This window comes from Pedobacter sp. AC464 (genome assembly GCF_979253075.1).
The window spans coordinates 1,556,701-2,477,997 of sequence record NZ_CEEDBV010000001.1; the positions used below are offsets into that span (position 1 = coordinate 1,556,701).

The 921,297-nt window shown below is 40.2% G+C and carries 793 protein-coding genes, 8 tRNA genes, 2 pseudogenes and 1 riboswitch (1 of these 804 only partly in view); of the genes and pseudogenes, 346 read left to right on the forward strand and 457 right to left on the reverse strand.

Features of this window, described 5'->3' with window-relative positions; genetic code table 11:
• The 4 genes in view from AC0IWT_RS06715 to AC0IWT_RS06730 are tightly spaced (at most 13 nt apart) and all read right to left on the reverse strand, a layout consistent with a single transcriptional unit that may run on beyond the window.
• Positions 1-441, reverse strand: the 5' portion of a protein-coding gene (locus AC0IWT_RS06715) for a glycosyltransferase family 2 protein (protein ID WP_471796532.1). The gene continues 321 nt to the left of window position 1, outside the view; the window shows 441 of its 762 coding nt (coding positions 1-441); its start codon is at positions 439-441; its stop codon lies beyond the left edge, outside the window.
• A 13-nt stretch (positions 442-454) separates the two neighbouring features.
• Positions 455-1,990 carry a lipopolysaccharide biosynthesis protein gene (locus AC0IWT_RS06720; protein ID WP_471796533.1) on the reverse strand — a complete coding sequence of 512 codons (1,536 nt, stop codon included), beginning with the start codon at positions 1,988-1,990 and terminating at the stop codon, positions 455-457.
• A gap of 10 nt (positions 1,991-2,000) precedes the next feature.
• The gene (locus AC0IWT_RS06725; RefSeq protein WP_471796534.1) at positions 2,001-4,313 is read right to left on the reverse strand and encodes a GumC family protein; all 2,313 of its coding nucleotides are present in this window, start codon (positions 4,311-4,313) and stop codon (positions 2,001-2,003) included.
• 3 nt (positions 4,314-4,316) lie between these two features.
• The gene (locus AC0IWT_RS06730; RefSeq protein WP_471796535.1) at positions 4,317-5,051 is read right to left on the reverse strand and encodes a polysaccharide biosynthesis/export family protein; all 735 of its coding nucleotides are present in this window, start codon (positions 5,049-5,051) and stop codon (positions 4,317-4,319) included.
• 276 nt (positions 5,052-5,327) lie between these two features.
• Between AC0IWT_RS06730 and AC0IWT_RS06735 the strand changes: the two genes are divergently transcribed.
• Together AC0IWT_RS06735 and AC0IWT_RS06740 are read left to right on the forward strand one after the other, a co-directional pair.
• Positions 5,328-6,893, forward strand: coding sequence for a glycosyl hydrolase family 28-related protein (locus AC0IWT_RS06735; protein ID WP_471796536.1), 1,566 nt, complete (start codon positions 5,328-5,330; stop codon positions 6,891-6,893).
• Positions 6,894-7,038: 145 nt separating this feature from the next.
• Positions 7,039-7,503 carry an OmpA family protein gene (locus tag AC0IWT_RS06740; protein ID WP_471796537.1) on the forward strand — a complete coding sequence of 155 codons (465 nt, stop codon included), beginning with the start codon at positions 7,039-7,041 and terminating at the stop codon, positions 7,501-7,503.
• Between the two features lie 81 nt (positions 7,504-7,584).
• Here the strand turns inward: AC0IWT_RS06740 and AC0IWT_RS06745 are convergent, their stop codons facing one another.
• Both AC0IWT_RS06745 and AC0IWT_RS06750 read right to left on the reverse strand, forming a co-directional pair.
• The gene (locus AC0IWT_RS06745; RefSeq protein WP_471796538.1) at positions 7,585-8,472 is read right to left on the reverse strand and encodes a beta-1,6-N-acetylglucosaminyltransferase; all 888 of its coding nucleotides are present in this window, start codon (positions 8,470-8,472) and stop codon (positions 7,585-7,587) included.
• Between the two features lie 179 nt (positions 8,473-8,651).
• The gene (locus AC0IWT_RS06750; protein WP_471796539.1) at positions 8,652-10,652 is read right to left on the reverse strand and encodes a PAS domain S-box protein; all 2,001 of its coding nucleotides are present in this window, start codon (positions 10,650-10,652) and stop codon (positions 8,652-8,654) included.
• A 257-nt stretch (positions 10,653-10,909) separates the two neighbouring features.
• Here AC0IWT_RS06750 and AC0IWT_RS06755 point away from each other — a divergent pair, with 257 nt between their 5' ends.
• Positions 10,910-11,053 carry a hypothetical protein gene (locus AC0IWT_RS06755; protein ID WP_471796540.1) on the forward strand — a complete coding sequence of 48 codons (144 nt, stop codon included), beginning with the start codon at positions 10,910-10,912 and terminating at the stop codon, positions 11,051-11,053.
• 48 nt (positions 11,054-11,101) lie between these two features.
• Here AC0IWT_RS06755 and AC0IWT_RS06760 read toward each other — a convergent pair whose 3' ends face one another.
• The 3 genes from AC0IWT_RS06760 to glgX all read right to left on the reverse strand — a co-directional run bounded on the left by AC0IWT_RS06760 (position 11,102) and on the right by glgX (position 15,265).
• A complete protein-coding gene (locus tag AC0IWT_RS06760) occupies positions 11,102-12,808 on the reverse strand; it encodes an alpha-amylase family protein (RefSeq protein WP_471796541.1) in 1,707 nt (568 codons plus the stop codon).
• 8 nt (positions 12,809-12,816) lie between these two features.
• Entirely contained in the window at positions 12,817-13,062 is a 246-nt protein-coding gene (locus tag AC0IWT_RS06765; protein WP_471796542.1) for a hypothetical protein, read from the reverse strand.
• A gap of 88 nt (positions 13,063-13,150) precedes the next feature.
• Positions 13,151-15,265, reverse strand: a complete 2,115-nt coding sequence (gene glgX, locus AC0IWT_RS06770; RefSeq protein ID WP_471796543.1) for a glycogen debranching protein GlgX — start codon at positions 15,263-15,265, stop codon at positions 13,151-13,153.
• A gap of 255 nt (positions 15,266-15,520) precedes the next feature.
• Between glgX and AC0IWT_RS06775 the strand changes: the two genes are divergently transcribed.
• Positions 15,521-15,949 carry a response regulator gene (locus tag AC0IWT_RS06775; protein WP_471796544.1) on the forward strand — a complete coding sequence of 143 codons (429 nt, stop codon included), beginning with the start codon at positions 15,521-15,523 and terminating at the stop codon, positions 15,947-15,949.
• 49 nt (positions 15,950-15,998) lie between these two features.
• Here AC0IWT_RS06775 and AC0IWT_RS06780 read toward each other — a convergent pair whose 3' ends face one another.
• A complete protein-coding gene (locus AC0IWT_RS06780; protein WP_471796545.1) occupies positions 15,999-16,253 on the reverse strand; it encodes a hypothetical protein in 255 nt (84 codons plus the stop codon).
• 113 nt (positions 16,254-16,366) lie between these two features.
• Positions 16,367-16,573, reverse strand: a complete 207-nt coding sequence (locus tag AC0IWT_RS06785) for a hypothetical protein (protein WP_471796546.1) — start codon at positions 16,571-16,573, stop codon at positions 16,367-16,369.
• Between the two features lie 148 nt (positions 16,574-16,721).
• On the opposite strand from AC0IWT_RS06785, the gene AC0IWT_RS06790 reads away from it, so the two are divergent.
• From AC0IWT_RS06790 to AC0IWT_RS06800, 3 genes are all read left to right on the forward strand, one after another.
• On the forward strand, positions 16,722-16,931 hold the full coding sequence (locus tag AC0IWT_RS06790) for a hypothetical protein (RefSeq protein WP_471796547.1): 210 nt from the start codon (positions 16,722-16,724) through the stop codon (positions 16,929-16,931).
• A 52-nt stretch (positions 16,932-16,983) separates the two neighbouring features.
• Positions 16,984-17,190, forward strand: a complete 207-nt coding sequence (locus AC0IWT_RS06795) for a hypothetical protein (RefSeq protein WP_471796548.1) — start codon at positions 16,984-16,986, stop codon at positions 17,188-17,190.
• A gap of 226 nt (positions 17,191-17,416) precedes the next feature.
• The gene (locus AC0IWT_RS06800; RefSeq protein ID WP_471796549.1) at positions 17,417-17,911 is read left to right on the forward strand and encodes a DUF421 domain-containing protein; all 495 of its coding nucleotides are present in this window, start codon (positions 17,417-17,419) and stop codon (positions 17,909-17,911) included.
• Positions 17,912-17,933: 22 nt separating this feature from the next.
• On the opposite strand, the gene AC0IWT_RS06805 is transcribed toward AC0IWT_RS06800, so the two are convergent.
• Positions 17,934-18,311 carry a response regulator gene (locus AC0IWT_RS06805; protein WP_471796550.1) on the reverse strand — a complete coding sequence of 126 codons (378 nt, stop codon included), beginning with the start codon at positions 18,309-18,311 and terminating at the stop codon, positions 17,934-17,936.
• Positions 18,312-18,533: 222 nt separating this feature from the next.
• Between AC0IWT_RS06805 and AC0IWT_RS06810 the strand changes: the two genes are divergently transcribed.
• Positions 18,534-19,379: a cyanophycinase gene (locus tag AC0IWT_RS06810; protein ID WP_471796551.1), complete on the forward strand. Its 846-nt coding sequence runs from the start codon at positions 18,534-18,536 to the stop codon at positions 19,377-19,379.
• Between the two features lie 67 nt (positions 19,380-19,446).
• Here AC0IWT_RS06810 and AC0IWT_RS06815 read toward each other — a convergent pair whose 3' ends face one another.
• On the reverse strand, positions 19,447-19,716 hold the full coding sequence (locus AC0IWT_RS06815; RefSeq protein ID WP_056871037.1) for a hypothetical protein: 270 nt from the start codon (positions 19,714-19,716) through the stop codon (positions 19,447-19,449).
• A gap of 256 nt (positions 19,717-19,972) precedes the next feature.
• On the opposite strand from AC0IWT_RS06815, the gene AC0IWT_RS06820 reads away from it, so the two are divergent.
• The 5 genes from AC0IWT_RS06820 to AC0IWT_RS06840 all read left to right on the forward strand — a co-directional run bounded on the left by AC0IWT_RS06820 (position 19,973) and on the right by AC0IWT_RS06840 (position 25,736).
• Positions 19,973-20,476 carry a (2Fe-2S)-binding protein gene (locus AC0IWT_RS06820; RefSeq protein WP_471796552.1) on the forward strand — a complete coding sequence of 168 codons (504 nt, stop codon included), beginning with the start codon at positions 19,973-19,975 and terminating at the stop codon, positions 20,474-20,476.
• Entirely contained in the window at positions 20,463-21,482 is a 1,020-nt protein-coding gene (locus AC0IWT_RS06825) for an FAD binding domain-containing protein (protein ID WP_471796553.1), read from the forward strand. Before AC0IWT_RS06820 ends, AC0IWT_RS06825 begins: the two co-directional genes overlap by 14 nt.
• A 17-nt stretch (positions 21,483-21,499) precedes the next feature.
• Positions 21,500-23,737, forward strand: a complete 2,238-nt coding sequence (locus tag AC0IWT_RS06830; RefSeq protein ID WP_471796554.1) for a xanthine dehydrogenase family protein molybdopterin-binding subunit — start codon at positions 21,500-21,502, stop codon at positions 23,735-23,737.
• Between the two features lie 95 nt (positions 23,738-23,832).
• Positions 23,833-24,657, forward strand: a complete 825-nt coding sequence (locus tag AC0IWT_RS06835) for an MOSC domain-containing protein (RefSeq protein WP_471796555.1) — start codon at positions 23,833-23,835, stop codon at positions 24,655-24,657.
• Positions 24,658-24,722: 65 nt separating this feature from the next.
• Positions 24,723-25,736: an FAD:protein FMN transferase gene (locus AC0IWT_RS06840; protein ID WP_471796556.1), complete on the forward strand. Its 1,014-nt coding sequence runs from the start codon at positions 24,723-24,725 to the stop codon at positions 25,734-25,736.
• Here AC0IWT_RS06840 and AC0IWT_RS06845 read toward each other — a convergent pair whose 3' ends face one another.
• From AC0IWT_RS06845 to AC0IWT_RS06855, 3 genes are read right to left on the reverse strand one after another with little or no spacing between them, the layout of a single operon-like run.
• Positions 25,737-27,923, reverse strand: coding sequence for a PepSY domain-containing protein (locus AC0IWT_RS06845; RefSeq protein WP_471796557.1), 2,187 nt, complete (start codon positions 27,921-27,923; stop codon positions 25,737-25,739).
• 14 nt (positions 27,924-27,937) lie between these two features.
• Entirely contained in the window at positions 27,938-28,423 is a 486-nt protein-coding gene (locus AC0IWT_RS06850) for a DUF2271 domain-containing protein (RefSeq protein WP_471796558.1), read from the reverse strand.
• A 1-nt stretch (position 28,424) separates the two neighbouring features.
• On the reverse strand, positions 28,425-29,930 hold the full coding sequence (locus AC0IWT_RS06855) for an ankyrin repeat domain-containing protein (RefSeq protein WP_471796559.1): 1,506 nt from the start codon (positions 29,928-29,930) through the stop codon (positions 28,425-28,427).
• Positions 29,931-30,243: 313 nt separating this feature from the next.
• Here AC0IWT_RS06855 and AC0IWT_RS06860 point away from each other — a divergent pair, with 313 nt between their 5' ends.
• The 4 genes from AC0IWT_RS06860 to AC0IWT_RS06875 all read left to right on the forward strand — a co-directional run bounded on the left by AC0IWT_RS06860 (position 30,244) and on the right by AC0IWT_RS06875 (position 34,743).
• Complete coding sequence (locus AC0IWT_RS06860; protein ID WP_471796560.1) at positions 30,244-31,320, forward strand: fatty acid desaturase family protein; 1,077 nt, start codon at positions 30,244-30,246, stop codon at positions 31,318-31,320.
• Positions 31,321-31,516: 196 nt separating this feature from the next.
• Positions 31,517-31,684 carry a hypothetical protein gene (locus AC0IWT_RS06865; protein ID WP_157274903.1) on the forward strand — a complete coding sequence of 56 codons (168 nt, stop codon included), beginning with the start codon at positions 31,517-31,519 and terminating at the stop codon, positions 31,682-31,684.
• A 106-nt stretch (positions 31,685-31,790) separates the two neighbouring features.
• Complete coding sequence (locus tag AC0IWT_RS06870; RefSeq protein WP_471796561.1) at positions 31,791-32,564, forward strand: HAD-IIA family hydrolase; 774 nt, start codon at positions 31,791-31,793, stop codon at positions 32,562-32,564.
• A gap of 46 nt (positions 32,565-32,610) precedes the next feature.
• Positions 32,611-34,743 carry an AAA family ATPase gene (locus AC0IWT_RS06875; protein ID WP_471796562.1) on the forward strand — a complete coding sequence of 711 codons (2,133 nt, stop codon included), beginning with the start codon at positions 32,611-32,613 and terminating at the stop codon, positions 34,741-34,743.
• Positions 34,744-34,803: 60 nt separating this feature from the next.
• Here AC0IWT_RS06875 and AC0IWT_RS06880 read toward each other — a convergent pair whose 3' ends face one another.
• A complete protein-coding gene (locus tag AC0IWT_RS06880; RefSeq protein ID WP_471796563.1) occupies positions 34,804-36,237 on the reverse strand; it encodes a SusD/RagB family nutrient-binding outer membrane lipoprotein in 1,434 nt (477 codons plus the stop codon).
• A gap of 11 nt (positions 36,238-36,248) precedes the next feature.
• Positions 36,249-39,416, reverse strand: coding sequence for a SusC/RagA family TonB-linked outer membrane protein (locus tag AC0IWT_RS06885; RefSeq protein ID WP_471796564.1), 3,168 nt, complete (start codon positions 39,414-39,416; stop codon positions 36,249-36,251).
• A 320-nt stretch (positions 39,417-39,736) separates the two neighbouring features.
• Positions 39,737-39,844, reverse strand: a riboswitch (SAM riboswitch).
• 137 nt (positions 39,845-39,981) lie between these two features.
• On the opposite strand from AC0IWT_RS06885, the gene AC0IWT_RS06890 reads away from it, so the two are divergent.
• Positions 39,982-41,259 carry a peroxiredoxin family protein gene (locus AC0IWT_RS06890; RefSeq protein ID WP_471796565.1) on the forward strand — a complete coding sequence of 426 codons (1,278 nt, stop codon included), beginning with the start codon at positions 39,982-39,984 and terminating at the stop codon, positions 41,257-41,259.
• Positions 41,260-41,437: 178 nt separating this feature from the next.
• Here AC0IWT_RS06890 and AC0IWT_RS06895 read toward each other — a convergent pair whose 3' ends face one another.
• From AC0IWT_RS06895 to rhaT, 5 genes are all read right to left on the reverse strand, one after another.
• Positions 41,438-42,583: an alpha-hydroxy acid oxidase gene (locus AC0IWT_RS06895; RefSeq protein ID WP_471796566.1), complete on the reverse strand. Its 1,146-nt coding sequence runs from the start codon at positions 42,581-42,583 to the stop codon at positions 41,438-41,440.
• 11 nt (positions 42,584-42,594) lie between these two features.
• Positions 42,595-43,980, reverse strand: coding sequence for an FGGY-family carbohydrate kinase (locus AC0IWT_RS06900; protein WP_471796567.1), 1,386 nt, complete (start codon positions 43,978-43,980; stop codon positions 42,595-42,597).
• A 14-nt stretch (positions 43,981-43,994) separates the two neighbouring features.
• The gene (locus AC0IWT_RS06905; protein ID WP_471796568.1) at positions 43,995-45,278 is read right to left on the reverse strand and encodes a sugar isomerase; all 1,284 of its coding nucleotides are present in this window, start codon (positions 45,276-45,278) and stop codon (positions 43,995-43,997) included.
• Positions 45,279-45,426: 148 nt separating this feature from the next.
• Complete coding sequence (locus AC0IWT_RS06910; protein ID WP_471796569.1) at positions 45,427-47,547, reverse strand: bifunctional aldolase/short-chain dehydrogenase; 2,121 nt, start codon at positions 47,545-47,547, stop codon at positions 45,427-45,429.
• An 18-nt stretch (positions 47,548-47,565) separates the two neighbouring features.
• Positions 47,566-48,657, reverse strand: a complete 1,092-nt coding sequence (gene rhaT / locus AC0IWT_RS06915; protein ID WP_471796570.1) for an L-rhamnose/proton symporter RhaT — start codon at positions 48,655-48,657, stop codon at positions 47,566-47,568.
• Positions 48,658-48,773: 116 nt separating this feature from the next.
• Here rhaT and AC0IWT_RS06920 point away from each other — a divergent pair, with 116 nt between their 5' ends.
• From AC0IWT_RS06920 to AC0IWT_RS06940, 5 genes are all read left to right on the forward strand, one after another.
• Positions 48,774-49,805, forward strand: a complete 1,032-nt coding sequence (locus AC0IWT_RS06920) for a GntR family transcriptional regulator (protein ID WP_471796571.1) — start codon at positions 48,774-48,776, stop codon at positions 49,803-49,805.
• A 178-nt stretch (positions 49,806-49,983) separates the two neighbouring features.
• A complete protein-coding gene (locus AC0IWT_RS06925; protein ID WP_471796572.1) occupies positions 49,984-51,684 on the forward strand; it encodes a ribulokinase in 1,701 nt (566 codons plus the stop codon).
• Entirely contained in the window at positions 51,681-52,382 is a 702-nt protein-coding gene (locus AC0IWT_RS06930; RefSeq protein ID WP_471796573.1) for an L-ribulose-5-phosphate 4-epimerase, read from the forward strand. Before AC0IWT_RS06925 ends, AC0IWT_RS06930 begins: the two co-directional genes overlap by 4 nt.
• 159 nt (positions 52,383-52,541) lie before the next feature.
• Positions 52,542-54,032: an L-arabinose isomerase gene (gene araA / locus AC0IWT_RS06935; RefSeq protein WP_471796574.1), complete on the forward strand. Its 1,491-nt coding sequence runs from the start codon at positions 52,542-52,544 to the stop codon at positions 54,030-54,032.
• Positions 54,033-54,052: 20 nt separating this feature from the next.
• Positions 54,053-55,753: a sodium:solute symporter family transporter gene (locus AC0IWT_RS06940; protein ID WP_056871061.1), complete on the forward strand. Its 1,701-nt coding sequence runs from the start codon at positions 54,053-54,055 to the stop codon at positions 55,751-55,753.
• 103 nt (positions 55,754-55,856) lie between these two features.
• On the opposite strand, the gene AC0IWT_RS06945 is transcribed toward AC0IWT_RS06940, so the two are convergent.
• The 17 genes from AC0IWT_RS06945 to AC0IWT_RS07025 all read right to left on the reverse strand — a co-directional run bounded on the left by AC0IWT_RS06945 (position 55,857) and on the right by AC0IWT_RS07025 (position 85,118).
• A complete protein-coding gene (locus AC0IWT_RS06945) occupies positions 55,857-56,879 on the reverse strand; it encodes a zinc-binding alcohol dehydrogenase family protein (RefSeq protein ID WP_471796575.1) in 1,023 nt (340 codons plus the stop codon).
• Positions 56,880-57,001: 122 nt separating this feature from the next.
• A complete protein-coding gene (locus AC0IWT_RS06950) occupies positions 57,002-57,790 on the reverse strand; it encodes an L-fucose dehydrogenase (RefSeq protein WP_471796576.1) in 789 nt (262 codons plus the stop codon).
• Positions 57,791-57,858: 68 nt separating this feature from the next.
• The gene (locus AC0IWT_RS06955) at positions 57,859-60,246 is read right to left on the reverse strand and encodes a DUF5703 domain-containing protein (protein WP_471796577.1); all 2,388 of its coding nucleotides are present in this window, start codon (positions 60,244-60,246) and stop codon (positions 57,859-57,861) included.
• 7 nt (positions 60,247-60,253) lie between these two features.
• Positions 60,254-61,681 carry a sialate O-acetylesterase gene (locus AC0IWT_RS06960; protein WP_471796578.1) on the reverse strand — a complete coding sequence of 476 codons (1,428 nt, stop codon included), beginning with the start codon at positions 61,679-61,681 and terminating at the stop codon, positions 60,254-60,256.
• Between the two features lie 88 nt (positions 61,682-61,769).
• Complete coding sequence (locus AC0IWT_RS06965) at positions 61,770-63,791, reverse strand: aceric acid hydrolase (RefSeq protein WP_471796579.1); 2,022 nt, start codon at positions 63,789-63,791, stop codon at positions 61,770-61,772.
• Between the two features lie 50 nt (positions 63,792-63,841).
• Positions 63,842-67,267 carry a glycosyl hydrolase gene (locus AC0IWT_RS06970; protein WP_471796580.1) on the reverse strand — a complete coding sequence of 1,142 codons (3,426 nt, stop codon included), beginning with the start codon at positions 67,265-67,267 and terminating at the stop codon, positions 63,842-63,844.
• Between the two features lie 93 nt (positions 67,268-67,360).
• Positions 67,361-68,653 (reverse strand): L-fucose:H+ symporter permease, encoded by a 1,293-nt coding sequence (gene fucP, locus AC0IWT_RS06975; protein ID WP_471796581.1) that lies wholly within the window; start codon positions 68,651-68,653, stop codon positions 67,361-67,363.
• A 162-nt stretch (positions 68,654-68,815) separates the two neighbouring features.
• Complete coding sequence (locus tag AC0IWT_RS06980; protein WP_471796582.1) at positions 68,816-69,265, reverse strand: MaoC/PaaZ C-terminal domain-containing protein; 450 nt, start codon at positions 69,263-69,265, stop codon at positions 68,816-68,818.
• Positions 69,266-69,357: 92 nt separating this feature from the next.
• Positions 69,358-70,425 (reverse strand): Gfo/Idh/MocA family protein, encoded by a 1,068-nt coding sequence (locus AC0IWT_RS06985; RefSeq protein ID WP_471796583.1) that lies wholly within the window; start codon positions 70,423-70,425, stop codon positions 69,358-69,360.
• Complete coding sequence (locus AC0IWT_RS06990; protein ID WP_471796584.1) at positions 70,422-71,660, reverse strand: extracellular solute-binding protein; 1,239 nt, start codon at positions 71,658-71,660, stop codon at positions 70,422-70,424. The genes AC0IWT_RS06985 and AC0IWT_RS06990 overlap by 4 nt, the downstream gene beginning before the upstream one ends.
• Positions 71,653-72,816, reverse strand: a complete 1,164-nt coding sequence (locus AC0IWT_RS06995; RefSeq protein WP_471796585.1) for a CaiB/BaiF CoA transferase family protein — start codon at positions 72,814-72,816, stop codon at positions 71,653-71,655. The genes AC0IWT_RS06990 and AC0IWT_RS06995 overlap by 8 nt, the downstream gene beginning before the upstream one ends.
• Before the next feature lie 128 nt (positions 72,817-72,944).
• Positions 72,945-74,096 (reverse strand): CaiB/BaiF CoA transferase family protein, encoded by a 1,152-nt coding sequence (locus AC0IWT_RS07000; protein ID WP_471796586.1) that lies wholly within the window; start codon positions 74,094-74,096, stop codon positions 72,945-72,947.
• Positions 74,093-75,253, reverse strand: coding sequence for an ABC transporter substrate-binding protein (locus AC0IWT_RS07005; RefSeq protein WP_471796587.1), 1,161 nt, complete (start codon positions 75,251-75,253; stop codon positions 74,093-74,095). The genes AC0IWT_RS07000 and AC0IWT_RS07005 overlap by 4 nt, the downstream gene beginning before the upstream one ends.
• Before the next feature lie 66 nt (positions 75,254-75,319).
• Positions 75,320-78,727, reverse strand: a complete 3,408-nt coding sequence (locus AC0IWT_RS07010; RefSeq protein WP_471796588.1) for a glycoside hydrolase family 2 TIM barrel-domain containing protein — start codon at positions 78,725-78,727, stop codon at positions 75,320-75,322.
• A 32-nt stretch (positions 78,728-78,759) separates the two neighbouring features.
• Positions 78,760-81,219, reverse strand: coding sequence for a beta-galactosidase GalB (gene galB, locus AC0IWT_RS07015; RefSeq protein WP_471796589.1), 2,460 nt, complete (start codon positions 81,217-81,219; stop codon positions 78,760-78,762).
• 40 nt (positions 81,220-81,259) lie between these two features.
• Positions 81,260-82,366 carry a glycoside hydrolase family protein gene (locus tag AC0IWT_RS07020; RefSeq protein WP_471796590.1) on the reverse strand — a complete coding sequence of 369 codons (1,107 nt, stop codon included), beginning with the start codon at positions 82,364-82,366 and terminating at the stop codon, positions 81,260-81,262.
• Positions 82,353-85,118: a family 78 glycoside hydrolase catalytic domain gene (locus AC0IWT_RS07025; RefSeq protein WP_471796591.1), complete on the reverse strand. Its 2,766-nt coding sequence runs from the start codon at positions 85,116-85,118 to the stop codon at positions 82,353-82,355. Before AC0IWT_RS07025 ends, AC0IWT_RS07020 begins: the two co-directional genes overlap by 14 nt.
• Positions 85,119-85,390: 272 nt before the next feature.
• On the opposite strand from AC0IWT_RS07025, the gene AC0IWT_RS07030 reads away from it, so the two are divergent.
• Positions 85,391-86,164, forward strand: coding sequence for an IclR family transcriptional regulator (locus AC0IWT_RS07030; RefSeq protein ID WP_471796592.1), 774 nt, complete (start codon positions 85,391-85,393; stop codon positions 86,162-86,164).
• 113 nt (positions 86,165-86,277) lie between these two features.
• On the opposite strand, the gene AC0IWT_RS07035 is transcribed toward AC0IWT_RS07030, so the two are convergent.
• The 21 genes from AC0IWT_RS07035 to AC0IWT_RS07135 all read right to left on the reverse strand — a co-directional run bounded on the left by AC0IWT_RS07035 (position 86,278) and on the right by AC0IWT_RS07135 (position 125,193).
• Positions 86,278-88,443, reverse strand: a complete 2,166-nt coding sequence (locus AC0IWT_RS07035; RefSeq protein ID WP_471796593.1) for an alpha-L-rhamnosidase-related protein — start codon at positions 88,441-88,443, stop codon at positions 86,278-86,280.
• Between the two features lie 92 nt (positions 88,444-88,535).
• Positions 88,536-90,125 carry a sodium:solute symporter family transporter gene (locus AC0IWT_RS07040; RefSeq protein WP_471796594.1) on the reverse strand — a complete coding sequence of 530 codons (1,590 nt, stop codon included), beginning with the start codon at positions 90,123-90,125 and terminating at the stop codon, positions 88,536-88,538.
• Positions 90,126-90,286: 161 nt separating this feature from the next.
• Positions 90,287-91,372: a Gfo/Idh/MocA family protein gene (locus tag AC0IWT_RS07045; protein ID WP_056871076.1), complete on the reverse strand. Its 1,086-nt coding sequence runs from the start codon at positions 91,370-91,372 to the stop codon at positions 90,287-90,289.
• 128 nt (positions 91,373-91,500) lie between these two features.
• Positions 91,501-94,095 (reverse strand): L-rhamnose mutarotase, encoded by a 2,595-nt coding sequence (locus tag AC0IWT_RS07050; RefSeq protein ID WP_471796595.1) that lies wholly within the window; start codon positions 94,093-94,095, stop codon positions 91,501-91,503.
• A 9-nt stretch (positions 94,096-94,104) separates the two neighbouring features.
• On the reverse strand, positions 94,105-95,031 hold the full coding sequence (locus AC0IWT_RS07055) for a sugar phosphate isomerase/epimerase family protein (protein WP_471796596.1): 927 nt from the start codon (positions 95,029-95,031) through the stop codon (positions 94,105-94,107).
• Positions 95,032-95,034: 3 nt separating this feature from the next.
• Positions 95,035-96,621 (reverse strand): acetylxylan esterase, encoded by a 1,587-nt coding sequence (locus AC0IWT_RS07060; protein ID WP_471796597.1) that lies wholly within the window; start codon positions 96,619-96,621, stop codon positions 95,035-95,037.
• Entirely contained in the window at positions 96,618-97,754 is a 1,137-nt protein-coding gene (locus AC0IWT_RS07065) for a sialidase family protein (RefSeq protein WP_471796598.1), read from the reverse strand. The genes AC0IWT_RS07060 and AC0IWT_RS07065 overlap by 4 nt, the downstream gene beginning before the upstream one ends.
• A gap of 85 nt (positions 97,755-97,839) precedes the next feature.
• Entirely contained in the window at positions 97,840-98,502 is a 663-nt protein-coding gene (locus AC0IWT_RS07070; protein ID WP_471796599.1) for a DUF3826 domain-containing protein, read from the reverse strand.
• Between the two features lie 153 nt (positions 98,503-98,655).
• Positions 98,656-101,397 (reverse strand): alpha-L-rhamnosidase, encoded by a 2,742-nt coding sequence (locus tag AC0IWT_RS07075; RefSeq protein ID WP_471796600.1) that lies wholly within the window; start codon positions 101,395-101,397, stop codon positions 98,656-98,658.
• Between the two features lie 200 nt (positions 101,398-101,597).
• Positions 101,598-104,372, reverse strand: coding sequence for a glycoside hydrolase family 2 protein (locus AC0IWT_RS07080; protein ID WP_471796601.1), 2,775 nt, complete (start codon positions 104,370-104,372; stop codon positions 101,598-101,600).
• A complete protein-coding gene (locus AC0IWT_RS07085) occupies positions 104,372-105,970 on the reverse strand; it encodes a sialate O-acetylesterase (protein ID WP_471796602.1) in 1,599 nt (532 codons plus the stop codon). Before AC0IWT_RS07085 ends, AC0IWT_RS07080 begins: the two co-directional genes overlap by 1 nt.
• Before the next feature lies 1 nt (position 105,971).
• Positions 105,972-107,801 carry a six-hairpin glycosidase gene (locus tag AC0IWT_RS07090; RefSeq protein ID WP_471796603.1) on the reverse strand — a complete coding sequence of 610 codons (1,830 nt, stop codon included), beginning with the start codon at positions 107,799-107,801 and terminating at the stop codon, positions 105,972-105,974.
• A gap of 210 nt (positions 107,802-108,011) precedes the next feature.
• Positions 108,012-108,938 (reverse strand): glycoside hydrolase family 43 protein, encoded by a 927-nt coding sequence (locus AC0IWT_RS07095; RefSeq protein ID WP_471796604.1) that lies wholly within the window; start codon positions 108,936-108,938, stop codon positions 108,012-108,014.
• A 55-nt stretch (positions 108,939-108,993) separates the two neighbouring features.
• Complete coding sequence (locus AC0IWT_RS07100) at positions 108,994-110,394, reverse strand: glycoside hydrolase family 140 protein (protein WP_471796605.1); 1,401 nt, start codon at positions 110,392-110,394, stop codon at positions 108,994-108,996.
• A gap of 1 nt (position 110,395) precedes the next feature.
• Positions 110,396-113,548, reverse strand: coding sequence for a DUF6298 domain-containing protein (locus AC0IWT_RS07105; protein WP_471796606.1), 3,153 nt, complete (start codon positions 113,546-113,548; stop codon positions 110,396-110,398).
• Positions 113,549-113,635: 87 nt separating this feature from the next.
• Entirely contained in the window at positions 113,636-115,276 is a 1,641-nt protein-coding gene (locus tag AC0IWT_RS07110) for a polysaccharide lyase (protein WP_471796607.1), read from the reverse strand.
• 1 nt (position 115,277) lies between these two features.
• The gene (locus AC0IWT_RS07115; RefSeq protein WP_471796608.1) at positions 115,278-116,933 is read right to left on the reverse strand and encodes a pectate lyase family protein; all 1,656 of its coding nucleotides are present in this window, start codon (positions 116,931-116,933) and stop codon (positions 115,278-115,280) included.
• Between the two features lie 386 nt (positions 116,934-117,319).
• Positions 117,320-119,164, reverse strand: coding sequence for a RagB/SusD family nutrient uptake outer membrane protein (locus AC0IWT_RS07120; RefSeq protein WP_056871089.1), 1,845 nt, complete (start codon positions 119,162-119,164; stop codon positions 117,320-117,322).
• Positions 119,165-119,175: 11 nt separating this feature from the next.
• A complete protein-coding gene (locus tag AC0IWT_RS07125) occupies positions 119,176-122,454 on the reverse strand; it encodes a SusC/RagA family TonB-linked outer membrane protein (RefSeq protein WP_471796609.1) in 3,279 nt (1,092 codons plus the stop codon).
• A 423-nt stretch (positions 122,455-122,877) separates the two neighbouring features.
• Entirely contained in the window at positions 122,878-123,549 is a 672-nt protein-coding gene (locus AC0IWT_RS07130) for a DUF3826 domain-containing protein (protein ID WP_471796610.1), read from the reverse strand.
• A gap of 15 nt (positions 123,550-123,564) precedes the next feature.
• Positions 123,565-125,193, reverse strand: coding sequence for a fucose isomerase (locus tag AC0IWT_RS07135; RefSeq protein ID WP_471796611.1), 1,629 nt, complete (start codon positions 125,191-125,193; stop codon positions 123,565-123,567).
• A 223-nt stretch (positions 125,194-125,416) separates the two neighbouring features.
• Here AC0IWT_RS07135 and AC0IWT_RS07140 point away from each other — a divergent pair, with 223 nt between their 5' ends.
• The gene (locus tag AC0IWT_RS07140) at positions 125,417-126,286 is read left to right on the forward strand and encodes an AraC family transcriptional regulator (RefSeq protein ID WP_471796612.1); all 870 of its coding nucleotides are present in this window, start codon (positions 125,417-125,419) and stop codon (positions 126,284-126,286) included.
• A 50-nt stretch (positions 126,287-126,336) separates the two neighbouring features.
• On the opposite strand, the gene AC0IWT_RS07145 is transcribed toward AC0IWT_RS07140, so the two are convergent.
• The 7 genes from AC0IWT_RS07145 to AC0IWT_RS07175 form a co-directional block, all read right to left on the reverse strand.
• Positions 126,337-127,269, reverse strand: coding sequence for a dihydrodipicolinate synthase family protein (locus AC0IWT_RS07145; RefSeq protein ID WP_471796613.1), 933 nt, complete (start codon positions 127,267-127,269; stop codon positions 126,337-126,339).
• A 31-nt stretch (positions 127,270-127,300) separates the two neighbouring features.
• Positions 127,301-128,869 (reverse strand): sodium:solute symporter family protein, encoded by a 1,569-nt coding sequence (locus AC0IWT_RS07150; RefSeq protein WP_471796614.1) that lies wholly within the window; start codon positions 128,867-128,869, stop codon positions 127,301-127,303.
• Positions 128,870-128,967: 98 nt separating this feature from the next.
• Positions 128,968-132,450 carry a malectin domain-containing carbohydrate-binding protein gene (locus tag AC0IWT_RS07155; protein ID WP_471796615.1) on the reverse strand — a complete coding sequence of 1,161 codons (3,483 nt, stop codon included), beginning with the start codon at positions 132,448-132,450 and terminating at the stop codon, positions 128,968-128,970.
• Positions 132,447-135,278, reverse strand: a complete 2,832-nt coding sequence (locus AC0IWT_RS07160; protein ID WP_471796616.1) for a glycoside hydrolase family 95 protein — start codon at positions 135,276-135,278, stop codon at positions 132,447-132,449. Before AC0IWT_RS07160 ends, AC0IWT_RS07155 begins: the two co-directional genes overlap by 4 nt.
• 18 nt (positions 135,279-135,296) lie before the next feature.
• Complete coding sequence (locus tag AC0IWT_RS07165) at positions 135,297-136,883, reverse strand: glycoside hydrolase family 28 protein (protein ID WP_471796617.1); 1,587 nt, start codon at positions 136,881-136,883, stop codon at positions 135,297-135,299.
• Between the two features lie 23 nt (positions 136,884-136,906).
• Positions 136,907-138,460: an MGH1-like glycoside hydrolase domain-containing protein gene (locus AC0IWT_RS07170; RefSeq protein WP_471796618.1), complete on the reverse strand. Its 1,554-nt coding sequence runs from the start codon at positions 138,458-138,460 to the stop codon at positions 136,907-136,909.
• The gene (locus AC0IWT_RS07175) at positions 138,457-141,210 is read right to left on the reverse strand and encodes an alpha-d-galacturonidase (RefSeq protein WP_471796619.1); all 2,754 of its coding nucleotides are present in this window, start codon (positions 141,208-141,210) and stop codon (positions 138,457-138,459) included. The genes AC0IWT_RS07170 and AC0IWT_RS07175 overlap by 4 nt, the downstream gene beginning before the upstream one ends.
• 335 nt (positions 141,211-141,545) lie before the next feature.
• Here AC0IWT_RS07175 and AC0IWT_RS07180 point away from each other — a divergent pair, with 335 nt between their 5' ends.
• The 4 genes from AC0IWT_RS07180 to AC0IWT_RS07195 are packed head-to-tail and all read left to right on the forward strand — an operon-like array spanning position 141,546 to position 144,352.
• The gene (locus AC0IWT_RS07180; RefSeq protein ID WP_471796620.1) at positions 141,546-142,310 is read left to right on the forward strand and encodes an SDR family NAD(P)-dependent oxidoreductase; all 765 of its coding nucleotides are present in this window, start codon (positions 141,546-141,548) and stop codon (positions 142,308-142,310) included.
• A 25-nt stretch (positions 142,311-142,335) separates the two neighbouring features.
• On the forward strand, positions 142,336-143,190 hold the full coding sequence (locus AC0IWT_RS07185; RefSeq protein ID WP_471796621.1) for a fumarylacetoacetate hydrolase family protein: 855 nt from the start codon (positions 142,336-142,338) through the stop codon (positions 143,188-143,190).
• Between the two features lie 2 nt (positions 143,191-143,192).
• On the forward strand, positions 143,193-143,525 hold the full coding sequence (locus tag AC0IWT_RS07190) for an L-rhamnose mutarotase (protein WP_471796622.1): 333 nt from the start codon (positions 143,193-143,195) through the stop codon (positions 143,523-143,525).
• Between the two features lie 5 nt (positions 143,526-143,530).
• Positions 143,531-144,352 carry an amidohydrolase family protein gene (locus AC0IWT_RS07195; RefSeq protein ID WP_471796623.1) on the forward strand — a complete coding sequence of 274 codons (822 nt, stop codon included), beginning with the start codon at positions 143,531-143,533 and terminating at the stop codon, positions 144,350-144,352.
• 4 nt (positions 144,353-144,356) lie between these two features.
• On the opposite strand, the gene AC0IWT_RS07200 is transcribed toward AC0IWT_RS07195, so the two are convergent.
• Positions 144,357-145,508 carry an aldose epimerase family protein gene (locus tag AC0IWT_RS07200; protein ID WP_471796624.1) on the reverse strand — a complete coding sequence of 384 codons (1,152 nt, stop codon included), beginning with the start codon at positions 145,506-145,508 and terminating at the stop codon, positions 144,357-144,359.
• A gap of 119 nt (positions 145,509-145,627) precedes the next feature.
• Between AC0IWT_RS07200 and AC0IWT_RS07205 the strand changes: the two genes are divergently transcribed.
• On the forward strand, positions 145,628-146,299 hold the full coding sequence (locus AC0IWT_RS07205) for an HAD family hydrolase (protein ID WP_471796625.1): 672 nt from the start codon (positions 145,628-145,630) through the stop codon (positions 146,297-146,299).
• Between the two features lie 2 nt (positions 146,300-146,301).
• Positions 146,302-147,000 (forward strand): NUDIX hydrolase, encoded by a 699-nt coding sequence (locus AC0IWT_RS07210; RefSeq protein WP_056871107.1) that lies wholly within the window; start codon positions 146,302-146,304, stop codon positions 146,998-147,000.
• Here the strand turns inward: AC0IWT_RS07210 and AC0IWT_RS07215 are convergent.
• Positions 146,997-147,776 (reverse strand): helix-turn-helix domain-containing protein, encoded by a 780-nt coding sequence (locus AC0IWT_RS07215; RefSeq protein ID WP_471796626.1) that lies wholly within the window; start codon positions 147,774-147,776, stop codon positions 146,997-146,999. The genes AC0IWT_RS07210 and AC0IWT_RS07215 overlap by 4 nt on opposite strands.
• A 325-nt stretch (positions 147,777-148,101) precedes the next feature.
• On the opposite strand from AC0IWT_RS07215, the gene AC0IWT_RS07220 reads away from it, so the two are divergent.
• Positions 148,102-148,467, forward strand: coding sequence for a hypothetical protein (locus AC0IWT_RS07220; RefSeq protein WP_471796627.1), 366 nt, complete (start codon positions 148,102-148,104; stop codon positions 148,465-148,467).
• 51 nt (positions 148,468-148,518) lie between these two features.
• Positions 148,519-149,790 (forward strand): Hsp70 family protein, encoded by a 1,272-nt coding sequence (locus tag AC0IWT_RS07225; protein WP_471796628.1) that lies wholly within the window; start codon positions 148,519-148,521, stop codon positions 149,788-149,790.
• A gap of 287 nt (positions 149,791-150,077) precedes the next feature.
• Here AC0IWT_RS07225 and AC0IWT_RS07230 read toward each other — a convergent pair whose 3' ends face one another.
• From AC0IWT_RS07230 to AC0IWT_RS07265, 8 genes are all read right to left on the reverse strand, one after another.
• Positions 150,078-151,280 (reverse strand): GAF domain-containing sensor histidine kinase, encoded by a 1,203-nt coding sequence (locus AC0IWT_RS07230; RefSeq protein WP_471796629.1) that lies wholly within the window; start codon positions 151,278-151,280, stop codon positions 150,078-150,080.
• Between the two features lie 128 nt (positions 151,281-151,408).
• On the reverse strand, positions 151,409-152,668 hold the full coding sequence (locus AC0IWT_RS07235; protein WP_471796630.1) for a sensor histidine kinase: 1,260 nt from the start codon (positions 152,666-152,668) through the stop codon (positions 151,409-151,411).
• Complete coding sequence (locus AC0IWT_RS07240) at positions 152,652-154,025, reverse strand: sigma-54-dependent transcriptional regulator (RefSeq protein ID WP_471796631.1); 1,374 nt, start codon at positions 154,023-154,025, stop codon at positions 152,652-152,654. Before AC0IWT_RS07240 ends, AC0IWT_RS07235 begins: the two co-directional genes overlap by 17 nt.
• Before the next feature lie 18 nt (positions 154,026-154,043).
• Positions 154,044-155,225 carry an ABC transporter permease gene (locus AC0IWT_RS07245; RefSeq protein ID WP_471796632.1) on the reverse strand — a complete coding sequence of 394 codons (1,182 nt, stop codon included), beginning with the start codon at positions 155,223-155,225 and terminating at the stop codon, positions 154,044-154,046.
• Positions 155,226-155,246: 21 nt separating this feature from the next.
• Complete coding sequence (locus tag AC0IWT_RS07250) at positions 155,247-156,482, reverse strand: ABC transporter permease (RefSeq protein ID WP_471796633.1); 1,236 nt, start codon at positions 156,480-156,482, stop codon at positions 155,247-155,249.
• 9 nt (positions 156,483-156,491) lie between these two features.
• Complete coding sequence (locus tag AC0IWT_RS07255; RefSeq protein ID WP_056871115.1) at positions 156,492-157,157, reverse strand: ABC transporter ATP-binding protein; 666 nt, start codon at positions 157,155-157,157, stop codon at positions 156,492-156,494.
• 26 nt (positions 157,158-157,183) lie between these two features.
• Entirely contained in the window at positions 157,184-158,641 is a 1,458-nt protein-coding gene (locus AC0IWT_RS07260; protein WP_471796634.1) for a TolC family protein, read from the reverse strand.
• Between the two features lie 4 nt (positions 158,642-158,645).
• Positions 158,646-159,893: an efflux RND transporter periplasmic adaptor subunit gene (locus AC0IWT_RS07265; RefSeq protein WP_471796635.1), complete on the reverse strand. Its 1,248-nt coding sequence runs from the start codon at positions 159,891-159,893 to the stop codon at positions 158,646-158,648.
• A 185-nt stretch (positions 159,894-160,078) separates the two neighbouring features.
• Between AC0IWT_RS07265 and AC0IWT_RS07270 the strand changes: the two genes are divergently transcribed.
• Entirely contained in the window at positions 160,079-160,261 is a 183-nt protein-coding gene (locus AC0IWT_RS07270) for a hypothetical protein (protein ID WP_056871118.1), read from the forward strand.
• A 225-nt stretch (positions 160,262-160,486) separates the two neighbouring features.
• On the opposite strand, the gene AC0IWT_RS07275 is transcribed toward AC0IWT_RS07270, so the two are convergent.
• Positions 160,487-161,251 (reverse strand): LuxR C-terminal-related transcriptional regulator, encoded by a 765-nt coding sequence (locus AC0IWT_RS07275; protein WP_056871119.1) that lies wholly within the window; start codon positions 161,249-161,251, stop codon positions 160,487-160,489.
• A gap of 131 nt (positions 161,252-161,382) precedes the next feature.
• Between AC0IWT_RS07275 and AC0IWT_RS07280 the strand changes: the two genes are divergently transcribed.
• The 7 genes from AC0IWT_RS07280 to AC0IWT_RS07310 all read left to right on the forward strand — a co-directional run bounded on the left by AC0IWT_RS07280 (position 161,383) and on the right by AC0IWT_RS07310 (position 170,494).
• Positions 161,383-162,594 (forward strand): hypothetical protein, encoded by a 1,212-nt coding sequence (locus AC0IWT_RS07280; protein ID WP_471796636.1) that lies wholly within the window; start codon positions 161,383-161,385, stop codon positions 162,592-162,594.
• Positions 162,595-162,596: 2 nt separating this feature from the next.
• The gene (locus AC0IWT_RS07285) at positions 162,597-162,887 is read left to right on the forward strand and encodes a hypothetical protein (protein ID WP_056871121.1); all 291 of its coding nucleotides are present in this window, start codon (positions 162,597-162,599) and stop codon (positions 162,885-162,887) included.
• Between the two features lie 9 nt (positions 162,888-162,896).
• Positions 162,897-164,045, forward strand: a complete 1,149-nt coding sequence (locus AC0IWT_RS07290) for a hypothetical protein (protein ID WP_471796637.1) — start codon at positions 162,897-162,899, stop codon at positions 164,043-164,045.
• An 11-nt stretch (positions 164,046-164,056) separates the two neighbouring features.
• Complete coding sequence (locus tag AC0IWT_RS07295; RefSeq protein ID WP_471796638.1) at positions 164,057-165,367, forward strand: patatin-like phospholipase family protein; 1,311 nt, start codon at positions 164,057-164,059, stop codon at positions 165,365-165,367.
• A gap of 11 nt (positions 165,368-165,378) precedes the next feature.
• The gene (locus AC0IWT_RS07300) at positions 165,379-169,401 is read left to right on the forward strand and encodes a PDC sensor domain-containing protein (protein WP_471796639.1); all 4,023 of its coding nucleotides are present in this window, start codon (positions 165,379-165,381) and stop codon (positions 169,399-169,401) included.
• Positions 169,402-169,530: 129 nt separating this feature from the next.
• Positions 169,531-170,166, forward strand: coding sequence for an HAD family hydrolase (locus AC0IWT_RS07305; protein ID WP_471796640.1), 636 nt, complete (start codon positions 169,531-169,533; stop codon positions 170,164-170,166).
• Between the two features lie 7 nt (positions 170,167-170,173).
• On the forward strand, positions 170,174-170,494 hold the full coding sequence (locus AC0IWT_RS07310; protein WP_056871126.1) for an Mpo1-like protein: 321 nt from the start codon (positions 170,174-170,176) through the stop codon (positions 170,492-170,494).
• A 529-nt stretch (positions 170,495-171,023) separates the two neighbouring features.
• Here AC0IWT_RS07310 and AC0IWT_RS07315 read toward each other — a convergent pair.
• Entirely contained in the window at positions 171,024-172,211 is a 1,188-nt protein-coding gene (locus AC0IWT_RS07315; protein WP_471796641.1) for a proline dehydrogenase family protein, read from the reverse strand.
• Between the two features lie 92 nt (positions 172,212-172,303).
• Here AC0IWT_RS07315 and AC0IWT_RS07320 point away from each other — a divergent pair, with 92 nt between their 5' ends.
• The 9 genes from AC0IWT_RS07320 to AC0IWT_RS07360 all read left to right on the forward strand — a co-directional run bounded on the left by AC0IWT_RS07320 (position 172,304) and on the right by AC0IWT_RS07360 (position 181,202).
• Positions 172,304-172,510 (forward strand): RNA-binding S4 domain-containing protein, encoded by a 207-nt coding sequence (locus tag AC0IWT_RS07320; RefSeq protein WP_056871128.1) that lies wholly within the window; start codon positions 172,304-172,306, stop codon positions 172,508-172,510.
• Positions 172,510-173,568, forward strand: a complete 1,059-nt coding sequence (aroB, locus tag AC0IWT_RS07325; RefSeq protein ID WP_471796642.1) for a 3-dehydroquinate synthase — start codon at positions 172,510-172,512, stop codon at positions 173,566-173,568. The genes AC0IWT_RS07320 and aroB overlap by 1 nt, the downstream gene beginning before the upstream one ends.
• A gap of 1 nt (position 173,569) precedes the next feature.
• Positions 173,570-174,523: a sterol desaturase family protein gene (locus tag AC0IWT_RS07330; protein ID WP_056871130.1), complete on the forward strand. Its 954-nt coding sequence runs from the start codon at positions 173,570-173,572 to the stop codon at positions 174,521-174,523.
• A 369-nt stretch (positions 174,524-174,892) separates the two neighbouring features.
• A complete protein-coding gene (locus AC0IWT_RS07335; RefSeq protein ID WP_056871131.1) occupies positions 174,893-175,726 on the forward strand; it encodes a prephenate dehydratase in 834 nt (277 codons plus the stop codon).
• Between the two features lie 100 nt (positions 175,727-175,826).
• On the forward strand, positions 175,827-176,966 hold the full coding sequence (locus tag AC0IWT_RS07340) for a chorismate mutase (protein ID WP_471796643.1): 1,140 nt from the start codon (positions 175,827-175,829) through the stop codon (positions 176,964-176,966).
• Positions 176,967-177,224: 258 nt separating this feature from the next.
• On the forward strand, positions 177,225-178,493 hold the full coding sequence (aroA, locus tag AC0IWT_RS07345; protein WP_471796644.1) for a 3-phosphoshikimate 1-carboxyvinyltransferase: 1,269 nt from the start codon (positions 177,225-177,227) through the stop codon (positions 178,491-178,493).
• Positions 178,494-178,560: 67 nt separating this feature from the next.
• Complete coding sequence (aroC, locus tag AC0IWT_RS07350; RefSeq protein ID WP_471796645.1) at positions 178,561-179,658, forward strand: chorismate synthase; 1,098 nt, start codon at positions 178,561-178,563, stop codon at positions 179,656-179,658.
• A 98-nt stretch (positions 179,659-179,756) separates the two neighbouring features.
• A complete protein-coding gene (locus AC0IWT_RS07355) occupies positions 179,757-180,365 on the forward strand; it encodes a DUF1684 domain-containing protein (RefSeq protein WP_471796646.1) in 609 nt (202 codons plus the stop codon).
• Positions 180,366-180,455: 90 nt separating this feature from the next.
• Entirely contained in the window at positions 180,456-181,202 is a 747-nt protein-coding gene (locus tag AC0IWT_RS07360) for a LytR/AlgR family response regulator transcription factor (RefSeq protein WP_471796647.1), read from the forward strand.
• Between the two features lies 1 nt (position 181,203).
• Here AC0IWT_RS07360 and AC0IWT_RS07365 read toward each other — a convergent pair whose 3' ends face one another.
• Positions 181,204-183,414 carry a tetratricopeptide repeat-containing sensor histidine kinase gene (locus AC0IWT_RS07365; RefSeq protein ID WP_471796648.1) on the reverse strand — a complete coding sequence of 737 codons (2,211 nt, stop codon included), beginning with the start codon at positions 183,412-183,414 and terminating at the stop codon, positions 181,204-181,206.
• 362 nt (positions 183,415-183,776) lie between these two features.
• Positions 183,777-186,197, reverse strand: a complete 2,421-nt coding sequence (locus AC0IWT_RS07370) for a thiamine pyrophosphate-dependent enzyme (RefSeq protein ID WP_471796649.1) — start codon at positions 186,195-186,197, stop codon at positions 183,777-183,779.
• Positions 186,198-186,368: 171 nt separating this feature from the next.
• On the opposite strand from AC0IWT_RS07370, the gene AC0IWT_RS07375 reads away from it, so the two are divergent.
• The 3 genes from AC0IWT_RS07375 (at position 186,369) to AC0IWT_RS07385 (ending at position 188,806) form a co-directional block, all read left to right on the forward strand.
• Positions 186,369-186,767: a DUF1573 domain-containing protein gene (locus AC0IWT_RS07375; RefSeq protein ID WP_056871139.1), complete on the forward strand. Its 399-nt coding sequence runs from the start codon at positions 186,369-186,371 to the stop codon at positions 186,765-186,767.
• 61 nt (positions 186,768-186,828) lie between these two features.
• Complete coding sequence (locus tag AC0IWT_RS07380; protein WP_471796650.1) at positions 186,829-188,025, forward strand: pyridoxal phosphate-dependent aminotransferase; 1,197 nt, start codon at positions 186,829-186,831, stop codon at positions 188,023-188,025.
• 184 nt (positions 188,026-188,209) lie between these two features.
• A complete protein-coding gene (locus AC0IWT_RS07385; protein WP_471796651.1) occupies positions 188,210-188,806 on the forward strand; it encodes a dihydrofolate reductase family protein in 597 nt (198 codons plus the stop codon).
• Between the two features lie 99 nt (positions 188,807-188,905).
• Here AC0IWT_RS07385 and AC0IWT_RS07390 read toward each other — a convergent pair whose 3' ends face one another.
• Positions 188,906-189,700 carry an SDR family NAD(P)-dependent oxidoreductase gene (locus AC0IWT_RS07390; protein ID WP_471796652.1) on the reverse strand — a complete coding sequence of 265 codons (795 nt, stop codon included), beginning with the start codon at positions 189,698-189,700 and terminating at the stop codon, positions 188,906-188,908.
• Positions 189,701-189,931: 231 nt separating this feature from the next.
• On the opposite strand from AC0IWT_RS07390, the gene AC0IWT_RS07395 reads away from it, so the two are divergent.
• The gene (locus AC0IWT_RS07395) at positions 189,932-190,513 is read left to right on the forward strand and encodes a Crp/Fnr family transcriptional regulator (protein ID WP_471796653.1); all 582 of its coding nucleotides are present in this window, start codon (positions 189,932-189,934) and stop codon (positions 190,511-190,513) included.
• A 225-nt stretch (positions 190,514-190,738) separates the two neighbouring features.
• Complete coding sequence (locus tag AC0IWT_RS07400; protein WP_471796654.1) at positions 190,739-191,104, forward strand: helix-turn-helix domain-containing protein; 366 nt, start codon at positions 190,739-190,741, stop codon at positions 191,102-191,104.
• Between the two features lie 107 nt (positions 191,105-191,211).
• Here the strand turns inward: AC0IWT_RS07400 and AC0IWT_RS07405 are convergent, their stop codons facing one another.
• Positions 191,212-192,543: a DUF389 domain-containing protein gene (locus AC0IWT_RS07405; protein ID WP_471796655.1), complete on the reverse strand. Its 1,332-nt coding sequence runs from the start codon at positions 192,541-192,543 to the stop codon at positions 191,212-191,214.
• Positions 192,530-193,882 carry a Na+/H+ antiporter NhaA gene (nhaA, locus tag AC0IWT_RS07410; RefSeq protein WP_471796656.1) on the reverse strand — a complete coding sequence of 451 codons (1,353 nt, stop codon included), beginning with the start codon at positions 193,880-193,882 and terminating at the stop codon, positions 192,530-192,532. Before nhaA ends, AC0IWT_RS07405 begins: the two co-directional genes overlap by 14 nt.
• A 259-nt stretch (positions 193,883-194,141) precedes the next feature.
• Here nhaA and AC0IWT_RS07415 point away from each other — a divergent pair, with 259 nt between their 5' ends.
• Positions 194,142-194,342, forward strand: a complete 201-nt coding sequence (locus tag AC0IWT_RS07415) for a hypothetical protein (protein ID WP_471796657.1) — start codon at positions 194,142-194,144, stop codon at positions 194,340-194,342.
• A gap of 163 nt (positions 194,343-194,505) precedes the next feature.
• Here the strand turns inward: AC0IWT_RS07415 and AC0IWT_RS07420 are convergent, their stop codons facing one another.
• Positions 194,506-195,207, reverse strand: a complete 702-nt coding sequence (locus tag AC0IWT_RS07420) for a DUF6597 domain-containing transcriptional factor (RefSeq protein ID WP_471796658.1) — start codon at positions 195,205-195,207, stop codon at positions 194,506-194,508.
• 299 nt (positions 195,208-195,506) lie between these two features.
• Between AC0IWT_RS07420 and AC0IWT_RS07425 the strand changes: the two genes are divergently transcribed.
• Both AC0IWT_RS07425 and AC0IWT_RS07430 read left to right on the forward strand, forming a co-directional pair.
• Complete coding sequence (locus AC0IWT_RS07425; protein ID WP_471796659.1) at positions 195,507-195,980, forward strand: hypothetical protein; 474 nt, start codon at positions 195,507-195,509, stop codon at positions 195,978-195,980.
• Positions 195,911-196,930, forward strand: a complete 1,020-nt coding sequence (locus AC0IWT_RS07430) for a S41 family peptidase (RefSeq protein ID WP_471796660.1) — start codon at positions 195,911-195,913, stop codon at positions 196,928-196,930. The genes AC0IWT_RS07425 and AC0IWT_RS07430 overlap by 70 nt, the downstream gene beginning before the upstream one ends.
• 229 nt (positions 196,931-197,159) lie before the next feature.
• On the opposite strand, the gene AC0IWT_RS07435 is transcribed toward AC0IWT_RS07430, so the two are convergent.
• Positions 197,160-197,239, reverse strand: a tRNA-Leu gene (locus AC0IWT_RS07435).
• An 89-nt stretch (positions 197,240-197,328) separates the two neighbouring features.
• On the reverse strand, positions 197,329-197,619 hold the full coding sequence (locus AC0IWT_RS07440; protein ID WP_471796661.1) for a DUF3817 domain-containing protein: 291 nt from the start codon (positions 197,617-197,619) through the stop codon (positions 197,329-197,331).
• Positions 197,620-197,886: 267 nt separating this feature from the next.
• Here AC0IWT_RS07440 and AC0IWT_RS07445 point away from each other — a divergent pair, with 267 nt between their 5' ends.
• From AC0IWT_RS07445 to AC0IWT_RS07455, 3 genes are all read left to right on the forward strand, one after another.
• Positions 197,887-199,371, forward strand: coding sequence for an alpha-amylase (locus AC0IWT_RS07445; protein WP_471796662.1), 1,485 nt, complete (start codon positions 197,887-197,889; stop codon positions 199,369-199,371).
• 86 nt (positions 199,372-199,457) lie between these two features.
• Positions 199,458-200,255, forward strand: coding sequence for an alpha/beta fold hydrolase (locus tag AC0IWT_RS07450; protein ID WP_056871150.1), 798 nt, complete (start codon positions 199,458-199,460; stop codon positions 200,253-200,255).
• A 19-nt stretch (positions 200,256-200,274) separates the two neighbouring features.
• Positions 200,275-201,726 carry an ATP-binding protein gene (locus AC0IWT_RS07455; protein WP_471796663.1) on the forward strand — a complete coding sequence of 484 codons (1,452 nt, stop codon included), beginning with the start codon at positions 200,275-200,277 and terminating at the stop codon, positions 201,724-201,726.
• 913 nt (positions 201,727-202,639) lie between these two features.
• Here AC0IWT_RS07455 and AC0IWT_RS07460 read toward each other — a convergent pair.
• Both AC0IWT_RS07460 and AC0IWT_RS07465 read right to left on the reverse strand, forming a co-directional pair.
• Complete coding sequence (locus AC0IWT_RS07460) at positions 202,640-203,812, reverse strand: redoxin family protein (RefSeq protein ID WP_471796664.1); 1,173 nt, start codon at positions 203,810-203,812, stop codon at positions 202,640-202,642.
• 271 nt (positions 203,813-204,083) lie between these two features.
• Positions 204,084-204,308, reverse strand: coding sequence for a hypothetical protein (locus tag AC0IWT_RS07465; RefSeq protein ID WP_471796665.1), 225 nt, complete (start codon positions 204,306-204,308; stop codon positions 204,084-204,086).
• 144 nt (positions 204,309-204,452) lie between these two features.
• On the opposite strand from AC0IWT_RS07465, the gene AC0IWT_RS07470 reads away from it, so the two are divergent.
• The gene (locus tag AC0IWT_RS07470) at positions 204,453-205,985 is read left to right on the forward strand and encodes an ATP-binding protein (RefSeq protein WP_471796666.1); all 1,533 of its coding nucleotides are present in this window, start codon (positions 204,453-204,455) and stop codon (positions 205,983-205,985) included.
• Positions 205,986-206,044: 59 nt separating this feature from the next.
• Here the strand turns inward: AC0IWT_RS07470 and AC0IWT_RS07475 are convergent, their stop codons facing one another.
• Entirely contained in the window at positions 206,045-207,103 is a 1,059-nt protein-coding gene (locus AC0IWT_RS07475) for a hypothetical protein (protein WP_471796667.1), read from the reverse strand.
• 256 nt (positions 207,104-207,359) lie between these two features.
• Between AC0IWT_RS07475 and AC0IWT_RS07480 the strand changes: the two genes are divergently transcribed.
• The 3 genes from AC0IWT_RS07480 (at position 207,360) to AC0IWT_RS07490 (ending at position 210,853) form a co-directional block, all read left to right on the forward strand.
• A complete protein-coding gene (locus AC0IWT_RS07480; protein ID WP_471796668.1) occupies positions 207,360-209,336 on the forward strand; it encodes a PAS domain-containing sensor histidine kinase in 1,977 nt (658 codons plus the stop codon).
• A gap of 204 nt (positions 209,337-209,540) precedes the next feature.
• The gene (locus tag AC0IWT_RS07485) at positions 209,541-209,810 is read left to right on the forward strand and encodes a DUF3072 domain-containing protein (protein ID WP_471796669.1); all 270 of its coding nucleotides are present in this window, start codon (positions 209,541-209,543) and stop codon (positions 209,808-209,810) included.
• Positions 209,811-209,932: 122 nt separating this feature from the next.
• Positions 209,933-210,853: a peptidase associated/transthyretin-like domain-containing protein gene (locus tag AC0IWT_RS07490; protein WP_471796670.1), complete on the forward strand. Its 921-nt coding sequence runs from the start codon at positions 209,933-209,935 to the stop codon at positions 210,851-210,853.
• A gap of 79 nt (positions 210,854-210,932) precedes the next feature.
• On the opposite strand, the gene AC0IWT_RS07495 is transcribed toward AC0IWT_RS07490, so the two are convergent.
• The 6 genes from AC0IWT_RS07495 to AC0IWT_RS07520 all read right to left on the reverse strand — a co-directional run bounded on the left by AC0IWT_RS07495 (position 210,933) and on the right by AC0IWT_RS07520 (position 215,093).
• Positions 210,933-211,568: an MgtC/SapB family protein gene (locus tag AC0IWT_RS07495; protein WP_471796671.1), complete on the reverse strand. Its 636-nt coding sequence runs from the start codon at positions 211,566-211,568 to the stop codon at positions 210,933-210,935.
• A gap of 49 nt (positions 211,569-211,617) precedes the next feature.
• Positions 211,618-211,827 (reverse strand): hypothetical protein, encoded by a 210-nt coding sequence (locus AC0IWT_RS07500; RefSeq protein WP_471796672.1) that lies wholly within the window; start codon positions 211,825-211,827, stop codon positions 211,618-211,620.
• Between the two features lie 167 nt (positions 211,828-211,994).
• Positions 211,995-212,957 carry a TIGR03885 family FMN-dependent LLM class oxidoreductase gene (locus AC0IWT_RS07505; RefSeq protein ID WP_471796673.1) on the reverse strand — a complete coding sequence of 321 codons (963 nt, stop codon included), beginning with the start codon at positions 212,955-212,957 and terminating at the stop codon, positions 211,995-211,997.
• Positions 212,958-213,001: 44 nt separating this feature from the next.
• Positions 213,002-213,829, reverse strand: a complete 828-nt coding sequence (locus AC0IWT_RS07510) for an MBL fold metallo-hydrolase (RefSeq protein WP_471796674.1) — start codon at positions 213,827-213,829, stop codon at positions 213,002-213,004.
• A 20-nt stretch (positions 213,830-213,849) separates the two neighbouring features.
• On the reverse strand, positions 213,850-214,104 hold the full coding sequence (locus AC0IWT_RS07515; protein WP_471796675.1) for a hypothetical protein: 255 nt from the start codon (positions 214,102-214,104) through the stop codon (positions 213,850-213,852).
• A gap of 275 nt (positions 214,105-214,379) precedes the next feature.
• The gene (locus tag AC0IWT_RS07520; RefSeq protein WP_471796676.1) at positions 214,380-215,093 is read right to left on the reverse strand and encodes a DUF3891 family protein; all 714 of its coding nucleotides are present in this window, start codon (positions 215,091-215,093) and stop codon (positions 214,380-214,382) included.
• A 191-nt stretch (positions 215,094-215,284) separates the two neighbouring features.
• On the opposite strand from AC0IWT_RS07520, the gene AC0IWT_RS07525 reads away from it, so the two are divergent.
• Positions 215,285-215,473, forward strand: coding sequence for a DUF3606 domain-containing protein (locus AC0IWT_RS07525; protein ID WP_056871164.1), 189 nt, complete (start codon positions 215,285-215,287; stop codon positions 215,471-215,473).
• Between the two features lie 275 nt (positions 215,474-215,748).
• Here AC0IWT_RS07525 and AC0IWT_RS07530 read toward each other — a convergent pair whose 3' ends face one another.
• The 15 genes from AC0IWT_RS07530 to AC0IWT_RS07600 form a co-directional block, all read right to left on the reverse strand.
• The gene (locus AC0IWT_RS07530) at positions 215,749-216,288 is read right to left on the reverse strand and encodes an iron-sulfur cluster co-chaperone HscB C-terminal domain-containing protein (RefSeq protein WP_471796677.1); all 540 of its coding nucleotides are present in this window, start codon (positions 216,286-216,288) and stop codon (positions 215,749-215,751) included.
• Between the two features lie 71 nt (positions 216,289-216,359).
• The gene (gene rseP / locus AC0IWT_RS07535) at positions 216,360-217,676 is read right to left on the reverse strand and encodes an RIP metalloprotease RseP (protein ID WP_056871166.1); all 1,317 of its coding nucleotides are present in this window, start codon (positions 217,674-217,676) and stop codon (positions 216,360-216,362) included.
• Between the two features lie 28 nt (positions 217,677-217,704).
• The gene (locus AC0IWT_RS07540) at positions 217,705-218,865 is read right to left on the reverse strand and encodes a 1-deoxy-D-xylulose-5-phosphate reductoisomerase (protein ID WP_471797209.1); all 1,161 of its coding nucleotides are present in this window, start codon (positions 218,863-218,865) and stop codon (positions 217,705-217,707) included.
• A gap of 285 nt (positions 218,866-219,150) precedes the next feature.
• Positions 219,151-220,650 (reverse strand): GH3 auxin-responsive promoter family protein, encoded by a 1,500-nt coding sequence (locus AC0IWT_RS07545; protein WP_471796678.1) that lies wholly within the window; start codon positions 220,648-220,650, stop codon positions 219,151-219,153.
• 114 nt (positions 220,651-220,764) lie between these two features.
• The gene (locus AC0IWT_RS07550; RefSeq protein WP_471796679.1) at positions 220,765-221,553 is read right to left on the reverse strand and encodes a hypothetical protein; all 789 of its coding nucleotides are present in this window, start codon (positions 221,551-221,553) and stop codon (positions 220,765-220,767) included.
• Positions 221,550-222,518 (reverse strand): glycosyltransferase family 2 protein, encoded by a 969-nt coding sequence (locus AC0IWT_RS07555; RefSeq protein ID WP_471796680.1) that lies wholly within the window; start codon positions 222,516-222,518, stop codon positions 221,550-221,552. The genes AC0IWT_RS07550 and AC0IWT_RS07555 overlap by 4 nt, the downstream gene beginning before the upstream one ends.
• Before the next feature lie 75 nt (positions 222,519-222,593).
• Positions 222,594-223,544 (reverse strand): glycosyltransferase family 2 protein, encoded by a 951-nt coding sequence (locus tag AC0IWT_RS07560; protein ID WP_056871171.1) that lies wholly within the window; start codon positions 223,542-223,544, stop codon positions 222,594-222,596.
• A gap of 118 nt (positions 223,545-223,662) precedes the next feature.
• Positions 223,663-224,235 (reverse strand): DUF4199 domain-containing protein, encoded by a 573-nt coding sequence (locus AC0IWT_RS07565; RefSeq protein ID WP_471796681.1) that lies wholly within the window; start codon positions 224,233-224,235, stop codon positions 223,663-223,665.
• Between the two features lie 15 nt (positions 224,236-224,250).
• The gene (locus tag AC0IWT_RS07570) at positions 224,251-224,919 is read right to left on the reverse strand and encodes a hypothetical protein (RefSeq protein WP_056871173.1); all 669 of its coding nucleotides are present in this window, start codon (positions 224,917-224,919) and stop codon (positions 224,251-224,253) included.
• A 40-nt stretch (positions 224,920-224,959) separates the two neighbouring features.
• Entirely contained in the window at positions 224,960-226,234 is a 1,275-nt protein-coding gene (locus tag AC0IWT_RS07575) for a dihydroorotase (RefSeq protein WP_471796682.1), read from the reverse strand.
• The gene (locus AC0IWT_RS07580; RefSeq protein ID WP_471796683.1) at positions 226,231-228,267 is read right to left on the reverse strand and encodes a vWA domain-containing protein; all 2,037 of its coding nucleotides are present in this window, start codon (positions 228,265-228,267) and stop codon (positions 226,231-226,233) included. The genes AC0IWT_RS07575 and AC0IWT_RS07580 overlap by 4 nt, the downstream gene beginning before the upstream one ends.
• A 54-nt stretch (positions 228,268-228,321) precedes the next feature.
• A complete protein-coding gene (locus AC0IWT_RS07585) occupies positions 228,322-229,152 on the reverse strand; it encodes a TlpA family protein disulfide reductase (RefSeq protein ID WP_471796684.1) in 831 nt (276 codons plus the stop codon).
• A 70-nt stretch (positions 229,153-229,222) separates the two neighbouring features.
• Complete coding sequence (locus AC0IWT_RS07590; RefSeq protein WP_471796685.1) at positions 229,223-229,624, reverse strand: hypothetical protein; 402 nt, start codon at positions 229,622-229,624, stop codon at positions 229,223-229,225.
• A gap of 18 nt (positions 229,625-229,642) precedes the next feature.
• Complete coding sequence (locus tag AC0IWT_RS07595; RefSeq protein ID WP_471796686.1) at positions 229,643-231,193, reverse strand: L,D-transpeptidase family protein; 1,551 nt, start codon at positions 231,191-231,193, stop codon at positions 229,643-229,645.
• A 78-nt stretch (positions 231,194-231,271) separates the two neighbouring features.
• Positions 231,272-232,834: a L,D-transpeptidase family protein gene (locus AC0IWT_RS07600; protein ID WP_471796687.1), complete on the reverse strand. Its 1,563-nt coding sequence runs from the start codon at positions 232,832-232,834 to the stop codon at positions 231,272-231,274.
• Between the two features lie 275 nt (positions 232,835-233,109).
• Here AC0IWT_RS07600 and hisG point away from each other — a divergent pair, with 275 nt between their 5' ends.
• The 10 genes from hisG (at position 233,110) to AC0IWT_RS07650 (ending at position 242,049) form a co-directional block, all read left to right on the forward strand.
• Complete coding sequence (hisG, locus tag AC0IWT_RS07605) at positions 233,110-233,961, forward strand: ATP phosphoribosyltransferase (protein WP_056871180.1); 852 nt, start codon at positions 233,110-233,112, stop codon at positions 233,959-233,961.
• A gap of 59 nt (positions 233,962-234,020) precedes the next feature.
• Positions 234,021-235,307 carry a histidinol dehydrogenase gene (hisD, locus tag AC0IWT_RS07610; RefSeq protein WP_471796688.1) on the forward strand — a complete coding sequence of 429 codons (1,287 nt, stop codon included), beginning with the start codon at positions 234,021-234,023 and terminating at the stop codon, positions 235,305-235,307.
• Between the two features lie 96 nt (positions 235,308-235,403).
• Positions 235,404-236,444 (forward strand): histidinol-phosphate transaminase, encoded by a 1,041-nt coding sequence (gene hisC, locus AC0IWT_RS07615; protein WP_471796689.1) that lies wholly within the window; start codon positions 235,404-235,406, stop codon positions 236,442-236,444.
• Between the two features lie 3 nt (positions 236,445-236,447).
• Entirely contained in the window at positions 236,448-237,581 is a 1,134-nt protein-coding gene (hisB, locus tag AC0IWT_RS07620) for a bifunctional histidinol-phosphatase/imidazoleglycerol-phosphate dehydratase HisB (RefSeq protein ID WP_471796690.1), read from the forward strand.
• Positions 237,582-237,683: 102 nt separating this feature from the next.
• On the forward strand, positions 237,684-238,274 hold the full coding sequence (gene hisH, locus AC0IWT_RS07625; RefSeq protein WP_471796691.1) for an imidazole glycerol phosphate synthase subunit HisH: 591 nt from the start codon (positions 237,684-237,686) through the stop codon (positions 238,272-238,274).
• Positions 238,275-238,317: 43 nt separating this feature from the next.
• The gene (gene hisA, locus AC0IWT_RS07630) at positions 238,318-239,067 is read left to right on the forward strand and encodes a 1-(5-phosphoribosyl)-5-[(5-phosphoribosylamino)methylideneamino]imidazole-4-carboxamide isomerase (protein ID WP_471796692.1); all 750 of its coding nucleotides are present in this window, start codon (positions 238,318-238,320) and stop codon (positions 239,065-239,067) included.
• A 94-nt stretch (positions 239,068-239,161) separates the two neighbouring features.
• Positions 239,162-239,917, forward strand: a complete 756-nt coding sequence (hisF, locus tag AC0IWT_RS07635; RefSeq protein ID WP_471796693.1) for an imidazole glycerol phosphate synthase subunit HisF — start codon at positions 239,162-239,164, stop codon at positions 239,915-239,917.
• Positions 239,918-240,025: 108 nt separating this feature from the next.
• Positions 240,026-240,613, forward strand: coding sequence for a bifunctional phosphoribosyl-AMP cyclohydrolase/phosphoribosyl-ATP diphosphatase HisIE (hisIE, locus tag AC0IWT_RS07640; RefSeq protein ID WP_056871187.1), 588 nt, complete (start codon positions 240,026-240,028; stop codon positions 240,611-240,613).
• Positions 240,614-240,649: 36 nt separating this feature from the next.
• Positions 240,650-241,144 (forward strand): hypothetical protein, encoded by a 495-nt coding sequence (locus AC0IWT_RS07645; RefSeq protein WP_471796694.1) that lies wholly within the window; start codon positions 240,650-240,652, stop codon positions 241,142-241,144.
• A 5-nt stretch (positions 241,145-241,149) separates the two neighbouring features.
• Positions 241,150-242,049 (forward strand): WD40 repeat domain-containing protein, encoded by a 900-nt coding sequence (locus AC0IWT_RS07650; protein WP_471796695.1) that lies wholly within the window; start codon positions 241,150-241,152, stop codon positions 242,047-242,049.
• Positions 242,050-242,051: 2 nt separating this feature from the next.
• Here the strand turns inward: AC0IWT_RS07650 and AC0IWT_RS07655 are convergent, their stop codons facing one another.
• Together AC0IWT_RS07655 and AC0IWT_RS07660 are read right to left on the reverse strand one after the other, a co-directional pair.
• On the reverse strand, positions 242,052-242,774 hold the full coding sequence (locus AC0IWT_RS07655; protein WP_471796696.1) for a carboxypeptidase-like regulatory domain-containing protein: 723 nt from the start codon (positions 242,772-242,774) through the stop codon (positions 242,052-242,054).
• A gap of 35 nt (positions 242,775-242,809) precedes the next feature.
• Entirely contained in the window at positions 242,810-243,619 is an 810-nt protein-coding gene (locus AC0IWT_RS07660) for a C40 family peptidase (RefSeq protein WP_471796697.1), read from the reverse strand.
• 81 nt (positions 243,620-243,700) lie between these two features.
• On the opposite strand from AC0IWT_RS07660, the gene AC0IWT_RS07665 reads away from it, so the two are divergent.
• Together AC0IWT_RS07665 and AC0IWT_RS07670 are read left to right on the forward strand one after the other, a co-directional pair.
• Positions 243,701-244,153, forward strand: a complete 453-nt coding sequence (locus AC0IWT_RS07665; protein WP_056871191.1) for a universal stress protein — start codon at positions 243,701-243,703, stop codon at positions 244,151-244,153.
• An 8-nt stretch (positions 244,154-244,161) separates the two neighbouring features.
• Positions 244,162-245,421: a serine hydrolase domain-containing protein gene (locus AC0IWT_RS07670; protein ID WP_471796698.1), complete on the forward strand. Its 1,260-nt coding sequence runs from the start codon at positions 244,162-244,164 to the stop codon at positions 245,419-245,421.
• 58 nt (positions 245,422-245,479) lie between these two features.
• Here the strand turns inward: AC0IWT_RS07670 and AC0IWT_RS07675 are convergent, their stop codons facing one another.
• Positions 245,480-245,830 carry a 4Fe-4S dicluster domain-containing protein gene (locus tag AC0IWT_RS07675; protein ID WP_056871193.1) on the reverse strand — a complete coding sequence of 117 codons (351 nt, stop codon included), beginning with the start codon at positions 245,828-245,830 and terminating at the stop codon, positions 245,480-245,482.
• Between the two features lie 79 nt (positions 245,831-245,909).
• Here AC0IWT_RS07675 and AC0IWT_RS07680 point away from each other — a divergent pair, with 79 nt between their 5' ends.
• From AC0IWT_RS07680 to dnaJ, 6 genes are all read left to right on the forward strand, one after another.
• Positions 245,910-246,929, forward strand: coding sequence for an acyl-CoA reductase (locus AC0IWT_RS07680; protein ID WP_471796699.1), 1,020 nt, complete (start codon positions 245,910-245,912; stop codon positions 246,927-246,929).
• Positions 246,930-246,990: 61 nt separating this feature from the next.
• Positions 246,991-248,901 (forward strand): T9SS type B sorting domain-containing protein, encoded by a 1,911-nt coding sequence (locus tag AC0IWT_RS07685; protein ID WP_471796700.1) that lies wholly within the window; start codon positions 246,991-246,993, stop codon positions 248,899-248,901.
• A gap of 46 nt (positions 248,902-248,947) precedes the next feature.
• A complete protein-coding gene (locus AC0IWT_RS07690; RefSeq protein ID WP_056871196.1) occupies positions 248,948-249,151 on the forward strand; it encodes a hypothetical protein in 204 nt (67 codons plus the stop codon).
• Position 249,152: 1 nt separating this feature from the next.
• On the forward strand, positions 249,153-249,836 hold the full coding sequence (locus AC0IWT_RS07695) for a cell division ATP-binding protein FtsE (RefSeq protein WP_056871197.1): 684 nt from the start codon (positions 249,153-249,155) through the stop codon (positions 249,834-249,836).
• A 206-nt stretch (positions 249,837-250,042) separates the two neighbouring features.
• On the forward strand, positions 250,043-250,624 hold the full coding sequence (locus AC0IWT_RS07700) for a nucleotide exchange factor GrpE (RefSeq protein ID WP_056871198.1): 582 nt from the start codon (positions 250,043-250,045) through the stop codon (positions 250,622-250,624).
• A gap of 87 nt (positions 250,625-250,711) precedes the next feature.
• Entirely contained in the window at positions 250,712-251,878 is a 1,167-nt protein-coding gene (gene dnaJ / locus AC0IWT_RS07705; RefSeq protein ID WP_056871199.1) for a molecular chaperone DnaJ, read from the forward strand.
• 70 nt (positions 251,879-251,948) lie between these two features.
• Here the strand turns inward: dnaJ and AC0IWT_RS07710 are convergent, their stop codons facing one another.
• A complete protein-coding gene (locus AC0IWT_RS07710) occupies positions 251,949-252,794 on the reverse strand; it encodes a DUF6882 domain-containing protein (protein WP_471796701.1) in 846 nt (281 codons plus the stop codon).
• A 433-nt stretch (positions 252,795-253,227) separates the two neighbouring features.
• Here AC0IWT_RS07710 and AC0IWT_RS07715 point away from each other — a divergent pair, with 433 nt between their 5' ends.
• From AC0IWT_RS07715 to AC0IWT_RS07735, 5 genes are all read left to right on the forward strand, one after another.
• Positions 253,228-253,971 carry a DUF72 domain-containing protein gene (locus tag AC0IWT_RS07715; protein ID WP_471796702.1) on the forward strand — a complete coding sequence of 248 codons (744 nt, stop codon included), beginning with the start codon at positions 253,228-253,230 and terminating at the stop codon, positions 253,969-253,971.
• Positions 253,972-254,157: 186 nt separating this feature from the next.
• Positions 254,158-255,054 carry an ABC transporter ATP-binding protein gene (locus tag AC0IWT_RS07720; protein ID WP_471796703.1) on the forward strand — a complete coding sequence of 299 codons (897 nt, stop codon included), beginning with the start codon at positions 254,158-254,160 and terminating at the stop codon, positions 255,052-255,054.
• A 3-nt stretch (positions 255,055-255,057) separates the two neighbouring features.
• Positions 255,058-256,398, forward strand: a complete 1,341-nt coding sequence (locus tag AC0IWT_RS07725) for an ABC transporter permease (RefSeq protein WP_471796704.1) — start codon at positions 255,058-255,060, stop codon at positions 256,396-256,398.
• Positions 256,399-256,513: 115 nt separating this feature from the next.
• The gene (locus AC0IWT_RS07730; protein ID WP_056871204.1) at positions 256,514-257,230 is read left to right on the forward strand and encodes an SDR family NAD(P)-dependent oxidoreductase; all 717 of its coding nucleotides are present in this window, start codon (positions 256,514-256,516) and stop codon (positions 257,228-257,230) included.
• A 2-nt stretch (positions 257,231-257,232) separates the two neighbouring features.
• Positions 257,233-258,147: a Ppx/GppA phosphatase family protein gene (locus tag AC0IWT_RS07735; RefSeq protein ID WP_471796705.1), complete on the forward strand. Its 915-nt coding sequence runs from the start codon at positions 257,233-257,235 to the stop codon at positions 258,145-258,147.
• On the opposite strand, the gene AC0IWT_RS07740 is transcribed toward AC0IWT_RS07735, so the two are convergent.
• The 9 genes from AC0IWT_RS07740 to AC0IWT_RS07780 all read right to left on the reverse strand — a co-directional run bounded on the left by AC0IWT_RS07740 (position 258,142) and on the right by AC0IWT_RS07780 (position 265,089).
• Positions 258,142-258,810, reverse strand: a complete 669-nt coding sequence (locus AC0IWT_RS07740; protein ID WP_471796706.1) for a carboxypeptidase-like regulatory domain-containing protein — start codon at positions 258,808-258,810, stop codon at positions 258,142-258,144. The two genes, AC0IWT_RS07735 and AC0IWT_RS07740, sit on opposite strands and share 6 nt — an antisense overlap.
• Positions 258,811-258,877: 67 nt before the next feature.
• Entirely contained in the window at positions 258,878-259,441 is a 564-nt protein-coding gene (locus tag AC0IWT_RS07745) for a Maf family protein (protein ID WP_471796707.1), read from the reverse strand.
• 74 nt (positions 259,442-259,515) lie between these two features.
• Positions 259,516-259,902 carry a hypothetical protein gene (locus tag AC0IWT_RS07750; protein WP_471796708.1) on the reverse strand — a complete coding sequence of 129 codons (387 nt, stop codon included), beginning with the start codon at positions 259,900-259,902 and terminating at the stop codon, positions 259,516-259,518.
• A gap of 212 nt (positions 259,903-260,114) precedes the next feature.
• Positions 260,115-260,642 carry a KdsC family phosphatase gene (locus AC0IWT_RS07755; RefSeq protein WP_471796709.1) on the reverse strand — a complete coding sequence of 176 codons (528 nt, stop codon included), beginning with the start codon at positions 260,640-260,642 and terminating at the stop codon, positions 260,115-260,117.
• 70 nt (positions 260,643-260,712) lie between these two features.
• A complete protein-coding gene (gene iscX, locus AC0IWT_RS07760; protein WP_047797582.1) occupies positions 260,713-260,958 on the reverse strand; it encodes a Fe-S cluster assembly protein IscX in 246 nt (81 codons plus the stop codon).
• Between the two features lie 85 nt (positions 260,959-261,043).
• Positions 261,044-261,376 (reverse strand): 2Fe-2S iron-sulfur cluster-binding protein, encoded by a 333-nt coding sequence (locus tag AC0IWT_RS07765; RefSeq protein ID WP_471796710.1) that lies wholly within the window; start codon positions 261,374-261,376, stop codon positions 261,044-261,046.
• Between the two features lie 40 nt (positions 261,377-261,416).
• A complete protein-coding gene (locus AC0IWT_RS07770; RefSeq protein WP_471796711.1) occupies positions 261,417-262,181 on the reverse strand; it encodes a Rossmann-like and DUF2520 domain-containing protein in 765 nt (254 codons plus the stop codon).
• Positions 262,182-262,184: 3 nt separating this feature from the next.
• Positions 262,185-264,650, reverse strand: coding sequence for a heme lyase CcmF/NrfE family subunit (locus AC0IWT_RS07775; protein WP_471796712.1), 2,466 nt, complete (start codon positions 264,648-264,650; stop codon positions 262,185-262,187).
• Positions 264,651-264,654: 4 nt separating this feature from the next.
• A complete protein-coding gene (locus AC0IWT_RS07780) occupies positions 264,655-265,089 on the reverse strand; it encodes a cytochrome c maturation protein CcmE domain-containing protein (protein ID WP_056871212.1) in 435 nt (144 codons plus the stop codon).
• Positions 265,090-265,433: 344 nt separating this feature from the next.
• Between AC0IWT_RS07780 and AC0IWT_RS07785 the strand changes: the two genes are divergently transcribed.
• The 3 genes from AC0IWT_RS07785 (at position 265,434) to AC0IWT_RS07795 (ending at position 269,599) form a co-directional block, all read left to right on the forward strand.
• Complete coding sequence (locus AC0IWT_RS07785) at positions 265,434-266,114, forward strand: hypothetical protein (protein WP_471796713.1); 681 nt, start codon at positions 265,434-265,436, stop codon at positions 266,112-266,114.
• A 2-nt stretch (positions 266,115-266,116) separates the two neighbouring features.
• Positions 266,117-268,165, forward strand: a complete 2,049-nt coding sequence (locus AC0IWT_RS07790; RefSeq protein ID WP_471796714.1) for a hypothetical protein — start codon at positions 266,117-266,119, stop codon at positions 268,163-268,165.
• An 87-nt stretch (positions 268,166-268,252) separates the two neighbouring features.
• On the forward strand, positions 268,253-269,599 hold the full coding sequence (locus tag AC0IWT_RS07795; protein WP_471796715.1) for a hypothetical protein: 1,347 nt from the start codon (positions 268,253-268,255) through the stop codon (positions 269,597-269,599).
• A gap of 359 nt (positions 269,600-269,958) precedes the next feature.
• Here AC0IWT_RS07795 and AC0IWT_RS07800 read toward each other — a convergent pair whose 3' ends face one another.
• From AC0IWT_RS07800 to AC0IWT_RS07815, 4 genes are all read right to left on the reverse strand, one after another.
• Positions 269,959-271,380: a Glu/Leu/Phe/Val family dehydrogenase gene (locus tag AC0IWT_RS07800; RefSeq protein WP_056871216.1), complete on the reverse strand. Its 1,422-nt coding sequence runs from the start codon at positions 271,378-271,380 to the stop codon at positions 269,959-269,961.
• 132 nt (positions 271,381-271,512) lie between these two features.
• Positions 271,513-271,731: a CcmD family protein gene (locus AC0IWT_RS07805; protein WP_056871217.1), complete on the reverse strand. Its 219-nt coding sequence runs from the start codon at positions 271,729-271,731 to the stop codon at positions 271,513-271,515.
• 69 nt (positions 271,732-271,800) lie between these two features.
• On the reverse strand, positions 271,801-272,463 hold the full coding sequence (gene ccsA, locus AC0IWT_RS07810; protein WP_056871218.1) for a cytochrome c biogenesis protein CcsA: 663 nt from the start codon (positions 272,461-272,463) through the stop codon (positions 271,801-271,803).
• A gap of 132 nt (positions 272,464-272,595) precedes the next feature.
• Positions 272,596-273,267, reverse strand: coding sequence for a heme exporter protein CcmB (locus tag AC0IWT_RS07815; protein WP_056871219.1), 672 nt, complete (start codon positions 273,265-273,267; stop codon positions 272,596-272,598).
• Positions 273,268-273,829: 562 nt separating this feature from the next.
• Between AC0IWT_RS07815 and AC0IWT_RS07820 the strand changes: the two genes are divergently transcribed.
• From AC0IWT_RS07820 to AC0IWT_RS07830, 3 genes are all read left to right on the forward strand, one after another.
• Entirely contained in the window at positions 273,830-274,324 is a 495-nt protein-coding gene (locus tag AC0IWT_RS07820; protein ID WP_471796716.1) for a methylated-DNA--[protein]-cysteine S-methyltransferase, read from the forward strand.
• Between the two features lies 1 nt (position 274,325).
• Positions 274,326-274,715, forward strand: coding sequence for a cupin domain-containing protein (locus AC0IWT_RS07825; protein ID WP_471796717.1), 390 nt, complete (start codon positions 274,326-274,328; stop codon positions 274,713-274,715).
• 207 nt (positions 274,716-274,922) lie between these two features.
• Entirely contained in the window at positions 274,923-275,378 is a 456-nt protein-coding gene (locus tag AC0IWT_RS07830; RefSeq protein WP_471796718.1) for a lipocalin family protein, read from the forward strand.
• Here the strand turns inward: AC0IWT_RS07830 and AC0IWT_RS07835 are convergent.
• The 4 genes from AC0IWT_RS07835 to AC0IWT_RS07850 form a co-directional block, all read right to left on the reverse strand.
• A complete protein-coding gene (locus AC0IWT_RS07835; protein WP_056871222.1) occupies positions 275,368-275,781 on the reverse strand; it encodes a hypothetical protein in 414 nt (137 codons plus the stop codon). The two genes, AC0IWT_RS07830 and AC0IWT_RS07835, sit on opposite strands and share 11 nt — an antisense overlap.
• 64 nt (positions 275,782-275,845) lie before the next feature.
• Entirely contained in the window at positions 275,846-276,181 is a 336-nt protein-coding gene (gene gldC, locus AC0IWT_RS07840; RefSeq protein ID WP_056871223.1) for a gliding motility protein GldC, read from the reverse strand.
• A gap of 96 nt (positions 276,182-276,277) precedes the next feature.
• Positions 276,278-276,550 (reverse strand): hypothetical protein, encoded by a 273-nt coding sequence (locus tag AC0IWT_RS07845; protein ID WP_471796719.1) that lies wholly within the window; start codon positions 276,548-276,550, stop codon positions 276,278-276,280.
• Positions 276,550-277,896, reverse strand: a complete 1,347-nt coding sequence (locus tag AC0IWT_RS07850; protein ID WP_471796720.1) for a DEAD/DEAH box helicase — start codon at positions 277,894-277,896, stop codon at positions 276,550-276,552. Before AC0IWT_RS07850 ends, AC0IWT_RS07845 begins: the two co-directional genes overlap by 1 nt.
• 332 nt (positions 277,897-278,228) lie before the next feature.
• On the opposite strand from AC0IWT_RS07850, the gene AC0IWT_RS07855 reads away from it, so the two are divergent.
• Both AC0IWT_RS07855 and AC0IWT_RS07860 read left to right on the forward strand, forming a co-directional pair.
• Positions 278,229-279,563, forward strand: a complete 1,335-nt coding sequence (locus tag AC0IWT_RS07855) for a dihydroorotase (RefSeq protein WP_471796721.1) — start codon at positions 278,229-278,231, stop codon at positions 279,561-279,563.
• Positions 279,564-279,635: 72 nt separating this feature from the next.
• Positions 279,636-280,784: a DUF3810 domain-containing protein gene (locus AC0IWT_RS07860; protein WP_471796722.1), complete on the forward strand. Its 1,149-nt coding sequence runs from the start codon at positions 279,636-279,638 to the stop codon at positions 280,782-280,784.
• A 24-nt stretch (positions 280,785-280,808) separates the two neighbouring features.
• Here AC0IWT_RS07860 and AC0IWT_RS07865 read toward each other — a convergent pair whose 3' ends face one another.
• Positions 280,809-281,390: a MiaE family protein gene (locus AC0IWT_RS07865; protein ID WP_471796723.1), complete on the reverse strand. Its 582-nt coding sequence runs from the start codon at positions 281,388-281,390 to the stop codon at positions 280,809-280,811.
• 139 nt (positions 281,391-281,529) lie between these two features.
• Here AC0IWT_RS07865 and AC0IWT_RS07870 point away from each other — a divergent pair, with 139 nt between their 5' ends.
• From AC0IWT_RS07870 to AC0IWT_RS07880, 3 genes are all read left to right on the forward strand, one after another.
• Complete coding sequence (locus AC0IWT_RS07870; protein WP_471796724.1) at positions 281,530-282,753, forward strand: glycosyltransferase; 1,224 nt, start codon at positions 281,530-281,532, stop codon at positions 282,751-282,753.
• 135 nt (positions 282,754-282,888) lie between these two features.
• Positions 282,889-284,745, forward strand: a complete 1,857-nt coding sequence (gene dnaK / locus AC0IWT_RS07875; RefSeq protein ID WP_471796725.1) for a molecular chaperone DnaK — start codon at positions 282,889-282,891, stop codon at positions 284,743-284,745.
• A 151-nt stretch (positions 284,746-284,896) separates the two neighbouring features.
• Positions 284,897-285,928 (forward strand): Atu2307/SP_0267 family LLM class monooxygenase, encoded by a 1,032-nt coding sequence (locus tag AC0IWT_RS07880; protein WP_471796726.1) that lies wholly within the window; start codon positions 284,897-284,899, stop codon positions 285,926-285,928.
• Here the strand turns inward: AC0IWT_RS07880 and AC0IWT_RS07885 are convergent, their stop codons facing one another.
• Positions 285,929-286,369, reverse strand: a complete 441-nt coding sequence (locus AC0IWT_RS07885; protein ID WP_471796727.1) for a DUF4395 domain-containing protein — start codon at positions 286,367-286,369, stop codon at positions 285,929-285,931.
• Between the two features lie 111 nt (positions 286,370-286,480).
• Between AC0IWT_RS07885 and AC0IWT_RS07890 the strand changes: the two genes are divergently transcribed.
• From AC0IWT_RS07890 to AC0IWT_RS07905, 4 genes are all read left to right on the forward strand, one after another.
• A complete protein-coding gene (locus AC0IWT_RS07890) occupies positions 286,481-286,732 on the forward strand; it encodes a hypothetical protein (protein WP_471796728.1) in 252 nt (83 codons plus the stop codon).
• A 180-nt stretch (positions 286,733-286,912) separates the two neighbouring features.
• Positions 286,913-287,365: a DUF1569 domain-containing protein gene (locus tag AC0IWT_RS07895; protein WP_056871233.1), complete on the forward strand. Its 453-nt coding sequence runs from the start codon at positions 286,913-286,915 to the stop codon at positions 287,363-287,365.
• Between the two features lie 6 nt (positions 287,366-287,371).
• On the forward strand, positions 287,372-287,734 hold the full coding sequence (locus tag AC0IWT_RS07900) for a hypothetical protein (protein WP_471796729.1): 363 nt from the start codon (positions 287,372-287,374) through the stop codon (positions 287,732-287,734).
• Positions 287,735-287,749: 15 nt separating this feature from the next.
• Positions 287,750-288,706, forward strand: coding sequence for a zinc dependent phospholipase C family protein (locus AC0IWT_RS07905; protein ID WP_471796730.1), 957 nt, complete (start codon positions 287,750-287,752; stop codon positions 288,704-288,706).
• A 75-nt stretch (positions 288,707-288,781) separates the two neighbouring features.
• Here AC0IWT_RS07905 and AC0IWT_RS07910 read toward each other — a convergent pair whose 3' ends face one another.
• The 8 genes from AC0IWT_RS07910 to AC0IWT_RS07945 all read right to left on the reverse strand — a co-directional run bounded on the left by AC0IWT_RS07910 (position 288,782) and on the right by AC0IWT_RS07945 (position 296,465).
• Positions 288,782-289,462: a DedA family protein gene (locus AC0IWT_RS07910; protein ID WP_056871235.1), complete on the reverse strand. Its 681-nt coding sequence runs from the start codon at positions 289,460-289,462 to the stop codon at positions 288,782-288,784.
• 74 nt (positions 289,463-289,536) lie between these two features.
• Positions 289,537-290,214: a DUF4397 domain-containing protein gene (locus AC0IWT_RS07915; RefSeq protein ID WP_471796731.1), complete on the reverse strand. Its 678-nt coding sequence runs from the start codon at positions 290,212-290,214 to the stop codon at positions 289,537-289,539.
• 68 nt (positions 290,215-290,282) lie between these two features.
• A complete protein-coding gene (locus AC0IWT_RS07920; RefSeq protein WP_471796732.1) occupies positions 290,283-290,963 on the reverse strand; it encodes a DUF4397 domain-containing protein in 681 nt (226 codons plus the stop codon).
• Between the two features lie 82 nt (positions 290,964-291,045).
• Complete coding sequence (gene dnaN / locus AC0IWT_RS07925) at positions 291,046-292,170, reverse strand: DNA polymerase III subunit beta (protein WP_056871238.1); 1,125 nt, start codon at positions 292,168-292,170, stop codon at positions 291,046-291,048.
• 33 nt (positions 292,171-292,203) lie between these two features.
• Positions 292,204-293,886, reverse strand: a complete 1,683-nt coding sequence (gene gldG / locus AC0IWT_RS07930) for a gliding motility-associated ABC transporter substrate-binding protein GldG (RefSeq protein WP_471796733.1) — start codon at positions 293,884-293,886, stop codon at positions 292,204-292,206.
• On the reverse strand, positions 293,883-294,605 hold the full coding sequence (gldF, locus tag AC0IWT_RS07935) for a gliding motility-associated ABC transporter permease subunit GldF (RefSeq protein WP_471796734.1): 723 nt from the start codon (positions 294,603-294,605) through the stop codon (positions 293,883-293,885). Before gldF ends, gldG begins: the two co-directional genes overlap by 4 nt.
• 175 nt (positions 294,606-294,780) lie before the next feature.
• The gene (locus AC0IWT_RS07940) at positions 294,781-295,488 is read right to left on the reverse strand and encodes an ATP-binding cassette domain-containing protein (protein WP_471796735.1); all 708 of its coding nucleotides are present in this window, start codon (positions 295,486-295,488) and stop codon (positions 294,781-294,783) included.
• A 56-nt stretch (positions 295,489-295,544) separates the two neighbouring features.
• Positions 295,545-296,465: a glycerophosphodiester phosphodiesterase family protein gene (locus tag AC0IWT_RS07945; RefSeq protein WP_471796736.1), complete on the reverse strand. Its 921-nt coding sequence runs from the start codon at positions 296,463-296,465 to the stop codon at positions 295,545-295,547.
• Positions 296,466-296,798: 333 nt separating this feature from the next.
• Here AC0IWT_RS07945 and AC0IWT_RS07950 point away from each other — a divergent pair, with 333 nt between their 5' ends.
• The 5 genes from AC0IWT_RS07950 to AC0IWT_RS07970 all read left to right on the forward strand — a co-directional run bounded on the left by AC0IWT_RS07950 (position 296,799) and on the right by AC0IWT_RS07970 (position 301,864).
• Positions 296,799-298,442, forward strand: coding sequence for a glycine--tRNA ligase (locus AC0IWT_RS07950; protein WP_471796737.1), 1,644 nt, complete (start codon positions 296,799-296,801; stop codon positions 298,440-298,442).
• 221 nt (positions 298,443-298,663) lie between these two features.
• Positions 298,664-299,539: a DUF6252 domain-containing protein gene (locus tag AC0IWT_RS07955; protein WP_471796738.1), complete on the forward strand. Its 876-nt coding sequence runs from the start codon at positions 298,664-298,666 to the stop codon at positions 299,537-299,539.
• A gap of 169 nt (positions 299,540-299,708) precedes the next feature.
• Positions 299,709-300,548 (forward strand): ThuA domain-containing protein, encoded by an 840-nt coding sequence (locus tag AC0IWT_RS07960; protein WP_471796739.1) that lies wholly within the window; start codon positions 299,709-299,711, stop codon positions 300,546-300,548.
• A 57-nt stretch (positions 300,549-300,605) separates the two neighbouring features.
• Positions 300,606-301,013, forward strand: coding sequence for a helix-turn-helix transcriptional regulator (locus tag AC0IWT_RS07965; protein WP_471796740.1), 408 nt, complete (start codon positions 300,606-300,608; stop codon positions 301,011-301,013).
• 86 nt (positions 301,014-301,099) lie between these two features.
• A complete protein-coding gene (locus AC0IWT_RS07970) occupies positions 301,100-301,864 on the forward strand; it encodes an SDR family NAD(P)-dependent oxidoreductase (RefSeq protein WP_471796741.1) in 765 nt (254 codons plus the stop codon).
• 59 nt (positions 301,865-301,923) lie between these two features.
• Here AC0IWT_RS07970 and AC0IWT_RS07975 read toward each other — a convergent pair whose 3' ends face one another.
• Positions 301,924-303,120, reverse strand: coding sequence for a C40 family peptidase (locus AC0IWT_RS07975; protein ID WP_471796742.1), 1,197 nt, complete (start codon positions 303,118-303,120; stop codon positions 301,924-301,926).
• 138 nt (positions 303,121-303,258) lie between these two features.
• Between AC0IWT_RS07975 and AC0IWT_RS07980 the strand changes: the two genes are divergently transcribed.
• The 6 genes from AC0IWT_RS07980 (at position 303,259) to AC0IWT_RS08005 (ending at position 308,764) form a co-directional block, all read left to right on the forward strand.
• On the forward strand, positions 303,259-303,945 hold the full coding sequence (locus tag AC0IWT_RS07980) for a CAP domain-containing protein (protein ID WP_471796743.1): 687 nt from the start codon (positions 303,259-303,261) through the stop codon (positions 303,943-303,945).
• A 224-nt stretch (positions 303,946-304,169) separates the two neighbouring features.
• Complete coding sequence (locus AC0IWT_RS07985; protein WP_056871249.1) at positions 304,170-304,682, forward strand: GtrA family protein; 513 nt, start codon at positions 304,170-304,172, stop codon at positions 304,680-304,682.
• 438 nt (positions 304,683-305,120) lie between these two features.
• Positions 305,121-306,899, forward strand: coding sequence for an aromatic amino acid hydroxylase (locus tag AC0IWT_RS07990; RefSeq protein ID WP_471796744.1), 1,779 nt, complete (start codon positions 305,121-305,123; stop codon positions 306,897-306,899).
• 25 nt (positions 306,900-306,924) lie between these two features.
• A complete protein-coding gene (locus AC0IWT_RS07995; RefSeq protein WP_471796745.1) occupies positions 306,925-307,626 on the forward strand; it encodes an SDR family oxidoreductase in 702 nt (233 codons plus the stop codon).
• A gap of 109 nt (positions 307,627-307,735) precedes the next feature.
• Positions 307,736-308,110 (forward strand): magnetosome magnetite crystal formation protein family, encoded by a 375-nt coding sequence (locus AC0IWT_RS08000; RefSeq protein WP_056871252.1) that lies wholly within the window; start codon positions 307,736-307,738, stop codon positions 308,108-308,110.
• Between the two features lie 105 nt (positions 308,111-308,215).
• Positions 308,216-308,764, forward strand: a complete 549-nt coding sequence (locus AC0IWT_RS08005) for a C40 family peptidase (protein WP_471796746.1) — start codon at positions 308,216-308,218, stop codon at positions 308,762-308,764.
• A 2-nt stretch (positions 308,765-308,766) separates the two neighbouring features.
• On the opposite strand, the gene AC0IWT_RS08010 is transcribed toward AC0IWT_RS08005, so the two are convergent.
• The 4 genes from AC0IWT_RS08010 to AC0IWT_RS08025 form a co-directional block, all read right to left on the reverse strand.
• A complete protein-coding gene (locus AC0IWT_RS08010) occupies positions 308,767-309,369 on the reverse strand; it encodes a YdeI/OmpD-associated family protein (protein ID WP_471796747.1) in 603 nt (200 codons plus the stop codon).
• Between the two features lie 23 nt (positions 309,370-309,392).
• Positions 309,393-310,280 carry a flavin reductase family protein gene (locus AC0IWT_RS08015; RefSeq protein ID WP_471796748.1) on the reverse strand — a complete coding sequence of 296 codons (888 nt, stop codon included), beginning with the start codon at positions 310,278-310,280 and terminating at the stop codon, positions 309,393-309,395.
• A 1-nt stretch (position 310,281) separates the two neighbouring features.
• The gene (locus tag AC0IWT_RS08020) at positions 310,282-311,277 is read right to left on the reverse strand and encodes a fumarylacetoacetate hydrolase family protein (protein ID WP_471796749.1); all 996 of its coding nucleotides are present in this window, start codon (positions 311,275-311,277) and stop codon (positions 310,282-310,284) included.
• Positions 311,278-311,342: 65 nt separating this feature from the next.
• Positions 311,343-311,798 (reverse strand): hypothetical protein, encoded by a 456-nt coding sequence (locus AC0IWT_RS08025; RefSeq protein ID WP_471796750.1) that lies wholly within the window; start codon positions 311,796-311,798, stop codon positions 311,343-311,345.
• Between the two features lie 271 nt (positions 311,799-312,069).
• On the opposite strand from AC0IWT_RS08025, the gene AC0IWT_RS08030 reads away from it, so the two are divergent.
• Positions 312,070-313,236 carry a homogentisate 1,2-dioxygenase gene (locus tag AC0IWT_RS08030; protein WP_471796751.1) on the forward strand — a complete coding sequence of 389 codons (1,167 nt, stop codon included), beginning with the start codon at positions 312,070-312,072 and terminating at the stop codon, positions 313,234-313,236.
• Positions 313,237-313,325: 89 nt separating this feature from the next.
• Complete coding sequence (gene hppD / locus AC0IWT_RS08035; protein ID WP_471796752.1) at positions 313,326-314,456, forward strand: 4-hydroxyphenylpyruvate dioxygenase; 1,131 nt, start codon at positions 313,326-313,328, stop codon at positions 314,454-314,456.
• Between the two features lie 137 nt (positions 314,457-314,593).
• Here hppD and AC0IWT_RS08040 read toward each other — a convergent pair whose 3' ends face one another.
• The 8 genes from AC0IWT_RS08040 to AC0IWT_RS08075 all read right to left on the reverse strand — a co-directional run bounded on the left by AC0IWT_RS08040 (position 314,594) and on the right by AC0IWT_RS08075 (position 326,033).
• The gene (locus AC0IWT_RS08040) at positions 314,594-316,330 is read right to left on the reverse strand and encodes a thiamine pyrophosphate-dependent enzyme (protein WP_471796753.1); all 1,737 of its coding nucleotides are present in this window, start codon (positions 316,328-316,330) and stop codon (positions 314,594-314,596) included.
• A gap of 329 nt (positions 316,331-316,659) precedes the next feature.
• On the reverse strand, positions 316,660-317,178 hold the full coding sequence (locus AC0IWT_RS08045) for a DsbA family protein (RefSeq protein ID WP_471796754.1): 519 nt from the start codon (positions 317,176-317,178) through the stop codon (positions 316,660-316,662).
• Between the two features lie 2 nt (positions 317,179-317,180).
• Complete coding sequence (locus AC0IWT_RS08050) at positions 317,181-317,642, reverse strand: redoxin domain-containing protein (RefSeq protein WP_471796755.1); 462 nt, start codon at positions 317,640-317,642, stop codon at positions 317,181-317,183.
• A gap of 75 nt (positions 317,643-317,717) precedes the next feature.
• Positions 317,718-318,635 (reverse strand): DUF58 domain-containing protein, encoded by a 918-nt coding sequence (locus tag AC0IWT_RS08055; protein ID WP_471796756.1) that lies wholly within the window; start codon positions 318,633-318,635, stop codon positions 317,718-317,720.
• A 261-nt stretch (positions 318,636-318,896) separates the two neighbouring features.
• Positions 318,897-320,105, reverse strand: a complete 1,209-nt coding sequence (locus tag AC0IWT_RS08060; protein ID WP_471796757.1) for a PQQ-dependent sugar dehydrogenase — start codon at positions 320,103-320,105, stop codon at positions 318,897-318,899.
• Between the two features lie 116 nt (positions 320,106-320,221).
• Positions 320,222-320,542: a thioredoxin gene (gene trxA, locus AC0IWT_RS08065; RefSeq protein WP_056871761.1), complete on the reverse strand. Its 321-nt coding sequence runs from the start codon at positions 320,540-320,542 to the stop codon at positions 320,222-320,224.
• Between the two features lie 176 nt (positions 320,543-320,718).
• Positions 320,719-325,152, reverse strand: coding sequence for a DNA polymerase III subunit alpha (dnaE, locus tag AC0IWT_RS08070; protein WP_471796758.1), 4,434 nt, complete (start codon positions 325,150-325,152; stop codon positions 320,719-320,721).
• A 428-nt stretch (positions 325,153-325,580) separates the two neighbouring features.
• Positions 325,581-326,033: a lipocalin family protein gene (locus AC0IWT_RS08075; RefSeq protein WP_471796759.1), complete on the reverse strand. Its 453-nt coding sequence runs from the start codon at positions 326,031-326,033 to the stop codon at positions 325,581-325,583.
• A gap of 276 nt (positions 326,034-326,309) precedes the next feature.
• Here AC0IWT_RS08075 and mdh point away from each other — a divergent pair, with 276 nt between their 5' ends.
• The 8 genes from mdh to AC0IWT_RS08115 all read left to right on the forward strand — a co-directional run bounded on the left by mdh (position 326,310) and on the right by AC0IWT_RS08115 (position 332,561).
• Complete coding sequence (mdh, locus tag AC0IWT_RS08080; RefSeq protein ID WP_471796760.1) at positions 326,310-327,248, forward strand: malate dehydrogenase; 939 nt, start codon at positions 326,310-326,312, stop codon at positions 327,246-327,248.
• Complete coding sequence (locus AC0IWT_RS08085) at positions 327,249-327,674, forward strand: aspartyl protease family protein (RefSeq protein ID WP_471796761.1); 426 nt, start codon at positions 327,249-327,251, stop codon at positions 327,672-327,674.
• An 84-nt stretch (positions 327,675-327,758) separates the two neighbouring features.
• Positions 327,759-328,154, forward strand: coding sequence for a group III truncated hemoglobin (locus tag AC0IWT_RS08090; RefSeq protein ID WP_056871269.1), 396 nt, complete (start codon positions 327,759-327,761; stop codon positions 328,152-328,154).
• A gap of 58 nt (positions 328,155-328,212) precedes the next feature.
• Positions 328,213-328,752, forward strand: a complete 540-nt coding sequence (locus tag AC0IWT_RS08095; RefSeq protein ID WP_471796762.1) for an SRPBCC family protein — start codon at positions 328,213-328,215, stop codon at positions 328,750-328,752.
• Between the two features lie 151 nt (positions 328,753-328,903).
• Positions 328,904-329,581: a response regulator transcription factor gene (locus AC0IWT_RS08100; RefSeq protein WP_471796763.1), complete on the forward strand. Its 678-nt coding sequence runs from the start codon at positions 328,904-328,906 to the stop codon at positions 329,579-329,581.
• Entirely contained in the window at positions 329,581-330,933 is a 1,353-nt protein-coding gene (locus tag AC0IWT_RS08105) for a sensor histidine kinase (protein ID WP_056871272.1), read from the forward strand. Before AC0IWT_RS08100 ends, AC0IWT_RS08105 begins: the two co-directional genes overlap by 1 nt.
• Before the next feature lie 180 nt (positions 330,934-331,113).
• The gene (locus AC0IWT_RS08110) at positions 331,114-331,608 is read left to right on the forward strand and encodes a hypothetical protein (protein ID WP_471796764.1); all 495 of its coding nucleotides are present in this window, start codon (positions 331,114-331,116) and stop codon (positions 331,606-331,608) included.
• A 26-nt stretch (positions 331,609-331,634) separates the two neighbouring features.
• Complete coding sequence (locus AC0IWT_RS08115) at positions 331,635-332,561, forward strand: bestrophin family protein (protein ID WP_056871274.1); 927 nt, start codon at positions 331,635-331,637, stop codon at positions 332,559-332,561.
• A 313-nt stretch (positions 332,562-332,874) separates the two neighbouring features.
• On the opposite strand, the gene gyrB is transcribed toward AC0IWT_RS08115, so the two are convergent.
• Positions 332,875-334,833, reverse strand: a complete 1,959-nt coding sequence (gene gyrB, locus AC0IWT_RS08120) for a DNA topoisomerase (ATP-hydrolyzing) subunit B (RefSeq protein ID WP_056871276.1) — start codon at positions 334,831-334,833, stop codon at positions 332,875-332,877.
• 506 nt (positions 334,834-335,339) lie between these two features.
• On the opposite strand from gyrB, the gene AC0IWT_RS08125 reads away from it, so the two are divergent.
• From AC0IWT_RS08125 to AC0IWT_RS08135, 3 genes are all read left to right on the forward strand, one after another.
• Positions 335,340-335,936 carry an OmpH/Skp family outer membrane protein gene (locus AC0IWT_RS08125; protein WP_056871277.1) on the forward strand — a complete coding sequence of 199 codons (597 nt, stop codon included), beginning with the start codon at positions 335,340-335,342 and terminating at the stop codon, positions 335,934-335,936.
• 68 nt (positions 335,937-336,004) lie between these two features.
• Entirely contained in the window at positions 336,005-336,487 is a 483-nt protein-coding gene (locus AC0IWT_RS08130) for a nucleoside deaminase (RefSeq protein WP_471796765.1), read from the forward strand.
• 54 nt (positions 336,488-336,541) lie between these two features.
• The gene (locus tag AC0IWT_RS08135; RefSeq protein ID WP_471796766.1) at positions 336,542-337,294 is read left to right on the forward strand and encodes an EcsC family protein; all 753 of its coding nucleotides are present in this window, start codon (positions 336,542-336,544) and stop codon (positions 337,292-337,294) included.
• Position 337,295: 1 nt separating this feature from the next.
• On the opposite strand, the gene AC0IWT_RS08140 is transcribed toward AC0IWT_RS08135, so the two are convergent.
• Complete coding sequence (locus AC0IWT_RS08140; protein ID WP_471796767.1) at positions 337,296-337,700, reverse strand: RNA-binding S4 domain-containing protein; 405 nt, start codon at positions 337,698-337,700, stop codon at positions 337,296-337,298.
• Between the two features lie 191 nt (positions 337,701-337,891).
• Between AC0IWT_RS08140 and AC0IWT_RS08145 the strand changes: the two genes are divergently transcribed.
• Both AC0IWT_RS08145 and AC0IWT_RS08150 read left to right on the forward strand, forming a co-directional pair.
• The gene (locus AC0IWT_RS08145) at positions 337,892-338,710 is read left to right on the forward strand and encodes a 2,3,4,5-tetrahydropyridine-2,6-dicarboxylate N-succinyltransferase (RefSeq protein ID WP_471796768.1); all 819 of its coding nucleotides are present in this window, start codon (positions 337,892-337,894) and stop codon (positions 338,708-338,710) included.
• A gap of 77 nt (positions 338,711-338,787) precedes the next feature.
• On the forward strand, positions 338,788-339,903 hold the full coding sequence (locus AC0IWT_RS08150) for a glycosyltransferase family 4 protein (RefSeq protein ID WP_471796769.1): 1,116 nt from the start codon (positions 338,788-338,790) through the stop codon (positions 339,901-339,903).
• Positions 339,904-339,906: 3 nt separating this feature from the next.
• On the opposite strand, the gene AC0IWT_RS08155 is transcribed toward AC0IWT_RS08150, so the two are convergent.
• Entirely contained in the window at positions 339,907-340,464 is a 558-nt protein-coding gene (locus tag AC0IWT_RS08155) for a DUF4136 domain-containing protein (RefSeq protein ID WP_471796770.1), read from the reverse strand.
• Between the two features lie 203 nt (positions 340,465-340,667).
• On the opposite strand from AC0IWT_RS08155, the gene AC0IWT_RS08160 reads away from it, so the two are divergent.
• The 4 genes from AC0IWT_RS08160 to miaA all read left to right on the forward strand — a co-directional run bounded on the left by AC0IWT_RS08160 (position 340,668) and on the right by miaA (position 344,487).
• Positions 340,668-341,234: an L-threonylcarbamoyladenylate synthase gene (locus tag AC0IWT_RS08160; RefSeq protein WP_471796771.1), complete on the forward strand. Its 567-nt coding sequence runs from the start codon at positions 340,668-340,670 to the stop codon at positions 341,232-341,234.
• Between the two features lie 104 nt (positions 341,235-341,338).
• On the forward strand, positions 341,339-342,745 hold the full coding sequence (locus tag AC0IWT_RS08165) for a CCA tRNA nucleotidyltransferase (protein ID WP_471796772.1): 1,407 nt from the start codon (positions 341,339-341,341) through the stop codon (positions 342,743-342,745).
• A 99-nt stretch (positions 342,746-342,844) separates the two neighbouring features.
• Positions 342,845-343,495: an IS1096 element passenger TnpR family protein gene (locus tag AC0IWT_RS08170; RefSeq protein ID WP_471796773.1), complete on the forward strand. Its 651-nt coding sequence runs from the start codon at positions 342,845-342,847 to the stop codon at positions 343,493-343,495.
• 71 nt (positions 343,496-343,566) lie between these two features.
• Positions 343,567-344,487 carry a tRNA (adenosine(37)-N6)-dimethylallyltransferase MiaA gene (gene miaA, locus AC0IWT_RS08175; protein ID WP_471796774.1) on the forward strand — a complete coding sequence of 307 codons (921 nt, stop codon included), beginning with the start codon at positions 343,567-343,569 and terminating at the stop codon, positions 344,485-344,487.
• A gap of 49 nt (positions 344,488-344,536) precedes the next feature.
• Here the strand turns inward: miaA and AC0IWT_RS08180 are convergent, their stop codons facing one another.
• The 21 genes from AC0IWT_RS08180 to rpsU form a co-directional block, all read right to left on the reverse strand.
• Positions 344,537-345,826 carry a G-D-S-L family lipolytic protein gene (locus tag AC0IWT_RS08180; RefSeq protein WP_471796775.1) on the reverse strand — a complete coding sequence of 430 codons (1,290 nt, stop codon included), beginning with the start codon at positions 345,824-345,826 and terminating at the stop codon, positions 344,537-344,539.
• Between the two features lie 11 nt (positions 345,827-345,837).
• Positions 345,838-347,061: an OmpP1/FadL family transporter gene (locus AC0IWT_RS08185; protein WP_471796776.1), complete on the reverse strand. Its 1,224-nt coding sequence runs from the start codon at positions 347,059-347,061 to the stop codon at positions 345,838-345,840.
• A gap of 77 nt (positions 347,062-347,138) precedes the next feature.
• The gene (locus tag AC0IWT_RS08190; protein WP_056871288.1) at positions 347,139-347,450 is read right to left on the reverse strand and encodes a DUF3467 domain-containing protein; all 312 of its coding nucleotides are present in this window, start codon (positions 347,448-347,450) and stop codon (positions 347,139-347,141) included.
• A gap of 197 nt (positions 347,451-347,647) precedes the next feature.
• A complete protein-coding gene (gene rpoC, locus AC0IWT_RS08195) occupies positions 347,648-351,934 on the reverse strand; it encodes a DNA-directed RNA polymerase subunit beta' (RefSeq protein ID WP_056871289.1) in 4,287 nt (1,428 codons plus the stop codon).
• Positions 351,935-352,028: 94 nt separating this feature from the next.
• A complete protein-coding gene (rpoB, locus tag AC0IWT_RS08200; RefSeq protein WP_056871290.1) occupies positions 352,029-355,832 on the reverse strand; it encodes a DNA-directed RNA polymerase subunit beta in 3,804 nt (1,267 codons plus the stop codon).
• 158 nt (positions 355,833-355,990) lie between these two features.
• The gene (gene rplL / locus AC0IWT_RS08205) at positions 355,991-356,368 is read right to left on the reverse strand and encodes a 50S ribosomal protein L7/L12 (protein ID WP_025143257.1); all 378 of its coding nucleotides are present in this window, start codon (positions 356,366-356,368) and stop codon (positions 355,991-355,993) included.
• A gap of 64 nt (positions 356,369-356,432) precedes the next feature.
• Positions 356,433-356,954, reverse strand: a complete 522-nt coding sequence (gene rplJ / locus AC0IWT_RS08210) for a 50S ribosomal protein L10 (protein WP_471796777.1) — start codon at positions 356,952-356,954, stop codon at positions 356,433-356,435.
• Between the two features lie 2 nt (positions 356,955-356,956).
• A complete protein-coding gene (gene rplA, locus AC0IWT_RS08215) occupies positions 356,957-357,655 on the reverse strand; it encodes a 50S ribosomal protein L1 (RefSeq protein ID WP_056092810.1) in 699 nt (232 codons plus the stop codon).
• Between the two features lie 19 nt (positions 357,656-357,674).
• A complete protein-coding gene (rplK, locus tag AC0IWT_RS08220; protein WP_010601094.1) occupies positions 357,675-358,118 on the reverse strand; it encodes a 50S ribosomal protein L11 in 444 nt (147 codons plus the stop codon).
• A 267-nt stretch (positions 358,119-358,385) separates the two neighbouring features.
• Positions 358,386-358,928, reverse strand: a complete 543-nt coding sequence (gene nusG / locus AC0IWT_RS08225; protein WP_056092813.1) for a transcription termination/antitermination protein NusG — start codon at positions 358,926-358,928, stop codon at positions 358,386-358,388.
• A gap of 7 nt (positions 358,929-358,935) precedes the next feature.
• Entirely contained in the window at positions 358,936-359,133 is a 198-nt protein-coding gene (secE, locus tag AC0IWT_RS08230) for a preprotein translocase subunit SecE (RefSeq protein ID WP_056092816.1), read from the reverse strand.
• Positions 359,134-359,220: 87 nt separating this feature from the next.
• Positions 359,221-359,294: transfer RNA gene (locus tag AC0IWT_RS08235), tRNA-Trp, on the reverse strand.
• 84 nt (positions 359,295-359,378) lie between these two features.
• The gene (gene tuf, locus AC0IWT_RS08240) at positions 359,379-360,566 is read right to left on the reverse strand and encodes an elongation factor Tu (protein WP_056871292.1); all 1,188 of its coding nucleotides are present in this window, start codon (positions 360,564-360,566) and stop codon (positions 359,379-359,381) included.
• Between the two features lie 127 nt (positions 360,567-360,693).
• Positions 360,694-360,765, reverse strand: a tRNA-Thr gene (locus AC0IWT_RS08245).
• Positions 360,766-360,851: 86 nt separating this feature from the next.
• Positions 360,852-360,924: transfer RNA gene (locus AC0IWT_RS08250), tRNA-Gly, on the reverse strand.
• 84 nt (positions 360,925-361,008) lie between these two features.
• Positions 361,009-361,091 (reverse strand) — tRNA-Tyr (locus tag AC0IWT_RS08255).
• Positions 361,092-361,128: 37 nt separating this feature from the next.
• Positions 361,129-361,201, reverse strand: a tRNA-Thr gene (locus tag AC0IWT_RS08260).
• A gap of 366 nt (positions 361,202-361,567) precedes the next feature.
• Positions 361,568-361,798 (reverse strand): hypothetical protein, encoded by a 231-nt coding sequence (locus AC0IWT_RS08265; protein WP_471796778.1) that lies wholly within the window; start codon positions 361,796-361,798, stop codon positions 361,568-361,570.
• Between the two features lie 117 nt (positions 361,799-361,915).
• A complete protein-coding gene (hpf, locus tag AC0IWT_RS08270) occupies positions 361,916-362,263 on the reverse strand; it encodes a ribosome hibernation-promoting factor, HPF/YfiA family (RefSeq protein WP_471796779.1) in 348 nt (115 codons plus the stop codon).
• A gap of 14 nt (positions 362,264-362,277) precedes the next feature.
• Positions 362,278-363,162: a tyrosine-type recombinase/integrase gene (locus tag AC0IWT_RS08275; RefSeq protein ID WP_471796780.1), complete on the reverse strand. Its 885-nt coding sequence runs from the start codon at positions 363,160-363,162 to the stop codon at positions 362,278-362,280.
• A gap of 141 nt (positions 363,163-363,303) precedes the next feature.
• On the reverse strand, positions 363,304-363,498 hold the full coding sequence (gene rpsU, locus AC0IWT_RS08280) for a 30S ribosomal protein S21 (protein WP_056871296.1): 195 nt from the start codon (positions 363,496-363,498) through the stop codon (positions 363,304-363,306).
• Positions 363,499-363,834: 336 nt separating this feature from the next.
• Between rpsU and AC0IWT_RS08285 the strand changes: the two genes are divergently transcribed.
• A complete protein-coding gene (locus tag AC0IWT_RS08285; RefSeq protein WP_471796781.1) occupies positions 363,835-364,221 on the forward strand; it encodes a hypothetical protein in 387 nt (128 codons plus the stop codon).
• Between the two features lie 13 nt (positions 364,222-364,234).
• Here the strand turns inward: AC0IWT_RS08285 and AC0IWT_RS08290 are convergent, their stop codons facing one another.
• The 3 genes from AC0IWT_RS08290 to AC0IWT_RS08300 form a co-directional block, all read right to left on the reverse strand.
• Entirely contained in the window at positions 364,235-364,411 is a 177-nt protein-coding gene (locus tag AC0IWT_RS08290; protein ID WP_471796782.1) for a DUF6496 domain-containing protein, read from the reverse strand.
• Between the two features lie 131 nt (positions 364,412-364,542).
• Entirely contained in the window at positions 364,543-365,694 is a 1,152-nt protein-coding gene (locus tag AC0IWT_RS08295) for an acyl-CoA dehydrogenase family protein (protein WP_056871764.1), read from the reverse strand.
• 207 nt (positions 365,695-365,901) lie between these two features.
• Positions 365,902-366,801 (reverse strand): ComEA family DNA-binding protein, encoded by a 900-nt coding sequence (locus AC0IWT_RS08300; RefSeq protein WP_471796783.1) that lies wholly within the window; start codon positions 366,799-366,801, stop codon positions 365,902-365,904.
• 96 nt (positions 366,802-366,897) lie between these two features.
• On the opposite strand from AC0IWT_RS08300, the gene AC0IWT_RS08305 reads away from it, so the two are divergent.
• The 4 genes from AC0IWT_RS08305 (at position 366,898) to AC0IWT_RS08320 (ending at position 371,150) form a co-directional block, all read left to right on the forward strand.
• On the forward strand, positions 366,898-368,649 hold the full coding sequence (locus AC0IWT_RS08305) for a lysophospholipid acyltransferase family protein (RefSeq protein ID WP_471796784.1): 1,752 nt from the start codon (positions 366,898-366,900) through the stop codon (positions 368,647-368,649).
• A gap of 416 nt (positions 368,650-369,065) precedes the next feature.
• Positions 369,066-370,274 (forward strand): hypothetical protein, encoded by a 1,209-nt coding sequence (locus AC0IWT_RS08310; protein WP_471796785.1) that lies wholly within the window; start codon positions 369,066-369,068, stop codon positions 370,272-370,274.
• Positions 370,275-370,374: 100 nt separating this feature from the next.
• Positions 370,375-370,650 carry a hypothetical protein gene (locus tag AC0IWT_RS08315; protein WP_471796786.1) on the forward strand — a complete coding sequence of 92 codons (276 nt, stop codon included), beginning with the start codon at positions 370,375-370,377 and terminating at the stop codon, positions 370,648-370,650.
• A gap of 188 nt (positions 370,651-370,838) precedes the next feature.
• On the forward strand, positions 370,839-371,150 hold the full coding sequence (locus tag AC0IWT_RS08320) for a hypothetical protein (RefSeq protein ID WP_471796787.1): 312 nt from the start codon (positions 370,839-370,841) through the stop codon (positions 371,148-371,150).
• A gap of 64 nt (positions 371,151-371,214) precedes the next feature.
• On the opposite strand, the gene AC0IWT_RS08325 is transcribed toward AC0IWT_RS08320, so the two are convergent.
• The 14 genes from AC0IWT_RS08325 to rpsT form a co-directional block, all read right to left on the reverse strand.
• Positions 371,215-372,669 carry a hypothetical protein gene (locus tag AC0IWT_RS08325; RefSeq protein WP_471796788.1) on the reverse strand — a complete coding sequence of 485 codons (1,455 nt, stop codon included), beginning with the start codon at positions 372,667-372,669 and terminating at the stop codon, positions 371,215-371,217.
• An 82-nt stretch (positions 372,670-372,751) separates the two neighbouring features.
• A complete protein-coding gene (locus tag AC0IWT_RS08330; RefSeq protein ID WP_471796789.1) occupies positions 372,752-375,547 on the reverse strand; it encodes a TonB-dependent receptor in 2,796 nt (931 codons plus the stop codon).
• A gap of 111 nt (positions 375,548-375,658) precedes the next feature.
• Positions 375,659-376,174: an Mpo1 family 2-hydroxy fatty acid dioxygenase gene (locus AC0IWT_RS08335; protein ID WP_056871303.1), complete on the reverse strand. Its 516-nt coding sequence runs from the start codon at positions 376,172-376,174 to the stop codon at positions 375,659-375,661.
• Between the two features lie 218 nt (positions 376,175-376,392).
• Positions 376,393-377,964, reverse strand: a complete 1,572-nt coding sequence (gene rny / locus AC0IWT_RS08340; RefSeq protein WP_471796790.1) for a ribonuclease Y — start codon at positions 377,962-377,964, stop codon at positions 376,393-376,395.
• Positions 377,965-378,276: 312 nt separating this feature from the next.
• Positions 378,277-378,567 carry a cell division protein ZapA gene (locus AC0IWT_RS08345; protein ID WP_056871305.1) on the reverse strand — a complete coding sequence of 97 codons (291 nt, stop codon included), beginning with the start codon at positions 378,565-378,567 and terminating at the stop codon, positions 378,277-378,279.
• A 32-nt stretch (positions 378,568-378,599) separates the two neighbouring features.
• Positions 378,600-378,890 carry a hypothetical protein gene (locus AC0IWT_RS08350; protein WP_056871306.1) on the reverse strand — a complete coding sequence of 97 codons (291 nt, stop codon included), beginning with the start codon at positions 378,888-378,890 and terminating at the stop codon, positions 378,600-378,602.
• A gap of 31 nt (positions 378,891-378,921) precedes the next feature.
• Positions 378,922-381,321, reverse strand: coding sequence for a phenylalanine--tRNA ligase subunit beta (pheT, locus tag AC0IWT_RS08355; protein ID WP_471796791.1), 2,400 nt, complete (start codon positions 381,319-381,321; stop codon positions 378,922-378,924).
• Positions 381,322-381,666: 345 nt separating this feature from the next.
• On the reverse strand, positions 381,667-381,861 hold the full coding sequence (locus AC0IWT_RS08360) for a hypothetical protein (protein ID WP_056871308.1): 195 nt from the start codon (positions 381,859-381,861) through the stop codon (positions 381,667-381,669).
• A 6-nt stretch (positions 381,862-381,867) separates the two neighbouring features.
• The gene (locus AC0IWT_RS08365; RefSeq protein WP_157274911.1) at positions 381,868-382,056 is read right to left on the reverse strand and encodes a hypothetical protein; all 189 of its coding nucleotides are present in this window, start codon (positions 382,054-382,056) and stop codon (positions 381,868-381,870) included.
• Positions 382,056-383,450 (reverse strand): radical SAM protein, encoded by a 1,395-nt coding sequence (locus AC0IWT_RS08370; RefSeq protein WP_471796792.1) that lies wholly within the window; start codon positions 383,448-383,450, stop codon positions 382,056-382,058. The genes AC0IWT_RS08365 and AC0IWT_RS08370 overlap by 1 nt, the downstream gene beginning before the upstream one ends.
• Positions 383,443-384,216, reverse strand: coding sequence for a prolipoprotein diacylglyceryl transferase (locus AC0IWT_RS08375; protein WP_471796793.1), 774 nt, complete (start codon positions 384,214-384,216; stop codon positions 383,443-383,445). The genes AC0IWT_RS08370 and AC0IWT_RS08375 overlap by 8 nt, the downstream gene beginning before the upstream one ends.
• A gap of 3 nt (positions 384,217-384,219) precedes the next feature.
• The gene (locus AC0IWT_RS08380; RefSeq protein WP_471796794.1) at positions 384,220-385,059 is read right to left on the reverse strand and encodes an endonuclease/exonuclease/phosphatase family protein; all 840 of its coding nucleotides are present in this window, start codon (positions 385,057-385,059) and stop codon (positions 384,220-384,222) included.
• 65 nt (positions 385,060-385,124) lie between these two features.
• Positions 385,125-385,823 carry a RadC family protein gene (radC, locus tag AC0IWT_RS08385; protein WP_471796795.1) on the reverse strand — a complete coding sequence of 233 codons (699 nt, stop codon included), beginning with the start codon at positions 385,821-385,823 and terminating at the stop codon, positions 385,125-385,127.
• A 69-nt stretch (positions 385,824-385,892) separates the two neighbouring features.
• Entirely contained in the window at positions 385,893-386,147 is a 255-nt protein-coding gene (gene rpsT, locus AC0IWT_RS08390) for a 30S ribosomal protein S20 (RefSeq protein WP_056871313.1), read from the reverse strand.
• 237 nt (positions 386,148-386,384) lie between these two features.
• On the opposite strand from rpsT, the gene purN reads away from it, so the two are divergent.
• On the forward strand, positions 386,385-386,963 hold the full coding sequence (purN, locus tag AC0IWT_RS08395; protein WP_056871314.1) for a phosphoribosylglycinamide formyltransferase: 579 nt from the start codon (positions 386,385-386,387) through the stop codon (positions 386,961-386,963).
• A 182-nt stretch (positions 386,964-387,145) separates the two neighbouring features.
• Here the strand turns inward: purN and AC0IWT_RS08400 are convergent, their stop codons facing one another.
• From AC0IWT_RS08400 to AC0IWT_RS08420, 5 genes are all read right to left on the reverse strand, one after another.
• Entirely contained in the window at positions 387,146-388,072 is a 927-nt protein-coding gene (locus tag AC0IWT_RS08400) for an SDR family NAD(P)-dependent oxidoreductase (RefSeq protein ID WP_471796796.1), read from the reverse strand.
• 527 nt (positions 388,073-388,599) lie between these two features.
• Positions 388,600-388,869: a hypothetical protein gene (locus AC0IWT_RS08405; protein ID WP_471796797.1), complete on the reverse strand. Its 270-nt coding sequence runs from the start codon at positions 388,867-388,869 to the stop codon at positions 388,600-388,602.
• A 292-nt stretch (positions 388,870-389,161) separates the two neighbouring features.
• On the reverse strand, positions 389,162-389,683 hold the full coding sequence (locus AC0IWT_RS08410) for a GNAT family N-acetyltransferase (protein ID WP_471796798.1): 522 nt from the start codon (positions 389,681-389,683) through the stop codon (positions 389,162-389,164).
• Between the two features lie 120 nt (positions 389,684-389,803).
• On the reverse strand, positions 389,804-390,298 hold the full coding sequence (locus tag AC0IWT_RS08415) for a hypothetical protein (protein WP_471796799.1): 495 nt from the start codon (positions 390,296-390,298) through the stop codon (positions 389,804-389,806).
• 43 nt (positions 390,299-390,341) lie between these two features.
• Positions 390,342-391,196: a chromate resistance protein ChrB domain-containing protein gene (locus AC0IWT_RS08420; protein WP_471796800.1), complete on the reverse strand. Its 855-nt coding sequence runs from the start codon at positions 391,194-391,196 to the stop codon at positions 390,342-390,344.
• Between the two features lie 418 nt (positions 391,197-391,614).
• Here AC0IWT_RS08420 and purH point away from each other — a divergent pair, with 418 nt between their 5' ends.
• The 6 genes from purH to rodA all read left to right on the forward strand — a co-directional run bounded on the left by purH (position 391,615) and on the right by rodA (position 399,044).
• Complete coding sequence (gene purH / locus AC0IWT_RS08425; protein WP_471796801.1) at positions 391,615-393,141, forward strand: bifunctional phosphoribosylaminoimidazolecarboxamide formyltransferase/IMP cyclohydrolase; 1,527 nt, start codon at positions 391,615-391,617, stop codon at positions 393,139-393,141.
• Positions 393,142-393,317: 176 nt separating this feature from the next.
• Positions 393,318-394,340 carry a rod shape-determining protein gene (locus AC0IWT_RS08430; RefSeq protein ID WP_056092903.1) on the forward strand — a complete coding sequence of 341 codons (1,023 nt, stop codon included), beginning with the start codon at positions 393,318-393,320 and terminating at the stop codon, positions 394,338-394,340.
• 90 nt (positions 394,341-394,430) lie between these two features.
• On the forward strand, positions 394,431-395,270 hold the full coding sequence (gene mreC, locus AC0IWT_RS08435; RefSeq protein ID WP_471796802.1) for a rod shape-determining protein MreC: 840 nt from the start codon (positions 394,431-394,433) through the stop codon (positions 395,268-395,270).
• Positions 395,267-395,782: a hypothetical protein gene (locus AC0IWT_RS08440; RefSeq protein ID WP_056871321.1), complete on the forward strand. Its 516-nt coding sequence runs from the start codon at positions 395,267-395,269 to the stop codon at positions 395,780-395,782. The genes mreC and AC0IWT_RS08440 overlap by 4 nt, the downstream gene beginning before the upstream one ends.
• Positions 395,782-397,782, forward strand: coding sequence for a penicillin-binding protein 2 (gene mrdA / locus AC0IWT_RS08445; RefSeq protein ID WP_471796803.1), 2,001 nt, complete (start codon positions 395,782-395,784; stop codon positions 397,780-397,782). The genes AC0IWT_RS08440 and mrdA overlap by 1 nt, the downstream gene beginning before the upstream one ends.
• A complete protein-coding gene (rodA, locus tag AC0IWT_RS08450; protein ID WP_471797210.1) occupies positions 397,782-399,044 on the forward strand; it encodes a rod shape-determining protein RodA in 1,263 nt (420 codons plus the stop codon). The genes mrdA and rodA overlap by 1 nt, the downstream gene beginning before the upstream one ends.
• On the opposite strand, the gene AC0IWT_RS08455 is transcribed toward rodA, so the two are convergent.
• The 3 genes from AC0IWT_RS08455 to AC0IWT_RS08465 all read right to left on the reverse strand — a co-directional run bounded on the left by AC0IWT_RS08455 (position 399,041) and on the right by AC0IWT_RS08465 (position 401,541).
• Positions 399,041-399,835, reverse strand: coding sequence for an SDR family NAD(P)-dependent oxidoreductase (locus AC0IWT_RS08455; protein WP_471796804.1), 795 nt, complete (start codon positions 399,833-399,835; stop codon positions 399,041-399,043). The two genes, rodA and AC0IWT_RS08455, sit on opposite strands and share 4 nt — an antisense overlap.
• Before the next feature lie 7 nt (positions 399,836-399,842).
• The gene (locus tag AC0IWT_RS08460; RefSeq protein ID WP_471796805.1) at positions 399,843-401,000 is read right to left on the reverse strand and encodes a hypothetical protein; all 1,158 of its coding nucleotides are present in this window, start codon (positions 400,998-401,000) and stop codon (positions 399,843-399,845) included.
• 310 nt (positions 401,001-401,310) lie between these two features.
• Entirely contained in the window at positions 401,311-401,541 is a 231-nt protein-coding gene (locus AC0IWT_RS08465) for a PLDc N-terminal domain-containing protein (protein ID WP_471796806.1), read from the reverse strand.
• Between the two features lie 310 nt (positions 401,542-401,851).
• On the opposite strand from AC0IWT_RS08465, the gene AC0IWT_RS08470 reads away from it, so the two are divergent.
• Positions 401,852-402,433, forward strand: coding sequence for a thymidine kinase (locus AC0IWT_RS08470; protein WP_056871327.1), 582 nt, complete (start codon positions 401,852-401,854; stop codon positions 402,431-402,433).
• A 160-nt stretch (positions 402,434-402,593) separates the two neighbouring features.
• Entirely contained in the window at positions 402,594-403,385 is a 792-nt protein-coding gene (locus AC0IWT_RS08475) for an NAD(P)-binding domain-containing protein (RefSeq protein ID WP_471796807.1), read from the forward strand.
• 26 nt (positions 403,386-403,411) lie between these two features.
• On the opposite strand, the gene AC0IWT_RS08480 is transcribed toward AC0IWT_RS08475, so the two are convergent.
• The 6 genes from AC0IWT_RS08480 to AC0IWT_RS08505 form a co-directional block, all read right to left on the reverse strand.
• A complete protein-coding gene (locus tag AC0IWT_RS08480; protein WP_471796808.1) occupies positions 403,412-406,789 on the reverse strand; it encodes a DEAD/DEAH box helicase in 3,378 nt (1,125 codons plus the stop codon).
• Positions 406,790-406,825: 36 nt separating this feature from the next.
• Positions 406,826-407,686, reverse strand: coding sequence for an alpha/beta hydrolase (locus AC0IWT_RS08485; RefSeq protein ID WP_471796809.1), 861 nt, complete (start codon positions 407,684-407,686; stop codon positions 406,826-406,828).
• A 19-nt stretch (positions 407,687-407,705) separates the two neighbouring features.
• Positions 407,706-408,170, reverse strand: coding sequence for a pyrophosphohydrolase domain-containing protein (locus AC0IWT_RS08490; RefSeq protein WP_471796810.1), 465 nt, complete (start codon positions 408,168-408,170; stop codon positions 407,706-407,708).
• Positions 408,171-408,278: 108 nt separating this feature from the next.
• Positions 408,279-408,992, reverse strand: a complete 714-nt coding sequence (locus AC0IWT_RS08495) for a LytR/AlgR family response regulator transcription factor (RefSeq protein ID WP_056871332.1) — start codon at positions 408,990-408,992, stop codon at positions 408,279-408,281.
• Positions 408,989-409,987 carry a sensor histidine kinase gene (locus AC0IWT_RS08500; protein ID WP_471796811.1) on the reverse strand — a complete coding sequence of 333 codons (999 nt, stop codon included), beginning with the start codon at positions 409,985-409,987 and terminating at the stop codon, positions 408,989-408,991. The genes AC0IWT_RS08495 and AC0IWT_RS08500 overlap by 4 nt, the downstream gene beginning before the upstream one ends.
• Before the next feature lie 102 nt (positions 409,988-410,089).
• Positions 410,090-410,572 carry a GNAT family N-acetyltransferase gene (locus AC0IWT_RS08505; protein ID WP_471796812.1) on the reverse strand — a complete coding sequence of 161 codons (483 nt, stop codon included), beginning with the start codon at positions 410,570-410,572 and terminating at the stop codon, positions 410,090-410,092.
• A gap of 84 nt (positions 410,573-410,656) precedes the next feature.
• On the opposite strand from AC0IWT_RS08505, the gene AC0IWT_RS08510 reads away from it, so the two are divergent.
• The 3 genes from AC0IWT_RS08510 (at position 410,657) to AC0IWT_RS08520 (ending at position 412,317) form a co-directional block, all read left to right on the forward strand.
• Positions 410,657-411,298: a DUF47 domain-containing protein gene (locus AC0IWT_RS08510; RefSeq protein ID WP_471796813.1), complete on the forward strand. Its 642-nt coding sequence runs from the start codon at positions 410,657-410,659 to the stop codon at positions 411,296-411,298.
• A 77-nt stretch (positions 411,299-411,375) separates the two neighbouring features.
• Entirely contained in the window at positions 411,376-411,651 is a 276-nt protein-coding gene (locus tag AC0IWT_RS08515; protein ID WP_471796814.1) for a hypothetical protein, read from the forward strand.
• Between the two features lie 66 nt (positions 411,652-411,717).
• The gene (locus AC0IWT_RS08520; RefSeq protein WP_056871337.1) at positions 411,718-412,317 is read left to right on the forward strand and encodes a hypothetical protein; all 600 of its coding nucleotides are present in this window, start codon (positions 411,718-411,720) and stop codon (positions 412,315-412,317) included.
• Positions 412,318-412,357: 40 nt separating this feature from the next.
• Here AC0IWT_RS08520 and AC0IWT_RS08525 read toward each other — a convergent pair whose 3' ends face one another.
• A complete protein-coding gene (locus AC0IWT_RS08525; RefSeq protein WP_471796815.1) occupies positions 412,358-413,953 on the reverse strand; it encodes a S41 family peptidase in 1,596 nt (531 codons plus the stop codon).
• A gap of 646 nt (positions 413,954-414,599) precedes the next feature.
• Here AC0IWT_RS08525 and AC0IWT_RS08530 point away from each other — a divergent pair.
• Entirely contained in the window at positions 414,600-415,022 is a 423-nt protein-coding gene (locus AC0IWT_RS08530; RefSeq protein WP_056871339.1) for an SRPBCC domain-containing protein, read from the forward strand.
• 52 nt (positions 415,023-415,074) lie between these two features.
• Here the strand turns inward: AC0IWT_RS08530 and AC0IWT_RS08535 are convergent.
• Both AC0IWT_RS08535 and AC0IWT_RS08540 read right to left on the reverse strand, forming a co-directional pair.
• Positions 415,075-415,147 (reverse strand) — tRNA-Phe (locus AC0IWT_RS08535).
• A 114-nt stretch (positions 415,148-415,261) separates the two neighbouring features.
• Positions 415,262-415,334, reverse strand: a tRNA-Phe gene (locus AC0IWT_RS08540).
• A 229-nt stretch (positions 415,335-415,563) separates the two neighbouring features.
• Here AC0IWT_RS08540 and AC0IWT_RS08545 point away from each other — a divergent pair.
• The gene (locus AC0IWT_RS08545) at positions 415,564-416,859 is read left to right on the forward strand and encodes a 4Fe-4S dicluster domain-containing protein (protein ID WP_056871340.1); all 1,296 of its coding nucleotides are present in this window, start codon (positions 415,564-415,566) and stop codon (positions 416,857-416,859) included.
• A gap of 43 nt (positions 416,860-416,902) precedes the next feature.
• Positions 416,903-417,691 carry a (Fe-S)-binding protein gene (locus tag AC0IWT_RS08550; RefSeq protein WP_471796816.1) on the forward strand — a complete coding sequence of 263 codons (789 nt, stop codon included), beginning with the start codon at positions 416,903-416,905 and terminating at the stop codon, positions 417,689-417,691.
• A 2-nt stretch (positions 417,692-417,693) separates the two neighbouring features.
• Here AC0IWT_RS08550 and AC0IWT_RS08555 read toward each other — a convergent pair whose 3' ends face one another.
• Positions 417,694-418,158 (reverse strand): hypothetical protein, encoded by a 465-nt coding sequence (locus tag AC0IWT_RS08555; protein ID WP_471796817.1) that lies wholly within the window; start codon positions 418,156-418,158, stop codon positions 417,694-417,696.
• A gap of 51 nt (positions 418,159-418,209) precedes the next feature.
• On the opposite strand from AC0IWT_RS08555, the gene AC0IWT_RS08560 reads away from it, so the two are divergent.
• Together AC0IWT_RS08560 and AC0IWT_RS08565 are read left to right on the forward strand one after the other, a co-directional pair.
• Positions 418,210-418,689 carry an ABC transporter ATPase gene (locus tag AC0IWT_RS08560; protein ID WP_471796818.1) on the forward strand — a complete coding sequence of 160 codons (480 nt, stop codon included), beginning with the start codon at positions 418,210-418,212 and terminating at the stop codon, positions 418,687-418,689.
• A gap of 96 nt (positions 418,690-418,785) precedes the next feature.
• Positions 418,786-421,203 carry an AsmA family protein gene (locus tag AC0IWT_RS08565; protein ID WP_471796819.1) on the forward strand — a complete coding sequence of 806 codons (2,418 nt, stop codon included), beginning with the start codon at positions 418,786-418,788 and terminating at the stop codon, positions 421,201-421,203.
• Positions 421,204-421,280: 77 nt separating this feature from the next.
• On the opposite strand, the gene mtgA is transcribed toward AC0IWT_RS08565, so the two are convergent.
• On the reverse strand, positions 421,281-422,009 hold the full coding sequence (gene mtgA, locus AC0IWT_RS08570; RefSeq protein WP_471796820.1) for a monofunctional biosynthetic peptidoglycan transglycosylase: 729 nt from the start codon (positions 422,007-422,009) through the stop codon (positions 421,281-421,283).
• 125 nt (positions 422,010-422,134) lie between these two features.
• On the opposite strand from mtgA, the gene AC0IWT_RS08575 reads away from it, so the two are divergent.
• Complete coding sequence (locus AC0IWT_RS08575; protein ID WP_471796821.1) at positions 422,135-422,839, forward strand: SDR family oxidoreductase; 705 nt, start codon at positions 422,135-422,137, stop codon at positions 422,837-422,839.
• 125 nt (positions 422,840-422,964) lie between these two features.
• Here AC0IWT_RS08575 and rplI read toward each other — a convergent pair whose 3' ends face one another.
• From rplI to AC0IWT_RS08595, 4 genes are all read right to left on the reverse strand, one after another.
• Positions 422,965-423,408 carry a 50S ribosomal protein L9 gene (rplI, locus tag AC0IWT_RS08580; RefSeq protein WP_056871347.1) on the reverse strand — a complete coding sequence of 148 codons (444 nt, stop codon included), beginning with the start codon at positions 423,406-423,408 and terminating at the stop codon, positions 422,965-422,967.
• Between the two features lie 11 nt (positions 423,409-423,419).
• Complete coding sequence (gene rpsR / locus AC0IWT_RS08585; RefSeq protein ID WP_056093004.1) at positions 423,420-423,683, reverse strand: 30S ribosomal protein S18; 264 nt, start codon at positions 423,681-423,683, stop codon at positions 423,420-423,422.
• Positions 423,683-424,039, reverse strand: coding sequence for a 30S ribosomal protein S6 (gene rpsF / locus AC0IWT_RS08590; RefSeq protein ID WP_056871348.1), 357 nt, complete (start codon positions 424,037-424,039; stop codon positions 423,683-423,685). The genes rpsR and rpsF overlap by 1 nt, the downstream gene beginning before the upstream one ends.
• Positions 424,040-424,253: 214 nt before the next feature.
• A complete protein-coding gene (locus AC0IWT_RS08595; RefSeq protein ID WP_471796822.1) occupies positions 424,254-424,847 on the reverse strand; it encodes a hypothetical protein in 594 nt (197 codons plus the stop codon).
• A gap of 171 nt (positions 424,848-425,018) precedes the next feature.
• On the opposite strand from AC0IWT_RS08595, the gene AC0IWT_RS08600 reads away from it, so the two are divergent.
• The 3 genes from AC0IWT_RS08600 to AC0IWT_RS08610 all read left to right on the forward strand — a co-directional run bounded on the left by AC0IWT_RS08600 (position 425,019) and on the right by AC0IWT_RS08610 (position 428,049).
• Positions 425,019-425,891 (forward strand): AraC family transcriptional regulator, encoded by an 873-nt coding sequence (locus AC0IWT_RS08600; RefSeq protein WP_056871350.1) that lies wholly within the window; start codon positions 425,019-425,021, stop codon positions 425,889-425,891.
• Between the two features lie 84 nt (positions 425,892-425,975).
• Complete coding sequence (locus AC0IWT_RS08605) at positions 425,976-426,107, forward strand: hypothetical protein (RefSeq protein WP_255352798.1); 132 nt, start codon at positions 425,976-425,978, stop codon at positions 426,105-426,107.
• Between the two features lie 109 nt (positions 426,108-426,216).
• A complete protein-coding gene (locus AC0IWT_RS08610) occupies positions 426,217-428,049 on the forward strand; it encodes a DNA polymerase III subunit gamma/tau (protein ID WP_471796823.1) in 1,833 nt (610 codons plus the stop codon).
• 68 nt (positions 428,050-428,117) lie between these two features.
• Here AC0IWT_RS08610 and AC0IWT_RS08615 read toward each other — a convergent pair whose 3' ends face one another.
• Positions 428,118-428,525, reverse strand: coding sequence for a hypothetical protein (locus AC0IWT_RS08615; protein ID WP_471796824.1), 408 nt, complete (start codon positions 428,523-428,525; stop codon positions 428,118-428,120).
• A 238-nt stretch (positions 428,526-428,763) separates the two neighbouring features.
• Between AC0IWT_RS08615 and AC0IWT_RS08620 the strand changes: the two genes are divergently transcribed.
• From AC0IWT_RS08620 to AC0IWT_RS08630, 3 genes are all read left to right on the forward strand, one after another.
• Complete coding sequence (locus tag AC0IWT_RS08620) at positions 428,764-429,333, forward strand: Crp/Fnr family transcriptional regulator (RefSeq protein ID WP_471796825.1); 570 nt, start codon at positions 428,764-428,766, stop codon at positions 429,331-429,333.
• Positions 429,334-429,451: 118 nt separating this feature from the next.
• Complete coding sequence (locus AC0IWT_RS08625) at positions 429,452-430,132, forward strand: type 1 glutamine amidotransferase domain-containing protein (RefSeq protein WP_471796826.1); 681 nt, start codon at positions 429,452-429,454, stop codon at positions 430,130-430,132.
• 16 nt (positions 430,133-430,148) lie between these two features.
• Positions 430,149-430,454, forward strand: a complete 306-nt coding sequence (locus AC0IWT_RS08630; protein WP_471796827.1) for a putative quinol monooxygenase — start codon at positions 430,149-430,151, stop codon at positions 430,452-430,454.
• A 79-nt stretch (positions 430,455-430,533) separates the two neighbouring features.
• On the opposite strand, the gene AC0IWT_RS08635 is transcribed toward AC0IWT_RS08630, so the two are convergent.
• Positions 430,534-432,753, reverse strand: coding sequence for an NADP-dependent isocitrate dehydrogenase (locus AC0IWT_RS08635; protein ID WP_471796828.1), 2,220 nt, complete (start codon positions 432,751-432,753; stop codon positions 430,534-430,536).
• A 362-nt stretch (positions 432,754-433,115) separates the two neighbouring features.
• Between AC0IWT_RS08635 and AC0IWT_RS08640 the strand changes: the two genes are divergently transcribed.
• The 11 genes from AC0IWT_RS08640 to AC0IWT_RS08690 all read left to right on the forward strand — a co-directional run bounded on the left by AC0IWT_RS08640 (position 433,116) and on the right by AC0IWT_RS08690 (position 442,586).
• Positions 433,116-433,703: a hypothetical protein gene (locus tag AC0IWT_RS08640; protein WP_471796829.1), complete on the forward strand. Its 588-nt coding sequence runs from the start codon at positions 433,116-433,118 to the stop codon at positions 433,701-433,703.
• 83 nt (positions 433,704-433,786) lie between these two features.
• On the forward strand, positions 433,787-435,118 hold the full coding sequence (locus AC0IWT_RS08645; protein WP_471796830.1) for a PQQ-dependent sugar dehydrogenase: 1,332 nt from the start codon (positions 433,787-433,789) through the stop codon (positions 435,116-435,118).
• Positions 435,119-435,208: 90 nt separating this feature from the next.
• Positions 435,209-437,257, forward strand: a complete 2,049-nt coding sequence (locus AC0IWT_RS08650) for a TonB-dependent receptor (protein WP_471796831.1) — start codon at positions 435,209-435,211, stop codon at positions 437,255-437,257.
• 528 nt (positions 437,258-437,785) lie between these two features.
• Positions 437,786-438,355, forward strand: coding sequence for a YdcF family protein (locus AC0IWT_RS08655; RefSeq protein WP_471796832.1), 570 nt, complete (start codon positions 437,786-437,788; stop codon positions 438,353-438,355).
• Between the two features lie 450 nt (positions 438,356-438,805).
• Complete coding sequence (locus tag AC0IWT_RS08660; RefSeq protein WP_471796833.1) at positions 438,806-439,132, forward strand: ArsR/SmtB family transcription factor; 327 nt, start codon at positions 438,806-438,808, stop codon at positions 439,130-439,132.
• Positions 439,122-439,619, forward strand: coding sequence for an SRPBCC family protein (locus tag AC0IWT_RS08665; protein WP_471796834.1), 498 nt, complete (start codon positions 439,122-439,124; stop codon positions 439,617-439,619). The genes AC0IWT_RS08660 and AC0IWT_RS08665 overlap by 11 nt, the downstream gene beginning before the upstream one ends.
• Positions 439,620-439,674: 55 nt before the next feature.
• Entirely contained in the window at positions 439,675-440,106 is a 432-nt protein-coding gene (locus tag AC0IWT_RS08670) for a VOC family protein (protein ID WP_056871360.1), read from the forward strand.
• Between the two features lie 125 nt (positions 440,107-440,231).
• The gene (locus tag AC0IWT_RS08675) at positions 440,232-440,759 is read left to right on the forward strand and encodes a GNAT family N-acetyltransferase (RefSeq protein WP_471796835.1); all 528 of its coding nucleotides are present in this window, start codon (positions 440,232-440,234) and stop codon (positions 440,757-440,759) included.
• 211 nt (positions 440,760-440,970) lie between these two features.
• Positions 440,971-441,399, forward strand: a complete 429-nt coding sequence (arr, locus tag AC0IWT_RS08680) for an NAD(+)--rifampin ADP-ribosyltransferase (protein WP_471796836.1) — start codon at positions 440,971-440,973, stop codon at positions 441,397-441,399.
• A 45-nt stretch (positions 441,400-441,444) separates the two neighbouring features.
• A complete protein-coding gene (locus tag AC0IWT_RS08685) occupies positions 441,445-441,999 on the forward strand; it encodes a DUF4256 domain-containing protein (RefSeq protein ID WP_471796837.1) in 555 nt (184 codons plus the stop codon).
• An 8-nt stretch (positions 442,000-442,007) separates the two neighbouring features.
• The gene (locus tag AC0IWT_RS08690; RefSeq protein WP_471796838.1) at positions 442,008-442,586 is read left to right on the forward strand and encodes a YdeI/OmpD-associated family protein; all 579 of its coding nucleotides are present in this window, start codon (positions 442,008-442,010) and stop codon (positions 442,584-442,586) included.
• A gap of 12 nt (positions 442,587-442,598) precedes the next feature.
• Here AC0IWT_RS08690 and AC0IWT_RS08695 read toward each other — a convergent pair whose 3' ends face one another.
• On the reverse strand, positions 442,599-442,847 hold the full coding sequence (locus tag AC0IWT_RS08695; protein WP_471796839.1) for a hypothetical protein: 249 nt from the start codon (positions 442,845-442,847) through the stop codon (positions 442,599-442,601).
• Positions 442,848-443,048: 201 nt separating this feature from the next.
• On the opposite strand from AC0IWT_RS08695, the gene AC0IWT_RS08700 reads away from it, so the two are divergent.
• On the forward strand, positions 443,049-443,771 hold the full coding sequence (locus AC0IWT_RS08700) for an SDR family oxidoreductase (protein ID WP_471796840.1): 723 nt from the start codon (positions 443,049-443,051) through the stop codon (positions 443,769-443,771).
• A gap of 29 nt (positions 443,772-443,800) precedes the next feature.
• Entirely contained in the window at positions 443,801-443,995 is a 195-nt protein-coding gene (locus AC0IWT_RS08705; protein ID WP_471796841.1) for a KOW motif-containing protein, read from the forward strand.
• 43 nt (positions 443,996-444,038) lie between these two features.
• Here AC0IWT_RS08705 and AC0IWT_RS08710 read toward each other — a convergent pair whose 3' ends face one another.
• Both AC0IWT_RS08710 and AC0IWT_RS08715 read right to left on the reverse strand, forming a co-directional pair.
• On the reverse strand, positions 444,039-444,488 hold the full coding sequence (locus AC0IWT_RS08710; RefSeq protein ID WP_471796842.1) for a ferritin-like domain-containing protein: 450 nt from the start codon (positions 444,486-444,488) through the stop codon (positions 444,039-444,041).
• Positions 444,489-444,566: 78 nt separating this feature from the next.
• A complete protein-coding gene (locus AC0IWT_RS08715; protein WP_471796843.1) occupies positions 444,567-445,172 on the reverse strand; it encodes a hypothetical protein in 606 nt (201 codons plus the stop codon).
• Positions 445,173-445,424: 252 nt separating this feature from the next.
• Between AC0IWT_RS08715 and AC0IWT_RS08720 the strand changes: the two genes are divergently transcribed.
• From AC0IWT_RS08720 to AC0IWT_RS08730, 3 genes are all read left to right on the forward strand, one after another.
• Entirely contained in the window at positions 445,425-446,021 is a 597-nt protein-coding gene (locus AC0IWT_RS08720) for a YciE/YciF ferroxidase family protein (RefSeq protein ID WP_056871771.1), read from the forward strand.
• A gap of 266 nt (positions 446,022-446,287) precedes the next feature.
• Positions 446,288-446,839 (forward strand): RNA polymerase sigma factor, encoded by a 552-nt coding sequence (locus AC0IWT_RS08725; protein ID WP_056871369.1) that lies wholly within the window; start codon positions 446,288-446,290, stop codon positions 446,837-446,839.
• Between the two features lie 280 nt (positions 446,840-447,119).
• Positions 447,120-447,695, forward strand: a complete 576-nt coding sequence (locus AC0IWT_RS08730; RefSeq protein WP_471796844.1) for a hypothetical protein — start codon at positions 447,120-447,122, stop codon at positions 447,693-447,695.
• A 591-nt stretch (positions 447,696-448,286) separates the two neighbouring features.
• On the opposite strand, the gene AC0IWT_RS08735 is transcribed toward AC0IWT_RS08730, so the two are convergent.
• The gene (locus AC0IWT_RS08735; RefSeq protein WP_471796845.1) at positions 448,287-448,490 is read right to left on the reverse strand and encodes a hypothetical protein; all 204 of its coding nucleotides are present in this window, start codon (positions 448,488-448,490) and stop codon (positions 448,287-448,289) included.
• Positions 448,491-448,970: 480 nt separating this feature from the next.
• Here AC0IWT_RS08735 and AC0IWT_RS08740 point away from each other — a divergent pair, with 480 nt between their 5' ends.
• The 4 genes from AC0IWT_RS08740 to AC0IWT_RS08755 all read left to right on the forward strand — a co-directional run bounded on the left by AC0IWT_RS08740 (position 448,971) and on the right by AC0IWT_RS08755 (position 452,805).
• Positions 448,971-450,071, forward strand: coding sequence for a Fic family protein (locus AC0IWT_RS08740; protein ID WP_471796846.1), 1,101 nt, complete (start codon positions 448,971-448,973; stop codon positions 450,069-450,071).
• A 308-nt stretch (positions 450,072-450,379) separates the two neighbouring features.
• Entirely contained in the window at positions 450,380-451,276 is an 897-nt protein-coding gene (locus AC0IWT_RS08745) for an NmrA family NAD(P)-binding protein (RefSeq protein ID WP_471796847.1), read from the forward strand.
• Between the two features lie 14 nt (positions 451,277-451,290).
• Positions 451,291-452,208 carry a helix-turn-helix domain-containing protein gene (locus AC0IWT_RS08750; protein ID WP_471796848.1) on the forward strand — a complete coding sequence of 306 codons (918 nt, stop codon included), beginning with the start codon at positions 451,291-451,293 and terminating at the stop codon, positions 452,206-452,208.
• Between the two features lie 42 nt (positions 452,209-452,250).
• Positions 452,251-452,805 (forward strand): DNA-3-methyladenine glycosylase I, encoded by a 555-nt coding sequence (locus AC0IWT_RS08755; RefSeq protein ID WP_471796849.1) that lies wholly within the window; start codon positions 452,251-452,253, stop codon positions 452,803-452,805.
• Positions 452,806-452,870: 65 nt separating this feature from the next.
• Here the strand turns inward: AC0IWT_RS08755 and AC0IWT_RS08760 are convergent, their stop codons facing one another.
• Positions 452,871-453,953 (reverse strand): sensor histidine kinase, encoded by a 1,083-nt coding sequence (locus tag AC0IWT_RS08760; RefSeq protein WP_471796850.1) that lies wholly within the window; start codon positions 453,951-453,953, stop codon positions 452,871-452,873.
• A 456-nt stretch (positions 453,954-454,409) separates the two neighbouring features.
• On the opposite strand from AC0IWT_RS08760, the gene AC0IWT_RS08765 reads away from it, so the two are divergent.
• The 4 genes from AC0IWT_RS08765 to AC0IWT_RS08780 all read left to right on the forward strand — a co-directional run bounded on the left by AC0IWT_RS08765 (position 454,410) and on the right by AC0IWT_RS08780 (position 456,500).
• Positions 454,410-454,697: a hypothetical protein gene (locus AC0IWT_RS08765; RefSeq protein WP_471796851.1), complete on the forward strand. Its 288-nt coding sequence runs from the start codon at positions 454,410-454,412 to the stop codon at positions 454,695-454,697.
• Between the two features lie 125 nt (positions 454,698-454,822).
• On the forward strand, positions 454,823-455,674 hold the full coding sequence (locus AC0IWT_RS08770) for a methylated-DNA--[protein]-cysteine S-methyltransferase (RefSeq protein WP_471796852.1): 852 nt from the start codon (positions 454,823-454,825) through the stop codon (positions 455,672-455,674).
• Positions 455,668-455,916: an Ada metal-binding domain-containing protein gene (locus tag AC0IWT_RS08775; protein ID WP_471796853.1), complete on the forward strand. Its 249-nt coding sequence runs from the start codon at positions 455,668-455,670 to the stop codon at positions 455,914-455,916. Before AC0IWT_RS08770 ends, AC0IWT_RS08775 begins: the two co-directional genes overlap by 7 nt.
• The gene (locus tag AC0IWT_RS08780; protein ID WP_471796854.1) at positions 455,892-456,500 is read left to right on the forward strand and encodes an alpha-ketoglutarate-dependent dioxygenase AlkB family protein; all 609 of its coding nucleotides are present in this window, start codon (positions 455,892-455,894) and stop codon (positions 456,498-456,500) included. The genes AC0IWT_RS08775 and AC0IWT_RS08780 overlap by 25 nt, the downstream gene beginning before the upstream one ends.
• Here AC0IWT_RS08780 and AC0IWT_RS08785 read toward each other — a convergent pair whose 3' ends face one another.
• On the reverse strand, positions 456,501-457,286 hold the full coding sequence (locus AC0IWT_RS08785; protein WP_471796855.1) for a hypothetical protein: 786 nt from the start codon (positions 457,284-457,286) through the stop codon (positions 456,501-456,503).
• A 153-nt stretch (positions 457,287-457,439) separates the two neighbouring features.
• On the opposite strand from AC0IWT_RS08785, the gene AC0IWT_RS08790 reads away from it, so the two are divergent.
• From AC0IWT_RS08790 to AC0IWT_RS08810, 5 genes are all read left to right on the forward strand, one after another.
• A complete protein-coding gene (locus AC0IWT_RS08790) occupies positions 457,440-457,919 on the forward strand; it encodes a response regulator transcription factor (RefSeq protein WP_471796856.1) in 480 nt (159 codons plus the stop codon).
• Positions 457,920-458,032: 113 nt separating this feature from the next.
• On the forward strand, positions 458,033-458,572 hold the full coding sequence (locus tag AC0IWT_RS08795; RefSeq protein WP_471796857.1) for a DUF4199 domain-containing protein: 540 nt from the start codon (positions 458,033-458,035) through the stop codon (positions 458,570-458,572).
• A gap of 75 nt (positions 458,573-458,647) precedes the next feature.
• Positions 458,648-458,860 (forward strand): alkylphosphonate utilization protein, encoded by a 213-nt coding sequence (locus AC0IWT_RS08800; protein WP_056871385.1) that lies wholly within the window; start codon positions 458,648-458,650, stop codon positions 458,858-458,860.
• A 46-nt stretch (positions 458,861-458,906) separates the two neighbouring features.
• Positions 458,907-459,314 carry an META domain-containing protein gene (locus tag AC0IWT_RS08805; protein ID WP_471796858.1) on the forward strand — a complete coding sequence of 136 codons (408 nt, stop codon included), beginning with the start codon at positions 458,907-458,909 and terminating at the stop codon, positions 459,312-459,314.
• Positions 459,315-459,375: 61 nt separating this feature from the next.
• Positions 459,376-460,320 carry a YihY/virulence factor BrkB family protein gene (locus AC0IWT_RS08810; RefSeq protein ID WP_471796859.1) on the forward strand — a complete coding sequence of 315 codons (945 nt, stop codon included), beginning with the start codon at positions 459,376-459,378 and terminating at the stop codon, positions 460,318-460,320.
• 33 nt (positions 460,321-460,353) lie between these two features.
• On the opposite strand, the gene AC0IWT_RS08815 is transcribed toward AC0IWT_RS08810, so the two are convergent.
• From AC0IWT_RS08815 to AC0IWT_RS08825, 3 genes are all read right to left on the reverse strand, one after another.
• A complete protein-coding gene (locus AC0IWT_RS08815; RefSeq protein WP_471796860.1) occupies positions 460,354-460,629 on the reverse strand; it encodes a hypothetical protein in 276 nt (91 codons plus the stop codon).
• Between the two features lie 71 nt (positions 460,630-460,700).
• Positions 460,701-461,291 carry a porin family protein gene (locus AC0IWT_RS08820; RefSeq protein ID WP_471796861.1) on the reverse strand — a complete coding sequence of 197 codons (591 nt, stop codon included), beginning with the start codon at positions 461,289-461,291 and terminating at the stop codon, positions 460,701-460,703.
• Positions 461,292-461,306: 15 nt separating this feature from the next.
• Positions 461,307-461,603, reverse strand: a complete 297-nt coding sequence (locus tag AC0IWT_RS08825) for a hypothetical protein (RefSeq protein ID WP_056871774.1) — start codon at positions 461,601-461,603, stop codon at positions 461,307-461,309.
• Between the two features lie 131 nt (positions 461,604-461,734).
• On the opposite strand from AC0IWT_RS08825, the gene AC0IWT_RS08830 reads away from it, so the two are divergent.
• Complete coding sequence (locus AC0IWT_RS08830; RefSeq protein WP_471796862.1) at positions 461,735-462,886, forward strand: tetratricopeptide repeat protein; 1,152 nt, start codon at positions 461,735-461,737, stop codon at positions 462,884-462,886.
• Here the strand turns inward: AC0IWT_RS08830 and AC0IWT_RS08835 are convergent.
• The 4 genes from AC0IWT_RS08835 to AC0IWT_RS08850 all read right to left on the reverse strand — a co-directional run bounded on the left by AC0IWT_RS08835 (position 462,883) and on the right by AC0IWT_RS08850 (position 466,633).
• Positions 462,883-463,344, reverse strand: coding sequence for a DUF4268 domain-containing protein (locus AC0IWT_RS08835; protein ID WP_471796863.1), 462 nt, complete (start codon positions 463,342-463,344; stop codon positions 462,883-462,885). The genes AC0IWT_RS08830 and AC0IWT_RS08835 overlap by 4 nt on opposite strands.
• Positions 463,345-463,502: 158 nt before the next feature.
• On the reverse strand, positions 463,503-464,090 hold the full coding sequence (locus AC0IWT_RS08840) for a riboflavin synthase (RefSeq protein WP_471796864.1): 588 nt from the start codon (positions 464,088-464,090) through the stop codon (positions 463,503-463,505).
• 9 nt (positions 464,091-464,099) lie between these two features.
• Complete coding sequence (accC, locus tag AC0IWT_RS08845) at positions 464,100-465,593, reverse strand: acetyl-CoA carboxylase biotin carboxylase subunit (RefSeq protein ID WP_471796865.1); 1,494 nt, start codon at positions 465,591-465,593, stop codon at positions 464,100-464,102.
• 17 nt (positions 465,594-465,610) lie between these two features.
• Complete coding sequence (locus AC0IWT_RS08850) at positions 465,611-466,633, reverse strand: threonine aldolase family protein (RefSeq protein ID WP_471796866.1); 1,023 nt, start codon at positions 466,631-466,633, stop codon at positions 465,611-465,613.
• A gap of 218 nt (positions 466,634-466,851) precedes the next feature.
• On the opposite strand from AC0IWT_RS08850, the gene AC0IWT_RS08855 reads away from it, so the two are divergent.
• Positions 466,852-467,712, forward strand: coding sequence for an N-acetylglucosamine kinase (locus AC0IWT_RS08855; protein WP_056871396.1), 861 nt, complete (start codon positions 466,852-466,854; stop codon positions 467,710-467,712).
• A 144-nt stretch (positions 467,713-467,856) separates the two neighbouring features.
• Here the strand turns inward: AC0IWT_RS08855 and AC0IWT_RS08860 are convergent, their stop codons facing one another.
• Positions 467,857-468,750 carry a hypothetical protein gene (locus AC0IWT_RS08860; RefSeq protein WP_471796867.1) on the reverse strand — a complete coding sequence of 298 codons (894 nt, stop codon included), beginning with the start codon at positions 468,748-468,750 and terminating at the stop codon, positions 467,857-467,859.
• 163 nt (positions 468,751-468,913) lie between these two features.
• On the opposite strand from AC0IWT_RS08860, the gene AC0IWT_RS08865 reads away from it, so the two are divergent.
• Positions 468,914-469,093 carry a hypothetical protein gene (locus AC0IWT_RS08865; protein WP_056871775.1) on the forward strand — a complete coding sequence of 60 codons (180 nt, stop codon included), beginning with the start codon at positions 468,914-468,916 and terminating at the stop codon, positions 469,091-469,093.
• Between the two features lie 99 nt (positions 469,094-469,192).
• Here AC0IWT_RS08865 and AC0IWT_RS08870 read toward each other — a convergent pair whose 3' ends face one another.
• Positions 469,193-469,882, reverse strand: a complete 690-nt coding sequence (locus AC0IWT_RS08870) for an NUDIX hydrolase (protein ID WP_056871398.1) — start codon at positions 469,880-469,882, stop codon at positions 469,193-469,195.
• A gap of 110 nt (positions 469,883-469,992) precedes the next feature.
• On the opposite strand from AC0IWT_RS08870, the gene pfkA reads away from it, so the two are divergent.
• From pfkA to gap (AC0IWT_RS08885), 3 genes are read left to right on the forward strand one after another with little or no spacing between them, the layout of a single operon-like run.
• Positions 469,993-470,979, forward strand: a complete 987-nt coding sequence (pfkA, locus tag AC0IWT_RS08875) for a 6-phosphofructokinase (RefSeq protein ID WP_056871399.1) — start codon at positions 469,993-469,995, stop codon at positions 470,977-470,979.
• Between the two features lie 6 nt (positions 470,980-470,985).
• Entirely contained in the window at positions 470,986-471,828 is an 843-nt protein-coding gene (locus AC0IWT_RS08880) for a hypothetical protein (protein WP_471796868.1), read from the forward strand.
• A gap of 7 nt (positions 471,829-471,835) precedes the next feature.
• Positions 471,836-472,834, forward strand: a complete 999-nt coding sequence (gene gap / locus AC0IWT_RS08885; protein ID WP_029280245.1) for a type I glyceraldehyde-3-phosphate dehydrogenase — start codon at positions 471,836-471,838, stop codon at positions 472,832-472,834.
• Positions 472,835-473,490: 656 nt separating this feature from the next.
• On the opposite strand, the gene AC0IWT_RS08890 is transcribed toward gap (AC0IWT_RS08885), so the two are convergent.
• Together AC0IWT_RS08890 and AC0IWT_RS08895 are read right to left on the reverse strand one after the other, a co-directional pair.
• Positions 473,491-474,348: a PRC-barrel domain-containing protein gene (locus tag AC0IWT_RS08890; protein ID WP_471796869.1), complete on the reverse strand. Its 858-nt coding sequence runs from the start codon at positions 474,346-474,348 to the stop codon at positions 473,491-473,493.
• A 229-nt stretch (positions 474,349-474,577) separates the two neighbouring features.
• Positions 474,578-474,925: a response regulator transcription factor gene (locus tag AC0IWT_RS08895; RefSeq protein WP_471796870.1), complete on the reverse strand. Its 348-nt coding sequence runs from the start codon at positions 474,923-474,925 to the stop codon at positions 474,578-474,580.
• Positions 474,926-475,062: 137 nt separating this feature from the next.
• On the opposite strand from AC0IWT_RS08895, the gene AC0IWT_RS08900 reads away from it, so the two are divergent.
• Both AC0IWT_RS08900 and AC0IWT_RS08905 read left to right on the forward strand, forming a co-directional pair.
• Entirely contained in the window at positions 475,063-476,286 is a 1,224-nt protein-coding gene (locus AC0IWT_RS08900; protein WP_471796871.1) for a GAF domain-containing sensor histidine kinase, read from the forward strand.
• Between the two features lie 163 nt (positions 476,287-476,449).
• The gene (locus AC0IWT_RS08905; protein WP_471796872.1) at positions 476,450-477,502 is read left to right on the forward strand and encodes a sensor histidine kinase; all 1,053 of its coding nucleotides are present in this window, start codon (positions 476,450-476,452) and stop codon (positions 477,500-477,502) included.
• Positions 477,503-477,541: 39 nt separating this feature from the next.
• Here AC0IWT_RS08905 and AC0IWT_RS08910 read toward each other — a convergent pair whose 3' ends face one another.
• The 3 genes from AC0IWT_RS08910 to AC0IWT_RS08920 all read right to left on the reverse strand — a co-directional run bounded on the left by AC0IWT_RS08910 (position 477,542) and on the right by AC0IWT_RS08920 (position 479,471).
• Positions 477,542-478,048 (reverse strand): sensor histidine kinase, encoded by a 507-nt coding sequence (locus AC0IWT_RS08910; RefSeq protein WP_471796873.1) that lies wholly within the window; start codon positions 478,046-478,048, stop codon positions 477,542-477,544.
• A gap of 63 nt (positions 478,049-478,111) precedes the next feature.
• The gene (locus tag AC0IWT_RS08915; protein WP_471796874.1) at positions 478,112-478,972 is read right to left on the reverse strand and encodes a PAS domain-containing protein; all 861 of its coding nucleotides are present in this window, start codon (positions 478,970-478,972) and stop codon (positions 478,112-478,114) included.
• 166 nt (positions 478,973-479,138) lie between these two features.
• The gene (locus AC0IWT_RS08920; protein ID WP_471796875.1) at positions 479,139-479,471 is read right to left on the reverse strand and encodes an RNA polymerase sigma factor; all 333 of its coding nucleotides are present in this window, start codon (positions 479,469-479,471) and stop codon (positions 479,139-479,141) included.
• 224 nt (positions 479,472-479,695) lie between these two features.
• On the opposite strand from AC0IWT_RS08920, the gene AC0IWT_RS08925 reads away from it, so the two are divergent.
• The 3 genes from AC0IWT_RS08925 (at position 479,696) to AC0IWT_RS08935 (ending at position 482,532) form a co-directional block, all read left to right on the forward strand.
• A complete protein-coding gene (locus AC0IWT_RS08925; protein ID WP_471796876.1) occupies positions 479,696-479,989 on the forward strand; it encodes a hypothetical protein in 294 nt (97 codons plus the stop codon).
• Positions 479,990-480,031: 42 nt separating this feature from the next.
• The gene (locus tag AC0IWT_RS08930) at positions 480,032-482,218 is read left to right on the forward strand and encodes a TonB-dependent receptor (RefSeq protein WP_471796877.1); all 2,187 of its coding nucleotides are present in this window, start codon (positions 480,032-480,034) and stop codon (positions 482,216-482,218) included.
• 62 nt (positions 482,219-482,280) lie between these two features.
• Positions 482,281-482,532: a hypothetical protein gene (locus AC0IWT_RS08935; protein ID WP_471796878.1), complete on the forward strand. Its 252-nt coding sequence runs from the start codon at positions 482,281-482,283 to the stop codon at positions 482,530-482,532.
• A 125-nt stretch (positions 482,533-482,657) separates the two neighbouring features.
• Here AC0IWT_RS08935 and AC0IWT_RS08940 read toward each other — a convergent pair whose 3' ends face one another.
• From AC0IWT_RS08940 to AC0IWT_RS08955, 4 genes are all read right to left on the reverse strand, one after another.
• Positions 482,658-482,837, reverse strand: a complete 180-nt coding sequence (locus AC0IWT_RS08940; RefSeq protein ID WP_471796879.1) for a hypothetical protein — start codon at positions 482,835-482,837, stop codon at positions 482,658-482,660.
• Between the two features lie 164 nt (positions 482,838-483,001).
• Complete coding sequence (gene glgB / locus AC0IWT_RS08945) at positions 483,002-484,984, reverse strand: 1,4-alpha-glucan branching protein GlgB (protein ID WP_471796880.1); 1,983 nt, start codon at positions 484,982-484,984, stop codon at positions 483,002-483,004.
• A gap of 64 nt (positions 484,985-485,048) precedes the next feature.
• Positions 485,049-487,511 carry a glycoside hydrolase family 31 protein gene (locus AC0IWT_RS08950; protein ID WP_471796881.1) on the reverse strand — a complete coding sequence of 821 codons (2,463 nt, stop codon included), beginning with the start codon at positions 487,509-487,511 and terminating at the stop codon, positions 485,049-485,051.
• A gap of 153 nt (positions 487,512-487,664) precedes the next feature.
• Positions 487,665-490,550 (reverse strand): TonB-dependent receptor domain-containing protein, encoded by a 2,886-nt coding sequence (locus tag AC0IWT_RS08955; RefSeq protein WP_471796882.1) that lies wholly within the window; start codon positions 490,548-490,550, stop codon positions 487,665-487,667.
• Positions 490,551-490,742: 192 nt separating this feature from the next.
• Here AC0IWT_RS08955 and AC0IWT_RS08960 point away from each other — a divergent pair, with 192 nt between their 5' ends.
• The 3 genes from AC0IWT_RS08960 to AC0IWT_RS08970 are packed head-to-tail and all read left to right on the forward strand — an operon-like array spanning position 490,743 to position 494,541.
• On the forward strand, positions 490,743-493,172 hold the full coding sequence (locus AC0IWT_RS08960) for a penicillin acylase family protein (protein ID WP_471796883.1): 2,430 nt from the start codon (positions 490,743-490,745) through the stop codon (positions 493,170-493,172).
• A 6-nt stretch (positions 493,173-493,178) separates the two neighbouring features.
• A complete protein-coding gene (locus AC0IWT_RS08965; RefSeq protein ID WP_056871414.1) occupies positions 493,179-493,538 on the forward strand; it encodes a hypothetical protein in 360 nt (119 codons plus the stop codon).
• Positions 493,539-493,557: 19 nt separating this feature from the next.
• Positions 493,558-494,541, forward strand: a complete 984-nt coding sequence (locus tag AC0IWT_RS08970) for a LuxE/PaaK family acyltransferase (RefSeq protein WP_471796884.1) — start codon at positions 493,558-493,560, stop codon at positions 494,539-494,541.
• Between the two features lie 29 nt (positions 494,542-494,570).
• Here AC0IWT_RS08970 and AC0IWT_RS08975 read toward each other — a convergent pair whose 3' ends face one another.
• Positions 494,571-496,184 (reverse strand): DUF6377 domain-containing protein, encoded by a 1,614-nt coding sequence (locus AC0IWT_RS08975; RefSeq protein WP_471796885.1) that lies wholly within the window; start codon positions 496,182-496,184, stop codon positions 494,571-494,573.
• Between the two features lie 680 nt (positions 496,185-496,864).
• Between AC0IWT_RS08975 and AC0IWT_RS08980 the strand changes: the two genes are divergently transcribed.
• Both AC0IWT_RS08980 and AC0IWT_RS08985 read left to right on the forward strand, forming a co-directional pair.
• Positions 496,865-499,804 carry a SusC/RagA family TonB-linked outer membrane protein gene (locus AC0IWT_RS08980; RefSeq protein WP_471796886.1) on the forward strand — a complete coding sequence of 980 codons (2,940 nt, stop codon included), beginning with the start codon at positions 496,865-496,867 and terminating at the stop codon, positions 499,802-499,804.
• 10 nt (positions 499,805-499,814) lie between these two features.
• Complete coding sequence (locus AC0IWT_RS08985) at positions 499,815-501,548, forward strand: RagB/SusD family nutrient uptake outer membrane protein (protein ID WP_056871777.1); 1,734 nt, start codon at positions 499,815-499,817, stop codon at positions 501,546-501,548.
• 111 nt (positions 501,549-501,659) lie between these two features.
• Here the strand turns inward: AC0IWT_RS08985 and tyrS are convergent, their stop codons facing one another.
• On the reverse strand, positions 501,660-502,946 hold the full coding sequence (tyrS, locus tag AC0IWT_RS08990; RefSeq protein WP_471796887.1) for a tyrosine--tRNA ligase: 1,287 nt from the start codon (positions 502,944-502,946) through the stop codon (positions 501,660-501,662).
• A gap of 154 nt (positions 502,947-503,100) precedes the next feature.
• On the opposite strand from tyrS, the gene AC0IWT_RS08995 reads away from it, so the two are divergent.
• Positions 503,101-503,775, forward strand: a complete 675-nt coding sequence (locus AC0IWT_RS08995; RefSeq protein WP_471796888.1) for an ACP phosphodiesterase — start codon at positions 503,101-503,103, stop codon at positions 503,773-503,775.
• A gap of 9 nt (positions 503,776-503,784) precedes the next feature.
• On the opposite strand, the gene AC0IWT_RS09000 is transcribed toward AC0IWT_RS08995, so the two are convergent.
• Entirely contained in the window at positions 503,785-504,162 is a 378-nt protein-coding gene (locus AC0IWT_RS09000) for a hypothetical protein (protein WP_056871420.1), read from the reverse strand.
• Between the two features lie 149 nt (positions 504,163-504,311).
• Here AC0IWT_RS09000 and ligA point away from each other — a divergent pair, with 149 nt between their 5' ends.
• The gene (ligA, locus tag AC0IWT_RS09005; protein WP_471796889.1) at positions 504,312-506,324 is read left to right on the forward strand and encodes an NAD-dependent DNA ligase LigA; all 2,013 of its coding nucleotides are present in this window, start codon (positions 504,312-504,314) and stop codon (positions 506,322-506,324) included.
• 84 nt (positions 506,325-506,408) lie between these two features.
• On the forward strand, positions 506,409-507,296 hold the full coding sequence (gene dapA, locus AC0IWT_RS09010; protein WP_471796890.1) for a 4-hydroxy-tetrahydrodipicolinate synthase: 888 nt from the start codon (positions 506,409-506,411) through the stop codon (positions 507,294-507,296).
• Between the two features lie 162 nt (positions 507,297-507,458).
• Here the strand turns inward: dapA and AC0IWT_RS09015 are convergent, their stop codons facing one another.
• The 6 genes from AC0IWT_RS09015 to AC0IWT_RS09040 all read right to left on the reverse strand — a co-directional run bounded on the left by AC0IWT_RS09015 (position 507,459) and on the right by AC0IWT_RS09040 (position 514,624).
• Entirely contained in the window at positions 507,459-508,505 is a 1,047-nt protein-coding gene (locus tag AC0IWT_RS09015) for a LacI family DNA-binding transcriptional regulator (protein ID WP_471796891.1), read from the reverse strand.
• A 65-nt stretch (positions 508,506-508,570) separates the two neighbouring features.
• The gene (gene uxuA / locus AC0IWT_RS09020) at positions 508,571-509,746 is read right to left on the reverse strand and encodes a mannonate dehydratase (RefSeq protein ID WP_471796892.1); all 1,176 of its coding nucleotides are present in this window, start codon (positions 509,744-509,746) and stop codon (positions 508,571-508,573) included.
• Between the two features lie 32 nt (positions 509,747-509,778).
• Positions 509,779-510,144, reverse strand: a complete 366-nt coding sequence (locus AC0IWT_RS09025; RefSeq protein WP_471796893.1) for a hypothetical protein — start codon at positions 510,142-510,144, stop codon at positions 509,779-509,781.
• Between the two features lie 271 nt (positions 510,145-510,415).
• A complete protein-coding gene (locus AC0IWT_RS09030; protein WP_471796894.1) occupies positions 510,416-511,834 on the reverse strand; it encodes a glycoside hydrolase family 28 protein in 1,419 nt (472 codons plus the stop codon).
• A gap of 33 nt (positions 511,835-511,867) precedes the next feature.
• Positions 511,868-513,496 (reverse strand): sodium/sugar symporter, encoded by a 1,629-nt coding sequence (locus tag AC0IWT_RS09035; RefSeq protein ID WP_471796895.1) that lies wholly within the window; start codon positions 513,494-513,496, stop codon positions 511,868-511,870.
• A gap of 117 nt (positions 513,497-513,613) precedes the next feature.
• A complete protein-coding gene (locus AC0IWT_RS09040; protein WP_471796896.1) occupies positions 513,614-514,624 on the reverse strand; it encodes a LacI family DNA-binding transcriptional regulator in 1,011 nt (336 codons plus the stop codon).
• Positions 514,625-515,035: 411 nt separating this feature from the next.
• Between AC0IWT_RS09040 and AC0IWT_RS09045 the strand changes: the two genes are divergently transcribed.
• The 12 genes from AC0IWT_RS09045 to AC0IWT_RS09100 all read left to right on the forward strand — a co-directional run bounded on the left by AC0IWT_RS09045 (position 515,036) and on the right by AC0IWT_RS09100 (position 531,673).
• The gene (locus tag AC0IWT_RS09045) at positions 515,036-515,923 is read left to right on the forward strand and encodes an inositol oxygenase family protein (RefSeq protein ID WP_056871429.1); all 888 of its coding nucleotides are present in this window, start codon (positions 515,036-515,038) and stop codon (positions 515,921-515,923) included.
• 53 nt (positions 515,924-515,976) lie between these two features.
• Positions 515,977-519,015 carry a SusC/RagA family TonB-linked outer membrane protein gene (locus AC0IWT_RS09050; RefSeq protein ID WP_056871430.1) on the forward strand — a complete coding sequence of 1,013 codons (3,039 nt, stop codon included), beginning with the start codon at positions 515,977-515,979 and terminating at the stop codon, positions 519,013-519,015.
• Positions 519,016-519,033: 18 nt separating this feature from the next.
• On the forward strand, positions 519,034-520,704 hold the full coding sequence (locus tag AC0IWT_RS09055; protein ID WP_471796897.1) for a RagB/SusD family nutrient uptake outer membrane protein: 1,671 nt from the start codon (positions 519,034-519,036) through the stop codon (positions 520,702-520,704).
• A gap of 155 nt (positions 520,705-520,859) precedes the next feature.
• Positions 520,860-521,837 carry a metallophosphoesterase gene (locus AC0IWT_RS09060; protein WP_471796898.1) on the forward strand — a complete coding sequence of 326 codons (978 nt, stop codon included), beginning with the start codon at positions 520,860-520,862 and terminating at the stop codon, positions 521,835-521,837.
• A 32-nt stretch (positions 521,838-521,869) separates the two neighbouring features.
• The gene (locus AC0IWT_RS09065) at positions 521,870-523,117 is read left to right on the forward strand and encodes an acyltransferase family protein (protein WP_471796899.1); all 1,248 of its coding nucleotides are present in this window, start codon (positions 521,870-521,872) and stop codon (positions 523,115-523,117) included.
• A 1-nt stretch (position 523,118) separates the two neighbouring features.
• A complete protein-coding gene (locus AC0IWT_RS09070; RefSeq protein WP_471796900.1) occupies positions 523,119-525,332 on the forward strand; it encodes an alpha-N-acetylglucosaminidase in 2,214 nt (737 codons plus the stop codon).
• Between the two features lies 1 nt (position 525,333).
• A complete protein-coding gene (locus tag AC0IWT_RS09075; RefSeq protein ID WP_471796901.1) occupies positions 525,334-526,863 on the forward strand; it encodes a glycoside hydrolase family 28 protein in 1,530 nt (509 codons plus the stop codon).
• Between the two features lie 35 nt (positions 526,864-526,898).
• Positions 526,899-529,187: a GH92 family glycosyl hydrolase gene (locus AC0IWT_RS09080; protein WP_471796902.1), complete on the forward strand. Its 2,289-nt coding sequence runs from the start codon at positions 526,899-526,901 to the stop codon at positions 529,185-529,187.
• Positions 529,188-529,362: 175 nt separating this feature from the next.
• Positions 529,363-529,944 (forward strand): Crp/Fnr family transcriptional regulator, encoded by a 582-nt coding sequence (locus tag AC0IWT_RS09085; protein WP_471796903.1) that lies wholly within the window; start codon positions 529,363-529,365, stop codon positions 529,942-529,944.
• A gap of 73 nt (positions 529,945-530,017) precedes the next feature.
• Complete coding sequence (locus AC0IWT_RS09090) at positions 530,018-530,788, forward strand: hypothetical protein (protein ID WP_471796904.1); 771 nt, start codon at positions 530,018-530,020, stop codon at positions 530,786-530,788.
• A gap of 289 nt (positions 530,789-531,077) precedes the next feature.
• Positions 531,078-531,389 (forward strand): hypothetical protein, encoded by a 312-nt coding sequence (locus AC0IWT_RS09095; protein ID WP_471796905.1) that lies wholly within the window; start codon positions 531,078-531,080, stop codon positions 531,387-531,389.
• The gene (locus tag AC0IWT_RS09100) at positions 531,386-531,673 is read left to right on the forward strand and encodes a hypothetical protein (RefSeq protein ID WP_056871439.1); all 288 of its coding nucleotides are present in this window, start codon (positions 531,386-531,388) and stop codon (positions 531,671-531,673) included. Before AC0IWT_RS09095 ends, AC0IWT_RS09100 begins: the two co-directional genes overlap by 4 nt.
• 54 nt (positions 531,674-531,727) lie before the next feature.
• Here AC0IWT_RS09100 and AC0IWT_RS09105 read toward each other — a convergent pair whose 3' ends face one another.
• From AC0IWT_RS09105 to mraZ, 15 genes are all read right to left on the reverse strand, one after another.
• Positions 531,728-531,904 carry a hypothetical protein gene (locus AC0IWT_RS09105; protein WP_056871440.1) on the reverse strand — a complete coding sequence of 59 codons (177 nt, stop codon included), beginning with the start codon at positions 531,902-531,904 and terminating at the stop codon, positions 531,728-531,730.
• Positions 531,905-532,160: 256 nt separating this feature from the next.
• Positions 532,161-533,402, reverse strand: a complete 1,242-nt coding sequence (locus AC0IWT_RS09110) for an aminotransferase class I/II-fold pyridoxal phosphate-dependent enzyme (RefSeq protein WP_056871441.1) — start codon at positions 533,400-533,402, stop codon at positions 532,161-532,163.
• A 166-nt stretch (positions 533,403-533,568) separates the two neighbouring features.
• Positions 533,569-535,188, reverse strand: a complete 1,620-nt coding sequence (ftsZ, locus tag AC0IWT_RS09115; protein WP_471796906.1) for a cell division protein FtsZ — start codon at positions 535,186-535,188, stop codon at positions 533,569-533,571.
• 129 nt (positions 535,189-535,317) lie between these two features.
• Positions 535,318-536,676, reverse strand: a complete 1,359-nt coding sequence (gene ftsA, locus AC0IWT_RS09120) for a cell division protein FtsA (RefSeq protein ID WP_056871442.1) — start codon at positions 536,674-536,676, stop codon at positions 535,318-535,320.
• A gap of 44 nt (positions 536,677-536,720) precedes the next feature.
• Positions 536,721-537,902, reverse strand: a complete 1,182-nt coding sequence (locus tag AC0IWT_RS09125) for a cell division protein FtsQ/DivIB (protein ID WP_471796907.1) — start codon at positions 537,900-537,902, stop codon at positions 536,721-536,723.
• Positions 537,895-539,250 (reverse strand): UDP-N-acetylmuramate--L-alanine ligase, encoded by a 1,356-nt coding sequence (gene murC, locus AC0IWT_RS09130; protein WP_471796908.1) that lies wholly within the window; start codon positions 539,248-539,250, stop codon positions 537,895-537,897. The genes AC0IWT_RS09125 and murC overlap by 8 nt, the downstream gene beginning before the upstream one ends.
• Positions 539,251-539,479: 229 nt before the next feature.
• The gene (gene murG / locus AC0IWT_RS09135) at positions 539,480-540,586 is read right to left on the reverse strand and encodes an undecaprenyldiphospho-muramoylpentapeptide beta-N-acetylglucosaminyltransferase (RefSeq protein WP_471796909.1); all 1,107 of its coding nucleotides are present in this window, start codon (positions 540,584-540,586) and stop codon (positions 539,480-539,482) included.
• Positions 540,587-540,707: 121 nt separating this feature from the next.
• Positions 540,708-541,901, reverse strand: coding sequence for an FtsW/RodA/SpoVE family cell cycle protein (locus AC0IWT_RS09140; protein ID WP_056871446.1), 1,194 nt, complete (start codon positions 541,899-541,901; stop codon positions 540,708-540,710).
• A 14-nt stretch (positions 541,902-541,915) separates the two neighbouring features.
• Positions 541,916-543,304, reverse strand: a complete 1,389-nt coding sequence (gene murD / locus AC0IWT_RS09145; RefSeq protein ID WP_471796910.1) for a UDP-N-acetylmuramoyl-L-alanine--D-glutamate ligase — start codon at positions 543,302-543,304, stop codon at positions 541,916-541,918.
• A gap of 87 nt (positions 543,305-543,391) precedes the next feature.
• Positions 543,392-544,639 (reverse strand): phospho-N-acetylmuramoyl-pentapeptide-transferase, encoded by a 1,248-nt coding sequence (gene mraY / locus AC0IWT_RS09150; RefSeq protein WP_471796911.1) that lies wholly within the window; start codon positions 544,637-544,639, stop codon positions 543,392-543,394.
• Complete coding sequence (locus tag AC0IWT_RS09155; protein WP_471796912.1) at positions 544,639-546,096, reverse strand: UDP-N-acetylmuramoyl-L-alanyl-D-glutamate--2,6-diaminopimelate ligase; 1,458 nt, start codon at positions 546,094-546,096, stop codon at positions 544,639-544,641. The genes mraY and AC0IWT_RS09155 overlap by 1 nt, the downstream gene beginning before the upstream one ends.
• A gap of 15 nt (positions 546,097-546,111) precedes the next feature.
• Positions 546,112-548,208 (reverse strand): penicillin-binding protein, encoded by a 2,097-nt coding sequence (locus AC0IWT_RS09160; protein ID WP_056871450.1) that lies wholly within the window; start codon positions 548,206-548,208, stop codon positions 546,112-546,114.
• Complete coding sequence (locus AC0IWT_RS09165; RefSeq protein ID WP_056871451.1) at positions 548,198-548,614, reverse strand: FtsL-like putative cell division protein; 417 nt, start codon at positions 548,612-548,614, stop codon at positions 548,198-548,200. The genes AC0IWT_RS09160 and AC0IWT_RS09165 overlap by 11 nt, the downstream gene beginning before the upstream one ends.
• Positions 548,611-549,516 (reverse strand): 16S rRNA (cytosine(1402)-N(4))-methyltransferase RsmH, encoded by a 906-nt coding sequence (rsmH, locus tag AC0IWT_RS09170; protein WP_471797211.1) that lies wholly within the window; start codon positions 549,514-549,516, stop codon positions 548,611-548,613. The genes AC0IWT_RS09165 and rsmH overlap by 4 nt, the downstream gene beginning before the upstream one ends.
• Complete coding sequence (gene mraZ / locus AC0IWT_RS09175) at positions 549,506-549,973, reverse strand: division/cell wall cluster transcriptional repressor MraZ (protein ID WP_471796913.1); 468 nt, start codon at positions 549,971-549,973, stop codon at positions 549,506-549,508. Before mraZ ends, rsmH begins: the two co-directional genes overlap by 11 nt.
• A gap of 435 nt (positions 549,974-550,408) precedes the next feature.
• Here mraZ and AC0IWT_RS09180 point away from each other — a divergent pair, with 435 nt between their 5' ends.
• Both AC0IWT_RS09180 and AC0IWT_RS09185 read left to right on the forward strand, forming a co-directional pair.
• Complete coding sequence (locus tag AC0IWT_RS09180) at positions 550,409-550,987, forward strand: cupin domain-containing protein (protein ID WP_471796914.1); 579 nt, start codon at positions 550,409-550,411, stop codon at positions 550,985-550,987.
• Between the two features lie 144 nt (positions 550,988-551,131).
• Positions 551,132-551,527, forward strand: coding sequence for a DoxX family protein (locus AC0IWT_RS09185; RefSeq protein ID WP_471796915.1), 396 nt, complete (start codon positions 551,132-551,134; stop codon positions 551,525-551,527).
• Between the two features lie 6 nt (positions 551,528-551,533).
• Here the strand turns inward: AC0IWT_RS09185 and AC0IWT_RS09190 are convergent, their stop codons facing one another.
• Positions 551,534-553,093 carry a hypothetical protein gene (locus tag AC0IWT_RS09190; protein ID WP_471796916.1) on the reverse strand — a complete coding sequence of 520 codons (1,560 nt, stop codon included), beginning with the start codon at positions 553,091-553,093 and terminating at the stop codon, positions 551,534-551,536.
• Positions 553,094-553,303: 210 nt separating this feature from the next.
• Here AC0IWT_RS09190 and AC0IWT_RS09195 point away from each other — a divergent pair, with 210 nt between their 5' ends.
• Entirely contained in the window at positions 553,304-555,139 is a 1,836-nt protein-coding gene (locus AC0IWT_RS09195; protein WP_471796917.1) for an ABC transporter ATP-binding protein, read from the forward strand.
• A gap of 122 nt (positions 555,140-555,261) precedes the next feature.
• On the opposite strand, the gene AC0IWT_RS09200 is transcribed toward AC0IWT_RS09195, so the two are convergent.
• From AC0IWT_RS09200 to AC0IWT_RS09235, 8 genes are all read right to left on the reverse strand, one after another.
• Positions 555,262-555,540 (reverse strand): DUF427 domain-containing protein, encoded by a 279-nt coding sequence (locus AC0IWT_RS09200; RefSeq protein WP_471796918.1) that lies wholly within the window; start codon positions 555,538-555,540, stop codon positions 555,262-555,264.
• Positions 555,541-555,921: 381 nt separating this feature from the next.
• Positions 555,922-557,115 (reverse strand): phosphoglycerate kinase, encoded by a 1,194-nt coding sequence (locus AC0IWT_RS09205; protein WP_471796919.1) that lies wholly within the window; start codon positions 557,113-557,115, stop codon positions 555,922-555,924.
• A 1-nt stretch (position 557,116) separates the two neighbouring features.
• Entirely contained in the window at positions 557,117-557,557 is a 441-nt protein-coding gene (locus AC0IWT_RS09210; RefSeq protein ID WP_471796920.1) for a GNAT family N-acetyltransferase, read from the reverse strand.
• A 104-nt stretch (positions 557,558-557,661) separates the two neighbouring features.
• Positions 557,662-558,675, reverse strand: a complete 1,014-nt coding sequence (gene gap / locus AC0IWT_RS09215) for a type I glyceraldehyde-3-phosphate dehydrogenase (RefSeq protein WP_471796921.1) — start codon at positions 558,673-558,675, stop codon at positions 557,662-557,664.
• Between the two features lie 74 nt (positions 558,676-558,749).
• The gene (locus AC0IWT_RS09220) at positions 558,750-559,859 is read right to left on the reverse strand and encodes an MraY family glycosyltransferase (RefSeq protein ID WP_471796922.1); all 1,110 of its coding nucleotides are present in this window, start codon (positions 559,857-559,859) and stop codon (positions 558,750-558,752) included.
• 292 nt (positions 559,860-560,151) lie between these two features.
• Positions 560,152-560,895, reverse strand: coding sequence for a glycosyltransferase family 2 protein (locus AC0IWT_RS09225; protein WP_471796923.1), 744 nt, complete (start codon positions 560,893-560,895; stop codon positions 560,152-560,154).
• 527 nt (positions 560,896-561,422) lie between these two features.
• Entirely contained in the window at positions 561,423-561,914 is a 492-nt protein-coding gene (locus AC0IWT_RS09230; RefSeq protein ID WP_471796924.1) for a hypothetical protein, read from the reverse strand.
• A 1,078-nt stretch (positions 561,915-562,992) separates the two neighbouring features.
• Entirely contained in the window at positions 562,993-563,364 is a 372-nt protein-coding gene (locus AC0IWT_RS09235) for a hypothetical protein (RefSeq protein ID WP_471796925.1), read from the reverse strand.
• Positions 563,365-564,564: 1,200 nt separating this feature from the next.
• On the opposite strand from AC0IWT_RS09235, the gene AC0IWT_RS09240 reads away from it, so the two are divergent.
• The 32 genes and pseudogenes from AC0IWT_RS09240 (at position 564,565) to AC0IWT_RS09395 (ending at position 600,028) form a co-directional block, all read left to right on the forward strand.
• On the forward strand, positions 564,565-565,392 hold the full coding sequence (locus AC0IWT_RS09240; protein WP_471796926.1) for a polysaccharide biosynthesis/export family protein: 828 nt from the start codon (positions 564,565-564,567) through the stop codon (positions 565,390-565,392).
• Positions 565,393-565,660: 268 nt separating this feature from the next.
• On the forward strand, positions 565,661-568,060 hold the full coding sequence (locus AC0IWT_RS09245; protein ID WP_471796927.1) for a GumC family protein: 2,400 nt from the start codon (positions 565,661-565,663) through the stop codon (positions 568,058-568,060).
• Positions 568,061-568,160: 100 nt separating this feature from the next.
• On the forward strand, positions 568,161-568,664 hold the full coding sequence (locus AC0IWT_RS09250; protein ID WP_471796928.1) for a UpxY family transcription antiterminator: 504 nt from the start codon (positions 568,161-568,163) through the stop codon (positions 568,662-568,664).
• A gap of 230 nt (positions 568,665-568,894) precedes the next feature.
• Positions 568,895-570,682: an asparagine synthase (glutamine-hydrolyzing) gene (gene asnB / locus AC0IWT_RS09255; RefSeq protein ID WP_471796929.1), complete on the forward strand. Its 1,788-nt coding sequence runs from the start codon at positions 568,895-568,897 to the stop codon at positions 570,680-570,682.
• Positions 570,682-571,803 (forward strand): glycosyltransferase family 4 protein, encoded by a 1,122-nt coding sequence (locus tag AC0IWT_RS09260; protein ID WP_471796930.1) that lies wholly within the window; start codon positions 570,682-570,684, stop codon positions 571,801-571,803. Before asnB ends, AC0IWT_RS09260 begins: the two co-directional genes overlap by 1 nt.
• Positions 571,804-571,809: 6 nt before the next feature.
• Positions 571,810-572,667, forward strand: a complete 858-nt coding sequence (locus AC0IWT_RS09265; RefSeq protein WP_471796931.1) for an ABC transporter permease — start codon at positions 571,810-571,812, stop codon at positions 572,665-572,667.
• Positions 572,668-573,109: 442 nt separating this feature from the next.
• On the forward strand, positions 573,110-574,396 hold the full coding sequence (locus AC0IWT_RS09270; RefSeq protein WP_471796932.1) for an ABC transporter ATP-binding protein: 1,287 nt from the start codon (positions 573,110-573,112) through the stop codon (positions 574,394-574,396).
• Between the two features lie 2 nt (positions 574,397-574,398).
• Entirely contained in the window at positions 574,399-575,067 is a 669-nt protein-coding gene (locus AC0IWT_RS09275) for a class I SAM-dependent methyltransferase (protein WP_471796933.1), read from the forward strand.
• Between the two features lie 2 nt (positions 575,068-575,069).
• On the forward strand, positions 575,070-575,789 hold the full coding sequence (locus AC0IWT_RS09280) for an FkbM family methyltransferase (RefSeq protein ID WP_471796934.1): 720 nt from the start codon (positions 575,070-575,072) through the stop codon (positions 575,787-575,789).
• A gap of 78 nt (positions 575,790-575,867) precedes the next feature.
• Positions 575,868-576,695, forward strand: coding sequence for a glycosyltransferase family 2 protein (locus tag AC0IWT_RS09285; RefSeq protein WP_471796935.1), 828 nt, complete (start codon positions 575,868-575,870; stop codon positions 576,693-576,695).
• A gap of 35 nt (positions 576,696-576,730) precedes the next feature.
• Positions 576,731-577,735: a glycosyltransferase gene (locus AC0IWT_RS09290; RefSeq protein ID WP_471796936.1), complete on the forward strand. Its 1,005-nt coding sequence runs from the start codon at positions 576,731-576,733 to the stop codon at positions 577,733-577,735.
• Positions 577,736-577,800: 65 nt separating this feature from the next.
• Positions 577,801-578,580, forward strand: coding sequence for a glycosyltransferase family 2 protein (locus AC0IWT_RS09295; protein WP_471796937.1), 780 nt, complete (start codon positions 577,801-577,803; stop codon positions 578,578-578,580).
• A 35-nt stretch (positions 578,581-578,615) separates the two neighbouring features.
• On the forward strand, positions 578,616-579,458 hold the full coding sequence (locus AC0IWT_RS09300) for an alpha-1,2-fucosyltransferase (protein ID WP_471796938.1): 843 nt from the start codon (positions 578,616-578,618) through the stop codon (positions 579,456-579,458).
• A 1-nt stretch (position 579,459) separates the two neighbouring features.
• Positions 579,460-580,122 carry a glycosyltransferase family 25 protein gene (locus tag AC0IWT_RS09305; protein ID WP_471796939.1) on the forward strand — a complete coding sequence of 221 codons (663 nt, stop codon included), beginning with the start codon at positions 579,460-579,462 and terminating at the stop codon, positions 580,120-580,122.
• Entirely contained in the window at positions 580,119-581,432 is a 1,314-nt protein-coding gene (locus tag AC0IWT_RS09310; RefSeq protein ID WP_471796940.1) for a glycosyltransferase family 4 protein, read from the forward strand. The genes AC0IWT_RS09305 and AC0IWT_RS09310 overlap by 4 nt, the downstream gene beginning before the upstream one ends.
• A complete protein-coding gene (locus tag AC0IWT_RS09315) occupies positions 581,429-582,358 on the forward strand; it encodes a glycosyltransferase family 2 protein (protein WP_471796941.1) in 930 nt (309 codons plus the stop codon). Before AC0IWT_RS09310 ends, AC0IWT_RS09315 begins: the two co-directional genes overlap by 4 nt.
• Positions 582,351-583,322, forward strand: coding sequence for a glycosyltransferase family 2 protein (locus AC0IWT_RS09320; RefSeq protein WP_471796942.1), 972 nt, complete (start codon positions 582,351-582,353; stop codon positions 583,320-583,322). The genes AC0IWT_RS09315 and AC0IWT_RS09320 overlap by 8 nt, the downstream gene beginning before the upstream one ends.
• 11 nt (positions 583,323-583,333) lie before the next feature.
• A complete protein-coding gene (locus AC0IWT_RS09325; protein ID WP_471797212.1) occupies positions 583,334-584,266 on the forward strand; it encodes a glycosyltransferase family 2 protein in 933 nt (310 codons plus the stop codon).
• On the forward strand, positions 584,256-585,278 hold the full coding sequence (locus AC0IWT_RS09330) for a glycosyltransferase (RefSeq protein WP_471796943.1): 1,023 nt from the start codon (positions 584,256-584,258) through the stop codon (positions 585,276-585,278). The genes AC0IWT_RS09325 and AC0IWT_RS09330 overlap by 11 nt, the downstream gene beginning before the upstream one ends.
• Position 585,279: 1 nt before the next feature.
• Positions 585,280-585,993 carry an FkbM family methyltransferase gene (locus AC0IWT_RS09335; RefSeq protein WP_471796944.1) on the forward strand — a complete coding sequence of 238 codons (714 nt, stop codon included), beginning with the start codon at positions 585,280-585,282 and terminating at the stop codon, positions 585,991-585,993.
• Between the two features lie 50 nt (positions 585,994-586,043).
• Positions 586,044-587,204, forward strand: coding sequence for a glycosyltransferase family protein (locus AC0IWT_RS09340; RefSeq protein ID WP_471796945.1), 1,161 nt, complete (start codon positions 586,044-586,046; stop codon positions 587,202-587,204).
• Positions 587,201-588,484 (forward strand): glycosyltransferase family protein, encoded by a 1,284-nt coding sequence (locus tag AC0IWT_RS09345; protein ID WP_471796946.1) that lies wholly within the window; start codon positions 587,201-587,203, stop codon positions 588,482-588,484. The genes AC0IWT_RS09340 and AC0IWT_RS09345 overlap by 4 nt, the downstream gene beginning before the upstream one ends.
• Positions 588,485-588,596: 112 nt before the next feature.
• Complete coding sequence (locus AC0IWT_RS09350; RefSeq protein WP_471796947.1) at positions 588,597-589,763, forward strand: glycosyltransferase family 4 protein; 1,167 nt, start codon at positions 588,597-588,599, stop codon at positions 589,761-589,763.
• Positions 589,756-590,856, forward strand: a complete 1,101-nt coding sequence (locus AC0IWT_RS09355) for a glycosyltransferase family 4 protein (protein ID WP_471796948.1) — start codon at positions 589,756-589,758, stop codon at positions 590,854-590,856. Before AC0IWT_RS09350 ends, AC0IWT_RS09355 begins: the two co-directional genes overlap by 8 nt.
• A gap of 147 nt (positions 590,857-591,003) precedes the next feature.
• On the forward strand, positions 591,004-592,272 hold the full coding sequence (locus tag AC0IWT_RS09360) for a hypothetical protein (RefSeq protein WP_471796949.1): 1,269 nt from the start codon (positions 591,004-591,006) through the stop codon (positions 592,270-592,272).
• Positions 592,273-593,487: an XrtY-associated glycosyltransferase XYAG1 gene (locus AC0IWT_RS09365; protein ID WP_471796950.1), complete on the forward strand. Its 1,215-nt coding sequence runs from the start codon at positions 592,273-592,275 to the stop codon at positions 593,485-593,487.
• A 109-nt stretch (positions 593,488-593,596) separates the two neighbouring features.
• Positions 593,597-594,424, forward strand: a pseudogene (locus tag AC0IWT_RS09370) (glycosyltransferase family 2 protein); the annotation flags it as partial.
• Between the two features lie 204 nt (positions 594,425-594,628).
• A complete protein-coding gene (xrtY, locus tag AC0IWT_RS09375) occupies positions 594,629-595,258 on the forward strand; it encodes an exosortase Y (RefSeq protein ID WP_471796951.1) in 630 nt (209 codons plus the stop codon).
• Positions 595,259-595,279: 21 nt separating this feature from the next.
• Entirely contained in the window at positions 595,280-597,004 is a 1,725-nt protein-coding gene (locus tag AC0IWT_RS09380) for a carbamoyltransferase family protein (protein WP_471796952.1), read from the forward strand.
• Between the two features lie 548 nt (positions 597,005-597,552).
• The gene (locus AC0IWT_RS09385; RefSeq protein ID WP_471796953.1) at positions 597,553-598,638 is read left to right on the forward strand and encodes a helix-turn-helix domain-containing protein; all 1,086 of its coding nucleotides are present in this window, start codon (positions 597,553-597,555) and stop codon (positions 598,636-598,638) included.
• Between the two features lie 165 nt (positions 598,639-598,803).
• Positions 598,804-599,427: a Crp/Fnr family transcriptional regulator gene (locus tag AC0IWT_RS09390; RefSeq protein ID WP_471796954.1), complete on the forward strand. Its 624-nt coding sequence runs from the start codon at positions 598,804-598,806 to the stop codon at positions 599,425-599,427.
• A gap of 136 nt (positions 599,428-599,563) precedes the next feature.
• On the forward strand, positions 599,564-600,028 hold the full coding sequence (locus AC0IWT_RS09395; RefSeq protein WP_471796955.1) for a DoxX family protein: 465 nt from the start codon (positions 599,564-599,566) through the stop codon (positions 600,026-600,028).
• Between the two features lie 278 nt (positions 600,029-600,306).
• Here the strand turns inward: AC0IWT_RS09395 and AC0IWT_RS09400 are convergent, their stop codons facing one another.
• The 28 genes from AC0IWT_RS09400 to AC0IWT_RS09535 all read right to left on the reverse strand — a co-directional run bounded on the left by AC0IWT_RS09400 (position 600,307) and on the right by AC0IWT_RS09535 (position 624,622).
• Positions 600,307-601,152: a hypothetical protein gene (locus AC0IWT_RS09400; protein ID WP_471796956.1), complete on the reverse strand. Its 846-nt coding sequence runs from the start codon at positions 601,150-601,152 to the stop codon at positions 600,307-600,309.
• A gap of 72 nt (positions 601,153-601,224) precedes the next feature.
• Positions 601,225-601,767, reverse strand: a complete 543-nt coding sequence (locus AC0IWT_RS09405) for a hypothetical protein (RefSeq protein WP_471796957.1) — start codon at positions 601,765-601,767, stop codon at positions 601,225-601,227.
• Positions 601,764-602,567: a DUF4099 domain-containing protein gene (locus AC0IWT_RS09410; protein WP_471796958.1), complete on the reverse strand. Its 804-nt coding sequence runs from the start codon at positions 602,565-602,567 to the stop codon at positions 601,764-601,766. Before AC0IWT_RS09410 ends, AC0IWT_RS09405 begins: the two co-directional genes overlap by 4 nt.
• 3 nt (positions 602,568-602,570) lie before the next feature.
• A complete protein-coding gene (locus AC0IWT_RS09415) occupies positions 602,571-603,791 on the reverse strand; it encodes an ArdC family protein (RefSeq protein WP_471796959.1) in 1,221 nt (406 codons plus the stop codon).
• Positions 603,792-603,948: 157 nt separating this feature from the next.
• Positions 603,949-604,452 carry a M23 family metallopeptidase gene (locus tag AC0IWT_RS09420; protein WP_471796960.1) on the reverse strand — a complete coding sequence of 168 codons (504 nt, stop codon included), beginning with the start codon at positions 604,450-604,452 and terminating at the stop codon, positions 603,949-603,951.
• Positions 604,449-604,865, reverse strand: a complete 417-nt coding sequence (locus AC0IWT_RS09425; RefSeq protein WP_471796961.1) for a hypothetical protein — start codon at positions 604,863-604,865, stop codon at positions 604,449-604,451. Before AC0IWT_RS09425 ends, AC0IWT_RS09420 begins: the two co-directional genes overlap by 4 nt.
• A 132-nt stretch (positions 604,866-604,997) precedes the next feature.
• Positions 604,998-606,974: a type IV secretory system conjugative DNA transfer family protein gene (locus AC0IWT_RS09430; protein ID WP_471796962.1), complete on the reverse strand. Its 1,977-nt coding sequence runs from the start codon at positions 606,972-606,974 to the stop codon at positions 604,998-605,000.
• A 198-nt stretch (positions 606,975-607,172) separates the two neighbouring features.
• On the reverse strand, positions 607,173-608,009 hold the full coding sequence (locus tag AC0IWT_RS09435) for a DUF4138 domain-containing protein (RefSeq protein ID WP_471796963.1): 837 nt from the start codon (positions 608,007-608,009) through the stop codon (positions 607,173-607,175).
• 12 nt (positions 608,010-608,021) lie between these two features.
• The gene (gene traM / locus AC0IWT_RS09440; protein ID WP_471796964.1) at positions 608,022-609,215 is read right to left on the reverse strand and encodes a conjugative transposon protein TraM; all 1,194 of its coding nucleotides are present in this window, start codon (positions 609,213-609,215) and stop codon (positions 608,022-608,024) included.
• A complete protein-coding gene (locus AC0IWT_RS09445; protein WP_471796965.1) occupies positions 609,212-609,604 on the reverse strand; it encodes a hypothetical protein in 393 nt (130 codons plus the stop codon). The genes traM and AC0IWT_RS09445 overlap by 4 nt, the downstream gene beginning before the upstream one ends.
• Positions 609,601-610,224: a conjugative transposon protein TraK gene (gene traK / locus AC0IWT_RS09450; RefSeq protein ID WP_471796966.1), complete on the reverse strand. Its 624-nt coding sequence runs from the start codon at positions 610,222-610,224 to the stop codon at positions 609,601-609,603. The genes AC0IWT_RS09445 and traK overlap by 4 nt, the downstream gene beginning before the upstream one ends.
• Before the next feature lie 5 nt (positions 610,225-610,229).
• Entirely contained in the window at positions 610,230-611,369 is a 1,140-nt protein-coding gene (locus AC0IWT_RS09455; protein ID WP_471796967.1) for a plasmid transfer protein, read from the reverse strand.
• Positions 611,366-612,142 carry a hypothetical protein gene (locus tag AC0IWT_RS09460; protein ID WP_471796968.1) on the reverse strand — a complete coding sequence of 259 codons (777 nt, stop codon included), beginning with the start codon at positions 612,140-612,142 and terminating at the stop codon, positions 611,366-611,368. Before AC0IWT_RS09460 ends, AC0IWT_RS09455 begins: the two co-directional genes overlap by 4 nt.
• 4 nt (positions 612,143-612,146) lie before the next feature.
• Positions 612,147-612,812, reverse strand: coding sequence for a hypothetical protein (locus AC0IWT_RS09465; RefSeq protein ID WP_471796969.1), 666 nt, complete (start codon positions 612,810-612,812; stop codon positions 612,147-612,149).
• Complete coding sequence (locus tag AC0IWT_RS09470; RefSeq protein ID WP_471796970.1) at positions 612,809-613,462, reverse strand: hypothetical protein; 654 nt, start codon at positions 613,460-613,462, stop codon at positions 612,809-612,811. The genes AC0IWT_RS09465 and AC0IWT_RS09470 overlap by 4 nt, the downstream gene beginning before the upstream one ends.
• Positions 613,459-614,121, reverse strand: coding sequence for a hypothetical protein (locus AC0IWT_RS09475; RefSeq protein WP_471796971.1), 663 nt, complete (start codon positions 614,119-614,121; stop codon positions 613,459-613,461). The genes AC0IWT_RS09470 and AC0IWT_RS09475 overlap by 4 nt, the downstream gene beginning before the upstream one ends.
• A gap of 15 nt (positions 614,122-614,136) precedes the next feature.
• Positions 614,137-614,811, reverse strand: coding sequence for a TraG/VirB4 family ATPase (locus AC0IWT_RS09480; protein WP_471796972.1), 675 nt, complete (start codon positions 614,809-614,811; stop codon positions 614,137-614,139).
• Positions 614,812-614,885: 74 nt separating this feature from the next.
• The gene (locus AC0IWT_RS09485) at positions 614,886-616,694 is read right to left on the reverse strand and encodes a reverse transcriptase/maturase family protein (protein WP_471796973.1); all 1,809 of its coding nucleotides are present in this window, start codon (positions 616,692-616,694) and stop codon (positions 614,886-614,888) included.
• A gap of 551 nt (positions 616,695-617,245) precedes the next feature.
• Entirely contained in the window at positions 617,246-619,078 is a 1,833-nt protein-coding gene (locus AC0IWT_RS09490; protein WP_471796974.1) for a TraG/VirB4 family ATPase, read from the reverse strand.
• Positions 619,059-619,352 carry a hypothetical protein gene (locus AC0IWT_RS09495; RefSeq protein WP_471796975.1) on the reverse strand — a complete coding sequence of 98 codons (294 nt, stop codon included), beginning with the start codon at positions 619,350-619,352 and terminating at the stop codon, positions 619,059-619,061. The genes AC0IWT_RS09490 and AC0IWT_RS09495 overlap by 20 nt, the downstream gene beginning before the upstream one ends.
• A gap of 2 nt (positions 619,353-619,354) precedes the next feature.
• On the reverse strand, positions 619,355-619,669 hold the full coding sequence (locus AC0IWT_RS09500; RefSeq protein ID WP_471796976.1) for a DUF4134 domain-containing protein: 315 nt from the start codon (positions 619,667-619,669) through the stop codon (positions 619,355-619,357).
• A gap of 27 nt (positions 619,670-619,696) precedes the next feature.
• Positions 619,697-619,993, reverse strand: coding sequence for a DUF4134 family protein (locus AC0IWT_RS09505; RefSeq protein ID WP_471796977.1), 297 nt, complete (start codon positions 619,991-619,993; stop codon positions 619,697-619,699).
• 12 nt (positions 619,994-620,005) lie between these two features.
• Positions 620,006-620,245: a hypothetical protein gene (locus AC0IWT_RS09510; protein WP_471796978.1), complete on the reverse strand. Its 240-nt coding sequence runs from the start codon at positions 620,243-620,245 to the stop codon at positions 620,006-620,008.
• Positions 620,246-620,382: 137 nt separating this feature from the next.
• Entirely contained in the window at positions 620,383-621,069 is a 687-nt protein-coding gene (locus tag AC0IWT_RS09515) for a ParA family protein (protein ID WP_471796979.1), read from the reverse strand.
• Positions 621,026-622,114 carry a relaxase/mobilization nuclease domain-containing protein gene (locus AC0IWT_RS09520; protein WP_471796980.1) on the reverse strand — a complete coding sequence of 363 codons (1,089 nt, stop codon included), beginning with the start codon at positions 622,112-622,114 and terminating at the stop codon, positions 621,026-621,028. Before AC0IWT_RS09520 ends, AC0IWT_RS09515 begins: the two co-directional genes overlap by 44 nt.
• A 4-nt stretch (positions 622,115-622,118) precedes the next feature.
• Complete coding sequence (locus tag AC0IWT_RS09525) at positions 622,119-622,484, reverse strand: hypothetical protein (protein ID WP_471796981.1); 366 nt, start codon at positions 622,482-622,484, stop codon at positions 622,119-622,121.
• Positions 622,485-622,522: 38 nt separating this feature from the next.
• Positions 622,523-623,614 (reverse strand): toprim domain-containing protein, encoded by a 1,092-nt coding sequence (locus AC0IWT_RS09530; RefSeq protein WP_471796982.1) that lies wholly within the window; start codon positions 623,612-623,614, stop codon positions 622,523-622,525.
• Positions 623,615-624,139: 525 nt separating this feature from the next.
• Complete coding sequence (locus AC0IWT_RS09535) at positions 624,140-624,622, reverse strand: DUF4385 domain-containing protein (protein ID WP_471796983.1); 483 nt, start codon at positions 624,620-624,622, stop codon at positions 624,140-624,142.
• Positions 624,623-625,139: 517 nt separating this feature from the next.
• On the opposite strand from AC0IWT_RS09535, the gene AC0IWT_RS09540 reads away from it, so the two are divergent.
• Positions 625,140-625,709 (forward strand): GDSL-type esterase/lipase family protein, encoded by a 570-nt coding sequence (locus tag AC0IWT_RS09540; protein ID WP_471796984.1) that lies wholly within the window; start codon positions 625,140-625,142, stop codon positions 625,707-625,709.
• 1,342 nt (positions 625,710-627,051) lie between these two features.
• Here the strand turns inward: AC0IWT_RS09540 and AC0IWT_RS09545 are convergent.
• The gene (locus tag AC0IWT_RS09545; protein WP_471796985.1) at positions 627,052-627,261 is read right to left on the reverse strand and encodes a hypothetical protein; all 210 of its coding nucleotides are present in this window, start codon (positions 627,259-627,261) and stop codon (positions 627,052-627,054) included.
• A 367-nt stretch (positions 627,262-627,628) separates the two neighbouring features.
• Positions 627,629-627,988, reverse strand: a complete 360-nt coding sequence (locus AC0IWT_RS09550; protein WP_471796986.1) for a hypothetical protein — start codon at positions 627,986-627,988, stop codon at positions 627,629-627,631.
• A gap of 738 nt (positions 627,989-628,726) precedes the next feature.
• Here AC0IWT_RS09550 and AC0IWT_RS09555 point away from each other — a divergent pair.
• The 3 genes from AC0IWT_RS09555 to AC0IWT_RS09565 all read left to right on the forward strand — a co-directional run bounded on the left by AC0IWT_RS09555 (position 628,727) and on the right by AC0IWT_RS09565 (position 630,160).
• Complete coding sequence (locus AC0IWT_RS09555) at positions 628,727-628,915, forward strand: hypothetical protein (RefSeq protein WP_056871514.1); 189 nt, start codon at positions 628,727-628,729, stop codon at positions 628,913-628,915.
• 58 nt (positions 628,916-628,973) lie between these two features.
• Positions 628,974-629,183 (forward strand): hypothetical protein, encoded by a 210-nt coding sequence (locus tag AC0IWT_RS09560; protein WP_471796987.1) that lies wholly within the window; start codon positions 628,974-628,976, stop codon positions 629,181-629,183.
• 275 nt (positions 629,184-629,458) lie between these two features.
• The gene (locus tag AC0IWT_RS09565; RefSeq protein ID WP_471796988.1) at positions 629,459-630,160 is read left to right on the forward strand and encodes a DUF2490 domain-containing protein; all 702 of its coding nucleotides are present in this window, start codon (positions 629,459-629,461) and stop codon (positions 630,158-630,160) included.
• Between the two features lie 127 nt (positions 630,161-630,287).
• Here the strand turns inward: AC0IWT_RS09565 and AC0IWT_RS09570 are convergent, their stop codons facing one another.
• A complete protein-coding gene (locus tag AC0IWT_RS09570; RefSeq protein WP_471797213.1) occupies positions 630,288-630,797 on the reverse strand; it encodes a flavodoxin family protein in 510 nt (169 codons plus the stop codon).
• A gap of 119 nt (positions 630,798-630,916) precedes the next feature.
• On the reverse strand, positions 630,917-631,240 hold the full coding sequence (locus AC0IWT_RS09575) for a DUF3140 domain-containing protein (protein ID WP_471796989.1): 324 nt from the start codon (positions 631,238-631,240) through the stop codon (positions 630,917-630,919).
• Positions 631,241-631,519: 279 nt separating this feature from the next.
• On the opposite strand from AC0IWT_RS09575, the gene AC0IWT_RS09580 reads away from it, so the two are divergent.
• The 3 genes from AC0IWT_RS09580 (at position 631,520) to AC0IWT_RS09590 (ending at position 636,412) form a co-directional block, all read left to right on the forward strand.
• The gene (locus tag AC0IWT_RS09580; protein WP_471796990.1) at positions 631,520-632,719 is read left to right on the forward strand and encodes a PQQ-dependent sugar dehydrogenase; all 1,200 of its coding nucleotides are present in this window, start codon (positions 631,520-631,522) and stop codon (positions 632,717-632,719) included.
• On the forward strand, positions 632,716-633,462 hold the full coding sequence (locus AC0IWT_RS09585) for a gluconolaconase (RefSeq protein ID WP_471796991.1): 747 nt from the start codon (positions 632,716-632,718) through the stop codon (positions 633,460-633,462). The genes AC0IWT_RS09580 and AC0IWT_RS09585 overlap by 4 nt, the downstream gene beginning before the upstream one ends.
• A gap of 571 nt (positions 633,463-634,033) precedes the next feature.
• On the forward strand, positions 634,034-636,412 hold the full coding sequence (locus tag AC0IWT_RS09590) for a hybrid sensor histidine kinase/response regulator (protein WP_471796992.1): 2,379 nt from the start codon (positions 634,034-634,036) through the stop codon (positions 636,410-636,412).
• Between the two features lie 549 nt (positions 636,413-636,961).
• Here AC0IWT_RS09590 and AC0IWT_RS09595 read toward each other — a convergent pair.
• A complete protein-coding gene (locus AC0IWT_RS09595) occupies positions 636,962-637,090 on the reverse strand; it encodes a hypothetical protein (protein WP_471796993.1) in 129 nt (42 codons plus the stop codon).
• A 13-nt stretch (positions 637,091-637,103) separates the two neighbouring features.
• Complete coding sequence (locus AC0IWT_RS09600; RefSeq protein WP_471796994.1) at positions 637,104-638,144, reverse strand: hypothetical protein; 1,041 nt, start codon at positions 638,142-638,144, stop codon at positions 637,104-637,106.
• A gap of 290 nt (positions 638,145-638,434) precedes the next feature.
• On the opposite strand from AC0IWT_RS09600, the gene AC0IWT_RS09605 reads away from it, so the two are divergent.
• Positions 638,435-638,902 (forward strand): Lrp/AsnC family transcriptional regulator, encoded by a 468-nt coding sequence (locus AC0IWT_RS09605; protein WP_471796995.1) that lies wholly within the window; start codon positions 638,435-638,437, stop codon positions 638,900-638,902.
• Positions 638,903-639,105: 203 nt separating this feature from the next.
• Here AC0IWT_RS09605 and AC0IWT_RS09610 read toward each other — a convergent pair whose 3' ends face one another.
• Positions 639,106-640,032 carry a hypothetical protein gene (locus AC0IWT_RS09610; RefSeq protein WP_471796996.1) on the reverse strand — a complete coding sequence of 309 codons (927 nt, stop codon included), beginning with the start codon at positions 640,030-640,032 and terminating at the stop codon, positions 639,106-639,108.
• A gap of 125 nt (positions 640,033-640,157) precedes the next feature.
• The gene (locus tag AC0IWT_RS09615; protein WP_471796997.1) at positions 640,158-641,453 is read right to left on the reverse strand and encodes a vanadium-dependent haloperoxidase; all 1,296 of its coding nucleotides are present in this window, start codon (positions 641,451-641,453) and stop codon (positions 640,158-640,160) included.
• A 380-nt stretch (positions 641,454-641,833) separates the two neighbouring features.
• Between AC0IWT_RS09615 and AC0IWT_RS09620 the strand changes: the two genes are divergently transcribed.
• Positions 641,834-642,754, forward strand: a complete 921-nt coding sequence (locus AC0IWT_RS09620) for a sensor histidine kinase (RefSeq protein WP_471796998.1) — start codon at positions 641,834-641,836, stop codon at positions 642,752-642,754.
• Complete coding sequence (locus AC0IWT_RS09625; protein ID WP_471796999.1) at positions 642,751-643,443, forward strand: LytR/AlgR family response regulator transcription factor; 693 nt, start codon at positions 642,751-642,753, stop codon at positions 643,441-643,443. The genes AC0IWT_RS09620 and AC0IWT_RS09625 overlap by 4 nt, the downstream gene beginning before the upstream one ends.
• A 1,123-nt stretch (positions 643,444-644,566) precedes the next feature.
• Here AC0IWT_RS09625 and AC0IWT_RS09630 read toward each other — a convergent pair.
• The 16 genes from AC0IWT_RS09630 to AC0IWT_RS09705 form a co-directional block, all read right to left on the reverse strand.
• Complete coding sequence (locus tag AC0IWT_RS09630) at positions 644,567-645,643, reverse strand: phytase (protein WP_471797000.1); 1,077 nt, start codon at positions 645,641-645,643, stop codon at positions 644,567-644,569.
• Position 645,644: 1 nt separating this feature from the next.
• Entirely contained in the window at positions 645,645-646,907 is a 1,263-nt protein-coding gene (locus AC0IWT_RS09635; protein WP_471797001.1) for a right-handed parallel beta-helix repeat-containing protein, read from the reverse strand.
• A gap of 22 nt (positions 646,908-646,929) precedes the next feature.
• Positions 646,930-649,707: a TonB-dependent receptor gene (locus AC0IWT_RS09640; RefSeq protein WP_471797002.1), complete on the reverse strand. Its 2,778-nt coding sequence runs from the start codon at positions 649,705-649,707 to the stop codon at positions 646,930-646,932.
• 1,306 nt (positions 649,708-651,013) lie between these two features.
• The gene (locus AC0IWT_RS09645) at positions 651,014-652,225 is read right to left on the reverse strand and encodes a DUF3570 domain-containing protein (RefSeq protein WP_471797003.1); all 1,212 of its coding nucleotides are present in this window, start codon (positions 652,223-652,225) and stop codon (positions 651,014-651,016) included.
• A gap of 12 nt (positions 652,226-652,237) precedes the next feature.
• On the reverse strand, positions 652,238-652,468 hold the full coding sequence (locus AC0IWT_RS09650) for a DUF4266 domain-containing protein (protein ID WP_471797004.1): 231 nt from the start codon (positions 652,466-652,468) through the stop codon (positions 652,238-652,240).
• 2 nt (positions 652,469-652,470) lie between these two features.
• Positions 652,471-653,403, reverse strand: a complete 933-nt coding sequence (locus AC0IWT_RS09655) for an FAD:protein FMN transferase (protein ID WP_471797005.1) — start codon at positions 653,401-653,403, stop codon at positions 652,471-652,473.
• Positions 653,404-653,409: 6 nt separating this feature from the next.
• Complete coding sequence (locus tag AC0IWT_RS09660; RefSeq protein WP_471797006.1) at positions 653,410-653,838, reverse strand: thioredoxin family protein; 429 nt, start codon at positions 653,836-653,838, stop codon at positions 653,410-653,412.
• 5 nt (positions 653,839-653,843) lie between these two features.
• The gene (locus tag AC0IWT_RS09665) at positions 653,844-654,269 is read right to left on the reverse strand and encodes a QcrA and Rieske domain-containing protein (protein WP_471797007.1); all 426 of its coding nucleotides are present in this window, start codon (positions 654,267-654,269) and stop codon (positions 653,844-653,846) included.
• A gap of 290 nt (positions 654,270-654,559) precedes the next feature.
• Entirely contained in the window at positions 654,560-655,252 is a 693-nt protein-coding gene (locus AC0IWT_RS09670; RefSeq protein ID WP_471797008.1) for a VIT1/CCC1 transporter family protein, read from the reverse strand.
• Between the two features lie 5 nt (positions 655,253-655,257).
• Positions 655,258-655,464 (reverse strand): hypothetical protein, encoded by a 207-nt coding sequence (locus tag AC0IWT_RS09675; protein WP_471797009.1) that lies wholly within the window; start codon positions 655,462-655,464, stop codon positions 655,258-655,260.
• Between the two features lie 270 nt (positions 655,465-655,734).
• Positions 655,735-656,412, reverse strand: a complete 678-nt coding sequence (locus AC0IWT_RS09680; protein WP_471797010.1) for a cytochrome b/b6 domain-containing protein — start codon at positions 656,410-656,412, stop codon at positions 655,735-655,737.
• A 5-nt stretch (positions 656,413-656,417) separates the two neighbouring features.
• Positions 656,418-657,674, reverse strand: coding sequence for a sensor histidine kinase (locus AC0IWT_RS09685; protein WP_471797011.1), 1,257 nt, complete (start codon positions 657,672-657,674; stop codon positions 656,418-656,420).
• Positions 657,671-658,348 (reverse strand): response regulator transcription factor, encoded by a 678-nt coding sequence (locus AC0IWT_RS09690; protein WP_471797012.1) that lies wholly within the window; start codon positions 658,346-658,348, stop codon positions 657,671-657,673. Before AC0IWT_RS09690 ends, AC0IWT_RS09685 begins: the two co-directional genes overlap by 4 nt.
• Positions 658,349-658,416: 68 nt before the next feature.
• Positions 658,417-659,007 (reverse strand): HD domain-containing protein, encoded by a 591-nt coding sequence (locus AC0IWT_RS09695; protein WP_471797013.1) that lies wholly within the window; start codon positions 659,005-659,007, stop codon positions 658,417-658,419.
• 462 nt (positions 659,008-659,469) lie between these two features.
• Entirely contained in the window at positions 659,470-660,006 is a 537-nt protein-coding gene (locus tag AC0IWT_RS09700; protein ID WP_471797014.1) for a DUF892 family protein, read from the reverse strand.
• Between the two features lie 2 nt (positions 660,007-660,008).
• Positions 660,009-660,368 carry a response regulator transcription factor gene (locus tag AC0IWT_RS09705; protein WP_471797015.1) on the reverse strand — a complete coding sequence of 120 codons (360 nt, stop codon included), beginning with the start codon at positions 660,366-660,368 and terminating at the stop codon, positions 660,009-660,011.
• Between the two features lie 529 nt (positions 660,369-660,897).
• Here AC0IWT_RS09705 and AC0IWT_RS09710 point away from each other — a divergent pair.
• The 3 genes from AC0IWT_RS09710 (at position 660,898) to AC0IWT_RS09720 (ending at position 664,547) form a co-directional block, all read left to right on the forward strand.
• Positions 660,898-661,773, forward strand: coding sequence for an alpha/beta hydrolase family protein (locus AC0IWT_RS09710; RefSeq protein ID WP_471797016.1), 876 nt, complete (start codon positions 660,898-660,900; stop codon positions 661,771-661,773).
• 282 nt (positions 661,774-662,055) lie between these two features.
• Positions 662,056-662,868 carry a helix-turn-helix domain-containing protein gene (locus AC0IWT_RS09715; protein ID WP_471797017.1) on the forward strand — a complete coding sequence of 271 codons (813 nt, stop codon included), beginning with the start codon at positions 662,056-662,058 and terminating at the stop codon, positions 662,866-662,868.
• A 116-nt stretch (positions 662,869-662,984) separates the two neighbouring features.
• Complete coding sequence (locus tag AC0IWT_RS09720; RefSeq protein WP_471797018.1) at positions 662,985-664,547, forward strand: serine hydrolase; 1,563 nt, start codon at positions 662,985-662,987, stop codon at positions 664,545-664,547.
• Between the two features lie 583 nt (positions 664,548-665,130).
• Here the strand turns inward: AC0IWT_RS09720 and AC0IWT_RS09725 are convergent.
• Positions 665,131-666,198, reverse strand: a complete 1,068-nt coding sequence (locus tag AC0IWT_RS09725; RefSeq protein ID WP_471797019.1) for an SDR family oxidoreductase — start codon at positions 666,196-666,198, stop codon at positions 665,131-665,133.
• Positions 666,199-666,326: 128 nt separating this feature from the next.
• On the opposite strand from AC0IWT_RS09725, the gene AC0IWT_RS09730 reads away from it, so the two are divergent.
• Positions 666,327-666,914, forward strand: coding sequence for a Crp/Fnr family transcriptional regulator (locus tag AC0IWT_RS09730; RefSeq protein ID WP_471797020.1), 588 nt, complete (start codon positions 666,327-666,329; stop codon positions 666,912-666,914).
• 266 nt (positions 666,915-667,180) lie between these two features.
• Here the strand turns inward: AC0IWT_RS09730 and AC0IWT_RS09735 are convergent, their stop codons facing one another.
• The 4 genes from AC0IWT_RS09735 to AC0IWT_RS09750 all read right to left on the reverse strand — a co-directional run bounded on the left by AC0IWT_RS09735 (position 667,181) and on the right by AC0IWT_RS09750 (position 670,099).
• On the reverse strand, positions 667,181-667,609 hold the full coding sequence (locus AC0IWT_RS09735; protein ID WP_471797021.1) for an EamA family transporter: 429 nt from the start codon (positions 667,607-667,609) through the stop codon (positions 667,181-667,183).
• Between the two features lie 406 nt (positions 667,610-668,015).
• Entirely contained in the window at positions 668,016-668,879 is an 864-nt protein-coding gene (locus AC0IWT_RS09740; protein WP_471797022.1) for an SDR family oxidoreductase, read from the reverse strand.
• A 77-nt stretch (positions 668,880-668,956) separates the two neighbouring features.
• Positions 668,957-669,526 (reverse strand): Crp/Fnr family transcriptional regulator, encoded by a 570-nt coding sequence (locus AC0IWT_RS09745; protein WP_471797023.1) that lies wholly within the window; start codon positions 669,524-669,526, stop codon positions 668,957-668,959.
• 297 nt (positions 669,527-669,823) lie between these two features.
• Positions 669,824-670,099 (reverse strand): MerR family transcriptional regulator, encoded by a 276-nt coding sequence (locus tag AC0IWT_RS09750; protein WP_471797024.1) that lies wholly within the window; start codon positions 670,097-670,099, stop codon positions 669,824-669,826.
• A gap of 295 nt (positions 670,100-670,394) precedes the next feature.
• Between AC0IWT_RS09750 and AC0IWT_RS09755 the strand changes: the two genes are divergently transcribed.
• The 4 genes from AC0IWT_RS09755 (at position 670,395) to AC0IWT_RS09770 (ending at position 673,281) form a co-directional block, all read left to right on the forward strand.
• Positions 670,395-671,513 (forward strand): hypothetical protein, encoded by a 1,119-nt coding sequence (locus AC0IWT_RS09755; protein WP_471797025.1) that lies wholly within the window; start codon positions 670,395-670,397, stop codon positions 671,511-671,513.
• Between the two features lie 11 nt (positions 671,514-671,524).
• Positions 671,525-672,229 (forward strand): cyclic nucleotide-binding domain-containing protein, encoded by a 705-nt coding sequence (locus AC0IWT_RS09760; protein WP_471797026.1) that lies wholly within the window; start codon positions 671,525-671,527, stop codon positions 672,227-672,229.
• 109 nt (positions 672,230-672,338) lie between these two features.
• Entirely contained in the window at positions 672,339-672,776 is a 438-nt protein-coding gene (locus AC0IWT_RS09765; RefSeq protein ID WP_471797027.1) for a MauE/DoxX family redox-associated membrane protein, read from the forward strand.
• Between the two features lie 118 nt (positions 672,777-672,894).
• Entirely contained in the window at positions 672,895-673,281 is a 387-nt protein-coding gene (locus AC0IWT_RS09770) for a hypothetical protein (protein ID WP_471797028.1), read from the forward strand.
• 53 nt (positions 673,282-673,334) lie between these two features.
• Here AC0IWT_RS09770 and AC0IWT_RS09775 read toward each other — a convergent pair whose 3' ends face one another.
• The 3 genes from AC0IWT_RS09775 to AC0IWT_RS09785 are packed head-to-tail and all read right to left on the reverse strand — an operon-like array spanning position 673,335 to position 678,509.
• Positions 673,335-674,696: a RagB/SusD family nutrient uptake outer membrane protein gene (locus tag AC0IWT_RS09775; protein ID WP_471797029.1), complete on the reverse strand. Its 1,362-nt coding sequence runs from the start codon at positions 674,694-674,696 to the stop codon at positions 673,335-673,337.
• Positions 674,697-674,707: 11 nt separating this feature from the next.
• Positions 674,708-677,941, reverse strand: a complete 3,234-nt coding sequence (locus AC0IWT_RS09780) for a SusC/RagA family TonB-linked outer membrane protein (protein ID WP_471797030.1) — start codon at positions 677,939-677,941, stop codon at positions 674,708-674,710.
• On the reverse strand, positions 677,934-678,509 hold the full coding sequence (locus AC0IWT_RS09785; protein ID WP_471797031.1) for a TlpA family protein disulfide reductase: 576 nt from the start codon (positions 678,507-678,509) through the stop codon (positions 677,934-677,936). The genes AC0IWT_RS09780 and AC0IWT_RS09785 overlap by 8 nt, the downstream gene beginning before the upstream one ends.
• 640 nt (positions 678,510-679,149) lie before the next feature.
• On the opposite strand from AC0IWT_RS09785, the gene AC0IWT_RS09790 reads away from it, so the two are divergent.
• The 3 genes from AC0IWT_RS09790 to AC0IWT_RS09800 all read left to right on the forward strand — a co-directional run bounded on the left by AC0IWT_RS09790 (position 679,150) and on the right by AC0IWT_RS09800 (position 681,612).
• Complete coding sequence (locus AC0IWT_RS09790; protein WP_471797032.1) at positions 679,150-679,476, forward strand: hypothetical protein; 327 nt, start codon at positions 679,150-679,152, stop codon at positions 679,474-679,476.
• Between the two features lie 89 nt (positions 679,477-679,565).
• The gene (locus AC0IWT_RS09795; protein ID WP_471797033.1) at positions 679,566-680,297 is read left to right on the forward strand and encodes a LytR/AlgR family response regulator transcription factor; all 732 of its coding nucleotides are present in this window, start codon (positions 679,566-679,568) and stop codon (positions 680,295-680,297) included.
• A 235-nt stretch (positions 680,298-680,532) separates the two neighbouring features.
• The gene (locus tag AC0IWT_RS09800; RefSeq protein ID WP_471797034.1) at positions 680,533-681,612 is read left to right on the forward strand and encodes a sensor histidine kinase; all 1,080 of its coding nucleotides are present in this window, start codon (positions 680,533-680,535) and stop codon (positions 681,610-681,612) included.
• A 557-nt stretch (positions 681,613-682,169) separates the two neighbouring features.
• On the opposite strand, the gene AC0IWT_RS09805 is transcribed toward AC0IWT_RS09800, so the two are convergent.
• The 7 genes from AC0IWT_RS09805 to AC0IWT_RS09835 all read right to left on the reverse strand — a co-directional run bounded on the left by AC0IWT_RS09805 (position 682,170) and on the right by AC0IWT_RS09835 (position 692,090).
• On the reverse strand, positions 682,170-685,157 hold the full coding sequence (locus AC0IWT_RS09805) for a type I restriction endonuclease subunit R (RefSeq protein ID WP_471797035.1): 2,988 nt from the start codon (positions 685,155-685,157) through the stop codon (positions 682,170-682,172).
• A 262-nt stretch (positions 685,158-685,419) separates the two neighbouring features.
• Positions 685,420-686,730, reverse strand: coding sequence for a restriction endonuclease subunit S (locus tag AC0IWT_RS09810; protein WP_471797036.1), 1,311 nt, complete (start codon positions 686,728-686,730; stop codon positions 685,420-685,422).
• Entirely contained in the window at positions 686,727-688,508 is a 1,782-nt protein-coding gene (locus AC0IWT_RS09815) for a class I SAM-dependent DNA methyltransferase (protein ID WP_471797037.1), read from the reverse strand. The genes AC0IWT_RS09810 and AC0IWT_RS09815 overlap by 4 nt, the downstream gene beginning before the upstream one ends.
• Positions 688,509-688,589: 81 nt before the next feature.
• The gene (locus AC0IWT_RS09820) at positions 688,590-689,621 is read right to left on the reverse strand and encodes a hypothetical protein (RefSeq protein WP_471797038.1); all 1,032 of its coding nucleotides are present in this window, start codon (positions 689,619-689,621) and stop codon (positions 688,590-688,592) included.
• Positions 689,618-691,177 carry an AAA family ATPase gene (locus tag AC0IWT_RS09825; protein ID WP_471797039.1) on the reverse strand — a complete coding sequence of 520 codons (1,560 nt, stop codon included), beginning with the start codon at positions 691,175-691,177 and terminating at the stop codon, positions 689,618-689,620. The genes AC0IWT_RS09820 and AC0IWT_RS09825 overlap by 4 nt, the downstream gene beginning before the upstream one ends.
• 242 nt (positions 691,178-691,419) lie before the next feature.
• Positions 691,420-691,626 carry a hypothetical protein gene (locus AC0IWT_RS09830; RefSeq protein ID WP_471797040.1) on the reverse strand — a complete coding sequence of 69 codons (207 nt, stop codon included), beginning with the start codon at positions 691,624-691,626 and terminating at the stop codon, positions 691,420-691,422.
• Positions 691,623-692,090, reverse strand: coding sequence for a hypothetical protein (locus AC0IWT_RS09835; RefSeq protein ID WP_471797041.1), 468 nt, complete (start codon positions 692,088-692,090; stop codon positions 691,623-691,625). The genes AC0IWT_RS09830 and AC0IWT_RS09835 overlap by 4 nt, the downstream gene beginning before the upstream one ends.
• Positions 692,091-693,711: 1,621 nt before the next feature.
• Between AC0IWT_RS09835 and AC0IWT_RS09840 the strand changes: the two genes are divergently transcribed.
• The 5 genes from AC0IWT_RS09840 to AC0IWT_RS09860 all read left to right on the forward strand — a co-directional run bounded on the left by AC0IWT_RS09840 (position 693,712) and on the right by AC0IWT_RS09860 (position 696,692).
• Positions 693,712-693,945 (forward strand): helix-turn-helix domain-containing protein, encoded by a 234-nt coding sequence (locus AC0IWT_RS09840; RefSeq protein ID WP_471797042.1) that lies wholly within the window; start codon positions 693,712-693,714, stop codon positions 693,943-693,945.
• Positions 693,946-694,134: 189 nt separating this feature from the next.
• Complete coding sequence (locus tag AC0IWT_RS09845; RefSeq protein ID WP_471797043.1) at positions 694,135-694,344, forward strand: hypothetical protein; 210 nt, start codon at positions 694,135-694,137, stop codon at positions 694,342-694,344.
• Positions 694,345-694,932: 588 nt separating this feature from the next.
• Positions 694,933-695,142, forward strand: a complete 210-nt coding sequence (locus AC0IWT_RS09850; RefSeq protein WP_471797044.1) for a hypothetical protein — start codon at positions 694,933-694,935, stop codon at positions 695,140-695,142.
• Between the two features lie 110 nt (positions 695,143-695,252).
• On the forward strand, positions 695,253-695,996 hold the full coding sequence (locus AC0IWT_RS09855; RefSeq protein WP_471797045.1) for a hypothetical protein: 744 nt from the start codon (positions 695,253-695,255) through the stop codon (positions 695,994-695,996).
• A 126-nt stretch (positions 695,997-696,122) separates the two neighbouring features.
• Entirely contained in the window at positions 696,123-696,692 is a 570-nt protein-coding gene (locus AC0IWT_RS09860) for a hypothetical protein (RefSeq protein WP_471797046.1), read from the forward strand.
• A gap of 6 nt (positions 696,693-696,698) precedes the next feature.
• On the opposite strand, the gene istB is transcribed toward AC0IWT_RS09860, so the two are convergent.
• The 8 genes from istB to AC0IWT_RS09900 all read right to left on the reverse strand — a co-directional run bounded on the left by istB (position 696,699) and on the right by AC0IWT_RS09900 (position 707,687).
• Positions 696,699-697,436, reverse strand: coding sequence for an IS21-like element helper ATPase IstB (gene istB / locus AC0IWT_RS09865; protein WP_231427997.1), 738 nt, complete (start codon positions 697,434-697,436; stop codon positions 696,699-696,701).
• Positions 697,437-697,509: 73 nt separating this feature from the next.
• Positions 697,510-699,054, reverse strand: coding sequence for an IS21 family transposase (gene istA, locus AC0IWT_RS09870; RefSeq protein WP_471797047.1), 1,545 nt, complete (start codon positions 699,052-699,054; stop codon positions 697,510-697,512).
• 701 nt (positions 699,055-699,755) lie between these two features.
• On the reverse strand, positions 699,756-700,862 hold the full coding sequence (locus AC0IWT_RS09875) for a radical SAM family protein (protein ID WP_471797048.1): 1,107 nt from the start codon (positions 700,860-700,862) through the stop codon (positions 699,756-699,758).
• A gap of 155 nt (positions 700,863-701,017) precedes the next feature.
• Positions 701,018-702,157: a hypothetical protein gene (locus AC0IWT_RS09880; RefSeq protein WP_471797049.1), complete on the reverse strand. Its 1,140-nt coding sequence runs from the start codon at positions 702,155-702,157 to the stop codon at positions 701,018-701,020.
• A gap of 195 nt (positions 702,158-702,352) precedes the next feature.
• A complete protein-coding gene (locus AC0IWT_RS09885) occupies positions 702,353-704,818 on the reverse strand; it encodes an HD domain-containing protein (RefSeq protein ID WP_471797050.1) in 2,466 nt (821 codons plus the stop codon).
• Positions 704,815-706,041 (reverse strand): hypothetical protein, encoded by a 1,227-nt coding sequence (locus AC0IWT_RS09890; protein ID WP_471797051.1) that lies wholly within the window; start codon positions 706,039-706,041, stop codon positions 704,815-704,817. The genes AC0IWT_RS09885 and AC0IWT_RS09890 overlap by 4 nt, the downstream gene beginning before the upstream one ends.
• A complete protein-coding gene (locus tag AC0IWT_RS09895) occupies positions 706,025-707,080 on the reverse strand; it encodes a thiamine-phosphate kinase (RefSeq protein WP_471797052.1) in 1,056 nt (351 codons plus the stop codon). Before AC0IWT_RS09895 ends, AC0IWT_RS09890 begins: the two co-directional genes overlap by 17 nt.
• Entirely contained in the window at positions 707,070-707,687 is a 618-nt protein-coding gene (locus AC0IWT_RS09900; RefSeq protein ID WP_471797053.1) for an HIT family protein, read from the reverse strand. Before AC0IWT_RS09900 ends, AC0IWT_RS09895 begins: the two co-directional genes overlap by 11 nt.
• An 835-nt stretch (positions 707,688-708,522) precedes the next feature.
• Here AC0IWT_RS09900 and AC0IWT_RS09905 point away from each other — a divergent pair.
• The 5 genes from AC0IWT_RS09905 to AC0IWT_RS09925 all read left to right on the forward strand — a co-directional run bounded on the left by AC0IWT_RS09905 (position 708,523) and on the right by AC0IWT_RS09925 (position 712,951).
• A complete protein-coding gene (locus AC0IWT_RS09905; RefSeq protein WP_471797054.1) occupies positions 708,523-708,702 on the forward strand; it encodes a tyrosine-type recombinase/integrase in 180 nt (59 codons plus the stop codon).
• A gap of 283 nt (positions 708,703-708,985) precedes the next feature.
• Positions 708,986-709,276 carry a helix-turn-helix domain-containing protein gene (locus AC0IWT_RS09910; protein WP_056871599.1) on the forward strand — a complete coding sequence of 97 codons (291 nt, stop codon included), beginning with the start codon at positions 708,986-708,988 and terminating at the stop codon, positions 709,274-709,276.
• A complete protein-coding gene (locus AC0IWT_RS09915) occupies positions 709,276-710,535 on the forward strand; it encodes a type II toxin-antitoxin system HipA family toxin (protein WP_471797055.1) in 1,260 nt (419 codons plus the stop codon). The genes AC0IWT_RS09910 and AC0IWT_RS09915 overlap by 1 nt, the downstream gene beginning before the upstream one ends.
• 103 nt (positions 710,536-710,638) lie before the next feature.
• Positions 710,639-711,223, forward strand: a complete 585-nt coding sequence (locus AC0IWT_RS09920; RefSeq protein ID WP_471797056.1) for a metallophosphoesterase — start codon at positions 710,639-710,641, stop codon at positions 711,221-711,223.
• A gap of 171 nt (positions 711,224-711,394) precedes the next feature.
• Positions 711,395-712,951, forward strand: a complete 1,557-nt coding sequence (locus tag AC0IWT_RS09925; protein ID WP_471797057.1) for a Fic family protein — start codon at positions 711,395-711,397, stop codon at positions 712,949-712,951.
• A gap of 259 nt (positions 712,952-713,210) precedes the next feature.
• Here the strand turns inward: AC0IWT_RS09925 and AC0IWT_RS09930 are convergent, their stop codons facing one another.
• The 4 genes from AC0IWT_RS09930 to AC0IWT_RS09945 all read right to left on the reverse strand — a co-directional run bounded on the left by AC0IWT_RS09930 (position 713,211) and on the right by AC0IWT_RS09945 (position 717,742).
• Positions 713,211-714,782: a carboxylesterase/lipase family protein gene (locus AC0IWT_RS09930; RefSeq protein ID WP_471797058.1), complete on the reverse strand. Its 1,572-nt coding sequence runs from the start codon at positions 714,780-714,782 to the stop codon at positions 713,211-713,213.
• A 2-nt stretch (positions 714,783-714,784) separates the two neighbouring features.
• Complete coding sequence (locus AC0IWT_RS09935; protein WP_471797059.1) at positions 714,785-716,194, reverse strand: glycoside hydrolase family 30 protein; 1,410 nt, start codon at positions 716,192-716,194, stop codon at positions 714,785-714,787.
• Positions 716,195-716,243: 49 nt separating this feature from the next.
• Complete coding sequence (locus AC0IWT_RS09940; protein ID WP_471797060.1) at positions 716,244-716,426, reverse strand: hypothetical protein; 183 nt, start codon at positions 716,424-716,426, stop codon at positions 716,244-716,246.
• Positions 716,427-716,548: 122 nt separating this feature from the next.
• The gene (locus tag AC0IWT_RS09945; RefSeq protein WP_471797061.1) at positions 716,549-717,742 is read right to left on the reverse strand and encodes an AGE family epimerase/isomerase; all 1,194 of its coding nucleotides are present in this window, start codon (positions 717,740-717,742) and stop codon (positions 716,549-716,551) included.
• Between the two features lie 301 nt (positions 717,743-718,043).
• On the opposite strand from AC0IWT_RS09945, the gene AC0IWT_RS09950 reads away from it, so the two are divergent.
• The gene (locus AC0IWT_RS09950; protein WP_471797062.1) at positions 718,044-718,919 is read left to right on the forward strand and encodes an AraC family transcriptional regulator; all 876 of its coding nucleotides are present in this window, start codon (positions 718,044-718,046) and stop codon (positions 718,917-718,919) included.
• A gap of 1 nt (position 718,920) precedes the next feature.
• Here AC0IWT_RS09950 and AC0IWT_RS09955 read toward each other — a convergent pair whose 3' ends face one another.
• From AC0IWT_RS09955 to AC0IWT_RS10015, 13 genes are all read right to left on the reverse strand, one after another.
• Complete coding sequence (locus tag AC0IWT_RS09955) at positions 718,921-720,066, reverse strand: esterase (protein ID WP_471797063.1); 1,146 nt, start codon at positions 720,064-720,066, stop codon at positions 718,921-718,923.
• A 10-nt stretch (positions 720,067-720,076) separates the two neighbouring features.
• Positions 720,077-721,108, reverse strand: a complete 1,032-nt coding sequence (locus tag AC0IWT_RS09960) for a glycoside hydrolase family 26 protein (RefSeq protein WP_471797064.1) — start codon at positions 721,106-721,108, stop codon at positions 720,077-720,079.
• A 2-nt stretch (positions 721,109-721,110) separates the two neighbouring features.
• On the reverse strand, positions 721,111-722,799 hold the full coding sequence (locus AC0IWT_RS09965) for a DUF5060 domain-containing protein (RefSeq protein ID WP_471797065.1): 1,689 nt from the start codon (positions 722,797-722,799) through the stop codon (positions 721,111-721,113).
• Positions 722,800-722,948: 149 nt separating this feature from the next.
• Positions 722,949-726,365 (reverse strand): ThuA domain-containing protein, encoded by a 3,417-nt coding sequence (locus AC0IWT_RS09970; protein ID WP_471797066.1) that lies wholly within the window; start codon positions 726,363-726,365, stop codon positions 722,949-722,951.
• 27 nt (positions 726,366-726,392) lie between these two features.
• On the reverse strand, positions 726,393-727,100 hold the full coding sequence (locus AC0IWT_RS09975) for a ThuA domain-containing protein (protein WP_471797067.1): 708 nt from the start codon (positions 727,098-727,100) through the stop codon (positions 726,393-726,395).
• A 200-nt stretch (positions 727,101-727,300) separates the two neighbouring features.
• A complete protein-coding gene (locus AC0IWT_RS09980; protein ID WP_471797068.1) occupies positions 727,301-728,860 on the reverse strand; it encodes an FG-GAP repeat domain-containing protein in 1,560 nt (519 codons plus the stop codon).
• A gap of 26 nt (positions 728,861-728,886) precedes the next feature.
• Positions 728,887-729,447, reverse strand: coding sequence for a DUF1735 domain-containing protein (locus AC0IWT_RS09985; protein WP_471797069.1), 561 nt, complete (start codon positions 729,445-729,447; stop codon positions 728,887-728,889).
• Between the two features lie 11 nt (positions 729,448-729,458).
• The gene (locus tag AC0IWT_RS09990) at positions 729,459-731,165 is read right to left on the reverse strand and encodes a RagB/SusD family nutrient uptake outer membrane protein (protein WP_471797070.1); all 1,707 of its coding nucleotides are present in this window, start codon (positions 731,163-731,165) and stop codon (positions 729,459-729,461) included.
• 15 nt (positions 731,166-731,180) lie between these two features.
• Positions 731,181-734,039, reverse strand: a complete 2,859-nt coding sequence (locus AC0IWT_RS09995; RefSeq protein WP_471797071.1) for a SusC/RagA family TonB-linked outer membrane protein — start codon at positions 734,037-734,039, stop codon at positions 731,181-731,183.
• A gap of 31 nt (positions 734,040-734,070) precedes the next feature.
• Entirely contained in the window at positions 734,071-735,870 is a 1,800-nt protein-coding gene (locus AC0IWT_RS10000) for a RagB/SusD family nutrient uptake outer membrane protein (protein ID WP_471797072.1), read from the reverse strand.
• A gap of 18 nt (positions 735,871-735,888) precedes the next feature.
• Entirely contained in the window at positions 735,889-739,167 is a 3,279-nt protein-coding gene (locus AC0IWT_RS10005) for a SusC/RagA family TonB-linked outer membrane protein (RefSeq protein WP_471797073.1), read from the reverse strand.
• A 489-nt stretch (positions 739,168-739,656) separates the two neighbouring features.
• Positions 739,657-740,838, reverse strand: a complete 1,182-nt coding sequence (locus AC0IWT_RS10010; protein ID WP_471797074.1) for a glycoside hydrolase family 130 protein — start codon at positions 740,836-740,838, stop codon at positions 739,657-739,659.
• Between the two features lie 20 nt (positions 740,839-740,858).
• Complete coding sequence (locus AC0IWT_RS10015; RefSeq protein WP_471797075.1) at positions 740,859-742,685, reverse strand: sodium:solute symporter family protein; 1,827 nt, start codon at positions 742,683-742,685, stop codon at positions 740,859-740,861.
• 1,011 nt (positions 742,686-743,696) lie between these two features.
• On the opposite strand from AC0IWT_RS10015, the gene AC0IWT_RS10020 reads away from it, so the two are divergent.
• The gene (locus tag AC0IWT_RS10020; RefSeq protein WP_471797076.1) at positions 743,697-744,377 is read left to right on the forward strand and encodes a type 1 glutamine amidotransferase domain-containing protein; all 681 of its coding nucleotides are present in this window, start codon (positions 743,697-743,699) and stop codon (positions 744,375-744,377) included.
• A 353-nt stretch (positions 744,378-744,730) separates the two neighbouring features.
• On the forward strand, positions 744,731-745,741 hold the full coding sequence (locus AC0IWT_RS10025) for a zinc-binding alcohol dehydrogenase family protein (RefSeq protein WP_471797077.1): 1,011 nt from the start codon (positions 744,731-744,733) through the stop codon (positions 745,739-745,741).
• 143 nt (positions 745,742-745,884) lie between these two features.
• Here AC0IWT_RS10025 and AC0IWT_RS10030 read toward each other — a convergent pair whose 3' ends face one another.
• The 3 genes from AC0IWT_RS10030 to AC0IWT_RS10040 all read right to left on the reverse strand — a co-directional run bounded on the left by AC0IWT_RS10030 (position 745,885) and on the right by AC0IWT_RS10040 (position 749,019).
• Positions 745,885-746,853 (reverse strand): NAD(P)H-quinone oxidoreductase, encoded by a 969-nt coding sequence (locus AC0IWT_RS10030; RefSeq protein ID WP_471797078.1) that lies wholly within the window; start codon positions 746,851-746,853, stop codon positions 745,885-745,887.
• Positions 746,854-747,216: 363 nt separating this feature from the next.
• Entirely contained in the window at positions 747,217-748,047 is an 831-nt protein-coding gene (locus AC0IWT_RS10035; RefSeq protein ID WP_471797079.1) for a helix-turn-helix domain-containing protein, read from the reverse strand.
• Entirely contained in the window at positions 748,048-749,019 is a 972-nt protein-coding gene (locus tag AC0IWT_RS10040; RefSeq protein ID WP_471797080.1) for an aldo/keto reductase, read from the reverse strand.
• Between the two features lie 655 nt (positions 749,020-749,674).
• Here AC0IWT_RS10040 and uvrA point away from each other — a divergent pair.
• The 5 genes from uvrA to AC0IWT_RS10065 all read left to right on the forward strand — a co-directional run bounded on the left by uvrA (position 749,675) and on the right by AC0IWT_RS10065 (position 757,848).
• The gene (gene uvrA, locus AC0IWT_RS10045) at positions 749,675-752,179 is read left to right on the forward strand and encodes an excinuclease ABC subunit UvrA (RefSeq protein ID WP_471797081.1); all 2,505 of its coding nucleotides are present in this window, start codon (positions 749,675-749,677) and stop codon (positions 752,177-752,179) included.
• A 999-nt stretch (positions 752,180-753,178) separates the two neighbouring features.
• Positions 753,179-754,240, forward strand: coding sequence for an oxygenase MpaB family protein (locus AC0IWT_RS10050; protein ID WP_471797082.1), 1,062 nt, complete (start codon positions 753,179-753,181; stop codon positions 754,238-754,240).
• 1,108 nt (positions 754,241-755,348) lie between these two features.
• A complete protein-coding gene (locus AC0IWT_RS10055) occupies positions 755,349-755,918 on the forward strand; it encodes a Crp/Fnr family transcriptional regulator (RefSeq protein WP_471797083.1) in 570 nt (189 codons plus the stop codon).
• 75 nt (positions 755,919-755,993) lie between these two features.
• Positions 755,994-756,923, forward strand: a complete 930-nt coding sequence (locus AC0IWT_RS10060; RefSeq protein WP_471797084.1) for an alpha/beta fold hydrolase — start codon at positions 755,994-755,996, stop codon at positions 756,921-756,923.
• Between the two features lie 19 nt (positions 756,924-756,942).
• Positions 756,943-757,848, forward strand: a complete 906-nt coding sequence (locus AC0IWT_RS10065) for an NmrA family NAD(P)-binding protein (protein WP_471797085.1) — start codon at positions 756,943-756,945, stop codon at positions 757,846-757,848.
• Between the two features lie 296 nt (positions 757,849-758,144).
• On the opposite strand, the gene AC0IWT_RS10070 is transcribed toward AC0IWT_RS10065, so the two are convergent.
• Positions 758,145-759,167 (reverse strand): LLM class flavin-dependent oxidoreductase, encoded by a 1,023-nt coding sequence (locus tag AC0IWT_RS10070; RefSeq protein WP_471797086.1) that lies wholly within the window; start codon positions 759,165-759,167, stop codon positions 758,145-758,147.
• Between the two features lie 118 nt (positions 759,168-759,285).
• Between AC0IWT_RS10070 and AC0IWT_RS10075 the strand changes: the two genes are divergently transcribed.
• Positions 759,286-759,831, forward strand: a complete 546-nt coding sequence (locus tag AC0IWT_RS10075) for a tetratricopeptide repeat protein (protein WP_471797087.1) — start codon at positions 759,286-759,288, stop codon at positions 759,829-759,831.
• Positions 759,832-760,195: 364 nt separating this feature from the next.
• Here the strand turns inward: AC0IWT_RS10075 and AC0IWT_RS10080 are convergent, their stop codons facing one another.
• The 12 genes and pseudogenes from AC0IWT_RS10080 to AC0IWT_RS10135 form a co-directional block, all read right to left on the reverse strand.
• Complete coding sequence (locus AC0IWT_RS10080; RefSeq protein ID WP_471797088.1) at positions 760,196-760,591, reverse strand: response regulator; 396 nt, start codon at positions 760,589-760,591, stop codon at positions 760,196-760,198.
• On the reverse strand, positions 760,588-764,001 hold the full coding sequence (locus tag AC0IWT_RS10085) for a PAS domain S-box protein (protein WP_471797089.1): 3,414 nt from the start codon (positions 763,999-764,001) through the stop codon (positions 760,588-760,590). Before AC0IWT_RS10085 ends, AC0IWT_RS10080 begins: the two co-directional genes overlap by 4 nt.
• Before the next feature lie 822 nt (positions 764,002-764,823).
• Positions 764,824-765,639 (reverse strand): 6-bladed beta-propeller, encoded by an 816-nt coding sequence (locus tag AC0IWT_RS10090; protein ID WP_471797090.1) that lies wholly within the window; start codon positions 765,637-765,639, stop codon positions 764,824-764,826.
• Between the two features lie 2 nt (positions 765,640-765,641).
• A pseudogene (locus AC0IWT_RS10095) lies at positions 765,642-766,867 on the reverse strand (MFS transporter).
• Positions 766,868-766,886: 19 nt separating this feature from the next.
• The gene (locus tag AC0IWT_RS10100) at positions 766,887-768,008 is read right to left on the reverse strand and encodes a galactose oxidase (RefSeq protein WP_471797091.1); all 1,122 of its coding nucleotides are present in this window, start codon (positions 768,006-768,008) and stop codon (positions 766,887-766,889) included.
• A 38-nt stretch (positions 768,009-768,046) separates the two neighbouring features.
• Positions 768,047-768,958 (reverse strand): dihydrodipicolinate synthase family protein, encoded by a 912-nt coding sequence (locus tag AC0IWT_RS10105; protein ID WP_471797092.1) that lies wholly within the window; start codon positions 768,956-768,958, stop codon positions 768,047-768,049.
• A 21-nt stretch (positions 768,959-768,979) separates the two neighbouring features.
• Positions 768,980-769,906, reverse strand: coding sequence for a dihydrodipicolinate synthase family protein (locus tag AC0IWT_RS10110; protein WP_471797093.1), 927 nt, complete (start codon positions 769,904-769,906; stop codon positions 768,980-768,982).
• Positions 769,907-769,916: 10 nt separating this feature from the next.
• Positions 769,917-770,696 (reverse strand): phytanoyl-CoA dioxygenase family protein, encoded by a 780-nt coding sequence (locus AC0IWT_RS10115; protein WP_471797094.1) that lies wholly within the window; start codon positions 770,694-770,696, stop codon positions 769,917-769,919.
• 10 nt (positions 770,697-770,706) lie between these two features.
• Positions 770,707-772,158, reverse strand: a complete 1,452-nt coding sequence (locus AC0IWT_RS10120; RefSeq protein WP_471797095.1) for a RagB/SusD family nutrient uptake outer membrane protein — start codon at positions 772,156-772,158, stop codon at positions 770,707-770,709.
• A 10-nt stretch (positions 772,159-772,168) separates the two neighbouring features.
• Positions 772,169-775,513 carry a SusC/RagA family TonB-linked outer membrane protein gene (locus AC0IWT_RS10125; RefSeq protein ID WP_471797096.1) on the reverse strand — a complete coding sequence of 1,115 codons (3,345 nt, stop codon included), beginning with the start codon at positions 775,511-775,513 and terminating at the stop codon, positions 772,169-772,171.
• Positions 775,514-775,577: 64 nt separating this feature from the next.
• Complete coding sequence (locus tag AC0IWT_RS10130; protein WP_471797097.1) at positions 775,578-776,744, reverse strand: sialidase family protein; 1,167 nt, start codon at positions 776,742-776,744, stop codon at positions 775,578-775,580.
• A 91-nt stretch (positions 776,745-776,835) separates the two neighbouring features.
• Positions 776,836-777,540, reverse strand: coding sequence for a FadR/GntR family transcriptional regulator (locus AC0IWT_RS10135; RefSeq protein ID WP_056871626.1), 705 nt, complete (start codon positions 777,538-777,540; stop codon positions 776,836-776,838).
• Positions 777,541-777,694: 154 nt separating this feature from the next.
• On the opposite strand from AC0IWT_RS10135, the gene AC0IWT_RS10140 reads away from it, so the two are divergent.
• Positions 777,695-778,612, forward strand: a complete 918-nt coding sequence (locus AC0IWT_RS10140; protein ID WP_471797098.1) for an alpha/beta hydrolase — start codon at positions 777,695-777,697, stop codon at positions 778,610-778,612.
• Positions 778,613-779,407: 795 nt separating this feature from the next.
• On the opposite strand, the gene AC0IWT_RS10145 is transcribed toward AC0IWT_RS10140, so the two are convergent.
• The 9 genes from AC0IWT_RS10145 to AC0IWT_RS10185 are packed head-to-tail and all read right to left on the reverse strand — an operon-like array spanning position 779,408 to position 794,346.
• Positions 779,408-780,268 carry an ROK family protein gene (locus tag AC0IWT_RS10145; protein ID WP_471797099.1) on the reverse strand — a complete coding sequence of 287 codons (861 nt, stop codon included), beginning with the start codon at positions 780,266-780,268 and terminating at the stop codon, positions 779,408-779,410.
• Positions 780,269-780,272: 4 nt separating this feature from the next.
• Entirely contained in the window at positions 780,273-781,451 is a 1,179-nt protein-coding gene (locus tag AC0IWT_RS10150; RefSeq protein ID WP_471797100.1) for a glycoside hydrolase family 76 protein, read from the reverse strand.
• 25 nt (positions 781,452-781,476) lie between these two features.
• On the reverse strand, positions 781,477-783,834 hold the full coding sequence (locus tag AC0IWT_RS10155; RefSeq protein WP_471797101.1) for a GH92 family glycosyl hydrolase: 2,358 nt from the start codon (positions 783,832-783,834) through the stop codon (positions 781,477-781,479).
• 15 nt (positions 783,835-783,849) lie between these two features.
• On the reverse strand, positions 783,850-785,055 hold the full coding sequence (locus AC0IWT_RS10160; RefSeq protein WP_056871638.1) for a glycoside hydrolase family 76 protein: 1,206 nt from the start codon (positions 785,053-785,055) through the stop codon (positions 783,850-783,852).
• 48 nt (positions 785,056-785,103) lie between these two features.
• Positions 785,104-786,231, reverse strand: a complete 1,128-nt coding sequence (locus AC0IWT_RS10165) for a SusE domain-containing protein (protein ID WP_471797102.1) — start codon at positions 786,229-786,231, stop codon at positions 785,104-785,106.
• Positions 786,232-786,244: 13 nt separating this feature from the next.
• A complete protein-coding gene (locus AC0IWT_RS10170) occupies positions 786,245-787,867 on the reverse strand; it encodes a RagB/SusD family nutrient uptake outer membrane protein (protein ID WP_471797103.1) in 1,623 nt (540 codons plus the stop codon).
• Positions 787,868-787,889: 22 nt separating this feature from the next.
• The gene (locus AC0IWT_RS10175; RefSeq protein ID WP_471797104.1) at positions 787,890-791,042 is read right to left on the reverse strand and encodes a SusC/RagA family TonB-linked outer membrane protein; all 3,153 of its coding nucleotides are present in this window, start codon (positions 791,040-791,042) and stop codon (positions 787,890-787,892) included.
• A 55-nt stretch (positions 791,043-791,097) separates the two neighbouring features.
• On the reverse strand, positions 791,098-792,519 hold the full coding sequence (locus AC0IWT_RS10180; RefSeq protein ID WP_471797105.1) for a sugar porter family MFS transporter: 1,422 nt from the start codon (positions 792,517-792,519) through the stop codon (positions 791,098-791,100).
• Positions 792,520-792,525: 6 nt separating this feature from the next.
• The gene (locus AC0IWT_RS10185) at positions 792,526-794,346 is read right to left on the reverse strand and encodes a class I mannose-6-phosphate isomerase (RefSeq protein WP_471797106.1); all 1,821 of its coding nucleotides are present in this window, start codon (positions 794,344-794,346) and stop codon (positions 792,526-792,528) included.
• 381 nt (positions 794,347-794,727) lie between these two features.
• Here AC0IWT_RS10185 and AC0IWT_RS10190 point away from each other — a divergent pair, with 381 nt between their 5' ends.
• Positions 794,728-795,462 carry a GntR family transcriptional regulator gene (locus AC0IWT_RS10190; protein WP_471797107.1) on the forward strand — a complete coding sequence of 245 codons (735 nt, stop codon included), beginning with the start codon at positions 794,728-794,730 and terminating at the stop codon, positions 795,460-795,462.
• A gap of 164 nt (positions 795,463-795,626) precedes the next feature.
• Here the strand turns inward: AC0IWT_RS10190 and AC0IWT_RS10195 are convergent, their stop codons facing one another.
• The 15 genes from AC0IWT_RS10195 to AC0IWT_RS10265 form a co-directional block, all read right to left on the reverse strand.
• The gene (locus AC0IWT_RS10195; protein ID WP_471797108.1) at positions 795,627-795,899 is read right to left on the reverse strand and encodes a UBP-type zinc finger domain-containing protein; all 273 of its coding nucleotides are present in this window, start codon (positions 795,897-795,899) and stop codon (positions 795,627-795,629) included.
• Positions 795,900-795,903: 4 nt separating this feature from the next.
• On the reverse strand, positions 795,904-797,148 hold the full coding sequence (locus AC0IWT_RS10200; protein WP_471797109.1) for an FAD-dependent oxidoreductase: 1,245 nt from the start codon (positions 797,146-797,148) through the stop codon (positions 795,904-795,906).
• 98 nt (positions 797,149-797,246) lie between these two features.
• Positions 797,247-798,068 carry an alpha/beta fold hydrolase gene (locus AC0IWT_RS10205; RefSeq protein WP_471797110.1) on the reverse strand — a complete coding sequence of 274 codons (822 nt, stop codon included), beginning with the start codon at positions 798,066-798,068 and terminating at the stop codon, positions 797,247-797,249.
• Positions 798,069-798,340: 272 nt separating this feature from the next.
• A complete protein-coding gene (locus AC0IWT_RS10210; protein WP_471797111.1) occupies positions 798,341-798,892 on the reverse strand; it encodes a hypothetical protein in 552 nt (183 codons plus the stop codon).
• A gap of 20 nt (positions 798,893-798,912) precedes the next feature.
• On the reverse strand, positions 798,913-799,971 hold the full coding sequence (locus tag AC0IWT_RS10215) for an NADH:flavin oxidoreductase/NADH oxidase (RefSeq protein WP_471797112.1): 1,059 nt from the start codon (positions 799,969-799,971) through the stop codon (positions 798,913-798,915).
• Positions 799,972-799,982: 11 nt separating this feature from the next.
• The gene (locus tag AC0IWT_RS10220) at positions 799,983-802,187 is read right to left on the reverse strand and encodes a response regulator (RefSeq protein WP_471797113.1); all 2,205 of its coding nucleotides are present in this window, start codon (positions 802,185-802,187) and stop codon (positions 799,983-799,985) included.
• A gap of 78 nt (positions 802,188-802,265) precedes the next feature.
• Positions 802,266-802,961 carry a LytR/AlgR family response regulator transcription factor gene (locus AC0IWT_RS10225; RefSeq protein WP_471797114.1) on the reverse strand — a complete coding sequence of 232 codons (696 nt, stop codon included), beginning with the start codon at positions 802,959-802,961 and terminating at the stop codon, positions 802,266-802,268.
• A gap of 67 nt (positions 802,962-803,028) precedes the next feature.
• Positions 803,029-803,502, reverse strand: a complete 474-nt coding sequence (locus tag AC0IWT_RS10230) for a Dps family protein (protein WP_056871649.1) — start codon at positions 803,500-803,502, stop codon at positions 803,029-803,031.
• Positions 803,503-803,639: 137 nt separating this feature from the next.
• Positions 803,640-804,185 carry a 4'-phosphopantetheinyl transferase family protein gene (locus AC0IWT_RS10235; RefSeq protein ID WP_471797115.1) on the reverse strand — a complete coding sequence of 182 codons (546 nt, stop codon included), beginning with the start codon at positions 804,183-804,185 and terminating at the stop codon, positions 803,640-803,642.
• Positions 804,175-804,435, reverse strand: a complete 261-nt coding sequence (locus tag AC0IWT_RS10240) for an acyl carrier protein (RefSeq protein ID WP_056871651.1) — start codon at positions 804,433-804,435, stop codon at positions 804,175-804,177. Before AC0IWT_RS10240 ends, AC0IWT_RS10235 begins: the two co-directional genes overlap by 11 nt.
• Positions 804,428-805,708 (reverse strand): beta-ketoacyl-[acyl-carrier-protein] synthase family protein, encoded by a 1,281-nt coding sequence (locus AC0IWT_RS10245; protein WP_471797116.1) that lies wholly within the window; start codon positions 805,706-805,708, stop codon positions 804,428-804,430. The genes AC0IWT_RS10240 and AC0IWT_RS10245 overlap by 8 nt, the downstream gene beginning before the upstream one ends.
• A complete protein-coding gene (locus tag AC0IWT_RS10250; protein WP_471797117.1) occupies positions 805,701-806,147 on the reverse strand; it encodes a 3-hydroxyacyl-ACP dehydratase FabZ family protein in 447 nt (148 codons plus the stop codon). Before AC0IWT_RS10250 ends, AC0IWT_RS10245 begins: the two co-directional genes overlap by 8 nt.
• Position 806,148: 1 nt before the next feature.
• Complete coding sequence (locus AC0IWT_RS10255; RefSeq protein WP_471797118.1) at positions 806,149-807,201, reverse strand: type III polyketide synthase; 1,053 nt, start codon at positions 807,199-807,201, stop codon at positions 806,149-806,151.
• Complete coding sequence (locus AC0IWT_RS10260) at positions 807,198-807,908, reverse strand: methyltransferase domain-containing protein (RefSeq protein ID WP_471797119.1); 711 nt, start codon at positions 807,906-807,908, stop codon at positions 807,198-807,200. Before AC0IWT_RS10260 ends, AC0IWT_RS10255 begins: the two co-directional genes overlap by 4 nt.
• Positions 807,909-809,042 carry an NAD(P)/FAD-dependent oxidoreductase gene (locus AC0IWT_RS10265; protein WP_471797120.1) on the reverse strand — a complete coding sequence of 378 codons (1,134 nt, stop codon included), beginning with the start codon at positions 809,040-809,042 and terminating at the stop codon, positions 807,909-807,911.
• Positions 809,043-809,227: 185 nt separating this feature from the next.
• On the opposite strand from AC0IWT_RS10265, the gene folE reads away from it, so the two are divergent.
• The 4 genes from folE to AC0IWT_RS10285 all read left to right on the forward strand — a co-directional run bounded on the left by folE (position 809,228) and on the right by AC0IWT_RS10285 (position 812,167).
• Positions 809,228-809,872 (forward strand): GTP cyclohydrolase I FolE, encoded by a 645-nt coding sequence (folE, locus tag AC0IWT_RS10270; protein WP_471797121.1) that lies wholly within the window; start codon positions 809,228-809,230, stop codon positions 809,870-809,872.
• Positions 809,869-810,588 (forward strand): SDR family NAD(P)-dependent oxidoreductase, encoded by a 720-nt coding sequence (locus AC0IWT_RS10275; protein WP_471797122.1) that lies wholly within the window; start codon positions 809,869-809,871, stop codon positions 810,586-810,588. Before folE ends, AC0IWT_RS10275 begins: the two co-directional genes overlap by 4 nt.
• A gap of 10 nt (positions 810,589-810,598) precedes the next feature.
• A complete protein-coding gene (locus AC0IWT_RS10280; protein ID WP_471797123.1) occupies positions 810,599-811,201 on the forward strand; it encodes a MarR family winged helix-turn-helix transcriptional regulator in 603 nt (200 codons plus the stop codon).
• Positions 811,202-811,330: 129 nt separating this feature from the next.
• Entirely contained in the window at positions 811,331-812,167 is an 837-nt protein-coding gene (locus tag AC0IWT_RS10285) for a phytoene/squalene synthase family protein (RefSeq protein WP_471797124.1), read from the forward strand.
• 94 nt (positions 812,168-812,261) lie between these two features.
• Here AC0IWT_RS10285 and AC0IWT_RS10290 read toward each other — a convergent pair whose 3' ends face one another.
• From AC0IWT_RS10290 to AC0IWT_RS10300, 3 genes are all read right to left on the reverse strand, one after another.
• A complete protein-coding gene (locus AC0IWT_RS10290) occupies positions 812,262-813,584 on the reverse strand; it encodes an outer membrane beta-barrel family protein (protein WP_471797125.1) in 1,323 nt (440 codons plus the stop codon).
• Positions 813,585-813,602: 18 nt separating this feature from the next.
• A complete protein-coding gene (locus tag AC0IWT_RS10295; protein WP_471797126.1) occupies positions 813,603-814,430 on the reverse strand; it encodes a hypothetical protein in 828 nt (275 codons plus the stop codon).
• A 93-nt stretch (positions 814,431-814,523) separates the two neighbouring features.
• Positions 814,524-815,735: a helix-turn-helix domain-containing protein gene (locus AC0IWT_RS10300; RefSeq protein ID WP_471797127.1), complete on the reverse strand. Its 1,212-nt coding sequence runs from the start codon at positions 815,733-815,735 to the stop codon at positions 814,524-814,526.
• A gap of 459 nt (positions 815,736-816,194) precedes the next feature.
• Here AC0IWT_RS10300 and AC0IWT_RS10305 point away from each other — a divergent pair, with 459 nt between their 5' ends.
• From AC0IWT_RS10305 to AC0IWT_RS10320, 4 genes are all read left to right on the forward strand, one after another.
• Positions 816,195-816,581 carry a hypothetical protein gene (locus AC0IWT_RS10305; RefSeq protein WP_471797128.1) on the forward strand — a complete coding sequence of 129 codons (387 nt, stop codon included), beginning with the start codon at positions 816,195-816,197 and terminating at the stop codon, positions 816,579-816,581.
• Positions 816,582-816,695: 114 nt separating this feature from the next.
• Entirely contained in the window at positions 816,696-816,998 is a 303-nt protein-coding gene (locus AC0IWT_RS10310) for a hypothetical protein (RefSeq protein ID WP_471797129.1), read from the forward strand.
• 53 nt (positions 816,999-817,051) lie between these two features.
• Positions 817,052-818,629, forward strand: coding sequence for an ArnT family glycosyltransferase (locus tag AC0IWT_RS10315; RefSeq protein WP_471797130.1), 1,578 nt, complete (start codon positions 817,052-817,054; stop codon positions 818,627-818,629).
• 33 nt (positions 818,630-818,662) lie between these two features.
• Positions 818,663-819,298 (forward strand): alpha-ketoglutarate-dependent dioxygenase AlkB, encoded by a 636-nt coding sequence (locus tag AC0IWT_RS10320; RefSeq protein ID WP_471797131.1) that lies wholly within the window; start codon positions 818,663-818,665, stop codon positions 819,296-819,298.
• A 24-nt stretch (positions 819,299-819,322) separates the two neighbouring features.
• On the opposite strand, the gene AC0IWT_RS10325 is transcribed toward AC0IWT_RS10320, so the two are convergent.
• Complete coding sequence (locus tag AC0IWT_RS10325; protein WP_471797132.1) at positions 819,323-820,723, reverse strand: alpha-L-fucosidase; 1,401 nt, start codon at positions 820,721-820,723, stop codon at positions 819,323-819,325.
• A gap of 186 nt (positions 820,724-820,909) precedes the next feature.
• On the opposite strand from AC0IWT_RS10325, the gene AC0IWT_RS10330 reads away from it, so the two are divergent.
• The 4 genes from AC0IWT_RS10330 (at position 820,910) to AC0IWT_RS10345 (ending at position 825,216) form a co-directional block, all read left to right on the forward strand.
• Positions 820,910-822,358, forward strand: a complete 1,449-nt coding sequence (locus AC0IWT_RS10330) for a sensor histidine kinase (RefSeq protein ID WP_471797133.1) — start codon at positions 820,910-820,912, stop codon at positions 822,356-822,358.
• 2 nt (positions 822,359-822,360) lie between these two features.
• Positions 822,361-823,065 (forward strand): response regulator transcription factor, encoded by a 705-nt coding sequence (locus AC0IWT_RS10335; protein ID WP_471797134.1) that lies wholly within the window; start codon positions 822,361-822,363, stop codon positions 823,063-823,065.
• A 355-nt stretch (positions 823,066-823,420) separates the two neighbouring features.
• Positions 823,421-824,665 (forward strand): arsenic transporter, encoded by a 1,245-nt coding sequence (locus AC0IWT_RS10340; RefSeq protein WP_471797135.1) that lies wholly within the window; start codon positions 823,421-823,423, stop codon positions 824,663-824,665.
• A gap of 170 nt (positions 824,666-824,835) precedes the next feature.
• Complete coding sequence (locus tag AC0IWT_RS10345; RefSeq protein ID WP_471797136.1) at positions 824,836-825,216, forward strand: LytR/AlgR family response regulator transcription factor; 381 nt, start codon at positions 824,836-824,838, stop codon at positions 825,214-825,216.
• A gap of 136 nt (positions 825,217-825,352) precedes the next feature.
• Here the strand turns inward: AC0IWT_RS10345 and AC0IWT_RS10350 are convergent, their stop codons facing one another.
• Complete coding sequence (locus AC0IWT_RS10350; protein ID WP_471797137.1) at positions 825,353-826,231, reverse strand: manganese catalase family protein; 879 nt, start codon at positions 826,229-826,231, stop codon at positions 825,353-825,355.
• A 315-nt stretch (positions 826,232-826,546) separates the two neighbouring features.
• On the opposite strand from AC0IWT_RS10350, the gene AC0IWT_RS10355 reads away from it, so the two are divergent.
• On the forward strand, positions 826,547-828,031 hold the full coding sequence (locus AC0IWT_RS10355; RefSeq protein ID WP_471797138.1) for a gluconokinase: 1,485 nt from the start codon (positions 826,547-826,549) through the stop codon (positions 828,029-828,031).
• Between the two features lie 3 nt (positions 828,032-828,034).
• Positions 828,035-829,321 carry a gluconate:H+ symporter gene (locus tag AC0IWT_RS10360; RefSeq protein WP_471797139.1) on the forward strand — a complete coding sequence of 429 codons (1,287 nt, stop codon included), beginning with the start codon at positions 828,035-828,037 and terminating at the stop codon, positions 829,319-829,321.
• Positions 829,322-829,607: 286 nt separating this feature from the next.
• Here the strand turns inward: AC0IWT_RS10360 and AC0IWT_RS10365 are convergent, their stop codons facing one another.
• Positions 829,608-830,810, reverse strand: a complete 1,203-nt coding sequence (locus tag AC0IWT_RS10365) for a GAF domain-containing sensor histidine kinase (protein WP_056871674.1) — start codon at positions 830,808-830,810, stop codon at positions 829,608-829,610.
• 583 nt (positions 830,811-831,393) lie between these two features.
• Here AC0IWT_RS10365 and AC0IWT_RS10370 point away from each other — a divergent pair.
• Positions 831,394-832,608: a glycosyltransferase family 87 protein gene (locus AC0IWT_RS10370; protein WP_471797140.1), complete on the forward strand. Its 1,215-nt coding sequence runs from the start codon at positions 831,394-831,396 to the stop codon at positions 832,606-832,608.
• Here AC0IWT_RS10370 and AC0IWT_RS10375 read toward each other — a convergent pair.
• Positions 832,605-833,150: an HD domain-containing protein gene (locus AC0IWT_RS10375; RefSeq protein WP_471797141.1), complete on the reverse strand. Its 546-nt coding sequence runs from the start codon at positions 833,148-833,150 to the stop codon at positions 832,605-832,607. The two genes, AC0IWT_RS10370 and AC0IWT_RS10375, sit on opposite strands and share 4 nt — an antisense overlap.
• Before the next feature lie 9 nt (positions 833,151-833,159).
• A complete protein-coding gene (locus AC0IWT_RS10380) occupies positions 833,160-833,840 on the reverse strand; it encodes an arylesterase (RefSeq protein WP_471797142.1) in 681 nt (226 codons plus the stop codon).
• A gap of 102 nt (positions 833,841-833,942) precedes the next feature.
• On the opposite strand from AC0IWT_RS10380, the gene AC0IWT_RS10385 reads away from it, so the two are divergent.
• From AC0IWT_RS10385 to AC0IWT_RS10395, 3 genes are all read left to right on the forward strand, one after another.
• The gene (locus tag AC0IWT_RS10385) at positions 833,943-834,635 is read left to right on the forward strand and encodes an ABC transporter ATP-binding protein (RefSeq protein ID WP_471797143.1); all 693 of its coding nucleotides are present in this window, start codon (positions 833,943-833,945) and stop codon (positions 834,633-834,635) included.
• A complete protein-coding gene (locus tag AC0IWT_RS10390) occupies positions 834,625-837,171 on the forward strand; it encodes an ABC transporter permease (protein ID WP_471797144.1) in 2,547 nt (848 codons plus the stop codon). The genes AC0IWT_RS10385 and AC0IWT_RS10390 overlap by 11 nt, the downstream gene beginning before the upstream one ends.
• Before the next feature lie 144 nt (positions 837,172-837,315).
• A complete protein-coding gene (locus AC0IWT_RS10395) occupies positions 837,316-838,227 on the forward strand; it encodes a DNA adenine methylase (RefSeq protein WP_471797145.1) in 912 nt (303 codons plus the stop codon).
• Between the two features lie 56 nt (positions 838,228-838,283).
• On the opposite strand, the gene AC0IWT_RS10400 is transcribed toward AC0IWT_RS10395, so the two are convergent.
• The 12 genes from AC0IWT_RS10400 to AC0IWT_RS10455 all read right to left on the reverse strand — a co-directional run bounded on the left by AC0IWT_RS10400 (position 838,284) and on the right by AC0IWT_RS10455 (position 852,855).
• Positions 838,284-838,421, reverse strand: a complete 138-nt coding sequence (locus tag AC0IWT_RS10400) for a DUF7004 family protein (RefSeq protein ID WP_471797146.1) — start codon at positions 838,419-838,421, stop codon at positions 838,284-838,286.
• A gap of 167 nt (positions 838,422-838,588) precedes the next feature.
• Entirely contained in the window at positions 838,589-841,042 is a 2,454-nt protein-coding gene (locus AC0IWT_RS10405; RefSeq protein WP_471797147.1) for an outer membrane beta-barrel protein, read from the reverse strand.
• 21 nt (positions 841,043-841,063) lie between these two features.
• On the reverse strand, positions 841,064-842,836 hold the full coding sequence (locus AC0IWT_RS10410) for a M56 family metallopeptidase (RefSeq protein ID WP_471797148.1): 1,773 nt from the start codon (positions 842,834-842,836) through the stop codon (positions 841,064-841,066).
• 26 nt (positions 842,837-842,862) lie between these two features.
• Positions 842,863-843,255: a BlaI/MecI/CopY family transcriptional regulator gene (locus AC0IWT_RS10415; protein WP_471797149.1), complete on the reverse strand. Its 393-nt coding sequence runs from the start codon at positions 843,253-843,255 to the stop codon at positions 842,863-842,865.
• Positions 843,256-843,380: 125 nt separating this feature from the next.
• Positions 843,381-843,782, reverse strand: a complete 402-nt coding sequence (locus AC0IWT_RS10420; protein ID WP_056871683.1) for a GlcG/HbpS family heme-binding protein — start codon at positions 843,780-843,782, stop codon at positions 843,381-843,383.
• A 60-nt stretch (positions 843,783-843,842) separates the two neighbouring features.
• Positions 843,843-844,694 (reverse strand): NAD(P)-dependent oxidoreductase, encoded by an 852-nt coding sequence (locus tag AC0IWT_RS10425; protein WP_471797214.1) that lies wholly within the window; start codon positions 844,692-844,694, stop codon positions 843,843-843,845.
• A 189-nt stretch (positions 844,695-844,883) separates the two neighbouring features.
• Positions 844,884-845,342 (reverse strand): NUDIX hydrolase, encoded by a 459-nt coding sequence (locus AC0IWT_RS10430; RefSeq protein ID WP_471797150.1) that lies wholly within the window; start codon positions 845,340-845,342, stop codon positions 844,884-844,886.
• A gap of 286 nt (positions 845,343-845,628) precedes the next feature.
• Positions 845,629-845,820, reverse strand: coding sequence for a hypothetical protein (locus tag AC0IWT_RS10435; RefSeq protein WP_056871686.1), 192 nt, complete (start codon positions 845,818-845,820; stop codon positions 845,629-845,631).
• 93 nt (positions 845,821-845,913) lie between these two features.
• Positions 845,914-847,992 carry a GH92 family glycosyl hydrolase gene (locus AC0IWT_RS10440; RefSeq protein WP_471797151.1) on the reverse strand — a complete coding sequence of 693 codons (2,079 nt, stop codon included), beginning with the start codon at positions 847,990-847,992 and terminating at the stop codon, positions 845,914-845,916.
• A 157-nt stretch (positions 847,993-848,149) separates the two neighbouring features.
• On the reverse strand, positions 848,150-848,668 hold the full coding sequence (locus AC0IWT_RS10445; RefSeq protein WP_056871687.1) for a DUF2911 domain-containing protein: 519 nt from the start codon (positions 848,666-848,668) through the stop codon (positions 848,150-848,152).
• Between the two features lie 28 nt (positions 848,669-848,696).
• Complete coding sequence (locus AC0IWT_RS10450; RefSeq protein WP_471797152.1) at positions 848,697-850,388, reverse strand: sodium:solute symporter family protein; 1,692 nt, start codon at positions 850,386-850,388, stop codon at positions 848,697-848,699.
• A 100-nt stretch (positions 850,389-850,488) separates the two neighbouring features.
• Positions 850,489-852,855: a PIG-L family deacetylase gene (locus tag AC0IWT_RS10455; RefSeq protein WP_471797153.1), complete on the reverse strand. Its 2,367-nt coding sequence runs from the start codon at positions 852,853-852,855 to the stop codon at positions 850,489-850,491.
• 396 nt (positions 852,856-853,251) lie between these two features.
• On the opposite strand from AC0IWT_RS10455, the gene AC0IWT_RS10460 reads away from it, so the two are divergent.
• From AC0IWT_RS10460 to AC0IWT_RS10505, 10 genes are all read left to right on the forward strand, one after another.
• Positions 853,252-854,589 carry a sigma-54-dependent transcriptional regulator gene (locus AC0IWT_RS10460; protein ID WP_471797154.1) on the forward strand — a complete coding sequence of 446 codons (1,338 nt, stop codon included), beginning with the start codon at positions 853,252-853,254 and terminating at the stop codon, positions 854,587-854,589.
• 79 nt (positions 854,590-854,668) lie between these two features.
• Complete coding sequence (locus AC0IWT_RS10465) at positions 854,669-856,246, forward strand: M1 family metallopeptidase (protein WP_471797155.1); 1,578 nt, start codon at positions 854,669-854,671, stop codon at positions 856,244-856,246.
• A gap of 316 nt (positions 856,247-856,562) precedes the next feature.
• Entirely contained in the window at positions 856,563-856,640 is a 78-nt protein-coding gene (locus AC0IWT_RS10470; protein WP_082468366.1) for a potassium-transporting ATPase subunit F, read from the forward strand.
• A 34-nt stretch (positions 856,641-856,674) separates the two neighbouring features.
• Positions 856,675-858,393, forward strand: a complete 1,719-nt coding sequence (kdpA, locus tag AC0IWT_RS10475; protein ID WP_471797156.1) for a potassium-transporting ATPase subunit KdpA — start codon at positions 856,675-856,677, stop codon at positions 858,391-858,393.
• 76 nt (positions 858,394-858,469) lie between these two features.
• Positions 858,470-860,494, forward strand: coding sequence for a potassium-transporting ATPase subunit KdpB (gene kdpB, locus AC0IWT_RS10480; protein ID WP_471797157.1), 2,025 nt, complete (start codon positions 858,470-858,472; stop codon positions 860,492-860,494).
• Between the two features lie 114 nt (positions 860,495-860,608).
• Positions 860,609-861,169: a K(+)-transporting ATPase subunit C gene (locus AC0IWT_RS10485; protein ID WP_056871693.1), complete on the forward strand. Its 561-nt coding sequence runs from the start codon at positions 860,609-860,611 to the stop codon at positions 861,167-861,169.
• Between the two features lie 181 nt (positions 861,170-861,350).
• The gene (locus tag AC0IWT_RS10490; RefSeq protein WP_471797158.1) at positions 861,351-862,421 is read left to right on the forward strand and encodes a porin; all 1,071 of its coding nucleotides are present in this window, start codon (positions 861,351-861,353) and stop codon (positions 862,419-862,421) included.
• A gap of 127 nt (positions 862,422-862,548) precedes the next feature.
• Entirely contained in the window at positions 862,549-863,673 is a 1,125-nt protein-coding gene (locus AC0IWT_RS10495) for a sensor protein KdpD (RefSeq protein ID WP_471797159.1), read from the forward strand.
• A 114-nt stretch (positions 863,674-863,787) separates the two neighbouring features.
• A complete protein-coding gene (locus AC0IWT_RS10500) occupies positions 863,788-865,527 on the forward strand; it encodes a HAMP domain-containing sensor histidine kinase (RefSeq protein WP_471797160.1) in 1,740 nt (579 codons plus the stop codon).
• Positions 865,528-865,621: 94 nt separating this feature from the next.
• Positions 865,622-867,274 carry an ATP-binding protein gene (locus tag AC0IWT_RS10505; RefSeq protein WP_471797161.1) on the forward strand — a complete coding sequence of 551 codons (1,653 nt, stop codon included), beginning with the start codon at positions 865,622-865,624 and terminating at the stop codon, positions 867,272-867,274.
• Here AC0IWT_RS10505 and AC0IWT_RS10510 read toward each other — a convergent pair.
• The 4 genes from AC0IWT_RS10510 to AC0IWT_RS10525 form a co-directional block, all read right to left on the reverse strand.
• Positions 867,271-867,747 (reverse strand): acyl-CoA thioesterase, encoded by a 477-nt coding sequence (locus AC0IWT_RS10510; protein WP_056871697.1) that lies wholly within the window; start codon positions 867,745-867,747, stop codon positions 867,271-867,273. The genes AC0IWT_RS10505 and AC0IWT_RS10510 overlap by 4 nt on opposite strands.
• 139 nt (positions 867,748-867,886) lie before the next feature.
• Positions 867,887-868,348: a GNAT family N-acetyltransferase gene (locus tag AC0IWT_RS10515; RefSeq protein ID WP_471797162.1), complete on the reverse strand. Its 462-nt coding sequence runs from the start codon at positions 868,346-868,348 to the stop codon at positions 867,887-867,889.
• Between the two features lie 273 nt (positions 868,349-868,621).
• Positions 868,622-869,089 (reverse strand): hypothetical protein, encoded by a 468-nt coding sequence (locus AC0IWT_RS10520; protein ID WP_471797163.1) that lies wholly within the window; start codon positions 869,087-869,089, stop codon positions 868,622-868,624.
• Between the two features lie 4 nt (positions 869,090-869,093).
• Positions 869,094-870,020 carry a cytochrome P460 family protein gene (locus tag AC0IWT_RS10525; RefSeq protein ID WP_471797164.1) on the reverse strand — a complete coding sequence of 309 codons (927 nt, stop codon included), beginning with the start codon at positions 870,018-870,020 and terminating at the stop codon, positions 869,094-869,096.
• Between the two features lie 184 nt (positions 870,021-870,204).
• On the opposite strand from AC0IWT_RS10525, the gene AC0IWT_RS10530 reads away from it, so the two are divergent.
• Positions 870,205-871,302, forward strand: coding sequence for a LytTR family transcriptional regulator DNA-binding domain-containing protein (locus AC0IWT_RS10530; protein ID WP_471797165.1), 1,098 nt, complete (start codon positions 870,205-870,207; stop codon positions 871,300-871,302).
• 28 nt (positions 871,303-871,330) lie between these two features.
• Here AC0IWT_RS10530 and AC0IWT_RS10535 read toward each other — a convergent pair whose 3' ends face one another.
• The 6 genes from AC0IWT_RS10535 to AC0IWT_RS10560 all read right to left on the reverse strand — a co-directional run bounded on the left by AC0IWT_RS10535 (position 871,331) and on the right by AC0IWT_RS10560 (position 876,876).
• Entirely contained in the window at positions 871,331-871,930 is a 600-nt protein-coding gene (locus AC0IWT_RS10535) for a hypothetical protein (protein ID WP_056871702.1), read from the reverse strand.
• Positions 871,927-874,080 carry a xanthine dehydrogenase family protein molybdopterin-binding subunit gene (locus AC0IWT_RS10540; RefSeq protein ID WP_471797166.1) on the reverse strand — a complete coding sequence of 718 codons (2,154 nt, stop codon included), beginning with the start codon at positions 874,078-874,080 and terminating at the stop codon, positions 871,927-871,929. The genes AC0IWT_RS10535 and AC0IWT_RS10540 overlap by 4 nt, the downstream gene beginning before the upstream one ends.
• Positions 874,077-874,553 carry a (2Fe-2S)-binding protein gene (locus tag AC0IWT_RS10545; protein WP_471797167.1) on the reverse strand — a complete coding sequence of 159 codons (477 nt, stop codon included), beginning with the start codon at positions 874,551-874,553 and terminating at the stop codon, positions 874,077-874,079. Before AC0IWT_RS10545 ends, AC0IWT_RS10540 begins: the two co-directional genes overlap by 4 nt.
• Before the next feature lie 178 nt (positions 874,554-874,731).
• On the reverse strand, positions 874,732-875,781 hold the full coding sequence (locus AC0IWT_RS10550; protein WP_471797168.1) for a carboxymuconolactone decarboxylase family protein: 1,050 nt from the start codon (positions 875,779-875,781) through the stop codon (positions 874,732-874,734).
• Complete coding sequence (locus AC0IWT_RS10555; protein ID WP_471797169.1) at positions 875,778-876,281, reverse strand: cupin domain-containing protein; 504 nt, start codon at positions 876,279-876,281, stop codon at positions 875,778-875,780. The genes AC0IWT_RS10550 and AC0IWT_RS10555 overlap by 4 nt, the downstream gene beginning before the upstream one ends.
• Before the next feature lie 28 nt (positions 876,282-876,309).
• Positions 876,310-876,876, reverse strand: coding sequence for a DapH/DapD/GlmU-related protein (locus AC0IWT_RS10560; protein ID WP_471797170.1), 567 nt, complete (start codon positions 876,874-876,876; stop codon positions 876,310-876,312).
• Between the two features lie 103 nt (positions 876,877-876,979).
• Between AC0IWT_RS10560 and AC0IWT_RS10565 the strand changes: the two genes are divergently transcribed.
• The 4 genes from AC0IWT_RS10565 to AC0IWT_RS10580 all read left to right on the forward strand — a co-directional run bounded on the left by AC0IWT_RS10565 (position 876,980) and on the right by AC0IWT_RS10580 (position 882,135).
• The gene (locus AC0IWT_RS10565) at positions 876,980-877,807 is read left to right on the forward strand and encodes a helix-turn-helix domain-containing protein (RefSeq protein ID WP_471797171.1); all 828 of its coding nucleotides are present in this window, start codon (positions 876,980-876,982) and stop codon (positions 877,805-877,807) included.
• A 374-nt stretch (positions 877,808-878,181) separates the two neighbouring features.
• Positions 878,182-879,684 (forward strand): peroxidase family protein, encoded by a 1,503-nt coding sequence (locus AC0IWT_RS10570; protein ID WP_471797172.1) that lies wholly within the window; start codon positions 878,182-878,184, stop codon positions 879,682-879,684.
• A gap of 98 nt (positions 879,685-879,782) precedes the next feature.
• Entirely contained in the window at positions 879,783-880,265 is a 483-nt protein-coding gene (locus AC0IWT_RS10575) for an SgcJ/EcaC family oxidoreductase (protein ID WP_471797173.1), read from the forward strand.
• Positions 880,266-880,905: 640 nt separating this feature from the next.
• On the forward strand, positions 880,906-882,135 hold the full coding sequence (locus tag AC0IWT_RS10580; protein WP_471797174.1) for a cation:proton antiporter: 1,230 nt from the start codon (positions 880,906-880,908) through the stop codon (positions 882,133-882,135).
• A gap of 64 nt (positions 882,136-882,199) precedes the next feature.
• Here the strand turns inward: AC0IWT_RS10580 and AC0IWT_RS10585 are convergent, their stop codons facing one another.
• Positions 882,200-886,495 (reverse strand): PAS domain S-box protein, encoded by a 4,296-nt coding sequence (locus tag AC0IWT_RS10585; RefSeq protein ID WP_471797175.1) that lies wholly within the window; start codon positions 886,493-886,495, stop codon positions 882,200-882,202.
• Between the two features lie 1,144 nt (positions 886,496-887,639).
• Positions 887,640-887,888 carry a hypothetical protein gene (locus tag AC0IWT_RS10590; RefSeq protein ID WP_082491595.1) on the reverse strand — a complete coding sequence of 83 codons (249 nt, stop codon included), beginning with the start codon at positions 887,886-887,888 and terminating at the stop codon, positions 887,640-887,642.
• A gap of 290 nt (positions 887,889-888,178) precedes the next feature.
• Here AC0IWT_RS10590 and AC0IWT_RS10595 point away from each other — a divergent pair, with 290 nt between their 5' ends.
• From AC0IWT_RS10595 to AC0IWT_RS10610, 4 genes are all read left to right on the forward strand, one after another.
• The gene (locus AC0IWT_RS10595; protein WP_056871717.1) at positions 888,179-888,625 is read left to right on the forward strand and encodes a LexA family protein; all 447 of its coding nucleotides are present in this window, start codon (positions 888,179-888,181) and stop codon (positions 888,623-888,625) included.
• Positions 888,626-888,674: 49 nt separating this feature from the next.
• On the forward strand, positions 888,675-889,847 hold the full coding sequence (locus AC0IWT_RS10600) for a Y-family DNA polymerase (protein ID WP_471797176.1): 1,173 nt from the start codon (positions 888,675-888,677) through the stop codon (positions 889,845-889,847).
• A 144-nt stretch (positions 889,848-889,991) separates the two neighbouring features.
• Positions 889,992-890,696 (forward strand): SOS response-associated peptidase, encoded by a 705-nt coding sequence (locus AC0IWT_RS10605; protein ID WP_471797177.1) that lies wholly within the window; start codon positions 889,992-889,994, stop codon positions 890,694-890,696.
• Positions 890,697-890,886: 190 nt separating this feature from the next.
• The gene (locus AC0IWT_RS10610; protein WP_471797178.1) at positions 890,887-891,087 is read left to right on the forward strand and encodes a hypothetical protein; all 201 of its coding nucleotides are present in this window, start codon (positions 890,887-890,889) and stop codon (positions 891,085-891,087) included.
• Positions 891,088-891,099: 12 nt separating this feature from the next.
• Here the strand turns inward: AC0IWT_RS10610 and AC0IWT_RS10615 are convergent, their stop codons facing one another.
• From AC0IWT_RS10615 to AC0IWT_RS10650, 8 genes are all read right to left on the reverse strand, one after another.
• Positions 891,100-892,119 carry a cellulase family glycosylhydrolase gene (locus AC0IWT_RS10615; RefSeq protein ID WP_471797179.1) on the reverse strand — a complete coding sequence of 340 codons (1,020 nt, stop codon included), beginning with the start codon at positions 892,117-892,119 and terminating at the stop codon, positions 891,100-891,102.
• Positions 892,120-892,146: 27 nt separating this feature from the next.
• A complete protein-coding gene (locus tag AC0IWT_RS10620; protein WP_471797180.1) occupies positions 892,147-893,988 on the reverse strand; it encodes a glycoside hydrolase family 35 protein in 1,842 nt (613 codons plus the stop codon).
• Between the two features lie 105 nt (positions 893,989-894,093).
• The gene (locus AC0IWT_RS10625) at positions 894,094-895,611 is read right to left on the reverse strand and encodes a glycoside hydrolase (protein WP_471797181.1); all 1,518 of its coding nucleotides are present in this window, start codon (positions 895,609-895,611) and stop codon (positions 894,094-894,096) included.
• Positions 895,612-895,673: 62 nt separating this feature from the next.
• Positions 895,674-897,365, reverse strand: coding sequence for a RagB/SusD family nutrient uptake outer membrane protein (locus tag AC0IWT_RS10630; RefSeq protein WP_471797182.1), 1,692 nt, complete (start codon positions 897,363-897,365; stop codon positions 895,674-895,676).
• 4 nt (positions 897,366-897,369) lie between these two features.
• Positions 897,370-900,552: a SusC/RagA family TonB-linked outer membrane protein gene (locus tag AC0IWT_RS10635; RefSeq protein ID WP_471797183.1), complete on the reverse strand. Its 3,183-nt coding sequence runs from the start codon at positions 900,550-900,552 to the stop codon at positions 897,370-897,372.
• Between the two features lie 292 nt (positions 900,553-900,844).
• Positions 900,845-904,945, reverse strand: a complete 4,101-nt coding sequence (locus tag AC0IWT_RS10640; RefSeq protein ID WP_471797184.1) for a hybrid sensor histidine kinase/response regulator — start codon at positions 904,943-904,945, stop codon at positions 900,845-900,847.
• A 182-nt stretch (positions 904,946-905,127) separates the two neighbouring features.
• Positions 905,128-905,733 carry a sensor histidine kinase gene (locus tag AC0IWT_RS10645; RefSeq protein ID WP_471797185.1) on the reverse strand — a complete coding sequence of 202 codons (606 nt, stop codon included), beginning with the start codon at positions 905,731-905,733 and terminating at the stop codon, positions 905,128-905,130.
• A gap of 56 nt (positions 905,734-905,789) precedes the next feature.
• Positions 905,790-906,194 (reverse strand): PAS domain S-box protein, encoded by a 405-nt coding sequence (locus AC0IWT_RS10650; RefSeq protein WP_471797186.1) that lies wholly within the window; start codon positions 906,192-906,194, stop codon positions 905,790-905,792.
• A gap of 590 nt (positions 906,195-906,784) precedes the next feature.
• Between AC0IWT_RS10650 and AC0IWT_RS10655 the strand changes: the two genes are divergently transcribed.
• The 4 genes from AC0IWT_RS10655 (at position 906,785) to AC0IWT_RS10670 (ending at position 909,136) form a co-directional block, all read left to right on the forward strand.
• Positions 906,785-906,979 (forward strand): hypothetical protein, encoded by a 195-nt coding sequence (locus AC0IWT_RS10655; protein ID WP_056871727.1) that lies wholly within the window; start codon positions 906,785-906,787, stop codon positions 906,977-906,979.
• A 122-nt stretch (positions 906,980-907,101) separates the two neighbouring features.
• Positions 907,102-907,482 (forward strand): hypothetical protein, encoded by a 381-nt coding sequence (locus AC0IWT_RS10660; protein WP_056871728.1) that lies wholly within the window; start codon positions 907,102-907,104, stop codon positions 907,480-907,482.
• A gap of 24 nt (positions 907,483-907,506) precedes the next feature.
• Positions 907,507-908,649 carry a zinc-dependent alcohol dehydrogenase gene (locus AC0IWT_RS10665; RefSeq protein ID WP_471797187.1) on the forward strand — a complete coding sequence of 381 codons (1,143 nt, stop codon included), beginning with the start codon at positions 907,507-907,509 and terminating at the stop codon, positions 908,647-908,649.
• A gap of 4 nt (positions 908,650-908,653) precedes the next feature.
• Positions 908,654-909,136, forward strand: coding sequence for a hypothetical protein (locus AC0IWT_RS10670; protein WP_056871730.1), 483 nt, complete (start codon positions 908,654-908,656; stop codon positions 909,134-909,136).
• A gap of 61 nt (positions 909,137-909,197) precedes the next feature.
• Here AC0IWT_RS10670 and AC0IWT_RS10675 read toward each other — a convergent pair whose 3' ends face one another.
• Complete coding sequence (locus tag AC0IWT_RS10675; protein WP_056871731.1) at positions 909,198-909,638, reverse strand: Hsp20/alpha crystallin family protein; 441 nt, start codon at positions 909,636-909,638, stop codon at positions 909,198-909,200.
• A gap of 344 nt (positions 909,639-909,982) precedes the next feature.
• Between AC0IWT_RS10675 and AC0IWT_RS10680 the strand changes: the two genes are divergently transcribed.
• Together AC0IWT_RS10680 and AC0IWT_RS10685 are read left to right on the forward strand one after the other, a co-directional pair.
• The gene (locus AC0IWT_RS10680; protein ID WP_471797188.1) at positions 909,983-910,786 is read left to right on the forward strand and encodes an SDR family NAD(P)-dependent oxidoreductase; all 804 of its coding nucleotides are present in this window, start codon (positions 909,983-909,985) and stop codon (positions 910,784-910,786) included.
• A gap of 231 nt (positions 910,787-911,017) precedes the next feature.
• Positions 911,018-911,674: a Gfo/Idh/MocA family protein gene (locus AC0IWT_RS10685; protein ID WP_471797189.1), complete on the forward strand. Its 657-nt coding sequence runs from the start codon at positions 911,018-911,020 to the stop codon at positions 911,672-911,674.
• Here the strand turns inward: AC0IWT_RS10685 and AC0IWT_RS10690 are convergent.
• The 4 genes from AC0IWT_RS10690 to AC0IWT_RS10705 all read right to left on the reverse strand — a co-directional run bounded on the left by AC0IWT_RS10690 (position 911,642) and on the right by AC0IWT_RS10705 (position 915,839).
• A complete protein-coding gene (locus tag AC0IWT_RS10690) occupies positions 911,642-911,863 on the reverse strand; it encodes a hypothetical protein (RefSeq protein WP_471797190.1) in 222 nt (73 codons plus the stop codon). The two genes, AC0IWT_RS10685 and AC0IWT_RS10690, sit on opposite strands and share 33 nt — an antisense overlap.
• A gap of 138 nt (positions 911,864-912,001) precedes the next feature.
• On the reverse strand, positions 912,002-913,015 hold the full coding sequence (locus AC0IWT_RS10695; RefSeq protein WP_471797191.1) for a LacI family DNA-binding transcriptional regulator: 1,014 nt from the start codon (positions 913,013-913,015) through the stop codon (positions 912,002-912,004).
• Between the two features lie 6 nt (positions 913,016-913,021).
• Positions 913,022-914,353, reverse strand: coding sequence for a xylose isomerase (gene xylA, locus AC0IWT_RS10700; protein WP_471797192.1), 1,332 nt, complete (start codon positions 914,351-914,353; stop codon positions 913,022-913,024).
• Positions 914,354-914,363: 10 nt separating this feature from the next.
• Positions 914,364-915,839 (reverse strand): xylulokinase, encoded by a 1,476-nt coding sequence (locus AC0IWT_RS10705; RefSeq protein ID WP_471797193.1) that lies wholly within the window; start codon positions 915,837-915,839, stop codon positions 914,364-914,366.
• A 128-nt stretch (positions 915,840-915,967) separates the two neighbouring features.
• On the opposite strand from AC0IWT_RS10705, the gene AC0IWT_RS10710 reads away from it, so the two are divergent.
• The 3 genes from AC0IWT_RS10710 to AC0IWT_RS10720 are packed head-to-tail and all read left to right on the forward strand — an operon-like array spanning position 915,968 to position 918,860.
• Entirely contained in the window at positions 915,968-917,152 is a 1,185-nt protein-coding gene (locus AC0IWT_RS10710; RefSeq protein ID WP_471797194.1) for a glycosyltransferase family 87 protein, read from the forward strand.
• Positions 917,149-918,081: a glycosyltransferase family 2 protein gene (locus tag AC0IWT_RS10715; RefSeq protein WP_471797195.1), complete on the forward strand. Its 933-nt coding sequence runs from the start codon at positions 917,149-917,151 to the stop codon at positions 918,079-918,081. The genes AC0IWT_RS10710 and AC0IWT_RS10715 overlap by 4 nt, the downstream gene beginning before the upstream one ends.
• Positions 918,081-918,860: a polysaccharide deacetylase family protein gene (locus tag AC0IWT_RS10720; RefSeq protein ID WP_471797196.1), complete on the forward strand. Its 780-nt coding sequence runs from the start codon at positions 918,081-918,083 to the stop codon at positions 918,858-918,860. The genes AC0IWT_RS10715 and AC0IWT_RS10720 overlap by 1 nt, the downstream gene beginning before the upstream one ends.
• A 26-nt stretch (positions 918,861-918,886) precedes the next feature.
• On the opposite strand, the gene AC0IWT_RS10725 is transcribed toward AC0IWT_RS10720, so the two are convergent.
• On the reverse strand, positions 918,887-920,659 hold the full coding sequence (locus tag AC0IWT_RS10725) for a S8 family peptidase (RefSeq protein ID WP_471797197.1): 1,773 nt from the start codon (positions 920,657-920,659) through the stop codon (positions 918,887-918,889).
• Positions 920,660-921,297: the final 638 nt, after the last annotated feature.

Below are 921,297 nucleotides of genomic sequence, written 5' to 3' on the forward strand. Positions count from 1 at the left end.
AGCGTTTTCTCTCCACATTAACCTATCGTGCCCGGCCGAATAGTTTAAGCGATACAAGGACCCTGCAAAATGGGTACGATTCATAAAATGAAAACGCCGGAAAGCATATTTATTGAAAACTCTGCTCTCCATCAATTTGTCAAAATCTGCCCGGGTTAGTTGTGGCTCAAAAATTTCATCAATGTCAATCCACAGGCACCAGTCTGGCTTTCTCAGTCGCACCCGCTCATAAAGCAGGTTTTTATCCCGGCCTTCATTGTAACCTTCTGTTCGCACGATATCAACCACTTTCGGGTGCCTCTTTAAAAGGTCAAAGGTTCCATCGGTAGAGCCATTATCCAGAACCACAATTTCGTCGGCTATCTTTTCCATGCAGCTTAGCCATTCTTCTGCGAAAAAAATACCGTCTTTAACGCGGAGCATGATAACAAATTTTGCCATATTAAAAGGTTTGTTAAAGTACCTGCTTCCTAAACCGTTTTAAATAAAATCCTCTAAACACGTTTTGCAGCAAACTTTTAAGGTTTTTATCTACAGCTAAGAGCAGCAAAAAAAATAATATTAAGAAAGCCAGTCCATTTAACAGTAAACTGGTAATTTGCATTGATAAAGGAATGAGGTAACTAACACCTCTCGAAAGCGCCAAACTTAGGGCGCCACCTACCGGAATGATGATTAACCATTTCCTTAAGATGGAAAACGCGAATATTTTATCGAGGTAACCAATCTTGTGCAGCCGAAAACTGAAAAGCACAAAATCGATTACGATACTTACGGCAACCATGGCCACAAGTAAGCCTACCAGGCCAAAATGTTTACCTGCAAAATAGAAAAGTACGCCCGAAATAACTCCTTTTAATATGGTTATAAAGCTGTTCGTTTTTATATCGCCTAAGGCGTATGCCATGTTCGCCATAAAATAACCTATCAGGGTAAAAAAGAAAGAAGCAACAAGTAAGTAAATAACTGTGTTTCCGGCATACTTGCCTGCGCCGGTCCATACGGTGATTAAATTTTTGTAATTGCCTACAAAACAGAATGCTGCAAAAATTACCGCATAGGCATAATAACTAAACTGGTTGTAGATTAAAGATTTAATTTCCCAGACGTTGCCTTTACCGTTTGCATGCGAAATGAGCGGCATTAGAGCCACCGAATGCCTGCCCAAAAGCGATTGTGACATCTGAATGGGCCTTTTGTTGATTTCGAAGATCGTAATCATCCATGGGGCGATAAACCTTGCCAAAACAATCATATCCAGGCTTGCAGAAAAGCCTCCTATTATTCTCGAAAGTGATGTAAAGGAGAATATCCGGATGAACTTTTTAAGATGTGAAATTTGATAGATAATTTCGAGGCCTTCGCGTTGAAGCTGCCTTCTAAGTGCAGAAAAATTATAAATGTTTATATAAACAGCCCTGACAAGGTTTGCAGATGCAATCGAAATTACGCCGTAACCAAGGTATAAAAGGATGATATTGGTAATTAGAAACACAAAGTTTGCAGACAGAGCGCTAATTGCGACGGGAGCAGAATTTTGAAGTCCCTGGTTAATTCCTGAAAGGCTAAACGACACCAGAGACATTCCGGTCGCGATTATCGACAACAATAATGCAGTTTGCAGTCCCTCGTATTTCGAAACATCTTTATTAATGATTGTACCAATCAGGAAGAAAAATATGATGCCTGCTATTATCGCAACTACCAGAATAATTAAAGCCGTTATAATTCCTGAACCAATGGTAAGGTTAATTTCATGCACATCATTCTGACCCCTCAACTGGGCAATTTTCTGTTGCAAAACATCTCCAACCCCAGGGTCAGCTAAAGTCATCCAGGCGAGAATATTGCCCGTAGCCAGCCATAAGCCCAATGTAGATGCATCTATTTTGTGAAGGTAAAGGGGTAATAAAATTAAGGCGTTAAATATATTTGTGATCACATATCCATACTGAAAAATAAAATTCCACTTTAGTATGTTTCTATTCATAAGTTAGCTTCTATTCAATCAATTTTTGATCATAAGTTCCACCATAAACCATTCCGGAGCCATAACCATAACCGTAATTATTTTTACCAAAACCCCTTTGGGCAACCGCATTAAAAACAATTGCCGGATTAGGGAGATTATTCAGCTTAATGTTTTCATCTATCCGCTCTACAAAAACCTTCGGCGTGTAGGCATGCCTTACTACAAACAGGGTTGCATCACAAATGGGCGCTAAAACATAGGCATCAGAAACCGGCCCAACAGGCGGAACATCTACAATTATAAAATCGAATAGTTTATCTAAATAGTTCAAAAGCGTTGCTGCCCGACCATTCAAAATGAGTTCTGCAGGGTCTGCTGGCAACTTACCAGTAAGTAGAAGGGATAGATTTTCATCTACCAGCGAAGGTTGGATGATGTCGCTTTCTGAAACTTTGCCTTCCAGATACTCAGAGATTCCGATGCTTTGCCGAATATTAAATTTGTGGTGCAGCGTAGGATGGTTCAAATCAAAATCCAGTAAGGCTACCTTTTTGCCTGTCATGGCCAGGGTAACGGCCAGGTTAGATGCCACAAAACTCTTACCTTCCCCGGCAATTGCAGAAGTAACCATAACACGTTTGTTTTTCTTTCCGATACCAAGAAAATGAAGTGTTGTACGCAGGCTTCTAAACTGCTCGGCAATTAATGTACGCTGCTGAGAACCGATAACAATATGATTTTTTGTTTGATTGGTGCTGATTTCGGCAATAACAGGCAGTGCTGTGAGTGATTTTATTTCACTTTGGAACATTACATTTCTTCGCATACCCTCTTTAACGGATACGAAAGCAATGCCTAAAATACCCGCACCAAAAACCGCAGCAAGCAGAACCATTTTTCTTTTCGGGCTCACCGGAAACTCAGATGATTCCGCACTGCTGATAATTTTATTATCTGTTCCATTGGTTATGTAAGAAAGTGCCGTTTCTTCTTTTTTCTGCAACAGAAAAGTATAAATTCCACTTTTTATCTGTTGCTGGCGATTAATATCAACCAGATTACGTTCGGTTTCTGGCATGGCTTGCAAAACAGAAGAATAGTTGCTCGTTGTACTGGCAAGGTTATTACGGCTTGCAGAAAGACTGCTACGCTGGTTCTTTAAATTTTGTAGTATTTGCGGTTTAATTTTGTTTATCTGATCTACATAGGAAACAACCATAGGGTTATTTTCGCCGGTTGTTTTGCGTAAACTTTCGGCAGTTAACTGTAGCTCATAAATATCTTTAACCATTTGAGAGAGCCCAGGGTCGTTAATTCCGGCTGTTGATGGAACAATGCCCCCGCTAAGGTCTTTAGATTTTACATAGCTTTCTATTTGATTAAGTACCGATAGCTGCATGTTTATTTCGCCAACTTTCTGGTCGTTCACGCTAACATTTTCGAGGTACAATCGTCCCTGCGTTCCAACATCAACTGCTCCCCTTTCCGATCGGTAATTTTGAAGTTTACTTTCGATATCGAGTAACTCCTTTTCTACAGACATCAGGCGTTTGTTTATAAACTCCTGCGTATTCGCAGCGAGCAAATTATGTTGCTCAATGGCAGAGGCGCTGTATACATGCAAAATATCATTCAAAATATCCTCGGCTCTTCGCGGGTCTTGATCCAGTAACGAAATGTTGAGTATTGTAGAGAGTTTGTTGGCTTCTGTAACCTTTATGTTTTGCATAATTGAGGCAACAACTTTTTTTGGTGATGTTAAAGCGAAGCTAAAACTGCCTTCATTGTCAGCATTGTAACTTGGGTTTAACCTGAACATAATTGTGCCATAGGGCATGTTCAACCATCGGTCGAAAGGATATATTTTACCGTCGATAACGACCTTCCCTCCTTCTATTTTAAATGTTGTCTTTTTTATTGGTGTTAAAGTATTTGGATTTTGAACAATCACTTTTAACGGCGCATTTTTATACATCACCGTGCTCGATAAACCATCTTTAATGTAAACAGAAGAATAAAGTCCGAGGTCTTCTACAACCTTGTAGATCACCGGGTTTGATACGATAACTTCCCTTTCATTATCCACAGTTTGCTTCGAACTTAAGTTTGTCGACATTGGTTCATCAGCTTTAACTTCGGTGTCGCCTTTGCGTTCGTTAATTAAAATTCTGGCATTTGCTTCATAAACGGGTGGCGTCATCTTCACATAAATGAGTGCAGCAATTACAGACAGGATAAACAACCCTAAAAACAAGGGCCAATACGGTAATAATTTGAAAACTATATGCCCTCTAGATGCTCCAGCACTATTCGGTTCCGCGGGTTTTCTTATAATATTCATAACTTATTTTGCAATACGGTCTATAATAATTGCCCCGAAAGACAATGCACTCAGTAAAATCGGAATCAAGGTTGAGCTTCGGGTTGAGCTGGCTACTTTTGCTTTGTTAGCTTCCACGTAAACGATATCGTTCGATTTCAAGTAGTAATAATCTGATGTAAAAATCTCGCTCGTGTTCAGGTTGATGCGCTTAATTTTTTTTACGCCATCTTCTTCCCTGATAACCATCACATTGTCTTTTTTGCCATAAATGGTTATGTCTCCAGCCAAACCTAAAGCCTCCAGCAGCGATATTCTTTCGCTTGGAACATTCACCACTGAAGGCCTGCCCACTTCTCCTAATACCGAAACCTTAAAGTTTAGTTGCCTAACAATTACAATTGGATCTACAAGCAGCTTTTTGTTTAGTAATTCTGAAGTGATTTTTTCCCGGATTTCGTTCGTTGTTAGTCCAGTAATTTTTAACGTTCCCAACACCGGAAACTGAATGTTGCCTTCATCACTTACCAAGTACCCCGGCGACTGCAGATTTGCACCCGTAACGCTGCTCGAACTTACATATGAATTATTTGGCTTGTTGAATATTTCTGTCGCAGCCGGATTTAGACTGGTAACAGCAATACTTAAAATATCATTAGGCTGGATAACGTTTTTTGAAGAAAGGTTACTGGCCTTTAAAACCGCGTCTTGTTGATTGTTAAAATAGACCGTGTTTTTAGAAGTTGAACAAGAACTCAAAATTAAAAAAGACAGAAATAATAAAATGATAGTGCAAGAGTTTATGCGCAGGGAATTTTGCTGGTATTTTAACATATAATATTTTTAATTAATTTATAATCAAATAGTTAACTATTTTTTTATTACTTTTGTTATACAGTTCATCTGTCGCATAGTTTACAATTACCGACCTTATACGTTTTTTTTAACGTCTTAGTTTTAATACAAGGACTTAAAAAATTGCTTTTTTAATATTTAGCGATTTAGCGCAAAAAATCGCTTTTCAATTTTATTTCTATGAAAAAAATTTGGATGGTTGCAGCGTTTTTAATAATCTATATCTCCTGTACAAAATCTGTATTGCTTACTGATGTACAAGGCACTGATGGAAATGGCGAAGCGCTAAACCTTAACTTTTCTTCTTATAACTTAAAAGGCGATGGCGTTACTGACGATACCGGGGCTTTACAAAAACTGATGAATGACTCCCCGAACGTTTACCTCAAATCCGGCACCTATATCATCAACAGCACAATTAATTTAAAAGCAAATACAAAATTATTTGGCCAGCCTGGAACCGTTATAAAAGCCGGCAAAAATATGACAGGCACACTCCTAACAAACGGACGATATATTTTTGCTGAAAAGTCTGATTACGCTGTAATTGAAAACATCACATTTAGCCAATCCGACACACCCTTTGCTTTTGGCGAGTGGAATAATTCGTGTATTTTTTTATTGAATACGAGCAATTTCAGGGTAGCGAAGTGCCTGTTTGATTTCCATCTGGCGTACAATTCCTTGGGCATGGAAGCCGTCTGGATATCCGGAAGTGGTTCAAAGAATAACATTATCCTGAAGAACCAGGTGCGTACGCTTGGCGTTCGATACGCAGAAAATGGCGCAGATTCTACAAGTGTTGAAGCCAATGTTTTTACTAACGCTTACGCCAATGCGCTCTCCGCAACGGGTAATAATGAAATGGATAAAATTTTAGGATGCAAGGTCATCGACAATCAAATCACAAACGCAGGGCGGATGGGCATAGAAGACTGGGGAAATACGCAGGGAAGCGTAATTCAGGGAAATCATATTTCCGGTACCGGAAAAGATGCAAAACAAGCGGTTGACGGAATCGCACTCTCGGCTGTTGGCGTTCAACCTGCTGTACTGAAAAACACCATTGATAATGGAGAAGTTTACGGGATTGAAGTTCGGGGAAATTATGGTGCAACAGTTAACGGCAACAATATATCATCTAACACAAAGGTTACAGGCATCATCCTGAATTATACATTTCCCGCCCCCGCTCCAAATTTAAATGCTTGTGTAGTTTCAGGAAATAAAATTTCAGGCGGGAAACTTGGCTTACACATTTTTGGCGATTATGAATCGAATGCCAAAATCAGTGGTAATAGTTTTTTAAATGTGTTGGTTAAAGGTATTAGTATCGAATCTGGAGCGAAGGATTATAAGATAATAATTGATAAGAATAGATTTGAATTCTCTACCCCAAATACGGAAGACCGCTCTGCGATTTTTACATACACAAAATATCCTCCATCAACTGCCAACCAGATTGTTACCATGTCCGCTGACACGATTAATTTTACGCCACCATCTGCAAGTGGAAAAGGTGTCGACTTTGGCATAATCGTTAGAACAGACCACACCACAATTGAGAACCTTCAATTGCAGGCAAACGGGAATAGAAATGCCAGCGGCGTACCGGTAAATGCAATTACCGCTCTTGGCGCCAAGCCTGTTGATGTAACCATGTTTAACAATATCGTTATGGGCGGCCTGGTAGATTTAAATGGCTTTGTTTTCCCTAAACTTAATGGCAATAAGTTTAGCAATTAAATTTTCAAATATGATACCCATGAATTAAAACATATCGAGCCTCATTAAAACTTAAAAAAAAACAAAATCTATGCGTGAGAACCAGTTAAAACTCAAAAATACTTAAATAAGAATTCTCTATTTTTTAACCAATAAATCCAATCCTATGAAAACTAAAATGATGTCCATCCTACTACTAATGTTTTTTTACATTTCAGTAGAAGCTGTGCCGACCTTAAAAACCGGAAAAAAGGCAAAGCCAAAATCTGCAAAGGTTAACCTTGCTACGATCGCTAATTTAACAAAGAATTTAGAATATGCGTTCGATAAACCTGCCGTAAGAGATGCCTATTATAAGCAACTCGATCAGCTGGCAAAGGCTGTTATTGATGATAACTATGCCGTTTCGTTAAAGGGACATGCTGATGCGATAGGTGCATATAAATACAACTGGGTTCTATCCGACCAGCGGGCAATAAATGTAAAAAACTACCTGATAAGCAAAGGCGTTAAGGAAGATCGCATTGTAACCACTCCTTTTGGAAGCACGGTGCCGATTGCCACGAATAAAACATCAGAGGGGCGACAAAAAAACCGTAGAGTAGAAATTGCGCTCAAGAAAATTTCTTAAAAATAACTTTCCCTTCAGCATCAAAGGGACCAATTTTTCCTTTGATGCTGTACCATGCTAAAATCGAGTACTTTTGCGGTTTCATTTCTGAAGGATACGCTCATCAATGAGGTTTAGAATTTCATCATCAAGTTTTTCATCGAATTTCCTTGCAAATAATGCATCCGTTTTTAATATCGCTCCAAAATCAGATTTCGTGATTGTTTTTGGGTGGGCAACCTGGTTACTCTCCCAAATGATAAAATGTTTCTCGACATTTTCTACGCTATTCAACAATTTTTTATCAGTTGCATTGCCGATTAGCATGTGTACAAATAACTCATCAGCAACGAAAGTATTTTTGTGGAATTCTAAGTACTCCGGATGGTTTTTAACGAAGTTTAAAATATAGTCCAGAAAATACATATCTAAAATAAACCAGGTTGAACCTGTAAAGGGTTTCATACCCAAAGGAATTTTCCTCCGCAGCCATGGTATTCCGGAGGCTAAAAAATTGACTGTTCTGGAGCAGAAAAGCTCGTACCACTTATCTCCAAAGTAATACTTATCTACTCGGTAAAGGCCACCACGGTCGCTCCCGGGCCATTTTTGGTAATTTGGAATAGCAAAAAAATCTATGAAAACAGAATAATTGGAATGCTGGAAAAAGTGATCAATTTCTTCATTACTTTTAATAGGGTAATCCTGACCGCTCAGTAAACAGATTCTATCGAACGGCAATTGAGAAGTTTTAATTGCATGAAAGCCGGCTAAAAGTGGTTTAATAATTCCGGTTTTTCCCCATCTCGAGTCGAAACGTTCGATGTATACAACCTTTTCGCCAAACTTATCAAGGCATTTGAAAGCATTTGAATCGGCTTTTTTATCTAGATGAATAAAAAAATAAGAAAAATTATCGTTTAGCCTTTCAATTAACCGACAAAGCTGAGCCGGAAGCTTATGGGCCATTATGATATAGGCTTTTTTCATATAAGCAGACGTTTTTAGGAATTAGTTACAGACGATTAGGCCCAAATCCTAAAAATAAGCTTAGTAAATGACCGGGTTGTTTCGAGAACATAGCCCAATTGTAAAAAGTTTAAAAAATTTAAGACTAATTAATTACCCAAGGAGATTGGATGCCGGAAATTAATGGCTTGCCTTTCGAATTAGTTGCCGATTGGTAAATTAAAACTGAAAACGGAGCCTTTTCCTACTTCACTTTCAGCCCAGATTGCGCCCTTGTGCATTTTGATAATTTCAGAAGAGACATAAAGACCTATTCCAAAGCCTGAAATAAGATTATTGTTTTCAACCCTATAAAACCGTTCAAAGATTTTGCTTAGGTCATCAGCCTTTATGCCAATACCTTCATCCCAAACACTAAATTTTACTTCATTTGGGAGGGCGACACAAGATACCTGGATAAGGGAACCGGGTTTAGAATATTTTACCGCATTCCCTATCAGATTTACTAAAACCTGGCCAATCTTTAACCTGTCTGCGCTAACAAACTGACTTTTAACGGAAGCGAAGATAAACTTATGCGTTGTGTAAAGCATTTTCGTTTCCTCCTTTACCTCTTCTATAAGCTCAGCGACATCAAAGGGCGTCGTTTCGATGATTATTTTAGCCGATTCAAGTCGTGAAAAATCAAGAAACCCGTTAATCATATCTGTCATGCGCTTTGTTTGCTGTACAGATTTCGAGATGGCTCTTTGACTTACATCATCAGGATTTTCTTTTGCCCGTATTTCCAAAAGTTGCAGGTACGCTGAAAGAGACGTTAAGGGAGTTTTAAGTTCATGACTCACCATGCCCATAAAATCGTTTTTCCTGATTTCCTCCATCTTTTGGTCAGTAATGTCCATAATTACACCGGTAAATCCTGACACTTCCCCATTCGGTTCCGCAATGCGGTTACCAATGGCCCGCAACCACCGCAATTTATTGTCGTGCAGCCCAATAACAGGATATGTAACGTCGAAATCTCCTAGGCTATAGATAGCATGCTCTAACTTTCCGGCAATCAAATCCCTGTATTCATCAGTAATTTGAGCCAAAGCTTTTTCTAAAGTCAGGTCATCATCCGGCAGGTAGCCAAAAAGTTCTTTCAACCTGGAATCTGTAACAAATTGCAATGTTTTGGGATGAATATACCAGGTACCGAAATTTGCTGCTTCTATTGCCTGGCGAAGCGCCAACTTCCCTTCTTCGATGGTTTGTTGAGCGGAGATTAAATTGGCGTTTGCTTTAGCGAGGTCTTCATTAATCGCGAGAATCTCTTCGTTTGACGCACTCAACTCCTCATTTACTGCAGCGAACTCTTCGTTTATGGCCTGTAAACGTTCCGCACTTTGTTTCAGTTTTTGCTCCCATTGGTCGCGTTCTGTAACGTCTCTTGTCGTTCCGGAAACGGCAACTACTTTACCTTCCTCATCAAAAACAGGATTCAAAATATAATCGTACAATCTTCGTCCTAAGGTTGCATGCTGGAAAGCCACTTCTCCACGGATAGATTTTCCTGTGGTTTTAATCGTGTCAATTTCCTGCTGATGCATTTCTGCATGCCATGGTTCGTAGCCGTTTTCGAGAAGTCCTTTCCCAACGGCCTCATCCCAGGTTTTGCCCCACATTTGTAAAAGCGCCTGATTTGCATAAGTGAATCGGTAATTCAAATCGAAAACATACATTAAATCGGGCGTGCCGGAAATTATGGTTTCATATGTTCGCTTTTGTTGTTCGAGAATTTCTCGCGAATTTTTGAGAGACTGTTCGGCCAGCTTTCTTTCGGTAATGTCTGAAGCAACACCGAACCACTCTTTTATTTCACCCTTATCATTTAATATGGGTACAGCTCTGGAGAATGTCCAGCCAACAGTTCGGTCGGCCTTTAGAACCCTGTGCTCAAGCTCTAGAACGCATTTATTCTTTATGGCTTCGGCGATTGCGTTGTCAACTTTTTCGATGTCCTCAGGGTATACATTTCGTTTTTTCCAATCCGCAGTTGGTTCAGTTACATCGGACAAAAATCCACGGCCATCCAGCTCGTACATGATGCTCCAATCGGGATTGAAACTGTAGACGACGCCAGATATAGCAGTTGACAACGCCTTAAAACGACGTTCAAATGCATCAGGTGAATTCATGTTATGTGTAAACTTATCCATAGGCGAATTTTGAATACTATTTTTTGAAACGGAAAACTCCCTGATTTGTTTGAAATTCGTTGTAATTCAACACCGGTATCGCTTTTAATCCCGTTAGACGAAATAATTAAACCTAACCGAGAAGCCCTTAATCATACCCAAAAGAAATACTTACGGCAAAAAACACAGATGGTTGCTTTTGGCCTGTATCTATAAGACGATTTTTAAAACCGGGATGCGTAAAACTTTGTTTTCAAAGAAATTTAATCCAAAAAATCATGACAGATCCAAAAGAGAAAAAAGAAGAACAGCAAGTGCAGGGCGACAACGAAAATGTTCAAGGTGATGACCAGTCGAATTGGAATGAAAACCAACGGGTTGATGAGGAAGGAAATGAACTGGACCCGGAAGATATTAAATAACAGTATTTGCACATTCCCGCAATTCCCGTTAAAATTAATAAGACCTGATTACTCTTTCAATTTAAGCCATAAGGCGCCATAAGGCTCTAAATTTAGATGCTCTGTGTTTAAGGTTGCGTTAGTTGGGCCGAATAAATTAATTGCCTGCTTTTGGAGATTCAAGGCGAACTGTTGCTTTTTTGCCGTAAAGTTATGTATAGCTATAAGTCCATTTTGGTAAGAAATAGCCAATATTGCGTTGTTCCGGCAATCGAGAATCTGCCAGTTTGCAGTTCCAATCTCCGGGCATTTTTTTCTAATTGAAATCAGCTTCTTAATGTGGTTTAACAGTGAAGACTTTTCACCTTCTTCTGTTTCCACGTTGATAGTTTTATAGCTATAATTACCCATTGAAATTACCGGCCTGAAAGTGTGTTTCGAAGTACTGAAACCAGCATTTGGCGAAGTGTTCCATTGCATCGGTGTCCTAACCGAAAGGCGCTCAGGTAAAGTTAAGTCATCTCCCATCCCGATTTCCTCACCGGAACGTATTACCGGCGTACCCGGAAGCGAATATAGCAAGCTATAGGCCATTTTCAACTTTGCAGGGTTACTGAGCATTGGTGCAAGCCTACGCCTTATGCCCCTATCGTAAAGTTGCATGTTGTTCTCGGGACCGAGTTTGCTGTACACCTTATTGCGTTGCATTTTATTAAGCCTGCCAAGATCTATCTCATCGTGGTTTCTCAGGAAAAATGCCCATTGAGAATCAGCGGGCTTTTCTTTGGTATCCATTAATGCCTTCGCAAAATGCGCAGGATTTTCATCCGCCAGTGCATAAAAAAGATACTGATTTGCGTAAAAATTAAACATCATTGATAAACGCTGTCCTTTCGCCCCGAAATAGTCTTCGTTTTCTGTCGGTTCTACATTTGCTTCTCCAAGTAACAAGGCATCTGGGTCGATTGATTTTACGGCATTAACCAACGAATCGAGCACACCGAACATGTGCTGAGGATTTTCAGCGCCGGATTCTGGCACGTCAATTATAAAGGGTACAGCATCAAGCCGAAAACCTTTAATGCCCTTTGCACTCCAAAACTGTAGTATTTTAACGGCCTCCCGCTGCACTTCCTTATTTTGGTAGTTTAAGTCGGGCTGAAAATTGTAAAAGCGGTGGAAATAATATTTTTTAGCAATTTCATCATAGGTCCACGTTTCAGTTTGCACCCCTTCAAAAGCCATTCCTTTATCAAAATCTTTCGGTTTTTTTGAACTCCAGCTATACCTTGAGCGGAATTTACCGGTACTATCAGAGCGGGAAGCTTTAAACCAGGGATGCGCTATGGAGGTATGGTTCAACACCATGTCCATCACAATTTTAATTTTGTGAGATTTTGCAGCCGCCATAAAACGTTCAAAATCTGCCATGGAGCCAAATCGCTTATCAATGCTGTAATAATCACTAACATCATAACCGTCATCCATGTCTGGCGATGGTTGAAAGGGAGAAAGCCAGATTACATCGACGCCGAGGGAAGCTAGGTATGGCAGCCTGGAAATTAAACCATTGAAATCGCCCGTGCCATCTGCGTCGCTATCCTGGTAACTGTCTACATCAAGGTTGTAAATGATGCTGTTGCTGTACCATTTCGGAACAATTTCGACGGGTTCTCTAGTATCATCTTGTTTGCAAGCGTTTAAGCTAACGGTTAAAGCTGTAGTAAAATAGAAAATGAGGGGCCTTATCCAGCTTTTAAGTTTCGATTGTGGCATAGCAGAACTTAGTTAGTTGCTGAGTCAACTTTTTTCTTTGGATACTTTTTAATCGCTTTAGGTTTGACCGTCTTAGCTTTTAAGCTATCGGGTTTTGGCCATTTATTTGCTTTTTTACTATACTTATTTGCTTTTGGCACACTTTTCTGAAGCAAAGTATCGTTCGTAGTGCGCTGGTTGGTACCGGTTGGCACCTGGCCAAAAGCAACGAATGTTAATGCTGAAAACAGTAACGTTAAAAAATGCATTTTCATAATTTCCAAGATTGTAATGTTCTCCAATTATCCCTTTTAAAAAAACCCTTCAATTTTTAGAAAGTTTATAAAATGTTAATCGAGGTGTTTAATCTGCACGAAAAACTACGGCGCTTCTTTCTTCAACCATAAATTCTTCGCCCGCCAATACAACCTTTGAAGCCGGCACTGCTGTTGAACTTTGCATAATAATTGCCCACTTGGCAGGGTATAAATTATTCGGCAATTTGAAGCTGAAACGCTGATGGCCCGGATTTACAATGATAAAGAAGTGGCTGTCCATAATGTCTGCGCCTTCTGCAGTTTTTCCCTGTATGCCAGCACCATGAAGAAAAATCCCGAGACAGGAGTCATCGTCCGAGGTCCAATCCTCTGGCGTCATTTCTTCGCCATCAGACTTAAACCAGCCAATATCCAGCAATCCATCTTCATCAATTTTATCGCCAACAATCCATTCTTTCCTGCTCAGGCTCGGGTGATTTTTCCGTAAAGCAATAAGCCCTGCGGTAAATTCGATAAGCGATTTGTCGGCGGTTTCCCAGTTAATCCATGAAATTTCATTATCCTGGCAGTAAGCATTATTATTGCCCTGTTGAGTTTTTCCCAGTTCATCGCCTGCAACAAGCATCGGAATGCCCTGCGAAAGCAACAGGGTCATCAACAGGTTCTTCTTCTGTTTTAAACGCAGACTTTTAATGCCTTCATCAGCTGTTTCGCCTTCTACACCACAATTCCACGAATGATTTTCTGATTCGCCATCATTATTATCTTCCCCATTTGCAAGGTTGTGTCTTTCATTGTAGCTCACCAAATCGTGAAGCGTAAAACCATCATGGGCAGTTATAAAATTAATGCTGGCCGTTGGCCTGCGGTAATCTTTCATGTATAAATCAGGACTACCCAAAAAACGTTGCGCAAATTCTCCAAGTGTATGTTTTTCGCCTTTCCAAAATCTCCGCATCAAATCGCGGTATTTACCGTTCCATTCTGCCCATCCCGGAGGAAACTTACCAACCTGATAACCACCTTCGCCCAAATCCCAGGGTTCAGCAATTAATTTTACCTGCGAAATAATAGGATCCTGATGGATAATATCGAAAAAAGCACTTAACCTGTCCACATCATGTAAACCTCGGGCCAGCGTAGATGCGAGGTCGAAACGAAATCCGTCTACATGCATTTCTTCTACCCAATACCGCAGACTATCCATGATAAAACGAAGCACATTTGGCATTCTCGTATTTAGCGAATTACCGGTTCCGGTATAATCAGTATAATAACGCATGTTACTGTCTTCCAAACGATAATAAGTTTGATTATCAATTCCCTTAAACGATAAAGTGGGCCCTTTTTGGTTGCCTTCGGCGGTATGGTTGTATACAACATCCAGTATAACCTCTATACCATGAGCATGCAAGGCTTTCACCATTTCCTTAAATTCGTTTACCTGCTCGCCGTTAGTGCCGCTCGCTGAGTATTTGGCATCAGGAGCAAAAAAACCGATGGTATTGTAGCCCCAATAATTATCCAGTCCGCGGTCAATCAGATGTCCATCAGAAATAAACTGATGTATCGGCATGAGTTCAACTGCGGTGATTCCTAAAGCTTTGAGGTACTCCAAACTTGCCGGATGGGCGATACCAGCATATGTTCCTCTAAGCGGTTCCGGAATTAGCGGATTTAACTTACTGAAGCCTTTTACATGAAGTTCGTAAATTACAGTTTCATGGTAAGGAATATCTAAAAACTTATCTTTCTCCCAATTAAAAGCGGTATCTATCACTACCGATTTGGGCATAAACGGAGCGCTATCTGCTTCTGAAAAAGTCAAATCTGCCTCCTCGGCGTTAAGCGAATAACCAAATACTGCTTCATTCCAGATTAGCGCTCCAGAGATGGCTTTTGCATAAGGATCAATCAGCAGTTTATTACGATTGAACCGTGCGCCATTTTCGGGTTCATAAGGACCATTAACCCGATAGCCGTATTTTTGTCCGGGGTTAATTCCTTCGAGATAAGTATGAAAAATATCATGTTCGCGTTCGAGCAGTTCTACAACATAAACTTCATTTCCAAAATCATCGAAGAGGCAAAGATTTACGCCTTGAGCATTTTTCGCAAAGACTGAAAAATTTGTTCCTGTTCCATCCCATGTTGCGCCCAGTGGATACGGGCGCCCGGGCAGTTGAATGTAAGTCTGCATCTGGCTAGTATCGTTTATGTTTTAGTGTGAGCAAAGAAAACATAAGGCCGGTACACAAGGTTTTCTGCAGTGAAGAGTTCAGGTAAAAACACACCTTAAAACGTATTTTTACGTTTTTAAACGTAAAAAACCGAAGCCGAACTGAGAATTTACAGCCTGAAAACCAGGCAGGTTTTCTACCTCAACCATCACTTCTTTATCTTTAAACAAATTGATACCTTAAGCTGTTTTTAGTGAAACCAAAGCCAAATAGACATGAATCGGAAAAGAATTATTGTAGTAGAAGACGACCTTGTTTTGCTGGAAACCATTCAAGATGTACTAAACAGCAACGGCTATGAATGCCTTGGATTGTACGAAACCGAGAATATATTTGCTAGGATGGAGCAGTTTAAGCCAGATTTATTTTTTGTAGATTACATGTTGCCTGATTGGAATGGCGGCGAACTATGCGGAGCAATACGTGGAATAGATGTTTTTGAACATACACCAATTATAATTATGTCGGCTTATGCCAAAATCATCTCGCCAATGAAAGAGTACGGCTGTAATGCCGTTTTAGAGAAACCCTTCAATGTAAAAGATTTACTGTATATCGTTAAATCAATGCTGGATACCCCTGTAATTAATAGTGGCTTACTGCCGAAAATAAAAACCTTAGTTAAAGGAAAATCATCAAAGTAGCGGAAAAAATGTTCCGTCGATGCCCAGCTAAAAATCGACCCGCAGAAAGCTAAGGTGTAGCTTTACCTTTGTGTTCCCAATGATCTTTTAGTACGTGGCCATCCTTATCAACAACGAGTCGTCTTGCATACCGCTCGCCCCGTATCTTTCCATTTTCATCTTTTACACCCATAAACAATAAAATAGCGTTACCTTCCGAATCTGCTTTCACCGCCAAATCATACCTGGCAAATTTCAGTTCAGTAAGGGCTTCCGGTTCATATTTCTTCCGCAAAATCTTAAGTACAGGTTCGTTCAATTTCATACTTCTATTTTATACTTTTTTTACAGTGCGTGGTTATGCAACAAACGGTGATACTTATCGAAAATATCAGAACCGTTTGTAAAGTTAATTGAGTTCAATTTGGAGACTTGCCGCTATTTCGGCGTGTTTGTACTAACCGAATCATTAGTTTTCGATGTTGTATCACTACTTGGAGACACATCCGTATTATCTCGTTTTGTCTTTACGGTATCACTAAGTTCCGGATTCACTTCTGATTCGGTGTGCTTTTCAGGGTCGTTTACACAAGCCATTGTAAAAACGATTCCAAGTGCACAAAGGCAGATTGCTAACTTTTTCATATCTCATTTTCTTTTGAAAACACAGCCTAAATGCCAAAAGTTTATAAATTCTTAATAATCGAATCGTGAGCCGCAAGCAGTTTCTGCTTCAAAATTTTAAACCTTTCTTAAAACAGAAATGTTTTTTAGGTTAACAAACTCAAGGATTATGAAAAAGATGATTTTTATAGTATTTGCCTTCGCATTCACAAGCCTCTGTTCATGCTCGTCAGAAAGTGGGCAGAAAGCGGATAAAGATTCTGCCAGGAAAGACACAACAACATTGGATTCTTTTGGAGGTGATGGCACAGCGAAGAGCAAGATAGGCACCACAACTGATAGCACCGTTATGGGGACGCCACCCGAAAAACAAAATTGACATGCACATTAGTCCCTCAATTTAGGCCGTTAACCTTTAAAAAAAATGTATTATGAACCAAGATGAACAAGCAGAAAAACTGCCAGGTGGTGAGTCGAAAACACCAGTTAGACCACCTTCAGAAAATATTATTGAAGGTGCGGGAAATGATGATCAACTAAAGAAAATGCAGCAAAATGCGAAAGAAAACCCGGTAAATGAGGATGCAGAAGTCGGGACATCGCCAGCCGCTTATCCCGGACCAAAAAAAGGTGACTAATTTAGAAGGTTCTTACCTGTTTTAGTATTTTGAAGCTTGGTGTTGTATCCTTTGCTTAGGTCAAGGTCTTTTTGTTGCTTCCTGTAACGAGCATTATTTGCCGGGTTTGATACCAGGCATCAGCTATCCGGAGGAAGGTTAAGCTGAATCATTTTTAAATTTCCGGCAGAAATTAATGCTCCTGCAAAAAGCAAACAAAGAGCAGTTTTTTTAGGAAAAGATTAAAATGAATTTACAGAACTTAATCGGTTTAGGTAAGGACCTAACCATTTTACAGATGACTTTGCGTGCCGTGTTGGCATTTATAATCGCATATACTTTAATACGAATTTCGGGAAGGCGGTCATTTGGACTTCACGGCCCTATGGATAACATAATCGTGATATTATTGGGAGCCATTTTAAGTCGCGGTGTGGTGGGCGCCTCCCCATTTTTACATGTAATCGTTGCAAGCATCGCAATTGTTTCTCTACACAGGGGCGTAGGAAGGCTCATGAGCATCTACCCAAAGTTTGGTGATTTTGCCGAAGGACAGAAATTTACACTGTTCGAGCATGGAAAATTTATCCACACGAATATGAAACGGGCCTTAATAGGCGAAGAGGAAATTATGCACGCAATCAGAAAAAATCTTCTAACAGAAAGTACAGACCAGGTTAAGAAAATTTATATGGAACGAAATGGCGAGATTAGCATTGTGAAAAAACATACTGACAGTTAACCCGCCATTAACTGTCGGCACCCTAAAAATATTGCTGAAAACCAATTTCTTTCTCAATGTATTTCCTTACAATCTTATAAAGCACGCTGAGGTCGAAGGGCTTTTTAATGTAGTCATCGAAGCCCTTTTCTTTGTACTCAAAGTTTATCCGGGCGTTACAGCTTAAAGCCAGCACCGGCAACCAAGGAAACGCCGTTTTAATAAGCCTGCAAGCCTCAGCAGAATCTGTGCCGTTTAAACGATAATCCAGTAAGACAACCTGCGGACGAAATTCCTGGATCACGGCCAGTAAATCATCGTAAAATAATCTTCCATGCACATCAAAGTTTTCTGTTTGTAGCGCAATTGTTAAAACATCCAAAATTGATGGATCCGTTTCTTGAAGAAGGATTTTTTGCATGGCCCTATTCTGTTGCTGTTAAATTTAAAGGAAAACATCTACCATAAATTGCATCACAAGCATAATAAGGTAGTTCTCTTTTCGATTTAGTATTTATACGCAGGGCAGAGCGTAAATTTTTGAATACAAACCAACGTCAGTAGCAAAAAAATAATCCTTTACACAAACACAAAACAAGTTTCGATTTATAAGGGTTTTTCATCTAGAACTAGCCAAAACTGCATGAAAACGAAAAAAAACGATTGCCCTGTACCTAGCGGAAAATTATTCATTATTGGTGGTGCCGAAAATAAATCGGAAATCCAGGAGGAAGTGGATACAAACAAAACGGTGTTAGGCGAATTCATTTCTATTTGTAAAAAATCGCCGGTTATCGAAGTGATAACCACGGCAGGAACGGAAGACGTTGAGGATACTTTTTCTACATACGCCCGCTGCTTTACAGACCTCGGTGCAAAGAGCGTTAATCAAATTCACCACGACTCGCGGCCGGCCGATGATGCTGAACTTTTGCAAAGGATTGATGCAGCCGATGCCATTTTTTTTTCTGGTGGAGACCAGTTAAAACTGACAGCTACATACGGCGGCACAGCCTTTATAACAACGATAAAAGAAAGGTATATCCACAACCAGCTCGTAATTGGCGGTACAAGCGCCGGGGCCATGGCCATGTCTACACCAATGATTTTCGAAGGGAGCGGACAACGGGAAATGATTGCTGCCGCGGTTAAGATTACGACTGGTTTTGAATTTTTAAAAGACGTTTGTATTGATACCCATTTTGTTCATCGGGGCAGATTTGTTAGAATGGCTCAGGTTATCGCTACCAACCCAGCTTCAATAGGCATTGGGATAGAAGAAGATACGGCCGTTTTGATAACTGAAGGTTTAAACGCCAGAATTATCGGCTCTGGCGTTGTACTTGTAATCGATGGCGAGAACAGTTATGGAAGCAACATTGTTAAATACAATGCCGATAAAAAAATTACCATCAGGAACCTGAATGTTTCTGTTCTTTCGGATGGTGAAGAATTTGTAATTCCCTGCAGAAACCCTCCGCATATTTAAAGGCTAAAAAGGCTCAAACTATTTAGTTCCGCTACCGAAAGCTAGCGGAACTTGGTGAAAAGTATAATTACTCGTCGTCGCTCTGAACAGAATTCGGCATGTTACCTGCATGTCCTGGATTGCCTTTTTCTGGATCTGCCCGTGCTTCTTCAGAACCGAAATCGCCTTCGCCAACCTCGCGACTTAAAAATCCCGCTTCACTTTTAACTTTATTCATTTCGCTGTTATCATTACTGCGGTGGCGTGGAACTTGATTGTCTGGCATATTTGAACGATCGGCAGAGTTTTCTGCTTCTTTATCGCCCAGGTTTTGATTTTTATCTTCTTGATTTGTCATCTCTGTTGATTTTTCTTAAAAGTGAAACACATAAAACGAATTTAAGTTTCTCGAAACCAGCAAAAGCTTTTGTCCAAGCCGACTATTGAGTTGACATTGCTGCCGGAGGCAAAGACCGCTAAAACAAATAAAATTAGATTGTCAAAGCCTGAATTTCGGTGGATGTCAGGGTTTTTCATGATTAGACAAACTTATATGCCTGGTTTAATGTTAGCACATAAGCATTTAACCAACAAATCACTTTAAACCAGCACAGATGCAACAGCCACAACAAAAATCAATTGGCAAAAAGGAGGTCACTTTAACCATAAATGGCAGGAAAGAGAATCTCAGCATATTGCCTTGGGTAAGCCTTTTAGACCTTCTTCGCGACCATTTGGATTTAACAGGGACAAAAAAAGGTTGCGACCATGGCCAGTGCGGAGCCTGTACGGTTCTATGTGGTGGTAAGCGGATTTTAAGTTGCCTGACGCTGGCTGTAACGAAAAATGGGTCGGAAATCACCAGTATAGAGGGTATCGCAGACGAGGAATTGCACCCAATACAGCAAGCCTTTATAGACCACGATGCATTTCAATGCGGCTACTGTACCCCAGGGCAAATTTGTAGTGCAATCGGCATGCTACAAGAAGGAAAAGCGAATTCCAGAGCAGAAGTGCAGGAGTTGATGAGCGGAAACCTTTGTCGCTGCGGTGCAAACATTGGAATTATTGATGCAATTATGCAGGTAAAAGACGGAGGCAGTTATGAACAACTTTGAGTATAAAAAAGCTCAAAACGTGGCGGAATCAATCAATTTGGTAGCCGGTCGCGAAAACACCAAATTTCTTGCCGGTGGCACAAATCTTGTAGATTTGTGGAAGTATAACATTACCAATCCCGATGAACTTGTGGATGTAAATCATCTCGATGAGTTACTTCAAATTCAAACGCTGCCAAACGGGGCGCTCAGACTTGGGGCTTCAGTTAAAAACGCAGAAACGGCATATCACCCCGAAGTCGAAAATCGATATCCACTTCTTTCCAAAGCCATACTCGCGGGTGCATCTCCGCAAATAAGAAATATGGCTTCAAATGGCGGCAACCTTTTACAGCGAACCCGATGCTATTATTTTTATGATGCAGAGGTGCCATGTAATAAGAGAATTCCAGGCTCTGGCTGTCCGGCGAAGGATGGTTACAACAGAATCCATGCGATTTTAGGAACTAGTGAACATTGCATCGCTGTATTTCCATCTGATATGTGTGTTGCACTGGCTGCGCTGGATGCGGCTGTAAACGTTGCAGGACCTGCAGGAACGCGGGCAATTGCGTTTGCAGATTTCCACCGGCTTCCTGGCGACCGGCCTGATCTGGACAATACTTTAACGCCCGATGAACTGATTACCTCGATTGATTTACCCGACAATAACTTTGCAACTCATTATTCCTACTTAAAGCTTCGCGACAGACATTCTTATGCCTTTGCCTTAGTTTCAGTAGCAACAGCTTTGCAACTCGATGGTGATACAATTGTGGATGCCAGAATTGCACTCGGTGGCGTTGCACACAAGCCCTGGCGAAGCGTTGCCGCAGAAAATTTTCTTAAAGGAAAAGGAGCAACTGCGGAAAACTTTGGAAAGGCGGCAGACCTTATTCTGGAGGGCGCCAAAGGATTCGGAAACAACGACTTTAAGATAAAACTTGCTAAAAAAGCGATACAGCGAAACTGTATAATGGCACTAAATCCTGATTCGCAAGAGCCTGGAGCACAGCCATCTGCTTAAACTAAAGAAAACAGGAAATGGAAGCAGAAAAAATAGTAGGCAAATCTATAAACCGGTTAGAAGGAAAACTGAAGGTAACCGGTACGGCAAAGTATGCTGCAGAGTATAAAGTAGCAGATCTACTGTATGGATATGTGGTAAGCAGTCCAATAACTAAGGGGAAGATCTTAAAAATAGATACCACAAAAGTTATGGCTATACCTGGCGTTGTAGAGGTGTTATCGCATGAGAACCGAACCAAATTAGCCTGGTTTGACTTGCAGTTTGCCGACATGGACGCCCCACCGGGAACCGTGTTTAAACCATTGCATGACGAAAACATTTTGTATAACGGGCAGCCCATCGCCCTTATCGTTGCCGAAACTTTTGAAACCGCCAGATATGCATCAACACAAATTCTGTTCGAGTTTGAAGAGCAGGGGTTCCAAACCTGTATCAATGAAAACATCGATAAAGCAAGGCCAGCGAAGAAAGGAATTGCGACCTTACTAAAACCGCCTCCCCCGCCTCCTACAGGCGATTTCGAAACTGCTTTTGGTATTGCAAGTGCTAAAGTAGTGACGGAATATAAACATGGAACCGAACACCATAACCCGATAGAATTATTTGCCACGACAACAATTTATGAAGGCGATGGTAAACTAACAATTTACGACAAAACGCAGGGAACAATTAACAACCAGTTGTTTATCGCGGACGCTTTTGGCCTTAAATATAAAAATGTAAGGGTTATAGCACCATTTGTTGGTGGTGCGTTTGGCTCTGGATTACGACCTCAATATCAGCTTTTCCTTTGCGTGATGGCCTCTCTCCTGCTAAAAAGAAATGTGAGGGTTGTTTTGGAAAGGAAGCAGATGTTTGCTTTTAGTCACAGGCCGCCAGCAATACAGAACCTTCGCTTCGCGTCAGATATAAATGGCAAATTAACCGGTCTTAGTCATAAAGTTTTTGCAGAAACATCAAATTTTGAAGACTACACCGAGCCAACAGCATCCTGGAGCCACCGCCTCTACCCTGCTCCAAATACCTTATTCGAACAAAATGTTATCCCTTTGGATGTTTATACGCCAATTGATATGCGGGCGCCGGGCGGAAGTACTGCGCTGCATGCAATTGAATGTACTATGGATGAACTTGCTTATCAGCTAAAAATCGACCCGCTCGATTTGCGGCTGATAAATTATTCTGATATAGACCCTTCTAACAAAAAGCCATTTACAAGTAAGGCGTTACGGGAATGCTATCTTGAGGCTGCTGAAAAATTTGGCTGGGGAAAACGTTCTCCAGAAACCCGGAGCATGGTTCGGGGCAATAAACTCGTTGGTTACGGTATGGCTACAGGTATTTGGGATTCTTTGCAGTTCCCCTCGCGTGTGGAAGCCATGATAACTGCAGATGGAAAACTTGTTCTAAACAATGCAACCACAGATATCGGTACCGGAACGCTTACAGTAATGACCCAGATTGCAGCGGATGAATTAGGACTTGCAATTGAAAATGTTGATTTCCGATATGGCGACAGCAAAAAGCCATTCTCTATGTTTCAAGGAGGATCGTCAATTACATCATCCACCGGCGTTGCAATTGTTGTTGCAGCAAAAGCATTGCGGAAAAAATTACTAAAAAAAGCAGCCCAAATGGCTGGTTCGGCATTTAAAGGAATTGCTGATGATGAAGTTATTTTTAGTGGCGGCTCAATTTTTCTTAAAAATGACCCGGGTAAGTCGGTTAGCCTAAAGGAAATAATCTCATTTAACAAAAATATGCCCGTTAAAACGACAAATATGGGCAAACCGCATTTTTTAAGGCTTAAAAAATACAGTTTGGCATGCCACAGTGCTTGCTTTGTTGAAGTTGAGGTTGATAAAGATTTAGGTGTTGTTACTGTAACACGAGCCGTTACGGCCGTTGCAGCTGGCAAAATCATTAATCCAAAAACCGCCAGAAGCCAGATTTTAGGTTCTATGGTTTGGGGACTAAGTAAAGCCCTCCATGAGGAAACAATTATGGATGCAAACCTGGGCAAGTACATGAATTCAAATTTGGGCGAATACCACCTTCCGGTACATGCAGACATTGGGCAATTTGATGTAATCTTCGTAGATGAAAAAGATGATCTAATTAACGAACTCGGTACTAAAGGCGTTGGTGAAATCGGACTGGTTAGCATGCCTGCAGCGATTTCTAATGCAATTTTTCATGCCACCGGGAAACGCATTTATAAATTGCCTATACATTTTGACGAACTGATTTGACCCTTAATGTAAAAGTTGACCTTTTGCCTTAAGCTTGCAGCCAAAACTTTGAAAATAGCAGCAAATGTTTTTACGTTGTTTGTTATCTTTAGAGCATGAATCAATTTTACCTTTCGGCCATTTACGTTTACCCGATTAAATCGCTGGGTGGAATAAACCTGCAAGCCTCAGCTATCGAAGAAAAAGGACTCAGGTACGATAGAAGATGGTTATTAATTGATGAACAAGGCATGTTTATCACCCAAAGAAAATATCCATCGTTAGCGCTCTTGCAAGTCGATATTCTCGGCGAAGAAATTATTGTATTCAACAAAACGGCGCCCGAAAACAGCATCTCTTTCGCTGCTAATCAACCTAGCGGACCGGTTATTCCGGTTACGATTTGGGATGACTTAACGGAAGGTATTGAAGTGGATAAGAATGTTAGCGAATGGTTTTCAAACTATATGGAAATGCCGCTCAGACTTGTTTATATGCCGGAACAGGCTAAAAGAAAAGTTGACCCCAGATATGCAAAAAAAGCTGAAATAGTAAGCTTTGCAGACGGCTATCCTTGTTTATTAATCGGTGAACAGTCGCTTGATTATTTAAATTCAAAGTTGGAAAAACCCGTTTTAATGGACAGATTTCGCCCTAATCTGGTATTTAAAGGAGGCAAAGCACACGATGAAGACAGTTTTGAAGACTTTGAAATTGGACAGGTTAGGTTCTCTGCAGTAAAACCTTGCGCCAGGTGTGTTTTGATAACAGTAGATCAACAAACTGCAGTTAAAGGTCAGGAACCACTAAAAACCCTTTCAAAATACCGGTTGCAAAATAATAAAGTCATGTTCGGACAAAATCTTATCCACCATGGAACAGGCGAGATTAAAGTCGGTATGGAACTGAAGTTAAAATCGTCGAAACGCCAGGCTGGATAAAGCGCAAAAATCAATCAACATCACAATCCTGCCTGGATAATATCTAATCTATTAAAACATGCCAAATGGCTTACCATAAATACCTTTTCTTTTATATTATAGTCTTTTTCACGCTAAGTACACAGGGGCAGGTGCTAAGAAAAAGAACTACGATTTTAATGGGTGGGCGGTTCGACATCAGCATTGTTGCAGATAGCAGGGAAAGTGCCGAACAAAACATCGATACTGTAATTGCTGAAATTTCAAGAATTGAAAGCCTGATTTCTGACTGGAAACCAAATTCTCAGGTATCAATGATAAATGACCATGCAGGTATTAAGCCGGTAAAGGTTGATAAAGAACTGCTCATGCTAACCCAACGGGCTATTGCGCTTTCCAAAATCACGAACGGCGCATTCGACATCAGCTTTGCTGCGATGGATAAAATCTGGAAGTTTGACGGCTCCATGAAAGAAATGCCATCGGCAGAAACCATCAAAAAATCCGTTGCGAAAGTTGGCTATAAAAACATACTTATAGATACAGCAAACTCTACTGTGTTTTTAAAATTGCCAGGAATGAAGATTGGCTTTGGAGCTTTAGGAGAAGGTTATGCGGCCGACAGATGCAGGGAACTGATGCTTTCGAAGGGCATTAAAGCGGGAATTGTAAATGCCTCTGGCGATATGAGTACCTGGGGGAAAAATGCAAATGGCAAAAATTGGGAAATTGGAATTACTAATCCGATGAAAGAAGACACCATTTTTGCCGTTGTACCTATGAAACAGAATGCAATCGTAACTTCAGGAAGTTACAGAAAGTTTGTAGAATTTAACGGTAAGCGCTATGCGCACATTATTAATCCGGCTACCGGTTACCCCACCACAGGATTAATAAGTGTTACCATTATGGGACCGAGTGCTGAAGTTGCAAACGGTTTGAGCACCTCGATAATGGTTTTGGGGCCTGTAAATGGAAAAAAGCTGATCGAAAATTTCCCTGCTTACAGTTACTTAATGATTACTGACAAAGGCGAGTTTCTGGTTTCAGAAAACAAATCGGCCCTTTCAAAAATTAAGTTGCCCAAACAGGTAAAGTAGTTAATAGCAATCCATCAAAATCTGATTTCTGGATTGATAAAACGACAACGGATGAGGTGTTTTTTCCGAGCAAATGGTGGCCAGAACAGACAAGACATCTTTCTGCATTGAAAGCGAGCCGCAAATCATTATCACAGACGAATCGATTAATTTTTCCGCAAATAGCGCTGCGTCAAGTGCAATTAAATCGCTAACGTATTGTTTAACCCCAAATCTGGAATATGCAATATCCAGCTTTTGTAACTTCGATTCGCTCAGCTTTTGATCGAGGAATTTCGCAAATGGTTTTGAAGAAGATGTATTTTTGAAGCCGCAATACAAATGGCAGGAAATTTTATTTAAATTTTCATCAATCATACCCAGAAAAGGTGCAATCCCGGTTCCATTAGAAATCATAACCACAGCAGGCGCCTGAGCCGGAAAATGGAAATGCCAGTTCCGCACAATTCTGGCATTAAGCTTATCATTTTCTGCCAGTGAGTGAAGAAATCCGGAACCGAGGCCATTTTCATGAAGCTTAACGCTTAAGGTTACATTTTTATCGATTACACCAATGGAGTAAAGTCTTTCACGATGATCATTTGCAGGATAAATGGCAAGTAAATCGCCTGATTTTGCCTTCAGTTTGCCGCTGCTCTGAATCTCAAGAAGAAAAGTATCGTCATATTTCGCAGTTGATTTTACCGTAAAAGATTTCAGCTTTTTCATCTTTTCCTTTCCCGCTGCTGCAAAATTTTCGAAAGAAATATCAGCTTTTTGCGACCATGATTCCTGCCACAATGTTAAATCGCCGGGAGACCGGTCGTTGACGGTATGAATGTCTATCAAGGGCGTGGCCCAGCTTTTTGTAGAAAGTTTATTATGAACATCGAAAGCAAACTTGCAAAAATCAGGGTATGATTTGGAGCCAAAGCCAAGTACCGAAAAGTTGATTGGTCTCTCCTGCGCCCGCTCATCAATCAATTTAAAAAAATTCGTCGCATTTGCCGGTGGCTCGCCCAATCCGTAAGTAGATGTAAAAATTAATAAATGTTCTGCCTTTGGGTAAAGGTTATAGTCGTTCATCGATGCTATGTAGGCTTTTATCCCGGCCTTGAACAAATGTTTCAAAACAGCAGAGGCATATTTATCTGTTGTTCCGTTCTCGGAACCTACTAACAAAATGTGCGAACTCTCTTCCTTAGAAAATTTGTTACCACTCCTGCTCGTAATCCGTTTTAAAGTTATCGCGAAGCCCGAATAAATAAAAAACACAATACTAAGAGAAGCAATCCCTAAAATAACGGCCCAAATAATACTCGCCCGCCCGGTGTGAATATCCATACTCATATTGTTTGCCAGTACGGAAAACGGGTATTTCTGCTCTGCGATTACGACACCTGTAACCTGATTTACGGCAAGTTCCCTATCTTTTAAAGTTAAGGTGTAATAATCTTCAACATCGTCAGAAAACGGAAATTCCACTTTGTCTACATCAGACAATTTGGTATCCCTGAAAAGCGCTACATCCTTGATTGGCACTTGTTTACCGGGCTTAATGGTGTCGAAATCTACCTCCACATTCGTTTTTACCTGTTTGATAACACCTAAAGTAGTTAACGACAGGTAGGTTCCGCTGAGTGCTATTAAAAGAATAAATACTAAAGACAGGCGTCCAAAAACAGTGTGGTAATATTGCGATGAACTATCATTCGGTATTTTTGCAAAAAAACGTCGTATTCCGCGCTGGCGCTTTATGGTGAGCATTATGCCTGAAGCCGCAATCAGGATGAGCAAAAAAGCCGTTAAGCCGATAAAAATCCGGCCAAGCTCATGCAAAAAAAGAGACCTATGTAAACTGGTTACCCATTGGAAAAACTCACTCTTCCTGGTTGGCTTACCAATAATCTTTCCTGTTGATGGCTCAACATATGCTTTAACATCTTTCCCTTCCTTATCCGTTCCTTCTATCAAAACAAAGCGATTGCTTTCAACAGAAATTTTTGTGATACCGGGATAATTTTCTCGGAGAACTGGAAGCGTCTGAGCCAGATTAACCTCATTGAGATTCTTCGCTGCAAATGGTTTGAGTCGATTTACAACTGGTTCCGCAGATAATATTGCGCCTGTAAGGGAGGCAAGCAGGAGAAAAAGAAAAGAAGATACAGCCAGAGCAAGATGACTGTACCTCCAAAAATGATTTGTCATCAGCCTAAATAAAATTAATTAGGGCTAAAACGAACGTATCTAATATAGCCTGTACCGTCAGTTTTTGCCGTCAACGCTTCAGTTGTCAGCGGAATTTCAAGATCTTTCACATTGTATTTCTGGTCTTCCACAGCACTTTCAAAACGAAGCTTATAGCCGGCATTAATTTTCGATTTATCAATATCGATGACTGAAACACCTCTGTCTCCGCCGGTTAACGAAGCGCCGGTTATTGCACTAATGTTTGCTCGTTTTTTGGAGTTGAATTTATGCCACTCTTTCAAACTGTTGTACCACTTTTTATCAGAACCTAAAACATAAAGCGTTTTTTCGTATTGGCCTTTTGCATCGATTAAAGAAATTACAATATATGCGCCTTCACCCATGTAATTCGTCATTTGAATCATGCATTTATACTTTGCCGTTTGAGCACCAGCCTGATTCGGTTTTATAAATGCTATTGCTAATACAAGCAAAGAAATTTTTAAGAAATTAGTCATATTATTTTAAGAAACTGAGTGATACATTGTCTTTTTTAAGTGATTCATTTTCACTTGCAAGGTCGAAGGCACTTTCATCAAAGCTAGTTTTCGGGTCTTTTTTAGCCCCAATTGATAGCAAATATTTTAGCATTGAATCATCTTTAGAAATCATTGCTGCTTTATGCAGAGGCGTTATCCCCTCCTTATTTTTAGCATTCACATCGATTGACAAATCGTGAAAACGCTTTACAAGTGCAAGATCTCCTTTAGCTACAGCCAGGTGGTATAAAGTGTTTCCGTTTTGTTGTGGTGTTGTAATGTTGAAGCCCTTTGCTTGTAAAAGCGCTAGCTTCTGCGCAAAATCCTGAGCCCGGGATGGCATGCCAGCGGGGGCGGGACGACCAGTTTCAGGACTATAACCCTGAATCAGATAATAAGCCAGATTATTTCCTTCCTTATCTACTGCCTTAAGATTAGCACCTTTTGCGATAAGTAGGTTGACAATAGCAGCAGAATTACTGTTAACAGCCATTGCGAGTGCTGTTATACCTTTGGCGTTCGCCTGATTTATATTTTTTACTTTAGGTAATATTATTGCTAAGGCGGTGGTATCTCTGTTAGACATCGCAGCATTCATCAACACGGTATTGCCTTCTGCATCAGCTTGATTTACATCAACTCCGGCAGCAATAAAATGTTCAATTAAGGCATTTTGGCCCGCCCTTCTAGCAAGCGCATGCAGAACATTCTTACCATCTTTTGTTAGCGTAGTAGGCTTTATTTTTAAGCTTTCTAGATATTCAAAAACTTCAATTGGCGCTGCACCCCTGCGAGAACCTTCGCTGGCCATCAAAATGGCTCCGTTATCAACAGGAACGCCCTTTGCAATTAGTGCTTTTAGTACATCAACATTGCCGGCTCTTGCGGCGTAGCCAAAAGCATTGTGGCCTTCAGCGTCGGTGCTTTTTAAATCCAAACCTTTGGAAACAAAATAGTCTGTGAGTTTCAAATCCTTATCATTACCAATTCCTAACAACAATAAATTGGCGCCAGCACCATTTTTTTCAGCCTTTATGTTCGCACCTTTTGCTGCGAATAAGTCGTATATTTTTGTATTCTGTTGGCCGGCAGATGCCGCAAAACTCAGTGGCGTAGCGCCATGGCTATCTACAAAATTTAAAGCAGAACCTTTAGAAATTAAATAACCCGTTATCTCGTCATTTCCCCGATAGGCAGCCCAATGCAAATAAATACGGCCGTCATGTGTAGGCTTATCTATGTTATTTCCTGGTTGGGTTAGTAAGTATTTTATCGTTTCATTTGGCGCATCGGCATTTATGGCCATAACCACAGGGTCGAAACTAGATTGATTAAACTGAGCAGGATTTGCACCTTTTTCAACCTCGGCTTTTACCGCCTCTACTGTTGGTTTAGTTTGCCAAAATGATGATTCAAGCAGAACGTTTTTTTGAGCATACACAGAAACCGAGCATAAGAGCGCTATAGATAACAAGATTTTTTTCATTTTTCTGTTTTTGTAATGAGAATGTTTATTCCCCGGATTTGTCGAGTTTCCAAAATTAACAAGAATTAGTCTAAATAAGAACTAATGTCGAATTATTTTTGAAGAATTTTTCAGCTTCGAACATTTCGTTTAGGATTTGGGTTACCAATATCTATCTCCACATAAAAATAAATATTGTGTCAATCCAATAAACGGCATTTTTCGTACCTATATTAGCAGCGTACAAACTGCAGGGATTTCCCTTCAAATAATGAGTTACATAGCTGCTTAAATGAAATAGTGGTGAAACAAATTTGTTTAACCCGATATTTCAATGAAGTTAAAAGCAAAATTTCCCTGCGCAGCAGCGGGTCCGTTTTATTCTGAACTACGAAAAAGAGTAGGCAATCATTTAAAAGAGAACAAGATTTCGCCTAATGCAAATTTAAGCATGTGGGTAAAAACAGCTGTTTTTCTTGTAGCCTACCTTTCCCTTTATCTTATTATTCTTTTAGCACCACTCAGCTTAATCTGGCTGGTTGTTTTAACTATTTTATTGGGCATGACGGCGGCTTTTGTCGGCTTTAACGTATGTCACGATGCAATACATGGTTCTTTTTCTAAATCGAAAAAGGTTAATAGATCGTTGAGCTTTATTTTCAATTTCCTCGGTGCAAACCCATACGTTTGGAATATCACGCATAACGTGGTGCACCACACTTACACCAACATCGCGGGGCACGATGAAGACATAGAGGTTGCTCCAGGCTTAATTAGAATATCCGAATCGGATGAGTTGAAAGGATTTCACCGCTATCAACAATGGTATGCTTTCCCACTTTACGGTATCGCATCCTTATCCTGGGTACTTAGAAAAGATTACAAAAAGTTTTTTCAAGCTTCAGTTGGGGCACACGTTAGCAAGCACCCGACCGTGGAGTATTTCAATCTTTTCTTTTATAAAGCACTTTACTACTTTCTGTTTTTGGCGTTGCCTATATTGGTTACCGACCTTACCTGGATTCAGGTTATTATCGGCTTCATAATTTTACATCTTGCGCAGGGCTTCACAATGGGGCTTGTTTTTCAACTCGCTCACGTAGTGGAAGGTACCGACTTCCCTATACCAGACGTAAATGGAAATATGCAGGAAGCCTGGGCCGAGCATCAAATGAGTACCACTGCTAATTTTGCAACGGATTGCAAGTTCGCCGCATTTTTTCTTGGAGGATTAAACAGGCAAATCGAACACCATCTTTTTCCTAAAATCTGCCATATTCATTATGGCTGGATTTCAAAAATTGTTAAAACGACTGCATTAGAATATGGAATTACTTATAATGAAAACAGAACGTTCTCACTGGCATTACGTTCGCATTTCCATATGCTTAAAAAGATGGGCAGAAGTTAATCTCTAAAACATCACAACTACTCACACGTATTTTATCATAATAATCATACAATGATGTAATAAGTTATCATTATTGAAAAAAAACGCAGATTATTTTAGAAAAAGGTAAAATTTTCACGAAAACACGCAGGTATTTGCATCACTGACTGATTAATAGTATATTTACGGTATACAGAAACCACTAAATCAGCAAGTTATGAAGAATTTTTTCTATCTCTTCCTGACGGTTTTGATTTCTACAGTTATAATACTTATAGGTTCAGACTATTATGAACCTGAATTAATTTACAGCACTGTAATTTTAGTTTGGGTATTTTATTTGTGGTACCAATCTTACGCCGTTAAAAGAAAATACAGCGACTAATTCTTCTTTCCCAAAAGAAGACAACTTATCCTTTCCTATTATTAAATGTACAAATAACGATTATTTAAATCTTATATTTGGGTTTACCGTTATTTAGCTTTTTTTTATGAAACAGGGACTATTAATTGACATGGATGGGGTAATTTATAGTGGGGAGGAATTAATTTTAGGGGCAGATAAATTTATCAATAATCTTTTAAAAAACGATATTCCTTTTGCGTTTATGACGAATAACAGTCAGCGGACAAGCCTGGAAGTTCGGCGAAAGTTAAAGAGTTTAGGTATAAAAGTTGAAGACAAGCACGTTTACACGAGCGCTATGGCTACCGGAAAATTTCTGAGCGACCAGAGTCCGGGTGGCACGGCTTACGTATTAGGAGAAGGCGGCTTGCTTAGTAGCCTGCACGAAAACGGAATAACACTTGTAAACACCGACCCCGAGTTTGTTGTGCTTGGCGAAGGCCGAAATTTCACACTGGAAATGGTTCAACGTGCGGTAGATATGATTTTAGCAGGTGCAAAATTTATCACAACCAACCGCGACCCTTCCCCTAAAAAACCGGGATGGAACAATCTCGGCATTGCCGCCACAACGGCGATGATTGAAGAGGCGACCGGTAGAAGAGCATTTGTAACTGGAAAACCAAGCCCGGTGATGATGCGCTCTGCCCGCAAGTTTTTAGGTTTGGAAACATCTGAAACCACTGTAATTGGCGATACCATGGAAACTGATATTCAGGGTGGCGTGCAAATGGGATACAAAACTATTTTAGTGCTCTCCGGCATCTCGACAAAGGACAGACTGAGCCATTACGCATTTAAGCCCGATTTAATTGCAAGCTCCGTAGATGAGATTGAATTTCCATTAAGCTGGCGGTAAAGAAGATACTAACATTTTTAGTATCATTTCAAAAATCATTGTATTTTTGGCGGGTAATCCACTAAAAGGTTTATCCTATTCTAAAAAATACAAATTGGCCCACGAACATCAGCTCATTCTCGATTTCTTAAAATCTACCAACCAATCAATTTTTCTTACCGGGAAAGCTGGAACTGGTAAAACAACATTACTCAAACACATAAAAGAAACAACAACAAAAAACTACGCCGTGGTTGCGCCAACAGCTGTGGCCGCGATAAATGCAGGCGGCGTAACGCTCCACTCCTTTTTTCAGATTCCATTTGGCCCAATTATCCCGAACAATTCTGCAGAGCCGATAAAATACGCTTCAGAAAAAATAAAATTGCTTAAGTGCCTTGAATTATTAATTATCGATGAAATTAGTATGGTGAGGGCAGATGTGCTGGATTTTATTGATATAGCACTAAGAAATGTCAAATCATCACAGCTGCCTTTCGGTGGCGTACAAGTATTGATGATTGGCGATTTATATCAACTATCTCCAGTTGCACACGATGCCTGGCATATTTTAAAAGCCCATTACACCAGTCCTTACTTCTTCGATAGCCATGTTATCCAGGCAAACAGGCTTACAACATTTCAGCTCGATAAAGTCTACAGACAATCGGACCCGACTTTTCTCGAAATTTTAAACGGAATCAGAGAAAATAATCTCCCGGAAAACTTATTAAAGGAGCTGAACAAGCGATATGAAGTAAGTTTGGAACATATTAAAACTGAGGAGTACATTACGCTAACCACTCATAATAAGTTGGTTACAGAGATTAATCAGCAATATTTAGAGAAGCTGGATGCCGAACTCCATCAGTTTAGCGCTAAAATTACTGGCGAATTTCCGAAAGATGCTTACCCGGTGGATGAAGTTCTGGAGTTAAAAGTTGGCGCCAGAGTTATGTTTGTTAAGAATGATTCGTCTGGGAAAAAACTTTACTACAATGGCAAATCAGCGCTAATTACCGAGATAACAACCGATGGCATTAAGGTGAAATTTAATGATGAAAATAGCCCGCTAAATGTTGAACGTGAAGAATGGCAAAACATTAGATACAACTTAAACGCCGCTGACAATAAAATTCAGGAGGTAAATACTGGTTCTTTTTCACAATATCCTTTTAAGCTGGCCTGGGCAATAACGGTTCATAAAAGCCAGGGATTAACTTTCGATAAGGCGATTGTTGATGTTAGCTCGTCATTTACGCATGGGCAGGCTTACGTAGCATTGAGCCGTTGCCGAAGTCTGGAAGGCTTGATTTTAAAATCGCCCATCAGCCTAAATAACGTAATTACTGATGAGCGGGTAATTAAATTTACCAGATCGGCCGTTATTTCCAAGCCAGATGCATTAGCACTGGAAAACGCGACAAAGAATTATGAGTGGACTTTGATTCATGATTTGCTTGATTTTACTGCAATCGAAAAAAACTGGTTGGCGTTAAAAAAATCAAGCTTTGGAAACAACCCAGGTAATGCTGCTTTCCAAGAAATCATTAGCAGGTTGGAATCAGTTATCGAACGTGAAATAATTAGTGTTGCCGGGAAATTTATTAAAAAAGAGTTTGCTAACCTATCAAAACTGAGAGCGGTAAAAGATGAAGCTGAATTTATGGAGAGATTAATCAAGGCTTCAAACTATTTTATTCCGAGGCTGGAACTGACATTGACAGAGGCAGATAAATTTAATGAGCTTAATATTTATATTGATGAAAAGGCGGAAAAAATACTGAGCAGAATAAGTGATTTGATAAATGATTTATCCCTGAAATTAACTTTATTTAAGTTGCGATGGGAAGATTTTGACACCTCTGAATTTACAAAAGCCTACCATAAAGCGGGCAGCAGATATGAGCCTGTTCAAACCGGACGAAAACCAAAAATCGTTATCGAACCCAAAGAAATCGCAAATTTGCAGTTGTTTAACAACCTGCTAAAGATAAGAAAAACCATTAGCGAGCAGAGAAATGTTCCCGAACACAACGTTCTTTCTGAACAGGCCATTTTATTAATCGCAGCGAAATTACCTAAAACAACCGATCAGCTTGCTGCAATAAAAGGCGTTGGTATTGGAAATGCAGTTGAAATTGGCAGCGAAATTCTAAAATCAGTTAATGGTTACCTTGGAACGAGCGAACTTTTTTAAAACAAAAAACCTTTGAACAAAATGCTCAAAGGTTTGTAATTATTAGGAAATCAATATGTTTTAGAAAGCATCAAACCACAGCTTTGTTGTTAATAAATCTGCACCCTGACTGGCAACAGCATTTTTATAACTCGTACCGTTTAAAGATTGTTCGGTACCTGGATAAATAAACCTTACTGGGATTTGTCCGTTTAACACTGTATTTGCAGAGGCGTTTAACTGCGGGTAATCTAACCGCCGGCGCTCAGCCCATGCTTCTAAACCCTGACCAAAAAGCGCTATCCACTTCTGTTCGCCAATAGATTTTTTATAGTTAGCAACATCATATTGCACCGACGGTTGCGAAGTATAAGCTGCCGCGGCTACATCAGAAATATTATATTGTTTTAACGATGCTTTGATGGCTTGCTGATACAAATCTGCCGGGTTTTCCGTTGTAAATCCTCTTGCCGCTGCCTCTGCCCTATCAAAAAGTAATTCCGAATAGCTAAAAATTACAGCAGGCGCTTGTGGGGTTAAGAAGTATGCTCCAGGTTTTGATGTCTTCGCGAAACCTAAGATACTTGCTTCGGAGTTTGTTAAGCCATTCGGCACGCCGACATATTGTTCGGGCGTGGCCGTTTGAGTTTTACTCGCATAAACGGGAAGCCTTGGATCGCTAAGTGCAAATAATTTATCTACAATTGTTTTACTTATGCGATAATCATCTCTGGTTTCAAACAATGCACTAACTGGATTTTGTTGTGGCGAAGTTAAATAATTCAATTGTGCGTTGTCTGTATTATCACTGATAAACAAATCCCCGTCTGCCTTAATTTCATCTAAAACCGATTTTGCTTTTGCGGGCTCCTTGTCGGCAATCCTCAACGCAATGCGAAGTCGTAATGAGTTAGCAAATTTTTTCCACCTGGTGATATTTCCATTGTAGATAACATCGCCGCCAACAGCTTTTCCTGCAGGATCTAAAACATTTTTTGCGTTTTTTAAATCGTCCAGCAAACCGAAGTACACATCTTTTTGCTTATCATATGCGGGCGTTATAAACTGGCTTATTTTTCCGGCTTGCGAGTATGGTACATCCCCGTAAGCATCTGTTAATAACAAAAACACCCACGAACGCAAAACAAGCGCAACACCTTTATAATTAGGGTTTGCCTGTGCATCGCCCAACTCGATTATTTTGTTAAAAGCAGTAATGCTTTGCGAATAACCGGTAGACCAAAGCGAAGTAAAACTGCTGTTTGAAAATATAAAGCGATCTTCTTCCGTATATTGAATTTTAGACCAATGCTGAACAAACAGCAGGCTCGAATTCATGGTATTTGCCGTGCTCCAGTAAGCATCTGCGGTATTTTTTATTGCGCCAGTTAAGAGATAATCGGGCTGGGCATTTTCAGTTGCATTTGGGTTGATATTCACTTCATCCAACTCCTTACTACAAGATGAAATGGCAAAAGCGAAAATCGCCAATATATAAATTCTATAGTTTTTCATTTTCTTAAGAGTTAAAATTTAATGTTTAGGTTTAGTCCGTAACTGCGTGTGGTTGGGTTAGAAAGGCTTTCCAAGCCTTGGCCATTACCTGTGTTAAACGCTACTTCAGGGTCTATATCCTCAACATTTTTATGGATAATCCAAAGGTTTCGGCCGACAAGTGATACCGAAACGCCTTGCAGATTTAAAGGCTTTAACCATTTTGTTGGCAGGTTGTAACTCAGTTTTACCTCACGAAGTTTTACATAAGACGCATCGAAAATATTGGCTTCATCTATCGTTCTGAACGATTTATAATATTGTTGTGCAGGCAGTATTTTTTCATTTTTCTTACCATCAGCGCTCACGCCATCAAAAATAATACCGTCGTCGTAAACGGTTACGCCCGCCGGCGCAGTTCCCGTAAGCCGAACGGTTCCATTTGCTTTAACATTGCCAGGGTAATAATAGGAAATGCCACCATATTCTGCGGCCCTTCCAGGCAAGGTAGAGGCCAAAACGCCCGTATATGTTCCGGTAGCATATGTTCCGTTGTAAATTGATCCTCCAAAACTGGCATCAACCAAAACACCTAAGCTGAAAGCCTTGTAGCTAAAAGTATTGTAAATCCCACCAATCCAGTCGGGCGTATATTTTCCCAAAACCCTTTTGGTTGGATCGGCTTGTGGTGCTCCGGTTGCGTTTACAACGATATTTCCATTCGCATCTCTTAAAAAAGCATTTCCGTAAAGTGTTCCATAGGGTTGGCCAACAGCCGCGATAACCTGTGCCGAGTTAGAGGCAATTACATAATTCTGCAACAATCCGGCTGCATCCAACTCAACAACTTTACTCCGGTTTGCGGCATAATTTACATCGATATCCCATGTAAATTGCTTTTTAACGGGTGTTAGCCCCAACTGAACCTCAATCCCTTTGTTGTTAATTTTACCTGCATTTAAAAGTTTAGAACGAAACCCGGTTGCAGGACTAACATCAACACTTAAAATCTGGTCATAGCTATTTGTGTTGTATAAACTCAAATCTAAGCGTACTCTTTTCTTGAAAAACACCGCTTCGGCGCCTAGTTCGGTTGAGGTTGTTGTTTCGGGTTTGAGGTCTGGATTTAAATCCGTCGCAGAAGTTGTAAGTTGAGGACTTGAACCAAACGGTGCGCCAAAAACGTAGGTATTTACCGAGCGGTAAGGGTCGGCATCTTTACCAACCTTAGACCAGCCACCGCGAATTTTCGCATAATCTAAAAATGCGCCCTTAATATCGAAAGCCTCCGTAAGCACCAAACTTCCGTTAAAAGAAGGATAAAAGTAAGAACGGTTTTGAGCGGCCAATGTAGACGACCAATCGTTACGGGCGGTTATGTTGGCGAAAAGGTAGTTTCTAAATCCAACCTGTGCTGAGGCGTAAACGCTGTATGACTTTAGTTTGCTATAATTATTCGACGAAATTAACGGATCGCGGGAGTTGCTGAGCGAATACAAACCTGCAACAGCCAATCTTGGTGCGCTCTGGTCGTTTTGCTCTATGTATCGCGAGCGAATGTTACTTCCCAGCAAGCCTTCCAGAGAAAAATCAGAATTTAACTGCTTGTTTAAATTTAATGTGGCGTCGGTATTGTTCTCGTTTACGGTAAAACCATTTTCTGTATAGGAACCAAATGGCGTTCCGTTTGTACCATAAGCAACTCTAATTTTGCGTCTGTCGTTATAATAATCGGTACCTGAACGAAAATTAAATTCCAGTCCGTCGATAATTTTATAGTTTAAACCAAGACTCCCAATTAATCGGTTTCTGGCTTGCGAAACCGTATTTTCATATGCAACCCAATACGGATTGCTGTAGTAACTATTGTTCCAGTTAAAAGTATTACCATTTTCATCAAGGTAATTTTTTAGTTGATTGATGTCTACCTGGCGGCCAAACCAGGTAAACTGCAACATAGTACTCGTAGATCTGGAGCCGCCGGTTCCCGGAAGGTTATCGGCAGAAAGTTTGCTGTAATTGGCATTTGCCGTAATACTTAATTTTGGTGTTAACTTTAAGGTTGTATTTAAGGAGAAGTTGTTTTTCCCCTGACCGGAATTTGGAATTACACCAACCTGTTTAAGGTTATTATACGAAAGGCGATAATCGAATTTTTCGGAAGCATCAGCTATCGCGATGCCATTATTTAGTGCATAGCCGGTTTCAAAAAAATCTCTAACGTTATCAGGATGCGCCTCGAATGGCACTGCAACGCCTTTAGAAAAAAACTGGGGAATTAACTGTCCGTTAAGTTTTGGCCCCCAACTTTCGTCAACGCCGTCATTTACGCCTCCGCCCTTTCCATCAACATAACTAAACTTACCTTCAGAGCCCTGGCCAAATGCATTTTGATAATTTGGCAATGTTGCAATTGTTTCAATTACAGCGTTTGAGTTAAGTGTAATTCCGATTCCCTTTTTCGATTTTCCGGTTTTCGTCTTTATCAAGATAACACCTGCAGCGGCCCTTGAGCCATAAAGTGCTGCAGCATTAGGTCCTTTTAACACACTTATCGACTCGATGTTGTCGGCGTTTATATCCGAAATCGCATTTGCATAATCTCTGGCACCGCCTGAATTTAGCTGGGAATTATCAACCGGAACACCATCAACAACGAACAGTGGCTGGTTATTCCCCGAAATTGAGGTTTCACCACGAATGACTACTCTTGAGGAACCCATATCGCCCTGACTGTTTGTTACCCGCACACCAGCAACTTTTCCTGCGAGGGCGTTAACTAAATTTGATTCTTTTGCTTCTGCTAAATCCTGGCCTTTCAATTCCTGAACGGCATAACCTAATGATTTTTTTTGCCTGGAAATACCAAGCGCAGTTACCACAACTTCATCAAGTGCATTCTCACTGGCTTGAAGTGTTATGGAGAGTTGACCAGCATTCTTATTTACCTGTACCTCTTGGGTTTGGAAGCCAATGTAGGAGAAAACTAAAGTATTTTTATCGGCTGCGCTGATGGAGAAATTTCCCTTCACATCAGTAGCAACCACCGCCTTGGTTTCTTTAACCAAAACAGATACACCAGGAATACTTTCACCATCGGCCGACCTAACCGTTCCGGTTACATTTAAATTTTGAGCCAGAAGCTTTTGTGATAAAAAGAGCAGCAGTATTGTAATAGGGAGTTTAAATTTTTTAAACATAAAAGTTAATTAATGATTGATTAAAAAGAGTAAAAATTGGGCAAAGCAATTCCACGATGGTTAAAAACCTCCTTTTTTTTATGTTTAAAACATAAGATTTGGATGCCTCTTAGAAGCCTGAAAACACTTAAATATTTACAGGCATACACATTCGGAAAAACCGGCAGTGCATAAAATAACGTGAATGGTTAAGATTTTTTTCGTTTGTTTTTTCCATGTGATTGATTTTTTGTGAAAACAACTTATCAAAAAAGCTTCTCGAAAGAAAGCACTTCGTAAATCAGATCGCTCCACATAAATCGTAGAAAAAGCATTATACTGACTTAACTACCCGGCTAAATTGCCGGATGGAATTAGCACCATTTCTATTTTACCAGACGGTTGCTAAGGCTTCAAAGGGCCATTCCCTCCACCTTTCTTGATAAGTAATTTTAAAATAACTTCGGCAAAGATATAACTAATTATATTTACTCTATAGTTTTTATAGATTTTTTTATAAATATTTTTTCTTTGAAAAATACATGGGTATATTTGTCGACCGATTTAGTAGATTAAGTTGTCCCAAATGAAAAAAAAGATATTATATATTGCTTTAGCAATTGCCACAGTAAATTTCTCAGCCGTGTATGCTCAAACAAGTTTGGCATCTAGCGAAACAAAAACCAATAGAAAAAATAGTAAACAACCAGCAGCCTTTGCCGCAGAAGGTAACTGGCGGGGCGTGTTTAAAATAAAAGAAGGTCTTGAAATACCTTTCAATTTTGAAATTACGGAGCAAGCCGGTGTAAAAAAAATGTATTTCCGCAATGCCGAAGAGCGTTTTGAAGGCGGAACTGTAGTACAAAACGGAGATTCCATTTTTGTTAAGTTGGATCAGTTTGATAACGAGCTTGCTTTAGGTATAGAAAACAACAAGCTGAGTGGAATTTTGAGAAAACAAAACGGTTCTGCCCGGGCTACACAGGTTTTTGCAGAAAAGAAAAACTACCGCTTCGATACAAATGGAAAGGCCGCAGCAGCAGATTTTTCGGGCAGTTACGACGTTGTTTTTAAATCTCCGGATGGAAAAGAAGAAAAAACCGTTGGTCTGTTTAAGCAAACCGGAAATAAGCTAACCGGAACATTTTTAAGAATAACCGGCGATTCTCGCTATCTGGAAGGTGTTGTAGAAGGAAATGATTTTCAGTTATCAAGTTTTATTGGCTCCTCGCCTTCTTATTACAAAGGAACATTTAATCAAAACGGAACGCTAAACGGTGAGATTTTAGGTTTGAGAGGTTCACAGCCTTTTACAGGAATCAAAAATAAGGATGCAGCGCTTCCGGATGCTTACAAACTTACCTACCTAAAAGATGGTTATAAAACGCTCGATTTTTCTTTGCCAGATGTGAATGGAAAGAAAATTTCCTTAAAAGACGAGAAATACAAAAACAAGGTTGTTGTACTAACCATTACAGGCAGCTGGTGCCCGAATTGTATCGACGAAGCTGGTTTTATTGCACCATGGTATAAAGAAAATAAGAAGCGTGGCGTTGAGGTAATTGCTTTACACTATGAAAGACAGACTGATACCGACTATGTAAAAAAGGCACTTACCAATTTCAGAAACAGGTTTGGCATCGAGTATGATCAGGTTATTGCTGGCAAGGCCGATAAGCAGGCCGTGGCAGAATCATTACCAGCGCTGAATTCTTTCTTATCTTTCCCTACAACAATTATTATTGACAAAGCCGGAAATGTTGCGCAAATACATACCGGTTATAACGGACCAGCAACGGGAAAATATTACGATGAGTTTGTTAAAGAGTTTAACGAGGAAATAAATAGCCTGTTGGCAAAATAAAAATAGTGTTTACAAAGCAAAGGCATTTCAAATTGAAATGCCTTTGCTTTGTATTTATAACTTAAACTATCCTCGTGAAATTGATGTTAACCTTTGCTTTGCAAGCCCTGCCTCGCCATTTTAATGATTTCTCGGCTTGCTCTAAAAATGACGGTTCAAGTTTAATCCAATTAAATTTTTAGGCAAGATGGTGATGTAAATCCTCGATTTTTTCACAGCCAACCTGGTCCATTACCTGCTTCAGTTGCGTTTTTAAAATGCCAATGGTGTGGCTGCCACCATCGTGTCCTAAAGCGCCAACGCCGTACATAAAGGTACGGCCAAGAAACGTAAAATCGGCACCTGCTGCAATCGTTCGGGCAACATCCGGACCAGAACGAATTCCGCTATCCATCATTACTGTTAATTTATCTCTAAATTTAGGTGCTATCTGTGTAAGTGGTTTAATCGCCGATTGACCAGCATCGAGTTGTCTGCCTCCATGATTGGAAACAATAATTCCATCTAGTCCTAACTGTACAGCCATCTGCGCATCTTCCTCTGTGGCCACGCCTTTTAAAACTAATTTACCTTTCCATTTATCTCGAATCGTAGAAATTCTTTCTGCATTTAACCTGCCCGAAAAAGTTTTGTTCATATAAAGCCCCAGCTGTTTCATATTCAAACCTTTTGGCATATATGGCTTCATTGTTTCGAAAGCGGGTTGTCCGTGAAAGAGCGTTCGTAAAGCCCACTCAGGTCGGCCACAGATTTGCAGCATATTTCTAAGCGACATTTTCGGCGGCATAGCCAATCCGTTTCGGATGTCGCGGGGCCGAAAACCAAAACTTGGAACATCGCAAAGAATAACAAGTACCTTACAACCCGAAGCTTCTGCCCTATCAATAATATCGTCTTTAATTACATTTTCTGCAGGATGATACAACTGATACCAGGCATTTCCTTGTGTAATTTCCATAATGCGCTCGATAGAGGACGTGCTAACCGTGCTTAAGATGAATGGAATGTTGTGTTCAAAAGCAGCTTTTGCTAAAATTTCTGGTGCATTAGGCCAAATTAGTCCTTGCAAACCAACCGGCGCAATACCGAATGGCGCATCGTAAGTATGCCCGAAAAGGTTAGTTTTTAAAGAGGTTTCTTTAAAGTTTCTGATGTAAAACGGCAGTAATTCCAAAGCCCTGATTTCATCAGTATTGCGAAATAAGTTAACATCCTCGTTGCAACCGCCATCGAGGTATTCGAAAGCAAATCTTGGAATTTTAGATTTAGCTTTGTTTCTCAAATCATCAATCGATGGATAATTAGCATTATATTTCCAGCTCATTTGTGTTTATTTTAGAATTGCATACTGCGTTGTATCGCAGAATAATATTTTAATTGAATAATATCGCTTGGGGGCGGGTTTTTATTCCAGGAATCGTGAATAGATAAGGCCGTTCCGATTGCTGTTGCCTGAGAAACTGAAGAAGCATAAACCTCGATGTCAGGAATTGACGTGGCGAGAAGGTGCATATAAATTGCATTTTTACCAAAACCACCATCCACAAAAATTCTTTTAACGCCTTGATTAAGAACAAGTTTTAAGGAGTATATCTGCTGCTTCACCAAATCGAAAATTAACTGATGATAAGCTTCCTCGGCAGTTTGAAATGTATTGAGATCTCTTTCTACAAAAGCCGATTGCTCTGAAAATTCTGTCTGCGGAGTCTGATTTTCAGGGATTTTGTTTGCCAGCCGCAATATCATCCCCGGATTAAACTGCAAATGTTTAAACAAATAAGCAGCTCGGTCAAAGTGTTCGGCGATGCGTTTTAATTGTATTTCGTGTTCATAACCGGCAAAAATTCTCGATGCTTTTACCGCTTTTCCTTTAAAATGCATGTAACAAAGGCAATCCTGTTTCAGTTCTTTTTCAGTTAAAACTTGCTGATTGAAGGGGTTTAAACTTATGCACCAGGTTCCGGTAGAAAGCAAAATAAACGGGACGGAAAAATTTGCCAGATATGGTATCAAAGCTGCCGAACTATCGTGCAAACCAACTCCAACCTGAAAATCGCGGTCCGCATATTTCGCATCCATGACCGCATCGGCAGGCGTATAAATTCCAAATTTTGCTGTCAATCCTTCATCCTCAACCCATTTGTGATACTCGTTTTTACCAAAATCCCAAAGCTGGGTATGGCAACCAATGCTGGTGATATCTGCTACTGCTTTTCCGGTGATGAGAAAGCTTAAATATTGCGGCAAGTGCAAAGCAAACTTAACCTTCGCAAAAATTTCGGGTTTTTCTTTCTTAAGGCGATACAATTGCATTCCCGAATTTAAACTGCCTAAAATCGGAGAAGCAGTTTCTAACGAAATCTTCGCTTCGCCTCCATATTTGGAATAAAACTCGGTTTTTAAGTCTTCAGGATAAGCTTTTAGATAGTTATAAAGTGGTGTTAAAGGCATGCCATCTTCATCAAGATAAACGAAACTGGCGCCGTAGGTTGAAAAACTTATGGCTTTTACCTCATATTCCTTCAACTGCATAACCTGATTTAAAGAATCGAAAACAGATGAACGGAGACTTTCAAGATTTTCGCAAGCTTCGCCATCTTCATCTTTAGTTTCTACAAAACGAGCCGAACGCTCATACACGATGTTATAATTTTCATCGATCAGAAACAGTTTTTTGTTTGTTTTTCCTACATCAAATATCGCAGCTACGGCTTTTGGCATTTTTTCCTCCCTAATTATAAACCAGTTGCAACTGTATCCAAGCCACGGGCTTTAACCAAATTGTGGCGAACATCAAGCTCGCGATATAAATTAATCGGCGATAAGGCGGCATTCGCTCTTAACCTTGCCTCGGCAATCAATGGGCGCAAATCGCTACGAAATGTATTCTGTAAAATTTCCTGAGCTTTGGCAACATCATTATTCTCCTGCGCAGCATTTAGTGCTTTTCTATCAACCAACAATGCCTGGGCATAAGCAATCATAATTGCTTCTACAGATTGCAACAAATCTTCCAATGGATCTTTAACATTGTGTGAAGCGTCTATCATCCAGCCCAAATCTTTCGCATGGTTCATTCCTTTCGCGTCCATGCCTTCAACCAATTCATTAAAAATCAGGAAAAGTTGGTAAGGTTTAATGCTTCCTGCCGTTAGGTCATCATCTCCATATTTAGAATCATTGAAGTGGAAACCACCAAGCTTGCCTTCCATTAAAAGCAACGCCACAATTTGTTCAATATTTGCATTTGGTAAGTGGTGACCTAAATCTACCAAAGTGAAGGCCTTTTTTCCAAGTTTAGATGCGTAGAGGAGCGATTGCCCCCAATCCCCTACCGTGGTTGAATAAAAATTAGGTTCGAAAGCCTTATATTCTACAAACATTTTCCAATCTTCTGGCAATGCCGAATAAATTTCCTGCAAACTCTCCAAGGTGTTTTCAAAAGCCTTACGAAAATTGAGTTGACCCGGAAAGCATGAACCATCAGCGAGCCAAACCGTTAATGCATCAGAACCTAAAGCAATGCCCTGTTTAATTACTTCAACATTGTGCTCTATGGCTTGCCTTCTTATTTCTTTATTTACGTTCTGTAGTGAACCGAATTTGTAACTGTGTGTGCTTCCCGACTGGTCTTGAAAAGTGTTCGAGTTCATGGCATCGAATTTTAGGCCGTAGCCTGATGCCAGTTTTCTCAGAGACTCCGCATTTTGCGGAATATCCCAGGGAATGTGTAAGGAGATTGCGCCACTTCCGCCATTTAAGGCATGAAGCAATCCAACATCTTCAATTTTTTCTTCAATGGTTCTGGGCTCACCGCCTGTTATTGCAAAACGCCCAAAGCGGGTTCCTCCGGTGCCCAAAGCCCAACTTGGGATGGCAATCTGAAAATCGACAAGTTTTTGAATAACATTTTCTAAATCAACGTGAGACCATTCTTCTTTCAAAAAACTAAGCTTACGCTGATGAGAAGTTAGATGGGCGTCGTTATGTTGCTCTATTTGATGCTGCTCGATATTCATGAATGTATTTGGTTTAGCAGCCTGTAAAAACAGGCTGAGGTTAGGTAATATATATTTTTTTCGTGAAAAAGACACTTAGCTTTTAAAGTTATTTCGGCCCGCAATGAGCTACGGGCCTTCGCGAAACAACTTACTAAAACTATCTTAATTAACGTACAAATGCCATGGCTACGCCGCCATCAACGTTTAAAACATTGCCGGTAGATTTTTGCAGCAAGCCACCAACAAAGGCAAAACATGCGTTGGCTATATCATCAGGCAGAATAATTTGATTTAATAGCGTTCGTTTTGCATAATAGGCCGGTAACTCGGCAACCGTAACACCGTACGCTTTAGCACGACCTTCGGCCCAGCCGCCAGCCCAAATGTTGCTATCGCTAATTACAGCATCCGGGTTTACCACATTAACACGGATATTATCTGCGCCTAATTCTGCAGCATTTAATCTGCTTAGATGCAGCTGCGCTGCTTTTGCACTGCCATAACCTGCGTTATTTGGCCCGCTAACCAGCGCATTTTTACTAACAATATTAATGATATCGCCGCCAATACCTTGCTTTTGCATTGTACTTGTTGCAGCCTGCGTTATAAAAAACTGACCCTTAACCAAAACATCATACAACAAATCCCAATCTTGTTCGGTATGGTCGCCAATTGTTTTCGAAATTGATAAACCTGCGTTGTTAACTACAATATCAATACCCCCGAAAGCCAAAGCAGCAGCACCAAAAGCAGCATTAATATCTTGCTGACTGGTTACATTCAACACTACGGTGCTGTAAGAGTCTTTGCCGAATTGGGCATCGAATTCATGTGCAGCAGCGTCTAAACGTTCTGCATTCATATCATTCAAAATGACAACGCCACCTTCGGCAACAAATTTTTTGGCAATTGCTTTACCAATTCCACCTGCACTACCTGTAATTAAGGCGATTTTTCCTGTTAATGGCTTTGGTTTAGGCATGCGCTGAAGTTTTGCTTCCTCTAACAACCAGTATTCTATGTTAAATGCTTCCTGATGCGGTAACGATGTATACTCAGAAATTGCCTCTGCACCTTTCATAACGTTAATTGCATTAATGTAGAATTCTGCAGCAACTCTGGCCGTTTGTTTATCTTTAGAAAAGGTAAACATGCCGATACCAGGATATAGAATTACAACCGGATTGGTATCACGTATTGCAGGACTGTTAGTGTGTTTGCAAGTTTCGTAGTAATCGGTATACATTGCCCGGTAAGCTTCAAAAGCAGGCGTTAAAGTTTCTTTCAGGGTTTGCGTATCCGACAAATCCGCATCTGCTGCTAAATTCAAAACCAGCGGACTTATTTTAGTACGCAAAAAATGGTCAGGACAACTCGTACCCATTGGCGCTAAACGATTCAAATCGTTTGAGTTGATGAACTCCAAAACCCGTACATCATCAGTAAAATGACCAATCATGTGCTGTTTTGAAGAACATAGACCACGAAGCACCGGCGCCAGGGTTGCAGCTTGCATGCTCCGCTTTGCAGCGTCAGCGCTTTCAATGCTTTGTCCGCCAAAAACCGGCCCTTTTTTTCCGTAGTTCTGCGCAAGATAATCCGAGCAGATTTCGATAACTTCTAATGTATTGATGTAACTTTCGTAGGCAGTATTTCCCCAGGTGAACAAACCGTGAGAACCAAGCATTATTCCGCGGATACCAGGATTTTCATCGAGACATTTTTTCAGGGTTAAACCCAATTCAAAGCCCGGCTTTTTCCAATCGACCCAACCAATCGTTCCGCCGAAAAGTTCTTCGGTTATTCTTTTACCATCCTTTGCGGCTGCAATAGCTATCGCTGCATCAGGATGCAGGTGATCGATATGTGCAAAAGGCAAAAACCCATGTAGCGGCGTATCAATTGACGGTGCTTTGGAACTTAAATCAAAAATGCAGTGATTAAAAAGTTCAACCATTTCATCTTCGTAGGCCAATCCGCGGTAAATATTTTTCAGGCTCCGTAATCTATCCACGTAAAGGGCTGCAAGACCACTTTTTTTCAATGTTCCCAAATCGCCACCAGAACCTTTCACCCACATTACCTCAGTTTTTGAACCAGTTAGCGGGTCGTTTTCCAGCAACTTACATGATGTGTTTCCACCACCATAATTGGTTAAACGTAAATCTGCACCAAGCAAATTTGAGCGGTAAATTAATAATGCAACTTCATCTCCGGCTAACTTTGCAGCCTCTTCTTCATCCCATAAGTAGCTTACGTACTTATAATTTGTTTCTTTAACAGACATCTATACTAATGTTTAATTTTATTTTATTGAATTACCGTAGCCAACAATTAATACCGATACGATGATGGTTAAAATACCGACCAAAACGGTAGTGAGCGTTTTCTTTGATACCCCTTTCCACTCTTTCAAAACCAGTCCCCAAACATTTGCGATAAGAATTATAAAAGCCATATGCAGTATCCACGAACTTGCACCATTTCCCATTTTGCTTTCGCCCATACCGTAAAAAAAGAACTGCAAAAACCAGGTTGTGCCGGCGAGTGCCGAAAAAATGTAGTTTTTAAGCAAGGGTGTGGTCGATTTGGTGTAATCGCCAAAAGTTTTGTTCCGGGCATTTAAAACCATACACCAGAGAAAGTTTGTGGTTAAGCCACCCCAAAGAACAACTACGTAGGTTACATTATTCTGAAAAAGAAAGTTTCCTGTTTCCGAGGGATTCGCGGCCTTCCAAATTGCGTTTGCAGCATCTGCCATTGGTTTACCTGCTTCGATACCGAAATTAAAGCAAGCGCTTAACACCCCTGATACAATACCTACAAATAAGCCCAAACCAAATCTAAACTCAGTTTTTACCTCCATACCATGAGGGTCGGTAACACTGCCTTTTAGCTCTCTTTCTTTCATCATTCCCGCCTTACCACAAATCACAATGCCTATAACACAAACTAATAGCCCAAGCAAAACCATTCTACCCCAACCTGTTTCGATGAACATGCTGAAAGTGTCTTTGCCCGCCTGAGGAAAAAAATCGAAATAAATAGATGGCAAGATAGAGCCAAGTACCATGCAAAGGCCTAAAATAATGCTGCTGCCTAATGAAACGCCAAGGTAGCGAACGCCCAAACCATAAGTTAACCCGCCGATACCCCACAAAATACCAAAGAAATAGGTGAGCATTAAAATACTTCCGCTGGTACTCGATATAATAGCTGTAAAATTTGGAATTGTTAGGAATGCAGCCAGTGGAGGAACAATTAACCATGAGAAAATGCCACCAACAATCCAATAGCTTTCCCAGGCCCAGCCCTTAACTTTCTTATAAGGAATGTAAAAACTTCCGGAAGCAAAGCCGCCGATAAAATGAAAGATTACCCCTAAAATCGCTTGCATAACATGGTTTTATATTTGGTTTTCGAATGTATAAATTGAAATAATCTTAACTGTTATGTACTGTCATGCTATTACGAAATGCCTTTTGCTATATTTGAAAAAATAAATTAGGAATTTTGAAATCTGAAGATTTAATTAGCCATATCATCATCGATGAATATTCTGCTACGCCAAAATACAAGCAGCTGGTAAACACGATTTTGTACGCTATTGAAACCGGAAAGATTGAAAACGGAGGCATGCTTCCCTCTATAAACGAATTAAGTTTCGTACTGGAAATTTCCAGGGATACTGCAGAAAAGGGTTACCGGCGCTTGAGAAAATTAGGGGTTATCGAATCCATACCTGGTAAGGGCTATTTTGTAATTAGTACTGATTTTTCCAGGAAGCTTAAAATCTGCCTCTTGTTTAACAAACTTAGTACACACAAAAAAATTATTTACGATGCTTTTACGAAGGCAATTGGCGAACAAGCAGCGATAGATCTTTATGTTTATAACAATGATTTTTCGCTTTTCAAAAATTTACTCCAGGCCAAAAAAGATGGTTACACGCACTATGTAATCATTCCGCATTTTAACGAAGGCGATGAAAAAGCAGCCGATTTAATTAACGAAATTCCAAGAGAGCAGCTTGTAATTCTGGACAAACTGCTGCCCGGCCTTACCGGCCAATACTCAGCTGTTTATGAAAACTTCTCTCAAGACATTTACAACGCACTCGAACAGGCTTCAAAGCCGCTTTCTAAATACAACACCCTTAAAATTATTTTCCCGAAGAACAGCTACTTTCCAAAAGAAATTTTAGATGGTTTTAACAAATTTTGCCAGCAATATGCTTTCAATAATAAGGTTGTAGATAATATACTTGTTGAAGAAATAAGCAAAGGCGAGGTTTACATCAGTTTAATGGAAGATGATTTAGTAACATTGATTGAACGTTTACTGGCACAGGGAATAGTTGTTGGGAAAGACGTGGGTGTAATTTCTTACAATGAAACGCCATTAAAACGAATCATTTTAAATGGCATTACCACAATATCGACCGATTTTGCAATGCTTGGCACCGAAACAGCAAATTGTATTTTGAATAATATCCGCGAAAAAATCCATGTTCCTTTCTATTTGAATCTACGCAAATCGTTATAGAATTCCCGAAATCCGCAAATCAAATCCATAGAAAATAGCATATAAATCGAAATTTCAGAGCCGGAATTTAATCTTGCTGCAAGTTGAACTAGAAATGTTGAAATTTATAACCGTCTAAAACACGATAAAATTTTTAATTGTAAATAAATAAACGTTAATTAGACATTTATTTATTGTTATGAGCACAGCAAACTATGTAATCGGCGTGGATTACGGGACAGATTCTGTCCGTTCCGTTTTGGTTGATACCGAGAACGGAAAAGAAATCTCCTCTTCTGTTTTCCTTTATCCAAGATGGCAAAAAAGCCTTTATTGCAAACCATCCCTCAATCAATTCAGACAGCATCCTTTAGATTATATCGAAGGATTAACCCATACAATTAAAGAATGTATTGCAAAAGCAGGTGGCGAATCTGTTACCTCGTTTGTAAAAGGAATCTCCATCGATACAACGGGTTCTAGTCCGGTTGCGGTTGATGCAAGCGGCACACCTTTGGCATTAAAACCAGAATTTGCGGAAAACCCAAATGCAATGTTCGTGCTATGGAAAGACCACACCTCTGTAAAAGAAGCCGCCGAAATTAACAGTCACGCTACAAAATTCCCAGTTAACTATTTAAAATATGTGGGCGGAATATATTCGTCGGAATGGTTTTGGGCTAAACTGCTGCACATTTTACGGGTTGATACACAGGTTAGAAAAGATACTGTTTCGTGGGTTGAGCATTGCGACTGGATTCCATTTTTGTTGAGTGGAAAAAACGATGTAAAAGAAATGAAACGCAGCCGTTGCGCTGCCGGCCATAAAGCACTTTGGGCCGAAGAATTTGATGGTCTTCCTCCTGAAGAATTTTTTGCAAGTCTGGATCCCCTGTTGAAGGGTTACCGGGAAAAACTCTTCAAAGATACCTACACCTCTGATGTTGCTGCCGGAAATTTGAGTGCCGAATGGGCCGGAAAGTTAGGTTTAAGTACTGATGTTGTAATTGGCGTTGGCGCATTCGATGCACATATGGGCGCCGTTGGCGGACAAATTGAACCCTATTACCTGAGTAAAGTAATGGGTACAAGTACCTGCGACATCCTCGTGGCACCAAATAAAGATATGGAGGGTAAACTGGTAAGCGGAATCTGCGGACAGGTTAACGGTTCAGTTATTCCGGGTATGGCTGGTTTAGAAGCCGGACAATCTGCGTTTGGAGACGTTTATGCCTGGTTTAAAAATTTAATAAGCTGGCCGATTAATAATTTGTTGTCAGAATCAACTTTAATTGATGCTGAAACGGCACAGGCTTTAAAAGAAGAACTCGAGCACAAAATTATAGCAAATTTAAGTAAGCAAGCTGCCGAATTACCTGTAGATGATTATCCTGAACTAGCCTTGGATTGGTTGAACGGCAGAAGAACACCAGATGCAAACCAGGAATTAAAAGGTGCAATAACCGGCCTGAGTTTGGGTACAGATGCACCACGATTTTTCAGGGCCTTAGCTGCAGCAACCTGTTTCGGTGCAAAAAGTATTGTAGATAGATTTAAAGAACAAGGCGTACCGGTTAAAGGAATTATTGGAATTGGTGGTGTGGCAAAAAAGTCGGCATATATTATGCAAATGATGGCTGATGTTTTGGAAATGCCGATTCGTATACACCGCTTCGAACATACATGTGCGTTAGGCGCAGCAATGTTCGCAGCAGTTGCGGCCGGTATCTATCCTGATATTGAAAGTGCGATGCATGCAATGGGAACCGGATTTGAGAAGGAATACCAGCCGGAAACTAAAAACAGAAAGATCTACCGTCAGCATTATCAGCAATATTTAGGCTTGGGTAGATACATTGAAAAATACAATAAAAAAGACGTTAAACCATACATATCATGAGCAACTATCAAGATATAAAGGAGCAGGCTTACGCGGCAAACATGCAATTACCGAAGCTTGGCCTCATTCTTTTTACCTTCGGAAATGTTAGCGCTGCCGATAGAGAAAAAGGTGTTTTTGCGATAAAACCAAGTGGCGTACCATACGAAAATCTGTCGCCGGAAAAAATGGTTATTGTTGATTTTGAAGGCAATACCGTTGAAGGTGATTTGCGCCCATCTTCTGACACAAAAACGCATGCTGTGCTGTACAAACATTGGGAAGATATTGGGGGCATTGTACACACACATTCTACTTACGGTACTGCCTGGGCGCAAGCGCAAAGGGCAATTCCAATTTTTGGAACCACACATGGCGACCATTTAACGGTAGACATTCCATGCGCCCCGCCGATGGATGATGCAATGATTAAAGGAAATTATGAGTATGAAACAGGTTTCCAGATTATGAATCATTTTGAAAGTTTGGGTTTAAGCCACAAAGAAGTAGAAATGATTTTGGTTGGCAACCACGCCCCTTTTACCTGGGGAAAAACCGCCGAAAAAGCCGTTTACAACAGCGCAGTTTTGGAAGCAGTTGCCCAAATGGCAATATTAACCGAACAAATTAATGCCAACGCACCGAGACTAAAAGACTCGCTGATAAAGAAACATTACGAGCGTAAACATGGTGCCGATGCCTATTACGGCCAAAAATAGTATGCAGGCTTTAGGTTAATTAAACCTGATTGAAGTGTGCATGAAGGCTAATTTTTCATTAGCCGAATAAAACGAAAAGCAGGACTTTCGTAACCGATGGAAACCTGAAACTGCTTTTCAAATAAATAAAAATTAAAGTTAATTTCTAACCACAATAAAATGATTGATTTAAAAAAACTAGAGGTTTGGTTCATCACAGGAACGCAGGATTTGTACGGAGAAGAAACCTTAAAACAAGTGGCAATCCACGCCGAAAAAGTAGCAAAATCGCTAAATGACAATTCAAAAATATCCGTTTCAGTTGTTTTTAAGCCGATTGTTAAAAATACAGATGAAATTTTTGAGACCTTACAAAGCGCAAATACAAGCGAAAACTGTATCGGTATTGTAACATGGATGCACACTTTCTCGCCTGCTAAAATGTGGATTAGAGGTTTAAATGTTTTGCAAAAACCGCTATTGCATTTACACACACAATTTAACCGTGATATTCCATGGGATTCGATTGACATGGATTTTATGAACTTAAACCAAAGCGCACATGGCGACAGAGAATTTGGTTTTATGGTTACCAGGATGCGTAAAGACAGAAAAGTGGTTGTTGGCCACTGGGAAGATGAAGAAGTTGCGACCCAAATTGATACCTGGTGCCGTGCTGCTGCAGGCTGGCACGACTGGCAAGGCGCTAAATTTGTTCGTTTTGGCGATAATATGCGTTATGTTGCGGTAACTGATGGTGATAAAGTGGAAGCGGAAATGAAATTCGGTTTCTCGGTTAATACCTATGGAATAGGCGATTTAGTCGCAGTTATCAACGCTGTTGATGAAAATGCAATACAAAATTTATTGAAGGAATATGAAGAAACCTATCAAATTGCTGATGATTTAAAAGCCGGCGGTGCCAGACATGCTTCCGTTTATGAGGCTGCAAAAATTGAATTAGGCTTAAGAAAATTTTTGGAAGATGGCAACTTTAAAGGTTTCTCAGACACGTTTGAAGACTTGCACGGCATGATTCAGCTACCTGGAATTGCGGCGCAACGCTTAATGGCCGATGGTTACGGTTTCGCTGGCGAAGGCGACTGGAAAACTGCGGCTTTAGTGCGGGCATGCAAAGTTATGGGTTCGGGATTAGCTGGCGGAAATGCCTTCATGGAAGATTACACCTATCATTTCGACCCGGCAAATGCTATGGTTTTAGGCTCACACATGCTTGAGGTTGACGCTTCACTTGCGAGTGGCAAAGCGAGCTTAGAAGTTCATCCATTAGGTATTGGTGGCAAAGAAGACCCTGCCCGTTTAGTGTTTAATGTTGCCGGCGGCGATGCCTTAAATGCATCGTTAATTGATATGGGAAATCGTTTTCGCTTATTGGTTAATGAAGTTAAAGCAGTTGAGGCTGAACACGATTTACCAAATCTACCTGTTGCAAGAGTACTTTGGAAACCTTTACCAGACATGAAAACAGGATGTGCAGCATGGATTTACGCAGGTGGCGCACACCATACTGCCTACAGCCAAAATTTAACTACTGAACACCTTGCGGATTTTGCAAATATTGCCGGTATCGAGTATATTAACATCGGCGCTGAAACTAAAATAAACCAGTTCAGAAACGAGCTTCAGTGGAACGAAATGTTTTACAAATAAAAACCAAATAAAACCAAATTATGAACAGATTTTCGACGGTCGATTACACCGTTTTTATCTTCTACTTTATTCTGATTTCCGCATACGGGTATTGGATTTACAGCAGCAAGAAAAATAAAGCTACATCAGGAAGTCACGACTTCTTTCTTGCCGAGGGTTCTCTAACCTGGTGGGCAATTGGCGCTTCGCTTATTGCATCAAACATTTCTGCTGAACAGTTTATCGGTATGAGTGGTCAGGGTTTTCAGGTTGGTATGGCCGTTGCCGCATATGAGTGGGTAGCTGCTATTGCGCTGATTATTGTAGCAGTCTGGTTTATTCCGGTTTACCTCAAAAACAAAATCTTTACCATGCCTCAGTTTTTACAAACGAGGTACAATGAAACGGTAAGCTTAATAATGGCCATATTCTGGTTGTTTTTATACATTTTTGTCAACCTGACTTCAATTTTATACCTGGGTTCAATCGCCATTAGCAGTATGATAGACCCGATGTACTTCAAATACATCGTTATCGGGTTGGCAGCCTTTTCATTAATCATTACCCTGGGCGGCATGAAAGTAATCGGTTTTACTGATGTTATTCAGGTTATTGTACTTATAGCCGGCGGTTTGGTTACCACTTACATAGCGCTAACCATGGTGAGTGACCATTTTGGCCTTGGAAAAGATGCAATTGCCGGTTTCAAAATGTTGATGAAAGATTCGCCAGACCATTTTAAAATGATTTTGGCAAAGCCTGATGCGAATTCATCTCAGGAATATGTTAATAAGTACCTTGCTTTACCGGGCATTGCGATGTACTTTGCCGGCCAATGGATTGTGAACTTAAATTACTGGGGATGCAACCAGTACATTACACAAAGAGCGCTGGGTGCCGATTTAAAAACCGCAAGAACAGGAATATTATTTGCAGGATTTTTAAAATTAGGTATGCCGATAATTGTAATGTTGCCTGGAATTGCAGCTTATGTTTTACATAGAAACGGTGCTTTGCAGCACGAGATGGCTCCAAACGGAAAAGTTATTGCAGACAATGCATACTCTGCCGTTTTAACTTTTTTACCTAACGGATTAAAAGGCTTATCGCTAGCTGCTTTAACGGCAGCCATTGTAGCGTCTTTAGCTGGTAAGGCAAATAGTATTTCGACCATATGGACTTTGGATATTTATAAAAAATACATCAACAAAGATGCAAATGAAAAGAAATTAGTTGTCGTTGGAAGATTAAGTATCGTAGTTGCAATCGTAATGTCGGTGGTATTAACTTGGGATGATTTATTAGGAATTGGAGGCGAAGGTGGTTTCACTTTTATACAGAAATACACCGGCTTTATTAGTCCGGGGGTTTTTGCCATGTTCCTTTTAGGTATGTTTTGGAAACGCACCACAGGCACTGCGGCAATTGCAGGCTTGGTAACCGGGTTTTTGCTTTCAGTGGTTTTTAATAATTACGCGCCAACCTGGTTCGGACATGAAAATTTCTTATACACTGCTTACCTCAACAAAGATGGTGTTTATGAAATTCCATTCTTGATTTGCATGGGATTATCCTTTTTATTTACCATGATAGTGATGGTTGGATTAAGCTTGTTAGGACCGAAAGTAAACCCTAAAGCATTCGAATTAGATAAATCGATGTTTAAAGTTGCGCCATCTACACTGGTACTTATTGTAGTAACCTTACTTTTAATTACCCTTATTTACGTAAAATTCTGGTAAATAACTTATCATAAAACAAAAGGGCAATTATCTGGAGTGATAATTGCCCTTTTTTGTAATATGTGAAATCGAAAAATTCCTTAAGCGCTTAAAGCCATTGCCGCTATTCGTTGTCCATTGTTATCATCGCTTTAATAACGCCATTTTTCGGGTTTAACCAGCTTTGAAACTCATCTTTAACCGCATCAAACTTTACCTTATGGGTAATGTAGTTTGTTGGATTTACCAAACCTGCTTTCATCGATTTAATAACGTGGGAAAAGTCCTCAATTGTTGCGTTTCTGCTGCTCATCAACGTAGATTCTCTTTTATGAAATTCGGGATGATTAAAGATTAGATCTCCCTTTTGCAAGCCGATTAAAACGAACCTGGCCCCATGAGCCATGTAGTTAATGGCATTATTAATTGCTTTCTGATTTCCTGTGGCGTCAATCACAACTGTCGGCATATCGCCATTGGTAATGTCGCTCAATTGTTGAACAACATCAGTATCGAGTGCATTTACTACATGCGAAACTTTCAACTTATCCTTACAAAAAGCCAGTCGGTCTGCATTTATATCTAAAGCAATAACATTTGCGCCTGCAATCCTGGCGAATTCCATGGTACCTAAACCAATTGGCCCGGCGCCGATTACTAAAACGAATTCACCGGGCTGAACATCAGCTCTGCGCACACCATGTGCGCCAATTGCCAGAGGTTCTACAAGAGCCAATTCATCATAAGTCAATCCTGCTCCATGTAAAAGCGTTCTGGATGGAACCTGCAAATATTCACGCATGCCACCATCTACGTGTACGCCACAAACCTGCATTTTAACGCAGCAATTTCGTTTGTTCATGCGGCAGGCAATACATTCTCCACAATTAAAATAAGGAATAAAAGTGACTGCCTCTCCTATCGCAAAACCTTCAGCGCCATCTGCTTCGATCAGTTCGCCTGATAATTCGTGACCCAAAACACGCGGATAATTGAAAAAGGGTTGCGTCCCCTCGAAGGCATGCAAATCGGTGCCACAGATGCCAATTCTTTTGATTTTTATGATTGAATGGTCCTTTTTTAATTCGGGCTTTTCTGTTTCCGAATATTCGAAAGTACCTGGTGTTGTGCAAGTAAGGGTTTTCATCAGGTATTGAGTGAATTTTGAATGATTAATTTTTGAATGAGAGAATTTTGAATGAGTGAACGGTGGTGATCAATTTAATAATAGCTCCATCATTCACTCACTTTAGAATATGATAATATTTTCTAGGCGTTTGCCAAAGCCCGGTCCAAATGTACGTAACCACCATCAACGTGTATAATTTGCCCCGTAGTGTGGCTTGATTTGCCAGACATCAAAAAGGCCGTCATGTTGGCAATTTCTTCCGCGGTTGTCATTCTGTTCTCCAGAGGGATTTTCGCCGTAATCTCGTCAAGCTTGGCTTGTGCATCAGGTAAAGTTTCAATCCAGGTTTCATAAGCCGGCGTCCAGCACTCGGCAACCACCACGGCATTTACACGAATTCCGTATTTCAGCAATTCAACTGCCCATTCACGTGTTAAGGCATTTCGCCCGCCATTTGCGGCAGCATAAGCGGATGTGTTGCCCTGCCCGGTTTCTGCTGTTTTTGAGGTTATGTTAACGATTGCTCCTTTGCTTTTAATCAGTTCGGGCAAAGCGTGATGAGCCATTAAATAATAATGAACTACGTTTTTATGAAGAGAGGCCATGAAATCTTCATAATTCCCGCTCTCTAAGCCTACACCATCATTAACACCCGCGTTATTTACAAGCCCGTCAATCCGGCCAAATTTTGCAACAATTTCAGCTACAACTTTCTCGCAATCCGCAGGGTTTGAAAGCTCGGCTACAAACTGGGCAGCTTTCCCACCGTTTTGCTCAATTGCTGCAACCACTTTTTCGTTATCTTCTGCCTTTCTGCCAACTATAACCGCAACTGCATGCTCCCTTGCAAAAACTTCTGCAATGCTTCTGCCTATACCTTTGGCTGCGCCGGTGATGATGATTACCTTCTCTTTTAACTGTAAGTCCATATTTTCTTATTTATAAAATATTGAAACCAAATTGTGAATATTATTTCTGTTCACAATTATCTTCGATTTCAATCATTCTTTCCTTCAATCATTTTATTAATGATGTCTGCTCTTCTTGATAGTGGCAGTACATTCAAATATACCAATTTTCCATTTTTTAAAGTGCCTTCAATCGTGGTTTTATAAGGTGCAAAAAGCTTAAAATGAACATCCCAATCTTTGGGCCAGGCCGGAAACAGATAAATCTTTTTCCCATCCGTTTGCATCAGCATTTCCTGCAACCCAATCATACCCGATCCGCCCCAATTATGGTCTGGTGCCCAGTCGAAACCAGGGCCCCAAAATGCAGGAAATCTTCTGCCGGAATCCTTTAGTTTAGCAGTGGTTAACTTCGCAGCCTCTTCTGTTAAGCCTAACCTTGCCGCAAAAATATTATCCTGTTTCCAGCCAACGTAACTACGGAATTTCAAAGCGTCTGTATCATATCTGAACGTATTTATTGCCGTTTCTAAATCAGGCTTTCCGATTCCGAAAATCCCCCAAGGGTAAACCGGATACAATTGCGGAGTTTCGGTATTGTTAATACGTTCAAACAGTTTTGCTGGGGCGATTGTGGTGTGGCCATTAAACGTTCTGAAACTGATGGGTGGAATGGTTTTAAGCATTTCGCCCCAATCTGCTTTTTGTTTTGCCGATAGTCCGGGATGTGCAACCAGCCGCTCCAAAACAGTTTTTAACGCGGCGATGGTAGATGTCGAATTGTAGGCCATTTTGTAGGTTTCGGCTCCAGAACCCGGGTAAAGAACCAAATGACCATCAGCGTTTAAAGCCTTGGCGCCACGTTCTTTGGCCAGATGAGTATAATGCTCTTTGAAAAAAGTCAACGCACTCTCAATCATCGGTAAATATTTTTCGATGTTTGCATCGTTATAACGTTCTGTTTCGAAAATCATCATACAAAATTCCAGTACGGTATCCCATTGGTATTCTAACCAGGCATTGTATTCCATACCCTTATCAAAACCAACAGGGCGTTTCCAGCCATACTCGGCAGGATTTGGCAGGCCGAAATTTTCAAGTTGTTCTGTAAAACTTGCTCCTTTGTGCCCCCAGGCTTTTTCTGTCCTAATTTCTGCATTTTTCAACAGATTTAAATAGAAATCAAACTGCGGTTTCATCAACTCAAAATCGCCACTTTTAAGCATTGGCCAATACACCAGTCGTTGGTTTTGCGCCGTGTGTGTTCCGCCACCCCAGTTTCTGAAATCAGGTGTATATTTTAAGGTTGAATCGGTCAGCTCAGGATCGAACGTAAACAGGCCGCCATTAAATTTGGTTGGATATTTACCAAATGCATTGCAACCTAACATGTATCGAAATAATTGGTAATTTTTAGAAGATTGGTTGGCAGCCGAATCTTCGGAAGTCATATAAATAAAACTTTTCGACCAATAGTTATTCCACCATTTAATGCTCGGCTTTTGGTCGGCTTTAACCGCTATTGCATTTAAGCTTTGTGCCCATTCCTGAATTGATGTTGTTTTTGAAGTACTTAGTTTAACCGTTATGTGGGCTGATTTACTTGGTTTCCTGCTTCTCAATACCCAGGCCTTAAAAGGCGTGCTAAGATATTTCCCTGCATAATTACCAGCCGGAATCATATTCTCGCCTTGCATGAGGCCACCAAAAATCAAATTTTTGAGTGGGTTGTATAATTCTGATTTCCTGTTTTCCAGCCCTTGCTGCTTTACTGCCACGTCGAAAACTGTTTCGCTCTTGTTTTGATGGTAGAACTGCACGGCGTCACCATTAAATGCTATTTCATCTTTTAAAGTTTTCACAACACCTTGCGGAGCCCATTTATAGGAGTTTTGATTATTTTCCTTTCCTTTGGTAACCTTATCTTCAAAGCGCCAGCTTTCATAAATTGCTTCGGTAATAACAGGCCGATTCGATCTCACATCTACATAAATCACCGGTTTAAAAACATCAACCCAAACTTTTATTTGTCCGTTTAAATTGCCATTGGTAGCAGAAATCGTGGCGTAGCCATCTTTTACAATCAGTTCCTGTTTAAAGTTTTTTCCTTCAAACGGGTTCGGACTGAATTTGAGTTTAACCCGGCCAAGCTTAAGCAGCGTATTATTTTCATCAAACGTTCCACTTCGAGCCAAATACAAATAAACCTCTCCTTTTTCTACCCAAAGGTTTAACCCAACATCGCCCCCACCTACTGGCATCGACTCTGCTGAATTTTTACTTTGAGAAGTCCAGACCAGGCTTTCCTGGGCTTGTGAACTTGAAAACAACGACAAAAATCCAACAACAAGTGTTCCATGGCGTGCAACTTTACGCATGCTCAAAAAAAGCCACAATATTTTTGCGGATACACGATGAGGATTTAAGTTTCCAGCCAACGTTAATTTTGGGTATGATATCTTTCCCGTCAAAATCATGCTCATTTTAATAATCCCAATCATCTGTTCTAAATGAAGAAACAGGCAATCCATCATTACCAAACAAATCTCCAGTTACAAAATCTCTAAATGCGTAGCGTACTGCAACAGGATTTTTCACTTGCGCAGCCGTAACGGTTACACTACTGCCTGTTACTACTGCTTTCGCAGGATAAAATTTCTTGTCTGCTCCGGCCATTTCAAAAAGCGTTAAATCTTTACCAAAGGCAGTTAAACCATTCGGCACATTCTGAAACTTAATTACAGCTTTATCTTTATCAATCATTAGCGACTCGTAAGTCGGACTAAACGCACCAAAACCCTTTAAACCATAGGTTTGAGCTAAAGCCATGTACGCTAATCTTTCTCCACCCTGTTTTTTATTGGCCGGATGGATTGATTTTTCTTCGCCAATATCCATTAAAACTGCCATCCCAGAATTGGGGATTTTTGCAAGCGACTTTCGTTGTGCATCTCTCAAAAAAGCGGAATTATACTTTTCACCTGCCTGCTTGGGCGGCAACTGCGCATAATTGTAAGGTGCAATCTGTGCATAGTAAAAAGGAAATTCTCCCGTTTCCCAGTTTTTACGCCAGGAAGAAACCATTGCCGGAAATAAATTTTCGTACTGGCCCGGCCGCTCGTAGTTAGATTCGCCCTGATACCAGATAACACCTTTTATCCCGTAACCAATAACAGGGTACAGCATTCCGTTGTAAAGGGTTGTGGGCGTTCTGCTTACTTCTTTGATGGTGTCGCCCTTTAAAGGTATCTTAACATCAGGAAATGCCTTCAATTCCTCTGGCGACATCCAGGCTTCGATGGTAGAACCACCATAACTATCGTTTATTAAACCTATCGGGACATTTAACATTTCATTCAGTAATGAACCGAAAAAATATGCAGTTGCGCTGAAATTGGAAACTGTTTCTGGATTTGCCAATTTCCATGGTGATGGCTTGCTGTTCTCCTGCCGTTCTGTTATTGAAGAACGAGGCACCGTGTAAAGCCTTATATTTTTATTTCCTGATTTCAAAATCCTTTCATTAGATCCGATAACGGGCTGACTTTTAAATCCTTTCATCGGCATCTCCATGTTCGATTGCCCGCTACAAAACCAGACCTCGCCAATCAAAATGTCTGTTAAAACCAGCTTTTCGCCGTCGCTAAATTCGATTTGATAAGGTCCGCCCGCTATTGGCGTGGCAACTTTTACTTTCCACTTTCCATCATTATCGGCCGTAACCGAATAGTTTTCATTATTCCACGAAGTATTTATTTTTACTTTGGTTAAGGCTTTGGCCCAACCCCAAATGGCCACCTTGCTTTGTTGTTGTAAAACCATATGGTCGGTAAAAATAGATGCCGGTTTAACCATTGCCGACGTGATGATGCTAAAAGTAAGGTTTAAAAGTATCGTGAATCTTAGTTTCATATTGCTCTAATTTAACAGCTAAACTGTTTTGCTTTCCACTATTCGGCTAAAGGTTGTACTTTGTAATTCCATAATGTTTACTTAAACATTACCTGCTTACAGGCAACCAAACCGACATTTCCGAGTGGCCACGGTTTCCCCATGCAAAATAAGGAACCAATCTTATCTCTGTTTCTGTATTTTTAACGTCAATTGGTCGATACAATACACTTTTCCAACTATTTGGCTCTACAATTTTGGCATTGCCCACAAGGCTCATCATTTCAGCACCGCTGATATTTACCGGCTTCGCCACAAATTGTGTATTTGCAGGCACTAAGGCATTGAAGATATTTTTGCCAGGTAAATCGGTAGATTCCAGGCAGTAAACAATCGGTCCGCGTTTTACAGCAACCTGGTTCCGGTTTTCTTCAACCAACGGATTTGCCTCTATCAAAGTCGGCTCCATGGGAAGGTTTAATTCCACCACATCGCCCTTTTTCCAAATCCGGTTTATTTCTGCATAAGTACCCGAAACCAGTTTAAAATTTTCGGCTTTTCCATTAATGGTAAGTTTTGCATCATGTGTCCACGATGGAATTCTCAGAAATAAAGAATAATTTTTAGCGACCGTTTCTTTCAAGCTAATTTTAATTTTCCCATCCCACGGGTAGTTGGTTTCCTGAGACAAAGCCACCTTTGTTCCGTCGGATAAGCTGGTATTCAGATTATTGCCGCCATAAAGATTAAACCACAAGCCCCTATCCGAAACACTATAAGCATAGTCACTCACTTCGGCAATTGTTCTAACCACATTTGGCGGACAACAATTGGACAGGGCAATATACGGCACCCTGTCTTTAGACCACCTTTGTTTAAAGGGTAAATCATCAGATTGAGCTAATGGATTTGTGTACAAGAAGTTTTTCCCATCTAAACTTATACCCGATAATACGCTATTGTGCAGCGCCAGCTCCATTACATCTGCGTATTTTGCATCGCCTGTAATCTGCAGCATTCGCCAGTTCCAGAGCACGTTACCAATGTTTGCGCAGGTTTCATTGTGTGCAGTAAAATTTGGCAACTGGTACGCTCGGCCAAAAGCCTGATGAATTTTCTGCACATCGGCGGGATTATAAGATGTACCATCTGGCGAAGTTCCATCATACAACGAACCGCAGCCACCCGTAATGTACATTTTGTGCTGATTTACATCATCCCACATCAAATTTAAGGTTGCCAGCAATGAGTCTTTTCCAGTTTCGGCATATAAATCGGCCACACCGGCGTAAAGGTAATTTGCCCGTACCGCATGCCCCATGGCCTTGGTTTGTTTCAAAAACGGAATTCTATCTTGGTTATCATCCGTTCCATCCTCAATTTTACCCTTAATGGCGATTAAATGTTTAGCAAGTTCCAAATAGCGAGGATCTTTCGTGGTGCGATACATTTCTACAACACCCATGTAGTGCGATGGGCAAATTGCATTTCTGGCCAAAGTGGGTGATGCAGATTTATAAAAATTGTAAAGATAATCCGTCGCTTTTTTAGAGATGTTGAGCAAGGTCGTTTTTCCTGTGGCGCGATAATGGATGCAACCTGCCGTCATTAAATGGCCAATGTTATACGATTCGAAACTCAATCTATCCTGAAATTGGTTTTTAGAACCCGTTTTACGCTGTTCAATCATGGCTTTAGTGTAGATGTAGCCATCTTCACGCTGCGATTTCCCGATTACAACTATGGCTTTATCCATCATTTCGTTGAGTTTTGGGTTTTTAGTCGATGCGTACAAACTTGCCATCGCCTCCAGCGTTTTATAGTAATCGCCATCATGGAAAGAAGGCCCCGAATGCGAGCCGGTATCTAAGCCCGCAGCAATTTCAAAGTTTTTAAAGGCGTGACTGATTTTAGGGTCGTTGTAAATTGCCCACATATTCGGCACCATGGTTTCTGTGGCAACCTTAAACCTATCGGCCCAAAAACCTTTAGTCCAGGTAACATCAGCCATATTTATGCTGTGCAACTTGGCGTAAGGCGAATTTGAGTTATAAACCAGGGCCTTATCTTGGGCATTTCCCTTTAGAGACGATAAAGCTAAAAGTATGATGAATACAAATTTGTTAATCATATTGCTTATTATGTAATTTTCCCTGCCTTTGTTTAGTGTCACCATTAGTATCATTTCTCTTCTGTTTGAATCAGCACCGGCCCCAATAACCCCGCAGAATTTAATGGTTTTCCTTCCAGACGGAAAGGTGCCGTCGTTTTAGTGAAGCGCTTGTTTTCGGGCAATTTACTATCGCCGATAAGGCGGTTTGCCCAGGTATTTGTAACTTCGATTTCAACTGTATTCTCCCCAACTTTAATTGCTTTGCTAATATCCAAACGATGTGGTGCAGTCCAAACCGTGCCACAGTCTACACCATTAATTTTCACTTTGGCGATGCTTGAGAAGGCACCCAGGTCGACCCAGATTTTTGCACCTAAGTTTCCAGCGAAGCTGAATTTTTTCGAATATACTGCAGTGCCCGAATAGTATTTTACGGAACTGTCGGCATGCTTTGTCCAGTCTGTTAATTCGTTGAATATTACCGGGTTTACTGGTCCGGCGAAAGCAGTATCGAACTGCGCTTTCCATGATTTAGAAATATCCTGAATTGTTTTAAAACTCGACCAGTTTAGTCCTTCGTTTAACTCAGTTTGTTTCGTGGGCGCTTCAAAAATCACGAAAAGGGATTGATTTGGCGCTAACTTCAGGCTAAGCACTGTACTTTTTATATTCTTACCTGGCAAACCGGACGTGTTGGTAATTGCCCAGTTTTTAAGCGGAATTGTTTGGTTAAGTACTGCATCATATAAAACGGGTATTTTTCCACTCATCCGGAAAGCGCATGTTAATTCCCGCTCTTTGTTTAACTGATTAGCTATAAAGTAAATTTCTTTTGTTGATGTTTGGCGATGGTTAAACGCAATGTTTTTGGCGTAGCTGTTGTCCTTTTCAGTAACTGATATGTCTTTTGGAAGATTTAACGATGAAAAATCCTCATCAGCAAAAGGACCTTTTACAACATTTCCCAAGCGCAGTTTTTTCACAAAAACGGCATTAACATCATAGTATTGAGAAAATTTTCCACCCCAGATTTCATTTACCGTCTTATCAAATTCGGTTTTCGCTACCTGTTTTAAGCCGTTTTGATACAAAGGCTTATCCGAAACCAGAACCGTTGCGCCTGCTTTTATCAAATCAGCAATTTTTTTTACGGTTTCATAACTTATGTACTTGTAATTCGGGTTCATTTTCATCACCCCCGGAATAACCAGAAGTTTGTATTTCGCCCCGCTTTCGAAAACCACTTCGCCGTTTTTAACCGTCGCTGTTCGCAAAACATCGGGATTAAAGCTATCGTAGGCATAACCACGTAAAGGGTTAACCCAATTTTCAGGGTCGGCCATGTTTGCAGAATGCGTTACGCCTGCAGGCAACTGCCTTAATGGTTCACAAACATTTGCCAGGCGTTTGTTTTCTGCCTCTACTACGTCTGAGCCGAAAATACCCGGCAAAGTCTCGACTAATCTGTCTGGTAAAACCGACCGGCGTGGCAATTCCTCACCCGTAAAAACTGCAATATCAACAACCGGCTTTCCGGTTTGAAGTAAACTTTGCGTGCGCTCTGCGTAGTCTATCCATGCTTTTGCAGGCTTCCACCAGGTTTGGTCTCGCTGAAAATATAAGCCTACACCATCTAAAGTCATACCCGGTTTTCTATCCATCCAGGGGTTATGCGTAAAAACGTGGTAGCTCAGTTTGTTCACTCCGAGGGCGTAATTCCTGTCCTGTAAGGTTTTCATGCTTGCCGGACTCTCATTCCAGTCCATACGCACTGTGGTAAAAGCCTCTGCCTGAACAATATTTTTGCCGTAGATATGAGCACCCGAAATCGCATCTAACATATCGTTGGGCTTATCATGTGTAGGGCTATTCAGCCAAAATTCTCCCATTGGTACATCTACCGCCTTATAATGCAGTAGGCCATCACTTAACATCGTTGGGGCAATGCTTTCTGCAGTAAAAGTTACACCCTGCTCCTTCGCTAATTTTGCTAAAGTGTTATAAAACTGATCTACAACCAGCTCAGAAATCGTCTTTCTAACATCATAAAGAAAGTTTTCAGATGTTGTGGTGTTTTCTACCGGCAAACCAGTCATTATTGGCAAATAAGGTGTTAAATCATAACCTCTTCGCTTAAAAAATGCTGCTTTAAAAAGTGGCGACCAATTTTGGCTGCCACATTCCCAGCTATCTACATGGAAAACACTTAGCACTTCCCCGGCAATATCGGCCCCGCCGTGTTTTATTGCTTCTCCATACCAATTATCAAATTGCAATTTAACCGCTGCCGGATTAAATTTATCGCACTCCAAACCCATTCCACCGCCCGCAGTTGCATTAGTGTGCCCTGTTGAGGTGTGGCCTATCCTTAAAATTGTCCATTCGCCTTTTGGAGCTTTCCAGTTTAAGCTTCCATCGCTGTTTAATTTATCTGTTAAATTGATAATATTCTTTAATGGAACACAAATCCCTTCTGCAATTTCGGCGTCGGTAGCTCGCTTACTTATTCTCCAGACGGAGCCATTTTTCCCCTCAAACTGGTTAATCGAAGCAGCCGAACTTAGCTCAAGATTAAGTAACTTTAAGGCAGGTTTCCACTTTGCAGCATCTAAATCTTCGGCGCCTGGTTCGGAACCTTTTTTATCATAAACAAACCTGAAAAACCTTGCGGTAACCGGCTTAATTGAATGGGTAACATCCTCATCGGTATCTTGCCAGCCGTGGCGTGGCGGTTCCAGTCTCCCCACCTGGCGAAAAACTTTTCCATCATCACTTATTTCTATTAACAAACGTTGCGCCTGATAATTGTTGCCACTAACTTTTACCTTTATTGTTCTGCAAGTAAAAGGCTTTTCAAATTCATATTGAATGTAGCAAGGCTCGTTTGAGCTGAAGTTTTTCTTATTTTCTGGCAGAATTAAGCCACCTGCATCAGCACCGTTACTTGCCGTAATTTTAGGGATGATTGTTCGTGTTGAGATGTTTTCGCCAATTGGCGATGGGTAGGCATAAACTGCGATATCTTTATAATAGTTTACATTATTTTCAGGTTTTGGCAGCATGATTTTTGTTGCCGAACCCTTTACCACAAGTTTAGACCACACCAGCTTTTGCATGGACAACTCGGGCGTAATCCATGGTCCGCCGGCTAAGGCAAAGCCATCGCTTACGTGCATGCCTAACTTCAAATCCAAACGTTTTGCTTCGCCCATGGCAAACTCCACAAGCTTCCACCATTCGGGCGTAAGCTGAACTGCTGGAGGATTGTAAACAGGCGTTTTATCCGGGCCCTGGATACTCATTAAATAAGCGCCGGCAATTCCGTTGGCCTTCATCGCCTCCAAATCGGCGGTAATGCCAGGCTTGGATACCGCTCCTTTTACCCAATACCAGAATACCCAGGGCCTGGCATTTTCATTTTGTTGCGCATTAAGCTTAAAGCAGATTGCAAAAAGCAGAAAAAACAAGAAGACTTTGCAATACTTTAATATCATTATTTTAGTCTTTGCGCATTTGAATGGACGCTTGGTAAATCTGAGGAGCAGTTTTTTTAGTGATTTCTGGCACTCTTACAACAAGCTTTACATTTATTTATGAGCGATTTTGTAACCTTTAAGGCCAAAAAACAGAACGATTACGAAACATACCAGTGGAATGCTATAGCCGATTTGTATGTTATCGCCATACATATCGATTAAAGTTCCCATGCCAAACGGTAAAATTGCGCCACCCACAATCGACATTATTAGCCACGAAGAGCCCGGCTTTGTATCGTCTCCAATGCCATCAATTCCCAAGGCAAAAATAGTTGGAAACATAATCGACATAAAAAACCCGATTGCGCCCAGGGCATATACAACGTAAGAACCTTGGCCTAAAATGGCGACTAAACACAAGATAATGGATATTATCGCGTATATAGCTAACAATTTATTTGATGATATAAACTGTAAAAGTGCTGTACCTGCAAAACGCCCTGCGGTAAACAAAAAGCCATAAACCACCAGGTATGATGCAGCTGTCTTTTCGTCGAAACCGCCGCCTTGCTGTGCCATTCTGATAAAGAAACTTGTTACACAAACCTGTGCGCCCACGTAAAAAAACTGTGCTACAACCGCCCAACGCAAATGCTTATGGCGCAAAGCGCCAAAAAAGCTACCCTTGGCTTCTCCATCAATGCTTTTTGTTTTTATTTCGGGCAGATGGATAAAGTAAAATATCACTGCGATTACCAAGAGCACAATTCCAAGTGTGATGTATGGCGTTTTAACCGATGCGGCTTCTTCGAGAAAGTAGTTATTTCTATTAATTTCGGTCATTGCCGCCAATTCATCTTTAGTGTGCGACTTACCGGAAAGGATGAACAGACCACCAATAAGTGGCGCAACCATTGCGGCCAGACCATTAAATGAGGCAGCTAAATTTAATCTGCTCGTTGCCTTCGCTGGGTCGCCGAGAACTGCTGCGTACGGATTTGCCGAAGTTTCGAGCATGGTTAAACCGCAGCCAATTATAAATAATGCAATTAAAAACGTGATATAAGATAAATTATTTGCCGCTGGAACGAACAAAAAAGCACCAAAAGCAAATGCCAGTAAACCTGAAATCATGGTTGCCTTGTAGCCCCATTTTTTTAAAATCATGCCGGCAGGTATTGCCATTAAAAAGTAGGCAAAGAAAACCGATGTATCAATCAAAGTCGATTGTCTGTTGTTCAAATTACATGCTTTTTTTAAATGCGGAATCAGTATTGAGTCAAGGTTGTGCGCCATACCCCACAGAAAAAATAAACTAACCACCAGGATGAATGGTAGTAAATATTTCTTTCCTGATGAGGGGTCGCCCTCGGTTACGATTTCTGGCTGTGTGTTGTGGTTCATTATATTTGGTTTTTAAGGTTAGTTTATTGGGTCAATCGTTAGTAGCTCATTGGTTCATTGGTTCATTTGTTCACTGGTTCACCGTTCATTTGTTCACTGTTCACTGTTCATTGGTTCATTGGTTCACTGGTTTATTGGTGATGAATAGTTGTTTAACAATTCTTAAATCACTGTCTTTCTCTTTACAACCAAGAGGTGATCGCAAACCAAAACTACTGCGCCGTTTTGGTTTATAATTTCCACATGCTCTGTTACAGTGCCGTATTCTGGTTTTTTGCCATCTGCTTTTTCAGAGATTGTTACCTCCGAATGGATGGTATCCCCGATAAAAACAGGCTTAACAAAACGCAGTTTATCGTAGCCTTTACTCATTGCTTCCGGGTTAATTTCAGATGCCGTTAAGCCAATCCCAATGCTAAAAATCATTGTTCCATGAGCGATTCTTTGTTTAAAAGGCTGTGTTGCACACCACTCTGCATCCATGTGATGCGGAAAAAAATCACCGGTATGGCCGGCGTGTACCACAAAGTCTGTTTCAGTTATCGTGCGACCTAAAGTTACACGTTTATCCTCGAGCTGGTAATCTTCAAAAAATGTTGATTTGAAATACATTCTAATACTTTATTTTAATTTTTTTACCCCGATTAAAATCATGGATTATTTTGTCAAAAAAAACTGACATCAGCCGGCGGTTCAATCACTTCTTATTCTATTTTTATCCCTCCGATATCGCTCGATTTGTATGCGCCTTCCACAACGGCCATTGTTTGAATCACGTCTTCAACACTGGTGTGCAGAACAGTTGTAGATCCTTCATTATACCGCATTAAGTTCGCCATTGTGCCAATAAATGCCTCTGGAAACCAGGAGCCTTCTAATTTAACCGTTTGCCATTCCGGAGCTTTTCCTTCCTCCAGAATACAATACTCGAAAACGTCGGCCACGCCATGTGGATAATCCATCAACAAGCCAATTTTAGCCACAATTGCACCGTTTGTTCCTTCCCATTTTATGTAGCTTTCCTGGTGCGTTGCACCAAAATCATGATCATGGTTTGTGTTAATTACCGCATGTAAGGTATCACCATAATCCAGTAAAATGGTAGTACGCGATGAAGATAATTTTTTGGCGGGATGTTTTAGCGTTTTTGCCAAAACACTTTGAGGATTTCCTAAAAAAGACCGGATTAAATCGACGTAATGAATACTATGATATTGAATTTCCAATCGAGGGTGAACAATTACGTGAGGAAAAATTTCCCAGGGCGTTTTTATCGTTACCCGTACTTCCATATCGTACAATTCACCAATTAAGCCCTTATCAATCAAATATTTCGCAGCACTTACGAATGGAGCGAAACGCAATTGAAAGTTTACCGCCGCCTTCAAGTTTTTCTTCCTGCACAGCTCCAGAATTTCATTTGCCTGTGCAAAGTCATCACCCATGGGCTTTTGAATTAAAACTGCGCTTCCATTTGGCAATTGTTTCAACGTGCTAATGTATTGCTCTGGCATGATGGTTAAATCATAAACTGCATTTTCGGGCGCACACTTAACCGCTTCTGCAACAGAGTCGTACACATTTGGAATACTGAAAGCATCTGCAAGTTTTTGCGCCCGCTCTTTGGTTCTGTTTACAACGCCATGAACCTCAAAACCTGCAATTTTATAGGCAGGCAAATGTGCATCAGCAACAATTCCACCTGCGCCAATGATGATGATGGGTTGTTTGGTGAGCGGCAACTCAGGTTTATATTTTATGTCGATACTCATTTGTCAATGCTGTTTATTTCGTTCTGCGCCAACTGGATAAGCTCTTTAGAAGACTTATCCGTATTTATCGCCTGCAAAACCATTTGGTCAATTATGGCGGCAATTTCATTCCACTTTTCTTTTTGAGGAAGCGTGTAGGCAACTTCGTGCAATTCCTCTAATTTATGGTAAAATGGGATTATTCTATTTATTTCAGGGTCTTTCCATGTAGATAATCTGCAGCCGATGCCCCCTTCCAGCGTGAGTTGCTTATCTTGTTCTTCTGCCAGGGCAAAGCGGAGAAAATCGTAAGCCAGCGTTTTATTTTTACTTCCTTTTGCGATGGTGTAAAGCCAGTAAACATTTAAGGAAGCAGAACTTTTGCCGGTATCAGCAGGCAGTAATGCTACATCAATTTTACCTTTTACTTTAGATGCCTCATCTACTTCGCACATTGCCGCAAAGCCAAACCAGTTTATCATCATTGCTGCCTCGCCCTGGGAAAAGGCGATACCAGCCGCAACGGATTCAAATTGAGAAGATTTGGGATGAACTGCGGTTTTATCGTTAACGATTTTGCGGTAGAAATCCAGGCCGCTTACTGCAGCCCGACTATCAATTTTAATGAATCCATTATCATCTACCAAAGTACCGCCCCGGCTCCACAATTGCAAACAAAAATCAAAAACAGTGTTGTGCCCATCAGGATAGCAGGCGAAAATACTACCATATAAATTATCTTCAGGGCGAGTGAAAAACTGCGCAACCTGATGAAAATCTTCCCAGGTTTTTGGCACTTCTAACGCTTTGCCAAATTGAGTTAAAAAGTTAGCTTGCTCGGTTTCATCCTCAAATAAATCTTTTCGGTAAATAAAGCATTCAGGACCATCGTGAAAAGGCAAGCCGACAACCTCCCATCCGAAACGTTGTAGTCCCAATAGAGATTTACTCCAACACGAAGGAAAATCTGCCGGTCTGTTTCTGTTAATGTAAGGATTTAATACCTCGAAATCCTGATTAGAATAACCTTCTAAAACCCAGTCGGTACTGATGTGGGCAATGTCAAAGTTGCCGTTCGCTAAGCCTTTTTCGGCTATGGTTCGACTGTAAAGCTCATGCAAATCCATCACAACCAGTTCCAACTTCAAACTGCAGCCCGAAAATGCGCAATATTTGTCCCATGTTTTCCGCATTGCGGATTCGAAAGGGGCAAATTTACGAACGGCAATTGTGAAAGTTTCTGTTTGGTTAGGCATTTGCAATTGTATTCTGTGTAATAAACTCTTTAATGATCTTTTCGTTATCCTGCCCCAGTTTTGGCGAACCTTTTGGCGAAATTAATAACTCACCATCAATTCGAATCGGGCATCTTGTTGTCTCATATTTATAGCCATCAATCATTTCAACCTCCTGTATCATTTGCAAAATCTTAAATCCGTCGTGCTCCATAAGCGCATTCCAGTTTAGTACATCTGCACACCAAATGTCTGCCGGTTCCAAAATTGAAAGCCATTTTTCCGTTGATGAGTGCAGCAGGTGTTCGGCCAGAATCGCTTTAATTTCGTTCCGTTTATCAAAGGCCTCGCTAATTTCAACGTAATCTTCCAGTTTATCGCAACCTAAAAGCGCACCCAGTTGAGGAATAGAACCCATCGCCAGCGCTAAATATCCGTTTTCTGTTTGATAAATACCGTAAGGAGCGCCCAAATATGCGTTTGCATTGTTTTTTTCTGAACGTTCGGGCAAACAACCGCCGTCGTTCAAGAAGGTGGTAATGGTTTCAAACTGGAAATCGTAGGCCGATTCCATCATGCTAACTTGCACAAAACCGCCCTCATTTTTAATCGCTTTGCGGTACAAACAGGCCAAAACTCCCTGTGCAAGGTGAGCGCCGGCAAGCATATCAACAATAGATAAACCCATTGCAACCGGGCCGCTATCGGCATTTCCAGTTAAGGATGTGAGACCGGTTGCTGCCTGTAAAAGTAAATCCTGCCCAGGCTTATTTTTCCATTCTGTTTCGGTTCCATAGCCCGATATTTCGCCATAAATAATGGTTGGGTTCAAAGCGCTTACCGAAGGGTAATCGAACCCTAAACGCTCCATTACGCCCGGCCGGAAATTGTGTATCATCACATCGGCTTTTTTAAGCAGCTCCCGAACCATTTCACAGTCTTCGTTATTCTTTAAATCAACTTCAAAACTCTCCTTGTTTCTGTTTATGGCATGAAAAACCGAAGATTCACCGTTCATAATCAAATTTGAAGTGTAAAGTGTACGGCAAATATCTCCAATCCCTGAACGTTCAATTTTAATTACACGTGCACCCATATCGGCCAGGCGCAAACTTGCCGAAGGCCCCGAAAGAAACTGACTGAAATCGACAACTAAATAATCTTCAAGCGGTCTCATATTTTTTTATTTTGATACAAATCGTCGTTTAAGTCTGAAGCGGCAGTCATCTCAACCATCGAAAAGAAGATTTCAAGTGGTTCAGAGATTGCTGTTTCGCTTCGCTTCAGTCGAACTAACGATTATTTCTAATTTAATTCAAATTCATTATTAATATCTGCTGTATTAAAGCCAAGTTTTGGAGCCGCTTTTGGTGCAAAAAGTTTTTCGTTATCTAAACGAATTGGACTAACGGTAGTCTTAATTTGCAGATTGTTATCCAAAGCCAGTTTTTGCTCTATAGCTAATGCTTTGTAGCTACTTAAAGCACTTGCCGTTCGGTAATTTAACACTTCAGTACACCAAATGCCCTCATCCTCCAGCAAACTAACCCAACTTTTAGTATTATCTTTCTTAAAAGTTTCTGCCAAACGTACTATCAGTTTGTCTCTATTTTCAAAGGCAGAACCGGCCTCAACATACAGATCAGAAATATCGCAATTTATAATGGCGCAAATATTCGGCAGATTGCCCATCGCCAACGCGATATGCCCGTCGCTCGTTTCGTACATGCCATAGGGGGCACTTAAATACGCATGCGCACTGCCTTTTGCACCGCTTCTGTCGGGGAGTTTTCCGCCATCATTTAAATAGGTTGTGATGACCTCAAATTGAACATCCAAAACCGATTCCAGCAAGCTAACTTCCACCAGAACGCTTTTTTTGGTTTTTTCTTTTTTAATTAGCGCAGCCAAAATGCCCTGTACCAAATGGTTGCCGCACATAATATCAGACACAGAAAGACCAAATGGCACTGGTCCGTCGACATCTACACCTGATAAGAATGTTAATCCTGAAACAGCCTGAACTAATAAATCCTGGCCAGGCTTGTTCTTCCAAGGCCCTTCATTTCCATAACCGGTAACTACACCGTAAACGATTTTTGGATTGATATCCTTAACGTTTTCATAATCCAAGCCGATTTTTTCCATCACACCTGGCCGAAAATTATGCGTCATCACATCAGCTTTGCTGATTAACTTCTTTAGCCTGTCTAAATCGTCAGGGTTTTTCAAATCTGCCGCGTAACTTTCCTTGTTGCGGTTAATGGTATGAAAAAGCAAACTATCTTCGTCAATAAAAAGATTCTTGATGGATAACTGGCGACAAGCATCGCCAGTTTTTGGGCGCTCAATTTTAATTACCCGAGCACCTAAATCTGCCAGTTTTAAACCAGCTGATGGTCCGGCCAGAAACTGGCAGAACTCTAAAACTAAAAGCCCTTCTAGCGGTTTGTTCATGATAAAACTAGCGTTTTGGATTTTTGATATAACTCGTTCATGCTTGACAACACTTTGCTTTCGTTGCCGCCGTCCATTAAATAATTTCGAACAACATCGCCGGCGTGATCCTGAAAATACATTGAACCATGATAACGCGGACGAAGGAATGCCCGTTGTAATGCGGGTAAAGTATTTAAAAAATAGTTTTGGCTTTGTCTGTTCACCTCCTCATTTTTCCATGCGGTTAAATGCCCCGGCTGACCGCCATTTTCGAAAAACACTGTTGATTGACAAACGGGAGCACCAACAAATTCAACATACTTAGCCGCAACGTCAAGTTTCTCACATTTGGAAGAAATGGCTAAGCCGGTTCCGCCGAGTGTGCTTCTTAAATTGGTTTGTCCATCTATGGAAATCATATCGTGAAAATGCAATGCTTTACGTGCATAGCCATTTCTGGAGTAATTGGAATACCCATAAGCAAAGGGACAATAAGCAATCTCATCGGTTAAAGTCATGGCTTCGTAAACCTGAATTGGGTTTCGGTTGAAGTTGGCTCTGTCAATTTTCGAAGCCAGTTCGCGGTACATTTGCAGTGCCCTGATGCCTGTTTCCTTCGATACAACTTCATCATCGCTTTGACAGGGATCTTCGCCGAGTGAACAACAAAGGGTATAAAAATTCATTAAAACATCGATTGGAATTCCTGCAAAAGCAACCAGGCCTTGGTTTGCAATATCCAATAAATCTTCAAATGATTTAGGCAGCGCCAATCCTTTTTCCTGCAGCAAATCCGGTCTGGAAGATGCTACAGGCGTTGCTGCATCTATCGGCAGTGCCCATAAGTGTTCATCGTAGAAATAGCTTTCGTACGAATGACCAACTGAATTGCGCTCCTGGTCTGCCAGATAATCGCTGGGTAAATAAAAATCCAAAGGCACAATGGATTTCGTTTTCGCTGCGAATCCTGCCCAGGGATGATCTATAACAAGCAGGTCGAACTGCTCTGCCAATTTCTGAATAGAAAAATCGGCAAATTGCTGCAAGCTTCTCTTCTCCCAGGTGATGTTAACATTTGGGTACAACTCAGAAAATCGCTGTGCCGTTGCCACCATGGGCAAGAGCCCGCGACTGTGGTTCCATGTTATACCCCGTAAATTGATTATATTCTCCACTTAATTTCCTGATTTTAATTTTTGTTCTTTCCCGTGTTCGTTCTTTTAAATGAAATCATTCAGTGACTAAAATTTCATCTGTTTTACTTTTTTGCCTAAATCTTGCATCTTGCCGGCAAAAGGCTTTAGATAAAAGCTATAATTATAATTTTTTGATGGAATCTGGTACTGCGGTAATGGTGCTGCAACATCACTCCAACTGTCGTTTCCACCAACGCCCATTTGTATTAAATCCACGTTCACAATTAAATAGCTGGCATCTTTTAACTTGTTTGTGTGTTTCGCCGCCTGAACATTTTCATCGGTGTAAGGACTGGCGCTCATGCTTAGCAAACTATCTGCTATGAACACCAAACCTTCGTTTTTTGCCGGGTTTGAGAAATACATCCAACGTACGTCTGTACGATTTCCGTTTTCCTGAGGAACAGCATAATGTTCCATAAAACCTGCAATCGATTCGTTGTAAATTGCTGCGTCGGCACCGTAATTTTTATCGATATAATTCTCAATCGGGCCTCTGCCATACCACGAAATGTTGTCGTACTTACGTAGGATACCCAATTGCATACCTACTTTTGGGATGTTCGGCAAACCGGGCTTAACCGTCAGAGCATAATCAACTTTAATGGTTCCGTTTGAAGAAATTTTATAAGTCACTTTTACCCTTGCGCTATCGTTGATTAAGCTGTAATCGCTTACCAATTTAAAATAAGTGCCATCACTTCCGCTAAATTTGCCTGCAGAAGCTGATAAAAATTTTAAGTCGTTTTGATACCACTGCTTTAGTTTTTTGTTCGATTTCCATCCACGTTTATCATTATCCGTTAGCGGGCGGGTAAAGTGTGGCAATAAAGGCGCAAGTAACTGCTCCTCACCCTTCCATTTATATGATGCTAATGCACCATTCTTTTTGCTGATTTCTATCCGGAAATTTTGACCTGAAAACACATCAAACTCAGCATTGCTCGAATAGTTTGGTGCTGTGATTTTCTCGCTGCTTTTAGACTGGGCTAAGCCGGTTAAGGCAAATTGATTAGACGCAACTTCAAAACCTTTTTTCGCCCAAAGCTCATCGTTACGTAAAGTGAAATGGATATCAGCTAAGTACTCTGAACCTGCCTCCATTTTAGGCAAATAACCGGCTATATTTAATAACGTATCTTTTCCTGCTGCCAGATTTAATGCAGGTAAAACCTTCTGACTTAACAAAGCGCCATCCTTGCGAACAAACAGCTTAACGGCATAGGTATTTAAATTTTTAACCGCATGGCGATTCGAAATCTTTAAGATTTTTTTTGAATTATCAGCCAACTCCGTTTGTGCGCCCTGATAAACCCGTTTGCATTCAAACATCGCTCCCTTGGGTTTACCATCAGAATTTACAACACCTTTTATTGTAAAATTATCAAAATACTTTTCGCCGAAATCGCCTCCATATGCATAGAACTGCCTCCCTAAACTGTCAGTTTGTAATATTCCCTGATCTTTAAATTCCCAGATTGCGCCACCAATAATGCGAGGGGTAGAACGGAAAACGTCCCAAAAATCTTTCATATTGCCTACCGAATTACCCATTGCATGTGCATATTCCACAAAGAAAATCGGCCGGTTATCGCCGTTTTTTTGTTCTGCAAGCATTTTAGGCGTATAAATGCCTGGATACATCCTGCTTACAATATCTACATAAGGTTGGTCTTGCGGATTTTGCAGGCGATGTGAGTGATCGTTAGGCTTTAGATAATTTGGATTTGAGGGGTCTATGTATCCATCTAAACGTGGATTACCCATTGCAGGCTCATAATGAACCGGTCTGGTTAGGTCGAAGTCATGAATCCAGGCAGACATTGCAGCATGGTTTGGTCCGCTACCAGATTCATTTCCTAAACTCCAGATAATAATGCTCGGATGATTTTTATCCCGCATCACCATTCGGCTGCTTCGTTCCAGATAAGCAGAAGTCCAGGTTGGGTCGTTACTTAATTTGCCACCCAAACCATGCGTTTCAAGGTTCGCTTCATCAATAACAAAAATTCCGTATTCGTCGCACAAATCGTACAAATATGGATCCATTGGGTAATGGCTGGTGCGAATACAATTGAAATTGAACCGCTTAATGGTTTGAACATCTTCTAAAATATCTTCACGACTTAAAGCCTTGCCTTTAGTTGGATGATGGTCAGGACGATTGATTCCGTACAAATAGGTTTCTTTTCCGTTAATTAATAACTTGCCATTCGCTTTAGAAAATTCAATACTTCTGAAGCCAACCTTACAACGCTTAACTTCTAGGATTTTACCTAAACTATCTTCCAGGGAAATGGTTAGCGTGTAAAGATTCGGTATTTCGTCGCTCCATTTCGCCGGATTTTTAATCTTGCTTTCGAGCAAACCAAACTTTACGTTATCCAAACGAGGCCAGATTTCATTAACAATACTTTCAGCACTTCTTTCCATAGGCTTATCTAAAACTGCAAGGCCATTTTTATCGAAAAGTGAAGCCCTAACGATGTAACCTTTAGCTTCTTTGCCAGTCAGGTTTTCAATTCTCGGGCGAATGCTTAAGGTTGCATCTTTATAATCTTTGTCTAATTTAGTTTGAACAAAGAAATCAGCTATTCTTAACTTAGGTTCGGCTAAAAGCATTACTTCCCGGTGGATGCCACTCAATCGCCAATGATCCTGGTCTTCCAGAAAACTTCCATCTGTCCAGCGCATAACCTGAACGGATAAAATATTTTCTCCGGATTGTAAATATGGGGTGATGTTGAACTCAGAAGAAAGAAAACTATCTTCGGCATAGCCTAAAAACTGACCGTTAAGCCAAACTTTGTAACCAGAACTTACCCCACCAAAGTGTAAGGTAATGTTCATGTTTTTCCAGTTATCGGGTATGGCAAAAGTTCGCTGATAACTTCCAACGCCATTATAATCCAAAGGAGGATTTGGCGGATTTACAGGACGAAAGGGATAAACGGCACTTTTGTAAATCGGTTTATCGTAACCTTTCATCTCCCAATTGGAAGGGACTTCAATTTTTTTCCAGCCGCTTACGCGAGATTTATAAAAGTCTTTGGGCGCATCACCTGGTTTAAGTGCAAAATAAAAGTCCCAATCGCCGTTTAGCGAAATCATTCGGGTAGATTTATCACGATCGCCCTTTTTTGCATCTTCGATATTAGCAAAGGAATACGCAGTAGCACGCGAGGCATCGCGGTTTATACCGCTTACAAGTTGGTCTTCCCAAGGTTCTTTACTGTAAATCTGCGGTGCCTTTTGCACCGCTGTTGGTGTTTTATCAACCAGCTGAGCCGAGGTTTTTAAGGATAGAAAAATCAACACTGCGAACCCTAACCAACCGGTAAGAATATTGAAGTGAACACCCCAGGCTTTAACAATTGATGGTAAGTGCTTTTCAAATTTTAGGAAAACTTTTTTGCAGACATTACCTAGCCCCATCCGAGAATCCTTTAACATCAAACGATAATTATTTTGCATTTTTCCCTCCATCATTTGCCCGTATAAATTGTAATTGATGCGGAGGAAAGCCCAGCAGAGGTTGCTGTCAGTTTAATTGTTCCCTTCTTTTCAGTTGATTGAATAATCGCCAGACACAAACCGTGAAATGCTTTACGATAATTGGCTTTAAATGGCTCAAGACTCGCCTGAAAACCATTATCGACGCCAGCAATGAATCCATTTCCAGCAACCTTGAAGTTAACGAGGTTATCGGCGTTTGGCACAACATTTCCCTGCAAATCTAAAATCCGAACAGTTATAAACGATAAATCATTGCCATCTGCTTTGATGTTTTTTCTATCGGCAATGAGTTCAATTTTGGCGGGAGCGCCTGCGGTTTTAACTTCTCGAACGAGGACTTCTTTCCCATTTTTTCTGGAAACGGCTTTAAGCGTACCTGGCTCATATTTTACATTCCAAAGCACGTGCAGATCATCATTTTCTTTCGATTTTTTACCTAGTGATTTTCCATTAAGGTAAAGTTCAACTTCATCAGCATTATTGTAATATGCCCAAACCTCTACCGATTTTCCAGCTTCCCAATTCCAATGTGGTAATAGATGAAGAACAGGTTTTGTGCTCCATTCACTTTGGTACATATAATAAGAATCCTTCGGAAAACCCGCTAAATCTACAATACCGAAATATGAGCTTCGGGCCGGCCAGGGATAAGGCAAAGGCTCTCCCAGATAGTCGAAACCGGTCCAAACAAATAAACCTGACACGTGGTCATATTTTTTCGCGGCTTTCCAGGTTTCTTCATGTGTGGAACCCCAATATGCCGAAACGTTATCGTAAGAAGATGCAGACCATTCTTTGTTTCCTTCGGTAAATTTTGTTTTGCCATCTTTTGGCCACCGACGAATGGAATCCGCCGTATCGTAAAAGCCTCTCGTTGCTAAGGCAGAAGTAGTTTCAGTTGCTAAAAATTTAACGCCGGGATAATTTTTAGGAAAGTCTTTATAAAGTTTGTGGTTATAGTTTAAACCATAAATATCCAAAGCATCTGCCTGAAAAATGTAGTTCTTCTTCGCATCTGTTTCAGTTAGTGCGGAAATAACCGGCCGCGTTTTATCCAGTTTTTTCACGATAGCCACCAACTCTTTCGTAATGGCTATACCAGTGCTATCAAATTGTTCTCGAATTTCGTTACCTATGCTCCAAAGAATGATTGAGGGATGATTGCGGTCGCGTTTTACCATGTCTTCCAAATCTTTGGTGTGCCACTCCTTAAAGTCTAAATGGTAATCATTTTTGGTTTTTTTCTTCAACCACATATCAAAGGCTTCATCCATTACAAGCAGGCCCATTTTATCGCATAAATCTAGAAGCTCTGGCGCAGGTGGGTTGTGAGCCGTCCGTACTGCATTTACACCCATCCGTTTCATAATTTCGAGTTGCCTTTCTATCGCCCTCGTGTTTACGGCTGCACCCAGCGCACCCAAATCGTGGTGCAAACAAACACCTAAAATTTTCATTGCTTTGCCATTAAGCGAAAATCCTTTTTCAGCATCAAAATTGAATGACCGAATTCCGAATTTGGTTTCGTAAGCATCCACCAGTTTTCCGTTTTGAAGAATTTGACTAACCAATTTATATTGATAAGGCTGCTCCACAGACCAGAGAACCGGCTTTTTGATGTCTAGCTTTGCTTCTTTAGTAATTCCTGAAGTATCAATTTCAACGGTTTCTGAATTGCTTTTACTTACCAGTTTTCCATCTGCGGCGTAAATTGAATTTATAATTACCGCAGTTTGTTTTTTAAAGCTTTTGTTTTGAAGTTGAATTTGTACTTCAACCTTACCTGTACTACTGGCAGTTACAAAGGTTCCCCAATTTGCAACTGCGAGTTTTGCCGTAGAGGTAAGCCAAACATTCCGGTAAATTCCGGAGCCAGAATACCAGCGGGAATCTGGTTGCGCAGAATTATCGACTTTTACCGCAATGTAATTCTTTCCCGCCTTTAGAAATTTGCTTATCTCGTAAGAAAAAGAAGAATAACCATACGGACGCTTGCCCAGATATTTTCCATTTATCCAAACTTCGCTGTTTTTGTAAACGCCATCAAATTCTATGGTAATTAGTCTGTTCTGAAAATCAGCAGGCGCTGCAAACTCTTTTCTGTACCATCCAATTCCGGTAGGCAACCCGCCACCTTCAGGCTTTGCCGGGTTCTTTTCATCGAACTTGCCTTCAATACTCCAATCGTGCGGTAGCGTTAACTTTCGCCAATTTAAGTCGTTGTATGCCGGAGCTTTTGCGCCGGGCTCATCTCCAGAGTAGAATTTCCAATTTTTATTGAAGCTGATCCTCGTACGGGAACCGGAAGTTTTTGTTGGTAAAGAGACAATCGCAGGGCGTGAAGTAATTTTACCGAACATTGTTGAACTTTTGCCTGCATTCAAAATGCCTCGCCCTTCCGAATTACCGGCTATTGAGAAAGTCATCATCAAACAAAATAAAATCTTAAAATTGCTCAGCATTTTCATCCTAATTCCCGCTAATAAATTTCACTGTACTTTTCCCTAAATCTTTCGATGTTGCCAAAGCAATTCCACGTTGGTCTTGCTTGTTAACGGCACAATAAAAATGGTAAACTACGCCTTTGTACTTTAACACAAAAGACTTATGTGCATATAATTCATCATATTTTTCTGATGATTCGATTAAGTTATTACCAGTCCAATCCGTCCAGTTTGTTAAGTCTGTAGAAACTGCAAAGCGATTAAAGGCTCCTTTTCTATCCTGCCAAAAAGCGCCGAAGTAAAACATTACATAATATTCTCCCATTTGTTGAATAACTGCGTCGCCAGTAATGCCTACAGGATGGTGCACAACAGGATTTTCGTTGAAACGCTGCCAGTGAACCATATCTTCAGAAACGGCCATGCCAATCCGCTCATACCACCGCGTTTTTTTATTGTTCGCCAGCGAATCGCCAACAGCATTGTAATACATCACAAACCGATGCCCGGTTAGCCTCTTTTTATCTTCAATCACAGTGCTTTTAAAAAGCTTATTTCTATTCTCCCACCATCGTACATCAACATCTGCTGAAGTTAAAACTGGTTTATCTAACCGATTCCAGGCTTGCAGAACAGCAGGATGTTTTGTAGCGTAAGCCATTCCAATGGAAAGCGGTTCTACCTCGTAACCTTTTTCTTTGCCCCCGAAATAAGACATCCAATATTTATCATCAAAGCGATTTACGCCATAATTTCCACCCCATTTAATATCCAACAGCGCATTGTAACCTGCTTTTTGGTTATCATCCCACAAACCCGAATCGCCGAACGACAACAATTTCCCCTGATTTTCCCATGTCAGTAAATCCTTGCTTTTCGCCAGCCAGGTTTCATAACCTCTCCCGCTGAAAATCAGGTAGGTCATGTACCAGAACTTGCCTTTTTTAAAAATCGTCGGGCAGTCCATTTTATGGTCTTTATCTTGCGGAACCATAACCAAACCGTATTTATAAGGGGTTTTTACCTCCTGATAAATCTGCTCCATTTTTTCTGCAGGTACAGGATTGGCATTTTGCGCACTTACTTTAAAGGCGCAACAGATAAGAAATAAAGCGATTTTAAAGTTCTTCATCTGTACATTTAAATTTGTAATAACCAGAACCTACCGTGATTTTTGCCTTACCATTTTCGAATTTCAACCCACCCATCTTTGGATTTGCCTCATCAATTATCGTCTGTTTGTTTTTCCCGGGAAAATAAATATCTGCCATGGTGTTAACAGGAATTATGACTTCAATTGTAAATTCTTTTTCGGTTTTGTGCCATGCGGTAGAAATTTTGCCATACGGCGAATCGAAACTCACATTTGCTGAGGTTAAATTACCAACTACTTCGGGCTCAATTTTAATGTGTTTAAAGGCTATCGAATTTTCTGCCTGACGGATGCCACCGATAGCGCTATACAACCATTCCATCAAATGCCCGAGCATAAAATGATTATTTGAAACTGTTGTCAAAGCCGCCCACGATTCCGTTAAAGCAGTGGCACCTTTAGCAATCTGCATCCCGTATCCAGGCACATCCGAACGATTGTTCATATCAAAAATGACATCTGATTTTCCTGCATCTTCCAAAACCCGAAGAACATAGCGATAACCAATATCGCCAGCCGTTAAACTATTTTTTCTATCTCTGATGTCCTTTACCAGATTATCGATGACTTCATTTTTATCTTTCTCCGCTACCAGACCCATATAAACAGCCATGGCATTTGCCGCCTGCGAACCTGTTGCATATTGTTTGGTGCTTACATTGAAGAATTGTCTGTTGAAAGATTTTCTAACTTCAGCAGCTACTTTTGAATAATTTAACTCATCTGCTTTTTTAGCCAAAAGCGTAGCCATTTTTTCCAATATTTTTAAATCGTAGTAATAAATTGCCGTTCCGGTTACGCCCATCGGCGTTAACTGCGAAACACCCGGTGGTTTAGGCCCTAAATCGTACCAATCGCCCAAACCCTGACTTAAAATGTGGTTGTTAGCTTTCGTGGCCAGATAAGTTACGTAGCGCTGCATCATTGGATAATAGTCTGCTATGGCTTGCTTATCGCCATACCATTGATACAAGTACCAAGGCAATAAAATCCCACTACTTCCCCATTCGGGCGAATCGCGAAACATATCTCCACCCCACTCAAATTTCACATACTCTGGGGCAATTTCCGGGATTAAACCATTTGGCAATTGCGAATTTTTCATGTCTTGCAATGCCTTTTTAAACAATGGCGCAGCATCGTAATTATAGCCAACCGAGTTGCCCATTAAATGCAACTGCTCTAACCAGCCAAGTTTTTCGCGATGCGGACAATCGGTAAAAACGCTAACCATATTGCTTTTTACAGACCAATTTATCAGGTTAAAAGTTTGATTAAATAACTGGTTAGCCGATTCGAATTTGCCCACCTGAGCAGCAGCATTTCGAACGTGCAGAGCGTTTAAACCTTCAACAACCGCCTTATTTTTTAAATTTTCTTTTCCTGCCGGAACAGCACCTTTAACTTGCAGATAACGAAAGCCGGTATAGAAAAAACTCGGTCGCCAGGTTTCTAAACCATCTCCTTTTAAAACGTAAGTAAAATAAGATGGCCCGCCAATGTTCTTTTGAGTTACGGAACCATCTACATTCAATAACTCAGCCGGTGTAATCCGCACCGTGTCACCCCTTTTGCCACGAACCCTCAACTCAATAATTGCAGAGGCGTTTTGGCCCATATCGTAAACCCACTCATTACTGCTTGTAGCCGTAATATTTCGTGGAGAAAATTTATCGAAAACCTTTAAGGGCTCTTCCTTTTGTGCACTAAGTTTTGGTCCACCAACAAGCAAAGCAACCTTCCATCGACTATCATCAAAATTGCTCGTATTCCAACCTTTTTGTTCTAAGTTAGCGTTGTAATCTTCGCCACCATAAATACTCGAAAATGTAACTGGTGATGGGGCAGTTTTCCAGGTTTGATTGCTGACAACATTTTCCGAAGTTCCGTCTGCATACTCGATTAAAATGCGGCAAATCATTTTCGGATAACCGTAAGCCACTTTCAACTTTCTGTACCTTTCTTTAACCGGCGGAATGTAATAGAAACCATTCCCAAGCATCACTCCAACAGTATTTTTGTTTCTTTTTAGCTGCGAGGTTATATTGTAAGCAACGTAAAGGGCTTCTTTGTCGTATTTTGTCCAGCCTGGAGCCAGAAAATCATTGCCAACCTTTTCGCCGTTTAAACTCATTTCAAAATGACCCAAACCAGATATAAATGCGGTAGCATTTTTGATCTGTTTATGAACAGAAAAAACTTTACGAAAAACCGGTAAGGTATTGCTACCTAGAATTTTATCTTTTTTACCATCAACAGGCAAAACATTAACGTTCGAATCTGCGAGCTTCTCGTACGCAATCCATTCTGCGCCTTTCCAATCTGCCGGGTTTAACAAACCCATTTGCCAGAAACCAGTTTTACTCCAGGCCGATTCATGACCAGAATTGTCCCATACCCGAACTTTCCAATAGTAAGTTTTCGTTGATATAAGTCTGATTCCTTTATATTTTATCTGGATAGATTGGTCGGAATTTACTTTTTTCGAATCCCAGGCATCACCAATGTTTTTTTTTAGATTTTCTGCACTACTTGAAACTAAAACGCGGTAGGCAACTTGCATCACATTGTGGTTTGATGACTGCATTTTCCAACCTAAAACAGGCGAAGTAAAATCTATGCCGATTGGATTGGAACGATAGCCGCAACTTAAACGAGCAACCTCAATATCCTGCGCAAAAAGCGAAGAACTGAATAAGAACAGCCAGAAAAAGGTTAAAACTTTGCTCATTAAATAATCTACATCTGTAAGATGTTTTATTTAGATTTATAATTGGTTATCAACGATAAAAGCATTAGAAGGATTTGTGTTTATCCTTTCCATTAAGCTTAAAATTAAACTCAGCATCAGCTTTCGCCGTTAATTCAAATATAAATATTTTTTTTAAATATGAAAACATTTAATACATTAGATTCACATACGGCTTTATGAATTGTAAATCGGAAAGCATTTTGTATGTTTGAGATTGTAAAAAATACGCCGCGACCAAATTTTAAACCTGTATGAACGAAAAGGAATCGAAATATCAAGCGCCTGCCCTGGATAAAGGGCTTGATATATTGGAATATTTATCAGCACAATCAATTCCTTTGTCTCAAACGGAAATCGCCGTTGGCATTGAGAAAACGCCAAACGAAATTTATCGCATGTTAATGAGTTTGGAGAGTCGCGGTTACATTTTGCGTGATGAGGTATCTGGGAAATACCGACTTTCGTTAAAGCTTTTTTACCTATCGCACAGGCACTCGCCAATGGATGAGTTACGTAAAGCCGCCCAGTTCCCGTTGGAAGAGTTGGCAAACACCATCAGGCAATCTTGCCATTTGAGCATTTTGTATATGAATCAGGTTATGGTAATTATACATGCGAAGAGTCCGGGGCCAATTGCGTTATCTATCGAAGAAGGGAACCTATTTCCGTTGCCTTTAACGGCCTCAGGAAAGGTTTTACTGGCATATATGCCCGAAGCCGAGCGTAACGTGACGTTAAAGAACAATAACATTTTTAAAAAATACCAAAAAACCCAGCAGGAAGATTTTCTGGCTTCTCTGGAAGAAATAGAAAAATCGGGCGCATACGTTAAGAATAGTGATTCCGTTTCCGGTGTTACCGACATCTCTGTTCCAATAGGGATTGGTGGCAATAATGGAATTATCGCTTGTTTAACCATTTCGATGTTGAATGCTTTAAATGCTGATAAAGCCATTGAGAATGATGTTATTTTAGCCGAAGCTAATAAATGCGTGAAAAAGATTGAGCAGAGGATTGGCGTGTAAAATTTTTTAATGTCGTCTTTGCGAGGCATGAAGAAGTCTTAAAACTTTAGGTTTGAAGAAATAGCGATCGCTTTCGGATTGCTTCGTGCCTCGCAATGACGGAAGGCAGTCATTTATTCCAAATATGCCACGCTATAATCTCTTCCTTTCTCAATCGTAACTTCGTAAACACCTTTCGAAATTTCTTTGACATCGGTACCTTTTACCACAGGTTTGGTTTTGCTTGCAATTCTCAATTTTCCCGTTCCGGATGGGGAATAAACTTTAATTTCTTTTTTACTGCAATAAATGGAAATCTCACCGTTTGGCGTGGGCACTTTACCTTCCATCCAGGCTAAACCACCCAAATTTGGCGTTATGGTATAGGTTTCATAACCCGGCGAACTCGGTTCAACACCCAAATAATATTTTCCGAGCAGATAAATTGGACTGGCGCCCCAGGCATGGCAAAGGCTTTTTCCAAACGGCCGGCCGTACATGGCTAAATGTTCGGTTCCTTTCTTATCCGGGTTGTATTCTTCCCAAAAAGAGGTAGCGCCAAGCTTCAACATCCCACCCCAATAGTTTTTCATTTCGTTTAGCACATAAGCTTGTTCACCCATAGCGCATAAGGCCTCTAACTCGTAAAAACGCATGTAAGGTGTGGTAATTTTGGCTATTTGATTGTTCAACAGCACATTCTTCTTTACCGCCAATTTTTGCTCAGGCGTAAAATAATCGAAAAAAATCCCAAACATATTCGCATAACGGGTAACATTTTCAGTTTGCTTATCATCTATTCTACTGTGCACCAATGCACTTTTACGCTGATTCCAATAGCTTTCGAAAATCTTATTTTTCAATTCTTTAGCACGCTCATTATATTTAACGGCACCTTGAGCATCATTTGCGAGGCTGGCACAAAGAGCCATCGTTTCTAAACTTCTGGCGTAAAGCAACTGCTCAAAACTTACTTCTCCATCTTTGCTCAGTTTATCAGCCCAATCGATGAAAATCCAGTCGCCGGGCATCCACTCCAGTAAGCCATTTTTATTTCTTCTTCCGTCGATGTAGGTCATAAGCGATTGCATTCTTGGATAGATATCCTGCACAAATTTTTTATCTCCGGTAAACTTGTAGTAATCATAAATACCTAAAAACCAATAAAATGAATAATCCATAATGGTATTGATGTGGGCTGTAACCGGGTCTTTTCCGCGTTGTGCGAGCAACGTTCGTTTTACTGTCGCCGCATCAAAAAACGAATAGTAATTCATTAAATAACTTTGATAAGCATCGCCGCTCCAAACCCAACGGTCGCGTTTAATGCCATCAATAAAAAATTCCCGCGTGTTTAAGTGGAAGGTGTATTTGGAAACATCGTATATTTTGTTGAGCTCGGCATCTGATGACTTAAAACTTCCGCGTTCTGTAACTGGCGCATATTCGTAAAGCATTGAAATAGAATCTGCAGAAATGCCATTTCCAGGTTGGAAGTTTACATAACGAAATGCCTTCGATAGCGGCATAACCGAGTCCTTTTTTTCAGCTAAATCTACATCAAGGTTATCCAAAGTTTCACATTTATCTGTTGATAAAGCCTCTTCTTTCGATTCTCCATAATACAGGCTTAGCCTTCCATTGCCTTTTAAACCGTGAACTTTTACGAAACCGAAAGTTTCTTTGCCAAAATCTGCAACGTAACCATTGCCGGCTTTTTCCCTGCTTACTGCAGATTGCGCAACAACAGGAAGTTTAAACTGCGAAGGCAATTTAGTTGGGTCGCTTAGATTCCATGAACCAGCAGAAACGAAGGTTGTTCCGGATTTATCAGAAGTTTTACCGCTGGCATCTATCCATTCCTTGTCTTCAAAAGTCGTTAACCACGTTTCGTCTGAAACGATGCTTTTTCCCTGAACAAATATCGCCGGAACGTGTGCTTGATTGTAAACTTTGAGGCTCAGCTTATGTTTTCCGGCTGGAACCTGTACGCTTTTTGGAAACCCTGAAATTGCCTGTCCGTCGATTTTTACGTTGTAAGTTCCTTCTACAAAGAGCTTTACCTCTTCGGCTTGCGTCAGGTTAAACTCTTTATGAAAATCGACAAGAACATAGTGGCTATCCATTTTCCAGAAAACCGGAAAGAAAGAACCCCGCTCCGTTCTCCGGTTTTGCATAACATTGCTCATATAAATATCGAAATCGCCGGGATACCAAATCCATGATGCTTTCTGAGCAAAACATGGGAGCATTATGCAGCCTAAAAGGAAGGGTAAAAGAGCTTTTTTAAGATTTTTCATATCGATCAATTTAACCTTGAGCAGAAATGGAAGCAGCAAAAAACAGGATAAATTCTGCAGCCACCTTTTCATTTCTAGGTGGTGTTTTCTTGTTAATGTCTGTTAAAGAAAATATATAGTGCAAGCATAACTGCAGCAAGCGCAATCCAGGAAATCCACACGTTCTTGTCTGGTTTTTCAATATTGGATTGATGTTCTTCGTTAATCGTGTAAATGCTTGGACTTTTATCTAACAAAGAAATGAGCATTGCGATGATGAGCAAGCCTGCAAAAATGAAGAACGAAAGCATTAAATAGTGTGGCCAGAACAGGTATTTATCTGGTGGCAAAATCCACAAATAGGTTACACCGGTACCTAAACTCATGATTGAACCAATTGAAAGCGTAAAATTGACTGCTTTCCTTGTAGTTCTTTTCCAAAAAACAGTGAGTAAGAATACGACAGAAAGTGGTGGTGCAATGAAGCCTAAAACAGATTGAAAGACATCAAATAAATTTAGGCCTTTAATGTTATCGATTGCCAGTACCACAACTACTGCAAAAATACAGCCGGCAACAACCGCCCATCTCCCAACCTTGATTATTTCTTTACTACCTGCCTGCGGATTGATTTTCTTCACGTAAATATCCATCGTAAAAACGGTGCTCAGGGAATTTAGAGATGAACCGATTGTTCCCACTAGAACAGCAATTAAAACGACGATGACTAAACCGTTCATTCCCGGCGGAAACAAATTAGTAACCATCGTCATATAGGCTTCATTGGGGTCTTTTAGACCCGGAAACAAAACATAACATAAAATGCCGGTACCAATAAATAGCGGTAATGAAAGAATTTTGAGCCAGCCTATAAAACTGACGCCCAACTGCCCCTGCTTTAAATTTTTAGCCCCCAAAACGGATTGAACCATTGATTGATCGGTGCAGAAAAAGGCAACAGCCGCAACAGGATAACCTAATAAAATGGCATACCACGGGTATTTTGGGTCGCTTGCAGGTTGAATCAAGTTCCAAAAGCGGTGCGGTGTTTTTGCATAAAGGGCAGAGATGCCACCAACTTTATTTAAACCCAATAGCATTAATGAGAGGGAAACCGCAATGAGCAAAATCATCTGGAAAACGTTTACCTTCGCAATGGCTTTTAAGCCCCCGAAAAATGTAAACAAGCCTGCAAATGCGACCAGAACGGTTACGGATTGCCACATCGGTATTCCTAAAATCTGGCGAACCAAGAACCCTCCGGCAAACAGTCCCAATGATAACCAGGAGATTAAAATTTTTACCAAAGCGTACCACGCCAAGATATTTTGAGTTGAATCGCCGTAGCGGTTGCCCATAAATTCGGGCATGGTACTCACCTTCGCGGCCAGGTATTTTGGTGCGAACACAATCGCCAGCAAGAACAGGAAAATAAATGCGTACCAATCGAAATTTACGGCAACAATGCCCGTGGTGTAACCAATACTCGCAAACGCAAGCAACATAGAAGGCCCAACATTGGTGCCCCACATATTAAAACCTATACTCGACCAGTTTAGTGATTTATTAGCGAGAAACAAGGTTTCACCCTCTGTGTTGCGCTTCGAGAAACTTGCCCGGTAGCCAATTACCATCAAAATTACGAGGTAAGCTACAACTATGAAGTAATCTAAATTTGTTAAACGTTCTACAATGTTTCCCATTGATTATTTGGTTAGTATTTCGTGGTGTGGCAGGATTTCCTTTTGACGATAAAAGATTGCGATTGCCCGCTTAAAATTTATTTTACCCTTTTTATGGTTCCCATTGCTCGCACATAGCGCCAACTTTCGTGTTGCCGTGCGTTAAGGGGTTATCACAAAAACTATAATCCGATAGATTCCCGCGTAATGTTATTGGCTTTCAAAATATCATCAATCTTTACAGGCAAACCAATTTCCATCGATTTATCCATAGCCTGCAATAGTGCAACTGTACCAATGCCTTCCTTTAAATCCGGGTAAGCGGTAAATTTGTTGTTAATGCTGTCTGCGAAATAATCCAGATAGTTCTGATATTCTCCGGCATGATGACTTTGTCCTTCAAAACGGAAATAATGCTTTAAAGTAGAATCTCCCCAGGTAATAATTTTTTCCTCGCCCGTTTTCGTAGTAACTGAATACCTCAGTTCGTGGTAATCGGCCTGGCTGGCACCCTCTGTGCCGCGAAGAATGCAACTCATACCACTGTCTCTGCTTGCGGGTTGTGTAGGACCCGTATAAGCGCCGCTCACCCTGGCTATACGGCCATCTTTTGCTTTGAAAATAAAGTGCATGGTATCTACATTTTTTATCCCTGCCTTTAAACCATTGCTGCTTAACATGCCGTAGCCCATTACTTCTTCAATATCGGGCATATACCAGCGGATGAAATCCACAGGATGGCTCAAACCACCATAAAGCCACTTAAATGATTCTTTTAACGACCAGCCTTTCTCCAAAAACCAACGGTGGTCTGCATGGTAATGGCTTTCAATCGTAATTAGATCGCCAATTAAGCCTTTATCAAAATCCTTTTTCTGCCGCATAGCAGGTTCAAAAAATCTTGAACTCTGGCCTACAAAAATTTTCTTTCTGGATTTTTTTGCCAATTCCAGTAACTCGTTCGCATGTGCTAAATCATCGATAAAAGGTTTAGTACAAACAACATGCTTTCCATGCTGAAGAGCCAACTTAATATGTTCGAAATGCAAATGATCTGGCGTGTAAATCGCTATCATATCGATTTTGTCGCTGGTTAACATATCCTCGTAGTTTGTCGTCCAGTTTTCGAAATCGAACTCCAGGGCACGTGCTTCGCAAAGCTTTTTATTGGCATCGCAAATTTGGATGAGCTTAAACTTTTTGCTTCCTAAGGATGCAGAAATTGTACTTCTGCCCTCTCCTAAACCTAAAATCCCTAATCTTAACATGGTAATATTTTTTCTAAGCGTTATTATATTTTGTAGTAATTGTTATTGTCCTTACAACTGCATAATGAAACCTTGCCGCATTGCACTTCATAATTTTCTTTTGGCCTCTCTATAGCTATCTAGTAAGTTCATTCAACAGGTTTAAAAAACACCCAAACCTCATCGGGTTTCGTGCCTTCAATTCCCTGCTGATATTTTTTCATTATCGAATTCCATTCGTCTACTCTAGGATTATTCAAAGTCGTTTTGGGGTTTAAATCATCTAGTTTTTTACCTTTTGGGATGCTAATGACTAGCATGAGCTGCCTATCTTTTTTAAAAATTGCCAAACGCTGAAATTCTGCATTACAAAATCCTTTAGAAACCTCGGGCCATTTTTCGAACTGCGTTTTATGGTAACTCAAATATTCATTCTGCATCTTTTCATCATCTAACAAATTGGCAGATAGAATGATATTATCCCACTCGGCAACCGGCTTGTCGCCACAGTTTTTTTCTCGGTTGAAATCATAAAACAAATTATCATATAGCTTAATTTCAACAGCATTTAGCCGCTTCAAAGTCTGTTGTAAACTTTCTACTTTTAAGCTAGAAGTGTAAATAACCAAACGATTATTCCACTTGTAAATAGAACTGAAGTGCAAGTTATTTTCTTTCGCAAAGCCTTCTAAAGCCCTATTTGGCGGTAAATCATCATTTTTGAAAATTAATTCAAACACCACCGGCTTCTCTTCAGCCTGGTTAATGCTTCGATTTGAATAGGTCGATTTTTCCTTCAAAAGGTATTGAAAAGCTGGCTTCAAACCTGCATTCTGTTTTACAGTCTGGGCCACTGCCGGACCGTTTTGCATCCACAAATTATCTGGTCCGTTGGCGTTTTGAAGGTATTTCTCTGTTGGCGTCCAATTGTTTTTTATCGTAAAATACGAAGACCCTTCATCGGTATACAGGTAAAACCAATGGTCGGGAAGATGTGCAAACGGCGCTTTATAAATGCTATCAATCACATTTTCGGTGATATACGAATCAGGTTGGGCAGATAACGTGTAAATTCCCGCAACATCGTACATATGTTTTCCGTAATGATGAATTTTATTGGCGGAAATGGTATTATCCTTCATCGCGTTCTGGCTTTTAGTCCAGCCCCAACCCATGCTGATTCCTGAATAGGAAACGTTATTGATTTCGTTATGCACAATTTTTATGCCCCGAACATAGCCAGCGCCAATACCAACTGCGCCCCAATCCTCGTTCGTAACGTCGGTAATCAAATTGTTTTCAATACCATCGCCAGTCGATATTTCCCGCTTATCCGACGGGTTGTAAGGGAGGTGAACTTCGGTCGCCTCATCAGAAAAAGTGCCAATTAAAATTGCGGAGCCACCAATATCTTTAAACAAATTTCCACGGATTAAACTATTGGAAGTGCCTTTTTTATAATCCAAACCTGTTGATGCAAGGTGAACAAAGCGGCAAGACTGGAAAGACGTGTTGCTCGCATAAGTAACCTCAACAGCCGAAGCCGGACGGCCAACCCATGCCTGATTTTCCAGATTCGGTTTATCTGGTGTGCCTGGTTTTTGAAGCTTGTATGCATCGAGCATGAACATACCTGCCTGATGTGGCACGTGACCTTCTTTCGACGGCCTCAGCCACGTAGAATACGCAAAGGAAATGCCTTTAACGTTAATGAATGACACCGGATTATCAGCTGTTCCTTCAATTTTAAACAGCGTTTCAAGGGCAGGAACAACGACATCAGCGTTTAACATATTCTCTGATGCTTTCGGCCAGTAATAAAGTTTATGACTGTTAAAATCAGCGTACCATTCGCCGGGCTCATCTAAAAACTGTATAGCATTGGATAAATAAAAGGCAGAGTTACCTGTTTTCTCAGAAATCCAGGGCGCTGGCCAGGGGTGTTCAGATTGAATTCTGCTTTCGGGTTGCATAAACGAAAGTTCGGATTTGTTACCAGTCACTTTGGCCGATTGAACACGGAGGTTCGCAATTGCCCACCACTGGTGAATGAGCATCTCCATACCTTGAATATCCTTAAAATTTAAACCCTTCCCAACTGGAATTATGCAGGTTTGCTTTTCCTTATTCCAGGATAAAATCCTTCCCATTGAATCACCATTATAGTTTTTTGCACGCGAAGCTTTAATTCCGTTCACCCAAAGTTGGCGAAAATGTAAGTCATTTCCGCCAAAGTTCGGAATGTTTGCCACCCATATTTTCCCTTTAGCCGCTGCAGGAAGGTTTTTAAGAATTCCATTAAATTTTTTCCAGCCGCCAACTTTTGTACCACCGCTTAAAACGACCTTACCATTAGCAATAATCTCTGTTGGATGCGCTTTCGTTCCCGAGTCTTCAGCACGAAGCACGATGGGCTCGTGGAGTTGATAAATGCCTTTATTTATGACGATGTTAACGCCATCTTTTATCGAAGGATCGTTTAAACGCCTTAACTCCCTTGCTTTTCTGATTGCCAGATGTAATGTTGCCAATGGCTTTTCTTTGGTTCCCGAATTTTTATCAGAGCCATTTGCAGCAACGTAAATATCTACTGCGTTTGCTTTAAGAGCTAAACAACTGAGCAACAGAATAACGATAAGAACTATAAAACACCTCAATTCTCCCGACTTTAGTCGTGAGGACACCGAAGAAGTCAACAGCTTGTTCACGCTGTTTTCGCTTTGCAAATTATTCGCTATCGCCATTCCCATAATTTAATACGATTGCCTGGTGTTACCAGATGAGGAATTATCGACTTGAAAAACAGACTTAAGATAGTTTGTATTAGCCCCAAAATTATATTTCACGTTGGTGGGTTGCTGTGCATCTCTGCTTCTTTCTACAACCAGCCAGCCTTTCCAGTTCATTGCATCGAGTGTTTCTTTAACTTTATTCAAATCAATTTTAGGGTCGTTTTGCAACCAAACTCCATCTTCATTCGTTGCGTGAATCTGGATAATATTTTTTCGGCCTAAAATCCTGAGTTCCCGATGTAAGTCTCTGCCATTTTTAATGGCGTTAGAAAAGTTAAAATAGCTTTTAACAGCGCCGGATCCAACATCTTTCAACAATTGTAATTCGCCGGCGGCATCTAAAGAAGTTTCGATACCAATAACAACACCGGCTCTTGATGCCATCTTCCCAGCCACTTTTAACCGCTCAATTATTGGTTCCCGAAGCTGTGGATTTTGCACTAAATCTCCCTGAACGCCCAGCGGAAGAAAGACAACCTTAACATTCATAGCTTCTGCAGTGTCCAAACAATCCTGAATCATCTTTTTATAAGTTGGGCGTTTAGCAAAAGATTGTGCATAGAAACCGGTCATAGCAAGGGAGCAAATTTCCAAATTCAACGCTTTCGCTTTGTTAAGGTATTCACGCCTAATTTCAGGGTCGGCAAGTTTGTTATCAAAGGTTAGTCTATCCCCTAAACCGCCCATATCAATCTCGATACCATCTGCGCCAAGCTCACGAGCTAAAGGCAAAGCGCTGATTTTCTGGCGCTTCAAAATCATCAAATCGATTACAGCGACCTTATATCTATTCCTTTGCTCAGCTGCTAAAAGCAGTTGATTGGGAAATATAAGCGCTCCCGAAAGCAAAGCGATATTGGCTAGAAAAGTTCTCCTTTTGTACTCCATTGGCTATAACTTTTTTGACATTGATGGAAATAGCTTTTCCAAATTTTCAAAGCCCATCACTGCATTTTTTGGCAACCTTTCTCCTTTTTCACCAAAAACATACATTGCGCTTTCCCGTTCTATGGTCACTTTACTTTCGTCATATTTTCCTGATTTATTCTTAACCGCATTTCCATTCAGCTTAAAGTTTTTAATTAAAAAATCGTACAATGCAATTCGTTTATTAATGCCAAAATCGTGTTTCTCTTCTGGCAGGTGTACGTTTTCTACCTTGTTGGCAAGGCCATAAAAACCATACATTTTCTGGAGATAAGGAAAATCATGTGCAGGCGTGTGTGCAGTCCAATCGCCTCCGTCCGAAACCAATAATTGTGGCCGTGGTGCAGCCATGGCTGCTAATTCGACGTTATCTGTTCCGCCGCCGCATTGGTGAATCGGCATCCCGCTTTCGCAGGGGCAGCCGCCATAAAAGTATGATGACATGGCAACAACCGGCGCACTGAGTTTTATTCTATCGTCTATGGCAGTCATTAAAATCGAATGGCTTCCGGCGCCAGAACCGCCACTGATTCCAACCCTGCTTGTATCCGTTTCCTTTAAAGCGGAGAAATAATCCAAAATCCTAATTCCGCCAAGGGTTTGAACCGTTTGCGCTAAACTCCGGCGATGGTCTTCATATTTAAACTGTAGCATCGATTCGCCCCAGGCAAATAAATCATAGCTGAACGCCATTGCACCCATTCTTGCAATTGTTGCACAGCGGATCTGACAATCGGGCCGGTAACGTTGCTTTTCCCAATGCCCGTCTGGACTTAAAACAAGTGGGATTTTGCCTTTTACATTCAATGGTTTGTATAGTGAACCGTTTATCCAAACGCCAGGCAAAATTTCTAAAGCTATATTTTCGACGGAATAACCATCAAAAATTCTTTTCGCCGTAACAATTGGTTTTGAATTTATTTTAGCAGGCAAAGGCGATAACATTAGCGCCTTGTACAGTTCAGGTTTAATTTCGGCTTTGCGCTTCTCCCAGCTCGCTTTATCGTGGTATTTTGTTGCTAAGTTGTCCAGATAAGCCCATCCATCCTCAACTTCCCATCGGTAATATTCGTACTCTTTTAGCTTGTAAACGCCGGGTTTTTCTTTGTTTACTTTTATATCCAAAGGAGTAAGTACGTTGGCAAGCGTTTCATCAACATCTGCTCGAAAACGCCAGTCGGCATAGTTTACCCATTTATCTTTTACCTGAGGATCTGAATACTTAATCTGAATTTTGAAACGGGTTTGAATATCTTTCAGCACATCAACAAGCGGTTTTTTGTAGAGGTTATCAGTGTTTTGGGTTTGCGCTACGAGATTTGTGAAAAAAGCGAGTAAAACTATCAGCAAAGTAAATTTTCTGGAATTTCTTCGCAGTGCAGCGTCCAAAAGAGTGTAGGATGATGTCGAAAAAAACTGTCTGAGCACAAAATTTTTAAATGTTGCAGCTATTTGAAGCGGCAGCAAAAAAACCTTTGAAACCATTTCAAATAGTTTATCCGTTACAGTCGAAACGACCATCTTAATCAATGAAAACGTATCTAATCTCATGGCTCTTCGCTTTTTGTTTCGGTGATTACAGGCGCTTTATAACCTTTTAACTGCGGCCAAACACCATTTTTTATTTTCTTCAATTTTAGCTTGGAGGGATCTACAACCACGTGTTTAATTTTTTCCCTTCGCCACGTATAAATGAAATGAAGCATTCCATCAGCAGTTTGGATTACGGCCGGATAAGAATATTGACTAATCGGAGAGTCTTCTAATATTATTGCTGCATACCAGTTTTTTCCATCTCTCGAAACAGAAACGTTTAAAGGTGTTCTCGCACCTTTGGCTAAATCGCCTGGTGGCAATACATGGTTGTAAACCAAAACATGTCGCCCGTCTTTCATGGTTACAGCATCGGTGCCGGAGTTATTGTTTGGCAATGACGTTTTAGTTAAAGCCGACCAGGTTTCACCATTATCTTCAGACCATGATTCTACAACTGCTCTGTTCGCTGTTCTGGCTAAAATTTGAAGCTTTCCATTTCCATGCTGCAAAATGCTTGGCTGAATGGCCTTAATCCCGTTTTCTGGGAGCGGCCCAACCATACGCCATGTTTTACCGTTATCTTTTGTAACCTCAAAATGAATTTTCCAACCGTCGCCTTCTTTACTTGAGGGCGCAAACAGATTTCCATTACTAAGCAAAACAGGCTTATTTTTAACCGGACCGATGTAGCCGTCGGGTAGTTTTGTAGCCTCAGACCAGCTTATTCCGCCATCCTTTGAGGTTTTCATCATGCCCCACCATTCAGATGGTTTAGGACCAATTTTGTAGAAAAGCAATAAGTCTCCGCCTGGAACCTGATAAAGCACAGGATTCCATGTCGGTAATCTTTTTCCAGCTGGCTGAATTCCGTCTGCTACTGAAACCGGGGATAACCATTTGCCATTTACAAGCCGACTAATGTAAATTTCTACATCAGGATTGCGTTCTTTTGTGCCTCCGAAAAAAGACGCCACTAGGCCCGTGGGCGTTTCCGCAATTGTTGCAGAATGACACGATGGAAAAGGTGCCTTATCGTACAAGAACTCTTGCGTTACAACGCCATTTTGCCACTTTTCTACCTGCGCATTAGCGTTGATGGCAAATGCAAACACAACGATAAATGTGACGTATATTTTTAGTTTAAACATAATATCTTATTAATCAACTGTCTAATAAATCCGCTTCGAAAATTCCCCGGTTTCACTTGCTCGAAATGGCCAAAAAAGGCTACTGTTACTGCTTAGCTGCTTTTTCTTCTTTAATTTTTTTAGTGTACGCACTATAAAGCGCTCTCCAATTGCGGCCATTGTTATTCAACATTTGTTCTGATTTAGTTTTGTAAATCTCGAAAATAGCCGAAATCTGTTTCATGTTTTTGAAATCGATTGCTTGTTCCCTGGCAATTTTTAAAAAGCCTAAAATCTTCATTTCTTCATCAGCAGTTAAATCAGGAACGATTGATTTGTAACCTTTCATCGTAAACTCAACTTTACCAATGGTGTATTTATCTAAAATTATTTCAACCTGTTCCGGAGATAAATTCTGTTTCAAGGCATCCATCAAAGCTGCGTGAACATTTGAGGGAATGGCAGAATCGGCAATGATTTGCTTATCCAAATCATTTAGTTTGCTACCCGTAACGGGATTTATTCCATCAGGAACTGTAGATGCCGGATGACTGTTATGCCAATCCCTTACAGCGGTTAAGTGAACCGCAATACTATTTTCCACCACTGCTTTCTTCGCCGCATCTGTCAGATTTAATGCAGAAACCCATTCTTTTGCCTTATTTCGAATCTCTTCAGAAACTCCGACATCCTTAGTCTGGCTGAACACATTTACTGTGGTTAGCATTAAAAAGAGAAGCATCAGTGGCGTTAAAAATATTCTCATCATTGTATTTTAATTATCGTTAGCTAAATTTTAATTTGCTTCGTTTTGTGGAGGATAATTATTTCCTCATTCAGATTGAAGCCGGGTATCTTTTAAACAGGTTAAAAAGATGTTCAGTTTGGTTTTGCGTCCATCGCAATAACAACCGTTTTCAAACTACTTTGCTTCCACAATGAACGAGTAATCTCCCGAACCAAGCTCAAAAATCGCCCTGTCATCTTCCATTTTTATAAATTTTATGTCCTTAGTTGACTTTAGTTTCTCTGAAATCTCATTTTTGTTATGTGCGGGAACGTAAGCTAAAGCCTTTGTATTTGGCGGAATCGTGACCTTCCAGTTAAACGATTTTCCAGTTTTACTGTAGGCGCTTTTGATTAAACCATAAACCGAATTGTAGCTGGCATTTACTGAATTTAAACCGTTTATCATTTCAGGCTTCATTATAATTTGTTTAAAGGCACCATATTCGGACTTTATTCCGGCCAGATTTTCGTAATACCAGATTAGCAAATCGCCAAGCATCATGACGTGATTTTGCGAATTCATTTTTGGGTCGGCAGTGTTTCCATTCCATAATTCCCAAATTGTGGTGGCACCGTTTTCAACCATATAGCCCCAACTTGGGTAAGATTTTTTTGTGGCGATGGAATAAGCCAAATCAGGCCTGCCGTAATCGTTTAAGCAACGCATTAACCATTGGATACCTACCAGTCCATTACTTAGATGGCCCCCGTTTGTTACCTCGACCGTATAAGTAATGTTCTTAAAAACTTTTTCAACTTTTTCCTTTGGAACCAAACCAAAATAGAGCGGAATAATATTGTCTGTTAATGCATTGGAGGCATAATAAGCTTTTTCGTCGTTATAATATTTTTGGTTGAAAGCATCTTTGATTTTATCGCCCAGCAACTCATAGCTTTTAACATCTTCCACATTACCAATTGCATTGGCAAACTGCATCATCAACTGCGTAAAATGATAATAATAAGCCGTTGAAATTAATTCTGAAGGATACTTTTTATCGGCACTTTTTCCTCTTCCAATTTCAATTGTTAGGGGTGGCATGCACCAATCGCCGTAGCTATCTTTGGTTAAAATATAATCTTTCATATAGCGGTCTTGCATGTAAGCTAACCACTTTTTCATCGCCGGATAATTATCCCGAACGGCATTAACATCGCCGGTTTGCTTGTAAACCATTTCCGTTACCAAAAGCATGGCACCGGGCCAGGTCATATTGTCGCTGTAATATCGCCAGAAAGCTGGCGCAACATCGGGGATGGCACCATCTTCCTTCTGTGAATTTCTGATGTCTTGCAACCACTTGGTGTAGAACCTGCCATTGTCAAAAACGAAACTTTCGCCATAAGCAACCGCACCTCTATCACCCAGCCATGGCATGCGCTCGTTGCGTTGCGGACAGTCGACCGGGATGCCTTTATAACTTCCGGCAATTCCCCACCACGCATTTTTGAAAATCTGATTGGTTAATTCATCCGATGTTTCAAACGTTCCAACGGTTTTAACATTATCATAAATCATTTTTCCAACAAAATCATTTAGTGATGGCTGGTAAGCGTAGCCGGAAAGTTCCACATATCTAAAGCCACGGTAAGCAAAAGTAGGCTCCCACGTTTCAGTTTCAGCACCCTTCAAGGTGTACAAATCGGTACATTTTGCATTACGAAGGTTGGCGGTAAAAAGTTCGCCATTGGTTTGCAACGATTCGGCAAAGCGCATCTTAATTTGCTTCCCTTTTACACCCCTCACTTTAATTTGCAACCAGCCTACCATATTCTGCCCCATATCCAGGATGTATCTACCGCCTGACAGCTTGCTAACCGAGACTGGTTTCAAAGTCTTCATCACCCGCATATTTTCGTTCATTTGGGCCTCTATTACACCTGTAGGTTCCTGAACAAATTCGGCTTTTGCCCATTTGCTGTCATCAAATCCACTTTTATTCCAATCAGTAAATTCTTTATTTGCATCATATTCTTCGCCATCATATTCATTGTTGGCTCTGATTGGTCCGTCGGTTGTGCCCTTCCAACTATCATCTGTATCAATGTTGGTGCTTGTTCCATCCGTGTAAACAATGTTTACGTTCAGCAGCATTTTTGGAAAACCAAAGGTTTTAATTTTATAAGGCTTTTCATTTTGGCGCATGGCGAAAAACCGACCATTACCTAAAATTGTACCAATCGCGTTTTTCCCATTTTGGATGTAGCTGGTAACATCATAAGTATTGTACTTTACATTTTTTGTGAAATCCGTTGGCGATGGCGACAATACATCCTCCCCCACTTTTTTACCGTTGATAAAAAGCTCATATAAACCTAAGCCGATAATGGATGCTGTAGCGGATTTAACCGCTCTCGTAGTTTGAAATTCCTTTCTGAAATAACGTGCCGAAAGCCGGGAATCGGTTTTGATGTTATCCCAGGGGAAAGCCCTGTCGAACCCAATCCAACCCTTAGGCCAGTCTTTATAATACAGTAAACCCATCGAAAAATAGTTTACTTTACACCATTCGCTCTCGCCGGCAGTTGTCCATACTTTAACTTTCCAATAAGCCTTCAATCTACTCTTAAGCGCCTTACCATTGTAATTAACATAAATAGATTCTGCAGAACTTACCTTTTTCGAGTCCCACAAATCACCTTCACCAGCATTTAGCTTTTCAGCAGATGATGAAACCAATACCTGATAGGCCGTTTGCATAACATTGCGTTCGCCTGAGCTGATTTGCCAGCCAAAACGCGGTTTTTGAACATCAATTCCTAAAGGATTTTCAAGCATTTCGCAGGTGGTATTTTGCAAGGAAACCTGCGCCGCCAACTTGGTAAATGTTAGCAGCCAAATGCTGATTATCAATATGTAGATTTTTATGTTCATTTCGTTTCGCAGTGATTAACCGGTTAAGTGAAACACTTTTTTTTTAATTTCTTATCTTTCAATTATTGTCGCTGACTTCCAGGGGCAACTATTAATTTAACTTCCTTTGCCCACCCACTCATAAATTTCTGAGTGATTTGATTGAAGTTTTCTCCGTTATCGTTTAAATATTTACCGCTCTCCCATTATCCTTGGCAGTTTCATTTAATTGAAAAATCAAAATACAAAGTCATGTTTAATGCCCTGCTTGGGTCTTTATCAAAATCGTAATAAATATTTTTCATACCCATCGGGCCGGTTGTTTCTGGTTTCTGGGTTTTAGTTCCAATTGCTGAAATTGCATTCATGAAGGAAATATCGCCGTTAGGGAAAGTTGGGCTGATGTTATCATACTCTGTATCTTTTGATTTCCTGGGAGTAAACAACCTCATGAAAACATCCTCCCTGTCCGTTACTACTTTGAACGATTGATTTTTACCCGTAAACTCACACCAGTACATGTTAGCGTAATAGCCTTTAAACTCGGGATATTGCCATGCAGGTTCGCCGGTAGCGGAGTCGTTGTAATCCTTTTTCCAAATCCCGAATTCTGTGCCTTTCATTCTATTTTTCCAAACGCGATATGGGCCGTTGCCTTTGTAGTTAACACTTTTGATATCCTTTTCGGGGTAGGAGAAATTCAATCCCACGAAAGTGGTAAAGTATTCTGATGGAAAATACCGAACTTCCATTTTCAGCCAGCCCGAGGGATAAACAGTCCAGGTTAACGTGTTCCAGCTTTCTTTCTTATCAAATTTGGACGCTATAACCAGATTTTCGCCATCCATCTTAGCGCTAAAATTTTTGAAATTATTAACACCTTCCTGCAAAATGGGCCCGTTTGTAAATGGAATTATGCCACTGGCATTTTTGGCTTGTTGCAGTAAACCGGTTGTTTTATTAAAGGTTAAACCAATTCCATTTGCAGAAACCCTGAAACTTTGAGCGTCTTCGTTTAAAACCACTTTTGAACTCCCCGTTGTTGATACGATTTTTTGTGCATCGGTAGCAGGCAAAGTAATTGGAAAACTCCAGGTAAATAATTCTTTGCCATAAACATCTTTTATGGTGAGGTAAAAGGCGTCAAAAGTTCGCCAGTCGGCAGGAAGAGTGATTTGTAATTTCCCCTTTTCGAACGGCTTAATATTTGGTGCACTTGCCTTCCCGGCCTTAAATTCACCATCTCTTTGCGCCCCGAGCTTTTTTAGTTTCCATTCGAAAGAGCATTGATTGACGTTTGTAAAGGCGTAACGGTTTTCCAGCAAAAAGGATCCGTCAAACCCTGCAGTCATTTCGCGATGCTCTACAAAAACAGGGCTCCAAACTTCCTTAATTGTGAAGAAACTGCCTTCCTTCTCATGGTATGGGCCAACTATGCCATCAGGACCATGGTTTCCATCGGTATCAAGTTCGCGGTTTTTATCAGTACGAACTACCGCCTGGTCGGCAAAATCCCACAAGAAACCACCTGCAGAAAGCGGGTTATTCCACATTGCATTCCAATAATCTTCTATGCCCGCACCATGACCACCATCCCACATGCCATGCAAAAATTCGGTCGGCATTAAAATGTTGTGACCATGGTCGTAACTACCAATCCCATAATTATATTCGCGATAGTGGGTGGTTTCGAAACCATTAAAAACTTCCCAGGGATGAATAACCGGCCGTTTCTGAATGTCTTCTTCAACAAAAAGGTGGTCGAGTTCACGGTTGTGGCCACCTTCATTTCCATTTGCCCAGAAAATAATTGATGGATGGTTCTCATCATTCACCATCATCTCCCTCATCAATTTTGTACCTGTTGGCGTATCGTAGGTTCCGTGCCAGCCCGCCAACTCGTCCATAACATATAAACCGAGCGAATCGCAGACATCTAAAAAGTGCCCGTCAGGCGGATAGTGCGACATACGAACGGCATTCATGTTCATTTCTTTCATAAGTTCAACATCGGCAATGCTGATTTTTTTACTGGTTGTTCTGCCTGATGAAGGATAAAAAGAGTGTCGGTTTACGCCTTTGAATTTTATTTTTACGCCATTAACATAAACCCCGTCGCGTTCCTTAACCTCTATTGTCCTAAACCCAATTTGCTTTGTAAGCCGATGAACTTCCTTACCGTTTTTTATTAAGGTAAAAGTTGCGGCATAAAGATTCGGAAATTCTGACGACCATAGTTTAGGATCCGAAAATTGATGGTTCAACATTATTTTTTGCGAACCTTTTTTGATTGAGGTTGTAAATTTGCTTCCAAATCGTTTTTCATCTTTTGTAGACAGTTCCACTTCCACCTTATCAGCATCTCCGGTAAAAACCAATTGCGCATTAAAACTACCGTCGGCTTTGGCATCAATCTGAAACCGGTTAACATGCGTTTGGGGCTCGGCTTCTAAATAAACCGGCCTGAAAATGCCTCCAAAAATCCAGAAATCGGCTTTGCGCTCTGCTTCATTAACCGATTGATTAGCAGAATGCTTTGAAACCGTAACTTCGAGCAAATTATCGCTGCCCGTTTTTACGATTTTAGAAATATCGTATTTAAAAACGTAAAACGAACCCTGGTGAATTGCACCCGCCGATTTTCCGTTTATTTTAACTTCAGTATCCGTCATCGAACCCTCGAAAACAATATTTATTTTCTTGTCTTTCCAATTTGCCGGAACCACGAACCTGAACCTGTAAAGCCCTTGTTCTTTACCTTTATTTTCTTCTTTATTAAAACCATAATTGTACTTTCCAAAGCCCTGCAATTCCCAGTTTGACGGTACCGGAATGGTTGTCCATTTACCCGAATTTGCGCCCGCTGTGCAGAAAAAATCCCAATTAATGGTGTTGTCGTTTCCAGTTCCTGACAGGTACATTTTTTCCGTAAGCTGTGCATTTGCAGCGCCAAACATCATTATCGAAAAAAAAAGAAGTATCAATCTGGCTTTCATTAGTTCACTTTAAACTTGGCGGTTAGGGGATTATCAGTTCTGAAAGGTAGCGCAGGCAGGCCATTGCTGTAGAAGTTTCCTGCCGGGCTTTCTGTCCAGTTATAACGCACGGCAGCCGGGGCAGAAATTTCCTTTGAATAAACGATAACCCTATCATTCTGAACAAAAGCCTCTGCATTTACAAATTTGCCATCGTGACCGGCAATCGTAAAACCCGTTAATGAAGACGACTTAGCTGAGTTCAGGTAATCGAATTCGAGCAGCGCTTTACCGTTTTTATAAGAAACTGCTTTGTAAATCGGGCCCGAAAAATTTATCTTTTGCTGATAAGTTTTCCCAAGGGCCATCAAAGCTAACCTTCTGCCTACTTCCCATTTGTAAGTTGGGTGCAAGTCTGCGCCGTTGTCATTTAAATCTGATGTTGAAATCATGCCGGTAAATGGTATGCGTAAAACCTGCTGTTGCGCTTCCCAAAAACTGGGTTCTGTATCTGGTGTAAGTACAACTTTATCGCTTTTTTGCTTACTGTAATCGTAAGGCGCTATTTGAACATAGTAGAAAGGCAATTGCTGTTCGCCCCAGGCTTTTCGCCAAAGGTTTATCAAGGTTTTAACTTTATAGGCGTAGCTAAGCGTTTCATTCAAAAAGCAGTTGGTTTCGCCCTGGTACCACAAAAAACCCCGGACTTTGAATTTTGAAAGCGGTTCGATCATGGGCACATAAAACTTACCTGGGTCGTTACTTACTTTTTGGTTATTAAAATATTTTTCCTGGTTGAAAGCTTCCTGAGCAATCCAAGGCTCAATTGCGCTTCCGGAAACGGAAGAAGAAATGATTCCAACTGGGACACCTAATCTTTTTTGAAGTTCTTTTCCGAAGAAATAACCAACAGCGGAAAAGGCCCGCAGCGCTGAATCTTCGGCAACAGCCCAACTTTTATGAATAGAATCTGGCTTTGCCAATTGTTTTCGGTTCACCAGAAAAATTCTAATCTGGCTATTGTTTGCTTGCTCCACCTCATCCGCGGGAAAACCTAATTGTTCATTTTTCGGCTTAGGAATTTTCGCAAGTTTACGCATTTGATATTCCATGTTGGATTGACCTGAACATAACCAAACTTCGCCCACCAAAATATTGTCTAATTTGATTTTATTGGTGCCTGAAATTGTCATCGACTGCGGTTTCGCCGATATTTTTAGTGGATTTAGAACAACCGACCAGTTTCCATCTTTATCAGCTTTTGTTTGTTTTGTCTGACCGGCAAACTCCACTTTTACATTTTCGTCAGGAGATGCAAAACCCCAGATATTGATTGGTTTATCGCTCTGCAAAACCATGTTGGAAGATAAGATTTGGGGCAAAAGTATTTTAGCATTTACAGAAAGTGAAACCAGCAAAAATAACACCAGCAAAAGAGCTTTGCCTGCGTTTGGCGAAGACACCGAACTTATGCAAAATGACGACTTATTTTCCGCCACTTCCATGTGGGTATTACGAAAACCAGAAATGCTTTTAAATAGCTTTAAAGATTGCTCAATTGCGGGAGAAACCGCAGTTTTCTGAGTTGAAAAATATATTTTTCCAGAAAAATCAATCATCCTAAAATCCCTCCGTTCTTAAATATTTAATGGAATATACCGCCTCTTTTTTCTCGTATTCTCCTGCGTTTTTTAGGTCGTAGGTTTGGTCTGCAGCAGTATCAACATCAGGAAAGCGGCGAACATCGCCAGTGCGAAAAACGATTCGGGAAACATCAGCTACCGGCTGAAACGCTAAGCTGGTTAGTACATCTTTCCCATTTACGCTAACTGTGTAAAAGCGGGTGTGCGCATCTAATTTCAGTTTAACGTTGTAAACTTTTCCGGCTTCATATTTCATAAAATTTTTGTAGCGGGCGCCCGCTTTTGCGCTTAAAGTTCCGGTGGTATCAAAAGTTAAACGTACGGTTGCCATTCCTTTTGCATCCTGCAGCTCAATCTCGAGCAAACCAAAGTCATTTTGTTTTGGGCTAACCGAAAATGATGTGATTACTTTTTTCGAGGCAGGAAATAACCTTTCCGCTTTGGCAAAATCGAATGGATCTTTGTCTTTTAAAACCAGCGCACCATTTTCGACACTTACCGGCGCCCAAAGCGGACTATAAATGTTCCACATTGCTAACGCTTTGCCCTTTGGCAATTTTTCAAAGTCATCATTTACATGCTGTGTCGCGATGTCGGTAACAGGCACCGGAACCGAAGAAACCCAGATATCTTCTTTATTCATGCTATAAGTTACCCATAATTTACCATCGGCAGGTTTTCCATTTCCTTCTTCAATGCCCCGAACATATTGCGGACCATAAGATTTGTAATTTCCGCCATAGCGCATTGGTGTAATTTCTCCATTAATCAGCAGCAAATTTGTGTAGTCCAAGCCATTTTTGCTTGTCGATATTGCCAGTGGCCACCTGTATTCTGAAGGATTGTAAACTGTTGCAAATCTCCCGTCACTTGTTTTTTGTCCCCAGATTTTTGCATTACTATTTACAAAACCCGGAGCACGAACTGCACTTTCTGGCCAGCTTTTTCCATTGTCGGTACTGATAGCCGTTAGCGCATTTTTCCACAAGCCAACAACTCTTCCATCGGGTAAATGATAATAACTAAACGCTTTATATTGCTTCTGCAAGGTAATCAGAGGGTCCTTTCTGTCAGCTTCCTCATTCCATTGCTGTGTCATTAACTTATTGGAAAGCAATTCGTTACAAGCCTGAATAAAGTTTGCGTTTTTGCTTTTAGTGAAGTAAGGATATCTGGCGTTCTTTTCTGAGTAGCCTGGATTGTAATGAATAAAATAGATTGGGCCGTACTTTCCATCAGCCTGAATTTCGCGAACCGCTCTTCCAATACCATGACCATCATTCGGGTCGTCTTTTGCATCAAAACTGATGGCATAAAAGCCTAAAACCAGGAAAACATTTTTGCTGGACACGTAAAAGCCCATTCTTTGATGCATTACGGCATCTAAATCTTTGGCAACATCTGTTCTGCCCTCTTTGGTTGTCCCATCAGGAATTCTATAGACCGGAAAAACAACATCAGGCTTAGTCCAGCTATAACCATCTTTTGAGGATTGAACTAATGTTTGTCCCGGCGGAATACTTTCACCAACCTTGTCGCTTAGATATTCTATGTAAAATTTACCATTCCAGTAGGCTAACATCGGAGCGTGGTTGTATGTCCAGCCAAAATTTTCTGCCAGCTCCGGATGCTCCCTGTTTGCCCTAAACGTTTGAATGCTGTGAACGCCCATTACCGGCGAAAGTTGCCCGTGATGATAATCTGCATTAACCAACGTTTTACCCGTGTAACGCACCGTATCTTGCGCATGCAATTTTGTAATTGCAAACGTTAGTAGTGTCAAAGCAAGTATTTTAAATGTTTTCATTTTTATTCTTATGCGTTTCGTCATTGCGAGGTACGAAGCAATCCTACAAATAAGGGTTTCCTTTCTTTCGCTTTAAGATTGCTTCTTACCTCGAAATGACGACACTTCTTTTCTATTCTATTAATCACCTTGCAACTAAGCCTTAGTACCCCGTCTTCGTTATATGTAATCCGGCTTAAAAAGAGATTGCTCCTTGCCTCGCAGTGAGGTTTACTTTTTCAATCTCTCAATCACTTTTCTTTTTACTTTTATAATCGTACCATGTTTATGTCCTTGTGGCACAGAAACTTCTGCCGTTACATCGTTAAATGTCTTAAAATCTGATGTTTTGTAAGCCGAATAAATCTTTTGTCCGTAAGCATCGAAATAAATAAGCCAGTCGTTTTTAACTTTTACAACAGTTGGGCCTTCGGTTAACTTCGGACTAAAAGTTTCTGAAACATTTTCATAAGGCCCTAAAACCTCTTTCGAGAAAGCCACTTTTAAATTTCGGTTTGGGCGGGTGTTATCCTTCAATACCAGTATATAATCTTTCGCAGCTCTTTTCACAATTACGGCATCTATAACACTAAAGTCAGGGTCAAAGAATAACTTTGGTGCAGAAAAGGTTACAAAATCTTTCGTGGTGATGCTGTACATTCTATGGTTATTATCTTCATCTTCAATTCCTTTTGCAAAGCGAAAAGGCACGGTCGATGCCCAAATAATCACATATTCGTGCTTTTCATCATCATAGAAAATCTCGGGTGCCCAAACATTTACAGTTTTGGGTTCGGTTTCCATAACGGGAAGAAATTTCTGAGTCGTCCAGTTAATTAAATCTTTAGAACTTGCATAACCGAAACCTCTATCGCCTTTCCAGCTGCAGGTCCAAACTAAGTGAAAAGTTCCATCGGGTCCTTGAACAATTGAAGGGTCGCGTAAGACTTTCTGGGTACCAATTTCAGGTTTCAAAAACGTTTTATTCAAATCCGTCCAATGGTAAGCATCGTAGCTGTACAAAAACCGTAATCCTTCAGTTGCAGGTTCATGGAAAGAGGTAAATAAATAAGCTTGTTTAGCGCAAGAAGTTAATCCACACAAAGCCATGCCAAAAATGGCTAACCGAAATGACGATATAAATTTTGCTTTAAACATCTGTTTATAGAGAGATTACTTTGTGACCCCACCTTATGCCGGCGGTTTAACTATTTTATATTTTATCTAGTATCAAAACCCAGTCGTTGCCATTTGCAGGCGTTCCCGGTGGATTAAATTCTTTGATCCCCTTATTTTCAAACTCGCCAATTGGCGTTATTTTTCCGGTGCGTGGATCGAACCAGGATGCTTTAACATCATCGCCATCTATTTTACCCATTTGAACACTAAAATTTCGCCCTCTATAGCTGTAGAGCATGGCAAATTCTTCGCCACGCGTTGCCAGAATGCGCTCGTACTTTTCGCCGTTTTTTCCAGAAACCAAAGTCTGATCAGGTACGCGGTCGAAATACGAGCGAGACAACATCAAATCTTTAATGTATTTCATTTGCCTGGCGCCGGGTGCATTTATTGCTGTAATCCATTGTTCTTTCGGACCGTAAGCTGGTTTTAAATCAGTCTTTTTGTACATCTGCATCACCGAATTGTGTCCGTACGTATAACCGAATGCACCTGCAAAAACCGACCAGTAACCGTATCTTCTCACATCAGCGGCTGTCCAACGGGGCTCAAGTGTATCATGTAAGCCTTGCGGAATATCCTCATAAGATGGTTCTCCATCAATTGTTGGCTTAGTAGGTTTTAACTGGTAATCGGCCTCAATATATTTCCAGTTGTCTTCGCCATAATGCAGTTTCTCATTTTTAGAAGTATCCTGGTCGTAGCGGCGGTGACCAGATTGAACCATATCAAAATCGCACCAAGCTGCTTTTTGAAACCATTGCGAAGAAGCTGTCCTCCCCCTCGGGTGAAAAGTGATGAGGTGATTAGGGTCGTTCGCTCTTAAAGTTTCACCAATCGTGTTCCAAACGTCCATACCTTCACTTCCCTTTATATCGCCACCATTTAACCAGATTATATTCCATTTATCTTTATATCGCTTTGCTAAAAATTCGGCATAAGCTTTTGCCTGGGTTTTGTTAACTTTCTTTTCTTTAACATTTGTGCCCCAAACCGGCACCATTGCCATGTAAAGACCTTTTTCAGCGGCCTTATCAACAATATAATCTACATGATCCCAATAATCGTAAGCTAAAGAATCTTTCGGATTATTGCCCGGCGTAATCATCGGTTTTGAAACATCAGCATGAACAACTGAAGAATCAAGATAAACATTTCTCGATGGCACCTCATGCAGAAGCATCACCTGAATTACATTGAAACCTTTCTGTTTACGGTCATCGAGATAGGTATTTGCCTCTTCCCTGCTCAACCTTCCAAAAAGCAACCAGCCAGTATCGCCCAGCCAGAAAAACGGATTGCCATCGCCGGTTGTTAAATATCTTCCATTTCCCGAAACCAAAAGGCTTTTGTCTCCAAAATGAGCTTTTTTCTTACAGCTGATAACGATAAGCGAAATGAAAACGAGAAAGTATAGCTGAGATTTAATGTTCATGTTAAATTTTATTTATGAGTACTACTTCAACGCCAGATGTTACCTTATTAAATTTAACAATAGCTCCACCATTTATTTTTTCTTCTTTGATGGCTTTTCCGGTCTTAGCATCTAAAACCTTAACGCTGAATTTAGCGGCCGATTTACCTAAATCGAGGTTGATGGCAGTATTAGATGAATTGTATAAAATATAAGCCTTCCCAGGATTTTCCAATCCATATTGTTTAGCATTTTTACCAGCCGGAAGAAAGGGTTGCATGGTTGATGCGAGCGTTAAAACTGATGCATCAAGTTCATTAACATTTGAAAGCGAGCCACCTGCCATCAAAATTGCCCAGCCAAAACTGTCAAAGCTATCTGCGGAGTAAATCACTGCTTTCGCCGGAAACCTATTTTTATATTCGGAAACTGCGTGATAGACCTCTTCGAAAGATGTTTTCTTAGGTTTCAATAAGCGGGCATGCTGTCTTGGTGCCAAATTTAATCCGCCCTGAGGAGCATAGGCTGTTCCGTCGGCCTGGTAATGCCAATATCTAATGTCAATCAAATCGACCACGCCGGCACGATTCGGGTCGGCCAAAATTGCATCTTGAACATCTTTTGTAACGCTCAAGCCAATGATCGGGTGTTTGCCTGTTTCCTTTTCCCAGTCTTTAATTGTGTCAATCCAGAATTGCACGAAATGCAGCGGACCAGTAAATTCGGCTCCAATTAATTGTATAACGCCGGTATTTCCATCAAAATTCTCCAGGCATTGCCTAATGTAAGCTCTATGTATTGCGCTGCGATGCTCGTTGGTTACATCATAATATTGCTCGGCCATGAAAATCCGCTTATCTCCTGCATAAGGCACAGGTTCGGGAAAACCGGTATTGTTAATGTTGTTTGCAGTGCGCCATGGAAAATCTGCATAGTGTGCTCCTGCTTCGATAATGTTGTGCTGAAAGTAGTTTTCGTGGATTAAAACCAACCCTTTTTGGTCGGCGAGATTAGCAAAAGTTTTTAACCTGTTCCAATACCAGAGGTTGTACTTTGTAATGTCATATTTGCTTAAACCGTCCCAGGCTTTATCCTGGCCGCTGCGAGCGTACGGTAATTCGTAAAAAGGAGCCCAAACCTCGCCGTCCATACGCCGGATACGCTCATGATCATCTCTTCTTCTATCGTACCAAAGGCCATAATTATGGTCTAAAACCTTTACCGAACCATTTTTCATCGAATCGGTAATCGCTTCCAAATCATCTGTTAAGCCATTACCTTCCCGGCCAGGAACAAAACGTGTGACATGAAATTTAGTGTTTTTTAAACCGTAAGGACGGGAACTTCCATTCCACCACGGAACTTCCTGCCGGTTGCCCACAACAAGCTGGCCGCCACGAACCAACCAACCACCTTTAATGGCCATTGCCGGTGCAAGCGTTGGTTCATTGATGCGATCGATACCGATTTTATCAATACTTTTTACCTGGTTCGCCTCCGTTGGGATTTTGTTCCTTTCTGCAGACGAATCGATATATTCAGAAACCGTCAATGCAGGCTTGTAAGCCAGTTTAGTTAGTTTAAGTGCAACATCTACCGGCGGACTACTCGACGCCTCGGTTTCAACCGGTAGCACAAAAGCCCTTGAATCTATTTGATTACCCAGTCTGTCTTTCAACTGCGCATAATACAAACTCCTGGGTTGAATTTGCTCGTTAGACATGTCCCAATACCCGTTCCCGGCAAACTGAGCCCAGGTACCAAAGGCCCAATTTTGTGCCGTTGGCGGCGAAAAGTTATCTACCCTGGAGGCACTACACTGCCAAAAGACGCTATTTGCAGCGCTCCAGCCCGCACCTTGTCCATCCTGCCCGCGATTAAGGAAACTTAAAGCCTGCCCGTCGACATTCACGATATCAAACAAAACGCCCGATGCCCAGCTATCAATTGTACCGCTAAAGCTAAATGGTAAATAAGACTGGCATTGGAGAAAAACATTTGGCCCGGGCGCACAGAAACCAACCGCAAAATCATGGTAAGCATATTCAGAATATAATCTTTGGAAAAGCGTTTGCTGCCCAGTGGTTAAAAATGTATAGCGACGCTCGCCACCAATTTCTGATACCGGTGCAAGTGATTTACAATCTTCAACAGTAATTCTTTTCGCGGTTTCAAGAACGTTTACAGCCGAGCCGGCAAAATGTTCAAAAACAACCTGACGAACCCAGGCGTCTTCCACATTCTCCAAACAAATAGCTGTCCAGCGGTGATATTCATCTTTAACATTGTCCTTATGGAAATCAGACTCAAGCTTTAAATTTTCTACGCCAGATTGGGCTATTCTTCCCTCCCATTGATATTTAGCAACAGTTGCGCCACCGAATTTTGAATCCAAAGCTGTTGTTATTGGCGCATCAAAAGTTATTGTTGAGCCATTTATTGCAAGAATTTTTCTATCCCAGTGGATATCTCTCGTGCCCGGCTTCCATCCTAAAGCGCTCTCGCCACCTCCGAATTCAACTGTTTTCAAAGTTTCAATCCACTCTTTAGTTGATGGCCGGTTAATGGTGATTCTATCGCCCACTTTGAAGCCACTGCTATTATTCAGCGTTACTTTGTTGGAGTTAACCGGCACGTAATTATCTGTGATGGCTACCGGTTTTTCTTCAACTTTATTGTTTTTACCCAGAATTCTGATTACGCCGATTCTATCCAGCCCCGTGGCAAAAAGTCTTGTGCCGTTTTCGCCGAAACCACTTCCACGAAGTATAACTCCGGATGTACTTAATTTTAATGTCCCCGCTATTTCGTAAGTGCCTTTTTCGAGTAATACAGCTCCGCGGAATCCATCTTTACCAGCCGCTAATTTCGAAACGTAATTTATTGCAGATTGTATCCTTAAAGTAGCATCGCCTTTAGAAACCGGCACAACAACTTTAATTGCCACATTTGGAATAGCTTTTTCACCAGCCATGTAACCTGCATAAGAAAAATCAGGAATCCGGTTTCCTAACTCATCTGCGGTATAAGCCATTTTGCCATCTTTGCCTTTAAAAATAGGCTTTGGTGGCTCAACAGGCTTGGTTTTTTGCGCAAAAGAAAAGCTTATCGCCAAAAAAAGCAAACCAAATACTGGCAATACTTTAAATCTTAATATGTGGTTAGTTTTTGGCATTTTACTTTATTATCACGCTGAGGCGCGAAAGTACCTCAACAGCTTATTATTTCAATGATTAAAAGCGGCTTATTAGTAAGCGTTTCGTTAGTTTCCCAAAGGCCTAACTTTATTCACATCTACTAAGCTATTCAAATAAACTTCGATATTAGAATAACCGGATTTTGAAATTTTGCCTGAATCTTTTGCATCCTTCGGATTTAATCCGTTTTTAGCTTCCCAGGCATCGGGAATACCGTCATTATCACTATCTAAATAAGGTTTGCCTTTATATTCGGGGTAACCGCCAACCTGCTCAATATCAGAGATAATTCCCTGTTTGTAAGAATCTGCCGGTAACCGGCGCTTTACATAGCTTTGTTTTGCAGGCAGTTTTCCATCTTCAACATGCTCTATTTTACCGGTAGCAACCTGTTTTACAATACGTTGATCAACTGCATCGCGAACCGGCAACGATGCACCTGCATTGGCTAAAACATATTCGTATGCTTTTTTTGTATCGATAATGGAAATCTTTGCCATTGGCAGCGGTTTATCCGTGCGGATAGAATCTAACAACTTTTGCAGGTTGCGTTTGCTCTCTGGCTGGACGCCACCATCCCAATTATTTTGCGTTACTTTCTCATTACCTTCGACAACGTTTCCCGTTACATAAGCTTTACCAAATTCGTTGGTAAACCTTTTGTCTCTACCAGATTCTGGTTTAAGAATGCGGTAAGAAATTGGCGCTCCGGCTGGTGTAACTGGCCCTGGCTTGTAATAATTATTAATAAAACTGTAAAACGAGGCATTGTCACCGCCATCGGCACTCCTGTTCCACCAGTTAAAAATTACGTTATTGGCAAAGCCGAAATCTCCATACATCCCCACAGAAGGATTGCGGGAGATATTCGAGGCCCAAAGGTTTCGCATAAAAGTTGAATTTAGCCCCCCGATAGTGCTTCCAAATGCGTGGTTGTAAGTATCTAATGCCTCAGAAAAAATTGAATTTTGAATGGTTACATTCACGGTTGGCAATTTTTCGGGTTTTGAACCATCTTTTGGGTCGTAAACGTGGCGATAAATCGACATATTTTCGTCTAATCCCCAACTTGCGGAAACGTGGTCGATAATGATATTTCCTACCGGATTGCCACCAATTGCATCATCGCGACGAGTTACATCGGCTGCTCCCCGGCGGAAGCGCATGTATCTAATCACAACATCGTGTGTGTTAATCCAAACCGATTCGCCGGCGACACAAATGCCATCGCCCGGGGCACTCTGGCCAGCAATGGTAACATAAGGCGCACGAATAATCAGCGGCGTTTTAAGTTTGATGATCCCCGAAACGTTGAAAACAATAATACGTGCTCCACCTTGTTCACAAGCCTCACGGAGTGTTCCCTTACCAGCATCTTCCAGACTGGTTACAACAAAGACTTTACCGCCGCGGCCGCCAAAAGAATAGGCACCACCACCCTCGGCACCCGGAAAGGCAACCATTTTTGATTGTGGTAAATCACCCGGTTTTGCCGCCCATGGAATGTAAGGTTTGCCATGTTTTGCTTCTTCATCAACTATCGGCTTCACCTTCAAAAACTGAAGTTCAGATTTCTCCTCGATACTTTTTAAAAGAGAATCGGCTTTCTTTTCCATCGCTTCCGGAATTACCGGATATTGGCCAAAAGCAGAATCGGCAAAACCAACAACAGCTGCTAAAATTGCCAGGTAAGCATATTTATTCATCTCAGTTAGGCTTTACTATTGAAACCGGAACTACGCTATTTAGGTAAACTTCGATGTTTGAGTAACCACTTTTAGTAATTTTCATCGCATCAGATGCATCTTTCGGGTTCAACCCGTTCTTTAATTCGTAAGCATCAGGCATGCCATCATCGTCGGCATCTTTGTAGGGTGTTCCCTTATAAACCGGATAGCCGCCAACCTGCGAAACTTCGGTAATGATGCCAAGTTTATATGAATCGCCCGGCAATCTTCGATGTTCAAATTGAAAAGCAGATGGTTTTGCATCAGGATGCACCTCGATTTTCCCGGTTCTTACCTGTTTAATCACCCGGGTATCAACCGGATCTCTTTTCGGTAAAGTAGCACCTGCATTTGCCAACACATAATCTTTAGCAGCAAGCGTCGGAATTATGGTTAATTTTGGCATTGGAAAAGGTTTTTTCGCTTTCATCGCGGCAAAATATGGCGATGCCTGTTCGAAAGACATTAAATTTCCCTTTTTATCTTCTACCTGAACACCACCATCCCAATTATTTTTAGTTACTTTTTCATTGCCATCAATAATGTTTCCATTAACATAGGCTCTGCCAAAAACCACATAAGGCAATTTACTTCGGCCAGATTCAGGCTTTAAGATGCGATAAGAAATTGCATCTTTTAAATCGGTAACAGGCCCTGGTTTATAGAAATTGTTTATGATGTTATATTGCGCTGTGTAATCGCCACCATCGGTAGAACGGTTATTCCAGTTAAATACTACGTTATTGGCGAAGTTGAAAATTCCGTTCCAGCCAATCGACGGGTTCCGGGCGCCATTATCTGCCCAAAGGTTACGAACGAAAGCGCAATTTTCTCCACCTAAAGTAGAGCCAAAAGCATGGTTCCAGTAATCTAAGGCTTCAGCAAAAATTGAATTTTGAATGGTAATGTTAACAGTACCTAATTTCTCTTCCGTTTTACCGGTGCTGTCGTTATACATGTGGCGATACATCGACATGTTTTCATCCAGGCCCCAGCTTGCCGAAACATGGTCAATCATAATGTTTCCAACCGGGTTCCCGCCAATGGCATCGTCGCGGCGGCCTACGAAAGTTTCACCTCTTCTAAACCGCATGAAACGAACAATAACATCGTGCGTGTTCAACCAAACCGATTCACCTGCAACGCAAACGCCATCGCCTGGCGCTGTCTGCCCGGCAATAGTAATGTAAGGTGCACGAATAATTAGCGGCGTTTTTAGTTTGATAATCCCCGCAACGTTGAAAACGACTATCCTGGCCCCACCCTGCTCGCAAGCATCGCGTAACGAACCCGGACCGCTGTCGTTTAAGTTTTTTACAACAATAACTCTTCCACCGTGACCGCCAAAGCTGTAAGCACCGCCGCCTTCAGCACCCGGAAATGCTAATAATTCTGATTGCGGTAAATCGTTTGGCCGCCCGGCCCATGGAATATAAGGTTTACCTTCTGCTGCTTCTCTGGCGATAATGGGCTTGGCTTTTTCCCAGGCAATATCCGATTGATGATAAGCTTCCTTCATCATAGAATCTGATGATTTTTTTACATCAGCCGGAATATTTGGATATTGGGCAAAAGAAGAATGTGCGGAGAGCATTAATGCTGTTGAAACCAACAGATTTAAAAATTTTCTTTTCATTTGTGTTTCGCTCGCTTTAAGAAACAAAAGAGATGAAGCATTGGTTGAGGTTTTGAAAGTGATGAATCAAAATCCTAAAAATCAAGGCTCATTCTTATTGATATCTTCGTTTATAAATTTTGGTTAGAAAGTATATTTATTTCAAATTTGCAATCAAATTATAGCTGTTTCCTGTATAATTTTCGCCACGTTTTGTAGGATATTACCAACCCGCAAAAATATTAACAAGTATGTTAACCAATTACTTCAGCCACGTTACAAGATAGAAATAAAATTCATATATAAATGTAACATTCTTAAATAAAAAAAGGAAGCAATAAATTGCTTCCTTTAAACCAAATATATAAATGAGCGCAGCGATATTTAAGTATCAACCTGCGTTAACCTTACTGTAGCGGATCGAATGGCCCACCCCAGGTATTCGTTTGTTGCAAATTAATATTGTTGCTAATTGCTGCCGTAGGGATACCATAAAAATAGTTTCCTGCCTGAAAGTTTATGTTTTGTGTATCAAGTTGTTTCAAACTTACCGTAAAACTCGAAGCGTAAAGTGCATCTAAAGACGTTGCTGCAGAAGCTTCTCTTGTTAAAGCAATGTAATCAGTTGATGTACTTGTGTTTTTAAGCTGTACAACAAGTGCATTTCTCCTTGTACCATTCAGTGTCGATTCAAGTAATTTTCTTCTTCTTAAGTCGAAGAACCTTTTACCCTCAAAAGCAAGTTCAATCTGTCTTTCTCTCATAATTGCGCTAACTAAGTCTGTTTTGCTCATCCCTGCAGCTAAGCCATACAAACCATCAGTTCCTGCTTCTAAACCTGCTCTTTTTCTAATCGCGATTAAGTTTGCGTAACCTTCATCAGCCTGTCCGGTTTTATTAATCTCTGCAGCACATTCTGCTAAATTTAATAAAACTTCAGCATAGCGAATCTCAATCCAATCGGTACCTACAAAAGTTGTCGGCGAAACCCGGGTTTCATCAACACCTTTACGTAAATAGAAACCAGTATTGCTTGCTGTAGATTCTGTAGACTTATTGGTTGTTCCCGCAGAATTAGTGAAGTAAAAGTAAGTCCACAAACGCGACGAACCGAGAACACTGCCCCACGTACCGCCATTGTAGGCAACAGTTTGATAAAAGCGTGGGTCTCTGTTTTTATAGAAAGTTGTTAAAGCATAAGGATATTTTGTTGAGGCTCCTGTACCTGTAGCCGGCTTACCATCAGCCATCGGAAAAGCTAAACTCATTTCGTAACTCGGTGTGTAAGATCCGCCACCTGATACCGACCTTGGTCTGGCGCCATTGTCATAAGTATTGCTATTTGCCGCAGCATCAGCAGTTGCTGTATTGTATTCTGTAACTAAAACAGCCTCAGGATTTTTTGGAATTCCACCTTCATTTGCTCCATCAAGAGTCCACATGGTATAATCCCACTTAGAATAAAGTCCGTAGCCATTCGCTGATAAAAGCGTTACTGCAGTTTTGTTTGCATCGTAAGCATCTTGCCACCTGGCAACATCGTTATTAGGGTTAAATTCCGGACTTGCATAGGTTAACAACACACGACCCTTAAAAGCCGCCGCAGCACCAGATGTAATTCTTCCATAATCTGCCGCTTTTGGCCATCTGCCCGGAAGATATTTAACGCAGGAATCTAAATCCCGCTTAATCTGGGCAAAAACTTCGCTTGTTTTACTCCGTGGAACCAAGGCTGCTTTTTTTGCATCCTCGCCAACGGCATCAAGCGGAACTAAAATTAAGGGAACGCCTCCATATAATTTTGCCAGCTCGAAATAACGGTAAGCTCTCCAAAAATAAGCCTGTGCTGCAAACCTTCTTTTTACGGCAATGTCTAATGTACCGGCATTTATGTCTCTAATAAAAGTGTTAATTGTGCGTATTTTACCGTAGGCGTTAGACGTTGTGTTTGTTGTGCCGATATCGGTTACGCTTTCGATTGTTGCCGTACCCAAAACGAACACATTACTTCCCTGACTTTCTTCGGTTAAATTATAGGTGCCGGCTGAGTGTATTGAACCTCCAGTTGTGCCAAACCAGCCCGGCTGATTTTGACTATACAAATAATCGACATTTAATTTTGCAGTTGTTGAATCGTTAAAAACCTGATCTGCAGTAAAAGTACTTATGTCTTGCTGTTCAAGAACTTTTTTACAGTTGCTTAGTCCTAAAACTACTAAACAAGCTGCTGATATGGTGAATATTTTTTTCATGTTGATAAATATTAAAAGCCTACGTTAATACCGAACGACCAGGTTTTGAGTGTTGGATAGCTGTATAATGAAGTTGCTAAATCTCTGTAACCATCAGGAAAAGGGTTTATAAACTGAATTGGATTAGTTGCAACCGCATAAACTCTTGCGCTCGACATGCCAATTTTGTTCGCAAATCTTGTTGGGATTGAATAGCTCAAATTTAAGCTGCTCACGTTGAAACTTGTTGCGCTAACCAGCCAGAAATCAGAATTTGCTTCGAAATTGGTTCTAAAAAATGGATTTGGATATGCTGCAGTTGTATTTGTTGGAGTCCAGTGGTCAACCCAGTAAACCGCTCTGTTATCGTAAATAGATGCGCCTGTTGAGGAACTTGATTGATTGGCAGGTTTAAGGCCATCAATGGATGTCCAACCGCCCCACGACATGCCCATAATTACATTTAAGTTTAAACCTTTGTAACCAACACTGAAGTTTAAGCCGAGGCTGTTGTGGTTGTTTTGTCGTGCTTTAACATACGACTGATCTTTTAAATCTGTTGAAATAACCCCGTCGCCATTAACGTCTTCGTAGTTTATCATTCCCGGTTGAAGCGGCTGGCCTAATATTTTAACGTTAGCTGCACCGCCGGCTGCTGCAGCACGTTGTGCTATAATTGCATCAGCATCTGCTTGTGTTCTGATAAGGCCTAAAGATTTGTAACCGAAAACACCCAAATCGGTAGAACGACCGGTAACATCTTGTATTGTACCAACAATGCTTGCAGATTGATCAACTTTTAATGCTTTATTGTCCATCCACGAATAAAAAGGACTAAAACTATAGGTTATGTCTTTACCAATGTTGTCTCTCCACGCAAGTGAGAATTCGTAACCAAATGTATTTACATTATTAAAGTTTTCTGTTGGCGTTGTAGCACCAATTGTTGCAGGAACAGATGAATTTAATGCAGTTAAAATGTTTCTTCCATAGTTATAAAAGTAATCTGCAGAAACAGACAGACGATTTTTGAGGAAAGCCATATCTACACCGTAGTCGGTTTTAAGTTCCTTGTTCCATCTAACATCTGCATTAGGAATGGCCAGATTCGGTTTAATTGCAATACTTCTATCGCCTTCGCCAAATACGGCACCGCCACCGCTTCCGGTACCTAAATTATAGTTTGCCTGATATTGGTAGGCTTTTGTATTATCTACACCCGATAAACCAACCGAAACACGAACTTTTAACTGGTCTATCCATTTAAAGTTATCAGCGATGAATGATTCTTTCGATAACACCCATCCAGCTGAAGCTGCCGGAAAATATCCCCAGTTGTTTCCGGGAGCAAATCTGGAGCTACCATCAGCACGGAAAACCAACTGCGCTAAATATTTACCATCATAATCATAATTAACACGGGAAATAAAGGCCTGGAAACCTGCAAGTCCTAACTGACCAGTCTGCGTTGAACTGCTCACACCCGTAGTAAATGTTTGGTAAGGTAATGCGCCAACCACTACACCTGTACTTTCTGCAGCAACGCCTTCACTATATTGCTCGCGTTGTTCGAATAGGGCAATTGCCGAAATGTTATGTTTACCAAAGGTACGCTGATAGTTTAATCCTCCATCAAATTGGTAAGAATCGGCAAAAGTTGGATTTAAACGAACCTTATCTCCGTTAAGAACATTAAAAGTTCCCAAAAGCGCACCCCCAGGAATGTGATTGTTTGCACCTAAACCTGCGTATTTATAATAAACGAATGTTGTACCAAACTGCTTGTTGTTGGCACTATTTAAATTCTTGTTAAAAGTAGCTGTAGCCGTTAAGCCTTTAACGCCAGGAATTTCGTAAGTAACTTTTCCTAAAATATTGGTTGATGTACTTGTTCCGCCTGTGTAGTTATTGGAATTCTGAATCTGGAAAAAGTTAATGTTATCGTTACCACCGGTGTTGCTGCCACCGATTACTACCGGATTTCCATTTATAAAATACTCCTGCCATGGCTGCACATTTTGCAGTGAAGCGGCATCGTTATCTAAACTTTCTGATGTACTTGTAAGTTTGTACCAATAACTACGTGAATAACCAACATTAGTATTTAGAGATAGTGAAGTTACCAAACCTTTAGCAGGTTTAGCTTCAACAGTTGCCCTTAAACCATATTTATAAGAGTTAATGCCTTTGAAATTGGAATTTTGATTTACATAATCGCCGCCGATAAAATAAGTTACTTTATCAGAACCACCGCTAATATTAAGTGCAGTACGCCATACATAAGCATCTTTAAAGGCATCGTCAAAATAATTGTGACTGTTGTTGGCAAAATACGCAAGCTCATCCGGAGTATACCAGTTAGCATTTCTCGTTGTAGCAACCACGCCGGTAGTTCCGTTAACCAGATAACCGTCGGCATTGTAGTAATTTGGAACTGGAACCCCAGGAACCGTTTGAATATAAGCTGATGCCTGGGTATAATCGTTTAGAAAAGAACCTAATTGCGATGAATTCATCAATTTAGGCATAGTAGTGGCGGTTGATACACCAAGTGAAGTGCTTAAAGTAAATTTTGGAGCACCAATTCTTCCTTTTTTGGTACGAACCATAACAACACCGTTTGCACCTTGAACACCGAAAATTGCCGCTTCAGCATCTTTCAAAATCGCTACACTCTCTACCTCGTTTATGTCCAGCTGGTCGAAATCGGATTGAGTTCTGATGATATCATCTATAACAAAAATTGGGTTTGTTCCCTGTCCGCCGTCTTTTGCATAGGCAACCGGGTTACGAACTGTAATCGTTGTACCCTGACCCGGACGTTGAGCGCCGCCAGAAACACTTAAACCAACTACCGTACCGCGTAAAGCTGAAGTAATATTAAGCGCCGGAATGTCTTCTACCTTTTTTAAATCAGGAGTAGAAACGGCGCCCGTTAAAGATGTTTTTTTCTGCGTACCGTAACCCACAATTACAACAGCATCGCCATCCAAATCTTTAATATCTGAAACTAACTTTACATTTATAGTTGTCTGATTACCCACCGATACCTGCTGTCTGGCGTAGCCGATGTACGAAAACACCAACACATCAGAATTAGATTTAACCTGAATGGTATAAACGCCATCAGCGTTTGTGCTCACATTACTTGGCACACCTTTTAAGCTAACATTTACCCCCGGAATACCTGTTCCATCAGATTGATCGACTACTTTACCGGTAATCTTTCGATCCTGAGCAAATAGAATTGTACTCGCCACCAGCGTTAGCAGCAAGGACAAAGAAAGTTTGCGTAAAAATTTTAAGTTCATATTTATAATTTGGTTAGTTTTTAATTCCCTTCTCTTTGAAGAATTACCTTTTTATCACTGATTGAAAATTGGTTATAGCGTTGATGAAAATATGTTAAAATGGTGCGTGTTGAAGATGAACGTCAAAAGCCAAAATCACGCAAGAATTTACACGGAAGTTCTGATTAAGATAGCCCACTACTGAATTTTATTAAGTTTATAATTTGGTTAGAAAGTATAAGAATACTTTTTTAGTTACAATCAAAAGGAAAAACGTTAACCCGAAAACCGTTTAATTACAGGCGCTTAAAGCCAAAAATAATAAACGTTAAAGTAACATTTTTAATTTCAATACAATATAGAAATTAATTCATATATAAATGAAATATTCTTAAATAAAAAATGTTAAAAAAATTTTCCGGTTAAAATTCTTTCAGATTATCATTAATTCTTTTGTTCTTTTTCTTTGCGTCTTTTCTCCCACTCTATTCCTTCTTTTTTTAAATCGTAACCAGCGGCTGATAAATAGTTATTAATCCGGCCCTTGTATTTACCAAACCAGGCATGCTTTTTATCTGATGATTCTGCATCTATCGCATGTTCTCTTGCTTCGGTTAACCAAACTAAAATTTGCTTCTTTTGCGCATCTGTTAAGGTTAAGATTTCTTCCTGGTAAGCTTTGTAAGTAATTGGTAATACGTTATAAGTCATTCCGTTTTTTACCAGATCTACCTGCTCAGCAGTTAAGTTTGAAGAAAGCTTGGCAATGTATTTTTTATGCAGCTTAGCCAGCTGTGCTTCTGTTTTACGATTTTGCTCAGCAATAGCCGTATCTCTAACGGCCTTATTATCTTTATTCTTCTCTTTGATTTCTTTATACTTAGCATCTCGGGCAATGTAGATGTCGTTGAGGTTGCTGTATTGATCGCGAATGATATTGCTTACTTTTTCAGTTTTAGTGGCATCGTTTAAAGTAAGGGTTGCTGCAATTTTAGCTGCCCGCTCGGTAATGGTTTTTAAATATTTTGCCTTTTCATCATCAGATGACGCATTTTGTGCAAAACTACCGGCAACATTTGAGAGCATTAAAAACAAAACCAGGATTGATAATTTCATTACTTTATATTTTAGTTAATTATTATTGATAAGCTGCACATCTCCACAAAAATGAACTTTTAAACCCAGTTCATTTAATGCCGCAGCCTTAATTCTACAGGCTTGATGTGCAGTTGCTTCATTATTTGCATAAACAACCTGTATATGATTCGCCTTGTGCCTTGCCATTAGCTGATCTCTGCTAACGCCTTTCAAAACCGCATGCATTATTGGCCATTCGGGCGTTGTATTGTTCCAACGCCTTTCCGTTTCTGCTGGTGGCAAAGAAACAACTTCACCAACACCTAAATCACATTGTAACTCATTATTTGCAATGTAAACGCGACTCCAAACGATGAAACCAGGCTTACTTATTCCTTTTAAGGTTCCGCCGCCCAGGCGAAAATACATTGGCGGCTGCCGTTCACTACTGGCGCCTTCATATCCGCCGATGAAATGTTCGGCAGGTGCTGCGCCAGAGATTAAGAAAAGCCACACAAAATCGTTTATGCCTTCACCCAGATAATGCTCACCCCAGCGAATATCGTGTAAGGTATTTTCGCCACTCATGCCTAATTCTTTCCACAACTGATAGGTTAGCAAGGCATCCAATCCAGCACATTCATCAACCTCGTTAAAATGTGGAAGTGCTTGTTTTGTATAGAGTTCTTTGCCACTTTTGGAGAATACCGGCGGTCGGTCTTGATTATTTAACAAGCCTTCTACCAAATCGCTTGCAACAGTTAAATCCTTTAAGCCCTGCTGATACTGGATTCCGATTGTGTCGCAGCTAAAATCGTCGGCAATACGCATGGCCGCAATGTACATTTTACATTGCCACAAGGTTTGCGTTTTTGTTAGGTCAGTTTCCTCATTTGTTCCCCAGTTAAAAGTCATGCCTTTTGCCAGTAACCAATCTAAAACAGCTGCTGCTTCCTGGTCACTAACATCAAGCATTGCGGCATAAAGCGCCGACTGACTTAACCTTTCTTTAAAAAAACCAGTTTTGTGGAGCAATTCATCAGGTATAATGGCATTGTACATCCCCATGCAGCCCTCATCAAAAACGCCCATTATCACTTTACGTTCTTTCAAAGCAGCTGCGAATGTTCTACCCGTTTTTTCATCGGCCAGTGGAATTTTCGTTTGACTAAAACTAATTACATGATTCTCTTTGTGAGTAATTTTTCCGGTCGATAACCATTCTTGTAAACCACTGGTAAAAAATTCATCGGTAAAGTTCTCGCTCCAAAGTGTGCTGTAATTAACATCTGCTTTTGTTAAACAACCGTTCAAGTTTAGCATGCCAACCAATCCGGGCCATTGCCCGCTCCAGTTTGCAACAGTTAATATTGGCCCCAAATGTGATGTTAAGCCTGCAAATACATGATGAGAATATTGCCAAACGCTTTCCGCAACGATTAAGGGTTGTTTTGGATTTATATTTCGGAAAATATCCATTCCCATCCGTTGCGAATCTATAAAACCATGCTTTTTCTCGGGGATATAATCGTGAGCACGCTTAACTGTCCAACCGAACTTCTCAATTGCAGCAGTTAATTTTCTTTCCATTTCAACCTGTGCAGGCCAGCAGTTCTGGTTTGCAGAAAGTCTTAAATCTCCGCTGGAAACCAATAAAATTTCGCCTTGTTTAGTGAGGTCCATGATTCATTAATAAACAAATTATTTTTATATAAATAAAATGTCGGTTTATATTTTGGTTAATACCCAGCGGGCTTTATACAAAATTCAACAATCATAATTGGTATTTAATGAAACTTTTTATCAAATTAATATAGGATATTATCATAGCATAAGCTAACTTTAATGTTTTAAGCTTATGATGTGCAAACATTAATCAGGCAGCCCTAACCAATATCCCTAAATCATGAAACCTCATTTTCATAAAGTCCCGGTAACACTTCAAAGTTCATTCAGCATCCGTCATGATGTAAAACCTGATTTTGGAAACATCTGGCATTACCACCCGGAGTTAGAACTGCACTACGTTATAAAAGGTGAAGGCGTTCGTTTTATTGGCGATAATATCAGCAATTTTGTGCCCGATGAAATGGTGTTACTTGGCGAAAACCTGCCCCATACCTGGCGTTGTAAAGATGAATACTTTCAGGGAAATCCTGACTTGAAAACCGAGGCCATGGTGATACACTTTTTGCCGGATTGCCTCGGAAAATATTTGGTTAATTTACCTGAAGCTTACCTGATACCGAAATTGTTCGAAAAGGCAAAAAGCGGACTAATTATTAAGGGAGCTGCAAAAGAAAAGCTTATTGATTTGATGAAAGCTGCAATTGACGCCACTAATCTCGATCGCATCATTATTCTTTTATCGATTTTAAAAACCCTCGCAGAAACGGATGAATACGAAACGATTGTAACCAGCAAAAACACTTTCTATCAATCAAACGAATCGGAAACTTTAAGAATAAATAAAATTTGCACCTACACGTTAAGCAATTATAAAAAAGACATAACGCTTGATGAAGTGGCTTCGTTAAGCAATTTGAGTGTTACCTCCTTTTGCAGGTATTTTAAACTGATGACTAAGAAAACTTATTATGATTTTTTAATTGAAATCAGGGTGAGCCATGCTTGCCGGTTTTTGATTGAAAATAAATTGCCTACCGAAATGATATGCTTTGATTGTGGATTTAACAATGTATCAAACTTTTACAGGCATTTTAAAAAGGTGACAGGTATGACTCCGTTAGATTATAAAAGGAAGTATTTAAACTAGCATTTAAATCGATGCTCCGGGCTGCGCCGTTTGTCGTTTAATCCAATAAATTAAATATAAACCTGAATATTGAGTTCGCTTCTCAAAGCTGTATAATCATCAAATAATTTTTCTACCGCCTTCATTACACCCGGACTAAAGTTCCCGACCGCTCTTCTTGTAAATGTGGATATGTCCAATCCCCGTTTTTGAAGGAAATACTTTGATACGATTGGATAAACATTGTGCATAACGTCCATATTATCAATTAAAAACTGTTGCACAATCTTAACTTCTTCTGCTAAGGAAGAATCGTTGTAATGATCGCAAAGCCAAACAATTAATTCGGGGAAATAATTGCCCTGAATGCAGGATAACCCCGCCGAACCGGCTTCTAAAGATTCTACTGCATGAACGATATAAGCATCGTACAATCCAAATTTGTGGCCTTGCGTAAGCGCTAATTTTTCTTTAATCTGCGCTAAATCAAGGCAGGTATCTTTGTGATAGATCACCCGGCCAGTATCTACAAAATTACTTAACTGCTGAGGTTTTAATACACGTTTGTAAGGTACAGGACACTCATAAAAGCCTATTGGAATGTTGTCTGTCTGGTTAAGCAAATCAAAAACGTTTTCGTCAAATACCTCGTCTGAATCATTTTCATCAGCGAGCAGACCTGTTATCGCAATTACGGCTTCAACACCCAAATCACTAACTTCTTTTACAAAATCTGCCTGCCTTGCAATTGCACCGCCAAAAGTGCCCGTTGCAACAACCGGCACGGCGCCATCAACAACTTTTAAAACATGCTTAATGGCTTGAATTCGTTCTCGATCTGTTAATTCGAACATTTCGCTTGAAAGACAATTAGCAAATAAACCTGAAGAGCCTGCCTGCAAATAAATCTCTGTAAGCTGCGTAAGTGCTGTGAAATCGATATTTCCGTTATCGAGAAAAGGTGTTAGCATTACCGGGATGAACCCTTTTTGTGAGTTTTCCATTATTTCTGAATTGAAAGTTTTTTTTTTGATTTTAACTGGTGGTCGTCGCTTTTCTATTCTTAATTTTTGTGAGCAAAACGCCCGTTAAAAAGATTGTTAACGTGCCAACCACGATAATCATGTTTTTATGCAGTGGATTTCTAAATGCTTCATATTGCGGTGGCAACAGTGATGAAAGCGTCATCCAGATAATAACTGCAATGCCAATCATCGTGGCAATTATGGCTTCATGGTTTTTAGTTTTGCGACTAACGATTCCAAGGAGAAACAGACCTAACATCCCCGCAGCGAAAATGCCTGATAGCTCCCACCAAACGTCGAGAATGCTTTTAACGCCAATCATGGCAATGCCAGCAATCATCCCCAGCAAGCCAAAACCGACGGTTGCGATGTGCAAAAGTGAAAGATTTTGCCTGTCGTTGATGCCAGGTTTGATGTAGCGCTTGTAAATATCAACTGAAAAAACTGTGGCTGAGGCATTCATCCCAGAGCTGATTGTACTCATTGCCGCCGATAAAATGGCCGAAACAATTAAACCCACCAATCCGGCCGGAATTTTTGTTACCATAAAATGAGGCATAATTTTGTCGCCGTAATCGGCCGGTTTTAAACCACTTTCTAACTTCAGAATCTCTGCCGCCGAAGCCGAAATTGGTAACCTTTCTACCGCAACCTGATGTTTTAGGCTTTGCACTAAAGCCGGATTAACATCGTAATAAGCATATAAGCAAGATCCTATAACAAAAAACAGTAAAGAAGCCGGAATGTATAACCAAACGCATAACCAAATCGACTTTGATGCCGCTTTACTTGAATATGCTGTATGGTAACGCTGGATATAATTTTGGTCCATACCGAAGTTGTTCAGGTTAATAAAAAAACCATAGAGCAGAACAACCCAAAATGAGGACCCGACAAAATCGAGCTTAAAGCTTCCAAGGCTAAATTTATCGTGAGCACGACCAATTTCCAATATTTTCGATGAGCCGCCCGGCATATTTGTAATGATGAGGTATAGAATAAGTAACGCACCAAATGTTTTAACCACCGCCTGCACAACCTCCGTCCATATTACGGCTTCTATCCCACCTAAAACCGTGTAAAATATGATGCAAATTCCCATTACAATCATAATCACCTGCATTGAATAGCCAGTTAGGGCCTGTAAACTTAAAGCGATACCAAAGAAAATAGACCCCATTCTCGCCAGCTGCGTTAGCAAAAAGCAGACAACCGCATAAACCCTTGCCCAGGCTCCGAAACGGTGTTCTAAATGCGTGTACGCAGATATTTCGCCAGTGTTTCGGTAAAAAGGCACAAAATATTTTGATGCAATCCATGCGGCGAGTGGCATAGAAATGCTAAATACGAAGGCATTCCAATTACCTCCAAAGGCTTTGCCCGGAACACCTAGAAATGTATTGCTGCTTAAAAACGTTGCGTAGATTGATAAACCAATTGCCCATCCCGGGATACGGCCGGAAGCTTTCGTAAATTGCTCGGAGTTTTTGTTTTTTCGTGAGAAATAAATCCCAACCAAAATCATCCCGACAAGATAAATGAAGATTATAGCAAGATCGAAAATAGGTAGACCCTTCATTATCAGTTGGCTCGTTTACTAATTTGGTTTAAACAAATATCCATTTCTAACTATTTCTATTAATATAAGATTTTGACTACATATTGTATCATCTTATCTTATTGAACATCAAGCGCATCAATAAATAAGTCCTTATTTTCCGTAGCAATAACCCTTAGCTTGTAGCTTCCGGCATTTATCATGCTCCCTGTGTTGGTATTGTAATAATTCCACTTCCCTTCTTTTGTAGGCACAAATTCAGCAACCTCGGTTTTCATAATTACGCCGTCAGCCGATAAAAAATCAAGTTTTACTTTCAAGGGCTTATCATTTGGGTTGTGGTATTTAATGGTGAGCGAGTACGTATCAGCTACACCAACCGTAATGGGAAATTCCAAAACACCATCAACCCGTGATTTAAAAGCAACTCTTTGTTTGCCAAGAAAATCGACTTTTTTAAGGCCGGTACCTTTCAAAAGAGCATCGGTAGCTTTATAACTCGTTACGGTTTTCAAATCATAAGCGGGTTCTAAATTGCTGGGCGGCACAAGCGCAACCGTTGCAACCCCGCGACCGACGTTAACTTCTGCACCTTTTGGAAACCGCTTTCTATAAACCTGAAAATTTTGCCCTTTGCTGTTCGTTATATTAGTTTTAGTATCTTCATAGCCAGCCAAATTCTTTAACGCACCGTCTTTCGAACCGATAAACACATCAGCATCCTGATTCATTTTAAAGTTGAAGCCGCTATGATTTTCTGATAGTTTCAACCATTCAGCACCAAAAAGATTTGGCGGCAGGTTGGTGATATCAATCGCTTTATCCGAAAACTGTTTGTCGCCAATGTCTAGCCAGCTGCTTAACTCGAATTGCTTGGCGAGAGGCGCAGCAACCAGAGCACTACTTTTGGCGCTGACCTTTATGTTTTTATTTAAACTTGCAATAGCAATAGCAGAAATAAGTGCCTGCCCTGCTTTAACCTGTGGAAAAGAAACGACTAACTTCCCACCCTTAACGAAAACTTTAACCGTCTTTTTTAAGAGCGAATTGGTTCCGGTTTCTTTCCAAATGTCTAAATCTTTAATCACGGTTTTATTATTGATTGCAACATCAAACAGGCGCATTTTTTCCGCATTAATTCCGCCACCAATACCAAGCCAGGGCTCAATGAAATAAAGCTCAACTAAATAATCTCCATCCTGAGGAACATCGAATTGAAAACTGAGCTGGTTTCTACCGTACCTGAAGGTTTGAAATAGTTTCCAGTCTGCAGTTCCCTTTACGGGAGAAAATGTTCTCCTCTGACTTGCAAAAAAAGCAGGTATTCCCGGAAAGGCCGCGGTCCACGATGATGAGCCATAATTATTGTTTGGGGTTATTTGCTGGTCTTTTAGCCAAACGCTACCAAATTCATCTTTATATTCCGGTCCGCCGCAATTTAACCGGTACAAATAGTTGTAATTTTCTATTGGTTTAGAGATTTTCGCATCCTCGATAAGCTTGTAAAAATTAGGCGATTTGGGCAAACTGTTTAAAACGATATAATTTTTAGCGACTGGTTTTCCATCAACATAACCAACCGCATAAAGCACATTATAGTTCAAAGCAACGTTATTCCATTGAAAATGTGTTCCGATTTTTCCGCGGGTTTTTCTTCCTAACGATTCATTGTTCACATCATTAAACAACTCAACCTCATCGCAATTTGAATAGACAACTACACTATCTTTTATGCCAGGCTCCGACCATCGGTTTGGCCAGGTTTGCGAAACAATGTACACCATTGGTTCGGTTAGTTTTGGTGCATAATTCGCCCTGAACATATAATAAACGTCGGTCGGTTCTTCCCAGGGGGTAAACATACCCTTGTAATTTACCGGACCAATTCTGTCTAAATCCCGCAGGCCTTCCCCACCCTGAACGCGACCAGGATTATCATGCGAGCTGTATAACCAGAAAAAATGCCCGGCAGTTTCGTCTTTAACAGAATCTGCCAGTCTAACTTTTTTCTCCATCAAATCCGTCATTACGTTTTCTGTATAGCCCTTTTCGCCGGGATTTAATTTGTGTAAATCGATGGTTCTCCAGGCGCCGTATTCGCCAACCAAAACCTGTCGCTTCAAATCTTCACCATAGGTAAGCGGGTCGCCGCCATAAGTACCTGTCCAGTTTTGCGGTACATCCCAATCAGTTCCTTTACCACCGTTGCAAGTAGTTACTTTTCTTTGTGAAGATGCTGTCGGATCTAACTTTCTGATAAGTTCAGTACATTCTGCGGCAAAATCTTCTGGCAGTGTGCTTTCATTCTCCAAACCCCATAAAACAACCGCCGGACTGTTTCTACGTTCTTTAACCCAATCTGTAAGCAAGGCTTTAAAGTTCTTTCTGAATTCTGGCGTGTCGTACCAGATGTGCGCTGCCATCTGTGTCCAACATAAAATCCCGAGCTTATCCCAGTAATCAGAATACAACAAATTATGGGGCTGGTGGGCATCGCGAAAGGCGTTGAAACCAGCTGATTTTATCTGCATAACCCTCGAACGGATTTGTTCATCGCCGAAGGCATGGCTTTGGCCAAGCAGGTGTTCATATTCGGCAATTCCGTTTATAAAAACGGGCTTGCCGTTTAACAGAAATACTTTTTGACTGGCATTTTTCCCTATTGGCCAACTTATCCAACGTATGCCATAAGGCGTATTAACCTCATCAATTATTTTACCATTTTCAACCAATGTTGTCTTCAATACATAGAGATATGGATGCGCTAACGACCAAAGTTTGGGATTTAAAATTTCATCAGTTCTCCCTGAAATGGTAATTGCGCTGCCTACGGCGAGGTTTTTAGTATGCTTTACAATTTTTACCACTTTGCCATTGCTATCCAATAGCTGATTCAGAATGGTAACAGATTTTTGCTTTGAACCATAGTTTTTTATGGAGGTTTCGATATTTAATGTAGCGGCTTTTTCAGAAATTTTATCGTCATTCCAAATGTGCACACCAAAGGGCTGAATCCTTACTTCATTAGTTACAACAAGGTGAACGGGCCTAAAAATCCCCATGGGTTGCGAACCTTCAGAAAAACCCCTTTCTGTTGAACAGCCACCATCTACCCAGGGTAAATCCTGAATATTTGCCGGATGATCGGCCCTGACTGCCAAAACATTATCCTGGTTATTTAACCTGATTGCAGCGGTTACATCTAGCGTGAATGTTGTGCGCCCTCCGGCGTGATCGCCTACATTTTTACCATTGAGCCAAACCGTGGCGTAAGAGCCAACGCCTTCAAAATACAGGAAAAATCTTTTGCCTTTTTTAGTTTCGCTGCTTTTAAATATTTTACGATACCAGGCGTAACCGTGCTTATTCCCATGAAGTTTTCTTTGATAACCCTCATACTGATCCCAATTGTGCGGGATATTTACATCTTTCCAATTGCTTGTTTTATAACTAAAGGCTTCAAATCCATTATAGGCATCAATATTTTTTTCATCAGCAATGGTTTCCCAACCGGGGTTTAACGAAATATCTTTTCTAACAGGAAGCTGGGCATGTGCCTGGATGGTTAGCAGAAAAAAAATTAGTAGGAAAAATCTTATCATAGCCGTCTCAAATCTCCGTTAAGTTTATAGCTTTCACCAGCTTTAGTATCGAAACTAATGGTCTGGTTTTTATACCTAACCTCGCAAGGCCCGCCCGCATCCGATTTTATCGTTAATGCATTTAGCTTGCCATTGTCCCATGCAAAATCGAGCTCGAAGCCGCCTCTGGCTCGCAAGCCTTTAACTGTTCCAAATGGTAACGCATCAGGCAAAGCTGGCAAGATATCAAGATAGCCTTCGTGACTTTGAACCAGCATTTCGGCAATTCCGGCAGCGCCACCAAAATTTCCATCAATTTGGAATGGCGGATGCGCGTCAAAAAGATTTACATATGAACCAGCGCCACCGCCAGCAGGTTTCAGTAACATTCTCACCAGTTTCATGGCGTGGTTGCCATCTTTAAACCTCGCCCAGAAATTAATTTTCCATGCAAGGCTCCATCCGGTGGCATCATCGCCACGGTAAATTAACGACTGCCTTGCAGCTTCCATCGTTTTTCTATCCTTACTCCAGGTAATATCATCGCCGGGAAATACGCCCCACAAATGTGAAACATGCCTGTGTTTATTTGTCGTATCATCTTTATCCTCAAGCCATTCCTGCAATTGCCCGAATTTACCGATCTGGTTTGGTGCAATTTGTGCAACTTTTTCTTCGAGCAGTTTTCTGAATTTTTCATCATCACCCAAAGTTTTCGATGCCTCTATGCAGGCCTTGAAAAGGGTTCTTATAATCTGATGATCCATTGTTGGACCGGCGACCAGCCCGCCATTTTCTGGCGAATTGGAAGGGGTACTAATGAGCCAGCCCGTTTTCGGGTCTTTCACCAGAAGATCTGTAAAAAAAAGCGCCGCAGCTTTCATTAGGGGATATGCCTCTTTCTCTAAGAATTTTTTATCGTGCGAAAACAAATAATGTTCCCACAAATGCATACTCAGCCAACCTGCTCCGGAAACCCAGATACCATGATTGGAAGCGTTAATTGGCGCAGTTCCATTCCATATATCCGTATTGTGATGCAAAACCCAGCCATTAGCACTGTAATACGCCTTTGCAGTTTCTTTCCCGGCAAGAGCCAAGCCTTCAATCTTTCGAAACAGCGGCTCATTTAAAGCAGATAAGTTTAGTATTTCTGTTGGCCAGTAATTCATTTCCAGATTGATGTTGGTGGTGTACTTACTGCCCCAAGGCGGCGTCAGTAAATCATTCCAGATTCCCTGGAGATTTGCAGGCTGTGTTCCTGGTCTGGAACTTGAAATGAGTAAATACCTTCCGTATTGCATGTACAAGCCAGAAAATGAAGGGTCAGTTGAGTTCGAGAATTTCTCTAGTCTTTCATCTGTAGGCAAAGTTTCGTTTACCGACGACCCAAAACTAATACTGAATTTATTAAAATAGGATTGGTACTCTTTAACGTGTTCAGCTTTTATATAATCGTAGTTACTTTTACTTATCTGTAACTGGCGAAGCGAATTTTTAGCTTCCGGATTTCCTGTTACATTTCTGGCATCAATAAAATTGGTTGCTGCCGTAAGGTAAAAAGTTACTTCATCGGCGTTACTGATTACAATTTTATTGTTAATTATCTTTACTGCGCCTTTCTTAACATTAACTGTTAACCAGCTTTCGCCCTTCAGCGCTCCGTTTTTAACCTGAACTTTAAGTGCTAAACCATTGCGACCAATAGTTTTAACCTCAGCCTTTCGGTGGGCGCTTGATAACGATGCACTAAGGTTTAAAGCACCCTTTTTGTTTGCAGTCAAATGTATCACAACAGCCTGATCCGGTGCGCTAGCAAAGTATTCCCGTTTAAAAGTTATTCCGTTTGTTTTGTAAGTTGTTGTGGCAATTGCTGTTTTTAAGTCGAGCGAACGTTTGTAATTTGATACATTAGATTTGTTGTGCTTAAAAGTCAAATTTAAATCTCCAAACGGCTGATAACTTGCCTGGTATTGCGGAACTTCAGGCGGGTTTTCGTCCTGGATTTTATAGCGCCATTTTTTGACCAACGAAATACCATCTTCGATGCCGGAACCTTGTGGATAAATACCAATATGCCTCGAGGTATCTTTAAAACCGGCTATCCCACCTTTATCGTAATAGTTTAAAACCTGGATAGCTATCGTATTCGAACCGACTTTTAACAATTTAGCGGGAACAGCATATTTCCTTGGCTCGAGGTTATCGGTATTTCCGACAAGTACGCCGTTGATGTAGGTAAAATCCTGGTCGCGTATTCGGTTTAAGTCGAGTACCAAATCTTTTCCAAGCCATTCTTTGGGCATATTAAAAGTGGTTCTAAACCACACAGCGCCATCAACATTGGGTAAGCCTACCAGCTCCCAACCTTCATAAGAGGGAACCTGAATCGTGTTCCAGCTTTTATCATCATAATTTTCTGATGCCGGGTTTGCTTGCATTCCAGCACCCGCATGCATGCTTTTAACCCAGCTGGCCCGGTCTCCTGTTTCACTTTGAAGGCCCATAAACTGCGCCTGGGCTAAATCTTCTGCCTCTTTCTGTTTCCCCTCAAAAAGTAATTTTCTGATTTCGGGCAGGTAGGCAGCGGCACCTTTTTTATTGTATGCTCTTGGTTTCCCTGTCCAAAGGGTTTCCTCGTTAAATTGAATTCGATCATTTTCTACACCGCCAAAAACCATCGCCCCCATCCGTCCATTTCCTAAAGGCAATGCGTCTGTCCATTTTTCTGCGGGCTTTTTATACCAAAGTGTTGTATTGTTTTGAGCAAAAGCGCAAAGCGAAGTAAGAACGATAGCAAATAATATCGCTATTTTTCTAATTAAATATTTTAGGTTTTTGATAATCATACCGACATAATTAAGCTTCTATTGGCCTTTGTCACCAGAAATTACCGTAAAAGCGTCATTCACATCTTTCTCTTTCAAAACGCCGGTTTTTGCATTCTTAAAATTGTTGTTGCCGATGGAAATGTTTTTCGTTCTATCTCCGCTAAGCCTCAAATACGTGTCCGTACCGGCAACCGGAAAGGCATTATAAATAAAAGCTTCACTAACATTTTTTAAATCGATAACAGGCGTTTTTGCGACTGGCGAATAGGTTTTAACATTGTCTATGGTTAAATATTTTACGTTCGTCATCGCAACTGCAGCACCAATTTCGGTATTAACCTGAACGTTATGAAATTCAATTTTATTCGAATTAGTAATGTTGAATCCTGTTTTAGCATCCATGTTAATATCCGTGAAGCTTACATTTTCGATAGGCATTTCTTCCAATCCGTTTAAGTAAGCAGCCTGATTAACCTGCCCGGTAATATTGCTGAAATGGATATTTTTAAACTTTGGCGTACGCTCTGAAACCGGCTCAGGATTGGTTTTAGCGTACTGCATATCTAAAACAATTGCCTGCTGGCCAATATTTTTCATAATGATATTGCTAACCCGGATTTCTTCAACAACACCGCCTCTACCTCTCGCAGTTTTTATCCTGATTCCGCGATCAGTTCCATCAAAAACACAATTGGAGATGGCAATCTTGCGAACATCGCCAGACATTTCGCTGCCAATAACCACGCCGCCATGTCCGGATAACATCGTACAATTCGTTATCGTGTAATTTTCTGCCGGAACAGCCATCTTCCGGCCTGGCGCATCTTTACCTGATTTTATGGTGATGCAGTCATCGCCTACGCTAATATGGCAATCTGAAATATGGACATTTTTGCATGACTCGGGGTTAATTCCATCGGTATTTGGCGAATGCGGGTTATTAATGGTAACGGCATGAATTTTTACGTTTTCGCAAAATTCAGGATTGATGGTCCAGAATGGCGAGTTTTTTATTGTGATGCCATCAATAATTATATTTTTACAGAACATAGGTTGTATAAACGGCGGGCGCAGAAAACCACGTTTCATCTGCTTAGCATCGTCAGGGAGAATAATGTCTTTATTCAACTCATCAAATGTTTTTTGCCATTTAGTACGTAGCTGGCCTTCCTTGTAACCTTCAACAAAATCCCACCATTTTTTTCCATGTCCATCAATTAAACCGCGGCCGGTTATCGAAATATTCTCAGCCTTATATGCGTAAAACAGCGGCGAAAATGAAGTTACATCAACGCCTTCATACCTGCTTTTAACCATGGGCAAATAGTCATCGAAATTATCGCTGAAATGAAGTTCGGCACCGGCATCGATAAAAATTGTAATGTTACTTTTTAAATGGATTGAACCTGTTAAGTACTTTCCGGCAGGAAAATAAACCGTACCACCGCCAGCTTTCGAAGCGGCATTAATGGCATCTTTAATCGCAGTTGTAGCCAATTTGCTGCTATCGTTTTTTGCACCATACTTTAAAACGTTGTAAAAAGATTGGCCATGAGTTTCAGAAGCCAAAATAATGGCTAAAATAAAAATCAGCGACTTCAAAAATGCGGTGGAATATTTCATGTAAGCTTCTGTTTACCTAATTTTCAACTCAATTTAATTTTAACCGGCTTTAAGTTTTTGCTTTTGTAGAGCACCTCGCCGTCGGCATAAATAAAAAACCCTTTTCCGTTGTAGTATTTGCTGCCATTTTTATCCCAGATAAGCGTAATTGTTTTGCCATGATAGGATACATTTTCTAATTTAAACCAATCCCATTTTCCCTGCGGGATGAGTGGATAAACTTCCAGAACATTATCCATTCGTGGTTTGAGGCCAATTAAATCACTGATAATCAAATCGCAGAAAGTAGAATGATTATAAAAGCTACTTCTTGGATTATCGCCCTTTAACCATTCTCCATTTTTCTCATCCTGGTATTCACCAATGTAAGGCTTGCCGTTTTTCTGATGTGATAAGGCATATTTATGCAATTCATCATAGAAAACATCATCAGTCATTTTTCCATGATTTTTATAATTTACAAGGAGGTTTGATAGACCTTTAAGCGTTTGCGAACTGGCAAAAGGCCACAATGCACCATCCCATTCACAGCTGTGCCCTGTTCCACGGGTCCTGAAAGTCGGATTTCTGCGTTCTGCAGTAGTTAAACCCCATGGAGCATTAAATCCAGCGGTATCAAGCAATTGATTCCAGGCTGTAACATAAACGCTTTTATCATCCGGCAGGTTAAAATCCCAGGGCGTAAAACCAATCGCTTCCCTAACGTTAGCTATGCCTTTTTTTGCTAGTTTCGTTTCAAAAAACGAGGAAGACTGATTCCACAAACTATCCTGAACCAGTTTTTTCAGCTGTGCGGCTTTTTGCGCATACTTTACCTGCAGAGCTTGTTCTTTTAGTAAACCGGCTATAGTAGCGAGGGCTTTAGCATTTCCATACATATAACTATTAATGGTTGGTCTCCTGTTTTCATCTTTTCTAGAACCGCTGATTGATTCTTCCATTCCATCCTTTACATCGTGTTGCCAGAACAAGCCACTTTTAAGCTGCCTTTCCTTTTCCCATTTTTGATAATCTACATCGAGTGCCGGCAAAATGTTTTGCAAGAAACCAGCATCAGGTTTTACCATATAGTTGGCTAAAACAGCATCGTCTACCCAACTGCTAAACTGATGAAAACGTTGTTTCGTTTCCCCAACATCGGCCTTGTAGAGCCAAAAATTAATGTACTCTTTAAGGTATTCGTTATTTTTTAACCATCGGCCTTCGTAAATATGGTGACCTAAAGCGCAGCTAATCGAATTGTATTTTCCTGCATGTTTTACAGGTTCGATAAACTCCGTAAAGATGAAACCTTCGGGCGTTTTAACCAGGTGCTTACGATACGACCACCACCGGTAATAATAGTTCTTTTCAATTATTTCATCCGGGCATTCAAGTAATGGAACATTCTCCGCTAACCAATCGTACGACTGCACATTTGGAATAAAATTTTTGACAGCCTCGGTATCTATCGAGTTAAAATAATCAACATAGGTTTTTAATTTCGCTTTTAGCGGAACCGGTTTTTGCTGTGCGAAGCCTGCAGCACCAACAAATAAACAAACTGCGACTATAAAATTTTTCTTATTCACCATCATTCAAATAACCAATCAATATCTTTCCCACGTCCATCCAATCCTGCATTAAAAATTCTCAATTCTTGTTTATCATCAATAAATCCCAACACTAAACAAGCGCCCTTACCTAAGGTTAAAGTGTGGGTGCCTGCGGCGAATGAGTATGCGTGCACATTTACAGGCGCAAAACCATTTACAACCATTGCATTCGAAATTTTAATTTCCGACTGACCATAGTTATTAGCACTCGCATCTATTTCCAGCTGTGGTGGAAGCAATGTTTTATTGTCTTTCTGGTTAAAATAACCAACCAGGAGTTTTACCGACGTTTTTGTACTGAATTGAATTTCTGTTCCTTTTTTTATCTGGTTTTCTCTTGAAAACTTTAGTCCTTTTAAACCAACTAACTGCGCCGCAACTTCCTTAATATAAACGGAAGTATCTGCGAAAACCTGTACATTGTTATCAATAGAATAGGTGTCAATTGCTGGAGATAACAATTTCACCTCAGCATTTTTATATGGGACAATCGCTAAAACGGAAGTTGTTTTCACCGCCTTTAAAGAGTCGATGCTATGTTTAAAGTGGTTAAGCTCACTGGTAAACACCGGCATCATTTCTTTCCAATGGATGAAAGTTTTATCTACACCACGCATCGGGATTTTGCGCTGTTTCGTTTGCATGCTGTTTGCGTACAGGTACTCGTTTTCAGTTAACTTGCTAAGCGTACTATAATATTTTAAACTGTTTTCCAGAAAGGGCAAGGCTTTTTCCAAATCAGCAACATCATTAGAATATTTAAATCTCAAAACCCAAAGCGCAGCTTTCACTTTTTCGGCGTAAGAATTTGCCAGCGCATCATAACAATACATGTCGTTTTTCAGCCTCCTGAATTCGGCAGTATCCTTTTTTACAAATGCCGAAGCTTCGTTAATTGATGCCACTGCATTTTTACCATGCAATACAACTTCCCTTGCAATTTGCACGGGCGTTTCGCCAATGTGCCCTTGTTTTTTCCACTCTTTTTCGGCGTAATCGATTATCATTTCTCCTTCAGGCGCTTCAGATTCATACATCAAGGTGAATAAACCGTAGCGGAAAGGATTGATTAACTGAGTCATCAGCATTCCCAAAGTTAGGGTTTGCCTGTTTCCATCAGTTATTCCGTACCTGCGCAAAAGTTTTGGGGCAATCTCTCCCGACGCTTCATATGCAGTTAAGATTGATTTGCCGGCACTAAGATTTGTGCCGTATTTTTTTGCAAGTTCATTTCCCCAATAGGTAATTTCTCCTGCTCTATCACGCTGGCTATTCCAAGAGTAACGAGCCCATTCCTTATACCATATCCAGTCGCGGTCAATTTGTAGTTCTCTGGTTTTTGTCTTATCGGCCGTATAAGGCCAATCCCAATAGCTGGCCTGCGGATACAAGTGCAAGCCTTTAGCACCGTAAATTTTGTTCATCGCCTGCACAGATTTCTGAATAAAATCTGCTGAACCATACCTAAACGGCTCTAAATTGGCCAAAATGTGGACATTTGAAATATTTACACTTCCTATCGAAGCCAGTTTTCTATTCAGCTCTGCCCATGCGCCCCTTGGTGCGTAAGTGGTTAGTGCTTCACCGTTAAATTTATTTTCTGTGTAAAGGTTTTTGTAAAGCGGTAAGGCAGCTTTCATCACCGCAGGAGCATCCGTATCGTGCGCACGTAAAACAATTGGGGGTTCGTTCTTGATGCCAGCAGCTCTTAAACCATCTTTAACACCAGGAATTATCGTTTTTGTAAACCAATCTATATCATCTTTTCCTACACCCTCCATTGCTTCACCCAGCGCTACCATTAAGCCAACATTCGGGTACTTTTCTACAAAGGCGGCGATGGATTTCCGGGTATAATCAGCAATGATTGGGATAATTGGTCGGTTGCGATCCTGTGTTTTAAGTCCGTGTTTATCTGCAAATGGTTTTGGAATGATGATGTTATAAAACATCTGGATCACCCAAATTCCCCTTTTATCAGCCTCGGCAGTTAAAAACCTGAAGATTTCTTCGTTTTTCTTAAACGTTGCATCATCGACCTCAACTGCGTAGGGATACTCTTTTAGTTTAATAAGTGATGAAAAAGGATGGCCATTCCACAAATAAAGTGAGTTATAACGGTTCTCGACCATCATATCCAGATACTTTATCCAAAGTTGCTTATCGTAAAGCCAGGGAAAACTTTCGGGTGTGTAGGGATATTCATAAACATCATGACCGGGCAGATAATCTGTTTTTTGCAACCCAATGCATGTTCCCCGCATTACCATTTCCGGGTGATCAGTCAATTCGATTTTCTCCGGGATTTTGCCGTTTCCCCTAATTCTTTCTACCAACTCCAGGCAGCCATATAGTGTTCCCGATGCATCAAAACCAATTACAAAAAGTTTATCATCCGCATAGGAAATTAGAAAACCTTCCTTCCCGGCATTTTGAATACGTTTTTTAAATGCTTCAGGTATGCTTTTTGAAATTGCACGATCCTGGAATTGACCAATAATTATGGAACCTTTTTTAGAGGCAAGCGCCGAATTCGCATTGATTTTCTTTAGCGAAGTTTGGTAGCCAAATTTTTTTAATTCCGCTAAAACCTTCTCTACACCGAAGCCAACACGCAAATTGTTGGTAGCAGAAACTAGTATTGATTTTTCCTTTTCAATATGGCTTGTTGTTGCAAAAGATACCAGTGGAAACAGTAAAATAAAGAAGATTGAAATCAGATGGTTTCTCATTCGATCGGTGCTAAAGACAAACCTTTTTGAAAGGTTTTAAGACTACATTTGGTTAAAATATTATTTAAATATAAAAATATTATTCAAATATAAGTAATATCGCAGATTGGTTTTGTAAAATTCCTGCAAGGTAGAATCGGTTATCAGCCAGTTCGGGTTGATGCAGCATCAGCCAGAATTCGCCGAAAAGTTAAGGTTTTTTTGAACCAACAATCGTTTTATTTGCACCCGGAGCTTTGAATAAGCAGCTGAATGAATATATTTAGCCACATTTATTTATCTGCTTACTCCTATTGTTTAAGAATAATATTTAATTTAAACCATTATTATAAAATATGTTTTCACTAAAAAATAAACGAGCAGTAGTTACAGGAGGCGGAAGCGGGATTGGAAAAGCAATTGCAACCATTCTTGCGAGGCAAGGTGCCGAAGTACATGTAATTGAGTTAGGAGCCGAACAGGCCGAAACTACTTTAACGGAAATTGAAAGTTTAGGTGGTAAAGCGATCAGTTATGCCTGTGATGTGGCCGACCATGATGCGGTTAAACAGGTTTTTGAAAAAATAGGCAATATTGATATACTGGTTAACAATGCTGGGATTGCGCATATTGGCAAGGCAGACACCACGGAAGAATCAGATTTTGATCGTGTAATGCGTGTAAATGTCAAAGGTGTTTATAACTGTCTGTATGCGGCCATCCCGAAATTTCGGTTATCAGGTGGCGGTGTTATCATCAACATGGCTTCAATTGCATCGTTAATTGGTTTACCAGATCGCTTTGTTTACAGTGCTGCCAAAGGGGCCGTGAAAGCGATGACAATGAGTGTTGCAAAAGACTACATTGGTGAAAACATCAGGTGTAACTCCATATCGCCAGCCAGGGTACATACCCCTTTTGTTGATGGATTTCTCCAAAAAAACTATCCTGACAACATTCCGGAAATGTTTGAAAAGCTTTCTAAAACTCAGCCAATAGGCAGGATGGCAAAACCCGAAGAAGTTGGCGCACTCGCTCTGTATCTGTGTAGCGATGAAGCTTCATTTATAACAGGCTGCGACTACCCTATTGATGGCGGTTTTACTACTTTAAACAACTAATACAAGAAAAAATAAATAAGTAAAAATGAAATTAATACGATTTGGTGAAGTAGGTTTTGAAAAACCAGGTGTAATCATAGAAGATAAATACTACGATGTTTCATCGCTGGTTGGAGATTATAACGAAGAGTTTTTTGCCGGTGATGCGCTTGAAAAATTAGCTTCAGAGATTAAGACAGCGAGTTTGCCTGGAATAGATAAAAGTGTTCGTTTGGGTGCTGCACTTGCACGCCCCTCCAAAATAATTTGCGTTGGCCTAAATTACAAAGACCACGCTGCCGAAACCAATGCGCCTATCCCTTCAGAACCGATTTTGTTTTTTAAAGCAACTTCGGCGATAGTTGGCCCAAATGATGATTTAATTATTCCAAAGAACAGTTCAAAAACGGATTGGGAAGTGGAACTTGCCATCGTAATCGGGAAAAAGGCGAGCTATGTAAGTGAAGGAAATGCGCTACAACATGTTGCAGGTTATGTTTTACACAACGATTATAGCGAGCGTGAGTTTCAGCTGGAAAGAAACGGGCAATGGGTTAAAGGAAAAAGCTGCGATACTTTTGCGCCAATCGGGCCATTTATTGCAACGCCCGATGAGCTTAATGATGTGCACAACCTTCGGCTGTGGTTAACCGTTAATGGGAAAACTTTGCAGGATGGCAATACATCGAACTTAATTTTTAACGTGCCTTTTATGATATCCTACATCAGCCAGTTTATGACGCTTTTACCTGGAGATGTTATTACTACCGGCACACCTGCGGGCGTTGGTTTAGGACAAAAGCCAGAGCCATGGTATTTAAAAGAAGGCGATGTTGTGGAACTGGGCATTGACGGTTTAGGAAGTAGTAAACAGGTGGTTAAAGCCTACAGCGAAAAATAAAAATGGAAAGACATTGCTTTACGCTCGATTTAATTGATGATAAAGAACTAATTCAGGCTTATAAAGAATACCACCGAACCGTTTGGCCGGAAATTAAAAACAGCATTACCTCGGCTGGCGTAAAAGAATTGGAAATTTATCTATTCGGTACTCGTTTATTTATGATAATGGACGTAGACAGTTCGTTTTCTTTCGAGGCGAAAGCAAAGTCGGACCTGGAAAATGAAAAAGTTCAGGAATGGGAAAAGCTAATGTGGAACTATCAAAAAGCATTACCTGGAGCCAAGCCTGGCGAGAAATGGATGCTTATGGAAAATATTTTTAAGCTAGATTGAAAGGTATGATAGATACGCATGTACATTTTTGGAACTTTGACCCGGTAAAAGATTCCTGGATTACGGAAGAAATGAGTGTGATCAGGAAAGATTTTAAGCCCGAAAATTTAACCGAAACCTATCGCGAACTGCAAATTAACGGGTGCGTGGCTGTTCAAGCCAGTCAGTCTGAATCCGAAAATGATTTCCTGTTAACACTAGCCGATAAGAATGAAATTATAAAAGGAATTGTTGGCTGGGTTGATTTAAAAAGTAAAGACTTAGAAGAACGTTTAGAATATTGGTCAGCTTTTAAGAAAATTAAAGGTTGGAGACATGTTTTACAAGCTGAAAATTCAGACTTTATCCTATCTGACGATTTTGCCCGGGGAATAAAAGCCTTAAAAAAATACAATTATACTTACGATCTGTTGTGTTACCATAATCAACTTCCCGACATAATTAAACTTGTTGACAAGGAAGCTGACCAACCATACGTTTTAGATCATTGCGGTAAACCCGATGTTAAAAGGCAGGATTTAGAAGTTTGGAGTGAGCATATAAAGCTTTTAGCGCAAAACCCAAATGTTTATTGCAAACTTTCTGCATTGCTGGTAGAAGCAGATTGGAAAAACTGGAAGGAAATAGAAATTTTTAATTGTTTCGATGTAATATTTGAACATTTCGGAACCAATCGTGTGATGTACGGAAGCGATTGGCCTGTCGTATTATTAAGCAGGCCTTATGCCGATTGGTACAACTTAGTATTAAAATATGCTTCTAAATTCAGTATTCAGGAACGCGAAAACCTGTTCCTGAATACTGCTTCTTCGTTCTACAGCTTATAAAAAACTATTTCAAGAATTTGTAAGTAGTGCTGGTTTTATAGGTTTCGCCAGGTTTTAGCTCCGTTGAGGCAAAATTTGTGTGGTTTGGGGCATCAGGAAAATGCTGGGTTTCCAAACAAAAAGCAGACCGGTGAGGATAAGATTTACTACCTTTTCCGTCTTTGTCTGCACCGGTTAAAAAGTTTCCGCTGTAAAACTGCAAGCCCGGCTCTGTGGTATAAACCTCCATCGAAATACCGGTTACATTACTTTTTACGATAGCTATCGCTTTCTTGTAGTCATGTTTATTCAATGCAAAATTGTGGTCGTATCCTTTGCCAAAAACAAGTTGCCCATCTTTCTGCTCAATATCTTTTCCAATCGTTTTCGCCTTGTTAAAATCAAACGCGGTGCCGGCTACCGGCTGCAATTTGCCGGTCGGAATCAAGGTAGAATCAACCGGAGTGTAAGCATTTGCATCTATAAACAACTCGTGATCCAAAATCGTTGGGTTTCCTTCACCATTTAAATTGAAGTAAGCATGATTTGTTAAATTCACAATTGTCGTTTTATCAGTTGTTGCAGAATAGTCTATTTTTAATTCATTATCATCTGTTAATGTATAGGTTACGGTAACATCCAATTTCCCGGGGTAGCCTGCTTCACCGTCTTTTGAAGAATACTTTAACTCCAGTTTAGTTGTATCTATTTGTTTAGCATCCCAAACTTTTGAGAAAAAACCATCCGTTCCACCGTGTAATGTATTCACGCCATCATTTAGCTGCAGCTGATAATCTTTTCCTTCCAAACTAAACTTTCCCTTTGCAATTCGGTTTCCGTAACGCCCGATTAACGCTCCAAAAAACGGCTCGCCTTTTTTTCGGTACGAACCAATACTATCATAGCCCAATACCACATCGGTTAACTTATTATTCTTATCCGGCACTAAAAGGGAAACAATTCTTCCCCCATAATTTGTAATAGAAACAGAGGCGCCTTGTTTGTTTTTTAGCGTATACAGGGAAACCGCTTTGCCATCAATGGTAGCACTATAACTGGTCGAATCTGTTTTCGCTGCATTGGATGATTGTTTTTCGGGCTTCGGATTACAAGAAAAAATTAAAGTTGAAACGCATAAAGTCGCAATGGAAACTGCAGATAGAATATTCTTTTTCATAAAGATTATAATTTGGTTAAGGCTAAAGTAATAAAATAATTAACGTTATTATAACGATTATATTTAATATTGTTCAACGTTTTAACAACAAAAAATATAATCTACTTTAGCACTTTACTATGCAAGTTTTAGATTTTAAGCCCAAAGCCTTTATATTCGATTTAAACGGAACCATGATTAATGATATGGACTACCATACGTTGGCCTGGCATTCCATCATCAATGAAGAGCTTGGCGAAAATTATTCATTTGAGTTTGTGAAGAAAGAAATGTATGGTAAAAACCATGAAGTTTTAGAACGCATCTTCGGAAAAAACAGATTCACGACTGAGGAAATAAACAGCCTCTCAAAAGATAAGGAAAAGCGCTATCAGGAGGCGTATTTCCCTAAGCTTGCTTTAATAGACGGACTTGACGGGTTTTTGAAAAATGCCGAAGAAAGCGGCATTTCAATGGCAATAGGCTCTGCAGCAATAGGATTTAATATAGATTTTGTACTTGATGGTTTAAACATCCGTAACCATTTCAATGTAATTGTTAGTGCTGATGATGTGCTGGTAAGCAAGCCAGACCCTGAAACTTTCTTAAAAGCAGCAGCTGCATTAAACGTAAATCCTGCTGACTGTTTAGTTTTTGAAGATGCGCCAAAAGGTGTTGAATCTGCGCTAAATGCAGGCATGAAATGCATCGTATTAAAAACCACACATGATGTCGGCGAATTCGATGCATACCCAAATATTTTGGAATTTATTGATAACTTCAACGATCCGATTTTGAAAACGCTTTTATAAAAATGGCAAAATACATAAATGAAAACCCTGTTCTTGTAGCTGTAGACTGTATTATATTTGGTTATGATGGAGAACACCTTAAACTTTTAGTTATTAAACGGGCTATTGAACCTGTTAAAGATAAATGGAGTTTAATGGGCGGATTTATTGGAAAAGATGAAGATTTAGACGGTGCGGCCAAACGAATTTTATTAGAACTCACGGGCTTGCACGATGTTTACCTCGAACAATTTCATGCTTATGGCTCGCCTGATAGGGACCCGATAGAGCGGACAATTTCGGTTGTTTATTTTGCTTTGATAGACATAAATAAATACAGCAAACAAATAAACGACCAATACCATGCAGAGTGGTTCAAGCTTAAAGAAGTGCCCGAATTAATCTTCGATCATAACATTATGGTTAAAGCTGCAATGGACAAAATACGATATCAGGCGGCACTACATCCGATTTTATTCGAATTGTTGCCGAAAAAATTTACTATTCCACAGCTTCAGAATCTTTATGAACAGGTTTATGATTCGCCGATTGACAACCGCAATTTTATCAGGAAAATTACCGCCAGCGGTTTGTTAATTAAGCAGACTGAAAAAGACAAATCGAGTTCGAGAAGAGGTGCATTTTACTTTAAATTAGACAAGCAAAAGCATAAAGCCCAGTTTCAATCTTTTCTAAGTTTCATATCGAAGCCAAAGCTTTAATAATTAATTTTTCTAAATTCCAGCGCTGATATTCCTTTTACTTTCTTGAAATTGCTTACAAAAGAATTTGCCTGCTCAAATCCGAGGATTTCTGCTATCATAGACATTGAATAATCCGTATGAATCAGCAATTCTTCGGCCTCCCGCATAAGTCTGGCGTACAAAAGTTCAGGGAGATTTTTTGAAAACGCCTTTTTTAAGAAGGCATTAAGTTTTCTCGAACTCATGCCCATGCCCGCAGCATAAAACTCGGTAGCCCTTTCGGTTTTAAAATACTGCTCCAATATTGCCCTAAAGCGGAGCACTTGTTGCAGTTCATCAACGTTTAAATCCATCAGTTCGGCGTTTAAAACGGCCGAAAAGCCGAGCACAAGTGATAGATATTGCGCAAGGTAAGAAACATCGCGTTTAGCTAAAATTTCTCTTTTGAGCTGTTCAAGTAAGGTAAAAGCTTTTTGCGCCTGTATTTTCGTTAAGTCTTTAAAAGATAAAGTCATGAACAGGTTTCGGGACTGTGCATCGCGATGCTGCAACAAAAATTCTGAATACAATAAACTACTAAAACTGAGCCAATAAGCTGAAATAATTTCTCCTTCAAGCCGAATTATGCCTTCTTCCGGAATGAAAAACACCCGACCCGGCGAGAGTACATAATCTCCCGAGTTCATACACAGTAATCCGGTGGCATCTTTTATAATCAATACCCTAATCGGAAAGTCTGCATTCAGTGCCTTATCTCTTTTAAACCTGCCCTTGATATCTTCCAGTTGTATCATTTTATATCAAAGTCTCTTATTTTAGTTAGACAATATAACACCCTACTGCTGTTACATCACAAAATAGACAATTTACACTAACTTTCGAAATATCGAGTCTAACCCAAAACCAACGCGTTCGAATAATTCCGCTCAACCTACTTCGTGCAAAAGATTTCGGTTACGTTGCTGTAACGTTTATAATCAATTAGATTTCAACTCTTTCAGGGAATAAAAAATGTCTTCAAATATATTTTTAAGCAAATTTGTAATATTAATAATACGGTTTTAAGAAAAAAATGCTAAATCTAAAACCATTGTGCAATGCAAATGTTACTTAGCTACCATGAGAAATTGTATAGCAATTATTACTTTATTTCTTTGCATTACGTCATGCAAAAAAGAAATTCCTGAGCCTGATGTTGTTAAAATGGATGTTTATTCGACAAAGATTAAGCATGCTAATTATAATGAGCCAGACATGCTGAACTGGTATATTAAAGCGGCAACAAAAGGGGGTTATTTCTATATGTCGACCACCAAAGATGTAACTAATTTTCGCGATTATGATTTCAGCTATTCTACGCAGTTGCCAAAAGAATTAGCTGGAAAAACGCCATATAAAGGTGTGGTCGTTTGGATAAATCAGCTAAACGGAGATCTGTTATTTGATATTACCGGCAAAACAGTCGCTCCCTCAGGCATGGACTAATTTCTTTTTTTCCTAATTTCGCAGCCCAAATTAATATCTAATACAGCTGCAATGCCTAAATTTTTATATGGAATCGATTTTGGAACTACTAACTCTGCTTTGTCTATTTTTGATGAGGACAAAAAGGAAATTGTTTCAACCATCTCCATCCCATCACTAATATACTTTAATCATATTTCAAAATCATCAAATGGTGATAATTATGTAATTGGCGAGCAAGCCATTAGCGAATATTTGGAAGATGGCATGCGGGGAAGATTTATAAAGTCGATTAAGCAAATCCTTTCTCGAACTACTTTTACCGAAACAAGGATACAAAACAAACGTTACTCGGCAGCGGATTTAGTAGCCTTAATTTTAAAAGATTTAAAGCAGAAAGCCGACAAAATAACCGGCTTTAATTGCACGAAGGCGATAATTGGCCGACCTGTTTTTTTTGATGATGACGACAGCCAAAAAGATACGCTTGCGCAAACCCGTTTAAAAAAAGCTGCCGAAAGCGCCGGCTTCACCGATATCAGGTTTCAGTTTGAGCCAATTGGAGCGGCATTTGCCTACGAAAAACTTATCACTAAGAAAGAAAAGGTTCTGGTTGCCGATTTAGGCGGTGGAACAACAGACTTTACCTTCCTAACATTAGACCCGGCAAAAGTGGGCAGTAATGATAGAAAAAGTGATATGATTACTTCCGGAGGTATTTATATTGGTGGAGACAGTTTGGACTCGGCCTTTATGTGGGAAAAAGGCACACCATATTTCGGTAAAAACACGCAGTATGAAGCTACCCGCGGTCAGATTCTCAATGTTCCGAAATCACTTTTCGCCAACATTTGCTCCTGGGATAAAATGAACTTTTTTAACGGGCAGAAAATACAGAAAGACATTGATGACTATTATTACTTTTCTGGCAATGATAGAAAATTTAAAAATCTAATTACCTTGATTGAACATAATTTGGGTTACTCCGTTTTTCAGGCAATTGAAAAAACAAAAATCGAACTTTCGAGCAACCACTTAAGTGATTTTAAATACTCGAAGCTCGGGATTGAAATTGATGAAGAAATTTCTATTGATGAGTATAATCGTGTAGTTGCAAAAGATATTCAGCGAATTGATGACTACCTGGACAAGTTTTTACTCACCCACAACATCAATCCAACCGAAATTGATTGCCTGTTTATGACTGGCGGGACATCGATGGTAAAGGCAATTAAGCACTTGTTTAAAAACAAATTTCCACACATCCCGGTAAACTCCGGCGATAATTTTAACAGCGTAGCAAACGGCCTGGCTTACAGCGGCTATCTGTTCGCAGAACCATAAAAGTTGCGTGCAGTAATTTAATCAAAAAACAAATCAGCGATTACTTGGATAACCCAGAATCAGCCCTTCTTGCCGCCGCCAAAAATTACACAGAAAACGCTAAAACCACCTGCGATGAAAACAACGCCAAGTACAAAATTAAGTGTATCGCCCATTCTGTAAGATATAGGTAATAAATGACATTACGCAGACTTTAGAAAAATTTTCGTATTCTGAATAGGAATAAAAAAGCTAACCCGTCATTAGGCTTTAATTTCAGTTGCTCAACGGCCTCATCAAGCAATGCTTTAGCAATTTTTTAGCGGAATTTGTAGTGTAAACCTCGTTTCAACAGCATCAGAATGTACATCAATTTTGCCTCCATGAGCTTTGGCAATCTCAGAAGAAATAAAAAGCCCTAAACCAAGTCCTTTTTTATTCGATTTCACATCGCCCCTTGAGAAAGGCTGGAAGAGATTTTGAATCGCTTCGCTCGAAATTTGAGGCCCTTTATTCGTGATGGACAAATTGAATTCATTGGCTGGAGCATTTCCCTTCACAACCACCGCTTCCTGCGGGTCGCCATAACTTAAAGCGTTTCCGAGCAAATTAGAAAACAGTTGTGCAATACGTTTTCCATCACAGTTTACCGCTTGTGGCAAATCGAAATTTACGTCGATAACCCGTTCGGGGTAATTAGCCTCCATTTCGGAAATTACCTCGTTTAGTATTGGCTCTAAAGCTTCATTTTCATCACGATAAAGCTTAATTCCATCGCCCAGTCTTCCGCTTGCGAAATCGAGCATATTCTCAATCAGGCCATTAATCCTTACTGACGAATTTTGAATGATATCTGAAATCTTTAAAATTCGCTCATCAGCAGTTAACCGTTTTAACAATTGTGAGCTATTTAATATTGCATTAAGAGGATTTCTTAAATCGTGACCCAAGACCGCAATAAAATGCTCCCTCAATTCAGCAATTAAGCGCTCCTCCGACAAATTTTTATTACTTGAAGCAACCTGTTCGAGCGCATCCAAATGAAAAGAAATTAGTTCGGCGAACAAATTAAACATGGCTATAATCTCCGGAGAGTTTAATACATGCGGCTTTGGGTCGATAGCACAAAGGGTACCAAAAAATTCGCCCGTTTTGAGCATAATTGGAATGGAAATATAACTCTGAAAACCATATTTTAATGGAGTATGATGGCTCCGAAAATTGGGGTCTTTGGCAACATCATCTATAATTACCGGCTTATGGTGCTGCCGGATCTCGTTACAGATTGTGCTTTCCAGTTCGAGTTCACTTCCTGCTTTAAGTCCGAAATCGATTTCATCGAGGAGCGCACAGGCCACCCATTTCTCGTCAGTTACCCTGGCAACCGCCGCAAAACCCATTCCTGTAGTTTTACAGATAACCTGAAGTATATTCGGAACGGCAGATATATTGTTTACAGCTTCTATATCTGCTTTAAGATCTATTGTAAGTGGAGATGATTTTTTTTTCAAGTTTTAATCCTCAGTTTGTTCAAATATATTAAATGGGAAGTTTTAATATGGTTTCAAACCGTAAAGATATTGTTATATTTTTTGTATTGAAAGTAAAAACGGGCTTGTTCAATCTTTAAAATGTAAAACTAGAGCTGTATTGCAAAAACAGTCAAATTACCTTGGGTTTTCAAAGAAAAATCGAAACCATGATTCAACAAAATTTCCCTTACCAGCGTTAGGCCAATTCCTTGGCCATCTTTCTTGGTACTAAAGAACGGACTAAAGAGTTGGCCGGCGTTTTCTTCGGAGATTCCTTTTCCATTGTCACTTATCGATAACCTGCGTTTTTTTTCGTCAATCGCAACTTTGATAATTCCATTAGTTTCAACCGCCTCAATTGAATTTTTTATGATGTTTATGACTGCCTGTTCCAGCTGTTGGGTATCAGCGAAAATGAAATAAGGCTCGTCAGGCAACGCTAATTCAAAGCTTACCTGCTTCTCACTTGCCGCAAAATACATTAACTCGGTTACAGATTTTAATAAATCAACGAGGTTGATTTTCTTTCTGTTCGCTTCCGGAAGCTTAACTAAATCTGCAAAATTCCGCATAAAAACATTTAAATTCTGATTGCGCTCAACAGCAACTTTCATGGCATTATTGAGCATTTCCGTATTATTTTTTGCCCATATTTCCTTTTGAGCCAGTGCGGTGGTTATTATTGAATTTACGGGCCCAACTGTATTATTAACTTCGTGCGCCATCATTCTGATAACTTTACTATAAACACTTTTCTCCGCAGCAAAAATTTCAGCGGTTACTTCCTCCAACATCACAAAAATCCGCTCAAAACCCCTGTCGATGAATCTGGATTTTTGAATTTTATACGTATGTAAACCGTCGATACGCAACATTTTCGACGTTCCTGTTTTCATTTGCTCAATTTGATTGCTCAACAAATCGGGTGTGGCATTTAAAATTTCGTTTGCCTTTGGATTAATTTGTTTTACGCGGCCATCGAAATCGAGTATCAGTATTCCTGTTGGTGAGGTTTGAATAAGCTTTTCGAGAAAAAAATGTTGCGCTTCCTGCTTCGTTCTTTCGGATCTCAACTCGTCGATCATTTTGTTGTAAACATCCACCAATTCATCTACCTCGTGTTTTCCGGTTGCTAAAAATTTAACATTAAAATCTTTATCCTTTATTGCCGAAATGCCTTGCTTTAAATAGGATAGCGGACTTATCAATTGCCTGTAAAGGCTTATCGAAATTAAAACAGATATAATGATAAAAACCTCTGCCAGCATAAATATAAGCTTATCCTTTTCGAAAATAAGATAGCTCATCACCAGGCAAATGAAGTGAAGAATAACGATAAAAAGAATATACTTAGTCTTCAGTTTCATTAAATGGAATTTGATGTTTTTCCAGACGGCGATAAAGCGAGTTTCTTGTTATGCCGAGTGATGCCGCAGCTTTAGTAATTCTGTTTTTGTGAAAATTCATGGCTTGTTTCACCATCTCAGCTTCCATTTCATCTAAAGTCATGGTTCCAACGCCCGGAAGTTTCACCTTTTGGTTTTTTAGAGGCGATAAGTTCAACTGCGACTGGAAGTCTTCAATGCCAAGTTCATTTTTGTTACTGATCAACACGGTGCGCTCCACTAGATTTTTGAGCTGACGAATATTGCCTGGCAGCGGTAATTGTTGCAACCAACGCATTGCTGACTGCGAAACGGACAATTCCGGCCGGCTGTAAATTTCCTTCATATTACCGATAAAGAAATTCACCAGCAACGGAATATCCGCCGAACGTTCGCGAAGAGCCGGTAAATGAATTGTTATTAAATTTATCCGATACAGCAAATCTTCCCTGAAAAGACCGGAATTTACCATATCATTCAGATTTTTATTCGTGGCGCAAACCACTCTTGTATCTACAGTTTTGGTTCGGCTGCTGCCCAAAACCTCGTAGGTTCTGTCTTGCAAAACGCGTAAAAGTTTTACCTGACTCGAGGCCTCCAGATCGCCAATTTCATCCAGAAAAATAGTGCCTTTGTTGGCCATCTCAAAACGGCCCGTCCTATCGAAACGGGCATCGGTAAAAGCCCCGCGAACATGGCCAAACATTTCACTTTCAAACAGCGAAGAGGAAATGCCACCCAAGTTGACCTTAACAAACGGTTTAGCCGAGCGAATGCTGTTTTCGTGGATAGCTTCGGCAATGAGCTCTTTACCGGTACCACTTTCGCCGGTAATTAAAACTGACGCATTTGTTGAAGCGACACGGCCTATTGTTTCCAAAATACCCAGCAAAGTTTCATCGTTACCTATAATCTGCCTAAAGTTATACTTTTTATCAAGCTCCTTTCTGTTACGTGAACGCGGCTTTTTATCATTTAGCTCAAGTAAGGTTTGAACAGACTGCAAAACGTATTCGTTATTCCAGGGTTTGTTTATAAAATCGTTGGCGCCAAGTTTCATACCTTCTACAGCGAGTTCGATACTTGCCCAGCCTGTTATTAAAATGATTGGCACGGTCGCATTTACAGACCTGATTTTTTTCAACAAACTCATACCCTCTTTGCCAGATGTATCAATTGAGAAGTTGAGATCCAAAATAACAAGCTCAGGCCTTTGTGTTTCAAAAACCTCAAAAGCCTGAATTGCATTATCTGCTACAACAACCTGATTTTCTTTACTTTGCAAAAGAAGTGAGAGTGATGTTCTTACCGCTAAATCATCATCAACAATTAAAATCATATTCAAAGTTAAGATAAGTTATTCTTCATGCAATGCAACGGCGGGATGAATGCCCGCAGCTTGTTTGCCCGGATATAGCGAGCAGATAAAAACAAGTGCATAAATAAACAGCACGGAAATTAAAATTGAAATTAAATAAACGCTTGCCGGAACGTTAAAAACATTTAACAGTGGAAACTGAACAGCGAAAAAACACCCTACAACGAGCGACAAAGTTGCCAGGATTAATGCCTCCATGACAAGCTGATAAGAAACAGCGCTTCCACTTGCACCAATAGCCCGGCGCAGGCCGATTTCGCCCCGGCGCTTATTTATATTGTACCATAACACGCCAAACAGCCCGAGTGCTACATTGATAATTAAGAAGCTGGCAATAATTATAAAAATAACCATTGGTATTATTGTTATTTCATTCTTTGCATCTCGCATTTCATCAATGTGCTGAATTTCTACCGCATTATTTAGCGATGTAGCCATAAATTTATACAGCTTGCTTTCAAAAGTTGCATCTGCGCTTTCCCCAACCTTAATCAGAATGTTATGGTTATTTGCCAAATAGCCGGTGTCAAGCTGGCTGAAGATAGCACTTCCGGCCGGCCAAAAATCACCGTTTGTTTTAATATCCCGCACCACGCCAATCACTTTCATTTTGTTCTTATCCTCATAATCCCCTACTAACTTACCAATTGCCGGTTCGTTCCCAAACATTAACTTTTTTAGGGTTTCGTTAATGATTATTTTTTGATTTGTACCTACCGCATCTTCAGGCGAAAACCAGCGGCCTTCAAGCAAAGAAACGTTCCAGACTTTTTTATAACCTTCGCCAACAACATAATTGTTCACGAAATCAAACTTTTTTCCGTTTTGATGCACTCCGGTACTCATATTACTACTCGAGTATGGGAAGTTGGCACTCGCAAACGTAACTGCTTCTACCTCAGGCATCGCTTGCAACGATTTGTATAGATTGTCATAAAAAATTGCAAGCGAATCGCGGTTTTTTGGTAGTTCGCCGTTATCGTAACTGATGGACCAAACCCTCTTATAATCGAAACCAAGTGGTTTGCTATAGTTTTGATAGTAGTAAGTAAGAAAAGAAAAAACAGCAAATATAACCAGGAAAGACACCAGGATTTCGGAAAGGAAAAGGAAATTCTGTTTCCTTTTATTCCATATTAATTTAAATAAATGTTTGTACATGATAATTGCTTCTAAGATGATTTATTGAGCTTTTAATGCCTTTACTACATTCAATTTAGACATTCGCCAGGCAGGGTAAACGCCTGAAACCAGGCCGAAAAGCAAGCAAGCAATGAGGCTGTAAAAAAGCACTGTGAAATTAATGCTGAGGTGCATATTTGAGATTAAATTTGCGCCGTTTATAAGGTAAATTATAATGGCAGAAAGCACTACACCTATAATGCCACCTAAAAAAGTAAGAATTAAATTTTCGACCATAAATTGGTAAACAAGTGTTTTAGACGATGCGCCAAAAGCCTTTCTTACGCCAATTTCAGATGACCGCTCCATAATTCTTGTAATTTTTATATTCACCAGGTTTATTGTTGGCAGCAGCAAAAACAAGAGCACAAGTAAACCCAATATCGAAACCACCCTTGTTGAACCATTATTTGTCCCATCGCCAAATACTCTTCTGGTCATACTGGCAAAAAAGGGATCTGCATTGCTGTAAATGTGATCGAAATCTTTAGGTACCGGAACTTTCTTCATCATTTGATTGTATTCCTTCTGCATCTTCGGAACATCGGCTTTATTTTTAGCCAGCAAAACCGCGTTGAAAGACCCCATCAAGTCGGTGTTATTTTTTATTTCTTTAGCCAGCGTGTAAGGCAAATACATGTCGCCACTAAAATTATACAGCGTTTTGGAAACATTTGCAACCACACCAATTACCCGGTAATTAATATTATCTGCTGAGATATATTTCCCGATAACATTTTTTTCATCACCAAAGTAGGCCTTCTTAATTTCCTCAGAAATGACGGCAACTAAAGCAGAATTATCGATGTCTTTTTGCGAAAATGGCTTGCCTTCCAGAAACTTGTATTCGAGTACATTCCAGTAATCGGCGTTGGTGTACTTATATTCTATCACAATTTTTTTATTGTTCACGTAAGCATTGGAGGCCTTCGCTCCCGATGAAATGCCCATCATTTCTACATTTTTTAATTTTGAAACATAATGTTCGAAGAAATAATAGGAAACGTCACTTCTGTTCATCCAACCCTGTTTTTCATTTTTGTACTCCATCGTGGCAACGTAAAGTGACCGATCTCTTTTGTAATCGGGATAGTCGGGGCTCAAAATTTTATCTACAAAGGCCGTTGCGACCATTAATATTGTTAAGGTAAAGCTTATCCCAAACAGGCTGATGAAAGTGAAGAACTTTCTTCGTTTTAACACAGCCAAGGCGATTTTGAAGTAATTTTTTAGCATAGCTGAAATTTATTGAACTTGAGAACCATCAAAAAGGCGAACCAACCGATGTGTTTTATGCGCCATACTTTCATCGTGCGTAACCATTACGATTGTTGTGCCTTCATTTTTATTTAGATTGATAAGGATTTCCATAATCTCGTTTCCCATCGCACTATCCAGGTTTCCGGTAGGCTCATCGGCTAAAATAATTTGAGGATTGCCCACAATTGCCCGTGCAATTGCAACCCGCTGCCTCTGCCCGCCAGAAAGTTGCGTAGGAAAGTGCTTTAAACGATTACTTAAACCAACTTTTTCCAAGGCTTCTGTTGCCAATCTTTTTCGCTCCTTTGCTGATGATGTGCGGTACAACAGAGGTAACTCAACATTATCCAAAACCTGCAAGTCGTTAATTAAATGATAACTTTGAAATATAAAACCGAGTTTGTGGTTTCTGAACTTTGCCAGTTTCTCATCAGAAAAGCTGCTAATATCCTGACTATCGATTTTTATATTTCCCTTTGAAGGCTCATCCAGCAAGCCCATGATGTTGAGCAGCGTGCTTTTGCCGCAGCCAGACGGGCCCATTATCGACAAAAACTCGCCTTTGGCAATGTCCAGACTAATCCCATTTATCGCCAGCGTTTCTACCGTATCTGTTCGGTAAACTTTTTCAATATTTTGTAAGCGTATCATATTGTATAATTAGTGATTAAGATTTATTAATAAGTTATTTTGCTGTTTTTTTCGAAATCATAGAGTGATAGGTACCTTAACTGGTAGTAAGCGCCCCAAAAATCGCGAAGCGAAGAAACATAATCTCGCTTCGCAGTATCGTTTTCCTGGAAGGCGATGCTTAAATCGGTGATGCTTAAATTGCCCAGCACATAACGCTCACTTGCAATTTTGTATTTTTCGGCAGCAATTTTCTCAGCGGCATCCGTTAGTTTAATCTGCTCTTTCATCATATTAAAAAGCGTTACCTGCGTTACTATTTGCTGCTTAAAAGTTTGCTTATCCTGTTCTACAGCATAAGCTATAAATTGCTCATTCGCCTGGGCGGTTTTAGTTCTTGATTTGGAACGCCCCCAATCCATAACCGGAATTGATAACTGTAACTCAACTGATTGCTGGTTTTTTGGGTTGCGGTAAACATCAAAAGCCGTTAAGCCAGCGTTAGAATAGCCAAGATTGGCTCTCAAAGTTGCCTTCAAACCGTTTTCGCCTCTTGCTTTGGCAACATCTCTTTTGGCTTCGGCAAGCCGGCGAATAAAACCAATTGCATCAGAACGGTTTTCAAAAGCTTCCGACAGCACTTTCTCAGTTGCAACCGTCATCTTGGCAACCACCTGAGGCATATTTAACTTTATCCTATCATCGCCTTCCATACCCGTATAACTGCGGAGGTTTAAGGTAGCAATTTCAACATCACGCTTAGCAGTACCCACGGCTTTTTGAGCGTTTAACACTTCCAGTTGCAACTGCAAAATTTCATTTTTAGAAATTTTGCCTAATTCAAATTTAGTATCGGCAATTGTCAGTATTCGTTTAGTATTGGCATAATTTAAATCGGCAATATCAAGATTTACCTGCGCCAATAATAAATCGAAAAAAAATTCGCTTACCGTAATGGATATCTTTTCCTGAGTTTCGATAAAGGTTTGCTTGCTTTCATTGTATTTTAAAGGCTCGATTTTTTTATCCCATTTCAAACTGTTAAACTGCAAAAGTGGCTGTGTGTAACCGATGCCGTATGGTATGCCGTTATAGAGCACATTATTTCGGTCAAAATCGTCGAATCTTTGCAGTTGGGTTGTACCATAAATTGTTCCACCGGTTGCAGCAATACTCTGGCTAAAATTTAACGTAAGCGAAGAATTATCGTAATGTACGGGTTGAAAAAGGATTGTTCCATTTGGCTGCTGAACCTGGGTATAAGTTTTTGTATAGCCCGGCAAAACGCCTTCGAGTGCTAATTGCGGTTGATAGTTCGATTTAAAGGTTCTCCACTCCCAATATTTGGTTTCCTTAACGGTTAATGCCTGTTTTGCGGCAATAGAATTTGCCTTTGCCATTTCAACAACCTGTGGCAAACTCAGTTTCAACGTGTCGGTTTTTGGCAGGGCAAAGGTTGCTAAACCATGCAAAATCATTAAAACGCTAAATAAAAATTTCTTCATCGCCTTAATTATTTATAGTTACTTTTTTCGAATTTTTATAATCGCCCATATCCGATGTAATTATTTCGTCGCCGGTTTTCAGGCCACTTATAATTTCTACATAATCGAAATTGCTTAATCCGGTTTTAACAGTGCGCCGCTCTGCAACACCATTTTTTAATACGAAAACTTCCTGTAAATTCGAACCATTAAATGCCGGTCCATTAGCAACTTTGAGCACCCCATTACGGGTATCGGTTACTAAAAACACATCGACTTTCTGATTTGGTCTTAACTCTTTACTGTCCTTTTGGTTTAGTTGAATATCGAAGGAAACGATTGCATTAGCCACCGCCGGCGAAATGTTAACGATAGAACCCCTTAATTGTATTTCGCCGATTCTGATAATTGCCGGCATGTTGTTATGAATCTTATCCAATAAATTATCAGACATGCTTCCGGCAACCTTAAAGCCACTTAGATCTGCAATACGGACTAAAGCATCGCCCTCATGTACGCTGGCGCCAATGTTTTTATTTACCCACGTGATAACGCCCGGTCTGGTGGCCATAACATCGGCTAAATCGAGTTTACGTTTCAAAGCATCAAGGTCTTTCTTTTGAATTGCAAGCGCAATTTCAGCTTCCCTGATTTCGATTTTCATGGTTTGTTGTTTACTTTTTATTTCATTTTCGAGTTGAAGTTTTTCCAAATCAGCAACCTTTAAATCAAGTTCGGCCCGTTCAACATCTTCTTTCGTGCCACCTCCGGCTTTTAGTAAGCGCTTCGCGGCAGATACGGCATCTTTGAGATTGCTGATTCGCAGCTGTTTGATGCTGTTATTCGATTTAATATCAAAAAAACTTTTCTCCAGGTCCAATCTCAGTTTGCGAATTTCGTTTTCTTTAGATTCCATCTGAAATTGCAGTTTTCCATAATCGGTTTGGCTAAGCGATTTATCGAGCATCAAAATCGATTGGCCAGCCTTAACCTTATTTCCAGCATCCATTAAAACTTTTTTTACAGATGCATTTATAGGACTCGTTAAAACCTCTTCGAATTCGGGCAGCACTTCTCCGGTTGCATTAATCGTATTTTCAATTATTCCAGTTTCAACTTTTGCCGTTGTAATGTCTGAAGCGGTTAAAGCAGGCTTAAAATAAAACCGTACAAACCAAACAGCTGCTACAATCACAACTAAAACAATGAAGATTATAACATATGCATTCTTCCTCTTTTTTGATAAAACCTCTTCTTCAATAAGTTTGTCCATTAAGCTTTTTTTTGAACAAGCTTTTACAAGCCGAATGCCAATATTAACAAACTAATATTCAATAGTTTACAAAATAGTAGAATTTGAAAAATGCCCGATATCGAACGCTTTGTTTGTTATCGAACGTTTAACTCAAAAAGGAAAATCAATTAGAAATTACTTCAACAGAACATTACCTTTACAATATGAAAAGATTGAACAGTGAAACCCCAAACGACGAGTTACAGGATGTTAAAAAGGGCGACCTGGTTACCGATACTTTTAGCAAAACCGGGCTGGTAGAAAGCATAAACGTTACAGACGACGGTTTGTACAGAATTTATGAATTCAATCTGGTAACGGGGCGAACCATCACCGTAAAGAAATAAAAAAGAGGGGTTAAAAACCCCTCTCTCAAAATTGCCTTGAAATCTATCATTAGTGGTAATGATATATTTCTTGCAATCAAAGTAATGTAACACCATAGTTTAGTATGCGCCTGGTTTTCAGATAAATCTGTAATTGCAGACACCTTATGAATTACATTGATTACGCAAAAACAATTATTATTCCAGTTTTTGCGTAGGTCTTGAAATATTCTTAATTGCGATTGTTTACAACCTGGCAATTTTGTTTATTGCCGCAGCCATATTTCCGCCACCTGTTTTTGCTATGATATGCTTTCTGTGACTTTTAACCGTTTCGATGCACAAATATAGTTTCCCGGCAATTTCTTTGCTCGTAAAACCCTGTTTTGCCAACTCTAAAACTTCCTTTTCCCGTTTTGATAATGTTTGGCTAAGCTCCGAAAATTCCGTTTCATGGCAAAGCACGTATGTTCCTCCGGGTGAAAGTTTGTGAACGGTTAAATTAATGGCGTTGTTAAACTTAAAACCAGTTATATCAGTGCAGTTTATATATTCTAAAGTAGGTTTGCCATCGTTTGTAAAACTCACGAAACTGCTTTGCCTTAGCATGGTAACATAGTTATTATCATATGTTCTCATCCTGATGTTGTAGCTAAACCTTAATTTGCCACGCTGTTCGGCTGGGGTGCTGTAATAGAAATTAAAAATGGCTTTATGAATTTCCCGCAAAAGTTCCAAATCGGCCGGATGGACAACACTTAGCGCAAAATTTAAACCGCGGTTTAGAAACATTGCAGCATCATAACCTAATATTTTCTTTATCGATGGACTTATCGATTGATATTGCATAAAGGTCCAATTGAAAACAGCCTGATAACCTGTAGCACTTTCTGCAAATTTATAAGATTCGGAAACCGGGTTTGGAACTACGGGTGTAAACTGCTGTAATTTTGTTGAATAGCCGGCAAGTCGGTACAATTCGCCGGTTGAGAGAATATTCAATAGATTCATAACTGTAGTTTATAGGGCATGTAAAACTAGTAAAATTTTTCAGCACTTAATAACCTGAAAATCACTCTTTTGAGGGATTATTATCAACAGTAATATTTTTGATATTGCAGATTAAATTAATCTCCGAAAAAATGATTAACAACGTAGCTTTTGACGTGGTTATCGGGCTGGTATTTATTTACCTTCTTTATAGTTTGTTGGCTACAGTTATTGCTGAAATTGTTGCTACCAAACTCGGCTTACGGGCAAGAAACCTAAAAGAAGCGGTTAATAGAATGCTTACGGATGAAGATGCGTATTATCTAAAAGGGAAATGGTACGACTTTCTGGGGAAATGGCTGCTCGAAAAACTGGCCAGATTAACCGATTCTTTAAGGCTGATGAAAAATCCGAAAAACCCAATCATCACTAGGTTTTACAATAATCCCGAAATTAAATACCTCGGCAGCTCCGGTCTGTTTAAATATCCCTCATCATTTAAAGCAGTTAGTTTTTCCAAAACCTTGCTCTATATGTTAAATGGTAATACGCCATTGTTTGCAAATAATATTGATGCCACACTCAGAAATGAAGCCCAGAAGGTTTTAGGCAGGGAAACTGCAGAATATGTTTTAAACATTTGGGAAGATTCAGAGCATAATATTGTTAAATTCAAAATGCAGCTTGAGGCCTGGTTTGACAGAAGTATGGAACAGGCAACAGAATGGTATAAAAGAAAAATTCGGATTGTATTGCTCATCATCGGGTTTATGATGGCCTGGCTATTTAACGCAGATACAATTTCCATTACCCATAAACTTTCGAAAGATAAAAATGCAAGGGAGCAAATGGTGTTGCTTACTGCTTCTTTTTTAAAATCTAATCCGCCAAAGCCGGAAGACATTTCTCAATCATTAACCGATAAAGAGGCCCGCGAATACCAGCAAAACCTCGATTCTTTAATGTCGGTTAAGGCTACCATTGAGGCTGATATTGAATCGACGAAAACACTTTTAGGTTACGGAAGCTGGCCACCTGATTCGGTTGAGGTTCTAAAAACTGGAAATCAAAGCAAATTCAGGCCACAAATTGATGCTTCCCTCCTGTCTGTTAACCAGAAAATACAATCGCAACTTAAAAACTATGTGTTTTTTAGCACTAACGATAAATGGAACTACTTTTTTGGAATTTTCAGCAGGCATTTCTGGGGCTTCCTCATTACGGCAATTGCAATCTCTTTGGGTGCGCCATTCTGGTTCGATTTGCTAAATAAACTGATGAGCTTGAGAACATCAAATAAAGAACAAACGCAAAGCACAAATACCAATGCAAACAATACCGTAAAACCATCAGAAAGCAGATAGATATGGTTACACTTAAAGTTACAATTAATGGCGGCATTGCACCTTTACCGGTTAAAATTTATGTAGATAACCTCGCCAGCACAAATGATTTTCGCTTCACCAGAGATGAATCTTTCGAAGAGCCATTAAACCTGCAACCGGGAAAATATTCGATTATGGTTGGCGGTAAAAATCCTGAAAATGGAAATACTGATGTTTCCTTAACGGGCGAATTTATTGATGGGCCTGAACCTCAATCGAGTTTTAACCGCTCAACGCCTGTATTTTCAGTACTTTTTTTTATCGAAGTTTAAATTGATGTTATGAAAAAGGCGCTGCTTTTCGGCTTACTAATCTTATTTAATTTGAACTTGTTTGCGCAAACGGTGAAAGACAGTTTGCAAACGGCCGTTTACAGCTTGAAAAAAGAGAAATTAAGTTATTTAATCAAGTCTGCAGAAAACTTAAAATCAGGAAATTATAAAGATGTTTTTTATAGTTTTTTCCAATTAGCGGCTAAAGATTTAACAGGCCAGAACAAGGCATTCGGTTTCAACAGTACGCTTTTTGCCATAAAGTTAAAGCTAGACTCATCTTTAAACCATGATTACAATTTAAGGAAGCAAAATTTTGCACGCAATTTCCAGTTTAATGTGAAGCTCAATTTAGATACCGCTTTAAAGTTTAAAGGCTTTACCGGCGGCATCACCTATGCAATTGTAAACCAACGCGACCATCAACTTGCCAATTTTACCGGGAGCTATCTCGGGAAGGTATTATACCCTTTGCTAGATACTATACAAAAACAGTCGGCAGCTTACACGACAATGATTGTAAATCAAAATTTACCCCGCGAGAAACGTTCAGCGCTATTGTCTCAAATGCAACAAGGAATCGATTCTTTGCTGGCAAATTATACGGTCAGTTACTTGCCTGACGCATTTTTTAAAGGCCTTAAATACCCTTCCGCACTCATTGCTTCTCTAAAAAAAATCGATCAAATTTCTGATTCGCTTTACAAGGAACTGGATAAAAAATGGCTGTGGACTGTAAGCGGAAATGCATCAACCGGTAAAACCGGCCGATTTAACCGGGCGGGTATTGAAACCATTCTCCTGAAAGGCAAAAAACCAGAATTGGATATCAGAGCAGGCGTTTATTACGCAGACACGCTTGTGCAAAGAAGAATTTCGAGGTTTGTAAGCAGTGTTTCTGCCGGCTTCAATTTTCCGCTGTTGATTGTAAAAAAAGCAAGTACTATCGAATTTAAACCTTGCCTCGAGTACAGCCGGATTCTAAGAAATGCACTTCCCAACGAAGATAAGTACCGGATTTTAGCAAACGCAGATTTAAGATTCAGGATTACCGAAGGGCTTTGGCTTCCATTAACGATAAAATATGATTTACAGCACAATAACCTGTTGGGTTTCTTAAACGTATCAATAAATCTGAAAGGGATTAATAGTAATTAAACAAAAAGATTATGGCATATAAAATTCTTTCTTTAGATGGTGGCGGCTCCTGGGCTGTTATTCAGGCAAGGGTACTTCTGGATATTTATGGCGATTTGAACGGGCATGAACTATTAAAAAAATTCGACCTCGCCATTGCAAATTCGGGTGGCAGCCTTGTTTTAGCCACACTTTGTAATAACATGAAACTAAGTGAAATTATCTCCGTTTTTGAAGATGAGGCGAAGCGAAAGCAGGTATTTTCTAAGCTTTCCTTTTGGGAAAAGTTACGTTGGAGAAATATTGCCAGTTTAACAAACGTGCTCGGCCCAAAATACAGCATGGAGCGCAAAATGTCGGGCTTGCAAAACGTTTTAAAGCCGTATAACAGCTTAATGACCCAGGGCAAAACCACAAAGCCTACGCTGGAGATAGCGCTAAACGAACTTCCGAAAATTATCGGCAAACCAGAATTGCAGTTAATAATCGTTGGCTTCGATTATTTTAGGCAAAGGGCTACCTTTTTTCGTTCAAATGCCAGCAGCAAAACCGATATTTTTAGTGGTGGCAAATACTATCAGGTTAGCCTGGGGCACGCCATCCACTCCTCTAGTAATGCTCCTGTTAATTATTTCGATGCCCCTGCCGAAATTACAATAAACCAAATGAACGGAAACGATATCCGTAAAACGAAAATGTGGGATGGAGCAGTTTCGGGCTTCAACAATCCTGTGTTAGCTGGCCTGATTGAAGCCATAACAAACAATTCTATCCCGATGAGCGATTACAAAATTCTCTCTCTCGGCACCGGAACCGGCGGGCAGGCCATGATTGCAGACTACCAGACTTCATCTAACACAGAAATTAAAGCAATTTTTGACAGGAATGAAGATAATAATCTGGCATTTACAGACTACGACTTAACTTTTGTTTCAGACATAAAAAAAATGTCGACAAGTATTCTCGGAGATCCGCCTGATTCTGCAACTTTTATCGCTTATTCAATTTTAGATCCTGCACTCACAAATAAGGCATGTTTAGTGCGGATTAACCCCTGTATAAAGCCCGTTCTAAACCCAAAAAGCCTTGTATTTGAAGCGCCCGACGTTTATAAAAGTGAACCGAACGGCCAGGAGCTTTTCATTAAATTAATGGATTTAGATATGGATGCTGTTGCAAATGAGGAAGTTGCGCTTATTACCCAGCTTTGCAGCAAATTTATAACGCAAAACAGCGTTTGCCTTCCCAATCAATTAATAAGAGGCGATGGTAATGGCATCCATCTTGGCGATGATAATTACCAAAAGGCCAAAGCCAGGTGGCTAAGCTGCAACCCGATTTAAAGAAAATAAAGATGTCGAAACTTTTCACTTTTAGCCGAAATCAGGGTGTGGTTATGGTTACCCTACTTTTTGTTCTGTTGCTCGGCGGGATTTATTTTTTCATGTACATCCCAAACAACCAGAGAAATCTTGAAGAGCAGCGTTTCAGGTGTTTACAAAACGTTGAATTAAACATCCACGCTAAAATTGATAATTCGGTAGCCTTACTAAATAACTTACTCATAACATGGCAAAAAAACGACTCTCAATACAATCAAAAACGGTTAGCGCAATACATAAAAAATTATCCTCAGCAAAATTTTACCTTACTACCCATTAAAGCTGTAGAAAAAACGGCTGGTAACGACCTTGGAGACAGCACCTGCAATATCGACCTCAATAAGCAGGAACTGATCATTTATCTGAAAAAAAACGGAAATCAAATTGGTCTTAAGTATAGCATCAGTCAATTTATAGATCCGCTGTTGCCACGCGATATCTATAATGAATATATTTTGCTAAAGTCGAGTAAAATCGTTTATCAAACTTTTCCCAGTGGGATAACTAATATTACCACTGATTCTTTGAAAACTGATAAGAGTGCATTTGCCGGCGGACAAGTGAAAAACATTGAACTAAGTGGTACACAATACAAACTTTTTTCGCAACAGCTGAGTTTAAATGCCGATTCTGTTTTGACCATTACAGGATTGCTGAAAGACCAAAATTATCAACATGAGAAAAGCAAGCTGCAGGAAAACGTAGTATTGCTTTTATTAATACTTGCAATAGCAACCATACTCGCATTACCATGGATTAAGTTGTACCAAATGGGGAATAAAGACAGACTTACCGTTACTGACGGTTTGTTCTCCTTTGCAGTTTCAATGCTGCTTATGTCGATACTTTTCTTTGCCTTTTTTAAGTACAACGTTTTATTGCGACCAGGAGAAAATCTGTCTCGAAAAATTGGCAATAACCTGGCAAAGCAACTGGAAACTAGCTTTAAAACCGAAACGAATGCAGCTTACAAACTGTTAACCAGATTAGATCAAATTAGAACCAATAACAAAAATGCTTCGGCCTTTATAAATTTTAGTGATAAAAATATAAACTACAAATACCGGGATTCCGGGGAATTAAACTCAACAACAATCTTTGCCAATAAGATCGATTCGATCACAAAAGGGATCAACATCAATCAGGTTTTTTGGCTCAAAAATAACGGCTCCGAAACTAATAATTGGTCGGCAGCAGCCAATATTGCCCCGCCCGGAAACTTTGCAAACCGCAGTTACTTTACAAATCTTCAAAATAAAAGCGCATATTTTCTGCCACCGCCAAACAAACAGCCTTACTATTTAGATCAGGTAATATCGTGGACAACCGGTCAGTTTACCTCCGTTATTTCAAAACCTTCAGTTAATAAAGGCACTCCGGTGGCCGCAATGTCTTTCAACTTTAAGTGCTTAAATAAATCAATACTTCCTTCGGGGTTTCTCTTCGCAATTATAAACAGCGATGGAAAAGTATTGTATCATTCAAATGCATCAAAAAACTTAAATGAGAATTTGTTAAATGAGTTTTCAGAGAAAGAAAGACTGAAAACAGCCATTTTAACACACGGGAATGGATTTTTCTATACCCAATATTTGGGCAAAGAATATTACGCCACCGTAAAATCAATCGATAATTTACCTTTTCAAATCATTGTTCTCGAAGATAAGGATTACAAAAACATTAGAGATATAAATGTATTCAGCTTTAGCTTCGTGATGCTGTTTGGCTTCTTTTTGTTACTCATTTTGCAAATTCTTGTCGTTTTTGGCTTCTCTCAGAAAACAACATTCTTTAAAAAACATTATTTTGATATTTCATGGATTGGCCCGAACAAAAACTTTGCGCATCAATACAATCTTGCAATCGTTTATAATGTTATTAATATAGTTCTGCTTATAATTTTTTACCAGTTCACCAGTTTTCTTCAATTTTTGTTTATCCTTTTTATTTCGTCAACCTCCGTAACCTTATTTTTAAATTATAAGTATTCAAAAAGTTATTTTAAAACAACAACAGAAAAGTTTAAGCTTAAAAGGAATTCCAATATAGCGCTTATTATTGTGCTAATACTGATAAACCTGGCCGCCATAATTATCATAGAGCCAATCAAGTTTTTTGCTTTTGAGGCTATTTTATTACTCACCGTTGTGGTTTTCCTTAAGGTTTCTGAACAGACATTTAAGTGGGGAAATCACCTTTCGTCATTTTTTACTAAAAACTGGAACTTCAGCAATAGTTATTCGCTAATGATTTTCACCAGGCTCATCATAACAAGTGGTTTGCCCGTAATGCTCTTCTTTACCGCATCTTATAATTACGAACTTAAGATGACTACGCGTTACCGCCATTTGCAATTTGCGAAAGAATTGCTTGATAAGTACCCCGCACTTGACAAGAAAATGAAATATAACGATGTTTATATAGACAGCGTTTGGATTAGAAGTTTTAAGGAAACGAAGAACATGCCGGTAATAAAGGTGTCGAATGAGGAGAAACATACGGCAACTTTGTTTAAATACCTTACCAATTACACAACCAAGCAATTACCCGATATCGACCAAAACAACCCAGATAGTTCCGAAAATTTCATGTTCTTTTCACCGCTTTTCGAACCTGGAAAAACAGAAAGCTATCATAAACTGCCTACCGGGAAATACATCCAGCTTCGCTCTTTGAGGATACAATATATTGCCCCAACAACATATAAAAGCAACAAATGGTATTTAGGTATTATTTATTGGGTGCTGTTTTTTTCTGCATTACTGGCTTTCGGGGTCGTTCTCCATGGCATCTTCAGGAAACTTTTTGCATTAAATCTTCCGCTTACCAAAGGTTGGCAGGAAATTGATGAGCTCCTGTTAACCAATAATGAGCTTAACTCACTACTTTTTGTAATTGGCTCGCCAGGCTCCGGAAAACTATTGAAATTTAAAAAACTCATCGAAGCGAAAAGAATAACCGGGAAAGACGATGCGGTGCTTATTCTTGATGAAGCGAACAAAGCAAAAAGTAATGTTTTTATTGCCGATTTGATTTTAATACCTGAAAATGCCGACGAAGCAAAAAGTGACCCACATTGGCTGGAGATGCAAGATTTGGCGCTGAATAAAGATTATGCGCTGGTTATTGTTAATCATTTTGAGTACGACATAAAGAACCCCGCAACAAATGCCGCAAAGCTCAATTTTATGGAAGCCTTGTTGCAGCGAAATAAAAGTAAAATTGTAATCGTTTCAACGGTGCATCCGGTTAATTTTTTAGATTCTTTAAATCAGCAGGAGCTGTTTAGAGAAGAGGATAACCGCCATCCCGAACACGATTTAGAACGGTGGCATGTGCTGCTTGGGCATTTTAGAATTGTTATCGAAAAATTAGAAACCGGACCGGTAAAAGTTGATGCAGATGCGCCTCTGTGGAAAAAAATACTGATGATGGAAACGCAGAGTGGACATTTTTTGGAAAAAATGCAAAAACCTGTTGTTAGTAGGATGGAAAATCTGGCCGAAGAAGAATCGTTGCAGATAGATGGAGATGCTCTGGCATTTAAAATACAAATCACATCACATTATTTCTACATGTATTTATGGCAATCTTTAACCAAAGAAGAGAAATTTTTACTCTATGATTTAGCTGAAGATGGCCTGGTAAATCCTTACGACGATTATAACCTTACCTTACTGATCAGCAAAGGTATCATCACCAAAGATGATGGTGTTCTTCGGCTTTTTAATAAAGGCTTCCGGAATTTTATACTTACAGCTATTGGCAATTCTGAAGCGATAAAAATCAGAAACCAGATAAAAGATAATGGTAACTGGAAAAACCTGAAAACACCACTTATGATTTTGATTGTCGCCATTTTAGCCTTTCTATTTACCTCTCAGCAAGAAGCATATTCGACTGTAATTAAATATTTAACCATTTTCTCGGTCGGCGTGCCGGCAATACTTAAGTTTTTTTCCATGTTTACTGCAGAAAAAGCCGAAAAAAGCTAAACCAGATTTCTAGCTTTTTGCAGCTTTAAAACTAATAGCGTTTGCAAAACCTTCTATGAGCTTTTTTATTGTTGTGCAGAAATATAAAAAAACCAATTTATTGAGGATATTTGCCTCAAAATATAGCAGATGCAAAACATTAAAAACATCATTTTCGATTACGGCAACGTAATTTTCGATATTGATTTTAGAATAGCTCAGGATTCATTTAAAAAATTAGGCATTACCGATATTGAAAATTTCTTTGCACACAAAGCACATAATCAGCTGTTTGATGATTTCGAAACCGGGGCCATTTCGCCTGCCGAATTTAGAGCCGGGATTAGGGATGCGGCCAAAAAACCTGAACTTACAGACGCTGAGATTGATGAGGCGTGGAACAGCTTATTAATTGGAACAATTCAGGAAAACCATGATTTACTCTTGAAGGTTAAAGAAAAATACCGCACATTTCTTTTGAGTAACAATAACGAAATTCACTATGATTGGATTATTAATTACCTGAAAACAACATTTAAAATTAACAACTACGATGACTATTTTGAGAAAGCCTATTTTTCTCAGCAAATGAAGTTACGTAAACCCAACACTAATATTTTTGAACAGGTTTTGAAGGAAAATAACCTCAATCCTGCCGAAACTTTATTTATTGATGATAGTCCGCAGCATATTGCAGGTGCTGAAAAAGTTGGCCTTAACACGCTGTTAATGACCGAAAAGCCAGCAAATCTTGAAACTGTGTTAAAAGCAAATGGAATTTTATAATTAAATTATGGCAGAAAAAAAATTTAAATCGCTGCAGGAATTTTACCCCTTTTATTTAAGCGAACACACCAACACTACTTCGAGAATTTTGCACTTTATTGGAACTGGTTTGGTTGCCCTGGCTTTTGTTACCGGCTTTTTATTTCACGATTGGCGTTTTTTCTTAGCGATGCCTGTTTTAGGTTATGGCTTTGCCTGGGTTGGCCATTTCTTTTTTGAGAAAAATAAACCTGCCACTTTTCAATATCCTGGTTATAGCCTTGCCAGCGATTTTCTTCTATTCTACGATTTACTAACCGGGAAACAAGCCTTTGTGGTAAGAAAGTAATGTTGCCGTGGTGTTGTGGGTAATGCTTTTTTATACCAGTTTTGTCCCAGAACCAGAGAAGGCATGGAAAACACTTTTTACACCAAGTTTTGTGAATCTTCTTGGGTTAGGATGGTTCGTTAGTCGGGATTTGCTATGCCGTTTTTATATAATTTGCCACAGAAACACAGAAAGCACGGAAAACATGTTCCACAATAGGTTGATTAAATCTTCTTTGGTTACGGTGCTTCGGTAGTCGGAATTTGCTATGCCCCTCTTTTATAAATTTTGCCACAGAAACACAGAAGGCACGGAAAACATCTTCCACAATAGGTTGATCAAATCCTCTTTGGTTACGGTTCTTCGTTGGTCTGGATTTGCAATGTCAACTTTAGCACCGAACCGCGTGTTTAAACCCGATTGCAGCGATATCCGCCAGTTTTTCACTGGCGATTTAGCGTAAAGCGGGACTGTATGATCCGAAGTGTTATGGAGCGCTCATTTCCAAAAAACTCAATCAATTAAACAACAAGCAACCCTGAAAAGCAAGTTAAAGCTTTCTTCGTTTCAGTTCCCTTTCAATTAAGCCAAGCTCTCTCCCGGTTTGCCCGGCAACTGATGTGTTTTCTTGTGCTCGCCTGAACAAATAGGGCATAACCGCCTTAATCGGGCCATAGGGAACATATTTTGCCACATTATAGCCTGCATCTGCAAGGTTAAAACTTAAATTATCGCTCATCCCTAAAAGCTGCGCAAAATACACGTGAGGATGATTGTGAGGTATTTTTTTCTCGTCTAAAAGATAAGTTAACAAGCGGCTGCTATCTTCATTATGGGTTCCGCAAACGATCGCGATTTCCTCGATATGGTCAACACAGTAGCGCAGCGATTCGTTATAATCCCGATCCGATGATGCTTTATCGGGCTGAATTGGCGATGGATAGCCCATTTCAGCAGCACGTTTACGTTCCTTTTCCATGTAAGCACCACGAACCATTTTTACCCCCAAAATGAAGCCGGCGGCTTTAGCAATTAAATGGTCTGCTTTCATATCGGCCAGTTTATCATGGCGATACATTTGATAGGTATTGTAAACGATAATGCGCTCTTTGTTAAACTTTCGCATCATATCCAAAGCCAAATCGTCAATCGTATCCTGAATCCAGGTTTCTTCGGCATCAATCATTACCGGAACGCCTTTATCAAACGCCGTTCGGCATATCATCTCACAACGCAACCTTACCTTTTCAAACTCCGCCTGCTCTGCCGGACTCAACGTTTTTTTCGCATCTAACCGTTCCAGTAACCCAAAACGGCCAATCCCTGTAATTTTAAAAACGGTAATCGGTATGTTCAAATCTCCGTCAGCACGAAGTATGGTGCGGATAATTTCCTGGCAAGTGTTATCAAATACAATCTCCTTGTCCTCGCCTTCAACCGAATAATCCAAAATGGTTCCAACACCGCCTTTTGCAAGTTGTGCAATTGCCTTATCGCACTCGGCAATGGTTTCGCCACCACAAAACTGCTGGAAGATAGTAGCTTTAATAGCGCCTTGAACCGGCAAGCCAATGTTTAGAAAAAAATTCGTTATCGGCGGACCAACCTTTGTTAAAAAGTTGCTGCCGATCATTTTAAACAGCCAAAACGCCTTCTTTAATTCAGCATTTGTTTTTTGACGAAAAGCAACTTCGGTGTTATCGAAATTAGGTTGTTTAGCAGGTAATGAATCAATCATTTGATGTTTAATAAGTCAGATGGATGCAAAATTATAAAAACCATCCATTCTACGAACGTAAAACCTCTAAATAATCGTATTTTTGCAGCAAAATGATACAATTCAAATTAGAAGGCGAATTTATACCGCTGATCCAATTGTTAAAAGCCACTGGGCTGGTGGGTACCGGTGGAGATGCGCAGGCTGTTGTAATGGATGGCCTGGTTAAATGCAACGGAGAAGTAGAATTCCGCAAACGCTATAAAGTTAGAGTGGGCGATATCATCACGTTTGAACAAGATAAAATCGAAGTAATATAATGCAGACTTTAACCAGTGCAGGCCATTCGCTTTATTTCGAAAGCAACTTAGAAGCCTTAAAATCCCTTTTAGAAAGCAATAAATACAGCAAGGTTTTTATCCTTGCTGATGAGCACACCAGCGAAATCTGCTTACCAGTTCTTCAATCTATGTTGGATGACTATGCTGACTTTGATTTAATAGAAACATCGGCCGGCGAGGAAAATAAAAACATCGATTTTTGTATTGGCATCTGGAAAACGCTTTTAGACTTTGAGGCCGACAGAAAAAGTTTAATCATAAATTTAGGTGGTGGCGTAATTACAGATATGGGCGGCTTTATTGCCTCTACATATAAACGCGGCATAGATTTCGTCAATGTACCTACAACGCTCCTTTCGCAGGTAGATGCTTCTGTAGGTGGCAAAACTGGCATCGATATAGACAATGTTAAGAATATGGTTGGCACTTTTACCTTGCCCCAAATGGTTTTTATCGAAACCAGATTTCTGGAAAGCCTGCCCGAACGCGAACTTCTTTCAGGCTTTGCCGAAATGATTAAGCACGGCTTAATTTATGACAAAGATTATTACGAAAAGTTAAAAAGCACTCATTATTTAATGCCTTCGGCAGAAGATATTTTCCGTTCTGTGGAGATTAAGAATGAGGTTGTAACCATAGATCCACACGAAAAAAATCTACGTAAAATTTTAAATTTTGGCCATACCATTGGCCACGCTATTGAAAGTTACGCGCTGGCAAATGATGAGAAACCGTTAACCCATGGCGAAGCAATTGCGATTGGTTTTATTTGCGAAGCAACTATATCAGTTAAGTATTGCGGTTTAACAAAAGATGAGCATAAAGATATTTGCGATTACCTGATATCGATATATCCAAAATATGAGATTAAAAGGGAAAGCTTCGATGCGCTTTTGGAGTTAATGAAAAGCGATAAAAAGAATGAAGACGGAAATATTCTGTTTTCGCTGCTGGAAAATATAGGAAAATGCACGTTTAATTGCCGTGTTAGCTCTGTTGATATATTACGCAGTTTAGATTATTATAACAGTTTGTAAAATGAAATTTACCGGAAGTGATATTTCTGTAGGCGGCTTGTTTGGCTTCGTAATCGTTTTAACCTTGGTTGAAATGTATTTTAGCTATGCGCATGATAAAAAATTGTATACCAAACGCGATACCTGGACCAACATTTATTTAATGATAGCAGCCGTTATTATTAATCTGGGCATGAAAACTGCTACATTTTTCTTGCTCGAATATTGTTACCAGTTCCGTTTATTCCAAATTGCCAATGTTTGGATTTACTGGCTGGTGTTAATTCTGGCTCAGGATTTTCTCTATTGGTTTTTACATACTGTTGGGCACTACGTGCGCTTCTTTTGGGCCATGCATGTAACGCATCACTCATCCGAACACTTTAATTTAACCACAGGTTTTCGCTCTACCGTTTTCGAACCATTATATCGTGTATTTTTCTATTTGCCGTTGGCATTTATGGGTTTTACAGCAATGGATATCCTTTTTGCATACCTTGTTACACAAATTTATGGCAACCTTGTACATACGCAGTATAAAATTAATTTTCCGAAATGGTACGAGTATATTTTCGTAACGCCATCGCACCATCGTGTTCATCATGCCAGTAATGTACGCTATCTGGATAAAAATATGGGCATGGTTTTAATTCTCTGGGATAGATGGTTTGGTACTTTTCAAGCAGAATTGCCGGAAGACAAAATTAAATATGGCTTAACAACCCAACCGAAAGATACCGGCCCGGTGAATATTATTTTTCATGAATTTATTTCGCTCCGTGCCGATGTTAAGAAGGCTCCAACTTTTATGGATAAGGTTAAATACATCATCAACCCGCCCGGATGGAGCCATGATGGCAGTACTAAAATTGCAAAAATAATGCAGCAGGAGCTCCAGGAAACTGAAGCGATGGAAAAACTTAATAAGGCTAAAGATTTTATTGAAAAGCCACGAACCCTGAGTTCAACAGGATAACATTTAAACGGTCTGTATTTATGGGCCGTTTTTGTTTAAGGGGATTTTGGAATTGAAAAACAATCTAAAGATTATCGACAGCCTTTAACAATCGGCAAATCCTTATTTCATACCCATTATTAAAACGGCCTAAAAGGCACAAAATTAAATTTTCTTAAAAATAATTTAATTTTAGTATTGACAAATTAAATTTTGTTATTACATTTGGCTCATTCAAAAGCAAAAATGAAATTATTCAACACATATTACTTTGGTTACTTTTACTATTTTAGTAAGAGCCGGGGCTAATATGCAAAATGATAGATAACAATATTAAAATGTATAAGAAAGTCCCGGCAAACAGCCGGGACTTTTTTGTTTTACGCAAAAATGGAAACGACAAAACGAGTAGCGATTCAAGGCATCAAAGCATCTTTTCATGAGGAAGCGGCCTACAAATTCTTTGGTAAAAGCATCGAAACTGTAGAGTGCAACTCATTTAAAGAAACCTGCGATAAACTAGAGAAAAATGAGGCCGACTTCGTTGTCATGGCTATCGAAAACTCTATTGCCGGCAGTCTGTTGCCTAACTACACCTTAATCCGAGATTACGGCTTCTCGGTAGTTGGCGAAGTTTACCTTCCAATTCAATTGCATTTGATGGCCTTACCGGGCGTAAAATTTGATGACATCAAAATCGTGACCTCCCATCCTATCGCCATCCGCCAGTGCATAGATTTCTTTTACGATTATCCACATATTAAAATTGTGGAAAGCAATGATACCGCTGCCTGTGCCAAACGTATTCAGGAAGAGAAACTAACAGACACAATGGCGATTGCAAATAGCCTGGCTGCAGAACTTTACGGATTAAATATTTTGGAGCGTCGGGTAGAATCAAATAAAAAAAACTACACCCGTTTTCTCATCCTGAAAAAGGACAAAACAGACGAGGGCAAAAAGATTAATAAAGCATCAATCTGTTTTCAGGTTGGCCACAAAGCGGGTTCTTTGGCAACAGTGTTGAACATTTTTGCCGAACAGGATGTAAGCTTAACAAAAATACAATCTATGCCGGTGCTGGGAAAAAGAAACGAATACTATTTTTACGTTGATTTGGAATGGCCAAGCACCGAAAAGTACGATAAAGCCGTTAGAAAAGCACTTAAATACACGTCGAATTTCAACATTCTCGGAGAGTACCAGAAAAACGATAAAGTTTAAACTCATTAACGACTAGCATATAACAACGTTAACTTAACAAATCGCCAATCAAGGCAAAAAATTAAATAATCGAATTAAAATATATCACAAGCCATAAATCATGAAACTTAATTTAAACATTCAACCTTTAAACACCTGGTTAAACGTAAACAACGAACCATTAATTATCTCAGGACCGTGCAGTGCAGAAACTGAAGAACAATTAATAACCACAGCGCATTTGTTGGCTGCAACCGGTAAAGTGTCAGTGCTAAGAGCTGGAATCTGGAAACCCCGCACTCGTCCGGGAGAGTTTGAGGGCATCGGAAGCATTGGTTTAGAGTGGTTAAAACGTGCTAAAGCGGAAACTGGTTTACCTACAGCTGTTGAGGTTGCAAATGCGAAACATGTTGAAGAGGCTTTAGCTGCTGGCGTTGACATTCTTTGGATTGGTGCCCGTTCTACGGTAAATCCATTCACGGTACAGGAAATTGCCGATGCTTTGAAAGGACATGATGTTCCAGTTCTAATAAAAAACCCCGTAAATCCCGATTTACAATTGTGGATTGGTGCAATTGAACGTATAAACGGTGCAGGAATCACCAAAATTGGTGCAATCCACCGTGGTTTCTCGTCGTTCGAGAAAAGCTCTTTCCGCAACGAACCAATGTGGGAACTTGCTATTCAATTGAAAACATTATGCCCTGAACTGCCAATAATTAACGACCCAAGTCACATTTGCGGTAACCGTGAATTAATTCCATACATTTCTCAAAAAGCATTGGATTTAGACATGCAGGGATTGATGATCGAATCGCACGTTGATCCGTCAGTAGCGTGGACCGATGCTAAACAACAGGTTACGCCTGCTGCTTTATCTGAACTGGTAGACCGCCTAACTGTTCGCGAACCTGAAGCACCGAATGAAGCTTTTGCTGATAAACTAGCTGATTTACGTAAATCGATAGATAAAATTGACGACATTCTGCTTCAAAAATTAGGTGAGCGTATGGCAATAGTTGAAAAAATCGGCGAGTTTAAACGCGACAATCAGGTAACGATTTTACAGGTAAACCGTTGGGATGCCATCATTAAAAAAGGTCACGCATTTGCCAAGGCATTGAAGCTAGATTTAAACTTTACCGAAAAATTCCTGGAATTGATGCACGGCGAATCTATTCGTAAACAAACTGAAATTATGAACGCTGGCAAAGTTGAAAAAGGCATTGCTGCTGAGCAACACACAGAAGTAAAAGCTTAGTGCAGCTAATGGCTAAGCGGTTAAAAGGTGCGCAATCGAAAGCCTGACCTGAAGACCAAAACATTAGATACCACGTTATTCAAGGTATAGTAAGCAATTGTTTTAAAATTGTTGTTTATAAATGACGAACTAAATATAATGGTGTTGCATTCAAGCATGCGCATTCAAAGCCTGTCGAAGGACTTATTAGTAGCACTTCGACAAGCTTTGCATGACAGCGCTCCAGCAACAGCTCATTAAGAATAAAACCAGAATAAAATGTCTAAAAATGCCTTAGTTTCTTTTAAAGGAACCAAGAATATTAAAACGGAAATCCAGTTAACAGGCTCAAAAAGCGAGTGCAACAGAGCGTTAATTATCAGTGCATTAAGCAGTAAGGTGGTACAGGTTAAAAATTTGTCGAACGCTGCTGATACGGTTACACTAAATGCTATTTTAAATAATCTTGAAGAAGAACTGGAAGTAGAGATTCAGGAATCAAAAACGGTAGATGTTGGTCCTGCAGGAACCGCCATGCGCTTTCTTTCTGCATACCTTTCTGCAAAAAATGGGAATTTCCTGTTAACCGGCACCGAGCGAATGAAAAAACGCCCGATTGGTATTTTGGCTCAAGCCTTGCAAACCATCGGTGCAGATATTTCCTATGCAGAGCAAGATGGATTTCCTCCGTTAAATATTATCGGCCCATTAAATCAAAAAACCGCTCAGGTAAAAATCAAAGGTGATATAAGTAGCCAGTACATTTCTGCATTGCTGATGATTGCACCTGTTTTGCCACAAGGTTTAACTTTAGAAATCGAAGGAGAACTTACTTCAAAGCCGTATGTAGATATGACTTTAGATATGTTGGCAGAAGTTGGTATTGCACATTCGTGGATCGAAAATTCGATTACAATAGAACCACAGCCCTTTCAACCGGCAACTTTAACAGTCGAGCCTGATTGGAGTGCAGCGTCTTACTGGTATAGCATTGCAGCGTTGGCCGATTCGGCCGAAATTAGTTTGCCTGCTTTGAAGGAAAAAAGTTTGCAGGGTGATAGTCAAATTCAGAAAATCATGAAAATTTTCGGGATTGCGACTGCTAAAAATGAAAATGGCATCTTAATCACTAATTTAGGATTAGCATTAGAAACCAACCAGGTTTTGGACTTGAAAACATGCCCTGATTTGGCACAGACAATTATCGTTGTGGCCGGCGCACTAGGTAAGAATATGTCGTTTACTGGCCTGGAAACATTAAAAATTAAAGAAACCGACCGCATTGCGGCTTTGCAAAATGAACTGGCAAAGATTGGGGTTACTTTAACTGAAAACAATTTGGTTTATACCTTAAATACCGACGAACTGCATTTTCCTGAAAAAATTACCGTTGCCACCTATGAAGACCACCGCATGGCTATGGCTTTTGCGCCACTTGCATTACTAATTAATGAGGTAGAAATTGAAGAAATGCAGGTCGTAGAAAAATCTTATCCCTATTTTTGGGAAGATTTGAAAAAAGCAGGATTCTCCGTAGAAACTATTTAACATTAGATATTTAGATTGTGAGTTAACACAGTCTATCTTCAAAAAATCAACCATTTATAAATTAAATATGGCAGGCAATTCATTTGGTCATCTATTCCGCATCACCACATTTGGCGAATCTCATGGCGTGGCCATTGGCGTAATTATCGACGGGTGTCCGGCGCAGTTGGATATAGATTTAGATTTTATTCAATCAGAACTGGATAAACGCAAGCCAGGGCAATCGAAAATTACCACACAAAGGAAAGAAAGTGACACTGCTCAAATTTTGTCGGGTGTTTTCGATGGAAAAAGCACAGGGACACCAATCGCTTTGCTTATTCCTAATGAAGATCAACGTTCTAAAGATTATGGCCATAATGTAGATGTGTACCGGCCAAGCCATGCAGATTATGTTTATGATGCAAAATATGGCATCCGCGACCATCGGGGTGGCGGGCGTTCATCGGCACGAGAAACGGCTGCAAGGGTAGCCGCAGGTGCAATTGCCAAGTTATTTCTGAAACAACAAGGCATAGAGATTTTCGCTCACGTTACCTCCGTTGGTAACATTGATGCGCCGAACCTGGAAAGCAACGACTTATCGGCCTTACTGGCCATTAGAGAGGAAAATATTGTTCGCTGCGCAGACCCTGCAACAGCACATGAAATGATTGAATTTATCGATTCGGTTAGAAAAGAAGGCGACACAGTAGGTGGTAAAATCGGCTGCATAGTTAAGGGTTGCCCGGCTGGATTGGGCGAACCTGTTTTCGATAAATTACATGCTGATTTGGGAAAAGCGATGCTTAGTATTAATGCCGTACATGGTTTTGAGTATGGCTCAGGCTTTGCGGGGAGCGAATTACGAGGATCGGAACATAATGATATTCCTCAACCAAAAGCAGCAGACTCAAAAGTTTTCAAAACAACTACCAATTACGCCGGCGGCATATTAGGCGGAATTTCCAACGGCATGGATATTACATTCAAAGTGGCGTTTAAACCGGTTGCAACCATCATGCACAATCAGCAAACTATAAATGCTGCTGGTGAGGCGTCAGAAATAAAAGGCAAAGGTCGCCATGACCCCTGCGTAGTACCGAGAGCAGTTGTAATTGTTGAAGCCATGGCTGCATTAGTATTGGCAGACCAGTTTTTAAGGAATAAAGTGAGTGTGGTTTAGCAAAAAAACTCATTTTAAGATGCGATGAACTCTTTCTTACAACATAAATTATTTCACACCTCATAATTACGGAACTTTATTTATCAAGATAGCAAATCATGAAAATCCTCTCTATCCTCCTGATATTCCTAAGTGTAAACACTTTTGCTCAATCGTTTTCCGAGCAAATTGCAAAGCATCGCGAAAGCTACAAACAGGATTTTGTTAAGGACAATTACGCTCCCTTGAAGGAAAATGACTTGCAAAACCTTCATTTTTACGATGCCGACAGTACCTTTCGAATTTTGGCAGATGTCGAAATTTTAAAAAACCAAAAGGTGTTTAAAATGCCCACCTATGACGGAACAAGCAAAGAATTTTATAGATATGCGAAAATTAATTTCAGCTTAAACGGAAAAACGGTTACGATGACTTTATACAAGAGCATGGCCTTAGCTGGCAATCCGGCGTATAAGGATTTACTGTTTTTGCCTTTTACCGACGAAACAAACAATAAAGAAACCTATGGTGGCGGTAGGTATATAGATTTGAGTTCGAAAGCGATTGCAAACAACAAAATCGAAATCGACTTTAACAAAGCTTATAACCCGTATTGTGCTTATAGCGATGGCTACCGTTGCCCTGTTCCGCCTGAAGAGAACGACTTGCAATTAGAAATTAAGGCCGGCGAAATGAATTACACGGGCGAAAAGAAACATAAAAAGTGATTTCTCGTCCATTGGCGGATTAAAATCTTATATTTAGGTAAAACAAATGTTACAAAATGCTTGTTTAAGAAATCTAAATTGACCCTTGCTATGTATAGTTGTTTGATAATTGACGATAATGAAATAGAGCGTGACGCTATCGAATTGCATTTAAGAAAAATACCGAATCTGAATATTGTTGCCATTTGTAAGAACGGAATTGAGGCTGCAACTATCCTATCCAAACAAGATGTAAATATCGTTTTCTCGGACATAGACATGCCTGAACTCTCAGGCACGGAGCTTTATAAATCCCTAAAAAACAAGCCCTTATTTATATTCATTACCTCTCATAGCCATTATGCGGCAGAGAGTTTTGATTTAGATGCCATCGATTTTGTAGTAAAACCCGCCACATTTGAACGGCTGTTGAAAGCGACAAACAAAGCGATTGAGTATATTGAGCTTAGAAAAAATGCTTCCCAAATAAGTGATGACCTCACCAAATCGGTTGAAAATAACGACGATTATTTCTTTTTCAGAGAAACTAAAGGCATCACCAAATTAAATTACAAAGATGTTATTTACATCGAGAGCATGGGCGATTTTTCTAAAATCTACACCAGCGACGAAAAGCATGTTATACTGGTTGGACTAAAAAATCTGGAAAAGCAACTACCTGATTTTTTTGCGAGAGTGCATAAACAATACATCATAAATGTTAACCACATCTCAACAATAACATCGCACGAAGTTCATTTAACGCAAAACTTTACCGTGCCAATAAGCGCAATGAACAGGCAGGAACTTTTAGACAAGGTGATTGACAAAAAAACTTTATCGAGATTTAAAAAATAAATCAGGCTTTTTTAAGGCAGAGCGTAAATTTACTGCCGCTATTTTTTACAGAGTCAACTGCTATTTTGCTCTCCATCAATCCCATAAATGTTCTGCATAACAGTAAGCCTAGCCCGGTACCTTTTTCGCGATTTGTTCCCGGCGTACTCACTCCAGCCCCCTGGTATTCTGATTTATTGAAATGGCTTACCTGTTCCTCGCTCATACCAATGCCCGTATCGCAAATTGCAATCTGCAGTTCTTCGCCCACAATTTTTGATTCCAACATTATCTTTCCGTGTTCGGGCGTAAATTTTATGGCGTTGCTAATCAAATTCCTCACAACAAGGCCAAGCATATTTGCGTCCGCTTTACACTCCGCATCTTCGCAAATGCTATTTTGGATTTCTATCCGCTTCAATTCTGCAGTGCTTTTAAATGAATCAACAATTTCATCACTTAAATTTCGGGTGTTCAATGTTTCCAGGTAGGGATTAAAACCCTGCATCTGGCTGGCTGCCCAGTTCAGCAAATTTTCCATCATGGATGACGTGTAAGCCAGACTATTTTTAAGTAGAGCAGCATAACGATTCAACTTATCCTGCTCAATATTTCCTTCCTCCAGTAGCTGAATAAAAGACAGTAAGGAGTTTACCGGTGTACGCATATCATGACTAACAACACTAAAGATCCTGTCTTTTACCTTACTCAACTGCTCAAGCTCGCGCTTCTGCTTGTTTATTATTTTGTTTAGTCGCGTTGTTTTTCTTTGGTTAAAATATATCAAGCCGGCTGTAAATAAAACGAGTGCAAAAGCCACTGATAAGAATATTTTAACTTTGCCATCATATTTAATCTGCTGATTTTGTTCTGATATTTGTCGGTTTTTAATCAATGCCTCATTTTTCGATAAGAGCTCAGACCTTTCAAAACTATTACTTTGTGCCCGTTTTTCGTTTTCTAAATCTTTCTGTTCCTGAAGAAATTTTAAACGCTGAAGCATTTTCTCCTTGTCACTCAAATCGAGCTGTTGCTGTCGCAGAATTAACTTTTGATGTTGCTGCTTCGCTAATAAAACCTGTTGTTGCAAAACAGCGTCTGTAAACTGTTGCTTTAATTGATAATCTTTTTCTTTAATACCGAAATCGAGCTGCATTTGCCGGCGGGTTATCTCTTTCTCCTTTTCCGCATTAAATATTTCTTCTTTCACGATAACGTATTGCTTATAAAAAGCCAGCGATTCGTCGTATTTTTTAAATTTATCATAGGCTTCACTCAACGCTAAATTCGTGTCTCTTTCCAGATCTAATAACTTATTTTGCTGAGCAATATTTAATGCCTGTGTAAGTAGCTTTACTGCATTCACATAATCGCGTTGGTGCATGTAAAAATCACCTAAAGCTTTCAGGCTGTGCGCATAATCCTTTTTAGAATTCGATTTTTTACTAACTTCTATCGAGCCCTGGTAGGATTTAAAGGCCAAATCCTTCTGACCTAGTTTTTCATAAACCCAACCCAAATTAACCCTGTTTGAGCTAATGATATCATCATTTTCCTCATCTTTTTCTGCAAGTTTTAATGCTTTCTTAAAATTTTCGAGGGCCACAGTAAGTTTTTGTTCGGGTAAAATATCCATTGAAAGCAGCTCTCCCTGGCTTGCTGCGAAATAAGCCAAGCCAATTGCTTCATAAGCGACAGCCTGGCCTCTTTCATCATTATTTTTAATAAAAAAAGTCAAAGCTATTTTGGCATATTCCAAAGCTTTTTTATGCTGACCCAAATCCTGAAAAATGGATGAAATGTTAATGTAGCAACTCGATAAATTAGCCTCGCTGTTTGTTTTTTGATAAATCGCAACCGCTTTTTGATTCATTTCCAGCGCCTTAGCGTAATCTGGTATGGCAACATACATGGCGCCTAAACTCATGTAAATGCCCGCTGCCCTTGTCTGATTATTTACAGATAAATATTCTTTAAGCGATTTTAAATAATTTTCTTCGGCTTTTTGGTAGTTTGATAAGCCATGATAATATAAGCCAAGCCTGTTGTAAATTAAACCGGCAAAATTTTTCGAATTTAATTTATTTGATAGCTGAATACCTTTAAGTGCAAAATCCTCTACCTTCTCAGGATTATTCATTCGACTATATTGTCGCATGATGTCGAGATAAAGTGAAATTCTAACAGAATCCTGTTTTGGATAATTTTGGTTTAGTTTTAATAAACTATCCAATCTGTGGATTTGCTGCGAACTCTGGCCGAAGGAAAGGTTTCCAAAAAACATCAAAGTCAGCAGAATTAGATTTCTACAACGCCTTATTTTGATATGATTGAAGCACATGAAAACCATTAGCTAGACTACAACTGAGAATAAAAAATTCATACTGAAAAAAATCAGCGTGTAAGCACTGGTAATGAGAAGAATGGCAAATAAAATAACGGGACTGATTGATTTCTTAAACAGGGCGTAATATAACTTTTTTATTTGATTATGATAATGAAAAGCGTTTTTTACATAACGTGAAAGCAGATCGTACCTCTTTTGTATTTATTTACTACAAAAGAGGTACCTGCTGATAAAAGAGATCGTTCCGATTAAAATATACCAGGAAATTTTGCCGGGTTTGAATCGTGCATCATCTGATAAACCGCTTCAACGACATCATCAACTGAGGGCTTACTAAAATAATCTCCATCAGACCCAAACGGTGGCCGGTGGGCCTTTGCCGTTAATGTTTGTGGCTTGCCATCAAGGTGGAAATAGCCTTCTTGTTGCTCTAAAATTTGCTGCAAAATATAGGCAGATGCTCCGCCTGGTACATCTTCGTCAACAATGAGCAGTTTATTGGTTTTCCTTAAGGAAGATGCACAAACGTTTTGCTTATCGAAAGGCAAAAGTGTTTGTGGATCGATAATTTCTATTGAAATTCCTAGCAAAAGGAGTTCTTCTGCAGCTTCCTGCACGATTCTCAACGATGAACCGTAAGATACGACCGTTATGTCTGTTCCTTCTTCCAGCACTTCTGCCTGGCCAAGAGGTACAGTGAATTCGCCAACATTATTTGGAAGTTTTTCTTTTAAACGATAACCATTTAAACATTCGATAACAACAGCGGGTTCATCGGCTCTAAAAAGCGTATTGTACATACCCGCGGCTTGCGTCATGTTACGCGGAACACATAAATGCAAACCTCTTAACGAACCTAAAAGCATGCTTATCGGAGAACCTGAATGCCAGATTCCTTCCAAACGATGCCCTCTCGTTCTTACGATTACCGGTGCTTTCTGAATCCCTTTTGTTCGGTAAGAAAGTGTTGCCAGGTCATCGCTTAACACATTTAGCGCAAATATTAAATAATCAAGGTATTGGATTTCAGCAATTGGTTTTAAGCCACGCATGGCCAGGCCTATGCCCTGCCCCATAATGGTCATCTCCCGTATGCCGGTATCTGTAACCCTTAATTCACCATATTTAGTTTGCAAACCTGCAAAACCCTGGTTAACGTCGCCAATATTTCCTAAATCTTCGCCAAAAGCAACCAACCGTTGGTCTCGCGAAAAATTTTCGTCAAAACAGGCGTTCAAAACCTCACGTCCGTCAACCATTTTTGAAAGGTCATCGTAAATGGCAGGTACCACGGCAGTTTTCTCCGGACCATCATTTCCACCGGTATGTAATTTTGAATTGTAGCGTTTGTAATTCTTTTCATCCTGATTTCTATACCAGGCAACAAGAGCATCTCGCTCTGCTGTGGGTCTCCCTGCTGATAAACGGATTGCTTTTCTCGCAGCAACGAAAATTTCCCTGCGTTGAGCATCAGCTGTTGAAGCAAGTTGAGAAGAAAGTTTGGCCACTTCAGGCTGATGCTGAGCCATTGCAGCAATAAAATCTACAACGCTCTTCTGCTCAGGTTTCATGCTGTCCAAAAACTCGTTCCAGGCTTCCTTCTGCGCATTTCGAACAAAAACCTTCGCGTTTTTCTCAAGCTCGGCAAGCTCGTCGTCCGTTACAATTGCAGATTCAAGCATCCACTCACGCATTTTTGCAATGCAATCATGCTCAACTTCCCAGGCCAGTCTATCTTTCGATTTGTATCTTTCATGAGAACCCGAGGTACTATGCCCTTGGGGTTGAGTAAGTTCGGTAACATGAATTAATACCGGTACGTGTTCTTCTCGGCAAACGTTAATTGCTTTTTCGTAAACCTCACACAATGCAGGATAATCCCAACCTTTAACTTTATAAATTTCGTATCCAAGGTTTTTTTCATCCCTTTGGAAACCTTTTAATACCTCCGAAATATCTTCTTTTGTTGTCTGGTATTTTGCCGGAACAGAGATTCCATACGCATCATCCCAAATGGAAACCGCCATAGGAATTTGAAGCACGCCAGCAGCGTTTATTGCTTCAAAGAAAACACCTTCAGATGTAGAAGCATTTCCAATGGTACCAAAGGCAACTTCATTTCCATTTACAGAAAAATGTTTTAGATAATCGAGTTCTTTATTATTTCTGAATAATTTCGATGCATAAGCCAAACCAACCAAACGAGCCATTTGGCCACCAGTTGGTGAGATATCAGAAGAAACGTTTTTAATTTGTGTTAAGTCATTCCAGCTTCCATCTTCGTTAATGGACTTTGTAGCGAAGTGACAATTCATTTGCCTGCCACCGGAAAACGGATCGGCTCCCTCACTCGGATTAGCGTATAATTGTGCAAAAAATTCCTTTATGGTAGAAATGCCTGCGGCAAATGCAAAAGTTTGATCACGATAATAGCCGGAACGCCAATCGCCGTTTTTAAAGGCTTTCGCCATAGCAATTTGAGGAACTTCCTTTCCATCGCCAAATATGCCGAATTTTGCCTTTCCTGTAAGCACTTCTCTGCGTCCTAGAATGCTGGCCTGCCTGCTCTCAAAAGCAATTTTATAATCATTTTTAACGATGGATTTAAAGTCGTTAAAACTTAGTTCAGAACCATCAATAGAATTGGTAATCAATTTTCCATTCTGCATCGTAATCAAATATTGGTTGCAGCAAATATATACAAAATTAAAAGTTTGCCTTTAACCTCTACTGTAAAATTATATATGGATCAGCAAAATATATTTGGAATAGTTTTTGTTTTGTTAGATAAATATTAAATTTGTTTAGTAAAAACAAAAAAACTATTTCAACACATAAACATGAAAAAGATCTTAGTATTAATTGCCTTTGTAGCTGGCTTCGGTTTGATGGCAAATGCGCAAACGGCTGCAAAACCAGCTGAATTTAAATTTGAGGCAGAAACCCACGATTTTGGAAAAATTACGGTTAATAAGCCTGTAACTTATGAGTTTAAATACACAAATGTTGGCGAAGAGCCATTAATTATTACAAAAGCAGAAGCAAGCTGTGGCTGCACAACACCAAAGTACACAACAGTTCCATTAAAGAAAGGTGAAACAGGTACAATTTCTGTAACATTTAGTGCTGCTGGTGCACCACAACCTTTTACCAAAACGGTTACGGTAACGTCGAATGCTAAAACACCTGTAAAAGTACTTTATATTAAAGGTGAAACTGTTGCGGCAGCGTCCAAGTAATTTTTTAAACGATAATTTTAAAAAGTCCCGGTTTTAACCGGGACTTTTTTATTTTTGTGCCATGCCAAAAATTTCACAAAAAGGCTTGCAGATGCCTGCATCGCCAATCAGAAAGTTAACACCATTTGCAGACAAAGCGAAAAAAAACGGTAAGAAGGTTTTTCATTTAAATATCGGCCAGCCGGATATTGAAACGCCAGAAGGAATGTTAAACGCGATTAAGAACATCGATTTTAATGTTTGGGCTTATACGCCGTCAGAAGGTACTTTGGCTTATCGCGAAAAACTGACAGAGTATTACAACAAATTGGGTTACAACATTGCTCCTGAAAACATTCTGGTAACTGTTGGTGGATCTGAAGCCATTACAATAGCAATGCAAACCTGTGTTAATGAAGGTGATGAAATTATCATTCCAGAACCATTTTACGCCAATTATAATGGCTTCGCATGCATGAGCAATGTGGTTGTAAAGCCCATTTTATCCTATATAGAAAACGGTTTTGCACTGCCACCTATCGCGGAATTTGAGAAGCTGATTACCGAAAAAACAAAGGCGATAATTATCTGTAATCCTAATAATCCTACCGGATATCTGTACTCCAGAGAAGAGTTGGAAGCGCTCAAATCGCTATGTATTAAGTACGACCTTTTCTTGTTTTCGGACGAGGCATATCGTGAGTTTTGTTATGATGGCAGGGCATTTATATCGCCAATGCACCTGGCCGGCCTTGATGAAAATGTCGTAATTATGGATACAGTTTCTAAACGTTATAGCGCATGTGGCGCACGTTTAGGATGTTTAATCACAAAAAACAAGGACGTTATTGCATCAGGATTGAAATTTGCGCAGGCAAGGCTAAGCCCGGGTATGGTTGAGCAGATTGCAGGAGCTGCAGCTGTTGACACGCCGGACAGTTATTTTGAAAAGGTAAACACTGAATATACTTTGAGAAGAGATACTTTAGTTGGCCGGTTAAACAATATAGATGGTGTTTTTTGTCCAAACCCTGGAGGCGCATTCTATGTAGTGGCAAAATTCCCTATCGACGATGCAGATAAGTTTTGCCAGTGGATTTTAGAAGAGTTTGATTACAATAACCAAACGGTTATGATGGCACCCGCAACAGGATTTTATTCTACGCCAGGCTCTGGCAAAAATGAAGTACGGATGGCTTATGTTTTAAATACTGATGATTTAAATACCGCAATGGATTGTTTGGAAGTTGCCTTACAGCAATATCCTGGAAGGATTTAAGAAATTGCAACACGAATCAAAGCCCTCAGAAAAGAAATCTTGAGGGCTTTTTTTTGATCCATAAAACAATGCGTTTTTTGACTGCATGTCTTCTTTTGCCTTGTGAAATGTCGCATATGCACCTCGCCTGTTTAAATTTAATGGCGCAACTTTAATCATTAATCAAGTTATTCAAATTCTAAAAATGAGAAAGATAACCGTTCTATCCTTTATTACACTGGATGGCGTGATGCAAAGTCCGGGTAGCCCTGAAGAAGACATGGGTGATGATTTCGCCCTTGGTGGTTGGGTAGCTCCCTATGGTGATGAAGAATCGGGCCAGTTTATGCAGAAACAATTGAAGCCAGCTGAACTGCTCCTAGGCCGCAAGACTTTTGAAATCTGGGAGAAATACTGGCCAAATCATGCAGAATACTGGCCTGGAATAAATGAAGTAACTAAATACGTTTTTACCAACACGGTTAATAGCACGGAATGGTCGAACGTTGCATTGATAAACGACATTGAAAGCATAAAAAAAATCAAAGCATCACAAGGCGGAGACATTAATGTTTGGGGCAGTAGCAAACTTGTTCAACTCTTGCTTCATCATGGGCTGGTCGATGAGTTTTGGTTAAACATACATCCCATCATTTTGGGTAAAGGTAAAAAGCTGTTTAATGGCCAAGCAGTTCCCGCTGCTTTCGAAATAGTGGAAAGTAAAGTCACTTCCAAAGGCCTTATCATGGTAAACTATAAAAAAACTGGCGATGTTAAAACTGGCAATGCCGGGCCTTCATAAAAGATGTGCAATTAGAATTACTCTTTATTGTAAAAAATAAAGCCTTGCATTTTCGATGCAAGGCTTTAAGCAATTTTTTCTGAAAATATTGAGGTCAGTTTAGATTGCTGATTTTATTACGCCACCATCAGCACGAAGTGTGGCACCGTTCGTGGCTGAAGAAAGCGGACTTGCAACATAAGTAACGAGGTTTGCGATTTCAGCAGGCTCAATAAAACGTTTAAGTATTGATGTACCACGCATGCTTGTAAAAAATACTTTCTCCATCTCTTCATCGCTTAAACCCTGTTGCTCGGCTGTTGCCTTCATAAAACCAGATATCGCCTCAGTTGATGTTGGCCCGGGTAAAATGGTGTTCACCGTAACTGCTGTGCCTACCGTCATTTCGGCCAAACCACGAGACAGGCCAATTTGCGCAATTTTCGAAACACCATATTGTATCATCTCGACTGGTATCTGTATGGCCGATTCACTTGAGATGAAGATTATCCGTCCCCAGTCTGCTTTTAGCATATTATCCAAATATGCACGGGACAGGCGGACTCCACTCATTACATTCATTTCATAAATGCTTAACCATTCCTCGTCTGAGATGTCTTTGAAACCTTTAGGCTGGGCAGCGCCCGCATTATTTACAAGAATATTTACATCGGGAAATTGCAGAACAAGCTTTTCAATCTGCCGAGGCTGCGCCAGGTCTGCTACTATTCCAAAAACCTTGGAGTTACCGGTTTCTGCCTTGATCTGGGCTACCGCTGAATTTACACGTTCAGGTGTTCTTCCGTTTACAATAACCTTGGCACCTTCTGTTGCCAGCGACTTCGCGGTCGCAAATCCTATCCCTGTTGTAGACCCTGTAACAAGGGCAATTTTATTATTTAATTTAAGATCCATAATTGATGTTTTTGTATTGTTTAATTTTTCAAGTTTTCTACGTAAACAAAGTTCTGCATATCACCATCGTTCTCCGAGGACATTTGACGCGATTTTTATGTGATAAATGTCACAGATTTTTTGCTACTCAAAGCCGGCGCATGCTATGATTGGTACAAGAAACAAGTGGCAAGAACTGCTTAAACCATTCTGATTTGCGGTTTTTTTAATAGTTTTGTTTAATACAAAGTTATGTTAGAAGTCTTTGCCTCTTATTTAAAGGAAAATACAATTCTCAACCAAGAGGAACTGGAAGAAATATTTTCTGTAGTTGTTAGCCGGAAATTACGCAAGAGGCAATACCTCTTACAAGAAGGTGAGGTTTGTGGGTTCAATTGCTTTGTTGCAAAGGGTTGCCTGCGAAATTACCGCATTGGCGAAGACGGAAATGAACACATATTACGATTCGCAGTTGCAAACTGGTGGCTCAGCGATCAGGAAAGCTATAATAATGATACGCCTTCAAAAAACAATATCGATGCACTTGAGGATAGCGATGTGCTAATCATTAAAAAAGACAAATTCGAACAACTGCTCCAGAATATTCCCAATTTCAAAGACTTCATTTTCAACCTTAAAGCCAGGAGTTTCGATGCCAGTCAGAACAGAATTATGAGCAACATCAGCGACACAGTTGAAAAAAGATATGCCATGTTTATTGAAAACTATCCCGATATTTTTAATCGCGTACCGTTGCACATGATTGCCTCCTATCTGGGCGTATCGCGGGAAACTTTGAGCCGGGTAAGAAATCATTACGCAAAAACCCGTTGATGTGAATCTGAACATGTCTACTTTCTAACACATAAGTCTTTAACTGGGAGATATCAAAGTACGCCGACAGCTTAATTTCAACCATTTTTGCTACCACGACTGCAAAACGTTTGTTTTGAATAGCCTCCTTGCGAGAAGATATTTAGACTAATTATCATTACCACAAAAACGTTTGCCTTCATAATCCTTTGCGTAATTTTGATTACTAATCATCTTAAGAAAAAAATGAGCGTAAACATAGGTTTAATGATCTGGAAGGAAATGAAACATAAAAATATTTCTGTTTCGGAGATTGCCGCAGCGCTGGAAATCAGTAAAACAAAAGTTCAGGAATTACTGAATACCGCGACGATTGACATATTAACGTTGGTGCGCATTAGTGAATTCTTAGATTATAATTTCTTCAGTTATTACGAAAGCGGCAAAGCGTTCTCAAAAATCGAACTACATGAAAAAAAGCGGCTGGCAGCGGAGGTTAACCGATTAAAGGCTTTACTCATCGAAAAAACCAAAGCTTTAGAACTTCAGGAAAGACTAAACAAGGTTCAACTAAATACGATTTCCTTATTGGAAAGAGGACAGTTTAGTTAAGCGATAAATCAAACAGGCATTTCAAAAGTTACTTTCAATCCGGCTAGTTTCTAGTAGAAACAGAGCGCAGACCTTTTTTTGACGTGACTTTGATAGTCAAAATATACCTACTGTAATGCTATTGTAAGCTTATTTGAGTTAAGCCTCGCCTTCAGCCATTTCTCAAGCTTCTTTCTATCCGAAACAGACATTTCTGCAGTTAAGATCGCTGTAAACTGGAGTACAGTATCCGCCTTAAGCGTATCAGTATTGGTGAAAATTGCGTTTGTTAGGCTGTAGCTCCTAATGGTTGGAAAGAGGCTTTTTACCTCTTCACGAATTTCCGGTACTGAAGACGTTTCGTCAATTTCATTTATGTTTTTCGTTTTGATTGAATCCCTGTTGAAAACATCTTCCATTATACTTGCCTTAATTTGGGAAAAATCTACGTTAGCGCCTGCATCTAATCCCTGCCTGATGGTAAGCTTTACGCCCTGGAGCTTGTAAAGCGTCAGGTTAGTCCGAATGCTATCCATTTTAGATTTGGGCAGCACAGCGCCAATTAACAGCAAATCAATTTCCCTGGATTTACGGGAGTACTTGAAACTTTTATTTACGACCTGTGTATTTCGAAAATCGAATTCCTCGCGAACGAAACGCTGTGCGCTATTTTCAAAAATGCTTTTTTGTACAATGCCATAGGCAAGGTAAATGCTTGGCAAAATGGTTATCAACACGGTAATGAGGATGTATCTCGACACCTTTTTTTCGGTAGTCCTATCTTCAAAATGTTTTTTGTTGAACTTTAAAAATCGTACGATAAGGTAAGTTGAGATGCAAATGAAAAGGCTGTTGATGAAGAACAAATAAATTGCACCCGCAAAAAAAAGAAGATTTCCTGAGGCTAATCCAAATCCAGCAGTGCAAAGCGGTGGCATAAGTGCTGTAGCGATGGCAACCCCAGGAATTACGTTTGTTTTCTCTTTTCGGGTAACGGCAATTGCGCCGGCCAGACCGCCCAAAAAAGCAATAAAAACATCCCAGATTGATGGTGTAGTGCGGGCTAAAAGCTCACTTTGTGCATCGTGTAATGGCGTAATATAAAAATAAAGCGTAGAGGTCGCAATACTAATCAAAGCTGCAATCAGCAGATTTCTTCCACCTTGCCTTACTAAACTTAAATCATTTGTGCCAATACCCAAACCGATGCCAATGATTGGACCCATAAGTGGAGAGATAAGCATTGCCCCGATAATTACCGCAGTCGAATTTACGTTCAAACCAATAGAGGCAATGAATATCGCAAAGATGAGTGTCCACAGGCTTGGCCCAACAAAAATGGTATTGGCTTTAATAGCAGCAACTACTTCCTCCTCATTTGCCTTATCGAGGTGCAGGTTAAATCTGCGCTGAAAAAAAAGCCTGATGTATGCTGCCAGTCCCGATTTATGCTCCTCCATCAATTTCGTTAAATTTCGTTTTACCCTGCCGCGTTCTCCGGAGCACAACTGTTCCCAACACGCCCGCTAAAACAGAAGCGATTAATATTCCGTATTTGGCTTGTTCACCATACTGCGGGTTTGAAAAGGCCAATCCACTTATAAAAAGCGACATGGTGAAGCCTATACCCGCGAGCAATGCTACGCCTGTCATGTGCGTCCAGTTACTATATTCTGGTAATCGGGCTATCCCTAATTTCACCATTAAAAAACAGAAGAGGAGTATGCCGATAAACTTTCCGAAAACCAGGCCTGCTGCCACCCCTATCGAAACAGGATTTAATACCGCCGAGAAAAAATCGGCCCCAATCAGAATACCTGAATTCGCCAGTGCAAATAGCGGCATAATTAAAAAAGCGACATACGGGTGCAATGCATGCTCAATCTTCTGTAAGGGCGTTTCGGCGGCCAGACTTAAATTTTTAACCTGCTGAATTGTTCGGTGCTGATCAGGCGTTGTAAGTGTGCTGTTACTGGGAATCTCCCGGTCAAAATCATCTGTAAGTTTGCGTAAAACTTTCGAATAAACCTGCTCATCAATGCGGGTTCGGGCTGGAATGGTAAATGCAACCAGCACCCCCGCAAGTGTAGCGTGGACACCTGATAACAGAAAGCCTATCCACACGCCAATCCCTAATATCAGGTAAAATATGCTGTTTCTAATGCCTATAGCGTTTCCAATAATAAGTATGAGCAAAAAAATCCCGGCAATGCCAAGCGCCATGAAGTTTACCTGGCCGGTATAGAAAAAAGCAATAACCAACACCGCTCCCAAGTCGTCGGCTACGGCGAGTGCAGAAAGGAAAACTTTTATACTTCCCGGAATGTGTTTGCCCGCCATAGAAAGCAGGGCAAGTGCAAAGGCAATATCGGTTGCCATTGGAATGCCCCATCCATGCTCCGCCCCCGTTCCTCTGTTTATTAAAAAGTAGATTCCTGCCGGAACGAGCATGCCGCCAAGTGCGGCGGTCATCGGTAGAAGAGCCTTGGAAACGGTAGATAATTCCCCTTCCATAAATTCCCGTTTAAGCTCAAGGCCAATTACAAAGAAGAACAGCGCCATGAGTCCGTCATTTATCCAGATGTGTAGTGGCTTATCCAACAAATGCTCACCAAGACCTATTTTGAAAGGCGTTTCCCATAAATGATGATAAGATTCCCCTAAACTAGAATTGGCCCACAATATGGCTACAAGCACGCTAATTAGCAGTACAATTCCACTGGTATATTCCAAATGAACAAAACGACTAACCGGCGCAATAATTTTTTCTATTGGTGTTTTCGGTAAATTTTTTATCATGTTGAATGTTTCAGAATTTCGTTAACTGGACCTAGAGATTTGGCAAGTTAACAATTCAAATATATAGCTTCAATTAAAGTTATATACCAAGGATAAAAGAAATTGCTGCCAGAATTGTTTTTAAAACCTGCGAAAAGGCGGCAAATCATAAAAACTTAGTTACCTGTATGGAAATGGATTTAGTTTGTAAAAATTAAAAATCCGGTTCGTAATTTTGTATCTTAGGATACGTATATTATTGGCTCTTAAATCTTTAACCTTGAAATTAGTTAAACTTTTATTGCTATCTGCTATAATTTCTCTTGGCAGCACAAGCATTCTTTTGGCACAGGCCGATAAGCGCATCCAGCGCCTCGCAACCCTCGCCAAAATCTGGGGTGAAGTTAAATTCGTACACCCTTATATTGCATACCGAAATATCGATTGGGATAGGGCATTAATAAAAATCAGTTACTTCTAAAGAGGATTATATAAATACCGCAGTGAATTTCAAGGTTTTATGACCCAGACAAGCAGGCGCTGTTCGAGCAATATATTTTGGTAAAATGCATTAGGCAGCATGCCAGAACGTATTTTAAAATCTTTGATAAAATGCGCTTGGTCATAGAACATCGCCTCATAGGTCAGCTCGTCAAGTTTATGCACTTTTGCTCCAACAATAATTTAAGCACATTCCTGAACCGTACCGTCTGAGCAAAATCTTTCGGGCTTTGCCCTACGGCTGCCTTAAAAGACCGATAATGTGTAGATTCATTTATTTTTTGGTAGCGAGACAGTTCGTAAATAGAAATATTCCCTTTAGTTTTGTAGATATAATCCAGTGCAGATTTTGTTCTAGAATCGCTATCGGTCGTCACTAGCTTTTTTATCAAAAAAGCCTCTACCAAATAGGCTCTCCCATGTGGGTCATTGCGCTCAAAAATTTCTTCAAGCATAAAAGTTTGATTTCCGAAAATAAACTCAAAAACTTCTGATTCGTTAAGCAGCTCGCCATACGGCACTTTAGTAAATGCTCTTAATCCTGCCGGATGAAATAAAATACAGATCTGATCAAGCGCATTATTGACATCTACTTTAAAAGGTTGCTCGTGAAAACCAAATAAGCGGCTCGAAAATGCATTTTGACTGGCAGCTATGGCGCAGTGATTTTCGTTTTTATTCCGTTTATATTCAATCTTATTATTCTTATATATGGTTAGGCAAAGGTTAGTGTTGGGAAAAGTTTGGTAGGAAAACTGCTCCTGAGAATTATGATTGAAAAAAATAAAATATTGAATGTAAGCCTTCAATACCGGATGTTGAACAGGAACAATGGTTGTATTCATTTATGGGTCTTAACTACTTATCAAATTTAGCTTATTCATTCAGGTTTATTAAAGAGACGCGAGAAATATCAATATGTTGCAATAGATAACTAATCGAATGTTTTTTTTTGAAAACTCAAACCGCTGAACACATTTAAAAAACAATTTTAATCAGCTCAGGCCTTCCATCCGACATCCAATTAATAAAATCTCTATCAAATGACGTGACATGGGCCTGCCATAGAAAATACCTGCACGAATTTTACAATTGTTAATCTTTGGCAATGTCTTTCTTTGTTGTACATAATTTTATAATAGATATGAAAATTAGAATAATTCTTACAATATCAATAATTGCACTTACCAATATAGCCTATGCACAAAGTGTCTGCGAATGTAGCGAAGCCTTGGGTCGGTTAATTAAAAAAATTGAAAACGAATATCCAGGATTTGAAGAAAAGACCAAGGACAAAATACTATATGATAGTTTCAAGCAACAACTCAGGGGACAAGCTACTTACACAGATAAGACAAAATGCTTTGATCTTTTAAAAAAGTATACCTCTTTCTTTAGAGATGGCCATATCTGGATATACCCCGCAACTTCAATAAATACAAAAGGTGCAGGCAGCACAGATTTGTTTAATATCGATATTGAAAAATTTCGGATGGGGCTAAAAACCAACCGTGTTCCACTGGAAGGAGTTTGGAAGAACAAGTTTGAATGGACGGAGGGGCAGGTTATGAAATCGGAATTACTAAAAATAGTGATGGTGTACAGGTGGGTTTTGTAATCAGTTCTACGTCTACTTTTTGGAAGCCTAATGAGACAAAATTCAGGTTATATCCCAATGGAGAGTATGAGTACTACACCTTTGATAAGACGTTGAAGGCCGGAAGTTATGAGATTTACAACAACAGCATTATCTACTTTAAAGAGGCAAGAGCTACTTTTATAGAAGAATTACCTCAATCAGCTTTGACACCGGAACAAATAAAAAGAAAAGTAGGCGAATTTTATGGGTTTGGGCTCAAAAAACTTAGCGATAAAACAACGCTGATCACACTTCCCTCTTTTGATTACCCTTTCGTTGACATAATCAAAGATATGGTAGCGAACAATCGCTCCCTAATAGAAGGGAGTAAAAATCTGATCATCGATATTAGAGGAAATTCAGGAGGAACAGATAATGCCTATGAAATGCTTTTTCCCTACATCATGACTAATCCAATTAGGAATATGGGGGTTGAATATTTGGCAACTCAAACTTTGGTAAATGGTCTTGAAAGTTATATCAAAACAGTACACGAAAACAAAGAAAAGCAAGGAGAAATAGACACGGTTAGGCGGTGGATTGGACTTTATAAAAATAATATGGGCAAGTTTGTAAATCTTAACGATAGTGTATTTTCTGTACAAAAGGCCGATCCCGCTAAAAGAAGTCCTGACCACGTAGTTATTTTGATTGATAAAAGGGTCGGGAGCGCTGCCGAGAGTTTTGTTATGAAGGCTAAACAAAGTAAAAAAGTGAAAATATTGGGAACCGTGACTTCAGGAGGACTGGACTATGCGGCAGCCCGTATGTTCGATTTTGGCTGCCCTGAATATCTATTACAGTTACCTACCTACCGGTCGTTACGATTGCCTGATTATCCGATTGACAATATCGGTATGCAACCAGATATTTACTTGGATAAGAGTATCAAAGACTGGATAAAATTTGCATTAGACTACTTAGAATAATTAGGTAAAGGCGTTTGCATCATTGTCTAAAAAATTCTTTGATTTCGCGTTATCGACACAAATGTCCTTATTAACCTGAATTAATTGCTTCAACGCTTGGCGGACAGCAATCTTAAGCGCTCATGACTGAGTTTATCGAATTTAATAAATATGCATGAAAAACGGTGGGCGAGCTAAAAAACAAAGCCCTGTGAGTGTTTAACTTACAGGGCTTATAGTTGTTTTACTGTACCCGGAGCCGGAGTCGAACCGGCACGGTTTCCCACAGGTGTTTGAGACCAGCGCGTCTACCAATTCCGCCATCCGGGCATGTATTGGACGGGGTTGCAAATGTATGTAACGAAAGGCTAAATCACAAAAATATTTTAAATTAGATTTTAAGCCTTTGGATATCAATTTTATAGCGGCCGCTCGTCTTTCAGTTTTCGATCGACTACAAAAGGCATAAACGGTAATAATGAAGCGAGAAAAATCAATAGAGCCTTTCCAAAGCTCCACTTTTGTTCCATCCAGCTCAACACCAGGCATGCGGCGTACAAAACAAATAAAAGGCCGTGCGCCCAGCCAGTATATTTTACCGCAAGTGGCATGTCGACAAAGTATTTTAATGGCATGGCTACAAATAATAAAAGCAGGTAAGAAATGCCTTCGGCTACGGCAACCTTGCGAAAAATAGAAAGAGAACTCATGTATCTGATTGTTTTGCTTCGAAAATAAGGGATACGCACTGGCAATTAAAAACTAAATAATGTTTTTACAATCTGGTGTCGGAATGTACATTGATTGAACCTATGTTCTACCAGAAAATAAACTGCAGCAAACAACAACCATGTCCAATGGGTCAGCCAAAGCTAAACGCGTAGTTTCAGGGAAAAACTAACTAAGCGGTAGAAGGCAAAACAATATGTTAGCTTATGTAGTTGTATGGCTGAACAATCAAAATCCGAAATTACAGAATGGAAAATTTTACAATGTTGCAGTATTTTCAATGGTACTACCCTGCAGACGGAAGCTTGTGGAAAAAGATGGAAAAGGAAGCTGAGGAACTGAAAGCTTTTGGCATCGATACCCTTTGGCTCCCTCCTGCGCATAAAGGTATGGATGGTAAAAATTCACCTGGTTACGACATCTATGACCATTACGACTTGGGTGAGTTTGACCAAAAAGGCAGCGTTGGCACTAAATACGGAACAAAACAGGAATTGCTACGTGCAGTTAAAGCCGGGCAGGCGGCGGGTTTACAGGTTTACATGGATATTGTACTTAACCACCTTGGCGGCGGCGATGAAGCTGAACCGGTGATGGTTAGGAAAGTCAATCCTGATAACCGCAACGAATTCATTTCAGAACCTTATGAAATAGAAGCTTTTACAAAATTTACTCACCCGGGAAGAAATAAAAAATATTCTGCATTCGAATGGGATTTTCAATGTTTTACCGGGGTAGATTTTGATAATTCGACCGGTGAAACGGCCATTTTTAGCATTCAAAATCAGTACGGTGAAGGCTGGCAGGAAGTTCTTGATACTGAAAATGGAAATTATGATTATTTGATGCTCTCAGATATCGACTTTCGCAATCCGCAAGTAGTAGAAGAGCTTAAAAAATGGGGCGAATGGTTTCATGAAACTGTTGCCTTTGATGGCCTTCGGCTAGATGCGATTAAACATATGCCGGTTGGTTTCTATAACCAATGGTTAGATCATATGCGCTCGGTTACCAACAAAGAGCTTTTTACGGTGGGAGAATATTGGGCGCCAGGAAAAGTAAATGACATGCTTCAGTATATCGATGCCACTGAAGGCAGGATGTCGTTATTCGATGCCTGCCTCCAAGCAAATTTCTCCACAGCATCTAAACAAGGTGCAGATTATAACCTTTCGACCATTTTCGAAGAAACACTGGTGCAGGCGAGGCCAGAGCTTGCCGTAACACTGGTGGAGAACCATGATACCCAGCCGCTTCAGTCGCTTGAACAAACTGTAGATTTTTGGTTCCGGCACCTCGCCTATGCACTGATTCTGCTTAGATCTACGGGCTATCCATGTATTTTTTACCCAGATTTATATGGTGCAAAATATTGTGATGAAGGTAGTGATGGTGAAAAACATGAAATTACACTTGAACCCGTACCCGAAATACAGACTATGCTTGGCTTGAGGAAAAATAACGTTTATGGCGAGCAAACTGATTATTTTGACCATCCCAATTGTATTGGCTGGACGGTAAGTGGCGCTGAGGAAAAACCAGGCTCGGGTATTGCTGTTGTGATGTCTAACGGCGAAGCGGGTTTTAAAGATATGTTTATGGGGCAAGCCTTTGCTGGCAAAACTTTTAGAGACCGCCTGGGTACGGTTAGTGAGGAAGTAGTAATTAATGAGGAAGGCTGGGGTACTTTCCATTGCCAGGGTGGTGGCGTATCGGCATATACGGCTGATTAGAGCAGTGAACTTGAAGGGCCGGCGGGAACCATAGGTTTGATAAAGAATGAATTTATATTAACTTTACCCAATATTAGTTAATGCCCATGTTACACCCTACGCTCGCCCGAAACAACGTTAACATTATTGGAAACGGACAGCAAGTAATACTATTTGCTCATGGATTTGGTTGCGATCAAACTGCATGGCAATTTGTGATCGATGCCTTTACTGATGATTTTAAAGTTGTATTGTTTGATTATACCGGATCTGGTAAATCGGACATCAGCAAATACAGCACCACCAAATACGGCGTTATTGATGGCTATGTACAGGATGTACTCGATATTTGTGAAGCTTTAAATCTTAAAGACGTCATTTTTGTAGGCCATTCCGTAAGTTGTATGATTGGCCTTTTAGCGGCGATTAAAGCGCCCGAATACTTTTCTAAGCTTGTATTTGTTGGGCCTTCGGCCAGGTATTTGAACGAAGGTGACTATGTTGGTGGGTTTGAGCGGGAAGACCTTGAGAAGTTATTTGAACTTATGGAAGGCAACTACCTCGGCTGGTCAAGCATGATGGCACCAAATATTATGGGTAATGCAGAAAGGCCGGAACTTGGTGGATTTTTAACTTCAAGTTTTTGCGCAACTGACCCTGATGTAGCAAAAGATTTTGCAAAGGTTACTTTCTTCTCCGATAACCGGGCCGACCTTGGCAACCTCACGGTAGAAAGTTTGACTTTACAATGCGCCGAAGATATTATCGCCCCCGATGCAGTTGGCAAGTTTATTAACGAGCACACGCCAAAAAATCAGATTGTTTTCTTAAATGCAACAGGCCATTGTCCACACATTAGTGAGCCGGAAGAAACAATTCAGGCCATTAAAGCGTTCGTTAATTAAAAACAAATAAAGCGAAGCCATGAGCGGAACGAAAGATACAGTGGAAGCGCTCATCGATGCCGACGAGTTATACCATAGTGCGCCATGTGGTTATTGCTCACTCTCGCCAAAGGGTGAAATTTTAAAGGTTAACAGAACTTTGCTTACCTGGCTCAAATCAGACGAAAAACTGGTTGGCAATAAATTTACCATGCTGCTACCAAAAGGTGGACAAATGCACTTTGAAATGTTTTTCCTGCCGATGGTAAGTATGGAAGGGCGTGTAAAGGAACTCAGCTATGAACTTATTTGCAACGACGGCAGCTCGATACCCATTCTATTGGCTGCGAATACCATCATTGGGGAAAATGGTAAAATAAAAGCCATTAATGTCGCAATTACCGATAGCAGCGAGCGTAGACTATATGAAAAGGAACTGCTAAAAGCGAAGAATTTTGCCGAACGCGAACAAAAACGCCTGGAATTTATGGCTGATTTGGCACATGAAATGATTTGGACGGCAAATTCTACCGGACGCATTAATTATTTCAATGCCCGGTTCTGCGAATACTTTAATTGTGGCAAACAGGAAACCAGAACTTCTTTCTTTTTAGCAAAGGTACATCCGGAAGAACTTCGCGGCCTGCTTGGCGGTTGGAGAAAAAGCCAGGCGTCTGGTAGTGAATTTAACCAACTCATCAGGTTGCGCAACCAGGACAGTAATTATGAATGGCATCAGCTAAAAGCGTCGCGTTTTGTATTTGGCGATGACGATCAAACCAGCTGGTTTGGCTCCTGTTTAAATGTAAATGAACACATTGGTGCGCTGAAAAAGAAGGATGAGTTTATCAATATTGCCAGTCACGAACTGAGAACGCCAATTACAAGCTTAAAGGCAATTCTACAGCTGCTGCAAAGAATGAAAACGGAAGGTTCTGAACGCATGGCGGGCCTTATCGATAAAGCCAATCACAATGTTGGCCGGGTAACAGAAATGATCGACGATTTACTAAATGCCAGTCAACTGAACGAGGGACAACTCAAACTCAATAAAAAATCATTTAACTTAAGTGAAATGATTGGAAGTTGTGTGCACCACATTCGCATTGAAGATAATTATAAGATTACGACAATTGGAGATGCTACTGTTTCTGTTTTGGCAGATGAAGGCCGCATTGAGCAGGTGCTCAGCAACTTTATAACAAACGCAATTAAGTATGCACCAGAAAGTTATCATATAAAAATTAAAATAACGCCTCGATCGGGCTTTGTACAGGTAGCGGTGACTGACGAAGGTCCTGGGATACCGGCTGAAAAACTCCCTTATCTGTTCGACCGTTACTATCAGGTAAATACGAGCGGCGGCCGTTATTCGGGACTTGGCCTAGGCTTGTTTATCTGTGCAGAAATTGTAAGGCAGCATGGCGGCGACATCGGCGCAGAAAGTGTTGTTGGCAAAGGCAGTACTTTTTGGTTTACGCTGCCCGTGTAGCACCTTACTAGAAAACGTTTTTAAAAGGCATCGGATTAAAGCAAGATCGATTACACATTTCATTTTTAGGAAAAAGCGACGCAGGAGTAAAAACCGTTTACATAGCGAATGATGTTTTTGTTTAGATGTTAATAACTTTTCTTCGAATTCATTCGTTTTTAACGAGGTTTTACGATACCTTAATGTTTTAATTACACTAACCAAATAATTAAAGCTATGAGCACATTCCTAATCATCGTATCCGTATTCTATTTAACCTCTTTTGGGTTTATCATTTCGAGCTTATCATCAGCCAAGCAAATTCCAAATGACCAAGACAACACCTACTAAATCTGGATTAAGCTCTCACTTTTCCTCTTTGTAAATTCCTTTACCTTAACGTCTTTTTCGAATATTTCGATTCTTAAACACGAAAAATTGCAATCAGCAAGCATCAGCCGTAAATTATTAGATCTGTAAATTTCCTATTCATCCAAATTTTTAAGTCAATTGTCGCTTAACGATCTCTCTGTGTGAGGTGCCGAGCCGCTTGCTAAAACCTAATTTTTAATTCTGAAGGTGGATACAAAGAGGGAAAGAAATTAATCTCGTGGCTAATTGATACCTGTTTCAATGAGTGCCGGCAACATTTCCAACCGCTAAAGTCTACAAAAAAAGGGCAAACAAAATATGTTTACCCTTTACCTATACCAAAAATAATCTATTGCTTGTGACGCTCTCACCTATCACATAACAAAGGTAATACGTTGTGATGCAACATTGATTGTTCGGATTGTTCATTTTCAAGAATTCAGATATCCATTCTTTATTCAGCTTTTACAGGAATATTCCAAAATGAAAAGTTGATCCGACGGAAAAAGTTCAAAGATTAACATAATGAATAATCTTGTTGCCCTTTTTGCAACGGATCTCACTATCCCCTGCTAAGCAACTTTTCTATATATTCTCTTATTGTCGGGATATCATATTCATCTGGCATAACTATTTTGTTCTCAGCATCAAGTAAAAATACCAATGGAATAGCATAGATATTATATGTTGAGTTGATTAGTTTACCATCACCAGGAAGGTTTGAAAGATTTGTCCAGGGCATGGATTCTTCCTTCATCGCCTGGCGCCATGAAACGATATCATGGTCAGTAGAAATGCTAACCATATTAATGCCTTTTGGTGTATAACTTTTATAAATCTTTTTTAATTCCGGAATCTCGCGACGGCATGGCCCGCACCAACTTGCCCAAAATATTATTAAAGTTCCTCTTTTACCTTTAACATTATCGAGCGTTGTTCTTTTTCCGTCGCTGTTAACGTAATTAAAAGCTGGAAATTTTGCGCCAGTCACCAAACTTTTGCTCCTCTGCGTGAAATTTACCAGCGATTTGCCTTTAGGGGTGGCTAGCAATGTTTTATCAAATTTACCGGTAATTTCTGCCAGTTCTGATGGCGTAAGCAGGCTTGCGTTCTGATACACATTTATGAGGATCATCCAACTCGTAGGATGCTGTTCCGTTAGCTTGTTGAGCAATTGTTTAAATGACCTTACACTATCATTTTTTGCACTTAAGGCTGCCGACAAGCCTTTATTATCACCTTTCTTTTTTGCTGCATCTATCAGTTGGTTTATCTTAGCGGTATTTGGTTGCAAAAGCCCATAACGCATGTTCATATCCGTTTCATTCGATCCTGTTATCGTCAAACCTGATGCATCTTTCATATCTCCATAAATCTTGATCCGGGCGTTTTCGAGAATAAAATTTCCATGCTTTCTCATACTTTGAGCTTTATTGTGAAAGCTAAAATCCATACGTTTCCCGCTCAACGTGTCTACATAATAAATTCCAGATGACCAGGATGGTTCTGCAAGTACGCTATCACGTTTAAATATCCCCTTGCCATCTATAATTGAAGTGGAATCAATAACAGGCCAATAGAGATTCTGAGCGGGAGTGCGCTTCATTGTTGTCAGGAAGATCTTTTTTGCATTAACATGCGATACGTTTACTTCTATTTCGTAGCCCGTTAAACTTTGAGCAACAGACATTTGCCAGGCGAATACCATGGCAATTACGGAAAGTAACGTTTTCATAGGAGCGATTTAGTTAACACAATTTAAGAATTATATCCTGTGCTAAATAAATTTATCGATAATAATTTCTGGTCGTACAAAATTTTAAAAATACCGAAGTTAAACGGCCACGGCGGATTTTGAGGCTTGGCTGAAACCATTTTGTACACCTAACTGAGATACCCATTTACAATTACAAGCCCGAAGAAACGCTCCGAAGAAAATTTTAGTAATTTCATCAAGCTGATTCTGCAGAACATACTATAATCCACCGGCATTCACCTTCTTAGTCTTAAACATTATTCATCATGAAGTTAGCAATCCTGGCAAAAATGAGGTCGTGTATGCTCGAACCATCCACCCGGTAAAACTCATCGGCACGTTTTTGAATATATCCTCTAAAAGATTGATTAATCATAATTCGGTATAAAGTGTTGTCGCCCTTTACTCCGCTGATGATTATTACCTCACTACCGATTTTTAATTCTACCTGCTCAGTTGCTGCCTTGATTTCCATATACAAAAATTGCTAACTTATTTAGCAAAACCAAAAAGAATTGTTAACATTTTTCCTTCGAGAAGAAATTTCTATTATCATTTATCCATCAAAGATTTTTAAGGCTTAGAAGCTTTCTTCGGTCGATTTTTGTAAATTTGATGCATGAGGCCTGACCACGACCGTTCTTTTGATGAGCATAACAAGAAAGACACCGAGCAATCTAAAGAAATATCACATCCAGAAGCGGCACAACCATCGGCAACTTTGTTGCTTAACGCAATTTCTCAACAGGTTTGGACAGCGAACAGCGCTGGTAAGTTAGACTATGTAAATGAGGTAATTTGTCAGGATTTTGGCCATAAAAGTGAAACCATTCTAGATTATGGATGGAAAGCCTTTGTTCATCCTGAAGACATGAACTACAGTACAAGCCTTTGGAACGCCTCAGTGGATAGCGGACAGGAATACAGCAACGAATTCCGGTTGCTTTTTGCAGACGGTAATTATTATTGGCATCTCGCCACTGCAAAAATAGTGTCACAAAGCGGAAAATCGAATATTTGGGTAGGCACGAATACGAATATCCACAATCAAAAAACAAATGAGGCTCGAAAAGATGAGTTTATTTCTATAGCCAGCCATGAACTTAAAACGCCACTCACTACCATAAAAGGCTTTCATCAGCTCTTGCTCAGAATTGCTGATGAAGGCAAAATAAAAGATTACCTTGAGCGCTCCGCCGGACAGCTTTTGCGTTTAGAAAAACTAATTGGCGACCTCCTAGATGTAAGCAAAATAAACGCCGGAAAAATGGTTTTGAACCTTGAACCGTTCAATTTTTCTGATATGCTAAAAAATGCTATCGCAGAGATGGCACAAATTTTTCCCAGTCACAAGCTACTGCTGCAGAATGATTGCAATACGGTTATCAATGGCGATCAGTACAGGCTTGAGCAGGTGATTAACAACTTCATTTCTAATGCCGTGAAATATTCCCCTTCATCGGATAAGGTAGAAATCACTTGCACGGTAGTTGAAGAAAGCCTGGTGGTTTCGGTAACGGATTATGGAATCGGGATTGAGGAAAGCCATTTGAAGCGGCTATTTGAACGTTATTACCGTGCCGATAATTCGGCAACCCGCTTTGATGGACTTGGACTTGGCTTGTACATTTCTGCTGACATTATTAAAAGGCATGGTGGTAGTTTCTGGATTGAAAGCAGCCTTGGCAATGGTTCAGTCTTTTCTTTTAAACTACCAATAAATGAAGGAATTCGTTTCGAGGCAGACATTAAAACTGACAATTATTATCAGGACCGCTACATCACAATTTCATGCCCGGTTGATAGTGATATTATGCATGTAAACTGGACTGGCTATCAGGACATGCACTCTGTTAAACATGGTGGCTTGCTTATGATTGAATACTTAAGAAATAATCGTTGCAGCAAAGTTTTTAATGATAATCGCCTGGTTCCCGGTACCTGGTCAGAAGCTTCGGATTGGGCAGCAAAAGTTTGGCTGCCATTAATGGAGCTCGCCGGACTGAAGTTTTTTTCGTGGGTATTATCTGAAAGTGCATTCAGCCAGCTTTCGGCGCAAAAGAGTGTCGAAAATGAAGATAAACAGGCAGAAATTTCCTTTTTTGAAAACGCAGAAGAAGCCATGACCTGGCTTGTAAACAGCAGTTTGTAACCAGGGATTCGTTTTGAGTAGATAATTTCTCATCGACTCGTTGCAAAGGCTATATTCAATTACTTTTTTACTACAATAATTTTACGGATGAGTGCAGCCTGGGAACCATTGGTAATTGCTACGGCGTTGCCATTTTTCCAGTATTGAGCTACAGCATCACTTCCTTTGTTGCCGTCGCGATATCCCGCAACGTAAATGTCATCACCTAAAACAGCAATTGAATGGCTAAACGCACTTTCAGGCCCGTTGGATAAATTGACAGGCGAACCATTTTTCCAATATTTTGCAACTATTGCATTGGTACCAGCAGTGGTACCCGAACCCCCAATATATACATCTGAGCCACTAATCGTGATAGAGTTGCCCCTGACATCTGCTGCGCTTTCATTAATAAGTATAGGATTTCCAAGATTTTTACTGTAGCGGGTTTGCGATTGACCGGAGGTGTTATAACTTTCAGACCATACAAGGTATAAATCACTTCCCGATACTGTTAATGCCTGGTCGGCGGCTGCCCGGGTGCGGTCGGACAGGTTAAACAATTGTCCGTTTTTCCAGTAGCAGGTAATTGTTGATGGCCAATCAAGATTTCTGTACTCGCCTACTACGTAAACATCGTTGCCAATAACCGCAATACTGGCCGCAACAGCGTTCTGGTTATCAGGGGTCAAAATTACCGGAACGCCGTTTTTCCAATACTTTGCCTGATAGGTTGATTTCCCGGCCGCTATTTCCTGCCCGGCGACGTACACATCGCTTCCCTGCACAAAAACATCATTCGCAAAGGCATCTTGCGTACCATCGGTAAATGATGTTGCCTTACCATTTTTCCAATATTTTGCTACATATTTTCCGGAAGCGTTAACCTCATAACCCACGATATGGATATCATTACCAACTAAGACCATCGCATTTGCATCAGATGAACCTGTTCCGCTTCCAAGCGAAACAGCAGTACCATTCTTCCAATATTTCGCCACGTTGCCCTCACGGCCTGCGGCATAAACATCAAAAGGCGACGTTGAAGGCGGATTGGAGTCATCTGGTCTTGTTTTCTTACAAGCTGAAAACGCGGTAACAATAGTTAAAAACAGCAAAATGCCAAGTAGCTTCTTCATATTTTTTAGGGTAATTCATAGTTGAACAGCTATTGTTGAAATTAGTTTGAGATGGAGCATTATTTCTAAACGAACGACTTATTTAAGTAACTGGAAAGATTTTAGTAGAATCGTTTTTCGTTTTGCGTCCACCGTTTCTCCCAAAGAATAATGATGGGCGTTGGAAGTAATGATTATGATGGGAATTCGTTCAATTAACGCTAAAAATTTATCTTTGCGCTAAGCCGAATACCAAATTTCTATCTCTGAACTCGTAATGAATATTGACGAAAACACATCCCTGGAGAATTTCAGCACCGAACACATCATTCAGGCACTTACACACTCTCCCGAGCCCACAGCCATTTACACGAATAAAAATATGATTATCCGTTTTGCAAACGAAGGCATGCTGGAAGTTTGGGGGAAGGATGGCTCATCTATTGGAAAACCTTTGATGGAAGCGCTCCCGGAGTTAGACGGACAACCTTTTCTGAGCCTGCTTCAGCAAGTATGGGAATCAGGCGAAAGTTATACGGTTGAAGACGCAAGGGTTGAAGTTATTAAAAATGGTATCGCTGTTATTGACTATTATGACTATCAATATAAGGCGCTGCTGGATAACAACGGCCACACCTGGTGCATTCTTAATACGGCACGAAAAGTTTCTTCGAGGCGGGAATATCTGCAAAGAATTCAACAAAAAGAGGAAAAAGAGCAGGCCCTGCTAGAAGAAATGGCAGCCACCATGGAAGAACTCAGTTCTACCAATGATGAATTAAATAGTTCATTGAAATTGCTGGCAGAGAGCCGGGAACATGTTAGAACAATTATAGAGCAAGCGCCTGTTGGCATCGCCGTGTTAGAAGGACCTGATCATATTATTGAAATTGCCAATCCTGCTATCTTAAAAATCTGGGGACGTACGCTAGGCGAGGTTGAAGGCTTGCCACATGAAACTGCCCGCCCGGAACTTGAAGGCCAGCCTGTAAACAATTGGCTGACAGAGGTTTTTCAAACTGGTAAAAGAAGAATTAATAATGAGTTTTCAGTTAAACTTCTGGCAGAGAATGGTACAAGAGACGCGATCGTTAACTCCATATATCAACCTGTTTTTTCAAATTCAGGCGAGGTAACGGGCGTATTGGTGATACTTGAAGAGATTACAAGCCAGGTTCTGGAGCGACGGTCGAACGAAAAAGATCAGCACATGCTGTCTATGGCTATTCTTGCCGGAGAGCTTGCAACTTTCTATTACGAGCCCGCAACAAATCTTTTCTCCGGAAATACCCTTTTAAAAACCTGGTTTGGTTTATCAGAAAATGACAATCTCGATCTTAGCATCGCCCTCGCATCTATTTTCGAAGAAGATAGGCAGCGTGTTGCAGACGCGATTGCCCAATCTTTGAGCAAAAATTCTGACGGAAACTACTTTATCGAATATCGAATTTTTCATCCTCAAGACCCTAAAGGGAGACTTGTACAAGCGATGGGAAAGGTTTTTTATAAGCAAAATGGTGAGCCCGCAAGCTTGAACGGCACTTTAAGAGACATTACCGAACAAAAGAAGGATGAGCAAAGAAAGGATGATTTTATGGGCATGGTGAGCCATGAACTAAAGACTCCCCTAACCTCTTTAAATGCCTACCTGCAACTAACGCAGAGAAATGTGATCCTTTCTGGCGACAAAGTACAACACAGTATTGTTGAAAAATCGATTAGACAGGTGCAAAATATGACCGCTATGATTAATGGATTTTTAAATATTTCAAGGCTTGATTCCGGACGGATGGTCCTCTCGAAATCCGTCTTCAATCTTCAGAAGTTATTTGCAGATTTGGAAGAGGAAGTACTTTCAACTGTCCACACCCATAAAATCATTTTCGAACAAGGTGAAGAGGTGGAACTTAGCGCCGACCGGGAAAAGCTTTCACAAGTTGTACACAACCTAATCGGTAATGCCGTAAAATACTCCAAAATGAACACGACCATTACTGTCGCTTTTGCGGAGCTTGAGCCTGAGAAAGTTAGAATTTCGGTAAAGGATGAAGGGATGGGCATTGATCAGGAAGATCGGGACCAAATCTTTGAGCGATATTACCGGATAAAAAACCCGAAGATGGGTTCCATTGCAGGCTTCGGCATTGGCCTTTACCTCTGTAAAGAAATTATAGATTTACACCAGGGTTCAATAAACGTTGACAGCGAAATCGGAGTTGGATCTACTTTTATCGTTGAATTACCAAGGATGTAGAAAAAAGCAAAAGCCTATGTAATTATACTGTTGCTAAGCACCTATATTTTGGAAATTCTTGTAGGTCACCACAAAGTCTTGGTTAAAATCGCTATATCATCATGGAATCACATCGCGACAGCAACTAAAGAATTTACCAACTCTTTGGCGGAATAAACCAAACATTGGCAAATTTCTATTGTTGAAACTATAAATAACAAAATCATGATTAACAACAACGAAAATAACGAGCCAACGAACCAAAACGGTACACCATCAAGCGACAACGGCATTAAAGGAGATAATACCATTAAAAATCCTGATGATTGGACTACAGGTGATGAACCGATGACGGGTGCTCAAGGTTCTTATTTAAAAACCCTTTCTGATGAAGCTGGAGAGCAGTATGATGAAAATCTAACAAAATCGGAAGCTTCGAAAAGGATTGATGAGTTGCAGCACAAAACGGGTAGAGGCTTGGAGAACAATAAATAATTGCATCGCTACGGTCTGATGCTTTAATTAAGCTGAGCATCGCCCGGCACTGAATGACTTGATTGTAATTGATTTCGCAGTATGGAATTAACGATTTCCATGCATCATTACTGAAAAACAGCATGAAAGAAATTCAATTGACACTAACCACCCCGTGCCTGGCCCATTGGAATGAGATGACCGAGACAAACGCCGCAAGGTTTTGCGACCGCTGTGAAAAAACTGTGTATGACCTTAGCGATAAATCAGACTCTGAATTGCTTGCTTTTTTTAAAGACAAGCAAAAGAATGTTTGTGTAAGGTTAATAGCGAGTCAGCTTAACCGGCCGTTAGCCAGGCCCGTTAAAAACCCGGGTTTGCAATGGTTGTTCACTTTTGCTCTACTTGGAACAGCAATTGGACCAAGCCATGCGCAAACTCTAAAACCGGTTGTTCATGATGCTAACAAGTCAACAGAACCTTTATCGCCTAACGATTCGACAATAGTGTTGGTTTCCCCCAACAATTTATTCAGCGGGACAGTGATAGATAGTGCAACCAGCAAACCAATTGCTGGTGTTAAATTACGGCAGGTTGGCTTTCAGAATGTACTGGCGGTAACAGATTTAGCAGGAAGGTTTGAGCTGAATGCAATCAATGTGAATTCAAAGGTCGCTTATGGTTTTGAATTGAACGGAGTACTTGTGGCCAGCCATTTTTTACAAGATAAAATGACAGTTAAGATTGCTAGGCCAAAAACAATTTGGCTCGGAGGAGTTGTGGCCGGAAGCTCACCTAAGAAACCAATCTATATTGTTTACTCTGGAAACAAAAACTGCGAACTTAATGCATCGACATTTGCATCGTTATCGCCAGATTGGGTTGAAAAGATAGATGTTATGGAAGCTTCAAAAGCGATTGCCACCTATGGAAAAAAAGCGACCAACGGCGTTGTGCTAATCGGCATAAAAAAGGCTTTTGCAAACCGTTTCCATTTTTCTAAAGAAAAACAAGTCCTGCAACAATTGTCTGTTAAAGATGCATCCTCAAACCCGGAACCATAATTAATCAACGTAGTAGGTTTTCGGTTCCTGAAGAACATGACGGCTAACCATAAGCCTTAACTTCCGTATAAAGCTACAATTAAACGAAACTCAAAACTTCATCCATATCCAACAGCATTAAGTTCATCCGCTCGGTTGCATGTTTTCTCCCTGTAATAATGTAGACAAGTGATAGCTTACCATGTTCTTTCGTCATTTCCATCCTTTGAAAAGAAACTTCCGCACTGCTCATTTTATCTTCTAATTCCTCCAGCAATGCCAGTTCACTGCTTTTTAGGGTAATGGTTATTAACTTTTGCTTCCTAATTTTTGAAATGAGGGTTTCGACTCTGCTAACCATTAGCAGCACAAAAAGCGTAATTACGGTAAGCGAAACGGCAAGCGCATGTAAACCTATTCCAGCAGTCATGCCGATTGCAGCTGCAGTCCATATAACTGCGGCGGTTGTTAACCCACGAACTGAAATTTTATCCTGAAAAATTACGCCCGCACCTATGAAGCCAATTCCTGTAATAATATTGGCAGAAATCCTATCATCGGTATCAGCGCCATGCCCGGATATGATGGTGAATATCGTTGAGCCAAGGCAAATTAATATGATGGTTCGAAAACCGGCCGATTTACTTCTATATTCCCTTTCGAAACCAATTGCGCCACCGCATATAATAGATACGAGCATCGCGAAGAGGTCTTTCCATTCTACAGCAAAATCCATCGTTAATTATGTTAAAAAAATACTAATTGGTCAGCCGAGCTAATGTCGACTAAATGCCGCGTGTCAATGGTGTTTCATCAGGAAAATCTGGATGCTCGTGTCTTTCATCAACAGCATCTTGCTTAAGATCTGGTTTGTCTGCAACCAGGCTTCCTTTTCCTGCAATTCCCCGATAGTCTGCCCCTTCGGGAAGTTCCGTTTCCCGAGGCAAACTGCTATTACCTTCAATAGTCGATTTCTTTTCTCTTAAAATACTCATAATAAAATCAACTTAACTTATTTAATCACGTTAGTTTATTTTAAAACGCATTGCAAAAAGAAAAGGTTTATGAACTTCTACGGCATTTATTGCGGCTTTTACGCAATGACTTTTTATTCTCTTGCAACTCAATGGAGGTTGTAAAATACCATCAAACCGAGCAAACCTTATTTATTTCCTTTTAACATTGGCAACACACCATTGCCAAAATCTTCAATAAAATCTCGCTGATTTCTGTTTACATTGTGAAGTATAATCCTATCGAAACCCATGCCCAGGTAATCCTCTATCCATTTGCGGTGTTGGTTAAGGTCATCAGATATTAGCACATGTTCATCCATTTGCGACTGGCTAACCAATTCTGCCGCAGCATCAAAGTGGGCAACAGTAGGGAGTTCGCCCAAAACGCTTCCCTGAAAAATATTTCCACGCCACTGGTGGTAGGCGCCCAAGATTGCTTCTTCTTTGTTTCTGGCGTACGATAGCTGTACTTTAAGGTATATTGGTTTTTTTTCGCCACCGTTAGATTTAAAGGCTTGAACAAGTTCCTTAAGTTCTCTTTTGGGCTTGTGGGTAGTCACCAGTCCGTCTGCCCATGATGCCGCCCATTTCGCCGTCTCCGAACCGACAGCGGCACAAAATAGGTTCGGAATTTTTTCGGGCAGTGTATAAAGCCTGGCATTTTCTATTGATATAATCCCCGTCCGCGAAACAGTAACACCCCTTAATAATTCGCTTATTATTTCGTAGCATTCTAATAACCTTGCATTTCTGACTGACTTTTCGGGCCATTTTTCACCCGTTATGCTTTCGTTGAGCGCTTCCCCGCTACCCAAGGCAACCACTAAACGACCGCCAAACATTTCATTTAATGTAGCGATGGCCTGAGCCACAATGGCGGGGTGGTAGCGCTGACCCGGCGCACAAACCATACTGTACGGAACGGAAGTTGCAAGCATTGCTGCCCCAAGCCACGCAAATGCAAACCCACTCTGGCCCTGCCGCTCGCTCCATGGATGAAAGTGATCTGATGAAGATATAGCTTCGAAGCCAGCTTTTTCAGCAAGAATAACGTAATCTAACAATTCACTAGGTTTGAATTGCTCATGAGATGCGTGATATGCAATCATGCCTGGTTTTCTATATTATATAAATTTTAGCTTGATAATTAATGTTAGACAAAACGTCCATGCTCAGGAATAGCAATGGTATCAAAATCGTCTGCAAGTTTTTTTAATCCCAGCCTAAGCGACGCCCCTTTCATGGATTGCCCATGACCTGCTATTACAACAGCCGGGCGAAGATCCCGAAGTTTCTTTACAGTTTCCCATGCGGCCTGCCAATCAGTTGTAAGGTATCTTGGCGGTCCGTGGACTTCCCGTTTTTGTACGAGCACTTTATAAAAAGAATCCTGTCTCACGGTTACAAAAGCATCTCCAGCAATTAAAATTCTGTCTTTTTCACGAAAAAAGGCTACTTGCCCGGGAGCATGCCCCGGAGTATGTATCCAACGCCAATCCGAAAGTTCGGGTAAGCTCCCATCTGGCGGGTATGCAGTTATATGCCCGGTTATGTCAATTGGCTCGTTTGGGTAAAGCGCCGAAAGCTTCGCCAGGATACCACCCTCAACTGTGCTATCCGGTTCCGGATAGGCTTGCTTGCCTGTTAGAAAGGGCAGTTCCAATTCGTGGGCGTAAACAGGTACCGGCCCTTGCTCCAAAATCTTAACGATACCACCAACATGGTCGAAATGCCCATGGGTTAAAAAAATTGCCTTCGGCGGCTTTCCCTTCCCAAACCTATTTTCTGCCGCCTCAATAATTTCTTCGCCACATTTGGGCATGCCACAATCAATCAAAAACCAATCTCCGTCTGGCTTGCCCAGCATAATTACATTTACGATTTGATTGGTGTAATAATAAACATCTTCCGCAATGCCTTTTCCGTTTCCGCTTGAAAATGAAGTCATTGGGATCATGTGATTGTCGCTGCTTTGTTTCATGATATTGGCAAGCCTATTATTTAAGGTTGAGGATTTTCCTGATCGTGACCCTGTGTTTTCACAATTTTGTTATATACTCCAAGAAGCAGAAATGGCGCCGCCCATTGGCCAACAAAAAGTGCATTATGCCGATGCCCCAAACATTTTAGCGTTAAAGAAACACCCATAGAGGCTAGAGCAGCCCATAAAAAAGTATCCGATGGTAGTTTCGATGTTTGTTCTTCAATTGCGGTAGCAACTTTGCCTTCGCTGTGCGATTTACTTTGCGATTCCATAAACTTAATTTTAATGAGGTTCTGTATAATTAAATTGATTATAATTCGAGCGCCCATTCTTAATACAAGAAGTTTTTGAGAAATGTTCAAGCTTTTTTCACAACAGGTATTTCACTTCGAAAGGCAGTATTTATAGCAAAAGCAACACCACGAAAGGGTTGAAACGACAAATGTTTTGTCAGTTTCCAACGAGGATATCGATAATTTGTCTACCTGTAAATTTACATCCATCAAATGATAAAACCGCGGGATACCGATGTAGAGGACATCTAAATTTACTTTTCGGCAAGGGTGAAACGGACGTTTTCAATGTCGGAATTTTTGAGGAGCGTCCGGAACTCTTCATCATTTTTGAACTGCAACTGTTCTATTTTTCTTCTTTCAAAGCCAATCTCAAACTTGCCTACCGCGAATGGCCAGGGTTCGACTATAATGGATTCTTTACTTTGAAATAAGCTATAGGGCGTACCGTCCGGCCCGCAACTTATTTCTATCCTTCTCCCTTCGGGTGGAATTTGTGACTGACAAATGAGAAGCGAAAAAGCATCGCAAAACTCGAGAAGTTCGTAGGCCATGTCGAGTTCTTTTTTTTCTACCCCGGCATCTGATAGCCAGAGTTTTTCCGTTTTTTTTAAATTTGAAATAAATTCTTTTGCCAGGGGATCATCGCCATGCGTGAACCTGATATGCCGGTTAATTAACAGCGCAATAAAACGGCTTTTCGTAAGGGCCATATCCAGCAAGCGTGTGGAAGCATCCAAATCGAAACTAGTTTCTTTAAAATTAATTGGCGCTCCATTTTCATCGATAAGCGGATTGCGTTCAAATTCATTGAAAACATCATCATGTTCTGCGGTGGCAATCAGGGTTTCAATCCACCTGTCTGGCTGATTTGAAAGCTTCCATCTGGCACAAATTTGGCCCGCAAGCAAACCATGGGAACGCTGGGTAATAATTTGCCAGCCAATTTCTGTATATGCTGTAATCATAGTTGTAACTAAATGTTTGATTACAACATTGTACTGAAAGATAAGTTCGGAGGGATAAACAAATAGTTTTAAAGCCTGTATCCATAGAATTTTTGCTTCCAAGGGACTGGAACCTTGGCTAAAAAAAGAGTTTTCAAACAAGCATCCCTGGGAAAAACCAAACCAATAGTAAAAAAGCGTGTTAATAAAGCATGGATGATAAATCAAAACAAGATGGTCGTGATGATGCTAAAGTAGATTTGAACGACCCAAACGAGGTTGCTTATGCTGCTCAGGAAGCAGGCGTATCTTCAGTAGAATATAAAAAGTACGCAACTGAATCCGGAAGCAGTTCACGGGCGGCAATTGCTGCGCATATTAAAAAAATAAAAGCCTCATAAAAAAAGGTTGTGTATTAAGCCAATCGCTTAATATACAACCTTCTAGCATTTAAAAACAATCTATTTCCCCGCCCGGTAATATACCTCAGCAATCGTTTTTTGTAAACTCTACACAATTTCCCCCCGTTTTACCTGCATATCGAAATTTAATTTCTTGTGTAGTTATCAGGAATCTTTTTAAAAAACGCCGATTGTTTGAACCATCTTTCAAGCACCAAAAATGCACATTCAATTATGCGCTCAAATCAAGTGTTTTTCTGCCTTGGGTGCTAAGGCTACTCCTTGGGTAGCTTCTCTCTAATTCTTGAAATGTACTTCTGCCGGTAGAAAATATCTTTTATAGACGATAATAATGCCTCAGCAGCTTCAGGATTTTCATCAAACTGTTTCGTAAGCGCATCCAGTTCATCATTGAGTTGCTGTTCAATTGCATTAACGTCGGCATTTACCTGATGTAGTTTTTCTGCGTCGGGCTCGAACTGTAAATCCATCAGAGCTTCATTAACATCCATCATGTCCATCAAAAAAGATTGAGGCAACTGATAGCCTTCATCTGTTTCAACAATGCCTTTAAGTTCCAAAACATATTTCAATCGCTTTTGAGGGCTACTTAAAACTTGATAAGCTTTATTATTTAAGGTTGATAAATGTAAAACTTCCTGTTGCTTCTCTTCACTCTCATTTGCGAAAAAATCAGGATGAAACTTTTTGCTGAAGGCATAAAATTTAGATTTTACACCATTTAAATCTGCATGAAACCGTACCGGCAGTTCATAAAATTCAAAATAGTTTGGAATGTTTTTTTGCTCCGACATTGCGTATAAATTAAAAAGCCGCAGCCATTAGAATTTAAACTAATAACTGCGGCAATGCTATAAAATTAGTTTTACTTGCCAAATATTTTTAAGATGTCATTACCAAAGGCAAACACCATCAAACTTATTAAGATTACAAAACCTGCAATTTGCGCTTTCTCTAGCACTTTTTCGCTAACAGGTTTACGTTGCACCATTTCAATAAGCAGAAAAACTACATGGCCTCCATCTAAACCCGGAATAGGCAATAAATTCATAAAGGCAAGTGCCATTGAAATTAAGCCTGTTAAAGTCCAGAATTTAAGCCAGTCAAAGGTGCTACCATAAACTTTTGCAATACCAATCGGGCTGCTGATGTTACGGGCACTAACTTTACCGGTAATCATTTTACCTATGCCTTTTGCATTGTCGGCAAAAGTGCTCCATGCCATATTAGCGCCAACAGGAAGTGCCGCAAAGAAGCCGTAATTAATTGTTTTACGTTTTATTTCATCGAAATCCGGGAAATAACCAATCGCACCTGCGGTATCAACCTGTACGTTTATTTGCAAAGGCTTGCCATTTCTGTCGATCGATAAAGCAACCATTTTACCCTTTTTCTTCATTACTAAAGGCTTCGCTTCATCCTGATAAGTTACAGGTACTCCGTCTACGGCTTTGATTTTATCACCAGGCTTAACCCCGGCTTTAATTGCACCGTAACCAGCCATTAAACTGTCTGCTGTTGCAGTGTATCTAGGCTCAACAAAAAGGCTTTTACCATCAGCTACCTTATTCAGGAAATCATCAGGAACTTTAATCTCAATGGTTTTATCACCACGGATAACCGTTAATGTTGTGTTACCCATAAGCACTTTTGAGCTTTTCAGTTCTTCAAACCGGATAACCTTATTACCGTTAATGGCCAAAATCTTATCACCATTTCTCAGTCCGATATCAGCTGCTACTTTTCCAACCTGAATACCATGTACAACCGCACTGTTTGGGGTGAAGGTTTCACCATATTTAAAAGTAAGCACCCAAAAAATAACAATACCAACAATAACGTTAACGATGATACCACCAAGCATCACAATTAAGCGCTGCCAGGCTGGTTTCGAGCGAAACTCCCAAGGTTGTGCAGGTTGTGCGAGTTGCTCAGTATCCATGCTCTCATCTATCATCCCGGCAATTTTAACATAACCGCCCAAAGGCAACCATCCAACTCCGTATTCAACATCCCCTTTTTTGAAACTGAACAGTTTGAAACCCCATGCATCAAAAAACAGATAAAACTTTTCTACTTTAATTCCAAATGCCCTGGCCGCAAGAAAATGCCCTAGTTCGTGTAAAATAACTAATAAAGACAATCCAAGCAGCAGCTGCCCCGCCATAATCAATCCATTCATATGCTCTTACAATATTTTATGTTAGATGTTAAAATATACTTTTTGTTACTAATTCGGCCGCTAAGATACGGCTATGTTTGTCAGTTTCTAAATAATCGGCCAATTGTGGTGTTTCTATGAAATTGATATCTGACATACAGCGTTCAATAACATCACTCATTTGAAGGAACCCAATCTTATCTTTTAAAAATGCCTCTACAACAACTTCGTTCGCCGCGTTTAGAATACATGGCATGTTTCCACCTTTTTCTATTGATGTGAATGCAAGGTCCAGATTTCTAAACGTTTCCCGGTCTGCCTGCTGGAAGCTAAAGTTTGGGTAATCCAGAAAATTAAAACGCTTAAAATCATTTTTTAGCCTGTCGGGATAATTTAACGCATACTGAATTGGCAATTTCATATCCGGAACACCCATTTGCGCTTTCATCGAACCATCTCTAAACTGAACTATAGAATGAATGATTGATTGCGGATGGACAATAACGTCAATCTGGTCTACTTCTAGGTTGAACAGCCATTTCGCTTCGATAACTTCCAAACCTTTGTTCATAAGCGAGGCAGAATCTATGGTGATTTTTGCGCCCATTACCCAATTGGGATGCTTTAAAGCCTGTTCTTTCTTAACCGTAGCTAAGAAATCCCCGTTTTTGCCTAAAAAAGGTCCGCCCGATGCAGTAAGGTAAATCTTTTCAATTTCATTATTTTCCTCACCAACCAGGCACTGAAAAATTGCAGAATGTTCTGAATCAACCGGAAGGATTTTTACTTGATGCTGTATTGCCAGTTCGGTAATGTATTTGCCTGCTACAACCAAAGTTTCTTTATTTGCAAGCGCTATATTTTTGCCCGCTCTTATTGCCTCTATTGTTGGCTTTAACCCAACAGAACCCATTAGCGCCGTTAGCACAACATCGCTTTGAGGGTAAGCTGCTACTTCGGATAATGCAGCCTCGCCAGCCAAAACCTGAATGTTAAAAGGTGCTAAAGCATCTTTCACATACAAATATTGGCTTTCGTCACAAATTACTACGGTTTCAGGTTTAAACGCTTTCGCCTGCTGGATAAGTAATTCCGAATTTTTTAACGCAGATAATACCGAAACTTTAAAAATTGCCGGATGGTCACGAATAACCTCGAGTGCCTGGGTGCCTATGCTCCCTGTGGAGCCTAGTATGGTTATGTTTCTAATGGAATGTGTTGTTGATGTATTGCTCAATTGTTGTTCTTCCTCTCGTATTTGAAGGTTTCTTATTTTCACTATGCAAATGTTTTTTTTCTTTTGCTAAGAAATGTTGAGTCTACGTGTTTTTGAAGGTTAAAAATCAATGAAATTTTTAACTTTTCGTTTGTATATTTTATTAGTTGTGAATTTCTTTAGGCAAAACTTTCAGTTTCGAAGAAGTCATTTGCTTTCCATCTTTATGAAACTCAGTTCTGAACCTCTAGATAAACACTGTTTATTGAGGTCAAACACTTAAACAATAAACTTCTCCAACCCATCAGCAAGTTTCCTGTCATTGCTTAATCTTGGAACTTTATTTTGCCCGCCCAGTTTCCCTTCACTTTTCATATAATTAACAAAGGCATCCTTTTGCAACGTACGTATTATTAACGGTCGAAGGATGTTTCCTTCAATGAGGTCAAAATAGTAAATATTTTTCTTTTGCAGCGCTTCATCTACCTTTCTGCTAAATGCAGGTAAATCTAAAGGCGGGGCAGAAAATTCTACAAACCATTCATGGTAAGGCAGTTCACCCGGCTTCGGGTTAACCTGAGGCGCAACTGTAAATTCGGTAATTTTTACACCTTCAGCATTTGCAACCGAAAGCAGTGCATGTTCTACCTCTTCGCCAATAACATGTTCGCCAAATGCAGAAATAAAATGTTTAATCCTACCTGTAACCACAATTCGATATGGATTTTTGGACACAAATTTAACCGTATCACCAATGCTGTAACCCCACAAACCAGCATTCGTATTAAGTATTAGTGCGTAGTTTTTGTCAAGTTCAATTTCTCCTAATGATAATCTGGCCGGATTTTCGTCATGATACTCATCTGCAGGAATAAATTCGTAAAATATACCAGCATCGGCAAGCAGCAGTAAGCCATTGTCTTTTTGCGAATCCTGATAAGCAATAAAACCTTCGGAGGCGGGGTATGTTTCTATCGAATCAATTCGCTTACCAATACTTTGTTCAATTTTAGCCCGGTAAGGCTCGAAATTAACGCCACCGTATATAAACAGGCTAAAGTTTTTAAAAATTTCTCCAATTTTTTTGCCCCCGCTCTGGTCGGTTAGTTTATCAAAATACATTTGTACCCAAGGCGGAATGCCAGAAATCAGGGTCATATCTTCCTTAATTGTTTCCCCAACAATAGCATCTACTTTCTGCTCCCAGTCTTCAATAATATTGGTTTCGTACGAAGGAAGTCGATTTTTTTGAAGGTACCTTGGCACATGGTGAGCAACAATACCTGATAAACGACCTACATTAATGCCATTTTTTTGGTTCAGTACCGGACTCCCCTGCAAAAAGATCATTTTCCCGTTAACGAAAGCAGTTTTCCCAGTTTCGTTGATGTACGTTAAAATCGCATTTCTGGCAGCTTTTATATGCTCAGGCATAGATTCTTTAGACAAAGGGATATATTTTACTCCCGATGTTGTACCTGACGTTTTTGCAAAATATAACGGTTTACCTTTCCAAAGCACATCGGCTTCCCCGGCAACGGTGCGGTCTATATAGGGTTTTAAACCCTCGTAATCCTGAATTGGTACATAATTTTTAAAATCCGAATAGCTTTTTATCGCCGAGAAATGATGATCTCTTCCAAAAGCAGTTTGCTTTGCATCATTAACAAGCTTTAAAAGAATTTTTTGCTGGGCGTCCACGGCATTTGTTTTCCACTTGTTGATTTGCCAAACCACAAATGCTGCAAACGGTTTGCTCAGCGCTGATTTAATTCCCATACACCTTAAACCCTTAAAGGGGCTTCTCCTTTCTGATATTGGTATTTAGCTGGCAAATTTTAATAGGCATAATTTTTTAGTTGGGATTTCAATTGCGCATTACATTGTTCCAGGCTAAACGATATTATGCAAAATATCAGGATGCTCGTCGCCCTTATATTCGCCCGAAATTTTGCGGTAGGCAACGGTTAAAGCAACACTCGATAACGGGACAATTATAAAAGAACTTAAAATATTAACAACAAAAGCAACAAGCGGCCATTGCAAATAGTTTAGCAACAAATAAATTAAATATCCGCCACCTAACACAACCAATAACAACAATATTTTGGTAAAGTTCCCTTTGGTTGTGGCCAGACTCAACTTAATCGAATCGAAAGGCGTAGAATTTTTGTCGATTATAAAGAATGGGAAAAATGATATTCTTAACCAGGTAATGAAGATTGCAATTACACCGACAGAAATGGCCACGTTTTTTACGATTGTAACATCGAGACCGGTGTAAATAAAAGGAAAGGCTATGAGTATGACCACCAGGTAAACACCAAAAATACAGCCCACAAAATATAATGTAGCAACGAGAAAGCGAATAATCTGCTGCCTGGTTGGTAGTGTATCCACAATTTTAACATCGTTTTGTTCATCATCCATTAAATGGAAAATGTATTTAAATAACGAAAGATTGATTGTAAAATAAAGCATTATAAATACGAAGACCATCGCGATGCTTAAAATCTTACTCACATCTTTAATAAAAAATGCCATCAAACTTGATGCGCTCGCAGTAATAAACATTAAAAAACACAGGGTTGCAATGGAAAAATAATGTTTCCTGGTGATGTTCCATGCTTTTTGAATAACATCATTAACCGCGAAAGTACTTTCTTTTAGATAGTTTATCATTGTTGTTTAAATACCACTCTTTTAAATAGATCTTGAATAAATCCTAAGCCATAAGCAAATAATTGGATAAATGAAGATATAATGCTCAAAAATGCAACTTTTAGTGATTTATTTACAGCCCACGAATGAAAAAATATCAACAAAAAGAACATTAACAAGATAAAATTACCAACAATTCCTAAAGGACGATAAAAAATATCGCAGAGGATGGTGGTAATGAAACCAACAGTAAACACCGCAGGAAAGAAATGAACAAGCTTTAGTTCTTTTGGAAAATGCTTATAAATATTGATTCTGGCCCGGCCAAAAAAATGAAGCTGCTTGTAAAACTGGCTAAAACTTGTTCTCCGTTTGTGGTAAACTTTTGCTTCTGGTATAAGTCCAATTTTAAAGCCGCTTTCATGAATACGAATACTGTATTCGATATCCTCTCCGAGTCGGGTTAAAATAAAGCCACCAACTTTTTCCCAAACCTGACGGGAAACGCCCATGTTAAAGCTTCGTGGGTGAAATTGGCCAACATGTTTTTTATTGCCGCGAATGCCTCCCGTTGTAAAGGGCGAAGTCATTGCATAACTTATGGCCTTTTGTACGGGTGTGAAGCTGTCATGTGCGGCATCCGGACCACCATAGGCGTCCAAATCATGCTCGTAAAGATAATTTTTAACAATTTCCAGATAGTCATGAGGAATTAAGCAATCTGAATCAAAAATTACAAAATAATCTCCCTTTGCACGCTCAAAGCCAAAATTTCTGGTAAACCCTTGTCCTTCGTTTTCTTTATAGAAATAGCTTACATCTAATTTGTTTGCATAACTTTCTACAATCGATTTAGCATCGTCTTTTGAACCGTCTTCAATAACCAAAACTTCAAACTGTAAATAAGTTTGCTTGGTTAGCGTGTACAGCAATTCGTTAATTTCCTGCGGACGATTGTAAAGTGGAATTATGACGGAGAAAAACATTTTCGAAAAAGATAAGCAGTAGAATGTAATTGGCTTTGTTTCTTGGCGGATAAGCCTAATTGTGAAACTTTTGCCTTACACCCTCTTTTCAATTAAATATTGATTTCTTTCTGGGGCGTTTCGGGTAACCAATTCGGCCACAAAGCCCGTTAAAAACATTTGCGAACCCACAACAATTGCAACCAAGGCAATATAAAACAATGGCTGGTCGGTAATTTCCCTTTTGTAAGGAATATGTGCAGCTATGTGGTAAAGCTTTATGCCAATCATCCACAAAGCCATAATTGTTCCTATTAAAAAACTCAGTACGCCGAGTGAGCCAAAAAAGTGCATTGGGCGTTTACCGAATTTACCTACAAAGAATATCGAAAGCAAATCTAAAAAGCCATTAATAAACCTGCTGAAACCAAACTTTGTGGTGCCGTATTTCCGGGCTCTGTGCTCTACAACTTGCTCTTCAATTTTCTTAAAGCCTGCCCATTTCGCAATTACGGGAATGTAGCGGTGCATTTCTCCGTAAACTTCTATGGTTTTAATTACATCGCTCCGGTACGCCTTTAAACCGCAGTTAAAATCGTTCAGTTCAATTCCACTCATTTTACGGGTGGCTGCATTAAATAATTTTGTGGGTATGGTTTTCGTAATTGGATCGTAGCGTTTCTTCTTCCAGCCTGAGATTAAATCGAGTTTTTCTTCCTTAATGCGTCGGTACAATTCAGGTATTTCGTCAGGACTATCTTGCAAATCAGCGTCCATTGTTATGATAACATCACCTCTGGTGGCCTCAAAACCAACGTTAAGTGCAGCAGATTTACCATAATTTCTCCTAAACTTAATGCCTTTTATTGCATCGTTTTGCAACTTCAATTCCTCTATAACTTCCCAGGAGCGGTCTGTACTACCATCGTCGACCAAAATTATTTCGTAGCTGAAATTTTTTTCGTCCATTACTTTTGCAATCCAGGCTGTTAACTCCGGAAGCGATTCATCTTCGTTATATAAAGGTATTACTACTGATATATCCATTTTCAAAATTTAAACCGCAAAGGTTTGAAAGCCTAGGAAGTTTGTTCAAAACAAAACGTGCAAATTTCATCAAATAAAATGATAAAAGTTGCACGTTGTAAATTTTTATAACGCTGGTTTAACCTTCTTGTTCTGGTAAGGAATTAAAAGTTACCGGTTCTTTTTTCTTCAAGATTGCCGCAAGAATCAATGCAAGTACACCATACATTGCTATTGATACGCCGAAGCTTGTGAATGAATTTTTAAACGTTGGCGTAAGTTTTTCTTGCATGTTGCCTGCTTTGGCCATTGCTTCATCTATTTGTTCAGACGCCATACCAAATTTCTCCATCATACTTCTTTGTGATTCTTCAATAGCTGCAGCTGCTCTGGCTGGTAAATCAGGATCAATTAACGTCATTAAAACCACATTATACAAAACTGATGTTATTGCGAGAATAAGGGCAATTATCAGGAATGATTTAAAAGCTTCGCCAAAGGTCCAGTATCCTCCAACTTCTTTTCGAATGCTTATTCCCGAGAAAACAAGCAGGGCTATAAAAACAATCAATATGATAAACGGTAAGGCGAAATTGGTGTAAAGCATTACCGGGTTTATGAAATACAGCGTAAATGAAATTACAAGTGATACGGCTGCAAGTATAAAACCATATTTTAATGATAATTTGGTAATTAATGTACTCTTGTCCATGTTGTTTGTTTAAGTTTAGTTATTAATAGTTGTTATCAATATATAAGTAGCAGAATCGAAAGATTTGTTACGGCTAAACTGAATTAATTCTTTCATAGTCTCCGCACTTCCTTCCGTATCAAGGAAAAAGGCCATAAACGGCACGAATAAATCTTTCATTTCATCACTAACATTTAAGGTCTCCGCAGTTTTACAAATTTCTTCTACACTACTTTCCGCAAGCTGTTGATTGCTGATTAACTCCTCATAAATTTCAAATTCATCCTGAAACTCATCATCCTCAACCAACAAAAATTCCTTTAAAAAATCACCTAGTTCAGGGTCTAAATCCTCATCGTGGCATTCCTTTATGTATAAAAGAAGGTTTAAAAGTTCAGTTCCCCTATCGATGGTTTCTTCCTCAATATTCGCCCATTCATCACTTTCTAAATAATCATCTTCGAGTTTTTGAACGTCGCTGCTGAAAAAATTCACCATCAATAAATCGAAGAAAATCTCTCTAAGCGCTTCAAATTTTGGATTAGAATCAAAAACTGCATCAAAAGCAGTTGCTTTGTCTAAAAAATTAACATCAAGTTCAAAAGCAGCAATTAATTCCGTTTGGAAGTTACCGGCTTCAATGCCTTCTGTTTCGGCGTATTTAGTTGTTGCAGCGTTAAGCGCCTTTTTTACTCTATTATCCATATTATGTAGTTTCTTGTATCAACGGTTTAGGACAAAAATTTCAGCTTACCGGCCTAAGTTCGCTTGCTCTGTATTGGTTATTGTTAAAAACTAAAGTTACTTTTCCGGTCAATTCTCTTCCTATTAACGGACTGTTCGCTGATTTAGAAAAGTTGCTGGCCGCATTATAAACCCATTTTTCATTTGGATCGTAAACCGTAAAGTTTGCTTCCTGTCCTTCTTCTATCACCGGAACAGTTAAATTTAACAATTTGCGAGGATTTATAGCTAGTTTTTCGGCAATAAGACTGGTGTCTAAACCGGCTTTTAGTAATAATGGCAGCACAGTTTGCAAAGCGATAATTCCGTAATGTGCAATTTCAAATTCCACATTTTTAAACTCAACTTCCTCAGGGCGATGTTGCGAAATAATCGCGTCAATAGTACCATCTTTTAAGCCGGCAATTAAGGCCTTTACGTCATTTTTGCTGCGCAAAGGCGGCTTCACTTTATAGTTGCTGTCAAAATCTACCAGCAAATCTTCCGTAAAAACAAGGTGATGTGCAGTAACATCACATGTAATTTGAACCCCGTCTTTTTTCGCCTTGCGGATTAAGGCGACAGCACCCGCTGTAGATATATTGCTGATGTGAATTTTTGTTTCGTTATAAGTAGCGAGAAAAATATCTCGGGCGATGTGCATTTCTTCTGCCAAGGCCGGCAAGCCCTTCATGCCCAGTAGCACCGAATTTTTACTTTCGTTAATCTGCGATTTCCCGGCAATTGATTTATTTTCCGGATAAACCATTATCAAAGCATCAAGACCTTTTGCGTATTGCAAGGCACGGCTCATAAAACTATCATCCTGAATTGCTTTATCGCCGTCAGAAAAAGCCACGGCCCCAGCGCTCTGCATATCGAAAAGTTCTGCAAGTTCCTTAGCTTCAAGGTTCTGGCTTAAGGCGCCAACCGGATAAACATCAACCAAATTATTTTTTGCCCTGTTAATGATGTATTCTACCTGAGACTTTGACTGCACAACAGGGCTTGTTTGCGGCAGCAAAGCTAAACCGGTAAAGCCTCCAGCTGTTGCAGCAGCCGTTAGCGTTTGTATATCTTCTTTGGTTTCATAGCCAGGATCGCCTGCGGCGCAGTTTAAATCGAAAAAGCCGGGTGTCAGTAATGCGCCTTTAGCGTCAAAAACGTGCTCATCTTTTTCAGCAGATAAATTCCCGATGGCTTGGATTTTTCCATCAACTACCCTAACATCGCACACTTTTGTGTTAAACTTACTTTGCGGGTCGGTAATGGTTGCACGTTTTACTAGGAGATTCATTTTGTTTTCTTGGTTTTATTAAAAAATCGGATGAGCAAAATTTCTGCTGCAATAAAAATCAGCGACAAAATTAGACAAAGTTTCCATAAAGTCTGTCCGATTTTATTGCTGCCAGAAATGAGCTTTACAGCGTCTTTATCAGTATCGTAAATTTTTAGGTTATTCTTCCCTGCCAGTTTGCTAAGTTCCGAACTTTTCAAATAGTGCATATCAGATTCTGACCTGCTAATATTAAAACTGTAAACGGCAATTAAAGAGTCTGCAAGATTTAAATTGTAGAACCCAGGCGCTTTAATCTGGTCTGCAACATAAATAATTGTTTTGCCATCAACCTGTCTGATTTCCGGAATCGCCTCGAAATTTTTTGCGGTTAACTTTAACGTTTGGTTTTTGCCTAAACTGATTTTTTTGCCAATTAATGCGTTATCAGTACCAATGTTATAATACAGCGCAGTTTCATTTTCGGCAGACAATGCTAATCGGTACATTAGCGGAACAAAAACAGGATGCCTCGCAAGATTACCATCGGCAGCATTTAAGCCGGTTGCCGCTAAATAAACCGCACCATCATCAACGCCATATTTTGCGAAATAAAGTCGCCCACCGGTAAAAGACAGTAAGCTTTCTTTATTCGTTGAGTTACGCTCGACAAAGGAAAAGTACCGGTTAGCAATGGGTAAATCAAGATTTTTAGGAATTTCTTCGAAAACCGTCTTAAAAATTGGATTTTGCAAATCTATCTTATCAACCCGGGTTTCCGTAGTATTTAAACTTTGAATAGCCGGCAGCGAAAGACCATTTAAAAAGCTGTTGTAAGTTCGAATATCTGCATCCAAATTTGGGAAGATAACCGCCGACCCACCGCCTTTCAGGTAAGCTTTTAATTGCTGTGCCAAACCACTCGAAGGATTTCTCAGCCCGTTTAATACAATTAAACCGTAATTGGAAAAACCACTGTAATTGATGTTGCTCTCTAAGTTTTCTGTAAGCCTGAAATATTTATCTGCGCCGAAAAGTGCCTTAATGTAATTCCCGGCGTCAGGGCCGTTAATGCTTAAAACAGGCAGGCTCGAATCAACTTTAAAACTGAAGGAAAGTGTATCATCAAAAGTAACGGGAAAATCTTTAATACTTAAAAGTCCTTTTTGCCATCCTGCGGTTAGTCCAGAAAAATTAAGGGTATCACGATTTGTTTTACCCGCAGCAATACTTACAGAACTTAACGCCTTTTGCTGATTGTTAATGGTCAGCTTTAGCGGAATATTAACGGCATCTTCTTCAGAATAATTTTTTAACTGAACAACAAGGCGCTCATTTGCACCAGGTTGATGATTTGGTGAAAGTGACCAAACACTATCTACAGCAACATTTGGTAGCGCAGTTGCATTTAATTTTAAAAACGAATATTGAATATCCTTATTGGTTTTGAGGTTATTTCCATCGGAAATATTTTGCTGAAAATCAGAAATAATGAAACTGTATTTATTTGCCGAACCTGACAAAATATTCTCTTGACGGTTTAAAATCTGTTGAAGATTTCTGTTCGAAGCCGAAATTTTCACATCATCCAGTGCTTTCAAAAATTCGTCCTGGTTTAAAAGCCGCTGATGTTTACCTTCGAAATCATTGGTAAGCAACTGGAATTTATCATTTAAACCATAAGCCTTTATGAGTTCTTTCGCACGTCTTTTAGCTTCGTCCAATAAGTTGCCATCTTTATTAACGGCTTCCATACTGTAAGAATTATCCACATAGATGCTTACTATGTTACTTAAGCGCTGGTTCTTCTCTCCCAAAGGAAGATACGGCTGCGCAAAAGCGAGAACCAAAAACACGATTGCTAAAATTCTCGAAATGAGGATAAGTAAATTTTTTAGCTTTTCCCTTGATGAGTTTTGCTGTTCTACCTCTTTTAAAAGCTGAACATTTGAGAAATAAATCTTTTTAAATTTTCGAAAATTAAATAAATGAATAATAACCGGAATTGCAACCGATAATAGTGCGAAAAGAAAGCCCGGATAAAGGAAATTCATTAAAAACCAAAGATAGAAAAATTAAATAAAGTGGCGAATTTCAATTGTAACAACTTATTGAACTGCCATCGTTTCCAGCACTTCGGAAACTTCCTTTTCGGTATCAACAATTTTAGTTAAAATTCCATTTTTATCAATCAGGAAGTGAGTTGGATAAGCAATAACATTTAATTTTCCACTCATATATTTATCTTGATCCGGAACAACCGCATAATCAAATTTCGTTTTAACCAAAAAACCCTGGAGCGGCTTTTTCTTATCACTCGCCAGACTTATAAACAAAATATCTTTACGGTTTTTATAGCGTTCTACCATTCTATTCAGTTCAGGCATTTCCTGTACACAGGTAGCACAGCCAATAAACCAGCATTTAAACAAAACAATTTTTCCTTTCGTATTCGCAGAGGTATACCTAACGCCATTTACATCAACAAAATCGAAATCAGGAACGGGTTTAGCTTCCATGTTGAAGTAGCCAAGCTGGGTTTTAGCGTAATCAGCAATAATTGCGCTAGTCTCTTCTTTGATGGTTGCAGGAATTTCTACAAGCTTATAACTGCCCGTTGCATTTCTCGACTTTAACAAAAAGGGCAAAAACCTTCCGGTGCTGAGTTGTTGCAGAAAGGCTTTTTTTGTTATGGGTGAAGCATTTTCATCAAAAGCCAGAAAATCACGATACAATTTAACATAACGGGTATGGTATTCCCAATATTGGTCAAAGTTGGTCGTTATTGCTGTCAGTGCAAATACTGGCGCTCCCGGTATGGACTTATCCTGCTGCGCTGGTAAAGCTTTAGTAGTTACTGGATTATCTCGTTTTGAACTTTGTGAACAAGACGCAAGAAAAAAAACAAATAGAATAAAGATGCTGGCAAGATTTCTCATAATTAGGGAAGGTTAATTAGGAGACAATTTAAAAAAAAATTAACCAACAAACTAAATTAATAGTTAATTTTTAGATAAATCCAGGAAACTCAATATTTACAATTTTCCATACGCCATTTTGCAAGGCGAAATAGAGTTTGAAAGGGCCGCTAACTATTTTCGATTGTTTCTGAACGACTGCCCGGTACCCTGCAACACCCTCAACAAAACCCATTCCTTTGCCATCATTAAGCAATTCAAAATTTACATCAATAATGTCATACCGGCCACCAACATACTCATCAAATTTCCCAAAAATGCCTTTTAATCTACCAACAATAGCCTCTTTTCCGATGATTTTGTTTCCCGGAAGGATAAAAAAATCATTCAACTCGGCGGTGATAGACTTTGACTGCTTAAACCACGCATTGATAAATCTAAGGGCACTGTTTACGATATCAGCTTGATGATTGAATGAAATATTATCCTCCATGGCACAAATCTACATCTTCTATCTAAATTTCTTCATCGCCAACCAAAGTTTCTCGTCCATGCCATAAACATCAGGCCGGTATTGAATTTTATTATTTTGAGACCATGCCGTAAAATAGGTGATTAATATAGGGGTTTCTGCCTTCGGAACGAACTGGAAAGTTGACCGCTCTTCCTCTTTATTGGTCGCTATTAATTTTGTTTTTTTGCCTGTTGCCACTAAAGCTTTTAACGGTTTCAAATTCAATTCACTCCTAATCGAATCATATTTTAAGCTATCCTCTACCAAAAGCCGAGCGAGTTCGAGTGGTTTTTCCAATCGGATACATCCGTGACTAATTGCCCTGTTGGTTAGCTTAAATCCCTGCTTAAAGTTCGTATCGTGCAAATAAACACTGCTGCTATTTGGAAAAATAAACTTCAAACGCCCTAAAGAATTATTAGTTCCCGGTTGCTGAACAAATAAAAAAGGAATTTTATCCCGGTTATATTTGTACCACTTAATCGTTGCCGGGTTTTCTATTCGCTTGTTGTTACGAAAAACCGCTATGTTTTTGCGCATTAAATATCTCGAACTACGGCGGGCCATTGGGTAAATTTCCTCCTGTACAATACTTTCGGGAATGTTCCAAACCGGATTGGTGTAAAGCTTTTTTATCTGGCTAAAAAGTAACGGCGTTTCTTTATTCTGAGGCCTGTCGTCTAAATCGCCGGTTCTCGCAAAAATTTTTTGTTGTTCATCATAATTTAAATCTCTTTTTTCGCCCACACAAACTTTCATCGATATCAAGGTATCGCTGCCACACAAATAAAATAACCTAAAATCGGGAATATTCACTTGAATAAACTTCTCTCCTGCAGATGGCATTACCCAACGTAAACGCTCCATATTAACCAGGAGGATTTTTTTAAGAGAATCATTCCTGCTAATTAAATATGCGTGTTGTAAACTTTTATATTGCGGTGATTTATGTTGCAAAACCCTTAACGTATCCAAAATGGCCGGCGCCTTCAGTAGGCATGCATTAAATGTACTATCAGGTTGCTTAACCGCAATATAATACCGGGTAAAGATGTCTTTTGGATTAACAGCCCCGAATTTTAAATACCTGGTGTACCGGGTGAAGGCATCCGAAGCCAAAATGTCTAACCTGGCAAGCAGCTCATAATTTTCACTAACATTTTTATAATCGTTTGCTTTAAGCCTGGCTGTTAATGCAGTAATTTCCTCAAAATGAAATACCTTAGGATTAAAGCCATGCGCAGTACTTGTGGCTAAATATTTGATGAGTGAATCTAGACTCTTATCTTCAAAACAACTGGCAATAAACCTTGGTTGGTTATTAACCTCTTGATAATAATTATTGAGTTTGCTTACGTTGATGTACTTTTCTGAAAGAAGTTTAAACTCCTTTTTAAACACAAGGTCATACGCAGTCGTATCGAAATCATTGTAAATCGAACTACCTAAGCTTATGGCCAATTGCTGACCGATTTCTGGCTTTTTGTTGAAATTTAGAAAAAAAATAACAGCTAATAAAGGAATAAAAAACGAGGTAAAAGTTTTCAAAATTGCTCGGGTTAAAATAAATTTGTTTCAACTCGGGATGTTTTTAAGCTATTTTATAGGGTGATTACTTTACGCGTTTTATCTAAATTTTTTCATTGCAGACCACAATTTTTCGTCCATGTCGTAAACATCAGGGCGGTATTCAATTTTATCATTTTGAGACCAGGCCGTAAAATAGGTAATTAACAACGGAACGGCCTTTTTTGGCCCAAACCAAGCTGGTTTCAATTGGAAAGATTTCAAGGTATCCGCTTTTTTAGCCATTCGCTTGCGATACCAGTTCATGTGCGTGGTATCAACCGGCAATAAATCTACTTCTACCCTCAACTTGTCATATGCGTAATTATCGTCGAGTAATTTCTCCGCAAATTCAAGGGGCTTTTCTACGCGTACGCAACCATGACTAATTGCCCGGTTACTTAAGCCAAAGCCACTTTTATTATTGGTATCGTGTAGATAAATACTTGAGCTGTTATCAAAGATAAATTTAAACTTACCTAAAGCGTTTCCGTCGCCAGAACCTTGTTTAAATTTAAAAGGCAACTTATCCCGCGAATATCGGTTCCAGTTTATGGTATCCGGCTCGCCGATGAGCTTATCTTTGTAGTAAACTTTGATGTTACTATTCGAAAGATAGTATCGGTCCTTCCTGGCCATCCAATAGATTTCACTTTGCGCAATGCTAACCGGGATATTCCATATTGGATTGGCCTGAATTGAATTTATCTTACTAAACAATAAAGGGGTTTCGTGGTTCTTCGGTTTATCGTCTAAATTGCCCGATTTCGCAAAGGCCTTCATCTTCTCTTCATAACCATTTTCACGTTTACCGCCCACGCAAACTTTCATTGAAATTACCGTATCCTGCTTATCAAACCAGGTCAGTTTAAAATCTGCAATATTTACCTGCACATAATTATCACCCGTTTCGGGCATCTGCCATCTGAAACGTTCCATATTTAACAGCAAAATTCGTTTTTCATCTGCAGAATTAGCATTAAGGTAAGCGGTTTGAAGTGCCTTATACTGGGGCGATTTTGGCTGAATATTTTTCAAGGTATCAATCAAACTTTCTGAAGCCAGCATTTTGCTCATTCGTAAACTATCCGGCCGTTTTACTTTGATGTAATATCTGGAAAAAATGTTGCGGGGATTTACCACGCCATACCGCAAAAAATTTGTATAATTTAAATAAGCATTTGCACTCAGAATTTCAAGCCTGGCAATTACAGGATAGCTTTCATCAACAGTCTTAAATTTATTTGCTCCAAGTTCATTTATCAAACTTTGCAGCTCATCAATATTAAAAAGCTTAGGGTTTAAGCCGTGGACTGTACTATTCTTTAAATAATTGGTTAAGGAATCCAATTCGCCATTGACATAGAATTTTGTAACTAATCGTGGCTCGTCATTGTTGTGTTCGTAAAAAGCCTTAATCGTTTTTGGGTTGATAAAATTTTGAGAAAGATCGCCCATCGTTTTAACGAAAACACTATCGTAGGCTGCCGTATCAAAGTCTTTGTAAATTTTATTGTTGAAATGTTCAGCCAGAATTTTGCCGATTTCTGGAGGAGATTTGAACCAGTTACAGGCAGAAACAGAAAGAACTAAAGGAATAATCAGAAAGCGGAAGTTTTTCAACACGTAATTAATTTAATACAAAATAAGGTTATCGGAAATAAAAACAGCATAAAGGCAAATTAAGTGCCATTATTTTTTGTTTTACGGATTCAAACACTATATTTGCCAGCGCTTATCAGCTAAAGTATTGATACTGGCATAAATAATTTATGAATTTAATTTTGAACCATCACTTACATTTACACCATCGCCGATAGGCGATATGATATGTTTGTTTTGTACTTCAAAACTTTTTTTCCGTAAAATTATTTCTTGTTCATTCTATATTCAATACTTTGAAAACACTAAAAATTGCTATCCAGAAATCGGGTAGGTTAAACGAAAAATCCGTAGAAATATTAAAAAATTGTGGTCTTTCTTTCGAAAACTATAAGAGCTCGCTGATATCAACTGTTCAAAATTTTCCTTTGGAAATCCTTTTTCTTCGAGACGATGATATCCCGGAGTATGTTCAGGATGGTATTGCCGATTTGGGTATTGTTGGGGAAAATGTAATCACCGAAACTAAAGCTGGGGTAGAATATCTACAGCGTTTGGGCTTTGGAAAATGCACATTAAAAATCGCTGTTCAAACCGGTAGCGATATTCAAAAACTTGAAGACTTAAATGGTAAAGCAATCGCAACCTCTTACCCTGTTATTCTAGAAAAATTCTTAACCGAAAAAGGAATAAAATCTGACATCAGAACCATCTCCGGCTCGGTAGAAATTGGCCCGGGTTTGGGTTTAAGTGATGCCATTTTTGACATCGTTTCTACGGGTGGAACTTTGAAAAGTAACGGACTAAAACCTTTCGCTGATGTGATGAAATCGGAAGCCGTTTTAATCGGAAATAAATCGATTGTAAACAACCCGGAAGTTGCAGAATTACTTCAGCGTATTCGTTCAGTTTTAAGTGCAAAATCTAACAAATATGTTGTGCTCAATGTATCAAAAGATAACCTTCAAAAAGTTGTTGATTTGTTGCCTGGTGTTAAAAGTCCGACGGTTGTTCCTTTGTTCGAACCTAACTGGGTTGCTGTACATTCTGTAATCGCCGAAGAAGATTTTTGGGATAAAATAAACAGCCTTAAAGCTGCAGGTGCAGAAGGTATTTTGGTGATGCCAATTGAAAAAATAATCACCTAAAAAAGCATAAAAAGCTAAAAAAAGACATTAACTATTAGTTAATTTAAAATTATAACACATTGAAAGTCTATAACTATAAAGATTTATCTGAATCAAATATTGAGCAACTGTGTTCGCGACAAATTGAAGACGATAAATTAGTTGAAGAACGGGTTTCGGACATCATTAAAACGGTTAGAAATGATGGCGATAAGGCGCTGATCAATTTCTCAAAACAGTTTGATAAAGTCACCCTTGAAAAGCTTTATTTAGATGCAGAAGAATTGGAAATGATCGCATCATCCATTCCACCCGATGCTAAAAAAGCTATAGAAACTGCTTACCAAAATATTAAAGTCTTTCATCAATCTCAATTGAAATCGGAAGAGAAAATTGAAACGATGCCAGGTGTGGTTTGCTGGCGGGAATCAAGAGCAATTGAGAAGGTTGGACTCTATATTCCGGGTGGTACGGCTGTTTTACCAAGCACTTTTTTAATGTTAGCTACGCCTGCAATTATCGCCGGATGCAAGGAGATTGTAGTTTGCTCGCCACCGCAAAGTGATGCTAAAACGAACTGTTATCTCGCCTACTGCGCTGTGCTTTTAGGTATCGACAAAATCTACCTAATCGGGGGTGCACAAGCAATTGCTGCAATGGCATTTGGAACGGAAACCGTTCCGAAGGTTGATAAGATTTTCGGCCCGGGAAACCGTTATGTAACAACTGCTAAAACCATGGTGCAAAATAAGGTGGCCATCGACATGCCTGCGGGTCCATCCGAGGTTTTGGTAATCGCTGATGAGACTGCCAATCCGTCATTCGTGGCTTCAGACTTACTTGCGCAAGCAGAACATGGCATTGATAGTCAGTCGATTTTGGTTGCTACATCTATGGATGTTATAGATAAAACACTTTTAGAAATTGATAATCAATTGACTGCGCTCCCGAGAAAAGAAATTGCCGCAAAAGCAATTGCAAATTCTTACGCAGTTTTAGTCGACAATTCTACTGAGGCAATGCATTTTTCAAATGAATATGCTCCTGAGCACTTAATTCTCGCTACGGATAAATTTGAAAGCCTTATTTCATTAATAATCAACGCAGGCTCAGTATTTCTTGGCAACCTTACGCCAGAAAGTGCCGGAGATTACGCCTCTGGAACTAACCATACATTACCTACAAGTGGCTTTGCAAAAGCTTATTCGGGCGTTTCTACTGATGCATTTCTTAAGAAAATAACCTTTCAACACTTAACAGTCAATGGTTTAAAGAATATTGGAAACACTGTAGAAATACTTGCTGCCGCGGAAGGTTTAGAGGCGCACAAAAACGCAATCACTTTGAGATTAAATAACATAGAGTAAAAGCATAAGGTTCGGCCCAATTGATGTGACAAAGCCACCAAATATTATGGTTTAATCATGTTGACTTGTTCTTTCAACCTTCATAAAGCATAAAAAATGGACATTAACGATTTAGTTAGAGAAAATATAAAAAATCTTAAACCCTACTCCACCGCCAGGGACGAATTTAAAGGGCATGCATCTGTATTTCTAGATGCAAACGAAAACAGTTATGGTTCTCCCCTACCTGCAAATTACAACCGCTATCCGGATCCGTTGCAATTGGATTTGAAAGATGCTATCAGCAAAATTAAAGGCGTTCCTATCGAAAATACATTTTTAGGTAACGGCAGTGATGAGGCTATAGATTTGCTTTTCCGTGCATTTTGTAATCCGGGAAAAGACAATGTAATTGTACTACCGCCAACCTATGGAATGTACGAGGTTTCGGCTAATATAAACGATGTTGAAATTCGGAAAGTTAGCCTGCTTCCAAACTTCCAGTTAGACATGGAAACGATAGCAGAAACAATCGATGAAAACACCAAATTAATTTTCATTTGTTCGCCAAATAATCCGACAGGAAATTCGATAAATCGTGAAGATATCGAAACCATTTTAGCCAACTTTAAAGGCATCGTTGTGGTGGATGAAGCATACATAAATTACGCCCGTCAGAAGACGTTTATTCAGGAGTTAACGGAGTATGCAAACCTGGTTATTTTACAAACTTTTTCGAAAGCCTGGGGACTCGCCGCCCTCCGTTTGGGGATGGCATTTTCTTCACGAAAAGTCATCGATGTTCTAAACAAAATTAAACCGCCTTACAACATCAATCAGGCTACTCAGGATTTGGCTTTTGAAGCCTTAAAAAACATCGAACAAGTTAACGCATGGATTAAACAATCTGTTGCCGAAAGAGAGCGACTTTCTGTCGATCTGCAAACGCTCGGTATCGTTTCGAAAGTATATCCCTCAGATGCAAATTTTATATTGTCAGAAGTTACCGACGCAGCTAAAATTTATGATACTTTAGTAAACGAAGGGATCATCGTTCGCGACCGCTCAAAAGTTACCTTATGCGAAGGCTGTTTGCGAATTACAGTTGGCACGAAAGAAGAAAATGATAAACTATTAACCATTCTGAAAAACTTTTAGAAGATGAAGAAAGTATTGTTTATAGATAGAGACGGAACGTTGAATATTGAGCCGGCCGATGAGCAGGTTGACAGTTTTGCGAAACTGAAATTTTATCCCCGCTCCCTGTATTATCTGTCAAAGATTGCAGCCGAAATGGATTACGAATTAGTTATGGTTACGAATCAGGACGGATTGGGAACAGCTTCAAATCCCGAAGAAAATTTCTGGCCGATTCATAATTTTATGCTGGATACTTACTCCGGCGAAGGCGTAAACTTTAGCGAGATTATTATTGACAGAACTTTCGCTAAAGATAATGCGCCAACGAGAAAACCGGGCACCGCCTTGTTAACAAAATACCTTAGCGGTGACTACGATTTGCAAAATTCTTACGTAATCGGCGACAGGCTGAACGACGTTGTGCTGGCAAAGAATTTAGGTGCAAAAGCCATTTTTCTCCGTCAGAATGATGCTCTTGGTTCTACTGAGGCACTAGATAAACACGAAACCCTACTTGATGTTATTATTCTGGAAACGCAGAAATGGGAAGACATTTATAATTTACTGAAGGCAGGAAGCAGAAAAATCAGCCATGTCCGTAAAACGAATGAAACCGATATCACCATCAATTTAGACCTCGATGGAACCGGAAAAGCAAAAATTGAAACCGGTTTAAATTTCTTCGACCACATGCTGGACCAGATTTCCAGGCACGGAAGCGTAGATTTGGAAATAATTGCCAAAGGCGATTTACACATTGACGAACACCACACCATTGAAGACACCGGAATTGCCCTTGGCGAGGCTTTTGCCAAAGGTTTGGGCAACAAACTGGGCATTGAGCGTTACGGCTTTTGCTTACCGATGGATGATTGTTTGGCGCAGGTTGCAATAGATTTTGGTGGACGCAACTGGATTGTTTGGGACGCGGAATTTAAACGTGAAAAAGTTGGCGATATGCCTACCGAAATGTTTTATCATTTCTTTAAATCATTCAGCGATGCCGCGAAATGTAACCTGAACGTTAAAGCCGAAGGTGATAACGAACATCATAAAATTGAAGCAATATTTAAAGCCTTTGCAAAGGCGATAAAAATGGCAATTAAACGCGATGCTGAAAAAATGGTGTTGCCGAGCACCAAGGGCTTGTTATAAGTGAATAAAATTCAAATAATAGAAATAAAAAGAAGAAACATACGAACAATTATGAAGATTGATAGTCTTTAATTTTTGTTCTTAACCTTCAATTCAAAAAATATGATTGGAATAGTAAATTACGGTGCCGGCAATATCTTCTCGTTAACTGCAGCTTTGGAGCGTTTGGCACTTAATTATGGCATGGTTAATACCGAAGCTGACCTGGCCGCGTATAGCCACATCATTATTCCGGGTGTAGGTCATGCAGGTGCAGCAATGGAAAAATTAAAGCATACAGGATTGATTCCAGCCATAAAAGCATTAAACAAACCAGTTTTGGGTATCTGCGTAGGTATGCAATTAATTACCGAACATTCAGAAGAAGGCGACGCACCGCTACTGGACATTGTACCTTTAAAAACAAGGAAATTTGATAAGTTGCTGAACATCAAGATTCCACATATGGGTTGGAATGCCGTTAACCACAAAAACAATTCATTATTTGAAGGTGTTGAAGAGAATGCACAATTTTATTTTGTTCATTCGTACTTTATTGAATATAACCCTACTTTTGACATCGCCTCTGCCAATTACGGACTAAAATTTTCGGCAGCAGTACAAAAGGACAATTTTTATGGCGTTCAGTTCCATCCCGAAAAATCGGGCAAAGCTGGCGAGCAGATATTAAAAAATTTTTCAAACCTTAGTTGAGCTTCTGAACTTAAGTAACAACTTTTAACTTATAACTCAAGAAATGTACATAATTCCTGCTATTGATATTTTGGATGGAAAAGTAGTTCGCCTCCGTGAAGGCGATTACAACCAGAAAACTGAATATGATGTATCTATCGCTGAAATGATAGAAAAATACCGTTCGAATGGAACAGATTTTATCCACATTATCGATTTAAATGGCGCTAAGGGTGATTTTAGCAACCAGAAATCACTGTTTGAAATCATTAAAAAAACGGAAATGAAAGTTCAGTACGGCGGCGGAATCCGTACGATTGAACAGGTTACAAATTTGCTCGATGCAGGAATTCATCGCGTAATTGTGGGCACACAAGCCATTACCAACCCAGATTTTTTACAACAATTAAGCGAGGCTTTTGCAAAGAAAGACAACTACGCTAACCGAATTGTTATCGCCATCGATGTTTTGGATGAAGTGATAAAATATTCGGGTTGGATGGAAAGTTCGCCTATAAAGCTAATGGATTATGTTGATAAATGTTTGGCACTTGGTTTCTTCCGTTTCTTATGTACAGATATTAGCAAAGACGGCAAATTAGGCGGTGCCGCTATTGATTTATACAAAAAATTACTTGAGCATTCTCCAATGATTAAGTTAATCGCATCGGGTGGTGTAAGTTCGATGGAAGATATTCACGAATTGGCTAAATACCCTATCAGAAGCGTTGTAGTTGGTAAAGCTATTTACGAAGATCGAATTACCGTCGAAGAAATTAAGGAGTGGAATCTGAAAGCGCTGACTTCGATATAAAGCGAAAACATTAGTCAAATCCTCATTGCGAGGCACAAAGTAAATTATTTCGATAGCAAAATTGCTTTATGTATCACGGTGAAAAGCCAAACAAATGCTGAGTAAAAGAATAATTCCCTGTTTAGACGTTAAAGACGGTCGCACGGTAAAAGGTGTAAATTTTGTTGATTTGCGGGATGCCGGCGACCCGGTGGAATTGGCTGCGCAATATGCAGAGCAAGGTGCCGATGAACTCGTTTTCCTTGACATTACCGCCACACACGAACGCCGAAAAACGATGATAGAAATGGTTAAATCGGTTGCCAGGCAGCTAAATATCCCATTTACAATCGGAGGTGGTATTACAGAAATTGCAGACGCTGAAGCGCTTTTAAATGCAGGAGCAGATAAAATCAGCATCAATTCTGCCGCAGTACGAAACCCGCAATTGATTGAAGAACTAGCGAAAGCGTTTGGAGTTCAGTTTGTGGTTTTGGCAGTAGATACCAAACATATTGATGGCAAAAATATGGTGCACTTAAATGGCGGCAGGTTAATTACACAGTTGGAAACCGAAGTCTGGATTAAACAAGCTGAAAATTTAGGGGCAGGAGAAATTTTGCTAACTTCTATGGACCATGATGGCACAAAGGCCGGTTTTGATTGTGGTTTACTCGGCATCGTTAATCAAATGATAAATATCCCGATGATTGCATCGGGCGGTGCAGGCAGTATGGAACACTTTACGGAGGTTTTTCAAAAAGCGAACGTAGACGCAGCGCTTGCAGCATCGGTATTTCATTATGGCGAAATCTTAATACCCGATTTAAAACAAGAATTAAAAAGGAATAAAATTCCTGTGAGGATATAATAAACTCGTCATTGCGAGGCACGCAGCAATGTTACTAATTAAGCAGGTACTAAAACCTACCACTTTAAGATTGCTTCATTCCTCGCAAGGACGGAACTAGAAAATACAATGAATATAGATTTTAGTAAGAGTGATGGTTTGGTCCCGGTAGTGATACAAGATGAGCAAACTTTAGAGGTTTTAATGCTTGGTTACATGAATGCAGAGGCTCTGGAGAAAACGCAATCCGAAGGTAAGGTTACGTTCTTTTCCCGCTCTAAAAATCGCCTTTGGACGAAAGGTGAGACGAGCAATAACTTTCTCTACGTAAAAGAAATTTTTGTTGATTGTGATAATGATACCATTTTAATTAAGGCTCATGCGGTTGGTCCTACTTGCCATACGGGCAGTCGTAGTTGTTTCAAAACTGATTTTAATCAGAATTTCATTTTTGAACTGGAGAACATCATTGCAGACAGATATGAGAATCCTGTTGAGGGTTCCTACATCAATAAAATGCGAGGCAAAGGGTTAAATAAAATTGCCCAAAAAGTTGGCGAAGAAGGTGTAGAAACAGTTATTGCAGCATTAGCAGAATCAGAAGAAGAACTAATAGGCGAAGCCTCGGATTTAATATTTCACTTATTATTTTTGTTAAAAGAAAAAGGCTTATCGATTCAGGATATCGCAAAAAATTTAGAGAAAAGACATAAGTAAGATAGACTATTGAACACCGAAATAACCTTTGACCACTTGAATATCTATGTTAGGACTAAGATTCCGACGAATAGATATTTAAAAGTATTTTTAGTAATTGTTAATCTAAGTGCAGCAATTGGTTTATTTTATTTCGTCTTCTTTTTGCAAAAAGATAAGCCAAATCCATTACCATTGTTATTACCCATAGCTTACGGATGTACAATTGGCAAATATTTTCTTTGGAACACCTTTGGAGAAGAATTTTATATTATTAGCACAACTCATATAACTTACCAGCATCATTATGGTATTTGGAAAACCACACAAAAAACTTTAAAGTATGACTTCATCTCAACGGATAGTATCAATCAAAATGAATTGACCTTGATTTTCATCAGTTATAACAATGAAAAGTTGCAAGAAGAGATCTTTAGAACATCATTACCAATCTCGGCTGTTGATTCAGAAAGAATCTTCAATCGTTTAAACCAAATCAAAATCGATGAATTTGGTGATGAAGTGAATTTTCCGAAAATATTTGCAAATTGACATTCATGCTTAAACACTTAAAAACCCTTTCCGGCCATCAGAACCCTGTGTACGCTTTAGCAAACTCATCTAATGATGAAACTTTTTTTAGCGCCGGAAACGATAAAGGTGTTGTAGAGTGGTCGTTGGAGACTATGGCTTTTGTGAAAGTCAAAATGCCTGTTCAAAGCTCTGTTTACTACCTGCATTATTATAACAATCAATTATTTGTTGGCGAACGTAGCGGTGCTTTTAGTGTCTATGATTTTCACGAAAGCAAAATAATTGCGAGAATCAACGCTCATATCAAACCAATTTTCAACATTCAAACAGTTAAAAGTAAAAATGAACTTTTAACCACCGGTGAAGATGGCACCGTTGCAGTTTGGTCGTTAAATGATTTTGCTGAAATTTACCGATTTCAAGTCGCCGCTGATACAGTGCGGACGATTGCAATCGCTCCTGATGAAACCGAAATCGCTTTCGCATGCAAAGACCATCTGATAAAAATTTACAACCTAAGCGATTACAGCAGAAAAAAAAATCTGGAAAGCCATTCGCTACCAGTTACTTCGGTAGCTTATCATCCGACTGGAAAATATTTGATTTCGGGAAGCAGGGATGCGCAACTCAAAATCTGGAGTCTGCCCGCATATGAATTGGTTCAAAATATTCCGGCGCATCTGTTCACCGTTTATGATATCGCTTTTCACCCCACGCTCCCCTACTTTGCTACGAGTAGTCAGGATAAGAGCATTAAACTTTGGGATGCAGAAAACTTTAAACTTTACAAAATTTTAAGTTTGGAAAAGGCCGGGGTTGGCCATACACACTCCATAAACAAATTAATGTGGAGCAGTAATGGCAAATATTTGATAACAACGGGCGATGACCGGCAAGTAATGGTTTGGGAGATGGAGCTATAAATTTAGCCATTCAAAAACTTAGAGATTTTTTCAAACATAGTTGGTTGCTTTATAATACCGAGCCCTCCCAGGATGTAGTTACCCGCCTTTAATCGAATCAAAATTTTATCCTTCTTAAACAGGTTTATTTTTACATTCTGACTTTCATAGCCAATATAGCTTAAATCTAGCACAACACTCTTTTTAAACTTATTGCGGTCTACAACAATTTCGAATTTACCTTCATTATCTGTAACAACTCCAGTCGGCAAACCGTTTACCTTTATACTTGCACCGATAATTGGCGTATTTTCATCCTTAACGATTACAGTTCCTTTTATTGTTACCGAAGCGGTCTCGGCCCTTTCTAGAACCAAACTTTTAACAGATTTATTCCTGTAATCGCCCTGCGAGACAGGATAGGATTTCACTTTGATTGCCTGGGTTGGTTTAGGAAAACTTAATAATGCAATTAAAGATGCCGCAACCAGGCCTGGTTTAAATCCTGCCATCGAAAAATTTGATTTGGAATCTATAACACGGTTAAGTTGCGCTGGCCGAAATCTACCACAGCTTTTACCTTGATCTTTGGCAAGCCAGTTTTTTAATTCGAAATCCGAAAACTGTGTAAAATCAACAACCGACTTTTGACAAGAAGTACAAAACCTGCCATCTTTATGTTCTTGCATACCTGCCCATTGTTGTGTACAAGGAGCATCAATTGTTATTTTAAAAGAAGTTGCCATAGAAGTTATTTTATAACATGATGCAACTTCGGTGTTTATTCCACAAAACGTTTGATAATTCTGAGTTTGTGGGTATATCGGCCTAGCTCCTTGTTAAAAATTCCCTGATCATCAATTGGGTCTATTCTTACTTTTCCCGAAGAATGGATAATTTCATTGCTGTTTAGCATAATGCCTACATGCGTAATCTTTCCTTCTGCATTGTCGAAAAAAGCGACGTCGCCAGCCTTACATTCTGCTAAGAAGCCCACTAATTCTCCTTGCTCTGCCTGTTGAGATGCATCCCGCCTCAACTTGATGTTCATTAATTTAAAAACTGTTTGTGTAAAGCCAGAGCAGTCTATGCCGAAAACATTTCTGCCACCCCAAAGGTATGGTACGTTCTGAAAAAACTTCGCCGTTGCGATAACATCGTTTTCGAAATTTGCCTTTTCGCTGTTGTAAGGTTCAAAAGCAACTTCAAATTTTTCGTCGCCTGCAAAGCAAAAGCCATCTTTATAAAAAGGCAGGTTGCTTCCGGCACTCAAATGATGTAAGCTCCCATCAGCCGCTTTCAAAACATTATCAAAATTCAAAGGAACAAGTATTTTACAATCATGCATTTTAGCAAAATCATTTTCACTGATGGCGGCCAGTTGTTTGAAATCGACCCAGCCCTGGTAGCCGTCGAACCCGTTTTGAACAAGCCACCAGCGCTCTTCCTTCTGAATAATCTCGACATGTTCGCCAAACAATAATTGAGAAACGATTTCTGATTTGTCAGAACCTTCAGCCCTCAAAGGCGCAACAGCCACCCGGCAAATACCATATTTACTATCCATTTTCTGCAATACTAATTCTGCCATAAAACTAATAAATTACATTGGCCAACTAACATTTTGCCGCTAAATTTGTTAATTTTATGATAACCTTTAAACTTGCTCACCATGAATTTCAAGAAAATATTAATAGCCGTTGATAACAGTACATGTTCAGAGAAGGCAGCAAAGGCAGGATACGATATCGCTGAAAAATTTGACGCCGAAGTTGCACTGGTAAACATTATCGAGCCGATTCCGGCAAATGTAAACCCCGATTTAACATTGGCTCCGGTTTTTTTAGAAACCTACGACAATAGTGAAGAAAATAGCCACATTCTTTTAAAAGAGATGGAAACGAAATTTTCAAACGGGGTCAAAACTTCATATTTAAGTGTTGTTGATACCGCAGCGCATGGCATTATTCAACAATCAGACGAATGGGGCTCTGACCTGATCGTTATCGGAACCTATGGCCGATCTGGCCTGTACCATTTTTTAATGGGAAGTGTTGCTGAACATGTTGCCAGAAAATCTGCATGCCCGGTTTTAATCATTCCCAACAAAAGCGAAATTGATTAATCTTCCGGATGAAAAAACGAATTGCCGCTAACATTTGGTTCCTTTTATTGATTGTAAGTCCTGTTTTCGCCCAGCAAAAAGCGAATGAGGCTTCGTTTTCTGAATCTCAACGCGTTAAACTCGACAACTTATTGAATGATTACATCTCTAAAGGATGGATTAAAGCTGTTACTGCAAGCATTTTAGTTGATGGAAAGCCAGTTTATAATAAAGCTTTTGGCAACAATTTAAACCGTCCAGCCAGAACGGACGACATATTAAGAATTGCTTCCCAAACCAAAGCAGTTACCTGCACGGCGGCCATGATTTTGTTCGACGAGGGAAAATTTGGGCTTGACGATCCAATATCAAAGTACATTCCAGCTTTCAAAAACCCAAGGGTGCTTGATAAATTTAATCCAACTGATTCCAGTTACACAACCAAACCCGCGACTCACGAAATTACAGTTAGAGAACTGATGACCCATACGTCAGGTTTAGGATATGCGCAGATTGGCTCGCCCGAAATGAATGCAATATATGCCAAAGCAGGTATTGAAGCAGGCTTCGTTATCCACAAGAAGCTGCTGGAAACCGAAATAAACAAATTGGCTAAGCTTCCCCTGGCTGGCCAACCAGGCGAAAGATGGCAATATAGCTTAAGTATTGATGTTTTAGGACGATTAGTCGAAGTAGCCTCCGGTTTGGATTTAAATACTTTTTTTAAAGAAAGGATCTTTAAGCCTTTGGCCATGAACGACACTTATTTTGCGCTGCCTAAAGAGAAGCAATCACGGCTGGCGACCGTTTACACGGAAGACCCAAAAAATAATAGAGTAAAGCCTTGGGTAGATGGTGTTTTTCCGGGTGCAACAGTAAATTACCCGATTAATAATAACGGCTATTATGCCGGCGGTGCAGGGCTGGTTTCAACATCAAAAGATTATGGAACTTTTTTACAAATGCTTTTAAACAAGGGTATTTACGGCGGGAGAAGAATTCTTTCAGAAAAAAGCGTAGCGTTAATGACAAGCAGGCAAATTGGAAATATACCTTTTACAGATAATACTTTTGGTTTGGGTTTTGAAGTTGTTACCGAAAAGGGAAGCAAACTCAGCGGCCAAAGCGTTGGTTCATTCGGTTGGGGCGGCTTCTTTGGATCCACTTATTGGGTAGATCCAAAAAAGAAGATTGTTGCACAAATTTATGTACAGCAATGGCCTTTCTCTCATGGTGAAATTGCAGGTCGGTTCAAAGCAATCATTTACAACCAAACTGCCAAAAATTAGCAAAAAAAAATCCCGGTAAAACCGGGATTATAATTTTATAATACTTTGGATATCAATGTTAATTCTCCTGGTGCAACCAAGCTTTTTTAGCAAGTAGTTCCTCTTCTGTTTCGCGAATATCTTCGTCATCTACGCAACAATCTACAGGGCAAACTGCTGCACACTGAGGCTCGTCATGAAATCCCTTGCATTCTGTGCACTTATCCGATACGATATAATAAACCTCATCAGAAACCGCTTCCTGAGCCGAATCTGCTTCAATTTGTTGATTACCAAAATCTATAACGCCTTCTAAATTTGTACCATCAGAAAAACGCCATGCAGTACCGGCATCATAAATTGCATTATTAGGGCATTCTGGTTCGCACGCCCCACAATTTATACACTCATCTGTTATTTTAATTGCCATGTCTTCGTCTAATTCTTTTGCTTAGTTTACCTTTGCAGCTGCAAATATAAGATATAATCAATTAATAATAATTCTAAATATGTCAGTTTTAACTCAGGAAAAAATAATTATCGCCTTCAAAAACCTAGGTAAATTTCTTGCCAGTTCAACTGATTCTTTAGAAAGTGTAATGTATTCGGCACAAAATGCCAATGCATGGTTTACCATAGAAAATGTTAAAAAATCTATAGCGTCGTTTGCAGAAATGTTAAATCCGGCAGATGTTGACGCGTGGTTTAAGGCTATAGAGCTCAGTGCTTCGCCAAAAAAAGTCGGATTAATACTGGCAGGTAACATTCCTATGGTTGGTTTGCACGATGTACTAAGCGTTCTTGCTACAGGGAATATAGCCCTGATAAAACTGTCATCTTCGGATGATAAACTAATAAAAGCAATTCTCGGACAACTCATTTTGATTGAACCCGGCTTTTCTGAAAAAATTGAGTATGTAGAGCGTTTAAAAGATTTTGATGCGGTAATTGCAACAGGCAGTAACAATTCATCCCGGTATTTTGATTATTATTTTGGCAAAGTGCCTAATATCATCAGAAAAAACCGCAACAGTGTTGCCGTGTTAACAGGGTCAGAATCTTTTGAGGATATACAAAACCTGGGTGCAGATGTTTTTGATTATTTCGGATTGGGTTGTAGAAACGTTTCAAAAATTTATTTCCCGAAAGGTTACGATATTGCAAATTTCTATGAGGGAATTGAACACTTTCAACCAATAATAAATCACTTCAAGTACAACAATAATTACGATTACAATAAATCAATTTACCTGGTAAATGCCGCCAAGCACTTTGATAATGGTTTTTTATTGCTCAAAGAGGATGAAAGTTTAACATCGCCACTTGCAGTTCTCTTTTATGAAGAATACGAAAGCCTGGCGAATGTTGAAGAAAAACTAACTGAAAAAGCAGTGCAAATTCAATGCATAATCACCAAGGCCCCATTAGCTGTAAAAACTTTTAATTTCGGCGAAAGCCAACATCCAAAACTTTGGGATTACGCAGATAATGTTGATACAATAGCATTTCTAAATGGGCTGAGAAGTTAGGTTCCGCATATTCGGCATTTCGGTTTTTTATTAAGATATTGCAGGAAATTGTTTCATCCCAATGCGCCTTCAAATCAGATTTTCCTTATTTCTGTTATTAATTTTCACGTTTAAAAATTTATCGGCACAGCAGGCCTGCGCCGGCGCACTTGGAGATCCGGTAATTAATATCGATTTCGGTTCAGGAACTTCTAATTTCAGCTCGCCGCTTAGCAGCATCAACACCAATTACAGGTTTTTAGCCGGAACGCCCAACGATGGGGAATACACCATTGCAAAAAGTACGAACGGAATGCACAGTGGCGTAGGTTGGCATCAAATTCCCAACCATACTCCCGGAGATTCTAACGGCTATATGATGGTAGTTAACGCTTCTAACAACCCCGGAATCTTCTATCAGGCAGCTATCCCAAATCTCTGTCCTGGAACAACCTACGAGTTTGCAGCCTGGATTATAAATTTGCTAAATTACTCAGGGATAAAGCCGAACATTACCTTTTCCATTGAAACAACTGCGGGTGTAGTACTGCAAAGTTATAACACAGGCGACATTCCTGATGGTCCATCGCCAAACTGGGTGCAGTACGCAACAACATTTAAAACCACCGCTCAAACAGATTTGATATTAAAAATAACCAACAACGGGCCAGGCGGAAACGGCAATGACATTGCTTTAGATGACATTACCTTCAGGGCATGCGGACCAACGATAACGCCATCCATAAACAGTGGCTCTGCCAATATATCGGTTTGTGAGGGCGTTACAGACAGCTATAATTTAAATGCAGAGGTATCTGCAGGCTATGCAGATCCGGTATTTCAATGGCAGGTAAATTCGGGTACAACGTGGACAGATTTACCCGGAGAAACTTCGAAGCAAACCACAGTAAATCTGGTAAATGCAAGTAAAGGAATTTATCAGTATCGTCTGGTCGCTGCTGAGCGGCAGAATATTGCCTCGGTGAATTGCAGAGTTGCTTCTGCACCTTTGGTAATCAATGTTAACGCGAAGCCAAATACCATTGCAAGTACCAACGGCCCCGTTTGTATAGGTGCAAACATTCAGCTTTCAGCTACTGAAGGCGCAACCTTTAGCTGGTCTGGTCCAAATAATTTCACATCAACAGATAAATCGCCTTTAATTAACAATGCGCAATTAAATATGGCTGGCGTTTACACCGTAACCGCTACACTAAACGGTTGTACAAGTACTTCCACAACTACCTTACAGGTTCTCGAGCCGATAGATGCGGCTACGAGCTTGACTAAAGCCTTCACTTGCCAGAATAATCCGATTCAATTAATGGCGAGCGGAGGAACAACTTACCGCTGGCTCCCGGTTGATGGGCTTTCAGACCCAAATATTGCGAATCCGATTGCATCACCAAAGGAAACAACCATTTATACCGTAACGGTTTCAAATGGCGGCTGTTCTGCTACGGCCACTGTTGAAGTTAACATCATTAAAAATGCAGTTGCAGATGCAGGTGCCGATTTGAAAATTTTGACTGGTCAGCCTGTAACGTTGGGCGGAAAAGTTTCCGGCGATAATGTTACCTATTTCTGGACCCCAGCTGATTATCTTGACAACCCTACCAAGCTGAATCCTGTTGCCACGCCGCCGTTCGATATCACCTACACGCTTCATGCGGAATCAAATTCGGGTTGTCTTAGCACATCTGACGATGTTTTTGTTAAAGTATACCCAAAAATTGTTATCCCAAATTCCTTTACGCCGAATGGCGACGGGATAAATGATACCTGGACAATTCCGGCAGCCGAGGCTTTTCCTAACGCAAAAGTTAGAATTGTAAACAGAACCGGAAGTCTCCTCTACCAAAGTAATGGCGTTTATAAACCCTGGGATGGAAAATTTGAAGGCAAAGATCTTCCCGTTGGAACTTATTACTACACCATTTATTTTAACGAAGATTTCGACATGTTCTCCGGCTGGATTTTCTTAACGCGATAATCTTTTGCCTTTCAGCTTTCAGCTTAAATAGCTATTTTTGGACACAATGTACATTATTAAGGTAAAAGGCATCGCCAAAATTCCCGATTACGTTCAGCTAAGGGATGATAAGTTTACTTTGCTTGCTTATTTTAGGGTTGATAGACCTGACAAATCTTTAGATAAACTGGGACTTGGCGACAAATTAGACTATATAATGCAAATGGTAAAGGATTTGCCTTTTGGGCAGATTGCTAAATTAGATATATAAAATGGCAGAAAACGCAGTAATTCATTTAAACAGTGTTGATGTGTTTCAACAGAAACACCTGGTACTCTCAAGCGTAAATTTACATATAGAAAAGGGCGAATTTGTTTTTCTTATCGGACAAACAGGTTCAGGAAAAAGTAGCTTACTAAAAATATTATACGGCGATTTACACATTGGTAGCGGTAATGGAAATATTGCCGGTTTCGATTTAAAAGATTTAAAAGAAAGCCAGGTTCCGTTTTTACGTCGAAAGCTAGGTGTAGTTTTTCAGGATTTTCAATTGCTTACCGACCGTACAATCGAAAAAAACCTGGAGTTTGTTTTAAAAGCAACCGGATGGAAAGATGCAAATCTGATTAACGAACGGATAAAAGACGTACTTGATAAAGTTGGTTTACGCTCTAAAATAAAGAAAATGCCGCACGAAATTTCTGGTGGCGAACAGCAACGTATCGTAATTGCCAGGGCACTCCTTAACGACCCCGAAATTATACTCGCCGATGAGCCAACCGGCAATCTCGATCCTGAAACCTCGGAAGAAATTGTTACCCTTTTAAAACAGATTAGCCAAAACGGCACTGCGGTTTTAATGGCTACGCATGATTACCACATCATCAGAACATTTCCTTCGCGTATTATTAAATGCGAAAGTGGTGTTGTGCATGAAGATGCACAAATAGTGTAACGGATTGAGCGTTTTACAAACCGTCGGATTTGCATAATAACCAAATCTGGATACCTGCTTCCCTCTGCCAAAATTGTGAATTGGAATACGCAATTCAACGTCCCCTGTCAATCTGTTCAGATAATTATTAATAACTCTGCCAGCTTGGCTGATTTACGTTTGTGGCAAAATAGTTGAGATTAGGACAAAAAAATCAGCATAATATTATGTTTAATAAGAAGAAAAATAACGATACAGAAGAAAATATAATGAATACTGAAAATTCATCAGAAAATACTGCACCTGAAAATGTAGAAAATGCTGATAACCAACAAGCTGCTGAGCAGGTTGAAGAACAAACCGCCGAGGAAAAATTACAAGGTGAAGTTCAGCAACTTAATGATAAATATTTACGCCTTTATGCCGAGTTTGACAATTACAAGCGCCGTACGCAAAAGGAACGCGTAGAGTTGTTACAAACTGCCGGAAAAGATGTTATTGTTTCGCTTTTACCTGTGTTGGATGATTTTGACAGAGCGTTAAAAGCGATGGAAACTGCTGCCGATGTAACGCCGGTTAAAGAAGGAATTTTATTGGTTAGCACCAAATTGAAAAACACGCTTGCCCAAAAAGGGCTGAAGGATGTGGAAAGTATTAATAAAGAGTTTAATACAGATTTTCACGAAGCAATTACCAATATCCCTGCACCTAGTGATGATTTGAAAGGTAAAGTTATTGATGAAGTGGAGAAAGGTTATACTTTAAACGATAATGTTATTCGCTTTGCCAAAGTGGTAGTAGGGGCATAAAATTAGGAATGATAAAATGAGTGGATGATGGAATGGTAAAACATTCGACATTTCGTTCATTCAAAATTCAATCATTTTAAAAAGAAGATGAGTAAAAGAGACTATTATGATGTGTTAGGCGTAACCAAAAGCGCCCCTGCCGAGGAGATAAAGAAGGCTTATCGTAAGATGGCTATTAAATATCACCCCGACAAAAATCCGGGTGATAAAGCCGCCGAAGATATGTTTAAGGAAGCTGCTGAAGCTTACGAAGTGCTGAGTAACCCGGAGAAAAAGCAACGTTATGATCAGTTTGGTCATGCCGGCGTTGGTAGCAGTGCCTCCGGAGGATACGGAGGTGGCAACATGAATATGGATGATATCTTCAGTAATTTTGGAGATATATTTGGCGGTCATAACCCATTCGAAAGCTTTTTTGGTGGCGGCGGTGGCGGTGGCCAGCAACGTGGTGGCCGCAGGGTTGCTAAAGGTTCCAACCTTCGCATTAAGGTTAAGTTAACGCTTGAGGAAATCGCCCATGGCGCAGAGAAAAAAATAAAAGTTAACAAGCTTGTTTCCTGCAAAACGTGTGATGGAACTGGCGCTAAAGATAAATCATCAGTAAGTACGTGTGGTACTTGCGGTGGCAGCGGACAAGTTCGTAGGGTAACAAACACCATTTTGGGGCAAATGCAAACTGCTTCTACCTGCCCTACCTGTAACGGCAGCGGCCAGCAAATTACAGCAAAATGTAATGTTTGCCATGGAGACGGAGTTGTACGCGGAGAAGAGACGATAACAATTAATATCCCTGCTGGTGTAAGTGAAGGCATGCAACTGAGCATGAGCGGAAAAGGAAATGCAGCACCAAACGGTGGCGTACCTGGCGATTTAATTATTCTTATTGAAGAAACGGCACATGAGACTTTAAAAAGAGAAGGCAATAATATTGTTTATGATTTACACTTAAGCTTTGCTGATGCAGCTTTAGGAATTAGCATTGAAGTGCCAACAATCGATGGTAAAGCTAAAATCAAAATCGACCCTGGTACTCAAAGCGGGAAACTTCTTCGTTTAAAAGGTAAAGGCTTACCTGAGGTTAACTCCTATAATAGAGGTGATGAAATTATTCACATAAACGTTTGGACACCGAAGGCTTTGAGCAGCGAGGAACGCAGCATTTTAGAAAAACTACGCGATTCAGCAAATTTTAAACCACAGCCAGGCAAAAATGAAAAAAGCTTTTTCGATAGAATGAAAGAGTACTTTGAATAGGTAAAAAGATAACAAAATAAAAAAACCGATGCGAAAGCCTCGGTTTTTTTATTTTCCGATATTTACATTATCAACCATTTAATCTGGTTAACGAATCATTTTTATCAAATTCTGCCGTAATTTTATTTAAGCCTTTAATACCGATAACACTATATTTATTTACAGTTGTTTGGTAGCCTTTTTCTTCTAAATAGAATTTCAAAGCAAGTTTATGGTTAATATCGAAATCAGAAATCAACTGCTTAAAAACATCTACGATCCGGCCAGTTTCATTTTTATCGGCTTCTTTGATGATGATATCATTTAGCGTGAAAACCATTGCCCCTTTGCCATAATCTGCTATGTAGTAACCGCTTGCTTTCATAATGCCCGACGCGGCCAACCCAATTAAATGCAAATCGATGTTTGACATTTCGAAATGTTCAGTTTTCAAAAAGTCAATGTCGTTAACTTGCCCATAGTTTTTGAGCTTAAAGGCATGGCCAAGAGCATCGCCTGCCATTTGGGCCTGTTTATTTGCCCAGGCCCATTCCCAGCTTTCAGCTGAACGTGAATACGAACCGAGAATTTGAAAGGGTATCACCAGTTCCTCGCCAAAATTAATTTCACAGCTAATCATATCAATACTCCAGCTATTGTCGCCGATTAACTCGGCCACATCCAACTGTTTATCGAAGGCAATGCCCCCAAATCTCTCTATAAGTTGCTGTTTCGATTTACAGAATTTAGGATATTTCATGGAAACAACCGTAGCCGGCTTAACTTCTTCCGAGCGGCTAAAAAGCTTCTTGAAAAAATTCATCTTCTCGGGAATTACTTCTTTTACCAAAGCATTGTAGCCTACACGAATACCATTGGACGAAGAATAAGATTCGGCCAGACTGCTATGTTCCGTATTTTTTACTTGTTGCAGCATAATTAATATTATTTAGGCTGTTAGATTTTTTAAACTGCCGGGCATTTAGCTTGGCTGCTCAAAATTTAAACCATTTCTATCTATCTAAATAGAATTGAAGGTAGATTTAATATAGGCATTAACAAAGTTAATTTTGTAAAAAGCTGACAAACAGGCTTTTAGCAGAGATTACATTTAGTTTAAGTTTCTATGAATCAGTTAGTTAACATATGTTGACAATTTTTTTTATTACATGAAACGTCTTATACAAAAAGCCGTATTTGGCGACCAATAGTAAGGTTTGCCAAAATTCAGGCTATTTAAATTGCTCTACCGATTCCTTTTCTCGGTTTCATCGGCGGTTAAGCCAAGGCTTTTCAGTTTGTGACGTTCGTTTAGAATGTCGTTCTTATTGCTAAAACGAACATTAATAAAGGGTTTTTGTTATAAAGTAATGAAATGGAGAATTGGATGTTCTGGGTTTTACTATCGGGAGTGGAAAGAAGAATTCTATCCGGCTGGCTTGGCGCAGAAAAATTGGTTTGCCTATTATTGTGAGCATTTTAACACGATTGAGATAAACTCAACTTTCTACAAAATGCCAACGCAAAAATCGTTCGCTAAATGGTATAACGAAAGTCCTAAAGATTTTCTATTTACCATAAAAGGCCCAAGGTTGATAACACACTACAAGCAATTTAAAGAATGTGAGACGTTACTTGCTGATTTCTACCTGGCAATTAACGAAGGTTTGAAAGAAAAATTAGGCTGTGTGCTTTTCCAGTTTCCACCAAAGTTTGCCTTTTCCGAAGAGCGGTATAATCTTTTGCTCGAAAATCTTGATCCGCAGTTCAAGAATGTGCTTGAGTTCAGAAACATTTCCTGGTTAGACGATGAAATTTTAGCACGATTTACTGCTGATAATATAACAATTAGTGGACAAAATTATCCTTCGCCCCTACCCAATACAGTTATAAAAACTTCAAATACGTTATATTATCGTTTTCACGGCAACCCTGTGTTGTACAAATCTGAATACGAATTAGGCATTATAGAAGACTTTGCTAAGCAATTAACCAATAAGGCACAAGATGTTTTTGTATATTTTAATAACACCTGGGGCGTTGGCGCCATTCGTAATGCTAAACAATTGCAACAATTGGTAAGCACTGGAAATGGAGCTGCCATAGTGAAATAAACCTGATTGAGCGGAAATACTTTTTGCAGCACCAACAATAATTTCCAGCTTACCATAACAAAAAGATTGCAGTGAAAGCAGGACTGAATTAACCGAAGCGCTGGGGTTTGGCTTTTCAAAAAACATTTAACATTTGTAACCTTTTTTGCTTTTTTACGACTAACAGTTATAACTAGAACATTAACTATGCTTAGCGTAAGAAATATTGTAAAACAATACGCAAATCATTTGGCGCTCAACGATGTGAGTCTGGAAGTAGAAAAAGGCAAAATTTTCGGACTCCTCGGCCCAAACGGTGCCGGAAAAACCTCCCTGATTAGAATTATTACTCAAATTACCGCCCCGGATAGTGGCGAGGTAATTTTTAATGGAAAGAAATTAAATTCTGACCATATAAACCAAATCGGTTACCTGCCCGAAGAGCGTGGTCTGTACAAAAAAATGGAGATTGGCGAACAGGTACTTTACCTTTCTAAACTGAAAGGATTAAGCACCGCAGAAGCCACCAAACGTATTAAATTCTGGTTTGATAAGCTGGAAATGGGTAGCTGGTGGAATAAAAAAGTGGAAGATTTGAGCAAAGGGATGCAACAGAAAGTTCAGTTTGTTGCAACTGTACTCCACAATCCGGAATTGATTATACTCGACGAACCTTTCTCTGGCTTCGACCCGGTTAATGCCGATTTAATTAAAAATGAAATTCTTGAGCTGAATGCGCAGGGTACTACTTTCATTTTTTCGACACACCGAATGGAGAGCGTTGAAGAGCTTTGCGATAACATTGCATTGATTGATAAATCGAAGAAAATTTTAGATGGCGCTGTTGATGACATTAAAGCCGGATACCGAAATAATACCTACAAGATTGAATACAAGGGCGACGCAGATTTTAGTGACTCGGCGATTTTTGATGTAATTGAGCTAACGCAAACCAAGAACGGTAAATGCCTGAAATTTAAGTTAAAAGGAAATTTTGTGGTTAACGATGTACTGAATATGATGATTTCGAAGGTGCAAATTAATCATTTAGAGGAAGTTATACCAAGTATGAACGATATTTTTATTGAACGTGTTAGAAAATAGGTTATGAACAAAATTTTACTGATTATTCGCCGGGAATATTTATCGAGGGTTAGAAAAAAATCGTTTATTATAATGACTTTTTTAACACCACTGATTATTGCAGGTTTTTATGGCTTGATAATTTACTTTTCTATCAAAGGAATTAATGATAAAACGGATAAGGTTGCAGTTGTAAACGAAAATAAAACATTAAAAGAAAACCTCGTTTCCAATAAAAATGTAACGTTCGAATATGTAAACGACTCTTTTGAGCATTTGAAGAAAAATCTGACAAAAAGCCGTTACGATTACATTTTATACCTGCCCGATTTTGACATTGAGCATCCAAAAGGTATAGAATTAATCGGTACCAAACAAGCCGGCCTTACACTGGACGGTAGGATATCGGATTCGATAGAAGACCTAATCCGAGATTACAAGCTTAAAAAATCTGGCATTTCGCAAACCGATTTAGACAACCTTAAAAGTAAGGTAACCATTAATACCAAAAAGATTGGCGATAAAGGCGAAGAAGAAAATAGTAGTGCCGGCGCCAGTACAATTATTGCTTTTGTTGCGGGTGTGCTGATGTTTATGTTCATTATGCTTTACGGGGTGCAGGTAATGAGAGGGGTTATTGAAGAAAAAACAAGCAGAATTATAGAGATAATGATTTCTTCTGTAAAGCCTTTTCAATTAATGATGGGTAAAATTATCGGTATCGCCATGGTTGGCTTAACCCAGTTTTTATTGTGGATTGTGCTCACTTTTTCGATATCGGCCCTGGCGGTTACCGTATTTGTGAGCAAGGATGATGCAAAGAAAATGATTGCATCAAGTTCAACCGTAGCAGCTTCAAATCCCGGAGCACAACAAATTCAGGCAGCCGCCATTAGCGACGGGCCGCTTGGCAACGTGCAAAAAAGTATTCAGAACCTCGATTTAGGGAAAATTATATCGGTGTTTATTTTCTATTTTTTAGGAGGCTATCTTTTTTACAGCGCTCTGTACGCAGCTATCGGCTCTGCGGTAGACAGTGAAACGGAAACACAGCAATTTATGATGCCAGTGATGATGCCTCTGTTGCTTGGATACGCACTTTCGCTGAGTGTGGTTACAAATGATCCATATGGAAAAGTGGCTTTCTGGCTTTCGATGATTCCTTTTACCTCGCCGATTGCAATGGTTGTAAGGCTGCCCTATGGCGTACCAGGTTGGGAACTAGCCTTATCAATGATTATTTTAGTTATCGGTTTTGTTGGAACAGTATGGTTTGCTGCGAGGATTTATCGTGTGGGCATTTTAATGTATGGTAAAAAGGCAAGCTTTAAAGAAATGGTTAAATGGTTTTGGCACAAAGGCTAGAACAACAAAATGGAATATAAATAAATTAATATATTGATATATAACCAGTTACAAATATACGTTTTTTCTGATTTAAGGTCGATTTTATTACCTTTGCCAAACCTATTCAACACAATTGAAAAAAGCAATCATCATTGGTGCCACCTCAGGCATCGGCAGGGAGTTGGCAGTTCGAATGTCGGCCGCCAACTATAAAATTGGTGTAACTGGCAAGCGCCAAACATTGATTAATGAGTTGGAAAACTTAAATTCTGAACGCATTTTTGGCTCTTGTTTCGATGTAAATGATGACGTGAATTTAATTGAAAACCTAACAGAATTAATTGAGCGATTAGGTGGTTTTGATATTTTAGTTTACAGTGCCGGTTACGGTGAGATAAATGAAGACCTCGATTCACAAATTGAACAAGATACCATAAATACCAATGTACGTTCTTTCACAAATGTATTAACCTGGACTTTCGCTTATTTTCAAAAGCAAGGTTACGGGCAGATTGCTGCGATTACATCAGTAGCCGGCTTGCGTGGAAACGACAAATCGCCGGCGTACAGTGCCTCTAAAGCCTATCAAATTAACTATTTGGAAAGCTTGTCGCGAAAATCGTCGAAGTTTAAACTCGGCATAAATATTTTAGATATCAGGCCAGGTTACGTTGACACTTCAATGGCCAAGGGCGACAATTTATTTTGGGTTACACCGGTAAGAAAGGCAGCTAAACAAATTATTGAAGGCATAGAGCGCAAAGCGGATGTAATTTATGTTAGTAAAAGATGGCGTTTGTTTGGATGGACATCCAAAATTTTACCACGATATTTGATTAAAAAAATTTAATTATGCGTTTCGCTATTATCGATTTAGGCACAAACACGTTCCACCTTCTTATTGCGGAAGCAAACAATAAAAGTTTCGAAATTTTATACAAAACAAATAAGCCTGTAAAGTTGGGAGAAGGCAGGATAAATGATAACATCATCATTCCTTCCGCTTTTGAACGGGGCATCTCGGCACTTAAAGAATTTCGTGAAACGATTGATGGTTACCATGTGGATAAAGTGAGGGCTACCGCAACTTCAGCAGTTAGAAGCGCAAACAACGGCGGGGATTTTGTATCTGCGGTTAGGAAAGAAACAAATATCGAAATCGAAATAATTACCGGTGATGAAGAAGCAACGGCAATTTACGAAGGTGTAAAACTTAGTGGCGCAATTAATGATTTAGCCTTGATTATGGATATCGGTGGTGGAAGCGTAGAATTTATACTATGCGACACCGAGAAATTAATCTGGAAAAAAAGTTATAACATCGGCGCTGCACGCTTAATGCAAAAATATTTTAAATCTGACCCCATTTCCGCTGATGACAGTAATGCAATTATCCATCATGTTCAAAATGAACTCGCGGATTTATTTGAAATCTGCGAAAAATATAAACCCAGACTTTTAATCGGTTCTGCTGGTGCTTTTGAAACTTTCGCACAATTAATCATCAACAGGAAAAAGCTACCGGTTGATATTGCCAGCGAGAAAACATTCGAATTTGACTTCGATGAGTATATAGAAACTACCTTAAAACTAATTAATGCGACACACGAAGAGCGGGCGGCAATGCCTGGTATGATTCCCCTTCGCGTAGACATGAGCGTGATCGCAGCCCTTATCACCAATTATGTGATGGGCAGGTTACAGATAAATAGGTTAACGTTATCAACTTTCGATTTAAAAATGGGGATTTTGGCTGGATTACTATAAAAACCTTGTGCCTTTCTTAGTAAAACTTATCCGCCCAACTATCATTGGGTCCATACCTTTTAAAGTTAAATCGGCCTGCTTTTCAATCGATAAATTTACTTTCATGGAAGCTGAAAAACGCACGCTTTCTACAGAAAGCATTGCATCCTTCAACTCGGTTTTTGCATCTAAAGTGATCTGATAGCGTCCATTTTTATCTGTTAAAGCGAAATACCTGGTGTTGTTTAAAACAACTCTGATGCCGGAAAGTGGTTTTTTCGCGGCATCATATACATATCCATAAATTTTGCGCACACTTGCCGGCTTGGTGTCTGCTATCTTTTTGTATGCGGATATTTCGTTCGGGCAATTTGATGCAGACGCCATTACTTCGTGCGTGAAGAAACTTGCGGTAATAGCCAAAACGCCAATGTACTTGAGCCAATTTCTGTTTTTTGGGGCAACAACGAGATGATAATTTAATTGATTAAGCTGGCTTGGTGAAAGCCTACCACAAATTTGTGATGAGGTAGCGGCAAGTGTTTTAATAATTTCTGCATTGGTGTGTCCCGTAAAATCCGTAACATGTTTATTGCAGGAAATACAGAACCTACGCTCGCCATCGCTTTGCATAGCTTCCCAGTTTTCTGAACAAGGTTCTTCGATTTGTATGTCAGTTATCATGGCCTTCATCTGTTTACATTTAATTAGATGATGATGAAGTAACCTTATTTCCATACCTGGATGCAAATTAAATGAGCGCCAATAAGGCTCGATATAATTTTTCGGTTGGCAGTCCCATCACATTTGTGTACGAGCCGTTAATTTTTTCTACCACCACAAGTCCCCACCAATCTTGAATGCCGTAACTGCCTGCCTTATCGTAGGGTTTGTAATTATCAATATAAAAATCAATTTCCTGGCTCGAAACCGCTTTGCAGGTCACTTCGGTTACGTCATAAAATGATTGCACCTCACCATTTTTAACTATCGAAACGCCGGTGTAAACCTTGTGTTTAGCGCCTGATAATTTTTTCAGCATCTCCTGCGCATGAGCTCTGTTTTCAGGTTTTCCTAATATTTCGCCATTAAGGGCAACGATTGTATCAGCTGTAATAACCAGTTCATCACCGGCATTGAAGGCAATGGCTTTCTTTTCAGAAATATAAACTGCAATCTCTTCTGGCGCCAGGCCTTCAGGGTAACTTTCATCAACATCTTTCAATTCAACTTTAAAATTTAACCCCATTAGCTTAAGAAGTTCCTGTCGGCGGGGCGATTTTGAAGCGAGTATAATCGGCGTGTTTAGGATCATTTTATTAATTTTTCGCTAAAATAACAAAAGCGGCATAAAGCCGCTTTTGTTATTAGAATTATTTACGATAAGGACTATTTACCACCGCCATTCTGACGTGCTTCCATCGCTTTTTTACGCTCTTCTAAATAAGTCTTAAAAGTCGTTTTTTGCTCATCGGTTAAAACACCTTCGATTTTGGTATTTGTTTCACCCATCATCTTCATCATTTTCTCCCTCATACCAGATGCGTCACCACTTGCAGCTTCTCTCGCTTTAGCCATTTCTCCATTCTGAGCAGTGTAGATAGCTAAAACTTTCGTTTTCTGATCTTCGGTAAGTTTCAGCTTCTCAGCCAACTGGTCCGTATTTCTTTTTGCTCTTTCCTCTGGCGTACCACCCATACGGCCACCACCTTGCTGTGCATTTGCATAAGTTATTACGGAGAATAACAATGCACAAATCATCATTAATTTTTTCATGTTTTTGTGTTTTTTTGTTTCGAGTGCAAGGCTTTCGCCTGTCATTCATTTTTTGGTTGATTTTTAAGTTATTTGAATACCAAAATCACAAAAAGTTTAATTACATTTTTGTAACTAAACCGTTGCATTTAAAAAAGTACACAGCAGATAACTTACAGCCTAAAATTAGAACTAAACAGAAAAACTAGAATCTGGAAGTGTGAGGCCTAAGCCTATTTACCGGAATCGGAGGCGTTTGGATTTGCATCGAACCACTTTCCTTGCACTTTCATAACTTTTTCAATGATGTCTCGAACGGCAGCTTTACCACCATTATAAGGAGATATGAATGCAGAGATGGCTTTAATTTCTTCTACAGCATCAGCAGGGCAAGTTGGTAAGCCAACGAGTTTCATTACTTTCAAATCGGGTATGTCATCACCCATGTAAAGCACTTCGGCTGCTGTAATATTTTTATCAGCAATGAATTTCCTGAAAATTTCGACTTTATCTCCAGCGGCTAAAAAAACGTCGGTTATGCCTAAATTTAAAAAGCGTTTGGCCATCGCAACACCATCACCGCCAGAAATAATGCAAAGATTATAGCCTTTTTTAACGGCCAGTTGCATGGCGTAACCATCTTTAATATTAAAAGTTCGCAGAGATTGCCCGTTATCGGTAACCTGTACTGAACCATCGGTTAACACGCCATCAACATCAAAAATAAAGGTCGAAATGTCTTTTAGTTTTTGTAGAAACATTTTTATTGAAAATGGAAATGGCTAATACGTTTGTGAGCACACGAAGTTAATATGGAGTGATAACGGGAACTTAATCCTGATTGTCTCTCCACTCGTAAACCCAGGCCGATTGAATTTGCTCTAAATGGCCCTCATTACTTTCTTCGCGGGTACCTTTAAAGTTGGGCAAGGTGAGTACCCATTCTAACAAGTCGGTAAAACGGATGCGGTAAATTTTAGTTTCGCCAAACTCATCACCAAATTTTTCATATAAAGACATTGCAATGTCTTCATAGTCATTCCAATAAAAGGGTAAGGCAAATTTATCGTTATTCATGTATGTGTAGTTTGGTTATTTTTTTTAATGGATTAATCTGTTACCTGCTGATTTTTAATCGGGATAACAACGCTGATTTTTTAAATTAGTGGCCCATAAAGCCAGACTGGTCTGGGATGGTTACTTCAATATCGCCGTTAATAACCACACATTGGCATCCTAATCTGGAAGTGATTCTTGGTCGCACTGCTCTATCAATAAAATCCTCCTCTTTATCAGAGATTTCTTCGATGTTATCCATACCTTTTGTTACATAAACATGGCAGGTACTGCAACCGCAAACCCCACCGCAATTGTGTTGCAAATCGATTCCGTTGTCAAGGCACACATCCAATACAGACTCACCGGCAGCAATAGGTAACTCTAGCGCTTCGTGGTCTGCTTCTTCAAAATTTATTTTAAGTTTAAAAATGCTCATAATTATTTTGCAAAAGTAATAAGCAAAAGCGGCAATTATACTATTTATGTACTAATTTAATGCTATCACTTAATGTTTGATAAATTTCCTGCAATTCAGGCAGGTCTGCCAGCATTGTTAAATGCTTATTTATAGTGCCTTCGTCTTGCCGTATTGCCGGTCCGGTTTGCACATTCTCAGGTAAATCAGCCATTACTTTATCAGCCGTTTCGGCAATTAAAGGCCTAATGATGTCGAAATGCAAACCGTTTGCATTTAAAATCTGGCTGGCCAAAGCATACATATGATTGGTAAAATTACAGGCAAAAACTGCTGCCAAATGCAACACTTTACGTTTTTCACCATCCAGTTGGTAAACTTTATTGCTCAACCTGGTTGCTAGCAGTTGCAATAATTCAAGTTGGCTGGCTTCATTTGCTTCCAAACAAAGCGGTATAGTTTTAAAGTCGACGCTTTTCGTTTTGGAGAAGGTTTGCAAGGGGTAAAATACGCCGGCATGCTTAACTTCCGTGGATAACACTTTAATATCAGTTGTACCCGAGGTATGCACAACGAGGCCATTAACATCGGCAAGCTTTCTGGCAACTTCCACTATCGCATCATCTTTTACAGAGATGATATACAAATCTGCGCCGCTATCTATTTGAGCGAGGTTATTAATGTATGCTGAATCAACCCTATCGGCCAAAGCCTTTGCGTTTATCAAATTCGGACTGAAAACCTGCACTATATTTTCGCCAATCGCTTTCAAAGCCAAGGCTAAATGTGTGGCAACATTTCCCGAACCTAATAAAACTATATTCATGCTTTATGCAGTTTTAGCCTCTTTCCGACGTCTGAAAATCGACAGCAAGAAGCCTATAACCATAATAATTGTACCCGCCCAATACAAGTTAATGTAAGGAAATTCTATTGCCTTAAACACTACCCAGTCTTTAGCCTGTTGCGGTTTTTCGAAAATCTGCAACTCTACTTTCTTCTCATCCGGAAGCACTTTGGAAAAGCGGAACTTCAAATCAAGTTCATCAACCTTCCTCGCGAAATCAAAAGTGTTGTTGCCTTTAATTAAAAATATTGGCTCGGTGTCGTAGATTTTCCCCGCAGCATTAATTTCCAATGGCAATCCAACGGCAAAATCACCTTTTGCTAAAGCTAAATCCTTCGCCTTTGGCTGGTTATTTAACGCTTTTACAGTAATAATCCCGCTCGATGTGTGGATGGTATCTCCTGCAGCAACTTTTACAATGCGTGGTGCTTTGTAATTTTCATCATCAGAATGCCCTTCATGGTCATCATGCGAGGTCTTCTTAATTGCCGCACTCGTTATGTGCGTATACACATCGTAAGTTAAATAATGCTTGGTATCAGGCGAGGCTATTAAGCCCATTTTTTCATTATCCTGAACATGCGGATGCAGATTGAAATCTTCTTTCAGCTTGCCCTCATCATTATAAACCTTAAAATTAAGCGTATAAATAGTATTTGGTAACTGCGTGGTGTCGCTCACATAAGTTACAGTATACTTACCCATTCTTTTGGGTTCGTTCTTATACAACATAATGTTTTCACCAGGTTTTTCCGTTTTTTCAAAATCCTTAACCGGAATAAAATTATTCGCATTTATAGATATCGGCTTATTTGTAGCGGCCGAAATTAAGGCACCTAAAATAAGAAAGGCAAAACCGATGTGTGCAATTGCAGAGCCAGCTAATTTTGCCTTCCCGCCAAATGCTGTGTATAAAATTGTTGCATTAGAAAGTATCGCAAATAAACAACTGAACGTAATTAGAATGTACATCGTGTTTGTGTAAATTCCTGTTACGTAAACCAAACCAGCGGTTAAAACCGCGGCAAATAAAATTGCAGAAACCAAACTGCTGTAGAATTTGCGTGGGTCGGTTCTTTTGTATTTTAAATATTGAGAAAACCCTGAGATTAGCGTAATTAAAACTGCAAATGGTGCCTGCCATTGATTGTAATATTTTACAGCATCAATCGGGGGCGAAAATTTTGTACCGAAAGCCTTGTTGAATACCGGAACAGAGGTAGAAAAAATAACCTGAATACAGGCAATCGTTACTACAAGCGCACCAATAAACATCCAAAATTCCCGCGAATAGGTTTCTTCATCCTTTGTGGTAATAGGAAGTTCTTTCCACCTTTTAACAATCAAAAACACTGCTAAAACAGCGAACACAACATTATAAAGAATCAGGTGGCCGAACATGCCCATATCTGTGAATGAGTGCACAGATGTGTCACCTAAAATACCACTCCGGGTTAAAAAAGATGCATAAAGCACCAACAAAAAGCTTAAGAAAACCAGTGCAATTGCTGTAAAATAAGCATGACCAGTGTTTTTATAAGCGATCATAACGTGTACTGCACCAATTAGCGTTAACCATGGTATCAGTGATGCATTTTCAACGGGGTCCCACGCCCAGAAACCACCGAAGTTAAGTGCTTCATAAGCCCAGAAAGAACCCATGATAATCCCGGTTCCCAAAACCATAACGGCAAAAAGCGTCCACGGCATTGCAGGTTTAATCCATTCTTTATAGCGTTTTTGCCAAAGGGCCGCAATTCCGTAAGCGAAAGGAACAACCATACTCGCAAAACCTAAAAATAGCGTTGGCGGGTGGATAACCATCCAATAGTTTTGCAACAGCGGGTTTAAACCCCTTCCATCGGTTATAAATTTTAAATAATTAGCAAAGTTTTCAGGGTTGGCAAAAACGACCGGAGCCATTGATTTTAAATCAAGCGACTCTCTGAGCAAAATGAATGGCGAACTACCAATACGCTCACCAAAAATTTCTACACCAAGCATCATCGAGGTTAAAAACACTTGCGAGAATGCAACAACCGTCATTACCGGGCGCTCCCAGGTTTTGGCTTTCCAAATTAATAATGCACCTAAAAATGATTGCCAAAAAGCCCAAAGCCAAAAACTTCCTTCCTGCCCTTCCCAAAAAGCAGAAACAATATAATAAATAGGCAACTCTTTCGAAGAGTGCCAGTAAACGTAACTATACTCGTTGTAATGACCAAGAATGAGGTAAAAAAGAGTTGCACCAATACCAATGATACTCATCCAGTTGACCAGAAATCCAATTCTACCAAGGTTTCTCCAGGAATTATCTTCTAAATTTTTATCGCGACTGGCATAAAAATATGCGATAGTGGAAAGTAAAGATGCACTAAACGCCAGCACAATAAAAAACTGTCCGATTTTGCCCGGCAACAGGTTTTCGCCTATAAATTGAATATCCATTAAATTAGTTATATTTTTTCTCGCCGTACTTACCTACTTCATCAACCTTACCGTCTTTATTAATTTCAACAAGGTTATCGTTGTATTTAGACGGGCATTTCATTAAAATTTTCGAGGCATAAAATTTATCCTTGTCCATCCGGCCTATAAGAACCAGCTTCTCCGATTTTTCAAAATCCTGGGGTTTCGTACCATTGTAAACCACTTCGCGGATTTCGCCTTTTTCATCTTTCATGTGGAAAGAGAAATGATTGGCATCTTTCGCGGCATCATAGTATGTGCCTTGAGATTTATCCCAGTAACCCATTACGTGTTCTTCCTTTTGAGAAGCAGTTGCCTCCCTAAAATTTGAGTAAGTATCTGTATTCGCATTTAAACTGAATAAGATTCCAACCGAAATAGCAATGGTAATTAGACCAATTATTGCACTTTTTTTCATTGTATATGTTATTGTAAAAGCTGGCAACAAAGATAGAAAAATAGCCATAGCGAACGTTCTTTTACATTTTTCTTGTCTTTATATTGACAATTAGCTGATGGAATCCAGGATTTCTGCAAACCTTGAAAAATAATTTTTTTGGCGTTTTAACACGCTGTCCGCTTTATCTTTTTGGCAGAAAAAGCCAAAAAGGATGCCGCTTCCATCGTTAACGCACCCATCGCATAAAAAACATCAGTTGCACACACAAATCGATTCAAAGTTCAGGCATTATCATTAAGTTTGAGCCATTCAGGTAATTTATCATTTATAACAGGTGCCGTAAACCAAAATCACTAATATTTATGAACCTTAAACAGTTCTACAAACTCGTTCTATTTGCCTTTTTGATTCCTTTGTTTAGTTCCTGCTTCGAGGTTATTGAAGAAATTTCTATGCGAAACGATGGAACCGGAGATGTTGTACTTACCATTAATTTAAGCCAAAGCAGAACTAAAGTTGCATCAGTAATGCTTTTAGATAGCGTGCAGGGCTATAAAGTACCCAGCAAACAGAAGATTAAACAAGAACTGAGCGAGGCAGTTGCCTACCTCAAAAAATCTGAAGGAATATCAAATGTTAAAAGCAGCAGCGATTTCAATAATTATATTGCTACGATAAGCTTTACTTTTAAAGATGTTTCAAACATAAATAACATCACTAAAAACATTTTAGCCCGCCAAAAAATAAAAGCTACAAATACTTCGTCTTACAGCTTTAATAAAACCGGCAAAACATTTATAAGGAAATATCAACCGGTAGCCACTGCAAAAGCCGAATTTAATAAATTAAAGACTAAAGATAAAGCTGTTTTTAACGGCGCAACCTACACCAGTATTTACCGCTTCGAATCGCCGGTTACAAGTACCAGTAACCCGGCATCAAACGTGTCTAAATCTAAAAAAGCCGTGATGCTAAAAAGTAGCATAATGGATTTAATAAATGGAAAAACAAATGTTTCCAACCAAATACAACTATCTAAATAAAAATGAAAAAAGTTCTACTTGCCGCCGCCCTCCTATTATTAACCAAGCTAAATTACGCTCAGGATTTAGTGAAGAAAATTCCGGCTAATGCCTTTACAGTTGCCACAATTAAAGGCGACAATGTATTTAAACTGATGTTTCTGAAAGACTTTAACGAGTCGTTTGTAGGAAAAAAACTACTCACAGAAACGTCTAAATCACTTGATAAAACGTTTTCAAGTATTGAAGATTTTGGGATTAATCTCGAAAAAAACATGTACTACTTTAATCAGTTAACGGATAGTATTAGCTACAACTGTTTTCTTATTCCGCTCAAAGACGCTACAAAATTTGAAAACCTGATAAACGATAAAGATAAAAAGATAAAAAAAGATGGCGATGTAAGAACCATGATCCTGCCCGACAGTACAAGCATTATTAAGTGGAACAACAGCATGATGTATTTTGTTACCGGCAGCATAAAAAGTTCGTTTTTCGCTGATTCCGCAAAATCTGCACGATATGGTATAAAAGATATTCGTTATCAGAATAGCTATGATGATTTAACAGACAGCGCAATGGTTACCGTCGATTCAACTTATGCAACAACAGCCGAGCCTGTACTTGTTGAGGCTACCGATGTTCCGCCGCCCATCATTCAGAAAGAACAAGCTCAAAAAAAGGCAGCAATAAAACAATCTTCCAAGAAGAAAACGACTAAGGTTAGAAAGAAAGTCAAAAATTCGAAAGGTAAAAAAGGTGTTTCAAAGACCGTTAAAGCACCCAAGGTTAAAGTAATTGACGAACCGATAGTGCAGGAAATTCCGGTTGATAGTGCGATGATGGCCTCACAGAATCCATATGGCGACGAGCAGTACGATGAGTATCAAAAAGAGAGAGCTGAACAAGATGCCAAGAAAAAACAGCTTGCTTTTGTATGGATGACGGCTCAGGCAGATAAAATTTTTAATTCCAGTTACGAATCGATTGAGAGCAATAAGTCTTATTCGGCCAGTTTGGATAATAAGGCAATTGCCGAGCTTTGGGTTGCGAGCTTACAGGATGTGTACAATTCGGTTGCGCCCGAGTTTGGCACGTACGGAAAAACCGGTTTAATGCAGGGTTACGGTAGTTTAAGCGCCAAGCTTTTTATGGATGATAAGAGCTTCAGGATTTCGACAGGTTTAACGTTGGCGAAAGACCAGGCAGATGCTTACAAAAAAATTATGGACAGGAAGATGAACAAAAAATTCCTGAAATATGTAAATAGCGAAAAAGCAATTGGCTTTATGGGTTATTCTATCGATACAAAAGCCTATCTGGAGGAATTCCCTAAGTTAATGAAACAGACTTACGGAGCTTTTCTAGGTCGGAATATGGAGGAAGAAATTGAGTTAGGAACTGACTTATTTTCACTTTTATTAGATGAGGAGGCTGTAAGTGAAGTTGTAAAAGGCGATGCATTGTTTGTAATTAACGGTTTAAATACAAAAGATGTAACCTACACCACTTACGAATATGACGACGATTACAATCAAAAAGAAGTAACTAAAACAAAAAAAGAAACCTTGCCAGATTTCTTGTTCATGTTTTCATCAGAAGATAACCGCCTGATGAACAAGCTGATTAAATATGGTATGCATAAAAATTATGTATCTCTAAAGAATAACATCTATAAAATTGAAGAGAAGAAAAGTCCGGTTGATATTTACTTTATGATAAAAGATGGAATCGTATTTTTCGGCAATTCCATCGCCGAAATGGAAAGCATTAATGATAACACTTTTAAACCGGCAATAACAAAAGCACATAAAACCTTATTAGCCAAAAACAATTTTAGCTTCTTATTTAACGCCAACAATTTGGTGGGCAAAGTTCCTACAGAAGAAATTGGTGGGGAAGAAACGGCTAAGAAATTCAACGAAACGTTGGGTAAAATGGGGAATGTTTACATGAAATCAAACCCGATAAAAGGCAATGTTGTTTCAGCTGATATAAGTGCAGAAATACCAAACGGCCATGAAAATGCCTTAAAATATTTGTTTTCTTTAATTGAGAATGCATCGAAATAACACCCGCCACCAAAACCGCAGAATAAGTGCTGAGTTTTTCGGTGTTACCTCGTGTTTCTTGTGGCAAAATCAACTTAAAATAGTCTCATGAAGAAACTTTTAAAAATAACAGTAGTGATAATTTTATCACTGCTTATTTTTTTTCTGGGCACATTCAAGTACAGGCAGTATAAAGCCAATGGAGTTTCCATCCCTAAAAACGCTACTTCTTTGGTAAAGCTTAACGTTGATGAGATTTACAAAAGTATTGCGGCTAACTTAATTTCAAACCCTGGCTATTATTTCAAATCGGACACAAATAAAAGCACTAAACCGAAGTTTGAAGATTTTGACCATGGATTAAAAATTCCTGCAAGTATTTATTTGTATACCCTTAAAAATCAACCAAAAACGGCTTTTTTTTCGAGGTTTGAAATTAAGGAGCTAGATCATTTTGAACATTTTCTATTGAGTACCCTTAAATTGCAAGTAGTTAAAAGCGGAAAAAACGGAAATTATTCAAAATCAAAAACAGGAAATGTTGCAGTTTATTATAATACAAAATATGCAGCGATTGCAATTTCCACTGAGGTAATTAATTTCGAGCCGATATTAAACAAGAACTTAAATCAAAAAGATTTTATTGAAGTTGGCAAGAGCAATTTCGATTTGGTTAAGAACTCAACCGAACATGTTGCTTTTGCAGATGGCGAGCACTTTGGCACCTTGAATTTTGGTAAGGGAACAATAAACTTTACTGACGAGTTTGTTTCTAAAAGTATAATTCCTGCCGCAAAACCAGTCTACAGAAAGTTTAACAACGAAAGTGCTATTAGTTTTTGGGTAAATGCAGATTTTACAACAACAGCTAAGCAAACTTTAAAGCTTAAAAACACTAGCTTGGAACGAGATAGCATCGCCAAATATTACCAAAGATATCTCGATTTCGAATGGGTAAACACCACTCAACAAATCGACTCGATAATTACTTATGACTACAATGATGATTTTGAGAAGGTTGAGAAAGTAACACTGCAAAAAAGAGATGTACCGAATTTGGTTTTAAATATTTCAGCAGATGCCATTGGTTTAAAGAAATATTTGAGTAGCAGGAGTATCATCAATTTAGATAGCGGTATCGTTAACAAATCGGTATTTCCGCTATATAACGTATTTGTTGGCGAAGATAATGAACGACTGGTTTTAAGCACAAGCAAGGGTAATAAAGTTGGAGCTTCTACTGAATCATCAAATGATTTTTTCGCTTTGAAGGTTAATTTTTTAAAACTGAATAAGCAAATAAATCAACCTCTGTTAACTCGTTATACAAAGAATTTAGCATTGCTGGAGGTTAAAGGAAACAAACAAGAAAATGGCAAAATTAAAGTTGATGGCAAATTAGTATTCGTTAATAAGGATATCAATTCGCTGTATCAATTATTGAAAGGGTTTTGATATCAATCCTCATTTCACCTGGAAAGAAATCCCGAACATTCGTGAGAAAATCTCAATCTTAATTTTTTAAAAGCTTTCTCCACTTCTTTCTGAAGGATGACTTGTTGCGCAACCTTCCCGGACATACTTTTGTATCTAAACCCGATTAATGTGGAAATACTTTTGTTGCAAGGTCTTCATCAGGCTCACACTGACATTCGCAAAAGATTGGAACGAAAGCGGGACCAACCCTACCCTAAAAACATTAAACCGCACATTTCCAAAATAAAAAACCCTTGCAAATTTACATCTGCAAGGTTTTTTTTAAATATATCGAGGGAATGAGCCTTAGACCTTCCTCCTGTCTGTACTCTTTCTTATTAAGGCCAAACGCCCAAATTCATGTAAGAAACCGCAATTTTATCGATTGAATTGACAAAAGCTGCAGTTCTTAAAGTTTTTGTTGCAGGCTTGTTCACCAAAGTCTCGCGGATTTCGTGGTAAGAATGGATCATGGTATCTTCCAAACCAGAGTTTACCAATTCGATTTCCGATGCGCCTTTAACAATCATTAAACGATGCTCAGGAAGTATCGTTTTGCCCGTTAAGTTTTCTAAAGTATTAATTAGGTTGGCGTTTGAATTAGCTGCGTAACGGTTTTCCATACGGCCAAAAGCCACATGAGAAAGGTTTTTTAACCACTCGAAGTAAGAAACGGTAACACCACCTGCGTTGCAATACATATCTGGAATGATGATACCACCCATTTCTGTAAAAATTGCCTCTGCTTCCGGAGTCGTTGGTCCGTTTGCGCCTTCGGCAATAATTTTCGCCTTAACGTTGCGAATGTTATGCTCTGTAAACTGATTTTCCAATGCCGCAGGTACAAGAATGTCGCAATCTTGCTCCAAACCGTCCATCGAATTTTTAAAATCGGTTGCACCAGGAAAACCTAAAATTGAACCGGTGTTTTTACGGTGTGCAAAAACTTCATCGACATTTAAGCCATTAGGATTGTAGATTGCACCTTCGAATTCGCACAAACCAACAATTGTAGCGCCAAATTCGGCTAAAAATTTAGCTGAATGGTAGCCCACATTTCCCAAACCCTGAACAATAACTCTTTTATCGCCCAAACCAGCTTTAAAACCGATTTTAGCCATATCTTCAGCAACATCCACACATTCGCGAACTGCATAAGCCACACCACGACCCGTAGCTTCCTTCCGCCCACGGATACCGTGTAAAGCAATTGGCTTTCCGGTTACGCAACCTAAAGCATCCAGTTGACCCGGATTCATAGTCATGTAAGTATCTGCTATCCAACTCATTTCGCGTTCTCCAGAACCATAATCTGGTGCAGGAACGTCTATACCGGGACCGATAAAATTTTTCTTAATTAATTCTGTAGTGTAGCGACGGGTGATGGTTTCTAGCTCGGCAACACTGTATTGTTTAGTATTTATTTTGATACCCCCTTTGGCGCCGCCGAAAGGAACGTTCACAATAGCACATTTGTATGTCATTAAGGCTGCAAGCGCCATAACTTCATCTTCATTAACCATTTCGCTGTAGCGGATACCGCCTTTTGTTGGGCTCATGTGATGCGAGTGTTCAACACGCCAGGCATCAATTACTTCAAAACCGTTTCCACGACGAATTGGGAATTGGAAACGATAAACACTATTACACGCTTTAATCTGGTTCAATAAACCTTCAGGATGATTGGTGAATTGAGCCGCACTGTCAAAGTTCTTGCATACATCAGCAAAAAACTTGTTCTCGTCTGCTAGATTAGCCATTTTTTATTTTTATGAATTAAGTATGCCGCAAAATTGCCTAAAAAAAACGCATATATCCAAATGAAAAAACACTTAGTGTAAACCCGACACCAATCTTATCAAGCGCAAAAAATAGCTTTAAATTGTTTAAACTTAGTTTTTAGGTAAGTTTTCTCTTTCGATTTTTTTTAATCTTTTATCGATTGAGAACAGGTAAGCCAGCAAACCAACAAGAATGATAACAATACAGGTTACAACTACGTAAATTTTACCATCGCTGCGCAATTTATCTGCCATTTCTACACCATTATCCTGGGCAAATAACTGGACAGTAAAAAGCGTAAATATTAGGGAAAACAATATCTTTTTCATTTGTGTTTTGGAATTTTGGTAATGAATGTTCAGCAATTATTTTTTTGTTCTCTTATTTTAGTTATCAAGCTAATTCATTTGCTGTTTATTTTCCAGCGAACGAAGTCTGAAACGAATTGTGTACACCCAGTAGCCAATTAGTATCCAGCCGAGGCAAGCAGGATAAAAAACCATGCGCATACGGCTATCTAAGTCATAACTGTTAAAACCGGGGTTACCACCGTTTCCCGGGTGTAGGGAATCTTTTAACCGCGGTAAAACGAAAAGTAAAACAACCATCATTGGGAAAGCAAAAATGTTGTAGATGGCAGAAATTTTAGCTCTTTTTTGCTCCTCATCTATCGCATTGCGAAGAATTAAATAAGCAAAATACAGAAGGACGGAGATGGCTGCAAAATTTTGTTTTGGGTCAAAACTCCAAAACTGGCCCCAGGTATATTTGGCCCAAATGGCGCCGGTTACCAAACCCAAAAGGCCGAAAATAATTCCTGCATTTACGCTTTCAACAGCTTTGATATCATCTACTTCGCTTTTGGAGCTTAAAGATTTTATGCTGTAAAAAACAGAGATTGAAAACAACACAATCATTGCAAACCACATTGGTACATGAAAGTAAAGGTTCCTGATTGATTCATTTAAAATAGGCAAACGAGGTACGCCAAGTAATAAGCCGGCAATAGCGGTGTAAATAACCAATACAGAACCCAAAATTTTCCACCAAGTTTTATTCATACATCTATAATTTTTAATGAGTGACTACTGAATGATTGACACTACAATCCCTCAATTCACTATTTCTGATTCAACATTTTTTAAAAGAGATAACTTTCAACCAGTCCTTCATTTTCTAATTGCTTATCAACTTTAATCACGCCAAAGATAAGGAAATAACAATAACGAGGTTGCTACCGTAAGCACATTCACAACCAAAAGCATCGCGATTTCATCATAACTATTTTCCCATGGCAAGCCATCAACAGCGTTTTTCGCAAGCTTTATAAGCAATATTAGTACAGGAATAATGATTGGAAAACTTAAGATCGCCATGAGCATGCCCCCATTTCCAGCTTTGCTTGCTATTGCCGAAACCATTGTAAAAACCGTTGAAAAGCTGATGCTTCCGAGTACCACAGCTACGTAATAGAGGAGTAAATCAGGTGGTGTGTAATCATTAAATACTAGCATATAGAAGCCCAAAGCCACGGTAGTAAGCACCAGCATCAGCATCGTGTTATAAATTGTTTTTGATATAAGTACTGCACCAGGGCTAGCTAACAAATAGCTGTACAGTTGCTGTCCTCTACTCTCCTGAAGAAAACTTTTCGAGACCCCATTGATTGATGCAAAGAGCATAATAATCCAAAAAAGCGCATTCCAGATCAATCTCTCTTTCTCGCTGAGAATTACAAAAGATAAATAGCAAGTAAAAATAGTTGAAACGACATAGAGCAACACACCGTTGATGGTATATTTTGAGCGCCACTCCAATAGTACTTCTTTGTGGATTAAATATTTAACCTCTTTGGCCAATTGCATAAACGCAAAGATACTTTTATTGATAAATATTATAAGTTAAAATTGTTGGATTGTTGTAATAATGTTAAGCGTTAACATAGAGAAATTAGCCACAGAAACCCAGAAGACTCAGAGTGCAGAAGATTTAACTAACAAAAAAAATACGCCGCCATATTCGGTGAATTCTGTGCTTCTGTGGCAAAGATTAATGCACCAATTTTAACTTAAATAAAATAGTTAGCCACAGAAACACAGAAGACTCAGAGCGAAGATGATTTCACTAACAAAAAAATATGCCGCCATATTCGGTGAATTCTGTGCTTCTGTGGCAAAAATTAATGCACCAACTTTAACTTAAATAAAATAATTAGCCACAGAAACACAGAAGACGCAGAGCGAAGATGATTTCACTAACAAAACAATATGCCGCCATGTTCGGTGAATTCTGTGCTTCTGTGGCAAAAATTAATGCACCAATTTTAACTTAAATAGAATAATTAGCCACAGAAACACAGAAGACTCAGAGCAATGATGATTTAACTTGTCAAAAAAAATTCCGGTACATTCGTAAATCTTTGCTTCTGTGGCAGAAAAAAAAATGGAATACGCATCGTTCATAAATTCTCCAATTGGAAAAATAACCATCCTTGCAGATGATGATTTCGTGCATGCGGTCACTTTTGCTAAACAAAACATCGAAGGATTAGTAGAAAACAGTCTAACGAAAAAGGTAGCTAAACAATTGGCGGACTACTTCAACGGCAACTTAAAAACCTTCGACTTCCCGATTAAACAAAAAGGAACTGCGTTTCAACAAGGCGTTTGGCAAAATTTACTCACTATCCCATATGGCATAACGCTATCTTACGCTAAATTTTCTGCGCACCATCCATTAGCCATCAGAGCAATTGCAGCGGCCAATGGAAAAAATAACGTGGCCATAGCCATTCCTTGTCACCGGGTTATTGGTAGCAATGGAAAACTTGTTGGTTATGCTGGCGGTTTGTGGCGCAAGCAATGGTTATTGCAGCATGAAAGAGAAGTTTCTCAAAAAGGACAAACGGAAATAAAATTTTAACATGAATACTACTTCAGAAAAAGCCGATACCCCAACCTACTTAAAAGCGATCCGCTTAATAAATGTCGACGGTAACAGATGTGATTTTGAGGTTGGACGAATTCCTGCCAGACAACACATCAACGCAAATTATTTTTTCGCACAAACAGATGTTTCGTTGCACAATACCCCGCACCCTGCACCCAGGAAGCAGTATGTAATTACAACAAAAGGAAGGTTAAAATTTAGAGTTACAAGCGGTAAAACCTTCATCATAGAGCCCGGAATAATTTTGATTGCAAATGATACTCAAGGCGAAGGCCACACCTGGGAAATTATTGACGGCAATGAATGGGAAAGAATTTATATCCCATTGGAAGATGAAATTAATGACCATTTTATAGCAGACTAAGTCATTTCTGCAAAATATGGAAACAAGCATCTTCCAAGTACGACAACTTGCCGAAAGCAAAAACCTTTGAAAGAAACAATTTTTCGGAATATCATTAGCGAGTTTTTTAAAAACCAATTCAATTGATAATGCGTAAATAACCTCAAACCTATTGTTGTTATGAAAACGATTTATGCAGTCCTGTTGATTATGCTAAGCTATCTTCCAATGGAAAAGAATACTCCTGTGGCTAAGCTTGACCTTAAAAAATACTCAGGAACATGGTATTCGTTATATTCAATTCCAACAATTTTCGATAAGGGAAGTAGGGAAACTACGACAAAATACACGCTTAATAAAGAGGGATATTATAACGTAATTACAACTTACAAAAAGCCTGGAGACGAAAAAGTCTACTCCAGAAGCTCTAAAATTTTTCCTTCAGATGAAGGAAGAAGTGGGGAACTACAGGCGCAATTTGTTTGGCCAATAAAAGTAGATTATTGGATTATTGAGCTTGCTGACGACTATTCTTATGTTGTAGTGGGGCACCCAGATCGGAAGTTCTTATTCATCATGAGTCGCAATCAAACAATGGCGAAGAAAACACATGATGAGATTGTTGCCCGTTGCAGGGAAAAAGGATATGAAGTAAGTAAACTAACTGCCCAATTTAAGGGGTAATGGTTTGACTAGTGATCTTTCCGCTCCGGCTTGTGCTAAATAGCATAAAAATAACACCAACCAAAAGCACAATCCATCCCCATTGGAAATGAACCACCTTTCCTATTAATTTATTTGCGAAACCATATTTAGTGTAATTATTCGCAGTAAAATAAACTGCAATCACTGCTAAAACATACCAGATAGCCATTACAAAGCTCATGAAACGGAATGCACCTGCTTTTCTGATAAATAAGAACAGAACTGCGACTCCAAGAATAGCAAACGTAATGAAGAACAATCGTGCATCAGATTGATACAAATTCCAATTACCCTTGATAGGCACTTTCAAGATTGGGCAGAAACTCGCAACAACGCATAACAAAATACCCAACCAGGCCCTGAATTTATTTAGAATTAACATCTTATTTTATATTTTTTCTGAAGGTAGCAACTAAAAAACCTTACTAATGATTTAATAAAAACAATTATTGTCCCTCAACAATACCCATCTTTTCAGCAAAATGTGCACAATAGTCCCGTAAATCTTCTACGATCAAGGTCTCGTTCGTAGCTTTCAGAAAGCTATCGCCCATGGTCTGCAAAGTTTCATAGAAAAAACGTTTCATTTCGTCAACAGGCATATCTTTGGTCCAAAGGTCTATCTTCAACGTATTTTTGTAATTATGATCCCAAACCGATAAAAACATGGCTTTGGCGGGCACCTTATCAGCATTGCCAGAATCGGTACTTTCCCAAAGGATATTATCTGGATTATTGCCCTCGTCTAACTCAACTGTTAACTTTATTTCTGCTGTTTTCATTTCTTTTAAATTGAATACCACGATAAGACTTTACAGATTTATCGATTATTTTAAGGATGCAAAGATGCTGATTTTAGTAAATAATCTCTTCACCACTTAGGTCATTTTTTGTAATATTACCATCAAGATTAAGGTAATCAGGATAAAAACGGACTCGACAATCCAGATTCTTTTCAAATCTTTTAACGTAAAACGGAAAATCAAATCGGTAATAAAAGTAACCAGAATTAAGCACCCTAAAATAACAAGGTAGAAACCGCTTAAATCTATTTGCCTTGGTGCATTATTTTTCGGCGCTAAAATGTTTAAAACCGCAAGTCCCAAACCTGCAGCGCCAATAATATTCAAAGGCGTAATCCTTAATTTCATTACTTTTTCTTATCGAAACGCTTACCTTTCTTAAAACTTTTAACTTCCTTCCCTGCCTTCGCTTTTGCCTTTTCCCTCGCTTTTTTCTCAATTGCTGCAGCATGCTTTTTCTCGTGGAAAGCACCTTTAAAATCGGGATCTTCCTTGCGTTTCTGCATATCAATTTCCTTGGCAATATACTGGCGTTCCTCGTACGGCGTTTCATCTATATAAACACCCTCCGGTATTTCGGCCACAGGAATATACTGACGAATTAACTTCTCAATTTTACGGATATAATATTTTTCGGCATCCGTGGCAAAAGTAATCGCGTCACCTTTGGCAAAAGCCCTGCCTGTACGGCCAATTCTGTGCACATAATCTTCAATAATAATCGGCACATCGAAGTTAATTACGTGACTTACATCGCTCACATCGATTCCTCTGCTCGCTACATCTGTTGCAACCAATACACGAATATTGCCCTCCTTAAAGCTATTAATAGAGTTAATTCTGGTATTCTGACCTTTATTCGCGTGTATCACACGAACATTTTCTGCACCATATCTGCGTTCAATAAAGCTGAAAATATTATCGGAAACTGTTTTTGTTTTACAAAAAATTATCAGACGGCTAAACGCCTCATCATTTTTTAAAAGATGCTGTAACAGGTTAATTTTTGTCTTAAAATTCGGCACGTAATACAGCGTTTGCGTTACGTTTGCAGCTGGTGTAGCCTGCGCCGAGGCTTCAATAACAAGTGGATTATTTAAAAAATCACCAGCAATTTTCTGTACCAAATCGCTCATCGTTGCAGAAAAAAGTAAATTTTGGCGCTTGCGTGGCACAATTTCCAGAATCCGATGTATAGAGCCAATAAAGCCCATGTCCATCATCTTATCCGCTTCATCTAAAACCAAAAACTTCAAGCTTTGAGTATTAATATCCCCAGCCAGGTACAAATCAAGAAATCTTCCGGGCGTTGCAATCAAAATATCAACGCCCTTGGCAATCTGTTCTTTCTGGGTTTTTGGTCCGATGCCGCCAAAAATTACAAGCGAACGCAAATCCGTGTAAGTAGAAAACAACTTTACCTGTTCCGCTATCTGCATGGCGAGCTCCCGTGTGGGCGACAAAATTAAAGCCCGCGGATTTTCACCCTGGGCGTACTTCAACTGCATTAAAATTGGCAAAACAAAGGCCGCAGTTTTTCCTGTTCCCGTTTCGGCAATGCCGAAAATATCTTGTCCTGATAACACAGGCGCAATTGCTTTCTCCTGTATCGGCGTGGCAACGGTATAACCTGCATCGGCAACTGCATTTAAAATTTGCCTGTTTAATTTAAATTCTTCGAACGATTTTGCCATAGCGCACAAAGATAGGTTTTTTAAGCCGAAAGGCTAAAAGCTTAACAACCAAAGCTCAAGACTAAAAACTGATTGCTGTTGATCAACTTATATCAGCTTATCTTCTTTCGAAAAGCAATTTAGGTAATTCTTCGGTTGGGGCAGCCCTGCTATCGTTCCAATCTTTTGTCTTTGTCAGTTTCGCTCGCCGCAGCACTGCTGCAAAAAGTATTTCCACTCTATCAGGTTTATTTAACTCAAAACAGTGTTAAAAACTCAATTTCTATCCTCCATCCGTCCAAACATGATACTCGATAGCCGCTACTTAATACTAAATTACTACCTTTGAAACCATGAATTCTTACCTGATAAAAGCCGCCACAATTGTAAACGAAGGACAAAAATTTGTTGCAGATGTGTTAATTAAAAATGGATTTATTGAGAAAATCGGTCAAAACATTTCTGCTGAAGATGCAACGGAAATTAATGCTGAGGGCCAATATCTTTTACCTGGAATGATTGATGACCAGGTTCATTTTCGCGAGCCTGGTTTAACTCATAAGGCAGATATTTTTACCGAAAGTATGGCTGCTGTTGCCGGTGGGATTACCTCGTTCATGGAAATGCCAAACACGGTTCCTAATACATTAACTCAGGCTTTACTGGCCGATAAATATGCTATTGCTGCAGAAACATCGTTGGCTAATTATTCATTTTACATGGGTGCCAGCAATGATAATATTGAGGAAGTTTTAAAAACCGACCCGAAAAATGTCTGCGGCATAAAGGTTTTTATGGGTTCATCCACAGGAAACATGTTGGTAGACAATGAGAAAACCCTGGAAAATATTTTTAGTAAAGCACCAATTCTCGTTGCTACACATTGCGAAGATGAAGCCACAATTCGCCATAACCTTGCAGAATTTAAGGCAAAATACGGCGATGACTTAACCATAGAAATGCATCCGCTTATTCGCAGTGCAGAAGCATGTTACAAATCTTCGTCGCTTGCAGTCGAACTGGCTAAAGCCTACCAAACCCGACTTCATATTTTACATATTTCGACAGCCAAAGAGATTGAACTGTTCGATAACAGCATTCCATTAGCCGATAAAAAAATTACGGCAGAAGCTTGCGTCCATCACCTGTGGTTTAATGATAAAGACTATGCTACAAAAGGCAACTTTATTAAATGGAATCCTGCTGTGAAGACCGAACACGATCAAAATGGCATTCTTCAAGGCATTTTGAATGATAATATTGATGTTATCGCCACAGACCATGCCCCACATACTTTGGAAGAAAAGAACCAACCCTATGCGCAAGCACCATCAGGCGGACCATTGGTGCAACATGCTTTGCCCGCTTTACTGGAAATGCACTTACAAGGCAAAATATCCTTAGAAAAAATTGTAGAAAAAACTGCTCATAACCTCGCCATCTGCTTCGATATTGAAAAACGTGGTTTCATCCGTGAGGGCTTTTGGGCCGATTTAGTTTTGGTTGATTTGAAAGACTCCTGGAAAGTAACCAAACTTAATAACTTTTATAAATGTGGCTGGAGCCCTTTTGATGGATATACCTTTCAGGCGAGCGTTACACATACTTTTGTGTCGGGCAACCTGGCCTACCAAAAAGGCAGGTTCACTACCGACCAGATTGGAAAGCGGCTAACTTTTGCCAGATAGTTTTTTATATTTGTTTATTAATCAAAATCACACGATACATACTCACTTGTTTACAAAACCCATGATGATGACATGCTCACACTTATGGAAATCCAATCTTTAAAAGGCCATAATTGTTTGTTTAAGCATTCGGTGTACAAAAGAATTTCGGTTTCAATCAGTTTAACCATCCTGATTTTCGTTTTCGGCCTGTTTCCTAAACTGGTTTTAACGTATTATTCAACCGGTATTTACCCTTATATTTCTTCTTCACTTAGATTTGTTTCCTCAATTTTCCCTTTTGCCATTGGCGATCTTGTTTATCTATTGCTTATCGGCTTTGTTATTTATAAAGTTGTCAGGTTTTTTAGAAAGAGAAAAACCTTAAATAGAAAACACCGCGTTATAGTTCCGCTGCAAGTTTTAAACTTTTTTTTAGTGCTCTACATTCTTTTCAAAATTGCCTGGGGTCTAAATTACAGTCGGCCAAGTGTAAGCGAAGAACTGGGCATTGGAGATGAAAAATATAGTGTAAAAGAATTGGTTCTGCTGGGCGATTATTTTGTGGAAAAAACGAATAGTTTAAAATCAAAGCAAAGCAAAATCCCGGCGTATTCCATTAACGATTTAGAGCGAAACTCTTCGAAAGCGTACGATTTATTAAAAAACAAAAATTCATTGTTTCGTTATAAAAACCCTTGCCTAAAGCCTGTTTCAAGCAATTGGCTAACCAGTAAAGCGGGCATAGAGGGCTATTATGCGCCTTTAACCGGCGAAGCAAATATGAATATGGCTTTACCAGATTTTGTTAAGCCTTACGTTTCCTGCCACGAAATCGCCCATCAACTAGGGATATCTTACGAAGATGAAGCGAATCTTTTAGGCTATTTAACTGCAAGTAATATGCCCGATGTTAATTATCAATACTCGGCTAATTATGAGATGTTAAGGTATATTTTGTTTGAAATTAGAATGAAATCACCGCAGGATTACAAACTACTTTATGAGAAGATAGAACCCAAGGTTTTGGCTGATTTTAAAACCGAAAAGGAATTCTGGAGAAAATATAATGGTGATATGTTCGGTTATATGGATGCCGCTTTTGACAGTTTTTTAAAACTAAATAATCAGCCGAAAGGCATCGACAGCTATCAGGATATTGTAATTTGGTTACGGAATATTCATAAGAAAGAATTGAAAAAAGTTGAGCGGGAACGCGTAAACTCGGCTTACAGCAGATAAACTTAACCTTTAAACCAATAAATTTTAACCGTGTATTGCCTCTTTTTTGCCAAAACTTTGAATTAACTCACCTTCAAATTCCAGCCATTCTTTCCAGCGCTTATCAACATCTACGTCGACACTATATTTGCGGGCAAAATTTAAAAATGTCGTATAATGACCTGCTTCAGAAACCATAAGTTCATGATAGAATTTAGCCAGCTTTTCATCTTTAATGTTTAAAGATAATACACGAAACCGTTCACAGCTTCTGGCTTCAATCATTGCGGCAAATAAAAGTCTGTCGATAAAGGCCTGATTTCTGCTACCGTCTTTTTTACTAAACTTTACCAACCGGCCCACATAATCATCTTTCCTTTCCCGACTCAAAGTGTAGCCACGTTCTTTAATAATTTCAATTACCATTTGAAAATGCTGCATTTCTTCGATAGCAATTGCAGTCAATTCATCTACCAAATCCTGGTGTTCAGAATTTTGAGTGATTAAGGTAATGGCATTCGATGCTGCTTTTTGTTCGCACCATGCATGGTCAGATAAGATTTCGGCTAGGTTCGATTCTGCAATATTTGCCCAGCGTGGGTCTGTTAACAATTTTAATCCTAACATTCGGGTCTTTGTGATTGAGCTGCAAAATTAAGAATATTTAACATATGGTGCGTGTTTCAGAAAGATTTACGCGATGAACTTAGAACTTTTCCGTTTGATATACGGGAGACAAAAAAAACGACTTACTTTGCAGTTAAATATGAGTGCAAAAAAGATATTGATTATTGGATTAGTATGGCCTGAACCGACTTCATCAGCAGCCGGGACGAGGATGATCCAATTGGTTGATTTGTTTTTGCGCAAAGGTTTCAACATTACGTTCGCATCTGCGGCTTCTAAAAGTGATTTCAGTTATGATTTTTCTGAAACTGAAGTTATTGAACAGCAAATAAAACTAAATGATGAAAGTTTCAATTTATTATTGAAAACGCTGAATCCCGAAATCGTCCTTTTCGATCGATTTATGGTAGAAGAACAGTATGGCTGGCGGGTGCAGCAGGAATGTCCGGAGGCACTTAGAATTTTAGACACAGAAGATTTACATTTTCTCCGGAGCGCACGGCAGCAAAGTGATAAAACACAAAGTCCGGTAGATTTATTTTCTGATACTGCTAAAAGGGAGCTGGCGGCAATTCTGAGATGTGATCTATCTTTGATAATTTCTGAAGTGGAAATCAAAATTCTGGAAGAAACCTTCAATATCGAACCTGCTCTGCTATACTATCTTCCGTTTTTAGAAAATGCAATTCGTTCCGAAAACATAAGTAATTGGCTTCCATTTGAGGCCAGGGCCGATTTTATCTTTATTGGTAACTTCCTGCACGAACCTAACTGGAATTCAGTTCAAGTTTTAAAAACGAAAATCTGGCCACTGTTAAGGAAAAAATTGCCTGGCGTGAATATGAATATTTACGGGGCTTATGCATCGCAAAAAGTGTTGCAACTGGAAAACAGGCAGGAAAGATTTTTTGTAAAAGGAAGAGCAATCAATGCACAGGAAACGATTTCGAAACATAAGGTTTTACTCGCCCCCATTCAGTTTGGCGCCGGCGTAAAAGGTAAGTTTATCGATGCAATGCAAGTTGGTACGCCCTCTGTAACAACTCTGGTTGGTGCCGAAGCAATGAAAGGTAATCTGGAGTGGAACGGGTTTGTTGAAGATGATTTCGTGGTTTTTGTTGATAAAGCGGTCATGTTGTATCAGGATAAATCAGCCTGGCATAACGCACAAAAAAATGGAATTCGTATTATCAATGAACGCTACCCTTCCTCGAATTTCGCCGATAAATTTGTTGCTGATATTGAAAAATTAGATTTAAAATCCCATCGCCGTAAAAATTTTATGGGTCAGATCCTGAACCACCATACTTTACAAAGCACCCGGTATATGTCGCTATGGATTGAGGAAAAGAACAAAAAATAGTCGGCTGTTAAAAATTCTTACAGGCCTCAGCATATTGTTCAATCAATTCCCTGAGCCGCAATCTTACCGCTTTAATTTACAACATTAAAACATTTCAGCCCTGAAACATTGCAACAATCTCCGTAAATTCGCCACATGGCAAAAATATCAATTAACCTTGCTACAGGTTCGTTTCAAAAGGAAGAAATTATAGTAGGAATAGATTTAGGCACAACAAATAGTTTGGTTGCCTTTATCAATCCTGATAAAAACCCGCAGGTAATTAATGATGCCGGTAAAGGACTTTTAGTGCCGTCTATAGTTTATTTCAACAACCAAAACGAAGCAATTGTAGGCAATGAGGCAAAAGAATATTTAACCACAGACCCTGCAAACACAATTTTTTCCGTAAAACGCTTACTTGGCCGTTCGTATAAAGATGTTGCGGAACATAAAGATATTTTCTCTTATAAAATTATCGATGATGATAGCGATGCTTTGGTGAAAATCCAGGCTGGCGACCGGTTTTATACCCCAATAGAATTATCAGCCGAAATTTTGAAAGAGCTTAAGGCCAGGGCCGAGCATGCTTTAAAAACACCAGTTAACCGTGCGGTGATTACGGTTCCTGCCTATTTCAACGATAGCCAGCGCCAGGCAACACGTGATGCCGGGAAACTTGCAGGCCTTGATGTGATGCGCATTGTAAATGAACCTACCGCCGCCAGTTTGGCTTACGGTATCGGTTTAGATCCAACTGAGCAAAAAACCATTGCAGTTTACGATTTAGGTGGCGGAACCTTCGATGTGTCGATTCTGCAGATACAGAATGGAATTTTCGAGGTTTTGGCCACAAATGGGAACACTTATTTAGGTGGAGATGATTTTGACCGTGCCATTTTAAACCATTGGATAGAAAAAAACAATCTTGATTTCGCCAGGGTTGCTACCGATAACATTCTAATGCAAACCTTGCGTTTGCAAGCAGAAGCTGCGAAGAAAGCTTTATCGACCCAGAATTTATACAATGAAAAGGTTGGTGATATTTGGTGTACATTAGATAAACAGACGTTCGAGCAACTCATCTCAACAAAAGTTGAGGAGACGATTTCGGCATGTAAAAACGCTTTGAAAGATGCTGACTTGAGCTCAGAAAATATTGACGAAGTAATATTAGTTGGTGGCTCAACCCGTACCCCTTTTGTAAAGCAAGCTGTAGAAAATTTCTTCGGCAAAAAGCCGCAAGATAATATTAATCCTGATGAGGTTGTTGCGCTTGGTGCCGCCATTCAGGCCGATGTTTTGGCCGGAAACCGTTCGGATATCCTGCTGCTTGATGTTACGCCACTTTCATTGGGTATTGAAACCATGGGTGGTTTAATGGATGTAATTATTGCAAGAAACAGCAAAGTTCCGACCAAGGCTGGCCGCCAATACACCACTTCTGTTGATGGGCAGGTAAATATGAAAATTTCGGTTTATCAGGGTGAACGTGATTTAGTGCAGGAAAACCGTAAGCTTGCCGAGTTTGATTTAAAAGGAATTCCAGCGATGCCGGCCGGTTTGCCAAAAGTAGATATTAACTTTTTGCTAAATGCTGATGGCATTTTGACGGTTCAGGCTATTGAACTTAGATCTGGAGTAAAACAGGAGATTGAAGTAACACCAAGCTACGGTTTGAGTGATGATACCGTTGAGAAAATGCTTTTAGATAGTATTGAGTTTGCACAGAGTGATGTGCAGCAGCGTATGTTGATTGAGGCCCGGAGTGAAGGTGAACAGTTACTTTATACCGCAGAAAGATTTATAGAAAAGCATGCTGAACACCTAACAAAGGACGAAATTTCTGAAACGAAAGTTCATATCGAAGCATTGAAAACTGCCCTTGCCACCCAGGAAAAAGATATTATCCTGAAAAAGGCGGATGAACTTAACGAGTTTACCCGGCCATTTGCCGAACGTGTTATGGATGCTGCGATATCTACCGCAATGAAAGGTAAAAAAATAGAATAGGTAAATCAGTTAATTCTTTCTAAAAAATAAACGGACTGTATTTACAACTGTTGCATTGCGGGTGGTTTGCATGCCCTTTGATTTTTTCTTATCATACATCAAAATTTCTTTACCGCTAAGCTGTTACCTTTGAAACATAAATTTTAGCAATATGGAATTAGGTATCGGCATGTTCGGAGATTTGCAAATTAATGCAAAAGGAGAAATTCAGTCTGCGCAACAGAGACTTCAGGAGATTATAGAAGAAATTAAATTGATGGATGAAGTAGGATTAGATTTCTACGGCATTGGCGAACACCACCGTCCTGACTATGCCGTTTCGAGTCCTGAAATTATTTTAGCCGCTGCTGCAACAGTTACTAAAAACATCAAGTTGAGTAGTGCTGTTTCGGTTCTAAGTTCGTCAGACCCGATAAAACTATATCAAAATTTCGCAACTGTCGACTTGATTTCGAACGGAAGAGCGGAATTGATGGCTGGTCGTGGAAGTTTCATCGAATCTTTCCCATTATTTGGTTACAATCTTGAAGATTACGATGAACTTTATGAAGAGAAATTAGAATTGCTGTTGAAAATCAATAAGGAAGCAAAGATAACCTGGAAAGGGAAATTCCGGCCTGAATTGGTTAATCAAGAGGTTTTGCCAAGAGCAGTTAACGATAATTTAAAAATATGGGTAGCTGTTGGCGGTACACCCGAATCTGTTGAAAGAGCAGGACGATTAGGTTTGGCTGTAATGTTTGCCATCATCGGCGGTCAGCCTGTGCAATTCAAACCACTTTTCGATTATTACAAAAAAGTTTATCAGGCTTACGGCCACGATATGAATAAATTCGAAGTTGGCGTACACATGCACTCGCTGTTTGGCGAAAACAGTCAGGAGGTTTCTGACTATTATTTCCCATTATATTCTGCCCAAATGAACCGTATTGGCAAAACCCGTGGTTGGGCACCGTTTCAGCGAAACCAGTTTGAGGCCGGCAGAAACAGCAATGGCGCACTAATTATTGGTGACGCGAAGGAATCGGTTGATAAAATCTTGGCAATGGAAGAAACCTTTGGCCTTACTCGTTTTTCCGCTCACATGGATGTTGGCGGGCCGTCACATGCAGCAATGATGAAATCGATAGAAATTTTTGGAAACGAAATTGCGCCTGCTGTTAGAAAAGCATTGCATAAATAGTTACGCTTTTTTACGTTTAAATACTTGTAGAAAAGTATAAACGTAACATCCTACGCAGACGCCAAATAGGCTTTCGAGTAATGCAAACATGACCATTATGGAAATAAGAATTAAGGTCGCATTAGCAAAGCTAAAAAGAAATGTTGCGGTAATCAGCAGGCAAAATACAAAGCCCATGGTTGCCGCAAATTTTTTAGGTGCCAAATCCGTCATCGTTGGCTTTAAATTCAAAGCTTTCGAAATATTCAGGGCAATCAATTTCAGTAAACTAAATTTTCCGTTTCCAAAGGCCCTCGCAGCAAAATCCACAGCTAATAAGCTTATTGCCCAATAATTTGAAAACGCAATACAGCAGATCGCGATCATAGCAACCATGAAGGCTACAATCCTAACAACATTTTCGTTAACTCTTTCAGCAGATATCGGGCAGGATAATTCCATATTTTTTTGCTTAAAGGTAAAGAATTATCATTATCAATAAAATATTTTCCTTAACCTTGCATATTCCAGCCCTATATTTAACAATGTAAATTACACAACACCAAATATAGCATGGATAACTCCGAACAGCTAAACCTGCTTTTAGTTAAGCTGACAAATTTACAACTGAGACAACAAGGTTTCGAAGCAGAAATTTTCGCTTCAAAGCAGCCGGTTGAAGGACTGCAACATGGAACAGGCTGCATCGCTGAACGACAGAATCCCTTTCCTGTTAAAATTGGAGTAAAAACGAAAAATTCCCCACCAATAGTTTATCGAAGGGAATCTAATCTGCAAGATTGGTATCCTCATATTAACATTTGATGTATGTATCGGGAGCGAAATATGCAATAGATAATGATGCGATCACACCGCTCAAGCGAATAAATTTAAGTTATACGCTTGGCGCACCGCGAAGAACGCTCGCAATCAAACTCAAACAAAAACATCGAAACTTCAAAGCTTTTTCAAGATATCAAAATATAAAAAACAATAAATACAAACATGAAAAACATTTTTCAAGCCGCAGTAACTAGCGAAGTAATCGAAAGAATTAACAAATTAAATCCTTCAACGCCACAGCAATGGGGTAAAATGAACGTTTCGCAAATGCTGGCACATTGCAGTGTCAGCTATGAAATGGTTTACGAAAACAAGCATCCAAAGCCCAACGCTTTAATGAAATTAATGCTGAAAGCTTTCGTAAAAAATGTCGTGGTTAGTGAAAAACCGTATAAACGGAACAGTCATACTGCTCCTTCTTTTATAATTACCGATGAAAAGGAATTTGAGAAAGAAAAAAATCGCTTAATTTTATACCTACAACAAACGCAAGAGTTGGGCGAAAGTCATTTCGACGGAAAAGAATCGCTTTCGTTCGGAAAACTTACTAAAGGTGAATGGAACAATATGTTTTATAAACATTTAGATCATCATTTAAATCAGTTTGGTGTTTAAGTAATTATGATTAGAAAAATTTTAGCGGTTATAGTTGGTTATGCAATTTTTGTGATAACATCGCTCTTATTGTTCAAAATTTCTGGGCAAAAGCCACATGCTGATGCCACGAACTTTTTCATTATTTGTAGCGCAATTTATGGTGCACTTTTTTCGATTATAGCAGGTTACGCCACAAATCTAATTTCAAAAAGCAGCACCCTTAATGTAAATTATATACTTGCTCTACTCATTGCAGGCTTTGCAAGTTTCTCGCTCTTCAAATCTGAGGGAAATCACTGGACTCAAATTCTGGCGATAGTGATTTTCGCCCCAATTTCGATTTTAGGGGGAATGTTAGCTAAAGGTACAAGGTTCAAAAAGCCCTAAAGACTATCTTCAATTATGAAACGATTAACGATACTGATTGCGTTAATCATCCCTTTATTTTTTTGTACATCGTGGGGTTTCTTTGCACACCAGAGGATAAATAACCTGGCTATTTTTACTTTGCCTTCGGGCATGATAGGTTTTTACAAAAAGGGCATCAAATACATTACAGAACATGCTGTAGACCCAGATAAGCGGCGTTATGCTGACACATTGGAGGCGCCCCGGCATTACCTCGACGTCGAAAATTATGAAAGCGATATTGACAGCATCCCAAAGAAATATAATGATGCTTTAGCAAAGTATGGATTGAAGCATTTGAATGCCAATGGTATTGTTCCATGGCAAATTCAACGAACCTATTATAATTTAGTAAAAGCTTTTAAAACGAGAGATTCCATTAAGATTTTGAAGTACGCTGCTGACTTAGGGCATTATATTGGTGATGCGCATGTGCCTTTGCATACAACAAATAATCACAACGGACAACTCACAAATCAGGCTGGCATCCATGCATTTTGGGAAAGCAGGCTGCCCGAACTATTTTCTACAAACTATAATTTCATCGTGGGCAAAGCGCAATACATAGAAAATCCTTTAGAGGAGAGCTGGAAAATTGTGAAACATACACACAGTTTGGTTGATAGCGTATTAACTTTTGAGGCACAGTTAGCTGCATCGTTTCCGTCTGACAAGAAATATAGTTTTAGCGAGCGAAACAACACGGTATTAAAACAATATTCTACAGCATATTCAAAAGCTTACCACGATAAGATGAATCATATGGTAGAAAAGCAAATGCGTTCTGCGATTCTGGAGATTGGCTCCTTTTGGTATTCGGCCTGGGTAGATGCTGGTCAGCCTGAGTTAAAAGACCTTGTTAAAATAGATTTAGAACCTGAGGAAAAGCAGATGCAGGAAAATGTAGAAAAGAAATACCGTAACGGAATTCCGATAGGAAGAGAATTATAAAATCTCTATTCTACTACCAACATAAGCGATTTTATATAATCGAAAACGCTATGCTACCTTTTAAAAAAATTTTTGCTATTTTGAATCTTCCCCTTCAATAATCTCTTCTATTTTTTTAGGCTGCATTCTGCTTTTAACGGCAGCCCAAATTGCGGGAACAAAGGTTACAACGGCAATTGTTAAAATAACAATCTCAAAGTTATTTTTGATGATTGGAATTTGTCCTAATAAATAGCCGCCTACAAGCAATGCGAAAATCCAGGTAACACCCCCAATAATGTTGTAATAAGTAAAGCGGCCGAACGGCATTTTTGCAATTCCAGCTACAAATGGTGCGATGGTTCTGAAAATAGGAAGAAATCTGCTTAACATTATTGCCTTACCACCATGCTTTTCGAAAAACTCATGAGACTGGTGATAATACTTAAGCTTTAAAATTTTATTTTCCTCCTTAAAAACGCCGGAACCCAAAACGGTACCGAGTTTATAATTTAAGGTGTTGCCGGCAATCGCTGCAACAATTAAAATCAGCAGCATTAGCCATATATTTAAACCTGTGTTTCCGCCTGCTATTAATGCACCTGCTGCAAAAAGTAAAGAATCTCCTGGTAAAAATGGTGTAACTACGAAGCCGGTTTCAGCAAAAATAATTAGGAATAAAATAAGGTAGGTCCAAGTCTGGTAATCGCGAATGATTTCTGCTAAGTGAACATCTATATGGGCAATAAAATCCCAGAGTTGTTGTAATAATTCCAAAGTTTCTGATTTTAGGCAAAAGTAGGAATATCAAATTGATTAAAAGAGTATTCCAGAGTTATTAATAAAATTAATTAGTTATTGGTGATTAAGCGTTCGCGAAGTTTGCCTGTGCCAACACCTTTAGTCACGCCGTCTATTAGAATAGTGTATGTTTTTCCTTTGGAAAAAATGGTCGGAACAATAACATCAACCACATTAGCAGAATCTACCAAATTGAACGACATTTTAGAGGTTGAATCGGCTTTGAGCGAAATGTAACCCGTTTTTTCACCGAAGCCTAAAGTGGTTGTCATTGCTGGCGTTTTTATATTTACCTTGGAGCGCAGCGTGTAGCCGAGATTGATAAAAAGAACCCGTGCGCTATCTCCGTTAGGTGTTAAATCATCCTCATATATTTTTAGCAGCGAATCCTGTGAAGAGGTTTTATAATAATAAACAGAATAATTTCTACCCACCCTCAGTTTTTCGCTGATAGAATCACTTACATTTTGAGTGCCGGTATTTTTAGCCAGAATAGTGTAAAGCTTATCTGCTGCCGTTACTGCGTAAGCGCTGTTTGTACCGTAGCCCACAGAATTGGATACCAATACATTATTCAGATAAAAATCCTGCGAAGGGCCGTCTACTACGTTTATAAGGCGGACTTTAGTATCTAAATCGGTATTATCGCTTTTCACGCAAGCGGTAATCAAACAAATTGCTCCGCACAAAAAAAGAAGTTGAAAAAGCAGGGATGGTTTGTCGCTCATGTCGATTCGGTAAAAATGAACTGTAAAGATAGCCTTAGTATTCTAAATATTTAATGAAAATACAAACTCTAATTATCTACAATTAAATGTGCCTCTAAAGTAGAAGCGGTTAAGCCGCTAAACCAAATAGAATAAATTTTACCAGGTATTAGCTCGGTTGCCGCAATTGTTTTGATGCTTCCGGAGCCTACTACATTGTACCTGATTGCTGCACCAGCCTCGAGGTTAAAGTAGTTCGATGCTTCTTTGAAAAGTAAAGCGTTTACAAATGGCGAACCCGCCTGTATACTCACATTTATCCCGGTGTTAAAAAAAGGCGTTAAGTTGATAACTCTAAATTTCGCAGTAGCGATGTCTGCATTGCTTAAATTATCTTCATAGTTAAGTATTTCCCTGTTTCCGTTTCTATCTGCAACTAAAAATGTACTATAGGTTATTGATGGGGTAAAGTTTAAACTTGCATCGGTGTTCAAGTTATTGGTATCAATATAACTTAAAGTCCTGTTTCCCGAAGGAATTTTAACGTATTCACTTGTTTCGCCAAAGGCTAAAGAATTGGTTGTCATTTTTTGCTTATCAACAAAAACATCTTGTTTAACATCTGTTTGCACAGCGTTTACTACTTTGATTTTAGCTTGCCCATTAACGATAACATCCGGATTTTTTTTGCTACAGGATGCAAAGAATGTGATAAAAAGAACAAGCACGCCTGAGAAGCGTAGTGAGACACGTTTTGTAAAGATTTTCATAGGTAGTTGTATTTGGTATTAACAAAAATGGCTTGGTCAAAAACCAAGCCATTTCCTATGAATAAACTAAAATTTTAGTCGATTAATAACTATTATTTAGCATTACCGGCATTACCAGCATTAATACATCTTCATTATCATCATTTGTTTGAGGAATAAGCAGCCCTGCCCTGTTCGGTGTAGAAAGTTCAAGCGTTACTTCATCGCCACTAAGGTTGCTGAGCATTTCGATTAAAAACCGGGCGTTAAAGCCTATTTCCAGGTCTTCACCATCATATTGGCAACTTAAACGTTCGTGAGCTTCGTTGGCAAAATCCAAATCTTCAGAAGAAATATTCAATTCACTTCCATTAATTTTTAAACGAACCTGATGGGTCGTTTTATTTGCAAAAATTACCACTCTGCGAAGTGTGTTTAAAAACAAGCTTCTGTCGATAACTAACTTATTTGGATTATTTTGCGGAATAACTGCCTCATAATCAGGATAACGCTCGTCTATTAAACGACACACTAAGTTTATGTTTTCAAATTTAAAGAAAGCACTTGTGGCGTTATAGTCAACAGAGACGTTAATATCGTTTGATGGCAGTGCCGCTTTTAGAAGTGTTAATGCTTTTTTAGGCAAAATAAATGATGTTGCTTTATCTGCCTTGCTATCCATACGACGGTAACGAACCAACTTATGGGCGTCAGTAGCTACGAATGTAATGTGTTGCGGAGATAACTGGCAGAAAACACCAGTCATAGCCGGCCGTAATTCATCATTACTAACTGCAAAAATGGTCTTTGTTATTGCTTCAGTTAAAACTGATGCGGGAAGATTTACCGATGAAGCATTTTCTACAACTGGAATTTTCGGGAAATCGTCGCCATTTTCGCCGCTCAGTTTATATTTACCGTCACCAGCACTAATTTCGATAGCGAAAGTAGCATCATCAATATTGAAAGCAATCGGCTGATCTGGTAAAGTTTTTAGCGTATCAAGCAGAATTTTTGATGGAACAGCTACTTTGCCTTCTTCTTTTGATTCTACAGCCAAAGCCGTTGTCATACTTGTTTGTAAATCAGTGGCTGATATAGTTAAATTACCATCTTTGATTTCGAACAGAAAATTTTCTAATATAGGTAAAACAGTACTGCTGCTAGATGCACCATTAACTGTTTGCAGGTGTTTTAATAAAGTTGATGTGGATACAATAAATCTCATGATATCAATTAGTCTTCTTCAAAAATATAAAAATTATTTAGCGTACTTGTACTTGCGGTAATAATGTTGAAAAATTGCAAAGAATATTAACAATAGCATGGGCGCAACAATATTTACAATCTGCCACTTGGTTTTCTCGATTTTAACTTTTGCCCGGTCTAACAGCCTTATTTTAACGTCTTTATTACGCAAAGCGATTAAGTTATCATCATCAGTAAAATAATCGGCAATGTTTAGCAGTAAAGCTTTGTTACCATAGGTACGCTGTGTATAGCGGTCAAAACCTAAAGGCAAGGGCGAATTGTCTTTTGCCACCACCTGATTCTTAAAAATATCGCCATCTCCTATCACAACCATTTTGGCGGGTTTGCCTACCGCAGCATTGGTATACGGCGTAGAAATACCCGCCGGAAGCGGTCGGCCGGAAAAAACTGAAGAAAAATTTCCCTCTAATAAAACACCAGCACTTTGTAACGGATTACGAAATGTTTCCGGATCCGGCTGTTCTGCAAGCATTTGAAGCGAAAATAATTTAGGCACATTAAATACCTTATTAAAATTAGAAGTGGTTAAAATGTTTGTCTTCTTTATACCTTTGGCGCCAATGGTATCAACCGTACTGGCGAATTCTGCTTTGATGCCATCTAAATTTTTAACCACGCTAGCATCCGTATCGGGCAGCAAAATCGGGTAGTAAACCCAGGGAACAAGCTGTAATTGAGGCTGGCCACCAACTACGCCGGTAGAAACCGGAATCTCCGCAGCATTCTTATCCGCAATGATGTTATAATTTATTCTGGCTCCGTAAATAAACAACATATCATCAAGGTTTAAAGCCTTATTGAACACCATCTGACTGCCTTTACCTCTCAAACTGTCGAGCTCTGCTGAAATCTGGTCGATGCTCCACAGCACCCGTCCGCCGTTCATCACAAAATAATTTAACTTGTATTTCTCCGTTTCCGAAAACTCCGTTTGGGGTTTTACCACAATCATCATTTTCAGTTTATCTAATCCGGCCTTATCAATTGTATTCAAATCCACGCGACCAACCTCATAACTATTCGCAAGCGTGTGCATTGCATCATATAGCTGTAAATCAGATGGTTCGCCATTAGATTCAGTAAAACCAATCCTCGGATTATTTCCGGTAAGCACCTTTTTAATGCTTGAGGTAAAGATATACTCAAGATTTTCGATAGAGCGGTTTATATTATCTTCGTAACTGCCCCCGGCATCAAGGTTTTGCAATAGTTTAACAGGCATCTGCTTTCCATCACTTTCTATCATTGCCATCGGGAAAACGAGTTTTTGGGTTAAGCCACTTTCTGTTTTTACGCTCAAATTTGTAGCTTCTATTCCTTGTTGATAAAGATTGTTAATTACCGTATCCTGGTCTGCAGCGCTTAAGCCTGTTAAGGGGTCAACAAAAACAATTTTCAAATTGGCTTTGGAATAGGCTTTATAATCAGCCAATAAATCCTTTACCGAAGTCTGCAAGCGCTTAAAAGCGGCGGGCAACTTTCCATCCAGAAAAACAGTTACAATAATTGGCTTCTTCGTATCGAGCAGTAGCTTTTTTGTTTTATCATTGAGGGTAAATCTTTTATCAGAAGTAAAATCGAAGCGGTGGAAAAAATAATGACCGCCAACGTTTAGTAAAACCAATGCAAGTAACACAACAAAAAGGTTAAGCCATTTCTTTTTCATCATCATTTCCTCCCGGTGGCCAGTTTTGTGAATAATAAAAACAGAACAGAAAAACTGATAAAATAAATTAAATCGCGAGTATCTAAAACGCCGCGACTTATCGATTGGTAATGCTGATTAATACCTAACGAGGATATGGTTGTCTCGAAACTCTGCATCGAAAAGATTTCACTTGTATAGTCAAATCCTAAAAATGCAAAGGCACATAAAGCTGCAGCAATTGCGAATGCGATAATTTGATTTTTAGTTAATGAGGAGGCAAAAATACCCATTGCGGTAAAAGCCGAGCCTAATAGAAACAAACCAATATAAGAGCCAATTACTGAACCTGAATCAATATTCCCTTCCGGCAAACCAAGTTTTGAAATCGAATAATAATATATCAATGTTGGTATTAGGGCGAGTAAAACTAAAATAACACAGGCTAAATACTTTGCCCAAATGATTTGCCATTGGCTAATTGGCTTGGTGACTAACAGTTCGTATGTACCTTCCTTTTGTTCTTCGGCAAAAGAACGCATGGTAATTGCCGGAATCAAAAACATAAATAAATAGGGCACAAGACTAAAAAAACCGCCAAGGTCGGCATAACCATAATCTAGAACAGAAGTATCAGGAAAAAACCAGAGCAAAAGACCGGAAACAGCAAGAAAGATACCGATGGTAATATAGGCAACCATCGAACTTAAAAAACTTAACAATTCGCGTTTAAATACTGCGTACATACAATTTTAAATGCCGAAGATATGAAATATTGAAGCAAAAAAGCCAATTTCTTCTTCGTAAAAAAGCGCTGGTTACGAAATGGGAAATGCTTTACTGGTCAGCGAATCTGATGTTTAGGAAAACGCTTCTTAAAGAAAAAGACTTATCAATAAATTGATTACATCAACCTCGATTTTAAGCAGTTAAGGTTCTAAAAATTTCTTCTAAAGAATGTTGGCTATGATTTTGTTTAATGTTTGCAAGCGTGTCATTTGCCACAATTTTGCCCTTGTTTATGATGATGATGTCATCGCAAATTGCCTCTACTTCCTGCATGATGTGGGTAGAAATTACGACCGTTTTGTTTTTGCCAAGTTCTTTAATAAGTGCTCTTATATCCACCAGCTGATTCGGATCTAACCCTGAAGTTGGCTCATCTAAAATCAAAACCGCAGGGTTGTGGATAATCGCTTGCGCCAAGCCTACCCGCTGCCGGTAACCCTTAGATAGCATTCCTATTTTTTTGTGCTGCTCGGGCGTTAAACCGACCATTTTTATTACCTCATCAACTCTTGCAGGCAAATTTTTTAATTGATACGTTTGGCCAATAAAGCGGAGAAACTCCTTTACGTACATTTCTGTGTAAAGCGGTGTATTTTCGGGCAAATAACCCATCTGTTTTTTGGCTTCGATTGCGCTCGTTAAAATGTTTTTACCCGAAATTTCAGCATCTCCAGATGTTGGTTCCAAATATCCGGTAAGCATACGCATTGTAGTGGATTTCCCTGCGCCATTTGGACCAAGAAAACCCAATATACGCCCTGGTTTTGCCTCAAAACTTATCGAATCTACGGCCTTTTGCTTATCGTAATGCTTAGAAAGATTTCTTACTGAAATACTCATATAAAATTTTTTAACCAAAAGATTTGCCTAATATCAGGCACAAATTCCAGCTGTGGTTAATTAACGAATGATGACGTAAGCTTCTTATTATACCGAAACTTATCAAGCTCTTCGGCTGCCTGTGGAAGGTTATCACCCGACAAAATATCCGCTCCATTGTTTACCAGGTGATAATAAATATTTCTTGCAGGGCTGGCAATTGCACTTTTATCAATATTGCCCATTGTTCCGAGGATTGTAGTTATTCCTTTTTCATGCAGAAAATCATACAAGCTTTTTTCAGGTGCGCTTACACCCACAAATGCTACAATTCTATCGTTTGGTATACCTAAATTGTTCAACCGTTTTAGCTCCGCCTTTTTCTGCACAGAGGCTGAAATCATTAAATCGGGCGCCAGCTGATGTACTTCCTGAGCCTGGTTTGCTGTATACGTAATAATGATTGAATTGCTTTCTACCTTATATTGACGAACTTTTTCAATTACCCTGGCATATGAAACACCTTTTTTCAAATCGATGGTAAGCAAAGCCTTTCCTTTGCTCCAGGTCAACACGCTGTCTAAAGTCGGGATTTTAAAGTTTGTTTCCTTACCATCATTGTCTTTCAGGTAAAATGCTCTTAGTTCTTCGTAGGTGTAATCGCCTATATTGCCTTTCCCGGTCGAAGTTCTATCCAACTTATCATCATGCATGATGACCATAACCGAATCTTTACTGTAAGCAATATCAAATTCGATAATAACCGGGTTATAAGTGGTTGCGTTTTCGAAGGTTTCGATACAATTTTCTGGAAAGCCAGCCATTGGCCCGCCTCGGTGAGCGCTGATTAAAGGAAAACGATTTTCTGGCGACCACTTTAAAAACTTATAGAGTTCTGCAGTTTTATTAAACTTAATATAGTGATGAACTTTTTCTTCCTGCTTGCATGATGCAAAAAAGATTATCACCGACAGAAAAAGCAAATGGTAAAATTTCATGTTTCAAAAATAGAAAAAAATGGAAGATGTAAGTTGCAAAACAGAATTCTTGTTTACCGCAACAAGGTATAGTTGAATTTATAGATTTTACTTCGATTGCTCCACTGCAACAAACAGGCATTCGGAAAGCGTCAACTGTTCAATATTATGATTGCCAGGCGAGGCCGAGTAGACATACAGACATTTGCATTCAGCATAAAGATTTCTGAAAAGCATAGTTTAAAGTGCGGTAAAGCATTAGGTTGGATATTTCAAATCCTTAAGGTTGCCGGTTAAAAACCTTAAAGCCTAAACCTTTAAAGCCCCCGCCTTTTTATTATCTTTGCCACCATTATGGCTCAAAAGAATAACGACGAACAATTTAAAAATGTAATATCACACGCTAAAGAATACGGCTTCGTATTTCAGAGCAGCGAAATATATGATGGCTTAAGTGCCGTTTACGACTATGGCCAATTGGGTGCCGAGTTGAAAAACAACATTAAAACCTATTGGTGGAAAGCCATGGTACAGATGCATGAAAATATTGTGGGCATCGATTCCGCAATTTTCATGCACCCGAAAGTTTGGAAAGCCAGCGGACATGTTGATGGTTTCAACGACCCGATGATTGACAACAAAGACTCGAAAAAACGTTACCGTGCCGACCAGTTGTTAGAGAATAAAATTGATGAATTATATGCTGAACTGGCAAATTTCTCACCAGAAAACAAAGTAAAATTTGAGAATTTTCAACAAGAAATACTTGGTTTAAGTGACGAAGGGCAGGCAAGCTGGATTCCAAGTTTTAAAGATGGGACCGGCATTTTAGAGAATTCTGAATACCCTTTTATTGATGAGCCCAGCTGGAGATTTGTTAAAAAAGGCTTAGCGCTTGAGGTTGAAATGAATTTAGCATTGAAATCAGAAAATTTAGCGCAACTAAAAGATTTAATTGTTGATTACAAAGTAATCTGCCCAATTTCTAAAACTTCAAACTGGACCGATGTTCGCCAGTTTAACCTGATGTTTAGCACGCAATTTGGTGCAATGGCCGAGGGAAGTGATGAGGTTTATCTTCGTCCGGAGACTGCACAAGGTATTTTTGTAAACTTCTTAAATGTTCAAAAATCTGGAAGAATGAAAATTCCTTTCGGCATTGCACAAATTGGAAAAGCCTTTAGAAATGAAGTGATTGCCCGCCAGTTTATTATGCGTATGCGTGAGTTCGAGCAAATGGAAATGCAATTTTTCGTTCGGCCCGGCGAAGATAAAAAGTGGTTCGAATACTGGAAAGAGGCTCGTTTAAAATGGCATAAAGCATTGGGAACTGCGCCAGAAAAATACCGTTACCACGACCATGTAAAACTGGCGCATTATGCAAACGCGGCAACCGATATAGAATTTGAATTTCCTTTTGGATTTAAAGAAGTTGAAGGTATACACAGCAGAACCGATTTCGATTTAACGCAGCACCAGGAATTTTCTGGCAAAAAAATGCAGTATTTCGATAACGACCTTAACGAAGATGGAAAACCTTACGGTAATTACGTTCCTTATGTGATTGAAACTTCTATTGGTTTGGATCGGATGTTTTTATTAACCATGATTAATGCCTTTGAAGAACAAGATCTAAGTACGGAAGACAAACAGGATAGCAGAACGTTGCTACGCCTCCATCCTGCTTTGGCACCATATAAAGTAGCCGTTTTTCCGCTAACCAAAAAAGATGGCTTACCAGAAAAGGCCCGCCAGATAATGGATGAGCTAAAATTTGATTTTAACTGCATTTATGAGGAGAAAGATGCTATTGGAAAACGTTACCGCCGCCAGGATGCTGTTGGTACGCCATTTTGCATCACTGTAGACCACCAAAGTTTAGAGGACAACACCGTTACAATTCGCCATCGCGACAGCATGGACCAGGAACGGGTTGCAATTGCCGATTTAGCTGGCATCGTTGGAAAAGCAGTAAGCTGGAAAACGCTACTGGCCTAAAAACACAAACTGAACTTAACTCGGTAGGTTTAAATTATATTTTAACCGCAGGTTTTTAAAAGCCTGCGGTTTTTTTATCTGACGATTAGACCCTGCATTCATCGAACCCTCGCTGAAAAAGGATTTACTTAAAAAATTAAGGCTTGGCCAAAAAATCTAATTGAAGCTTATTTAAATTATTTTATCTTAGCAAGTAAATTAAACCATAAAAAATTACGCTCGTGAAGGTATTCCATAAATTTTGTCTGCTGGCATTAACATGCATTTTATTCAGTACATCTTGTAAAAAATCCATCGATTACCACCCAGAATGGGATACATCATCAATGAGTGGCAAAATAGATGGCGTATTACTGAATTGTCCAATTGCATCAGCGCAAACCTATAATCTTGGCGCCAATACAACACTTCAGATTATTGGAAATAAAGGCCAAAGCGGGTTCAGCTTAGTCATAAATGATTTTAAAGGCGTTGGCACCTATAAAATAGCCGATGGAAATGCCGCAGTTTATCTCCTGGCCGGCCTGCCGCAAACCGACTCTTATATGGCTACCACAATAGGTACAATTACCATTACAAGTTATGCCGAACAGAAAATGATAACCGGAACTTTTGAGTTTAAGGGACAAAATTTAGCAGGCACGGAAACCAAAACCATTACGGAGGGACAATTTAAAATTAGTTTAGTACCAGTAAAACTACCTGAAACCAATAGCAGCACAAACAATTTAAATGTAAAAGTTGATGGTGTTGCAATAGGCTTCACCGGAGAAGCAATTTCTGTAAATGTTCCCATAATTGGAAACAGCCTGTCTATTTTAGCTGTAAATGGCGAAAAACGAATTGTACTGGGGATTCTTGGATACAAAGGAGTTGGAACATATGTACTGCCAGTTGACGGCATTGGCGCTTATATGAAAGATCAAACACCATCTGGTTCATTCTCATCAGAAAACGGAACAGTAAAAATTACGAGCGAAACCAATGGCAGGCTAAAGGGAACCTTTGAATTTAAAGCGCCAAATGAAGATAGCACCATAAAAACAGTTGTAACCGTTACGGAAGGAACTTTCGATTTGCCACTTAGAAAAGGTTAGGCGTATTTTGCGTAAAAAAGGTTCGGCGTAAATGTAGTTAGCACTCTGGCTTTCAGTTAATAATATCAATCGATTGAAAACGCTTTGAGAACACAAAAGCGTAGATTGTTGCCTGAATTAAAAAGCTGTAAGGTTGCTTTTGTTAATTTTAATTATAAAAACTTAACAAATGACTGGAAAATTTTTGCCACTACTGATTTTATCATTTCTCACGCTTTCTATAGCTGCGCAAACTAAAACACCAAAGTTTAGTGTAATTGCATTTTATACAGGCAAGAACGACCTGGCGCATGTCAGTTTTGTAAATGAAGCCAATAAACGACTGCCTGAAATGGCCAGGCAAAATAATTTTAGTTATGATTCTACATCGAACTGGGCTAACTTAAACGAGAAATTTCTTTCCAGGTACCAGGTTGTATTGTTTCTGGATACAAGGCCGGAAAAAAAAGAACAACGCGAGGCTTTCCAGAAATACATGGAAAATGGTGGTGGTTGGATGGGCTTTCATTTTTCCGCTTTCGCACTGGAAAAATCTGCTTACAATATGGATTGGGATTGGTACCACAATACGTTTTTAGGTTCTGGTGGCTACGGCAGCAATACCTGGAGACCAACATCTGCCACACTGAAAGTCGAGAAAAAAAATCATCCGGTAACTAAAAACCTGCCCAATACTTTCAAGTCCCAACCAAATGAATGGTACCGCTGGCAAAACGATTTGAGAGAAAATAAAAACATTACCATTTTACTTGCCATAGATTCAACAAGTTTTCCGTTAGGAACCGGCCCCAAAGCGCATGAAATTTGGCATAGTGGTTATTATCCTGTTGTTTGGAGCAATAAAAACTACAAAATGGTGTACGTAAATATGGGGCACAACGATATGGATTACGAGCATAAATACGATAATACAAACAAATCACTTTCTTTTACCTTTGATAATGAAACTCAGAATAAGATGATTTTAAACAGCTTGATTTGGTTGGGTACAGGTAAAAAAGTAAAGTAATGCCTTATTTTGCACACTTACGGTTTATATTTGGCTAAGCAAGTAATAAAACAATAAATGAAAATCCCTCAGAAATTTTTTGCCCGCCGACATGAAATTGCCGCTGACTATTTAAAGGAACTCGATAAACATTTAGATGATATTGTGGCTGGCAGGGCAACGGAAATGTTTGAGGTTAGGGATTTTGCAGATTTAATACATGTGCATCCAACGCACCTCAGCAATACTATTAAAGCCGCAACCGGGCATTCTCCCTGCTTCTTTTTTGAAGAACGTTTAATGGAAATATCGAAATCGATGCTACAAAATGTAAGTATGCCAATTGCTGAAATTGCAAGAATTTTAACTTACGATCCATCAAATTTTACCAAGTTTTTTAAACATTTCGCTGGCCAAACCCCAAAACAATATCGTGAGCATTATTTTCTATCGCTAGCCGAAAAAAAGGAAACCTTCACCATATAAAACTTAAACACTCACCATTTTAACTTAAGCTGTCACCATTTTTACCACCACTTTCCATTTAACTTTGTTTATCAAATTAAAAGAAAATGGAAACAAAAAATAAGGTTGTACTCGTAACCGGCGGCAGCCGTGGATTAGGCAAAAATGCTGCTATTCATTTAGCAAAAAAAGGGCTGGATGTAATTCTTACTTATCAGTCGAAAAAAGAGGATGCAGAGGAAACGGTTGAAGAGCTAAAAACTATCGGTGTAAATGCGGCAGCACTGCAACTAAATGTTGGAGATGTAAAAACCTTCGATGCGTTTTTTGCAGAAGTGAAGTCTTTACTCCAGACAACTTTCCAGTCAGAAAAAATCGATTACCTGGTTAATAATGCTGGTATTGGAATCCATGCGCCATTTGCAGAAACGACCGAAGAACAGTTCGACAGCCTGGTAAATATCCAGTTTAAAGGCGTATTCTTTCTAACTCAAAAAGCGCTTGCATTGTTAAATGATGGCGGTGGTATCGTTAACGTTTCAACAGGCCTCGCTCGTTTCGCTTTGCCTGGCTACGCCGCCTATGCATCAATGAAAGGCGCAATGGAAACGCTTACAAAGTACCAGGCTAAAGAATTAGGTGCAAGAGGAATTAACGTAAATATTGTTGCTCCAGGCGCAATAGAGACTGATTTTGGCGGTGGCGTTGTTCGCGATAACGAAGAGATGAATAAAGGAATTGCTTCTCAAACAGCGCTTGGCAGAGTAGGTTTACCAGATGATATAGGTCCTGTTGTTGCATTTTTATGCACCGAAGAAGCTAAATGGATTAATGCACAACGCATCGAGGCATCTGGCGGAATGTTCTTGTAATTTAATAAATCGAGTTTGTCGGTAAATGAAGGTTTACCGACAAACTATTTTCCTTTCAGCTACTTCCCATACCACTCATGTTCGGCAACTCTGGTAATTTCGGGCTTCCCAATCTCGGTTAAAAACCGCCTTGCACTTACCAGTGTTTTGCTCTGATGTTCGTCATAATTTGCAGTTTCTGGAACCAGGCTACTCACCTTAACCATGCCTGCAGACTGGATAAATTCTCCTTTGCCCATATATATTGCGGTATGCGTAACCCTTCCACCGGTAATCCCACGTCTTTTCGCTGCTGAGAAAAACAACAAATCGCCAGGTTGCAAATTTTTCAGACATTTTTCAACGCTGATTGAATCAGCGTCCAGAACATCAATTCCTGTCCCTACTAAAGCTTGCTGAGACGCATCTCTGGGAATGATAACCCCATTCAGGAAATAACTCGTTTTGGTAAAACCACTGCAATCTACCCCTTTTATTGATGTACCTCCCCACAAATAAGGCACGCCAATTAACGTCTTGGCCGTCTCCAAAATCGCATCAGCACTTGGGTTGGCTCTTTTCTCCCATTCAGAGAATAGCTTCGCTTCGGTCTTTTTAATATAACCAATTCGCTTATCCGGAAAACCAACTTTATAATAACCTCTTTCTTCGGCTAGTACCTGTAAAATATTTCCTTTAACCAGGTCAGAAACCCGGGTCGAATTTACATCGGCTTTGCTAAACGCATGGCCGAAATCAAAAGTATAAATTATTCGTTTTGAGTTTTTCCAGGATTCAAAAGCGTCGGCATTCATTAGGCTTACCGCAGTTGCATCGGTGTAAGAAAGATAACCATCTGGCGTTTCAACCAAATAATAGCCACCTTGTTTTTTTAAAACCCGAACTGGTGTTCCTAAAATCATTTGCGTAAGCATTTCAGCAGAATTTTGAGGCGCAGAGCGGTTATTACAAACCGATAAATTCGCCAAACCGTAAGTCATACCGCCTAAACTTTGTGACGGCAGCAATGCATTTACTTTGGTAAAGCCTTTAATCCCTGGCACCCGTTTATCTATTGCTGTTAAAGCACTTTCCGAACTGCTTTCCACAAAAATTGTGTCGCCTTTGGTTTGAACATTGAAGTAAACCGAGCGCTTATCTGGCGCAAATTCTTTTTTTACCTCAATCGATATCTGCCTAAAAGCCGCCGTATCAATCTGGGCTTTCAGCGAAACTGAAAGAAATAAAGGGCAACACAACAAAAATATTTTCTTCATGATTGGTTAAAATTACAAATTTTAACATTTTGCCATCTGCAAAAAGCTGTAACTAATTGCTTACCGAGGCAACAATGTTAAATTTCGAAAACAAAGAAATAAATCTGTTTTACAAACGTTATCCATCAAAAGCCAGGCATGAGTAGAACCTTTTATTTTGTGACGCTGTTAATTATTCTTGGCGGCAAGGCCTCTGCGCAAACCTGGACAGATGCCGAATTTAAAAGAGCAAACACAGCTGCATTTTCCGATTACCTAAGCAACGAGGAAAAGAATATCGTGCTGTACATGAACCTGATACGTATTGACGGAGAGAAGTTCTATTACACATTTCTGCAGGATTACATAAATAACTACAACGAGAAAGTTAGAAGGTATAGAAACTACAACGAGCTCAAAATTGCCAAAAACAACAGTTATTACCTTTCGTTACTTAAACAGGTACGGGTAAAAAACCTACCAATGTTCTACCCTGACGAAAGACTTACTGAATTAAGCAGAAGCCACGCCACAGACTTAAACAAAAATAATTTAGATAGCCATGAAAGCAGCAACGGAGACAAGTTTAACAAAAGGCTGGCAAAATATTTTCCTAATAAACCAATGAGTGAAAACATAGGCTTTGGCTACTCGAACAGCCTGGATATTGTTTGTCACTTGCTTTTAGATTGTGGTGTTCCTTCGCTAGGTCACCGTTTCAATATACTCGATCAGAAATACAAATTAAACACAATCGGCATAAGCATTCAACCGCATCCATCTTATAGCTGGTGTGCGGTAATAGATTTTGTGGCGCAACCTACCTTTTACACCAGCAACCCATAAAATACGTGAAAAAGTAAATTTTGCGGATAACATTCAGGTATATTAAATCTGCTTTTGATTAAAACAGAATAAAATCGCCCAACTGGTAGCAGAAAAAACACCACACAAACCTTGCAGACTTTTTTAGTTACAATTTCGAAAGAAGTTTGCTAAAAAAATTACCTTTGCCCCATAACTATTTAAGCAGAAGCTTCCCACTTCTTTTTGATTACATTTGATTAAGCATGCGCAAAGCAATTTTAGCATTAATAGATTTCTTTCATCCACCTTTTAAAGGCTTTATTTCTCAACATAATTTCAGGTACCTGGCCACCGGAGGTGGAACCTTACTTCTTGGTATTTTAAGTTACTATTTTGCTTACTTTTTTATCTTCAAAAGTCAAGAGGTAAACTTCGGCATTATTGTACTGCAGCGGGAAACAGCATCGCTATTGGTTGATTACAGCATTGCCATACCCACAAGTTTTTTGCTAAACAAATATGTAATATTTACCCATAGCGAATTAAAAGGCCGCGTACAGTTTTTCCGTTTTTTGAACCTTCAGTTTATAAATATACTGGCCAACTATGTTCTCCTTAAATTTTTGCTCGAGCTTTTAAGAGATTATCCAACCTTAGCCATGCTATCGAGAATTGCAGTTTCGGTTTTAATGGCCCTTTTTAGCTACCTATATCAACATTATTTTACATTCAGTGTAAAAAAAATCGGAAGCAAAAAATCAGGTCCCAAGCTTTAATTTTTTTTAGAAAAGCACTGCCTGCATCGTTTTGGGTAATACAGTCCCGCCCCCGTTTCAAGTCCGCAGCTCGTACCTCGCTTTGCGGGCTTTACACTTTGGTCGGGTTTAAGTGGCAAGGGTTTAGCAACTACTATCGTTTTTTATAGCAGTTGCCAAAAACCGCTGTTGCGTGTAAAAACTGCGTAGCTAAACGGGATGGCAGCGATATCCTTTTTCAGCTACTTCGTTCGCTAAAGCAGCACAAGTCCGAAAAAGATTTAGCGAACAGCCCGACGAAACAATTAGTTGAAATGCTGCCTTAGCTTTGCCAAAAAACCTGATTTTTAGGCCGGCGAAACTTTATTTACCTGTTGCTGTTAATTTAAGCAACGGCTTTCTTGCTTAGGTTGCCGCAAGCAGTTAACTTAGGCACCAACTAACTTAGTATAATACTTAATGAGCGATTTTAATGATTTTAACAATGCCCAGGTAGCCAAATTACCTAAGCATTTAAAGCAATTCATTGTTGCGCAAAACTATGAGAAATACACACCTATAGACCAGGCTGTTTGGCGATATGTGATGCGCCAAAATTACAGCTATCTTAAAAATGTTGCTTATTACCCATACATAAAAGGCTTACAACGAGCAGGATTAAGTATAGAATACATTCCGGATTTGCAAACCATGAATGATAACCTCGGCAAGATTGGCTGGGGCGCTGTAACAGTAGATGGTTTTATTCCGCCCGCTGCATTTATGGAATACCAGGCTTACCGGGTTTTGGTTATTGCCGCAGATATTCGCCAGATAAACCATATAGAATACACACCGGCTCCGGATATTATCCACGAAAGTGCCGGCCATGCCCCTATTATTGCCGATACGGATTACAATAATTATCTAAGCTATTTTGGTTCTATCGGTGCCAAAGCTATGTTTTCGGAAAAAGATTTTGAGCTTTATGAGGCAATAAGAAAACTTTCCATTTTAAAAGAAGCCGTGGCTACTGATGAAAGGGCAATTGCAAAGGCGGAAAAAGAGTTACGCTACATTAGCGAAAACATGGGCGAACCGTCGGAGATGGCCTTGCTGGGCCGTTTGCACTGGTGGACTGTTGAATACGGCCTGATTGGAACTTTGGAAAACCCAAAAATTTATGGCGCTGGTTTACTTTCGTCTATCGGCGAAAGCGCTTCCTGTATGCAAGCCGACGTTAAAAAACTTTGGTATAATATGGAAACCATAAATTATCCGTACGACATTACCAAAACCCAACCTCAACTGTTTGTTACAGCAACTTTCCAAAATCTTATTGATGTGTTGGAGCAGTTTGCCGACACCATGGCTTTTAGAAAGGGAGGAACAGAGAGCATTATGAAAGCAATTGCCTGCAAAAACGTTGCTACAGCCGTTTACAGTTCAGGCTTGCAGGTAAGCGGGGTTTTTACCGACATTGGCATAAGTGCAAATGATGAGGTTACATTTATTAAAACTACTGGACCAACGGCTTTGTCATTCGCTGGCAAACAACTTTTAGGGCACGATAAGCACTACCATGCAGATGGCTTCTCTTCACCTGTAGGAAAGTTAAAAGATGCAAAAAAACTGCTCGAGGACTATACCGAAGCCGAACTTTTGGCTACAGGAAAAGATGCCGGCGGCAAAACAAAACTAACCTTTGAAAACGGGATTATTGTTGAGGGCCTCATTGCAGGCATTCTGCAAGAACATTCGAAGATAATTTTAATAACCTTTACCGATTGCTCTGTTACCGAAAACAATGGTAATATTCTATTTAAACCGGAATGGGGCAACTATGACATGGCTGTAGGTGAAAAAATAGTTTCAGTATTTAATGGCGCAGCAGATAAAGATGCATACGAAGAAATAACATTAATAAGTGGCCAGAAAACAAATCGGGTAACTTATGATGAAAAGACGATTAAACTGCACAATTTATACAAACAAGTTAGGGCAATCCGGGAAAAAGGTGAAGGTATGGAGCAGCTTGAACACATATTTGGGCAATTAAAAGCTATTCATCGAAACGATTGGCTTTGTGCTCTGGAAATTCTGGAACTCGTTTACCACAAAAAAATTTATCATCAGCTCGAAAAAGAAATTACGGTTTACCTTGAAATAAAAGCGGGGAAAGAAGCGGAGCACACTAAGTTGATAAATGATGGTTTGCATGTGATTAAAAATCCCGTTAGCCAGTTAATTACCGAATAGTTAAGATTGCAAAAACATAAACATAATGAACATTATAATTACCGGCGCAAGTAGCGGGATAGGATTTGAAACCGCATTAGAATTTAGTTTACAAAAAGAAAATAAAATTGTTGCCATTGCCAGAAGTGCAGAAAAGTTGCGGAAGCTCTTAGAAATCGCGAAGGGAATTAATCCGGATTGTAACCTTTTACCAGTAGAGTTCGACATTGTAAATGACGATTATGCCGCCCTTATTCCTTTTTTAAAAGAAAGATTAGGCACCGTTGATATTCTGATAAACAACGCCGGAGCGTTGATAAATAAGCCATTCGTTGAAACTACGGAAATTGATTTAGGTGCAATGTTGCAAAGCAACGTTGTTGCCCATTTTAAGATGATACAAAATACGCTCGCACTCCTGCAACCTGGAAGCCACATTGTTAACATTGGCAGTATGGGCGGATTTCAAGGTAGCGTAAAATTCCCAGGCTTAGCAGCGTATTCTGCAAGTAAAGCTGCGTTACATGCCTTAACAGAATGTTTGGCTTTCGAATTAGCTGAAACGGGTATTAAAATAAATTGCCTTGCGCTAGGCTCTGCTCAAACTGAAATGCTGGAAGCCGCTTTTCCGGGTTATCAAAGTCCGGTAATGGCTTTCGAAATGGGCAAATATGTTGCTGACTTCGCCAGGACTGCCCATAAATTTTTTAACGGAAAAATTCTGCCAGTAGCTGTTACAACGCCATAACGGAGCAACCGAATAGCAAGCAAAAAAATTGTCTGATTGTTATTTCGAGTATTTTATCATACTTCCCATATATTTTATTAATTTAAATTAAATAAACTAAATCTAACATATGGAAACAAACAACAATTTCACAACAACAGACAGCGGTAAAACTGCTGGCATCATCAGCTACTTTACAATTATTGGTTGGTTGATAGCCTATTTTGCAATGCATAAGGATAACAGAACCGAATTGGGAAGCTACCAATTGAGGCAAACACTTCTATTCGCAATTGTTTCGATAGCGGTGGGCTGGATACTTGCCTTATTAATTGGAACGTTAATGGTTGCAACAGGAATAGCTGCATTAATCTATATAATTTACCTGTTTAGAATCGCTTTGTTTATCATCTGGATAATTGGTTTAATAGGCGCAATTAACGGCGAGAAGAAACCGATTCCTTTCATCGGTGAAAGAGCACAAACAATGTTCCCCGGCATTTAATTTTTCAACAAAAATGGCCTTAGCTTAGCTGAGGCCATCTTGTTTCAACTGATTTTCAACACTTTAAATGGGTTAAAAAAATTTTTCTATCTTTGGCCCCAACATATGAAGAAAATATTAATACCAATTTTGTTTTTCATTTTGTCTGCGACAGCAGTAAAAGCCCAAACAACACTACCTGTTCAATACCAGGAATTAGTTAAAAAACTTGCCGCAAGTTTGCCTAAAACTTCCGAAGAGCCAGTTAAAGAACCGAAACCTACAAACTCTACAAGTCTTATCGATTTTGCTAAAAGCATGCTGGGTATACCCTATCGTTATGCAACCAGCAACCCCAAAATTGGTTTTGATTGCTCTGGTTTTGTGAGCTACGTTTTCAGCAATTTTGGCTTTAAAGTTCCGCGTTCTTCAAGAGAGTTTAGCGCTGCAGGTAAAGAAACTACCATCGAAAACGCGAAAGTGGGTGATGTTTTAATCTTTACAGGAAGTAACTCGAAGGTGAGACGAATTGGCCATGTTGGCATTGTTTATTCGATTGATGATTCAGGAATTAAATTTATCCACGCTTCCTCTGGCAAATCTCACGGGGTAACCATTACGGCGTTTAATGGCCATTATAAAAATCGTTTCATGAAAATTGTAAGCATCTTATAAGCTTACTTCTTGTATTTCCACATTCTTGTTTTCCCGTCTGCAATCCACTCTAATGCAGTTTCGAGCCGCTTCTGTCTGGTTGTATCCGTTTTAGCCTCCAGCAACCACTGCACGTATTCTTTTTTATTGGAGTTGCTAAAATTTTGAAAGGTTGCCAATGCCTTTGGCTCTCGCTGCAGGGCATCAATAAAATATTTGGGTACATCAAGTTCCTTTGGCGCCGATTTAGGCTTTGGTGGCAGACTGATGCCATCTTCATTTAGCTGTATCGCCTGCTGGATGTATGCTATTAAAATCTCGTCTTCTGGTAAATCCTTAAAAGATTTTATTTGCCCCAGCCAACCCATCGCTTCCGAACGGTCTTTAAATATTTTATAGTCATCATTCATTAGTGATGCTTTCCAAAAGCCAAATGCACAATGATTTTTAAATGCGGCCATGTGGCAAACGGTTCCCTTGAAATCGAAAAAAGGCATACTCCATTTGATTTTTTCCTCAATTCTGGGATCCGCACGGTGCACTAAATTCCTTAAATGTTCCAAGATAGGAATTGCAAACTCAGCAGAATTTGCGATGTATTGATCTACCCCTACAATTGTATGCATAACAGATTATTGTTTTCGTAAATTTACAGTAATACAATTTTTAGTGCAAGTTCTACCTCTCCCTGTTTTAAAGCGCCTTTTGCAAGTTCATGTAATTCTCTTTCCCTGTTTGTTGCATCACCTATTGTAGCGTCTAAAATCTCTTTCACATCAGCTAACTGACTTACTGCGTCAATGTCATCTTCTGTAGGAAGCATTTCTACATTGCCCAGCATCCCTAAGTCATTTCCGGTTAACACTTTGGAAAACCGTACCGACCTGGGCAAATTATCTACTCCAATACCCAGTTTAGATAAAGGCTTTGCAACTTTAAAAAGATTGTCTTTTGTTACCCTGCAATACCAGTCGCCACCTAAACGTGCGACTAAATCAATTTTTTGCTGATCAATTTTTCCGCTTTCATCAAGAATATCTTCCTTGATGTGGATTAGCTTTACTTCTGCCAAAATTAAATTACCGGCACCATTGGTATCGCCTAATGAAATCACTTCATTTATTAAACACTCCATCTGTACAGGTGCCTCTGCAACTCTTGGCGGTGAAACCATATCCGACTTAAGCATTGTAAAGCCCGCCTTTTCAAACTCATTTACACCCTTAGCATATTCAGTACTGGCTAAGCTCATTTGCTGTACCATATCGTAATTAACAATGTTAATTACACATTCCTTTACCTGAAGAACATTTTCAAGTGTATGTTTAGTAGTATTATCGCGAACACGCCTTGCGGGAGAAAAAACGCAAATTGGCGGCTTGGTACTAAACATGTTAAAGAAACTAAACGGACTCAGATTTATATTTCCTTCCGCATCAATTGTAGAGGCAAAGCAAATTGGCCTCGGCGCAATGGCGTATTGCAAATAATCCTGAAGTTGAACTGCTGATAAATCTTCGGCTTTTAGCGTTGTCATTTTACTTTTTCAAAGCTAAAATAGAAAAGTCTGTTTCGGCCTTTGTTATGGTATTGGTTAGCGCACCTAAGCCTGTTATTTCCATTTCTACCACATCCCCCGGTTGCAGCCACTGCGTTTTGTAATTTGGGTCGTTTAATAAACCGGTTCCATTTAACTCCAAAAAGCAACCTGTACCAACCGTACCAGAACCTATCACGTCGCCGGGAAGGATGTCTACTCCGTAGGCACAGCGTTCTATAATTTCGGCAAAAGTCCAATCCATATCCGCAGCATTTCCTTTGGAAACTTCAATACCATTAACCCGGCAAGTCATTTTTAAATCGTAAGCATTACCTGTATGCCCGTTTTTTGGTGCAACTTTGTATTGTTCGAGTTCATCTGGTGTAACTAGCCACGGACCAATTACTGTAGAAAAATCTTTTCCTTTAGCTGGCCCCAGGTTTAAAAGCATTTCTTCCATTTGCAATGTTCTGGCGCTCATATCGTTCATAACCATGTAACCGGCAATGTATTCATCAGCGTTTGCGGCCTTTACGTTTCTCCCCTTTTTTCCAATAACAATTGCAAGCTCGAGTTCGAAATCCAGCTTTTCAAAATGATCGGGCATACACTCAATTTCACCTGTTCCCTGTATGGCATTATGGTTGGTGAAATAAAAAATCGGGTATTCATCAAATTGAGGAATCATATCTACTTTCCTGTTTCTACGAGCCGCAGCTACATGTTGCCTGAAGGCATAACCATCTCTGCAGCTTGTTGGGTGCGGAACCGGAGCAAGGATTTCATAAAAAATCTCTTCTTTAGCCTCAAGCGCTCCGTTTTTGATTTCGTTGTCTACTTTTTTAGCCCGTTCCATCAACACCTCTCCGCCCTGAAGAAATTCGTTCATTGTATCAGGAAGCAACTTATCACAACTGTTTAAATTATAAATATGGCCGTTTATGAAAACGCCAAGATGCTCTCGGTCTTCAGTTTTATAGGATACTAATTTCATATAATTTGGTTAAAATACCGGGTAAAGCTAGTGATTTAGGGCAGCAATTAAAAAGCAAATATCGATTATTTGAGGACCGTAAATTTTTGTAAGTCTGCCTTTATGGAAGGGAAATCTTTTGCCTGAAGCTCTTTGTAAAATCTTTTATTTGCAAAAAGCTCACCCACAACCAGGCCAGCGCAAACACTCAATGGCACGCCAATAATTATGATTACGGCCGTTTCTAGCGCATTTGGATTATCAATTGCGAGGGCGGCGGTGGCAGCAGCCGCAGCAATGGCAACAGGAGCAACAATCGCACGTCTGTGAATAAAAAGCCTATCGATATCGGCTGCATCTATCCCAACGGTGTCTGCATTTTTTTTAATTACTATAAGCCTTGTATCTTCTGCGGCGTAAAAAAATCCACGATGTCGTTTTCCACTATGTTCGATAACTTTAACTTTATATTTCCACTTTTTTTGTGCAGAAACTGTGCATGAAATCAAAATGCAAATCAAGAGACTTAAAACAAATTTCATAATAAAGCTTTTGGGGTTGCTTTAAATATAAACAAATTTTAAGTTCAAAATAAAATCATTACTTTAGCAACATCAAAACATGATTTTAAAAGCATTACATATAACCCTTGTAAACGATGCAATTGCTGCACGCCGTTACAAAATGCTATCGAAATTAATCATGGCCCAATATTCTCTTTAATCTTTTCTGCATTCTTTACTTAGTTGAAACGCATTAGCTTTTCGATTGTTTATTCTGAAGATTTTTCTTTCTAACCATAAAATAATTATTATGCCTGTTTATCATAAATTGGGGCAAATTCCTGCAAAGCGGCACACGGTTTTCCGTAAGCCCGATGGTAATTTATATGCAGAAGAACTGGTATCAACCGAGGGGTTTTCCAGCCTTTACTCGCTTGTTTACCATTGTCATCCCCCAACAATTGTAAAGCATTTGGGCGAACCTTACAGTGTAGAGCCAAAAATTGCCCGTGAGAAGCACCTAAAACATACAAGTTTAATTGGCTTTAAAATAAAGCCCGAGGACGATTATCTAAAAAGCCGTAAACCTGTTTTGGTAAACAGTGATTTGCATATCGTGCTAGCGGCGCCGAGAAAATCTATGACAGATTATTTCTACAAAAACAGCCAGGCTGATGAAATGATTTTTGTACACGAAGGCTCTGGCAAGCTAAAAACCGGCTTCGGCGAGATTAGATTTGCGTATGGCGATTACCTGATTATTCCAAGAGGGACGATTTATCAGCTCGAATTTGATACAGAAGAGAACCGTTTATTCATTGTAGAAAGTTTTAGTCCGCTAAGACCCCCAAAAAGATATTTAAATCAGTTTGGGCAATTGATGGAACATTCGCCTTATTGCGAAAGGGATTTACGGTTGCCCGAAAACCTGCAAACGCATGATGAATATGGAGATTTTAAGGTTTTAATTAAAAAACAAGGTTTGATCTATCCATACACTTATGGTACACATCCTTTTGATTATGTGGGCTGGGATGGTTATCATTATCCTTATGCATTCTCTATACACGATTTTGAACCAATAACTGGTCGCCTGCACCAGCCGCCACCAGTACACCAAACCTTCGAAGGGCATAATTTCGTTGTCTGTTCATTCGTTCCCCGCAAGTATGATTACCATCCTGATTCGATTCCTGCTCCGTATAACCACAGCAATGTAGACAGCGATGAGGTTCTTTATTATGTAGATGGCGATTTTATGAGTAGGAAAGGTGTAGTTAAAGGGCAAATCACTTTACATCCCGGTGGTATTCCACACGGCCCACATCCCGGTACGGTAGAAAAATCAATTGGAAAGGAAAAAACCGATGAACTTGCAGTAATGATCGACCCTTTTAAACCATTAATGCTTACGCAGGATGCTTTAGATATTGAAGATGAAAACTACCACAAAAGCTGGCAAATAAATGTAGAATAATGCAGGTTCGCTGCAATTGCGCAGTAAATCACTTTTGAAAACGAACGAAACATCTTTATACACGATATTAATTACCTGATACAACAAAAATGGAAACACTAACATTTGCAGAAAAAATATCCAAGGCACAGGATTTCTTGCCAATTAACGGAACGGACTATATTGAATTTTATGTGGGCAATGCAAAACAAGCTGCTCACTACTATAAAACAGCCTTTGGCTTTCAGAGCTTGGCCTATGCCGGGCCGGAAACTGGTTTGCGAGACAGGGCATCATATGTACTTCAACAAGGCAAAATCAGATTGATTCTTACAACGGCGCTAAAATCAGACCATCCGATTTCTGAGCATGTTAAAAAACATGGCGACGGTGTTAAAGTTTTGGCGCTTTGGGTTGATGATGCTTATAATGCCTTTGAGGAAACGACAAAACGTGGTGCAAAGCCATACATGGAACCGAAAACGTTAACGGACGAGAACGGCGAAGTGAAAATGAGTGGAATATACACTTATGGTGAAACCGTACACATGTTTATCGAGAGAAAAAATTACAATGGCACCTTCATGCCAGGTTTCAGGGATTGGGAAAGTGATTACAAACCGGCCGACGCAGGGCTTTTGTATATTGACCATTGCGTAGGAAATGTTGGCTGGAACAGAATGAATGAAGCCGTTAAGTGGTATGAAGAAGTGATGGGATTTGTAAATATTCTATCTTTCGATGATAAACAAATTAACACGGAATATTCTGCATTGATGAGTAAGGTAATGAGCAACGGAAATGGATTCTCAAAATTTCCCATTAATGAACCTGCCGAAGGTAAAAAGAAATCGCAGATTGAAGAGTACCTGGAATATTATGAAGGGGAAGGCGTGCAGCATATTGCCGTTGCAACAAAGGATATTGTCAAAACCGTAAAAGAATTAAAATCACGGGGTGTCGAATTTTTAAGTGCCCCACCCGAAGCGTATTATGATATGATGCCACAACGTGTTGGACAAATTGATGAGGAAATAAAAATTCTTGAAGGCCTTGGAATTCTTGTAGACTGCGATGAAGAAGGCTATCTGCTTCAGATTTTTACGAAACCGATTGAAGACAGGCCAACGTTGTTTTTCGAAATCATTCAGCGTAAAGGGGCCCAAAGTTTCGGTGCCGGAAATTTTAAAGCCTTATTCGAATCTTTAGAACGTGAGCAAGAACTGAGAGGGAATTTGTAGCTAGATTATTTATTCCTTTTAAAAAAAATCGTCATTGCCAGGTGTGACTCAACTATCTCAGTTAGCATTCTTATAAAACAAAAATGCTTGAAGATAATTGCAAACCTCGCAATGACGAATAATATTGCAGATAAATTTTATAACACCTCTCCCAAATGTTTGTAGTTTGACTTGATCGTATCGAATACTTCCGACATTTTACCACCCAACATTAACTTTGCCATCGATTCTGTCATCCCTTTAACCTGCGCCCATTCAATTTTAGGCGGCATTGCCAGGGCATTAGGATTCGTTAAGATGTTTAACAAAACTGGTCCTTCGGTAACAAATGCATTGGCAATTGCGTTTTCAACTTCTTCAGGTTTGGAAACGGTAATCCCCGTGAAACCCATGGCCTGCGCAACCAAACCAAAGTCGGGGTTAACCATATCCGTTTCGCTGTCTGGCAAACCATCAACCTCCATCTCCAACTTAACCATACCTAAAGCACGGTTATTGAAAACGATAAGTTTTATCGGCAGATTATACTGTTTTATCGTGGCTAAATCGCCTAATAACATCGATAATCCACCGTCGCCGCATAAAGCAATTACCTGCCTTTCGGGATGTGCTAATGCCGCACCAATAGCCATTGGCATTGCATTTGCCATAGAACCATGGTTAAATGAACCGAGCATATTCCGTTCGCCGGTGCCATCAATAAATCTTGCTCCCCAAACACAGCACATCCCGGTATCTACCGTAAAAATTGCGTCGCTTTTGGCTAAACGATTAATGGTAGCAGCAACAAATTCTGGCTGAATTCTGTTTTCTTCACCTTTATCATTAACATACACCTGCTGGTGTTCCTTTACCTTACTGTAAAACTCGAGCTGAGCTTTGAGGAAGCCATCATCTTTCCTCTCTTCAATAAATGGCAATAAAGCCTTGATGGAATCGGCAATATTGCCACACAAGCCTTGTGTAAGTTTCGCCCTTCTGCCTAAGCGTTCCGGACTTTCATCTATCTGTACTATTTTATTTTTTACAGGCATGAAATTTACGTAGGGAAAATCGGTGCCTAAAAGCAAAACCACATCAGCTTCATGCATGGCATGGTAACCAGATGGCTGGCCGAGCAGGCCCGTCATGCCAACTTCATATGGATTGTTATATTGAATACTCATTTTACCACGAAATGAAAACCCTACAGGCGCCTTCAATTTCGCCGCAAGCTGAATCACCTCATCATGAGCTTGTGCCGCCCCAATACCACAGTAAAGCATTATTTTTTTCTCCGAATTTAAAAGTTGGGCTAATTCGGAGAGTTCCGCATCAGCTGGCCTTATAATTGGTGCGTTTCTAAAGAGCTGCATCGAAGTTATGCTTTCAACTGCATCGAGTTCGGCAACGTCGCCCGGCAAACCAAAAACGGCAACTCCTTTCTTATGTACCGCATGCTGAATTGCCGTTTGCAGCATACGTGGTGCTTGTGCTGCCGTTGTTGCTACCTGATTATAGTAACTACAATCATCAAATAACTTAATCGTGTTGGTTTCCTGAAAAAATTCGGTTCCAAACTCTGTAGTTGGTATGGTGGATGCTATTGCGATTACGGGTACGTGAGAGCGATGCGCATCGTATAAGCCGTTTATTAAATGTACGTGCCCTGGTCCGCAGCTGCCTGCGCAACATGCAATGCCATCAAGCTCGGCTTCGGCAGCGGCCGCAAAGGCACCTGCTTCTTCGTTTCGTACATGTATCCATTTTATTTTACCATTCCGTCTTACCGCGTCGTTAAAATAATTCAGGCTATCACCTGTAACGGCGTAAATTCTTTTTACCCCGGCTTCTACAAGCATTTCTACCAGTTGTTCTGCAACATTTTTACTCATGGAAAAACTTTTAAATTAATATTTAATCGGCATGATTAAATGATACTGTAGTAATAAAGGATTGTGCAATATTGTTTCATAATGCGGGCTAAATAATTAGCCCAGGCAATATTTCCGCTTCCAAAGTGCCAAAGAAAAATCATGCACTAAAATAAAATACGAATGGCAGGTTTCTTCACTAAAACTTCATAATTGAAGTGCACCTTTGAACTAACAAAACACAAGAAGCGATTTCCGTTTTGTTAAATTCTAAAAACTCATAATTAGTTTTTTAGTTTTCCGGTTACCCTTATCTGATACCTCATGTATTGCAAAATACATGAGGTTTTTTATTCTGCGCTTTCTTTAAGCATTTGATACAAATCCATTACGCCGCCATCAAACTTTGTTCCGTCTACGTAAAATGATGGTGTTCCGTTTACGCCGCTTCTAACACCGCTTTCAAAATCGCTGTCTACTTTCTGCTTTATTTCTTCCGATTGCGAATCTTTTTCAAATTTCTCTAAATCTAAGCCAATTGTTTCTGCCAACTCAGTAAAAATATCTTCGGCAAGCCGATGCTGATTGTCGTAAAGGGCATCGTGCATTTCCCAGAATTTACCCTGTACTGCCGCGGCTTCGGCAGCTAAGGCTGCCGGAAAGGCAAACGGATGAGCTTCCTGAAGGGGGAAATTCCGGAATGCAAAACTTATCTGATCGCCAAAAGTTTCCTGAATTTCTTTAACAATTGGATATGCATCGCCACAATAAGGGCATTCATAATCGCCAAACTCAACAATCTCGACGGTTGCTGATTCCGAGCCCTGGATGTGATCTTTATCTGATAAGGATGGTTTTAATGTGCTCATGTTTATTTGTTTTTAATTTCTTCTAATGCATCTAAAATTCCATCGGCACCCGGATTTACGGCCGTTGGTGATAGATAGCTCCAGGCAATTTCACCTTCTTTATCAATTACAAACAAGGCACGTTTACTTTCACCGGTTTCTTCGTCATAAACACCGTAGGCTTTTGACACCTCGCCTTTCGGTTCAAAATCGGCAAGTAAAGGAAAGTGCAATTTCCTATCTCCAGAAAAGGCAAGATGACACCATACGCTATCGACAGAAATGCCGAGAATTTGTGCATCGTATTTACTAAAGTATTTAAGCATTTCGTTATAAAGAGCCATCTGGTCGCTGCAAACCGGGCTCCAATCTGCCGGATAGAAGGCTAAAATTACATTCTTACCTTTAAAGTCTTTCAATTTTATTTTTTGGTCGGGAGTCGCATTCAATTCAAAATTTGGTGCTTTAGAGCCTTTTTCTAACATCGTTTGAAGTTTAAAAATTTATACAACTATTTTAACGTTTCTAATTAGCAGTTGTTTGTATGGCAACCTAAAATACTAACCTAACTTCTGTCTTTTAATTAAATAAGACTGCAGTATAGGATAAAACCCTTCATTTATGTCGGCATCAATTAGGTCTATTTTGTATTGGGCGCATCTCAATGCCGTTTGTTGGCGATAGTCTGCAACTGCAGCTGTATAATTTTCTTTCACCTGGCTGGTATGCACTTTTATCATTTCACCTGTTTCCATATCAATAAACTGGTAAGGACGGTTTTCAAAATCAAAATCTACTTCTTTTGATTTATCAACAACATTAAAAACGACCACTTCATGTTTATTGAATTTCAAATGTTGCAAAGCGTCAAAAAATTCATCGGTTTTAGCTTTGGTTGTTTGGGTATTAAATAAATCGCTAAAAATTACAACCAGCGATCTTTTATGAATCAGATCTGCAACCTGATGTAAAGCTTCACTTAAATTTGTTTGTGCATTTACTTTAGGTTTGTCGAGTAAATCTTCGAGCTGCATAAACAGATATTTCTGATGGACAGTTGTTGATTTGGCGGGCGAATTAAGCAAGAGCTCGTCGGTAAATAAACTTAGTCCGAAAGCATCACGCTGTTTTTTCAACAAATACATCAATGATGCAACAGCCTGGATTGAAAAGGTAAGTTTGTTGTTTTTTGGTTCGGGGAAGTACATCGAAGAGGAGACATCGATAACAAACTGACAGCGCAAATTGGTTTCTTCTTCAAACCTTTTGCTATACAATTTATCGGTTTTGGCATATAACTTCCAATCAATATTCTTCACATTGTCACCATTGTTATATTGACGATGTTCTGCAAATTCTACTGAAAAACCATGAAACGGACTTTTATGCAAACCAGTGATAAAACCCTCTACAACCTGCTGGGCAAGCAATTCCAGGTTACCGTAACTTGTTTCATTTTCGTATTTCACTGCTTGCATATCGTAAAGCTAAAAATTTATCCACTCAATCTTTATCATTAAGAGACTTTTTTCTAATTTACGGAAGCAACTGAATACTAATGAATAAAAAAAACAATTTTTTAACAGATTGGATAACTTTTACCAAATCTGAGATTAGGAATTAAATATTTCGGCGCTTTATTACGGTTCACCGAAGTTAACCCCGAGAAAAACAAGTCTGTTCTCGAAGGAAACAATTAGTTAAAAAGCCGAATTCAATATTGAATTCGGCTTTTTAAATTATTTCTTAGCTATTTTATACAATTTTCCATTATCGGTAACAGTGTAAAGTGCTCCGTCTTTTTCTACCATGTCCCGGAAACGCTCACCCATTCCTTCGAGCAACCGCTCTTCGCCAACAACTTTATTATCTTTAATTACCAAACGAATAATGTGTGAACCACCTAAGCCTCCAACAAATAAGTTACCTTTCCATTCGGCAATGGCCGAACCATTGTAAAAAGCGATACAACCTGGTGAAATACTCGGATTCCAGAAATAAACCGGCTGCTCCATCCCCTCTTTTTGTTGGATACCATCGCCAACTTTTTGTCCGCTATACTCCGTACCATAGGTAATTACCGGCCAGCCATAATTCTTCCCCGGTTTAATGATGTTAACCTCATCGCCACCTTTAGGGCCAAATTCAGCTTCCCACAAATCACCTGTTTGCGGATTTATCGCCAAACCATCGGGGTTACGCAAACCCAAGGCGTAAATTTCTGATCTTGCATCTGCTTTACCCGCAAATGGTCCGTTAGGAACAGGTTTGCCATCTTTTGTTAAATGGAGAATTTTCCCTAATGATGAATTTAAGTATTGCGCCTGCATTCTGATATCACTTCCCGAACGCTCACCGGTACTTACAAAAAGGTTCCCATTTTTATCAAAAACAATTCTGGAGCCATATTGTAATTTACCAGTATAAGATGGTGTTGCCCTGTAAATTACAGTTTGATTTTCTAATGCGGTTTCACTTGCCGATAATTTGCCTTTAGCAATGGCCAGCAGGACACCTTTATCCTGAGGTTCTGAATATGCATAATAAACCATTCTATTTTTTGCAAAATCAGGATCTAAGGTAACATCAAGCAATCCGCCTTGTCCGGATGGATCTACTTTCGGCAGGCCAGCTATCGTTTTACTGAGTTTACCATCGGCGGTAAGTATAACCATTGTACCACGTTTTTGGGTAATTAGAAATCCGCCATTTGGCAGCACAGAAATTGCCCAGGGGTTTTCAAGTTTATCATTTAAAACGGAAACGTCAATTGCTGTTTTCGATTTTACGCCTGCAATCCGGGTTTGACCTTCAAATGCAGGTTTATAATCAGCCGAAGGCTTATTTGTTTCAACAGGGCTTTGAGCAGAAACAGGGTTGGCAAAGGCTAAACTCATTGATAATCCTGCCAGTGCAACACCTAATGTTTTGTTATTTAATAGGTTCATAAAGATGATTGAGTTTTTCAATAAAGGAACAAAAATATTCTTGCATAAAAAAACCCGGAACAAACAAATGAATCCGGGTTTTAAATATGTTACAAGCCTCTCGGCTATATTTTAAATTAAGCTAATTGCTTATTTAATTTTTCTGCTAAGATAGATTTAGGCACAGCTCCAACCTGTTTGTCAACAACCTGTCCATCTTTAAAATACAGTAAAGCAGGGATGTTACGAATACCAAATTGCATCGAAATTTGAGGGTTATTATCTACGTTAACTTTACCAACGATAGCCTTACCATCATATTCTTTCGCAATCTCTTCTACTACAGGACCAACCATGCGACAAGGGCCACACCATTCTGCCCAAAAATCTACTAATACGGGTTTATCTGATTTTAATACAAGCTCCTCGAAGTTTGCATCTGTGATTTCTAATGCCATAATTATTTTTTTTATGTTCAAATATATGTATTCAATTGTAATGCCAGCTATGGTATCTTGCCAATTTGACATTGCCTTTATAAAGCTTAAATTTTAAGTCCCCATTAGTTAGCACTAAACATTCAGCTTTAAAAAATAGCTAATCTATTTACAAAGCTGCTAAATGATGGTTTAACCTAGTTCAGTTTGTAATTTACAACATTCAATCCTGTTAATTGTTCTAAGAACTTGTTGCTCGGATTAATTTTTAAATTTTTAGAAGGCAAGTCTAACATAATTTGTTTTTCGCTATCGAAAACAGCAAAGTTAAGTTGGCAGTTTTGCTGCTCGGTATTTGCCTTATTGTCTGCTAAAATTTCCTCAATCTGACGCATCAATTCATCGTTAACCCTTTCGATAGGCACCTGAATGGTAAGGCTCTTCGCAAGTTTGTCCCTCAATTCCGACATTAGGTTTATTGAAGTGATTTTGAACTCCCAGTCACCGGCTTTACCAAAGCGCTCGCCTACTCTTCCGCGGATTTGCAGGAAATAACCTTCCGTTAAAAATGATTTAAATTTAAGGAAGTCTTCTCCAAATAAGGCCATTTCGCAGGCGTCATCGTAATCTTCAAAAACGAATGTTCCAAAAGGTTTTCCGTTTTTTGTTATGCGTTGCGATGCAGTAACCACCAATCCGCCGACACAAAGTTCGCGGTTTTGCAACTTAGTAAATTCAGCAAGGATTTCTTCATTGGTATCGCCCATTCTAACTTTGTTGATGATGCTCAGTTGCCTAACGCCGTGTGTGCAGAACTTGTCGAGCTCCAGTTTATAGTTATCAAGCGGGTGACCGGAAAGAAAAATACCAATCGCGTCTTTCTCGTATTTGAGTCTGTCCATTAACGCCCACTCCGGTGAAACTGGCAAGGTAGGTTCCAGAATCATATCCGCTTTCGAACCGCCAAATAATGATGCCTGAGAAGTACTCTCGTTGTTCTGGAAATCGTTTGCGTATTTTATTATTTTCTCGATACCATTCATCTTATCATTTGGGCCGATGTAAAAATACTGAGCTCTATGGCCTCCAAACGCATCGAAAGCGCCGCTGTAAACGAAACTCTCGTAAGCCTTTTTATTTACTATCCTGGTGTTGGAGCGCTTTGCAAAATCATAAACAGAAGCGTAAGGGCCTTTCTCCAAACGTTCTTCGATAATACTCTCCACCGCTTTTTCGCCAACGCCCTTAACAGCCGACATACCAAACCTGACTTCGCCTCTGGCGTTTACGGAGAATTTTAGATCAGATTCGTTAACATCAGGACCTAAAACCACAACACCCATCTGGCGGCACTCTTCCATAAAGAATGCGACCTGCTTAATATCACTCATATTATTTGATAGTACTGCTGCCATATATTCTGCAGGGTAATGCGCTTTCAGGTATGCGGTTTGATAAGCTATCCAGGCATAACAGGTAGAGTGCGATTTATTAAAAGCGTAAGATGCGAACGCCTCCCAATCTTTCCAGATTTTTTCTAAAGTATCCGCAGCGTGTCCTTTCTCTGAAGCCTGTTTAACAAACTTAGGCTTCATTTTATCAAGAACATCTTTCTGTTTTTTACCCATTGCCTTACGCAAAACATCGGCCTCACCTTTGGTAAAACCGGCCAGCTTTTGTGATAGAAGCATTACCTGCTCCTGGTAAACCGTAATCCCGTAGGTTTCTTTTAGATATTCTTCACAGGCATCTAAATCGTATTTTATTTCCTCTTCGCCATTTTTACGCCTAACAAAACTTGGGATATATTCCATCGGTCCGGGGCGGTACAATGCATTCATGGCAATCAAATCGTCGAAAACAGTCGGCTTCAATTCTTTCATGTATTTCTGCATACCCGGACTTTCATACTGAAAAATGCCAATGGTTTCACCACGCTGGAAAAGTTCGTAAGTTAAAACATCATCAATCGGGAAGTTATCCGGATCGAGCAGAATATTATGTCTTTTCTTTACCAGCTTAACGGTATCTTTAATCAGGGTTAGGGTTTTTAATCCCAGGAAATCCATTTTTAATAAGCCGGCACTTTCTACTACAGAGTTATCGAACTGGGTAACATATAAATCAGAATCTTTGGCAGTTGCCACAGGAACAAAGTTGGTAATATCGCTTGGCGTAATAATTACACCACAGGCGTGGATACCAGTATTTCTTAGTGAACCTTCTAAAACCTGCGCCTGCTGAATGGTTTCTGCGCTTAAATCTTTCTGCCCACCCATGGCTTTCAGCTCCTGAACACGCTCATATTCATCCGGCCTCAAAGCATCTTTTAAACTCTTTTCATCGAGATTAAAAATTTTGGCAAGCTTCATGTTTGGGATTAGCTTGGCAATTTTATCGGCTTCAAAAAGTGGCAAATCCAATACCCTTGCCGTATCGCGGATAGATGATTTCGCAGCCATTGTTCCATAGGTAATAATTTGCGCTACCTGGCTGGAGCCATACTTATTAATTACATACTCCATAACCCTGCCCCGGCCTTCATCATCAAAGTCGATATCGATATCGGGCATTGAAACCCGATCAGGATTTAAAAAACGCTCGAAAAGGAGATCGTATTTTATCGGGTCGATGTTCGTTATCCACAGGCAATAAGCAACCACAGAACCTGCGGCCGAGCCACGACCCGGACCAACGGAAACATCTCTTCTACGGGCTTCAGCAATAAAATCCTGAACAATTAAGAAATAACCAGGATAACCCGTTTTTTCAATGGTAGCCAACTCAAAATCCAGCCTTTCAATTACGTCAGTGGTGAGTTCGCCATAACGTTTCTTAGCACCCTCATAAGTAAGGTGGCGGAGAAATTTATTTTCCCCTCTTTTACCGCCATCCGTTTCATCTTCGGTAACCAGAAATTCTTCCGGAATATCAAATTTCGGAAGTAAAACCTCACGGGCAAGTTTGTAGCTTTCAATTTTATCTACAACTTCCTGAATGTTTAAAATCGCTTCAGGCAAATCGGCAAAAAGTGCTTTCATTTCATCAGGCGATTTGAAATAATACTCCTGATTTGGCAATCCATACCGATAACCACGACCCCTACCAATTGGCGTTGCCTGTTTCTCACCATCTTTTACACAAAGTAAAATATCGTGTGCATTTGCATCTTTTTTATTGATGTAATAAGTATTATTTGTGGCAATCAGCTTAACGTCGTGCTTTTTGGCAAGCGCAATCAGGGACGTGTTAACGCGGTCTTCATCTTCCTGATTGTGGCGCATAACTTCAACATAAAAGTCGGCACCAAACTGCGCTTTCCACCAAAGTAAAGCTTCCTCAGCCTGATTTTCGCCCATGTTTAAGAGCTTGTTCGAGATTTCGCCGGAAAGGTTTCCTGATAAAACAATTATATCCTCTTTATATTGCTCAATTACTTGTCTGTCTATCCTTGGAACGTAATAAAAGCCCTTCGTATAAGCTATTGAAGACATTTTTGCAAGGTTGTGGTAACCTTTCTTATTCTTCGCAAGTAATACCATCTGGTAGCCATTATCTTTAGTTGTTCTGTCCAGATGATTATCACAAACAAAAAATTCAACTCCAACTATCGGGGTCATTACAACCTCGGTTGGCCTTTCACCGGCTTCAATTGCGGCTGCATTTTTAGCTTCAGCGGCTTTGTTATGATTTAAAACTGCGTTTACAAAATGAAAGGCGCCCATCATATTCGCATGATCAGTCATGGCTACTGCCGGCATTTTTTGCGCAGCCGCAGCTTTTACTAAATCGGCTATGCTAATTGTACTCTGCAGAACCGAAAACTGTGTGTGATTATGAAGGTGGACAAAGGTTGCGGCAGCCAACTCTTGTTTATTTTCTGCCAGCTCCTGCCTCGATACGCCGCCGCCTTCGGCTTTTTGAAGGCGCTTACGAATTTCATCGGAAGCCGATTTCAAGTTAACATGCGGAATGCCAAAGCTTGGTATAGATGCAGGATTTACTTCCCGGAAACGAGGAAAGTATTCGGCATCAACAAGAAGCTCTTCTTTTTTGAAGACCTCTTTTTTTATAAGTTCCAAAAAACAACGCGTGGTGGCCTCAACATCGGCCGTTGCGTTATGCGCTTCGTTAAAAGGAACGCCAAAGAGGTACGCGTGTAACTCAGTTAGCGTTGGCAACTTAAACTTCCCGCCCCTGCCACCCGGAAGCTTCAGCAACTCTGCCGTTACTTCCGTACAGGTATCCAGAACAGGCATTTCTGCCATCCTGTTCGCGATACCAAAACGGTGAAATTCGCAACCCATGATGTTTACATCGAAACCAACATTCTGGCCAACTATGAATTTTGACTTCGATAAGGCAATGTTGAATTTTTCTAAAACTTCGGCAAGTGATATCCCCTGTTCATCAGCCAATTCAGTAGAGATTCCGTGGATTCGCTCAGCATCATACGGTATGTTAAACCCCTCAGGCTTAACTAAGTAATCCTGATGTTCAACCATCCTTCCCATCTCATCGTGTAGCTGCCATGCAATTTGAATACAACGTGGCCAATTATCGGTATCGGTAATTGGAGCGTTGTAATTACGTGGCAAGCCCGTAGTTTCAGTATCAAAAATTAAGTACATATGTTGCTTTAAAGAATTAGCCGCTGCAGAATATTAACGGTTTTTCAAAAATAGCGAATTAGACGATTGATGTTGTCAGTATTTTATCAACAAAAATCCAGGATTTTGTGCTGGCTAAACGATGCTTTATAGTGTAATTTGTCATGCTTGTTTAAAAATCAGTAGAGTGGAAATCAGTAGAAAACATCGCCCTAGACACTTCTTACAATACTGACCGGAATGGCAACTATCATCAGCAAATTATACCTGATGTCCATCTGCCAAAAAACGGCAATTTCGATGATTTAATTTCCAACAAAAACATTCAGGAAACCATAAAATTCTTCAACAATTAAATTATTGCCAAGTCATGTTGATTGTAATTTACAACCTCGATTACCTGTGCCGTCAACTTAAATTCAGACCGCAAAATCGAATTGTCAGCTTATTTAAAAATGTTCCTGACTAACCAGCTCGCTCACATTATAACCCTTCTCACGGCATCTTTCTATAATATGAACCAATAAATCTGCCTCCATTTTCGGTTGTCGGGCCATAATAAAAAGATATTTCTCGTCGGGATGACCGACAACAACATAACTATAATCTTCAGCCAATTCTATAATCCAGTAACCAATTTTAAACGGCCATAAAAACTGCGCTTTCATGTCGCCATCTGGCTTACCTTCGTCGAAAAATAATTTCGAGGTAATGGATTGTTCTTCCGGCTTCCCTTCTTTGTGATACGTAGTGTAAACATCAAAGTGATCACCCTCCTGCAAAGTATAAGTTTCTGTTGTTTGTCGCCAGTTCTTATCCATCAAAGTCGGAATTGAGTATAACGAATACCATTTTCCTTCAAAAGAACGGTAGTCTACATTTGATAACGGTTTGTTTTCCATATTAATTTCTTTTAAATCAAACCAAAAATGCCTTATAAGGTTTTACCACAGCCAATTCTATTCCTATTTGGCGTACAATAGCCCCATATTTTTATTGAGGTAAATTTTTGTCGATTGACGAATTATCCAGGCTTCAAAAATCAAATTTGGCTGGCAATTTGTACCACAGTACGAACCCTTTCAAATACTTGATAAAGTTTTGAAAAGGATTTTTAAACCTTATATTTATTTATACCTTCGATTGGTAATTAACAGCAAACCATAAATTTAAAATATATGAAAGTAACGGTTGTAGGAGCAGGCGCTGTAGGCGCAACTTGTGCAGATAACATTGCACGCAAGGAACTAGCCAACGAGCTTGTATTATTAGACATTAAAGAAGGTTTTGCCGAAGGTAAAGCCATAGATATGATGCAAACTGCGACTCTTTTAGGATTTGATACCAAAATTACAGGCGTAACTAATGATTACAGCAAAACTGCCGGTTCTGATGTAGTCGTGATTACCTCGGGCTTGCCCCGTAAACCAGGGATGACCCGTGAAGAACTTATCGGCATAAATGCCGGCATTGTTAAAGGTGTTGCTGAAAATATACTTAAATATTCTCCTGAAACCATCATAATTGTAATAAGCAACCCGATGGACACAATGACCTATCTGGCGCTAAAATCTTTAGCATTACCTAAAAACCGAATTATTGGTATGGGTGGCACTTTGGATAGTTCGCGCTTCAAATTTTACCTTTCTCAGGCACTAAATTGCAACCCAGGCGATTTGCAAGGCTTTGTGATTGGCGGACATGGCGATACAACCATGATTCCATTAACCAGACTTGCTACTTACCAAAGTTTACCGGTAAGCAATTTACTAGATAAAGCTACGCTTGATAAAGTTGCAGCTGATACCATGGTGGGCGGTGCAACGTTAACCGGCCTAATCGGCACATCTGCCTGGTATGCCCCGGGCGCAGCCGGCGCTGCATTAGTTGAAGCCATTTTGCGTGATGAAAAGAAATTGTTTACTTGTTGCGTTTCTTTGGAAGGTGAATATGGCCAAAGCGATATCTGTTTAGGCGTACCGGTAATAATCGGAAGAAATGGCTGGGAGAAAATTATCGATTTTAAATTAACTGAGGATGAACAGGCGGCATTCAACAAAAGTGCCGATGCAGTTAGAAACATGAACAGCGTTTTATCAGACATGAACCTGGTTTAAATGAAGTCGATTTCCATCCCTTTAAAACTTATAAATTTACAAGACGACGGTTTCCACCTTTTGGTGGAAATTGTTGTTTTTAAAGAAAAACATTTCGCCGTTTTAGATACCGGTGCATCACGAAGCGTTTTCGACAAAGGGCTTATTGAAAAACATCTTTCAGAAACGCTTCATGTTTCTGATGAGATAAATGCAGCAACTTTGTTCACAACCACCACAACCATTCAGGCTACAATTCCATCACTGAAGATTGGCTCCTTGAAGATAAAGGATTACGAAACCGTTGCCTTTGATTTACAATCCGTAAGTGAAACGTATCAACAATTTGGCCACCCGCCAATCGCAAGCATTATTGGCGGCGATATTTTGATTAAATATAAAGCGGTAATTAATTATGATAAACTAAGGCTGAAGCTAGTGAAATAGCGTTGTGCCATGTATTTTCATTTTTTAAGTTCCTTTTTTGATGCAAATACCCGAAATTTAACCTCACTAAGAACCGGCTATTAGATGAAGAAAGACATACAGACACGCGAAGATTTAATTTTGTTGGTTGATACCTTCTACCAGAAAATACAGGAAAACAAAAGGATTGGTCCAATTTTTACCGACATCGCAAAAGTTGACTGGACTCACCACTTGCCTAAAATGTACGACTTTTGGGAAAGCGTACTGTTTGGCAACGCCACATACAAAGGTAATCCTATGCTAACACATTTCGAACTTCGTGATAAAGCGACGCTGAAAACTGACGAATTCGACATCTGGAAAAATATTTTCTTCGAAACCGTTGATGATTTATTTAAAGGAGACAACGCCGAAAGCATAAAGGAAAAGGCAAAGTCCATAGCCGATTTGATGAATTTTAAGTTAAACCCGCCTAAACCGAGAATAAATATTATTTAACATCAATTTTGATTTATAAGGTTTCTTTTTAAATTTAATTAACCAAACTAATCAAATTATGAAAGTATTAAAAGTTTTATTCGGAATTATTGTCGTCCTGGCTATAATTATTATCGTGGGCGGCTTATTCCTTCCGAAGACCTATTCGGTAAACAGATCTGTAGTTATCAATGCGCCAGACAGCGTCATCTACAAAAACGTAGCCAATTTTAAGGAATTCTACAAATGGAATCCCTGGGCAAAAATGGAACCGACAGCGAAAACAACCTTTTCGGGAACACCTCAGCAGCGAGGCCATATCTACGAATGGAAAGGAAAAGAAATGGGCGCTGGCGAAATGAAAATTTTAAAGGTTGAACCCAATAAGCAGGTTGATATCGATTTATTTTTCAGGGAACCTTTTGAAAGTCATGCCGACACGAAATTTGATATTGCGCCAGATGGAAGTGGCAATAAGGTAACCTGGACTATGAGTGGCGACCAAAATTTAATAAGCAAATGGATGTGTGTTTTTATGGGTGGGATGGATAAAATGATAGGAAAAGACTTTGAAAGTGGCCTGGCAAGCCTTAAAGAAAAATCAGAAAAAGGCAATTAGTACCTTTTAAAAAAGCTCCTCAAAATTTGAGGAGCTTTTTTGCGTGCCGGGTCCAAAAACAATTATCCCGCTAATTACGTTAAACCAACACCCTATTTTAAATTAAAAATTACATTTTGATTTTAACGTTTTATTAGATATTTGCCACAAGATGAATTTATTACTGGTAGAAGATGAACCAAGTGTTGTTTCAGTGGTTTCGAGGGGCTTAACCGATGAAGGTTTTACAGTTAGTATTGCTCCAGATGGTTCCATTGGAAAGCAAATGGCATTAGAAAACCAATTTGATTTAATAATTCTGGACATTATGTTGCCGGGAATTAATGGCCTGGAACTCTGCAAAATCATAAAAGAACAAAAACCAACTACGCCCATTATAATGCTTACGGCGCTAGGCTCTACCGAAAATGTAGTTAATGGCCTAGATAATGGTGCCGATGATTACCTGATAAAGCCATTTAAATTTGCCGAACTTTTTGCCAGGATAAGAACGCTGCTGCGGAGATATAGCGGAACGGTATCGCTCGACCAGATAATTTCCATTGCAGATTTACAAATTAACCTGAGCGCCAAAACCGTGAAAAGAAATCAGGAAGATATTATGCTTACTGCTACCGAGTACAGGCTGCTGGAGTATATGGCAAAAAACAAATCGAAAATATTGTCGCGTATTGATATTTTAGAAAGCGTGTGGGACATCGATTTCAACCTTGGCACCAACGTAGTTGATGTTTACGTGAATTATTTAAGAAAGAAAATTGATAAAAACTCAGATCAGAAACTCATTCATACAGCTGTTGGTTTAGGCTACGTTTTGAAGGAAAGATAATGGAGATAGCAAAAAAAATAACCCTATTGTTCGCAATTTTATCTGCTGTTATAATTTCATTGCTGAGTGGATTTGTTTGGTATTTTTCTAACGAATTTGCTTTCGAAGATTTTTACAAACGCCTGGAAGCAAGGGTTAACATTGCCGCTCAATTAAAACTTTACGAAGATGACAACAACAGCGTTTATGCGAAAATGCGTAATCAATATCTGGAGCGTTTACCTTCAGAAAGAGAATACATCATCGAAGCGGGCAAACCCGAAATAAAAGCCGATATCGTTTTACCGAAAAGTTTCTACAACCGGATTAATTCAGGCTTAATGGCCAGGTACCGCGTCGACAATCATTTCTACGCCGGTAAATTCTTTAAAAATAAAAAAAGTGGCTACATCGTGGTGGTCTCCGCTAACGACCCATTTGGGTTCCGCGAATTGAAAGACTTACAGAAAATTCTGATAATCGGCTTCTTCCTTTCTGTAATTTTATCATTTGTGGTTGGCTGGAAATTTTCCAACTACATGTTGATGCCTCTTAGAAATATAATAAAAAGTGTTAAGCGGATTAAAGCAGAAAACCTTCATTTAAGGCTGGATGTTAAAAAAGGCAGTGATGAAATGTCTCAACTGGCAGAAACATTTAACAACATGCTTAACCGGCTTGAAACTGCTTTCGAAACACAAAATAATTTCATCAGCAATGCTTCTCATGAGCTAAGAACGCCACTTACAATTATAAGCGGCGAGGTAGAACTGGCAATGAAAGCTAAAGATGACTCGGAAAAACAGCACAAAGCTTTATCAAAAATTCAGGACGAAGCAGAAAGACTGGAACATATTTTAACAAGTCTTTTAGGTTTGGCACAATCCGGCTTCAACGGAAAAAATCAACCCCGAGAAAAAGTTAGGATGGATGAACTGCTTTGGGAAATTAAAGATTCTGTAAATCAGGTTCACCCTAACAGCAGGATAGAAATCAACTTCCTTAATTTGCCGGAAGATGAAGAACAGTTAACCCTGCAAGTAAATAAAAACTTAATTAAGCTCGCAATTACCAACATTGTAAGCAATGCCTGCAAATATTCAAACTATAAGCCGGTAAATATTATTTTGGAAAGCAAATCGAATATACTCTCTATCGCCGTTGTCGACCAGGGAATTGGTATTCCGGAATCAGACGTGCAACACATTTTTGAGCCTTTCTACCGTGCATCAAACACCAACCAATTTAAAGGTTATGGCGTTGGCTTACCACTATCTTTGAACATCATCCGCTTGCATCGTGGTAGTATTGCCATCAAATCTCAGGAAGGAATTGGTACGGAAATTAAGGTTATTTTACCAATTATGGGTTAGATGCGTATTGGTTCGGTCGTTATTGGAACTCCTTTTTTATCGCTCATCAACTTAAAAGCTCAATCACAACCAAAATATTTGAAATTCTAATCTCGTTTTAATCTCATTCTTATTTCGCTGTAATAACACCGGCTTAAACTTGTATAAATAATTAATCGATTCATTTAAACAAGATGTGCCATGAGAACAGTATTAATTCCAACCGACTTTAATTTGAATAGCCTAGCCATACTCGAAGCATTGGTAAAGCAAAAGGCAGAAAAGATGAACATAATTTTTGTACATGCCTTCAAGTTATCCGATTCTATTACAGATATGCTCATGCTTAGCCGCCGCAGCCGTGATTACGAAAATGTGAGCGATGATTTTTACAATACCATCAATCAGTTTAAAACTAAATACCCGGCACAAATAAATTGCATCGGTATCGAATACTTTTATGGAAGTACAGTTGCTGCATTCAAAAATTTTCTCGAAGCGTTTGATGTTGATTACATCGCATACCTCAAAAATTACAATTTCAAACCAATTAACAAATACAGCATCGACCCGAAATTTTTAACAGAACGCTCTGGCTGCGAGGTGCTTTTTTTAAATGCTTTAACGGTTCATAATTCTGAAAACTTAATCGAAACCAAGATTCAGGAAGTTCAGTTACAAGAGTCGAATGCCTAATTTTTCAAACTAAAAAAATTTATATCATGCTGTTACGAAATAATATTCCGCTCACCTATATATTTGGGAAAATAAAGAAAGAACTGCTTTTTGTTATCGCCTATTCGGTGGGCATTGTAGTGCTTTATCAAAATTTTCATGTTACCCGTATTTCCATTCCGGTAGCAGTACCGGCATTATTGGGTACAATAATTTCTCTTCTGTTAGCATTTCGTTCTAACCAGGCGTACGATAGATGGTGGGAAGCAAGAACACTGTGGGGCGCAATTGTTAACGACTCCAGATCTATTGCCCGCCAGATATTGTCGTTCGTAGAAAACCCTTACGGGCAGGAAGAAATCGAAACTTTTAAAGAACGTTTCATTAAACGCCAAATTGCATGGTGCTATGCCTTAAGCCAGTCGCTGAGGGGCTTTAACCCAAGAAAAGGCCTGGAAGAATATTTAACGCAGGAGGAATTTGCGTTTATCAAAAAACGTAAAAATGTTACTGCCAGCTTGCTCGAGTTGCATGGAATGGATTTAAAAAGAGCCTTACAGGAAGGTTGGATAAACAAATATCAGCAGATAGAAATCGACCGGATTATTTGCGGGTTATGTAACCACATGGGCGGATCTGAACGAATTAAAAATACCGTTTTTCCGGTTACGTATAGCAAATACATCAGTATGTCTATCCATTTATTTATCGTTTTGTTGCCTTTTGGCCTAATAGAATACTTTGGCTACATGGAGATTCCTTTGGTTGTTGCAATTGCTGCTTTCTTTTTATTGGTCGAAAAAATGGCCGTTCACCTTCAGGATCCTTTTGAAAATAAGCCAACGGATACGCCGACAACTACAATTTGTAGAACAATTGAAAGAGATTTGTGCCAGATGTTGGATGATAATAAAATTTACGAGGACAAACCTCAAACCGAATTAGCGCCTGTGGGCTCTTATTACATTCTATAGTTTCTATAGATTTTTAGTTGTAGTCCTTCTTTGGACTGGTTAGTTAATGTATCGGGGCGCATGCTGGATGGGATGTGCGTTGATGGCAAATTTGATGATTGACTTACAATTATCGATTTCAAATAAACCTCTGCAAGTTTTACTTGACAGAGGTTTTTTCTTAGGGCACCGTTGTGATGTGTTTTAGAATCGGCAACCAAGTTGAATCTTAGATTTTGATTGCAAACTACTTTAAACAAAAAAACCTCTGCGAGTTTATAACTCTACAGAGGTTTCTATTTTTAATTTGCTTTCGCTTGGTCTTTAAGCTTAATTAGGCATCAATTTTTGCATACTTAGCATTACGCTCAATAAACTCTCTACGAGGAGCAACTTCATCGCCCATTAACATAGAAAAAGTATGGTCGCACTCTGCTGCGCTTTCAATTGTAGCTTGCAATAACGTACGCGTAGCAGGATTTAATGTTGTATCCCAAAGTTGCTCAGCATTCATTTCACCCAAACCTTTATAACGTTGAATGTGTACGCTGTCTTCTTTACCGGCACCTTTTAAACGCTGTACCGCAGCATCGCGTTGTACATCATTCCAGCAATATTCAAACTCTTTACCTTTTTTAACCTGATACAGTGGTGGCGATGCGATATAAACATAACCAGCCTCGATTAGAGCACGCATATAACGGTAAAAGAAAGTTAAAATTAATGTCGTAATGTGAGACCCATCGATATCCGCATCCGTCATGATTACGATTTTGTGGTAACGAAGTTTTGTTAAGTTTAACGCTTTATCATCTTCCGGTGTACCAATGCTTACGCCAATCGCCGTAAACATATTCTTTATCTCATCGTTCTCGTAAATTTTGTGCTCCATCGCTTTCTCCACATTCAAAATTTTACCTTTTAAAGGTAAAATAGCCTGAATATTTCTATCACGACCTTGTTTGGCAGTTCCACCTGCCGAGTCACCCTCTACCAGATAAATTTCGCATTTTTCAGGATCACTGTCAGAGCAATCGGCAAGTTTACCTGGCAAACCAGAACCACCCATCACACTTTTACGCTGAACCATTTCACGAGCCTTACGTGCTGCTGCACGTGCCGTAGCCGCTAAAATAACTTTGTTAATAATCAGCTTCGCTTCTTTCGGATTTTCTTCCAAATAAGCACCTAAAGCTTCGCCAACAGCCACATCAACCGCACCCATTACCTCACTGTTACCCAATTTGGTTTTAGTTTGCCCTTCAAATTGCGGCTCCTGCACTTTAACTGATACAACTGCTGTTAAACCTTCTCTAAAGTCATCACCGGTAATTTCCATTTTCAGGTTTTTCAACAAACCAGATTTATCGGCGTAGCTTTTTAACGTACGCGTTAAACCCCTGCGGAAACCTGCGATATGCGTACCACCCTCGTGTGTGTTAATGTTGTTTACGTAAGAGTGCACATTTTCCGAGTAGCTATCATTGTACTGGAAAGCCAATTCAACCGGAATACCGTTTTTAATACCTTCAATATAAACAGGCTCTGGTAAAAACGATGCTCTGGTTCCATCCAAGAATTTAACAAACTCTCTTAAACCACCTTCCGAACGGAAAACTTCCGATAAAAACGAACCGTCTTCCAACACTTCGCGTTCATCAGTTAAGGTTAATGTAATTCCTTTATTTAAAAATGCCAGTTCGCGTAAACGGCCGGCTAAAGTATCGTATTTATATTCAGTAGTTTGGGTAAATATTGTAGCATCCGGACTAAAAGTTACAATCGTACCACGTTTATCGGTAACGCCCGTTTCCTTTACATCATACAGTGGCTTACCAATATTGTACTCCTGCATCCAGATTTTACCTTCGCGGTGTACCTCGGCTGTTAAATGTGTAGATAGTGCGTTAACGCAACTTACCCCAACACCGTGCAAACCACCAGAAACCTTATAGGTATCTTTATCAAATTTACCACCCGCGTGCAAAACCGTCATTACGATTTCGAGCGCCGATTTATTTTCTTTTGTGTTAATACCGGTTGGAATACCACGGCCGTTATCTTCTACCCTGATGGAGTTACCTTCTAAAATCCTAACGTCGATTGTATCTGCATGACCGGCCAAAGCCTCATCAATTGAGTTATCTACAACCTCGTAAACCAAATGGTGTAAACCTTTTACACCGGTATCACCTATATACATCGAAGGGCGCTTACGCACCGCTTCCAAACCTTCTAAAACCTGTATATTATCTGCCGAATAATTTGACTTTAAATCTTGTTCTTCGCTCATATTTTAATTAAAAACTATAAGTATCAAAAATACGGAAATTTTGGCACATACGCTAATATGTGGATAAGTTTTGGCCTGTTAATAGATTGGGAAATAGATGCCTTTTAAGCCATTTCAATAAGGTTTTGAAAAGCAAATTCGGCCTTCCAACCTCCGTCAGCCCCGCTTTACATTACAAGGCCCGAAGAAGAATCGGGCGCTTTTCATTTCAATAGGGTTTAATTAGCCAGCTTTATCGGTGTTGGGTCAGTTCTGCGCCGTGCAACCGTGAAAGTCTAGGCTAAAATGTGCCACCTAAACCCGATTAAAGCGAACACGAAGTAAAGCGGCAAGCGGGACTAACCTTAACCTGAAACAGCGGATTTGCTTTCCACGTGATAATATTAAGTTGCAGAAACCCGTTAAACGAAAAGATAAGCATTTATTATAGAAAACCTTAAGCCTATAAAGTATTTATTGCATACTTAATTATCATTTTTATCTTTGCTAAAATTTATTAAACAATAATGGAAAGAAGAACCTTTAAAACCTTTGGTTTATTTGCAACGGCTGCATTAATTACAGCTTTTTCTGCATGCCAAAACAAAGAAACTAAAACAACTGAAGCTAAAAAAACAGATAGTACTGCGGCTGTTTCTGCAGATGAGAAAATTGTATTTGTAAATTCAGATTCGTTATTAACCAAATACGATTATTACAAAGACCTAAAAGTTAAATTTGAAGGTAAATCGAAAAGTGCGCAGGCAGATATGCAGGCAAAAACACAGGCTTTTCAAAGAGAAGTTGCCCAATACCAACAAACTGCAGGCTCTTTAGCTGCTGATGTTCGTAAATCTACTGAAGAGCGTTTAGGCCGCAAGCAGCAAGAATTGCAAACCTACCAACAAAATGCTGGTGGCGCTTTACAAAACGAGCAGGCTGTAGAAAATGAAAAATTATACGATAAAGTTGCTGCTTACTTAAAAGGTTATGCTAAAGGTAAAGGCTATAAAATGGTGTTGACCTACTCAAAAGGCAACAGCGCAATTTTATTTGCTGATGAAAGTTTAGATGTAACTTCTGAAGTGATTAAAGGCTTAAATGCTGATTACGCTAAAAAATAGTTTTAAATTAAAAACTTCAAGGAATGCCCCGAACAATCGGGGCATTTTTTTTGTCTGAACATTTAGATATGGAAAATAAAGAACAACACGAAGCATTTATGCGGATGGCGGTCGAGCTATCGGTAAAAAATGTTAGCGAATGCGTTGGCGGTCCCTTTGGAGCAGTAATTGTTAAAGATGGCAAGCTTGTGGCAAAATCTGCAAATCAGGTAACCACCACTAACGACCCTACTGCACATGCCGAAGTTTCGGCAATCAGGCTGGCCTGCACGGCATTAAACACCTTTGATTTGAGCGGTTGCGTTATTTATACAAGTTGCGAGCCTTGCCCTATGTGCCTTGGCGCCATTTACTGGTCGCGTATTGAAACTATTTATTATGCCAACACAAAGGCAGATGCGGCAGATATAGGCTTTGATGATAAATTTATTTACGAGGAACTGGACAAACCTATGGAACACCGAACATTGCCAGTGGTACAAATGTTAAGAGATGAAGCGATGGAAGCGTTCAAACTATGGGAAACCTCTCCTTTAAGAATAGATTATTAAAGGCAAGTTTGAAACAATTGCTTTATTAAATACGTCTAACTCGAAATAATCAGCATGACTTACGAGCAAAAAATAAAAAGTGAACTGGAATTTTGGAAGTTTAAAACTTTACAAAAACCATCGCTTTTGAGTAAGGTTACCGATAACGTTCAGCGAAAAATTAATAGCTATATTCCTGATAAGGTTCACAATGCCATAACAACCGCCATTAAGCAGATGGTTAAGGCTGTGCTTTTTGGTTCTACATTTACAACATCAAAGCCGGTTACCGATTTTACCTTAATGCACCGTGAAGCACTGATTAAGCAGAAAATCGAAAATTACAAGAAAACAGGTGCAGCCGAAGGTGGTGTAACCGGCGCCGGCGGCTTTCTTATGAGCCTTGCCGATTTCCCTTTGTTGCTCGGAATAAAGATGAAAATGCTTTTCGATATTGCTGCAGTTTACGGTTATGATGTTAAAGATTACCGGGAACGCCTCTTTATCCTACACATTTTTCAACTTGCGTTTTCGAGTAAGGAGGAAAGCAAAAATATTTTTTTAAAGATGGAAGACTGGGATAGCAAAGCGCATAAATTGCCAACAAATATTGATGAGTTTGATTGGTTAACTTTTCAACAGCAATACAGAGATTATATCGATTTAGCGAAGCTTGCCCAAATGCTGCCTTTTGTGGGTGCTGCTGTTGGCGCCATTGCAAATTATAAATTGATAGACAGATTAGGTAAAACAGCAATGATGAGCTACAGAATGCGGTATTTCAACATCCAATTAATCGAAAATTCTGAAGACTTACAGCTTCGTTAACTTACTCATCATCTTCCTGAAACAAGCCGCCTATCAAATCATCCGTTTCTCTCCTGTCTTTTTTCGTCGGCCGGCCTGTTCCCCTATCTCTTTTTAAATTAGGAGAATGGAACATAGATTTAAAAGCATGTGTTTCTTCAACAGGCGTTAAATCTTTGTATTTAGTTAAGGCTATTGGCGAATCTGTTCTGTTATAAGAGAAGTCTACAACCTCAATAATTTTCTTTTCAATACCTTTTGATACCTGGTAAACATCGCCAATTTTAACAATCGCTGATGGCTTTACATTTTGTCCTTTAAACTTTACCCTTCCTGCTTTGCATGCCTCGGTTGCCAAACTCCGGGTTTTAAACAGCCTGATTGCCCACAAATATTTATCAATTCTCAGTTTTTCTACCTCTGCCATAACGTTTCAAAAATAAGTTAAATTGATGAAATGTTAAATTCTTAGCGGTTTAATTGTCCAAATATTGACATTAATAGATCATAGTAACTTCTACAGGCAATTGAGCAATGCAGCAAATCAACAATATTTATAAACTGAAACCCCAAGTTATAGATAAATTTCTTTTATTTTGCGTAAAATTTAAAAACATCATGTATTCAGATTTAAAGAAATTAATTGAAGCCGCTTGGGAAGACAGAACCCTTTTAAAATACAGCAACTATTGCGAAGCTATTGAAACCGTTATCCAGGGATTGGATAAAGGTGAAATTCGCGTTGCTGAACCAGTTTTAAATTCCTGGGGCATTAATGAATGGGTAAAGAAAGCTGTTATTTTGTATTTCCCGATTCGTGAGATGAAAGAAATTAAGAGCGGTCCTTTTGTTTACCATGACAAGATGGAGTTAAAAACCGACTATAAAGCAACTGGCGTACGTGTTGTACCAATGGCAAGTGCCCGTTACGGTGCATACTTGGCTAAAGGCGTAATCATGATGCCATCGTATGTAAACATTGGCGCCTATGTAGATGAAGGTACAATGGTAGATACCTGGGCTACAGTTGGTTCTTGCGCACAAATCGGAAAACGTGTTCATTTAAGTGGCGGCGTTGGTATTGGTGGCGTTTTAGAACCTGTTCAGGCAGCTCCTGTAATTATCGAAGACGATGTGTTTTTAGGTTCCAGAGCAATTGTTGTTGAGGGTGTGAAGGTAGAAAGAGAAGCCGTTCTGGGTGCAAATGTTGTTTTAACAGCATCAACCAAAATTATTGATGTTACCGGGCCAACGCCTGTAGAGTATAAAGGAATTGTGCCGGCCCGCTCGGTGGTAATTCCAGGTAGTTACACCAAAAAGTTCCCTGCCGGAGAATACCAGGTTCCATGTGCTTTAATTATTGGCAAACGTAAAGAAAGTACAGATAAGAAAACTTCACTTAACGATGCGTTGAGAGAAAACAATGTAGCCGTATAAAATGGATTGAGGTGTAAGGTTTAGGGTGTAAGGCATCATCCAAAGCCTTAAACCTTCTGCCTTACACCTTTCAATTTATGAAAATTGGTTTCGATGGAAAACGTGCTGCAAATAACCTGACAGGTTTAGGTAATTACAGCCGATCGTTAATTGAGGCACTCGCCAGGCAATTTCCGCAAAACGAATATTTCGTTTATACACCTAAAGTAAAAACAGGGCAACAGATTGATGGCTTCCTCGCAGACGAAAACATCAAACTGAAACTGCCAAAAAATGGTACTTTCCTTTGGAGAAGCCTAAACATTTTAAAAGACCTGGTAAATGATGAAATTCAAATTTACCATGGCTTAAGCCACGAAATTCCTTTTGCAATTGAACACACCAGGATTAAATCCGTCGTTACCATGCACGACCTGATTTTTCTGCGCTTTCCAAAATACTATCAACTTATCGACAGAAAATTATACGAATGGAAAAGTAAATCTGCGTGTAAGCGAGCCGATAAGATAATCGCCATCAGTGAAAAAACAAAAGCCGACATTATCGAATTTTATGGAATTAATCCTGATAAGATTGAGGTTATCTATCAAAGCTGCGATGATATTTTTAAAAAGCCTTATGATGAATCAACGCTAAAACGGGTCAGTTTAAAAAATAAGCTCCCGGAGAAATTTATACTCAGTGTTGGAACGATTGAAGAGCGCAAAAATCTTTTGCTGACCATTCAGGCCTTGAATAATGTTAGCGAAGACTATAAACTCGTTGTTATTGGCAAAAAGACGGCTTATTTCCAAACGGTTGAAAGGGTAATTAAAAAACTTGGTTTAACAAGCAGGGTCATTTTTCTTCAAAATATCCCGTTTACTGATTTACCCGCTATTTATCAATTGGCTACATTATTTGTTTATCCTTCATTTTACGAGGGCTTCGGCATTCCAATAATCGAGGCACTTTATTCGGGTCTGCCTACAATTGCGGCAACGGGTTCGTGCCTTGAAGAAGCAGGTGGGCCAGATAGTATTTACGTACACCCTACTGATGTAAACGCCTTATCGGCGGCCATAAAACAGGTAATCGAATCGTCGTCTCAGCAACAGCTGATGAAAAGAAAAGGGCTGGAATTTGTTCAAAAATTCAACAGCCCTTTAGTAACGGAGCAATTAATAAATTGCTACAAAAGTATTTTAACCTAAATGTTATTTGGCAGCAATCGCGTTTGGCGGATATTGCGCTAAAATTTCTTTCACGCCGGTGTATAAACGCTGTTCTCTTTTGCTAAAGTTATCGAGGTTAAAGCCAGCACCCTGACCATGCCAGAACAATATCTTTTTAGCAGGGTCTAAGAAATCGATGATAATTGTGCCTTCAATGTATTGGTTTACATAGTTAGAGCCCCATCCGCCCCAACCACCACGCCAGCCCCAGCCGCCGCCCCCACCCCAGCCACCGTAGTACGCCGGACCATAGAAGTCGGTTTTTTCTCTGGCTACAACAACAAGGTTAACCAACAAATCTGGTCGGTTAGATTTTGTGAAACCTTTAGCATTCATTTCAGCTTCAACAGCAGCCATCAATCTTCTTTTATCAAGATTGTTTAGCTTAACTCTGGCAATGCCTTTATCGTAAAAATTGTAAGTTTTGTAAGCGTTCAAATCGACGTTCTTGTCATAATCTGAAGCGGTCCGAAGCGAAGAGCACCCGGCTAATGTGATTACAACGGCAATCAGCATTAATAATTTTTGGAAAATTTTCATTTGTTAATTTGTGTTTATATTTTTTAAAATAACCTGTACTAAAAATACCTAAATATTGAGGCAAAAACAAAAACAACATATTATTTTTACATTAGAATTGTTTATTGTAAAACGCTGATTAAAAGCCATTGTTTTAGCCTAAATGTTAAATATTATCGCATTTTGAACATTTAACATATTGCATAAAAAATTACCTTTGCAGCATGCTTAAAGAAGAAATAAATAAGGCTTTAGAAATTTTAAAATCGGGCGGTGTTATACTTTACCCCACAGATACAATTTGGGGTTTGGGCTGTGATGCCAGCAACCCGGAAGCGGTTGACAAAATACTGAAAATTAAAAATCGACCGGCCGAAAAAAGTTTGATAGTTCTTCTTGATGTTGACAGCAAAATACAAAGTTACGTTACTGAAGTGCCGGAGATAGCTTACGATTTAATCGAATATGCCGAGAACCCGATTACCATTATTTTTTCTGGCGCAAAAAATTTAGCTCAAAATGTAATTAATGAAGATGGAAGTGTGGGGATAAGAATTGTAAAACACGATTTTTGCACACCTTTAATACAGCGCTTCCGCAAGCCAATAGTTTCTACATCAGCGAATTTAAGTGGTGAGCCATCACCAAAAAACTTCGATGATATTAGCGCCGAAATCATTGATGGCGTTGATTACGTAGTGGATTTTGAACAGGAAAGCAGAACTTCAAAAAAACCATCCACAATTATGAAACTTTCTCCAGGAGGCCAGTTTGAGTTTATTCGTAAGTAATTTTATTACTTTTGTAAAAATTAAATAGCCGGCAACCTGATGTCTATTCAGGTTCTTTATAAAAAAGTTTCTGAACTAACATTCAGCATGGCGGCTCCAGACTTATGCAACAACATTTACAAAATCCAATTTTTAGAACACTATCGGAAATTGCCGATAAAAACCAAATCCAGGCATATGTTATTGGAGGTTTCGTTCGCGATTTGTTTTTGAACCGACCATCTAAAGATATAGATGTTGTGGTAGTTGGCAGCGGGATAGCATATGCAGAGAGCGTTGGCAGCAAGTTGAATACTAAAGTTGCCATTTTTAAAAACTTTGGAACGGCCAACATCAAAGTAAATGATTTGGAAATAGAATTCGTTGGCGCAAGAAAGGAGTCCTATCGCTCCGATTCAAGAAAACCAATCGTAGAAGATGGCACACTTGAAGATGACCAGCTTCGCCGCGATTTTACAATAAATGCACTGGCGATAAACCTAAATGCAGAACATTTTGGCGAACTTTTAGATCCGTTTGAAGGGCTGCGTGACTTAGAAAATAGACTCATTCGTACACCATTAGATCCGGAAATTACCTTTTCAGATGATCCCCTACGGATGATGAGGGCCGTAAGATTTGCATCGCAGTTAAATTTCGTAATTGATGAAGCTGCAATTAGTGCCATAAAAACGCAAAAGGACCGCATTAACATCGTTTCAAAAGAACGTATAACAGACGAACTTAATAAAATCATTTTATCCCCTAAGCCGTCTGTAGGATTTAAGTTATTGTTCGATACTGGATTACTACATATTATTTTCCCGCAGATGGCGCAGCTTTTCGGCGTGGACATAATTAAAGGAAAAGGGCATAAAGACAATTTTTACCACACCCTGGAGGTTTTGGATAACATTTGTGCTGACACTGAAGACTTATGGCTGAGGTGGGCAGCAATACTGCACGACATTGCCAAGCCGGCGACAAAACGTTTTGAGGAAGGCCACGGCTGGACTTTCCACGGCCATGAAGATAAAGGCGCCAGAATGGTCCCGAAAATTTTTAATCAGTTAAAATTGCCGCTGAATGAAAAAATGAAATTCGTTCAAAAGCTGGTGCAACTTCACCTAAGGCCAATCGTTTTAGCCCAGGATACAGTTACAGATTCTGCTGTTCGGCGATTGCTTTTTGATGCAGGTGAAGAAATTGAAAGTTTGATGCTGCTTTGCAATGCAGATGTTACAACAAAAAATGAATACAAAAAAACCAGGTACAGGAATAATTTTGAACTGGTTAAACAAAAGCTAAAAGACGTAGAAGAACGCGACAAATTACGAAACTGGCAGCCTCCTATTACCGGCAACGATATTATGGAAACCTTCGCCCTTGATGCCGGTAAAGAAGTTGGAATAATCAAAAGCGCAATTCGCGAAGCCATTTTGGAAGGTGAGATAACAAACGACTACAACGAAGCGTTTAATTTTATGCTCAACCTGGCGAAACAAATGGGATTAAATCCTGTTAATAGATAATTTAATTGCCAAAAACAATCAACCAAACAACTTTTTGTCGTAAATGTTGTTTTGTGATAAAACAAATTAACTTTAATTTTACAGCTCCAAATAACAATAATGGCTATTTATAAATTTAAAATTACTTTTGAAGATTTTGATGATGTTGTGCGAGAGATCGACATTAAATCTAACCAGACATTTGAAGATTTGCACAAGGCAATTCACAAATCGACGGGATATAATGCCGAAAAATCTTCATCATTTTATGTAAGTACCGATAATTGGTTAAAAGGTGATGAAATTGCTTATTTACCAAATGAACGTAAAAAAGATAGAGTTGTGCTAATGGAGAACTCAAAACTCAGCGGCTTTATCGAAGACCCTCATCAAAAATTTTATTATACCTACAATTTCGATCGGCCTTACGATTTCCATATAGAACTCGTTAAAATCATTTTAGAAGCCGACCCACATATTGAATATCCGTTTTTAGCAAAAAGCGCCGGCGAAGCGCCGAAAATTATGGAACAAAACGGGCCGCAATCTGTCGACCCACGTGGGGCCGCGGCATCTGCCAGCGAATTTGATTTCCTTAATGAAATGAATTTTGTTCCTGAAGATACTGATGAACTTGAAGCAATGGGTGAAATGGGTATCAATGCAGAGGAAAGCGATGAAGAAGAGGATTCGGAAGAGAATGATGAGTTTGGCGATGAGTTTTCGGACAGCGAAAGCTACGAAGATGATACGCACAAAGATGATTATTAATTAGTTATACAAGTTTTTAAATATCAAACTGTCGGACAAACCATCCGGCAGTTTTTTTATACCTTAACCTCATGGTAAAAAGCAATATCAAAACCTTAATCGTTATCGTTGGCCCAACAGCCATCGGCAAAACGGCTTTGGCCATTGATATCGCAAAACATTATAAAACTGAAATCGTATCTGCAGATTCGAGGCAGTTTTTTAGGGAAATGGAAATTGGCACAGCTAAGCCAAATGCTGTTGAACTCGCTGCTGCTAAACATCATTTTATTAACTCCCATTCCGTTACACAACTTTTTAGCACAGGAGATTTCGAAGTAGAAGCTTTGAAGGTTATCGAAAACATTTTCGAAAAGCATGATCAGGCGGTAATGGTTGGTGGAAGCGGTTTGTACATTAATGCTGTAGTTAATGGCCTAGACGAAATGCCGGAAATTGACTTTAAAATTAGAGCAGCGTTAAATAAACAATTTCAAGATGAAGGCCTGGAAATAATCCAAAATCAGCTTAAACAGCATGACCCGGAGTATTACGAAAAAGTTGATCAGAATAATCCGCAAAGAATGATTAGAGGACTTGAAGTTTTTCTCTCAACGGGGAAAAAGCTGTCCTCAATGTTGTCTTCAACGAAAAAACAAAGACCATTTAACATCATAAAAATTGGCTTAAATACCGACCGGGCCAAACTTTATCAAAGCATTAACCTTCGGGTAGATAAAATGATGGAAAATGGCCTGCTTGAAGAAGTGAAATCATTAATTAATTATCGAAGAGATAATGCTTTAAATACGGTTGGTTATAGCGAATTATTCGATTATCTGGATGAGCAAGTTCCGCTAGATGTTGCGGTTGCTTCCATTAAACAGAACACCCGGCGTTTTGCCAAGAGGCAGTTAACCTGGTTTAGAAGAGATGAGGATATCAAGTGGTTTGAGCCGGGTAAACTTGAATCGGTAATTAACATGATAGACCAAGAACTCAAAAAGCCATAAAAAAAGGCTCCGGATAAAATCCGGAGCCTATTTGTTTTACTGAACAATCTTATTTATCTGGGAACTTAACACCTCTATACTGTGTAATGTCGACAGTAGGAATATTAGAGCCATACTTGCCGTTAATTGCATCAATAAATACATTTGCAATTACAGCATTTCCACGTGGCGTTAGGTGAACACCATCCAAAGAAAAAGCACCACCGGTTATAAAGCCGGAATTAATTCCAACACCTTGCAAAACAATGCCTGTTTTCACTTGATTTAGATAAGTATAGGTGTCTGCTATGGCAAGGCCTTTGCTATCCGCAAGAGATTTGATGGTGCTGTTGTAGCTAAGTACATAATCTTTCACTTTAACGATTTCGTCTTTATCTAAAACCCAGTTGTTGGCAATCGGATTTAAAGGATGTAAGCCGTAAGGAAGTCCCGAAGCATTTGGAACACCAAATAAACCAGAAGATTGGAAAGGTAAACGAATCAAATCATCAGCAGTTGCAGCCCTTACCGCACCGGTTCCGGTTTGAATGTAAATTGCTGCCGCTGCAGGGTTAATCGCTTTCGCTGCATTAAGCAAGGCTGCAATGGTTACCGTATTAAAATATGGAATTGCGGTAACGTCAGGAATTGTAGCAACTACGCCTTTTTGTCCGCCAGCTGTTAATGAATTTACTAAGTTTGAATATAAAAGTGCGAATGTCGATTTATCAGTCAACACGTTTGTCGCATCGGTAGTTACTCCACCATTTGTTGCGTAACCTAAAGCGTCATTATTACCTAGCCACAAAGAAAAGAAAGTATGATTTCTTCCCTGAATAAACTGGAAATAACTCGCCGTTCCAACTTGTGCATCAGTTAGCAAGCGCTCAAGGTAAGGATTTGCAGCACCAAAAGGAGCAGCAAAAGCTAAATCAACACGCATACCAGGGATACCAAGGTTTTGTACCTCGCCAGTGTATTTTGCCAAATGCCCGGCCGCATCACGGTAAGCGAGGTTACTAGTTACGTTTGTTAAAGTTGGCGTTCCATTTACAAGTGCTGATAAATTTAAGTAGCCAGAACCATTTGCCTGTGCATCGGTAAAAAATGGAGAAGTAAAGCTACCACCTCCAACAGTGGCCATTTGAGCAGCCACAAGATTAGGGTAAGCAACTTTTTGGCCTTCAAGGTAAAGCCCGCCATCGGCAAAGCCAGATGTTAGAGAATTGCCCACAGCAATGTATTTGCTAAAATTTGCCTGACCGGCAGATGTACCAACTGCGGTATCTATATCGGGTTTACAAGCCGCTGCAAAAAGAATTACGGCCGCAAAAAAACTATTGTATATATATTTCTTCATTTGAAATTCTCCTACCATTTATAAGTTAATGAAATACCCGGCGCATAAACCAAAGTCTTAAATGTACCATCTAATCCAGTTTCAATATTTCTCTGTTTACGCGATTTAACATCTTCAAAAAATAATGATGCATTAACTTCAAATTTAGAAGTGAAAGCGTAACCTGCACCGGCACTTAAAATATAACGGTCAGCATCTGGTGCTTCCGGAGTTACATAACCATCCTGAACCGGACTGAATGCATAGCCAACACCGGCCCGTAGGGCAAGTTTATCAGAAGCCTGGTGGTTTATACCCAGTTTAAATGAAGAACCATCACGATAGTTTCTGGCTGATTTTGTATCTGCAAGTGCTGAGGTATTGGTTGCATAATCGAAAGATAAATCCTGATAGATGTGCCACTGCACCCAACTTGCATCGAATGCGAGCAACGTGCTTTTCGATAATGGAATTCCAATACCTAAACTAGTTGTAGCGGGTAAAGGCAGTTCTGCATTAAATGTATTTCCTGCCGGGAAAGAAGTTCTCAAAGATTCAGGCACATCAAATTGCGCAGAACCTCCATCTAACTTCGTTACCACTTTCGATTTATGTACAATTGCAAAAGTAACATTACTTAAAGTTTTGATATATATACCCGCATTCCAGCCATAACCTTTACCTGTACCGTCAAGCGTTACCTTGCCCGAGCGGCCATCAGGATAATTTACCGGAAGTGCCCGCTGAAGGTTTACGTCGCCGTGGTTGTAAACAAAACCGGCACCGATACCAATCTGATCAGTAATTTTTACACTCAAAGTAGGTTGAACATAAATTGCTTTCAGGTTTAACGAAGTTAGGGCGTATTTACCAGACCAGTTATCACCCCAATCTACCAAACCCCCAAATGGCGTGTAAACCCCTAAACCAAGTTTCCAACGGTTTGACTTCGGACCCCAAACTGCGTAGAATTCGAAAGGTGGCGCTATTTTATTCTTTACATCTTCGGTAACGTTTGAGCCCGTTCGCTGAAAAGCCGACTTAAACAAAAGTGGGTTAACGCCCGCAGAAATGGAATTTTTCTCCAGGAAACTAACTGCACCTGGGTTGTAAAATACGGAAGCTTCATCTAAAGCAAGTGCAGAACCCGCACCAGCCATGCCAATTTGTTTCTGGCCTTGTAAATTAACCTGGAAACCCTGCCCCAAAACCCACAGCGGGGCAGAAAGTAATACGCTCAATAAAATTTTTCTCATTTATATATGGTTATATGACAAATATATATTATGCTAACATAGCAATCAAGTATTTGTTTATTTTGTTTTAAAGAAATTTATGCCTGGGCTGTAGGGCCTCCAAAACCCATCGTAAAAGGCGGTTCTTCCTGCGTTTTGATGCGGCCGTTAACGTGTTCGAATTTTTGGATATTATCTTCCAGTGCGGTTAGCAAACGTTTTGCATGTTCAGGCGTAAGGATAATTCTCGACTTTACCTTCGCTTTTGGCAAGCCCGGCATCACCCTGATAAAATCGAGCACAAACTCCGTGTTAGAATGGGTAATTATCGCCAGGTTCGAAAAAATACCTTCAGCAATCTCTTCAGATAGCTCTATGTTCAACTGGTTTTCGTTTTGTTGTTCTTCCATAAGTCAAAAATAAAAAAATCCGCTGCTAAACGGCGGATTTAAAGAAAAGATTAAATAAAATAAGGAAATTTATTGAATCAGATTCATAATATTAATTAAGAAATTTATAATCGCCGGAAATATCGAACGCCACAAATCCACTTTAAACAAAAAAGTCCTCCATTTTAATGGAGGACTTTTCTTAAAATATTGAAATATTATGCTTCTACTTCTTCTTGTTTCGAAGCTAATAATTTGTCGTATTCTTCCTGAGAACCAACGATGATTCTCTCGTAACCACGAACACCAGTTCCAGAAGGAATTAAGTGACCTACAATTACGTTTTCTTTCAAGCCCAACATGTTATCGCGTTTACCTGCAATTGCTGCCTCATTTAATACTTTCGTAGTTTCCTGGAATGAAGCCGCAGAAATGAACGATTTAGTACCTAATGATGCACGTGTAATACCCTGAAGGATAGAACTCGCAGTTGCGGGTCTTGCATCTCTAACCTGGATTTGTTTCAAATCCTTACGTTTCAGCTGAGAATTTTCATCTCTTAATCTACGTAATGAAACAATTTGACCTGGTTTAAGATCTGTCGAATCGCCTGCATCTTCAACAACTTTCTTGTCGTACATTGCATCGTTTTCTTCAGCAAAATCCCAACGGTCAACAGCGTTATTTTCTAAGAAAATAGTATCGCCCGGATCCTCGATGTGAACTTTCTGCATCATCTGGTGAACAATTACCTCAAAGTGCTTATCGTTAATTTTCACACCTTGCAAACGATATACCTCTTGAATACCATTTACCAGGTATTCCTGAACTGCTGCAGGGCCTTTAATTGATAAGATATCTGCAGGAGAAATTGAACCATCTGATAACGGCATACCAGCTTTCACAAAGTCATTATCCTGAACAAGGATGTGTTTAGACAATGGAACAAGGTATTTTTTAACTTCACCATCTTTAGATTCGATTGTAATCTCACGGTTACCACGTTTAACGCCACCCAAAGTTACGACACCATCAATTTCGGTTACTACAGCCGGGTTAGATGGGTTACGAGCTTCGAATAATTCCGTTACACGAGGCAAACCACCGGTAATATCACGGGTTTTACCAGTTGCACGAGGAATTTTAGCGATAATCTGACCAGTTTGGATAGCTTCGCCTTCATCAACAGAAACGTGAGCACCTACCGGGATGTTATAACCTTTAATGAATTCGCCTTTTTTATCAACGATTTGAACCGAAGGATTTTTTGTTTTATCACGTGTATCGATAATAACTTTTTCACGGTGACCAGTTTGCTCATCTGACTCTTCACGGAAGGTAACACCTTCAATAATTGCATCAAATTGTGCTTTACCGGCAAATTCTGAAAGAATAACCGCGTTATATGGATCCCACGAACAAATTTTATCTCCTTTTGATAATTTATCGCCTTCTTTAACAAATAAGAATGCACCGTAAGGAATGTTGTTGGTTACAATAATACGACCCGTTCCTGGCTCAACAATTTTGAATTCACCTGAACGACCTAATACAACCTGAACTGTTCCATCTTCTGTTTGTGTATCAACAGTACGGATGTTTTCAAATTCGATAACACCATCAAATTTAGCTACGATGTTTGATTCTGCAGCGATGTTTGATGCAGTACCACCCACGTGGAAAGTACGAAGTGTTAACTGTGTACCCGGCTCACCGATTGATTGTGCTGCAATTACACCAACTGCCTCACCTCTCTGAACGCGTTTGCCTGATGCTAAGTTACGTCCGTAACATAGTGCACAAACACCACGTTTGGCTTCGCAGGTTAATACCGAACGAATTTCGATACCTTCTAAAGGAGATTCTTCAATCGCTTTAGCTACATCTTCGTTAATATCTTCGCCCGCACCTATCAATAACGTGTTATCCAATGGATTGTACACATCATGTAACGAGGTACGACCTAAAATCCTGTCGTATAATGGCTCAACAATATCTTCCTGATCTTTCAATGCTGTTGTGTACATACCTCTTAAGGTACCACAATCGTTATCATTTACAATCATATCCTGTGCAACATCATGTAAACGACGAGTTAAGTAACCCGCATCCGCCGTTTTCAAAGCCGTATCTGCCAAACCTTTACGAGCACCGTGAGTAGAGATAAAGTACTCTAATACGGATAAGCCTTCTTTAAAGTTTGATAAAATAGGGTTTTCGATAATATCACCACCTGAACCTGATTTCTGAGGTTTTGCCATCAAACCACGCATTCCGCAAAGCTGACGAATCTGCTCTTTTGAACCACGTGCACCTGAATCAAGCATCATGTAAACCGAGTTAAAGCCTTGGTTATCTGACGATAACTGAGTCATGACGAAAGTAGTTAACCTGTTGTTGATACGGGTCCAGATATCGATAATTTGGTTGTAACGCTCGTTGTTGGTAATGAAACCCATGTTATAGTTGTTTCTCACCTCTTCAACCTCAGCAGCTGCTTGCTCAAGCAATGTATGTTTCTCTACAGGAATATTTACATCTTGTAAGTTGAACGATAAACCGCCCTGGAAAGCCATACGGAAACCTAATTCTTTGATATCATCTAAGAATTGAGAAGCACGGGCCATACCAGTCATTTTAACTACTTCACCGATAATATCTCTTAACGATTTTTTAGTTAACAATTCATTGATGTAACCAACTTCTTCCGGTACCATCTGGTTGAATAAAACTCTACCAACAGTTGTTTCTGTTAACTTATTAACGATAGAGCCATCAGATTGCTTAACATTTACCCTTACTTTGATAAACGCATGCAAGTCTAATTCTTTCTCATTATAAGCAATGATAACTTCTTCGGGAGAATAGAAATTCGAATCCTGTCCTTTTACAACTCTGGTTTCATCAGTTCTACGGCCTTTAGTAATGTAGTAAAGACCCAAAACCATATCCTGAGATGGTACTGTAATTGGTGTACCATTTGCAGGGTTCAAGATGTTGTGTGCTGCCAACATTAATACCTGGGCTTCCAAAATTGCCGCATTACCTAGTGGTAAATGCACAGCCATCTGGTCACCATCAAAATCGGCGTTAAATGCAGTACAAACTAAAGGGTGTAACTGGATAGCTTTTCCTTCAATTAATTTTGGCTGGAAAGCCTGAATACCAAGTCTGTGTAACGTAGGTGCACGGTTTAGTAAAACCGGGTGTCCTTTTAGTACATTTTCCAGGATATCCCAAACTAAAGGATCTTTTCTATCTACAATTTTCTTTGCAGATTTAACTGTTTTTACAACACCACGTTCAATCATCTTGCGGATAATGAATGGTTTGTAAAGCTCAGCAGCCATATCTTTAGGAATACCGCACTCGTGTAATTTAAGGCTAGGGCCTACAACAATTACCGAACGTGCTGAGTAATCCACACGTTTACCTAATAAGTTTTGACGGAAACGACCTTGTTTACCTTTCAGGATATCTGAAAGTGATTTCAAAGCACGGTTACCTTCAGTTTTAACCGCGTTAACTTTACGTGAGTTATCAAATAACGAATCTACAGCTTCCTGAAGCATACGTTTCTCGTTACGTAAAATTACCTCTGGTGCTTTAATCTCGATCAAACGTTTTAAACGGTTGTTACGGATAATTACACGACGGTATAAATCATTTAAATCGGAAGTTGCGAAACGACCACCTTCTAATGGAACTAAAGGACGTAATTCTGGTGGAATAACCGGAACAATTTTAACAATCATCCACTCAGGACGATTCTCAATACGTGTATTAGCGCCACGGAAAGCTTCAACAACCTGAAGGCGTTTTAAAGCCTCATTTTTACGCTGCTGAGATGTTTCGTTAGCTGCCTGGTGACGTAAGTCGTAAGATAAAGTATCTAAGTCAATACGTTTTAACAAATCTTCTAATGCTTCAGCACCCATTTTGGCGATGAATTTATTAGGATCTTTGTCGTCTAAGTATTGGTTTTCTTTAGGTAATTTATCCAAGATATCTAAATATTCTTCTTCGGTAAGGAAGTCCATATAATTGATACCTTCTTCGGCCATTAAGCCTGATTGGATAACTACGTAACGCTCGTAATAAATGATTAAATCTAATTTCTTAGTAGGTAAACCTAATAAATAACCGATTTTGTTTGGTAATGAACGGAAATACCAGATGTGCGCAACAGGAACCACCAAAGCAATGTGTCCCATACGCTCACGACGTACTTTCTTTTCTGTTACTTCAACACCACAACGATCACAAACAATACCTTTATAACGGATACGTTTGTATTTACCGCAATGACATTCGTAGTCTTTTACCGGACCAAAAATACGCTCGCAAAACAAACCATCACGTTCAGGTTTGTAAGTACGGTAGTTAATAGTTTCCGGTTTCAACACCTCACCGCTCGAACGTTCCAAAATAATTTCCGGAGACGATAAGCTAATCGTGATTGATGTGAAATTGCTTTTTAATTTATTATCCTTTTTGTAAGACATACTCTTTTTATAAGGTTAAAGGCGGAGGGCGGAAAGGTAGAGGGCTTGGGGCGTCTAAACCCTTAACCTTCTACCTCTATACCTTCTACCTTAGTTAATCTAACGTAATATCTAAACCTAAACCGCGTAACTCATGCACCAATACGTTAAACGATTCTGGCACACCTGGTGTTGGTAGGTTTTCACCTTTAACAATGGCTTCGTAAGTTTTGGCTCTTCCGATAACATCATCCGATTTAACGGTTAATATCTCCTGAAGAATATTAGCAGCACCGAATGCTTCTAATGCCCAAACCTCCATCTCACCAAAACGCTGACCACCGAACTGGGCTTTACCACCCAATGGTTGTTGTGTAATTAATGAGTATGGTCCGATTGAACGGGCGTGCATTTTATCATCAACCATGTGACCTAGTTTCAACATATAGATAATACCTACTGTTGTAGTCTGATCGAAACGCTCACCAGTTAAACCATTATATAGGTAAGTTTTTCCTGAGGCAGGAACACCCGCCTTAGCAATCCACTCTTCAACCTCATCGTGCGTAGCGCCATCAAAAATAGGTGTAGCGAACTTAACACCCAGTTCTTTACCGGCCCATGCCAATACGGTTTCGTAAATCTGGCCTAAGTTCATACGTGAAGGTACACCCAGTGGGTTCAACACAATATCAACAGGGCTACCATCAGCTAAGAAAGGCATATCTTCATCACGTACAATACGTGCAACAATACCTTTGTTACCGTGGCGACCAGCCATTTTATCACCTACTTTTAATTTACGTTTTTTAGCAACATAAACTTTTGCCATCTGTACAATTCCCGATGGAAGCTCATCACCTACACTAATTGCGAATTTATCGCGTTTGTAAGCGCCAAGTTCTTCATTAACACGGATACCGTAGTTGTGAAGCAACATTTTAATCATCTCGTTCTTGTCATCATCAGTAGTCCATTTGTTAGGGCTGATGTGATTGTAATCAAGATCTGCTAAAATTTTCTGAGTGAATTTAGCACCCTTAGCAACTAACAATTCTTTGTAAATGTTAAATACACCCTGAGATGTTTTTCCATTTACAATGGTGAATAATTTATCTACTAATTCTGCTTTTAACTTCTCAGTGATGTTGTTATACCCTTTGTCTAATTTCTCAATTGCCGATTTTTCTTCAGCTTTTGTAGTTTTCTTAGCACGGCTGAATAACTTAGTATCAATTACTACACCCTGGATTGAAGGAGGAGTTTTTAAAGACGCATCTTTAACATCACCTGCTTTATCACCAAAGATTGCACGTAGTAATTTTTCTTCAGGTGATGGGTCAGACTCACCTTTAGGGGTAATCTTACCAATTAAAATATCACCTTCTTTTACATCAGCACCGATACGGATAATACCGTTTTCATCAAGGTCTTTAGTAGCCTCTTCAGAAACGTTCGGGATATCTGGTGTTAATTCCTCTTCTCCACGTTTAGTATCACGTACTTCTAATTCAAACTCTTCGATATGCAATGAAGTGAAAACGTCATCACGAACAATACGTTCGTTAATTACAATCGCATCCTCAAAGTTAAAACCTTGCCAAGGCATGAATGCCACTTTCAGGTTTCTACCTAATGCCAACTCGCCATTTTCAGTTGCATAACCTTCGCAAAGAACTTGTCCTTTAGTAACTTTCTGACCTTTCTTAACAATTGGTTTTAAGTTAATACAAGTATTCTGGTTGGTTTTTTTGAACTTAATTAAACGGTAAGTTTTGCTATCACCTTCAAATGAAACCAAACGATCATCTTCGTTACGTTCATATTTAATGGTAATTTCATTCGCATCTACATATTCTACAACACCATTACCTTCTGCATTGATAAGTGTTCTTGAGTCGCGTGCAACGCGGCCTTCCAAACCTGTACCAACAATCGGAGCTTCCGGACGTAACAATGGTACGGCCTGGCGTTGCATGTTCGATCCCATCAATGCCCTGTTCGCATCATCATGTTCTAAGAACGGAATCAACGACGCAGCGATTGAAGTAATCTGGTTAGGCGCAACATCCATCAAGTCTAATTTCTCAGGCTCAATAATCGGGAAGTCACCCTCATAACGTGCTTTTACGCGTGGTGTTATAAAGTTACCTTTATCATCATATTCTGCATTTGCCTGAGCGATGGTTTTTCCATCTTCATCCTCTGCAGATAAATAAATAACATCAGAATCAACAACTACTTTACCATCTTCAACACGTTTGTATGGTGTTTCGATAAAACCTAAATTATTGATTTTTGCATGCACACAAAGTGATGAAATCAAACCAATGTTCGGTCCCTCTGGCGTTTCAATTGTACACAAACGACCATAGTGCGTATAGTGAACGTCACGTACCTCGAAACCAGCACGCTCACGTGATAAACCACCTGGGCCTAAGGCTGATAAACGACGTTTATGTGTAATCTCGGCTAATGGATTGGTTTGATCCATAAACTGAGACAACTGATTTGTACCAAAGAAAGAGTTGATAACTGACGATAACGTACGGGCGTTAATTAAGTCAGTTGGTGTAAACACCTCGTTATCGCGAATGTTCATACGCTCACGGATGGTTCTTGCCATACGGGCTAAACCCACACCGAATTGTGCATACAACTGCTCACCTACCGTACGTACACGACGGTTTGATAAGTGGTCAATATCATCCACCTCTTCTTTAGAGTTTATTAATTTAATTAAGTATTTAACAATGGCGATAATATCCGCTTTTGTTAAAACTTTAACATCATCCGGTGTATTCATTTTCAATTTACGGTTGATGCGGTAACGACCAACATCTCCTAAATCGTAACGTTTATCTGAGAAGAATAAACGATCAATGATACCACGTGCAGTTTCCTCATCAGGTGGTTCTGCGTTACGCAAAGCACGATAGATGTTTTCAACAGCCTCTTTTTCAGAGTTTGATGTATCTTTTTGTAATGTATTATAAATAATGGTATAATCGGCCTGGCTAGCACCATCTTCTTTAGAAAGAATGATGGTTTTAACACCTGCTTCGATTACCATATCAATGTGTTCGTCTTCTAAAACGGTTTCTCTTTCAAGAATCACTTCATTACGGTCGATAGAAACTACCTCACCTGTATCTTCATCTACAAAATCTTCAACCCATTTCTTTAAAACTCTTGCTGCAAGTTTACGACCGATATATTTCTTTAAACCTGATTTACTAACTTTTACCTCGTCAGCAAGATCAAAAAGTTCTAAGATGTCTTTATCAGAATCGTAACCAATAGCACGTAATAAAGTGGTAACCGGGAATTTTTTCTTACGATCGATGTAAGCATACATTACGTTGTTAACGTCTGTAGCAAACTCGATCCATGAACCTTTGAAAGGGATAACACGTGCTGAATACAATTTGGTTCCGTTTGTGTGACGGCTTTGGCCGAAAAACACGCCTGGAGAACGGTGTAATTGCGAAACGATAACACGTTCTGCACCGTTGATAACAAATGTACCTTTTGGTGTCATATACGGGATTGTACCTAAATACACATCCTGAATAATGGTTTCAAAATCTTCATGTTCAACATCGTTACAAGAAAGCTTTAGCTTCGCTTTTAATGGAACATTGTAGGTTAATCCACGCTCAATACATTCGTGTATATCGTAACGTGGCGGATCAACAAAATAATCAAGAAACTCTAAAACGAAGATGTTTCTTGAATCTGTTATTGGAAAGTTTTCAGCAAACACTTTAAACAAACCTTCGCTAGAGCGATCGTCTGATGTGGTATCTATCTGGAAAAATTCTCTGAATGATTGCAATTGCACATCCAGAAAATCCGGATAGTCTATAATGTGCTTACTAGTTGCAAAATTTACTCTTTGTTCGACTGTCTTTGCCAATGGACTAAAAGATTTTAGTTTAAGAATAAACTATTTGTTTGGTTTCGGGTTTGAAACATCCTCATTAACCAAGCAAAATGAGGTGTTTATAAACAGGTAAAGACACCGACATTTTCAGTCGGTGTCTGATACATTTTTAGCTTAGCTAAATTAAGTTATTACTTAATTTCAACTACTGCTCCAGCTTCTTCTAATTGTTTTTTAAGAGCTTCTGCTTCGTCTTTAGCAACACCAGTTTTTAATTCTTTTGGTGCTCCGTCTACTAAGTCTTTAGCTTCTTTCAAACCTAAACCAGTTAAGTCTTTAACAAGTTTTACAACTGCTAATTTCTGACCACCAGCTTCTTTTAAGATTACATCAAAAGATGTTTTTTCTGCAGCAGCAGCAGGTGCATCACCACCAGCAGCAGGACCAGCAACTACAGCAGCAGCTGCAGGCTCAATACCATACTCATCTTTTAAGATTTGAGCTAATTCATTAACTTCTTTTACTGTTAAGTTTACCAATTGCTCAGCAAACGCTTTTAAATCTGCCATTTTATTAAGATTTTAAAAATTTACGTGTAATAATTTTGTTTAATTTTCGAACTTAAGGTGTTCGTTAACCTTCTCTTTCTTGTAGAGTTTTAACAATTCCTGCAATTTTGCCACCGCTTGATTTAAGGGCAGAAACAACATTTTTAGCTGGTGATTGTAATAATCCAATAATATCGCCAATAAGCTCTTCTCTCGATTTTAAGCTTACTAAGTTATTCAATTGGTCATCGCCAACGTATACTGATGAATCTATGTATGCCGCTTTAAGCAAAGGTTTATCAGAAGTTTTTCTCAAAGTTTTAATCAACTTAGCCGGAGCGTTTGCTGTTTTTGAGAATAATAATGATGATGAACCTTTAAGGGCTTTGTATATCTCAGAAGCATCGCCGTCCAAACCTTCAATCGCTTTGCGGATTAAAGTGTTTTTAGCAACCTTCATTACGATATCACTTTCAAAACATTTGCGACGGATGTTATTAATCTGCTCAACAGAAAGGCTCGAAGTATCAGCAATGTAAAAATTGCCAAACTCCTGCATTTGTCCTTGTAGTTCTAAAACTACTTCGTTTTTTTCTTCTCTGTTCATGATTAGATCCCCGCTACTGATTTTGTTTCAATTGCAATTCCAGGACTCATTGTAGAAGACACGTGAATGCTCTTAAAATAAGTTCCTTTAGCAGCAGATGGTTTTAATTTAGAAATTACAGAGATGATCTCTAATGCATTTTCATAAATTTTATCTGCCGGGAATGATACTTTCCCAATTGAAGCGTGTATAATACCGCTTTTGTCTACTTTAAAATCAATCTTACCTGCTTTAACCTCTGTTACAGCTTTACCAACTTCGTTAGTTACTGTACCAGATTTTGGGTTTGGCATTAAGTTCCTTGGACCTAAAACACGGCCTAATTTACCTACTTTCGCCATACAAGCTGGTGTAGTGATAATAATGTCTACATCGGTCCAACCACCTTCAATTTTAGCCACATATTCGTCTAAACCTACGAAATCTGCGCCGGCTGCTTTTGCTTCTTCTTCCTTATCAGGAGTTACTAAAGCTAAAACACGTACAGTTTTACCTGTTCCGTGTGGTAAAGTAGCAATACCACGTACCATTTGATTGGCTTTACGTGGATCTACACCTAATGATACATCAATATCAACTGATGCATCGAATTTAGTGGTAGTGATTTCTTTTACCAAAGCAGCAGCAGCCTGTAAAGTATAAGCTTTACCAGCTTCTATTTTAGCATGTGCCTTTTTTTGATTTTTAGTTAATTTCGCCACTGTTGTAAACTGTTTTTAATTAATTATTCCAGGGTGCGTCACCAGAAACGGTGATTCCCATACTGCGTGCTGTACCGGCAACCATACTCATTGCAGATTCGATTGTAAATGCATTTAAATCAGGCATCTTATCTTCAGCAATAACTTTAATCTGGTCCCAGGTCACCGATCCAACTTTTTTACGGTTAGGCTCAGCAGAACCACTCTGTAATTTAGTAGCATCTTTTAACTGGATGGCTACAGGAGGGGTTTTGATGATGAAATCGAATGACTTATCAGCATAAACAGTAATTACAACCGGCAATACTTTACCTGCTTTATCTTGGGTACGAGCGTTGTACTGTTTGCAAAACTCCATAATGTTAACACCTTTAGCACCTAATGCAGGTCCTACTGGTGGCGATGGATTTGCCGCTCCGCCTTTGATCTGTAATTTGATCATTGCACTGACTTCTTTTGCCATTTTGTGTTTTTATTTATTTAAAACTCAATGTTAATAGTGGAAGCATGTAACATTTAATTTCCTGGCGGCTTTATATAAAACCAAAAGGACTGCAAAGATATGAATAATCTTGCAGATAGACAATAGATTAAGAGAAATTTTTTATAATTTGTGAAGTCGTGAAATAAAGCAAGCCCTCTAATTAAAAAAACCTCCAGAAATTAATCTGAAGGTTTTATATTTTTAAACCGTAATTTGAAATTCTAAAGTCTAAAATCGTAAATCAGATTACTCCTTTTCTACTTGCATATAGTTAAGTTCTAATGGCGTTTTGCGACCGAAAATCTTAACCATAACTTTTAATTTTTTCTTCTCTTCGTTTACTTCTTCGATAACACCGGTGAAACCATTGAAAGGTCCATCCATAACTTTAATGTTTTCGCCAACGTAGAAAGGTACATTCATCATCTCTCCCTGCTCACTCATTTCATCAACCTTACCTAAAATACGGTTAACTTCTGCCTGGCGCATCGGGATTGGATTACCGGCTTTATCACCTAAAAATCCAATTACACTATTAATGCCCTTAATGATGTGTTCTAGTTCGCCGTCTAAAGTTGCTTCAATTAAAACATAACCAGGATAAAAGTTACGCTCTTTTGCAATTTTTTTACCGTCTTTCATCTGGTAATATTTCTCCATAGGTATTAACACCTGAGGAACCAAATGAGAGAAACCTAAACGACTTATCTCAGCATCAATATACTGTTTTACCTTTTTTTCTTTACCGCTTACCGCTCTTACAACATACCACTTTAAAAGATCGCTCATTAGTATATTAATTAGAAAGTGATTTGTAAAAAGTATCTAACACGAATACAGAACCTTTATCCATTGCGAAAATGATTAATGCAATGATTAAAGAGGCTACTAAAACAAGAACCGCCGAATTTTGAAGCTCGCCCCAGGTTGGCCATGTAACCTTCTGGGTCATTTCATCATACGATTCTTTTATAAACTGAACTACTTTAGCCATATCTATTTAAATGATTAAATGATTGGGTTAGTGAATGAACGAATGCTAACATTCTATCCTTGTAACATTCATTAAACAACCATTATTTGGCACGGGAACAAGGATTCGAACCCTGATCAAAGGTTTTGGAGACCTCTATTCTACCGTTGAACTATTCCCGTAATTTAAAAGCAAAGTACTTAAGTATTTCTCAAGCACCTTGCTTTCAATTATTTTCCTTAAGCCCCCGTAGGGGTTTGGGGTTACTATTTTAAAATTTCAGTTACCTGACCAGCACCTACTGTTCTACCACCTTCACGGATAGCGAAACGTAGACCTTTTTCCATTGCGATTGCGTTAATCAATTTAACTGTAATTGTAACGTTATCACCTGGCATTACCATCTCAGTACCTTCAGCTAATGAAATCTCACCAGTTACGTCTGTTGTACGGAAATAGAATTGAGGACGGTATTTGTTGAAGAATGGAGTGTGACGACCACCTTCTGCTTTTGATAATACATAGATCTCAGCTTTGAAATCTGTGTGAGGCGTTACTGAACCTGGTTTACAGATTACCATACCACGACGGATATCAGTTTTCTCAATACCACGTAATAATAAACCAACGTTATCACCAGCTTCACCGTAATCTAAAATTTTACGGAACATCTCAACACCAGTTACTGTAGATTTTAAGTTCTCAGCACCCATACCTAAGATTTCAACCGGATCACCTGAGTTGATTACACCACGCTCAATACGACCAGTAGCAACTGTACCACGACCAGTAATTGAGAATACATCTTCTACAGGCATTAAGAAAGGAAGTTCAGTTAAACGTGGAGGAATTGGAATGTAGTTATCTACAGCTTCCATTAGTTCCATAATTTTTCCAACCCATTTCGGATCGCCGTTTAATCCACCTAAAGCAGAACCTTGGATTACTGGAATGTCATCACCTGGGAATTCATAGAATGATAATAATTCACGAACTTCCATTTCAACTAATTCTAATAACTCAGGATCATCAACCATATCCACTTTGTTCATGAATACAACTAATGAAGGAACACCTACCTGGCGAGCCAATAAGATGTGCTCACGAGTTTGTGGCATTGGACCATCTGTAGCAGCAACAACGATAATTGCACCGTCCATTTGAGCAGCACCAGTTACCATGTTTTTCACGTAATCCGCGTGACCTGGACAGTCAACGTGTGCGTAGTGACGGTTAGCTGTTGAATACTCAACGTGAGCTGTATTGATTGTAATACCTCTTTCTTTTTCCTCTGGAGCAGAGTCAATAGATTCGAATGAACGTGCCTCAGATAAACCTGCATCAGCTAAACATTTTGTAATAGCTGCTGTTAAAGTTGTTTTACCGTGATCGACGTGACCGATTGTACCGATGTTTAAGTGCGGTTTACTGCGGTCAAATTTTTCTTTTGCCATTTTATTTATAACTAATTAGTAGGTTAACTTTTTATTATTTTTTATTTATTGTTTTATTGCAATGCAACACAAAAAACCTTGTCTACTCTGTTTTAATTAACAGATTTAACAAAGCTTCTTTTACCTGAGCCAACTATGGGAATTGAACCCATGACCTCTTCCTTACCAAGGAAGTGCTCTACCGCTGAGCTAAGTCGGCTTTTTATTCAGCTCATTAGTTCAATAGCCTGCCAGTTCGTTAGGTTACAAATGAACCAGTGAACTATTTACTAATGAACTTCCAAGAGCGGAAGACGAGGTTCGAACTCGCGACCTATAGCTTGGAAGGCTATCGCTCTACCAACTGAGCTACTTCCGCTTGCTAATTTACGGTTTTAGATTTATGAATTACGATTGATGGTCTCAATCTAAAATCGTCAATCTAAAATCTACAATCAACTTGTGGGGAGAGAAGGATTCGAACCTTCGAAATCTTGCGATAACAGAGTTACAGTCTGTCCCATTTGGCCGCTCTGGAATCTCCCCAACTTTATCCTAAAATGCGAACACCTTAAAATAACAGAGCCTCCTATCGGAATCGAACCAATGACCTACTGATTACAAGTCAGTTGCTCTACCAGCTGAGCTAAGGAGGCTTTTATTTTTATTGCACCGTTTAAAAAAATGGTTTTCTAAACAAATGAATGCGTATTTTATAAAATATTATACTTTCACAGAACAATCCATTTCGTTATTTGAGGTAACCCCCTTTCCGAATTGGAATGCAAATCTACACATTTATATTTCTATTCAAAATAAATTTAAAAAAAAATTAGCGGGCCTTTAAACCCGCTAATTGCTTATCTAAAATTAGAAAAAATATTTGCTTAGTAATCAGATGTTTCAGCAAGAGTTGACAGTGTTTTCTGCTGAATTTTTTTTTACATTATTTGTTAGTACCTGGCAATTGGATTTTTCAAAAATAAAACCGTGCCTTCAAAATGTCCAAAAAAAAGAAATTGTTACGGTAAATATTGATAGGTGAAAATTGATAACGCTATTAAAAATATACCGCCCACCAAAAGGTACACCCTTTTATTCTTTTGCAAAAACAACGAAATCAATCCTAACAAAATAGCTGTCGACAGCATCAAAATACTTACCCCGTAACTTAGTTTCCAGATGCTGGTTGCCAGGAGATAAATTACAAATGGTAAAATGCCAATGCTTTTCAATGCTAAATTCTTATTCATAGGTAACGTTCCGGTTGAATTGGTGATAATTTAATCTTCTATTACAAATCATGTAAATCCGTCCAAACAAAAAACGGCATAAATTACTTTATGCCGTTTTTATAATGGTATGGTTAATTAGTAATCAGATATTTCACTATCAATTAAAACAGTTTTCTGTTCACTAATTTTTTTTCTTGTTTTTTCTTTATGCTTGGTAATCTGCTTTCTTAATGATTCGATTGCCAAATCCGTGGCTTCCTCAAATGATTTACATTGTTCTTTAGCGAATAACGTTCCACCCGGTACAATCAGCTTTATCTCACTGATTTTATTGGCTTCATCTTCTACGTTCTCTAACTTTAAATACACTTCACCACTAATTATCTGGTCAAAAAACTGATCGAGCTTATTGGCCTTCTTCTGTATAAAGTCTAACAACTTACTGTCTGCACTGAAGTGGATTGATTGAACTCCGATTTTCATTTTTCCTCCTTTTTTTACGCCTTTGGATGGGCTTGTTTATAAATTGTTTTTAATCTTTCGATTGAATTGTGTGTGTAAACCTGTGTAGCGGCTAAGCTGGCATGACCTAACAACTCCTTAATTGCATTTAAATCTGCACCGGCATTGAGCAAACTGGTTGCATAACTATGGCGAAGTACATGCGGACTCTTTTTATCATGAGTTGACACGTATTTTAGGTAAGAACTTACAATGCGGTATATTAACTTAGGGTAAGCAGCCGCACCATTATTGGTAACGACTAAGTTTGGCAAATTGTTATCAAAACTTTGCAACTTTTTTAATTCGATGTAACTATCTAATTGATTTACAAGTTGTTTGTTTATGGGAATAATGCGCTCTTTATTACGTTTACCCAAAACTTTAATCGTATTTGAGAAAACATCGAAATCTGTTTCCTTTAGGTTAATTAACTCGGCCAGCCGCATGCCCGTACCAAAAAGCAATTCGATTACAAGATGATTTCTTTTTGAATAAAAATCATCGTTAAAAAAGGTTTCAGAATCCAGCAGGTGATCAAGCTTTTGACTTTCTACAAAAACCGGCAAGCGTTTAGGAATTTTCGGCGCTTTAATTAAAACCATCGGGTTTTGTTCGGCTCTACCTTCACGTATCAGAAACTTATAAAAGCTGCGCAGAGAAGATATTTTTCGGTTGATGCTGTTTTCTGATGATTTTTCTTCCATCAAATCAACCATAAAACTCCGCACGTGGGTATGCTTAATGTCTAAAAAATTTAAACCATAAGTATCGGCAATGTACTTTTCAAACTGAACCAAATCAGCCTTGTAGGAGGTTATGGTATGCTGAGAATAGCGTTTCTCGTGAAGTAAATATGTTAAAAAACCGTTCAGCAACATTTATTATAAATTAGTAGCCCACTAAGATTGAAGTTACTAATTGTTTTAATATTAAGAAATTATAAACAGAAAATTTTACACAAAAAAAATGCCTTCAGAAAACACTGAAGGCACTTAATATTAATGTATATATCTTTGAAACTATACGGTTGTATCCTGGTTCATATTCTGAATGTAAACAGCATGTTTAATTTCAGTACGACGAGCTACAGATTTTTTCTCGTATGCCTGACGGCTACGCAGTTCTCTCAATACACCAGTTTTTTCGAATTTCTTCTTGAAACGTTTAAGGGCTTTATCTAATGATTCGCCGTCTTTAATGTTGATAATAATCATAACGCTGAAATACCTCCTCTCGTGGTTTTTAAATTTTCCTTATTGTAAGGGATGCAAATGTAAGCAAATTATTGAAACTCAGAAACGTTTTTGCGAAAAAAAACATTAACGAATCTCATACACATAAACTTAATTGCTGCTGTAAAATGCCTGGAAAATTATTGCCTCCTGTTTTTTTTAAATCCTGTTGTAGAAACCCTTTTTTAAAACTTGAAAAAATCAGGTGTTTCTTCTAAAAACATTTTTTAAATCATTACACGGCAAGTGAAAACATATTATTGTTTAACTGAATTAATTATTTTCTTTTTATACATTTAGATCTTAAATAAACAACAAATGACTACAGGAAAAAAAGTTATTTCAATCATTGCAGTAATTGCAATTCTTCTACTGGCTGGCTTAGCTTATTATCGTTATTTCTTCGTTTTTGGCGAAGGTGTTAAAGCTGGAGAACTTAACTATGTTGTTAAAAAAGGCTACATGTTTAAAACATACGAAGGTAAACTAATTCAAAGCGGCATAAAATCAAGGCAGACAGGAACCTTACAAAATAACGAATTTGAGTTTTCTATTGGCAGTAAAGCAATTGCCGAAAAAATGATGGCCAATAGTGGTAACTTTTATGAATTGCATTACAAAGAATACAAAAATACTTTACCCTGGAGAGGCTTCTCGGTTTATGTTGTAGACAGCATTCTTTCTGTAAAAGATTTACCCCAGTAATTAAGTCTTTAAATTAGCTTTTCTTTTTAGGAACCTTTGCACCTTCTTTTCTGGCTTCTGATAAGCCTATTGCCACCGCTTGTTTTTTAGATGTTACTTTTTTGCCAGAACCACTTTTGAGCTTGCCTTCTTTCATTTCGTGCATGGTTTGCTCTACCTTTTCACCAGCTTTTTCTGAGTACTTTGCCATATTTTTTAGTTTTTCATTGAAAACAACTTGTAAAATATTTTAGTTTGAAAAAAACAGACAAAAAAAATCCGGAGGTTGTTACCTTCCGGATTACTCATAAATATATTTGGTTGTCAATATTTTGATTAAGCTTAGCCTAAAATTTCTCTGGCAATTACAATTTTCTGAATTTCTGAAGTCCCCTCGCCTATTGTACATAATTTACTGTCGCGGTAAAACTTTTCTACAGGAAAATCTTTAGTGTAGCCGTAACCACCAAAAATCTGCACTGCTTCGGTTGATACCTTTACGGCAACTTCCGACGAAAAATATTTAGCCATTGCCGATTCCTTTGTCATTGGCAGGTGTCTGTTTTTTAAATCAGCCGCCTGGCGAATCAAAAGTTCCGATGCTTCAATCTCTGTCGCCATATCTGCAAGTTTAAAACTAATGGCCTGAAAACTCGAAATTGGTTGCCCAAATTGCTGGCGTTGTTTCGAATAAGAAACCGCAGCATCAAAAGCACCTTTCGCAATGCCTAAACCTAATGCAGCAATTGAAATTCTTCCGCCATCTAAAACTTTCATGGCCTGCTTAAAACCCTCGCCAACATTTCCAAGCAAATTTGCCTTTGGAACGCGGCAGTTATCAAAAATCATCTCTGTGGTTTCAGATGCCCGCATTCCTAATTTATTCTCTTTCTTACCGGCAGAAAATCCTGGCGTACCACGTTCAACCACAATTGCCGAAATTCCTTTCGAGCTTCCCTGCTCGCCCGTACGTACCATTACAACGGCAACATCGCCGCTTTTTCCATGGGTTATCCAGTTCTTCGAACCATTAATTATATAGTCATCACCATCTTCAACAGCTGTTGTCATCATCCGCAGTGCGTCAGAACCAGTATTGGCCTCAGTTAAACCCCAGGCGCCAATCCACTCGGCAGTTGCTAATTTTGGCAACCACTTTTTCTTCTGCTCATCGTTACCAAAAGCCAAAATATGGCCGGTACAAAGCGAGTTGTGGGCGGCCACCGATAAGCCGATAGAACCACAAACTCTGGCAACTTCTACAATTACATCTACATATTCCTGGTAGCCCAAACCTGAGCCACCGTACTCTTCGGGCACTAAAACGCCCATCAACCCCATCTCCCCCAATTGCTTAAATAAATCTACCGGAAAGAATTGTGCCTCATCCCATTCCATTATATTCGGGCGGATGTGTTTCTCGGCAAAATCCCGAACCATCGCCTTTACATTTACCTGTGTTTCAGTTTCTGAAAAATTATAGCTTACGCTCATTAATTTATATTTTATGGTTAGTGGCGGCAATGATAAACAATTATTTTTTAGTTATTTCCTATTTAAAATTCGCACAAATGCAGAACGAAATGGTATTGGGTTCAATTACCCGATCTGCCAATTTTAACACATAAAAAAACTGGTTTTTTTCTTGTAAATAATTTAAATTATTTTTCTATCTCAACCGAACGATAAAGCGTTTAGCAACTAAAAAGTAATGTAAGGCGTAATTTTATCGATAATCTGAGGCGTAAGAATAGCCACTTTTCTCAAATCACTCAATCCAGCATAGTTGCCATGCTGTTTGCGGTATTGAATAATTGCATTAATTTGTTTGTAAGATAGATAAGGTGATGACTTTAATGCACTAAAGTCAGCGGTATTGATATTAAGTGTCTTAACTGACGATGCATTTATCGTTATCTGGTCTTTTATTTCTGCATACTTTACCGAATCTAAGCCATAAACTTCCAGAAGTTGTTCCTTTTTGTAGAAACCACCTAAACGCTCCCGATATTTTAAAATCCTGGTTGCGAAAGCCGGCCCAATGCCTCTTATCTGGTCCAAACCGGCAGAATCGGCTTGGTTAAGCTCAACGATAACAAGCGCCTTTTTAACATACTCTTTTTTCTCGTATTGAAAATCTTTTCCTGCAAATGATGGCTCTTTATTTTCTATTTCTACATATGGCAAAAGCTTCTTATACATCGCGGGCGAAATGGTATACATCTTTTGCAAATCTTCTGCTTTGTAAAACTTACCGCCTTTGTTTCTGTAATTTACGATAGACTGCGCTTGCTTTGTCGATAAACCAAGTGTTTGCCACTCTTCCGAACTGATTTTATTGGGATCGAATTTAAATAACCTTGAGCTGGTCTTAATTCCTGCATTTTCGATTCTATCGCGGGTGTAGTACGAACTTTCCTCGTCGGTAATTGTTATTTTTTTAATTGCTGCCGATAAAGCCGGCTCATCTTCATCAACAGGCTTATAATAATTGTACGCTAAGGGAGAAATTTTTAAAAGGAGAATAATTACAGTTAAAAACACTAAGCCATTGAATTCGCCTTTGCTGAAACCAAAATGTTTGTTAAGCCAAATTCTCATAATATGATATGACGTGTGTATTATAAATATAAATCTTATTTTTGGGATTGCAAAACACCTTACTGTTACGCAATATCAACAAGCTAAAATTTTTTTATGAAGATTATTACTACCTCAGAGTTTGCGAAGGCGACGAAGATAGATAAGTTAGGCGTTCCCGGTTTGGCAGGTTTGATGATGGAAATCATGAAACTGAACGATATTAACGACGTTTTCTCTCAGAACCAGCACTTTAAAGGCTTAGAATTCGTTGATAAAATACTGGAAACCATTGGTGTTTCAATTGATTTTGATGAAGATGAACTAAACAGTATCCCTAGAACCGGACCATTTATTGCGATTGCAAATCATCCATACGGAGGCGTAGAAGGCTTGGCGCTCGTTAAACTTTTGTGCACGGTTCGCCCGGATGCGAAGGTTATGGTTAACTTCATTTTGAAAAAGATTCCAAACTTAGATGAATTTTTCGTGGCGGTTAACCCCTTCGAAAACGTACAGCATTCATCAAGCATTAGTGGCTTAAAAACAACTTTCGATCTTTTAAGGAACGGTACGCCGATAGGAATTTTTCCCGCTGGTGAAGTTTCGACGTTTAAACTGGATGCACAACAGGTTACCGATAGAATGTGGCACCCGGTTGTAGGCAAATTAATAGCGAAAGCAAAGGTACCGGTGGTACCCATCTACTTTCACGGCAATAATGGTGTTTTCTTCAACATTTTAAGTTTCATCCATCCAACGCTTAGAACGGCAAAGTTACCATCCGAGTTTCTGAACAAGCATGGCCGCACCATTCGTGTGAGGATAGGAAAAGCTATCGGACTTGATGAAATTTCTCACATGAACAAAACCAATAAGTTAATGGACTTTTTAAGAGCCCGTACTTATGCATTAGGTGTTGGTTTAGACACAGAAAAGAAACTTTTTAATCCACTCAAACTCTTTAAGATTAAAAAGAAACCGGTAGAGGTTATCGAAGAAACATCGAGGGTTTTGATAAAAGAGGAAGTGACAACGCTGGACGATTTTAAAGTGTGGACGGAAAAGAACTATGAGGTTTATATCGTGCCAACGCTAAAAATTCCAAACATTTTAAGAGAAATTGGCCGTTTGCGTGAAATTACTTTTAGAGAGGTTGGTGAGGGTACAAATAAAAAAATAGACTTAGATAATTACGATATTTATTATAACCACCTTTTTATCTGGGATAAAGAACTTGAAAATATTGTTGGCGCTTATCGCATTGGCAAAGGCGACGAAATTTTGGAAAGTATGGGTCGCAGAGGTTTTTATCTTTCAGAGCTATTTAAAATGAAAGACCAGTTTTACCCTATGTTACGGCAAGGTATCGAGTTGGGCCGCTCCTGGATAAGGAAAGAGTACCAGGGTAAACCGCTTCCACTTTTCTTGCTTTGGAAAGGGATTTTAAAATACCTTATCGATAATCCTCAATACCGCTACATGTTTGGTCCGGTGAGTATTAGCAATAGTTTTTCTAAATTTAGTAAGGCACTTATTGTCGATTACATCACCAAAAACCATTTCGATTATGAGATGGCCAAATATGTAAAACCAAGAAACAAATTTAAGGCAGATTTATTGCCGATTTCGACCGATACTTTGGTTGATAGCAGCGATTCTTTTAAAGACTTAGATAGCATAATTGGCGACATCGAAAACTCACACATCAAAGTTCCTGTGCTTTTGCGCCAGTATATGAACCTGAACGCAAAAATCATTTCATTTAACATCGACCCAAAATTTTCTGATTGCTTAGATGGCTTTCTGGTTGTAGATACACATAACATCCCGCCAGAGATGATAGAAAAATTAGGCAAGAACCTTTAGATTATAAAATAGAAAAACCCGGATATCCATCCGGGTTTTTTCTTATCAACTAACCTAAACTTTTTTATAAATACTAACCAAGTAATTTATAATGCAAATATGAGGTTACATCATTAGCTAAATATTAAGGGAATGTTATAAAATCGAAAGTCCCGGAAAGAAATTAGATCCATAACTACTGCCCAAAAAAGGAAATGCAGGCCTATCAACTCCTGCAAATCCATTCACTCATTCGTTCGGTTATATTTACGGTAAAAGTTGCGGTATGGTTTCTTTCGATTGATACTAAGCGCTGACCCATAACATTTTAGAATTTCAGATTACCTGCGTGTTAACCGATTTAACTTTTTTAACATAAAGAAATTGTTGTTTTAATATTAATTTTAAGTAAATTTAATATTACCAAATATTTCAAGTTGAAAAGCAGCACCAATAAATTTTCTTTAATTTTAGTGTTAAGCATTTGCTTCGTACTGGTTTTTTGTGAAACGAAGGCTGCTAACTACTCCGTCGACTTTTACAACGGAACGTTTAATTTTTCTGCAGATTCATCAATTATTGTCGCTACACCCTTAAACGCAACTTCTGAAACGGTAAATAGTTTTTACAACACCATCAACGCCGGAAACTATGCCGGTTTAACTACCGCTTTAACAGCTTATAGAGAAAAGTATAAACTGAACGACTGGATCTATTACCAGCTTATTCGAAAAACTGCTGAATTGTTAAGTCCGAAGTTGAAAAATTATAGCCAATACACCTTATACAAATGGTTTCTGTTAAACAAGTGTGGCTATGATGCCCGTTTAGCAGTTGGAAATGGGCAAATTATATTTTATGTAAAAAACAGTGAAGACATCAGTGACATTCCGTTTTTTATGGTAGATGATAATAAATATATGTGCCTTAATTACCATGATTATGGCAAACTTTTTCAACAATCGGGTGCGTATAAACCGGTGAGCATTGCAATACCAGAGGGCGTAAATTCATTTTCATATAAAGTTACCCGAATGCCCGATTTTAAGCCGGAAACCTATTCTGAAAAGGATGTAGATTTCAGCTACAAGCATCAAACCTATCATTTCAAGTTAAAAGTTAACGATGCAGTTCGGGCAATTTTTGCGAATTATCCTGGGGTAGATTTCGAATCATATTTTAACATTCCACTCAGTCGGGAAACTTACAGTTCCTTAATTCCGATATTGAAGAACAATGTAAAAAAGCTGGATCAAAAAAAGGGTGTAGACTATTTAATGCGTTTCACCAGATATGCTTTTTTGTATGAGAATGACCAGGATAACTTCGGAAGGGAAAAACGTTTATCGCCAGAGCAAACATTATTAACTAAATATAGCGATTGCGATGACAGGGCCGCATTATTTTTCTACCTGGTAAAAGAGATTTATAACCTGCCAATGGTGGCACTTTTATATCCAACACACCTAAGTATGGCAGTTCAATTTGATAAACCGGTTAAAGGAGATTACTTAATTTATCAGGGCAAAAAGTATGTTTTCTGCGAACCTACGCCACAATTGCAGGATTTGAAGGTTGGGGAAACAGCCACAAAACTAAAGGATGTTGAGTATAAAATCGTCTACAATTATAACCCGTCGAAATAAATTTAATATTAAATTAATGTTAAGCTAACGTTATAAAATCAACAACAAGCCCGCATTGGTATTTTTTAGGCTATTTTTATCGTTCAAAAAAAACATTCCTATGCAGCCTGTAATTTATACCGTTTTGAAAGAGTACTTCACAGAAATACATACTCACCCAATAAAGGCCCGGATTATGTCGCCAGTAAACAAGGAAGAAGTTTTTGTATTTCAAACAAGCTTATTTTATAAAAATTATAACAGCAGCGACCCATACGAACCATCAGCGTCGTTTACGTCTTTCGCGACTGCAGAACGGCATTTGCTTCAGTACCTTGAAGAATTTCAAAGCGCTTTAGATATGGGTGGAAGCATTGCAAAGGGCTCCGGCATATAAATGATCTATTGATTTAAGTTCTTGGCCGTCTAAAAACACGCTTGATTTGTCCTAGAAGCATTTTTTATCGGATTATACAGTTTTCTAGAAAATTAGCTGTTTGTTAAGGCTTTAAATTACACTTAACATAATCATAATATTAACTTAACATCACGATATTTTATCTTTGAGGAAATCCTGATTGTTAAATGAAAAAGAATAAATCTAAGTCGAAAAATCACTCGGCGAGTAAAAAACTGCGTAAAGAATTAGAATTGAGGCTGACAACTGCAATTAGCGAAATTGTTAATCAATTTGGAAAAGCAAAAAAACCTGAAAAAGTTATTGAGAAATTTGCGAAACAACTTTCCAAAAAAATCAGTATCGCCCCGGCAGAAGATTCAATAGCTTCATTTATTAAAGAAGAGCAGGTTGCTCCACTCGTAATTAAAGAAAAAGCAGTAAAACCGGTAGCCGTTAAAGTATCCGCGTCGAAAGCGAAAAAAGAAGTTTCAGAGTAAAATAAAACAAAAAGCCGGAGCATAATTAAATGCTCCGGCTTTATTATTTTACAAAGTTTTTATTTTATTTAACTGCTCCTGGCGTAGTATACGCTAAGCTTTGAGCATCCACTTCTGCCCAACCCGAAGCCCAGTTTTCAGCACCAAATGCACCTTTATAAGCTACCGGAGTAAAGAAAGAACCAGAAACTTTAGCATTTGTAAAAGCAGCTCCTGTTGCAGCAGGCGATCCATTTAACAGAGTGAAATTAGCCGTACCCAATGTAGCACCAGCACCGAAATCACTATAGTATAAATATGGGTTTGTGTATATCGCTGATGCAAAAGAGGTTTGAGCGAAAATGTTGTCAACACGTAATTTAGCTTCGATTGCTACGGCCGCCGCTGCATTGCTAACACTAACTTCAGTGCCTTTTGTACCATAAATCAGGTTATTTGCGATAACCATATTTCCACTTGTAAAGTTTGCTGATGTAGAATTAGCCGTTACAACCTTAGTATCATCAATGTATAAGCCAATTGGGAAACCAGCAATAACCGAATTTAAGATACTGATTGAAGAGTTACGACGAATTTGCGCACCATGGAAAAAGTTTGCGTTGAATGCACCACCAGCAGCCTTAATCGGACCAAGTACGGTTACGTTAGAGAAAACAGCAGACGTTTTTGGCGTTTGATCAGTTCCTGTTCCATTGTTATCAGATTCAAAACCGTTAGATTGAGATTGATCCGCAACAGTAGAAACACGCTGCGCTAAAGCAAACTGAACATTACCTGCATAACCGAAATCTGTATCGAAATCGTCATCCCATGTTCCGATAGCCAATAAGTGTTTCGCGTTAACTGTACCACCAAACCATTCGAAAGCATCATCGCCAGAGCGGTAAACCTGGATATAATCAAGTGTAGTACCGTTACCAACGCCACCCATTGTTAAACCATTAATCTCGTTATCAACTGAATAGGCAATACCAGCATATTCAATACGAACGTATTTCATCGTTCCTGAGTTATCTGCTGCATCAGTACCACCATAGTAAATGTACAATTTCTCGTCTTTTCCTGTTGGCTGAACTAATCCACCTTCAATTTTAACGTCAGTACCTTGGTTAACCGGTGCTTTACCCAATAAGATAACGCCACCCCAATCACCCTGGCTACGAGCGCCTGAGGCCAAAGCCGAAGTGAAAACAATCGGTTTGTCTACCGTACCCGTTGCATTAATTTTCGCACCGCGGGTTACAATTAAAGTACCTTTTGTTGCCTTGTCGCCTTTTATAATTGTGCCTGGCTCAATTGTTAAAGTTGCGCCGTTGCTTACAAAAACAAATCCTTTTAATAAATAAATCTTGCTTGCAGACCATGTGGTGTTAGCCGAAATCTCGCCGGTTACTTCAACCACACCAGTTGCCGTACCACCTGGAGTTTCTGTAGAAGGACCTTCCACAATTACATTTTTTTTACACGACGTTGAAAATAAAACTACCGATAAAGCGAGTAGTATAAATTGGTTTTTCATTTTTTTTGCTTTAATATTTTTTACAAATAGAAATTTTTAATTTTTATTCAGGATTAATATCCTGTTACCATATTGTTAATCACTAAAAAGTATAGTTAAAAGAGAGTGATATGTTAGTGCCAGACTTGTATGATGAGAAGGTTTCATCTCCGCCGTTGCCAACGCTGCCGTTGTATTTTTTATCACCATTGTAATCAAAGTAAATTATGCTTCTTTGGTTAAGGATATCTCCGGCGTTTAGTTTAAACTCGCCTTTCGATTTCAACACTTTGTAACTTACCTGAAGGTCGATTACATCTCTCGGATTTTCCCAGGTGCTTGGAAAGTTGATACCACTTGCCTGTACAATTCTTCTACCTATTTTATTGTAAAGGATATTGAAATTAAGCTTGTTATCTAAAGCACTGTGCTGTAAACCAGCATTGATAACATATGGCGACTGGCCAACCATTGGGCGGGTTTTATCGATATAGTTTTGATCTGTAGGGTTAGTAACCTTTGATTTTATTAGCGACAGGTTAACATAAGCAATTGTATTCTTGAACAAATTACTTTCGCCAATAAAGTTTAAGTTCTTCCTGCCTTCAAACTCTAAACCATAAGTATAAGCTTTAGGGGTATTGAAAAACGAAACATCAGGCGTTGATAAAACATCGTAACGGTATGATTCGATTGCGTTTGTGAAATGCTTGTAGAATGCTGAAACAGAGAATAACTGACCTGCTTCCGGATAAATCTCATACCTGATGTCGGCATTATCGATTAATGAGCGTTTCAGGTTTGGGTTACCTGTTATGTTACCCAATAATTCGTAATCGTAGTAAGATGAAAGTGATAATTCCCTAAATTCTGGTCTTGCTAAAGTACGGTAATATGATGCACGCAGGTTTGCTTTTTTAGTTAAACTATAGGTTAAGTTAACGGAAGGCAAAACGTCAACCTGCGAATCATCAACATATGTTTTGCTAATGCTCATCACTTTTACGTTGTAACTTTCTACCCTCGCACCATACACCGCTCTGAAATTTTCTCCAAATTTCTGATCCAACATTAGGTATCCGTAATTCGTAAACGAGTTTGCTTTATAACTATCCAGTTCGCCACCAACCTCTGCAAGTCTGTAAGCACCAGAATCAAACAACGACTGAGAAAAAATCTGATCAACAGGTAAGCTTCTGATTTGTGTTTGCAAGGCGGGGTTATTGGTAATCAATTCTGCACCGATAAAGCGGGCAGTAAAATTACGGTCGCGGTATTGCGAACCTAAGCCAACTTTGAAAGTACTCGAAGCATCAAACAATTTAAATGGAGTACTGTAATTAACATCGCCGGCATAAATGTTTTCATTTAAATCTGAAAACAACCTCGTATTGTCTTTTCCTAACGAAGTAATGTTAGCTTGGTACAAAACACTTGGATCATTCTGAGCCGCTAATGGTTTTGTATAATTAATTTTTAACTGATTGGGCTGGTTGTTGCTAATGTTGCTGTAAGATGCAGTCCATTTGAACTTATTATTTCCTTCCCCAATCTGATGATCTCCTTCTAAAGTTGTTTTAAAAAGCGACTTCTGCATAATATCGAAAGCATAAAAACGGTTTAATGAATTACCATCCTTTATACCCGTTCTTTCTGCATAGGTATCATCATAGTTTCTGTTATAAATATTCTTAAAGCTAATTTTGTTCTTTCCGAACGAATAGGCAAAGTTCGCCAAACCACCTAAGTTTGTAGAAAACTTATATTGATTATCGAGATAGTTATACACGTAGAAATTACGTTCAACATCCTGGTTTATGGTTTGTGCGTTTCTGTAAGTTGCAGATATTAACGCACCGAAGGTATTACCACTTTCGAAATGCTTTACACGCCCCAAACTTAGCTGGTAATTTTGCGTTGGCAGGGCCGACCTGTTTTTAACACTCAAATCATTCGGTAAGGATTTTAATGCGGCAATGCTTTTAGAGTTTGTTAAGGTTCCTTTAGCTACCTGCTCGCTGCTCGGAAAGTTTTCCGCAAGTTGTTTCGAGCCATCCTCAAAACCCAAATAATTCTGGGCATTTTTCTTGGTTGCTAAAAAATCTTTAAAAGTAGATTGGCTATTGTATCCGTAGCCAACTCCAAGAGAAAGAAAGTTCTGATCGGGAATATCTTTGGTCACAATCTGAACGGCTCCACCTGCAAAATCCGCCGGAAGATCAGGCGTTGCAGTTTTGCTGATGGTAATTTTGTCAACAAGATTAGAAGGTACAATATCGAAAGAGAATGCTTTTTTGTTTGCTTCTGTACTTGGCAAAGTCGAATTATCAAGCGTGGCAGTGTTGTAGCGGTCACTCAATCCACGAACAATTACGAATTTATTGTCTTGAATGGTTGCTCCACTAACACGTTTTAACACATCAGAAGTATTTCTATCTGGCGACTTTTTAATCTGCTCGCTCGAAATACCGTCAGAAATTAACGCACTGTTTTTTTGTTGTGCATATAATGTGTTGATAGACTCTTGTTTAAAACTGGCTTTTACAACAACTTCGCCAAGATTTTGCCCGCTGGCCTCGCTAAGGGTTACGCTAAGGTTGGTAACCGCAGGAGCTTTAACTTCGATGTCTGAGATTTCTTTGGTTTGATAACCGATGTAAGAAAATTCCAGAACATATTTGCCATTGGCCATGGCCTGAAGCGTGTATTTTCCATCAACATCTGTCGAAACACCTTTTGTAGTACCTTTAATTTTTACGGTAACACCGATTAATGTTTCACCTGTTTTATTGTCTGATACAACGCCGGAAATTTTACCGGTTTGGGCGTAAGCAGCTGCGCTTAAAAAGAAAACCAGCATTGCTAATGCTGTGCTTTTAAAAAGTTTGAGTAAGTTCAATTTGCCTGTATTTAATTTTAGGCAAAGCTATTACCACAATGTTAGCTGTATGTTAGATGTTAATTAAGCTTTGTTTAGCTAAAGGTTAATTTAATGTTACCGGCTTTTGATTTAGTATTTAATACCCGCCTTTTTGCAGATGAAGTGCAATAACCATATCGGTCCAATTAACAAAAACTTAATATCGTCTAAAAATGATGGTTTTTTCCCCTCAATTTTATGCCCGATAAACTGGCCAATCCAGGAAACCACAAAGATGATAAGACAAATTACCCAAACCGCGGGACCACCCGTTTTTTGCCACTGCTCCAGCGATACAATGCCCCAACTCATTATAACGATGAGCAGTAACATCATGTAAGAGAGCACAGGCGACAAACGGTAGTAGTAATACACAGAGAAAGCAATTAAAAAAGATGCCCAGTTTACAAAGCCGTTATACTTCCCTAAAAAAGCGATATGTGGAAACGGGATTGACCAAACCAGGCCCAGCAAGCTGAAAATAATCAGCGGCACACAAATCCAATGGATAACTTCGTTCGTTTCATTATTATGGCTTTCCTGATATTTATCGAAATAAACATCTACAGGCCGTTTAATTTCAACTTTGTGGGTTTGCTTGCTCATTATGTAAAAATAAAAAAAATACTGATGTGTTCGACTAATTTTTAACCACAGGAAAGCGGCAGGTAATTTCGGTTTTTAAAGATGAGCTAAATAGAAAGAGGCGTTGGTGTTTCTAAGCTGCCGAAAAACAGAAAATAAAAAAAGCGACGACCTCAGTCATCGCTTCTATCTATATACTCTTTGAACTGCTGTAACCGTTCAGTTTACTACATCAGCAATTACTTAGCAAATGCAACAGAACGCGTTTCGCGTATTACCGTAACTTTAATCTGACCAGGGTAAGTCATTTCCGTTTGAATGCGTGTCGAAATATCCGCAGCAAGCAACTCTGCCTGGGCATCGGTAATTCTTTCACTTTCCACAATTACCCTCAGCTCTCTTCCTGCCTGTATTGCGAAGGTTTTTTCTACGCCCGGATATGATAGGGCAAGTTCTTCTAAATCTTTGAGACGCTTAATGTAGCTTTCTACAACCTCTCTACGCGCACCCGGACGAGCGCCCGAAATCGCATCGCAGGCCTGTACAATTGGCGAAATCATCGAGGTCATTTCGATTTCATCGTGGTGGGCACCAATTGCATTACAAATTTCAGGATGTTCCTTATATTTTTCTGCAAGTTGCATACCTAAAATCGCGTGTGGCAATTCAGGGTTATCATCAGGCACCTTACCTATATCGTGTAACAAACCTGCCCGTTTAGCCATCTTCGCGTTTAAGCCAAGTTCTGCAGCCATTGTAGCACAGAAATTTGCAACCTCACGAGAGTGGTGTAAAAGATTTTGTCCGTAAGATGAACGGTAACGCATACGGCCAACCATTCTGATTAACTCCGGATGCAAACCGTGGATACCTAAATCAATCACGGTACGCTCACCAATTTCTACAATCTCGTCTTCAATTTGTTTCTTGGTTTTGGCTACAATTTCCTCAATACGGGCCGGGTGGATTCGGCCATCGGTTACCAAACGGTGTAAAGCTAAACGGGCAATTTCCCTTCTTACCGGGTCAAAACCTGATAATATGATCGCTTCCGGAGTATCATCAACAATAATTTCGATACCTGTTGCCGCCTCAAGTGCACGAATATTACGGCCTTCTCTACCGATAACACGGCCTTTAATTTCATCACTTTCAATATGAAAAATCGAAACCGAGTTTTCGATTGCAGCTTCGGTTGCTGTACGCTGAATGGTTTGGATAACCACTTTCTTCGCTTCCTTGCTGGCTGTCAGCTTTGCCTCATCAACAATGTCTTTAACTTGCATCATCGCCTGGGTGCGGGCTTCTTGTTTCAGGTTTTCTACCAATTGCTCTTTGGCTTCTTCTGCAGAAAGCCCGGCAATGGTTTCCAACTGCTTTAAGTGCTGGTGCTTTAAAACCTCAACCTCTTCCTGCTTTTTAACAGCAAGATCCGTTTGCTTTTCTAAATGAATTTTTTGTTTATCAAGTTCCGCTTCCTTTTTGTTGAAGTTTTCCATACGCTGATTAACAGATTGTTCTTTCTGTTTTATGGTATTCTCGCGTTGGTTGATGGTATTATTTTTAGCATTTACCTCTTGCTCATGCTCGGCTTTAAGTTGCAGAAACTTTTCCTTTGCTTCTAAAAGTTTATTCTTTTTTAAGATTTCCGCGTTGTTTTCTGCGTCTTTTAAAATCTTTTTAACCTTGTTTTGTGCAGCAACTTCCTGCTGTTTAAGCAAGTTGCGCAGTAGGAACCTGCCTACTACTATGCCGATACCTAAGCCTGCTATAAGGGCAAATATGTATCCTAGAATCTCCGTTATTTCCATTTTGTTTTTTAAGTAAAAAAAAACCGCAACTAATTTTTTTAAAGTCTCATCATTTTAAACCTCAACTAAGCATAATTGGGATTTAAGCCATTTTCAGGTGCCATAGCAGATGAAATACGCCCTCTTAACCCCATAGATATTGAAGTGTTAAGTTTTATAAAATTGAAACTCAAAAAACTAGCCGCGGCTATGCTTTTATGCTAATTATAAGTTAACGCCATGCTTTTATATTACCCTCCGGTTTTATTTCAGCACCTCAATTATCAGATTCAGGCCGGAGCCAGAACGACGAACACTTAAAAAGAACGAACCTTATTTTGAAAAGAAATCACCTAATAAAACATCTAATTCCTCGACTTTGTCAGCAACTGCAGTATCCTGGTTTTGCACCTTATTTTCTGTTCTCAGCACAGCTGTTGCATAATGCAATACTGCCATAGAAAGAAGATCCTGCTTATCTCTGACCGCATAATTGTCTTGATAATCTTTTATGCGCTCATTGATCATTTTTGCTGCCCGCCTCACAATTTCTTCCTCCTCAACATTAACCTTTAAAGGATAAATACGGTCGGAAATAGTTATCTTAATCGAGATTTCTCCCATTGTTAGCTTAGTTTCTGATTATGTCTCACTGCTTATTTTTTAAGCAATGCGATACTTTTATCAATCTCCCGCACAAAATCGTTAATTTTTTGTTTAATATCAAGCGACTTCTCGCTCGTGCCTTCAATACTCTTTGCAAGTTTGGTAACCCGAAGTTTTTCTTCCAGTTCGCCATGCTTACCTTTAAAAGTATCAAGCGCCACTTTTAACGATTGATTTTCAAGCTTTAATAAATCATTTTCTTCCTGCAAAGCATTACACAACTCGATTATCCGCGTTGTTTTTAGTATTACCTTATCTAATTGATCTGCAACAGAAGCCATGAATTTATTTCTAAAAATACGAATTTAAATTTTATTTCCTAATTTCTGCACCCGCTTGTTGCGTAAAATTGGCAATTAACTTTTGTACCGTATTTTCAATTTGCTTATCAGTAAGCGTTTGCTCTTCATCCTGCAAAATAAAATTTAATGCATATGATTTTTTTCCTTCCGGAAGTTTGTCGCCTTCGTAAACATCAAAAACACCAACTTCTTTTATCAGTTTTTTGTCGGTTTTGAAAGCAATTCCTTTCAGAGCGTCAAAGGTTACGTCCTTATCAACCAGCATTGATAAATCTCTTCTCACCTGTGGATATTTAGAAACATCTTTATTAACGATTTTATTCTTTTTAACAATATCCAGCAAGCCTGCCCAATCAAAGTCGGCATAAAAAACCTCCGCATGCACATCACCTTGTTTTCTGTCGGCCTTGGTGGCGGCACCAAAACTTACCAAAGTTTTATCACCGCGGAAATACCGGATTCCGTACGCGAAATTTTCATCCTGCAAAACATCTGTCTGGTAAGTTGTAATTCCTAAGCGGGAAATAACGGCATCAACGGCAGCCTTTAAATTGTAAAAGGTAGCCGATTTTGTATGCTGATTCCACTGTTCGCTCTGCGTTGCACCCGATACCAATAACAATAACCTTGGCCGCTCAATGTACTGCTCATTTATAAGGTGATAAGTTTTACCGTATTCATAAAATTTAACGTCGGCATTTTTACGGTTTTGATTGTAAGCAACACTTTCCAGCGCAGGCATTAGCATGCTTTGTCGCATTACATTTAAATCGCTGCTCAGCGGATTTAAAATAAATACAGCTTCATCTAAGTTTTTAGAGTAAGCAGATTTTGTTAACGAATTACACCAAATCTCAGCAAAGCCATTGGCGGTTAGCATGTCTGCAATTACGTTTTGTGTATTTTCTTTATCCGGCCTCGAGCTGTTCGAAAGCGATGCATTTATCTTCGTCGGAATCGCGATGTTATTGTATCCGTAAATACGTAAAACCTCTTCGGTAATGTCGCACTCGCGGGTAACATCCACTTTAAAAGAAGGCACCCTTAAGGCAAGTGTATCATCAGATGTATTGGTGGCAGAAATTCCTAAAGCCGTTATAATGTGCTTAATTTCTACCGGGGGGATGTTTGCACCGATTAACTTATTGATGTTGGTAAAGCTTACTTCAAACTCAAATGGTTTAATGTGCGTAGGATAAACATCAGAAACTGGTGATGAGATTTCGCCGCCGGCTAGTTCTTTAATTAAAATGGCCGCATATTTTAAGGCTGTAACCGTAATTTCCGGATCGGTTCCCCGCTCGAAACGAAAGGAAGCATCCGTTTTTAACCCGTGCCGCTTAGCTGTTTTACGAACAGATACCGAATTGAAGTAGGCGCTTTCCAGAAAAACGTTTATAGTATTTGCATCAACTCCGGAAGTTTTACCGCCAAATACTCCTGCAATACACATTGGCGTTTCAGCATTACAAATCATGAGGTCATCTGCACTCAACTTTCGTTCTACATCATCCAGAGTAACAAAGGGGGTGCCTTCAGCTACCTTTTTTACCAACACCTTGCCGCCTGTAATTTTATCTGCATCAAAAGCATGTAAAGGCTGACCAAGGCCATGCAAAACATAATTTGTTACATCAACCACGTTATTAATGGGACGCAGGCCTATAACCTTTAATTTATCTTTAAGCCAATCTGGCGAATCACCAACACGAACACCTGAAATGGTTAGGCTACTGTAACGTGGACAAGCATCGAGGTCTTCTACTTCAACCGGAATAATCAAATTTTCATTATCAACATTAAAGGCAGACAAATCCGGCATTTCAAATTCGCTTCTAAAGTAAGCAGCCAAATCGCGGGCAACCCCTAAATGCGAGGCCGCATCGGCTCTGTTTGGCGTTAAGCCGATTTCGAAAACGAAATCGTCTGCGAGTTGGAAATAATCTTTCGCGAGGATTCCAACCTGGGTGTCGGCTGGCAAAATCATAATTCCATCATGCGATTTGCCCAATCCAATTTCATCCTCGGCACAAATCATTCCCTGAGAAACTTCTCCCCTTATCTTCGATTCTTTGATTTTAAAAGGTTCGCCTTCTAAAGGATAAACGGTTGTGCCAACGGTGGCGACCACAACTTTCTGGCCTGCGGCTACGTTGGGCGCACCACAAACAATTTGCAGGTTTTCAACGCCGCCAACACTTACTGTGGTTACACGCAAACGATCGGCATTAGGGTGCTGAATGCAGGTTAAAACTTCGCCAATAACCAAACCCTCCAGCCCACCGATAACGGCCTGTACCTTATCTACACTTTCCACTTCTAAACCAACGTTGGTTAGAATTAAAGAAAGTTCCTGAGGTGTTTTATCTATCTGAACGAATTGTTTTAGCCAGTTGTATGATATTTTCATCTATAAGTATCGGTAACGCGTATCAGCGACCAAAGCAATATCGGGCGATACACAGTTTTATAAAACGCAAAGATATTATTTAAAGCCCAAAGCAGAAAGCTAATCGAGAAATCTTGATGTAATAAAATCAGCCGCAGGGTTAAGCTGCAACCCCCTCCTCATCCCGGTAAATTGCCTGTTCAAAAACACACTAGAAACAAATCTGCCGAAAACTTTTTAATCCACGGGAAGAAATTGAGCCAGTTACCAAAAAAGAGCACTATCCAACCCTTCGAAAAAGCTATCGAAATGATGAAATCAGTTTGAGAATTCTTCGGGAAAATTTAGCATCAGCTATCAATATTACTAATGATTAATGGTTAAATTCGACAGAATTACAGCGCAGGCACCTGCACCAATCACCAGCATAATTACCGACACAATAAGTAAACGCAAAGCCGGTTTAAGCGGCAGTCCCTTCGCCGATTTTATGATAAGCTGGATCATACCAACCACAAAAAGTACCACAACGATAAGCCAGTAGAAAATAAAGCCTTCCATAGGTTGCTAACCGTTTGCCAGAATTACAGCACAGGCGCCTAAACCAATAACAACCATAATTACTGATGCAATGAGGAGTTTCAAACCTGGTTTTACCGAACCATTATTTGTGGAGGCAACAATGATCATTATTAGCCCCACTACAAATAGAATTACTGTGGCAAATCCGTATAATATAAGGAGTAAAATTAACATTATTTCATATTTAGTTCAGCCCTTATGGCATGTATTTTATTATCACGATAGAAAATATTCATGGTTTCAAAAGGCACAATTTTATATTTTTCGCTAACAATGTGCACGCATGATTTCTTAACCGCACGCACATCAAAATCTAACGGATCCATAAAGTTCATGATAATGATACGAAAAAGATTGTCATAACTCAGGTTATCAGACTTTACCCTCGGCAAACAACACATTAATTCGCCGAAAGTATCTTCAGCACAATCCACCGAAACGCCGGTGCTAAAAAGATTAAGCATGTGTTCCTTCAATTGCTCATCATGCTCAAAAACAATTGTATTTTTAGAGTTGTTCAATAAATCTTCCGGATTAATAAGGTGCGTCATCGGAATCACTTCATCACCAATTTTTAAAGCGTAGGCCATGCAGAGCGCATCAGGATTGCAGGGAACTGGAATTAAATCCTGTGGCGTAAAAGTTGGATATTGCTCGTAAATTTTCCGACGAACCTCAGTTAGCGTAATTCTTCCTGACTGATCGTTGTAATCGTCATTTCTGCCGGCAACCTGCGTTGGCTGAAAAGTAACACCACGAACACATTTCTGTTTTAAAGCATAATCAATAATGTCGCCAATTTCACCATCATTTAAACCCTTTTGCAAGGTAACCACCAGCGTTGTTGATACATTAAACTGATTAAGATTAGCGATTGCTTTCTTGCGCACTTCAGTTAAATCTTCGCCCCTCAAACGCGTCAGCACGCCTGCATCAAAACTATCAAACTGCAGGTAAATTTCGAAATCGGGCATGTAAGAGGCCAGTTTCTCTACAAAATTTATGTCTTTAGCAATGCGAATTCCATTGGTGTTAACCATTAAGTGTTTAATGGGTTTAGTTTTGGCCAGGTCCAGAATCGCAAAAAAGTCGGGGTGTACTGTGGGTTCCCCACCCGATAACTGAACCACATCCGGTTCGCCTTCATTTGCAACAACCACATCCATCATGCGGTTAATTTCTTCGAGCGTACGGTGCCGGCCATAATTTGGAGATGACATGGCATAACATGTTGGGCAGGCAAGGTTACAGCGGTCTGTTACTTCGATTACCGTTAAGCAAGAGTGCTGCTCGTGATCGGTGCATAATCCGCAATCGTAAGGACAGCCATAATGTACTTTAGTATTAAACTTAAGCGGCATTTCCGACTGCTTATTGTAGTTTCTAATCTGCTTGTAATACTCTACATCGTCAGCAATCATTACCTTGCTGTCTCCGTGCACTTTACAGTTTTTAAGCATAAAAACCTTTGCATCCTGAAAAACAATCTTTGCATCGCAAAGCATCAGGCATTCCGGACAAAGGCTTTTCGTGTAATCGTAGTAGATGTAATCTCTTGTATTAGCCATAAGCGCTCGGTTGTACGGTAAAAACAGACTTAAATATTCTTATTATGAACCGGTAATAATAAATAAATATAAACAATGCCGACCAATGTATGCTGCTTAAATTTAAAAACAGCGGCTCGTATGGTTTTAGAAATTCGATAAGAAACCGAAAAAGAAAATACAATACCATCAATAGCTTAAATCTATCGCCGTTTATGAGCATTTTATTTTTAAGCGACCTGAACAGTATTAACAAAGCAGTTAAAAACAACATTTCATAAAGCATAATTGGATGTCTGCTAACCCCGTCGCCTAAATCCATACCCAGAAAAAAATTGGTGGGTAAGCCATAGGTGGGTTCGTCGATTCCCATAGAAAAACAGCCTATTCTGCCGATAAGTAATGCAATAATAATGGGTGTAACGTACAAATCGCCAGAGGCGATGTTTACACCGATTATTTTCTTAATAAGCTCTACGCCAAAAAGGCCGCCGAGCAAACCACCAATAATGGTTTTACTTTGGTAAAGCGTTAAAAAAGTTAGCTGATTTAACTGTCCGGGTGTTTCGAGAATGGCAATAAGCCTGGAACCGATTAGGGCGCCAAGCATAGCACCGAGCATAATCCAGAGCCGGTGTTCATCCGAAATTAGGTCGGCAATGCCTTTCTTTAAGTAGTAGTAAACCCGAACGCCCACAATAAAAGCAAGTGTTTCAAAAATGTAGTGATAGTGATAATATTCACCAAGAAATTGAAACTTAAATGGAAATAAGTGGTCTGTGTTCAATAGCTATTTAAAGAAAAGCCTTACAAATACGGGCAAGTGGTCAGAAAAATATTTTTTGTCTTTACTATCGCTAAGTACAGCAAACTTTTGAACATTAAAGCCATTATTTACAAAAATATAATCGATACGGTTTTTTAACTCGCTGTTAAAATCAAAAGAATTGAACGTTCCGGCCGGCCCGTAAGGTTGCTCAACTGATATCTCTTTCGCATCCTGGAGGAATGATTTTATCGTAGCAATAGCTTCAGTTTCTGGCGTTACATTTAAATCACCTGTATAAACTACAGGTAACTTTGGCGCAATTTCCTGTATTTTTTGTTTTATCAGCTTTGCCGATTCGATTCTTGCTTTTACACCAACATGATCGTAATGGGTGTTAAATACGATAAATTCCTGCTTATTAAGTTTATCATATAGTTTAACCCAGCTACAAATCCTTGGCAGTACAGCATCCCATCCTTTTGATGGAACCTCTGGTGTTTCAGAAAGCCAGAATGTTCCGCCATCCCTTTTTGTAAACCTGGTTTTATCAAAGTAAATGGCCGAAAATTCGCCTTTACGTTTACCATCATCGCGGCCAACACCTACAAAATCGAAATTGGTGTTTTCGCTAAGCGCATCAAACTGCTCTGCAAGCGCTTCCTGCACGCAAAGAATGTCGGCATCGTGAAATTTAACCAAAGCCTTAACATTATCTTTTCGGTTTGGCCAGGCGTTTACACCGTCGCCAGGATTGTTATAGCGAATATTATAGGTTATTATATTAACTGGCACTTGCTTTTTTTGAGCAAAAATGGCAAGACTAAACAACAAAGAAATGGCAAAAGTGATACATGTTTTCATGCCGCAAATTACAAAATTGTTCTTTTGCTAAATTGATTTAGTGTTAAATTTAAATTGTTTTTCGATTAAACGAGCCCCTCGTCTTTGTAACTGTAGTAGCCATTATCAGTAAAGATTAGGTGGTCTACAACGAACAACCCAAGCATTATTCCAGATGCAACCATATCTCGGGTAAGCTTGTTGTCGCTATCGCTCGGCTTTAAATTTCCTGAAGGATGGTTGTGGGCCAAAACGATGCTCGCGGCGTTATTTTCGAGTGCTACTTTAAAAATAATTTTAGGGTCGGCGATGGTTCCGGCCTGCCCACCTTTGCTAATGAGGTATTTACCTATAATTTTATTTGATCTGTTCAGCAAAAGAATCCAGAATTCTTCATGATTGAGCTGGGCAAAAGATGCCTGCATGTAGCGAAATACATCAATTGACGCCGTAACCTGAGTTACCTCGTCCTGGGCAGTTTCTTTTCGCCTTAACCCAAGTTCTACCGCCGCCACAATGGAAACTGCTTTTGCCTCGCCTATTCCTTTAAATTTCGAAAGCTCAGCAATGGAGGCTTTTCCAAGTTTGGTGAGGTTGTTTTCGTAGAAGTTTAAAATCCGCTTGCTTAAATCTACAGCGGTTTCATTTTTATTGCCCGAACCGATTAAGATTGCAATGAGTTCGGCATCGGTTAAATGCCTTCGTCCGTTCAATAAGAGTTTCTCCCTCGGTCTGTCTTCCTCAGCCCAGGTTTTAATGCCTATTCTTTGCTGGTAATCTGCCATATTTTTGATAAAAAAAAGGCATCCCAACTTTGGTTGGGATGCCTTTTACTAATATCGTAAAAAATTAGCTTATTTTAAACCGTTAACGAATTTCGTTAATTTTGATTTGTTGTTAGCCGCTTTATTTTTGTGAATAACATTTTTCTTAGCTAAACGATCTAGCATAGAAATTACTTTAGGCAATAAATCTGAAGCAGTTTTTTTATCTTCTGCTGCACGTAGTCTTTTAATAAAAGTACGTGTAGTTTTTGCCTGATATCTGTTACGTAAACGTTTTGTAGCGTTTGCTCTAATTCTTTTTAATGAAGATTTATGATTTGCCATTTTAATTTAGCCTTTATTTTTTCTTAATCGTTTCCTGTAATTCGGGTTGCAAATATAGGATTAATGTTTTTAAATTACAAAACACTTTTACTTTTTTTAGCGATTTTTTTAAACCTTTTATTTACAGCGCAAAAATACGTCAATTTAATCGTTAACGCAATAGAATTAAAACCATAAAAAATATCATATTAAAAAATACCTGCCTAAAAATGCTATTTTTGGGGAAAACGAATTTGAGTGAAAAAACGAATAGCCATCTTTGCTTCGGGTTCGGGCTCTAATGCCCAAAAACTAATGGAGCATTTTAAACGAAGTACCGATATAGAAATCTCTTTAGTATTAACCAATAATGCTGATGCCTACGTTTTGCAAAGGGCTGATAACTTCGAAATTCCGAGTCACATTTTCGACAAAAACGAATTTTACAAAACAGACGAAGTTATCGATTTACTCAAGAACCTGGATATTGATTTTATTGTATTGGCGGGCTTTTTATGGCTAATTCCAAAAAATTTAATCGAAGCCTATCCCGGCCGGATTGTAAATATACACCCTGCTATTTTACCAAAATTTGGCGGCAAAGGTATGTATGGCGATAATGTACACAATGCAGTACTTGCCGCTGGCGAAGCCGAAGGTGGCATCACCATTCATTATGTTGATGAACATTATGATGAAGGCGAATACATTTACCAGGCGAAATATAAAATTGATAAAAATGATAACCTGGAAATGGTAAAATTTAAGGGCCAGCAACTCGAACACCTTCATTATCCGCGGATTGTAGAAAGCCTGCTCAAGAAAATTAAAAAATAAGGCAAGGGAGGCATCCCTACTCATTTTTGTCCTGAACCTGAAGAAGTTGTTCCTTAACGCCAGTATCCGCCCTGGTGCACCTTTTCCTAATCAAAACCGGTATGGCTTCCCTGATGAAATGATTTGCACGAGGAAGCGCATTGCTCCTGCAATATGCACGATTCGGAATGCGAACATATTGCTTAGCGTTTAAGTTTCTGCTGTTTTTCCCTTTTCATCCGTTCTCGAACCCCATCGTCAACGCCTGTACCTTCCTTCATTGGTTTGAAAACCGAGCCGGATGTGGTATCTGCAGGAGGCGCCATTCTGATTTGATAGCGGTGAGATATATTTGCAGAAATCCGCTCTGTAAGTCCTGGAAAAAGCCAGTGTGAAAATTTAGCGCCTTTGGATTTCCAACCAACGCCAATTTCCTTTCGCGGTCTTACCGAGGCGCGGACAACCGCATTTACAACTTTAGATGGTGGATCCATTGCGGCCATCCTAGGCGTACCTCCACTATAGTTAGCGGCGTGGCGCCAAAATGGCGTGTCTACAGCCCATGGCTCAATCGTAACCACCTTGATATTTTTGTAACCTGCCAGCCTCAACTCCTGTTTGATGGTTTTGGAGAGATTTAAAACACCTGCTTTCGTAGCCGAATAGGATGCATGGTAGGCAAGTGGGTTTACACTTTCTATGGAACCCATGTTAATCAGGGTTCCAAAACCCTGGCTTTTAAAAAGCGTAATCGCAGCGTGACTTGAATAAATAAATCCCGTCAGGTTGATTTCGACAATCCTTGCCTGATCTGCCACTGGAATCTCCCAAAAGCGCCCAATGGCACCCACACCGGCCATATTGATCCATACATCGACATGGCCAAGTTCATTCAGAGCCAGCTTCTGCAACCTCGCAACATCTTCCGGCTTGCTAATGTCCATTGCCAGCGTGATGGCCGTTCCGCCGTTAGAGCGAACTACCCTGGCCACTTCTTCGAGCGCCTCAGCTCTTCTTGCAGCAAGAATAACTTTGGCGCCATAACGCCCAACCTCCTCTGCAACCCCCCTTCCAAATCCACTCGAGGCCCCTACGATTACGTAAGTCTTTTGAGCTACTTTTTTTTGCATGTTGATGCTCGGCGTAGATGTACCACATCCGCTAAGCATCAAACTGAACACAAGTGTCAAAACACAATTTAAAATAAAGATTTGCCGCAGAGATAAGTTTGTTGTAAACATGCTGTGAAGTAATTTATTATTCTTGAACCATCCCAGCCGTTCTTTTTTTCGCTCTAAACTCCCCGCTTATTAAATCGGTTTGGAGTTTTTATCAACCGGACAGATATAGGTTAAAAACCCTACACATTGCCCAAAAGTTACTTCTGTAAATACTGTTTCTTTAAAAGCGATGTACCTGTTTTCTGTCTTAAGAGCAGGGTTCAAGCAAGAAAATTATCTCCAATGCGATAGGGCAAGCTCAATGCGTACAGGCCTCATCCGCCTGCCGGCACCTTCTCCAGAGAGAAGGGTTCGAGCAAGAAAGTTATCCCCCATGCGAAAGGCAACATGCGAACCGGCAAAGAGGAGACAAGAAATTTGCCGAATTATAGCAGTAGCCCAAACTAACTTCATTTTCAAGACACAGCCCTGAACAATTAGCCATAAATACTTAGCAAAATCAGCCAGGTAAAAAAGCCAACGGGTGCCAGAACCCCAGCGCTTATTAAAAAAGATTTTACAAACTCTTTCTTACCCAGCACTAAAAAAACAATTGCCGCAATCAGGTTTAACACCACATGTAGAAAGATACAAACGCCCATTCCTACGGCTATACTGAAGCCCCTATCGGCTACAGTACTGGTGCGTACGATGAGCAAAGCATAAGCAGCAAATGCCAATAAATTTATCCCGATGATTTTCAACATTATCTAAGTTTTTATCGTTCATTACTAGCTCCACTTGAAGCACTTACCTATTCCTAAGCATCGAACCGATGAAAATGTTTTTAATCCCAGACTTTTTATTTCAGCTGCGCAATACAAAGACTTATGTCAATGCAAATGCTTTCAGAATTAACTATAACTCAAATTTCTATTTATTGTCAATTAGCTAAAGCGTAAATTGACAGTTACTAAGGCGCTCAGTGCACTTAACCTCATTGAAGAAATCTCCCTAAACACCTTCGAGATAACGAAGGCGATGCTGAGCATGATACCTTTACAAATCGATCACTTTTTCCATTTCTATAAGCCGAATGGTTTCCACTTTGGGCTTTCCGAACCTTTCCGGAATTTCCTCGAAGGCGATTGAATGGCCTGTAGGTACATAACCATGACGGCTGTACCAATTAATCAGCTCAAGGCGGCTACTGATAACCGAGATGACTATCCTGGAGCAATTATTTGCACGGGCGTATTGCTCTGCCTCCGCCAGAAGTAACTTGCCATAACCAAGCCCTTGTAAAATTGGTGAAATCGCAAACATACCAAGGTAAAGGTCAGCAGATTTTACCTCAAGGCAAACCGTTCCCAAAATCTTCGCATCCTCGTCGCTGATTTTTAAAATTGCCACTTCGGGCTTAACCAACATTTGCATCAAAGCCTGTTCATCTATACGGATGCCATCAAGAATTTCAGCCTCGGTTGTCCACCCCTTTTTCGATTCTTCGCCGCGATAGGCAGCGTTTACCAGTTTTTCGAGTTCTTTGGCATCTTCAGGCCGGGCAATCGTTATTTTCATCTTCGTATTTGTGCAGCGAAAATAAACAATAGATTTTGCTTTACTATGGCCACCGATTAATCAACAGAAAGAAAAATACAGCCGAAGTTGTTGCTGCCAGCGCAACTGAATGTATAAAACCTAAAAGGCCAGGCCGACCTGAAATGCGATTGTTGCAGAAGAGGGCTTATCGTTTCCAAACCTGACAGGTACCGGAAGAACCACGAAGATTTTGCTGGTTTTATTATTGATGATCACTTTGTTTATTCCTGGTGTAAAGCCATATCGGCCAGAGGTTTCAAATGCCAGGCGCCCAACGAAAGTAAATCCGCTTCCGAGCGACAAAAGTACACCCGGGTGGATAAGCAAGTTCGACATTTTGCTCGACCCGTTTTCCGCCCTAACATAGGGAACTACCTCAAAAGAGAACCCAATTTTTTTACTTTTCCAAAGATTAAGCCCAACGGGAACGCCCACAACATAGTGCCCGTCGAAGTTAAAGGTGGTACTTTCGGAAGTAAAGGTGACAATGGGATGCACCACACCCACATAACCGGTAATTTTTGGATAACTTTCCTGAGCGAAAGTAGATAGTTTGATGCTGATAAGCATTAATAAGACAATGTATTTCTTCATGGCCTAAAAATAACTTCGCGTTATAAGTCAAAATAGAACTGAATTAACTATTTGTATACTCTTTACTTTTTTTAGCTCTTTTTCTATAAACGGAAGGATTTTCACCGGTTTGTTTCTTAAATATTCTGTTAAAATGGCTCTGATCAGAAAAGCCTGTTAGGTAAGCAATCTCGGTGAGCGAATATGAAGTGGTTTCCAGGAGTTTAATGGCTTTGTCTATGCGCATCTTTCGGATGTAATCCCTAAAAGACATGTTGTCAAAATACTTGGAAAACGTCCTAGAAAGATATGCCGGATTAATATCCAATTCGTTTGAAGCCCGCCTTAAACTTATAGACATGTTGGTATCCATCTGGTCTTGTATCATTTCTTTCAACTCCATCGTCCATCCGGGCGCCTTTTTCTTACCCGTTTTGAGGTATTTATGGTAAACATCGAGCAATAACTGTTCTCCAGGTGCATCGCAATGTTTCTGATTAAACATGTGTTTTGCCCAATGGTAGAGGCCATGATAAATTTTCATGCCGATTTCCAGCAGTTCATAGTCATCTTTAATTTGTTGCGATAAACCCATAAAAATTGCCGAAAGGCCTGCCGCCTGCGGCGCAAAATCCATTCGATCGGTGTCGGCACCCCGAACAATTGCCGCAATGCGGTCGAGGGCTTCATCCTTAAGTTTATGTTTTTTCAAAAAATAATCAAATGTGCACTCATCGTCATAATGGCTGTACTCTACGCCCGGCAGGTCAAAAGGTATCGCATCCAGTTCATTTGCCTTTACAATCACTTGCTCAAATGGAACATAAATAATCTCAGCATCTGGGTCAATAAAGCGTTTGATTAGCCAGGGACAAGCTATACGGTCAATTTTTGGGTGTTCTCTGGTAATCCATTTCATTATATTTGGTTAGTTTGGTTAGCTAAAGGTAACAATCTTCTTCAACCTTCCACCTTGCGCAACTTTTCTGAATAATGGAACACTATTGATTTTTGCAGTAAGCAATATAACTCATCTGGCCATTTCCAATCCCCAGTTTTATTTCACTAATCAATTGTTTTTCTGCCTTTGCAAGCTCACCAGAACTTCAGTTTGGCTAACTTTTATTAAAAAAAGCTAAGCAACCTTGATTGGGTGCCGGCGGCAAATAACTACCGGAAGTATTAAGCGATAAAAGCAATAACGAGTCTGTTATAAAATTTAATATGCCTTTAAGGCCCACTATGCAGGCTAGCTTAGTCAATCGTTTTTTTAGCTGTTAACATGCCAAAAAAACCACCGTGTTTTACTACCTTTGCGGCTCAAAATTTACAGTAGCATGAGTCAGCCGATTAAAATTAAAAACGCTTTAATTTCAGTATATTATAAAGATGGTTTAGCGCCGTTAGTAAAATTATTAGCCGCTCAGGGCGTGCAGTTATTTTCTACGGGTGGAACAGAACAATTTATAAAAGATTTGAATTTGCCCGTAACCGCTGTTGAGGATTTGACAGGTTATCCATCAATTTTAGGTGGCCGTGTTAAAACTTTGCACCCAAAGGTTTTCGGTGGAATTTTAAATCGTAGGGCGTTGGCGGGCGATCAGGAACAGATTGCAGAATATAAAATTCCTGAGATTGACCTGGTAATTGTTGATTTATATCCTTTCGAAGAAACAGTTAAAGCGGGTGGAACGCCTGAGGAAATCATCGAGAAAATTGATATCGGCGGCATTTCGTTAATCCGTGCTGCAGCCAAAAACTTTAACGATGTGGTTATCATCGCATCAAAAAATGATTATCCTACGCTACAAGCTCAACTGGAAGAACAAAACGGGGAAACTACTTTAGCGCAGCGTAAAACCTATGCTAAAATGGCTTTCCACACTTCTTCTCACTACGATACCGCGATTTTCAATTATTTTAATGCCGAAGAACCGCTTGATGTTTTCAAGCAGAGTGTTACCGAAGCAAAGACTTTGCGTTATGGTGAAAACCCACACCAGGGTGGTGTTTTTTATGGCGATTTGGATGCAATGTTTACCAAACTGAACGGCAAAGAACTTTCTTACAACAATTTAGTTGATGTAGACGCCGCAGTTGCGTTAATAGACGAATTTGATGAGCCTACTTTTGCCATTTTGAAACATACAAATGCCTGTGGTATCGCTTCGCGAAGTACTGTAAAACAGGCATGGGTTGATGCGCTGGCCTGCGATCCGGTTTCTGCTTTTGGTGGCGTTTTAATTACCAATGTTGAAGTTGATTTAGAAACTGCTCAGGAAATTAACAACCTGTTTTTTGAAGTGCTAATTGCACCAGCTTACCAGCCGGAAGCAGTAGAGTTGTTCAGTAAAAAGAAAAACCGCGTAATTTTGCAACGCAATGAGGTTGAATTAGCCAAAAGACAATTTAAAACTTTATTAAACGGCGTAATTGAGCAGGATAAAGATTTAGTAATCGAAGGACCGGAGCAAATGACAACAGTTACGGAGAAAGCGCCAACGGATGAAGAATTAAAAGACTTGCATTTCGCTAACAAAATCGTAAAACATACAAAATCAAATACCATCGTCTTGGTTAAGGATAATGTACTAATTGCGAGTGGTGTTGGCCAGACTTCACGCGTTGATGCCTTGAGACAGGCAATTGAAAAAGCCGTCTCTTTCGGTTTCAGCGTTAAAGGAAGTTCGATGGCATCGGATGCCTTCTTCCCTTTTCCCGACTGCGTGGAGATAGCAGCGGAAGCAGGAATTACGGCAGTTTTACAACCAGGAGGATCAATTAAAGATGCAGATTCGGTTGCGAAAGCTAACGAAAAAGGAATTGCAATGGTTACCACCGGCGTTAGGCATTTTAAACACTAGTTTTTTAAGCTGCAAGCTGAAACACCAAAGCATAAAGCCTATTCAGCCGTTATGGTCTGCGGGCTTTTAGCATTTATCTTTCTTAATAAAGAAAGTTGAACTTAAAACAATAAAAAACCTATTTTTACATTAGGTTTAATATAGATTTAACAAATTAAAGAAAATATAACTCATACATGGGATTATTCAATTGGTTTACGCAGGAAGTTGCCATCGATTTAGGCACTGCGAATACCCTAATTATACATAACGACAAAGTGGTTGTAGATGAGCCATCTATTGTTGCATTCGATCGTACTACTAATAAAGTGATCGCAATTGGTCGCCAGGCCATGCAAATGGAAGGTAAAACCCATGATAATATTAAAACCGTTCGCCCATTGAAGGATGGGGTGATTGCCGATTTTAACGCTGCTGAAGCGATGATAAAAGGCATGATCCGAATGCTTAATGGCGGTAAAGGCTGGATGTTTCCATCACTACGAATGGTTATTTGCATTCCTTCCGGGATTACTGAAGTGGAGAAACGTGCCGTACGCGATTCGGCGGAAATTGCAGGTGCAAAAGAGGTTTACTTAATTCACGAACCAATGGCTGCCGCGGTTGGTATTGGGATTGACGTGGAGGAACCGATGGGTAATATGATTATTGATATCGGTGGTGGTACCACAGAAATTGCTGTTATTGCATTGTCTGGTATTGTTTGCGATCAATCTATCCGCGTTGCGGGAGATAATTTCGACTCGGATATTGTAAACTACATTCGCCGCCAGCACAACATTATGATTGGCGACAGAACTGCGGAGAAAATTAAAATTGAGGTTGGTGCAGCGCTACCCGAATTGCAGGATGCTCCGGCAGATTTCGCCGTGCAGGGCCGTGATTTAATGACGGGTGTTCCTAAACAAATCACCGTTTCTTATACTGAAATTGCGCACTGTCTGGATAAATCTATCTCTAAAATTGAAGAAGCGATTTTAAAAGCTTTAGAGATTACACCACCAGAACTTTCTGCAGATATTTACCAAACCGGTATTTATTTAACAGGCGGCGGTGCGCTGCTTAGGGGTTTGGATAAACGTGTTGCAGCAAAAACAAAACTACCTGTTCATGTTGCTGAAGACCCACTGCGTGCAGTTGTTCGCGGTACTGGCATCGCCCTTAAAAACATCGGAACTTATAAATTTTTAATGCAATAAATCACGTTGTGCGTTTTAGGTTAAAAGTTTTAAGTCGTGTATACTTAGAGCATAAAACTTACAACGTAATACTTAAAATTTACAACTGGAATGCGTAACCTTTGGATTTTCATAAGCAGATACAACGCATTTTTCTTATTTATTATCTTTTTTTTGATCGGAATTTATTTAACGGTCAAAAATAATGCTTATCAGCGAAGCGTAACTCTCAATTCTACAAATGAGGTAGTTGGTACAGCCTATGAGCGTTTTAACGTTTTTAAAAGGTATTTGAACTTAGGGAAAGTGAATGATAGTCTGGCCGCCGAGAATGCCAAGCTTAAAACAACACTCCTGGCTTTAACAACAGTAGATTCTGCTAAGGATGTTAAAGTTATTGACACGACAACCAATCAGCAATACACCTACATTGCGGCCAAAGTGGTTAAGAACTCGGTAACCTTGCGAAATAATGTCATGACGGTGAATAAAGGAACGCTTGACGGACTGGAAACCGGAATGGCCGTTATTTCACCGCAGCGAGGCGTAGTTGGTTTTATACGTGATGTTTCTGCTCACCTTGCAACGATTCAGTCGTTATTGCATAAAGACACAAAAATTAGTGTAAATATTAAAAGAAACAACGCCCTTGGCTCTTTGGTGTGGGGCGATAATAATTTCGATATCCGTAAGGCTTTTATTAAAGAAGTTCCAAATCATATTAAAATGAATGTTGGTGATACGGTGGTAACTTCTGGTTTAGGCAAATTTCCCGCAGGAATTTTAGTGGGTAGGCTTAGCAGAACAAACATCGCAACGAATGATAATTTTTTGTCGGCCGAATTAAATTTATTCAATGATTTTTCAACTTTGCAGTATGTTTACGTGATTAAAAACAAACTTGCTAAAGAACAGGAACTTTTAGAAAACCCGGTTAAGCCAAAAGAATGAGCAGTAGATTAATAATAATAAATATCATAAGATGGTTTATCCTGCTTTTTGTTCAAATCTTTTTGCTCAAAAACATGGGCTTTTATGATTTATCTACACCTTTCATTTACGTGCTGTTCCTGCTTTTGCTTCCATTCGGTATTCCGAACATCCTCCTTTATTTATTGGCCTTTGGAACGGGTTTAACACTCGATGCCTTTTACGATACCATGGGCGTACATGCAACAGCGTGCGTGGTTTTGGCTTTTGTTCGCATCTCTTTCATATCTATAAGTTTGAATAAAGACGCCATTGACGACCCTGAACCTGCTTTAAGCTACATGGGATTCCAATGGTTTGCACTATATTCTTTTCTTTGCATCAGTACCCATCATCTTGTTTTGTTCTTTTTAGAAACCTTTAGATTAACAGAAATTGGCTATACCTTAATGAGATGTGGCATAAGTTGTATCTTTACGCTTGGATTAATCTTATTGGTTGAGTTTATTTTCTATAAAAGGACGTCCCGCTAATGGAGCAATTATTTAATCGGAAATACATCATTCAAGGCTTGTTTATTGTGGTGGCCATTATTTTGCTGGCCAAGCTGTTTTACATACAGATTGTGAGCGATAAAGCCTTTGTTGCTGCCGAAAGTAATGTGTTGAAGAAAAAATTCAAATACCCTGCCCGCGGTGCAATTCTGGATAGAAACATGAGGGTTATTGTGCAGAATGAGCCCGTGTACGATTTGATGGTTATACCAAACGAGGTAAAATCTTTTGATACGGTGGCGCTTGCGAATGCGCTCGAAATCTCGATAGAAGAGGTTCGCAAAAGTATGCGAAAGGCAAAGCTCAAGTCGAACTACCAGGCCACCCCATTTGCAAAACAAATTTCTGTACAGAGTTATGCTCGTTTGCAGGAAATTATGTACCGCTTTCCGGGTTTTTCAACTCAGGACAGAACCATACGTCATTACCCAGACAGCGTTGGCGGCCAGTTATTTGGCTATGTTAAAGAGGTTAGTCAGGATGATATTGAAAAATCTGAAGGTTATTACCGGTCTGGCGATTACATTGGAAAGAGTGGCTTAGAGCGTTCTTACGAAGAAATTTTACGTGGCGAAAAAGGTGTGGTCAACACCGTTTATGATGCCAGAAATACACCTCAGGGCAGTTATGCCAATGGAAAATATGATGTAAATGCAGTTTCCGGGGAGCGTTTGATTTCCGGCATCGACATTCAGGTGCAAAAACTTGGTGAAGAGTTGATGAAAAACAAGGTCGGCGCAATTGTAGCAATTGAGCCATCAACCGGAGAGATTCTGGCCTTTGTGAGTAGCCCGGGTTACGACCCGAATTTACTTGTAGGCAGAAGTCAGGGCAATAACTACATGGATTTAATTGGGAACCCGTACAAACCTTCCATCGTTCGCCCGATACAGGGAAAGTATCCTCCCGGCTCATCGTTTAAACCTATTGACGCATTACTCGCCTTGCAGGAAGGTGTAATTGATGTGAACACAACCTTCAACTGCCCGGGATATTATATGGCAGGTAACCACAAGGTGAAGTGTGAACACGTTGACGGAAATATAAGCATGCGACGAGGCATTGCACGAAGCTGCAATACTTATTTTTGCCACGTTTTTCAAAAACTTATCACAAAGAATGGCATGAAAAATCAACGTCAAACCTATCAGGATTGGCGGGACAAGATTGCGAAATTTGGTTTCGGTCAAAAACTCGACATTGATTTACCATTCGAAAAGCAAGGCTACTTTTACAACGCCGACCATTACGACAAAATTTACGGTAAGCGATGGGGTTACACAACTGTAATTTCGCAGGCCATTGGCCAGGGTGAAATAACGGCAACTCCTTTACAAATTGCAAACGCAATGGCAATAATTGCCAACCGTGGCTATTACATAAAACCCCATCTGATAAAAGCGATGGGCGATAAAATTAAAAAAGAGTACAAAGAAAAAAATTACGTTGGTGTAGATGAAAAATATTTCGAGCCGGTAATTGATGGCATGCAGGATTGTGTAAACAGCGCCTGGGGAACAGCAACATTATCAAGAATACCGGATTTACTGATGTGTGGCAAAACCGGAACGGTGCAAAATCCACACGGAAAAAACCACTCCGTATTTATTGGTTTTGCACCAAGGGATAACCCAAAAATTGCGATTGCCGTTATTGTAGAAAATGCTGGTTTCGGAAGTACTTATGCGGCACCAATAGCCAGTTACCTGGTAGAGAAATACATTAAAGGTAGCGTTACCGGCGCAAGGGCAAATCAGGTAGAGTGGATGAAAAGCCAGAATCTATTGCCTTTGCTTATCGACAAAAGTAAAAAACTGAAACTGACAAAAGCGGATAGTCTGATAATTAAGAAAACAGATTCTATGAAACGTTTAAACGACAGTTTAAGGCTGAAGGCAGCTACTGCCAAAAGGCCCATCTCTGCGCAGCTAATGCAAAAGCCAGCAACAACCGCACAAAAAGAACAGAATAAAAAATGATGCAACAACAGGGTAACAGGTTTTTCTTTAATGTTGACTGGATAACGGTTCTGATTTATATTGCATTGTGCGCAATCGGTTTTACCAATATCTACGCTTCAATTCCACATCCTGATAACGCAGCAGGCTTTGATTTCTCCAGCAGCTACGGAAAACAGTTAATCTATATCGTTTCGGGGTTGGTTTTAGGCTTATCAATTTTACTGTTCGATGGAAGGCTTTTCAATGTATTTGCGCCTTTTATCTACGGCGGAACTTTGCTGCTGCTCATCGCGGTGCTGTTTATCGGGCGGAATGTTGGTGGCAACCAGGCCTGGATCCCAATCGGTTCATTCAGGTTGCAGCCATCTGAGTTTGCAAAGTTTGGCACAGCACTACTTTTGGCGAGGTATGTAAGCACATTTAACCCAAAGTTTCGGGATTTGAAAACCATCTTAATTGCCGGAATCATTGTCGCTGCCCCACTTTTGCTCATCATGATGCAGCCAGATACGGGCTCGGCTTTGGTATTCCTCGCCTTTATGTTCCCCCTTTACCGCGAAGGCTTATCGGGCTATTTCCTTTTGATATTTTTAGGGATGATTGTTTTGTTTGTGGCCGATTTTCTTGTACCCACAACGATATTAATCCTTATTCTTGTTGCAATTTGCGGCTTATTTATCTACGCCAACAAGCGTAAACAGAAACTAATTATTACAACCGTTTTCGTAACGTTAGTTGCAATCGGGTATTTGTTTCTGGTTAAGGTAGCTTACGAAAAAGTACTCCAGCCACATCAACGGAACCGCATCGAATTAATGCTTGGTTTAAAAACAGACAACAAAGGTGCCGGCTATAATGTAATTCAATCTCAAATTGCAATCGGCTCCGGACAAGCAACCGGAAGGGGTTTTTTGCAGGGAACACAAACAAAATACGGCTATGTTCCGGAGCAAAGTACCGATTTTATTTTCTCTACCGTGGGTGAAGAATGGGGCTTCATGGGTTGCTCAATACTTATCGGTTTGTACAGTTTTTTACTGCTCAGATTGATAAATCTCGCAGAACGTCAGCGTTCGACTTTCTCCCGGGTATATGGCTATAGTGTTGCCTGTATCCTATTCTTCCACATATTTATAAATATTGGAATGACGATTGGCATTATTCCGGTGATTGGTATTCCTCTCCCGTTAATCAGTTACGGCGGTTCCTCTTTGTGGAGTTTTACCATCCTGATTTTTATCTTTTTAAAACTGGATTCGAACCGGATGGGCTTTATTTAAAGAATGGAGCGGATTAAACCACCCTCAACTCTAATGGATGCGCCATTTGTACCGGATGCCAAAGGGCTTACATAATACGTTACGGTATTTGCAATTTCCTCAACATCTAAAAATCTCTTTATAAGCGATGTTGGGCGCATATCTTTAAAAAAGTCCGTTTCTACTTCTGCCACCGTCAAATTTCCTGATTTCGCTAAGTCTTCGATAAAACCACCCACCCCTTTCGACTTTGTCGGGCCGGGCAAAATCGCATTAACGGTTACTCCTGTGCCTTTCGTTAATTCTGCCAACCCCCTGCTCACGGCAAGCTGTGCTGTTTTAGTCATGCCATAATGAATCATTTCATCAGGAATAAAAACAGCAGATTCGCTTGAAATAAAAATGATTCGACCCCAGTTTTTAGCAAGCATTTTTGAAAATACCGAGCGTGACAGGCGGATACCACTCATCACATTCACCTCAAAAAACCTGAACCAGTCTTCATCAGAAATTTCATCAAATGCAATAGGCTCAAAAATCCCGGCATTGTTAATCAGGATATCAATCTCAGGTAACTGCTCAATTAGTGAATTTACTTCCTCCACCTTCGAAAAGTCTGCTGCAATCCCTGAAACGTTTTCGCTGCCCGAAATTTTAGCCAATGCTCTAAGAGCCGCATCAACACGCTCTGCGCTCCTCCCGTTTATAATAACTTTGACACCTTCTTTTAGTAAACTTTCGGCTATCGCATAGCCAATACCTGCAGTAGAACCGCTAATAAAGGCTGTTTTGTTTTTGAGCTGTAAATCCATATTTTTTTTAGCGGGAGAATCTTCTGTTTAATAATTCGTAAAACTGATCTACTGTAGATTGCTTAGATCCCCAGTTATTTTTAACCGCATAATTATTCTGTAAGAAAGTGTCTGCAGATTCAAAATTTGGCATTTTATTCACAATATCGAGTGCTTCTGAATAAGCCAGATTGTATCCGTTGAATAAATCTTTAATAAAAAGTAGCTTCTCATTCAGGTTAATTGCCTGTTTTAAATCCGCAATTGGCGCCTTAACTGGCTCATCTTGTGCACTATTCGTTTTTGCCAGCAAATCATTTAACGAAGGAGCCGGTTTCGAAGATATAGGTTCACTTGCAGGTTTTACAGGAATGGCGTGAGGTGTAAAAACCGGCCGCTCAGTTTCCACAGGTGGCGAAATGATGTCATCATCAAGGTCGACATTTTTTAAAGCTTCAATTGGTTCAGATTGGTGCGGCGCAAATGATGAGTCTGCCTCGGTGTGGTTTACAGGATGCTCCTGCTCATGTGGTATTAAGAATGGCTCCGGACCAATTTCATCTTCGTCGACTGCTAAAGGTGCCTCTTCAATCGGCTCCTGCTCTTTTTCCAGGATGCGTTTCTTCTGCGCCAACACCTCTTCTTCTGCCTTGCTTAATGGTCTATCGAAGATTTCATCTACTGATTTTTCTTCATAATCGAACTTATCATCGTTGCTGTGATTACCCAACACAAATTCAAAACTCTTTGATTCCTGATCAGGCTTAAAAAAATCTTTTTCTAATTCTCCCGTTTTCTCCTGCTGAATGAACTTGTTTTCGAATATTTCTTCTTCCGGAAGTACATCAACACGTTCTTCTTCTTCCTCGGCTGTCGCAATTTCTTCAAGTTTTCCGTCGTCTTCAGCTTCCTTTTCCTGCTGATAGAGTTGCTCGGGCAGTATAATCGTATTTTGTTCTTCGAGCAATAAACCTGCGTCAGTTTCCACCGGTTTTTTTGCTTCCGTTAATGTGTTAAGTTTCTTAACTACTTTAACATGGTCTGCGAGGAAATCGGCATTAGCCAGAAAGAGTTCGAGCTCTAACTCATTTAATTCTTCAGGATTTTGAGCCAGAAAATGGTATTGCTCGTTAAGCTCTGTCAAAATTGCACCTATCTTTCGGAAAATATCTTGTTGGTTCATCATAAATTATAAAACGATTTTTTAGGTGATTTATGTTGGTAACTATGTATCCAAAAATAACACTTAATTATGGTATTCAATTTCAATGATCAAATGATAAAAATTTCACCATATTATCAAAGGTAATTTATCTTTTAAAATACACTATCGTTGTTACCGATAGGTGTAACGCTTGTCGTTCCGCTAAAATAATTATCATAATAACATAAATACAGCGATTATGTTAGAGATTTATTTTCAAATTTTTTCTGAGCCTGCGCCAAACTGTTTTCCTATCAAAGCAAAATAAAACAGCTTGGAGAGATAACGAACATCAAATTTCCCGCGATTTTGGTTTGGTAAAAAATCGGGTGAAAACCAAGTATATAATTGGGCCAAGCAATGGAAGAAATATAACCAGCAAAATCCACATGGTTTTGTTATACCTCAAGGGCAGATTGGTAAACATATCGACTATCGCCCAGACTGGGACAATTATGCCTAAAAATAACAAAAACAACTCTTCAATTCCCATAATGAATTTTAAATTACCGCTCAACGCCATGTAAACAAATGTAGTTGTATGAAAAGAGATTTATTCTACACGGGAAGTTAATGAAAATTTTAGGTTCTTTATAGTATAAGCCGCTGCATTTTGGCGATGGTTTTTCTTAATGCTCAGCTCATATTTTACTATCTTTGGCTGACACTTTGAATTTAAAAAGAGCATAGATTTGCATATATCTAAAGTTAAATGCTTGTCACTCTTTGTCATTCGAAATAATTGAAGTTACAACCGGGCCACTTCAGTAAATTAATATGATATTTGTTCGGTTTAAAAATTATCATACGACAGAGAAAGTAAAGGATTGAGCATGTTATTCAGCGAACAAAATTTTAGGAGAAGAGGTGAATTTTCAGGAAGTATAGAAGTTGTATGTGGCTCTATGTTTTCTGGAAAAACAGAGGAACTTATTCGCAGGTTAAAAAGAGCTCAGATTGCAAAGTTAAATGTTGAGATTTTTAAACCCCGCACGGATACCCGTTACCATGAAAGTGCTGTAGTGTCACACGATTTAAATTCCATAAATTCTACACCGGTGGATAACGCATCGGCCATACTTTTATTGGGCGCAAATACACAGGTTGTTGGCATTGATGAAGCTCAGTTTTTTGATAACGAACTGCCAGAAGTATGCAATAAACTTGCAATGAAAGGTATCAGGGTGATTGTAGCAGGGTTGGATATGGATTTTACCGGTAAGCCTTTTGGACCAATGCCGGCATTAATGGCCATTGCAGAACATGTAACCAAGGTTAATGCGGTTTGCGTTTGCTGTGGTAACCCTGCTTTATTTAGTTACCGAACCGTTGCTGATGAATCGACTGTACTTTTGGGAGAGAAAGAAAGCTATGAGCCGCGGTGCAGGGCGTGCTACAATATCGATAAAGGTTAAATCCGTTGACAAATCCATTGGTTCAATAGTCATTAGGTCGCTGGTTAAGGTGCTTTGCTGATTCGCAGTCGCTATTTGAAGATTCACTGTAATTGCTCATTTTAAGTATTTTTGCTATCGGTTGCGAAACCTTTAAGCTTATCCGCTAACGCATAAAATCATGAAAAAAAAAATTTCTATTCTCGGTTGTGGTTGGTTCGGTTTTGCACTTGCCAAAAAATTAATCGAAAATGGCTATAATGTTAAAGGGTCGACAACAACGCCGGAAAAAATTCCTTTGTTGGCAGAAGCTAAAGTAAAACCATTTCTTATAAATTTTACCGGGGAGGAAATTGTTGGCAACGACAATTTCTTTGATGCTGATGTACTCTTTATCTGCATACCGCCTAAAAGAAATTCAGCCGAGCTGGAAAGCTATCCTTTCAAAATCAAATCGATTTTAGAAAGTGCTGAAAATAGAAGTGCAAACATTGTGTTAATTAGCTCGACAAGTGTGTATGGCGACGAGAATAAAACCGTGAACGAAAATACAGCAACCAGGCCTGATACTGCTTCTGGCGGTGTAATAGCGGATGCGGAAGAAGTTTTTAAAATAAAATACCCTCAAAATTATACCATTATCCGCTTTGCGGGATTAATCGGCCCGGAGCGCAATCCTGGTCGCTTTTTTGCCGGCAAAACCAATGTGCCTAACGGCTTGGCGCCAATAAACCTCATTCATCAAACGGACGCTGTAGGCATAGCGATTTCTATTTTAGACAAGCAGGCTTTTGGGAGAATTTACAATGCTTGTGCACCAACACATCCATCGAAGCAGGAATTTTATACCAAAGCAGCACTCGATAGTGGCTTGCAGAGCCCGGAATTTGTTGCTGAAAAAGCGAGCTGGAAGATAGTAGAGAGTATAAATGTTCCGGAGTTTTTGGGTTATGCCTTTGAAATTAAGCTTTAAGTGCCGATTTCCTCCGCGAAAAATAATTAACTCAACAAGCCCAATAATTCCTGCCTGCTTAGGTTTTTAAACAAGCCGTTTTCGTTCTGAATTAAATCTTTAACCAGATCTTTTTTCACTGCCTGCAGTTTCATAATTTTTTCCTCAATCGTATCCGGGCAAATCAGGCGAACGGCCATTACATTTTTATGCTGGCCAATGCGATACGCCCGGTCAATGGCCTGGTTTTCTACCGCAGGGTTCCACCAAGGGTCAACGAGGTAAACGTAATCGGCTTCGGTTAAATTTAAACCCGTTCCACCGGCCTTTAAACTGATTAGAAAAACCGGAACGTCGGTATTCTGGAATGATTGCACGACTTCCTGCCGCTTTTTAGTCTGCCCGGTTAAATATTCATACTTAATGCCTTTAAGCTCAAGCGCTTTTTTAATTAAATCGAGCATGGTTACAAATTGCGAGAAAACTAAAATTTTATGATTTGCGGCCTTAACCTGAAGCTGTTCTATAAGCACATCAATCTTTGATGATGCCTGTAAATAGGACTTCCCATCGGCAAGCAGGGCTGCAGAGTTGCAAATCTGCCTTAGTCGGGTTATACTTTTTAAAACATGCATAGAACTTTTAGGCAACTCATCTTCAGTTTTCCCTAAAATATAATCCTGAATTTCCTTTTTATTTGCCTCATAAACTTCACGTTGCTCCGCTCCCATTTCACAATAAAGGATTACCTCAGTTTTATCGGGTAGTTCTTTGGCAACCTCTTCTTTAGTTCTTCTTAAAATAAAAGGCCGAATCTTTTTCTGCAATTCAGCCGCCCGTTTGCTGTCTTTAAACTGATCAATCGGCGTAGAGTATAAATCTGCAAACTGTTGTTTACTACCAAACAAACCCGGACAAGCGAATGAAAGTTGTCCATACAAGTCGAACGTATTATTTTCTACGGGCGTTCCCGTAATCGCCACTTTATTTCTGGATTGCAACATGCGCACCGTTTTATACCGCTGCGATTCGGGGTTCTTTATGTTCTGCGATTCATCCAGAAAAATATAATTGAAGCGATAATCTTTCAGAAAGCGAATATCGGAAAGTAGTGTGCCGTAAGATGTGAGAACAATTTCATAATTGTCAAAATCATTCGAATTTTTTGTCCTGTCGGTTCCGTAAATGGTTTTCACCTTAACAGATGGCGCAAATTTTTCAACTTCCGTTTTCCAGTTAAAAATTAACGATGCCGGCACAACAATTAGATTTGTATTCCGTACGACTTTTTTTCGTTGCGTTAAAATAAAGGCAATTATCTGAATGGTTTTACCCAATCCCATATCATCGGCCAGGATGGAACCAAAGTTAAAATCATCCAGAAAATTCAGGCGGTTTAAACCGTCTTTTTGGTATTCACGCAGTGTAGCATTAAGTTCTTGGGGTATTTCAATATCAGTGGCTAAATCTGCTCCATCAAACTTCTGTTTAAAACTGCTGAGCTCATTTTTAACATGGCCTTCAAGCAAAGCATCTTCATACAAATCATTTATTACTGCAAACTTTATTTTTCGGGTAAGCAAAGTGTCCTCAACAATTTCACCTGCGCTGAAATAACCCGTAAACTTTCTAATCCATTCTTCAGGCAAGATGCCCTGGGATCCATCATCAAGCGTAACAAATTTGCTTTTATTTCTAATCGATTTGTGCAGGTGCTTCAGCGCCACATTTTGCGCACCAAACTTCAGCTTTACTTTGGTTTCAAACCAGTCTGTTCCGCTTAAAACTTCGATATTAATTGCAGCTTTGTAGGCATTAAGCTTGTTGTTTTTGAGCTGGTTGAAACCTAAAATATGAATTTCTTTGCTTCGCCATGCCTCAAAAGCATCTAAAAACCAAAGTTCTTCCAAAAATCTTTTTCGATGGAGGTAATACGAATCGTTCGTTTCCTGATCGTAAAAGAAAGGATGTTGCCTTAATATTTCAGCAATAAATTGCAACTCGGCCTCTTCATCACGCTTCACGGTAAAAAGATTACCGAACTTATCCTGCGATTGAATTGTCTTTTTAGAAAGCACTGGAATTTCCAGGTTACCATAACGCATAACCGGAGTAATCAGAATAAAATCTTCAGATTCTGACAGGTAAACCAGTTTTTCCAATTCCAGATCGAAGCCCTTTTCCTCAATTTGACCCTGCGTTGCCGGTTTAAGGAAGGAATAATCCACCTTTATATTGTTTTCTAACTGAATAAGTATGTTTTTTTGAAACTCCGGATATTTGCTTTTGTGAATAACAAGGCGATTGCTTTGCTTTACAAAAAAACCTATCACCTTAATCAAATCTGCATTAGCTAAAAGGTAAAGCTGGTTTTTCAGTTGCACAAAATAGTTATACCTGATAACGAGATTATCGAGGGAATAGGCATTTCCATTTATCTGTAAACGGCCGTTAATTTCGAAAAAATCGTCTTTTTGATTCACAGATAAATGTAAATCACCATCAAGTAGCTGCAAGTCGACAGGTAGAATTGATGAAGGCTGAATGTTGGAATGCAGTTTATTATCATGTAGGAAAACGGGCATTTTCCGGGGGTTTTTAACTACCGATTTTAATGCCTCAATTTCAGCGGCAACATTTTCCGTTGTATAGTTATTTTGAAACCTCGCAATTCCGCTATAAAACTTCAGCTCAGCACTGTCTTCTGTTTTGAAGAGATAATCTGCAGGATTAACCACTTTCATCGGGTTTTTAACTTTCCCGGTTTTAGTAAGTGCAGCCTCGAACAACTCGATATTGAGCTGCCCGTAATAGCGGTGGTTACCTAGCACGAGCAGAAGTGGCGTGCCTTCAGCATTTGAGATCGAGACAGTTGTTTTAGCCGGCAGTAAGGCAGACTGAAGCTGTTGCCGGGCTTCCGTATTAAAGGCCTGCAAGGCGGCTAGTTTCGGTGCGATGGTAAGCACATGATGTTCTAATTTAAGGGCAAAAAGCTCTTCCAGATTTTTTTCGTTTTCCAAACCGTAATCCGCAGCTATTTTGGTTAGTTTTTGTCGCCTTAAGTTAGCGTCAAAGAAAATCTGTAATTCCTGACGCTGCAAAATGTTATATAAAATCTGCGCCTGATGCTCACAAAGCTTATTTTTAAGGGCATCGCAGCGACACGATAATTTAACGGCGTTTTCAGTTTGCTGAACCTGAACCAGGGGAAAGGTTTGCGACGCTGAGGGGTGCGTGAAGGCGGCAAAATTTATCTCAATTTGCGTGGGATGGAGTTTAAAGAAGTCTTTGGTATCAGTGTGAATTTGATTGCTTAAATGCCTTAAAATAAAAATATTGCTCAGATCCTTCAGATTAAAATCCTTCAAAAGGTAATCGAAAGGATTGCCCGTTTGAGAAGCTAAGTTCGATTTTTCTCCATCCATCAGTACAATATAACAAGAAATTAGATAAAGGATTTTTTAAAGTGATGAATTAATGAGCGCTACAATGTCGGCGATAACATCTGTCGATTTAAGAATTTTATAATGGCCGGCGCCTGGGTAAGCTTTCGATTTTATACCTTCATTTTCGGCTAAAAACCCGGCTAAAAAAGGATATGGAGAAATGTGGTCTTCCTCGTCGTAGGCTAAGAAGTGATTAAAATCAGCTTCGAGTGTGTATAAACTGGTAAGATTGAAATGCTCCGCATTAACCGGAAATTCCTCACTAAAGTTTTTAAAGAAATGCGCTTGCGCCAACCTGCCGATATTTACCGAATCCATGCTTTGCTCAAAATTCTCCTTCAGCCTTATTAAAGGTGCAATACTGATTAACAGATTAGGTTTCAATGGTATTTCCTGAATTGCAATTACGTTTGCCATACCTCCAAGCGAATGGCCAACAAGGATATCCGGTGTGGCATAGTTTTCTGCAATTGATTTTATTGCATCTGCATAAAGCATCAGGTTAGAATATTCTGAAATAGAGCTACCATTTCCCGGCGCATCAAAAGCGATAATTTCCAGGCTGTCAATCTTCCGGAGTTCTACAATCAGTTCGTAAAAATCTGCCGCTTTCGAGGCCCAGCCATGCGTAAGCACTACTTTTGTTGCCCCTTTTCCCCAGCTAAAGCAATTAAATTCGAGTTCTTGTCGCGTAAAATAAGCATCGAAAACCTTTAAGCTAAACCTTGTTGATTCGGCCAAAAGCGTTTCCTGATGCAAACGCAAAGGCATTTTAGGTGAGTAAAATATAAATTCGCGTATTAATTTTTCAGCATCGCGGTGCTGATTTTCTGCTGAGATTTTAAGCTCATTAACAATTCCCTTAAGTCTCTTCAAAATTTTCTGATGTTTTAAATTAAAGTAAACTTTTTAAATCCGCTGGCGAATAATTGACCGATTTAAGGGTCTTATCGTCGCCTTTTCTGAAAACCAAAAACAATCCATCAACTTCTTTATGGTAAGCTTCAGTACCATCTTTATCAAGGTAAAACCGAATCGTTTGTTCTGCTTCAGCAACGGTTTTGCAAGCCTTACTCATGTTCGAACGATGCACTTCATCAAACAGGGTTTTAAACTTAGCGCCTAAACCAAACTCGTGAATGGCACCAGCCAAAACATACTGCAAATCGCAAAGCGCATCGGCCACTTCCACTAAATCATCGTTTTCTACAGCATCCTGCAACTCTTTCAACTCTTCTGCCAGTAACGAAATACGAAGATTAGCCCGCTGTTTAGATGGAATAACCGGCGCATCCAAAATTGGATGTTTAAAAGTGGTGTGAAACGCTGCAACCTGGGTTAGCGCATTGGGCTCTTGCATAAATTTGTTTGATTTAAATTCTCAGCAAACTTAAAAAAATCGGGCTAAAATTTACCGACAATTTATGAACATCCTACCCTTTCATTTTCGCCCTATCGCCTGCGTAATTTAGCGTCTTTCCCGCACGATTTTAAAAAAATCTTCCTTGTAGGTATCACCAATGGGAATGGATTGGTCGGCAATGAAAAGTGCATTCCCATCTATCGTTTTAATTTTTTCGAGGGAAATAATGTACGATTTATGAACCCGGTAAAACGGCGGATGTGGTAATTGCGTTTCCAGCTCCCGCAAAGACTGATAGGTAATAATCCGCTGAGTGGCCGTGTAAACAGAAACATAGTTCTTCAGGCCTTCAATGTATAAAATTTCATTATAATTAACCTTGATGAACTTGTTTTTGGTATCTCCTTTTATAAAAATAAAATCGCTTACAGAAGTTGATAAAGGTGCGGCCTCGATTGGTGTTGGCGAAATAATCTGACGGGCTTTTTGGGCAGCCTGATAAAACCTTTCATACGAAATCGGCTTTAGCAGGTAATCTACAACGTTTAGGTCAAAACCATCCAGCGCATATTCGGGATAAGCTGTGGTTAAAATAACTTTACATTTATCGCCACAAATTTTCAGAAACTGAATTCCGGTTAATTCAGGCATTTGGATGTCGAGAAACACCAAATCTATTTTCCCCTCCTGCACCATGCCCAAGGCTTCAAAGGCATTCGTGGTGGTTGCAACCAGTTCTAAAAAAGGTGTTTTATTAATGAATGCGGCGATAATATCCGAAGCGTAAGCCTCATCATCAACAGCTAAACAGCGAATCATAAATTTAAAATTAAGGTTGTTTTATAAGTATTTCCGTTGTTCGAAACCAGTAAATCGTGCTTATCAGGGTAAATTAAATCGAGCCGCCTGTGTACGTTAACCAAACCCACACCACTCGAATGATCCTTTTGTGCGTGGCTTATTTTGTTGCTCACTTCGAAGCTCAGTCTTTTATTTTGAACCTTCAACCGAATACGAACCGGTTGGGCCTGGTCGTTTAGTACGCCATGCTTAAATGCGTTTTCAACAAAAGGAATCAATACCAGCGCAGCGATTTTTTGCTGACTTACCCCTAGCGAAGTAAAATCAACATGAAAGTTTGGTTCGAAACGCATTTTGAAAAGTTCGATATAACTCTCTAAATAAGCGACTTCCTTGTCGAGGTTTACCATTCCATCCGGACTTTCGTTCAGCGTATAACGCATTAAATCAGACAAGCGAAGTACCGCAGTCGCAAGTTTATCAGAAACCGGAATGGCAAGTGAATATACGTAGTTTAAAGTGTTGTATAAAAAATGGGGGTTTATCTGCGATTTCAAAAATGCCAGTTCTGACTTTACAACTTCAGCTTTTAGTTTCTGGTTGGCTTTTTCTGTTTTAAAATTTTGCTGAACGCTGTATATCGCTGCAGGTATTACCAGAAAAGAAATGCTGTAATAAATATTATCCGATATGTACTTTGAAACCTTCGTATCATCAGAGTAATTTTTCATTCCAAACCATTCGAAATACAGCACCTGCTCAATCAGGTACCTCGAAGCGATGAAAAAGGCGATCGTAAGTAAAAGTGAGCCAATCAGGTACAAGATTTTATCACGTTTTAAAAAAAAGGGATATATAAGCAGATAACAGATGTAAAATTCTAGAATCTGAATAAAGTTCATCGAAATATCAAATGCAGATTGCCTTAAGGTAACGCCCTTAATAAGTACCTCGCCGTAGAGATAAGCCAATACGAGCACCCAGCAGACGATGTGGATTAGTATTGTTTTCATTTGTTTCATGCTGTAAAACTCTGCAAAGCTTTAAAATCCATCTAATTTGTTATCTCAACTACCTTAAAAATTATCCCAATGGGATTTCAGCATACCAGGCAGCTATAAAACCAACAGCATCCAAACGTTGCAGGCGAAGTGACCCGAATTTCCAAGTGGTGCATTCAGCTTTTTGAAACCGATTTTTTCGTACATACTAACTGCCGTTTCAAGTTCTGGAAAAGACTCGAGATATATTTCGTTATAACCAAAGTGCTGGGCAGATTCTATGCTTTTTTGCATCAGCGCTTTACCAACGCCTTTGCCACGAGCGGCGGCAGATACATAAAATTTAACCAGTTCTACACATCCTTCAGGCAAGCCATCGGTTGGGAAAATCCCACAACCGCCCAATAAAATGCCATTTTCCTCTGCCAGCCAGTAAACAGAACCTTCGCGTTTAAACACTTCCGATAAATGGTCTGTTGTTGGATCAGTGTACACCGTTCCAGGTTTATCTATTTTAAATTCCCTGAAAATTACCCTGATTAAATCTGCTAATTCCTTGTTGTCTCTTTCTTCTATTTTACGAAAACTTATACCCATATTCTTTTTAATTCGAGATCATAATAAACGCTTGATGTTCTGTTAATATACCAAAGGTACATTTACTAATATTTTAAAGGAAACATGAATCAGATATTTAGTTTATTTATACCGAAAGATAAAACTTTCCAGCCGCTCTTTGAACAAAGTGCAGAAAACCTGGTTAAAATTTCAGAAAGCTTCATCACATTTATACGCTCGTCGGAACCGGCCGAAAAGGTAAAAATCGCTAAAGAAATAAAATCGCTTGAACTTACCGGCGACCAGGCCACGGATACCATTTACGCCGAACTAAACAAAAGTTTTATTGTTCCTTTTGATAAACAGGATGTACATGCACTTGCAACTTCGATTGATGACATTGCGGATGACATTTTAGGAACGACTTTAAACATGGAACTTTATCAGCTTGATACCTCAAATGTTGCAATGTTGAAACTTGCAGAAATTATAGCTAAAATGTGCAGTCAGCTTTGTACAGCGATAAAAGAATTAAAGCATTTTAAAAATAAACAGTTAATTATAAACGTTTGCGTCGAGGTAGGCCAAATGGAAAGCAAAGCCGACCGACTTTACGAACAGGCAATTTCATTGCTTTTCGACAAAGAAATAGATGCAATATCGCTCATCAGGCAGTCGGAAATACTGGCACAACTGGAAAAGACAACTGACAAATGTGATGATTTGGCAAATGTTATTGAAACCATATTTCTTAAAAACGCTTAATTAGAATGCTGAAATGCTTTTCGCAAAAATTCAGCAAACAAAAAGCTTAGTTATGGTTTTATTATTAAAAGACCATTATGGAAAATAAAGATATTAAACCGCAGATTTCGAATTCGAACCCAGACCCAAAGCCAACTGAAGATGCTCAGTCTTTGGTTGAAACAATAATTCCATCAACAGAAGACAGCGCAAGTACAACCACAAAGGAACAGGCTGCTGATAAAAACAGTTCTGCCGATGCTGCTGAGGATAAAAGTGATGCAAAAGCTGAAGCAGATACGCCGGGCAGTGACGAAAAGCCAGAACAGGACGCTGGTGACGACGCCGATGAAATTGAAACCGTAGCGCCATAACGATTAGGCGGTTTGTAAAAAAGCCCGCAACTGAAATAGTTTTCATATTTTGGCGTTATGATACACATGAAAAAGACACTAATGTTTTGCTTGTTAACCATTTCTATATTTGGTTGCGGCATCAACAAGCAGGCGCAGCAAATTAAGGCGCTGGAAGCCTGTACGTATAAAATAAAAAACGTTAACCAGATTACTTTAGCGGGTTCTGATTTAGGGCGACTTATAAATCAGCAGGATTTTAACCTGGCAAGTTTACCCGGAGTAGCATTAGGTTTGTTAAGAAAGGACATTCCGTTGCGGGCCAACCTTAATTTAGAAATAACCAATCCATCGGCAGACCTCGCTGCAATTAATCAGTTCGAATACAAAATACTGGTAAACAATACCGATTTAGCTGAAGGTATCGTAAACCAGGCAGTTAGCATCCCCCAAGGTCAAACCGTAACCGTTCCTGTGCAGATGGGCAGCAATATTTATGGCCTGATATCGAATGGAAATGTGCTCAACGATATTATTAAAGCCGCTCAGAAAGGTTCTAAAAGCGATGAAAAGCTGGGTTTGCTCACCATTAAAATTAAACCAACAATAATGATTGGCAATACGCCGGTGAAATATCCAGGATACATCACCATCAACAAAGACATTAGCAGTAAAATATTGTTATAAACAATAAGGCCCCGATTATAAATCGGGGCCTTATTGTTTTTTAGAACTTTCTGTGGGGTTCGTAAATCATCCCTTTAAAACTATTCTGATCCAGCTGGTCTGCAACCAGCTTAATTTCTGAAACTGATAATCTGGCGGGCATGGTTGTAGATTGCGCATTTAAGCTGCCAGTTTTAGCCGGCGAGGTTACGAAACTTCCTGTTCTCGCATAGAGTAATGCATAAGCCAAAAGTGTTTCACTTTCATCGCCCCAACCCTTAGTTAAATCTTCGAAAGCCTCTTTATCAACTGTTAAGCCCGAGTAGTAACCGCCTGTTCCAGCCTGATTTTTCGTTTCAAACTCAGGAATGTACATATCCACCTTATCAATCTTTATTGGGAAAAACCCTACAGGCTTGCCGTAGGTAGTTGTGCCGATTAACTTTACATCCATCACAGGCTTTAAACTGTTAACCGTTAACTCACTTGCCGAGGCGGTAGAACTTGTAACAATAAAATAGACCCGGTTTAAATTTAGGGAGCCTGATTTTGCAAATTTTTCAACGTTATCTGATGAGTTTGCCGAGTAATCTAAATCTGCATAAGTTGCGTACTTACCGTTTACACCGCTTGTATAGGTTTGAACTTTTCCCGCATCATCCAACAAAGGCTGATTGGCCAAGATAGAAGCTTTACGCTGTGCAGTGGTTAAGTTTTGCAGATAAGTATTGTAATAGGTAGAAAACATGGTATTCCCGTTTTGCGCCATCGGAGTAAGAATGTTGATTATCTGTGTCGCGGTGCTTACAAAACCTCCGCCGTTATACCTTAAATCAACCACAACTTCTGTAACACCCTGGCTCGCAAAGCCGTTAAATTCTGAGCTTATTGCTGCCGAAGCATTGTTTGTAAAACTATTGAAAACAATATAACCCACTTTTTTCGTACCTGCAGTATACACGTTTGTATACAGTATTGGATTTACTGTATAAGTTGCTCGGGTTACGGTAGCCGATTTTGTGGCGCCGGTTAAATCAATAAAAGTTAAGGTTACAGAAGCATTGGTGCCGAAAAGGGCATCATTTAAAAAAGAAATATTACTCGTTGTATAGGTTAAGCTCGTCCGCCCGTTTACTGCTGTTATTTTGCAACCCCTGGTTAACCCCTGCTGGCTTGCCGGCGAATTCGGGTAAACATATTTAACTCTTAAATCGGTTGTAGTATTGTACATAACTGAAAAACCATAATCATTTTCAGTGCCATTCACATCTGCTTTCAGCGATGCTTTTTTGCCTGCTGTGCCATAATCGAAAAAAGAATATTTTGGCGTGGTAGAGGTTGCACTCACATACTCATAGGGCTTACCGGTTGCGGGGTCGGTCGAGAATTGGGTAATCGCAAACAATTCAGTCTCATTAGAACTGTAAGAGCGTGGTTTAAAGTTTTCGTATGTTGGCAACGAGGTATTCCAATAATAAAGTTCTTTAGAATACAGAAATATCGAATCCTTTGTCAGTTCATCCCTCGTTCCTGTTACCGAAGGTGTTGTTGGTGGAACAACTACATCAGGGACAGGCGAACTTTTTTTACACGATGTGAATATCGAAAGGCACACCATCGAAATGAGGCAGATTGAGTTAACAATATTTTTTTTCATAGGAATTACAAGAAAGGTGTTCTGTATTATATATACGTCAAATTAGCACTAAAAGTTCGCCCGAAGCAAATTTTTACGATATACATAAACTAATGTAACAACAAATATCGAATTTGAGTTAAGGTTATAGGTAAACCAAAGAAAAATGACGGTATACAAAAAAGCCTTTCATTGCTGAAAGGCTTTTGCTGCAACTTGGGATGTTGTTACAGAGGGATTCAGTCCTTCTACCAACTGAAATGTTTTAATAGGCGTATATTTTGATGTTAATTTTTTTTACTTGCTTCCTTTATAAAAGAGCTGATCTGTTTTGCTCAATCTTTGGATTTGTATCTTTTCAAAATATGAACTGATAATACCATAAACCCTCGGCTGATTACTGAAATAAAAATAGCCAAATTAAGGTAGCGCAGTTGATAAAGTAGATGAAAAGCTCCATAAAGTCGAAGTAGCAGGCAATCTCGAAGATTTAGATACCGCCACCACTTACAAAAGAAGAAGATAATGGCTTTAAAGGCTTAATCAAACGTTTGTTTAAATAATTAAAATTTTACACCCTTGCCCCAAAACCCGAAAGTTGTCGCCTTTGCCCCTCCAATTTCTTTATGTTTTTAAGGATATTTGATTGGGAAACACAGAAATTATTATGGAAAAGCTAAAATTTAAAAAAGAAATTAACGCTTCTGCTGAAAAAGTTTGGGAGGTTCTTTTGGGCGTAAGTACCTATCCCCTATGGACCGCAGTATTTGCAGCGGGTTCGACAGTTGAAACGGATTGGAAAAAAGGTAGTAAAGCCTACTTTTCTGATGGAAAAGGGCATGGAATGGTTTCGAGGATTGAAGAAAACATCCCGAACCAGTTTATTTCGATTAAGCATCTTGGCGAATTTAAAGATGGAAAAGAAGACCTGAATAAAGATTGGGGCGAAGCATTTGAAAACTACACTTTGGAAACCGTGGAGGGTAAGACACTGCTCACAATTGATCTCCAAATCAGCAAAGACTGGGTTGATTATATGGAAAAAACCTGGCCCGCGGCGCTTGAAAAAGTTGCAGAACTTGCAGAGTAGTAAGCTGATATCAAAAAAAAAGCCTTTCATTTCTGAAAGGCTTTTTAGGAAGTGGTGCCACCTGGATTCGAACCAGGGACACAAGGATTTTCAGTCCTTTGCTCTACCGACTGAGCTATGGCACCTCCTGTTAAGGATTGCAAATGTAATATTCTTTTTTTCAAATACAAGAATGGATTTAAAAATCATTCGTTGTAGTTAAACCAAAAAGCCTTTCAAAATTGAAAGGCTTTTGGAAGTGGTGCCACCTGGATTCGAACCAGGGACACAAGGATTTTCAGTCCTTTGCTCTACCGACTGAGCTATGGCACCTCCCGTTTGGGATTGCAAATGTAGTGTTCTTTTTTCAAAAGCAAAATTTTTTTTAAAAAAAGCGTTTCAGTACCTCATTATCAATTAATTAAATTTTGCTGCATTTTTTAAAGCGAAGCCTTGAATCTTTAGAATCGATACAAACTATATTTTTTAGTCATTTTTTTATGCATGCATAGTAATTTATTTAAATTAAATACCTTAATTTAGCGCTACAATCCTAAACTACATGGTAAGTCAAATTCTTTTTCTCCTACTTACGTTAGCGGCTGTGGGGCTGTTTACGGTTAACTTTCGGAAAATTATCCGTAATATCCGGTTGGGTAAAGACATAGATCGAAGCGACCAGCCTCAAAAACGGCTAATGACGATGTTACGTGTTGCTTTTGGTCAGTCGAAGATGGTTGTACGCCCGATACCGGCTTTTTTACACTTTTTTGTTTACGTGGGCTTTGTTATCATTAACATTGAGGTGCTGGAGATTATGATCGACGGACTCTTCGGCACACACCGGATTTTTCACGGTTTAGGTGGTTTATATAACTTTCTAATCGGCTCGTTTGAAATTCTTGCGTTAACCGTATGGCTTTCTTGCGTAATATTTTTAATCAGGAGACATGTTTTAAAGCTTAAACGCTTTAGGGGCGTGGAAATGACGAGCTGGCCTAAATCAGATGCAAATTACATCCTGATTACGGAAATCTTACTGATGACTGCCTTCTTACTGATGAATGCTGCCGATGCGAAACTTCAAACTTTAGGCGCCAGTCATTATGTGAGTGCGGGTTCTTTCCCTGTTAGTCAGTTTTTTATGGGGATATTGCCGAATTCAGAAAGCGCTTTAATAACGCTGGAGCGAGCTTGCTGGTGGTTCCACATTGTAGGGATACTGGCATTTTTAAACTATCTTCCTTATTCTAAGCATTTCCACATCTTGTTTGCTTTTCCAAATACTTATTTTTCGAATCTTAAACCAAAGGGAGCGTTCACAAACATGGCATCTGTAACGAATGAGGTAAAGGCAATGCTTGATCCCTCATTTGTTCCGGCAGAAACGGAGCCAGGGAAATTCGGTGCAAAAGACGTAACCGATTTAAACTGGGTTAACCTGATGAATGCTTATACCTGCACAGAATGCGGGCGTTGCACATCGGTTTGTCCGGCAAATATTACTGGGAAATTGTTATCACCGAGAAAAATTATGATGGATACCCGCGACCGGGTTACGGAAGTTGGGAAAAATATTGATAAACACGGACAGGATTATCAGGATGGAAAATCCTTGCTGGATGATTACATTAGCAGAGAAGAAATATGGGCCTGCACAAGCTGTAACGCATGCGTTGAAGCTTGTCCGGTAAATATAGACCCACTGCAGATTATTATGGAATTACGCCAGTTTGCTGTTATGGAAGAATCTCAGGCCCCTGCAAGCATAAACGCGATGATGGGTAATATCGAAAATAACCAGGCGCCCTGGAAATATTCTCCTGCCGACCGTTTAAACTGGGCGGAGGGAAACTAAGTGATTGCCTTTAATTATTTATAAAAATACTTGATACAAGGATATGGAATTTAAAGTGCCAACAATGGCTGAGTTAATGGCCGCTGGCGAAGAACCCGAGATTTTATTTTGGGTAGGTTGCGCCGGTAGTTACGATGAAAGAGCACAGAAAATAACCCGCGATATTTGCAAAATTTTACATCACGTGGGCATAAAATATGCTGTTTTAGGAACAGAAGAAAGTTGTACCGGCGACCCTGCTAAAAGGGCTGGCAACGAATTTCTTTTCCAGATGCAAGCGATGACAAATATTGAGGTATTAAACGCCTACAATATTAAAAAAATAGTTACCGGCTGTCCGCACTGTTTCAATACGATAAAAAACGAATACCCCGGTTTGGGCGGAACCTACGAAGTTATTCACCACACGCAGTTAATACAGGATTTAATAAACGAAGGAAAGCTAAAAGCAGAAGGCGGCGAGAGTTTTAAAGGCCGCAAAATCACCTACCATGACCCTTGCTATTTAGGCAGGGCAAATGGAATATATGAAGCACCCAGAAAAGCGTTGGAGGTGCTGGATGCCGAACTGGTAGAGATGAAACGCTGCAAAAGCAACGGCTTATGTTGTGGCGCCGGCGGTGCACAAATGTTTAAAGAACCGGAAAAAGGCAATAAAGACATCAACGTTGAACGCATTGACGAAGCGCTGCAGACAAACCCGCAGGTTATTGCCGCTGGCTGTCCGTTTTGTATGACGATGCTAAGCGATGGCATTAAATTAAAAGATAAAGAGCAGGAAGTTAAAGTGCTGGATATTGCAGAAATTACAGCAAGAGCAAATGGTTTGTAAGTCTAGGGATTTGTAATTTTTGTTAAATTATCCCTGATTCGGTTTAAGTCCTCAGCCTCTATATTTTTGAGTGGGATAATGATACAGGTTGACATAGAATCTACATCCCCGCTTTTGTCATTATAGGTTTGAACGATAACATCATCACTTCTGGTTCTTAAAACGAGCTGACCGGAAGTGGTTGTTCCGTAATAATCCAAATCTTTAAATTTTGCCAGCTTAAAGGCGAAATATTCTATTTTTCCGTTATTAAAAAAACGTTTATAACGGCAAAAACCATTGTTGGTAACATTCAGTTCGTACCTTTTTACAAGGTTGATTTCCTGACTGGCATCATAATGTGCTGTTAAACTTTTTTGAAGATAAATGACATATTCCTCAAGAGAATCTTTAGCTGAAAAAGCGCTTAAAACCAGGCACAAAGCAGGAATGAGCAGCAATTTCAAGCAGAATGTAAACTTTTTCATGGGGATGGCATTTTGATGATTCCAAGTTAATTAAAATGATAAATTTGTAGTATGATTTTTTCTCCACAATCACGGGTTTGGATATACCAAAGCAATAGAAAATTCACTTCTGCTGAAGAGGCTGAAATTTTAGCAAAACTGGAAGCCTTTACAGGCCAATGGAAGGCGCATGGAAACGAACTAATGGCAAAAGCGGAAATCAGATATGGTTATTTTATTATTTTAACAGTTGATGAAAGCCAGGCAAATGTTACGGGTTGCTCAATTGATAGTTCAGTAAGGATTATTAAAGATGTTGAACAAACCTACAATGTTGACTTATTTAACCGATTTAACATTGCTTACAAAATTGATAATGAAGTTCATGTTCAGGGCAAGGAAGATTTCGAAACACTTGTAAACATAAAGAACATTACGCCTGAAACTATTGTGTTTAATAACATGGTTCAAACCTTAAATGAGTTGGAAACGAAATGGGAAGTACCTCTAAAAAACAGCTGGCACTCAACCGTTTTTGCACACTTATTATAGAAAATACAACGTACCCTTTTTAGCTCTGAATAATTACCACCGGCAAAACAAAATTGCTTAGAAAAAAACTTTATATTACCAGATATAAACGACTCTATGGCACGCTGGTTGAAAATATCTTTAAAAGTAATTGTTACGCTTTTCGTTCTGGTTATCCTAACCTGGCTGGCTGGTGCATTTTACATCAGCCGAAATAAAAAAGAAATCCTAGGTTCTATCCTTTCGCAGCTAAATAAAAATTTAAATGGCGAAATCACGGCAAAAAGTATGGAGCCGACCCTGCTTAAAGGCTTTCCAGGGGTTTCTGTTTCGTTGAAAGATGTATTACTGCGAGACAGTTTATGGTCGAGACATAAACATGATCTGCTTAAAGCGGAAGACATTGATGTATCATTGAATGTTTTATCACTGATCTTTGGCTCCGTTAACATTAACCAGATTACGCTAAACAACGCCTCTATTTATCTTTATACAGATTCAACAGGTTATAGCAATACCAGTATTTTTAAAAGTAAAGAAAAGGTCGAAAAAAAACCTGACGCAAAAAGTTCTTCAGACTTTGCAGTTAAGAAAATCGATTTTAATAAAGTAAACCTGATTGTAGATAACCAAAAGCGATTTAAACTTTTCAATTTCAATATCGACCAGATTCAGGGGCGTTTAAAATATCCCGATAGCGGCTGGACAGGAAGGATAAAGCTCAAAACCATGGTTAACAGCTTCGCCTTCAACACAAAAAAAGGCAGTTTCTTAAAAGATAAATTGCTCGAAGGAACCCTTTCTGCGCATTACAGCAAAGCAGAGGATGCGGTAATTTTAGACCCAGAGGTATTAAATATTGGAGAACATCCTTTTAAAATTGGTGCGAAGATCGACCTGGCAAAAGCTGGTTTCAACATTAGTATCGCTGTAGATCAGATTCTATTTAAAGAGGTGGCTTTGCTCCTATCGCCCAACATTTCTTCGAAACTTTTAAAGTTTGGCATTGAGAAACCGGTCGACATCAGGGGAAATATAATTGATGATGGCTCGGGCAAATACGGCGATCCACTGATTAAAGTTGGCATAAAAGTTAGAGATAACGTGGTTAGCATCCCGGCGGGAAAATTAACAGAGGCAAATTTCGATGGTTCTTTTACCAATCAGGATACGGTTGGCGGGGTAATTGGTGATGATAACTCATCTATAAAATTTCACAGACTTACCGCGAAATATTTCAATGCACCACTAAAAATCGACACATTTACCGTAAATAACTTATCGAGGCCAATAGCAACGGGTTTGGTAACGTCTCAGTTTCCACTGTCAAACCTGAATAATTCCTTAGGTACAAACGATTTCGAATTTAAAAACGGTACGGCCAACCTTCGTTTGTATTGTAAGGCAGATATTGATAATTTTCTTTTTACCAAGCCTGTCGTTTCCGGTAAGATTCAGATTGCTGATGCTGATATACTCTATATACCACGCTCGCTCCATTTGGTGAAAAGTGCATTGAATATTAATTTCAACCAGAATGATTTATCGATACAGAACGGACATTTTCAACTTGGTAAAAGCGAACTAAATGTAGATTGTAGCATTGCAAACTTCGCGAATCTGTACTACACCGATCCAGATAAAATTCTGGTTAATTTGAAAATGAATAGTCCTCAGCTTTACTTAAATGAATTCCTTCCATTTTTAGGACCGCGAACGGCTAAGAAAAAATCAAAATCCACTAATTCTATGAAGACTGCTTCAAAAGAACTCAGCAATGTTCTGGAGGTGTCTAAAATGAACATTCGCCTAACCGTAGGTAAGGCAATCTACGATAAATTTACCGCCAAAAACCTCGATGCAGATATCTCGCTTCGTGGAGAAGGGATTTACCTGAATAAAATCAGCGTGGCCCATGCGGGAGGTTTATTATCGCTTAATGGAAACATAATACAGGAAGCGGCATCGAACATTTTTAAAATTAACTCGAAGATTAGCCATGTAAGCGTTTCCGATTTTTTCTATTCGTTCGATAACTTCGGTCAGAAAAGCATCACCAGTAAAAATTTAAAAGGCTATTTATCATCGCTGGTAAATATTTCTGGAAGGATAGCCCATAATGGTAAAATCATGCCACGTTCGATAAACGGCAAAGTAGTTTTCAACCTGAATAAAGCTGCCCTAACAAACTTTGAACCATTAGAAAAAGTTGGGAAACTGGCTTTTGCAAACCGGAATCTCTCTGACATCAGGATAAATAACCTCGATGGCATCCTAAACATCAGGGGCGATAAGATTGAAATTAGTCCGATGCAAATAAATTCGAGCGTTTTAAACCTAAATGTTAAAGGTATTTATGGCATTACCACAGGAACGAATATTGAAATGGATATTCCCCTGCGAAATCCCAAAGGGGATGAAAACCTGGATAGAACTCAGAAGAGAGCGGCCCGGATGCGTGGCATTGTGCTACACCTTAAAGCCTTTGACGAAAATGGCGAGTTAAAAGTTAGGTGGAATAAGGAACATGATTAGTTTTAAAACCGGAATGCAAGCCTTGTTACAAGTAGATTAACAAATACAGCTTTTTGGACCAGGCAGCTTCTAACCTGTTAAAAATCCAGAGGACCAAGTCTTCTCATATTTTTTAAGATAAGGTACTGCCTGTGCCGGATATACGGGGTTGCATTTTTCGGCGTCCACCTCCTTGGATTTGGAAAACAGGAAGCAATTAATGCCGCCTGATTGCGGGTAAGCCTGGTGCACGATTTACCATAATATGCCTGTGCGGCAGCTTCTGCACCATAAATTCCATCGCCCATTTCAATTACATTCAGGTAAACTTCGAGAATCCGTTCTTTGCTCCAGAACATTTCAATAAGCAAGGTAAAATAGGCCTCAAAGCCTTTACGGATCCAGGAACGCCCGGGCCACAAAAAAACATTCTTCGCCGTTTGCTGAGAAATAGTACTCCCCCCTTTGACTTTTTTTCCTTTTGCATTGCTTGCAAAGGCTTTTTCAATTGATTTAAAATCGAAGCCAATATGTTGTAAAAACAATTGATCTTCTGCCGATACAGCGGCCCGTTTCATATTGTCGGAAATGTTTTCAAATTTAACCCAGGTTTTTTCGGTTTTAAAAGGCTTCCCATCCGCTTTGCGTTCAATGTTACGCAAAACCATAAGTAAAGTAATTGGTGGGTTTATAAATCGTAATGCAATTACCCAAAAAATAGATACCAACAAAAAGTATATAAACACCTTGGTAGCGATATCGGTTATCTTTTTAATTAATGGGTTTTTCGCCTTTGCTTTAGCGCCCGGATTTCGTTTTTTCGCCATTTGGCAAAGTTAATAAAAACTTAAGCGCTTATTAATTGCAAATATCGATTATAAGAATCACCGGCTTATTTCATTTCTTATTAAACATATTTGCCTTTCGAACGTTAAAACAAAAAGCATAAATTATGAGCGTAAAAGTAGCCCTTGTAACAGGAGGAAGTAAAGGAATTGGTTTCGGTATTGCCGAAGCACTATTAAAAAACGGTTATAAAGTTGCCATTACGAGCAGAACGATAGATTCTGCAAATGAAGCGGCGGCCACTTTGGTAGAACACGGCGACGTTTTAGCCATCGAAGCCGATGTTAAAAATTTCGCTTCGCAGCAGGCAGCAGTAAATTTGATTATTGAAAAGTGGGGACAACTGGATGTACTGATTGCAAATGCGGGTGTTGGCTATTTTGCCCCTATTGATGAACTGGAAATTGACCACTGGAACGAGATCATCGATACCAATTTAACTGGCGTATTTTATGGAATTAAGGCATCTGTTGAAGCAATTAAGAAGACTCAGGGAACAATAATCACCATATCTAGCTTAGCCGGAACGAACTTCTTTGCTGGCGGCTCGGCATATAATGCGAGTAAATTTGGTTTAACAGGCTTTTCGCAATCCGTAATGCTCGATTTGAGAAAGTATGGTGTAAAGGTTAGTACCATTATGCCAGGTTCGGTAGCCAGTCATTTTAATGATCATAATCCGGATGCTGAAGCAGATGCATGGAAAATACAGCCCGAAGATATGGGTAAACTGGTTGTGGATTTGCTTGCAATGCCCGCGAGAACCTTGCCAAGTAAAGTTGAAATCAGGCCGACAACACCGAAAGGATAAGTTTGTAGCTGGTTATTTTGTTACCTGGTGATGGTGGAATTATTTTCTGCCCTTCATCAATGGTAATCATAAAAAAAGTCCTTTCAGAAACTGAAAGGACTTTTTTATGATTCTTTAAAGAATGCTTATTCAGCAATTACTTCAAAAGGAACCTGAACTTTAACTTCTTTGTGTAAGTTTAAGTTAGCGATGTATTCGCCAACAAATTTAGGCTCAGTTTCGAAAGTAATACGACGGCGGTCAACATCAAAGCCTTGTGCTTTTAATGCTTCAGCAATTTGGATAGTATTAACTGCACCAAATATTTTTCCGCTTTCGCCAGCTTTAGCACCGATAGAAAGTTTAACATCAGTTAAACGCTCAGCGATACCTTCAGCATCTTTCTTAATTTTATCTTGTTTAAAAGCAGCTTGCTTTAAATTTTCAGCTAAAACTTTCTTTGCAGAAGATGTAGCTAAAGATGCAAATCCTTGCGGAATTAAATAGTTACGACCATAACCTGGTTTTACCGTAACGATATCGTCTTTCTCGCCTAATGATTTAATATCTTGTTTTAAAATAATTTCCATATCAAATCCTCCTATTTTAATTGGTCAGCAACGAATGGTAACAAACCGATGTGACGGGCACGTTTAACGGCTTGAGCCACTTTACGTTGAAATTTTAACGAAGTACCAGTTAAACGGCGTGGTAATAACTTACCTTGATCGTTAATGAATTTTAACAAAAAGTTTGCGTCTTTGTAATCAATGTATTTAATACCATTTTTTCTGAAACGGCAATATTTTTTACGGTTATCCTCTACTTTAGGGGCAGTAACGTATTGTATTTGTTCTCTTGCCATTACGCTGCAACCTCCTTAGTTTTTTTGTTGAACGCACCGCTGCGTTTTTTAGCGTTATAAGCAACTGCATGTTTATCTAACCTGATGGTTAAAAAACGAAGCACACGCTCATCACGTTTTAATTGTAATTCTAATTTAGCAATCAAGTCGCCCGGAGCACTATACTCGGTTAAATTGAAAAATCCGTTAGATTTTTTAGCGATCGGATACGCTAATTTTCTCAAACCCCAATTGTCTTCATGGACAATTTCGGCACCGCCATCAGTAAGAACAGCTTTGAATTTGGCTAAAGCCTCTTTCGCAACTTCTTCTGATAACAACGGGGTTAGAACGATAACAGTTTCGTACTGATTCATTGTTATATAATTTAATTTTTTTTTAATCCCGAGGCATATTACGGGGTTGCAAAAGTAATAATACTTTTCTTTAAATCAAAGCTTTAATTAGAAAAAACAAGCAGGGTAATCTGCTTAAAATCAAACAGATTGATGGTTGCACGTCACCGGCAAAAAACACCATAAAAAAGGCCGTCTTTTCAGACAGCCAAATTAACTTTAATATTTAACGAAATTAGCGAATTGCGATAGTTTTGGAAACTTCCTGATTTTTAGATTTAACAACGAAAGTTAATTCTTTACCGAAAGTTTTAGCGGTGTTGAATTTTTTCACAAGCTTAGCTTTATCCGTAAAAGTTTCGTTATACAGTTCTTCATTGTATTCATTTAGAATCTGAACTTCTACCGGACCAATGTCGGCATTATCCAAAGAAAGCGTTAAAATCGATTTCTCCTGAACAAACACAGGTTTAAGCAACTGAGTGATTTTTGGTGCCGAAACTACAGCTTTGTTGTTAGCAATTACGATCGTGTAACTCGCAAGTTTAGCACCAGATTCTACGTTAAGTAAATATTCTCCGTTTGGCAGTGCGCTTAAATCATAACTCTTTGAAGCAGCACCTGAAGAGTGAATGTTCTCTTCAAACAAAACCTGATTATTTAATTCTCTGATAGAAAGGTTAACATCTGAAGCTTCGTCGATGCTGAAACGGATTGTTTTTGCCTCGTCAGTTTTCACATTCAGTGTATAAATACCGTCGTTTGCGTATGTTGCTGAAGCCGTGAACATTGTTGCTGCAAGAAGGCTGATTTTTAGTAAATTTTTCATAATCAATAATTTTTATGGGTTTGTAATTATTTGATGATGCTAAGATACTCGTGTTTTAAAGGCTAAGGCGATTGAATATTCTCCAATTAGTATGCTATATTAACCTTAAAATACCTAATGTGATACTAAATAAACAATTAAGCATAATTTAATGGTTAGATTTGGATATAAATGAAGAAAATAAGACCAAGTTTTGAAGTTGTTGAACCCTCATTTGGCAGCTCTTTTTATTACTCGAAATATATAGAGAATGAAAACAACAAAGCCCACCTTTGGCATTACCACCCTGAAATTGAAATGGTATTTGTTAATGGCGGCGCTGGCAAGCGGCAAATCGGCAGCCATGTGTCCTATTATACGGATGGCGATTTAATTTTGATTGGAAGTAATTTGCCACACTGTGGCTTTACCGACACAAGCACTGGCAATAAAACCGAGGTTGTTGTGCAAATGAAACCGAACTTTTTAGGCACGGAGTTTTTAACGCTTAAAGAAACGAAAGGTATTGCAAATTTATTTGAAAAAGCAAAATACGGAATTGCCTTCGGGAAGGACACCATGAAACTCGTTGGACCGGCATTGGAAAAGATGCATAATGCCTGGCCGCTTGAAAAACTACTGGCCTTGCTTGGCGTACTGCGGGAGCTGGAGCAGGCTTCTGATTACAAACTTTTGAATGCACAAAATTTCTCTCTGGAGTTGCAGGTTCAGGATAATGATCGGATTAACATGATTTTCAACTATGTTAAAGACCATTTTTTGGAGGAAATTAGTTTAGAGTACGTTGCAGATATGGCCAGCATGACCGTTCCATCGTTTTGCCGCTACTTTAAAAAGATAACAAAAAAGACGTTTACCAAATTTGTGAATGAGTATCGCATTGTTCACGCATCGAAACTTTTAGCAGAAAAGCCAACAACGATTTCAAACATCTGCTTCGAAAGTGGTTTCAATAACTTTAGTCACTTTAATAAATTGTTCAAAGAATTTACCGGAAAGAGCGCTTCACAATATAGGAATGAATTAAAAGCGGTAATTAAATAAGGATTAGTGGAAAACAACCCATTTTAAATTTGAAAAAACTTTAAGTAAATCAGCTTGGTTATCATTTGTAGTAAATTATTTATTATGAAAAACCTAAGTAAATTCGACTGGCTCATAATCTTCCTGTTAATTGCAGTATTCATAACAGGTATTTTCGTTTATCAGCTCCGTAACGAACCGCTGAAAAACGGAACTCTTAATGGATACCCGATGTAAACCGGGATTTAGACCGCAAAAAACGGTTCGTTAAGTTTAGTCTGGCCAACTTTTCAACATTCAAATTTTCGACATTTTAACTCCGTAAAATTTTCCTATTTTCGTGCCGATGGAAAATTTTATTGTTTCTGCCCGTAAATATCGCCCCGCAACGTTCGAAACCGTTGTTGGTCAGCAACATATTACCGGAACATTAAAAAATGCCATCAAAAATAATCAGCTTGCGCAGGCCTTCTTGTTCTGCGGACCACGGGGCGTTGGTAAAACGACCTGTGCACGTATCCTTGCGAAAACCATAAATTGTACCAATCCTACGGCCGACATGGAGGCCTGCGGAACCTGCGAGAACTGCGTATCGTTTCAAACCGGCCATTCATTTAACATTCACGAACTGGATGCGGCATCAAATAATTCTGTTGATGATATCCGTAGCCTGATTGAGCAAGTTAGAATACCACCACAAGCGGGAAAATACAAAATATACATCATTGATGAGGTTCACATGTTATCTCAAAGTGCATTCAATGCCTTTTTGAAAACACTTGAAGAACCTCCTTCTTATGCTATTTTTATTTTAGCAACCACAGAAAAACATAAAATCCTGCCAACAATCTTATCGCGTTGTCAGATTTTTGATTTCAATCGCATTCAGGTTGAAGACATTTCGAGCCATTTGGCAACGATAGCACAACGTGAAAACATTGCTTTTGAAACCGACGGATTGCACATTATTGCACAAAAGGCTGATGGTGGCTTAAGGGATGCCTTATCCATGTTCGACCAGATTGCGAGTTATGCAAATAAGAACATTACTTATAAAGCGGTAATCGATAACCTTAATATTTTAGATTACGATTATTTTTTTAAACTTACTTCTTATTTAACCTCGGCGGAAGTGAGCAACACATTACTGTTATTTGATGAAATTTTAAATAACGGTTTTGATGGCAATAACTTTATCAACGGACTCGCAACGCATTTTCGTAACCTGCTGGTTGGTAAAGATGCCGCAACGATTAAGCTTCTGGAGGTTAGCGAAAACATCAAACAAAAGTATCTTGAACAATGTCGCCAAACGGAACTGTCGTTTTTACTTACGGCTTTAAATTTGGCTAACAGTTGCGATTTAAACTATAAAAATTCTAAAAACCAGCGATTGCAGGTAGAGCTGGCACTGATAAAAATGTGCCATATCCGGTCAGTCGTCCAGCTGGCGCAGCAACCTATAACTACGAATAACACAGCAACTGACCAAGATCAGGATAAAAAAAAAACTGATGTAAGTAAGGTTGAAGGTGCCAAATTAACGGTTGAAGGTAGTCAACAGCCTTCTTCGGCTTCGCCACAACAGGTATCTCCACCTGCCCCCGCCGCCAATGCTAAACCGTTTGCTACAAACGAAAAACCTGCTGATACGCCCAGACTTGCAACCACACCATCTGCAACGTCGATAAGCATAAATATCCCGAAAGCGAATCCGGCAAGCACCCTTATTCCATCGCTAAATGATTTGGAGCGTGTTGCCAGTGGCGAAGAAGATTCAGGCCCAAAAAAAGTTACCGGTGAGGCAAGAGAAAACTTTACCTATGAAAGATTGCTGGAAGTTTGGAATAACTACATCCAGATTTTAAAAGCCGCCGATAAAATTAACCTGTTTACCATTTTAAATAATTTTGCACCCACGCTACTCAATCCGGAGGTTATCCAAATCTCTGTAGAAAGTAAAACGCAGGAACAGTTTGTGCAGAAAGAATCTGTAGAGTTGCTAAACTATTTACGAAATGAGTTAAAGAATTTCGGAATTGAGGTTACATACAAACAAATGGAGCGGAAAATTGAAAACCGGCTTTACGGCAACCGGGAGAAATATGATTATCTGGTGAATAAAAATCCGAAACTGGATGAGCTTAGGCGCCGCTTCAATTTAGATGTAAATCCATAATTCTACTCATAAAAAAAAAGCAGGAACTTCTCCCTGCTTCTATATCATTAACAAACTAAAACGATCGGTTATTTCAACGGCTCGTCATTAATTGGATAGCCTTCCTCGTCCAAATCGTCGCGGTTGTCTTCTGGTGTGCGGGCTAAAATTTCATCCTCAGCACTTAACTTCACACTTTCGCCATTATCGACATGCATGCCTAGCTCCTCTAAATTATCGTCCGCAATTTCTTCATTTCTCGCATATTCATCACCAACGTATGGATTTGCTTCATCGTAAGTCGAGTCATCATCAACAGCACCGGCCGATACAGTTTCGTAGCCCATTGGATGGTCGTAATCCTCGTCCTTGCCTTTTACATCAAATTCATAGCTTTGCTTATGCTCATCAAAAGATAAATTTTCTTTATTGATTTCGCTGTTTTCTGTTGTGCTGTGTATTTTATCTCGTGAGCCTTTATTTTCGTTCGTATTCATTTTTTTATCTCCTTTTTTATTTAGAGATATAACAAGCATAGGCCAGTATGGTTTTTTATCGAGGTAATAAATCCACCAATTATTATAAAATTTAAAGTTGCCTTGGCTGATTTGTCAGTTGATTAACCAGAAAGATGAAATTAAACAAACATATCGTGTTATAAGCCTTGAAGATGTGTTTGTCCAATTAAGAAATAAGCAAGTTACCATTGAAAATTTTTAAATTTAGGCCGGCAATATGGAGAAACTCAAAGCACACATTAAGGACATCACAAACATCAGCGATGAAGATTTTGAGCACATCAAAACTTTTTTTACGTTGAAAAAGGTAAAAAAGCATCAACATCTGATTCAGGAAGATGAGCAGGTAAAATTTGAGTTTTTAATTCTCAGTGGCATTTTCAGGGCTTTTTACCTTGACGCTTCCGGGAAAGAACATATTATTCAGTTTGCTACAGAAAACTGGTGGCTCTCTGACTATGTTGCATATTTTAAACAATTGCCTGCTAGCACAAACGTGATTTGCATGGAGGCTGGCGAGGTGTTGTGCCTTACGCTTGAAGGACGTGAAAAATTGTCGGAAAACCTTCATGGTATGGAACATTTTTTTAGGGTGAAACTCACTAATGCATACGTGGCACAGCAGAAAAGGATTGTAGCCTTGTTATCCAGCAACCCGCAAAAACGGTTTGAAGAATTCGCGAAGCTTTACCCCGATTTGATGCAGCGAATTCCCAAAAAATACATAGCCGAATACCTTGGCGTTAGTCGCGAAACACTTAGTCGACTCTACTCAGCCAATAAATAAAAATTGTAAGTGTGATTTCAGTCACACTTTTTTTGTGACTTGCCTCCTTTAGCCGAGGCCTGTTGATGTGCTAGTTTTGAATCAGAAAACAAAAACACTGATCATAAACATTAAAGTCATGAAAAAGAACATTTTAATTATTGTATCAAATGCGCACGAAATAGGCGCTAGCAAAAGAAGAACCGGCATTTTCTTACCAGAAGTTGCGCACCCATATGCTGAATTTGAAAAGGCAGGTTACACTATCGACTTTGCGAGTTTAACTGGCGAAACACCTTACCTGGATGCCGTGAACCTCGCAAACGACCCGGCAAACCTTGCATTTTTAACAGGTGAAGGTTGGGCAGCTATGCAAAAAGCAACGAAACTTTCGGAAGTGAATGCAGATGTGTACGACGCTGTTTTTATTCCCGGCGGATTAGCACCAATGGTTGATATGGCAGAACATCCCTTGCTTAAAAAAGTACTTGCAGAAACTTACGAGCGCAATGCGGTTTTGGGTGCGGTTTGCCACGGTCCGGTTTCATTGTTAAATGTTAAGCTTAACGACGGCTCTTACCTTGTAAACGGCAAAAACGTAACCGGCTTTACTAATGAAGAAGAAGAAAATTATGCAAAAGCAGATGTCCCTTTTTTATTGGAAACAGCGCTGACTGCCCAGGGCGCAATCGTTCACGCGGCGACGCCATGGTCTGAAAATAGTATTGCCGATGGAAACCTGGTAACCGGTCAAAATCCTGCCTCAGCTAAGGCTGTAGCAGAAAAAATGATTGGAATATTAGAACTGGTTGAGGCTTAATCTTATCAAAAAGGAAATGAAAAATCAAAATCCAATCCATGTATTTGCCACATGGAAAGTTAAAGAAGGAAGTGTAGAATCGGTATTAGCGTTACTGGAAACTGTATCATCCGAGAGTGTTAAGGAACCTGGAAACCTGTTTTACACCATCCATCAAAGCATTGCCGATACAAACACCATCGTTTTGTTTGAAGGTTATGAAAACGAAGCAGCAATAGATGAACATCGGGATTCTGCACATTATAAAGATTTAGTTGTCGGGAAAATTCTTCCTTTGCTGGATAGCAGAGCCGTTGTTCTCACAAAGCCTATCGGAGTTTAATTAAAAACAAAGAATGGTTTAAATAAAAAATCCCTTCCAAAACAGATTCGGAAGGGATTTTTAGCTATTCGTATTTTACTTATAAAGAAGCCAGTGTATGATTTAAAGTTGCACTTGGTCGCATGGCTTTACTTGCCAAATCATCATTTGGGTTATAGTAACCGCCAATTTCCTGAGGCTTGCCTTGTGCACCAATTAACTCTTCATTAATTTTGATTTCGTTTTCTGTTAAAGCTTTTGCTAAAGGTGCAAATCTAGCCTGCAGTTCAGCATCTTTTGTTTGTGCAGCTAATGCTTCTGCCCAATATAAAGCCAGGTAAAAGTGAGAACCACGGTTATCAATTGTACCTAATTTTCTGCCGGGAGATTTATCAGTAGCAAGGAATTTCGCATTCGCCTCATCCAGTGCATCAGCTAAAGTTTGTGCTTTTGCATTGTTTTGAGTTTGCGATAAATGCTCTAAAGATGCCTGAAGCGCTAAAAATTCGCCTAACGAATCCCAACGCAGGTAACCTTCTTCGATAAACTGCTCAATGTGTTTCGGAGCAGAACCACCAGCACCGGTTTCGAATAAACCACCACCATTCATTAAAGGAACAATAGAAAGCATTTTAGCTGATGTTCCCAGTTCTAAAATCGGAAACAAATCTGTAAGGTAATCACGCAAAACGTTGCCCGTTACAGAAATGGTATCTTCACCTTTACGAATGCGTTCTAAAGTAAATTTAGTGGCTTCGATTGGCGCAAGAATGCGAATGTCTAATCCTGTCGTATCGTGATCTTTCAGGTAAGTATTTACTTTGGCAATGATTTCCCTATCGTGGGCTCTTTTTTCATCTAACCAGAAAACCGCAGGCGTTTCTGATAAACGGGCTCTGTTTACAGCGAGTTTAACCCAATCCTGAATTGGCGCATCTTTAGTTTGGCACATGCGGAAGATATCGCCTTTCTCCACTTTTTGGTCGAAGAAAAGTTTACCAGCTGCGTCCGTTACACGGATTGTTCCGCTGGCTGTAGCCTGAAAAGTTTTATCGTGCGAACCATATTCTTCCGCCTTCTGAGCCATTAAACCAACATTTGGAACCGATCCCATGGTCGTTACATCAAAAGCACCGTGTGTTTTACAATCTTCGATTGTTGCTGTGTAAACACCGGCGTAACAACGATCGGGAATTAATGCGATGGTATCCTGAGGTTTACCTTCTTTGTTCCACATCTGGCCAGAGGTACGAATCATTGCCGGCATGGAGGCATCTACAATAACATCAGATGGCACATGTAAATTTGTTATGCCTTTATCAGAGTTTACCATGGCCAGTGCCGGTCCATTTGCAATCGCTCCGGCTAGGGCTGCTTCAACCTCTGCCTGTTTAGGGTTGCCTGCAATTTTTGCATAAACGTCACCCAAACCATTACTCGTATCAACATTTAATTCTTTAAACAGATCAGCATATTTCGTAAAAACATCTGCAAAATATACCTCTACAATTGCCCCGAAAATAAGCGGGTCTGATACTTTCATCATCGTCGCCTTTAAATGCGCAGATAATAAAACGCCTGCTGCTTTCGCTTCCTCAATTTCTTTGGCAACAAAAGTTTTCAATGCCGATAGACTCAGTGCAGAACTGTCGATCACCTCACCTGCCTTTAAAGGTGCAAGGGCTTTCAATTCTTTTACGGTGCCATCTGCAGCAACAAACTCTATTTTAAACTGCGTTGCATCTGCAATGGTTACAGATTTTTCCGAGCCATAGAAATCACCTTCGCTCATGCTTGCTACTTTAGTTTTAGAATCTGCAGACCATTTGCCCATAGAATGAGGGTTGGTTTTAGCATAATTCTTAACTGCTTTAGGCGCTCTTCTATCTGAGTTACCTTCTCGTAAAACTGGGTTTACGGCCGAGCCCAAAACCTTCGCATATTTAGCTCTAATCGCTTTTTCTTCCTCGCTTTGCGCATTATCCGGATAGTTTGGAATTGCAAAGCCCTGAGATTGTAATTCAGTAATTGCATCAACCAATTGTGGAATAGACGCTGAAATATTTGGCAATTTTATAATGTTTGCTTCCGGCGTTGTTGCTAAACTACCAAGCTCTGCCAGAGCATCTCCAATTTTTTGGTCCTCATTTAAATACTCGGGAAAGTTTGCCAAAATTCTTCCCGCTAAGGAGATGTCTCTGGTTTCTACATCAATACCTGCTGACGCGGTAAAAGCCTGCACAATAGGTAACAACGAATAGGTAGCCAGCATTGGCGCTTCATCTGTTTTGGTATAGATGATTTTTGATGTATTTGACATAATATATTTGATTTTTACTAATTATTTGATGAAACAATGGAATTTTATCTAGAAATCCCCTTTTTTAAAATCGCCTAAAGATAAAAGAATCGATTGAATTAAGGAACATTGCATTGTTATTTATCCTGCAAAATCCGTTCATTTCAGACCTGAACTCATACTATTAATTTAATTTTCCATTTTTTGTACATTTAACAAATCTACTTTAAAACATGCTCCGAAAATGAAGAATTTCATCCTTGCTTTAATTTTTTTGCTCCTAATTTCACAACATACCTTCGCTTAAAAAGGCTGACTTATCAGTAACTGTAAATTCCGGTTCGTTTAGTTATAGCGGTCCGGGGGCAGCTGCCACAAGTTCTTTGAATACAAATACTGTAAGCGGTCAAGAATTTAATTACACTAATAATCCCTACGGACCAGGATTTACATTGAGTTATGGAATTTCTTTGAATTCAAAATATATTTTCAACAGCAGCTTACTTGCCGGTTTTGATCTAGGCTTTGAAAGATTAAGCGCTAAAACAAAAATCATTCGTGTTTCTAATGTGAATCCAGCTGGTTTTGCCGCAGATTTGTCTGCTTCCGGGCAAACATTTTTAAATGCAAATGCGCTGAATCTGCATCCAAACGTTGGCTACAGATTTGGAAAAGGAAAAACAACTGTAGATTTAACCGGCGGTTTAGACTTGGCTTTAATATTAAATATCTATGAAAAAGGTGATGCTTTAGCTGCTAACGACAAAGAATATTTTTCTGATAAAGACCGTAAAACGATAGGCACGGATATAAGAGCGCGTTTACAGTTAGCCGTCAATCTTAAAAAATTTGGCATATACTCCGGTTATTCGTTTGGATTAGCGAACTTTAAACGAGATCTTATCGGCGGGCTAAATGAGGCTGTTCATGCCAGAATGATAAGATTTGGGATTACTTACAGGCTACTTTAACAAGTTCAAATCCGTCAAAACATACTTTCCTGTTTGCTGTTGTAATGGAGTAACAATCAATTCTATTGCTCAATAATTACTGTATGAAAAAAGACATTATATATGTGACCTTGATTTCATCGGCGGTATTTGCCGGTTGTCAATCTAAATCGAAGTCAGCAAATGGTTCAGATAGCCTTGCTAATGACACCACCGTAAAAACCTATACTGCAGATTTGGCACTTCCTGCGCCGGATGAAAAGGCTGCGAAAAATAAGTTTAGCAAGGTAATTGGCTGGCCCGAAAATAAAATGCCGGTAGCACCTGAAGGTTTCACGGTAACCAGATTTGCTTCGGGCATTAAAAGCCCACGAAATACATACATAGCCCCGAACGGTGATGTTTTAGTTGCCTTGAGCAATTCGGAAAGAAGCGCAGCAGAATCAGTTGCGGGCGCAGTTACCGGCAAATCAAAATCTGAGGTTCCGGGGAAAAGTTCCAACACAATATTATTGTACCGCGATGCTGATAAAGATGGAAAAGCAGAAACGGTGACAACGTTTCTAAACGGATTGAACCAACCTTATGGCATGCTAATTATAGGCGACAAATTTTATGTTGCCAATACCGATGGACTTTTACAATACCCATATAAGAGCGGCGACACTAAAATTACCGGAAATGGTAAGAAAATTTTGAGTTTGCCTGCAGGTGGCTATAATAACCACTGGACAAGAAATTTGCTGACTAACGCTGACAGAACGAAAATATACATTACCGTTGGCTCTGGCAGTAACGTTGGTGAAAACGGAATGGAAAATGAGAAACGGCGTGCAAATATTCTTGAGGTCAATCCTGACGGAACCGGCGAAAGAATTTACGCAAGTGGCTTGCGCAATCCGGTTGGCATTGATTGGGCACCTGGCACCAATATGCTTTGGACAGCAGTTAACGAACGGGACGGATTAGGCGATGAACTTGTTCCGGATTATATTACAAGCGTGAAGCAAGGGGCTTTTTACGGATGGCCGTTCTCCTATTATGGTCAGAATGAAGATCCCCGCATGAAAGGTAAAAACCCTGACCTTGTAAAAAAGGCAATTGTTCCCGACGTTCCAGTCGGCTCGCATACCGCTTCTTTAGGATTAGCATTTTATAAAGGCAACAAATTTCCTTCAAAATATCAGGGTGGTGCATTTATTGGTCAGCACGGCTCCTGGAACCGTTCTGCCTTATCAGGATATAAGGTCGCCTTCGTGCCTTTTAAAAATGGCAAACCAATTGGTAAACCAGAAGATTTTTTAACAGGATTTATCGCGGATGTTGATAAAGGCGATGTTTATGGCCGCCCGGTTGGCGTGACCTTAACGCCTGACGGCGCACTGCTCGTGGCCGATGATGTGAGTGGAATTATATGGAAAGTAGCAACGAAATAGTACAATTCTAAAAAGGTATTTGCAGGTTATTTGTAATTTTGTCAAGTAGTCTGCAAATTCATTTTTGTAACCATTTTTAAGATAATCTGATTGAAATTAACTGCTTCCATAATTTGCGTGTGTATTGCATTGACCGCCAAAGCCCAAAATACCGTTACCGATTCTGTTAAAAAACTGAATGATGTTGTTATCAAGGGTTATTATAATTCACAGCCTATCATCCGGTCAGTATCTGCAGTAAGTTTAATTGATAGCAATTTAATTAAAAACCAGCCTAATACTGCTTTAGTAAGCGCGTTTAATTCGGTTGCAGGGGTGCGGATGGAAGAGCGCTCGCCAGGGAGTAATCGTTTATCGCTCCGCGGAAGCTTACTGAGGTCGCCTTTTGGCATTCGAAACATAAAGATTTACCTAGATGATTTCCCATTAACAGATGCGGGGGGGAATACTTATTTAAATCTTTTAGATGCGAGCGCTCTGGGTGCGGTAGAAATTTATAAAGGACCTGATGCCAGCATTTTCGGCGCAAACACAGGAGGCGCTGTTTTAGTAAGTACGCCTGAAATAAATAACAAAATTGAAGCGTCGCTGAGTGGTGGGTCTTACGGTTTGTTGCATCAAACGGCAAGCGTACAGCACCGTTTCAAGAATTACAATTTCAGCTTTATTCAGGGTTATCAAAAAAGTGAAGGGTATCGGGAGAACAGTGCCTTGGACAGAAAGTATTTTCAAACCACGCAGGAATGGAACTATAATCCATCGGGATTTCTAAAAGCTTTCGTGTTTTATAGCGACTTGTTTTACAAAACGCCAGGCGGTCTGACCGCAGCGCAAATGGAACAAAACCCAAAACAGGCGCGACCAGCCACGCCAACGATACCTGGCGCTGTCGCGCAGCAGGCTGCTATATACAACAAAACGGCGTTCGCGGGCCTTTCCAATACTTACCAAATCGACAAAAACTTCAGGCACGTAGTTGCGCTGTTTACTTCATACACTGATTTTAAAAATCCATTTATAACCAATTACGAGAAGCGATACGAGCGCACTCTAGGTTTAAGGACATTTCTAGAATTCGCCCAAAATACCAGCACTTTCAGATGGAATGCACAAGGCGGCTTAGAAAGCTCAGACACCAGAACGCAGGTTAAAAACTTCGGAAACAATGCCGGCGAGCCTGCGGCCATTACGGCAAATGATGACCTAACCGCAAAGCAAAACTTTGCTTTTTTACGATTCAACTTCGACATACAGAGTAAGTTACTCATTGAAGTGGCATCTAGCATAAACTTTTTTAACTACAATTACGAGCGTTTTTTGCCGATGCTCGTGGCAAAACAAAAGCGAACGTTTGCAGAACAACTGATGCCGAAGTTTGCGGTTTCTTATTTACTGAAGCCTGAACTATCAATCCGACTTTCGGCCAGTAAAGGCTATTCGCCCCCTACCCTTGCCGAAGTTCGTTCGTCAGATAATACGATAAATAACAACCTTGAGGCAGAAAAAGGCTGGAATTATGAAGCCGGATTACGTTTCAAAACGATGAATAATCGATTCTATGCGAATGCAAATTTATACCACTATGCCCTGGATGAGGCCATTGTCAGACGGCTAAATGCTGATGGCTCAGAATATTTCATTAATGCGGGTGGTACAAAACAAAAAGGAATTGAGTTGGAAACGAGCTTTTGGCTAATCCAAAACGGTGACGACCTTTTAAAAAACCTACAATTTCGCAGCAATTATACTTATAACCACTATCGATTCGAGAATTTTAGCAGCGGTAATGATAATTTTTCCGGCAATAAATTAACCGGTGTGCCCGAAAATGTATTGGTGAGCAGTTTGGAAATGGCATTTAAAAATCATTACTACCTATTCGTCCAGCATAATTACACAGACCGAATTCCCCTGAATGACGCAAATACAGCATTCGCTAGAAAATATAACCTTATTGAGGTAAAAGCCGGGAAAAGAAATATAAAAATCGCAAGCGCTCAAATGGAGATTTTTGCTGGAATAAACAACTTACTTAATGAAAATTACAGTTTGGGAAATGACCTGAATGCAGCAAATAACCGGTTCTTTAATCCGGCTGCGACGAGAAATTTTTATATAGGATTTTCGGCAAAACTTTAAATGGTTTTTTGGGATAGATGCATTTCATAAAACATTTACATTGATTACCGGATGATAACGGAACTGACAATAAAATGATGACCTTAGAAATGTAATGCTAAACAACCACTAAAAAAGGCGATGGACAATCACGGCAACAAATTGCCTTTGAGTAAAAATTTTTAACAGCTATTTTTTTTTGAAAATCCAGGAAATATAAATTTTATTGACGCTGCATCTGTTACATATGGAAAATATCCTTCACGATGAAATAATTAAAACGCTAGATTTAGCCAGATTTGAATGTCTTGTAAACCCGTAGAACGAATTAAGCACCTTATGATCTTAAAAAAGTAAAGGAGCAATGTGACAGATATTTTCGTCGTTGCAGGTTCTGGTTGACAATTTAGCAAGACCGCTAGTACGAATTTACCTCCACCGACCAAAACTGCAAATTCAGCACCAGTTCTAAATTAAAAAATACGAAAAGGAGCTTTTTATTTTGATTACCTTCCCCAACGCGAAGCCCCACTACTTTAGCTAACTTTCATGATAACCCTCAAACCAACAGTCAAAATATTTATTTTAATCCTACTATTATGGATAGGTGGACATTTGACTTTCATAACTGTTGACGGCTTGAGAGACAAAAAAATGCGAGCCGACCTCGCTGTCGTTCTGGGCAGCAAGGTAAATGAAGATGGAACGCTTTCGGTAAGACTTGAAAAACGTATGGAATGTGTCGTGAACGTCTATCGTTCCGGCCGCGCAAAAAAAATACTAGTAAGTGGTGGACTTGGAAAAGAGGGGTTTTATGAGGGCGATAAAATGAAAGCGTATCTAATAAAAAAAAACGTGCCTGACAGCGTTATCTTCGTGGACAATTTCGGCAATAACACACTCGCAACGGTTAAAAACACAATTAAATTGACAGACAGTTTGCACTTTAAAAGTATTCTTGTTATTTCACAGTATTTCCATCTGACAAGAACCAAAATGCTGTTCAGAAAAGCAAATTTTCCAAACGTGAGCAGTATAAGTCCACGATATTTTGAATTCAGAGATTTCTACTCATCCTTCAGAGAGTTCGTTGCTTATTACACAGAATATCTTGGTTAAGTAGGTAAATTTCTTTGCTACCAACATAAGGGTTAAGGAGCGCAGATTTAGGGTGCGCATGGTACAATCAGAAAATCAAAACATCCGGAAAGCAAAGCGAAGGTTTTATACAAACTTACAGCCAAAGGAATTGATTTGTTGCCCATTATGATTGAAATAAATTTGTCGGCAGAGAAGTATTTTTACACTTCCTGAAGAACGGAAAGCGTTACGAAAAGATGTCAAAATAAATAAAGAGCTATTCATAAAAAACGCAATCAGCGATTTAAAAAAGTTTCCAGCTGATTCGTAAACCCCATTATAACGCCAAGAAAACGTTCTTTGCTGCCTCTTACTTGCGCATTTACTACTACAGAAAAATAAAAGGCAAAATATCACCTTAAAAATTTGCGAAACCGAATAGTTGCATATATATTTGTGCAACCGAATAGTTTCGTAAATTCATTTTCGATGAGAAGAGATATTTTCCAGGCCATAGCCGACCCAACCAGAAGAGCAATTATAACCTTAATTGCCTTACAGGCAATGACACCTAACGCGATAGCCGAAAATTTCAACACAACCCGCCAGGCAGTTTCCAAGCATCTTCGCATTTTAAGCGAATGCCAGCTGGTAAAGCAGGAACAGCAAGGCAGGGAAATTTATTATTCGCTTGAAATTGAGAAAGTGCAGGAAATAGATAAATGGATAAATGAGCTGAGAAAGATTTGGGAAACGAGATTTAACCAACTAGATGATGTCTTATCAATACTAAAGAAACAAAACAATGAAAAATAAGCTATTATTTGATTTTACTGTCGACAAGAAAACGAAAACAGTCGTTATAAATCGCGAATTTGATGCTGAATTGGATTTGGTGTGGGATGCCTTCACTAAGGCCGACTTGCTCGACCAATGGGTGGCACCAAAGCCCTGGAAAGCTAAAACGAAATATATGAATTTCGAAGTCGGTGGGAAAAGGTTTTATGCAATGGTTAGTCCGGAAGGCCACGAGCGTTGGTCGATTCAGGAGTACACTTCTATAACGCCCAAAACCAATTTTAAAATGCTCAATGCCTTCGCAGATGAAAATGAGCGGCCAGAACTGCCTGGTTCTGAGTGGAACTACAATTTTGCGGAGCAGGATGGCATTACCAGCTTAAATCTTACCATTTATAATGAATCTCTGGAGCGTTTAGAGCGAATGATTGACATGGGCTTTAAAGAAGGCTTCACTGCTTCTGTCGAAAATCTGGAAAAATTACTTAGTGTCTCCGCTAAGTAATAGTACGCAATACTTGATAAAAAACAACCAATTTTAACCAAATAAAAACAGAATCATGGCACTTATTAATCCACACATTAACTTTAATGGCAATGCCGAAGAAGCATTTAATTTCTACAAAGCAGCTTTCGGTGGCGATTTCACAAGAATTATTCGCCTGAAAGACTTGGCTACAAATGACTTTCCGGTAGCGGAAAACGATGCCAACAAAATTATGCACATCGCCCTGTCAATTGGCGCAAACACACTAATGGGAAACGATGTCCCAGAGGCAATGGGCCGCGTGGACGAAAATGAAAACAGGTCGAAAATATCGGTCAGCGCAGAGAGCCGCGAAGAGGCAGAGCAACTTTACAAAGCACTCTCAGCAGGCGGAAATATTGAAATGCCACTGGCTGATAGTCCGTGGGGGTCTTATTTTGCGATGTTTAGAGATAAATTCGGCATTGAATGGATGATTGACTTTGCAAGTGAAAGCCAGGCTTAGAGGCTGAAAGTTTTTTTTGCTTGTGTAAATTTCGTTAAAAATTTAAGCAGACTTTATTTTACTTTAGTTTTATAACTGGCCTATTTTGAGCAGTTATAAACTTACATAAATGCACACATAGAGAGATGGAAAATATCCAAATTGTAAAAATTGCTTCGGAGGATGTTGAAGCGCTGCAAAGCATTGGAAAACAAACGTTTTCAGAAACTTTTTCGGGAACGAATGCAGCGGAAGATATGAACGCCTACCTTGAATCTGGCTTTGCTCAGGAAAAGTTAAGCGCTGAGCTGGATAATCAAAATTCGGAATTTTATTTTGCGACACTGGAAAATGAAACCATTGGCTATCTTAAAATTAATTACGGCAACTCCCAAACAGAGCTGAAACTCGAGAATGCAGTGGAGATTGAAAGAATTTATGTTCTTAAATCTTTTCATGGAAAAAATGTTGGTCAACTTTTATACAATAAGGCCATTGAAATTGCGAAGCGTAGAAATGCAGATTACGTTTGGTTGGGTGTATGGGAAGAAAATCCAAGAGCAATAAGCTTTTACAAGAAAAATGGTTTTGTCGCCTTCGATAAACATATTTTTAGGTTGGGAAATGATGAACAAACCGATATCATGATGAAACTTTCATTAAAAAACCAGTAGCGAATAATTGTCGTTATAAATAGGTAATTCGAAGACTAAAGCCTTATGCAAGAAACATCGAAGACGCCATTGCAACACTAAACCAAAAGGAAACAAAGGGAATTACCGGTTCAATTTAACGCGATGGATATCGAAACAGGCGTTTAAAAAGAGTTAGCTTTTAGTTGCCCTTTTATTAAATTTATGGTTTAAAAGCTTTAATAACAATAATATGGAATCAAAAACTGCAAATGATGCTGAGCGCCAAACGCGGATATTCTACCACGGAACCAAAGCAGATTTAAAGATTGGTGATGCCATTGTGCCGGGATTTAATTCAAATTATGGTACAAATAAAAATGCCAAATATGTTTACCTTACAGAAACGATTGATGCGGCCACATGGGGGGCAGAACTGGCTTCTGGCACTGCAACCGGTCGAATTTACATTGTTGAACCAACTGGTTTTATCGAGGATGACCCAAACTTAACAGATAAGAAATTTCCAGGAAACCCAACAAAATCATACCGCAGCAAACACGCAATTAGGGTTGTTGGCGAATTGCTTAAATGGGAAGGACACTCGCCTGAACAGCTAAAACAAATGAAGGAGCATTTAGAAAAGCTAAAAGCATCAGGCATTGAAGCGATAGAGGATTAGACATTGATGTGAAGTTGTAAGCGCAAACTTTAATAAAGGTAACGAATGAAAAAATTAACAGCAGAGCAGCAGGAAAATTTGACTAATATTTTGAAGTTAAGATTTGAGCAAAACATGAACCGCCATGAGGATGTGTCATGGCCTGACGTGGAAACAAAGCTTAAAAATAACACCGATAAGTTATGGTCTCTTAATGAAATGGAAATTACCGGAGGAGAACCCGACATTTTAGATTACGACGCCGCGACAAATGAATTTGTCTTTTTTGATTGTGCTGCGGAAAGCCCCAAAAACCGGCGAAGCTTTTGCTACGATGGCAAAGCGCTTGAATCAAGAAAGGAAAATAAGCCGAAAAATAACGTAATTGATGTGGCAGGCGAAATGGGCATAGAACTGCTGGACGAAAAAAATTATCGTTACCTGCAAGAATTTGGAGCTTTTGATACAAAAACCTCTAGCTGGATTTTGAGCCCGCCAAATATTAGGGCTTTGGGCGGTGCACTTTTTGGCGACAGACGCTATAACCAGGTATTCATTTACCACAATGGTGCAGAATCTTACTACGCCGCCAGAGGATTTCGTGGGTTATTGAGGGTGTAAATAATATTATGAAAACTGCTGTTGAAACTTTCTATCCAAAAAATTCTGCCGAATGGAGGACATGGCTGCAAAATAACCACTCATCAAAAGATGCAATATGGCTGCTTCAGTATAAAAAGAAGTTGGCTAAACCCAGTATATCCTGGAGCGAAGCTGTTGACGAAGCGCTTTGTTTTGGTTGGATAGACTCGGTTAGAAAAACCCTCGACGAGGAAACCTTTGTTCAGTTTTTTAGTAAAAGAAAACCTGGGGGCACCTGGTCTAAAATCAATAAAGAAAAAATAAAACTACTTACGGCCGGCGGAAAAATGACTGAAGCCGGATTGCAAAGTATAAAATTGGCGCAGGAAAATGGCTCGTGGTCAATTCTAAATGAGGTTGATAGCCTAAGCATCCCCCCCGATTTATTCAGCGCTTTTAATGAAGAAAATGGCGATAAGGAATACTTTGTGAGTCTCAGCAACTCCACTAAAAAAGCGATTTTGCAATGGCTTGTTTTAGCAAAAAAACCAGAAACGAGGCAAAAAAGAATTGATGAGATTGTAGCGTTTGCGGCAATGAAAATGAAACCAAGACATTTGCGTTAACCTTACCGGATGCTATGCACTCGGCTTAATAAAGTCGCCAACTTTAGTAACCATATCGTCGATGATGTTGTACTTAATGTTGAGCCAGTTTTTTTCTGTTGGTAAATTATTAATGAGTAAAGCAGTTCTGGTGGTTTGCAATTGAGGGAAACTCCTCAGCACATTAAAAATTTCTTCAAAATTTTCTGGCTCATAAGCGGTTAGCATTTCTGCCCTATGTATTAAATTTTGCAACGATTTAAGATAGGATTGATTTTTCATGTCGTAAGGTTTGTACAAATTTAGCTTAGATTTAGCCCAACTGAAACCGTAAAAACACCCTTTTTACCCGAATAAATGTCAATATTTAGTGTATTTAGTTGTAGGAATATAATCATCTGCATTCATTGCGCTAAAATACTTAACTACTCACCATCAACTTCATTTTTTGAGCATTAAATTTGCAGGATTAAAACTAGAAACATGAAAATAGCAGGCAATAAAATTTTAATAACCGGAGGCGCGACCGGAATTGGCTTAGGTTTGACAGAAAGATTCTTAAAAGAAAACAATACCGTAATCATTTGCGGCCGGAGAGCGTCTGCGCTAGAAGAAGTGCGCAATACTTTTCCATCGGTTATGACCAGAGTTTGCGATTTGGCCAATGCAGAAGAACGCCTGGACCTTTTCAGCTGGATTGAAGAGCATCATCCCGATGTAAATGTTTTAGTGAACAATGCGGGAATTCAAAATTGGGTAGATGTACGTGATAACGACCTCTATGATAAAGCAAAGAACGAGGTGGAAATTAACGTTTTGGCTCCGATACATTTAACCAACCTGTTTTTAAGACTGAAAAGTCTGGACACGATAATGAATGTAAGCTCCGGGCTGGCTTTTGCGCCGCTATCAAGAGTGCCTGTTTATTGCGCAACCAAGGCTTTTCTACGGTCATTTACACTTTCACTCAGACATCAGTTAAAAAATGAAAATGTAGAGGTTATTGAAATAATACCACCTGCGTTAAATACCGAGTTGGGCGGAACTGGTCTGCACAATGAATATCCGCCGGTAAGTGATTTTATTGAATCTATATTTAACCAGTTACTTGAGGGAAAAAATGAACTTACATTTGGAACCAGCGAGCCGAGGGCAAAAGCAAATAACGACGCCATTTCGGCTTATTTCAAAATGATGAATCCTTAAGAAAGCAATGCTAAAAATTAAGAGGAACTATGGCAATTAAAGATGGCGACCAATGCATAGTTATTGGCGGTACCCACAAAGGTAAAACTGGTAAGATAAGTGATGTGGATATTAGCAAAACCGGACACGAAACGATTAAGGTAACGCAGGAAAACGGCGTCAGGTTTAAAACACTCAGCCGTAACGTAGAAGTGGCTAATCAGGCTAACCCAAAAGATAACTAAGAACAAAAAAATAAGTCTCGGTTTTTAACCGAGACTTATCTGTTTATGCGCTTGCTTTAAGAGATTTAATCTCCGTAAGTGAATTTTGTATTCCATCTCTTTGTTTATTTAACAAATCAAGATGGTCTGCATGTGTTTTTGGGTCGTTAAGCACCGCGTCGTATTTTTCAACTGCGGCAGCCTCGCCAGTTTCAATAGCACCAAGAATTGCTTGATCTTCTTTGCTGCTCAAAGCTTCTTTAATGTCGATCCATGTTCTGTGGATAGCACCAAGGATGCCACCTTCACTGTTATCTGACTCTCCGCCATGGCTTGCTAAATGCGCTTTAAGTTCCAATTCGTATGCTTTACGCTCTGCAGCATATTTTAAAAATATTGCTTTCAACTCTAAATTTTCAGTTGTTTCGCTTGCAGATTGGTAGCCTTCTTTTCCGTCGTTAACGATAGAGATTAGTCCTTTTAAATCTGAGATGATTTCATTATTATTTTCCATAATTTCAATAGGTTTAAAACACAAACGAATCGCATCAGCTAATTGTTTTGAATTTTATACAACCTACGTTGATGAAAACTAATCGGCCAATAAACCTTTAACAAGGCTTTTCCATTGCGGATAAGAAAATCCTGCTTTAGCCGCCATGCCAACAACGAAATTCCTGGCCTTATCATATGCATTTCCCTCGTCGGTATTCGGCTCCTCATTTCTGCCATGTTCTTCTGCATAAACAACCAAGCCCTTCTTGCGAACAATAAAGGTAGAACTTGCACCATCTTTCAAAAAGTGCGCCGTATTATCTTTTTCAGTGAGCGGATTTTGTGTGGGGTGAACGGTCATCGATAATATTTGTTCTCCGTTCTCGCCGGACGACTTAATTGAAGTGATTTTAACCCAATCGTAACCATCACCCGCTTTCGTGCCCGGCCCGGGTATGTCTATACGAATAAAATCGCCGATTTCTGCCTGCCGATCTAATATTGCTCCGTTTGCGTCAGTAAGTTTAAAGCCTGAAATGCCTGCGTAGGCCTCCCATTCATTTACATTTCTTAAACGAATCGCCGCCCGGTTAAATAAAAGCTCAGCCTCCTCTTCGGTTGTGGCGGTTCTTTCATCCACAGCATCCATTTTACTGCCAGTTACCTGTGCTGGCACATGACCCGATTGATTATCTTCTTCCATAAAATTTTGTATTTAGTTTAACCTCTGATTACTTATTGGAATTACCTGCCGGATTTTAACACTTCTATAACCCGCCGAAATTTAAGAAGTTTAAACAATCATCGCCAATGCCGATTGTAGGCTAGAAAACCGTATTGTATGGGTCTTGTACTGTATTTACCGCAAAAAAATGAGTATAAATTCGGCAGGCGTTTACTAAACATTTTGAAGAAGTTCTTGGTTGTGTATAAACATTCTATAAAAAACATAATTATGGCAACTACAACAAAAAGCAAAACGACAAGTTCGGCCAAAACAACTGGCTCAACTAAAGCAGCGCCAAAAAAATCTTCAAAATCTGCTTCAGGAAAAATGGAGGATTCTGAATTTCACGAATTCTTTATAGATGAACTTAAAGATATTTATTGGGCTGAGAAACATTTGGTAAAAGCATTACCTAAAATGCAAAAAGCAGCCACCAGCCCAGAGCTTGCAGCAGCTTTCGAGAAACATACCCAGGAAACCCAAACACACATCGATACACTTGAGCAGGTATTTGCACTTCTTGATGAAAAAGCATCTGCGAAAAAATGTGATGCAATGGAAGGACTTTTAGAAGAAGCTAATGGTATTATCGAAGATACAGATTCGGGCACAATGGTACGCGATGCAGGTTTAATTCTTGCTGCTCAAAAAGTGGAGCATTACGAAATTGCAACCTATGGAACATTGAAGGTTTTCGCAGAAAACATGGGCCATACAGATGTTGCTGAATTGCTTGGACAAACACTTGAAAACGAAAAAGCGACTGACGTTGCATTAACAGAGTGTTCAGTGAACTTCGTTAACCAGGCCGCTGCACAAGAATAAAAATAAATACGAAGAGCTCTGTTTACAGGGCTCTTTGCATTTAACCAGCGTTTTTCCGCTTTTAAAGGCAATCTCGCAGTTTGACGTGTAGCTTGCAAGGCAACTGTAATCAAAAAATACAATTAGTTCTTAATTCATTTAATAAGCAATTTAAAAATTTCGGGCGTTAATGTTGCTGCGAAAAATATTGGAGCTGCAGTGTAATACTATAATACCAAACTGCATGCGAATCTGATAAATTATGAACAGTATCATCCTTACTCAATATGACTGAATCAGAATTCAACAAATCCCTAAACGACCACTCGGTGGCACTATTAAATCATGCCATACGATTTACCAAAGATGAAAGTGACGCAGCAGACCTGGTGCAGGATACGTTAATTAAGGCAATTCGTTTTAGAGAATCATACCGCGACGGCACAAATTTAAAAGGCTGGCTCTACACAATTTTAAGAAATACTTTTCTCAACACTTTTCGCAAAGAAAAATACAAGCGAGACCACGTTTGCCAAACGGATGAAATTACTTCTAGTCAGCTATCAAACTCGGCAACCGCGAACCTTGCAGAGGGCAGCTTTGTAATTAAAGACATTGGCAAGGCATTGGATATGCTTCCAGACATTTACAGAGTGCCATTTGTTAGATATTTTGAAGGATACAAGTATCAGGAAATCGCTGATGCAACGGGTTTGCCATTAGGAACGGTTAAAACCAGAATACATATGGCCCGGGAGATGCTCAAAAAAATTCTGAAAATTTATAAGTTAAACGATGGGGAAAAGAGTAAAGACTTTCAGTCACCATTTTTGAGCTAGCGAAATACACGAATGGTTAGATCAATTTTCATTCGTTAACCGTATAAGTGGGTTTAAAAAAACTTTTGCGGCCTTTAGCTCGTTTATTAGTAAGAAATAGAAAGGGTTGCAAAGCAGCCAGAAATTTCGCCAGTATTGCCTGATGGACTTTAAAAGTCGGTTTTACAAACTGAACACGAAGCTGATAATAGTGTTTTAGCTTGATTGCTGTCTAATCAGTATTCAGTAAGGCTTTCAGGCAAAATATATAAAACTACATACAGAAATTGATTTTAGCTTAATGAATGGTTTTTTATCAAAGCGGGACATTAAAACCGCAGAAATTTTTATCGGTGCAACATTAGTCGTTACGCTGTCCTGGATAATTTTCAAAAGGCTCCGCAAGCCCAAAACAGTTTTATATCCGGGAGAAATCGGGATTGACTTGGAGCGCTACAAGTTTAGTTTAACATCAAAACAAGGCGATGCTTCGCTTAAGCTTGAGCGTGTTGGCGGTTCATTCGCGGTACGTCTTCAAGGCAAATATCTTGGTCGTGTATTTAAACGTGGCAATGATTGGGTTGCAAAAGGTAAAGCGCTAAAGCCTTATTTAAGCGTCATCGCACAACACTTACCAAATCCGGGCAGCAGAAATTCTTTTAACGATATTTTAGCAGGTGTTTATCCCGAAATTAAAACTGCAAGCTGGAAAACTCCCGAAACATTAGAAGTAGTTTTAAATCAAGATACAGATATCGAGATCTTCACAACTTTTTTAAAGGATGAGTTGCCAAACCTTGTCGAATTTGATGAATATTTAGAGCTTTTGGTGAAAAAGGATGGCGATGGTTATTTCATCAGCATACCCGTTAATTAGTAATTTATTCTGTACACGCTCCGTTCGGAGATCGGTGACAGCTACCATAGTGGACAAATCAAATTTCTGTCTGTTTGCCTCTTTTTTTTGCCCTCAAAACTGCCTTCCAAGTACCTAGAACGCCTACAGCCTCATTCATTCGAACAGTTCGATGTTGTGCTCCGTCAAAAGTGAGTTTCGGGGATAGATCGAACTGATTAATAGCCTTTTTCCTTCAGAATCTGCCTCTATATATGTTTCATGAAGTTTTTGAGCAACCCAGTCGCTTTTCCGATTAACTCAACGATATTCTCTTTTCCCCTGGATAAATCGATGAGTCTATTTTCAAGAATAAGGATATTTCTTTCACAGTCTGATTTTATTTTCCTGTACTCGAAATCAAGAATTACATCATTTAGCATTTTGTCTCTAACTTAGAAAGTCTATTGTTAAACTCCTCCAACTGGTTTTTTACATTTGACAATTCACTATTATCTTCACTTGAAAAAGCTTGTTAAACCTGTTTCAAAATCATAACATACGCCTCATGCAACATTGGATCTATAGTATATTTCTTAATCCTCCGCAAAAAGCCTATTGACTTTTTCCGCGTTATATCTCACCCACATTCCGAAAAGCAATGGTAATAGTGATAGTCTTGCTGTAACCTTTTGAAGCACTACCTGAGAGCATGTAGCCACAATTTGGGCATATCAGAAAGCCACGTAAGGGAAGCGCATCTGGAGAAGATATAGTCGTCTTTTTTGGTTTGTTTCTACCGTTCAAAACATCCATAGCTGGAGATTTCGGCTCCATTGACCAGGTATTTTCGTAGCGGGTTGACCAGCCTAAGAAACACATGACTCATTTGTAGAATATTAATTATCAATTTGTTGAACTGGTCAGTTTAGACCGAAAGAGACTAACCTTAAATTCCGAAATCAATTGATCACCCCTAGCGAAATCTCCATATTTACAATAAATCACGAATTACCTGTATCATCTGATAACACCTGTATTTTATATTTATCTTGTTTTACTAGAAGGGGTATATATTGGAAATACCATTCCAATTGACCCATTTCCGCCAAACTCTAACACAAACACCACCAATAATTTACACTAGATTCATTTCTGGTGGAATGGGGTCAATCTATTTTGGTTTATCCACTTAATAATAAAAAATCCTAAACCTGCGGAGATTAATCTACTTAATCTCCGCATTTCATCGTTAGATCGTATTTGATTATGCGGAGAAAACATGTTATATTTACCGCATATAGCGCGGAGAATAGAATGTACATACATCAATATAAGGGGTGGCCTAACTTTACTTGGAATGATCGGGAACTCTCGAAATTACTTACGTCGGTACGGCATAAGCAGGGTCGGTTATTAGGCAAAATGGAGGGGCTCGGTTTCAGCTTAAAAAAAGAAGCTACCTTACAAACACTTACTCTAGATGTTCTGAAGTCGAGTGAGATTGAAGGGGAAATACTTAACCCAGACCAAGTACGTTCATCTATTGCAAGACGCTTAGGAATGGAAGTCGCCGGACTTGTTCCCTCAGACAGAAATGTCGATGGTGTAGTTGAAATGATGTTGGACGCGACCCAACGCCATAACTTAGACTTAAGTGACGAGCGATTGTTTGGATGGCATGCAGCACTCTTCCCAACAGGCAGAAGTGGTATGTATAAAATTGTAGTAGGTAGTTGGAGGAATAATTCCAAAGATGATCCTATGCAGGTAATTTCCGGTGCTATGGGAAGGGAAACAGTGCACTATCAGGCACCCGACGCCGAACTACTAGAGCAAGAAATGAAGCATTTTCTAACTTGGTTCAATTCTTTAAGTGATATTGATCCAGTTTTAAAAGCAGGAATAGCTCATTTATGGTTTGTGACAATCCACCCATTTGATGATGGAAATGGCCGTATTGCAAGGACTATTACAGATATGCAACTTGGCAGGGCAGATGAAAGCACACAACGATTCTACAGCATGTCTGCTCAAATAAGAGTTGAAAGAAACACTTATTATAGCATGCTTGAGAAAACTCAAAAAGGTAATCTTGATATTACTGAATGGTTAAAATGGTTTCTTGTCTGCTATGATCGAGCATTATCCAACACGGACCAGACATTAGCCAAGGTGATGCAAAAGGCGAAATATTGGGAAAATACTGCAACGGCAAACATTAATGATCGACAGAGGCTTATGCTTAACAAGCTATTAGATGGCTTTGAAGGAAAACTTAATTCCTCAAAATGGGCAAAAATTACAAAATGTTCTCAAGATACTGCTGGAAGAGATATTTCTACATTAGTGGAAAAAGGGCTTTTATTAAAAGAAGCTGCTGGTGGAAGAAGCACAAGTTATATTCTAAATGTTTAATGTGCAAGGAAACCATATTGACTATACAGTTAACATTTTAAATAACTAGCAACTTTTGCTAATTCCTGGAAATCGGACAGGAAAAAGTTCAAAATCTGTCCAGTAAGGCCTCCCAAATTTTTGAGTAAATCGTTAAAAGCGGTTACTTAACTTCAAATGATGCCTTCATCGCCATAAAGATTATACCAACCAACTTTGGAAGTCACAAAAGCACGTATAGTGTTCTAGAATTTGGCTACAAAGACAGTAGATTTGGCTTCAAAATGTATTTTCATAATTCACAACTTTGAATAATTAATCAAAGGAATATGAAAGTTATTATAACAGGTTCGTTAGGGAATATAAGTAAACCATTAACGAGCGATTTAGTTGCAAATGGCAATGAGGTAATTGTGATCAGCAGTAACCCGGCAAGGAAGCAAGAAATTGAAGACCTTGGCGCTACCCCCGCAATTGGTGATTTGCATGATGTTGAGTTTCTAAAAAATACTTTTGCCGGTGCCGATGCAGTGTATACAATGGTTCCCCCAGGAAATTATTTCGACCAAAATTTAGATCTTCTTGCCTATTATACCGGTTTAGGAAAAAATTATGCCACAGCCATCGAAGCAGCCGGTGTTAAAAAAGTGGTTAATTTAAGTACCATCGGAGGAAATTTAGCCGAAGGCAATGGAATCTTAAAAGGCGCTCATCAGGTAGAAGAGATTTTGAATGCCTTGCCGGAGGAGATTTCCATTACGCACATGCGCCCTAACTCGTTTTACTATAATCTTCTCAGTTATATCCCAATGATAAAATCGCAAGGAATAATAGCCGCAAATTACGGTGGAAAAGAGGTAATTCCCTGGGTCTCTCCTATCGATATCGCCAGTGCTGTTGCCGAAGAATTAACCTCAACCTCAACTGGTCGAAAAGCACGTTCTGTAGCCAGCGAAGATTTGTCTGGCGATGAGACGGCAAAAATTTTGGGTGAAGCCATTGGGAAACCAGATTTACAATGGATCTTAGTGTCTGACGAAGATACACTCAATGCCTTGATTTCGATTGGCATGAACCCGGAAATTGCTGCAGGCTTGGTAGAAATGTACGGCGCACTCCATAGTGGTTTATTAGCAGAAGACTATTATAAGAATAAGCCTGCTGAAATGGGCAAAGTTAAAATGAAAGATTACGCAAAAGAATTTGCAGCAGCCTTCAATCAATAACATTATATTTGAATATGGCAGGCGTTCAGTTTCATAAATTTAAAACCATTAGCGAACTTCACAATTTCCGAGGTCTACCAAAACCGGAACATCCGCTGATTAGTGTAATCAATCTGGCCGACATCAAAAAAATGCCTCAGGGCAAAAATAATCTTGTATTTGATTTTTACTCCATTGCCCTGAAAAGAAATTTTAATGCAAAAATCAGCTATGGGCAACAGGAATACGATTTTGATGAGGGCATTATGTTTTTCATTTCACCAGGCCAGATTTTCAGCATCGAAGTAGAAAAACAAGCAGCAATAAATCATTCGGGATGGATGTTACTCGTTCATCCTGATTTTTTGTGGAACACGCCTTTAGCTAAGCTTTTTAAACAAAGTGAATTTTTTCATTACACAGTTCATGAAGCACTTTTTCTTTCTGACAAAGAGGAAAATACCATTGCTGCCATTATGCAGAACATTCAGCACGAATACCATTCCAACATTGATAGGTTTAGCCAGAATGTGATGCTTGCACAACTGGAATTGCTCCTTACCTATTCCGACAGGTATTACCACCGCCAGTTTTTAACCAGGAAAATTACCAACCATTCGGTACTTAACAAACTGGAAGCTATTTTAGCGGGCTACTTTGAAAACGATGCTTTAGAAAATAAAGGCTTGCCATCGGTACAATTTATAGCCGATGCGCTGAACATGTCGCCTAATTACCTCAGTAGCCTGTTAAAAGTATTAACTGGTCAGAGTACGCAGCAACACATTCATGAGAAATTGATAAACATGGCTAAAGAAAAACTATCCGTTACAGATTTATCGGTTAGCGAAATTGCCTATCAACTAGGGTTTGAACATCCGCAATCGTTCAGCAAATTATTTAAAACGAAAACCAATTTTTCTCCACTGGCCTTTAGGGCTTCTTTTAATTAAAAAAGTTTCGCGTACTTTAATGCTTCATTTATAGAAACAAATATGTCTTATTGCAGTGCCATCGACCACATGCAGCCTGAAGAACGAAAGGCTTTGCACAAAAACTACCATGATAATCATTATGGCTTTCCGATTCATGATGATAATGAGCTTTTTGGGCGGTTGGTTATGGAAATTAATCAAGCCGGACTAAGTTGGGAAACCATTTTAAAAAAGGAGAAATCTTTCAGGATAGCATATGATAATTTTAACATCCAAAAGGTGGCTGCTTATGGCGAAACCGATCGGGAAAGGTTATTAAATGACCCCGGCATTATCAGAAACCGTTTAAAAGTTAATGCTGCAATAGAAAACGCCAGGACCATTTTAACACTGCAAAAAGACTTCGGTTCTTTTGAGCGCTGGCTCGAGTTTCAGCATCCAAAAACTAAGGAAGAATGGATAAAGATATTTAAGAAGACATTTAAATTTACAGGTGGAGAAATTGTTAACGAATTTTTAATGAGCATTGGTTATTTGCCGGGTTGCCACGACGAAAACTGCCCGATAAATAAGCAAATTGAGAAACATAAGCCAATGTGGCTAATGGCGAAATAAGTTGCAAAAGCATTCCAGCCAGCACAGATTTTAACAAAAACCTAAAATTATTTATCTGGCGGCATTTATAGGGATTTCTTTTTAAGTAAAATTCTGAATGTTGTACCCGAGCCAAACTCGCTGTCTACGAAAATCTGGCCACCAGACCGATTTATTATTTCCTTGATCAGATAGAGACCTAACCCGTTTCCCTCGGTTAGATTTTCGACACGCTGGTACTTGGTAAAAATTTTATCGAGGTTTTTATCCTCAATTCCGATTCCATTATCCTCAACTGAAAGGCCAATATGGTCGTTTTCAATATATGTTTTAATAGAGATCTTGGGCTTGCGATCAGGGCTTTTATATTTAATAGCATTGTTAACAAGATTGTAAACAATGCTTCTTAGCTTCCGCCGGACGTACGTAATTTCAGAAATACCAATTTTTATACTGATTTGTGCCCCGCTTTCCAAAATTTGTGGAGCCAGGGTAAGTCGTATGTCCTCAAATATGTGCTCAAAATTCAGCAACTCTTCTACGGCCTGGTATTTATGCTCCTTAATCCTCGTATCGGTAAGTTCATAGATAATATCTCTCATTTTAACCAGACTTTTCTCGGCATTTTGCAGCAACACCGGAAATCTATCCATGCCTTTCTCGGGCAAGAGTTTCAGCAATTCCAGCGTTAGGCCTAAACCTGTGAGCGGCGTCTTTATGTCGTGAGAGATGGTATCTAAAAGTAACTCATGTTCAGCGATCAGCTTTTCCTGCTCTTTTAAGTCTTTAATTCTAGCCGTAATTTCTACGAAAGTGATGATAACGCCATTAGTCTTCCCATCATTTCTGGTAATGTAAGGCAGAATGTTCATCTGATACCAGCGAAAATCTACCGTCTGAATTTCTTTTTCGAGAATATCACCGGTTTCAATAACGGCATTTATATTTTCCATTATCGACGGAAAACGAAGGTTTTCCTTTATCTCACTTATTGGCCTCCCAATGTCACCCGCTGTCAGATTGAACTGTTTCATTGCGGGAGGCGTAAACTTCCGAAGATTGAGGTTCCCATCAACAAAAAGTTGTGGAATTATCGTGTTGCGGAAATAGTTCTCGAGTTCTTCGTTTAAACTTGTTAATTCTGAGATTTGCTTAGTGTGTTCTTTCATTACCAAAATATAGCTTAATTATTTCACTATGTGTACAATAAAATCCATGATTCAATAACATCATGGATAAATGCACAGTAAGTGAGTTAGACTAGCATGCAATACTGGTGATGATTTGTGGTTTTGAGTGCAGTTTAATCGATAGAAGAACAGATTCGGGTATCAATTGTTTTCAGAAGGCCGGAAATGGCCACTATAAATTATTGCTAAACAGTAAAAACATAAACCTCGTTCACAAAATAAGAAATGTTTTAAGCCCTTTAGAACGTACTTTATAAAATTCAGGCATTTCTTAATTACTATTTTAAAATCGCTTTATATTTTTGCTATTGCTAAATGAAAACACAAGATTTTGTTAAGTTTAAGGTTAACAACCCTTTTTGATTTTAGTCGACTTATGACCATACAATTCATTCATTTTCCAAGTATTTGAAGCATTAACCAGAGAAAAAATTAATGAAAACTTTAACAGAATTTAAAGAAACACTAAAAAATGATACTCCTTATGATGACTTTTCTATTCACTTGCGAGCGCTTTGGTTCGATGGCAAGGGCGATTGGCAAAAAGCACATGAGGAAGTTGACCAATTAAATGATGTGGGCTCTGCACATATTCATGCCTATCTCCACCGCAAGGAAGGCGATATATGGAATGCTGATTATTGGTATCGCAGGGCACAGCAAACCCGACCCGAAATATCTTTAGACGAAGAATGGGCACATCTGGTTCTTAACTTTCTATAAATTAATGGAAATTTTGATGGCTCAAGTTTGGCAGACAAAGATGGAGTTTGGCGATATTCAGCAAGTTTCGGGTGGTAAGCAGCGTATACTAAAAGTACTTTTGTATATTAATCATTCAAAATATTATGAAAGCACAGGATGAGCTCAATTTCAATAGAATTGCCGAAGCCATAAAATACATTCGGGCTAATTTTAAAAGTCAGCCAAGTTTGGAAGAAATTGCCGAAAAGGTAAATCTTAGTCCGTTTCATTTCCAAAAACTCTTTAGCGAATGGGCGGGCACAAGTCCAAAACGTTTTTTGCAATATGTAAGTATTGGCCACGCAAAACAGTTACTTAAAAACAATCATAGCTTATTCAACACCGCCCTGGAGACAGGTTTGTCTGGTTCAAGCCGTCTGCACGATTTATTCATTAATATTGAAGGGATGACCCCCGGCGAATACAAAAATGGTGGCAAAAACCTAAGCATAAATTACAGTTTTGCCCAAAGTCCATTCGGGAACATCCTTGTGGCATCCACATCGAAAGGAATTTGTCATATATCTTTTTATGAAGATGAAAATATGGCGCTGCAAACGCTGCAAAACAAATTTCCGGAAGCCATTTACACGCAGCTAGCAGATTTAGAACAGCAAAATGCGTTGTTCATCTTTAACCATGACTGGACCAAACTCCGGCAAATAAAATTGCATTTAAAAGGAACTGATTTTCAAATAAAAGTTTGGGAAAGTTTACTGAAAATACCAATGGGACAACTATCAACCTATGGGGCAATTGCGAAGAATTTAGCAAACCCGAATGCTGCAAGAGCGGTGGGGACAGCCATCGGCGACAACCCGGTTGCATTTTTAATTCCGTGTCACCGGGTAATTCAGTCTAGTGGTGCATTGGGCGGCTACCATTGGGGTGCCGATAGAAAAACAGCCATAATCGGTTGGGAAGCAACAAAATCGAACCCGCAGCCGGCATGGTAAAACACACGGAAATATCATCAGGGGTGCTGAAAAAGCAGGTAAAAAATAAAAAAATTTGTTTCGCAGGGAATAGTCGCTTAAAAATTTACGGCAATTTGAATTGTAAATCCGGAAAGCGAATGAAAATGGAAAACCGGGTGTTCTTCGCAACAGAAAGTGACGCTATTGCACATGGATTCCGGCCTTGCGGAAATTGTTTAAAACAGAAGTATAAAAGATGGATTTGTTTAGCAAAGCGATAAATGAAGACACCAATCTGCTGCCACATGGCGGAACGGTTAAATATTATGGAAAATTGTTTTCTGAAACAGAAGCAAACCGTTATTTCGAAGTGCTTTTGAATACTATTGAATGGAAGAATGACGAAGCTTTTATTATGGGCAAACATATAATTACCAAAAGAAAAGTAGCCTGGTACGGAGATGAAAATTACTCATATACCTACTCAAGGTCGTCGAAAACGGCTCTTCCGTGGACAGCTGAGCTGCTGGAATTAAAGAGCATAGCAGAGCAAAAAACAGGCACAATGTTTAACTCATGCCTTTTAAATTTATACCACAATGGTGATGAAGGCATGGCTTACCACAGTGACGATGAAAAAGCATTGGCCAAAAATTCTGCAATTGCATCAATGAGTTTCGGAGCGGAGAGAAAATTTCTTTTCAAGCACAAGCAAACCAAAGAAACGATTGGCACCTTTTTAGAGCATGGCAGCTTATTAATCATGGCTGATGAAACCCAAACCAATTGGTTGCATCGACTTCCGCCCACTAAAAAGGTAAGCCGTCCACGAATAAACCTAACGTTTAGAACAATGCTTGGCTAACTACTTTCTAAATTCGCTAATATCAACAATTTTATTGTCGTCATTTTTTTCTAAAAACAAACTTCCTTTAGCATTCTCTTTAAAATGATAATTCTGTTGAACATTCGTTGCCACGGTTGCTGGGTCTAATATTGAGGCAGGCGCCGTAAGGTTCACGGTTTCGCCCGTAATGTAATTTACCTGGTATAGAGACTTCGCAGTTGCGAAAATAAGCGTCTTCCTATCGCCCGAACTAAATAAAAATTGTCCCTGAATTCGCTCCGCTTCGTTCTGTCTCTTTAAAGGATAAACCTTACCATTTATAAGTGTAATGATGTAATCGTTATTTACTAAAATGGTGCTAAGGCTTAATTCCTTCAAACCGACAGTTATTTTTCGATCGTTTGCACCGTTTGATGGCCTATCCAACTTGATAACTTCGGGTTTTTCGTTTTTAAGCGAAACAATGTAAAATGGCGAAACCAAACCCGAGCTATCTGCTACCTGGATAAGTGCGGCCGTTTTCTGACTGTTTAAAAACTTTGGCTGGTAAAATTTAGTAGCTAAAGGTCTTGGATCGTCCTGAATTAGAATTGCGGTATCTCTAAATTTTACAACAAACAAGTCGCCTTCCTTTCTACCCGAATCAACTTTAGCAATTTTTAATGCATCACCTTTATCTTTTGGAAAATCATTGAAACTTTCTCCGGCTGCTAACGCTCTTGGCTTATACGTTTTATCAATTTTTTCCTGCTTGCATGAAAATAATGCTACCGATAAGAAAAGTGCTATTAAAGATGTTCTCATAAATGGGTTTTGTTTTTTTATTTGCTAATTTATCATCTTTATTTACCTTTTTATAATTGAAATAAATTTATCTCATTAAAGAAAACATAATAGCGGTTGGGGCCAGTAATTTAATAACTACGATTTTTGCTATTTTTGACCTGGGAAAACTTAATGCTACTTAAATCAAACTTTGTAACTAAAAACAAAAATGTAATCCTTTACGGTATTTCATTGGCCGTGTTATTGTTTTTGTTGAAATGGTTGGAACTCCGGTTTATAATAATGAGCCATGCTTTCGAAATATATGCAGGAATAATTGCCTTAGTTTTTACTGGCCTTGGCATCTGGCTGGCTTTAAGGCTCACCAAACCCAAAATTAAAACTGTCGTTGTCGAAAAGGAAATCTATTTGGAAAAACCTGAAAACTTCACCGTTAATCAGCACGACCTGGCGAAACTCAATTTAAGTAAACGCGAACTGGAAGTTTTAAATCTAATGGCAACCGGTTTAAGTAACCAGGAAATAGCCGCTCAGTTATTTGTTTCAGTAAATACGGTGAAGACGCATAGTTCAAAACTGTTCGAAAAAATGGAAGTTAAACGCAGAACACAGGCTGTGGAAATGGCTAAGCGCCTTAATATAATCAAGTAAAAAATCACCCTAAAGCATGTAAATCAGACCTTTTTTAAAAATCACCCGAAAGTATGAACGATGAATAAAATGTTTCCTGGAAATTGCTCCTCGAAACTTAAAAAAAAATTAAAATGAAAAAAATTATTATCGTATTCGGGTTAATTGCAGGTGTTGTGGTTTCCGCTTTAATGTTGTTCTCAATCACTAACTGCTACAAGAACGCAAATTTTGAAGGCAGCATGATTATCGGTTATGCGTCCATGCTGCTCGCGTTTTCCTTTATATTTGTCGCGGTAAAAAGCTATCGCGATAAACATAATAATGGCGTAATATCTTTCGGGAAAGCATTTCAGATTGGCGCATACATCAGCTTGATAGCATCGACTTTGTATGTTGCGGTGTGGTTAATCGACTACTATTTATTTGTGCCTGATTTTATGGATAAATATACCGCCCATGCCCTTGCAGAAGCTAAAAAAGCAGGAGCAACCGCAACAGAAATGGCTGTAAAAGTTAAAGAAATGAATGATTATAAGGAAATGTACAAGAGTCCGGTTTTAATCATTCTCTTTACTTACATGGAAATCCTGCCTGTCGGCTTAATTGTTTCTGTTATTTGTGCTTTAATTTTTAAAAGGACGAAAGCTGAACCACGCTTAATGGCAGAATAACTCTATTTCAGAGATTGGAAGCCGCTTAAAGTAATCTATTGATTAATAATTCTAACTTCGCCGAAAATTTTAATCATGGATACTAAAGACAGCAACGGAAACATCCTAAACGAGGGAGATTCGGTTACCACAATCAAAACCCTAAAAGTTAAAGGAATGGCTTCGGATATTAAACAAGGAACGGCGGTGAAAAATATTCGCTTAACTGATGATCCTAAAGCCATAGAAGGAAAAGTAAACGGTACCATTCTGGTGTTGAAAACTGAATTTTTGAAGAAGAAAAACTAGATATTTATTGGATTGGTTTTTGTAGCAATCTGCGAAATCAAAACCTATGAAAAAATTATTAATATTTTGTTTCCTGATATGCCTCTTAAGCTCTTGTCTGGAAAAGCTTGACCCTGCAAAATTGAAAAATACAACCTGGGAACTGACTGAACTAACCGGCAAAACGCTCCCTGAAACTGCTAAAGCAACGTTAAATTTCGGCGATAGTTTAAATGTAACCGGGAAATCTTTCTGCAACAACTACGGCGGGAAAGCGGAGATGAGTGACGGAAAAGTGTCGCTAAAGAATATATACGGTACAAAAATGATGTGTCAGGAAACAGCCTCAGAAGAAAATGCTTTCCTAACTGCATTAAATGAAACGGATAATGCCAAATTGGTTGATGGTCAGTTAAAACTATTTAAAGGTGAACAAACGCTACTGGTTTTTAAAAAAGTGAATTCAACAAATTAACATTTACGAAGGCTTCTACAGAACCAATTTTTTGTTATTTTCGGCCTTTTAAGCAAGAACAATGTATCTAAAATTAACGCGGGATTTAAAGTTTTTTTTCTCAACTCTGAGAAAAGCGTTCAATTTATTTCAAAAAAACGACCCATTGCGACTTGCAGGTGCAACCGCTTTTTTTACCAATTTTGCCTTGCCTCCTATTCTCATCATCTTAATCAGGCTGTTCGGCATATTTACCGATAGACGGTTGTTGGTTACGCACCTCTTTGAGCGCTTGAATAACATACTCGATGATGAAAGTATTGCCCAGATAAGGCTAACGTTAAGAAATATCCGCGGTATAAATCAGGAATGGTACATTACGCTTTTCAGCTTTGTCTTCTTTTTATTTGTTGCTACAACCCTGTTCAACGTTATTAAAAATTCTCTTGAACAAATCTGGAATATTGGTTTACAAGATAAAAAGGGTATTGTGGACACACTAAAGTCGAGGGCAATTTCGGTTACGATTATTTTGTTGGCGGGAATCCTGTTTTTTATAGGGCTTCTGGCAGATAGTATTCAGGCAATAATTGGCTCTTACCTGAAAACGAATTCGCCTTCATTTGAGTTGGTAGCAACTTCTATCATCAATCAGTTGGTGTTTGTAATTATTGTTACCGCGTGGTTTACCATTCTCTTCAGGTTTTTAACAAATGGCAGGCCAACCTGGCGGGCAGCAATTTCTGGCGGACTGCTAACCGGGTGTTTATTTACGGCCGGAAAATTTATTCTGCGAATCCTTTTGCCACTCAGCAACATCAGTAACATTTACGGTTCTGCGGGTTCCATCATCGTGATTATGCTTTTTGTTTTCTACTCCTCACTTATTTTCTATTTTGGCGCATCATTTATTAAAGCTTTAAGTGTTGGCAGAGATACACCAATCATCCCCAAAAATGGCGCATTTGCATATGAGCTAACCGCTATCGACGGCGAATTAGATGCGCATAAAAAAGAGGACAACTGAAAAATCAATTATCCTCTTTTTTGGTAGAATCACTTAATGCACTGCAGGTATTTTTTCGTAGTCCTGCATCTCAAATACTGCAAGTTTGTTTAAGAGATTGTAATGTAAGGTTCCGAATAAGTAAACGAGTCCGTCATTGTTCTTTCCTTCTATCCAAACAGATTCTTTAATCACCTCCGTATTTTTTACAGGTTTGTCGTTAAAAAGTGTTTCCTCATCTTTGATAATTAAATCATTCACATCAATTCTGAATTGATTTAACAAGGCAACAAAGTTTTGCCCTTTAAGTAATAATTCTTTTAAGTTCATAGGGTAAATATTAGGTTAGTTGTATTTTAAAAGCATTATTATTCAAAAGTCCAGCTAAAAGAATTCTACTTTTATAGAATTCTATAGCCTAAGCCGATTGTAAAGAGGTTTAATTTAGTTGGCGGATAGCCGTCTTTATTTAACTTGGACAGGCCAAGCTCATACCTTGCGTCGATGCTAAGTTTCTTAATGTCTAAACCAGCTCCGAATTGCCAGGAAACTGCCTGATCCTTAAAATTACCAGAAAAAACATTACCAGTTGCCTGACCTAAGCTTTGCTTGTCATCTAAAATAAGGGAGAACATAGGGCCGGTGTTAACACGCAAGCCAACGCCTACAGCGCCAAACTTAGTTCCAACTAACAGTGGCACATCTAAACTTGTAAACCTTACCTGATTTACCTGCCCGGTTGCATCACTTACCAAATTGGTTTTCTTACCCGAAATGTATAACTCAGGCTGGAAAAATACACCCGCTCCGCCTACTCTCGCCCACAACCCGCCATAAAATCCTGTCCTGTTATCACTACTGAAAGTATTTTCAGTATCAAATTTTGAAAAGTTAGCACCAGCTTTTACGCCAAGCTGGAATGAAGGTAAAACTTGTGCACTTGCACAAAAGCCCGCAAACAAGCAGGCGATTGAAAGATAGAGAGATTTCATGATCGTGTTTATTAATTAGCTTGTTGCGTTGTTTATTGCTTCCTGCTCTTTAAGCGCATCTACATTGTTCTTATCACCAAAATTCTGAGTCTTATCAGCAAAATAATCTAAAATACCTGAAATCGTATCTAAGTTATCGGCAAGATTCTGATGAATATCCGGCAAATCGTTTTCTAATCTTTTATCGCTTAATTCGATATTATCTACTTCGATTTTCGCTATTTTTTGGATAAGTGCCTGTTGCGAATTTTGTAAATCTTCCAATTCACGCACAATCTTTTCCATTAATTCAAACTTCTTTAAAGTATTCATAGCTTCTTGTTTTAATATTATGTTATAAACAATAAACCGCGACAGGCCGTTTTTGTTTTCAGAAGGAAAATTTTTAACGAGGATTTGCAATTACCAAAAACAACTAATAGATTAGTTGAAAACTAAATCATATGAAAAGGTGGCTTGTTAGTCTTGTAATCATGTTATGTGGTAATGCCGTATTCAGCCAAACGGCTAATTTGGTTGATAAAGAAAAGCTTTTCGATTTTTACCAGACACAGCGGTACGCTGATGCTGCAAATTACTTAAGAACGGTTTATGGGGAAGACATAACTGATGCCAGAACGCTGTCGCAAATTGGCTATTGCTACCTGATGAGTGGCAATAACGTAGATGCGGAGAAATTTTACCTCAAGGCTTATAGCGTGCAACCGCAGAGTTTACCGATATTGTTTAGCCTGGCTAGCATAAATTCAAGGCGGGGAAATATTGACAAAGCGAAATTGTACTACGGAGAAATTGTAAAGATAGATAGCAATAATTTTAGTGTCTATAAATCGCTGGCTAATCTGTTTGCCTCTAATAAGGATTCACTTAAACTTTTATACCTTGTCAAAGCGAACAAAATCAACCCTTTGGAAGGCGATGTTGCTAATGATTTGGCCGATGTTTATGCCGGTTTACAAGAGCGGGAAAAAGCCTATAAGGTTTTAAATGTAGCCATTGCTGCTGATACGGGTAACATCATTTTAAAAAAAGCACTTTTACCGATAGCTAATTTTTTAAAAAAATATAATGAAGTTATTGCTTCTGGCGAGAAGATTTTGAGTGTTGATAACGATGCTTATGTAATTAAAGACGTTGCCAAGGCCTACTATTTTACCAAAAACTATACAAAAGCAATAAGCTTATTTAAGCTGTTGGAAGTAATGGGCTTACAAAATGAGGCTACGCTATATTATACCTCGCTGGGCTATAGAGCACTCAAAAATTATTCAGCCGCCGCTATCTATACAAAAAGAACAATTGATGAAGCAATTTCTCCAAACACCGCCGATTATTACGCTTTGCTGGGTCTAATTTATCAGGAAACAGACAAACTGGTGCAGGCAAACTCCGCTTATAAAAGAGGCCTGGAGTTTAAAGAAACGCCTGCCATCTACTATCGTTTGGGTATTTTATACGATACCAAGTATAAGCAGCTTAAACAGGCAGAAAAATATTACAAGCTTTACCTTGCAAGCAAGCTTAATGCAGAAGCAGATAAAGATGAAATTGCTTACGTAAAAGCCAGAATGGAGCAGTTGAAAAACCCTGATTAGCTTAAATTTTGAAAAACGGGTTTTACATTGTCCCAAAATTCATCAAGTGCAATCAGTCTGGGCTTAAAAAAAGAAATCAGCTCGGGCCAGTCTTGCTTGTTGTAAATATTAACGTTTTCCAGTGTGGTTGATATCCGACTAACCGTTTTGCCGTATTCGTCTGTCGCATCCTGCATCCAGTGCCACTGCTCGCCCATGGAACTTGCAAACAGCGTTTTGAATTCTTCAAATTGGTTGAAAAACAATTCCCGTATGCCTTCATCAGTGTGGCTAAGCTGAATGGAGATGATGGCTTTTTTGGTATCAACATCCATTTTAATGAAAACGTGTTTAACGCCGGTTTTGTAATTTATCCAATTTACAGGATAGCCATCAGCAGCAGGAACCGGTTTCATATATTGCCCAAAACTTATCCAAAACTGTTGCCGTAACTTTGCCGCCTCTTCCTTACTATACATACTAGCTTCTGCTTGCTTTCTACAGCAAAATTAAAGTTTAATTCGGTTTTAAAAGGGATTGTTTCGCTCGCGATCAAGTATTTGCCGGCCTCAACTATTAGCAATGTTTGAATGAAATGAAGCTTTAGGCGCTTGCGGTTAAAGATAATTTCACAATGTTATTTATTGCCCATTAGTTTGGCGACATACTTTCCAATAATATCGAACTCTAGATTTACAACATCGCCAGGCATAACTTCCTGCAGGTTTGTGTGTTCAAAGGTGTATGGAATGATAAATACTGAAAACTCATCAGCAGCTGAATTTACAACTGTTAAGCTAATTCCGTTTACGCAGGCCGAACCTTTTTCTACCGTAACATTTCCGAGGGAAGCATCATATTTAAAACGAAATTCCCAGCTTCCGTCCAGTTCTTCTCGTTTTATGCAGGTTGCGGTCTGGTCAACATGCCCTTGAACGATGTGTCCATCCAGTCTGGCGTTCATTTGCATGCAACGTTCGAGATTTACCTTGCTGCCGGTTTTTAAATTACCCAAACTCGTTTTGCTCAGTGTTTCATCAATAGCCGTTACTGTATGGGTATCCTCTCCAAGAGCCACAACAGTAAGGCAAACGCCGTTATGCGCCACACTTTGGTCGATTTTTAACTCTTTACTAATCGCTGAAGCAATAGTAAAGTGAATATTTGATTGTGCGGTTTTAATGGCTGTCACCTCGCCAAGGGTTTCGATTATTCCGGTAAACATTTCAAGCTATTAATAATTCATTCTGTTTTTTCGCCAATTGGAGGTAACTCCCGACAAATCTTTTTGCGCAACATCAATTTCCGGTTTTTGAAACAATTTCGATGCGATTACCGCAGCAATTAAGGCTTCATCGTCATTTTCAGCCTTCAAACTTCCGGCGTTAAAATATTTACCTACGAAATGAGTATCAAACCTCCCGGTTTTAAAAGCTTCGTGTTGCATCACAAATTTACCAAATCCAAGGGTGGTTTCTATCCCCGTAATCTCATATTCTTCAATTGCCCTAACCATTCTCTGTATTGCCTCTTCCCTATCTTTACCAAAGGTGATGAGCTTCGCGATCATTGGGTCGTAATAAATCGGGATTTCCATTCCCTGTTCAAAACCATCATCCACTCTTACGCCGTTACCTTTGGGCGTTTTATAGGTTTGAAGTCTACCAATATCCGGAAGAAAATTATTATTTGGGTCTTCAGCATAAACCCTAAGTTCTATCGCATGGCCACTTATCTTCAGGTCTTCCTGCGAAAATCCAATTGGTTCGCCGGCAGCAATTTTTATTTGTTCCTTTACAAGGTCAATTCCGGTAATTAATTCTGTAACAGGGTATTCAACCTGTAGCCGGGTATTCATTTCCAGAAAAAAGAAATCCAGGTTTTCATCGAGTATAAATTCAACGGTTCCGGCACCGGTATAATTCACAGAACGGGCTACATCGACTGCGCATTTGCCCATTTTCTGTCTTATTTTTTCCGTCATAACTGCTGATGGAGCTTCTTCAACAACTTTTTGATGGCGTCGCTGCACAGAACATTCGCGTTCAAACAAGTGCACAATATTACCATGTGTATCGCCTAAAACCTGTATTTCGATGTGCCTCGGCGAGGTTACATAACGCTCGATAAATACTGCGCCATCGCCAAACGCAGAAGTAGCTTCTGAAACAGCCAGTTGCATTTGTTCTTCAAAATCTGCAGCCTGCTCTACAATACGCATCCCCTTTCCACCACCGCCGGCAGCCGCTTTTATTAAAATCGGAAATCCTACTTCAATTGCACGCTGCTTTGCCTCATTCACATCTTGAATCGCTTCTTCGGTTCCGGGAACCATTGGGATGTTGTATTTCAGCGCCGCCGCCTTTGCAGAGAGCTTGTTACCCATTGTTTCCATTGCTTCCGGCGATGGCCCGATTAGAATCAACCCGGCATCAGCCACCATTTTTGCAAAAACTGCATTTTCAGAAAGAAAACCGTAGCCAGGATGGATGGCTTCTGCTCCGGTTTCCTTACATGCACTTATAATTTTTTCCCCAACCAGATAACTTTGGTTAGAGGGCGGCGGACCAACGCATACGGCCTCATCAGCATATCTGACGTGTAAAGCGTCCCTATCTGCTTCTGAAAATATGGCAACGGTTTTAATTCCCATTTCTTTTGCCGAACGCATGATACGTAAAGCAATTTCTCCGCGGTTTGCGATTAAAATCTTCGAGATTTGTGGCATTTGGTTAGGCTGGTAAATTACAAATGTACTATTATTTCGATTGCCCTATCAATCATCGAACTGCTTAAGTCGAGGTGTGTAACCAATCTTATTGTACTTGAGCTTGTGGTGTTACAAAGCAGCCCCTTTTCCTGAAATCGGCTTACAACTTTGTTTGCCGTTCCGGCTGCAACTTCGAAAATTACAATGTTGGTTTCAACAGGCATAACTGATTTTACATAGCTTGTACCACTTAATGCTGCCGCCAAATCTCTCGCATGTTTGTGATCATCCTTCAATCTTTCTACATGATTATCCAAAGCATAAATTCCCGCAGCGGCAAGAAAGCCGGCCTGCCGCATTCCACCACCAAAAGCCTTCCTTATTTTTCTTGCTTTGTGGATGGTTGCTTTACTGGCCAGCAAAACAGAGCCAACCGGAGCGCCCAAGCCTTTCGATAAGCAAACCGAAATACCGTCGAAATATTGGCCATAATCGTGGGCGCTATCTCCTGTAGCGGTTAATGCATTAAAAATACGGGCGCCATCCAAATGAAGATTTAAGCCTTTTATGTTACACAGGTGATGAATGGGAGCAATATCTGATAGCTTGTAGCAACTCCCACCGCCTTTATTTACAGTATTTTCTAGTACAACCAAACTGGAATTAGGATAATGAATATTGTCTTCATTGATTTCGGGTTCGATAAGATCCGGAGTTAAAATCCCTCTTTCGCCATGCAACAACCTTACCGATGCCGCAGAGTGAAAGGCAATGCCTCCGATTTCATACCTGTAAACATGTGCCGTCTGGTCGCAGATAACCTCATCCATCGGCTGTGTAAAGCACTTTATCGCAATCTGGTTGGTCATCGTGCCTGATGGGCAAAATAAACCCGCTTCCATATTAAATAATCCTGCAAGTTTGGTTTCCAGCTGGTGGACTGTTTCATCCTCTCCAAAAACATCGTCGCCAACCTTTGCACTCATCATCGCTTCGAGCATACCCGGAGTCGGCTTGGTTACAGTATCACTTCTGAAATCTAAAAGTTCGTTATTCATCGTATAAAAATTGTAAAAAATAGCTTAGGTTAAAAAATAAGACCAATGCCTTATATGGTATAATTTTAAGGTTTTAGCATGATTAAACAGCTTATATAGTGTATTTTTTACACACTTATATTTTAACAACAACAAATTGTTAAAAAATTATTAAAAAAAAAGATACAAAATATAAGAGTTTTTATACTTTTATCGTGCTAAAACCAAAAATAAATAAAATGATAGTAATTGCAGACGGTGGATCAACCAAAACAAATTGGTGCCTGATCAACGAGGCCGGCAGAAAAATTTACTTTAATACCGAAGGTTACAATCCATATTTCTCAAAAGGGGAATATATTGTACAATCTTTAAATGAAACTCTTCCGGACCACCTAGAAAAAGAGAAATTAACGGCTGTATACTATTACGGGGCGGGTTGTTCTACGCCAGCAAATAAAAAAATTGTTGCCGATGCCATGAAACAGGTTTTTGTGAACGCAGAAATTTTTGTTGGTCATGATTTACTTGCCTCATGCAGAGCACTTTTAGGTAACGAGCCCGGATTTGCCGGTATTTTAGGCACCGGCACTAACTCATGCCTTTACGATGGAACCGATATTACCATGAACATTGACTCATTAGGCTATTTCCTGGGCGATGAAGGTAGCGGTTCTTACATCGGGAAGCGCATTTTAGGCGATTACATGAAAGGTTATATGCCAAAAGGTTTAAGAGAAGCTTTTTACGACAATTACGCTTTAACAAACGAAGATATTTTCGATAACATTTATAACAAACCATTACCGAACCGTTTCTGCGCAAGTTTCAGTAAATTTTTATACGATTTTAAAGATAGTTACGAGGATTATACTTACAAAACCATCGACTATGCTTTCACTGCTTTTTTTGAAGCTTTGGTAATTCATTACCCAAATTACAAAGACCACAAGTTAAACTGCGTTGGTTCTGTTGGCTACAGTTTCCGCGATATTTTGAGTATCGTTGCCGACCGCTATGAAATGGGCGTTGGTAAAATTATCCGCTCGCCAATAGATGATTTAGTGCATTACCACCTGGAGTTGGCTCCAAAAAGCTAATCAAATCAGCTTTTATTAACTAAGCTGAAGTTCATAATATCTAAAAAAAAACCGACTGGAAATTTCAGTCGGTTTTTTTTATTGGTAGAAACTACGCAATGCTGTTACCAAAATTTTTAATTGCGGGCATCAACTAACCTGCCTTTAATAAGTTTTCAATTTACGTGAAAGCGTTAATAATTTTACATTAAGCAATTGCACTTCTGTACTCAGCTGATTAAGCAAAACCTGCCTGGTGTTGAGCTCGCTTTCTGTAAAAACGCCACCGTTATCAAAAAGAAGCATGCGAAGATGGTCGCTAAGTTTCTGCTCGAATTCAAAATTTAGCCACCTTTTTTTAAGCCTCCCTATAACGGATGCCTTTTGTCCGCCCGAAACCTCATCAGGTTCATTAAGCATTAACCAGACAAATTTAGGATACACTTTTGAGCTATCGGGAACATACCAGATATCCGAAAGCAGATTTTTTTGAAAAGACAACTGTATTTTTTTTCGGTTATTGGTTAACGCTGCAATGCCCAAACCTGCAGACAGACCCGACCCTGCGATTACGACTGCATTTTGCGGCTGCTGTGCCTTAATTATTAAAGGCGCAACGCCCGTTACTGCACCAGCAATTATAGCCCCAACAGTAAATCTGTTCACTCTCTTTTTCCCAAGATCGTCCAGATAATCAGCAACCCTTCCAGTCCGCTCAGATTCGCAACGCAATGCTGCAGAGATACCGTTAAGCACATTTCCTGCGTAGGTAATTCTGTTCTCAATTTCAACATCGAGTGCCCGGATGCGCAATGAACCTTTATCTTTATTGCTGTTGGTTAAATCATACCGCTCTTTGATCTGGCGCAAAATACCCGTTGTATTTGCGAGCCGTAATTCTTCACTAGTCAAATTGCCAGATAGCATTTTAAAAACAATCCTTAACGAATCAGAATCGTTATACGAAGCTGGCAGCCCCTGCGCATAATCGGCTACGCAATAATCAGCACTTAATACTTTCGGCGTTTTTTTTCCTGAGAGGGAAATCTTACATGCCATAAAATTGACGCAGAAGGCTAAAATTAGCAGGATGAAAACAACATGCTTTTTACTATTGGGTTGACACAACATTTCAATATCGGATTGAATTATTTCTGGACTAAAATACTTGTAATTTGCTTACAAAAACGATAACTTGACGAATATTTTAAATCCCAATCAAATGAGTATAGACCCGAACAAAGAAGAACTTTCTGACGATAAGGAAGATGCTTTAACCAGCGAAGAAGACGCCCTAAATCAAAGCACGGTAATTAGCGGCGAGGATGCTGCAGCACATGATGCCGATTTATTAGATCAGGCAGATAAAGCTTCCAGATCATCATTCGAACTGGATATTTAATAGAATACAAAAGGTGTATCCTGAATGCCTAACGCTGCGCTGAAGCAGATAACCGCATTTATGATACACCTTTTTAGTTTGGCCACCGCTTTACTATCGCTAAAAGGAAATTTCTTTTCCGAAGAGTTTGGCGTATTTTCTTTTATCGAACCGGTATAAGGTTGCAGCTCTGTATGATACACCTTTTTGCTTCTCATCTAGTTCTTTTAGAACACCAAAACTGACAATCTTCTTTCTAAAGTTTCGTTTGTCAAGTTTTTTACCAAGCACAAGTTCATAAACATGCTGTAACTGGGTTAAAGTAAATTTCTCAGGCAGCAATTCGAATGCAATTGGCTGGTGTTTAATTCTCCGCTTTATTTTTTCTAAACCCTTATCGTAAATCTTCTGGTGGTCGAAAGCTAGTTTTGGAAGTGCGGTAATTGGCAACCAATTCGCCTGTTTTGCATAAGTACTAACCGGGCGCAAATCTTTATCTCCGCCTAAACGGATAAGGGCGTAATAAGCCAAAGTGATAACACGTCCTTGCGGGTGCCTTCCCGGGTCGCCAAAGGCATAATATTGCTCCATATAAATGCCACGCAAACCCGTTAATTCGTACAGGATTCGGGCAGCAGACTGGTCAAGGCTCTCATCTGCGCCAACGATGTTACCCGGTAATGCCCACCAGTCTTTAAATGGCTCTTCATTCCGTTCAATGAGTAAGATTTTTAATTCCTTACCATCAAATCCAAACAGCACACAGTCGATGGAGAAAACGGAATCTAAATGAGGTAAAATTTGTTCCAAGGTAAAATTTAGTTAATTTAAGCGTTAAAGGTATGACTTTCAATATTAAGTAAAAAAAATAAAATAAATTACTTAGTGTAGAAAATACACACTATATTCGTACTACGAAGATGAAACCAAATATTAAAAATATAGCTGTACTTACTTCCGGGGGCGATGCACCAGGAATGAATGCTGCCATTAGAGCAGTGGTTCGTACAGGAATTTACCATGGCATCAACATGTTTGGTGTTATGCAAGGATACCAGGGTTTAATCGCCAATACTATAAAACCAATGGACGCCCGTTCTGTAAGTAATATTTTACATCTGGGTGGAACAATACTAAAAACTGCCCGTTGTTTAGAATTTAAAACGGATGAAGGGCAGGAAATTGCCTACCAAAATTTAAAAGCAAATGATATCGACGGCCTAGTTGTTATTGGAGGCGATGGAACTTTCACAGGAGCGAAACGCTTTGGTGAAAAATTTGGCGTAAAAGTAATTGGTATACCAGGCACGATAGATAATGATTTAAGCGGTTCTGATTTTACTTTAGGTTACGATACCGCAATAAATACAGTAATTGAAGCAATTGATAAAATAAGAGATACTGCAGATGCACACGACAGGTTATTTTTTATAGAGGTGATGGGCCGTGATTCTGGCTGTATAGCCTTAAGAAGCTCGATAGCCAGTGGCGCAGAAGCAGTATTGTTACCGGAAATTGAAACCAGTGTTGATGAATTGATTGAAAAGCTTGCCTTAGGTGCTGCTACAAAAAAATCATCGAGTATTGTTATTGTTGCAGAAGGACACAAACAAGGTGGCGCCTATGATATTGCAAAACGGGTTAAGGAAACTTTTGACCATTATGATACTAAAGTTACCATTCTGGGGCATTTGCAAAGGGGCGGCAGTCCGAGCAGTTTCGATAGAATACTAGGCAGCAGGTTGGGCTTTGCAGCAGTGAATGCGCTGATTTCGGGCGAGAGTGCGCAAATGGTAGGTTTAAGAGGCAATGAAATTAAACTTACAAGTATTGAGGAAGCACTGTCTAACCACACGTTTAAGCTTGAAGATGACCTGATGGAGATGACGGAAGTTTTATCGATTTAATTTAAAATGATAGCAGTAGTATATAGCGGTTCGAGAACGGCCTTTTGGAAACTTACACAAAATGGAGTGGTTGTAGCACACTGCAATACAACTGGCCTGAATCCATGTTTTGTAGATTCGAAAACTATTCTTCAAATTTTAAATAAAAAAGTAGTTTTGGTAAACAATGCGGAAAGCATTAAAAAGATTTACTTTTTTGCCGCCGGAGCATCATCTGCAGAAAGAAAAGAAGAACTGGCAAAAACGCTGTCGTCATTTTTTAGATATAGTAAAATAATCGTCGAAAATGATTTATTTGGTGCTTCAAAAGCAGCCTGCTATGATAAAACCGGAATTGTTGCTATGTTAGGCAGCGGCTCTAATTGCGCATATTTTGATGGTAAAAAACCGCTTACGAACAACTTTGGGCTAGGTTATATATTGGGCGACGAGGGTTCGGCAAATTACCTGGGCAAAATATTGCTGAAAAGTTATTTAAATCACCGTTTGCCGGCAGAGCTCGAGGCTAAATTTAACAGAACTTATAACCTGGACAGGCCGCAGATATTTGAAAGAATTTATAATAAGCCACAAGCCAACATTTTTTTGAGTTCTTTTTTTGAATTCTTCGTACAAAATAATAAACACGGTTATATTATCAGAATGATAGACGAAGGGTTTGAGAAGCATTTTAGGACTTGTGTTCTGCCAATGGTTGAAAAATATCCGGAAGAGCAATTACATTTTGTTGGAACGGTTGCAGCAGAATTTCAGGACAGGTTGATACATACGGCAGATAAATACGATTTGACAATAAAAAGCATAATAAAAGAACCAATACTTAATTTATTAAAACATTACATTAATTAACAAAACAATGAGCAAAATTGGAATAAACGGCTTTGGCCGTATCGGCAGACTGGTTTTCAGAGCTGCTTTGAAAAGAGGATTAGATATTGTAGCAATAAACGATTTAATTGAGCCGGATTACATGGCTTATATGTTAAAATACGATACTACCCATGGCAAATTTGATGGTACAATTGAAGTTGTTGATGGAAATTTAGTAGTTAACGGTAAAACCATTCGCGTTACAGCAGAACGCAATCCAGCTGATTTGAAATGGGATGCTGTTGGTGTTGAAGTAGTAATTGAATCTACAGGTTTATTTTTAACCCGTGCTGATGCTGAGAAACACATTGCGGCAGGTGCCAAAAAAGTAGTTTTCTCTGCTCCTGCTAAAGATGGCGATATCCCTACTTATGTTATGGGTGTAAATCATCATAAATTAACTGCAGATCAAACTATCGTATCTAATGCATCATGTACCACAAATTGCCTGGCGCCAATTGCTAAAGTATTAAACGATAACTTTGGTATTGTAGAAGGTTTAATGAGTACAATCCACGCTGTAACTGCAACACAAAAAACAGTTGATGGCCCATCTGCGAAAGACTGGAGAGGCGGCCGCGGAGGTTTCTCGAATATTATTCCTTCATCTACGGGTGCTGCAAAAGCAGTAGGAATGGTTCTTCCTGAATTGAAAGGTAAATTAACAGGGATGTCTTTCCGTGTGCCTGTTGCAGATGTATCAGTTGTTGATTTAACTGCTCGTTTAGAAAAACCAGCAACTTATGAGCAAATTAAAGCAGCAATGAAAGCAGCTTCTGAAGGTGAATTGAAAGGTGTTCTAGCTTATACTGAGGATGAAGTCGTGTCTTCAGACTTTATTGGAGATGACCATGCTTCTATCTTTGATGCTAAAGCCGGTATCTCATTAAACGACAACTTTGTTAAAGTTGTTTCATGGTACGATAACGAATGGGGTTACTCTTCAGCATTAGCTAAATTTGTAGAATATTACGCTAGCTTGTAATCGCCTGCTAACATCATAAGCAAAAAAGACTCTTAATGGAGTCTTTTTTGCTTATATATCTTTTTTACATATGAATAGATTATTTATTTAACATAAATTTAACTTAATCTGTAAAACATTATTTATTATAAACCGTTTATTAACGATATCAAGTAAAAAAGATAGTTAGCTGGTCAAAATATTACGACTTTTGAAGAAATAAGTGAAATTTTGGGCAGATTATACCAATAGTTGATAAGATTTAACAATTGCTGTGAATAAATCTATGGTATATTTGCAACACAATCATTTTAATTCATCAAATCTTCATTAAAAAGAATTGTGAATAAAAAATGACAAAAAAAATACCTAAAAAAATGTTAGTGTATTTTTTACACTAAGAAAAATTTTACTATATTTGTAGAGTAATAAACGGAAGATGTTTATTCATATAGAAAAGATAAATCATTCTCTTGGCAAAATTAGTTTTGATAAAGAGAATTAAAGACAAAGCCTGGCTCATAACAGGTTTATATTTGGTTAGAAAAAAAGGAGACGCTTGGATAAGGTCTCCTTTTCTTATTTTATAGCTTCTAATTTTGAACAGCCAATACCCAAAATAATTCAATTTAGAATAAAGCTTAAGCATATATTATCAAAACAACCTAATTGGTCGCTTAGGCATTGTGGGACGTAATTGCTTCGCCAATTACCTCGACAAACCTACTATCTAATTCATCCATGGTTGCCCACTGAACACCTCTCTCTCCTGATTCGGCGTAAATTACCCCAACTTTTTCACCGTGTTCCAGAATCCTGTAAGTACCATTGTCTTGCGGCTCAATATTAAAAATTCTTCCATCAGCAGTAACTTCAAAAGCACTACCGGTTTCCGTTCCACCTGCTTGTTCGTGTAACTGATGGGCTACATTATCATTAGCATACGAGCTGGTAATGTTTGTGTGCGAGTTATCGATAAGGTCATGAATTGTCGCTCTTTCTTCCTCACGGTCTGCAGGCGCTATTGTAGGTTCGGTTTCAGCTGGTTTATGGGAAAATTCCTGAAAAATAATGTTTCCCCTATCAAAATGATGATGCTGATAAAAGTCTGGATGCTCAAGTTCTACGATTTCTTCTTCTATCCTTAACGCAGCGGGGCTGCCAATAGCAGATCTTATTTGCATTTCAGTATCCCTTGTTACCTCGCCAATAATATACCTCGGCATTAACTGATATTGCTCAATGCTCATCACAGGTATTACAACGGCTTTTCTGTCGTCGGCAAGATTCGCATAACCTATAGGTATTAAAATAGCCTTTTCATCCGGGCCAGCAATCGACTCATCTAAATCAACGATAATGTAACGTATCGCATTTTGCGAAGGATCAAACAAGAGATCCCTTACCTTACCAACAGTACTATCGCTTTCATCCAGAACTGGCCAGGAAGTAATATTGGCCTGGCCGTCACTAATTTTGTAATCGGTATTTGACAACTCTTCCAGGTTGACATATTCAATTTTTCCTTCGTTCATATCTTTCAAATTTTAAAACTGTTATTCAGTCCATAATTTAACACCATCAATTCTAAATGGTTTGAAGTTTAAAAAAGAGAAAGATTGGGCGTCTGTAATAACTTAAATAATAGACGGATACAAAAGACACCGCGGAACGGGCATGAAATGCGACTACTCTTAGTAAGCGATTGATAGATATAAACCAGAAAATTTAATTATTGGCCGCAGTTTAGTGAAGAATAATAATTTAAGCTAATTTCGAGGCAACAAGCGCCGTAAGTTCTGCCACGTTAAATGGTTTCGCCATATAACCATCGGGCTTACACTTCAATTGGAGAAATGTGTTTATGCCATGTGTAGATGATATCATGATGATTGGAATTTTTTTTATCATCTCATCATCCTTAATTTCACGGCAAATGTCTCTTCCATCAAAATCCCCAAGCATAATATCTAACAAAATTATATCAGGCTGATGAAGATATACTTTTTGAATAATTGCATGGCCGCTATCAGCAACTACTACTTCGTAATCTTCGAGCTCAAATATCAGTTGCAGGGCCTCTAATATTTCCGGACTATCGTCAACTATCATTATTTTAAACATTTTCCGGAACCTGGCTTTAGCAATAAGAATTTATACATCTATATAAGTATAAATACGTCCTTTTGTTTTAAATTTCTGAAACAGAAGCACAACTTTTCTGTTAATATGCAATTATAAGTTTGAATATGACCTCAGATAACGTCCCACTTAATCTAATACCACACAACGATTCAGAGCGACTGGAGAAATTGTTGAGGTATGACATACTTTATTCACCCGCCGAAAAGGCATTCGATACCATAGCGCTCCTGGCTAAAGAAGTATTCGATACTTCGAGTGCATTTGTAAACTTTGTAGATGAGCAACAGGTGTTTCTGAAAGCCAACATTAGCGCTATCGAAACAAATAAGATTAAAAGACAGGACAGCCTTTGCTCAATTACAATATTAAATAAAGCAATCACCGTTTTTACCGACACGCATAGCTACCCTGCCCTACTTGCCAGTCCGTATGTATCAGCCAGGAATGGGATTAGATTTTATGCGGGTGCACCCATTGTAACGCATGAAGGATACCAAATTGGAACCGTTTGCGTAATTGACGAAAAACCGAGATCGACAGTTTCAGAAAAACAGCTTAACATGTTGAAAATGCTTGCTGACTTGACACTCGAAAAACTCGAATCGCGGCTTGCACACCGGATAAATGTGAATGCGTACGACGACAGGATGCACCGCTTAGTGCATGATCTTAAAAATCCGATAACTTCAATTCTGGCCTACTCGCAAATTCTAGCCTCACGTTCTTTACCATTTGAAACTCAATCTGCGCTAGGGAGTAAAATTGAGAGGTCATCAAGAGCTATTGAGCAAAGTTTAAATAATATTTTAGAGGAAGCTAGCAACGATAATGGTGTAATCGATTTAAAACTTGAAATAATTACCTTCGAGGAGTTAGCAAAGTTCATTAAATCTACTTTTGAAAGTGCCTTGGCAAACAAATCTCAAACACTAGAAATTGATTGCGATGCCAGGCAAACTTTTAAAATTGATAGACGGAGAATTGAAGATGCGTTGACCAACCTGATGAGCAATGCCATTAAGTATTCGCACGTCGGCTCTGTGATTTACATTAATTGCTTCGCTTCCGGAGCAGATATTGTTATAGAATTCAAAGATAACGGCGTAGGTTTATCCGAAGATGATTTGAGTAAACTGTTTATAAAATTTGCGAAACTCTCTTCTATACCAACCGGCAATGAACGCTCTAATGGGCTGGGCCTTTCCATCGTAAAAATGTTAATTGAACTGCATAAAGGCAAAGTTTGGGCTACCAGCGAAGGCAAAAATAAAGGTTCTTCCTTTTTTATCTCACTTCCGGCTTCAAAACCAATCGGAATGCTTTCCTAGCCTTCTTATCCATAGTTTAAAGATTTTTTTTTGAACAATCTTTCAATAAAACTTGTTATTGTTTAAATATTGTGGTTGTATCTTAAAAACCAACTTCAGTCAATTCCTGACGATACCTGTTTTGGCATTTATCGACTGAATGGCAATAAACTCTATTAATCATATGGTTAGAATTCATCAAAACTCATCTCCTTTTTTTGAACTAGAAAACATCAATTTCAGTTTTGATATAAATACCGGAGCGCTGTTGCATATTGATGAAACGCTATCTCATTTGCTGAAGGAGACAGGCAAGTCCGACACTGGTAAACTCATTAGTTTAGTCCATCAGGAGGATGTTGAAATAGTAACACAAGCTTACAACCGTTTAAAGGAGGGAAAATCAATTGGCATCGTCAAATTCAGAATACTGAAAAACTCAAAAGAAGAGTGGATTTCGGTTATGCCTTTCCTTTATCGAAGTGAAACTGATTTAATATTATTTGCGAGCATTTGCATCATCACCGATGAGGTAGAAAACTACCAAACGGCTATGAAATTTGCCAATAAGAAGAATTCTATTTTACAAATGCTATCGCATGATTTACGGGGACCGCTTGAGATTGCAAAATCTATGGCTTTTGCACTTGGCCAGGACGCTCTGGAACCAAAAAGTCTTAAAAAGACCAAAGCAATTTCTGATATTCTGTCGCAAACCATCGCCTTGATTGAAAATCTTGTTGGTGAAGAATTTTTAGAAACTGTAGACACCCCGCTTGTAAAACGCAGGGTAAATTTAGTGGAAAAACTTGCGCAGTATATTGAACAATGCAAGCAGTTTCAAGACCTAAATGAACGGTCGTTTACGCTACATGTTGAGCAGGAAGAAATTTGGGCAAATATAGACGAGGCGAAATTTATGCAGATAGTAAATAACCTGATTACCAATGCATTAAAATTTACACATGCAAACGGGAAAATTTCTATTCATATTAATGAAACGGACCACGAAATTATTTTAACATTTAAGGATGACGGAATTGGAATTCCGGAAGCAATGTTACCTAATATCTTCGACCGGTATACCGTGGCAAAACGACCAGGACTTAACGGTGAACCAACAACCGGATTAGGACTTTTTATAGTGAGGGAAATTGTAGGTTGGCATAAAGGTAGTATCTATTGCGAAAGCAAAGAAAATCTTGGCACAACATTCATCATAACCTTCGCGAAATAATTTTAAACACAAATGAAGGAGAATTAACGAAAGCCGCCACTAACCATTATTTAAGTTGAGTCGTGTATTTATCGGCAGCACAATAGATACTTCACTCCCGATGGCGCTGGAATTAAAAGTAAACTTACCGTTAAGCAGCGCTACCATGTTCTCAATGAAACTCAGATCACTACCGTCTGAAAATCCACTTCGATAAATGATTCCGGTTCCATCATGAGTTAGCGACAGGGTTAAATGGCCGGAATTCTCATATAATGATAAGGCAGCATGAGTTGCATGGCTATCCAGAGCAATATTTAGTGCAAGTTCCTGGCAGGTTCTGCATAAAAAAATAGACAAATATGGGTCTAGCAGCATTGCATTTGCAGCAATCTGGAAAGACCAGTTTAGAGCGCCGTTTTCTCTTGTACAAATATCTTTTAAGGCAACTTCGAGACCAAAATCCTGAAGGAGTTGGGGCGTGAGTTTACGTGAAAGGTCTCTACTATCTTTAATCGCATTGTTTAGCAACTCATCAAGGTATTTTTTCTTTTCTTCGAACTTCACCGTTGATTCGATTGCTAAAGACCGGGTAAGTTGACTCAGGGCCAGCTTAACAGCATAAAGCAGCTAGCCAATACCATTATGAAAACGTTCCGCAATCACATAACGCTCATGCTCCTGGGTGTTTAAAATTGCTTTCAGGATTTCAGACCTCTGACCATCTTCGATTTCTTCAATTGCCCGCTGGGCTTCAAGAAGTGAGGTAATATCCACATTAACACCAATCATGGTTGCTGAGCCATTAGCTTTAACCACGCTAGCCTTGATGTGCATTGTTTTATTAACGCCGTTAATCTTGAAGTTAAGTACCTCATCAAAGGGCGTGGCTGCCAGCCGAATGAGCGAGGCAATGGTATTGGCTGTTTCCAAACTGTCGGCTTCGGCAAATGCCGCATAAATTTCCGGGTGGATAACTGCTCCCTTTTCTATTTGGAAAAGACTGTACATCCCGTCCGACCAGCTAAAGGTAGAACTTTCAGCATCGAACGACCAGCTGCCGGCTTTAGCGACCCGCTCGGCTTGTTGTAGTAACATTAAGTTGGTACGAAGTGCAAGTTCATCAGCTTTTCGCTTGGTGACGTCGCCGGCCGTGCCAAACCAGTGGATGATATCGCCCTCTTTATCGATAAACGGTACCGCCCTCGAATGGGTCCAGGCAACGCTGCCATCAATACTATTAACCTGATGTTCTAAATCAAAAACAGTTTTATTCTTTATGGCCTCCGCAATTGCAGTTTTCATCCGTAGTTGTTCGTGCTGGGGAATATATTTGGACAACCAATCTTTAGTTGGCTCGGCAGTATCTGAAATGAAGTCTTTACCATCAAGCCTTTTCATTTCAGACCAATCCGCACTCATCTCATAAACAATATCGACGCTTGCCCTGATAAATAGCCCCAGCCTATCTTCTATAGAAATTTCTGACATACACCAATTCTATCTATCTATCATCCAAACTAACAAATTCAAATTTATAATGCAAATCACGCAACGTTTGCTTTTATACAATCCATTGCGCAACAAAAAGTTTGCAAATTAATGTTAAATAGTAACGGAAGGATAATTTATCTGAAAAATCATGGTATTCCTTTGCTTAGATGATCTTGGGCTCGATTGCCAGCTTGACTGTCTCCTGAGTGGCAATGCGATTGAGCCAGGTGTAAATTTTCAATTTTGATTCATCGTAATCAGAAACACTTTCCCATGCTTTCAAGAACGTCCTTTCCAAAACCTCAGCAGATTTAGCATCATCATTTAAAGCCCTGTTAATTGCTCCATAAATCAGCGGAGCGTAAACTGCATAAAGCGTTTTAAAAACTTGTTTGTCTTTAGCTTTAAGTTTGCTTACCGATATCTGATTTGCAGAAAGCCAAACCCTCATAGGGCTATTTTCGGGGGTTTGGTTAGTGGTAATTAACATCTGCATATTAAAATTGTGCGGTAAACAGATTAGCAACAGGGCCAAGCTCATAATGTTTAGCTATGTTATTGAAAAACAAACAACTCCAGGGAATAATAGCCAAAACACAGGGCTATCGCAGCTCATAAACGCTATTAAACACTGAAGTTTTAAATTTTTTATACCATAGATTTGTACATTTGCCTCAAATGAAGTTTAGCCTCTGTTTTTTTAGTTTACTTGTTCTATTAATGTCATTCGTAAAGTGCGATGACATCAGCGAAGAAACAGGCTTAAATGAGCAGGCTTCGTTGTTAACTATTAAAAAACACAGCCCTTGCGCTGAAGCAGATAGCTGCTCTCCGCTTTGCGTTTGTGGTTGTTGCGGGCAAAACTTTGTTTTTCTTTTAAAATCTTCTGTTCCAAACTCTTTTAGATTAGAAAGCGCAGTTCAAAATGAAGCAGAATACTTCAACTCTCTTGTTTCGGGGTTTTCAAATACCATCTGGCAACCGCCAAAAATGAATGTCTACCGCTTCGGATAATAAAAGTTAATCCAGTATTTCATTCAATTAAAAATAATTTTAATGCAAAAAATATTTTTATTGTTGTGCATATTTTTTTGTGCAACAAGCGCTTACGCACAAAGCGATTTCAAAATTTTAATTAAATCGGCAGTCCAAAAATCACCTGTAGAAGGTGCAACAGTAAGCATTCCTGCTCATAAAATAACCAGTATATCAAACGAAAGCGGATTTGCCCTACTAAGCAATGTGCCGGCAGGAAAGCAAACCATAAAAATTAATCATGTCGGGTTTCAGCAAAAACAGGTGCTTGTTAATTTTCCTACAGATCAGGCTAATCCTTTAGAGATTTTTTTGGATCCAACGGAGGAAGAACTTGAAGAAGTTATCATTTCGTCGACCAGGACGAGCAGATCCATTCAAAACACCCCAACACGGGTAGAAACGATTGAATTGGAAGAAATTGACGAAAAAAGTAACATGCGCCCTGCTAATGTTTCCATGATTTTGCATGAGAGCACCGGCATTTCGGTTCAACAAACCTCTGCTACCAGCGGCAATGCAAGTATTAGAATACAAGGGTTGGATGGGCGTTACACCCAGCTTTTAAAAGACGGTTATGCAAGCTTTGGTAATTTCGCGAATGGATTAAGCATTCTAGAGATTCCACCATTAGATTTGGCTCAGGTAGAGATCATTAAAGGCCCTGCATCTACACTTTATGGAGCAGGCGCAATCGCCGGTGTTGTAAATTTTATTTCCAGAACCCCAAGAGCGCAAGGCGATTACAATTTTATTGTAAATCAATCTAACGTTGCCCAAACAAATATTGGGGGTTTTGCAATGAAACGCAACGAAAAAATTGGCTACAGTTTACTCGCCTTAACTAACTTTCAAAAGCCTTATGATGTAGATAAAGATGACTTTACAGAATTGGCAAAATCAAGGGATTTCACCATTCACCCAAAAATATTTATTTATCCGGATGAGAAGACAACGCTCGTTATTGGAAACGCATTTACACAAAGCCAAAGAACTGGTGGCGACATTTTTCTGATTAAAGACGGCGCTGATGTAAACCACACTTACTTCGAGACCAACAAAACCACCAGAAACACCTCAACTGTCGATTTAAGTTTGAAATCGGGTGAGCAGGATTTGTTTCGTATTAAATCGAGCTTTAATTATTTTAAAAGGAGTATCGATGTGCCGAACTATAGTTTCAAGGGCACAAATTACAACGTTTACACAGATATTAATTACCTGAAAACGTTGAAAAAACAAAGCTTGATATTCGGAGCCAGTCTTGTTTATGATAATTTCAGGGAGGATGATGTTAGTAATGAATCCAAAGATTTTAACACAAAAACCGCCGGCATTTACTTTCAACAAACCTGGGACGCTTCTGAAAAGCTGAAGCTGGAAAGTGGTATCAGAGCAGATTTAACACATTATTACAATCGTTTGTACAACAAAACAGATTTTTTCGTTCTGCCACGAGTTTCTGCTTTGTATAAATTTAACGATAACTGGAGTTCGAGAATTGGTGGCGGATTAGGTTACAAAACACCAACGCTTTTTACTGAACAAACGGAAACTTTTCAGTATCAGCGACTATTGCCATTAAACAATGTTTCCTCTGAAAAGAGTTATGGCGGCACGGCAGATGTTAACTATAAAACAAGTATTGGCGATGACTGGCTAATAAGCCTGAATCAAATGCTTTTCTATACGAGAATCAGCAATTCAACCATACTTTTACAGGATGCAGAGGCCCGTTTCTACTTTGCGAACACCACTTCGCCGGTGAACAGTATTGGCATGGAGAGCAATGCAAAAATTATATTTAAGGAATATTTTAAGTTATTCGCGGGTTATACATACACCAATGCTAAAGCAAAATACCTGCCGGTTATAGAAGATATTCGCCTCCTACCCAAAAACCGGTTAAACCTGGCGCTTTTGTATGAGAAAGAGCGAAACTTCAAATTTGGCCTTGAGGGCTATTTTACCGACAGGCAATATCTGTACAACAATTTCCAAACCCCTTCTTACTGGGAATTTGGGTTTATGGCAGAAAAGGTTTTTGGCAAAATATCGATTTTTATAAATGCTGAAAACTTTACAGATACCAGGCAAAGTAAATACAAAAGTGTTGTTAATGGCGAACATACAAATCCAACTTTCGATGATATTTGGACACACACGGAAGGCAGAACTTTTAACGGAGGTATAAAACTGAAATTGTAAAAACCGAAAACCTAATTCCATTTTATCCTGTTATAAATGAAGTTTACCTAAATCACTTAGCTATGGAAAATAACAATTTAATGCCAGACAATACATCAACAGAGGAAGAAATCCCAAATATTGAGCAATTTCAAGTGGAGCGTTCAGGCCCGCAGGATAACTTTCAACCAGAATCAGAAGGTATTAATCCTGATCCTGATGATGAAGATGAAGTGACAGAGGACGCCGAGTACTCGGAAGACGAGGTTGAATATGCTGACGGAGAAGGAACGTTGTTAAATGAGGAATTTAGCGAGGACGAAGATGACCAGTAACCATCAGTCGGCATTTTAAGGCACAGATTCTAAACAAAAAAAAGGTAGCAATTAGCTGCCTTTTTTTTGTTTCCTGCATTTTAATTTCTGAAGCAGGCTGATGGGAAAACACGACCAAATGGCCATTAAGTGTTACCACCCGCATTTCCTGCTAGGTCCCCGCCTACGTTCTCTTCATCATCAATTTCGCCAGTCAATCCGCGTTGCACTTCGTTGTCATCAACATTTTTTTGCTCATTCGGACTTTCGGTAGCCTGACCTTTATTATCTTCTTGTTCCTGCTCGTTTTTTGGATCTGTATTCATAATTACAAGTTTTTATTAATACAACATAGAGAAGTGATTGAAGGTTTTTGTTTTTTCACCCATTGAGTGGTAGCTATCTGTTTTCCTTGCAACGCATACCTTAAGTCAGCGCATTAAAAAAAAATCCCGATCATTTGCGGGATTTTTTTTTTGAAAAACTTTATTTACTTGCTTTTAAAAATAACAACTGCCAGTGGCGGTAAAGTTATTGTGATGGAATATTTCTGATTGTTATACGGCTCCAAACCGGGAATTATTTCTCCCCGATTATTAATTCCGCTTCCATAATAAACAATATCATCTGAGTTAAAAAGCTCTTTCCATTTAGTTTTGAACGGAACACCTATTTTGTAACTCTCCCTAACAACCGGCGTAAAATTCAGGGCTATAATTAATGTGTCTTTCGGCTTTGGGCCTTTACGCATATACACAAACACTGATTCATCACTATTATCAGCATCAATCCATTCAAAACCTTCATAGCTAAAATTGAAATGATAGAGAGCAGGTTCCTTCTTATATAAAAAGTTTAATGCCTTAACGGTTTCCTGCATGCCCTTATGGGGAGGATATTGAAGTAAATGCCAATCCAGTGATTGCGTAAAATTCCACTCATTTGTATCCCCAAATTCGTTACCCATAAACAACAACTTTGCGCCCGGGTGCGTATACATATAGCCGTAGAGCGCCCGCAGGTTTGCAAATTTCTGCCATTCATCGCCGGGCATTTTATACAACATCGGCGATTTTCCATGCACCACCTCATCATGCGAAAAAGGCAGCATGAAATTTTCGGTAAAGGCATAGGTCATACTAAAACTGAGCTGATTTTGATAGTGCTTTCTACCCAGTGGGTCTACCTTAAAATATTTAAGGGTATCGTTCATCCAACCCATCATCCATTTCATACCGAAACCTAAACCCCCTGCATGAACCGGATGCGTAACGCCCGGATAGGTGCTGCTTTCTTCTGCAATGGTGTGTACACCATCGAAATTACCATAAACAGCAACGTTTAAATCCTGCAGAAACTGGATGGCGCCTAAATTTTCGCTACCACCGTGCTCGTTGGTTGCGGCATCGCCATCTTCCCGCGAGAAATTAAAATAAAGCATTGAAGCCACCGCATCAACCCTTAGGCCATCGGCATGATATTTATCCAGCCAGAAAAGTGCGTTACTAATCAAAAATGAACGCACTTCATTCCGGTCATAGTTAAAAATATAAGATTTCCAATCGGGATGAAAACCCTTGCGCATATCGGCGTGTTCGTACAAATGTGTGCCATCGAATTCATATAAACCATGCCTGTCGCCCGGAAAATGTGATGGAACCCAATCCAGAATGACTGCAATTTTGGCTTTGTGGAGTTCATCGATAAGGTACATCAAGTCCTGAGGACTGCCATATCTTGAACTCGCTCCAAAATAACCTGTAATCTGATAACCCCAACTCGGGAAAAACGGAAACTCCATCACCGGCATCAGTTCTACGTGTGTAAAGCCCATTTCGACAACATAAGGCACTAATGCATTTGCCACTTCCCTGCAATTTAGTACCCGTTCGGGGTTGCCCGGGTCGCGTTGCCACGAACCTAAATGTAACTCGTAAACAGAAATTGGCTGATCCAGGGCATTGATTTTTGGCCGTTTGGATAACCAACCCTTATCTTTCCAGCTGTAGTCAGTATCCCAAACAATACTTGCAGTTTGAGGCGGATGTTCCCACCTAACTGCGTAAGGGTCTCCCTTTAAGTGTTCAGATTTATCAAAGCCTTTTACAACATACTTGTAAACATCACCTTTCTGTAAGCCGGGAATAAATCCTTCCCAGATACCAGATTTATCCCATCTTTTATTTAAAGGATGATGGTTTCGATTCCAATCGTTAAAATCGCCAACCACACCAACACTGGTTGCATTTGGCGCCCAAACAGAGAAACATACGCCCGGGGTTTTCTCGAGTGTGATAAGGTGAGCGCCCATTTTCTCGTATAAACGAAAATGTTTGCCCACAAGAAATAAATCGATATCATAATCGGTGTACAAACTATGCGGCCATACCGCCAAAGTCTTATCGATTATTACTGCTGCTTGCACCGGTTTTTTCGCCGGAGATTTTGCAGGTACTTTTTTTACTGCTGACATCGTAAATTTCAGTTAGATGTTTGAAAACCCCGAAAAGAGTTTGAAAGTTTTCGGGGTTAAAGTATTACAGACTAAGAATCTGTATATCAGAAAAATTCTTATTGCATTTAAAATGTAGCGAACCTTTTTCATCGGTATAAAACTCGGAAACTTCCCGGCCATCAACAACAATCTTTTTAACCTGAAAATTAACGCCGAAAATGTTGCAAGCGTAAAATTCGTAGTTTGGTGTATAAAGGCCTTCCGTTACCTGACCGATTTTCAACGTCGAGGCATCACCTTTCACGGTAAATTTTTTCTCCAGGTAAATATCTTGCTCGTAAGCGAATGTATCGCCATGGTCTTCGTACATGAACGAGTTAACTTCGTAATCGCTGTAATAAATGTTCAGCATTACCTCTGTTATCGCCTTTTCATCTACATACTGCATAACCGGATACTCCGGAATTACCGAACCTGCTCTCACAAACATTGGCATGCTGTCGATTTTAGCTTCTATGAGATGTTCGCTCTCACCAGATAAAACTTCGTTTGTCCAGAAATTATACCAGGTTCCTTTTGGAAGATAGACTTTTCTCGAAACTGCTCCCTGTTCTAAAACCGGGCAGATTAGTAATTTATCGCCATAGCAAAATTCATCCTGACGGAAACTGTTGCTGATGTTTTCCTGCTCAAGCATAACCAATGGCCGCAAAATTGGAAAACCGTAACGGTGATGTTCCCAAAAAACAGAATATAAATAAGGCATCAGGCGGTACCTTAACTCGATAAATTTACGGTTAATATTCTCAAAGAATTCGCCGAAACTCCATGGCTCCCGCTCTGCGGTATCTCCTGCTGAATGCGCCCGCATAAATGGCGAAAAAGTACCCAACTGAATCCATCTGGTAAACAATTCGCCATCAGGTTCGCCACTAAAGCCTCCAATATCAGTGCCACAGAAAGGAACTCCGGAAACTGACAATCGCTGGCATTGGATGTTGCCCATTTTTAAATGTTCCCAACTTGCGAGGTTATCGCCTGTCCACACACTTGCGTAACGTTGCATACCCGAATAACCGGCTCTGGTAATTGTAAACGGCCTTTTATTGCGCATCAGTTTCTTTAAGCCCTCGTAAGTAGATCGCACCATTTGCATCCCATAAACATTGTGTGCTTTGCGGTGCGAACCGCGGAAACCATCATAATTATGGCGTACATCGTTTGGAAATGTACCCGAACCAAAAACAGCCGGCTCGTTCATATCATTCCAAAAGCCTGCAACGCCCATATCTACCAGTTCTTTGTATAAGTTGCCCCACCAGGTTCGAACTTTTGGGTTTGTAAAATCAGGAAACTGGCAACGTCCTGGCCACACATGCCCTTCCATATAATAGTCATCACTCCGGCGACAAAAAAACCGCTTCTCTTTACCTTCTTTGAAAACCCAATAATCGTCGTCAACCTTAATCCCCGGGTCAATCATCACCACGGTTTTAAAACCATCGTCAGAAAGCTCTTTTATCATCCTTCTCGGATCTGGAAAATACTTTTTATTCCAGGTAAAGCATCGGTAACCGTCCATGTAATCGATATCCAGGTAAATGGCATCGCATGGAATACTCCGCTCACGGAATTGTTTCGCTATTTCCTTAACTTTTGATTCCGGATAATAACTCCAACGGCATTGCTGATAGCCCAAAGTCCATTTTGGTGGCATTGGGTGTGTGCCGGTTAAACTCGCATAACGTTTAACAACATCCATCATGTGCGGGCCGTGGATGTAATAATATTGCAATTCGCCACCATCAGACCAGAAACTGGTTTTGCTTACATCTTCTGCACCAAAATCAAAATACGATTTGAATGTGTTATCAAAGAAAATTCCGTAGGCAGATTGGTTATGCAGGCCAATGTAAAATGGTATGGTTCGATATAATGGGTCCTGGTTCCATCCAAAAGAATAGGCATCGGTGTTCCAGTTTTGAAACCTGCGCCCGCGTAAGTTGAAATTGCCCGACTTATCGCCAAGGCCAAAGAAATTCTCTTCGGGATGGCATTTTTTTGTAGCGAAGATGTAATAGCCACCAAAATCGGTATTTTCTTCCCAATGCATAGAATTCGCCTCATCAACCATTACCGTACCTGTAATGTTATCAGAAAAAGAAATATGGAAGTTCGATTTGTCGATTTTACAGGTTACAGCATGGGTAGAAACGGTGTAGCTATCTTCATGTTCCTGCATTTTAAACACCGAAACCTTCTGATCAACCTCCGGTACTGCGTATGAAAAGTCATCAAGAAAAACACCGTGCGGTGCCAGGCGAACGCGAATAATATCATCGCTAACAACCCGAATCTCAACTCTGGCATCGCCATCTGAGAAGTAAAACCTGTTGCCTTCTTTTTTAACTTTTGTTACTGCACCAAGATATTGTTTAACAATTGGTTTAACAGATATATCTACAGGATTATTTAAATGTTGTATCTCCTGCTCTTTCTCAATCAGCTCACTAGCCGGGCTCGGCTTATCGTTTTGCTCTTCCATCCTAATAATTTCAAAATTTAGTTCGATTTTCTAAAACAAGCTCGTTAAGAAAGCACTATAATACAAATATTTTATAAAAGGAATGACACTATTTCATAAAAAAGCCCCCATTACTTTTCAACGTAATGAGGGCCTTATGTTAATTTTTTATCCTTATGGATTAAAAGTAAATGCTAAATAATAAATAGCACCAGCCTCTGGATTACCATATGAAGTGAAATAATATTTATTTAAAATGTTTGAACCTCCCAGCTTAATGGTAGATAGAACCGATGGAATTCTTAAACTAACCTGAGCATCAACTGTGCTGTAGGATGGTACCTGGCCCGCAGCGAAAGTAGAATTCCAGTAAAATTCATCTTGCCAGCGGTAAGAAATATTAAAACCAAAGTTTTTAATCACCTCTTTATTCCCCAAACCAAGGTTGTACCTAACTTTCGGAGTATTAAAATCGTTAATGTAGTTAGCCGGCAAATCGCCAATCTGGTTGTATGAAACATTTCCGCTAAGGTTGTACTTGCCAATTAAATAATCTAAACCTAAAGCAGCACCATAAGAACTTACCGTTCCTTCTGCGTTTACAGGAACACCATATTTTACAAAGCTTCCATTAACATTTTGGTAAACATTAACTGCGGTTATAAAATCTTTGTATTGATTATAGTATCCATAAGCATCAATTAGCAACTTCGGACCAAGCAAACCTTTGTAACCAACTTCGTAAGATCTAACACTTTCCGGACGAACGCCGCGTGGATCAAAAGTATATTTTTGTAACAGTGCCGGGCTTGGTGTACCGCCAATTACTGAGCCCAGATAAGACCTGTAACTGCTTTCCGTATAACCTTTGGTAGCCTCAACGTTTAGTCCGTATTTAGTCAGGAACTCAGGTAAGCCGCCAATTAGACGCTGTACCCCGCCGCCTACAGATAAATCTATATATTGATTTTGCGTAGTTGGGTTGCGGTAACCTGTTTGGAAGGAAAGACGGATGTTATTGTTTTTCGCAACAGTGAATACACCAGTAATCCTCGGTGTAAACCGCCCTTCGAAGTTGGTGCTTTTATCGTACCGGCCGGCAACTGTTAACTTAAAAATCTCTCCAAATTTCTTACCCGCCTGCGCAAAAGCGCCGTATTCATTAATGTCAATTTTTCTATTTAAATCATCAAAGATTGTTCCGCCAGATCTTAGCTGATATTTTCTTGAAGAAGCACCAACCTGGAATTCAATCACATTATTAAATGCATTGGTAAAGTTATACATGCCTTCATAATGATACAGGTTCGTTTTATCGTCGAATTTAGCGCCATAAACACCTTTGCTTGGGTCTGTAGAACTAATGGTTGCATTCATAATCTGGTCTTTTGCTACGGCAAAGGCAGACGAGCCCGGAAGTGCCCGGTTTGCATCCGCAGCGGACCTGGCGGCGGCTTGTGCCGCTACATCACTAGCGCCCTGTGCCCTCGCGGCCGAGTAAGCAATGGTATAGGTTGGAAACCAGGCTGCAGCAGTCGGACTTGTTTTCTCATTTATATAACTACCTAAGATTGAGGAAATATAGGAATCACCTGAACGCTCCTGCGTAGTGTAAGCCCTTACAAAGAAATCCTGTCCTTTTAACTCAAGTTTAAATTGACCAATGCTAAAATTGCGGAGCGAATAACGATCAGAACCGGTATAAACCGATGTTCCCGTACCCCAGTTTGCCTGCGCAATGGCCTGAATTGTAGGCGTAAAATTATAATAAAGTGCACCTGAAGTTTTTAGCGACTTCGTATCATAATCCACTAAATCTGCTTCGTTATATCCTGTTCGGGAAACCGTTTGGCTAGGCGTTGTGTTTTTATTTAAACTGTACATTACCCCTAAAAATGGCAATGCAGGACGCAAAGCAGCGTAAGTTGCGTTTGTACTAACCAGGTTAACAATTTGCGGATAGGTTAATCCGGAACCAATAAAACTGTTAAAAGCACCAAATCCGGCAGGTGAAGACGCCTGAAAGGCGGCTTGTACAGACCTTGCTGCGCCCAGGAGATTAGAATTTACCTCATCGCCATAAACGTTTACGCCATCATAACCAGGATCTGAATTTCTATCCCCTGGCTTTACACTATTTGCAACCCTATCGAAGTTGGAATAGTTGTTGCCGAACCAGTCTTTAGCCTGTACAAATGAGAATGCCGCTTTAACGCCAAATTTATTATTCCATGATTTTGCAACCCTAACATCCAACTGGTTAAAAGGCTGTACGCTGCTGTTATTGTCATTTACATGGTTAACCCCTGTTTTGTATTGAAAACTTGCACCTGGGTATTTGAAAGGGTCTTTTGATGTCATCAGGAGCGTACCGTTAATACCGCCTGCGCCGTAGAGTGCAGAAGCTGCGCCGGGAAGTAATTCAACGTTGTCGATATCCAGTTCGGTAATGCCAACGATATTGCCCACCGAAAAGTTTAAACCGGGAGCCTGGTTATCCATGCCATCAATAAACTGATTAAAACGTGTGTTTCCGTTTGAATTGAAACCCCTGGTATTTATAGATTTAAAAGTTAAACTCTGCATGCTCGTTTCAACACCTTTCATGTTGTTGAGCGCATCATAAAAAGAAGGAGCAGCTATTTCTTTAATGGATGCAGCACTCATCCGCTCAATGGAAACCGGCGATTCTAAAATCCGCTCAGGTGTTCTTGATGCAGAAACAACCACATCGCCACCAAGTAAGGCAGCGGCCTCCATTTCTACATTTATGCCTGTAGCTGAACCAGTTACTTGTTGTTCTACGCTCGCATAACCAACATAACTACTCATTAATGTGAAGGGCAATTTTGCAGAGGTTGTAAAGCTGAATGCGCCGTTAGCATTTGTTGCCGTACCACCGGATTGACCTTTTACCGTAACAGTTACGCCAATTAATGGCTGCTTTGTTTGCTTATCTTTTACCGTACCACTCACGGTTATGTTCTGAGCCTGCACGGCAAAACAAGTTGCGCAAACAAGCATAAATACATAGAAGATCTGTGTAAAGATTTTGCTCATAAATAAGTAAATAAATTTGGTTAGTGTGTTTTTTAGTTAGTTAAACTTAAATGCTTTTTTTGAATTAAACAAATTATGTTAGCATAATAATCCAAATCATTTAATAATTTTGATTGAGGTTTTTTTGTTGTAATTTGCATAACATCCTCCAAAAGTTAATATATGCAAGTTGTCTTTTTTAGCTAACCATCTATGAATAAAATTAAGGCTCTTTTCTGTGTCATTGTCCCTATAGCATTAGCTTTTCTATTAAATACAAAAATTGGCAGTACGCCTCCCCTGTTAAAATTCCTCAATCCTTTTATGGGCTTTTGGCAAAATGCTGAAAACAACCATTTTATTTTTAATCATAAAGCAAAAATTAAAGGTGCTTTTGAGGAAATTGAAATTGTATTTGATGACCGGATGATTCCTCATATTTTTGCTAAAAATGATCACGATTTATATCTTGCGCAAGGTTACGTTACCGCCATGCACAGGTTGTGGCAAATGGATTTTCAAACCCGTTTTGCCGCTGGAAGAATTAGTGAGGTTGTGGGCGAAAAAGCAATAGAAGTAGACCGTTACCAGCGTAGAATGGGTATGGTTTATGGCGCAGAACGTTCATTAAAAGGGATGATGGCTGATCCAAAAGCCAGGGAGATGATACTTGCTTATACGGATGGAATTAACGCCTACATTAAAACGTTATCTCATGCAAATTATCCAATAGAATATAAAATTCTCGATTTTAAACCTGAAAATTGGTCGCCAATAAAATGTGCGCTTCTTTTAAAGCAAATGTCGGCTGTACTGGCCATGGGTTCTGATGAATTTTACATGACCAACATTTTGAAGAAATTTGGTCCTGAAGTTACCAAAAGCCTTTTCCCCGATTATCCTTTTCGTGAAGATCCGATCATTCCAGTTGGAACAAAATGGAATTTTTCGCCACTATCAACGCCGAAAACGCCAGCTTCTTTTACCCAAGCACAAACGGGCGAAGTAAAAACCAAAGAGAAAGTTGAAGGCATAGGAAGCAATAACTGGGCGCTATCTGGCAGTAAAACGGCATCCGGCTTTCCAATTTTAGCCAATGACCCGCACCTTGATTTAACGCTTCCCTCTATTTGGTATCAAATTCAGCTCCACGCACCAGGCGTAAATACCTATGGCGTTTCCCTCCCTGGCGCACCTGGCGTTATAATCGGTTTTAATGGCAAAATTGCCTGGGGCGTAACCAACGTTGCCGCAGATGTTCTGGACTTTTATCAAATAAAGTTTAAGGATGATTCGCACAAAGAATATTGGTATAAAAACGCCTGGAAACCGACAAAAACGCGGCTTGAAACAATTAAAATCCGTGGCGGAAAGGATGAAATTGATACGGTATTTTATACCCACCACGGGCCAGTGGTTTATTTCCAGAAACCAAAATACAGCAGGGCAAATAATGTTCCTGTTGGTGATGCTTTAAGGTGGATTGCGCACGATGAATCTAACGAATTAATGACTTTTTATTACCTAAACCGAGGTAAAAATTACGACGATTACCGAAAAGCATTGACTTTTTATACTGCTCCGGCACAAAATTTTGTTTTTGCAAGCGTTGATAATGATATCGCAATTACACCAAATGGAAAGTTTCCTTTAAAATGGAAAGACCAGGGAAAATTTATACTGGATGGAACCGATCCGGCTTATGATTGGCAAGGCTGGATCCCTGCAGACCAAAATCCTACGGTAAAGAATCCGCCACGCGGTTTTGTAAGTTCAGCCAATCAATCATCAACAGATACCACTTATCCATATTACATAAATTGGGAGTTTGCCCCATATGAGCGGGGAAAACGCATTAACGATAGGCTTGGAGCAATGAATAAAGCAACCTCCGACAGCATTCGCCTGATGCAAACCGATAACTATAGCATAATGGCTCAGAATCTTTTGCCGGCTTTGATGCCTCTTGTTGATAATGAGAAGTTAAATGCGACACAAAAGGAAGCTTTTAACTATGTTTCTAAATGGGATAAAAGATATGATGCAGACGAAATTGCCGCCAGTGTTTTTGAAATATGGACAAAACGCTTAAGTTTTGACATCTGGAATGATGAGTTCGAAGTGGATGGCATCCCGATGCGTTATCCATCGAGAGACCGTACAGTTGAAATGATTTTAAAAGAGCCAAATGCACCATGGTTTGATAATATAAAAACACCAGCCAAAGAAACCTTTAGTGATTTGGTTAATGAAGCGTTTAAATATAGTTGCGATAGTTTAGAACGCAGGTTCGGGCCGATTAATAAAGATTGGAACTGGGCAAACGTAAAGCAAACTAACGTGCCTCACCTTGCAAAGATACCAGGTTTTGGCTCAAAAGTTCTTTTAATTGGGGGCGCAAAGAGCACAATAAATGCAATTAGCGAGAGTAACGGTCCATCCTGGCGAATGGTTATCGAACTTGGGAAAATACCAAAGGGTCATGGGGTTTATCCGGGTGGCCAATCTGGTAATCCAGGCAGTAAATTTTATGATAACATGGTTGATACCTGGGCGAACGGCAAACTTTACGATTTGTTTTATATGCAATCGCCTGATGATAAATCCGGAAAAGTAATCTCTCGTTTAAAAATTTCTAAATAGCTAAAAATGGTCTTCATCGTTATACTAATAATTTGTTTCCTGCTACAGATGGTAGCGCCTTGGTGGGTTATTATCGTCATCTCATTCGCAACTTGTGGCATCATCGGCAAAACCGGAAAAATTGCTTTCTGGCAATCTTTTTTTGCTATATTTTTGCTTTGGATTGGCTACTCGCTATTTAAAAGTTTACCCAACGATAATATTCTGGCTGCAAGGGTTGCCATTATGACGGGCGTTAAAATCTGGTGGATACTTTTGCTGGTAACCGGTTTACTCAGCGGATTGGCTGCAGGAATAAGTGGCTATTGCGGCTATCAATTCCGAATGGCCATGCTCGTAAAAAAAACTGACGAAAAAATAGCATAAGGCTTCGTACTTTTGCCAGGTGATTTTTACTGCAGAAAACATTTTTTCAATCGACAATAAAAAAGAATTTGAAGCGCTGGCTTTGAGTATTTTTAAACACCAGGCCAACAATTGCCTGGTTTACAATCAATATATCCATCATTTGGGTATTCTGGCCAACGATATCGAAAACATTTCTGAGATTCCTTTTTTGCCGATAAGTTTCTTCAAAACCCATTCTGTTTTAAGCAGCGCTGCGCCAGTATCGGTTACCTTTAGCAGTTCTGGAACCACCGGGATGGTGCAGAGCAGCCACCATGTTACTGATGTAAAACTTTACGAGCAAAGCTACCTCCAGGCTTTTGAACAGTTTTATGGCGATATTGAAGAATTCTGCTTCCTGGCACTGCTCCCATCCTATCAGCAACGTGCAGGTTCGTCGTTGATTTATATGGTTAACGATTTAATTGAGAAGAGTAAACATCCACAAAGTGGTTATTTTTTATACAACCACCAAGAGCTTTTCGAAACCCTGAACGAATTAAAATCGAAAGGCCAAAAAACCGTTTTAATTGGCGTTACCTATGCCTTGCTTGATTTCATCGAAAGCTACAAGCTGGAATTTCCAGGTTTGATTGTTATGGAAACCGGCGGTATGAAGGGTAAACGCAGGGAAATGGTTCGCGAAGAATTACACGAACAACTTACACAAGGTTTTGGAATTACTGCCATTCACAGCGAGTACGGCATGACCGAACTTTTATCTCAGGCTTACTCTTTGGGCGATGGCATTTTCAATTGCCCAAACTGGATGCAGGTTATGATAAGAGATACAAATGATCCTTTAACGTGGATAGAAGATGGAAAAACCGGCGGCATTAACGTAATCGATTTAGCCAATGTTAATTCCTGTTCATTTATTGCTACCCAGGATTTAGGTAGAATAAACCCCGATAAAAGTTTTGAAGTTTTAGGCCGGTTTGACAATGCAGACATCAGAGGCTGTAACTTACTTGTCCAATAAAATTTTAAAAAAGAAAACGACAAAGCAACTCAAATCGCCTTCACGGCCATAATTCTGGTATCAAACTCGTCGCCGGGTACGAGTGCCTTTGCTTTGATACGCATTTTATAAACATAAATGGTGTTAACAGAATACTCTAAAATTGTTGCAATTGCCTGAACGTCGTTTATACCAAGTCTCATCAACGCAAATATTCTCAGGTCGGTGTTTAAAAGCTCAGGTGCTTTCGGCCAAATCTGATCTTCAGGATTTAGTAAGGAGTTAAAAACTTCGACAAAATTCGGAAAGATGCTAATGAACACACTATCAAACGTAGTGAATAAAATTTCGCGTTCTTTCTTGATATCAATATCATGCAAAGCAGGGAGCACTTCGTTGAACCTTTTTGCGAGAATTTTTCGCTCAACATTTTTCTTTAAACGATCGAGTTTTAAAATGTAACCGGAAATTACATCGAAGAAATAGCCTATGTACTTTTCATTTACAGTAGCATATTCCCTTAGTTTATCATTGATGAATAAAAGTTGCTCATTAATAACCTTTAACTCATTATTTTTCTCTTCGATAATCCGCTCTTTTACCCTGAGTTTTTTCAGCTGAATAAAAATTACAAACGAAACCAATAGAACGATAACGGTAACCAGCGCTGTAGCTAAAAAATAGAACATTAGTTTATTGTTAGCTCTTTGGGCAACCATATTTACCTGGGCAGCGATATCCGGCAGTATCGATTCAATTTTAAGCTTCCTTAGCCTATTACCGTAGAAGCCGGCATCATCCCTTGAGTTTTTTATAAAAATATAAGCGTTATCTAAGTCGCCATGTTTAAATAAATCTTCTGCAAGTAAAAGTGTTGCCAGTGTTTCCCTTGTAGAAGATTTGATATCCCAAATGGCAGATTCTGCTAAGAGCGATACGCGTTGATCATCTTGTTTTTCATTTTGATAAAAAGCAGCAAGGGCAGTTAATAACCTTGCCCTTTGGTGTGCGGTTAACTTGAATTTTTTCAGGATTTGGAGAAAAACCAAAGGCGATTTGTTCACATCGCCGGCCACCACCTGCCTGTTGCCCGATGTGAAAAGTAGCTCGAAAGAGTTTGGCGCACATTGCGCAATTGCAGAATCTAAAAATTCTACCGCCTTTTGATTATATGGACGGGTAAAGTTGGGGTCATCATTATAAATGGCCAGGTTAGAATATGCGCCAGACTTTAAACAATAATAATCGTATTTATATTTTTTATCCAGCACATCAGAGTTGATTTCTTTCAGGTAATCAAAAGTTTCTTTAAACATACCTGCATGTAATAACAGCGATGCAAGCTTAACCTTGCTTTCATTAACCTTCTTTTTGTCGCTAATTCTGCCTGCTTCGAACAAGAGTTTTTTACCGTAATAATAGGCCGAATCAAATTTGTAATATTCGTATTCATCAAAAAGTTGCAGCAAAGTATTAAACTGGCTACTTTTTTTCTCTTGTAAGGCGAGCTTAATCAACTCAATTCTGTGAAGCTTTTTTTTATCATAAACATCCTTGTTCTGAATCTCACGCTTCAACTCTGCTAAAAGGCTATCTTTTCTGGAACTTGAATACAGATTTAAGGAAATAAAAAACAGAAAACAGTAAAGAAGCAAACATTTCATTTCTGGTAGATAGGTAGAACCAAAAATAATATTATTTACACATCAAAAAATGTTGATTACCATTTTTAGGATAAAATGTTACACGCAGAAATTCAGTTTGGTAGATAATTACTCATAAAAAGAAAACTTCAACACCATCCTGGAAACAAAAAATCCCGGCACCTGGATTACTTGATATAGTCAGGCTAGGAAAAGCCTGTTAAAAGCTTCAATCTTAAGTGCTATTCGAGGATTTGGTTGCGAAATGATTTATATTTTACGAAGTACATCCATTTACAATACGTTGATTTTTAAGTATTTAAATTTATAAAACGCATTTTTTTATTATACATTTCTTTCTCATGCATTAAAGCAATGCTTTTACAGCAAAAGCAATGATAAATTAGATGATTCGATATCCAAAGGCCATCAGGCTAATCGTAAAACATTTAACCAAATAGAAAAACCATTGATAAAATTATCATCGGCGTCAATTTAGTAAAACCTTTTAGTCGCTTAATTTATCAATAAATCTGAATCATTATGAGCAGAAGAAAACCACCTTAACAGGCCAGTTCGCATTAAAGGATTTTCTTTTTCAATGCGGCTCCCTAAAACTAATTCAACGAACAAGAACTACTTAAAATATTTATATGTACAGGAATTTTTTACTATTACTGGGCTTTTGCTCACTTCTTTGTATGGCAACTTTTTCTGCAAAAGCGCAAACCAAAGTTATCTCCGGAACCGTAACCGATGTGGCAGATGGCTCACCATTATCAGGTGTTACGGTAGCAGATAATGCCAAATCATCGAGTACATCCACCAATGCACAGGGAAAATACACCTTGTCTATCCCGGCAAACGCAAAAACAATTACGTTTTCTTACATCGGCTATCAGCCAAAAACATTGCCTGTAACAAACGCCAACACCATTAACGTTGTTATGAGTTCAAGCTCAAATACCCTGCAAGATGTTGTTGTGGTTAGTGTAGGCTACGGAACAATAGACAAGCGTGAGGTTTCGAGTGCAATTACGCACATTTCTTCTAAAGATTTACTGCCTGTTGCGGCAAATAACCCATTAATGTCCTTACAGGGAAAAGTTGCAGGTTTGAACATTACAAATACCGCAATGGCCGACCCGAATTCGAGTCCGAGCATACAACTTAGGGGCGTATCATCAAGGAGCGCTGGTTTAGGCCCGCTTTATGTAATTAACGGTGTTCCTGGCGGGAATATCGACAACATCAATCAGAATGATATTGAAAGTATCGATGTTCTGAAAGGCGGTGCTGCCTCTGCAATTTATGGTACCAGAGGAAGCAACGGTGTAATTATCATCACAACAAAGAAAGGTAGTTCGCAATCTCAAATGTTCTATGATGGTTATGCCAGTTTTGATTACATCACAAATGCACTGCAAAATTTAACAACAGATGAATTTATTGCCAATAGAGTGGCAAACAAGCAAGGCCAGGATTACAAAGGCAGAACCGATTGGCTCGATGCCGTTACCAATTCGCCGGCGTTTGCGCAAAAACATACAGTTCAATTTTCTGGCGGCTCGGCTAAAACAAACTATTTCGCATCTGGCGATTACCGCGATGCAGATGGAATAGATTTACGTGCACACAAAACCGAATATGGTGCCAGATTATCGATAAACCACGCGACAGATAACAACATGTTTGTAGCAACGCTGACAGCAGCACCACGGTTTATGCGTAGCAACAACTCTGACCAGGGAAACTTTAACAACGCACTGACACTTAACCCAACTTATCCGATTTTTAATAACGCCGGCAAATACAACTACATCAACACCGGATTCTTTTCTAATAACCCGGTGGAAAACGCAAATGTGTTAAAATCCGAAGCTGAAATTAAAGAGTTGGACATTAACGGCTCGTTGAAAATGAACATTCTCTCGAATTTAAGTACTACCGTAACCATTTCCGAGATTAGCCGTTCAGCGAAAAACCTGTATTTCCAACCGTCAACATTATCCTCAGTTGTACAGGCCAATAAAATTACCCAAACCAACTTTGCCTCGCAGGAGCAACAGGAAAATGACCAGAAAAACATTGAATGGACTGGCAATTACTCAGCAGCTGTAGGCAAAAACCACGTTAAGCTTTTGGGTGGCTATTCGTATTCCCTTTACAATTACAAGCGGTTTTATGCCCAGAATTACGATTTGCCTTTTGATACCTATCTGTGGAATAACCTGGGTTCTGGCTTGTACAATGGTGGCGCCGCCGGTCAAGGGCAATCTGCCGTTGCCTCAACACAAAATGGCTCTACATTAATTTCCTTTTTTGGGCGGGTAAACTATGATTTCGACAACAAATATATTTTAACAGCCAGCTTGAGGCGTGAAGGTTCTTCAAAGTTTGGAGCCAACAATAAATGGGGAAATTTTCCTGCAGTTTCTGCCGCATGGCGGATTTCTGATGAGGAATTCTTTAAAAAATCTGTGCCTTGGATTAGCGACTTAAAACTTCGTGCAGATTATGGCATTACCGGTAATCAGGATTTTGGAAATTACCTTTCGTTATTATTGTACGGTGGCGCCGGATACTTCCCGTATAATGGACAATATTATCAGGTGTACGGACCATCATCAAATGTAAATCCAGACTTAAGCTGGGAAAAATCTGAAAATTTTAACGTCGGTGTAGACTTTTCATTATTTAATAACCGCCTTAGTGGCTCGTTAGATTACTATATTAGAACCAATAAAGATTTACTAGGTTCTTATACGGTTCCGGTTCCTCCAAATACACAATCAACGACGTTTACCAACGTTGGAACAATGAAAAATTATGGCCTTGAACTGGCCCTGACCGGCGAGATTGTGAAAGCGACCGACTTCAGCTATAGCGCAAACCTTACCTTCGCTTACAACCGCAATAAATTTATTTCCTTTTCAAATGAAATCTACAAAGGTGGTACTTTCCAGGATGTGGCCGGACTTCCGGCTCCGGGTTCACCAGGAAACATCCAGCGGATTCAGGAAGGCCACAGTATCGGGGAATTTTATACGCTTCGCTCTGCAGGCGTGAACGATGCAGGCGCACTTCTTGTTTACAAAGCAGACGGCTCAATTGTTCAGGCAAATTTAGCCTCGAATGATGATAAACAATTTGTAGGCAATGGCTTACCAAAGTTTACCGGGTCACTTGGCAACAATTTCAGGTATAAACGTTTTGATTTAGGGATTTTTATCCGAGGTACTTTTGGCTTCAAAATCTTCAACACAAGTGCGTTTTATATTGGCACACCCTCAAGTCAGAGCGATGCAAACGTGCTAAAATCGGCTTACGACAGCTCAAGCAAATATTCCCTTCTTAAGAGCAATGCAACAACTTCCATCGCTTCTGATTATTTTCTTGAAAACGGCTCTTTCTTAAAAATTGATAATGTATCACTTGGCTACAGACAACCGTTAACAACAAAATATTTAAAATCTGTTCGGGTTTATGCTGCAGGTAGGAATCTTCACACCTTTACCAAATTTACAGGTGGCGACCCAGAATCCGTTCAGGTAAATGGGCTTACTCCCGGTGTGAATACATCACTTAATTACTATCCTTCAACGCTACAGCTCATCTTTGGTTTACAGGCAACTTTTTAAAGCAGAAAAAATGAAAAAGAATTATAAATTAATTACCGGCAGTGTCCTGTGCTTTTTACTGGCAGTTACAGGATGTACAAAATTAGACGAACATGTTTACGATCAGGTTGATGCGGCGAACTTCCTAACCAGACGGGATGATGTAATCCGGGATTTTCTTCGTCCGTTTGAACATGCTTACTGGAGCATCCAGGGTAATGATGTTTACGCCGTTGGCGAAGATTGTACAGATGAAATTGGCACTTACAACCGTCAGGGCGACTGGCAGGATGGTGGCTATTATCAGCGCATGCACTACCACACCTGGACTGCCCAGGATGGCTTTGCAAATGGCGGATGGCGAAATTTCTACCAGGGTATCGTGCTGGCAACAAACTCATTACAGGATATGGAGGGCATAACAGACCCAGCCAAACTGAGCATAACACCTGATGAACTGACTGATTTTAAAGCAGAACTGAGAACCTTGAGGGCCTGGTTCTACCTGCGTGCCTTCGATTTTTACCGGAACATCGAAATTGTAACAGACGTAAAAAACTCTACACAAGGTGGAACGCAGGCAACGCCTCAGGAAACTTTTAATTATATCGAATCTGAGCTTAAGGCTGCAATTCCGCTTTTACCAACACGGGAGCAGCTTGGCGCAAATGGAATTGGAAGATGGACAAAAGCAGCCGCCGCAACTCTATTATCCCGCCTTTACCTAAACGCAAAAGTGTATATCGGTACAGATAAATACACAGAATGCGAAACCGTTTGTCGTGATATTATTGCCGGCAAGTACGGCAGTTATACCTTGGATAACCGATGGGACGCACCTTTCGACTATACCAATAAAACGCTGAACTCAGAGGTTATTTATGGTTTCCCAGGAACCTTAGCCAGAACACACTGGCAATACGATAGTGGTATGTTTTTCTGGGGAATGACTTACGATGCTGCCCCGCTTTATTGTGGTTTCACAGATTTTGGACAGTCGAACCCACGCTTTGCTTTACAGCCTGGCCGCGATGTAGACAGCGTGGAGTATACCCACACCCTGGGCAAACCGTTTGTTAAATTCCAGAAATATCCTGATGATCTGCGCTTGAAAAAGTACAAAAATCTTGGCGACAGCAAACGTGAAGGTATGTTTTTATATGGCTACCTACCCTACTCGAAAGTGGTAAACGGTGTTACCAGAACCGATACCGTAAGGGGAAATAAAGGTCCGTATGCTTTGTTTATCAGAGACCAGGTTGGCCTCTTCCTCGGAGCAAAACCTGGAGTTAAAATTGCCGATAAAGAATCTAACATGAATCACGCAGATCATAATTCTGGCGTATTCCTGGTAAAATACCCGGTTTACCCAACTTCCGATCCGAACAGAATCACATCTGCCTATGCAGAAATCAGGTTATCTGAAGTTTACTATACCCTTGCAGAGTGCAGATACCGTGCAGGTGATAAAGCCGCAGCTGCCACCCTCCTCAATCAGGTAAGGCAACGGAATTATCCGGCAGCCTCACCGAGCTTGTATAATGCTACGGGCAGCCAGCTTACAGACCAGGAAATGCTTGATGAATGGGGCAGAGAATTTATTGGGGAAAACCGCCGCAGAACAGATTTGATCCGCTGGGGTGTATTTAATACCGGCATTTGGTGGGACAAAAAACCTGATGCAGATAAACACACGGAAATATTTCCAATTGGACGGGATATTCTAAGTGCTAATCCTAAGCTCAAACAAAATCCCGGATACTAGTTATATCGCTCTCAAAAATAAATTAAGTTAAATTTGGATTAGTTGGGTGTCTCCGGTAAAACGGAGGCACCTTTTTTATGAATGCGATTTTAAGAACTACCGCTTTTACCGTTACTCAGCAATTAATAAAAAGTAATTTTTCTTGCCTTTCTGGACAACAATAAACTGCTCGTTAATTAAATGTGCTGTGGTAAATAGTTGGTTTGCATCTAAAACCTTTTCTTTATTTACTGAAACGCCACCACCCTGGATTAATTTTTTGGTTTCACCCTTTGATGCAAATACAGCGGTTTTTTCAGCAAGTAGTGTGGCAGCATCTAAACCCGCCTGCAACTCCGATTTGAGAACTTTGTACTGAGGAATCCCTTCAAACATTTCCAGAACCTGATTTGGCGACAAACTTTGCAAAAACTCGAGCGAGCCGTTGCCGAACAAAAATTCAGAGGTTTTAATCGCGGTTTCCAATGCTTCAGGCGAATGCGTTTTAACCGTTATATCTTCAGCTAAAGCTTTTTGTAAAATTCTTAAGTGCGGTGCGGCATCATGCTGAATTTCTAAATCTTCGATTTCGGCCTTCGTTTTTAACGTAAAAATCCGAATCCATTTTTTAACATCATCATCAGATGCGTTTAACCAAAACTGGTAAAATTTATAAGGAGAAGTTTTTTCGGGATCTAACCAAATGGCGCCGCTTTCGGTTTTACCAAATTTAGTTCCATCTGCCTTTTTTATCAATTGCGTGGTCATTGCAAATGCAGTTCCACTATCTTTTCTTCTAATTAATTCTGTACCGGTTACAATATTGCCCCACTGGTCCGAGCCACCCATTTGTACCACGCAGTTGTGGTGCTTCCATAGATAGTAAAAATCATAGCCTTGCACCAATTGGTAACAAAATTCTGTAAATGACATGCCTGTATCGCCTTCAAGACGTTTTTTAACACTGTCTTTTGCCATCATATAATTTACGGTAATGTGTTTGCCAACATCACGGATAAAGTCTAAAAAGTTCATATTTTTAAACCAATCTGCATTGTTAACCATTACAGCGCCATTCCCAGCATCCTCAAACTTTAAAAACTTTGCAAGTTGTCGTTTCATGCCGGCTAAATTATGCTCAACCATTTCCGGTGTTTGCAGGTTGCGCTCATCAGATTTCCCCGATGGATCGCCAACCATGCCTGTTGCGCCACCAACTAATGCAAAAGGCTTGTGCCCGGCATTTTGAAAGTGGATCAGTGTCATAATCTGCGTTAAATGGCCTACGTGTAGAGAATCTGCCGTTGGGTCAAAACCGATATAACCCGATGTCATACCCTCTTTTAACTTTTCTTCAGTATTAGGCATAATATCGTGTAACATGCCTCTCCAACGTAACTCTTCAACAAAATTTGTCATGGTATAAAATTATTGCGCAAAGATAGTTTTTTGAAAGTAAAGCCGAAAGCGAAATCCGGAAGGTGATTTATAGATTCGAAAATTGATTTGTTATCTTCAGGTTAAGATAGCAGCTAATTTAAACTTCGCCACTGATAAAAGTTATCTTTACATCATGAACTTTCTTTCGCATTTTTATTTCGACAGGTTTAATAGCAATGCCAATGTGGTAATGGGCGTTGTGCTGCCCGATTTAGTTAAGAATGCGTCAAAGGAAGCCAATTTGTATCCGCAAAAAAATGAGTTTTTATTCTTTGGAAATCCGGACGAAGAAGCCTTACTGGCGGGATGGAAAAGACATCTGGCCGTCGATTTATTGTTCCACTCATCTGAATTCTTCCTGGAAAAAACAACTGAATTGAAACACTTGATTATCCCGGTTGTGGAAAATACCGCCGTACGCCCTTCATTCCTGGCGCACATCGGTCTCGAACTCCTGTTAGATCACCTGCTTATCGAACACAATCTGGTACAGGTAAATCAGTTTTACGATAATTTAAGCAACGTTAAAAAAGATTCGCTGAGCGATTTCCTGGAACATTGCAAACTCAAAAATCCTGAGGTTTTTTTTAAATTTCTTGAACAGTTTATCAGCAGCAAATACTTGCTAAGTTACCAAAAACTGGAAAACATCAGCTATGCGTTAAACCGGATTTGTATGCGCTTGTGGCCGCAAACCCTTAATGACCATCAACTGAACCAGCTTACTTACCAGCTGGCAGTTTTTAAAGAAATTTTGGATAAAGATTTTATAACCATATTTGAGTACATAGAAAACAGGCTGGTTTAAACACTGAACCTAGCCGCCCACTTTAATCGATGCAACTGGCCGTTTCCGCTGCATATTTGAAGCAACGAGCACGGTACCCAAAGCTAAAGACAGAAAAACACCTTCTACAATTAGCCCTGTACGTTTTCTTTTTACACCCCGCATAATATTGTAGAGCGCTATTACGCCCAAACTACCTAATTCTATAGCTCTTTGCGACTTAAAAGGCACGCTTCCCTTACGGGTGAAAGCGGCGGTTACCAAGCTATCTACCATGCTCAGATTTCTGGAAACCGACTTTTTTATTTTCCCTTTTCCATAGTGGATGCCAATGGCATTGCCGGCAAACTTTAAGCCTTCAAGTAATAAATCGTTTTTGATGTTTTTCTTAGTAGTCGTATTTTCCATATCTCTTTCCTCTATAAATTCAACACCACTTCCACTAATAAGGTTTTGAGTATTTCAAAGTTTCCACCCAAGCAAAATCTAATTTGGCAAAAGCGAGATAAAGGCGATTAACTGTGGCAAAAAACAACAATTTTCTATAAGTTTGTTGCATGTCGTTATTTACTGCAAAAGAAGAAATGGATGCCCTTGTGGCAGAGTTAAACCAACATAATTACAATTACTATGTTCTGGCAATGCCAACCATTGGTGATTTTGAATTTGATAAAAAACTTAAGCATCTGGCAGAATTAGAGCATGCCAACCCGGAATATGCAGACCCGAATTCACCTACGCAAAGGGTTGGTGGCGACATTACCAAAAACTTCGTAACTGTTCCACACAAATACCCAATGTTATCGCTCGGGAACACTTACAATGAGCAGGACCTCCGCGATTTTGATGAACGAATCAGAAAGGCGATCGGAGACAATTTTCAATACGTTTGCGAGCTTAAATTCGATGGCTTATCCATAAGCTTAACCTATGAAAATGGAAAACTACTTCGGGCCGTTACCCGTGGCGATGGCACCAAGGGCGATGATGTAACCAACAATGTAAAAACAATCCACACCATTCCTCACCAAATAAGAAGCGATAAAGCGCCTGCACAATTCGAAATTCGTGGCGAAATTTTTATGCACAAAGCTGCCTTCCTCAAACTTAATGCTTATCGTGAAGAACTTGGCGAGATTCCTTATGCAAACCCCCGAAACTTTGCTTCTGGCACAATAAAAATGCAGGATAGCGGCGAGGTTGCAAAAAGACCCCTCGATGGGTTTATTTATTTCCTCTACACAGATAAGAATGAATTTAAAACCCACTGGGAAAGTTTAAATGCAGTTAAAGATTGGGGTTTCCACGTCTGCGAACATAACCGGCTGGTAGACAGTATTGATGATGTTTTAGCTTTTATCCACCACTGGGAAAACGAGCGCTTTAAGCTAAGTTACGACATTGATGGCATTGTTATTAAAGTTAACAATTACAGCCAGCAACAGGAACTGGGCTTTACCGCAAAATCGCCACGTTGGGCAATTTCTTACAAATATAAAGCTGCAGAGGTAGAAACTACACTCGAAAAGGTAACCTACCAGGTTGGCCGAACTGGCGCGGTAACCCCGGTTGCAAACCTGAAACCTGTTTTGCTTGCCGGAACAACCGTAAAAAGAGCGACTTTGCATAACGCAAACGAAATTGAACGGCTGGATTTGCACGAGGGTGATACCGTATTTGTGGAAAAAGGCGGTGAAATCATTCCCAAAATAATAAAAGTTAACCTAGATAAGCGTTTACCAGATGCTAAAAAGGTTCATTACCTTCATAACTGCCCTGAATGTGGAACTGAATTAATCAGAAAAGAAGGCGAGGCAGTTCATTATTGTCCGAACGATGAAGGTTGTCCGCCACAGATTGTTGGAAAAATTCAACACTTTATTAGCCGTAAGGCAATGAACATCGACGGATTGGGAGATGAAACTATCGAAACCTTTTTTAAAAGAGGACTCGTTAACCATATAAGTGATTTATACACACTTTATCAGAAGTCGGACCAGCTAAAGTCCATTGACCGCTTCGGTGAACGCTCAATAGAAAATATGCTTGCCGGTATCGAAAAATCGAAGGAAATGCCTTTCGAAAAAGTGCTCTTCGGCTTAGGCATTCGTTATGTTGGCGAAACTGTTGCCAAAAAATTAGCCGCGGGGGCAAAAAATGTAGATAACCTGGCTAAGGCAAATGTAGAAGAACTCATCGCTATTGATGAAATTGGACAACGCATTGCTGAAAGCATTGTTGAGTATTTTGCAAAAGCGGAGCATATATCGCAAATAGAATTATTAAAAGAGGCCGGATTACAGTTCGAAATTGAAGAAAAAGTAATAACGCTCGACAGTGATATGCTAATTGGAAAAACATTCGTAATTTCGGGCGTTTTTGAAAACTATAGCCGGGACGAATTGAAAGATTTAATCGAAGCTAACGGCGGAAAAATTTTAAGTGGCATATCGGGCAAGCTAAATTACCTGGTTGCCGGAGAAAATATGGGGCCTTCAAAACTGGAAAAAGCAAACAAATTAAACATCCCAATCATCAGCGATGCGGAGCTATTGGGAATGATAAAGTAAGAAAGAATGTAATTGACTTATTGGATGATATGACGAGGAAATGCGCCATCGCTCCATAATTCACATTCAATAATTAAAAAAGTAATGAACAAATTTCAGGGTACTGGTGTGGCTTTAGTTACGCCTTTTAACACAGATGGAACAGTTGATTATAATGGTTTAGAGAACCTTATTAATCACCTGGTAAACGGAGGGATAGATTACCTCGTTTCTTTAGGTACAACCGGCGAAACAGCCACCATGACTAAAGACGAGAAGAAGAAGGTGTGGGCTTTTACTGCTGAAATTAACAACAACAGATTACCATTGGTTGCCGGAATTGGTGGCAACAATACATATGCAGTGGCCGAGGAAATAAAAACATTCAATTCTACTGGCTACAGTGCAATATTATCCGTTAGCCCTTATTACAACAAACCAACTCAGGAAGGAATTTATCAGCATTACAAGCACCTTGCAGAGGTTTCTCCGCTTGATTTGATTTTATATAACGTGCCCGGAAGAACGATGAGTAACATGACTCCGGAAACAACGTGCAGATTGGCACACGATTTTAACAATATCATTGCAACAAAAGAGGCATCAGGTAACTTCGACCAGTTTAACCAGATAATGCGTGATAAACCGGAAGATTTTCTTTTAATATCCGGAGATGATCCAATTACTTTACCAATGATTGCGTTAGGTGCTTCGGGCATTATTTCGGTAATTGCAAATGCTTTGCCGAAGCAATTTTCTGATATGGTAAACCTTTGTTTAAAAGGCGATTTTAGATCAGCGGTTCCGGCACATTTAAGCCTGATAGAATTTACAAAGTTAGCCTTTGCAGAAGGCAACCCCGCTGGGATTAAGGCTGCTTTAAAAAACCTTAATGTGTGTGGTGATACGGTTAGATTGCCATTAGTTAAAGCATCGTCAGCACTTGAAGCGGCAATTGTAAAAGAAATAGAGAAAATAAGTGTAGTTGCTTAACATTGTTTAAACAAAAAACAGGTTGTTTTGCCATCAATAGCAATTAAAACAACCTGTTTTTTCTATGCAATCACCAGTTCTTCTGCGAAAGCCGCATAAAATGCTACAGTTTTCATTTCTCGCTGCCAGGCAAACAAAATGGCGCAGTAGCTTAACCGGTTATTAACTTACAAGCTTTACTTTCTTAGCTAACTTGGCAGCTGTTGATGCTCTTTTAATAAGGCTGGCCGGCAGTTTGATTACAGAAGATTCCTGCAATCCATCGGTTTTTTTCGCGTCGAGCCTTTTCAACATCAGCTGAAAAATCTGCCCTGCTATTGCTTTAATGGGTTGCTCGATGGATGTTATTGAAGGGCTAATAAATTCCAGCAGTTCAAAATCATCGAATGAAATAAGTGCCTTTGCAGTAAGCAGCGTTTTATCTTTAGTTTTAAATAACTGAAGCGCACTCATGGTAAGGTAATTGGCAGCAAATAACACCGCATCAGTATCCTTATTTTCGAGTAAAAAGCTTTTTATCTTACCAACGGTCGTTTTTTGGTCGGTATAAACGATCTGAAGAATATTCTCTTTGAGTCCAAATCTCTTAATTGTGTTCCGGTAGCCGTCTAAACGGTCGAGCATTTGTTGCTGAGCGGTTTCTATCGTGATGAACGCAATGTTTTTGAACCCATTATCAACAAGATGCGCCGTAGCATCTGCGGTAGCTTTTGCATTGTCTGTTAGTACAAAATCTGCATTTATCTCGGGCAAAAATCTGTCAAAAAATACCATCGGCACCTTACTGTCGAGCAGCGCCGTCACTTCGTTTTCCAGGCCTTCCGGTAAGGCGATAATGTAACCATCAACCTGGCGCTCGCTAAAAATCTTCAACATATCGCGGGCTCGTTCTTTATCGTTTCCTATGCTGCCAAAAATTATTTTATAGCCATGTTCTGAAGCTTTTTCATCGATATGCCTTGCAATTTCCGAGAAAAAAGGTTTCGAGATGTCATCTACCAGGAAGCCGACAATTTTGGATTTTCCTGTACGCAATCCCCTCGCAAGGGAGTTTGGCTTATAGGCCATTTCTGCTACGATTTTTTCAATCTTCGAAATTACCGACTCGCTAATATGTTTTTCCTTCGCTTTACCATTTATCACGAACGATACCGTTGTTACTGAGGTGCCGCTAATCCTAGCGATGTCTTTAATTGAAACTTTCTGCATTGAAAAATATCTTAAAACCTTTTATCTTTTGTTTATTAAAAAATAGGGTGTTTATTCTGTTAAAGTTAATAATTTCCGGTAACACCGAGTTCGAGGCCGCGAAGTTCTGCTAAACCCCTCAGGCGTCCTATCGCTGAGTAGCCCGGGTTGCTCTGTTTCGCCAAATCATCCAGCATCTGGTGACCATGGTCGGGGCGGAAAGGTATCGGTTTTTCCCTCAAGGCATTTTCTTCAGATAAAGCTTTCATGATTTCGTACATATTTACATCGCCACCCAAATGGTCGGCTTCATAAAAACTGCCATCTTCATCTTTGGTTACATTACGCAAATGTGCAAAATAAACCCGTGCTTTCACTGCGTTGAAAATTTCTAGCGCATTATTCTCTACACCTGCGCCAAGCGAGCCTGTACAAAAGCAAACGCCGTTAAAAGGTTTATCCACGTTGCTGAGGATGTAATTGAAATCATCAAGCGTGCTTGCAATTCTTGGTAAACCCAAAATTGGATAAGGCGGGTCGTCTGGATGGATGGTCATTTTTATACCCTCCTGTTCGCAAACGCCGGCAATTGATGAAAGGAAATAAACCAGGTTTTCCCGAAGGCCATTAAAACCAATCCTGGCATATTCATTAATGCTGTTGCGCAGGGTTTCCAGCTCAATTTCTTTTTCGTTGGGTATGCCCATCAAAACATTTATGCGTAAATCATCAAGTTGCTGCTGGTTTAAAGTTGCAAACTTACTTTCAGCCCTTTGCAGAACTGAAACCGGGTAATCGTCTTTCGCACCGTCTCTTTTTAAAATATAAAGGTCGAAAACCGCTAAATCAATCCAGTTAAAATAGAGGGCTTTCGAGCCGTCGGTCATTTCCAGATCGAGTTGCGTGCGGGTCCAGTCTAACACCGGCATAAAGTTATAGCAAACGGTTTTTATGCCACAGGCAGCAAGATTTTGAAGGGAAATTTTGTAATTCTCGATGTATTTACCGGCATCCGCCCGGCGTGTTTTTATCGCCTCATGCACTGGCACACTTTCTACAACAGACCAGCTCAGGCCTGCTGCCTCGATAATTGCTTTTCGCTCTTCGACATCGGCCAACGGCCAGATTTCGCCATGTGGAATGTGGTGCAAAGCGGTAACGATGCCGGTTGCACCGGCCTGTTTCACGTCAGACAAAGTTACAGGGTCGTTAGGTCCGTACCAACGCCAGGTTTGTTCTAATTTTTTATATTTGGTTTTCATGTTTCGGCCGGAAGTGCTGGCATTAACTGCGATTAAGAGGCAAGTTTGTTGTGCAGGTTAGTTTCAGCATCACTTGTCAGGCTTTCCACTTTGCCAGATTCGACGAGCTCTATATATTCCGAAATAACACCTAGCATAATTTCATAATACAAATTCTTTTTGCCTTCTGCCCTCGTGAAGTGGAAAGCTTTCGCATTATTTAATTGATTTGAACTAACGCTGTAACTGAATGCGCTGGAATAAAGCCATCCCGGGAGGTTACGCTGAGGGAGGTCAATCGTACAATACCTCAAAGGATTTGCTGGTTGCCGCTCATCTATTTTAGTCCGGTAAACCACCGGTAAATGCACAATGCCTTCTCCAAACAAATTAATAAGGACGGTAATTCTCTTTTCCATTTTCAAAATCCATTTGGAATAAGTTCCGGAAAGCTTTTTTGGTCCGGTACGGCAATGAATCATGAAGGACAGACCTATCAACAATTTTTTCTTTGCAACTTATTTAGGTCTAAATTGTAAAAAAAACAAGCGCTAAATCTTAAACCACTAAACTTTATTTGCGTAAACGTTTAAGTAAAAATCCCGTTTAGAGCAGGCTTTGGGAAGTCTACCGCCTGTTTGAAGAAAAATTAGTTATGTAATTGGTTAAATAATTATGGTAAGGCATAAATCATCGGCCAGATACCGTTCGCTCTACAAAATTGGTCTTTTCTAGTTTCGATACATTTTTAGTTTCAACAGCGTTGCCTGCATACGAAGGCTTTGATTTCCCCCAGATAACTTCGCTATTTTTTAAACTGATGTAGCCGGTATTTTCGAAATGAAACCCTGCGATAGCACTTTTTACAAGTCCTTCAACATTACTCGGACGCCTGTCATAAACGCCACCAGGCAGGTCTGTAGTTTTATCAATTAGTACAGAAACCTGGTTAAAGTGAATATCTGAAATTTTATCGGCACTGGCGGCACTTACATACACCCCGCTTTCGCCAACACAGCGAATGTCAGAAAAGTATATGTTTTTAACTGAACCTACCTCGCCTTTTGTTTTCCCTTTAGGCAAGCGCCAGCCCGCATCCTTATTGTTTCCTGTTGCTCTCGGAAACGCAGTAATGTAAATTGGTTCAGATTTCCCCCACCAAACATCAGAAAATAACTTTGATTCAATCAATATATTGGAAAAAACCACATCACTCACGGTACCCTCATCCCGGTTCTGAATACCTATACCACGGTTACTACTGCGAATGTTACAATTATTAACCAGCACTTTACTAATCCTGTCCATATTTTCGGAGCCAATTTTAATGGCACACGAACTGGAAGTCATGGTGCAATTGCTGATAACAATATTTTCGCAAGGACCATAAGATTCAAATTCGCGGCGGTTTTTCAGGCAGATGCAGTCATCGCCAGATTCGATGAAACAATTGGTAATCCGTACATTTTTACTATGGTCGATATCAATTCCATCGCTATTTCTAATTTTGATACTATTAAGCAAACTAATGTTTGATACTGAAACGTCATTGCAACCGATAAGATGCAAAGTCCAGTATGCCGAATTTTGTAGCGTCACCCCATCAATATTAATTTTTCTACATCCGATAAGTGTTAACAGATGTGGCCTTGGATCTACCACGTTGAAAGGTTTAAGCACATAAGAATCTACCAACTCTTCGCCCATAAAAGATATGCCATTCCCATCCAACATCCCTGTTCCGGTAATACTTACCTGCTCTAAATTTTTTCCGCCTATCCACACGGTACCTTCTCCTTTATTCGCTCCGAAGGCGCTCTCTGTGTAAAGCGATTCATCCGGGCTTGCCAATATTTTGGCGCCACCTTCTACCCGGAGTTCAACGAATGATTTAAGCGCAAACGGCCCCGCTAAAAAAACGTGGCCGGCTGGTATCAAAACCTGGCCACCACCTGCAGCCGAACAGGCATTTATAGCTTTCTGAATTGCAGCAGCATCATTCACTTTACCGTTTCCTACTGCGCCAAAGTTAAGCACATTAAATTTTGATTGTGCGCTGGCAACCAAAGTTCCAAAAATCAGCAGGGCAAAAAAGAGGTAATATTTCATATTGTTAGTTTAGCTTTTTTATAACAGCAGTGGTTACCAAAAGACGGTGTAAAGTGCAGCCATAATACCCAATATAATTACAGAAGCAACCATAAATCCCGGCGTAACCGCGAACATCGACTTATCAATCTCGAGTCCCTGCGGATTATTTTTGCTTTTCGGATCAGTAAGCGTAATGCAAACCATAACAATGATGATGGTCACGAAAACCCACGACATTCGATGAAGAAAGGGGATATCGCCAATTAAGCCCTGACTGATTGAAGGCAAAAACTTAAAAAATATGGAAAGCGGAATGGTTAACAATGCCGCACAAAGCGCTGCCCTTGAGGTTGTTTTTTTCCAGAAAAAGCCCAGTAAAAAGATAGCAAACACACCTGGCGAAATAAAGCCCACATACTCCTGGATAAACTGGTAAACCTGATCGAAACTTCTGAGCGCTGGGGCGACAACAATTGCTATCAACGAAGCTACAACAACAGACCACCGGCCTACAGCCACCATACGTGTTTCGGTTGCAGAGGGCTTGATGTACTTTTTATAAATATCAAGCGTAAAAATTGTAGCAATACTGTTTGATTTTCCGGCCAGCGAAGCAACTATTGCCGCGGTTAGTGCTGCAAAAGCAAGACCTTTAATACCAACGGGTAATAAGTTCATTAACACGGGATACGCATGATCCGGTTTAAGCGTGCCCGCAGCATCCAGCATTTCGGTATGAAAGTAGCCCCGCTGGTACAACACAAATGCCGCAATACCTGGAATAACAACGATTAAAGGTATCAGCAATTTGAGAAAGGCTGCAAAGATTAAACCGCTACGGCCGGTTTTCAAATCCGCACCAAGCGCCCGCTGTACAATGTATTGGTTACATCCCCAATAGTTTAAGTTATTTATCCAAAGGCCACCAACCAAAACTGCAACGCCCGGAAGTTCGTTGTAAAATTTATCACCTTTGGAGAATATCATATGAAAATGATCCGAGGCTTCGCTTTTTAACAAAGGCAGAGCACCCAAAACACCATCAACATTTAGTTTCTGCGAAACCAACTGAAGGGCCATATAGCACGTTATTAGGCCTCCTATTACCAAAACAAAAACCTGAATTACATCGGTATACCCAATTACCTTCATGCCGCCCAGAGTTATTATCGCCGAAAAAACCGCTAAAAATATGATGCAGATGTTAAAAGGAATGCCGGTTATCGTTTCAATGGCTATGGCGCCCAGAAAAAATATCGAGGTAAGGTTAACAAATACATAAACCAAAAGCCAAAAAACCGCCATTAATGTGCTTACCGTGTTGTTATAGCGGTTAGACAGGAATTGCGGCATGGTGTAAATTTTGTTTTTGAGGTAAATTGGCAGAAAAAATACGGCTACGATAATTAAAGTAGCGGCAGCCATCCATTCGTAACTTGCAATGGCCAAGCCCATGGCAAAGCCAGAACCCGACATGCCAATAAAATGCTCGGCAGAGATATTAGAGGCAATAATTGATGCACCAATTGCCCACCATGTTAATGAACCTTCGGCAAGAAAGTAATCTTTGGTATCTGTTTTTTTCTTTTTCTTCGAGCGGTAAACATAATAACCGTATGCGGAAACAATAATAAAATATAAAATAAAAACGGCGCAATCTAGCGCTGAAAGGTGATTCATGGTTGTTTGGTATATTTGGTTGTTCTAAAAATCAGAAAAAATTCCAATCAAAGCCGATCAAGCCCTGGATTTAATTACGTAAACGTTTTCGGTAAACTGAGGCCTAAATGCGGCAAATCAGCAGTTTGTAGACGTTCTTTTTATAAGTGTAGATTTCAGCACAATGTTTTGTTCATCATCAAAACCTTTGTTATTCAAAATTTTAAACAAACACTTTGCAGCTTCATGGCCAATATCAAAAGCCGGTTGCGTTATGGTTGTGAGCGCCGGATTAAGCAATTTGGCTGAACTTAGGTTTGAAAAACTTAATACCTTAACATCCTGCGGGATGCTTAGCGACATGTTTCTGCAGGCCAGGTAAGTTGGTATAATGAATTCTTCTATCGAGGAAAAAATGCCATCAGGATGATGTTGCTTAAACAATTGTTCAATATTATCCACATTCTGCTCTTCGAGGTTTTCGTAATGCAAAACCAGCTGCTCATCGAAATCAATCTCATTTGCCTTAAGCGCATCCTGATAGCCGGAGAACCTGGCTCTACCAGCCGGCAATTTCTCCAGACCAAACAAAAAGGCAATTTTTTTGCAACCACAATCAAGCAAATGCTGCGTTGCCGCAAAGGAGCTGTCATAATCATCGGTTGTGATTTTAAAAGTCTGCAAAGACTCATAAACACGATCGAAGAAGACCAGCGGAACCTTTTTTACCAGATCCCGGTAGTAGTCATTATTGTACTCGTTACTGGAAACAGAGGTTAAAATCCCATCTACCCGCCCGTTTAATAAACTGTTGGTAAATGAAATTTCCATTTCAGTATCTTCATGCGTCTGGTAAATTAACACGTGGTAACCGTGTATTCTCGCCACTTCTTCAATCCCTTTTATCGCAAGCGAGAAAAAGTTGTTTGCAACGTCGGGAATAATTACAGCAATGGTTTTTGTTTTATGGCTACGCAAATTGCTGGCTGCAGGATTAGGCGTATAATTTAGGGCTTTTGCCAAATCCCAGACTCTGTTTTTTGTCTTTGCGCTAATTTCGTAACTATCATTTAATGCCTTAGAAACCGTTGCAATGGAAATGTTAAGTTCCTGTGCCAGCCGTTTAATATTTACCTGATCCGAAGCCATTGCGATGTTGTTTGGTTAGTTATTTCATCAATCAAATTAACCAGCGGTTTAAATAAGCCAGTTAAATTATTGATGTTGGAAATGCAATATCTAAATTCCGGTAAGGAGAAATTCAACTTACCCACCGGCAATAAGGCACCCAAGCATACGAAAGTAGAAAATAATCGTAACATTAACGTTTATGTTACATAATTTTAACATTTACCCAAAATCCGGAATTGGCTAAGACAACACTAATTTCTGAAATAAACCTCCAAATTAATCGCCAGAGCGCCTTGTTTTCGGCAGCATATTCAGGTTTACTTAATCGTTTACGTAAATAAATTTCGCATAAAACAGCGTAATCAGGTTTCAAAAGCACAATTTTAAATCTCGAAAAAACAATAAGTTTTAATTTATATCTAACCATATATGAGCAATTCACAAACAGCTGCGAGGGATAGCAACAATCCTTTGGACAATCTCGATCAATGGGAAAACGATGTATTGAAGCGTTATCCGGATCCTTCTGCTATCAATTCGGATAAAGAAGAGCAGGAATTTAGAAATTATGCTGAAACAGAAAAAGACAGTGTAAAAGAATTTTACCGGCTAAACCATACCTATCAAACCTATGATTTTGTTATGGAAAAAAAGGCAAAGTATCTGGCATTCAACATAGAAGAAATGCCAATCTGGAATGCTTTCGATTTTCTTAACAAACTTGTAGATGATTCTGACCCGGATACAGACCTGGATCAGATGCAGCACCTTTTGCAAACTTCTGAAGCGATCCGCAATGACGGACATCCGGACTGGATGGTTTTGGTGGGACTAATACACGATATGGGTAAAGTTTTGTGCCTTTACGGCGAACCACAGTGGGCAGTTGTTGGCGATACTTTTCCGGTGGGATGTGCGTACTCAGATAAAATCGTTTACCCGGAGTTTTTTAGCAATAATCCAGATTTCCACAACCCGCTTTACCAAACAAAACTAGGCGTTTACGAACAGAACTGTGGATTGGATAATGTGCATTTATCATGGGGACATGACGAGTATGTATACCATATGATGAAGCCATACATACCGGAAGCAGGCCTTTACATGCTGCGTTATCATTCTTTTTACTCCCAGCACCGGGAAAATGCGTACAATCACCTGATGAGTGAAAAAGACCACGAGCTGTTTAAATGGGTTAGATTATTCAATCCCTACGATTTGTACTCAAAAAATCCAAATCAGAAAAGCTGGGCAGAGCTTAAACCATATTACCAGGAACTGGTTTCCAAATACCTACCCGAAACGATAAAATTCTAACAACTATTAATCAAATAAAACTAACCATTTATGAACCTAATGCTACAAAAATCATGAAATCTAAATTTGTACGCTTAAAGTATGGCGGTATTTTTTTACTTCTTTTACTGATTTGCCAATCCTTTAATATTGTTTCGGCACAAACCGAACGAAAAATTACCGGAACTTTGACCGACACGGAGAACAGAGCTATCTTGGGCGCCTCTGTGGCCGTGCAGGGAACCAGTAAAGTAACCGTTACTACAGACGGAGGTGCTTTCAGCATATCTGCCAAAACAGGCGATGTTATTTCATTCACCTTTATGGGTTTCGAAACAAAAACCATTACTGTAGGTGCTGCATCAAACTATAAAGTTTCCATTACAGAGGCCAGCACTTCGTTAAAAGAGGTGGTTTTAGTGGGCTATGGTACCACTACCCGTAAAACTTTATCAAGTGCCATTACATCCGTTAAGCCCGAAGAACTTAACAAAGGCGCTATTGCCGATGTTGGGCAGCTACTGCAGGGTAAAGTTGCCGGTATGAACATCAGTGCCAGTGGCGATCCGAATAAACCTGCCGCAGTTATACTCCGTGGTGCATCTACAGTTAACAGTCCAGGTGCTCCCTATTATGTAATTGATGGTATACCTGGAGCAGATATCGCGGCGATAGCACCTGCCGACATTGCATCTATTGATGTGTTGAAAGATGCGGCAGCGACTGCTATTTACGGTAACCGTGCCGCAAGCGGTGTAATTATGGTTACAACCAAACGTGGTAAAAAAGGACAATCGCAGGTTTCTTACAGCGGTTATGCTGGCGCAGAAAAGATAAGCAGTCAGCTCGATTTAATGAATGCAGATCAGTTACGTGCTTTCTTAACGGCTAACAAATCGGCCTTTTCGCCTAATGATGATCTTGGTGCGAGTACCGACTGGATGAAAGCTATTGAACGTTCTACTGCTTACGCTCAAAACCACAACCTTTCTTTTAATGGCGGCTCAGACCACACAATTTATAGTGGGAGTTTAAACTACTTCAAAAAAGATGGTATCTTATCTGAAAGTTCGTTGGAGCGTGTAATTGGCCGTCTGAATATCGATCAGTATACGTTTAACGATAAAGTGAAATTCAGTTTAAACATTTCAAATTCGAGCAGCAAAGCAATAAATGAGCCGCTTCAAAACATTGTATTACTGCAGGCGGCAAAACGCCTTCCGGTATCTCCAATTTACAATGCAGATGGTTCTTACTTCGAAAACTTAAACAATTCGGGCTACTTTAATCCCTTAGCGATTGTTGGCAATGCACAGGATGAGACAAAATATAACGTTTTGTTGGGAGGCTTTAATACAGAAGTGAAACTTCCCTGGGGATTTACTTACAACGTAAACCTGTCTTACCAGAAAACTACCGCTTCGCACGGTGAATTTTACAGCAGCTATTTCGGAAAATACCCAACCTCAAACTTTTATAATAACCCCGACCCAGGTATCGGTATCGCACATACACTAATCGGAAGCTTATTCGGATCTAACGGTTCGGCCTTAAGAAGTAATTTTGAAAATACCACTAAAACCCTCGAAACATTTTTAACCTGGAACAGACAGCTCGGCGATCACTCTATTAATGCAGTGCTTGGCTACACCTATCAGGATAATGTTTATGGCGATGGCTTTCAAACTTCAAGTACAAATTTCCCGACGGATAACATTGGCTTTTCTAACCTAACGCTTGGAAATCCATACGCCATTTCTTCTTACAGAATTAATTTGGGTAACGACCTTACTTACGGCAGGATACTAATGATATCAGATTTTTTCAGGGTGAATTATAGCTATAAAGACAAATATCTTTTTCAGGGCTCCATCAGACGGGACGGAAGTTCGGTATTTGGCGACAGCAACCAATGGGGATACTTTCCATCTGCGGGTGTTGCATGGAGAATCAGTGAAGAAAATTTCATGAAAAACCAAAACGTTGTCAGCGATTTAAAGCTTCGTTTAAGTTACGGTGTAACGGGTAACTCTTCGGGTATTGGTGCCTACACAGGAAAACTAATTTACGGTACAAGCGGCACCTATTACAACAACGGCGTTCAGGCGGCAGCGTATGCACCCGTTCAAGGCTCAAACCCGAACCTTAAATGGGAAAGAACAGCTACAAAAAATGCTGGTATTGATTTCGGGCTTTTCAAAAATAAGCTAACAGGAAGTGTAGATGTATATGATAAAAACACTACTGACATGCTTTTTAGATATAGCGTTTCTGCCTCACTTGTTCCGGGTGGTTCAATTTGGGCGAATGGTGGAAGCATAAACAATAAAGGTATCGAGGTGAGCTTAAACGCAACGCCGGTTTCGGCCAAAAATTTCTCATGGTCTACCAGTGTGAACATGGCTTACAACAAAAACAAAATTACAAGCTTAAAGGGCCCTTACTCAAATGGTGATTCTGTTAGATATTCTGATCCTGAAGGACCGGGACAAACGAACGCGACACTGCAAATCCTTAAAGTTGGTTATCCGTTGGGCCAGTTTTTCTCGCTTAAATATGCAGGTAAAGATGCAAACGGAAACTCTCTGTTTTATAAACGCGACGGCTCAACAACTAATAGTCCGGGAATTGGCACAGATTATTTTTACTTAGGAAGCGCACAACCAAAGGTTTTAATGGGTTGGAGCAATACCTTTAAATACAAAGACTTCGATTTAAACATATTTATTAGAGGTACTTTCGGTAATAAGATTTTCAATGCAACAAGAGCAGATTTATCTTACACGGCCGGCGCAACAGTTAATAATATACTTAACAGCGCAGCCGATGATAAGATATCTGACACCAGAAACTCTTACTATTCTGACAGATATATAGAAAACGGTTCGTACGTTAGGCTTGATAATGCAACGCTTGGCTACAATTTTAAAACACCGTTTAAATATGTAAGCAATATCCGCTTGTACGGCTCAACCAATAACCTGTTTACCATTACTGGTTATAAAGGTATAGACCCGGAAGTTAACCAGGGTGGCGTTGCACCAGGTGTAGATTACAACAACTTCTATCCAAAAACACGCACCTTCTTGCTTGGTGCCAACGTATCATTCTAAAGAAAGAAATTATAAGTTATGAAAAAGATAATATTTGGAATGTTAGCCCTGATTAGTGGGGTGTTAATGTTTACCTCTTGCCAAAAACTTGATGTTCCGATTACTTCGGAACTTACACCAGAGTCGTATCCACAAACTGCCGCACAACTTACATCGGCATCCGGCCCCGTTTACATCAATTTAAGAAGCGATTATGCCAGTACATACTGGTTTTTACAAAGCTCATCTACAGACGAATCGGTGCTCGCCATTTTTGGTTCTGACTGGATTGACGGTAATAAATACCTTGAACTGCATCGCCACACCTGGACAAAAGATAATGCCTGGGTTGCGGCTGGCTGGTCTTATTTAACTAACATCATCGGAACAGCAAACCAAACCATTTCCATTATCGGCAATTCAGCTCCGGCAGGTGCAACAAAAAACACCAGTATGGCAGAACTTAAAACCATGCGTGCCTTTGCCTATTACATGATGATGGATTTATACGGAAACGTTCCTTTAGATACCTTGTATGGCGCAACCGATTTAAAATCCAATGCACCAAGAGCAAAAGTGTTTTCGTATGTAGAAAGTGAATTGAAGGCGGCTATTCCATACCTTAAAACAACAACGGGTACAGCAACATATGGCTTGCCAACAAAGTACCTAGCCTACTCCATTTTGGCAAAAATGTACTTAAATGCAGCTGTTTATACTGGCACGCCACGATATGATGACTGTATTGCCGCTTGCGATCAAATCATCAATTCTGGTCTTTACAGTATTGAACCGATGTCTACCTATCTTCAGATGTTTTACCCAACCAACGGACCCTCGCAAAAAGAATTTATTTTCGCCATTCCTTTTGATGCATCTACATCCAGCGGAACAATGGCCCATGCAAGGTATGATCTTAACCGAAATCTGGGCATCAGGTATTTATATTCTGGTTCTACTCCAGGTGCTTTCACAAATCCGGTGATGAATCAAAATACGGGTAGCGGACTTGTTAACAATAAGCCTAGCGGACCAAGAATGACCACTTCTGAATTTTACACCAACTTTAATGACCCTAACGATATACGCAACAAACAATGGCTTACAGGTTTGCAAACCTGGCAGGATGGTAGCCCGGTGATGGTGAGCACAACAAATCTTGGTTACGACCAGTTCTATGCGGGCTCAACTCCTGCGGGCGTTTTAACCTATCAGCTTAACTTAACGCCATTAACTTCTTCGCGTTTAGGCGCAAGTGCTTACGATTTAGGTAAAGATGAAATTGCCTGGAACACAGGCTACAGAAACATAAAATTTCTGGCCGATTACACCAACCCGATTAACCGCAACCAAAATAACGATATGCCTGTTTTCCGCTATTCTGATATCGTATTGATGAAAGCTGAAGCAATTTTTAGAGGTGGAACGGCCACTTTGGGGGCAACAGCTTTATCTTTAGTTAACAGTGTTCGATCTAACCGTACAACTTCTCCTGCCCTATCGGCAATTACTTTGGATGTTTTGTACAATGAGCGTTGTAAAGAATTTACCTGGGAAACCTGGCACCGCAATGATATGATTAGATTCGGCAAGTTCGAGGCAAGTTATGGCTTATCTAAAACCAATGCAGATACCTACCGCAGAATTTTCCCAATTCCGAGTACTGCGATTGCAACAAATAACACCCTCGTGCAAAACCCAGGCTATTAATGTATCATTTTAAAAAAGTTTAGCTTTACTAAAAACCATAAAATTCCCTCCTCCTGTAGCTGGTGCTACAGGAGCGGGATTTTTGCTTTTACTGCCAACTTTTTAAAACCACTAATTCTATTTTTTTTGACCCTGAAACCTTTGCTACCAACACCATGCGCATCATTTTTTCTATCGCCTTCCTTTTCTGCTTTGGTCTTTCTGCCAAAAGTCAATTATTACTGAAAAGCGGACTGCCAAATGCGCCGGCCGGTAAACTCATCAAAGTAGATTCGAGCTTAAATTTCATCGCAATTGGAGATTGGGGAAGAAACGGTGCCGACCATCAGAAACAGGTAGCTGCCGGAATGGGGCGCACGGCTTCAGATACCAAAGCACAGTTCATAATTTCTACCGGCGATAACTTTTATCCAAGTGGCGTAATCAGTGCACAGGATCCCCTTTTCAAATACTCATTTGAAGACATCTATACAGACTTCTCGCTGCAATGGGATTGGTATGTGGTTTTAGGGAATCACGATTACAAATCAAATCCGGATGCTGAAGTCGAATATTCAAAAATCAGCAGAAGGTGGAAAATGCCTGCACGTTATTTTTCTAAAAAATTTGCAATCAATGGCGACGCCCAAAATCAGGTGTTAATCGCTTTTATTGATACCAACCCACTAATACCTGAATTCTATAAAAATGCCGAATACGGGCCAAATGTTAAAGGTCAGGATACCATAGCGCAGAAAAAGTGGCTTATTAAAACCCTCGAAGACAAAGACCCATCCATAAAATGGAGAATCGTTGTAGGTCATCATCCCATGTATACTGGCGGCAGCCGAACCGATGCCTATGATACAAAGGCAGTAAGAAATTCATTAAAAGCAGTCTTCGATAAGTATGGCGTAGATGTTTACCTCACCGGCCACGAACACAGCTTACAATACATTAGACCAGATGGACAAACACACCATTTTATTTCTGGTGCCGCATCAGAAAAAACACCTGTTAAACTAATCCCGGGAGCAGAAATGGTTGCTTCAGAATATGGATTTATGTTATTCTCGGTGCAAAGAAATCAATTACTTGTGCAGGTAGTTAATGAAAAAGGCGAAGCAATTTACCACACCACAATTAAAAAATAAGCTGTATTAAAATCGATAAATTTACGCTGCTCATGAGTATAACCAGTTCAGAAATGAATTCCACTAAAACCGATTCAAAAGAACAAAATGTAAAGGCTAACGGCCGGCTTGTTTCTCTCGATGCCCTTAGAGGTTTTGACATGTTCTGGATTATTAGCGGCGAAGGAATTTTTCATGGCCTGGCTCAGGGCATAAAGCAAAACTACGGTCTGGTTCAAAACACCTACAACTGGCAAATCGAAAAAAGCACATCGCTGTCTTTTATAGAACGTTTGCTGATAACAATAAGCAATCAATTACACCATTCACCTTGGAATGGTTTTACTTTTTACGACCTCATTTTTCCGCTCTTCATATTTATTTCCGGCGTTTCAATGCCCTTCTCTTATCAGCGTTACCTGGATGGAAAAGTTTCCAATAAAGGTGGAGGGAAACAGGTTTACATGGCTTTAATAAAAAGAACCATAACGTTAATAATTTTAGGCTTTATTGTAAATGGTTTGTTGAAGTGGAATGGCTATGAAAATACGCGTTTCGCAAGTGTGCTTGGCCGGATTGCGCTTTCAACATTTTTCGCAGCGATAATTTACCTTAACTTTTCGCTGCCTAAACAACTTATTTGGTTTGCATTTATCCTGATTGGATATTACTTGCTTATGGTAAGCTTCCCCGTACCAGGTTTCGGAAGCGGCGTGTTAACACCTGAGGGTAATTTTGCCGCTTACTTCGACAGGCTTTTTCTGCCCGGCAAACTCCATCGAATTATTTACGATCCGGAGGGCTTGATGAGTACAGTTCCATCTATATGCTCTGCGATGATGGGCATTTTCACCGGAACATTTATCAAAGGTAAATCGGCCACCCTAACCCCGTTAAAGAAGATGGGTTTCTTACTCGCTGCGGGCTGTTTATGCATTTGCCTTGGGCTGCTTTGGTCTGGAGTTTTTCCAATCAATAAAACAATGTGGACCAGCTCTTTCGTTTTGTTTGCCGGTGGATGGAGCCTCATACTGTTTTCACTATTTTATTTCCTTTTCGATATTTGTCCGCTCAGAAAGTGGTGTTTACCCTTCATCTGGATTGGAAGCAATTCCATTTTAATATACATCTGTGCACATGGTCTGGTAAATTTCGAATCGAGCTCTAGCTTTCTTTTTGGAGGTTTGATAACGAAAATGCCGCCCGAATGGCAACAGGCAGGTCTTTGGACTGGCATGCTTATCATTCAACTATTTCTCCTGAAAATACTATACGACAAAAAATGGTTTTTAAAAATATAATATGAAGTTGAAAATTCTACTACTCGCGATTACGTTATTATCTCTTAATAAGGCATGGTCGCAATCGCACATTGAAACCACTCAAGAACTCATAAAAAGAGTTTTACCGAAACAATACAGCAATTTTAGCACGCAGAGCCTGGCCAGCAACAGCGGCATGGACGTATTCGAAATAGAAAGCAAAAACAACAAAATCGTTCTAAGAGGTAGTAGCGGCGTAGCGCTGGCTTCCGCATTCTATTATTATTTAACAGAATATGCACATTGCCAGATAACCTGGAATGGCGAAAACTTAAAACTGCCTGCAAAACTTCCATCACTACCAGCTAAAATCAGAAAGGAAACACCTTATGAATACCGTTACTATTTAAATTATTGTACGCTGAATTACAGCATGAGCTGGTGGGATTGGCCTCGATGGGAAAAGGAAATAGACTGGATGGCATTACACGGTATAAATATGCCACTGGCCATTACTGGCGAAGAATACACCTGGTACCTGCTTTATAAAGAAATGGGCTTTTCTGACGGTGAATTGAAAGGGTTTTTTACAGGCCCTGCGTATTTTTCGTGGTTTTGGATGGGAAATATAGATGGCTGGGGCGGACCACTGCCGCTTGCATGGATGAAGGAACACTTTGAATTGCAGAAAAAAATCCTCCAGAGAGAACGTTCTTTAGGTATGAAACCCGTTTTGCCCGCATTCACCGGGCATGTGCCGGCTGCATTTAAGTTAAAATATCCAAACGCAAAACTTAAAGCCACCAACTGGACGAATGGTTTTGCAGATACCTATATTCTGGATTCGGAAGACCCGATGTTTGCGGAAATTGGTAAAAAGTTCCTTCAGAAACAGACAGAATTGCTTGGAACAGATCATTTATATTCTGCAGATACGTTTAATGAAAACGAACCGCCATCTGCAGAGCCTGATTATCTGGCAAAACTGAGTGCAAGAATTTATGATGGCATGTCGCAAGCCGATGCAAAGGCCGTTTGGGTAATGCAGGGCTGGCTTTTTTATAGTGACAGAAAGTTTTGGAAAGCACCGCAAACCGAAGCCTTATTAAAAGCTGTACCAGATGATAAAATGATTCTGCTTGATTTGGCAACGGAAATTGAACCGGTTTGGAAACGTACCGAAGGCTTTTATGGTAAGCCCTGGATATGGAACATGCTGCACAATTTTGGTGGTAATACCAATCTTTTTGGCCGGATGGATGTTGTTGCAAAGGCACCCGCAGAGGCACTTGCCGATGCTAAAAGTGGCAAAATGAAAGGCATAGGCCTAAGTATGGAGGGAATTGAACAAAACCCTGTACTCTACGAGCTTATGATGGCGAATACCTGGCAAAGCAAGCGCATAAATCTGGATGCATGGCTACCAAAATATGTTAAAAACCGTTACGGAACCGACAGCAAAGAAGCACAAAAAGCCTGGTCAATATTAAGGAAAACAGTTTATACAGTACCTACCGATAAATATATCCGTGATGGTGCGGAGTCAATTATTCAGGCCCGGCCAACTTTGGATTCGCTTTCCCGGTGGACAAACACAAAACTTAATTATAACGAAAAAGATTTACTTCCAGCCTGGGATGCACTCATTAAAGCCGCCGATGCTTGCAAAAACAGCGACGGTTTTCAATATGATTTAGTTGATGTAACCCGGCAGGTGATGTCAAATTATGCCTTGCCTTTACAGCGAAAATTTGTTTCGGCTTTGGAAAAAAAAAATTTACAAAGCTTTAACCGAGACAGTAAAAAGTTTTTAGAATTAATCAGCGACATGGACTTACTCCTGGCTTCGAGACGTGATTTTTTACTCGGCCCCTGGGTTGCTGATGCAAGGGCTTGGGGAAGAAATGAAAAGGAATCTGCCCTTTATGAAATGAATGCAAAGAATTTGATAACGCTTTGGGGTAATGAAGAAAGTCCGCTGCATGAGTATGCCTGCAGGCAATGGAGTGGCCTAATGAACGATTTCTATAAACCGAGATGGGAAATGTTTTTTGCAGCAGCAACAAGTTCGCTGAAGCAAGAAAAACCGCTCGATATTCCCGCTTTTCAACGCGAGGTGGCAAAATGGGAATGGAAATGGGTAAATAAACGAAAAGATTATCCTCAGCAAACCAGTGGAAACCCCGTATTGCGTTCGATTGAAATGTATAAAAAATACAGAAAGCTAATGGCTGATGAAAGTTATAGAAAGTAATATGAAAAATAGATTTGGGCTGTTGTTTGCTTTGGTCATCATCGTTATGCTGAGCAGCCTCGAAGCTTTTGGGCAGTCTAAAATCTTTAACATCGTTGATTTTGGCGCAAAATCCGGACTTGATAAAACCAATACCATCGAGATTCAAAAAGCCATAGATGAAGCTGCTACGGTAAAGGGCAAGGTTATAATTCCATCCGGACAGTTCGTAACCGGGCCTCTTCGGCTTAAATCTGGAATTGAACTTATCCTAAACGATGGGGCGGAACTGTTAGGCAGTACTAACCGACTCGCCTACGGCAATGGTGATGCAGAACCGCTCATTTCTGCCTTTCAACAGGAATCAATCAGTATAAGTGGAACGGGAATCATTAACGGCCGAGGTGCTGAAGTCGTAAAAAATTTGTTGGCTTTACTTCATCAGGGAACACTGAATGATAAAACCTGGACGGCCAAGCGGCCAGACGAATCAAACAGACCAAGGCTAATTGCTTTCAGCGAATGCCGCAACATTTCACTTAAAAACATCACCATTAAAAATAGTGCTGGCTGGGTTCAGGATTTCGCAAACTGCGTTGGGGTAAAACTTGACAGCCTGAAAATTGAAAGTACTGTTTATTGGAACAATGATGGAATTGATGTGGTAAATTGCAAAGACGTTAACATAACCAATTGCGACATCGACGCTGCTGATGATGGAATCTGTCTAAAATCGGAAGGCACCCCGGGCATTTGCGAGAACATCTACGTTGCAAACTGTAAAATTCGATCAAGCGCAAATGGATTTAAACTGGGCACCGGTTCGGCGGGAGGTTTCAGAAACATTAAGGTTAGAAACATTACGGTTTACAACACTTTCCGCTCCGCAATTGCGCTCGAAGCAGTAGATGGAGGCTTTATCGATGGAATTGATATTCAGGGTGTTGTTGCGAAGTATACTGGCAATGCAATCTTTATCCGCCTCGGCCACCGGAATACAACTGCTAGTTACAGTACCTTAAAAAACGTAAAAATCGTTGATGTTATAGCAGATATTCCAAGCGCCAAACCTGACGCCGGTTATCCACTTGAGGGACCGCTTCCTAAATCGACACCCCATAACCTGCTGCCGATAGTGCTGGCCGGAATTCCCGGGCACCAAATTGAGAACATTTCGCTTGAAAACATTTCCGTTAGCTACGGTGGTGGCGCTTCAAAAGCAATTGCGAATATCCCTCTAGAAGCGCTGGATACCGTTACCGAGAACGAAAGCGGATACCCCGAGTTCTCGATGTTTGGCGAACTTCCCGCATGGGGCATTTATGTGCGGCATGCTAAAAACCTGAAAATGAAAAATATTAAAATAAATTACTTAACAACTGATTTTAGAACACCTATTGTTTTTGACGACGTGGACACAATTGATGTAAATGGTCTGGTGGTTGAAAAAAGCGAACAAAAACATTCCATTGCGTTGAAAAACGTGACCAACTTCAGCATTAAAAATGCAAATCTGCCCGGTTCTAAGGTTGAGCAAACTTTAAAATTATAGTAAAACCTTGCACAGGCCATCAAAATTGATATCGAATGAGAATTTTTAGAAAAACAGACGTACAATATTTTGCCTTCTTTTTTATTGCGCTGCTTTTTTTTGGAACCAGCGCATTTAGTCAGCAGGCTGACCTGATGCGATATGTTCAGCCTTTCTCCGGTACCGCCGCAAGTACAACCAAGGCAAGTGAACATGTTGAAGATAAAACTGAACGTCTTGCCAATACAATTCCAGCTGTTGGCCTTCCCTTTGGGATGACGCAATGGACGCCACAGACGCAAATTACCGAACAGAAGTGCCTTGCTCCTTACTACTACAATAACAAAAAAATATACGGATTTAGGGGCACGCATTGGATAAGTGGTTCTTGCACTCAGGATTATGGAAGCTTTACAGTAATGCCAATATCGGGCAAACTCCGCACATTATGGAAAGACTATGGAACAGATTACAGTCACGATGGCGAAGTAGCCTCGCCCGCTTACTATAAAACGCAATTAAGAAAGTACAACTTAACGGTGGAGATGACTTCGAGTTTACGTTGTGCTATGCTGCGCATAACCGCGACAAAGGCCGACAGCATTTACCTGCTCATTACCCCGAATAGCGACAGGCAGAAAGGTTATATAAAAATTGATAGGGCGAAAGGCGAAATTTCGGGCTATAATCCTGCCTACAGACTTTACCAGGGTTTAGGCCAGCCAGCTGGTTTCAGCGGCTATTTTTTCATCAAAATAAAAAAGACAATTTTAACAAGCGGAACTTTTTCGGCCGGACAGCTTTATAAAGACCAAATCCTAAGCAATAAAAAAGATATTGGGGCTTATGCAGGTTTCAAACTTAAAAAAGGCGAACAACTGTTGTTAAGCTGCGGAACGTCTTTTACCAGCATTGCGGAAGCCAAAAAGAATTTAGACGCTGAAATAGATACCAAAGACTTTAATGAACTCAAAGCTAAAGCCACGGCAACCTGGGAGGCATCGCTCGCCCAGGTTAAGCTGCAAGACAAAAATGAAAGAAGCAAGAGAATTTTCTATACGGCCTTATATCATGCGCAGCAACACCCAAGATTATTTAGTGATGTAAGCGGAGCCTACCCCGAATTTGCAGGTAACAAGCAAACCAAAAGATTAAAAGGAGCTGATTATTACGATGATTTTTCCATGTGGGACATTTACCGGGCTCAATTGCCTTTGATGGAATTACTAAGACCTAAACTTACCGGTGCTTTCGTAAATTCGCTCGTGTTAAAGGGGCAACAAGGAAAATGGCTGCCAATATTCCCGTGTTGGAACAGTTATACTTCTGCTATGATTGGAGACCATACAACTGCATTTATTATATCAGCTTACAATAAAGGGATCCGCTCGTTTGATGTAAATGAAGCTTATAGGCTTATGCGGAAAAATGCGTTTGAAGTTCCAGACGACGCAGATTATTTACAGGGGAAAGGCAGACGAGGCATCTCCAGCTATCTAAAATATGGCTACATTCCGTTGGAAGATAGTGTTCCAAACGCTTTCCATAAAAAAGAGCAGGTTAGTCGCACGCTTGAATATGCATACGATGACTATGCCTTATCAACGATGGCCAAAGACTTAAAGAAAACAGCGGATTTTATTGAACTTGAACAACGCTCAAAAAATTATAAGCATGTTTTTGACACTTCTGTTGGCATGGTTCGCGGGAAATTTGCCGATGGAAGCTGGTACAAACCCTTTTATCCGGATCATCGCGAAAGCTACATCACCGAAGGTACGCCGAGGCAATACAGTTTTTATGTTCCTCAAGACATTGCCGGACTTACAGCCATTTTAGGGGGGAAAAAGAATCTGGAAAATCAGCTTGACTCGCTATTTGAAAAAAACCAATACTGGCATGGAAATGAACCCGGCCATCAAATTCCGTTTATGTACAACTTTACTGCTGCGCCCTGGAAAACCCAAAGAGCAGTTGCAAAGTTACTTGATGAGGAGTATGATGACGGACCAGGCGGTTTAAGCGGAAATGATGATGCCGGACAGATGTCGGCCTGGTATGTTTTCAGTGCGCTTGGCTTCTACCCTGTCGATCCGGTTTCGGGAAATTACCAGTTATCGACACCATTATTCGAGCAGGCAACCTTAAAATTAGAATCAGGCGTTTTACTAAAAATCACGACTGTAAAAACAACTGATAACGCCGGTTACATTTTAAAAGTTCTATTAAATGGCAAACCGTTGAGTAAACCTGAAATAAGTCACGCTGATTTATTAAAAGGTGGAACACTTACGTTTTACCTTCAAGAGAAAATTCCAGAAAGTAATCCCTTCAACAAAAGATAACATATTGCTCAATACCAACGGATAGCGTCGGCGTTTGAAAAGGAAACCAGTTCCGGAACATTAACGAATTTAATAGCCTTAAGTTCAGTTACCGAAACAGCCAGTTAGAAAGATAATTTGTGGGTGTTTGCTTATGCGCCATTATAATTATCTTTCTAGCAAAATTCAGTTTAGAATGAGTACGACAATTATTAACGCACTAACCGCCTTAATCGACTTTAGCGATGCGGAATTGGCAGAATTTATGGAAGCGCTGAAACCCCGAAAGCTGAAAAAAAATGATTTCATGCTCGAAGCTGGCACAATTTGTAAATCTATGGCGATAATTAATACCGGCGGACTTCGTTACTACAGCATTACGGAAAAAGGAGAACAAAGTAATTGGTTTGCGTTTGAAGGCGAGTGGTTGGGTGATTACGAAAGTTTTTTAACGCAGCAACCTTCGTTACACTTTATTCAGGCATTGGAAGATACAGAAATCTTCTGCCTGAGTTATGATGACATGCAAAAATTATACAGCAAGGGCATCAGATTTGAGCGATTCGGCAGACTTATCGCGGAAAACTTATTCATCAGTACCGAAAGATCCAGACATGATCTGGCTAATCTCCCCGCCGATAAACGCTACCTAAACTTAATCAACAGATATCCAAATATTTTAAAACGAATTCAAATTCAGCACATTGCAACTTACCTTGGCATACAACCACAAAGCCTTAGTCGCATTCGTAGAAACATTGCCAGCAAGAAAAACTGATGGCTTCAAAATACTCAAAATAGTAACCTATGTTATTTTTTGTTGCGTTGTCTTTGCAGACTTTAGCACTTAAATGAGAACACTTCTATACCTTTTTAAAAGCCAAGACAAGCAAGCGTGGCCGCTTTTATATTTTGGATTTAGCCAATTTGCCCTGGCGCTTTTATTTCTAATCCTTTTACCGTTCGAGCATCGCCAGGTGCTGGGAATAAACCTGTGGATAAAACCGTTAAAGTTTGCGGTTTCAATCGGCATTTACTGCATCAGCTGGGCCAAAATCCTTCCTTATTTATCGAATACAAAAACTAAAAAATATTTTATTTGGTTTACAATTTTTGCGATGGCATTTGAAATGCTCGCAATTTCCAGTCAGGCTGCCAGGGGGCAGCTTTCTCATTTTAATCAGTCTGGAACATACAATATCGTGGTTTACGCATTGATGGGAATTGTTATAACAGCCCAAACTTTTTTTGCACTATATGTTGGCATCAGCTTTTTTAAAAACCAACACATCAAAATTGAAGTAGCAATGCTCTGGGCAATCCGATTTAGCATCGTTATTTCATCTGTTTTCGCATTACAAGGCGGATTTATAGGACAACGCATGGCGCACACGGTGGGCGCACCAGATGGTGGGCCAGGATTGCTGTTTTTTAACTGGAATACAACCTACGGAGATTTGCGAATTGCACACTTTTTTGGCCTCCATGCTTTACAGATTCTACCTGCATTTGTTTGGCTTGGAAAATTAAGGCGTCCGGCACCTGTCATTATTTTTGGGGTTATTTATTTTATTTTGGTCAGCTTTCTTTTTTACCACGCATTACTGGGAAAAGGCTATTAATTGATTGTACCTATTCAGTTTTTATTTGAGAAAACAGCAAAATCAGGGGCAGCAGAAACAGAAGAAATCCGCAAGGCCGTGTGTGTGGTAAACAGGAAATATTTTGCCCTTGGCAGGTTGTAAAACGGCGCTTAAAAATCTGTAAGAGAAAAATTACAAAAATAAATCTACTGGCATTCAGTTCGTTGGAAAGCAATTTCATATTGACCTCGCATCGGGGCATATAAGAGCCTGTAAGCGTAACGCGGGCATCATTATTGAATAGTCTTCATTACGCAAAAACACACAAATGAAACAATTATTTTTTATTGCACCACCGGCTATAGTAGCCAGTGGCTGTGCTTGGCTTGGCAAAAGGCAAGTTAACCAGGCAGACCCAACCATGGGTATGGGAGAGGATGAATTTAAGCCAAAAGAACAACGGGCAGAGCGTATCTATTTGTCGGGCGATTCTGCTACTTACAAAACAAATGTTGCCAACAACACCCTGTATTGGGCAGATAATGTTTACCATTTTTACAAAGGAAAACTATCCTGCTTCGAACAAAAAACTCATTTTTTTAATACTAACACCGTAAAAATTGAGGAGGCAAACAAATGAAAAAGCTACTATTCATTTGCCTGTTGGCAATCTCGGCGATGAGCTGCAGAACTGTTTCTTTTTACGAGCCAAAGTTTGAAATCGGAATGACAGAAACAAGCTTCAAGGAAGCAAATAAAAAAGCAGAACTGGTATCGTCTACTAATGATGGCATAAAAATCTATCGAACCACTCTAAACACCTGGATACCGCGGCCAGAACCATATTCTTTCTTTTATTTTCAGCAGGGAAAACTGGTAAGGTTCATCAAATCAGACCGGGGAGACGATTATAAATTTATATAAAAAAATAAAAAAGCCTTCAAACTGAAGGCTTTTTTAATAAATATTTTGAGTCACTTAGGCTTTATTTTTCGTATCCTGAACTTCTAAACGAATCGCCTGCGCTAAATTTTTTAAATCCTGCATGCCCTTACGTATGCGTGTACCAGCTGCGCTGTTTCCTTTGTTGTAAAATTTGTCTGCGTCAGCTTCCAAAGCTGCAACTAAACTTTTAACTTCTTCGAACTTTTTCATTTTTAATGGCTCCTGTAAATTTTTAGGTTTTTAGTTTTTTTAATGTAACTCTAATTTAAAGCGTTTAACTAACAAAAAAAACTTTTAAAGGGTTAAAAAGTGCCGTTTAAAGTGGTTTTTTTCCACATCCAGCGAGTTTATAAACATATATCACGTTAAAAATAGAGATAACTTATTTACAGACAGGTAATTACAAACAAACTTATAAAAAAAGCCCCCTAAATTAAGTTTAGAGGGCTTTGAATTATTATGAATATTATGCCGTAGCAAATTGGTTTTCTTTGTAATAGCCGTTTTCCAGCTTCTCAGCAACTTCGCTAAATGCATCTAAAGTCCGTTGCACGTCTTCAAGGGTATGTACCGCAGTTGGAATCAGGCGTAATTCAATCATTCCCTTCGGAATAACCGGATAAACCACAATAGAGCAAAAAATGCTGTAATTCTCGCGTAAATCGAAAGTAATTGCCGTTGCATCTGATAGTTCACCTTTTAAGAAAACCGGTGTTACAACAGAATTGGTTACGCCCAAATCGAAACCACGCTCACGAAGACCTTTCTGTAAAGTCATTGCGATTTCCCAAAGTTTATCTTTTAATTCCGGTTTGCTTTTTAACAGCTCTAAACGTTTTAGCAATCCCTTTACCATTGGCATTGGCAATGCTTTGGCAAATGTTTGCGAACGCATGTTATAGCGAAGAAAGTTTGTAATCTCTTCTGTAGAAGCAACAAAAGCCCCGATTCCGGCCATTGATTTTGCGAAGGTTCCAAAGTAAACATCAATTCCTTCTATGCAATCCTGCGCCTCATGTGTTCCGGCACCGGTTTCGCCCATGGTACCAAAACCATGTGCATCATCTACAAGGATGCGGAAATTAAAATCTTTTTTTAATTCAACGATTTCTTTTAGTTTACCCTGAGCGCCACTCATTCCGAAAACGCCTTCAGTAATTAATAAGATACCACCGCCAGATTCATTTGTAAGTTTTGTAGCACGTTCCAGTTGTTTTCTGGCACTATCGATATCATTATGCTGATAAACAAACCTTTTGCCCATGTGCAAACGCAGTCCATCAATAATACAGGCATGCGATTCTGCATCATAAACGATTACATCATTTCTATCTACCAGGGTATCGATAATAGATACCATGCCCTGGTAACCGTAATTTAACAGGAAAGCATCTGGTTTGCCAACAAATGTCGCTAATTCCTGCTCTAGCTGCTCATGATATTTTGAGTTGCCGCTCATCATCCTTGCCCCCATTGGGTATGCCATACCGAATTCGGCCGCCGCATCTGCATCAGCTTTTCGAACCTCAGGATGATTGGCTAAACCTAAATAGTTATTTAAACTCCAAACCAAGTGCTCTTTTCCTTTGAATTGCATGTGTGGTGCAATTTCTCCCTCTAATTTTGGAAATGAGAAATACCCATGAGACCATTTCTGGTGCTGACCAAGCGGACCCATGTGCTTTGCTATTTTATCAAATATATCCAATGTAATATGTTTTTTATTGTACTGAAATTGTTGCGAATTTACGGTTTATTAGGCTTAAAATCAACAGGCTTAATCTGTTGCTTGTCAATTAACTGAATTTAACAATCTAATTTTATGCCAAAAAAGCCCCGAAATATCGAGGCTTTAAATTTATGTTTGGTTTATACTAGTCAACATTGTCGTGCAAAAACGAGTTATTTGGTCTAATCTCAGTTCCGCCATCCTGATCATTACTCAATGTAAAACGGCTAACCTGCGATTCAGATGAATGCTGAACCTGCTGCAATTGCATTTGCTTACGCTTATAAGCCGGCTCATTTTCTAACTCCTGCAAACCATTAGTGGTACGCAGTTTCATGCTTAAATCTTTCAAACGCATAATACGTTCTCTTGATTTTTTTAACTGTTCTTCAACCGATTCATCATTTTGATTATCGTCTAAACCCACTACCGGAAGCTCTGGTTCTGGAATTGAAGGAATTTCTGCAACCGGTGTCTCGAAAACGAATTCCGTTTCTGCAAGCTTAATTTCAAATTCGAAGCCAGTTGGTTCTGTTGTTTCCGCTTGCGGCTCTTCTTCAATTAAAGTATGGCGAACAACATCGTTTTCAGGTTCCTGATATTTTGGTGTTTCGGCTTTGCTGAACATTCCACCAAATAAATCGGCCTGAGGTGCTTCTTCTTTAGCTTTAAGCACCGGCTCGTAAGATGGCGCTGCTTTCGGCTGAATAAATGAGTTAACAGGCTCTACCGGACGAACCAATGGCGCCTCTTCTGGTGTTAGCAGAGATATTTTCTTTTTATTTTTTTCTTCGTTTACGCGTTCTTCTGAAGTTTGGAAACCGGTTGCGATGATAGTTACAGACAGTTTATCGTCTAAAGTTTCGTCGGTACAGTTACCCCAGATTAAATCAGCAGATAAGCCTGCTTTCTCCTGAATGTAATCGGTAATGATTGAAACCTCATCCATCGTTACCTCACGCAAACCCGAGCTGATGTTTAATAAGATATAACGGGCACCTTCAATTTCATTATCTTTTAAAAGTGGTGAAGCCAAAGCGCCTTCCACAGCTTGTAAAGCACGTTCCTCACCATCGGCAGCAAAACTACCCATAATGGCTACGCCACTGTCTTTCATTACCGTACGCACATCTTTAAAATCCACGTTGATGTATCCAGGAACAGTTATAATTTCTGCGATGCCCTTTGCAGCAGTTGTTAAAATATCGTCTGCCTGCCCGAATGCTGAGCCCAAAGTTAGGTTACCGAAAATTTCACGCAACCTATCGTTTGATATAACCAGGTAAGAATCTACATATTTTTTCAACTCTTCCATACCCTCGTCGGCCTGCAACCTGCGTCGCTTGCCTTCAAATGAAAATGGTGTAGTTATGATTGCCACAGTCAAAATATCCAGTTCTTTGGCTGCTTTAGCAATAATCGGACTAGCGCCTGTGCCGGTACCACCGCCCATTCCTGCTGTAATAAACAACATTTTGGTTGTGCTGCCAAGCATTGCCTTAATATCATCTATATTTTCTATCGCCGAATTTTTTCCAACTTCAGGTATAGAACCAGCACCCATCCCCTCGGTTAAACTAGCACCCAATTGCACCTTGTTAGGTATCGGACTAGATTCCAAAGCCTGGGCATCTGTATTACAAATAATAAAATCCACACCAGTAATACCCGATAGGTACATATGGTTTACTGCGTTGCCGCCACCGCCACCAACACCAATTACCTTGATGATTGACGACTTATCTTTTAACATTTCGAACTGCATAATCTTATGAATCAGTTGTTTAAAAATTCTTAAATTCTGTTCATTACCAAACGTAATATTAACACTTTTTCCACACACGTTTTCCACAACTGTTCATAATGTGGAAAACTCATCTTTTGTTGAAAAAAACTATCCTTTCAGGTAATCTTCGTCGCTAACGTCCATGTCATCCTGGATAAAAGTTCTTGTTTTGGCAAGTAACTTATCAAATAAACCAGGACCACGCTTTTCTTTTTCTTTTGCTGTTTTAGGTTTTTCAACAAAAACGCCCGGCTGTTTCATTTCCTCTATCAGCTCTTCTGCCTTTTGAATTCCTTTAATTAATAAACCAACGCTTGTTGCATACATTGGGCTTTTCAAATCATCGTAAATGGTTTTCGGCATATCTTCGTATTTCGATAAATGCTCGTTAGGATAACCGATTCTGCAATCTAAACCCGTAACGTATTCAACAGCCTGGCTTAAATGCTTAAGTAATGCACCGCCACCGGTTATTACAATACCACCGATTAATTTTTTCTCGTAGCCTGAAGCCTTGATTTCGTAATAAACATGCTCAATAATTTCTTCCATACGGGCCTGGATAACATAAGCAAGGTTTTTAACCGAAATCTCCTTTGGTTCTCTGCCACGCAATCCAGGTACACAGATAATTTCGTTTTCTTTATTTTCTTCTGCCAGTGCCGAGCCAAAACGTGTTTTCAGCAATTCGGCCTGGTTGCGCATTACCGAGCAACCTTCTCTAATGTCTTCAGTAACACTGTTTCCACCGAAAGGAATTACGGCGGTATGACGAATGATTCCCTCATGGAAAATAGCGATATCAGTTGTACCACCACCAATATCAACCAATGCAATACCAGCTTCTTTTTCTTCATCGCTCAACACCGATTCAGAAGAAGCCAAAGGCTCAAGAATTAAATCCTGAGTTTGCAAGCCTGCATTATTTACGCATTTGATTATATTTTTAACGGCCGTAACCTGCCCCGAAATGATGTGAAAGTTTGCTTCCAAACGAACCCCAGCCATGCCGATCGGGTCTTTTATACCCGGTTCGTTATCAATCGTAAATTCCTGCGGCAAAACATGAATAATTTCTTCACCCGGAGGCATAACAAGTTTAAACATGTCATCAATCAATTTATCAATGTCTTTTTTGCCGATTTCGTTGTTTAATTCCCTTCTGGTTAAAATACCGCGGTGCTGCAAGCTTTTAATGTGCTGACCCGCAATGCCGACATTAACCACCTGTATCTCTACATTTGATTGTCCGCTGGCAATTTCAACCGCCTGCGCAATGCCCTGTACAGTTTTTTGGATGTTGGATACCACACCGCGGGTAACCCCTGCAGATTCGGCTTTCCCAATTCCTAAAACTTCAATTTTACCATGTTGTGTTCTGCGGCCTACAATAACACAGATTTTTGTAGTACCAATATCCAGGCCGACTACAATTGGAGACTGACTAGTAAATTTTGCCTTGTCCATATTCGTTAATTTTGTTGAGTTATATATTTTGTTTTTCTAGGGACTTATTTAGTTTTCTTTGCTGCTGTTTTTTTCGAATCGGTCTTTGCAGCTTTTTCCTTTGCCATTTTTTCCGCAAATGTCAAGGTTTTTTTCGCCTCAGGCTTTTTCTCGGCCACTTTAGGTTTTTCTTTGGCGGGCTCAGGCTTTTTCTCTACCGTTTTTGCCTTCTCCTTTTTTACCTCAGTGATTGCCGGCTTAGCTTTAGGCTTTTCCGTTTTAACTTCTGTTTTGGGTTTCGCGGCAATAACCGGCTGCGCATCACGCTGCCCGGGCTCACGGTCGTCGACTACAGTTTCGCTCTTTATCGCATCGGCAATCGAATTCCGAATTAAAGAATCAGAAACCCTTCTGGTAACACTTATGCTGTCAGCACTCGATAAAACCCTGTCTTTTTTAGCAATTAAAGATGAATCTCTTTTCTCGCAAACAATTTGATTCGTGTATTTAATATTGATGGTTCGATAGGTTTCCCACCCAACCTGTGGCATTGCTTTCTTGTAAAAAACCAATAGGTTCTTCATCTTCTTATCCAGAGAATCTGCGCTTCCCAAAATAATCCGTTGATTGCCTACCCTGGGTATCAATTCGATATCATTTTTCCCATCTACAATTATCTGTTCGATATGGTTATCCCACAGCGTATCTTTTTTAATGTACTGTGCGGTTTTATATAAATCCCGGGCCATCTGTGTTCTCAATGTATCAACACGAGATCCAAATACTTCCTGGATATTACCAGTTGCAACAAGTACATTGGCAGTAAAGTTTGGCGAAATCGGCATTTTTAAACCATCATTGTCAATATAAAAATCCTGACCGGTGATATTCAGCACCCTTAAAATTGGTTGTCGCTGTTTAATTTCAATTCTAAGCACGCCATCCATATCTGCATACACCTTCGCGAAGCCGATATAAGGGTTCGCCCTTAGCTTTTGCTCAATCTGGTGGATGTTAATCTGCTCTAATTTTCTGCCGACTAAAACACCCTGATCTTCACGCAAAATCTGGTCGACTTCCTCCCGCTCAATAAAATTGTCGGCCCCGGGAATCAATATCTTCACCTCGGTGCATTTTACACTTTGCTTTTTAACGTTGATGAAACTTAAAAGCACCACCACGCCCGCCAGGCTTATCAGCCAGGCAAAGCCAGTAAAAATTGCGCTCCAGTTTAATCGCTTAAGCATTGTTTATTGTGTTTTTTAAGGGTTCAATTAATGTATCTATATCACCGGCACCAACCGTTAAAATTAGCTCAGGTGTGGTTTTCTTAACATGCTGAATAACAAATTCTTTTCCGCACACCCTTTTATCGGTCAATGTTATTTTATCAAGTAAAAACTGAGCATCTATTCCGTCAATAGGCAATTCCCTCGCAGGATAAATATCAAGCAAGAGCAGTTCATCTGCGGTGCTTAAAACGCTGGCAAACTCATCTGCAAAATCTTTGGTTCTGCTAAATAAATGCGGCTGAAAAATAACTGTTAATTTTTTTTCAGGATATAACTGCCGCACCGCATCAAAACAGGCTTTTAATTCCTCGGGATGATGGGCATAATCGTCTATATATATTTGGGTGTCTTTGTTTACAATGTATTCAAAACGGCGCTTTACGCCTTTAAAATTTTCCACCGCCTGTTTAATTTTCTCTGCATCGATGGATAATTGTAAAGCAATGGCGATGGCAACTGTTGCATTTTCTACGTTGTGTTTCCCAGGCAGCATCAACTTTAAATCGCGAATGGTATGGTTCGCATCGTGGTAATCGAAAACAAACTTTGCGCCTTCTACCCGAATATTTTCCGCTCTTGCGTCGGCAGTGCTATTGGCTGCATAAGTTGTGGCATTTGCAATGGGTAATCCCTCATGTGCATATATGTGGCCAGCAGGTTTGAGTTGATTTGCAAAAAGGTGAAATGACTCTTCAAGCTGACTCTTATCACCATAAATATCAAGGTGATCTGCATCCATTGAGGTAATCACCGCAACATCCGGATGGAGTGTTAAAAACGATCTGTCGTATTCATCTGCTTCCACAACAACAACATCGTTTGCGCCAAACAGCACATTTGTATTGTAATTACTCGTAATCCCGCCTAAAAATGCAGTGCAATCGTAGCCCGTATCTTTTAAAATGTGGGCAACAATTGATGAGGTGGTTGTTTTACCATGCGTACCCGCGACGGCAATGCAGAACATGCCTTTACTGATAATCCCTAAAACCTCTGAGCGTTTTTTTAGACTGAATCCTTTATTTTTAAAGTGGTTTAATATTTTGGAATCCTTTGGAATTGCGGGGGTGTAAACAATGAGCGTGTCATCGTGATTATCTAGAAAAGCGCAAGGCAAAGCAGATGCCTCATCCAGGTAGGATACGAGTATGCCTTCCTGTTCAAGGGTTTCGGTAAGCCTGGTACGCGTCTTATCATAGCCACAAACAGCCAATCCGCGTTTGGCAAAATAACGGGCAAGCGCACTCATACCGATACCACCGATACCAACGAAATACACCCTGTTTATTTTACCTAATTCCATTTATTCATGTTTAAAGCAGAAAGATTAAAGCTTTAAGCTTTAAGCTTTTCTTTCTACCAATTTAAGCTGATGGTTGAAGTACAAAGCTCAAAGCCACCTTTCAACCGTTCAATTATCTTTCTTTTTATTTCTATTTTCTTAAGCTTGCCTTCTTGCTATTAACAGACCTCTTATTTGCAATTTAGTAACGTTTATTTCGGTTCAGCCTCTAAAATTCCCTCTTTAGTCGTTAATCTTTTATCAGTTTCAAAACCTCATGTGCAATAATTTCATCTGCCTGCGGCAGGGCCATTCTGCCAATATTTTCGCTAAGCGTTGCACAATACGCTTTGTCGTTTAGCAGCCTCAATGCTTCAGCTACCAAAGTATCTTCTGCAGAGCGGTCGTTTATTAATACTGCCGAATTGTTTTTTACCAGTGCCAAAGCGTTTTTGGTTTGGTGGTCTTCTGCTACATTTGGCGATGGAACCAGAATTACCGGCTTTTTTATCAGGCAAAGTTCTGCAATGGTTCCGGCGCCTGCTCTACTGATGATTACATCAGCTGCCGCGTAAGCCAAATCCATCTTATTTAAAAATTCCAGAATGCGAACATTTGGATGATATTCTAAACCCAGTCTCTCAATTACGCCTTTATAATAAAACTTGCCTGTTTGCCATATCACCTGAACATCCTGAGCCAGGATTTCGGGCAAATGTTTTTCAACGCTCTTATTTAATGTTCCGGCACCCAGGCTTCCACCTGTAACCAGAATTGTTTTCTTCAATGGATCGAGCTTTAAAAGTTCGGCACCAGAGTAGTGTTTACCTTTAATGTCTACCACGTCCTGCCTAACCGGATTGCCCGTTTTCAAAATTTTAGCTTCCGGAAAGAATTGTTCCATGTCATCAAAAGCAACACAAATTTTTGCTGCTTTTTTTCCCAGCCACTTATTGGTAATGCCTGCATAAGAATTCTGCTCCTGTATCAGGTACGGAATTCCTTTTAGCGATGCAGCGTACAATAAAGGTCCGGAAGCATAGCCGCCAACTCCAACAACTGCATCTGGCTTAAAGTCTTTAATCAGTTGCATTGCCGCCCTAACGCTGCCCAGTAATTTGAAGGGTAAGCCCAGATTTTTTACAATTGAACCCCGCTGTATACCACTAATATTTAAACCAACGATTTTATAGCCGGCAGCCGGAACTTTTTCCATTTCCATGCGGCCAATAGCGCCCACAAATAATAATTCACAGCCAGGCACAATACGTTTCAACGCATTGGCAATGGCAACGGCGGGAAATATGTGCCCGCCTGTGCCACCTCCTGATATGATAATTTTTGGGGAATTATTCATTTTTCTTTAATTACTGAAGTTGCTTGTTTACCATCACTAAGGTTGCTAAGCAGTCTTAATTTCTATTCATTTAATTATCCAGATTGCCTTGTCATACCTGCTCACAAGTATGCGCAACCTTTTAACCCATTGCCGGGATTTCTCCAACAATCACTTTATTACTCACTTTTGATTTATCTGCCACCGCTTTCCCGGCAACATTTTCTTCCACATCGCGGCTTACGCTTAAAATAATGCCGAAAGCCACGCTGGTAAAAATCATCGATGTACCACCCATACTCACCAATGGTAGCGGCACACCCGTAACCGGACCAAGGCCCACCGCAACAGCCATGTTTGCGAAAGCCTGTATGGTTAAACTGAAACTTAGTCCGGCCGCCAGTAAGGCACCAAACGCCTTGGGTGCCCGCGTTACAATTTTAATGCATCGGTATAAAAGCACCAGGTAAAGCAACATAATCACCATTCCTCCAAACGTTCCCCATTCTTCAATAATAATGGCGAAAATAAAATCCGAATAAGGATGCGGAAGGAAATTGCGTTGTGTACTATTACCTGGTCCTTTACCGAAAACACCACCAGTGGCCAATGCAATCTTTGCCTGGTCTGCCTGGAAAGTCTTATCTGAATGCTGCATCTCCGGATGAAGAAATGACTTTATCCTGGATGCATAGGTATCCCGCCTCGGACCTAAAAAAACAACAAACATTAATAATATAGCCCCGCCCAAACAAACCAACGAAATTTGCTTAATGCTGATACGGCCAATAATTAAGAGCAAAATACTAACGCCAAAGAGCATTAATGCGGTAGATAAATTTGCCAATGCGATTAATACGAATACCACGCAAACAGAGCCCATAATAGGAATAAATGACTCTTTTACATCTTTAATGTTCTCCTGTTTTTTGGTAAGCATTCTGGCTAGAAATGTAATCAAGGCCAGTTTCGCCAAATCGGATGTTTGAAATGTTAATCCAATAACTGGAATTTTCACCCACCTGGAGGCATCATTTACGTTCGCTCCGAAAATCAAGGTGTAGAGCAGTAAAGGAATTGTGATAATCATCAGTATTTTGGAGATACCTGCATAGTATCTGTAATCCAACAAGTGAGAAATGTAAATCATTCCAATCCCCAGTAAAACAAAAATCAAATGCTTGGTAAGCAGCAATTTCTCGACTGCTTCGCCACGTTTGTAAGCAAGCGTTCCTGTGGCGCTGTAAACAGCCATCACAGAAATAAGCGAAAGCAGGATGATGATTAGCCATATCCATCTGTCGCCTTTTGTTTTATCTAGCAGAACCTGAAACATTGTTAAACCTCCTTCTATAATTCTTTTACAGCCGCTTTAAACTGATTGCCGCGGTCTTCATAATTCTTAAATAAATCGAAACTGGCACATGCCGGCGAAAGCAATACCGCATCACCACGTTTTGCCAGGTGAAAAGCAATCTGCGTGGCTTCCTCTGCCGAAAAAGTATTTACAATAACCTCTACATCATCTTCAAAAGCATCATGAATGCGTTTGTTATCTTTGCCAAGGCAAACAATTGCTTTCACTTTACTTTTAACCAAATCTTTAAGCATGTTGTAGTCATTTCCCTTATCAACACCCCCCATAATCAGTACAACGTCGGTCGTCATGCTTTCCAGCGCATACCATGTCGAGTTAACATTGGTTGCCTTACTGTCGTTAATAAAATCAATTCCCGAGATTTTGGCCACATGTTCCAGCCTGTGCTCAATATTTTTGAAATTACCCATACTCTCGCGAATGGTATCATTTCTTAACTCTAACACTTTCGCCACAATGCCTGATGCCATAGAGTTGTAAATGTTGTGCTTGCCTTGTAAGGCTAATTCTGAAATAGACATGGTGAATTCTTTATTTGGTTCAATAAGGATGTGAATAGTTTCGCTTTCCAGGTAAGCACCCGGTGCAGCTTTTTTTAAAATTGAAAAGGGGTATCTTGTTGCCTGGAGTTTAATTCCCTCCATAGCTTTCAAAGTTTCCTGATCATCGGCACAGTAAATGAAAACATCACTTTCGGTTTGATTTTGGACAATGCGCATTTTTGAAGCCGCATAATCTTCAAGTTTATAATTATACCTATCTAAATGATCGGGCGTGATGTTAAGCAGGACTGATATATCTGCTTTAAATTCATACATATCATCCAGCATAAAGCTTGATATTTCGAGTACATACCAGTCGAAAGTTTCATCTGCAACCTGAGCAGCAAAACTATGACCGATATTGCCTGCTAGCCCTACATTTAAACCTGCGTTCCTCAGGATGTGGTAGGTAAGTAAACTCGTTGTTGATTTGCCATTGGAACCGGTGATGCAAACCGTTTTTGCATTGGTGTATCTTTTGGCAAACTCAATTTCCGAAATAACGGGTACGCCCTGCTCTGCCAGTTTTTTTACAATTGGTGCAGTTGCCGGAATGCCAGGACTTTTTATAACCTCTGATGCATTCAAAATCAAAGCTTCCGTATGTGTTTCCGACTCGAAAGGAACAACCAGTTTTTCGAGCGCTGCTTTATATTTATCCGTTATTACCCCGAAATCAGATACGAAAACGTCAAAGCCCTTTTGCTTTGCCAACTTAGCTGCACCAACACCGCTTTCTCCCGCGCCCAAAATCACAACACGGCGCTGCCCTGCCATTGCTGACGGAGTTTTGCTTGCTATGTTCTGATTTGTATCCATTTTTTGGTTGTTGTTCGTTGTTCGATTTTTGTTGTTTGTTTTTCGTTAATCGTTTCGAGAAACGATGGGCGAAAAACGTTTTTTTTTCTACCTTAATTTCAGCGTTACAATGGTCATTATCGCCAGCATAATGCCGATAATCCAGAAGCGGGTTACAATTTTTGCTTCGTGATAACCTTTCTTCTGATAATGGTGATGTAAAGGCGCCATCAGTAAAATTCTTCGTCCTTCTCCAAATCTCTTTTTGCTGTATTTGAAATAAGAAACCTGCATGATTACCGAAACCAATTCAATGAGAAATATGCCACAAAGGATTGGAATCAACAGTTCCTTGCGGATCATAATGGCGAATGAAGCAATGATTCCGCCGATAGCCAGACTTCCTGTATCGCCCATAAAAACCTGCGCAGGGTAAGAATTGTACCAAAGAAAACCCACGCAAGCGCCAACAAATGCACCTGCAAAAATCATCAGCTCACCCGAGTTTGGGATGTACATAATGTTCAGGTAATCGGCGAAGCCAACGTTACCGGATACATATGCCAAAATTCCAAGCGTTGTGCCAATAACAGCCGAGGTGCCGGTGGCTAGGCCATCAATTCCATCGGTAATGTTTGCTCCGTTTGAAACAGCCGTAATGATAAAAACCGTAAAAACCAGAAACACAAGGAAGGCGTATTTCTCGTAGCCTGTGCCTAAAAACTTAAGTACTTTGGCGTAATCAAATTCGTTGTTTTTATAAAACGGAATGTTTGTTTTAGTTGATTTGACATCCTGAGTATAGTAAAAGGTTTCACCCTTCTGGCGTAAAACCATTGGTGCGGCGTTAGTCGTTTTAACATTGTCCTGAACGGTTTGCCTAACTACAATATTTGGATTGTAATACATGGTCCAGCCTACAATTAAGCCCAGTCCAACCTGCCCAACAATTTTAAAACGGCCTGCCAACCCTTCTTTATTCTTCTTGAAAACTTTAATATAATCGTCCAGAAAACCAATAGCGCCCATCCAGATGGTGGTGACAATCATCAGGATAACATAAACGTTTGTAATGTTTGCGAACAGTAAAGTCGGGATTAAAATGCCCAGCAAAATGATGATCCCACCCATTGTTGGTGTTCCCTGTTTCTGCATCTGGCCTTCAAGACCTAAATTTCTAACGGTTTCGCCAACCTGTTTTTTATGCAGGTAATCGATAAGCCTACGTCCGTAAACGGTTGTTATAATTAAAGAAAGAATAATGGAAACCGAGGCACGGAAGGTAATGTACTGGAACAGCCTTAATCCGGGAATATCGTAATGCTTATGCAGGTATTCAAACAATAAATATAACATTAGCTGAGAGGGTTTAATTGTTCAAGTAAAATTTCTTTATCATCAAAATGATTACGCACACCATTAATTTCCTGGTATTTTTCGTGCCCTTTACCGGCGATGAGAATAATATCTCCGCTTTGTGCCAGGTGGCAAGCTGTTTTTATTGCTTCCTTTCTATCCAAAATGGATATCGTTTTACGTTTATTTGTCGGCGACACACCAGCTTCCATTTCCTCGATAATGGTTTGAGGATTTTCTGTACGTGGGTTGTCAGAAGTCAGTATTACTTTATCACTCCAGTCGCAGGCAACCTGTGCCATTACCGGACGTTTGCTTTTGTCCCTGTCGCCGCCACAGCCAATTACCGTGATTACCTGTTCTGTTCCCTTCCTGATGTTTGCAATGGTGCTCAAAACGTTCTGCACCGCATCAGGAGTATGCGCATAATCAACAATACCGATAATTTTGTCGGGCGAAGTAATGTAATCAAAGCGACCCTCCGCTCCCGTTAAACGACTTAAAAGTGTTAACACCTTTAATTTATCCTGCTCCAGTAAAATTGCCGTGCCATACACTGCAAGTAAATTGTAAGCATTGAAAGAGCCAACGAGTTTGAAAAAAACATCTTCGTTATCGATATCTAAATGCAAACCACTAAACTGATTTTCCACTATCTTAGCCTTGAAATCGGCAAGCTGTTTCAAAGCATAGGATTTTTTGTGCGCTTTAGTGTTCTGCAGCATCACCATACCATTTTTATCATCGATATTGGTAAGTGCAAATGCCGTTTTAGGTAAGCCATCAAAAAACGCTTTTTTTGCTTTCACATAAGCGTCGAAGGTTTTATGAAAGTCTAAGTGATCGTGTGTAAGATTCGAGAAGACGCCACCAGAAAAAGTAAGTCCTTCAATTCTATGCTGCGAAACCGCGTGCGAACTCACTTCCATAAAGCAGAAATCGCAACCCGCATCAACCATATCGCGAAGCAATCCGTTTAATGCTATCGGATTTGGCGTAGTGTGCGTGGCAGCCACAGCAAGCTCGTTTATATAATTTTCTACGGTAGAAATTAGGCCTGTTTTGTAACCCAAATCTTTAAACAGCTTAAATAAAATCGTTGCAATGGTTGTTTTCCCATTGGTTCCGGTTATCCCAATCAATTTTAAATCGGCAGAAGGGTTGCCGTAAAAATTGCCAGCCATGATGCCCAGGGCAACAGCGCTATTATCAACTTTTACATAGGTTACATCAAAATTGTCTATTTCCGGCAGGTTCTCGCAAACGATAACTTTTGCACCCTGCTCAACCGTCTGGTTTATAAAAAGGTGACCATCTGCAGCTGTACCTACGATAGCAAAGAAAACATCATCATTGGTTACTTTACGGGAATCAAAATTTAGGGCATTAACCGTTCTATCGGTTCTGCCAACCAATTCCTTTATCGTTACACCGTATAGTAAATCCTGTAATTGCATTTTAATTATTGAATTTTAATCCAACTGTATATCTATCTGCAGGCCTTTGCCCACTTTTGTTCCGGCTTGCACAGATTGTCTGATAACTTTGCCTGAGCCCGTAACCCGGGTTTTTACGCCCGCATTCCCCAAGAGATACAAGGCATCTTTTAAGCCCATGCCCGCTACATTCGGCATAACGCCTTTGCGCTCATTGTTTTCCTGAAAAATTGTGCCTGCACTGGTATCAATGGTATTGTAATATTCTGATTTTGATGCAAAGAGCGGTTTAAAACCGAAAGCTTTGTATACCTTCTGCGTGGCTTTGCTTTGTCCGGCTTTTGTTGGCGGATTGCCTGTATTACCCACCAAACGGGTAGGAACATCATTATACATCTGCATGTCGCTGGCGTAAATCCTGTCGGCTATTTCCCTAAACACCGGACCGGAAACCAAGGCTCCATAGTAAGCGCCTTTTGGATCGTTAATAACCACAATCATGGAGTATTTTGGTTTATCAGCAGGAAAATACCCCACAAAAGATGCCTGGTATTGCTTATTTGCCCTATAGCCTTTGTTGGCATCCGCTACCTGAGCAGTACCCGTTTTGCCGGCGATTTTATACAGCGGGTTGTAAACAATTTGCTTACCGCTGCCTTCTGTAACCACACCCTCAAGCATCTTTTTTATCTTACTTAAGGTAACCTCAGAACAAATCTGCTCATTAATTACCCTGGCTTTAAATTGCTCGATAGGATTGCCCAACCTTCTTATTTCTTTAACAAAAATCGGCGCCACATATTTACCATTGTTGGCTACAGCATTATAAAATGATAACATTTTAAGTGGTGTTAACTGCATTTCGTAACCATAGGCCATTTGTGGAAGCGTCATTTTCCCCCAGCTTTTGTTGTTTGGATTTTTAACAACAGGTTTTGCCTCACCGGGAATTTGAAGCTCAAGCTTTTGGTTTAGGTGCCAATCGTAAAGGTGATCGGTAAACTTAGCAGGATTATCCCTGTAATTTGAATTAACCAAATAAGCGATTGCAGCATTTGAGGACTGTTCGAAGGCCTTTTTTACCGTAACTACACCAATACTTCCGTGCGAATCCTTAATCAGGTGGCCTGGAATTTGATAGTTACCTGTTGCAACCATTGTGTTGGTATCAACCAGTTTATCTTCAAGCAAAGCCATGTAAGAGGCAAGTTTAAATGTTGAACCCGGATCCTGATTACCGGCAATGGCATAGTTAAATTTTTCTTTATAAACACCCTCTTCAACTTTTGAGAAATTGGCAACCGCACGGATTTCGCCTGTGGCGACTTCCATAACAATAACAGCACCGTGATCAGCCTTGCTGGCAATAAGTTGCTTTTCTAAAGCACTCTGAGCCAAATCCTGCATGTTTACATCAATGGTCGAAATAATATCGGCTCCATCTTTCGGCGCAACTTCTTCTTCATCATTTACCGGCACATAAACACCACCTGCAATACGCTGCATTAAGCGCTTGCCGGTTTCACCGTTAATGTATTCGGTATACGCACCCTCCAAACCAACACCATTTTTAACGTTGGCATTTTTATAACCAATGGTACGGGCAGCAAGCGCCTGAAAAGGCAAGATGCGTTTGTTTTGCTGAACAGCAATTAAACCACCACTAAATTTACCGATATTATAAAGTGGAAACGTTCTGATGGTTTTTAAATCTGAATAGCCAACTTTACGGTGGATAAGCAAATACCTGGCACTATCCTGACGACCTTTGCGCAGCAGGCGTGAATATTCTTTCGCTGATTTATCTTTGAAAACCTCAGCAAGTTTCATTCCCAGGGAATCTACTTTTTCATTAAAAATTTTATCCTCAGCAATGCCACCGGCGAACATATCCATATGTAATTCATATTCGGGAACAGATGTTGCCAGCAAACTACCATCATTTGAGTAGATGTTGCCGCGGGTTGCCTCAACAGGCATGTAACGTGTAGAAAGACTATCAGCCATAGCTTTCCATTTATGTCCCTGTACAAACTGCACCTGGCCAAGGCGTAAAAACACCGCGAAAGCAAAGAGCACAATTAAGCCAAATGCCAGATATACACGAAGCAATATGTTTGCTCTAATATTCATCGCTTTTAACAATTATTTTTTTCGGTGGTTCAATTAATTCTTTTATTCCAAGGGTATCAACCTTTTTGGCAACCTCTGTCAATTTGCTTTTAAACATCAGGTCGGCCTTCAACGATTTATACTCCCAACGCAACTCTTTTACTTCTTTATTTAACTTATCAATGCGGCGCACATTATTCACCGCGAAATGGCTATTGGCGATATAAATCATACCCAAAAGCGCCAAAAAGCATAAAAACGGCAATGCATCTGTAGCCGCTTCTTTGGATATGACCCCTTCGGTAAAAAACTTACCGATAAATGATTCGCTGAACTTTTTATCGTCGTCTGATTTTACCTTCTCCGTTTTCACCTTCAACTCGGGCTCCGGACCTATCTCTTCTTCTTCTGGTCTGAACCTGTTCATATCTTTTCAGCTATTCTAAGTTTTGCACTTCGAGCCCTGTTATTGCTCGCTATCTCCTCTTCGCTGGCCATAATTGCCTTCCGGGTAAGCACATTGAACGGTTTTTGCTGGTTTCCGAAGAAGTCTTTTTCAACTTCGCCATGAAATTTGCCTTTTGCCATAAAGTTTTTAACCGGCCTGTCTTCCAGCGAATGGTAAGACATCACAACCAAATGCCCTCCAGGTTTCAGAACATCAGCAGCTTGCTCCAGAAAATTTTCAAGCACTTTTATTTCGGCATTCACCTCAATACGCAAAGCCTGAAAAACCTGCGCCAAATATTTATTTTCTTTTCCTTTGGGGATATATTCTGACACCGCAGCTTTGAAACTATCAATATCTGTAAACGACTTTTCCAAACGGGCTGTAACCACAGCACGGGCTAGCGACTTCGCATTTTTTACTTCGCCGTAAATACCGAATATTTTATGAAGCTTGTCTTCCGAATAGGTGTTGAGTACTTCTGCAGCCGTCAAATTTCCATTCGGATCCATGCGCATATCTAAATCTGCATTGAAACGAATCGAAAAACCACGCTCAGGCACATCAAACTGATGGGAAGAAACACCTAAATCGGCAAGAATGCCGTCAACTTCTTTGACACCATTGAGGCGAAGATTATTTTTTAGGAAACCAAAGTTTTGGTCGATAAAAATAAAGCGGTCATCAGCAGGGATATTCCTTTGTGCATCAGGATCCTGATCGAAAGCAATTAACCTGCCTTTTGGACCAAGGTGCTTTAAAATCTCCCTTGAATGCCCGCCCCCACCAAAGGTTACATCAACATAAACACCGTCGGGCTTAATGTTTAAGCCATCAATACATGGTTGCAGCATTACCGGAACGTGGTAATTATATTCCATCCACGCCTCCCTTCTTATCAACCATTACTTTTTGAGCAAGTGCTGCAAAATTCGCCGGTGTGCTGTCTAGTGTATCTTCATACGATTGCTTATCCCAAACTTCTATGCGATCTAGCTGGCAGGCCAACATAATATCAGCACCTATGCCGGCATATTCAGTTAATGATTTCGGTAGAAGCACGCGGCCAGCAGCATCCAGACTTAACTCAGTTGCGCCACGCGTAAATGCCCTGATGAACTTTCTATTTTCTTCATCATACACATTTAAATCACTAAGCTTTGCTACGATTTTATCCCAAACACTCTTTGGGTAAATGACTAAATTCTTCTCAAAACCACGGTTAACAACCAAGCCTTCCCGCTCCACATCAGGCAATTGCTTCTTAAGCGCAGAAGGAACCGATAAGCGGCCTTTTGCGTCAAGTTTACAATCAAATTCTCCTAAAAGGTGGGTCATAGTGGTATCTACACTTTTTATGTAGTGTAAAAGTAAATAGTTCTACCACTTTTTACCACTTTTTACCACAAAAAAGTTTTCCACATAGACTTTCTCCCACTTTGCCCCCAAAACGGACAGAAAAGAAAAGGTTTAAAATAGCTGTCAAAACTGCTTAATCACTGGTAAAAAGCGAGTTAACTACAAATATTAGCATTATAAACAGAAATTATTTTTCGCCTCATTATTTTATCATTTTCAGGATTAACAGCCCAAAGCTAAGCACATTATATGCCCTTTTGGAGGAAATTTTACTCACAAACTGGCAATTCTCAGAGCTTACCCTATAAAATTACGCAACTGCAGTCGCCATCAACCTTTTTAACGATAACATTTATTGGATTAAATTTAACTAGATTAGGGCTAATTAACTATTAACCAAACAATTAAAATTATATGAAAAGAAATTTATTCCTCCGGTCTATTGCGGCACTGTTACCGTTGTCGGTACTACCAATAAGAGATTTTGCTTTTGTGAGCGCGTCACGGAAACTTGGGAAAGGTTTTCAGGTAAAAGCGAATACTGATAGGTTTGGCAAACCGATTACCCTTTTTGAAGGCGACACCTTTTACACAAAAGTTTCATCAAAAGATACAAATGGCGACTTGTATATGTTTGAGTCAACCAGGTTGAAAAAAGGCGGCCCCATTGCCCACTTCCATTATTCGCAGGATGAAGTTTGGTTTATAACCGAAGGAGAATTTACAATAAAAGTAGGCGATGACGTTTATCAGGCAAAGCCGGGAGACACCGTATTTGGCCCGAGAGGCGTTCCGCACTCATTTTCGAAAACAAGCGAAGGCCCTGCAAAAATGATAATCACCTTTCAGCCAGCGGGAAAAATGGAAGAATTTTTTATCGCCGTTGCTGCCGGCATTATGAAAAACACCACGCCCGAACAACAGGAAACCATCAGGCGTGCGCATGGGTTTGAATCTACAGGAGACGGCATTGGCTATTTAAAAAAATTTTAAGGCCGTCTTCCGAAAAATTACCTTCCCAACCGCCAGCAAGGTCTTCTTTCACTACAAAATTATCAGTTCTTTCTAAACAATTTGGGCGCTCGTTGTAGGAAAACCAACTTTATGCCACCCGGTTTGTTACGTTTTTAAATAAATATGATGAAAGAAAAACACGTAAAAAAAGCAGCAAAATTTATGCTCGGCGCAGGACTAATTTTTGCTGGTATTGGCCACCTGAGCTTCGCGAGAAAAAAATTTCAGGCTCAGGTACCAAACTGGGTTCCGTTAGACAAAGATGATACTGTTATACAATCGGGTTTGGTGGAAATTGCGTTGGGAACTGCACTAATATTGACCCCGAAAAGACATGAGCAAACAATAGGAAAGATTGCCGCGGGGCTGTTTATTGCAGTTTTTCCGGGAAACCTAGCTCAATATTCAAACAAAAGAAGTGCCTTTGGCTTGAACACTGATGGCAAAAGATTTACGAGATTGCTTTTCCAGCCGGCACTGGTTTACTGGGCATTAAAGAGTACCAATAATTTAAAATAGGCCAAATTAAACACCGTCTGGAGTGTTGAAATAGTCGAGTACGAAAACGTAGGGCAGCGTTATTTTTCTTGCATTATAAAGGAAAGACAGTTTAAAAATATGTTTGGACGATTGTGTTGCGCCGTAAATAATTGAAAAACGGTCGAAATCTTTTGGTTTAATACCTCTTGATACTGGCGAGCTCAACGCATAAGCCTCGCCCGAGGGTTTAAATTTCAAAGTGTAAGCTTCCCCTTCAGGCATTGCAGCGCCATAACCAGAGGAAATCTCAAATGGAGTCTGAAACTTTAGCTGTTTTTCCTTCCCATCGCTGTCCTGGTAAGAAACGGTTCCATAGGCCATCCCACCAGCATCAAATCTGCCAACGAGTTTCTTGAATTTCTTGGTTTCCGGGTCGTTCGGATTGCTTAAATCGGCATTTCCACCTAGTTCAAAGGCTTCCGGAGGAACACCGTACGGCTTTAACAGCGCTGGCAGGTCGATATTGATGGAACGCTTTTCCTGGTTAGGCTGGTCATGTTCCCTCCAGTTTATTACCCGTTTTAGTGTCTGATATTGATAATGGTTTTTATATGGCCCTTCAAGCCACTGCTTATAATCCTTTTTAGCAAGAATATCGAAATCAATTTTGACATTTGTAGCGGTGCCCCAGCCAACATTCAAAAAAGTAATGGCACCAAGGCCACTTGGAACAATTAAAGCGCTATTGTCTGGCAGGCTTTTAGACACAGCTAACTGGATTTCATTCATAAAAATGGCTTCATCAGAATTGTTTGCCAGCTTAAAATCAAATTGCGGGTAGTTTATGCACCAGAAATCATTTGATGCAGTTATCACGCTATGCGAACTCAGCAGCGAAAGTGTTTTCGAAGCGGGTTTTACAAAGATGGTATCGCCCTTGCCTGAAAAGGTATAACTTACGGTATCAGAATATGGGAAATCCGGATTTGTTTTGTTCGGATTTATTAGGGAAACGTTTACGTTCAAATCTCCGAAATTTACCGACAAAGCATTGCTGCTCAAATTGCTGTTGCTCTTAATTATCGTTTGGGTTTTGAGGTAAAACTCTACCTTATTATTGGTTAATGCATTGATTGTAATCGTTGTATCGATGGCAGATTTGTATTTGAATATTAACTTAACGGGAGCTTGCAACTGCTGAGCCAGATATTCTACATTGATAGCGCCGTATGTATCTGTAAAAGCAGATTTACCCAGGGCAGGAAAGACGACTTCCACATCTTTAGTTAACTGATTATCGACGTAAACGATGGCCCTGAAATTTTTTGAACTGCAATCGCTTTCTTCCTTCCAGCCGGCAGGATTAACCAAATAAACAAACACAACCACCGCTATTGAGCCGCCTGCGGTTACAAAATCATTTTTTATATTAATCTTTCCTGGGATACTGGCTGCAAAGGCACCCGCAGCAATCGCTATTACAATTCGAAAGGCGTTTTGCTGTGGATTGGTAGGACAAGGAATGAAAATAAATATCAGCAAAACCGCAATGAGCAGCACTGTTCCGCTGATAATAGAGTACCACTTTGTAGAGAAAAATTTCATGGGGATGAATTAATTAGTGAAAATGAGCGAAGGGCTTCAAAAACTAAATAGCGGAATAGAACAGACACAAGATACTACAAATTAGGTATTTACGTCTATATTATCGCCAAAATAATTCGTGAGGGCAATTGCCCTTTTAAGTAAAGATTTAGATTTTTAAAACTGAGGAAGGCAGTAATAAATTATATTTGAAAAATTACAGGCAAGTCTATGGCAAAAAACAGGAATACGATAAAAATGGAGGAAATATCTTTCAGGCAGCGGCTATTATCCTTCAAAAATCTACCTGTTTTTTTTAAGATGGTATGGCAAAGCAGTCCACAAAAAACTTTAATAAGTTTAATTCTGCGCATTTTCAGATCTGCAATGCCTGTCGCCCTTTTGTATACGGGCAAACTTATTATCGATCAGGTGGTGGCTTTAAATTCAGGCGCTGCTAATGGCGACACGATGCGTTTATGGGAACTGGTTGGACTTGAATTTGGGCTGGCAGTACTAACTGATGGCCTGAACAGAATGATTAACTTAACGGATAGTTTGCTTGGCGATCTTTTCTCCAATCATACGTCAATGCGCATAATGCGCCATGCCACTGAGCTCGATTTAGACCAGTTTGAAGATTCTGTTTTCTATGATAAACTCGAACGGGCCAGACAACAAACCGTAGGCAGAACAATTTTACTTTCGCAGGTAATGAGCCAGGTTCAGGATTTTATTTCAATGGCATTCCTATTAACTGGTTTAATTGCTTTTAACCCGTGGCTGATTTTGATGTTGTTGCTGGCTATAATTCCCTCCTTTCTGGGCGAGTCATATTTCAACAGCAGAAATTACGCACTTTCCAGAAGTCAGACACCCGAGCGCAGGGAGCTCGATTATATACGTTACCTGGGTGCAAGTGATGAAACTGCAAAAGAGGTCAAAGTATTCGGTTTGTCTGACTTTATCATCAACCGTTTCAAAACCTTATCTGATAAATTCTATTCAGACAACAGCAAATTAGCCTTAAGTCGTTCGGGTTGGGGAACGCTTTTTTCGATAATGGGCACCATTGGTTATTACGGCGCTTATGGGTTCATCATTTATCAAACCATTAATGGAAAAGCTTCAATTGGCAGTCTTACGTTTTTAGCCGGTTCTTTTCGCCAGTTGAGCAGCTTAATGGAAACCATGCTGTCCCGTTTCACAATGGTTTCTCAGGGCGCTATTTACCTGAATGATTTCATTGAGTTTTTTCAGATAAAACCAAAAATTACGCAGCCAGAAAAGCCGCTTCCTTTCCCCAATCCAATAAGGGAGGGGTTTGTGTTTGAAAACGTGGGTTTTCAATATCGTGGAGCACCAAAATATGCCTGCAGGAATCTGACGTTTACCCTTCGACCCGGAGAAAAGCTTGCGCTTGTCGGCGAAAATGGAGCTGGCAAAACCACACTTGTAAAATTATTATCTCGGCTTTACGACCCAACCGAAGGCCGGATTCTATTGGATGGGCAGGATTTAAGAAATTACGATTTGAATGAGCTGCGCCACAACATGGGCATCATTTTTCAGGATTACATTCGTTATCAAATGACATTTGCTCAAAACATAGCCGTTGGAAACATCGGTGAAATTGGCAACATGAACCTCATTTCTACAGCGGCGCAACAGAGTTTGGCCGATTTACTCGTGGCTAAATTCCCACTCGGTTACGAGCAATCTTTAGGAAGAAAATTTAATGACGGCGTGGAATTATCGGGCGGAGAATGGCAAAAAGTAGCACTCGCGAGGGCATACATGAAAAATGCCCAGGTACTAATTTTAGACGAACCGACATCGGCGCTGGATGCCCGGGCAGAATATGAAGTTTTTCAACGATTTGCTGAACTCACGATAGGAAAATCAGCTGTGCTTATTTCGCACCGTTTCTCTACCGCAAGGCTGGCGGATAGAATCTTGGTATTGGAAAAAGGGATGATTCTCGAATCAGGAACGCATGCCGAATTACTCGAAAAACGAGGAAGATACGCGGAGTTGTTCAATCTGCAGGCAATGGGTTATCAGTGAAAAAATTGCATTCAATATTTCAAACGCAATCATTTACACTTAAAGATGTGCTGAAAACTACGTTTAACGCAACAATTTTAAATTTCGCAAAGCGACCCAATTAAAATTTAAACGCAGTTTGCTTAGTCAATTTTCACGCCTTTCCAAAAAGCCACGTAACCTTTTATTTCCTTCGCGGCATCTTTAGGATTTGGGTAATACCAGGCTGCATCTTCATTTTTCTGACCATCTACTTCCAGCGTGTAGTATGATGCCTCTCCTTTCCAGGGACAAACCGTATGTTTATCTGAAGCCTGAAAAAAAGATTTGTTTATAGATGCAGGTGGAAAGTAATGATTGTTTTCAATTACAATGGTCTCATCACTTTCTGCCAATACCTGATTATTCCATGTCGCTTTCATAATTCTATGTTCTTGCTGGGAATAACCGTAAACGCTCGAATTTGTTTCAATACTGTACGCATATTTAAAGGTTTGAAATAGTCAGGCTGAAAAAATGAACAAAATTTTCGTGCGAACGGTTTAGGTTTTAAAGCTTAAGCGATATATATATATGAACCAACTAAAGGTTTAACAACAGCGTACGATGCCGAGGGGCAAATTGTTCGTCAGCAGGACGTATTGGCAAACAAACCTACGCCGGTGTGCGACTTTATGGATAACAATGTTATTTACCTGACCGACTACCGTAATTATAACGGGAAAGCAGAATAGTATAAATCGGTAACAAAAAAGACCAGCAGCGGATGCAACTGGTCTTTCTTGCTGAAATTAAAATTTCATTTATTCATTTATAGCCTTTACACCTGGTAACTCTTTACCTTCCATGTACTCAAGTAAAGCGCCACCGCCCGTAGAAACGTAACTAACTTCATCTTCTAAACCAAATTTTGCAATGGCAGCAGCCGAATCTCCGCCGCCGATTAATGAAAATGCACCGTTATCTTTAGTTGCCGCAACAACTGCTTCAGCAACTGCTTTGGTGCCAAGCTCAAATTTTTCCATTTCGAAAACACCCATCGGGCCATTCCACAATAAGGTTTTGGAGTTTTTTATAACATCCTGAAATAAAGCAACTGATTTCGGACCGATATCCAATCCCATCCAATCTGCAGGAATTTGACCAGAAGTGACATCTTTTTTATCCGCATCATTAGCAAATTTATCAGCGATTACGGTATCAACAGGTAAAATTAAATTAACGCCTTTTGCTTTTGCTTTTTCGATGAGTTCTAGTGAAAGCTCCTGTTTGTCGGCCTCTAAAAGCGAGGTACCGATTTCGCCGCCCTGTGCCTTAGCAAAGGTGTAGGCCATTCCACCACCAATAATAAGGTTATCAACTTTATCCAATAACTTTTCAATTAACAGGATTTTGTCAGAAACCTTCGCACCGCCCATAATGGCTGTAAATGGCCGCTCAGGATGATTTAGTACCTTCTCCGCATTCTCCAGTTCAGATGCCATTAAATAACCAAAATACTTTGCATCTGGAAAAAACTGAGCTATAACTGCCGTTGATGCATGTGCCCTGTGTGCTGTACCGAACGCGTCGTTTACATAAACATCGCCTAATGCTGCTAATTTTTCAGCAAAAGCGACATCACCTTTTTCTTCCTCTTTGTAAAAACGAAGGTTTTCCAATAGCAACACTTCACCAGGTGCTAAATTTTTCGCCTCGTTTACTGCAGATTCACCGATGCAATCATCGGCAAATTTTGCATCCAGACCCAACATTGAAGATAAATCGCCAAGTATATGCTTTAAAGAGTATTTATCAGTCGGGCCATCTTTTGGGCGACCCAGGTGCGACATCAAAATTACGGCGCCTCCATCAGCTAAAATCTTTTTGATGGTTGGAAGTGCGGCCCGCATTCTTTTATCATCCGTAATTTTAAAATTATCATCCAAAGGAACATTGAAATCTACTCTGATTAGCGCTTTTTTATCTTTAAAGTTAAACTGGTCTACTGTTTTCATGTTAATTATTTTGATTTAAGTTTAATTTCATTTCATAATGGAACCCGATTCCAGGTATATCAAACTCGGGCGACTCGGTTTCGAAGCCTATTTTTTTATAAAATCCCGCAGCTGAAGAACGGGCATTGCACCACAAATAGGCGGTGTGGTATTCTTTCAAGTATTCAATGGCAAAATCTATTAGCGCCTTCCCATAACCTTTTCCATTATAATCTGGATGGGTTGCCATGCCCCGAAGCTGGTAGCCTTCGCCTGCATTTTCGAAAAAATCGTTACGCATAAAGCTGGCAACAGATTTAATATCGCCACCCAGCGCATAACCGAGATGAAAGGTATCGTAAGCGTCATCACCCTGAAAAACGCAATGTTCAAATGATTTTCCGTTTCTTAAAACCAGACTTCTTAAGGGAAGAACCTCTTGTGCCGAGATAAATTTTACCATTAATATAACTTTTAAAGGATGTTTCAAAGTTATGCAAACGTTCCCGTAAATTTTCTTCGTTTTTTTAATTGATTAACCGCACGACTCTTCAAATTGTTTGAATTTTACGCCTGCTGATGAGCAAGGGCAATTTTGTGCTGCTCAATTTTTTTAACCAAATCGACCAGTCGGCTGCTGTATCCATATTCGTTATCATACCAGCCAACAACTTTTACCAAATCGCCAACGATGGATGTGAGCTGCGCATCAAATATGCAGGAATGCGGATTGTCGATAATATCAACAGAAACAATCGGGTCTTCTGTGTATTCCAGTATTGTAGAAAAACTACCTTCTGAAGCAGTTTTAAACGCAGCGTTTATTTCCTGAATAGTTGTTTTTTCTTTCAAGATGCAGGTAAAATCTGTTAATGAGCCATTTAGAACAGGAACACGTATCCCCGCTCCGCCCAGCTTACCATCAAGCTCTGGAAAAATATGGGTAATCGCTTTTGCAGCGCCCGTAGTTGTGGGGATAATTGATGCCGAGGCAGCCCTCGCCCTGCGTAAATCTTTATGGTTGCTATCGTGCAGGTTTTGGTCGCCTGTCATTGAGTGAATTGTAGTAATATAACCTTCCAAAACGCCCCATTTATCGTTCAGGATCTTAATCATTGGGGCGATGTTGTTTGTGGTACAACTGGCATTAGATAAGATTTTGGTGCTTAAATCTATTTCATCATCATTTACGCCCAAAACGACCATAGGAATATCATCAGCCGCCGGGGCAGAAATCAGAACCTGCTTAGCACCGGAAATTAAATGACCTTCGGCAGCCTCGAGTGATAGGTTTTTACCCGTGCAATCTACAACGATATCTACCTTTAATGCCGACCACGGTAATTGAACGGTATGTTTTATTGAGAAAACAGGTATCGTCATTTTATCAATTACCAATGCATCCGGCTTGGATTTAACGCTTCCTTTGTAAACACCATGAACGGTATCATACTTGAAAAGGTGTGCCATCGTATTGGGTTCAGACAAATCGTTAATCGCCACCACTTCGAAACCTTCGGCCAGGGCCAAACGTAAAAAGGTTCTACCTATCCTGCCAAAACCATTTATTGCTATTCTCATTGATAAAAATTAGAGCGCAAAATTACTGTTTATTTTTAGATTGGATTGCAAAAGATTTTAATTGCTAAGCCGCATTAAATATCTGTTCGCAGCTGCTGCCTTTTAGCCAGGTTGTCCTTTTTCCGAAGCCGATAGAAAAGCATTAGATCAAAAACCACACATAGCCCGATGATGAAGAAAATGAGGAAAAAGTTACCTAGATTTTGCATCAGCGTAGCCATTATAACGATGCTGAGGTTCAAAATACAAGTTGCTATCGTGATAAGCGATGGCTTCAAACCGAGTCGCTCCAACCTATGGTGAATGTGGTTTCTATCGCCCTCAAATGGCGATTTGCCCTTGAGCAGACGCACTGCAAATATCCGTAGCGAATCAAAAATCGGTACAATTAAAATAGACACTGCAACGGCAGGTGCTGAATAAATAAAGGGTTCGGATTTGCCCCCAAACTTGTTTAATTCTATAAACTTTATGGCCAATGCGGCCGTAACCAAACCAATAATTAAAGCGCCGGTATCGCCCATAAATATTTTGGCGGGGTACCAGTTGTATTTTAGGAAACCGGCAATTGCACCAGCCAATGCGAAGGCGATAAATGCATAGTGCATCTGGTGCATCAAGGCGAAAAATACCCCAAAAATTGCATTGGCAAGAATGCCCACGGCACCCGCTAAACCATCAATTCCATCAATCAGGTTGAAGGCATTATTTAAAAAAATTATTAAAATAACGGAAAAAACACCACCCCAGAGCGTGGGCATATCGCCTATTCCTAAAACCCCATACAAACTGGTTAACCGAAATCCTCCAAAAAAAACAAGGATGATGGCCACAAGCAGTTGCAGAATAAATTTTGTACTGGTATTGCTTCCATAAACATCGTCTTTTAAGCCTAAGGCAGCTAAAATGATGCAGGAAGTGATCAGGAAATTTGCTTCTTCAAATTTAACAAGCGTTGAAAAAAGTAAAGTCGTGATGGTAAAACTGGCTACGATTGCGGTACCGCCCAAACGCGAAATATTGCGCTTGTGGCTCTTGCGGTGCATATCATTCTGATCGAAGAGCTGATATTTATCGGATGTGAAAATAACGGAAGGAATGCTTAAAATCACGATAAGGCAAGCCAACGATGCGATAGCGAAATAAAAAAACTCCGGACTTGTATTTAATAAGTGTGTAAGCAATATTGTAGAAGTTTTGCTAACAAATATAACAATTAAGACAACAGTGTCAGTTTACAAAATTAGGAATATTGATATAACGCATGGATAAAATGCGGTGAAAATTAGCGTTCAGTTTGTTCAGTAATTAACGATTTATGATTTAGATGAGTTGCGGTTATATAGCTGCGACAAGGAATCCGTAATTGTACGACGCATTTGTATTGCAATAAATTGCTATTCCATAAGTCTTCCTTCTGAGGAGACGTGGAGATTTTACTTGGCAAAGGTGCAGGAAAGCAAGTAAATATTTTAGCTACCAAAACTGAACCAGTTTAGACAACTTTTTCTTCAAAATCACCATCACCGGAAGTGGAATTCTATTGCGTTTCAAGGCTTTATAATCGTTTAAAAAGGCCTTAAAGAGGCTGGTTAACGAGTTATTACTAACCCCACCCGCACGCATGTTTACCATAAGCATTTGCAAGTAAGCAGCTTTAAGCCGGTGCGTGTAGAAATACCTTAATATCAGGTCGTAATCTGCTGCAGTTCCTAAATCGTTTGCATACATTCCATGCCGCTCAAAGAGGCTCCGTTTTAAATATAAAGTTGGGTGCGCAGGCATCCACCCACTTAAAATATCGATTTCGTTTGTTTGTCTGGATTTCCATTGCCTCAATACCTTATTCGATTGCGGCGTTATGTAATTTAAATCACCATAAACGGCATCGATACCGGCAGAATGCGCAAATGTTTTTGCCACAGCGTCGATTACGCCGGAATTCGCCAGCATATCATCGGCATTTAAAAGCCCCACCACCTCGCCCCTTGCCAGATTGATGCCTTTGTTTATTGCTTCGTATAGTCCGCTATCAGGTTCTGATATTAAATGGCCGATATGCGGCTTGTACTTTTGCAAAATTGATAAAGTCGAATCAGAAGAATTTCCATCAATAACAATGTACTCAATATCACCGTATGATTGGCTAATAACCGATTCTACACAATCTTTTATGTAAGCTTCACCATTATAAACTACTGTGATAATCGTTATTTTCATCCGCTATGCGCCAGATTTTTCTGAGTTGCAAAACTGCAATTCCGGTTGTAAAGATAAAAAATATGGAGGTATAATTGTCGAGCAGACATTGCTGATAATATGTTCCCTTTATTCCACCTCTTCCACAACTTCACATTCGTTAGTAGGTGCAAAAACATATAAGTCACATTGGCGTGCAGAAGGATAATTTCTCCTGGCGTATTTGAAAAGATACCACCGAGTGAATTTGTCTGATAGGTTAGTAGTTTAGGATATCCAGGTGCCAGACATCCATATTCAGCAACTAATTCAAATGGGATTAGAAAGAGCGGGATGAATTAAACACGACTTTTTCATAAGCTATGGTATTAGTCATACCTTGAAGATAGCATCTGTTTTCGAATGTGCAAGTAGTTAATACATTGTTTTCCTGCATCTTGATTAGCGAACGATGTGGGAATATCAGAGGAGCGTTGATGAAGACCTGGATATCTATCATTTAATAATAAGGTTTACCAAAAATAACTTGCTGCAGGCAATTGGCAAATCTATTCCCTTTCAACAAACTTCCTTTTGCGAATGGCAAACAAGCCGACTACCCCCGCAACCATGGCGACCGGCAGGGTGTAATCATCTAAATCGCAATCTAAAGCGTAGCTGGAGTAATATGTACCGCGGGTCGCAAGATAACCCAAATCCAGAAAATAACGATTGCCACAAGTTACCACATACAGCAAGGGCGTTGCACCCACAACGATGGTTACCACGCCACCGCCTGTGCAAACAAAACAGGCTTTAGCGGTGCTCGCCACTCCGTTGTAACACAAACTTCCGGGTTGCTGGTAAACTTTTAAATCAGCTGCTATCGAAACACCAACAGCCGGACTAGTTTCTACTATATATAGTTGTGATCCAATTGCGCATCCTTCAGCCGCATTTGCAACGCTGAAACCAAAAAGAAATCCTGCAATAAGAATCAACCGACAGAAACCCATAATTACCACATATGATGTGGCAAAATTACTTCGGCTAGAGAGCACAACCTACGTTCGTTTTATTCAATTTATGCAAGTTAACCTCTTCTACAGTCAAAACATATTGGAAAGTTTTGATAAAAATTAGATCATTATGGCAAATTAGCAGGCAGCTATTAGAGCCTAGAAAAACAGAAGCCTTCGCGTTCTCTGAAGATTTTGGCGACTAGTAATAATCGACTTGCCAAAAGTCATACTGTGAACATGTTCTCGCAGTCATCTGGAATCAATGCCATACAACAATGGCAGGTTCTAACACACCTAAGGACTAGCAAAGCTCCGATCCTAATTGCCCTCGTATGCTACTGATCCCGCCGAATACGTTTCGGTCGTCCGCATAAAAAACAATTAGCGTCACCCGATCATATTTCCACCGGTAGCCGGCGTTTAAATGAGTGTCCTAAAAATAAAAAGCCCCTTAGGTCGCACTGCGGCATTTAGGCGTTAAGAATTTATCATGAGGAAGCCTGATTCAAAAAATCAATTGCTTTCGCTGCATCAAATCATTTGGCATGTCATACGATTTAGCAACAATATGTACCGAAATCCCTAACTAATAAGCTAACTTATGTCAATCTTAGCTACGCTGCTGAATTTTAAATGAAATGTTGTAAGCCTAACGTATTGCGATCTCGCTCTTTTTTATCATAATAAAACCTAATCCTGCTAAGCCTACAAGGGCAAAGGGTAAATAATCATCTAATGGGCAGTTCAGACGATTAAAAGTCACCTTTACTCCTTGTCTAACGTAACTTGTAGATTGATTTGTTGGACCACTTGAATAATTGGCAGAACAGGGAGTGGATGTCAAAGTTACAACAGAATAATAAGTCCTTGAAGGTGACAAATAGCACTGCGGTTGACTGACATAATACATATTTCCTTGGAAAAAAGTCGTTGGATCAGATGGTAAGGGATTTTGATAATAAACACCAAAACCATTTACTAGACAACCATTCATTTGCGCTTTTGAAGAAAGCGCATATAATGTTATTAGTAGAATGAACGACGCTCTTAGGGCTTGATTAATAAGTCGGGACATACACCAAAAATACGAAAGAACAATTTATTCGGATCTCGATTGCTAGATCATCATACAATTTTTGTATTTTTTGATGAAAAACCCCCCAAAAAATGCTGAAAACACAACGAACAGGAATAAATTATTGTCCAGCGGACAATTCACAATGTTGAACAGATATTCATCGCCACCGGCTAAAGATCTGCCTGAGGCAGAACATTTGTAAGTTCCTGTTCTTTTTGTCAGGTTTCTTGCATAAGTAGCATTGCCTGCATTACAGTTTAAACTTAACGGATTGTACCAGAAGCCGAATAAATCAACTGAAATGTAAATGCGGTTATCGCCAGGATAATAGCAACCTATATAAGTTTGGGCTTTTCCACTTCGAAAGGAAAAGATTAATACGATTAAACATAAAAACAAAAATCTCTGCATCAGTTCTATAAGCTTTAGAAGCTTGACAGAATGTGAAGCGCAATGACTAACGAGGATTAAATTGTATCATATAAAACGCCGTGACCAAAAAAATGTTTTATTGCAGTTTGTCTACCAATCACAAGCAAAGCTGGGCTCTCATTCTCCGATAAGCAAACCCGGCAATCGGAAAAAATAAAATTGGGATGTAATCGTCTAGCGGGCAATAAGTTACCCGCTGCCAATTACTGCTATAAGCTGTGTTGTAGAGTGTATAGTTCGCCATATTTGTAAGTGAACCAGAACCAAGATATACTCTACAAGTATTTGTCGTCCCTACACGAGTCCAGCCGCATGGGATAAAAATATCACCCGGAGTATTATCGAAGCATCGTGTGCATCCGCCTGTTAGATTTGTATAAAGTGTATTACCAACTATACAACCAATATCGGCAAATACATTGCCAGTTGAAAGCACAACAAGTACGAAACAGAAAAACAAAAGCTTCAACATAATACATTTAGGGATTATTCCAGGTGTATATGTTTAACATAGAGGATGTGCAAAAATACCTACAGGGGCATATAAGCGCCTAACAAAAGAAGTTTAGCGGTTGATATTAATCAATAGGAAATTAATCCATTTCGAAAACGGAAGTAGTAAGAAAACTACTCCAAACTTAGAAATGAGGTTTTTCTTGTATGATGAAAGCCAAATAAGTCTAGTGGCAAAACCAATAGTAAGGTGTAATCATCGAGCGGACATTCCAGCTGGTAATTCTGATACCTCACAAACCAAAAATGATGATGTTGCAGAAATATCCTGTGATGGCTCCCGGACCACTGTTAACGTATTTGCATTTAGGATCAGTAGCGGTAAATATCACATTCCCACACCTATCATAAAGAATTTTACCATCAGCTGAAGCAGAATAGGCTTCCTCGGCTCGAGCTTGTAGACAGAAAAACCCGACAAGTAAAACAATAAACAATCCAAACTTTCTCATAAAAAATACTTTTTATGAGATGCGAATTAATAACAATAGTGATGTCGCAAATATACGCTATTCAGGAATAAAATGAATAAAGTTCATTTCAAATCAATATTCAAAGCCCATCACATGGGTTAGGCTTCTACAAACACCAAATGCAGATTTCTCTTCATTTAATCATATTAAAAACTATTTTTGTTTTTCAAACAAATTTATTTCGGATCAGGTTATGGCGGTGATTTTCAACATAAGGAATGTATTTTATTTTCTATCGTTTGTATTTATACTTGCTTTAAGTGCATGTTCTGTGCGAAAAGACCATAGTCTTTTCAATGCGCCGAGTGATATCGTTACCGACACCATCAAGCATGTTTATGTGGTAAACGACCAGGGCATAAGCGATGCTTTCTATAAAATAAAAGTGAACGATCAGCTGGCCATCCGCAACGTTCAAAATCCGGAATTTGGTGCAACGAATTCAACGGTTTCCAACGCTTCTTCGGGCACACAAAGCGGGGCATCGGGAGGAACCAGCAACGTACTTTCCTACCCGGTTGAGTTGGATGGCAAGGTAAATTTGCCTGCCATCGGAAAGGTTGAAGTTGTTGGTTTAAGTCGCAGGGAAGCCGCTGTAAAAATCGAAGAATTATACAAAACGAAACTGCTTAAAGATCCCATTATCGAGCTGTCTGTAGTAAACTTAAAAGTAACTTTGCTTGGCGAATTCGGGAAACAAGGCAATTATTTGCTCGAACGCGACAATACAACGCTTATAGACATAATCGGCGAGGCGGGCGGGATTACAAAAACCGCAGACCCAAAGACCTTAAAAATCATCAGGGGCGATAGAAGTCACCCCGAAATCATATATGTAAACTTAAACGACATTAATAGTTTAACGAGTAAAAAACTGGTTCTTCAGAACAACGATATCATCATTTTGCAGCAAACCAAGAATTCGGCAACGAGCGAGAAGTTGCAGAGTTTCAATAACATCGTACAGCCCCTGCTTGTAGTTGTAAACCTTGCAGTGTTGATTTTCACTGTAACCAGATAAATCAGCAACCCCCTGAACAAGCCGTCACAATCCGCTAAACAAAAAGGACAAAGCCAAAAACATGGTGTTCTAATCAATCACCTTAAAGTGAGCGCTAAGAACATCATTGACGATTACAGTAGCGCCCTGTGAAGTTGACCTTTGTAAAAAAACCATTGATTTTCCTCATTAAATTCGTAGAAACATCTTAGAAAATAGTTGCTTTTAAAAAATTGATTTTATCTTTATAATCTTAATTAGTTTACATCAAACACTAAAAAAATAGACATTGACTGAGTTGGTGCAAGAGAAAAAGGCGGTAAGCCAAAGTATTGATTTCTACAAAATCTTTCGCGTTTTTTTAAGTCGCTGGTATTGGATAGCCGCAACTGTTGGAATTTCATTATGTATTGCCTGGCTGTATTTATGGTATACCCCTCCTATTTACCAAACCGGTGCTTCGCTCAAATTAGAGGATAGCAACCCTGCCATCAGCACCGGTAGCCAGATGGCGCCACAGAACTCCAATTACACCGATAAAATTCAGGCCGAAAGTTTTACTATACGCAGTAACGAGGTAATTTTGAACGCCGTAAAAACATTAGATTACAAAATAAGCTACTATTTAAAAGGAAGGATTAGAACTACAGAACTTTATCCGAACGTACCATTTGTAATCGAAATTATAAAACAAGACAGCGTAAATTTCGACCGTTCATTATTTGAGGTTACCGCAGCTGATTCACAGCATTTTAAATTGTATCCTGCCGAAAACGAGAAGCAGAAAACAGTTTATCGCTACGGACAGACCATAAATATCGGAAACATGACTTTCAGCATTAAAGATAGGATCCCTGAAAAAAGCGTTTACCAGTTTAAATTTAATAGTAAGGAGGATTTTGTAGGCCGGGCAATGGGTGGCTTAAACATTGGCGAAGCGGCTCGTTTTACCAATGTGATGAGTTTGAGCCAAACGGATGGCAACGCTGTTTTCGCGGCAGACATCCTGAACGCCATCATGAAGGAATATGTGAAATTTGATGTAATTCAACGAAGGCGTTCAGCAAGACAAACTGTCGATTTCATCGACAACCAGTTAGGTTTTATCAATACCGAAGCCGGAAAATCGGGCAGCAACCTGGCCAATTTTAAAACGCAGAACAGGATGATCGACATGGGAGCTTCAACTGCGGCTACGGTTGGCAAACTTTCTGACTTCGAAAAGCAGAAAACGGAACTTAACTTGAAGCAACTTGGCATTAAACAGTTACAGGATCGCGTAAACAGTAACCGGTCGAAGGTTGAAATCGGCCTTGATTTGGAAGACGAATTAAATAGTGGCCTGGGCAATTTGGTTAGTCAGTTGAATACACTCCTCGCCAACAGAGAAATTAAATTGGGTCAGTTCAACAGCGATTCGCAACCGGTGAAACAAATTGAACAACAAATTTCGAATGTAAAGGCTAGCATCAGAAATGTGGTGAGCGGGATGTTAAGTCAGAACGAACAAACGATTCGTTATATCGACAACCAGATTTCAGGCGTAAATCAAAGCATGAGCATGATTCCCGCGAAAGAGCAAAATTTTGTGAAACTGCAAACCAATTTCGAAGTAAACAATAAGGTACGCTCCTATTTATCAGAAAAAAAGCTGGAGGCGCAAATGAATGCAGCGGCGATTGTACCCGGTGCATCTATCGTGAACCCGGCTTATCCATCGTATTATGCCATCTCCCCAAACAGTAATAAGGCTTATAGTACAGCAATGATGCTCGGCTTGGCGGCCGGCTTCGGTTTAATTTTGCTTGTCCGTTTTCTCAATCCATACATATATGATAAGGAAACAGTTGAAGGTTTAACCCACACGCCAATTATTGGAGTAATTAGAAAATTCCCGGATTATATAGACCAAGATAGCCGGCAGGCGCTGTCGCTGTCGAAACCGAAATCTGTATTCGCTGAATCCGTTCGCTCCGTGCGAACGAATCTCAGCTTTCTGGCGAGTCATAAAGCCAGCAAAGTTATTTGTATAACCTCCGAAATTTCTGGTGAAGGAAAATCGTTTGTTACTATTAACCTGGCGAGTACGTTAGCCTTAATTGAAAAAAAGGTGATATTAATCGCGGCCGACTTAAGAAAATCCAAATTGCACAAAGCTTTCGGAAGCGACAACAAAAAAGGCCTGAGTTCCTTATTGTCGGGGCAAGCAACGCTGGCCGAAGTTATGATACATGATGATGTGCACCACATCGACTTTATACCTTCAGGACCGGTTCCGCCGAATCCATCCGAGCTTTTGCATACTGCAGCGATGAACGAATTATTAAAAAGCCTCGAGAAAAATTACGACTACGTACTTGTTGATACCGCACCGGTAGGTTTGGTTTCGGATGCCATTCCATTAATCCGTTCATCTGATATTAATCTTTTTGTTATCCGCTCGGGCGTTTCGCAACAGCAGGCTGCAAATATTCCAGAGCGTTTATCACGTGAATACGGGTTGAGCAACCTCGCCATTATTTTAAATGCCTTTGGCGATGATGCGCTGTATTCAAATTACTATACAACAGACTATTCTCGTGGTGGGGGCAACAGCACTTATTACTATTCTGATTACTCAGGCTATTCTGGCTCAGGTTATTATGATGATGAGAACAGGAAATGGTGGATGTTTTGGAAACGGAAATGAAAACGGGTGAAAGGTGAGTAACGGAGTGATACGCTCAGGAATGTCATCTATGTTTTAATATTGAAGGAAAATAAAAATTTTAAGGTAGGTTTTCAAGTTGATGATTGATAATAAATACAGATGGTATCCAGTTTATACGCGTTCAAGAGCAGAAAAGAAAGCATATCAGGAGTTGATCAGGAAAAATATTATCGCCTATTTACCTTTAAAAAAAGAGTTAAAGCAATGGAGCGACAGGAAAAAAATTGTTGAGGAACCCTTGATTAAATCCTATCTGTTTGTGTATATTTCGGCCAAAGAGCATGCTGAAGTATTAATGACGAAGGGCATAGCAAGGTTCCTCTATTTTTCGGGCAAAATAACATCAATGCCTGACCAACAAATTGAAAGTTTAAAGCTATTACTCGCTACCGATGATGACTTGGAGGTGTTTGACTATGATATTAAACCTGGGCAAAAGGTTATTATTAAAGCCGGGCCTTTTAAAGATATGATGGGAGAATTGGTTTCAGTACACAATAAACAGCGTATTATTCTACGTTTAGAAAATATGGGCTTTGCAATAAACATTAATACCTCAATGGGATTTGTAGAGCCGGTTTAAAGGCTGGAAAAATGTATTCTAAATTGGTTAAGTAATTATTGGTTAATCGGTAAGTTGTTTTCCAACCGACTGATAATTCTTAATTATTGCTAATTGATTAGCAAAAATCGGTTCGTTTTTCAAAAAAAAATGTGACTGAAAGGGCGAAGCTGTGTCCAGCTACCACCTCTTTTGGTATTTAAGAATGCGCCATTCCCAATCTAAAATCGTCATTCGCATATCGCAATTTAATGTGCCGCATCGCTGGAATTATAAATAAAGCTGCTAGCGCTGAACAACTTGCAAAAGATGTTCAAGTGATGTGCGACAGCATGAAACATGGTGGCCCTGATGATGCAGGCTTTTACTACGACGAGATAAATGGCATCTGTTTTGGTCACAGGCGCCTTGCACTCATCGATTTGAGTACGAAAGGTCACCAGCCGATGCCTTACAATGATGAAAATCTAGTGATTACCTTTAACGGTGAGATTTATAATTACCTAGAACTGAAAGAAGAGTTAAAAGAATTAAACTTTAACTTCAGCACAAAAACTGATACCGAAGTGATCCTGGCAGCTTACAGCGCCTGGGGAAAAGAAAGTTTTAATAAACTAAAAGGAATGTTTGCTCTAGCCTTACACGATAGAAATAAGGCGCTTGTTTATCTTGTTCGGGATAAAGCAGGCATAAAACCTTTATATTACGCGACATCATCAGGCAATCTGACCTTCGCTTCGGAGGTTAAAGCTTTTAGTTGCACATCAGAAAAATATACTGAAAATACTGATTGGAAGGTCTTTTTACTGGCATTCGGTCACATTCCGGAGCCATTTACCACACTAGCAAATGTAAAAATGCTGCCGAAAGCAAGTCTTTTGGAATATAATACCCGTACATCAACTTATAAAATAAGTACCTTCACGCAGAAAATACAATCAAAAACAATCACCTCTAAAAAAGAAGCTGAAAGCTTGATTGAAAAATCATTAAATGAAGCCGTAAGAAGGCATTTAATTGCCGATGCTCCTATCGGAATATTCTTAAGCGGTGGTGTAGACAGTAGCCTGCTTACGCTAATCGCAGGTAACAACATCTATACGTCGGTGAATACCCTCTCGATAAATTTCGACGACGAGCAATTTTCGGAGAAAAAATTTCAGGACATAATCAGTTCGAAAATTAAGGGTGAGCATGCTGAATATACTGTTGGCGAAGGTGCATTTAATTCGCTGCTACCAAGGGCGCTGGAAGCAATGGATCAGCCCACAACGGATGGCATAAATTCTTGGTTTATAAACTATTATGCGAAGGAAAGGAACTTAAAAGCAGTTTTATCAGGTGTTGGTGCCGATGAGCTTTTTGGCGGTTACCCATCTTTTAAACGGATGCGCAGGGTGAATTTTTTAGCTGCACTCCCTGGTTTTTTACTTAAGGCCGGTAAATATTTCAACAAACCTGCATTAAAGCGGATTTATTATCTGAGTTATAAAAATGCTGCAGGAAAGTATCTTTTCCTAAGGGGCTTTTTTACGCCGCCAGAGATTTCGAAAATTCTGAACCTATCCTTAACAGAAATCAATAAGACGTTGAATAAGCTGGAAGCTCAAATCCCGAAACATTTAGCCGGAGAAGAACAGGCTTCCTGGCTGGAAACCAATTTGTATATGCAAAATCAGCTTTTGAAAGACACTGATTTTATGAGTATGCAACACGGTGTTGAGGTGCGTGTACCATTCCTTGATGAAGATGTTGTTGCGGCGGTGAATGCAGTTCATAACGATTTAAAATATAAGGGTGAAAAGCCAAAAAACTTATTGATAGATGCCTTCTACGGCACTTTACCGGCAACGATTTGGAACCGAAAAAAGATGGGTTTCACATTTCCATTCCAGAACTGGTTAGTTTCAAACGATTTTTTCATCGAAAGATTCAATCGCTCTCCAAACGATTTTGTAGACAAGCTTACAACAGACTTCAAATCTGGGAAAGTACATTGGTCTAAAATGATGGCAGTTTATCAGGTATTAAACAACTGATGCAGAACCAGAAAATACTTTTACTTACGCTACATTCTTTCAGTCTGACAGGCGGAATTGAGAAAGTTTGCCGAAGCCTTAGCAAAGTGCTGAAAGACCTTTTTGAGCAAAAAAAAATCAAATCCTATCAGGTATTGAGTATGTACGATTCAGTAGCAGATTTGAAATATGTAAACCAAAAATCCTTCAAGGGTTTTAATGCGAATAAATTCCGATTTGCCTGTCATGCCATTAAACGCGGAAGTTCGGCTGATGTAATTATTTTAAGTCATGTTAACCTTTTGATTTTTGGATGGATTATCCAAAAGATTAAGCCTGGCAAGCGAATTATTCTCTTCGCCCATGGCATAGAAATCTGGACTAAATTAAGCCAGTGGAAAACTAAGTTCATTCGAAAGAATGTCGAAATATTTGCGGTAAGCAAATTTACTGCTGATACCGTTCAAAATGTTCATCAGGTAAATTCTTCGAAGATTACCGTTTTGAATAACTGCCTCGATCCTTTTTTTGCATTGCCTAAATCGTTTGCTAAGCCGTTGGAACTGATCGAACGGTACGATTTATCAGGAGATGCGCAGGTTTTGTTTACGCTAAACCGGCTGTCTGGCTTAGAGCAATATAAAGGCTACGACAAAGTTATCTTAGCCTTGTCGGAACTCCCTAAAAACGTGATTTACCTTTTGGGTGGCAAGGCTGATGCCGAGGAGGAACTGAGAATCAACGCATTAATAAGCAGTTTCGAGTTAGAGCATCGGGTAATTTTAACGGGATTTATTGCTGACGATGAAATTGCGGCGCATTACCTGCTCGCTGATCTATTCATCATGCCTAGTAAGGCTGAAGGTTTTGGAATCAGTTTTATTGAGGCTGCAGCCTGTGGCCGCCGTTCTATTTGTGGAAACCTTGATGGCAGTAGCGACGCAATGTTGAATGGTACATTGGGCCGCCAGGTTAATCCCGACAACAAACCGGAACTATTATCAGCGATTATCGAAGAATTGTCCGTTGCAGAACCTAAAGCTGAATTTCTGCAAAGGGAATGCCTGGAATCCTTCAGCCATGATATTTATTCAGCTAAAATAACCCAAATTCTAACTTCACGTGCGGTTCCAAATATTTAAAAATTAATGGAAAACGAAGAGGTATACAACTGGACAATCGAAGCGAAAGCCTCTTTGTTTAATTTAAAATTAAATGAAGTTTGGGCATATCGTGACCTGCTTTTATTGTTGGTTCGCCGTGATTTTGTGTCTTTTTATAAACAGACCATTTTAGGTCCACTTTGGTTTTTCATACAGCCGCTATTCACCACCATAATATTCACTTTTATATTTGGAAATTTAGCCGGAATCTCAACAGACGGACTTCCAAAGCCGCTTTTTTATATGGCAGGCATTACAGCATGGAATTATTTCGCAGATTGTTTAACCAAAACCTCGACCGTTTTCAGAGACAACGCCGGTATTTTTGGTAAGGTTTACTTCCCAAGGTTAATTATGCCTCTGAGCATTGTTGTGAGCAACCTGATCCGTTTTGGGGTACAAATGTTATTGTTCTTGTTGATGATGGGTTACTACTACCTGACAGATGCTAGCTTTCAAATCACCTGGGCTGTTGGCCTCTTTCCTATAATTGTAATTTTGATGGCACTATTGGGATTAGGTGCAGGCATGGTAATTTCTGCCATGACGACTAAATATCGAGACCTAGCTTTTTTGGTTGGCTTTGGTGTACAATTGTTAATGTATGCTACAACGGTAATTTACCCACTTTCTACGGCGTTGACGAAGTATCCGGAGTATGCCTGGATTATCGAGTATAACCCAATGACGGCAATTATTGAAGCCTTTAGGTATGGGTTTTTAGGTGAAGGAAGCTTTAGCTGGGGAAGCTTAGGTTACGCAACAGGAGTAACGATTGCCCTGCTTCTATTCGGCATCTTAACCTTTAATAAAGTGGAACGAAATTTTGTGGATACGGTATAAGTCGTTTATCGGTCATTGGCGAATGGACAACACTACACGAAACACATAAAAACACATCCCTAGAATTGAAACATTAAGTCTAAAAAGGACTAATAGCAAATCAGAGATTTGGAAGAAAACACAAATTTAACATTATACATTTAGCATCCAGCGGAGGAGTTTACTGAAAAAGAGCTTTTTAATATACTTTTCAAATTTGAAAAGCGCAGCTCGCGAACCGACAAACCTTGCTTTTAATCGCAAAAGGACCTTCGGACGGAGTTTAGTATCCTTTGTCCCTTTAAAAAGGTGCGCTGATTTAAGCGAAGCAACTTAATTATATTTGGTGCACAGTATGGAATGATAAATTGAAGCTGGCTAACCAATTGAATCTTTAAATTAATGTTCGTCTTTCGTTTCGATCAGCAAGATTGGCGCAATGAGAAACGACCACGTAAAACACATGTCAAACATTTCGATCAAAGTAGAAAACCTCTCTAAAGCCTATCAACTTGGTCAGATCGGTACAGGGACAATCAGTCGAGACTTGGAACGGTGGTACGCAAGACTACGTGGCAAAGAAGACCCATTTTTAAGAATTGGTGAGCATAATGGCCGGTCAGGAAACCGCGAAATCAACCTTATGTGGAGTTTGAAAGATGTTAATTTTGAGATTGAACAAGGTGATGCTGTTGGTATTATTGGCCGTAACGGTGCCGGCAAAAGTACGTTGCTGAAAATATTAAGTAAGATTACGGCCCCAACGACTGGTAAAATTTATGGAAAGGGACGAATTGCAAGCCTGCTTGAAGTCGGCACTGGTTTTCATCCTGAACTGTCTGGCCGAGAAAATATCTTTTTGAACGGCGCCATATTAGGTATGCGTAAAAAAGAAATCCAACACAAACTCGAAGAAATTGTAGATTTTGCAGGCATCGAGCGATATCTCGATACACCGGTGAAGCGTTACAGTTCTGGTATGTATGTTCGTTTGGCTTTCGCCGTTGCGGCACACCTGGAATCTGAGATTTTAATAGTGGATGAAGTGCTGGCTGTTGGTGATGCAGAATTTCAAAAAAAATGCCTTGGAAAAATGGGCGAAGTGAGTAAAGTTGGAGGTAGAACGGTGTTGTTTGTGAGCCACCATCTGAACTCTATTTCAAGTCTTTGTCCTAGATCTATTCTTTTGAAAGGTGGACGTCTGGAAAATTATGATTTCTCGGCAAAGGTTATAAGTCAATACATAACCAATTCAACTCGACACAATCATGTTTGGATCAGAAAAGACGATAGGTTTGATTTCGAAGAATTTGCACCATCAAGAATGGCAATCGTCGATTATCTAGCAAAAGAAAGTGGTGTGTTAAGTAACGATAAACGAATTGGTTGTTACATAGAGGGACATGTCCAACAAATAGTGAATGGATTTTGTGTTGGCTTTGCGCTTTATGATTCTCTAGATAATCTCTTATTTTGGTCATTAAACACAGACAAGGAATTTTCCGACTGGATTAATATCTCGCTAGGAAATAACAAGATCATTGGGTGGATACCAGCAAACCTTTTAAATGAAGGCAAATATAAAGTAGAGCTAATCACATCTATTCATCAAAAACAATGGTTCTGTAAACCACAGAATAATTCCCCGAAGATTCAATTTGAGATAAAAGGAGGTTTAAGTAGGTCCGACCATTGGAAAGAAGCAAGGCCAGGGATATTGGCTCCAATTAATGATTTTCAGAGAATATAGATATGGGTATAGTTAACTTCTCAATTCCAAAAGATTTAGTACTTGAACTACTAAAAAACACCTCTTTTGACAACTTCGTTGAAACTGGCACGTATAAAGGAGAAACTTCTTTTTGGGCTGCTAAACATTTTAAGAGAGTCTTCACAATTGAAATTGTTCCGGAAATAAGTTTTGAGACTTCAAAAAAAACTGGCGTACCTAACAATATCGAATTTATAATTGGGGATAGTCGCAATGTTTTGGATGGGATTATAGCAACCCTAAATGGGAATACATTTTTTTGGTTAGACGGTCACTGGTGTAGCGGTGCAGGTGGTAAGGAGAACGAATGTCCATTACTATCTGAACTTGAGTCAATTTCGATACTCAATGAGCCCACCATTTTTATAGACGATGCTAGATGTTTCTTAGGGCCTCTCCCTCTGCCGCATCGTTATTCTGACTGGCCAACGATTGATGACATCATTTTACAATTAAAGTCATCCTTTCCCAAGAGCTTTGTAACAATAATAGATGATGTGATTATCTGTGTCCCTTTAAAATTAAAAGCTACCGTTTTTGACTATTGGATTAAGACTTTTGAATCGCGCTTCACTCCACCAAGTGCAGAAGAAAGTTTGAGAAAGATAAACAGAAAGACAATAATTAAGTATTTACTTGGAATCAAATAAGAATGATCAACGGTTTATTTAAAAATCTGTTAAAAAAATATGGCTACCAGATTAGCAAAATCGTCAGGCAAGAAACAGAACTTGAACAATTTGTAAGACATAATAAATGGCTTAAAAGCCTTAAGATTGGATGTGTCCTCGATATTGGTGCAAATGAGGGACAATTCGCATTCAAAATCCTTGCTCTTTTACCAAATGTTAATCTTCATTGCTTCGAACCAGTTGTTGAACCGTTTAACAAACTCCGGAGCAATCTTCAAAATTTTGAGAATGTAAAGCTTTATCCCTTTGCACTTGGTAATATAGAAACAATTACCAGGATTAACGTAAATGAATATTCGCCCTCATCATCATTTCTGAAACTTACAAAAGAGCATCAAAGTAATTTTGAATACGCATTACGTACAAAGTCAATTAATGTTCCTATTAAAAAGCTTGATAATGTCGATATTCCAAAAAATCAAAATATTCTTGTGAAAATAGATGTTCAAGGCTTTGAGGATAAAGTAATAGAGGGCGGCATTTTAACATTAGCATCAGCGAAAGTTTTAATAATCGAAGTTTCATTCAAAGAGCTGTACAATGAGCAACCACTTTTTAATCAGCTATACCAGAAACTTCATAAATTAGGTTTTAGCTATAGGGGGTCAATTGAACAGCTTACCTCGCCTTCCACCGGAGAAATACTTCAAGCCGACGCGATATTTATTAAAGGACAATAGAGATCTTAGCTAAAAAAAGGGTGAGCTGGAATTAGTGATTTAAACGCATTTGCAGAGTTATACACCCGACCGTAATGAATGGATATCCCATTTTTTTCTATCATAATCCCGACATTCAATTCCGACAGAACCTTAGAGCGGTGTCTAAGAAGTGTCCTAAAGCAAACTTTTTGCAACTTTGAGGTGCTTATCATCGACGGCTTATCTAACGATGAAACTCTCGAAATTGCGACTTCATTTAATGATTTGAGAATAAGGATTTTTGCGATGGGAGACCGTGGCGTTTATGATGCGATGAATAAGGGTCTCCAATTAGCTTCGGGTATTTGGAGATATTTTTTGGGAAGCGACGATGAATTATTTGACGAAAACATTCTAAAGGAAGTTTCAGAAGAATTGAAAATTAACAAGGCAAAAATAGTATACGGAAATGTATTGGTGAAGGGAAATGCCGGCTGGGCAAATGATGGCAAAATCTATAACGGCTACTTCGAAAAGACAAAGATTATAACAGACAACATCTGCCATCAATCAATTTTCTATCACAAGGAAGTATTCCAACGTCTTGGGAACTACAATTTAAAATATGCGATAAATGCTGATCATGAGTTCAATATAAGAGCATGTGCTTATTTTAATTTCCATTACATTGATAAAATAATCGCAAAATTTCAGGGCGGTGGATTGAGTAGTAAGCCAGACTTCAAGTTCAGGTATGACTATAATAACATTGTTATCGACAACCACCCAGAAATTCTAAAAAGGTTAGCGATAAGTAACAAGGCTCTTTTGAAGAGGGCTATACGGAATCTTTTTAGGTTAAAAATTACCAATGCACTCCATCTTTCAGGTATAGCCATGAAAGCCATTTCTCCAAAATTACAAAAGCTATTAAAAATCTCATAACCATTTTTATCTAAGTTACAATAAACATCAATCCTTTGGTCATATTCACCATTTGCTCTAACAACTACTTAGCTCAAGCAAGTATTTTGTATCAAAGTGTTATTAAAAACAATCCGAACGTTTCCTTCCAAATATTTTTATGTGACATCAAAGACCCCATGATTGATTATCCGGGTTTAAACTGTGAGATAATTGAGATCGCATTAATAGAACCGTCAATTTTAATGATGGCAAAAAGATACAACATCGTTGAACTGAACACAGCTGTAAAACCCACTGTTTTTCAATATTTATTTAATTCTAAGAACGTTCAAAAAGCCGTATATCTTGACCCTGATACATGTGTTTTTAATAGCTTAGCAACAATAGAAGCTGAATTAAACAATTCATCAATTTTATTAACCCCACATATCTTGACGCCAATTCCCAAAGATAGAAAGATGCCAGATGAAAATCTTTTTCTAAATTTCGGCACTTTTAATTTAGGATTCTTGGCTTTGAAAAATGATAGGAACAGTAGCGATTTAATCGCGTGGTGGAAAGCACATACTTATCACAACGGTTTCATCAAAGCGCATTTAGGAATTTTTGTAGATCAACTTCCAATGAACCTTGCGCCCCTGTTCTTCGAAGGCGTAAAAATTCTAAATCATTTTGGATGTAATATGGCTCCGTGGAATTTGCACGAGCGATTTTTAACTAAAGTTGACGAAAGATATGTTGTTAATAGTTTTTATCCTTTAATATTTTATCATTTTAGCTCATTCACTTTTGGAAAGCCAATGCTTCCGCAGTGGCTTAATCGATTCACATTGAAAGATCGAGATGATTTGGCCGAAATCTATATCAAGTACAATTTCGATGTGGAGAATATGAATGTTGTAAATTTTTACAAAATTGAATCCTTTTATTCCCATATATATGAGAAGGAAAAGAAATTAATTTTCGAAAAAAAGTGGCGCCAAACTCCGATGCTAAAAAAATTGTTTTTCAACTTCAAGCGCATTCTGCCTGAAACTGTAAAACAATTGATGCGGTAAGACCGATGAAAGGCCAAACCTGAATTCTATTCACAGTTGCTATAAAAATATTAACTAACAAAAACTTGAAAATTTCAGTCGTAACGATTAATCTCAACAATTTTGCAGGACTTAAAGACACTGCTCAAAGTGTCATTGAGCAACTTTCAGACAATTTTGAATACATTATCATTGATGGAAATTCCTCGGATGGAAGTAAAGAATACATTGAGCAAATCTCGGATAAATTGACCTATTGGCATTCTAAAGATGATTCAGGAATATACGATGCGATGAATGCTGGAATCAAAATTGCGAAAGGAGAATATCTAATATTCTTAAATTCTGGGGATATTTTTTACAATAACTATGTGATAAACGAGATGTCAAGACATTTGAATACTGACATAATATATGGAGATATTGAAGAAGTAAATGGGGAAAGTAAATGTTTATTAAAAAATCCAGCAAAAATGGATTTTGAGCATCTATTAAAAGTCGGGCTTTCGCATCAAGCTACTTTTATAAAAAGAGAACTTTTCGTAAAATATGGGTTATACGATTCGAAACTTAAGATTTGTGCAGATTGGACATTCTTTGTCGACGTAATTTGTAAACACAATGCAAGTTGTAAGTATGTTCCCTTAATCATCTCCCGCTTTAATAAAGATGGGATCAGTTCTTCAAAAGAGAATTTACATATCATTACGGCAGAGAAAGAGAATCACTTAGCCAGAAACTATACTGCCTTTACGGCATATTATCAATCCACCGAAGCAATGGTAGCAAAATATAACGCCTTAAAAAACTCTAGGCTTTTGAGGGTTATTGCATTTTTTTTTAGGCAATTCAGGTTTGACAAATGAAAATGATACAGAAATTTCTTTATTGAGGCTGACACGTGATTATCGTTAAATTAAAAGGTGGATTAGGAAACCAAATGTTTCAGTTTGCGGCGGCAAGAAGTCTCACAAATCAAACCATATATTTAGACATATCGTTCTATTGCCAAAATGACAGAACAACTGATTCATTCACGGCAAGGAAGTATGAATTAGATATTTTTCAAGGATTAAACGCGGTCAAATTAAACAACTTTGTAGCCAGAATTTTATGCCATAAGGGTAAATTTAGTTTTCTAAAGAAGTGTTTCCCAAGAAAATGGCGTGAATTTATAGTTTTGAATGATGACAACCAAATTCAATTTTTTGAGGAAAAAAATTATATTTTAGACGGTTATTTCCAATGTGAAGAAATCTTTCGGAACAAAGAATCTATTAAGAAGGCGTTTGCTTTTTCAAATTTATCAAGAGCGCTGACTTTATTGTCCGACGATATTATTAGCATACAGAATTCAGTTGCAATTCACGTCAGAAGGGGGGATTACCTCAAACCAAGTATCAATTCGCACCATCCTGTACAAGATTTAGAATACTACAAAGCTGCGATTGATAAATTGGCAAACCTGGAAAATTTACATTACTTCATTTTTTCCGATGACCCAGGTTGGTGTAGCGATTCGTTTAAATCTTTGCATATTGATTATACAATTATAAATGAAACAAATTTTGATTGGGAGGCAATGTACTTAATGACTATTTGCAAACATAACATAATTGCCAATAGCAGTTTTAGCTGGTGGGGGGCGTGGCTAAATGGTAATCACGAAAAAATTGTAATTGCTCCAAAAAACTGGTTTTCATCATTGCCAACTCCTGCACCGAAGAACTGGATTCAAATTTAGCATGATAAAAATACTTGATTATTTTGATGAAATATATTGTATTCATTTAACTCGTAGAATAGACCGCAAAACCTTGTTTAAGTCAAATTATCTAAATTTAGGCACAAATAACGTTACATTCTTTAGTGCCATTGATGGAAACGAGATTGATGAAACTGATTGGCATTTCTCAAAAGGTGCCCTTGGCTGTCGACTCAGTCATCTGCACTTATACAAAGAGGCTTTGCAAAAAAATCAAAGCAAAATTCTAATACTTGAAGATGATGTAATCATTAAGTCCACCTTTCGCATGAGTGTTGCAGAGATTCAGCAGATGACTGGAGATGATTGGGATATGATCTATTTTGGAGGTTACCATTTTGCGCCACCGAAATCAGTGTCTAATAACATCTTGTTGCTAAATAACACTCTGGCATTACATGCTGTCGCGATAAACACTAGATGCTTGCCGCAACTCATCGAAAAAATACAAATGGATAAGCGGTCAATAGATTCAGTTATCGCAGATCTGCATCCTTTTTTGAAGGTATATGGCTTCAAAAACCCCTCTGCGATACAAAGGAAAGGGTATAGTGACATTGCAAACAAAGAAGTTAATTATAATGGATCATTTTTAGGAAGGGTCTGTCTTCGCATGCACAATTTAATCAAAGCTCTAATTTGAAAATACTCTTCATTCTTCCCGAATATTATCCCCACTCGGGCGGGGGCATTTCAACTTACTATCTACATTATATAAGCGCACTGGCTCCGCATGTACAAAACATTAAAGTAATTGTAGGAAGCGGCTATACGCAGTTAGATAAAAGTTATGACCTGGAAGGGATACTTATTGAATACCTAAAGCCTGATTTTTATCAAAAGCAATTAAAAAGATTCAGCAAACTTGATTTAGTTCCAGAGTACAAAAAGAATCTTGCTGCCGCATGGGCGATGTGGGAACAAGCTGATTGTGGCAGAGGCTTCGATATTGTAGAATGTGTGGACTTTGGTTTAGGATTTGTACCATGGCTTATAAACCAAAGGTTAAGGGTAATTGTTAGGTTACATGGCAGCTCCGGACAAATTAAGCTATTTGAGCACAACCTGGAAGAGCATTTATTGGGAGATTTTTTTAGGTATTCGGAATTAATTCTATTAAAAAAGGCAGAAAACTTAATTACACACAGCACAGCCAATAAAAAATTTTGGGAAAATATTTTACAAACAGATATCACTTTGATATTGCCCATCTTTTCCTCTGATGTTGCTCGAGTTTCATTCTTGGAAAAAGAAGATTACGGAATCGTGTGTGCGAGAATTCAACAATGGAAGGGACCAGATATTTTATGTAAAGCGGTTAACACGCTGGACAGTGAAAGCACGCTCATAAAATGGTACGGTAAGGATTCTAAGTACAATCAAACGACTTTGAAATCGACACAGCTAACTAGCAGTTACCCGACTGTATGGGGTAAGAAAATTTTGGCCTGCGGGCCTGTGGCACATGGCTCACTTAAAGCAATTCAAAGTAAAGCAAAATATGCAGTTATCCCATCCACATGGGATATGTTTAACTTTACCGGTGCTGAGTATATGGCTTGCGGAACAATTTTAATATGTGCTGATGGTGCCGGCGTATCTGAGTTGGTTGAGCATGGTATTAACGGCTACAAATACCGAGAAGACGACCATGTAGCATTAGCAAACTGCATCAAAAAGGTGCTGTCTTTAAGCGTAGCTGAATACGAAAATATTATATTAAATGCGATGGAAACAATTCATAAACGGCTCTCGGCGGAAGTGCTTTTAGACAGAAATTTATCGCTGTACAAAAATGTAAATGAACAACCTGCTTCTATAGCCATCAACCAATTTGAGATCAAACTCTTTCAACCATCTGATGAAGATTCTCGAATTGATGAGCTTCTTGATAAGCAGCCCGTCAAAGCGCTTCTCTCCTATCTAGTTAGAAGAATCAAAAGAAAATTATGAGCAAAATCGCTTTGTGCATTCCAGCCTACAACGCTGCATGGTGCCTTCCAAGGCTGCTCGAATCTGCATTAAATCAGGATATAAAGTTTGATGAAATTCTAGTTTATAACGACTGTAGTACCGACAGCACAGCAGAAGTGGCTGCAAATTATGGAGTAAAGGTTATAAACGGATCTCAAAATATGGGTTGCGCTTTCGGAAAAAACAAATTGGCAGAAATCGCAAAGTCAGATTGGTTGCATTTTCATGATGCCGATGATGCACTATTACCAAATTTCACGCAAATCGCTCATCAATGGATAAACAAGCAGGTAACCCCAGATATCATTCTACTAAACTACGATTACATTGATTATGACTCTAAAGTAAAAATTGGCAGTGCAGACTTCAACCGTAGCGACCTACATAATGATGTCTATAGTTTTATTATTAAGAATAAGATAGTCAATTTCGCAATTTGTAAGAAAGCGACTTTTTTGTCCATTGGCGGTTTCAATTTAAGTTCGAACGTACTGTATAACGAAGACCGTGCTTTTTACACCAGGGCTTTGATCAATAGATTAAAATTTGATTATGAACCCATTAAAACCTGCATTAATTACCGATATAAAGAAAGCATGTCTGCATCTAATATGCTAAAATGTGCACATGCTTACTATCAAGTTAGTCTCGATTTATCAACCACACTTGGCGATCGCTATCCTATGGAAATTGCGGATTGTTTTTGGAAAAATGCACAGCTGGCGGCACAATACAATGATTGGGAGTTAACAATGAAAAATATTAGAGCTGCACGAAATCTGAAAATTCTGGCACCAGCCAATGGAAACATATTTTTCAATTTTCTATGTTTACTTTCCCCAATGCTCGCTTATAGGCTCCGCGAATTTAATATCCGTTTGTTTAAACCACATCTCCGTGGATAGTAACCCATTGGTATCGATTTGTATTCCATGTTATAATGGTGGAAACTATATAAAAGAAGCAATCAGCAGTATTGCCGGCCAAACGTATTCAAACATTGAAATTATCATTGTCGATGATGGTTCTGAAGATGATAGCGTGACCGTTATTTCAGAACTTTTAGTACATTGTCCCTTACCTATAAAGTTCATCAAACAAGGTAACAATGGTCAATGCAATGCTGCTAATGTTGCTTTTAAGAGCGCAACAGGCTCCTTTATCAAATTTTTTGATGCAGATGATGTGATCAACCCCGAACATATCGAGATACAATTGAGGGCAATTGGAACGAGTGAAAATTATATCGCCGCTGGTCAGGTAAAAAGATTTTACGATAATGATATCAAAAATTCACTAGAAGAGCGGCTCGCCAATTGGGCTACAACAAAGCCAATAGATTGGCTACTTGTAGATAATGGCAAAGGATTAGGAATGATGCAGTGCGGAATGTTTCTCATTCCAAGGTCGCTTTTGGAAAAATCTGGATTGTGGAATGAAGAGCTCTCATTAATTAATGACTTCGAATTTTTCCCACGATTATTGCTAAATGCCGAAAAAGTCATTTTTACGGAACAGGCGCAGGTATTTTACCGAAGCGGCTCACCTACCACCCTTTCGGCTATTCTAAGCATCGACCGACTAAAGTCTGCTTTCACTGCACTACAGCTCACAACGAATAAAATATTATCTATAGAAAATTCTCAACGGTCTCGCAAGGTATTGGCTAATTACTGGTCTTTGTGGGCATACCATTTTTATCCACGAGGCAAAGAATTTTTTATTTATGCAAATAAGGAGATTTTCAAACTAACCGGCAATGATTTTGAACCAGAGCTAAGTGGTCTAAGCCGAAAAGCATCTTTCTTTTTTGGCTGGAAATTGACTAAAAGAATAAAAACTTTAAAACAGAAATTATTCAACCCCTAATCTCAATTTGTATTCCCTGTTACAATGCAGAACACTATATCGGCGAAACTCTGGATAGTTTTTTAAAACAATCCTACCAAAAGTTTGAAGTTATTGTTGTTAATGATCATTCTACTGATGAAAGTTTGGAAGTTATAGCGCAATATGAGCAGCTCGATACCAGAATACGCGTCATTGATCTGAACCGCAATGTGGGTGCTGCTGCTGCCAGAAATCATGCCTTCAATGCAAGTACTGGTGATCACATAATATTTTTCGATAGTGATGACCTTGTGCCTGATAACTACCTTGAAACCCAATTCGAACACGCAAAATTAAATAGTGATTCTATTGTTGCCTGCGAACTTATTGAGTTTTATAACACTGATATTAATAACACAAAAGAAACCGTTTGTGCAGTTAAACAAACTCTTTCGCCGGTAGATTGGCTGATGTATGAGGGAGAAAAAGGTCTAAACCTCACGCAGTGCGGTATGTTCATAATTCCGAGAAAGTTGATAAACAAAGCGGGCCTATGGAATGAAGGACTATCATTAATTGATGATTTCGAATTTTTTCCAAGACTCTTAATGCAGGCCAAATTGGTTATTTATAATCCAAATACGTACACCTACTACCGACGAAATCTAAAAAGTTCGTTATCAAATCTTTCTAGTAAAAAAGCCCTAGAGTCTGCATTTGAAGCTCTACGCTTAACAACTGCTTTACTACTGGAGAGAGAAAATAGTGACCGGGTAAAGCTCGCTCTTGCTAATTATTGGCAAGGTTGGATTTATCATTTTTATCATGTTGATTCTGAATTTTATACTTATGGAGCAAACATATTTCAGAATCTTACAGGCGTGGAGTATAAGCCAAAGAACGCTGGAATTACTAGATTTGTAGAAAGCATACTTGGATGGAAACTTACCAAAAAGTTAAAAAAAAGGCTGAGTGAACGATAAACTACGCATTGCTATAATCGCAGATCCCCATATCCCCGTTCCACCATACGGCTATGGCGGAATTGAACGCGTAATTTATTTTTTAGTTACAACATTGATAGAAAGGGGCCATTGTGTTATGCTTGTTGCCCATCAAGATTCTGTTGTTCCTTCTTCACTTATCGCATTTGGTAAGCAAGACAGCAAGTTAAAACATTTGTTTAACGTGATTACAGTTAACAAACTAAAGAACTTTAAACCAGATATAATACATAGTTTTGGAAGGCTAGCCTATCTTTTGCCTTTTTTAGCATCTTCTATTCCTAAAATAATGTCTTACCAAAGGGAACCAACCATTGCGCAGATAAAAAAGGCAGTTTTGCTTAGCAAAAAAAACACCTTAAGTTTTACTGGTTGTAGTAACTATATCTCCAATAAGATTAAGTCGGTTGCAGAAACTGAAACGATCTATAATGGGTTTCCTAAAGACACCTATAAACCGGCCTTCGACTACGATGCTGATGCTCCACTCATCTATTTAGGAAGGATTGAGTATATTAAAGGCACTCACCTGGCAATTGAAGTTGCAAGAAGAACAAATAGTGCACTAATTATTGCAGGTAATATTGCAGACAATGAGCAGCGCTACTTTCAACATGAAATAGAGCCGCTCCTATCTGATAAGATTAAGTTTATTGGCACAGTAAATGACCAGCAAAAAAGCACCCTACTTCAGCAGGCAAAGGCGTTGCTCATGCCGGTTCTTTGGAATGAGCCCTTCGGAATTGTAATGGTTGAGGCTATGGCTTGTGGAACGCCGGTTGTCGGGCTTAACAGAGGTGCCATCCCGGAGGTGATTCAAAATAATGTAACAGGATTTACTTGTGAAACCGTAGGGGAAATGGCGAGCCGGATAAACGAAATAGAAAGTCTGGATAGAATGCAAGTCTATAAAACATCCTTTGAGCGATTTAATAGTGACCACATTGTAAATCAATACATTAAATTGTATCATCAAAAATTAAACAGTTAAAATGCTAAACCGTCTAGTACCAAAACGATTTAAAGATTATCTTAAAGAGAAACTTGGAGTACCGGACATGTTTAGCAGTTTTAAAAACATGAAAAGGCTTGGCTTTTATCCAAAGTTGATTTTGGATGTGGGTGCGTACGAGGGAACTTGGTGTGAAGAAATTCATAGGATATTTCCATTGGCTGATATTATAATGTTTGAAGGGCAGACGGAAAAAGAGGGCGCATTAGCAAGGATTTGCGGACGAAACTCAAAATTAAGGTATGAAATTGCTTTGTTAGGCGCATCTCCTATGGCGGTCAAATTTAACAAGTACGAAACAGCAAGTTCTGTATTTAGCGAAAATAATACCACCCATGCGGAGGTAGAGATGAGAACATTAACCACTTTAGACACTTTAACCAGCCACAGCAACCTCAATGGCCCAATTCTCTTAAAAATAGATACCCAAGGTTACGAGTTGGAGATACTAAAAGGCTCCGACTCGCTATTGCAACATATAGATGTTGTTCTACTGGAGGTTTCTATGCTGAATATTTATTTAAACAGCCCGCTGGTAAATGAGGTATTAATGTTTATGAAAGAAAAGGGTTTTTATTTATATGATATCTGTTCGTTGATAAGGAGGCCATTGGATAATGCGCTCTACCAGTCGGACTTTATTTTTGTGACAGAAAACTTTTTAGGTAGAGATAGTACCAAGTGGAGCGGGTAAAACACATCGTTCTGATAACCTCTGGTCAACCGACAACTAACCCGAGATTAGTGAAGGAAGCCGATGCCCTAAGTAAGTCTGGATATGAGGTAACCGTTATCTATCAATATATAAGTAACTGGGCAACTTTACACGACTCAGATTTAATCAACCAAAGTTCCTGGAACGCAATAGAAACTGGTGGCAATCCGAAAGTCAAACGGCGGCTGTATTATTGGACTAGGATTTTTTATAAGCTCGCTCAAATTATTGCAGAAAGGTTTACCTTCAAATTTGGATGGGCGGAACTCGCAATTGGCAGGTGCTATTTTTCCTTATTGAGATCGGCCAAGAAGATAAATGCTGACCTCTATATCGCCCACAATCTTGCTGCTTTGCCTGTAGCTGTAAAAGCGGCTAAAAAAAATAATGCGAAGGTGGGCTTTGATGCTGAAGATTATCACAGACACGAAGTATCAGATTCATTAGCAGATATCGATGTTCGTATCAAAACATACCTTGAAGAAAAGTATATTCCACTAACAGATTTTCTGACAAGTTCCAGTTCTGAGATAGCAGAAAAATACAGGCAGATATTTGAAAAAGATGTGTGTGTTATACTTAACGTTTTCCCAAAATCGACTTCAATCTCTCAACCTAATACCGATGAGCCACTAAAATTATTTTGGTTTTCACAAACTATCGGTCCAAATAGGGGAATAGAAGCAGTAATTGAAGCACTGAATATGATCCCTTATGATTTTGAGCTACATTTATTAGGCAGAGAACAGGAAGGTTTTTTGAGCGGCTGTTATAAGAAGGCTAACTTCAATCTTAATCAAATCCACGTACACAATCCAATTGCTTCTTCGAGGCTAATAGAGTTTTCGAGCCGGTTTGATGTCGGATTAGCAACTGAAACTGGATTTTCGATAAATAATGAGCTCGCTCTCAGCAATAAAATTTTTACGTATATACAATCGGGAATTGCCGTTGTTGCTAGCGATACAGTTTCCCAGAAACAACTATTGAACAAGTACCCCGAAATTGGGCTGATGTTCAACAAGAACGATCCAGGGTCGCTTGCAACAACATTAGTTCAATATTTTGAAAACCCTGCTTTAATGAACGAACATAAACAGAACAGTTTTAAAATTGGCCAGGAAATATTAAACTGGGATTTAGAAGCATACAAATTTCTATCGATCGTTAGCCAAACCCTTAGCAATTGAAAAAGCTGCTAATTATATCGCCATACTTTCCGCCTAAAAATACGGCTGATACGCATAGAATTAGGCTCAGTTTTCCCCATTATAAAAAGTTTGGCTGGCTACCGACAGTTATTACTGTTGGGCAACAATATTCTGATGTAATCGATGATCCGTTACTCATGGAAAGCATACCCGGCGATATTACTGTACACCGTATAAGCGCCCTTAATAAGCGTTGGACCAGTAAGTTTGGCTTAGGAAGCCTTGCATTAAGATCATTCTTCTCCTACAAAAAATATGGTGATAAGTTGTTAGAAAAGGAGCATTTCGATCTCATCTTTTTCTCTACTACTGAGTTTCCGATATGCGTTTTAGGACGACACTGGAAAAGTAAATTCAAGATCCCTTACGTAATTGATATGCAGGATCCCTGGCATACTGACTATTACAAGGACAAGCCTAAAGTAGAACGCCCCGCAAAATACTGGTTCTCTTATCGGCTCAATAAGTTTTTAGAGCCCCTCGCTATGCGTTATGTTAGTGGTTTAATCAGCGTGTCACAAACTTACATTATTGAACTGGCGAAAAGGTACAGCGAACTGAATAGTGTTCCTCACGCAGTGATCACATTTCCATCTGCAGCAAGAGACTTCGAAATTGCAGATTCAAATAAGAAAGATCTGGCGACCCCCTTACTTCTTTCTGACAGAATAAACTTAGTATACGTAGGAAGAGGAGGCCATGATCTTAAGCAATCTGCGTCACATCTTTTCAGCGCCTTCAAAATAAAGCTATCTCAATGGCCAGAAATTTACAGCAAATTAATGTTTTACTTTATAGGTACCAGCTATGCTTCCCCGGGTAAAGGTCTCAATACAATAAAGTCAGTTGCCGAGTCAAAAAACGTGGGCGATTTTGTTTTCGAACAACCAGACAGAATCCCATATTTTGAAAATTTAGCTTACTTAAAAAACGCTAATGGCTTAATAATTTTGGGTTCGGACGATCCTGGTTATACCGCCAGCAAAATTTACCCCTACATTCTTTCCGGTAAGCCTCTTTTAGCAATCCTTAATCCACAAAGCAGTGCTGCAGGCATAATACGAGATTGCAATGCAGGTATCGTAGCCGATAGTAACAGCGAAACAGATGCAATAGCGAAAATTATTGAATTTCTAGAAAATATGGTGAATGGATCAACTTTTACCAACCAAACCAACTGGGAAAGATTCTCGGACTACTCGGCGCCGGCGCTTACACAAAAACAGTGTGATTTATTTGATCAAGCCATTCTATCATGAAAACTGACTTTTTAAAAACTGACAGAATTATCTTTTTGGATGGTTTTCGGGCGCTCGCGGCATTAGGAGTTTTAGGTATTTACTGTTTAGAAAAGCCGTTTTTTGAAAAGAAATGAGGAAACGCCTGGCTATAATTACCACCCATCCAATACAGTATTTTGCTCCAATCTTTAAAATGCTGGCGGCACGGTGCGAACTTCACGTTTTCTACACTTGGGGAAAAGCTGCAAAAGCGCAAAAGTTTGATCATGATTTCCGAAGAAAAATTGAATGGGATATCCCACTTTTAGGTGGATATGAGTATTCATTTTTAGAAAACAGATCAAATAGCCCTGGTTCCAATCACTTTTTTGGAATACAAAACCCAGATATTATAGCGAATATTAAAGATTTCGCCCCTGAGGTTATACTGATTTACGGCTGGGCTTACCATAGTCATCTTGCAGTGATTCACCATTTTGCTGGCAAAATTCCATTATGGTTTAGAGGTGATTCTACACTATTCAACAACGCTCCATTCTGGAAACGTTTGCCTAAAGAAATTTTCCTCAAATACCTTTATAAAAGGATTGACAAAGCTTTTTATGTTGGTTCTGCCAGTAAGAATTATTTCTCGAAATATGGTTTAACCGAAAATAAACTGGTATTTGCACCGCATGCTGTAGATAATGACCGGTTTGCAGAAGTAAAAAATTCAGCTTCTTATGAGTTAAGGAGCCAACTTGGCATTACCGAAGAACAGACGTTATTCTTATTTGCTGGAAAATTCGAACCTCGAAAAAATCCTTTGCTGTTATTAAATACCTTTATCGAGTTAAATAACCTAAGCAGCCACCTAGTATTTGTAGGCAATGGGGTACTTGAGGAAAATATGAAGGCAATAGTCAATAAACTAAAAGCAGATAAACAAAAAATCGGAGCGCAAATTCATTTCATCGACTTCCAAAACCAAAGCAAAATGCCGATTTATTATCAGGCATGTGACGTCTTTTGTCTACCATCGTCGAGCGAATCGTGGGGATTAGCAATTAATGAGGCGATGGCAGCAGGCAAAGCAATTCTGGCATCCAGTCAGGTTGGTTGTGCTCAGGATTTGGTAACGCCAGGTAAAAATGGTTGTATATTTAATGGCAAAGAAGAATTACGGAGACATCTAAAATTGTTGGCAATTAACAAATCCATCACAAGTGAAATGGGCAATGAATCTAAGCAACTTATCAAAGCCTGGTCATTTACATCGCAGGTGGACGCTTTTATAAAAGAACTTTCGTATGTCTAAAAGACTTCTTGTTATCTGCGGTGGGCATATTATTGGTGGTACAGAAATTGTTACCCTGGGATATCTTCAGGAGCTAAAGAAAACCGGAGTTCATATTTACTGTATCACTAACGCCTGGGGCAACGGTAAATTTAATGAGAGACTGGATAAGCTTTCAATCCCATATTCATCTGTAAGACTGGGCTTTATTTATCCAAAAAATTTAAGCTGGACATTAGATACCCTGCTAAATTACCCAAATGCAAGAAGGGAAATCATGAATGCAGTCAGGATATTTAAACCCGATTTGTGCTACCATACTTCTTTCAGAAGCATATTTATGACGAGTCACTTTCTTAAGCTCAAACATTACTATCACGTCCACGATAATATTCGACCAACTTTCTTCAACAGAATCCTGTTGAAAACAATTCAGAAACGAACGGAAGCATTTATTGCGGTTTCTAACACTGTGGCTATGCACCTTATCTTGTGTGGCATAAGAAAAGAAAAGATTGTGACCCTGTACAACGGAACATCCTTGAATGCTAAAAGAGGCGTTTTGGATAGATCTTCTATTTTGAAAATTGGTATCGTTGGCCAGGTCTCCGAACACAAGGGCCATAGCCTGCTGGTTAAGGCATTAATTGAGTTAACGAAAACTAATGATTTAGGTTTTGAGCTTAAAATATTTGGTTCAGGAGACCCTAACTATGTTAACGATCTCAAAAACACGATAGACGAAAGCGACATAGCCGATTATGTTTATTGGATGGGCTTTAACGAAGATCTTGACAAAATTTATGCAGACATCAATTTAGTCGTGATGCCGACAATATCAGTCGAGCCTTTCGGTATGGTGATTATCGAAGCGGGCATAAGAAATGTTTTGGTGTTGGCCAGTGATTCTGGAGGACCCGCTGAGCTTATTGATGACGGTGTTAATGGCTTGCTGTTCAAATCTGGGAACGTTGCCGATTTAGTAAAAAAGTTGCAAATGATCAGTAGCGGTAAAATAGATTTGGCAACATGTACTGACAATAATTATAAAAAGGTTTCGGAGAATTTCAATATTACCTTACAGACAAATACACTTTTGGACATTCTCAATTAACAAGATACCAGTTTGTTTAAGAACTCGATAAAATTCGGCTCCGCACTGCTCAGCCTAATCTTTGTGATTTTGGTATTAAGTTTCTTTTGTAAAAATCCACTACCTTTTTTTGCTTCGGTTGCATTCGTACCGATTTGTGCAAAATTATTGTGGAGAAAAGGAGAAATACCAATTTTATTCTTCGGAATTCTGCTTCAATGGCTTCAGGTATCTATTAAAATAATATATGCAACTTTAATAGGCGTTCCGTTTGAAAGTCTATTTAACAATCCAGCAAAAATAGAAGAAGCATTCTATTTCAGTCTATTTGGTTTATTGTTCATAAGCATAGGAATCAATATTGCAATGAGGAAAGCAGAATTAATTTCGTATAAAGTTTTAGCGGCTAACCTTTCCAGATATGACAAGTCAAAAATAATGCTTGCATATATATCGGCAATTATTCTATATCCAATTTTACTTAACGTTGCCGGAAGATTTGGGGGGTTGTATCAGCTGATAGTTAAATTACTGGACATCAAGTGGTCAATTTTTGTGTTATTTTTTCTTGTAACATTTACTGAACGCTCTCATTTTAGGCAAAAGTTTGTACTAATTATTACCGCAGAAATTATCTTAAGTTTTACCGGGTATTTCAGTGCCTTTAAAGAATTTTTTATCATTGGCTTTATATTGTATTTGTATATTAACTCAAAGCTCACGAAAAAAGAATACTCTTTAATTCTCTTTGTTGGCGTACTCCTGTTTAATATGCTTATCGTGTGGCAATTTATCAAACCTGAATACAGATCCTTTTTATCCAGCGGTGAACAGGCACAGGTTGTATCTGTTTCAAGAACTGAAGCTCTTGCAAAAGCACTCGAATTGGGCAGAGATATTGATAAGCAAAAGTACGAGGATGCGGTTACAACACTAATTGATAGAATATCATATATCGACATTTTTTCTGCATCAATATCTTACGTGCCAATCTCCCGCCCACATGAACATGGACGACTTTGGTTGGATGCCATAAAACGCGTTTTTATGCCCAGGCTTTTTTTTCCTGGAAAAACTGCCATAAATGATTCCGAAAAAACCATAATGTACACCGGCCTTGGCTTTGCGGGTAACGAACAAGGAACATCAATAAGTATGGGCTACGTAGCGGAAAGCTATGTCGATTTTGGTTTCCCGTTATTGCTCCTCCCATTATTTTTATTCGGTTTGTTAATTGGTTTCATATTCAAATATATTATCGATAAATCCTATAACAAGATTTGGGCAGTATGTTTAGTAATCCCTTTATTTTTTCAAATCAATACCTTTGAATTTGCGCTGGATAAAATGGTGGGTAGTCTGATCACCTTTTTCGTCATCTACCTGTTGATAAATAAATTCCTTGCAAAAAGAATCGATCAATACATCCGATATTAATTGAAAATCATTCAGATCACACCATCTTACAAGCCTGCATACATTTACGGCGGACCCACGCAGTCCGTTGGGAAGTTGTGTGAAACTTTATCATCTATCGACAACATTCCCGAGGATGGCAGGAAATACGTTTATAGCAAAGCATCGGCGCTAGAGGTACTGACCACCACAGCAAATGGCAGAAAAGAACTTGATGTACAGTCAGGACAGAGCGTTGTGGTTGATGGTGTATCAGTTACCTATTTTACGAGGTGGACAAAAGATCACAGTCATTTTTCGCCCGGATTATTGTGGAGACTAAGAGCGAGACTTAAAAACGCTGAACCTTGCAATACTGTTGTTCACATACACGCCTGGTGGAATCTGGTGTCTATATTAACTTGTGCGATGGCAAAATGGTACCGATTCCCCGTTGTGCTTTCGCCAAGAGGGATGTTGAACAGACATACCTATTCGTCGGGTAATAAGATTATAAAAAGAGTTATTCACTTCACTATTGGAAAAAAACTCTTGAGATATTGTACAATTCACGTCACAACGAACAGAGAGCAAACCGATGTTGCTAATTTTCTTTATACTAAAGTCGTAACCGTAATTCCCAATCTTGTTGAAATACCAGCAATGATGCCAAAACCTTCCATAGAGTTGAGCACCACTACAAGCTTTCGAATTGTTTTTTTTTCGCGATTAGACCCAATCAAAGGAATAGAATTGCTGCTGCAATCGCTTAGCGAAACTACCTTACCCTGGAAACTAACTATTGCCGGTACCGGAGATGAGGACTACGTACAAAGTTTGCAACAAAAGGCTGAGATACTTGACATTAGCCACAAAATAAAATGGCTCGGTCATGTTAACAATGAAGACAAATATCAGCTAATTGCTGCTCACGATTTGCTGGTACTCCCCTCTTACAGCGAAAACTTTGCGAATGTGGTTATCGAGAGCTTAAGCGTTGGCACACCGGTTCTGGTATCAGACAAAGTTGGCTTGGCAGACTACATCTTAGAAAAAAACCTGGGATGGGTTACCAGCCTGGATATTAAAGAGATTGGCAACAAACTAACAGCGGCCGCTGAAGATAAATTGAAACGAAATGCAATCAGGGCGCTTGCACCCGGGCAAATTCGAGAAGATTTCAATGATGAGGTTCTGGCCAGGCGTTACCTCGCGTTGTATAAGACGGTTATTGGTGAAGCTCACCGAAACAGCTAATGACTTGATTCAAATGAGCTTGGGCTTTAAAAAGACTGCTTTAAGTCGCACAACAACGGCGCCCGGAATATCAAGTTTAAGTATTAACTAAGTGAATATCACCTGTTCGATGAATAAAAACTTCAGTTTCATTATACTCACTTACAACGAAGAAATTCACTTGCCGAGATTGCTGAAGTCGATTGCTGATTTAAATGCACCGGTTTTTTTATTAGATAGCGGAAGCACAGACTCGACGGTAGAAATTGCCAAAGCATTTGGAGCGGGTATAAAAACAAACCCTTTCGAAAATCACCCTCGACAATGGGATTTCGCATTAAAAAATTTTGATATTGAAACTCCATGGACTATCGGACTTGATGCTGATCAGATAGTAACGCCAGAACTTTACCAAATGCTCGAAAGTTTTGACAATCAGAAATATGAAGACATTAATGGCATTTACTTTAATCGCAAAAATTTCTTTCAGGGAAATTGGATTCGCTTTGGCGGCTACTACCCAATGTACCTTTTAAAGATGTTTCGTACCGGGTTTGCCCAGTCGGATTTAAATGAAAATATGGACCATAGGTTTATTGTTTCAGGAAAGACTATCATCTGGAAAAATGGGTATCTGCTAGAAGAAAACCTTAAAGAAAATGAGCTGAGCTTCTGGAAAGCAAAACATGAGCGCTATAGCGATTTAATTGCACAGGAAGAAATCGAAAGGATTAAAAACCTCCGCATTCAAGCTTTGAAACCAAAATTCTTTGGTAATCCCGATGAGCGGAAAGCATGCCTCAAGAGGCTTTGGTGGAAATTACCTTTGGGATTCAGGCCGTACTTGTACTATGGTTTTCGCATGATTTTTCAATTTGGCTTTCTCGAAAATAAAACCGGCAGGCAGTTTCATTACCTGCAGGCGCTGTGGTTTCGGAAATTAGTTGATGCTAAAATCAAGGCGTTAAAAAGAGGCGTTATAGCATAACAAGCCCAAGACTACCGACGTTTAGCAACGTATTTATGCAAATACAAAGCATTCCGAACAACAGATCGGGCTTTATAGCAAAGGTTTTTTACCATCATCCGAATTAAACTTCACAATAGGGAAGGATAATTTGATTTGAACATAAAATATTAACTTTAAACATTCAAAACTGATATGGACGAAATCACAACTCAACTGGCAAAGAAGCAAGCTGATAAAAAGGCAATAAAATTCGTGGTGATGCTGTTTGTGCTCTATATTTTATTTAGTCAGGGCAATATTTTTATGAATAGCGTAATGACCCCAACCGGGCGCTATCACAACGCCTACATTGCTGAACACTTCGATTACATCCAGGGCTTAAAAAACGCATTGATTGCACCTGCAGTATGGATAATTAAACTTTTTGGATTCTATGCCATCCATAACAAACAGGATGTAATGGTAGTCAACGGCCCATATTTGAGAATTAATTACTCCTGTTTAGGGCTTGGCGTGATGAGTTTTCTCGCGGCATTTGTACTGGCTTTCCCGGCCAGCTGGAAGGAAACCATAAAAATGTTGGTAATTGGAATCATTACCATTTATTTGTTAAATATTTGCCGCATTGCGGGCTTGGGTTTATTATTTGGATTCGTCCAGAGTCAGCGCAATTATTTCGAGTACCACCATGAGATTTTTAATATATTAGTCTATATCGTCATCTTTGTAATTTTATTCTTTTGGATTAAGAAAAACACCAGAACTAATGCAACAGACGACCAGAAAAAATTTCACAAAGGCGCAAATCTTGCCAGTCCATAAATCTACAATAAGCATTTATCGATGTACATATTAGGGTTAAATGCATATCACGGCGATTCCGCTGCCTGTATTTATAAGGATGGAGAAATCATTGCGGCTTCAGAAGAGGAACGGTTCAGGCGTATAAAGCATTGGGCGGGCTTTCCAACAATGGCTATTGATTTTTGTTTGCAAGAAGCGGGAATCAGTATTCAGGAAGTTGATTTTATCGCCGTTTCGAGGGATCCGAAAGCTAATTTTTTCAGAAAAGTTTTCACCGCATTTAAAAACAGGCTAAGCCTAAAAAATATGCTCAACAGGGCGCAGAACTTAAAGAAAGCCAGTAGCATTGAACACGAAATTTGCCAGCATTTCAACTTAGCTAATCAATCCCTCAAAGCCAAAGTAGTTAATGTAGAACATCACAGAAGCCATTTGGCAAGTGCCTTTTTCGCCTCTGCTTTTGATGAATCGGCGATACTGTCTATCGATGGCTTTGGCGATTTTAGCAGCACAATGCTAGCGATCGGAAAGGGAAATCAAATTGACGTTTTAGATACCGTTTCCTACCCACATTCGCTTGGTTTATTTTATACAACCCTAACGCAGTTTCTGGGATTTCCTCATTATGGTGATGAGTATAAAGTTATGGGACTTGCACCTTACGGCGTTCCCAAATATGCAGAAAAAATCAGAAGGCTGATTCAGCTAAAGCCAAAGGGACTTTTTGAACTCAACTTGCAGTATTTTAACCACCTCAAAAATGGCGTAAAAATGGCCTGGGAAGATGGCGTTCCCAGTATAGAAAGCTTATTCACAAGAAGCCTGACCGATTTACTCGGCTTGCCGAGGCAAAGCGACGAAGCGTTAACCGAATACCACAAAGACATAGCTGCATCCGTACAACTTGTTTGTGAGGAGGTTATTTTTCATATACTCAACTATCTGCATCAGAAAACAGGATTAAATAGCATTTGTATTGCAGGCGGTGTTGCCCAAAATTCAGTTGCAAACGGAAAACTGAAATTAAAAACGCAATTTAAAAATGTTTACATACCTCCGGCCGGGCATGATGCTGGTACTGCCCTTGGCGCTGCGCTTTGGGTTTACAATCAAATAGAGCAGAAGCCACGAACATCACCCATGGTTCATGGTTATCTTGGAAGCAGATTTGACAATAGCTATATCGAGAAAATGCTGAGTAGCCGCAAAATTGCTTATGAAAAACCCGCTAGCGAAGAATTTTATGATGAAATCGTAAGCGCTTTAACTGGAGAAGGGGTTATCGGCTGGTTCCAGGGAAGGGCTGAGTTTGGCCCGCGTGCACTTGGTCACCGTTCCATTTTGGCCGACCCGAGAAACCCCAACGCAAAAGACATCATCAACTCAAAAATCAAACGCAGGGAATCTTTCAGGCCGTTTGCGCCTTCTATTATAGCAGAGTTCGTTAAAGATTATTTTGAACAGGATGAAAGCGTTCCCTTTATGGAGAAAGTACTGCAGATAAAGGCGCATAAGAGGAAGGAAATCCCGGCCGTTACCCACATGGATGGCACGGGAAGGCTGCAAAGTGTTCATCAGGAAACAAATGAACGTTTCTACAACTTAATAAATGCTTTTTATCAATCTACGGGTGTTCCGATTTTACTTAACACCTCCTTTAATGAAAATGAGCCCATTGTAAACACGCCGGAAGAAGCTCTAGATTGTTTCCTCAGAACCAAAATGGATATGCTCGTAATGGAAGACATCATCATTAGAAAATAAAACGTTTTAAATACAATGCCCAGGCCAGTGATATTCACTGGCCTTTTTTTGTGCATTGCTCATTAACTCAGTTCCTCAATAAACAATTCTCTGCAAAGCAGTTTAAATCATGCAAAAAAACATCATCTTTGTGTTGCTACCTAAATGATTTGTTTAATCTTTTTATTTGATGCTCATGAACATAAGATTCGATTGGGGTAGTTTTTCTTCTATTTTAAATATTTTCCCTGACGTGACGCTAAGCAGGCGTGGCAATTTCTCCAGTTCTAAAGTCTGGGTTTGATAGGGATAAGCTCAAAACTCATCATTCTGGGACAATCGCGCTCTGGGTGTACTGAGTTTTAAAGCCGCTTTCAAGTGTCTATCATTACACACGATCCCAATTTTTAGCCATGTCAGTCTTAAACTTTTTAGTTAGTATTACTTGCTTTTTTCTTTTTTTATTTTCTATACACTTATTTCTGGCAAAAAGTGAAAACCGGATAAAGAACAGGCTACTTTCTTTGCTCCTATTCACACGTTCGGGGCATATACTGGTGTCGCTTTTAATGGGTACTAATCAGCAGAAACTGTCATTTGCACTCTTCCAAAGCTTTACACCTTTATATTTTGCGGCGCCAGCATGCTTTTACCTGTACATTACCGGCTTCCTGAAAAAAGACAGATCACTGAAAAAGACAGACTGGATTCATTTTATACCAGCATTCTTGGCGCTGGTGCATGTTTTCCCCTGGCCTGATAGCACAAACCTGGACTGGCAATTACTTATGAAACAGTTTAATGAATATGGCTATTGGTCTATAAGCACAAGAAGCGGGCTGCTTCCGCCCTATTTCCATTCGGGTTTTAGAACGGTGCTAACCATCACTTACCTGATACTCGCCTGGGGAGCCGTTCTAAAATCGAAAATCCTTCTGCAAGTTGCTGATAATAATTCTGAACGCAACTGGATGCTTTTTATATTGAGGGTAGCGACTTTTTTCCAGCTCATGGGCTTATCCCGAATCGTCTTGAGCAGCCTAAACATTCCGCTATACAATCCGATTTTTATTTTTCTGAACTGTATAGCGCTTTTGGTGGTGTTGCTTTATGCCTTACATAAGCCTCAGATATTTTATGGCGCACTCATGGTTGCTATTGACTGGAAAAGGAATCTGACTCTGGGTCACGAGCGCCCATTATTGCCGGCGGAAACTACTGAGGTGATAAGAAAAAACAAAGCAGCTTTTCCTGATAACGACACCAGGATTCTGCCAATTTCCTTTAAGCGAATCAGGATTACCGATGCTCAGCTAGAGGCCTATGTTGGACTGCTCAAAAACGCAATGGAATCGGATTACCTGTTTTTAAATCCCGATTTCCAAATTATCGATTTAGCAAGCAAAACAAACATACCCGTGCACCATTGCTCGTTCGTAATCAACAATCACTTAGGTAAAAATTTCCGTGACTGGATAAATGGCTACCGTGTAAATCATTTCTTAGATCGATATCCGTTGATGAAAGCCAAAATGACAATCCTTGCGATTGCACAAAATGCAGGTTTTAAAAATCAGGCTACATTTTACAATGCATTTAAAAAAGAAAAGGGTATTATGCCAACTGTCTACATTTCGCAGGAATTGAGCGCCTGAGGCATTCAAGGGATAGATTTTCTCAAACCGTTGAATCGTTTGACATGATTGGACCCCAAAATCAGCTCAGCTCCTACCTCGGCGAATAACTTTGAAAAAGATTCAGTTTCAAAACACATCACGTGCGAAACTGCTGCATCTGATCACTCTAAGTTATTTCCTGTAATGATTAAAAACGAAGCCGAACGCGAAAGCTATTTAAATCCGCTCCTGAATTATCTTGGGCAGTTTCATCCACTTTCTCAAGAATTTATCAAACACTATGAGAAAGACTGCAGTCATTTCTCCATTAAAAAATCCAAGTTCGTGCTTTCCCCTGCAGACAGCAACAATTCTATATTCTTCTTGTTAAAGGGTGTTGTTCGTGGCTTCATAAAGGAAGATAATAAAGACATCAGCACCTGGTTCGGCTTTGAGCAGCAATTTATCGAGGCGGCGAGAAATCCCGAAGAAAAATCTAAATATTCGGTGGAATACATTCAGGCAATTGAAGATTGTGAACTAATCAGAATTCCTTACAGCCTCACCAATTTTCTTTATGGAGCTTATCCCGAAGCGGGCATTATTGCTAGAAAGCTGCTGGCCATCCACTATTATGCCGCTACCGAGCGCTCTACACTTGCCAGAATCCCAACCGCGCTTGGGCGTTACCTGCGTTTGGAACAAAGTGGAATGAACCTGAGCAGGATACCACAACGTTACCTGGCAAGTTACCTTGGTATGCGCCTGGAAACTCTGAGCAGAATAAAAAACAGAGCAGCAGAGCACACCATCCTTAAAATGGCCTAAACAGCTTATTACCGACATAAATTGAGGTCAATAATTCGCTTTTCTGCAGCTAAGCCTCAGACCAGATGTTAATTTTCTGATAATCGATAATTGCATTTTATTTTTTCGTATATTGCTTATAACCAATTATAAAGATATGAGCACGTTAAAGAGAATGCAGAATTGGGGTGATCGTCATCACCCTGTCTGGTTGGATTTTTTAAGAATAATTTTAGGACTTGTATTAATCTGGAAAGGCATTGCCTTTTACCTGAATATTGGCGCTTTCAGTACCTTAATGCATAACGCACACCTGGGCACCGCAGTTGGCATTAGTATGATCGCCCATTTTATCATCGTGGTCCACATCGTTGGTGGTGTTGCCATTGCGATTGGAACGTATACCCGTACCTTTTGCCTGGTAAACCTGCCTATACTCATCGGGGGTGTTTTCTTTATTAATTTATCGCCTATTATTCTCAGGCCCTATTCAGAGCTATGGTTATCAGTTTCTGTACTGGTTGGATTGCTTATCTTCATCATTGAAGGAAACGGAAAACTCTCTGTTGATAACCAGTTACCAGTAACTAAAATCACCAAGCATCAGCGTACTGCAAATTAATTAGCGCAGCAAATACAAAAGCCTGCTGGATATCTTGTGACATCCGGCAGGCTTTCGGCTTTAAAGCAGATAAAAACGTTGAGTGAATCGCAGCAATGCATCTCTGAATTCATCTATATTAAATGCAATCAGGCTCTCTACTCGGCAAAGATTAAATCAGGAACTTCGTCTTTACTATCAAACGATAGCCATGATCTCTGGGGCTTTAAATTATTTGTAACCCAAATTCAGTAAATACTTACTCGCTGAGCACATGATTTAAGGGAAACCTCCAGCGCCTAACGTCCAGGTTTAGGCGTAGACGCGACACCCTCATCCTGTTTCCATGGTTTGTCCCCGAATGTTGCCACCGAGCTGAGCGTGGATTGTGCTACACCTTGTTGCGGCGCTGGTCCGCTTTGCGCTTGTGAAAAGATTTGAGCATCCGAAATTCTAGTCATGTCTCTGCTATAAATGTTCAAGCTTTTAAATTGCGGCTCAGCGGCTACGAAAACACTCATTGGTTTTCCATCCATCATCATTTCGAGTTCTGACAGTCCTCCGTTCTTCAGCTCCTTTATGAGCTTTTCCTTTCTGTCTTCCCCTGCAAGGTAGAATGGGTATTTCTCCAGGCTCTTTTCCAGATCAAAATTATACTCCGGGTAGAAGTGGTGCAAAGGGTGGTTACCGTAGCTGTCAGTAACACCGAGATTAAGTTTTAACCAAACGGGCCTTTTTTCCGGTTGGGAGTTTTCACCTGCAGTTTTCAAAGAGATTTCTTTTTCGAAGGAAAAGCCTGAAAGTAGCCGGTAAGCCTGCAAGGCAGTCATCCTGTGATCCCTTTCTAGGTCGAAAAGCTGTGTCACAGGTACAGCGCCATCATATTTGCTAAGCACTGCCTGGTAGCTATTTAAAAAGAACATGTCCGATTCATTGGACTTGCTAAAGTTCAGTTCAAATCGCAAATGGTCTCTAACTCCGGAAGGCATGCTACGCAATTCCGGAGAGCTATAATGCTGGGATATCCCCAGCGAGAATTTAGGCAGTTCTCTGCGGATTGCAGATTCGAGAACTTCGTTTAGCCTGGTACCAAAACCGAGGTAATCCAGTGATTTTTTCAAATACTCTAGATTTGATTCATTCATAACATGTTATTTAGGGTTAATAAATTGGTTTATAAGACGACGAAAACGTAGCCACCTGGGGTGACCAATCAATTAGCATGGATATCTGGCGCAGAATTTTTCGGTAAAATTCCGGTAGCCGCCACGGGGTTTGAGGGCTGGACTGGTCTGAAATTTTCCGATGCACTTAAAAAAGCGGTTGAGGGAAAAGCTTTCCGAGGGAATGGACAACTTCTTCGCACCTAATATCACTTCGAGCTGTGTTCCTCTAATCATGAAATCAGCGTCCGATCCACATTGCCATAAAGAAAGTTGGCAATCCCAGACCTTTCCTGTCAGATCATTAGCAAACACAGTGTAGATCTTCGCATTCGGGAAAGTCGTTCTGATTTCATTGAAGCGGTCGCGACTTTTCTCACAGCCGATCGTTGCAAAAGCGGATTGACCATGAATCCGGATCCACTCTGGGTAGAAATGGCACAGACAGAGCAACTCATCTGCAGCATGCGCAAAGAAAAGATTGACTGTAGCCGCGGGCAGATAATCATGGCTGGTTTTAAGGATTCCCATGTGCCCGGAAACTCCGGGATGAAAAAAAGCCTTGACCAGCGGGCTGAGGTAAGCGGAGTTTATCATCTGGACTGGGCGGGACCCAGTCCTCTGCTTTGTTGGGTTTCATTTTTGAAACCCATGCGATAGCCTGTCCGGGCTGGGGTGTCCAGTTGAAGACTGCGCTGCATCTCGGCGAAAGCCTGCTTATAGCCCGGGGTGTTGTAATCGACCTGCTGTCCTTCTTCGCCCTTTATTGCCCGGATACCCCTAAGTAGAAAGTAAGACTGACCTCCGTCGACCACGACAGACAAAACGAGCGCTGCCCTGTTGGAAAGGATTCCTTTCGATTCACTGGCGCGGTGCTGCAACCTCGTTCCATCCTCCAATTCCAATGCCTCTCCACGCTTGAATCCCGCCTGCTGCGCTGGTGACAGCGCGTAGCCATTCACAAAATCAGGCACCTGTACTTCCTCTGGGAAATAGGTGATAAAGTCTCTGGTCAACGCATCGTATTCAAAAATCATCAGCGATGTTCCACCAGTGGAATCCTGGAACCCCTTTTGAAGAAAATCCTCTTTAGATGAGCTTAAAAGCGATACCTCCTGGCCGCTAAGTAAGGGATGGCCCTGAACATTTTTATATATCGGGTGAAGCCTAAGTTCAACCTCACCTTTTAAGTTTCGCTGTAATGAAAGGCGGGCATCAAGCCGTTCTATCTGGAAGTATTCCGTGCTCAGGCCACTTAAGGTTAGCAGTCCGGTTCGGCGCCCTGCGAGCAAAGCCTTGAAATCCGTGCTTTCCAGTAATACATCATCATCAGTTGAAAGCCCAAGGGCTTCCATTGCCTGAAAGGGCAGGTCATTTTGACTGAATAAATAATTCATAATTCATCTTTTTAGGTTAGGTAAATGTTGATTTTCTTCACTGCCGGTGCTTTGTTCAGTTGCTGTCAATAAAGGCCCCGGACAAAACGAGGCATCCAGTTTGCAATCTAAAAGCGAAGTGTAGAGTTTATCCGTTCTAGAAACTATAAAGTGCGTTCCGCTACCTTCCTCGAACACTTTTATACGCCCCTGTTTCAAATGGCCGGTGATTTGGTAATGTTTGTCTTTATAGAAGATTTCGTCGCCAGTGGTGAGGAATTTTCTAACTGCGGATTTTTGAGGGTTCCAGGCTTGCTGAATGGGGTTTTCAAGGTCCTGCGCTAGCTTATTGTCAAAACTGAGCAGGAATGCTGTAATTTTCTCCGCATCTGTAGCTGCTTTATGAATTTCGAAAGGGCTGTCAGTGAGCAACTGTATCCAGGCCGCTACGTATGCGCTGTGCTGACCGGGGTCGTGTCCAATCCCCAGCGAATCGCCAAGCATCATGGAGGCGATTTCTGCGCGTAGCTCTTCCCTGGCATAACCCGGGGAACCTGGGAAGTTGAAAAGGCTCCGGTCCAGTCGCGAAGAATGGCCGGTCCAGTGACCGAGTTCATGCAGCAAGGTTGCATAGTACTTATCGGCAGCATCAAACTGCGAATGCTCAGGAATGGTAATTGAGTCCGTTCTGAGATCATAATAAGCCTCATCACCAGCGAGATGGCGAATGGTTGCCCCGGAATTTTTGATGAGCCCCTCGGCCCGCTCTAATGGCTCCCATTTTTTACTGGCGGCAGCCAATGATACAAGTGCCCCGAGGCCCTCTATCTGTGCTGCATTGAAAACCCAGGCGTTTGAAATAATGGCCTTAGTCAATGGCCGATCTTCGGTTACCACCTTATGATTATCATCCAAGATTATCTGCCCGCCGGAGTCTCTTTTGGTAACGCGCTGAACAGTTTTAACGAACTGGATGAGCGTTCCTTTTTCACCTGATTTAACCCTGAAACCGGCCGCTTCAGCCTGTTTGAAGGTCAGCCACCTTGGATCTTCGCGGCCCGAAAGCAGCAGGCTTAATACATTAATTCCCTGATAGCGTTTGCCGCTGATCGCATTATAGGGAAGTCTTGGAATCAGCAGACCTTCGGTGCTCCAGGGCCGCTGCCATGGGGCAGTGCCGGCCTGTAATGCTTTTACTAACCCTTCGGCAACCTGAACATGCAGTTCTTTAGTTTCTTTTTTCATGGAACAATCCTTTCCTTTAAGTTAAAGCTACCCCTGGTGTGGCACTTAGGTATGGCAGTAAGCGGCACGGGTAAGCCGCCACGGCAAAAAACGGTTCAAGCGCATTCATCGATTACGGTTTTAATGGTTCCTTATCTATTTCCATCTTGAGTGTTTATCACTTATCGGATTCTGCATCAGTTAAGCGTCCGGGGTTTACGGCATCGAGCGCCTTCAGAAATTTCAGGGCATCAAGCTTGACTCCGCAGTAGCTTAAAGCAAAATGCAGGTGCGGCCCGGTTGTTCTGCCGCTAGTTCCAGACAGGCCGATGAGCTGCCCCCTCAAGACAGTATCCTTACTGCTGACTATTATCCAGGAAAGGTGCGCGTAATGACTCATTAGCTTGCCATGGCGGATGACAATGAACTTTCCTGAAACCGCATTGATGTTTACCCGAACAACCTCGCCGTCAGCAATGCTGAACACTGGCTCGAAGTCTGCTTTGAGATCTACGCCATCATGAAAGTTCAGTGCACCATTGAGCGGATGAATTCGCCATCCAAATGCCTGATTCATATACAAACTGTTCAACGGCCAGGTAAAATAGCGCTGCCCAAAGCTTCTGGGGGCTAGTCCTAAGATGACAATCACTGCGCCGAGGGTTGATAAATAGCCCATCATCTGGAGATAAATGACAGATTTGCACTTTGGGTGTTTTTTAAATCGAGTACGTTCTGAAGGGTTTCCATTCCACTGCTTCTAGCCCCTGGACTTTCCTTTAACATCTCGAGCGCTTTAAGTATATCTTTCTGACTACCCGATTCCTGGAGCAGATTTACACGCATCAACACCTTGAAATCTGCTGTCTCCATTCCGGGGGGCTGGTCCATGAGCACTTTATACAAATCTTGCTTAGCGCGTATGACCATAAGCGCTTCGGGCGGGAAGGCAAACATTTCGAGTGAGCCAAATCCGACCATAACGGCCTGCCTTTTTTCGTCTATTGAGGCAATGAAGCCGATTTGGCCTCTTGAGGGCCAGTTGTCGCTGAGTTCGGGATTTACCATAACCAGCGTTCCTGAAAGTTTTTCCATGATTTTTGATTGTTAAGATAGTTGAAGAGTTCATCCTTGAAAACTGCCTGAGTTTCCACATCTTTGAACAGATGTGCGTTCCCTCACGATAAACAACCAGACGGGAAAGGGCTGAGCAAGTAATCTGATTGCTCAAGAAAATTTATCGGCGATTGCAGCCACGTCGGCATTAATTTTATTAAAATTTCTAAGCAGGATTTCCGGCTTTTTACCGCCGAAGTCGTAAAATATGGGTAGCGGGGTATAGCCGGCTTCTTCCAGGGCTAGCTTTTTCATGTCCTGATTCACCCGGCAGTGAATGGCCGAGGTTTCAAACTTTCCTGTATAGCTTTCTACCGCATCTCCCGCCAGCATACCCACGAGTTCACCGGCTTTGAGCGAAGCAATTTTTCCAGCCGGTATTAGCGGCTCCAGCTTTTCATTTATCGAAAGGGACAATTTGGCCCGGTCAATAGAAAGGCTTTCTCCCTGCTGCTTGACCTTTCCGAAAAGCCGTTCCAGCCAATCCAAAGTTTCCTTGTTGCGCACCGAGCCGGCCAGTACATTTCCAACAACCGAAGTGATGGTCCCCGATACTTCCTTGCCATATTGCTGCTGAAACTGAGGCAACTCCTGCAGTCCCATGAGTACCGCGACCTTATTGCTTCTGGCGGTTGCTATCAGGTTTTCAATCCGATGGACGAATATGGTGGGTAGTTCGTCCAGTATGAGCGCACTCGGCAGATTACCTTTTGTATTAATTAACCTGGTAAGCCGGTTCAGTACGACTGAATAGCAGGCGGAGTTGATGTTTTGGGTATTGGGATCATTTGCAAGGACCAGCGTAGCAGGATTTCTTGCATCACTGATCTTCAAGTTGAAGTCATCGCCCGAAAACACCCAGAACATTTCCTTGGTTGCCAGCCTGGAGATGAAAACTTTAAGGGTACCGACCTGTCCCTCTAGTTGATCATAAGCTTTTGCTTGATAGGCCGTCATGAATGGAGAAAGTAGTGAGGTGAGTTCTGCGTTTGAAAACAAGGCGGCAAAAATCTGGTTATAGGAACAGTTTAAAAAAGAAAGTACATGTGCAAGCGTTGAATACTTGCCCTTTTCATACTGCGAGAAAAAGAAAATGCAGGCAGAAAGAAAATTCACCGCACTCTGGGTAAAAAATTGATCACTACCTCCGGATTTATCCCCTTTTTTAAGCGCTTCGACAAGTGCCTCAGCAGTTTCTGAAGCGTCTGCGAGCGTCTGGATGTAATCCGGTCTTAAAACATTAATCCGCCGGCTTTTCTCTACCTCAGTTAGGTTTATCACATGAAATGAAGCGTTTTTCATCCTGCCCTGCTTCTTTGCAAGCTGGAAATGGTACCAGGCGACTTCCGCCAAGTCCGGAAACTTAAAATCGTACAGACAGATACAGAAGTCTTTCGCCATAAGCTGACGGATGAAAGGCAGTACTACGCCAAAAGATTTGCCGGAGCCAGGGGTCCCGATTAGCAGCGTACCCCGGAATATGTTCTCGAGGTTTATCCAGCCTTTATGAACCCTTGATTTGAAATAAAACAATGATGGAATGCTGACCCCGTATGGCCCGTCCTTCGATTTGGTCTGCTGCATAAAGGATTCGCCTTCTATATTCCATTTATCTTTTCCCAGACTGGAACTGATTATTTTGGATATATTATCCATGGCAATATGGAGCAGTATTGTACCTGAAAAAAGCAGTACGATATAAGCGATATCACTTACCGATGTTCCCATAAACAGCACGCTGCCCGTTCTGTTCCAAAACCAGAGACCCACCATCCAGCATACAAAGCCCGCAGAAAGCGGATACAGGATGGCGTTTTTAGCGTTTAAATCTTTTTCTTTTTTGCTTAACGTTCCGATAGACACTACAATCAACAGCAACAAAGTAAAAGCCCTGCTGTAGAGGGGATGCTGAAAAAAAATCATCCGGGTACATCCTTTTATCAATTCCTGCAGTCCATAGCTGGCAGCTTTATGAAAAAAGGTCGCCTTTGCGGCATAAACAAAAATCATAACATCCGCCAGCAATAAGGCATACACTAAAAACTGGAGCATGCGGTGCAGCCCTTTTAATTCCTGACGTTCATCCATGATCGCAAAATTTAAACACAAAAAAACCGCGGTAAGCGGTGTTAACCAGGTTTTGGGTTAGCCCTAGTGAGAAATATTTAAACTGTCTTATAAAAGAAGGCTTTCAACTGCAAAATGGTTTTATTTTTAGGGTCCGAAACCTGCCGGTGAAAAATTCCTCGTTCAATTGCCAGCGCTTTAAAGCCTTTATAAACCGGGCTAAAAACTATCTGCCTGCAGAATCTCTTTATAGGGAATCTCCAAACGCAAAACCCTTCCTGAAGTTTGCTTTTCCGACAGTTCGATCTCCAGGACCTTATTTCCGGGAAAGGTTAGCTTTTTGATAGCAAAAATATTTCGGTAGCTTTTTTCGAAGCGTTGTGGATCATATAGCTGAAAAGCGGTTTCAAGCGGGAAAGACTGGACATTCGTTGCTTTAGTTATTTTCTTATCACGTACACTAAATCTAAGAGAATCAATATCGTAGCAAAGATTACTTTGATTCTTCGCCTCGAGGTCCAAAAAAATATAGTCCCCGGCGGTATAAACATGGTTAAGCGCCAGACTGATTCCAAGCGCCTCAACCTGTTTCCGCTTTTTATCCTTTCGGATGCTTAACATGGCATAAGCATGTGCCTTGAAATCCCTCCTGGAAAAGGAAATTCCATCGATGTCCAGTGGTTTCATAAATTCAGGAACAATTTCCACCTGAGTAATCGCCGGCTGAGCAAGGGGATCCTCGCTGTAAAGCAAGCGAAACTGGGCCATAAAATGTTCACCTGTGATGGTTACAAGACCCTGCTCCATGACCCTGATCTTGCTAAGCGAATCTTTAGGAAGTTTGATTCTCAGAACGTTCTTCACCGGCATATCTCCTGATAAAGGCAGCCCCGATAAGTCTGCAAAGACAATGTTTTCCGGAGAGATAAAGTGAAGCGACATTTCTTTAGCAATGTAGATGGTTGGCAAATCAGAAATGGCTTTAAAAGGACTTCGCTGAGCACTAACGTTCAACCAGCAAAGAAGAAGAGCGGCGTAAATGCTTATTTTTTTCATAATCATCTGTAGTTATTTTCGTTTATTATTTAAGCTTGAACTGTCAATCAGATATATTCTCGTATCATATTTGAGCCTTGCCTTATTTCGCCTGATAAGCTTATTGAGGGCAGTATTGGCAGACTGAAAAACGCCTGAAAGCATGCTCATTACCATGCGGTTATCTGTCTGCACAGTAGAGGAAGTTCCTGCCGAAGCCGCAGTGCTAGAAATGTCTTTACTGAATTCCCGGAAAGCAGAAGCAGGCACATACAGACCGGGCAAACCATCACTATCATATACGTCGAGTTTTAAAGGCAGGATTTCACCATTAACAAAAGCTGAGTTAACCGAGAGCAATACCCGCTGAGCCGAAAAGCCGGAAACCTCGGCATAAAGATAGCTTTGTCTGGGTATTAAGTGCGGTCCCGCCATCACCTCTTCAAGCAACCGGATGCGCAGGCGTGAACCTGAGAATACCGTGAGCGCCTCGTCCAGCATCGCCGGAATCAGTGCCGGCTTTTCATCACTCCGAACGGTCGTAAATGTTGTAGATAACTGCTTGGCTTTATGTACCATCAGTATTTCCCCGGCATCCGCGCTCATCCCCTCGCCTGTAGCTTTCACTGGTGCACTCATCTTGGCTGAGGGGTCATTGGCTCTAGAGACGCTGTCAATGAGGGAGAGCTGCGCCCTGAAAAGCTGCATCGGGTCCTCATCAGGCTTAGGCCTGTCAATCGATTGCTCCCGCTTAAGGTCAGCAAGAGCTTTACGTAGCGCATTGTCCGCTTTACCTGAAGGGTCATTATCTGAACTATATCTTCCCGCTTGGCTGTAGCTGGCAGCTGATGCAGCGGCATTAAGCCCCGTTTGCCGATGCGCCTTCATGAGCTTTTCCAGAGAGTCCAGCATAAACTTTTCCCGCTCATTGTATAAACTAAGGGGCGCCTGCTGCTGGCCATTGACCTCTTCACCCAGCCCGTTTACGGCAGTGTAGCGGTCGGCCTGCCCTAAGTGGTCACGGAAGGCATCGAGCTTTCCGTCAATTGCCCTGGACTGAACTTCTGGAGATACCTGGGCCAGGGATGCCTGAAGAGAATCCATCGGCATGTCTTTGCGGGCGCTGCCAAAAGAACTCGACTTGAATGCATAAAAGAGCAATATCAGAAAAGGCATTACCACCAGGGGAAGTACATACCTTGGTTGTCTAAAATCTATCTTCATCATTTAGGTAATTTATCATGTTGAATTTTTTGAATTTCGTTTAGTAGCGCCGCTAAGTTCAGACTATCGGAATGGTTTAGTGAATCTTTAGCAAGCAGCACCTGAACCCTGTTTTGCAGTCTCAATGTAGTTTTTAGTTTCGCATAAGTCTCACCGACTGATTCACCGGAGAAGTCATTGACAGCCAAGCCCGGTGGTCTATTTTTTACGGGATGGCCAGCGGGCTGAATAACTAAAAACACATAGATCCCGGAGGCACACATCAGCATCAGCATTCCGGAAAATACCTGCCTTGGCCTGGCCGAGAGAAAATGATGTAACTTTTCTTTAATGGCGTGGAAGAGCAGCGCGAATTCCCGCTGCAGTTCAGTAATTACGGTTACCTTTTTCATTCGAAAGCGTTTTTAGATTCAACGAGCAAGTCTTTGTTCTGCAGAGTTTTCCAGCGTGTTATAAGCACTCCATGTGGATTATTTTCTGAGCGGACCCCTAAATCCTTTAGATAGCCCTCAGTGATGAGCTGCCTGACAGTTACGGCGCTGCGCCGGTCAATTTTTTGCGTGCCGTAATAGCGGAAGTAACGTCTGGATTCATCCAGGTAAACGGAATCTGTCTTTATCGTCAATAATGCAGAAGAAGAAACTATGGAGTTAAAAAATCCTTTTTCTTTTAAATTATCATATTGCTGCACCCCACTTTCATCCACAAGGTACATGGCCTGCTTCATCTGGTATTCAATAAATTTGTCATCCGGAGTGAGGGTAAAAAAAAGGCTGTGAAACCGCGCAATGTGCGCCCGGTATTCCGCTGCCCGGTTCATGGCAAGATCCGTCTGCAGGGCGCGCTGTGGGGTTCCGGATGCATCGAGAATGTAAATGCTTTTTCTCGCATCCGATAATTGCTTCCAGCTGAAAAATAATACACAGGCACAAATACAGAGACAGAGCAGGAAGGACAGGGCCGAGAGGCGGCCCGCAAGGCGGACCTTATCCTCAATGTTTTTAATCATCATCACCGCTACCCTCCTATTACGCCGCCAGCCATCCTGCCAAGACTTGAGGCGCCGCTGCCCATCGTACTCGCCGCTGAACTGATGCCAGAAGTAGAGACTATCCAGGTGGAAATACTTGGGACAGTGAGCATAGTTAACGCACCGATAATAAAGGTCACGATGACCATTCCGAAGGATAGCACTCCATTTCCTGCAAACCAGCCAAGCTTTTCCAGACTAGGACCAGATGTTCCGATGAGCGCCTGGTAGCGGGTAATTTCGGCTTCCAGTGCGTAGTGCTGAAAAAGCGAAGCAACATACATCACCAGATACGCGATGCCGCTGTAAAGATTCACCGAGATGAAACGGGCGATCCAGGTGGAAAAAGAATCACGGAAGGCGGGCAAAATGCTTACTGCTACCGAGAAGGGACCCAAAATCAAAAGTATTGTAGAAAAAATAATCTGCACGATGAAAACGATGTATACGCAAATCCTGAGTAGCCAAATTGCCAGGGTTTCGAGTAAAGAAGTTGCCAGCAGCTGAAGGCCAACCTGAAGCCTGTTGCGCATTTCCACCACCGGATTCCAGACTTCAGCGAAGCCTTCCTTTACCGAAGACCGAACCGACTCCCATGCATTTTCATACCAGGTATCAGCCTCTGTTTTTGCAGTCTCGGTCTCTGCCTGCACCTTTAGCAGCGCATCGGCAACCTGGACCATCAGCTTTGCCCTTTGCATCCTTAACCCGTTAATGTCACTCTGCGAATCTTCAAACATTTCGGAAGTCCGGATCTCAATCAAGTCCGTTGGGTAGGCAATAACACGGGTAAAAGCGGACCACCAGAGTATGACCATTACAAGTCCGAACGGGCGCATCAGTGGCATAATTTCAAACTTTTTATCGCCTGAGATGAGCTCATAACTTTTGAGTGCAAAAAAAATGAGCATGAAGATGGCTGCCAGCGCCTGCGCATCGGTGATGAAAGCATCGTAATGGGTCCAGATGCTGTCTTTCATCTGCTTTAAAAAGTGCATCATACCGTCCTCATATACCCCGTTACCCTGAAGAAAATTAAAAGTATCCCGAAAGGAGTCCGGAACAGGTACAGGTTTTGACTGCACGAAAAAACCGGCGGTGCCGGCTAAGTTTAAAATGCGTATCATAATTTCCATTTAGCGTGTTTTAGTATCTCATCGGCAATTTGAATATCTGTTCTGGTTCTGGTGTCCAGAGGCATTCCGCTAGGCAGTCTTGCTGCTGCCTTTTTTATAGAAAGTTCACGGGCAGACCGTCCCCTGGCACTCTCCCACACCGATATCAGTTTCCGGTAATCGCTTAACAGGCGATGCCAGGCCATAAGGCGGCTCCCCCGCTCCATATCCGTTTCCCTTGAATGCTCAAGCCGCTGCCTTAGCGTAGCGCTTTCATTAATGTACCAGTCAAAGATCCCGGAACCCTGCAGGTATTGCTGGACGGGGTAAGGGAGTCCGGTTAAGGGATGCGGCTGATGTTCATCAAGCAAAGGGCCAAATTCCCTGCTGTAGTACATAAGCCATAAGGGGTCGGTTCTGGCGAGTAGAGCTGATTGTGCCGCTGCTTCTTCATTCGCGGTATTAAAAAGGGAATCACTATGCAGTTTGTAACTGTTCTCGGTATGCTGCATGGCCATTGCCAGGGAAAGCCGCTGGGTTTGGGGACCAAACACAGCAAGTGGCCGACGGTCGTTTTTTGGATAGTCCGGATGAAGGCCCCAGGTTAGCCAATACAGGGGGTTCAATCCTAAAAACCCCGACTTAGGACTAAACTTATCGCGGTCCCATTCTTTAAAGACCATTCGCTCTTGTTGATAAATGATGGCCTCATCATGCAGGTCTTCCTGCGCAAGGGCAGAAAACTGCGCAGTGACTGCCGTCAGTAAGGTGAAAATCCATTTCATAATTTCATTTTTTAAGTGTCCTGTATTTAAATAATATATCGTCTGCCATGCGTTTATCCGTATTGATAAAAGACGCAAAAGGGTTGACTGATTGCATCAGGCCCCTGAGCTTTGCCAGCTGAACTGAGCGCTTGACGCTGTAAACCAGCGCCCTGATTACCCGCAGTTCCAAATTGATTTTGTTCAGCAAGGCATCACGTTTTTCAAAATCCATTAAAATATTATCCCCTTCTTTCAGCACGAAACCATACACTTCATTGAGCAGATTTATGCTCCTTGTTTTCAGCTGGGCTAGCAGTTCCTCGGAAAAAACCAGCAGTAAAGCGTCATCCGAAGCCATCTTTAGCAACCCTTCACTTTCATTTAAAACTTCAGCGCTCAAAAGAATGGTTTGCCGCAGGTGAAGCCCGTTTCTCATCACCCCATTCACCTGGGAAAGTGAGCGATGGACGACCACTCCCGCCAGACTTACAGCAGAAAGGTTAATGGTTATCTTATTCAGACTTTTATTTATCGCCTCCAGAGTAAGCCCATGAGTAGTCTCGGCCGCCAGACGCACGGCGCCGTTCTGGTTTACGATGTCAAAATGCTCCTTGTCAAAAACCAGCCGCTGGGCACCGGCAGTAGATGCACACAATAAAGCCGCTAAAAAAATCAGGAGGCTGTTCATGGCTTAATTTTTAGTTGTTTGATTAAATTTTCGATAATTCTCCGGTCTTCATTTACAAACCCACCAAAAGGACCCGCATCCCTACGCGCATTGCCCATGGAGGCATGTACCAGGGTAGACTCGAGTCCCCCTGCCGAACCGGAAATGGCTCTGAGCTGGCTGAGTACCTCACCAAAGAACAGTTTTCGCTCGGATGGCTTCATTCTGGCGAGCACCCCAACATCAAGACCAAGCGCATACAGGTAATTGAGCAGCCTGTGCGCCTTGTCTAACAAATCTGACTGGGCATCCAGCGCAAGTACCAGCAGCGCAGGTTTTGCCATGCAAAGGCTGATAATGGATTGCTGTTGTCTGGCGATTTCTTTTATAAGCGGCTGGGCTTCCAGGCTGATTTGACTCAGGTCAATGGCTACAGTCAAGGTATGGAACCTGGACTGAATCTTTCTGAAGCTGTCTTTAAAGTCAGCGGTCTGGTTTCGGTTAATCAGTTCTGTAGCGGAGGCCAATCCCTGATTATCTCTTGCGGAAAGCTGCCTGGAATATTCAGACTTGCTCTCGGCGACGAGCTGGTGAAGCAGCTCAACATTTAGCTGCGCAAATCCGTTGGTGAAGGAAACCAAAAGTAGCGTGAGTAGTGAAAGGATTTTCATTTTTTCAGGGTTTTGAGTCTGGATAAAATATCATCTGCAATGCGTCTATCAGAGTTGATAAAGCTCGCATAGGGATTCAGCGCGTTTAGCAACCCGATTTGTCTTGCCCGGTACATCGATCGGTACATCCCGTAACTCACTCCCCGCAGAATCATCAGCTGGGTGGCAATACGGTTAAGGAGTTTTGATCGCTCGCCGGAATCCATCAGATTATCCCAGCCTCCTTTTAGTACAAATGCACTTACCTCTGCAGAAAGGCTGATGGCCCGCGTGCGGAATTCATTGGCACCCGCCTGGGCAAAGAGTAAAAAGGCCGGGTTATCACCAGCTATGGAAATTGATTTATTTACGTCTGAAAAGATATCGCCTGAAATTTCTGCAATATCCTTCACCGCGAGCAGAGATTTCATTACCCCTGAAACCTCAGAAAGGCCGCGATATAGACTGCGCTGAACCTCATTGATCATCGTTAGCTGACCGGTTACTGCAAGCTGGCCCCGTTGAATCAGCGTGAGGTGGTCATTGGTTTTATCAAGTTGCCGGTCAATGACCCCTGAATGCAGCGCCATTGCACCGGCAGTCGCCGGATCAAAATAAATCTGGGCAAGGCCTTGCAGGCCGCACATGGCCAGCAAAAGGCAAAAGAGAATTTGTTTCATGATTTTGTTTTTTAGTTAACTTAAAGGTTGGGCATTAAGCTGGCTCACAAACTGCTCGAGCTTTAACCCGCTTAGCGAGAAATCATCAATGAAAGCTTCCAGCGCTTCTTCAAAACCGCCGTATCGTTTAAGATAGGTTTCGACGGCTGTCTTTTCAGGCTTCTCGGTCGTATAGCAGAGGTATTGAAACAGGGATACTTCTACCCCATACACTTCCCCGGTTGCACCCCTTTTGATGTAAACTTCTTTAAACCTTGCCCTGTTGTGCTGGTTATTCAGGGCATTGATTGTAAAGATTTTTTTCTGTTCAGTTTCATTCAAAGAGAGCAGTCGTGAAATCTCATCGTAATTATCCATGAACTTGCGCTGGTCGAGCAGACATATTGTATCTGAGTTACTCAGTATGCTGTCTTTAACCACTTCGTTGCCCAGAATATCGCCTAGTTCCTGGGTGACCACGATGGGCTCGCCCCAAAACTTACGCATGGTCTTGTAGAGATAAGTGATATAGCCGGCCATCATCGGAGAAGCGATCGCTTTCCAGGCTTCTTCTAATACAAGCGCTTTTCGGCTCAGCGTCCGGTGCCTCATCTTCTGAAGCACGACGTCCATAATTATCAGCGTGACGATAGGAAAAAGCACTTTGTTTTGTAGGGCTAAGCGCCGGGCGCCTTTAGATATTGCTATCATAGGTTTCCCAGCACTCGCCTCCGAACCGTACGTACACCTCTCAGCGTATACGGCTCTCCACTAATATCCGCAGTCTATTTACCGTGAATGATCTTCATGTGACAAGTTTGGCATACAGCCATCGTTTTCCTTTTCCGTGCTACCATGTGGATTTCCCAGGGGTCTTTTCCCTTTGCGATGTCTTTCAGTTTCCTGACCTGGTGCATTTCAAGTTCACTCGTCTCCCCGCATAATTCGCAATTACAAGCTTTGAGCCTACCAATCAGGCTTGTGCGCATTTTTGCGTAATAATAGTTGGGAAGCTTGTCAAAGAAGGCATCTTTGGCTTCAGTTTTTCGCTTAAACCCGTCATTGTAGAATGTACGAAAACGTTGTTGCCGCTTCGTATTTATGTAACTTACGGTGAACACGCCGTCTTTCTTGTACTTTCTACAGATGTTGGGTACAGTCGTTCGGTACTTACCTGCAAAGGTTTTGTACATACTGTACTCCATGATGTACTTGAAGTTATTGACTGTTGCTGCGTTAAGTGCAATTGAATAGTAGTTATAGAACCCAATCAATTCTGCATTGTATTTGCTAAGGATTTCCAAGTCATCGTTGAATATCAATCCTTTCCGATGTTTTGGTTTCCATTGCTCTTTCCCGTTGTGTAGTTTTATTTCTAACACTTCGTAATCAAGCAACTTTTGTTTAATCGCATCAGGCGGTATTTTGAGAACCACTTTTTTGTGGTATGCGCTCCTTAATTTACCTTCAACGTTCCTTTTTGGCAAGTTGGATTTGCGTATAGTAATATCAAATGAAAGGAATCTTCCAGGTTTTTCACTATGGGTAATCAACGTCTTTTCATCCGATAAAGTAAGTCGTAACTGTTCATTCAGGAAGTTTGAAATATCCTGTTTGATTTGCTTACAATCGTCCAAACTGCCAATTACTCCAATTAAAAAATGATCCGCGTACCTCACATATTTGAGTCTTCTGTAGTCGCTATCCATCTCGTCGCAACTTGGTATCAATGCTGTTTTTCCATCAATTTCCTTAATAGCTTTACCTATCAGTTTCCTGCCGGCAACATCATCTTCGGCTTTAAGCATTTGCGTAGCAATTCGCTTATCATATTCTAATTGATTGCGTTCCCTGTTCGGAGCACTCCCTTCCCCCAAATCGAAGCGGTTAATGTATTCTTTAACATATTTGTCCAACCTGTCAAGGTATATGTTAGCTAGTATTGGACTAACGATAACACCTTGTGGTGTTCCGCTGTACGTCTTTTCAAATACCCAATCTTCAATATATCCAGCATTCAGAAACTTTCTGATGAGCCTGATAAAACGTTCATCGGAGATACGTTTTTGCAGGATTCCTGTCAAAACATCGTGGTTGATGTTATCGAAGAAGCCTTTAATATCGCCCTTGATGAACCATTTGGCTCCGTTGAAAGATTTGGTGATTTGCATTAGCGCAGTGTGACAACTCCTTTGAGGTCTGAAACCATGAGAGGAATGCTCAAAGCTTCCTTCATAAATAGCTTCAAGTATCATCCTAATTACCTCCTGCACCAACTTATCATCGAATGTTGGTGTCCCTAACGGACGCTTTATACGGTTTTTCTTTGGTATATAATTCCCCCTTGAGGGACGGGGTTGAAAGCTTTCATTTCTGATAGCATCAATTAGCTTCTCAATGCGGGCAAGGCTCATCTCGCCGATAGTTTGACTATCAGTACCTTTCTTCATATTACCCGGTTTGGCATTAATATTTTGATATGCCACGTAATACATTTCCTCATTGAAAAGGATACGATAGAGCCTTTCAAACCTATAGTCCGAAAGTTTGCTATGCTCTGTTAGACTGTTTAATACTTTTTCTGGATTTCTCATAATGTCTCTCACATTTTCCTTTTATTGGTATTAAAAAATATTAGCTGCCTCCCTTCGCCATGTACAGGGCTTTCCCCTGCTCGGACTACTATGGAGGCTCCGTTACCATATCAAATATTCAAAAGCCTACGCTCTATAGCCATGCGAGTGGCATTTCGACTTAGGTAATCCACGTTTAGCTGCGTAATAACTATGGCACAACAGATTGTCGGATATGATGTCCACCCTTTAATGCATATTGCAATTGCGCTGTGATTTGTTCTTGCTCTCCCTCCTCAAAGATTGGAAGGAAAGTATCACAGTATGACGAGTTTAGTTATCTTACGGCACAGATACTGCGAGGAGCCGCTCAGGTTATCATTCAATCAGTATGGATTTTATCCTCATATCTGTTATTTCATCCTGCTATTCAGTCGCAACCTGATAACTGGTTGACTTATAGTTTTTAGCCGGCATGCTACACTTCCCGATATTTGGTTTCCCTCACGGATAAGCCGGCGGATGATAGGCCGTTTGAACACTGACCTAATACTCTGCCAAGAGTACATTTATTATGCAGCCATTACGTGCGCACCTTTTATCGAATCGATTTCGTAAACGATGAAGCGTTCTGCGAATACCCCGCTACCGGACTCCTCGTTTAGCAGCCGCCCATATTCACCCCCTGTACAAAATTTACGCAGTACATAGCGGTATTCATCCAGGTCAAAACTAACCTTGTCCTGTTGCTTGATTTCCCCAATCTTCTCAATGGAATAATGGTAAAAAGTATTGAAGTTAAGATGTGTACCTGCCGGCAGTTTGGCTGAAAAATAGTCTGCGTAAAATGCGGAGATTACGTTTGAGAAAATACTGTCTTCTACCTGGCTGACCTGGCCTTGCGCACCTTTTAAAAGCAGCGCCAAAAGTGTTTTCAGAAAGTCCTTTTTTTCCAGGTTATATTCTGCCGGGCTCAAGAAGAACGGATTCATGGTAATGGGATGCTCCTCCGTGTAGGTGTAATACTTACCACCGAAATAACTGCATAACCCGGAATAGGAATGCCCGACATCAATAATGACGATATCAAAATTATAGGCCATGTATTGTTCAAGCAACGCATTCATAAAAAAAGACTTGCCGGAACCGCTGCCACCGAGCACGAATTTAGACCGGTTGTTTATCCGCCCGGTTCTCATTGGCAAATCCGCAGGGTCGATGCCTACTGGTAAGCCCTGCCGGTCGGTGAATCGGATCAGAAAGTCGGAGGCTTCATCACGCGGCAGCCGTTCCTTGAAAAACAGGCTCGTTGCCGCCTCTGCGGATGTTAAAAAGCGGTCATAGTCTTGAAGTGCTACCGCATTTCCGGGGAATGCCGAACGAAAGAGTTCCATCTGGTTATAGGCATTTGCAGACGGGATGATGCCGATACTGAATAAACTGGCAGATATGAAGTTGCAGGCCTTATCAATTTTTTCGGGAGTCGCTGAAATAAGCAGATTAAAGTGCGCCTTAACCAACATCCGGTTTTCAGCGGCTACCTCAGTGAGTAAATCATCGATATCTTTGACGCAAATCTGGTTCGCCGGATCAGGCACACCGGCATGGCACTTTCGTTTTAGCTCGAGTTTACTGAGCGTCATCCGCTGTGAAGGAATTTCGATGACCTGGTTGTAGATTATGGTTTTAAAATCCGTAACACGAAATAAAAACGACAGGTGGTCGTTCGGGAAATTCTGCAGGCTACCTTCATCGCTTCTGAGTTGGTAAGCCGAAATGGATTCAGGCAAGTCTATCCGGTCAGTATCTACCAAGCTTATCGAACGCAGTGCAAGAGGGCCGATGGCAAGCTGCTGTTCCCCTGCTTTGATGTTATTTATGGATGGGAAAGCAGCGCTGAAGTCCATGACTGAAAGCTTCGAAACATAAGTTCTGATCGCCGCCTCATCCAGAATTTTCGGGGATAGCTGCGCACCCTCAAGCAAATCTGTGATTTTAGTGCAGTTCAGCAAAAACTGGGAAAAAGCAGCCCTGTCAAAGGTATAAAATGCGCCCTTTTTCACCTGCCTTGTCAGAACCAGATAAGTAGATAAAGCGGTGTAGCTGCGACCGGCGAAATGCGCATTGTACTTGGTTTGCATGAAAGAGTTTCCTTTTGATGCAGCATAAAAATTTCGGAAAAAGACATCCTGCTTTTGAACAATGTAACCTTCTCCCAGTAATTTTACGACATTACAGAGCAGCGACTGAAAGCGCTCGTATCCCGAAGCATCTGCCGAATATTGCAGAACCGGGTTTTCAATGGCGATGATAACTGAATAACTGCCTGTATTGCCATATAAAATTGCGGTTTTTCCCTCAATTCCAATGCCGGCATAAGGACTTTCAAAGGAGTTTTTTTTCATATAATTTAAGTTTTAGGGGGTGAATAAAAATGCCTTGGTGACGCTTCTTGTTGTGCAGACCATGCTTTTGCTTGATTACGGTATAGCTGACGCCGGAAACCGCGAGTACAATCCCTGAAAAAAGACCGCTAAAGGCACCGGCCAGAGCCGTGAGCAGGCCGCCGGCAATCAGTCCGGAAAGCAACGAAAAGATGGCCCAGATGATAAATTTGCCTTTAAACCCTTTATAGACCAGAGGTTTGCCAAGGCCTTTGTAAAATGGATAACGCCTCATCACTATATGCCGAAAAAGGCTTTTATAACGACCGATACCAGCACTAAAAAAATACAGGAGCCTCCCCATCCCATTACTTCTTTATTGATATCCCGGTCTCCGGAATTCCATTGGATGTACACCCTGATACCACCTACAATACCCACTACTGCTCCGATGGCCAGGGTGAGTGTGGAAACCGGGTCGACATAACTGGTCAGCGAGGAGGTTGCAGCATTAATGCCTGTTGTTCCGCCGGTTGCCTGCGCGGCAGCCCTAAGGGTACCAAAAAGCCAGTTCAGGGCCAGTACGCCCATTAAAATTTTTGTTTTTTTCATGTTCTGATTAATTAATGGTGAATGGAATTAGAGGGAAAAAAGTGCTTTAAGAAATACGCCGCTCAGCAACAGAAACAGGCAGGAGAAAAACCAGCCTATAACCTGGCGGTCAATGTGGTGTTCGCCACTCTGCCAGTTGGCGTAAACCCTCAGACCTCCAAGAATTCCGCATATGGCGCCAAGCGCCATTGCCAGATCGGAAAACGAAAAGTACCAGCGCCTGACTTCTCCTGAGGCGGAATAAAATTCAGCAATCCCAGGCTGAGCGGCAAGGCGAAGCGTGTAACCGAAAATAATGAGCAAAAAAGGAATAGCAGTCTTCATGGCGTTGGTGATTTAGTAGGGTATCTTTTTCTTATACTCAATTAATTCCTGCCGGGCCAATTCCTGAATCTCGTGCAGGTTTACAGCCGCATTGCTTCCAGTTTGTCCTGAACTCAGGTATTCCGATGAGCTGTCGGTTGACACAGAACTTTCAGCCGCGAATCCATCAACCACTTCATCGCTGACGAGTATTGGTTCTTCAGCAGCGTAAAATAGCACCGCATCATGGTCCTCTGATCCTGATGACTTCATTGGAGATTTCAAATGGTCGAATGTCAGATTCAGCCCGTAATAAAGCGCATAGGCCGCGCCAAGCCATGTCAAAAAATGTGTCCAGCTCATTGGTCTTCGGTTTAAAAGTGTGAAAAAGAAGAAGTTTATTTCAGCTCCTAGCCTCCACCGGGAAACAGGTAAAGACCGTATAGTAAATCCAAAACAGGCTCTATTGTAGAGCGGAGGCTTTCAGGCAGATACAGTGTGGTGAGGCGCTGGAAATCGATACGTTCAGGGACGCCCGGGCAGACCGGTCCTATAGCCCTAAGCACAGCGTCTGCTTCAGCCCTGAGCTCGTAGCGCACTCCTGCTTTAAGCCTGTTGGGCAAAAAAACAATTTTAGCTGATGGATTGATTTTAGATGCGACAATGGAAAAAAGCAGGGTGGCGTCCATGGTAAATTCATCGTAACTAAATGGGCAAAGGATTACATCGGCCGACTTTAGAACAGGGACAAAGTACTCATCGTCCACTTTTGCCGGAAGATCAATAAGCAAAAGCGCGCTAGCTGATTTTCCAAGGCTCGAAAGCAATGCCGGAAAATAGTCTGCCCGGCATTCCGTGACTTCATAAAGTGGCTGATTTTCCAATATCCGGTCTTTCGAGGCTAGAACTGAAATGGCTTTCCTTTCGTCCATATCGATGACCTGGACATTCTTGTTTTTCAGGGAAGACAGGTACCAGGCCAGAAGCATGGTTAGTGTTGTTTTCCCTGTCCCGCCCTTGCTGTTTCCGATAAGTATTATCATAATTGTGCATTCAAGTGTTTCCGTTTCTTTTTTTATGGTACAGGCTGGCATCATCAGCATCATCTGATATTGAAAAATTGAAACCTGAGAGGATATGTTTTATTGTCTTGCCTGCAGCGCCGGATGAGGAATGATCTGATAAGGGCAGTGCCGGACGCCTGTTTTGTGTGCCAATAAATATATCGGGTGATAAGAGCACCCGGCTTTCCAGGATTTCCTTGTGCGCATGGTCAACAATAAAATAGTCGCTGAGTAAACCATTTCTATCGCTTTGATATACCGTTTCGAGTCCAAAGCTGCACGCCAGGAAGGCAGACAACTCAGACTGGTAGCCGCTCAACATACCTTTTCGTGCGCCGCAAAGATTCCTGAAAACAGGTTCCGCTTTTGTGTTCTGGAGTCTAATTGCGATAGCGATACATCTTTTGACGCGTTCAGTATGCAGAGGTTTGGAATTATTGCTTTCAATGAGCGTATCGAGCGCTTCAAAGGCTATGCTTTGCACTTTCCTTCTATATTTATAGATGTTAAAGCCCAAATCATCTTCAGCAAGGTAATAGCCTTTGCCTTGCATCAAGATTTTAAATGCCTGGTGGCTTTGAAAATTATAAGACAAAACTTCAGCGCAGTCTTTTGCTACCGTATCTGCTGTTGTAGTGCCCATAATCCGGGTGATGGCTTCAATACTTTTTAAGCGGTCAAAAGAATTCGATATGACCGTGCCATTTTTCCGGACCCTGCAGGATACGATATGCACATGATTATTACGGGTATCATTGTGAAAAAAAATCAGGTAAGGCTGAGTCAAATAATCCATTTCCAGCAGCCACTGCCCGGCAATTACCTTAAGTTCGTTCGGGGAGGCAGCTTTTCCGGGTGAAGAAATAACGGCGTGAAGCTGCGCATTTTGAATTCTGTGATTCAGTGAAGACAACCATAAAAAATAATTGGTATAATCCTCCGGTTTTCGAAGCGCAAGGGCTTCAAGGGCGCCGAAATTGGCAGTTTCCAGCAAAAGGGCATCACCATCATGTACTTTGTCGAAGTTATAGAGCACTGCTGAAAAATCATTCGATTTAGGTAGAAAACGGGCAAACATATTTTCAGGTTTTCATCTTTGATAAAAGAAGCCGGATGGCTTGCTCGAGGCTTTTCTGAACGTTGAGATAGTCTTTAACTATGGCTTCAAAGTTTTCTTCAATCTTTTCATCAATAACAGCAGTGCCGGCGCGATTGGAAAAGTATTGGTATATCAGCGCATTAGCACCAGATAATTTCTTACCTATATCATCGAAGAACACGAGCAGTTCCCTTGCATTGATGATGGTGGATTTAGCCTTGTCCAGGAGTACCTTTCGGACCAGTTGCTGCTTGGTGATACCCAGCACCTTTTCGTGTTCGCTAAGCAGGGCATATTCCTCATCATTAAAATACATTCTGATGCAGTGGCTGTTGATTTTTTTATCCATGGTTTCCCTGTTTAACTCCGTTAATATTATCTTACCACTCAACGTTTGCCACTGATAGGCTTATAAAGTTGCGAAGTAAGTATCTCTGACCGCTCTTTCCAGGGCCGCGGGTGCTCCGACATATATTTCTCATTATAATCCTTGTAATCCAGATAAGCAGTAGCCTGGTCCCTCGCGTAAGGGATTGCACTGATGAGTTCCGCGCTGGCCTTTTTTCCCGAAACATCGTTGTCAAAGAAAACGTCAACTGCAGCATAATGTGCAGCGATGGGTAAAACCTCTTTCAGGTTCACCACAGAATTGAGCACGATAACGGTGTCAGCATACGAGGGATTAGTCTTTCGCCAGCTCAGAAAGTCCATAAATCCCTCAAAAAGACTCAGTTTGGAAGAGGCTCCTTCAATAAGGCTAATCCCTTTCTTTCCAAGACAGCCTTTGAAAGAAGCGCTCCGAATTTCCCAGCCGCCCTTTTCATTTGGCCACCCTGCAGCACAGAAAGTTTTCTGCTTACCCTCCTTGAGGGTTACCTCGTATCGAACTTCTTTCAGATAATCTCTGGCTATGTCCTTGATTCCCCTGAAGTCAAGATACTCCATTAGCGACTTGTTTCCTCCCAGCTCAGTTATTGAAGTAATCTTGTGCCAGGAATCTTTTACCGGGCTAACCTCAGGGGGAAGCGGCTTCAGACTGCCTGATAAGATGGAGACATCTGCTAATCTGCCTGCTATTTTGTGGAGCACTTCCTGAAAACTGAGCTCCGGCCACATGGCCATTGCAAGGTCAAAAAGATTTCCGCCTTTGCCAAGGCCATGATCAAACCAGAGACCCATTTTTTCATTTACGCAGAACGAGGGCGTGAAATCGCCCTCACGAATCATTGAATGATAAAATGTTTCACCGGCAGACCTTTTCGCCGGAGTAAAGCCGAGGTCGGTTAAAAACTGGGTTATTGAAACCTGCGCTCTTAACTGGGCAATATCGTAATATTTCTTTTCCATAAAATTTATTATTTGACCGAGAACAGGGTTAAAAAAAGTAGCCCATTTTTCAAAGCATGACCAGTTCTTATGCGTTTCGGAATACTCAGGGTGGTATCTATCAACTGGACCTTCAAAGGCCTGCCATCCCATCCTGTTGAAGTTATTTAAACTTTACGATCGTTTTTTGCTTTCACCCCATACAGCATCATTCATAGATGTAAAAAAACAGCCGATTTGCGCGCTGTCGCTGCTACCGCTTTCCATGAGGGATGAATAGCGCTTAAACTGAAGAAAAATGTCTGGTCTAAATGCCATGTTTTGCAGACCTTATGAAACTCTAGCCTGAGTATGGCCCAATAAGAAATCTGTTCTGTAAAAGTAAAATAGATAAGACCAAATTCGCCTATAGCTTAGCAGCAATATATTTAGCCTTTAATTCCCGTGCCTAAGAAATCGCTTTAAATGTCTCGGAGTAAAAGATCTGTCTGAACGCCGGGTATATCAATTTATCATATTTAGGTTTGCAAAAAGCCGATTCGGAAATCCCGTATCAGGCTGCTGCACAGGCAACAATCGTTGAAGTTACCAAGTCAGATATGCAAAAAGTGGTAGTGGATAGGTAACGAGTTGGATCTGGGTATTTAAAGGCCAGGGATTGACGGCTTTTTTTTAAAATTAACCTTTATACTGTTTCCAGCTTTTCTTCAATGCCGCATACTTTTCAGTTGCTTCTGCTTGTTTCCAAAAACCATGAAAGATTTTGGCCGCTTCTGCCTTTTCCTCTTCACCGGTACCAAATTCAAGTTGTGCATAATCTTTAGCGGGGTCATATTTTCGGCCGCCCCTGTAGTTCGCATACCGCCGGGCCCGGGTGTAACCCATCTGGAGGTATTTCCGCGCCATGTCCGCGCCGACAAATTCATCCTTATCCAGATAAGATAAAAATTGCGCAAAGATTTTCTGAGCACTTTCCAGCGCAATAGCTCTAGTTTTGAAACGCCAGTTTACGCCAATCTCACTTTTATAAGGCTCACAAATCAGTACCCCCTGTTCACCCTTCCCTACCCGGTAATGCTCAGGGTGAGCGCGGTAATCCACACCCGGTTTCCAGAAGTAGGATGATTTATCGAAACTCAAATAGCTGGGGCGCTTGTTCAATTTTTATAGAATTTAAGAATCATATATACAGGTCGGTTTATTATCTAACCATTTCTACAGCCATAATGTTTCTTACTGTCTATTTCTGATAACCGATACTAAAGCGGATGCGTGTTCTGATTGAATGTTTATATCGAGCGAGCATAAATGAAAACGAACAGTAAAATTTAAAAAAAAACGCTACGGCTTTGTCTCTGGCGCTGGCGAGGGAAACTTGACGACTAGCAGCATTTACGCGATAAGCAGCAATAAACTAAGTATCACAGGCCGGCTTGCGGATCCTGAACGTACAAACCTATACTATCAGTGCTGATGCGAGGCCAACGTTAAACTGCGGGCTTGCAATCTTTTAATACTTTGATGTTATTTGTCTTGTCCTCCATATATCGATAAAACAAGTAGTAAAAATTTACCTTGTCTGCAACCACTTGAAAATCCCATAACTTTTTCAGTCCACGCCATCAGAGGTTGACTCCACTCAGACAAACTATTGCCATCGATCAGTGGTTTAGTTTATATGAAAAAGATAGTTTTTTTCGGGGACAGTCTGACTGCTGGTTACGGTTTAAGGGACCCGGAAAAGGAATCAATTCCTGCTTTAATCAGCCATAGGCTAAAACACTTAGGGATGGATTTTGAAGTGTCAAATGCGGGCATTAGTGGTGATACGACACGTACAGCAATTGACAGGCTCACAAGCATACTTGTCGGTGATATCGCTGTTTTTGTACTCGAACTTGGCGCGAACGATTTCTTGCGTGGCCATAGCGCAAGGGAAGTCGAGTCTAACTTACAAACAATTATTACTACTGTCAAAAAAGCCTATCCACAGTCAGCGATACTACTCTTAGGCCTGCAGCTGCCTTACTGGGCACATGTCGGCCATGGTTTGGGCTTTGGAGGTATTTTCCAAAACCTCGCTAAAGCCAATTCAATTGCACTTGTCCCGTCTTTTTTAAGTGGCGTGGCCGGAAACCGGGCGCTGAATATGCCAGATGGTGTACATCCGCTAGCCGCGGGCTACCAGCTCGCCACAGACAACATTTTGCCTGCCCTACTCAAAATCTTAAAATCGGAAAACCGCTAATATTTGTAAGTACGAAAGAGCTCAATGCCAAAAGAATCCTGGACTGCGATAATTAAAAACAAATCAGCTCCTCTGGTTAGCCAAATGGTCCTGAATATCGATAACTAAGTAAATAACCAGATTTTTGATGGATATCAATGGATGCGATTACCTTCAACAGGTTTTTAAAGAATTTCCACTGTCTTATGACCAGGCTTTATTCCATCAGTACTTTGGTTTTGATATGTCCTCCTCTTAGGCTTTCAAGCTTCAACGGATTTCCGTTTCACCTATTAACACTTATGAAATGCTGTTCTAATCCCCCTGAAGAAAAACGAGTTGGGCATTATTTTCATCAGTTGCCAATGACCGGCAAAAAAAATGCGAACGGGCTAAACGTTTTTTGTAAAAGAAAATACATATACCGGTAAAGAGAGATACTATCGCACACATGTTACTTAGTCTTTTATTTTGCATTACTTAAACAAAAAGCCAAAAATCAATGCACAAAAAAAGGGCCTTTCGGCCCCCTCGCACCTTTAGCAAAACACAGAAGAACCATGCATGTAAAAGGGTAATACGGAATTACTCACGTCAGTCTGTACAGACCGGGCCGTCGCCTGCCCCTGCGTTTTCGTTTTGATATGTCATCTCCACTTCGCAGGATTTTCCGCTCTTCGCGGAATAATGCTTCATTCCCAAATGTCAAAGATCCTTATCGAAATAGCTGAAAATCAGTTATTTCACTTTCATTGAATTAAAACTATCGATGAAGAGGCACGATAAGAATTTTTGGACTGAATTAAGCTACAATAAAAAACTGCTAACCTAGGACTAAACCGATTTTAGTAGTACCCTAATTAATTTTGGGTTTAACAAGCTGTATTTTAATCTCTTAGAACACCAATTAATGAGTTGTTAGTTTATGCCTAGTGAAAAACGGCAATAATGACCTCGGAGTTAAGGCACCGGTTTAACAATATGGTGTTTTGGCAAGATTTCAAGAAATTATCTTTACGGACTTCATGAATTATTCTCTTAAGGAAAAGTCAGGCGTAAAAGCAGAAGTCCATACCCAGACTGGGGAAACCAAAGTGAATTTGGGTTAAAAATAGATGACAGTTATAGCGGATGTCTCACTGTTGTTCGTAAAATCCATCAATCTTTCCTGATTGATCTGTCTTTGGATTGAGGATGGTGCTAGCCTTGCGCTCAGGCTAATATAATTCAAATCGAATTATAAATGTCGCGCTGAAATTCGGTCGTGACTGACTTGTTCCGGCTTCGAACAATTTGCTTATCTGTCTTCACTGGAATCCGTCAAGATAACTGTGCGCTATTAAGCGTCAAACCGACAAAATTTTCAATGTTTTAAATGATTGGCTTTTACCGTCATTCTGACCGCACGCAAACCTTTCTTCGTTAGTTCTATTTCAAACTCAACCTCGTCAAAAATAGCTAAGCACAGTTCTTCGCCATAAGAATGAAATCTTATATCCTGATCATTTTCATCAAGCAGCTGCCCGCTCCTGTCAGAAAAGTTCAGGTGAGTTACTGTTCCCTTTCGCCTCATTTTAAAACAATTATTCAAAAGCTAAAGGAACGCGGTTTGAATAAACGCCGTCTTATCATATGATAAGAAATTGATGCTAAAATTCGCTGAGAAATGAAGCGCTGTCACAAACTGTTGAAGTAAGCTATATCTTGATTCATGAACAGGACTTAATTCTTTTGCAGCAGAAAAGTCTATCGGGGAACAAAAACAAAGACTCCTGTCTTCGAACTAGTTTTTCTGGTTGCTACATCTTTCCCCGCGCCTTAAGCTGGCAGCAAAATGTATCCGCTTTTTCGGGACGAACTTGAAGGATGGAAGCTACCCGTAGGCATTAGCTTATTTTAAGTGAACTGTACCAAGACGCTAAGCCTGAGCCTTCACTTCACTAATCGAGATATAGATGAAGTGCTCTAATTTTCTCATGCTCTATGATAGCCACGTCCATTCCACTCGCAACTGCCATATCACCGGGAACCCCAAGTCTCCAGGCCACCACTTGAACATTGTGATTAGTTTGGCTGGGTTTTGACAACTCAAAAACAAATTCAGGCGCCCATCCTGATTGCAGCCGGGTGATAAGGTTATTGATAGCTTCAAATCCAACAATAGGGTTACGGGAATCATTTTCGAAGAACCTGATGTCCTGATGGTAGATCTGCTCCATGGCCTTAAGCCTTTCGGCCGAATCTCTATTATTCCAGATGATCAGTAAGCTGTCTTCTAAAAGTTGTCCAGGTTTTCCCATATGATGATTTATAGCTAATATACATTAATAATCAAGTGCTGCAAAATCGTTAGGCGATAGTCGACATTAATATTCTGCGGCTCGGTAACAATAGATTTATTCTCAAAAATTCTTCCGTTTGTGTTTCGAGCTCTTTTCATTGACGAAAATCTAGTGGCAAGGCGCAGGCACGCGTACATTAACAGGATGCATTTGTTCTATTGAAATCATGCTTTTTTCAAATTAAAAAATATTAAAACGTTGCATCCGGATACCAGGTTTGATGCAGGGCAAATGTAAAGTAGTTTTTGGGCAGAATATATCTGTTTCTGCACCCTCATCATCTTACGGAATATGCGTTTAAATAGCACCGGTGATTTTAGAAATATTCTCTTTGAAATGATTTCGAAACGACTTATATGATTACCTGATACATTGCATCATTTAAGCGAAGAAGCTGGCTTCAGAGGGAAACCTGGCTTTCAAGTAACTCAACTCTTAATGGCTTATGTATCAATAATGATAACTGTTGTATTGCTTTTCAAACCTGAAAGATACTAACTTGGGATTCTTAGTTTGATTTTAGGCGTTTAAAGCAGGTGCAATTGGTTGCATCTGCTTTTTTTATTGTTTTTCATCTCACTTTCTTGAGCTAATATGGTGCATACGGAAAAGTTTAATAAAACCTCGGTGAAGATATAGATGTTTCACTGCTATTTTATTTCTAAAACAATTGATAATCAATGATGTAGTTAAGATATGGAACACGGGGTTATTACGATACTGAACAGGGTATCTGGAAATGGGTTCATCAAATACGGTAACATGGTCATCAAATTTGAATTGCGGGAAACGGTTGGAAAACTCTACACCTATAATGCTGTGAGTTTTGAGATCAAACATGACTATCTCGAGACTAAGGCTGTTAAAGTTCGAAAAATCGCCTAAGACTGTTATTGGAATACCCTGGTTCAGCACAATATTATTGAATTAAGTATATTGCGATATGAATGACACGGAAAGAGTGAGGCTATACCTAACTGAGGAATTAAAAGATTCTACAAGGGCATTATTCAGCCTTAATCAAATATCAAAAGATTGTGGTCTGGCGCCGGATGACCTAAGGCTCGTTTTGAAACAGCTGGTTTCCAATAAAGTTATCACTGTTTTCGAGCAGGAAAGCCCTGATGGTGTATTTATAGAACTTCAGTTATGACATTACCTTCTCAATTGTACTTTAGAGATATTTCCTGAATATTTATACCACGAATATTATTTCCATAACTGTGATATGCTATATATCGGTAATCAAGCTGGAGTGATGAGCATATACTTATTGTAAAGGATAATAAACCAATACATCTAGAATCATGGAGGCTCATTAAGACCATTTGAGACTAGAGTCCTGAGGCTAAAATTGCTAACCGGAGCAAGAACCTTTAATTCAGTTTTAGTGTTGATTAGATAGTCGCTATCCAATATCAAAAATTTATGTCAACCAAGGTCATATTCTTAATGATGATGCTGTGTTTTTGCTCTATGGGGAGTTTAAGAGCACAGCGGCCTGAAAACGCCGGATGGCTTTTCTTGAGTAATAGTAAACAAATAAGCGATAAGTTCGACTTTATTTACGATATTCAGATTCGCTCAGCAGATCGGTTTGACTATGTAAATACCTTGCTTTTGAGGGGAGCTTTTAGCTACAATCTTTCAAAAAAGCATTCTGTTGCGCTAGGTTATGCGTATAAAGCAGACTGGAATTTTGAAAATGATGTTCCAACCTTCTCCCCGGAGCACCGGATATATGAACAATACCTCTTAAATTCAGCATGGGGCAATGCAGAAATTGACGCCAGGTTTCGGCTTGAGCAGCGTTTTATCCGCGAGGATAAGCTAGTGGATTTCTCTCAAAGGGCACGCCTGTTTTTAAGTCTGCAAGTACCACTGATTGCCGACACGAGTTTTAGCAAAGGATTTTATGCCAAAATTCAAAATGAAATCTTTATGAACGTGCAGCATAAGGAAAAGGTAAACAATAACATTTTCGACCAGAACCGCGTCAGCTCCGGATTAGGATTCCGTTTCAGTAAAAATCTGGATGTTGATTTTAGTTATATGTTTTGGTACCAAAAAGAGATGGAACGTAGTTCCAAAACCAATGTATTTCAACTCATGCTCTCGACCAAATTTTAAAAACTTATACCGGCACGATTTAAAAATTGGGCAGGATTTACTAAGCTTTATCACTTTCGCTTTCGGCTTTCCTCCCTTCCTCCAATAAATTGGTAGCAATTGGGTTGTTTAATAACAAATTTGCAAACTAGCTTAAATTAGCAACCATGTACCTTAAGGTTCGGTTTGTGTACAGATAGCGTTCGCCGCCGGCTTCCACATAATCCTTTTCGCCGCCAGCTTTGCCAACCCAATACGCGTTGACATTTGGCGGTATCGTAAATCCTACCTCCGGCAAGGCCCAAAGCACCTGAGCCGCACAGCTATGGGCGCCGTCTTCATTTCCGGTAATTAAACAGCCTCCGACCTTCCCGTATGGCATGTATTGCCCGTTAGTCTCATCACTTAGGCTTTTATCCCGAAAAATTGCGTCTAAACGCTCAATTACTTTTTGGGCGTTTGAAGCAAGATGTCCCATCCAAATGGGGGCAGCAATGATAAAAATCTGGCATTTTTTAATTTTCTCCAGAATCAATGGCCATTCATCGCCCCCACCTTCATCAGAAGAATTTCCGGTCTTTATATTATAATCATTTAAACGAATGATTTCGGTTTCTACGTTTTGTTCCTTGAAAATTTCCAAGGCCCGGTTCGCCAGCGCTCCGGTATTGAAAAATCTTGACTGCGTTTAAGCGTACAGTTAATGATTAGTGCTTTCATGACCTCTATTGTGTTGATAGTTTATCTCCTTTTACCTTTTTCCCTAATGGGTAGATCTTATTTCTCTTTTTTAAAATCGTGCCCCCAGTTCTTTAGCGAGTAATTCCAGTCGGTTTCATTTAAGTTACCATCTGGCCGCTGAGCCAAGTGTCTTTTTATATAACCTACAACCTTCTGCATGTGCTTGTAGTCTCCTGGGCTAAGCTGTTCTTTTTTCTTATGCTTTATATCTATGATTTTCTTTCCAGATTTGTGCCCGATAGATTCACCATCGCCACTATCCCATCCCACCGATTTCGACTCCTTTGTATCAAGCCAAAGTTCCAGTTCTGAGGGGCTCATGTTTACGTTTTGTTTGAAATCGGTATAAACCTGCTTCATCTGTTCTTCGTCCGTATGTTAATAAAATATGCGCCAATAGTGACAATAAGTACGATAAAGAAACACCAACGATTTTTAATGGTTTGGTATTCTCTGTTGCGGAGCTGTTTTATAAACACAACTAACGGATGCGACAGCCGACTGACAGATTTTAGGCATTTAGAGGACGTGTCAGACGGTGATGAATTATTGGAGTGTGTTTTGTTAAAAGTTCCCGGCTGCTGAACAAAATTTTTTCAAACTTTTTTTCCTTTCATGGTGTTGGCTTTAATAAACTCCATGAAAAAAAAGCTCCTGGTTGGCAGTATAGCACTGCTCTTTAGCCTGAATCTGGTGCATGCTCAAAAAGGCCTGCCTGCAAAAGTTCCCACAACCGTTAGCGTAAACACCTTTTATCCCGCCCATGAAGATTTTAATGAAAAACTAATTTCCCGGTTAAAAGTTCCTGAGGGTTTTGATGTTAGCGCGGTAGCGGAAGGACTTGGGAAGCCAAGGATGATGGCTGTAAATGACTCCGGTGGTCTTTATGTTACACGAAGAGACGTTGGTGATGTGCTCCTTTTACAGGATATGAATGGCGATGGCCGAATGGAAAGCCTTAAAACGGTGTGGTCGCAGTTTTTAGGTGTACATGGCATCACCATTCATGATGGCTTCCTGTATTTGTGCTCTTCCACCGATTTGAAAAGAGGCCGCATCAATGCAGACGGCAGTTTAAGCGATACCACCACATTGATTAAGGATTTACCTGAAGGAAGCCAGCACGATAACCGTGTCATTGCCTTTGGTCCTGATAATTTGCTTTACATAAGCGTAGGAAGCAGCTGTAATGACTGCGCCGAGACGAATGCCGAACATGCGACACTGTTGCAGGTTTCACCTGATTTCAAATCCCGTAAAATTTATGCCCGCGGCCTGCGTAACACTATCGGCTTCGACTGGCAACCAAGCACAAACGAAATCTGGGGCGTTGATAACGGTACAGACTGGCGAAGTGATGAATTTCCGCCCGAGGAACTTAACAGAATTATCCATGATAAGGATTACGGGTGGCCAAGGGTTTTTGCTAAACAGGTCGTTGATGAAACCCGGGAAGATCCTATCGGTACCACAAAAGCGGTATATGCTAAAAGTACAGAGCCCTCGGTAATGGAATTTCCTGCACATTCAGCACCGATTGACTTTAAATTCTTAACCGCAGCGAAAAACTTTCCAAAAGATTTTCAGGACGATGCCCTGGTATGCTGGCATGGCTCGTGGAACCGTAAAAACCCCGAGGGTTATAAAGTGCAACGTATTATTTTTGAGAACGGTAAGCCGACCGGTGTCGAAGATTTTTTCTCGGGTTTTTTGAGTACCGATGGCAAAACGCGATTTGGCAGGCCTGCAGGACTGGCGGTTTCTAATCTGGGAACTGTATATATTTCTGATGACGAGAGCGGGGTGATTTACTCGGTAAAAACAAAAAATATAAAATGATGAAAAGACTATTTATTGCTTTTTTTCTCCTTGGTACTATCACTAAGGTTTTGGCCCAAACACCAAGAATTACCTTCAAAACTCCGCTGCTCTATCCTGAAGGCGTTGCGTTTGATAAGGCGACCAAAACTTTTTACCTCAGTTCGGTAAAGACCGGGGCAATTGGAACTGTAGACCAATCTGGTAACTACAAAGAATTCTATAAAGATAAAGATTTGATTTCCAGCTTTGGAATGAAGGTAGATGCAAAGGCAAAACGGCTGTTGATTTGCCTGAGTGACCCAAATCCGAGCTATAGTGAATTCAGTTCAGCAGCAACCCTAAAAAAAATGGGGAGGCTAATCGCCGTAAGCCTTGTAACGAAAAAAAAGACAATGGACGTCAACCTTGCTGAACTTTATCCTGGCAATCACTTCATTAATGATTTGACTATGGACAATTCAGGAAACCTTTATATTACGGATTCTTATTCGCCGGTGATTTATAAGATTGACGCGAAGGGTAAAGCCAGTGTGTTTGCAGAAAGTGAATTATTTAAGTCCGGTGACATCGGTCTCAACGGTATTGCCTTTCATACTGCCGGTTACCTGATAACAGTCAATAACAGCAACGGGTCGATACTTAAGGTAGACCTCGCTGATCCAAAAAAAATCTCAAAAGTTGCAATCAAAAACCTCTTTCCCGGCGCAGACGGGCTACTTTTCGATCAAGGTGAACTCATTCTGGTCAGAATAAAGGCGTAAATAAAATATTCCGGATAGCCAGCACCGATGACTGGCAGACCGCGACCGTAAAAGCGGCAACCTCTGGTGAAGATCGTTTTGCACAGCCTTCTACTGCAATTGCGGACGCCAACCGGATTTGGGTACTTAACTCCAAGCTGAATGAATTGTCAAATCCGGCTATGGTTCCAAGCAAGGAATTTTCGCTACAGCTCGCTGTTTTCAGACCAGTGGATTAACTATGCTTTTAAAGAGATATAACCGAGGCCAGAATTGCGAAATGAGCCTTTACTTGCTTAAGCGGTTTACTTTCACAATATTGATATCGGGTATTCCTTATCCACTTCCGGACTCAGTAAGACGGGCAATATTGAAATGGGCGGCTGTTCATTATATTCAATTTATTGTACTATCCTCATCAGTTGTTCGATTTACTGCTTTCAATGTTCAGGTTGTAACATTGACTGTGAAAGTTTAATTTCTTTCCATATAATTGCCGGTACAGCTAATTGAGATGATGAGTGATATGCAGGAAAGAATGACGGATTAGGCATCTGAAAAAAGCTGAATAAAACCTTTAACATTTAAATCTTTGAGAAAACTTTTACCACTTTTATTTTTAATTTTTTGCTTTGCGTCCACAAAAGCCCAGTACGTTTTTCAGAAAACGAGCTTACCTGACGAAGTTTCAATTTTAAACTATGCATGGATATTGAACACTGGCACGAAGAACCTATCAATTTCCCAAATCATAAAAGATGATGGAAAACTTCCTTTTAAAAAGTTAACTGGAAAACTGGGTAACCTTGGATTTACAAGTTCAACTTACTGGGTAAAATTCCAGCTTAAAAATGCACTGGACGTTCCGTTAACCTACTACCTGCTGACCGCAGAACCGGTAACAGACCATGTGAACCTTTACCTTAAGGGCAAAGGGGAGAACATTGAGTTGCAAAGAAGTGGAGATAAGCTCGACTTCTCAAAAAGAAGTATAGCGAACCGGAAAACTTTATTTAAGATTGAACTCAGGCCGGGTGAAACAAAAAATGCATTTTTGGAGCTGAAAAACGATGGTGAAAAAAATACTTTGCCACTGGTGTTAATCAGCCAGCAAAAATTATTGGAAAAGACTTATTCAGATCAATTGGCAATGGGCTTTTTCTATGGTATTTTGTCATTTATCGCCATAACCTATTTTTTCTTCTTTTTTGCTCTAAAAGAACATTCTTTTTTATATTATGCGCTATACGTAATCTTTGTTGCATGTTGTCAGTTCGCACTGGACGGTTTATACCATCAGTACATTGGAACAGGCGTATCCTGGCTTAGTTCGCATGCGGTGATTGTAAGCGCTATTCTGAGTTGTTTCTTTTTTGGCAAATACAGTGAAATCATTCTTGAAATCAAGAAAAAAAGCCAACGAATCCATAAATTTTTCGCACCGCTATATTCCTCACTCGCACTCCTGCTTGCAACAATTATTTTTTTTCCTGCTTCCCTTAAATATGCTTATCCTATAATAAATGTTTTAACGCTTGCCGGATTGATATTAATATTTGCATCTATCGCAGTCATCATTTACAAAAAGCAGTCCATAGATATATTTTATACGGTTGGTATTGGAATTCTAGCGGCAACAATCATCCTTGCGATACTGATGAACTTTGGGGTGTTTCCGGAAAACTTTACAACTGATAACATTACCAAGCCAGGCATCGGTCTTGAAATTATGGCTTTATCACTTTCTATGGCAAATCGTATCGGGATATTAAGAAACAGAAAAGAAGAGCTTCAAGCGATTGCCTTACAGAAATCAGAGGAAATGAATGATGTCAAGACCTATTTCTTATCAAATATGAGCCACGAGTTGAGGACGCCTCTCAACGCGATTCTGGGAATGACGGCAATAATGGAAAAAGAAAGCGCAGATCCCAGGATAATTTCCCAGTGCGAGGTCATAAAGCTTGCATCACATGGTCTGCTTTCTTCGGTGAACGATATTCTGGACTTTTCGAAATTAGAAAAAGGTGAACTCGAACTTGAGAAAATAGATTTTAGTCCCTTCGCTGTTTTGAATAAAGTCGCCTCTGTGGCCGCGCAACAAAGTGCGGGAAAAGGTATAGCCTTCAAATTTGATAATCCCCTTGATGAGCATGTGATGATACTTGGGGACCCGTCCAGGTTCGAGCAAATAATTTATAATGTTCTCACTAACGCAGTTAAATTTACTGCCCAGGGCGGGGTAATACTTGATGTGCAATCCAAAATTGTAGATACAGTCTTAACTTTAGTAATCATCGTAAAAGACACAGGCATCGGAATTCCGAAACAAAAACTGGATACAATTTTTGACTTGTTTTCGCAAACCAACGCTGACAATAAGCGAAAACATGGTGGCTTTGGTATCGGGTTGAGTATTGTTAAAGTCTTAACCGATTTACATCGTGGGACAATAAGCATAGAAAGCGAAATTGGTATCGGCACGAGCTGTGTAATCACCCTGCCATTCAACTTGCAGCCAGCGTCTGTTGAAGTATTCAATGTATTCCCCGAGGATGAATATAATCTTTTCGGTAAGCACCTTCTCATTGTTGAGGATAATCCGATGAACCAGATGATCATTCAGATGCTACTCGAAGATTGGAAGAATACAAAGGTAAGTGTAGCTGAAGATGGGGCAGTTTGCCTGAACATGCTTAAAGCGGATGATACAATTGATTTGATTTTTATGGACTTGCAGATGCCGGTAATGGATGGATACCAGGCCATTTCTGCAATCAGAAACAATTTGACCGGAATAGGACGAACGGATATTCCTATCATTGTCATAACTGCAGACACGACGAAAACGACTAAGGAAAGGATTTACGAGCTTGGGGCTGATGACTATATGAATAAGCCTGTTGAAGAAAAAGAAATGTATCAGAAAGTGACTACGGTCTTATCTTCCCGGAGTGCGCGGTATTCCTGATAAAATCATGCTTAACTAAACATTTTTATGTATCATTGAAATCACGCCGTTCGTCTGTAAATCTAATTTCTGCCGCTTTCACTACCCCATTAAAACATATTCAAAGATTAATCATCATTTAGGGCGGCTTTTAGCGCAACTTTTATTTCTTAATTGTTCTCTGTCAGAAAAAAGTTTAAGATCACTGAAAGCCCGCTTAGCGAAACGCTCAGCTTGGTTAATCTTTCCACTCGAAGTCAGTGGAATATCTGCATCATGCTTATTAACCGAATGCACCGTGCGCGGCCGCTTAACACTTCTTCTGCTGAAAAATGAAAATGTATTAAAGTCTCAAAAGTAACGCTGGCACGGAGGCATCCTCCAAATGTTTTATACTGCCCTATGAAGCAGTGCTGCTATGGGTGAGATAGAAGATCATATACCCACATTTTGGCTTAACACGTAAGCGTTATCAAGTTCATCAAAACGGCCGGCATCCACCGGCCGAACTTGATATTAACTAAACTATTTAACTTTCAAATCAAGTTCTTTTTCGCAACCCGCAGTATGCTACAGCCATTTACCATCGCCGCCTTTTTCCCTTTGCTTCCTTTGGCGATACAAAACGATTTTATCTAGTGAATAGGAAAGCACGTAAAGGATGAGCAGGAGAACTGCTAAAATTTGTTTTGGTTCCATCTCATTCATGCTTTTAGCTTTGACCTTCAGGCTTTCGCTCAAATTCCTGCATGGTTTCGAGCAGTCTGAGGATTTCTTCTTCTTTGCACCGGTTAAGTAAAATCAGAAAGTCGCCATGTGGCGAGTTTTGAAGAATGTTTAGATTCCTTTTGTCCAGCAACAATCCAAAAAGCAACTCATTTTCCGGCTTGGTAACATAAAATCTGATCGCCTGCATTGAGCGGTCTCTCGGATTGACAACAGCCTGAAATTGTCTGTTTCTTTCGATTTCCAGATACAGGGATTTCGACAGCCCATCCAGGCGTGATGCATTTGCCCTCACGCCACCATTTTGTTTAAGTTCATGAAGGCTACGGCTTAGCGAAAGTAAATCTTCAAATTTTATCTCTGAGCAGCCGCTATCCCCCGTACCAATCGGGCTGTTAAAGATTGAAGAAGAAGGCGTGGCCTGAAGGGAGTCCCTGATGAGTACAACGGACAGGTCTCCAGGGATAATCACCTCATCTCCATGCGCATAAATCAAATCAAATTTATCGAATGAAATAAAGTTAGTGAATAAGTCAGCGGAGCGGTCACATATAACCGGCAGGGAAACCTTTGGGAATTTTGGAATCCTGTTAGCCTGTTGATCTTCGGTGGAGGTTATGTGGAGAAAAGAAATATCGAATGGTATCCAGTCACATTGAGGAATATATGAAAAAGCAGATTCTCTGGAGGAACCAATGACTTCGACATCAAAAATTTTCCTAGCCTGGCTGATTGCTACAGAGGACCTGTTACCTGTTTCCAAAAATCCCCCCTTGACGTCTTTTGAAAAATTCAGTATTGAGAAAATGCTCCCGTGAGCTGACTTGCGTCTGTCGACGAGCAAAACATGGAAGTTCAAAGGAACGTCTAAGATTTCCCGAAGCAAAACCTGAAGGCTATGGATTCCGGGCTTGAATTCCCCTCCACATGCACAGGTCAGAGTAACGCTGTCTGAGAGAAGAATACCATTTCCTTTTTCACAATTATTACAATGTTGCAGCTTGCTAATTTGTTTTTGCGCCTCCATATATCTACTGATTTCAGGAGCAAATTTCAGAATGATAATTTCCTGTCGGAACCCTCGTTAAAAAATTGGTCTAAAATACTTTTAAACTGGTAGTACCCCTAATTAAATACTGCCGCTGGCATAAATCCGCCGGGGATTAGAAATTTAATTTCCCGCTAAAAATACTGAACACGAGGTAATTGTAAATATTACACTATCAAGAAGTTAACCAATAAAAACTTAAGTAAAGCTCAGGAAAATCTCAAATTTTAAATACCTTTGCGTAACCAAATATTAACCTTTCCTTAGCAATGTCAGCATATAAATTAGACGAAATTGATAGTGGTATTTTAAACATAATACAAAAGGACGGCGAAACGACCTACAAAGAATTAGCATCAATACTCAAGCGAAGCAAATCTAATATTGTTGAGCGCATTAAAAATCTAAAAAAAGATGGCTTTATTGACAGGTGTGTTGTGCTTGTTGATGTCGAAAAACTCAGAAGCATTTTCACCGCCTTTCCACTAGTACAACTGAGGAATCATGGGCAGGATTCAATTGCCAGCTTCAAGGCAGAAATGGCTTTGCATGCAGAGGTTATGGAGTGTTATCACATTACTGGAAATTTTGATTTTATGCTAAAGATTGTAACCAATGATATGTTTGCGTATAACGATTTTTTAACTGAGCATATTTCACCCAACCCCTTGGTCGGCAAAATCCAAAGTTTTATGGTTTTATCACAAAGCAAAAGAGAGACAGCTTATCTTGTTTAGAATATGATTAATTATGGGATGGCTGGGAAAATATTAAACTTTTCGCAACTACGGTCCATATCCATTGAGTCGTATTTAAGAGCAGTTTTCTCCAATACATCCTGTCTCAAAAAAAAGTATCTTTCCACAGCATGCTTTTTCCATATCAAAGTTTGTCCGGCTTTATTCGTAAACATCCTGTAAAGGCTAGAAGCTAAATGAAATTACTGTTTATAAGTGTAATTGTAAGTTATAACGTTACTGGTAGTTGTTCCAATAGTTGAAAAATAGGTAGTAGTTTGCACTATTTTTTCGGGATAGCTGTTTTCATTATAGGTGTATTTGAAATCATCCGTTTGGTAGGGCACCATCGCATTCCTGATAGAATCCCATCTTTCACTTACAATTTGCGTTGGATTATTAATACAATAAGAAAGCGCATAATCTTGCGGGTATTCTTGCGGCCAGGAAGCGAACCTGTAACCTTTTACCCATACGAATGGAGAGGGTTTATCGTCATATGCTGTTACCTTGATATTGTTGGTGACGTTAGGAAATCTTGGGCCGGTGAGCGGCACGATCTCGATCTTTTTAAGATTCTTTTTATCATCGTAGAAATAGTTGTTGTTTTGTCCACCACCCAAAGCAGTAATTTCTTTAAACAGCAAGCCACCTTCCCCATACAGCAAATTCCATGGCCCAATAACCATGCTGGTCGTTACACCTGAAGAGCGGTCTTGGTCGAAGTCCACTACGTCTACCTGAGTAGGAAGACCATCATATATGCTAACTGATGTAGTTAAAGAATTTGCGTTGCTAAAAGCATAAGATCTTCGACTGATGTAATTAGTGGTAACCACTTTACGGTTAACGCCGTGCACAGAAACCTCCCTGTAAACCTTATCATTGCCATATTTGATAAGATTATGGTCTTTATCATATACATAAGCGTTGACGGTTGGGTTAGGATTGCTGCTTGTGGAGATAGTTACTGTTGCAGGATACCAGATGCTTAAACCAGTACCCTGTCCACCGCCCCCACCTCCCTGAGGGGTGTTGTTTTTTTTGCAACCGGAAAGAGAAAATAAGAGGCAGATACTTAAAACTAAAACTGCAAACGGAACAACTCGTTTTATAAAAAAGGTAAACATGAAAAAGGCTGCGATCGTGGGATTTTTTCCTCGCTTTTCAAAGCGGGTTATCATCCTAAAAAATATTAGATGGTTTTGTGGTGACGTCATTGCTGTATATTTAATTTTTACTTATAGTCCCTACGTTAATTCAATTTATTTTTCAAACAGTTTTGGTAAATGTAATTACCAACCTTTCTACCCTGGGCTTCGCCCTGTACTACGGCGTTTCGGAAATGGAAGCCCACGTATATCCGCGAAAGCGATACCTCTCTTGCCGCATCAGAAAAATTCTTGAAACTGCGGGTAACACCTGGCAATGCATTGCTGGTGCAGGTGAAAGCAATATCGTCCGTATTAAAAAAGCTTTTCAGAATTTCTGCTGCTGCGCCGCCATCAAGCGCATGATTTGATGGATAATCGGGTACCGGTGGGGTGGGTGGAGACAATAAATTCCATGTCGGCTCACCGGCTGTGTTAGGGTTACCGTCAGATTCGGCCAATTGAACAGCAGTAACTGGTCGCCAAAACTTGTAAAAGAATTTGCCATCAAAGGCACTTATGTTTGCATCAGCCTCTGCCATTTGTAAGAGGGCAAGAAGCCTGGCTGCCTTCCAGCCACTAAGTTTTTCCTGCACGATAAGCGTTCGGGCTATCCGGTTCCAGCTTAGCGGGATATTATCCAGCCAGAACAAACCAATTTGTGTTTGGTCGGCGCTCCGCGCGGTACATCCCATGCAACCCATGGTTTTGATCTCATTAAAATCAGAAGTATAAGCCTCGCTGTTGATGGCATACGGTGCGGGCGCTCTAAACTGGTCAGCAGATACAACACCGAAAGTCTTTACTTTCCCCCAACCGGGCAAAACCACCAACCCATTGTATGGTGGCATATCAAAAGGTGGTGTAGCCCGGTACTCTCCTGGTTGCGTACCTGCTTTAAAAGCAAATTGTGCTGTTGACGCGCCATCATTGGTGCGCTTATCTATCATGGCTTTTGCCACTGCTTTTCCAATAGCTATTCCCTGTTCTTTTCCTGTAGTTATATCTGCTAAGCTACTCACAAGCAGACTGTCTTGAGTTGCCTGTTGAGCAGGAAAAAGGGATAGGAGCACGTCATGAGCAGCTTGGGCAACGGCTGCATCAGGATTTGCTTCCGAATTACTACTACTCATTGAGGTGTAGGTATCGTATTTGGGCACGATGTTATTCAATGCATCATGAATAGCGAGGTTGAGCATAGCGTATATTCTTGATTCGGGCATGGGTTGAATACCGGTAGTTTTAGCAACTGCTTTTGTTCCGGCCTCATTCCATTTTAACACCATGGAGGCACTATAATTATCGGTATTGTCAGTTTGCGTTTGTTTGTCCTTTTTGCAGGATACGATACTGATGCCTATCAGCGCAGTATACAAGATGCAGAACACGGGCTTTTTCATATTTCAAGGATTGATTTGCCATAAACATAGGTCTATGAGCAACATGAAAACCGCAATGCCTTCACAAGCTGTAGGCTAGCATACTTACAACTGAATGTGGCAGATGAACTGCATTATTCGGCATGTCCTTGTTGTTGGTCTTCATAATTATGCTGTATGTCTACATCTTGATGAAAATTACAGTCATTATTTTAATTTGGTTAACTTTAATCAATATGCATATCAGCGTTAATCAGTATAAATTAAAGGCAGTCGTAAGGCAGATTCTGCTGCATATCCTCTTTTGGGCGATCATTGTCACATATTTTGCATGGGGGTTTGGTTTTAACTTGAACTATAAGGTATCATTTTTAAACGCCTTATTTTACTTACCTGGCCATATGTTTATCGTATATACGCTGCTGTATTTTTTGATACCCAAATACCTTTTGAGGCGAAAGTATTTTTACTTTTTTATTGGCCTGATTCTGGCGGTGGCCTGCTGCACAGCCTATGCCTGGGGAATGCAACTCAGGCTGGATGCAAGAGGTAATTCGAGCGCTTTTACAATGACCACAGGAAGGGCGATACTTCCGTTTTTCCATGTAGGTGGTATTGCCATTTCTATTAAGTTACTAAGTTATTGGTACGAGCAAAAACAGCAGACCATAGAAGCTGAACAGCAGCGCACAAATGCGGAACTGCAACTGTTAAAATCACAGCTTCATCCACATTTCCTGTTTAATACCTTAAATAATTTATACAGCCATATATTAGATCGATCTCCAAAGGCACCCGAAATCGTGTTGAAGCTCTCGGCTTTACTGCGTTTTATGATTTATGAAAGTTCAGACGATATTTCACTCGGAAAAGAAATTACACTCATTGAGCATTACGTCGCCCTGGAAAAACTCCGGTACGGCGATAGATTGGACTTATCCATAGTAATTAACGGAGATACGTCAGGCCACCGAATTGCACCGTTATTATTGCTTCCATTTTTGGAGAATGCCTTTAAACATGGTGCCAGCAGGCAGATTGACCAATGCTGGATCAGTCTTCATCTATCAATTGATGGGAATATGATGAATTTTAAATTGGTGAACAGTGTTGACAATGAAGCGGAGCCAGGCGGCGACAAAACCGGCGGCTTGGGATTGCAAAATGTTCAAAGACGCCTTGATTTGTTATATCCCGGAGGTTACACGCTGCAGATGCTTACCGAAGATCAGGTGTATGTTGTCAGCCTTGAACTTAAATTAACAGAATCACAGAACACTAAAATCGTTGAACAGTCATCTATGAAAGTCCAAACTATATGAAATGGAAATGCCTGATAATCGATGATGAGCCGCCCGCCGTAAAGATCATCAAAAAATACGCAGGGATGGTTGACCAGCTCGAAATAACGGGCAGCTGTTCAAATGCCTTACAGGCTATGGAGTATTTAAAATCCACAAAAATTGATTTGCTTTTTTTGGACATACAAATGCCAAAGCTTTTAGGCACAAGTTTTTTAAAAACTTTACAACACCCACCTAAGGTCATCTTCACCACTGCACATAAGGAATACGCTACTGAAGCATTTGATCTGGACGCAGTTGACTACCTATTGAAGCCTGTTTCATTTGAACGTTTTCTAAAGGCTGTAAATAAAGTGACCAGTGCAAACCAGACAGTGCCGGTGACGGAAACACCAGTTACGCGGGCATTTCTTTATTTCCGCTCAGAAAGAAAAATGATCAAAGTTTTCTTATCGGAGATATTGTATGTGGAAAGCCTGAAGGATTATATCCGCATCTACCGTGTAAATGACGGGCCTTTACAAGTGAAGCAATCTATTTCTATGCTCGAAGCCATGCTACCTAAAAACTTATTCGTCAGGATCCACCGCTCGTTTATTGTTTCCATTGACAAGATCACAGCCTTTACCAATTACGATATCGAGATCGGCAAAATAGAAATTCCAATCGGCAGGCAATATGCCGGTGTGATAAAGCTTTTAAAGTAAAGCCCTGATACGTGGATGAACCGTTTCAAACTGACCCCGCTACGTCACGCCAAGAATACCGTTTCAGCGACGGAGCAGATAGAATTTGTCTGTTTAATTAATTTCAGTATGTGATGGTATGGACTACGCGATTTTCCATGGCATGTTACCTACTTTTCCACGAATTGAAATATCGAATCAGAAAAATTCTGAGTCTGTCTTTGCCATTACGAGTAAGCATGTGGTCAATTCACACCAATACCATTTATTTCACCTTTTGTTATCATGTCGTGCCCGCAATTTTCGATGGTAACAAATTTATGGGCCATGCCTGCCTTTTTCAAGTAAGTTTCCATCTTAACGTTATTTTCTGCCGTGGCTAACTATACACCTTTTTCGCCAAGAATACTTAATATAGGGCATTTTATGTGAATCAAAGCTTCTTTGGGGTCGTAACTGGTTTTTCTCTACCATAATATCTCGTTGCCAGTTTGCGACTATGGTATGTCAAGTTGGTCAATCCATTTTTTATCTTTTGTTTTTAAGGTGTAGCTTCTAAGCGCATTCCAGTCTTCGGTATCATTGCTCTGAAGATATCTGAAAAAAAGCCGAGAAAAATTAAGTGCAGAATCGATAGACTGTTTTGAATAACCTTCATCGGCCAAGGTGTATTAAACACGATTAACATCCTGCTCATATAGAGAAACGGCCGGACCTGCAATTAAAATTGCGAATCCACAGAATTCCACCACACGCTGATGATAACCATGTACGTAGTAATTCATGATCTGAACCCAAATTGGCCAGTAATTTCAACCGGATAAATGATAAAATGAATTCACGTGACGAAAAACAATGAAAATTTTTCCGGAAGTTATGGACTTCGGACTCCCTGGATTTGAAAGGAATCTCACACGCGCCAATAAATACAAAAACAGCGAAGATTACTGGTAGGGCATTGAGCGTACGGGCTTACGAAATGCGACCATGAAAAACGCCAGGTCAAACGGCTTTCAATGAGGTAAGGTCAATCTACAATTAGTCAAAAGTTTTTCCTATAAAAACTATCTTTCATAGGCAGTTTGCAAATTCCAACAAAAAAGAGACAACTATGTCATTGTTTTAAAGAAGTCTGGAGACGAGGTTAATGGTTAACGGTCAATTTTTTTCCGGCGATATCTTCCCATCGGTAAAAATGAAACGTTTTATCATCGCTCATTGCAACCAGCAAACCATGTTTAAAATCACCATTTAAAGGCACTGATACAACATCAATTCCATCTGTCTGGTTCGCCGAATATTTTATCGTGGTGATTAAGGGGTGTTCATTCGGCGCACCTGACTTACCTGTTCTGTTATAAACTTTCAACTGTCTGGCGCCTTGGTCTGAAACCAAAATATAGCCCTGATTTCCTATAGTTTTATAAATTGCGATACCCTCATTATCTACAACAAAATCGCCTTGTCCAAATAACGAGAGTTCATCGTTTCCCCTTGCAGGGTCAGCATAATATTTTCGTATACCGAACTGTTCGTCACAATAGTAAACGTAGCCCAATTCATTGTCTACAGCGATGGCTTCAATTTCCTTTTTACCGCTGTACTTTCCAAACTTTCTCACTAAATCAGCTTTCACATGGCCGGTTCCATCATCACTTAGTTGGTATTGCCAAAGGTAGCCACCATCATTCGGACCGGTTTTACGGCCAACTATTGCATAAATGTTGCCTTGAGCATTCTTATACATCGAAATGCCCATCAAATCTCGAAATTCTGGCGCTGTCTCACCAACAAATACCGGGATTCCGCCATTATCCACTGGTTTCATATCCGGAAGCGAATAAATGCGCAGCTTGTGCGTAAGGCGTTCTGTGGTAATGGCGATGTCGGTTTTTTCACCACCTAGCATCAAACCATAAGCGATATCAACATTGTTGGGTCTCTGTAAGCCTTTAACCGTTTTTGATGCAATTGCCTTTCCCTTCAAATTGAAAACAAATAAGCCACCGTTAGCATCTTTATCTGTTCCAATAACCAGCGATTTTGTATGGTCGTCAGGATTAACCCAAATGGCCGGGTCGTCTGTATCAAAATTAACCCGATCTGAGACGTATAGCGGTTTTACTGCGGTTGCATCATTTTTTTGCCTAATGCCATTACAGGCAAAACTGAGGCTCAAAAGCGCAAATGCCGCAATGTTCAATAAATTTTTATTTTTCATCTTAAATCTTAGTACCATAAGCACCGATAAAAATTGCCGGTGCCGGCGAAGTGTAAGTAATACCATTTTTCATGACCAGCCCAACGGCATGGTGGCGGTTAAAATTGGTAATACCTTTAGTTAATGCAGGTGAGTTGCCTTGTAAGTGAAAATCCCAGGCGCTGTTAAAATCGGCATTGCTTACCGCAGTATTCACGGGATAATTTACAAACTTTGGATCGTTAAGGCCTGCAACTGCACTGATTATATCGTCTTTTCCACCGATTACATCATTTTTTCCTGGCTGAAACTGATTAACAGTTACCTGATCGAATCCATAATACCAGTTGTTACTATACGCTGAGCGGCTGTCTTCAGGTTTCTTCGGATCTCTTTTGATCCCGAACCGGGTATTGGCGAAGAGGTTATTGTACAAATCTGCACGAACGGTGCTCTCCAGCCATACGGAGCCACCTTTCGCTGTGGGCCTTCTCCAGCCTGTGTTAACCATAGTGTTATTATAGGCTATGATATAGGTTTGCGGTGTTTTATCACCCGTATTAGATAACTTTAAAGCATTCGTATTTGTGCTGTAAACCAGATTGTAGGCTATATCTGCCAAACAGCCTGATTTAAAATTCATGGCCTCGCCACCCGTTACCCCGGTAGTGTAAAATAAATTATTGGCAAAAATGATTTTACCACCTTCAATATAGGTACAATCTTCCTGAAGATTTCTGAAAATTGAGTTCTGCACGACGAGCTTGCCTTTGGCATTTGAGAACCAGAGTGCCGGAAGGTTTTCTCCCGCCACAGCCTTATAAAGTCCCATTTTAACAGATGTTGAAGCATCAGAGGTCGTTGAGCCGGCGTACTCGATAACCGCATGATCTAAGACCAGTTCCTCACAGGTAGGCCCGGCTAAAATCCCTCCCCAAAGCTTTCCAAATTTCTTCTGGGCTGTTTTGTAAAATTCATTCACAGTAAATTTAATCGGATTATCTGCCGTTCCCAGGACATACAGATTACCTTTTACAATGATTTCGGGTTTGGCTATCGTATCCATCAGAATGGTAACACCCTCTTCAATCGTCAGCGTTTTTCCCTCCGGTATAACGATATCACCCTTGATTATCTGAGTACTGCCTTTAGCCCAAACGCCGGAAACTTCGCCTATCGCGGAACCTTCAACGACGGATGTATCTACGTTAATGTTGGCTTTCTCGCATCCCGCCATCCCCAAAAGTGCAAGAAACAACAGGTTAAAAATCTGATTTAATTTCATATCTTCTCTTTTTAAAATTCACTTAATTAAATTTATACCGAAGACCAACAAGGTAGTTCTGGCCATAAAAATCGCTTCTGACCAATGTCCGCCAATCCTCTACTAATTGCTCGTTAATCTTATTGTTTTCAGGGTTTGTACCTTTGATAAACAACTTGGTTGGGGTATTTAAAATATTATTTGCCTTCACAAAAATGCTAATACCACCTTTAAACCGTTTCTCTGCCGATGCATCCATTTGTATAAAGCCTTCCTGCCATAAATCGTTGTCGAGGAATTGAGAAACGGTGTTGATACGCGGCCCTGTATACGCGCCCGCAAGCTGAACGTCCCAACCCTTTTTGGTATCCTTAAACAATAGCGACAGATTTGCGATGTGCTCCGATTGGCCATACAGCGGTCGGCTTTGCTCAACTGACAAAGCCTGTATGTCACCGGTAGCTGGGTTAATTGTTCTTGTTGTTTTTGGTGTGGTAATTCTGGAATGTGTATATGTGTAATTCGCTTTGATGCCTATTTTACTAAAATACTTGATGTAATCAATTTCTGCACCATAGTTGTTGGCAGTACCAAAGTTTCCAGGCGTGTAGTAAATATCTTGTCCGCGTGTAGCATCTGCCTGAAATGTATATTCAATCGGATCTTTTATTCTTTTATAAAATGCACCAACCAAAAGCTGTTCAGATGCGCCCGGAAAGAGTTCATAACGTAAATCAAAATTATCTGCCAGTGCACGTCTTAAATTTGGATTGCCACGTTCCTGAAATTCCTCATTAACGACTTTCCCCGGGACAATTTCATAAAAACCAGGGCGGTTTAGTGCCCTGTAATACGAAGCGTGCAGCTGTGCTTTTTCAGTTATAAAATATTTTGCGGTTAAACTTGGCAGAACGTCTGTATAGACCTGCTGCCCTTTGGGAAAAGTCTCTCCGGCAGGAAAAAGCAGGTTATAACCTTGGTTTGTATGTTCTATTCTGGCGCCTCCAATCACTTCGATTTTAGCTGAAGCGTATTTAAACATGCCATAACCTGCAGATATCTTTTCTGATGCATCGTAAGTTAAAGAATTTGCCACCGCTCCAGTTGGGTTGCTCACAACAAGGTTTAAATCAGTATAATTCTGATAATCTATACCGTAAATTTTATTTGCATCGCCGGCGTTTGGCGCGAGGTTATAGTTGTTAAAAAAACTACTTCTTTGCTTATCGCGATATAACCCGCCGGCCATTACATCCAGCTTGTTCTCACCTAGGGTAAAGCGATAACTCAAATCCAGATAGCCCGCGAAATCCTCATCTGTGTTGCGCTCCCACCGGTGGGTTACAGGGTTCGTATTTACCAAACTCAGGCGCTTGCTCTGAAAATTTTGTTGTATGCCATTTAAGCTCATACTGGTATTCTCAGGCACGTCGTTTCTGGCCGAAGAGTAAACCCCCGACCATTGTACCTTGAATTTTTCATCAAAAAATTTATGCTCGCCATGCAATGTGCTGTTGTAAATCTGCTGCTCGGTTAACCGGCTTCGCGTGTTGTAAACCAATTCTGCGTTCCCGGCAACTGGGTTATAGACACCGTTATAGCTAGTGGTTACAGCGTCTCTAAGTTGCTCATTCTTTAAGTTAACATAAACACTGTACAAACTCAATTGATGGTCTTTGTTGAACACATAATCCAGCTTTCCATGTAAGCCGGTGCGTTGCTGCTGCTCGGAAAACTCCCTGTAGCTTTTATTGGTGATAACCGAATAAGCATCCGTTCCATTAACTGCCGTATTGTAAAAGGTGCTATTGCTGCCCCTGTAGGTGTTCTGATAACTAGCTGCCAATACAACACCCAATTTATTATCTAAAAATCGTTGGCTCAGTGATAAGCTGCCAATTAAATTGGGAGCAGGATTTTTGTACTTGTAGTCGAGTGTTCCTTTTGTAAAGTCGTTCTGCGTAGCATTGTAATTTTTTCCGTTCAATTCATACGGAGATTTATATTGAATATCTGATGCGTTGAAATTCGCAAATTTCCTATCGATAAACAATTGGCTATAGCCTGATGAAAGGTTAGCATCCAGCTGAAATTTACCCGGCGCATTTTTCATCACCATATTAATCCCACCACCAATGGCATCGCCTTCTAGGTTTGGTGTTAGCGTCTTGTAAACCTCAAGGCGGTCAAGTAGATCTGATGGAAAAAGATCTAATGGTACGTATCTGTATTTGTTATCCGGACTCGGGATTTTTACACCATTAACCAATGTGTAATTGTAACGTTTATCCATACCCCGGAGGATGGCATATTGTCCGTCGCCATTGCTATTACGTTCAATAGAAACACCAGAAATCCGCTGCATTACGTTGGCTACGGTTAAGTCAGGCGAAATTTCAATCGCCCTTCCAGAGACGATATTCATGATCTGGGTCGCATTTTTTTCAAGTCTTCTGGCACCCTGATCGGTAGAACTAACCGCATTGGATTTGATGGTAACATCATCCAGACTTTTAGAATCACTCTCCATATAAAATTTCAGGTGCTCATTATCCTCTTTTTCAACCTGGAAAGTTTTAGTAGTGGTTTTGTAAGTGAGGTAGCTTACGCTGATTTTCGCTGTACCAGTAGACACCCCTTTAAACTCAAAGGTTCCGTCAAGCCCTGTATAAGTAACACGCTTTGGGTTTTCGAGTGATACCGTTGCCCCAACAATAGCCTCCCCAGTTTGCTTATCGTAAACGTGCCCTTTTATTTTTGTAGCGTTGGCTGTGCCTGCAAAAAAACTGAGAAAAAAAAGAATTTGTAAAAGTTTATTCATTTTGCTTGGTAATACCTTATTAAGATTCGACGGGGCAAAGGTGTAAACGCAAAATCACATCACGAAATTATTGAAATTCAAAAGGGCGATACCGCTACCGAACCAGCAGACTAGGAAGCAAATAAATAATTCAAAATATTGATAATCAATATTTTAAGTCGGTTAAAAGGTTCGGTTATGATTTTATTACATTTACATTAATAAATTGTTAACCGGCTAAGAATTCTAACAAATAAATTTAATAGTCAAACATGACCAGTAAGCCAAATAGCATTTCAATGTCTTCGGAATTCAGATTCATTTTGATTAGCACGCTGAAGGGCTAATGTGATGAAGCAGTTTATTACTGCGTATACCCGGGTTTAGCGAATTATCTGCAAGGTTACACATCATATTCCGAATTATAAACTGCGATGCCAGGACACCCCTTTTAGCGGAGTAACAGTGAGGTTAGAAAGAATTTTCTGAATAAATCGCCTTACTGAATGTTGAGTGTATGCCTGCCGCAGCCAAAAAAGAATTTCTTGTACACCAAGACGATATATGACAAGCTGCAAAAGATTGAACAGGCGAATTCCATCCCCTAGTACTTACCTGAAAAGTTACACTATTCATCAGCTGACGCTGCAAATCAATAAAGGTATACGTTCCGAAAAACCAGCAAGGTTTGCTCGTAAAAGATGAATCGCTGGATAAGCAGATTCCCTCCAACAGTTCAAGGCAGAAAGAAATCAGATTGCTCAAAATATGGCGTTTAGTAATTTCCTAGAGTTTGTAAAAAAAACTGCGGTGAAGGAAAAGCCTCGCCTAACCGTGTGTCAGTCACAATGTGTCCCCAAAGCATAAGGACTGCACGGAGCGGATATTTTGACTAAATATCGTTGGCAAGAAACATTTACGGTTTTAATCATTCCTGTAATTTAGATTAGAAATCCTGGCGAGAATTACCCTTAGCCTAGCCCTAATGGACTGGAAGTGAATGAAACATAAATAGGTCTCTGTTTCTAAATCGCCACAGTTCTCGGAGTCAGCAAAAAAAGTTCAGGAATTACATAATACCGCCATCGTCTCATTATTTACTTTATCGTGGGCATCAGTGATTTAATAACTGTTAATTTAGCGATTAGTAGAATGCCCAACCTTCTCGAAGATTGAATTTCCGAAAAGTGTGGCTGTGAGCCCAAAGATAAGCGATTAAAGGCTTTGCTCACGGAAAAAGCAAAGCCCTTAAACTTTTAGAAAAACTTGACAAGTTTCAGGTCAAGAAGATTTCCTTAATTGATGGAGGCGCGTTTAGATAAATATGCTACTTAAACTTGAGATTCAAAGAAACGATGTTGGAAACCAGACTTGTTGAACGAGAATAGTGACCATACCTCAACTCGAGCATATTTAAGCGCTGCCAGCCAAAAACACCCTTTGGCGGAGCAAAACGGATACCTGCACCATAAAAATCGCTGGTAAAGGTAGATAGGTCATAATCGCTGGTAAAATATTGATCCGATGGCGAATGCTGGCCATAAGGTGCAAAATATTTGGTTCCCACCTGATTATTGTAGCGATAGAAAGGGCTTATAGAAAAGAATGAACTGATCTTTACCGGTATTTCAAGCTCTGCCGTATGCGCCCTGATTCCCCAGTTATCCATATAATAGCGGTAAAAAGTGCGGATCACAAAACGGTCATCCAAAAAGTAGTTCATCCTGAGACCAATTGGAAGCTTATAACGTTTCTCGGGCAGGGTTTCCGAACGCAGCGAGCCATCGGTAAAATAATCCCGCTGGTATTTGGTGGCGAGCAAGCCCTTCTGGTAGGATGGCTCCAAAATCAGCGAAGCCTGAAATTTCTGCGAAATTACCTGTGAGAGTGAAAAGGACGCGCTGAATGAATTTCTCGGCGCAGTATCATATTGTTCACCTCCTTTCCCGGTGATTCCCGTTCGCAGTTCAATCGGCAGGATGACCGTCCATTGGTCTAAAAAGGCCTGGAGCTTAAAGTCAAACTGGGTATTTTTGTCTTTTGATAACCGTGTCAGATTAAAAGCTGCACCCATCGATTGATAATCAAACTCTGTTGAATATGATCCTGTAAAACCAAAGGAATTTCCTGTTTCTTCATTGGAGTGGGTCCAGTTTAAAGAAGGATAAATCCGGGTATCAGCCGAAGATGCTGAAGAAATGGTACTTGGATCTATTTTATCAGATGATGCTGATGTATAGTGATCTACCCCCAATTCGAATAGGAAAGTATTTTTCTTTCCATTCTTGTTAAATTTCGACATCTGCAAATCAATCGTATTTGCAAAATCGCTCAATTTCTCAGTACCAATGCCACCTGTAACGGCAGAATTATTACCGTCCTGGTGATAATATGCTGAAACCAGGTTAATTTCATCAATTTTAAGTTTCCGGGACTGATACCTGCTGCTGTCTGCCTTTGCTGGTTCTGGTCTGTTTTGGGCATAAGTGCTTAAAATACCGAAGTACATCAAAAGCACATGAAGATATATTTTTTTCATTTATGCTCCTATTTAGTTACAGCCACAACCACCGCCGCTCTTGCCCCCGTTGGCGCCTGAGGCGCCTTCGCGGTAAAGCTGAAAACTCTGTTCAAATTTCTGGACCTTGCGGGCCGAAAGGATCATATCGGCATCGTTGATCTTGTTTTTCTGATAAGCCTTTACGCTGCTGCAAGAGCTTAACATACCGCTTATTACAGATGCGGTAAGCATCGAAAGGACAAATGTTCTGGAAATTTTCATATTTATATCACATTAATATTTTTTGAGGTATACACCCGGTCACTATCATCGATAACAATACAGGCCACTTGTTTAATCTGGTTGATGAGCTCTAGGCCTGTTTTTACGCCCATCACCACAACTGGTGTAGCTAGGGCATCAGCGAGCTCAGCACTTGGGCAGATGATACTCACACTTTTCACGCCGTTGACCGGTAGTCCGGTTTTAGGATCTATGGTATGGGAATAGCGTTTGCCATTAATCGTCGCAAATTTTTCGTAACTGCCCGAAGTGGCAATTGCCATGTCGCTGATTTTTAGTGCAGAGAAAGGCCTGTCGGTCTGCTCAGGGTCCGCAATACCCACGGTCCATGGATGGCCGCTGGCTTGGGTTCCCCAGGTTATCAGATCCCCTGCCGCATTCACAATCCCGCTTTTGATGCCTAGTTTCCGCAGCACCAACTTTGCCTTATCGGCAGCATAGCCTTTCCCTATTCCGCCAAAACCGATACGCATGCCCTTATTTTTTAAGAACACAGTCGATTTCTCCTTATTTAGGATTATATTTCGGTAATCGATGAGTCCAACGGATGCCAGGGCAGTTGCCTCATCAGGAAGGCTGGTCATGCCAGAATCAAAGTTCCAGAGCCTTTTATCTATCGAGCCGTAAGTAATATCAAAAGCACCATCAGTAATTTCTGATATCCTGATAGACCGCTCAATCAGACTGAGCACTTCTACATCTACTTTTACCGCACTTAGACCGGCATGCCCGTTTATCAGGCTGGTTTGGCTGATATCGCTGAAAGTGGTGAGCAGGCGTTCTATCCTTCGCACTTCCGCTATGGCGGCATCTATGGCCACATTGCCTTCCTGCTCGTTTTCAGCGATCACAGTAAACTCAAACCGGTTTCCCATGAGTTTTAGTATCCGGTTGACCGAAACAGCTTTAGCCATGGGAAATTATTTTTTTAGTTTATCGATTTCGGAAACGAAAGCCTGCGGCGTTTCATCAGGAAATCCGTCCCAGCTTTTAAGCACCTTTCCATTTTCATCTACCAGAACGGTATAGGGGAACTTTCCATCCTTGTTGTATACCTCGGCCAACGATTCATTGAGTTTGACCTGTTCCTTGGAAAGCTGATTTTTCTTCTGTCTTGGAAAGTCGGCTCTGACTAGCAAAAGATTGGCAGCAGCATATTGCTCAAAGCCTTCGGATTCTAAAATCTCTTTGCGCAGGCGGATGCAGGGACCACACCAATCGGAACCAGAAAAATTAATCAGGATTTGCTTATGTGTAGCTTTAGCCTGTTTCTGCGCTTCGGTAAAGTTCCCCATCCAGGATGCAGGAATAATAAACAACCCCAATAGGGCGACAAAAAGTAGTTTCATATTTTTTAAGAATAAACTTTTAAAGCGGTACCTGTTAGCTGGGTATTGTAAGCGGTTAAGGAGCGTGAAGCCGGACCATTGGTTACTGCGCCGTTTTCAGAAAATGTTGCGCCGTGATTGGGGCAGTAAAAGCGGCTGTCAGTAGATTGATAAGTCAAGGTGTAGCTTTCGTGGGTGCACGATCGCTGCACGGCGATATAGGCCCCTGCTTTTGTCTTAGCCACAATAACCCCATTTGATACTATTGATCCGCCGTTGGTTAGCAGAGCAGCATTTGCAGCCAGGCTTAAATCGAGCGTAAAGTTTATGCCAGTTGGTCCTGTTGTATCTGCCGTGCTGCTGCCATCTGTTTTTTTGCAACCGGCACAGCCCATCAGGGCAAAGGCCGCTGCACTCATCCCAATGCTGTTAAGAAAATCTTTTCTGTCCATATTCCTTTTATAATCTAAATGAGTAATGCAAGAAATATTCTGGCAATGGCCCGACAAACAACCTTTTGGTATCGACGGGATTCTACTGAATAAATCTTTGTAAAAATTCTATCTATAAAGAGGCTTTAGGATTCCGCATGCTTTAGCGATCCTTTCACCCGGGAATAGAGATAAAAACAGATTGCTTGTAACAAAACAATGAACAAAGTCTGAAGACATTCTGAAGTTTTAGATTCCGGTCTGTTAAATATTTGTTAATGGTGAATTTACTTTCTAAATATGGAACTTGCTTAAGTAATTAGTCTCGCAATCAGAAATGCTGCCCCGGCAGCTATCAGACCTATGGCTGTAACTTTAAAAGCACCCTTTATTCTCGGTTGACCAGTTACCCTGCTTTTAAAATAGCCAAAAATAAAAAGACAGATGGTGGTCAGTGCAGCGGAGAGGATGAGTCCGTCCTGCGGCGTTGAAGTAAAAAAATATGCTGACAGGGGCAGCATACCACCCACACAGTAAGAAAGCCCTATGGTAAGGGCACTGTTGCGTGCCCTGTTAATATCCGGTTTCTCAAGGCCCAGCTCAAACTTCATCATAAAATCTACCCAGTGGCCTGTATGCTTACTCAACTGATCCACAATCAGATCTTGTGCCTTTTCATCCAGCCCATATGCAGCAAAGATTTCCTTCACCTCTTCTTTTTCCTTTTCTGGCACATTTTCTACTTCGAGGTATTCCCTTTTGAGTTCGCTTTCATAATGCTCCTGCTCTGTTTTACCTGCCAAATATCCGCCCAGTCCCATGGCGATGCAGCCGGCAATGATCTCGGCAATGCCGGCGGTAATGATAATCGAATTGCTGCTTACCGCGGCGCTTAGGCCGGCGGCAAGTGCAAATGGAACAGTGAGCCCATCACTCATCCCGATAACGATATCGGAAATGAAAGCTGAGCTTTTTAAATGCTTTTCATCATGTTGATCATTCATCAGCTTTATTTTTTTTTTTCATTTAGCAGGGAGAAAGTGCCCTTGATGACCGGCGGTTTTCCTTTCAGCATTGCCGCATCATTAATTTTGGTCCTTCCTGGCTCGCTTTTACCGCTTTCGACCGGAGTCATCTTGAACTTATTAGGCTCGATTGCCAAAAATATGTATTGTCTGCCTTCGAAATCAACCCGCGCCTCATCAGGGAGGCTCAACGAGTTTAATTGCTTACCTGAAGCCCTGCATTCATATACATACCCGGTATAAGCGCCATGTCATAGTCCGCATCATTTACATCGCCATTAAAATATCAGGTAAAAAAATTACCGAAGGAATACATATTTTTGTTTCTCTTTATGCTCAGGGTAATGCCCTATAAGCTCGGGCACCTTTAAAAACTAGAAAATCGCTGTCGATGAAAACACATCACAGCACAATAGATGTAAAGCAGTTCTTTTTTGAATAGCCCAGATCCTGTTATTTTCTCAGCATTTCAATTCTCTCCCCCCGTTGATCATATCCGAAACAATTCCCTTTCCAACCTTCCGCTCGGCCAGGAATACCCCTGCAAGGTGAATGACAATAAAAGCCAGAATCAGGTACATACAGAACCCATGAATTTCCTTTATCGTGTGGTTAATGTTTTGGGGGATGCCTGTATAATCTTCGAAAGCAAGCAGGAGGCCGGTAATGACCATAATCAAAAGAAGAAGGTAAAAGATGATGTAAAGCCCTTTCACCACCAGTTCATGCTTGGCTGCCTTACGTTCCTTTTTTAAGATAAAATATGCCTGGTAAGCTTTTCTAAGCTTGGGAAAGAGTTTTTGCGAGGGCGGCATAAAAAACTCTGCAATTAACCTGAACAGAAAAAGCGCGGCTAAGACATAGCCAAAATAGCTGTGTATGCCCCATACCTGATCTTCCAGGCCATGGGTAACTGCGCCGGCCTGCTTGTCACTTACAGTTGCTCCAGCATTCATCAGTTCGCTTCTTACAAAGTTTCGCTGAACACGATCAAAAAGTGTAGAGTTGATTAGCACAGTGAGTAGCGAGCCTGAGATGATAATAAAATTTAACCAGTGCCAGAAGCGCGTAGAAGAAGGATATTTCTTTCCTTTTTTATTCGCCGCGACTTCCTGATTGATGGGTTCGATAATGGCCATATGATTTATTGGGCTTTAAAAGTTACAGTAAAAGTATGCAGGTCCTGATGATAGGAATAATCAAGCTGGTAATGTTGCCGGTTGCAGATCTGCTTTAGTATGGCAAGTCCCAAACCAGTACCTTCTGAGGCATTATCCTTATAAAAACGGTCAAATATTTTTTCAGGGTCAAGCGCTTTATTGTGCCCGGTATTCGCAAATACGATTTTATCAGTTTCCAGACTTATTTCAATTTTACCTCCATCGTAGTTGTGCCTGATCACATTGCTGAAAAGGTTATTAATCAGTATTTCAAGTAAGCTACGGCTCGCACAAATGCTCGCATCGGCTAATGCACTTTCTACAGTGATATTGCGCTCAGAGATAAGTTCCTGGAAGTAAAATTGCTTTTCTTCAATAAGCGATTTCAGACTAATCTTTTCCTCGTCCGGCAATAGATTATTATCGATTTTAACCAGGAGTAGTAGTGATTGGTTGAGCCTGGTTAATCGGGAAGTGGCCTTGTACAGTTCAATCAGTGTTTCTCCATCTTCTTTCCCCAGTCCGTTTGACTGGAGCATATTATCGAGCTTCGAATTTATCACCGCCAGGGGCGTCAGCATCTCATGGGAAGCATTTTCGGTAAACAGTTTAATTTCGTCAAAATCAGATTTTACCTTCCCTGAAAGCTCCATCAATACTTTATTTAATTGCCTGAATTCTTCAACTGGCATTTCTACAGGCTCGTAAGGCTTTTCATGGTTGATATTGAACGCGGTGATATTCTTTAAGAGCTGCTCAAAAGGGGTCCAGATGGTTTTGAGCAACATCCTGTTCACCAATAATACAAGGGCAAAAAGCAGCATTACGGGGATGAGGATAATAAGGCAGATGTTCCTGATTTGCTCCTGCCGTTCAAATTTTGAAGCAATAACCAAAACCCGGTAAGGCTGCTCAACCAGTTCGAGTTCGGTCCGAAGATACCGTGCGGTTTCTATTCGATGCTTAAGCGGATTATAGAATAGCGTATCACCGTAGCTACTGGAGGGATTTGCCTTTTCAATTTTACTATACTGAACAACGAGGTCCTCAAATTCGTGCGGCTGATAAAAATTACCTTTTGCTGAATACTCCTTTACCTCCATAACTTCTTCCACAAGGTCATGGTCAATTTGCTGGTCAAGATAATAGACGAGCATCCGGTAAAAAAGAAATCCGATCAGCAACAGCCCGAAAAGACTGATGATAATCAGTATCCTGTTGTATCTGGTAAATAGCTTCATACTTCCGTAAATTTATAACCAATGCCATATATGGACTGAAAGTAATCCCTGCTGCCCGAATCAGTGAGTTTTTTACGGATGTTCTTAATGTGGGTATAAATGAAATCAAAACTATCGGCCATGTCCGAATCGTCACCCCAGATGTGTTCAACCGCAGCTGATTTGGAGATTACCTTACCTTTATTTGAAACAAAATAAAGTAATAGATCAAATTCTTTTTTGGTCATGTGAACTAACTTATCATTTACAATTACATCCTTAGCATCCAGGTCTATCCTGATCTCATTAAATAAAATATGCCGCTCACCGTGAGCACTTTTGCGGCGAACGACCGCCAGTATTCTGGCGTTGAGTTCTGAGAGGTGAAAGGGCTTAATCAGATAATCATCAGCTCCAAGACTAAGACCTTCAATCTTTTGATCGATTGAATTTCTTGCCGAAATTATGATCACCCCTTCGGTTCTGTCCATCCGTTTAAGATAGTTCAGTATCTGAAGACCTTCTCCATCGGGAAGGTTGAGATCGAGCAAAATGCAGTCATAATCATAGGATCCAAGTCGGCCAAGCGCTTCGGTATACGTTGAAGCCTGACTACATAAATTCCCCAGGGATAATAAATACTGCGCTATACCCCGCTGTAATCCCGGTTCGTCTTCAATAATTAGAATCTTCATAACAACAAATATCTTTTAAGATACTGAAGAGATCTTGAAGTATCTCTAAAAAACGTCCCAAATCGCTTTCAAAACAAATCAATCATCTGAAGCCTTTCAATATTTAGCTGTTTACCTTGCTGAAATGCTGACCTGGAATAAGGCTCAAAATACTCGTGGGAAATAAGAAGCTTAAGATTTAAGGAATTCCATTGAGGCGTTTCGAAGAACAGCTTTAACATGACTTCCCATTCCGTTCTAAGTTTTTCTGAATAAAGGACATAATCCTCTAGAGAAAAATGATACAGATCAGCGTCGCATAAAATCTTTCCGAGTTTTTTTGTCGGACATTGAGGAAACCTGGTTTCAGCAATACAACGGCATATCTCATCAATTATCTCCTTTTCTACACTTTCATTTCGCAAAAAATCAGTTGCAATCTGCGCACTTTTTTCTTCATGACCTGTATACGTTTGAGTATAGCCTGTATCATGAAATAAAGCAGCAAGTTCAAGCACAAACATTTCGCGGCGGCTTATGCAGCTATGAATTCCAATTTCTCTTGCGACTTTAAGGGTCTGGCGGGTATGCGCAATGTCATGAAAATACATCTTCTCTGGAAGTTTATCAAAAAACAAGTTTTCGACGTAAATCACCGCTTTGTCTATTAACTGCTGCATGCTTAGTAGTTTTACTCTAATGAAACAGGTAATAATAAGCTTGAAATCTAAAGACAAATTGAAGTTTTTGCAATAGACTTTATTTATTATCTGGAAATAAAACGAGATTACTTGCAATGACCCAAAGCAATGTAAGTTTCTTAAAATTGAGTGATCAAAGCTGCATTGCTCCACAAGATAAGCAATGAATACTGGCTAATTAGATTAGGGATTAGCCTGATTTCTATCGTGGGACGAAAGGATGAAAAGATTGAATTTAAATGCTAAGTCTTCAACCGACTTCATGCTCGGAATCAATATTCCTTTTTGCAAAAAACTTCTGCTCTTTCCTGTAATGACTTTACCGCTCAACTTGGATTTCGAGACAGATAATTATTGAGATGCAGAATTCAGACAGAGCCCCGATGGAAATTCCGTTCAAAATTTGAAAGCTGACCATCAAGAAGCCGTGAGCACAAATGCTCAATTGTCCCCTGAGGCAACGGTTATATACTTTGTGGAAATAAGCAGCAATAGAGTCCGATTTTTTTTAGCTTCGTCAAAATTTTCTTTCAGCAAGATTCCTACCTGTCTGTTTCCCAGTTTTACTGCCGCCATCTGTAGCAACTGAAAGGATGCGACCTCCACATTCTCGATATTTTGCAGATAAAAAAGTATACTCAAGTCTCTTAAAAGCGTATCACGTTGTTGTCTTGAAATGGCAAGAAAAGCCTCATCGATCAATCCCTTAAGTCCTCGCGTTTTCCTCTCGGGAATAGATGAATCCAATAATGCGTATATTATCTCCATTCTTGCGATCTGCTTTTTGACATTTTCAGTGGTTTCCTCAATGCCCATTAAAAGATCTTTATCATCAATCTTTTTCTTTAGCGAAGGCAGGTTTTCTATTAGATGCGACTTTGCGGAAAAAATACTGTTAAGGTGGTCAATAAAGAATGTTCTCAATTTACCTCCACCTGCACCAGTGCTGTCCATTGCAGGAATGTTATTATCTTTCATTCTTATAAATACTTTTTTACACCAAAGATTAATTCAGTTAGACCAAAAGGCTTACTGATGATTCCATCCGCGCCTGAATCTTTCGCAATCTGCTCTAAATCCCGTTCTGCAGAGAGCAGTAACATAGGAATGGATGAAAAGTTAGAATCGGCTTTGAGCGCCGCACATATTTCCGCGCCTGTTTTTTCGGAACCGCTTATCCTTACGTCCAGCAAGATCAGATCAGGATGAATCAACGCAATCTCTTGAGAAGATATTGAAGAATGGAAGCCGATAACTTCGTAACCCTCATCATCAAAAACAATCTTTAATATCTCATGAATATCAGGATCATCTTCGATAAAAAGTATTCTTTTAGGCATAATAACTGGAATAATATTACATTTTGGAAAGTTCTTTCTTGCCAGATTCAAAGGTCCTAAAAAACAAATCAGTTGCAATTTAGTTTAGACCGGACTTGGAAATCGGTCGCTGAAAAACAAAAAATAAGCTTACTTAACACAAAGTATCTACGCTTAGATACGATAGCCAGGATTGTTCATCGCCTGAGAGAGGTCTTTTTGTACATCGGCAATCTCGTAAAAATAAATAACAATCAAAATATAAAGCTTAACAAAACTTAAATCAATTGAAAAATGTCTTGCCATAAAAACTTCGTACCTATCGTTAGTATTTAATATCTAAATGAAAATTAATTTCCATTATAGCTGAGGTAGAAAGTCTTTCAATAAACCGGAGTGTAACCTTATCAGTTGTTATGTTGTCCTAGCTAGGAGATCAGCATATAAAGATTACGCTGTAACCAATCTTACCATTTTCAGTGTATCAGAACAGACAACGAGAACCTGCCAAATTATCACCGAAGACTAATAACCAATTTAAACACCACCAATGAAACCATATCTACTTTTTCTGCTTTGCTTTCTCACGCTGAGATCACTGGGACAAAATACTCCTGATTCTATTCATAAGGAACATTTAAAGACTGAGAATATTAAATTCAGTAGTGGCGGTGTGATTTTGGAAGGGTCTGTTTTTATACCTAAACATGCGGTTGCCGCGCTGGTTCTAGTCCATGGATCTGGTCAGGAAACCAGAATGAGTGCTATAGCTTCACTTTTAGCCGAAAACGGTATTGCTGTATTGACCTATGATAAACGCGGGGTGGGGAAATCTGGCGGTACATATGCCGGGCCGGAAGTTGGCACCAATAACATTGATGCCTCAAATTTAGATATATTAGCTTTAGACGCAAGCGCTGCCATTGATGCCCTCTTAGGCCATCTGACTATTAAACGTATTCCCCTGGGTTTAATGGGGTTCAGTCAGGCTGCATGGATTATCCCTCTGGCAGCAAAGAAGAATCGAAAGGTAAAATTTATTACATTATTTAGTGGACCAGTGGTTACCACCCTCGAACAACTGCGGTTTCAGTTTTATACCAACGGCAATTCGGACTTCTGGGAAACGCATAGTGAAGTGGACGCACGTAAACATATAAGTAATGACCCTGACAAGTATCAATTTGCGCCTACTGACCCGCGTGATGCGCTTTCCCTGCTATCTATCCCTGGGCTTTGGCTCTATGGTGGGAAGGATATACAAGCACCAGTAGGTTTATCCATAGAACGCATTAATGCTCTTAAAGCAACAGGCAAGCAATATACATCTAAACTATTCCCTGAATTGGGACATAATACTGCTAAATCAAAGGACGCATTTAACTTTGCTATTCAATGGATTAAATACATCGGTCGCGGTATGTAGGGCAATTAATTTTATTTAGCATATGTACGATTCAAATCGGATAATGGGTAAAATCGTGGTTGCTTATGCAAGAAGATAAAAGAGACTATCTTAAAACTGTTATAAGCTGGATAGACCAGAGAATAGCAATCCATCCCATCGAACGAAAACTGCTTAGCATTCTTAATTATCTTGTTCCAGAATTGGCGCGACGGGATCAGTGAAATCATTCCCCATATTTTGTCACTAACTGATTTTTTGCGTGTCTATTTGTGATAAACAGATTTTATTTAAATTAATATCTTGGAATTACATTTTTACACGCCAGAAAGCGACATCTTAAAACAATATATTGAGGGTTACTATTTTTTAAACCAACCAGATGCTGAATTTACTGAAGCCTACACAACATTTCCAAACAATTACTGCATTGTGACGGTGAACCTCAATTCTGAAGTTAAACTAGACATCAACCATATTTCTATTGAGCCCACTGATAATAGTGAGCTAAACACGAGTTTTGCATACCGGTATAAAAAACCGGTAAATGTGCATTATAGAGGGGTCATCAAAGAGATTACCGTTTATTTCAGACCGCTCGGCATCAATTATTTCGTAGATAATCTAGAAACCATGTTCTCTCAAAAAAAAATGACTGAATTTATTCCGCAGTTTTCAGATTTTAAGGATGAAATGCATAAAATCTTTAACATTGACAATAGACTATTGCAAATAGATGCTTTGGAAGATTATTGGTTATCAAAAATGATGATGATGAAAGACCTAGAACTTTTAAAAAGCATTTTATCAGATGCGGAGTCTAATCTAAAGGTAGAAGACATTGCCAAAAAACATCACATTTCCAGAAAGCATCTGAACAACGTAGTTCAGAAGAACTTAGGCAAGCCTCTGTCTGAATACAGAAAAATATTCCGGTTTAGAAATGTAATTAACAATTATCAAGGTTTAAAGAGCCTGACTGAACTGTGCTACGAGCATCTTTTTTTTGATCAATCTCATCTAATTAAAGATTTCAAATCCCTTACAGAGATTAATCCCAATCTTTTCTTTAAAAATGTGACCACGGCTAATAAAAATGTTTGGCTTTTTATATAGTTGGTAACAATTTTACAATTTCAATGATTTTTTTCTCGATTATTTTGTAGCTGATTATTGCGTAAGATAAATACTGGCAATAAACTAATAACATCTTAACTTAAAGACCAATTGCCATGAGAAAAACAATACTTCAAATAGTAATCATCTCCTCTATTCTTTTCACTTGTCAGCAAAGTTTTGCACAGCTATCTTCTTCCAATATTGATTCGCTCATGCGAGAGGGGCTAACCAAACTGAAAGTTGCCGGAGCCGCAATAGCAGTTGTAAAAGATGGAAAGGTCATCCACTTAAAAGGCTATGGAGTTAATTCAATTGATACAAAACAATTAACTACAGAATTTTCTAATTTTCAGATCGCATCCAACAGTAAAGCCTTTACAACAGCTGCGCTATCTATATTAGTTGATGAGGGAAAGATAAAATGGGACGATAAGGTAAAAGATTACATTCCTGAATTTAAAATGTACAATGAGTATGTAACTGATAATTTTAATATTGTTGATTTGTTAACTCACAGGAGTGGCCTTGGGCTTGGGGCTGGTGATTTAACATTTTTTCCTGATGGATCAGACTTTACTGCAAAAGACATTACAGCCATTTTCCAACATTTTAAACCAGTTTCTGCATTTAGAACAAAATACAATTACGACAACTTGCTCTATATCATTGCTGGTGAAGTCATCAAAAGAGCAAGTAAAATGAGCTTTGAAGATTTCATTCAAAAACGCATATTCCAGCCTTTACAAATGAATAATTCGTTTACCGGTGACTCTCTTATCAAGGAAGTACGAAACCTGTCAACACCACACTCTACAGCGACAGGAACATTAAAGACAATTAATCGTTTTCACCTTGGAATGATTAGTCCGGCTGGAGGTATATACTCTAACGTAAGTGATATGTCTAAATGGATGATCATGCAACTTAACAAAGGTAAATATGGAAATGAGCTAAAGTCTACTTTGTTTTCTTCGGCTAACAGTGACAAGATGTGGACTATACAAACGGTTTTACCAAACTATGTGTCCGAAAGGTACAATACCCATTTTAACGGATATGGTTTAGGGTGGCTCCTAAATGACGTGCGGGGAAATTTGGTTGCCATGCACACGGGCGGTTTGCCAGGGATGTTATCACAAGTGACCCTGGTTCCAGATTTGAATTTAGGTATTGTGGTGCTAACGAATACGGAAAGTGGTGGAGGGAGTCTTGCTTTTGCAGTTTCAAGAGCAATTACTGATAGCTACTTTGGCTTAGATGATGCCGGATGGATTGATAACAGAGTAAGAAATCTAAAAAATAGTGAGCACAATATCAATGTGGTAACCCAGAAAGTCTGGGATAAAGTAGATTCCTTGCAACATACCAAAATTAAAACCGAAGATTATATAGGTATGTATGAAGACAAATGGTTTGGAAAGGTGAGGGTCTTTATTAACGGTAAGCAGCTTTGGGTTAAAAGTTTACGCTCGCCGAAATTAAATGGCCCAATGTTTTTCTATAGCAAAAATACTTTTGCTATCAAATGGGAATACCAAGATATGAATTGCGATGCATTTGTCACATTTTCTTTTAAAGAAAAAGGAAAGGCGCAATCTTTCCAGATGAAAGGTATTTCACCATCTATTGACTTTAGTTTCGATTTCGGTGATTTGAATTTAATTCGGTTAAAATAAGTTAACTTATGACACAAGTTAGCGCTTTCAGAACAATTGAGTGTCCAATTTCCCACTAATTCACGAATCAATAAAACCAGAAAATTTTTGAGAACGTTGACTTCTCATTTTAGTGTTCGGCTTGATTGACCAAGTTATTTAAGAGCAAACTTACCAGTTTAAGAAAATGCCCAACACAATTCTAACATATTAACTGTCAGTTCTTTGATGGTGTCAGTTTAAACCGAAAAACACGAACTTAAATTGTGCTGGGATTCACACTATTGTTAAAATCAACATCCAAATCGTATTAGCTGTTGTCGTAATTCTACTTACTGAATTTGCGGACAATCAGTAAAAAACAGAATACTCGCGAATTAGATTAGGCAGTAGTCCCAATTTCAAGCGTAGGAATAAAGGATTGAAAAGATTGGATCAAAATCTGAGATTTTACCAGCCTTTAATACTCGGAATCAATCAACACCATTATTCCGGCCTTATCTTACATTCGTGCCGATGTAGTAAATACCTTATAGATACAATTAAAATTTCCAAGGATATTGGTTCATTGAGGTTCATCTGCTTTGCTAATTATATACCTGCTTTAAGGAATCAATCTCGCTTCACGCAAAGCATCAAACAGACTAAAAAAAGTTTCTTCTGTATCCTGATAATCCAAAAAACCAAGTTTTCTACTTTTGGACATGCTCGTCATCACTTCTATCGGCCTGCCCAAATCCAGATCCGTGTGCCAGGCTGAGGCCATACGACCCAGATTGGCTTCTATCAGATCGTATTTCCTGGCGATTGCCGTCCATCGTACTGAGTCATCAACCATTTGAACTTCCAGTGGATTTATTTCATTATTAAAGCCAACACTTACAATCTCGAAATAATCGGCAATTTTCTTCCAAAGCCGGTTCCAACGAAATACGTCTCCGTTTACCACGTTGTAGGCCTGATTTTTTGCTGCATCTGTGGTCGAAGCCCAAATTAAATGGGCTGCCAAAATCCTTGCATCTGTTACATCCGATACTCCCTCCCATTGTGCTTTAGAACCAGGCCAGCTAAAGGCCCTGCCGGTTTCCTTACAGATAGTGGCGTAAGCGGCAAGTGTGGTTCCCATATTCATCGCGTTGCCAACAGCCTTGCCAATAACTGTATGTGGCCGGTGCACACTCCAGGTATAACCATCTCTTGCTGCTCCAGCGTAAAGCTCATCTTCCTGAGCGTAATAAAAATTTTCTACATTAAGCCGCGGGTGTTCCTCTCTCAATGGGGTTTCAGGAAGAAAACCTTCTTTTGCATAAGCTTCAAATGGGCCAAGATAATGTTTGAGTCCGGTTACCAAAGCAACATGCTGCACTGTTTTTTTCGGCGAGAGTACACTCAGCAGGTTTTTAACCATCAAGGCATTCACCCGCACATTTTCACGCTCCGTATCGTTGCGCATCCAGGTTGTAATAAACACATGCGTTGGCATAATGTCGTCAAGGCCGGCTTGTAAACTTTCTACATCGAGCAGGTCTGCCGCAACAGGTATGAGTCCGGAATTTACCCGGTCCGGATTTCTGGACAGGCCATAGGTTGTCCAACCCTGTTCGATTAGCTTTTCTGCCAGATTTCCTCCCGTGATACCGCTAGCTCCAACAACTAATGCTATTCTTTTCATATTATTATTATTTTATTTGTGCAAATTTATCGCTCCGACAATTAAATACACTTGATGTATGTCAAGGGAGCAAAAAAGGTAAATTCATTTTCACTGGAAAAATGATTTAAATTATACAGACGAAGTCCATGAACGGTTTTGAGGTTTTATTTAGTCACATTGAGCAAAAAGTATCGCTTACCGACCAAGAAAAACAAGACATCTCTCGACATTTTACACCAAAATTGTTGTTAAAAAAACAGTATCTGTTAAGCGAGGGTGAAGTTTGCAGGCACATGGCATTTGTGTGTAGTGGTTTACTGAAAACTTACAATATCGATGAAAAAGGAATCGAACACATAAGCCTGTTTGGCTGGGAAGGCTGGTGGTTATCTGATTTTAGCAGCTTTTTAACCGGCATTGCATCCGTATCCTATATCGATGCTATTGAAGATGCCAGCTTGCTGTTAATTTCCCGTGAAAGCTATGAAGCGCTGACCCTCCGGGTACCCAAAATGGACAGGTATTTCAGAATTTTATATCAAAATAGTATTGTGACCAAGGAACGCAGACTTCGAAATTCCATTACTTATCTATCGAGTGAAAGATACCTTGAATTCGTTGAATCAAATCAGCAGATAATCGACCGAATCCCACAAAACTTCATCGCTTCCTATCTTGGCATAGCACCTGAGACGCTGAGCAGGATAAAAAATAAAATATCAAAGGGAAAATAAGACTACCACTACGTGAAACCACCCGAAAATGTTTCAGATAGTCGTCCATCTTCCGGCGATATGAATAAAATCAAATGTTATCGCAAATCGTTCCGATAAATATGATAATGACATGCCTTCTATTTTAAAAATCACAAAAAAGAGCGGTATCTTGCCGGATAGCAATGATCTGCTATTCATCAAATTCTGAAATATCAGATAGAACGGAGTTTATTCTGAAGTTGCAGGAAAGGCTCATATTCTCGGCGATAAGTGTTTGCTAATCGTTATTTACCCGGATCGGACAAAGCAATCAGTATCGCTCCCGCGAGCATTAGCGTTCCGCCGACTACTATCTGCCAGGTTAATTTTTCCTTTAAGAATACAACAGAGAGCACAATGGCGATTACGAGCGACATCCTTTCGACTGTCGCCACATAAGATGCCGGCCCGATAGATAATGCCTTATAAGAGAACAGCGTAGAGAGCGAAGTAAAGATGCCTGCAGCAATCAGGAAAATCCAGGCACTTTTATCAATTTCTTTCCATGAAGTAACATTGCCCTGGTAAACCACAACGCCCCAGGTGATCAACAGTATCAGTACCGCCTGAATGGCAAAGGCCAGACTGGGGTCAACGTTTTTTAAGCCTGCCTTGGTGAGCACAATAACCAGTGCTGCAGAAATTGCGGCCAGTACGGCCCATATAATCCACATATCATCTCTTTTTGACTAACAACAACAAACTCGCAAAATGGATTGTAACATTACCAACAGACCGGCACCCATCCTGATGTTGTGGACGATAACACATTAAAATGCACTGTGCGAAACAGTGCATCCAAATTAATCATACTACCACTCCTTTAACAAAAGTTAAATTACCATAAATAACGCCAGGTCATTAAGGGCCAATAATGATAAGTGCTATTATTTTGCCAGCGTATGTCTGTATATGCGTAAGAAAGAAAGGATTGAGCACAGAGCAAAATCCCTTCTGTTAGCTTACATCATTAGCTCCGTTATTAGCAAAGCCTTTGGATAATAAATCTGCCACGCAAGGAGTACATGACTCTGCTAAACTTAAACCGGCTTTTCTTATCCATCAAGCCGCTGCCGGCCTTTAAGCTAAGATTTCCCCTAGACCGAAAGCAGTCATGACTTTTGCGTATTCAATCGCCACGGCGCCATTGGCAGCGCTAACAAGATGTCCTGTTGAGGCATCAACAGTAGTTCGCAGCGGCCGCTGCCCTTTAGGCATATTAATCAAGGCAATAATCGCATCTGCAACATCCTGAGGATTTGGATTTGTAGCTTCAAATAACTGACCGATTGCAGCACCCATTTTATTTGGGAGCTCAGCAATCACCTTATATTCATCATTAATTGATGCATCAGAACCAAACTGCAGCTTCTGGGATATTTCGGTAGGAAAGGCCCCGGGCTGAACGATTGCCACATCAATCCCCAGTGGGCGTACCTCATAGTGCAGACCTTCACTAAGGCCTTCCAAGGCAAATTTCGAGGAAGCATAAACGGCTGAAAACGGCGGAGAAAATCTACCCCAGCCGCTTGAAACATTTACAATTAAGCCCTCGGATTGTTTCCGCATTTGGGGCAGGCTAAGCTTCATCAATCTCCAGGGCGCCAGTACATTTATGGCTAACATGCGCTCGAGGTCATCGGTCGTGGACGCTTCAGCCACACCAAACATCGCCGCGCCCGCATTGTTTACCAGTACATTAATTCTCCCCTCTTTCGCAATAATGGTATCGAATGCATCCTGCACACTTTTCTCATCCGTTAATGAGACATCCAGAACAACAATATTTTCCTCCAGCTCCAGAGTTTTAGCCCTTTCTGAATTCTTTCCTTTACTGTCTCTTATGGTCGCATATACTTTGTGGCCTAATGCGGCCAGGGATCTGGCGGTTAGCCATCCAAATCCACTGTTGGTTCCTGTTATTAAAACAACTTTTTTGTCCATAATTCTTTGATTAAATTTCTTGAACAAAAATCAGCATCTTACTTACAGGACCGTTTACCATTTGGTAAAAAGAGGATTTAGCGAATGTTTGTTCTGATCCTGCTCAGAGATTGCTGAGTGATTCCAAGATAGGAGGCTATCTGGGAAAGCGGCACGCGGTTCACCAGACCCGGAAACTGTCTGATGAAGGATAGATAGCGGGTAGTGGCGTCCTCGGAAACAAGCGGGCTTCTTCTTTCAATCGTCTTCAGGAGACAGTTTTTAGTAATCAGGTCGGTGATTGCCCCCCAGCCCACGATTGTATTTCCAATCTCGTCCCAGTCCCTTTTGGAAAAAGCAAGCATCCTGCAACCGCTGACGGCCTGAATATATTCCGAAGCCGTAAGTTCTGCCTCAAAATTCTGCTGGTCTGAAACAAAGTTATCCTCGTCAACAAAATGATGCGTGATTTCTTCTCCCTTATGGTTGTAATAGCAAACCCGCACCACACCCTCATAGATAAATCCTACGTGCCTGGGAACCTTTCCGGCCTGCGAAAAATATTCGTCCTTCTTCAATTCCAGCACTTTGGATTTTGAGAGGATAAAATCAATCTGCTGGCTGTTCAGGTTCCCGAACCTGAGGATATAGTCGACAAAGTTTTGCATGCGCTAATTTCACAATATTTCCGACCAGATCATTTACCATTTGGTAAATAAAAAAACCTGGCCAGAATAAAGCGGGTGTAAAGGACCTTAACCAGCGAAAACTAAAAAAGCTACAACGTCTGCCACCAAATAAACGCGCGCAAAAAGTAAGTTGCATTTATCTGGTCAAAGGTATTTGTTTACCAATCAGGCCGGTAGACTCATCAGGCTTATCAGCAAACAGTCGTTTGCATTATTCACAATTAATCAAAATAAATTGTCGAATGATCAGCTGATTTCGCAAGATGCTTTCGAAGCTCAGACCCTACCCCGCCGCTTACTTTCCATCAACTCAAATTTTAATTCACTTTTATAATACCTGTCCCCGCCCGGAAGTTTCCTGGGGTTCAGGATGCCCTGTTTTACTTTCCGTTTGTAGGTGCTTTCGCTAATACCCAGATAGTCCTTTACATCCTGACGGGACAAGAGCTGATCTTCAGGCAAACTCAGGTGACCATAATTTTTCGTGTAAATCATCTGAATAATTTCATAAATCTTTTCATGAACCTCCAGTAGTTTATCTAATCTATCCATACGCTGATTGGGATTTAAAACTGTTAATAAAATGCTTATGCATTGTGATAGACAAATTGAGCAAACATACCGGCACGAGTCAAGTTTACAGGCGGTTGCCGGTTTTCCCACCCCAGTGAAAATGCAAACCGGTAAAGGTTTCAAGCGCTAAAAGCCTTTCCGATAGAAATAGATTAGTCAATCCAAACCGCACATTCATCACCCGGGAATCATCGCCTGCGTAATAATTTTAGTATTCATGCGGCCTAAGCCTAATTTAGGAGCAAAAACCACCCCGGTCCTAAATTATCCTGACATGAATTACGAACTTTATTATTTTGACCAGATGCTAGAAATCCTTAGCAGCACACCAGAGGGTAGCAAGGTGGGCACTGATGATGAAACCGAGATGAGCGGCGAAGTGCTGAGAATCAAAATGAGCATAGACGCCTTTGTTCCAAACAGTCAGCAGACACTTAAGAAATTTATCCACTACCAACTCTCGTGTATTGACCGGTTCAGAAAAAAGGCAAGAGATATCAATCAGAAGGCTATTGCTAAAAGCAATACGGCGCTTATAGATGAGATGCTAAAAGCAATGAATGAGCTCATCAGTCACATCTACCGTTACTATCCAGGCGAGTTCAATACCAATACATTGGCCACCAATGATTTACTTGTGAAGTATCAAACCAATTATGAAGCGAAAGAACAACAATGTTTAGCCATGCTTGAAGAAAAAAAAATCGCCGAGATAATTAAACAGCTGCTCAAAGATATATTTAAAGGCAGCAGGCAATATGGCACGTCGTTTTACCAGGTCGAATTTCGAGAAGCCCTGCTGGAGCGACTGCCGGCATGCTTAGTGCATCCCCATCCAAATCATCAGATTTCAATGCTACTGATAGCCATGCGATACAATGACCTGCGACTATATGTTTATCAGCTTGAAGTGCTCAGTCAAAGGCAGCAAATTGCACTTAATACAGCGGAACAGTTCAGAGAACTCATATCCTATAGGAAAGTAATCGGACAGTTAATAGAAACTGAGCCAGCTGAATATTTCCATCAAAGGCCAAACTTAAAAAAAATGCTTCTGGATGCTGCGGAGACGGAAATCGATTTTTTGAAAGGCCTTGACTTTTTAAACTCTGAACTCGTGAATTCAGGGATACTGGATTCAAGCTATAAAGTCAGCCTTTCGGTAAAACAGCTTGCGTTTTTTATTTTTTTAAACGTGGAATGTGGCGTTATTACTGAACGTAAAGCCAAGACCGTTCACCAATACATCATTTCACATACCAGCACCAAAGAAGCCGAACACATATCAGAAAAAAGCTTCAGCAATGGCTTTTATGTTCATCATCCTGAAGACATCCGTAAAGTGAGTGAGATATTGGGAAAAATGCTCGCCCTGGCCCAAAAGTTATATTAAATTATGAGCCTTTGGGGATTCCCCCCGAAGCCGGTTCCATAGATTTATCAGTGGCACGTGGTGGTTACTTCTACCACTTTACCGGCCTGCATAAATCCGTTTTCTTCGCCTCCAAAAACATGGAAAACGAAAATTTTTACCTTAAGATGGACAGCTATTGTGCCATAAGTCCAGCGCTAAAAGCATACCTAAGCATTGCATTAGTCAAAAGAATCATCCCGGCCCACCACCGCATAGAAGAAAGAGACTACAGCCAAACACCAATCCTTTTTATCGAGCAGGGAACATGTAAAACCAAACTGCAAAGCAAAAAGGAACCCGATGATTCTATACTCATCCTGCACCTGGAGCATACCTTCCTGACTGAACCTGAAGAGCATAATCCGGATGACTTTGCTATCCAAACCGTCGCGATTGCACCAAGCATACTTCTGGGCATCCCTGAAAAACATATCTACAACCTTTACCGGCTCTTCCCTGAATTCCATGTTTTCATTAACGCCTTACACCGGGAGCAGCTCAGCAAGCTTTTTCACCTCGCCTTTGCAATTCGTCACCTGAGCGCAGATGAACGCTTTGAACAGATCATCAACCGCCATCCAGATATCTTTCAAATCGCCTCCTCCATTGACATCGCCAGCTCACTGGGTATTCATAGCCATACCTTGAGCACATTAAAAAAGAAGTATCTGTCCGGCAAGCGCAGAAAAACCTGATAAATTTCCAGCAGCAGAACATCTAAATCATGGTAATTCCAGTTTAGTACTTCCCCGGGAAGCGGAACCAGCCGGCATCCTGGTCAATTTTGACTAAGAAAAAAGCGATATGAAAAACCTCATTTATAAAACTGGCATTTCCTTACTGATAGTCCTCTGGATATATGTTGCCGGTTCAAAGCTCCTGGAATATAATAGCTTTCGACACCAGCTCACCCTGCAACATTTCCCTATAAAAATAGAGGGCATTCTGGTGTGGCTTTTACCTGCGATAGAACTTTTCACTGCGCTACTGCTCACAGACAGCAAAACCGTTATCACAGGACTCTACGCATCAGCGGTCCTGCTGACCGTGTTCACCGGATACATTGCATTCATCTTAACAGGCATTTACCCCAATGCGCCCTGCAGTTGCGGCGGAGTATTAAGCATGCTAAGCTGGAAAGCACATTTTGGCTTTAACTTAATTTTCCTCTCAATCAATGTTTGGGCGTTATATGAATTTCACCAAAAAAGAAAGGAGGCTAGAAAAAAAGAAGCCATTTGATTTCAGTCCGCAAAGCAGCTTTCCGGATTGACAGAGGACCACTGGTGCGAGGCACCAGGAAATATTAACCACCAACCTTTTTCGCTTGCTTTTTCAACAGAAAAAAGCATCCCAAAACATGAAAAATTTAAAAAAAATCAGCTTTGGCGCATTCGCCTTCTTATTCGGATTAACAGTAGTATTAACCCAGTCCGCCTTTAAGGGCGATGTAGTAAAGAACTTCAACCGTTTACCCGTTACCCTTTACTATCATGGACCTAACTTTACTTCAACCGAAGTAGTTAAGCCGGAAAACTGGAATGACCTGGCTCCTGAAGATGCCTGTTCACCTGCGCAGGAGCAAGCCTGTTCAATCACGATTGACAATGCTTTCACTCAAAGCGTGGGAAGCAGAAGGGAGCTCAACAACAGCGCCGCACTGACAGCAAGTCCGGCAGGATCGACCTATTACATCACCGGCTCAGCCGATTCAGGCATGTCCATTGTAAATGCTGAAAACCCATAATACAAAAGCAGGGCCATCCGGCCCTGCACTTTGCTCATTAACCACTTTATGTATTAATTCTTTTCAATCCCCGTCTGCTCAATGATGTCAGCCGGGATAGGCAGGGCGTAATAAGGCGCATTCGGAGCAAGCTCATAGATCTTTCCATTTGCGATCCTTCGAACGGTGATGTTCGCCCCTTCCATGTTCAGCCGCTTAATATCGGTAAACCTGGTCTGCCTCATTAAAAGTTCCTTTCTTCTTTCCATTCGTACCTTTGCCACAGCATCGGCCTCATCTAGCGCCGTCATTGGTACATAGGGAACCGTATTTTTCCATCTGGATTTTAACAGCAAATTCAGATCATCCATTGCCAGATTAACCTGGCCTAACCTGGCGCGGCCTTCTGCCCTGTTCAGTAATATTTCATCCACCGCCAGCCCGCTAAAAAGGAGCGTTGAGGAGGAAGCATAACTTCCTTTGAACTGCTGATAACCGGAAACCAGTCTGAAATAACCTGTTCGCCTCAAGTCGTTCAATTGATAACTATTGTATAACACCGAATCAATCCGGGCGCGGGTTGGGGAGTTGATCCCATAGTTAGGCGCACCCTCGGTATAAAAAATAGTTTCCTTATTGAATCTTTTGAAAGGTACATTCAGCGTGAGCCCAAGGACATCCTGATCACCGTTTAAATTCATCAGTGTTGATTTAATCTTTAAACACTCATCGGCATTAAACATCGCCTTCTGGTAATCGCGCATATAAAGGTAGGTCCTGGACAAAAGCGCAAAAGCGGCCGCCTTGGAAGGCCTTGTTGATTGCGTGCTTAAATTTGGCAGCAGCGCTGCAGCCTGGTCAGCGTCCGCAATCACCCTCGCAAAACACGCTTTGACTGTAGACCGCGAAGCCTTAATATTAAAATCAGAAGCCAACCTCAGCACCACGCCGGGCTCGCTTGCAGACTGGCCCGCATCATAAGCCTTTCCATAATTCATGGTCAGAAGCGCGTAGTAGTAAGCCCTGAAGAAAAGTGCAGACCCTTTTACATTGTCCCAGGCGGAAGCATTTCCAGCATTCCTGGGCACTTTTTCAATGAGTTCCAACACCAGGTTGGCATTGTATATCGGCTGATAAGCCTCTGACCAGTCATTGGCAAAACGGTTCTCGAATGGCTGCCACAAATAAATGGCCTGCTGAGTTTCCTCCCTGGACGCAAAAACATCCGGCGTCAAAAAATAATCATCCGCCACACACTCTCCCAAAGTTGGTGTTTTTAAAAAATTCATCCGGTCCGCATCATCCAGCAATCCCTGTAAATCAGCCAGGGTTGAGGGAATGACCAGCTTCGCATTCGGCTTTACCTCCAGAAATTTCTTGCATCCCAGAAGCGATACCATTGCAAAAGCAATAAATATTAATCTTAAATTTTTCATATCCTTTCAAATTAAAAACTTCCCCTAAAACCAAAAGTGAACCCTTTCGATGGCGCTATTGTGCTCACATAATCCGGGTCTATATTATACCTGTTGGCCTTCCATAACATACCCAGATTGTTGGCGTTCAAATACACATCGAGCGTTCTAAACGGAAAGCGCCAGGTGGTCGCATTAACGCTGTAGGATAAATTCACATAATCCAGCCGCAGGTTATCACCCGGAATCACATTAACCTCAGAAAGCGAGTAAAATATATCCCTTGACTGGTTCAGGGGATAAATAAAAGACGGAACATTTGTTCTGAGTTCATCCCCTGGCGCCAGCCAACACTGCGCAAAATCCTGGTGACCAATACCATCTGTAGCAAAAGTGCTGTAGTTAATGCTCCGCTTTTGCCTGAAATAACCAAGGCGATAACTCAGATTGAAAGAAAGTGAAAATTTATCGAATGAAAATGTGTTGATAAAAGATCCAAAATGGGTTGGACTTGAAGGCCCAACGTACACCAGGTTAGAGCTGGTCGTATTCCCTTCAATTGCCATCGCGGAATAATTGGTGCTTAACACGCCGTTGAGGTAGCCCTGAGGATTACCCTTATTATCCAAACCGCCCCACTTATAAGCCGCAATGCCGTAAAGTGGCTTGCCGACGAGAGGACTAATCACTGTTCCGCCCCCACCGAGCTGCCCACTGATCCCCGTACTCGACGCATAATAATACTCCGTTGTCTTACTCTGATTGAAACTATAATAGCCGTCCGCATTCCACCGGAACTTACCAAAACTTAGCGCCCCAAAGTGAAGCTCCGCATCTATTCCTGTTCCACGCATCTTTGCGACGTTTCTAGTGATCTGGGAGAAAGCGCCCCATCCTGTATAATCGTAATTGGAAAGCCCATAAAGATCCGAGCCTTTTTTCACGTAAAACGACACTGCAGCCCTAAGCAGATTTTTTCGCAAGGCAAAATCTACCTTTATATTCACCTGAGAGAGTTGCTCCCATTTCAGTTCAGGGTTATTCAGTGTCGAAATCCTGGCAAAAGGCAGCCCTGTAGCAGCAATAGTCCCGTAACCGGCAACAGCTGATGCGGTCCTGCTTAAGTCGACATTTCCGCTATACCCATAAGTACCGGTGAGGCGCAGCACAGGCAGCCAGCCTATATTGTAAAACTTTTCGCTCGAAAGATCCCAGCCAACCCCGGCAGAAAGCAGCGGTTTCCATTTATCATTGGTTTTGGCGCCAAAAATATTGGACCCGTCCCTGCGGATGCTCGCGGTGATCCTGTATTTTCCCTGGTAGGCATAAGCAACATTGGAATACAGACTCATGAAACGGTAATGAAAATCACTCAAACTACCACCAGAAGGAATCTGTGCACTGCTTCCGGTGATGAAATCAGGGAAACGGCTCACGTAGTTAGCCTCAACATACTGAAGCGGATCCGCAAGATACCCATACCGGATGACCGCTGAACCAGAAGTTTCCACGTTCCGGCCTTCCATACCCAGAATTGCATTAACCGAATGCACCCCAAAACTCTTGTCAAAATTCAGCTGCGCCCTTGCGGTGGATGAATTTACGCGCTCTTCACCCGCCTGTCGAATCCCGCCCATTGGCACGTTGTAGCTCACCACCCCCGTTGCCCGGTTTAGCTGAGAAAAGCCGTTAATCATGGTCCTGGCATAATAACTTTCAATGGTACTGGTCGTAACATTTTCTAAAGCCTGCTTTTGAAACTGGTAGCCTAAATCCAGTAGAAGCGAACTTGCTAATCTGTACCTCAGATTCGCTGTCCCGTAGATCTCCTGCCGTTTGTTTTCGGTGACCGAATGGTTGTAATTATCAGCAGGATAATATTTCCAGCTCAAAAGCCTACCCCCGCCAAGCGTATCCAGGTAAGCAGAACTGTAGGTCTGCTCCACGGCTACCGGACTGCCCAGCTCATCGGTAAAACTCAGGTAAGAAGGCTTGCGTCCTGCGCTGGTGATGCTGCCGTAGGAAGGTCTACCCGAACGGTTGCCGGACGAAGAAAGCGAAAACGAAGTTGCAAGGGTCAACCGGCTACTAATCTTATAGTCCTGACTAAAACGAAGATTAATCCGGTTAGATTTCCCGTAAGTCTCTCCTAGGGAATGGTCATAGGCGCCGGCAATGCTGTAAGCGAGTTTATCCGTTCCGCCGCGCAGGTTAAGCCCATACTGCTGTAGGAGCGCATGGGTATAAAAGTCCTTTAAGTAGGACTCCCTGACGTCTTTGGACTGCAACTCCGCAAGCTGGCGGCTCACCTCCGCTGCCGTAGTCCTGCCCTGCCTGCCTGCCAGCATGATGTCCAGCGCAGGGGTCAGCGCGAGGTTAGTGGAAATCCGGTTATTATACTGTCCGGCGTCAAACAACAGCTTTTCCAGCGCAATATAATCTGAAGCATGCATATAAGGAAGCCTTTGCAAATCAGGCAATTCACTAAGGGTTGTATTGGCATTAAAAGATATTACTGGAACGCTGTTAAGTTTTGCCTTTTTAGAGGTCAAGACAATTACTCCATTACCTGCTCTGGCGCCCCAGATTGCAGCAGCCGCAGCGTCCTTTAAAATCGATACATTTTCAATATCAAAAGGATTGATATTATTAATATCCCCTTCGTAGATAAAGCCATCCAGGACGATTAGCGGATCCAGCGGACCATTAATGGTCCCGAGCCCACGAACTGAAATGTTGGTCTTGCCTTGAGTCGAAGTGGTAATTCGCTCGGTATTGAGCAGTAAACCCGAAGTCTGACCGAGAATCCGGTCCAGAATATTCGTTCCTGTCCTTGCACGAAGCATTTTTTCATCGATGACCGAAACATCACCGTTGACCTCATTGGATTTAAGTTTCTGATAACCGGTATTAATCTCCACTTCACCCAAATCCTGGACGGAAGGAATCATTTTAATAGTCAAAAAAGCAGGCACATCTTCCTTCCGCTTAAACATCCTCACCACCGTGTGATACCCCATCGCCCTGAAACGAACTGTATCCGGAAAGACCTTTAGCTGACAAGAAAAACGCCCGTCACGCTCCGCGGTAATTGTACCGATACTTTTTGCTCCGATCAGAACCTGAACCGAGGGCGAAAACTCATCCAGAGATACCTTACCAGCCAATGGCACCGATGCCGGATTCATCTGCTGCGAATAGCCTTTCAAACCATACCCCCAAAGCAGCATCGCAACCAAAAATCTAAGCACTAAACACTTATTCATCGCCCGCTCCTTTCACCGGCAAGTTCAGGCTTAAGCCCGCTACCAGCCTTTTCACATGCTCCCCCCTAACCTCAGCCGATCCGGTAATCGCCTTCACCCGTCCATCCAGACCAATCCAAACATAATGCGGGATAATCCGTCTTGGAAACAGATCCCGAAGAATCGTATCCTGATATATCACAGGCGTCAGAAAAGCCCTCTCTGTGCCCACCTGTTTGGAGACAAATGCCTCCACCACCTCCTTAGAATCCCGCATAGACCCGTTGACAGTAATAACCTGCAGCCCCCCTCCAAATTTCTTTTGCAAATCCATCACCTCCGAAAGATGGGCGATACACGAACCGCACCAGGTCGCCCAAAAATCAAGCAGTATTGCCTTTCCCTTAAAGTCCGAAAAGCGCAGCATCGGCGCAGAATAATTAATGACATTTTGAAATACCAGATCAGGAACCCTGTCCCCAATTACCAAAGGCCGTTCCCCAGCCTTGGGTTTCACGCTAACCTGCCCAGTCGCCCTAAAAAAAAGGCAAAGCACAGCCATAGCGATAAAAAATATCGTTTTTTTCATGATTTTGTTAGTTGATAAGTTGTAGGTTAATGAAAAATTATTTCCGAAAAAACAGAAATAAAAAGAACCCGCAGACAGTCTGAACCAATACTTAAAGACGTATTAACCACCTGCAGGCCCAGAAGGAATATCATTCAGGATTTTTAGGCTTCAGCGCATACATCCTGTCAAAAGGACATGCACACAAAGCATTCAAACAAGAAAAGACAAAAAACAAAAATTCGGGCAAAAAACAAGACAAGCCATTTCTAAAATAGCCATCATTAAACAAGAATGTTAGATTGTTTCTGTTCATACCCGTATTGGTTATACGAGTCTTGATGGGACGCAGAACTAATATGTATGGATTCTGCAAACCGTAACTTCATTCAGTTCTCAAGCCTTATGTTGACACGGGATTACAGCAGAACCCATACTTATTCAGATCTGCGAATATAGCATTTCTAAAAAAGTTATGGGCAATTATCTGCTGTCTTGCGTCAACGGCTTGAGATATGAAGTTGCAAGACTCTAATAAATACCTTTTAATTAACTATAAAATTAGTAATTAAATTTACGAAAAGCAAATTTTTATATACGAATCATACTTATTAAATTACAAATAGCCAATTTTTCGAGATTTTAGCATAAACGAATTAAAATGGCTGAATGGAAAGGAAAAATAGATGTTGATAACATGGACGCTGATTTCATTTCTATCAGATCATTGTTCCTGACAGGCTCTATTTCGAAAATGTATCAACTGGTTAAGCAAAGTCCCACAAAGGTTTCAAAATTATTGGGTCTAAATTACGAGGCATATCATACGAAGCTTGTTCACCCCGAGAAGTTTAGCGTTTTACACATTAACGTTTTAGCATATGCAATAAAAATCGATCCCACAATCATTTACGAGATCATACAAAAGGAAACTACAGTGACTATTTCAGATAAATACCACAAATTTTCTAGTCTAAAGAAGAAATAACACCTACCCAATTCAAAAATCTAATATATTAACAACAACCACCTCCAGTCCAAGTATGTAACAAAGTATTATCATCTAAATAACTGCTTATGAAAAGTAAGACCAGATGCGTGATTATCGATGATGAACAACACGCTATTACGCTCCTCACCCACTACATCAGCTCAATGCCAAACCTTGAGCTCTACAAAACCTACCGAAACCCGTTACTCGCGTTGTCGGAGATTTCAAAAGACGACGACGTCGACATCATTTTTCTTGACATAGAAATGCCTGATATTAACGGTCTTGAACTTGCCATACAATTACGAGGCAAAACTCAAGCAATTATCTTTATCAGCGCATATGACAAATACGCATTGCAAGCATTTGATGGTAGGGCAAACCGATATCTCATAAAACCAATCAAATTAGCCACGTTTACACAGACTGTCATCTCTGTGATCGAAAATGAACTTGATAAATGTTCACATCATGGAAGCGACATTGCTTTTTTCAAAACAGGAGAAAGGGGTAAACTCAGCAGGGTTAATAAGCAGGAAATATTATACTTTGAAAGCGCCAGAAATTATGTGAATATGGTTACCAGTGAAAAAGGAACGCTGGTATATCTAACCTTAAAGGAAATTGAAAAAATATTTAGGAAAGATCTTTTTTGCAGAGTTCACCGCTCACACGTTATTAACGTCACAAAAATTCAGAGAATAGTTGGTAATACAATCAACCTTGGCGAAGGCGTACAGGTACAGATGGGAAATGCATACAAAGCAGAACTATTGAAGTTTTTAGAAGATAGAACATTTCTAACCGGCCGGATTTAGAAGGTCATAATCTGATGAGCACCGGTACTGGTGACAGTAATGGTAAGACTACTTGTGGTCGGATCAGTACTTGTGGAATTTCGGTCTCTGACTGCTCTGAAGATAAAAACTGTTTTTTTCTTCAGCTTCGTGTATTGGTTTTGCATAATAATTACAGTTAAACTAGCATGGTTTATAAGCGCGAAACTACGGATTAAAAAAGAATTCCACTTAAGGGACGAAAGATAAAAATTATATGATGAAGCTTACTTTAAAACTTCTTTACCGATACAGAATCCATTTCCTAGCCTGGATATTATATATGTTCTCAGAGATTTTCATCGTTGGATGGGCAACGGGGAAATTTGGCAGACCGGTGAGTTATGCTACACATTATACCATAAATATCCTTCTATTTTATTTCTGTTCTTTGAAAATTTACCCGATAGCTTTTACTAATGAGATTTCCTGGCTTTGGAAACTTCCCTCAATGCTCATCCTCACTTTTGCGGGCTATTTGATGATCAATTATTACATCGACTCGAATTTTTTCGGACACATCACCGTTTACAACCAGGAGAAAGTTAGATTGAAACCGAGTTACGTACTTGGGGTGTTGTGGCGGGCGTTACCAATCATGGGCTTTGCAGGATTTCATTACCTTTTTATTTTACACCTTGAACAAGTCAAAAGACGACAAATCGCAGAAAAACAAAGGTGGCGAAGCCTCATTGCTGAAAGGGACGCCCAAGTTCAACTTGCTCACGCCAGAAATTCATACCTGAAAGCCCAAATCAATCCACACTTACTTTTTAATACCTTAAGCTTCATCTATACAGACACAATTGAATCTGCACCGAGAGCCGCTGAGGCAATTATGTCACTCTCAGAGGTGATGCGCTACAGCATCAATTGTGAATTTCGGTCAGAAACGATACCACTTAAAGAAGAAATAGAACAGATATATAAATTAATAAAATTACATCAAAGTCGCTCTGATGAACCACTTTCGTTAACACTTGAGATTGGTCAAAACGTAAAAAAAACAATGTTCATCCCATTAGTTCTAATTACGATGGTAGAAAACATCTTTAAACACGGCATCATTCATAATCCTGAACACCCAGCAGTGTTGAGCGTTTACGTATTTAAGGAAATATTATCCATCAACTCAAAAAATATCCCTGGCAGGTCAAAACTTATCCCAAGCCAAAACACCGGTCTCTCCAATATAAAACAACGTTTGGTGATTGCTTACGGCGACAAGGCTAGTTTTAAATACGGCATGCAGAATGAATACTTTGTTGTGAGCATCAATGTAAAGCTCAACAGTTAAATTATCAATCAACCCAAGATGAAATACATCAATTTACACAATGGGTTTATTTGTTGTCTCAGTATAAGCTCCATGTCTAGTAGCGGTCAACTACGTCAAATCAAGACTGATGGCAATAGGAATCTCAGGCTGAATTTGGCATGTCCTCAGCATCAACCTTAATGGTATAAAATAATGGGTAGCCCAATAAGACGCGATAAGCGTTTATCCGATTTTGGCAGAAACTTGTGAATCGCATACGTTGACTTTGGCCGAGGCATTAATCCGTTTTGATGAACATTCATAAATATTAATGACAAGGTTCGAGTCTCGTCGGGACCACAATTATTAAAGAAAACCCGTTAATTACCAGATAGTTAGCGGGTTTTATATTTATATCCGGACAAATGTCGGACACTATTTCCTTTCGTAAATGAAATTCAAGCAAACCTATGGATTTGCATATATAAACTTTCAGCTAAACGAGCTACCTTGTCATCAAAGATTCTTTCGTAAGTTCACCTTTAAAAAAGCTATATTGCTTTTATGGAATATGATGTATTCTATATCTATCAATATCATTGAATTCCCCTTACTCGTTTATCATAAATATCATTAAACCACATTTCTTTAAACATAAGGTTCACTTTGTCTTCTGACAGCTTGTTGTATAGTTCTAATTTATTATTTATAAAATTTAGAATTTCGCTATCTACGGTCTCTTCAAATTTGTCCTGAATATTGTCTTTAGAATTTTTGGTATTAAAATAGCTCATTAATTCGTCATCGGCATAAACGTTTTCTTTCATTCTTTCAAAGTCAATTTTATCGTTTTCATCTAAATCCAAACCAAACGTTTCGTTTAATACCTTAATTATTTTTGTCAGCCACTCTATTTCACCCTCATCTCTACCTCCTTCACCACCCGGAGTCATCCCTTTCATTCCAGTATTTTGACTTTCAAGCCTTAAATCTGTTGTAAATTGATGTTGAAGTTTATAGCTATCTAAATCAATTTCTTCCAAAACCTCAACAGGTAAAGTGCTTATTGTGAATGGAAGTTTTTTAAATAAATCAGATAGTAGCACATAATATTTTTCTAGTTGAACATCGGTAAAGGTTATGATCTGCGACAGAAATCTGTAAAGCCTCACAAAATTTTTAATGCTGGCCTTAAAAGCTACCTTTTGCTCTTCATCTAATTCGTTATTGTAACGCCTAACTACCTCGTTTAAAATAGGCTGTAGCTTTTCCTTATGGTTTCCTTTTACAAAGAAATATTGCGCATAGGCTTCCAAATCATTTTGATAAATTAGTTTAAAGGCGTCTATAGTTTGTTGTACATCGTACAAACTGTTAGGGTCTGTTTGGTTGTCAAGCTCCATAAAGTTACTGCCATAATACACCTGAAAATCTTGTCGAACATTTTCCGGCTCGTTCACAAAATCCAATACCATCGTTGTATCTTTTCCTGCTATGGTTCTGTTTATCCTGCTTAATGTTTGTACAGTGCTAGAACCGCCTAATTTCTTATCTACAAACATTGTGTGTAACAATGGCTCATCAAAACCAGTCTGATACATATTAGCCACAATTAACATTCTGAATTGTGGTAATTTTAAAGCATCAGGAACGTCTATTTTTCCACCTAAATTATTCATATTTTCTTTGGTATAATCTAAACCTGTATCCGCATCCGTTACAGTACCACTAAATGCTACCAACGCACTGTATGGCAGTTTCATTTCACGCATGATATCATCAAATTTTCGTTTGAAACGGACTGCATGTAGCCTTGAACGAGTAACCAACATTGCTCTTGCCTTTCCTTGGATTTCTTTTTGCGTTTGTGAAACAAAATGCTCTATCATGATACGGGCTTTTTTTTCTATAGCATGGTCTTCCAAATCTACATAAGAAGATAAAACCCTTACTGTTTTCTTTTTCTCATACTCCCTATCATCAATTTCGATGCGCCTAATGAGTTTATAATACCGCTTCCAACTCATGTAATTCTTTAGCACGTCCTTAATAAATCCTTCTTTAATAGCTTGCTCCATCGTGTATAGGTCAAAAGCTTCTTTTTGACTATTTCTTATTGTACCAAAGAGCTCGACGGTTTTCGATTTTGGTGTAGCCGTGAAAGCAAAAAATGAAATATTGGCTTGGTGGCCTTTACTTTTAATTTCATCTTCGATAATTTCATCTATATTTTTTTCACAAACGTCCGCATTTTCAGCTTCTTCCAAAGATAATGCTTTACGTAAATGCCTAGCAGATTCGCCAGCTTGTGAACTATGAGCCTCATCAATTATTACTGCGTATGTCTTATCCTTATTGTAGGTAATTACATCAGAAATAATGGGAAATTTTTGTAGCGTGGTTACAATTATTCGTTTCCTCTGTTCAATAGCTAATTTTAAGTCCTGACTTGTTTTATTTTGGTCGATATAGGCTACTGTGCCGGGGATATGTTCAAACTGACGGATATTATTTTGTATTTGCTTATCTAACACACGCCTATCTGTCACTACTATTATACTATCAAACAAAGCTTTGTCATCATCAGAATTTCTATAAAAATCAGATAGACGGTGCGCTAACCACGAAATGGTATTTGATTTACCTGAACCAGCGGAATGTTGAATTAAATATCTACCTCCAACGCCTTCATTTTTTACTGCTGATAATAAGTTTTGAATAGCTCTGCGTTGATGGAAACGAGGAAATATAAGTGCGGATTTTGATTTTTCTCTAAGCGATTTTGTAATGTTGTCGTAATACTTTTCTTTATCTACCTGAAGGTTTATGTAATTCTGTATCAAGTCTAATAAAGAGTCTTTTTTTAATACATCTTTCCATAAATATGAAGTAGCATAGTCATCTTCAGCGTAGTTAACGAGTTCTTTATTGAATGGTAAAAAGAACGTGCTTTCTCCTTTTAGTTCTGTGCACATGCTTACTTGCTCTGTACTTACCGCAAAGTGAACTAAACATCTTTTAAATTCTAATAACGGTTCTTTGGGGTCTCGATCTTTGATAAATTGTTTAATAGCGTTTTGTAGATGTTGCCCCGTCAAAGCATTTTTTAGTTCTAACGTTACTACGGGCAAACCATTTACAAATAGCACAATGTCAATGGAATTCTCGTTCTTCTTGGAATACTTTAGCTGACGTATTACTGTTAGTCTGTTTCTGGCATATCCGGCCAAGTGTTCGGGTGTTTTATTGTGATTAGGTTTAAAATAAACCATGTCAATGCTTTGTCCACGGTCTTTTACCTTGCCACGTAAAACCTCTAGAGTTTTATTTTTTTTGACCTCTTCAGCTATCCGAGCTATTATCTTAACATCTGTGACTTTGCCGTATTGCTGCTCTAAAGCTTCGTATTTATTGGGCTGTGTATCTCTTATAAAGCCAAGCACATCTTCTGGAATTAGGCACAATTCCTTATCATAAACCGAGGTGTGTTTCTCGACATATTCTTGAAATCCTGACTCAGCAGATTTGGTTAAGTATTTCACCACATGCTCTTCAAAATGTAATTCTTTAGTTCCTTCTGCCATTATAAATTGTTTATGATGTGGTCAATTTTTTCTAATCCATTCCTGACCTCATCTATCAATTGTTGTTCTGTAGGTAAAAATAATTAGTATTTGCTAGCTACAATGATTTTATTATCTGCCTGTAAAATTATTTTTATCATCGCATTATTCATCTACTCACAAGTTAATTCATGAGACCTACTCTTTGTTTATCTAACTGGTAGATTTATCTTTTGCAAAAGCATAATAACTGTATCGTTGTATGAAGACTTTTCGATCTCCATTAGGCTATCGCTTCGTCAACATGCTGCCAATTTCGTACATCGACTTTACCAGTTACCGCTTCCGAAATAATGGATTGACGGTATTCTTTTAGTTTTTCGATTTGGTTTTCGATAATAATTACTGAATGTTTAAGTAACAACAGTTTTTTATCGATAAAATCAACAATCCTTATTTGTTCATTTGAAGATGGTATAAGTATAGGAAAGTTGGAAAGTTGATATTGGCTAATCATCGGAATTGCCGTATTAGATTGAAGTATTTGGACTTCTTTCTGTATTCTATTGCTAGATAGCCAGTAGTAAAGGAATCTGGGTAAAATATTAAATGAGGTTAGAATAACCATACTTGGATTAATAGTTGCTTTGCCAATTTCATAATTAATGTGACAAACTTTTCCAAGGCTTCCTCTTTGTGTGAAAATTACATCATCTAATTTAACCATTATCTCTGGAGATTCCTCATACTTTCTCCAGGTTATGAATTCAGGACTCTCAAGGTTTAAAATGTTTTGTTTATTAATATGTTTTGCACCAAGGGTTAAAGCACCCTCACCAACTGAAACTATGTCATCTTTAGTATATCCTTTATATCCAACTCTGCCTTGTGTATTAGCTACGAATTTTATCTTTGACAAAATCCAGTCTTCGGGCACTCTACCAATCCAAATGTCTCCACTATCTTTCATTGTGGCATCTTGGTTAAGCCCCTTAGTTACTGCAACATTAATAACATCTTGTCTTTTTTCTTTGAGTAAGTCTATCAGTTTTTCTTTTTGTTGGATAAGTTGATCTATAATGTTGGTTTGATGGTCTAGATATCTTGCTATTTGGGTTTGCTCTATTAATGATGGTAAAAGCAATTTAATGTTTGATAAATCTGCTTTAGTTAATTTATCTCTTGTGCTCCCCGATATATAGTCTTTATAATCAACGCAATTCAATACGTAGCACAAATAATCAATATCAACTTCATTTTTACATGATAAAACATGTGCATGGTTATTAACCCAAAATCTACCTTCAGCAATAAATGCCACATCTTTGTTTTGTGTAAAAAAAGGTGCACCGTCCTCACCAATTAATAGATATTTTCCTTCAAACTTATAATCATCAATATAGTCGACAATGCCTGTTGCACCATAATATGGATAATCACCGCTTCTATCAAATCTAAACTCACCCGAAATTGGCTCTCGCTGACCATCTTCGTTATTCGTTATAAATTTTATCTTAGATATCAACCAATCCAAAGGGATATCGCCAGCCCATTTAAGACTACTTGCCTTGTATTCTCTATAACACTTTATCATCCCAACAACTCCTTTAATAATTCAGTAATCCCCTTTTGTTGGCCATTTCCAAATTCTAATGCTTCAATTTCAGCTTTAATTTCCGCAGATGGCCGTAAAGCCTTGTATTCATAAAAGTATTTTGTGAAGTTAATTTCGTAACCAATGCGGGTTTTGTCGTAATCTATCCATGCATAAGGCACATGAGGTAAAACTTCTTTTGCAAAATATTGTTCAATATCTTCTGTTAAAGGAATATTTTCCTTATCTCGTTTTTTGCTATCGGCTTTTATATTTCCCTTTTTATCTTTTAAGATATTTCCATTAGCATCGTATTCGGGTTGTTCTACAGTGATTTGGTAATAACCAAAATCATCGTTTTTGTAAATTTTACAATATTTGCCTTCTTCAAAATTAGTATAAAGTTTAACTAGTTCCGCAATATGAAAATCCTCGATTTTGTTGCGCTTATTTCCTAAACTACGTTTTTCTGGTCGGCAAAAACCAGGTATACCATTTGCTTTATCTTCGGCAACGTTCGCATTAATTAATTGTACTTTCCCTTTACGATTTGGAGGTTTATTGTTATTTAAAATCCAGATATAAGTATTAATACCAGTATTATAGAAAAGGTCTTTAGGCAGTGCAATGATGCAATCAAGCCAATCATTACTAATGATCCATTTACGAATATTACTTTCGCCCCCACCAGCACTGCCTGTAAATAATGGTGAGCCATTAGTAACTACAGCAATTTTACCATGTTCTCGCTCCATTTTGCTGATCATGTGTTGTAGAAACAGTAATTGGCCATCGCTTTTGCCAGGTAAACCGGCATAAAACCTGCCTGCCGGGTTTGCACTTTCATTAATGATAAAATCTGCATCTTTATTCCAAGTTACACCATAAGGTGGGTTTGCAAATTGGTAATGGAAATGTTTATCTGGAAAACGGTCTTCGGTAAAAGTATTGCCGTGACGGATGTTATCAGCATTTTCGCCTGTAATTAACGATTCTGATTTAGCAATGGCGTAAGATTGTTCATTTATTTCTTGTCCGAAGGTTTTGAGTTCTGGCTTATTGATGCTATCTGATAGTAAATCATCTAATACATAATTTTTTGCCAAATTAACCATGCCACCTGTACCCATTGCAGGATCATAAATGGTACGGATAATCCCAGCTTGTGCTAAGGTTTCTTTCTCAGTACTAAATACAACTTTAACCATTAAATCAATTACGTCACGAGGTGTAAAATGCTCCCCGGCCGTTTCATTACTTTGTTCGTTTGATATACGTATTAGTTCTTCGAAGATTTGACCCATATCATGACCATCAACTTTTTCTATTGACAAATCAACCTGACAAATGGCATCAATCATTTGATATAGCAGTTTGTTTTTTACCAAACGGGCGATCACTTTATCAAATTGGAAGTTATCGATGATATCCCTAACTTCTTTGTTGAAGCCATTTAAATAGTTATTAAAATCTATTTCAATAGTTTTAGGATTTTCTGTTAACAGTTCTAGCGTATGGCGAGAGGTGTTATAAAATTGCAACCCACCAGAAGCTTTGCGCAAAATTGGTTTCAATTTATCTTCGCTTACTTTATCTTTAAAGTTTTCATAAGCTGTTCTAATTTGTGTATTTACTGGTTTCAGAATATTGTCTAATCTTCGGATAACCACAAATGGCAGAAGCACATCTCCTATCTCGTTTTTCTTAAACACATTCCAAAGTACCCTATCGGTAATTTGAAATATGAAATTTACATCAACTTTATTTTTTTGAGCCATTCTATGATTTAATTCTTAATTGTTTGACGATACAAAGTAAATAAATAACGATGCAGTATTTATGCATTGTTTTTGAAAAGTTTAAAGATCGTTTATTAAACGATTTTTTATGGATTTGTCTGGATTGCAATCGCCAAGTATTCGGTAATTAGTTACATTAGGGTTATTTATTATAAACGACGCAACAGTTTTGTTTATTTGTCTTATTCTTGTTAAGTCATAATTGGCTTTATCGTATTCTGTATCACCTTCATTTTTACTTACGCGATGAAATAAAGCTTCAACATATAATTCATTATCGTCATGAACGGTATTTAATGTATTCGTTTTGAATATCGCAAAACCTTTATCTGGTTTGAGGTTAAAATAATTGGACAAGGCAATCCGCTTGTGAATAGTTTCTGCAAATACCAATTCAAAAATAACGTTATATGGTTTGGCCAAATTTTTAATTGCGGTTTTAATATCTCCGCACATCTTATTGCACCACGCTCTATCTTTATTTTTGTTTTCTTGAGCAATTAAAAGCAAATGAAAATCTGCTTTAAGTTTTTCCGGCAAAAAAGACTCTATTAGTTGAACAATATTGTTAAAACCTCTTTTACCATCCTCGTTGGCAAATAAAAAATTATCTGATATTACCATTGCATTTAGTGGTGGAAGTTTTAAATCCAACAAATTATGCCATCCATTTTTTCCATTCGAATTAAATACCTTATCAACTGGTAAGTTCTTATAATGGGTTGAACAAAGTATATTATCGTCAATGGTTTCAAGCGTTTGGACTAAAACTCCAAAATCCTCAGTTCTTTTTACTGCAATTTCTTTAGATATATCTAAAAAATATGCGCCTCTTGGATATTTAAGTAAAACTGCAGGGTCATCTTCAATACTTTGAAAATGATAGTCTAACGGTTTAGGCTCCCGGCCCGCATTAATTTTAATGTAAGCCTCAAAGATTGGATTGTTAAGCAATTCCAGTTCGTATTTCTCTTTTGTAAGATTAAGAAACACATCACTTTGTTCTGAAAATATTTGATACCATTTAGGGTATTTTTCAGGGTATAAAACAATAGTTTCAAATGGTTCAATATCAGAAAAGATTTGCATCATGATATCTTCTCCCTCTTAATTTTTATAAGCTTCAGTGTATCCAATGATGCGGTATCAAAAAAGCCAGTTTCGAAATTTTTATTGAAAGTTCCGTCGGATTGATATCCCAATCGATAATGCTGATGATTTAGTTCTGTCGGGAAGTAATGCACAAAAAAAGGATTCTCATTTGGCGCTACCTCTAATTCTTCTTCCGCGACTAATACCTGGGACCTTCGTAACAAATATTCTGAATGTGTTTCTATAATGAAATCAATACCAAAACTCTGATATACATCAAGAAATAAGTCAGCTAATAAACTTTGCAGCGCAGGGTGCAAACTCAACTCTGGTTCTTCGATTATAATGGTCGTTAATGTTTTTAAATTAAAACCCTCTCTATCTTTTTTAATTTTATTGTGACTTTTAATGGCACAAGCAATTTTCATAATCAACGACATAACTTGGATAGATCCCATTCCCTTATCCGCTAAATGAATATTTTCGGTTAATGGATTTATTCTCATTTCGTAAGCTTCACCAGAGAACATGTTAATTACAAAATCATCGCCTACATCAAAAGCTTTCATCCATTTTAAAACAAACCTGTGCTCTTCCTCTCCTGCAATAATGTTCAATTGTTTAAATTCATGTATAGCCTGAGCTAAAGCATTGTTTTTATCACGAATAGCAAACAGCGCGGACTGTTTAACTGGATTTGCACTTACATAAGTATAACTAGCGGAATGAAGTTGTTCCAAAATTGGCTCGAAAATCCCATTTATGATGTTATAAAAACCATAATCCTTGAAAGCTTTTAAAATCTCAAATTCATCAGTTGAGTCACTTCCCTCCTGAATTTTGTTATAAGCATTAAGATATTTTGTTTCATAAAAGTCCAAGTGACTAGCAACAATACTATAAAATGAATTATCCATACCAAACTCTGTGTCTAAAGTATAATCTTTTTTGAGTGTCTCTGAAGTCGTATTTGCAAGGTTGTGAATTTTCTCTTCCAAATTTTCTTTTTCAGAATTTAGCTCAATATATTCTTTACTGGTTTTTTTTATATCTATTTGATTTAGTTGATTAGTTATGTCTAAAATCTTATCCTTTAAATCCTCTATTAATAAAGCTGAGGAAGACTTTTCAATAACAGAATTTTCGAAAATTATTTTTAATCTTCTATTTAGTACGTCAAAAATAAAAACAAATTGATAGCGAATATCTTTGAAAACTATTTCTATAACCTTTGCGAAAGACTTATCATCATCTCCAGAAATAACTAAGCCAACCATTACATCACCAAACTGAAAGTTAAAATCTATTTTATCTTCAGCAGACTTATTATACTTTGCTCTGCCATAAGTTACTATATTAGCGTCTTCAAGAATATTGTTGCCAAAAGATAAAGAAAAAATATCTCGTGATTTTAGATAGTTATCCATTAATAATAATGCCTTTACCAAAGTTGATTTCCCGGCATTATTTCTTCCTACGAGAAAAGTAATCCCACTGTATTCAAGTTCTTCAAATTTCTCGAACCTTCTAAAGTTTTTAAATCCGATTGTATTCATAGATGCAATATTTAATTCAATCATGCAGTGTATCTGCAATCTAATTTTTTAATACTTTTTAGTTAATTCAACACGCTGTTTCACTTTATCTCTTAACATAGTTGTTTGTAGTACTTTTATACCATCGCCGTAAGAGAGCAAAAAGTCAAATTCGTATTACGTGTTAGATTCAGTGAAATTACAGTTTATGTGGCGCCTAAATCTTCAAATTTGTGGGAGACTCGCAATGGTTTTGTCTGAATTTATGAAAAATGGTTTTTATTTAATTCTAGTAAAATAGTTTGAATTATCTCATGGCACAGGGCTACAGTAAAAGTGTCATCCGAAACGATCAAACCAATTGTTATCCCTTGAACTATTTTAAGTCTACCTTCTTCATCAATTTTTCCAAAAAGTCTCCAGGCCGGCAAACCATTCACATTTTTTCTTTTTACTGGTCTTGCCTTCATTTTTTCCAATTTATTCGCAAGCTGTAACACGACGAGACAAATGAGTTTCTATTACGTCTTATGTATTTAAATGTCTCTAAGTGGTTTTTTGTTCGAAAACCAATAATCTTTTTAATACAGTTTCTTAAATCGAAAACGAATTTTTCATACCTTTTTGAAGAGAGACAAAAAGGTAAGCTCTGGTATTGCTTTTCAATATTTAAACAATAGTGTTTTGCTTGTTCTCGTCCTAGTTCTTCAGATATGGCAGTTTTCTTAGCTGTTATTACTGCCAGGGGTCTACCACCCTTTCCCATAAGAACACAGTCTGAATACTGAGATGAATTAAAAACCTCCATTTCCAGATTTGCAATTACAACGATTTTATATTCAAAATTTACTTGTGTCCTATCATTAATATCCCTTCCTGTTCCTTTCAATCGGATGTCAATGATGTCTATGCATATTTGGGCTTCGTTATTCAACTATGGTCAAATTAGAGTTCAAAAGTAACGAAATAATAATCTTATTTCAATCACTCTTGCATGCCCACTCAAATTAGCAGATTAGTCAATTTTTTATGGTGAGGATATATGTATTGTAAGTTCATTAAAGCTGGAACAATTACTTAACTTTGTTTCATGTAAAAAAGAATTTATAAATAAAATATAGAAGCGTTAGCTTTTATTCTTGCACTTGAAATCTCGCAAATTTAAATCGCAGCAAGGAATAAATGTCGGACGCTCACGCTATAGCGTGGGCTTGACTTTGTTCTGTTGCGTAGGCTTCGCGAGAGCCTCAAGTGCGGATATAGTTATAGTTCCACGCTTGTTTCATTTAAAGGCCTCCTAGGAACTAAGGTCGCTCCTAAAGACTATGAAAAGCCTTATATTATTATTATCCGTATCCCTTTCAGCCATTGGATTTGCAAAAGGACAAAAAAACATTAAATTTATTTCAAAAGACGATCCCAAGGCTAAAGGAATAAATTTTTCTATCAGGTACCCGGATTCGTGGAAATCATTAGAGCCGGAGAGACCAAATGTAGTCGGCAAATTTTTTAGCGAAAATGGTAAAGACCTATTAAAACTATATTATTAACATTTTTTATTATCTTAGTTATAAATAATAATGATTATACTTAACGTATAGGGTGAACGATAAATCATTTCCGCATCAATAAGTAGGATCTAAAAATAGACGCACTCGATGACTAATTATATTATCACGGAATTTTATGAAACTGGCTTTAGTTCGCTTATTCAGGACATTATGGACGGCAAAGCCTTGGAAATTTCGTTTCCACTTTCCTCTATCAATTACTCACAAAGTAGCCTGGATATAGTATATGATTATTTAGAAACATCATTTTGCTGTGAGCGCATTGCACCATTTATAAAGATATTAGAAGCTAGCCGTATAAAAACATGCGGATACGGGAAACTGTATTTGTTATTAGGAAAAAGATACTTACCTTGGGATTGCGAAAAACCATTGTGGTGCACCTTTGCCTAAACAATAAAGGGCTGGTACCAAGCTAAATTAACCCGCCGGGACTTTGTGCGCTCTCTTCACACTACCCCGCTCGCTTTTGGGCTATATTTTCACTTGGAATTCTGGCAAGTACTACGATGGAGAACAAATAACGTTCTTTAAAAAGAGTTTAAGGGAAAACTTGGGTGCCACTTCCTGGAAGTGATACGATTTGATGGCGCTTAATTTTTTCGTTTTCATAAACTGTTAATTTTTATGTAAAACGATGCGTACTCAATGAAAGCAAAGGGAAGCCAGATCGGTAAGATACCAATAGGGCGAACCTCAATGCTTTTGCCAGTGGTACCGTCAAGAACCCCTATGTCGAAGCTTAAGTTCACAAAAGACTGACATGAGGCTCGCCCTATTGAATAAGTATGCGAAGATACGAAATCCAATAGATAGGCGAACTCACGATCGGCTCATGTGAAAGTTTGACGGTTTTCTGGCATGAGTGACATTGTTAAAGCCAAGGTTATACCCCAACTCTATTTGTCGCTATAAATAACTGATAACAAATATAATAATAATTAGCAAATGTTGCAATAGTCCAACAAAATATTTTTTCAAAAAATGGAAAAACACGAGAAAATATTCAGCATCGTAGGCTCAAATGTTAGAGCTTACAGGAAAAAGGCAAAGTTAACCCAACAGCAATTGGCTGATAAGTTCTCTGGTGATCGAACAAAAATAAGTTTGATAGAGAATGGAAAAGAAAACTTTATGTTTTCAACTCTATTAGATATTGCAGGCGGATTGAATGTGGATGTGAAGAAATTATTTGTACAGATAAAGAAAGATAAGTAAGTCTCTACCCCGCAATGGAAGTAAGAAAACAAGCTGTAAGGAAAATTAATAAGATTAACATACCAATAAATATTTCAGCTCAAGAGTAATACTGGTGTTTTTCCTTCGGGATGATGAGAGATAGCATGTCTGAATGGCCTTTCTTAAATTCTCCATGTTACTAGAATAGATTAACTAAATATAAATATTATGATAACAAAATCAATAATTATTAATGATTTTGAAGGTTGGTCTGGCGAAAGTGTGTTTGAACTTCAGAATGGCGAAGTTTGGGAGCAAGATGGTTATAAATATCAGTACTTCTATGCTTACAGACCGATGGTGATGATTGAACATAACGGTTCACAAGGATTAATGACCGTAAATGGTAACTCTTGTAGTGTTAAGAAAGTAAGGTAAAATAGAAAAAATGTTTAGATAAACAATCCTGAACTAATTAAATGGTTTATAGAGTTTGCAGAAAGGTATAAGAAGAAGGCTTAATGACTTGGAGAAAATAGAAATAAAACAATTACATAACTAATAATTAGTATGAATTCACTTTACAAAGCAAAATCAATTGAGATATTATTGCTATTATAGAACCAAGCATTTTAGCAAATATCCCTAAAGATAAATTAAATGATATCGCTGAAAATATCTTATTGTTTGAACGATATTTTAGGAACGAAATATTCGTAATGCCGGGTTCCCTGAAAGCAACTAGGATATATAGTCTAACATTAGATAAGATAATGCAGATTGATTACGAAGGGGTGTCATATAAGCTTTAATTAAATAAAACTTCAAAGTCATTATTGCTGATATTAGTTGCTATAGCAAAATTCTTTTCTTTCTAATAAATTCATATTTAACCATAGCAATCAGCTATATCCTATCCACACGTCTTTGTAGACAAGACGTGTTTCGTTATCTGATGATGAAGAGAATCAAAAAAATGGTGAAGATGCTGAAAGGATTTACAAATTGATTTAACAAAAAAACTAAATGAAAGGCAAGAATGAATTTTCTCGAAAAGAAGCTGATGAAATCTGTGCGTTAATTGAGAAAAAATTGAAGGCAAGCGAAAGTGAGCAGAAGAAGATAAGAGACAACATACGCTCATTAGGATTTTATAGTACCGATTTTGGAATGGGCCCACGTTATGGTTATACAGTGGAGGATTTTTTAAGAGTGGTTAAAGTTAATGAGCGATAAAACTAAAGACAGGTTATCCTGATATTTTGATGAACCAGTGTGAGCTTTTTCAGCAGATCTCCAGAGACGTTTGGCACGAGATAAGTAAGAACCATCATAGAGGCAACAGATTGAGTGAGGAGGGCATCACTCGCAGCACGGTGATAAGTCTAATACAGGACTACGCCGAAAGTCATCGTAACTTTAATATTTTTGCTCAAAAAGCTAAGAACGAAGTTCAGACAGGCGGGGATCTAGAAGTTTATTTTGAAGCTGAGGGGGGATTTAGACGTATACTTTTACAGGCAAAGCTAATGGAGCTTGACGGATGTTTTCAACATCTTGATAGAAACTCCGGTTCCACCGGCCGCAAACAATACGATTCTTTAAGTTCTTTTGCAGAAAAAATTGAATCCGATGCATATTACCTGATGTATAACGGATGTTACGATTATAAAGAGACAGGCTTTGATTGTTCAGGAATTTATGACGAACAACAGCTAGGCTGCGCTATAATGGATATTTGTGAAATTAAAGATCACTGTGAAACAAAACTTACAGGGAAAATGGGGACCAGTAACTCCCCAAAACCTTTTGGTAAGCCCTGGCGCATGCTATCCTGTTGTGAACATCCACAAACGAAAACAAAACTCTATAGCCCCGAAGAAATAGATTTTGATCCTTATTTCAATAATCTGTTCAGCACGTTTGATCCACGTGCTATAGAGTTGAGAAATCCATTTAGGGATTATGAAAAAAGGACAATTACCAAAAACAATTTAACAGTTCACAAAGGCGGCTGGGATCCTGCTGCCAGAATAATTGTAAGCAAAACGCCAATGCGAAAAAACAGAAGCGGACAAATAGAACTTTAATAACTTAAGAATTAATTTACCGTTAAAGATTTGGCAACAGCCAAGCAAGAAAGCGCTCATGCTACAAGATGCAATGTTTGATTAGTAAAGTGGCCACACGGTAAGATTTATAAAAATATTAAAAATATGGCTTTACAGGACGTTATTGAAAAACATTCCGAAAAAAATGGCACGACATATTCAGGCAGAAGTTATCATGCAGTTCAGCATATCATAAGAAGTCTTGATTATGTATTTCCACTATATCGCAAAAGTGATGTATTGTCCGATAATGAAGTTGGAGAATTCAGGGAGTTATTTATGCTGGGTTGGGTAAACCTATTAAAAAAATATTATGGTGATATTGATGTAAATACCCTTGAGCCATTTCCGTTGATGACAGATGAAGCTATTAACTGGGCCTATTGTAAAATTATTTATAGTGGCAAGATCGAATTTTGCAAACAATTAATTTCAAAAGAAAAAGCAGGATTGATCCAAATTATATGTATTAATCAGAATGAATATACCTTTAAATATTTAAACGAAAAAATTGGCTTGGAAAGATTCGACGTAAATAGTTACACCTTTTACAAAGAAAAAATAGTTGAACAATTAATTGTGTATAACGGCATTGATGGGCCAAGGATTTCGGAGCATAGCGGGCCAGTCATTTCGGGAATCAACGGGCCACTTTCCTTTTACAATTATAAATGATTTTTTTTAAGTACTCAATTGTTTATTTTTTCTAAGGGATTCACCTTCGAGCTCGATCCTGTGCGAGGAGAAAACTATCCGGTCAAGAATAGCATCTGCAATTGTGCTTTCTCCAATAAGGCCATGCCAATTTGCTACCGGTATCTGTGTGGCAATTATAGTGGATGATTTTTCATGACGCTCTTCCACAACGTCCATCAATACATTACGTGATGCCTGATCAATGGTCGCCAGTCCAAAGTCATCCAATATAAACAGTTCTGTTGTCTGTATCTTTTTGATAAGCCGGTGGTATGTGCCATCAAGCTTGGCTAGCTTTGCAAGGTCAAAGAACCTGGAGGTATTAAAGTACATCGTTTTATTCAGTAACTGACATGCCTTTACGCCAATACATTGGGCCAGAAATGACTTTCCGCAACCGGTAGGTCCGGTGATAATAACATTTTCCTTTCTACTGATAAAGTTCAGTCCAAGCAGCCGTTCGTAAGTTGTCCTGTCCAGATTCCTTTTAGCTTTATAATCAATATCAGCAGCTGAGGCTGCCTGTTTGAATCCGGCCCTGGTTATCAGATTCTGGATGTTTCTATTTTGCCTGTTCTCCCATTCAGCATCTATCAGCATACTTAAGAAACTATCCAGGGAATAATCCTGAAACAGATTATCTGTGAGGCTACTGTGATACAATGACGCCATTGCGTTCATGCGCATCCTGCGCATTTTTTCTACCGTGTTGTGTTCATTCATTTTGATTGAGGTTGATTATGTTAGTTTACCACTTATTTGTTTTTCAGCTCCAGCCGGGAGTCAGCATGCTCCATTACCGGTAACTAGCCGCCCCCCTTATATTACCGTGTTCAGGTGTTGAAGCAGTTTTTTCTTCTTCTTCTTCCACCATGTCCAGTCTGTTTTTGAGTATATTCGATACGGTATGAAATGAGGCTTTATGGTAGGTGGATGCTCTCATGCATGCCTTTTCAAGTCGTTCAGAACTATATAGCCTGACAAAGGAAAGGATACCAAGTGACTGCTTGTAGGCGATTTCAGGATATCGGGACTGGTTCAGCAGCATCTGAATATACTTTAGTGTACCCGGGCCAATCTGGGTTGCCCGCTGCTCGAAATACTCCGGACTCCATTGACCATAAGCCTGATGAGTGGAGGGCATATGTTCTGCAATGGTTTTATAGTTACCTCGGCGGTAGCTACGTTCGTGAGATGCAATACGTACATGGTTATAGAGTATCTCCACAATATCCTGATTATACTGCACCTCGACATACATGCCGGTATACCTGAATGGAACGCTGTAATAGTTCTTGTCCTCGCTGAGAAAGATATGCGAGGTACGCTGTACCTTAGCCCTTTTATAATAACGGATGCTGTATGGTCCAGATACAAGACGATAAAGATAATCCCGCTCGAGATCAATAAAATAGCTTCTGCGCGTACCGCCGCCATGAGAGAAAAGGTAGTTGTTGTATTCTATAAGCTGCTCAGCGATTGCTTTGTTAAGTGAATCCAGGTCAAAAAAGGTAATCTTGCTTAAGGGATAGTAGATTCTTTGGTATACCAGTTCCACGCTCCGCTCCACAAGGGCCTTATCCTGGGGGTGATAAGGACGGGCAGGGTCAACTGCGCAACCATAATGTAGGGCGAAATCTGCAAGGGTCTTATTGATGATGGGCGCATATTTCGAACCTTTGCTAACAGCAGATTTCAGATTATCGGAAACGATAGCCTGTGGTGCACCGCCCATCCACTGCAGACATGCATCAAGGCAGTAGATCAGATCTTCCCGCTTTTGTGAATGGACTGCTTTTACAAAAGTATATTGATTACAAGGCAGCACGGCAACGAATACCTCAACCGGCACAAGTTCTCCTGTAGCTTTATCAATATATCCTAATTTCTTGCCACAGAAATCAATGTAAAGCTTCTCACCGGCCTTGTGCTCCAGTTTACCGCTATGGTTATTGAGTTTTTTCCATTTGCGGTAATGAAGGGTAAACTGAGTATATTTATATCCCTTGGGGTGCTTTTCTATATAATCCTTCCAAAGCGCCTGAAGGGTGCACCCGGGCTTGGTAAACTCTTTTTTAAAGGAAGGGAATAAAGCGGAAAGTTCCTCGTAACGCTGTTTCTCAGTCTGGCTCTCTTCAGTGAAAAGATCATTTAAATCAGATTCACAAAGTTCGTAAAGCTCCTCATAGGTGATGCCAAGTTCGGTGAACCGCTTGATGTACCCATCAACAGTCTTACGGTTAATCTTCAATAGGAGAGCTACCTTCCGGTTGCTGAATTTCTTTAGCTTTAATGCAATCAAAGTGCGAAGTTCCATGATAACAATTCGTTGTCCTGCCATGTATCTGCTTTTATATTTCAGATACAAGACTATAATAAATCATGGAAAGTGGCCCATTGACCTCCGTTTTTAGAAGTCCGGAATAAATAATTTTGGCCCAATTACCTCCGTTTTATATAAAGCTAATAACGGAAGGCTGGCCCAATGACCAGCGAAATAAAACCTTTTTTTTGGCCCAGTGACGAATGAAATAGGTGGCTCGCTATGCAGCGAAATGAGTGGCCCAGTGACTTGCGTTATAGACACTATCTTAGGAATTTATTAGATTTGCTTTATGGAAACGCCTAAAATCTAACAAAGTGCACATCGGCAGAAAGATCAGCCGTATTAGGGAAATACGTGGAATAAGCATGTTATCTTGCCAACGAACTCGGCGTAAGCCAACAGACTATATCTAAGATAGAGTAGAGTGAAGAGGTAGAAGGCTCAACATTGCAAAATCGCTACTGTTTTAGGTGTAAGCGCTGAGGCAATAAAAAATTTTAATGAAGAATCTATATTGAGTATCATCTCAAATACTTTTACAAGTAACGACAATTCGACAATCAATGCCGTTAATATGCAATGCTCGTTTAATCCATTAGATAAAGTGGTTGAGCTGTATGAGCGCTTGCTTGCGACGGAACGTGAAAAGATTGAACTACTTAAGAAAGGTAAATAACGGAAAATAATACATCGCTGATTACATAAATTATCTTTAATTAAGATACTGGGATATTGAACCGATTAAATCCCAATGATTTTGCGAGCTTAAAACTATTTTCGGAAATCTTAAAAACCTTCATTCCCGTACCATCGTAATCATTTGTATCAATAATTCCCTCAAATGAAAGTGGGCCATATCCTTTCGTGGAAGCGTTCCATTTGTTAGCCATAAAACTCTTCACATCATTTTCCCCGTCTATTCTTGTTTTGGAATTGAGAAATCTTTTGATAGATCCCTTGGGAGCCCATTCAGAAGTTAAATGTTCATGTTTGAGAAATTCTTCATTATTAGCTATTGCATTTCTAATCGCCTGTGGGAATGTATAAGTGTAATAGTTGCCGAACCCATCAATTTCGGCGGTGCCTGAGCAACAGGCATTACTACCATCGAATGGTAGCAAATCAGTATCAGCTGCCGAATAGTTTACTCCGAATTGATTGGCCACTTTTATTAATTCACTGTGGAAATTAATTGCATAATCAGGGTTAACCAAAAATTCAAGCCCACTTACTTTTTTAGCAGAATAGTACCGTGCGATATCTGTCTTTAAAGATTTACTTATCGTTGCCAATAAGTTTTTGCCATCTAAAAAGGGAATTTTCAAAAACTCAACGGAGATATGCTTTACGCCAGCCTGGGCTAATTGTCGTACTGTTTCTTTTGCTGAATCTAAATCCCCAGGAATCATTGGTTGAAGTCTCGCTGAAACCCAACAAACTGATGAGATGGATCTAATCATTTCCAAGCGCTGGGAAGGCGGAGGTGTATTGAGCTCAAGTTCGGCAGAAAGTGCATCATTCAGGCTGCTAAAGGAAACCTGCACTGCAAATTTTCCTTCGGCAATTAGATCCCGATATTTCGGTAGCAACAATAGATTCCCTTTGGTAGAGATTATTGTTGGGTAATTAAATGCTGCAAGTAAAGATAAGGTTTGGAAAGTCTTCTCTTTGAATGCTTCATATGGCATAAAAGGGTCGCTCATTCCTCCAAAATGTATGGGTACTTTACGATTAAGAAATTGAGAAACTACGCTTCTAGTTGGTCCGTTATCGTCTGCACGTGCCAATTTCCGTTCTAAGGAACGCACGTTAATCATTTTCATGCCGTCTGGCGGATGGTTACCGCCTCGGTTTTTTGCAAAGCAATAAGTACACCTGAAGGCACACTTGGAGTAGGTATCTAATCGAAGAGGCAGACTACAGTGCGAAATTTGAGAGCTTAGTGTTAAAGCGTAGTCATAGTCTTTTGACTCAGTCCTCATTTTTTTTTCGGGCTTTTTTCCGTTAAAGGTTGGGTACCCTTGGAAGATGCATGATTGCCGGCAGGCTTCGCAGCATTTGTATTTACTTTGCCAATATGTTTAGGCTTTTTCTGTAAATTTTTCGCCAGGCTGTCGCTCGGCACCGCTATCGGTTCCGGAAGTTGGGTCGAGGTGCTGATTTTATTGTCACTATTCAAATTATTGCGACTGGTTTTCTTTTCAAGAATGCTAGCCCTGTTTGATGTGCTATCGCTGGCTGATTCTGTGGGATTGCCATATATGCTATCCTGACTATTACTTTGGGTGGTACAAAGAATTTGTTCTTTTTCTTTGTGGCTAAATGACAGACCCAAAATCAGAGTTATGAACATAGAAACGGTTAATGCACCGATAATAATATAGGAAGCGACCCTTGTTCCCTGGGACAACAAGTCTGTTAACTGGCGCTCAAATTTGTTTTTATAAGCATTGTGTACAAGTAAAAGATAGGCATGTTTTAAATTCTGGATGTATAAATCCCTCGGTGAAGAGTCAATAAACTTCTCGAAATAAAATTCAGCCCCACTGACATATCCCTCCACGCCTAACTCATTCAAGCCTTGCTGCTTAGTTTCGTCACAACTCGATGAGGTGAAAGGTATTTTGGACAAGCCTTCTACGCCATGGTAAAACCATTCCCAACTGTTACCCAAGTTTGGAACCTTGTTAATGTCAATTTTAAGAAAGTGATATCGATCAGATTTAGTTTGCCAGTAGAAACGGTTAACCACCAGGAACGCGGTGACGATGATAGATGCTAAACCAAGACACATTGAAATGCCTATCAGTGAAACTAAAGTCAGTGGATAAAAATTAATGAATTTAATTAATAGTCCAAAGCCCGTCAGTCCGATTGTGGCCAACTGAAGGGCTGCTTTATAATAATCTCCTCTTCTTTGATCCAACACTTTGCTTAAATCCAGATAATGTTTAATGAGCCCCTCTGCAATTTTTGCTTTTTTGTCAATAAGCTCAATTTCTTCTTTGGTTCTATCTGCCGGAATTTTATTAAATAACTGATTGATTTTATCGAATTGTGAATTCAGTTTATCAACAAAAGCCTGATCAGGTTGCTTAGTTCCTTTCCACCAACTCATATACTTTATTTTAATTTTTTTAAACGAAAATACAAAATTGAATACTGCTACTGAAATGCTGTCGATTGCACCTGGAATATAAATTATCCCCAGTCATTTGATAGCTAATGAGTAATGTCATCATTTAAAGAATAGAACTGTTTTGATCCAAATAAAAATTCACAAACTTTAAAAAGTCACCTATCTAAGAAAATACTACCTTTTGACATACACCACAATCCTCTCTTCTTTTAGCCTAGCGTATCCATGATTTCGATGCCAGTTGATTGGCCTCATTGTTTCCCAAAATAGATCAAACCCCTCTTGCTCAAATATTGCGTCCAGTGTTGATAAAAGATTTTTTTCCTGGTAACTGACAGCGACAGGAGCCCCGATAACTGTTACTAAAAACCCCTTGCTTTTAAGTGAAGTGAAACAATTTTTAGCAAAAATTCTCATCTTATTAAGATAATCAGAATGGGCTTTTTCTTTATTAATCCTGCTTCTTCGGGAACCAATCTCATTTTTAAAATCTTCGAGCAATTCCTCTTGAAATAACCAATTATAAGATAACCTTTGACCTAAGGTATAATCAGCCATACATAAATATGGAGGAGAAGTAATAATAGCAGAAACCGACTCATTATAACATTCTAAATCTTGTGGAAGCGGCTGAGTTATATCAAACTGCAAGACTCGAGCATTTTTGAATTCTTCACGCGCATCAATCTCATTTTTTTCAAAAATAGAATAGCTTTTTTCTAGGATATTAATATTTCGTTTCACCTTATTGACAAATAATTTGATTGCATTCTCATAGGGAGGTGAAACCTCTCCTTTGGAGAGCGGGGTATTATCAGCAAAATAGCCATGTTGCTTGCCTTTTCGGGCCGTACAAGAAGTTAAAATATCAGAAAGGCAAAGTTTAAAAAAATCCCTTAATTTTATATTACTTTGATTTTCCGCAAAGGCTTTTATCAAACATAATTCAGTAATAGTATCTGGATGATGCCATTTATTAATATTATCGAACTCTGGCACGAAGTCGCTTTTCTGTTTCAAAATGGCTTCACCATTGACATCCATCGCAACTTTGCGATCATCTGAAGTTAAATATTCTAATTTTACTTTAGCGATCATGGTCGCGATCGAATTCGAATCTGAACTTATGACTTTGCAACCCAGTTTCAAACCTTCAAATGCTGTTTGTGCTGTACCGCCAAATGGGTCCCAAATCAGTTGTCCTTGCAATCCGAGAGCTGTGATAAGTGATGCTGGAATTGCATAAACGAAGGTACCAGGATAAGAATGAATACTCTCATTTCTACTCTGACGAAAGCTCCAGTTTCCGACGCTATCTAAGTTTGCTCTAAGGTTATCCTGTCGATTTTTTGTTAAAGCTAGCCATGGTTTCGAATTTATAGATTCTTTTATTTTTTTAGTTAGGATTGCTTTAAAAGCATCACTATGAACTTTTTCTTGTCTCGAAACTAAATCTGCACTTATGAAATCTGACATTTGACCTTTTTTTAAATCCTTACTTCCTAATTTATACACCTGAATACTACCCACCCCGTCATTGAATAGTGAATTTTCATGATTATACCTTTTACTGTTTACAATCACTAACGCTTCAAAAGTTGGAGTTGATAATTGTTCCTCGAGCCAGACTGCGAAGGCGGGTTGTTTAATAACTTTAAATTCCGATAAGTCGCTTATTACCATTTCAAATACTTTGCTCGGACTTTCTAACAGACGATAGCGTTGGACAAGTTCGCTCAAAGATATTTCTTTATCAAAAATATTCTTTTGCGAGTTTAAAGAATATTTGATTTCAAAATTTTCAATCATATTGAGTAATGAATCGTCGGTATTCCAAAGAATGGCCTTCTGAGACAAACCAGCTTTATGAACGCGCCTAATCATATGCTGTAAAAATGCCTGGCGTCCAAGCTCTTCATCAGTTGAGTTGAAAAATTTCCCATACATCTGATTTTTATAACTAATCCACTTAACAACACCTTGGTTTGTCTCATCGTTTAAATTTGATGGAAGTTTTTCTTGTGTTATGAGCCAATCAATGATTTGTTGTGGAACAGTTTTATCTACTTCAATTGCCAATGCTAAACTTGCCCGAATTACGTTATCAATATTATCCAAATCTATCGTTCCATTAATCAAATAGCCAAGTTCACCGTTTCCACACACCAAGTCAGCAACTACGTCCGGATCAATTTTAATTCCTAACTGTCCTGAAACTCTCTTGCATACATCTCTAAATTTTGGGGTTTGCGATGCAAAGATGGGGAAACTCGGATTTGAATTTTCGGAACTAGTTGCATTTAAAATATCGAAGGATTGGAGTTCATGATCATAGCCTTGAAAAACGTACTCTATGGTGTGAGCAAACGGTGGAGTAGCTATATCGTGTAAAAGGGCTGCAAGGATCAGATGGATACTATCAGAATCCGTCAGTCGTTTTTTAGACGCATATCTCAATGCCAGATAGGCTACACCAATACAGTGCTCCCATCTTGTTGGTCCATTAAAATCTTTGAATTGAATTGAATCTACATTCGACAATCGAACACCGCGCAAACGAACGAATTCCGGAATCTTCAAGAATGGTATTATCCATTCAGGCATTTCAATTTCCCCATAAATAACATCTGTGAATATCATTTTCCCTTCCTAAGTGTGAAAATACCAATTATAATTGAGCCTATAAATTCAGGTGCAATATCAGACAACGATTTTTCATCAGCAAAGAAAGAATACACTACATAACCCATAAAACAAACCGCTAAAAATTTTATTACTCCTGTGAAGAACTTGCCTCCAAAGAATAAACGGATTTTATCAATGTAGAATATAGCATAATCAAACCAACTTCGCTCGATATTTTTTTTGACGTTATCAAATGCATCAAAGATGATTGCATTAGTTCGAGTTGAGATGCTAAAACCAGAATATGCATATTTGAAGCCTTGATTAGAAGTATATCGACTAACTATTGAAGATAATCTCTTTTGTAAACCAACAGAGTGGAACTTCCATATCGATAATTTAGAGCAAATATCAATCAGATAAACCTGCCACGGTACTCTAACGTAATGATTTTCTGTACCGTGCCAGTATTCAATATTCTGTTCGGTGTCGTCGCCTAAATACCGATACGGACTTTCCCAGATCTTCGCCAAAATTTTCTGAAACTGTTTTTTTTCCGAGCTGAAGGAACCGGAGCTATTAATCAAGGCGTGTAATCCGAAAACAACTTCGGCAAATCTTGATGGGCTGTCGATATCATCCTCCGATAATTTATTAATCAGTTGTTTTCTAGGCTCATTAACATCGTTACCATTACTGCTCAAAGCTAGAATGGCGAAACCTGTCGGCAGAATTTGAATTTTTTTCTTCGTCGCATCGTTGTGAAAGTCCCAACCCCTTTCACTTCCATCCTGTACCATTCCACCGATTATTTCTGCTGCAATTGCGGTTTTAAACTCATCGGTCGATATAACAGCAGTCTTAACAAAGCCTAGTGAATAAAGTATCTCTGAAAGTTTAATAATATTGTTCAATTCCTTTTCAATTTTATCATCGCTGATTTTATCTTCAATATCTTCAACGGACTTTTCTATATTGCGCCTTTTATTCAAATAGGTTACGAGCCCGCTAACCAAATCATTTTGTTTGTCGTCCGAGGCTAGGACGCGTATTCCTGATGAAGTTCCGTGTAGTCCTCGTTGAGGACGATTTGAATCTTTTATAAACTGGCCAAGTGCAAAAGCAGCGTTATCGACTTTTTGAATAATTTTACTTTGTTCACCATCTCTAACTTGATTGGCGATCATAACCTTAATTTGCTCTTGAGAATCCTCTAAAAGTTTAATGTCTATCATCATGCGTTAATGAGTTCAAGGCTTTAAGCAAATTCCCTACTTCATCAAAAAATGTTTTTTTTCTGGAGTCTCGATGCCCAAGTTTTGGCATAATTATTTTTTTATTGTTAATTGATAAATATGTTTCGTTTTCTTTGACTATGTGGCCAATCCTATGAAATCCCATTTTAAGTAAAGTTTTATCATTTCTCCTCGGTGAAGTCATCATAAACTGAAAATCCCCGCCAATGGTTAGTGGAAAAACCCAAGGATTAACATTAATTTCCCTTGCTACTCGTTTGGTTTGTTTAGAGATCGGAATTTGTTCAGGATATATTGTTGCGCCAACGCTGCTCGCCTGGCATAAATTCCAAAGATCTGCAGCTAATCCGTCACTTATGTCGGTTCCTCCATTCGCAACTTTCAGCTTAGCGAGTTTTTTTGACTGTTTTAAAGGAACTTTGGGGTTAATTATTTTATCGATTGCCCACTTTTCCCACAGGGGAGGCATTGTTTTCAACTTTAAGCCATAAATGGCCGACGCTACACCGCCCAACTTTCCTGAAACCCAAATCGAATCACCAACCTTAGCTTTGTTCTTCAAGGCTAATTTTGTATTTTTCTTTCTAACTCCAACCGCTATTCCACAAAAACTGTTTGCCCTACCTAACTTAGTATCCCCTCCAACTAACGGGATTTTATGTTTATCTAACTCGTAGACTACCCCATTCATCAAGTCTTTGAAATCTGCCTCAAGTACAGAGTTTTTATCAAGCATTATCGAGGTTAGAAAAGCCTGCGGGAAAGCGCCAGTACCACATAGGTCTGATAGATTCGCTGCCACGAGGATTCGTCCTAAATCCCAGAAGTTAGCAATTCCTAGTTCAAGGGCAATCGGACTGGCATTCAGATAATCAGTTGTGATGATGATCTCTTCCTTACCAATTTTAATAACCGCACAATCGTCTTCATTAATCCCTGCAACTATTTGTGATTTGTTTTTTTTCCCAACTAGAAAGGAAAGCCATGGTGGCATTTCGTCGGCATCGAAACTATTGTTCATTCTTTAATCCCTCCCAAAATCTAATTGTATTTTGAGTCATATCTTTTTTTTGACTAAGTTTCCAATCCCAATCTAGAATTCTGAGCTTTGTCGCTAGCGCTTTTCTTATCATTTGTGAGTGAACATTATATGCCTCATAGACCCTAACATTATCATCATCAAAGGTTAGAATATATGGATAATCGATCTCCTTGAATTGGACATTATCTGCACCACCTTTCACATTTTGTTTTATTGGTAAGATGTTATCAAAAAGATTGACATATTCTCCAACTTTAGGAAATATGTGAAGATGGGTATGTTCGATGCATGTACCAGCACTCTGTTGGTCAAAGGAACCATGTTCTGCGAAAAATACTCCGTCATGGAAATATTTATGAATTGTACTTATAAAAAACAGACATTCAATTATTAAATCTTCTGTCATTGATGCCAAATTTGGATAATGTTCCTTACTTACTATCATGACATGACCTTCTATTAAAGGGCCTAATGCAGGGACTAAAACAAAGTTCTTGGTTTCTCGAAGAATTCTATTGCTAATGTCCTGATTTAATATGTTGTCGGTGTTTAAAGCATCACATAGTTTACATGATGTTTCATTCATATGAGAGACATTACATTAATTTCCAGCAATTTAATAAAAAAATCTAAATAACAGAATTCGATCTAAGAATCTCCGATTAATTCTCAAAATAATTTGGCGATAATACTTCAATAATTCGTGATTTACTATGCTGCCACGTTCTCAATTGTTTTCGTTAAGTAACATCCATATGATAAGCTTCTACATAATCTATTACACCCTTTGCAGTATCGCCGAGTTTAAAGTGAATGTCTGGAATACAAATGAAATATTCTCTCGACAGCATCAGCGGATAATTGAATAAGTAAGTGCAAGCTGTTTCATCTCCCCAACTTGGATGTTTAAACCAGTTTATTTTATTATTTCTTTGTTCGTATTAATCAAAAAGTACTGGATATTTCTTGTAGAATCAAAATTATCGGGTTTGTATATTACAGCTTGAAATCTTACCTTGGTTAGTTGTGACGTCCCTCCAAAGCCCAATTCTCTAGTTTCGACTGGCTAGTTTTTAGGGAGGAGCTCAATACTGCTAAAGCTAAGGCAAGGAATTTTCTAAATATGGAAGAGTTGGATAGGGTTAAAAACAGGGAATTTCCACTTGAGCGCTTAACATTGTTCGAGACATTTTTATTTTCAGTTACTACACCGGGCTTTCTATATTGATGTAAAGCAGCTTCGGCTGGATCAGATTACGAGAGGCGATGACGGTAATTTATGGATATTCATCAAACGGCAAAAGACGGAAACTCCCTGTCATCCCCTTGTTGGATGAGGCGAAAGTAATTCTTGACAGATATAAAAATCACAGATATGCAGATGGAGAAAAGTGGCATTGCCAGTGCTCACTAATCAATGCATGAATGGTTACCTGAAAGAGATCGCCGATCTTTGTACCGTCACTAAGGTGCTTACGTATCATTTGGCTCGTCATACTTTCGCGACGACCATTACGCTTTCAAATGGTGTTCCGATTGAGACCGTATCCCAGATGCTTGGTCACAATAGCTTAAAAACCACCCAACATTTGCGAAAGTGATCAATACGAAAGTTAGTACTGAGATGTCTGCATTACAGGAGAAACTTCTGGAACGGAATAAGGAAGAAAAGGATACTGGTAATATGAAATTATGAGGCTCTTTAAGTAAAAATGAAATTGCTAATGATGCGTAATATTATACTCATTTTGGTGATTATTGGGTGTAATATAATCCATTTACTTTTATTAATCTTAGCTTTTGTTAGAAAATCGTACGATATGATTATATTAATGCGTGTCATTATATCCATTATTATTATATTTGGGTATAATTATACTCATTATGAGATCGAAGAAGGTTGTTGTATTTCCAAAATATAAAATGATTTGGGATCAGTTAGGCGAAAACATCAAACTTGCCAGGAAGCGCAGAAAATTAACTGCAATTCAACTTGCAGAACGCGCTGCTATTGAAAGAGCAACTCTTCGTAAAATTGAACGGGGGGATCCCGGAGTCTCTATGGGAGCATATTTCAATGTACTTAAGGCACTGAATCTGCATGAAGATTTCCTTAAGCTGGCGGTAGATGATGAACTTGGGAGAAAACTTCAAGACTTAGATTTGTTAAACTAATGGCAGCAACAAAGACCGATATATGGGTATATGCTCACTGGAAAGGCATGGATGCCCCACGGTGCATAGGTTTGATTTCTGCTCAGCAGAGCAAAGGACATAGGATATTTGGATTTGAATATGACCGGGGTTGGCTAAAGTCTGATCAGTTGTTTTTGCTTGATCCTGAAATCGGTTTATATTCAGGAACCCAATACCCTGACAAAAAAGACAATTTTGGTATATTTATGGATTCGATGCCGGATACCTGGGGACGAAAACTTATGTTGCGTCGTGCTGCGCAAACTGCTTTTGCCAAAGGGGACGCGACACCGAAACTATACGAAATTGATTTTTTGCTGGGCGTTCATGATGCTTCCAGGATGGGTGCATTAAGGTTCAAGCTAGATCCCAACGGATCGTTTCTTGATGATAACAAGAATAATCCTACTCCACCAATTACTCATCTTCGGGAGCTACAGGCAAGTGTCAAAGCTTATGAAGAAGATGAGGAAGGGAAAAATGGTAGTGATTGGATTCCAATGCTTTTTGCGCCAGGATCATCGCTGGGTGGAGCAAGGCCAAAAGCAAATGTTGTTGATTTGGATGGTCATTTGTGTATTGCAAAGTTTCCCTCAAAAGCTGATAAAATTGATAAGGCTGCATGGGAATACTTAGCTTATGAATTGGCGACCAAGGCTGGAATCAATATGCCAGTTTGTACACTTGAGAAGGTAAAAGGACCCTATCGTACATTCTTATCCAGGCGGTTTGATCGGGATATGGGCGAGCGTATTCATTTTGCTTCGGCTATGACTATGACAAAAAATAGTGAGGATAGCATTAGGGACGCTACTCCTAGTTATCTTGAGATAGCAGATTTTATACAGCGTTATGGATCGAACATAGAAAAAGACCTGCATCAATTGTGGAGAAGGATAGTATTTAACATAGCGATCTCCAACACGGATGATCATTTAAGGAATCATGGCTTTTTATTGACAGAAAATGGATGGAGGTTATCGCCTGCATATGATATTAATCCCTCAGTAGATAAAAATGGATTGGCTCTTAATATTGATATGGACAATAATGCGTTGGATTTCGCTTTGGCTTTAAGTGTTGGCGAATTGTTTCAGCTAAAAGAAAATCAAATGCAACAAATCATTAAAGAGGTTTCAATAGCTGTAAAGGATTGGCGAACGATAGCTACTAAACTCGGAATATCCCGGGCGGAACAAGAAGAAATGTCTCCCGCATTTACTATAATTACTGAATAGTGAAAGGAAAGAATCATTATAAATACGTTGATCAAATTAGAACAAAATACGGGTATTTATAGGACAGTAAACCTTGCCAGTATGCTACATATCCCCTAAAGAAATGAGAATAAAGATAATTAGTGATTTGCATCAAGAATTTGGGTTTTCAGATTTGGACTTTAGCAATGCTGATCTCGTTATCCTGGCTGGTGATACAAACTTGGGGACAAAAGGGATAGAATGGGTTAAGAGAAATATTCCCTCTAAACCAGTAATATACATATTGGGAAACCATGAATATTATAAAGGATCATATCCGAAGACACTTAACAAGATAATTGAGGCATCCAAAAACTCAAATATAAATGTTCTTGAGAATAATATGGTTGAATTCGAGGGGATAAGATTTCACGGTGCAACTTTGTGGACGGACTTTAGCTTATTTGGAAATCCTGTGGAGTCTGGCATTATCTGCCAGACTAGAATGAACGATTATGCACAGATACGCGTTGATCCAGCATATTCAAAATTAAGATCAATAGATACTTACAGGATTCACCAAAAATCAAAATCTTGGCTACAAAAAAGTCTCAAAGAATCAAACGGCTTTAAGAACGTGGTAATTACCCATCATGCACCTAGTGTGAAGTCGATACCAGAGCTTTATACGAATACAGATCGTAAAACAAGCACAGCACAAACATAAAAACGAACATAACGAAAAACACGGAAATCAAAACAACAACAAAAACGAAAATAAACACAACAATAAATACTAAAAATATCACAACAATAATTACTAAATTTACCACGAAACGAAATACAGCGAATAGTGTATGATTAAACAATACGGACAGAAGCACAGAAAGAAAAACGTATGGCAACACCACAGGAAAGATTTACAGAAGCGTTAAAAGCATTAAAAGGGCTACAGGACAATAATGAGGTGGCCATTTACACCGACGAAATTCCCAATCGTACTTACCGGGAAATTCTGGTTAAGAATGGGTTTCTTCAAAGGGTGACTGCTGGTTGGTATACCACCGCTGACCCTTCGGCGCGCCCGGGCGAAACCACGTCATGGTATAGCTCTTTTTGGAATTTTTGTGCGAAGTACCTGAATCATAAATATGGAAACCAGTGGTGCGTATCGGCAGATCAATCACTGAAGATCCATGCTGGAAACTGGTCGGTACCGGCTCAATTGTTCGTTCGGTCGCCAAATGGCAACAATCATCCCACGCCATTGCCACACAACACTTCGGTTTTCAACCATCGGGTTGATTTACCTGAGCATGGTCTTCTGGCTGATGAAAAGGGAATCAATATCTACAGCTTAAAAGGTGCAATTATTTACAGTAGCCCTGCCGTCTTTAGAGGGAATGGGCTTGATGCCAGGACAGCCCTTTCACTCATCCGGGACGCATCCGAGCTTTTGCCGGTTTTATTGGATAATGGCCACACGACCATAGCGGGCAGGCTCGCTGGTGCTTTCAGGAACATTGGGCGCGATAGAATTGCGGACCAAATTATAGACACGATGCGACAGGCCGGTTACGATGTCCGGGAGGATGATCCCTTTCAGGTAAAACTGAATATTAATCTTTCCTTGCGAGAACGTTCTCCTTTTGTCAACCGCCTTAAGCTCATGTGGCAACAAATGCGAGAAGTTGTGCTTCAGGATTTTCCAGCTGCACCAGGCGCCCCAAATGATATTGATGGCTATATGGAAAACGTCGAAGCTATATACATTACCGATGCTTATCACTCCCTATCAATAGAGCGTTATAAGGTTACCCCTGAACTCATCGAGCGGGTAAGTTCCGGTAACTGGAATTCACAGCAGAGCGAAGAGGATAAACAGCAACGGGATGCAATGGCCGCCCGTGGCTATTTCCAGGCTTTTGGCGCAGTAAAAGAGACGCTTACTAGTATCCTAAGAGGTAAAAATTCAGGCGCAGCGGTAGATCAGGATCATCAAAAGTGGTACCGCGAGCTGTTTGACCCTAGTATAGCAGCGGGAATACTGAAAGCTTCTGACCTTTCAGGCTACAGAAGCCATCAGGTCTATATCGGAAATTCGCAACATGTACCCCTGGGCGTTGAGGTGATGCGGGACTGCATGCCTGTATTTTTCGAACTATTGGAGAACGAACCCGAGGCATCTGTGAGGGCTGTGCTTGGCCATTTTATTTTTGTATTCATTCATCCTTATATGGACGGCAATGGACGGATGGGTAGGTTTCTGATGAATACCATGCTCGCATCGGGTGGATACCCATGGACTGTAATACCAGTCGAAAAGCGGGACGAATATATGAAAGCGCTAGAGGATGCCAGTGTTGAACAGGATATCAGCACGTTCTCTAGATTTATTGTTTACCTGGTCAACCAAGGAATGAGGGGTAAGCCGATGGCTGAACTACCTAAATAAGAGGCCTAAAGAAACGGTTGTAAAAAATTCCTTCTTTCGCAGGAATTTTCACTCTATCATTATTTTGAAGGAATTTTCACTTTATTGGCTAAACCGATTGCGATTGAGCCCGTCACACCAAAAATATTTTCTTCACAACACTCTATTTATTAGTAAGCTTACAAATAATTTAAATTGTTGCAACGGGTTTCAAATTAATTGGTTTATCCAGGATGGATTGCCACTTTATGAACAAATTAAAGGATTACAAAGAATTAAACTAAGGATTCAGTATTCCATCAAGCTGCATATACCTTTTGCTGTTCTTTTCAGGTATAGATTTGCTATCATTATCAATAATCATAACTTTTGGAATACTGCTTTGAAGGCCGAACCACCTTGGAAGATCGGCTCCATTGGGATTACCACTTTTTATAAAGTTTACCAGATAAGACTGAAAAACTTTTGAAGTTTCAAAATCTTCACTCTCCCATTTGTAACTTTTATTTAGTTTGAGATTGCCAAGGGCGTACTCAATATCCGAAGCATGTACCGCGCCCATGACGTCTGCATTGTGTGATCCCTGTCCGATAAAAGTTGGACGTTTTCTAGAGAACAAATATCGATAAACAGGATATCCGTTTGTTTTACTATGCACATCAATCCATTTCCATGTAGAATAGGAAATAAAGCGATCGCTGGCAAGGTCAGTTGCCAACTGTGCGACCTGTTCATCTGCGTTCGCTGGATAAAGTGCCAGTATTTCTTTCCTCTTTGAAGTAAAGAGCTTTTCAACTCCGGCCTTGTAATTTTCAACTGTAGGCTTCTGATTAGAGAGAACAGCATTCATACTTCGCTCTGCTGTGTTCCATCCAGCCAGCAGTGGCACATCCATCTGACGACCGTAGCTGTAGGTAATAAGGGGTTGTTCTACGAAAAAGTAACCATCTATTGTCAGGGGAAACCAGTAATCTTTCGAAAACTTTAACAGCTCTTTAGTCGGAATTTTTCGCAACTCATCGATGCTATTCGCTGCGCAAGCCTTTGCGAAATCCGCACCTATTTTTTCAGCATCTTCTAAGCGCACAGGTGGTTCGAATCCTAGCACTGACCCACTTTGTCCTATAGCCCCATGAAAAAGTCCCTTTGAAAGTGGTGAACACATCTGGGCAGAAACCGACATAGAACCCGCGGATTCCCCAGCAATGGTGATCTGAGCTGCATTTCCTCCAAAAGCTGTAATATTGCGCTGCACCCAGCGTAGCGCCTCATTCTGATCCTGCAATCCATAGTTACCAGAACTTCCCCGTTTACTTTCTTTGGACAGGCTAGCATGCGCTAAGAATCCAAAAACACTTAATCTATAATTTATAGTAATAAAAATAATTCCTTTGCTAGCCATGCTTTCTCCATCATACCTCGGCTCTGAACCGTCCCCACTTGAAAACCCTCCACCATGAAAATAGACCACTACTGGCAAGGACTTACCATCTTTTATCTGAGGTTTCCAGATATTTAGATACAGGCAATCTTCACTTTCTTCAGCGCTTCTAAAAATCATGTCATCATAAGTATTGCGCTGAGGCGACCGGGAACCAAAATCAACCGCGTTTTTTATTCCATTCCACTTCTTTTTAGGAACTGGTGAATGCCATCTGAGCGCACCAAGGGGCGGTTCTGCGTAAGGAATACCCTTGAATGCCAGCACAGAGCTGGACAAAACAGCGCCCCTGATTTTCCCGTCCTTAAGGCTGACCAAAGTTTCATCTTTTGCAATTTTAGACTGAGCGAAAGCGTGGCTCAGTGAAAATAAGATAAGCAGCAGCGTCGTATATTTTTTTGTTTCAATCATAATCACCAGATATGGGTCGTTGAAGACCCTTTATTTACAGTAAAAGAAAAAGAATGATTTCCCTCAACGACTTTGACCGTTTGTGGTTCAGTCGAATTGTTAGAAACGATAAGCACCCGTTTTCCCTCCGGGGTTAAAAAGGCCACATTGCTTACCTTTGTAGTGAGGCTGCTCTCAATTCTCGATGACCCAAAGGGAATAAATTTGGATGCATGCGCAATCACATAATAAGCAAGGTTCCGCTCGACTTTATCTCCATCTATGGTTACCGCTCCCTGGCATATTGAACAGCCGCCATTGTCTGTATGCGGGTTATATTTAGAATCCGCAGCAAGGTTCCAAAGAATCACATTTTTACTCCAGTTCCGTAAAGCACCGATGAGTATCCTTCCCACAGGATAAGCGGTATTAAAACCACCATCTTTGCTTACAGCCATCATTTCAGTAAAATATATATTTTTATCGGGGAAAGCATCATGTACTTTGCCCATTGCAGAGGTCTGACCGGCATACAAATGAAATCCTGAACCATCAATGTAGCTTGCTGCTTCCCGGTCTGCCAAGATTGAAATAGGATATTCCGGGGCATCGCAATTATGGTCGTACAGAACAATTTTAGTTTTTATATTTCCTCGTTTAAAGGCGGGCCCGAGATTATCGCGGATAAAACGAAGCGCTTCTTTGGCCAAAAACTGCATACTGGGTGTATTGCCATCATTGAATGGTTCGTTCTGAATGGTCACCGCGTCAATAGCAATTCCATGCTTTTTCATGGCCTGGATGTATTTCACAAAGTAACTGGCATAAGTGCTATAATACTTATCCATTAATCTGCCACCCTGAACATTCTGGTTTGACTTCATCCATACCGGGGCGGACCATGGAGAACCCATAATTTTTATTCGCGGGGATATCGCTAAAATTTCCTTTAAAACAGGCACCACATCATTTTCATCCTGCGATAAAGAAAAATGTTTTAGATCCCCATCAGTTTCCCCTGCTTTAAGATCATCGTAAGAAAAGACATATTCATTCAGATCAGATGCCCCGATACTCACCCGAAGATAACTAATCCCCACCTGCCCAGGCCCATTTCCAAAAAGTTCATTCAAAAGCTTCTTCCTTTGCGGAGCGGACATGCGAATGAGGTGTTGCGCACTGCCGCCTGTCAGCGCAAAACCAAACCCGTCAACAGCTTGATATTTTTTTTCGGCGTTGATGTTAATGATTTCTGCTTGCCCATTTCCTGCCTCAAGGTGGTTCATTTTTGATAAAAGCATCGTTTTATCATTGCTGGTTTCCCAACCTTGCGCCTTGAGTTGAGCCTGAAGCAAAAAGGGAGATGCATTGACTAACAAAATTAGAACGAGCGCGAGCTTAAACGCATTAATAGACTGGGGGTATCTGGGCATAAAAGGTATACTTGGTTTACACAAATTTAAGCCCCGGGTCATTCTTTTTTTAATAGGATTTTAACAATTTATAATGTTTTGAACCGATGGCCACCAGTTTGGCCAGCAAACCCCATTCCGCTGTAGTAATCATCAAAACGGTTATTCCTTTTGCAACCTTTTCAGTTTCGGGATTTTCAGGATAAGCTTTGACAATTAGTTCTCTCTTAAGGCCGAGCTTAGACTGATTCACTGGTTTATTACCTTTTAGCTATACCATAAGGTTAATGGCCTAACTAAACTATTCTCCCGCAAATGTGAATTTAACAATTAGCCTGATGCTGTTATTATTTTTCTCACCCGTCCTCATCAAATTTAAGCTACCTTTTGAAATCTATTAAGCAGCTCTAAACACGCCCTGCTATTATGGTATGGGCATTTCCATAATCCAGCTTTGTCTTCTCCAGCCATCAGACTGCCATCTACTTTTCTGCCCCAAAACCATTCGCCATTGATTTTGTCGATGATTTGAGTAGTGGTATAGGTCCAGATTTTATTAAAATGTTGAAGAAATCTTTCATCTTTAGAAATTTGGAACGCGTTATATAACCCGACCATCGCTTCGGCCTGTACCCACCAGTGTTTTTCTGCAATCAGGTGTCCGTTTGCCGGATTGAATTCATATACCATCCCATCTGTGTCAATACCCTCTATTGCTGCTGTACTGATTTCAAGAGCGAGCTTCTTAAAGGCCGCAATCAGCTCAACCTCCTTTATCGCTTCAGCGGCTTCAAGCAATAACCAGGAGGCTTCAGTATCGTGTCCATAGGAAATGGCCTCGGATCTGGTTTCCCAGTGTTCATTAAAAAACAGCCCTAAATGACCGTTAGCTTTTAAGATATGCCTGCGAAAAACCTCCAACAGCTGTATGATCTGATTTTTAAGACCTTCATCAGGCCACAAGGTATACAGCAAACTATAGGCCTCCAGAATATGCAGATGGGTATTCATTGTTTTTTTCTCATTTGCATCCTTATCACTTAGGCGCAAATCATCTAGCGGCGTCCAGTCTTTTGCGAACGCTTCAAAATACCCCTGTTCACTATTATCATAACTATGCTTTTCGATATCAGCGTATAAGGATTTAGCAAGAACTAAGGCGTTTTCATCATCGCTCGCCTTAAAATAGGCGGCCAATCCATAGATGGTAAAAGCAATGGCATAAATTTGTTTTTTATCATCTTTTGCGTTGCCCTTGAAGTCAACCGTCCAGTATACCCCGCCAAAAGTATAATCAATGAAGTGGCTTTTTATGTACAGGTAACTTCGCTCAGCAGTCGCCAGGTCCTCCCTGGACCGGGTCTTTAGATAGGCCGCAGAAAAGCTCCAGAGTATCCGGGCATTTAAAACCGAACCTTTATCGGCGCCAGAGATGACCTGTTCCATTTGATCAATCTGTCCGACAAATCCACCAAATTCATGGTCTATGCTTCGCTGTTTCCAGTAACGGAGTATGGCTTGCAATTCAATTTCAATTTCGCAAGCACTTGGAAGGGAGGTAGCAGGCATAGTCTGTAAATTAATTGGCTAAAACTAACTCGACTGAACCGTTAAAACTAATATTTTTTTAACATAAGCTGATACTAATACATTATGGTTATGGCACTAATACTATTCCAGCAAATTTTAATATTATTTTATCTATTTTAGTAAAGCCGGCGTCATAACATGGAAGACAAAGTTCACCCGAGCATGCTCAGAGCGCATATTCAGGCTTTCAACTGAATTTTTAAGGGTTTGGCAACATTCGACCAAACTATAACCATGTAGTGTTTTTTTAACTATCTTGCCATCTATAACCAAATAAAAGATGTCTAAAAATGTAATCAGGGAAATCACCCCTTTGACGCCAAACGACTGTTTTACCATATTTTCCAGAACCAAACAGGAATTTGATTTTCCACTGCATAACCACGAGGATATGGAGCTCAACTTAGTGCTGAACGCGGCCGGGGCTAAACGAATCGTGGGTGATCATATAGCTGAAATAGAGCAGCAGGAACTGGTGCTGGTAGGGTCGAATTTATCACATGGTTGGTTTACTCATAATTGCGTGAGTGAGGACATTAGGGAGGTCACCATTCAGTTCCACAAGGACTTTTTCGATGAAAAGTTTTTAAAACGCAATCAGCTTGCTTTCATCCGCAATATGTTTGAACAAAGTAAGCGCGGTGTTCTTTTTTCCAGGGAAACCATTGATCGCATTTCCCCACGCCTTTTGGCTTTGAGTAAGAAAAGTGGCTTTGACTCCATACTAGAACTACTGTCGATATTGCATGATCTCTCAATATCCAGGGATACCAAACTGCTTTCGGATTCCAGCTTCACTAAGGAAGATTATAACTACAACAGCAGAAGGATTGAAAAGGTATTCGAGTATATGAATAATAACTTCAACAGGCTTATCACCCTGTCAGAGGTAGCCAAGATCGCCAACATGCCAGAAGCGTCTTTCAGCCGGTTTATTAAAAAACGTACGGGCTATAATTTTATTGATTCGCTGAATGAAATCAGACTGGGGCATGTCAGCAGAATGCTTATTGACACAACCCAGTCTGTTGCTGAAATTGCCTTTATCTGCGGTTTTAATAACATGGCGAACTTTAACCGGACTTTTAAAAACAAAAAAGGCTGCACGCCAAAAGAGTTCCGTGAAAACTACGTAGGCAAGCGCGTATTTATCTAAACTAAAAGATTTTTTGCATAAAATTATGGAGCTGCTCGCGCCAGAATCTCCACTCATGTCCACCTGAGCTATCGTGAAATTCATGGTTGATTCCCTTTGTTTTTAGATCATAATCGAGCGCGAGATGTCCCTGGTACCTTGGATCCTCTTTACCGCAGGCGATGTAAAGCAGGCTAATTTCTTTGTTTAGCTGACCAGGATTAGCAAAGGCACCAGGCACCCGCTCATTGATATCAAATTTTGCATCACTCAATAAACCGGCACTAAATTCGCCAATGTAGCTGAATTTATCCGGGTTTTTCAACCCAATCAAGTATGCCTGTCCGCCACCCATGGAAAGTCCGGCGATGGCTCTGGATTTTTTATCCGCCCTGACACGATAATTTTTTTCTATGTATGGAATGACGTCCTTTAATAGCTCCTGTTCCAACTGCTCAACCCCTTTTTTGCTACTCCCTCCTGCCCAGCTGCCGTCAGTGAGTCCATTGGTCATTACGATTAGCATAGGTTTTGCTTTACTTTCGGCAATAAGGTTTTCTAGAATTACATCCGCTTTCCCAGCGCTCTGGGTCCAGCTGGTTTCATTGTCTCCTCCACCGTGTCGCAAATATAAAACAGGAAAAGTTTGCTTTGGATTATTCAGGTACTCTTCAGGCAGAAAAATACACATTCCCCTGGTTTTACTTAAAGCCGAAGACTCATATTTAATGGATTGCAACATACCATGTGGAACGTTTTGAAGCTCATCAAACCTTGCCCTATCACCAGGTACTTCCACAATACTCCCGTAGAGCTCAGTTCCGGACTTTACAACCGGGTTTTTAGGATCAAGGACCTGATTTCCATCTACAGAAAACAGATAGGAATAAATCCCCGGTTTTTGCGGAGCAATTTTAATTTCCCAATTTCCTGCAGTGTCTTTTTGCATCCCCATGGGCTTAATGTCCCATTCACCAAAAAGCAATTTGACTGATTTTGCAGATTTCGCTTTAAACCTGAAAACGATGCTTTTGTCATTTGCCACTACCGGAGAATATGGCGGAGATGCAGGCCCCCACCATCCCTGAACGCTGTAGGTATTAACTGGTTTTTGCGCCAGGACTGAATAAGAAATTAGGCTTAAAAGAAGGAACAGAATTTTTTTCATCGTATGTATTTTACCAGCCATTCATCTCATCCAACGTGATGATGTTTTTAGCTTTCATTAAAGAGTTTAATTGAACAGGCGTGTTATGAGAGAACACTAATTCTGACCATCCCATAAAAAAGGTCCATTTTGGTTGCCTGGCCATCATCTGGGCGGTAGGAAATAGCTGACACTCGCCAATGGCGATGGGTTTTTTGCCGCCGGCTTTTACCATGATATCGTACTTCTGTTGACTGAAGCCTGTTTTATCATCATAAATATCCAGCGCAGCAACATCCCAGTACGCTTCGCCAGGATTATAATCTACTGCATCTTTTTCCAAGGTTTTAAAATCCTGTATGTCCCATACCCAAATCAGGTTATCCAGCTTTTTGATTTTGCTTAAGTAGTCATGGGTCAGCTGGTAGAGTTTTCTCGTGCCCGCTGGACCAGGCCTGCCGCCCCACCAGAAAATGCCCTGATTCATTTCATGCAAAGGTCGGAATAGCACTTCCACATTTTTCTCTTTGAGTTGGCTTAGATATAAGGCGATTTCATCCATCATTGACTTCCACCGGGCATTTATCAGGGTTCCATCGGTCAAAAGCTCCTCCCATTGCTGATCACTCAATTTACTCAACACCCCTTGCTTATCCCAAGCGCAGGGCTGCTCCAGCGCAGGATTACAGGCATGCCACATGATATTGACAATGCTTCCTTTTTTCCACTGCTCAGCAGCTTCATTTATCATCGTTTGTCTGTTTTCAATATTTTCAGACTGGAATAGAAAATCCCCGCTCCAAAGTCCAGGGTATTTTCCAGTCGTGTTGAATACTTCCTGCGTCCATTTTTTGGGCGCTGCATTTGGCTCGCGGTTATGGATGCCCGAAATGGTGTATTTTCCCGATACCGAGTAAAGGTAATTCAGTGATTTAAACCGGGTAGGTCCTTTATTTGTTTCTACAGCTTTATTCTTTTTATGCTGAGCGGGAATTTGCGCGAAAGCGAAATTGCTAAAGGCAATCAGCATCACTAAAATTAAACAGTATCTGCTATTTTTCATGTTTAAGGCTTCTTTAAAATGTAAACAAAATCTGTGTTGGGGGCAAGCTCCAAATTATTGATGTCCAGGTTATTGCCACTAGATGAAATTTGGAGATCTGAATCAAAACGCAGGGTTTCGCAGTTATATTTTATAAGCCTATAATTTGATTTGGTAACAGGCAAACTAATATTGGTTTTCTGGATTTCAGGTTTCGGATTATACAGGTAAACAAAGATATCAGCGCCGCATTTTACGCTAAACACTTCAATACCCGTGTTGGTGCTCTTCACCCTCAGGCTATCAAAACTTCCTTTGCCGGATTTCATCATTTCCTCCTGAATGCGGCGAACGTTAGCAATATATTTATCGGTGCCACGGTTATCAAAATACTCCCACCACCAGGAAAGCGGCAAAACGGGGGTTGGCGAAAAAAGGCCATACCACAATCCACGCTTAAAATCTGAATCCATGCCATCAGCGAAATCATCGAAGTTTTTAGACCAGTCATATTCATAGCCATATTCACCAATCACGTACGGTTTACCATAGGTTTTAGTATAGCTTCTAATGGTGGTAGGTAGGGCACGGTTGTTCTTGTAGATGTGTTTTTGGTTAAAATCTATGGCGTCTATGGAATTTAGTCCTTTTAAATCGCGGTGAGAAATGCTGGTGGTCACCAGGTGTTTAAAGGGATCCGTTTGTTTGAGGTAATCCGCCATTTCCTGGTGCCATTGTACAATATGTTCAGCTGGGATTGGATTGTTTTTATCCCTGAACTGAACATTGTCAATTTCGTTGAAAAACTCCCAGGCCCCTATTGCGCTGCTATAGCCCCAGCGGGCAATAATAAACCTCAGGCGGTTGCGGTATTCCGCTTTAGCTTTCGCATCTGTAAAAAAGCCCGCAGCGGAAACCCCATAACGTCCGTTTTTAGCATCGTGAGATCCTGGACCTAAAGTGAGCATAATATACAGGCCCAGTGAATCAGATAAATTAACCATTCTGTCCATTTTCTGTATCGCGCTTGGGTTAAAATATGCCGAGGAATTGCTGTATCGCCTGTTATTTATGCCACTTTTCCAGTCCAGGGGCAAATTCCATGAACAAATCCAGGTACGAAAGTAATTGCCGCCGTGTTTAGCCAGCGAGGGTAGCATGTACTCATAGTTATACTTGGGGTCCTCATGAAGGGTTTTAAAGTATTTTGAATCATCGTCATCTCTTGATTCCCAACAAATATTTTCTCCTATCCCCCTGAAAGCATCGCCATTATCGAACCGGAATGTCCAGTCATTGCCCTTATGCAGAATGCCTTTAAGCTTAGAGGATGTTACCTTCAATAAGGCGGGTTTGCTCAAGGATACTGCCTTGCCGTTTTTCCTTAAAGCGAAATTATAACGGTAGCTTCCATTCTCCTGGGCGCTGAAGCGTGCCTTCCAAAGCGATCGTTTTCCGGATTGACCAGATTCATAGTAACATGGCAGGTTAATTTTTTTACCAGTGGGAGAAGTAAGCTGCATGTCAAGGGCCAGCTCCTCCTGTAAATATGGATTATCGAAATCTGCCTGCAATTCAATAGTCCATTCTGCTTTTTCATAAGTTTTCACGACCGGACTTGTTGGAGTTGCCTTTATAATACGATTTTGCGCCTGAACAGAAAAACTCATTAAAATAACAAGGCCAAAACAAAAAGAGATATGTTTTTTCATAGGTTCTAATCCGGAACACCCCGGATATTGGATTTGGTTAGCATTAGTGTTAGATTCAAATCTACAAGCCTGAATAGATAAAGCGTTAATAGTATTTTAACAAAACACTGTACTCAAATTCTCCTCACATTAATGATACAAAAAAAGGATCATCTTCCAAAAGTTATGGTGCCAAGTTTTATAATCCCTTTATATGGACTTTGTTTGCGCCTGATGATAAAGTACAAGTCATGTCTGCCGTTGACTGTCGAATTGATTTGACTCTCGATATCAGCATATTTGTCAAACGAGCCGGTTGAGTGGTAGCGGATTTTTGCAATTAACGGCCCTGCACGCGAATCCCGCCTGACCTCGATTTCCCCATCCAAGGTGGAGGCATAATTAAAAGTGAATTTTTTGATGCCATTAAGGTCGGTCTGTTTTAACAAAATATAGCCCTTGTTATCTCCTTCCGAGAGGCTATTACGGAAGCGCTCAAAACCCACATGCGCATCAGCGAGCGCAGGCTGAATAACCGGGCTTCTTAAGAAAAATTCTTCGGTGCTGGAAAGTGGGCCAATAGGCTTTCTTCCGCCATCGGTATAGCTTACCTGAAACAGGTATCCCCCTTCAGGCTCTTCTTTAATTGAACTTAACTTAAGTGATCCGGTTTGGGCAAGTGCAACGGGGTGGGCCGTTTTCTCCTGCGGCATGGAGAAGATATAGGTTACGATTTCTTTTGCATCGCTGGAGGAAAGTTGCGGGTGGGCGCTCATCACGCTTGTTTGCCCCCAGCTTCCGCCACCCCCTTTGATAATTTTTTCCGTAAGTTTTTCTATCGAGCCGTTTTGGGAACTGTAACGGGCAGCGATATCAAAATAACTCGGCCCAATGGCCTTAGCATTTGCCAGATGGCAGGATTTACAATCGCTGGCTGCCAGTAGCGCTTTACCTGAATACCTGGGCTGCTCGGATTGATTTTTTTGACCTGCGGAAAGGTAGGTATAAAAGGCCTTCAACCGGTTAGGTGCAATTTTTAAATCTTCCTTATCACTCGCCTGGATAGAATAAGTAAAGGGTTTATCGGGCCAAAAGAATGATTTGTTGTCAGCGCTGGCAATAGAGACCACCGGCGGAGCATTACCGACCTTTACAATTAAAGTGTCTTTAGCGCTGGCACCGCTTTTGTCACGCACCGTTAGAATGACCTTAAAAGTACCTGACTTTTTAAATATATATACCGGGTTAATTTTTTTAGACGCGACAATTTGGCCCTCAAATTGCCACTGGTAGCTGAGCTGCTCATCGTCATCTAAATCATAGCTTTTTTGCCCGCGGAAGTTTACCAGTAGTGGCGCTTTACCCGCAATGCTTCGATCTGCTGGGAAATTTTTTCGCTCGGAAGTTAAAAATACCGTTTCATCCAACCCCTGATGTTCTTTTTCATTTACTATTTCTGCTTTGGCAACAGGCGCTCGGTTTCCTGTGTTATATTCTATTTTCACCAGCGAAGCATCCGCGTTCGCGGCTCCGTATACCGAACCATATTCCAGCATATAAAGTATACCATCGATGGAAAAAGCCATATCAATGGGCCTTTTGAAATTTCCGTTAGCGGCCATGAAAGCCTCATTTCGCACATAGTTTTCTTTTTCATCAAAACTCAATGCAAATATCCAGTTACGCATCCAGTCGGCAATAAAAAATTTGCCGTCATAATACTTGGGAAAGCGGTTTAACGAGCCCTTTTGCGGATAGCTATAGAAAGTCCCGCCGATGATGCATCTGCCTCCAAGCCCAAGTTCTGGGAATTCCTTGGAAGCAAGATATGGGTACCAAATCATCGCAGGCCTGGCCGGCGGCAGTTGGCTTAATCCGGTATTATTTGGGGAATGGTTAACTGGTTTCTCGGGATCAAATTTTTCCCGCGCTGTTTTTTTTGCAAAGTCCCAATGCGTATAAGACTGATTATCGCCAGCAAAATAGGGCCATCCGTAATTGCCTGCAGACTTCGCCTGATTCACCTCATCAAAGCCCATTGGCCCCCTGTTGCTTGCTTCCCCGGCATCTGGACCAATGTCGCCCCAATAAAGGGTCGAGGATCTTGGATTCAGAGCAATCCGGTAAGGGTTTCTGGCGCCCATGACGTAAATTTCCGGCTTTGTTTTTGGTGTCCCTGGCTTGAATAAATTTCCTTCCGGAATGCTGTAGGTTCCATCAGCCTGGGGATGGATGCGAAGAATTTTTCCCTTCAGATCATTGGTATTCCCAGCGCTGCGTTGAGCATCTCCGCTAAAATAAACTTCACCCGGCCGCTCATCTAGCGGAGCGTAACCTTCAGAAGAAAAAGGGCTGCTGCTATCACCCGTTGAAAGGTACAAATTTCCCTGAGTATCGAATGCGAGCGAGCCGCCATGGTGGGAGCCGCTGTTTTTCTGAACCGGAACACGCAGTAGTATTTTTTCACTCGATAAGTCTAAGACATTGGTTTTTGACATGCTAAACCTGGATAGATTGAAATAAAAAGGTTCCTGGATCTGGCCTGCTGGCGCATAATAAAGATAAAGAAAGTTGTTTTTGTCAAACTCTGGATCGAGCGTTATGCCAATGAGCCCGGTGCCCCCTACATTGGTAGTTGCTAATTTTTCAATCAGGGTGTTTTTATATGTTTTGCTATCATAGACATATAAGTTGCCGAAAAGTTCAGTGTAGAATATCCGACCATCGGCACTAACAGCGAGCTCCATCGGGGAATTTAGGTTGGTAGAAAGGATAGTCTTGGTAAAGCGGTTTTGTTCCGGTATTGGTTTGGCATAGGCTTTCGTATAGTCTAGCTCAGCCCCATTTCCAAGCGCATACTCAATGCCGCCAGCAAGCTGATTTAGGAATAAAGGTTCTGAGTAACTTTCTTGGGTATGCCCCAGGCCAGTGTAAAACGCGCGTCCCCCATCATATTCATGATACCAGATGATAGGGTGTCCGGTGCCGTTTGTACCGCCATCGTAACTATCCTCATCCAGACTGGCCAGCACTTTTATGCCGGGATAGAAAGATTTATAGTTATACCACTCATCGCTCCTTGTCCAGCTTTCCGGCAAACTGCTGCTTGCAGGATGGTGTTTATCGCTGACCTGAATAGAAGCCTCCCGCACGTTTGGATTATGCGGATGGGAATCAAAGTAAGCGCCGATCAATTGTCCATACCAGCTCCAATCATATTCGGTATCTGCCGCGGAGTGAATGCCTACATAGCCACCACCGGCCTGAATGTAACGCTCGAAGGCCGTTTGCTGTTCCGCGTTCAGAACGTTACCAGTTGTCGAGTTAAAAATTACAGCGTTGTAAGCAGAGAGCTTTTGCTCGTTAAAATAAGCTGCGTTCGTTGTGGTATCTACGCTGTAGCCTTTTTGTTCTGCTATCTTTGTTATTGCTGCAATTGCTGATGGAATCGAGCTGTGATGCCAGCCAGACGTTTTGGAAAAAATCAATAAGGCTGGTTTTGGCTTTGGCACCTGGAAATCCTCAGCAAAAAAAAGTAGTAGAGTTAATACAAGCGTAAAAGATTTTATTTGTAGTGAGTAGTTCATCGTTGAAGTTTTTTCGAATTGACTAGATTAATCCTGCATGGCATACTGTATACCGGCGAGCAGGTGTTTTAAAAATAAAGGGTCATCATAGTGTTCCGGGAAATGGCCTAGCGCGGTGTAAAAACTTCTTCCGCCTTCAAACTCATGGTACCAGGCGATAGGATGATAGGCGCCATTTTCGCCTCCCTGATAGCTTTTTTCATCTACGGTGAGCACTACCTGAATCTCTTTTTGCAAGTCCCTAAAGTTATACCACTCATCTCTTCTGGAGAAGGATGGTGGAAAAAATTTACTAGCGGGATGGTTTCTATCCTCCACACGAAGGGTTGCAGTTTGAGGCTGGGGGTGACCGGTGAATACCCCGCCGACAAGCTTTCCATACCAACTCCAGTTTTTTTCTATTGTTGAAGCCGCGTGAATACCGACGAATCCTTTGCCCGAATGCATAAACTTCTGCATTGCTGCTTTTCCTGCGCTGTCGATAATATTTCCAGATGGGCTTAAAAAGATTATTGCAGCGTATTGCTTTAGATTTTTCTCGTTCAATGCGCAGGAGTCTGTAGTCTGGTCTACACAAAAATGGTTTTCCCTGCCAAGTTTTTTTATCGCCTTTATACCTGCATCAATCGATTCGTGGTGGTAACGCGCCGTTTTTGAAAAGACCAATACTTTTTTCTGGCCGCTGGCAAGTAAATGCAGGCCAATGCAAATAAGTAAAGTAAATATGTTTTTCATAGCTGTATTAAAATTGTTTAGTGTAAAATGTTTTCCAGGAAAATCCTGGACTTAATCCTGCGTGGTAAGGCGACTATGTTCAGCTACAATTCTCTACAGCGGCTGCATGAAAGCATTCGCTAGCGCAGGCGCACAAATCTTCACCATGGTGAGGCTTCGAGATGAACTGGCTGTTTTTAAGAAACTGCGGCGGTTGGTTTTCATTTGGTTTTTTTATTTACGGATGAAGTATTTTTTAGCAGCATAAATAAGGGCTGACTTTCGCCGGATTTATCCGAGCTGTAGTATTTGTTTCCAAGTAAAAGGTCTATTTTACCGTCACCATTAAAATCTCCACTATCCATCGTTAATCCTTTTTGAAAAGGCACGTTCTTAGCTAAAGTAAAGCCTTTAAAGGTTAAATTGCCCCGATTTTGGAGATAAACAAACGCCTCCCAGGGGCTCGCTGCCGCCGGAAATGCACTAATGGAAGCTATATCCAAGTCCCCGTCTAAATCGAAATCTCGGGCAATAGCCTTATAACAGCCGTTCATGGGGTAAAAAAACATTTTCTTGAACTGTCCTTTTCTGTCACCGAAAAAAATATATATGCCATGGTAGGGTTTTACTACGGGAGAAAGGTCTGCATTATCCCCGCAGGTATACAAAAGGTCTTTAAAGCCATCCCGGTTAAAATCAACAAGTTCAAAACTGCTTGATCCGTAAACTGGGGGGAAGCTCAATACTTTTTCAGTATTGAATTTGCCGTTTCCAAGATTTCTAAACAGAAAAATTCCTTCATCGCCTTGCGCAAATAAAGCATAAATGTCCGCTTTACCATCACCATTCACATCTGTTACAACAAAATCTATTATGCCAGGCATCGGCCTCAACGTGTGCTTTTTATAAATGCCTTTCTTACTCGCTTCCGCCCAGGACAGCTGGCCAGTGAGTCTTCCAAACTCACCTATTAAAATATCCCCTAAACCGTCGCCATTTAAGTCCGTCTTTAGCGTCTTAACTGGCCTTGAAAGTGACGAAAATATTGGTTCTCTGCTCAAAAGCTGATATGGTGCAGCAGGGCTGAAGGCGTATATGCGCCCTTTAAAGCTTTGGCTAGCCATATAATTCTCACCGATGAAAGTGGCAAGCTTAGGCTTGGCAGCTAAATCGATATCCACTAAGGTACCGGGCATTTTTGAAGATTTTAAGGTATCTAACCGGGCGTTGATTTGGTATAGCTGGTTTGATATGCCGTCCTGGATGAGTAAACAATTATTTGGTTCGGGACTAATTTTCACATAAGTCGCTAAAGCAAGCTTATTATAGAAAATATCTTGCTTTGGCAAGAGTACTTGAAAAGATGGAAGACCAAATGTAATTTTTTTTCTTCCCTGCGCAGCTAATCTTTCAGGAGCGGAATCAATATAATACCCGTTGATAGCGTGCCAATCATTAACGGATAATAGCGGCTTAGAGGGAATGAGATTCTTCCCCTCTGCCTTGAGCGAAACGCTTGGGATTCCGACACCTAAAAACATGCCCATTGCCGGAAGTACTGCATTTCGCCAGCTGCCTTTCGGCAGTAAGCCAGGGTCGGGAAACTGATGGCAGGAGGTGCAATATTTTCTTGCCAGCAGTTCACCACGCTGTTCATCTGCTGTATTTAGATTTGCTTCTGGTTGGCGTGTTTTAAGGTTTTTTTTATCAATTATATAAAAAACCATTGCGCTAAAAAGCGCAACGGTGATGATAATTGCATTTCTTTTGCTTTTACTCAATTTTTAGGGATTAAGCCAGGCATGGATCAAAGTTTCAACGCATTTACGTCGATAATTACGATAACCTTATTATTCACCGCACTTAAGGAAAATTTACTTGGAGCGGAAATCGCTACCGCAAGCGCTACTTTTTTTCCCGTATAGCCCGATTTAAGCTGGGCGGCATCGATAGTCAGCGAAAAGGTAGCCGCACTCTGTCCTTCAGGCACGGAAACGCTTCCAGGAAGCGTATAAAGTCCTTGCGGGAGGAGTACTGTATTGGTCAGCAGGTTTGATGCGATCAAAGTGTTGATGGTATCTGGCCTGGTGATGATATTTACTGAATAACCTTCGTTAGCGGTCTTTCCACTTCTGGCTACACCCAGTATCACCTTCAGCTGGTTATTCTTTGTATCCAAAGTGTAATTCCGTGAAGCGGAATCCAGACCCTTTGGTACCAGGTAATTCAGGCTCGAGCTTAAGCCCTGGGGAATATAAATTTTAGGATCACCATAATCTAAGTCCTGATCGTTTTTTTCGCAGGAGAGCAAAAGCGACACTGCGCACAGCGCTAGCAAAATCGCGGAAGTATAAAATATTTTTTTCATTGCTTTGAAAATTAATAGCCTGGGTTTTGGGTAATTGAGCCGTTTGAGCGCACAACTTCGGCTCTCGGAAAGGGCAAGTAGTACATCCCCGGAGCCCTGAAGGTACGGGTAGCGACATCGACAATGTTATAATTAAAGCTGCCATTGGCATTTTTACTGACGTTAACACCTTTAATTGGCTGATTCAATAATGTGCCGGCATCGTTCCATCGTAGCAGATCCCAGTAGCGGTGGTCCTCAAAGGCCAGTTCAATTCTGCGTTCATGCTTAACCGCTGCGCGGAAAGCATCTTTGCCGCCTATCGAAACTGCTGGCATAGCCACCCCTACCCTTGAGCGCACCATATTCAGTGCTGTTCTGGAGGTCATCGCCGCCGGCGCATCAGGTGCTGTGCCATCCGGACCGTAGGCCTCATTCATCGCCTCGGCGTAGTTAAGCAACACTTCAGCATAACGAATGGCTACCCACTGATGTTGCGCTGTGGCATTGTTCACTAAATCCAGATTTGGCGCCAGGAATTTTTTCAAGTAATAACCTGTGCGTGAGGTATTGGTTTTGGCCAGATCATCACTTGCACCCACGGACTCGTCAATCGTACGACCGTTCCAGGCGGTGCCATTTAATACCACCGTTTCTGAAAGTCTTGGATCGCGGTTTGCATATATGTTGGCAGGATCGGCGCTGCCTTTGAGTTCATACTCGGCCACAAGATTGTGGGATGGGGTCACACCACTCGCGCCACCACTAGTGGTGATGGGATAATTAGCACGCTCTAAATCATTGGATGCAGGCCTGCGAATAGCGAGAATAGTTTCCGCGCTGCTCAGTGAATTATTACCCTGAAAATAATTTCCGTAACCGCCGGTATGAAGCGCGTAACCAAGTGCAGGAGTGCTGATAATTTCCCTGGCAGCAGCCGCTGCCCTCGCCCATTTGGCCGGATCATTTGATGGGTTATGCAAAGGACTTGCCGCGTATAAAAGTACACGTGCTTTTATCGCCAGCGCTGAACCTTTCGAGAAACGTCCATCCTGGTCTGAAAAACCATTAGTTTTCCAGCTCACGACTAAGGAATCTTTATAGGTATCGATTTCGGAAACAATATAATCAACCACCTGATCATAGCTGGACTTTCCCACTGCCAGCTCGCCACCAGACTGCTGCAGCGTTTTGGTCACAATAGGTACTCCGCCATAGCGTTTAATAAGTTCAGAATAATAATAGGCCCTTGCAACATGCGCCTCACCACGGTAAGCACTGATGAAAAGTTTATCGCGGTTATAATTTGTCACATCCGTCAGGGTATCGCGATTCTGGCTGATCATTGCTTTCCAGTTTTTAGAATAATCCAAAAAGAAATTTGCCGCACGGATACCTTCATAGCAGGCATAATACTTGTTAGCTTCTGTCGAAGGGTTGGCCTCACTCAAGGTCGCCTGATTAAAAGGAATCACCCCCTGGGCGAAGGTGAGGGTTTGCTGTGCATCATCGGTGGCAGCTTCAAAAAAGCTATTGTCTAAAGTTGTAAATCCTACAGCAAAACTAATAGGTGCATAGAATGCATTCGCAAAGCCGGTGAGCGAGCTTCTTGTGGTCTGAATGGTTTCCGGTGTTGGAAGTGTATCCATCCTGGTATCCAAAAAATCTTTTTTACAGGCACTGCTTAGCATCAGGCCGGCGAAAAAGAGGGTCAAATATGGTGCTCTGATTTTCATCATTTCGTAGTTTTTAATTTAAAAAGTAACCGACAGCCCGGTATTGAATGATTTAATGCCTGGATAAGCGCTTAACGTTTCTGGATCTAATCCGTAGTCTTTTTCCAGCCTGCTCCAGGTTAATGGATTGACCGCATTTACATAAAAGCGAAGCTTAGAAAGTGAAAGCTTTTTGACCAAAGCAGGACTAAAAGTATAACCGAATTCTACGTTACGCAAGCGAAGAAAATCCCTGCTTTTCACCCAAAAGTCACTAGCGCGGTAATTGTTATTGTTCGCGGCCGTTGTTAAGCGTGGATAGTTCGCGCTAGCTCTGGTATCAATGCCCTGGTCTGGGTAATAAGCCCATGCATTTTGTGCCACTGGAAATACATTTCCATTACCTACGAACGCTTGTATCTGATTAGGGGCTGCGCTCAAAATATTCACTGATGAACCGCCAATACCCTGGAAGAGCGCACTTAAGTCAAAACCTTTATAGCTAAAGTTTGCACCAAACGAATAGGTCATTTCCGGAAACAGGGATTTTCCAACTGAGGTTATGTCCTTTTCATCAATAATATTATCACCGTTAAGGTCCTGGTATTTTAAGTCTCCAGGCTGAACAAGGCCAAAGGCAGGCACAGGACCGCCTTTTAATGTACCATTGGCATTAAAATCCTCGAGTTGATAAAACCCCTTTGAAACAAGACCGTAATTCTGGGCTATTGAGCGCCCAGTTTGCTGGTTGTATTCATACGGCTGAGGTATTTCAGCAAAATAGTCGATTCTGTTTTTATTATAAGCCACCTGTCCCCATATTCCATATCCAAAATCTCCTTTTTTATCTGAGAAATTGGCAGAAAATTCAAAGCCTTTATTGGTTACTTTACCGAGATTGGCAAAGCTATTTATCGTGCCATAAATTCCGGTAATGGTATTGTCCCGGGTCAGGATACCACTACGCTTGTCTAAAAATACATCTGCAGACAGGCTGAGTTTTCTAAAGAAATTCACTTCTGCCCCAAAGTTGTATTTAATGCTTTGCTCGGCAAAGATATCGGGATTGGCTAAAACGTTCTGATTTAAGCCCGAGTTACCCGTGATGCTGGAGTTTCCAGTGTAAAATGTGCCACTGTTATTGTAATACTGCTGATATAGGAAGCGCCCACTATTCTGGGTTTCTGAATCCATGCTACCGGTCTTTCCGGCAGATGCGCGTAGCTTCAACAGACTGATGGCTTTGCTGTCTTTTAAGAATTCCTCGTTTGAAACTATCCAGCTGGCAGAAATCGCGGGATAAAATCCCCACCGGTTTCCTGGCGCATAACCATCTGCTCCGAAATAAGAAAAACCAAGTTCAGCAACATAGCGGTTATCATAGGTATAATTGGCCCGTCCACTGATATTCTGGTAACGATAAATATAAGCGTCAACGCCCCCATCGGTTTTAAAATCAGACTGGTGGTAATTTAGTGCAGATAAAATTTGGTGTTTCCCAAAACTTCTTTCATAACCGATTGTGCCCATGAGCTGTTTCCAGTCTTCCTGCCCTCCGGGAATCATGCCCGTTGCGCGAAGCGGAGTGAGCACATTTGTTGGACCACCAGGCTGACCATTAAAAAACCTGACATAATCTGCCGTTTTGGAGTAATTACTCTGCGAATAGCTATTGAAGGAATAGGCCTGGCTTAAATATAAGCCTGGTGTGAGTTCATCCAAACGCTCTTTCAGTGTGAAATTTCCCTGAAGGATGCGTCTGTGAGAAGAAAACCAGCCAAGCGAATTAATGGATGCTACGGGGTTATCGGGGAAAAGTGAGGTGCCAGAGTAATTTCCGGTCGCGGCATCCCTTACCTGATAAATATTTGAGGGATAACGCGAGAGATTTTGCCACAGGCTGGCTCCGCTATAGTTTGGCGCTTTGCGGTCTTCAATTCTAGCGCCAAGATCTACCTTCGCTTCAAATATGTCAAACATTTTAAAGTCCAGGTTTGATCTCAGGTTATAACGTTTGACTATTGAATTGGAAGTGGCATCGGTTTGCTTGACATTATATAAGGCTTGTTGCCTGGCGTAATCCATCACGATGTTATACCTGGCATTATCATCCCCGCCAGTAAAACTCAAATCACCATCAGTATATGGCGCATGGTTTTTTAACACCTCAGCAAACCAGTCAACATTGGTTCCCATGCCGTTTTGATAGGCTTGCAACTGCGTAGGTGAATAAAGAGGCGACCATACCCTGCCTTTGTCGTTGCTAATGGCCTGGTTATACAGGCTAGCATATCCGAAAGCATCAAGTGGCTTATTGATGTTGATAGCTTTCTGAATGCCGGTCCTTGCCTGGAAAGAAATGGTCGGCTTACCGACTTTTCCTCTTTTTGTGATTACATAAATCACCCCGTTGGCCCCGCGCATCCCGAATGTGGCGAGCGCTGCTGCATCTTTTAAAACAGAGATACTTTCAATTTCTGCAGCGGAGAGGTAAGCCAGGTAATTGAGATTGGTTTCAAAGCCGTCAACAAATACCTTATAGGTATTATAGCCACCAGCGGAGGTCGAGGATAGCGATCCCACGCCTCTGATTCCAAGCGCGGCATTATCATAACCTGGCTCACCTGAGCCAAGGTTGACACTTAAGCCATTCAGCCTGCCGTATAGTGTATTGGTTAAATTCATGGTCGGCGTTTGATACAAAGCCTCACCGCTCACAGATGTAACGGCAGCGGCTGAGTTAATTTTTTTGATATTAAGCAGTCTCCCCGGCTCCATGCGTGCGGTATCCCTGGCCGCGCTATCGGTTAGGCTTTTGTTTTGTGCGGCAATATTCATCGCTGTGCTCAGGAGCAGGCAGGCAGAAAGAACCGTGCTTTTTATATATTGGTTAGTCATATTTCCTGTATGGTTAGTTTGTTTTCAGCGTTTAATAACCTGGGTTTTGAACCAGTATGCGTTTATTAATCTCCGAAAGTGGAATGGGTTCTAAATACATCTTTGCGTTCCAATAGGGGCTCAAAGTATTGTTATTGGTGTAGGATAATATATCTGAAGTGATGGCTGGATTGCTTTTGCCAGGGGCAAAAGTAAACCTGAATTCTTCATACTGCCCGCCGATCACGCCACTGGCAATATCAGAGCGTTTCCAATGTTTAACATCGAAATACCTGCGGTTTTCCTTATAAAACTCTATGCTCCATTCCCGCTGTATCAAAAGACGAAGCGCTGACGGGTTGCTTTCTGTAATACTTGGAAGACCTGCTCTATTGTGTACAATATTTAGGTTTTGGAGCGCTTTGGTCGTATTGCCCAGTTCATTATAGGCTTCAGCTAAATTCAGGTAGAATTCAGACATCCGGAACAGTGGCCACTCAAACCACGAGCGGGTACCTGCTTTGTAATAAAATTTGGTGCTTTGTGCGTCGCCTTTTCCAGATCCAGAGATATTCACGCCTGAATTGATGTTATCATATGACCAGACTGAATTTCCAGGGTTATTCCAGGCATCAATTCCATGTGCATAATTATCTGCCTTAAATCTCGGCTCCATCTGCTGCATGCGCGTATTGTAGTCAGCATATGGTCTTGCGGCATCTCCTACCTTTGGCCAGTCCTGGTCAGTACCGTCCGCTTTATAATAAATGCGAAGGAAATTGGTGATCATCCCTGCATTATCGGTTAGATATCTTTCGTTGTTAATGTCGCTACCCCCTCTTCCTGAAGATCCTCGGACAGGAATATAAAACTTGAACATTTTAACGTTATTGGCATTATTATCCAGTTTATAGGCCAGTAATACTTCTTTATTATTTGGTGTTGAGGTTGCAGTTCCGTAGTCATCAAGTGCGTTGGGGTTCGGGATATTTGCCCCGCCTCCGCTATTGATGATGTCGGTAGCATGGCTTTTTCCCCACGCAATTACCGCTTCATTGGCTGTAACTGCGTCAGTCCATCTTTGCTGGCTTACGTTTCCAAAGCATATCATATTGTTATTTGCCCCTAAACTCAAGTATGGTGCTGCTGAATTAAATAGGGGTCTGGCAGCATACTGCAATGCTCTGGCTTTTATCGCCAGTGCAGCTCCTTTAGTCAACCTGCCTACAGATTTATCCGGCCAGCTGTCTGGAAGCCCGGCGTAAGCTGCATCGCTTAACTGGATAATGTTATCAAGCGTTGCCTGCAGAGTAGCTCGGGGAATAGCTAAATCATCTGAAGAAATAAAGGTTTTATTCACAACCGGCACACCGCCATAACGGATGAACATGCCCATATAACGGTAGGCGTTTAAGCCAGCCATTTCAGCCTTTACGTAACCTTTTGTGGTCCCATCCATATCAGGCACCTTATCAATGTTTTCTGAAATGATGTAGTTACGTCTGATGGCTACAAAGTTATTTGCAAAATTGTCGGTACTGCGTTCTGAGGTAAGTCCCGCTAAACTATAAGCAGCATAAATATCTGCCCAGCTTTCTCCAGGCATTGCCTCCCCGGAAATACCGGAAAGTGTGCCGTTTCCGATATTGGTTCCGCCATTATCAAAAAGACCCTGGCAAAGAGAAGTCCTGTACGCATTGGCGAGCGCTTTGGTCGCCTCAACGGAGGATGCAAAAACCGTCTCTATAGTCGTATTCCCTGTAGTTTCAGGTTTTTCTAAAAATTCTTTCTGGCAAGAATAAAGGCCAGTTGCGCCTATTATTGCGGAGACGAAGTAAATTATCTTTTTCATATTTTTTGATAATCAGGTTTAAAAACGAATATTGGCGCCGAAAACGAAAGCCCTGGTTAGCGGAAAAAGGTAGGAAGTCCCGCTATCGGTTTGTTCAGGGTCGATTTCATCAAAATCATTGTCCCATGTGAAAAGGTTATTGCCATTTGCATAAATCCTAAGAGAACTTATGCGGGCTTTTTTCATAAATCCGTAATTATTGAAAGTATAACCGAGTTCTATATTTTTTAACTTTTTAAAAGCTGTCGAAACTAGCCAGAAATCAGAATTTTGGTAATTGTTTGCCTCACTGGCTGAACCGGCGATGGTGGCTCTGGGAAAAGTTATCTTGTCTCCATTGGCTACCTTCTCAGGGGTCCATCTCCCGTCAAACTGCCATTGGAATGCGTTTCCTGCATTTTTCACAAATGGATGATTCATCCCGTTATTGATATTAAATGAACCTTTGCTTTTGCCGATGAAAAGCACGTTTAAATCAAAGCTCTTATAGTTGATGCCTGTCTTTAAACTAAAATCATACAATGCTCGGTTGGTGTATCCTATTGGCACCCGATCTGATGCGTCTATCAAACCATCACCATTGATGTCTTTATAGCGGATATCTCCAAGGGCAGCCTGGTTGCCATTATAAGTTAAAACAGGCCGGTTGTTAAGTTCTGCCTGGGTATTGTAAAAACCATCAGATACAAAGCCTTTATACTGACCAAAACTATATCCTGAGGTATTCATCCAAGGATATGGGTTGAGCGCCTCTGCATTGTAAACGATTTTATTTTTCGCATAGCTCAGGTAAGCGTTGATGTTATAACCAACCTGTCCCCTGGTTTCTGACCAGCCTAAGCTTACTTCATATCCTTTGTTATTCATGATGCCCAAGTTGGCTCTTGGCACATTCGCTACTGCTACCCCATAACTTGCCGGGATGGTACCAGGCTGGGTGAAAATATTGGTCCTGTCATTTTTGAAGCCTTCAACGATTAACGAAAGTCTATTTTTGAAAAATTTTGCCTCCAGGCCTAAGTTTCTTTTGGTTTCTTCTTCCCAGGTTACCGCCGGGTTACCAAGTTTACTTTCATTCGTTCCGGTTGTTAAGGTATTTGCGGTTGATCCGTCACCATTGCCAAAATAATAACCTGGCTGATTAATCACAAAAGTGCTAGGAAGATATACATAGCGGTCACCACCAATTTTATCATACCCGCTCATTCCGTATGACCCTCGGAATTTTAAGAAAGTTATCCAGTCATTTTTAGGAAAAAACGATTCGTTTGAAGCAACCCATCCAACTGAATATGCAGGAAAAAGGCCAAACCTTTTATCTTCAGCGAACTGTTCGGTGCCGTTATATCCGACACTGATTTCAGCCAGATAACGCTCTTTGTAGTTATAGGCGACATTGCCCACAAGCCCCATATTTCCTGATGGGGTATTAAAATTATCTATAGGCAGATAATACTTTTGTGCATTAGCAAGAACAAGGGCTGTAATGCTGTGGTTACCAAAGCTGCGAGCATAGTCAATTCCTGCATCCACGTAAAAAGTCCGGTTCACGCTGTTGTGATTGGGGTTAGGATTAAACGTACCTGAGGATGTACGCTCTCCACCAAAAAAATCAAGGATATTGGGATCAATTGGATTCCGGCGCACAGAAAACTCTGGAAGGGTTACGCGGTAAGTTGTTGCTTTTGAGTAATTGTTTTCATAATTCACATTAGCTCTAAGGGATAGACCTTTAGTTAAATAGTCCATGGTGTATTTCGCCCCGATTCGTCCGGTTAATCTCGAATCATATGTCGTTTCTGTTCCGCTGGCAAGTAAGTTCCTAATAGAGTTCTGATTACCCAGTAAACTTCCGATTTTACGGCCGAGAGGGTTAGACGCCGTACCCGGATTACCGGCAATACTGTTGATGAGTTTATTATCTATGATACCTGGCGCCATCATTGCGTTGGTGTCATAAAGGTATTGCATAATGATCTTGTAGCGGTCATTGAGCGAAGTTCCCCCATCGATACCAGGTCCAACGATGGTGCCGAACTGTCCGGATAGATTAACCGAGATGGCCAGGTTTTTCACCGCGTTTATGTCAAAGTTGGACAAGAAGTTATAACGGTCATAGGTTGATCTGGTATTGGCTCCGTAATAATCTGTATTCTGAAGGATGGACCCTTGCGAAAAATAGCCCAATGAGGTATAATATTTTACTTTCTCAGTACCGCCGGCAATGTTTAAGTTAAATTGTTGCTGTGGACCTTTGCCACCAAACTGGTCTTTAAAGAGATCTCGGCTTGAATAATATAGTGCAGGACTGGCATTCAATGCATCCCTTTGAGTGCTAGTGAGGCCTGGATAGTTAGCTACTTCAGTCGGGGTGTAGTCCCGGTTGTTCGCGAACTTCCACAGATCGTTGCTATCGAAAAGATAATCATTGAAAGCAGAGACGCCATAGGTGCTCTGCTCCGTGCGAATGGCCTCATTACGCATTAGAGCAAAGTCATAAGAACTTACGTTTTTTGGCAAATTGGCTGCTGTTGTGAAACCAAAATTCGTCGATGCGCTTAAAACCGGCTTGCCAAGTTTACCTCTTTTTGTGGTTACGATAATAACACCGTTGGCACCCCTCACGCCATAAACTGCAGTCGAAGATGCATCTTTGAGAATATTAATACTTTCAATTTCATTGGCATCCATAGAGTTCAACCTTGAGTAGGTTTGCTCAGGCGGTTCCGGAACCCCGTCAATAACGATAAGTGGATCTGTTGACCCTGCATAGGTGGATACCCCGCGGATGGTAATGGCTGCATTATTGCGACCAGGCTCTCCGCTTTGCTGTAAACCTGACACGCCCGGAGCGTTACCGATAAGCATATTGGATATATTGGATACCGAGGTAGAGACGAGTTCTTTACCACCAATAGTAGAGACCGAACCCGTTACTGTAATTTTTTTCTGTTGGGTTCCAAACCCTTTTACTACAACTTCATCTAATTCCCCGGTAGTGGATTTTAACGAAAGATTGATTGTAGAACTGCTCGCTTCGAGTTCACGGGTTGCGTAACCAACCGCCCTAAAAATCAGGATAGCAGATGATGAAGATACATTCAAGGAATATTGCCCTTCGCCATTAGTGGAGGTGCCTTGCTGGGTACCTTTTATCATCACCGAAACACCAGGCAAGGGTTGGCCGCTATCGTCGCTGATTACGCCTTTCACATTTCTTTGCTGGGCCAAGAGCTGGTAAGTAAAGGCCAGTAAAAAGGTTAGGCACACCGCTGTTGTGTGTAAAAAACTTTTCATAAAGATTATTTTGGTTAGTTGATTTGCAGGGTGCAAATTGTATAAGCAATATTAGTTAAGTAATTGCCCCTTAATTAATGGTATTTTAACAAAATGTGGTATAATTCGTATAGATTATCTTTAGAACCGAAAGATTCTGAACGTTATTGCTCTAACATCTTGAACCTCCTTAGGGAAAATTTATGCGCGATACTTCATTGAATAAATATGGCAACTTGAATTTTCGATTCGATGCCGATGTGCCCAAAGTCAATGGCAATCTTTTATTTACTTAAATATGGCTTTTTATCAGTTGTTTTTTTGGAGTTGTACACGGCTAAAAAAGGCTAAAAAAAAGGCCCATATGACTATGGGCCCTCCAACTGCTAAACCAATTAAAACTACACTTTTATCACTACCACTAAAACATTCTTTCATTAATCGAAACTGATAGTATTTTAACCTTTCCTAATGCATTAACTGCGAACTTGGAACAAATAATAAAATTTTTTAGCGCTTCTCCATTAGTTCCAATTGTTCATTCTTTTCAACCAGTTTACAGATTTCCTGTACTGAGGCAGCGCTGGTGAATCCGTCCTGTGGAGTGTTCATCGTGTAATCCAACAACTTATCAATGCTGGAGGTAGCCACATGCATTCTGGTATCAGAGGAAGCATAGTAAATAAATACCTGTCCGTCCTGGTCCGCTATCCAGCCGTTGCAAAAGACAACGTTTGATACATCGCCCACACGCTCCTCGCCCTCCGGGGCCAGAAAATAACCTGCAGGTTTGTGAGTGACTTTTGTTAGATCATTTGCATCGCTCAGAAATAAGTACAAAACATAACGAAGACCGGCGGCAGTATTTCGCACGCCGTGCGCCATCTGCAACCATCCCTTTTCGGTCTTTATTGGAGCTGGACCCAGGCCATTTTTCGCCTCGCAAATCGTATGGTATATTCGTTTATCAATGACAGTTTCCACATCTACAATAGCATGCTCTATATCATCTGCAAGTCCAAATGCAATGCCTCCACCTTTACCGGCCTCAATGAAGCTGTCCTGCGGACGGGTGTAGAATGCATATTTACCACCCACAAATTCTGGATGCAAAACAACATTTCGCTGCTGAGCGGAATGGGTTTTGAAATCCGCTAATCTATCCCAATGAACAAGGTCCTTGGTACGTACGATGCCGCATTGCGCAATTGCAGAAGATTGATCCGCATCAGGAGCCGAATCATCACGGCTTTCGGTACAAAACACACCGTAAATCCATCCATCTTCGTGCTGAACAAGCCGCATATCATAAAGATTCGTTTCGCCTTCAAAGTGTGGTATGATAGCTGGCTTATCCCAAAACCGGAAGTTATCGATGCCGTTATCACTTTGGGCAATAGCAAAAAAAGATTTCCTGTCACTACCTTCCACTCTCGCCATCAGCATGTATTTACCTTCAAATTTGATCGCCGCGGAGTTAAATACCGCGTTTATGCCAATTCGTTCCATTAAACATGGGTTACTATTCTCATCCAAATCATACTTCCATTTGTAGGGCGCGTGGCCGGCGGTAAGGACGGGATTTACGTAACGCTGAAAAATACCATTAGTATAATCTATTGCTTCGTTTTTTTGACCGATGAGCGATTCATATTGCGCTATTATTTTTTTCAGTCTGCTGTTGAAATTCATTTATGTTAAAGTCTAAAAATCTAATTTTCTAATTTATTCCACCAGGTGCGTTTTAATATCAGCCCAATTATGGCGATAAGTACAATGGTGATGATTAATGGCGTTTTCATCCAAAGGATAAAATACATTGGTAGGACCGTCAGGCAGAGTTGAGCCAGAATCCCGAGTGCTACATTGAACATATCGATCTTGAAGCGCTTATTTGCTTTAAAATCATGGCTTTCTGCTACCACCAATTCATGAACAGGCTTCCAGAACCCCCAGGGTCTAACGGTGCGATAAAAGCTTTTTAGAACCTGCTCATCCGTTGGAGGAGCGCTATAAGTTCCCACCAGAGCGCCAATTATGGAAATGATGAATAGTACCGGAAAATAATAAAGGAATTCAATACCACTAAAGAAATGCGAGAAGACCAGAGCACCAGCGATACCTGTAAGCATGCCCCAGAAAAAGCCATTGGCGTTGAATCTCCACCAATACCATTTGAGCATATTCGCGGCAATATAGCCGCCATAAAGACCTGAAACTATCCATTGCAAAATGCTGTTGACATCTCTAGCAAAAAAACCCAGAAACACCCCCACCACAACAACGACCAGGCCGGTTACATAGTTCATGGTCATGATTTGCTTTGTAGAAGCTTCAGGCTTTATGTATTTGAGATAAATGTCGTTTACGATGTAAGCTTGAGCGGCATTTAAGGTGCCTGAAAAAGTCCCCATGAAGGCACCCATAAGACCTGTAAGTACGATACCCAATATTCCTACAGGCAAAAATGAATTGATGGCTGCTGGTAGTATGCGCTCAAAATCAGTTCCTGTCGGAGAACTTAAATCCAGTTCTTTATAATATAAAAGCGCTAGCACTGTAAGCCCGATGACCATAGTGTATCGGACAGGTAAAAGTATTATAGAAACAAAACCTGTCATTTTCGAGGCATCTTTCGGGGAGCTGGTGGAGAGTACTTTTTGCATGTCGTAATTTGGCGCGGGGCCTGCCAGACTTGCAAAGACGCCCTTAAATAGCATCATCATAAAAAATAAGCCAAATAAACCATAACCATCATCGGCAATCTTTTTATTGGCATCAGCAACTATATTCGACCAATCCAAATCGAGTTTCCATCCAAAAAATGGGTTGGCCCAATCTCTTGGGGTCTGGATGGACTGGCTTTGCAGGTGAGTGAAGGCTATATAACCAATTGCAGCACAGCCTATGGTCATGATGATGTATTTGATAACATCTCCCAATACAATACTATGCATTCCCCCGAGTATGGAATAAAAGGTTGCAAATAAGGTGAACAGGATACCGTAAAAATGGGGGACGTATTGTGCGCTGACGTTAAAGGGTACATAGGGCTCCACGATGTTCCAGGGAATGAAAATTTCTACGAATTTACCAAGACCAATGAAACCGTATGCTAAAAATCCCAGGCAACCGATTAGGGCGAAAACGACGGTCACGTTATGGGAAGCCTTTACACCCCGGCCCTTTAAACCAAAACGCGTGGCTAACCACTCTGCACCAGTATCGGCATTTGATCGCCTAAGCCATTTTGCAAGAAACATCATGTTGAAAACCTGATTGAAAACAGGCCATAGCCACGGAATCCAGATGCTTTTGAGTCCATAAACGAAGCAAAGCGATACCATCCACATTGTTCCGCTGATATCGAACATGTCTGAAGCATCACTTAAGCCTAGCATATACCATGGCAATTTTTTGCCGCCCATCAGGTAGCTTTCTTTATTTAAACGGGCTTTATTGCGGTAATACCAACCAATGAAGACCATCATAATTAGATAAAAGACTAAGATTAAAATATCGAGTAGGTGTAGCTTCATTTTAATCGTTTATCGCTTGTTTGCTTAACGCAATAATAGGGGTTGATATTGGAAATTCGAGGTGGTAAAAATCCTCAATCAAAACTGGAGTATGTCTCATATGATGTTTGGTTAGTGTATGACGAATATTAGATTCGCTTCTTTTTTATGTATCAAAAGTAGCCTTGAAAAGAATGAAATGTTAATACTATTTTATCCAATGTTTGTATTTTAAAAGCATAGCCTATCCTTATGGGTAAGGAGATAAGACATCTATAGCATGTATAAACTCCTATTGTTAAGATATAATGGCTGGTATTATTTTGATAATCGAATAAGATGTTAATAGGGAATTTGAATGTCGTCAATAGTATTTTACCAAAACTATTTATTAGCTCGATTATGCGGAGAGACTTTGTTAGCAATTGTCGTAATTCCTTCTATTGAAACGCCTTTTCCCAACACGGACCCGGAAAGGCGACTTGGTGGTTTTAAAGATAAACCTTTCATGTGTGTATAAGTTTAATAATACGCCATTTGCCATCTACACATTCGGTTTAAACGAAGGCTGTTTCCTCGGCGTAGGTTTATTGTCGTGCTGACATTCCGGTTCTACTGTCGATTGGCGAGCGATACTAGACCAGGCTTGAAGATCACTTTTTTTTAAGTAAACCTTAATCAACTGCAATGTAAGTGGGCAAACTGCCCAACGCTGTAATTTCATAGAATATTTTCAACAATCAATCGAAAAGGAGCAAGGTAAAATCTGGATTGGATCCTGCTTTAGACCAATCGACGTTACGCTCTGGGCCACGGATTATTTTCTCACGAACTATTGGGGAGCTGGTTTGTTGTTAAGTTTAAAATAGGACGATGACAGAACTAAAATACAAAGATCTGAAGGAGCTTAAAGAACATAAGAAAGAGGCTGCTAATGCTCAGTGCTCATTTCGTTAAAGCCACTTGAAAGCCCATCAGCAGCTCAATGAGTTAGGTAATGAAATCAGTCTTGAGGATATTAAATAAAGGAAAATGAAAAAGATACTTATGGTGCTTTCCTCTCACAGTGAGATGGAAAATACAGATAGCAAGACGGGCGTATGGCTGGGTGAGTTCACTGACCCCTATTATGAATTTATTGATGCTGGCTATTCAGTTTCCCTGACCAGTCCAAAGGGTGGTCGCCCGCCGGTTGATCCGATGAGCGAGCTAACTGAGCATATTACAGGATCGAACCGGCGTTTTTTGGATGATGAGCTCGCCAAGCAAGCCTTTTCGCATACCGTGCCGCTAAACCAACTTTCGGCAACAGATTTCGATGGGGTGTTTTATCCGGGCGGCCATGGGCCGATATGGGACCTGGCCAGAAATAATGACAGTGGATTATTGATTCTGGATTTTCTCGATGCGGGTAAACCCGTTGCACTGGTGTGCCATGGACCTGCGGCGCTGATCAGTGTGGAAGGCCAACGGCCGGGATTTCTAAAAGGCAAACGTATCGCAGCCTTTAGCGATATGGAAGAAAAGCTCGTGGGCAGAGCAGGCAATGTGCCCTATCTGCTGGAAGAGACACTGGGAAAGCTTGGTGCGGAGGTGAAAACCGCACTGGTACCTTTTCTTTCCCAGGTGGAAGTAGATGGTTTGCTGGTAACCGGGCAAAACCCGCTATCGGCTGGACCTACGGCGAGGACAATGATTGAGTTGCTGGATTAAGGATTGACGTGTGTTAATTCGTAAAGGCATTGCTCAGGTGGTGCCTTTGCTGTTTTTTCCCAGTCGTTGATGAATTGATTTTATCGCAGAGTTGGGCTACTCGTCGTGCTTTCTGCTCATCTGTGAAATGTCAATGTTTCCATTATCTTTTCGGAACTAATGGAAAGGGCTAATAATTTGAAATCTACAAGCCCAAAACCCTGCCAGATGGCTAACTTCTAGTTTAAAATGACGGTCTTGTTATGAAAATTCTTTCTTAGGAGCGTTAACTTAGTAGGATATTTCTGAACTTAAAAATTTAAGGGAAGGGCTACTTTACAAACATCATTAGTATAAAAACAAAAATATATTGAATGAAAGCAATAGGATTTAAAAATTCTTTACCAATTATTGAAGAAGAAAGCTTTATCACTTTCCAGACTGAGAAGCCAAAGGCGAAGGGGAGAGATCTTTTGGTAAGAATTACCGCAATCAGCGTAAACCCGGTGGATTATAAAGTTCGCCAAAATAGCGCGAAAGACAAGGTGCTGGAGCAGCCAAAGGTAATTGGCTGGGATGCTGTGGGTGAGGTTGAAGAGACAGGCCCGGAGGTAAGTTTATTTCAAAAAGGAGATGTGGTTTATTATGCCGGAGATCTTAATAGAAGTGGCAGCAATGCGGAATATCAGTTGGTAGATGAACGCATCGTTGGGAGGAAACCCGAGAACCTTACTCCCGCACAAGCTGCTGCTATGCCTTTGACGCTACTCACCGCATGGGAGATTTTGTTTGACCGCATCCGGATTAATGAGAGCGATAAAGGAAAATCACTGCTCATTATCGGCGGCGCAGGTGGAGTGGGATCTATCGCGATTCAAATTGCAAAAAAGGTTGCCGGATTAACGGTGCTCGCTACCGCATCCCGGCCGGAAAGCGTAGAATGGTGCAGGCGGCAAGGTGCAGATTTTGTAGTAGACCATCAAAACCTCTTGCAGGAGGTGCAACAGGCGGGATTTAATCAGGTTGACTTCATTGTTGATTTTGTGGATGTCAACCAGTACTGGGATGCCATGGTTACACTAATCAAACCGCAAGGTCATATCGGCTCGATTAGTGATCCAGTAGAAAACGTGAACCTGAGGCAATTAAAAGGCAAAAGCGTAAGTTTTCACTGGGAGCTGATGTTTACCAGGTCCATGTTTCAAACACAAGATATTACCCGTCAGCACCACATCTTAACTGAGGCTGCAGCGTTGTTCGAAAATGGAACAATCAATTCCACAATCAACGAGCACCTCACCGGTTTCAGCACCGAAAACCTAAAACAGGCACATGCATTATTGGAAAGTGGTAAAACCATCGGTAAAATCGTAATTGAATACTAATTCGAAAGTACTGCAAGGCTGGCATATTAATGAGTCCTTTGCCAAGCTTCTTATTTGTAATTCAAAACAGCTTTTATCAACAAGGCTGTTTTGAATTTCTGATAATAAAAATTGGACATTATTGTTTAATGCATCCTGACACACTAACGCACTAAAACAATTTTCCCGATATGTTCACTGGATTCCATTAACTCATGCGCCAGCATAGCCTGTCCGAATGAGAAAGTTTTATAAACCTGGGGCTTAAAGCTACCACTTTCCAGCAATGGCCACACCTGATCCCGAATTTCTGAAGCAAGCTGTTTTTTGAAAGCATACTCTCTAGCTCTGAGCGTACTGCCTGTTATGGTTAACCGCTTTTGCATAACCTGGGCGATGTTTATTTCAGCAACATTGCCCTCCATCGCATTTATATAAACAATGCGGCCCTCGGGACGCATGATGGAGATATTGCGTTGTAAATAACTCCCGCCAATCATATCCAGCACGACATCTACACCTTGATGGGAGAGCAAGTCTTCAAAATTTTCGGTTTTATAGTTGACCGCAACATCGGCGCCCAGCTCGATACATGATTTTGCTTTTTCTGCAGAACCAACCGTTACAAACACCTTTGCGCCAAATGCTTTTGCCAGCTGAATAGCGGTAATGCCAATCCCACTACTACCACCGTGAATTAAAATGTGTTCGCCCTTTTTTAATGCTCCCCTTTGAAAAACATTTGACCAGACGGTAAATATAGCCTCAGGCAAGCTGGCCGCCTCGGCAAAGGATAGCCGTTTTGGGATTGGAAGACATTGGCCTTCCTCTACCACTACCTGCTCGGCGTATCCCCCGCCAGCGAGGAGTGCACATACCTGATCTCCTTTTTTCCAACTGGTGACCTGCCTTCCGCATTCCATCACGATGCCTGATACCTCAAGTCCCGGAACATCTTCCGGCACTCCCGCTGGAGGCGGATATTTCCCTTTTCGCTGCGCTAGGTCTGCTCTATTCACCCCGGCGGCTTTAACGGCTATCTTGACCTGGTGATCGGATGGAGATGGGTCAGGATAATCTATCAACTGTAATACCTGTTGACCTTCCTGGCCAGTGATTTGAACTGCTTTCATTATTTATTCTCTTAAGACTGGTCCGAGTGATTTGAGAATGGTAGCAAACCGCATACCAATAGTAAGTACTTTGATAGCATTCCTGTCTTTATACCGAAAAGCGGATCACTTACCACCTTAAGAATGTATAAGCCCTTAGATGGCTCTTTGAATTTTTAACGCCAGAGATTGTGACCAATATTAAAACAGCGTTTATGCTATCTATCCAAGTTTAAAAATCTCTTATCTCTGGATGAGGTTTTTTTTGAACGATGTCTTTGTTAAACCTGAAGGAGTGTGTCGCTATTAGGGATCCACTAGAAAATTAAATTCTATAACAATCAAAAGCTATTAAGGAAACGATTGACTCTTCGCTTCAATCGTCTACGATGATGGGACGATACGCTTATTTAAGTGGCTTGGAATTAATCCAAACTTCTTTTTGAAGGAATGAGAGAAATGCGAAAGGCTTTCAAAGCCCAACTCCAAATAGATAGCTGAGGGTCTTTGATGTTTATTTTCAATTAAAAATTTTGCTGCATCTAAGCGTTTGGATAGCAGCCATTGACGTGGTGGAAGATCAAAAGCTTTTTGAAAATCCCGCTTGAATCCCGCCAGGCTCCGGCCAGTTAGCTGAGCGAATTTTTCTATAGGCACATTAAAATGAAAGTTATTCAGCATGAACTTTTCCAGATCAATTTTATAAGGTTCGGCGTAATCAAACAGAAAATTTCGCAATGAAGGAAGCGCCAGGAGTAATAATTTGATGCCTTCTTTTACTTTTAATATACCCATCTCATCAGTCATACTGGCTCCTGAACTTCTTGCATAGGGAACGATGGATTGAAAATAGCCCTGCAAAAATTCGTTAGCAGGAATCAGTAGGTTTGGCCTTCCGATATATTTGCCGACAGGAGTAATTTTCTCGTCCAACGCGATTTTACGCATTAAGTCTTCCTGGAGTGAGATTACAATGGTCTCATAGCTTCCCTTCTCGCCGGGCGTCTTGGTGAGGGTACCCAACTGGTTTTTGCCAATCAGTAGCATTTCTCCTGCCCCCATCGAAATACTTTGTTCAGAGGTTTCCAGTGTGAATTCACCGGAAACCTGGAGTATCAAGGTATGGTGGTTCCAAAAACATGCTTTCTGTCTCCGCTGGGTAGAGAGATAAGAGTAAAAGATTACACCCGGAAGAATTTCTGCTGGACTTTCCATTTATCGCGCTAAATAGGTGCCTCCTTTGATGGCGCCTGTTGCAAAAGTAGTATTTAAAGTATTCATTTCTTGCTCGCTGAATTCAATTTCCATTGCTGCAAGATTTTCAGCCAGGCGCGATCTTTTGCTCATGCTTACCAAAGGCATGATTTGTTTGCTCTGCTGTTTTACCCAGGCGATCGCAAGCTGTGTAGGTGTGAATCCTTTTGCGGATGCCAAATCTTTCAGCACTTCGACTTTTTGGAGATTATGCAGCAGGTTTGCTTCCTGAAATCTGGAGAAATGCTGACGGTAATCCTGATCACTAAGCGGTGCGCTTAGTTCTCCGCTCAGTAAACCTTCCGCTGTGTTTGCGAAAGCAACTACAGCAACGCCCAAATCTCTGGCTGCTGGCAGCAATTCATTTTCGATTTGCCTATCCGCGAGAGAATACCCGATTTCAAGTGCACTTATCGGATGAACATCATTGGCCTTACGCAGCTGCTCAGCGGTAATTTCTGATACGCCGATGTAACGGACCTTACCCTCCTTCACCAGCTCAGCCACGGTGCCGATAATATCTTCCACCGGTACGCTATCATCCATCCGGCTAGGCTGATAGAGGTCCATGGTATCAATACCAAGGCGGGTAAGCGAGTAATTTACAAAGTTTTTGATTGAATTTGGCTTAAGATCAAGGCCCAACCATTGACCGTTGTGGAAAATCGCCCCAAACTTGACACTAATAAAAGCATCGTTCCGTCTCCCTTTTATCGCTTTTCCGATGAGCATTTCGTTGTGGCCGGCGCCATAAAAATCACCGGTGTTTAAAAAGTTGATGCCAAGATCCAAAGCTTGGTTAATTGTAGCCATACTCTCTGATTCATCTGGAGTAACTCCTCCCCATATGGAGGACATGCGCATACAACCCAGCCCAAGACTGGATACAAAAGGACCATTTAGGCCTAACTGAATTTGATTGATGTTTTTCATAACACAAATATCCAGCCTGCAAGGAAAACAAAATTGTCTGGAAAGCTCAATTAATTTGCTTGTGCGGCTCAAATTGGGTTCGCAAAATAATTATCAGATAAAGCAGGCGGGGTGTTTAGCTAACCTTTATTATAGGGGGAAGGAACAATTTTATTAGTACTCATGGATGTTTGTTATTAGCTTATTTAAAATCTTCTTGCAAGAAGGCAAGCAGCATGCTGTTATACGGCAAACAGGAAGCGCTACAATAGGATTTAGCCATAGCCTGCATATGTTAATTGGGTAATCTTGAAAGAAAAACCTTGAATATTTTTTAGCAGTAAGAAAAAAGCATGTTGGAATTGTAGCCATCTTTCTTCATACTTATCACAACTTCGGCCCAAAACAGCTTTAATGGAAATATCGCCTGGATTTTCTGCTCTTATAAAATTTGACTATAGCTGGACGGCGTGCCTTGAGTCCATTTGGTTTTCACTGCGAATTGATTTTCCCAAACCAAACTTTTCAGCTTTGCCGTAGTTTAATTCTTCGTGCGCATGCGCTTTAAAATTCTACGCTTGCTCTTAGCTAATCTTGATGATGGGGAGCTGCATCGTTGCGCAAAGACAGTACGATAAAAAACTGAATTACCATAGTTAGATCAAAGTGAAGCCAAATGAGAGAAAAAAGCAGTAAAGAGATGATCCTGGTCCGCGGCGCAAGAGAGCACAACCTAAAAAATGTCAGTCTGGAAATCCCCCGGGATAAACTGGTGGTTTTTACTGGCGTATCCGGATCAGGGAAATCCTCACTGGCGTTTGGAACGCTATATGCTGAAGCCCAAAGACGTTACCTCGAATCGGTTTCTCCTTATGCCCGCCGGCTTTTTAACCAGATGAGTGTGCCTGAGGTAGATTCTATTGAAGGTCTGCCACCCGCGGTAGCGCTTCAACAACAGCGCGGCGGATCCAGCACGCGCTCCTCTGTAGGAAGCGTCACTACCTTATCCAATCTTTTGCGCATGCTTTATTCCCGGGCAGGAGACTATCCAAAAGGTCAATCCATCATCTATGCGGAAGGGTTCTCACCCAACACCCCGCAAGGGGCATGCCCGGAGTGTCACGGACTTGGAAGTGTCTTTGAGATAAACGAGCAAACTATGGTTCCTGATGACAACCTTACCATCCGTGAAGGTGCAATTGCTTCCTGGCCCAAAGCATGGCAGGGTCAGAATCAGCGGGATATCCTGGTATCAATGGGTTACAATGTAGATGTGCCATGGAAGGAGTTAGCTAAAAAAGATCGTGACTGGATACTCTTTACCCATGAAACGCCCACAGTCCCGGTATATCCCGGCTTCACACCAAAAGAAACCGCCAAGGCAGTCCGCGATAAAAGAACGCCGGATTATATGGGCACCTTTATAGGTGCCAAGCCGTACATCCTTAAAACCTTTTCTTCCAGCCAGTCCGAGCTGATGAGAAAAAGGGTCAGGCAGTATATGATCAGTGCCGCCTGTCCGGTTTGTGAGGGTAAGCGGCTCAACAAAGAATCCCTTTCGGTTAAGTTCCAAGGTAAAGATATCGCTGAACTTTCCCGTTTGCCGCTTTCTGTCCTTTTACAAATCTTTAGTCATTATGCCAGCCAAGAAGCAAAGGACGAAAAGCAAATTGTCACCCAACGTATTTCCGCAGACATCAGTTCACGCCTTTCTGTGATGCTTGAACTTGGATTAGGGTACCTTACCCTCGATCGCAGTACGCCAACGCTATCCCCGGGGGAATTGCAGCGACTCCGGCTCGCCACCCAGGTGCATTCTAACCTCTTTGGGGTTGTATATGTACTCGATGAGCCCTCGGCGGGGTTGCATCCGGCCGATACGCAGGCATTGCTAAAGATACTCTGCAAACTGAAAAAGGCAGGCAATAGCATTTTCGTCGTCGAGCATGAAATTGAAGTGATCAGAAATGCAGACTGGATCATTGATGTTGGACCGGGCGCGGGTTTGCAGGGCGGAGAGATTATCTACAGCGGTCCGCCTGAAGGGCTAAAGAAAGTCAGCAAGTCCATGACAGGTAACTTTCTTTTTGACAAAGCACCACGCCCCTTGGCTGACCCGCGCGAACCGCTGTCCATGCTTAGTCTAAGTGGGGCGACACGCCATAACATCAAAAACCTTGACATAGACTTTCCGCTTGGGGTAATGACCTGCGTCACCGGCATTTCAGGATCGGGAAAGAGCAGCCTTGTCAGTCAGATTTTGGTTGACCTGGTGGCCACTGGCCTGGGCCAGCAGATTCAAGGAGACTCTGAGCCCGCAGAAGACCTGCAACCAAACGAAAAAACCGCACCTGTTCAGGGAAAAATTACTTCAGGACTGGAAAGGATTTCCAGACTAATCGTGGTCGATCAGAAACCAATTGGAAGAACCCCCAGATCCAATCTTGCAACGTACACCGGTTTATTTGACTTGGTCAGAAAACGTTTTGCCAGTACAACACTTGCAAAAAAGAGAAAGTATGATGCCGGAAGATTTTCATTCAATGTCGCTAAAGGCCGTTGCCCGCACTGCCTGGGAGAAGGCTACATCATGGTCGAACTCCTTTTTCTACCCAGCGTCTACACCCCATGCCCAACCTGTGGGGGCACAAGATACAATCCTGAGACGCTACAGGTGATTTATCAGGAGAAAAATATTGCCCAGGTACTGGAGATGACTGTCGATGAAGGCTATACTTTTTTTGCTCAGGATCCTGCTGTCTACCGTTCGCTTGAGCTACTGCGGGAAGTTGGTTTAGGTTATCTCAAGCTCGGGCAGTCCGCGACCGCTTTATCCGGTGGTGAGGCGCAACGGGTGAAACTGGCGACTGAACTCCAAAAAAGTCAAAATGGTTCCGCCTTATATATTTTAGACGAACCCACCACAGGCCTACATCCCTGTGATGTTGAAAAGTTGCTCATCCAGCTCAACCGTCTTGTCGATGTGGGAAATACAGTCATTGTAGTTGAACACGATATGCAGGTTATTGCCCAAAGCGACTGGATAATTGATATCGGTCCTGAAGCGGGTGATCTTGGGGGTGAGATCCTCTATTCAGGACCGGCAAAAGGGCTAACCAAAGTGAAGGAAAGCAAAACTGCGCCTTTTCTTCAACAATATTTATATCCAATCCAAACCTAGGCGCGATCAAAAAAATGTAAATAAATCTATTCCGTTTCTTTTGTGCCGCAACCACTGGCAAACATATTTCGGTAATACTCCACACCTCATTGCTGGATACTACTTTACCCGTATGTTTCAAAAGTTGTCAAATCGTGGCAGATATCTAAAATAAAAGTAATTTAAATACTGCGCTCTTTGACCTCTTTTTGATGATGGCACGTTAATAAAGTAGGGTTCAGGCAATTATCATTTTGAGTGATCATCCTACATAATCATTGACGAAATTTAATTTCAAACTAAATTTTGTCACAAAATTAGGGTAAATTAATTGCTTTTTTGTCACAGAATTAGGGTAAATAATGCTGGTGGTTGTAATAGAATTAGGGTAAACTTTCCGTTATTGTTGCTAATGGCTTGAGTAAATCATTTTTAATTTTCTTACTATTCTATCTGAGTAAACTCAAGGTGAGTTTTATTGTGTTAGAAAAACTCAGTTCGTAAATCTCAGCGCTCGCCTACGAGCGCAGTAACAAAAATTTTGAATATTTAGGTTGTGGGTTCTTTAGTCCTCTGGTTTTGTAAATTCAATTTAATCAAAAACGGCAGATATCTTAACTCGTTGTTGTCTGCATTGGATTACTTCAAAAAGCAAAGCAATATTTACGTTTTCGATGTATCTCCTTTTCCAAAGAGTAATATCGAACCAAACTTTCCTCTACTAAAAATTATAGAAGACAGCTCCAAAAGTATCTGTTCCCACCAGTAAAACTATTTTGAGATAATTTTGTATTAATTTAACTAAAATTCTATCAGGTAAATTTTGGAAAAATAAATACTTATTCAAGGTTCAACTGAGCGGCGATTGAAAAAGCAACTCCTGCAGAATTGTTCAAGGGCCCGAGAGGCTTCTAAAATTGCGGAGGATTGAAAGCTTTGATCTCATCGACTCAGTTTCTTTTCTCTTGGCAGACGATGATGAAATTATCGGCACAAACAGAAGTCTGAATTGATTAAATAATGGCAGTGGGAATCTATAACGACGATTTTTTAAATTTAAAACGGCAAACTGGCGACCCCGCGGCTGATGCATTCATAAAATATGTCTTCGCCGACCAGGAGAGAAAACACCAGTTAAGGCATTGGCTCGAAGGAAAGGCAACTGCAGCCGATTTAGATGCCATGTTCCCAGGCTTTGGGTTTCTCGCCGGCGCTGGAGATTTACCGGTATGGGCCGATAAAAAATTAATCAGCGCAGGTCAGGCCTTTTTTGCTCAGCACGCGCAGGATATTATGACCTTACTCGGTTTATTATCGCTTCCCTATTGTTACACCGCTGCCGACGGAGCGATGGTTTTGTATCTATCAGAAAAGATAAGAAATCAAACCACAAAACGCCTATATGATACTGCGGTTTTTGTTTGGGATGTGATGGCGCCTGAGGCGTTCTTTAAAGGGGGGAGTGCTTTTAGCGATATTCTGCGTATACGCCTGGTCCATGCGGCTGTCCGGTTTTATACGCTCCAAAGTGGAACCTGGGATGAAAAGCTCGGCATCCCAATTAACCAGGAAGATATGGCAGGCACAAACCTTTCCTTTTCCTTAATCGTAGTTCGAGGTCTGCGTAAACTGGGTGTCCTTATAAGCAACCCACAACAGATAGCATTTCTGCACCTCTGGAAGGTGGTGGGCTATTTGAGTGGATTGAACGAAGACTTGTTGCCCGAAAACGGGAAGATGGCTATACAACTCGATCTGGCAATTAAAAAGCGCCAGTTTCGGAGTTCTATCCATGGGCAGGAACTTACAAAATCACTTATAGAGCACATTTTAAAAGTAAACAGACGCAAAGTGAGTAGCAATGATATACTTGGTTTAATGCGGCATCTACTGGGTAACGAAGTTGCAGACATGCTCAAAGTCCCCGGACCAGAACTACCCAGATATAAGCTAACCCTTCTAAAAGCGATGAAATTTTTCGAAAGCTTTACCAGAGAGGGCGATAGCAGTCATCTTTATTATAAGGCTTACAGCACCTTTAAAAAACAGAATAGGGAACTTCAGCAGAAGAAACTACTTTAACCCAACGAGCAAATAACATGAAATCTTCTCAGATTATCCGGCATCAACTACAATGTCGACGTATTTGGAAGAAAGGCAAATATCGCTCAAGTATTTTACTGGTTTTTACTCAAAAAGCCTGAAAATTCAGTAATGGATGTAAACCCAGCGATTCGATTCGGGAACCATGATAGAAAGACACCTAAAGCTTCTTATCAGCTGGACAGCATCGGCCGGCTGTTGGCGTTTATTAGCCGTTATCCTAAATGTATATCAAGAAGCGTTAGAAGGAATCCCTTTACTTACCCCCGGACGGTTTTAGCGCAAAACATGCAAGCGAAATCGCAACCCAGATTTCGAGAGTAGTTGGGAAATGGTCGGCAGTTGCAGAGCAAGCGGAGATGAGTAAAAGAGAACTTGAAATTATACGCCTGGCATCTGCGGCATCTATTAATTTTTTGGACAAACAATTACCCGCAAAATGATTGCTATGCAAGTCATTAACGTTGCTTTTGTTTGAAATAACAATCATTATATATCGAATGGAGCCATCCTTTTTCGAAAACGTTAGCAATAATTTCTGTCTGATAAACTATAATCTGATGTATTCGATTGTTATCAACTATGAAATAAAGACAATTAGGAAGTTACATCAGGATGTTCATAATTAACTGACGCTCCGAATTTAAAGGGAGCGCTTCCTGTTTTAGTCCTGAATAACCCTGCTAAAGGACTGCGGATGCTTAAAGCCCAGGCCGTAAGGAAGAAAAAATAGAGATTTGTTGAGCTGAAATCTGCTTCATTACTGAGCGCTGAAACTCAATTGAAACATACGGCATTAAAATCTACTCCAAAACGAAATATTAGACAGATAAGGTAAACATTTATTAGCAGTTCAAATTAAACATACCCATCGTTATCTACCAGCGTTAAAGCATAATTTCGCTATCCCAGGGATCATCTTAAGATAAGCATCTTGCAATCCACCAAAAAAAAATAAGGATGATGCAACTAGGAATGAAAAGTAAATCTCCTGTTAAACATTTTGTTTTATATTTTTGCCATCATATTCCTGAACATGTACACTTTCCTTAGCAAACCATTCATTGCTGTAAACCTTTTAAAATAAATGCAGACACATGAATTCGTCTCTTTCATAAAAAGAATTGTTTCCATAGAACAGCATGAGCTCGATCTTATATGCTCCCGGTGCAGGTTTAAATCAATACCCAAAGGCAGGCTCGTACTAAAAACCGGCCAGATTGCCAACCAATACTTTTTCATTATAAGCGGTGGTCTGCGGTTCTATTACGAATTAAATAATAAGGAAAATACAACCTGGGTATGTTTTCAAAATGAATTTTTTACTGAAATCTCCAGTTTAAATCCGCAAAAGCCAACCCGGTTTAACATTCAGGCGATAGAAGAAACACAACTGCTGATTATCGACAAAAAAGATATGGACTTTCTATATGCGCACATCCCCGGCTGGGAAGAATTCGGGCGTAAAGTGTGGGAAGCCACAGCGGCAAGGATGGTAGACCAACTTCTAAATTTCCAAACGATGTCTGCCGAAGAACGTTATGCTGGATTTTTAGAAATGCCCGAGTTGTTAATGAAAATCCCTGTTAAAGACCTCGCTTCTATTCTAGGAATTACCCCCAACGCCTTAAGCAGGATCCGGGCAAAATTAAGATAGCTAGATTTACTACCAACTGGTAGTTTTACCAGCCTCTGGTCCTGTTAACTTTGATCATAAAAAAAACATGACCAGATGCTAGAAAATTCAACACCTATTAACCATTGCTTTTCCGACGAAAAGTTAATTGAAGACTTTCCAGGTTTTACGAACCACTATGAAAAAGTAAATGGAGTCAGACTTCACTATGTAAAGGGAGGTTTAGGAGATCCCCTCCTATGCCTTCCCGGCTGGCCACAAACCTGGTATTCCTACCGCAATGTGGCACTGGAACTTTCCAAAACACACACGGTATTCATCGTTGATATCAGGGGCATGGGGACTTCAGAAAAACCTGAATCTGGCTTCGACAAGAAGAATATGGCTATAGACATCATAGAACTCATAAAAACGCTCAATCTTGAGCAGGTTAACCTAATCGGACATGACATTGGTGGCATGGTTGCAATGAGTCTGGCGTTTAACTTTCCCCGGTACGTAAAAAAACTAATCATAGCAGATGGAATGCATCCCAGTGAAGGCATGATGCATATGTCTTTATTACCTGCTGCCGGCACTTTTGGAGAAAAAATGGATGCAAACCTACCCTATGCTTGGTGGATGGGTTTTAATCAGGTAAAAGGCCTCCCTGAACTAATTCTTGAAGGTCGCTTCAGGTTCCTGATTGACTGGCTCTTCCATTACGTGATGATTGATGAATCCCTGATGAGCGAGACTGAGCGAGAAATCTATGCCGCCGCCTACAATGACAAAGAAAGCATCAGGGCTTCCAATGCCTGGTATCAAAGCTTTACTACTGATATCGAAGATGCTAAATCATACGAGCCCTTGCTAATGCCAGTACTTGGTATTGGAAGTTATGTAAGCTATAATTATATGAAAATGGCTTTGCCTTATGTATGTAAAAACCTCGCTATGGCTGAAATGACCGAAAGCGGACACTATTTGTTTGAAGAGCATCCGAAGGCAGTTATCGAGGCGGTAAACGAATTTTTAAAAAAATAAAGCTATGTTAAAAAAAGAAATGAAAAAAACAATTTTGGTTGCGGGGGCAACAGGCCATTTGGGATCGATGATTTGCCTGGCCCTGGCTGAACGCGGCGCAGCTGTAAAAGCACTGGTTCGTCCTGAAAGTGATCCTGAAAAGATTGCTTTTCTCACCCGAAATGGTATTGCGCCGGTTAGCGCCCAATACAGTGACCTCAAAAGTCTTGCGGAGGCCTGCAGGGGCGCTGATTGCATTATATCTGCACTGGCCGGCTTGGATGAAGTAATCGTTGAGCATCAAAGCGCCTTACTGGATGCTGCCATTATGAGTGGGGTAAAAAGGTTTATCCCATCTGACTTCTGTACGGATTATAATCCCTTGGTTCCTGGCGAAAATAGAAATTTCGATCTACGGAGAAAGTTTAAAGCTTACATTGATGGAAAGACCATAGCGGCAACATCAGTTTTTAATGGTGCATTTGCCGATATTCTTAAATACAATACCCCTATTCTTGATTTAAAAAATAAGACAATAGGTTATTGGGGAGAACAGGCTGATTGGAAGCTGGATTTCACGACGATGGAGAACACGGCAGCTTTCACTGCAGAAACCGCTCTTCAAGAAAAAACGCCGCGGAATCTGCATATCGCAAGCTTTCAGGTTAGCCCAAACAGCTTAGCGCAAATTATCGAATCCATAACAAACGAACATTTCACTGTTCATAAAATCAGTGAGCTTGACCAGTTTGCGAAATTCATAAGGAAACAGCGGGAAGATAATCCCTCCGGAGAAATGGAACTGTATGCCAAATGGCAACAGGCGCAGTACATGTATTCGATGTTTACCACTCAACACCCGTCCCTGGATAACCAAACCTTCAAGCAAATAGAATGGTCTTCAGCAGCTGATTACCTTAGGACTTTTATAAATCAGGAAGGCTAAAAGACGGCATTAATTGCTCCCGGCTCAAAAATCCGGGAGCAATTCAATTTGTCAATTCAGCTTGCATTACACTTTCTGTTGATAACTAACATGATGTGCTCAGCCAGTAAACGGATAATAAAGTGACGAGTCGAAATCTCAAAATGTAAAATAATGAAACCAACATGTTGCGGTGCAATAGGACTAATTTATCAACCCACACGAAAATCAGATATTATAAATCATAAATATCTAGAGCGCTTCATCAGCGCTGGGACGAATCAAATGTTTTATCCAGTTCAAAAAACCGAATTCATCTACCTCCATCCCAGTCCCGGGGCTACATGCTCCAGGATTGACGAGAGCACATGCATATTGTAATCCACCCCCAAGGTATTTGGAATGGTCAACAGCACTGTATCCGCCTCCTGTATAGCCTGGTCTTCTGCCAACTGTTTAATCAGCTGATCAGGTTCTGCCGCATAGCCCCTGCCAAATACCGCTCTTTGGGTAGGTTCGATATAGCCAAAGCTGTCCGAGCCTTTCCCCTGCCCTCCAAAATACATCCTGTCTCGATCGTTCATCAGCGCAAAAATGGAACGGCTGACAGATACCCTTGGCTCGCGTGAATGCCCCGATTTTTTCCAGGCATCCTTATACATTCTGATTTGCTCGGCCTGTTGGATATGGAAGGGCTTACCGTTTTCATCAAACTTCAAAGTTGAGCTCTGCAAATACATGCCCTGCTCTGCGGCCCATATTGCCGTAGCATTGGAGGCTGCCCCCCACCAGATCCGCTCCCGGAGACCTTCGGAATAAGGTTCCAATCGAAGCAGTCCCGGAGGATTTGGAAACATCGGATTTGGATTGGGCTGTGCAAAACTCTTGCCCTCCAGTCTTTTCAAGAACTCCATTGCGTGAAGCCTTCCCATATCCGCATCACTTTCTCCCTCACCAGGTGCAAAGCCAAAATGTCTCCACCCTTCAATCACCTGCTCGGGAGAACCTCGGCTGATACCGAGTTGCAACCTGCCACCGGAAATAAGGTCAGCAGATCCTGCATCTTCTACCATATACAAAGGGTTTTCATATCGCATATCAATGACTCCGGTTCCAATCTCGATGCTGGAGGTCTTAGCCCCAATTGCTGCAAGCAGTGGAAACGGCGAAGCGAGTTGCTTGGCAAAATGATGAACCCTGAAGTAGGCACCATTCAAACCAATCTCCTCTGCAGCAACAGCCAGATCGATGGACTGTAACAAAGTATCTTTAGCCGTTCTGGCAAGATAGGAAGGATGATCGGCCCAATGCCCGAAAGATAAAAATCCAATTTTCTTCATTTATCAAATATTTACAATCAAAGTTAGGATACCGCAGAACTCCGCCGGTCACTCCCGGGTCATATAGACCGGCAATTCCGGCAAACAATCCCCAGCCCGGATTGTTCCAAAGAAATCAATGTCCGAAGCAAAAAAGATAAGGTCCAAAAAACATTTCGAGGAAGCAATCATGCTCGAACGGGCTGGCGATACCCCAAACGCCATTAAACTTTATCAGAAAGCGGTTGCCATCGACCCCACCAACACCCATGCATGGAACAGGCAGATGATCCTTTACCGAAAGACCAAAACAAAAGATCAGGAAGCACAGCTCATCAAAACAGCAACATCTGAATTTCAAAAAGCAACCGAAGCCAAACAACAGGATTGGCTGAAAACCAACCAAACCAAGGCCGACAGCAGCCGCGAACTCGCTCAGGTCCTCGGCATGCTTGAACCAACCGGACTACCCAAAAGTTACGATCAGACCATAGACAAGTGGCAGACCAGGCTATATCTACTTGAATACCGCATTAAAAATGCAAGGAAGAAAAAAGCGTCAGCAAAAAACAAAAAACAGAAGCTGCCTACACCAGTCAAATCAACTCCAGCTAAGCGCAAATCGAAGCAAACCAAAACACCAGTGCCAAAAGCAAAAAAAGTAAGAAGACAGATGCCCGATTAGAAAAATTCAGGAACAGGCTTCTGAATCACTGCTGCAAGCCGTTATTATTATCGGAGATTCCTGCAAACGAATTATCGGGAATGGGTGAAAGCATTTGCGGTTTAGATAACATAAGGCATCCAAAGGCTGCATTTACAAATCTCATGTTTATGTAATAAATAGACAAGCAAAAAATATCCTGATGAAATAAAGTAGAACGAACGCTACTTAAAATGTCGGTCAGATTGCCCTGGCTTCAACGTTACCCAAACCAATTACTTCTACTCCACGATAAGGTCATTTATTGTACTCAATGATTTACCAACACCTAATCAACGCCATACTGATCATGTGTTCGCAGTTTTAGATTGATAAGCGAAAATCATTATTCAAGAAATTTTCTTAAGCGGTCACTGTCTAGCAAAGCAAGTAATGCTCCCGGAGTCAATGGTTTGATCAGAAATCCATTAACCATTGGATAGCTTAGCGCCTTTTCTTTATCTGAATCATTTACGGAGGAAGTAACCATTAATACGGCTATCTCTGATTGGCAGCTAACAGTAGAGAGAAAGTCTAAAAGTTGCCAGCCGTTCACCACCGGCATGTTAATATCAAGCAACAACAACAACTCGTCACTTTTGTTTTTTATAATATATTCCTGCGCCAGGGTTCCGCTTTCGAAGGTTAGGACAGCTGCACTTTTTGCACTGTCGCCCAAGATTGTCTCATGAAGGAACAAAACAATTGGGTCATCGTCTATGATAAGTATTTTTCTGTTCATAAATCGGGTTCAGCTAACTCTTCGGATTTAACTACAACTTCTCTGATGACCGCATCAAGCTCTTGCGCCGAGGTGTTGAGATAATCAAGAATTTTTTCAGTTGCAGGAGCTTGCGGCATTCTGCTTGACAAGAGCTGCACCAGCCCCATCAGTTTGGCAAGCGGGGCCCTAACTTTATGTGACTGTATCCAGGCAACTTCCCTAAGCCTCTTATTTCTCAACTCTATTGCCTGGAACTGTCTGAGCCGTTCTGTAATGTCGGTTGCGATAATAACTTTTGCCTTCCTTCCCTTGTATATTATGGTGTTACTTTTAATGTCTACCTGAATAATTTCGCCATTCTTTTTGGTATGGTTAAAGGTTCCCCTAAATATGGAAGCTTCGTTTTTGCGGGTCTTAATCATTGCTTTTTCAAGTTTGCGGATTTCCTCAGGAGGTCTTATCGCTCTGATGTTCATGGATAAAAATTCCTTTTTGCTGTAACCATAGCTGGCAATCGCGGTTTGGTTAACATCAACAAAGTCGAGGGTTTCAAAGTCGTATACCCACATTGGCAGCGGGCTCAAATGGAAGAGTTCACTGTATCTTTTTTCCGACTCTTCAAGCTCGGCTCTGGCTGCTCTTGCAGAAAACTCCGCGTGCATTTGCTGGTCAATATCCTGTAAGCTACCAAAAATCCTCAAACATTTACCCTCGACCATTTCGCTGCTTCCAATACTTCTCACCCACTTGAGTTGACCGGAATTGGTTTTTATCTGAAGTACTTCGTCCCAGGGAACACCTTGATTTCTCGCAGCGAGGATGCGTTTCTGCATCATCTCCATTGTCTCCTGCGGATAGAATGCCCCAAGAGGCATATCTTCAGTCGGAAGATACCCCGAATCCGCATCCATAATCTCACGTGTTATGATTGACCAACTCACTTTTTTTTCCGGGAAAGTCTGCTCCCAGCTTCCAATCCGGGCAAGGCTGTTTGAATTCAGCAAAAGCTGCTCGAGCTCTTTTTTATCGGTGATATCCTTGGCGACAGAATAGATAAGTCCTTCGCGCTGAATCGGGTGGGATGTCCAGGCTAGCCACTTGCTCCTACCGTCGAGGGTAAGATACTGCTCCTCAATGTAATAGTTTTTACCGCTTTGTCGAAGGCTTTCAAGCTGGCTGATGTTTAACTGTTTCTCGTTTGGATGCAAAAAATCCCTGAAAGGCTTTGAAAGCAAGGTTTCCATGCTATATCCAAGCAGCTCTGATGCAGCGGGGTTTAGCTTCTTGAAGTTACCCGAAAAATCTGTAATGGCTATAATATCGGGGGCCAGCTTAAAGATATGCTCTAAATCCTGTTCGAGTTTTTTTCGATGAAGCTCTGTAGCTAAATGACTACCTAAATCCTCAGGCAGGCCGGATAGGTCTAAAGGTGCTGTTTTTGTTGTCCCCAGCAAGAGTACGCCGATAAGCGTTTTATGGCGGTAAAGGGGTATTCCACAAAGTCCCCTGATGTCCTTCTTGAATAGTTCTTCACCGGTATTGCCTAATTTCCAGTGACCGGGTTTCCCGTTGTTTTTGATCTGTTGCGCATAATGTTTATTAATAAAAATATCATCGGGGTAAAGCCCGCTACCCGCTTCGGCGTCATTGTGGAAACGGCATGCAGTAAGTTCGAGCGAATCACTCAAATCATCATTCGTAAAAAGGGCCGCACAAGCAAACTTCCCGAACTCACAGACTTTGGACAACATGGACACAACGGTGTCACGCAAACCTTTCTCTTTATTGAATATGGTGTTGATATCGGATAGTAGTTGCTGTTTGATTTCACGGTTCTTGTTTTCAGTCACATCGCGAAGAATGGCCACCCAGTGGGTGTGAATCCCCTGTGGGTCCGCGACCGGGGCAACGGAATAACTTACCCAGATCTCGTCACCGTTTTTTTTATAATTGATGTTGGTGCCCTGATAGGGTTGACTGCTTTCAATGCACGCAAGCAACTTTTCGAGTTCCAAGTGGTCAGAACCGGAGCCCTGGAGAAACCAGGGATTTCGGCCTTCCACTTCTCCGGAACGGTATCCAGTCATGCGCTCAAAAGCTTTGTTTACAAAAACAATTCCGATGTTTTGCTCGCCTGTAAGCAGAATCTGGGCGATGATAACAGCATCGATGGTATTCGTCACAACCGATTCCAGCACCCTCAAACGTGCCTCCTCCTTTTTTCTCAGGGTGATGTCCTGCATGGCGCCAATCATCCTTTGCGGGCTGCCCTGGTTATCACGAATCACAAAGCCCTTGTCAACGACATGGGCATAATTTCCGTCGGCTTTTAAAAATCTATAATCATCTCTCCAATTCGTTTCCTCTGATGCCAGAAATGATTCTAGCCTGGCTTCCACCCGCTGAGCATCAGCTGGGTGTATCCTGCTGTGCCAGCTCATGATATCTGACTGCAATGTATCATCCGAATAGCCGAACATTTTTTTGAAACCCTCTCCCCACAACAGTGTACTTGAGGCGACGTCGTAATCCCAGATTGCATCAGATGTTGCCCTGCTGACGTAGCGGTATCGTTCGTTAGTAACCTCTAAAGCTTTTTGTGCCTGTAAAATATCGATGACATCTCGGGAGTTGGCGACGAATCCGCCTATGGAAGGCGTTCCCCGGAGATCGGTAATAATGGTCTGAATCCACCGCCAGGTCCCGTTATTATGCCGGAAACGAAACGGGGTTAACGATACTTTCTTTTGCCCGGCGGCATCAGCAAACTCTAGATTGGCTTTTTCAATGTCCTGGGGATGGATGAATTCGAAAGCATTCCTTCCGACCAAGCTATTTGGCTCTAAATCCAGAATGGACTTGGATGAAGGGCTTACATAAAGGTAATTAGCCGTTTCATCTAGTATGGCTATAATGTCCGAGCCATCATGCACCATTGCCTTGAAAAGCTTTCCGTTCTCGAATAAATGCTTTACAGCAAATGCATTGCTGGTAGCGTCCGCAAATGGTATGTGGTCATTTACAAAGCCAGAGGGCGCTTGGGGGCGGATTAGCAATTGTAGCACGTAAAAGGCACCCTCGCTGCCAAAGAGGTAACTATGTTTAGCCCCGAAGCGCATCGATTGCGATGATAGTCCCTGCAAACACAAGATAACTGAAGATTCTCTATGTGTTTTTGTTTGGACTGCCTGCAATAGATCTGCAATCAGCACTGACAGAACACCATGGTCATAAATGTCTGCAGGCAACAGCCCCCCAAGGCCGATTGAATCGATGCCAATAAGTTTCAGGAAATCATCGTTTGCGTAACGGATACCAATCAGGTCCTCCTGAATTTTTATAATGCAGGCGGGACCTTGCTGGCTATTAAGCAGCGCTGATACAAGACGAGTGTCAACATAATCATTTTGCATCAGTTCTGAGCTCATATTTAAATTGTGATAAATCGATTTTATCGACTTGTAATCTACATAAAAAAAGAAATACGTAAAGTGAATACGAAGGCGAACGCTTATTTTATTTTCTGGCCCTGTAAAGCTTAAAAAACCAAATGCAGATTTTCGTTCAAAAACCAGTGCTTTTGATTCGTTAGTGAGCGAAATGAGTTTGAAAGGTGAACAGTATGTTTATTTCCATAGTTCAAACAGACAAAACGCGGCTCTTGGGGCACTGTCTTATTCCTGTTCATCGCAATCCGGATAATTGTATGTCCGGGGGGGTATTGAATTAAGGTTTATTGTCCAGCCAACACAGGAACCCGCGTGCAGACGTTTTTACATTCTTTAGAAGGAATGCGACATAGACGGTACCCAGGCTCATAGGTCGTCGAGCATAAATCAGCTGCCGAGCATCTCGGCACCGACCGTCTATTCAGACCGAGCGTTAAATAAGCGAGGAACATTTATGTCAGTCAGTTTTATTTAGAATCATATCATGTGAGAACCACAAAGCCAGATACTAAAGATTATTCCCTTTGAACGGACAAAGCTATTAGTAAGGCTACCGCCAGCATCACGGCCCCATAGCACAATCTGCGTTGTGGACCACGACCTAAAAACACAGGCTAGTTTTCCATCAGGCAGAATTATCCAAATTTTCCTTGGCGAAAGTTATAATCAGCCAATTCTGGATAGCATTAACGGATGTGTTCTATTAGAATTCCATTGCGGAACGTAAATATTTTCATCCTGGTCGATGCAAACATCATGCGGATGAATAAAGATTTTCGAAAGTTGCCTTTGAGGCAACAGTCAATAATTCTGGTAAATCGGCTCACTTGCACCTGGAGACGAAATAACCTTGTCATACTCATCAAGGATGGTAATAAATCCTGAGCCATAATTCTGATTGTCTCCTGAACGAAAAACCGCAGCGTAAATATTGTTATGATGTACTACGGGCCTGCAAACAAAAGATCCAGGTAAACTAATTTTATTGATATACTTTCCTTCTAAACTGAATCGCTTAATGCAATTCTCATTTCTTGATGTGATCAATAATGAAGATTGCCCCTCCTTGCGGTTATCAAGAGCAATGCCATGCACGCAATCAAAGTGCTCCTTTCCTGGGCCTTTTCCGCCCCAATGCCTTAAATATTCGCCTTTTGCGTTATATTGAACTACGAACTGATGTCCGTATCCGTCTGTAACATAAATATCCCCATTTGTAGCAATTAATGTTTCTGTTGGCTTAAATTCTTCAGCAGATTGGTATAAACCAATTTCCTTGGGAAAATCAATTTCAAAAATAACCCTACCTGTCAGGGAGGTTTTAAAAACCTTATGCCTAAGGGTATCTGTAATGTATAAAAATTCCGTCCCATTCTCGTTGTGAATACTCAACCCATGTCCACCCGGAAACTCATTTCCCCAACTGCCTTTAATTTCGCCATCTCGATTATAAATGAGTATATTATTTTTGGTTTCATTAGTTAGCAGATAAAGCAGACCGCTTTTAGCCTGTACCATTTCGTGACAATCATTTACCGGATAATTAGTCCGGTTATTTTGCACCCAATGCTCATTTACTTTATATTGATAGCCGTTGTGCCCAAGGATGATACCCATAACTAAGTGTCTCTTTTAATTTTAATAGCGAATAACGACCATGTAGCAATTAGCATTAAAACTGCTGACACCTGGTAAATAACCGATAAATCAATATTTGCATCCTTTAAAGCGCCACCTACGTAAACCATCAAACCTCCGATTATGGTGCTTAAAAAATTAAGAAAACCATAACCTGTTGCAATGTATCTGCTATCGGCAATTTGGCGCAGTATAGGCATTAAGTTGGCATCGTTAAACCCTCTGGCGATGCCGAAAATAAACATGGCAATAATTGCTATTGCAAAGATGCTGGTTGATGACATGAGAAACAAAAACGGAGCACCCAACGTAAAACCTATGATAATCATATAAACTCGGCTTTTTTTGTTTTTAAGGAACCACTTATCGGCTAAAAAACCACCTAAAATTACCCCGATGAAAGATCCGATTTGAATGTAGCCTGTTGCAGAAATGCCCGCTTCCCCGAGTTTCAAATGAAAATGTTCTTTCAAAAAAGTTGGTAACCAGCCATAGACTAACCAGTTCGCGGTACCTAAAACACTAAAATAAAACATCAGGATCAGAAACGATCTTTCTTTAAATAAAACTTTCACTGACCCTGATAAACTTAATGGCGGTAGCTCTTTCACTGACTTTTCGACCACAGCTGTCTTTAAATCCTTCAGATAATATAAGAGTAGAAAAGAGTATAGAATACCAAAAACGCCAAATACATGAAAACCTGATCTCCAGCCCCACAATTCGGCAATATAGCCGCCTAAACCACCTAAGGCCAAGCCCGCGTAAAGTCCGCTCATGTGCAAACCCGTAGCCAGCGACCTGGTTTTTCCTTTATGATAGTCTGTTATGAGCGCCAGTGCTGCCGGAATATAGCAAGCTTCGCTTAAGCCCATAAAAACGCGGGCAACCAACATTTCATTAAAGATGAAGTGAAGCCTGTCCAAAGCGTAACGGCCGACCAAATTGATACACTGAAAATAATCACTTTTCTACGGCTGTATTTATCTGCGAAAAATCCCCCAAAGGGGCTTAAAATACCGTAAGACCAGAGAAAGACGGATGTTAACAAACCAAACTGAGCATCAGATAATGCAAACTCCTTTACGATAGGATCTCTCATCGAAGTGATCATTATCCGATCAAAATAGTTTAAAAATGCAACTACCCAAAGTATTGCAACCAGAGTCCAGGAATAATATGATTTTGCTGATTTTACATTTACCATGATACAAATTTTGTGTAGTTTAATATTTGATAGGATAAGCTATAATTACCCTTGGCGTCCGTACTGCCGGTCTTACTTCGCCTCCAGGAAAAACCAAATTACCCTTCCAAATGACCATAGAATTTGTTACCGCAGGCCAAATGCTGGCGTTAGGATTAATGTCTGCATCAGGGTTGACTTTTTTTAGCATTTTACCGCTTGGTATCCATTGATCATGATTAGGATTATAAGACAGAATCTCATCAGAAAAACCGGGATGTTCGGCCTTTAACGACGAGGAAGTTGCGGCTAGTTTCCCATCATCACCTCCAAAAACCAATAAGGTATTATCTTCTGAAGTGTAAGCTGGACTTGGCCCTGCCACAACTGCGTGCGGCAAATCAGCTAATTTTTTCCAGCCTTTTCCAGGTGTAAAGCAAAACGCATCATTTAAGTATTTCCTTTCCAACTGGCCAGAAGTATTTTTGACAAGGTCAGCACCGCTAAAGAGGTAAAATGATTCTCCTGCAACGCCTGAAACGGATAACATTCTGGATGCGCCGGGCCAGGCTTCCAGCTTATTCCATTTACTACTTTTTCCAGATACATCATAAGACCAAAATACATTCGCTGTCTGTTCTGCATCAGGAGTAAATAGACCACCTGCCAGGTAAATAATTTTGCCTGATATCGCTCCGGTAGCATTTGCCAGCGGCTTTGGCAAATCTGGCAACTTTTCTAACCTTATTGATACTCCATCGTAATTAATAGCGAACACCGCAGCAGAGTGGCCCTTTTCATTACTCCCTCCAATACAAATTAATTGGTTGTTGGAACTGATAGATACCCCATAGCCTAAAGCACTTGGCAGCCTGCCAACAATTTTCCATCGACCATCAGGCTGATCCAAAACAAAAATTTTATCGCTCCAAACCTTTTTTGATCCGGTCCACGGTGCGCCACCATCCGGGAAATTTGCACCGCCAGCTACGATTAATGCACCACCGGATACACCGCTAAAAGAACCGGCGAAACCAAATTGATCGGGCAAGGCGGGCAGTTGATCCCATTTAAAACGAGCCGGTCTAGGCTTGATTTGAGTGTGCCCTGGAGTAGTGCTCAACATAAGAGTTAAAGAAAATAGGTAAATAAAATATTTCATAGGTACATTTTAAGCGCCATTGTGAACTCGAAGGAGCTTTACTTATATTGCTTAAGCAGCTCAAAAAAGCCAACCGTTTTTAAATCACGTTCAAGTTCAATAAATTTATCTGAAGACAAAGACACCAGTGGTAAACGGGCTTCACCAAGATCATAACCCAGCATCTTCATAATTGCCCTTTGTGCAGCAATAGATGGATGTTTGATGATACACCTGATAAAATCGACTACCCTCGACTGTAAATCCGCAGCCGCATCAATTTCTCTATTTCTAAACAATTTTATAATCTCCAGATAAACGGGTGCCGCAAAGGTATATGTGCTCCCGATTGCACCAACCGCGCCAACAGCAAGTGCACTCAATAGCATTTCATCGTAACCAGAGAGTACTTCAAATCTTCCGTTCTCATAATTCAGGCAAGCCTGAAGCTCGTGAAGTGTACTCGCCGTATACTTTATTCCAGCCAGGTTTGGAATGCGTTTCCCGCCTTTGGCTAAAAAATCTACCATATCCATCCCTACACCAGTTAAAGCTGGCATGTGGTAATAATAAAATGGTAATTCTGGCGCTGCCGAAGCAATTTGTGCCATACAATCAACAAGATTTTCCACTGATGTGGGTTTAAAATAAAAAGCGGCTACCGATGAAAATGCATCGGCGCCAATTCTAGCTGCATGCGCCGCTAATTTCTGGCATTCTTTAATGGAAGTATGGCCAACATGCACAAGCACTAAAATTCTTTTTTTTACTGCTTTAACGTAAGCCTCAGCTATAGCCATCCGCTCTTCCACAGTCATATTTGGTCCCTCACCATTGGTGCCGCAAATATAAACCCCGGCAACTCCGTCGGCAATAAGCTTATCAACCAATCGAGGGATTATAGTCAAATTTAACGATCCATCTGCCTGATAAGCCGCGAAAGTTGCAGCAACTATGCCATTAATTTTCATATTTTCTGTGTTTTTTATGAGTTAAAAAAATTCGGGTATTAATTGTTTTGCCGTTTTTCTGGCGGATAAAACTTCATCCTCAGAAATCCATTTGTATGGCCATCTTAATTTAGTCGGGATTTTAATGTAGCCCCCAACCGCGGCTAGAAATTTATCTAAAGCCGGATTTGAATACCCACGTTTTTGATAAGGAGCGATACAGCGGTCAAAAAATTTCAGGATGTTATTTTCGATCCTCAGGGCTTCCTCGAGATTACCCTGCGTCAGTTCCCAACATTTTTGAGCAGCAACCGGATTTATACAGGCTACATTGGAATATGCACCGGAAGCTACACCGGACTCAACACCTTTTGCAAGAAAGTGACCTGGGACAAAAATGGCAAGGTGACTGGCAAACGCTTTCATCTCCATTACCCACTGCTCATCTTTACTTAAAACTTTAATTCCAATTAGGGATGGAACTTCATTTTTAAGCTTAAAGTAATCCCTAGGCTTCAATTCTAATTTTGCATGGGGTGGGTTGTAAAGCACCAAAGGGATTCCCTGAGCATAACTTTCCATTTTTTTTAAAAAACTGATCTGTTCCTCATCATTGGTTATCACCCAGTCCGGTAAAATCAATTGTACTGCGTCAGGATTTAAATTGGCAATTCTTGTCAACCTTTCCAAAGAGATAATTGGAGCGGGGTGACTGCATCCAATTTGAAAAGGTGTAGAAGTTTGGTTGCATTTTTCTGCCAAAAGCAAACTGATCTGATCAAATTCTGCTTCTGTTTGATTATGAAACTCACCTGCCGTTCCATTTGAATATATTCCATCAACGCCTGCATCAATCAAGCTGTCTATTTCATTTGCCAGTAAAGCAAAATCTATCGATTCGTCTGGCTTAATCGGCAATAATAATGTCGCCCAATTTCCCTTTAAGGTTTCAGCAGTCAATTTGTTCATTAGTCTTGGATTAAAGATCTGCCTCAAAAGCCTCAACCTCTGCAAATTTCGTTTTGCCTTTAACCAGCTTTCCCAGTCGTGGCTTTCTATCATTATAAACTTCAACAGCGTCTGCATCCGCATAACGAAGAAATAAAATGCGTCTATCTCGATTTTCCGACATGTTTCCATCTGATTTATGAAGCATCCAACAGTTAAATATTAAGCCATCGCCCGCTTTAATTTCCATCGGAATGGCTAGCTTATCATCTGCATTCACAATGATTTCAGATTGGCTCTGCTTTTGGTCCACATTTTGTTCCACGCGGATTTGTCCGGCTTTGTGGCTTCCCGGAATTAACCACAAACAACCATTACCCCGATCGGTATCATCTAAAGCAGTAAGGGTAGTTAACGCATTATAGGGCTCGAGCTCGCCATAACCATTATCCTGATGCCAACCAAATGGTTTGGTATTGCCTTTCATTTTAAAGGTGAGTTGAGAGGTGGCGCCTTTTACATTCGGCCCAATGATTGCTGAGGCAATTTCGACTAAAGGTCCTTCAAAATAATATTTTCTAACCGTAGGGGCCTGATGGTGGATATTCACCAGTAAAGCATTTTGAAGCCAGCTTTTATTTGGATCAAAAGATTCCTTTTCCTTCCTCCATGCCTCCATGCATTCGGTCTGGATTTGTTTTAAGCCCTCATGCTTTAAAACACCTTTAATTATCAGATAGCCATTTTCCTCGAAAAAGCTTAACTGATCTGGGGTTAGTTTTTGGAAATTAAATAAATCTTCGTTTTGCATAAACTTTTAATTAATAGCCAGGAGTTTGAACCAAATTTGCATTGGCAGCCAAAACAGTTGTAGAAAGCGGCCAGAAAAGCGGAACCGTTTTACCCTTTAAATTTGGAACATAGGTGTAGGCATTTATAGTGCCGCCGAAGTGGAAACGAACAATATCGTACCAGCGCTTATTTTCGAAAAAGAACTCACGACCACGCTCATCGAAAATTGCCCGCTCTAATGCTGTTTTATCTGTCCCGCCTGCATAATTACCAATTCCAGCCCTGTTTCTAACTTTGTTTAGGTAAGTAATGGCTTGAGCTGAATTATTTAATCCGGCGTAAGCCTCTGCCTCAATCATAAATATGTCTGCAAGTCGAAACATAATTACATCGTTATCCGAAATCCGGTCGTCTGCATACTTAGTACCCGGTAATTTCGTAATCCAGGCACTTTTTTGAGTTGTACCTTGTCTTTCAATTATATAGGTTGATGGCACCCGCTTATCGTTAACCAAGCCACTAAAAAGCGAACGACTTTCTTTGCTGATCTGATAACCGCCTTGGCCATTTACAGAGGTAAGCGCGTATGCGATGCTATCCAGGTTCGATGCGTTTGAAATGGCTGTCAAAAATGGTAAAGCATTTAAACCATAGTTTGCGCCATTTTCATCACGATTGTAATACGCTGACATGATTACCTCAGCATTTGCTCTCGTGGTGGTTACATCTTTAAAATTTGGCAATAAGGATACACCAGAAGCTTCAACGGCAGCAGCTGCAGTTAATGCATCATTAAAATCCGTTGCTCCCCCAGCCAAAACTTTTGCACTCCATAGTTTTGCCTCAGCCTTTAAAGCTTGCGCCGCACCAAAAGAAAATCTATATTTCGATAGATATGTTTTTTCCGGAAACAAGCTGATCGCAAGGTCTAAATCCGCAAAAACCTGTTTCATCACCTCCGTCGCTTTCGCTCTTGGTAAAAGTGGAACATTATCATCTGTAATGGCTTCAAGCATTAAAGGGGTATCACCAATTATCCTTACCAGATAGAAATATGTATATGCTCTTTGGCAAAGCGTTTCAGCCTTTAAACGGTTTTTTAGCGCCTCACTTGAAAAAGAAAATTGATCAATTTTGTTAAGTAATAAATTGCAATTACCAATCGCCCTATATTGACCATTGTAATTCAATGCACCTACTGTAGGGCTCAGAATCTGAGACCAAACCGTCGTGAGCCGACTATTTGTTCCGTTAATTAATTCTTCACTTCTTTCCGTACCATAGGTGATTGAATTTGCAAAGGCTCGAATTGAGGTGTAATTTCCGGTCACATAAGGCTGAAAATCACCCTCGCTTTTGAAATACACCTGTTCTGTTATTTGAGATTGGGGACTAACTTCTAGTAATTTCTTACAAGATGAGAAGCCGGTAGCCATTAAAAGGATAATGGATAGCAGCGTATATTTTTTTGTCGTTTTCATAACTGTTTAATTAAAATCTTAATGATGCACCTAAAGTAAATTGCCTTGGTCGAGGATACCCCCCCGGATCAAAGCCGGTATATGATTCAGGATTTAAACCTTTGTACCTGGTTAGATAACCGACGTTCGTAGCGCTGGCAAAAACACTTAAACCTGTAGCGCCAATTTTCGACATTAAGTTTTTAGGCAGATCGTAACTCAAATAAATTTCACGCAGGGCGAGAAAATCGCCTTTGGTAATCATTGAAGTTACATCAGAAGCATATGCGCTACCTGTACCCACTGTCGCAGCACCCTGACGGATATAATTTTTCTGGCCAAAATCAGCATCGCCAAAAGAAAAACGGGCATACTTTTTATCTACATCCCCCGGTTTTTGCCAAATATCAGCACCTAAAGCCTCTACCGGGGCTCCTTCATTATAGGCCCTACCCTGGCCTAAAGACCGGGCGAGTGCGCCATCAGAAATTACATGGCCTAAAGCAAAATCCATGTTTACCCTCAACGAAAAGCTTTTATATGTAAATGTATTTTGCATGCCGCCTGTTTTGTTAGGTGTTTTGTAACCTACAAACACCATATCGCGGTTATCGATAATGTTATCATTATTTAAATCTGCAAACTGATAATCGCCTGCTTTTTTACCTACGGTCAGACCCGAGGCCGTTGCAATTTGATCTACTTTACCCCAAGCAGCAGCTTCAGCATCTGTAGAAAATACTTTCTCAACTTTCCATGCATAATATCCAAAAGGTCTCTCACCCTCTGCATAACCTCCAACCTCAATTTCTTTTCCGGTGTTTGGGTCCACAACTACCCCACCACCCTGTCTGTTATTGACCCGGCCATTATTTGGTAAGCTGATTACCTTTTGAGCATTATAAGCAAATGAGAAATTTGCATTCCAGCTAAAGGCGCCAATACTTAAAACTTTAGCCTGTAGTTCAATCTCAATTCCTTTGTTTTGAATGGTCCCGTTGTTAAATGTTATACTCGAGAAAGGAGCTTCTGCTGGAAGCGGCTTGGAATCGATTCGATCTTTTGTTAATTTATCATAAAGGTCTACGGTTAAATTGACTCTGTTTTTAAAAAACCCAGCTTCAACCGCCACATCAGTCGTTTGAGTGGTTTCCCAACGCAGATTAGGATTTGATAGATTAGCACGTTGAATACCTGAATTCTGCGCATAAACTGCTGCTGTATAACTGCCATAAGTGTCGGTCAAATCAAGATCACTCGAGCCGGCCTGGCCCCAGCTTCCACGCAGTTTTAATGTACTGACAACATTTGGATTCCAGAATTTTTCCCTATGAATATTCCAGCCAACGGATGCTGATGGAAATAATGCAAATTTGTTTTCAGGTGCAAAGTTTGAGAAACCATCATTCCTCAATACGCCACTAAATAGATACTTGCTTTGATAATCATAACTTAACTGACCGAAAAAACTAGCTGATTTTGTCTGATTTAGGCGCGTTCCAAAGTTGGTAACATTAGTAACTGTAATACCGTTAACTGTTGTCACAGACGGCTCATTAATGGTCGTAATGTAGTCATTCGTTCCTCTTTGCGAACCAATATCAATTGAGTTACCATCATTTCTGGTGTAGTTGAAACCGGCTAATGCAGTAAAATGATGATCTTCTTTCAAAGTATGTTCATACTGAATGATTTGATCGATCATTAGCTGGCGGGTCATGTTTACGCTTTCGGTTTTTAACCGTGTTGTCGCAAACTGAATTGGATCCGGAAAAGCCTTTCTCGAGAAAATGGACTTATCATCACTGACCAGATAAGAAACAGCAGGTCTGAAATGAAGACCTTTGATAATTGTCCAATCGGCGTCTAATCTTGAAACTATTCTTTCAGTTGAAGCTTTTGTATTATCGTACGCTAAAGTGTGGAAACGGTTCCTTGTTGTCAGATTCTCACCGGTAGTTGGTGACCCATCATCTTTAAAAATTCTGATTAAAGGTGTAATTCGTGTTGCACGAACCAAATCATTGGTATATGCCTCTACATAATTCGGCAATATATTTTGATAATTTAACATTGCGTTAATCTGTAAATTATCGCTTGCCTTAAAACCAAAGTTACCTAATGCACTGTACCGTTTATAGTTCGTTCCCACGAAAGTGCCGGCCTGGTTAATGTAGTTTAAGGATACGTTATATGTTGCAACCTGGCTTCCGCCGTCAATTGCGAAATTATAATTGTTAGTCATGCCTGTATTCCATAGCTGATCCTGATAATTATTATCGGCAAATAAAAGCTTTGTACCAGGATTAATCGGGTCGTCCATTACCTGCCATCCTTTAGATAAAAGATTGTTAACATAATCCTGACCTTCAACGGCAACAATATTATCATATAAAGCAGTCAGGTTTGTTGCGATTCCATACTGGCCTTTTGCAGTGTATACCTTGGTATCGGCAGAAAAACCACCATTATTTAAAAGGGTATTTTTATCTATCAAATCACTGGTATTCTTTGCAGTTGTTCTAGCCAAGGTCAGGTAATCCTTCGCGCTCAGATAGTCATACAAGCGAGCAGGCGTTTCCCAGTTTGTTCTGTAATTAAAAGTAATATTTGCTTTTGAGCCAAATTTGCCACTTTTGGTTTTAATTACAATCACACCATTTGCCCCACGGGCGCCATAGATTGCAGTCGAAGCGGCATCCTTCATTACTTGTAGAGATTCAATGTCATCAGGATTTATATCTTTCATGGTTCTAAAAACCCCATCAACAATAACAAGGGGACTGGAAGCATCTGAGCTCTGTACCGGATCACCACCAGAATTTCCAGTTCCGGTTCCATAAACATTGAGTTTCGAGCCACCGCGGATAATGATGTTAGTTCCTGCAGAACCGGGCTGTCCATTTGAAAGCGGGATGGATACACCAGCAATCTTGCCTTGAATGGCTGCGATTGGACTTGCGTTAGCCGTATTGATGAGTTGCTTCGCATCTAATTTAGAAACCGCCGCTGTCGTTTTTTCCCTCGATTGTTGTACATAGCCAACAATTACAACATCCGTCAGTGATTGTGCATTTGAGTTAAGCTGTACGTTTTTTGTACCGGATTCCGTAACCTTTAGTTCTTGCTCGATATAACCAACATAACTAAAAATGAGGATTGAGTTTGCGGGAACTCTTAGCGTATATTTTCCATCAACATCCGTTACCGCACCAATGGTCGTACCCTTCAATTTGACACTAACGCCCGGCAGGGTTTCTTTTTTCAATGCATCCGAAACGACCCCCGATACCTGAAGGTCGTTTGTTTGCGCCATTACCTGAAAGCCACAGAGGTTAATTGCAGCAGTAAGGAACAAAAATAAAATTTTTCTCATAGTTTTTATTGTGTTTATGTACTACATATTGATTAGTGATATGCTTAATAGGCTGCTAAAATTTTTAATTGTTTTTTAAATCGGAGTATTTAATGGCTTTGAACACAATTCCCTCGTAAGGTTTTGCATAACCAGCTTCGAAAAAGCAACCAATCGTATTTTTATCAATAATGGAAAGGTCTGAATAGGCTGAAGGCCCCGTATGTAAGACCAGACTGTGATTCCAGGTTTTCCCGTCATCTACACTCATCCTCAAGGTGATGTTTATCCTGTTTTTGTTACTGGCAGGATTGCTAAAGAAAAGTGTTGGTTTATCTTTACCGAAAAAATAGCTTAACAAACTACCCTGGCAGATGGGCTCTATCAATGTGGTATCCACTTCTACATTGCTCCAGGTATCTCCACCGTCGATACTTGTAGCAGTATGTCTTGTTTTAATGGCACGGTCCCCATTTCTCATATTTAGCATTAGACGTCCGCCTGAAATCTCCGCAACAGTTGTCTCATTCATTCTATCCTGGGGTGTATTGTCCCCCAATTTCCAGCTTTGGCCGTGATCGTCAGAATAAATGATATGCGCAAAGTTCTGATTGGTTGCAGACTCAATATGGTTAATTGGAACTACCAGCCTACCAGCATACTTTCCTTTTACAATTTGCAAGCCATGGCAGGGACCGGTCGCATACCAGGTCCATCCTTGCTTTTTTACCTGAGCTGTAATTTCTGTTGGTTTCGACCAGCTTTTGCCATCATCAGAAGAGGAAAGTGTATAAACATGACGGCCATCTTTTGCAGAACCATCTACAATCTGCTTCTCATGATCTGTACCCAGATTCCAGGTAGAGATTAGCCAGATTTTACCGGTACTTTGATCTTGCAGGGGCACGGGATTGCCGCAGGTATTCGTAGAATCGCTCCAAACCAGGTTCATTTTGCTCCAGGTTTTACCCTTGTCTGATGATCGCTTTACCACCAAATCAATATCACCTGAATCGCCACAATTTGCTCGCCTAGCTTCAGCAAACGCAAGTAAACTACCACTTCTGGTGTAAATTAAGGCCGGAATCCGAAAACAGGAGTAACCATTCTCTCCAGCTTTAAATATAAAATTAAGACTGTCTGATTCAGAATAATTGGACGCAGATGCGCTAATAGATTTGTAAAATAAGATAAGCAAAAGAAAGCAAAGCACTCGGCGAATCTTCTTAAGACTTTCGTTAGAGGTATACATAGCTTAATAGTAATTTGGTTAGTGCAATCTTATTTGAATTGCATAAAACAAATGTAATAATAAATAGTTATGTAGTACATAAAAAACAAATTTATTTTTTTATGGCCTCTAAGCGGTCAAAATGCGGCTTCAAGTGATCATACATTCCATTTCTGAAATCATCTTTAGTTCCTGATTTTAATATTTCGACCAAATCCAGGTGGGTTACTTTGCCAGAAACGAATTCGTTTTCGAGTTGAAGTACAAAACCGAATACTGGTAAAAGCATGTGTTGAAAACGCTTTACGGTATCGTTTCCTGCCATTTCATAAAGTTTGCCGTGAAAGGCTATTTCATTAGCAATTCTGAAAATTTCTTTATTTTTTTTCTTTTCATTATTTGCAATCATCTCAAGTTCGTGAATGCTTTGATCATTAAGGTTTAGGTATAAAACATCGGCAAGGCCCATCTCTAAAATTAAACGAAGTTCAAAGAGATCTTGAAGTGCATCAGCACTGATAATTAATGGATCCAGAACACGCTCAAAACCACCTAAAACATCCGGGCTGGATAAAATCATTCCCCGTTTTTTCTTCGTTTCCACCATGCCTAGCATTCGCAAACGACTTAAGGCCTCTCTTAACACGTTCCTGCTGACGCCCAATGCATCAGCAAGTTCTTGTTCCTTTGGTAGCGCATCTCCAGGCTTAAATGATTTCTTTTTAAAATAATCTCTTAACCGCATTTCTACCACATCAGCCATTGTATCTGATGAAATTTTGTCGAGATCCAAACTTAGATCACCTATTATCGCCATAAAAATAAATATTAGAAACCTTCAAATATAGTCGATTTTATGTAGTACAAGAATAAATAATGTAGTCCAAAAATACTTGAATGTAAAGTAGAAGTATAATTAATATGTACTACATATTTACAAAATAATTTTTATTTTTGTGAAAACCAAGTATATGAGAAAATTATTTCCTGCATTCATGCTAATGCTTATTATGAGTCATGGTCTTTCCGCACAAACTGTAGTAAAGCTTTACAAGAAAGTTCCAAATTCAATTTCTTCTGATTTAGTTGAAAAAACAGATACCTCCAAAAACGGGAGAATAACAACTAAAAATGTAAGTGAACCTACGCTTACCGTTTTCCTGCCTGATAAAAATATTGCCAGCGGTGCGGCCGTGGTTATTTGTCCGGGTGGTGGATATTCTTATTTAGTGATGAATAATGAAGGAACTGAAGTTGCCAAAGAATTTAATAAAAATGGAGTGGCAGCTTTTGTCCTAAAATACCGCCTTCCGAATGATATAATTATGAAAGACCGCTCTATTGGACCACTTCAGGATGCAGAACAAGCTATAAAAATGGTTAGGGAAAATGCAAAAACATGGAATATTGATACCGCAAAAGTTGGGATCATGGGCTTTTCCGCAGGGGGGCATGTAGCTTCAACCGCATCAACGCATTATACGGATGTCGTGATTGACAATCCAGCAAGCACGAACTTGCGTCCTGACTTTTCGCTTCTAATTTATCCGGTAGTTACCTTTCAGGACAGCATTTTACATAAAGGATCAAAAAAAGCGTTAATTGGAGATCAGGCAAGTCGTGAAAAATCCATGGCATTCTCTAATGAGTTTTGGGTTAACAAAAACACACCACCCACTTTCCTGATTCACTGCACCGATGATAAAGTTGTGCCCGTTGCCAATTCAATAAATTATTATCAGGCACTGAAGAGGAATGGTGTAAAAGCTGAAATGCATATCTATGCTACTGGTGGACATGGATTTGGAATGAATAATCCCTCTCGAAAAGATAAGTGGATGGAGCTATGTATTGCTTGGTTGACGGAGATGAACATTAGGAATAAATAGGTAAAAGATATAATTAACCATTATTACCATATTTTATACCAACCATAGTGCTGAACAATCCCTGAGGTCATATTCGGTTATGATTAAAAGATAAGGCTCGTCGGGTCAAGTCTTGTTTTATTTTATTAATATGTGCATCGGTATCTTTTTCAGTCTTCTTTTTTCATAGGTAATATTAAAAACCAGTCTGATAGATTGGCATGGTATAGCTGAGTCGAATGATTCTTGGCCAGGGATGGAGACCTTTGCGCCGGAAAAAATTGTACCGTCCTGAGAACCCATCTTTCTTGAAGTAGCACTTTTACTATTTGAACTTTACGAAATCGGAAAACCGTCCGATCTTATCGGAACAAATCGTATTCGGCATTAAGAAATTTAATCTATAGCAAGACTGATAATCCGAGGTTACGTTCAAAGACTAAATTTCAAAGCGGACCCTGAGCTGTGAATGCCAGGCTTGATAAGTGGCTTTTTTTAGCAAACAAGTCAACCATGATTATTTGATTGATTGCTTAAGTATCCTGAAAATGTTTATCACCGAATCCACGGCATTAACCTGCTGGTAAGGTCTTGCCTTTTCTATGATCTAGCGTAAAAACGTGAAATATATGCTAACGAAGGTCATATCTACTACGACCATAGTCACGAAAATGACAAACAAGTTCTCCTGGACCAGTCCAAGGACATGCCGAAGGATTTCGACCGGCACGGCATCACGAACTATTTTATTCTCCACACTAACACCCAGTATCGCAGCGTAACCAGGAAGTTTTTGTTATGCTTTTCTTTCAGCCATTATGCTATGGAACAAGCCGCACCGATCAATGCTGCAGATTCTCCAAAGCTTGAAATATAGACCGGGACCAGAACTGACCTCGTGCTGAGGTATGATTGAAGCTGAGGCAAAAACAGTGAGGAGGCTTTTGAAATGTTCCCGCCAAGAACGATGCAGTCAAAATTTTCCTTTTTGTAAATCTTACTCAGAAAAATCCCGAAATTCATGCTAAACTCATCAAATAATTCAAGTAAAGAATTTCCGGAGTCCGCTTCCTCGATTAAGTGTTTCACATTAGGCACCTGGAGTCCTGAGTATTGAGCATGTTTGGACACGAACCACCTGGAGGAAAAAAAGTGTTCACAAATACTGCCCATAAAAGGATAGTGCCAGTAATCTGCATCTGTTGCGGTTCCCTTGATGCCCCATGCTGAACCGAATCCTGTGCCGAGGGTAAAGCCGATGACTTTATCGTACTTAGAAGCGCTTCCATGCTTGAGTTCGCCCTGCAGAAAACATCCTGCGTCATTAATAAACCGGATTTCCGCAACATCCCCACCCAGTTCCATTAACATAAGCCTGCGAACATCGTGGCCATAAAGGGCATCATATTTATCCATGTTTTTCATATAGGATATGCCTTTTTGATAATCGAATGGTCCGGGCATGGCTATTGCAATCTTTCCGGAGTTTGATGCGGATTTTAAGCTGCCCGAAATCACCCGGCACCAGGTGCTGATGATCTCGGAAGCGCCTGCTTTTGAGTTGACTTTTTCGCGATACAAAGAGCCCGGCAAAATCTGACCGTTAGCTACATTTACCAGCGCAGCAGTGATATGGGAGCCGCCGATGTCTGCTCCAAGAATTATATTTTCGTTCATTTCCTTATTCTTTGTTGGTCGGGCCAAGCAGTCCAATTCTTGCGTAAAGTTCCGCCACGCAGGCTTCATCCAGGAGCCATTTGGGCTTTTCTTTACTTTGCTCATCATTAAGCCACTTGGCGCTGAGCAGGCCATATTTATCCATGGAGTTCTGCCAGGCTTCATTTAGTTCATAGGTAATGGCTTTGATGTATTCGGGATTCTTATCTACTTCGTAAAGCGCCTGGTAAGCTCTGAATAAAACAGTCACAAACCAGGGCAGGTCGATGCTGAGTCTCCTTCGGCCATTTATTTCTCTGGAAAAAAAATTAAATGCGTTTTTGGCCAGCAGCTGTGCCTCAGTAAGGTATTTTGTTTTACCGGTGAGCTTGTAGAGCATTACTGATGCTTCCAGCATCGACCCGGTATTGTAAGTATAATATGTTGGATTAGGCTTGCCATCCATTTTCATGTCATTGTAGTAGATGCCCTGAGGATTGCGAAGGGATGAATGCATCCAATCGTAAAAATGCTTGCCCCATTCCAGATACACTTTATTGCCCGTAGTTTGGTAAAGCTTAAGCGCGGCAAGCGTCGCCATCCCATTGCTGCACGCAGGTTTTTGGTCCTGGTGTCCTTCAAGCCAGTAAACACCCCCACCGAGTTGCCCATCCCAGCCACTAATAATAAAATTAAATACTTCAATGGCTTTTTTGGAATAGATGGCATTTTTAGTATTCTGAAAGCTTTCACAATAGTCAATGCAAACCAGCGCATTGTCATCATAATACCGGTCAGCTTTTTCAAATTTCGCAGGATAGGCCTGGTAGCCAATGGGCTTTCGGATGCTGTCGCGGTAAGTCCAGAGGCCAATGGCAAGGGTATCCAGGTAGCTGGAATATTTCTCTTTTAAGTCAGGAAACTTAATGAGTACGTTAGCTGCCGAGCACATTCCTGAAAGCGGCCAGAGGAAACTGGCCTCTTTTTCCCGGACGTTAGCGCCCTGGAAATAGTCTAGTTCGGTTTTTTCTCCTCTAGGGTAATGTTCGCTAAACAGTCCTGAATGCCCATCAAGCCTGTACTTCTTCCAGACCTTGTCAAAAAAAGCATCGGCCCTGTTTTTCACGGAATCGCCTCCAGTAACCCTTTGGCAATAACTTTCCATAAACAACAATATCATCACCGAGCTAAGAAGGTATTTCATATCAATTAGAGGTTAATTTCGCTCATTACTGTACCGATGGCGGCGGAACCGCTACACCCCAGCGTTTGTTTGGCTTATTGCCCATTATCAGGGTTAGTACGCCCCCTTTCATCAGTTCATCCCTGTACATCCAGGCATTTGTTAATGGCTTTCCATTCCAGCGTGCAGACTGGATGTATACATTCTCGCGGCTGTTATTTTTAGCTTCGATGACCAGGCGCTTGCCATTGCCCAGAACAATCTGCGAATTGTCAAAGACGGGACTGCTGATTTGCAAGGCAGGCCTTGAATCTGTCAGTCCCTTTACATCAAACAGACCTATTGAAGCCATGACATACCATGATCCCAACTGACCCTGGTCTTCGTCCTGCCCGTAACCATAGCCGTGAATAGGCTCGGTTCCATAAAATTCACTGCATATTGCCCGGGTCCATTTTTGGGTTAGCCAGGGCGCCGAGGAATAATTGAAAAGCCAGCTGATGTGAAGATTAGGCTGGTTACCGTGATTATAAAGCGACTGAATCCCGGCAAAAGCATCAATAGTTTTACCCCCACCGAAAGCGTTTTTCCGTGAGGTTTCAAAAATGTCGTTTAAGCGTTTAGTGAAAGTGTCTCTGCCTATCTTTGCTATTAATTCCTTGGGGTTCTGCGGAACATAAAAAGTGTACTGGGTTGCATTGCCCTCCTGAAACCCCCTCCACGCTTCAAGCGGATCAAACCTGTCAATAAAGTTTCCATCCCCGTTTTTCGGACGAACTAGCTTCAGCTTTTCATCAAATATAGTTTTCCACCCTTGCGATAGGCCCATCAGCTTTTGAAAATCGGATGGTTTGCCCATTTTTTTTGCTAACTGCGCTGCAGCGAAAGCACTGTAACTATACTCGAGCGTATGAGAACCTGAAAAGTGTGACCCAGTTGAATCCGTTTTGTCCTCATCAAGGTAAGGCACATAGCCCTTCGAGATAAAACTGCGGGTGTCCAACTTACCTGAACCGACCAGCCGGTTCTCGTAGTTAAGTTCATTGCCCAGAACCGCTTTATAAGCGAGATCAACATCATAATCCCTGATGCCGGACTGATAGGCCCCCGCGATCGCGAGTCCGACGAAATTTGTGCCAACACCTGAAACAAAGTTACTGTTTGCGATTCCATCTCCGAACCACCCCCTCTCCTTATAAATTTCCAGCTGGGTATGTACAAAATCACTGTAATGCGATGGATAGGAAAGTGCCCAGAGCTGGGTGATGTTCCAAAATCCTCCCCATATCGCATCGGTATTCATAAAATTGTAACTGAATTTGCCGCTCGCATCCTTTGGAAGCTGACCGATAGTGCCGTCATGCCTTGGAAAATTTCCATTTACATCACTCGCTATCCCGCGTCCGAGCAAGGCATGGTATAAGCCGGTGTAAAATTTTGTTTTCTCTGCCTCATCTTTTCCTGAAACGCTAAGCCTACCCAGCTGGGTATTCCACTCCTGTTGGGCGGCAGTTTTTGCACCGTCAAAAGACATATGTGCTGCTTCGGCCCTAAGGTTAAGTCTTGCATTGGAGATGGAAGTGTAGGAAAGACCCACCTTTATTTCTATCGCTTCATCCTTTGCTGTCTGATAACCTAAATACAGACCAGCGCCTATCCCCTTCGAAAAACGCTGACCTGGAATGGAACCCCCTTGACTCAACGCACCTACCGAGCCAGGCGGCTTGCTCAGTTCACCGAAAAAAAACATCGCAACCCGCCCCCCCTGGTCATAGGTTTTCACATATTTCGGATAGGTGATAACAAATCCCTGGAAGTGGGTATCGTCAATCATTTCCACTGAGGCATCGCTTACCGGCCCGCTCTCACCCTGGACATTGCCTATTGACAGCATGATTCGTGAGTCTGCAGACTGAGGAAAAGTGTAGCGGTGGAAACCGACCCTTTTGGTGGCAGTAAGTTCTGCTTTAATTTTAAACTCATCTAAAATAACCGAGTAATAACCGGGCTTGGCAACTTCGTTTTTTCGGTCAAAAGCTGAACGAAAACCGCTTTCCGGATTTTCAAGATCTCCGGGAACAGTTTTCAGCTTGCCCGCTGTTGGCATGAAGCTGATGCCGCCAACCTGCCACTCGTGAAAATGAACAAATCCTTCTATCGAGTTGTGGCGGGTATCATAACCGACGGCCTCCCAGCCCTGCAGGTTGCCGTAACTCCCGTTGGTTGAGGGCGCCAGTTTTGCCATTCCGTATGGAACGGCAGCAGGGGTATAGAAAAACCACCTGCTGTGGGCAGTTCCAATATTTGGATTCACGTATTTAAGCAAATCCTGGGCGTATGCCCCGGGTACCATCAAAAGCAAAAGTGCCAGTGCGGATAGTATTCTTTTTTCTTTTTTCTTCATAGGGCCCTTTTAATTTTAATATTTTGAGAGCATTGCCTGGAGCCGTTGCATCCATGCCTGATCAACGGTTTCCATTTCACTCGAGCGGTTTTGTCCGTCAAATCCTGCAAAGAAATAATAGCCCAAATTAGCAGAATTTCGGTTGGCCAGATTTAACCGGTTGATATTTTCTTTTGCAAAGACCAGCCAGGCTTCATTTTTATCTGCCTGATAGAGGCGTATCATGGCCTGAGACCCCCAGGCGCACCATGCCGGATTAATTCTGGTTTCAGCTGTATTAAAAACGTAGCCTTTATACAATGCGTTCCAGAGCGTGGTATTCATTGCCTTGCCAAGATTTTGAGCCTTGTTCAGATAAGCGGCATCATTCATAATTTTGCTGTAAAGTAAGAACGCTTCAACCATGATGGCATTGTCATAGGTAAACTTTTCAGTATGTTTCAATCCTTCCCCTGCGCCGTCGATTTTCCAGATATACAACCCTGTGTTTGCATCAAACATCTTCGCATTGAGCCATGTATCGACCTGCCTGGCCCAGTCCCTGTAAACCGATTCTCCGGTGAGCTCGTAAAGTTTTAGAAACAATTGAAGCGCAAGGCCATTGGTCTGGGTCGGTTTTTCAGGCTTTTGCGTGTTCCAGTAGAAACCGCCTCCATATACATTATCCCAAAGCCCGCTATTGATTAGCCAATCTCCGCAGGCCTTGGCTTTGGCAAGGTAAGCTTGTTTGTCCGTTCCCGAGGTGACCTCGTAGGCTTCCAGGTAAACCATCCCGCTCAGGGCATTATCATCAACGTATTTATCGCCACCAGCGCCGCTACCGTCTAAGTTCACAGAGGCAAAATAGCCACCTCTGAGATCTTTCTTGTCCCACATGTTCTCCATAAACCTAAATGTATTGTTCATGTAGACCAGGTAGCTGGATTCCCCGGCTGCGACCATCGCAGCATCAGCATATATCTGGCTGACATTATACCACTCAAAACAGTTTGCGGATTTTGAGGTGGTATTTGCGCGATACCCGTAACTCGCGGTGAGCAGGTTATTGACTGTGAAGTTGTGTGTGTCCTTAGCTTGTTGCAGGTAGTCTACTTTCGCACCTGGCACCACCGGTGGAACAACCGGCGGTGGCGAGACGGGTTGTGGCTCCGCTCCTTTCTTGCATGAGATGGCTAAAATGAGCGCTAAGCCCAGCAAGGTGTTTTTCACTATCGCTTTCATAGGGTAGGTTTTTAAGCCACCGGAACTTGCCGTTGACTGGTAAATTTCTTACTGCGTTACAATGCTATGGGTGTAAGCTCCTGCAGCGTTCAGGTTCACTGTGGCAATGATGCTTTTGTTATCTGCTGAAGGGTTGAATTTGTAGGTATTGTTCCACTGATCATTACTTACTTGGTTGAGGTAGAAATAAGATGTCGCCTGCCCAACCGGACTAACGTTATTTGTATTGCTGCTGCCCAGATATTTGATTCCCGATGAGGTATGGAGTGCAAATTTATAGCGCTCATCCCTACCCCAGGAAAACTGATAAAATGTAACCGGAATGATGCCCGACTTCCATGTACCATCTGCTGTATAATTCAGCTGCCCGATTTCTGATGCGTAAGCAGACATATAAAGCCCCAGGCTTTGAATTTCGCTGGCTTCGACCACGCTGGCAACATTGAAATCATATTTTAGATAGTACAACTTTGTGTTACCTGAAACAGTAACAACCTGGGTTCCCTCTTTTATCAAAGCACCTTCAGTGGAAAATTTCCTGCCTGCCTGGGCCTGCTTATCAGTCAGCTGATAGCTCCCCGCCTTTAATGAAGTGTAAAGCTCAAAAACGCCGTCTTCAAGCTTTTTGAATTTTACCGCTTTGCTCAAATCATCACCACCTTCACTTGCCGAACCCGTCAGGTATAGTTCGGCTGGCACTTCCGCGAATCCTGCAGGGCGTTCCAATTGTAGCATCCTAATTTCTCCACTGGCTTTTCTGCTTGATGCTTTTGAGCTGATGACCGTCCAGCTGACCTTGCCTGTGGAGGAAGAATTAATTCCGCACAAAGCGGCGATTTTGGTTAAATCTTTATGCGATATTGTCACCTGGGGCTGTACACCGCCACCATCAGAAACCACTTTAAATACTGGTGCAGTAAAATTCCCGCCTTCTTTATCAAAGGCAACTTCGTAAAGGACAAGACCTCCGTCTTCTGGTGTGGCGCTACCCCATTTGAACTGTTGGGAGGCCGCGGCATTAGAGGGCGTTAATTTAATACTCGCCTGGTTTAGCGGGATAGTTAAGCTCCCCAACTGGCTAATGTTTTCATTCAGCGTTTTGTTATCCTTTTTACAGGAAAGCGCAGCAGCACATACTAGCAGTGTGAGCAGCGCTATTTTTTTAAGATTTTTCATATCCGGATAATTTTTAATAACCTGGGTTTTGTGTCAAATTTTTATTCAGGCTCACCTCGCTCGAAGGAACGGCCCAGAGATAATCTCTTGCTGGATTGAATTTACGCTGCTGCGTCCTGATGTAACCCCCGTCAATATTCTGATCTGTGGCAAACCTGGCACCGTGGGCAAAACCATTCATGGTTACCTCGGCCACCTTCCATCGTCTGATATCATCAGCCCTCAATCCTTCCATCGCAAGTTCAGCCCTGCGCTCGCGGCGGATGATATTGGTTAAATCACCTGAAGGATAAGCAAGCGCTGCTGCATCTGTAAATCCAGCCCTGGAACGAAGGGCACCTATCGTTTTCGCCCAAATCGAAGCGTCCATTTGCCCAAGGCTATTTTTAGCTTCAGCATAACTAAGCAGTACTTCTGCGTAGCGGAACAGGTGAAGGTTATTTCCGGATACAAAACTTGAAAGCGCAATGGGATCAAAATATTTTCTCCAGTAATATCCTGTTGCAGAAGCGCTCTGAGAGCCTGGCGAATATTCATCCAGGCCGGGTTGAACCGGATCCGAACCTGGCTTAATGTAAATGGTCTTTGTGGTGTTGTTTGGATTAACCCATGTATATCTATCATAAACGACTGTTGCGGTCAATCTCGGATCGCGGTTGATATATGGGTTACTCTCCAGATACCCTGACCCGGATTCTTTTATCCCCCGGCCGTTGAGCATCACATAATCATCTACCAGCTCCTGGGTCGGTGCCATTGCGCTTACCCTGCCGCCCACGGTTCTTGGTGCAAAATCCCAGAAATTCTGCCATGTCCTTACTGTAGGTACATATTGCAGGGACAGGATACTTTCGCTGTTGTTCTTATTGGTTGCCGGATCGCTAAAAAGCGCTCCATAACTCGGGCTGAGGGCATAGTTGCCATAAGTTGACTGATTGTTAATTAATTTTTCACAAACCGAGACGACTTCATTCATTTTATTTCCCTGATAAAGAAAGGTCCGCATCTCTAAAGCGAGCGCTGCACCTTTTGTTATCCTGCCATTTTCGCTGGCAGGAAGCTGATCTTTACTTGGCAGATTCGGGATTGCAGCTTCGAGCTGGGCGATGATGTAGTCGCTGACCGCAGCTTTCGAAGTGCGAGGAATCACCTGAGCCTCCTCGGGGGTTAAATCGTGATCCGGAAGTGGGACATCACCATACCATTTGCTTAGGTTAAACAGCGCGAAAGCCCGCATGAACTGGTTCTCTGCCTTCATCCTGGCGATGGTTGCCTGGGGCAAGGTCTTGTTTTGATCCACGTTATCGAGGAAAATATTAACCGATTTGATGGTCTTATAATAGCTTGCCCAGTCCCCCGCAAATTTTGCGGTCAGCGAAGTTGCATTTCCGCTGGCAATTAAGTTTAAGTCTCCTGAAGGAGAATAGGCATTGTCTGATAACGCTTCAGGTTCGAAATACAGCGAGCTGTTATAAAGCAGGCTGTAGTTATTATTCAGCGCATTGTTTACATTGACATCGACAGTCCAGAAGGTTAAATCTGAAAAGCGGTCAGTCGGTGCGATATCAAGCTTTTTACATCCTGCCACGGCAAGAATGATTGAAGCGATTATGAGGTTTCTATATAAAAATTTCATAGGAGTAATGCTAACCATGTGATTAAAAAGTAATGTCCAGACCCGCACCATAAAATATTGGCAACGGATACTGACGGGCACTGTTTGAGCTCGATCCGGTGCTGACATTGTTTCCAAATTCCGAAGTTTCGGGATCAATGAACTTCAGCTTTGAAAGGGTGAATAGATTCTGTCCGATAAGGGAAACCCGAACGCGTTTCAATCCGGCTTTCTGGGTCAATGATTCCGGAAGCGTATAACCGATATTCACATTTTTCAGGCGCAGATAAGCGGCATCATATTTATAAAGATCAGAACCAGTTCTCCAGTTGTTTGTATTGGACGGCGAACCGATATTGGCAAATATCGGGTAGCGTGCATCGGGGTTATCTGGAGTCCAGTAATCGGTCATATGTTCGTACACCGTGGCTCCATATCCATAGTGGAAAGGCTCAACAAGCTCTCCACGAAGAAATGTTTCCCGCTTACCGACGCCCTGGATAAACAGCTGGAGGTCGAACCCTTTTACTGCCAGGCGGTAAGTAAAACCAAACGTATATCTTGGAAAGGGATTTCCGAGCACTGTCTTGTCCTTTGCATCAATTACCCCGTCGTTGTTGATGTCCTTGAACTTAACATCCCCTGGAACCACTGCATTGCCCGCAATCTTTGGGGAATTGTTAATGTCGGCCTGATTTTGAAAAAAGCCATTGGTCTGATAACCGTAATATTGGGTGATTGGCTCACCTACTCTTCGAAGCAATTGAAATACATCCTGGTTGATAATCTGCTCGGTAGCGCCGCCGGATAGCTGGAGTAGTTTATTTTGATTGTCTGCAACGTTAATGCTAAAGCTTTGTGTCACGTTTTCGCCGCGAAGGTTATAGCTCAGTGAAGCTTCCCATCCCTTGCTGCGCACCTTGGCAACATTAAAATCAGGTGTGGCCGCTCCAAAAATTGCTGGGATGTCCTGCCTGGGCTGAAGGATATCCCTGGTTACTTTGTTGAAGTAATCAAACGAAGCGGTCAGCTTGTTTTCAAAAAAGGCTGCATCAAGACCAATATTGAACGTTGAAGCTTTTTCCCAGGTCAGATCACGGTTTGACAACAGTGTTCCTGCACCGCCGACAGGAATGTTATTGAATCCATAAGCACTCGCGTAATTGAAATAGGTTGTCTGATACTGAAAATTCCCAACGTTCTGATTGCCCAGCACCCCGTACGAAGCGCGAATCTTTAAAGAATTTACTGTGTTCTTTATCGACTGCATGAACGATTCTTGAGACACGAGCCAGCCAGCACTCACTGAAGGAAAGAAACTGCCCCTGTTGCCCCTGGCAAATTTTGAAGATGCGTCATAACGCGCCGTTGCCTCAAGCAAGTATTTATCTTTGAAGGAATAATTTATTCTACCGAACAAAGAAAGCAGGCTGTTGGAATTTATGCCCAAGCTGTTATTAGAATTAATAGGATCAACCAGGGTGCCCGTCGTTGGTGTACCCAGCAATTGATCGGTTAATGTTTTTTGCAGCTGAAATCCGCGCTGTGAATAATTTTCACTGGAGGCACCAAGCTGAACCTTAAAATCATGTTCCGAAATCTTTTTTCCATATTCGAGGTAAAGCTTAGTATTGAAAAGCTGGGACTTGCTGTTGGCATCCAGTACGGACCGGTCATCCCCGTAAACACCCGAAGGCAGGTAGTTTACCTGTACACGGCGGAAGAAAGTGCCGTTGTTCTGGAGCGTGCCACCAAATTCACCGGTAAGTTTCAAATCTTTTGTGATGTTGAACTGTCCATTGAATGAACCAAAAATTTCATCGTTGTCTGCCTGGTTGAATCCACCTTTTTCCAGTACCCCATATTCATTATACTGGGAAGCGAAGGGATTGGTCAGATAGTTCCCATTTTCATCCTGCCAGTTAAAGTTGTGCGGTACCCGGTTTGCGTCGGCAAAAATATTGTTATCACCGACACTATTGGTTTTGTTTCTGGTCTTGGTATAAAGTAAGATAAAGTTAGTCCTGAACTTACCGATTACATTGGTTTGATTCAGCCTCAGATTGTATTTCTGGTAACCAAAATTCGCACCATCCCCGCCATTTCCTATAAAATTACTCTGCTGATCCTGATAACCCGCAGAAACATAAAAGGCGCTTTTCTCTCCCCCACCGGCAATATTTATGTTGTGGGACTGTTGAGGCGCCGTGCGCAAGAGGTGTTCAATATCCCAGGTGCCATCACCCTGATCTTTGAGTTGCTGTATCTGGTCGGGCGTGTAGGCCGGGCTCAGTCCAGAGTTGACCAGCGACTCATTTTTATAATAGGCATTCTGCCATGCCGGAACTTTATGGACCAAAACATTTGCATCCTGAATGCCATAGCTTCCGTTGTAAGAAACTGTTGTTGCCTGGTTGAGTTTTCCCGCCTTTGTGGTGATGAGTATCACCCCGTTGGCTGCCCGGGAGCCATAAATCGCTGCAGAACCCGCATCCTTCAGAACCGAAACGCTGGCAATGTCATTTGGATTGATGGTATTCAGGTTCCCCCCGACTATACCATCGACCACAACCAAAGGGGTATTGTCGCCAAGGGTACCCACGCCCCTGATGTTGACGGTAACATCACTACCAGGATTTAGATTTGACTGCTGGATAATTAAGTTCGGCGCCTCTCCCTGCAAAGCCTGGTAAGCATTCAGTACCGGTTTGTTTTCAATATTTTTTGAATCAATTGTGCTTACTGAACCGGTTATGGAAACCCTTTTTTGCGTACCATAACCCACAACCACGACGTCTTCCAATGCGTTTGCTGCGCTGGGTTTCAACTGTACGTTAATCGTTCGCTTTCCTGCTATGGGAACATCCTCACTCAGGTATCCAACGTAGGAAAAGGTCAGGCTCCGGCCAGATAGGTTCTCGGGAATGGAAATGCTGTATGCACCGCTTGGGTCAGTCACAGCACCGACGGAAGTCCCCTTAATCTGCACGCTTACGCCCGGGAGACCGATGTTTTTTTCATCCAGGACCTTACCCGTAATAGAAATTTCGCGTGCCGGGGAAACGCTTAATGGAAAATCTGAAGCCTTCGCCGCAGCTGGCCCGGGGCTGAAAGGAAGCAAAACTGACACCAGTACAGCGAGTTGCAGAACCTGCAGCCGGCCCTTGTTTTTGCCTTGGTAAAATTTGAGTCTCATAATATTTGGTTAAGTGGTGATGCCCTGAGGCATTCTGAAAATGTGTTCAGGGCTATTAGGTTTTATGAATTGAGTTTGAATCCAACTGCCAGTGTGCATCGATTTCCTCCAGGGAACGGCCTTTGGTTTCAGGAATTAGCTTCCATGTCAGGTATAGTGCGGGCGAACAGCAGATTGCGAAAATCCAGAATGTCCAGGATGAACCGAGTCCCTGGAGCAGCACAGGGGTCAATTGCCCGACAAAAAAATTGCCTATCCATAGCGTCAATGTCGCAAGAGACATGGCTTTACCCCGGATCCCGTTCGGAAAAATTTCCCCGATGACAACCCAGCAAACAGGCCCGAAGGAAAAAGCAAAACAGGCAATGAAAGCAAGAATAAAAATCAGAATCCAGGGACCCGAAATCACATTTAAATAAAAAAGCATACCAATAATTATCAGCGAAATCACTGCCCCGCCAATGCCAATATAAAGGAGCGGCTTACGCCCCCATTTATCAATGGTGAATATTGCAACAAAAGTGAAAAGTACATTGACAAGCCCAATGGTTACTTGTCCGCCCAGGGCATTATTTAACGTGAAGCCAGCCTGTTCTAAAATTCTGGGACCGTAATAGATGACCGCATTTATCCCACACACCTGCGATAAAAAAGGCAGCAGCAAACCTATCCACAGCGCTTTTCGGTAAACTGGTTGAAAAAGTGTCTTGAATGAACCATCTTCACTTTTTGCGTTGTTCGCATGGAAGGCATCAAGCTCCTTTTTGGCAGCATATGGCCCGTCAATCTTCGTCAGAATTTTCAGCGCAGCACCTTCTCGTCCCTTAGAAAGCAGCCACCTGGGCGATTCCGGCACAGCAATTAGTGACAACAGAAATATCGATGCCGGCACGGCGCCAAGTCCAAGCATCGCTCTCCAGACCTGCTGAGACATTATGGCCTGTGTGGCCTGTGATGGAAGTTCGCTTGCACGACTGGCCAGATATGCGTTGGTAAAATAAGCGGTTACGATGCCAATTGTGAGTGCGAGCTGATATAGTGAGACCATAGTTCCCCTAAGCCTTGCGGGCGCAAACTCTGAGATGTAGAGCGGGGAAACCATCGATGCCACACCAATTCCTATTCCGCCTATCAGCCTGAAGGCAATCAATGAGGCGAAAGAGCCAGCATACATGCACCCGAGTGCAGATACAAGAAATAAAAATGCAGAAAGGATGAGTACAATTTTTCTCCCAAAGCTATCGCTGAGCTTGCCTGAAATGACAACACCAGCTATGCAGCCAAGAAGGGCGCAACTAACGAACCATCCCTCGCTTACCGCATCCAGTCCGAAATCTCTTGTCACCAAGCTAATGGTCCCGGAAATTACTGCGGTATCAAAGCCAAAAAGAAATCCGCCTAGTGCGGCAACAAGGCACACCAGATAAAGATAATACCCGACTTTTGTATCGCTATTGTATTGTGGTTCTAAGTTCATATAGGTTTATTTTAAAAAGGCCTTAATTACCTTTGCCTGGAGCGCAGACTTATTGATAAGCTTATAACTTCCGGCAGAGGCGGGAATTACAAAAGTTTCTGCATAGACAAAGTCCATTTCAGTGCCATCCTTAGTCAAGACCTGCACAGCCTCACCTTCGACAAGCATCAGGACATGGCATACCTGCTCCGTTTTAATCTCGACCTGCGAGCTAAAGTCAAGTCGGTGCACATCATAAAAATGCTCCTTGTGGGTTGGAAGATGGTAACAGGTCACGCCATCCTTTTCGAAAAGCACCTGAGGCCTGGAAATCAGTTCCTGCTTTACCTTTTCTCCCTTTCTTGAAAAATCAAGGTTTCTGAAGGCATGTTCAATATTTATTGGCCGCGGTTTACCGCTTAAATCCAGCCTCAGCCAGTCGTACATTTTAAAGGTGAAAATATATGGCGTGGCACTTATTTCCAGCACCAGGTTCTCCGCACCAGCGCTGTGGATGGTACGGTTGGGAATCAAAAACAGGTCATGCTTTTTAGCTTTGTGGAGCTGCACATATTTCTCAATATCCACTTCTACACCATCCCGGTTACTTTCTTCGAGTACGCTTCTAAATTTCTCAGCTTCGATATCTTCCTGGAAACCCAGGTAGACTCCCGCATTATCCCTGCAGTCTAAAATGTAGTAGGTCTCATCCTGGGTTATTTGCTCGCCAAACTGGGTTTTTATGTAATCTAAACTCGGATGGCACTGTATGGACAGATTCCCGCCGTCGAAAGTATCCAGAAAATCAAATCTGATTGGGAATTCGGCACCAAACCTTTCAGCATGACGGCCCAGGACGTTTTTACTCTGCTGAAACATTAAAAGGTCAAACGATACCTCTAAAAGTAATCCGGCACTTTCAAAGACTAAACCATTTTCAGGAACGATTAGCTCGAACGACCATGCATAATTTACCTCACGCTGATCCAGCTGGGGCATTCGCTGCTTCATCCACTGACCACCCCATGCACCCGGAGCAAACCAGGGTCTTGCCCGGAATACTGAGCGGGACATCTTTTCAAGTCCTCTTCGAATCGATTCTCCATAGGCAAAATTAATTTCTTCCTCCCACTGTGCATCGATGAATATATCGACTCTTGGTAATAAAGCCTGCTTATGGGCATTCAGTACCACCCAGTCTATGAAATAAAAACGTTTGTACATCTCGGCGGGATCCTGCGGTCGGGATTTACCTAAGTTGCAGATTGCTCCTGCACTCATTCGGTGCTGAAGCTCATTTTTTGGCAAATCAACATAGGCAAGTGCAGCATCCCAGCCGCTCAGCGAAGCGCCACATCCAACCAGCAGGTTCAACTCGTAATCCTGTAAAATAGCCGAACTTCTAAGCGCATCTAAGTCAAAGAAATCCGCCAGTTCCATGCTAGTTTTTTTGCCCCATACAGCATCTTTTTCGCCCAAAAATTCATCCGCGAGCGCATCAATTACCTTTTCCTGCTTTAAAAAAGAGGAAGCTTCCACGACATTTGCCCGGATGCCCCGTCTTTGGAACTCCCGCTCAAGTGAACGCACAATCCGTGTCCAGTAAACCCCGACATAACCATCGATAATGACTGTCTTTTGGGCTATAATGTAGTCGGCGAGTTGCCTGAAGCCCTCAAAGATTTGCCCTTCGCCCAGAGGATAATAAGGATAAATATTATACCCCTCTGGGCTATTGATTTGAGCAATTGATGCAGGCATAATTTCCTGCTCGGTATTTCGCATTGGTTCTTCTATCGACATGTCTACGTTGGAATTCTGATAAATATCTTCTGTGATTTGATTCATGTTTATACAATTGTATCTAGCCTCAACTTCAAATTGCAACCTTTCTAAATTACCTGCCCATATCAAGATAGGTTCAGGATTAAAGTGTAATCATTTGCGCCAATGCATCAGACGATACCGGAATAAAGTCACAGAATCAGGCAAATTTTAGCAATTTTAATCGAGGGGATTTCATTGAAAAAAATTTGGTTAGACAATACATTCATTAGTATGTATATACAAATGTAATATTTATTTATAACTACGCAAGCGTTTTAAAACAAAAATATTTAACAAACAATCTATATATACAGCATGAGGACTAATTCAATTGAGATAAGCGAATTGATTGTACATACATATATGTTAATTAATCAAAAATTTTATATTATTGTATTGAGTATGAAACTTACCATTGACCATAAAAGCCCGGTACCATTACACATTCAGGCGGAGGAATTATTGAGGAAATTAATTGAGCGTCCCGAATACGTCGGCGGCAAATTGCTTCCCAACGAAGTTGAGCTTTCGAAAGATCTCTCGATCTCCCGCACCACACTCAGACAGTCCATAAATAAGTTAGTATATGATGGTCTGCTGGTGCGTAAGAAGGGTGTTGGTACCAAGGTTGCAGAATCGAAATCGTTGAGTTCGAAATCCAAGAACTGGATGAGCTTTTCGCAGGAAATGAGCGCGCGTGGAATTCCGATTAGAAATTTTGAGCTACATGTAAGCTGGGTATATCCCGAAAAACGCATTGCGAGCTTTTTCCAGATTAAAGAAGATAAAAAGATACTAAAACTGGTCAGACTCCGGGGAAGACCCGAAGGCCCTTTTGTCTATTTTGAATCTTATTTCCATCCAAGTGTTGGCCTGACGGGCGATGAAGATTATAAAGCGCCACTTTATGAGATGCTGGAAAATGAACACGGTGTTATTGCAATGGTATCAAAGGAAGAAATCAGCGCGATTTCTGCAGATGAGTTTATTGCTGAGAAGCTTGAAACAAAGGCAGGCCTGCCCATACTGTTTCGAAAGCGCTTTGTTTATGACGTCAATGAGAAGCCCATCGAATATAACCTTGGGTTTTACAAGGCTGATAGCTTTGTTTATACCGTTGAAAGCAGGCGGGAATAATTACGAAGCCGAGGTGTGGATATTCTTAACGGGTTTTAACAATCAGTCATTGCTTATTTCAGGACTTTAATCCGCTCTTAATTTAATAAGCTAATAAGTTAAAGGAGGCGAAGTCTCCTTAACTTATTAATAAAGCTGAAATTTTGATATTCTGCCTGGAAAAATTAATATTCCGCAACCTCATCATCTACATAGCAGTAGAGCCATCTTTCTCCCGGCTCAGACGATATTACGACCGGATGTTTTTCGGCTTTGCAATGGTGAGACATGTGTTGTTTCGGTGATGAATCGCAGCACAATGTTTTTCCGCAGGTTTGACAGGTACGCAGGTGTACCCAGTCACTTCCTTCCTTTACGCAAACTTCGCAAACATGTTCCTTTTCCTTTTTCAGCGTCTTAACTGCGCTGATGTGGCTACAAATATTATGATCTTCCATTTTATTATAATTTAGATAAATATTGATGAACTTGTGTTACGGCCATGGCGCCTTCTCCAACCGCAGATGCAACCCTTTTTACCGAGCCAACCCTTACATCACCAGCGGCAAATGAGCCCGGAACGCTGGTTTCCAATGAGTAAGGTAGGCGCTCGAGGTTCCAGCAAACTTTATATTGATCAAGGGTTACCAAATCGTTACCGGTGTAAATGTAATCGTTTTTGTCGCGGCAAATCGCCGTGTCTTTAGCCCACTCTGTATTTGGCTTACCGCCGATGCAAATGAACAACTTCGAGGTATCATGCCAGTTTTCGGCGCCATCCTGGCTATTTCTGATTTTTATTCTCCTAAGCGAATGGTCGCCATCCAGGCCTGTAACCTCAGAATGGTAAAGTACTGTGATGTTCTTAATACTTGCAATGCGCTGAATCAGGTAATCGGAAAGGGTATCAGAAAGATTGCCTTTCCGTATCACCATAAATACCCGTTTCGCAAATCCCGAAAAATATGATGCAGCCTGACCTGCGGAGTTTCCACCTCCAACGATATATAAGTCTTTATCCTGGCAGAAAAGCGCTTCGCTCGCTCCCGCTCCATAGTAAACGCCATTGTAGAGAAAACGCTGTTCATCCGGCAGGTTAAGCTTAGCATATTCTACACCCGTGGTGCAAATATTTGCTTTAGCAATAAGCGCTTCGCCGGTGGCAAACTCCCCTCTTATGTGTCCATTGTAAAAAGTGCCTTTCACCCCTTCTCTGAGGAGCAAAATTTCCACGCCAAATTTTAAAGCCTGCTGCCTAGCTTTTTCGGCAAGTTCGGCGCCAGATATGCCTTCAGGAAATCCGAGGTAATTTTCTATCAGAGAACTCGTCCCGGCTTGTCCGCCAACAGCTTCCCGCTCAACCAGCACAGTCTTCAAACCTTCAGACGCAGCGTACACCGCAGCGCTGAGTCCGGCAGGGCCGGCGCCATAAATAGATACATCATATTCGTTAAGGCGTGGTTTGCTTATCCAGCCGAGTTTGGCTGCAATTTGTTCAATGCTTGGGTTTACAACAAATGCTCCGTCGGGAAACTCGACCATCGGATGTTTTTCATCGTTTGTAAATTCGCCTGTATGCAAATGCCAATCAGTATTGTCTGCTGAAATATCTATCCAGTCGAAAGCGACAACACTCCTTTTCAGAAAGTCCATAATTTGATAGACTTCTGCCGAATCAGGCTTTCCGTAAAGTTTTAATTTGTTCATCTTGATAGGGCTTAATTTACTCAATTTAAAATTAGATACGATGGCTTCCCGTTATTTTTAGGCAATGGCTCATCAATTTACAATGGAGCTACTCTTTATTACGACTGAATAAATGCCAGGATATCCTTATTGATCACTGCAGCCTCGGTGGTTGGCATGCCGTGTGGAAATCCCGGATAGGTAATAAGTGTACCGTTTTTAATCAGTTTTGCCGATTTTACACCAGCATTTTGGTAAGGCACGATCTGGTCATCCTCTCCGTGAAGCACTAAAACCGGAATTTCAACAGCTTTTAAATCTTCGGTAAAGTCCGTTTCGGAAAATGCTTTAATACATTCATAATGTGCCAGGATGCTGCCCATCATTCCTTGTCTCCACCAGTTTCTTCTAATGCCTTCTTTAATGTCGGCACCTTCGCGGTTGTAACCATAAAAAGGCAAGGTTAAATCAATATAAAATTGTTGCCTGTTGTTAAGTGTCTGTGCTCTTATGTCATCAAAAACTGAAATGGGAACACCATCTGGATTGGTTTCGCTTTGCACCATTACCGGAGGAACTGAGCTTATTAAAACCGCCTTTGCAACACGATCTTTACCATATTTATTTACGTAACGAATGACTTCGCCGCCTCCTGTTGAATGGCCGATGTGGATTGCATTTTTCAAATCGAGAAATTCGGTTAATTCAGCCACATCCGCAGCATAGGTTTCCATCTCGTGGCCGCTAGTTGTTTGTGTAGATCTGCCATGGCCTCTTCTGTCATGTGCGATGACTCGGTAGCCTTTTTGAAGAAAGTAAATCATTTGTGCATCCCAATCATCGGCTGATAGTGGCCAGCCGTGGTGGAACATGATGGGTTGGCCGCTGCCAAGATCTTTGTAAAAAATTTCTGTTCCGTCTTTTAATTTTAGAGTTTTCATGTTGCTTTGAGTTTAAGTTTTAAATTTATTATTTGAGTGATATTTTTTGCCGGCAAATGCTGTGCGTTGTTTTCTTAGGTAAATCTACCGCAGCGGCAAAGGTTACGCAGGCAGAATTCGGTGAACAGGCAAAAAAGTTCGTTAAGTAAGCTTGCAGTGCGATGGAGGGCGAAGCATTTTGGTTGGCATTAAAGTAATTCTAGAAGGAACAAAAAAAAATCACCACATAATTGTGGTGATTTTTAAAGTGTAGATTGCGTGTTGCAATTAGGCTATTTGAACAACCATTTTCGAATGAGTTTGGTGTAATTTGGCATAACGAGGTAAACCATTAAAAAAACAACGCAGCCTGTGCTAATAAGGCTGTCCATGTAATGATTTTTGGGGATGCCAATTAAACGCAGCAATGGAAAAATGATAACTGGAACGAGCAGAGATACTGGATAAATTGCCGACCAGGTTGCCAGGGCCTGCTTCCATCGTACCGGAACCTTACCTGTTACATTTTCAGAATTGAAAAGAAAATCGAGACCGGACTTTATTTGATACCGATCACTTTTCCTAAAGAACGGTTGTGCTTTTTCGATAAATCTTTTTCGCTCCGGGGATTCCATCCACTCTTTGAGATTATCAATCGTATCGAACCTCATTATTACGGTATAAACGAATGTTAAATTGGGGATTGGCTTTACAATCTGCAAATCTATAAAGCCCTGGGCATGTTTAGAAACCGGAAGTATTTCATCCAGCCATTTTTCGTAATCCAGCTTCTTACCCTCGAGAATATGATGCGTAATCACCACTGAGGCGCCTTGATTTTCCATAAGTTTTGATCAGTTTCCTGTTAAAAAGCTCTTTTATACTGCCATGGAATTGAAGTTTCCAGCTTCAGTGTTTTTGCTGCATGAATGGCAAAGTAAGGGTCGCGAAGGTGTTCTCTCGCAACAATAACCAAATCCGCATGCCCGCTTTCGATAACCTCATTTGCCTGGGCAGCATCAGTTATCATTCCAACGGCTCCTGTTGCAATGCCGGTCTGCGCTTTAAGGGCTGTGGCAAACTGAACCTGATATCCTGGATAAACTTTGTCTTTACTTACGTTCGTAAATCCTCCGCCTGAGGCGGTAATCAAATCGACGCCTTTCTCTTTCAGTACTTTTGCAAGGGAAACGCTGTCCTGCAGGCTCCATCCTTCTGGCGTATCTACATAATCGACTGTAGAAATGCGCACCAAAAGAGGCATACCTTCCGGAATGGCCAAACGCACTTTTTCAACTGTTTCTATGAGAAAACGAATTCTGTTTTCTAAAGAGCCGCCGTACTTATCCTGGCGTTTGTTAATTAAAGCAGAATAGAACTGGTGGAACAGATATCCATGGCCTGCATGCAGTTCTATGGTATCGAAACCTGCACGAACAGCCCTTTGCGCAGCTTTCACGAATAGCTCCTGCAAGTTTTCAATTTCCTCGATAGTTAAAAGTTGTGGCACTACACCATTCATTTCCGTTGCCGATGAGGATTTAACTGTCCAGCCGCCTTCCTCTGCCGATAATGGCTTCATGCCTAAATTAGGATGGCGAAGGCTTCCTTTTCCGCCAGAGTGCCATAATTGGATACCGATTTTTGCACCTTGTTCATGCACAAAATCAACAATGTTTGCCCAGCTTTTTTCCTGTTCATCGTTCCAAATCCCCACATCGTTCAGGGTAGCAAGGCCATCTGGAGCAACCGCTGTACATTCGGTAATTATCAGGCCTGCTCCGCCTACAGCACGGCTGCCAAGGTGAACAAGGTGCCAGTTGCCTGGAATGCCATTTTGTGCGCTATACTGCTGCATTGGCGACACAACGATTCTGTTTTTCAAATTAAGTTCGCGAAGAACTAAGGTAGAGAATAGGTTCATTTTCTGCTTTTCTAAAGTTGTTTTAAAAATAATTCTGCCTCAACCGTTGCGGCGGTTAGCACCTCTTTTAATTCATTTAAAATGGCATCGGATTGAGGCGTCATCTCCTGGGCGGTTTCAAGTTGATCTAGTTGGTTTTCGAGAAGTGTAAGTAAGCCCATCATGGCGATGCTCGTTTTAAGATCGTGCGCCCGGAGCTTAACGATCTTAAAATTTCCTTCCTGATAAGCCGTAATCAATTGCGACAGGTGAAGTGGTACGTTTTCAATAAATTGCCTGGTAACGGTTTGCTCGAAGCTGCTGTCGCCGCCGCTTATCGAACGCATATAGGTTAAATCCAAAAGTCGAAAGTCGCTTAGTTTTCCATGTTCGCTTTCCGTTGTTGCATGCTCCTGTAAACCGAAACCTGCAATAAGTTTAAAAAGTTCGTCTTCTTTAATGGGCTTGGATATGTACTCATTCATGCCGCGACTCAGGCACTTTTCACGTTCTCCCGCCAGGGCATGTGCGGTCATTGCAATAATTGGAATGTCGGATTTTAGAACCTCGCGTATGTGTTGAGTTGCGGCATAGCCGTCCATTTGTGGCATCTGTATATCCATTAACACCAAATCGTAGCTAACATTGTCGAGTTGTTCCACGGCTTCAACGCCGTTGGAAACAATATCAAAATCTATATTCCATTGCAACAGCAAATGCTTCATCAAACTCTGGTTAATGGCATTATCATCTACAACCAAAACCTTTAAGGCCATATTGGCTTTATCTTTAAAGTAACTTGCATCTTTCGCCGGCACCACGTTAAGCTGCTCCTGCGAAATGTAGTACGGGATAAAAAAGTCGAATGTGGTTCCTTTTCCCTGTTCACTATCTACCTTAATGTCTCCATTTTGAAGTAAGATTAGATTTTTTACTATCGAAAGTCCCAGCCCCGTTCCACCGAAGTTTCTCGTTGTCGAATCCTCGCCCTGGTTAAAGCGCTCAAAAACCTCATTAAGTTTTCCTTTTTCAATGCCTATTCCTGAATCGGAAACCCTAAAGCCAATGGTGATTTTATTTTCAATCCGGTCTTTCGTGTAAACCTCGATACCAACGTCTCCCCGGTGCGTAAATTTTATGGCATTGCCGATAAGGTTCACCAGGATTTGCGTTAACCTTGTTGCGTCTCCAATCAGCGTATCTGGGATAGAGGCATCTACTTTAGTGGATATTGTCAACCCTTTTTCTTTTACCCGTTCTGAAAACAAAGTTTCAACAGAGTTTGTAAGGCCATTTATGCTAAACGTTGCCGGACTAATGCGAACCATTCCTGCTTCAATTTTGGAAAGGTCTAAAATATCGTTTACAATTGCCATGAGGTTTTCTCCTGAGCGTTGAATTGAGGAGACAAACTCTGCGGATGTGGAATCGAGACTTCGCTTTTGAAGCAAATTTGTAAAACCCAGAATACCACTTAAAGGCGTACGAATCTCATGACTCATGTTTGCAAGAAAATTCTCTTTAGTTTGTGCAGCAATTGAAGCCATTTTTTCTGCAGCATTCAGTTCCATAATAAGTAAATGTTGCCGGCGAAACTGACGCACAATATGGTAACCGATTACCGCACCGCTTAGTACCAATAGAATCAACAAACAGATGTCGTAGAATCTTGATTTCCTGCCCATCTCTTCGCTAAGCCCGCTCAGTTCGAGCATATCCAATTGGCGGCTTTTGTTAATTTTTGCAGTGATGGAGGTAATTTCATTGGAAATTTTTCGTGCCCGCGGATTGGCAATCGATGTTTGATCGTCCATATTACCTAAAGTATGATACCGATGCAAAAGGCGCTCTTTGACAATCTTTTTATCCAGAGCAAGCACACTTAAGCGCCGAATCAGCTTTTCTTCGCCAGGGTCTTTGTTATCCTGAGATAATGAATCGAGAAATCCTTCAATCTGATTTATTTTTTGGTCAATTCCTTCAAGATGCGTGGTATCGTTAGTGGCAATGGAGGCCCTGATTCTACTCTCAACGCCTAAAATATCCCTATCGATTTCCCGAAGGTGGTTGCTTGATCGTAATTCGTGTAAGAGCGTATTGTTGTTTGTTATCAGCGCTTTGGTATTTCTTGCCGAGTTTAACTGTATCCCAATCAATAAAATTGAATCTGCAATAAAGGTGAATACAATCAGATAAGCAAAGCGCTTATTGCCCATAACCGTAGATATGTTGATCATGATGATATAATAAATTAAGGTATAGCCGGGATAATAAATGAGCTACAAGATTTACTAGACTGGAATGAAAGCGCATCGTTAAAATACATTCATTCTGGCATTTAACGCTTTGCGATAAGCATCTGCAACGGGAATAAATTGCCCGTTGATAACCAGACCTCCATCCTGCAAGGTGTCGATTTTACCCAGCGAAACAATGTAAGAGCGATGAACCCTAACGAAATTGTCTTTTAACAAACGTTCTTCGGCAGCTTTCATCGTTCCATGTATGGCAAACATTTTTTCCCTTGTGTAAAACTTTACATAATCACCCATAGCTTCCGCATAAAAGATATCGTCGAGCTTTAGTCGCCTGGTCACATTTGAGTCTCTTACGAACAGAAATTCATCTTTGCTAATCTGTACATTTTCGTTCCTGCTTTCCAATATGGCCCGGGCTTTTGCTACGGCCTGTAAAAATCGCGATTGGGTAAAAGGCTTCAGCAAATAATCGGCAATATTGAGCTCGAAAGCTTCTAACGCGTAATCTTTATTAGAAGTTGTGAAGATGATAATGATTTCTTTGTCGTTAAGATTCCGCGTTAGTTCAATACCTGTCATTTCCGGCATTTCAATGTCTAGAAAAAGCAAATCAATTTTTTCACTTTGCAGGTGATTGTACGCTGCAAGTGCATTGTTATACTCGCTTATAATGTTAAGGTTTGGAATCTGTTTGGCCAGGTGCACAAGCGTTGTTCTGGCAATATCATTATCATCAACTATCAGGGCTTTCATTGGTGCAATAATTTAGTATAAAACAAATATAGCCAACGAATTTTATTTACCTGATAAATGCCGAATATTACCTGAAATAAGAGCGAATCATCCATGCCATTTCTTCATGGGTTTCCATAAGGGTGGTAATAAAATCGCTCGAACCGTAATCTTTATAGGTTTCTGCCAGGGGGCTGATGTTTCCACGTAAGAATTCGATAATGCTTTCGTGGTCTGCCAACAAATCTTTCATAAAACCTGGTCCATCATTTGCACCCTCGCGATACTCGGTTAAATGCGTAAGGTCGAGGTAACTTTTCATTGTGGCAGGTGCAAAATGGCCAATTTTTCTGATGCGCTCGGCAACACTATCAACCATTTCGTCGAGCTGTTTGTATTGACTTTCAAAGAAAATGTGGTTTGCATGGAAATTGTCTCCCGTTACATTCCAGTGTGCATTTCTGGTTTTGGTATAGAGCAAAAATTCATCTGCCAATAGTTTTGCAAGTATGTCTGTTACTGCATTTGTGCTTTGTTCTGTGATTCCGATGTTAGCTTTCATGATTTAGTTTTTTTAATTAAAGCTGAATTGCTTTGTTTTGATAGACTAAATCTCTGAAGGATTCTCATTAAACTGGCCGGCATTTCGGTGAAATGGCAAAATCTATCGTTGAAACGGCAGCATCACGGCTAAAAACGTTATAGCAGATAAGCCAGGTCCAGAAAACGACCATGATGACTTACTGAAGCGATATGAGTGCTTCGAGTGCTTTCTATATAGATTTCAGGCAAGCCGGATTTGTCTTTCTGAAGGGATAAAGCCGGATACATCTTGTCAAAATTACTTGCATAGCCGGCATGGTTTTCTGTTTGGATAACTTTGCAGTTTTCAAAACTTGCAGGACTTTGATAACCTAGCGTGTGGATGCTAGCCTGTGTAATATCGCTGTAGGTTGAAAATGTTTCACCCGAATAATTTACAGAACCAATTGCATGGGCAGCAAACAGATTTACGCTACATTGGAAGGCTAAGGGGTTAAAACTGCGATGCCCCGTGTTTCTATTCACGATTTTATAAACTGACTCTTTCATGGACCACATTAACCAAACCACGCAATCGGGTTGATTTGAATCTTGAATAAATTGCTGTTCGGCTAGCAAAAAAACCTTCGACAAATAGTTTTTTCTTTGCCAGTTGCTTTGGATTTTGGCCAGCTTCAAATCCACTACATCATTACCCAGCATTTTCAGCTTGTTTCTGCGCTATAATTTCCAGTGTTGCTTTTACATTCAGCATTTTTGCCATGGAGTCATTATCTATTGCGATGTCGAATTTTTCTTCAATGTCGAGCACAATATCCACCAGGTTTGCAGAGTTTATTTTCAAGTCTGTAATAAAATCTGTGTCTTCAGTGATGTGTTCCAATGCAGTCTTTTCTTCCGTGTAAGGCGTAATAATCTCTTTAAGGCCGGCAAGTATGTCGTTTTTATTCATCGTGGTATTTTTTTAAAATTAAACAGGCGTTTACATCTCCAAAACCGAAGCTTGCTTTGGCTAAAATATCAAAGTTTTTCTTTATTGTTTTACGGGGTATCTTTTGTTCATCTATAAGTAAAGCAATTTCCGGATTTAAGTCATCGCAGTTTACGTTAGGAAAAATGAAACCTTCATGCAGTTGCAAAACACTTGCAACACATTCCATGCTTCCCGAAGCGCTGATGCAGTGCCCAATCATTCCTTTTAGCGAATTGATGTAGGGGAAGTTCTCCTTCGAGCGGTTCAGGGCTATTTTCCAGTTTTCAATCTCTAATGCATCTTTGCTTGTTGCTGTTAAATGTCCATTAATTACTTCAACATCTTCGGCTTTGATACCGGCATTTTCTAGTGCTGTAATAATACAACGCTGAACGGCAAGGGGGTTTGGCGCAGTCATAGTGCCTTCGCCACGCTGCCCGCCAGAATTTAAAGAACCGCCAATTATCTCGGCATAAATTTTAGCTTTTCTAGATAGGGCGCTGTCGAGTGATTCCAACACCAGCGCCCCTGCGCCACTACCCGGTACAAAGCCACTCGCCGTTGCACTCATTGGCCTGCTTGCAGTTTGCGGCGTATCATTGTGTTTAAAAGTACAAACTTTCATCGCATCAAAGCCGCCCCAAATGTAGGGGCCGCTATCGCTTGTGCTGCCGGCAAGCATTCTTTTTGCTTTACCCGATTTAATATGCTCATAAGCCAGCAATATGCTTTCTGCGCCCGTTGCACAGGCCGAAGAATTTGTGCTGACGCGGTTGCCAAGTCCAAGTTTTCCGCTTATAAAGGCACTCACGCCGCTGGCCATGGTTTGGGCAACAACACTGCTCCCAAGTTTACGGATTTCGAGATCGTCTATCTTATTAATTGCCCACCTAAACTTATCAATGCCCGAGGTGCCGGTACCAAAAAAAGTACCACTTTCCCAATCGGGCTCATCTGCGCCGGCGGGCACTAAACCGGCATCACGCCAGGCATCAAGACCGGCAATTACGCCATATACAATTCCTGAACTATCCAGACTGCGCTTTTCAAGGGCAGAAAAATATTGAGCGATCCGGTCTTCATCAAGTGTTGGTTTACCTGCTACCTGGCAGGAAAATCCGAGCCGTTCGAGTTCAGGCTGATGGCTTATGCCAGATAAGCCGCTCTTAATGGCATCTGTAAATGCTTCTACAGTTGTTCCATTTGGCGCACAAATACCTAATCCCGTAACTACAACCCTGTTTTCACTCATTTGAATTCATTGTTAACATACCCGATATTGTTCCTTTACAAACGGTATCACCACTTTCATCTTTCATAACAACCCGGCATGAAAGTTTGTTAAACCTGAAATAAATCTTCTCACTAATAACCAAAACCTTTGTTCCGGGGTAAACTGGCTTTAAAAAATCAACTGAACTGGATGTCATTGCCAACCCGACACCTTTCACCACTTCTGTTTCTGCCGTTAAAAAAATCCCCAGGCAAACAAGGCCTATTTGTGCCATCGTCTCGGTGAGTATTACGGCTGGGGTAATGGGAAAATCCTTAAAGTGCGACTGGTAAAACGGCAGCGACTCATCAAATGTGTATGTTCCAATGATGCCATTTTCGCTAACGTTAAGCAAATCCCCTACAAATAAAAAGTCTTTCCCGTATGGGAGTTTTGCTAAAATCTCTTCTTTTGTCATGCTACCATTTCAACAGTATCCTTTGCGCAGAAAAGCCCGGGCCAAAGCTGAGCATCAATCCCGTTTCACCGGGTGATGGATTCGTTTCCATATAGCGCTGCAAAACGTAAAGTACCGTAGCGCTACTCATATTACCATATTGCCTTAAAATCTCTTTAGTCTGGTCGATGTTTTTTCCAAGCGCACCAAAAAGTTCTTCAACTACCTGAATAATTTTCTTTCCCCCGGGATGAAAAATCAAGTGGTTTACATCCGCAATTTCCATCCCATTCTTCGATAAAAAAGGATGAATGATTTCCGGAAAATGTGAGGCAATTGTTTCAGGTACTTCCACATCCAACACCATTTGAAGTCCGCTATCGGTAAGTTTAAAACCCATCATATCTTCCGCTTCGTAAAAATGATACATCTCTTCAGCTACAATTTCCGGACCCTGGTCTGCTTCATCAGAACTTAATAGCACGCAGGCAGCTCCGTCTCCAAAAATTGCCGCACTCACAATATTGGCCATCGAGAAATCATTTAGCTGGAAAGTAGCCGTTGGCGATTCTACAGCAACAACAGCAGCTCGTTTTCCGGGGTTTGCTTTTAAAAAGTTCTTCGCATAAATAATTCCGGAAACGCCTGCTGCACAACCCATTTCGGTAACCGGCAGGCGCACAATATCCTGCCTTAAGCCGAGGGCATTAATCAGGTAAGCATCCAGCGAGGGTATCATAATGCCGGTGCAACTTACGGTAATGATGAAATCCAGGTCCTTTGGTTGCCAGTTTGCCTGCCCAAGGGCAACAGAGAGGCACTCTTTCCCGAGTTTGATCACTTCCCTGATGTAAATGTCGTTCCGCTTTTCAAAACTCAACTCAGAAAACACTTCTTCTGGCGCCATTATCGAGTACCGTTTATCTACCGCTGCGCCTTCAAATATCTTTTTAACTTTTCTAATAAAGCGCTCATCCTGACCGTTTAGCCAAACATCCAGAAAGGGCAAAATTTCAGAAGTTTCCCTGGAAAATTCGGGTAAGGCTTTACTTACTGTTTTTATTTTTACGCTCATATTGTTTTTATAACCCATAAATATCTAAAAGCCCATCGCCAGCCAATATAGCTCGAAGTTGTATTCAAAGCTTTCGTATAGCCATTCAAATCCTCGCGTTTAAATCCCCGAAGTATGGAAACCAAGCCATCTTCCCTAGACATATCGTTTAGTCTGAAAACATAACTTAATGCCGTAAAAAGCCGATAGGCGATACTGCTCCGTTGAAGGTCATTAACTACAATACCTACGAAAACGCCTTTACGAAGGTTGTTCAAAAGCTTTATTATTTCCCTATCCGAGAAATGGTGCAGTGTAAGGGTAAAAAGCATAACATCGCATGTTTCCGGTTCTTTCGATTCATCGAAAATATCGCTGCACTGATACCGGATTTCGGGGTAAGCCTGCGAGCAACTTATCGCATGGTCGATGGTACACTTGTTTGCGTCGATTCCTTTCAACTCGAAGTTGAGTTTATGTTTTTTGGCATAATCGGATAGCATCCTGAGCATTGCGCCATTGCCGCAACCAACATCTGTAATCCTTAGCTTTGCGGTTTGGTTGCTTTTCATCAGCATCCTAATACCCTCCAGCGTCACTTTATTGCCGCCAAGCAGCTTATTAATTGCGGCGATTTTATCAAGCGCATCGGTTAAAATATCGCCTTCCATTGCAAAATCGTCCATAATTTCTGGAGCGGTACTTCGTTTCGTTGTATCTATTGGCATTTAATCAGGGATTGAAATTGGTTTTCCGTGGGTTAATTTAATGGTTGTAGAAAGCAGTTTGGGTAGTTTTGCAAGTGTACCCAATGCGAATTTCTGTATTGGTGCGCTTGCAAAAACGGCAGATAACAATTTGCCCGCAATGAGCCTGCGCTGAAATAAATTTTTCCATTGTGCGGTATATTCTTTTTCCATTTCTTCCCTTAAAATTTGCCTGTCTTTTAGAAAACGCGTAACCAGTTCAGAAGCGATTTTTGCGCTATGTATTGCCATTGCCATCCCATTTCCGCAAAGCGGATGGATTAGTGCAGCCGTGTCGCCCACCATAATGATGTGCTCAAAAACCGGTTCCTTTGCCTCAAAACAAATTTGACTTATGGTCATTGGTGCCTCGAAAAGCATTCTTGAACTTTCTAAGATTTTTTTCAGAAAGTTATTTTTATAGAGAACCTCTTGCTGATAATTTTCGATGTTTTTGAAACGCTTAAAACTGTTATAATCTGCCAGATAACAAATGTTTAATTTATCGTCTTCAACTTTTGATACACCACAATAGCCGCCACTAAAATTATGTAAGGCAACGCGGTTTGAAGGAAACTCGCCCTGGTAATGTGCTTTAACGGCAAGATAAGGCGATTTTTGTTGAATGAAACGTCGGTTTAGAGATTTATCGAGGGTAGACCTTTTACCAAAGGCCCCAAGAACCTGTTTTGCACTCAGTTCTTTTCCAGAAGCGGTTTCAACATAAAAACCTTCGTCACGATGTTTTATGTTAGTGACCACATCAAAAACAAATGAAATTCCTCTTTTTAAGGCTTCAAGGTAAAGAAAATGATCCATCGCGTAGCGGCTCAAGCCAAAACCACCAAGCGGCAAATTTGCATTCAGCGAAGCGCCCGCTGGCGAAGTGAATTGCAACTGTGTAATTATTGATGGATTTAAATCATCAAACGAAATACCCAGCCATTTTAGATAAGGAAGTACCTCGTTGGAAACATATTCGCCACAAACCTTATGGAGTGGGAAAGTATTTTTTTCAATTAGTGTGACCTGAAACCCCGTTTTTTGTAAATGCAGCGCCGCAGTTAAGCCAGCTAGTCCACCACCGACTATAAGGATTTCAGTTTCAATCTGCATATGTTTAAGGTAACAATTTCTCTGGTTTATTGTTCAAAAAACAATTGCAGTTTTATAAAGTTGCATTTGTAAGTGAGCGCCATTTCTTGGGTTATAACTTTAAAATTATAATGCCACTAAAACTTAATAGTATATTAATAATGTTATAAATATATAAATAATATATAAATATACTATATTGCACAATGCAAAACGATAGTTCCTCACTAAATATCTTAAACACAAAAACTTCAACACCAATGAAGGAGGATGCTTTTTTAATGGATGATGAAATGAAAATATCGCTGATTTCCGAGCGTTTTGGCGAAATACTTGAAATTTTAGGGCTTGACCTGAGCAATGACAGTTTGAAAGGCACGCCAGACAGAATTGCTAAAATGTACGTTAAGGAAATTTTTAGCGGCTTAAATCCAGCAAATCGGCCAGAACCCACCCTGTTTGATAACAGCTTCAGCTACGGAGAGATGCTTGTAGAAAAGAACATATCGGTGTTTAGCAACTGCGAACATCACTTTGTGCCCATAACCGGCAAAGCTCATGTGGCTTACGTGAGTAGCGGAAAGGTTATTGGACTTTCCAAACTCAACAGAATTGTTCAATACTATGCGCAAAGGCCGCAAATACAGGAAAGGCTTACTATCCAGATTGCCGAAGAAATTGCGCAGGTTTTAGCAACTGACGATGTTGCAGTCATGATTGATGCAAACCACCATTGTGTATCTGCAAGGGGGATTAGAGACATTTCAAGTTCAACCATTACCACTTATTTTGGAGGTCAGTTTAAGGATAAAGATAAAAAAAATGAATTTTTAACCTACATCAGCAAATGAGATTCGAAGATAAAAACATCCTTGTAATAGGCGCCAGTTCTGGTATTGGCTTTGCGCTTACCGGGCTTTTGGAGCAAGAGGGCGCAAAGGTATTTGCGGCAAGCCGTAGTCGTTCAGACAGTTGGCCTGAGTCTGTAAAATTTCAAACGCTCGATGTAACCGAAGGATTTGATACACTCGGCCAATTCTTACCCGGAAAGCTACACGGACTTGTTTACAGCGTGGGGAATATTAATTTGAAGCCTTTTTCCAGATTGACTGAAAAAGACTTCGTTGAAGATTTTCGGCTGAATGTGCTCGGTGCAGCGATGTCAATTCAGGCTTCGCTAAATGCTTTAAAAAATGCTAGTCAAGCGTCGGTAGTATTGATAAGTTCTGTTGCCGCAAGAACCGGAATGGGTTTCCATGCAAGTACTGCCACTTCCAAAGCCGCGGTAGAAGGACTTGCTTTGTCGCTTGCTGCCGAGCTCGCCAGCCTTGGCATAAGGGTAAATGTAGTCGCTCCATCGCTAACAGATACGCCAATGGCTTCAAAATTTCTGAATACGCCCGAAAAGATCCAGGCATCAGACAAAAGACATCCGATTGGGCGATACGGAAAAGCGAAAGACGTAAGCGCCATGATTGCATTTTTATTATCGGAAGATAGTAGCTGGATAACCGGACAGGTAATTTCCGTTGACGGCGGTATGAGCACTTTGCGAACCAACCTTTAAAGCCAAAATTATGATGTACAAGCTAATCAACGACCTTGTTAATTTGGTGAAAACCTACGAGGAATCTGGCACAAATGCAGTGGAGGATGTTTCTTCTTTTATTGACTGGCTTAAAGACAACGTAAAAACAGGCGACACCATCACTGGGGCTAACTGGGCCGGAAAGGAAAGCGGCAGATCTGCAGACAGTGTTATCAATACCTCCCTTGTACACGTATACCGGTATGCGAGGTCGCACGCACGGGCAGCCATAACGGGTAGCAGTTTTACCACGCCTGATGAATTTATTTACCTGATTACACTTTCAAGCATGGGCAGCATGAGTAAAACTGCGCTGATACGGGAGAACATTCACGAAAAGCCCGCGGGTGTGCTTATTATCAACAGGTTGATTGAAAAAGGATTTGTAGAGCAAAAATCTATGGAGGGTGATAAGCGAAGCCGGATTATTCACATTACAGAGAGGGGCAGAACAGCCCTAAAAGAACGGATGACTGCCATTAGGGCGGCCTCTGCAAACGTGACTGAACCACTTTCGCCAGCGGAGAAAACAAAGCTGATTGAACTTCTTGCTAAGCTGGAAGACTTTCATCATGCAAAGAATGAAAAATAATCAGGATTATGGAAGATTTTGGCATCTGAAGATTTCAAATTTTTGCAGGTTACGCCTAATTTGAAAAGCAAAACGCCAACTAACTGGTGGCATGGATTAAAGATTCCCTTGCCGCTGTTTTAAAAAACTATGAAAAAAATATTTGATGAAGTTTCTGCACAATGCAGTCAATTAGTCACCAAAAGGTATAGCACCAGCTTTTCGCTTGGCATTCGCTTTTTGGGAAAAGAGCTAAGGGAGCCGATATATTCGATATATGGATTTGTTCGCCTTGCAGATGAAATTGTAGATAGTTTCCACGATTACGACAAGGAAGCCATGCTTGGGAAACTGAAAAGAGAATGCTTCGAAGCGCTGGAGGAGCAGATTAGCATTAACCCGATTTTGAACGCCTTCCAGGCTGTAGTAAACCGGTATCAGATTGAACGGGAGCTTATTGAGCTATTTCTTGAAAGCATGGAAATGGACCTGCTCAAGAATGAATACACACCAAAAAAATATGAAAAATACATTTTGGGTTCGGCTCAGGTTGTGGGGTTAATGTGCCTTCGGGTTTTCACCAACCGCGATAACAATGCTTACTCGCAGCTTAAGCCATCAGCAATGATGCTTGGTTCTGCGTTTCAGAAAGTCAATTTTTTACGGGACATTAGTGATGATTATTCCAAGCTGAGCCGCAGCTATTTTCCCGGTGTAGACATTCCGAAATTTTCCAACCGGGAGAAGTTGTCAATCGAAAAAGAAATATCTGATGAATTTAACTCGGCGCTGGAGGGCATCAAATTATTACCTGCTTCTTCGAGAAATGGTGTTTATCTTGCATACACTTATTATAAAAAGCTTTTCGAAAAAATAAGAAGGAAAGATTCTCAGGCGGTTTTGAAGGAGAGAATCCGGATTTCCAACTTCAAAAAATTTCTGCTTATGTGTAATGCTTCCCTGCGCTACAAAGCAAATAAGTTATAAAAGCGTTTTATAAATTGCTTCAATACCTTTGGCCAATCTAATCCAAATTAAGATTGGCCAAAGCATTTAGCGATACAAACAGAACGATAAGGTGCTAACCTCGCGATTTAATCCTTCCCTGCTCTTCAGTTTTCTCTTTGCCACTCAAAGCTTTAACTTTTTTGTTTCCAAAATTATAGTTTAAGCCAACATACAAGCCGCGACTTTCCCACTTCCTGGAATTGCGCTGACTTACATTGCCAATTACTGCGTTTTGGGTCCATTTTTGGGTATCGAAGATGTCTCGCATGGCGAGGCTGCAGTTAATCCTTTCTTTAAATAAAGGTTTTTTAAGCGTAAAATCTACGCTGTAAATTGGTTTCGTTTCATAAATAGATGAGCGACTTGCGTAATTGAACCAGGCGCTAAGACCTGCTTTCCAGCCTTTACCGAGTTCGACCGTGTTGCTCAAATAACTGTTGAAACCAACCCCGCCCTGGTTAATTGTAGTTAAACCGGGGTAGCGAGACAAATCTGCCTTATAAAACTGATAATATGGTTCAGCAGAAAAGTAACCGCTCCAGGCTCTAAAAAGTTTAAAAGGTGTAGATAAACTCATATTCAAAAAGCTTCTGCGACCGGCATTTACGGGCAGTTCTAAAGTTTGATCGCCTTGCTGGATTCTTATCACATCTATAAGATCTGCTGTCGTGCTATAGCTCAGTTTGAGCTGGCGCTGCCCGTTAAAAGTATAATCGAGTTCTACACTTTGCGTAAACTGAGGCAAAAGAAGCGGGTTTCCCCTCGAAGCATAATAAAAATCGGTACGATAGAGATATGGGTTTTGATCCTGAAAAGATGGCCGGCCAAGGCGCCTGTTATAGGTAAGGCCGATACTGTTATTTTCATTTATCTGATACCTAAAAAAGAAGGTTGGAAAAAGGTTGAGGTAAGACGTATCTGGCTTGGCGGTCCTGTTTCCCAACTCATCTATCGAAAGTCCGTTCATGTTGGTATATTCCCCCCGGAGGCCAGCCTGAACATTAATTTTACCAAAAGTTCTTTCGAGTGAAAGGTAGGCCGCCATTATTTTTTCAGCATAGTTGAAATCATTCTTTTGAAAGATTTGTGAATTATCAGTAGCCGTTTGAACGCCCTGCAACAGGTTGGCAGTTTCACTAGAAGAAAATTTGACTCCGGATTCTAAATTTGCTTTACCCAGCTTTTGAGTATAATCTGCTTTGATGGAAATAAGATCTATTTTGTTGTCGGTATTATTTTGAGATTTTGAACTTCGTTTGGTAACCGCAAAAACATTATCTACATGGTTACCAAGAATTGCGGTGTAATGCAGCCAATCGGCCTCTAGTACTAGCTTTTCATCTTTTTTGCCCGTGAACTGGTAATTAAGGTTGGCGCCGAAACGATTTTCAGTCATATTTGCCAGTGCAGTAGTTTAAAGCACATCAGCATCGCTACCAGACACAATCGTTTTTGCAGTTGAAGGAAAGTCATCCCATGTTCTCTGGTAAGAAAGAATGGTACCAAGTTTGCTTTTTTTGTTTAATTCAACCTCCATTCCCGAGCGCAACATGGTGTTGCTGTAACCCTGACGTTCCGTTCCAGATTGGTTTAACACTTTGTCAGCAAGTATGCGATCGCTCGTAACTTCGGTAAACTGAAGACTATTGTCGAGGTTGCCATTAAAAAAAGCGCTGACTGCTTTCGTTTTTAGATTCAAAGTAGCGGCATCATTCTGTTTGTAGTGTTGCATTTGCTGGTACCCGGCCAAAAGGTTTCCGCTCAAGCCATTGGCATCTGATTTTTTGAAAACAAGGTTGATAATCCCTGCGTTGCCTGCAGCGTCATATTTTGCTGAAGGATTGGAAATTACTTCTATGGTTTTCAGTGTAGCCGCAGATGTACCTTTCAGCAAAGTTGCGAGTTGCTGCGCATTAAGCATCTGCATCCGCCCGTCTAGCATTACCTGAATACTTGCTTTGCCACTGATCTTTACATTGTCCTGCCCATCTACAGTTAGGCCCGGGACCTGGCGCAAAATTTCGAGCGCATTTAGTCCGGCAGCAGCAACCATCGACTCTACATTTAGTAGTATTTTTCCTGTTTTAATCTGAACGATTGGCACAGTGCTTTTTATCTGCACATCATTTAGTTTGTAGGTTTTCGTCGTGTCTATTTTTCTATCGACCGTTGCGTTTTCAGTTTGTGCAAGTGCGACAAAGTTGATAATCAGAAGTAGAAATAAAATTGATAGGAGTTTCATATATCGGTTTTTTCTTCAAAACTCCGAATTATGGTAATGCCCATCGCCTCACATTATAATTTGAGACAACAACTATAGGTATCAGATTATAATTTAGGCCTTATAGGCAGGCTCGAGGTAATCTTTTGGTGTTTTACCGGTAAATTTTTTAAAACTCCTGTTAAAGGTTGCTTTCGAATTAAAGCCCGCATCGAAGGCAATTGCAAGCAATGTCTGGTTTTTAAAAGCCGGCATTGCCAGTCTGTTGATCACCGCATTAACCCGATATTGATTTATATAGTCGTTAAAATTAAGTTCAAATTGCTGGTTTACAACCCTGCTGAGCAGCACCTGATTTGTTCCAAGTTTTTTTGCTACCTCACTCAAAGTAAGGTCAGCCCTTTCGAAAAGAAATTCCTTTTCCATCAGTTCTAAAAGTTCTTTCCCGAGTGTAATCATTTTTTCGTCTGATTTTACCGGCATGCCCGAATTGCTGTTTTCCTCGATGGTTTCAGCTGGCGAAAGTATTTTTGGCTCATCGAAACCGGAAAGCAGCGCTGGGTAAAACTGCAGTTTATGCAAAGGAAGGTGTACTGCATGGAAGGCATTTATGGCGATGTAATAGACAACAAGCGCAAATCCGAGATAATAATACCAGGGGCCGAAATACCGCATCCGCTCAAAAAATTCGAAATTTGAAAGTATCGTTCTGATGATTGGCAAAACACTCAATAAAGCAAAAGCGTAAAGAAAGTTTCGTAACCATTTTAAACTTGCCTGATCGGCGAAAGATGTTGCAATTGCAGTGTAGCGCTTATATTGGTTATAGTACCTGATTGCCAGAAAAAGATAAATTAACACGCTAACCATCGATAGCATGGTATACCATTCTGCAAAATCAGCATCTTCATATTCATTCGTAAAATGATATCCTTTGTAAAAAATGAGATCTGCGAGGCTTGTAGCTACGCTAATGAACAGATAAAGAAATCCGGGCAAAAAGTGTAACCAGTTAGCACCTTTAATGCGGAAGCTATAATTGAATATCGACCGCGTATAAAAATACAAAAGCGGACCAATAAACAGACTGTGAACGAAGGGAATAAAGAACAGGATATCGCGATAAGGCTGATTATCGTACCAGCCTGCGAAACCGACCATAAATGGCACGATGAGCAATGCAGCAATAAGCAGGAACCAGCCCAGCAATTTGTCGGCATAATTATCCTGACTGAAACTTCTCTTAAAGCAGAGAAAAGCGTACACCAAAATATGAAAAAAGAAAATTAAAAGTAGCGAGCTTTGCAGGCCGAATTGGAAAAGCATAGGCGGAATTTAGCAAAAAGTATTTCTAATTTAGGCGTATAAATTGGTGATAGCAAGGCCGTAGATCAATATCTTAAATTTATATTGAGCGAACTGATAGGATTTTTTGGTTGGGATTTCATTGAGCGATGGCAAAGTTAGGAAATATAGAAAACCACGCAAAGCGACAAGGCAATATCTGATTTAACCTGATGGGTTTAGAAGGGAGCAATGAAGCAGCCGTTGATGAAATTTCCATGATGATTGATATGGCCAAAAAAGGTTAAAACGAATATCAATTTGTAAATCGCATTTAGTTTCTGTTTTACGGCAAGCTAAAGGAGATTTGCCTTTTCACGACACTTCTTTCGCGCTCCATCAAAGAAAATTTAATGGACAAATCTCCCCTAATTATTTACAAAACGTTTACCGTTTAATTTCGAAATTACATTTGCTTCTCTGTATTTTAATAAAAAAAACATGAAAGCATTTGCATTAACAGTTAGCCTGTTTCTATTTGGAATTTCGGGCTTTGCTCAAATTTACAAACCCATTGTTAGCACCAATAAAACCTATCGGGAAACGCTTAAAGGCGTTAGTTATACTTACAAAGATGGTGTTGTAACGTTAAAGAACAACGGGAAATTTGATTTAGGAACAGTGAGTATTATCGCAGAATCAAAGTCTGACCCCTCTCTTTTTGGCATCGCCTTGTTTGAAGATGGCGTATTTAGGAATAAAGTTTATAAAACGAGTGTATACTTTACATCTTCTTCGAAAAAAAACGATGATGAAGTTCCGCTGAAGGGAATTGACCAGGCCAATTTAATTTTCTCTTTCGATAAGGCAACCCGGGCCATGCCGTAATTTTCCCCTACCATACGGAGGTTTTGTACGCGATTGAAATGGCAGATTAATCTTTTAACAGCATTGGCAAAACACAATCTTTGGAAAAGTGTTGTCTTTATAAATAAAACTACCATGCAACCATTCAATGTAAAAATTGGCGAAGGCGATTTATGTCAATCGTATACAGTACTGCCCGAAAAGGATTATTATTCGATAATGTTTAATGATAAGATAATTTGTGCTATTGAAGAAAAAGATGGAAACTGGGTCGAGATTCCGCTTGCAAACGTTCATAGTCACGACCTTGAAATAAAATCTAGCGGTGTTCACCAGCAGGGCGCTGCTTTAGAAGTTCCAATCGAAGAGATTGGAAGGGAAATCTCGCTTGTTTTGGCGGGCCTTCCAGAATCATCGCAGGATGAAACTTGCAGTTAAAATTTTTAGTTTTATTCGAATTCCATTATCGATATGAAAGAAAAGGGCATTGAATGCTGATAAAGTCTCGAAAGATTAAGGATCGCGTCAACCCGGATTATGGCGTACATCTTTTAATCCTTTTTTTTGGAATTCTTAAATTCAGTTTGCACCTCATTACTATAAATGGCTATGGTTTGCATGCTGATGAATTATACTACATCGAATTAAGCCGTCGATTTGAATGGGGTTACCTGGATATTTCGCCTTTTGTAACCTGGATGGCCAGATGTGCTTCAATTTTTGGAGAATCGACCCTGGCGTGGCGCTTACTACCAATTCTGTTTTCTTCTTTCACCGTAATGCTTACGGGATATTTAGCCCGAATATTAGGCGGCGGGAAATTAGCGATTGCCATTTCATGTTCGGCAATTATTTGCTCACCAGCCGTACTTGCCACCTCCTACCTGCTTCAACCGGCGGTTTTTGACCAGTTTTTCTGGGTGCTGTTAACATTCGCACTTATTGCTTTTCAAAAAGAAAGGCAAAGAAGGTATTTATATCTAGCCTCCCTGGCTTTCTCTTTTGGGATGCTTAATAAATACACCATTCTTTTTTACGCACTTTCGCTGGTGCTCGGTTATTTAATCTTTTATCGAAAAACATTCCGCTTTAGTGAACTGAAACTTTGGGCAGGTCCGTGGATGCTTTCTGTTGCCGTGCTTTTCCCTAACATGCTTTGGCAATGGCAGCATGGCTTTCCAATTTTTCATTATTCTGGCGTTGTAGCCAGCGGGGCATTACAGGTTGATGTAGGAGATTACCTTTTCCAATTATTTTTTTTCCACGGCGCAAGCGTAGCCGTGTGGACTGCAGGCTTATTTTTCATCATTTTTCAGAAAGAGAATCAACAAAGTCAAAGGGTATGGTCATTTTCCTTTCTGCTGATAATTGCTTCCCTCCTTTTGCTCAAAGGAAAACTGTACTACGGACTTGGAATTTTTCCGCTTTGTTTCGCATATGGTGGCTATTGCTGGGAAATGATATTCAATAAAAGCAACCGAACCTTCAAAGTGTTGTTTTTCATTGTTGTTTACCTATTCGGTATCCTCAGTCTACCTTTGGTAATTCCTTTATTTTCTTTGCCCGTATCGAAAATCTACATCACAAAAATGGTTAAGTTGACCAGCTTTTCGAGGCCCCTGCTTTGGGAAGATAACACCGTAGGAACGATACCCCAATTTTTTGCAGACATGACGGGCTGGGATACGGCGGCAGCGAAAGTGATGCAGATTGCAGAAAGCTACCCCGACAAAAAAATGATGGTTTTAACTGACGATTACGCCATAGCGGGAGGAATGAAGTACTTTGGCGGACCTGATATGCCTCAGGTCGTGTCGCCACAAAATAGCTTTTCGCTCCATTCTCCGGCTTCCTTAAAAGGAAAAAATATTATTTACTTCTCAAAAAAGAAGATTGAAAGAGCTGAACTATTAGCGGAAAACGTGAAGTTTGTTGAGGCGCTCGAGATAGAAAATTCGCATTTAAACGGCATCCACATTTATATACTTTTTAATGCGAGTCCACATTTACAAAAGATTTATCGCTCCGAAAGAGAAGCTTTTTACCCGCAAGCCAGACATGCTTTTTAACAACAATCCGACAAATATTTTGTTGTTAAAAGCATGGAAACAGCAGTACCCGGTTTATATATATACCCGAATTTTATCGATGAAGAGTTGGAAGAAAAGTTGATGGCTGAGATTGACAGCCAGACTTGGATGGTTGATTATTTGCGTCGGCTGCAATATTACGGCTTTAGAAACGAACTTGAAAAACCGTACGATCTGATTTCGATCCCTTTGTCGATTCCGCCACAGATTGCTAAGTTGGCAGCGCAGATAACTGATAAAAACATTCTTATCCAACGTCCTGACCAGGTAATTATTAACGAATATTTACCGGGCGAAGGCATCAAGCCACACAAGGACAGAAATTATTACGAGAATCAGATTTGTGGCGTAAATTTGGGAAGTGGCTGCGTGATGCGGTTTATTAAGGCAAAAAATATCGAAGTAGTGGATATAGAAATTCCCAGGCGATCGTTGTACATAATGCAGGATGAGGCCCGTGCGAAGTGGAGTCACGGAATTCCGCCACGAAAAAAAGATAATATTAACGGAGCACTTCATCATCGCGACCGAAGGGTTTCCATCACTTACCGCAAAGTAAAACCTTCGAAGGTAAAAAGCATCAACCCTGAAGGACGTGTTGCCGCAATTTTGCAGGAGAAATTCCAGATACCGCCAGGAGATATTTAGCTACCAGCCAGATTTTAAATGTCTCTACCTCCGTTCATTGTAAACGCCAAATTCTGCAAGTTCAGGAGGGCGGCTAAACTTTGAAAAGGTAATTTTAATTTTTTCGCACCAGATTCTATCAAACCGAAAGATACTCACTTTCCGTTCGCCGGTTTGCTCTGCATTAATAGGATTCCACTTTCCGTTGGCAAAATAGCTAAGGGTATATTCACATGGATTTTTCGATGTGATTACCGCCATGTTGCATGCCTCTGCCCGCTCGAAGGTTATTTCATACCAAGGCGCTTTTACCGTAGGGTTAGATGACCAGCTCGAGCGAAAACTATCGTCGTTTGCAAAATCCATAATGTTCATATCATCGCTCCAGCTTGCATCGCTTTTGGCATGCTTTGCTATATTACTGGAAATTATAGGCGCAGGATAGTTACCAAGTTTTGCAGACTTAGCTGGTGCTTTGTAAATTTTACCCATCTCCTGCAATGCAAGCAGGGCATTATCATCAATCAATCCATTTTTATTTGGCGCCACGTTAAGTATAAAGTTACAGTACGCACCATTGTATGGCACTACAAACTTGTTAATTAGTTCTGCAGCGTTTTTAACGGGCGTAGTTGGAAAGGAAGTTTTCCAGAACCAGTTAGCCTGAAGTGGAAGGCATGCGAGGGCCGGCAATTTGTTGCTTTCCTTGGAAATAAATTGGCCGGCGCCTTGTTCATAAGATTTAATATCAGTGTAAAACAGCGCCTCAGTTGGATATTTTGCTGCATTAAGATCCATCACCAGGCAATTAGGCTGCAGCGATTTTATAAGTCTGTAAATATCTTCGAAAGGAACATCATCATAAGAAATTCTAGACCAAGGGGCATCCCATCCATCTATAACAAGTGCGGTGATTTCCCCGTAATTTGTAAGCAATTCCGTTATCTGATCCTTAATCAATTTAATGTGTGCCGCCGTTATCTGGTTCGGTCGAATGCCATTATGGGTATCCAAGATGGAATAGTAAAGCATAACTTTAAGGCCGTTTTTGCGAAAGGCATCTGCGTATTCCTTAACAACATCCCGCTTTAAAGGCGTGTTCATTACATTGTAAGTGGTTGTTTTTGTGTCCCAGATTGGAAAGCCGCTATGGTGTTTAGTGGTTAGGCAACCATAAGTCATATTTGCAGATTTTGCTGCCTTTGCCCATTGGTCTGCATCAAGCTTTGGAGAATCAAAAAGCGAAAGTGACGCGTTAGGATCAGACCAATCCTGATCCATAAAGGTTGGCATCCCGTAATGAATAAACATACCAAACCCGAGATCAACAAATTTCTGCTGCAATTCGCGAAGCGGTTTGGGCGATGCATTTTGCTGTGCATTTGAAGAAAAAATTGTGAATCCTAAAAGGAAAAAAAATGCAGTTATACTTTTTTTAATCGTCATATCTCTGGATGTTTATTATTTTTTTGACAACCGCGATGCATTTAGGTTTTAACGGCGTCCTCGGTACTCAAAATTCAAAGTTACGAAGCGAATGCAGGCAATTTATGTAATGAATGTTTAACAGATGTTTAACAGAACCTTAACGACGGACGCTTAATAAAAAAAATCCGTTACATTTATTGGCTAATGAAAGTGCGTGTTTATAAATGGGTCGTTTTAATCAGTTTTCTGATTCTTATTTTGGTTCAACTCGAACTTACCTACAACACGTATGTTTTGCGAGACAGAGAATACAGGCTTAAGGAAAAACAGCTTATTAAGGATGCGTACGGAAAAAGCATCGCCGATGATAAGGTTTATCAAGGTGGGGGCAAAATCCTCGATTCTATTTTGTCTGAAAAAATGCCTTTGCTAAAAAGAACCTACCTTGAAAATCCGAAAAAATTTAAAGGAACTGCGCAATTGGTTAGCAGCGCAATCTTTACTGAGCTAAAAAAAAGGAGCACGATGGATAGCGTATTTCAGTCGATAATTAAGCGCAACCAGCTCGACCCAAGTCTCAAATACCTGCTCACATTCGAATCTATTGAGGTAAACTTCAACAACCGGGCGGATAACATTTATGTGTATAAAGGTTCCTCTGGGAAACAGGTTCAGAATACCAATGCCGGCAATTACGGTTTTATAATCGATGGTACGCTTGCATCGCCCAGTGAACTGAACATGGTTACCAGCCTCGCCGTTAACGGGACTTTGCTTTACGATTACCGCGTTACGTTCGATCTTTTCGTTGACTCGCCCAATCGCCCGCTAAAGGTTTTCTATAATATGCTGCCAACCTTTTTACTTGTTGGACTTTGCATCATTATTATGTTTGCAATTAATTACTATACCTTTAAAAACTGGATGCGGCAGAAAAAAGAGGCAGAAGTAAAGTCAGATTTTTTAAACAGTATAAAACACGAACTCAACACGCCCATTGCCACCATTCTTATTGCCAGCAAAAGCCTCGATGAGGAAGATGTTATAACGGACAAAAACCGGGTAAGAAACCTGGCTCAGATTGTTGAACGGCAAGCCAGGCGCCTACATGCCCATATTAACCAGATGCTCGAAATTTCGGAAATCAGAAAGCACATCAGCCTGCAGGAAACTGACCTGAATTACGCGATACTTACATTTGTAAGCGATTACCGAATAAAACTTCAATCTTCTGATGACTTAATTTTTGACCCACATGAATCAGAAAATCTGGTGATGCTCGACAATTTTGCGTTTACAGCAATGGTTCAGAATATCGTTGATAATGCTTTTAAACATAACGTTAGTGTAAACAAAATAGTCAAAATTTCTATCAGCGAAGGCCCAAACAGCTTCTTTCTAAACATTAACGATAATGGCAACGGGATGAATAAAAAACTTGAAAAGAAGATTTTCGACAAGTTCTTTCGAGCCCAAACAGATACGTCGGTACCTGGACTGGGTCTTGGACTTTACTATGTGAGGCAATGTATCGACCTTCATGGGTGGAGCATAAAGCTAGAAACAGAAGTCGGCAAGGGTACGGAATTCATTATCCGAATTCCCGGAATCAGTTTTCAGGACAGATTAGAAAAGGGTACTAAAAACGACTAAATATGGGTTACGATATCGTCATAATCGAAGATGAGGCTGACCTCGGAAATGTGATTACGGAGTATTTAAAGTTACGCGGCTTCAGTGTGCTTTGGTTCGATACACCGGCGGCTGCTATCGAATATTACAAGGCAAGCCCAGCCAATAATAAACTTTTTATTGTAGATGTTCAGCTCCCTGGAATGAACGGATTTGAACTCGCCGCCGAGATAATTAAAATAAATGCGAATCAGCCTTTCTTTTTCCTTACTGCACACAACGAGAAACAAGACCGGATAAGAGGGCTGAAATTAGGCGCCATCGATTATATTTCCAAACCATTTGAAATTGAAGAACTGGTGCTTAGGATTGGTAACGTCATCAGCAAATTCTCAGAGCTGCCTGCCAAAACTGCTCACACGGAACGTTCATTTATAGAAATTGCCGACATGCGCTACCATCCCGATCAGCTTTACCTCATCATGCCGGATAATCGTGAAGTATCGCTTACCGTGCGTGAAGCCGAAGTTTTGGAGCACCTGGCACGAAATATTAATTCGCTCGTTAAGAAAAAAGATATCCTTTTCGCGTTGTGGGGAAATGACGACTATTTCAACGGAAAAAGCCTCGAAGTTTTTATATCCAGACTCAGAAGGCTTTTTAAATCTTCAAATGAAGTTAGTATTGAAAATGTTTATGGAATGGGCTACATTCTGCGGGTGAGGTAAATGACGTAAAGCAAACACCGTTTTCATTAATCTAAGTTTGCTTAAAATGCCTTCTCCTTAAAATCCTAAGCAAGGCTGGATAGTCATTAGAACTTTTTTGTTTGCGCTCAATATTTAGTATTAAAAAAAATTTATATACACTTGCATGCGCAATTAATTGATAACTTCTGGCGGTATGGGCGTATTGCTTTTATGGTTTCTGCATGCGCTCTGCAATTACCTAGTATTGTTTTTTAGCAAAACTGATGTGATAAGTATTTCGCCTCAATGCCAAATTAAAAGCAGCTATCTTGCAAACTAAACCCTGCACAGATAAAGACGTTGATCCCTTTATAAACAAGTTGCAGGCGAACGCATGGATACAACATTAATAATACTTATCTCGATTCTGGCGATAGCGGGCGTAATTTTCAGACCCTTAAAAGTTTCCGAATACATTTGGGCATGTGCAGGTGCCGTACTTTTAGTTTTGCTGGGTTTATTGACAGTTTCCGGAGCCCTTTATGGTATATTGAAAGGCACCGATGTGTATTTCTTTCTTGTAGGCATGATGATGCTTGCTGAAGTTGCAAGAATTGAAGGACTGTTCGACTGGCTTGCTGCCAAAGCCACCAACCTCGCAAAGGGCTCGGCTATAAAATTGTTTTTCCTTATCTACCTCGTAGGCACAATTGTAACGGTATTCCTCTCTAACGATGCAACCGCAGTTGTACTTACCCCAGCGGTAATTGCGGCGATGAAAGCCGGGAAAGTCAAAAACCCGATGCCTTATCTTTTAATATGTGCCTTTATCGCCAATGCGGCATCATTTGTTTTACCAATTTTAAATCCTGCAAACCTGGTCATGTATGGGAAACATCTTCCTTCCCTACTCCAATGGATGTCCGGATTCTTGCTTCCTTCAATCGTTTCTATTATTGCAACCTTTGTTGTTTTGTTCCTTTTGCAACGTAAAGGATTAAAACAGCCGGTAGAAAGAGAAATCCCGGTTCCCAATTTATCACCTGGTGGAAAAACCGCACTTGCAGGCATTGTATTATCCGCAGTCATTTTACTCATTTGTTCTGCAAAAGATATTGCGCTTGGCATGCCAACGTTCGTTGCAGGTTTGATGGTGGTAACTGTTGTATTTTTTATTGCTGCAAGAAATCCGATTTATATTGCAAAGGGTATATCGTGGCAAGTTTTACCGCTGGTTGCAGGCTTGTTTGTAATTGTGGAGGCACTAAGCCAAACAGGTTTAACAGATTCTGCCGCACATTTACTTATGCAGCATGCCCGGCAAAGTTTGGTTGCTACAAGCTGGCAAAGTGGAATTTTAACAGCCTTTGCCTGCAATTTAATGAATAATCTTCCTGCGGGGCTCACCGCATCTAATGTAATCCTTGCTGCAAATCCACCAGAACTAATTAGAAGGGCAGTTCTAATCGGTATAGATCTCGGACCGAATCTTTCTCTTACTGGTTCTCTGGCTTCAATTCTGTGGCTGGTTGCTTTAAGGCGTGAAAATTATGTGATCAGCGGCTGGAGTTTCTTAAAAACGGGCATTTTTGTTATGACAATTCCACTTCTTCTGGTTATCGCATCGTTATTTATTTAAAGGGTAGAAGTTTGTTCACTTAAAAAAAAGTGTAAAGTCCGTAACGGCAACAATCCTTAAAAGCCTTAGGCGTTGATTTTAGCTTAATTTTCAACCCCTTATACCGTTATCCTGGCAAATCAGCACAATAGTTCTGAAAACTTTTGAACGAAGTTCATGTTGTATTCTTTATGAAAATTTCGGAAAGGAAATATACATGTGCTGTAATAGATGACGACTTCAGTTCGATAGGAATTTTGACTCAATACATATCAATGGTTCCAAAATTGAAATTGTACAAGAGTTTTCAAAATCCATTAACGGCAATAGAAGACCTCACAAAAGGCGGTGAAATAGATTTCCTTTTTTTGGATGTTAACATGCCTGTTTCGGGTTTTGACGTTGCAAAGTTATTGAGAGATAAGGTTAAGTATTTGGTTTTCGTTACCGGCCATCCCGAGCATGCATTGGCTGCTTTTGGCGCCGAAGCTGATAATTTCCTCGTAAAACCAGTGAGTTTTTCTAAATTCCTGAATGTATTGAATGCAGCCATTTCTTCCAAAGTTCTATAACTGTGGGTCGAATGTTTAAGGCCTATTATGCCCAAGCAAACAATAACAGATTTAACTGTTTAACAAAAAAAACCTTCCGCTGCTCGTGACCTAGTAGAAACCAGTATTTAGAACAACGAAAGGCTGAATTTAAATATTAAGGTAGAATAGTGTCTTCAATGTTTTCTAAAAGGCCTTTATCTTCCCCACTCATTTGCTGCGCCTGGGCATAACCTTTTACGTCGGGCATACCTAAATCGGGCGTTGGAGCACCAGGAACCGCCGGAACAACACGAAATTCGCCTTTACCATCAATTGATGAACCACTTGTCCACCTTCCGTCCTGAGTCTTTGACTGGTCGATATTTGTTGATACAAATGCATAGTCAAATTCCGGCACTTTTATCTCCGTAGGGAATGTATTGGGGATTGGCAAGTTTACACCAACGCCGCCTAAATCTTCCAACACCGCTAACCATTGATTTTGATGCATCGCATCTCTGGTAATTAAAAATGACAGCATATCTTTCATACCGGAGTCATCTGTTAGCTCATACAAACGCGTGGCCAATACCCTTCCGGTAGATTCTGCCATCACGTTAGCATACATATCTGCGGCAATGTTTCCACTTCCTACCACCCACGAACCGTTAAAAGGGACACCATTGCTATCCACTGCCATTGCGGTAAGTCCGGATGAGATAACCTGACGGGGATCCATTCCACCCAGAATATTACTTACAATTGGATTTTCGCCTGCCACTTTATCTTTCAACTCGTTTGTAGCACCATCAAGGTTTAAGGCTACCGCAGTGCAAAGCATTTCAATATGCGAGATTTCTTCTGTACCGGTATCAAGCAGCATATCGCGGTACTTCTTCGGACCCCGGCTTCCCCATGCCTGAAAAAGGTATTGTAAGCAGACTCTGATTTCACCCTCGATTCCGCCGATGGCTTGCTGTAATAGTTTTGCAAATGCAGGATTTGGTTTGTCTACCCGTACTTTGTACTGCAAACTGTTGTCATGATAAAACATAGATTTTAAATTAAATTAATGAATTGATTATTAACATCTTTTGTAGCTATCGAAATCCTCCAAAAACCTTAAACCGCCTGAATTTTAGTGACTAGTCAAACAAGGCGAACATTGCTGTATGGCGATGGAAAACATCAAGATGAGCTCTTTAAAAAACATTCCCAAAAAACCTAAAGTTTAAATCCCAAACCTTGATAAATACGGTATTGGGTGGAGAAAATACCTCATTTAGGTTGTAGTTATGCCCGCTTCTAATTCAACATTAAGCTTTACAGGTGCAGATAAAAAATGTAGATTGCAGTTTAAACCTTTTGTATGGAATATTTAATCGGTATTGATATTGGTACAGGTAGCACTAAAGCGGTGGCTTTAAATTTAAATTATGAACCTATTCAAACCAGTCAATTCTTTTATCCTACAACTTCATCATCTCCAGGTTATAGTGAGCAGGAACCAGCACTTATCTGGCAAGCATTTATTAACGCTATCAATCAGCTCGTGGCCGCACTTGGGCCGGATGTAAAAGCAATTGGTTTAAGTGCTGCAATGCACAGTCTGATTATGGTAGACAGTTCAGGTGGCGTGCTGGCGCCAATGATTACCTGGGCAGATAGCCGCAGTACGCAGGAAGCCAATAGCCTGAAGGAATCGGATTATGGTAACACAATTTACGAGGGAACCGGTACGCCAATACATCCAATGTCGCCACTTTGCAAATTGATATGGCTCAAACAGCATAACCAAAATTTATTTTATAAAACAGGCAAATTTATATCGATAAAAGAATACATCTGGTTCAGGTTATTCGGCACTTTCAAAATAGATTATTCCATTGCATCCGCTACAGGTTTATTCAATATTTTAAACACCCAGTGGGATATAAATGCCCTGCAAATAGCGGATATCGACCAGGAAAAATTGTCGCAACCTGTACCCACAAACTATACAGAGAACGTTTTACTAGCAGATGCCGCAGCAATGTTGCCGGGTTTAAAAACAACGTTTGTAATCGGTGCCAGCGATGGATGTTTGGCAAATCTTGGCAGTGAAGCAACGACAGAAGGTGTTGCAGCGATAACTATTGGCACAAGCGGCGCCGTAAGGATGGCGAGCAGCAAACCATTGATCAATCGCAAGGCGATGACTTTTAATTATATTCTGGATAATGAAATTTTCATTTGTGGCGGACCCGTAAACAACGGAGGAATTGCGCTAAAATGGCTGCTTGAGAATATTTTTGAAGAAAAAGCCCTGTCGGAAGCAGTTTACGATTCGCTTTTTCAATCTGTGGCTACCGTAACTGCAGGTTGCGAGGGCTTGATTTTTCTCCCTTACCTAACTGGCGAGCGTGCGCCGATTTGGGATAGCGAAGCTTGCGGAACTTTCTTTGGTTTAAATTTGAGGCATAAAAAGTCACATATGGCCAGAGCAGTTATTGAAGGTATTTGCTATGCATTATTTGATGTACTAATTGCGCTCGAAAGCAGTTCACATAAAGTCAGCCAAATTAATGTGAGCGGTGGATTCATCCATTCCAAAGTTTGGATGCAGATTTTGGCAGATATAACAGGGAAAAAGCTGGTTTTGATAATGCAGGAGGATGCATCGGCGGTGGGTGCTGCTTACCTGGCTGCAAAAACGATAAACCTGTCAAAAGATTATCCCGCTTTCGCAAATTTAACACCGGAAGTGATACTGCCAAACCGGGGAAATCAAATGATTTACGAGAAAAAATTCCTCATATTTAAGCAGGTATATGCAAATTTAAGTGAAACCATGCACCAGCATTTAAACTCCTAAAACATGTCATTAATAATCGTTCTTGGTGGCATTTTGCTGCTTTTTTTGATGATCATCAAAAAACTGAATCCAATGATTGCCTTACTGATTACTGCAATAATTACTGGCTTATTTCTGGGCATGCCTGCAGCAAAAGTAATGACCTCTGTAAGTGCCGGAATTGGCAATACGCTTGGAAGTATGGTTATGGTACTCGCATTGGGGGCTATGATGGGAAAACTTATTGAAGATAGTGGTTCAGCAAAGAAAATTGTTTTCGTACTAATTAAACTCTTTGGGCGCAGAAATATCCAGTGGGCGGTTTTGTTAACCGGACTTTTGGTAGGCATTCCCCTATTTTATAATGCAGGTTTTGTTGTATTGATACCTCTTGTATTTGCAATTGCTTCTGCCACTGGGCTTCCAAAGCTCTATGTCGGCATTCCAATGGCCGCAGCATTGTCGGTTACTCATGGCTTTCTGCCTCCGCATCCGGGACCAGTTGCACTCGCTGCAATTTTTCATGCTGATATTGGAAAAACTTTAATATACGGCCTATGCCTGAGCATTCCAATCGCGATTATTGCGGGCGTTTATTTTCCAAAATTGATTATTAAGCGAAATATCGGCATTGTTCAGGGTGATTTTTTTCTATCGGAAGTAGAAACGTTGCCGTCTGGCCTGAAAAGTTTTTTTACCGCATTGTTGCCAGTGGTACTAATTGTGGCCGGCACAATCGGAAGCGCCATCCAGGGAAATTATTATCTTAAACCGGTTCTAAGCTTTCTGGCCGATCCAACTGCGGCTTTGTTGCTCGCCGTAGTGATTACCGTTCTCTTTCAGCAATCTGGCATTTCCAAAGCAATGGAATCCTGCGTTGAGGGTGTAAAAAGTATTGCGATGATAATCCTCATTATAGCAGCCGGGGGCGCTTTTAAACAAATTTTAGTAGATAGTGGCGTGGGCGAAACCGTAAAAGTATTAACTGCAGACCTGAATTTGTCGCCACTTTTCCTGGCCTGGTTAATTACCGCGGCATTGCGGGTAACATTAGGCTCGGCTACCGTAGCGGCCTTAACCGCATCGGGCATTGTATTGCCATTGGTGGGCGTAAATGCCCCGCCCGAACTGATGGTACTTTCGGTTGGCGCAGGCAGCCTGATGCTATCGCATGTTAATGATACGGGTTTTTGGATGTTTAAAGAATACTTTAACCTTAGCCTGAAGGAAACATTTAAAACCTGGACAATGATGGAAAGTATCGTATCGGTATTAGGCCTTTTAGGCGTATTAGTTATAAATTCACTTTAACCAAAAGGTAAGATTTAGAAACAACGTTAAACAGCTTGCAGCTTATTTTTGCCTCTGCCATTGACTGAAAAGCAGGGCAGCTTTCAGATTTTCCGCCATAGATTTATCGAATGTTTTTATTTCATTCGAAGTGTTTTGTGGCTTTGAAGACTGGACAACCATATTTGGACGCTGATGCTGCATAGCCAAATATAATCATTTGAAATTCCGTTTTCTGTAGCATTTTGGATATAATTGTATGCTCACGCACACAAAAAAAAGCGAAAAAAGACTCGTAGTTTTTTGATTAAGAAAGCGGTATTGTTATCTCAAAATTTGTTCCCCAACCCTCTTCAGATGAAATTTCCATGGTTCCATTTAGCGCCTTGATATCTGCCATAACCATTGGCAACCCAAGTCCGTAACCTCGTTCACCAATAGTACCTTCAGAAGATTCGAGTTTTCCGTTCATGATTTTATCAATGGCTTCCTGAGATAATCCGTTACCGTTATCAGAAACATTAATTTTAAGGCTTTTACGTTTGTCAACAATTACTAAATCGAGTTTCACGGTAACCGTTCCATAATCAGAACTGAACTTAATTGCATTAGATACCAGATTGCCAGTAATTTGCAGCAATTTGTCTTTAGAGAAATTAACTTCTTTATGCTCGCCAATAACTTTAACCTTAAAGAATATATTTTTTGTTTTGGCTTGTGGCGTATAAAGCTTATCTAATTTATCTTTAAAAATTACCATATTGAAAACTTCGCCGATGATTTTCTTATCCTGAAGCAAAATTTCTTCAGTTAGATTCAGCACTTCATTATTGCTTTTGTCAATCATGAAGAGGTAATCCATTACATCAAACATTTTGTTCTGGTAACCTCGTTTTCTAATAATCTCAATAATGCCATTTATACCGGATAGCGGCCCACGAATGTCATGTGCTAATTTGCGTTGTTTTTTCTTAAGTTCATCAAAAGCTTGCCTGGTTTGCTGTAACGACTTTAATTTAATCATCTTATCTACCACTTCACTGGCCAGCAACTTAAGCAACTCAATCTTTTCAGCACTTAATTTTTTCGCATTAGCATCGAGCACACACAGGGCGCCGATGTTGTAGCCATCTTTCGTTTTTAATGGAATGCCTAAATAGTGTCGTAAGTTTAAAGGGCTGCCAACGTAAAAAAAATCTTTTGACCGCTCATCAAGCGACATATCACTAATCTCGAAATGGTCGTCGCCAGATATAGTATACTGGCAGATTGATTCCTCCCGCTTCATTTGGTCGATGTCCAAACCATGGTTGGAGACTGTCCACTGTGTAAACGAATCAATTAAGTTGACCAGCGAAATGTCGTTGCCAGAAATCTTCGCGGCTAAAGCCGTTAAGTTTTCAAATTCAGCTTGAAGCGCAGTATAGTCAGGGTCGAATGCTGCTAATGCTTTTAATCGCTCTACTTCGTTCGCCGGGATTGGACGAATGGGTTCAGTTGCTAATGCCATATGTTTGGTAAAATCAGAGCGCAATGCAATTTAGGATTTCCATCTCTGATTTAAAATAAATCCGGCAAAAATACACAGCAACTTTACATAAACAATTAATTCAAGAAAAATATAAGTGAAATTGTTGCGATGAGCATCAGTTCTTCTTTTAGTGGTGCCGAACGACATTGTAGTCAGAAAGCAAACTCAATTCGCTAAAAACCTGACTTAACTGGCTAAATTTGATAAAAGGCGCAGCTATGAAATGGCTTGCTTGAGTACCCCGCATTAATCCTCTGCACCATAAAATACTGAAATCCCAAATATTTAAGTCTTAACAACCATTAACCGGGGAATGCCTTTGCCATCTAAAATCTGCGCCTCATTTAGAAATACAAGTTAATTGATAAAATGTTTTCAGTTTAGACGGTTTCAATCTAAAGTCGATAGAAAGCGCTAAAATTTACATGATATTTTAACAAAAAAGTAAATTTATGTATTCCTGATGATACAACTTTACGAAGTGCGAAATCTAGAAATTTTCGTTTTGTCAATTTTGAAATGTTGAAACTTCATTCTATCATTGTGTAACACAATCATTACAATGAAGTCCCCATCCCATCCTAACCAACCTAATTCGTTATTATCAAAGCTTTACGAAGATAATCGTTTTGCACTCTCACTCTGGCTTGCAGTAACGCTATTCTTCGTGATAGACTCCTGGATAACGCAGCGACTTAACAATTACCTCATTTTTGAAAACACCTTTAGAAACTTGCTGCACCAGCAATCGTTTTACGCTTTGTATCCGGCCTTTCATGACGATGCAAACCATTACGGTCCAATTTTCAGCCTGATTGTAGCACCATTCGCGGCACTACCCAATTGGCTGGGTTTGCTTCTCTGGAACCTGTTCAATTGCGTATTTCTTTTCAAGGCTGTTCAAACACTGCCCGTAAGCCAAAAAGACCGTTTAATTTTTTGCTACATCGCAATACCCTGTTTAATCGAATCGATGCTAAATCAGCAATTTAATGCTGCTGCGGGCGCTTTAATAATACTAAACTATACTCAGCTTAACAAGGCAAAGGGATTCTGGTCTGCAATGTTTATGGTTTTAGGTGTATTTGTTAAATTGTACGGAATAGTTGGTATGGCCTTTTTCTTTTTTGTTAAGGATAAACCAAGATACATTTTGTATTCGCTGCTTTGGGCAATTGTGTTTTTTACTTTACCTATGTTGTTTTCCTCGCCGCTTTTTGTTACAGATTCCTATTTCGACTGGTTTATTTCCCTTACCCATAAAAATGCAACCAATGTTTCCGGTGAAGGAATAGACATGTCTATAATGGGTTTTTTCAGGGAACTGTTTCATTTGCCTGTCTTAACAAATTCCATATGCATTGCCATTGGTTCGATTCTTTTTACTATCCCGTTCCTGAACTACAAATGCTATAATAAAAAAAGGTTTCAGCTTCTGATGCTTTCGTCTGCCTTACTGTTTCCGATACTTTTTAGCACCGGCGCTGAAGATTGTACCTTTATAATCTCGATTGCAGGCGTTGGCATTTGGTATGTTTTGGAAAAAAACAAAGTTTTGAAGTACATACTATTGCCTATTTTATTGATAACAGCCTGCGATTTTCCACTCTTGTTTTTTCCCGAATTCTCAAAGAGCCACAGAATATTGCTTTCTATGCTTAGTTTTCCTTACTTTCTGGTTTGGATTAGAGTATTGTATAAAGCATTCATGTACAAAAAAATATTTAAACATGATGAAGAGGATGCACTGCTAAGGACAACTTTGCAAACGCTTTAAGCTTTCAAGTTTTTCAGACTGTTTACAATTAATTTAAGCGCCTTAGCTCTCAGTTGAGGATTTCCCTGATCGAGATTGAGCACCAGTATCTGCTTTCTTTTAAGGTATTTTTTCACGTTCTTTTTATCAAATGCTAACATCCATGCGATGTTGTCTATAAGGTCGGCATATTTTACGGTTTGGGCATCCGGACTGATTGTTAACAGGCGTCTCGCTTCGCGTTTTTTACGCTCTTTTTTACTAAACGCGGGGAAATCCCGCTTGCCATAAACATCTGTTAATTCGGTAACACATTTTCCAATGTGGTTGGCAACTGCATCATCATATCCTGATTTTTTAAGCGCATCAATAAGTTCTCTAAACGTTGTTTGTGTATCTTCAAGTAAATCATGACAAAGCCCGATCTCGAAACCAAACGCGGAAAAAATTTTACTGGTGTTTGCAACATTTAAAAGATGACTGAAGTAAGGCAAACCCGTTTGCTTTATTAGCTGCCCATTATGCTTTTGTGCAACCCATTCAGCTAGTTTTTCCTCAGACAAAACGGTCAATTACAGTAAAGGCTTTAAAACTGCCCAAACATTTTTTGCGAGAATTTTATCACCTTCTGCCGTTGGATGAATGCCATCAGGCTGGTTTAGCTTTGGGATTCCACCAACTTTTTCGAGCAAAAAAGGTATTAAACTCATATTATTTTTCCTGGCCAAATCCGGGAAGATATTTTTAAAATCAGAAGTGTATTTTTTACCCATGCTTGGTGGCATCTGCATGCCTGCCATCACCAGCTTCGCATCAGGATATTTTGCTTTAACCTTGTCTATTATTGCCTGCAAATTTTTTGTAGTTTCATCTGTCGGAACGCCCCTCAAACCGTCGTTAGAACCAAGTTCCAGCACAAACACATCAACTCTCTGTTTCAAAAGCCAATCTATTCTGCTTTTACCACCGGCTGAAGTTTCACCGCTAAGGCCAGCATTGATAACCTTGTAAGGCAACCTGAGGGAATCAATTTTATTTTGAACCAATGCAGGATAAGCTTCTGTTGGATCAAGCCCTAATCCCGCCGTTAAGCTTGTTCCAAAAAACAAAATATTTTTTGTCGCCTTTGCAGTTTCCTTTACAACGTTTTGAGCTGAGTGTTTACCTGCAGATTTCGCCTTATTGTCTGTATTCGAGCAGGCTTGTAATATTCCTGTCAAAACAATTAATGCCATTACACGTTTTCGTAACATATCTATTTAATGTATCTCTTAAAATCAAAAAGCCATTATCTTTAACCAAGCAGGCAGCATGAATGTTTCGATGTGCCTGTTTTAAACTTTAAAATTCAGCCATTGGAAAGCATACTGAACGTCCGAAATGTAAGTAAAATTTATCAAAGTGCCGGCCGCGAACTCACTGTATTGAATGATATAAACTTTGCAATAGAAAAAGGTTCTACCGTGGCCATTACCGGTCCTTCGGGAAGTGGAAAAACAACACTTCTTGGCTTATGTGCCGGTTTAGACCGGTCAAGTACAGGCAGTATTGAGTTAAACGGGGTGCTGCTTGATAAGCGCTCGGAGGATGAGCGTGCGGCCATCCGCAACCAATATGTGGGTTTCATTTTTCAGAATTTCCAGTTGTTACCTACCCTTACAGCCCTCGAAAATGTGATGGTTCCGCTCGAATTGAGAGGCGAAAAAAACATTAAAGCACATGCAATGGACTTGCTTGATAAGGTAGGTTTGGCTGATAGAAGCCATCATTACCCTATCCAGCTCTCGGGCGGTGAACAGCAGCGTGTTTCATTGGCACGGGCATTTTCGAATAAACCATCCTTATTATTCGCCGACGAGCCTACAGGTAATCTTGATGCAGAAACAAGCGAAAAAATCATTAAACTTTTGTTCGATTTGAATAAAGATGCCGGAACTACGCTTGTGATTGTAACACACGACCCTGATTTGGCAATGAGAACCGGCAGAGTGATTAAAATGAAAGGTGGATTAATTATAGCTGACGAGAACCCAAATTATGCCCGATAATAACCTTCCGAAGCAGCGCGTTCCAATTTCGTGGTTGTTTAAAATGGCCTGGCGGGATAGCCGCAAGAACCGATCGCGTTTACTTTTATTTATATCTTCTATTGTACTGGGCATTGCAGCACTGGTTGCTGTTTATTCCTTTAAAGATAATCTTCAAAACGATATAGACCGGCAAGCGAAAGAATTAACTGGCGCCGACTTAATTGTGGAAAGCCGGAAAGCTGCCACTAAGGAGACCCAGCGGATGCTGGAAACCATGGGCAATGACCGTGCGGCTGAAAGCACTTTCGCATCAATGGTTTATTTCGTAAAAAGCGGCGGGAGCAGGTTGGTACAAATGAAGGCCTTAGAAGGCAATTATCCATTTTATGGCAGTATTGAAACAACACCAGCCAGCGCTGCAAAAAGTTTTTTTACCGCACAAGATGCATTGGTTGATAAAACACTGATGCTTCAGTTTAACGCGCAAACCGGCGATTCCATTAGTATTGGCGATCTGAGATTTAAAATTGCCGGCGTGTTAGATAAGGCGCCAGGCCAAACAGGCATTGCAGCAAGCGTGGCACCGATAATTTACATACCACTAAAATATTTGAGTAAAACCGGTTTAATTAAAACAGGAAGCCGGGTAAACTACAAATACTATTATAAATTTAACAATGCAGCCGAGCTCGATGCAACGATAAAAAAGCTTCAGCCAAAACTCGAAAAAGAAGGATTGGATATTGATACCGTTGCAGATAGAAAAGCGCAAACCGGCCGCTCCTTCCGCGATTTAAACCGGTTTCTGGCGTTAACTGGTTTCATTGCTTTGCTGCTTGGATGTGTGGGTGTAGGCAGCGCAATTCACGTTTACATTCAGGAAAAACTATCCGCAATTGCCACCTTACGCTGCATGGGATTAAAAGCTTGGGATGCTTTCTTAATTTTTTTAATTCAGGTATCATTTATTGGCTTAGTTGCTGCAATTATTGGTTCTACACTAGGAACTCTAATTCAGTTTTTAATTCCGATTGTACTAAAAGATTTTTTACCTGTCGAAATCACGATGCAAATTTCTTGGGGAGCAATTGGCCAGGGCATTTTACTTGGTCTGGTAATCTCTGTGCTATTCGCGCTTCCTTCATTACTGGCTGTAAGGAAAATTTCTCCACTCAACGCGATACGTGCAATATTTGAACAGAACGCACCGGCGAAAAGAGATTTGTTAAAGTTGGTGGTTTATTTGCTCATGATTGGATTCGTAATCGCTTTTTCTTATTTACAGATGAATAACTGGCTGCAAGCCATTGCATTTACAACAGCGATTTTTGTCGCCTTCTTACTGCTTATGCTGTTTTCGGGCGTGCTGATGTTCTTGGTCAAAAAACTAATGCCAGCATCGCTCAACTATCTTTGGCGCCAGGGTTTTGCAAACCTCTATCGTCCAAATAATCAAACCCTTATGTTAACGGTGTCAATTGGCCTGTCGACTGCTTTTATCTGTACACTTTACTTTGTTCAGGGAATCCTGATAAGCCGCGTTACGCTTTCCTCGGGTAGTAACCAGCCAAATATGGTTTTGTTTGACATTCAGACTTCGCAACGTGCGGCTGTTACGGATTTGGCAAAATCATTCAGCCTGCCTTTAATGAATCAGGTATCCGTTATCACCATGCGTATCGAGGAGATAAATGGAAAAAAAGCTGGTGCAGACAGCACAAATAAAAGAGCATTTAGAAACGAAATCAGGGCAACATATCAGGATACGCTTACCGCTGCCGAGAAGCTCGTAGAAGGAAAATGGACGGGAAGAGTAACGGGCCCAAATGATGTCATCTACATTTCTTTAGATCAAAACTTTGCCAGAAGCATTAAGGCTAAAGTGAATGATAAAGTAGTTTTTAATGTCCAGGGTATGCTGTTACCAACCGTGGTAGGAAGTTTGCGAGAGGTTAACTGGAGCAGGATGCAGACAAACTTCCGCGTTGTTTTTCCCTCGGGCGTGCTCGAGCAGGCACCTCAGTTTCATGTACTAATGACCCGCGTACCGAATAGCGAAACATCGGCAAAATTCCAAGGCACAGTTGTGCGCAAGTTCCCTAACATTTCTGTTATTGATTTAGGGCTAGTGCTGAGACTTCTGGATGAATTGCTGAGTAAAATAAGTTTTGTTATTCAGTTTATGGCAGGCTTTAGTATGATAACCGGCTGGATCGTACTGATATCGGCTATTTTAACAAGCAAAAATCAACGGATAAAGGAAAGCATCTTGCTTAGAACAATGGGTGCGAGCAAGAAGCAAATTTTGGTAATTAATGCTATTGAATACTTCTTTTTAGGCTTATTTGCCGCCTCTGCAGGTTTAATCCTGTCGATGTCTGCCAGTTGGGGGCTCGCAAAATTCAGTTTTGACGCTTCCTTTATGCCTCCGGTTTTACCAACATTAATGCTTTTCGGTAGTGTGGTGTTGTTGGTTGTAATTACTGGTGTGCTAAGCAGCAGAAGCATTTTAAACAAGCCACCACTGCAGATTTTAAGAAATGAAGCGAGCTAGCAGCAAATTTTTTGCTTTTAGATGAGGGTTTCAATGCTGCGGAGCATTTCTCAGGCTTTAAAATGACTTTATGCCGGCAGTTTTTTAGTCGCTCACAACGAGCTTAATTTTATAACTTGCGATACAAAACGTAGTCTGTTTATCTTGCAAAACCAGAACATAAAAAATAATTTAGCGAAGCCATTTTTGAAATGGGCCGGTGGTAAAACACAGTTAATTCCCGCAATTGAGGCCTATTTGCCTGTTGAGCTTACTAATAGGTCAGATTTAACTTATGTTGAACCATTTATCGGTAGCGGGGCCGTGTTCTTTTGGTTTATACAAAAATTTAACATAAAAAAAGCCGTAATAAATGATATAAATGCGGAACTGATTTCTGTATACCAAATCATAAAATCGGTACCAGAAGAACTAATCCTATTCTTAAAGGAACTAGAGCGCAATTACAACGACTTAACAGCGGAAACGCAAAAGCGCAGTTTTTTCATGGATATACGCAGCAAATTCAACTTAAAAAGCGATAACAAAGTTGAAAATGCAGGCTATTTTATTTTCTTAAACCGAACTTGTTTCAACGGATTATATCGGGTAAATAGCAAAAATTTCTTCAACGTTCCATTTGGGAAATACGTTAAGCCAAGAATTTCCGACCCGAAGAACATTCTGGCGATTAGCGAGTTGCTGCAAAATGTTACCATTTTGAACTGTGATTACACAGAAACATTGAAGCATGCATCAGAAAACAGCTTTTTTTATTTCGACCCGCCTTACAAGCCGATTAGCAAAACTGCATCTTTTAATGCATATGCAAAACACGATTTCGGTGATAAGGAACAGGAGCGCCTCGCAAAATTTACTGAACTGCTAACAGAGAAAAATCACCGGTGGCTACTTAGTAATTCCGACCCTAAGAACATCGACCCGGCAGCTGTATTTTTTGATGAACTTTATGATAAACCTTCAAATACAATTTGCAGGATTAAGGCCCGGCGCATGATTAATGCAACTGCGGCTAAAAGAGGAGAAATTAATGAGATTTTGATCATGAACTATTGAGGGTTCAGATGTCAAATTTCCTCATAACGAGATCCAAATCCTGCCATTTTTTTCCTTTAGCGATTTGCCGCATATTCAGGTGTTTCATCTTCCATTAATACGTGATGCATATCTAACCTCTTAATTCTTTTCTTCAAAATCGCATTTGGCTTATTTTCCGCCGCAACCATGCCCGAGGTAACCTCTTCAACCAATTTTGGTTAAATAGGCACACCATTGGTCGAATCCGCCAGTATCAAATCCGATAAGAACGTGGTTGTTTATTACTTTAAGAATTGTTGGCATTCCGTTTAACTAAGCGTTTAAAAATGGGATGCGAAATAGATTTAGTAATCAGTTAAAACTTCTCACCATGCAAAACTTAATTTTTCACACGGCTCTTTTCGTCGTCGGCTCCTGAGGTTTCATGCTTCGCGGGCGACGAGAATACTTTTCCAAATCGATAAGCGTAACTCAAAATAACCGTTCGGGTATCAGCCCTGTTTGTCCAGTTTGCATCGGTTGCCGCAAGATTGTTAATTATTCCAACAAAAACCCGGTTCTTAAAAATATCAGAAGCTGATAACTTAAGCGTGCTCTTTGCCGACAACTTTTTTTGAACTGCTGCACCAAACTCATGCACCCGACCGATTAGAAACTGAACATTTGAAAACTTCGTTTGGTACCGCAAGTTTGCTTCTGCGCTCCACGAAGGCGACAATTTAAACTGTAAGTTGGAATTGGTTCTGAAATATGTTCCATTAGTAAACAAGTAGCCGGTGTAAAAATCTGTTTTAGAAATGATGTTTGCAACCTCCGTGTAAATATGGGCGCTCAACCATTTTGAAAGGTCTAAATCAGCATTTACAGAAATATTTTTTACTGTTCCCCTACCAATATTCGCCGGCCTGCTGTAGTAAGTGCCATTTACAATTTCAATGGTTTCACTAACATCATCCCGAACCCAACTGTAACCAAGTGTTGTTGTAATTTTGTTTTTAAAGGTATGACTAAGCTCAATACTTTGCGTAAATGCCGGCCTCAAAAAAGGATTGCCTACATAATAGGTAAACTTATCCAATGGAGAATAAAACGGATTTAAGTCCTGGTAGTACGGCCTGTCTATTCTCCTGCCGTAATTTAAGCCAACCTGATTATTGCCTGCAGTATCAATTTTGTAGCTTAGATATGCCGTAGGGAAAAGGCTGTTGTAGGTCCTTTTAAAAGACGAATCGGCCTTAACCAGATTTCCAAGTTGGTGCCCGTCGGAAATTGTATTTTCAAACCTCACACCAGCCTGAAGGGAAAAGCGCTTTCCCTCCATGCTCAGGTTTAAATAAGCAGCATTTATATGTTCTTTATAAACAAATTGATTGGTTTTGCCGTAATCAACAACCGTATTGCCATTGGCAGTATACAGGTAATTGGCTGCGTTATCGGTTTTCGTATAACTCGTTTTTAAACCAGCTTCCATTTTCCATAATTTATTGATAGGTTTTGCGTAATCTGTTTTCGCAGTAAAAATGTCGATATCAGAAGGCAAATCACCAGTCAATAAATCCTGAGACTTCAACTGCATATTTGGAAAGTAACTGTAATTATAATACTGCTGATCGGTTTGATTCCGATAACTCAGATAATCCAGATCAAAAGTGATGTCGCCATCATCTTTTCCAAACTTATGCCTGTAATTGAGGTTAATTGCGGCGTTTCTGTAATTTATAACGTCAATATTTTCCGCTTTAATGATAGAATCGGGCTGTTTTACGGCATTAAGCAAATTGCTTGTATTGTTATTAACCTGAGTAGAAACGCGGCTCATACCTGTGAAAACGATTCCCCAGGTACTCTGTTCAGATTGGTAAAAGTCGACACCAGCTTTTGCATTAAACGTATTACCATGCCTTCTAAAAAATGAATTCTGGTTAAAGAAGTATTTTGGGGTATTGTCGGGATTTTTATAAGTCCGGTTTAAATCCAAATCTGTAAAACTATTATTTAGGTTATTACTGAAATTACCGAAAACATTAACCTTATTTTTTCGGTAGTTAAAGTTCAAACTGTTGTTGGAGCGGGTTAGCTCTCCCTGATTTATACTCAAATTTATGCTTCCGTTAAAGCCGGCAGCTTTAGTCTTCTTCGTTTTGATGTTAATCACACCCGCATTCCCGGCGGCATCATATTTGGCAGGCGGGTTGGTCATCAACTCAATTTGCTCCAGCGAAGATGATGGCAAACTGCGTAGGTAATTCTCCAAGTCCGGTCCGGAAAGATAAGTTGGCTTATCATCTATAAATATGCTAACGCCACTTTTCCCTTTCAAGCTAATCAAACCATTCTGATCAACATTTACCCCCGGCGATTTCGCGAGCACGTCCAAAGCTGTGGTTCCGGCATTTGAAATTAAAGCATCTACATTAACCACCATTTTATCTAATTTTTGCTCAACAAAGGCCTTTTTGCCGCTAATGTTAACCGTGTTCAGGTTGTTGGCCCCAGCAGATAAGGTAATCGCACCGAGATTAAGGGCATCGTTTTCACTATTTAAGCGTAGAGTTGCGCTTTCATATAGCCTGTAACCCATTACTGAAATTTTGATCTGGTAATCCCCATAACTTAGACCTGCAAAATCAAAGCTTCCGTCCGTTTCACTGAGCAACTTTTTTAGTAATACAGAATCTTTAGCACTGTATAATGCTACCGTTGCTGCAGGTATGGCGTTTGCATTTTCATCCACCACAGTCCCCGAAATTTTTATGGTTGTGGTTTGGGCTCGCACAAAAATTTGGGCAAAACAAAGCCAAACGGCTAAAAAAGCCATCAATTTAAGTTTCATAATTTAAAGTGGTGCTTTAAGTTAAGGCGCAGTTGCTGTAGTAGAATTTGTTTCAAACCTGTAAAGCAACGCAGCGTTATCACTTTGAAGGTATTTCTTTTTATACTTTTGATGATAGTTATTAGGTTGCTTAACCCCATTTATAATCAAATTATTTTTATCCAGTTTGTAAGAAAGTCTTTCTGAATTTTTTATAATTCCATCTTGAAGCATCTCACTTATTATCGCTTTATATTCATACACGTCAGAATTTGTACTGGTAGCCGATTCAATTGTTGTTTGGGTACCAGTTTTTGTTGATGTTCCTGGCGCATTTTGCCCATTATTTCTGTTTAAGGGTGGCAGGGGCGGTGTGCTTTGATGTACCGGAGGAGATGGCGGCACCACCGGACTTACTGGTGCAGAAGGCGGGTTTATGTGTCCTCTTCGTGATGAATTATTTCTATTGAGATTCTCATTCCGCTGCATTTTCGCATCTTCAGCGGCTATTTTAGCGTCTATCTGCGCCTGCAAAGCGTCAAGTTTTGCCACCTTTGCATCTGCTTCGGCCACTTTCGCATCCTCAGCGGCATGCTTAGCATCTTCAGCAGCTATCTTTCCGTCCTCAATGGCAACTTTTGCATCTCTAATCGCCTGTTTCGAATCCTCAATTGCTTGCTTTTTGTTTTCTATCGTCTGTTTCCTCGCAATTTCAGTTCTTGTGTTTTTTCTTTTTATCGTATCACGAAGTTCATTGGCAGGATTTACCTCGCCAGAGGAAGCAACATTTTTAAATGCTGCAGAACAGATTACTACAGATACGAGTGCTAGAGTTAATATCGTCTTTTCCATTTTATTTAGGGTGGTTTTAGTGTCGAACAGCATTCGGCTGATCCGGTTAAAAAGGTGATTCTTTTCACCCGTAACTGCTAACGCAAATGCAGGTGCTTTTAATTGGAATTCCTGGCAGGTTATTAAAGCCTTTACATAATTCCGCTTATTATCCATTTTTGAAATTGCAAGGTCGTCGCAGCAATTCTCGCGTTCTTCTTTAATTAATTTTGATACCCACAACACAGCCGGATTAAAGAAAAATACAATTTCGATAAAGCTTTGGAGTAGATTCACCAGGTAATCTCTTCGTTTAATGTGTGCAAGCTCATGACAGAGAATGGCTTCGACTTCATCGGCCGAAAGACTGTTCAGCAGACCTAAAGGAATTAAAATTAACGGCTTGAAATGACCTACAACCATAGGAACGGTTGCAATCCCCGATTGTAAGATGCGCACGCTTTTGCCAATTCCCAGGTTCATTGACAGCGTCGCTAATATACTATCCCATTTTTTCCCGGCAGAATAAGTTTTGGTTCTTTTCAACTGATGTATGGCGGTTAGGCCTGCGAAAAACTGAACACTTTTTATACATATTACCAAAAACCAGCTTAACACGATTTGTGCCGTATAGCTATTCCATAATCCTGCAACGGTATTTATTCCTGTTATTATATCTGTCTGAATATTAGGGCTTGATTTTTCAGTAATCGGCAACATGTTTTTCGCTGTTGAGATTGCTTTTGTTTCTAAAACCTCAATTTTTAATGCACTGAAAAACACCATACCTACTGCGACTACAAACACGCAAAGACTTGCCGTTAATAAATTATATCTTATCACTGCTGATGTTTTTCTTGTCGAAAACAAAACAATAGCAACCACTAAAGCTAAAATTACACCTATCCATAACGAGTGGAAAAGAGTTGTGGCTAAAGCATGAAGCCAGTTTGAAGGCAAAAATTCTGTTAAATTTAATTCCATATTGTGGTTCTTTTTAGAATTAGTAATTATTTATCAAAGTTGTTCAGCAGTTTTTTGATTTTTTCGATATCATCTTTCGAGGTTTTATTGTTACCCAATAACTGCATCACAAGTGATGATGCTGAACCCTTATAAAGTGTGTTTACAAATTTATCCAGCAGCTGATCTTTCGTTTTAGATTCGTCTTCAACCGGAATGTAGATGTGTTTCATTTGCGACTCGTCTCTTTTCAAGATGCCCTTTTCGGTTAAAATTTGCATCTGTTTTAAGGTTGAGGTGTAGTTGACATCTCTCTGCGCATTAAGCTTATCATTTACGAACCGAACTGTCGAAGGCCCAAACTCCCACAAAACCTGTAGTATCTCAAGCTCTGCTTTGGTTGGCTCTGGTAGATTCTTTTCAGTTTTACTAACTTTCATAAACCAAAGGTACGATAGTTTTCGTACGAAGCAAGTATTATCTAGTTTTTTTTCAAAAAAATTTTTTTTCAAAAAAAAGCCCGAACATCGTTCGGACTCTTAGTGATAAGGAATAAAGTATTTAATTATTTAACCGCTTCAGCACCAGCCTGCGCAACAGCATGGTCATCATCTACGGTACTTCCAGATACGCCAATCGCACCTATAATATCGCCTGATGCATTTTTCAAAATAACACCACCTGGAAAAGTAATTAACCCGCCATTTGAGTGTTCGATGTTAAATAAAGGCTGGCCGGGTTGCACCAAAGGCGTAAGTGCTTTGGTATCCATTTGAAACCATGCAGCCGTCTTTGCCTTTTTCATGGAAATATCTACTGAGCCTATCCAGCCTCCATCCATATGCGCAAAAGCGATCAGGTTGCTGCCAGCATCGACTACAGCGATGTTCATTTTTGTATTGATTTCTGTTGCTTTAGTTTTTGCCGCAGCAATTACAGCTTCTGCCTGTTCGAGTGTAATGTTCATAACTTTAAATTATTGATTGTATGACAACAAGTTAATGAATATAAAGTTTACGGTTTCAATTTATTTCAACGAATTAATGATGGCGATGATATCGTCTTCTGCACTCGTTTTTTCAGCTGCCTTAAATGTGGCGATGGCAGCCTTTGCAAGTGGCGAATTAAGGCCCTGGTTCTGAGCCAGGTTTAAATCTTTGACAATATGTTTCAACGCAAAGGCTGCTTTGAAATTATTCTGCAAAATCGCTTCACCTTTAATCTTTGTAAACAGATTTCCAATAGCCGCATTATTAATTAATTCTAATAAATCTTGAGTTCTTACACCTTTCTCGTTAGCGAAAAGGAGAGTTTCCGCTAAACCTTGCGCATATACGGCAAGCAGCGCGTTTATAGCAAGCTTTGCATTATTCCCAGCGCCTGTTTCGCCCACATGCAAAGTCAATTTCCCTAAACAATCCAGCACTGGCTTAGTAGTTTCAAAAATCTGCTTATCACCGCCAACCATTATCACAAGTGTGCCTGTTTCTGCTTGCTTCACGCTCCCTGATACTGGCGCATCCAGATAGAAATTTCCCTTCGCCGTGCATCGTCCAGCCATTTCAATGCTGATTTCCGGCGATACCGTACTCATATTTACAATCGTTCTACCTGACGAACCCGATGCAAGCAGGCCGTTTTCGGACTCAAAGATCTGTTTTATCGCCTCATCATCCGATACCATGATAAAAACAACGTCTGAACTATCCAACAGCGCACTGGTGGAGGAACAATCCGATGCCCCCATTTTTATAAGCGCTTCAGCCTTGGCCCTGTTTCTGTTGTAGACTGAAACCGGATAATTTGCATTAATCAGTTTTTCTGCCATTGGAATACCCATATTACCAAGGCCAATCCATCCTATTTTTTTTTGCTCCATACAACAAATATCAAATAATAAGACTGAAATCTGAGGGATTATTGCTAAACAAGAATTTATTTGAAGTTGAACTATCAAAACTTGACACAAGTCTTTGGAACATTTTAAAGTGCTGCTGAACCCAATGCATCGTGCACGGACAAATGGCATTTGGAAATGTTCCGATCGACCATGAATTGAAAACCTTGATTAATGAAAAATCTTAACCCGTAATTCGTTTAGAAAAGAAATTTGCCTTTCGTTAATTAAATTTACTGCTTCATCATACTTAAACCAACCTGCCTTATCTACCTCAGGAAAAGATTTAATTTGACCCGATTTTGGCGGCCATTGAATTTCGAATAAATTGCTTAGAATCCTTTCAGCATCGATATCAAATTCCACGGCCCAGCATAATACTTTTTTGCCTCCTTTCTGAACCACAGGTTTGAGTTCAATAAAGCTTCCTTTAGGAACGGTTCCAGTCTCTTCCGCAAATTCACGGACTGCCGCCGCCAAGGGCGCTTCACCATCCATCAGTTCACCCTTGGGTATTGTCCACCAACCTTCATGTTTCTTCGCAAAAAATGGCCCGCCGGGATGCACCAAAAAGAACTCAATGTCATTGTTCAGCTTTCTAAATAATAGTAATCCGGCGCTTAATTTCATCTATTCAAACTTATGATTTATGATACAAAGCAGCTACAATTTTTTTGTGCTGGAAGCATTTGAAATTAGCTCTGTATTGGCTGCATGGGAAATATACGCTCCAGATGTCACTTTCCTCCTCTGGTAATTGCTTAGTCACATAGTGCATTTAACGGAGCAAGCAAATCTACAGAAACTGACTAATCTGTTTTATAATGCACGATTAATCCTTCATAAGTTGTGAAAAATAAGGCGTAAAAAAACCCCTGCCTGTTAAGCAAGGGTTAATTTCGTGAAACGGTTCGGTTTATAATAAGCCGTAAAGTCCGTTCGCATATTTTCTCAAAGAAGAAGAAACGGATTGCATTTTATCTGGAGACGGACCCTTTACTTTATAAGCTTCGGGATGTAATTCCATTTGTTCACCTTCTTTATTTAAAAAAAGATTTCTGTGTGTGAGCGTATCATTTTGGATTTCGTCGGTTTTTAAAGGAGCCATGATGTATTATTTTTATATTAACACAACATGGTCTGATTAAAAAAGTTTTTACCCGATATAAAAGAAAATTTGTTATGACCAAAAATCAACAATTTACGGTTCGATTGATGACAACCAGTTGTCAGTATCCGAAAGTTTTACCGGAACTGCAGAAGCTGTAATTTTTAGAACACCTCCCGATAAAATATCTTTTTGGGTGATGTAATTTTTATTAAAAGGTTTTCCGTTTAGGGTAACAGACTTTATATATTTATTTTTGAGATCGAAATTTTCAGTTTCGATTTTAAATACTCTACTTTTTGGTAATTGAAGTGTTATCGAAGGAAACAAAGGAACATTTAAATAGTAAACCGGCCAACCCACGCATGCAGGCGAAAATCCACTCGCTGCGAATACGTACCAGGCACTCATTGCGCCCGCGTCGTCATCCATTGTGCGCAAATATGCATGTGGCTGGTTTCGGTAAATCTTACCGATATAGCTTCCTATCCCCCTACTATTGTCATTAAAATAATTTTGAATCACAGTATCGGCTACTAACTGATGCATCCAATATTGAGATTTATAGCCTTGTCTGGTGATATTATACATTAATGGAACCTGCAAATCCGGTTCATTTGCATGGTTGTATAAATCTTTTTCAAAAAATTCGTCGAGTTTTCCAAGGTAAGCTTCCTCGTCCCCATGCAGGGCAATTAAACCTTTAAAATCATAGGGGATAAACCACCTATACTGCCAGATTGTGCCTTGATATAAGCCACGGGCCTGCATCCGGTCTACATCTGGCCTGCTCATGTCTTTGAAATCCTTATTCCAGTAAGTTTTATATTCTAATGCCTTATTTTTATAGAACACTGCTTGCTCTTCATTCTTCAAAATTTTGAAAATTTCAGACAGCGCCCAATTGTCGTAACTTGATTCGAGTGCCTTATCCGGCGATTTGTAATCCAAATTATTCACCTCTTTAGTTAAAGAATCTATAATTTTATTAAAATCGACCTTATAACCTTTACGGTAGGCATCCAGCAAAACGACTATCCCATGTTCGGTTCTAACGGTATTGGATGGTTCGGTTTGTGTAGCATAATCCTTTTTGCCAGAGTTGTACAAATCAGCAATAGAATTTGTTATACCCTGATAACGCTCGGGCACAATTAAAGAAAGCAACGGCAACTGTGTTCTATAATTATCCCATATTGCCCAGCCGTTATAGCGAACTTCTTCATCTTTCCTTAATTCTCCACGGGTATTTCGGTACTGTCCATCTGTTTCAGAAATAACATATGGAGATTGCATGGTTCGATACAGCAATGAATAAAACAATTTTGCATTATCCATATCCCCTGCTACAGCAATTTTACTCAATTCCATGTTCCAATCCAGGCTACTTTGCGCCTTCAACTGTTGGAAAGAAGCTTTATTAATGTTTGCCTTTGCCGCCTCAACGCTTACTGAAGAAAATGCGACATCAATGTCTTCCCCGGTATCAGCATCGTTTAACTTAACGATCAGCTTGTGGTTGCCCTCATCTCTCCAGGTCAAGTTCTTCTTCAATTCTAAATGGTAAAATAACTTGTATTTTCCAACACCACAGGTCGTTTTTGAAACAACCCAGCCACTCACCGCATGGCCGTTTATTTGATGCTCTTCATCAACAAAAGCGTTGTTAAAAGCGTAACTTAAATCCAGGTAAAACCCTTTTTCTCCTTTTGGAAATTGATATGCGTGTTTACCGGCTTTTCCTAAAACAGCTAAACTGGCTTTAATTTTATTGGCAAAACCAACCTCATAGAAGCCGGGACTTGCCTTTTCGGATGTTTTTAATAATTCGCAATTTGCCGGGTTATTACCTAAAAATGGTTTTATTAAAATGTTTCCACCCGAACCCTGGCATCCAACGCCTTCAAAACGATTATGTGTAAAGCCTAAAAACTTTTTGGCTAAAAATTCGTATCCTGTATGCGTTTTTGGATAAGTTTGCGGCCCTATACTTAGCATACTAAACGGATAGGATGCCGCAGGAGACATTTGTCCATGATCTGCCGATGACCCTAGAAAAACGTTAACCAAATCAACCGGTTTTGCATTATTTACAGAAAAAATGGCGGGCTTTTTTTGAGCTAAAACGTTTAAGCAAATGAAAAGCGCACTAAAGAATAAAAAATTTTTCACTGAGAAATGATTTGATGTCTTGATAATTTGAAGTGCCTAAAATATGTATTTAATCGTTAAATTAACGTTATGTTTTAGCTTCTTTACAGGAATTTTGCCACATAAAAAAAGCCGCGATAAAAATCGCAGCTTTCAAAATCCAGTACTTAATTTAAAATTATTTTATTGCAACCGGAACCGAGATTTTATCCCAATCCATAGTGAAACCATTTTTAGTTACCTTATAAACCAGGGTTTCCTGTCTGGCTTTTAATGCTTTTGTTTTAACATCAACCCTTAAAGCATCTTTAGCTTCTTCATACTTGAAAGCACCCCATTGTTTTGGCTCTTTGTTAAAAATTGCAGTCCAGGTTCCGCTTTCTTTAGGGATTAAGAAAAAGCTATATTTTCCTGCTGGCAAAGATTTTCCCTGCACCATGATATCTTTGTCTGTTTCGAATGTCGTCGCTTCGTTTGCACCGGCACGCCAAACTTTATCGTAAGCCTCTAAACCGCCCCAAATTTTGCGTCCTTTAACAGAAGGGCTGCTGTAGGCAATCGTAATTGTGGCGTCTTTAATTTTACCGGTGGCTGTAGCAGCCGGACTAGCAGGCTTTTTTGCTTCCTGTGCCAATGCACTTACCGATATTGTTATTGCAGTAAAAAGAATGGTTGCAGATTTGATGATTGTTTTCATAGTATTATTTATTTTTTGTCGTTTTCGTTTACGAATTTACTGCTTTAGGTTTATAAAACAATAGGCCAATGGCCGAAAATAGAATTACCGCAGCCGCCCCGATAACATTGAGCCAAAGAAATGAAACGATATCGAACTTATACACCGCTATAACAGCGATTTCGGCTAAAATTGCAGCAATAAATACAACCTGGCCGTTTATGCTTTTATAATAAAAAGCGACCAGAAAAATGCCCAGAATGGGACCATAAAATAAAGAGCCGAGCACATTTACCGCTTCGATAAGTGAACCCATCTGGGTTGCAAACATGGCTACAGCCATAGAGAAAATTCCCCAGCCTAGGGTATGTAACCTACTGTATTTCAATTCAGTTTCATCATCAGGAAGGTTTTTAGCGAATATCAGATGAACATCTTTAAGTGAACAGGCGGCGAGGGAGTTTAGTGCTGCAGAAATTGAACCCCAGCTTGCAAGGAAAATCACAGCGAAAAGCAAACCGATCATGCCAACAGGGAGATTCGTTTTCACAAAGTAAAGGAAAATGTAATTTGTATCCGTTTTCTCGGCGTTGTAGTTCGATTTGTTGATGGCTTCTTCCACCCGCACGTGCAAATCTTTAACTTGTTCCTGAGTTTCTTTGAAACGCTTTATCGTTGTATTTATATTTAGCGATTTACTTTCTTTTTGAGCCAGAATCTCTTTTGATTCCGAATTAAATTTCTGTTGCAAAGCCTGGTGCTCTCTTTCAAAAACTGCTGCTTGTTCGGGCTTTGTATCTTTTAAATGCTGATAGGAACGTTCGTTGAAATAAATAGGTGCGGGCTTTAAAGAGAAGAAAGCAAAAAGTAAGGCCCCGATGAGCAAGATTGCAAATTGCATGGGGATTTTTACCAAACCATTTAACAACAGGCCCATTTTTGCATTAGTATTATCTTTTGCGGTAATGTACCGCCCTACCTGACTTTGATCTGTACCAAAATAAGAAAGTGCTAGAAAGAAACCACCAATCAAACCGCTCCAGATGTTGTATTTATCTTTCCAATCGAAATTTGTTGTAATAACATTTAATTTCCCGGATTTCCCCGCCAGGTAAAGTGCATCTTTAAAGCCAATACCATTTGGCATGTTTTGAACGAGCAGATAACCTGCAAAAGCCATTGTGCCAAGGATAATTAAAAACTGTAATTTCTGGGTGTGCGCAATCGCTTTTGCGCCGCCAACATAAGTGTAAATCAGCAGGATGCCGCCCGTTAATACATTTGTTAGATAAATGTTCCAGTTTAAAACGCTAGATAAAATGATACTGGGTGCATAAATGCTTATTCCTGTTGATAATCCCCTTGAAAAAAGAAACAGCAGTGAGGTAAGGACCCGTGTTTTTTTGTCGAAACGGTTTTCTAAATACTCGTATGCGGTATAAACATTTAAGCGTTGAAATATCGGAATAAATGTAATGCAGATAACAATCATCGCCAGCGGCAAGCCGAAATAATATTGCACGAAACGCATGCCATCGGTATAAGCCTGCCCAGGTGCCGAAAGAAAAGTGATTGCGCTGGCCTGAGTGGCCATAATGCCCAATAATACAATATACCAGGGCATTTTGCTGTCGGCCATTAAATATGAAGCATTGCTTTTCTGGCCACGGCCAACAAATATCCCGTATACAACTACAGCAACTAAAGTGAAAATAAGTACTATCCAATCGATATTACTCATGCCCAGAATTTAGTAAATAAATAATAAAACAGCAGTTGAAACACTAACGCTAAAGCCAATAATACATACCAGGTATTCCAGTTTTTTAGTTGCTTATTCATCAGTTTTTTTGTGCCGATAAGAAGTTAAAAAATAAACGTGCGGCGCCAACGTTTCCTGCCGGCAGCTGCCTGAAAAACGCTAACGGTGTATAAATAAAATTGCCTTTGCCAAACCTGGCATATAGTGTTGAGCCTTGCAAGGGTTCTTCGTCGGTGTCGTGCATCTCAAACAGCGGCTCGTATGCTGCATCCCATTTATCTGGAAAGTAAGCGCCACGCTCCTGCACCCAACCTTTAAAATCTTCTGCAGTAATTTTATTAGGAAAATTGAGCAACTTATGATTTGGGTTTAAAAAGGTAACGACCGCATTTTCTTCGGTAACGCGTTTATTTGCGATGCTAAAATCATACATACCCAATTTATTAACTGTAACGTCCTGGTTGGTATTGTACTGCATCACCAGGTTACCTCCTGCTTTAACATACGACCATAAAAAAGGCATCCACCGACCAAGTTTCTTTTCGGTATTGTTTGCACGAACCCCGAGTACAATAGCGTCATATTGCGATAATTTCCCCGCACCACCGCCAGCTTCATCTACATTGCCATAAAAATCTTCATCTTTTAAAACATCAACCTGGATGCCGGCAATGCGCAAAAATTCAGGAATAAAATCGCCCGCACCCTCAACGTAACCAACTTTTTTAACCTTTGCCTGTATATCACCTTTCATTATAATTGCCGTTGCCGGTGCAAAATATTGTAGCGACGGTAAATGAGGATACTGAATTAATACCTGCTTTTTATTATAGGTTTTATCATCTGCCACATAGTTTGCATCCAGTTGCACCCGGCCACTATTAATCTTGTTAAGTGTTTCTTTTGTTATAACGTAATTTATGGTCATGTCTTTAGCGCCTATTGAGACAAGCTCTCCTCCCCCAATACGTTCCCCATTAAATAACAGGTTTACCTTGCCATTTTTGAATTGCTGGTTTGAATTCAGCTTAAAATTTAAACTCAATTGTAAATCGTCGTTTTCCTTTACCAGATAAATTGGTTGCGTAAATTTAACTTCAAGGGCAGGAACAATTCTTAAGGCTTCAACTACATCGCCACGTACCGGATCTAGTTTTTTGAAAGACAGAGGCAGTTTGACCTGAAATCTTTCGGTGCCAATTTTTAGTGTTAGCAAAACATTAAGTGCAGATTCTGCTTCGGGTAAACCAATTAAAGTATCATTTGCAACAGAGAAAGTTGCTGCATCTTTGGCCGTTTTTGCCAGCCAATAGGGTTCTGTTAGGGAGGCATCGGCTGGAATTTGAATGCTATGTTCTATGGTAATGAGTGAATCGCCTGAAAGTTTTTTGTTTAGGGTTTCGGATTGATTTAACCAGCTAACACGCTCCACAGTAACCGAGTTTTCAGCTCTGGAAATTAAGTTTAATTTGAAATTGTATGTATCTCCTGCAACCGCTTCGGCCTGGTTGGTCACAGCTTCACCCATAAACCCCGAACAACTCAAAATAATATTGTCGAGCGCACGGATCTTATCTTTTTTTAAATTTTCATCTTTTAGCGCACTCAGGTTTTTTCTTAAAACGAGCAATGCAGGTAAACTCAATGCCGGCTTGTTGAAATTGAAACCGGAAATAACCTCGTCCAGCATTTTGTCGATATTGCTGTTGCCTTTCGCCGTCCAGGTTTTAACCAAACCATCAAAGAGCGATGTTTTTGCCGGTTCGCCAAGTACCTGTGTAAAATATTCGGTTCTAATGCCCGCGACAGATTGCGTACCAGCGCCCTGACTTTTGTGCAGGCTCCTGCTTAAGCCTGCTAACTCGCCATACCCCATTCCAAGTTGCGCATCATACTGCCCAACAATAACTTTAAGTTGATTTTCCGAAGTGGTGTTTACCCCTCCAAATCGAAATGTGTTCCATAATACACGTTTGGGCTGCCATACATCAACATATTTCAATTGATTTGGAAAAGCCCGTTTATCACCGGCAAGCTTAAAAGCCTTTTCGGCGACAACAGCCGAGGCTGCATGTTGCCCGTGCCCTGCGGCAGCCGTGGGCGGAAAGCGGCAAATAATAACATCAGGGCGGAACCTGCGAATCACCCACACCACATCAGCCGTTATACTATCCGCATCCCATTGTTTAAATGTATCTTTTGTATTCTTCGAAAAACCAAAATCTATTGCCCTGGTAAAAAACTGCCGTGCTCCATCGAGCTTTCTCGCTTCCAAAAGTTCATGCGTTCTAATTAAACCTAATGCAGCGCCCTGTTCAGTGCCTAATAAATTCTGACCGCCATCACCTCTGGTTAATGATAAATAACCGGTCTCAACATTTTGATCATTAATAAGCCAAGACAACAAGCCGGTATTTTCGTCGTCTGGGTGTGCAGCTAAGTACAAAACCTTTGGTAAATGTTTTAATGTTTTGAGTTCCCGGTAAATTTCAGAAGATTTGGAAGGCCGGACTTGCTGAGCCGGACAAAAAAATGAATAAACCCCCAAAAAAAATATTATGGTTAGTCGCTTGAACATACAATTTGCTTTGTGTTAACCAAAGATGCTAAAATGCTTTTATTTAGAAGCGCAGGAAACGAAAAAGGTACAAGATTTTTCTTTCCTTCAGGGATTCCACCATTTAATCTGAAAAGTTAATCAAGGCTTTTTTTTGTGAATTAGCAAAATTGATTGTTACAGTCCTCATAATAAAAATTACCTTTTTATTGTGAGACATTCTATTGCAAATACCAAAAATAGAATCATTTATTTATGCTTAATATTGCATGATAAATTCAACCTATGAATGGCATCGTGCTCATCATCGATGATGAAAAGAAAATTTGCAGCTTACTCTCCCGGATAATTGAATTAGAAGGATTTAAAACACTACAGGCAAACACTGGAAAAGAGGGAATAAAACTTCTTGAAACAAACGAGGTAAGCATCGTAATCAGCGATGTAAAGTTGCCCGATGTAAATGGAGTTGCCTTGGTTAAAGACATTAAAACGTTGAAACCCTTTGTCGAAATTATAAATTTGACTGCTTACGGAACGATAGCTGATGGGGTTCTGGCGATAAAAAACGGCGCATACGATTACCTGGTTAAAGGTGATGATAACGATAAAATTATCCCGTTACTTTATAAGGCAATGGACAAGGCAAATTTGCAGCAAAAGTTGTTCGACCTGGAAAGTAATGTTTCTAAGAAACACAGATTCAGCAGCATTATTGGCCAGTCTAAAGCTTTAAGAGAAGCGATAGATTTAGCAAAAAAAGTTAGTAAAACGGATACAACTGTTTTGCTTTTAGGCGAAACCGGTACAGGTAAAGAGGTTTTTGCGCAATCCATACATTACGAAAGCCCCAGGGCGATGAAACCTTTTGTTGCTTTAAATTGCAGCGGTTTTAGTCCGGAGTTGTTAGAAAGCGAGCTTTTTGGCTACAAGGCAGGTGCATTTACCGGAGCAAATAAAGATAAAAAAGGCTTACTTGAAGAAGCAAACGGCGGCACTTTATTTCTGGATGAAATTGGGGAAATGAACCTTGATTTACAGGCTAAACTATTGCGTGTATTAGAAAATCAAACTTTTATAAAAGTAGGCGATACACATACCCTTCAGGTAAACGTGCGCATTTTGGCTGCAACAAATAAAGATTTAAAAGGCGATGCCCTAACCGGAAAGTTCCGCTCGGATTTGTATTACCGTTTATCTGTTTTTACCATAATGCTGCCACCTTTAAGAGAAAGAAAAGCCGATATACCCGCTTTGGTCCGCTATTACCTAGATGAGTTTTCGCTAAAGGTTAATCGTTTAGACATGAAACTCGACGACAAAATTTTAAATCTTTTTGAAAAGTATAACTGGAAAGGGAACGTTCGCGAGCTTAGAAATGTAATTGAACGACTTGTCATTTTATCAGACGGAGACACACTAAATGTCAATGCATTACCTTCAGAATTTTTTGAGTCGCAACCACTGGCAAATAGTTTTAACCTACAGGAAATAGAAAAGCAGCACATTCAAAAAGTGCTCTTCCACACAAAGGGAAACAAGGCAGAAACATCGCGGTTGTTGGGCATTGGGCTCACTACGCTTTATAGAAAAATAGAGGAATATGGAATAAGCGAAATTTAGCTTGCCTTATGCCGTTAACTTTTTGACTATTTTTTAATACTGTAATTTGCTTATTTATTATCTTTCAAAAAAAATACACATGCAAAAAACCTTTCTAACCATTATTTTATCCCTTTTTTATTTTTCGATATTTGCCCAACAGGCTTACTTTCAGCAAGATTTAAAATACAATATTGATGTAACGTTAAACGACAAAGACAAATCTTTAAAAGGATTTGAAACCATTACTTACAAAAATAACTCGCCTTCCGACCTGGATTTCATCTGGTTTCACATTTGGCCAAATGCTTATAAAAACCAATCAACGGCACTTTTTAAGCAAATAAACAGTGATACTTCCCGCAAGGAAAAACTTAAAAACGTAACTTACGGGAGCATCAGCGGCTTAAATTTTAAAATAAACGGCAAGACCACAAAGACGGAAGCACATCCAAATCCGGAGTATATCGACATCATTAAAGTTTTGCTTCCCTCAACATTGAAGCCTGGAGATTCTGTAACCATCAGTACCGACTTTAATGTAAAATTACCTAGTTATTTTTCGCGTTCAGGCTATGCCGATACCGAATTTATGGTTACCCAATGGTACCCGAAACCCGCAGTTTTTGATAAAGATGGATGGCATGAATTTCCTTATTTAGACATGGGGGAATTCTACAGTGAATACGCAAATTACAAAGTGAATATCACACTTCCATCGGCTTATGTAGTTGGCGCTACCGGCGTACTGCAAAACGCAGATGAACTTGCGGCTTATAAAAGTATCGGTGCAAAAAATACCGCTAATCGAAGTAAGGCCGTAATTTACTCGCCTGTTACCAAAGCAGCTACGAAAACGCTAAGCTATGCCATAAATAATGTTCCTGATTTTGCCTGGTTTGCAGATAAGGATTTGGTAATCCAATACGATACGGTTAAGCTGGTTTCGGGAAAAGTAGTTGACGCTTTTAGTTATTATCACAACAAAAAAAATACCCTTTGGGTAAACAGTATTGATTACATAAAAGATGCAACTAAACGCTACAGCAACTGGATTGGCGAATACGAATACCCTGTGGTGCAAGCCATAGAAGGGCCGAAAAATAACGCCAGCGGCGGAATGGAGTACCCTACCATCACACTGATTACCAGTCCGGATGCAAAGAAAGAAACCTTGGATGGCGTAATTACGCATGAGGTTGGCCATAACTGGTTTATGAGCATGCTCGGCAGCAACGAAAGAATGCATACCTGGCAGGATGAGGGTTTTAATACTTATTTCCAATTTCGATATGAAGCGGAAAAGTATAAGTCGAATTCCATTTTCGGCGATGCCATTCCGGCAAAACTTAAAGAACTGCCTGCTGATAAATTTTTAGCCAGTATTTATGGGGCTTTGGCAAATGTGCCAATGCAATCGCCTATCGAAACGCCTGCTGCAGATTTTAAAACCTCGGAAGAATACGGTTTGATATCTTATGCTAAAACAGCGCTTTGGCTTTACATTTTACAGGCAGAAATTGGCCAGGAAAAATTTGATAAGGCATTTCAAGCCTATTTTAGTCAGTGGAAAAACAAACACCCAACGCCTGCTGATTTTAAAGCGTCTATGGAAAAATCATTAGGCGTAAACCTCGATAAATATTTTGCGTTGCTAAACCAGCCAGGTAAATTTTAAATGATTTTGGTCGGGTTTATTATCGATAAACCCAACGCCATAAATACACCCGAATAGCTTCCAGATTATCCAAAACGATAAAAACCTTTCCAAAATGGAAAGGTTTTTTTTTGCCCAAAATTTATTTTTACCCGATACCACTTTGTAAAATACTCATTATCAACAGCATAACACAAGCTGATTTTCATCGGCATGAAGGTTGGCAACAGGGATTTCATAAATCAATAAGTTATGACAATTATTCTAATTCTAATTATCCTTCTGCTCTGCTGGGCGACTTACAAATCAATTGATTGGTTCGAAAAAATCTAAAGCCATGTTAGCACTATTTATCATCGCAATCGCCGTATTTATCTATATGATTTACGTGTTGATTAAACCCGAAAAATTTTAGCTCTTTCTAAAAGGGCATTTTAAAAACAAAAAAAATGAACACTGAATTAATTGGCATCATTGCCACATTCCTCTTAACCTTAATAATCGCCTTCCCTTTGGGAAAATATCTGGCCAAGGTTTTTGCAGGAGAAAAAGTTTGGACAGACTTTTTAAAGCCGCTCGAAAATGGAATTTACAAACTATCGGGCATAAATGTTAAGGAGCAAATGAACTGGAAGGAGCAGTTAAAAGCTCTATTAACCATTAATCTTTTATGGTTGGTTTATGGCTTTTTCGTGTTGATATTCCAAAATAAACTTCCGCTAAATCCTGATGGAAACCCAGGAATGACGGCAGACCTGGCCTTTAATACCATCATCAGCTTTGTTGCCAATTGCAACCTGCAACATTACTCTGGCGAAAGCGGCGTAAGTTACCTAACCCAACAATTTGTACTGATGTTTCTTCAGTTTGTAAGTGCAGCCACTGGTATTGCCGCTGCTGTTGTGTTATTTAAAGCTTTCAGAGATAAAACAACCACTCAACTTGGTAACTTCTGGGAATTTTTTGTAAAATCTATCACCAGGTTATTGTTGCCCCTATCTATTGTTATCGCTTTAATTTTAAGCTTTAACGGCACGCCTGCAAGTTACGATGCGAAAGACCGGTTTATTTCGGTTCAGGGCGACACGGTAAATGTTTCCCGCGGACCAGCGGCGCAGATGATTGCCATAAAACACCTGGGAACGAATGGTGGCGGTTATTTTGGTGCAAACTCTGCGCACCCATTCGAAAACCCAGGTTACCTTACCAATATGGTTGAAATGATTGCCCAGGTAATTATTCCAATAGCCATGGTTATTGCTTTCGGCTATTTTATCCGCAGGCGTAAATTAGGCTGGACAATATTTGGCGTGATGACGATAGGTCTATTTATGCTGATGATTCCAACCTTAAGCGCCGAACTTGGCGGTAACCCTGCAATTGCAAAACTGGGTATTTCTCAGGCTACCGGTGCTATGGAAGGCAAAGAAGTTCGCTTCGGCCCGGCCGCTACTGCTTACTGGAGTACCTTAACAACCGTAATTTCTACAGGTTCGGTAAATGGAATGCACGACAGCACCATGCCACTCACCGGTTTCTGGCAATTATTGGCCATGATGATAAACGGCTTTTACGGAGGTTGTGGCGTAGGTATTTTAAACTATTTTATTTACCTGATTATTGCCGTGTTTATTTCAGGGTTAATGGTTGGGAGAACACCTGAATTTTTAGGACATAAGGTTGAAGCCAGGGAAATAAAAATCGCCGCGATTATTACTTTGCTTAGCCCGTTTTTGATACTGGCCGGAACAGCAATTTCTAGCTACGTGTTTACAAATTATGGCGATGCGGGCTGGGCTGTACAACCCAAAAACTGGTTAAATAACCCTGGTTTTCATGGCTTCTCTGAAATGCTTTATGAGGTTACCTCTTCAAATGCCAACAACGGCTCTGGCTTTGAAGGCTTAGGCGATAACAATATTTTCTGGAATGTACTTACCGGTATCATCATATTTCTTGGCCGTTTCCTACCGATTATTGGCCCTGTTGCCATAGCCGGCCTGCTTGGCGCCAAAAAATTCATTCCAGAATCTGCAGGTACTTTAAAAACCGACACCAAAACCTTTGCACTGATGACTTTTGCCGTGATTTTGGTGCTGAACGCACTTTCATATTTCCCTGCCCTGGCTTTAGGTCCGCTGGCAGAATACTTTACAATGCTTAAATAAACTGACTTTCAGCGCACCAAGAAAAATTAAAAATCCTTTGTTAGCGCTGGCTGCCAAATCAAAAAAATTCAATAAAATGAAATCAAATAAATTATTCGAACCTGCTTTGGTGCAAACAGCATTAAAACAATCCTTCATCAAACTAGATCCAAGGGTGATGGTTCGTAACCCGGTTATGTTTACTGTTGAGGTTGGTACAATCGTAATGGCTTACGTTACGATTTATTCCTTCAGTCACAGCGGGCAAGGTTCTGCATTATATAATTTCTTTATTTTCTTAGTGCTTTTACTAACTGTTCTGTTTGCCAACTTTGCTGAGGCCATTGCCGAGGCAAGGGGAAAAGCACAGGCAGACAGTTTGCGTAAAACCCGCGAGGAAACACCTGCAAAAGTTCTTTTAACAAACGGGACGATTGAAATCCGTTCATCAAATCAGTTAAAAAAAGGAGATATTTTTGTTTGTGAAACGGGCGACACCATTCCAACCGATGGCGAAATTATTGAGGGTATCGCTACCATCGATGAGTCGGCCATTACAGGAGAATCGGCACCAGTTATTCGCGAATCTGGTGGCGATAAATCGTCTGTAACCGGCGGAACAAAGGTGTTATCAGACGAGATTAAAGTTCAGGTTAGCACTGCCCCCGGCGAAAGCTTTTTAGATAAAATGATAGCTTTGGTAGAGGGAGCCTCACGCCAGAAAACACCTAATGAAATCGCTTTAACAATCTTGTTAGCCAGTTTTACTTTGGTGTTCATCATTGTTTGTGTAACGTTAAAACCCTTTGCCAATTACGCAAACACACCAATAACCATTGCAGCTTTAATTTCACTTTTCGTTTGTTTAATCCCTACTACAATTGGCGGTCTGCTATCCGCAATAGGCATCGCCGGGATGGATAGGGCTTTAAGGGCGAATGTAATTACCAAATCTGGCAAGGCGGTAGAAACTGCAGGCGATATCGATGTTTTGCTGCTCGATAAAACCGGAACAATCACTATTGGAAACCGAAAAGCGACCAATTTTTACCCTACAGCAGGTGTTGTAATTAAAGCCTTTACCGATGCTTGTGTTTTAAGTTCGCTGGCCGATGAAACGCCGGAAGGAAAATCAATTATCGAGCTGGCAAATGAGCAGGGATTTAAAAATTCCGGAACACCATCGGGTTCAACATTTATTAAATTTACAGCCGAAACCCGCTCCAGCGGACTGGATACTGCCGATGGACGAAGAATTAGAAAAGGTGCGTTCGACTCGATTAGAAACATTGTTGAAAAAGCAGGAAATATTTTTCCTTCGGATATTGAAGAACATGTAAAAAGCATTGCAACCAACGGCGGAACGCCTCTTGTAGTTTCTGAAAATGAAAAGGCTTTAGGCGTAATTGAATTACAGGATATTATTAAACCTGGCATTAGCGAACGCTTTGAGCGTTTACGCAAAATGGGCGTTAAAACCGTTATGGTAACGGGCGACAACCCGCTAACGGCAAAATACATTGCAGAAAAAGCAGGTGTGGATGATTTTATCGCCGAAGCAAAGCCAGAAGATAAAATGAACTACATTAAAGACGAGCAGGCTTTAGGCAAACTCGTTGCGATGATGGGCGACGGAACAAATGACGCTCCTGCCCTTGCGCAGGCCGACGTTGGTGTGGCAATGAACAGCGGAACTCAGGCTGCAAAAGAAGCAGGCAATATGGTTGATTTGGATAATGACCCAACCAAGTTAATCGAGATTGTAGAAATCGGTAAGCAGCTGCTCATTACGCGAGGCACGCTAACGACCTTTTCAATCGCCAATGATGTTGCTAAGTATTTCGCGATTGTTCCGGCCTTGTTTATCGCATCAATTCCAGCCTTGCAAAGCTTAAATATTATGGGTCTGCATACACCCGAAAGTGCAATTATGTCGGCCGTTATTTTCAATGCGATTATCATCCCAATCTTGATTCCACTGGCACTTAAAGGTGTGGCTTACAAACCAATTGGCGCTACGGCACTGCTTCGCAGAAACTTATTTATTTATGGAATCGGAGGTGTTGTTGCGCCCTTTATCGGTATCAAATTAATTGATTTATTAGTAGGCTTATTTGTATAAAATGCTTCATTCTAAGGTAGCGAAGATTCTTAACTTGATTGGCAATTTTAGAACAAAAAGTGCGGGTTTAATTCAGACAATCATTCCTTAGCGTGACCAAAAAAAAATATCATCATGAAAAAATACATCATTCAATCTATACGTTTAACCTTAGTTTTAATCGTATTGCTTTGCATCATTTACCCAATTAGCATCGCGCTAGCTGCAAAACTTGCAAAAGGAAACGGCAGCGGCGAAAAAATCACCAAAAACGGCAAAACCGTTGGTTATGCGCTTTTGGGGCAATCGTTTACAAAACCAGAATATTTCTGGGGTCGACCATCAGCAGTGGGATACAATGCTGCAGGCTCTGCCGGTTCGAATAAAGGTCCTTCAAATCCCGATTATTTAAAAGAGGTTCAATCGAGAATAGATACTCTTTTAAAATACAATCCGGGTTTAAAGAAAGCTGAAATACCTGCAGACATGGTTACCGCATCGGGCAGTGGCTTAGACCCAAACATATCCATCCAAGGCGCAGAAATCCAGATTGCACGCGTGGCAAAAAACCGAAACCTGAGTGCGCAAAAAGTAAAGGATTTAGTGGCTATGAACACCCTGAAACCCTTATTTGGATTATTCGGTCCTTCGTCGGTAAATGTTCTGAAACTTAATCTGGCTTTAGATAACCTATAATCTTAAGTACCAGCTTATCAACGGGAGCGCAGCCAAATGTCTGAACATTTAGAAATATCGTCGCAAAATTTTCCTCGCCCAGGCAAAGGTGAAAATCCTTCCAAAAAATTAATGAAAACAAGGTAATCCCTAAGCCGCTGTAATCAAGGCGAAGGGCACCAACAGTAATTACATTATCAAAATGAAAAAATTAATCACCTTAATAACAACGTTAACAGCATCAATAACTGCTTTTGCACAAGACGAACCAAAAGTAAAATTTTCCGGTTACCTCGAAACTTACTACGGTTACGATTTCAACAAACCAAGCGACCATAACAGGCCGGGATTTATCTATTCGCACAACCGGGCAAACGAAGTAAATTTAAATTTAGGTTTTATTAAAGCTGCATATGATAACGGCAACATCCGGGCAAATGTGGCCCTAATGGCCGGAACTTACACAAATGCCAATTTAGCGGCAGAACCAGGTGTGCTTAAAAATATTTTTGAAGCCAATGCCGGTGTAAAACTGTCAAAATCACAAAATCTGTGGATTGATGCCGGCGTATTTTCATCACACATCGGCTTTGAAAGCGCCATTTCTAAAGATTGCTGGGTTTTAACCAGAAATATCGCTTCCGAAAACACGCCTTATTATGAGTCTGGCGCCAAAGTTACTTACTCAACAAATGATGGAAAATTAACCGCGACCCTACTCTACCTAAATGGATGGCAACGAATTACCCGCCAAAACGGCAATGATAAACCCGCAGGTGGTTTGCAGCTAACGTGGAAACCAAACGCGAAAATTACCGTTAATTACAGCAATTATTTGGGCACTGAAGGCGCAGATTCTGTGCGGGTTAATCGTTTCTACCACAACATTTATGGTATATTTCAAGTAACCGATAAATTTGGGCTAACACTTGGTGTAGATTACGGCACACAACAAAAATCAAAAGAGGGCAACCTTAAAAATAAAGTGTTTTCTCCAGTCGCAATAGCCCAGTATAAGTTTGCAGAAAAATGGGCCGTAGCGGGCAGATTTGAATATTATGAGGATAAAAATGGGGTTTTTATAGCAACAGGAACACCAAACGGTTTTAAAACAAAGGGTTATTCTTTAAATGTTGATTATGCTCCGATACCAAATGCCGTAGTCAGGCTGGAAGGCAAAACTTACGACAGCCGGGATAAAATTTTCACAAGAGCAAATAGTACCGTTAATGCGAGTACAACCTTAACTGCCAGTATCGCTGTCGCATTTTAAGGGAACATTATATCATCATTTCTATTCTGCCTAACGCGAAGAATCTGCAGGCGATTGCAAACTGCAACAAAATACAGCACCTCTTGCAGATTTTTCACATTCAAAACGACCAGAAAATAAGATACCAATGCTAGAAAAAGACGAATCGGTTAAACATTTTATTGAACTTATTCAAAAATCGAGACGCGGCAAGCTCAAAATTTATATTGGAATGAGTGCAGGCGTTGGTAAAACATACCGAATGTTGCAGGAAAGCCATGCACTTTTACGCAATGGCATCGACATTTGTATCGGTTATGTAGAAACGCACTGTAGGGCGGAAACGCAAGCTTTGGTTGATGGTTTACCTTTGATTGCAAGAAAGACGATTTTTTACCGGGGCAAGGAAATCGAAGAAATGGATTTGCAGGGAATTTTAAATCGGCACCCCGAAATTGTTGTAGTAGATGAGCTTGCACATACCAACGCAGAAGGAAGCAAAAACAGCAAGCGTTGGCAAGATGTTTTTGACCTACTGGAGGCTGGAATCAGCGTAATTTCTGCGGTCAACATTCAACATTTAGAAAGCATAAATGAAGAAATAGAACACATTACGGGCATCAAGGTTACCGAGCGAATTCCGGATAAAATTCTGGAGATAGCCGATGAAATTGTGAACATCGATTTGACCGCCGATGAGCTGGTTACCAGACTAAAAGAGGGCAAAATTTACGATAAAAGTAAAATCGAAAGCGCACTTAGCAATTTTTTTCAGTCGGATAAAATACTCCAGCTCAGAGAGCTTGCTTTGAAAGAAGTTGTTCATCAGGTAGAAAGGAAAATCCAAACAGAAATCCCCAAATCCGTTAAGCTCCGGTCAGAAAAATTTCTGGCCTGCATTTCATCAAATTCCGCAACCGCAGGCGTAGTTATCCGGAAAACGGCAAGACTTGCCTCCTATTATCATTCTCCATGGATTGTTCTTTATGTGCAAAGCGACGAAGAAAGCCTGGATAAAATTAAGCTCGATAAACAGCGCCATTTAATTAACCACTTTAAACTCGCTACAGAGTTAGGTGCGGAGGTAATTAAAATAAAAAGTAATCAAATTACGCAAACCATAATTAACATGGCAATAGAAAAAGAAATTACTACAATCTGCATTGGCAAGCCGCATTTAAATATTTTTCAGGTTATTATGCGAACCGCAGTTTTTAACCAGTTGTTGCGTAATTTAGCCGCTAAAGAAATAGATTTGGTTATACTTTCCTAAAGTTTAAAACACCCTGTATAGTAGTTAATTCAGCGCAATAGCAATAATTAATCAAACATCACTTTGGTGCTGTTAAGTGCCAGTGCATTAGTGCTAAACAAAAATAACACAACCATGAAAATAAAAACCAAGCTCCGCCTCGGATTCGGGTTTCTCTTTATTCTCGTTTTATCCTTTGGCTTGATAGCATTGTTTTTTCTTAACGAGCTTTCTGATAAATCGAAAGTAATTCTGAAAGACAATTACAAATCGCTAAGATATGTCGCCGAAATGCGGAATGTTGTCGATGCGAATGCATTTCCTTTGCCGGCACCAATAGCAAAAGTATTCCAAGGAAATTTAAACCTGGAAGGAAACAACATCACTGAAAACGGCGAAAGAATTGCCTTCCAAAAATTAGCATCCACATACAAATCTTTGCAGGCAGCGGATGGTAAAAGTGCGCTTAAGGATTTGAGATTAGCACTCCAGAAAATCGATGAGCTCAACTTAAAAGCAATTTATGCCAAGAATGAACTGGCGAATGAGGCTTCAGGGAGGGCAAATCTTTACATTATGATTGCGGCTACCCTGAGCTTTATCATCTTGTTTACTTTCATCATCAATTTCCCTGGTTTTGTGGCTAATCCACTTGCCGAATTTAGTGCTGCGATACGTGGCATTAGCCGGAAAAATTATAAGCAGCGCTTAAATTTTGATAATGATGATGAGTTTACCGAGCTTGCAGAAGCCTTTAACGGAATGGTTGTGAAGCTGAATGAATGGGAAAACAGCAATCTTTCGAAAATAAAATCTGAAAAATCGCGGATTGAAGCAATCATTGCACAAATGCAGGATGCAATCATTGGCTTAAACGAGAAAGGTGAAGTGCTGTTTTTAAACCATTTAGCAGCAAAGCTGATGAGCCTCGATGAAAAAAAGATTATTGGTGAAAATGTTGCCGACTTAATCAAAAAAAATGAATTGTTAAAGCGAATTATTAAACCAGATACAAGCGATAAAACCTTAAAAATATATGCTGATGAAAAGGAATCGTACTTTCTGCTAGAGAACCGGGAAATTGTAATCCCCAACTATGAAGAGCCGAATGACAATACCTTGATCGAATCGTCGAAATCTGCCGGAAGTGTTTATGTATTAAAAAACATAACCCAGTTTAAAGAACTTGATGAAGCGAAAACCAATTTTATTGCCACAGTTTCGCACGAGTTAAAAACGCCGCTTTCCTCCATAAAAATGAGTTTGAAGCTTTTAAATGACTCCCGTGTGGGCGAAATAAATGAAGAGCAGCGACAACTTTTAACACATATTAAGGAAGACAGCGACCGTTTATTGAAAATTACGAGCGAGCTCCTGGATTTATCGCAGGTTGAAACCGGAAATTTAAAACTCACTTTTGCAATCACCAATCCTCAGGAAATTGTTCAGTACGCTGTCGATGCAGTTAAATTTCAGGCGGAACAGAAATTCATTAAACTAGAACTAAATTGCGACGACAGGCTCCCGAAAGTGAATGCCGATATACAAAAAACCGCCTGGGTTTTAGTCAACTTTTTATCAAATGCTTTACGCTATAGTTCCGAAAAATCAAGCGTTGTGATTGACGTTTTTCAAAAAGGTGAATTTGTGCAGTTTTCCGTTCAGGATTTTGGAAAAGGTATCGATGAAAAATACCAGAAGCGGCTATTCGACAGGTATTTTCAGGTGCCAACAGATGGGCAAAACAAATCCGGCTCCGGTTTGGGATTAGCCATTTCAAAAGATTTTATTGAAGCCGAAGATGGAAAAATCTGGGTAGAAAGCGCCGTTGGCGAAGGCAGCAGGTTTAGTTTTATATTGCCGATAAGTTTATAAACTGCCCAACAATTCGTGGAAACAAGTGTTTTAAGATCGAAAATAATTAAATTTCGATTTTTATCTTTAATCCTGAAGCAACGAATCTCAGTTTATGCAGTTATCCATCCCATATCTAACTACGGAACAAGTTATCGACGTTTTTAACGTTACGCCAACGGCAACAGCAATTCATGTTGGTGAGGATGCGTTTATTCAAATTGCTAATGATGCGATGCTAACCATCTGGGGTAAAAGCAGAGATGCTGTAATTAACCGCTCGCTTGAGGATGCCCTGCCTGAACTCAAAGGCCAGCCTTTTATCGATATGTTTAAAAGAGTTTGGAATGAGGGCATTACTTTTTCAGGTAGTGATACGCCGGCAGATTTGAAGATTGATGGCATACTTAAAACCTTTTATTTTGATTTTGAGTACAGGCCTATCAAAAATACCGAGGGCAAAACCATTTGTATTCTTCATACAGCAGTTGATGTTACAGACCGTGTTGTAAACAAGGAAAAACTGAAAGATGCTGCGGAGAAAGAACTTGCGCTGAGGAGGGAACAGGGCCTTAATGAAGAACTGGCGGCTACAAATGAAGAGCTTGCTGCATCAAATGAGCAGCTAATGATAATGAATGAAGAGTTAGCCTACGCCCGCGAAAACCTGAGTCTTTTGAATAATGAGTTAGAGAGCAGGGTGGCCGAGCGTGTTAAAGAATTATCAGACAGTGAAGAAAGATTGTTGCAGGCAATAGATACGGCAAAGATGGGCACATGGCGCATTGAAGCCGAAACTTTGCATTTATCTGTCTCTGATTTTGTGAAAGAGCTTTTGGGTTTACCTCTGGATAAGGAGGCCGAGGTGAAACAAATTTTGGAGGCCATTCATCCCGATTACCACGGAACAGTGCTAAAGGCTATAGAAAAGGGGCTTCAAAACCACGAACCAAGCGATATTGAATATCCCATAAGAAATCTAAAAACCGGCGCAGTAAAGTGGGTTAAAGCTACAGGTAGAATATTTACCGATCATGAAGGCAAGCCGAGTGAGTACTCCGGACTTTTTATGGATATTACCGAGCGAAAACTTGAGGAGTTGAGGAAAAACGATTTTATCGGAATGGTGAGTCACGAGCTGAAAACACCTTTGACAGCGTTGAACGGCTTTGTGCAGGTTCTTCAACACAAAGCTGATAAATCAGAGGATAGTTTTTCTACCTCTGCACTGGGCAAAGCCTATAATCAAATCAAAAAAATGACCGGCATGATAAACGGTTTCTTAAACGTTTCAAGGCTGGAATCGGGCAAACTTCAGATAGAGAAAAAGAATTTTGATTTGGAAACACTTTTTGCTGAAATTGTGGAAGATGCAGGCATGCTGCAAAGCTCTCACAAAATTCATTTCCACATCGATAAGCAGGTTCAGTTGCACGCCGACAGGGATAAGATTGGCAATGTCCTCTCAAACTTAATTAATAACGCCATAAAATATTCGCCTGGAGGAGGCAATATCGATATTAATTGCACATCAGTTAACGATCAGCTGGTTTGCCGCGTAAAAGATTACGGTATCGGCGTCCGGGCCGAGGATCAGGAGAAACTTTTCGATCGTTACTATCGTGTTGAGGGCAACGACACCATTTCCGGCTTCGGCATTGGTTTGTATTTGTGCGCAGAAATTATTCGGGGGCACCGCGGAAATATCTGGGTAGACAGCGAACCGGGCAAAGGTTCATCATTTTATTTTAGTTTACCGATTGATTAAACAATGTAAGGCTCCATTTCTTTATCAATGCTTTTTCTAAGTTCCATTAATTTAATTGCATAGCCGTGCATGGCAATTTCTTTTTCAGTTTTAGGCTTAAATGCAGGAATCGGTTGCGGTTGCCCGTCATCATCAACTGCTACAAAAACGATAATGCAGTGGGTGTTTTTTACAAAATTTGCTTGTCCGACAGGCTTTGAAAAAGCATCAACTGCGATGTGCATGCTGGTTTTTCCGGTATAAATAATCCGGGCTTCCATTTTTACCAAATGGCCAATATGTACAGGGTGAAAAAACCTGATACCGCCCACGTAAACCGTTACACAATAACGCTGACTCCACTGCAGTGCACAAGCAAAAGCCGCCTGATCTATCCATTTCATCATCATTCCGCCATGCACTTTGCCGCCGTAATTTACGTCAGATGGCTCACTTAAAAATTGCAGCTCTATGTGGTTTTGTGTTTTGGCCATGATTTTGGTAGTTTGCTTTTTGTTAATCGCAAAGTACGCAAAGCCTAAAAGCAATGAAAATAAAGTTGCAATTTTAAATGCAGGGTAGCATATTTAATTAAACTGTCCTTTAGGTAGACCCTTCAGTTAATCACTTGTATCACTCTGCAAATTCTTTTTCACAATGTTGTCTCAGCTGTTTTGGCCCTTGTGGCCAGATGAATGAAGTGGTCTGTTTCTTCCATCCAAGGCTTTTGTAAAAACGGTCGGCGCCGGGTGCAGCAGTTAGGTTAACAAAATGATAATCGTGCAGCTGGCTGTTTAAACTGTTTACGAGGTATTTTCCCAAACCATTTCCCTGAAAGTCCGGATCTACCACGATGTCTGCTAGCATTGCATAATAGCGGCCATCGCCAACAACACGGCCAAATGCAATTATTTTTTCCTGATGATACACAAACAAGGTGACGGTACTTAAAGAAAATGCCTTGTGAATTTCGTCTGCAACCCGGTGCTTCCAGTTTACTTTTTGAAAAAGTTCGAGAACACGCTGCCAGTCAACACCATTTAAATCCGGGTTAAGCTGATAATCATAATGCTGATATTCGTTTATTTCATCCATTGACTAGTAATCTATTTCGACTGCATTTGAAACCCTTTATTTTTCAAAAAGTTTACTTTGTTTTAAATTCTCAGTCCAGCCATGCTCAAACCTTTCCGGCAACCGTGGTTGCGGTATTTCTGTGCATCGATTAGAGTTAGTGCATATCAAAAGTGAAATATAGTCTACTTAGCTTATAGCGAATGTTTCGCCACTTAAAGCCATTAAATTTTAATTGCAGCTCATCATATTGAAAAAACTTGAAAGCGGCTTAAACTCAATGCCGATTTTACGCTAAGGTGAAGTAGCAATCGGTATGGAGAGGATAATTGCTTCTCTATCACCTTTTAAAAGCAAACCTTCTTGCCAGGCCGGTCCTTTAAAAAAAGTATAGCTTTTTTGTCCTTTACCATCAATTGATACACGCTCTATTGTGGCAACTCGATCTGGAATCCTTGCGCCAAACCATTCCGAATCAGCCTTTTCCTTCCACGTTACCAGATAAACTACCGAGCCCGGAGCATAATTGGCTACTTCGTTCAACCGTTTCGAAGCAATGCTGTTTCCATAAAGTGTCGACATTGTTTTCGCTTCTGCCTGCAAACTAACAGCCATGGGTGTCATTTCTAAGGGATTTTCCGGAAGGCTGGCATTGTTGCTAACTGAGGCTTGTCTATTAATCCGGCCTGAAGGATTTGAATTGCACCCGCAGATAAATAGAATAATGAAAGGAAGTATCCCCCCTGTATAGATTAATTTCATCTTATTATTTTTTAAAATCTTTGATATCAAGCGGTGTTGTAAACACATAATCATTATTACGCTCGGGTCTGTGGCAGCTAATGCATTCGGAGTCGAATTTTACTGTTTTCCCATAAGGCAAAAGATTTTCCCCCTTCCAGCGTGCCCATCCCCAACCTTTCGTGCCGGCGTAGCGTGTAGCATCTTTTATCATAAACTCAACCTGAACAAACTGACCGGCGTAAACATTTCCGTCTTTACCTTTCTCCTGTTTCCACGCAGTTTTGGCGAAAACAGTTCCATCCGGCCATGGCTTTGATTTTCCATCGTGTATTGCTTTGACGGCTACCGGGTTGCCAAAAATGATGCGGATGGTGCCATTATCGAAACGATCGGTACTGCTTATGGCTTTCCAATTGCGATAACCAGGAAGATATGCTACTCCGTTCGGCGAATTTTTCACTTCCTTAACTTTAGGCTGCCCTACCCTGCTTACGGCATCGCCAGGTTTACTCACCAGATTGTTCAGAAAATAATTTTTCAGCATAGCTATATCCTTTTCCTTCAGCTTTGCCGACGGATGCAAGGCCGTATAGCTGCTCAGAGGCATCTCCCCGGAAAGAATTCCATTTAAGGCGAAATAGAGCATGGCATTGCGTTGCGGCGTGGCAAGCGAATCCCATTGCGAAAAATCAAGCGCCTTTCTGCCATCACGGATGTGCGAGGCTACCAAGAAGTTGGCGGGTGTGATCTTATCGAACCAGCGCAAATTGGTCTGTGCAGAGTGACAGTCGAAACAGGAGGTTTCGAATACATTTGCCACTTCTTTCGGAACGCCAGTCAAAGTTTTAGCCGTTTGTGCTTTTGCGGTGCTTAATTCCTCCGGCCTGATGAGTTGCGCCAGCAATACCAGGCATGCAATACAGAGTATAATTTTAAATTTGAGTTTCATGATCTTCTATTATTTGACCTGCCCAAAATTAGCCCTTTAAGCGCCTATATGGTTCTTAGAAGTATGCGAAAGGGATAAATTTAGTCTTGAAGACGAATAAATAGCTTTGAATAATCCGATCTTTTTTCAGACCTTGACCACGAATCCCAAATTAGTTTACTTGGCAGATTTTTAAGCACATTATATGTTAAAAGGCCGGTTACACATTATACTTTTTGCTGCCGTAAGCACTACGGTAATGATGATCAGTTACCTTTCCTTCCAGTACCTCTACGATAGCGCAGCCGAAAAATTATGGGCCAGCAAAATGGAATCAGGCGCCAGAGAAAGCAGGGAAATTGGCCGTTTGCTCGAGCAACAACTGCAAAGTGGTCTTCCAGAGGAAAAAGTAATACATAACTTACAGCAAAGCATAGAAAATACCGATACGCAAGGCGAATTTATCTGCATGTATGATAAAAACGGAATAGAGCTTTGCCACCCCAATCCAGCTTTGATTGGTCAGAAAATAACCAGTGGAAACTCAATCTTAGCATCCGGAAGCGGCTCGATACCTTTTAATGACGCCATTGCTCAACAAAAAAGTTTGGGCGGTACGAGAACTTTTCCCGCAGCGGAGAACAGGCATTCGGAAATTGTTAATATCTATCCGGTTAAGGGCAGCGACTGGATTGTGGCTGCACATGCAAATATTGAAGTATTAAAAGCAGAACTTTCTGGTCTTTACAGCCAATTTGTGGTGTGTTTTTTAATTACGGCGCTCATTATTATCGGTAGCTGTTTGTTGCTAATCAGGCAGATTTATGGCCGTTATGAAAAAGCGGTTTCCTCAGAAATAAGTACGCTGAACGAAAAAGTAAATACGCTGGGCAGCTTAAATGACCAGTTGGCCAGGTTGCAGCAAGAAAATGCCACAATTAAATTATACCAGGATAAAGAAATTTCCCGTAAACGAATCATTACCTATTTAAAGGATGAACTGATTCATCTGGACATTAGCGAAATCGCCCTTTTCTTTCTTGATGGAGCTGCCGTTAACATTGTAACCCATACGAACAAAAAGTACACAACGGCGTTAAGTTTGGATGAACTGATGAAACAGCTTGATGATGAACAATTTTATCGTGCCAACCGGCAATTTATTATTAGCCTCAACTGCATAAAAACAATTTACATATATGGCAAAAACCAACTGAAGATTGTGGTTTCACCCGAGCCTGATGAAGCCATACTGATTAGCAAAAACAAAGTGTCGGAATTTAAAAAATGGCTCGACAGATAGTTTTTGCTAATTATAACGCTGTTGCTAATTATTTCGCGGGTGCAAAAGCGCCGGTTTGCAGCCATTTAAGCCAGGCTTTTTTGAATTCAGCATGAGAAATCGGTGGCAAACTTCTGCCCTCGCCGGGATTCCATCCAGCCAGTACAAGTCCGTCATCAGCATGCGCAATCAGTTCCTTCATCCCTTTATTCCCGTTCTGTTTCGGGTTAACAAGCTGCTTAGCAAGCTGGTTCGCACTACGTCCCTGGAACACCATTTTCATATTGTCTGGCGGAAGATGCCAGTTAGGATTACCCGGAGGCGTATGCAGTCCAGGCGTATTTTCAGCCTGATGGCAATTTGAACACTTCATCGCTAAAACACCTTTGCCTTCAACACCGCGTTTTGGCAACATCGTGTGCAGATGGCTATCGTCTCCCTGCAAGGGAACATTGCCCGCTGGATGACAGTTCATGCACCGAGGACTCATCAGCACAGCGTATACCTGCTTAAATGCGGCGACGGAGGCTATACTATCCTTTACCACCATTAATGGTTCGGTTTTAGTTTCTTTCTTGCTAACATTAAAAGATAATGCCATAACTACAGAACTCAGCAGCATCAGGCCTAAAATAATCGGTTTCTTCATGACTGTTGGATAAGTTTATGATTTGCAATGGGCAGGTTATATATTCGCTTTCCTGTGGCAGCAAAAATTGCATTTACGATTGCCGGGGCCGTTGGTGGCACAGAGCATTCTCCGGCACCGCCCATCTTTTCGTTACTATCCACAATAAAAACATTAATTTCGGGAGATTCATGCATGCGTGCCATGCGATAATCATAAAAATTATTTTGCTGGAGCTTTCCTTTTTCTAATGTCAATTCTCCATAGAGAGCCATTGTAAGGCCGAATACAATCCCGCTTTCAGTTTGCGCCTTCACTCCATCGGGGTTAACCGCCAAACCGCAATCAATGGCACAATCAATTTTATGAACCCTCACCTGTCCATCAGCAATGCTCACTTCTGCCAATACTGCTACAAAGCTTCCGAAAGCCTCATTTACTGCAATGCCTTTAAACCTTCCTTTGGGAAGTGTTTTTTTCCATTCACCTTTTTCTGCTACAAGATTAAGTGCAGCCAGGTGACGGGGATGATCTGCCAATAATCTTTGTCTGTAGGCTACCGGATCCTGACCGCTACTTTTCGCTAGTTCGTCAATCATCGTTTCCATCACGTAAGCGGTATGGGTATGTCCAACTGAGCGGTACCACAGTACAGGAACAACTTCTTCAGTATTATGTAATCCAACAAAATGATTGGGCACTTTGGTTAGATAAGGCGATCCCATTACGCCCTCTACAGAAGTGCTGTCGATGGGCGTTTTCGGGGCACCAAAGGCAGGCGTAGCAGCCTGCATGATTGATTGTCCGACAATATTATGTTTCCATGCCACAGGCAAGCCTTCACTGTTTAACCCTACCTGCACATTATGAACGAAAAACGGCCGGTAATGCCCGCCTTTCATATCATCTTCGCGACTCCAAACCATTTTTATCGATTTGCCTGAATTCTTGGCAATATGTACGGCTTCTGAAACAAAATCTGTAACTGGTGTAGCTCTACGTCCGAAGCCGCCGCCCAGAAAGGGAATATTCACCTTAACCTTTTCGGGTGCAAAGCCCAGAATTTTTGCTGCCGATGCCTGCTCCGCCGCAGGCAATTGTGTTCCCGTCCAGATTTCACAGCCATCACCATCTATCCTAACGGTGCAGTTTAAAGGTTCCATTGCTGCATGCGCCAGATATGGAAATACATATTCTGCTTTATAAACCTTCGCAGATTTTGAAATTCCCGCAGCGGCGTCGCCTTTTTTCTGGGCGGTTAAACCATCCGTGGCAGCAAGTTTTTTATATTCGGCTGCTTGTTTAACGGTAGATAACTGTGCTCCTATTCCATCCTCCCAAACAACAGATAAAACCTTTTTGCCCTGTTGTGCTGCGTAGTAATGCTCCGCAATCACGGCTACGCCGGTCGGTATCTGGACTACCTGCTTCACGCCGGGCACCAGCATGGCTTTTGTTGAATCAAATGATTTAACCTTTCCTCCAAAAACCGGAGCATGGGCAACAACAGCAGTTAGCAAGCCGGGAAGTTTGATGTCCATACCAAAAACTGCGGAGCCATTTGTTTTTACCGATGCATCCAAGCGTTTGTTTCCTTTTCCGATGTATTTCCATTCAGCTGGTTTTTTAAGCTGTGGCCGCTCTGGAATAGGAAGCAAGGCTGCATCTGCTGCTAATTCGCCATAAGTATATTTGTTTTTACCTGCGATAACAATGCCATTTTCGGCTTTACAAGCTTTTAGATCCGTTCCTGACTTTTTAGAAGCAGCTTGCGTAAGCATAATCCTGGCGGTTGCGCCGGCGTATCTGTAACGGTCAAACTCCGACCAGGTTGTTGAGGATCCTCCTGTTATCTGAACGCCGAAAACAGTATGGTTTAGTGCTTTATCCGGCCCACCATGTTGAACGATTATTTTTTTGAGGTCGACGTCCAGTTCCTCAGCTATCAACATCGGTAGGGTTGTCCAAATGCCCTGGCCCATTTCCACATGACTAAGCGTAACGGTTATGGTGTTGTCGGCGCCAATATTCAAAAAGGCATTTGGCGCAAATCCGGATGTAGCTGTTGGCCCTGATAATGCGGCCAGCTTATTTGCCTGTGGAATGGTGAATGATATTAGCAAGCCGCCGCCAAGAACTGCACTTGATTGTATGAAGTTTCTTCGGTTCATGGCTTTACTCCCTCCTGCTGCATCTTCGCAGCTTTATGTATTGCAGCCCTTATTCTTGGGTAAGTGCCACAACGGCAAATGTTACCCGACATTGCATCATCAATATCCTGATCCGTTGGGTTTGGCTTTTCCCGCAGCAATACCGCTGCAGACATAAGCTGCCCGGATTGGCAATATCCGCACTGCGGTACATCCAGTTCTGCCCACGCCAACTGAAGCGGATGATCGTTATTTTCGCTCAATGCCTCAATGGTGATAATTTGCTGTCCTACTGCCCTGCTTACCTTAGTAACGCATGACCGTAGCGCTTCTCCGTTTACATGAACGGTGCAAGCGCCACACTGGGCTACGCCACATCCAAATTTGGTACCTGTAAGCCCAAGTAGGTCGCGAAGAACCCAAAGCAATGGCATATTAGGATCAACATTAACCTCTCTAGCCAATCCGTTTACAGTTAGCGTAAATTTCTCCATTATAATTTGAAATTATTTGTATATCAATATAGTTAGTATTTTCCTGATATCCCACATACGCAAACAAATCGCTATCAAAAAACAGCATTTTCCGAATACCTGGTTGATTCGCATTGCCACATTATCCGCTCACTTTCAATTCGCGGGCTTTTTTAGCCTTCACAATGACAAGAATACTTTACTCCAATTTCCTGAAAATGGATTTCATGGTTTCTTTATCCAGACTTTCCATATCGATTAATTTTAATGTTTTCACCATTTCTAGCGTCGAAGTTTTATAGGTTTTAAAATGCGGCGTCTGCAAATGATTTTCATAAGCGGCTTTATCGGCGTAGATTTCAACAATCCTTATCTGTGTTGGCTGTGCTTTCTGAAACATTGGAAAAATAGCAATCACGCCGGGTTCTTTAGCAATCGATGCAGCCGCCTCTTCTTTTAGGATAGATTTGTAATGTTCCAAATGTTCAGGAAGGATTTCTATTTCAGAAATGCGGACAATCATATCTGGCCGTATAACTGGCAGCAAAGGCCGGTCTATATTTTTCAGCAAGGTATTCGCCTGCGTTGTACTTACCAATTCCTGAACAACAACGCTCAGTTCTTCCAGCTGAGAATCTGTTATGCCCGTGTTTCTACCCATTTTAAGGTGCGCCTGCAACTGGCTCCCCACGCCCTCCATAGCTGTTAATGCAGTAATAGTAATTAGCTCTCTTTTGCGAAAATCGAGCACCTCACTTGCGAAGACATCCGCAAAAAGATGTTCTTTCAAAAAAGCATCAATACGCGGTGCAAATTCTCCAAAACCAGGTGCGGGCTTAGCTTGTGGTGTTTTAGTGAGTTGCTCCAGCGTTCGGCGACCCTGTTCATATTTATCGCTTACCGTGTTTTGAATAATTTTTTGCCCTTCGGGATCTACGATCTTCCTCGCTTTGCGTTCATCCAAAACTGCAGAAAAAGTGTTAATAGCATTTAAACTCCGCGGAAACCCACAATAAGCATAGAGTTGTGTAAGTGCTTCTTTAATTTCATTGATGGTTAAACCATTATCAAGTCCGCGGGCCAGCTGAACTTTAAGCAACTCTATTTTACCTGCAGCTGTCGTTGCTGCAATACCGGCAAGGCTTCTTTCCTGTTTAGTTAATTTTGCCATTTCTTGTGCTTCAGATTTGGGGATGATTACATTGAACAGCAACAGTAGCAATCCAAGTTTCCAGCTGAGTAATTTCATATTTTCGGAATCTCGTTATTGGCATTTTGATAGTCCTCATCACTAACCGGCTCCAGCCATTTATTTTCGTTTGCAGCAGGATTGCCATTGGTGGCAAGGTGAGAAAACCAGCTTTCGGCCGTTGCGCCGTGCCAGTGTTCTACGTTCGGTGCAATTTCCACGATGTCGCCAGGCTTTAAATGCCTTGCCGGTTTACCCCGCTCCTGGTACAAACCTTTGCCACCAATTACTATCAGTAACTGCCCGCCGGTATGGCTGTGCCAATTGTTTCTGCAGCCAGGCTCGAAGGTTACATTTGCCAATGGAACATTGAGATCTTTATTGCTGGTTAGCGTAGCCAGATAAGATGTGCCGGTAAAGTATTTGGCAAAGCCTGCGTTTTCTGCGCCGGTTGGAAAATCGCTTATTTTTGGAATTTCTGTTTTCATTTTATTTTCTGTTTTTTGAAGTACGCTTTGCGCATTAAGCTTATACGTAGTGAAGGAGGCTATCATCGCCATAACTATCATTTTGCTTACCATCGGCTCCCTAAATTTGTTTTAAAAACCTAGCCGGTACCCCACCCACAACAGTATTGTCTTCAACATTTTTTGAAACTACGGCACCAGCGGCAACGACAGCATTTTCGCCGATGGTTACACCTGGTAATATGATCGCATTTGCACCTATCCAGGCATTTTTTTTAATATGGATTTTACCCGGTACCAAGCACGCCCGCTCAGCTGGTGCCAACGGATGGCCCTCGGAAAGCAAACTTACTTTCGGACCGATAAGCACATTGTCTTCAATCAAAATTCCACCTAATGTTAAAAATGTACAGTCGAAGTTGATAAAGACATTTTTTCCGATACTTAGATGCTTTCCGTAATTGATGTACAGTGGTGGAAAAACAGCTACTTTTTGGTCTATTTTTTTGCCGGTAATTTGACCAAGGATTTCTACAATGACAGCCGGATCAGCACTGCTGTTAAGCTGTTGCAACAGGCCAATGGTTGCGTAGGACGACTTTCTGAGTTCGCCCCATCCGCCATGCGCTGCAGTAATGGTTTGCCCGTTATTTAAATCGTCGAATATTGAATTATCTGAATTATTCATGTTATTGAAACATCAAATCTCCGACCAATTTAGTTCTGATTTATGGCACTAATGACGCCATTAATGTCAAATATTACCTAATTTAGGATTTAAATTCGAATAAATGAGTGAAACGCAGGACGCAAGGGTGGTATACTTATCGCTCGACCACATCGAGCCATCAGTTGAAACACTGTTGAAAAGATACCACGTGCACCTCTATTGCCATAAGGGAAAATTAGCTTTTATTTTTGGCGATCAGCTTCTGGCCTGTAAGGCCGGGCAGTTTTTATTCTGGTTTGCCGAATCGAGGTGGAGCATTAAATCCGTATCGAAGGGATTTAAAGCCACGGTGTTACTTGTAGAAAAGCGTTTCCTGCTAGATAATGTGCCTGACCAAGGTTGGAGCATTAATGCACAGCTTCATTCGAGGGTGCACCCGGTTAAAGATATTCGCTCCAAAGCAGAAAGAGAGAAAATTTTAAACAACTTTAAATGGTTGCTTTTACGTTTCGAGGAAACGGAACACCGTTTTTATGAGGAAGCGCTGAAACTACAAATGCGGCTATTTATTTTAGAAATGTGGCATAGTTTCGCTAATGAGTACGAACGCCGGCGCCATAGCTTGCAAACCGGAACACTATACGAACAGTTTATTAATTTACTGCAACAGCATTGCCTAACTCAAAGGGAAGTACAGTTTTACGCCAATGCGTTAAACATTACCCCTAAATACCTAAATTATCTTTGTAAAATTCACTCCGACCGAACCGCATCCAGCTGGATACACGGACACGCCAAAGAAAGGATCATCCTTTTGTTGCAAAACAGGCACCTGAACATTGCCGAAATTGCCGAAGAAATGCAGTTTAGCAGTACTTCTTTTTTTACCAGGTATGTTAAAAAAATTTTAGGACAAACGCCAAGTAGTTTCAGGATGAGGTTAGACTAGGCTGGTAAAATGCTGCTCTGAACGAACCGATTAGCCGGCTCAGCGAAACATCGAAATTTGCAGGTATTGGCAAGAAAAAAGGGTAAAAACTTTACTGCCTCATTTGTTGAGGGACTACCGTTCGCTTTATTTTAAAACACAAAAATATTTCCGAGGTGAAAAAAATCACAAACCGGAATCTGTCTATCGTCGAAACCACGTTCCTTACTCCTGTAGCCGTCGAGGAAAAATCAAAAAAATGCTTTTATAAACTAACACATACCGTACGTGTTTTACGGTAATTATCACGTAATAAAGCAATTAGCCGCTCCTATATTCCAATAATAAAATGATAACTGTCTATATTTAGTTAACCAGAAACTAAATATAAGATTATGAGCAGACATGGAGCCCTCTATCAGGACATAGTCCCTTTTACGTCCCGATTCTATGACAAAGGTAAATTCGGGAGAATCTTTCCCTCTCTTCCGCCTTTCGCGGCGGATACAAAAAAAGTTCGCGAAGCACTTATCGATATTGGTAAAAAAGGCGGCATAATGGACGCAAAGGATGATTTGACAAAAGACCCGGTAGAGTTAATAACTAACCCCCTTCTGCAGGTGAATAATCCGAATTCGCCTGTGATGAGTGCAGGAATGACCTTTTTGGGGCAGTTCATCGACCACGACATAACATTTGATCCAACTTCCAGCCTTGAGCGTCAAAGCGATCCCGAGTTTATCGAAAATTTCAGAACGCCTTCACTCGCCCTGGATAACGTTTATGGAAGTGGCCCGGGGGCTTCTCCGCATCTTTATGATCAATCGGACGGGCTCGGAATTAAAATGCTTTTACATCCGATGGGGGTGAAAGGCAAAGATGATATTGATAAATGCGATTTACCAAGAAATTCCCAAAATACAGCGCTGATTGGTGATCCAAGAAATGATGAAAATCTTATCGTTTCGCAGTTGCAGGTGCTCTTCCTGAGGTTTCATAATGCCGTTGTAGATGCTTTGCGGGCAAAATATCCTTCAAAATCTCCAGGCGTAATTTTTACGGAAGCTCAAGAGCTGGTACGCTGGCATTATCAATGGATATTATTGCATGAATTTCTGCCTTTGCTTTGCGGACAGGAGGTAGTTGATGATGTTTTAAACAAGGGAAGGCAGTTTTACGGCTGGCACAACAGCCCATTTATTCCTGTAGAGTTTTCAGTTGCTGCCTATCGGTTTGGCCACAGTCAGATCCGTCCATCTTACAGGGCCAATTTTGGCATTGCAAATAAGCCAAATCCGACGCCTTTTTTTGCAGATATATTTGATTTCTCGGCAGATCCGCTGCATGCGGACCCAAATGATTTGAGAGGCGGAAAAAGGGCAGAACGGAGATTTTTGGACTGGCATACCTTTTTCAACCTTGGGGATGGGAGCATGCGCCCGAATAAACTGATCGATACCAAACTATCTTCACCCCTATTTCAATTACCAGGTTTCGCCTCGGCAGATGTGATTTCCCTGGCGTCCAGAAACCTGCTTAGGAGCCTGACCTTTGGGCTGCCATCCGGACAACGAGTAGCCCATGCTATGCGTATGCAACCGATGGATGCTGAAGTATTTGAAGATTTAAAGCACTATAAGGTAAATTTCGAACATAGCACACCCCTATGGTTTTATATTTTGAAAGAGGCCGAAACACAGCAGATGGGTTTAAAACTTGGTGAGGTTGGGTCGAGGATAGTATCAGAAGTTTTTGTTGGCTTGTTAGAGGGTGATAACACATCCTTCCTGTCTCAAAATCCGTTTTGGAAGCCCTGTTTGCCCTGCTGGGAACCATATAGAAACAACAAGCACTTCACCATCGCCGATCTTTGCCGCATTGCTGAAGGAAAAGTTTAGATTTCTCTTTAAAATACGGGTGCTCAGGATAATGCCGGTTCTGAGCGCCCAATAAATAACCAGGTTTTACCAGGCTCATTTAATCTAATTTAACTTTTATGAAAAAATTTATGATATCATGTTTACTCATTTTGAGTCTGAGGGGTTTTTCTCAAACGAGTGAAACGGCAATCAGGAACATTGTCCGTCAACAGGAAACTTACTGGAATCAAAATAACATTGCAGGTTATACCGGTTTCTTCTCAGATGATTGCGTACTTATTAACTTTTTAGGACTTTACTGGAAGGGAAGAAAACAGATTGAAAGTGAATTTAATAAGATTAATGAATGCTGTATTAAGCCAACTGAAGTTAAACTTGAAGTGTTAGATATTAAATTCACCAGTTCTACATCTGCTGTAACCCATATAAAAGAAACGCTCACTGCTAAAGCAGATTACACGGTTCCCGGAGGTGTTGTTAACAAGGGAACTGTTAACCATAAATTCATCACAGCGGTGCTCGAAAAAAAGCAGGGTATCTGGAAAATTTTTGCCATGCAGGTAACACAAGTGGTTCCGTTTCCCGGGCCAGCGAGATAGGAGCTAATAAATACGTTTTGATGCTCATGGATAACCCATTCGCAACTTAGCTAAGATAACTTCTAAGCCAATTCAAACTGGCAGCTCAAAGCAATAGGCACAACATTTTACACAGAAACTTCTATTACGGCAAAGGAGTAATGTTAAGAAATACCGGATGATTAAATACAACCTCGATGCGGTTTGCGGAGGAAAGCTCATGCAGTAAACTTTTTAGTTACCAATGCTACCGACCTGCACCAGCGGATCGTAATTTTACAGTCTTGCACTCAAAAAGCAGGAATGCTTTTTCTTTGTCGTGAACGACTTGCAAACTTATTAATTAGGTTGTTGAGGCTGAAGATCAATTTGCAGCTTTTGAAATCCCAGGAAATAATCGAAACCAAAAAGATAAATTAATGTTGCTTTCCTGTAAGCACGTAAGTGGATAAACTGAAATCGAAAGCATATTATCGCATTCAGTTTGCCGCCATATACGGAAACAAACATTTTAATTTTTGGGCAGTGTGCCGTTGTTTTTTCGATCAACTATTAGAAATTCTGACGCCACTTTATTTTATTTTAAAACAACGGATGACTTCAATTTGGCGAATAACCTCGATACTATGGCTGCATTTTCAATCTCTTTAAATATTAGATAATGAGCCAGTATATCCTATTAATGCTAATTGCTGGGATTGCCAGTATTGGCATGGCCTTTATCCCCGCACTGGCAAAAAAACTAGGCTTGTCGTATGCAATTGTTTATGTGGCAATTGGTGTTTTAATCTACCTAATCTGGCCCAAAGTGTTGCCATCCCCTCTTCCACAGCATGATAATAGCGTTGTGGTGCATTTGACAGAGCTTATTGTTATCATCTCTTTAATGGGTACTGCCATCAAAATCGACCGAAGTTTTTCCTTTCGGAAATGGTCTACGCCGCTAAGGCTGATACTCATCGCCATGACATTGGCTATTTTAATTTCTTCATTGCTGGGTTTTTTCGTTTTGGGTCTAAATTTATCCGCTGCGCTTTTACTGGCCGCAGTGCTCGCACCTACAGATCCTGTGCTCGCCGCAGATGTGCAGGTTGGGCCTCCAAATGAGCACGGAAAGTCCGAGCCGCGATTTGCGTTGACCTCAGAGGCAGGCCTTAACGACGGCCTTGCTTTCCCATTTACCTGGCTTGCAATCGTGATCGCCTCGCAGGGCGTTAGTTCGTCTTCTTTATGGCACTGGACTTGGTTTTATTTGGTGTACAAAATTGCCGCAGGCTTAATTATAGGCTGGCTGTGCGGCAAACTGGTAGGCTATCTGGTATTTTCAATTTCAGAGAAATATCGCTTACTAAAAGCGTCTGATGGTTTTCTTGCCATCTCGCTCACCTTTATAACCTACGCAATTACCGAATCATTTCACGCTTACGGATTTATTGCTGTGTTTGTTGCCGGCATTACGCTTCGGCACTACGAAAAAGGCCATGAATACCATAAACAACTCCATTCCTTTACCGACCAGATGGAACGGATGCTTCTTGCTGTGTTGCTAATATTTTTTGGTGGTTCTCTGGTTGGCGGCATTCTTGCGCCACTAAATTTGAAGATGGCACTCGTATCAATCGGATTTGTGATTGTTGTGCGCCCGGTAGTTTCTTTTATTTCGCTCTTAGGAAATTCAACTCCGCTCAAGGAAAAATTTGCAATCAGCTTCTTCGGTATTCGAGGTATGGGCTCAATATATTACCTGGCTTTTGCCTTCGGTGAAGCAAAATTTAAGCAGCAGGATGCACTTTGGGCAATTGTAACCTTTACCATCCTTATTTCCGTGATATTACATGGCCTAACAGCAGCCCCGGTTATGAAACGCATCGGAATTAACAAAAATAAATAGTTGCCATCCGGACTGCTGGCAACCATTTAAACTCATTGATTTTTCATCGAAAATGATTACGGCATCATTTCAGGTACCTCGAAGTTAAAATTTCGGTGAGCAATGAAATTTCTGCAATAAATTCTCTTTGGAGCCTTGCAGGCAAGTCACTATCCATCTCATCAAGTACCTCCAGTTTGCCTGAAAGTTCGGCCAGATACACCAGCCCTGCAGATACCGAGGTGCCATATAGCTTATGGCCAAGCAACCTGATGTTTTCAAGTTCACCACCCGCAACGTACTCATTCAGATCAATTAATGATTGCTGCAGCTGACTTATTGTTAGTGAGGCTATTCTTGCTAACTTCTCCTTATTTTCGCCATAATACACTTTTAGCTTAGCTGCATCGAAATGTGCATTAACATCCTCAGCATGTGCAACCTGATTGCTTTGCTCCTCCTGTTGTGCATCCAGCCAACGGCCAAGAACCGTTTCGAGTGTGCCTGTTAGAATAGGTTTCGTTACAAAATCGTCCATACCTGCTTCGAGGCATTTTTCTCTTTCTCCGGAAATATTTCCAGCAGTAACGGCAATAATTGGCGTACGCTTATTGGTTTCAGCCTCTCTAATCGCCGCAGAAGCCTGATAACCGTTCATTACCGGCATCTGTACATCCATCAAGATTAAGTCTGGAGATGTTAAAACAAATTGTTCAAAACCCTCCTGACCGTTTTTAGCTTCCATAATTTTTGCAGCGGGATAAAGTTTGCTAATCAATGTTCTGGTTAAAAAGCGGTTTACTTCATTGTCCTCAACGATTAATATTGTGCTACTTTCTGGTGTTACAACCTCGCTGCTCAATACCCGCGGCTGCAACGTTGCCTGTGCAGGTTCTTTCTCCAAAACGTGGAGCCGTGAAAGTGCATTGTATAAATCGGGCATTTTAATGGGTTTCACCAATCGGTGACTCACATGTAGGGTGCGGCTTGCATTAATAAGCGTGCTGTCGTCGGCCGAACTATGCAGCAACAGAATCGGTAATTCCTCATGACTGGAAAAAAAAGTCTGCCTGATTTTGGCTGTTGTTTCCAGGCCATCCATAAAAGGCATATGATAGTCCATCAGTACGGCATCATAACGTTTTCCGCTGGCAAGATGCTGTAGTGCCTCAAAACCGTTTTTAGCCAAATCGCTTTCAATGTGTTTCAATTTAAGCATATCCGACAGGATGTGACGGTTATTGTCATTATCATCTACAATAAGGATATTTTTGAGCGAATCTATAGCCTCCCAGTTTACTGCCTCTCCTTGTTCACAATCCAGCAATATGTCGAAATAAAAGGTACTTCCAATTCCAGGTGTACTTAGCAGTTGCAACCTGCTGCCCATCATGCGCAAAAGCTTGTTAGATATGGTTAAGCCCAGCCCGGTTCCACCATATTTTTTTGTGGTCGAAGAATCTTCCTGCGCAAAAGCATCAAAAATCTTTTCCTGCTTATCCTGCTGAATTCCGATTCCTGTATCGCGGACACTAAAGCGGAAAAGACATTTCTCATCGAGCTTCTCTAATGGCTGAACTTTAAGTTCAATTTCGCCTTGTTCTGTAAATTTAGATGCATTGCCCAACAGATTTATCAAAACCTGTTTCAACCTCACATCATCAACCCATATAAAACGTGGTAAATCGGGTGCCAGATTTAACAGCATCTCCAGGTTTTTCGACTGTATCTGATAGGTTGTAATATCAGTAGCCTGAAAGGTCATCTCAAAAAGGTCGCATTTTTCGATGTCGAGCTCAAATTTTCCGGCTTCAATCTTCGAAAAATCGAGAATATCATTGATGATATTTAGTAACGCACCCGCAGACTGGCTTACGATTTTAAGGTATTGCTGCTGGGTTTCATCAAGCTTGGTTTTAAGTACCAAATCGGTAAAACCGATAACGCCATTAAGTGGGGTACGGATTTCGTGGCTCATATTTGCCAGAAATTCAGATTTGGCCAGGTTTGCCTCATCAGCATGTATCCTTGCCGCCCTTAGTTCTTCTCGCTGGGCTATCATGCCCGAAATGTCCTGCGTAAATATCATCATCCCGCCGATTACAAATTCTGATTTATACCAGGGCCTCATTTCCAGCGTAATAAAGTGCTGCTTTTCGGTAAGCGAATCGACAAATACATCCTCTTCTCGTCTATCAACCTTTCCCTTTAAAATTTCCCGATGGCGTAGTTTTCGTTCCTCATCCAGGTTAGGGAACATGGTATAGTGCGAGGCACCTATAATGTTTTGCGCTGCAAAGTTATAATCTTCCATCCATTTTCGGCTTACGGCGAGGTAACGCATATCGTTATCTAGCATGGCTACCGCCGCAGGCGTGTGTTCGATAAAGGCAAGCAAACGGGCACGCTCTGTGGCAAGCTCGGCCTCCATTTGCTTTTGTTTTGTGATGTCTGTTGCTACGCCAAGATAGCCCGCAGATGCGCCTTTCGGGTCGGTAATGGATGATACGGTTAGCGAAATATCGAAACGCCCGCCACTGCTGGATTTGTAAATAAGCTCGTGGGTGGCGGTACCGGCACCAGACGAGCTTTCGAAATAATGCTTAAGATCTTTAGGTTTAAACTTATCTGCGGCTGCGTTTGCACCGGTAAAAATGGCTTCCTCATGGTGGTCAAAAAAATCAGGCATTTGTGCGCCAAGCATTTCAGATGCCCGGTAACCTAAAAGCTGTTCGGCACCTTTGTTAAATACAGTAATCCGCCCAACATTATCTGTCGCGATGATACATAGGTCGGCCGCAGCATCAAGTACATCATCCAAAAGCTTTTTCGATGCACCAAGCGCAATTTCTGATCGCTTGGATTTATCAATATCCTGAAAGGTACCAAACAAACGAGTGCACACTCCATCGCTAAAAACGGCGTTTCCAATCGCCCGCACCCAAAGTTCCCTCCCCCGGCCATCAACCATTTCCAGCTCCAAATCATAAGGATTTCCTGTTTGCATAATGTCTGCCACAGCCTCATTAATTTTGTTTCTGCTCTCTCCGGGTTTATAAAAATTTATAGCGGTAGTTATGTCGGGCATAAATGTTTCTTCAACCCCATGAATTTCCCGTGTAACAGGTGTCCATTCGATTCGCTGTTTAGCAACGTCAAGCTCCCATCCGCCAACGCGGGCAACGTTGTTTGTTTGTTCAAGAATGGCTTTGGTGTGCCGAAGGTCGTTCTCCAGTGCATGCCTGTCGGTAATATCAACGGCGTTGCCGATGACATAAGCTTCACCTTGCTCATCTGTTTGAAGTACGTTCGAAAACATCCAGATTCGCTCGGTACCATTTTTGGCGCAAGTAATCATCTGGCCTTTAACATGGCCAAGTTTTGCTATTGCTTTCAAATATTCGTCTAAATATTCATGCCTTTTTTTGGGTACAATATCATAGAGCCCTTTGCCGTCAAGCTCGGCTTTCGTATAGCCGAGAATATGTGCTCCGGATTCATTTACAGAAATGAATTTACCATGAAGGTCATGGATGCACATCAGGCCCTGTGAGTTTTCAAAGAAAACTTTGAACTTATTTTCGCTTAACGCAAGTTTTTGTTGTTTCTCAATTTCGTATGTTATGTCTCGCCCAATAGCCGAAACCTTTCCTGTTGTTGGTACAACAGTTGCCACCCATTCTACAGTACGGTAAGTATTGCGTGCGGTTAGTAGCCGGTGTTTAAATTTAACGCTTCCTGCTCTCGAAACCAACCTGCCAAGTCTGGCAATGGTTTTTCTCCGGTCCGTTTCGTAAACAAAATCGAAAAGCGACTTACCAACAATCTCCGCATCTTCCCAGCCCAATATTCGCTGGAAACTTGGATTAACACGCTCTATTACGCCCGCCGTTGAGCAGATGCATATCAGGTCTTCTGACAGTTCAAAGAGTTCAGCGTAATTTTCGAGGTCGCTACAGGATTCTTCTTCATATAAGCGGCCAAGTTGTATGCACAACACTTCCATAGCTTCTGCCTGTGCAGCACTTAGCTGTATTTCTTTTTCATCGAAAACCGCCAGAACACCAATCACTAACCCATTTTCACCCACGATGGGAAAGGCACTTAAGAATTGAAATGGTGTTTTCGTTTGAAAGGTAGCTATTGCCTGCTTAACTTCAGCAGCAGGCTCAATTAGCCCGGGCAATAGAGCCCACAGTTCTTTTTGGCTGTAGTAATTTAAGATTTCTGCGAGCCCGGTTCCTTTAAAATCCTGACCGGTTCGCCCGACAATAAAATGCCCGCATCCACAGATTATTCTTGAGATAGAAGCCACTTCTGTAATCTCGTTCATTCCTAGCGCCCTGTTGGTAGCATCTTCTTGAGTTAATCCCCTCTTCATATTTTTATCCCTGCATATTTGGCTATTTAAAGTGTCGATGCCATTAAGCGCCCCGCACCCCTTTAAAGCCGTAATATATGAAAAAATATCACTTTGAATAGGTTTCCGTAGCTTATTTTAGAAGCCATTTTTCAAGCTAAAAAAATTGACTGGCAACTTTGAAGCTGTAAGCGACTGTGTAAGAATCAACAGCGGTTTTAACAGCCGTAGGATTTACTTAATTCTTCGGATAAGAATTAATAAATTACCTCATATCAAGATGGCTTTGCGCTTTACCATGCAAGGCGTATTTAATGCGTTTCTGGCACAAACAAGCATTGTTTTCTGCTGATGTGGAACTTAGGCTAAGCATCGGATAGCGATTTGAACCAAGCCTGATTAAAAAACTCGTTTTTAGTTCGCCATGCTTCAAACGCTCTCATTTCAACCTGCTAAAACTTTAGCATTTTTTGTGGGTTATATTTACAAAGATTAATTAATTTCGAAAAAAGCAGGCGTATGGATTTACGTCTGCTTTTTTCTTTTACAACCAGCTTGTTTATGGAAGGATAAAACAATTGGTGCTTAGCAATGTAGTGACTATATGGAAGTTGGGATAATAACTGTTTTTAATAAAATAGCAGGCTTCGGATATATAAAATATGGAAATCTTCTTATAAAATTTCATATCCGGAGCACACATGGAAACTTGTTTACCTATGATACAGTGAACTTCGACATCAACTACGATAATCTTGAAACCACCGCAATCAACGTTCGGAAGGCGGAATAATTTTTATTTTTGCAAAACCATTCTTTTCAAGCTCTCGTATATTATGCCGGATATCTGGAACTAACTGATGTCTAGCTTAGGTTACTATTGATGATTAAAATTTGATTTGGGGATTACTTTACTGGTTTAGAGTAATTAAAGCAGTTGCAATTAAATGCAACTGCTTTTTATTTTTACAAAACTTCCTTTATTTGAATGGTGTTTAGAAAATAGCTTTAGTGTATATTAGGGTAGTCGCGTTGTGGTGGCTGCCCTTTTTTGCAAAAGACTTGGGGCTGACCAGACCGGTTTTATATTTCAAAGCCCAATATGGCCCCGTCTGTTATATGCTTTATCACAAGAAATGGCTTCTACAGACAGATGGGTAGACGGTCATTTTGACTTTTCCTGGCTCACTTCCTTTTCAAATAAACTTTCATGAACCAGGTAAAAACCCTCAACGCTTTTTTTAGGTATCGGCTTCTTTTTGTCTTCCCACATCATATGGGTTGGGCTGGTTTTTAATGTCGATTGTGCAGTTTCACGTTTTCGGTATGCCCAGGTCATTTCAACATTTTCTTCTATCACCTTTCCATCGGTGCAATGGAAGTACATCTTCCTAAACTTAAACTTCTTTGCCATACAAAATTTAATAAAGTTATCGTCAATACAAATACTAATTTTATTAGCAAAAATAGAAGTCGCCTAGGCGATATGCAATATTATTTTTAAACATTTTAGCTGATGATTTTATAGCGTTAAATATTTTATTTAATTCGTTTTAAAAGCTATAAGTAGGTTTTTTGTATTAAGAGAAAATTTATATCTCGAAAACAGCGTTAGCTAAATCTTTTAATTTGGTAGTCACAATGTGGATAACTTAGGTTTATATTGCTAATATTATTAGTATTTTTGTTTGAAAGTTTAAGCTTATGATTAGAGAGTTAGAGATACCGAAAAATGAACTGATTGATACGCTGGATAATCCAGGACGGGTTTCAGGTTTTATTTCCCCTGCGGAGGATTACAAACAAAGGCGGTTGCACATTGCACAGAAAATTGTGAGCGACCCCACCAACACTTTTTACTTTGAAGCAGACGACAACCAAATGCGATACTTCGGCATTATGAAAGGTAGCATCATCGTTGTAGATAAATCAGTAAAGGTTTGCTCAGGTATGCTAATTGTGTGTTGTGTGGATGAAGAATGGCTTACCAGAAAACTGGTTATCAAAGGTGAAAATACTTTTTTGTGCCTGAACGACAGTATGGATGCCTGTCTTAACATCACCGGGAAAAATATCACCGTGTTCGGTGCAGTAACCTGGACCTGCTTACCCCATACCAAGCATCAGCATGTTCGCACTGGCAGATTGTAATAACTTTTACGCAAGCTGCCACAGGTTGTTCGAACCAAAATATAATGGTTTGCCAGTAGTGGTATTAAGCAACAATGACGGCTGTGTAATTGCCCGGAGCAATGAAGCTAAGGCTTGCGGGATAAAAATGGGTGCGCCTTTCTTCAAAATACAGGAAGCCATAAAAGAACATAACATTGCAGTTTTCAGCAGCCATTATACTTTATATGGCGATATAAGTGCAAGGGTGATGACCAACCTGGCCAGGTTTACGCCCGAGGTTGAGGTTTACAGCATAGATGAATGTTTCCTCGGCTTAAGCGGCCTTGAAAAGCTAGCCGATTACGGCACCGCAATCAAGGAAACAGTAATGAACAATACGGGTATACCTATAAGTGTGGGGATTGCACCTACCAAGGTTTTAGCGAAAGTAGCAAACAGAACATCGAAAAAATTTAATGGCGTAATGGTGCTGGAAACCGCAGCGCAGATTGCCGATGCTTTGGCTGATTATCCTGTGGAAGATTTATGGGGCATTGGAAGGCAATTTAGCCATAAACTAATTAAGGGAGGCATTGAAACAGCGGCACAGTTTCGCAATTTACCCATGGATTGGGTACAATCGAACATGACTGTTGTGGGCCTTAGGATGTGGCGTGAGCTTTGGGGCGAAAGCTGCATACCCTTAAAAACCATACTCGACCCGAAAAAAGGAATGTGCACCAGCAGGGCTTTCGGCAAACTAACTACTGATTACAATCAATTAAAAGAAGCGACATCCAGTTATGCCGCACGATTAGGCGTTAAGCTCAGGCGGGAAAGATTATGCGCCGGCGTAATTTCTGTTCGCCTGCTAACAAATAAATTCGGCCCCGAGGCTTTGCAGGCCTACCCGGCCATTACCATTCCGCTTGAACACCCGGTAAACAATACGGTAGATTTGGTAAGGGTTGCGCTGCAGGGATTGAAAAAGATTTACCTGCGTGGCTATTTATTTCAGAAAGTAGAGGTAACAGCAACTGGCCTTATACCCGAGCAAGAAGTGCAACTGAATATCTTCAGCGATTTTAAGGGTGTAAAACATGATAAGGTATCGAAAGTACTCGACAGGCTAAACATGCACTATGGAGCCGGAACACTAAAGATGGCTGGAGAAGGCCTGAAACAGCAATGGACTATGAAAAGGCAGTTTTTAAGTCCTTGTTACACCACAAATTGGAACGATATCATAAAAGTTAGATAATATGAAGGAACTAATTAAATTACTAAAGCAATATTTACTTAAAGAAGCCGCAACACTTAATCAGATTAACGACAAGCCGAAAACAAAACAGAAGAAATAAAACAGTCTGAACAACAAGCGTGTTATCCTTGCAAATACATTAATATGTGCGCAAGATACACCTTAACTGCCGAGGAGAAAGAGATACTAAAAACGCACCCGCATCAGATTCAGGGTGAGTGGACACCAAACTATAACCTCGCCATTACTCAGAAAGGCCTGGTAATTACTGCTGATGAGCCTGACATTATCCAGCAGATGGCTTTTGGCATCGTTCCATATTTCGCTGATAACTTAAAACTTACCAGAGATACCTGGAACATCAAAAGCGAAACAGCAATGGAAAGCAAATTGTGGCGCCCGCTTTTGGTTAACCATAAAACCTGTATAGTAATTGCCGATAGTTTTTATGAATGGAAAAAACTCGATAATGGAGACCGGGAGCCTTATCGCTTTACGGTAAACGATCGAAAGCTATTCTGCTTTGCCGGCTTATGGTCGCAATGGGTAGACCCGGAAACAAATGAAAAATTTAGAACATACGGTATTTTAACAACCGAGGCTAATACATTGGTAGCTGAAATACATGACAAAAAGCGTATGCCCGTAATACTTTCCAAAGCTGAGGAAGATATTTGGCTGAGCAAGACAAGGCCACTCGCCAGTAAATTAGCGGTGTTAAATACTTTCCCTGCAGAATTAATGAAACGCGTTCAGGTGAGCAAACGGGTTAATGCGGTGTCTACTTTAAAAAAACCAAACAATGACGCTGACTTGCTATCTCCGCTTAACACGGATGAAGATGTTTAAGCGTAGACATGTAATTTGCCTTTTGATTTTGCAATTGCTGTTTCCAATTGTGTGAAACTTTTACTACTCAGATCTTGTGGGGATTTGCAGATTAACTAAAGTATAAATACGAGAGCCAAAGCGAAATACGGCCTTTTCATATTCTTTAAACAAAGCAAAATAACATTTGTAATAGAAAGAAAATAAGACAATGAAAAGGTATATTAAATTGATGATAATTCCATTGGCGCTCATGTTGGCAAATTGTACATCCGGGCAAAATAGTCCGGCCGATTCACATCCGGGAAGCGGATCTGTGAAAGCAGGTCGAAATAATGGTACCGATAACAAAAAAGACAGTAGCAAAACGGATTCACTGAATGCTGACAGTACCCCGGGCAAAACGCTTTGAACACCACATCAGTTAATAGCCCCAGCCAAAGCGTAAACGTGCTGCTCCGGATGTGTTGGAAACCGTTAATTTTAAATCGGTACCACTGCCGGTTTTGTTTAAAAGCCCATAGCTGTCTCCATCCCGCAGGCCGGGCCAGTACACGCTTGAAAGTCCGGCATTTCTAAATACGTTTGTAGAGCCAACCATGTAAGCAACTTCATTATCAGTTCCTACAGCACCCGTGTAATTTTTTCCGGTCGTCATTCCGGCGCCGAATTCAGTAACAACTGTTCTTGATGCATATGCTCCGTACCTCGAACGCCAGTTGTTTTCCCAATCAGTCTGGCTTCTTACATTCCAAAAAGCGTAATTGTGCAGGGCTAGTAAACAGTCTTTAAATCTTGCATCTGCGCCAATTCCATTTACGTCTTCCGAATAGCCGGTACCCGATAACAGCACTCTGCTTCTGGGGAGATTGGGGAATTTCGCCAGAAACTGTTCGTAAACAGTTCCGAGTTGCGGCAGAGAATAACCATATGGTTCATTTATAACCTCGATATACACATCGCCCTGCTGGCCATATTTATCTACAACTACGGCCCACATTTTCCAAAATGCATCCATATCATCTATCAGCCCATCTTTGGCTTTTGAACTTTCCCAGCAACACAAAATTACCTTCATTTTTTTTGCCAGCGCCTGGTCAACTGTTGCCTGGTACGCATCCCACCAGGGTTCTGTTACAGAAGGTGGATTTATTGGGAGCCTGATGGCGTTCACACCGGGTAAGTTGGTAATAATTCCATCGTAAATTTTTGCAGATTTTTGCGCAACAACGGCGTAAGTATCGCCAGCTTCAAGCCCCGATGGGATAACCCAGCCATCTACAAAATTATCTCGTGCATCAGCCCAGTTTACCCCCGCAATAAGTGGATGAACCAAGGCAGGCTCTGGTATTACGGGCGCCACAATCTCTTCGGTTTTTTTACTACAAGCCGCCAAACTGAGTAAAATGCCTACGGCGGATACATATTTTTTAATGCACATCATGAATGATTGATTTGCTTGTGTGAAAGATTATTTATTGTCGCTCATCTGATCGAGAATTGGTTGCTCCAAACTGCTTAATTGATTTATTTCTGGTTTGTTAAGTTCCAGGATAACTATTTCATTCTTCCCTTTTTTTAGCCATTCGGTAGGAAGATAAACGGTTTGTTGCGGACCAATGCTCCAATACTTACCCAAATTGTGGCCATTTACCCAAACCACTCCTTTGCCCCATTTCCTAAAATCGAGATAAGTGTCTAAGGGTTTTGCTACTTCAAATGATGCAAGCTTTAATACAGGCGTTTGTTTTGCAGATTTAGTCTCCTTAATTTTAGACGTTTCCACTTTATCAAAAGGCAAACTGAACATTGTCCACGATTTTAGCACCTTGCCACCGAAAGTAACCTCGCCAACAATTCCTTTTTTATTTTTGAGCAAATTAGGCCCGAAATTGATCCGCCCCATATTTTCCACAAAGATTTCGAGCGAATGCGTTCCTGCAGGAACTTTTAGCATCATGCTTTCTTGTCCCAGCCGCCTATCCAAAATGCCTTTTCTCACGCCATCGATGAATACAATTCCATAGTCACGCAAGCCATTTATTTTCAGTTCGGTTTTTGCACCGCCGGTAACTTTCGTTTGGTAAATCATATAGCCGTAGGCCTGGTTCATGTCTTCAAACGTTAGTGGGTTTTCATTTACTTTTCCCGGGCCAACATAATCGAAAATGCCAATCTCTTTATCGAACGTAATTGCATTTAATGCCATTGATGGTTTGGCCGCAGGCACGTCTGGCAGCTTTTCACCTTTAGGCAGGTGCCTGGCGATTACTGCTCTAAACTTCATAAATTTATCGGTTGCATTTCCAGCCTCATCTAAGGGCGCATCATAATCGTAACTGCTAATCTGCGGTTCAAAAGGGATGGTATCCCGAAAATTTGCGCCGTTCATAAACCCTCTGGTGCTGCCACCATGAAACATGTACATATTTATTGAAATTCCTGCCTGCAAAACAGTATCCAACTTGCCGGTGTATTGGCTGGCCGGCACTTTATGATGGGGTGTTCCCCACCAATCAAACCAGGCAGGATACCACTCTGCAATGAAAAACGGTCCTTTACCTTCATTTAAATTTCTAACGGCTTGTTTAACTTTTGCCGGGCTATCCTGGCCGTTTATTGCAGGCATTAGCCCTGCCAGATGTCCCTTTACAATATCCTTTTCGGGGTCGCATGTGTACAACAGGCCATCAAAACCGGCATCAACAAACATTTTTCGGTTCATTTCCAGGTAAACCTTATCCGCTCCATAAGAACCATACTCATTTTCTACCTGTACCATAATGATGTTTCCACCATGATTTACCTGTAATGGCGCCAACTGCTTTCCAACTTCGTTGATGTATTTTTTATATTCGGAAAGGTATTTCTCTTCGCGGCTTCTTACCTCCAAGCCTTTTTCGTTTTGCAACCAGTAAGGATAGCCGCCAAATTCCCATTCAGCACATACATATGGGCTCGGACGAAGTATTACCCAAAGGCCTTCCTCTTTAGCAATTTTCACAAATGCCGCAATATCGTTGTTGCCGGAGAAGTCGAATTTTCCTTTTTCGGGTTCATGTAGATTCCAGAAAACATAGGTTCCAATGGTATTTAAACCCATGGCTTTTGCCATTTTCATCCTCGCCCTCCACGCTTCTCTTGGTACCCTCGGGTAATGAATTTCTCCTGAAATGATTTGATAAGGTTTGTTATCAAGCATAAATGTGCTGTCGCCAAGTGCGAAGCTGTGTTGCGAACTTCCATTTCCACAGCCAAAAAGTAGCGCAACCACAAACGCGGCGCTAAAAAAAAGTATATCTCGTTTTTTCATATGTTTCATTTTTTGATCGTTGCCTTCATCTCGTTAACCATCAGTGTTTTAAAAGATTTTCCGAAGCTCATTACCTAGACTTCATGTAGTATTCGCAACACTCTTCTACTTTGCTTTTTTAGCAATAATCGTGGTAATAGATTTTGCCGGCAAATTGATGTTGCTGGCGGCGGAAACGAATCGTTTAAGGTTCTCGTTTTCTGCGGTAACGTATGTTGTTACGTCTTTTTGCTGCTGGTTTATCCCGTCAAGTGTTAATTTTACAACGCTGTCACTGTTGTTAACGGCAACGGTAATAACCTCATTATTTTTTAAGTAGCTCGATAAATAAAAGTCTTTCTCATCTGCCATGTTTACTGCAAGCCTGATGCTTCCCGGCGTTATGAAACGGCTATAATTACCCAGGCCCCACAACAGTTTACTCTCATAAACCTTTCCGCCGGCCTTACTTTTATCAACGTATACCAAGCCGTCTTTATAATCTCCTGTTGAAACAGCCAGCCACCATTGCCAGGAGGTGGCGTTTGCGTAAATTAAATCGTGATGGATAAGTTTTGCGATGAAAAGGGCAGTGGTCATGCCTAAATCGCGACCTTCACCTTTGAGCAAACTATCGCCGAGAACGCAATATTCCGACATCCAAAATCTCAAATCTTTATGTTTAGCAACCTCATCACCAACAGTTTCTCGTATGGCTATTGCTTTCTCCTCGGGGCTTGTGGTGAAATAACTATGTCCGGATATGCTTCTATCCAGATTTGGAAGTGAACCAGCAAAACCAATTGAAGCCGGATTGAAAAAGTAATCTACCTGACGGCTTTTTGCACTGTCAGGATGGTTCGTAAGGTAATTTAACTGACCAGCATCCGCCAGCTGAATTTTCGTTTTAACTTTTGCCTGGCTAAGCGTTTTACTTAAACTTTTCACAACATTGCCTATCTGCTGGTTGGTGTAAGGGCAACCTTCCTGGTTTCCTTCATTCCATTTCCATTGCGGCTCGTTCACCGGACTTAAATAAGCAAGTTCCACGCCTGTTTTCTTCCTGATAATTTCAATATTTTTCAGCATATCATTTGAGAAAGCATCGACCTTTGCAAAGTCGAGGTTGGTTTTCCCATCACTGGAAAAAGCCTTTTTATTAAGCGTAAAATTTACGTGCGGGCTGTTTACAAAACCAATAAAAGTTTTCACACCGCGTGTTTTAGCTGCATTCAAAAACCAAATTTGCCCGGGCATCGCGTTTTCGTCATATGTACCATTCGTTTGTAGAAAAGATACCTGCCTTCTCCATTCATCACGGATACCACTTTCATTGCCTTGCGCCGCACTTCCGCCACCAATGGCAAAACGCCAAAAATTTAGTCCGATTCCTAAAGGATTCCCTTCCTTATCCACCCTAGTGCTGAAAAGCAAATCGGCAATCCTGTTTTTCTGCTCATCTGGCCACAGGCCAATAAACCTACAGGTCCACGCGTCAGAAGCGCCAAAACCTTCCATGGTTTGCGCCGGCTGGCTAAAATCGATGCTAGCCTGAATTGTTCTGTTTTGTGCCAGCACATTTATCGGCAAATAAAGCGTGCTAAAAATTATAATGCTTAGAATTCTTAAAGGAAGCGTGCGCATAACAAGTGAATAAATAAGATCTGACAGACACTTAAGCCGGCAGATCTTATATAATAATTTAATTAATAACCCGGATTTTGCTCCAGTTTGCCTCCCGATGAAAGAATTTCAGCTCTTGGGATTGGTAACCAGTATTGCTTATCCTGAAATGTTTTACCATCCAAAGCTACTTTGGTCGCATAACTTAATGTGTTTCCTGTTTTAGTTACAATAATGCCAGCCGCAGGTTTACTTTCTACAACATTTGCAGTTTTCCAACGGCGAACATCATAATAGCGATGCTCTTCAAAAGCAAGTTCTACCCTTCTTTCATATCGAACGGCCGTGCGCATATCGGCCTGACTAAGACCGGTTGCCAACGCAGGCATGTTAACATCTGGCCGGGCACGAACCATGTTCACTGCCTGCCTTGCCGACATTGATGAGCCCGCAGGCACCGCATCCGGGCCATATGCCTCATTTGCTGCCTCCGCAAAATTTAGAAGAATTTCCGAATAGCGCAGGTAAATCCAGGGTTGTAAACCCGCAACATCCCATGGATTATCAATCGGGAAAGCATCATTCATGAATTTTTTAAGGTAGTAGCCGGTTTTGGTAGTATTCCAGTTTGAATTTCCATCTTTACTATCCTTTCCTCCCGGGATAAAAGCTTCCAGGTTTCTTCCACGATAGCTTGCACCATCATAAATTACGGTATAAGCAAAACGTGGGTCTCTGTTGGCATAGGGTTTCGCCGGGTCGTAACCGGAACCGGTTTCGCTTATGGCTTTTCCTGTGCTGGTTTGATAATCATCAACCAGATTTTGAAGTGGCGTGTTTCCACCCCAGGCGTTATAACCATTTGGCCCGTTGGCAATTTCTAAACATACGTGCCTGGCATTGGTGGTAAATAACCGCTCGAAAATCATTTCGTTGGTTTCATTTTCGAGAAACATTTTGTTATAACCGCCGGTGTAGATGCCGTATTTATTTAAGCTGATTACTGCCTGAGCAGCTGTAACTGCAGAAGCCCAGGTTCCCGAATTGTAAAGCGGGCTTGCAGCATAAAGCGTCAATCTCGATTTGAGCGCCAGCGCAGCACCTTTAGTTGCACGCCCAAGCATCCAAAAAGACGAATTATTCAATGGCAGCAAGGCCGCCGCTGCATCAAGCTGTGCAACAGTGTAATCGATACTTTCTTTTAATGTTGCCCTTTTAAATAACGATTCATCCTGTAAATTGTCATCAAGCTGGGTTACTTTATCGCCCAGAAGTACCGCCGGACCATAATTGCGGATTATGTCCTGGTAACGAAACGCCCTGATAAACTTAAGTTCGCCCTCAATTAATTTTTTATGCCCGGCACTCATCTGTATTTTTGATAAAACCTGTAGCGCATAATTACATTCTCTGATGCTGCGATAACTTCGCGACCAGAAAGAAGCCGTGCTTCCTAAATTATCTGGCGATACCTGCCCCCGCTGCATAGACCAGGTTCCATCGTCATTGTTGTAAATAGACTCATCCGTGTACGAACTCATCATGCTGTACTCAAAGCCGCGGCCAAAGCCCGGGTTGGAGCCTTCGCCTTCTTTTTCCTGCAGCCTTGGGCTTACATAGCGGTTAAGTACAAAAGCTTCGAAAATTGTACTATCGTTTTCTACAGAGGCCGTACTGATAACCGATGTAGGTGTGATTTCTAGAAAATCTTTCTTACAAGATGCGAACACTAATGCCGCACCAAGGGTAAAATATAATGGTTTATAAAATTTCATAATGTTAAAATTTAACGTTTGCACCTATATTGATAATTTTTTGCTGAGGATAAAACTGACCGCTCTCACTGCTTCCTTCCGGATCATAATCTTTTACCTTAGAAACGGTGAACAGATTAAAAGCACTTGCATATAACCTGATACCAGAAATCTTAATCTTCGATAAGAGATTGGCGTTGAAATTGTAACCCAACTCGATGTTCTTCAACCTGAAAAACGAGGCATTATTTAACCAGAAGTTATTTTGGAAAGCGCCACCGCTAATTGCATTTGATGCACGCTCAGTTACCCTTGGAAAAGTTCCTGATGGGTTGGCAGCGCTAAAACGGTTATCGGCCCAGCTGCTGTAAAAATTACCCACGCTACCCGATTCTGGCAGCACATACTGGCTTACGCGAGATTGGCCGGCAAAAAGGATTGCCACATCGAAGTTTTTATAAGAGGCGTTTAAATTAATACCGTAAGTAATTTCCGGAACGTTGCCATATTTACTTCTGGTTCTGTCTTTAAAATCGATTACACCATCACCATTAAAATCTTCGTATTTTAAATCGCCAACCTTTGCGCCGGTTACATGTGGGTACGAATTTAATTCCTGTTGAGTACGGAAAATGCCCATTGAATTGAAAAGCAGGTAACTGCCGATTGGGCGTCCGGTTTGACGTTGGTAATCTAACGTGCCTGCCGCTTCATCTATAAAAATGATTTCACTTTTTGCATAAGTGATGTTTCCTGTGGCCCCCCAGTTAAAATTTTCGCCAGAATGGTTGTAGCCCAAGGTTGCCTCTACGCCAGAACTGTTAATTTTACCGATATTTTCTGCCGGCACCAAAGGATCGGAGCCATAAGGATTTACGATACCGGAAGTAGCTGGAATAGATGCATTTCTGGTTAAAAGGATATCACTTCTTTTTTGGTTAAAGTAAATGGCTTCCAGCGTAAAGTTTTTTAAAAATGTGGCGTTAATTCCCACATCAAGCTTGTTTGCACGTTCCCAGCCCACATTCGGGTTGGCTAATTTAACCAGATTAAGATTGGGCTGGATAACGTTTACTCCGCTGCCCGGGTTTGCGCCAACAAACCCGTTTCCAACCAATGTATAGTTATCGAAGTATTGGTATGGGTTGATTAAATCGCTACCTAAAGAACCGTACGATGCCCTGATTTTTAAGTCGTTGATGAATGATACATTATCAGCGAACCATTCTTCTTTACTTAGTCTCCAGGCACCCAATACAGAAGGAAAATATCCAAAACGATTATCCTGAGCAAACAAAGAAGATCCATCCGCACGAATCTGCCCTTCAAGAATGTAACGCTCATCGTAGTTGTAGGTAACTTTACCAATATAACTTTGTCTCGGATAATCTGTACTACTTCCTGAATTTCTTAAATCGGTTGCTGCCGTACCGCCCTGAGAGAGTTCGGGAAGTGTAGTTGAGATGTAGTTTAAACGTTGCGCATCAAAAGTTTCGAAACGTTGTCTGCTTTGCTCATAGGCGGCAAATGCATTAATGTAATGTTTGCCAAACTTCTTGTCGTAATTTAATTTAATGTTCGAAGTAATTAAACTTGTATTGGCCTGAGCTTCATAAAGCGTTGCCTTGCCGCCACTTCCGCCAACAACAACAGTGTTGTAAGCAGATGATGACTGGTCGTAAGAAAAGAGGTTGTAAGGTTTGTTAAAGTTTTTAGTAAAGTTAAAGGTCTTATCAACCGAGAAAAAACCATCAACCGAAAGACCTTCCACCCCTGGAATTTGATAACTGCCCCGTAAAATGGCATTAATTACCTGCCTTGGGTTTTTTGCTGTTCCGCCCAGATCAGTTACCTGTACCGCCGGATTGTTATTTTCAATACCAGTAGTTGGCAAGCCATTTGGATAATAAGCACCTACTATTGGCTTAGCCCTGTAAATTGATCTGAAAATATCGCCCGCACCGGAAATTGGAAAAACGCGGTCTTCTTCTCTACCTGATACCCCTAAACCAATTTTTAACCTTTTGGAGATATTCGCATCAATGTTTGTTCTGAAATTGTACTGATTATACTTAGCTGCCCCGTTTTTATAAATCGCATCCTGATAAATTTTACCGAGGGAAACGAAATATTTTACGTCTTCAGTACCGCCACTAATAGAAAGGCTATGCTGATTTTGTAAGGCAACATCTTTTAAAGTTTCACCAATCCAGTCGGTATTTGGAAAGAGCAGCGGGTCAGAGCCGTCTCTAAATTTCTGAATCTGAGCGGCACTATATGCCTGGTTTAAACCGCCATTTGGATTAGAATCAAAATTAATTTCGTTCATAATTTGCGCATACGTTGCAGCATCGGCCATTTTTGGAAGGCGTGTTGGCATGCTAAAACACTGGTTAAAGGTATAACTTACCGTAGGCTTACCAATTTTACCTTTTTTCGTTGTAATTAAGATTACCCCGTTGGCCGCCCTGTTACCGTAAACCGCAGCTGATGCATCTTTTAAAACTGATATGCTTTCTACGTCATTAGGGTCTATCCGTTCTAAACCACCTAACTGACCCGGAATTCCATCTACCACGACCAAAACATCTGAGTTTGTTGTGGTACCTAAACCGCGGATTAAAATTCTGGAGCCGTCATAACCTGGCTCACCACCACGGTTGTTAATCACGACACCCGAAACCCGTCCGGCGAGGGAATTAGAAAGATTTGGTTGCGGACTTTTTACTAAATCACCACCCTTTACTACAGAAACGGAGCCTGCAAGAGTAGATTTCTTTTGTGTTCCATATCCAACAACCACCAGTTCATTAAGCGATTGCGAATTTGCTGTTAGTTGTGTATTTACTGTAGATTTTCCTTTTGTGGGAACTTCCTGACTGTTATAGCCAACATAGCTAAAAACCAGAATTGCATTTTCATTAGGAACTTTGATGCTGTACTTACCATCCGAATTGCTGACCGCAACCGTTGTTGTGCCTTTTACCGTAACGCTTACGCCCGGTAATGGCCCGCCTTTTTCATCGTAAACAGTTCCCGTTACGGTAACTTCATCCTTAACTTTTAATGAATTTACAACATTTAAAGGTAGCGCCGCCTGTGCCGTTTCTGCTGTTAGCAGGGAAATAGTGGCGAGGGTTGCAATGAACACCGTTCGCTTTGCCATGCGGCAAAACAGAACATTTTTGTCCTGTAAAACTTTTCTCATTTTGGTCTAATTTGGTTAATTGAATTATTGGTCTTCCGGAATGATGTAACTGCAACGATGGAGGAGTTGCTGTTGAATATCGCCCCGTAAGGCCAGCTAAATTCCATTAAATGACGGGAATTAGAAGGGGGTAAACAGCCAATATTAAGGGGTAAAAAACAGTATAAATACTGCCTTTAGGGTGTTATTTAAAAGAAATCCGATACTTGAGGTTGATTTCGGAAGAAAAACACCTATCGCTTTCTCTCAAAAACGTTACGTTAACCGGGACTTTGCAGAAGCTAAAAACTTTTTACTTTTTGAACGTTCTATCGAGTGACTGATTGTGTGAAAACGCTTTTCTATATTTTTTAATATAATCTGAAGGGTTCATATCAAATACCTTTTTAAACTGCTCCCTAAAATATTTAATATCATTAATTCCAACCATGTACATGGTTTCCTGTATGGTTTTATCGGTGCTGATAAAAATCTCAGCCGCCTTTCTTAAACGGATAAAGCGAATAAAGCTGTTAGATGAGTGGCCTGAAATGGATTTGATTTTATTAAACAAATTGGTTCTGGACATGCCCATTTCATCAGCAAGCATTTTAATATTCAGGTTAGGATCCTCAATTTTTGCTTCAACAATAGCAATGCAACGCTTCAAAAACTCTTTGTACTCGGCAGATATTTTTGAGCTGTTTGGGTTTAAAGTTATTTCGCTGTAGAAATATTTCTGCAGTGTGTTTTTACTCTTTAAAATTCCGCCAATTCTGGCAATCAGCAAATCTTTGTCGAACGGCTTGCTAATGTAATCATCTGCACCACTTTCTACGCCTTTAAGCTTTATTTCTGCCGAACTGCTTGCGGTTAGCAGCACGATAGGAATGTGTGAGATGGATTCGTCTTCCTTAACAATGCTGCAGAGTTCAATGCCGCCCATTCCCTGCATCATCACGTCGCTAATTACAATGTCCGGAAGAAACTCACGGATAATTGCCAAACCACTTTCTCCATCCCCGGCCTGATAAATCCGGTATTGCTGCGCAAAAACCTGGGCAAGGTAATCGGCGATCTCGGGGTTATCATCGATAATAAGAATAGATTTCCTTTCTTCTGAAATTATCTCGGTTAAGCTCGCATCCTTTGCCCTGATTGGTTCTACGATCAGCTCCTCCTGATTAAGTTCTTTTAAAAAAGCCGAACTTTCCTGCTGTACCGGAACGATAAAATCGGGATTGATATGCTTAGAGCCTTTTCTTAAACGCAGGGTAAATGTGGTGCCACTTTTTTCGTTGTTTGAACAGGTTACCAGGCCGCCATGCATCTCTACAAAATTTTTAACCAGATACAAACCAATGCCGAAGCCACTCCAAAAAGAGCGGTTACCATTCTCTTCCTGGTAAAAGCGATCAAAGATTTTTTCAGTCAGATCTTCGCGGATACCGCATCCCGAATCAACAATAGATATTTCTACATCATCCGGTAATTCCTTTATGTAAACCGCTATCTGGCCATTCTCGGGCGTAAATTTAAAAGCATTTGAAAGCAGGTTGAAGATGGCGATTTCCAGCTTTTCGCGGTCTGCAAAAACATCTGCCCGATCGGATACACTATAGAAGTTATAATCGATATTTTTAGTTCTGGCCTGATGAGAAAAGCAGAGAAAAACCTCTTTTACCAGGGTAACCAGATTAACGCTGGCTGCCTTTAACGTGTCACCTTTTAAATCTGCCTTTCTAAAAAGCAGCAATTGGTCTACAAGGCTCAACAACCGCTTAGCATTTCGGTAAACGATATTCATACCGCTGGTATCCAGGTTTTTATTATCCTGATAGAGCAATTCTTTAACCGGGTTAATAATTAAGGTTAAAGGCGTTCTAAACTCATGCGAAATATTTGTAAAAAATGATAGTTTACGCTCGTTCAGCTCCTTCTCTTTCTCGCTTTCAATATGGGCAATCTTTATCTCGTACTTAAGCGCCTCCTGTTTTCTACGGTAGGTTATATACGTATAGGCGGTTGCAGCAAATGCACTAATGTAAATTAACCATGCCCACCATGTTAAGTACCAGGGTGGGTTTATTTTTATTACGATGCGTTTTCCAACATTATTCCAAATGCCATCATTGTTTGATGCTTTAACCTGAAAGGTATAGGTGCCCGGGTTAAGATTGGTGTAAGTTGCCTTGCGCTGACTGCCAACATAATTCCATTTTTTATCAAAGCCAACCAATCGGTAAGCATATTGATTTTTCCACGAATAGGAATAATTAAGCGCTACAAAATCAATTGAAAAAACGCTCTGATCGTAGTCGAGGGTAATTTTTGTTGCCGTGTTCAGGTTTTCTTTCAAAGGGCCATCTGCACTTGGCAAAACACTCTTGTTAAAGAGCTGAAAATCTGTTATAAACACCGGAGGCGGCTGCCGATTAAACCTGAGTTCTGTTGGATTAAAGTTAAAGTAGCCTTTATTGCCGGCAACAAAAAGCATTTTTTCAAATCTGCTGATAACAGAATTTACAGCAACGCCATCGGCGTCATCAAAATTGATAATTTTATCAGTTTGAGGATCCAAGCTGGAAATGCCGTTTTCTGTCGCGAGCCAAATAACACCATTTGCATCTTCGGCAATATCGTTAAACACGTTACTGGCAAAGCCGTTTGCTTTCGAATAAATGAAAAACTTTTTCTCTTTAGGCACGTATTTATTTAATCCATCAGGAGAGCAAACCCAAATGTTTTTTCTCGAATCGGTAAAAATTGCCTTAATGATGTTGCTGCTTAAATGGCTGCCTTTACTAATGCGTTCAACTGGCTCGAACCGGTTAGTTTTAAGATCGAAAACATTTACGCCCCCGCCATAAGTGCCAACCCAGATTTTTCCATCTGGTGCTTTTGCTAAAACGTACGTATGGTTGTTGTTAATTGAATACGCATTTTTAGGCTGATTGTAGTAATGCTCAAACCGGTTGGTTTTGGTATCGAAAATTTTTATGCCCGCATCTGTCGCGAGCATATAGCGGCCGTTTCCCACCTCGAGAATATCCCTGAAAACATCCTCGTTAAATAAATTGCCAATAGAAGAATGATGACCATGATGGGTAAAAAAGTTCTTCCGCTCGTCGTAGCTGTCGAAACCATTCTCGGTTAAAACCCACAATATACCTTTAGAATCGCTGTACAATTTCAATATCTCATTACTTGCCAGGCTACCGGGGCGTTTACCTTTAACGAAAGCGGTAATTTTTGCTGAGGTTTTATTTATTTTGAACAGCCCATTATTGGTACCTAACCAGATAACCGAATCGCGGATTACGATGCTTTTAATCTCACGGTTTCCAAGTGGAAGGGGGTTTAAATTGAATTTGTATTGCTGATGGTCGAGTTTTCGGAGGCCGTTTCTGGCATTAATCCAAATAATTCCTTCGCGGTCTTTATAAGCATCACCATAAGAAAAGTTTTGGATGTCGCTAATTTTCTCCCAGTTTAACGAAGCGGTATTCAACCAATAAAAGCCATTATTGCCCCCAATTAGCAACCGGCTTCTATTTACCTTTAAAATACTGAAAACGGAGTAATTATCTTTATCGGGAAGAACGATTTTTTCAAATTTCCCAACCTTTGGGTCGAAGCTAAACAAACCATCCCAGTAGGTTCCTACCCAAATTTTTCCATCATCAGCATAGCAAAGCGACCAAACATCGTTAGGGTTTTTAAAGCCCGGCTTTTGGTACTGTGCGTAATTTTTAAATGTTCTGTTTGTTTTATCGAAACGATTCAATCCAGCGCTCCAGTTTCCAAGCCATAAATCGCCACGTGCATCTTCAATTATTGAATTTACAGATTTCCCTACCATACTGTTTTTTACAGCAGGGTTTGGCTTGTACACTGCGAACTGCTTTTTTGCAGCGATATACTCATTAAATCCGTCGTCGGTTCCAATCCAAACTTTACCTGCCCGATCGCACAAAACAGACCAGACCTTATTATTACTCAATGAATTGCTTTTGCTATCGTTGTGAAAAAACCTTGTAAAGGTTTCGGAGAGTGGATTTAACAGGTTGAGCCCATCCATTGTAGCCACCCATATTTTGCCACTCTTATCTTCAACAATCGCATTTATAAAATTGTTGGATATCGACGTGCTGTCTCCCGGTTTATTAAAAAATACTTTGAAGGCATAACCATCAAACCGGCAAAGGCCATTTTCAGTGCCCACCCACAAAAAGCCTCTTTTGTCTCTCAGTGTTGCAGTTGTATTTCTGGAAGGCAGACCATCATTTGTGGTATAGGTCTTTAAATCAACTTTTTGTTGAATCAAATTGTAACCGGCTTTTTCCTGAGATTGAGCAGTTTGCGCAAGTATTAAGATTATACAAATAGGTATGAATAGTCTTAAAAATTTCATAAATGCGGTAAGGTTAGAGATTCTTTATGTCAAAAAGTAAGGAAAAGTACGAAAAACCAATCCAATATCGTTTCATCACAAAGATAAAATTGGCCTTTATCATCTTTAACATCTAAGCGCATTTAACACAGTCTCAATTTCAAAAAGCTGGCTGCTAAAATTTTGGAACGAGCAGAATTACTTTATCTTTTCGGTAGTTCGATGAAAAACTTTGTTCCTTTCTTCTCCTCGCTCTCAAACCAGATGTTTCCGTTGTGCCAATCCACAATTGTTTTTATAATAGACATGCCCAAACCGGTCGACTGCTCGCCCTTTAACCCACTTCTTCTTGCGCTCGTGAATTTATCGAATAAAGCGGCATGGTGTTTTTTAGGTATGCCAATGCCATTATCTGCTACCGAAACAACAATATTGCGCTTATTTTCCTGGATATAGATATCAATATTACCACCATCGGGGGTAAACTTAAGCGAGTTTGAAATTAGATTGTTAATCACCTGCATAAACTTATCTTCGTCAATTTCAGCGAAGATGTGGTCTTTATTCGAATGGCAGGAAAAGGCGATCTTGAGGTGATCTTGTGTATCGAAATAATCGCGGGTGGTTATCGATATTTTGCTAACCAACTCTACCCTCCTTTTGTTGAGTTCGACACCTGCACTTTCTAAAAATTCCTGATTAAGAAAATCGTGAATTAGCTTAATGCTTTTTTCCGTAATCCTGCTGATGATATCCAGATACCGATCTATGGTTGGGTTACCGATAGCAGAAGTATCTTTAGCAAGCATGAGTGAGATGTTGCCGATGGCCCCAATCGGGCCGGCCAGGTCGTGTGCAAGAATATTTAATATAGAATTCTTTTACTGTTGTGGTTGTTTAGCACTTCCATGTTGGCTTTAAATACGGTAATATCCTCCGCTATCCCTACCAGAAGGTGTTTGGGGTAATCATCAATCAAATGCGGCGAAATGCTAATCCAGCGTTCATACTCCCCACGCCTTACCCTGCACTGTACATCTGTAACATGCATACCATCCTTGCAATCCTGAAGCTTCGAAATTACATAACGCTGGTCTTCATTATTTATCATATGCAGCAATACCTTTGGTCGCACGTCGGTACTTTCGAGGCCAAAAAAAGCAATACACGAAGGATTCATATAAATAAACTTGTCTTCATTCAAATCAAAGACGAAAAACAGCCTCTCAGCTCGTTGTGCAAGGTAAGATAGCAGGTTCGGAACATCCATTCGTTGTGAGAAACGCTGTAATCCCGTAGGACGCTTCGAAAGCAATTTAATATTTATCTTAAATAAAAGGACGCAGCGCTGCGCTCGCAGTTATGCTAGTAACGTTCTGGATTGCTTAATTGAACTTTGGCTCAATTATTTGCGAACTAACCGTAACAAATTAGGGTATTTCTTACATATCCGCTGTGTTAAATACTTGTTGTTGATTACATTTCTTCGTCTTTCTGAGCTTCATGCATTTAAAAGAAACGTTAACTATCATTAAAATATTCGCCAAACTTTCTACATTTTGATTGGATAAGCATAATTTCTGGAAAGAAATTTATAGAAACGAACCATCCTATTTCCGGTTCTGAATATGCAAAAAACCTTACCAATTAACGGCTAAGGAAAATCCGGGGTTTATACAGACACTTTGCGTATAAAATACCTAAACCAGCAAATCTAAAAATTGTTGTTTTTTAAATAGCATTCTAAAATTACTCGTAACTCATCAGGATTTAAAAACTGTTAACATCAACTGCTATATGGTTAACAGATGAAATTTAATTATCCTATAAAAATAAGCGTCAACAATAAACAGAATTGAAATGAACAAAGATGAGCAAAAACGCCATACGCTGGCAGACGAACCCCTTGGAAATGAGAACCAGAACGCGGAAGATGGACCTAAGTCATTCGAAGATCAGCGACCTGCGGATTTGGAAATCCCTAAGGGAGATGGGGTTGATACAGACACAAGCCGTAACCCGGCAGATTGGAAAAATGAAAATGGCGAAGACTAATTAGAAATTAGCTCATCAACCAGATTTACTAAGATGCTTCGGCTACCGCTTAACTTGCGCTGTGCCTGGCTGGTAAATCAGTTTCATGAAAGCTCAATCTGTTTCATAATCTTTTTACAAATATGGAAAGACACCTTTTATCCTTCAATCAGCACGGTTTAAATGACCATTTTTTTTCAGTATCAGCATTGTTAATGCCGAGGGTAATCGGGCTGAATTCAACATCAGTAAAGTTTTACACGATTTTAGGAATCAGCCTTTTTGCCTATAATGCACTAAGTGACCATCGCTTTGCATTTAAAAGATACTTGAGTTTAAAAACACACAAACGCATAGACATTGCCAATGTTTGTTTGCTTTGCGCCGCAACAGGTTTGCCTGCTTTTAAGAAAAACAAAAAGCAATTAATTTTTAATTTGGGCTATTCTATACTGGCAACTGCGAACATCTTTTTTTCAGATTGGAAAAAAGAGCCAGCACACCGTACACATCTATTTATTTAAAATAAAAATCAGATTATGTTAGCTATGAACTATAGGGGCCCGTACAGGGTTCGCGTCGAACAGCGACCAATGCCAGAAATCCTTCATCCCGAAGATGCCATTGTAAGGGTTACACGGACCTGCATCTGTGGCTCAGACCTCCATCTTTACCACGGAATGGTGCCAGATACCCGCGTGGGTTCTACGTTTGGCCACGAATTTATTGGCGTTATCGAGGAAATCGGGCCCTTGGTAACCAACGTAAAGGTTGGTGACCAGGTAATTGTGCCGTTTAACATCGCTTGCGGTAAATGTAACTTTTGCAAGCAAGGCCTTTATGGTAATTGCCACGAATCGAACACCATGGCAACGGCTGTGGGTGGCATTTTCGGTTACTCGCATACAGCTGGCGGCTATAATGGCGGCCAGGCAGAGTACGTACGGGTTCCGTACGCGAACGTTGGGCCTACTGTTATACCGGCAGATATGGACCCGGATGATGCAGTTTTGTTAACTGATGTGGTACCAACAGGTTATCAGGCAGCAGAAATGGGCGGCATCAAAGAGGGCGACACGGTTGTTGTTTTCGGAGCAGGGCCTATAGGCATCATGGCCGCAAGATGTGCCTGGTTTTTCGGCCCTTCGAGGGTAATTATCATCGACCATTTAGATTACCGTTTGGAATTTGCTAAAAACTACGCAAAATGCGAAGCTTACAACTTCAAATCAATGGCTGACCCTGTGCTTTTTTTAAAGAAAATTACCGACTGGTATGGTGCAGACGTTTGTATAGACTGCGTTGGCTGCGAGGCTGAAGGAAATGCTTTACAAACCTTCACCGGAAAAATAACCCTAATGCAGGCCGGAGCCGCAACTGCATTGCAATGGGCAATCAACTCGGTAAAAAAGGGCGGCATCGTTTCTGTTGTTGGTGTTTATGGGCCGCCTTTTAACTATGTGCCTATTGGAAACGTATTAAACAAAGGCATTACTTTGCGGGCCAACCAGGCATCGGTTAAGCGGTTGCTGCCACGCTTAATTGATCATGTGCAGTCTGGAAGACTGGAGCCTAAAAAGTTAATTACCCATAGAGTTCCTTTAGAGGAAATTTCCGATGCTTACCATATTTTTTCATCAAAGCTGGATAACTGCATCAAAACCGTACTAATTCCTTCAACTAAAGCTTAATGTTATGATTAATGATAACCAAGATTATAAAAATATCCCGGGTTGGGGCATGGATATCGATGTAGAAAATGAACCTACTTACCCAATGAAAAACTACACTGGCGACGACCATAAAAGAAGCAACTATGAGAAGTCTGAACAACAGCCGGTAAAAATTGAACTTTTAAAATCTAACGAACGGCCAAAAAACAGCGTAGTTTTTGGAACATCGGTTCCGCCGTCCGGATTGAGTGGTATGATTCGCAGATATGCCTTTCAGCATAGCGAAGACCGCTACCGCCATTGGATTCCGTTAATTCTTGCCGACCGCATAAACGCCTGGGAAGGAATTATTGAAGACATCCAGAAAGGTAATATTCCAAATATTTTCGCCGAGCGGGGTTACAAGGCAGAGCTTAAATACAACACGGCAAAATTAGTAGAACGAGCCTGCTATGCGCTTATCATTGGTACTATTGCAATTAAATACTTAAGGAAGAAGAAGTAATTACTGGCGATACAGCTTGCGAAACTAAAAAAAATGGAGCCTTAAACCGGCTCCATTTTTTTTAAAGTATTGAAATCTGTTTAGTGGTTGCCTTTGCTTCCGCTTTTTTTGGAAGGTGTAAAGTGAGCATTCCATCATTGTAGCTGGCCTCAATCCGTTCAACATCTGTACTTTCAGGAAGTTTGAATAACCTTAAGAAAGATTGATAACTAAATTCTTTTCTACTGTAAACTTTATCTGCCTGTACCTGTTCTGATGATTTTTCGACAGAAATCCGGAGTGAATCACCCTCTACCGCTACTTTGAAATCTTCTTTCTTTAATCCCGGAGCAGCTATTTCAATGCAATATTCATCCGGCGATTCTGAAATGTTAGCAGCCGGAACACTGCTTATCCGGCGATCTGAAAAGAAGGTGTCGCCCATAACCGATTCAAAAATGTCATTAAAGCCTGGCAATAAGACATTGTTCTTTTTTTCTGGATTAAACTTAACCAAAGTCATAGTTCTTTTTAAATTTTTAGATAAATAAATAAATGCACTATAAAATCAATTAATTACTGTGGATGCTAGCCTCCACAATAGGCTTTTTACAAGTGTTATGCCAAAGCTTCGCAGAAGAAAAAATTGCAGATTTTCTGAAATTTTTGCATTTCGCACTGCAAAAATTTCAGTCTTGCAACCCTTAAATAATATCAGTTTTTTCAAATGAAGCTGAGCTGACACCGGATCAACGATGAAAATGATTTAAGTAAAACCTTCACAAAAAAAAAGGTGTTAAAATTATACATCGACCTTTTAAGAATCGATTCTCTAACTATCGAAGAATATTTTAAGAATTAATCATTATGGAAAGCACAAAACATTTTGCACTCATAACGGGTGCAACCAGCGGCATCGGGCTGGAATTGGCGAAACTTTTTGCCAAAGACAAATTTAACCTGGTTATTGTGGCAAGAACCGAAGATGACCTGAAGCGCACAGCTACAATTCTGGAGCAGGAAGGCGTTGAAGTGATTACCGTTAGCAAAGACTTGTTCCAACCGAATGCAGCCTTCGAGTTGTACGAGGAATTAAAAAGTAGAGGCATTCAAATTGATGTTCTGGTGAACGATGCAGGCCAAGGTGTTTATGGTAAATTTATAGAAACAGATCTTAGTCGCGAACTCGATATCATCCAGCTGAATATTGCCTCACTGGTTACCCTTACCAAACTTTATGTAAAAGAAATGGTAGAACGAAACGCAGGAAAAATTTTAAACTTAGCGTCAATCGCCGGCAAAGCGCCAGGGCCTTATCAAGCGGTTTACCATGGCACCAAGGCGTTTGTACATTCTTTTAATGAGGCCATAAGAGCAGAACTTAAAGATACAGCAGTTACCGTAACCTCTCTTTTACCGGGCGCAACAGATACCGATTTCTTTAATAAAGCAGATATGCTCGAAGCAAAAATTGTTCAGGAAACGGAATTGGCTGACCCCGCAGAAGTGGCAAAAGACGGTTACGAAGCGATGAAAGCCGGTAAAGATATGGTCGTTTCTGGCTTTAAAAATAAAGTGCAGGTAACCTTTGGTAACATTACGCCAGACCGCTTGCAGGCCGAGCAGATGGGTAAAATGCAAGAACCTGTAGATGAATCTAAACGGATTTAAGGCAGCTAAATTTGCCTAACGCATAACGGCTATGATTGCGCATGGTTTGGCACAGTTCAAATCAAGTCTTAATCATAGCCTTTTTGTTTTATCAATTTTGAACATTAGCATCCCTTTCGCTTTGCACCTTCATTTAGCCCGTGTTAACTTATATTTAGTAATTTTATCGTCTGAATTTATACCAAACCTCAGTTTAATTAACTTTTGAACTGGTGGGTGAAAATATATGCAATGATTAAGACAATAAACTGGGGAATAATTGGCTGTGGCGATGTAACAGAACAAAAAAGCGGACCCGCATTTAACAAAGTTGCAAACAGCAAACTTTTGGCTGTAATGCGCCGCGACGCAGCGAAAGCAGAGGATTATGCCAAACGACATAAAGTTGAAAAATGGTATAGCGATGCGGATGAATTAATCAACAATGAGAACGTTGATGCCATTTACATTGCGACCCCGCCATCATCGCATCTGAAATACACACTTGCTGCATTAAAAAAGGGCCTTCCGGTTTATGTAGAAAAACCAGTTTCGTTAAATACCAACGAAGCTTTGCAAATGGCAACCGCAGTTGAACAATACAATGGAAAATTGGTTGTTGCCCACTATCGCCGGAAAGTACCATTATTTTTAAAGGTTAAAGATTTGCTCGATAAGCAGGCTATTGGCGAAATACGAACCGTGCAACTTAAAATGTGGCAAAGTGCGGAACCTGAAATTGTGACCAAAAATGCCGGGAACTGGCGCACAGATCCTCAAATATCAGGGGGCGGTTACTTCCATGATCTTTCTCCGCATCAACTTGATTTAATGTTATATTTTTTTGGAGAACCGCTAAAGTATGAGGGTTTCAGTTTACGCAAAAGCATAAACGATGTTGCCGACTAGGTTTCTGGAAGTATAGTTTTCCAGCATCAGATTGTCTTCAACGGTTCCTGGTGTTTCGATGTTTCTGAATCTGAAACTACGGATGTTTGTGAAATCATCGGCAGTGAGGGAAGCATTAAATTTACAGTTTTCGGCAAGTCGATTTTCGTAAAAACTGCAGCTGGTGAAGAGTTGTTTAATTTTCAACATCCTGAGCACATTGAGCAGCCAATGATTGAAAGCGTGGTGCGCTACATTAATGGGCAAGAGCCAAATCCCTGCTCAATCTACGAAGCCATTACAGTAATGAAAATTATTGATGCATTTTCAAGGTTCGAAGATTAATATTTATCGTCTTTTGGTCGAATTACGCTCGATTACGACTGGTTCAATCACGCAATGTTTAATGTTATCGTAAGGTTGCACCTGCTGAACCATTTGGAGAAACATTTTGGCACAAGCCTCACCCATATTGGCTGGAAATTGCTCGATGGTTGTTAATGATGGCGTAATATAGGCTGAGAAAGTTTCATTTGCGAAACCAATCACACCAATTTCTGGCGGCGTGATGTTTATGTCTTTCAAATACTGCATCACACCAAGGGCAGTAAAATCATCTCCGGCGATAACTGCATCAGGTTTTAGCTGATTATCAAATAAGCGCTTCAAACTTTCCCTTCCAGCGGCTATTGAGAGCGTACCAAATACGATGTAATCGTGTTTTAAAGGAATGTTATATTGAGCCAAGGCGGCTTTGTAACCATTTAACCTTTGCTCGAATATTTTAATCTTTTGCGTAGTGGTAAGAAAGGCAATGTTTCTGTAGCCATTTTTTATCAGATGCTCTGCTGCCAGAAAACCCGCTCTATAATCATTCAGCGTGATTGTTGGCACCGCAAGTGGCCGATTTACACGATCGAAAATGATTAATGGCTTATTTTGATTTATAATTTCCTGAAAATGGCTGACATCATCCGTTTCTAACGACATCGATGCAATTATTCCGTCTACCTGCGCTTCCAGCAATGCTTTAACACCTTCTAATTCTTTTACTAAAGACTCTTTCGACTGGTAGAGGATAATCCGGTAACCACTATTCTTGAGGCCTTCTTCCAAACTGTCAATAATTGTAGCGAAAAAGTGCGCTTCCACCGATGGAACAATTACCCCAATGATATAAGTTTTCCCTGATTTTAGCGCTGAGGCAAGTTTATTCGGACTATAATTAAGCCTTTTTGCCGTTTCAATAACGGCTTTCCTGGTTGCATCGCTTATTCCCGGAAAGCCGCTTAAAGCCCGCGAAACTGTCGAAACGTTTGTATTTAACGCGCTGGCAATATCATAAATTGTCGTTTTTTTCAAACTGTTTTAGATGTATCTGTTTATGATATTTTCAAGATACTCTTGTTTACCGCTGATAACCTTCGGCTCGCCATTTTCTGCGGCATAATTTCTCAAATCTTCAAGTGATAAAGTCCCGGCTTCAAATTCTGCACCTTTCCCGGCATCAAAAGATGCATACCGCTCATTTCTGATCTTTTTGTAATCAGACTTCTGTAGAATTGCATCAGCAGTAATTAATGCACGTGCAAAGATATCCATGCCGCCAATGTGGGCATAAAATAAATCTTCCGCATCAGTAGAATTCCTTCGGATTTTAGCGTCGAAATTTATGCCTCCACCCTGTAAACCGCCACCCTCCAAAATAATAAGCATCGCTTCAGTAAGTTCGTTAATATCATTAGGAAACTGATCGGTGTCCCAACCGTTCTGGTAATCGCCACGATTGGCATCAATTGAGCCAAGCAAACCACTATCTACCGCAACCTGTAATTCGTGCTGAAAAGTATGCCCAGCTAAGGTTGCATGGTTCACTTCTAAGTTTAATTTGAAGTCGCCCAGCAAATCGTATTCCTGCAAAAAGCTTTTTACAGTTGCTGCATCGTAATCATATTGATGTTTTGAGGGCTCGCAGGGTTTTGGCTCTATAAAGAAGATGCCTTTAAAACCCTGCTTTCTTGCATAGTCTTTAGCGCTGTGTAAAAATTTTGCCAAATGTTCCTGTTCACGCTTCATGTTTGTGTTTAACAAACTCATGTAGCCTTCTCTTCCGCCCCAGAAAACGTAGTTTTCGCCGCCCAAAGCTATTGTTGCATCCAATGCAGATTTTACCTGCGCACCGGCATGTGCCAAAACATGAAAATCAGGATTTGTAGATGCCCCGTTCATATACCGTTTGTGGCTGAAAAGATTCGCCGTTCCCCAAAGCAATTTAACGCCACTTTCAGCCTGTTTTTGTTGCGCATATTCTACAAGTGTCTGCAGCCTATTCTCATTTTCTACTACGTCATCGCCGTAATCAACCACATCTACATCATGGAAACAGTAATACGGAATTTGCATTTTAGTGATAAATTCAAAAGCTGCATCCATTTTATCTTTTGCTCTTGCGATAACGTCTTTTTTCTCATCCCAAGGGAAAACATGCGTTGGCCCACCGAATGGGTCACTCCCATTGCCGTTGAAAGAATGCCAGTAAGCGCAGGCGAACTTAAAATGTTCGGTCATCGTTTTACCTGCAACAATCTTATTTGCATCGTACCATCTAAATGCTAAAGGATTGTCGCTTTCCAACCCTTCAAACTGAATTTGTTCAATGCCTTTAAAAAATTCTTTCGTGCCAGTTAATACTTTTCCCATGTTATTATATTTATATTTTTTGAAGTAAAATTTGTTTCCATTCCTGATAGATGGGCTCGTATTGGTCAACGTTTTTTGGCTCAATCCGTTTTATCAGTTTATGATCTTTAAAAGCATCCTCTAAATTGTCAAAAATTCCAGCACCTATGCCGGCACCGATTGCTGCACCAACGCTGCCATCATTCTCGTATAATTCAACAGGCGTATTCGTTACATCAACAAACGTTTGGGTAAAAATTTCGCTTAAAAATAAGTTTGTTTTTCCTGCTCTGATAACTTTTGGCTGCATGCCGTTTTCACGCATAATATCCAATCCGTAACGGAACGCGAATGCAATTCCCTCTTGTACAGCTCTGAAAATATCTGCGCTTGTGTGCGTGTTTAAATCAATGCCTAGTATTTGGGCACCGGTATATTTATTATTGAGCATTCGCTCTGCGCCGTTGCCGAAAGGTAGTACCATCAATCCTTTGCTGCCAACTGGGGCCGAAGCCGCCAAATGGTTAAGTTCCTGATAAGACTTATCTGGAGCGAAACAACTTTTTGCCCACCTGTACATGCTCCCGGTGCCGTTTATGCAGAGTAGAACGCCAGTATGTTGGCTATCGGTGGTGTAATTCACATGCGCAAAGGTGTTAATCCTCGATTGCTTATCAGATGGCAAACCATCGCTAACGCCGTAAATAACGCCCGATGTTCCGGCAGTTGCGGCTACTTCTCCTGGTCGTAAAACGTTTAGCGATAAGGCATTATTTGGCTGATCGCCAGATTTGTAGGCAACAATAACACCCGGATTTAGACCTAATTCTTCTGCAATTTCATCTTTCAGGTAACCGTGATTAGAAAACACAGGTTTTACTTCTGGAATCAAATCCTTATCAAAATTGTAGTATTGTAGAATGTCTTTCGAGATTTCTTTTGCGCTGAAATCCCAAAATATTCCTTCAGAAAGCGCCGAAATACTGGTAGCTATTTGCCCGGTTAGTTTCATGGCAATGAAATCGCCAGGCAACATTATTTTATCAATTCTTCGGTAAATCTCAGGTTCGTTTTTTGCAACCCAAGCCAATTTTGACGCAGTAAAATTGCCCGGAGCATTTAGCAGGTGATGGAGACATTTTTCTCTGCCAATTTCATCAAAAGCCTTTTCGCCGATGGATACCGCCCTGCTATCGCACCAAATGATACTATCCCGCAAAACGTTTTGTAACTTATCTACCACAACCAATCCATGCATTTGATATGCAATGCCGATGGCCTTAATTTTTTTTAAATCAATTTGCGCTGAACTGCTCAGCTGCTCAATCGCTTTTTTGGTGTTCGTCCACCACTGTTCGGGCGATTGCTCAGCCCAACCCTTTTCAATAGATTTAATTTCTACTTCTTTTTCCGGGTACTGAGTTGATGCAACACATGTTTGTGTTTTCACATCTACAACAGAAACTTTAATCGAAGATGTTCCGATATCGATACCGAGTAAAAACATAGAATAGGATAAGATTAGATTTATGCAACCGTTTGCATAAAGTTATCATTTAATTTTTTTTAAGCAAACTTTTGTACCACCCAAAATATTTCGATACTAATAATTCTTATATTGCAACACTAATCATAATGAATCCTATCAGGAAATTTACTTTGCGGCAAGTTATTTCGATATTGCTAAAACGGCAATTTATTGTAGGCGTTTACGTGTTGATGGCTGTAATTGCTGCGCTAAAACAATATCTCCACCACAGCTTCAATAACTACTTAATATTCAAATATGTTTACTGGCATGCAAGTAGCATGCAAAATTTATACGCTAACTACGCCGAATACTTAGATAGCAATCATTACGGGCCTTTATTTGCGATTTTAATCGCACCGTTCGCCATTTTACCTGACAGCATTGGAACAATTTTGTGGAATATTTTTAACGTTATAATTTTATTGTGGGGCATTTACAGTCTGCCAATTTCAATACACAAACGCTCTGTAATTGCTTGGATTTGCGCACACGAAACCTTAACGGCCTTGTTCAGTTTCCAGTTTAATATTGCCCTAACAGGAACCATAATATTGAGCTGTTCTTCCATGATTAAGAAAAAGGAAGTTCAATCTGCTTTTTTCATTGCCTTCGGAACATTGATTAAGCTGTACGGTATTGTTGGTTTAGCGTTTTTTTTCTTCACCAAAAACAAAATGAAGCTCATTGTAGCCGGTTTAGCAGCTTTTTTACTGTTATTCGCCCTACCAATGTTAATCTCATCGCCAACTTTTATAATCAACTCTTACCAGGATTGGTACCATTCGCTTGTTCATAAGAATGCTACAAATGCCTCATTAACGTCGTTTCAGGACATTTCTTTAATGGGCATTTTTCGCCGAATTTCGGGAAATGTAAATGTTCCAAACAGCCCGTTTTTAATTGGAGGTGTTTTGCTTTTTGCGCTACCGTATTTACGGATAAAGCAATATAAACACCTGGCTTTCAAATTAATGTTACTGGCTTCCACGCTGATTTTTACAGTAATATTTAGTAGTGGCTCCGAATCTCCAACTTACATCATCGCTTTTGCAGGGGTTGCAATCTGGTTTGTTGTACAACCAAATCCCAAAAGCAGTGTAACAGTTTCACTTTTTATTTTTGCATTTATATTAACCAGTTTATCGCCAACAGACATTTTCCCTAAAGCTGTTAAAGAATTTATTCGCCTATATTCGCTCAAAGCCCTACCTTGCATCATCATTTGGTTAACTATTGTTTATCAAATGATGAAAGAAGATTTCGAATCTTATTTGATTGCTGATAAATGAAAAAGTTAGTTTCAATCGTTATCCCCGCTTACAACGAAGCCGATAATATTTTTGTGATTGCAGAAAGCATTAAGCAGGTTTTTTCGGCAACTAATTACAGCTACGAACTCCTTTTGGTTGATGATGGCAGCGCTGATGAAACACTTCAAAAAATTAGAGACTACGCAGAAACAGCAGACAACGTTTTTTTTCTCGAATTTTCTAAAAATTTCGGCCATCAGCTCGCTGTAAAGGCAGGCATGGACCACGCCTTTGGAGATTGTGTAATCTCAATGGACTGTGATATGCAGCATCCGCCCGAAATAATCCCGGAAATGCTCAAAAAATGGGAAGAAGGTTTTGAAGTTGTTTATACCATTAGAGAAGAGGATACTAACTTATCAAAGGGAAAAAGAAGTTCCTCAAGTCTTTTTTACAAAATCCTCAACTGGCTTTCCGACATCGAATTGGAGCCAGGCGCTGCTGATTTTCGCCTGTTGGACCAGAAGGTGGTAAACGTATTCAGAAATTTCCACGAGAATGAACCATTTTTAAGGGGTTTGGTTAAGTGGCTGGGTTTCAAACAATATGCAATCAGATACAATCCTGCAGCACGATTCTCGGGTAAAAGCAAATATACCTTAAAGAAAATGTTTAGCCTGGCGCTTCATGGCGTAACATCATTCAGTATCAAACCACTTTATTCGGCCGTTTATTTAGGCTTTACTTTGTCGTTTGCATCGGTTCTCTACATTCCATACATCATTTACGCATTTGCAAACAATGTAGAAGTTTCTGGCTGGGCTTCGGTTATTATGACAATCGTTTTCTTCGGAGGCCTGCAATTAATTATTTTAGGTATAATCGGAATTTATGTAGGCAAAATGTTTATGCAATCGAAAAACCGACCAAATTATATCATTCGTTCAACAAACTTACCTGGAAAATAATGGTGCTTTTAAGCTTTGATATTGAAGAATTCGACATGCCTTTTGAATATGGTAGAGACATTTCTTTTGCCGATCAAATCTCAATTTCCAGAGAAGGAACAATCGCCATACTTGATATTCTGGATAAACTCAGGGTAAAAGCAACGTTTTTTTGTACCGTAACTTTTGCAGAAAACATTCCTGATTTAATAAAAAGAATTACAGAAAGCGGGCATGAACTTGCATCTCATGGTTATTATCACTCTGATTTTAAACCTGAACATCTATTGCAATCTAAATTAAAACTCGAAGAACTTTCAGGAAAAGAGGTTACTGGGTATAGGATGGCAAGAATGATGCCTGTTGATGAAAAGGAAATTGAAAAAGCCGGATACAGCTACAATACGTCTATTAACCCTACTTTTTTACCCGGAAGATATAACAACCTGCAGGTTTCGAGAACATATTTTAATAAAGAGAATGTGTTGCAGATTCCCGCTTCCGTTACGCCTCTAGTTAGGTTTCCTTTGTTCTGGCTTTCATTCCACAACTTACCACTTGGCATTTATAAAGCACTCGTAAAGTGGACATACAAAAAAGACCGATACCTTAACGTTTATTTTCACCCCTGGGAATTTACCGATTTGGATAATTTTGAACGCTTTGGGTTTCCCGGGTATGTTACAAAAAATACCGGCCTTAAAATGATAGAAAGAATGGAAGACTTTATTGCCTGGATGAAATCAAAAAACTACCCCTTCGGCACTTTTCAGGAGTTTTTAAAAACAATTAAAAAGTAATTGCATAAGGTAAAACCTCGCAAAAATTACGGCTTATAGGTTTCTGCAAGCTTTAATGCATTGTAAGCATTCACAATGCCGCCGCTCACGCAGATATCACTGAAGAGCACACGAACATTCTCACCTTTTTCATTCTTAAATTTAATCTTGTGTACAACTTTCGTAACTGATTTCATGATGATTTCGCGAACCTGAGCGGGTTGTAAATATGGGTAGTAGGATAAAATTAACGCAGCCAAACCCGAAACAACCGGAGAAGCCATACTAGTGCCATCCAATTCTTCATATTTATCACCCGGAACTGTAGAGTTGATCAAGAATCCAGGCGCAAAAACATCTACCGTGTATTTCCCGTAATTGGAAAAGTCGGCTTTTAGGTTGTCATCATCCTTATAAGCACTTGCGCCAACTTCAATCCAGTTCGATGCATGCGGCAACTGATATTTTGCAGAATCAATTGGCGCCGGTTTTATAACTGATGGACTTGCTACAGATGGCCTCATGCCCATCCCATTATTTTGAGCCATTGGCTTTGGTGGTGTAAAATCAGCTAACGCTGGCTTTTTATGTGCAATTTTATAGGCCTCCGCTTCAGTACTTTCATAAAATTTATTTGGAAAGTTTTCCTCTATATCATTATTCCGATTGTCGTTTCCAGCAGCATGAACAAGCAGTACACCCTTGCGCTCTGCATATTTAACAGCTTCATCAACTACCTTTTTGTCCCATTTATAAGATTTCCCAAAACTCATATTGATAACCTTGGCACCATTATCAACCGCATACCTGATTCCATTCGCGACATCTTTATCACGTTCATCGCCGGTAGGCACAACCCTGATTGCCATTATAGAGACATTATTTGCAACACCCATAACCCCCAGATTGTTATTTCTGTTAGCTGCGATAATGCCGGACACATGTGTGCCATGCAAAGCATCCGGGCCTTTTACATCGTTGTTTCCATAATTTTTTTGATTGGAATTCGCATAGTCATCTCCAACCAATTCAGCCCGCATGTCGTACTTCGGATTTAGGTTATATTTAAGCATGGCATCATATTGCTTGTAACCGTCCTTAATATTTTTATAAAATTTGTCGAAGCCACCATCATCCTTCGAACCCTTCCTGATAATAGTTTTAACCTGCTCCTCAACCTCGTCGTCGGGCTTATAATTTTCTATATCTTCATATGTTGGAATCGTTTTTCTGGTCGTTTTGGAGACCGAATCCAGCACCTTATTAATCGCGATCAGTACGGCAAAAGTGTTACTGGCATCTTCATATTTTTTGCCAAAATCGCCAACCATCTTTTTATACAGCTTAAATTCTTCCTTCTGAACGCTATCAAGCAGCGTCAAATTTGTCGTCGACTGATATTTTGGCCTGTATATCCTTAATAACCTAACCAACTCAAGGTTATCAAATTCCAAATTTCCCTTCTTAGAACCTATAAAATTCCAGCCATGAATATCGTCCACATAGCCATTTCCATCGTCGTCAATACCATTACCTGGAATTTCCTTTCGGTTCGTCCATAAATTGTCTTTCAAATCCTGGTGGCTAATATCTACACCGCCATCAATTACAGCAACAATAATATTCTTACCTAAAGGCTTATTCTTTAAAATATCACGATAAGCCTTTTCAGTACTGATACCGAAAAAACCATGTTCGGCAAAATCCAGGTTAAACCAGTTCGGAGGCAACTGCACATTTTTATTTTGCGCAAAAGCAATCGAATTCAACACTAAGAAAAAGCAGCAAAATAGTGACCGCTTAAATTTAATAAGTATCATAGCAACAGGTACGTAATATTACAATAATACGGTTTTATTGTATCGAGGGTAAATATTTTAGCATTTTTTAACAAGCTATTTCTCACTGCAGAACAATAGATGGTTTCCCATCGTGTATCCAACGCCAATGGTTTGAAAATATTTTAGTGTTTACTTACTAATACTAATTTCTGGAAACTAAGAATGTTCGGTGCGTACCGCAGACTAGATAATCAACATTTGATTGAGATTTTTGGAAAACGAGCGTTGGTATTCCATAGGTGCTGCAGCCCCGCTGTTTGCTGCAATCTTTTTGGGCTTCGTGTGTTGCCGGAAGTGGAGGCTTTGTGCAGCCAAAAAGGATTTCCGCTGCCATCGGGTTTAGGGAAGCCGGATCAGGAGGTACCTATGTCCGCCTGTTTCCGCCAGCACGGCCAACCTTCGCTCACCAGTAAAACAGCCAGGCTAAGCCAGCCGTATATTCGATGGCAAATCATTTTCTGCTTCATGGCTCCGCTTTGGCCTTTCAACTTTGGCCTTTCAACTTTAGTCTTTGCGCTTTAGTCTTTGCTTAAGTTTTTGAACGAAGAAACCCCTGCAGTTGTTACTGCAAGGGTTCTTGTTAAGCTGCATTTTATGCAGTTTAAGATTTGGCACCG

What these genes read in the sequence shown, in the direction of transcription:
- AC0IWT_RS06720 (WP_471796533.1), bottom strand. Translation starts at nt 1,990, where the DNA reads ATGAATAGAAACATACTAAAGTGGAATTTTATTTTTCAGTATGGATAT.
- AC0IWT_RS06725 (WP_471796534.1), bottom strand. Translation starts at nt 4,313, where the DNA reads ATGAATATTATAAGAAAACCCGCGGAACCGAATAGTGCTGGAGCATCT.
- AC0IWT_RS06735 (WP_471796536.1), top strand. Translation starts at nt 5,328, where the DNA reads ATGAAAAAAATTTGGATGGTTGCAGCGTTTTTAATAATCTATATCTCC.
- AC0IWT_RS06740 (WP_471796537.1), top strand. Translation starts at nt 7,039, where the DNA reads ATGAAAACTAAAATGATGTCCATCCTACTACTAATGTTTTTTTACATT.
- AC0IWT_RS06745 (WP_471796538.1), bottom strand. Translation starts at nt 8,472, where the DNA reads ATGAAAAAAGCCTATATCATAATGGCCCATAAGCTTCCGGCTCAGCTT.
- AC0IWT_RS06750 (WP_471796539.1), bottom strand. Translation starts at nt 10,652, where the DNA reads ATGGATAAGTTTACACATAACATGAATTCACCTGATGCATTTGAACGT.
- AC0IWT_RS06755 (WP_471796540.1), top strand. Translation starts at nt 10,910, where the DNA reads ATGACAGATCCAAAAGAGAAAAAAGAAGAACAGCAAGTGCAGGGCGAC.
- AC0IWT_RS06760 (WP_471796541.1), bottom strand. Translation starts at nt 12,808, where the DNA reads ATGCCACAATCGAAACTTAAAAGCTGGATAAGGCCCCTCATTTTCTAT.
- AC0IWT_RS06765 (WP_471796542.1), bottom strand. Translation starts at nt 13,062, where the DNA reads ATGAAAATGCATTTTTTAACGTTACTGTTTTCAGCATTAACATTCGTT.
- glgX (WP_471796543.1), bottom strand. Translation starts at nt 15,265, where the DNA reads ATGCAGACTTACATTCAACTGCCCGGGCGCCCGTATCCACTGGGCGCA.
- AC0IWT_RS06775 (WP_471796544.1), top strand. Translation starts at nt 15,521, where the DNA reads ATGAATCGGAAAAGAATTATTGTAGTAGAAGACGACCTTGTTTTGCTG.
- AC0IWT_RS06780 (WP_471796545.1), bottom strand. Translation starts at nt 16,253, where the DNA reads ATGAAATTGAACGAACCTGTACTTAAGATTTTGCGGAAGAAATATGAA.
- AC0IWT_RS06785 (WP_471796546.1), bottom strand. Translation starts at nt 16,573, where the DNA reads ATGAAAAAGTTAGCAATCTGCCTTTGTGCACTTGGAATCGTTTTTACA.
- AC0IWT_RS06790 (WP_471796547.1), top strand. Translation starts at nt 16,722, where the DNA reads ATGAAAAAGATGATTTTTATAGTATTTGCCTTCGCATTCACAAGCCTC.
- AC0IWT_RS06795 (WP_471796548.1), top strand. Translation starts at nt 16,984, where the DNA reads ATGAACCAAGATGAACAAGCAGAAAAACTGCCAGGTGGTGAGTCGAAA.
- AC0IWT_RS06800 (WP_471796549.1), top strand. Translation starts at nt 17,417, where the DNA reads ATGAATTTACAGAACTTAATCGGTTTAGGTAAGGACCTAACCATTTTA.
- AC0IWT_RS06805 (WP_471796550.1), bottom strand. Translation starts at nt 18,311, where the DNA reads ATGCAAAAAATCCTTCTTCAAGAAACGGATCCATCAATTTTGGATGTT.
- AC0IWT_RS06810 (WP_471796551.1), top strand. Translation starts at nt 18,534, where the DNA reads ATGAAAACGAAAAAAAACGATTGCCCTGTACCTAGCGGAAAATTATTC.
- AC0IWT_RS06815 (WP_056871037.1), bottom strand. Translation starts at nt 19,716, where the DNA reads ATGACAAATCAAGAAGATAAAAATCAAAACCTGGGCGATAAAGAAGCA.
- AC0IWT_RS06820 (WP_471796552.1), top strand. Translation starts at nt 19,973, where the DNA reads ATGCAACAGCCACAACAAAAATCAATTGGCAAAAAGGAGGTCACTTTA.
- AC0IWT_RS06825 (WP_471796553.1), top strand. Translation starts at nt 20,463, where the DNA reads ATGAACAACTTTGAGTATAAAAAAGCTCAAAACGTGGCGGAATCAATC.
- AC0IWT_RS06830 (WP_471796554.1), top strand. Translation starts at nt 21,500, where the DNA reads ATGGAAGCAGAAAAAATAGTAGGCAAATCTATAAACCGGTTAGAAGGA.
- AC0IWT_RS06835 (WP_471796555.1), top strand. Translation starts at nt 23,833, where the DNA reads ATGAATCAATTTTACCTTTCGGCCATTTACGTTTACCCGATTAAATCG.
- AC0IWT_RS06840 (WP_471796556.1), top strand. Translation starts at nt 24,723, where the DNA reads ATGGCTTACCATAAATACCTTTTCTTTTATATTATAGTCTTTTTCACG.
- AC0IWT_RS06845 (WP_471796557.1), bottom strand. Translation starts at nt 27,923, where the DNA reads ATGACAAATCATTTTTGGAGGTACAGTCATCTTGCTCTGGCTGTATCT.
- AC0IWT_RS06850 (WP_471796558.1), bottom strand. Translation starts at nt 28,423, where the DNA reads ATGACTAATTTCTTAAAAATTTCTTTGCTTGTATTAGCAATAGCATTT.
- AC0IWT_RS06855 (WP_471796559.1), bottom strand. Translation starts at nt 29,930, where the DNA reads ATGAAAAAAATCTTGTTATCTATAGCGCTCTTATGCTCGGTTTCTGTG.
- AC0IWT_RS06860 (WP_471796560.1), top strand. Translation starts at nt 30,244, where the DNA reads ATGAAGTTAAAAGCAAAATTTCCCTGCGCAGCAGCGGGTCCGTTTTAT.
- AC0IWT_RS06865 (WP_157274903.1), top strand. Translation starts at nt 31,517, where the DNA reads ATGAAGAATTTTTTCTATCTCTTCCTGACGGTTTTGATTTCTACAGTT.
- AC0IWT_RS06870 (WP_471796561.1), top strand. Translation starts at nt 31,791, where the DNA reads ATGAAACAGGGACTATTAATTGACATGGATGGGGTAATTTATAGTGGG.
- AC0IWT_RS06880 (WP_471796563.1), bottom strand. Translation starts at nt 36,237, where the DNA reads ATGAAAAACTATAGAATTTATATATTGGCGATTTTCGCTTTTGCCATT.
- AC0IWT_RS06885 (WP_471796564.1), bottom strand. Translation starts at nt 39,416, where the DNA reads ATGTTTAAAAAATTTAAACTCCCTATTACAATACTGCTGCTCTTTTTA.
- AC0IWT_RS06890 (WP_471796565.1), top strand. Translation starts at nt 39,982, where the DNA reads ATGAAAAAAAAGATATTATATATTGCTTTAGCAATTGCCACAGTAAAT.
- AC0IWT_RS06895 (WP_471796566.1), bottom strand. Translation starts at nt 42,583, where the DNA reads ATGAGCTGGAAATATAATGCTAATTATCCATCGATTGATGATTTGAGA.
- AC0IWT_RS06900 (WP_471796567.1), bottom strand. Translation starts at nt 43,980, where the DNA reads ATGCCAAAAGCCGTAGCTGCGATATTTGATGTAGGAAAAACAAACAAA.
- AC0IWT_RS06905 (WP_471796568.1), bottom strand. Translation starts at nt 45,278, where the DNA reads ATGAATATCGAGCAGCATCAAATAGAGCAACATAACGACGCCCATCTA.
- AC0IWT_RS06910 (WP_471796569.1), bottom strand. Translation starts at nt 47,547, where the DNA reads ATGTCTGTTAAAGAAACAAATTATAAGTACGTAAGCTACTTATGGGAT.
- rhaT (WP_471796570.1), bottom strand. Translation starts at nt 48,657, where the DNA reads ATGCAAGCGATTTTAGGGGTAATCTTTCATTTTATCGGCGGCTTTGCT.
- AC0IWT_RS06925 (WP_471796572.1), top strand. Translation starts at nt 49,984, where the DNA reads ATGAGCACAGCAAACTATGTAATCGGCGTGGATTACGGGACAGATTCT.
- AC0IWT_RS06930 (WP_471796573.1), top strand. Translation starts at nt 51,681, where the DNA reads ATGAGCAACTATCAAGATATAAAGGAGCAGGCTTACGCGGCAAACATG.
- araA (WP_471796574.1), top strand. Translation starts at nt 52,542, where the DNA reads ATGATTGATTTAAAAAAACTAGAGGTTTGGTTCATCACAGGAACGCAG.
- AC0IWT_RS06940 (WP_056871061.1), top strand. Translation starts at nt 54,053, where the DNA reads ATGAACAGATTTTCGACGGTCGATTACACCGTTTTTATCTTCTACTTT.
- AC0IWT_RS06945 (WP_471796575.1), bottom strand. Translation starts at nt 56,879, where the DNA reads ATGAAAACCCTTACTTGCACAACACCAGGTACTTTCGAATATTCGGAA.
- AC0IWT_RS06950 (WP_471796576.1), bottom strand. Translation starts at nt 57,790, where the DNA reads ATGGACTTACAGTTAAAAGAGAAGGTAATCATCATCACCGGCGCAGCC.
- AC0IWT_RS06955 (WP_471796577.1), bottom strand. Translation starts at nt 60,246, where the DNA reads ATGATTTTGACGGGAAAGATATCATACCCAAAATTAACGTTGGCTGGA.
- AC0IWT_RS06960 (WP_471796578.1), bottom strand. Translation starts at nt 61,681, where the DNA reads ATGAAACTAAGATTCACGATACTTTTAAACCTTACTTTTAGCATCATC.
- AC0IWT_RS06965 (WP_471796579.1), bottom strand. Translation starts at nt 63,791, where the DNA reads ATGATTAACAAATTTGTATTCATCATACTTTTAGCTTTATCGTCTCTA.
- AC0IWT_RS06970 (WP_471796580.1), bottom strand. Translation starts at nt 67,267, where the DNA reads ATGATATTAAAGTATTGCAAAGTCTTCTTGTTTTTTCTGCTTTTTGCA.
- fucP (WP_471796581.1), bottom strand. Translation starts at nt 68,653, where the DNA reads ATGAACCACAACACACAGCCAGAAATCGTAACCGAGGGCGACCCCTCA.
- AC0IWT_RS06980 (WP_471796582.1), bottom strand. Translation starts at nt 69,265, where the DNA reads ATGTATTTCAAATCAACATTTTTTGAAGATTACCAGCTCGAGGATAAA.
- AC0IWT_RS06985 (WP_471796583.1), bottom strand. Translation starts at nt 70,425, where the DNA reads ATGAGTATCGACATAAAATATAAACCTGAGTTGCCGCTCACCAAACAA.
- AC0IWT_RS06990 (WP_471796584.1), bottom strand. Translation starts at nt 71,660, where the DNA reads ATGCCTAACCAAACAGAAACTTTCACAATTGCCGTTCGTAAATTTGCC.
- AC0IWT_RS06995 (WP_471796585.1), bottom strand. Translation starts at nt 72,816, where the DNA reads ATGAGACCGCTTGAAGATTATTTAGTTGTCGATTTCAGTCAGTTTCTT.
- AC0IWT_RS07000 (WP_471796586.1), bottom strand. Translation starts at nt 74,096, where the DNA reads ATGAACAAACCGCTAGAAGGGCTTTTAGTTTTAGAGTTCTGCCAGTTT.
- AC0IWT_RS07010 (WP_471796588.1), bottom strand. Translation starts at nt 78,727, where the DNA reads ATGTTAAAGGATTCTCGGATGGGGCTAGGTAATGTCTGCAAAAAAGTT.
- galB (WP_471796589.1), bottom strand. Translation starts at nt 81,219, where the DNA reads ATGATGACTTTCTCAATAGCCGGTAATTCGGAAGGGCGAGGCATTTTG.
- AC0IWT_RS07020 (WP_471796590.1), bottom strand. Translation starts at nt 82,366, where the DNA reads ATGAAGAACTTTAAAATCGCTTTATTTCTTATCTGTTGCGCCTTTAAA.
- AC0IWT_RS07025 (WP_471796591.1), bottom strand. Translation starts at nt 85,118, where the DNA reads ATGAGCAAAGTTTTAACCTTTTTCTGGCTGTTCTTATTCAGTTCTTCG.
- AC0IWT_RS07030 (WP_471796592.1), top strand. Translation starts at nt 85,391, where the DNA reads ATGAACGAAAAGGAATCGAAATATCAAGCGCCTGCCCTGGATAAAGGG.
- AC0IWT_RS07035 (WP_471796593.1), bottom strand. Translation starts at nt 88,443, where the DNA reads ATGAAAAATCTTAAAAAAGCTCTTTTACCCTTCCTTTTAGGCTGCATA.
- AC0IWT_RS07040 (WP_471796594.1), bottom strand. Translation starts at nt 90,125, where the DNA reads ATGGGAAACATTGTAGAACGTTTAACAAATTTAGATTACTTCATAGTT.
- AC0IWT_RS07045 (WP_056871076.1), bottom strand. Translation starts at nt 91,372, where the DNA reads ATGTTAAGATTAGGGATTTTAGGTTTAGGAGAGGGCAGAAGTACAATT.
- AC0IWT_RS07050 (WP_471796595.1), bottom strand. Translation starts at nt 94,095, where the DNA reads ATGGCGATAGCGAATAATTTGCAAAGCGAAAACAGCGTGAACAAGCTG.
- AC0IWT_RS07055 (WP_471796596.1), bottom strand. Translation starts at nt 95,031, where the DNA reads ATGGAGTACAAAAGGAGAACTTTTCTAGCCAATATCGCTTTGCTTTCG.
- AC0IWT_RS07060 (WP_471796597.1), bottom strand. Translation starts at nt 96,621, where the DNA reads ATGAGATTAGATACGTTTTCATTGATTAAGATGGTCGTTTCGACTGTA.
- AC0IWT_RS07065 (WP_471796598.1), bottom strand. Translation starts at nt 97,754, where the DNA reads ATGTTTAAACTAAAAATATACGTCACATTTATCGTTGTGTTTGCATTT.
- AC0IWT_RS07070 (WP_471796599.1), bottom strand. Translation starts at nt 98,502, where the DNA reads ATGATGAGAATATTTTTAACGCCACTGATGCTTCTCTTTTTAATGCTA.
- AC0IWT_RS07075 (WP_471796600.1), bottom strand. Translation starts at nt 101,397, where the DNA reads ATGAACATAAAAATCTACATATTGATAATCAGCATTTGGCTGCTAACA.
- AC0IWT_RS07080 (WP_471796601.1), bottom strand. Translation starts at nt 104,372, where the DNA reads ATGAAAGCCAGATTGATACTTCTTTTTTTTTCGATAATGATGTTTGGC.
- AC0IWT_RS07085 (WP_471796602.1), bottom strand. Translation starts at nt 105,970, where the DNA reads ATGATTGATTTTTCTGGAAAAATATATTTTTCAACTCAGAAAACTGCG.
- AC0IWT_RS07090 (WP_471796603.1), bottom strand. Translation starts at nt 107,801, where the DNA reads ATGAAAACATTTAAAATACTTGCTTTGACACTACTAACGTTTGCAATT.
- AC0IWT_RS07095 (WP_471796604.1), bottom strand. Translation starts at nt 108,938, where the DNA reads ATGTTTAAAGCAAAATTTATATCGTCATTTCGGTTAGCCATTTTTGGC.
- AC0IWT_RS07100 (WP_471796605.1), bottom strand. Translation starts at nt 110,394, where the DNA reads ATGAACATTAAATCTCAGCTATACTTTCTCGTTTTCATTTCGCTTATC.
- AC0IWT_RS07105 (WP_471796606.1), bottom strand. Translation starts at nt 113,548, where the DNA reads ATGCCAAAAACTAACCACATATTAAGATTTAAAGTATTGCCAGTATTT.
- AC0IWT_RS07110 (WP_471796607.1), bottom strand. Translation starts at nt 115,276, where the DNA reads ATGAATAAATATGCTTACCTGGCAATTTTAGCAGCTGTTGTTGGTTTT.
- AC0IWT_RS07115 (WP_471796608.1), bottom strand. Translation starts at nt 116,933, where the DNA reads ATGAAAAGAAAATTTTTAAATCTGTTGGTTTCAACAGCATTAATGCTC.
- AC0IWT_RS07120 (WP_056871089.1), bottom strand. Translation starts at nt 119,164, where the DNA reads ATGAAAAAAATATTCACCATATCAGCAGCTTGTTTAGTAGTTTTAGGA.
- AC0IWT_RS07125 (WP_471796609.1), bottom strand. Translation starts at nt 122,454, where the DNA reads ATGAACTTAAAATTTTTACGCAAACTTTCTTTGTCCTTGCTGCTAACG.
- AC0IWT_RS07130 (WP_471796610.1), bottom strand. Translation starts at nt 123,549, where the DNA reads ATGAAATTATCAATCCTGGTTTTGTTTTTAATGCTCTCAAATGTTGCC.
- AC0IWT_RS07135 (WP_471796611.1), bottom strand. Translation starts at nt 125,193, where the DNA reads ATGGACCTCACTAAACAAGGCGAAATTTTATTGGTTTCCAGCGGAGAT.
- AC0IWT_RS07140 (WP_471796612.1), top strand. Translation starts at nt 125,417, where the DNA reads ATGAAACCTCATTTTCATAAAGTCCCGGTAACACTTCAAAGTTCATTC.
- AC0IWT_RS07145 (WP_471796613.1), bottom strand. Translation starts at nt 127,269, where the DNA reads ATGGAAAACTCACAAAAAGGGTTCATCCCGGTAATGCTAACACCTTTT.
- AC0IWT_RS07150 (WP_471796614.1), bottom strand. Translation starts at nt 128,869, where the DNA reads ATGAAGGGTCTACCTATTTTCGATCTTGCTATAATCTTCATTTATCTT.
- AC0IWT_RS07155 (WP_471796615.1), bottom strand. Translation starts at nt 132,450, where the DNA reads ATGATAAGATTTTTCCTACTAATTTTTTTTCTGCTAACCATCCAGGCA.
- AC0IWT_RS07160 (WP_471796616.1), bottom strand. Translation starts at nt 135,278, where the DNA reads ATGATTATCAAAAACCTAAAATATTTAATTAGAAAAATAGCGATATTA.
- AC0IWT_RS07165 (WP_471796617.1), bottom strand. Translation starts at nt 136,883, where the DNA reads ATGAAATATTCCACCGCATTTTTGAAGTCGCTGATTTTTATTTTAGCC.
- AC0IWT_RS07170 (WP_471796618.1), bottom strand. Translation starts at nt 138,460, where the DNA reads ATGATGGTGAATAAGAAAAATTTTATAGTCGCAGTTTGTTTATTTGTT.
- AC0IWT_RS07175 (WP_471796619.1), bottom strand. Translation starts at nt 141,210, where the DNA reads ATGAGAAACCATCTGATTTCAATCTTCTTTATTTTACTGTTTCCACTG.
- AC0IWT_RS07180 (WP_471796620.1), top strand. Translation starts at nt 141,546, where the DNA reads ATGTTTTCACTAAAAAATAAACGAGCAGTAGTTACAGGAGGCGGAAGC.
- AC0IWT_RS07185 (WP_471796621.1), top strand. Translation starts at nt 142,336, where the DNA reads ATGAAATTAATACGATTTGGTGAAGTAGGTTTTGAAAAACCAGGTGTA.
- AC0IWT_RS07190 (WP_471796622.1), top strand. Translation starts at nt 143,193, where the DNA reads ATGGAAAGACATTGCTTTACGCTCGATTTAATTGATGATAAAGAACTA.
- AC0IWT_RS07195 (WP_471796623.1), top strand. Translation starts at nt 143,531, where the DNA reads ATGATAGATACGCATGTACATTTTTGGAACTTTGACCCGGTAAAAGAT.
- AC0IWT_RS07200 (WP_471796624.1), bottom strand. Translation starts at nt 145,508, where the DNA reads ATGAAAAAGAATATTCTATCTGCAGTTTCCATTGCGACTTTATGCGTT.
- AC0IWT_RS07205 (WP_471796625.1), top strand. Translation starts at nt 145,628, where the DNA reads ATGCAAGTTTTAGATTTTAAGCCCAAAGCCTTTATATTCGATTTAAAC.
- AC0IWT_RS07210 (WP_056871107.1), top strand. Translation starts at nt 146,302, where the DNA reads ATGGCAAAATACATAAATGAAAACCCTGTTCTTGTAGCTGTAGACTGT.
- AC0IWT_RS07215 (WP_471796626.1), bottom strand. Translation starts at nt 147,776, where the DNA reads ATGATACAACTGGAAGATATCAAGGGCAGGTTTAAAAGAGATAAGGCA.
- AC0IWT_RS07220 (WP_471796627.1), top strand. Translation starts at nt 148,102, where the DNA reads ATGAGAAATTGTATAGCAATTATTACTTTATTTCTTTGCATTACGTCA.
- AC0IWT_RS07225 (WP_471796628.1), top strand. Translation starts at nt 148,519, where the DNA reads ATGCCTAAATTTTTATATGGAATCGATTTTGGAACTACTAACTCTGCT.
- AC0IWT_RS07235 (WP_471796630.1), bottom strand. Translation starts at nt 152,668, where the DNA reads ATGAAACTGAAGACTAAGTATATTCTTTTTATCGTTATTCTTCACTTC.
- AC0IWT_RS07240 (WP_471796631.1), bottom strand. Translation starts at nt 154,025, where the DNA reads ATGATTTTAATTGTTGATGATGATTTAGCGGTAAGAACATCACTCTCA.
- AC0IWT_RS07245 (WP_471796632.1), bottom strand. Translation starts at nt 155,225, where the DNA reads ATGTACAAACATTTATTTAAATTAATATGGAATAAAAGGAAACAGAAT.
- AC0IWT_RS07250 (WP_471796633.1), bottom strand. Translation starts at nt 156,482, where the DNA reads ATGCTAAAAAATTACTTCAAAATCGCCTTGGCTGTGTTAAAACGAAGA.
- AC0IWT_RS07255 (WP_056871115.1), bottom strand. Translation starts at nt 157,157, where the DNA reads ATGATACGCTTACAAAATATTGAAAAAGTTTACCGAACAGATACGGTA.
- AC0IWT_RS07260 (WP_471796634.1), bottom strand. Translation starts at nt 158,641, where the DNA reads ATGAAGAAATTTTTATTTAGCGTTTTAATGATTTTGCATGGTTTAGCA.
- AC0IWT_RS07265 (WP_471796635.1), bottom strand. Translation starts at nt 159,893, where the DNA reads ATGGACAAACTTATTGAAGAAGAGGTTTTATCAAAAAAGAGGAAGAAT.
- AC0IWT_RS07270 (WP_056871118.1), top strand. Translation starts at nt 160,079, where the DNA reads ATGAAAAGATTGAACAGTGAAACCCCAAACGACGAGTTACAGGATGTT.
- AC0IWT_RS07275 (WP_056871119.1), bottom strand. Translation starts at nt 161,251, where the DNA reads ATGAATCTATTGAATATTCTCTCAACCGGCGAATTGTACCGACTTGCC.
- AC0IWT_RS07280 (WP_471796636.1), top strand. Translation starts at nt 161,383, where the DNA reads ATGATTAACAACGTAGCTTTTGACGTGGTTATCGGGCTGGTATTTATT.
- AC0IWT_RS07285 (WP_056871121.1), top strand. Translation starts at nt 162,597, where the DNA reads ATGGTTACACTTAAAGTTACAATTAATGGCGGCATTGCACCTTTACCG.
- AC0IWT_RS07290 (WP_471796637.1), top strand. Translation starts at nt 162,897, where the DNA reads ATGAAAAAGGCGCTGCTTTTCGGCTTACTAATCTTATTTAATTTGAAC.
- AC0IWT_RS07295 (WP_471796638.1), top strand. Translation starts at nt 164,057, where the DNA reads ATGGCATATAAAATTCTTTCTTTAGATGGTGGCGGCTCCTGGGCTGTT.
- AC0IWT_RS07300 (WP_471796639.1), top strand. Translation starts at nt 165,379, where the DNA reads ATGTCGAAACTTTTCACTTTTAGCCGAAATCAGGGTGTGGTTATGGTT.
- AC0IWT_RS07305 (WP_471796640.1), top strand. Translation starts at nt 169,531, where the DNA reads ATGCAAAACATTAAAAACATCATTTTCGATTACGGCAACGTAATTTTC.
- AC0IWT_RS07310 (WP_056871126.1), top strand. Translation starts at nt 170,174, where the DNA reads ATGGCAGAAAAAAAATTTAAATCGCTGCAGGAATTTTACCCCTTTTAT.
- AC0IWT_RS07315 (WP_471796641.1), bottom strand. Translation starts at nt 172,211, where the DNA reads ATGATTGATTCATTACCTGCTAAACAACCTAATTTCGATAACACCGAA.
- AC0IWT_RS07320 (WP_056871128.1), top strand. Translation starts at nt 172,304, where the DNA reads ATGATACAATTCAAATTAGAAGGCGAATTTATACCGCTGATCCAATTG.
- aroB (WP_471796642.1), top strand. Translation starts at nt 172,510, where the DNA reads ATGCAGACTTTAACCAGTGCAGGCCATTCGCTTTATTTCGAAAGCAAC.
- AC0IWT_RS07330 (WP_056871130.1), top strand. Translation starts at nt 173,570, where the DNA reads ATGAAATTTACCGGAAGTGATATTTCTGTAGGCGGCTTGTTTGGCTTC.
- AC0IWT_RS07335 (WP_056871131.1), top strand. Translation starts at nt 174,893, where the DNA reads ATGGAAACGACAAAACGAGTAGCGATTCAAGGCATCAAAGCATCTTTT.
- AC0IWT_RS07340 (WP_471796643.1), top strand. Translation starts at nt 175,827, where the DNA reads ATGAAACTTAATTTAAACATTCAACCTTTAAACACCTGGTTAAACGTA.
- aroA (WP_471796644.1), top strand. Translation starts at nt 177,225, where the DNA reads ATGTCTAAAAATGCCTTAGTTTCTTTTAAAGGAACCAAGAATATTAAA.
- aroC (WP_471796645.1), top strand. Translation starts at nt 178,561, where the DNA reads ATGGCAGGCAATTCATTTGGTCATCTATTCCGCATCACCACATTTGGC.
- AC0IWT_RS07355 (WP_471796646.1), top strand. Translation starts at nt 179,757, where the DNA reads ATGAAAATCCTCTCTATCCTCCTGATATTCCTAAGTGTAAACACTTTT.
- AC0IWT_RS07360 (WP_471796647.1), top strand. Translation starts at nt 180,456, where the DNA reads ATGTATAGTTGTTTGATAATTGACGATAATGAAATAGAGCGTGACGCT.
- AC0IWT_RS07370 (WP_471796649.1), bottom strand. Translation starts at nt 186,197, where the DNA reads ATGCAGAATGGAAAATTGATTACCAATTCTATTGATGGTTCTGAACTA.
- AC0IWT_RS07375 (WP_056871139.1), top strand. Translation starts at nt 186,369, where the DNA reads ATGAAAAAGATCTTAGTATTAATTGCCTTTGTAGCTGGCTTCGGTTTG.
- AC0IWT_RS07380 (WP_471796650.1), top strand. Translation starts at nt 186,829, where the DNA reads ATGCCAAAAATTTCACAAAAAGGCTTGCAGATGCCTGCATCGCCAATC.
- AC0IWT_RS07385 (WP_471796651.1), top strand. Translation starts at nt 188,210, where the DNA reads ATGAGAAAGATAACCGTTCTATCCTTTATTACACTGGATGGCGTGATG.
- AC0IWT_RS07390 (WP_471796652.1), bottom strand. Translation starts at nt 189,700, where the DNA reads ATGGATCTTAAATTAAATAATAAAATTGCCCTTGTTACAGGGTCTACA.
- AC0IWT_RS07395 (WP_471796653.1), top strand. Translation starts at nt 189,932, where the DNA reads ATGTTAGAAGTCTTTGCCTCTTATTTAAAGGAAAATACAATTCTCAAC.
- AC0IWT_RS07400 (WP_471796654.1), top strand. Translation starts at nt 190,739, where the DNA reads ATGAGCGTAAACATAGGTTTAATGATCTGGAAGGAAATGAAACATAAA.
- AC0IWT_RS07405 (WP_471796655.1), bottom strand. Translation starts at nt 192,543, where the DNA reads ATGGAGGAGCATAAATCGGGACTGGCAGCATACATCAGGCTTTTTTTT.
- nhaA (WP_471796656.1), bottom strand. Translation starts at nt 193,882, where the DNA reads ATGATAAAAAATTTACCGAAAACACCAATAGAAAAAATTATTGCGCCG.
- AC0IWT_RS07420 (WP_471796658.1), bottom strand. Translation starts at nt 195,207, where the DNA reads ATGAATACAACCATTGTTCCTGTTCAACATCCGGTATTGAAGGCTTAC.
- AC0IWT_RS07425 (WP_471796659.1), top strand. Translation starts at nt 195,507, where the DNA reads ATGAAAATTAGAATAATTCTTACAATATCAATAATTGCACTTACCAAT.
- AC0IWT_RS07430 (WP_471796660.1), top strand. Translation starts at nt 195,911, where the DNA reads ATGGACGGAGGGGCAGGTTATGAAATCGGAATTACTAAAAATAGTGAT.
- AC0IWT_RS07440 (WP_471796661.1), bottom strand. Translation starts at nt 197,619, where the DNA reads ATGAGTTCTCTTTCTATTTTTCGCAAGGTTGCCGTAGCCGAAGGCATT.
- AC0IWT_RS07445 (WP_471796662.1), top strand. Translation starts at nt 197,887, where the DNA reads ATGGAAAATTTTACAATGTTGCAGTATTTTCAATGGTACTACCCTGCA.
- AC0IWT_RS07450 (WP_056871150.1), top strand. Translation starts at nt 199,458, where the DNA reads ATGTTACACCCTACGCTCGCCCGAAACAACGTTAACATTATTGGAAAC.
- AC0IWT_RS07455 (WP_471796663.1), top strand. Translation starts at nt 200,275, where the DNA reads ATGAGCGGAACGAAAGATACAGTGGAAGCGCTCATCGATGCCGACGAG.
- AC0IWT_RS07460 (WP_471796664.1), bottom strand. Translation starts at nt 203,812, where the DNA reads ATGAAAACGTTACTTTCCGTAATTGCCATGGTATTCGCCTGGCAAATG.
- AC0IWT_RS07465 (WP_471796665.1), bottom strand. Translation starts at nt 204,308, where the DNA reads ATGGAAATCAAGGCAGCAACTGAGCAGGTAGAATTAAAAATCGGTAGT.
- AC0IWT_RS07470 (WP_471796666.1), top strand. Translation starts at nt 204,453, where the DNA reads ATGAGGCCTGACCACGACCGTTCTTTTGATGAGCATAACAAGAAAGAC.
- AC0IWT_RS07475 (WP_471796667.1), bottom strand. Translation starts at nt 207,103, where the DNA reads ATGAAGAAGCTACTTGGCATTTTGCTGTTTTTAACTATTGTTACCGCG.
- AC0IWT_RS07480 (WP_471796668.1), top strand. Translation starts at nt 207,360, where the DNA reads ATGAATATTGACGAAAACACATCCCTGGAGAATTTCAGCACCGAACAC.
- AC0IWT_RS07485 (WP_471796669.1), top strand. Translation starts at nt 209,541, where the DNA reads ATGATTAACAACAACGAAAATAACGAGCCAACGAACCAAAACGGTACA.
- AC0IWT_RS07490 (WP_471796670.1), top strand. Translation starts at nt 209,933, where the DNA reads ATGAAAGAAATTCAATTGACACTAACCACCCCGTGCCTGGCCCATTGG.
- AC0IWT_RS07495 (WP_471796671.1), bottom strand. Translation starts at nt 211,568, where the DNA reads ATGGATTTTGCTGTAGAATGGAAAGACCTCTTCGCGATGCTCGTATCT.
- AC0IWT_RS07500 (WP_471796672.1), bottom strand. Translation starts at nt 211,827, where the DNA reads ATGAGTATTTTAAGAGAAAAGAAATCGACTATTGAAGGTAATAGCAGT.
- AC0IWT_RS07505 (WP_471796673.1), bottom strand. Translation starts at nt 212,957, where the DNA reads ATGATTGCATATCACGCATCTCATGAGCAATTCAAACCTAGTGAATTG.
- AC0IWT_RS07510 (WP_471796674.1), bottom strand. Translation starts at nt 213,829, where the DNA reads ATGAAACAAAGCAGCGACAATCACATGATCCCAATGACTTCATTTTCA.
- AC0IWT_RS07515 (WP_471796675.1), bottom strand. Translation starts at nt 214,104, where the DNA reads ATGGAATCGCAAAGTAAATCGCACAGCGAAGGCAAAGTTGCTACCGCA.
- AC0IWT_RS07520 (WP_471796676.1), bottom strand. Translation starts at nt 215,093, where the DNA reads ATGATTACAGCATATACAGAAATTGGCTGGCAAATTATTACCCAGCGT.
- AC0IWT_RS07525 (WP_056871164.1), top strand. Translation starts at nt 215,285, where the DNA reads ATGGATGATAAATCAAAACAAGATGGTCGTGATGATGCTAAAGTAGAT.
- AC0IWT_RS07530 (WP_471796677.1), bottom strand. Translation starts at nt 216,288, where the DNA reads ATGTCGGAGCAAAAAAACATTCCAAACTATTTTGAATTTTATGAACTG.
- rseP (WP_056871166.1), bottom strand. Translation starts at nt 217,676, where the DNA reads ATGAATGGATTGATTATGGCGGGGCAGCTGCTGCTTGGATTGTCTTTA.
- AC0IWT_RS07545 (WP_471796678.1), bottom strand. Translation starts at nt 220,650, where the DNA reads ATGGGAATTAAATCAGCGCTGAGCAAACCGTTTGCAGCATTTGTGGTT.
- AC0IWT_RS07550 (WP_471796679.1), bottom strand. Translation starts at nt 221,553, where the DNA reads ATGATAAACTATCTAAAAGAAAGTACTTTCGCGGTTAATGATGTTATT.
- AC0IWT_RS07555 (WP_471796680.1), bottom strand. Translation starts at nt 222,518, where the DNA reads ATGTTTTTCTCCGTCATAATTCCACTTTACAATCGTCCGCAGGAAATT.
- AC0IWT_RS07560 (WP_056871171.1), bottom strand. Translation starts at nt 223,544, where the DNA reads ATGGATATATCAGTAGTAATACCTTTATATAACGAAGATGAATCGCTT.
- AC0IWT_RS07565 (WP_471796681.1), bottom strand. Translation starts at nt 224,235, where the DNA reads ATGGACAAGAGTACATTAATTACCAAATTATCATTAAAATATGGTTTT.
- AC0IWT_RS07570 (WP_056871173.1), bottom strand. Translation starts at nt 224,919, where the DNA reads ATGGATAATAGAGTAAAAAAGGCGCTTAACGCTGCAACAACTAAATAC.
- AC0IWT_RS07575 (WP_471796682.1), bottom strand. Translation starts at nt 226,234, where the DNA reads ATGAATCTCCTAGTAAAACGTGCAACCATTACCGACCCGCAAAGTAAG.
- AC0IWT_RS07580 (WP_471796683.1), bottom strand. Translation starts at nt 228,267, where the DNA reads ATGAATTTCCTTTATCCGGGCTTTCTTTTCGCACTATTATCGGTTGCA.
- AC0IWT_RS07585 (WP_471796684.1), bottom strand. Translation starts at nt 229,152, where the DNA reads ATGAGAAATCTTGCCAGCATCTTTATTCTATTTGTTTTTTTTCTTGCG.
- AC0IWT_RS07590 (WP_471796685.1), bottom strand. Translation starts at nt 229,624, where the DNA reads ATGGAGGATAATATTTCATTCAATCATCAAGCTGATATCGTAAACAGT.
- hisC (WP_471796689.1), top strand. Translation starts at nt 235,404, where the DNA reads ATGGACATTAACGATTTAGTTAGAGAAAATATAAAAAATCTTAAACCC.
- hisB (WP_471796690.1), top strand. Translation starts at nt 236,448, where the DNA reads ATGAAGAAAGTATTGTTTATAGATAGAGACGGAACGTTGAATATTGAG.
- hisH (WP_471796691.1), top strand. Translation starts at nt 237,684, where the DNA reads ATGATTGGAATAGTAAATTACGGTGCCGGCAATATCTTCTCGTTAACT.
- hisA (WP_471796692.1), top strand. Translation starts at nt 238,318, where the DNA reads ATGTACATAATTCCTGCTATTGATATTTTGGATGGAAAAGTAGTTCGC.
- hisF (WP_471796693.1), top strand. Translation starts at nt 239,162, where the DNA reads ATGCTGAGTAAAAGAATAATTCCCTGTTTAGACGTTAAAGACGGTCGC.
- hisIE (WP_056871187.1), top strand. Translation starts at nt 240,026, where the DNA reads ATGAATATAGATTTTAGTAAGAGTGATGGTTTGGTCCCGGTAGTGATA.
- AC0IWT_RS07650 (WP_471796695.1), top strand. Translation starts at nt 241,150, where the DNA reads ATGCTTAAACACTTAAAAACCCTTTCCGGCCATCAGAACCCTGTGTAC.
- AC0IWT_RS07655 (WP_471796696.1), bottom strand. Translation starts at nt 242,774, where the DNA reads ATGGCAACTTCTTTTAAAATAACAATTGATGCTCCTTGTACACAACAA.
- AC0IWT_RS07660 (WP_471796697.1), bottom strand. Translation starts at nt 243,619, where the DNA reads ATGGCAGAATTAGTATTGCAGAAAATGGATAGTAAATATGGTATTTGC.
- AC0IWT_RS07665 (WP_056871191.1), top strand. Translation starts at nt 243,701, where the DNA reads ATGAATTTCAAGAAAATATTAATAGCCGTTGATAACAGTACATGTTCA.
- AC0IWT_RS07670 (WP_471796698.1), top strand. Translation starts at nt 244,162, where the DNA reads ATGAAAAAACGAATTGCCGCTAACATTTGGTTCCTTTTATTGATTGTA.
- AC0IWT_RS07675 (WP_056871193.1), bottom strand. Translation starts at nt 245,830, where the DNA reads ATGGCAATTAAAATAACAGATGAGTGTATAAATTGTGGGGCGTGCGAA.
- AC0IWT_RS07680 (WP_471796699.1), top strand. Translation starts at nt 245,910, where the DNA reads ATGTCAGTTTTAACTCAGGAAAAAATAATTATCGCCTTCAAAAACCTA.
- AC0IWT_RS07685 (WP_471796700.1), top strand. Translation starts at nt 246,991, where the DNA reads ATGCGCCTTCAAATCAGATTTTCCTTATTTCTGTTATTAATTTTCACG.
- AC0IWT_RS07690 (WP_056871196.1), top strand. Translation starts at nt 248,948, where the DNA reads ATGTACATTATTAAGGTAAAAGGCATCGCCAAAATTCCCGATTACGTT.
- AC0IWT_RS07695 (WP_056871197.1), top strand. Translation starts at nt 249,153, where the DNA reads ATGGCAGAAAACGCAGTAATTCATTTAAACAGTGTTGATGTGTTTCAA.
- AC0IWT_RS07700 (WP_056871198.1), top strand. Translation starts at nt 250,043, where the DNA reads ATGTTTAATAAGAAGAAAAATAACGATACAGAAGAAAATATAATGAAT.
- dnaJ (WP_056871199.1), top strand. Translation starts at nt 250,712, where the DNA reads ATGAGTAAAAGAGACTATTATGATGTGTTAGGCGTAACCAAAAGCGCC.
- AC0IWT_RS07710 (WP_471796701.1), bottom strand. Translation starts at nt 252,794, where the DNA reads ATGCTGCAACAAGTAAAAAATACGGAACATAGCAGTCTGGCCGAATCT.
- AC0IWT_RS07715 (WP_471796702.1), top strand. Translation starts at nt 253,228, where the DNA reads ATGAAATGGAGAATTGGATGTTCTGGGTTTTACTATCGGGAGTGGAAA.
- AC0IWT_RS07720 (WP_471796703.1), top strand. Translation starts at nt 254,158, where the DNA reads ATGCTTAGCGTAAGAAATATTGTAAAACAATACGCAAATCATTTGGCG.
- AC0IWT_RS07725 (WP_471796704.1), top strand. Translation starts at nt 255,058, where the DNA reads ATGAACAAAATTTTACTGATTATTCGCCGGGAATATTTATCGAGGGTT.
- AC0IWT_RS07735 (WP_471796705.1), top strand. Translation starts at nt 257,233, where the DNA reads ATGCGTTTCGCTATTATCGATTTAGGCACAAACACGTTCCACCTTCTT.
- AC0IWT_RS07740 (WP_471796706.1), bottom strand. Translation starts at nt 258,810, where the DNA reads ATGATAACTGACATACAAATCGAAGAACCTTGTTCAGAAAACTGGGAA.
- AC0IWT_RS07745 (WP_471796707.1), bottom strand. Translation starts at nt 259,441, where the DNA reads ATGATCCTAAACACGCCGATTATACTCGCTTCAAAATCGCCCCGCCGA.
- AC0IWT_RS07750 (WP_471796708.1), bottom strand. Translation starts at nt 259,902, where the DNA reads ATGAAAAAATTAATGATGATTTGTGCATTGTTATTCTCCGTAATAACT.
- AC0IWT_RS07755 (WP_471796709.1), bottom strand. Translation starts at nt 260,642, where the DNA reads ATGTTTCTACAAAAACTAAAAGACATTTCGACCTTTATTTTTGATGTT.
- iscX (WP_047797582.1), bottom strand. Translation starts at nt 260,958, where the DNA reads ATGAATAACGATAAATTTGCCTTACCCTTTTATTGGAATGACTATGAA.
- AC0IWT_RS07765 (WP_471796710.1), bottom strand. Translation starts at nt 261,376, where the DNA reads ATGAGCATTTTTAAACTTAAAATAAATTTTGAAGAAGCAGACCACGAA.
- AC0IWT_RS07770 (WP_471796711.1), bottom strand. Translation starts at nt 262,181, where the DNA reads ATGAATATAGTTTTATTAGGTTCGGGAAATGTTGCCACACATTTAGCC.
- AC0IWT_RS07775 (WP_471796712.1), bottom strand. Translation starts at nt 264,650, where the DNA reads ATGGATATTCAATTTATAGGCGAAAACCTGTTGCCGGGCAAAATCGGA.
- AC0IWT_RS07780 (WP_056871212.1), bottom strand. Translation starts at nt 265,089, where the DNA reads ATGAAAAAAAGTGCAATAATTGGTCTAATTACCATTGCTATTTCGGTT.
- AC0IWT_RS07785 (WP_471796713.1), top strand. Translation starts at nt 265,434, where the DNA reads ATGAACCTTAAACAGTTCTACAAACTCGTTCTATTTGCCTTTTTGATT.
- AC0IWT_RS07790 (WP_471796714.1), top strand. Translation starts at nt 266,117, where the DNA reads ATGAAAAAAGTTCTACTTGCCGCCGCCCTCCTATTATTAACCAAGCTA.
- AC0IWT_RS07795 (WP_471796715.1), top strand. Translation starts at nt 268,253, where the DNA reads ATGAAGAAACTTTTAAAAATAACAGTAGTGATAATTTTATCACTGCTT.
- AC0IWT_RS07800 (WP_056871216.1), bottom strand. Translation starts at nt 271,380, where the DNA reads ATGGCTAATCTAGCAGACGAGAACAAGTTTTTTGCTGATGTATGCAAG.
- AC0IWT_RS07805 (WP_056871217.1), bottom strand. Translation starts at nt 271,731, where the DNA reads ATGAAAAAGATATTGTTTTCCCTAATATTTACGCTTTTTACTGTCCAG.
- ccsA (WP_056871218.1), bottom strand. Translation starts at nt 272,463, where the DNA reads ATGAATAAAACTTGGTGGAAAATTTTGGGTTCTGTATTGGTTATTTAC.
- AC0IWT_RS07815 (WP_056871219.1), bottom strand. Translation starts at nt 273,267, where the DNA reads ATGCAATTGGCCAAAGAGGTTAAATATTTAATCCACAAAGAAGTACTA.
- AC0IWT_RS07825 (WP_471796717.1), top strand. Translation starts at nt 274,326, where the DNA reads ATGAATACTACTTCAGAAAAAGCCGATACCCCAACCTACTTAAAAGCG.
- AC0IWT_RS07830 (WP_471796718.1), top strand. Translation starts at nt 274,923, where the DNA reads ATGGAAAAGAATACTCCTGTGGCTAAGCTTGACCTTAAAAAATACTCA.
- AC0IWT_RS07835 (WP_056871222.1), bottom strand. Translation starts at nt 275,781, where the DNA reads ATGTTAATTCTAAATAAATTCAGGGCCTGGTTGGGTATTTTGTTATGC.
- gldC (WP_056871223.1), bottom strand. Translation starts at nt 276,181, where the DNA reads ATGAAAACAGCAGAAATAAAGTTAACAGTTGAGTTAGACGAGGGCAAT.
- AC0IWT_RS07845 (WP_471796719.1), bottom strand. Translation starts at nt 276,550, where the DNA reads ATGAAATTAAGGATTACGCCTTTGAATATTATTGGCGCTGCAGGTTTG.
- AC0IWT_RS07850 (WP_471796720.1), bottom strand. Translation starts at nt 277,896, where the DNA reads ATGGCAAAATCGTTCGAAGAATTTAAATTAAACAGGCAAATTTTAAAT.
- AC0IWT_RS07855 (WP_471796721.1), top strand. Translation starts at nt 278,229, where the DNA reads ATGAATTCTTACCTGATAAAAGCCGCCACAATTGTAAACGAAGGACAA.
- AC0IWT_RS07860 (WP_471796722.1), top strand. Translation starts at nt 279,636, where the DNA reads ATGCTCACACTTATGGAAATCCAATCTTTAAAAGGCCATAATTGTTTG.
- AC0IWT_RS07865 (WP_471796723.1), bottom strand. Translation starts at nt 281,390, where the DNA reads ATGTTAGGATTAAAATTGTTAACAGACCCACGCTGGGCAAATATTGCA.
- AC0IWT_RS07870 (WP_471796724.1), top strand. Translation starts at nt 281,530, where the DNA reads ATGAGTGCAAAAAAGATATTGATTATTGGATTAGTATGGCCTGAACCG.
- dnaK (WP_471796725.1), top strand. Translation starts at nt 282,889, where the DNA reads ATGGCAAAAATATCAATTAACCTTGCTACAGGTTCGTTTCAAAAGGAA.
- AC0IWT_RS07880 (WP_471796726.1), top strand. Translation starts at nt 284,897, where the DNA reads ATGGAATTAGGTATCGGCATGTTCGGAGATTTGCAAATTAATGCAAAA.
- AC0IWT_RS07885 (WP_471796727.1), bottom strand. Translation starts at nt 286,369, where the DNA reads ATGGAATTATCCTGCCCGATATCTGCTGAAAGAGTTAACGAAAATGTT.
- AC0IWT_RS07890 (WP_471796728.1), top strand. Translation starts at nt 286,481, where the DNA reads ATGGATAACTCCGAACAGCTAAACCTGCTTTTAGTTAAGCTGACAAAT.
- AC0IWT_RS07895 (WP_056871233.1), top strand. Translation starts at nt 286,913, where the DNA reads ATGAAAAACATTTTTCAAGCCGCAGTAACTAGCGAAGTAATCGAAAGA.
- AC0IWT_RS07900 (WP_471796729.1), top strand. Translation starts at nt 287,372, where the DNA reads ATGATTAGAAAAATTTTAGCGGTTATAGTTGGTTATGCAATTTTTGTG.
- AC0IWT_RS07905 (WP_471796730.1), top strand. Translation starts at nt 287,750, where the DNA reads ATGAAACGATTAACGATACTGATTGCGTTAATCATCCCTTTATTTTTT.
- AC0IWT_RS07915 (WP_471796731.1), bottom strand. Translation starts at nt 290,214, where the DNA reads ATGAGCGACAAACCATCCCTGCTTTTTCAACTTCTTTTTTTGTGCGGA.
- AC0IWT_RS07920 (WP_471796732.1), bottom strand. Translation starts at nt 290,963, where the DNA reads ATGAAAATCTTTACAAAACGTGTCTCACTACGCTTCTCAGGCGTGCTT.
- dnaN (WP_056871238.1), bottom strand. Translation starts at nt 292,170, where the DNA reads ATGAGATTTATTGTATCCACATCAACTTTATTAAAACACCTGCAAACA.
- gldG (WP_471796733.1), bottom strand. Translation starts at nt 293,886, where the DNA reads ATGATGATGAAAAAGAAATGGCTTAACCTTTTTGTTGTGTTACTTGCA.
- gldF (WP_471796734.1), bottom strand. Translation starts at nt 294,605, where the DNA reads ATGTACGCAGTATTTAAACGCGAATTGTTAAGTTTTTTAAGTTCGATG.
- AC0IWT_RS07940 (WP_471796735.1), bottom strand. Translation starts at nt 295,488, where the DNA reads ATGAGTATTTCAGTAAGAAATCTTTCTAAGCATTACGATAAGCAAAAG.
- AC0IWT_RS07945 (WP_471796736.1), bottom strand. Translation starts at nt 296,465, where the DNA reads ATGAAATTTTACCATTTGCTTTTTCTGTCGGTGATAATCTTTTTTGCA.
- AC0IWT_RS07950 (WP_471796737.1), top strand. Translation starts at nt 296,799, where the DNA reads ATGGCTCAAAAGAATAACGACGAACAATTTAAAAATGTAATATCACAC.
- AC0IWT_RS07960 (WP_471796739.1), top strand. Translation starts at nt 299,709, where the DNA reads ATGACTGGAAAATTTTTGCCACTACTGATTTTATCATTTCTCACGCTT.
- AC0IWT_RS07965 (WP_471796740.1), top strand. Translation starts at nt 300,606, where the DNA reads ATGAAAATCCCTCAGAAATTTTTTGCCCGCCGACATGAAATTGCCGCT.
- AC0IWT_RS07970 (WP_471796741.1), top strand. Translation starts at nt 301,100, where the DNA reads ATGGAAACAAAAAATAAGGTTGTACTCGTAACCGGCGGCAGCCGTGGA.
- AC0IWT_RS07975 (WP_471796742.1), bottom strand. Translation starts at nt 303,120, where the DNA reads ATGAAGAAAATATTTTTGTTGTGTTGCCCTTTATTTCTTTCAGTTTCG.
- AC0IWT_RS07980 (WP_471796743.1), top strand. Translation starts at nt 303,259, where the DNA reads ATGAGTAGAACCTTTTATTTTGTGACGCTGTTAATTATTCTTGGCGGC.
- AC0IWT_RS07985 (WP_056871249.1), top strand. Translation starts at nt 304,170, where the DNA reads ATGCGCAAAGCAATTTTAGCATTAATAGATTTCTTTCATCCACCTTTT.
- AC0IWT_RS07990 (WP_471796744.1), top strand. Translation starts at nt 305,121, where the DNA reads ATGAGCGATTTTAATGATTTTAACAATGCCCAGGTAGCCAAATTACCT.
- AC0IWT_RS07995 (WP_471796745.1), top strand. Translation starts at nt 306,925, where the DNA reads ATGAACATTATAATTACCGGCGCAAGTAGCGGGATAGGATTTGAAACC.
- AC0IWT_RS08000 (WP_056871252.1), top strand. Translation starts at nt 307,736, where the DNA reads ATGGAAACAAACAACAATTTCACAACAACAGACAGCGGTAAAACTGCT.
- AC0IWT_RS08005 (WP_471796746.1), top strand. Translation starts at nt 308,216, where the DNA reads ATGAAGAAAATATTAATACCAATTTTGTTTTTCATTTTGTCTGCGACA.
- AC0IWT_RS08010 (WP_471796747.1), bottom strand. Translation starts at nt 309,369, where the DNA reads ATGCATACAATTGTAGGGGTAGATCAATACATCGCAAATTCTGCTGAG.
- AC0IWT_RS08015 (WP_471796748.1), bottom strand. Translation starts at nt 310,280, where the DNA reads ATGACAACGCTAAAAGCCGAAGATTTATCAGCAGTTCAACTTCAGGAT.
- AC0IWT_RS08020 (WP_471796749.1), bottom strand. Translation starts at nt 311,277, where the DNA reads ATGAAATTAGTATCCTATAAAACTGAAGACCGAGAGCATCTTGGCGTT.
- AC0IWT_RS08025 (WP_471796750.1), bottom strand. Translation starts at nt 311,798, where the DNA reads ATGAAATTTGTTTTAAGTCTCTTGATTTGCATTTTGATTTCATGCACA.
- AC0IWT_RS08030 (WP_471796751.1), top strand. Translation starts at nt 312,070, where the DNA reads ATGCCTGTTTATCATAAATTGGGGCAAATTCCTGCAAAGCGGCACACG.
- hppD (WP_471796752.1), top strand. Translation starts at nt 313,326, where the DNA reads ATGGAAACACTAACATTTGCAGAAAAAATATCCAAGGCACAGGATTTC.
- AC0IWT_RS08040 (WP_471796753.1), bottom strand. Translation starts at nt 316,330, where the DNA reads ATGAGTAAAAATGTTGCAGAACAACTGGTAGAAATGCTTGTAGAAGCC.
- AC0IWT_RS08045 (WP_471796754.1), bottom strand. Translation starts at nt 317,178, where the DNA reads ATGAGCACATTAAAACCATCCTTATCAGATAAAGATCACATCCAGGGC.
- AC0IWT_RS08050 (WP_471796755.1), bottom strand. Translation starts at nt 317,642, where the DNA reads ATGTTAGAAAAAGGCTCTAAAGCACCAAATTTTGAATTGAATGCGACT.
- AC0IWT_RS08055 (WP_471796756.1), bottom strand. Translation starts at nt 318,635, where the DNA reads ATGCAAGCAGTGAAATACGAAAATGAAACAAGTTACGGTAACCTGGAA.
- AC0IWT_RS08060 (WP_471796757.1), bottom strand. Translation starts at nt 320,105, where the DNA reads ATGAACCTATTAAATAACAAAACATTAGGTGTTGCACTGGCAGGATTA.
- trxA (WP_056871761.1), bottom strand. Translation starts at nt 320,542, where the DNA reads ATGGCATTAGAAATCACAGATGCAAACTTCGAGGAGCTTGTATTAAAA.
- dnaE (WP_471796758.1), bottom strand. Translation starts at nt 325,152, where the DNA reads ATGTACTTAATTTTTGATACTGAAACTACGGGCTTGCCACGTAATTAC.
- AC0IWT_RS08075 (WP_471796759.1), bottom strand. Translation starts at nt 326,033, where the DNA reads ATGGAAAACAAACCGTTATCAAATGTAGACTACCGTTCTTTTGAAGGA.
- mdh (WP_471796760.1), top strand. Translation starts at nt 326,310, where the DNA reads ATGAAAGTAACGGTTGTAGGAGCAGGCGCTGTAGGCGCAACTTGTGCA.
- AC0IWT_RS08085 (WP_471796761.1), top strand. Translation starts at nt 327,249, where the DNA reads ATGAAGTCGATTTCCATCCCTTTAAAACTTATAAATTTACAAGACGAC.
- AC0IWT_RS08090 (WP_056871269.1), top strand. Translation starts at nt 327,759, where the DNA reads ATGAAGAAAGACATACAGACACGCGAAGATTTAATTTTGTTGGTTGAT.
- AC0IWT_RS08095 (WP_471796762.1), top strand. Translation starts at nt 328,213, where the DNA reads ATGAAAGTATTAAAAGTTTTATTCGGAATTATTGTCGTCCTGGCTATA.
- AC0IWT_RS08100 (WP_471796763.1), top strand. Translation starts at nt 328,904, where the DNA reads ATGAATTTATTACTGGTAGAAGATGAACCAAGTGTTGTTTCAGTGGTT.
- AC0IWT_RS08105 (WP_056871272.1), top strand. Translation starts at nt 329,581, where the DNA reads ATGGAGATAGCAAAAAAAATAACCCTATTGTTCGCAATTTTATCTGCT.
- AC0IWT_RS08110 (WP_471796764.1), top strand. Translation starts at nt 331,114, where the DNA reads ATGAGAACAGTATTAATTCCAACCGACTTTAATTTGAATAGCCTAGCC.
- AC0IWT_RS08115 (WP_056871274.1), top strand. Translation starts at nt 331,635, where the DNA reads ATGCTGTTACGAAATAATATTCCGCTCACCTATATATTTGGGAAAATA.
- gyrB (WP_056871276.1), bottom strand. Translation starts at nt 334,833, where the DNA reads ATGAGCGAAGAACAAGATTTAAAGTCAAATTATTCGGCAGATAATATA.
- AC0IWT_RS08125 (WP_056871277.1), top strand. Translation starts at nt 335,340, where the DNA reads ATGGAAAGAAGAACCTTTAAAACCTTTGGTTTATTTGCAACGGCTGCA.
- AC0IWT_RS08130 (WP_471796765.1), top strand. Translation starts at nt 336,005, where the DNA reads ATGGAAAATAAAGAACAACACGAAGCATTTATGCGGATGGCGGTCGAG.
- AC0IWT_RS08135 (WP_471796766.1), top strand. Translation starts at nt 336,542, where the DNA reads ATGACTTACGAGCAAAAAATAAAAAGTGAACTGGAATTTTGGAAGTTT.
- AC0IWT_RS08140 (WP_471796767.1), bottom strand. Translation starts at nt 337,700, where the DNA reads ATGGCAGAGGTAGAAAAACTGAGAATTGATAAATATTTGTGGGCAATC.
- AC0IWT_RS08145 (WP_471796768.1), top strand. Translation starts at nt 337,892, where the DNA reads ATGTATTCAGATTTAAAGAAATTAATTGAAGCCGCTTGGGAAGACAGA.
- AC0IWT_RS08150 (WP_471796769.1), top strand. Translation starts at nt 338,788, where the DNA reads ATGAAAATTGGTTTCGATGGAAAACGTGCTGCAAATAACCTGACAGGT.
- AC0IWT_RS08155 (WP_471796770.1), bottom strand. Translation starts at nt 340,464, where the DNA reads ATGAAAATTTTCCAAAAATTATTAATGCTGATTGCCGTTGTAATCACA.
- AC0IWT_RS08160 (WP_471796771.1), top strand. Translation starts at nt 340,668, where the DNA reads ATGCTTAAAGAAGAAATAAATAAGGCTTTAGAAATTTTAAAATCGGGC.
- AC0IWT_RS08165 (WP_471796772.1), top strand. Translation starts at nt 341,339, where the DNA reads ATGCAACAACATTTACAAAATCCAATTTTTAGAACACTATCGGAAATT.
- AC0IWT_RS08170 (WP_471796773.1), top strand. Translation starts at nt 342,845, where the DNA reads ATGGCTATTTATAAATTTAAAATTACTTTTGAAGATTTTGATGATGTT.
- miaA (WP_471796774.1), top strand. Translation starts at nt 343,567, where the DNA reads ATGGTAAAAAGCAATATCAAAACCTTAATCGTTATCGTTGGCCCAACA.
- AC0IWT_RS08180 (WP_471796775.1), bottom strand. Translation starts at nt 345,826, where the DNA reads ATGAAGAAATATATATACAATAGTTTTTTTGCGGCCGTAATTCTTTTT.
- AC0IWT_RS08185 (WP_471796776.1), bottom strand. Translation starts at nt 347,061, where the DNA reads ATGAGAAAAATTTTATTGAGCGTATTACTTTCTGCCCCGCTGTGGGTT.
- AC0IWT_RS08190 (WP_056871288.1), bottom strand. Translation starts at nt 347,450, where the DNA reads ATGGAAGAACAACAAAACGAAAACCAGTTGAACATAGAGCTATCTGAA.
- rpoC (WP_056871289.1), bottom strand. Translation starts at nt 351,934, where the DNA reads ATGTCTTACAAAAAGGATAATAAATTAAAAAGCAATTTCACATCAATC.
- rplL (WP_025143257.1), bottom strand. Translation starts at nt 356,368, where the DNA reads ATGGCAGATTTAAAAGCGTTTGCTGAGCAATTGGTAAACTTAACAGTA.
- rplJ (WP_471796777.1), bottom strand. Translation starts at nt 356,954, where the DNA reads ATGAACAGAGAAGAAAAAAACGAAGTAGTTTTAGAACTACAAGGACAA.
- rplK (WP_010601094.1), bottom strand. Translation starts at nt 358,118, where the DNA reads ATGGCAAAAGAAGTCAGTGCAATGATCAAATTACAGATCAAAGGCGGA.
- nusG (WP_056092813.1), bottom strand. Translation starts at nt 358,928, where the DNA reads ATGAGCGATCTTTTAAAGTGGTATGTTGTAAGAGCGGTAAGCGGTAAA.
- secE (WP_056092816.1), bottom strand. Translation starts at nt 359,133, where the DNA reads ATGGCTAAAGTAGTTCAGTTTATAAAAGAATCGTATGATGAAATGACC.
- tuf (WP_056871292.1), bottom strand. Translation starts at nt 360,566, where the DNA reads ATGGCAAAAGAAAAATTTGACCGCAGTAAACCGCACTTAAACATCGGT.
- AC0IWT_RS08265 (WP_471796778.1), bottom strand. Translation starts at nt 361,798, where the DNA reads ATGAATAAGAATTTAGCATTGAAAAGCATTGGCATTTTACCATTTGTA.
- hpf (WP_471796779.1), bottom strand. Translation starts at nt 362,263, where the DNA reads ATGAAAATCGGAGTTCAATCAATCCACTTCAGTGCAGACAGTAAGTTG.
- AC0IWT_RS08275 (WP_471796780.1), bottom strand. Translation starts at nt 363,162, where the DNA reads ATGTTGCTGAACGGTTTTTTAACATATTTACTTCACGAGAAACGCTAT.
- rpsU (WP_056871296.1), bottom strand. Translation starts at nt 363,498, where the DNA reads ATGATTATTATCAACATTAAAGACGGCGAATCATTAGATAAAGCCCTT.
- AC0IWT_RS08285 (WP_471796781.1), top strand. Translation starts at nt 363,835, where the DNA reads ATGACTACAGGAAAAAAAGTTATTTCAATCATTGCAGTAATTGCAATT.
- AC0IWT_RS08290 (WP_471796782.1), bottom strand. Translation starts at nt 364,411, where the DNA reads ATGGCAAAGTACTCAGAAAAAGCTGGTGAAAAGGTAGAGCAAACCATG.
- AC0IWT_RS08295 (WP_056871764.1), bottom strand. Translation starts at nt 365,694, where the DNA reads ATGAGCGTAAGCTATAATTTTTCAGAAACTGAAACACAGGTAAATGTA.
- AC0IWT_RS08300 (WP_471796783.1), bottom strand. Translation starts at nt 366,801, where the DNA reads ATGAGAATTTGGCTTAACAAACATTTTGGTTTCAGCAAAGGCGAATTC.
- AC0IWT_RS08305 (WP_471796784.1), top strand. Translation starts at nt 366,898, where the DNA reads ATGAAGATTATTACTACCTCAGAGTTTGCGAAGGCGACGAAGATAGAT.
- AC0IWT_RS08315 (WP_471796786.1), top strand. Translation starts at nt 370,375, where the DNA reads ATGCAGCCTGTAATTTATACCGTTTTGAAAGAGTACTTCACAGAAATA.
- AC0IWT_RS08320 (WP_471796787.1), top strand. Translation starts at nt 370,839, where the DNA reads ATGAAAAAGAATAAATCTAAGTCGAAAAATCACTCGGCGAGTAAAAAA.
- AC0IWT_RS08325 (WP_471796788.1), bottom strand. Translation starts at nt 372,669, where the DNA reads ATGAAAAACCAATTTATACTACTCGCTTTATCGGTAGTTTTATTTTCA.
- AC0IWT_RS08335 (WP_056871303.1), bottom strand. Translation starts at nt 376,174, where the DNA reads ATGAGCAAGCAAACCCACAAAGTTGAAATTAAACGGCCTGTAGATGTT.
- rny (WP_471796790.1), bottom strand. Translation starts at nt 377,964, where the DNA reads ATGGAAATAACGGAGATTCTAGGATACATATTTGCCCTTATAGCAGGC.
- AC0IWT_RS08345 (WP_056871305.1), bottom strand. Translation starts at nt 378,567, where the DNA reads ATGGGAGAAATCTCGATTAAGATAACTATTTCCGACCGTATTTATCCT.
- AC0IWT_RS08350 (WP_056871306.1), bottom strand. Translation starts at nt 378,890, where the DNA reads ATGGCTTCTGTTGCAGATCAATTAGATAAGGTAATACTAAAAACAACG.
- pheT (WP_471796791.1), bottom strand. Translation starts at nt 381,321, where the DNA reads ATGAAAATATCATACAACTGGCTAAAACAATTCGTTCAGATAGATAAA.
- AC0IWT_RS08360 (WP_056871308.1), bottom strand. Translation starts at nt 381,861, where the DNA reads ATGGAAGGCTTTATTTTCTACTGGCTTATCGTTGTGGTACTTTTTGTG.
- AC0IWT_RS08365 (WP_157274911.1), bottom strand. Translation starts at nt 382,056, where the DNA reads ATGTTAATTTTACTCCTTATATTATACGGATTTGCCACAGTAATTCTA.
- AC0IWT_RS08370 (WP_471796792.1), bottom strand. Translation starts at nt 383,450, where the DNA reads ATGGCTAATACAAGAGATTACATCTACTACGATTACACGAAAAGCCTT.
- AC0IWT_RS08380 (WP_471796794.1), bottom strand. Translation starts at nt 385,059, where the DNA reads ATGAAAACATGTATCACTTTTGCCATTTCTTTGTTGTTTAGTCTTGCC.
- radC (WP_471796795.1), bottom strand. Translation starts at nt 385,823, where the DNA reads ATGGCAGATTACCAGCAAAGAATAGGCATTAAAACCTGGGCTGAGGAA.
- rpsT (WP_056871313.1), bottom strand. Translation starts at nt 386,147, where the DNA reads ATGGCAAATCATAAATCTTCATTAAAAAGAATTAGAGCAAACGCTACA.
- AC0IWT_RS08400 (WP_471796796.1), bottom strand. Translation starts at nt 388,072, where the DNA reads ATGCAAAAAAAAGTAGCTCAAAAGACTTACGTAATCGTAGGGGCCTCG.
- AC0IWT_RS08405 (WP_471796797.1), bottom strand. Translation starts at nt 388,869, where the DNA reads ATGTTGAAAATCATCGGGATAAATTTATTGGCATTTGCTGCTTATGCT.
- AC0IWT_RS08410 (WP_471796798.1), bottom strand. Translation starts at nt 389,683, where the DNA reads ATGAAAATAACGATTGCCCGGCCTGAAGATGCCAAAGAACTCGAAAAA.
- AC0IWT_RS08415 (WP_471796799.1), bottom strand. Translation starts at nt 390,298, where the DNA reads ATGAAGAAATACATTGTCTTATTAATGCTTATCAGCATCAAACTATCT.
- AC0IWT_RS08420 (WP_471796800.1), bottom strand. Translation starts at nt 391,196, where the DNA reads ATGAAATGGATTACCAGAGAACACCCAAAAATTGACCGTATAGCTTGT.
- purH (WP_471796801.1), top strand. Translation starts at nt 391,615, where the DNA reads ATGAGTCAGCCGATTAAAATTAAAAACGCTTTAATTTCAGTATATTAT.
- AC0IWT_RS08430 (WP_056092903.1), top strand. Translation starts at nt 393,318, where the DNA reads ATGGGATTATTCAATTGGTTTACGCAGGAAGTTGCCATCGATTTAGGC.
- mreC (WP_471796802.1), top strand. Translation starts at nt 394,431, where the DNA reads ATGCGTAACCTTTGGATTTTCATAAGCAGATACAACGCATTTTTCTTA.
- AC0IWT_RS08440 (WP_056871321.1), top strand. Translation starts at nt 395,267, where the DNA reads ATGAGCAGTAGATTAATAATAATAAATATCATAAGATGGTTTATCCTG.
- mrdA (WP_471796803.1), top strand. Translation starts at nt 395,782, where the DNA reads ATGGAGCAATTATTTAATCGGAAATACATCATTCAAGGCTTGTTTATT.
- rodA (WP_471797210.1), top strand. Translation starts at nt 397,782, where the DNA reads ATGCAACAACAGGGTAACAGGTTTTTCTTTAATGTTGACTGGATAACG.
- AC0IWT_RS08455 (WP_471796804.1), bottom strand. Translation starts at nt 399,835, where the DNA reads ATGGATTTACAGCTCAAAAACAAAACAGCCTTTATTAGCGGTTCTACT.
- AC0IWT_RS08460 (WP_471796805.1), bottom strand. Translation starts at nt 401,000, where the DNA reads ATGATGAACCAACAAGATATTTTCCGAAAGATAGGTGCAATTTTGACA.
- AC0IWT_RS08465 (WP_471796806.1), bottom strand. Translation starts at nt 401,541, where the DNA reads ATGGCGTTGAGCGGTAATTTAAAATTCATTATGGGAATTGAAGAGTTG.
- AC0IWT_RS08470 (WP_056871327.1), top strand. Translation starts at nt 401,852, where the DNA reads ATGTTATTCAGCGAACAAAATTTTAGGAGAAGAGGTGAATTTTCAGGA.
- AC0IWT_RS08475 (WP_471796807.1), top strand. Translation starts at nt 402,594, where the DNA reads ATGAAAAAAAAAATTTCTATTCTCGGTTGTGGTTGGTTCGGTTTTGCA.
- AC0IWT_RS08480 (WP_471796808.1), bottom strand. Translation starts at nt 406,789, where the DNA reads ATGGATGGAGAAAAATCGAACTTAGCTTCTCAAACGGGCAATCCTTTC.
- AC0IWT_RS08490 (WP_471796810.1), bottom strand. Translation starts at nt 408,170, where the DNA reads ATGCAAGAGCCCAATGCGCTAACCCAGGTTGCAGCGTTTCACACCACT.
- AC0IWT_RS08495 (WP_056871332.1), bottom strand. Translation starts at nt 408,992, where the DNA reads ATGATTCGCTGTTTAGCTGTTGATGATGAGGCTTACGCTTCGGATATT.
- AC0IWT_RS08500 (WP_471796811.1), bottom strand. Translation starts at nt 409,987, where the DNA reads ATGAAAACAATACTAATCCACATCGTCTGCTGGGTGCTCGTATTGGCT.
- AC0IWT_RS08505 (WP_471796812.1), bottom strand. Translation starts at nt 410,572, where the DNA reads ATGGGTATAAGTTTTCGTAAAATAGAAGAAAGAGACAACAAGGAATTA.
- AC0IWT_RS08510 (WP_471796813.1), top strand. Translation starts at nt 410,657, where the DNA reads ATGAATCAGATATTTAGTTTATTTATACCGAAAGATAAAACTTTCCAG.
- AC0IWT_RS08515 (WP_471796814.1), top strand. Translation starts at nt 411,376, where the DNA reads ATGGAAAATAAAGATATTAAACCGCAGATTTCGAATTCGAACCCAGAC.
- AC0IWT_RS08520 (WP_056871337.1), top strand. Translation starts at nt 411,718, where the DNA reads ATGAAAAAGACACTAATGTTTTGCTTGTTAACCATTTCTATATTTGGT.
- AC0IWT_RS08525 (WP_471796815.1), bottom strand. Translation starts at nt 413,953, where the DNA reads ATGAAAAAAAATATTGTTAACTCAATCTGCCTCATTTCGATGGTGTGC.
- AC0IWT_RS08530 (WP_056871339.1), top strand. Translation starts at nt 414,600, where the DNA reads ATGGAAAAGCTAAAATTTAAAAAAGAAATTAACGCTTCTGCTGAAAAA.
- AC0IWT_RS08545 (WP_056871340.1), top strand. Translation starts at nt 415,564, where the DNA reads ATGGTAAGTCAAATTCTTTTTCTCCTACTTACGTTAGCGGCTGTGGGG.
- AC0IWT_RS08550 (WP_471796816.1), top strand. Translation starts at nt 416,903, where the DNA reads ATGGAATTTAAAGTGCCAACAATGGCTGAGTTAATGGCCGCTGGCGAA.
- AC0IWT_RS08555 (WP_471796817.1), bottom strand. Translation starts at nt 418,158, where the DNA reads ATGAAAAAGTTTACATTCTGCTTGAAATTGCTGCTCATTCCTGCTTTG.
- AC0IWT_RS08560 (WP_471796818.1), top strand. Translation starts at nt 418,210, where the DNA reads ATGATTTTTTCTCCACAATCACGGGTTTGGATATACCAAAGCAATAGA.
- AC0IWT_RS08565 (WP_471796819.1), top strand. Translation starts at nt 418,786, where the DNA reads ATGGCACGCTGGTTGAAAATATCTTTAAAAGTAATTGTTACGCTTTTC.
- mtgA (WP_471796820.1), bottom strand. Translation starts at nt 422,009, where the DNA reads ATGGCGAAAAAACGAAATCCGGGCGCTAAAGCAAAGGCGAAAAACCCA.
- AC0IWT_RS08575 (WP_471796821.1), top strand. Translation starts at nt 422,135, where the DNA reads ATGAGCGTAAAAGTAGCCCTTGTAACAGGAGGAAGTAAAGGAATTGGT.
- rplI (WP_056871347.1), bottom strand. Translation starts at nt 423,408, where the DNA reads ATGGAAATTATTTTAAAACAAGATATTAAATCATTAGGCGAGAAAGAC.
- rpsR (WP_056093004.1), bottom strand. Translation starts at nt 423,683, where the DNA reads ATGGCAAGAGAACAAATACAATACGTTACTGCCCCTAAAGTAGAGGAT.
- rpsF (WP_056871348.1), bottom strand. Translation starts at nt 424,039, where the DNA reads ATGAATCAGTACGAAACTGTTATCGTTCTAACCCCGTTGTTATCAGAA.
- AC0IWT_RS08595 (WP_471796822.1), bottom strand. Translation starts at nt 424,847, where the DNA reads ATGAAAAATTTACTAAAAATCAGCCTTCTTGCAGCAACAATGTTCACG.
- AC0IWT_RS08600 (WP_056871350.1), top strand. Translation starts at nt 425,019, where the DNA reads ATGAAGAAAATAAGACCAAGTTTTGAAGTTGTTGAACCCTCATTTGGC.
- AC0IWT_RS08605 (WP_255352798.1), top strand. Translation starts at nt 425,976, where the DNA reads ATGAAAAACCTAAGTAAATTCGACTGGCTCATAATCTTCCTGTTAATT.
- AC0IWT_RS08610 (WP_471796823.1), top strand. Translation starts at nt 426,217, where the DNA reads ATGGAAAATTTTATTGTTTCTGCCCGTAAATATCGCCCCGCAACGTTC.
- AC0IWT_RS08615 (WP_471796824.1), bottom strand. Translation starts at nt 428,525, where the DNA reads ATGAATACGAACGAAAATAAAGGCTCACGAGATAAAATACACAGCACA.
- AC0IWT_RS08620 (WP_471796825.1), top strand. Translation starts at nt 428,764, where the DNA reads ATGGAGAAACTCAAAGCACACATTAAGGACATCACAAACATCAGCGAT.
- AC0IWT_RS08625 (WP_471796826.1), top strand. Translation starts at nt 429,452, where the DNA reads ATGAAAAAGAACATTTTAATTATTGTATCAAATGCGCACGAAATAGGC.
- AC0IWT_RS08630 (WP_471796827.1), top strand. Translation starts at nt 430,149, where the DNA reads ATGAAAAATCAAAATCCAATCCATGTATTTGCCACATGGAAAGTTAAA.
- AC0IWT_RS08635 (WP_471796828.1), bottom strand. Translation starts at nt 432,753, where the DNA reads ATGTCAAATACATCAAAAATCATCTATACCAAAACAGATGAAGCGCCA.
- AC0IWT_RS08645 (WP_471796830.1), top strand. Translation starts at nt 433,787, where the DNA reads ATGAAAAAAGACATTATATATGTGACCTTGATTTCATCGGCGGTATTT.
- AC0IWT_RS08655 (WP_471796832.1), top strand. Translation starts at nt 437,786, where the DNA reads ATGATAACCCTCAAACCAACAGTCAAAATATTTATTTTAATCCTACTA.
- AC0IWT_RS08660 (WP_471796833.1), top strand. Translation starts at nt 438,806, where the DNA reads ATGAGAAGAGATATTTTCCAGGCCATAGCCGACCCAACCAGAAGAGCA.
- AC0IWT_RS08665 (WP_471796834.1), top strand. Translation starts at nt 439,122, where the DNA reads ATGAAAAATAAGCTATTATTTGATTTTACTGTCGACAAGAAAACGAAA.
- AC0IWT_RS08670 (WP_056871360.1), top strand. Translation starts at nt 439,675, where the DNA reads ATGGCACTTATTAATCCACACATTAACTTTAATGGCAATGCCGAAGAA.
- AC0IWT_RS08675 (WP_471796835.1), top strand. Translation starts at nt 440,232, where the DNA reads ATGGAAAATATCCAAATTGTAAAAATTGCTTCGGAGGATGTTGAAGCG.
- arr (WP_471796836.1), top strand. Translation starts at nt 440,971, where the DNA reads ATGGAATCAAAAACTGCAAATGATGCTGAGCGCCAAACGCGGATATTC.
- AC0IWT_RS08685 (WP_471796837.1), top strand. Translation starts at nt 441,445, where the DNA reads ATGAAAAAATTAACAGCAGAGCAGCAGGAAAATTTGACTAATATTTTG.
- AC0IWT_RS08690 (WP_471796838.1), top strand. Translation starts at nt 442,008, where the DNA reads ATGAAAACTGCTGTTGAAACTTTCTATCCAAAAAATTCTGCCGAATGG.
- AC0IWT_RS08695 (WP_471796839.1), bottom strand. Translation starts at nt 442,847, where the DNA reads ATGAAAAATCAATCCTATCTTAAATCGTTGCAAAATTTAATACATAGG.
- AC0IWT_RS08700 (WP_471796840.1), top strand. Translation starts at nt 443,049, where the DNA reads ATGAAAATAGCAGGCAATAAAATTTTAATAACCGGAGGCGCGACCGGA.
- AC0IWT_RS08705 (WP_471796841.1), top strand. Translation starts at nt 443,801, where the DNA reads ATGGCAATTAAAGATGGCGACCAATGCATAGTTATTGGCGGTACCCAC.
- AC0IWT_RS08710 (WP_471796842.1), bottom strand. Translation starts at nt 444,488, where the DNA reads ATGGAAAATAATAATGAAATCATCTCAGATTTAAAAGGACTAATCTCT.
- AC0IWT_RS08715 (WP_471796843.1), bottom strand. Translation starts at nt 445,172, where the DNA reads ATGGAAGAAGATAATCAATCGGGTCATGTGCCAGCACAGGTAACTGGC.
- AC0IWT_RS08720 (WP_056871771.1), top strand. Translation starts at nt 445,425, where the DNA reads ATGGCAACTACAACAAAAAGCAAAACGACAAGTTCGGCCAAAACAACT.
- AC0IWT_RS08725 (WP_056871369.1), top strand. Translation starts at nt 446,288, where the DNA reads ATGACTGAATCAGAATTCAACAAATCCCTAAACGACCACTCGGTGGCA.
- AC0IWT_RS08730 (WP_471796844.1), top strand. Translation starts at nt 447,120, where the DNA reads ATGAATGGTTTTTTATCAAAGCGGGACATTAAAACCGCAGAAATTTTT.
- AC0IWT_RS08735 (WP_471796845.1), bottom strand. Translation starts at nt 448,490, where the DNA reads ATGGAGCCGAAATCTCCAGCTATGGATGTTTTGAACGGTAGAAACAAA.
- AC0IWT_RS08740 (WP_471796846.1), top strand. Translation starts at nt 448,971, where the DNA reads ATGTACATACATCAATATAAGGGGTGGCCTAACTTTACTTGGAATGAT.
- AC0IWT_RS08745 (WP_471796847.1), top strand. Translation starts at nt 450,380, where the DNA reads ATGAAAGTTATTATAACAGGTTCGTTAGGGAATATAAGTAAACCATTA.
- AC0IWT_RS08750 (WP_471796848.1), top strand. Translation starts at nt 451,291, where the DNA reads ATGGCAGGCGTTCAGTTTCATAAATTTAAAACCATTAGCGAACTTCAC.
- AC0IWT_RS08755 (WP_471796849.1), top strand. Translation starts at nt 452,251, where the DNA reads ATGTCTTATTGCAGTGCCATCGACCACATGCAGCCTGAAGAACGAAAG.
- AC0IWT_RS08760 (WP_471796850.1), bottom strand. Translation starts at nt 453,953, where the DNA reads ATGAAAGAACACACTAAGCAAATCTCAGAATTAACAAGTTTAAACGAA.
- AC0IWT_RS08765 (WP_471796851.1), top strand. Translation starts at nt 454,410, where the DNA reads ATGAAAACTTTAACAGAATTTAAAGAAACACTAAAAAATGATACTCCT.
- AC0IWT_RS08770 (WP_471796852.1), top strand. Translation starts at nt 454,823, where the DNA reads ATGAAAGCACAGGATGAGCTCAATTTCAATAGAATTGCCGAAGCCATA.
- AC0IWT_RS08775 (WP_471796853.1), top strand. Translation starts at nt 455,668, where the DNA reads ATGGTAAAACACACGGAAATATCATCAGGGGTGCTGAAAAAGCAGGTA.
- AC0IWT_RS08780 (WP_471796854.1), top strand. Translation starts at nt 455,892, where the DNA reads ATGGATTTGTTTAGCAAAGCGATAAATGAAGACACCAATCTGCTGCCA.
- AC0IWT_RS08785 (WP_471796855.1), bottom strand. Translation starts at nt 457,286, where the DNA reads ATGAGAACATCTTTAATAGCACTTTTCTTATCGGTAGCATTATTTTCA.
- AC0IWT_RS08790 (WP_471796856.1), top strand. Translation starts at nt 457,440, where the DNA reads ATGCTACTTAAATCAAACTTTGTAACTAAAAACAAAAATGTAATCCTT.
- AC0IWT_RS08795 (WP_471796857.1), top strand. Translation starts at nt 458,033, where the DNA reads ATGAAAAAAATTATTATCGTATTCGGGTTAATTGCAGGTGTTGTGGTT.
- AC0IWT_RS08800 (WP_056871385.1), top strand. Translation starts at nt 458,648, where the DNA reads ATGGATACTAAAGACAGCAACGGAAACATCCTAAACGAGGGAGATTCG.
- AC0IWT_RS08805 (WP_471796858.1), top strand. Translation starts at nt 458,907, where the DNA reads ATGAAAAAATTATTAATATTTTGTTTCCTGATATGCCTCTTAAGCTCT.
- AC0IWT_RS08810 (WP_471796859.1), top strand. Translation starts at nt 459,376, where the DNA reads ATGTATCTAAAATTAACGCGGGATTTAAAGTTTTTTTTCTCAACTCTG.
- AC0IWT_RS08815 (WP_471796860.1), bottom strand. Translation starts at nt 460,629, where the DNA reads ATGAACTTAAAAGAATTATTACTTAAAGGGCAAAACTTTGTTGCCTTG.
- AC0IWT_RS08820 (WP_471796861.1), bottom strand. Translation starts at nt 461,291, where the DNA reads ATGAAATCTCTCTATCTTTCAATCGCCTGCTTGTTTGCGGGCTTTTGT.
- AC0IWT_RS08825 (WP_056871774.1), bottom strand. Translation starts at nt 461,603, where the DNA reads ATGAATACTTTAAAGAAGTTTGAATTAATGGAAAAGATTGTGCGTGAA.
- AC0IWT_RS08830 (WP_471796862.1), top strand. Translation starts at nt 461,735, where the DNA reads ATGAAAAGGTGGCTTGTTAGTCTTGTAATCATGTTATGTGGTAATGCC.
- AC0IWT_RS08835 (WP_471796863.1), bottom strand. Translation starts at nt 463,344, where the DNA reads ATGTATAGTAAGGAAGAGGCGGCAAAGTTACGGCAACAGTTTTGGATA.
- AC0IWT_RS08840 (WP_471796864.1), bottom strand. Translation starts at nt 464,090, where the DNA reads ATGTTTACCGGAATAATCGAAACCCTTGGCGAGGTGACAGCCATTAAA.
- accC (WP_471796865.1), bottom strand. Translation starts at nt 465,593, where the DNA reads ATGCCACAAATCTCGAAGATTTTAATCGCAAACCGCGGAGAAATTGCT.
- AC0IWT_RS08850 (WP_471796866.1), bottom strand. Translation starts at nt 466,633, where the DNA reads ATGAATAACGAACTTTTAGATTTCAGAAGTGATACTGTAACCAAGCCG.
- AC0IWT_RS08855 (WP_056871396.1), top strand. Translation starts at nt 466,852, where the DNA reads ATGATAGTAATTGCAGACGGTGGATCAACCAAAACAAATTGGTGCCTG.
- AC0IWT_RS08860 (WP_471796867.1), bottom strand. Translation starts at nt 468,750, where the DNA reads ATGGCATGTAAGATTTCCCTCTCAGGAAAAAAAACGCCGAAAGTATTA.
- AC0IWT_RS08865 (WP_056871775.1), top strand. Translation starts at nt 468,914, where the DNA reads ATGAGTATAGACCCGAACAAAGAAGAACTTTCTGACGATAAGGAAGAT.
- pfkA (WP_056871399.1), top strand. Translation starts at nt 469,993, where the DNA reads ATGAAACCAAATATTAAAAATATAGCTGTACTTACTTCCGGGGGCGAT.
- AC0IWT_RS08880 (WP_471796868.1), top strand. Translation starts at nt 470,986, where the DNA reads ATGATAGCAGTAGTATATAGCGGTTCGAGAACGGCCTTTTGGAAACTT.
- gap (WP_029280245.1), top strand. Translation starts at nt 471,836, where the DNA reads ATGAGCAAAATTGGAATAAACGGCTTTGGCCGTATCGGCAGACTGGTT.
- AC0IWT_RS08890 (WP_471796869.1), bottom strand. Translation starts at nt 474,348, where the DNA reads ATGAACGAAGGAAAAATTGAATATGTCAACCTGGAAGAGTTGTCAAAT.
- AC0IWT_RS08895 (WP_471796870.1), bottom strand. Translation starts at nt 474,925, where the DNA reads ATGATAGTTGACGATAGTCCGGAAATATTAGAGGCCCTGCAACTGATA.
- AC0IWT_RS08900 (WP_471796871.1), top strand. Translation starts at nt 475,063, where the DNA reads ATGACCTCAGATAACGTCCCACTTAATCTAATACCACACAACGATTCA.
- AC0IWT_RS08905 (WP_471796872.1), top strand. Translation starts at nt 476,450, where the DNA reads ATGGTTAGAATTCATCAAAACTCATCTCCTTTTTTTGAACTAGAAAAC.
- AC0IWT_RS08915 (WP_471796874.1), bottom strand. Translation starts at nt 478,972, where the DNA reads ATGTCAGAAATTTCTATAGAAGATAGGCTGGGGCTATTTATCAGGGCA.
- AC0IWT_RS08920 (WP_471796875.1), bottom strand. Translation starts at nt 479,471, where the DNA reads ATGCAGATGTTAATTACCACTAACCAAACCCCCGAAAATAGCCCTATG.
- AC0IWT_RS08925 (WP_471796876.1), top strand. Translation starts at nt 479,696, where the DNA reads ATGTCATTCGTAAAGTGCGATGACATCAGCGAAGAAACAGGCTTAAAT.
- AC0IWT_RS08930 (WP_471796877.1), top strand. Translation starts at nt 480,032, where the DNA reads ATGCAAAAAATATTTTTATTGTTGTGCATATTTTTTTGTGCAACAAGC.
- AC0IWT_RS08935 (WP_471796878.1), top strand. Translation starts at nt 482,281, where the DNA reads ATGGAAAATAACAATTTAATGCCAGACAATACATCAACAGAGGAAGAA.
- AC0IWT_RS08940 (WP_471796879.1), bottom strand. Translation starts at nt 482,837, where the DNA reads ATGAATACAGATCCAAAAAACGAGCAGGAACAAGAAGATAATAAAGGT.
- glgB (WP_471796880.1), bottom strand. Translation starts at nt 484,984, where the DNA reads ATGTCAGCAGTAAAAAAAGTACCTGCAAAATCTCCGGCGAAAAAACCG.
- AC0IWT_RS08950 (WP_471796881.1), bottom strand. Translation starts at nt 487,511, where the DNA reads ATGGAAGAGCAAAACGATAAGCCGAGCCCGGCTAGTGAGCTGATTGAG.
- AC0IWT_RS08955 (WP_471796882.1), bottom strand. Translation starts at nt 490,550, where the DNA reads ATGAGCAAAATCTTTACACAGATCTTCTATGTATTTATGCTTGTTTGC.
- AC0IWT_RS08960 (WP_471796883.1), top strand. Translation starts at nt 490,743, where the DNA reads ATGAATAAAATTAAGGCTCTTTTCTGTGTCATTGTCCCTATAGCATTA.
- AC0IWT_RS08965 (WP_056871414.1), top strand. Translation starts at nt 493,179, where the DNA reads ATGGTCTTCATCGTTATACTAATAATTTGTTTCCTGCTACAGATGGTA.
- AC0IWT_RS08975 (WP_471796885.1), bottom strand. Translation starts at nt 496,184, where the DNA reads ATGAAATGTTTGCTTCTTTACTGTTTTCTGTTTTTTATTTCCTTAAAT.
- AC0IWT_RS08980 (WP_471796886.1), top strand. Translation starts at nt 496,865, where the DNA reads ATGGCAACTTTTTCTGCAAAAGCGCAAACCAAAGTTATCTCCGGAACC.
- AC0IWT_RS08985 (WP_056871777.1), top strand. Translation starts at nt 499,815, where the DNA reads ATGAAAAAGAATTATAAATTAATTACCGGCAGTGTCCTGTGCTTTTTA.
- tyrS (WP_471796887.1), bottom strand. Translation starts at nt 502,946, where the DNA reads ATGACAAATTTTGTTGAAGAGTTACGTTGGAGAGGCATGTTACACGAT.
- AC0IWT_RS08995 (WP_471796888.1), top strand. Translation starts at nt 503,101, where the DNA reads ATGAACTTTCTTTCGCATTTTTATTTCGACAGGTTTAATAGCAATGCC.
- AC0IWT_RS09000 (WP_056871420.1), bottom strand. Translation starts at nt 504,162, where the DNA reads ATGGAAAATACGACTACTAAGAAAAACATCAAAAACGATTTATTACTT.
- ligA (WP_471796889.1), top strand. Translation starts at nt 504,312, where the DNA reads ATGTCGTTATTTACTGCAAAAGAAGAAATGGATGCCCTTGTGGCAGAG.
- dapA (WP_471796890.1), top strand. Translation starts at nt 506,409, where the DNA reads ATGAACAAATTTCAGGGTACTGGTGTGGCTTTAGTTACGCCTTTTAAC.
- AC0IWT_RS09015 (WP_471796891.1), bottom strand. Translation starts at nt 508,505, where the DNA reads ATGCAGAAAGTTTCAATTAAAGACATCGCTAGGATTAGCGGCACCTCA.
- uxuA (WP_471796892.1), bottom strand. Translation starts at nt 509,746, where the DNA reads ATGAAAACCAAATATAAAAAATTAGAACAAACCTGGCGTTGGTACGGA.
- AC0IWT_RS09025 (WP_471796893.1), bottom strand. Translation starts at nt 510,144, where the DNA reads ATGGAAAAGAGAATTACCGTCCTTATTAATTTGTTTGGAGAAGGCATT.
- AC0IWT_RS09030 (WP_471796894.1), bottom strand. Translation starts at nt 511,834, where the DNA reads ATGAAATATTACCTCTTTTTTGCCCTGCTGATTTTTGGAACTTTGGTT.
- AC0IWT_RS09035 (WP_471796895.1), bottom strand. Translation starts at nt 513,496, where the DNA reads ATGAATCACCTTTCAGCGCTAGATTGCGCCGTTTTTATTTTATATTTT.
- AC0IWT_RS09040 (WP_471796896.1), bottom strand. Translation starts at nt 514,624, where the DNA reads ATGGCTTCGGATCAGGTAAATATTAAACGGCTGGCACAGGAACTTAAC.
- AC0IWT_RS09045 (WP_056871429.1), top strand. Translation starts at nt 515,036, where the DNA reads ATGAGCAATTCACAAACAGCTGCGAGGGATAGCAACAATCCTTTGGAC.
- AC0IWT_RS09050 (WP_056871430.1), top strand. Translation starts at nt 515,977, where the DNA reads ATGAAATCTAAATTTGTACGCTTAAAGTATGGCGGTATTTTTTTACTT.
- AC0IWT_RS09055 (WP_471796897.1), top strand. Translation starts at nt 519,034, where the DNA reads ATGAAAAAGATAATATTTGGAATGTTAGCCCTGATTAGTGGGGTGTTA.
- AC0IWT_RS09060 (WP_471796898.1), top strand. Translation starts at nt 520,860, where the DNA reads ATGCGCATCATTTTTTCTATCGCCTTCCTTTTCTGCTTTGGTCTTTCT.
- AC0IWT_RS09065 (WP_471796899.1), top strand. Translation starts at nt 521,870, where the DNA reads ATGAGTATAACCAGTTCAGAAATGAATTCCACTAAAACCGATTCAAAA.
- AC0IWT_RS09070 (WP_471796900.1), top strand. Translation starts at nt 523,119, where the DNA reads ATGAAGTTGAAAATTCTACTACTCGCGATTACGTTATTATCTCTTAAT.
- AC0IWT_RS09075 (WP_471796901.1), top strand. Translation starts at nt 525,334, where the DNA reads ATGAAAAATAGATTTGGGCTGTTGTTTGCTTTGGTCATCATCGTTATG.
- AC0IWT_RS09080 (WP_471796902.1), top strand. Translation starts at nt 526,899, where the DNA reads ATGAGAATTTTTAGAAAAACAGACGTACAATATTTTGCCTTCTTTTTT.
- AC0IWT_RS09085 (WP_471796903.1), top strand. Translation starts at nt 529,363, where the DNA reads ATGAGTACGACAATTATTAACGCACTAACCGCCTTAATCGACTTTAGC.
- AC0IWT_RS09090 (WP_471796904.1), top strand. Translation starts at nt 530,018, where the DNA reads ATGAGAACACTTCTATACCTTTTTAAAAGCCAAGACAAGCAAGCGTGG.
- AC0IWT_RS09095 (WP_471796905.1), top strand. Translation starts at nt 531,078, where the DNA reads ATGAAACAATTATTTTTTATTGCACCACCGGCTATAGTAGCCAGTGGC.
- AC0IWT_RS09100 (WP_056871439.1), top strand. Translation starts at nt 531,386, where the DNA reads ATGAAAAAGCTACTATTCATTTGCCTGTTGGCAATCTCGGCGATGAGC.
- AC0IWT_RS09105 (WP_056871440.1), bottom strand. Translation starts at nt 531,904, where the DNA reads ATGAAAAAGTTCGAAGAAGTTAAAAGTTTAGTTGCAGCTTTGGAAGCT.
- ftsZ (WP_471796906.1), bottom strand. Translation starts at nt 535,188, where the DNA reads ATGCAGTTCGAAATGTTAAAAGATAAGTCGTCAATCATCAAGGTAATT.
- ftsA (WP_056871442.1), bottom strand. Translation starts at nt 536,676, where the DNA reads ATGGACAAGGCAAAATTTACTAGTCAGTCTCCAATTGTAGTCGGCCTG.
- AC0IWT_RS09125 (WP_471796907.1), bottom strand. Translation starts at nt 537,902, where the DNA reads ATGCTTAAGCGATTAAACTGGAGCGCAATTTTTACTGGCTTTGCCTGG.
- murC (WP_471796908.1), bottom strand. Translation starts at nt 539,250, where the DNA reads ATGGAATTAGGTAAAATAAACAGGGTGTATTTCGTTGGTATCGGTGGT.
- murG (WP_471796909.1), bottom strand. Translation starts at nt 540,586, where the DNA reads ATGAATAATTCCCCAAAAATTATCATATCAGGAGGTGGCACAGGCGGG.
- AC0IWT_RS09140 (WP_056871446.1), bottom strand. Translation starts at nt 541,901, where the DNA reads ATGTTTCAGGTTCTGCTAGATAAAACAAAAGGCGACAGATGGATATGG.
- murD (WP_471796910.1), bottom strand. Translation starts at nt 543,304, where the DNA reads ATGGATACAAATCAGAACATAGCAAGCAAAACTCCGTCAGCAATGGCA.
- mraY (WP_471796911.1), bottom strand. Translation starts at nt 544,639, where the DNA reads ATGTTATATTTATTGTTTGAATACCTGCATAAGCATTACGATATTCCC.
- AC0IWT_RS09155 (WP_471796912.1), bottom strand. Translation starts at nt 546,096, where the DNA reads ATGCAATTACAGGATTTACTATACGGTGTAACGATAAAGGAATTGGTT.
- AC0IWT_RS09160 (WP_056871450.1), bottom strand. Translation starts at nt 548,208, where the DNA reads ATGAATATTAGAGCAAACATATTGCTTCGTGTATATCTGGCATTTGGC.
- AC0IWT_RS09165 (WP_056871451.1), bottom strand. Translation starts at nt 548,614, where the DNA reads ATGAACAGGTTCAGACCAGAAGAAGAAGAGATAGGTCCGGAGCCCGAG.
- rsmH (WP_471797211.1), bottom strand. Translation starts at nt 549,516, where the DNA reads ATGGAATATAATTACCACGTTCCGGTAATGCTGCAACCATGTATTGAT.
- mraZ (WP_471796913.1), bottom strand. Translation starts at nt 549,973, where the DNA reads ATGACCCACCTTTTAGGAGAATTTGATTGTAAACTTGACGCAAAAGGC.
- AC0IWT_RS09180 (WP_471796914.1), top strand. Translation starts at nt 550,409, where the DNA reads ATGAAAAGAAATTTATTCCTCCGGTCTATTGCGGCACTGTTACCGTTG.
- AC0IWT_RS09185 (WP_471796915.1), top strand. Translation starts at nt 551,132, where the DNA reads ATGATGAAAGAAAAACACGTAAAAAAAGCAGCAAAATTTATGCTCGGC.
- AC0IWT_RS09190 (WP_471796916.1), bottom strand. Translation starts at nt 553,093, where the DNA reads ATGAAATTTTTCTCTACAAAGTGGTACTCTATTATCAGCGGAACAGTG.
- AC0IWT_RS09195 (WP_471796917.1), top strand. Translation starts at nt 553,304, where the DNA reads ATGGCAAAAAACAGGAATACGATAAAAATGGAGGAAATATCTTTCAGG.
- AC0IWT_RS09200 (WP_471796918.1), bottom strand. Translation starts at nt 555,540, where the DNA reads ATGAAAGCGACATGGAATAATCAGGTATTGGCAGAAAGTGATGAGACC.
- AC0IWT_RS09205 (WP_471796919.1), bottom strand. Translation starts at nt 557,115, where the DNA reads ATGAAAACAGTAGACCAGTTTAACTTTAAAGATAAAAAAGCGCTAATC.
- AC0IWT_RS09210 (WP_471796920.1), bottom strand. Translation starts at nt 557,557, where the DNA reads ATGGTAAAATTTATCTCGGCACAAGAGGTTCTTCCCTTAAGAAGTCTG.
- gap (WP_471796921.1), bottom strand. Translation starts at nt 558,675, where the DNA reads ATGAGAATAGCAATAAATGGTTTTGGCAGGATAGGTAGAACCTTTTTA.
- AC0IWT_RS09225 (WP_471796923.1), bottom strand. Translation starts at nt 560,895, where the DNA reads ATGAAAATAACGATTATCACAGTAGTTTATAATGGTGAAGCTTACATA.
- AC0IWT_RS09235 (WP_471796925.1), bottom strand. Translation starts at nt 563,364, where the DNA reads ATGCAGAGATTTTTGTTTTTATGTTTAATCGTATTAATCTTTTCCTTT.
- AC0IWT_RS09240 (WP_471796926.1), top strand. Translation starts at nt 564,565, where the DNA reads ATGGCGGTGATTTTCAACATAAGGAATGTATTTTATTTTCTATCGTTT.
- AC0IWT_RS09250 (WP_471796928.1), top strand. Translation starts at nt 568,161, where the DNA reads ATGATTGATAATAAATACAGATGGTATCCAGTTTATACGCGTTCAAGA.
- asnB (WP_471796929.1), top strand. Translation starts at nt 568,895, where the DNA reads ATGTGCCGCATCGCTGGAATTATAAATAAAGCTGCTAGCGCTGAACAA.
- AC0IWT_RS09260 (WP_471796930.1), top strand. Translation starts at nt 570,682, where the DNA reads ATGCAGAACCAGAAAATACTTTTACTTACGCTACATTCTTTCAGTCTG.
- AC0IWT_RS09265 (WP_471796931.1), top strand. Translation starts at nt 571,810, where the DNA reads ATGGAAAACGAAGAGGTATACAACTGGACAATCGAAGCGAAAGCCTCT.
- AC0IWT_RS09270 (WP_471796932.1), top strand. Translation starts at nt 573,110, where the DNA reads ATGTCAAACATTTCGATCAAAGTAGAAAACCTCTCTAAAGCCTATCAA.
- AC0IWT_RS09275 (WP_471796933.1), top strand. Translation starts at nt 574,399, where the DNA reads ATGGGTATAGTTAACTTCTCAATTCCAAAAGATTTAGTACTTGAACTA.
- AC0IWT_RS09280 (WP_471796934.1), top strand. Translation starts at nt 575,070, where the DNA reads ATGATCAACGGTTTATTTAAAAATCTGTTAAAAAAATATGGCTACCAG.
- AC0IWT_RS09285 (WP_471796935.1), top strand. Translation starts at nt 575,868, where the DNA reads ATGGATATCCCATTTTTTTCTATCATAATCCCGACATTCAATTCCGAC.
- AC0IWT_RS09305 (WP_471796939.1), top strand. Translation starts at nt 579,460, where the DNA reads ATGATAAAAATACTTGATTATTTTGATGAAATATATTGTATTCATTTA.
- AC0IWT_RS09315 (WP_471796941.1), top strand. Translation starts at nt 581,429, where the DNA reads ATGAGCAAAATCGCTTTGTGCATTCCAGCCTACAACGCTGCATGGTGC.
- AC0IWT_RS09335 (WP_471796944.1), top strand. Translation starts at nt 585,280, where the DNA reads ATGCTAAACCGTCTAGTACCAAAACGATTTAAAGATTATCTTAAAGAG.
- AC0IWT_RS09350 (WP_471796947.1), top strand. Translation starts at nt 588,597, where the DNA reads ATGAGGAAACGCCTGGCTATAATTACCACCCATCCAATACAGTATTTT.
- AC0IWT_RS09355 (WP_471796948.1), top strand. Translation starts at nt 589,756, where the DNA reads ATGTCTAAAAGACTTCTTGTTATCTGCGGTGGGCATATTATTGGTGGT.
- xrtY (WP_471796951.1), top strand. Translation starts at nt 594,629, where the DNA reads ATGGACGAAATCACAACTCAACTGGCAAAGAAGCAAGCTGATAAAAAG.
- AC0IWT_RS09380 (WP_471796952.1), top strand. Translation starts at nt 595,280, where the DNA reads ATGTACATATTAGGGTTAAATGCATATCACGGCGATTCCGCTGCCTGT.
- AC0IWT_RS09385 (WP_471796953.1), top strand. Translation starts at nt 597,553, where the DNA reads ATGGGTACTAATCAGCAGAAACTGTCATTTGCACTCTTCCAAAGCTTT.
- AC0IWT_RS09390 (WP_471796954.1), top strand. Translation starts at nt 598,804, where the DNA reads ATGATTAAAAACGAAGCCGAACGCGAAAGCTATTTAAATCCGCTCCTG.
- AC0IWT_RS09395 (WP_471796955.1), top strand. Translation starts at nt 599,564, where the DNA reads ATGAGCACGTTAAAGAGAATGCAGAATTGGGGTGATCGTCATCACCCT.
- AC0IWT_RS09400 (WP_471796956.1), bottom strand. Translation starts at nt 601,152, where the DNA reads ATGAATGAATCAAATCTAGAGTATTTGAAAAAATCACTGGATTACCTC.
- AC0IWT_RS09405 (WP_471796957.1), bottom strand. Translation starts at nt 601,767, where the DNA reads ATGATAAACTCCGCTTACCTCAGCCCGCTGGTCAAGGCTTTTTTTCAT.
- AC0IWT_RS09410 (WP_471796958.1), bottom strand. Translation starts at nt 602,567, where the DNA reads ATGAATTATTTATTCAGTCAAAATGACCTGCCCTTTCAGGCAATGGAA.
- AC0IWT_RS09415 (WP_471796959.1), bottom strand. Translation starts at nt 603,791, where the DNA reads ATGAAAAAAGAAACTAAAGAACTGCATGTTCAGGTTGCCGAAGGGTTA.
- AC0IWT_RS09420 (WP_471796960.1), bottom strand. Translation starts at nt 604,452, where the DNA reads ATGATGGGCTATTTATCAACCCTCGGCGCAGTGATTGTCATCTTAGGA.
- AC0IWT_RS09425 (WP_471796961.1), bottom strand. Translation starts at nt 604,865, where the DNA reads ATGGAAAAACTTTCAGGAACGCTGGTTATGGTAAATCCCGAACTCAGC.
- AC0IWT_RS09430 (WP_471796962.1), bottom strand. Translation starts at nt 606,974, where the DNA reads ATGGATGAACGTCAGGAATTAAAAGGGCTGCACCGCATGCTCCAGTTT.
- AC0IWT_RS09435 (WP_471796963.1), bottom strand. Translation starts at nt 608,009, where the DNA reads ATGAAAAAAATAAGCATTTACGCCGCTCTTCTTCTTTGCTGGTTGAAC.
- traM (WP_471796964.1), bottom strand. Translation starts at nt 609,215, where the DNA reads ATGATGAAGATAGATTTTAGACAACCAAGGTATGTACTTCCCCTGGTG.
- AC0IWT_RS09445 (WP_471796965.1), bottom strand. Translation starts at nt 609,604, where the DNA reads ATGAAAAAGGTAACCGTAATTACTGAACTGCAGCGGGAATTCGCGCTG.
- traK (WP_471796966.1), bottom strand. Translation starts at nt 610,224, where the DNA reads ATGATGATTAAAAACATTGAGGATAAGGTCCGCCTTGCGGGCCGCCTC.
- AC0IWT_RS09455 (WP_471796967.1), bottom strand. Translation starts at nt 611,369, where the DNA reads ATGATACGCATTTTAAACTTAGCCGGCACCGCCGGTTTTTTCGTGCAG.
- AC0IWT_RS09460 (WP_471796968.1), bottom strand. Translation starts at nt 612,142, where the DNA reads ATGAAATGGATTTTCACCTTACTGACGGCAGTCACTGCGCAGTTTTCT.
- AC0IWT_RS09465 (WP_471796969.1), bottom strand. Translation starts at nt 612,812, where the DNA reads ATGAACAGCCTCCTGATTTTTTTAGCGGCTTTATTGTGTGCATCTACT.
- AC0IWT_RS09470 (WP_471796970.1), bottom strand. Translation starts at nt 613,462, where the DNA reads ATGAAAATCCTTTCACTACTCACGCTACTTTTGGTTTCCTTCACCAAC.
- AC0IWT_RS09475 (WP_471796971.1), bottom strand. Translation starts at nt 614,121, where the DNA reads ATGAAACAAATTCTCTTTTGCCTTTTGCTGGCCATGTGCGGCCTGCAA.
- AC0IWT_RS09480 (WP_471796972.1), bottom strand. Translation starts at nt 614,811, where the DNA reads ATGATAGCAATATCTAAAGGCGCCCGGCGCTTAGCCCTACAAAACAAA.
- AC0IWT_RS09485 (WP_471796973.1), bottom strand. Translation starts at nt 616,694, where the DNA reads ATGAGAAATCCAGAAAAAGTATTAAACAGTCTAACAGAGCATAGCAAA.
- AC0IWT_RS09490 (WP_471796974.1), bottom strand. Translation starts at nt 619,078, where the DNA reads ATGAAAAAAAACTCCTTTGAAAGTCCTTATGCCGGCATTGGAATTGAG.
- AC0IWT_RS09495 (WP_471796975.1), bottom strand. Translation starts at nt 619,352, where the DNA reads ATGAGGCGTTATCCATTTTACAAAGGCCTTGGCAAACCTCTGGTCTAT.
- AC0IWT_RS09500 (WP_471796976.1), bottom strand. Translation starts at nt 619,669, where the DNA reads ATGAAAAAAACAAAAATTTTAATGGGCGTACTGGCCCTGAACTGGCTT.
- AC0IWT_RS09505 (WP_471796977.1), bottom strand. Translation starts at nt 619,993, where the DNA reads ATGAAGACTGCTATTCCTTTTTTGCTCATTATTTTCGGTTACACGCTT.
- AC0IWT_RS09510 (WP_471796978.1), bottom strand. Translation starts at nt 620,245, where the DNA reads ATGAAGTCATCAGGATCAGAGGACCATGATGCGGTGCTATTTTACGCT.
- AC0IWT_RS09515 (WP_471796979.1), bottom strand. Translation starts at nt 621,069, where the DNA reads ATGATGCCAGCCTGTACCATAAAAAAAGAAACGGAAACACTTGAATGC.
- AC0IWT_RS09520 (WP_471796980.1), bottom strand. Translation starts at nt 622,114, where the DNA reads ATGTTTGCCCGTTTTCTACCTAAATCGAATGATTTTTCAGCAGTGCTC.
- AC0IWT_RS09525 (WP_471796981.1), bottom strand. Translation starts at nt 622,484, where the DNA reads ATGGATAAAAAAATCAACAGCCACTGCATCAGAATGTATTTTAATGAT.
- AC0IWT_RS09530 (WP_471796982.1), bottom strand. Translation starts at nt 623,614, where the DNA reads ATGGGATGGCAGGCCTTTGAAGGTCCAGTTGATAGATACCACCCTGAG.
- AC0IWT_RS09540 (WP_471796984.1), top strand. Translation starts at nt 625,140, where the DNA reads ATGAAAAAGATAGTTTTTTTCGGGGACAGTCTGACTGCTGGTTACGGT.
- AC0IWT_RS09545 (WP_471796985.1), bottom strand. Translation starts at nt 627,261, where the DNA reads ATGAGGCGAAAGGGAACAGTAACTCACCTGAACTTTTCTGACAGGAGC.
- AC0IWT_RS09550 (WP_471796986.1), bottom strand. Translation starts at nt 627,988, where the DNA reads ATGGGAAAACCTGGACAACTTTTAGAAGACAGCTTACTGATCATCTGG.
- AC0IWT_RS09555 (WP_056871514.1), top strand. Translation starts at nt 628,727, where the DNA reads ATGGAACACGGGGTTATTACGATACTGAACAGGGTATCTGGAAATGGG.
- AC0IWT_RS09560 (WP_471796987.1), top strand. Translation starts at nt 628,974, where the DNA reads ATGAATGACACGGAAAGAGTGAGGCTATACCTAACTGAGGAATTAAAA.
- AC0IWT_RS09565 (WP_471796988.1), top strand. Translation starts at nt 629,459, where the DNA reads ATGTCAACCAAGGTCATATTCTTAATGATGATGCTGTGTTTTTGCTCT.
- AC0IWT_RS09575 (WP_471796989.1), bottom strand. Translation starts at nt 631,240, where the DNA reads ATGAAGCAGGTTTATACCGATTTCAAACAAAACGTAAACATGAGCCCC.
- AC0IWT_RS09580 (WP_471796990.1), top strand. Translation starts at nt 631,520, where the DNA reads ATGAAAAAAAAGCTCCTGGTTGGCAGTATAGCACTGCTCTTTAGCCTG.
- AC0IWT_RS09585 (WP_471796991.1), top strand. Translation starts at nt 632,716, where the DNA reads ATGATGAAAAGACTATTTATTGCTTTTTTTCTCCTTGGTACTATCACT.
- AC0IWT_RS09595 (WP_471796993.1), bottom strand. Translation starts at nt 637,090, where the DNA reads ATGGAACCAAAACAAATTTTAGCAGTTCTCCTGCTCATCCTTTACGTG.
- AC0IWT_RS09600 (WP_471796994.1), bottom strand. Translation starts at nt 638,144, where the DNA reads ATGGAGGCGCAAAAACAAATTAGCAAGCTGCAACATTGTAATAATTGT.
- AC0IWT_RS09605 (WP_471796995.1), top strand. Translation starts at nt 638,435, where the DNA reads ATGTCAGCATATAAATTAGACGAAATTGATAGTGGTATTTTAAACATA.
- AC0IWT_RS09610 (WP_471796996.1), bottom strand. Translation starts at nt 640,032, where the DNA reads ATGTTTACCTTTTTTATAAAACGAGTTGTTCCGTTTGCAGTTTTAGTT.
- AC0IWT_RS09615 (WP_471796997.1), bottom strand. Translation starts at nt 641,453, where the DNA reads ATGAAAAAGCCCGTGTTCTGCATCTTGTATACTGCGCTGATAGGCATC.
- AC0IWT_RS09620 (WP_471796998.1), top strand. Translation starts at nt 641,834, where the DNA reads ATGTTTATCGTATATACGCTGCTGTATTTTTTGATACCCAAATACCTT.
- AC0IWT_RS09625 (WP_471796999.1), top strand. Translation starts at nt 642,751, where the DNA reads ATGAAATGGAAATGCCTGATAATCGATGATGAGCCGCCCGCCGTAAAG.
- AC0IWT_RS09630 (WP_471797000.1), bottom strand. Translation starts at nt 645,643, where the DNA reads ATGAAAAATAAAAATTTATTGAACATTGCGGCATTTGCGCTTTTGAGC.
- AC0IWT_RS09635 (WP_471797001.1), bottom strand. Translation starts at nt 646,907, where the DNA reads ATGAAATTAAATCAGATTTTTAACCTGTTGTTTCTTGCACTTTTGGGG.
- AC0IWT_RS09640 (WP_471797002.1), bottom strand. Translation starts at nt 649,707, where the DNA reads ATGAATAAACTTTTACAAATTCTTTTTTTTCTCAGTTTTTTTGCAGGC.
- AC0IWT_RS09645 (WP_471797003.1), bottom strand. Translation starts at nt 652,225, where the DNA reads ATGAAAAAAATATATCTTCATGTGCTTTTGATGTACTTCGGTATTTTA.
- AC0IWT_RS09650 (WP_471797004.1), bottom strand. Translation starts at nt 652,468, where the DNA reads ATGAAAATTTCCAGAACATTTGTCCTTTCGATGCTTACCGCATCTGTA.
- AC0IWT_RS09655 (WP_471797005.1), bottom strand. Translation starts at nt 653,403, where the DNA reads ATGGCTAAAGCTGTTTCGGTCAACCGGATACTAAAACTCATGGGAAAC.
- AC0IWT_RS09660 (WP_471797006.1), bottom strand. Translation starts at nt 653,838, where the DNA reads ATGAAACTACTTTTTGTCGCCCTATTGGGGTTGTTTATTATTCCTGCA.
- AC0IWT_RS09665 (WP_471797007.1), bottom strand. Translation starts at nt 654,269, where the DNA reads ATGGACAGAAAAGATTTTCTTAACAGCATTGGGATGAGTGCAGCGGCC.
- AC0IWT_RS09670 (WP_471797008.1), bottom strand. Translation starts at nt 655,252, where the DNA reads ATGAATGATCAACATGATGAAAAGCATTTAAAAAGCTCAGCTTTCATT.
- AC0IWT_RS09680 (WP_471797010.1), bottom strand. Translation starts at nt 656,412, where the DNA reads ATGGCCATTATCGAACCCATCAATCAGGAAGTCGCGGCGAATAAAAAA.
- AC0IWT_RS09685 (WP_471797011.1), bottom strand. Translation starts at nt 657,674, where the DNA reads ATGAAGCTATTTACCAGATACAACAGGATACTGATTATCATCAGTCTT.
- AC0IWT_RS09690 (WP_471797012.1), bottom strand. Translation starts at nt 658,348, where the DNA reads ATGAAGATTCTAATTATTGAAGACGAACCGGGATTACAGCGGGGTATA.
- AC0IWT_RS09695 (WP_471797013.1), bottom strand. Translation starts at nt 659,007, where the DNA reads ATGCAGCAGTTAATAGACAAAGCGGTGATTTACGTCGAAAACTTGTTT.
- AC0IWT_RS09700 (WP_471797014.1), bottom strand. Translation starts at nt 660,006, where the DNA reads ATGAAAGATAATAACATTCCTGCAATGGACAGCACTGGTGCAGGTGGA.
- AC0IWT_RS09705 (WP_471797015.1), bottom strand. Translation starts at nt 660,368, where the DNA reads ATGCCTAAAAGAATACTTTTTATCGAAGATGATCCTGATATTCATGAG.
- AC0IWT_RS09710 (WP_471797016.1), top strand. Translation starts at nt 660,898, where the DNA reads ATGAAACCATATCTACTTTTTCTGCTTTGCTTTCTCACGCTGAGATCA.
- AC0IWT_RS09720 (WP_471797018.1), top strand. Translation starts at nt 662,985, where the DNA reads ATGAGAAAAACAATACTTCAAATAGTAATCATCTCCTCTATTCTTTTC.
- AC0IWT_RS09725 (WP_471797019.1), bottom strand. Translation starts at nt 666,198, where the DNA reads ATGAAAAGAATAGCATTAGTTGTTGGAGCTAGCGGTATCACGGGAGGA.
- AC0IWT_RS09730 (WP_471797020.1), top strand. Translation starts at nt 666,327, where the DNA reads ATGAACGGTTTTGAGGTTTTATTTAGTCACATTGAGCAAAAAGTATCG.
- AC0IWT_RS09735 (WP_471797021.1), bottom strand. Translation starts at nt 667,609, where the DNA reads ATGTGGATTATATGGGCCGTACTGGCCGCAATTTCTGCAGCACTGGTT.
- AC0IWT_RS09740 (WP_471797022.1), bottom strand. Translation starts at nt 668,879, where the DNA reads ATGGACAAAAAAGTTGTTTTAATAACAGGAACCAACAGTGGATTTGGA.
- AC0IWT_RS09745 (WP_471797023.1), bottom strand. Translation starts at nt 669,526, where the DNA reads ATGCAAAACTTTGTCGACTATATCCTCAGGTTCGGGAACCTGAACAGC.
- AC0IWT_RS09750 (WP_471797024.1), bottom strand. Translation starts at nt 670,099, where the DNA reads ATGGATAGATTAGATAAACTACTGGAGGTTCATGAAAAGATTTATGAA.
- AC0IWT_RS09755 (WP_471797025.1), top strand. Translation starts at nt 670,395, where the DNA reads ATGAATTACGAACTTTATTATTTTGACCAGATGCTAGAAATCCTTAGC.
- AC0IWT_RS09765 (WP_471797027.1), top strand. Translation starts at nt 672,339, where the DNA reads ATGAAAAACCTCATTTATAAAACTGGCATTTCCTTACTGATAGTCCTC.
- AC0IWT_RS09770 (WP_471797028.1), top strand. Translation starts at nt 672,895, where the DNA reads ATGAAAAATTTAAAAAAAATCAGCTTTGGCGCATTCGCCTTCTTATTC.
- AC0IWT_RS09775 (WP_471797029.1), bottom strand. Translation starts at nt 674,696, where the DNA reads ATGAAAAATTTAAGATTAATATTTATTGCTTTTGCAATGGTATCGCTT.
- AC0IWT_RS09780 (WP_471797030.1), bottom strand. Translation starts at nt 677,941, where the DNA reads ATGAATAAGTGTTTAGTGCTTAGATTTTTGGTTGCGATGCTGCTTTGG.
- AC0IWT_RS09785 (WP_471797031.1), bottom strand. Translation starts at nt 678,509, where the DNA reads ATGAAAAAAACGATATTTTTTATCGCTATGGCTGTGCTTTGCCTTTTT.
- AC0IWT_RS09790 (WP_471797032.1), top strand. Translation starts at nt 679,150, where the DNA reads ATGGCTGAATGGAAAGGAAAAATAGATGTTGATAACATGGACGCTGAT.
- AC0IWT_RS09795 (WP_471797033.1), top strand. Translation starts at nt 679,566, where the DNA reads ATGAAAAGTAAGACCAGATGCGTGATTATCGATGATGAACAACACGCT.
- AC0IWT_RS09800 (WP_471797034.1), top strand. Translation starts at nt 680,533, where the DNA reads ATGATGAAGCTTACTTTAAAACTTCTTTACCGATACAGAATCCATTTC.
- AC0IWT_RS09805 (WP_471797035.1), bottom strand. Translation starts at nt 685,157, where the DNA reads ATGGCAGAAGGAACTAAAGAATTACATTTTGAAGAGCATGTGGTGAAA.
- AC0IWT_RS09810 (WP_471797036.1), bottom strand. Translation starts at nt 686,730, where the DNA reads ATGATAAAGTGTTATAGAGAATACAAGGCAAGTAGTCTTAAATGGGCT.
- AC0IWT_RS09815 (WP_471797037.1), bottom strand. Translation starts at nt 688,508, where the DNA reads ATGGCTCAAAAAAATAAAGTTGATGTAAATTTCATATTTCAAATTACC.
- AC0IWT_RS09820 (WP_471797038.1), bottom strand. Translation starts at nt 689,621, where the DNA reads ATGATGCAAATCTTTTCTGATATTGAACCATTTGAAACTATTGTTTTA.
- AC0IWT_RS09825 (WP_471797039.1), bottom strand. Translation starts at nt 691,177, where the DNA reads ATGAATACAATCGGATTTAAAAACTTTAGAAGGTTCGAGAAATTTGAA.
- AC0IWT_RS09830 (WP_471797040.1), bottom strand. Translation starts at nt 691,626, where the DNA reads ATGAAGGCAAGACCAGTAAAAAGAAAAAATGTGAATGGTTTGCCGGCC.
- AC0IWT_RS09840 (WP_471797042.1), top strand. Translation starts at nt 693,712, where the DNA reads ATGGAAAAACACGAGAAAATATTCAGCATCGTAGGCTCAAATGTTAGA.
- AC0IWT_RS09845 (WP_471797043.1), top strand. Translation starts at nt 694,135, where the DNA reads ATGATAACAAAATCAATAATTATTAATGATTTTGAAGGTTGGTCTGGC.
- AC0IWT_RS09850 (WP_471797044.1), top strand. Translation starts at nt 694,933, where the DNA reads ATGAAAGGCAAGAATGAATTTTCTCGAAAAGAAGCTGATGAAATCTGT.
- AC0IWT_RS09860 (WP_471797046.1), top strand. Translation starts at nt 696,123, where the DNA reads ATGGCTTTACAGGACGTTATTGAAAAACATTCCGAAAAAAATGGCACG.
- istB (WP_231427997.1), bottom strand. Translation starts at nt 697,436, where the DNA reads ATGAATGAACACAACACGGTAGAAAAAATGCGCAGGATGCGCATGAAC.
- istA (WP_471797047.1), bottom strand. Translation starts at nt 699,054, where the DNA reads ATGGCAGGACAACGAATTGTTATCATGGAACTTCGCACTTTGATTGCA.
- AC0IWT_RS09875 (WP_471797048.1), bottom strand. Translation starts at nt 700,862, where the DNA reads ATGAAAATGATTAACGTGCGTTCCTTAGAACGGAAATTGGCACGTGCA.
- AC0IWT_RS09880 (WP_471797049.1), bottom strand. Translation starts at nt 702,157, where the DNA reads ATGAGTTGGTGGAAAGGAACTAAGCAACCTGATCAGGCTTTTGTTGAT.
- AC0IWT_RS09885 (WP_471797050.1), bottom strand. Translation starts at nt 704,818, where the DNA reads ATGATATTCACAGATGTTATTTATGGGGAAATTGAAATGCCTGAATGG.
- AC0IWT_RS09890 (WP_471797051.1), bottom strand. Translation starts at nt 706,041, where the DNA reads ATGATGATAGACATTAAACTTTTAGAGGATTCTCAAGAGCAAATTAAG.
- AC0IWT_RS09895 (WP_471797052.1), bottom strand. Translation starts at nt 707,080, where the DNA reads ATGAACAATAGTTTCGATGCCGACGAAATGCCACCATGGCTTTCCTTT.
- AC0IWT_RS09900 (WP_471797053.1), bottom strand. Translation starts at nt 707,687, where the DNA reads ATGAATGAAACATCATGTAAACTATGTGATGCTTTAAACACCGACAAC.
- AC0IWT_RS09905 (WP_471797054.1), top strand. Translation starts at nt 708,523, where the DNA reads ATGAATGGTTACCTGAAAGAGATCGCCGATCTTTGTACCGTCACTAAG.
- AC0IWT_RS09910 (WP_056871599.1), top strand. Translation starts at nt 708,986, where the DNA reads ATGAGATCGAAGAAGGTTGTTGTATTTCCAAAATATAAAATGATTTGG.
- AC0IWT_RS09915 (WP_471797055.1), top strand. Translation starts at nt 709,276, where the DNA reads ATGGCAGCAACAAAGACCGATATATGGGTATATGCTCACTGGAAAGGC.
- AC0IWT_RS09920 (WP_471797056.1), top strand. Translation starts at nt 710,639, where the DNA reads ATGAGAATAAAGATAATTAGTGATTTGCATCAAGAATTTGGGTTTTCA.
- AC0IWT_RS09925 (WP_471797057.1), top strand. Translation starts at nt 711,395, where the DNA reads ATGGCAACACCACAGGAAAGATTTACAGAAGCGTTAAAAGCATTAAAA.
- AC0IWT_RS09930 (WP_471797058.1), bottom strand. Translation starts at nt 714,782, where the DNA reads ATGATTGAAACAAAAAAATATACGACGCTGCTGCTTATCTTATTTTCA.
- AC0IWT_RS09935 (WP_471797059.1), bottom strand. Translation starts at nt 716,194, where the DNA reads ATGCCCAGATACCCCCAGTCTATTAATGCGTTTAAGCTCGCGCTCGTT.
- AC0IWT_RS09945 (WP_471797061.1), bottom strand. Translation starts at nt 717,742, where the DNA reads ATGCCTGCTACCTCCCTTCCAAGTGCTTGCGAAATTGAAATTGAATTG.
- AC0IWT_RS09950 (WP_471797062.1), top strand. Translation starts at nt 718,044, where the DNA reads ATGTCTAAAAATGTAATCAGGGAAATCACCCCTTTGACGCCAAACGAC.
- AC0IWT_RS09955 (WP_471797063.1), bottom strand. Translation starts at nt 720,066, where the DNA reads ATGAAAAAAATTCTGTTCCTTCTTTTAAGCCTAATTTCTTATTCAGTC.
- AC0IWT_RS09960 (WP_471797064.1), bottom strand. Translation starts at nt 721,108, where the DNA reads ATGAAAAATAGCAGATACTGTTTAATTTTAGTGATGCTGATTGCCTTT.
- AC0IWT_RS09965 (WP_471797065.1), bottom strand. Translation starts at nt 722,799, where the DNA reads ATGAAAAAACATATCTCTTTTTGTTTTGGCCTTGTTATTTTAATGAGT.
- AC0IWT_RS09970 (WP_471797066.1), bottom strand. Translation starts at nt 726,365, where the DNA reads ATGAACTACTCACTACAAATAAAATCTTTTACGCTTGTATTAACTCTA.
- AC0IWT_RS09975 (WP_471797067.1), bottom strand. Translation starts at nt 727,100, where the DNA reads ATGAAAAACATATTTACTTTACTTATTTGCATTGGCCTGCATTTACTT.
- AC0IWT_RS09985 (WP_471797069.1), bottom strand. Translation starts at nt 729,447, where the DNA reads ATGAAAAAAATATTTTATACTTCCGCGATTTTGCTAGCGCTGTGCGCA.
- AC0IWT_RS09990 (WP_471797070.1), bottom strand. Translation starts at nt 731,165, where the DNA reads ATGATGAAAATCAGAGCACCATATTTGACCCTCTTTTTCGCCGGCCTG.
- AC0IWT_RS09995 (WP_471797071.1), bottom strand. Translation starts at nt 734,039, where the DNA reads ATGACTAACCAATATATAAAAAGCACGGTTCTTTCTGCCTGCCTGCTC.
- AC0IWT_RS10000 (WP_471797072.1), bottom strand. Translation starts at nt 735,870, where the DNA reads ATGAAAAAGATAATTTACTTCGTCTCCGCAATAATAGGCGCAACTGGC.
- AC0IWT_RS10005 (WP_471797073.1), bottom strand. Translation starts at nt 739,167, where the DNA reads ATGAAAAGTTTTTTACACACAACAGCGGTGTGCCTAACCTTTTTACTG.
- AC0IWT_RS10010 (WP_471797074.1), bottom strand. Translation starts at nt 740,838, where the DNA reads ATGAATTTCAACAGCAGACTGAAAAAAATAATAGCGCAATATGAATCG.
- AC0IWT_RS10015 (WP_471797075.1), bottom strand. Translation starts at nt 742,685, where the DNA reads ATGAAGCTACACCTACTCGATATTTTAATCTTAGTCTTTTATCTAATT.
- AC0IWT_RS10020 (WP_471797076.1), top strand. Translation starts at nt 743,697, where the DNA reads ATGAAAAAGATACTTATGGTGCTTTCCTCTCACAGTGAGATGGAAAAT.
- AC0IWT_RS10025 (WP_471797077.1), top strand. Translation starts at nt 744,731, where the DNA reads ATGAAAGCAATAGGATTTAAAAATTCTTTACCAATTATTGAAGAAGAA.
- AC0IWT_RS10030 (WP_471797078.1), bottom strand. Translation starts at nt 746,853, where the DNA reads ATGAAAGCAGTTCAAATCACTGGCCAGGAAGGTCAACAGGTATTACAG.
- AC0IWT_RS10035 (WP_471797079.1), bottom strand. Translation starts at nt 748,047, where the DNA reads ATGGAAAGTCCAGCAGAAATTCTTCCGGGTGTAATCTTTTACTCTTAT.
- AC0IWT_RS10040 (WP_471797080.1), bottom strand. Translation starts at nt 749,019, where the DNA reads ATGAAAAACATCAATCAAATTCAGTTAGGCCTAAATGGTCCTTTTGTA.
- uvrA (WP_471797081.1), top strand. Translation starts at nt 749,675, where the DNA reads ATGAGAGAAAAAAGCAGTAAAGAGATGATCCTGGTCCGCGGCGCAAGA.
- AC0IWT_RS10050 (WP_471797082.1), top strand. Translation starts at nt 753,179, where the DNA reads ATGGCAGTGGGAATCTATAACGACGATTTTTTAAATTTAAAACGGCAA.
- AC0IWT_RS10055 (WP_471797083.1), top strand. Translation starts at nt 755,349, where the DNA reads ATGCAGACACATGAATTCGTCTCTTTCATAAAAAGAATTGTTTCCATA.
- AC0IWT_RS10060 (WP_471797084.1), top strand. Translation starts at nt 755,994, where the DNA reads ATGCTAGAAAATTCAACACCTATTAACCATTGCTTTTCCGACGAAAAG.
- AC0IWT_RS10065 (WP_471797085.1), top strand. Translation starts at nt 756,943, where the DNA reads ATGAAAAAAACAATTTTGGTTGCGGGGGCAACAGGCCATTTGGGATCG.
- AC0IWT_RS10070 (WP_471797086.1), bottom strand. Translation starts at nt 759,167, where the DNA reads ATGAAGAAAATTGGATTTTTATCTTTCGGGCATTGGGCCGATCATCCT.
- AC0IWT_RS10075 (WP_471797087.1), top strand. Translation starts at nt 759,286, where the DNA reads ATGTCCGAAGCAAAAAAGATAAGGTCCAAAAAACATTTCGAGGAAGCA.
- AC0IWT_RS10080 (WP_471797088.1), bottom strand. Translation starts at nt 760,591, where the DNA reads ATGAACAGAAAAATACTTATCATAGACGATGACCCAATTGTTTTGTTC.
- AC0IWT_RS10085 (WP_471797089.1), bottom strand. Translation starts at nt 764,001, where the DNA reads ATGAGCTCAGAACTGATGCAAAATGATTATGTTGACACTCGTCTTGTA.
- AC0IWT_RS10090 (WP_471797090.1), bottom strand. Translation starts at nt 765,639, where the DNA reads ATGGGTATCATCCTTGGGCACAACGGCTATCAATATAAAGTAAATGAG.
- AC0IWT_RS10100 (WP_471797091.1), bottom strand. Translation starts at nt 768,008, where the DNA reads ATGAAATATTTTATTTACCTATTTTCTTTAACTCTTATGTTGAGCACT.
- AC0IWT_RS10105 (WP_471797092.1), bottom strand. Translation starts at nt 768,958, where the DNA reads ATGAAAATTAATGGCATAGTTGCTGCAACTTTCGCGGCTTATCAGGCA.
- AC0IWT_RS10110 (WP_471797093.1), bottom strand. Translation starts at nt 769,906, where the DNA reads ATGAACAAATTGACTGCTGAAACCTTAAAGGGAAATTGGGCGACATTA.
- AC0IWT_RS10115 (WP_471797094.1), bottom strand. Translation starts at nt 770,696, where the DNA reads ATGCAAAACGAAGATTTATTTAATTTCCAAAAACTAACCCCAGATCAG.
- AC0IWT_RS10120 (WP_471797095.1), bottom strand. Translation starts at nt 772,158, where the DNA reads ATGAAAACGACAAAAAAATATACGCTGCTATCCATTATCCTTTTAATG.
- AC0IWT_RS10125 (WP_471797096.1), bottom strand. Translation starts at nt 775,513, where the DNA reads ATGAGAAAAATTTTATTTTTGTTCCTTACTGCTGCAATTAACCTCTGT.
- AC0IWT_RS10130 (WP_471797097.1), bottom strand. Translation starts at nt 776,744, where the DNA reads ATGTATACCTCTAACGAAAGTCTTAAGAAGATTCGCCGAGTGCTTTGC.
- AC0IWT_RS10135 (WP_056871626.1), bottom strand. Translation starts at nt 777,540, where the DNA reads ATGGCGATAATAGGTGATCTAAGTTTGGATCTCGACAAAATTTCATCA.
- AC0IWT_RS10140 (WP_471797098.1), top strand. Translation starts at nt 777,695, where the DNA reads ATGAGAAAATTATTTCCTGCATTCATGCTAATGCTTATTATGAGTCAT.
- AC0IWT_RS10145 (WP_471797099.1), bottom strand. Translation starts at nt 780,268, where the DNA reads ATGAACGAAAATATAATTCTTGGAGCAGACATCGGCGGCTCCCATATC.
- AC0IWT_RS10150 (WP_471797100.1), bottom strand. Translation starts at nt 781,451, where the DNA reads ATGAAATACCTTCTTAGCTCGGTGATGATATTGTTGTTTATGGAAAGT.
- AC0IWT_RS10155 (WP_471797101.1), bottom strand. Translation starts at nt 783,834, where the DNA reads ATGAAGAAAAAAGAAAAAAGAATACTATCCGCACTGGCACTTTTGCTT.
- AC0IWT_RS10160 (WP_056871638.1), bottom strand. Translation starts at nt 785,055, where the DNA reads ATGAAAGCGATAGTGAAAAACACCTTGCTGGGCTTAGCGCTCATTTTA.
- AC0IWT_RS10165 (WP_471797102.1), bottom strand. Translation starts at nt 786,231, where the DNA reads ATGAAAAATCTTAAAAAAATAGCGCTGCTCACACTGCTAGTATGTGCT.
- AC0IWT_RS10170 (WP_471797103.1), bottom strand. Translation starts at nt 787,867, where the DNA reads ATGAAATTTTTATATAGAAACCTCATAATCGCTTCAATCATTCTTGCC.
- AC0IWT_RS10175 (WP_471797104.1), bottom strand. Translation starts at nt 791,042, where the DNA reads ATGAGACTCAAATTTTACCAAGGCAAAAACAAGGGCCGGCTGCAGGTT.
- AC0IWT_RS10180 (WP_471797105.1), bottom strand. Translation starts at nt 792,519, where the DNA reads ATGAACTTAGAACCACAATACAATAGCGATACAAAAGTCGGGTATTAT.
- AC0IWT_RS10185 (WP_471797106.1), bottom strand. Translation starts at nt 794,346, where the DNA reads ATGAATCAAATCACAGAAGATATTTATCAGAATTCCAACGTAGACATG.
- AC0IWT_RS10190 (WP_471797107.1), top strand. Translation starts at nt 794,728, where the DNA reads ATGAAACTTACCATTGACCATAAAAGCCCGGTACCATTACACATTCAG.
- AC0IWT_RS10195 (WP_471797108.1), bottom strand. Translation starts at nt 795,899, where the DNA reads ATGGAAGATCATAATATTTGTAGCCACATCAGCGCAGTTAAGACGCTG.
- AC0IWT_RS10200 (WP_471797109.1), bottom strand. Translation starts at nt 797,148, where the DNA reads ATGAACAAATTAAAACTTTACGGAAAGCCTGATTCGGCAGAAGTCTAT.
- AC0IWT_RS10205 (WP_471797110.1), bottom strand. Translation starts at nt 798,068, where the DNA reads ATGAAAACTCTAAAATTAAAAGACGGAACAGAAATTTTTTACAAAGAT.
- AC0IWT_RS10210 (WP_471797111.1), bottom strand. Translation starts at nt 798,892, where the DNA reads ATGGAAAATCAAGGCGCCTCAGTGGTGATTACGCATCATATTCTCGAG.
- AC0IWT_RS10215 (WP_471797112.1), bottom strand. Translation starts at nt 799,971, where the DNA reads ATGAACCTATTCTCTACCTTAGTTCTTCGCGAACTTAATTTGAAAAAC.
- AC0IWT_RS10220 (WP_471797113.1), bottom strand. Translation starts at nt 802,187, where the DNA reads ATGATCAACATATCTACGGTTATGGGCAATAAGCGCTTTGCTTATCTG.
- AC0IWT_RS10225 (WP_471797114.1), bottom strand. Translation starts at nt 802,961, where the DNA reads ATGAAAGCCCTGATAGTTGATGATAATGATATTGCCAGAACAACGCTT.
- AC0IWT_RS10230 (WP_056871649.1), bottom strand. Translation starts at nt 803,502, where the DNA reads ATGAAAGCTAACATCGGAATCACAGAACAAAGCACAAATGCAGTAACA.
- AC0IWT_RS10235 (WP_471797115.1), bottom strand. Translation starts at nt 804,185, where the DNA reads ATGCTGGGTAATGATGTAGTGGATTTGAAGCTGGCCAAAATCCAAAGC.
- AC0IWT_RS10240 (WP_056871651.1), bottom strand. Translation starts at nt 804,435, where the DNA reads ATGAATAAAAACGACATACTTGCCGGCCTTAAAGAGATTATTACGCCT.
- AC0IWT_RS10245 (WP_471797116.1), bottom strand. Translation starts at nt 805,708, where the DNA reads ATGAGTGAAAACAGGGTTGTAGTTACGGGATTAGGTATTTGTGCGCCA.
- AC0IWT_RS10250 (WP_471797117.1), bottom strand. Translation starts at nt 806,147, where the DNA reads ATGACAAAAGAAGAGATTTTAGCAAAACTCCCATACGGGAAAGACTTT.
- AC0IWT_RS10255 (WP_471797118.1), bottom strand. Translation starts at nt 807,201, where the DNA reads ATGAGCGTAAAAATAAAAACAGTAAGTAAAGCCTTACCCGAATTTTCC.
- AC0IWT_RS10260 (WP_471797119.1), bottom strand. Translation starts at nt 807,908, where the DNA reads ATGCCAATAGATACAACGAAACGAAGTACCGCTCCAGAAATTATGGAC.
- AC0IWT_RS10265 (WP_471797120.1), bottom strand. Translation starts at nt 809,042, where the DNA reads ATGCAGATTGAAACTGAAATCCTTATAGTCGGTGGTGGACTAGCTGGC.
- folE (WP_471797121.1), top strand. Translation starts at nt 809,228, where the DNA reads ATGCAAAACGATAGTTCCTCACTAAATATCTTAAACACAAAAACTTCA.
- AC0IWT_RS10275 (WP_471797122.1), top strand. Translation starts at nt 809,869, where the DNA reads ATGAGATTCGAAGATAAAAACATCCTTGTAATAGGCGCCAGTTCTGGT.
- AC0IWT_RS10280 (WP_471797123.1), top strand. Translation starts at nt 810,599, where the DNA reads ATGATGTACAAGCTAATCAACGACCTTGTTAATTTGGTGAAAACCTAC.
- AC0IWT_RS10285 (WP_471797124.1), top strand. Translation starts at nt 811,331, where the DNA reads ATGAAAAAAATATTTGATGAAGTTTCTGCACAATGCAGTCAATTAGTC.
- AC0IWT_RS10290 (WP_471797125.1), bottom strand. Translation starts at nt 813,584, where the DNA reads ATGACTGAAAATCGTTTCGGCGCCAACCTTAATTACCAGTTCACGGGC.
- AC0IWT_RS10295 (WP_471797126.1), bottom strand. Translation starts at nt 814,430, where the DNA reads ATGAAACTCCTATCAATTTTATTTCTACTTCTGATTATCAACTTTGTC.
- AC0IWT_RS10300 (WP_471797127.1), bottom strand. Translation starts at nt 815,735, where the DNA reads ATGCTTTTCCAATTCGGCCTGCAAAGCTCGCTACTTTTAATTTTCTTT.
- AC0IWT_RS10305 (WP_471797128.1), top strand. Translation starts at nt 816,195, where the DNA reads ATGAAAGCATTTGCATTAACAGTTAGCCTGTTTCTATTTGGAATTTCG.
- AC0IWT_RS10310 (WP_471797129.1), top strand. Translation starts at nt 816,696, where the DNA reads ATGCAACCATTCAATGTAAAAATTGGCGAAGGCGATTTATGTCAATCG.
- AC0IWT_RS10315 (WP_471797130.1), top strand. Translation starts at nt 817,052, where the DNA reads ATGCTGATAAAGTCTCGAAAGATTAAGGATCGCGTCAACCCGGATTAT.
- AC0IWT_RS10320 (WP_471797131.1), top strand. Translation starts at nt 818,663, where the DNA reads ATGGAAACAGCAGTACCCGGTTTATATATATACCCGAATTTTATCGAT.
- AC0IWT_RS10325 (WP_471797132.1), bottom strand. Translation starts at nt 820,723, where the DNA reads ATGACGATTAAAAAAAGTATAACTGCATTTTTTTTCCTTTTAGGATTC.
- AC0IWT_RS10330 (WP_471797133.1), top strand. Translation starts at nt 820,910, where the DNA reads ATGAAAGTGCGTGTTTATAAATGGGTCGTTTTAATCAGTTTTCTGATT.
- AC0IWT_RS10335 (WP_471797134.1), top strand. Translation starts at nt 822,361, where the DNA reads ATGGGTTACGATATCGTCATAATCGAAGATGAGGCTGACCTCGGAAAT.
- AC0IWT_RS10340 (WP_471797135.1), top strand. Translation starts at nt 823,421, where the DNA reads ATGGATACAACATTAATAATACTTATCTCGATTCTGGCGATAGCGGGC.
- AC0IWT_RS10345 (WP_471797136.1), top strand. Translation starts at nt 824,836, where the DNA reads ATGAAAATTTCGGAAAGGAAATATACATGTGCTGTAATAGATGACGAC.
- AC0IWT_RS10350 (WP_471797137.1), bottom strand. Translation starts at nt 826,231, where the DNA reads ATGTTTTATCATGACAACAGTTTGCAGTACAAAGTACGGGTAGACAAA.
- AC0IWT_RS10355 (WP_471797138.1), top strand. Translation starts at nt 826,547, where the DNA reads ATGGAATATTTAATCGGTATTGATATTGGTACAGGTAGCACTAAAGCG.
- AC0IWT_RS10360 (WP_471797139.1), top strand. Translation starts at nt 828,035, where the DNA reads ATGTCATTAATAATCGTTCTTGGTGGCATTTTGCTGCTTTTTTTGATG.
- AC0IWT_RS10365 (WP_056871674.1), bottom strand. Translation starts at nt 830,810, where the DNA reads ATGGCATTAGCAACTGAACCCATTCGTCCAATCCCGGCGAACGAAGTA.
- AC0IWT_RS10370 (WP_471797140.1), top strand. Translation starts at nt 831,394, where the DNA reads ATGAAGTCCCCATCCCATCCTAACCAACCTAATTCGTTATTATCAAAG.
- AC0IWT_RS10380 (WP_471797142.1), bottom strand. Translation starts at nt 833,840, where the DNA reads ATGTTACGAAAACGTGTAATGGCATTAATTGTTTTGACAGGAATATTA.
- AC0IWT_RS10390 (WP_471797144.1), top strand. Translation starts at nt 834,625, where the DNA reads ATGCCCGATAATAACCTTCCGAAGCAGCGCGTTCCAATTTCGTGGTTG.
- AC0IWT_RS10405 (WP_471797147.1), bottom strand. Translation starts at nt 841,042, where the DNA reads ATGAAACTTAAATTGATGGCTTTTTTAGCCGTTTGGCTTTGTTTTGCC.
- AC0IWT_RS10410 (WP_471797148.1), bottom strand. Translation starts at nt 842,836, where the DNA reads ATGGAATTAAATTTAACAGAATTTTTGCCTTCAAACTGGCTTCATGCT.
- AC0IWT_RS10415 (WP_471797149.1), bottom strand. Translation starts at nt 843,255, where the DNA reads ATGAAAGTTAGTAAAACTGAAAAGAATCTACCAGAGCCAACCAAAGCA.
- AC0IWT_RS10420 (WP_056871683.1), bottom strand. Translation starts at nt 843,782, where the DNA reads ATGAACATTACACTCGAACAGGCAGAAGCTGTAATTGCTGCGGCAAAA.
- AC0IWT_RS10425 (WP_471797214.1), bottom strand. Translation starts at nt 844,694, where the DNA reads ATGGAGCAAAAAAAAATAGGATGGATTGGCCTTGGTAATATGGGTATT.
- AC0IWT_RS10430 (WP_471797150.1), bottom strand. Translation starts at nt 845,342, where the DNA reads ATGAAATTAAGCGCCGGATTACTATTATTTAGAAAGCTGAACAATGAC.
- AC0IWT_RS10435 (WP_056871686.1), bottom strand. Translation starts at nt 845,820, where the DNA reads ATGGCTCCTTTAAAAACCGACGAAATCCAAAATGATACGCTCACACAC.
- AC0IWT_RS10445 (WP_056871687.1), bottom strand. Translation starts at nt 848,668, where the DNA reads ATGAAAACAATCATCAAATCTGCAACCATTCTTTTTACTGCAATAACA.
- AC0IWT_RS10450 (WP_471797152.1), bottom strand. Translation starts at nt 850,388, where the DNA reads ATGAGTAATATCGATTGGATAGTACTTATTTTCACTTTAGTTGCTGTA.
- AC0IWT_RS10460 (WP_471797154.1), top strand. Translation starts at nt 853,252, where the DNA reads ATGAATGGCATCGTGCTCATCATCGATGATGAAAAGAAAATTTGCAGC.
- AC0IWT_RS10465 (WP_471797155.1), top strand. Translation starts at nt 854,669, where the DNA reads ATGCAAAAAACCTTTCTAACCATTATTTTATCCCTTTTTTATTTTTCG.
- AC0IWT_RS10470 (WP_082468366.1), top strand. Translation starts at nt 856,563, where the DNA reads ATGTTAGCACTATTTATCATCGCAATCGCCGTATTTATCTATATGATT.
- kdpA (WP_471797156.1), top strand. Translation starts at nt 856,675, where the DNA reads ATGAACACTGAATTAATTGGCATCATTGCCACATTCCTCTTAACCTTA.
- kdpB (WP_471797157.1), top strand. Translation starts at nt 858,470, where the DNA reads ATGAAATCAAATAAATTATTCGAACCTGCTTTGGTGCAAACAGCATTA.
- AC0IWT_RS10485 (WP_056871693.1), top strand. Translation starts at nt 860,609, where the DNA reads ATGAAAAAATACATCATTCAATCTATACGTTTAACCTTAGTTTTAATC.
- AC0IWT_RS10490 (WP_471797158.1), top strand. Translation starts at nt 861,351, where the DNA reads ATGAAAAAATTAATCACCTTAATAACAACGTTAACAGCATCAATAACT.
- AC0IWT_RS10495 (WP_471797159.1), top strand. Translation starts at nt 862,549, where the DNA reads ATGCTAGAAAAAGACGAATCGGTTAAACATTTTATTGAACTTATTCAA.
- AC0IWT_RS10500 (WP_471797160.1), top strand. Translation starts at nt 863,788, where the DNA reads ATGAAAATAAAAACCAAGCTCCGCCTCGGATTCGGGTTTCTCTTTATT.
- AC0IWT_RS10505 (WP_471797161.1), top strand. Translation starts at nt 865,622, where the DNA reads ATGCAGTTATCCATCCCATATCTAACTACGGAACAAGTTATCGACGTT.
- AC0IWT_RS10510 (WP_056871697.1), bottom strand. Translation starts at nt 867,747, where the DNA reads ATGGCCAAAACACAAAACCACATAGAGCTGCAATTTTTAAGTGAGCCA.
- AC0IWT_RS10515 (WP_471797162.1), bottom strand. Translation starts at nt 868,348, where the DNA reads ATGGATGAAATAAACGAATATCAGCATTATGATTATCAGCTTAACCCG.
- AC0IWT_RS10520 (WP_471797163.1), bottom strand. Translation starts at nt 869,089, where the DNA reads ATGAAATTAATCTATACAGGGGGGATACTTCCTTTCATTATTCTATTT.
- AC0IWT_RS10525 (WP_471797164.1), bottom strand. Translation starts at nt 870,020, where the DNA reads ATGAAACTCAAATTTAAAATTATACTCTGTATTGCATGCCTGGTATTG.
- AC0IWT_RS10530 (WP_471797165.1), top strand. Translation starts at nt 870,205, where the DNA reads ATGTTAAAAGGCCGGTTACACATTATACTTTTTGCTGCCGTAAGCACT.
- AC0IWT_RS10535 (WP_056871702.1), bottom strand. Translation starts at nt 871,930, where the DNA reads ATGAAGAAACCGATTATTTTAGGCCTGATGCTGCTGAGTTCTGTAGTT.
- AC0IWT_RS10540 (WP_471797166.1), bottom strand. Translation starts at nt 874,080, where the DNA reads ATGAACCGAAGAAACTTCATACAATCAAGTGCAGTTCTTGGCGGCGGC.
- AC0IWT_RS10545 (WP_471797167.1), bottom strand. Translation starts at nt 874,553, where the DNA reads ATGGAGAAATTTACGCTAACTGTAAACGGATTGGCTAGAGAGGTTAAT.
- AC0IWT_RS10550 (WP_471797168.1), bottom strand. Translation starts at nt 875,781, where the DNA reads ATGAAATTACTCAGCTGGAAACTTGGATTGCTACTGTTGCTGTTCAAT.
- AC0IWT_RS10555 (WP_471797169.1), bottom strand. Translation starts at nt 876,281, where the DNA reads ATGGCGATGATAGCCTCCTTCACTACGTATAAGCTTAATGCGCAAAGC.
- AC0IWT_RS10560 (WP_471797170.1), bottom strand. Translation starts at nt 876,876, where the DNA reads ATGAATAATTCAGATAATTCAATATTCGACGATTTAAATAACGGGCAA.
- AC0IWT_RS10565 (WP_471797171.1), top strand. Translation starts at nt 876,980, where the DNA reads ATGAGTGAAACGCAGGACGCAAGGGTGGTATACTTATCGCTCGACCAC.
- AC0IWT_RS10570 (WP_471797172.1), top strand. Translation starts at nt 878,182, where the DNA reads ATGAGCAGACATGGAGCCCTCTATCAGGACATAGTCCCTTTTACGTCC.
- AC0IWT_RS10575 (WP_471797173.1), top strand. Translation starts at nt 879,783, where the DNA reads ATGAAAAAATTTATGATATCATGTTTACTCATTTTGAGTCTGAGGGGT.
- AC0IWT_RS10580 (WP_471797174.1), top strand. Translation starts at nt 880,906, where the DNA reads ATGAGCCAGTATATCCTATTAATGCTAATTGCTGGGATTGCCAGTATT.
- AC0IWT_RS10585 (WP_471797175.1), bottom strand. Translation starts at nt 886,495, where the DNA reads ATGAAGAGGGGATTAACTCAAGAAGATGCTACCAACAGGGCGCTAGGA.
- AC0IWT_RS10590 (WP_082491595.1), bottom strand. Translation starts at nt 887,888, where the DNA reads ATGGCAAAGAAGTTTAAGTTTAGGAAGATGTACTTCCATTGCACCGAT.
- AC0IWT_RS10595 (WP_056871717.1), top strand. Translation starts at nt 888,179, where the DNA reads ATGATTAGAGAGTTAGAGATACCGAAAAATGAACTGATTGATACGCTG.
- AC0IWT_RS10605 (WP_471797177.1), top strand. Translation starts at nt 889,992, where the DNA reads ATGTGCGCAAGATACACCTTAACTGCCGAGGAGAAAGAGATACTAAAA.
- AC0IWT_RS10610 (WP_471797178.1), top strand. Translation starts at nt 890,887, where the DNA reads ATGAAAAGGTATATTAAATTGATGATAATTCCATTGGCGCTCATGTTG.
- AC0IWT_RS10615 (WP_471797179.1), bottom strand. Translation starts at nt 892,119, where the DNA reads ATGATGTGCATTAAAAAATATGTATCCGCCGTAGGCATTTTACTCAGT.
- AC0IWT_RS10620 (WP_471797180.1), bottom strand. Translation starts at nt 893,988, where the DNA reads ATGAAAAAACGAGATATACTTTTTTTTAGCGCCGCGTTTGTGGTTGCG.
- AC0IWT_RS10625 (WP_471797181.1), bottom strand. Translation starts at nt 895,611, where the DNA reads ATGCGCACGCTTCCTTTAAGAATTCTAAGCATTATAATTTTTAGCACG.
- AC0IWT_RS10630 (WP_471797182.1), bottom strand. Translation starts at nt 897,365, where the DNA reads ATGAAATTTTATAAACCATTATATTTTACCCTTGGTGCGGCATTAGTG.
- AC0IWT_RS10635 (WP_471797183.1), bottom strand. Translation starts at nt 900,552, where the DNA reads ATGAGAAAAGTTTTACAGGACAAAAATGTTCTGTTTTGCCGCATGGCA.
- AC0IWT_RS10640 (WP_471797184.1), bottom strand. Translation starts at nt 904,945, where the DNA reads ATGAAATTTTTAAGACTATTCATACCTATTTGTATAATCTTAATACTT.
- AC0IWT_RS10645 (WP_471797185.1), bottom strand. Translation starts at nt 905,733, where the DNA reads ATGCTTGCTAAAGATACTTCTGCTATCGGTAACCCAACCATAGATCGG.
- AC0IWT_RS10650 (WP_471797186.1), bottom strand. Translation starts at nt 906,194, where the DNA reads ATGGATGTTCCGAACCTGCTATCTTACCTTGCACAACGAGCTGAGAGG.
- AC0IWT_RS10655 (WP_056871727.1), top strand. Translation starts at nt 906,785, where the DNA reads ATGAACAAAGATGAGCAAAAACGCCATACGCTGGCAGACGAACCCCTT.
- AC0IWT_RS10660 (WP_056871728.1), top strand. Translation starts at nt 907,102, where the DNA reads ATGGAAAGACACCTTTTATCCTTCAATCAGCACGGTTTAAATGACCAT.
- AC0IWT_RS10665 (WP_471797187.1), top strand. Translation starts at nt 907,507, where the DNA reads ATGAACTATAGGGGCCCGTACAGGGTTCGCGTCGAACAGCGACCAATG.
- AC0IWT_RS10670 (WP_056871730.1), top strand. Translation starts at nt 908,654, where the DNA reads ATGATTAATGATAACCAAGATTATAAAAATATCCCGGGTTGGGGCATG.
- AC0IWT_RS10675 (WP_056871731.1), bottom strand. Translation starts at nt 909,638, where the DNA reads ATGACTTTGGTTAAGTTTAATCCAGAAAAAAAGAACAATGTCTTATTG.
- AC0IWT_RS10680 (WP_471797188.1), top strand. Translation starts at nt 909,983, where the DNA reads ATGGAAAGCACAAAACATTTTGCACTCATAACGGGTGCAACCAGCGGC.
- AC0IWT_RS10685 (WP_471797189.1), top strand. Translation starts at nt 911,018, where the DNA reads ATGATTAAGACAATAAACTGGGGAATAATTGGCTGTGGCGATGTAACA.
- AC0IWT_RS10690 (WP_471797190.1), bottom strand. Translation starts at nt 911,863, where the DNA reads ATGTTGAAAATTAAACAACTCTTCACCAGCTGCAGTTTTTACGAAAAT.
- xylA (WP_471797192.1), bottom strand. Translation starts at nt 914,353, where the DNA reads ATGGGAAAAGTATTAACTGGCACGAAAGAATTTTTTAAAGGCATTGAA.
- AC0IWT_RS10705 (WP_471797193.1), bottom strand. Translation starts at nt 915,839, where the DNA reads ATGTTTTTACTCGGTATCGATATCGGAACATCTTCGATTAAAGTTTCT.
- AC0IWT_RS10710 (WP_471797194.1), top strand. Translation starts at nt 915,968, where the DNA reads ATGAATCCTATCAGGAAATTTACTTTGCGGCAAGTTATTTCGATATTG.
- AC0IWT_RS10715 (WP_471797195.1), top strand. Translation starts at nt 917,149, where the DNA reads ATGAAAAAGTTAGTTTCAATCGTTATCCCCGCTTACAACGAAGCCGAT.
- AC0IWT_RS10720 (WP_471797196.1), top strand. Translation starts at nt 918,081, where the DNA reads ATGGTGCTTTTAAGCTTTGATATTGAAGAATTCGACATGCCTTTTGAA.
- AC0IWT_RS10725 (WP_471797197.1), bottom strand. Translation starts at nt 920,659, where the DNA reads ATGATACTTATTAAATTTAAGCGGTCACTATTTTGCTGCTTTTTCTTA.